Source organism: Maribacter litoralis (genome assembly GCF_003075045.1).
Lineage (GTDB): Bacteria > Bacteroidota > Bacteroidia > Flavobacteriales > Flavobacteriaceae > Maribacter > Maribacter litoralis.
In genome coordinates this window covers 1-922,746 of record NZ_QCZD01000003.1, presented here as the reverse complement: position 1 = coordinate 922,746, position 922,746 = coordinate 1, and the positions used below count along the sequence as shown (strand labels likewise).

General features: G+C 36.0%; 799 protein-coding genes, 6 tRNA genes, 1 rRNA gene and 2 pseudogenes (1 of these 808 only partly in view). 388 read left to right on the top strand and 420 right to left on the bottom strand.

Going from position 1 to position 922,746, the window contains the following annotated elements:
* Positions 1-719, bottom strand: the 5' portion of a protein-coding gene (locus tag DCS95_RS15560) for a choice-of-anchor B family protein (RefSeq protein ID WP_116771684.1). 529 nt of this gene lie to the left of the window's left edge; the window shows 719 of its 1,248 coding nt (coding positions 1-719); the start codon lies at positions 717-719; its stop codon lies off the left edge, out of view.
* Between the two features lie 127 nt (positions 720-846).
* Between DCS95_RS15560 and DCS95_RS15555 the strand changes: the two genes are divergently transcribed.
* Positions 847-2,304 carry a Gfo/Idh/MocA family protein gene (locus DCS95_RS15555; RefSeq protein ID WP_116771683.1) on the top strand — a complete coding sequence of 486 codons (1,458 nt, stop codon included), beginning with the start codon at positions 847-849 and terminating at the stop codon, positions 2,302-2,304.
* A gap of 98 nt (positions 2,305-2,402) precedes the next feature.
* Positions 2,403-3,446, top strand: a complete 1,044-nt coding sequence (gene thiL / locus DCS95_RS15550) for a thiamine-phosphate kinase (RefSeq protein ID WP_116771682.1) — start codon at positions 2,403-2,405, stop codon at positions 3,444-3,446.
* A gap of 13 nt (positions 3,447-3,459) precedes the next feature.
* Here the strand turns inward: thiL and DCS95_RS15545 are convergent, their stop codons facing one another.
* Entirely contained in the window at positions 3,460-3,627 is a 168-nt protein-coding gene (locus DCS95_RS15545; protein WP_317164585.1) for a hypothetical protein, read from the bottom strand.
* Between the two features lie 305 nt (positions 3,628-3,932).
* Here DCS95_RS15545 and DCS95_RS15540 point away from each other — a divergent pair, with 305 nt between their 5' ends.
* Complete coding sequence (locus DCS95_RS15540) at positions 3,933-5,210, top strand: branched-chain amino acid transport system II carrier protein (protein ID WP_116771680.1); 1,278 nt, start codon at positions 3,933-3,935, stop codon at positions 5,208-5,210.
* Positions 5,211-5,219: 9 nt separating this feature from the next.
* On the opposite strand, the gene DCS95_RS15535 is transcribed toward DCS95_RS15540, so the two are convergent.
* The gene (locus tag DCS95_RS15535; protein WP_116771679.1) at positions 5,220-5,990 is read right to left on the bottom strand and encodes an exodeoxyribonuclease III; all 771 of its coding nucleotides are present in this window, start codon (positions 5,988-5,990) and stop codon (positions 5,220-5,222) included.
* An 8-nt stretch (positions 5,991-5,998) separates the two neighbouring features.
* Positions 5,999-7,291: an aminopeptidase P family protein gene (locus tag DCS95_RS15530; RefSeq protein ID WP_116771678.1), complete on the bottom strand. Its 1,293-nt coding sequence runs from the start codon at positions 7,289-7,291 to the stop codon at positions 5,999-6,001.
* Positions 7,292-7,439: 148 nt separating this feature from the next.
* Between DCS95_RS15530 and DCS95_RS15525 the strand changes: the two genes are divergently transcribed.
* From DCS95_RS15525 to DCS95_RS15470, 12 genes are all read left to right on the top strand, one after another.
* Positions 7,440-8,891, top strand: coding sequence for a M20/M25/M40 family metallo-hydrolase (locus DCS95_RS15525; RefSeq protein WP_116771677.1), 1,452 nt, complete (start codon positions 7,440-7,442; stop codon positions 8,889-8,891).
* On the top strand, positions 8,879-10,639 hold the full coding sequence (locus DCS95_RS15520) for a M28 family peptidase (protein WP_116771740.1): 1,761 nt from the start codon (positions 8,879-8,881) through the stop codon (positions 10,637-10,639). Before DCS95_RS15525 ends, DCS95_RS15520 begins: the two co-directional genes overlap by 13 nt.
* 36 nt (positions 10,640-10,675) lie before the next feature.
* Entirely contained in the window at positions 10,676-13,522 is a 2,847-nt protein-coding gene (locus DCS95_RS15515) for a VPS10 domain-containing protein (protein WP_116771676.1), read from the top strand.
* A 4-nt stretch (positions 13,523-13,526) separates the two neighbouring features.
* Complete coding sequence (locus DCS95_RS15510) at positions 13,527-13,865, top strand: cupin domain-containing protein (protein ID WP_116771675.1); 339 nt, start codon at positions 13,527-13,529, stop codon at positions 13,863-13,865.
* 12 nt (positions 13,866-13,877) lie between these two features.
* Positions 13,878-14,270: a DUF2721 domain-containing protein gene (locus DCS95_RS15505; RefSeq protein WP_116771674.1), complete on the top strand. Its 393-nt coding sequence runs from the start codon at positions 13,878-13,880 to the stop codon at positions 14,268-14,270.
* A 107-nt stretch (positions 14,271-14,377) separates the two neighbouring features.
* Complete coding sequence (locus DCS95_RS15500; protein ID WP_116771673.1) at positions 14,378-14,809, top strand: hypothetical protein; 432 nt, start codon at positions 14,378-14,380, stop codon at positions 14,807-14,809.
* Positions 14,810-14,978: 169 nt separating this feature from the next.
* Positions 14,979-15,659, top strand: coding sequence for a succinate dehydrogenase cytochrome b subunit (locus tag DCS95_RS15495; RefSeq protein ID WP_116771672.1), 681 nt, complete (start codon positions 14,979-14,981; stop codon positions 15,657-15,659).
* Between the two features lie 12 nt (positions 15,660-15,671).
* On the top strand, positions 15,672-17,687 hold the full coding sequence (locus tag DCS95_RS15490; protein ID WP_116771671.1) for a fumarate reductase/succinate dehydrogenase flavoprotein subunit: 2,016 nt from the start codon (positions 15,672-15,674) through the stop codon (positions 17,685-17,687).
* Between the two features lie 65 nt (positions 17,688-17,752).
* Positions 17,753-18,499 (top strand): succinate dehydrogenase/fumarate reductase iron-sulfur subunit, encoded by a 747-nt coding sequence (locus DCS95_RS15485; RefSeq protein ID WP_116771739.1) that lies wholly within the window; start codon positions 17,753-17,755, stop codon positions 18,497-18,499.
* Positions 18,500-18,564: 65 nt separating this feature from the next.
* The gene (locus DCS95_RS15480) at positions 18,565-19,047 is read left to right on the top strand and encodes a very short patch repair endonuclease (protein ID WP_116771670.1); all 483 of its coding nucleotides are present in this window, start codon (positions 18,565-18,567) and stop codon (positions 19,045-19,047) included.
* A 131-nt stretch (positions 19,048-19,178) separates the two neighbouring features.
* The gene (locus DCS95_RS15475; RefSeq protein ID WP_116771669.1) at positions 19,179-19,724 is read left to right on the top strand and encodes a type 1 glutamine amidotransferase domain-containing protein; all 546 of its coding nucleotides are present in this window, start codon (positions 19,179-19,181) and stop codon (positions 19,722-19,724) included.
* Positions 19,725-19,806: 82 nt separating this feature from the next.
* Positions 19,807-20,964, top strand: a complete 1,158-nt coding sequence (locus tag DCS95_RS15470) for a methionine aminotransferase (RefSeq protein ID WP_116771668.1) — start codon at positions 19,807-19,809, stop codon at positions 20,962-20,964.
* A gap of 10 nt (positions 20,965-20,974) precedes the next feature.
* Here the strand turns inward: DCS95_RS15470 and DCS95_RS15465 are convergent, their stop codons facing one another.
* The 9 genes from DCS95_RS15465 to trhO form a co-directional block, all read right to left on the bottom strand.
* Positions 20,975-22,123, bottom strand: coding sequence for a serine hydrolase domain-containing protein (locus DCS95_RS15465; protein WP_116771667.1), 1,149 nt, complete (start codon positions 22,121-22,123; stop codon positions 20,975-20,977).
* Between the two features lie 15 nt (positions 22,124-22,138).
* Positions 22,139-22,663, bottom strand: coding sequence for a GNAT family N-acetyltransferase (locus DCS95_RS15460; protein WP_116771666.1), 525 nt, complete (start codon positions 22,661-22,663; stop codon positions 22,139-22,141).
* Between the two features lie 146 nt (positions 22,664-22,809).
* A complete protein-coding gene (locus tag DCS95_RS15455; RefSeq protein ID WP_116771665.1) occupies positions 22,810-23,175 on the bottom strand; it encodes a hypothetical protein in 366 nt (121 codons plus the stop codon).
* A 492-nt stretch (positions 23,176-23,667) separates the two neighbouring features.
* Complete coding sequence (locus DCS95_RS15450; protein ID WP_116771664.1) at positions 23,668-24,321, bottom strand: CoA transferase subunit B; 654 nt, start codon at positions 24,319-24,321, stop codon at positions 23,668-23,670.
* Positions 24,322-24,325: 4 nt separating this feature from the next.
* A complete protein-coding gene (locus DCS95_RS15445; RefSeq protein WP_116771663.1) occupies positions 24,326-25,024 on the bottom strand; it encodes a CoA transferase subunit A in 699 nt (232 codons plus the stop codon).
* A 105-nt stretch (positions 25,025-25,129) separates the two neighbouring features.
* A complete protein-coding gene (locus DCS95_RS15440) occupies positions 25,130-27,475 on the bottom strand; it encodes a penicillin-binding protein 1A (protein ID WP_116771662.1) in 2,346 nt (781 codons plus the stop codon).
* 3 nt (positions 27,476-27,478) lie between these two features.
* The gene (locus DCS95_RS15435; protein ID WP_116771661.1) at positions 27,479-27,964 is read right to left on the bottom strand and encodes a gliding motility lipoprotein GldH; all 486 of its coding nucleotides are present in this window, start codon (positions 27,962-27,964) and stop codon (positions 27,479-27,481) included.
* Entirely contained in the window at positions 27,957-29,144 is a 1,188-nt protein-coding gene (locus tag DCS95_RS15430; RefSeq protein ID WP_116771660.1) for a PSP1 domain-containing protein, read from the bottom strand. The genes DCS95_RS15435 and DCS95_RS15430 overlap by 8 nt, the downstream gene beginning before the upstream one ends.
* Positions 29,145-29,388: 244 nt before the next feature.
* On the bottom strand, positions 29,389-30,420 hold the full coding sequence (gene trhO, locus DCS95_RS15425; protein WP_116771659.1) for an oxygen-dependent tRNA uridine(34) hydroxylase TrhO: 1,032 nt from the start codon (positions 30,418-30,420) through the stop codon (positions 29,389-29,391).
* Positions 30,421-30,791: 371 nt separating this feature from the next.
* On the opposite strand from trhO, the gene recA reads away from it, so the two are divergent.
* The 4 genes from recA to DCS95_RS15405 all read left to right on the top strand — a co-directional run bounded on the left by recA (position 30,792) and on the right by DCS95_RS15405 (position 34,444).
* Positions 30,792-31,799: a recombinase RecA gene (recA, locus tag DCS95_RS15420; protein WP_058105109.1), complete on the top strand. Its 1,008-nt coding sequence runs from the start codon at positions 30,792-30,794 to the stop codon at positions 31,797-31,799.
* A gap of 78 nt (positions 31,800-31,877) precedes the next feature.
* Entirely contained in the window at positions 31,878-32,303 is a 426-nt protein-coding gene (locus DCS95_RS15415) for a hypothetical protein (protein ID WP_244178469.1), read from the top strand.
* A gap of 15 nt (positions 32,304-32,318) precedes the next feature.
* Positions 32,319-32,885: an RNA polymerase sigma factor gene (locus DCS95_RS15410; RefSeq protein WP_116771658.1), complete on the top strand. Its 567-nt coding sequence runs from the start codon at positions 32,319-32,321 to the stop codon at positions 32,883-32,885.
* A gap of 32 nt (positions 32,886-32,917) precedes the next feature.
* Positions 32,918-34,444 carry a porin family protein gene (locus DCS95_RS15405; protein WP_116771657.1) on the top strand — a complete coding sequence of 509 codons (1,527 nt, stop codon included), beginning with the start codon at positions 32,918-32,920 and terminating at the stop codon, positions 34,442-34,444.
* On the opposite strand, the gene DCS95_RS15400 is transcribed toward DCS95_RS15405, so the two are convergent.
* Positions 34,441-35,181, bottom strand: coding sequence for a lysophospholipid acyltransferase family protein (locus DCS95_RS15400; protein ID WP_116771656.1), 741 nt, complete (start codon positions 35,179-35,181; stop codon positions 34,441-34,443). The two genes, DCS95_RS15405 and DCS95_RS15400, sit on opposite strands and share 4 nt — an antisense overlap.
* Before the next feature lie 69 nt (positions 35,182-35,250).
* Here DCS95_RS15400 and trpS point away from each other — a divergent pair, with 69 nt between their 5' ends.
* The gene (gene trpS, locus DCS95_RS15395) at positions 35,251-36,219 is read left to right on the top strand and encodes a tryptophan--tRNA ligase (RefSeq protein ID WP_116771655.1); all 969 of its coding nucleotides are present in this window, start codon (positions 35,251-35,253) and stop codon (positions 36,217-36,219) included.
* Between the two features lie 181 nt (positions 36,220-36,400).
* Here trpS and dprA read toward each other — a convergent pair whose 3' ends face one another.
* Entirely contained in the window at positions 36,401-37,519 is a 1,119-nt protein-coding gene (gene dprA, locus DCS95_RS15390; protein WP_116771654.1) for a DNA-processing protein DprA, read from the bottom strand.
* Positions 37,520-37,611: 92 nt separating this feature from the next.
* Between dprA and DCS95_RS15385 the strand changes: the two genes are divergently transcribed.
* The gene (locus DCS95_RS15385) at positions 37,612-38,571 is read left to right on the top strand and encodes an HU domain-containing protein (protein ID WP_116771653.1); all 960 of its coding nucleotides are present in this window, start codon (positions 37,612-37,614) and stop codon (positions 38,569-38,571) included.
* A 60-nt stretch (positions 38,572-38,631) separates the two neighbouring features.
* Positions 38,632-39,144 carry an acyl-CoA thioesterase gene (locus DCS95_RS15380; protein WP_116771652.1) on the top strand — a complete coding sequence of 171 codons (513 nt, stop codon included), beginning with the start codon at positions 38,632-38,634 and terminating at the stop codon, positions 39,142-39,144.
* Positions 39,145-39,149: 5 nt separating this feature from the next.
* Here the strand turns inward: DCS95_RS15380 and DCS95_RS15375 are convergent, their stop codons facing one another.
* The 26 genes from DCS95_RS15375 to DCS95_RS15250 form a co-directional block, all read right to left on the bottom strand.
* Positions 39,150-39,467: a hypothetical protein gene (locus DCS95_RS15375; protein WP_116771651.1), complete on the bottom strand. Its 318-nt coding sequence runs from the start codon at positions 39,465-39,467 to the stop codon at positions 39,150-39,152.
* 149 nt (positions 39,468-39,616) lie between these two features.
* Positions 39,617-40,462 carry an aldo/keto reductase gene (locus DCS95_RS15370; RefSeq protein ID WP_116771650.1) on the bottom strand — a complete coding sequence of 282 codons (846 nt, stop codon included), beginning with the start codon at positions 40,460-40,462 and terminating at the stop codon, positions 39,617-39,619.
* Positions 40,463-40,474: 12 nt separating this feature from the next.
* The gene (locus DCS95_RS15365; protein WP_116771649.1) at positions 40,475-41,698 is read right to left on the bottom strand and encodes a murein hydrolase activator EnvC family protein; all 1,224 of its coding nucleotides are present in this window, start codon (positions 41,696-41,698) and stop codon (positions 40,475-40,477) included.
* Between the two features lie 4 nt (positions 41,699-41,702).
* The gene (gene lolB1 / locus DCS95_RS15360; RefSeq protein ID WP_244178468.1) at positions 41,703-42,467 is read right to left on the bottom strand and encodes a lipoprotein insertase outer membrane protein LolB1; all 765 of its coding nucleotides are present in this window, start codon (positions 42,465-42,467) and stop codon (positions 41,703-41,705) included.
* A 28-nt stretch (positions 42,468-42,495) separates the two neighbouring features.
* Positions 42,496-43,431: a tetratricopeptide repeat protein gene (locus tag DCS95_RS15355; protein ID WP_116771647.1), complete on the bottom strand. Its 936-nt coding sequence runs from the start codon at positions 43,429-43,431 to the stop codon at positions 42,496-42,498.
* 16 nt (positions 43,432-43,447) lie between these two features.
* On the bottom strand, positions 43,448-43,882 hold the full coding sequence (gene dut / locus DCS95_RS15350; RefSeq protein ID WP_116771646.1) for a dUTP diphosphatase: 435 nt from the start codon (positions 43,880-43,882) through the stop codon (positions 43,448-43,450).
* Positions 43,879-45,339: a lipopolysaccharide biosynthesis protein gene (locus DCS95_RS15345; RefSeq protein ID WP_116771645.1), complete on the bottom strand. Its 1,461-nt coding sequence runs from the start codon at positions 45,337-45,339 to the stop codon at positions 43,879-43,881. The genes dut and DCS95_RS15345 overlap by 4 nt, the downstream gene beginning before the upstream one ends.
* Positions 45,340-45,390: 51 nt before the next feature.
* A complete protein-coding gene (locus DCS95_RS15340) occupies positions 45,391-45,831 on the bottom strand; it encodes a hypothetical protein (RefSeq protein WP_164674212.1) in 441 nt (146 codons plus the stop codon).
* Positions 45,832-45,906: 75 nt separating this feature from the next.
* The gene (locus DCS95_RS15335) at positions 45,907-46,473 is read right to left on the bottom strand and encodes a hypothetical protein (protein WP_116771643.1); all 567 of its coding nucleotides are present in this window, start codon (positions 46,471-46,473) and stop codon (positions 45,907-45,909) included.
* A complete protein-coding gene (locus tag DCS95_RS15330; protein ID WP_116771642.1) occupies positions 46,466-46,960 on the bottom strand; it encodes an RNA polymerase sigma factor in 495 nt (164 codons plus the stop codon). Before DCS95_RS15330 ends, DCS95_RS15335 begins: the two co-directional genes overlap by 8 nt.
* Positions 46,960-47,802, bottom strand: a complete 843-nt coding sequence (locus DCS95_RS15325; protein WP_116771641.1) for an alpha/beta fold hydrolase — start codon at positions 47,800-47,802, stop codon at positions 46,960-46,962. Before DCS95_RS15325 ends, DCS95_RS15330 begins: the two co-directional genes overlap by 1 nt.
* A 74-nt stretch (positions 47,803-47,876) precedes the next feature.
* Positions 47,877-49,097, bottom strand: coding sequence for a TCR/Tet family MFS transporter (locus DCS95_RS15320; protein WP_116771640.1), 1,221 nt, complete (start codon positions 49,095-49,097; stop codon positions 47,877-47,879).
* A gap of 130 nt (positions 49,098-49,227) precedes the next feature.
* Positions 49,228-50,088 carry an ATP synthase F1 subunit gamma gene (atpG, locus tag DCS95_RS15315; RefSeq protein WP_116771639.1) on the bottom strand — a complete coding sequence of 287 codons (861 nt, stop codon included), beginning with the start codon at positions 50,086-50,088 and terminating at the stop codon, positions 49,228-49,230.
* Between the two features lie 81 nt (positions 50,089-50,169).
* On the bottom strand, positions 50,170-51,750 hold the full coding sequence (gene atpA, locus DCS95_RS15310; RefSeq protein WP_116771638.1) for a F0F1 ATP synthase subunit alpha: 1,581 nt from the start codon (positions 51,748-51,750) through the stop codon (positions 50,170-50,172).
* Between the two features lie 60 nt (positions 51,751-51,810).
* Positions 51,811-52,350 (bottom strand): ATP synthase F1 subunit delta, encoded by a 540-nt coding sequence (gene atpH / locus DCS95_RS15305; protein WP_116771637.1) that lies wholly within the window; start codon positions 52,348-52,350, stop codon positions 51,811-51,813.
* A gap of 8 nt (positions 52,351-52,358) precedes the next feature.
* Positions 52,359-52,859, bottom strand: a complete 501-nt coding sequence (locus tag DCS95_RS15300) for a F0F1 ATP synthase subunit B (RefSeq protein ID WP_116771636.1) — start codon at positions 52,857-52,859, stop codon at positions 52,359-52,361.
* Positions 52,860-52,946: 87 nt separating this feature from the next.
* On the bottom strand, positions 52,947-53,141 hold the full coding sequence (gene atpE / locus DCS95_RS15295; protein ID WP_027065438.1) for an ATP synthase F0 subunit C: 195 nt from the start codon (positions 53,139-53,141) through the stop codon (positions 52,947-52,949).
* Between the two features lie 39 nt (positions 53,142-53,180).
* Entirely contained in the window at positions 53,181-54,356 is a 1,176-nt protein-coding gene (gene atpB / locus DCS95_RS15290; RefSeq protein WP_116771635.1) for a F0F1 ATP synthase subunit A, read from the bottom strand.
* 93 nt (positions 54,357-54,449) lie between these two features.
* A complete protein-coding gene (locus DCS95_RS15285; protein ID WP_116771634.1) occupies positions 54,450-54,842 on the bottom strand; it encodes a DUF6168 family protein in 393 nt (130 codons plus the stop codon).
* 3 nt (positions 54,843-54,845) lie between these two features.
* A complete protein-coding gene (locus DCS95_RS15280) occupies positions 54,846-55,079 on the bottom strand; it encodes an AtpZ/AtpI family protein (protein WP_116771633.1) in 234 nt (77 codons plus the stop codon).
* Entirely contained in the window at positions 55,057-55,479 is a 423-nt protein-coding gene (locus tag DCS95_RS15275) for a bactofilin family protein (protein WP_071340843.1), read from the bottom strand. Before DCS95_RS15275 ends, DCS95_RS15280 begins: the two co-directional genes overlap by 23 nt.
* A 3-nt stretch (positions 55,480-55,482) precedes the next feature.
* On the bottom strand, positions 55,483-58,038 hold the full coding sequence (porW, locus tag DCS95_RS15270; protein ID WP_116771632.1) for a type IX secretion system periplasmic lipoprotein PorW/SprE: 2,556 nt from the start codon (positions 58,036-58,038) through the stop codon (positions 55,483-55,485).
* Between the two features lie 334 nt (positions 58,039-58,372).
* The gene (locus DCS95_RS15265) at positions 58,373-59,095 is read right to left on the bottom strand and encodes an ABC transporter ATP-binding protein (RefSeq protein WP_116771631.1); all 723 of its coding nucleotides are present in this window, start codon (positions 59,093-59,095) and stop codon (positions 58,373-58,375) included.
* 54 nt (positions 59,096-59,149) lie between these two features.
* Entirely contained in the window at positions 59,150-60,619 is a 1,470-nt protein-coding gene (locus tag DCS95_RS15260; RefSeq protein WP_116771630.1) for a DUF5687 family protein, read from the bottom strand.
* Between the two features lie 112 nt (positions 60,620-60,731).
* The gene (locus DCS95_RS15255) at positions 60,732-61,970 is read right to left on the bottom strand and encodes an RNA polymerase sigma factor (RefSeq protein WP_116771629.1); all 1,239 of its coding nucleotides are present in this window, start codon (positions 61,968-61,970) and stop codon (positions 60,732-60,734) included.
* A gap of 3 nt (positions 61,971-61,973) precedes the next feature.
* The gene (locus DCS95_RS15250) at positions 61,974-62,324 is read right to left on the bottom strand and encodes a YciI family protein (RefSeq protein WP_036150983.1); all 351 of its coding nucleotides are present in this window, start codon (positions 62,322-62,324) and stop codon (positions 61,974-61,976) included.
* A 242-nt stretch (positions 62,325-62,566) separates the two neighbouring features.
* Here DCS95_RS15250 and DCS95_RS15245 point away from each other — a divergent pair, with 242 nt between their 5' ends.
* The gene (locus tag DCS95_RS15245) at positions 62,567-63,616 is read left to right on the top strand and encodes a ferredoxin--NADP reductase (protein WP_116771628.1); all 1,050 of its coding nucleotides are present in this window, start codon (positions 62,567-62,569) and stop codon (positions 63,614-63,616) included.
* A 67-nt stretch (positions 63,617-63,683) separates the two neighbouring features.
* Here the strand turns inward: DCS95_RS15245 and DCS95_RS15240 are convergent, their stop codons facing one another.
* Both DCS95_RS15240 and DCS95_RS15235 read right to left on the bottom strand, forming a co-directional pair.
* Entirely contained in the window at positions 63,684-64,454 is a 771-nt protein-coding gene (locus DCS95_RS15240) for a patatin-like phospholipase family protein (RefSeq protein ID WP_116771627.1), read from the bottom strand.
* A gap of 78 nt (positions 64,455-64,532) precedes the next feature.
* Complete coding sequence (locus DCS95_RS15235) at positions 64,533-66,047, bottom strand: Do family serine endopeptidase (RefSeq protein ID WP_116771626.1); 1,515 nt, start codon at positions 66,045-66,047, stop codon at positions 64,533-64,535.
* A gap of 372 nt (positions 66,048-66,419) precedes the next feature.
* On the opposite strand from DCS95_RS15235, the gene DCS95_RS15230 reads away from it, so the two are divergent.
* The 8 genes and pseudogenes from DCS95_RS15230 to DCS95_RS15190 all read left to right on the top strand — a co-directional run bounded on the left by DCS95_RS15230 (position 66,420) and on the right by DCS95_RS15190 (position 76,555).
* Positions 66,420-67,109: a TIGR04282 family arsenosugar biosynthesis glycosyltransferase gene (locus tag DCS95_RS15230; RefSeq protein ID WP_164674211.1), complete on the top strand. Its 690-nt coding sequence runs from the start codon at positions 66,420-66,422 to the stop codon at positions 67,107-67,109.
* Positions 67,110-67,161: 52 nt separating this feature from the next.
* The gene (locus DCS95_RS15225) at positions 67,162-70,365 is read left to right on the top strand and encodes a SusC/RagA family TonB-linked outer membrane protein (protein ID WP_116771624.1); all 3,204 of its coding nucleotides are present in this window, start codon (positions 67,162-67,164) and stop codon (positions 70,363-70,365) included.
* Between the two features lie 10 nt (positions 70,366-70,375).
* Positions 70,376-71,800, top strand: coding sequence for a SusD/RagB family nutrient-binding outer membrane lipoprotein (locus DCS95_RS15220; RefSeq protein WP_116771623.1), 1,425 nt, complete (start codon positions 70,376-70,378; stop codon positions 71,798-71,800).
* A gap of 81 nt (positions 71,801-71,881) precedes the next feature.
* Entirely contained in the window at positions 71,882-73,222 is a 1,341-nt protein-coding gene (locus DCS95_RS15215; protein ID WP_116771622.1) for an SLC5/6 family protein, read from the top strand.
* Positions 73,177-73,836 (top strand): annotated as a pseudogene (locus DCS95_RS15210) (metallophosphoesterase family protein); the annotation flags it as partial. The gene DCS95_RS15215 and the pseudogene DCS95_RS15210, both read left to right, overlap by 46 nt.
* Positions 73,837-74,076: 240 nt before the next feature.
* On the top strand, positions 74,077-74,412 hold the full coding sequence (locus tag DCS95_RS15205) for an arsenosugar biosynthesis-associated peroxidase-like protein (RefSeq protein ID WP_082642972.1): 336 nt from the start codon (positions 74,077-74,079) through the stop codon (positions 74,410-74,412).
* 219 nt (positions 74,413-74,631) lie between these two features.
* Complete coding sequence (gene arsS / locus DCS95_RS15200) at positions 74,632-75,687, top strand: arsenosugar biosynthesis radical SAM (seleno)protein ArsS (RefSeq protein WP_116771621.1); 1,056 nt, start codon at positions 74,632-74,634, stop codon at positions 75,685-75,687.
* A 250-nt stretch (positions 75,688-75,937) separates the two neighbouring features.
* Positions 75,938-76,555 carry a TetR/AcrR family transcriptional regulator gene (locus DCS95_RS15190; RefSeq protein WP_116771619.1) on the top strand — a complete coding sequence of 206 codons (618 nt, stop codon included), beginning with the start codon at positions 75,938-75,940 and terminating at the stop codon, positions 76,553-76,555.
* On the opposite strand, the gene DCS95_RS15185 is transcribed toward DCS95_RS15190, so the two are convergent.
* The 3 genes from DCS95_RS15185 to DCS95_RS15175 are packed head-to-tail and all read right to left on the bottom strand — an operon-like array spanning position 76,552 to position 79,162.
* On the bottom strand, positions 76,552-77,604 hold the full coding sequence (locus tag DCS95_RS15185; RefSeq protein ID WP_341865197.1) for a glycosyltransferase family 9 protein: 1,053 nt from the start codon (positions 77,602-77,604) through the stop codon (positions 76,552-76,554). The genes DCS95_RS15190 and DCS95_RS15185 overlap by 4 nt on opposite strands.
* Positions 77,591-78,193 carry a DUF4254 domain-containing protein gene (locus DCS95_RS15180; RefSeq protein ID WP_116771617.1) on the bottom strand — a complete coding sequence of 201 codons (603 nt, stop codon included), beginning with the start codon at positions 78,191-78,193 and terminating at the stop codon, positions 77,591-77,593. Before DCS95_RS15180 ends, DCS95_RS15185 begins: the two co-directional genes overlap by 14 nt.
* Positions 78,194-78,232: 39 nt before the next feature.
* Entirely contained in the window at positions 78,233-79,162 is a 930-nt protein-coding gene (locus DCS95_RS15175) for a DUF6427 family protein (protein WP_116771616.1), read from the bottom strand.
* A gap of 40 nt (positions 79,163-79,202) precedes the next feature.
* Between DCS95_RS15175 and DCS95_RS15170 the strand changes: the two genes are divergently transcribed.
* Positions 79,203-79,424 (top strand): DUF6341 family protein, encoded by a 222-nt coding sequence (locus DCS95_RS15170; protein ID WP_058104550.1) that lies wholly within the window; start codon positions 79,203-79,205, stop codon positions 79,422-79,424.
* A gap of 58 nt (positions 79,425-79,482) precedes the next feature.
* Here the strand turns inward: DCS95_RS15170 and purD are convergent, their stop codons facing one another.
* The 22 genes from purD to DCS95_RS15060 all read right to left on the bottom strand — a co-directional run bounded on the left by purD (position 79,483) and on the right by DCS95_RS15060 (position 102,850).
* Positions 79,483-80,754, bottom strand: a complete 1,272-nt coding sequence (gene purD, locus DCS95_RS15165; protein ID WP_116771615.1) for a phosphoribosylamine--glycine ligase — start codon at positions 80,752-80,754, stop codon at positions 79,483-79,485.
* Positions 80,755-80,796: 42 nt separating this feature from the next.
* Positions 80,797-81,774 carry a UDP-glucuronic acid decarboxylase family protein gene (locus tag DCS95_RS15160; RefSeq protein ID WP_116771614.1) on the bottom strand — a complete coding sequence of 326 codons (978 nt, stop codon included), beginning with the start codon at positions 81,772-81,774 and terminating at the stop codon, positions 80,797-80,799.
* A gap of 8 nt (positions 81,775-81,782) precedes the next feature.
* Positions 81,783-83,135, bottom strand: a complete 1,353-nt coding sequence (locus tag DCS95_RS15155; RefSeq protein WP_116771613.1) for an exopolysaccharide biosynthesis polyprenyl glycosylphosphotransferase — start codon at positions 83,133-83,135, stop codon at positions 81,783-81,785.
* 3 nt (positions 83,136-83,138) lie between these two features.
* On the bottom strand, positions 83,139-83,846 hold the full coding sequence (locus DCS95_RS15150; RefSeq protein ID WP_116771612.1) for a WecB/TagA/CpsF family glycosyltransferase: 708 nt from the start codon (positions 83,844-83,846) through the stop codon (positions 83,139-83,141).
* Positions 83,847-83,861: 15 nt separating this feature from the next.
* Complete coding sequence (locus DCS95_RS15145; RefSeq protein WP_164674210.1) at positions 83,862-84,821, bottom strand: O-antigen ligase family protein; 960 nt, start codon at positions 84,819-84,821, stop codon at positions 83,862-83,864.
* Between the two features lie 219 nt (positions 84,822-85,040).
* Complete coding sequence (locus DCS95_RS15140) at positions 85,041-86,153, bottom strand: hypothetical protein (protein WP_116771610.1); 1,113 nt, start codon at positions 86,151-86,153, stop codon at positions 85,041-85,043.
* Positions 86,154-87,290, bottom strand: coding sequence for a glycosyltransferase family protein (locus DCS95_RS15135; RefSeq protein WP_116771609.1), 1,137 nt, complete (start codon positions 87,288-87,290; stop codon positions 86,154-86,156). It abuts the gene before it with no gap.
* Positions 87,287-88,366 (bottom strand): non-hydrolyzing UDP-N-acetylglucosamine 2-epimerase, encoded by a 1,080-nt coding sequence (gene wecB / locus DCS95_RS15130; protein WP_116771608.1) that lies wholly within the window; start codon positions 88,364-88,366, stop codon positions 87,287-87,289. The genes DCS95_RS15135 and wecB overlap by 4 nt, the downstream gene beginning before the upstream one ends.
* Positions 88,363-88,914 (bottom strand): DapH/DapD/GlmU-related protein, encoded by a 552-nt coding sequence (locus DCS95_RS15125; protein ID WP_244178467.1) that lies wholly within the window; start codon positions 88,912-88,914, stop codon positions 88,363-88,365. The genes wecB and DCS95_RS15125 overlap by 4 nt, the downstream gene beginning before the upstream one ends.
* Before the next feature lie 10 nt (positions 88,915-88,924).
* Positions 88,925-90,454 carry an asparagine synthase C-terminal domain-containing protein gene (locus DCS95_RS15120; RefSeq protein ID WP_116771607.1) on the bottom strand — a complete coding sequence of 510 codons (1,530 nt, stop codon included), beginning with the start codon at positions 90,452-90,454 and terminating at the stop codon, positions 88,925-88,927.
* 124 nt (positions 90,455-90,578) lie between these two features.
* Positions 90,579-91,886, bottom strand: a complete 1,308-nt coding sequence (locus tag DCS95_RS15115) for an oligosaccharide flippase family protein (protein WP_116771606.1) — start codon at positions 91,884-91,886, stop codon at positions 90,579-90,581.
* A 9-nt stretch (positions 91,887-91,895) separates the two neighbouring features.
* A complete protein-coding gene (locus DCS95_RS15110) occupies positions 91,896-92,834 on the bottom strand; it encodes a Gfo/Idh/MocA family protein (RefSeq protein ID WP_116771605.1) in 939 nt (312 codons plus the stop codon).
* Positions 92,835-93,929: a DegT/DnrJ/EryC1/StrS family aminotransferase gene (locus tag DCS95_RS15105; RefSeq protein WP_116771604.1), complete on the bottom strand. Its 1,095-nt coding sequence runs from the start codon at positions 93,927-93,929 to the stop codon at positions 92,835-92,837. It abuts the gene before it with no gap.
* A gap of 20 nt (positions 93,930-93,949) precedes the next feature.
* Positions 93,950-94,531, bottom strand: coding sequence for an acyltransferase (locus DCS95_RS15100; protein ID WP_116771603.1), 582 nt, complete (start codon positions 94,529-94,531; stop codon positions 93,950-93,952).
* 19 nt (positions 94,532-94,550) lie between these two features.
* Positions 94,551-95,327: a dTDP-4-dehydrorhamnose reductase gene (gene rfbD, locus DCS95_RS15095; RefSeq protein ID WP_116771602.1), complete on the bottom strand. Its 777-nt coding sequence runs from the start codon at positions 95,325-95,327 to the stop codon at positions 94,551-94,553.
* A complete protein-coding gene (gene rfbC / locus DCS95_RS15090) occupies positions 95,324-95,869 on the bottom strand; it encodes a dTDP-4-dehydrorhamnose 3,5-epimerase (RefSeq protein ID WP_116771601.1) in 546 nt (181 codons plus the stop codon). Before rfbC ends, rfbD begins: the two co-directional genes overlap by 4 nt.
* Positions 95,866-96,726, bottom strand: a complete 861-nt coding sequence (gene rfbA, locus DCS95_RS15085) for a glucose-1-phosphate thymidylyltransferase RfbA (protein WP_116771600.1) — start codon at positions 96,724-96,726, stop codon at positions 95,866-95,868. The genes rfbC and rfbA overlap by 4 nt, the downstream gene beginning before the upstream one ends.
* A 2-nt stretch (positions 96,727-96,728) precedes the next feature.
* The gene (rfbB, locus tag DCS95_RS15080; protein ID WP_116771599.1) at positions 96,729-97,736 is read right to left on the bottom strand and encodes a dTDP-glucose 4,6-dehydratase; all 1,008 of its coding nucleotides are present in this window, start codon (positions 97,734-97,736) and stop codon (positions 96,729-96,731) included.
* A 3-nt stretch (positions 97,737-97,739) separates the two neighbouring features.
* On the bottom strand, positions 97,740-98,735 hold the full coding sequence (locus tag DCS95_RS15075) for a hypothetical protein (RefSeq protein ID WP_116771598.1): 996 nt from the start codon (positions 98,733-98,735) through the stop codon (positions 97,740-97,742).
* Positions 98,736-100,418, bottom strand: coding sequence for a DUF6909 family protein (locus DCS95_RS15070; RefSeq protein ID WP_116771597.1), 1,683 nt, complete (start codon positions 100,416-100,418; stop codon positions 98,736-98,738).
* 45 nt (positions 100,419-100,463) lie between these two features.
* The gene (locus DCS95_RS15065) at positions 100,464-101,969 is read right to left on the bottom strand and encodes a GH3 family acyl-acid amido synthetase (RefSeq protein ID WP_116771596.1); all 1,506 of its coding nucleotides are present in this window, start codon (positions 101,967-101,969) and stop codon (positions 100,464-100,466) included.
* 8 nt (positions 101,970-101,977) lie between these two features.
* Positions 101,978-102,850 (bottom strand): M23 family metallopeptidase, encoded by an 873-nt coding sequence (locus tag DCS95_RS15060; RefSeq protein ID WP_116771595.1) that lies wholly within the window; start codon positions 102,848-102,850, stop codon positions 101,978-101,980.
* A 197-nt stretch (positions 102,851-103,047) separates the two neighbouring features.
* On the opposite strand from DCS95_RS15060, the gene tatA reads away from it, so the two are divergent.
* The 3 genes from tatA to DCS95_RS20285 all read left to right on the top strand — a co-directional run bounded on the left by tatA (position 103,048) and on the right by DCS95_RS20285 (position 106,441).
* The gene (tatA, locus tag DCS95_RS15055; protein ID WP_116771594.1) at positions 103,048-103,233 is read left to right on the top strand and encodes a twin-arginine translocase TatA/TatE family subunit; all 186 of its coding nucleotides are present in this window, start codon (positions 103,048-103,050) and stop codon (positions 103,231-103,233) included.
* A gap of 316 nt (positions 103,234-103,549) precedes the next feature.
* Positions 103,550-105,985 carry an OmpA family protein gene (locus DCS95_RS15050; RefSeq protein ID WP_116771593.1) on the top strand — a complete coding sequence of 812 codons (2,436 nt, stop codon included), beginning with the start codon at positions 103,550-103,552 and terminating at the stop codon, positions 105,983-105,985.
* A 279-nt stretch (positions 105,986-106,264) separates the two neighbouring features.
* Positions 106,265-106,441, top strand: a complete 177-nt coding sequence (locus tag DCS95_RS20285; RefSeq protein ID WP_164674209.1) for a DUF6747 family protein — start codon at positions 106,265-106,267, stop codon at positions 106,439-106,441.
* Positions 106,442-106,541: 100 nt separating this feature from the next.
* On the opposite strand, the gene DCS95_RS15045 is transcribed toward DCS95_RS20285, so the two are convergent.
* The 3 genes from DCS95_RS15045 to DCS95_RS15035 all read right to left on the bottom strand — a co-directional run bounded on the left by DCS95_RS15045 (position 106,542) and on the right by DCS95_RS15035 (position 110,497).
* Complete coding sequence (locus DCS95_RS15045) at positions 106,542-107,546, bottom strand: DUF4837 family protein (protein ID WP_116771592.1); 1,005 nt, start codon at positions 107,544-107,546, stop codon at positions 106,542-106,544.
* A gap of 12 nt (positions 107,547-107,558) precedes the next feature.
* A complete protein-coding gene (locus DCS95_RS15040; RefSeq protein WP_244178466.1) occupies positions 107,559-109,190 on the bottom strand; it encodes a LysM peptidoglycan-binding domain-containing protein in 1,632 nt (543 codons plus the stop codon).
* A gap of 116 nt (positions 109,191-109,306) precedes the next feature.
* Complete coding sequence (locus DCS95_RS15035) at positions 109,307-110,497, bottom strand: phosphoglycerate kinase (RefSeq protein WP_116771590.1); 1,191 nt, start codon at positions 110,495-110,497, stop codon at positions 109,307-109,309.
* Between the two features lie 124 nt (positions 110,498-110,621).
* Between DCS95_RS15035 and DCS95_RS15030 the strand changes: the two genes are divergently transcribed.
* Together DCS95_RS15030 and DCS95_RS15025 are read left to right on the top strand one after the other, a co-directional pair.
* Complete coding sequence (locus tag DCS95_RS15030) at positions 110,622-111,782, top strand: DNA polymerase III subunit (protein ID WP_116771589.1); 1,161 nt, start codon at positions 110,622-110,624, stop codon at positions 111,780-111,782.
* A 6-nt stretch (positions 111,783-111,788) separates the two neighbouring features.
* Complete coding sequence (locus DCS95_RS15025) at positions 111,789-112,187, top strand: DoxX family membrane protein (RefSeq protein ID WP_116771588.1); 399 nt, start codon at positions 111,789-111,791, stop codon at positions 112,185-112,187.
* A gap of 72 nt (positions 112,188-112,259) precedes the next feature.
* Here the strand turns inward: DCS95_RS15025 and DCS95_RS15020 are convergent.
* The 4 genes from DCS95_RS15020 to DCS95_RS15005 form a co-directional block, all read right to left on the bottom strand.
* Positions 112,260-112,330 (bottom strand) — tRNA-Cys (locus tag DCS95_RS15020).
* Between the two features lie 89 nt (positions 112,331-112,419).
* On the bottom strand, positions 112,420-112,791 hold the full coding sequence (gene folB / locus DCS95_RS15015) for a dihydroneopterin aldolase (protein ID WP_116771587.1): 372 nt from the start codon (positions 112,789-112,791) through the stop codon (positions 112,420-112,422).
* A 45-nt stretch (positions 112,792-112,836) separates the two neighbouring features.
* Positions 112,837-113,787, bottom strand: a complete 951-nt coding sequence (locus DCS95_RS15010; protein WP_456085616.1) for a PorP/SprF family type IX secretion system membrane protein — start codon at positions 113,785-113,787, stop codon at positions 112,837-112,839.
* A 17-nt stretch (positions 113,788-113,804) separates the two neighbouring features.
* Complete coding sequence (locus DCS95_RS15005) at positions 113,805-131,744, bottom strand: T9SS type B sorting domain-containing protein (RefSeq protein ID WP_116771586.1); 17,940 nt, start codon at positions 131,742-131,744, stop codon at positions 113,805-113,807.
* Between the two features lie 926 nt (positions 131,745-132,670).
* Here DCS95_RS15005 and DCS95_RS15000 point away from each other — a divergent pair.
* A complete protein-coding gene (locus tag DCS95_RS15000; protein ID WP_116771585.1) occupies positions 132,671-133,489 on the top strand; it encodes a class I SAM-dependent methyltransferase in 819 nt (272 codons plus the stop codon).
* Positions 133,490-133,494: 5 nt separating this feature from the next.
* Positions 133,495-133,695 (top strand): hypothetical protein, encoded by a 201-nt coding sequence (locus DCS95_RS14995; RefSeq protein WP_116771735.1) that lies wholly within the window; start codon positions 133,495-133,497, stop codon positions 133,693-133,695.
* A 198-nt stretch (positions 133,696-133,893) separates the two neighbouring features.
* On the opposite strand, the gene DCS95_RS14990 is transcribed toward DCS95_RS14995, so the two are convergent.
* Both DCS95_RS14990 and DCS95_RS14985 read right to left on the bottom strand, forming a co-directional pair.
* Positions 133,894-136,065 (bottom strand): PorP/SprF family type IX secretion system membrane protein, encoded by a 2,172-nt coding sequence (locus DCS95_RS14990; protein WP_116771584.1) that lies wholly within the window; start codon positions 136,063-136,065, stop codon positions 133,894-133,896.
* A gap of 7 nt (positions 136,066-136,072) precedes the next feature.
* Positions 136,073-138,319 (bottom strand): T9SS type B sorting domain-containing protein, encoded by a 2,247-nt coding sequence (locus DCS95_RS14985; protein WP_116771583.1) that lies wholly within the window; start codon positions 138,317-138,319, stop codon positions 136,073-136,075.
* A gap of 226 nt (positions 138,320-138,545) precedes the next feature.
* Between DCS95_RS14985 and DCS95_RS14980 the strand changes: the two genes are divergently transcribed.
* A complete protein-coding gene (locus DCS95_RS14980) occupies positions 138,546-140,231 on the top strand; it encodes a glutamine--tRNA ligase/YqeY domain fusion protein (RefSeq protein ID WP_116771582.1) in 1,686 nt (561 codons plus the stop codon).
* 273 nt (positions 140,232-140,504) lie between these two features.
* Here DCS95_RS14980 and DCS95_RS14975 read toward each other — a convergent pair whose 3' ends face one another.
* Complete coding sequence (locus DCS95_RS14975; RefSeq protein ID WP_058104579.1) at positions 140,505-141,434, bottom strand: SPFH domain-containing protein; 930 nt, start codon at positions 141,432-141,434, stop codon at positions 140,505-140,507.
* A gap of 190 nt (positions 141,435-141,624) precedes the next feature.
* Here DCS95_RS14975 and DCS95_RS14970 point away from each other — a divergent pair, with 190 nt between their 5' ends.
* Positions 141,625-141,984 carry a bleomycin resistance protein gene (locus tag DCS95_RS14970; protein ID WP_116771581.1) on the top strand — a complete coding sequence of 120 codons (360 nt, stop codon included), beginning with the start codon at positions 141,625-141,627 and terminating at the stop codon, positions 141,982-141,984.
* 62 nt (positions 141,985-142,046) lie between these two features.
* Here the strand turns inward: DCS95_RS14970 and katG are convergent, their stop codons facing one another.
* Positions 142,047-144,293, bottom strand: a complete 2,247-nt coding sequence (gene katG, locus DCS95_RS14965) for a catalase/peroxidase HPI (RefSeq protein ID WP_116771580.1) — start codon at positions 144,291-144,293, stop codon at positions 142,047-142,049.
* 451 nt (positions 144,294-144,744) lie between these two features.
* Between katG and DCS95_RS14960 the strand changes: the two genes are divergently transcribed.
* The 3 genes from DCS95_RS14960 to DCS95_RS14950 all read left to right on the top strand — a co-directional run bounded on the left by DCS95_RS14960 (position 144,745) and on the right by DCS95_RS14950 (position 146,845).
* Positions 144,745-145,323: a PepSY domain-containing protein gene (locus tag DCS95_RS14960; protein WP_116771579.1), complete on the top strand. Its 579-nt coding sequence runs from the start codon at positions 144,745-144,747 to the stop codon at positions 145,321-145,323.
* 43 nt (positions 145,324-145,366) lie between these two features.
* Positions 145,367-146,338, top strand: coding sequence for a 23S rRNA (adenine(1618)-N(6))-methyltransferase RlmF (gene rlmF / locus DCS95_RS14955; RefSeq protein ID WP_116771578.1), 972 nt, complete (start codon positions 145,367-145,369; stop codon positions 146,336-146,338).
* Positions 146,339-146,449: 111 nt separating this feature from the next.
* Entirely contained in the window at positions 146,450-146,845 is a 396-nt protein-coding gene (locus tag DCS95_RS14950; protein WP_116771577.1) for an ACT domain-containing protein, read from the top strand.
* Between the two features lie 30 nt (positions 146,846-146,875).
* On the opposite strand, the gene gltX is transcribed toward DCS95_RS14950, so the two are convergent.
* Positions 146,876-148,384, bottom strand: a complete 1,509-nt coding sequence (gene gltX, locus DCS95_RS14945) for a glutamate--tRNA ligase (protein WP_116771576.1) — start codon at positions 148,382-148,384, stop codon at positions 146,876-146,878.
* A gap of 346 nt (positions 148,385-148,730) precedes the next feature.
* On the opposite strand from gltX, the gene DCS95_RS14940 reads away from it, so the two are divergent.
* From DCS95_RS14940 to DCS95_RS14920, 5 genes are all read left to right on the top strand, one after another.
* Positions 148,731-152,051 (top strand): DUF4175 family protein, encoded by a 3,321-nt coding sequence (locus DCS95_RS14940; protein ID WP_244178465.1) that lies wholly within the window; start codon positions 148,731-148,733, stop codon positions 152,049-152,051.
* On the top strand, positions 152,044-152,463 hold the full coding sequence (ybeY, locus tag DCS95_RS14935; protein WP_116771574.1) for an rRNA maturation RNase YbeY: 420 nt from the start codon (positions 152,044-152,046) through the stop codon (positions 152,461-152,463). The genes DCS95_RS14940 and ybeY overlap by 8 nt, the downstream gene beginning before the upstream one ends.
* 5 nt (positions 152,464-152,468) lie before the next feature.
* Positions 152,469-154,337 (top strand): tRNA uridine-5-carboxymethylaminomethyl(34) synthesis enzyme MnmG, encoded by a 1,869-nt coding sequence (mnmG, locus tag DCS95_RS14930; RefSeq protein ID WP_116771573.1) that lies wholly within the window; start codon positions 152,469-152,471, stop codon positions 154,335-154,337.
* A 58-nt stretch (positions 154,338-154,395) separates the two neighbouring features.
* Positions 154,396-155,232 carry a class I SAM-dependent methyltransferase gene (locus DCS95_RS14925; RefSeq protein ID WP_116771572.1) on the top strand — a complete coding sequence of 279 codons (837 nt, stop codon included), beginning with the start codon at positions 154,396-154,398 and terminating at the stop codon, positions 155,230-155,232.
* A 237-nt stretch (positions 155,233-155,469) separates the two neighbouring features.
* Complete coding sequence (locus tag DCS95_RS14920; RefSeq protein WP_116771571.1) at positions 155,470-155,976, top strand: OmpH/Skp family outer membrane protein; 507 nt, start codon at positions 155,470-155,472, stop codon at positions 155,974-155,976.
* Positions 155,977-156,022: 46 nt separating this feature from the next.
* Here DCS95_RS14920 and DCS95_RS14915 read toward each other — a convergent pair whose 3' ends face one another.
* The 3 genes from DCS95_RS14915 to rnr all read right to left on the bottom strand — a co-directional run bounded on the left by DCS95_RS14915 (position 156,023) and on the right by rnr (position 159,667).
* Entirely contained in the window at positions 156,023-156,703 is a 681-nt protein-coding gene (locus DCS95_RS14915; protein WP_116771570.1) for a LysE family translocator, read from the bottom strand.
* 6 nt (positions 156,704-156,709) lie between these two features.
* A complete protein-coding gene (locus DCS95_RS14910) occupies positions 156,710-157,387 on the bottom strand; it encodes a head GIN domain-containing protein (protein ID WP_116771569.1) in 678 nt (225 codons plus the stop codon).
* A gap of 87 nt (positions 157,388-157,474) precedes the next feature.
* Positions 157,475-159,667, bottom strand: coding sequence for a ribonuclease R (gene rnr, locus DCS95_RS14905; RefSeq protein WP_116771568.1), 2,193 nt, complete (start codon positions 159,665-159,667; stop codon positions 157,475-157,477).
* Between the two features lie 647 nt (positions 159,668-160,314).
* On the opposite strand from rnr, the gene rpiB reads away from it, so the two are divergent.
* Together rpiB and DCS95_RS14895 are read left to right on the top strand one after the other, a co-directional pair.
* Positions 160,315-160,746, top strand: coding sequence for a ribose 5-phosphate isomerase B (gene rpiB, locus DCS95_RS14900; RefSeq protein ID WP_116771567.1), 432 nt, complete (start codon positions 160,315-160,317; stop codon positions 160,744-160,746).
* Between the two features lie 109 nt (positions 160,747-160,855).
* Positions 160,856-161,299 (top strand): GNAT family N-acetyltransferase, encoded by a 444-nt coding sequence (locus DCS95_RS14895; RefSeq protein ID WP_116771566.1) that lies wholly within the window; start codon positions 160,856-160,858, stop codon positions 161,297-161,299.
* A 44-nt stretch (positions 161,300-161,343) separates the two neighbouring features.
* On the opposite strand, the gene DCS95_RS14890 is transcribed toward DCS95_RS14895, so the two are convergent.
* Both DCS95_RS14890 and dcm read right to left on the bottom strand, forming a co-directional pair.
* Complete coding sequence (locus DCS95_RS14890) at positions 161,344-161,718, bottom strand: hypothetical protein (RefSeq protein ID WP_116771565.1); 375 nt, start codon at positions 161,716-161,718, stop codon at positions 161,344-161,346.
* 154 nt (positions 161,719-161,872) lie between these two features.
* The gene (dcm, locus tag DCS95_RS14885) at positions 161,873-163,105 is read right to left on the bottom strand and encodes a DNA (cytosine-5-)-methyltransferase (RefSeq protein WP_116771564.1); all 1,233 of its coding nucleotides are present in this window, start codon (positions 163,103-163,105) and stop codon (positions 161,873-161,875) included.
* Positions 163,106-163,160: 55 nt separating this feature from the next.
* On the opposite strand from dcm, the gene DCS95_RS14880 reads away from it, so the two are divergent.
* Together DCS95_RS14880 and DCS95_RS14875 are read left to right on the top strand one after the other, a co-directional pair.
* The gene (locus DCS95_RS14880) at positions 163,161-164,354 is read left to right on the top strand and encodes a C40 family peptidase (RefSeq protein WP_116771563.1); all 1,194 of its coding nucleotides are present in this window, start codon (positions 163,161-163,163) and stop codon (positions 164,352-164,354) included.
* A gap of 102 nt (positions 164,355-164,456) precedes the next feature.
* Positions 164,457-165,089, top strand: coding sequence for a hypothetical protein (locus tag DCS95_RS14875; protein ID WP_116771562.1), 633 nt, complete (start codon positions 164,457-164,459; stop codon positions 165,087-165,089).
* A 14-nt stretch (positions 165,090-165,103) separates the two neighbouring features.
* Here the strand turns inward: DCS95_RS14875 and DCS95_RS14870 are convergent, their stop codons facing one another.
* Complete coding sequence (locus tag DCS95_RS14870) at positions 165,104-166,609, bottom strand: S10 family peptidase (RefSeq protein ID WP_116771561.1); 1,506 nt, start codon at positions 166,607-166,609, stop codon at positions 165,104-165,106.
* Positions 166,610-166,801: 192 nt separating this feature from the next.
* On the opposite strand from DCS95_RS14870, the gene DCS95_RS14860 reads away from it, so the two are divergent.
* Positions 166,802-167,674, top strand: a complete 873-nt coding sequence (locus DCS95_RS14860; protein ID WP_116771559.1) for a 3-keto-disaccharide hydrolase — start codon at positions 166,802-166,804, stop codon at positions 167,672-167,674.
* Between the two features lie 6 nt (positions 167,675-167,680).
* Here the strand turns inward: DCS95_RS14860 and DCS95_RS14855 are convergent, their stop codons facing one another.
* The 7 genes from DCS95_RS14855 to DCS95_RS14825 form a co-directional block, all read right to left on the bottom strand.
* Positions 167,681-169,309: a S41 family peptidase gene (locus DCS95_RS14855; RefSeq protein WP_116771558.1), complete on the bottom strand. Its 1,629-nt coding sequence runs from the start codon at positions 169,307-169,309 to the stop codon at positions 167,681-167,683.
* The gene (gene rnpA, locus DCS95_RS14850; RefSeq protein ID WP_236564450.1) at positions 169,290-169,718 is read right to left on the bottom strand and encodes a ribonuclease P protein component; all 429 of its coding nucleotides are present in this window, start codon (positions 169,716-169,718) and stop codon (positions 169,290-169,292) included. Before rnpA ends, DCS95_RS14855 begins: the two co-directional genes overlap by 20 nt.
* Before the next feature lie 27 nt (positions 169,719-169,745).
* The gene (locus DCS95_RS14845; protein ID WP_116771557.1) at positions 169,746-171,599 is read right to left on the bottom strand and encodes a M1 family metallopeptidase; all 1,854 of its coding nucleotides are present in this window, start codon (positions 171,597-171,599) and stop codon (positions 169,746-169,748) included.
* A gap of 15 nt (positions 171,600-171,614) precedes the next feature.
* Positions 171,615-173,264 carry a S8 family peptidase gene (locus tag DCS95_RS14840; RefSeq protein WP_116771556.1) on the bottom strand — a complete coding sequence of 550 codons (1,650 nt, stop codon included), beginning with the start codon at positions 173,262-173,264 and terminating at the stop codon, positions 171,615-171,617.
* A 53-nt stretch (positions 173,265-173,317) separates the two neighbouring features.
* Positions 173,318-174,178 carry an MBL fold metallo-hydrolase gene (locus tag DCS95_RS14835; RefSeq protein ID WP_116771555.1) on the bottom strand — a complete coding sequence of 287 codons (861 nt, stop codon included), beginning with the start codon at positions 174,176-174,178 and terminating at the stop codon, positions 173,318-173,320.
* Positions 174,179-174,300: 122 nt separating this feature from the next.
* Positions 174,301-174,699: a response regulator gene (locus tag DCS95_RS14830; protein ID WP_164674208.1), complete on the bottom strand. Its 399-nt coding sequence runs from the start codon at positions 174,697-174,699 to the stop codon at positions 174,301-174,303.
* A gap of 1 nt (position 174,700) precedes the next feature.
* On the bottom strand, positions 174,701-178,897 hold the full coding sequence (locus DCS95_RS14825) for a PAS domain S-box protein (protein WP_116771553.1): 4,197 nt from the start codon (positions 178,895-178,897) through the stop codon (positions 174,701-174,703).
* A 481-nt stretch (positions 178,898-179,378) separates the two neighbouring features.
* Here DCS95_RS14825 and DCS95_RS14820 point away from each other — a divergent pair, with 481 nt between their 5' ends.
* Positions 179,379-181,238 carry a cation:proton antiporter gene (locus DCS95_RS14820; RefSeq protein ID WP_116771552.1) on the top strand — a complete coding sequence of 620 codons (1,860 nt, stop codon included), beginning with the start codon at positions 179,379-179,381 and terminating at the stop codon, positions 181,236-181,238.
* A gap of 170 nt (positions 181,239-181,408) precedes the next feature.
* Here DCS95_RS14820 and lepA read toward each other — a convergent pair whose 3' ends face one another.
* The gene (gene lepA, locus DCS95_RS14815) at positions 181,409-183,205 is read right to left on the bottom strand and encodes a translation elongation factor 4 (protein ID WP_116771551.1); all 1,797 of its coding nucleotides are present in this window, start codon (positions 183,203-183,205) and stop codon (positions 181,409-181,411) included.
* A gap of 204 nt (positions 183,206-183,409) precedes the next feature.
* On the opposite strand from lepA, the gene DCS95_RS14810 reads away from it, so the two are divergent.
* The 3 genes from DCS95_RS14810 (at position 183,410) to dusB (ending at position 189,538) form a co-directional block, all read left to right on the top strand.
* On the top strand, positions 183,410-185,812 hold the full coding sequence (locus DCS95_RS14810; protein ID WP_116771550.1) for an outer membrane beta-barrel family protein: 2,403 nt from the start codon (positions 183,410-183,412) through the stop codon (positions 185,810-185,812).
* A 111-nt stretch (positions 185,813-185,923) separates the two neighbouring features.
* On the top strand, positions 185,924-188,323 hold the full coding sequence (locus DCS95_RS14805; protein ID WP_116771549.1) for a TonB-dependent receptor: 2,400 nt from the start codon (positions 185,924-185,926) through the stop codon (positions 188,321-188,323).
* A gap of 216 nt (positions 188,324-188,539) precedes the next feature.
* Positions 188,540-189,538, top strand: a complete 999-nt coding sequence (gene dusB / locus DCS95_RS14800; protein ID WP_116771548.1) for a tRNA dihydrouridine synthase DusB — start codon at positions 188,540-188,542, stop codon at positions 189,536-189,538.
* Here the strand turns inward: dusB and DCS95_RS14795 are convergent.
* Together DCS95_RS14795 and rbfA are read right to left on the bottom strand one after the other, a co-directional pair.
* Positions 189,535-190,740 (bottom strand): ABC transporter permease, encoded by a 1,206-nt coding sequence (locus tag DCS95_RS14795; protein ID WP_116771547.1) that lies wholly within the window; start codon positions 190,738-190,740, stop codon positions 189,535-189,537. The two genes, dusB and DCS95_RS14795, sit on opposite strands and share 4 nt — an antisense overlap.
* Positions 190,741-190,744: 4 nt before the next feature.
* Entirely contained in the window at positions 190,745-191,137 is a 393-nt protein-coding gene (gene rbfA / locus DCS95_RS14790) for a 30S ribosome-binding factor RbfA (RefSeq protein WP_036150772.1), read from the bottom strand.
* Between the two features lie 65 nt (positions 191,138-191,202).
* On the opposite strand from rbfA, the gene mce reads away from it, so the two are divergent.
* The 4 genes from mce (at position 191,203) to DCS95_RS14770 (ending at position 195,115) form a co-directional block, all read left to right on the top strand.
* Positions 191,203-191,607, top strand: a complete 405-nt coding sequence (gene mce / locus DCS95_RS14785) for a methylmalonyl-CoA epimerase (RefSeq protein ID WP_116771546.1) — start codon at positions 191,203-191,205, stop codon at positions 191,605-191,607.
* 133 nt (positions 191,608-191,740) lie between these two features.
* Positions 191,741-191,814, top strand: a tRNA-Ile gene (locus tag DCS95_RS14780).
* 102 nt (positions 191,815-191,916) lie between these two features.
* Positions 191,917-192,165 carry a GIY-YIG nuclease family protein gene (locus tag DCS95_RS20690; RefSeq protein WP_116771545.1) on the top strand — a complete coding sequence of 83 codons (249 nt, stop codon included), beginning with the start codon at positions 191,917-191,919 and terminating at the stop codon, positions 192,163-192,165.
* Between the two features lie 334 nt (positions 192,166-192,499).
* Entirely contained in the window at positions 192,500-195,115 is a 2,616-nt protein-coding gene (locus tag DCS95_RS14770) for a M14 family metallopeptidase (protein WP_116771544.1), read from the top strand.
* Positions 195,116-195,262: 147 nt separating this feature from the next.
* On the opposite strand, the gene DCS95_RS14765 is transcribed toward DCS95_RS14770, so the two are convergent.
* Both DCS95_RS14765 and DCS95_RS14760 read right to left on the bottom strand, forming a co-directional pair.
* Positions 195,263-196,528, bottom strand: coding sequence for a PQQ-dependent sugar dehydrogenase (locus DCS95_RS14765; protein ID WP_116771543.1), 1,266 nt, complete (start codon positions 196,526-196,528; stop codon positions 195,263-195,265).
* 79 nt (positions 196,529-196,607) lie between these two features.
* Entirely contained in the window at positions 196,608-197,636 is a 1,029-nt protein-coding gene (locus DCS95_RS14760; RefSeq protein ID WP_116771542.1) for a 3-keto-disaccharide hydrolase, read from the bottom strand.
* Between the two features lie 335 nt (positions 197,637-197,971).
* Here DCS95_RS14760 and DCS95_RS14755 point away from each other — a divergent pair, with 335 nt between their 5' ends.
* From DCS95_RS14755 to DCS95_RS14720, 9 genes are all read left to right on the top strand, one after another.
* Positions 197,972-198,733, top strand: a complete 762-nt coding sequence (locus tag DCS95_RS14755) for a hypothetical protein (RefSeq protein ID WP_116771541.1) — start codon at positions 197,972-197,974, stop codon at positions 198,731-198,733.
* A gap of 316 nt (positions 198,734-199,049) precedes the next feature.
* Positions 199,050-199,778 (top strand): hypothetical protein, encoded by a 729-nt coding sequence (locus tag DCS95_RS14750; protein ID WP_116771540.1) that lies wholly within the window; start codon positions 199,050-199,052, stop codon positions 199,776-199,778.
* A 37-nt stretch (positions 199,779-199,815) separates the two neighbouring features.
* Complete coding sequence (locus DCS95_RS14745) at positions 199,816-201,636, top strand: sensor histidine kinase (RefSeq protein WP_116771539.1); 1,821 nt, start codon at positions 199,816-199,818, stop codon at positions 201,634-201,636.
* The gene (locus tag DCS95_RS14740) at positions 201,633-202,247 is read left to right on the top strand and encodes a response regulator transcription factor (RefSeq protein ID WP_116771538.1); all 615 of its coding nucleotides are present in this window, start codon (positions 201,633-201,635) and stop codon (positions 202,245-202,247) included. The genes DCS95_RS14745 and DCS95_RS14740 overlap by 4 nt, the downstream gene beginning before the upstream one ends.
* A gap of 221 nt (positions 202,248-202,468) precedes the next feature.
* Complete coding sequence (locus DCS95_RS20280) at positions 202,469-202,645, top strand: hypothetical protein (protein WP_159302547.1); 177 nt, start codon at positions 202,469-202,471, stop codon at positions 202,643-202,645.
* Positions 202,645-202,923, top strand: coding sequence for a hypothetical protein (locus DCS95_RS14735; RefSeq protein ID WP_244178464.1), 279 nt, complete (start codon positions 202,645-202,647; stop codon positions 202,921-202,923). The genes DCS95_RS20280 and DCS95_RS14735 overlap by 1 nt, the downstream gene beginning before the upstream one ends.
* 41 nt (positions 202,924-202,964) lie before the next feature.
* On the top strand, positions 202,965-203,207 hold the full coding sequence (locus DCS95_RS14730; RefSeq protein ID WP_116771537.1) for a hypothetical protein: 243 nt from the start codon (positions 202,965-202,967) through the stop codon (positions 203,205-203,207).
* 106 nt (positions 203,208-203,313) lie between these two features.
* Positions 203,314-203,502, top strand: coding sequence for a hypothetical protein (locus DCS95_RS14725; RefSeq protein ID WP_116771536.1), 189 nt, complete (start codon positions 203,314-203,316; stop codon positions 203,500-203,502).
* Between the two features lie 108 nt (positions 203,503-203,610).
* A complete protein-coding gene (locus tag DCS95_RS14720) occupies positions 203,611-204,180 on the top strand; it encodes a TlpA family protein disulfide reductase (RefSeq protein WP_116771535.1) in 570 nt (189 codons plus the stop codon).
* Positions 204,181-204,244: 64 nt separating this feature from the next.
* Here the strand turns inward: DCS95_RS14720 and DCS95_RS14715 are convergent, their stop codons facing one another.
* Positions 204,245-204,691, bottom strand: a complete 447-nt coding sequence (locus DCS95_RS14715) for a PepSY-like domain-containing protein (protein WP_116771534.1) — start codon at positions 204,689-204,691, stop codon at positions 204,245-204,247.
* 160 nt (positions 204,692-204,851) lie between these two features.
* Between DCS95_RS14715 and DCS95_RS14710 the strand changes: the two genes are divergently transcribed.
* The 4 genes from DCS95_RS14710 to DCS95_RS14695 all read left to right on the top strand — a co-directional run bounded on the left by DCS95_RS14710 (position 204,852) and on the right by DCS95_RS14695 (position 208,500).
* Complete coding sequence (locus DCS95_RS14710) at positions 204,852-205,529, top strand: response regulator transcription factor (protein WP_116771533.1); 678 nt, start codon at positions 204,852-204,854, stop codon at positions 205,527-205,529.
* A gap of 12 nt (positions 205,530-205,541) precedes the next feature.
* Positions 205,542-206,816 carry a PorY family sensor histidine kinase gene (porY, locus tag DCS95_RS14705; RefSeq protein ID WP_116771532.1) on the top strand — a complete coding sequence of 425 codons (1,275 nt, stop codon included), beginning with the start codon at positions 205,542-205,544 and terminating at the stop codon, positions 206,814-206,816.
* Between the two features lie 121 nt (positions 206,817-206,937).
* Positions 206,938-207,795 (top strand): SdiA-regulated domain-containing protein, encoded by an 858-nt coding sequence (locus DCS95_RS14700; protein ID WP_164674207.1) that lies wholly within the window; start codon positions 206,938-206,940, stop codon positions 207,793-207,795.
* A 3-nt stretch (positions 207,796-207,798) separates the two neighbouring features.
* The gene (locus tag DCS95_RS14695; protein WP_116771530.1) at positions 207,799-208,500 is read left to right on the top strand and encodes a TVP38/TMEM64 family protein; all 702 of its coding nucleotides are present in this window, start codon (positions 207,799-207,801) and stop codon (positions 208,498-208,500) included.
* 8 nt (positions 208,501-208,508) lie between these two features.
* Here DCS95_RS14695 and DCS95_RS14690 read toward each other — a convergent pair whose 3' ends face one another.
* On the bottom strand, positions 208,509-209,561 hold the full coding sequence (locus DCS95_RS14690; RefSeq protein WP_116771529.1) for a phosphotransferase enzyme family protein: 1,053 nt from the start codon (positions 209,559-209,561) through the stop codon (positions 208,509-208,511).
* Between the two features lie 190 nt (positions 209,562-209,751).
* Between DCS95_RS14690 and DCS95_RS14685 the strand changes: the two genes are divergently transcribed.
* A complete protein-coding gene (locus DCS95_RS14685) occupies positions 209,752-210,306 on the top strand; it encodes a hypothetical protein (RefSeq protein ID WP_116771528.1) in 555 nt (184 codons plus the stop codon).
* Between the two features lie 3 nt (positions 210,307-210,309).
* Here the strand turns inward: DCS95_RS14685 and DCS95_RS14680 are convergent, their stop codons facing one another.
* From DCS95_RS14680 to nirB, 5 genes are all read right to left on the bottom strand, one after another.
* Positions 210,310-210,894 (bottom strand): precorrin-2 dehydrogenase/sirohydrochlorin ferrochelatase family protein, encoded by a 585-nt coding sequence (locus tag DCS95_RS14680; protein ID WP_116771527.1) that lies wholly within the window; start codon positions 210,892-210,894, stop codon positions 210,310-210,312.
* Positions 210,881-212,731, bottom strand: coding sequence for a sensor histidine kinase (locus DCS95_RS14675; RefSeq protein WP_116771526.1), 1,851 nt, complete (start codon positions 212,729-212,731; stop codon positions 210,881-210,883). The genes DCS95_RS14680 and DCS95_RS14675 overlap by 14 nt, the downstream gene beginning before the upstream one ends.
* Positions 212,732-212,753: 22 nt before the next feature.
* Entirely contained in the window at positions 212,754-213,344 is a 591-nt protein-coding gene (locus DCS95_RS14670) for a DUF4202 domain-containing protein (RefSeq protein WP_116771525.1), read from the bottom strand.
* 21 nt (positions 213,345-213,365) lie between these two features.
* Positions 213,366-213,746, bottom strand: a complete 381-nt coding sequence (nirD, locus tag DCS95_RS14665; RefSeq protein ID WP_116771524.1) for a nitrite reductase small subunit NirD — start codon at positions 213,744-213,746, stop codon at positions 213,366-213,368.
* A gap of 81 nt (positions 213,747-213,827) precedes the next feature.
* Positions 213,828-216,344, bottom strand: coding sequence for a nitrite reductase large subunit NirB (nirB, locus tag DCS95_RS14660; RefSeq protein WP_116771732.1), 2,517 nt, complete (start codon positions 216,342-216,344; stop codon positions 213,828-213,830).
* A gap of 123 nt (positions 216,345-216,467) precedes the next feature.
* Between nirB and cobA the strand changes: the two genes are divergently transcribed.
* The 12 genes from cobA to DCS95_RS20620 all read left to right on the top strand — a co-directional run bounded on the left by cobA (position 216,468) and on the right by DCS95_RS20620 (position 231,760).
* Entirely contained in the window at positions 216,468-217,241 is a 774-nt protein-coding gene (gene cobA / locus DCS95_RS14655; RefSeq protein WP_341865196.1) for a uroporphyrinogen-III C-methyltransferase, read from the top strand.
* 247 nt (positions 217,242-217,488) lie between these two features.
* The gene (locus DCS95_RS14650) at positions 217,489-218,916 is read left to right on the top strand and encodes an MFS transporter (RefSeq protein ID WP_116771522.1); all 1,428 of its coding nucleotides are present in this window, start codon (positions 217,489-217,491) and stop codon (positions 218,914-218,916) included.
* Positions 218,917-218,928: 12 nt separating this feature from the next.
* A complete protein-coding gene (locus DCS95_RS14645) occupies positions 218,929-219,687 on the top strand; it encodes a Crp/Fnr family transcriptional regulator (protein ID WP_116771521.1) in 759 nt (252 codons plus the stop codon).
* Positions 219,688-219,936: 249 nt separating this feature from the next.
* Positions 219,937-221,325 carry a CmpA/NrtA family ABC transporter substrate-binding protein gene (locus tag DCS95_RS14640; protein WP_116771520.1) on the top strand — a complete coding sequence of 463 codons (1,389 nt, stop codon included), beginning with the start codon at positions 219,937-219,939 and terminating at the stop codon, positions 221,323-221,325.
* A 33-nt stretch (positions 221,326-221,358) separates the two neighbouring features.
* Complete coding sequence (locus tag DCS95_RS14635) at positions 221,359-222,459, top strand: ABC transporter permease (protein ID WP_116771519.1); 1,101 nt, start codon at positions 221,359-221,361, stop codon at positions 222,457-222,459.
* 17 nt (positions 222,460-222,476) lie between these two features.
* A complete protein-coding gene (locus DCS95_RS14630) occupies positions 222,477-223,316 on the top strand; it encodes an ABC transporter ATP-binding protein (RefSeq protein ID WP_116771518.1) in 840 nt (279 codons plus the stop codon).
* Positions 223,317-223,329: 13 nt separating this feature from the next.
* The gene (locus tag DCS95_RS14625) at positions 223,330-224,154 is read left to right on the top strand and encodes an ABC transporter ATP-binding protein (RefSeq protein WP_116771517.1); all 825 of its coding nucleotides are present in this window, start codon (positions 223,330-223,332) and stop codon (positions 224,152-224,154) included.
* Between the two features lie 35 nt (positions 224,155-224,189).
* Positions 224,190-225,473, top strand: coding sequence for an alginate export family protein (locus tag DCS95_RS14620; RefSeq protein WP_116771516.1), 1,284 nt, complete (start codon positions 224,190-224,192; stop codon positions 225,471-225,473).
* 111 nt (positions 225,474-225,584) lie between these two features.
* Positions 225,585-226,256: a response regulator transcription factor gene (locus tag DCS95_RS14615; RefSeq protein WP_116771515.1), complete on the top strand. Its 672-nt coding sequence runs from the start codon at positions 225,585-225,587 to the stop codon at positions 226,254-226,256.
* Positions 226,257-226,521: 265 nt separating this feature from the next.
* The gene (locus tag DCS95_RS14610) at positions 226,522-230,052 is read left to right on the top strand and encodes a nitrate reductase (protein ID WP_116771514.1); all 3,531 of its coding nucleotides are present in this window, start codon (positions 226,522-226,524) and stop codon (positions 230,050-230,052) included.
* A gap of 11 nt (positions 230,053-230,063) precedes the next feature.
* The gene (locus DCS95_RS14605; RefSeq protein WP_116771513.1) at positions 230,064-231,500 is read left to right on the top strand and encodes a rubredoxin; all 1,437 of its coding nucleotides are present in this window, start codon (positions 230,064-230,066) and stop codon (positions 231,498-231,500) included.
* A 134-nt stretch (positions 231,501-231,634) separates the two neighbouring features.
* Complete coding sequence (locus DCS95_RS20620) at positions 231,635-231,760, top strand: hypothetical protein (RefSeq protein WP_262885555.1); 126 nt, start codon at positions 231,635-231,637, stop codon at positions 231,758-231,760.
* A 43-nt stretch (positions 231,761-231,803) separates the two neighbouring features.
* Here DCS95_RS20620 and DCS95_RS14600 read toward each other — a convergent pair whose 3' ends face one another.
* From DCS95_RS14600 to DCS95_RS14590, 4 genes are read right to left on the bottom strand one after another with little or no spacing between them, the layout of a single operon-like run.
* Complete coding sequence (locus DCS95_RS14600; protein WP_116771512.1) at positions 231,804-233,015, bottom strand: Pycsar system effector family protein; 1,212 nt, start codon at positions 233,013-233,015, stop codon at positions 231,804-231,806.
* 53 nt (positions 233,016-233,068) lie between these two features.
* Positions 233,069-236,803, bottom strand: a complete 3,735-nt coding sequence (locus DCS95_RS14595; protein ID WP_116771511.1) for a BamA/TamA family outer membrane protein — start codon at positions 236,801-236,803, stop codon at positions 233,069-233,071.
* 39 nt (positions 236,804-236,842) lie between these two features.
* Complete coding sequence (locus tag DCS95_RS20275) at positions 236,843-237,013, bottom strand: hypothetical protein (RefSeq protein WP_159302522.1); 171 nt, start codon at positions 237,011-237,013, stop codon at positions 236,843-236,845.
* A 5-nt stretch (positions 237,014-237,018) separates the two neighbouring features.
* Entirely contained in the window at positions 237,019-238,380 is a 1,362-nt protein-coding gene (locus tag DCS95_RS14590) for an NAD-dependent succinate-semialdehyde dehydrogenase (RefSeq protein WP_116771510.1), read from the bottom strand.
* A 199-nt stretch (positions 238,381-238,579) separates the two neighbouring features.
* Between DCS95_RS14590 and DCS95_RS14585 the strand changes: the two genes are divergently transcribed.
* The 3 genes from DCS95_RS14585 to DCS95_RS14575 are packed head-to-tail and all read left to right on the top strand — an operon-like array spanning position 238,580 to position 239,463.
* Positions 238,580-238,912: a YtxH domain-containing protein gene (locus tag DCS95_RS14585; RefSeq protein ID WP_116771509.1), complete on the top strand. Its 333-nt coding sequence runs from the start codon at positions 238,580-238,582 to the stop codon at positions 238,910-238,912.
* Positions 238,913-239,260 (top strand): hypothetical protein, encoded by a 348-nt coding sequence (locus DCS95_RS14580; protein ID WP_116771508.1) that lies wholly within the window; start codon positions 238,913-238,915, stop codon positions 239,258-239,260.
* An 8-nt stretch (positions 239,261-239,268) separates the two neighbouring features.
* Positions 239,269-239,463, top strand: a complete 195-nt coding sequence (locus tag DCS95_RS14575; protein WP_036150676.1) for a hypothetical protein — start codon at positions 239,269-239,271, stop codon at positions 239,461-239,463.
* 85 nt (positions 239,464-239,548) lie between these two features.
* Here the strand turns inward: DCS95_RS14575 and DCS95_RS14570 are convergent, their stop codons facing one another.
* Together DCS95_RS14570 and DCS95_RS14565 are read right to left on the bottom strand one after the other, a co-directional pair.
* Positions 239,549-240,016: a Dps family protein gene (locus DCS95_RS14570; protein WP_116771507.1), complete on the bottom strand. Its 468-nt coding sequence runs from the start codon at positions 240,014-240,016 to the stop codon at positions 239,549-239,551.
* 110 nt (positions 240,017-240,126) lie between these two features.
* Positions 240,127-240,732 carry a DUF2652 domain-containing protein gene (locus tag DCS95_RS14565; RefSeq protein WP_116771506.1) on the bottom strand — a complete coding sequence of 202 codons (606 nt, stop codon included), beginning with the start codon at positions 240,730-240,732 and terminating at the stop codon, positions 240,127-240,129.
* 246 nt (positions 240,733-240,978) lie between these two features.
* Here DCS95_RS14565 and DCS95_RS14560 point away from each other — a divergent pair, with 246 nt between their 5' ends.
* A complete protein-coding gene (locus tag DCS95_RS14560) occupies positions 240,979-242,055 on the top strand; it encodes a DNA topoisomerase IB (protein ID WP_116771505.1) in 1,077 nt (358 codons plus the stop codon).
* 25 nt (positions 242,056-242,080) lie between these two features.
* Here DCS95_RS14560 and DCS95_RS14555 read toward each other — a convergent pair whose 3' ends face one another.
* Positions 242,081-242,293 carry a hypervirulence associated TUDOR domain-containing protein gene (locus DCS95_RS14555; protein WP_116771504.1) on the bottom strand — a complete coding sequence of 71 codons (213 nt, stop codon included), beginning with the start codon at positions 242,291-242,293 and terminating at the stop codon, positions 242,081-242,083.
* Positions 242,294-242,559: 266 nt separating this feature from the next.
* On the opposite strand from DCS95_RS14555, the gene DCS95_RS14550 reads away from it, so the two are divergent.
* The 3 genes from DCS95_RS14550 to DCS95_RS14540 all read left to right on the top strand — a co-directional run bounded on the left by DCS95_RS14550 (position 242,560) and on the right by DCS95_RS14540 (position 244,170).
* Complete coding sequence (locus DCS95_RS14550) at positions 242,560-242,802, top strand: hypothetical protein (protein WP_116771503.1); 243 nt, start codon at positions 242,560-242,562, stop codon at positions 242,800-242,802.
* Between the two features lie 51 nt (positions 242,803-242,853).
* Positions 242,854-243,303, top strand: coding sequence for a ferritin-like domain-containing protein (locus tag DCS95_RS14545; protein WP_116771502.1), 450 nt, complete (start codon positions 242,854-242,856; stop codon positions 243,301-243,303).
* 174 nt (positions 243,304-243,477) lie between these two features.
* Positions 243,478-244,170 carry an SOS response-associated peptidase gene (locus DCS95_RS14540; RefSeq protein WP_116771501.1) on the top strand — a complete coding sequence of 231 codons (693 nt, stop codon included), beginning with the start codon at positions 243,478-243,480 and terminating at the stop codon, positions 244,168-244,170.
* On the opposite strand, the gene DCS95_RS14535 is transcribed toward DCS95_RS14540, so the two are convergent.
* On the bottom strand, positions 244,167-245,204 hold the full coding sequence (locus DCS95_RS14535) for a helix-turn-helix domain-containing protein (protein ID WP_244178463.1): 1,038 nt from the start codon (positions 245,202-245,204) through the stop codon (positions 244,167-244,169). The genes DCS95_RS14540 and DCS95_RS14535 overlap by 4 nt on opposite strands.
* A 169-nt stretch (positions 245,205-245,373) precedes the next feature.
* Positions 245,374-246,423 (bottom strand): helix-turn-helix domain-containing protein, encoded by a 1,050-nt coding sequence (locus DCS95_RS14530; protein WP_116771500.1) that lies wholly within the window; start codon positions 246,421-246,423, stop codon positions 245,374-245,376.
* A gap of 275 nt (positions 246,424-246,698) precedes the next feature.
* On the opposite strand from DCS95_RS14530, the gene DCS95_RS14525 reads away from it, so the two are divergent.
* A complete protein-coding gene (locus DCS95_RS14525; protein ID WP_116771730.1) occupies positions 246,699-246,881 on the top strand; it encodes a hypothetical protein in 183 nt (60 codons plus the stop codon).
* Between the two features lie 63 nt (positions 246,882-246,944).
* On the opposite strand, the gene DCS95_RS14520 is transcribed toward DCS95_RS14525, so the two are convergent.
* Positions 246,945-248,501 (bottom strand): hypothetical protein, encoded by a 1,557-nt coding sequence (locus DCS95_RS14520; RefSeq protein WP_116771499.1) that lies wholly within the window; start codon positions 248,499-248,501, stop codon positions 246,945-246,947.
* 82 nt (positions 248,502-248,583) lie between these two features.
* Complete coding sequence (locus tag DCS95_RS14515) at positions 248,584-248,994, bottom strand: arsenate reductase family protein (protein ID WP_116771498.1); 411 nt, start codon at positions 248,992-248,994, stop codon at positions 248,584-248,586.
* Positions 248,995-249,124: 130 nt separating this feature from the next.
* Between DCS95_RS14515 and cls the strand changes: the two genes are divergently transcribed.
* Both cls and DCS95_RS14505 read left to right on the top strand, forming a co-directional pair.
* Positions 249,125-250,552: a cardiolipin synthase gene (cls, locus tag DCS95_RS14510; protein ID WP_116771497.1), complete on the top strand. Its 1,428-nt coding sequence runs from the start codon at positions 249,125-249,127 to the stop codon at positions 250,550-250,552.
* Positions 250,549-251,178, top strand: coding sequence for a hypothetical protein (locus tag DCS95_RS14505; RefSeq protein WP_425269161.1), 630 nt, complete (start codon positions 250,549-250,551; stop codon positions 251,176-251,178). Before cls ends, DCS95_RS14505 begins: the two co-directional genes overlap by 4 nt.
* A 9-nt stretch (positions 251,179-251,187) precedes the next feature.
* Here DCS95_RS14505 and DCS95_RS14500 read toward each other — a convergent pair whose 3' ends face one another.
* Together DCS95_RS14500 and DCS95_RS14495 are read right to left on the bottom strand one after the other, a co-directional pair.
* On the bottom strand, positions 251,188-252,711 hold the full coding sequence (locus DCS95_RS14500) for a GH3 family acyl-acid amido synthetase (protein WP_116771496.1): 1,524 nt from the start codon (positions 252,709-252,711) through the stop codon (positions 251,188-251,190).
* Between the two features lie 115 nt (positions 252,712-252,826).
* Complete coding sequence (locus DCS95_RS14495; RefSeq protein WP_116771495.1) at positions 252,827-253,582, bottom strand: sulfite exporter TauE/SafE family protein; 756 nt, start codon at positions 253,580-253,582, stop codon at positions 252,827-252,829.
* 75 nt (positions 253,583-253,657) lie between these two features.
* On the opposite strand from DCS95_RS14495, the gene DCS95_RS14490 reads away from it, so the two are divergent.
* Both DCS95_RS14490 and DCS95_RS14485 read left to right on the top strand, forming a co-directional pair.
* Complete coding sequence (locus tag DCS95_RS14490; RefSeq protein WP_116771494.1) at positions 253,658-255,469, top strand: sodium:solute symporter family protein; 1,812 nt, start codon at positions 253,658-253,660, stop codon at positions 255,467-255,469.
* A gap of 7 nt (positions 255,470-255,476) precedes the next feature.
* On the top strand, positions 255,477-256,565 hold the full coding sequence (locus DCS95_RS14485; RefSeq protein WP_116771493.1) for an acyltransferase family protein: 1,089 nt from the start codon (positions 255,477-255,479) through the stop codon (positions 256,563-256,565).
* Between the two features lie 2 nt (positions 256,566-256,567).
* Here DCS95_RS14485 and DCS95_RS14480 read toward each other — a convergent pair whose 3' ends face one another.
* A complete protein-coding gene (locus DCS95_RS14480; protein ID WP_116771492.1) occupies positions 256,568-257,152 on the bottom strand; it encodes a riboflavin synthase in 585 nt (194 codons plus the stop codon).
* Between the two features lie 60 nt (positions 257,153-257,212).
* Between DCS95_RS14480 and pdxA the strand changes: the two genes are divergently transcribed.
* From pdxA to DCS95_RS14430, 10 genes are all read left to right on the top strand, one after another.
* On the top strand, positions 257,213-258,265 hold the full coding sequence (gene pdxA, locus DCS95_RS14475) for a 4-hydroxythreonine-4-phosphate dehydrogenase PdxA (RefSeq protein WP_116771491.1): 1,053 nt from the start codon (positions 257,213-257,215) through the stop codon (positions 258,263-258,265).
* 122 nt (positions 258,266-258,387) lie between these two features.
* Complete coding sequence (locus DCS95_RS14470) at positions 258,388-258,918, top strand: YceD family protein (RefSeq protein ID WP_116771490.1); 531 nt, start codon at positions 258,388-258,390, stop codon at positions 258,916-258,918.
* Between the two features lie 7 nt (positions 258,919-258,925).
* Positions 258,926-259,123, top strand: a complete 198-nt coding sequence (gene rpmF / locus DCS95_RS14465; RefSeq protein ID WP_058104665.1) for a 50S ribosomal protein L32 — start codon at positions 258,926-258,928, stop codon at positions 259,121-259,123.
* Positions 259,124-259,356: 233 nt separating this feature from the next.
* Positions 259,357-260,349 (top strand): beta-ketoacyl-ACP synthase III, encoded by a 993-nt coding sequence (locus DCS95_RS14460; RefSeq protein WP_116771489.1) that lies wholly within the window; start codon positions 259,357-259,359, stop codon positions 260,347-260,349.
* Between the two features lie 34 nt (positions 260,350-260,383).
* Positions 260,384-260,881: an acetyl-CoA carboxylase biotin carboxyl carrier protein gene (accB, locus tag DCS95_RS14455; RefSeq protein ID WP_116771488.1), complete on the top strand. Its 498-nt coding sequence runs from the start codon at positions 260,384-260,386 to the stop codon at positions 260,879-260,881.
* Between the two features lie 84 nt (positions 260,882-260,965).
* Complete coding sequence (accC, locus tag DCS95_RS14450; RefSeq protein ID WP_116771487.1) at positions 260,966-262,318, top strand: acetyl-CoA carboxylase biotin carboxylase subunit; 1,353 nt, start codon at positions 260,966-260,968, stop codon at positions 262,316-262,318.
* Positions 262,319-262,405: 87 nt separating this feature from the next.
* Positions 262,406-263,521, top strand: coding sequence for an NAD(P)/FAD-dependent oxidoreductase (locus DCS95_RS14445; RefSeq protein ID WP_116771486.1), 1,116 nt, complete (start codon positions 262,406-262,408; stop codon positions 263,519-263,521).
* Positions 263,522-263,691: 170 nt separating this feature from the next.
* Positions 263,692-264,303, top strand: a complete 612-nt coding sequence (locus DCS95_RS14440; RefSeq protein WP_116771485.1) for a hypothetical protein — start codon at positions 263,692-263,694, stop codon at positions 264,301-264,303.
* Entirely contained in the window at positions 264,290-264,760 is a 471-nt protein-coding gene (locus tag DCS95_RS14435) for a GreA/GreB family elongation factor (RefSeq protein WP_341865195.1), read from the top strand. Before DCS95_RS14440 ends, DCS95_RS14435 begins: the two co-directional genes overlap by 14 nt.
* Positions 264,761-264,856: 96 nt before the next feature.
* A complete protein-coding gene (locus tag DCS95_RS14430; protein ID WP_116771484.1) occupies positions 264,857-266,185 on the top strand; it encodes a GntP family permease in 1,329 nt (442 codons plus the stop codon).
* A 10-nt stretch (positions 266,186-266,195) separates the two neighbouring features.
* Here DCS95_RS14430 and arfB read toward each other — a convergent pair whose 3' ends face one another.
* The 4 genes from arfB to DCS95_RS14410 all read right to left on the bottom strand — a co-directional run bounded on the left by arfB (position 266,196) and on the right by DCS95_RS14410 (position 270,990).
* Positions 266,196-266,597, bottom strand: a complete 402-nt coding sequence (gene arfB / locus DCS95_RS14425; protein WP_116771483.1) for an alternative ribosome rescue aminoacyl-tRNA hydrolase ArfB — start codon at positions 266,595-266,597, stop codon at positions 266,196-266,198.
* Positions 266,598-266,684: 87 nt separating this feature from the next.
* Positions 266,685-267,674: an ABC transporter ATP-binding protein gene (locus DCS95_RS14420; protein ID WP_116771482.1), complete on the bottom strand. Its 990-nt coding sequence runs from the start codon at positions 267,672-267,674 to the stop codon at positions 266,685-266,687.
* A gap of 85 nt (positions 267,675-267,759) precedes the next feature.
* Entirely contained in the window at positions 267,760-269,916 is a 2,157-nt protein-coding gene (locus DCS95_RS14415) for a prolyl oligopeptidase family serine peptidase (RefSeq protein ID WP_116771481.1), read from the bottom strand.
* A gap of 84 nt (positions 269,917-270,000) precedes the next feature.
* Complete coding sequence (locus DCS95_RS14410; protein ID WP_116771480.1) at positions 270,001-270,990, bottom strand: aspartate-semialdehyde dehydrogenase; 990 nt, start codon at positions 270,988-270,990, stop codon at positions 270,001-270,003.
* Between the two features lie 355 nt (positions 270,991-271,345).
* Between DCS95_RS14410 and DCS95_RS14405 the strand changes: the two genes are divergently transcribed.
* Positions 271,346-271,804 (top strand): hypothetical protein, encoded by a 459-nt coding sequence (locus tag DCS95_RS14405; protein WP_164674205.1) that lies wholly within the window; start codon positions 271,346-271,348, stop codon positions 271,802-271,804.
* Positions 271,805-271,938: 134 nt separating this feature from the next.
* Here the strand turns inward: DCS95_RS14405 and mscL are convergent, their stop codons facing one another.
* The 3 genes from mscL to DCS95_RS14390 all read right to left on the bottom strand — a co-directional run bounded on the left by mscL (position 271,939) and on the right by DCS95_RS14390 (position 274,175).
* The gene (gene mscL / locus DCS95_RS14400; RefSeq protein ID WP_116771478.1) at positions 271,939-272,346 is read right to left on the bottom strand and encodes a large conductance mechanosensitive channel protein MscL; all 408 of its coding nucleotides are present in this window, start codon (positions 272,344-272,346) and stop codon (positions 271,939-271,941) included.
* An 85-nt stretch (positions 272,347-272,431) separates the two neighbouring features.
* Entirely contained in the window at positions 272,432-273,538 is a 1,107-nt protein-coding gene (gene alr, locus DCS95_RS14395) for an alanine racemase (RefSeq protein ID WP_116771477.1), read from the bottom strand.
* Positions 273,531-274,175, bottom strand: a complete 645-nt coding sequence (locus DCS95_RS14390) for a thymidine kinase (protein ID WP_116771476.1) — start codon at positions 274,173-274,175, stop codon at positions 273,531-273,533. The genes alr and DCS95_RS14390 overlap by 8 nt, the downstream gene beginning before the upstream one ends.
* Positions 274,176-274,279: 104 nt before the next feature.
* Here DCS95_RS14390 and DCS95_RS14385 point away from each other — a divergent pair, with 104 nt between their 5' ends.
* The 5 genes from DCS95_RS14385 (at position 274,280) to DCS95_RS14365 (ending at position 277,120) form a co-directional block, all read left to right on the top strand.
* Positions 274,280-274,972: a hypothetical protein gene (locus tag DCS95_RS14385; RefSeq protein ID WP_116771475.1), complete on the top strand. Its 693-nt coding sequence runs from the start codon at positions 274,280-274,282 to the stop codon at positions 274,970-274,972.
* 157 nt (positions 274,973-275,129) lie between these two features.
* Positions 275,130-275,801, top strand: coding sequence for a 16S rRNA (cytidine(1402)-2'-O)-methyltransferase (gene rsmI / locus DCS95_RS14380; RefSeq protein ID WP_116771474.1), 672 nt, complete (start codon positions 275,130-275,132; stop codon positions 275,799-275,801).
* A 92-nt stretch (positions 275,802-275,893) separates the two neighbouring features.
* Complete coding sequence (locus DCS95_RS14375; protein ID WP_116771473.1) at positions 275,894-276,106, top strand: hypothetical protein; 213 nt, start codon at positions 275,894-275,896, stop codon at positions 276,104-276,106.
* A gap of 33 nt (positions 276,107-276,139) precedes the next feature.
* Positions 276,140-276,484, top strand: a complete 345-nt coding sequence (locus tag DCS95_RS14370) for a HopJ type III effector protein (protein WP_116771472.1) — start codon at positions 276,140-276,142, stop codon at positions 276,482-276,484.
* 63 nt (positions 276,485-276,547) lie between these two features.
* The gene (locus DCS95_RS14365; protein WP_116771471.1) at positions 276,548-277,120 is read left to right on the top strand and encodes a uracil-DNA glycosylase family protein; all 573 of its coding nucleotides are present in this window, start codon (positions 276,548-276,550) and stop codon (positions 277,118-277,120) included.
* A gap of 21 nt (positions 277,121-277,141) precedes the next feature.
* On the opposite strand, the gene DCS95_RS14360 is transcribed toward DCS95_RS14365, so the two are convergent.
* Both DCS95_RS14360 and DCS95_RS14350 read right to left on the bottom strand, forming a co-directional pair.
* Complete coding sequence (locus DCS95_RS14360; protein ID WP_116771470.1) at positions 277,142-277,339, bottom strand: helix-turn-helix transcriptional regulator; 198 nt, start codon at positions 277,337-277,339, stop codon at positions 277,142-277,144.
* An 863-nt stretch (positions 277,340-278,202) separates the two neighbouring features.
* Positions 278,203-278,805 (bottom strand): carboxymuconolactone decarboxylase family protein, encoded by a 603-nt coding sequence (locus DCS95_RS14350; RefSeq protein ID WP_058104690.1) that lies wholly within the window; start codon positions 278,803-278,805, stop codon positions 278,203-278,205.
* A gap of 122 nt (positions 278,806-278,927) precedes the next feature.
* On the opposite strand from DCS95_RS14350, the gene DCS95_RS14345 reads away from it, so the two are divergent.
* The 6 genes and pseudogenes from DCS95_RS14345 (at position 278,928) to DCS95_RS14320 (ending at position 283,678) form a co-directional block, all read left to right on the top strand.
* Positions 278,928-279,356, top strand: a complete 429-nt coding sequence (locus DCS95_RS14345) for an OsmC family protein (RefSeq protein ID WP_116771468.1) — start codon at positions 278,928-278,930, stop codon at positions 279,354-279,356.
* A gap of 91 nt (positions 279,357-279,447) precedes the next feature.
* Positions 279,448-279,678: pseudogene (locus DCS95_RS20530) on the top strand (four helix bundle protein); the annotation flags it as partial.
* Between the two features lie 139 nt (positions 279,679-279,817).
* On the top strand, positions 279,818-281,506 hold the full coding sequence (recJ, locus tag DCS95_RS14335; RefSeq protein ID WP_116771467.1) for a single-stranded-DNA-specific exonuclease RecJ: 1,689 nt from the start codon (positions 279,818-279,820) through the stop codon (positions 281,504-281,506).
* The gene (locus DCS95_RS14330; protein ID WP_116771466.1) at positions 281,503-281,886 is read left to right on the top strand and encodes a VOC family protein; all 384 of its coding nucleotides are present in this window, start codon (positions 281,503-281,505) and stop codon (positions 281,884-281,886) included. The genes recJ and DCS95_RS14330 overlap by 4 nt, the downstream gene beginning before the upstream one ends.
* Before the next feature lie 60 nt (positions 281,887-281,946).
* The gene (locus DCS95_RS14325; RefSeq protein WP_116771465.1) at positions 281,947-282,309 is read left to right on the top strand and encodes a hypothetical protein; all 363 of its coding nucleotides are present in this window, start codon (positions 281,947-281,949) and stop codon (positions 282,307-282,309) included.
* A gap of 106 nt (positions 282,310-282,415) precedes the next feature.
* Positions 282,416-283,678, top strand: coding sequence for an MFS transporter (locus DCS95_RS14320; RefSeq protein WP_116771464.1), 1,263 nt, complete (start codon positions 282,416-282,418; stop codon positions 283,676-283,678).
* 499 nt (positions 283,679-284,177) lie between these two features.
* Here the strand turns inward: DCS95_RS14320 and DCS95_RS14315 are convergent, their stop codons facing one another.
* The 7 genes from DCS95_RS14315 to DCS95_RS14285 form a co-directional block, all read right to left on the bottom strand.
* Positions 284,178-284,942, bottom strand: a complete 765-nt coding sequence (locus DCS95_RS14315) for a UDP-2,3-diacylglucosamine diphosphatase (RefSeq protein WP_116771463.1) — start codon at positions 284,940-284,942, stop codon at positions 284,178-284,180.
* A gap of 84 nt (positions 284,943-285,026) precedes the next feature.
* Positions 285,027-286,013: an endonuclease/exonuclease/phosphatase family protein gene (locus DCS95_RS14310; RefSeq protein ID WP_116771462.1), complete on the bottom strand. Its 987-nt coding sequence runs from the start codon at positions 286,011-286,013 to the stop codon at positions 285,027-285,029.
* An 83-nt stretch (positions 286,014-286,096) separates the two neighbouring features.
* Positions 286,097-286,546: a 6-pyruvoyl trahydropterin synthase family protein gene (locus DCS95_RS14305; RefSeq protein ID WP_116771461.1), complete on the bottom strand. Its 450-nt coding sequence runs from the start codon at positions 286,544-286,546 to the stop codon at positions 286,097-286,099.
* A 57-nt stretch (positions 286,547-286,603) separates the two neighbouring features.
* Positions 286,604-287,029, bottom strand: coding sequence for a hypothetical protein (locus tag DCS95_RS14300; RefSeq protein ID WP_116771460.1), 426 nt, complete (start codon positions 287,027-287,029; stop codon positions 286,604-286,606).
* Positions 287,030-287,246: 217 nt separating this feature from the next.
* Positions 287,247-288,014: an enoyl-CoA hydratase/isomerase family protein gene (locus tag DCS95_RS14295; protein WP_116771459.1), complete on the bottom strand. Its 768-nt coding sequence runs from the start codon at positions 288,012-288,014 to the stop codon at positions 287,247-287,249.
* Between the two features lie 21 nt (positions 288,015-288,035).
* On the bottom strand, positions 288,036-289,370 hold the full coding sequence (locus DCS95_RS14290) for an MATE family efflux transporter (protein ID WP_116771458.1): 1,335 nt from the start codon (positions 289,368-289,370) through the stop codon (positions 288,036-288,038).
* Between the two features lie 12 nt (positions 289,371-289,382).
* A complete protein-coding gene (locus tag DCS95_RS14285; protein WP_116771727.1) occupies positions 289,383-289,883 on the bottom strand; it encodes a GNAT family N-acetyltransferase in 501 nt (166 codons plus the stop codon).
* Between the two features lie 53 nt (positions 289,884-289,936).
* On the opposite strand from DCS95_RS14285, the gene DCS95_RS14280 reads away from it, so the two are divergent.
* The 4 genes from DCS95_RS14280 to DCS95_RS14265 all read left to right on the top strand — a co-directional run bounded on the left by DCS95_RS14280 (position 289,937) and on the right by DCS95_RS14265 (position 292,604).
* Positions 289,937-290,734: a universal stress protein gene (locus DCS95_RS14280; protein ID WP_116771457.1), complete on the top strand. Its 798-nt coding sequence runs from the start codon at positions 289,937-289,939 to the stop codon at positions 290,732-290,734.
* Between the two features lie 159 nt (positions 290,735-290,893).
* Positions 290,894-290,967 (top strand) — tRNA-Ala (locus tag DCS95_RS14275).
* Between the two features lie 51 nt (positions 290,968-291,018).
* Positions 291,019-291,279 carry a GIY-YIG nuclease family protein gene (locus DCS95_RS14270; protein WP_116771456.1) on the top strand — a complete coding sequence of 87 codons (261 nt, stop codon included), beginning with the start codon at positions 291,019-291,021 and terminating at the stop codon, positions 291,277-291,279.
* Between the two features lie 470 nt (positions 291,280-291,749).
* Positions 291,750-292,604, top strand: coding sequence for a helix-turn-helix transcriptional regulator (locus DCS95_RS14265; protein ID WP_116771455.1), 855 nt, complete (start codon positions 291,750-291,752; stop codon positions 292,602-292,604).
* A 42-nt stretch (positions 292,605-292,646) separates the two neighbouring features.
* Here the strand turns inward: DCS95_RS14265 and DCS95_RS14260 are convergent, their stop codons facing one another.
* The 11 genes from DCS95_RS14260 to DCS95_RS14210 form a co-directional block, all read right to left on the bottom strand.
* The gene (locus DCS95_RS14260; protein WP_164674204.1) at positions 292,647-292,823 is read right to left on the bottom strand and encodes a hypothetical protein; all 177 of its coding nucleotides are present in this window, start codon (positions 292,821-292,823) and stop codon (positions 292,647-292,649) included.
* 113 nt (positions 292,824-292,936) lie between these two features.
* Positions 292,937-294,370 (bottom strand): alpha/beta hydrolase, encoded by a 1,434-nt coding sequence (locus tag DCS95_RS14255; RefSeq protein WP_164674203.1) that lies wholly within the window; start codon positions 294,368-294,370, stop codon positions 292,937-292,939.
* A gap of 10 nt (positions 294,371-294,380) precedes the next feature.
* On the bottom strand, positions 294,381-295,223 hold the full coding sequence (locus DCS95_RS14250; RefSeq protein WP_116771452.1) for an NAD(P)H-binding protein: 843 nt from the start codon (positions 295,221-295,223) through the stop codon (positions 294,381-294,383).
* A gap of 88 nt (positions 295,224-295,311) precedes the next feature.
* On the bottom strand, positions 295,312-295,713 hold the full coding sequence (locus tag DCS95_RS14245) for a DUF5367 family protein (protein ID WP_116771451.1): 402 nt from the start codon (positions 295,711-295,713) through the stop codon (positions 295,312-295,314).
* Positions 295,714-295,737: 24 nt separating this feature from the next.
* Positions 295,738-296,232: an anthrone oxygenase family protein gene (locus DCS95_RS14240; RefSeq protein WP_116771450.1), complete on the bottom strand. Its 495-nt coding sequence runs from the start codon at positions 296,230-296,232 to the stop codon at positions 295,738-295,740.
* A complete protein-coding gene (locus DCS95_RS14235) occupies positions 296,222-296,476 on the bottom strand; it encodes a hypothetical protein (protein ID WP_159302475.1) in 255 nt (84 codons plus the stop codon). The genes DCS95_RS14240 and DCS95_RS14235 overlap by 11 nt, the downstream gene beginning before the upstream one ends.
* A 278-nt stretch (positions 296,477-296,754) precedes the next feature.
* Positions 296,755-297,285, bottom strand: a complete 531-nt coding sequence (locus DCS95_RS14230; RefSeq protein WP_116771448.1) for an NADPH-dependent FMN reductase — start codon at positions 297,283-297,285, stop codon at positions 296,755-296,757.
* Between the two features lie 2 nt (positions 297,286-297,287).
* Positions 297,288-297,743 carry a DoxX family protein gene (locus DCS95_RS14225; protein ID WP_116771447.1) on the bottom strand — a complete coding sequence of 152 codons (456 nt, stop codon included), beginning with the start codon at positions 297,741-297,743 and terminating at the stop codon, positions 297,288-297,290.
* A 12-nt stretch (positions 297,744-297,755) separates the two neighbouring features.
* On the bottom strand, positions 297,756-298,400 hold the full coding sequence (locus DCS95_RS14220; protein ID WP_116771446.1) for a hypothetical protein: 645 nt from the start codon (positions 298,398-298,400) through the stop codon (positions 297,756-297,758).
* A gap of 147 nt (positions 298,401-298,547) precedes the next feature.
* A complete protein-coding gene (locus tag DCS95_RS14215) occupies positions 298,548-299,144 on the bottom strand; it encodes a Crp/Fnr family transcriptional regulator (protein WP_244178461.1) in 597 nt (198 codons plus the stop codon).
* A gap of 272 nt (positions 299,145-299,416) precedes the next feature.
* Positions 299,417-301,021: a thiol-activated cytolysin family protein gene (locus DCS95_RS14210; protein ID WP_164674202.1), complete on the bottom strand. Its 1,605-nt coding sequence runs from the start codon at positions 301,019-301,021 to the stop codon at positions 299,417-299,419.
* Between the two features lie 311 nt (positions 301,022-301,332).
* On the opposite strand from DCS95_RS14210, the gene DCS95_RS14205 reads away from it, so the two are divergent.
* Entirely contained in the window at positions 301,333-303,216 is a 1,884-nt protein-coding gene (locus tag DCS95_RS14205) for a tetratricopeptide repeat protein (RefSeq protein ID WP_164674201.1), read from the top strand.
* 4 nt (positions 303,217-303,220) lie between these two features.
* On the opposite strand, the gene DCS95_RS14200 is transcribed toward DCS95_RS14205, so the two are convergent.
* Positions 303,221-304,261 (bottom strand): succinylglutamate desuccinylase/aspartoacylase family protein, encoded by a 1,041-nt coding sequence (locus tag DCS95_RS14200; RefSeq protein WP_116771443.1) that lies wholly within the window; start codon positions 304,259-304,261, stop codon positions 303,221-303,223.
* Between the two features lie 178 nt (positions 304,262-304,439).
* Here DCS95_RS14200 and DCS95_RS14195 point away from each other — a divergent pair, with 178 nt between their 5' ends.
* The 15 genes from DCS95_RS14195 (at position 304,440) to DCS95_RS14125 (ending at position 316,807) form a co-directional block, all read left to right on the top strand.
* Positions 304,440-305,645 (top strand): serine hydrolase domain-containing protein, encoded by a 1,206-nt coding sequence (locus DCS95_RS14195; RefSeq protein WP_116771442.1) that lies wholly within the window; start codon positions 304,440-304,442, stop codon positions 305,643-305,645.
* 14 nt (positions 305,646-305,659) lie between these two features.
* Positions 305,660-306,196 carry a sigma-70 family RNA polymerase sigma factor gene (locus tag DCS95_RS14190; RefSeq protein WP_116771441.1) on the top strand — a complete coding sequence of 179 codons (537 nt, stop codon included), beginning with the start codon at positions 305,660-305,662 and terminating at the stop codon, positions 306,194-306,196.
* Positions 306,197-306,251: 55 nt separating this feature from the next.
* A complete protein-coding gene (locus DCS95_RS14185; protein ID WP_116771440.1) occupies positions 306,252-307,154 on the top strand; it encodes a PhzF family phenazine biosynthesis protein in 903 nt (300 codons plus the stop codon).
* Between the two features lie 142 nt (positions 307,155-307,296).
* A complete protein-coding gene (locus DCS95_RS14180; protein ID WP_116771439.1) occupies positions 307,297-308,031 on the top strand; it encodes a flavodoxin family protein in 735 nt (244 codons plus the stop codon).
* A 459-nt stretch (positions 308,032-308,490) separates the two neighbouring features.
* Entirely contained in the window at positions 308,491-309,021 is a 531-nt protein-coding gene (locus tag DCS95_RS14175; RefSeq protein WP_116771438.1) for a nuclear transport factor 2 family protein, read from the top strand.
* Positions 309,022-309,262: 241 nt separating this feature from the next.
* Positions 309,263-309,619: a hypothetical protein gene (locus tag DCS95_RS14170; protein ID WP_116771437.1), complete on the top strand. Its 357-nt coding sequence runs from the start codon at positions 309,263-309,265 to the stop codon at positions 309,617-309,619.
* 100 nt (positions 309,620-309,719) lie between these two features.
* Positions 309,720-310,409: a DUF4386 domain-containing protein gene (locus DCS95_RS14165; RefSeq protein ID WP_116771436.1), complete on the top strand. Its 690-nt coding sequence runs from the start codon at positions 309,720-309,722 to the stop codon at positions 310,407-310,409.
* Positions 310,410-310,631: 222 nt separating this feature from the next.
* Complete coding sequence (locus DCS95_RS14160; protein WP_116771435.1) at positions 310,632-311,381, top strand: hypothetical protein; 750 nt, start codon at positions 310,632-310,634, stop codon at positions 311,379-311,381.
* A 155-nt stretch (positions 311,382-311,536) separates the two neighbouring features.
* Positions 311,537-311,992 carry a DUF6932 family protein gene (locus tag DCS95_RS20270; RefSeq protein ID WP_164674200.1) on the top strand — a complete coding sequence of 152 codons (456 nt, stop codon included), beginning with the start codon at positions 311,537-311,539 and terminating at the stop codon, positions 311,990-311,992.
* On the top strand, positions 311,979-312,908 hold the full coding sequence (locus tag DCS95_RS14150) for a hypothetical protein (RefSeq protein ID WP_116771434.1): 930 nt from the start codon (positions 311,979-311,981) through the stop codon (positions 312,906-312,908). Before DCS95_RS20270 ends, DCS95_RS14150 begins: the two co-directional genes overlap by 14 nt.
* 167 nt (positions 312,909-313,075) lie before the next feature.
* Entirely contained in the window at positions 313,076-313,609 is a 534-nt protein-coding gene (locus tag DCS95_RS14145) for a hypothetical protein (protein ID WP_116771433.1), read from the top strand.
* A gap of 122 nt (positions 313,610-313,731) precedes the next feature.
* Positions 313,732-314,682, top strand: coding sequence for an SDR family oxidoreductase (locus DCS95_RS14140; RefSeq protein ID WP_116771432.1), 951 nt, complete (start codon positions 313,732-313,734; stop codon positions 314,680-314,682).
* 33 nt (positions 314,683-314,715) lie between these two features.
* A complete protein-coding gene (locus DCS95_RS14135) occupies positions 314,716-315,321 on the top strand; it encodes an SRPBCC family protein (protein WP_116771431.1) in 606 nt (201 codons plus the stop codon).
* Positions 315,322-315,380: 59 nt separating this feature from the next.
* Positions 315,381-315,893 carry a hypothetical protein gene (locus DCS95_RS14130; RefSeq protein WP_116771430.1) on the top strand — a complete coding sequence of 171 codons (513 nt, stop codon included), beginning with the start codon at positions 315,381-315,383 and terminating at the stop codon, positions 315,891-315,893.
* A 2-nt stretch (positions 315,894-315,895) separates the two neighbouring features.
* Positions 315,896-316,807 (top strand): helix-turn-helix domain-containing protein, encoded by a 912-nt coding sequence (locus DCS95_RS14125; protein WP_116771429.1) that lies wholly within the window; start codon positions 315,896-315,898, stop codon positions 316,805-316,807.
* A gap of 80 nt (positions 316,808-316,887) precedes the next feature.
* On the opposite strand, the gene DCS95_RS14120 is transcribed toward DCS95_RS14125, so the two are convergent.
* Positions 316,888-318,228, bottom strand: coding sequence for a sugar porter family MFS transporter (locus DCS95_RS14120; RefSeq protein WP_116771428.1), 1,341 nt, complete (start codon positions 318,226-318,228; stop codon positions 316,888-316,890).
* Between the two features lie 115 nt (positions 318,229-318,343).
* Between DCS95_RS14120 and DCS95_RS14115 the strand changes: the two genes are divergently transcribed.
* On the top strand, positions 318,344-319,054 hold the full coding sequence (locus tag DCS95_RS14115) for an SDR family oxidoreductase (protein ID WP_116771427.1): 711 nt from the start codon (positions 318,344-318,346) through the stop codon (positions 319,052-319,054).
* Between the two features lie 2 nt (positions 319,055-319,056).
* Here the strand turns inward: DCS95_RS14115 and DCS95_RS14110 are convergent, their stop codons facing one another.
* The 4 genes from DCS95_RS14110 to DCS95_RS14095 all read right to left on the bottom strand — a co-directional run bounded on the left by DCS95_RS14110 (position 319,057) and on the right by DCS95_RS14095 (position 327,624).
* Entirely contained in the window at positions 319,057-321,798 is a 2,742-nt protein-coding gene (locus DCS95_RS14110; protein ID WP_116771426.1) for a PD-(D/E)XK nuclease family protein, read from the bottom strand.
* Between the two features lie 72 nt (positions 321,799-321,870).
* Positions 321,871-323,214 carry an OmpA family protein gene (locus tag DCS95_RS14105; protein WP_116771425.1) on the bottom strand — a complete coding sequence of 448 codons (1,344 nt, stop codon included), beginning with the start codon at positions 323,212-323,214 and terminating at the stop codon, positions 321,871-321,873.
* Positions 323,215-323,327: 113 nt separating this feature from the next.
* Positions 323,328-324,521, bottom strand: coding sequence for a glycine C-acetyltransferase (kbl, locus tag DCS95_RS14100; RefSeq protein WP_116771424.1), 1,194 nt, complete (start codon positions 324,519-324,521; stop codon positions 323,328-323,330).
* A 7-nt stretch (positions 324,522-324,528) separates the two neighbouring features.
* Positions 324,529-327,624: a UvrD-helicase domain-containing protein gene (locus tag DCS95_RS14095; protein WP_116771423.1), complete on the bottom strand. Its 3,096-nt coding sequence runs from the start codon at positions 327,622-327,624 to the stop codon at positions 324,529-324,531.
* A 119-nt stretch (positions 327,625-327,743) separates the two neighbouring features.
* On the opposite strand from DCS95_RS14095, the gene DCS95_RS14090 reads away from it, so the two are divergent.
* A complete protein-coding gene (locus tag DCS95_RS14090; protein WP_116771422.1) occupies positions 327,744-328,352 on the top strand; it encodes a superoxide dismutase in 609 nt (202 codons plus the stop codon).
* A gap of 862 nt (positions 328,353-329,214) precedes the next feature.
* On the opposite strand, the gene DCS95_RS14085 is transcribed toward DCS95_RS14090, so the two are convergent.
* From DCS95_RS14085 to purN, 4 genes are all read right to left on the bottom strand, one after another.
* Positions 329,215-331,113 (bottom strand): amidophosphoribosyltransferase, encoded by a 1,899-nt coding sequence (locus DCS95_RS14085; protein WP_116771421.1) that lies wholly within the window; start codon positions 331,111-331,113, stop codon positions 329,215-329,217.
* A 46-nt stretch (positions 331,114-331,159) separates the two neighbouring features.
* On the bottom strand, positions 331,160-332,086 hold the full coding sequence (locus DCS95_RS14080; RefSeq protein WP_116771420.1) for a PfkB family carbohydrate kinase: 927 nt from the start codon (positions 332,084-332,086) through the stop codon (positions 331,160-331,162).
* 114 nt (positions 332,087-332,200) lie between these two features.
* On the bottom strand, positions 332,201-332,836 hold the full coding sequence (locus tag DCS95_RS14075; RefSeq protein ID WP_116771419.1) for a ribonuclease H1 domain-containing protein: 636 nt from the start codon (positions 332,834-332,836) through the stop codon (positions 332,201-332,203).
* On the bottom strand, positions 332,836-333,411 hold the full coding sequence (purN, locus tag DCS95_RS14070) for a phosphoribosylglycinamide formyltransferase (protein ID WP_116771418.1): 576 nt from the start codon (positions 333,409-333,411) through the stop codon (positions 332,836-332,838). Before purN ends, DCS95_RS14075 begins: the two co-directional genes overlap by 1 nt.
* A gap of 289 nt (positions 333,412-333,700) precedes the next feature.
* Here purN and DCS95_RS14065 point away from each other — a divergent pair, with 289 nt between their 5' ends.
* The 5 genes from DCS95_RS14065 (at position 333,701) to pyk (ending at position 338,060) form a co-directional block, all read left to right on the top strand.
* Positions 333,701-333,934, top strand: a complete 234-nt coding sequence (locus tag DCS95_RS14065) for an acyl carrier protein (RefSeq protein ID WP_008269813.1) — start codon at positions 333,701-333,703, stop codon at positions 333,932-333,934.
* A 107-nt stretch (positions 333,935-334,041) separates the two neighbouring features.
* Complete coding sequence (gene fabF, locus DCS95_RS14060) at positions 334,042-335,292, top strand: beta-ketoacyl-ACP synthase II (protein ID WP_116771417.1); 1,251 nt, start codon at positions 334,042-334,044, stop codon at positions 335,290-335,292.
* A gap of 8 nt (positions 335,293-335,300) precedes the next feature.
* The gene (gene rnc / locus DCS95_RS14055; RefSeq protein ID WP_116771416.1) at positions 335,301-336,035 is read left to right on the top strand and encodes a ribonuclease III; all 735 of its coding nucleotides are present in this window, start codon (positions 335,301-335,303) and stop codon (positions 336,033-336,035) included.
* 115 nt (positions 336,036-336,150) lie between these two features.
* A complete protein-coding gene (locus DCS95_RS14050) occupies positions 336,151-336,615 on the top strand; it encodes an IPExxxVDY family protein (RefSeq protein WP_116771415.1) in 465 nt (154 codons plus the stop codon).
* 2 nt (positions 336,616-336,617) lie between these two features.
* A complete protein-coding gene (gene pyk / locus DCS95_RS14045) occupies positions 336,618-338,060 on the top strand; it encodes a pyruvate kinase (protein ID WP_116771414.1) in 1,443 nt (480 codons plus the stop codon).
* Between the two features lie 75 nt (positions 338,061-338,135).
* On the opposite strand, the gene DCS95_RS14040 is transcribed toward pyk, so the two are convergent.
* From DCS95_RS14040 to dinB, 6 genes are all read right to left on the bottom strand, one after another.
* A complete protein-coding gene (locus DCS95_RS14040; protein WP_116771413.1) occupies positions 338,136-338,660 on the bottom strand; it encodes a PAS domain-containing protein in 525 nt (174 codons plus the stop codon).
* Positions 338,661-338,923: 263 nt separating this feature from the next.
* A complete protein-coding gene (locus DCS95_RS14035; RefSeq protein ID WP_116771412.1) occupies positions 338,924-340,372 on the bottom strand; it encodes a TolC family protein in 1,449 nt (482 codons plus the stop codon).
* Positions 340,365-343,607, bottom strand: a complete 3,243-nt coding sequence (locus DCS95_RS14030) for an efflux RND transporter permease subunit (RefSeq protein ID WP_116771411.1) — start codon at positions 343,605-343,607, stop codon at positions 340,365-340,367. The genes DCS95_RS14035 and DCS95_RS14030 overlap by 8 nt, the downstream gene beginning before the upstream one ends.
* 16 nt (positions 343,608-343,623) lie before the next feature.
* Positions 343,624-344,709, bottom strand: coding sequence for an efflux RND transporter periplasmic adaptor subunit (locus tag DCS95_RS14025; RefSeq protein ID WP_116771410.1), 1,086 nt, complete (start codon positions 344,707-344,709; stop codon positions 343,624-343,626).
* A gap of 148 nt (positions 344,710-344,857) precedes the next feature.
* Positions 344,858-345,277 (bottom strand): hypothetical protein, encoded by a 420-nt coding sequence (locus DCS95_RS14020; protein WP_116771409.1) that lies wholly within the window; start codon positions 345,275-345,277, stop codon positions 344,858-344,860.
* A 108-nt stretch (positions 345,278-345,385) separates the two neighbouring features.
* Positions 345,386-346,489, bottom strand: coding sequence for a DNA polymerase IV (gene dinB, locus DCS95_RS14015; protein ID WP_116771408.1), 1,104 nt, complete (start codon positions 346,487-346,489; stop codon positions 345,386-345,388).
* Between the two features lie 52 nt (positions 346,490-346,541).
* Between dinB and DCS95_RS14010 the strand changes: the two genes are divergently transcribed.
* Both DCS95_RS14010 and DCS95_RS14005 read left to right on the top strand, forming a co-directional pair.
* The gene (locus DCS95_RS14010) at positions 346,542-347,009 is read left to right on the top strand and encodes a CYTH domain-containing protein (RefSeq protein ID WP_116771407.1); all 468 of its coding nucleotides are present in this window, start codon (positions 346,542-346,544) and stop codon (positions 347,007-347,009) included.
* Entirely contained in the window at positions 347,003-347,500 is a 498-nt protein-coding gene (locus tag DCS95_RS14005; protein WP_116771406.1) for a YciI family protein, read from the top strand. The genes DCS95_RS14010 and DCS95_RS14005 overlap by 7 nt, the downstream gene beginning before the upstream one ends.
* Positions 347,501-347,507: 7 nt before the next feature.
* On the opposite strand, the gene DCS95_RS14000 is transcribed toward DCS95_RS14005, so the two are convergent.
* From DCS95_RS14000 to DCS95_RS13910, 19 genes are all read right to left on the bottom strand, one after another.
* Positions 347,508-348,080, bottom strand: a complete 573-nt coding sequence (locus DCS95_RS14000; RefSeq protein WP_164674199.1) for a TetR/AcrR family transcriptional regulator — start codon at positions 348,078-348,080, stop codon at positions 347,508-347,510.
* A gap of 17 nt (positions 348,081-348,097) precedes the next feature.
* Complete coding sequence (locus DCS95_RS13995) at positions 348,098-349,501, bottom strand: TolC family protein (protein WP_116771404.1); 1,404 nt, start codon at positions 349,499-349,501, stop codon at positions 348,098-348,100.
* A gap of 5 nt (positions 349,502-349,506) precedes the next feature.
* The gene (locus tag DCS95_RS13990; RefSeq protein WP_116771403.1) at positions 349,507-352,653 is read right to left on the bottom strand and encodes an efflux RND transporter permease subunit; all 3,147 of its coding nucleotides are present in this window, start codon (positions 352,651-352,653) and stop codon (positions 349,507-349,509) included.
* Positions 352,654-352,690: 37 nt separating this feature from the next.
* A complete protein-coding gene (locus DCS95_RS13985; RefSeq protein ID WP_116771402.1) occupies positions 352,691-353,776 on the bottom strand; it encodes an efflux RND transporter periplasmic adaptor subunit in 1,086 nt (361 codons plus the stop codon).
* Between the two features lie 95 nt (positions 353,777-353,871).
* Positions 353,872-354,354 carry a GbsR/MarR family transcriptional regulator gene (locus tag DCS95_RS13980; RefSeq protein ID WP_116771401.1) on the bottom strand — a complete coding sequence of 161 codons (483 nt, stop codon included), beginning with the start codon at positions 354,352-354,354 and terminating at the stop codon, positions 353,872-353,874.
* Positions 354,355-354,530: 176 nt separating this feature from the next.
* Positions 354,531-354,992, bottom strand: a complete 462-nt coding sequence (locus tag DCS95_RS13975; protein WP_116771400.1) for a hypothetical protein — start codon at positions 354,990-354,992, stop codon at positions 354,531-354,533.
* A gap of 48 nt (positions 354,993-355,040) precedes the next feature.
* Positions 355,041-355,436, bottom strand: a complete 396-nt coding sequence (locus tag DCS95_RS13970) for a hypothetical protein (protein WP_116771399.1) — start codon at positions 355,434-355,436, stop codon at positions 355,041-355,043.
* Between the two features lie 9 nt (positions 355,437-355,445).
* Entirely contained in the window at positions 355,446-356,465 is a 1,020-nt protein-coding gene (pheS, locus tag DCS95_RS13965) for a phenylalanine--tRNA ligase subunit alpha (protein ID WP_116771398.1), read from the bottom strand.
* A gap of 191 nt (positions 356,466-356,656) precedes the next feature.
* Positions 356,657-357,286 carry a carbonic anhydrase family protein gene (locus DCS95_RS13960; protein ID WP_116771397.1) on the bottom strand — a complete coding sequence of 210 codons (630 nt, stop codon included), beginning with the start codon at positions 357,284-357,286 and terminating at the stop codon, positions 356,657-356,659.
* 117 nt (positions 357,287-357,403) lie between these two features.
* Positions 357,404-358,996, bottom strand: a complete 1,593-nt coding sequence (locus tag DCS95_RS13955; protein ID WP_116771396.1) for a SulP family inorganic anion transporter — start codon at positions 358,994-358,996, stop codon at positions 357,404-357,406.
* A 61-nt stretch (positions 358,997-359,057) separates the two neighbouring features.
* The gene (locus DCS95_RS13950) at positions 359,058-359,351 is read right to left on the bottom strand and encodes a hypothetical protein (RefSeq protein ID WP_116771395.1); all 294 of its coding nucleotides are present in this window, start codon (positions 359,349-359,351) and stop codon (positions 359,058-359,060) included.
* A 59-nt stretch (positions 359,352-359,410) separates the two neighbouring features.
* Entirely contained in the window at positions 359,411-360,172 is a 762-nt protein-coding gene (locus DCS95_RS13945) for a tetratricopeptide repeat protein (protein ID WP_116771394.1), read from the bottom strand.
* 2 nt (positions 360,173-360,174) lie between these two features.
* On the bottom strand, positions 360,175-361,899 hold the full coding sequence (locus tag DCS95_RS13940; protein ID WP_116771393.1) for a BatD family protein: 1,725 nt from the start codon (positions 361,897-361,899) through the stop codon (positions 360,175-360,177).
* A gap of 59 nt (positions 361,900-361,958) precedes the next feature.
* Entirely contained in the window at positions 361,959-362,831 is an 873-nt protein-coding gene (locus DCS95_RS13935) for a tetratricopeptide repeat protein (protein ID WP_244178460.1), read from the bottom strand.
* Complete coding sequence (locus DCS95_RS13930; protein WP_116771392.1) at positions 362,812-363,858, bottom strand: VWA domain-containing protein; 1,047 nt, start codon at positions 363,856-363,858, stop codon at positions 362,812-362,814. The genes DCS95_RS13935 and DCS95_RS13930 overlap by 20 nt, the downstream gene beginning before the upstream one ends.
* Position 363,859: 1 nt before the next feature.
* Positions 363,860-364,858, bottom strand: coding sequence for a vWA domain-containing protein (locus DCS95_RS13925; protein WP_116771391.1), 999 nt, complete (start codon positions 364,856-364,858; stop codon positions 363,860-363,862).
* The gene (locus DCS95_RS13920) at positions 364,859-366,520 is read right to left on the bottom strand and encodes a hypothetical protein (protein ID WP_244178459.1); all 1,662 of its coding nucleotides are present in this window, start codon (positions 366,518-366,520) and stop codon (positions 364,859-364,861) included. It lies immediately after the preceding gene.
* A 5-nt stretch (positions 366,521-366,525) separates the two neighbouring features.
* Positions 366,526-367,392, bottom strand: a complete 867-nt coding sequence (locus DCS95_RS13915; RefSeq protein ID WP_116771390.1) for a DUF58 domain-containing protein — start codon at positions 367,390-367,392, stop codon at positions 366,526-366,528.
* 101 nt (positions 367,393-367,493) lie between these two features.
* Complete coding sequence (locus DCS95_RS13910) at positions 367,494-368,495, bottom strand: AAA family ATPase (RefSeq protein ID WP_116771389.1); 1,002 nt, start codon at positions 368,493-368,495, stop codon at positions 367,494-367,496.
* 171 nt (positions 368,496-368,666) lie between these two features.
* On the opposite strand from DCS95_RS13910, the gene DCS95_RS13905 reads away from it, so the two are divergent.
* From DCS95_RS13905 to DCS95_RS13895, 3 genes are read left to right on the top strand one after another with little or no spacing between them, the layout of a single operon-like run.
* Entirely contained in the window at positions 368,667-369,530 is an 864-nt protein-coding gene (locus tag DCS95_RS13905; RefSeq protein WP_116771388.1) for an aldo/keto reductase, read from the top strand.
* Between the two features lie 12 nt (positions 369,531-369,542).
* Entirely contained in the window at positions 369,543-370,295 is a 753-nt protein-coding gene (locus DCS95_RS13900; RefSeq protein WP_116771387.1) for an SDR family NAD(P)-dependent oxidoreductase, read from the top strand.
* A gap of 27 nt (positions 370,296-370,322) precedes the next feature.
* The gene (locus tag DCS95_RS13895) at positions 370,323-371,459 is read left to right on the top strand and encodes an ATP-binding protein (RefSeq protein WP_116771386.1); all 1,137 of its coding nucleotides are present in this window, start codon (positions 370,323-370,325) and stop codon (positions 371,457-371,459) included.
* On the opposite strand, the gene DCS95_RS13890 is transcribed toward DCS95_RS13895, so the two are convergent.
* Positions 371,446-373,377 carry an alpha-amylase family protein gene (locus DCS95_RS13890; RefSeq protein WP_116771385.1) on the bottom strand — a complete coding sequence of 644 codons (1,932 nt, stop codon included), beginning with the start codon at positions 373,375-373,377 and terminating at the stop codon, positions 371,446-371,448. The two genes, DCS95_RS13895 and DCS95_RS13890, sit on opposite strands and share 14 nt — an antisense overlap.
* Position 373,378: 1 nt before the next feature.
* On the bottom strand, positions 373,379-374,323 hold the full coding sequence (locus DCS95_RS13885) for a carbohydrate kinase family protein (protein ID WP_116771384.1): 945 nt from the start codon (positions 374,321-374,323) through the stop codon (positions 373,379-373,381).
* 184 nt (positions 374,324-374,507) lie between these two features.
* On the opposite strand from DCS95_RS13885, the gene DCS95_RS13880 reads away from it, so the two are divergent.
* The 4 genes from DCS95_RS13880 to DCS95_RS13865 all read left to right on the top strand — a co-directional run bounded on the left by DCS95_RS13880 (position 374,508) and on the right by DCS95_RS13865 (position 378,574).
* Positions 374,508-375,644, top strand: coding sequence for an SPFH domain-containing protein (locus tag DCS95_RS13880; protein ID WP_116771383.1), 1,137 nt, complete (start codon positions 374,508-374,510; stop codon positions 375,642-375,644).
* A gap of 54 nt (positions 375,645-375,698) precedes the next feature.
* Positions 375,699-376,781: a TFIIB-type zinc ribbon-containing protein gene (locus DCS95_RS13875; protein WP_116771382.1), complete on the top strand. Its 1,083-nt coding sequence runs from the start codon at positions 375,699-375,701 to the stop codon at positions 376,779-376,781.
* Complete coding sequence (locus tag DCS95_RS13870; protein ID WP_116771381.1) at positions 376,778-377,512, top strand: metallophosphoesterase family protein; 735 nt, start codon at positions 376,778-376,780, stop codon at positions 377,510-377,512. The genes DCS95_RS13875 and DCS95_RS13870 overlap by 4 nt, the downstream gene beginning before the upstream one ends.
* 63 nt (positions 377,513-377,575) lie before the next feature.
* Entirely contained in the window at positions 377,576-378,574 is a 999-nt protein-coding gene (locus tag DCS95_RS13865; protein ID WP_116771722.1) for an acyl-ACP desaturase, read from the top strand.
* 57 nt (positions 378,575-378,631) lie between these two features.
* Here DCS95_RS13865 and DCS95_RS13860 read toward each other — a convergent pair whose 3' ends face one another.
* The 8 genes from DCS95_RS13860 to DCS95_RS13825 all read right to left on the bottom strand — a co-directional run bounded on the left by DCS95_RS13860 (position 378,632) and on the right by DCS95_RS13825 (position 385,423).
* Positions 378,632-379,273, bottom strand: coding sequence for a hypothetical protein (locus tag DCS95_RS13860; protein WP_116771380.1), 642 nt, complete (start codon positions 379,271-379,273; stop codon positions 378,632-378,634).
* Positions 379,274-379,304: 31 nt separating this feature from the next.
* Entirely contained in the window at positions 379,305-380,213 is a 909-nt protein-coding gene (locus DCS95_RS13855) for an OmpA family protein (RefSeq protein ID WP_116771379.1), read from the bottom strand.
* Positions 380,214-380,791: 578 nt separating this feature from the next.
* A complete protein-coding gene (amaB, locus tag DCS95_RS13850) occupies positions 380,792-382,345 on the bottom strand; it encodes an L-piperidine-6-carboxylate dehydrogenase (RefSeq protein ID WP_116771378.1) in 1,554 nt (517 codons plus the stop codon).
* Between the two features lie 90 nt (positions 382,346-382,435).
* Complete coding sequence (locus DCS95_RS13845; protein ID WP_116771377.1) at positions 382,436-382,798, bottom strand: DUF1304 domain-containing protein; 363 nt, start codon at positions 382,796-382,798, stop codon at positions 382,436-382,438.
* A 2-nt stretch (positions 382,799-382,800) separates the two neighbouring features.
* Entirely contained in the window at positions 382,801-383,337 is a 537-nt protein-coding gene (locus tag DCS95_RS13840) for a 3-hydroxyanthranilate 3,4-dioxygenase (RefSeq protein ID WP_116771376.1), read from the bottom strand.
* Positions 383,338-383,447: 110 nt separating this feature from the next.
* Positions 383,448-383,954: a CAP domain-containing protein gene (locus DCS95_RS13835; protein ID WP_164674198.1), complete on the bottom strand. Its 507-nt coding sequence runs from the start codon at positions 383,952-383,954 to the stop codon at positions 383,448-383,450.
* 271 nt (positions 383,955-384,225) lie between these two features.
* Entirely contained in the window at positions 384,226-384,705 is a 480-nt protein-coding gene (locus tag DCS95_RS13830; RefSeq protein ID WP_116771374.1) for a CAP domain-containing protein, read from the bottom strand.
* A 193-nt stretch (positions 384,706-384,898) separates the two neighbouring features.
* Entirely contained in the window at positions 384,899-385,423 is a 525-nt protein-coding gene (locus DCS95_RS13825) for a CvpA family protein (protein WP_116771373.1), read from the bottom strand.
* Between the two features lie 78 nt (positions 385,424-385,501).
* On the opposite strand from DCS95_RS13825, the gene DCS95_RS13820 reads away from it, so the two are divergent.
* The 3 genes from DCS95_RS13820 to DCS95_RS13810 all read left to right on the top strand — a co-directional run bounded on the left by DCS95_RS13820 (position 385,502) and on the right by DCS95_RS13810 (position 389,289).
* The gene (locus DCS95_RS13820) at positions 385,502-385,858 is read left to right on the top strand and encodes a hypothetical protein (RefSeq protein WP_116771372.1); all 357 of its coding nucleotides are present in this window, start codon (positions 385,502-385,504) and stop codon (positions 385,856-385,858) included.
* A 145-nt stretch (positions 385,859-386,003) separates the two neighbouring features.
* On the top strand, positions 386,004-387,494 hold the full coding sequence (gene glpK / locus DCS95_RS13815; RefSeq protein ID WP_116771371.1) for a glycerol kinase GlpK: 1,491 nt from the start codon (positions 386,004-386,006) through the stop codon (positions 387,492-387,494).
* A gap of 127 nt (positions 387,495-387,621) precedes the next feature.
* On the top strand, positions 387,622-389,289 hold the full coding sequence (locus DCS95_RS13810) for a glycerol-3-phosphate dehydrogenase/oxidase (protein WP_116771370.1): 1,668 nt from the start codon (positions 387,622-387,624) through the stop codon (positions 389,287-389,289).
* Here DCS95_RS13810 and DCS95_RS13805 read toward each other — a convergent pair.
* On the bottom strand, positions 389,286-390,287 hold the full coding sequence (locus DCS95_RS13805) for an NAD(P)H-dependent glycerol-3-phosphate dehydrogenase (RefSeq protein ID WP_116771369.1): 1,002 nt from the start codon (positions 390,285-390,287) through the stop codon (positions 389,286-389,288). The genes DCS95_RS13810 and DCS95_RS13805 overlap by 4 nt on opposite strands.
* Positions 390,288-390,397: 110 nt before the next feature.
* On the opposite strand from DCS95_RS13805, the gene DCS95_RS13800 reads away from it, so the two are divergent.
* Positions 390,398-391,315 (top strand): nicotinic acid mononucleotide adenyltransferase, encoded by a 918-nt coding sequence (locus DCS95_RS13800; protein WP_116771368.1) that lies wholly within the window; start codon positions 390,398-390,400, stop codon positions 391,313-391,315.
* A 52-nt stretch (positions 391,316-391,367) separates the two neighbouring features.
* On the opposite strand, the gene DCS95_RS13795 is transcribed toward DCS95_RS13800, so the two are convergent.
* Both DCS95_RS13795 and DCS95_RS13790 read right to left on the bottom strand, forming a co-directional pair.
* Positions 391,368-391,895, bottom strand: a complete 528-nt coding sequence (locus tag DCS95_RS13795; RefSeq protein WP_116771367.1) for a DUF421 domain-containing protein — start codon at positions 391,893-391,895, stop codon at positions 391,368-391,370.
* 117 nt (positions 391,896-392,012) lie between these two features.
* A complete protein-coding gene (locus tag DCS95_RS13790) occupies positions 392,013-392,861 on the bottom strand; it encodes a helix-turn-helix domain-containing protein (protein ID WP_116771366.1) in 849 nt (282 codons plus the stop codon).
* Between the two features lie 145 nt (positions 392,862-393,006).
* Between DCS95_RS13790 and DCS95_RS13785 the strand changes: the two genes are divergently transcribed.
* Both DCS95_RS13785 and DCS95_RS13780 read left to right on the top strand, forming a co-directional pair.
* Entirely contained in the window at positions 393,007-393,981 is a 975-nt protein-coding gene (locus DCS95_RS13785; protein ID WP_116771365.1) for a phytanoyl-CoA dioxygenase family protein, read from the top strand.
* Between the two features lie 82 nt (positions 393,982-394,063).
* Positions 394,064-395,695 (top strand): SulP family inorganic anion transporter, encoded by a 1,632-nt coding sequence (locus tag DCS95_RS13780; RefSeq protein WP_116771364.1) that lies wholly within the window; start codon positions 394,064-394,066, stop codon positions 395,693-395,695.
* 23 nt (positions 395,696-395,718) lie between these two features.
* Here DCS95_RS13780 and DCS95_RS13775 read toward each other — a convergent pair whose 3' ends face one another.
* Positions 395,719-395,994 (bottom strand): hypothetical protein, encoded by a 276-nt coding sequence (locus tag DCS95_RS13775; protein ID WP_116771363.1) that lies wholly within the window; start codon positions 395,992-395,994, stop codon positions 395,719-395,721.
* Between the two features lie 144 nt (positions 395,995-396,138).
* Between DCS95_RS13775 and DCS95_RS13770 the strand changes: the two genes are divergently transcribed.
* Positions 396,139-397,242, top strand: a complete 1,104-nt coding sequence (locus DCS95_RS13770; RefSeq protein WP_116771362.1) for a lactonase family protein — start codon at positions 396,139-396,141, stop codon at positions 397,240-397,242.
* Here the strand turns inward: DCS95_RS13770 and trxA are convergent.
* The 5 genes from trxA to DCS95_RS13745 form a co-directional block, all read right to left on the bottom strand.
* Positions 397,239-397,535, bottom strand: coding sequence for a thioredoxin (trxA, locus tag DCS95_RS13765; protein WP_116771361.1), 297 nt, complete (start codon positions 397,533-397,535; stop codon positions 397,239-397,241). The genes DCS95_RS13770 and trxA overlap by 4 nt on opposite strands.
* 42 nt (positions 397,536-397,577) lie before the next feature.
* Positions 397,578-398,267, bottom strand: coding sequence for a DsbA family oxidoreductase (locus tag DCS95_RS13760; RefSeq protein WP_116771360.1), 690 nt, complete (start codon positions 398,265-398,267; stop codon positions 397,578-397,580).
* 147 nt (positions 398,268-398,414) lie between these two features.
* Positions 398,415-398,894 carry a c-type cytochrome gene (locus tag DCS95_RS13755; protein WP_116771359.1) on the bottom strand — a complete coding sequence of 160 codons (480 nt, stop codon included), beginning with the start codon at positions 398,892-398,894 and terminating at the stop codon, positions 398,415-398,417.
* A gap of 155 nt (positions 398,895-399,049) precedes the next feature.
* Positions 399,050-400,012, bottom strand: a complete 963-nt coding sequence (locus DCS95_RS13750) for a YheT family hydrolase (RefSeq protein WP_116771358.1) — start codon at positions 400,010-400,012, stop codon at positions 399,050-399,052.
* 14 nt (positions 400,013-400,026) lie between these two features.
* Complete coding sequence (locus tag DCS95_RS13745) at positions 400,027-401,001, bottom strand: NAD(P)H-dependent flavin oxidoreductase (RefSeq protein ID WP_116771357.1); 975 nt, start codon at positions 400,999-401,001, stop codon at positions 400,027-400,029.
* Positions 401,002-401,122: 121 nt separating this feature from the next.
* Between DCS95_RS13745 and DCS95_RS13740 the strand changes: the two genes are divergently transcribed.
* Both DCS95_RS13740 and DCS95_RS13735 read left to right on the top strand, forming a co-directional pair.
* Positions 401,123-401,596, top strand: coding sequence for an acyl-CoA thioesterase (locus DCS95_RS13740; protein WP_116771721.1), 474 nt, complete (start codon positions 401,123-401,125; stop codon positions 401,594-401,596).
* Positions 401,597-401,706: 110 nt separating this feature from the next.
* On the top strand, positions 401,707-402,324 hold the full coding sequence (locus DCS95_RS13735) for a GntR family transcriptional regulator (protein ID WP_116771356.1): 618 nt from the start codon (positions 401,707-401,709) through the stop codon (positions 402,322-402,324).
* On the opposite strand, the gene DCS95_RS13730 is transcribed toward DCS95_RS13735, so the two are convergent.
* Positions 402,321-403,223: a DMT family transporter gene (locus tag DCS95_RS13730; protein WP_116771355.1), complete on the bottom strand. Its 903-nt coding sequence runs from the start codon at positions 403,221-403,223 to the stop codon at positions 402,321-402,323. The genes DCS95_RS13735 and DCS95_RS13730 overlap by 4 nt on opposite strands.
* Positions 403,220-403,573, bottom strand: a complete 354-nt coding sequence (locus DCS95_RS13725; RefSeq protein WP_116771720.1) for an arsenate reductase family protein — start codon at positions 403,571-403,573, stop codon at positions 403,220-403,222. Before DCS95_RS13725 ends, DCS95_RS13730 begins: the two co-directional genes overlap by 4 nt.
* Before the next feature lie 135 nt (positions 403,574-403,708).
* Here DCS95_RS13725 and DCS95_RS13720 point away from each other — a divergent pair, with 135 nt between their 5' ends.
* Entirely contained in the window at positions 403,709-404,170 is a 462-nt protein-coding gene (locus tag DCS95_RS13720) for a DinB family protein (RefSeq protein ID WP_116771354.1), read from the top strand.
* Here DCS95_RS13720 and DCS95_RS13715 read toward each other — a convergent pair.
* Positions 404,167-404,910, bottom strand: a complete 744-nt coding sequence (locus tag DCS95_RS13715) for a DUF3298 and DUF4163 domain-containing protein (RefSeq protein WP_116771353.1) — start codon at positions 404,908-404,910, stop codon at positions 404,167-404,169. The two genes, DCS95_RS13720 and DCS95_RS13715, sit on opposite strands and share 4 nt — an antisense overlap.
* 84 nt (positions 404,911-404,994) lie before the next feature.
* Here DCS95_RS13715 and DCS95_RS13710 point away from each other — a divergent pair, with 84 nt between their 5' ends.
* From DCS95_RS13710 to DCS95_RS13695, 4 genes are all read left to right on the top strand, one after another.
* Positions 404,995-406,149 carry a cystathionine gamma-synthase gene (locus tag DCS95_RS13710; RefSeq protein ID WP_116771352.1) on the top strand — a complete coding sequence of 385 codons (1,155 nt, stop codon included), beginning with the start codon at positions 404,995-404,997 and terminating at the stop codon, positions 406,147-406,149.
* 159 nt (positions 406,150-406,308) lie between these two features.
* A complete protein-coding gene (gene gdhA, locus DCS95_RS13705; RefSeq protein ID WP_116771351.1) occupies positions 406,309-407,652 on the top strand; it encodes an NADP-specific glutamate dehydrogenase in 1,344 nt (447 codons plus the stop codon).
* Between the two features lie 126 nt (positions 407,653-407,778).
* Positions 407,779-408,507: a DNA repair protein RecO gene (recO, locus tag DCS95_RS13700; protein WP_116771350.1), complete on the top strand. Its 729-nt coding sequence runs from the start codon at positions 407,779-407,781 to the stop codon at positions 408,505-408,507.
* Positions 408,500-410,911 (top strand): TonB-dependent receptor, encoded by a 2,412-nt coding sequence (locus DCS95_RS13695; RefSeq protein ID WP_244178458.1) that lies wholly within the window; start codon positions 408,500-408,502, stop codon positions 410,909-410,911. Before recO ends, DCS95_RS13695 begins: the two co-directional genes overlap by 8 nt.
* Before the next feature lie 55 nt (positions 410,912-410,966).
* Here DCS95_RS13695 and DCS95_RS13690 read toward each other — a convergent pair whose 3' ends face one another.
* A complete protein-coding gene (locus DCS95_RS13690) occupies positions 410,967-411,371 on the bottom strand; it encodes a hypothetical protein (protein WP_116771348.1) in 405 nt (134 codons plus the stop codon).
* A gap of 187 nt (positions 411,372-411,558) precedes the next feature.
* Between DCS95_RS13690 and ileS the strand changes: the two genes are divergently transcribed.
* From ileS to DCS95_RS13670, 4 genes are all read left to right on the top strand, one after another.
* Positions 411,559-414,957 (top strand): isoleucine--tRNA ligase, encoded by a 3,399-nt coding sequence (ileS, locus tag DCS95_RS13685; protein ID WP_116771347.1) that lies wholly within the window; start codon positions 411,559-411,561, stop codon positions 414,955-414,957.
* Between the two features lie 3 nt (positions 414,958-414,960).
* Positions 414,961-415,344 (top strand): TraR/DksA family transcriptional regulator, encoded by a 384-nt coding sequence (locus tag DCS95_RS13680; protein ID WP_058104814.1) that lies wholly within the window; start codon positions 414,961-414,963, stop codon positions 415,342-415,344.
* A 102-nt stretch (positions 415,345-415,446) separates the two neighbouring features.
* Positions 415,447-416,004: a DUF4097 family beta strand repeat-containing protein gene (locus DCS95_RS13675; protein WP_116771346.1), complete on the top strand. Its 558-nt coding sequence runs from the start codon at positions 415,447-415,449 to the stop codon at positions 416,002-416,004.
* Positions 416,005-416,037: 33 nt separating this feature from the next.
* Positions 416,038-416,709, top strand: coding sequence for a lipoprotein signal peptidase (locus DCS95_RS13670; protein ID WP_116771345.1), 672 nt, complete (start codon positions 416,038-416,040; stop codon positions 416,707-416,709).
* Here the strand turns inward: DCS95_RS13670 and DCS95_RS13665 are convergent.
* Positions 416,688-417,257 carry a 5-formyltetrahydrofolate cyclo-ligase gene (locus tag DCS95_RS13665; protein ID WP_116771344.1) on the bottom strand — a complete coding sequence of 190 codons (570 nt, stop codon included), beginning with the start codon at positions 417,255-417,257 and terminating at the stop codon, positions 416,688-416,690. The genes DCS95_RS13670 and DCS95_RS13665 overlap by 22 nt on opposite strands.
* Before the next feature lie 490 nt (positions 417,258-417,747).
* Here DCS95_RS13665 and uvrC point away from each other — a divergent pair, with 490 nt between their 5' ends.
* The 8 genes from uvrC (at position 417,748) to DCS95_RS13625 (ending at position 430,234) form a co-directional block, all read left to right on the top strand.
* Positions 417,748-419,541: an excinuclease ABC subunit UvrC gene (uvrC, locus tag DCS95_RS13660; RefSeq protein WP_116771343.1), complete on the top strand. Its 1,794-nt coding sequence runs from the start codon at positions 417,748-417,750 to the stop codon at positions 419,539-419,541.
* A complete protein-coding gene (locus DCS95_RS13655) occupies positions 419,519-421,810 on the top strand; it encodes a patatin-like phospholipase family protein (protein ID WP_164674197.1) in 2,292 nt (763 codons plus the stop codon). Before uvrC ends, DCS95_RS13655 begins: the two co-directional genes overlap by 23 nt.
* A 360-nt stretch (positions 421,811-422,170) precedes the next feature.
* A complete protein-coding gene (locus DCS95_RS13650) occupies positions 422,171-422,950 on the top strand; it encodes a DUF3108 domain-containing protein (RefSeq protein ID WP_116771341.1) in 780 nt (259 codons plus the stop codon).
* Positions 422,951-422,957: 7 nt separating this feature from the next.
* Positions 422,958-423,929, top strand: coding sequence for a tryptophan 2,3-dioxygenase family protein (locus DCS95_RS13645; RefSeq protein WP_116771340.1), 972 nt, complete (start codon positions 422,958-422,960; stop codon positions 423,927-423,929).
* Entirely contained in the window at positions 423,929-425,224 is a 1,296-nt protein-coding gene (locus DCS95_RS13640; protein ID WP_116771339.1) for a M23 family metallopeptidase, read from the top strand. Before DCS95_RS13645 ends, DCS95_RS13640 begins: the two co-directional genes overlap by 1 nt.
* The gene (gene pgi / locus DCS95_RS13635) at positions 425,211-426,848 is read left to right on the top strand and encodes a glucose-6-phosphate isomerase (protein ID WP_116771338.1); all 1,638 of its coding nucleotides are present in this window, start codon (positions 425,211-425,213) and stop codon (positions 426,846-426,848) included. The genes DCS95_RS13640 and pgi overlap by 14 nt, the downstream gene beginning before the upstream one ends.
* Before the next feature lie 171 nt (positions 426,849-427,019).
* On the top strand, positions 427,020-429,701 hold the full coding sequence (locus tag DCS95_RS13630) for a TonB-dependent receptor (protein ID WP_116771337.1): 2,682 nt from the start codon (positions 427,020-427,022) through the stop codon (positions 429,699-429,701).
* 92 nt (positions 429,702-429,793) lie between these two features.
* Positions 429,794-430,234, top strand: coding sequence for a hypothetical protein (locus DCS95_RS13625; protein WP_116771336.1), 441 nt, complete (start codon positions 429,794-429,796; stop codon positions 430,232-430,234).
* 52 nt (positions 430,235-430,286) lie between these two features.
* Here the strand turns inward: DCS95_RS13625 and DCS95_RS13620 are convergent, their stop codons facing one another.
* On the bottom strand, positions 430,287-431,327 hold the full coding sequence (locus tag DCS95_RS13620; protein WP_116771335.1) for an endonuclease/exonuclease/phosphatase family protein: 1,041 nt from the start codon (positions 431,325-431,327) through the stop codon (positions 430,287-430,289).
* Between the two features lie 107 nt (positions 431,328-431,434).
* Between DCS95_RS13620 and DCS95_RS13615 the strand changes: the two genes are divergently transcribed.
* Together DCS95_RS13615 and DCS95_RS13610 are read left to right on the top strand one after the other, a co-directional pair.
* Positions 431,435-434,176, top strand: a complete 2,742-nt coding sequence (locus tag DCS95_RS13615; RefSeq protein WP_116771334.1) for a TonB-dependent receptor — start codon at positions 431,435-431,437, stop codon at positions 434,174-434,176.
* A 14-nt stretch (positions 434,177-434,190) separates the two neighbouring features.
* The gene (locus tag DCS95_RS13610; protein WP_116771333.1) at positions 434,191-435,558 is read left to right on the top strand and encodes a DUF5689 domain-containing protein; all 1,368 of its coding nucleotides are present in this window, start codon (positions 434,191-434,193) and stop codon (positions 435,556-435,558) included.
* An 8-nt stretch (positions 435,559-435,566) separates the two neighbouring features.
* On the opposite strand, the gene DCS95_RS13605 is transcribed toward DCS95_RS13610, so the two are convergent.
* From DCS95_RS13605 to DCS95_RS13595, 3 genes are all read right to left on the bottom strand, one after another.
* Complete coding sequence (locus tag DCS95_RS13605; RefSeq protein WP_116771332.1) at positions 435,567-435,968, bottom strand: response regulator; 402 nt, start codon at positions 435,966-435,968, stop codon at positions 435,567-435,569.
* A gap of 162 nt (positions 435,969-436,130) precedes the next feature.
* Positions 436,131-436,538 (bottom strand): response regulator, encoded by a 408-nt coding sequence (locus tag DCS95_RS13600; RefSeq protein ID WP_116771331.1) that lies wholly within the window; start codon positions 436,536-436,538, stop codon positions 436,131-436,133.
* Between the two features lie 12 nt (positions 436,539-436,550).
* Positions 436,551-438,746 (bottom strand): PAS domain-containing sensor histidine kinase, encoded by a 2,196-nt coding sequence (locus DCS95_RS13595; protein ID WP_116771330.1) that lies wholly within the window; start codon positions 438,744-438,746, stop codon positions 436,551-436,553.
* Positions 438,747-438,881: 135 nt separating this feature from the next.
* Here DCS95_RS13595 and DCS95_RS13590 point away from each other — a divergent pair, with 135 nt between their 5' ends.
* Together DCS95_RS13590 and DCS95_RS13585 are read left to right on the top strand one after the other, a co-directional pair.
* The gene (locus DCS95_RS13590) at positions 438,882-439,346 is read left to right on the top strand and encodes an ankyrin repeat domain-containing protein (protein ID WP_116771329.1); all 465 of its coding nucleotides are present in this window, start codon (positions 438,882-438,884) and stop codon (positions 439,344-439,346) included.
* 3 nt (positions 439,347-439,349) lie between these two features.
* Positions 439,350-440,135 carry a nitrilase family protein gene (locus tag DCS95_RS13585; RefSeq protein WP_116771328.1) on the top strand — a complete coding sequence of 262 codons (786 nt, stop codon included), beginning with the start codon at positions 439,350-439,352 and terminating at the stop codon, positions 440,133-440,135.
* On the opposite strand, the gene DCS95_RS13580 is transcribed toward DCS95_RS13585, so the two are convergent.
* Both DCS95_RS13580 and DCS95_RS13575 read right to left on the bottom strand, forming a co-directional pair.
* Positions 440,119-441,735: an Ig-like domain-containing domain gene (locus DCS95_RS13580; protein ID WP_116771327.1), complete on the bottom strand. Its 1,617-nt coding sequence runs from the start codon at positions 441,733-441,735 to the stop codon at positions 440,119-440,121. The two genes, DCS95_RS13585 and DCS95_RS13580, sit on opposite strands and share 17 nt — an antisense overlap.
* A 45-nt stretch (positions 441,736-441,780) precedes the next feature.
* Positions 441,781-442,488 (bottom strand): ComF family protein, encoded by a 708-nt coding sequence (locus DCS95_RS13575; protein WP_116771326.1) that lies wholly within the window; start codon positions 442,486-442,488, stop codon positions 441,781-441,783.
* 40 nt (positions 442,489-442,528) lie between these two features.
* On the opposite strand from DCS95_RS13575, the gene DCS95_RS13570 reads away from it, so the two are divergent.
* Positions 442,529-443,428, top strand: coding sequence for a coiled-coil domain-containing protein (locus DCS95_RS13570; RefSeq protein ID WP_116771325.1), 900 nt, complete (start codon positions 442,529-442,531; stop codon positions 443,426-443,428).
* A 37-nt stretch (positions 443,429-443,465) separates the two neighbouring features.
* Positions 443,466-445,010: a glycine--tRNA ligase gene (locus tag DCS95_RS13565; protein ID WP_116771324.1), complete on the top strand. Its 1,545-nt coding sequence runs from the start codon at positions 443,466-443,468 to the stop codon at positions 445,008-445,010.
* Here DCS95_RS13565 and DCS95_RS13560 read toward each other — a convergent pair whose 3' ends face one another.
* Together DCS95_RS13560 and DCS95_RS13555 are read right to left on the bottom strand one after the other, a co-directional pair.
* The gene (locus DCS95_RS13560) at positions 445,011-447,101 is read right to left on the bottom strand and encodes a TonB-dependent receptor (protein ID WP_116771323.1); all 2,091 of its coding nucleotides are present in this window, start codon (positions 447,099-447,101) and stop codon (positions 445,011-445,013) included.
* Positions 447,102-447,127: 26 nt separating this feature from the next.
* Positions 447,128-447,649, bottom strand: coding sequence for a DUF3575 domain-containing protein (locus DCS95_RS13555; protein WP_116771322.1), 522 nt, complete (start codon positions 447,647-447,649; stop codon positions 447,128-447,130).
* 128 nt (positions 447,650-447,777) lie between these two features.
* On the opposite strand from DCS95_RS13555, the gene DCS95_RS13550 reads away from it, so the two are divergent.
* Positions 447,778-448,542: an exodeoxyribonuclease III gene (locus tag DCS95_RS13550; protein WP_116771321.1), complete on the top strand. Its 765-nt coding sequence runs from the start codon at positions 447,778-447,780 to the stop codon at positions 448,540-448,542.
* A 70-nt stretch (positions 448,543-448,612) separates the two neighbouring features.
* Positions 448,613-449,653: an aldo/keto reductase gene (locus DCS95_RS13545; protein WP_116771320.1), complete on the top strand. Its 1,041-nt coding sequence runs from the start codon at positions 448,613-448,615 to the stop codon at positions 449,651-449,653.
* Between the two features lie 104 nt (positions 449,654-449,757).
* Here the strand turns inward: DCS95_RS13545 and radA are convergent, their stop codons facing one another.
* From radA to panC, 6 genes are all read right to left on the bottom strand, one after another.
* Positions 449,758-451,119, bottom strand: a complete 1,362-nt coding sequence (gene radA, locus DCS95_RS13540; protein ID WP_116771319.1) for a DNA repair protein RadA — start codon at positions 451,117-451,119, stop codon at positions 449,758-449,760.
* A gap of 72 nt (positions 451,120-451,191) precedes the next feature.
* Positions 451,192-451,362, bottom strand: coding sequence for a hypothetical protein (locus tag DCS95_RS20265; RefSeq protein ID WP_157490896.1), 171 nt, complete (start codon positions 451,360-451,362; stop codon positions 451,192-451,194).
* Positions 451,363-451,410: 48 nt separating this feature from the next.
* A complete protein-coding gene (locus DCS95_RS13535) occupies positions 451,411-452,553 on the bottom strand; it encodes an alpha/beta hydrolase (protein WP_116771318.1) in 1,143 nt (380 codons plus the stop codon).
* A gap of 28 nt (positions 452,554-452,581) precedes the next feature.
* On the bottom strand, positions 452,582-453,547 hold the full coding sequence (locus DCS95_RS13530; protein ID WP_116771317.1) for a lysylphosphatidylglycerol synthase transmembrane domain-containing protein: 966 nt from the start codon (positions 453,545-453,547) through the stop codon (positions 452,582-452,584).
* 2 nt (positions 453,548-453,549) lie between these two features.
* Positions 453,550-453,900: an aspartate 1-decarboxylase gene (gene panD, locus DCS95_RS13525; RefSeq protein ID WP_071340572.1), complete on the bottom strand. Its 351-nt coding sequence runs from the start codon at positions 453,898-453,900 to the stop codon at positions 453,550-453,552.
* 8 nt (positions 453,901-453,908) lie between these two features.
* Positions 453,909-454,754 (bottom strand): pantoate--beta-alanine ligase, encoded by an 846-nt coding sequence (gene panC / locus DCS95_RS13520; RefSeq protein ID WP_116771316.1) that lies wholly within the window; start codon positions 454,752-454,754, stop codon positions 453,909-453,911.
* A 102-nt stretch (positions 454,755-454,856) separates the two neighbouring features.
* Between panC and DCS95_RS13515 the strand changes: the two genes are divergently transcribed.
* The 7 genes from DCS95_RS13515 to DCS95_RS13485 all read left to right on the top strand — a co-directional run bounded on the left by DCS95_RS13515 (position 454,857) and on the right by DCS95_RS13485 (position 466,329).
* Positions 454,857-455,666 (top strand): glycogen/starch synthase, encoded by an 810-nt coding sequence (locus DCS95_RS13515; RefSeq protein ID WP_071340570.1) that lies wholly within the window; start codon positions 454,857-454,859, stop codon positions 455,664-455,666.
* Positions 455,667-455,671: 5 nt separating this feature from the next.
* Positions 455,672-457,591, top strand: a complete 1,920-nt coding sequence (locus tag DCS95_RS13510) for a DUF4270 domain-containing protein (protein ID WP_116771315.1) — start codon at positions 455,672-455,674, stop codon at positions 457,589-457,591.
* Between the two features lie 156 nt (positions 457,592-457,747).
* Complete coding sequence (glmS, locus tag DCS95_RS13505) at positions 457,748-459,592, top strand: glutamine--fructose-6-phosphate transaminase (isomerizing) (protein WP_116771314.1); 1,845 nt, start codon at positions 457,748-457,750, stop codon at positions 459,590-459,592.
* Positions 459,593-459,851: 259 nt separating this feature from the next.
* The gene (locus DCS95_RS13500) at positions 459,852-462,641 is read left to right on the top strand and encodes a TonB-dependent receptor (RefSeq protein ID WP_116771313.1); all 2,790 of its coding nucleotides are present in this window, start codon (positions 459,852-459,854) and stop codon (positions 462,639-462,641) included.
* A gap of 18 nt (positions 462,642-462,659) precedes the next feature.
* Positions 462,660-464,294 (top strand): SGNH/GDSL hydrolase family protein, encoded by a 1,635-nt coding sequence (locus DCS95_RS13495; protein ID WP_116771312.1) that lies wholly within the window; start codon positions 462,660-462,662, stop codon positions 464,292-464,294.
* Positions 464,295-464,463: 169 nt separating this feature from the next.
* A complete protein-coding gene (atpD, locus tag DCS95_RS13490; RefSeq protein ID WP_116771311.1) occupies positions 464,464-465,972 on the top strand; it encodes a F0F1 ATP synthase subunit beta in 1,509 nt (502 codons plus the stop codon).
* 78 nt (positions 465,973-466,050) lie between these two features.
* Complete coding sequence (locus DCS95_RS13485; protein WP_116771310.1) at positions 466,051-466,329, top strand: F0F1 ATP synthase subunit delta/epsilon; 279 nt, start codon at positions 466,051-466,053, stop codon at positions 466,327-466,329.
* Positions 466,330-466,382: 53 nt separating this feature from the next.
* On the opposite strand, the gene DCS95_RS13480 is transcribed toward DCS95_RS13485, so the two are convergent.
* The 8 genes from DCS95_RS13480 to DCS95_RS13445 form a co-directional block, all read right to left on the bottom strand.
* Positions 466,383-466,589, bottom strand: a complete 207-nt coding sequence (locus tag DCS95_RS13480; protein WP_036157206.1) for a helix-turn-helix domain-containing protein — start codon at positions 466,587-466,589, stop codon at positions 466,383-466,385.
* Between the two features lie 2 nt (positions 466,590-466,591).
* Entirely contained in the window at positions 466,592-467,119 is a 528-nt protein-coding gene (locus DCS95_RS13475) for a DUF2975 domain-containing protein (protein ID WP_116771309.1), read from the bottom strand.
* Between the two features lie 195 nt (positions 467,120-467,314).
* Complete coding sequence (locus DCS95_RS13470) at positions 467,315-468,073, bottom strand: hypothetical protein (RefSeq protein WP_116771308.1); 759 nt, start codon at positions 468,071-468,073, stop codon at positions 467,315-467,317.
* 426 nt (positions 468,074-468,499) lie between these two features.
* Positions 468,500-469,216 (bottom strand): hypothetical protein, encoded by a 717-nt coding sequence (locus tag DCS95_RS13465; protein WP_116771307.1) that lies wholly within the window; start codon positions 469,214-469,216, stop codon positions 468,500-468,502.
* 180 nt (positions 469,217-469,396) lie between these two features.
* Positions 469,397-469,930 carry a GNAT family N-acetyltransferase gene (locus DCS95_RS13460; RefSeq protein WP_116771306.1) on the bottom strand — a complete coding sequence of 178 codons (534 nt, stop codon included), beginning with the start codon at positions 469,928-469,930 and terminating at the stop codon, positions 469,397-469,399.
* Complete coding sequence (locus tag DCS95_RS13455; protein ID WP_116771305.1) at positions 469,931-471,730, bottom strand: M61 family metallopeptidase; 1,800 nt, start codon at positions 471,728-471,730, stop codon at positions 469,931-469,933. It abuts the gene before it with no gap.
* Positions 471,731-471,829: 99 nt separating this feature from the next.
* On the bottom strand, positions 471,830-472,231 hold the full coding sequence (locus DCS95_RS13450) for a response regulator (protein WP_116771304.1): 402 nt from the start codon (positions 472,229-472,231) through the stop codon (positions 471,830-471,832).
* A complete protein-coding gene (locus DCS95_RS13445) occupies positions 472,228-474,882 on the bottom strand; it encodes a PAS domain S-box protein (RefSeq protein WP_116771303.1) in 2,655 nt (884 codons plus the stop codon). Before DCS95_RS13445 ends, DCS95_RS13450 begins: the two co-directional genes overlap by 4 nt.
* A 306-nt stretch (positions 474,883-475,188) precedes the next feature.
* On the opposite strand from DCS95_RS13445, the gene DCS95_RS13440 reads away from it, so the two are divergent.
* The 3 genes from DCS95_RS13440 to bioD are packed head-to-tail and all read left to right on the top strand — an operon-like array spanning position 475,189 to position 477,358.
* A complete protein-coding gene (locus DCS95_RS13440) occupies positions 475,189-476,346 on the top strand; it encodes an aminotransferase class I/II-fold pyridoxal phosphate-dependent enzyme (protein ID WP_116771302.1) in 1,158 nt (385 codons plus the stop codon).
* A gap of 4 nt (positions 476,347-476,350) precedes the next feature.
* Positions 476,351-476,734, top strand: coding sequence for a putative signal transducing protein (locus DCS95_RS13435; RefSeq protein ID WP_116771301.1), 384 nt, complete (start codon positions 476,351-476,353; stop codon positions 476,732-476,734).
* A 6-nt stretch (positions 476,735-476,740) separates the two neighbouring features.
* Positions 476,741-477,358, top strand: coding sequence for a dethiobiotin synthase (gene bioD / locus DCS95_RS13430; RefSeq protein WP_116771300.1), 618 nt, complete (start codon positions 476,741-476,743; stop codon positions 477,356-477,358).
* Here the strand turns inward: bioD and DCS95_RS13425 are convergent.
* Positions 477,353-478,834 carry an ArnT family glycosyltransferase gene (locus tag DCS95_RS13425; protein ID WP_116771299.1) on the bottom strand — a complete coding sequence of 494 codons (1,482 nt, stop codon included), beginning with the start codon at positions 478,832-478,834 and terminating at the stop codon, positions 477,353-477,355. The two genes, bioD and DCS95_RS13425, sit on opposite strands and share 6 nt — an antisense overlap.
* 63 nt (positions 478,835-478,897) lie before the next feature.
* Here DCS95_RS13425 and bioA point away from each other — a divergent pair, with 63 nt between their 5' ends.
* The 4 genes from bioA to DCS95_RS13405 all read left to right on the top strand — a co-directional run bounded on the left by bioA (position 478,898) and on the right by DCS95_RS13405 (position 483,509).
* Positions 478,898-480,172: an adenosylmethionine--8-amino-7-oxononanoate transaminase gene (gene bioA / locus DCS95_RS13420; protein ID WP_116771298.1), complete on the top strand. Its 1,275-nt coding sequence runs from the start codon at positions 478,898-478,900 to the stop codon at positions 480,170-480,172.
* Between the two features lie 8 nt (positions 480,173-480,180).
* Positions 480,181-481,374 (top strand): beta-ketoacyl synthase N-terminal-like domain-containing protein, encoded by a 1,194-nt coding sequence (locus DCS95_RS13415; RefSeq protein ID WP_116771297.1) that lies wholly within the window; start codon positions 480,181-480,183, stop codon positions 481,372-481,374.
* An 89-nt stretch (positions 481,375-481,463) separates the two neighbouring features.
* Positions 481,464-482,558 (top strand): biotin synthase BioB, encoded by a 1,095-nt coding sequence (gene bioB, locus DCS95_RS13410; protein WP_116771296.1) that lies wholly within the window; start codon positions 481,464-481,466, stop codon positions 482,556-482,558.
* A gap of 78 nt (positions 482,559-482,636) precedes the next feature.
* Positions 482,637-483,509 carry a cupin-like domain-containing protein gene (locus DCS95_RS13405; protein WP_116771295.1) on the top strand — a complete coding sequence of 291 codons (873 nt, stop codon included), beginning with the start codon at positions 482,637-482,639 and terminating at the stop codon, positions 483,507-483,509.
* Positions 483,510-483,514: 5 nt separating this feature from the next.
* Here DCS95_RS13405 and DCS95_RS13400 read toward each other — a convergent pair whose 3' ends face one another.
* The 4 genes from DCS95_RS13400 to DCS95_RS13385 all read right to left on the bottom strand — a co-directional run bounded on the left by DCS95_RS13400 (position 483,515) and on the right by DCS95_RS13385 (position 487,036).
* Positions 483,515-483,991, bottom strand: a complete 477-nt coding sequence (locus tag DCS95_RS13400; RefSeq protein WP_116771294.1) for a regulatory protein RecX — start codon at positions 483,989-483,991, stop codon at positions 483,515-483,517.
* 26 nt (positions 483,992-484,017) lie between these two features.
* Positions 484,018-484,827, bottom strand: coding sequence for a DUF3667 domain-containing protein (locus DCS95_RS13395; RefSeq protein ID WP_116771293.1), 810 nt, complete (start codon positions 484,825-484,827; stop codon positions 484,018-484,020).
* A 106-nt stretch (positions 484,828-484,933) separates the two neighbouring features.
* On the bottom strand, positions 484,934-486,481 hold the full coding sequence (locus tag DCS95_RS13390) for an Rne/Rng family ribonuclease (RefSeq protein ID WP_116771292.1): 1,548 nt from the start codon (positions 486,479-486,481) through the stop codon (positions 484,934-484,936).
* Between the two features lie 264 nt (positions 486,482-486,745).
* Entirely contained in the window at positions 486,746-487,036 is a 291-nt protein-coding gene (locus DCS95_RS13385) for an HU family DNA-binding protein (protein ID WP_027065813.1), read from the bottom strand.
* A 127-nt stretch (positions 487,037-487,163) separates the two neighbouring features.
* Between DCS95_RS13385 and mutY the strand changes: the two genes are divergently transcribed.
* The 5 genes from mutY to DCS95_RS13360 are packed head-to-tail and all read left to right on the top strand — an operon-like array spanning position 487,164 to position 491,561.
* Positions 487,164-488,213: an A/G-specific adenine glycosylase gene (gene mutY / locus DCS95_RS13380; RefSeq protein WP_116771291.1), complete on the top strand. Its 1,050-nt coding sequence runs from the start codon at positions 487,164-487,166 to the stop codon at positions 488,211-488,213.
* A 27-nt stretch (positions 488,214-488,240) separates the two neighbouring features.
* Complete coding sequence (locus DCS95_RS13375) at positions 488,241-488,705, top strand: single-stranded DNA-binding protein (RefSeq protein WP_116771290.1); 465 nt, start codon at positions 488,241-488,243, stop codon at positions 488,703-488,705.
* A gap of 20 nt (positions 488,706-488,725) precedes the next feature.
* Complete coding sequence (locus DCS95_RS13370; RefSeq protein WP_236564438.1) at positions 488,726-490,054, top strand: gliding motility-associated protein GldE; 1,329 nt, start codon at positions 488,726-488,728, stop codon at positions 490,052-490,054.
* Positions 490,044-490,604, top strand: a complete 561-nt coding sequence (gldD, locus tag DCS95_RS13365) for a gliding motility lipoprotein GldD (RefSeq protein WP_116771288.1) — start codon at positions 490,044-490,046, stop codon at positions 490,602-490,604. The genes DCS95_RS13370 and gldD overlap by 11 nt, the downstream gene beginning before the upstream one ends.
* A 9-nt stretch (positions 490,605-490,613) precedes the next feature.
* Positions 490,614-491,561 (top strand): pyridoxal-phosphate dependent enzyme, encoded by a 948-nt coding sequence (locus DCS95_RS13360; RefSeq protein WP_116771287.1) that lies wholly within the window; start codon positions 490,614-490,616, stop codon positions 491,559-491,561.
* 6 nt (positions 491,562-491,567) lie between these two features.
* On the opposite strand, the gene DCS95_RS13355 is transcribed toward DCS95_RS13360, so the two are convergent.
* Together DCS95_RS13355 and DCS95_RS13350 are read right to left on the bottom strand one after the other, a co-directional pair.
* Complete coding sequence (locus tag DCS95_RS13355; protein ID WP_116771286.1) at positions 491,568-491,990, bottom strand: hypothetical protein; 423 nt, start codon at positions 491,988-491,990, stop codon at positions 491,568-491,570.
* 1 nt (position 491,991) lies between these two features.
* Entirely contained in the window at positions 491,992-492,345 is a 354-nt protein-coding gene (locus DCS95_RS13350; protein WP_116771285.1) for a heavy-metal-associated domain-containing protein, read from the bottom strand.
* A gap of 155 nt (positions 492,346-492,500) precedes the next feature.
* Here DCS95_RS13350 and DCS95_RS13345 point away from each other — a divergent pair, with 155 nt between their 5' ends.
* Together DCS95_RS13345 and DCS95_RS13340 are read left to right on the top strand one after the other, a co-directional pair.
* Complete coding sequence (locus DCS95_RS13345) at positions 492,501-493,391, top strand: DMT family transporter (RefSeq protein ID WP_116771284.1); 891 nt, start codon at positions 492,501-492,503, stop codon at positions 493,389-493,391.
* A gap of 68 nt (positions 493,392-493,459) precedes the next feature.
* On the top strand, positions 493,460-494,203 hold the full coding sequence (locus DCS95_RS13340) for a head GIN domain-containing protein (protein ID WP_164674196.1): 744 nt from the start codon (positions 493,460-493,462) through the stop codon (positions 494,201-494,203).
* A gap of 70 nt (positions 494,204-494,273) precedes the next feature.
* Here the strand turns inward: DCS95_RS13340 and DCS95_RS13335 are convergent, their stop codons facing one another.
* Positions 494,274-496,346 carry a M16 family metallopeptidase gene (locus tag DCS95_RS13335; protein ID WP_116771282.1) on the bottom strand — a complete coding sequence of 691 codons (2,073 nt, stop codon included), beginning with the start codon at positions 496,344-496,346 and terminating at the stop codon, positions 494,274-494,276.
* Between the two features lie 8 nt (positions 496,347-496,354).
* Positions 496,355-497,677, bottom strand: coding sequence for a M16 family metallopeptidase (locus tag DCS95_RS13330; protein WP_116771281.1), 1,323 nt, complete (start codon positions 497,675-497,677; stop codon positions 496,355-496,357).
* Between the two features lie 182 nt (positions 497,678-497,859).
* Here DCS95_RS13330 and DCS95_RS13325 point away from each other — a divergent pair, with 182 nt between their 5' ends.
* The 6 genes from DCS95_RS13325 to DCS95_RS13300 all read left to right on the top strand — a co-directional run bounded on the left by DCS95_RS13325 (position 497,860) and on the right by DCS95_RS13300 (position 505,216).
* Positions 497,860-498,315, top strand: coding sequence for a DUF4199 domain-containing protein (locus DCS95_RS13325; RefSeq protein WP_116771280.1), 456 nt, complete (start codon positions 497,860-497,862; stop codon positions 498,313-498,315).
* A gap of 95 nt (positions 498,316-498,410) precedes the next feature.
* Positions 498,411-499,031: a 50S ribosomal protein L21 gene (gene rplU / locus DCS95_RS13320; protein ID WP_116771279.1), complete on the top strand. Its 621-nt coding sequence runs from the start codon at positions 498,411-498,413 to the stop codon at positions 499,029-499,031.
* 41 nt (positions 499,032-499,072) lie between these two features.
* Positions 499,073-499,333, top strand: coding sequence for a 50S ribosomal protein L27 (rpmA, locus tag DCS95_RS13315; RefSeq protein WP_116771278.1), 261 nt, complete (start codon positions 499,073-499,075; stop codon positions 499,331-499,333).
* A gap of 211 nt (positions 499,334-499,544) precedes the next feature.
* A complete protein-coding gene (locus DCS95_RS13310; RefSeq protein WP_116771277.1) occupies positions 499,545-501,140 on the top strand; it encodes a tetratricopeptide repeat protein in 1,596 nt (531 codons plus the stop codon).
* 172 nt (positions 501,141-501,312) lie between these two features.
* Positions 501,313-504,174 (top strand): TonB-dependent receptor, encoded by a 2,862-nt coding sequence (locus tag DCS95_RS13305; RefSeq protein WP_425269160.1) that lies wholly within the window; start codon positions 501,313-501,315, stop codon positions 504,172-504,174.
* Between the two features lie 28 nt (positions 504,175-504,202).
* Positions 504,203-505,216, top strand: coding sequence for a phytase (locus DCS95_RS13300; RefSeq protein WP_116771275.1), 1,014 nt, complete (start codon positions 504,203-504,205; stop codon positions 505,214-505,216).
* Here DCS95_RS13300 and DCS95_RS13295 read toward each other — a convergent pair.
* Positions 505,208-505,729 carry a 5' nucleotidase, NT5C type gene (locus DCS95_RS13295; protein WP_116771274.1) on the bottom strand — a complete coding sequence of 174 codons (522 nt, stop codon included), beginning with the start codon at positions 505,727-505,729 and terminating at the stop codon, positions 505,208-505,210. The genes DCS95_RS13300 and DCS95_RS13295 overlap by 9 nt on opposite strands.
* 115 nt (positions 505,730-505,844) lie before the next feature.
* On the opposite strand from DCS95_RS13295, the gene DCS95_RS13290 reads away from it, so the two are divergent.
* Together DCS95_RS13290 and DCS95_RS13285 are read left to right on the top strand one after the other, a co-directional pair.
* The gene (locus tag DCS95_RS13290; protein ID WP_116771273.1) at positions 505,845-506,213 is read left to right on the top strand and encodes a CCC motif membrane protein; all 369 of its coding nucleotides are present in this window, start codon (positions 505,845-505,847) and stop codon (positions 506,211-506,213) included.
* A 125-nt stretch (positions 506,214-506,338) separates the two neighbouring features.
* Complete coding sequence (locus DCS95_RS13285) at positions 506,339-506,923, top strand: DUF3332 domain-containing protein (protein WP_116771272.1); 585 nt, start codon at positions 506,339-506,341, stop codon at positions 506,921-506,923.
* Between the two features lie 69 nt (positions 506,924-506,992).
* Here DCS95_RS13285 and ahcY read toward each other — a convergent pair whose 3' ends face one another.
* Positions 506,993-508,309, bottom strand: coding sequence for an adenosylhomocysteinase (gene ahcY, locus DCS95_RS13280; protein WP_116771271.1), 1,317 nt, complete (start codon positions 508,307-508,309; stop codon positions 506,993-506,995).
* A gap of 106 nt (positions 508,310-508,415) precedes the next feature.
* Between ahcY and DCS95_RS13275 the strand changes: the two genes are divergently transcribed.
* The 9 genes from DCS95_RS13275 to DCS95_RS13230 all read left to right on the top strand — a co-directional run bounded on the left by DCS95_RS13275 (position 508,416) and on the right by DCS95_RS13230 (position 515,429).
* A complete protein-coding gene (locus DCS95_RS13275; protein ID WP_116771270.1) occupies positions 508,416-509,054 on the top strand; it encodes a 4'-phosphopantetheinyl transferase family protein in 639 nt (212 codons plus the stop codon).
* 17 nt (positions 509,055-509,071) lie between these two features.
* A complete protein-coding gene (locus tag DCS95_RS13270; RefSeq protein WP_116771269.1) occupies positions 509,072-509,332 on the top strand; it encodes a thiamine-binding protein in 261 nt (86 codons plus the stop codon).
* Positions 509,316-509,948 carry a nicotinamide riboside transporter PnuC gene (gene pnuC, locus DCS95_RS13265; RefSeq protein WP_116771268.1) on the top strand — a complete coding sequence of 211 codons (633 nt, stop codon included), beginning with the start codon at positions 509,316-509,318 and terminating at the stop codon, positions 509,946-509,948. The genes DCS95_RS13270 and pnuC overlap by 17 nt, the downstream gene beginning before the upstream one ends.
* Entirely contained in the window at positions 509,909-510,472 is a 564-nt protein-coding gene (locus DCS95_RS13260) for an AAA family ATPase (RefSeq protein ID WP_116771267.1), read from the top strand. Before pnuC ends, DCS95_RS13260 begins: the two co-directional genes overlap by 40 nt.
* Positions 510,469-512,007 carry a DUF4301 family protein gene (locus tag DCS95_RS13255; RefSeq protein WP_116771266.1) on the top strand — a complete coding sequence of 513 codons (1,539 nt, stop codon included), beginning with the start codon at positions 510,469-510,471 and terminating at the stop codon, positions 512,005-512,007. The genes DCS95_RS13260 and DCS95_RS13255 overlap by 4 nt, the downstream gene beginning before the upstream one ends.
* A gap of 195 nt (positions 512,008-512,202) precedes the next feature.
* The gene (locus DCS95_RS13250; protein ID WP_116771265.1) at positions 512,203-512,505 is read left to right on the top strand and encodes a hypothetical protein; all 303 of its coding nucleotides are present in this window, start codon (positions 512,203-512,205) and stop codon (positions 512,503-512,505) included.
* 152 nt (positions 512,506-512,657) lie between these two features.
* Positions 512,658-512,960, top strand: a complete 303-nt coding sequence (locus DCS95_RS13245) for a hypothetical protein (RefSeq protein ID WP_164674194.1) — start codon at positions 512,658-512,660, stop codon at positions 512,958-512,960.
* Between the two features lie 624 nt (positions 512,961-513,584).
* Positions 513,585-513,902 carry a hypothetical protein gene (locus DCS95_RS13235; protein ID WP_116771262.1) on the top strand — a complete coding sequence of 106 codons (318 nt, stop codon included), beginning with the start codon at positions 513,585-513,587 and terminating at the stop codon, positions 513,900-513,902.
* 174 nt (positions 513,903-514,076) lie between these two features.
* Positions 514,077-515,429: a sigma-54-dependent transcriptional regulator gene (locus DCS95_RS13230; RefSeq protein ID WP_116771261.1), complete on the top strand. Its 1,353-nt coding sequence runs from the start codon at positions 514,077-514,079 to the stop codon at positions 515,427-515,429.
* Here the strand turns inward: DCS95_RS13230 and DCS95_RS13225 are convergent.
* Positions 515,404-517,860, bottom strand: a complete 2,457-nt coding sequence (locus DCS95_RS13225; RefSeq protein WP_116771260.1) for an ATP-binding response regulator — start codon at positions 517,858-517,860, stop codon at positions 515,404-515,406. The two genes, DCS95_RS13230 and DCS95_RS13225, sit on opposite strands and share 26 nt — an antisense overlap.
* A 395-nt stretch (positions 517,861-518,255) precedes the next feature.
* Between DCS95_RS13225 and DCS95_RS13220 the strand changes: the two genes are divergently transcribed.
* A complete protein-coding gene (locus DCS95_RS13220) occupies positions 518,256-520,418 on the top strand; it encodes a TonB-dependent receptor (RefSeq protein WP_116771259.1) in 2,163 nt (720 codons plus the stop codon).
* A gap of 96 nt (positions 520,419-520,514) precedes the next feature.
* Positions 520,515-521,180: a beta/alpha barrel domain-containing protein gene (locus DCS95_RS13215; protein ID WP_116771258.1), complete on the top strand. Its 666-nt coding sequence runs from the start codon at positions 520,515-520,517 to the stop codon at positions 521,178-521,180.
* Between the two features lie 3 nt (positions 521,181-521,183).
* On the opposite strand, the gene DCS95_RS13210 is transcribed toward DCS95_RS13215, so the two are convergent.
* Entirely contained in the window at positions 521,184-521,621 is a 438-nt protein-coding gene (locus tag DCS95_RS13210) for a Rieske (2Fe-2S) protein (RefSeq protein ID WP_116771257.1), read from the bottom strand.
* A 132-nt stretch (positions 521,622-521,753) separates the two neighbouring features.
* On the opposite strand from DCS95_RS13210, the gene greA reads away from it, so the two are divergent.
* Both greA and DCS95_RS13200 read left to right on the top strand, forming a co-directional pair.
* Positions 521,754-522,230, top strand: a complete 477-nt coding sequence (gene greA / locus DCS95_RS13205) for a transcription elongation factor GreA (protein WP_116771256.1) — start codon at positions 521,754-521,756, stop codon at positions 522,228-522,230.
* Positions 522,231-522,309: 79 nt separating this feature from the next.
* Positions 522,310-522,702 (top strand): HIT family protein, encoded by a 393-nt coding sequence (locus DCS95_RS13200; protein WP_116771255.1) that lies wholly within the window; start codon positions 522,310-522,312, stop codon positions 522,700-522,702.
* On the opposite strand, the gene DCS95_RS13195 is transcribed toward DCS95_RS13200, so the two are convergent.
* Both DCS95_RS13195 and DCS95_RS13190 read right to left on the bottom strand, forming a co-directional pair.
* The gene (locus DCS95_RS13195; protein ID WP_116771254.1) at positions 522,689-523,045 is read right to left on the bottom strand and encodes a hypothetical protein; all 357 of its coding nucleotides are present in this window, start codon (positions 523,043-523,045) and stop codon (positions 522,689-522,691) included. The genes DCS95_RS13200 and DCS95_RS13195 overlap by 14 nt on opposite strands.
* A gap of 2 nt (positions 523,046-523,047) precedes the next feature.
* Positions 523,048-524,196, bottom strand: coding sequence for a sensor histidine kinase (locus DCS95_RS13190; RefSeq protein WP_116771253.1), 1,149 nt, complete (start codon positions 524,194-524,196; stop codon positions 523,048-523,050).
* A gap of 126 nt (positions 524,197-524,322) precedes the next feature.
* Here DCS95_RS13190 and DCS95_RS13185 point away from each other — a divergent pair, with 126 nt between their 5' ends.
* Positions 524,323-524,700 (top strand): DUF3127 domain-containing protein, encoded by a 378-nt coding sequence (locus DCS95_RS13185; protein WP_116771252.1) that lies wholly within the window; start codon positions 524,323-524,325, stop codon positions 524,698-524,700.
* Positions 524,701-524,837: 137 nt separating this feature from the next.
* Positions 524,838-525,470 (top strand): leucyl/phenylalanyl-tRNA--protein transferase, encoded by a 633-nt coding sequence (aat, locus tag DCS95_RS13180; protein ID WP_116771251.1) that lies wholly within the window; start codon positions 524,838-524,840, stop codon positions 525,468-525,470.
* On the opposite strand, the gene DCS95_RS13175 is transcribed toward aat, so the two are convergent.
* The 3 genes from DCS95_RS13175 to DCS95_RS13165 are packed head-to-tail and all read right to left on the bottom strand — an operon-like array spanning position 525,462 to position 527,304.
* Entirely contained in the window at positions 525,462-526,157 is a 696-nt protein-coding gene (locus tag DCS95_RS13175; protein ID WP_116771250.1) for a DUF2490 domain-containing protein, read from the bottom strand. The two genes, aat and DCS95_RS13175, sit on opposite strands and share 9 nt — an antisense overlap.
* Positions 526,138-526,725: a hypothetical protein gene (locus DCS95_RS13170; RefSeq protein ID WP_244178457.1), complete on the bottom strand. Its 588-nt coding sequence runs from the start codon at positions 526,723-526,725 to the stop codon at positions 526,138-526,140. Before DCS95_RS13170 ends, DCS95_RS13175 begins: the two co-directional genes overlap by 20 nt.
* Before the next feature lie 15 nt (positions 526,726-526,740).
* Complete coding sequence (locus tag DCS95_RS13165) at positions 526,741-527,304, bottom strand: DNA-3-methyladenine glycosylase I (RefSeq protein WP_116771249.1); 564 nt, start codon at positions 527,302-527,304, stop codon at positions 526,741-526,743.
* Between the two features lie 200 nt (positions 527,305-527,504).
* On the opposite strand from DCS95_RS13165, the gene DCS95_RS13160 reads away from it, so the two are divergent.
* The 5 genes from DCS95_RS13160 to DCS95_RS13140 are packed head-to-tail and all read left to right on the top strand — an operon-like array spanning position 527,505 to position 533,286.
* On the top strand, positions 527,505-528,191 hold the full coding sequence (locus tag DCS95_RS13160) for a TetR/AcrR family transcriptional regulator (RefSeq protein WP_116771248.1): 687 nt from the start codon (positions 527,505-527,507) through the stop codon (positions 528,189-528,191).
* Positions 528,184-529,866, top strand: a complete 1,683-nt coding sequence (locus DCS95_RS13155) for a peptidase domain-containing ABC transporter (protein ID WP_116771247.1) — start codon at positions 528,184-528,186, stop codon at positions 529,864-529,866. Before DCS95_RS13160 ends, DCS95_RS13155 begins: the two co-directional genes overlap by 8 nt.
* Positions 529,859-531,211, top strand: a complete 1,353-nt coding sequence (locus DCS95_RS13150; protein WP_116771246.1) for an HlyD family secretion protein — start codon at positions 529,859-529,861, stop codon at positions 531,209-531,211. Before DCS95_RS13155 ends, DCS95_RS13150 begins: the two co-directional genes overlap by 8 nt.
* The gene (locus tag DCS95_RS13145) at positions 531,211-532,617 is read left to right on the top strand and encodes a TolC family protein (protein ID WP_341865192.1); all 1,407 of its coding nucleotides are present in this window, start codon (positions 531,211-531,213) and stop codon (positions 532,615-532,617) included. The genes DCS95_RS13150 and DCS95_RS13145 overlap by 1 nt, the downstream gene beginning before the upstream one ends.
* Positions 532,618-532,674: 57 nt before the next feature.
* A complete protein-coding gene (locus DCS95_RS13140) occupies positions 532,675-533,286 on the top strand; it encodes a thioredoxin family protein (protein ID WP_116771244.1) in 612 nt (203 codons plus the stop codon).
* On the opposite strand, the gene DCS95_RS13135 is transcribed toward DCS95_RS13140, so the two are convergent.
* The 6 genes from DCS95_RS13135 to DCS95_RS13110 form a co-directional block, all read right to left on the bottom strand.
* A complete protein-coding gene (locus DCS95_RS13135; protein ID WP_116771243.1) occupies positions 533,269-533,997 on the bottom strand; it encodes a hypothetical protein in 729 nt (242 codons plus the stop codon). The genes DCS95_RS13140 and DCS95_RS13135 overlap by 18 nt on opposite strands.
* A 67-nt stretch (positions 533,998-534,064) precedes the next feature.
* Complete coding sequence (gene truB / locus DCS95_RS13130) at positions 534,065-534,775, bottom strand: tRNA pseudouridine(55) synthase TruB (protein WP_116771242.1); 711 nt, start codon at positions 534,773-534,775, stop codon at positions 534,065-534,067.
* 23 nt (positions 534,776-534,798) lie between these two features.
* Entirely contained in the window at positions 534,799-535,596 is a 798-nt protein-coding gene (locus tag DCS95_RS13125) for an undecaprenyl-diphosphate phosphatase (RefSeq protein ID WP_058104916.1), read from the bottom strand.
* The gene (locus tag DCS95_RS13120; RefSeq protein WP_116771241.1) at positions 535,597-535,860 is read right to left on the bottom strand and encodes a DUF3098 domain-containing protein; all 264 of its coding nucleotides are present in this window, start codon (positions 535,858-535,860) and stop codon (positions 535,597-535,599) included.
* A 9-nt stretch (positions 535,861-535,869) separates the two neighbouring features.
* The gene (locus tag DCS95_RS13115) at positions 535,870-536,748 is read right to left on the bottom strand and encodes a cell division protein FtsX (RefSeq protein ID WP_116771240.1); all 879 of its coding nucleotides are present in this window, start codon (positions 536,746-536,748) and stop codon (positions 535,870-535,872) included.
* Positions 536,749-536,810: 62 nt separating this feature from the next.
* On the bottom strand, positions 536,811-538,625 hold the full coding sequence (locus DCS95_RS13110) for a T9SS type B sorting domain-containing protein (RefSeq protein WP_164674193.1): 1,815 nt from the start codon (positions 538,623-538,625) through the stop codon (positions 536,811-536,813).
* A 201-nt stretch (positions 538,626-538,826) separates the two neighbouring features.
* Here DCS95_RS13110 and DCS95_RS13105 point away from each other — a divergent pair, with 201 nt between their 5' ends.
* From DCS95_RS13105 to DCS95_RS13095, 3 genes are all read left to right on the top strand, one after another.
* Positions 538,827-541,943 (top strand): leucine--tRNA ligase, encoded by a 3,117-nt coding sequence (locus DCS95_RS13105; protein ID WP_116771238.1) that lies wholly within the window; start codon positions 538,827-538,829, stop codon positions 541,941-541,943.
* A 257-nt stretch (positions 541,944-542,200) separates the two neighbouring features.
* Positions 542,201-543,301 (top strand): alanine dehydrogenase, encoded by a 1,101-nt coding sequence (ald, locus tag DCS95_RS13100; RefSeq protein WP_116771237.1) that lies wholly within the window; start codon positions 542,201-542,203, stop codon positions 543,299-543,301.
* 135 nt (positions 543,302-543,436) lie between these two features.
* On the top strand, positions 543,437-544,132 hold the full coding sequence (locus DCS95_RS13095; protein ID WP_116771236.1) for a zinc metallopeptidase: 696 nt from the start codon (positions 543,437-543,439) through the stop codon (positions 544,130-544,132).
* A gap of 70 nt (positions 544,133-544,202) precedes the next feature.
* On the opposite strand, the gene DCS95_RS13090 is transcribed toward DCS95_RS13095, so the two are convergent.
* From DCS95_RS13090 to DCS95_RS13075, 4 genes are all read right to left on the bottom strand, one after another.
* Positions 544,203-544,709 (bottom strand): ferritin, encoded by a 507-nt coding sequence (locus tag DCS95_RS13090; protein WP_116771235.1) that lies wholly within the window; start codon positions 544,707-544,709, stop codon positions 544,203-544,205.
* Positions 544,710-544,817: 108 nt separating this feature from the next.
* Positions 544,818-545,132: a hypothetical protein gene (locus DCS95_RS13085; RefSeq protein WP_116771234.1), complete on the bottom strand. Its 315-nt coding sequence runs from the start codon at positions 545,130-545,132 to the stop codon at positions 544,818-544,820.
* 39 nt (positions 545,133-545,171) lie between these two features.
* On the bottom strand, positions 545,172-545,642 hold the full coding sequence (locus DCS95_RS13080) for an Lrp/AsnC ligand binding domain-containing protein (protein ID WP_116771233.1): 471 nt from the start codon (positions 545,640-545,642) through the stop codon (positions 545,172-545,174).
* Positions 545,643-545,780: 138 nt separating this feature from the next.
* Positions 545,781-547,154 carry a saccharopine dehydrogenase family protein gene (locus tag DCS95_RS13075; RefSeq protein ID WP_116771232.1) on the bottom strand — a complete coding sequence of 458 codons (1,374 nt, stop codon included), beginning with the start codon at positions 547,152-547,154 and terminating at the stop codon, positions 545,781-545,783.
* A gap of 81 nt (positions 547,155-547,235) precedes the next feature.
* On the opposite strand from DCS95_RS13075, the gene DCS95_RS13070 reads away from it, so the two are divergent.
* From DCS95_RS13070 to pckA, 4 genes are all read left to right on the top strand, one after another.
* Complete coding sequence (locus tag DCS95_RS13070) at positions 547,236-547,628, top strand: DUF423 domain-containing protein (RefSeq protein WP_116771231.1); 393 nt, start codon at positions 547,236-547,238, stop codon at positions 547,626-547,628.
* A gap of 62 nt (positions 547,629-547,690) precedes the next feature.
* Complete coding sequence (locus DCS95_RS13065; RefSeq protein ID WP_116771718.1) at positions 547,691-549,157, top strand: SLC13 family permease; 1,467 nt, start codon at positions 547,691-547,693, stop codon at positions 549,155-549,157.
* Positions 549,158-550,279 (top strand): glycerate kinase family protein, encoded by a 1,122-nt coding sequence (locus DCS95_RS13060; protein WP_116771230.1) that lies wholly within the window; start codon positions 549,158-549,160, stop codon positions 550,277-550,279.
* Between the two features lie 253 nt (positions 550,280-550,532).
* A complete protein-coding gene (gene pckA, locus DCS95_RS13050) occupies positions 550,533-552,149 on the top strand; it encodes a phosphoenolpyruvate carboxykinase (ATP) (RefSeq protein ID WP_116771228.1) in 1,617 nt (538 codons plus the stop codon).
* A gap of 56 nt (positions 552,150-552,205) precedes the next feature.
* On the opposite strand, the gene DCS95_RS13045 is transcribed toward pckA, so the two are convergent.
* From DCS95_RS13045 to DCS95_RS13035, 3 genes are read right to left on the bottom strand one after another with little or no spacing between them, the layout of a single operon-like run.
* The gene (locus tag DCS95_RS13045; RefSeq protein WP_116771227.1) at positions 552,206-552,949 is read right to left on the bottom strand and encodes a uroporphyrinogen-III synthase; all 744 of its coding nucleotides are present in this window, start codon (positions 552,947-552,949) and stop codon (positions 552,206-552,208) included.
* A gap of 8 nt (positions 552,950-552,957) precedes the next feature.
* A complete protein-coding gene (locus DCS95_RS13040; RefSeq protein ID WP_116771226.1) occupies positions 552,958-553,611 on the bottom strand; it encodes a DUF4271 domain-containing protein in 654 nt (217 codons plus the stop codon).
* Entirely contained in the window at positions 553,611-555,284 is a 1,674-nt protein-coding gene (locus tag DCS95_RS13035; RefSeq protein WP_116771717.1) for an ArnT family glycosyltransferase, read from the bottom strand. The genes DCS95_RS13040 and DCS95_RS13035 overlap by 1 nt, the downstream gene beginning before the upstream one ends.
* A 135-nt stretch (positions 555,285-555,419) precedes the next feature.
* Between DCS95_RS13035 and DCS95_RS13030 the strand changes: the two genes are divergently transcribed.
* Genes DCS95_RS13030 through DCS95_RS13020 form a run of 3 tightly spaced genes read left to right on the top strand, consistent with a single transcriptional unit; the run spans position 555,420 to position 557,920 of the window.
* On the top strand, positions 555,420-556,148 hold the full coding sequence (locus DCS95_RS13030) for a polyprenol monophosphomannose synthase (RefSeq protein ID WP_116771225.1): 729 nt from the start codon (positions 555,420-555,422) through the stop codon (positions 556,146-556,148).
* A 3-nt stretch (positions 556,149-556,151) separates the two neighbouring features.
* Positions 556,152-557,489, top strand: a complete 1,338-nt coding sequence (locus DCS95_RS13025; RefSeq protein WP_116771224.1) for a dihydroorotase — start codon at positions 556,152-556,154, stop codon at positions 557,487-557,489.
* Positions 557,486-557,920: a DUF4296 domain-containing protein gene (locus DCS95_RS13020; RefSeq protein ID WP_116771223.1), complete on the top strand. Its 435-nt coding sequence runs from the start codon at positions 557,486-557,488 to the stop codon at positions 557,918-557,920. Before DCS95_RS13025 ends, DCS95_RS13020 begins: the two co-directional genes overlap by 4 nt.
* On the opposite strand, the gene DCS95_RS13015 is transcribed toward DCS95_RS13020, so the two are convergent.
* Entirely contained in the window at positions 557,901-558,908 is a 1,008-nt protein-coding gene (locus tag DCS95_RS13015) for an NAD-dependent epimerase/dehydratase family protein (protein WP_116771222.1), read from the bottom strand. The two genes, DCS95_RS13020 and DCS95_RS13015, sit on opposite strands and share 20 nt — an antisense overlap.
* A 104-nt stretch (positions 558,909-559,012) precedes the next feature.
* On the opposite strand from DCS95_RS13015, the gene tyrS reads away from it, so the two are divergent.
* From tyrS to DCS95_RS13000, 3 genes are all read left to right on the top strand, one after another.
* Positions 559,013-560,308, top strand: coding sequence for a tyrosine--tRNA ligase (gene tyrS, locus DCS95_RS13010; RefSeq protein WP_116771221.1), 1,296 nt, complete (start codon positions 559,013-559,015; stop codon positions 560,306-560,308).
* 99 nt (positions 560,309-560,407) lie between these two features.
* Positions 560,408-560,941, top strand: coding sequence for a hypothetical protein (locus tag DCS95_RS13005; RefSeq protein WP_116771220.1), 534 nt, complete (start codon positions 560,408-560,410; stop codon positions 560,939-560,941).
* A 70-nt stretch (positions 560,942-561,011) separates the two neighbouring features.
* Positions 561,012-561,461, top strand: a complete 450-nt coding sequence (locus DCS95_RS13000; RefSeq protein ID WP_116771219.1) for a hypothetical protein — start codon at positions 561,012-561,014, stop codon at positions 561,459-561,461.
* On the opposite strand, the gene DCS95_RS12995 is transcribed toward DCS95_RS13000, so the two are convergent.
* The 5 genes from DCS95_RS12995 to DCS95_RS12975 all read right to left on the bottom strand — a co-directional run bounded on the left by DCS95_RS12995 (position 561,458) and on the right by DCS95_RS12975 (position 568,749).
* Complete coding sequence (locus DCS95_RS12995) at positions 561,458-562,435, bottom strand: LuxE/PaaK family acyltransferase (protein WP_116771218.1); 978 nt, start codon at positions 562,433-562,435, stop codon at positions 561,458-561,460. The two genes, DCS95_RS13000 and DCS95_RS12995, sit on opposite strands and share 4 nt — an antisense overlap.
* 74 nt (positions 562,436-562,509) lie before the next feature.
* Positions 562,510-562,833, bottom strand: coding sequence for a T9SS type A sorting domain-containing protein (locus DCS95_RS12990; protein WP_116771217.1), 324 nt, complete (start codon positions 562,831-562,833; stop codon positions 562,510-562,512).
* Between the two features lie 178 nt (positions 562,834-563,011).
* Positions 563,012-563,320 (bottom strand): T9SS type A sorting domain-containing protein, encoded by a 309-nt coding sequence (locus DCS95_RS12985; RefSeq protein WP_116771216.1) that lies wholly within the window; start codon positions 563,318-563,320, stop codon positions 563,012-563,014.
* A gap of 148 nt (positions 563,321-563,468) precedes the next feature.
* Positions 563,469-566,288, bottom strand: coding sequence for a TonB-dependent receptor (locus tag DCS95_RS12980; protein WP_116771215.1), 2,820 nt, complete (start codon positions 566,286-566,288; stop codon positions 563,469-563,471).
* A gap of 97 nt (positions 566,289-566,385) precedes the next feature.
* Positions 566,386-568,749: an autotransporter outer membrane beta-barrel domain-containing protein gene (locus tag DCS95_RS12975; RefSeq protein ID WP_116771716.1), complete on the bottom strand. Its 2,364-nt coding sequence runs from the start codon at positions 568,747-568,749 to the stop codon at positions 566,386-566,388.
* Positions 568,750-568,966: 217 nt separating this feature from the next.
* Here DCS95_RS12975 and DCS95_RS12970 point away from each other — a divergent pair, with 217 nt between their 5' ends.
* Genes DCS95_RS12970 through DCS95_RS12950 form a run of 5 tightly spaced genes read left to right on the top strand, consistent with a single transcriptional unit; the run spans position 568,967 to position 572,431 of the window.
* Positions 568,967-569,653: a response regulator transcription factor gene (locus DCS95_RS12970; RefSeq protein ID WP_071340491.1), complete on the top strand. Its 687-nt coding sequence runs from the start codon at positions 568,967-568,969 to the stop codon at positions 569,651-569,653.
* On the top strand, positions 569,654-570,724 hold the full coding sequence (locus DCS95_RS12965; RefSeq protein ID WP_116771214.1) for a sensor histidine kinase: 1,071 nt from the start codon (positions 569,654-569,656) through the stop codon (positions 570,722-570,724). It begins immediately after the preceding gene.
* Positions 570,725-570,776: 52 nt separating this feature from the next.
* A complete protein-coding gene (gene trmB, locus DCS95_RS12960) occupies positions 570,777-571,445 on the top strand; it encodes a tRNA (guanosine(46)-N7)-methyltransferase TrmB (protein WP_116771213.1) in 669 nt (222 codons plus the stop codon).
* A 4-nt stretch (positions 571,446-571,449) separates the two neighbouring features.
* Positions 571,450-572,079: a LysE family transporter gene (locus DCS95_RS12955; RefSeq protein ID WP_116771212.1), complete on the top strand. Its 630-nt coding sequence runs from the start codon at positions 571,450-571,452 to the stop codon at positions 572,077-572,079.
* Between the two features lie 7 nt (positions 572,080-572,086).
* On the top strand, positions 572,087-572,431 hold the full coding sequence (locus DCS95_RS12950; RefSeq protein WP_116771211.1) for an MGMT family protein: 345 nt from the start codon (positions 572,087-572,089) through the stop codon (positions 572,429-572,431).
* 2 nt (positions 572,432-572,433) lie between these two features.
* On the opposite strand, the gene DCS95_RS12945 is transcribed toward DCS95_RS12950, so the two are convergent.
* On the bottom strand, positions 572,434-573,780 hold the full coding sequence (locus tag DCS95_RS12945) for a sensor histidine kinase (protein ID WP_116771210.1): 1,347 nt from the start codon (positions 573,778-573,780) through the stop codon (positions 572,434-572,436).
* Positions 573,780-575,144, bottom strand: coding sequence for a sigma-54-dependent transcriptional regulator (locus tag DCS95_RS12940; RefSeq protein WP_116771209.1), 1,365 nt, complete (start codon positions 575,142-575,144; stop codon positions 573,780-573,782). The genes DCS95_RS12945 and DCS95_RS12940 overlap by 1 nt, the downstream gene beginning before the upstream one ends.
* 201 nt (positions 575,145-575,345) lie before the next feature.
* Between DCS95_RS12940 and DCS95_RS12935 the strand changes: the two genes are divergently transcribed.
* From DCS95_RS12935 to DCS95_RS12885, 11 genes are all read left to right on the top strand, one after another.
* Positions 575,346-576,686 carry a TolC family protein gene (locus DCS95_RS12935; protein ID WP_116771208.1) on the top strand — a complete coding sequence of 447 codons (1,341 nt, stop codon included), beginning with the start codon at positions 575,346-575,348 and terminating at the stop codon, positions 576,684-576,686.
* Positions 576,687-576,744: 58 nt separating this feature from the next.
* Complete coding sequence (locus DCS95_RS12930; RefSeq protein WP_116771207.1) at positions 576,745-577,995, top strand: efflux RND transporter periplasmic adaptor subunit; 1,251 nt, start codon at positions 576,745-576,747, stop codon at positions 577,993-577,995.
* A 62-nt stretch (positions 577,996-578,057) separates the two neighbouring features.
* Positions 578,058-578,753: an ABC transporter ATP-binding protein gene (locus tag DCS95_RS12925; RefSeq protein ID WP_058104953.1), complete on the top strand. Its 696-nt coding sequence runs from the start codon at positions 578,058-578,060 to the stop codon at positions 578,751-578,753.
* 190 nt (positions 578,754-578,943) lie between these two features.
* Positions 578,944-581,361, top strand: a complete 2,418-nt coding sequence (locus DCS95_RS12920; protein ID WP_116771206.1) for an ABC transporter permease — start codon at positions 578,944-578,946, stop codon at positions 581,359-581,361.
* 23 nt (positions 581,362-581,384) lie between these two features.
* Positions 581,385-583,859 (top strand): ABC transporter permease, encoded by a 2,475-nt coding sequence (locus DCS95_RS12915; protein WP_116771205.1) that lies wholly within the window; start codon positions 581,385-581,387, stop codon positions 583,857-583,859.
* Positions 583,860-583,923: 64 nt separating this feature from the next.
* Positions 583,924-586,323: an ABC transporter permease gene (locus DCS95_RS12910; protein WP_116771204.1), complete on the top strand. Its 2,400-nt coding sequence runs from the start codon at positions 583,924-583,926 to the stop codon at positions 586,321-586,323.
* A gap of 154 nt (positions 586,324-586,477) precedes the next feature.
* Positions 586,478-588,910: an ABC transporter permease gene (locus DCS95_RS12905; RefSeq protein WP_116771203.1), complete on the top strand. Its 2,433-nt coding sequence runs from the start codon at positions 586,478-586,480 to the stop codon at positions 588,908-588,910.
* A 36-nt stretch (positions 588,911-588,946) separates the two neighbouring features.
* Positions 588,947-591,376: an ABC transporter permease gene (locus DCS95_RS12900; RefSeq protein WP_116771202.1), complete on the top strand. Its 2,430-nt coding sequence runs from the start codon at positions 588,947-588,949 to the stop codon at positions 591,374-591,376.
* Between the two features lie 252 nt (positions 591,377-591,628).
* On the top strand, positions 591,629-594,028 hold the full coding sequence (locus tag DCS95_RS12895) for an ABC transporter permease (protein WP_116771201.1): 2,400 nt from the start codon (positions 591,629-591,631) through the stop codon (positions 594,026-594,028).
* 34 nt (positions 594,029-594,062) lie between these two features.
* Entirely contained in the window at positions 594,063-596,471 is a 2,409-nt protein-coding gene (locus tag DCS95_RS12890) for an FtsX-like permease family protein (protein ID WP_116771200.1), read from the top strand.
* Positions 596,472-596,532: 61 nt separating this feature from the next.
* Complete coding sequence (locus DCS95_RS12885; protein ID WP_116771199.1) at positions 596,533-597,198, top strand: ABC transporter ATP-binding protein; 666 nt, start codon at positions 596,533-596,535, stop codon at positions 597,196-597,198.
* A gap of 233 nt (positions 597,199-597,431) precedes the next feature.
* Here DCS95_RS12885 and DCS95_RS12880 read toward each other — a convergent pair whose 3' ends face one another.
* Positions 597,432-599,108, bottom strand: coding sequence for an amidase (locus DCS95_RS12880; RefSeq protein ID WP_116771198.1), 1,677 nt, complete (start codon positions 599,106-599,108; stop codon positions 597,432-597,434).
* 215 nt (positions 599,109-599,323) lie between these two features.
* Between DCS95_RS12880 and DCS95_RS12875 the strand changes: the two genes are divergently transcribed.
* From DCS95_RS12875 to DCS95_RS12860, 4 genes are all read left to right on the top strand, one after another.
* Positions 599,324-600,466, top strand: a complete 1,143-nt coding sequence (locus tag DCS95_RS12875) for an Mrp/NBP35 family ATP-binding protein (RefSeq protein WP_116771197.1) — start codon at positions 599,324-599,326, stop codon at positions 600,464-600,466.
* Between the two features lie 2 nt (positions 600,467-600,468).
* Complete coding sequence (locus DCS95_RS12870; RefSeq protein WP_116771196.1) at positions 600,469-600,708, top strand: NifU family protein; 240 nt, start codon at positions 600,469-600,471, stop codon at positions 600,706-600,708.
* A 72-nt stretch (positions 600,709-600,780) separates the two neighbouring features.
* Positions 600,781-601,839: an NAD(P)/FAD-dependent oxidoreductase gene (locus tag DCS95_RS12865; RefSeq protein WP_116771195.1), complete on the top strand. Its 1,059-nt coding sequence runs from the start codon at positions 600,781-600,783 to the stop codon at positions 601,837-601,839.
* A gap of 269 nt (positions 601,840-602,108) precedes the next feature.
* Positions 602,109-602,441 (top strand): 2Fe-2S iron-sulfur cluster-binding family protein, encoded by a 333-nt coding sequence (locus DCS95_RS12860; protein WP_116771194.1) that lies wholly within the window; start codon positions 602,109-602,111, stop codon positions 602,439-602,441.
* 424 nt (positions 602,442-602,865) lie between these two features.
* Here the strand turns inward: DCS95_RS12860 and DCS95_RS12855 are convergent, their stop codons facing one another.
* A complete protein-coding gene (locus DCS95_RS12855) occupies positions 602,866-604,605 on the bottom strand; it encodes an ABC transporter ATP-binding protein (protein WP_116771193.1) in 1,740 nt (579 codons plus the stop codon).
* Positions 604,606-604,789: 184 nt separating this feature from the next.
* On the opposite strand from DCS95_RS12855, the gene DCS95_RS12850 reads away from it, so the two are divergent.
* Genes DCS95_RS12850 through DCS95_RS12835 form a run of 4 tightly spaced genes read left to right on the top strand, consistent with a single transcriptional unit; the run spans position 604,790 to position 612,679 of the window.
* Positions 604,790-605,833 (top strand): TPM domain-containing protein, encoded by a 1,044-nt coding sequence (locus tag DCS95_RS12850; protein WP_116771192.1) that lies wholly within the window; start codon positions 604,790-604,792, stop codon positions 605,831-605,833.
* A 48-nt stretch (positions 605,834-605,881) separates the two neighbouring features.
* Complete coding sequence (locus DCS95_RS12845; RefSeq protein ID WP_116771191.1) at positions 605,882-608,062, top strand: acylase; 2,181 nt, start codon at positions 605,882-605,884, stop codon at positions 608,060-608,062.
* A gap of 57 nt (positions 608,063-608,119) precedes the next feature.
* Entirely contained in the window at positions 608,120-609,007 is an 888-nt protein-coding gene (locus DCS95_RS12840) for an ABC transporter ATP-binding protein (RefSeq protein WP_116771190.1), read from the top strand.
* A 33-nt stretch (positions 609,008-609,040) separates the two neighbouring features.
* The gene (locus DCS95_RS12835) at positions 609,041-612,679 is read left to right on the top strand and encodes an ABC transporter permease/M1 family aminopeptidase (RefSeq protein WP_116771189.1); all 3,639 of its coding nucleotides are present in this window, start codon (positions 609,041-609,043) and stop codon (positions 612,677-612,679) included.
* Positions 612,680-612,727: 48 nt separating this feature from the next.
* Here the strand turns inward: DCS95_RS12835 and DCS95_RS12830 are convergent, their stop codons facing one another.
* From DCS95_RS12830 to aqpZ, 6 genes are all read right to left on the bottom strand, one after another.
* Positions 612,728-613,381, bottom strand: a complete 654-nt coding sequence (locus tag DCS95_RS12830) for a hypothetical protein (RefSeq protein WP_116771188.1) — start codon at positions 613,379-613,381, stop codon at positions 612,728-612,730.
* A gap of 733 nt (positions 613,382-614,114) precedes the next feature.
* Positions 614,115-615,179, bottom strand: a complete 1,065-nt coding sequence (locus DCS95_RS12825; RefSeq protein WP_116771187.1) for a dipeptidase — start codon at positions 615,177-615,179, stop codon at positions 614,115-614,117.
* A gap of 2 nt (positions 615,180-615,181) precedes the next feature.
* Entirely contained in the window at positions 615,182-616,294 is a 1,113-nt protein-coding gene (locus DCS95_RS12820) for a D-TA family PLP-dependent enzyme (RefSeq protein WP_116771186.1), read from the bottom strand.
* 5 nt (positions 616,295-616,299) lie between these two features.
* Positions 616,300-616,767, bottom strand: a complete 468-nt coding sequence (locus DCS95_RS12815) for a RidA family protein (RefSeq protein WP_116771185.1) — start codon at positions 616,765-616,767, stop codon at positions 616,300-616,302.
* A gap of 10 nt (positions 616,768-616,777) precedes the next feature.
* Positions 616,778-618,094: a gluconate:H+ symporter gene (locus DCS95_RS12810; RefSeq protein WP_116771184.1), complete on the bottom strand. Its 1,317-nt coding sequence runs from the start codon at positions 618,092-618,094 to the stop codon at positions 616,778-616,780.
* 97 nt (positions 618,095-618,191) lie between these two features.
* A complete protein-coding gene (gene aqpZ / locus DCS95_RS12805) occupies positions 618,192-618,887 on the bottom strand; it encodes an aquaporin Z (RefSeq protein ID WP_116771183.1) in 696 nt (231 codons plus the stop codon).
* 365 nt (positions 618,888-619,252) lie between these two features.
* Here aqpZ and DCS95_RS12800 point away from each other — a divergent pair, with 365 nt between their 5' ends.
* Entirely contained in the window at positions 619,253-620,518 is a 1,266-nt protein-coding gene (locus tag DCS95_RS12800; RefSeq protein ID WP_244178456.1) for an aminotransferase class V-fold PLP-dependent enzyme, read from the top strand.
* Between the two features lies 1 nt (position 620,519).
* Here the strand turns inward: DCS95_RS12800 and DCS95_RS12795 are convergent, their stop codons facing one another.
* The gene (locus DCS95_RS12795) at positions 620,520-621,416 is read right to left on the bottom strand and encodes a metallophosphoesterase (RefSeq protein ID WP_116771182.1); all 897 of its coding nucleotides are present in this window, start codon (positions 621,414-621,416) and stop codon (positions 620,520-620,522) included.
* 111 nt (positions 621,417-621,527) lie between these two features.
* On the opposite strand from DCS95_RS12795, the gene DCS95_RS12790 reads away from it, so the two are divergent.
* Positions 621,528-623,900, top strand: a complete 2,373-nt coding sequence (locus tag DCS95_RS12790; RefSeq protein WP_116771181.1) for a GAF domain-containing protein — start codon at positions 621,528-621,530, stop codon at positions 623,898-623,900.
* On the opposite strand, the gene DCS95_RS12785 is transcribed toward DCS95_RS12790, so the two are convergent.
* Positions 623,889-625,106 (bottom strand): Pycsar system effector family protein, encoded by a 1,218-nt coding sequence (locus DCS95_RS12785; RefSeq protein WP_116771180.1) that lies wholly within the window; start codon positions 625,104-625,106, stop codon positions 623,889-623,891. The genes DCS95_RS12790 and DCS95_RS12785 overlap by 12 nt on opposite strands.
* Positions 625,107-625,161: 55 nt before the next feature.
* Between DCS95_RS12785 and DCS95_RS12780 the strand changes: the two genes are divergently transcribed.
* Positions 625,162-628,884: a metallophosphoesterase gene (locus DCS95_RS12780; protein ID WP_116771179.1), complete on the top strand. Its 3,723-nt coding sequence runs from the start codon at positions 625,162-625,164 to the stop codon at positions 628,882-628,884.
* A 5-nt stretch (positions 628,885-628,889) separates the two neighbouring features.
* Here DCS95_RS12780 and DCS95_RS12775 read toward each other — a convergent pair whose 3' ends face one another.
* Genes DCS95_RS12775 through DCS95_RS12755 form a run of 5 tightly spaced genes read right to left on the bottom strand, consistent with a single transcriptional unit; the run spans position 628,890 to position 638,599 of the window.
* Positions 628,890-629,750, bottom strand: a complete 861-nt coding sequence (locus DCS95_RS12775) for a hypothetical protein (RefSeq protein ID WP_116771178.1) — start codon at positions 629,748-629,750, stop codon at positions 628,890-628,892.
* A complete protein-coding gene (locus DCS95_RS12770) occupies positions 629,743-630,642 on the bottom strand; it encodes a GyrI-like domain-containing protein (protein ID WP_116771177.1) in 900 nt (299 codons plus the stop codon). Before DCS95_RS12770 ends, DCS95_RS12775 begins: the two co-directional genes overlap by 8 nt.
* A gap of 5 nt (positions 630,643-630,647) precedes the next feature.
* Entirely contained in the window at positions 630,648-631,997 is a 1,350-nt protein-coding gene (locus DCS95_RS12765; protein WP_116771176.1) for a vanadium-dependent haloperoxidase, read from the bottom strand.
* A gap of 4 nt (positions 631,998-632,001) precedes the next feature.
* Positions 632,002-635,253: a VCBS repeat-containing protein gene (locus tag DCS95_RS12760; protein WP_116771175.1), complete on the bottom strand. Its 3,252-nt coding sequence runs from the start codon at positions 635,251-635,253 to the stop codon at positions 632,002-632,004.
* Positions 635,246-638,599: a VCBS repeat-containing protein gene (locus DCS95_RS12755; protein ID WP_116771714.1), complete on the bottom strand. Its 3,354-nt coding sequence runs from the start codon at positions 638,597-638,599 to the stop codon at positions 635,246-635,248. Before DCS95_RS12755 ends, DCS95_RS12760 begins: the two co-directional genes overlap by 8 nt.
* A 275-nt stretch (positions 638,600-638,874) precedes the next feature.
* Here DCS95_RS12755 and DCS95_RS12750 point away from each other — a divergent pair, with 275 nt between their 5' ends.
* On the top strand, positions 638,875-640,527 hold the full coding sequence (locus tag DCS95_RS12750; RefSeq protein ID WP_116771174.1) for a solute:sodium symporter family transporter: 1,653 nt from the start codon (positions 638,875-638,877) through the stop codon (positions 640,525-640,527).
* Positions 640,528-640,883: 356 nt separating this feature from the next.
* On the opposite strand, the gene DCS95_RS12745 is transcribed toward DCS95_RS12750, so the two are convergent.
* Positions 640,884-642,452, bottom strand: coding sequence for a RagB/SusD family nutrient uptake outer membrane protein (locus DCS95_RS12745; protein ID WP_116771173.1), 1,569 nt, complete (start codon positions 642,450-642,452; stop codon positions 640,884-640,886).
* A 9-nt stretch (positions 642,453-642,461) separates the two neighbouring features.
* Positions 642,462-645,560: a SusC/RagA family TonB-linked outer membrane protein gene (locus tag DCS95_RS12740; RefSeq protein ID WP_116771172.1), complete on the bottom strand. Its 3,099-nt coding sequence runs from the start codon at positions 645,558-645,560 to the stop codon at positions 642,462-642,464.
* Between the two features lie 321 nt (positions 645,561-645,881).
* Here DCS95_RS12740 and DCS95_RS12735 point away from each other — a divergent pair, with 321 nt between their 5' ends.
* The 7 genes from DCS95_RS12735 to DCS95_RS12705 are packed head-to-tail and all read left to right on the top strand — an operon-like array spanning position 645,882 to position 654,318.
* Entirely contained in the window at positions 645,882-646,904 is a 1,023-nt protein-coding gene (locus DCS95_RS12735; RefSeq protein ID WP_116771171.1) for a LacI family DNA-binding transcriptional regulator, read from the top strand.
* Between the two features lie 11 nt (positions 646,905-646,915).
* Positions 646,916-647,578, top strand: coding sequence for a beta-phosphoglucomutase (pgmB, locus tag DCS95_RS12730; RefSeq protein ID WP_116771170.1), 663 nt, complete (start codon positions 646,916-646,918; stop codon positions 647,576-647,578).
* Positions 647,579-647,629: 51 nt separating this feature from the next.
* Positions 647,630-649,933, top strand: coding sequence for a glycoside hydrolase family 65 protein (locus tag DCS95_RS12725; RefSeq protein WP_116771169.1), 2,304 nt, complete (start codon positions 647,630-647,632; stop codon positions 649,931-649,933).
* A 38-nt stretch (positions 649,934-649,971) separates the two neighbouring features.
* A complete protein-coding gene (locus DCS95_RS12720; protein WP_116771168.1) occupies positions 649,972-651,747 on the top strand; it encodes an alpha-amylase family protein in 1,776 nt (591 codons plus the stop codon).
* Positions 651,748-651,750: 3 nt separating this feature from the next.
* Positions 651,751-652,497, top strand: a complete 747-nt coding sequence (locus DCS95_RS12715; protein ID WP_244178455.1) for a glycerophosphodiester phosphodiesterase — start codon at positions 651,751-651,753, stop codon at positions 652,495-652,497.
* The gene (locus DCS95_RS12710; RefSeq protein ID WP_116771166.1) at positions 652,497-653,777 is read left to right on the top strand and encodes a BaiN/RdsA family NAD(P)/FAD-dependent oxidoreductase; all 1,281 of its coding nucleotides are present in this window, start codon (positions 652,497-652,499) and stop codon (positions 653,775-653,777) included. Before DCS95_RS12715 ends, DCS95_RS12710 begins: the two co-directional genes overlap by 1 nt.
* Before the next feature lies 1 nt (position 653,778).
* On the top strand, positions 653,779-654,318 hold the full coding sequence (locus DCS95_RS12705; protein WP_116771165.1) for a DUF1697 domain-containing protein: 540 nt from the start codon (positions 653,779-653,781) through the stop codon (positions 654,316-654,318).
* On the opposite strand, the gene DCS95_RS12700 is transcribed toward DCS95_RS12705, so the two are convergent.
* Positions 654,315-654,788, bottom strand: a complete 474-nt coding sequence (locus DCS95_RS12700) for a TspO/MBR family protein (RefSeq protein ID WP_116771164.1) — start codon at positions 654,786-654,788, stop codon at positions 654,315-654,317. The two genes, DCS95_RS12705 and DCS95_RS12700, sit on opposite strands and share 4 nt — an antisense overlap.
* An 81-nt stretch (positions 654,789-654,869) precedes the next feature.
* On the opposite strand from DCS95_RS12700, the gene DCS95_RS12695 reads away from it, so the two are divergent.
* The 6 genes from DCS95_RS12695 to DCS95_RS12670 all read left to right on the top strand — a co-directional run bounded on the left by DCS95_RS12695 (position 654,870) and on the right by DCS95_RS12670 (position 661,052).
* Entirely contained in the window at positions 654,870-655,952 is a 1,083-nt protein-coding gene (locus DCS95_RS12695) for a diphosphomevalonate decarboxylase (RefSeq protein WP_116771163.1), read from the top strand.
* 145 nt (positions 655,953-656,097) lie between these two features.
* On the top strand, positions 656,098-657,036 hold the full coding sequence (locus DCS95_RS12690) for a mevalonate kinase family protein (RefSeq protein ID WP_116771162.1): 939 nt from the start codon (positions 656,098-656,100) through the stop codon (positions 657,034-657,036).
* Between the two features lie 12 nt (positions 657,037-657,048).
* The gene (locus DCS95_RS12685; protein WP_116771161.1) at positions 657,049-657,954 is read left to right on the top strand and encodes a geranylgeranylglycerol-phosphate geranylgeranyltransferase; all 906 of its coding nucleotides are present in this window, start codon (positions 657,049-657,051) and stop codon (positions 657,952-657,954) included.
* 75 nt (positions 657,955-658,029) lie between these two features.
* Positions 658,030-658,872: a pseudouridine synthase gene (locus DCS95_RS12680; protein ID WP_116771160.1), complete on the top strand. Its 843-nt coding sequence runs from the start codon at positions 658,030-658,032 to the stop codon at positions 658,870-658,872.
* A 34-nt stretch (positions 658,873-658,906) separates the two neighbouring features.
* Positions 658,907-659,968 (top strand): zinc-binding metallopeptidase family protein, encoded by a 1,062-nt coding sequence (locus DCS95_RS12675; RefSeq protein ID WP_116771159.1) that lies wholly within the window; start codon positions 658,907-658,909, stop codon positions 659,966-659,968.
* Positions 659,969-660,170: 202 nt separating this feature from the next.
* Positions 660,171-661,052 carry a YihY/virulence factor BrkB family protein gene (locus tag DCS95_RS12670; protein WP_116771158.1) on the top strand — a complete coding sequence of 294 codons (882 nt, stop codon included), beginning with the start codon at positions 660,171-660,173 and terminating at the stop codon, positions 661,050-661,052.
* Here DCS95_RS12670 and argH read toward each other — a convergent pair.
* The 15 genes from argH to DCS95_RS12595 form a co-directional block, all read right to left on the bottom strand.
* Positions 661,045-662,325: an argininosuccinate lyase gene (argH, locus tag DCS95_RS12665; RefSeq protein ID WP_116771157.1), complete on the bottom strand. Its 1,281-nt coding sequence runs from the start codon at positions 662,323-662,325 to the stop codon at positions 661,045-661,047. The two genes, DCS95_RS12670 and argH, sit on opposite strands and share 8 nt — an antisense overlap.
* A gap of 83 nt (positions 662,326-662,408) precedes the next feature.
* On the bottom strand, positions 662,409-663,473 hold the full coding sequence (locus DCS95_RS12660) for a M20 family metallo-hydrolase (protein ID WP_116771156.1): 1,065 nt from the start codon (positions 663,471-663,473) through the stop codon (positions 662,409-662,411).
* 1 nt (position 663,474) lies between these two features.
* Positions 663,475-664,254, bottom strand: coding sequence for an acetylglutamate kinase (gene argB, locus DCS95_RS12655; RefSeq protein WP_116771155.1), 780 nt, complete (start codon positions 664,252-664,254; stop codon positions 663,475-663,477).
* On the bottom strand, positions 664,244-664,426 hold the full coding sequence (locus DCS95_RS12650) for a hypothetical protein (protein ID WP_116771154.1): 183 nt from the start codon (positions 664,424-664,426) through the stop codon (positions 664,244-664,246). Before DCS95_RS12650 ends, argB begins: the two co-directional genes overlap by 11 nt.
* Complete coding sequence (locus DCS95_RS12645) at positions 664,416-665,357, bottom strand: Rossmann-fold NAD(P)-binding domain-containing protein (protein ID WP_164674192.1); 942 nt, start codon at positions 665,355-665,357, stop codon at positions 664,416-664,418. Before DCS95_RS12645 ends, DCS95_RS12650 begins: the two co-directional genes overlap by 11 nt.
* Positions 665,354-666,121 (bottom strand): glutamate 5-kinase, encoded by a 768-nt coding sequence (gene proB / locus DCS95_RS12640; protein WP_116771152.1) that lies wholly within the window; start codon positions 666,119-666,121, stop codon positions 665,354-665,356. Before proB (DCS95_RS12640) ends, DCS95_RS12645 begins: the two co-directional genes overlap by 4 nt.
* A gap of 84 nt (positions 666,122-666,205) precedes the next feature.
* Positions 666,206-667,402, bottom strand: coding sequence for a glutamate-5-semialdehyde dehydrogenase (locus tag DCS95_RS12635; RefSeq protein WP_116771151.1), 1,197 nt, complete (start codon positions 667,400-667,402; stop codon positions 666,206-666,208).
* Complete coding sequence (locus DCS95_RS12630; RefSeq protein WP_116771150.1) at positions 667,399-668,523, bottom strand: aspartate aminotransferase family protein; 1,125 nt, start codon at positions 668,521-668,523, stop codon at positions 667,399-667,401. The genes DCS95_RS12635 and DCS95_RS12630 overlap by 4 nt, the downstream gene beginning before the upstream one ends.
* Positions 668,524-668,567: 44 nt before the next feature.
* On the bottom strand, positions 668,568-669,362 hold the full coding sequence (proC, locus tag DCS95_RS12625) for a pyrroline-5-carboxylate reductase (RefSeq protein WP_116771149.1): 795 nt from the start codon (positions 669,360-669,362) through the stop codon (positions 668,568-668,570).
* 189 nt (positions 669,363-669,551) lie between these two features.
* Complete coding sequence (gene argC / locus DCS95_RS12620) at positions 669,552-670,526, bottom strand: N-acetyl-gamma-glutamyl-phosphate reductase (protein WP_116771148.1); 975 nt, start codon at positions 670,524-670,526, stop codon at positions 669,552-669,554.
* Between the two features lie 103 nt (positions 670,527-670,629).
* The gene (locus DCS95_RS12615; RefSeq protein WP_116771147.1) at positions 670,630-671,817 is read right to left on the bottom strand and encodes an argininosuccinate synthase; all 1,188 of its coding nucleotides are present in this window, start codon (positions 671,815-671,817) and stop codon (positions 670,630-670,632) included.
* A 144-nt stretch (positions 671,818-671,961) separates the two neighbouring features.
* Positions 671,962-672,594: a GNAT family N-acetyltransferase gene (locus DCS95_RS12610; protein ID WP_116771146.1), complete on the bottom strand. Its 633-nt coding sequence runs from the start codon at positions 672,592-672,594 to the stop codon at positions 671,962-671,964.
* A gap of 236 nt (positions 672,595-672,830) precedes the next feature.
* Complete coding sequence (gene mptB, locus DCS95_RS12605) at positions 672,831-674,150, bottom strand: polyprenol phosphomannose-dependent alpha 1,6 mannosyltransferase MptB (protein WP_341865191.1); 1,320 nt, start codon at positions 674,148-674,150, stop codon at positions 672,831-672,833.
* An 80-nt stretch (positions 674,151-674,230) separates the two neighbouring features.
* Entirely contained in the window at positions 674,231-675,013 is a 783-nt protein-coding gene (gene speB, locus DCS95_RS12600; RefSeq protein ID WP_116771144.1) for an agmatinase, read from the bottom strand.
* Between the two features lie 141 nt (positions 675,014-675,154).
* A complete protein-coding gene (locus DCS95_RS12595) occupies positions 675,155-676,030 on the bottom strand; it encodes a helix-turn-helix domain-containing protein (RefSeq protein ID WP_116771143.1) in 876 nt (291 codons plus the stop codon).
* A 93-nt stretch (positions 676,031-676,123) separates the two neighbouring features.
* On the opposite strand from DCS95_RS12595, the gene DCS95_RS12590 reads away from it, so the two are divergent.
* On the top strand, positions 676,124-676,474 hold the full coding sequence (locus tag DCS95_RS12590; RefSeq protein WP_116771142.1) for a DUF983 domain-containing protein: 351 nt from the start codon (positions 676,124-676,126) through the stop codon (positions 676,472-676,474).
* 4 nt (positions 676,475-676,478) lie between these two features.
* Here DCS95_RS12590 and DCS95_RS12585 read toward each other — a convergent pair whose 3' ends face one another.
* A complete protein-coding gene (locus DCS95_RS12585; RefSeq protein ID WP_116771141.1) occupies positions 676,479-677,360 on the bottom strand; it encodes a LysR family transcriptional regulator in 882 nt (293 codons plus the stop codon).
* A gap of 96 nt (positions 677,361-677,456) precedes the next feature.
* On the opposite strand from DCS95_RS12585, the gene DCS95_RS12580 reads away from it, so the two are divergent.
* Positions 677,457-678,083: a LysE family translocator gene (locus tag DCS95_RS12580; RefSeq protein ID WP_116771140.1), complete on the top strand. Its 627-nt coding sequence runs from the start codon at positions 677,457-677,459 to the stop codon at positions 678,081-678,083.
* Between the two features lie 167 nt (positions 678,084-678,250).
* Entirely contained in the window at positions 678,251-678,925 is a 675-nt protein-coding gene (locus DCS95_RS12575; RefSeq protein WP_116771139.1) for a class I SAM-dependent methyltransferase, read from the top strand.
* 58 nt (positions 678,926-678,983) lie between these two features.
* Here the strand turns inward: DCS95_RS12575 and DCS95_RS12570 are convergent, their stop codons facing one another.
* From DCS95_RS12570 to DCS95_RS12530, 9 genes are all read right to left on the bottom strand, one after another.
* Positions 678,984-679,289, bottom strand: a complete 306-nt coding sequence (locus tag DCS95_RS12570) for an antibiotic biosynthesis monooxygenase family protein (protein WP_116771138.1) — start codon at positions 679,287-679,289, stop codon at positions 678,984-678,986.
* A complete protein-coding gene (locus DCS95_RS12565) occupies positions 679,286-679,633 on the bottom strand; it encodes an avidin-fold protein (RefSeq protein WP_341865190.1) in 348 nt (115 codons plus the stop codon). The genes DCS95_RS12570 and DCS95_RS12565 overlap by 4 nt, the downstream gene beginning before the upstream one ends.
* A 223-nt stretch (positions 679,634-679,856) precedes the next feature.
* Positions 679,857-680,543, bottom strand: coding sequence for a hypothetical protein (locus tag DCS95_RS12560; RefSeq protein WP_116771136.1), 687 nt, complete (start codon positions 680,541-680,543; stop codon positions 679,857-679,859).
* A 198-nt stretch (positions 680,544-680,741) separates the two neighbouring features.
* Complete coding sequence (locus tag DCS95_RS12555) at positions 680,742-681,248, bottom strand: hypothetical protein (protein WP_116771135.1); 507 nt, start codon at positions 681,246-681,248, stop codon at positions 680,742-680,744.
* A 190-nt stretch (positions 681,249-681,438) separates the two neighbouring features.
* Entirely contained in the window at positions 681,439-682,923 is a 1,485-nt protein-coding gene (locus tag DCS95_RS12550; protein ID WP_116771134.1) for a cellulose synthase family protein, read from the bottom strand.
* A gap of 1 nt (position 682,924) precedes the next feature.
* Positions 682,925-683,614: a glycosyltransferase family 2 protein gene (locus DCS95_RS12545; RefSeq protein WP_116771133.1), complete on the bottom strand. Its 690-nt coding sequence runs from the start codon at positions 683,612-683,614 to the stop codon at positions 682,925-682,927.
* Positions 683,614-684,105, bottom strand: a complete 492-nt coding sequence (locus DCS95_RS12540) for a toxin-antitoxin system YwqK family antitoxin (RefSeq protein WP_244178454.1) — start codon at positions 684,103-684,105, stop codon at positions 683,614-683,616. The genes DCS95_RS12545 and DCS95_RS12540 overlap by 1 nt, the downstream gene beginning before the upstream one ends.
* A 229-nt stretch (positions 684,106-684,334) precedes the next feature.
* On the bottom strand, positions 684,335-685,918 hold the full coding sequence (locus DCS95_RS12535; protein WP_116771132.1) for a 4Fe-4S binding protein: 1,584 nt from the start codon (positions 685,916-685,918) through the stop codon (positions 684,335-684,337).
* Positions 685,919-685,947: 29 nt separating this feature from the next.
* A complete protein-coding gene (locus DCS95_RS12530; RefSeq protein ID WP_116771131.1) occupies positions 685,948-687,294 on the bottom strand; it encodes an NAD(P)/FAD-dependent oxidoreductase in 1,347 nt (448 codons plus the stop codon).
* A gap of 277 nt (positions 687,295-687,571) precedes the next feature.
* Here DCS95_RS12530 and DCS95_RS12525 point away from each other — a divergent pair, with 277 nt between their 5' ends.
* The 4 genes from DCS95_RS12525 (at position 687,572) to DCS95_RS12510 (ending at position 691,718) form a co-directional block, all read left to right on the top strand.
* Positions 687,572-688,288 (top strand): DUF547 domain-containing protein, encoded by a 717-nt coding sequence (locus DCS95_RS12525; RefSeq protein ID WP_116771130.1) that lies wholly within the window; start codon positions 687,572-687,574, stop codon positions 688,286-688,288.
* A 25-nt stretch (positions 688,289-688,313) separates the two neighbouring features.
* Positions 688,314-689,189: a hypothetical protein gene (locus tag DCS95_RS12520; protein ID WP_116771129.1), complete on the top strand. Its 876-nt coding sequence runs from the start codon at positions 688,314-688,316 to the stop codon at positions 689,187-689,189.
* Between the two features lie 138 nt (positions 689,190-689,327).
* Positions 689,328-690,617 carry a BamA/TamA family outer membrane protein gene (locus DCS95_RS12515; RefSeq protein ID WP_244178453.1) on the top strand — a complete coding sequence of 430 codons (1,290 nt, stop codon included), beginning with the start codon at positions 689,328-689,330 and terminating at the stop codon, positions 690,615-690,617.
* Positions 690,618-690,683: 66 nt separating this feature from the next.
* Positions 690,684-691,718: an N-acetylmuramoyl-L-alanine amidase family protein gene (locus tag DCS95_RS12510; protein WP_116771128.1), complete on the top strand. Its 1,035-nt coding sequence runs from the start codon at positions 690,684-690,686 to the stop codon at positions 691,716-691,718.
* Between the two features lie 81 nt (positions 691,719-691,799).
* Here DCS95_RS12510 and DCS95_RS12505 read toward each other — a convergent pair whose 3' ends face one another.
* The 5 genes from DCS95_RS12505 to DCS95_RS12485 all read right to left on the bottom strand — a co-directional run bounded on the left by DCS95_RS12505 (position 691,800) and on the right by DCS95_RS12485 (position 696,377).
* The gene (locus tag DCS95_RS12505; RefSeq protein WP_164674191.1) at positions 691,800-693,371 is read right to left on the bottom strand and encodes a Kelch repeat-containing protein; all 1,572 of its coding nucleotides are present in this window, start codon (positions 693,369-693,371) and stop codon (positions 691,800-691,802) included.
* 167 nt (positions 693,372-693,538) lie between these two features.
* Positions 693,539-694,243 (bottom strand): TIGR04283 family arsenosugar biosynthesis glycosyltransferase, encoded by a 705-nt coding sequence (locus DCS95_RS12500; RefSeq protein ID WP_116771126.1) that lies wholly within the window; start codon positions 694,241-694,243, stop codon positions 693,539-693,541.
* A 44-nt stretch (positions 694,244-694,287) separates the two neighbouring features.
* Positions 694,288-695,103 carry a purine-nucleoside phosphorylase gene (locus DCS95_RS12495; protein ID WP_116771125.1) on the bottom strand — a complete coding sequence of 272 codons (816 nt, stop codon included), beginning with the start codon at positions 695,101-695,103 and terminating at the stop codon, positions 694,288-694,290.
* Positions 695,100-695,771 (bottom strand): TIGR04282 family arsenosugar biosynthesis glycosyltransferase, encoded by a 672-nt coding sequence (locus DCS95_RS12490; RefSeq protein ID WP_244178472.1) that lies wholly within the window; start codon positions 695,769-695,771, stop codon positions 695,100-695,102. Before DCS95_RS12490 ends, DCS95_RS12495 begins: the two co-directional genes overlap by 4 nt.
* A gap of 99 nt (positions 695,772-695,870) precedes the next feature.
* Positions 695,871-696,377, bottom strand: a complete 507-nt coding sequence (locus tag DCS95_RS12485; protein ID WP_116771124.1) for a rhodanese-like domain-containing protein — start codon at positions 696,375-696,377, stop codon at positions 695,871-695,873.
* Positions 696,378-696,432: 55 nt separating this feature from the next.
* Here DCS95_RS12485 and DCS95_RS12480 point away from each other — a divergent pair, with 55 nt between their 5' ends.
* Positions 696,433-698,016 (top strand): glycoside hydrolase family 32 protein, encoded by a 1,584-nt coding sequence (locus DCS95_RS12480; protein WP_116771123.1) that lies wholly within the window; start codon positions 696,433-696,435, stop codon positions 698,014-698,016.
* Positions 698,017-698,316: 300 nt separating this feature from the next.
* Here the strand turns inward: DCS95_RS12480 and DCS95_RS12475 are convergent.
* Positions 698,317-698,389, bottom strand: a tRNA-Phe gene (locus DCS95_RS12475).
* A gap of 101 nt (positions 698,390-698,490) precedes the next feature.
* On the opposite strand from DCS95_RS12475, the gene DCS95_RS12470 reads away from it, so the two are divergent.
* The 7 genes from DCS95_RS12470 (at position 698,491) to DCS95_RS12440 (ending at position 706,264) form a co-directional block, all read left to right on the top strand.
* Positions 698,491-699,219, top strand: coding sequence for a type III pantothenate kinase (locus DCS95_RS12470; RefSeq protein ID WP_116771122.1), 729 nt, complete (start codon positions 698,491-698,493; stop codon positions 699,217-699,219).
* Complete coding sequence (gene bamG / locus DCS95_RS12465; protein ID WP_116771121.1) at positions 699,220-700,506, top strand: BamG family beta-barrel-assembly machinery protein; 1,287 nt, start codon at positions 699,220-699,222, stop codon at positions 700,504-700,506.
* A gap of 39 nt (positions 700,507-700,545) precedes the next feature.
* The gene (locus tag DCS95_RS12460) at positions 700,546-701,919 is read left to right on the top strand and encodes a hypothetical protein (protein ID WP_164674190.1); all 1,374 of its coding nucleotides are present in this window, start codon (positions 700,546-700,548) and stop codon (positions 701,917-701,919) included.
* Positions 701,920-701,924: 5 nt separating this feature from the next.
* Positions 701,925-702,551 (top strand): LPS export ABC transporter periplasmic protein LptC, encoded by a 627-nt coding sequence (lptC, locus tag DCS95_RS12455; protein ID WP_116771120.1) that lies wholly within the window; start codon positions 701,925-701,927, stop codon positions 702,549-702,551.
* Positions 702,544-702,750, top strand: a complete 207-nt coding sequence (locus tag DCS95_RS12450; RefSeq protein WP_058105041.1) for a hypothetical protein — start codon at positions 702,544-702,546, stop codon at positions 702,748-702,750. The genes lptC and DCS95_RS12450 overlap by 8 nt, the downstream gene beginning before the upstream one ends.
* A 59-nt stretch (positions 702,751-702,809) precedes the next feature.
* Positions 702,810-704,036, top strand: coding sequence for a hemolysin family protein (locus DCS95_RS12445; protein WP_425269163.1), 1,227 nt, complete (start codon positions 702,810-702,812; stop codon positions 704,034-704,036).
* Between the two features lie 110 nt (positions 704,037-704,146).
* Entirely contained in the window at positions 704,147-706,264 is a 2,118-nt protein-coding gene (locus DCS95_RS12440; RefSeq protein ID WP_116771118.1) for a peptidylprolyl isomerase, read from the top strand.
* 37 nt (positions 706,265-706,301) lie between these two features.
* Here the strand turns inward: DCS95_RS12440 and DCS95_RS12435 are convergent, their stop codons facing one another.
* Together DCS95_RS12435 and DCS95_RS12430 are read right to left on the bottom strand one after the other, a co-directional pair.
* Positions 706,302-707,228 (bottom strand): GYDIA family GHMP kinase, encoded by a 927-nt coding sequence (locus DCS95_RS12435; RefSeq protein ID WP_116771117.1) that lies wholly within the window; start codon positions 707,226-707,228, stop codon positions 706,302-706,304.
* An 11-nt stretch (positions 707,229-707,239) separates the two neighbouring features.
* On the bottom strand, positions 707,240-708,556 hold the full coding sequence (locus DCS95_RS12430) for a hydroxymethylglutaryl-CoA reductase, degradative (RefSeq protein ID WP_116771116.1): 1,317 nt from the start codon (positions 708,554-708,556) through the stop codon (positions 707,240-707,242).
* Between the two features lie 211 nt (positions 708,557-708,767).
* Here DCS95_RS12430 and DCS95_RS12425 point away from each other — a divergent pair, with 211 nt between their 5' ends.
* Complete coding sequence (locus DCS95_RS12425) at positions 708,768-710,933, top strand: S9 family peptidase (RefSeq protein ID WP_116771115.1); 2,166 nt, start codon at positions 708,768-708,770, stop codon at positions 710,931-710,933.
* A gap of 16 nt (positions 710,934-710,949) precedes the next feature.
* Positions 710,950-712,482 carry a peptide MFS transporter gene (locus DCS95_RS12420; protein WP_116771114.1) on the top strand — a complete coding sequence of 511 codons (1,533 nt, stop codon included), beginning with the start codon at positions 710,950-710,952 and terminating at the stop codon, positions 712,480-712,482.
* 6 nt (positions 712,483-712,488) lie between these two features.
* Here the strand turns inward: DCS95_RS12420 and DCS95_RS12415 are convergent, their stop codons facing one another.
* The 5 genes from DCS95_RS12415 to surE form a co-directional block, all read right to left on the bottom strand.
* Positions 712,489-714,501, bottom strand: a complete 2,013-nt coding sequence (locus tag DCS95_RS12415) for a ComEC/Rec2 family competence protein (RefSeq protein ID WP_116771113.1) — start codon at positions 714,499-714,501, stop codon at positions 712,489-712,491.
* A gap of 1 nt (position 714,502) precedes the next feature.
* Positions 714,503-715,069: a C40 family peptidase gene (locus DCS95_RS12410; protein ID WP_116771112.1), complete on the bottom strand. Its 567-nt coding sequence runs from the start codon at positions 715,067-715,069 to the stop codon at positions 714,503-714,505.
* A gap of 68 nt (positions 715,070-715,137) precedes the next feature.
* Positions 715,138-716,259 carry a lipid-A-disaccharide synthase gene (gene lpxB, locus DCS95_RS12405; protein WP_116771111.1) on the bottom strand — a complete coding sequence of 374 codons (1,122 nt, stop codon included), beginning with the start codon at positions 716,257-716,259 and terminating at the stop codon, positions 715,138-715,140.
* A gap of 1 nt (position 716,260) precedes the next feature.
* On the bottom strand, positions 716,261-716,545 hold the full coding sequence (locus DCS95_RS12400; RefSeq protein WP_116771110.1) for a hypothetical protein: 285 nt from the start codon (positions 716,543-716,545) through the stop codon (positions 716,261-716,263).
* A 31-nt stretch (positions 716,546-716,576) separates the two neighbouring features.
* Entirely contained in the window at positions 716,577-717,350 is a 774-nt protein-coding gene (gene surE, locus DCS95_RS12395; protein ID WP_116771109.1) for a 5'/3'-nucleotidase SurE, read from the bottom strand.
* A gap of 190 nt (positions 717,351-717,540) precedes the next feature.
* Between surE and DCS95_RS12390 the strand changes: the two genes are divergently transcribed.
* Positions 717,541-719,682 (top strand): carboxy terminal-processing peptidase, encoded by a 2,142-nt coding sequence (locus tag DCS95_RS12390; protein WP_116771709.1) that lies wholly within the window; start codon positions 717,541-717,543, stop codon positions 719,680-719,682.
* 63 nt (positions 719,683-719,745) lie between these two features.
* On the opposite strand, the gene DCS95_RS12385 is transcribed toward DCS95_RS12390, so the two are convergent.
* The 3 genes from DCS95_RS12385 to msrB all read right to left on the bottom strand — a co-directional run bounded on the left by DCS95_RS12385 (position 719,746) and on the right by msrB (position 721,275).
* Positions 719,746-720,153, bottom strand: a complete 408-nt coding sequence (locus DCS95_RS12385; RefSeq protein ID WP_116771108.1) for a DoxX family protein — start codon at positions 720,151-720,153, stop codon at positions 719,746-719,748.
* A gap of 128 nt (positions 720,154-720,281) precedes the next feature.
* Positions 720,282-720,824 carry a peptide-methionine (S)-S-oxide reductase MsrA gene (msrA, locus tag DCS95_RS12380; protein ID WP_116771107.1) on the bottom strand — a complete coding sequence of 181 codons (543 nt, stop codon included), beginning with the start codon at positions 720,822-720,824 and terminating at the stop codon, positions 720,282-720,284.
* Positions 720,817-721,275, bottom strand: a complete 459-nt coding sequence (gene msrB / locus DCS95_RS12375) for a peptide-methionine (R)-S-oxide reductase MsrB (RefSeq protein WP_116771106.1) — start codon at positions 721,273-721,275, stop codon at positions 720,817-720,819. The genes msrA and msrB overlap by 8 nt, the downstream gene beginning before the upstream one ends.
* Before the next feature lie 91 nt (positions 721,276-721,366).
* Here msrB and DCS95_RS12370 point away from each other — a divergent pair, with 91 nt between their 5' ends.
* Entirely contained in the window at positions 721,367-722,179 is an 813-nt protein-coding gene (locus tag DCS95_RS12370) for a DNA/RNA non-specific endonuclease (RefSeq protein WP_116771105.1), read from the top strand.
* On the opposite strand, the gene rodA is transcribed toward DCS95_RS12370, so the two are convergent.
* The 8 genes from rodA to DCS95_RS12330 all read right to left on the bottom strand — a co-directional run bounded on the left by rodA (position 722,176) and on the right by DCS95_RS12330 (position 731,183).
* On the bottom strand, positions 722,176-723,465 hold the full coding sequence (gene rodA / locus DCS95_RS12365; protein WP_407658172.1) for a rod shape-determining protein RodA: 1,290 nt from the start codon (positions 723,463-723,465) through the stop codon (positions 722,176-722,178). The two genes, DCS95_RS12370 and rodA, sit on opposite strands and share 4 nt — an antisense overlap.
* Positions 723,449-725,317 (bottom strand): penicillin-binding protein 2, encoded by a 1,869-nt coding sequence (gene mrdA, locus DCS95_RS12360; protein WP_116771104.1) that lies wholly within the window; start codon positions 725,315-725,317, stop codon positions 723,449-723,451. Before mrdA ends, rodA begins: the two co-directional genes overlap by 17 nt.
* Positions 725,314-725,823 carry a rod shape-determining protein MreD gene (gene mreD, locus DCS95_RS12355; protein WP_116771103.1) on the bottom strand — a complete coding sequence of 170 codons (510 nt, stop codon included), beginning with the start codon at positions 725,821-725,823 and terminating at the stop codon, positions 725,314-725,316. Before mreD ends, mrdA begins: the two co-directional genes overlap by 4 nt.
* The gene (gene mreC / locus DCS95_RS12350) at positions 725,813-726,637 is read right to left on the bottom strand and encodes a rod shape-determining protein MreC (RefSeq protein ID WP_116771102.1); all 825 of its coding nucleotides are present in this window, start codon (positions 726,635-726,637) and stop codon (positions 725,813-725,815) included. The genes mreD and mreC overlap by 11 nt, the downstream gene beginning before the upstream one ends.
* 172 nt (positions 726,638-726,809) lie before the next feature.
* Positions 726,810-727,838, bottom strand: coding sequence for a rod shape-determining protein (locus DCS95_RS12345; protein ID WP_027066022.1), 1,029 nt, complete (start codon positions 727,836-727,838; stop codon positions 726,810-726,812).
* Between the two features lie 56 nt (positions 727,839-727,894).
* A complete protein-coding gene (gene purH / locus DCS95_RS12340; RefSeq protein WP_116771101.1) occupies positions 727,895-729,427 on the bottom strand; it encodes a bifunctional phosphoribosylaminoimidazolecarboxamide formyltransferase/IMP cyclohydrolase in 1,533 nt (510 codons plus the stop codon).
* 92 nt (positions 729,428-729,519) lie between these two features.
* A complete protein-coding gene (locus DCS95_RS12335) occupies positions 729,520-729,969 on the bottom strand; it encodes a GAF domain-containing protein (RefSeq protein WP_116771100.1) in 450 nt (149 codons plus the stop codon).
* Positions 729,970-730,082: 113 nt separating this feature from the next.
* Positions 730,083-731,183, bottom strand: a complete 1,101-nt coding sequence (locus DCS95_RS12330) for a hypothetical protein (RefSeq protein WP_116771099.1) — start codon at positions 731,181-731,183, stop codon at positions 730,083-730,085.
* Between the two features lie 188 nt (positions 731,184-731,371).
* On the opposite strand from DCS95_RS12330, the gene DCS95_RS12325 reads away from it, so the two are divergent.
* The 3 genes from DCS95_RS12325 (at position 731,372) to DCS95_RS12315 (ending at position 734,643) form a co-directional block, all read left to right on the top strand.
* Positions 731,372-731,788 (top strand): HYC_CC_PP family protein, encoded by a 417-nt coding sequence (locus DCS95_RS12325; protein ID WP_244178452.1) that lies wholly within the window; start codon positions 731,372-731,374, stop codon positions 731,786-731,788.
* 227 nt (positions 731,789-732,015) lie between these two features.
* On the top strand, positions 732,016-734,253 hold the full coding sequence (locus tag DCS95_RS12320) for a TonB-dependent receptor plug domain-containing protein (protein ID WP_116771098.1): 2,238 nt from the start codon (positions 732,016-732,018) through the stop codon (positions 734,251-734,253).
* A 24-nt stretch (positions 734,254-734,277) separates the two neighbouring features.
* Positions 734,278-734,643: a heavy-metal-associated domain-containing protein gene (locus tag DCS95_RS12315; protein WP_116771706.1), complete on the top strand. Its 366-nt coding sequence runs from the start codon at positions 734,278-734,280 to the stop codon at positions 734,641-734,643.
* 419 nt (positions 734,644-735,062) lie between these two features.
* Here the strand turns inward: DCS95_RS12315 and groL are convergent, their stop codons facing one another.
* From groL to miaB, 7 genes are all read right to left on the bottom strand, one after another.
* Positions 735,063-736,697 (bottom strand): chaperonin GroEL, encoded by a 1,635-nt coding sequence (gene groL, locus DCS95_RS12305; protein WP_116771097.1) that lies wholly within the window; start codon positions 736,695-736,697, stop codon positions 735,063-735,065.
* 92 nt (positions 736,698-736,789) lie between these two features.
* Positions 736,790-737,068, bottom strand: coding sequence for a co-chaperone GroES (locus DCS95_RS12300; RefSeq protein WP_036156781.1), 279 nt, complete (start codon positions 737,066-737,068; stop codon positions 736,790-736,792).
* A gap of 143 nt (positions 737,069-737,211) precedes the next feature.
* Entirely contained in the window at positions 737,212-737,571 is a 360-nt protein-coding gene (secG, locus tag DCS95_RS12295; RefSeq protein ID WP_058105065.1) for a preprotein translocase subunit SecG, read from the bottom strand.
* A gap of 6 nt (positions 737,572-737,577) precedes the next feature.
* The gene (locus DCS95_RS12290; protein ID WP_116771096.1) at positions 737,578-738,729 is read right to left on the bottom strand and encodes a hypothetical protein; all 1,152 of its coding nucleotides are present in this window, start codon (positions 738,727-738,729) and stop codon (positions 737,578-737,580) included.
* Positions 738,730-738,733: 4 nt separating this feature from the next.
* A complete protein-coding gene (locus DCS95_RS12285) occupies positions 738,734-739,255 on the bottom strand; it encodes an LptE family protein (RefSeq protein ID WP_116771705.1) in 522 nt (173 codons plus the stop codon).
* A 19-nt stretch (positions 739,256-739,274) separates the two neighbouring features.
* On the bottom strand, positions 739,275-740,561 hold the full coding sequence (locus DCS95_RS12280; protein ID WP_116771095.1) for a sigma-54 interaction domain-containing protein: 1,287 nt from the start codon (positions 740,559-740,561) through the stop codon (positions 739,275-739,277).
* Positions 740,562-740,580: 19 nt separating this feature from the next.
* The gene (gene miaB, locus DCS95_RS12275) at positions 740,581-742,026 is read right to left on the bottom strand and encodes a tRNA (N6-isopentenyl adenosine(37)-C2)-methylthiotransferase MiaB (RefSeq protein WP_116771094.1); all 1,446 of its coding nucleotides are present in this window, start codon (positions 742,024-742,026) and stop codon (positions 740,581-740,583) included.
* A 151-nt stretch (positions 742,027-742,177) separates the two neighbouring features.
* On the opposite strand from miaB, the gene DCS95_RS12270 reads away from it, so the two are divergent.
* From DCS95_RS12270 to DCS95_RS12230, 9 genes are all read left to right on the top strand, one after another.
* The gene (locus DCS95_RS12270; RefSeq protein WP_116771093.1) at positions 742,178-742,906 is read left to right on the top strand and encodes a hypothetical protein; all 729 of its coding nucleotides are present in this window, start codon (positions 742,178-742,180) and stop codon (positions 742,904-742,906) included.
* A gap of 74 nt (positions 742,907-742,980) precedes the next feature.
* The gene (locus DCS95_RS12265; RefSeq protein ID WP_116771092.1) at positions 742,981-744,246 is read left to right on the top strand and encodes an LVIVD repeat-containing protein; all 1,266 of its coding nucleotides are present in this window, start codon (positions 742,981-742,983) and stop codon (positions 744,244-744,246) included.
* Between the two features lie 212 nt (positions 744,247-744,458).
* Complete coding sequence (topA, locus tag DCS95_RS12260) at positions 744,459-746,948, top strand: type I DNA topoisomerase (protein WP_116771091.1); 2,490 nt, start codon at positions 744,459-744,461, stop codon at positions 746,946-746,948.
* A 59-nt stretch (positions 746,949-747,007) separates the two neighbouring features.
* Positions 747,008-748,165, top strand: a complete 1,158-nt coding sequence (locus tag DCS95_RS12255) for a formimidoylglutamase (RefSeq protein WP_116771090.1) — start codon at positions 747,008-747,010, stop codon at positions 748,163-748,165.
* 122 nt (positions 748,166-748,287) lie between these two features.
* Positions 748,288-749,652 (top strand): T9SS ring complex lipoprotein PorK/GldK, encoded by a 1,365-nt coding sequence (porK, locus tag DCS95_RS12250; RefSeq protein WP_116771089.1) that lies wholly within the window; start codon positions 748,288-748,290, stop codon positions 749,650-749,652.
* Positions 749,653-749,737: 85 nt separating this feature from the next.
* Positions 749,738-750,394: a type IX secretion system motor protein PorL/GldL gene (gene porL / locus DCS95_RS12245; RefSeq protein ID WP_116771088.1), complete on the top strand. Its 657-nt coding sequence runs from the start codon at positions 749,738-749,740 to the stop codon at positions 750,392-750,394.
* Positions 750,395-750,450: 56 nt separating this feature from the next.
* A complete protein-coding gene (gene porM, locus DCS95_RS12240) occupies positions 750,451-752,010 on the top strand; it encodes a type IX secretion system motor protein PorM/GldM (protein ID WP_116771087.1) in 1,560 nt (519 codons plus the stop codon).
* 64 nt (positions 752,011-752,074) lie between these two features.
* Positions 752,075-752,962: a type IX secretion system ring subunit PorN/GldN gene (gene porN / locus DCS95_RS12235; protein WP_116771086.1), complete on the top strand. Its 888-nt coding sequence runs from the start codon at positions 752,075-752,077 to the stop codon at positions 752,960-752,962.
* A gap of 95 nt (positions 752,963-753,057) precedes the next feature.
* Complete coding sequence (locus tag DCS95_RS12230) at positions 753,058-754,101, top strand: NAD(P)/FAD-dependent oxidoreductase (RefSeq protein WP_116771085.1); 1,044 nt, start codon at positions 753,058-753,060, stop codon at positions 754,099-754,101.
* Here DCS95_RS12230 and DCS95_RS12225 read toward each other — a convergent pair.
* The gene (locus DCS95_RS12225) at positions 754,079-754,486 is read right to left on the bottom strand and encodes a DUF983 domain-containing protein (protein ID WP_116771084.1); all 408 of its coding nucleotides are present in this window, start codon (positions 754,484-754,486) and stop codon (positions 754,079-754,081) included. The two genes, DCS95_RS12230 and DCS95_RS12225, sit on opposite strands and share 23 nt — an antisense overlap.
* 136 nt (positions 754,487-754,622) lie before the next feature.
* Between DCS95_RS12225 and DCS95_RS12220 the strand changes: the two genes are divergently transcribed.
* The 8 genes from DCS95_RS12220 to DCS95_RS12185 all read left to right on the top strand — a co-directional run bounded on the left by DCS95_RS12220 (position 754,623) and on the right by DCS95_RS12185 (position 765,768).
* A complete protein-coding gene (locus DCS95_RS12220; protein ID WP_116771083.1) occupies positions 754,623-756,533 on the top strand; it encodes an ABC-F family ATP-binding cassette domain-containing protein in 1,911 nt (636 codons plus the stop codon).
* Positions 756,534-756,694: 161 nt separating this feature from the next.
* Positions 756,695-757,570, top strand: a complete 876-nt coding sequence (locus tag DCS95_RS12215; RefSeq protein ID WP_116771082.1) for a leucine-rich repeat domain-containing protein — start codon at positions 756,695-756,697, stop codon at positions 757,568-757,570.
* A gap of 211 nt (positions 757,571-757,781) precedes the next feature.
* Positions 757,782-758,666, top strand: a complete 885-nt coding sequence (locus DCS95_RS12210) for a leucine-rich repeat domain-containing protein (RefSeq protein ID WP_116771081.1) — start codon at positions 757,782-757,784, stop codon at positions 758,664-758,666.
* 429 nt (positions 758,667-759,095) lie between these two features.
* Positions 759,096-760,226, top strand: a complete 1,131-nt coding sequence (locus tag DCS95_RS12205; RefSeq protein ID WP_116771080.1) for an efflux RND transporter periplasmic adaptor subunit — start codon at positions 759,096-759,098, stop codon at positions 760,224-760,226.
* The gene (locus DCS95_RS12200) at positions 760,226-763,486 is read left to right on the top strand and encodes an efflux RND transporter permease subunit (protein WP_116771079.1); all 3,261 of its coding nucleotides are present in this window, start codon (positions 760,226-760,228) and stop codon (positions 763,484-763,486) included. Before DCS95_RS12205 ends, DCS95_RS12200 begins: the two co-directional genes overlap by 1 nt.
* A complete protein-coding gene (locus DCS95_RS12195; protein WP_116771078.1) occupies positions 763,486-764,850 on the top strand; it encodes a TolC family protein in 1,365 nt (454 codons plus the stop codon). Before DCS95_RS12200 ends, DCS95_RS12195 begins: the two co-directional genes overlap by 1 nt.
* Positions 764,851-764,907: 57 nt before the next feature.
* On the top strand, positions 764,908-765,576 hold the full coding sequence (locus DCS95_RS12190) for a hypothetical protein (protein WP_116771077.1): 669 nt from the start codon (positions 764,908-764,910) through the stop codon (positions 765,574-765,576).
* A 9-nt stretch (positions 765,577-765,585) separates the two neighbouring features.
* A complete protein-coding gene (locus DCS95_RS12185; protein WP_116771076.1) occupies positions 765,586-765,768 on the top strand; it encodes a CPXCG motif-containing cysteine-rich protein in 183 nt (60 codons plus the stop codon).
* Here DCS95_RS12185 and DCS95_RS12180 read toward each other — a convergent pair whose 3' ends face one another.
* The gene (locus DCS95_RS12180) at positions 765,769-766,446 is read right to left on the bottom strand and encodes a head GIN domain-containing protein (protein ID WP_164674189.1); all 678 of its coding nucleotides are present in this window, start codon (positions 766,444-766,446) and stop codon (positions 765,769-765,771) included.
* Positions 766,447-766,679: 233 nt separating this feature from the next.
* Between DCS95_RS12180 and DCS95_RS12175 the strand changes: the two genes are divergently transcribed.
* From DCS95_RS12175 to DCS95_RS12160, 4 genes are all read left to right on the top strand, one after another.
* A complete protein-coding gene (locus DCS95_RS12175) occupies positions 766,680-768,995 on the top strand; it encodes a glycoside hydrolase family 113 (RefSeq protein WP_116771074.1) in 2,316 nt (771 codons plus the stop codon).
* Positions 768,996-769,237: 242 nt separating this feature from the next.
* Positions 769,238-769,621: a hypothetical protein gene (locus DCS95_RS12170; protein ID WP_116771073.1), complete on the top strand. Its 384-nt coding sequence runs from the start codon at positions 769,238-769,240 to the stop codon at positions 769,619-769,621.
* A gap of 123 nt (positions 769,622-769,744) precedes the next feature.
* Positions 769,745-770,779: a sensor histidine kinase gene (locus DCS95_RS12165; RefSeq protein ID WP_116771072.1), complete on the top strand. Its 1,035-nt coding sequence runs from the start codon at positions 769,745-769,747 to the stop codon at positions 770,777-770,779.
* The gene (locus DCS95_RS12160; protein WP_116771071.1) at positions 770,776-771,537 is read left to right on the top strand and encodes a LytR/AlgR family response regulator transcription factor; all 762 of its coding nucleotides are present in this window, start codon (positions 770,776-770,778) and stop codon (positions 771,535-771,537) included. The genes DCS95_RS12165 and DCS95_RS12160 overlap by 4 nt, the downstream gene beginning before the upstream one ends.
* A gap of 9 nt (positions 771,538-771,546) precedes the next feature.
* On the opposite strand, the gene DCS95_RS12155 is transcribed toward DCS95_RS12160, so the two are convergent.
* Positions 771,547-772,068: a hypothetical protein gene (locus DCS95_RS12155; RefSeq protein WP_164674188.1), complete on the bottom strand. Its 522-nt coding sequence runs from the start codon at positions 772,066-772,068 to the stop codon at positions 771,547-771,549.
* Positions 772,069-772,161: 93 nt separating this feature from the next.
* Between DCS95_RS12155 and DCS95_RS12150 the strand changes: the two genes are divergently transcribed.
* Positions 772,162-772,383 (top strand): hypothetical protein, encoded by a 222-nt coding sequence (locus DCS95_RS12150; RefSeq protein ID WP_116771069.1) that lies wholly within the window; start codon positions 772,162-772,164, stop codon positions 772,381-772,383.
* Positions 772,384-772,535: 152 nt separating this feature from the next.
* Here DCS95_RS12150 and DCS95_RS12145 read toward each other — a convergent pair whose 3' ends face one another.
* Positions 772,536-773,774 carry a DUF2130 domain-containing protein gene (locus tag DCS95_RS12145; protein WP_116771068.1) on the bottom strand — a complete coding sequence of 413 codons (1,239 nt, stop codon included), beginning with the start codon at positions 773,772-773,774 and terminating at the stop codon, positions 772,536-772,538.
* 166 nt (positions 773,775-773,940) lie between these two features.
* Here DCS95_RS12145 and DCS95_RS20615 point away from each other — a divergent pair, with 166 nt between their 5' ends.
* Positions 773,941-774,075 (top strand): hypothetical protein, encoded by a 135-nt coding sequence (locus DCS95_RS20615; protein WP_279629399.1) that lies wholly within the window; start codon positions 773,941-773,943, stop codon positions 774,073-774,075.
* A 14-nt stretch (positions 774,076-774,089) separates the two neighbouring features.
* On the opposite strand, the gene DCS95_RS12140 is transcribed toward DCS95_RS20615, so the two are convergent.
* The 6 genes from DCS95_RS12140 to DCS95_RS12115 all read right to left on the bottom strand — a co-directional run bounded on the left by DCS95_RS12140 (position 774,090) and on the right by DCS95_RS12115 (position 778,133).
* Entirely contained in the window at positions 774,090-774,626 is a 537-nt protein-coding gene (locus DCS95_RS12140; protein ID WP_116771067.1) for a DinB family protein, read from the bottom strand.
* A 29-nt stretch (positions 774,627-774,655) separates the two neighbouring features.
* Positions 774,656-775,159: a hypothetical protein gene (locus DCS95_RS12135; protein WP_116771066.1), complete on the bottom strand. Its 504-nt coding sequence runs from the start codon at positions 775,157-775,159 to the stop codon at positions 774,656-774,658.
* A 128-nt stretch (positions 775,160-775,287) separates the two neighbouring features.
* Positions 775,288-775,941 carry an SLATT domain-containing protein gene (locus DCS95_RS12130; protein WP_091601718.1) on the bottom strand — a complete coding sequence of 218 codons (654 nt, stop codon included), beginning with the start codon at positions 775,939-775,941 and terminating at the stop codon, positions 775,288-775,290.
* A gap of 95 nt (positions 775,942-776,036) precedes the next feature.
* Positions 776,037-776,636, bottom strand: coding sequence for a 7-cyano-7-deazaguanine synthase (locus DCS95_RS12125; protein ID WP_116771065.1), 600 nt, complete (start codon positions 776,634-776,636; stop codon positions 776,037-776,039).
* A 100-nt stretch (positions 776,637-776,736) separates the two neighbouring features.
* A complete protein-coding gene (locus tag DCS95_RS12120) occupies positions 776,737-777,813 on the bottom strand; it encodes a PfkB family carbohydrate kinase (protein WP_116771064.1) in 1,077 nt (358 codons plus the stop codon).
* Between the two features lie 2 nt (positions 777,814-777,815).
* Positions 777,816-778,133 carry a hypothetical protein gene (locus DCS95_RS12115; protein WP_116771063.1) on the bottom strand — a complete coding sequence of 106 codons (318 nt, stop codon included), beginning with the start codon at positions 778,131-778,133 and terminating at the stop codon, positions 777,816-777,818.
* Between the two features lie 1,365 nt (positions 778,134-779,498).
* On the opposite strand from DCS95_RS12115, the gene DCS95_RS12110 reads away from it, so the two are divergent.
* Both DCS95_RS12110 and DCS95_RS12105 read left to right on the top strand, forming a co-directional pair.
* Positions 779,499-781,028 (top strand): hypothetical protein, encoded by a 1,530-nt coding sequence (locus DCS95_RS12110; protein WP_164674187.1) that lies wholly within the window; start codon positions 779,499-779,501, stop codon positions 781,026-781,028.
* Positions 781,025-781,555, top strand: a complete 531-nt coding sequence (locus tag DCS95_RS12105; protein WP_116771061.1) for a YceI family protein — start codon at positions 781,025-781,027, stop codon at positions 781,553-781,555. The genes DCS95_RS12110 and DCS95_RS12105 overlap by 4 nt, the downstream gene beginning before the upstream one ends.
* A gap of 418 nt (positions 781,556-781,973) precedes the next feature.
* Here DCS95_RS12105 and DCS95_RS12100 read toward each other — a convergent pair whose 3' ends face one another.
* The 9 genes from DCS95_RS12100 to DCS95_RS12060 all read right to left on the bottom strand — a co-directional run bounded on the left by DCS95_RS12100 (position 781,974) and on the right by DCS95_RS12060 (position 789,625).
* Positions 781,974-782,357, bottom strand: a complete 384-nt coding sequence (locus tag DCS95_RS12100; protein ID WP_116771060.1) for an endonuclease domain-containing protein — start codon at positions 782,355-782,357, stop codon at positions 781,974-781,976.
* Between the two features lie 551 nt (positions 782,358-782,908).
* Positions 782,909-783,784, bottom strand: coding sequence for a sugar phosphate isomerase/epimerase family protein (locus DCS95_RS12095; RefSeq protein ID WP_116771059.1), 876 nt, complete (start codon positions 783,782-783,784; stop codon positions 782,909-782,911).
* 29 nt (positions 783,785-783,813) lie between these two features.
* Entirely contained in the window at positions 783,814-784,515 is a 702-nt protein-coding gene (locus tag DCS95_RS12090; protein WP_116771058.1) for an NUDIX hydrolase, read from the bottom strand.
* Positions 784,516-784,710: 195 nt separating this feature from the next.
* Positions 784,711-785,562: a putative beta-lysine N-acetyltransferase gene (ablB, locus tag DCS95_RS12085; protein ID WP_116771057.1), complete on the bottom strand. Its 852-nt coding sequence runs from the start codon at positions 785,560-785,562 to the stop codon at positions 784,711-784,713.
* A 29-nt stretch (positions 785,563-785,591) separates the two neighbouring features.
* Positions 785,592-786,791 (bottom strand): glutamate-5-semialdehyde dehydrogenase, encoded by a 1,200-nt coding sequence (locus DCS95_RS12080; protein ID WP_116771056.1) that lies wholly within the window; start codon positions 786,789-786,791, stop codon positions 785,592-785,594.
* On the bottom strand, positions 786,791-787,579 hold the full coding sequence (proB, locus tag DCS95_RS12075; protein ID WP_116771055.1) for a glutamate 5-kinase: 789 nt from the start codon (positions 787,577-787,579) through the stop codon (positions 786,791-786,793). The genes DCS95_RS12080 and proB (DCS95_RS12075) overlap by 1 nt, the downstream gene beginning before the upstream one ends.
* A complete protein-coding gene (proC, locus tag DCS95_RS12070; RefSeq protein ID WP_116771054.1) occupies positions 787,572-788,387 on the bottom strand; it encodes a pyrroline-5-carboxylate reductase in 816 nt (271 codons plus the stop codon). The genes proB (DCS95_RS12075) and proC (DCS95_RS12070) overlap by 8 nt, the downstream gene beginning before the upstream one ends.
* A 43-nt stretch (positions 788,388-788,430) precedes the next feature.
* A complete protein-coding gene (locus tag DCS95_RS12065) occupies positions 788,431-788,622 on the bottom strand; it encodes a hypothetical protein (protein WP_159302063.1) in 192 nt (63 codons plus the stop codon).
* 142 nt (positions 788,623-788,764) lie between these two features.
* Positions 788,765-789,625, bottom strand: a complete 861-nt coding sequence (locus DCS95_RS12060) for a sigma-70 family RNA polymerase sigma factor (RefSeq protein ID WP_116771052.1) — start codon at positions 789,623-789,625, stop codon at positions 788,765-788,767.
* A 365-nt stretch (positions 789,626-789,990) separates the two neighbouring features.
* Between DCS95_RS12060 and DCS95_RS12055 the strand changes: the two genes are divergently transcribed.
* The 7 genes from DCS95_RS12055 (at position 789,991) to DCS95_RS12030 (ending at position 798,117) form a co-directional block, all read left to right on the top strand.
* Positions 789,991-791,643, top strand: coding sequence for a sensor histidine kinase (locus DCS95_RS12055; protein WP_116771051.1), 1,653 nt, complete (start codon positions 789,991-789,993; stop codon positions 791,641-791,643).
* A gap of 164 nt (positions 791,644-791,807) precedes the next feature.
* Entirely contained in the window at positions 791,808-793,604 is a 1,797-nt protein-coding gene (locus DCS95_RS12050) for an alpha-amylase family glycosyl hydrolase (RefSeq protein WP_116771704.1), read from the top strand.
* Positions 793,605-793,815: 211 nt separating this feature from the next.
* A complete protein-coding gene (locus DCS95_RS12045; RefSeq protein WP_164674186.1) occupies positions 793,816-794,316 on the top strand; it encodes a helix-turn-helix domain-containing protein in 501 nt (166 codons plus the stop codon).
* A gap of 36 nt (positions 794,317-794,352) precedes the next feature.
* Complete coding sequence (locus tag DCS95_RS12040) at positions 794,353-794,793, top strand: response regulator (RefSeq protein ID WP_116771703.1); 441 nt, start codon at positions 794,353-794,355, stop codon at positions 794,791-794,793.
* 131 nt (positions 794,794-794,924) lie between these two features.
* Positions 794,925-796,853, top strand: coding sequence for a PAS domain-containing sensor histidine kinase (locus DCS95_RS12035; protein WP_116771049.1), 1,929 nt, complete (start codon positions 794,925-794,927; stop codon positions 796,851-796,853).
* Between the two features lie 110 nt (positions 796,854-796,963).
* Positions 796,964-797,137 carry a hypothetical protein gene (locus DCS95_RS20260; RefSeq protein ID WP_164674185.1) on the top strand — a complete coding sequence of 58 codons (174 nt, stop codon included), beginning with the start codon at positions 796,964-796,966 and terminating at the stop codon, positions 797,135-797,137.
* The gene (locus DCS95_RS12030; protein WP_116771048.1) at positions 797,128-798,117 is read left to right on the top strand and encodes a helix-turn-helix transcriptional regulator; all 990 of its coding nucleotides are present in this window, start codon (positions 797,128-797,130) and stop codon (positions 798,115-798,117) included. Before DCS95_RS20260 ends, DCS95_RS12030 begins: the two co-directional genes overlap by 10 nt.
* A 248-nt stretch (positions 798,118-798,365) precedes the next feature.
* Here DCS95_RS12030 and DCS95_RS12025 read toward each other — a convergent pair whose 3' ends face one another.
* The 6 genes from DCS95_RS12025 to DCS95_RS12000 all read right to left on the bottom strand — a co-directional run bounded on the left by DCS95_RS12025 (position 798,366) and on the right by DCS95_RS12000 (position 801,594).
* Complete coding sequence (locus tag DCS95_RS12025) at positions 798,366-798,809, bottom strand: response regulator (protein ID WP_116771047.1); 444 nt, start codon at positions 798,807-798,809, stop codon at positions 798,366-798,368.
* A 176-nt stretch (positions 798,810-798,985) separates the two neighbouring features.
* On the bottom strand, positions 798,986-799,426 hold the full coding sequence (locus DCS95_RS12020; protein ID WP_116771046.1) for a response regulator: 441 nt from the start codon (positions 799,424-799,426) through the stop codon (positions 798,986-798,988).
* Positions 799,427-799,440: 14 nt separating this feature from the next.
* Positions 799,441-800,298: an SDR family oxidoreductase gene (locus DCS95_RS12015; protein ID WP_116771045.1), complete on the bottom strand. Its 858-nt coding sequence runs from the start codon at positions 800,296-800,298 to the stop codon at positions 799,441-799,443.
* A 24-nt stretch (positions 800,299-800,322) separates the two neighbouring features.
* On the bottom strand, positions 800,323-800,640 hold the full coding sequence (locus DCS95_RS12010) for a four-helix bundle copper-binding protein (protein WP_116771044.1): 318 nt from the start codon (positions 800,638-800,640) through the stop codon (positions 800,323-800,325).
* 176 nt (positions 800,641-800,816) lie between these two features.
* A complete protein-coding gene (locus tag DCS95_RS12005) occupies positions 800,817-801,338 on the bottom strand; it encodes a DUF421 domain-containing protein (RefSeq protein WP_116771043.1) in 522 nt (173 codons plus the stop codon).
* 1 nt (position 801,339) lies between these two features.
* Positions 801,340-801,594, bottom strand: a complete 255-nt coding sequence (locus DCS95_RS12000; protein ID WP_116771042.1) for a SemiSWEET family sugar transporter — start codon at positions 801,592-801,594, stop codon at positions 801,340-801,342.
* A gap of 205 nt (positions 801,595-801,799) precedes the next feature.
* On the opposite strand from DCS95_RS12000, the gene DCS95_RS11995 reads away from it, so the two are divergent.
* A complete protein-coding gene (locus DCS95_RS11995; protein WP_116771041.1) occupies positions 801,800-802,249 on the top strand; it encodes a hypothetical protein in 450 nt (149 codons plus the stop codon).
* Between the two features lie 32 nt (positions 802,250-802,281).
* On the top strand, positions 802,282-802,848 hold the full coding sequence (locus DCS95_RS11990) for a hypothetical protein (protein ID WP_164674184.1): 567 nt from the start codon (positions 802,282-802,284) through the stop codon (positions 802,846-802,848).
* 5 nt (positions 802,849-802,853) lie between these two features.
* Here DCS95_RS11990 and DCS95_RS11985 read toward each other — a convergent pair whose 3' ends face one another.
* The 3 genes from DCS95_RS11985 to DCS95_RS11975 all read right to left on the bottom strand — a co-directional run bounded on the left by DCS95_RS11985 (position 802,854) and on the right by DCS95_RS11975 (position 804,038).
* A complete protein-coding gene (locus DCS95_RS11985; RefSeq protein ID WP_116771040.1) occupies positions 802,854-803,285 on the bottom strand; it encodes a BLUF domain-containing protein in 432 nt (143 codons plus the stop codon).
* A 127-nt stretch (positions 803,286-803,412) separates the two neighbouring features.
* Positions 803,413-803,486, bottom strand: a tRNA-Arg gene (locus DCS95_RS11980).
* Between the two features lie 105 nt (positions 803,487-803,591).
* The gene (locus DCS95_RS11975; protein WP_116771039.1) at positions 803,592-804,038 is read right to left on the bottom strand and encodes a MarR family winged helix-turn-helix transcriptional regulator; all 447 of its coding nucleotides are present in this window, start codon (positions 804,036-804,038) and stop codon (positions 803,592-803,594) included.
* 120 nt (positions 804,039-804,158) lie between these two features.
* Between DCS95_RS11975 and DCS95_RS11970 the strand changes: the two genes are divergently transcribed.
* The 5 genes from DCS95_RS11970 to DCS95_RS11950 all read left to right on the top strand — a co-directional run bounded on the left by DCS95_RS11970 (position 804,159) and on the right by DCS95_RS11950 (position 809,854).
* Positions 804,159-805,265: a pyridoxal phosphate-dependent aminotransferase gene (locus DCS95_RS11970; protein WP_116771038.1), complete on the top strand. Its 1,107-nt coding sequence runs from the start codon at positions 804,159-804,161 to the stop codon at positions 805,263-805,265.
* A gap of 64 nt (positions 805,266-805,329) precedes the next feature.
* Complete coding sequence (gene hppD, locus DCS95_RS11965) at positions 805,330-806,460, top strand: 4-hydroxyphenylpyruvate dioxygenase (RefSeq protein WP_116771037.1); 1,131 nt, start codon at positions 805,330-805,332, stop codon at positions 806,458-806,460.
* A gap of 75 nt (positions 806,461-806,535) precedes the next feature.
* A complete protein-coding gene (locus DCS95_RS11960) occupies positions 806,536-807,696 on the top strand; it encodes a homogentisate 1,2-dioxygenase (RefSeq protein WP_116771036.1) in 1,161 nt (386 codons plus the stop codon).
* Between the two features lie 21 nt (positions 807,697-807,717).
* A complete protein-coding gene (fahA, locus tag DCS95_RS11955; protein ID WP_116771035.1) occupies positions 807,718-808,944 on the top strand; it encodes a fumarylacetoacetase in 1,227 nt (408 codons plus the stop codon).
* A 19-nt stretch (positions 808,945-808,963) separates the two neighbouring features.
* Complete coding sequence (locus tag DCS95_RS11950; protein WP_116771034.1) at positions 808,964-809,854, top strand: flavin reductase family protein; 891 nt, start codon at positions 808,964-808,966, stop codon at positions 809,852-809,854.
* A 6-nt stretch (positions 809,855-809,860) separates the two neighbouring features.
* On the opposite strand, the gene DCS95_RS11945 is transcribed toward DCS95_RS11950, so the two are convergent.
* A complete protein-coding gene (locus DCS95_RS11945) occupies positions 809,861-810,733 on the bottom strand; it encodes a cation diffusion facilitator family transporter (RefSeq protein ID WP_116771033.1) in 873 nt (290 codons plus the stop codon).
* Positions 810,734-810,799: 66 nt separating this feature from the next.
* Positions 810,800-811,342 carry a DUF4287 domain-containing protein gene (locus DCS95_RS11940; protein ID WP_116771032.1) on the bottom strand — a complete coding sequence of 181 codons (543 nt, stop codon included), beginning with the start codon at positions 811,340-811,342 and terminating at the stop codon, positions 810,800-810,802.
* Positions 811,343-811,593: 251 nt separating this feature from the next.
* Here DCS95_RS11940 and DCS95_RS11935 point away from each other — a divergent pair, with 251 nt between their 5' ends.
* Genes DCS95_RS11935 through DCS95_RS11925 form a run of 3 tightly spaced genes read left to right on the top strand, consistent with a single transcriptional unit; the run spans position 811,594 to position 818,383 of the window.
* Positions 811,594-814,917 (top strand): transglutaminase family protein, encoded by a 3,324-nt coding sequence (locus tag DCS95_RS11935; RefSeq protein ID WP_116771031.1) that lies wholly within the window; start codon positions 811,594-811,596, stop codon positions 814,915-814,917.
* Positions 814,918-814,928: 11 nt separating this feature from the next.
* Positions 814,929-817,490, top strand: coding sequence for a circularly permuted type 2 ATP-grasp protein (locus tag DCS95_RS11930; protein ID WP_116771030.1), 2,562 nt, complete (start codon positions 814,929-814,931; stop codon positions 817,488-817,490).
* Positions 817,491-817,492: 2 nt separating this feature from the next.
* Positions 817,493-818,383, top strand: coding sequence for a transglutaminase family protein (locus DCS95_RS11925; RefSeq protein ID WP_116771029.1), 891 nt, complete (start codon positions 817,493-817,495; stop codon positions 818,381-818,383).
* Between the two features lie 5 nt (positions 818,384-818,388).
* Here DCS95_RS11925 and DCS95_RS11920 read toward each other — a convergent pair whose 3' ends face one another.
* The 6 genes from DCS95_RS11920 to DCS95_RS11895 all read right to left on the bottom strand — a co-directional run bounded on the left by DCS95_RS11920 (position 818,389) and on the right by DCS95_RS11895 (position 824,900).
* Positions 818,389-819,111 (bottom strand): hypothetical protein, encoded by a 723-nt coding sequence (locus DCS95_RS11920; protein ID WP_116771028.1) that lies wholly within the window; start codon positions 819,109-819,111, stop codon positions 818,389-818,391.
* Positions 819,112-819,312: 201 nt separating this feature from the next.
* Positions 819,313-819,978: a response regulator gene (locus DCS95_RS11915; protein ID WP_116771027.1), complete on the bottom strand. Its 666-nt coding sequence runs from the start codon at positions 819,976-819,978 to the stop codon at positions 819,313-819,315.
* Between the two features lie 3 nt (positions 819,979-819,981).
* A complete protein-coding gene (locus tag DCS95_RS11910) occupies positions 819,982-821,646 on the bottom strand; it encodes a tetratricopeptide repeat-containing sensor histidine kinase (RefSeq protein WP_164674183.1) in 1,665 nt (554 codons plus the stop codon).
* A 276-nt stretch (positions 821,647-821,922) separates the two neighbouring features.
* The gene (locus DCS95_RS11905) at positions 821,923-822,591 is read right to left on the bottom strand and encodes a bifunctional 4-hydroxy-2-oxoglutarate aldolase/2-dehydro-3-deoxy-phosphogluconate aldolase (RefSeq protein ID WP_116771025.1); all 669 of its coding nucleotides are present in this window, start codon (positions 822,589-822,591) and stop codon (positions 821,923-821,925) included.
* Positions 822,592-822,598: 7 nt separating this feature from the next.
* The gene (locus DCS95_RS11900; protein ID WP_116771024.1) at positions 822,599-823,819 is read right to left on the bottom strand and encodes a 6-phosphofructokinase; all 1,221 of its coding nucleotides are present in this window, start codon (positions 823,817-823,819) and stop codon (positions 822,599-822,601) included.
* Positions 823,820-823,853: 34 nt separating this feature from the next.
* A complete protein-coding gene (locus DCS95_RS11895) occupies positions 823,854-824,900 on the bottom strand; it encodes a sugar kinase (protein ID WP_116771023.1) in 1,047 nt (348 codons plus the stop codon).
* 150 nt (positions 824,901-825,050) lie between these two features.
* Between DCS95_RS11895 and DCS95_RS11890 the strand changes: the two genes are divergently transcribed.
* Complete coding sequence (locus DCS95_RS11890) at positions 825,051-826,109, top strand: LacI family DNA-binding transcriptional regulator (RefSeq protein WP_116771022.1); 1,059 nt, start codon at positions 825,051-825,053, stop codon at positions 826,107-826,109.
* A 16-nt stretch (positions 826,110-826,125) separates the two neighbouring features.
* Here the strand turns inward: DCS95_RS11890 and DCS95_RS11885 are convergent, their stop codons facing one another.
* From DCS95_RS11885 to DCS95_RS11865, 5 genes are all read right to left on the bottom strand, one after another.
* Entirely contained in the window at positions 826,126-826,890 is a 765-nt protein-coding gene (locus DCS95_RS11885; protein ID WP_116771021.1) for an SDR family NAD(P)-dependent oxidoreductase, read from the bottom strand.
* A gap of 39 nt (positions 826,891-826,929) precedes the next feature.
* Positions 826,930-828,228 (bottom strand): MFS transporter, encoded by a 1,299-nt coding sequence (locus DCS95_RS11880; protein ID WP_116771020.1) that lies wholly within the window; start codon positions 828,226-828,228, stop codon positions 826,930-826,932.
* 115 nt (positions 828,229-828,343) lie between these two features.
* Positions 828,344-829,045 (bottom strand): FadR/GntR family transcriptional regulator, encoded by a 702-nt coding sequence (locus tag DCS95_RS11875; protein ID WP_116771019.1) that lies wholly within the window; start codon positions 829,043-829,045, stop codon positions 828,344-828,346.
* A gap of 196 nt (positions 829,046-829,241) precedes the next feature.
* A complete protein-coding gene (locus tag DCS95_RS11870; protein ID WP_244178451.1) occupies positions 829,242-830,579 on the bottom strand; it encodes a RagB/SusD family nutrient uptake outer membrane protein in 1,338 nt (445 codons plus the stop codon).
* A 7-nt stretch (positions 830,580-830,586) separates the two neighbouring features.
* Positions 830,587-833,790 (bottom strand): SusC/RagA family TonB-linked outer membrane protein, encoded by a 3,204-nt coding sequence (locus DCS95_RS11865; protein WP_116771018.1) that lies wholly within the window; start codon positions 833,788-833,790, stop codon positions 830,587-830,589.
* Between the two features lie 653 nt (positions 833,791-834,443).
* Here DCS95_RS11865 and DCS95_RS11860 point away from each other — a divergent pair.
* Positions 834,444-835,544, top strand: a complete 1,101-nt coding sequence (locus tag DCS95_RS11860; RefSeq protein ID WP_116771017.1) for a type I phosphomannose isomerase catalytic subunit — start codon at positions 834,444-834,446, stop codon at positions 835,542-835,544.
* A 40-nt stretch (positions 835,545-835,584) separates the two neighbouring features.
* Here the strand turns inward: DCS95_RS11860 and DCS95_RS11855 are convergent, their stop codons facing one another.
* The 7 genes from DCS95_RS11855 to DCS95_RS11825 all read right to left on the bottom strand — a co-directional run bounded on the left by DCS95_RS11855 (position 835,585) and on the right by DCS95_RS11825 (position 849,072).
* Positions 835,585-837,903, bottom strand: a complete 2,319-nt coding sequence (locus DCS95_RS11855; RefSeq protein WP_116771016.1) for a chondroitinase-B domain-containing protein — start codon at positions 837,901-837,903, stop codon at positions 835,585-835,587.
* A gap of 35 nt (positions 837,904-837,938) precedes the next feature.
* Positions 837,939-839,192, bottom strand: coding sequence for an Nramp family divalent metal transporter (locus tag DCS95_RS11850; RefSeq protein WP_116771015.1), 1,254 nt, complete (start codon positions 839,190-839,192; stop codon positions 837,939-837,941).
* A gap of 117 nt (positions 839,193-839,309) precedes the next feature.
* Positions 839,310-839,684, bottom strand: coding sequence for a cupin domain-containing protein (locus DCS95_RS11845; RefSeq protein WP_116771014.1), 375 nt, complete (start codon positions 839,682-839,684; stop codon positions 839,310-839,312).
* Positions 839,685-839,696: 12 nt separating this feature from the next.
* Entirely contained in the window at positions 839,697-841,868 is a 2,172-nt protein-coding gene (locus DCS95_RS11840; RefSeq protein WP_244178450.1) for an alginate lyase family protein, read from the bottom strand.
* A gap of 71 nt (positions 841,869-841,939) precedes the next feature.
* The gene (locus tag DCS95_RS11835) at positions 841,940-844,273 is read right to left on the bottom strand and encodes a chondroitinase-B domain-containing protein (RefSeq protein WP_116771012.1); all 2,334 of its coding nucleotides are present in this window, start codon (positions 844,271-844,273) and stop codon (positions 841,940-841,942) included.
* Between the two features lie 249 nt (positions 844,274-844,522).
* The gene (locus DCS95_RS11830) at positions 844,523-846,742 is read right to left on the bottom strand and encodes a heparinase II/III family protein (RefSeq protein WP_116771011.1); all 2,220 of its coding nucleotides are present in this window, start codon (positions 846,740-846,742) and stop codon (positions 844,523-844,525) included.
* Positions 846,743-846,753: 11 nt separating this feature from the next.
* Positions 846,754-849,072: a chondroitinase-B domain-containing protein gene (locus DCS95_RS11825; RefSeq protein ID WP_116771010.1), complete on the bottom strand. Its 2,319-nt coding sequence runs from the start codon at positions 849,070-849,072 to the stop codon at positions 846,754-846,756.
* A 214-nt stretch (positions 849,073-849,286) separates the two neighbouring features.
* Between DCS95_RS11825 and DCS95_RS11820 the strand changes: the two genes are divergently transcribed.
* Positions 849,287-850,252, top strand: a complete 966-nt coding sequence (locus DCS95_RS11820) for a sugar phosphate isomerase/epimerase family protein (protein WP_116771009.1) — start codon at positions 849,287-849,289, stop codon at positions 850,250-850,252.
* Positions 850,253-850,275: 23 nt separating this feature from the next.
* Positions 850,276-850,992 (top strand): ribonuclease activity regulator RraA, encoded by a 717-nt coding sequence (locus DCS95_RS11815; RefSeq protein WP_116771008.1) that lies wholly within the window; start codon positions 850,276-850,278, stop codon positions 850,990-850,992.
* 98 nt (positions 850,993-851,090) lie between these two features.
* On the opposite strand, the gene DCS95_RS11810 is transcribed toward DCS95_RS11815, so the two are convergent.
* Positions 851,091-851,600 carry a peroxiredoxin-like family protein gene (locus tag DCS95_RS11810; protein ID WP_116771007.1) on the bottom strand — a complete coding sequence of 170 codons (510 nt, stop codon included), beginning with the start codon at positions 851,598-851,600 and terminating at the stop codon, positions 851,091-851,093.
* Between the two features lie 112 nt (positions 851,601-851,712).
* On the bottom strand, positions 851,713-852,195 hold the full coding sequence (locus tag DCS95_RS11805) for a hypothetical protein (RefSeq protein ID WP_164674182.1): 483 nt from the start codon (positions 852,193-852,195) through the stop codon (positions 851,713-851,715).
* A 212-nt stretch (positions 852,196-852,407) separates the two neighbouring features.
* Here DCS95_RS11805 and DCS95_RS11800 point away from each other — a divergent pair, with 212 nt between their 5' ends.
* Complete coding sequence (locus DCS95_RS11800) at positions 852,408-852,845, top strand: BLUF domain-containing protein (protein WP_116771005.1); 438 nt, start codon at positions 852,408-852,410, stop codon at positions 852,843-852,845.
* On the opposite strand, the gene DCS95_RS11795 is transcribed toward DCS95_RS11800, so the two are convergent.
* From DCS95_RS11795 to DCS95_RS11755, 9 genes are all read right to left on the bottom strand, one after another.
* Positions 852,842-854,479, bottom strand: a complete 1,638-nt coding sequence (locus DCS95_RS11795; RefSeq protein ID WP_116771004.1) for a sulfatase family protein — start codon at positions 854,477-854,479, stop codon at positions 852,842-852,844. The genes DCS95_RS11800 and DCS95_RS11795 overlap by 4 nt on opposite strands.
* Before the next feature lie 39 nt (positions 854,480-854,518).
* Positions 854,519-856,789, bottom strand: a complete 2,271-nt coding sequence (bglX, locus tag DCS95_RS11790; protein WP_116771003.1) for a beta-glucosidase BglX — start codon at positions 856,787-856,789, stop codon at positions 854,519-854,521.
* 21 nt (positions 856,790-856,810) lie between these two features.
* A complete protein-coding gene (locus DCS95_RS11785; protein ID WP_116771002.1) occupies positions 856,811-857,605 on the bottom strand; it encodes a carboxylesterase family protein in 795 nt (264 codons plus the stop codon).
* The gene (locus DCS95_RS11780) at positions 857,595-859,031 is read right to left on the bottom strand and encodes a glucoamylase family protein (protein WP_164674181.1); all 1,437 of its coding nucleotides are present in this window, start codon (positions 859,029-859,031) and stop codon (positions 857,595-857,597) included. The genes DCS95_RS11785 and DCS95_RS11780 overlap by 11 nt, the downstream gene beginning before the upstream one ends.
* Positions 859,028-860,386 carry a glucoamylase family protein gene (locus DCS95_RS11775; RefSeq protein ID WP_116771001.1) on the bottom strand — a complete coding sequence of 453 codons (1,359 nt, stop codon included), beginning with the start codon at positions 860,384-860,386 and terminating at the stop codon, positions 859,028-859,030. Before DCS95_RS11775 ends, DCS95_RS11780 begins: the two co-directional genes overlap by 4 nt.
* A 45-nt stretch (positions 860,387-860,431) precedes the next feature.
* The gene (locus DCS95_RS11770; protein ID WP_116771000.1) at positions 860,432-862,231 is read right to left on the bottom strand and encodes a LamG-like jellyroll fold domain-containing protein; all 1,800 of its coding nucleotides are present in this window, start codon (positions 862,229-862,231) and stop codon (positions 860,432-860,434) included.
* 12 nt (positions 862,232-862,243) lie between these two features.
* Positions 862,244-863,791 carry a RagB/SusD family nutrient uptake outer membrane protein gene (locus DCS95_RS11765; RefSeq protein ID WP_116770999.1) on the bottom strand — a complete coding sequence of 516 codons (1,548 nt, stop codon included), beginning with the start codon at positions 863,789-863,791 and terminating at the stop codon, positions 862,244-862,246.
* Between the two features lie 10 nt (positions 863,792-863,801).
* Positions 863,802-866,840 (bottom strand): SusC/RagA family TonB-linked outer membrane protein, encoded by a 3,039-nt coding sequence (locus tag DCS95_RS11760; RefSeq protein ID WP_116770998.1) that lies wholly within the window; start codon positions 866,838-866,840, stop codon positions 863,802-863,804.
* 263 nt (positions 866,841-867,103) lie between these two features.
* Positions 867,104-869,863, bottom strand: a complete 2,760-nt coding sequence (locus DCS95_RS11755) for a helix-turn-helix and ligand-binding sensor domain-containing protein (RefSeq protein ID WP_244178449.1) — start codon at positions 869,861-869,863, stop codon at positions 867,104-867,106.
* A 514-nt stretch (positions 869,864-870,377) separates the two neighbouring features.
* On the opposite strand from DCS95_RS11755, the gene DCS95_RS11750 reads away from it, so the two are divergent.
* Positions 870,378-871,418 (top strand): sterol desaturase family protein, encoded by a 1,041-nt coding sequence (locus tag DCS95_RS11750; RefSeq protein WP_116770996.1) that lies wholly within the window; start codon positions 870,378-870,380, stop codon positions 871,416-871,418.
* Between the two features lie 100 nt (positions 871,419-871,518).
* On the opposite strand, the gene DCS95_RS11745 is transcribed toward DCS95_RS11750, so the two are convergent.
* Positions 871,519-871,591: transfer RNA gene (locus DCS95_RS11745), tRNA-Met, on the bottom strand.
* A 195-nt stretch (positions 871,592-871,786) separates the two neighbouring features.
* Here DCS95_RS11745 and DCS95_RS11740 point away from each other — a divergent pair.
* From DCS95_RS11740 to der, 4 genes are all read left to right on the top strand, one after another.
* Complete coding sequence (locus DCS95_RS11740) at positions 871,787-873,151, top strand: alanine/glycine:cation symporter family protein (RefSeq protein WP_116770995.1); 1,365 nt, start codon at positions 871,787-871,789, stop codon at positions 873,149-873,151.
* Positions 873,138-874,022, top strand: a complete 885-nt coding sequence (era, locus tag DCS95_RS11735) for a GTPase Era (RefSeq protein ID WP_116770994.1) — start codon at positions 873,138-873,140, stop codon at positions 874,020-874,022. The genes DCS95_RS11740 and era overlap by 14 nt, the downstream gene beginning before the upstream one ends.
* Positions 874,023-874,233: 211 nt before the next feature.
* On the top strand, positions 874,234-874,965 hold the full coding sequence (locus DCS95_RS11730) for an acetyltransferase (RefSeq protein WP_116770993.1): 732 nt from the start codon (positions 874,234-874,236) through the stop codon (positions 874,963-874,965).
* Positions 874,966-875,016: 51 nt separating this feature from the next.
* Positions 875,017-876,321: a ribosome biogenesis GTPase Der gene (gene der, locus DCS95_RS11725; protein WP_116770992.1), complete on the top strand. Its 1,305-nt coding sequence runs from the start codon at positions 875,017-875,019 to the stop codon at positions 876,319-876,321.
* A gap of 401 nt (positions 876,322-876,722) precedes the next feature.
* Here der and DCS95_RS11720 read toward each other — a convergent pair whose 3' ends face one another.
* From DCS95_RS11720 to DCS95_RS11700, 5 genes are read right to left on the bottom strand one after another with little or no spacing between them, the layout of a single operon-like run.
* Positions 876,723-877,514, bottom strand: a complete 792-nt coding sequence (locus DCS95_RS11720; RefSeq protein WP_116770991.1) for a TPM domain-containing protein — start codon at positions 877,512-877,514, stop codon at positions 876,723-876,725.
* Entirely contained in the window at positions 877,495-877,932 is a 438-nt protein-coding gene (locus DCS95_RS11715; protein ID WP_116770990.1) for a TPM domain-containing protein, read from the bottom strand. The genes DCS95_RS11720 and DCS95_RS11715 overlap by 20 nt, the downstream gene beginning before the upstream one ends.
* Before the next feature lie 6 nt (positions 877,933-877,938).
* Positions 877,939-878,538: a LemA family protein gene (locus tag DCS95_RS11710; protein WP_116770989.1), complete on the bottom strand. Its 600-nt coding sequence runs from the start codon at positions 878,536-878,538 to the stop codon at positions 877,939-877,941.
* Positions 878,539-878,548: 10 nt separating this feature from the next.
* The gene (locus DCS95_RS11705) at positions 878,549-878,878 is read right to left on the bottom strand and encodes a MerR family transcriptional regulator (protein ID WP_116770988.1); all 330 of its coding nucleotides are present in this window, start codon (positions 878,876-878,878) and stop codon (positions 878,549-878,551) included.
* On the bottom strand, positions 878,878-879,855 hold the full coding sequence (locus DCS95_RS11700; protein WP_116770987.1) for a M23 family metallopeptidase: 978 nt from the start codon (positions 879,853-879,855) through the stop codon (positions 878,878-878,880). Before DCS95_RS11700 ends, DCS95_RS11705 begins: the two co-directional genes overlap by 1 nt.
* Positions 879,856-879,959: 104 nt before the next feature.
* On the opposite strand from DCS95_RS11700, the gene alaS reads away from it, so the two are divergent.
* The 4 genes from alaS (at position 879,960) to DCS95_RS11680 (ending at position 885,088) form a co-directional block, all read left to right on the top strand.
* Complete coding sequence (gene alaS / locus DCS95_RS11695; protein ID WP_116770986.1) at positions 879,960-882,575, top strand: alanine--tRNA ligase; 2,616 nt, start codon at positions 879,960-879,962, stop codon at positions 882,573-882,575.
* A gap of 67 nt (positions 882,576-882,642) precedes the next feature.
* The gene (locus DCS95_RS11690; protein WP_116770985.1) at positions 882,643-883,497 is read left to right on the top strand and encodes a tetratricopeptide repeat protein; all 855 of its coding nucleotides are present in this window, start codon (positions 882,643-882,645) and stop codon (positions 883,495-883,497) included.
* Between the two features lie 23 nt (positions 883,498-883,520).
* The gene (locus tag DCS95_RS11685; protein ID WP_341865189.1) at positions 883,521-884,465 is read left to right on the top strand and encodes a GSCFA domain-containing protein; all 945 of its coding nucleotides are present in this window, start codon (positions 883,521-883,523) and stop codon (positions 884,463-884,465) included.
* Positions 884,462-885,088, top strand: coding sequence for a DUF4230 domain-containing protein (locus DCS95_RS11680; RefSeq protein WP_116770983.1), 627 nt, complete (start codon positions 884,462-884,464; stop codon positions 885,086-885,088). Before DCS95_RS11685 ends, DCS95_RS11680 begins: the two co-directional genes overlap by 4 nt.
* Here DCS95_RS11680 and DCS95_RS11675 read toward each other — a convergent pair.
* On the bottom strand, positions 885,066-886,829 hold the full coding sequence (locus DCS95_RS11675) for an aromatic amino acid hydroxylase (RefSeq protein WP_116770982.1): 1,764 nt from the start codon (positions 886,827-886,829) through the stop codon (positions 885,066-885,068). The genes DCS95_RS11680 and DCS95_RS11675 overlap by 23 nt on opposite strands.
* Positions 886,830-886,986: 157 nt before the next feature.
* Between DCS95_RS11675 and DCS95_RS11670 the strand changes: the two genes are divergently transcribed.
* Positions 886,987-887,454, top strand: coding sequence for an Lrp/AsnC family transcriptional regulator (locus tag DCS95_RS11670; RefSeq protein WP_116770981.1), 468 nt, complete (start codon positions 886,987-886,989; stop codon positions 887,452-887,454).
* Positions 887,455-887,517: 63 nt separating this feature from the next.
* Here the strand turns inward: DCS95_RS11670 and DCS95_RS11665 are convergent, their stop codons facing one another.
* Together DCS95_RS11665 and DCS95_RS20255 are read right to left on the bottom strand one after the other, a co-directional pair.
* A complete protein-coding gene (locus DCS95_RS11665) occupies positions 887,518-888,087 on the bottom strand; it encodes a DUF4136 domain-containing protein (RefSeq protein WP_116770980.1) in 570 nt (189 codons plus the stop codon).
* A 76-nt stretch (positions 888,088-888,163) separates the two neighbouring features.
* Positions 888,164-888,322 (bottom strand): C1orf53 family protein, encoded by a 159-nt coding sequence (locus tag DCS95_RS20255; RefSeq protein WP_164674180.1) that lies wholly within the window; start codon positions 888,320-888,322, stop codon positions 888,164-888,166.
* A gap of 197 nt (positions 888,323-888,519) precedes the next feature.
* On the opposite strand from DCS95_RS20255, the gene DCS95_RS11660 reads away from it, so the two are divergent.
* The 4 genes from DCS95_RS11660 to hemL are packed head-to-tail and all read left to right on the top strand — an operon-like array spanning position 888,520 to position 891,887.
* Positions 888,520-888,849, top strand: coding sequence for a hypothetical protein (locus tag DCS95_RS11660; protein WP_116770979.1), 330 nt, complete (start codon positions 888,520-888,522; stop codon positions 888,847-888,849).
* 12 nt (positions 888,850-888,861) lie between these two features.
* Positions 888,862-889,767, top strand: coding sequence for a 1-aminocyclopropane-1-carboxylate deaminase/D-cysteine desulfhydrase (locus DCS95_RS11655; protein ID WP_116770978.1), 906 nt, complete (start codon positions 888,862-888,864; stop codon positions 889,765-889,767).
* Positions 889,764-890,588 carry a glucosaminidase domain-containing protein gene (locus tag DCS95_RS11650; RefSeq protein ID WP_116770977.1) on the top strand — a complete coding sequence of 275 codons (825 nt, stop codon included), beginning with the start codon at positions 889,764-889,766 and terminating at the stop codon, positions 890,586-890,588. The genes DCS95_RS11655 and DCS95_RS11650 overlap by 4 nt, the downstream gene beginning before the upstream one ends.
* Before the next feature lie 18 nt (positions 890,589-890,606).
* Positions 890,607-891,887 carry a glutamate-1-semialdehyde 2,1-aminomutase gene (gene hemL, locus DCS95_RS11645; RefSeq protein ID WP_116770976.1) on the top strand — a complete coding sequence of 427 codons (1,281 nt, stop codon included), beginning with the start codon at positions 890,607-890,609 and terminating at the stop codon, positions 891,885-891,887.
* A gap of 90 nt (positions 891,888-891,977) precedes the next feature.
* On the opposite strand, the gene DCS95_RS11640 is transcribed toward hemL, so the two are convergent.
* From DCS95_RS11640 to DCS95_RS11605, 7 genes are all read right to left on the bottom strand, one after another.
* On the bottom strand, positions 891,978-892,433 hold the full coding sequence (locus tag DCS95_RS11640) for a hypothetical protein (protein ID WP_116770975.1): 456 nt from the start codon (positions 892,431-892,433) through the stop codon (positions 891,978-891,980).
* Between the two features lie 524 nt (positions 892,434-892,957).
* Complete coding sequence (locus DCS95_RS11630; protein ID WP_116770973.1) at positions 892,958-895,447, bottom strand: zinc-dependent metalloprotease; 2,490 nt, start codon at positions 895,445-895,447, stop codon at positions 892,958-892,960.
* A gap of 196 nt (positions 895,448-895,643) precedes the next feature.
* A complete protein-coding gene (locus tag DCS95_RS11625; protein ID WP_116770972.1) occupies positions 895,644-897,074 on the bottom strand; it encodes an SLC13 family permease in 1,431 nt (476 codons plus the stop codon).
* 55 nt (positions 897,075-897,129) lie between these two features.
* On the bottom strand, positions 897,130-898,821 hold the full coding sequence (gene lysS / locus DCS95_RS11620; protein ID WP_116770971.1) for a lysine--tRNA ligase: 1,692 nt from the start codon (positions 898,819-898,821) through the stop codon (positions 897,130-897,132).
* A 267-nt stretch (positions 898,822-899,088) separates the two neighbouring features.
* Positions 899,089-899,586 (bottom strand): GDSL-type esterase/lipase family protein, encoded by a 498-nt coding sequence (locus DCS95_RS11615; protein WP_244178448.1) that lies wholly within the window; start codon positions 899,584-899,586, stop codon positions 899,089-899,091.
* 86 nt (positions 899,587-899,672) lie between these two features.
* Positions 899,673-900,236: a TlpA family protein disulfide reductase gene (locus DCS95_RS11610; RefSeq protein ID WP_116770970.1), complete on the bottom strand. Its 564-nt coding sequence runs from the start codon at positions 900,234-900,236 to the stop codon at positions 899,673-899,675.
* Between the two features lie 104 nt (positions 900,237-900,340).
* Positions 900,341-901,393: a helix-turn-helix domain-containing protein gene (locus tag DCS95_RS11605; protein ID WP_116770969.1), complete on the bottom strand. Its 1,053-nt coding sequence runs from the start codon at positions 901,391-901,393 to the stop codon at positions 900,341-900,343.
* A gap of 96 nt (positions 901,394-901,489) precedes the next feature.
* Here DCS95_RS11605 and DCS95_RS11600 point away from each other — a divergent pair, with 96 nt between their 5' ends.
* Genes DCS95_RS11600 through lipB form a run of 3 tightly spaced genes read left to right on the top strand, consistent with a single transcriptional unit; the run spans position 901,490 to position 903,134 of the window.
* The gene (locus DCS95_RS11600) at positions 901,490-901,645 is read left to right on the top strand and encodes a YqaE/Pmp3 family membrane protein (RefSeq protein ID WP_074669928.1); all 156 of its coding nucleotides are present in this window, start codon (positions 901,490-901,492) and stop codon (positions 901,643-901,645) included.
* Positions 901,646-901,656: 11 nt separating this feature from the next.
* Positions 901,657-902,394: a hypothetical protein gene (locus DCS95_RS11595; RefSeq protein ID WP_164674179.1), complete on the top strand. Its 738-nt coding sequence runs from the start codon at positions 901,657-901,659 to the stop codon at positions 902,392-902,394.
* 26 nt (positions 902,395-902,420) lie between these two features.
* Positions 902,421-903,134, top strand: coding sequence for a lipoyl(octanoyl) transferase LipB (lipB, locus tag DCS95_RS11590; protein WP_116770968.1), 714 nt, complete (start codon positions 902,421-902,423; stop codon positions 903,132-903,134).
* Positions 903,135-903,163: 29 nt separating this feature from the next.
* On the opposite strand, the gene DCS95_RS11585 is transcribed toward lipB, so the two are convergent.
* The 3 genes from DCS95_RS11585 to DCS95_RS11575 form a co-directional block, all read right to left on the bottom strand.
* Positions 903,164-903,853 (bottom strand): TapB family protein, encoded by a 690-nt coding sequence (locus tag DCS95_RS11585; RefSeq protein WP_116770967.1) that lies wholly within the window; start codon positions 903,851-903,853, stop codon positions 903,164-903,166.
* Positions 903,854-903,970: 117 nt separating this feature from the next.
* The gene (locus tag DCS95_RS11580) at positions 903,971-906,424 is read right to left on the bottom strand and encodes a ribonuclease HII (RefSeq protein WP_116770966.1); all 2,454 of its coding nucleotides are present in this window, start codon (positions 906,422-906,424) and stop codon (positions 903,971-903,973) included.
* A 43-nt stretch (positions 906,425-906,467) separates the two neighbouring features.
* Positions 906,468-907,049: a ribonuclease HII gene (locus tag DCS95_RS11575; protein WP_116770965.1), complete on the bottom strand. Its 582-nt coding sequence runs from the start codon at positions 907,047-907,049 to the stop codon at positions 906,468-906,470.
* A gap of 207 nt (positions 907,050-907,256) precedes the next feature.
* On the opposite strand from DCS95_RS11575, the gene DCS95_RS11570 reads away from it, so the two are divergent.
* The 5 genes from DCS95_RS11570 to DCS95_RS11550 all read left to right on the top strand — a co-directional run bounded on the left by DCS95_RS11570 (position 907,257) and on the right by DCS95_RS11550 (position 914,859).
* Positions 907,257-910,322, top strand: a complete 3,066-nt coding sequence (locus DCS95_RS11570; protein ID WP_116770964.1) for a SusC/RagA family TonB-linked outer membrane protein — start codon at positions 907,257-907,259, stop codon at positions 910,320-910,322.
* A gap of 20 nt (positions 910,323-910,342) precedes the next feature.
* Positions 910,343-911,785 carry a RagB/SusD family nutrient uptake outer membrane protein gene (locus DCS95_RS11565; protein WP_116770963.1) on the top strand — a complete coding sequence of 481 codons (1,443 nt, stop codon included), beginning with the start codon at positions 910,343-910,345 and terminating at the stop codon, positions 911,783-911,785.
* A gap of 13 nt (positions 911,786-911,798) precedes the next feature.
* Positions 911,799-912,536, top strand: a complete 738-nt coding sequence (locus DCS95_RS11560) for a DUF1735 domain-containing protein (protein ID WP_164674178.1) — start codon at positions 911,799-911,801, stop codon at positions 912,534-912,536.
* A 129-nt stretch (positions 912,537-912,665) separates the two neighbouring features.
* Positions 912,666-914,030, top strand: a complete 1,365-nt coding sequence (locus tag DCS95_RS11555; RefSeq protein WP_116770961.1) for an aryl-sulfate sulfotransferase — start codon at positions 912,666-912,668, stop codon at positions 914,028-914,030.
* Between the two features lie 127 nt (positions 914,031-914,157).
* Positions 914,158-914,859 carry a hypothetical protein gene (locus DCS95_RS11550; protein WP_164674177.1) on the top strand — a complete coding sequence of 234 codons (702 nt, stop codon included), beginning with the start codon at positions 914,158-914,160 and terminating at the stop codon, positions 914,857-914,859.
* 54 nt (positions 914,860-914,913) lie between these two features.
* Here DCS95_RS11550 and DCS95_RS11545 read toward each other — a convergent pair whose 3' ends face one another.
* Together DCS95_RS11545 and DCS95_RS11540 are read right to left on the bottom strand one after the other, a co-directional pair.
* Positions 914,914-915,639 (bottom strand): hypothetical protein, encoded by a 726-nt coding sequence (locus tag DCS95_RS11545; RefSeq protein ID WP_116770959.1) that lies wholly within the window; start codon positions 915,637-915,639, stop codon positions 914,914-914,916.
* Positions 915,636-919,907, bottom strand: coding sequence for a thrombospondin type 3 repeat-containing protein (locus DCS95_RS11540; protein ID WP_244178447.1), 4,272 nt, complete (start codon positions 919,905-919,907; stop codon positions 915,636-915,638). Before DCS95_RS11540 ends, DCS95_RS11545 begins: the two co-directional genes overlap by 4 nt.
* Positions 919,908-920,075: 168 nt before the next feature.
* On the opposite strand from DCS95_RS11540, the gene DCS95_RS11535 reads away from it, so the two are divergent.
* Positions 920,076-922,067: a putative porin gene (locus DCS95_RS11535; RefSeq protein WP_116770957.1), complete on the top strand. Its 1,992-nt coding sequence runs from the start codon at positions 920,076-920,078 to the stop codon at positions 922,065-922,067.
* Positions 922,068-922,647: 580 nt separating this feature from the next.
* Positions 922,648-922,746, top strand: a 16S ribosomal RNA gene (locus DCS95_RS11525); the annotation flags it as partial.

Genomic DNA, 922,746 nt, shown 5'->3' with positions numbered 1-922,746 from the left:
GCATCAGGACCATTGTATGTAATTACCTGAGCATCGTGTGTATACCCGTTTAAGCCCCAACCACCTGCTAGTGATGGCTCTACAGGATTTTGAAGATCTAAAAAATGTACTCCGCCATTAAACTCATCATCTCTATCGGTACCAACCGGATAAGCAAAAGCAGTGGTTTCATTGATTACAATGTTATGCGCATTTCCAAGTCCGGTATAACGCCCATCTGCCGTAAACTCTTGGGGCACATTTGCAATATTTCGAAACCGCTTTAGGTCAAAAACCTGAACTCCATGATCGTTAGCTTCAGAGACCACATAAGCATAATCTTCAAAAACTTTTACATCCCTCCATGAACTGGCACTTGTTGCCGTTGGCAATTTTCCTAAATAAACAGGGTTTTCTGCGTTAGAAACATCAATAAAAACAGTACCGTTATCCAATCCCATTATAGCATATTCCTTACCGGTTTCGGTATCGGTCCAACCCCAAATATCATTAGCCTCATCCGCAGAAAAAATATCCAAAGACATATGCGCTACCAAATCATAACCGTTGCATGGGTATATACCTGCTAATCCGTTTTCACATGGTACAGTTCCAACCTCATCTGGCAAATTGGTAGGTGTTTCTTCTTCTAATTCATTTTCCAGATCAGCATCAATAGTATCATCTGAAGAACAACCTAAAAGCAAATAAAATGTTAAAACCCAAAGCAGTTTTTTCATGCAATCAATTTACAGTCAATACTTAAAGATACTAAATGCATTCATACAGAAGGTATTAAAACTGCCAAGCATTTAAAATTTAAAAGAATTCAAGTATCTTCATTACCAAATCAAACAACAACAACTTATGTCACAGAAAAAAATCAACGACAAAAAGAACACCCGCCGAAAATTTATGAAGAATACCGGTATGGCGGCAGCCGGTTTTATGATCGTACCAAGACATGTACTTGGAGGTACGGGTTATATTGCTCCAAGTGATAAATTAAACATTGCCGGTATTGGCGCAGGTGGTAAAGGCCAAAGTGATATTGCCTCTTTTGCCGAAAGCCCAAACGTAAATATTGTTTCGCTGTGTGATGTAGACAACAGACAGGCAGTTACCTCAAGAGAAGCTTTCCCAAAAGCAAGTTATTACAATGATTTTAGGGAAATGCTAGAGAAGGAAGGTAAAAATATAGATGCGGTATCTGTATCTACTCCCGACCATAACCATGCCGTTGCAGCTTACCAGGCAATGTCTATGGGCAAGCATGTGTATGTACAAAAACCGTTGACACATGACATTTGGGAAGCAAGAATGCTGACCGAAGCTGCAAAAAAATTCAAGGTAGTTACGCAAATGGGCAACCAAGGTGGTTCTGGCGATGGTGTACGTACCATGCAAGAAATTTATGATACAGGTATCATTGGAGAGGTACATACCGTAAAATGTTGGACAAATAGAGCTATTTGGCCTCAAGCATTACAAACACCAACCAAGAAAGACCGAATACCAAAAGGCCTGAATTGGGATCTTTGGTTAGGAACTGCCGCAATGCGAGATTATAATGACGCATATCTTCCGTTTGATTGGAGAGGTTGGTCAGATTTTGGAACAGGTGCTTTAGGCGACATGGCATGCCATATAATGGATCCGGTATATAGAATCTTACCAATTTTATATCCTGATACGGTTGAATGTAGTGTTTCTGATTCCTTCAGTGGTAATTTCCAATATAAAGATTACCCTAAGAGTTTCCCGAACTCCAGCAAAATACATTTAAGCTACCCAAGAACGGATGGCAAAGGAAAAATAAAGGTCACTTGGATGGATGGTGGATTATTACCAGAAAGACCAGAAGAACTAGGTGATGATGAAGCCTTAGGAAACTGGGATGGTGGCGTACTTTTCATTGGTACAAAAGGAAAATTAATGGCAGATTGCTATGGTGCAAATCCGCGTTTACTTCCATTGTCTTTAAACGAACAATTTGAAGTTGAACAAACCATTGCGCGGGTACCGGAAGGTCACTACCTACAATGGGTAAATGCATGTATGGCCGGTTACGGAAATGCAGAAACGAGTTCATCATTTGATTATGCAGGACCGTTTACAGAAAGTATCCTAATTGGTAACTTGGCATTAAAATCTTACTTTGAAGTAGATCCAACGGTAGAAAATCAAAGCTTCTGGGGTGGCGGAAAACAATACCACGGTAGAAAACGTCTACAATGGGATGCCGCCAATATGAAGATCACAAATTTTGAACCTGCAAACAAGTATGTAAGACGTACATACAGAGACGGGTATTCTTTAGGATAAGTCTTCAATTACCTTATAATATCAAAACTAAGACCGATGCTTTTCAGCTTCGGTCTTTTTTATGCCATACATCTTATTTTACTTCTTATTTTTGCAACATGCTAGAAGATAAAGAACAAGAAAGAACATCATTGGAAAAACTGGGTGAATTCGGACTCATAGAACATCTCACCAAAGGTTTTGAAATAAAACAAAAATCTACACTTAAAGGAATAGGTGACGATGCCACTGTTTTAGACTTCAAGGATAAAAAGACTATAGTAAGCACCGACCTTTTAATTGAAGGGGTTCATTTTGACCTTGCCTATATGCCATTAAAGCACTTGGGTTATAAGGCCATTATGGTCAACTTATCGGACATCTACGCCATGAACGCTACAGCTACACAGGTAACCATTTCCATTGCAGTTTCCAATAGGTTTCCTTTGGAAGCACTTGAAGAATTGTATGCAGGTGTGGCAACAGCCTGTAAAACGTACAATGTTGACTTGGTAGGTGGTGACACCACATCTTCCAAGACCGGATTAATGATCAGTGTTACCGCTTTAGGTATCGCCAATGAAGAAGATATAGCATACCGATCAGGTGCAAAGCCAAATGACCTACTGGTAGTAACAGGTGATTTAGGTGCCGCATATATGGGGCTACAAGTATTGGAGCGCGAAAAAGAGGTTTTTAAAGTAAACCCGAACAGTCAGCCCGATTTAGAACCCTATTCTTATATCGTTGAGCGACAGTTGAAACCAGAAGCGAGAAAAGACATTCCAGAGTTATTAAAACAACTGGAAGTTCACCCAACATCAATGATAGATATTAGTGACGGACTTTCATCTGAAATTCTGCATTTAAGTAAGAGTAGCGGACTGGGTATAGATCTGTACGAAGATAAAATTCCGTTAGACCCAACAGTAATATCTGCTTGTGAAGAATTCAAGATAGACAGTACGCTTGTAGCGTTAAGTGGTGGTGAGGATTATGAATTATTGTTCACTATTGACCAAAAAGAATTCCCAAAAATTAAAGGCAATCCTAACCTTACCGTCATAGGGCATACCACGGGAAAAGACGAAGGGGCTTACTTAATTTCTAGGAATAATACTAAGATTCCGCTAACCGCACAGGGTTGGAATTCATTTGACTAACAAATACCCAAATTTATGCTACCTGTTGCTGTGTAGCTGTATGTCTTCTTTGATAAATATGTTCTAACGTTCTATTGATATCTTGTAACTCGGGAGTTAAAATTGATAAATTGCCACTTACATCGGTAGTAACTTCTTTTTGACAGTGAATACATTTGTATTCTTTAATGTGAGATGTCACTTTTTTGGAGATTGTGTAGTGATGGCCGAAGATGCTGCAGAATATTTTTTTCATGCTGTAGGTTTTATTGCAAGAATTCCGATTTGGGTAATCGAGAAAATGCGGTTAATATATTAGGTTGAAACTCAAGGAAATTAGCATACGCTTATTTTCCTATTGTTAAAGTACTGTATATTAACCGACTGAACCACTAATTGTTGTGAGTTTTACCTAACCTGTTGTCAATGCGCTTTTTTTTGCTGTTTCAGAAAATGAAAAACCTTGGCTTGCCTGTTTTTTAATAATCTTTCACGTAATTTGTATCTATGTTTAAAAAGAAGGAAACCCTAGTAACCGCCTTTGCCTTATTCTCTCTTTTTTTTGGAGCGGGCAACCTTATTCTACCTCCATTATTAGGTTTTAATTCTGGAAATCAATGGCTAATCGTTACAATTGGTTTTGGGTTGTCTGCCGTAGCCATTCCCGTTCTTGGTATTTTGGCACATGCAAAACTACAAGGCACCCTTATCGATTTTGGAAACAAGGTATCACCGACATTTAGTCTCATCTATGCATTTTTTATTTATGCCATTGCCATAGCATTACCTAGCCCTAGAACAGCTTCGGTAACCCACGAAATGGCAATTCAACCCTATTGGGAGATATCATCTTGGTTTACTAGCAGCGTTTATTTTGCATTGGTTTTATTGTTCGCATTAAACCGTTCTAAAATATTAAATATACTAGGGAAGATTTTAACTCCTGCTATCATCGTTATACTGCTATTGATCATTGGCATAACCGTTTTCTCTTTTCCGTTCGATTTTGGAAACACGACAATCGCAAGTCCGTTCACCAACGGAATATTAGAAGGGTACCAAACATTCGATGCCATAGGCGCTGTGGTCGTAGGCGGGGTAATCATCATATCTATCAATCTAAAATATGTTAATGCATCATATGACGACAAGAAAACATTGATCAGAAACGCTGCTTGGTTTGCTGGTTTAGCGTTGTTCTTAATTTATATGGGCTTAATTCTTTCAGGCGCATTGTCTCACACAGCTTTTAATACAGATACCACTAGAACAGAAATATTATCTGGCTTGGCAAAACAGAGTTTGGGCAACATAGGCAATTTGTTTTTAAGTATTCTAGTAGGGTTGGCATGCTTTACCACCGCAGTAGGTATTGTTACCGGTACGGCAGATTTTGTTGCATCGAGATTTCATGAATCTAAAAAAGTATATACCCTAATGGCAGTTATAGGTAGTTTATTGGGTGTATTAATGGGTCAATTTAATGTAGCTTACATCATTGCGGTAGCCATACCCTCTCTAATGTTTATTTACCCCATAACGATTATCCTTATTTTACTGAATGTAGTGCCGGATAAATATGCATCAGTTTTAGTTTTCAGAGCGGTTACGATTACCACCATATTATTTAGTATACCCGACTTTTTAGGAAGTATAAGTGCTTTGGCACCTGCAGCAAACACTTTTTCGTGGATTCCGCTTCAGCAGTATAGTTTGGGGTGGGTATTGCCAGCACTATTGGTATTTGTTCTGACCAATCTCTTAGCCAGAACAAATACTAATTAAAGTGATATTCTAGAATTCAATTTCCAAACTAATGGGGCAATGATCACTGCCCATGATCTGATCATGAATTTCGGAAGATTTCACCTTGTCCCAAATAGATTCACTTACCAAAAAGTAATCTAAACGCCAACCTACATTTCTACCACGTGCACCACCTCTTGCACTCCAAAAAGTATATTTATCAAATGTTGTTGGGTGTAGGGTTCTAAAGCTATCTACTAAATTGACTTCCTTTAACATGTTGTCAAACCCATCAATCTCCACTTGTGTAAATCCTGATGTTTTATTGTAATTGCTTTTTGGGTTCGCCAAATCGTTCTCGGTATGTGCCACGTTAAAATCGCCGGTAATGATCAATGGTTTAGTCTTCGACAATTCTTTTAGGTAATTGGTAAAGTCTTTGTCCCATCCTGCACGGTAATCCAATCTTTTTAATCCGCTACCACTATTAGGAATATACACATTTACTAAATGGAAGTGCTCATATTCCGCATGTGTAATTCTTCCTTCCAAATCATGAAGTGCTACACCCATGTTTTTATTAAAGGCAACCGGTTTTTCTTTTGATAGAATACCTGTACCCGAGTAGCCTTTTCTTTCGGCACTGTTGCTATACAGTTCATAATCTGTAATTTCTTTCAATGCTTCGGCAACCTGATCATCTTGAGCCTTTGTCTCTTGCACACAAAACACATCGGCACCAAAATCTTTTACGATATCTTCAAAACCCTTTTTTACGGATGCCCGTATACCATTCACATTCCACGATACTAATTTCATGCCAGCTCTTATTTGTTCATTAGTTCTTCAATTTCATCTGCCTTGATCGGTATATTTGCCATCAAGTTAAAAGGTTCTCCATTTTCTTGAATAACCACATCGTCTTCTAAACGGATTCCCATATTTTCTGCAGGAATATAAATACCCGGTTCTACAGTAAATACCATATTTGCTTTCATAGGTGTTTTCAACGCTCCGTAATCATGCGTATTTAAACCAATGTGGTGACTGGTTCCGTGCATAAAGTACTTTTTGTATGCTGGCCATTCTGGGTTCTCATTCTGCACATCTGCCTTATCCAATAACCCAAGTCCTAACAATTCAGAGGTCATTAGTTTACCACATTCTATATGATATTCTGCCCAAAGCGTACCAGGTACCAACATTTTGGTAGCCTCGTCCTTTACTCGCAATACGGCATTATAAACTTCTTTTTGTCTTTTAGTGAATGTACCGCTTACAGGAATAGTTCTTGTAAGGTCACTTGAATAGTTTGCATATTCGGCAGCAGTATCCATCAAAATTAAATCGCCCGCATTACACGGCTTATTATTCTCTAAATAATGCAACACATTGGCATTGTTACCAGACGCTATAATCGGCGGATAAGCAAATCCTTTAGATTTGTTACGTACAAATTCATGCAGTAATTCGGCTTCAATTTCATACTCCATTACTCCCGGTTTCACAAAACTGAGTAATCTACGGAAACCTTTTTCGGTAATATTACATGCAGTTTGCATAATATCGATTTCCTCTGGTTCCTTAATTCCTCTAATTTCTTGAAGAATTGGGTTACTCTTGGCAACTTTATGAGCTGGATATTCTCGCTTGCATTTTTTTATAAATCGGTCTTCACGCGTCTGCGTTTCTACTGCTTGTCTATAATGTTCGTTGGTATTAAAGTATATCGTTTCTGCCTCGGTCATTAGGTCAAAGAAAATCTTATCGAAATCTTGTAACCAACAAACGGTTTCAATACCTGATACTTCTGTAGCCTTTTCCTTGGTCAATTTTTCTCCTTCCCAAATAGCAATATGTTCGTTTGTTTCACGAACAAACAGAATTTCGCGATGCTTTTTGTTGATGGCATCGGGAAACAGTACTAATATGGTTTCTTCCTGATCTGCCCCAGAAAGGTAAAAGATATCTCTATGTTGCTCAAAAGGTAAAACGCTATCCGCTCCTATTGGGTAAATATCATTTGAATTAAAAACGGCAATGCTTTTAGGTTGCATGCGGTCCATAAACTTCTTGCGGTTCTTAATAAATAGGGAGTTAGGTATTTGATCGTATTTCATGAATTTTTATTTTGACATAAAATTACGCATTATGTGTTGTTTCCTTAAAAAATAGGGCATGGAATTATAAAATTTACAAGTCAGCAACGGTTCTTTCTTAGCAACAAATTAGCTAACTTGTATACCTAAACCAAACTACGTACAACTCATGAAAAAAATCGCTTACCTCATCATAGGTGCACTTTGTCTACAGGCATGTTCAGAAGCTAAAAAAGAAGAATCACAAGCCGAGCTCTTTGCAAGAATTGACACGGAAATTAAGCAAAACTCCAAAGGCTATAGCACACTAAAAGAAGCTACGGAAACCATTGGTCACAGATTAACGGGATCAACTAATGGTGCCAAAGCAGAAGAGTACACCTACAACAAATTCAAGGAATACGGTTTTGAGGACGTTGAATACCAAACCTTTGAAGTTGAAGCTTGGGCAAGAGGTGATGTTTCTTTAACAATTAACGATGAAGATGTCAAAGTTGTGACTTTGGGTCATGCCCCTGTAGAGGCACATATTACCGGAGAAATAATAGATATGGGCAATGGTCTTGATGCTGACTATGCCGCAAACCCAGACGCCGTAAAAGGAAAAATCTCACTAGTATATATTAATATTTTACCAGGAAGTGAAGAAGGACTTACCAATTTGCATCGTAGTGAAAAAACTGCTTTAGCCATAAAGTATGGTGCAATTGGCATCATCATTATAAACCAGGTGGATAATGGTGTTTTGTTAACGGGTACTGCATCCGTTACCGGAGAATTGATTCCAATTCCTGCGGTATGTATTGGAAAAGAAGACGGTATGGCATTGAAGGAAACTTTAAAAACCAAAAAAGCTACTGCCAAAATTGATATGACCAATACGAGCGATATTATTAAGGCAAGAAACGTTGTAGCAACATTACCTGGTTCAGAAATTCCGCAGGAAGAAATTGTAATTGGCGGACATTTAGATTCATGGGATCTAGCAACTGGCGCTATTGATAATGGTATTGGTTCTTTTGCGGTTATAGATATTGCAAGAGCGTTCAAAGCAAATAACCTTCACCCAAAACGAACCGTAAAGTTTGTCATGTTCATGGGAGAAGAACAAGGACTGCTTGGATCTAAATATTTAGTGGAACAGGCTATTGAAAACAATACGATAGACAACATCAAATACATGATGAATTTAGATATGTCTGGCAACCCTATTGGCATGAACGCTGGCGGACAGTTAGATAACGAACAGTTCTTTAAAGATTTGGGCGCAGCCATTCAGCAACAAGACACTATTTATGAGAATAAATTTTCCAATAGATCAGGCTTGCACAGTGATCACCAACCATTTATGTTAGAAGGTGTTCCAATTTTATCTGTACACAGTAATCTAGACCGTTCAATTTATGGATGCTACCATTCTGATTGTGACGATTTTCATTTGGTAAATGAAGACCACATGAAAAACACGGCTCGTTTTGGCACTATGATGTTATATGCCCTTGCAAATGCCGATACCTTACCTGCCACTAAAATGGATAGCGAAACCACAAAAGAATTTATGATCAAAAATAATTTAAAAGAGAAGTTGATCATTGGTAACGAATGGAAATGGGAAGAATAATTCCGTTAAAAAGAATACTAAAGAGGCAGGGTATTGTACTCTCAATACTCTGCTTTTCATTTATAGTAGGATGCTCTCAGCAACCCAACGAAGAACCAGTAGATTATTTTACTATTGTAAGACCTGAATATACGGGCAAACTGGCATACGAGACCACAGATTTTGTAGAAGACTATTGGCGCGTTGTTGGCAACACCGGATTCAATAAAACCATTTACCTCATTGCCGATAGTTTAGAAGCTTCGGGTTATATTTTAGAGGAAAAAGCGAAAGAAAACGACCGATTTACCTATCGTATTGAAAAAAGGTCTATGACCCACCAAACCTGGGAACCTGTATCTGCCTTTTTACAAATTGTCGGTGCCGACAAACCTTTGTTGCTTTCTGACACCAATCGTAACATGACCTATTTAAATTCGGTTTCTACGCCTAAAAAAGGACTAAAAACCGAAGTGGTTTGGGTAAAATCCTTAAAGGATTTAAAGTCCGTTTCTTTAAAAGGAAAAGTTGTATTTGCAGAAATAAGTGCTCGTAAATTGTATAAAACGGCAATTAGCGAAGGTGCCATTGGCATACTGACCTATGACAATCCTGCATATTTACAGCCAGAAAAAAACACTACTTCTATACAATTTAGAAGTCTTCCTTCTCAAAATGATGGCAATTTTTGGGGCATTGCACTATCCTACGAAGCAAAAGAGAAATTGGCAGCAGCACTTAACAAAGGTACTACCGAAATTCTAGTAAATATTCAAACGAAAAGATACCCATCCGAAGAACTAACTATTGTTGCAGATATTAAGGGTAATGAACTACCTTATGAGCGTTTGGTGTACAGTGCACATGTTCAAGAACCAGGGGCAAATGACAATGCCACCGGGGTTGGTACACAATTGGAAATGGCTAGAACTGCAGCCAGATTATTTGCTGAAGGTAAAATTGACTTTAAACGAACAATGGCCTTTTTATGGGGCGATGAAATTATTTCTACCAGACGGTATATTCAAGAAGATGCCCAACGTGCCAATGGAATCAAATGGGGAATTAGCCTGGATATGGTAGGTGAAAATACTTCAGTAACTGGCGGAACTTTCTTGATTGAAAAAATGCCCGACCCAAGTGCCATTTGGACTCGCGGAAAAGATAAGCACAGTGAATGGGGCGGTGAGGTTTTAAAATTAGCGGATATGAAACCCCACTATCTCAATGATTTTATTATTTCAAACTTTAAAAAACAAGGAGAATATGCCAATTGGGTGGTAGAAACCAATCCTTTTAAAGGTGGCAGTGATCATACTCCGTTTTTACAGGCTGATATACCCGGACTTCTACTTTGGCATTTTACAGACCAGTTTTACCATACCGATAATGACCGTATTGACAAAGTCTCCCAAGAAACCATGAAAAATGTAGGTACAGCAGCATTGGTTAGCGGATTGGAATTGGTGAATTCTGACGCAGCTTTTGCCTTAAGTCAAATTTCAAATCTAAAACGGAAGGCATTTGAACGTTTAGAAAATGAATTTCAATTGAGTTTAACTGCCATAGAAAGCGGTAAAGATCTTGAAGATGAAATCGCAATTCTTAACGCTTGGGAAGATTGGTACACAAAAGCCATCTTAACCGTAAATGATGCTTTGCCAAATCCTAAAACAGCAGTGGAAAAAGACATTAAAAAAGCAAACGTATCAATAAAATCAAAAACAAAGGAATTGGTTAGTCGATTAAAAACCGCCTCTCAAAACTAATCAGTAACTTACCGTCAGTAGTATAAAAACATAAAAATGAAACAATTTTACCTATTATTACTCGCCAGTATCTCAATAGCATCGGCACAAATACAGCCTACCTCATCACAAAAAATTGATGCCTCGTTAAAAGCGAAAAAAGCTATGGATGCCAATTCTTTGGTAAAGAACATTCCATTAAAGAATATTGGTCCGTCTGTAATGAGTGGTCGTGTAGTAGATTTAGCGGTCAATGAAGATAACCCAACGGAATATTACGTAGCATATGCTTCCGGTGGTTTATGGTATACCAATAATAACGGTAATTCTTTTACTCCAATAATGGATGACACCGAAACTCAAAACCTAGGCGACATTGCAGTACATTGGCAAAGCGGTACTATTTGGGTGGGTACCGGAGAAAATAACTCATCACGTTCTTCTTATGCCGGTATAGGCATATTAAAATCTACGGATAAAGGTAAAACATGGCAGCATATGGGCTTGCCAGACTCTCACCATATTGGGCGCATTATTGTAAATCCGGATAATGCAAACGAAGTAACCGTTGGCGTATTAGGTCATTTATATACTACGAATAAAGAACGTGGTATTTACAAAACTACAGACGGTGGTAAAACATGGAAAAATACCTTATACATTGATGAAAATACCGGTATTATAGACGTTGCCGCTTCACCAAATAATTTTGACATTCAATATGCAGCTGCTTGGCAAAAAGATAGAAAAGCTTGGGATTTTATTGGAAACGGACAAGGTTCTGGCATTTATAAAAGTACCGATGCGGGTACAACCTGGACTAAAATCTCCACTCCGACCAGTGGTTTTCCTACTGGAGACGGAATAGGTAGAATTGGTTTAGCCGTTTTTGACGATAATACACTATATGCCGTTCATGACAATCAGTTTAGACGAGAGAAATCCAAAGAAAAGAAAGATAAACCATCGGGCTTAACAAAAGACGACTTTAAATCACTCTCTAAAGAACAGTTTTTAGACTTGAACGATAAAGACCTGAACGAGTTTTTAAAGACCAATAATTTTCATGAAAAATATAGAGCTGCCAATGTTAAACAAATGGTTCGTAGCAATGTAGTACAGCCCACAGATCTAGCCTTGTATTTAGAGGACGCTAACAGCATGCTATTTGACACGCCCGTTATTGGTGCAGAGGTCTACCGTAGTAATGATGGCGGAAAAAGTTGGACAAAGCAAAATGAAGAGTATATAGATGACCTTTTCTATAGCTACGGATATTATTTTGCCCAAATTAATGTAGACCCGAATAATGTTGATGCCATTTATTTGGCAGGTGTACCTATAATTGCTTCTAAAGATGGTGGTAAAACCTACACCTCTATCCATGGGGATAATGTACATGCCGACCACCATGCGTTATGGATCAATCCCAAATTACCAGGTAACCTTATCAATGGAAACGACGGTGGTGTCAATACCAGTTATGATGATGGTAAAAATTGGTTCAAGAACAACTCGCCCACTGTTGGTCAATTCTATGCCATTGCCGTAGATAATGAAAAACCATATAACGTTTATGGCGGATTACAGGATAACGGAGTATGGATGGGACCTCATAATGCCGAAGAAAATAGCGAGTGGCACCAAACAGGTCAATACCCTTGGACATCTATTTTAGGTGGCGATGGTATGCAGGTAGAAATTGATAACCGCAATGCTAACATTGTTTATACCGGTTATCAATTTGGAAATTATTTTAGAATAGATTTAGAAAAGGATAAACGAAAGTATATTCAACCAAAACATGAGTTAGGCGAAGCTCCTTATCGTTTTAATTGGCAAAGCCCCATTCTGCTTTCTCCCCATAATCAAGACATACTTTACATGGGAAGCAACAAACTGCATCGCTCCTTAAATAAAGGAGATACTTGGGAAACTATTTCTAGCGATTTAACCCAAGGCGGTAAGTCCGGTAATGTAGCGTACGGTACACTTACGACTATTTCTGAATCCCCGTTTAAATTCGGATTGATGTATACCGGTAGCGATGATGGTTTAATTCAACGAACGGATAACGGTGGCGGCAATTGGGTAGAATTATCAAAAAATCTGCCCCAAAATTTATGGGTAAGTAGGGTTATCGCTTCACAACATAATAAAAACAGAGTGTATGCCACATTGAACGGTTACCGTTCAGATGATTTTACACCTTATGTATATGTAAGTGAGGACAAAGGAATAACTTGGAAAAGTATTTCCAATAACATACCTACCTCCTCTGTCAATGTAATTACCGAAGACCCCGAAAACGAAAACCTCTTATTCGTTGGTACGGATAATGGATTGTATGTGACATTGGATAGAGGAGCTACTTGGCAATCTTTTCAAAATGGGATGCCCTATGTAGCCGTTCATGATTTGGTAATACAAAAAGACGCCAAGGACCTAATTGTTGGTACGCATGGTAGAAGTCTATACAAAGCTGATATTTCTGCGCTTCAAAAATTGACCGATGCTGTGCTGAATAAAGATCTACATGTATACGCCTTAGAAAACATAAAGCATTCCACACGCTGGGGCAATTCATGGAGTTCATGGTCAAAACCAAGAACACCCGGTTTGGACATTACTTTTTATTCTGACAGTGATGATGTATACCAAGCCAAAATACTATCATCAGATGATATTGTGGTAAGCGAAACTGAAATCATTGCCAATAAAGGCTTAAACATCTTATCATATGATGTATCTTTTTCTAAAATAGGGAAGATAAATTACCTTAAAAAACACAAGACCGTTTTAAAGCAAGCCGATAACGGCAGCACCTATCTACCTAAAGGCACATATACCGCTGAGATTAAAGGAAATGGTACTGATGAAAAGGTAACTTTTGATATAGAATAGCAAAATGAAAATAACCGATTGGAACGAACTGCCAGATTTGGGCGTAAGTCATAATCCTGAAATAAAGAAAAGAACATTGATCGCACGTGGTGAAATTCCTCAATTAATGATGTACGGTACCGCTGTATTTAAACCAGGTCAAAAAGTAGAGCTTCATAAACATGATACCATGTACGAGGTTTTTCACATACAGACCGGTAAAGCCGTGTTTACTATTTCCGGGAAAGAATATCAAGTTGGTCCAGGAAAATGTATCACCATTGCCCCTGGAGAAATACATGGTCAACATAACCCGTTTGACAATGATGTCACTTGGACCTATTTTGGTATTGCTACAGATTAAGCTTTAAAAATTATGGAACTGACCTTAGGTATACCCGCTTTATTATTTCCGGCTATTTCGTTAACCATGCTAGCATACAATGCCCGGTATTTGGCTATTGCCGCCTTAATTAGACAATTACATCAAAAGTACCAAGAAACCTCCTCTGAATCTATTGGCCTACAGGTGCAAAAATTGCGCAAACGACTTACGATAATTAAAAATATGCAGGCCACGGCGATCTTCAGTTTTTTATTGGCTGTAATTACTATGACCCTAATCTATGTAGAACTTTCATTTTGGGCTAATTTGATATTTAGCATTAGCTTGTTTGCTTTAATGGTGTCTTTGGTCTTATCATTGATCGAAGTTCAGTTATCGACAAAAGCATTGGAAATTCAGTTAAAGGATATGGAGAAATCGTAGACCTAAACCGCACAAGAACTCCCAACTAATTACCTTACCGTTCATCGATGTTTTTATTAGCTATTTAAGTAATATCCAGTATCTTTGCCGTCCGATAATCAATAGGCATGAAAAAAATTCGAGATCTCGAATTAATTAATCAGATCCGGGAAATAAGGGAATTTGAATTTGGCGTATTCTATTTCTTTAAAGGGGGTATTGTAATATCTGAAATGCACGAAGGTGTTCTATTTAAATGGGACAACGCAAAAAAAGCTGTCTATGCCGCCCAAGAAATCTATGATGACCATATTCCTTTAATTTATATCGCCAATAGAATCAATAGATATCATGTAGCTCCATTCGATTGGTTCAAGTTTTATAAAAATCGTTTCGATATGCAACATATCGCTGCCGTTGGACCGTTAAAAGGTCATGCTTTAAGCTTATTAATTAAAAAATTAATCTTTCCAAAAAGGATCAAAAACTTTACAGATTTGGACAAGGCTGTCGCTTGGGCCATCGAAATTTCTGAAAAATCTGCAGAATTTGTAAAATAACATTTCAACTTTTGTTGAAAGATTGATTATTTGAAAGCCTGATTTACAAAAAAATCTTAAACATCATCAAAATTGATTTTATAATCAATCTAAATAGACATACTAAAACCTGTTAATTCTTGTTAATAACTGGCGTGTGATGTAAATTCGCATATAAAATTATCAACTAATGAGCGGATTTTTTAAATCTTCGATTGGTAGAAAGTACGCAATGGCACTTTCTGCTTTCTTTTTAATGTTTTTTCTACTTCAGCATTTTGCAATTAACATTTTATCGGTTTTCAGTCCAGATGCCTTCAACGAGGCTTCACATTTTATGGGTACATTTTGGGCCGTGCAATATGTGTTGCAACCTGTCTTAATTTTTGGCGTAGTGTACCACTTTGTTATGGGGTTCATTTTAGAAGCTAGAAACAGAAGTGCCAGAGTAAAAAAATATGCAAAAAACAATGGTGCTGCCAATTCATCATGGATGAGCCGTAATATGATCTACAGCGGTTTGTGTATTTTGGCATTTTTAGTACTTCACTTTATTGATTTCTGGATTCCAGAAATCAATACTAAATATATTCAAGGCGACATGTCTGGATTATTGGGTAATGGTGAAGGCTTTCGTTATTATGAGGAACTTGCCCATAAATTTGAAAGTCCATTACGTGTAGGCGCATATGTAATCGCCTTCATATTCTTATCGTTACACCTTATGCACGGCTTTAGTTCTGCATTTCAGTCTGCCGGTGCAACTAGCATGAGAAAAGAGAAATTACAATTGTTTGGTAAAGCGTATGCCATAATAATTCCGTTAGGATTTATTTTCATTGCACTTTTTCATCATTTTAATCATCATTAATACCTATTACTTATGTCTGTATTAGACTCAAAAGTACCTAAAGGTCCGTTGAAAACGAAGTGGACCGATTATAAGAACCATATTAATTTGGTAAACCCTGCCAACAAACGTAATATTGATGTTATTGTAGTTGGAACAGGATTGGCAGGTGGTTCTGCTGCTGCAACTTTAGCAGAATTAGGCTATAATGTAAAAACATTTTGCTACCAAGATTCTCCAAGAAGAGCACACTCTATTGCTGCACAAGGTGGTATTAACGCAGCAAAAAATTACCAAGGTGATGGTGATTCTACCTACCGTTTATTTTATGATACCGTAAAAGGTGGAGATTACCGTTCTAGAGAAGCAAACGTATATAGATTAGCAGAAGTTTCTGCGAATATTATTGACCAGTGTGTTGCACAAGGTGTTCCTTTTGCACGTGATTATGGTGGTCTTTTAGATAACCGTTCTTTTGGTGGTGTATTGGTTTCAAGAACTTTTTATGCCAAAGGACAAACAGGGCAACAATTATTGTTAGGTGCCTATTCTGCAATGAACAGACAAATTGCTCGTGGTAAAATTACCCCGTTCAACCGTCATGAAATGTTAGATGTTGTCAAAGTAGACGGTAAAGCCCGTGGTATTATTGCCCGTAACTTGGTTACCGGTGAAATTGAGCGCCATTCTGCACATGCTGTAGTTATAGCATCTGGTGGTTATGGTAATGTTTATTTCCTATCGACAAATGCAATGGGATCTAACGCAACCGCTGCTTGGAAAATACATAAAAAGGGAGCTTTCTTTGCTAACCCTTGTTACACACAGATCCACCCAACATGTATTCCACGTTCAGGAGATTATCAGTCAAAACTGACTTTGATGTCCGAGTCTTTACGTAACGATGGACGTATTTGGGTTCCAAAGAATTTAGAAGATGTAAAAGCCATTCGTGAGGGCAAAAAGAAACCTACCGATTTATCTGAAGACGAAAGAGATTATTACTTAGAGAGAAGATATCCTGCTTTTGGTAACCTTGTACCACGTGATGTTGCCTCTAGAGCTGCAAAAGAACGTTGTGATGCCGGTTACGGTGTAAATGCAACAGGTGAAGCCGTATACTTGGATTTTGCATCCGCAATTCAGAGATACGGAATAGAACAGGCAAAAATTCACGGTATAAACAATCCTTCTGCCGACAAAATTTATGAATTAGGTGCTGCTATCGTAAAAGCGAAATACGGTAACTTATTTCAGATGTATGAGAAAATCGTTGATCAAGATCCATACAAAACACCAATGATGATTTACCCAGCGGTACACTATACTATGGGTGGTGTTTGGGTAGATTACAATTTAATGACAACTGTTGAAGGACTTTACTGTATAGGTGAAGCAAACTTTAGTGATCATGGTGCAAACAGACTTGGAGCCTCTGCGTTAATGCAAGGATTGGCAGATGGTTATTTTGTATTACCATATACTATAGGTGATTATTTATCGCATGAAATTAGAACAGGTAAGATCGCTACTGATTCTCCTGAATTTGATGAAGCAGAAAAGTCTGTAAAAGATAGAATTGATTTCTTTATTAATAATAAAGGACAACATTCCGTTGATTATTACCACAAGCGTTTAGGTAAAATTATGTGGGAAAAATGTGGTATGTCCCGTAATGCCGAAGGCTTAAAAGAAGCGGCTAAGGAAATTAAAGAATTAAGAGAAAGTTTCTGGAAAGAAGTTAACGTACCTGGCTCAGCAAACGAAATGAACCCTGAATTGGAAAAAGCCGGTCGTGTAGCAGATTTCTTGGAGTTAGGTGAACTATTTGCCAAAGATGCCTTGGTTAGAGAAGAATCTTGTGGAGGTCACTTTAGAGAAGAATCTGTTGAAATTGGTGGTGAACAAGCTGGTGAAGCAAAGCGTAATGATGAAGAATTCGCATTTGTTTCCGCTTGGGAATATAAAGGAGAACCTGGTGATGCTGTTTTACATAAAGAGCAATTAGAGTTCAACGAAATTGAGTTAAAACAAAGAAGTTATAAGTAGTTGATGGTTGCTAGTTGCTGGTAATGTACCAACAACGAACAACGAACAACCAAAAACGAAATATTATGAATCTTACATTAAAAATCTGGAGACAAAAGGGACCAAAAGATAAAGGTTCTATGGTCGACTATAAAGTAACGGATATTTCTGAGCATATGTCCTTTTTGGAAATGATGGATGTTCTGAACGAGCAATTGATCAACCAAGGAGAAGAGCCAGTTGCCTTTGATCACGATTGTCGCGAAGGTATTTGTGGTATGTGTTCAATGTACATAAACGGTGAGGCCCATGGTCCTGATCGTGGTGTAACTACATGCCAATTGCACATGCGTATGTTCAAAGATGGTGATACTATAACTATTGAACCGTTTAGAGCTAAGGCATTTCCTGTAATAAAGGATTTAGTTGTAGACAGAAGTTCTTTTGACCGTATTCAACATGCAGGTGGATATATTTCTGTAAATACCTCTGGTAATACACAAGATGCAAATGCATTACCAATATCTAAACATGCTGCCGATGAAGCTATGGACGCCGCTACCTGTATAGGTTGTGGAGCATGTGTAGCAAGTTGTAAAAATGCCTCTGCAATGTTATTTGTTGGTGCAAAAGTATCTCAATACGCACTATTGCCACAAGGACAAGTAGAAGCTGTTGACCGTGTTAAAAACATGGTAGCACAAATGGATTTGGAAGGATTTGGTAACTGTACCAATACCGGGGCTTGTGAAATTGAATGTCCTAAAGGAATTTCTTTGGAGAATATCGCAAGAATGAACCGCGAATATTTAAGTGCCAACGTTAAAAGTTAGACTTAAAAATCATAAAGTTTTAAAAATCCCGGCCATTAAGGTTCGGGATTTTTTAATTTTAAGATATGTCAAAAGACTACAAGCAAGAGCGAATTATAGTACCAAGGTTTAATGAAGAATCTGGTTTTTACACAACTCCACAGCGCTCTAAGATCATGAGTAAAATACGTGGTAAGAACACAAAGCCAGAACTAGCCTTTAGAAAAGCCTTATATGCAGCTGGCTATAGATATCGCATTGATTATAAAAAGTTAATAGGTAAACCAGACATTGCCCTACCCAAATATAAAACTGTAATATTTGTTGATGGTGAATATTGGCACGGTAAAAATTGGGAAGAAAGAAAACCAAAAATAAAGACAAATCGAGAATTTTGGATTGCCAAAATAGAACGAAACATGCAACGTGATGAAGAAGTAAACCAAGAACTTAAACGTTTAGGATATACTGTTTTTAGATTTTGGGAAACCGAAGTGAAAAAAAACCTTGATGATTGCATCTCAAAAACCATTGCCCACTTAAACACCGTTGAAAAAAGCGCAAAATAAATTTTATAAAGTTCATTTAATAAATGTTTAACCCTTGCAAACCCTTTATTAATAAGGCTTTAACGGACATTACCTTCTTTGATATGTAACTTAGTATCAAAGAAATTATTAATCGTTAAAAACTATATATTATGAAGAGGATAGCAATATTAGCTACTAATGGATTTGAAGAAAGTGAATTAAAATCTCCAAAGGAAGCGATGGAAAAAGAAGGCTTTAACGTCGATATCGTAAGCTTGGAAAAAGATGAAATAAAAGGTTGGGCAGATGGTAATTGGTCTAACAGTTACACTGTAGATAAAACCTTAAACGAAGTAAGAGCTGAGGATTATAACGCCTTGGTATTACCAGGTGGTGTAATTAATCCAGATTTACTAAGAAGAGAAGAAAAGGCACTGGATTTTGTACGTGACTTTTTTAAATTGAAAAAGCCAGTAGCGGCAATTTGCCACGCACCTTGGACGCTGATTAGTGCCGGAGTGGTAAAAGGAAGAAAAATGACTTCATTTCATTCCATTAAAGATGATGTGATTAATGCAGGAGCTGATTGGGTAGACCAAGAAGTTGTTGTTGACGAAGGATTTGTGACAAGTAGAAATCCGGATGATTTACCTGCTTTTAATTCTAAATTAATTGAAGAGATAAAAGAAGGAAAACATGAAATGCAACATGCATAATTCATTTTAGTGGAATTGAGAAGCCCACCCTAATGGTTGGGCTTTTTTTATGTCTTTCTGTAAAATGCATACATTTACTAGTATGGATTACAAATCACTTATAGATGCATCTAAACTGCCAGATGTAAAAACTACCATATTCACCACCATTGGTAATCTAGCAAGAAAGAACAATGCTATTGACCTATCTCAAGGCTTTCCTAATTTTGAAGCAGATCCAAAATTAACCTCGTTGGTAAGCCAAGCGTTAAATAACGGACATAACCAATACGCACCTATGCAAGGCTATTATGGTTTAAGGGAAATCATTTCACACAAAGTCGCATCGTTACATCAACATACCTATCATCCAGAAAACGAAGTAACCATCACCGTAGGTGCAACTGAAGCTATATTTACGGCCATTACAGCCTTTGTAGGCAAAGGTGACGAGGTAATTGTTATAAAACCGGCTTACGATTGTTATGAGCCCGCTATTGTCTTAAATGGTGGTGTTCCGGTTTATCTTCAACTTGATGCTCCAGATTATAAAATTGACTGGACCACTTTTAAAAAGAAGATAAACGACAAAACCAAAATGGTAATTATCAACACTCCGCATAACCCCAGTGGAACCATTCTCACTAAATGGGATATGGAACAGTTAGAAGCTATTTTAAAACCTACCAACATAATTCTATTAAGTGACGAGGTGTATGAACATATTGTTTTTGATGGACGCGGACATGAAAGTGCATCGCGCTTTTCAGATTTGGTTAATAGAAGTATTGTTTGCGCATCCTTTGGAAAAACATTTCATGTTACCGGTTGGAAAGTAGGATACTGTGTAGCCCCAGCTGAGCTGATGTCAGAATTTAGAAAGGTGCATCAATTCAATGTGTTTTGTGTAGACCATCCTGTACAACGCGCTTTGGCTTGCTATTTAAAAAATGCCTCTCACTATTTAGAATTGAATGATTTTTACCAGAAAAAACGTGATTTCTTTCTAGATGGGATAAAATCATCCAAATTTAAGTGTAAACCTTCCCAAGGTACCTATTTTCAATTATTGGATTATACCAAGCTAACTAAGGAAGTAGATGAAGTTATCGGTAAACGTTTAATCATAGAAAATAAGATAGCATCAATCCCTATTTCATCGTTTAATGTTGACCATAGAAATGACCATATGCTACGTTTCTGTTTTGCCAAAAAACAGGAAACTTTAGAAAAAGCTGTTGAAATTCTATGCAAGCTCTAACACCTACTTACTAAAAAGCCGCGTTTACCTTAGTCATAAATTCACCAATTTTACTAGGCTCTAGCCAACGTGTAACAACCACTACATCATTTACTTTATCAATGACTATAAAATTACCGCCAAAACCTGCAGCATAGTAAATGTTTTCAGAAAGACCTTCCCAATGTCTGTCGCCCTTTTTATTTAACCACCACATATAACCATAGTTCACATTGGGTTTTGATGGTGTGGTAGCCTTTTTTATCCAGGCATCAGAAATCAACCGCTCATTTTTCCATGTTCCATCATTAAGGAACAGTAATCCAAAACGAGCCATATCTTCAGTACTAATAAATATTCCAGCACCGGAATGTCCACCGCCCGTTACCGATTTCATTTTTAGTCCGTCAATTACTGTCCAAGCATCATCATAACCAAACCAGCGCCAGGTAGAAGAAGCGCCAATCTTGTCCATTATCTTTTCTTTCAAGACCATAGGCATTGGTTTACGCCATACATGGGTTAGCGAATACGCCAAAACATTTACACGAACATCATTATATTCCATAACCGTACCCGGTTCTTTAGGTGTGGCTAACTTCCAATCGTCAATACCACCTTTGCTAGGCGGTCTGTCTGCCCAATCTTTTCCACCCCATAATTCTCCAGACCAAGCGGAGTTTTGTTGTAATAAATGTTCCCAAGTAATTTTAGAATTATGGGCTCCGTCAAAAGTACCATCCCAAATATAATCTCCTACTGCATCTTTTGTGTCGATAATTAGACCTTCATCTTCTGCAAGACCAGCCATCGTGCTAAGGAAACTTTTTGTAACGCTAAAGGTCATATCTACTCTTTTTGTATCGCCCCACTGCGCAACGATATATCCGTTCTTAAGGATCATACCAGCCGGACCACCACGTTTTTTGGTTGGTCCAAGAATTTTATGAAATGGTTCTCTTTCAAACCCCTTTAGAATTGCTATTCGTAAATCTCTAGACCCGGAATATTCATTTGCCTCGGCAAAGGCTACAGCCTCCTGTAACGAAGCATCATTTATTTTAAAGGATTTTGCAGCGCGTTGTTCCCAATTAGCGTTTAAATCTGGAAAGTAATAATCCTGTGCATATAAATCGGTAAAAGCGATAAGCGAAATGATAGCGAGAAAGTGTAATTTCATATAGTTTGTTTATAGTTACAAAGTACTTAAATCAAAGCGCATTAGCCAATCGGTCTGCTCATCAGTACCAATGAAATATGGATGAGTATCAAACTTTTGAAATCCGTGGCGTTGATAAAATTGAATTGCACGAGTATTTTCTTCCCACACCCCTAACCAAAGCATTTTCTTGTTTTTTTCTTGAGCTAAACTTTTGATGCGATCTAATATTTGTTTGCCTAAACCTAAACTTTGATACGCTTTTAAAACATAGATGCGTTCTAACTCTATACTATCATCTCTTTTAACGTCTGATTGCGCAGAAAGTACGTTGAGCTTAAAATAGCCCGCCAATTCATCATTTCTGTATACAAAGTAGAAATCACTTTCAGGGTTTAAAAGTTCAGCTTTGATTTTATTAAGGGCAAAAGCTTTTTCTATATAATCCTTAAAATCGGAAGGATCATTATCTTTCTCAAAGGCATTTACGAAGGTCTGCTCAGAAATCAATCTTAATTGTTCTACATTCTGAAGAGAACATTTGGTATATGTGAGTTCCATACTACTAAAATAGAAAAAGGAGCAAATTACTTTGCTCCTAATCGGGGGAAATTCTATAAAAAGGTTGATTTGATAACTTATCTGTTTTAAATACCGCTCTATGAAAGCGGTATTATAATTCGCGGGCATTTTTCATATGCGAACTTTTATTGTTTTTCTGCAAATAATTTTCCTTCTGTTCTCATGAGAATAACACCGTCGTCGGTTTTTTCCATTTTCACAAAATCGTCGGGGAAATCTGTACCTGGGTAACTTACAATGTATACTCCATCATGAACACTCCAGCTAAAATCTGTTAAGTAGACCACTTGATCATTTTTATAACCATGAAACCTACCTAAATAGACATCATTAAAAATCCATTCTTCATTATCTACTACCATTTTATTTTCATTGGTCGCAGTTTTCACCGTATGCTGCCAAATACCGATAATGGGGTCATTGTTCTCCTCTATTTTGGAACATGAGGTAACTAGTACCATCAGAACCAGACAGTTGAATACATACTTCATATTAGGTTAAGTTTCAAAAGCGATTTGGGATTCACTTTTAATTACCATTCAAATATATGTAGTCTTTTTCTTACAAAATAATATTTGTGGTAAAACTTATAAAAAGTGTTGTGAACTTAGAGCACCTAGTTAATGAAGTTAGGAGTTATCGCATACCGTAATCTTAAATATGGATATAGGACAAAAAAAAAGAGCGACCTAAAGTCGCTCTTTTCGTTATTTTTTCAAAGACTATTTACAACATAAATAGCTTTTTAGTAAGTCGTAGAAATCCGCTAAAAAAGTCATTTCTATAGACTTGTACCTTATGTTCTGGTGTAATGTTGTTTGTTTGAGAATTCATGGTGGTTAAGTAATTTATAGATTAAGGATTTAATTACGACCTAAAAATACATTTGTAACCTTGAATTTCACTAATATTTGTTGTGTACGCAATATAATATGTTGTGAAAAAATTAAAAAACATATTTTACCGATGAATACAATACCGTCTTAAACAGACATTTCCTTTACTCCATCAGATACCACCAACTTACCTTCTGTAGCCATTTTAATTTCTTCAACACTAACGCCTGGAGCCCTTTCTAAAAGCAAAAAACCTTCTTCTGTCACTTCCAATACCGCTAAATTGGTAACTATCTTCTTAACGCAGCCCACACCTGTTAAAGGCAAACTACAGCGTTTCAATAATTTGGATTCACCAGCCCTATTGGTATGCATCATAGCTACAATGATATTTTCAGCTGAAGCAACTAAGTCCATTGCCCCTCCCATACCTTTTACCATTTTACCTGGTATTTTCCAATTGGCTATATCGCCATTCTCTGCAACTTCCATGGCACCTAAAATAGTTAGGTCTACATGCTTTCCCCTAATCATGGCAAAACTTGTAGCCGAATCAAAAAAGGAAGCACCGGGTAACGCAGTAATGGTTTGTTTACCTGCATTGATCAAATCGGCATCTTCTTCACCATCGATTGGAAAAGGTCCCATACCCAAAATTCCATTTTCACTCTGAAATTCTACACTAATATCATCACGTACATAATTTGCCACCAAGGTAGGTATACCTATACCAAGGTTAACATAGTAACCGTCTTCCACTTCTTGTGCAATTCGTTTTGCAATTCCGTTTTTATCTAACATGGGCTTATTTTTGACGTACAGTTCTTTGTTCTATTCTTTTCTCATAATCTTTTCCCTGAAAAATGCGTTGCACAAAAATACCGGGAATATGAATTTGGTTTGGATCAAGCTGACCTTCAGGTACCAATTCTTCAACTTCGGCAACGGTTATTTTAGCGGCACCACACATACAAGGGTTAAAATTCCTTGCCGTACCCTTAAAAATTAAATTTCCGGCAGCATCACCCTTCCATGCCTTAACAAAGGCATAATCTGCTTCAAAAGCTTCTTCTAAAATGTATTTCTTACCATTAAACTCCCTAACCTCTTTACCTTCGGCTACTTCTGTGCCATAACCTGCAGGGGTATAAAATGCCGGAAACCCTGCTTGTGCCGCTCTACACTTTTCAGCAAGCGTACCTTGTGGAGTTAGCTCAACTTCCAACTCTCCACTAAGCATTTGCCTTTCAAACTCATCATTTTCTCCAACATAAGAAGAAACCATTTTCTTAATTTGATGTTGATGCAACAATAATCCCAAGCCAAAATCATCAACTCCCGCGTTATTGGATATACAGGTAATATCCTTTACACCTAATCTTACTAATTCGGTAATAGCATTTTCAGGTATGCCACAAAGACCAAATCCACCTAACATAAAGGTCATTCCATCTTTAACACCCGCTAACGCATCGGTTACATTATTTACAGTTTTACGTATCATTTTGTCATTAATTAACTTGTTACTAAAATACCGAATATAAATGGGATAAAATAAAAAAAGGTCTTGGCGAATACCAAGACCTTTATCAATATCATATTTTATAACTTAAAAATCAAGATCATCTAAATCATCATCCGTATCGGTCTCGCTATCCGAAGCCTCTTGAAACTTCTCACAATCTATTTCAATGGACATATTTTCAGGTTTTACAAAGTCCTCTTTTGAAATACCCAATTCTTCGTCAGCATAGTTCTTTGTCATATATAGTCCCCAAATAGGTAAAGCCATAGATGCTCCTTGACCATATGTAATACTTTTAAAGTGAACGGATCTTTCTTCACCACCTACCCAAACTCCGGTAACCAGATTAGGAACCATACCCATAAACCAACCATCACTATTATTCTGAGTAGTACCTGTTTTACCTGCAATTGGGTTGGTTAATTTATATGGATAACCAGTTATAATTTCATCATACTCGGGTCTCCATTTATTTGCACCAGTAGTACGTAAACGTGTACCTGAACCACCTTGGGTAACGCCTTTCATTAAATCTAAAATAGCGTAGGATACATCTTTACTTAATACATCTTTCGTTTCTGGAACATATTCGTACAAAACAGTACCATCTTTATTTTCAATACGTGTAACCATAACAGGTTTTACATAAACACCCTGGTTTGCAAAGGCACCATATGCACCAACCATTTCATATACATTAACATCTAATGTACCCAAAGCTATGGAAGGCACTTCTAAAATATCACCCGTAAGTCCTAGATTACGCACCATGCTCACAACCGATTTAGGGCCCACCTCATCAATTAACTGGGCGGTAACCGTATTCACCGAATTTGCCAAAGCCTTCTTTAAGGAGTAACTGTTACCAGAATATTTAAGGTTGGAGTTTCTTGGGCACCAAGGCTCCATATTACCATGTTTGCCAGCCTCTATACAATACTGGGTATCTGGGCGAGTTTCACATGGGGATAGCCTTAATTGATCGATCGCCGCAGCGTATACAAAAGGTTTAAAAGTTGATCCTGCTTGCCTAGCTCCTTGAATAACATTGTCATATTGAAAATGCTTATAATTGATACCGCCAACCCATGCTTTTACATGACCCGTTTGAGGTTCCATTGACATCATAGCAGTTCTTAAAAATGCCTTATAATAACGAATGGAATCTCTTGGGGTAAGAATAGTATCTTTCTCTTTGGTCGGACTTTCCCAATCGAACACTGTCATCTCGGTCTTTTTGTCAAAAGACTCTCGAATCTCTTTTTCAGATTTGCCCTCGCTTTTCATGATTTTCCAACGATCTGAATTCTTCATTGCACGTTCCATGATCGACTTTGTTTCTTCTGGCGTAATGTCTAAAAACGGAGCAGTCTTATTTCTATCTGGAGTGTTCTGATGAAAAAATTCGGCTTGCAGTTTAGTCATATGCTCATTTACAGCTTCCTCTGCATTAGCCTGCATCTTAGAATCTATTGTTGTGTAGATTTTAAGTCCGTCCAAATAAAGATTATACCGATCGGATTCATCACCAATGGCCGGCTTCGGATTTTTATCGATCCAATCTTTCATAAAACGCTGTAAATACATTCTAAAATAAGTTGCCAGACCTACACTATGCGTTTCAGGATTATAATTGATATCCATTTTCATCGCCTGTAAAGAATCTTTTTCCGCTTCGGTTATGTAATCGTATTTTGCCATTTGCGCAAGCACAACATCTCTACGGGTCTTTACCATTTCTTCCCTACGCAAAGGGTTAAAAAGCGAAGAGTTTTTGAACATACCCACCAGCATTGCAGATTCCTCAATCTTTAAATCTTTAGGCTCCTTACCAAAATATATACGGGCAGCAGATCTAATACCATCGGCATTATTTCCAAAATCGTAAATATTGAAGTACATACTTATAATTTCTTCTTTGGTATAGCTACGCTCTAATCTAATGGCAAGAACCCATTCTTTAATTTTTTGTTTTATCGCATCGAATTTACTTCTAGAACGCACACCAACAAAAAGCTGACGAGCCAACTGCTGCGAAATGGTACTGGCACCACCTTTACTACCTAAATATGCAAAAGCCCTAACTGTACCACGGGCATCGATACCGGAATGATCTTTAAAACGAGCATCTTCTGTAGCGATCAATGCATTTACCAAATTATCGGGAAGCTCTTCAAATTTTACATCTGTACGGTTATCGTCTAAATAGAACTTACCCAGAAGCTTACCGTCTGAAGAGATAATCTGCGATGCTAAATTGGTTTGTGGATTCTCTAAATACTCATAGGGTGGCAACTCACCGAACAACCCCCAAGAGGCAGATAAAAATATTAATGCCACTAAGGCAATACCAGATGCAAATAAAATCCAAAACCACAAGATGAATTTGGAAAAATTGTTGGTTGTTTTCTTCTTTACCGCTTTTGCCATTGTTTAAGGGGTGCTTTTTGTTACTTCTATACCTACATCGGTAATACCTTCGAGATTAATAATACCAGAAACATTACCATTTTTACGCATTGCGTGTGATATCTCAATAGTATATACGCCGGAAGACGGAAAAACGATGTTTTCCTTATACCATAATTTATTTTCTTTAATACTGCCGCTACCTTTACCGAGCCAAGTACCATCTGGTAGAGACATGGCATACTCCAAGGTATCTTTGGTTACTTCACCCTCGGGTGTTGTTAAAGCCGCAATGATAAATAAATTACTGTATGGAAATGTATTGTCGTTCCTCACATTGATAAAGACATCATGCTGGTTAACGGTATCCATCTCTGATAGAGAAAACTCCAAGATATTATCTTTGTTCCAAACACCATCTTCCAATGTTCTGTATTCAGATTTTATAATATTACTATCGCAGGAAGCAAATAGCACCAAGGCTAAAAAGCAACAAGATAAACTACGCATTCTTCTGATTTCTTTTACGATTTCTGTTCTTGTTCTTATTTCTATTTCTATTCTTGTTCTTGTTTCTGTTCTTATTTCTATTACCCTTAGGTTTATCGAAACGGGTAAGGCTATCTTGGCCAACAACATTTTCAAAAACAACTTTTTCCTCTACGACAATTTCCATTGCGTACATTTCTAAGCTCGGTACCTTTTCTTTCTTTTTGTTCTTTAGAAGAATCTCATTTACCTGATCTTTAGAAAGTACATGCCAATTACCCGGATCATCTTTGTAAGAGAACCAGAGCATTTCTTTAAAAATATCGGTTTTTTGACAAAAAGCGAGTCCTTTTTCAGTGAATAACTTAGTGTCTTGTGATGGAAAATCTTTTAGTGCATCTAAATACACATCTAGCTCATAATTTAAGCAACACTTTAGTTTACCACATTGACCCGCAAGTTTTTGCGGATTTAAGGATAACTGTTGATATCGAGCAGCAGAAGTACTAACAGACCTAAAATCGGTCAGCCAGGTAGAACAACACAATTCTCTACCACAAGACCCAATACCGCCAAGGCGTTGTGCTTCTTGACGATACCCAATTTGACGCATTTCGATACGAATACCAAATGCCTTTGCCATATCTTTTATCAGCTGGCGAAAATCTACACGTTCGTCTGCTGTATAGTAAAATGTAGCTTTAGAACCATCTCCTTGAAATTCAACATCAGAAATTTTCATTTGAAGCTTTAAGATAATAGCAATTTCACGCGCTCTTTTCTTAATTTCTTCTTCTCTATCCCTACATTTTTGCCAAATATCTATGTCTTTCTGGCTAGCTTTCCTGTAAATTTTAGAAGCGTCTTCCTCTTTAAAGGATTCTTTTTTTCGCTTCATTTGTACACGTACAAGCTCGCCAGTTAAGGTAACCATACCTATATCATGACCAGATTGTGCCTGTGTAGCAACAATATCACCAATGGAAAGTGAGAGATTTTCAGTATTTCTAAAAAACTCTTTTCTACTATTTTTAAATCTTACTTCAACAAAATCGAATGGTCGTTCCCCATTTGGGAGCGACATATTAGAAAGCCAGTCAAAAACTGTCAGTTTATTGCAACCATCTGTACCGCAAGTACCGTTATTCTTGCATCCCTTTGGTTGTCCATCCTTACCGGTAGAACAACTACTACAACCCATATTATATATATTGATTTGGTCGAATTCTTTAAAATTCACCAAAAAAGGTTCATAAAAAACTTATAGGTAAAGATACAGTTTTTTTAATGTGAAATAAAAGCTAAGTTCATGCTAACCGTTATAATTAGCAACTGTACTTACTCCACAGTAAAAGGCTCCAAACCATATTAAACTTAAGCAAGCACTCATTTCTGGTAACTGAAAAAACAGCCTTGTTACTGTAATTTACCACGTTTACGAATACTTATTTTTTAAACTTGAGCACTTCTGATCGTCCTTTTTTAAATATTTTGTTGCTTACAACCTTACCTTTTCTCAATGCTTTTTGTTCTTCATAAGGTAGCTCATGCACCTCTTTACAAGCATCTGAACAGCAGTTATTCATCTTTTCTGCACAAGATTTACATTGTATAAACAACAAATGGCAAGCTTCATTTGCGCAATTAACATGATCGTCACAAGGTTCACCGCACTGATGACAATTTGCAATGACATCTTCACTTATACGTTCACCCCTTCTATGATCAAAAACAAAATTCTTACCTCTAAACTTATTTTCAAGTTTCTTTTGTTCTACTTGCCTTGTGTACTCAATTATACCCCCTTCTAACTGGTAAACTTGTTCAAAACCTTTATGCTTATAATAAGCACTTGCCTTTTCACAACGAATACCGCCTGTACAGTACATAACAAGTTTTTTATCTTTTTTATGATCAGCTAAATCTTTTTCAATAATGTCCAGTGAATCTCTAAAGGTGTCAACATCTGGAGTTATGGCATTTTTAAAATGACCAATTTCGCTTTCATAATGGTTTCGCATATCTACCAAAACCGTATCTGGATCCTCAATAAGTTCATTGAATTTTTCGGCATCTACATGAATTCCTTTATTGGTTACGTCGAAAGTGTGATCATTTAATCCGTCTGCCACAATTTTATTACGAACCTTTACTTTTAACTTCAGAAATGAAAGATTGTCTTGTTCAATAGCAATGTTCAGCCTTACGTTCTCCAGAAAAGATATACTATCTAAATGGGCTTTAAAGACATTGAAATTTTCGGCTGGAACAGAAAGTTGGGCATTAATACCTTCATGAGCTACATATATTCGCCCAAGAACATCCATTTCGTTCCAATGAATAAAAAGGTGATTTCTAAAAATAGTGGTATTACCAATGTGTGCATAGGTATAGAAAGAGATCGTAAGGCGCTCTTTGCCCGCTTCTTCAATTAAAGCTGCTCTTTCTATTGCACTTAATGTATTGTACAGTTGCATGCTATACTAATAATTTAAGCCTGCCTTGTGGCAGAAGGTTATAGAAAATTTTTGAGGTGCAAAAATAGCTATTATTCTTAAAAAACTCCTATTTAATTAGGGTTTAACACCTTATAGAAATTAAAAAGAGCCCTGTTTTACAACAAGGCTCTTTAAAGGCTATCCCATTTTTTTCTTTTTCATAACATTCTTAGAGAGTACAAAAGGAAATAGCCACCAATAATCGCCAACACTAAACGGCGATCTATAACCAATAAAGCAACTTCTATTTTTAAATAGATGGCAAATACATAAATTGGTTGCGTAAACGGTTTCATTATTATTCAATTCAAAAAAGAATTGGTAATTTAGCTTTCCAAAAAATTATGAAAATGAGTTCTGAAAAAGAAGCAAAATTAAAAGCATTAAAGTTGACCCTTGACAAAATGGATAAGACCTACGGTAAGGGCGCTGTAATGAAAATGGGGGATAGTGTTGTTGCAGATGTTGAAGTGATTCCTTCTGGCTCATTAGGTTTAGATATTGCGTTAGGTGTTGGCGGTTATCCAAGAGGTAGGGTTATTGAAATATACGGACCGGAATCTTCTGGTAAAACTACCTTGACTTTACATGCCATTGCTGAAGCTCAAAAAAATGGAGGTATAGCGGCATTTATTGATGCTGAACACGCTTTTGATCGTTTTTATGCCCAAAAATTAGGTGTAGATATAGATAACTTGATTATTTCTCAACCAGACAATGGTGAGCAAGCATTGGAAATTGCCGACAACCTTATACGTTCGGGAGCAATTGATATTGTAGTAGTCGATTCTGTTGCGGCGTTGACTCCGAAAAGTGAGATCGAAGGTGAAATGGGTGATTCTAAAATGGGTCTACATGCACGTTTAATGTCACAGGCACTTAGAAAACTGACCGGATCAATCAGTAAAACAAACTGTACGGTTATTTTCATTAACCAATTACGTGAAAAAATCGGAGTAATGTTCGGTAACCCAGAAACGACCACAGGTGGTAACGCCCTTAAATTTTACGCTTCCGTTCGTTTAGACATTAGAAGGTCTACACAAATTAAAGATACAGATGGTAACGTTCAAGGAAACAAGACCAGGGTTAAGGTTGTAAAGAACAAAGTAGCACCTCCTTTCCGTACTACAGAGTTTGACATTATGTATGGCGAAGGTATTTCTAAAGTTGGTGAAGTAATTGATCTAGGTGTTGAATACGAAATAGTAAAGAAGAGCGGTTCATGGTTTAGTTATGGTGACACCAAATTAGGTCAAGGCCGAGATGCCGTTAAAAACCTTTTATTGGACAACCCAGAATTATTTGAGGAATTAGATGGCAAAATAAGGGAAGCTATTGCTGCCTTGAATGCTTAAATTCAGTAAAATAAATTAACGTAAGTACCTTAACGCAACCATTGCACTTCATTTTCATCTTATAATCAAAATAGTTATATGATGAGAAATAAGATAATGCTGCTGGCGACAGTCATAGCATTAATATGCAATGGTTGTTCTATTGATGATGATGGCGCAAATTTCCATTTTACAGCATTGGAAATTGTTGATGCCGAAGTACCGGAATCGTTTGATCTTAACGAAACCTACCAAATTTCCGTAAATTATCTAAAACCAGATAGTTGTACGTATTATGAAGGATTCGATGTTGTAAAAGATTCTTTAACTGTCAGAAGCGTAGTTGCCATTGGCTCTGTAAGAACAGATTTCGATGATTGCACCGAAGAGTTAATACAGGAGACCGCATCTTTTAACTTTCAGGTAATCTATAGTGACCCATATACTTTTAAATTTTATACTGGAGATAATAGTGAAGGAGAGGCAGAATATATGGAAATTGTAGTTCCAGTAAACAAACCTTAAAACAACCAACCATTTGTGAGTCCAGAAGAACTCATACATAATTGTAAAAAAGGAGACCGTAAAGCGCAGGAACTGCTGTATAGAGCCTACGCTACTACCCTCTTTGGTATATGCTTAAAATACTCCAAATCTAAATCTCAAGCAGAAGACACCCTACACGACAGTTTTATGACCATTTACGACAAAATTGGTCAGTTCAAGAACAAAGGATCTTTTGAAGGATGGATGAAGCGAATAACCGTAAATACGGCACTACAAAAGTACAGAAAGGAAGAATACCTAAATGTAGTTACGGAAAATACGGAAGAAGAAGTAACAGTAGATAATGCCTTTAGCGACATCAGTTTACAAACACTTTTAGGCTATATACAAGAATTACCCAATAAATATAGAGCTACATTCAATTTATATGTTTTGGACGGATACACCCATAAAGAGATCAGTGAAATGTTAGGAACCTCGGTAGGAACCTCCAAATCTAATCTAGCACGGGCAAGGGCTTTATTGAAAGAAAAAATAGAAACTAAGGTAACACAGTCAATTATTAGTGTCCTTATCATAATATCAACACACTTTTTATAATCTGATATGATTATAGACTGAAATAATATTCGATGCAGAAGAAAAATATAGACGAACTTTTTCGAGATAAGCTCTCGGACTTCAAACAAACACCGGACAATAAGGTCTGGCGTGCGATTGATGCGTCATTGGACAAAAGAAAGAAAAAACGGGTCATACCACTTTGGTGGTCACTAGGTGGCGTTGCCGCTGCGTTATTAATCGGTTTATTGGTTTTTAATCCGTTTACAGAAGAGTACAAAACCAACGAAATATTGGTGGACACTGATAGCGAATCAGAATCAGTAAAGGATTCTCAGGCAACATCAGACAATGAAATATTTATTGACTCTATAAACAATACCACCAACGCTATAGTTGAACAAAATACAGTTAATGAAGACCATGGTAATGAAGACAACAGAATTCTACCCAGACATCAGAAAGAAGCAAACAAGATTACTGTATCTACCAGAAATGACAGTAAGAAAAATCTTGAAACACTTTTAACAGAGGATGCAATTGCCAAAAACAATAAAAACTCTTCAGAAGATAGTATTCAAAACCAAAATGGGTTGATCGCTGAAAATATTTCTACGGATGGTTTAGTTAAAAATGACTCTAAAAACACATCGACAGACAATATCGATTCAAATATAAACACCAATAATAAAAATAATACAGAATCCGCAATTGCTTCAAATCCTACCACTAAGGATGCCGAAAATGCTATAGTTGAAAGTACTTCTACTGAAGAAAACACAGAAGATCCTTTAGCAAACAAAAAATCAATCTTTGAAGAAATAGATAAACAAGAAGAGCTAAAAAAAGAAAAGGTAGCCCAAAACAGATGGTCTGCAGGACCAAATGTCGCACCGGTATATTTTAATGCACTTGGAGAAGGTTCGCCCGTAAATTCAATTTTTACCCCTAACACTAAAAGTGGTAATGTAAATATGAGTTATGGGGTATCGGTTGCCTATGCGGTTAGCAAAAAACTTACCATACGTTCAGGAATCAATAAAGTAGATTATGGCTACGACACAGAAGATGTTGCCTTTTCATCTTCTTCAAGTTTTGCCTCTGGTGATGGCCAACTTGCCACCATTGATTATGCCGAAACATCAAATACACTAACCATTTCAAGTAAAATAGTGCCTTCAGATAAATATAGCACCGTCAACACTGCTCAAGATGTTACAGCAAAAAGTGCATCTAAAGAAGGTTTTATGTCTCAACAACTAGGGTATTTAGAACTACCTGTAGAGTTGAATTATGCATTAATCGATAAAAAATTCGGGGTAAATATTATTGGTGGGGTCAGTTCATTATTTTTAATAGACAACGCGGTATCGTTAACATCAGGTGATTTGACTACCGAAATTGGAGAAGCAAATAATATTAATGATTTAAATTTTAGCGCCAATATGGGACTAGGACTTAACTATAACTTTTCACAAAAAGTCCGGTTTAATGTTGAACCAATTTTTAAATATCAACTAAACACCTTTTCTGATGTAAATGGTACGTTTAGACCGTATTCGGTTGGGGTATATAGTGGACTAACTTTTAAGTTTTAACTATTCTTAATCAGATCATCAAGTATCGTTTCTCTAACACTATTTCTAAGGTCTGCCGTATCTTCCGGACGTATGGAATGTGTATCAACAAATGAGTGCACTCTGGCCCTACATTTACCAGGTCCTCCACTAAAAAAGGTAAAAGAAAAACGCTCTTTGTTATCATAAAAAGTCATGGGTACCACTGGTATTTTATGGGCAATTGCCATTTTAAATGCACCGTCTTTAAACGCATCTAAAACTACGTGTTCTTCGGGGACTCCTCCTTCGGGAAAAATACAGATGCTTAACCCCTGTTGTAGCCTTTTCTGCGCTCTTCTGTATACTCCGGTTCTACTTTGGGTATTGTCTCTATCTACCATAATACAGACACGTTTGTAGAAAAATCCGAACAACGGAATTTTAACCAATTCCTTTTTACCAACGAAAACGAATGGGTTTCTACTAACCACCAACATAAGCATAATGTCTAGCATACTTGTATGGTTAGCGACCAACATATAACTTTTCTTTTTAACCAATTGTTGCTCGTATTTTACTTTCGGAAAACAAAACATACCGTACAGTATAGGTTTGGCCCAAAGATTTCTTGCCATCCAGAAAAATTGGGGATACCATAGTTCTTTAGAGGCAAAAATGACCAATACAGGAAAAAATATAATGATGGGTATGGCTACTAGAATATAAAACCAGATACGGTACAGGGTTTGACTAATTTGTCTAACGACTTTAAGCATAAATCAAAAGTAGTTATTTAGGATAGTTTTTTTGTATTGTTTTACCTTTGCTTGATACAATTAAAGATAATGGCAAGAATTTTAACAGGTATACAAAGTACAGGAACACCACATTTAGGAAATATTCTAGGAGCGATCAAACCGGCTATAGAAATGGCGAATGATCCGTCAAACGAGTCTTTTCTGTTCATTGCAGATATGCATTCGTTAACGCAAATAAAAAATGGCGAAGAATTACGCCATAACACTTATGCCGTTGCCGCTACTTGGCTTGCTTTTGGTCTTGATATTGAGAACACCGTTTTTTATAGACAGAGTGATGTACCACAAACCGCAGAATTATCATGGTACCTTAGCTGCTTTTTTCCGTACCAACGTTTAACCTTGGCCCATTCGTTTAAGGATAAGGCAGATCGATTAGATGATGTAAATGCCGGACTTTTCACTTACCCGATGCTTATGGCCGCCGACATATTGCTCTATGATGCCAATATAGTACCGGTAGGTAAAGACCAAATGCAACATCTTGAAATGACTAGAGATGTTGCTTCTCGTTTTCATGCTCAATTAGGCGAAACCTTTGTTTTACCGGAAGGAAAAGTACAGGAGGAAACAATGTATATACCTGGTACAGATGGAGCAAAAATGAGCAAGAGCAAGGGAAATTTGATCAGTTTGTTCCAGACCGATAAAAAATTGCGTAAGCAAATTATGGGTATTCAAACAGATAGCACCCCTATGGAAGACCCCAAAGACCCAACGAACGACAATGTTTTTGCATTATATAAAATTTTGGCGACCCAACCACAAATAGAAGAAATGAGTGCTAATTATTTAGCCGGAAATTACGGGTATGGGCATGCAAAACAAGCTCTTTATGAAGTAATCATAAACAAGTTTGAAGAGCCACGCGAAAAGTTCGATTATTACATGAATCACCTAAATGAATTAGATGACGCTCTTGCCTTAGGCGCCGAAAAAGCTAGAAAAGTAGCAGATGGAGTACTAGACAGAGTTCGGGAAAAGCTGGGTTACTAAATAGCTATCTCAAAAAACCACAAATATTAAAAACCGACCACTAGGTCGGTTTTTTGTTTTATATAAATTAGTACAACATATTTTTACCCGTTATGATTCCATACAATGACGATAAAACGCAAAATTAATATATAGTTTATTCGAAAAATTTTAAAAACAAACCAAGTAGTTTGCTAAATAGTTATATCGCCTCAAACAATTTCCCCGGTAATGGTCGTATTACACCTTTCATTTCCATGGCTAACAAGGTAGATGATGTTTTAAATATGGGTAGTTTACAATCGAGTGCAATACTATCCAATAATTGCTTCCCGTTATTCTGTAGATAGGTATATATTTCCTGTTCTATTTTATCAAGCTCAATGAACAGTTGTTTTTGAATAGGTGTATTCTTCTTTTCCTCAATATCCCAGTCTAACAAATAAATTAAGTCCGCCGCAGAAGTCATTACATGAGCTTTTTGCTGTTTTATAAGGTTGTTACAACCAAGGCTATATTTATCTGTAGTTCTGCCGGGCACTGCAAATACATCTCTATTATAACTATTGGCAATATCAGCAGTTACCAAGCTTCCACCTTTTTCAGCAGATTCCACTACTACGGTCGCTTCACTCACACCGGCTATAATTCGGTTGCGTTTTAAAAAGTTTTCACGCTCAGGTTTACTGGTACTCCAAAATTCTGTGTAAAATCCGCCATTTTTAAGAACCTCAGCTTGGTATTTGGCATGTACTTTTGGGTATATTTGATTTAATCCGTGCGCCAAACAACCTATGGTTTGCAAACCGTGCTTAATTGCTTCTTTTTGAATACAAATATCCACTCCATATGCAAAGCCACTAATAATTACCGGGTTCAGTGGTGCCAATTCCTCAATAAACTGCTCACAAAAAGAAGTTCCGTAACTTGTAATATTACGTGTACCTACGACACTAATAATTTTTCGTTGCGCTAAATCAATGTTTCCTTTTTGAAATATTAGAATGGGTCCGTCAATACAATGCTTTAGATATTTCGGATAGTTCTCATCTAAAAAATAAGTGCATTTAATATCATTTTTAAAAATATAATTGTATTCAGCTTCTGCAGCTTCCAAATGCTCTGTATCGAATAAATGCTTTATAGTATGTGTTCCAATACCGTCAATTTTCAAAAGATTCTGTTTTTTATCTTCAAAAATTGCGGACGGACTACCACAATGTGAAATTAATTTCTTGGCTAGGACATCTCCTATATTGGGTACATGTTGCAAACGAAGTATTGCAACAAGTTCATCGGCAGTGTGTTGTGTAGTTTTCATTTCTTGTTCACAAATAAGGTGAAAAAATATGTTAATAAAAAGTTACGAAAGAGGTTTTTATACCTCTTTATTTTTTTCATATTTGCGCAAGAATGGTTTTAGAACACTATATAAGCGATTTACTTTATAGGTACAACTGTGTTGTTGTTCCCGGGTTTGGAGCGTTCCTAACTCAAAAAAATTCTGCGAAAATAAACGTAGTAACCAATACCTTTAGCGCGCCAAATAAATCTATTGTTTTCAATAGGCAGCTTACTTCAAATGATGGACTTTTGGTTTCTTATGTGTCCAATGCAGAGAAAGTATCCTATGAAACTGCACTGGTAGAAATAGAAAACCAAGTGAAGGTTTGGCAAGATGTTTTAATACAAGAAACTTCTTTACACCTAAAAAATATAGGCTCATTAACAAGAAACAATGAAGATAAAATATTGTTTCAACCTGCCAATGAGACCAACTATTTAACGTCTTCTTTCGGGCTTTCAAACTTTAATTCGATTCCGGTATTAAGAGAAGAATTAAAAGAAGAAATCGTAGAGATCGAAGAAAAAATACCGTTCGTTATTAGTCCTGAACGCAGAGCGACTAGTCGCTTTAGACCGTACTTAAAATATGCTGCAATATTAATGTTGGCATTCTCAACAGGTATTACAGGTTATCGTGCATACAAACAGCAGCGCACTAATGAGCAAGTTGCTAGACAAGATGCTCAAGAGTATGTAAACAAGCAAATACAGGAAGCAACATTCTTTGATCTTTCTCCGTTAGAATTACCAACAGTTACTATAGATGCTTCTTCTTCGTCAACCGTTAAAGAGGGTGTGGAAACCCATTATATTGTTGCAGGAGCGTTTAGGGTAAAAGGAAATGCAGATAGAAAAATAGAGCAATTAAAGGCTCTTGGTTTCAATGCGGGCTACTACGGCACCAATGCTTACGGGTTGCACATGGTTACATTTGACAGCTATACGAACGCAAACGATGCTTTAAAAGCTTTGCGTGAAATAAAGCTTACGCAGTCTAAAGACGCTTGGTTATTATCCGAAAAATAAACCTACACACATTTTATAAGTATCATTGATGCCCGTATCTTTGCGGAAAATTTCTATTTAATGGAAGCAAAATCGCCTTCAGCATCTCGTACCACAATGACAGATATGGTTCTCCCTAGTGAGACCAATGCACTTCAAAATCTATTTGGAGGGGAATTATTGGCCCGTATGGATCGTGCAGCCAGTATAGCTGCAGGTAGACATAGCCGAAGAATTACGGTTACAGCATCTGTAAACCATGTTGCATTTAATCTAGCAATACCTTTAGGTAGTGTAGTTACCGTTGAAGCAGCCGTTTCTAGAGCTTACAACACTTCTATGGAGGTGTATATAGATGTTTGGATAGAAGACCGCTATAACGGCAAGCGCACTAAGGCAAATGAGGCTATCTATACCTTTGTTGCCGTAGATGAAACCGGTAAACCTACCGAAGTACCAGAGTTAATACCTGAAACACCATTGGAAATTACGCGCTTTGAAGGTGCTCTACGCAGAAAACAATTAAGTTTAGTTCTAGCCGGTAAAATGAAGCCGGACAATGCCACTGAGCTTAAAGCGCTATTTACTAAATAGAGCTATTAAGCAACTTCCTCGTATAATTCTCTTTCTAATTCAGTTTGGTCTACATCAATTTGAAAAGAAACTTCCATGTCGGTATCCTTCATATAGTTCCAGATATAAAGTGCCGTTAAACCCACACTACCAACTATAAAGAATATACCTGCGAAAACCAAAGAGCCATATAAAGCAAGCACTAAACTTACGATAAGAAATACCGCATAAATGACAATTGGAATATAAGTAGCTACACCATTCCATGTTATCGACTTTAGCTTTGTATTACTACTAACTTGCTTTTGACCTGTGGTTGAATTGAATGTGAATGTGCTCTGCATAATACTCTCCTTTTTTCATTTCTACCTCAAATTTCGCAAAAAAACTGAAATCATTTACACTTAACGTAATGAATATCAGTAAAATAACTAATTTTTAAAGAAATGATATTATGCATTTAACATAAAAACCGATATCACAAAATAGCGTATTAAAAATTGAAGTTATCGGGATCAGGACCTGTGCGTTCTCCTATTTCCAACCCATCTAAAAAGGCAATATCTTCATCGCTCAATTCAAAATCAAAAATATCGGCATTAGAAGCTATTCGATTTTCGTGAACCGATTTAGGGATTGCAACCACACCTTTCTGAAGATTCCAACGAAGAATAATTTGAGCAACACTCTTATTGTACTTTTTGGCCAAATCATCACAAATATCAAGTTCGAAGACTTTGCCTTGCATAAAAGGAGACCATGATTCATATTGTATTCCGTTTACATTACAGTAATCGATCAATTCTTGTTGAACCAAATATGGATGAAATTCCATTTGGTTAACCATTGGCACCACTTCACAATCCTTAACTAAATCTTCTAAGTGATGTTGAAGAAAATTGCTTACACCTATGGCTTTAATCTTTTTTTGAGCATACAAATACTCCAACGCTTTCCAAGTTTCTTTGTATTTACCAGAAACGGGCCAGTGAATTAGGTATAAATCCAAATAGTCAACACCTAAACGTGCTAAACTTTCATCAAAAGCTTTTAAGGTTTCATCATAACCTTGATCATCGTTCCATACCTTGGACACTAAAAATAATTCACTTCTATCAATACCACTTTCTCTTATGCCCTTACCAACACCCTCTTCATTCTTATATACTGCTGCCGTATCAATATGCCTATAACCAATTTTAATAGCGCTTTTAATCGCATTTACAACTTCTTGATCATTATCTGATTGATAGGTACCTAAACCTAAATAAGGCATTTGAACTCCGTTTCGTAATTCAAAACTTCCTTTAATATCCGTTATTTTAGTCTGATTTTGCATACGAGTACATTTTTAAAGTCGATACACCCATTCTTCTGGGTTTAAACGAGATGTATCTTGATATAAATAAAATTTCAATCTAGTTTGTCCATTATTCCTATTCGTATAAACGATACCCAGCTCTTCTTTACTACTTACTTTATCCCCTTTTTTTACATAAAGTTCAGATAAATTGTAATAGGTACTTATAAAATTACCGTGTTTAATTTGAACACCTTTGTTGCCGCCAGGTACAGCAAGAATGGCAATAACCTCACCTTCAAAAATTGCACGTGCTTTAGCCCCTTCATCGGTAGCAATGATTACACCGTTACTTTGGTGTTTTATACCTGGGTATACAGGATCTGCATATACTCCAAACCCCTGACTTTTTATTCCTTTTTCGACCGGCCAGATCAGTTTTCCTTTATTGGCGGAAAAACTATTGGCAATTCTAGAAGCTTCCGGTGTAAGCACAAACTTGCTTGAGCTTTTTGTGGTACTTCCAGATTTTTTATTGGAAGCGGCAATGGCGCTTCGTATCAATTTTTCAATTTGTTGATCGATTTTTCTAGCTTCCTTCTTTTTTGCTTCAATAGCGCTGGCATATTTAGTTTCATTCTTTCGAATTGTTCCTAATAGCGCTTTTTGAGATTGAATTTCTGCAAATAATTGGTCCTTTGCTTTTTTATTCTGGGCAAGCAACACCTCTTTCACCTTACGCTCTTCGTTCAAGTCAGCGTTAAGCCTTGATAATTCATCTGTTTTAGCCAATATTTCAGCTCCTTGCTCTTTTCTATAGTCAGTATATTGCTTCATATATTGAAGCCTCTTAAAAGCTTGAAAAAAGCTTTCTGAAGATAAGAGGAACATTAACCTATTCTGTTTGGATTTATTTTGGTAAGACTTTTGGATCATCTTAGCGTATTCATCCTTTACCTCTTGTAATTCGTTTTTTAATTTACCAATGTTTCTTATGTTGGTATTAATTTGCCTGTTCAACAAATTAGACTGTTGATTGGTTACCCTAATTAATTGTTGCCGTACGGTGATCTTTTTGTCCAAAGCTTCCATTTGATCCAAAACATTGCCTTTTTCTTTCTTTTCAGCAAAGAGCAACCTATTAATATCTCGTATTTCAGATTGTAGTTGTTCGCGTTTTTCCTCTAAAGCCTTTTGTTCACTGGTCTGTGCTATAGCAAAACCCGAAGCAAACAATAGAAGTAATAAAAGGCTAAGTTTAAATTTGAACAACATCTGCTTAAAGCTCTATTTCATTAAAACCTTTTGGTATGGAATATGGAAAATTGACCGTTCCGTTCAATTCCAAATTTTTAAACTCAAGGTCTATATTATTTTCATTGTCTTTGCTAATCGCTTTTACCATAATTTCGTTAGGTAAAATTTCATTATCCAAACTTTGATAGTTTTTATAGGAAATCTCTAACACTCTTTTTTCAGCAGGTTGAGAAAGCTGTTGCAGACCCATTTTAAAATTCTTAGGTTCTACTTGAAACAAAGTCTTATATAGTACCCCTTGTTGTTTAGGAATTAACCTGTAACTATCACCAGAAATATCAATGTCATATTTCTCTTGTCTTAAGTCTACTATTGCCTGACCAGTAAGCAAGTTTTGCAGAATGGAAAAGTCAACTTCAGTGCCCAATAAATTACTTAAATAGGTGAAATCTCCATCAAAATATTCATTTTCAAGTTTATTATAGAACGATACTCGATCAGGAGTGATATATGCTTTTACGATACCAAGAGGGGCACTCATCCATATGGCTTTATCCTTCTCCATTCGTAAACTAACCGAAACACTTTGAGATGTTTCCCCATCAGAATAATTTATTTTAACCCTACCTGTCAATGTTTTAAAACCGGCTTCATTTTGGTAGTGCGCCTTAATTACAGATTTAGACGATAGTTTAGTATCAACAGTACCACCCGTAACTACTTTGGTACTTTTACATGACACCATAAACACTATTGTAACTAGCAGTAAAAAGTGGGATGTTCTCATTGTGTTCAAAAACTTTATCATCAACAATCTAAGATTTAATTTTACTAAGGTACATATTTGCTTTAGACGTATTATTTGTAGCGGTATATGCTTTGACCAATTCTTTATAAATGGCATTTTCTAACGGAGCATCATCTATTATATAATCTAATGCCCCCTCCAATACTTCAATCGCATCTTTATGCCTTTGTACTTTGTTCAATGCTGTTCCATTAGCATAATAAAAATATGGTTGAGAAGGAAAATTTTCTATTGCTTCCTCGGTTGTTTCCAAAAACTCATTACTATCAGTATCTGCATTAAGCATTGCCTTTATTCTAGTTTTAAAACCAGCTACATTGTTCAAGTCTTTACTAGGGGTAGTATTTACCGCTCTAACTACGTGTACAAATTTCTTTTTTTGATTAGCGATCGAGTCGGTAATCTTACTAGCCAAATACTCATGTATTTTGGTAGTTTTAACTCCTTTTAAAATAGTTTGGGCAGTTACATAATCTTCATTTAAATAATAGATCTCTGCTAGATTCACCCTTAACTGTACATTATTCCAAGGTAATTCTTCTTTAACTCCATCTATAACAGCTTTTCTAGCATCTATAATATCTACCAGGGTTTCGGCGTACCAATAATTTTCCGGTTCCCCGTTTATAGCCTCCAATGCGTATTCTTGCGCGTTGGTCAGTTGCTTATCGTACAAATGGAATTTGGCCAGCTCAAATGAAACTACAGTATTCTGAGGCTGTAACCGCTTACATTCTAAAAAGTAAGTAATGGCACGATCATAGTTCCTAATGCCTTTTTGTTTTAAACCTTCAAAAAAATTCTCTTGAAAAGTATCGGAGTATTCTTCAAGAAAGACTTCTGAACTCTGTTCAATATCCAAATCGGGGGTTTCTTGCGCATAAATTGATATCGGTGAACAAAAAACACCGAATGCCAAACCCAAAAATACCGCCTTCATCATATCTATTAAATAGAATTTACTTTACACCAGTACTACCAAAGCCACCTTCTCCCCGAGTGGTTTCAGACAAACTCTCCACTACGTTCCACTCAGCCCGTTCATGTTTTGCAATTACCATTTGTGCAATACGTTCACCATTTTCTATGGTAAAAGGTTCATTAGAAAGATTAACAAGAATAACACCTACCTCCCCTCTATAGTCAGCATCAATCGTGCCAGGAGCATTTAAAACGGTTACACCCTTTTTCGCAGCTAAACCACTACGTGGTCGCACTTGTGCCTCAATACCCACCGGCAATTCCATATAAAGACCAGTTGGTATAATAGCCCTGCTCAATGGTTGTAATGTAATTGATTCGGTAAGATTAGCCCTTAAGTCCATTCCCGCAGAAGCACTTGTTTCATAGTGGGGTAACTTATGGGAAGACTTGTTTATGATTTTTATGTTCATCTATTTAAATATAATTTTTTAAGGTTCTCAAACTCGAGCTTGTAAACAAGACCTAAAAACAACAATAATAACGGGATACCTACAATGAGGTTTCTATCAAATATGTAAAATGAAAGTATAGAAAACAAGATGGAAATTCCTAAATAAAAGATAATTTTTCTAAAGTTATACGGAATAGGATAATACATTCTCCCAAAATAAAACGACAACATCATCATAGTGCCATAAGCCATTAAGGTGGCTACGGCCGACGCCATATACCCAAAGTAAGGGATAAAAATTAAATTAATAACAATGGTCAAAACCGCACCAATCATTGAAATATAAGCACCGAATTTTGTGCGGTCTGTAACTTTGTACCAAACGGATAAGTTATGGTAAATACCTAAGAAGAAACTAGCAAGAACAATTAATGGAACTATTGGCATGGCATCCCAATATGATTCGTTTAAAACCAGAAAACGCTTAAGTACGTCTGAAAAAACCACAACCGATAATAAAATTATACTACCCAAAACCACAAAATAGTTGGTAATCTGAGCATAAGCTTTCTGCGGGTTCTTAGTATCTGAATGACTAAAGAAAAATGGTTCTATTCCCATTCTGAAAGCGGTAGCAAATAGTGTCATAAAAAGGGCTAGTTTATAACAAGCTGAATATTTACCCATTTCACTTTTTGCAATATCCACAGGCAACAATTCAGAAAGCAAATACCTGTCAAAAACCTCATTGATCGTAAAGGCAATACCTGCAACCATAACAGGCATTGCATAACTTACCATCCTTTTCCAGAGCTCTTTATCAAATACATATGGTCTACGAATGTAAACCCTAATCATTAATAATAGCGTAACTCCGCTAGCTATTAAATTTGCAATTAAAATATAAGGAATTTCATAGTCTACCTTATACAATGTATTTAAAAACCCAGACGATGATCCCGATGCGATCTTAGGTAAGAGAATCAAGAAAAATAAGGTGAGACCTAGATTTAGTGATACGTTTAATATTTTAACAACTGCATATCGCATTGGTTTTTCATTGGCTCTTAACCATGCGAAAGGTATAATAGCTAACGCATCTAACGCCAAAATCCCCAACACATAATTCATGAATGGCAAGTCAATATTTAAAGCGGTAGATAATGGTGTCTTAAAAAATATTCCAACTAAAACTAACAAGGCAGTTGAGCCCATTATGGACAATAGTGAAGTGCTGACAACCTTTTTCCTATTTTCCGATTCCTTATAAAAACGAAAAAAGGCCGTTTCCATTCCATAAGCCAAAAAAACATTAAAAATGGCAAACCAAGAAAATATTAATGTAACCTCACCATATTTACCCGGTGCCATAACATCTGTATAAATTGGCACAAGTAAAAACGAAATCATCCTTGGCAAGACAGTTGCCAAGCCATAAATTGCAGTTTGTTTAAAGAGTTTTTTGAGTGGATTCAAGCACTGTACATTAAGGCGATAAAAGTACCTATTTATAGCCTAGTTACAAAGTTAGTTTTGGGGAGCGCCTTTATATATTAAAGGTTGTTTCTGTTTTATGCTGCTTATTTTCACATATTTTACTACTCCATTTTCATTATAGCTTACTACTGCCTCGTCTGCATTTAACTTTAAATCTAAAGTTTCAGTTGATTCTGGAATGTTATTAGGTATTCTAACCACAATCATTTTTTGATTTTCTATAGTATTAACTATTGCTTTTACCTTCTTACCACGAAAATAAATCTCATATAATTCTACTTCAGAATTTTCAAGTAGTGAAACCGGAATTCGTAATTCGGTACCAGAGCCACTTTCTTCTCTACCGCCAACATATGGCTGACTTGTAGCTTTACCGATTTCGAACGGAGCTTCTGTTTGTAATTTTTTCTGTGACGTACAATTGGTTAAGCAAAGACAGAAAAGCAAGAAGTAAACATTCAAATATTTCATTAGACCCATATTATTCTTATAAAGATAATAAGTAATATGGGTTTAATAGGTCATTTAACATCGTGATCACAAATATTATACTCCCTCTTGCATTTGTAATTGCTTTAATTTAAAAAGTTCATTCTTTACTTGTTTGTATAAAAACACTGAGAACAGGACTAAAAACACTACTGATGAGCATAGAATATAAATATAAAATCCGTTTGATAAGCTAGCCTTAAACAATGGCAATAATATTATAAACCCAACGGTATAAACTATAAGAGCTAAAGGTGTAATTATGTAATGCGTATATTTTCTAAAGGAATAATAACTAGTTAAATCTTCAGTAAAAGTATTTGCATCTTTACTAAAGCTAATGCTACGCAGCCTTTTCAAACTAAACAATTCAATAGCAATTCTAATCACTAAACTACCGATCATTAAACCGATACCAAGCATAAATGACGCGCTGTTGTATCCTGAAACATATATCAGAAAAGACACTAGAATAATAATAGTAAGGGTCAAAACTATGTTTCCTGTTCTTTGTTTCTGTTCTATGGATTTTACGCTTTTTAAAAGCGATTGAAATCCGTCTTCTGTTGCAGAAACACCTGATTGGTTCTGCCATTTCTTTTGTAAATCTTCAAAATTATTCATTGTTTACGCATTTTGTAAGTTGTTGTTTTATTCGATGAATTCTAGTTCGAACAGCTTCATGTTTTATCCCGATTATTTCTGAAATCTCTAGTTGGGGCAAGCCTTCCAATTCCAATAATATTATTGCTTTATTAGTGCTGCTTAACTTGTTGATACATGCATACAGTTGCACCAACATCTCCTCTTTGTTAACAGAGTTTTCACCGTTATCACTTACCTTCAGACTATCAATCTGAAGGTTTCTGTCCTTTTTACGCTCCCTCCGTATTTCAGCTAAACAGGTATTCACACAAATACGATAAATCCAAGTCCCTATTCCGCTTTCATTTCTAAAACTGTCTAAATTCTGCCAAATTTTAATAAATGTTTCCTGTACCAGATCTTTAGCAAGAGACTCGTTACCTGCAGTATACCCCATGCATAATCGCATTACCTTTGGGTAGTTTTCCTCATAGATTTTCTGGTATGTAATTTCTTTAGAGCTCATTAGTTCTTCAAGGCATTTTTAAGATTCTTTATAAACCACTGTGGTTGATCATACATGATAAAATGTGATGAGCCATATGCAAAGTCAATGGTGTATTCTGCAAGCGTTTTATACTGTAGGTCATAAGTAGATTTTGCCATTTCTAAACCATAAGGTTCTGTAGCCGCCAATATAGTCACCGGTGCATTTATCTTAGCCAAATCTTCACGTAAATCTAACTTTAATAAATCGGTATAGCCATAGACATAGGTCTCTCTATCTGCCAGAATCATCCAATTTTTAATTATTTCTTGATTTGATTTTTCTTTGGTCATGCCACTAACCAATTGAACAACCATAGTTTCAAAATCGGTATCGTTCATAACTAATAACTGTTTATTATATGGCGAATCATACACCATGTACTCACTTTTAAAATCGGGCATCATTAAAGCACCGGTTGATGGTAAAGCATCTACAATGATCAGTTCTTTATATGAATTACCCTCTGCTGCCATCCAAAGTGCCAATGCACCACCTAAACTATGACCCATCAAAACGGGATTTTCTAATTTATTTTCTAACACATATGCTTCAACACCATCTTTTATTTTTGGTAACCATGGTTTTTCAATGGCAGGAACGTCACCGAAGCCGGCAAAAGTAAAAACGTGACATTCATATTCTTTTGATAGTTCTACTACTGTAGCATCCCAAACTTCACCTGTGCACGCAAATCCTGGAAAAAGAAGAATTGGGTCTCCTTCACCAGTAACTTTTACTTCAAAAGGCTTGTCTTGTGCCGTTGTAGAAAGTGCTGAAAAAATAAGCAATCCGAATAGTAAATTTTTAATTGTTTTCATCGTAAGAGTTTTTGTTTGTTTACCCTTTAGATTAAAAAACTAAAAAATGTTACGTCCTAAATTGAAAAAAGATTTTATTCCGGCTCTACATCCATACGTTTTATAGCCGTAGAAGCTAATATGAATGCCGCTAAGAGAAATACTGCCGCCAAAGCATATGGTGCTCCTGGAAAGTAGATTGATGCTTCAGGACGTATAAAATAATAAAATACAGGCGCAAAGATGAATTGTCCAAGTATGGCGGTAATACTAACCAAACCGGTAATCGATCCTTGTAAAATTCCCTGCTCCTTTTCAGATACTTGGTTAGAAATTACGCCTTGTACCGTTGGACCAGCAATACCGCCCAATGCATACGGAATTAAGAACGCATATAGCATCCACGGTTCTTTGGCAAAAGAAAATAAGAACATACCAACCGTCCATAACAAAAAACCGAATGTAATTACTTTACGCTTTCCAAACTTCTTTACAATCTTACCTACTAAAAACCCTTGTACGATTGCAACCAATAAACCTACGACCATTAGCGACAATCCTATTTGTTTCGGAGTCCAATCATATCGCTCTATACCGTAGTATGACCATGTAGATGGAAGTGCCTGCCCAGCAAGATTTGCCAAGAAAAAAGCAGATATCAATAGTAAGATCCCCTTGTAGTTTCTCAATGCGAACAAAGAAACCCCTGGAATCATTTTAGAAAAATTGATTTGTCGTCTATTTTCTTTTGTCAACGATTCAGGAACAAAGAAATAGCCAAAAAGAAAATTGGCAAACGTTAAGCCAGCAGCTATATAAAATGGTAAACGAATATCTATCTCACCAAAAAAACCACCAATACCAGGACCGATGATAAAACCTATTCCGAAAGCAGCCCCAATTAATCCAAAATTCTTTGCTTTGTTTTCTTTCGTACTTACGTCGGCAATATAAGCAGAGGCAACAGTAAAACTAGCACCTGTGATACCTGCTAAAAATCGCCCAAGAAACAACCAGGTAATTGTTGGCGCCCACGCATGAATCAAGTAATCGATACTTAAGCCTAATAGCGCAATAAGCAATATGGGTCTTCTACCAAATCTATCGGAAATTTCACCAAGCACAGGCGAAAACAAAAACTGCATACCGGCAAATGCGGTCGTGAGCCACATTCCATAGATGATTGCCATGTGATTACCTTCGCCCGTTAACTCCATAATCAAATCTGGAATAATTGGAAGAATGATGCCGATACCGATGACATCAACTAAAATGGTAATAAAAATAAAAAGTAAGGCGGTTTTTTTAGATTTCATGGTCAAAGCAAAAGTCGGATAAAAAAAGGAATCTAATAGCTATAAAAGTAAAAACCCCACGTTAAGGTGGGGTTTTCAACTTAGTATATATTCAAGCTCAAAATGACTTCAAATATGTTATCAAGTGGCATTAGTTATTCAATGCTTCTGCACCACCAACGATTTCTAATATCTCGTTAGTAATTGCAGCTTGTCTTGCTTTGTTATAGGTCAATTTTAATTGATCACGTAACTCGGTAGCATTATCTGTTGCTTTATGCATTGCCGTCATACGCGCACCATGCTCACTTGCAAAAGAATCTCTTATTCCTTTATACAATTGTGTTTTCAGTGATTTAGGTATCAATTGCTCAATGATTTCAACTTTTGAAGGTTCAAAAGTATAATCTGCGCTTGCCGTTTCTTCTACTTCTAATGGTACAATTGGTAAAAATTGCTCTGTCATTACAATTTGCGTAGCGGCATTTTTAAACTTGTTATAAACAATATCAATGCGATCATATGCACCCACTGTAAACAATTCCATTAAATCTTCTGCAATGGCAGCAACATTATCAAAAGTTAAGTCATCAAAGACACCGCTATGATTAGCAATAACCTTATAACGTTTACCTAAATAATCGTTAGCCTTTTTACCAACAGCAACAAAATCTACTTCTTTCCCAGCATATATATTCTCTACAAGGTTTACAGACTGCTTTAAAATGTTGGTATTAAAAGCACCACAAAGACCTCTATTAGAAGTAACCGATACGATCAAGACTTTATTTACTACACGATTATCTGCATACACACTACCAGAATCACCTTCTAAACTAGCACTTAGATTTTGTAGTAACTCGGTCAGTTTATCGGCATAAGGTCTCATTGCCGTAATGGCATCTTGCGCCTTTTTCAATTTAGCAGCAGAAACCATTTTCATGGCACTGGTAATCTGCATCGTTGAAGAAACCGATGAAATCCTATTTCGTATTTCCTTTAAATTTGCCATTTTATTCAGTATTTAGTAAAAAGTACATAGTATTAAGTTGCTTCAATACTATGTACTTTTTACTCAGTACTCAGTACTTTTTTAGTTCTTATATTTCGCTGAAAGCTCTTTACAAACAGAAGTCAATGTATCTGTAACCTCATCGGTAAGTTTACCTGACTTCAATGTATCTAGAACATCTCTGTGCTTAGCGTTCAAAAACTCTAAGTAGTCACGTTCAAATTCTTTTACTTTCTCAACAGGAACATCTCTTAACAAGTTTTTAGAACCTGCATAAATAATTGCTACTTGATCCTCTACTGTAAATGGATCGTTTTGTGCCTGCTTTAAAATTTCAACGTTTCTACGTCCTTTTTCAATAACGTTCAATGTTGCTGCATCTAGATCAGAACCGAATTTCGCAAATGCTTCCAATTCACGGAACTGCGCTTGATCCAACTTCAATGTACCCGCAACTTTCTTCATTGATTTAATCTGAGCGTTACCACCAACACGAGATACAGAAATACCCACGTTAATTGCCGGTCTTACACCTTGGTTGAATAAATCTTGCTCCAAGAATATCTGTCCGTCAGTAATAGAAATTACGTTCGTTGGGATATATGCCGAAACGTCACCCGCTTGTGTTTCAATAATAGGTAATGCAGTCAAAGAACCACCACCTTTTACCATTGGCTTTAATACCTCAGGTAAATCGTTCATTTCTTTTGCGATATCATCATCATTGATAACCTTTGCCGCACGCTCCAATAATCTAGAGTGCAGGTAGAAAACGTCACCAGGGTAAGCCTCACGTCCTGGTGGTCTTCTTAACAAAAGAGACACCTCACGGTAAGCAACCGCTTGCTTAGATAAATCATCATATATAATTAATGCAGGACGACCAGTATCACGGAAATACTCACCAATAGATGCTCCTGTAAACGGTGCATATACTTGCATTGGTGCAGGGTCGGATGCATTTGCAGCTACAATAGTCGTATACGCCATTGCGCCTTTATCTTCTAATACTTGAGCAATACCGGCAACGGTAGATGCCTTTTGACCTATGGCAACATAGATACAGTAAACAGGCTCACCAGCATCATAAAATTCTTTTTGATTCAAAATAGTATCGATACAAACTGTAGTCTTACCAGTTTGACGGTCACCAATAACCAACTCTCTTTGTCCTCTACCAACTGGAATCATGGCATCAATTGCCTTAATACCAGATTGCATTGGCTCGGTTACCGGCTCTCTATAGATAACACCAGGAGCTTTACGCTCAAGTGGCATTTCATAAGTATCGCCAGAAATAGGTCCTTTACCGTCAATTGGGTTACCTAAAGTATCCACAACACGACCAACAATACCTTCACCAACTTTTACAGAAGCAATACGTTGCGTACGTTTAACCGTATCTCCTTCACCAACAGATTTAGAAGGTCCTAAAAGAACCACACCAACGTTATCTTCTTCAAGGTTAAGAACGATACCTTCAAGTCCGCCTTCAAATTCAACCAATTCTCCATATTGAGCATTAGCTAGTCCGAAAACCCTTGCGATACCATCACCTACCTGTAATACAGTACCTACTTCGTCTAAAGTAGCGGTAGCATCGAATCCTGATAATTGTTTCTTTAAAATTGCTGATACTTCAGCGGCTTTTACTCCTGCCATTTTTAATTAGATATAAGATATTAGATCATGAATGTAAACACTCGTGGTCTTATATAGTTATTATAGACTATTTGAAAATTCTCTTTTTAAATTACTAAGCTTGTTACTTATGCTAGCATCATACTGTAAATCTCCAACTCTTAAGATAAATCCTCCTATGATACTTTCATCAATTTTACTTTCAATGGTAACTTCATCTCCAGTAATTGTAGCAACTTGCTTTAATATTTTTTTCTCCATTGCAGCATTTAAAGGTACAGCAGTAGTTACATAAGCTACGTTTTTACCTTTTAATTGCTCATTAAGAATAATGTATTTTAAGGCAACTTCATTCAGCATAGCTAAACGTTTGTTGTCTACCAACATAGTAATTGTACCTTCTGTAATTGAATTACACCCTTTGAAAATTTCAAGTAATGCACTCTTTTTAGAAGCACCAGAAACTACCGGACTAGCCAATACATCTTTTAATTCTTTACTATCGGAAATAGTAGCGGCGATTGAACGCATATCTTTCTCAACAGCGTCCAAGGCTTTGTTTTCCTTGGCCATATCCAATATCGCCTTTGCGTAACGTAATGCAGCTCTAGATTCGCTCATTATTTCTTTTAGTTAAGTTTTATATCGCTCAACATTGTATCTACCAACTTCAATTGCTTGTCATTACTAGATAACTCTTCTTTTATTACCTTCTCGGCAATTGCTACAGACAATTCTGCAACTTGACTTTTAATGTCGGCAACCGCTGCTTTTTTCTCACTTTCGATAGCAGCTTGCGCTTGTTTCAACATTTTATCACCTTCTAATTTTGCTTGCTCTTTAGAGTCAGCGATCATTTTTTCTTTGATTTCACGAGCATCTTTTAACATTGCCTCACGCTCAGAACGTGCTTCTTGCAACATTCTGTCATTATCCGCTTGAAGGTTCTGCATATCTGCTTTAGCCTTTTCAGCAGCAGCCAATGCTTCTTGTATTCCTGTCTCTCTCTCGTTCAATGAGTTCAAGATAGGTTTCCAGGCAAATTTTACCATTAAGAAAATTAAACCTAATAATAATATTGTTTGTACAATAAACAATCCTGGTGAAAAATCATTCAATAAAACTTCCATATCTTAATCTTTAAAATCTAAATCAATAATTAAAAACATTTCCTGCAACCAACCGTTACAGGAAAATGCCTTTGGGTTTTCGTGTTCTTATTTTCCTAAGAACAAAGCACCGAATGCTAAACCTTCTAAAAGTGCAGCTACGATAATCATCGCAGTTTGAATTTTTCCTGCCGCTTCTGGTTGACGAGCAATTCCTTCCATTGCTTTACCACCGATTTGACCAAGACCTAAACCTGCTCCGATAACGATTAAACCTGCTCCAATTAAATTGTAAGTTACCATACTAATTGATTTATATAATTAAATTAAAAAAACTCTCTTTTATATGAAGTCTGCCCTTACATCTTCTGTATCGGCTACTTCGTGACCAGCCTCATCATGATGATGATCATGGTCGTGTTCTGCGACTGCCATACCTATAAACAAGGCTGAAAGCGCGGTAAATATATATGCTTGCAAAAAGGCTACTAAAACCTCAATTAACGTAATAAAAAATGACAACACCAAAGAAAGACCAGTAGCGCCCGCTACACCTAAACTCTCCTTAAGTGTAAACATAATTGCAATTAAGCTCATTACTACAATGTGACCTGCAGATATGTTTGCGAACAAACGCACTAACAATGAAAATGGTTTAATGATAAATGCACCTGCTAATTCTATAATAGCCAATATAGGTTTTACGAATACAGGTACGCCCGGCATCCATAAAATGTGCATCCAGTAATCTTTATTACCACTTACCGTATAAATGATCAATGTGAAAATAGCCAAACAAGCAGTTACAGCTATTTGCCCTGTTACATTAAAACCGAAAGGAGTAAGACCCAATAAGTTCAGTACCCATATAAAAAAGAATACGGTTAAAAGGTACCCTGTAAATTTTCTGTAATGCTTTTCGCCAATGTTAGGTCTTGCAATTTCATCCCTAACATATAAAACCAATGGTTCTAACACTCTACCGAATCCTGTAGGAATACTTTTCTTGGCATACTGCTTAGCTAATGAAGAAAAGGCGAGTAGCATTAATAAACCTACCAACAAAACCCCAACTACACTTTTGGTAATAGAAAAATCTAAAACCTTATGCGCATTTGTTGCATGGTGCTCTTCATCAAAATTCACTGAAGATGCGCCCGTTTCCAACTCATAAATTTTACTGTGAAGCTTTACGAATTTAGATCCGTTCTTTTCTACGACTACTTCACCGTTATCATCATGATGAAATTCAGACGACATAAAAGTTACCAATCCGTTGCTTGACCATAAGATCACCGGTAATGGAAAACCAACATGTTTTCTTTCGCCTGCATCATTGGTATATGAAAACAAGTGAAAATCATGAGAGTCTTTTAAGTGGTGTAAAATATACTCATCTACCTCTTCTTTAGTACTCACCGCACCTTCTTGTTCGGTATCGGATAGTGCAAAACTTTGCAATGAGAAACAAAGTATTAGAAGTTGTAATAAGGTTTTAATCGTATTTGAAACTTTCATCATTAGTTCTATGTCAAAAAATTAAGCTCCTAGAAATTTTGCGCAAAAGTAGTCAATAATAACATAACCATCCCAATTTTAAAGCTTTAAAATTTATAGACTTTTATTCCCCATAATTTTGGCTATAAAAAATACCTCTAGAAATAGAAATATTAAGATTGGAATCAATAGCATTCCCCTATATAACTGAGGCATAATTAGTTCTCCAAGCAGGTAAGGATAGAAAATCATTGCGAACAAAGTGATCTTAAATACAAGTGCGGCCATATAAAGAAAGCCTAACTGCTGAAAAAATGAATTGTTCTTCGACGCAATTAAGAAGGTGATGACCAATACCAACGAAAACACATAATGAAATGTATAGGCTTTTTGCAATAAGGGCTCAAAATACGGTTCGGCATTGCCCAATAACTGATCTTGTAAAAAAAAGGAAGTCGCGCCCACAACAGTGAACACGACTATGTATAAAATAATTTTTTTTAGCAACGTTTATTTATTTAATGCCATAACTTTCTTTATGACCAAATAGATAGACAAAAATACTGCAAGTAAAGTAAATGTGTCTTCTAAAAACGTTTTTTCAAATTTTTCATCTAACCATTCTCCTAAAAGATTGCCTAAAAATATGGTGACACCCATTTGTATGGCCACACCACTTAAGCTTGCGGCATTTCTTAGCAACTCGGAATTATCATTGCCTTTACGAGGCTTTTGCGGCTCCATTGTTCGGTGATTTAAAACCAGCTGGGTTACTTCCTCCTTTTTTGCCTCCCATGTTACAAGATGCATTAAAAGTAGCGCCAGGTTCTACTGCCAATTTACTTACTGAAACAGTACCCTCTATAACTGCAGACGATTTTAAGGATAACAGATCAGATACGTTCAATTCTCCGTTAAAACTACCTTCTATATCCGCATTTACACATTCTACTTTGCCATGTATATAGCCATCTTTACCTATGACCACTTTACCTGAGGTTTTAACATTGCCATCTAACTTACCATCGATACGAAAATCTGCTTCTGAGATGATATCTCCTTTAATTTTTGTGTTCTTCTCTATTCTGTTCGGCTGTCCTCCTATTTCATTCATAGCTTTGGGTTTTTGTCTGTCTGAAAACATTGTTCACGGTTTTGGGGTTAAAAGCGTATTTCTATATTCGATTATATTTTTGTGCACCTGTATAATCTTATAGTTCTCTGATAAAACTACAAAATTCTCATCAGCAACTCGGTAATCCTTATTATTTTTTAATAGCTCGGCGTAACCAAGTGCGAAATCTTTCGATTTAAATCCGTGAACGACCACAAATTGGTCTTCTACATTATAAATATCTCTTGAAACTTTGTTTTTATATCTAAGGTCTTCAATTGATTTTTCTAACAGTTCCATCAATTTCAAAGCCTTTTCGTTATTGCTCCTTTTAAAAGGGAAAACCACTTTCCAGTTTGATGTTCCTTTGGAGTCTGTCTCTGGAGAAAAGTCTTTTTGTTCTAATTTAGGAAGCTGCTCGGCAATCATCTGTTCTGCCTTTTTACCTTCTGGATTATTAGGATAAGTCAATGCCACATAGTTCAATGCTTCTTTAAAAAGCTCAAAACCTTGCAACCTTCCAATAGCATTTGCTTTTAACATCTCAAATTTTGGCACAATTGGATCGCCGGTAAATCTATTGATATTTTCCTCTGCACCTGTAATTACCTGTAAATAATGTTGGTCTTGGTATTGTTTGAACAAACTCTCATAGCGCTTTTCTGGACTGTCTGAACTATCTGCCAATACGGCTTGCGGATTCAACAATATTTCAGCGTATCTAGAATCTGCATGGTTGGCAATAATATCTGCCTTCATTGTTTCTTTCAACGGACTACCAACTTCTTCGTAAATTTTATACAAGTTATACTTTGAAGGAAGAATCAATCGTTCTTCGGCATTTGATGCCAATACATTTTCAAGCTTCTCTGCTGCCAACAGATTCTCGTTGAATTTCTCCTTATAGATAAGTCCTAATTGATAGTTCGCAAAATTTCGTTCTGTCTTTAAGCTATCGATTATGGCAACATCTGTTGGTAAACGATCCATATAATAATCTAAAGAGAATTTCTCGTCTTCACTTACCACATTTAAACTATCATTTGCTCCCGGTGCATTTTGTAATGCAATATTCTCACTATTGATAAGTGACTTGTCTGACCAGCGCCAATCATCAGTGAGCTCTCTATTGCCCCAACGGTTTTTAAAATCATTTTGGCCATAGCCTAAACTGGTAATATTGTAGAAATAGAACTTACCCTTATTCTCTTTACCACCTTTACTATTGTTAAAAGCCGCAAAACCATCGGTAATTCTTTGCTTTTCTTTTTTCTGCGCTGCTTCTTTCGCCTTTTGTAATTCTTCAATATGCTTTCCAAAATATGCCAACTGCTCTTCTTTTGGCATTTCAAATACCGTAATAACACTATCGGAATATTGAACTATATCTTCGTATTTAATAACATCTTCAAGGTTATCACGCTTTTTCTTTATTGCCCTAAATTTCTTAGTATTCTCGTTAAGATTGGTCAGTACGCTATCATAATAGGCACCGGCAGGCTTGTAAACACTTTCATCAAAATTATATTCCGCCAAATTCTCATAGTTAAGCGCATTTAATTTTGGTTTGTTCTGCGAAGCCCGAAGCGATTTATTAAAATATACGATTGCCAAACTATCAGCTTCTTGCTCCAAATGAAATTCGGCCAACTGTCTATAAATACCATCTAAAAAGGGTCTGTTTTCTCTATTCAACTCCATTTTAGTCAAATACTCCAAAACCTCTTCTTTATTCTCGCTAGTTACTTTGGTATTCTTAAGTTTTTCAATCTCCGCATTGATCATGTAAACTCTTGGAGATTTTCTGTTCAGCTCAATTACCTTATCAAAAGCATAATTAGCACTGTCCTTAAAACCCATCTGATTGTACAACTGACCAATGATATGGTAATACCTTCCTTTTTCAGGGTTTTTCTTGGTGTAATGCGATGCAACCTTAAGGTTTTGCACTGCAGTATCAGGAGCATTTAGGTTAATATATGCTTGTGCCAACATTGCCCTTGCATCTGCATATTCTTGGTCTTTTAAACGCTCGTACTTCATTAAGCGTTTTAAATTTTTTATGGCAAGGTCGTCGTTTTCTAGTCTGATGTTTACCTTTTCTCTCCAAATACTGGCTTCATTAAGCTTATCACTTTCTGAGTATTTATTAAGAATGTAATTAAAGGATTCTAATGCAGGAATGTAGCGTTCGTCAAAATAACGGGCTTTGCCTAATAGCAGAAAAGCTTCATCTATTTGAGGATTTCGCTCTTCATCCTTAATATCCATACTATGGCGTTGAATAGCCTTGGTCGCTTTTTCTTCTGCAATAAGGAAATTAGGGTTGTTGTCTTCTGAATCTAGTTTTATTTCGCCACTAACTTCTAAACGTTCTATTGGCAACACTTCAAAATAGTCATCTTGATACGTATCGTTTAAAGTTTCTCGCCCCAGGTCAAAAGCAATGTTACCATTATACAAGGTATTGTACTTGGTATTGAGCGCGTGCCAATTACGGTTTACGAACTTGTCTTTCTTGACAGAACATGCATTAAATAGCATACTCGCCAAAACACCGGATAAAATAAGTTTGTTTCTAAGATTCAAAATAGATAATCTACGTATGTATGTTTAACTTAAAAACAACCAGATTATTATACCGTTCATCGGTAAACTGCATATTTATTTTTGAATGATAATAATGGAAACAAGCAGGAAGATACTTTTATAACAGACTGAGTAGTTTGTTTTGACATAAAATGATCAAGATTTCATCATTTTATTGCAGTTAATCTGATCAACGAATTCTTTATCGACTTTTATTAACCTTACAGTAAAGGTGTACTATTGAAAAACCGACCTAACGGTCGGTTTAATAAATTTATGAGGTTTTACACCAAAAGTTAGATTTTCAACTGTAACAAAACCAAAATTACATTGGTTAATCTTCCAAAACCACCTCAGCATTATCTGAACCAAAGAACACTTCTAATTCTTTTAAAGTTTCAGTAGAAGTTTCAATATCTCTTACCACCTCGCCTTTGTTCAACACCACAATACGTTCGCATACTTCGGTTACATGAATTAAATCGTGACTAGAAACCAAAACAGTAACATCTTGCTGTGCTGCAAGCTCTTTTATAATTTGCTTTAGGCGAATTTGCGTTGTGGGATCTAAATTGGCAAAAGGTTCATCTAGAATCACCACTTTAGGATTTCCAATAAACGAAGCCACAATACCTGCTTTCTTTTGATTTCCCTTAGATAAGTCTCTTAAGTACTTTTTCTGACCCAATATTTCACCATGAAAGAAATCTTGATACTGCGCCAATAGTGCATCAACATCGGCTTTGTTTTGACCACGTAGGTCACCAATGAAGTAAAAATACTCTTCGGGAGTCAAATACCCGATCAGAAAAGTTTCATCTATAAAAGATGATGTAAACGGTTTCCAATTTTCACTGGTGTTTACTTGAACTTCGTTATTAATAATATGACCTGTAGTTGGCTGTATTAAATCTAACAGTAAACTAAAGAGCGTTGTTTTACCAGCACCATTATTACCTACCAGTCCAAAACTTTGTCCTGTTGGAATATTTAAAGATTCTATATTCAATACTTTATGTGCGCCGTAAATTTTAGATAAATTTTCTATTGTAATCATAATCTTGTTGTTCTATTTTTTTAGGATGAATGTAATGTGATAAATGGATAAAGCTTAACTCGCTTTCTCTTTAAAGCCCGCAATCATTCCGTATTTCTTTTTCTTGTATTGTTCCGTAATTAAACCTAATAGATAATTCTTCATGGCAAAACCGATAATTCCTAAAACTGAAAGTACACCTACTGCCACTTCTAAATTAAAAATGTAATAAAAGATGGAAAATATAATAATAGGAACAACTAAAACAGGAAGCATTACTAGAAATTGAGTGGCACTTGCACCTTGCATATTACCGAACGGACTCTGATCTAATTCAATCCTTTTCTTGTTGAAAGAACCGAAATATAAAATGACCGGTATATTTACACCTAAATTATATAAGGCACAGCCAAAATTGATTGCCAAGGCATCCCAACCAAAGTAAACATAAGGTATAGTCAATAAAAACATAGCCACTATACTCACCGTAATTAAAGAAACTTTAGACTCCAAATACTTGCGCATGGGTATATTTTGCGACATCATCATACTATAGTAACTACTATCCCAAGCGGGAATAAACTGACCGAAATTACTTAAGAAAATACCGGTCATAAATATGCCGACAAAAGCTTTCATAGGCATCATACTACTATATATATCTTGGGTGTAAAACACTAAGCCGTAAAAAACAAATAGCAGAGAAATATATACTTGAGACTTGGTTCTTTTATTACGCCATATCATTTTAAGATCAAGTTGTAAGAAAGAGCCCATTTCACCAAAACGTTTTGTCCAAGCTAAATCTGAGGTATTTGCCTCTACCGATTTCGCCTTGAGTTTTGCATCTAGGTAAATTTTATCTTTTAAATATGTATAGTTTACATAATACATGAGTAAGGCTAGAGCAACGGGTATCAATACCGTTATTGGATATGCGTAAAGTGCATGAAAAACGGGCGCAAAAAATTCCTTAATAGAAAACACCCCAAAATAATCTAATCCATAGCCCAAAACGAGTAAGCTTACAATAGCAATAAGAACCTTGTCATTTTTATTGACCAAAAGGTTTAAATAGTTAATGCTAAGAACAATTGCCTTTATTGCAACAACCCATAATAATACATTCAATACAGGGTAATCATTGAATAAAAGAACAATAGCGAAGGGAACAATAAAAAATAAGGTCAATAAATTATAAATAGATGCCGCTGATCTACCTAATATATAATGTGCTATGGTACTTTTCTTCACCGGTGTGGTCAAAAAAGGCTTAATGTCCATTACCGGTAGTTTTTGCATAAAATACCTGAGCATTAATTCCATTAGAATCCAGTAAATAAAATATTGACTAACGATCCATAAAGGGTTTTGGTCTGGAAAGAACTTGCGCAGTAAAAAATACATACCCCCACCTGTTACGGCTAGCGATATCAACATATACACCGCAAAAAATCCCATGACTATTTTTATCCCTAAACTTTTACCAAGGTTAGAGGACCTAAAAAAGGATTTCCATTGTAAGGAAGAAAAACGTTTAAACATTCGGTTGGTTTTAGTATTCAAAATATAAGTAAGAAAAATCTTGAGATTGTTACAAACAATTATAAAATTATCTAATCTCTTTGTTTATACCTTAATATATAATTGGTGAAAATTAACCATTCATTACCTCCCGCTTCTTCATCAAAAACTCCCGCTCCAATTTATTCGTAGTTCCCGCCAATGCTTTATCCAAAAAAGAGATTGCTAAATCTTTCTCACCTTTTTTCAGATAATATTCCGCAAAACAACCATAATATAGATAGCCTCTTTGACCAAGTTCGGCTACCTCAATGCAATTCAATAATTGATATGTTTTCGCTAAATCGTTTAGTTGAAGACAAACTGTTGCATAATTTAACAATGTAAACATGTTAGGTTCAAACGTATGCAACTGTTCATACCAATAAGAAATTTTTCTCCAGTTGGTATCTTTAAATGTTTTGGCATTTAAATGTTCAGAGGCTATAGCAGCTTCGTAATGATACACCGAACTATCATCGTAATCCATGGCTTTGTGCATTGCGCTACTTCCCATTTTTATCAGTGGAAAATACCATTTGGCACGGTCTTGATTTTTCAAATTAACCAATTGATTATCAGACGAAATTTTACTTTTCAGTCTTGACATGTGAAAACAGAGTAACGCAAAAAGTGCATACAAACTTCCGCTTCTAAACTGCTCTTTTTTCAAAAGAAGTTGGCAAAGACGAATAGCTTCGCCACACAAATCTTCTTTAATTAATTTTTCTTTATTAGTAGAATGAAACCCTTCATTGAAAGTCAAATAAATAACTTTCATGACCCGCTCCATGCGATTATGAATTGCTTCTGGATCTGGGTATTGAAACTGAATATCCCTTTCTATAATTGTTTTCTTAGCCCGGGTCAGTCGTTTAGAAATAGTTTCTTCTTTGGTCAACAATGCCGCAGCTATTTCTTTAATGCTAAAACCTGAAATTGTTTTAAGCGCAAATGCAATTTGTTCATTAGGATGCAAACTTGGGTGGCAGGCAACGAAAATCATTCGTAACTGACTATCGGCTACTTCGTGGTCTAAAAACAGTTCATCAATCTGTAACGATGATGCACCTGTAGTAATGGCAAGATTTCTATTCTTTTCGGCTTGTATGCTTCGTAGAATATCAATTGTTCTGTTTTTGGCAACCCTGTTCAGCCAAGCTTCTGGATTATCGGGAATTTGGGTTCGCCATTGAGAAGTTGCTTTTATAAAGGTATCCTGTACCGCATCTTCAATGGTTTCTATATATGACAACCCGAAAAAACGGGTTAAAATAGCGACCATCTTCCCGTAATGATGTCTAAAAAGATGGTCTACTACTTTATGTTCCATATATTATTGTTGGTCAAATACCATTACTTCCCTAATTTCTACGGTGCCATCTAAATCGTAATCTGGGTAATCTTCTGCGATTTTTACAACGGCATCGGCATTCTCTGCTTGTACAATATAATACCCTCCAATTAATTCTTTACCTTCAATCAACGGGGCATCGGTTACGGTACGGTTTGGTCCAGATACTCTTTTCACATGTGGCACCAATGCATCACCAGCTTTTACGATACCTTGTTTTTGCATCTTTTCGTTCCAAGCGAACCATTTTCCCATACGTTCTTGCAACTGCTCTGGCGATAAACCTAATTCTTGGTAATCTGCACCAATGAAAATCATCATAAAATCTTTCATAATTTAATCGTTTTAATTTTTACATAGAACTCGCTCTAAGTTCTTTTTGTTTACCTCATGACGTAACCGAAATCAAATTAGGGACAATTTTCATATGTTTTTTTCAAAAAAGATAAATTAAGGATTATTTAATGTGAGAAAAACGCTGTAAAAGCCATTGACCGTTAGACTTTTTTGACAAATGTCATATGATATCGCAAAAGCATGCTTAATTTTGTAAATCGATTTAAAGAAACGAACATATGTCGCATTTTCACCCATTAACGGTAAAACATATCAAGAAATTAACGCCAACATCTGTTGCCGTTACATTTTCAATTCCGAAAGAATTGGCACAGACTTTCACCTTTACGGCGGGTCAGTATATCACCATTAAAAAAGAGATTAAGGGAAAAGAACTTAGAAGAGCATACTCCATTAGTTCATCACCTGAAAAAGATGGCATTACCATCGGCATCAAAAAAGTAGATAATGGCGGATTCTCCAACTACGCCAACTCAGAATTAAAGGTAGGCGATACCTTAGAGGTAATGGAACCAGAAGGTCGTTTCGTATTCAATACGACCAAAGAAGTACAGAACATTGCCGCTTTTGCTGCAGGTAGCGGTATTACCCCTATTATGAGTATTGTAAAATCGGTTTTAGATAGTAACCCTAAGAACAAATTTGTTTTGGTTTACGGTAACAAATCTTACGAAGAGACCATGTTCTATACCGATTTAGTAAAATTAGAACTAGAATATGCCAATCGGTTTTTTGTTTACTTCACCAATAGTCAAACCCGTGAAGACAAGGCGTTATTTGGTAGAATTGATACCTCAACGGTAAATTATGCTTTGTTAAATAAGCATAAAGACGTTGATTTTGATGGATATTATTTATGTGGACCGGAAGAAATGATTCGTTTGGTACAAGATACCTTAATTGAGAATGAAGTGGATAAGGATAAAATTCATTTTGAGCTTTTTACACCAACGGAAATAAAAGAAGAATTACCCATACAGGCAGATGGTCAAACTGCGGTTACCGTACTTGTTGATGATGAAGAATTTCAGTTTACTATGGATAAGAAAACCATAATTCTTGATGCTGTTCTAAAAGAGAATATTGATGCTCCATACTCATGTCAAGGCGGAGTTTGTAGTAGCTGTATTGCCAAAGTTACTGATGGAAAAGCAGAAATGGTCATGAATCAAATTTTGACCGACCAGGAAATTGCGGACGGATTTATCTTAACCTGTCAAGCGCATGCAACGACACCTACTATAAAAGTAGATTTTGATGATGTGTAATATATATTGATGCTTTATAAAAAAAACGTCCTTGAAATCTCAAGGACGTTTTTTTATGAACTATTACTTAATTTAATATTGTTTCAAACTTTCTAACCGCAGCTTCATACCCAATGGCATAGGCTTTTTCAATTCCTCGCCTATCCAGCAATCCTATATGTTCCAATTCTTTTGATTCTAGTACTAAGTCGCAATTATTGATTTTTTGTCGATTAATGGCGTAAATCATCAATCCTGTAACTCTGCCCGTTAATTGAAAAGAGTTGTTCAAATGTTTTTTATCTAAATGAGATACAACCGAAACATTACTACCGATTACAAAATCTACTTTAGGCAATACCGGTTCTGATGGAAAATTGTTCATAATACCACCATCGGCATATAGTTCACCATTATACTCTACCGGGCTAAATACGGGCGGCAAAGCAGCAGAAGCCAACAAAGGTTTTATCAATTCTCCATTATGAATAAACAACTCTTCACCCTTCTGTAAATTGGTAGCGACTACATGAAGCTCTCTATTTAAAGCCTCAAAACTATCTTCTGGAAAGTATTTTTTAAACGATGTTATATAGCTCTCACTATTTAAGAGTCCAGGTTTAGCAACAGCAAAATAATTGTATTTAAATAGCGGTGTTTCCTTAAAAAAACGAAGCATATCCACTACAGGCTTATCTGCAGCGTACAAAGCACCTACCAAGGCGCCAATACTACTACCGGATACCACATTTGCTTCAAGACCAAATTCTTGCATTGCCTTAATAACCCCTATATGTGCCATTCCCCTAATACCGCCACCGGAAAGCACCAAGCCAATGGATTTAGAACCTAATTGCATCTATCTAAAATTAATTTCAAAAAAAATGCCAAGTGAATACTATTATTCACTTGGCATAAAATTAGTCAATATTGCGGACTATGAATCCAATCCGAAGGCATAATAATATTTAGAACCATCTTCATAAACTCCTTCCAACATTACTCCGCCTTTTTTGTTCTCCAAAACAGCGGCAACATCTTCAATGTCATTTATACGCTTACCGTCTATATGAGTAATAATAAACCCTTCTCGCATTTGGGTTTCCTTCTTAATTTTACCTGGGTATAGTTTAGATACCTGAACTCCGCCATCAATATTTAGTTTTTTGGCAGTATCCTTATCTACGTTCTCAAAATCTGCACCTAAAAGATTAAACACCTCTTTCTTTTCTTTCTTGATAAAATCGGTACCTCCTTGAGAATTGTGAAGTTCTACCTCAAATTCTTTCTCCTTACCATTTCTATTAACAGTAATCATTACTTTATCTCCAGGTCTTTTTCCTGCAATAATTTCTTGTAGTCTAGGTGATGTAGCAGTTTCTTTTCCGTCGACACTCACAATAATATCTCCAGATTCCATACCTGCAATATCAGCACCACTATCTTCACCAACTTGTTCTACCCAAACACCTTTGGTAAAGTCAACATCTTTTTCTTTGGCAAGGTTACTATCCATTGTTCTAATGGTTACACCAAGCATACCACGTTGTACGTTACCGAATTTCAATAAATCTTCAACCACTTTGGTAACGATGTTACTAGGCACTGCAAATCCGTAACCGGTATAAGTACCGGTTGTACTGGCAATGGCTGTGTTGATCCCCACCAAATTACCATCAAGATTAACCAAAGCTCCCCCACTATTACCAGGGTTAATAGCCGCATCGGTCTGTATAAAGCTTTCAACCGCAAATTTATCGGTATTAATATGAATGCTTCTTGCCTTAGCACTAACGATACCAGCGGTTACTGTTGAATTCAAACCTAATGGGTTACCAACTGCCAAAACCCATTCGCCAACTTCCACATCATCGGAATTTACCAAAGACATCGTTTTTAAGTTATCTGCCTTTATCTGTAGCAATGCTAAATCTGTAGTTGGGTCAGTACCAATAACCGTCGCCTTGTAGGATTGGTTGTTGTATAAAGTTACTTCAACCTCATCTGCATTATCGATAACATGGTTATTGGTTACAATGTAACCTTTGTCATTAATGATAACACCCGAACCTGTACCTACCCTAGGTCTAGATGAAGATCCTTGCGGAGATTGCCCTTTAAACATATCGCCGAAAAACTCTTTAAAAGGGTCTGGCAATTCTCTTGCACCTTGATTTTGGTATGATGACCCCGTTTGTGTAGATTTAATATGTACCACGGCATCCAATACCTTCTCTGAAGTATCGGTAAAATCCAATAGTTTAATATTACCATCACTGTCTTTAGTGTATAAGGCTTGTGCACCGGGTATGGATTCTACCACGGTTACGCCTGTAGCTTCTTTTGATTCTTGCTTGTTCAATTTTATTACCCCATAACTTACTGCAAGGGCAATAACCGCTGAGAAGAAGTAAACCTTCCAAGCGCCTCTGGAATTTGTATTTGATTTCATATGTAATAGTTTTTAATATTTTTCTGTGTCCCTAGTTTCAATAGCTATGCCATGAATACCTATGTCATTGCTAAAAAAAATTTAAAACTTTTTGAAATTTTAAGGGATTTTTTAGACTAAGTGGTCTGTAACCTTAAAATTACATGAGAATAAGCATATAAATTATGCAGATTATCTGATTTTATAACTTGTTTATAGGCTAATGCCCAAGATATTACCAAAAACGATTTGGTAAAACAAACTGCATAGTCTAAAACTGACAATTTGACTTAAAGTAAAGCTATACTTATCTTTTATTGATACAATTTATGTATTGTTAAAAAACCTTTGCCATATTTTTACGTAAGTTTAACAACGAGAAAGAAAATTAAATTGAATTCACAAGGTACTACTGCTATACTGGTATTTGCCAATTCCGCTAAGGAAGATTTGGTCAATAAGCGTATTGCCAAAGGTGAACGTTTATTCAGTGAGCTTACAAAAAGTACACTCCAAAAAGCTAAGAACTCCGGTTTACCAGTTTTTCATATTTCTGATGATGATCAAATAGGATCGAGTTTTGGGCAACGATTTACCAATGCCATAGCTTCTGTATTTAATAATGGTTTTACAAATATTATTGCCATAGGTAACGATACTCCGCATTTAAAAACCCAACAGCTTAAACTTGCGACCGAGCAATTGGCAAAGGGAAAAACTGTAATTGGCCCGTCAAAAGATGGTGGATTTTACCTTTTAGGTTTACAAAAATCAAATTTTGAAATTAGTGAATTTCAAAATTTGCCCTGGCAACGATTTAGTTTGTACCACAAAATTACCATGTGGTTGCAAAAAGAATCCTCTGAACTAGTAAAATTACCTGCTTTACAAGATTTAGATTGTGAAAAAGATTTAAAGTCCATATTATCGTTTTCAGATGACCTATCACCAACCCTATTCTTGTTGATAGCACAACTAATAAAAAGAAAAAGAGGTTTATACTACACTAACCAGAACTTCTCTTCTTCATACCCAAACAGTTTTCCTTTCAACAAAGGCTCTCCTCCAGTTTCATTTATCTAGATCCCCCTTTATCCAATAGTTGGGTAAGTGAAACCTAAGTCCAAAGCTAAATATGAAACACTTATTACTGGTGTTGACATTGTTCATATTGAACATAGTCAATGCTCAAGAAACAATTACAGGTACCGTTATTGATACCTATGGAAATTCCATACCGTACGTAAACATTGTATTATCCGGTACTTTGACCGGTTCGACCACCAATGAAGACGGTATATATACTATAAATGTTCCCAGTCTTTCAGGTGCTATTGAATTTTCCGTATTGGGATATGAAACACAAGTAATACCAATTAATAATCGAAACACAATCAATGTTACTCTAAACGACTCTTCTGAAATATTGGATGAGGTGGTACTGACTGCATTAGGCTTAAAGAGAGAAACCAAAGAATTAGGCTATGTTGTGCAAAGTTTAGACGCAAAAGGAGTTACCGAAGTAAAATCTGTCAATTTTCTAGATAACCTATCGGGTAAGCTTGCTGGTGTTACTATAAACCAAGGTGCTACCGGAGTAGGGTCTTCCTCTAAAATTACCATTCGTGGTGAAGCTTCTTTCTCCAACAATAACCCGTTGTTTATTGTAGACGGCGTTCCAATCAACAATAACTCAGTCTTCAATTTTACCAATGAGGCCGCTGCCGGATTTCAGGAAATAGATTTTGGAAACGGTGCCATGGAGGTAAACCCCGATGATATTGCTGAAGTTTCTGTTTTAAAAGGACCAAGTGCAGCCGCACTTTATGGAACAAGAGCATCTAACGGTGTTATCATTATTGAAACCAAAAGCGGAAAAAATTCAAAAGGGTTGGGTATTAGTTACAATACCAGCTTTTTTGTGGATTCAGCGTTTCAGTTACCCGATTTTCAGAATGAATACGGACAAGGGAATTCTGGTGAGTTTGCATTCGTAGACGGATTAGGTGGTGGAACAAATGATTTGATTACCTATAGTTGGGGACCACGTTTAGATGTTGGCAACTTAATTCCTCAGTATGATAGTCCGGTTACCTTGCCAGATGGTACGGTAGTACGTGGTGGAGATACTGCTCTTTATAACGGTATAGCCATTACTCCCACGGAATTTAAATCTAACCCAGATAACCTTAAGAATTTCTACGAAACGGGTACCACATTGATTAATAACATTGCAATATCTAACGGATTTGATACAGGTAGTTACCGTCTATCCTTTACAGATTTACGAAGCGAATCTATAATACCGGGTGTTGACCTAGACCGCCAAACGATTAGCGCACGACTAAATTTTCAACCGATTGATAAATTACGCATCAATTCATCCATCAGTTATATCAATTCCGGATCGGACAATAGACCCGCTAACGGTTATGGTTCAGAGAATGCAAATTACTCTTTGGTAGCTTGGGGACCACGTTCTTTAAATATTGAAAACTTAAAAAATTACTGGCAACCAGGCTTAGAGGGTATACAACAATACTCGTACAACTATACCTTTTTTGATAATCCTTATTTCATTCTTAATGAAAACAGAAATTCGTTCAATAGAGATCGTGTTTTCGGAAACATTTCGGCAAGCTATGATATTACAGAACATATAACAGCGTCTATAAGAACTGGTATGGATTATTCTAGTGAGCTACGCCAATTGCGTAGAGCCTATAGTTCTAATAGATTTGCAAATGGTGGCTATGCAGAACATGATGTTTTTTATAGAGAAGTAAATACAGATTTTCTCATAAATTATACCAATAGGTTTAATGATATTAGAGTCGATGTTTCTTTAGGAGGAAACCGATTAGACCTAAAAGCGTTTACCTCACAATCACAGACCACGAGTTTGGCACAACCGGGTATTTTTAGATTATCGAATGCAGCCTCGCCCATAGAAGTTTTTGAATTTGAATCCAACAAAAGAATAAACAGTATATATGGCCTGGCAAAGTTGGGCTATAAAGATTACTTGTTTGTAGATATTACAGGTAGAAATGATTGGTCTAGTGCATTGGCTACACCGTTTTCTGTAGATAATACCTCTTTCTTTTATCCATCCGTCTCTAGTAGTTTTATTTTATCCAACACGGTGAATTTACCTCAGGTTATTTCCTTCGCAAAACTTAGGGCAAGTTGGGCGCAAGTGGGTAATGATACAGATCCTTACCAAACAACTGGTGCATTTGTAGCGCAAACACCTTTTAACGGGCAACCAACATTTAGTAATTCAAATACCATTGCCAATGCAGATCTGCAGCCTGAGCAGACATCTTCTTTTGAAGTTGGTGCTGATATTCGTTTTTTTAACGATCAACTACGGTTAGATGTTTCTTATTACAATGCATTGACTAAAGATCAAATTATTTCATTGCCAATAGGTATTTCATCTGGGTATACGCAACAGGTCGTAAATGGCGGAGAGGTTCGTTCGAAAGGACTGGAAATTATATTAGGAATTTCCCCCGTAATAAATCAGGATTTTAAATGGAACAGCACCTTAAATTTTAGCACCAACAAATCTACAGTAGAAAGTCTACCGCAAGAAGAAGGTCGATTAACATTGGCATACTCTAGAATTTACGATAGTCAAAACCAAACGGTATTTTTGCAAGCTGAAGAAGGCGGTCGTGTGGGTGATTTATATGGAACAGGGTATCTAAAGAATGAAAATGGTGATTTCATTTTAACCGATGAGGGCAGATACATACCCGATAATGAACTGCAAAAATTAGGAAATTACAATCCTGAATTTATGTTGGGTTTCAACAATCAATTCAATTACAAGAAATGGAATATGGGTTTCCTTTTCGATTGGCGACAAGGTGGCATCATCGTTTCTAGAACAAGGGCATTAGGTAATGTTGGTGGTCAGTTAGCAGAAACGGCTTTTAGACCTGAAGGGGGAATTGTACCGGAAGGCGTTGTAAATACGGGCACTACTGATAATCCTGTATATACACCAAATACCATTGCAGTAACGGCAGAAAGTTATTACCGCCAATTTTATGACAGAAACCATGAGGAAAACAATACCTATGACGCTTCCTTTTTAAAGCTACGTCAAGTATCCGTTGGTTATACTTTTGATAATCTTAGTCTGTTCAACCAAGATGCCACGTTGATTTTATCATTGATAGGAAAGAACTTATTTGCTATAACAGAGAATCCACATTTTGACCCCGAGCAATTGGCAGTACAAGGGCAAGGCTTTATTAGCGGTGTTGAAGATATGTCGTATGCCACCACTAGAAGTATAGGTTTTAAAGCCGGATTTAATTTTTAAGAAAAAGAAAATGAAACATATATATAGCATTTTAGTCTTATTGTTGGTCATTGGCTGCACAAAAGATTTTGAAGAAATTAATACAAATACAAATGACCCTGTTACGGTGCAACCAAGTCTATTGTTAAGACAGGTTATCTATGATTTTGGTGAACAAATGTCATATGAAGGTTTTACTGCAGGTAACCTATTAGGACAATATAGTACCGCTCTAGACTTTAACTTATTTGACCGTCATGATTTAAAATCTCCGCAGCTTGGTGGAAACCCATGGCCTATATTCTATCAAAACTTAAGGGATAATGAAATCATATTGAAATTGTCTCAAGAGAATACTGCGTATACCGTTTACGAAGGGCCGGCAAGAATTATGAAAGCGTATATGGCAGCTGGTTTAACAGATTTATTCGGTGATGTCCCGTATTCAGAAGCATTTCAAGGAGATACAGAAACTGTTACTCCGTCCTATGACACACAGGAGTCAATTTATATGAATGAAGAAGGAATATTTGACAATCTTGATAAAGGAATTTTAGCCATTCAGAATTATTCAGGTACCATAGCTTTAGAGGGAGACATTCTCTTTAATGGTGATTTAGACGGATGGATACGATTTGCAAATTCGTTGAAAATTAAATATCTAATGCGAGTTTCCGATAAGGTTGAAGTGGCACCGCAATTACAAACCTTGGTTGCCGAAGGAAATTTTATAGATGAAAACAGTGAAAATGCCATTTTCAACTTTACCGATGGCGAACCAAATAGTTTTAGGTTGGCACAACTTAGGGTCGGCGATTTTAACAACTATGTACTTTCTGAAACTATGAATGAAATTTTGACCGATTTAAATGACCCACGTATTTCTCAATTATACCAACCTTTTGCCAATAGTACAGATGGCGGTTATAACGGACTATTAAATGGAATCGATGCATCAGCGGGAGTATCGTTAGCTGATTACTCTTTATTGGGTACTATTTTCAGAGATAATACAGGGCTTTTAGATGCCAATTTTATGACCAGCATGGAAACTCACTTTCTATTAGCTGAAGCTGCACAACAAGGGCTTATTTCCGCCGACACGGAACCCCTTTACAACACAGGAGTAACCCAAGCATTTGAATATTGGCAAGTAGCACTTCCTGATGATTATCTAACAGCTGATGCTGCGTTGACCAACGGGGATCCTTTAGAAAATATCATCACACAAAAATGGATCGCAAATTCCATAAACGGCTATGAAGGTTGGATAGAGTATAGAAGAACTGGTTTTCCGCAATTGAAAACAATTTCAGCTAGTTTGAACAATGATTTGATTCCCATACGCATGCCTTACCCTTCTGAGGAAGAAGCTTTAAATAATGCCAATTATACCGAAGCTTTAAATAACACGGAAGGCAATAGTATAAATGTTGCAGTTTGGTGGGATGAGTAAAGGAGTTAGGAGTTAGGAGTTAGGAGTTAGGAGTTAGGAGTTAGGAGTTAGGAGTTAGGAGTTAGGAATAAAAATAAATTTATGACTGAAGTACAAATTTGGCAATGGGGATTAGTAATAGCATCTAGTTTGATGCTGTTCTTTCTTTCCCCATGGGCAAAAGATACCAATCAGTTTTTTAAGGCTGTCCAAAAAAAGAAAGCGCCCAATGCATTTATGTTAATGGGCAGTTTGATCATTTCTTGGATATTCGCCAAGAGTATAACCAATGCGGCAAATTTAGGGTTGGACTTTGGTATAGTAGGTGGCGTTGCCTATGCGGGTTATTACCTGTCATTTGCTGTAGCAGGTATCGTCATCTATAAAATGAGACTGCATGGTAAATACACCAGTATACATCATTTCTTATCCTCAAAATTTGGCAAAACTGCGGTAACCGTTTTTTCAATTCTAATTGCATTTCGGTTGTTCAATGAAGTCTGGAGCAATACCATGGTCATTGGATCTTATTTTGGCGATATGGGATCTACTGCATATTACTGGTCCATTTTAATATTTACCGGACTCACATTATCGTATGTTCTAAAAGGTGGTATGAGCAGCTCAATTTTTACCGATGTTGTCCAAATGGGATTATTTTCTGTTCTTTTAGCGGTAATATTGTTCACTATTTTCGGAAATGACAATGCAATAGATACTACAGAAGTACTTAATTCTGGGGTTTGGTCTTTTGAAACCGGACTAAATTTATTGTTTGCTGCCTTGTTACAATCTTTCAGTTATCCCTTTCATGATCCCGTATTAACAGACAGAGGGTTTATCAGTAGTCCCAAGGTTACATTAAAGAGTTTTTTATGGGCAAGTATTCTTGGTGCTATTTGTATCATTCTCTTTAGCATCATTGGTGTTTATGCACAATCACAAGGCATGCAAGGTCAGGCAGCGGTACAGGTAGGCAAGGCTTTTGGCACCGTTATTCTATTGGTCATCAATTTTATAATGATTACCTCCGCAGCATCTACCTTAGATTCTACCTTTTCATCGTTTTCTAAACTATTGGCACTGGACCTAAATCTCGGTCATACGGTAAAATTTGGTCGTTGGTCCATGGTAGCGGTTGCAGTAGTTGGTACAATTCCTGTTTTTTTAGATGCCGAAATTCTATCGGCAACGACCATTAGTGGAACTATGGTCATCGGTTTAACTCCCGTTTTCCTTTTTTGGAAAGACAATGCATCAAAAATGAGCTTTCACTTGAGTGTTTTTATAGGATTACTTTTTGGTTTCCTTTTAATATTTAACTGGTTTCCGTCTAACTTAATATTTACAACAGGCAAATATGCCTCGTTACTTTGGATTAATTTTTGGGGCATATTATGTTGCCTAATCGTTTATATGATACCTACATGGATAAAGAAATAAAACATATGGGCAATAAAGCCGGAAAGTTGTTACTTTTTGGAGGTGTGTACAGCAACCTACAGGCATTGGAAAAATTAATCCAGATTGCTGACGAGGCAGGTATCCCACCTGAAAATTGTATAAGTACAGGAGACTTAACTGGCTATTGTGCCCAACCTGAAGAAACCGTACAGCTATTTAAAAAATGGGGTGCGGTTAGCATTGCCGGTAATGTAGAATTACAGTTGGCAAATGATAGCGAAGACTGTGGGTGCGATTTTAAAAGCGGAAGCCGTTGCGACGATTTTTCAAAAATGTGGTTTCCATATACTAAAGGTCGTTTATCCAAAGAATCTTTAGATTCTATGAAAAACATTCCTGAATACATAAGCTTTGATTATGGCAATAAGAAAGTAACAGTAGTCCATGGAAACTATGGTAACACTTCAGAATTCATATTTAAATCTAACGCCACTGAAAGTAAAGAACGTTGTTTTAAAGAGACTAAAAGTAATATCATTATTGCGGGGCATTGTGGCTTGCCATTTCATCAAATCATAAAAGAAAAGGTGTGGCTTAATCCTGGAGTTATTGGTATGCCGGCAAATGATGGCACACCTAGGGTCTGGTATATGATGTTAGATATTATAAATGGTGAAGTAATTTATACTCATCATTCTTTTGAATACGATGCCGAAACCGCACAAAAATTAATGTACAAAAACCATTTACCCGAAGCATACGGCGATACGCTTACCTCTGGTATTTGGGACAATATGGAAATACTTCCTGAACTGGAAAAAATGGGTCAGGGAATTCCGATTTATTTTAATCATGAACAAAAAAATACAATACAAACTAAAACTCAGAAAAAAATGGCTAATACATACTACGACCCAGCAGATTTAAGAAAATTCGGGAAAATTACAGAGTGGAGCGAAGAGCTAGGCACTAAATTTTTTGACTATTATGGTAAGGTTTTCGAAGAAGGCGCACTAAGTGCTAGGGAAAAGTCGCTTATTGCCTTAGCAGTTTCCCATGTAGTTAAATGCCCTTACTGTATTGATGCCTATACCAAAGATGGCTTACAGAAAGGAATAACAAAAGAAGAAATGATGGAGGCTGTCCATGTAGGTGCTGCAATTGAAGGTGGCGCAACATTGGTGCATGGTGTACAGATGATGAATAAATATAATAAATTGTCCATGTAAATTTCGTTGTTGGTTATTGGTTGATGGTTGTTCGTAGCAGCCTTCTTCAATAATCAATACAATGAAATTAAAGCTGGTTTAAAAAATATTGCAAATGGAATATTCATTATGAATATCCATGTAAAAAAAAGAAATTAAATGTTGTGAAGTTAGAGTTTAATGCATTTGTACAAAATGCGAACAACGAACAACGAACAACGAACAACGAACAACTAAAAAATGGCTACAAAATCATTAAAAGCAAAAGGAAACGATTTAGCAGTTTCCAACAAGCAGTTAGAAATATTGAACGGAGGCATATTTGCTGATGGCGAGCTTCCATACTTTAAAGACAAAATAGCCAAAATAGGCCATTTTCCTTTACGCCCAAAAAAACTTGAAATTCTACAGATCAATGTAGGTTACATGTGTAATCAGGTTTGTGAACATTGCCACGTAGATGCTGGCCCCGATCGTAAAGAGATTATGACCCGTGAAACTATGCAGCAATGTATTGAGGTAATCAAAAATACAGGCGCACATACATTGGATTTAACGGGTGGTGCACCAGAAATGAACCCCGATTTTAGATGGTTTGTAGAAGAGGCAGCAAAAGCCGGAATTAAAGATTTTATTGTTCGTTCAAACCTGACTATCATCCGTGCCAATAAGAAATACTACGATTTACCAGATTTCTTTAAAAAGCATAATGTACATGTTATCTCTTCAATGCCGCACTATACCCGTGGCAAAACTGATAAGCAAAGAGGGGACGGAGTTTTTGACAAATCGATTAAAGCATTACAAGAATTAAACGAAAGAGGCTATGGTATGCCAGGCAGCGATTTACGATTGGATTTAGTATATAATCCATCAGGAGCGTATTTACCGGGAGATCAGGCTGCGATGGAGAAGGATTTCAAAAAAGCCTTGAAAGAAGATTTTGATATTCAATTCCATAACCTTTTCGCCATTACCAATCTGCCAATTGCCCGCTTCTTGGACTACTTGATAGCATCGGAGAATTACGAAGATTACATGTATGCATTAGTGGAAGCTTACAATCCGTCTGCAGTAGCAAATGTAATGTGCACCAATACAATTTCCATTAGTTGGGATGGTTGGTTGTATGATTGTGATTTTAACCAAATGCTAGATTTAAAAGTAGCCAGCAAAGTAAAACATATTAAAGATTATAATGAGGACTTATTGAACGACCGAAACATCATTATATCTCAACATTGTTATGGCTGTACGGCAGGTGCCGGTAGTAGTTGCCAGGGTACCGTTGCATAACTAAATTTATAGATGGTTAATGAACCGTTCAGTGTATGCACTGAGCGGTTTTTTCTGGTAAAACAACTACAATTTCATAAAACGGAACCAACCAAGCGGTCTGCAAAACAATTCTAAAGTGTTGTTTTTCAACAACAAAAGATGTGTTCATCGAAAAACTATGCATCTTATCTATAAATTTTGAAGCAATATACAAATTGGGAGTTCTATAAAAAGACCACATGGTCAGTTTTACCCAAATCTCAATATTATGAACAAGAGTTTAAAACGCATGGCTACCATGCAACGTATGCAGACCACAGGATTAGAGTTGTTTTATGCCCAAGGTTATTATAATACCAGCGTAGACGATATTTTAAAAAGACTTGACCTGTCTAAAGGCGCATTCTATTATCATTTTGAGTCTAAAGAGGACTTCTTTGTTCAAATTATACAGAATTTATTGGCTCGTAAGGTATACAGCATGTTAATTGAACCGATTGAAGGTCACGATAATCCTCTAACCTTAATTACCAAATGTTTTGACGATGCTATGGAAACCGCTGTTCATAACGAAATGGACTATGGATTTATTCTTAGCAACTTCTTATCTGAATTTAACGGTAAGAACGATGTGATCATGAAGCATTTAAATGAAATTGTAACGGTTTGGGAGGTAAACTTGGTAACCACTTTACAGAAAGGAAAATTTAATGGATACCTCGATAGACATGTTGATTGTGAAGCTGCAGCTACATTTTTGATGAGTTCATATTTCGGAGTACGAACATTAATGACCAGTTCTGCACCAGCTGCTAAAAAATATCGATTCATGTCTCAATTAAAACAATATTTTAAAAGTATTGAAGCCAAAGTAATTACTTCTTAAACTTCGTCATTTAAAATTTCACTTATTTTTTGAATGATGGTTTCGGGGTGGATAGTTTCCATGACTTTATCATAACCTTCTGGATATTTGTTACCATAAATGGACGTTGGTATAGCAGGATATTTTTTTCTGTCGGATAAAAGAGCATTACCCACTGGCTGATTAAAAGGTGCAAAACCAGCATACGGATGCGTTACACCCCAAATAGTTACGGTTGGCACTGCATACATGGCCGCCAAATGTGCATTTCCGCTATCCATGGCGAGCATCAAATTCAAGTTTGAAATTAAACTAAGTTCTTGTGAAAACGATAACTTACCCGCAGCATTGACACAATTAGCAAATTGCTTTTCCCAACTTGTTAAAACCTCCACTTCTTTATCGCCACCTCCAAATAGTACAATTTTATACTGTTCGGTACTAACCAGTTGCGAAACCACTTTTTGCATTAAGTGCAAAGGATACATTTTTCCCTGAAAAGCGGCAAAAGGTGCAATACCTATCAATTGCTGATTATGATCACGAACTAAATCTTCAAAACTTTTGGGTGCAGATTTTTTAGCCAAACTCACCATTTCACTTTTAAGAATGGGAAAGCCAAGTAAACCAAATACTTCAGCATATCTATCAAAAGTGGTTTTTAGAGGCTTAAAAACAGTCCTATTGCCATCAATTAACGCTTTCTTTTCTGCCCTACCCTTATCAAGTTGTACAAAGGGAATAAATGACAGTCTAAAAAACTGCTTCAAAATTGTACTTCGTAGTACATTATGAATATCCGCTACAGCATCAATATTTAATGCTCTTAGTTCTTTGTACAGCTTCCAAAGACCCAAAACGCCTTTATGCTTACCTTTTACATCCGCAATAAAAATAGAAACATTAGGTATATCATGGAAAATGGGAGCAGTAAAAGCTTTTGTTAACACAGTGATTTTTACATCGGGGTATTTTTTAACGATACCTGCGATCACTGGAATGGACATGGCAACATCTCCCATTGCAGAGAGTCTTATGACCAATATATGTTTAGAACTATTTATTGCCACGAAGGATGGGGTTTAGTTCCTCATCATTATACATTTTCATTTGCTTATACACCTTCATATACTTGGTACCACTTTCAATATCAAAAAGTAACTGGTCTATCGCCTGTGAAAGATCATTTTTTTGTTCCAATAAAACTTCCAACTTCGTTTGACACTTTTCTCTATGTGCCAAAGTTGCATCTGCCCTCGTAGCTTCTTCTTTCATATGATAGATCTTTAATGCCAAAATCGATAACCTATCAATAGCCCAAGCAGGGCTCTCGGTATTAATAGTGGCGCTTGGCTTAACATCAACCGATTGGTATTTATTTAGAAAATAACTATCGATAAATTCAACCAAGTCGGTTCTATCTTGATTACTAGCATCAATTTTTCGCTTTAAGACCAAAGCATCATCAGGATTAATATCCGGATTTCTAATAATATCTTCATAGTGCCACTGTACAGTATCGATCCAATTTTTTCGATATAATAAATGTTCTATATCCTCTTTAGCATAAGGATTTTCAAAACTTTGGTACACATCATCCTTTACATGATATTTTTCAATACTGTCATTAAAAATTTTAAACGCGAATTCGCTAAACATAAGAGCCTTTTTTACAAAGATAAAGTTTATAGCGGTAACCTATAATTTTACCAAGTAGACAATTATAGGAACTATGATACTAGTTATAACTACCAGTTCTAAAAACTTAGGTTTTTTAATAGATTGAAGATAATTTACGATGAAAACTACTGAAGGAAAAAAGGTGATTATCACTGCATTGTTATTATCTGAAGTAACCAAAATATTGACTACAAGCCCAATAATAAAAGAAAATGCGGTTAACCTCATTACTATAACCTTACCAACCCCAGATTTACTTAAGTGAATAAAAGCAGAAAAAGCCATGGCCATATTTAAAACGGCATAAAGTGTCATTTTTAAGCTTGTCCACCATTGAATGGGAAATATTGCGTCGTAATCAATTGCGAAATCGTAATGTTCTTGAATAAAGTTGGGCTTATCAAGAAGTAATAAAATACCGTATAGAATCGTAAAATAACAGAAGCCAACAGATAAAATTACCAACCAGTTTCTGATATTTTTTGGGTCATAAATAAAAATAGCTGCAAACACCAACAGCAAGTATAGCAACGCCCATTCATAAAAAACACTTGCAATGCAGATCCAAAGTCCGGCATCAAAAATTTTTAGCTTAATGTTTTTTAAAGATTTTATACTCAATAAACGTCTCATGGCCAAAAGGAGAAAAAAACTGGTTAAAATAGCCTTATTATCCACCAAAGTTTCAGGAAACACCACAAAAAGCAACGTAAAAAACAATATTGCATAAGAATTTGTGCCCGTGAGTTTATTACGTTTTACAATAAAGTCAACAACAAAAACGCTAAAAAGAACAACAGATAAAATTCCAATTGAAGGCACAATATTGACTTCACTTATTTCAAAATCAAATAAGTAAAATTGAACCGACCAGTAAAATAGAAACAAAAAAACCAGAAGAATTATGAAATTCACCGGTTTTGTTTTCTCAAAAATGCTTGAAATCATCTAAGCTTTTTATATTTTTGCTGGTAAATATAGTAATAAGATGAAATCATTTTTTGAAGGTATCGCGGATTTGTTCGTAAATGTATTGTTTGCGCCGTTGGATTTTTTGCGTTTTACTGATAGTTGGGCACTAGCAAATATTCTTAACTGGATATTTATGCTAATTGGTTCAGTAGCATTTGTATATTGGATGCTTGAATTGAAAAAGTATAATGAGAAAGGTGAAGAAGACAAGTCAAGTACTTCTCACTCGTATTTATAAGTTTATATTTATTACATCGGATTATCGCATTACCGAAAATCCGATGTAATAGTATTATCTAAAGATCGAATCCAAGATCTTTTCTATAATTCATTCCTTCAAAGGAAATCTTCTCTACATTTTCGTACGATTTAGACAGTGCCGTTTTAAAATCACTACCAAAAGAAGTAATTGCCATTACCCTACCACCATTAGTTACTACCTTACCTTCTTTAAGCGTAGTACCAGCGTGAAACACTAAAGAATCTTTAATAGATTCAATTCCGGTAATTTCTTTTCCTTTTTCATAAGATCCAGGATAACCACCAGAAACCGTCATAACCGTTGTAGCGGTTCTTTCATCTAATTGCAATTCTATTTCAGCCAGTTTCTGATCGGCAACAGCTTGTAGCAAATCGACCAAATCGTTTTGAATACGTGGCAATACCACTTCTGTCTCAGGATCGCCCATTCTAACATTGTATTCAATAACCTTAGGGTCATCTCCAACTTTTATGAGTCCTATGAAGATAAAACCCTTGTACGGCATATTATCCATTTTAAGCCCCTCTACAGTAGGTTTTACAATTCGCTGCTCTATCTTATCCATAAAAGCTTTACTAGCGAAAGGAACAGGGGATATTGCGCCCATACCGCCTGTATTAAGACCGGTATCGCCTTCACCTATTCTTTTGTAATCTTTTGCAGTAGGTAACACTTTATACGAATCGCCATCTGTAAGTACAAAAACACTTAACTCAATTCCGTCTAGAAATTCTTCTATTACCACGGTAGCACTAGCAGAACCAAACTTTTTGTCGACCAACATAGACTTAAGTTCATTTTTGGCATCATCAAGATCATTTAAAATAACTACACCTTTACCAGCGGCAAGTCCGTCGGCTTTTAAAACATAAGGCGGATTAAGTTGTTCTAAAAATTTGAATCCTTCTTCAACTGTTTCTGAAGTAAAACTTTTATACTGAGCGGTAGGTATTTGATGTCTCATCATAAATTCCTTCGCAAACTCTTTACTTCCTTCAAGAGTCGCTGCCAATTTTTCTGGACCGATAACGGCTATATTCTTTATTTCAGCATCCGCTAAAAAGAAGTCATGGATTCCATTTACCAAAGGATCCTCTGGACCGACAACGACCAATTGAATGTTTTCTTTTAAAACCAATTTTTTGATTTCTTGAAAATCATTCACACCAATTGGTACATTCGTTGCAATATTATCAGTACCGGCATTTCCCGGTGCAACAAATAGTTTAGAAAGTTTTTTACTCTGAGCCAATTTCCAAGCAAAAGTATGCTCACGACCACCTGATCCTAGAATTAAAATATTCATTTTATCAATTTTTGCAAAATTACCTTTTGCATTTATTTAATCTTATTTAGTTGAGAAATCTCTATGTTCTTTCTTCTGTAGCTCTTCTGTGGACAAGGATTTGAAATAATCGTATACGATTTTTAATCCTTCCCCCCTACGTACTTTTGGCTCCCATCCTAAAATTTCTTTTGCTTTTGTAATATCTGGCTGACGTTGGGTAGGATCATCTTGCGGTAGCGGTTTATAAATTACCTTTTGCTTTGTTCCTGTCAATGCAATAATCTCCTCAGCGAATTCCTTAATAGTGGTCTCATGTGGATTTCCAATATTAATAGGGTCAGTGTAATCGCTAAATAATAATCGGTATATTCCTTCAACTTGATCATCAATATAACAAAAAGATCTACTCTGAGAACCATTGCCAAAAACAGTTAAATCTTCTCCTCTTAGAGCCTGACCCATAAACGCCGGAACAACCCTACCATCGTTTAAACGCATTCTAGACCCGTAGGTATTAAATATACGAACGATACGAGTATCAAGTCCGTGATGTTTATGATAAGCCATTGTAATAGACTCCATAAAGCGTTTTGCTTCGTCATATACACCACGAGGACCTATAGGGTTAACGTTACCAAAATATTCCTCATTTTGAGGGTGTACCAATGGATCACCATATACTTCAGAGGTAGAAGCTACCAAAATTCTAGCGCCCTTTTCTTTTGCTAAACCCAACAAGTTTAATGTACCTAAAGATCCAACTTTCAAAGTTTTAATAGGAATTTTTAAATAATCTATGGGACTTGCAGGTGAAGCAAAGTGAAGTATATAGTCTAATTTTCCGGATACGTGAACAAACTTAGTAACATCATGATGATGAAATTCAAAATTAGAAAGCGGGAATAAATGCGAGATATTATTTAGGTCACCAGTAATCAAATTATCCATCCCAATGACATGGAAACCTTCAGCAATAAAACGATCACATAAGTGAGAACCTAAAAAGCCAGCAGCACCTGTTATTAATATTTTTTTCATAATTAATTCTAGTAGGCTTTTTCTTCTCCCTTTAAGGCATTTACTATTGTTTCAAGGATAATTTTTAAATCTAAGAAAAAGGACCAGTTTTCAACATAAAAAATATCAAATTTTATTCTGTTTTGAATATCACTATCTCTTTCGATTTCGCCTCTATAACCTCGTACTTGAGCCAACCCAGTTATACCAGGCTTTACAAAATGTCTAAGCATATATTTGTCTACTCTATTGGCGTATTCATCTGTATGCTTCAACATATGGGGCCTAGGACCTACCACTGACATATTTCCGAAGAGAACATTATAGAATTGAGGTAATTCATCAATACTAGTCTTTCGAATAAAACGACCTATTCTAGTTACCCTCATGTCATTTTTACCTGCCTGTTGAAAATCAGAATTTTCGTTTACCGCCATTGACCTAAATTTAAAGCACTGAAACTCATTATTATCAAATCCTGTACGTTTTTGAATAAAAAAAACGGGTCCTCTAGATTCCAAGGATATAAGTAAAGCCAATAAAGGTCCTAGCCAAATAAGTATACCAAATATTACAAAAAGAGAAAAAAGAATATCAAAAATTCTTTTAAATATTGCATTGAGAGAATTATGCAACGGTATATTTCTTAATGATAAAATAGGCAAGTAATCATAATATTCAAATCTCAATTTTTTAGAAAAGATATTCTTGTTATCAGGTAAAAACTTAAGCGTTTTCAAATTATTATCTGCAAAATTAATGAACGCTGATAATTCTTCATTCTTCAATTCAGAAACAGAACAATAAATTTCGTCTATATTGTTATTAGCTATAAATTGAAAACTTTTCAAAAGTTCAAAATCACGGTCCTTAGGACCAAATTGTGCTACAAAATTGAACCCAAATTCTCTCCTTTCCTTAAATACCTCAATAAGTTGATTAGACTTCTTACTTCTACCAATAACAACAACATTTCTAAGATTCCCATTTACTCTTTCTCTATATTTATGTAAAAGGAAAAAATTTAATATCTTTAAAAAACTTATCCCAATAAACACTAGAATGAAGTATTGACCTAATGCCAAACGGCTCATTAAAGGTTGTTTAAAAAACCCTATAAAAGCATAAAGGATTAAAAAAAAGAAAACGAATTGTGTAAATAATTTTCTAAAAAGAACCACCGCTTTTGAATACCTGTGTATAACATAAAAATCATTTTTAAATGAAAGTACTACCCAAGTAAAAGAAATATAAAAATGAAATAAATAAGGATTTTGGAAATTTATAGGTAAAAAGTTCGCACACAAATTTATTACCAATAAATCCAAAATATAGGATAAAGGTGTAATGAAGCCAGAAAATCTACCTTGTTTGAAAATCACGTATTATTTTTGACTGATTTTATATTTTAAAAAATCAAAAATAAATAAACAAATTGACTGAGGATAATTAAAAAAATATCTTTTAAATAATTTAGGTTCGTCAATGATTCGATATACCCATCTTAAATTGAAATTATCAAAAAATTTTGGATAATAATTTATTTCAACCGTGGTTTGATGGATGAATCCACCGCAGGTATAGCCATCACCCATCCACCCCATTTGCTTGAGGTCAACAAGAAACTTTTCTTGATATGGTGTACCCATACCAACCACTACAACATTAGGGTTTATTTTAATAATATTCATTAAAGCTTTTTCTCTTTCGCTTTCGCTATTAAAATAACCATTCCTATGCCCAATTATATTTAATCTTGGAAAGCTATTCGATAAAATCTTCACAAACTTATTAATTGCAACTTCTTTAGAACCAATAATGTAAACTGTTTTGTCTTTTGAAATACATTCATCAAAAACCTTTGGAGCAATAGATGTCATATCAAAACTTTTTCTGTCTGTTTTAATCCCAGCTAACCGTAATAAATACACAAGGACAATACCGTCAATATAAATAGTTTCAAATGAACTAAATAAGGTCAAGTTTTTTCTAAAGAATAAATAACTATAAGGGTTTAAAAAGGTTGTAATGTTAGCTTTTCTTCCTGGCTCAAATCTGATTTTTGAAAATAAAAGATCTATACTAGATTTCATAAGGTTCCCAAATAATTATATCGTATTACAATTAGCACTACTACTCTCTAAATACCAAAGAAGACTTAAAAAAAAGGAAAAGAACATAAATCCATGATGCCTAACCAGCAACGACTCTATAATAAAAACATAAAACAATATAAGATTAAACGAAATGGTAAGCCAATTAAATTTTGAATTTAATCTTATTGAATTAAAAAGTAGGATCCCCAACAAGGACAATAATAGAAAAAGATATACAAATCCACCGCCAATCAATATTTCAAAATATTGATTGTGTGCATTATATGCCTCTTTACGTTCCCAAGAGTTAATATCTCTTGCATCCTGCATTGCTCGCATTTCCACTCCAATTCCATGACCCAGAATAGGCTTCTCAAGTATAATACCTATATTCGTTTTATAATTACGTAATCGCGATCCGTCACCATCAAGTTTTTGAAAAATGCTTTGGGTATTGTTAAATGACATTAAGAATAACAAAACTAATGGAAAAACTAGAGCTAGGATGGAAAATTTAGCAAAATATAGTGGAAACAATACTTTTACACCAAAAAGAATATTAATCAATATAAAAACAAGAAAACCACTTACCGCACCTGTTACAAAAAGCAAGAGACCAACCAGCGGCAAACAAAGCAAATACACCCTTATAGTTAATACCTTTTCTTGTAAAAAGTATAACAATATCACATAAGCCATGTTCAGATATAAAGCATAATAAATTTTTTGGATGTCTATAATGGAATAAGATTCCCAAGAATTAAAAAGTGAGAAATCATCTAACATCAATTGGCCAACAATATTTGTAATATTTACCAACCCTACAACTAAAACTCCTAATAAAAACGAAAATAAAATATAATTAATATTTATTTTTCTAAAACTATTTTTAGAAAAAATCAAATAAAACAAAATACATAGACCTATTATTGAATAGCTTTTGTCATCAAATCCATCTCCAATTATTACCATATTAATTGTTGAATATAAAATCAGAATGAATAAAATTTTAATGTAATTTGATTTTATAGCCAGGCTTATACTTATATCAATATTTAAAAAAGATGTGATAATTAGAAAAATAAAAGCCTTACTACTCCAATGTGGTTCAAAACACAAGGAAAACGAAAATAAACATGTAGCGAAATACAAAAGTTTATCCTTTTGAAATAGTGTTTTATACAAATTCATTTAAATAGCTATATTATTGGTGTGATTTGGCTTTTTAAGGACCAAGAAAAACACTAGTCCTAAAACAAAATAGATACTATTAAATGAAGAAACAGACAAACCATTTATTGTACCAATCGTAATAACTACCAACGCATTTTTATAACTATAGTTAGAAATAATCAACATTTTAAAGACTATATACATCATTGCTAATAACCCTAAAACTCCGTGATCAAAAATCACTCTTAATATATATGAGTGAAAAATTACAGAATAGCAACTACCGTCTTCACTATAACTAAATAAACTTTGATAATACCCCAACTTACCACAAGCGTAATCCGAAAGAGGTGTTATTCGTTCTGCTCCTAAGATAAAATCCATAAAAGACCATTCCTTTACCTCTCTAACAAATACCATTAAAAACTTAAACCTATCAATATTTTCTATATTAAACTCACCTCCCATACGTTGTTTAAAAACACCTAGCGATATTAACACCAAACTTATAATGCCAGGTATTATAATATGTGCCTTTTTATAAAAGAATTGATAATTAACAACCACTAAAAGAAAGACTAATATTAAAAGGGCCGATTTTGAACCGGATAAAACAAAAATTAATGCTAATAAAAATTGTTCCCAATAATTCGCCTTCTTAACTAGAATATAATTTAGATAGAAAAGAAGCGATAAAAACATTAATTCATAGTTGTTCTCATAAAAAAGAACGGGTCTGGCATTTTTAAACACAAAAGCACTGATCAAATATTTAATAAAAAATGTCCATAGCAAAAACTTATAAAGTTTTCTAAATGTATTCTCTTCAAGTATTTTTTTCCCTACTAAAAAAGCAAGAAATAATACGTAAATAAAAAATTTATAAACTAATAGAAAATCTAATACATGGTTTTTTTTAATAATTACAGCATAAACAAAACTACCTAAAACATAGATTAATGAAGCTAAAAAAATTGGAATAATTTTTTTATTAAGCCTAACACTGTTAAAAAAAAACAATGCTAATAAAAAGATTTCAAAAACCTGATTATATACTCTTAATGGTGTAAACACAATTAATGCAGATACCGCAATGATATATAACGCCAGAAATAGTTTTTTACTTAACATTTATATTACCTCTGTTATTGACTTAAAGAAAGCCAATCTGTCTTTTTCAATATTGTCTACATGCACATATTTCTCAACTTCATCTTTGGTAATTTTGAAGCTATTACATTTGTTAAGAAATGTTTTTATAGCATCGGTCGAAGCTAAAATACCTTCACGACTATTTGGTAGTTTTAAAACCCATTCTGGATATCCCTTTTGTTCAAAAGCAGTATCTCTATATGGTAAAATAACCGGCTTACTACATGCTAAATATTCACGTACTTTTAAAGGACATGCTTCATTCATATTATTTCTATAAAAGGCCAAAGAAGCAATGGTTGCTGAAGCTTTCTCAATTAACCCTAAATATTCTCTTTTATTAAGATACCCATGTAATTTAACATTCTTCGGAGCATAAGGAAAATCACTTTCTTCCACACCCACAATATCAAAGTCAACCTCATTTAGCTGTTCCGCCAATTCTATAAGAATATCTACCCCATGCCAAGGCATTCCGGGAGAGCCAATAAAGAATATGCTATGTTTTATTTTATTCTTTAGGATATTTATGTTATAGTTATAAATATTAATCGAGTTAGGAAATACACCTTTAGGAATTTTATCAAATGAATTCGAAATATCATATGTTACTGATGCCAATCCAGATACCTTTTTTAATAAATGTCTATTGGTAGTTAAAAAATAAATATATCTAAAAAAATATTTTAAACTCTGTGTCGCTTGAAGCCTATATTCAGAACCCATGTCTGTATTTACTTCAAGGACTAGTTTAAATTTTTTACCTAAGTTCTTGAGAAATGGTTGATATAATGTGCTTCTTGTATAAACAACGTCAGGTGCAAATTTTTCCACATTATTTAATACAACTGTGTAAATATTCTGCAATCCAAACCAATCACGGCACAATTCTATTGGAAAGAAACCCAATTTTCTAACTTTATAAAATTCGACTACATTTTTAGCGACCAATGGTGCTAATGAAGATTTTTGCAAATCAAAATCAGAATGTTGGGTTATTAAATAAACAATTACTTCATTCCCAAGTTTTTCCCATGCTTCTACTTGCGAAGTAACTTTATTTAAAACACCATCGTATTTGGCTACATCTATCGGTAGTATATATGCTATTTTCACATCTTAGAGCTTAATTTCTCAATAATTTTATCGGCAGCATCTCCATTACCGTAAAGCATCTGATTGTCAAATACGACATCTTTTAGTGAATATTCAACCTCAATCAGTAAAGTGTCAAAATTCTTAATAAGTTTATTATATCCATGTTGTACTAGTTCTATCCACTCTGTTTCATCACGAAGTGTTATACAAGGCACCTTATGAAAGTAAGCTTCTTTTTGTACTCCACCAGAGTCGGTAATTATGAGTTTAGCATGTTTCTCCAACATCACCATATCAATATACCCTAAAGGATCTACAAATACTATATTGGAAGCTAACACATTAAATTTCAGATTCTCTAAAGCAGCCTTGGTTCTTGGATGTAAAGGCAGTATTAACCTATGCTTTGTTGCAACTTTCTCTAGGTTTTTAAAAATGTCACTTAACCTATTAAGGTCGTCAGTATTCTCAGCTCTATGAATTGTGCATAACACAAAATCCTTAGAAATTAGTTCATATTCGTTTAAAATAGAACTTTTTAATTCCGCAAAGTCACCATAATATAATGCCGCGTCATACATGACATCCCCTACTAAATTAATTCTTTTCTCTTCAACACCTTCAGCAGAAAGATTTTTATTGGCCGTTTCGGTAGGTGTGAACAAAACATCGGATACACCATCGGTTAATATCCTATTAATCTCCTCTGGCATTCTTTTGTTAAAAGACCGTAACCCAGCTTCAACGTGTGCAATAGGAATATGGAGTTTACAGGCTGCTAGAGCTCCTGCCAAAGTCGAATTCGTATCCCCATAAACGAGCACCAAATCAGGATTTTCCTTTAATAAAACTTCTTCAATACCAATTAGCATTTTTCCTGTTTGATTACCGTGATTTCCACCACCGATACCTAAATGATAATCTGGCTCAGGTATTCCCATTTCCTTGAAGAAGACATCAGACATATTACTATCGAAGTGTTGCCCCGTATGTACTATTATTTCAGTTATATTATCGTTATTAGCTATTACTCTTGAAACGGTCGCAGCCTTAATAAATTGAGGGCGTGCTCCGATAATTGTTAATATTTTCATTGGTTTTTTTTTATAATTTTTGCAGGGACACCTGCTATTGTAATATTGTTTTCCTCAAAACTTTTTGTAACTACAGAACCAGCTCCAACAATTACATTATCACCTAATTTAACCCCGGGCAGGATGACTGAATTCATACCAATCCAACATTTTTTTCCAATGGTAATGTCATTACCAGAAGAATGTTCTTCTAAATTATTTAAATCATGATTTGCCGTAATTAAACCCACGTTTGGGGCGATATAAGTTCCTTGTCCCAAAATAATCTTCGCAGAAAAATTTTGGAAGTAACAACCGGGAGATTGAAAATTGTTGACATCCTCTAAATTAAATATAATATTCTCCCAATTAGAAATCATTGAAGTATGACAGATTGGCCAAGGGACAGATCTGTTAAAGCCTAAAATTTTCTGTCTCCAAATACCTTTTGCAACCCAAATCCATCCAATATTATCTTTGTCCCTATGAAAATATTTGCCTTTTAAATACCTTTTTTTAAAAAATAAAGGAGCTATTATCCTAACAAAGAAGATGACGACTTTTTTCAATAATATTTATTTATAGGGTTATTTGTTGTAAATACCATTTGGCAATATAAGAGTTGATGTTTGTATCTACTTCATCACCTTGAATCTTTAGTGGTTTTTTCATCAAATCAAATTTATTAAAATCACTAGCAAGTTTTTTTCTTAATTTTTCTTTTATCTTATTTGGAAGCATTTTTTTTAATAAATCTTTAATCTCACTTTTTTCTTTCAGGTATTCAACCGACAATGGATTAAAATAATCTTCAAAAATTAATTTTAAATATAATTTTGTTCTGTGCTTGTATTCAACTGGAAGTGTTTTAAAATATTCTTGTATTTCACGGTCCCAGAAAATCAGATAATGTTCAAAACCAAAGAATTCATATATTCGAACTGAATTAACAATAAACTTCGCTTGGCGTTCTTTAAGGTTCCAGTTTTCATCCACTGCATATTCAAATTTACAGGATATCTGTTTTAAATAATCATTATTTTCTTGCGAAAATTGAACAGGTTTATTTAAGTTATAATGTTTATCAAATATTCTCCTAATAGTATTTTCCCTATTATCATTCTTAATATCTGTGAGAGATAAATGGCTGCCTGCTAAAAAATCTGCCGAATGACCTGGTAATATTATACAATTATTGGGAACTAATTCCTTTTCCTTTAATTGTTTTACTGCGAAATAATCCTGTAACAAAAAAACGGACGAATGGTTCGAGGCATATTTATAATAAGATTGAAAATCAGGATCTGTCAAATAGTCATGAGGAATCGTATTCTCATTATACTCTATAAAGAGCCACTTGTAATTTAGACTTTCAGCAACCTTTTTACTTATAATCACTTCATGACTATTAGTAGCTCCATAAGTATAACATATTACATTTTCAACACCTCGTTTTTTCAACATACATACAATTAAACGAGAATCATACCCTCCACTAAGAGGAACCAAAATAGGTTTGCCATCGACAAAATTTAACATTCTATCCAAAGCGTTCTCCAATACCGTCGCCAATTTTTTTTTATAAACGCCGTAATCTTCTTCTAAATTTATTTCATGAGTCAAGTAATCAGTGTAATATTCCTTTCGTAATAACCCTTTGCTTAACGAATATTGAATAAACTCACCAGCCTGAAGTTGAAACAAGCCAGTTAACAATGTATGGTCTTTGGTTACATATCCCGTAGCCAAAAACTCATGCTCCGCTGTTTTGTCAAATGACAAGCAATGTGTTTTTTGAAGGTAGTCTGACGAATCCGACACAAAAAAAGAGTTGTCTTTTTCTAAATAAAATAAAGGAAATGTTCTTATTGAATCAACCGCCATGAAAACATCATTCTTAGTTTTTATAATTACGGCAAAGTTTCCTCTTTGTTCTAAAATTTTATTTTTAAATGTGTCTAAGTCCTTAATATTTTCACAATATGTCAAAAAATCATCATCTCTTAATATACGGTTCTCGGAATCAAAAAGAAATCCCAAAACATAAATGTTTTGGTTGACACTCCATTTAAAACTATTCTGGTCAGTTAATAAAATATTTACGTCCATTTAAGTACTATACTTTTTTGTTTAAATACAACTGATATGATACCTACCCATTTTTAGGTATTGCCCATAACTAGAGAATCAGCGCTATTTGACCTCCATCTATAATATAAAATTATATACTAAATCACTCTAAATTGACATTGATTGTTGTAACTTTTTTTGAATAAAATAATATCATCCAAGATAGAAAGATATTAAAGATTACACTAACTATAACAAAGTTGACGATACAAGAAAAACCATCGAGTCCGAAAATATAACTTAAAATAATTGCCAGAACTCTAAACAATAGCAGAAAAATTTCTCTAAAAAAGTTTTCCTTTTGTTTCTCTATAATATCAAAAATTACAGAAAGTGGGGAATTACCTATTAACATGAAATACCAAGGACATAATAATTGAACATACTTATAAGTCGCACTCCAATTATCTCCTAAAAACACAGGGATTATATATGGAGAAAGAACAAATAAAAAGAAAAAAATAAAAGCAGACCCTGTATGAGAATATGCCATTATCTTTTTTGTTACATTATAGAATCTATCTCTTGAATTTTGAAAGGTTTTTGCCAGCTTGTTTATATACACAGACCTTAAAGAAGCAACTATAAAAGACACAGGAATTGCTACAATTTTAATTGCCATACTGTATTCCCCAGCAATGTCCTTACCGTAAAACTCCAAGAGTAAAATTATGGGTAGAGCACTTGATATAGCATTCATTAACATATTAGGCATTGAGAAATAAATAAATCTTTGATACCTTTCAAAGACACTTTTTATCTCCCTCAACTTTAACCGTAAAAAGTCAACTTTATAAAATTTAAACAGCAATAACGCTATTATACCATAAGAAATAGTATTTCCTATAATTAAACTTAAATCATTTGTTTTAGATAAATTATATGCGATATAAGTTGATATCCCGTAAGCTAACGAACTTAGTATTTTTGTAAAGGATAATAGTTTGAAGTTTCCTAATAGAGAAATACGTGTTTCATACACAAACATTACAGTTCTAGAAAAAATAGCTATGGGAAATAGAAAACTAATTAAATATCCATCGACTTTAAAAATAAAGAGACTTAGATCTAGATTGAGCATATCTGATAGCAATAAACCTATCAGAATAAATAAACTTATACATAAGGCACACCATAAAACAACTCTAAGTATTTTATCGACTTCTATTTGCTTCTTTGGAACAGCCATTGCCGAGGTTAGTCCCATAGATGCAACTACAAATACAATGTTTAGAATTGACAAAAAATTACCTTGAATTGCATAAGCATCTTGCGCAAAAATTCTGGAAAAAAGAGGTATATATAATAAATTAAGGAGTTGTGACGCCACAACTCCCATTCCCATTTTAAAAGAATTTTTTACAAAATCTGATCCAACTATTTTTTTATACTTTATCTGAAGTTTTTTCAATATTAACTATTATTTTAAAAACCCATGATATTCTCCCTTCAAACCAACCGGTTTTGTATTTCGAATATTATGTACTATCCCTATAGCTGTTCTAGCAGCATCTACACCGTATCCTTTACCTGCTAGTATATCTTTATACACCATAGTATGAAGATCGGTAAAACCACCACTAAACTCCAATTCTTCGCCATTAATAGTTATGGACCTAAAAGTAGTTTGGCCTTTCTCTCTTATGTCTTTGGGCAAATAATCTGAATTTATGGAAAGAAACCATTTTACCCTTGCATTCTCAAACTCTAAATAGCCTGCTGCCCGGTCGTTTTCATGTACATGAACAATATTTTCTTGAACATCACCAAAAATCCATGAAAGCATATCGTAAAAATGCACACCTATATTGGTTGCAATCCCTCCAGACTTAGATTTATCTCCCTTCCATGAGGTGTGATACCAGTGTCCACGTGAAGTAAGATATGTTAGATCAACTTCAAATTTTGTATCTTTTTTTGCATTCTGTACTTTTTCACGTAATGCTATAATGCTTGGATGAACACGTAATTGAAGTATATTAAAAATTTTCTTACCTGTTTTCTCTTCAACATGTTGTAATTTATCTATGTTCCACGGATTTAAAACCAGTGGCTTTTCACAAATTGCATCGGCCCCACTTCGAAGCGCAAAACGGATATGAGCATCATGTAAATAATTTGGGGAACAAATACTTACAAAATCAAGATAAGTATCTTTCTCATATTTTAATTTTTCGATATGGCGATCAAAACGTTCGAATTCGACGAAAAAATCTGCATTAGGAAAATAAGAGTCGATAACCCCTACACTATCTCCTTTGTCAAAAGCGGTAAGTAAATTGTTTCCTGTATCCTTAATGGCTTTCATATGCCTAGGAGCTATATAGCCAGCTGCTCCTATCAGTGCAAAGTTTTTCATTTATAAGTTTTTAATCAAATTTGTAGTTATATATTCTATTTCCTGATCGGATAAATATGGATTCATGGGCAAACTCATTACCTCATTTGCACAGATCTCACTTATTGGAAAATCACCAATTTTATATCCTAAATAAGCAAAACACTCTTGCAGGTGCATAGGAATTGGATAATGAACAGCAGTGGGTATTCCGACTTCTTTTAAGCTACTTTGAAGGGCTGTTCTATCTTTTACCCTTATAGTATATTGTGCCCAGACAGATGTTCTACCTTTTTCTATCTCAGGCGTTATTAGGTGATCCGCTAACAACGCTGTGTATTTCTTAGCTACATTTTGCCTTCTTTTAATATCTTCATCATAATAAGGGAGCTTTACGTTTAAAACAGCAGCTTGCAGATTGTCTAATCTACCCCCCATTCCTATGTACTTGTGAGTGTAACGCTTAACTTGACCATGAACCCGCATAGCCTTCATTTTTTCATACAAATCTTTATCATTGGTGAACAATGCACCTCCGTCACCGAAACAGCCTAATGGCTTAGCGGGGAAAAAGCTTGTACAGGAAACAGTGGACATCGAGCAGCTAAGCTGCCCATTATACTGAGCACCAAAACTTTGAGCGGCATCTTCTATTACAAATAAATTATGTTTACTTGCTATCTCATTAATAGTATTCATATCAGCCATTTGACCATAAAGAGAAACAGGCAAAATAGCTTTTGTTCTATCGGTAATAGCAGCTTCTATTTTGGATGGGTCAATATTGAATGTTTTCTCATCAATGTCAACGAAAACAGGTTTAGCGCCTAAACAAGCAATTGTCTCTGCAGTAGCTATAAAAGTAAATGGGGTTGTAATAACCTCATCTCCACTTCGTATACCAAGAGCCATCATTGCTAATAAAAGAGCATCTGTACCAGAAGAAACCCCTAAAGCAAAATCACTTTTTACATAATTTTTTAAAGAAGCTTCAAAATCTTCAGTATCCTTACCTAATATATAGCGTGCAGACGACATAACATCGAACACTGCATTTTCAAATTCACTACTATGCTCTTGATACGCTTTAGTTAAATTGGCAAAATCAATTTTCATAAATAACCTAATTTTCTAAATTACTTTACTCTAGTAACTTTTTGATTTTCTAATTTATATACCTGTTTACTTTCAGGGCAAATTGCGGTATTTTCATCTGAAAAGTTTAAACGATGTCCATATTCACCAACCCATCCTATTTGCTTACCGGGGTTTCCTACAACCAGTGCATAATCAGGTACATTCTTGGTTACAACTGCACCTGCACCAATTAAACAATATTTACCTAAGGAGTTTCCACAAATTACTGTTGCATTTGCCCCAATTGAAGCTCCTTTTTTAATAAGGGTTTCTTGATAATTATCTCTACGGACTATTGCACTTCTAGGATTAATAACATTAGTAAAAACCATAGACGGACCTAAAAAAACATCGTCTTCACAAATAACGCCAGTATAAATAGACACATTATTCTGAACCTTAACATTCTCACCCAAAGTTACTTTTGGAGAAACTACTACATTTTGACCGATATTACATTTGTCACCAATTTTGCAATTTGGCATAATATGTGAAAAATGCCATATTTTAGTTCCTGTTCCTATTTCACAACCTTCATCAATTACGGCAGTTTCATGAGAATAAAATGTATGGGAAGACATATTTTTGAGGTTTGATTTTCTATTTCTTTAAAACACTATATTTTGGCCTTCTAGCAAAAGTACAATAATTCTTAGCTATTTTTAGTTTAGTACTATTGTGTAAGTTATTTTCTGTTAAAATTTTATTTGCAAATTCATACCATGTCATCGATTTATCATCAGTGAAATGTAATATTCTGATATACTCCTCTTTCTGAATTATCAAATCTAAAATATAAATAGCCAAATTATTCGCATTCGTCGGACAGCCGATTTGTTCGTTAGTAACAGAAAGAACTTCGCCTGCCTTAGCTTTACTCAAAATAATAGTATAAAAATTTTTACCAAACTCAGAATATAACCAAGAAGTTCTAATAATAAAATAATCTTCTATAATCTCTTGAATGTACTTTTCGCCAAGCAATTTAGACTTACCATATTCATTTATTGGATTCGGTATATCATCCACAGTGTAAGGTTCTTTTTTCTCCCCGTCAAATACATAATCCGTAGAAATATGTATTAAAAATGTATCATATTCCCTACATATTAAAGCCAGATTTTTAACTCCTTCCGCATTTACTTTAAATGCTATTTCAGGTGTTTTTTCTGCCTGTTCGACGTTTGTATAGGCGGCACAGTTTAAACAGTAATCAAAATTATCTACTGCAAATAAAGAATTTACTTGCTTCTTATTTGTAATATCAAAATCTTTGGAATTCTTAAAAACAAAAGCTAGGTCCTTATAGTTTGGAGCAATTTTCTGTAAACACTGTCCTAGCTGCCCATTGGCCCCTGTAACTAAAACCTTCTTCATTCCATTAATTTTTTGAAAGTCGGTAATAATAAGTCTTTTTCTGACACTATTAATTCAGATGAAGGATAGCCCCAATCTATTGCTAAGTCAGAATCGTTAAATAATATTCCCGACTCATGTTTAGGGTTATAATAGCCATCACATAAATAATTGAACACCACTTCATTGGTAAGGGCTAAAAAACCATGCGCCATACCTTTCGGTATAAAAATACATTTTTTATTTGCCTCAGATAAATTAACCTTAATGTGTTGACCAAATGATGCACTATCGGGTCTAATATCAACAATTACATCGACTACCTCGCCTCTTTGAACGGAAACTAACTTTGCTTGAGCGCTATCTCCTCTTTGAAAATGTAAACCTCTTAAAACACCTTTCTTAGAAATAGAAGTATTCTCTTGTACAAAATCAATATTATAACCTAAAACACTTTCTAGCTCATTTTTTTTAAAGACCTCAAAAAAGACACCTCTTTTATCTTCATAAATTTGAGGCTCTAGAATTAAGCAACCTTTTAGTTTAGTTTCGGTTATTTTCATTTAATCAAATTCATTAAATATTCGCCGTATCCACTTTTTAACAACGGCTTTGCCAGCTTTTCCAATTGATTTGTATCAATAAAGCCTTGGGTATATGCTACCTCTTCTATGCAGCCTATTTTCAAACCTTGACGTTCTTCTATTACTTGTACAAACTGAGATGCGTTCATCAAAGAACTAAAGGTGCCAGTATCTAGCCATGCAATCCCTTTATCAAGAACACTTACTTGTAACTTTCCCCTTTTTAAATAAGCAATATTTACATCAGTGATTTCCAGTTCTCCTCTATTGCTCGGTTCTATTTGCTGTGCTATCTTTACTACATTATTATCGTAAAAATAAATTCCCGGAATTGCATAGTTGGATTTAGGAATTTGAGGTTTTTCAACAATAGAAATAGCTTTTCCAGATTCATCAAATTCAACTACACCATATCTATTTGGATTATTTACATGATACCCATAAACTATACCGCCTTCTGGATTAGAATTTGCCTTCAATAATTTTTCCAGCCCATTCCCATAGAAAATATTATCTCCTAAAATTAAAGCAACCTTGTTATTACCAATAAACTCCCTACCAATAATAAAAGCCTCGGCCAAACCTTTTGGTTCTGGTTGAATAGCATATTGAAATGTACAACCTAATTGTTTACCATCTGATAGTAGTTTTTTGAATAACGGTAAATCATCTGGTGTCGTTATTATTAAAATTTCCCTTATTCCAGCAATCATTAGCGTAGATAACGGATAATAAATCATTGGCTTATCGTAAATTGGCATTAACTGTTTACTTAATGCTTTTGTCAAAGGCCAAAGTCGAGATCCCGTACCGCCTGCAAGTAAAATTCCTTTCATAATTATTTAGATTGATATTTTTTTAAATACCAGTCAACTGTCTTCTCTAAACCAGACTGAAAGCTTTCTAAAGACTTCCAACCTAGCTCTGCTTTTATTTTAGATGCATCTATAGCATACCTAAAATCATGACCCAATCTATCCTCTACGAATTCTATTTGATTTTTATAACTTCCTTTATTGCTAGGAACCTTTTTATCAAGAATTTCACAAATTTTATTAGCAATCGTTAAATTGTCAAATTCATTATTTCCTCCCAAAAGATATGTTTCTCCAGCTACCCCATGAGAATAGATTACATCAATTCCCTTACAGTGATCCTCTACAAACAACCAATCTCTTACATTTTTACCATTTCCATAAATCGGAATTTTTAATCCTTTTATAGCAGACTTAATGATAGTAGGAATTAATTTTTCATCATGCTGCTTTGGCCCATAATTATTAGAGCAATTACTGGTTACAACGTTCATACCATATGTGTGATGATAACTTCGAACTAAAAAGTCTGAAGACGCCTTAGAAGCGCTGTAAGGACTGTTCGGTTGATAGCTAGATTTTTCTGTAAAAAACCCGTCTATTCCTAATGAGCCATAAACTTCATCTGTACTTATATGGTGAAATCTATAATTTTTGCCGTTCCAAAATTTTCTTGCTACCTCTAAGAGGGTAAAAGTACCTTCAATATTGGTTTTAATAAACTGCTTTGGAGAACTAATGGAATTATCTACGTGTGATTCCGCAGCAAAATTAATTACTCCGCTAATGGTATGCTCATGAAATAAGTTTTTAACTAATTCAGTATCACAAATATCACCTTCTACAAAAGTGTAATTTGGGTTTTTAGCTAACTCTGCAGTATTTTTTATATCACCAGCATAAGTTAGTTTATCTAAATTAATCACATTAGTCTTCGGGTACTTACCTAAAAAGTAACTAATAAAATTACTTCCTATAAAACCAGCACCACCTGTAATTAGAATTGCGTTGTTCAATAGGTGGCTCGCCATAAATTACATTATTGATTTTGACTTTTTATTCAAGTAAATTAAAGCAGATAAAATGAAAAACACAGAAACAAATATTAAGGGAATCAACACAATACTTTTACCAAAAAAGGATGTATGTTCTACCTGGGTTTCACCGAGATTAATTATGCTTACGGGAGCGGTGCTTTCTTCCAGTTCTAGTTTCTTAGTTTCAATGTCCCTAATCAAACTGGTTTTATATTCAAAGATATCAGCTATATTAACTTGTTCTTGGTTGTCAAGAATAATTTTGTCTGAAGAATTGCTGTTTCCGCTTTGAGCTAAACTATTCGTATAATTTACAATGATTTCGTCTACTTGTTTTAGCAATTTTTCATCTTGGGCAATGCGATTTTGAGCGTTAGTTCTATGAATTTCCAATAATCCGTTGAAGTAGGTATTGGAATTAATATAGTCCATCACCCTTTTTGCAAATTCTTTACCAAATTCCGCGTTATTGTAATAAAAGGTTATTCTATGATTGAACGAACTTTTATTCTGTAACTCAGCCCTTACGATATCTGCAATCGCATCGGTGTTTTCAAAGCTTTGCAATAACTCTAAATATTTTAAATCACTTTCTGAATTACTAACTTCGGCAACCCTTGCAATCTGAATTTTCAGACCTGTAAAATCAATACCGTTGATTCCCATAGCTTTAAAGAACATGGTATCTTTTGCTTGAATGTTAGATTGAATCTCGTTTACAACATCGTACAAATAATTCTTACTCTCTAATTGAGGTTTAACAATTACCTCTGACTTGTATTTTTTAGAACTTATCTGATTTAACCCATAACCAATCGCTAGTCCAACAATTACTAAACCAATAAGTATGAGTAGATTTTTTTTGAAATACAGAAAAACTCTTAAAATCCAACGAAAAATAGCATTGAAGCCCCTTCCTATTAATTGAAATAACTGCCCCAAATCAATTTCGTCTGAGTTGTTTTGGGTAGATGGTGATTGATTGCTTGCCATTTATGTAGTAAATATTTGCTTTAAAATTTTATCTGTAATTAAGTATGTAGGTTTTACTCCTGTTGTACCCAATCCCCCTGAAGCTAATGTGCTTCCTGTTTCCAATGGATTGTCTGATGCATAATATGCATAACGTACTTTTACATCTTCGCCTATACTTTTTCTAATTTTTGAAGCTGACTGAATTGCTTTTTGATAATGCACTCCCTCCATTTCCAGTCCGATAACGTTCCATGTGGACTTGTGAAAGAACTTTAATATATCTTTATTCTGTAGTGATGTTCCCAACACGGTTACCATAGTACCTTCAAAAACCTGTAAACCATATCCTTCAAAATCCTTAGCACACAATTCATTGTTAAAAGGATAGTTGTCTGCCGTTCCTTCAAAAATATGTGCAGAAGGAATCATTAAATCTCCTTTTCCCCCTTCTAGAATACCAGCTTTACCCATAATTGAAACCGAGTCCACATTAATTAACGAAGAACCATTCTTTTTAGTTACATATGGCTTCAATAACTCATCGATAGTTTCATATGCCTGTTCGCCAAATGCGTAATCCATTACAAATATAACAGGTTTTTTATCATCCTGTGTTTCCGAAAATTCGTACGAGCAATTATTGATTTTTATTTTCGCCGTATCAAAAATTTGAACATCAATATTTGTCCCAGATGTATCATCAATAGCGATCATTCCGTTTTCTTCAGCTACATCAATAACTTTCTTTCTTAGCGCTGCATTACCAGAACTACTTAGTGCTTCAAAAATTTCTAATGAATCTGTATTTGGAAATTCACTTTTTAATGCTGCTTTAGCAAATAGTGAATTCATTACACTATGCATATTTGCAGATATGATATGAATAGGTCTATGTAAAAGATTATTTTGTGTTAATACCTCTTTTATATTATTTGCCCATCTTTCACCGTGAATATGATGTCCCAATCTCTCCCTTAAAAGTGCACTAAAAGTAATGGCCCTTTTCTCACCCGTTATCTCTTCATCAAGTGCAAGTTTACCTAACCAGTATATTACTTTTAAAAAGCGATCGGGATTATCTTTGGTACTGAACTTTTTATATACCTCTAATATCTCCTCAAACGATCTTCCTAAGATATTTGCCGTATGGATAATTGCAATTTCACGTTCCGATTGCGGTAGTTCTTCTTTTTGAACCGCATTCTCTAGCTTAGTCCAGTCTCTAATTGTTTTATCAGTATCCGTTATCAGTACCTTTTTACAGATTTTCTCAGATTCAATGAACAGAAAGGTTAGGTGGGTTAAAATATCATAGATATCTGAACGACCCCTTGTTATCTCAATATTCATTTGCTCATCGTCGATACGATAACAGTTTCTTCTTCTTTTTGGAGGAATTATTGGATTGATATGTGAAATACCATATCCTTCATCTGAAGTTAAATTGATGAATGAACACTGTTCTATACCTTCTGGCAATCTTTCCAAAACGTAAATAAGTCCGTTGAGTTCTGCCTTTTCCTCGCCTACAGATCCATATATTTCGGGCCTTAGTTGTAAAAGCGCATTTTTTAAAGCTTCCCCAGAAACGCCGTTAGGCTTATAAAACCCTCTATTAAACAAATGGCGCATAGTAATATACATGCGTTCAATAGCATTTGTAGATTCTTGAGCTCTAGTTGTTGTAATTGCTTTTCCCATTGAAAATTTCGATCGAAATTACGATTTATAATTTGTTATTAAAAGTTAGCTATTACTAAGCTTAAATTTTGACAAGCCATCGGCTACTTTCCTATCATTTGACAATCGTTGCACCTTATTTTGTCCGCCAAGTTTACCAATAGACTTCATATACTCTAAAAAGGCCCCGCTTTGTACCGGAGTTATTTTTAAGGTTTGTAACACCTTACCCACTATTAAATCGTAATAATAACTGTTTTGTTGCTGTAAAGCCAAATCAAGTTCTTTGATGAACAATTCCATATCACTTGGTAACTTTTCAAATTCAATGAACCATTCATGATATGGCAATTCATTTTCAGCCGGCACAATTTGGGGAGCTACCGTAAATTCACTTACACTTGCATCTGTAGCTTTTGTAGCAACCAACATTGCTTCTTCAACTTCTTTAGCGATTACATGTTCTCCAAAGGCTGAAATAAAATGTTTAATACGCCCCGATACAACAATTTTAAAAGGATTTTTTGAAATAAACCGAATGGTATCACCTAAATTATATCCCCATAAACCTGCATTGGTAGAGATTATCATTACATAGTCTACATCTAGTTCTACATCTTTTATAGTGATGCGTTTGGGGTGTTCATCGTAAAATTCATCTGAGCGGATAAACTCATAAAATATACCCGCATCCAAAAGCAAAAGCATGCCATTTTCTTTTTGCGAATTTTGATAGGCAAAAAATCCTTCGCTTGCAGGAAAAAGTTCAATGCTTGCCACTTTTCTACCTATTAATGCTTCAAACTTCTTTCTATAAGGCTCATAATTTACTCCGCCATAAATAAAAAGCTCAAAATTTTTAAAAAGGTCTCCTACATACTCATTGGTATTTTCTTTGAGTCTTTCAAAATACATTTGCACCCATGAAGGTATACCGGCAATAACGGTCATATCTTCATTTTTTGTTTCCTCGACAATTGCATTGACTTTGGTTTCCCAATCTTCAATACAATTTGTTTCCCAACTAGGCATTCTGTTTTTTTGCAGATAATTAGGAACATAATGAGCAGATATTCCAGAAAGTCTCCCCAGTTTAACTCCGTTCTTCTCTTGTAATTTAGGACTTCCTTGTAAAAAAATCATTTTACCGGTTACAAAATCTGCATTACCGGTTTCATGTATATAATTTAGTATTGCGTTTCTAGAGGCCTTTACCTGTTCTTTAATGCTACCCTCTGTAATAGGAATATATTTCGCCCCTGAAGTAGTACCTGATGTTTTGGCAAAATAGAGTGGTTTGCCAGGCCAAAGAATATCCTCTTTTCCTTCTACAGCTAAATTTACATATAATTTTAGCTCCTCATAATCCCTAACAGGTACTTGAGCAATAAAATCGCTATGCTTTTTAATGGTTTTAAAACCATGGTCCTTACCAAACTTAGTGTCGCTTGCCTTTGCAATTAGGCTTTTGAAAACCTTGTCTTGCGTTTCAATAGGGTTATTTACCCATTTAGCCGTTCTTTTGGCAATGCGGTGAGCAAATATTTTAGCAGCAATAGTCTTTAAAGACATTTATGAATTTAATTAAAGTCAATATAATTTGTAGGGTCAATTGGAGTACCGTTATCCCAAATTTCAAAGTGCAGGTGTGGACCGGTAGTGAGTTCTCCCGTATTACCAACAGCAGCGATTACTTCTCCCCCTCTTACAATATTACCTTGAAATTTAGATAAGGAACCATTGTGCTTATATACGCTCAAAAGTCCTCCTTCATGCTCTATGATAATTACATAACCCGTATCTGCTGTCCATTCGGAAAATATTACGGTTCCATTTGCAACGGCTTTAACAGGGCTATCGGTAACGGCGGTAACATCAACCGCATAATGTTTTTCATTTGGTTCAAAACCCATTGATATAGGTCCTGATACTGGTGTAAATAAAACTAAATTTTTCTTATCGATCGTACGTTCAAATAAATTGTATTTATCTTCAAGTGCAACCTCGGCCCGTAATAATGAATCCTCCTTAATCGGACTTAAGTCTACAGATGCAGGGTCTAGTTTATATTGCTGAAATAGAGAGTCTCTATTTACCACGGTATTTTCTATGTCACCCTTTAATACCATTCGAATATTGTCTAAATACTTATTGGTATAATTTAAGGTCCTTATTAAAGAATCTGTTTTGTACGTAAGTTCGGTAGCTTCCTTTTTAAGCCTGGTTGATGAATAACCAGGTATATACTCCCGCAAAGGAGTAAAGGCAATTAATAAGGTGGTAAGACCTATTAAACCTATCATAAAAAGAGAACCCGTTACAAATACGTTAAGCCTACTTAATTTAAAAGAAATCTTTTCTTCAAAAGTACTTTCGTTTAGAATAACCAAACGGTACTTATGCAGTAGTTTACGTTTTATCTCTTTTCTTTTTTTGACTTTCTTTTTGGCCATCTTAACAAAGATAAACTTAGAATTTAATTTTAAACCTATTCACCTAAGAAATATAACGGCAATAACGATAGCTTTTTGCCCGTTTATACCCAAATAATAGTTAAAATATACAAACCTGAAAAACGTATTTAGATATACTGAAGAATTCTACAGTAGTTTTTAGTATCTTTGAAATCCATATTTTAAATTATAGTCTTATGACATTCTTATCTACATTTTTGGCCATAGGCGCTCCACAAATAATATTAGTGGTAGTCGTGATTCTACTATTATTCGGTGGAAAAAAGATTCCTGAACTTATGAGAGGTTTAGGTAGTGGAATCAAAGAGTTTAAAGACGCCTCTAAAGAGGATGAACAAATAGAAGAAAAGAACAAGGAGTAATAAATAAGATTGCTTCCTTTCACAATTATAAAGCCTTGTTTTACAGGGCTTTTTGTTTGCTTAAAATTTTAAAAACACATTCAATTTCATAACAACAGTATCTCCAATCTAATGCTTTATTCAGTGCTTACACTTACGTATAGCTACTACATAATATTCGTACACGACAAAAAAAGCCTCTTTCACAACAATTAGTATTTAGAATACCCATATAAATCTAATTTCGTTAGACATACGGCACTAAAAACCTATAGCAAACCGTTCGTACAATACTTAACCCCCTGTTGAATTTATCATTCGGCTAAGATTTATATTTATGAGAAGTGTTTTAAATTTTATTTTTCTAGTCTTTGTTTTATCCGCCCATGCTCAAAATTTTGGTGATGGCATAGAAACAGAATTTCCTCAAGAAAAAGGTTATGACGCTAATACTTTAGCGTTTAATGAAGAGGAAGACAAAAAAGAATTTCAAAAAGCTGCTGAAGCCATACCCGTTCCATATAGAGCATTCAATAAGATTGAAAATATAGAAAATGGTTATTACGTTATTTCAGGCACGTTCTCAAAAGATAAAAACTTAAAATCTCAAGTAAGAAAGCTCAATAAAAAAGGTTTTAATGCTGGCTATTTTCAAAATCCCGAGACACAACTTTATTATGTCTATTTAAACCATTACGATTCTTGGCGTGATGCTTTGAACGATTGCTCATCAAAATTTGATGGTAAATATGACGATCAAGTATGGGTGTTAAAAATTCTAGATGGTGATACGGAATCTATGGACGATATGGAAACTATTGCTGTAGAAGATGTTACATATGATATGCTTGATGCATCTAAAACAGAAAACCCAGAATCAAAAACCAAACTTGTTAAAAGAGCAGATGAGTATTTTGATAAAATGTGGTATGCTGAAGCAGCAAGGTTGTATGAACAAGCATTGTCAAAAGGTGAAAAATCATATTCTTATGATGTATTAAAGAAAGCAGGAGATGCGCATTATTTTAATACAGATATGGAGAACGCATATAAATGGTACAATATACTTTATACAAAGTATGAATCTAATATGGGTTCAGATTACTTATTTAAATATGCACATTCATTAAAAGGAATTGGTAATTATAAGAGATCAAAGCGTTTATTAAAATTATACAATAGAAAATTAGTTGGAGAAGAAGTTGCAAAACAAACCAAGCAAAATGAAATTGTATTGGACGGACTTCTAAGAATGGAAGGAAAATTTGATATTGCCAATCTTAGTATTAACTCAAAGTACTCTGAATTCTCACCTATGTACTATGGTGGTGATCAAATGGTTTTTGCCTCCGCAAAAGATTCTTCAATATTTAATACCAGAAAATATAAATGGAACAATCAACCCTATTTAGATTTATTTGTAGCCAAAGTAAATGAAGAAACACAAGACTTTAAAGACGCTTTAAAATTTTCTAAAAAAATAAATACCAAGTATCACGAAGCCTCAGTTGCATTTTCACCAGATAATGAGACCATGTACTTTACCAGAAACAATTATGGTAAAAAACTCAAGCGTGACAAAAACGGAATCAATCATTTAAAAATATACCGTTCTAGAAAGGTTAATGATGAGTGGTTAGAAGCAGAAGAAGTTTCATTTAACAGCGATGCATATTCAACTGGTCACCCAGCTTTAAGCCCAGATGGTAAACAATTATACTTTGTATCGGATATGCCAGGTAGCATAGGTGAAACAGATATTTTTGTGGTTGATGTCTTAGAAAATGGTTCCTTTTCTTCGCCAAGAAATCTTGGTCCAGAAATCAATACTGAACATAAAGAAATGTTCCCATTTATAAACGACAAGAAATTATACTTCTCATCTGATGGTCATGTAGGTTTAGGAGGTTTAGATGTATTTGAAGTGGCTTTCGACGATGAAGCCGGATTCCTAGAAGTACGAAACGTAGGCAAACCCGTAAACAGTAAAAAAGACGACTTTTCTTTTATTGTAGATGAAGAAACACAAAAAGGGTACTTTGCTTCTAATCGTAGTGGTGGTAAAGGTGACGATGATATCTACTCATTTAAAACACTACATGTAGAAGAAATACCGACCAGTATTAATGCAATTTCCGGTGTTGTAACCGAATTGATAACCGGTGATATTATGCCTAATGCCTTGGTTGAGCTTCTTGATGAAAACAATATAAAGCTTAAAGAAATGGAGACCGATGAAAATGGTAATTTCATTTTTGAGGATTTAGATGCAGATACCAGATATGTTTTAAAAACTACCAAAGGTTCTTATTTTGATGATACCCGAGAGTCCGCTACCAAAGAAAACGAAATTGTCAATGTCGATGTGTCAATGAGAAAACTTAATGATATGATCGCTGTTGAAGATGGTATTAAGAAACTCAAAACAGAGATGATCCACTTTAATTTTGATAAATCATTCATTCGTAAAGATGCCGCTTTAGAACTTGATAAATTAGTAGCTGTTATGAACGATTCACCGAACATGGTCATCAAAATTGAATCTCATACAGATTCTAGAGGTGATGCCGTATATAACAAATACCTATCTGATAAACGTGCAAAATCTACAAGAGACTATATTATAGCTCAAGGTATCGATCCAAAACGTATAGAAAGTGCTATTGGATATGGTGAAGAACGCTTAATCAATGAATGTGATGGTTCTGTTCGCTGTACCGAAGAAGAACACTACTTAAACCGTAGATCAGAATTCATTATCGTGAATATGTAATACAACTTTAACCAAAGTAATTAAACCCGCTCTATAGCGGGTTTTTTGTTTATAACTCTTTTCTAAACGCTTCAGAAAACCACTTCAACCCATTTAATATACATTCTATCGATCCAATAAAATAATGACACCGGTCGTTAATCTGATCTAATAACCGTTCATAGATTTTGGTTTTAAAAGGGTACAGTTGATAGTATTAATTATCCTTTCACCTAAACTATTCCATATAACTTTCTATTATGGTGAACTTTACACCCAGCAACAACTAATATATTGATTATGGAAAAAATTACTCTAGTGAAGGAAATATACATTGAAGCTTTTAGAAATTGGAAAAGCTACATCTTAGAGCATTACTTCAAAGTATTCTCTTGGTTATGTTTTGTGTTGATTGCTTTTGCCATGTACGCATTGATATACAGAGTATCTACCGGTTTTACATTTAGTAATCTATAAGACCGTATAATTTTTGGTTCTGAATATTAGAACTTAATTCACATAAAAGAGGCTCAGGAAACACCTGAGCCTCTTTTATTATATAGTAAGTACGGGAAAATTAATTCTTTTCTTCTCCTACATTAAATTGTACAGATTTTAATATCGCTTCCAGCTCGAACATATAATCTCTTTTCTTTGTAGCTGGAGCAAACACAAAGCCTTCTAAAACCAGTTTACGGTTATTCTCTTTATCGTTGATAATATAGGTCAAAAACGGACCTGCCATTGGATATGCAGACATTTCCCAGATTCCCCTAACCTCAGCTGCTTTTTTGCCAGAAACCTCGGCAGGAAAAACATATGGAGAAAAAGCTTTCTCTGTTATCATATGATTCTTTTTACCGGGTACATCTTCTCCACCAATATAGAGTCCGCCAATAGAATCTCTCATCTTAACAATATCTTGAACAAAAGTAGAATCGTTCTTAAAACTATCCCAAGGCATCGTATAGGCTATTATGTTCATGTTCCCTTTTTGAATCTGGCGATCTATCCAGACAAAATTGTCTTCTTCTCTGCCTACTCTATAAATAGAAGGTATTTTCATTGAAATATTAAACTTGTCCTCAAGGGCCTTTTCCTTATTCAATGATTTTTCAAAACGTTTTTGGGCCTTACCAATTTCCAAAGCCTTGTAAGCAGCTATGAATTCTTCTGCAGTTTTATGGATGTTCTCAATAAGTTCTTCTTTATTATGCCCTTTAATTACGCCCACTTTTTGTGGTTTGGCATACATATTGGATTTCATATGGGCAACGTTAAGAGTATCTTCCATAACATATAAAATAGAACTAGTGTTACGAATGGCTCCACTAAATATTTGCTGCGGAATTTGGGTGACACTAAATAGAGCTTCGTCCCAAGTTAAGCCTTGTGCCGCTGCCGTATAATTTTCACGAATGGCATCGCCCACACTACTATTCCATAAATCATTATCTATAACAACGGTAAGTGTGTTCATGGCTCCTACAGATTCTGGTAGGAAATCTGCTTTTCCTTCTTCCTTACAAGCTATTGATAGTCCTAAAATTGCTAAAAAGCAAAGTAAAATTCTTTTTTTCATTGGTGTTTTAATTTACGATGAACAGTCGCACAATTTCAATTTTGTGCCCGGTTTTAAATTATTACCACTAATACCATTCCATTTTCGCAAATTTTCGATAGTAACTCCCGGATATTTTCTAGAAATGGTCCATAAAGAGTCGCCACTTCTTACTTCATGTATTTTCGAATTATTGGCAACCGCAGTTCTAGAAGGGGTTTCCCTAGGTTTAACCGAAGAGCCAGGGTTCTTTCTTGGGTAAATGGTCAGCCTTTGTCCAATACGCAAATTATTGCTTCGTAAACCGTTCCATTGTTTTAATTGACTAACACGAACACCGTAACGTTCTGCAATTTTTCCAAGAAAGTCACCATCGCGTACCCTATAACGTATGCTATTTCCTTCAGCTGCTTTTTCTATTTTAGCGATAAGCCCTTCTTTCTCCTTTAATTCTTTTTGAACATGGGCATAAATAGCTTCTTCATTAGCTACAAATTTTCCTATTTGATGCACCGGAAGTCTCAACGCATGTGACCGACCTTTTACAAAGGGGATTACATCTAATTTATATTGTGGGTTAAGTATCTTTAGTTCATCTTTATTGATGCCTGTAAGTTCTGTAATCTGATCGAAGGTAATCATGTGCTTGACATGAATAGTATCCGTTTCAAAATACGCTCTTTCCGCTCTTTTAGTTTTTAATCCGTGTTCCTCGGCATATTCAAAAATATACATCGTTGCTTGAAAAGCAGGTACGTAACCAGCTGTTTCCCTGGGTAGATTCCTTCTTATGTTCCAATAATTTCTTTGACCTCCACTTCTGCGAATAGCTTTGTTGACATTTCCAGGACCAGAATTATAGGCTGCCAGTGCCAAATCCCAATCATTATATATTCGATACAATCTATTTAAATAATTACTTGCGGCCGCGGTAGATTTTATTGGGTCACTACGTTCATCTACATAGCTGTTAATGTTCAGCTTCATTTCTTTACCCGTACCGTACATAAATTGCCAAAGCCCGGTTGCTCCTACTCTTGAACGTGCTTTGGGGTTCAAAGCAGATTCAACAATAGACAAATACTTCATTTCTAAAGGTATGTTCTTATTGTCCAACTCTTGTTCAAATAAAGGAAAGTAAAACTGACTAATGGTAAGCATGCGCTCCATTAAATCTCTTTTTCTAGTAAGAAAAGATTTTATAACACTTTCTAAAGATGAGTTGTACTCGATATTGAAAGGCGTTCTTTCATTCATTCGTGCCAAACGCATCTTTAAGGTATCGGTAGGTAAATCAAGTATAAAAGCCGCAGTTGTATCTGGTTCGGTTAATACCTCTTGATACATTTCGTTAAAAAGTGGTGCGGCGTCTACAAGTTCTTTCATCCAAAGACTGTCGAACTTGGCGGCCAACGCATGATCTTGAAGATTATAGGTAGAAGATTCTGTTGGCTTGAACAACGCCAAATTTTCTGTATTTGAGCTTTGAACTATATTCAGTTGTTCTAACGGTACCACATTATCCAAGGAATCTTGAACAACGATTATACTACTGTTTAAAGAATCTGATACTGTTGAATTGGCATCTTTTTGTTGAGCGGCACCTACAATAGGAAACAGTGCCAATCCAAAACAAAAACTTTTATAGGTTACTTTATTCATCATGGGGCGAAATATCTTAACGGAACAAACGAAAATCGTACATTTTTTAGTGAGAATAAAATATATTCTCTTAAAATGCACAAATTTTCGTCATATACCGTTTGTCGATAATGCCCTGACTACGCTAATATTGCAGCGATCCCTGGCAAGGTTTTACCTTCTAAACTTTCTAGCATTGCCCCTCCGCCTGTTGATACATAGCTTACTTTGTCTTCAAAGCCAAATTGTTTAACGGCAGCAACTGAATCTCCGCCACCTACCAATGAAAATGTACCTGCTTTAGTAGCTTCTGCAATATTATTACCTACAGCAATGGTTCCACCTGCAAATTTTTCCATTTCAAAAACACCAATTGGTCCGTTCCAAAGAATGGTTTTAGAGTTTAGAATAACACTTTTGAATATTTCCAAGGTTTTTGGACCAGCATCCAACCCTTGCCAACCATCTGGTATTTTGTCAACATCCACCACCTGAGTATTTGCATTTGCATCAAAGGCATCAGCCGCAAGCACATCGACAGGAATATGTACGTTTACATTTTTTTGTTTTGCCTTTTCTAAAATTTCCATTGCAAGGTCCATTTTATCATCCTCACAAATAGAATCACCTACTTTACCTCCTTGGGCCTTAATAAATGTATAGGTCATTCCTCCACCAATAATTAAATCATCTACCTTATCTAGAATGTTTTCTATGATAGTGATCTTTGATGAAACCTTTGCCCCACCAAGAATAGCTAAAACAGGTTTTTCACCAGTAGCCATTACTTTTTCGATTGCATCAATTTCTTTTGCCAACAAAAAGCCAAAACATTTAGCTTCTGGAAAAAATTTGGCTACGATAGTAGTTGATGCATGTGCACGGTGTGCCGTACCAAAAGCATCGTTTACATAAATATCACCAAGTTTAGAAAGTTTTTCAGCAAAACCTTCATCACCTTTTTCCTCTTCGCTATAGTATCTTAGGTTCTCTAACAAAAGTACTTCTCCATTCTTTAAATCTTCCACAGCTTTTTCAGCTTCTTCGCCAACACAATCACCTACAAATTTAACGGCAACCCCAATGATATCAGAAACAGCGTCTACAATATGACTTAATGATAAATCTGGATTACGTTCTCCTTTTGGTCTGCCTAAATGGCTCATAAGAACAGCACTACCACCATCTTCCAACACTTTTATAATCGTAGGTTTTGCTGCCTCAATTCTATTGGTATCGGTTACTTCAAAGTTTTCGTTAAGAGGTACATTGAAATCTACTCTTATCAATGCTTTTTTATCTTCAAAATTAAAGTCATTTAATACTTTCATGTAATTATCCTTTTGTTAGTTAACAAATGTAAAGATTAAAAGGTTTGTGATAAAGTGCTAAAAGAGATTATTTACACTCAATACCCTTAAATTTGTTGTACTATAAACAACTATATTTGAATCTATGTTATTCAAAGAAATTTTAGGGCTTTCCCATATAAAAAGTCATTTATCTTCAAGTGCAGATGCCGGTAGAATACCCCATGCACAATTATTTGTAGGTCCGGAAGGCTGTGGTTTATTACCAATGGCTTTGGCTTATGCCCAATATATCATTTGTCAAAATACCAATGGAGAGAATAGTGGTGGCAATGAATCTTGTAATCTAAAATTTAAATCTTTTGCTCACCCAGATGTTCATTTTGCATTTCCGGTGTCGAATTCAAATAAAGTAAAATCTCACGCCGTAAGTAACCACTACATGAAAGAGTGGCGAGAGTTTATCATGGAACAGCCTTATGGCAATTTGTTCGATTGGTACAGATACATAGAAATTGAAAAAAAACAAGGGCAAATAGGTGTCGACGAAGCACAGGATATCGTAAAGAAACTTTCTTTAAAATCTTATGAAGGCGGTTACAAGGTCATGATTATCTGGATGGCAGAAAAAATGAATATTGCAGCTTCCAATAAATTATTAAAGCTTATTGAAGAACCCCCTGAAAAAACTATTTTCCTATTACTTTGCGAAGACGAAGAACAGATCATACAGACCATTAAATCTAGATGTCAAGTAGTACACTTTCCTCCTTTAGCAGAAGATTCTATTGCTACTGCGTTAGTTGAAAAGGGAGCCAATAAATCAGAAGCAAAGTTATTGGCACATGAGGCAAACGGTAATTTCAATAAAGCTTTAGATCTACTGAACAAAGATTCTGAAGATTTGGTCTTTGAAAATTGGTTTGTACAGTGGGTAAGAACCGCTTTTAAGGCAAAAGGAAACAAAGCTGCAATTCATGACCTTTTGTTATGGAGCGAAGAAGTCGCAAAAACCGGAAGGGAAACACAGAAGAACTTTTTAAGTTATTGTATTACTGTGATGAGGCAAGCACTGATGATCAATTATGGCGCAGAAGAACTGGCATATTTAAAAATACATGCCGAAGGATTTCAATTAAAGAAATTTGCTCCTTTTGTTCACGAAAATAATATTCTTGATATCACCAAAGAATTGGAAGATGCGATTTATCATGTGGAAAGAAACGGTAATTCAAAGATTATTTTTACAGATTTATCTATTAAACTTACCCGATTGCTTCACAAAAAAAAGACAGAACTTAAATAACTTACAATGAAAATATTATTGAACAATGCTACCGAAGTTTTATTGCTATTATTTTTAATCATAACCTTTTTGCAAAGCGGTTTTGATAAAATTACCGATTGGAACGGTAATATATCTTGGCTTAAAGAGCATTTTTCTAAAACACCTTTTAAAAATATAGTTCCGTTACTAGTGGGTATTATATTGGTAACAGAAGTTGTTGCCGGTATATTATGTGTAATAGGAATTTACCAAATTTTAAATTCTGGTGATACCGTATTTGCAATGTACGGTGCAATACTATCGAGTATAACGCTATTGATGTTATTATTTGGTCAAAGAATAGCCAAAGATTATGAGGGTGCTAAAACTATTGCAGTTTATTTTATTCCCACCATACTGTTGGTCTTTTTACTTCAGTCTTAATATAAAGTGCCTTTTAGAACTACAAACGGATATCTATAAAAAACAAAACCCTCCAAATAGGAGGGTTTTTTGAGGCATCGAGCGGATTCGAACCGCTGTACAAGCTTTTGCAGAGCTCTGCCTAGCCACTCGGCCACGATGCCATTTTTTAGCGAGAGCAAAAATAAACAATTCTACCAATCTAAGCTGCATTCACAACCAAGAAATTATATTATTTTTAAGGTAGAAGAATTTAGTTAACCGTTTGTCCGCGTTGTAAATTCAATGATACAGTTACCTTTTCAACATCGCCATTTATTGGCGGATTTATTTTAGAAACCGAAACCATTGCATTGGCCACGGTAGGTAATTCAGTAAATATTCTGTCTATGATTCTTTTGGCTACGTGTTCCAGCAGTTTGGAAGGTATTGCCATTTCTTGCTTTACAATTCTGTTGATGTGAACATAATCTACAGTGTCCTTTAATTCATCGGAAACAGAAGCTTTTAGCAAATTCGTATCTACGGAAACATTGACCAAATAATCACTGCCGATGTTCGTTTCTTGTGGCAAGCACCCATGATGGGCGTATGCTTTAATATTCTCTAATTGTACCTTACCCATTAGTCTTTTGTCTGGAGCACAAATTTAATGATTCTCCACAAAGCATTAGTATGTACAACGACAATTACTGATACCTTGAAACAAGTCTACACCTAAAGTGATAACATGGGTACCAGAACTATAACCAAGTAGTTCGTTTAAGATTACTTGGTAAGAATATCCAAAATAAAAATTACTTTTCTTTAAACCGGCTATAGGAGCTATATATAGTGGGTTTCCTATTTGATCATTCAAGAAACGATAGTTTACACCAGCGTAGAAATAATCCTCAAAATCATAAAATCTGAATTTTAAGTTTAAATCGGTAACAGAGCGACCATCACTTTCAAATAACTGAAACAGTACAGAAGGCTCTATCTCTACTTTACTAGTTCTCTTCTTCATGTATCTGTAACCCGTATAGACATAGTAGTTTCTTAATCTATTAGGCTCGTACAACTCGTTGAAATTACTTAAATCCTTATCTAATATATTAGATGCATTGGCACTGAAGTAAAACTTATCATACCTATACAACACTCCAATATCAAAGTTATGGTTCGTAGTAGCTTTATCACCTACATAAGCAGGATCGGCTATTAATTCTGGATTAGAGTTGTCTATTCTAAATTGATTGTAATTATAGGATAAACCAAACGATAAGAACTCATCATCATAACGATCTAGAGTCAAGTGGTGTGCAAAAGATAGTCTTGCTCCCTGTTGTTTTGTTTCTCCGTTACTATCGTTGTAAAGCACCATACCAATACCTGATTTTTCTCCAAGTCGCATATCTGCAGCAAGAGATTGGGTATCTGGTGCATCTTTAATACCTACCCACTGAGTAAGGCCATTTAGCCTTATTTTAACATGGTCACCGATACCAGCGTAAGTTGGGGACATTACAAAGGGGTTATCGGCAAGATATTGTGATAGTTGAGGTATTGTAAGTTCTTGCCCTCTTACGGAGAGCACGCTTATAAATAATACCAGTGTCAATAGACTGTTCCGCATCATCATTTTAGGTTAAGTTTTTAACGGTATAGGGTAAAATGTCCAACAAATTCTCTTTCATCTCTTTCGCCATTCAGTTTCACTACATACCAGTAGTCTCCCGTTGGCAATTCATTGTCTAAATAAGTTCCGTCCCAACCTTCAGAATCAACAGATTGTTCAGAAACCACTCTACCATAACGATCAAATATTTTTATTAGTATTTCTGGGTATTGTTCAATGTTTCTAGGGATCCATAAATCGTTCTGTCCATCGCCGTCAGGGGTAAAGAAATTAGGCAATTCAATGTCTATGAACTCCATAAATATATTTGCAACGGTAGAACAACCGTTCTCATCTACCACACGAACTTCATAGGTATCTGTTCTTGTGATATAGAAAGTATTGCTATCGCCATTATCAATACCATCGAAATAGTAGGTATAACCTTCTCTACCACCTTCAACAACAGCCGTTATTTCATTCATGTTGTTTTGTTCCAGTTCTAAGGTCAATGGCTCAAATGCCTCAATAACAAAGTCGATGGTTACAAAACATCCGTTAGCATGGGCAATAGTGATGTAATGGTTACCCGGTGCCGTATTTCTAAAGTCGGGATTCAACTGAAGATCAGCAGGGTCAACAGAATCTATCGCATATAATACATCTCCAATTACGCTATCGTCTTCAAGCGTAATATTTACATAGTTATCTGGAGTATCACCGGTACATTCGTAGACCGGATCAACCGTAGCATTTAGGTTAACTCCCGCTTCAATATCTACCACTACGTTAGTATCACAACCGTTGGCATCTTTAATTACGATTAGATAATTTCCAGCAGCCATATTATAGAATTCTGTTCTGTTCAACACAAAATCTTCATCGCTATTTGAATTTAGTGCTGTGCTATATGGTGCAGTACCACCTGTAATATCTAGGATTATAGTACCGTCTTGACTATCTACACAAATTTCTGGTGTAGTTTCCACTTCAACTGCCAAACTAGATGGCTCAGAAATAGTATATGTCAAGTATTCGAAACAACCATTTTGATCTTGTGCAATTATCGTATACTCACCAGGAGCTAGATCAGTAAATGTATTTTCATCATAGAACTGATTCAAGTTTGGTGAAATAGCATATTGATAACCACCAGCTCCACCAGAAAGCGTAACCGTAATTTCACCGTTATCTTCACCAGCACACGTAATATCCACGACGATGTCTGTGTATGACAATGGAGTTGGCTCTATAATGATCACCTCTTCAGGTGCTGTAGTACAATCTTCACTAACAACAGTTACATAATACGTACCTGCACCCAAATCTCTAAATACACCTTGAGACTGAGGACCTGCAATTCTAGAAGCTACGCTTAAAGAACTATCGGTAAACAATTCATATTGGTAGTTTCCTAATCCGCCATCTGCAGTTGCATAAATGATAGCCGTGCTTTCACCTGTACAGTTCAGTACCGCAGCAGAGGTGTCAACTGTTAATTCTAAAGCAGGAATCTCGCTTTCTGTAATTGCATTTGAAACAGCAGACTCACAACCATTGATTGCATCACGAATATAAAATTGGTATCTACCAGCCGGATACATTCCAGTTTCAGGCAATCCTAAAGGATTACTGGTCATAGGCAAGAAGTTGATATTATCAACACTATACTCATAAGTTCCACTACCACCTGTGGCAGTAAGTTCAAACTCAGCACCAGTAGTACAGGTCAATGCATCAGTTCTAATTAAACTCGCCTGTACTTCAGTTGGCTCTCTTACCTCAACAATATTCGTTGTAGTATCACAGTTCCACCCATCGACTACGGTTACACTATAGAAACCTGCGCCTAAATCTGTAAAACTAGGATTGGTTTGTTCACCAGTGGTCGCTGTAATCGTAGTACCTGTTTCATTATAGAAATTCAACTGATAACTATACGTACCACTACCGCCACCAGTTACATTTGCAGTAACAACAGCTCCCGTATCACCGTAACAAGCTAGGTCTGTTACAAGCGGAGTTGCATTAGCCACTATCGGTGTTGCTGGCGTTAATGTTTCAGTATAATTTACAATACATCCGGCGTCATCAGTAATGCTAATTGAGAAATCACCAGCAGCCAATCCTGTGAAAATACCTTCATTAACATTATCCATGTTATATGCATCGCCTGTTGTAGTATTTGTCAATACAATATCATATGGTTTATACCCGCCTTCAACTTCAACTCTAATAACACCTTGGTCATCGGTACAAGTTGCTTCCGCCAATGGAGTTACTACTCCGCTTAACGCTATATCCGGCGAAATAATAGTAACCAAATTGGTATCTTCAGAACAGAAAGGAACATCGGTTTCTGTGATGGTTACATAATAGCTACCACCTGAAAGACCTGTTATTGTTCTAGGATTGACACTCGTATCCGTTGCCGTAGAAGTTATAATCGATGTACCTGCAGCATTGAATACTTCGTATGTGTAATTACCCGTATACCCATCAATATCAATTTCTAAACTTCCGTTTGCTTCACCAAAACATGTAACTTCAGATACCGCAGTAGCTGTTGCTGTTATAAAATCGAATGGAGCAACGGTATAACTAGTTGTATTAACATAACAACCTGTATCTGTATCAGTAACTCTAAATACATAAGAGCCAACGGTATCTAAATCGTACGTTGCTGAAGTAGCAGTTGAACTTACCAATGTAGCCGATGTATTTCCTATTGGTAACAACTCATATACATAGTTATGAGCCAAACCATTATCAACTACTGAAATTGTTATTCTTTCATCGTTGGTACATGTAATTTCGACATCTTGAGCTGTTGTAGCCGTAAATGTATTTATAGGTTGAATTGTAACGGTATCGAAAGTGGTACAACCATTGGCATCTTTTACATACACATCTATATTTTGTACGCTTCCATCATCCGTAACGTTAAATGTATTTGACGCTTGGAAAATAACATTGTCAATACTGTATAAATATGGTGCGGTTCCTGTACCTATACCAGCTGTTGCTGTTATAGTTGCAGTATTTACACTGTTATCAGCCGCACAATTAAATTCCGTTGCCGTAGCAGATACTGTTAATTGTGTAGGTTCAGTGATTGTCTCATTTTTAACAGCATCACAACCTCTACTAGATATTACTCTTACTTGATACTCACCTGCCGCTAAACCTGTAAACAAAGGATCGTTTTGAGCAGGTACGATTGGTGTTACCAAGTCAGCAATATCGTATAGTTCATATTGATATATAGGATTATCGTCTGTACTTGGGTCAATATTGGCTCTAATACTACCATTCGAATCTCCAAAACAACTTACGTTTACGATAGTTGCATCTAATAATACTGGTGCTACTGGCGCATCTAGAACTTGCGTTACCGTTCTTTCACAAACTGGATTCGTAGTATCTAAATCACTAACTACGAAGGAATATGTTCCTGCCTCAGTTAAGTTTGTAAATACACCTGTTGTTTGAGTTACAACGCTACCTAACGGAGTTGTCATTTCAAACTCAAGGTTTGTAGAGCCACCAGTTACATTAACCGTTATTTCTCCACCCGGAGTCACCGTACAATCAATAGACTTATCTACTGTGGTAGAAACGTCCATTTGTTCATAAAGTATTTCAGCCGGAGTAGTGAATGTACAACCCCATTGATCTGTAATAAACACGTCATAAGTACCCGCTCCAAGTCCTGAGAATACTCTTGTGTTCTGAGGAGCACGGAAATCGGAACCGTTTAATCTTAATTGATAGGTATAGTTACTTCCTTGTCCGCCAGTTGGAAGGCTCACTTCAATCTCACCCTGTAAATTTGTACAATTTTCTTGGTTAACTTGTAAAGTTGCCGCAATAGGGTCTGGAACATCAAGAACAATATTATCTTGAATTAATCGCTCACAACCTTCAGAATCTCGTGCCCACGCCTGGTAAGTACCAGCAACTAAACCTGTAAACGAAGCATCAGCTACAAAATCTGTTGTTGCAGGAACACTCGTGCCTACAAAATATGTATAGCCACCCCAACCACCAACTACATCAGTAATGGTTATAGTACCATCATTTCCAGGCACACAAGTAATATCTGTCACTACCGTAGATCCGCTAATATCAGCTGTAGGACCGTTAATAGTGAACGCTTCTGTATTTGTACAGAAAGGGTTGTTGTCTTGTGTAATAGAAACATAGTAACTACCTGCAAATAAGTCAATATCTGCTGTAGGTCCATTTGTTGTTGCTTCTGAACCAGAAACAACAACCGTATCATCACTAGTATCTGCTAATGTTCCCTCAGTGTCATAAATAGTCCAAGTAAATCCGCCAGGGTAGGTTGCATCGACTAACTCAAAGTTTACTGCACCAGTTGCCGTAGCATAACATATAACATCACTTGTTTTAACTACATCGATGGTAAATGTATTTGGTTCTTCTATAGTTTCTGCAACAGAAACCACACAACCTGTATCTATATGTCTTGCCAATATCGTATACGATCCTGCAGACAAACTACCGAACACGTTAGAAGCTTGGTAGTTGGTACCATTATCAATACTATATTGGAACCTAGTTGGGTCGCTTAAGGTAGATGTTACCACTACCGTAATTTCGCCATCGCTACCTGGAGCACATGTAACCGTATTTGAAACCGAAGCGTCTATATCGGTAATTTCATCAAAAGGAAGAACAGTAGCTGTTGTGCTACCAGAACAACCCTTGTCATCATAAACATTGATAGTATAGGTATCACCTGCTCTATTTGTAACCACCAATACATTTGATGCACCAGATTGTACCACAGCCGAACTGCTATCCACAAATTCATAGATTACATAGTTACCGCTACCACCGGTTATGGCAGTCTCGTCAACTGTTATTGTAGCATTGTTAGGGTTATTACCAGCAGTACAACCAAATTCTACAACTGTAGTATCTATGTTCGATATTACTGCAGGTTCATCTATTACAATGTTACCCGATGCAGTACTACAACCGTTAGTTCCTGTTGCCGTTACAACGTATGTATTTGGAGGTAAGCCTTCAAATGTATTATTACTTGCATTGAACGTTCCTGCTACTGGAGATATCGTAAAAGTTAACGGATTTACTCCATTTTCAACTTGTGTCAAAGTAATTGACCCATCGTTAGCTCCAAAACAAGTAATATCTATATGCGAATCTGTAAATACCGGCTGAATAGCAGGAGCCAATTCCTGCGTTACCGTAATTTCACAAACAGGATTTGTAGTATCTAAATCTCTTATTAAGAAACTATATGTTCCGTCATCGGTTAAGTCAGTAAATGTTGCATTATTGGTTTGCGTAACCGCAGCTCCTGTTGGAGGTGTCATTATAAACTCTAGGTTTGTAGAACCACCGGTTACATTGATAGTGATAGTACCACCTGGTGTACCCGTACAATCAATAGCCTTGTCTACCGTAGTAGTTGCACTTAACTGTTCGTATAATTCTACTGGAGCAGTTGTAAATGAACATCCCCATTGATCCGATACAATTACTTCATATTCACCAGCTCCTAATCCTGAGAAAACTCTAGTGTTCTGCGGAGCTCGGAAATTAGACCTATCCATTACCAATTGGTAGGTATAGTTACTTCCTTGTCCGCCAGTTGGCACACTAACTTCTATTTCTCCCTGTAAGTTTGTACAATTCTCAATGTTCACTTGTAATGTCGCCGCAATTGGATCAGGAACATCAAGAACAATGTTATCTTGTATTAATTGCTCACAACCTTCTGCGTCACGCACCCAAGCTTGGTATGTACCCGCAACCAATCCTGTGAAAGAAGCATCTGCTACGAAATCAGTAGGTAATGTTGGAGCTACAGTGTCAACAAAGTAAGTATAACCGCCCCATCCACCAACAACATCGGTAATGGTTATGGTACCATCATTTCCAGGAACACATGTTATGTCAGTTACCACAGTATTTCCTGATATATCAGCATCAGGACCTGCAATATTGAAAAATTCAACATTGGTACAGAATGGATTGTTGGTTTGTGAAATAGAAACATAGTATTCACCAACACCTAAATTAATTATTGGTGTAGGACCGTTCGCAGCTTCAGAACCACTAAGAACAGAAGTATGATCGGTACGGAAAATTTCCCAATCGAAACCTGTGTTATACGTAGCATCTATCAATTCAAAAGTTACTTCACCGGTATCTGTTCCAAAGCAAATAACATCACTTGTTTTTACAACATCGATCGTAAACGTGTTTGGCTCTTCAATTCTAGCCGAAGCAGTTACGATACAACCCGTATCGGTATGTCTTATCAAGAAGTTATGGTTTCCAGCAGACAATCCGCCAAAAACATTGGTAGAAAGGTAAGTTACACCATTATCAATGCTATACTCGAATTTAGAACTATCACTAGCTGTAGATGTTGCCGTTACGGTAATTTCACCATCACCACCCGGTGCACAAGTAACCGTATTGGTCACTGCTGCCGTTGCTCCTGTTAATTCGTCATACGGAAGCACAGTAGCTGTTGTACTGCCCGAACAACCGTTGTCATCATACACATTAATAGTGTATGTCTCGCCCGTTCTATCTGTAACCATTAAGACATTCGATGAACCAGATTGTACTACGGCAGAGCTGCTATCAATAAATTCATATGTTACATAGGTATTACTACCTCCAGTAATTGCTGCCGTATCAACGGTTATTGTAGCATTATTATCATTATTACCTACGGTACAACCAAACTCAACAACATCTGCATTTACGTTCGTAATTTGTAACGGGGTACCTACTGGACTGTCAACTTCTAATTCACAACCACGAGCAGAAGTAGCCCTAACAACATAATCATCGTTTGCGCCTAAATTGTTAAATATAGTAGATGTTTGTGGTACGCCAACCGGTGTCAATACCGAGGGAGCCGTCTCTATAAATAATTGATACACATATGGAGGATTATCCATTGAAGCATCAAGTTCTACAACTATAGACCCATCAGTATCTCCAAAACAGGTTACATCGGTAATATCCGTTGTAAATAAAACAGGGGTTGCCAATTCCAATTCAACATCTGTTTGAGCGGTACAACCTCCTAGAACTGTATCATATACATGGGCGGTATAAGTACCTGAATCCAATCCTGTAAAAATTGGTGATGGTTGAGGTCCGCCAGCTACGCTAACTCCTCCATTATCGAATAATTCATATTCATAGAAAGTAGAACCACCATAGGCTGTAATTATAATCTCACCATCTCCCTCTGTACATGAAGGTTGGGTTGTAACCTCGGCAATGATAGATGTTGGTGCAAAGATTTCAATGTTTTCTATATTTCCACATCCATTAAAATCACGTACTTGAACAGTGTAATTACCAGAACTTAAGTCGGTAAACTGATGTGTAGTCCCTGCAGTAGTTAAAGTAGAAGACTGGTATGAACCGCTGTTTAAACTAAGTGTATATGGTTGAGACCCTTCTCCGTCTAACGTAATTTCTATAATAAAGTCACCCTCATCTGCAGTACATTGGTTAATAACCAAACCAGAAATAGCTGGAGTTGGATCGTCTGCAATAGTAACATCTAATGGTAGCGCCGTAGAACAACCGTTACCGTCCATCACATAAATATCCCATTCAGTATTAACCGAAGGGTCTAATTCCGCATAGTTACTAGTAACATAGTCACCAGCAACAGGAGGAACACCATTTTCAACGTAGGCATACGTATAAGAACCATTTCCACCGCCTGCAATTACGGTTACATTAGCATCTTCAGAGCAGTAACCGTTATTTTGATCCGCCAAAGTCAACGTAACCGGATTAGGTTCTAATATTCTAAATTCATATGTATTTGTACATTCTGGTGTAGTTGCTTCTTGGAAAAATAATACATAATCTCCCGGAGGAATATTTGATACTGTTTCCAAAGGAGTTGGACCAGGACCTATTGGACCTGTAACACTACCAGAATATGGACCACCCAATGGTATGTTGCTAATGCTTTCTCTTATTTCATAATTTATAATTGTTACATTAGGATCATATTCTTCAAACTGGAAAGAAATAGACCCATCTGTATCTCCATAACAAGAAACATCTGTTACCGTTGGATCTGCAACTACATCAATAGCAGATACATTAGGAATATCAACTTCAACAAAACTAGAACATCCTGTTGTCGTGTCGATCACTTGAAAAACATAACTAGCACCAGGGTTTAGTCCGTTGTACGTGGCAACTTCCTCATCAGCCGTAGCACCCGCCGCCTCAGCATCTGGTGCGGTTCCTGTACCATAAATAGTAAAATCGTAGTTTCCTGAACCTCCACTTGCGGTAAGTTCAGCGGTACCACCAGCTATACAACTAACTGGCATTAAAACCGGATCAACCGATAAATATGGACTAGACAAAACCCTAACCGGATTCTCGTAATACTCACAACCATTGGCATCCAATACACGAACATAGTAGTCTCCGAAAGCTAAACCGTCAAAAGTTACCGTAGTTGCTGTCGTGTTTACAACGGGGTTTGGCCCTGTCGTAGGAACAACATTATTAAGATTATCATATAGGGTATACGTAAAATTAGGCACCCCACCACTTGTAATCGTAATTTCAATACTACCTGGTATATCACCAGTTGCACCACAACTAACATCAGTAGCTACAACATTGGCATCAAACAATACAGGGTCAACAACAGTTGCGCTGCCATTATAAATACATTCTTTAGAATCCCTTACAATATAATTATATGTGCCAGCGACTAAACCGGTATACACTCTTTGACTTGTAAAAGCACTACCATTAAAATTAATTTCATACGGTGATGACCCAAAATTAGGATCAACGTTAATTTCAACGATACCATTAGAATCACCAAAACAAGTAGGGTTCGTAACAGTTTCGCCAGCAACAGGGTTTACTGTTGGTGTAACCGTAACTATGTTAGAAACGGCAGTACAACCTTGGTTATCAGTTACTCTAAACCTGTACGTACCCGCTGTAGAAGTGGCATATGGAAATGTTCCGGTAAAAGCGGTATAACCACCGCTATTTACATCTAACTCATACGTATAAGGAGCATAACCACCATTAGTCACTAAATTCATGACTGCATCTGGTGATACTGTACAGTCTAAATCTTTATCTAATGTAAGCGTTGCCGTTAATTGAGGTTCAACATCAAAAGTTACTGTATCTGTACAACCATTGGCATCTCTAATTTCAAAAGTATAATTACCAGGAGTTAGATTTGTAAAGGTGTTTGATGTTGTAAATGTACCCGTACCCATTCTATACGTATAAGGAGCAACACCGCTAGTAGCGCCGACCTCAATTGTGGCCGATCCTGATACGGAAGAATTAAAACATACATCTGAACTAGGTAAAATACTTGCAACCGGAGTAGCAGGGGCTACTAATGTAAATGTATCTGTTTCGGTACAACCATTAGCATCGGTAACCGTAATTGTATGTAAACCTAATTGATCCAAACCTGTAAATACCCCCGTGCTTTGTGAAGCCGTATTGGAGCCATCTGGAAGTTCTATTACATAAGAATATGCCGAAGTTCCACCTGTTACCGTAATATCAACAGCACCATCATCAATACATGTGGGCTGTGTTGGCGTATTAGAAACCATTAAAACTGCAGGCTCATCAATAATTTGAGTTAGCATTTCAGTACAACCAGCAATTGGGTTGTCAACATCCCTTATGTAAATAGTATAACTACCTGCAGCCAAACCTGTTATTTGATGTGTTGCTAGCGTATCGCTACCTTCAATAGTTGTAAAAGCACTATCATAGCTATACTCATAACCACCTGCTCCAAAATTCTCGACTTCAAAAGTTATGGTGCCAGAATTATCGGCATTACAATCTAAATCTTCATGAGATAAAATTGCGGCTTCAAAAGCATTGCCATCTTGAACATCTACAATAATATCCGTTGTACAATCACTACCATAGTTTACAGTAACAGTATGTTGACCAACTGCTACGTTATTAAATACATTGTTACCAATTTGAGGCGTATTACCATCAATGCTGTATGCATACGATGCATCATTTGGGAGTATTGTAATTATTCCTGTTCCATCACAACTGTAATCAATATTACTGCTTAAAGATGGTTCTGTTGGTAAAGGTGCTATTACGATATTTGGCAGGTCAACAACACAACCTGTATTGTTAGCATCCCTAACCTGAACTGTATACGTACCGTCGGTCAATCCTGTGAAAACCGTTCCTCCAGTAGTAGCCATAGTCCAAGTACCACCGTTTAAACTGTATTGATATGAACCAGAACCGCCAGTTGTAGGTGTTACACCGCCAACAGTGATCTCTGCTAATTGATTACAGGTATAATCTTCTGTTTGTTCGCTTTCTGCCACTATTTCAGGTAATTCATCAACAGAAACAGATAAGATAAGCTCACAATCGTTAACATCTCTTACTCTTACATCATAAGTACCTGCAGTAAGATTATTGAATAAACTTACAGACCCGAAGTTTGCACCACCATCAATACTATACGTATAAGGAGCCTCACCACCACTAGCAGCTAAAGAAATACTACCATTATTACCACCAAAACAAGTAACATCTACAACTGTTGGTATTGCTGCTACAGGAGCATCTTGAGCAATATTTATATCATACATTGCAGGACACGCATCTGCTCCTCCATTGTTATCCAAAACATAAACATCGTAATCTCCAGCACCCGTAACAGTAACCGTATTCGTAGCCGAATAATCGCCCGCATTTGGTGTTGTTCCATCTGTAACCACTGCATAAACGTAATTACCATCACCACCTGCAGCGGTAATATTAATTTCACTATCGGTGCCACATGCTGTAATTGTACTGGCACTTGCGCTAACCGTAACTTGTTGTTCGATGGTTACCGTTTGAGCCGGAGCATCACAACCAAAAGCATCTGTTACTTCTATGGTATAAGTACCATTTGAAAGACCTGTAAAAGTATACGTTGTAGCATCTATTGGAGCTGGGGTTACATAAGATCCTCCATTAATTCTAAACTGATAGTCTCCATTACCAGCTGTAACATTTACGACAATAGTAGCATCATTACTACCACTATAACAAATAGTTTCCTGTAAAGTGAAAGCCGGAGTTTCTGGAGCCGTAACTACAATAGGGGTATCAATTAAATCCGAACATCCATTGGCATCTCTAGTACGAACATTATAAGTTCCTGCCGATAAGCCACTAAAAACTGTATTCGTTTGGTATGCGGTTAAAATACCGCCAGAAGTATCTTCTAATTGATACTCATACCCTGGCGTACCACCTGTTGCACTTGCTGTAATTTCTGCACCACCATTGTTGCACGTATAATCTTGTGTAAGATCTGCATCTGCAACTACTAATGTTGGTTCATTAATAGTATGGTCAAAAAATGTAGTACAACCAGGTAAAGAACTCGCTGCATCCCTAACATATACTCTATAAGTGCCTGCTGAAAGTCCTGAAATTGTTTGAGGTGATACCGTAGTACTACCCAATGTGCTGGCAAAATTATCTAAACTATATTCAAATCCGCTTGCCCCATAGTTATCTACTTCAAAAGTTATCGAACCAGAGTTATCACCGTTACAATCCAAATCTTCGGAAGAAAGTAGGTTCGCTTCAAAAGCATAACCATCTTCAATAGTAACGTCAATAGATACTGTTTGAGAGCATTGCTCAGGGGTTTGGAAGGCAAGTATATTATCAATAACTACATCGTTACCTTGAGTTGCGGTGCCTATTGTTCTTATTACAATATCCAAATTTGTTTCTGCACCAGGATTTAAGGTTAGAATATAATTTTCCCAAATATCCGGGTCTGTACTTTTAGGTACTTCTCCAGTTACCAAATTAGTAATCACATTCCCCGAAGAATCTACCAATTGAATATCCAAATTTGCATCTGCACCAGTTGAGCCAACATATTTTAAATTGAAAATATCTAAGGAAATGGTAATGTCTCTATTAGGTATAACTTCAACACCTCTTTTAGCATAGACAATTCCATTTGCTCCTGCTACACCTCCAATATTAATTGCCAAATATCTTCCGTTTGCAACACCTGACTGTTCATTTGGTACTAACCAGTTATATGGATTTACAATTGTATTTGTTACGGAATATTCACCATCTTGAATATGTGTGTCTGTACCAAAAGAAGGACATGAACTAGGTGTTCCATCTTGTGGTTCATAACAAAATAACGGATCGATCTGCGAAATAGAAACATTTGGTCCAACACCAAAATCTTCTCTTAATAATTCACTTCTTGCCGGTGGAGTGTTACTAATATAATCAACATCAATCGTATGGGTACCCACAGGAACATCTGTAAATACATTTGAATCTCCAGGCGTATTAACCGAACCATTAAGATAGTACGTATATTCTAAGTTAGGATTGTCTGGAGTTATAGTTACAATACCTGTACCGTCGCAAGAATAATCTACTTCTGGAGTAAGTTCAACATTAGGCGGGGTTGGCGCTTGCTCAATTGTAATATCCATTGGAAACGTACAGTTATTTGCATCCTGTATGTACACTGTGTGTGAACCCGCTAATAAATATCCTATTGCACTGGTATCATATGTACTACCTCCATCAAAGCTATAAGTATACGGCATAGTACCACCTTGTGCATTTGTAATTCTAACCTCGGCCCCGTCAGTAGGGTTACATTCGATTAATTGTGTAACCGCAGCAGATGCAGAAAGTGTAAAAGGCTCTGAAATGGTATATGCTTCATCTACCTCACAATTATTTACATCCCTTACTCGAATATTATATGTGCCTGCACCAAGGTTATTAAAAGTATTTGGGGTTTGATAATTTGCCCCATTATTAATACTATACGTATAAGGTCCCTCGCCACCAGAAGCAACTATAGTTAAAGTAGATTGATTTTCTCCACTACAAAGTATATCTGTATTGGAAATAGATAATGCTAATGCATCATCTTGGTCTATTGTAATCTCATATGAAGATTCACAGAAATCAGCATTACCACTGTTATCTCTTACATATACATCATATACTCCTGAACCAGTAACTGTCACAGTGGTACTTGGGTCAAAGTCGCCCGCATTTGGGGTTACCCCATCATTTACTACCGCATACACATAATTACCATCTCCGCCAGCTGCAGAAATATTTATATCGGTATCGGTGCTGCAGGCAGTAATGTTACTTGCGCTTGCCGTTACCGTTAATGCCGGGTCTATAGTAATACTTTCTGTATCTGTACAGTTGTTACCATCTCTTACCTCAACCGTATATGTTCCTGAAGAAAGATCAGAAAATACATTGGTTGTACTAAAAGGACCGCCATTTAAACTATATTCAAAAGTTCCATCTCCACCAGATGATACACTAGCGGTCAAGGTCAATAATACAGCATCATCAAAACAATCTTGATTCGGTGTTATTACTAGAACAGGTGGTTCCGCAGCGTCCAAATCGAACGTGAAAGGAATACTACAATTGTTCGCATCTGTTACCGTACCGTTATATGTACCAGACTGGGTTAAACCTGTAAAAGAGCCTGTGGAATTAGAACCAAATACAGAAGTATCTGGATTGTTCAATGTATAAACATAACTACCCCATCCGCCATCGGCAAGAACACTTACACTACCCTGTGATGTACAACTAGGTTGTATTTCAGTTAAACTAGAAATAGTCAATGCCGAAGCCGGACCTTCTAATTCATGTGTAGCAGAATAAGTACAGTTGGTATCTGTATCTACAATGTCTATGGTATAAATACCGGCAGCTAAGTTGTTGATGTTATCAATAACAGCTTCAGTACCCCCGGTTCTTTCAACTCCTGCAGGACCTGTAATTGTATACGTAAAGTTTTGACCTGCTTGGAAGTTTACATTAAATCGGATAACGCCGTCTGCAGCTCCGAAACAACTGATCGGTTGTGTGGTTTCTCCATTAGCCGATATTGGATTAATCGCATTTATCGTATAATTTTCATCATAAAAACACCCATCGGCATCGGTAACTCTTACGGTATAAGTGTCAGGAGCTAAACCTTCAAAAACAGCTTCGTTACCTGAGGTACTTGTTGGACCAATGGCAGAAGGTGTAGTAATGGAATACACGTAAGGTGAAGTTCCATTAATTGCATTTACTGTTAAGTTAGATGTTCCTGTAGGACATGTAATTTGAGATTCTACAATGGTTAAATCCGTTGGTGGGTTAGGTCTATCTATTACTATTTCATCAGTACTAATAGTACAGCCATTGGCATCCCTAATTACAAGATTATATGTTCCATAGGTTAAATTTTCAAAACGATGAGCGTTAATAGTAGTATCGGGAATAAAATTGATTCCGTCTATACTATACTCATAAGGTGCAGTACCACCGGTTACATTTTGAGCTTCTATAATACCCTCTTGTAAACAGGTGTAATCTTGAATTAATGCAGAAGTTCCACTTAATAAGGAGCTAGGCGCTGATATTGAATAATCCTCTTCGTAATCACAAGATGCGCTACCTTTTCTTTGGTTAATTACAATAGTATAGTCATCATCAGCCAAGTTTGGAAAAACACCAGTGGAATTCTCTGCTAATAAAACATCATTAGAATCATAGAGGTAAAAAGTCAATTGATACCCATTATCATCTATTAAATTAAATTGAATACTCCCTGTTGACTCACCAAAACATGAAACATCATTAACGGTAGTTGCAGCAAATTCAGCGGCAGGTTGAAATTCAATACTAACGGTATTGGACTCCTTATAACAACCGTTTCTATCTAACACCACAAATACATAGTCTCCTGGATCTAAAATGTCAAATATTTGACTAGATTGAAAATTTGTTGCAGGTATATCAGAATAATTGGGATATGAAATAATAGAAGTGCCCGACTCATCAATATAAGACCAAACAGCATATGTATGGGGTGTTCTTCCTCCATTTGAATCCATTAGAATATTACCTTCTCTACAAGTAATATGTTGAGAAACCCTAGCAGTTAGCTCCAAGTCATTTTCGTCAACAATGGTTACCTCTTCACTGTAAGAACAACCATCATCGGTAGAAATATAAGCGATGTAATCTCCTGCACTTACATCATTAAATGTGAAATTATTATCTGCATGGCCATCTTGACTATCAATTAAAGTTCCCAAGCCACTATTGGCTCCATCATTTCTTCTAAGTTCAAATGCATAAGGTGGGTCAGCATCTGTAATCTGTAGCGTAACAGTACCTAAGTTGAAACACGTCTCTGGAGTTACACTTACGTCATATGTTACCGCTCTTTCTCTAATACCTATAACCGGAGTAGAAAAAATACATGCATCTTGAATTGGATCACCGTCTGTATCTAATTGAGTAACCTCAACTCTATAAGAACCGTTCTCACCAGAAGCAAAATCAAAACTTGGACCGTTGTTAGCACTAAATGGAACAATAACATTATTAGTGTCATTATCTACCAATTGATAACCATACCCATTTCCAAGATTTGTAATAGTAATATTGCCATCGGTATCACAAACAATATCTCTGTTGTCAAATTCTAAATCTAAGTTGTTCTGAAAACCTTTGAAATAGAAGCTGCTAGTACATCCATTTTGATAGATTACAGAAAGTCTATATTCACCTGGTGCATTTAGTAAATAATTACTACCGGTACCTACTTCGGTCCAAGAACAAGTGAGAGCTCTATTAGCACAATCTTCACCTACATCAACACCACAACTACCTTCATTTAAAATCTCCCAAGTAACACTTTGCGCATCAACAATATTAACAGCTAGTGGTTGCGTGTCATTAATACCGCACAAGAAAATTTTAGGTAAATAAGCGCTATCGTCTGAACAGAAAACGATTTCACCAGGAATGTCATTACTAGGGTCAGCATCACCATTTACTTCATTGAAATATTCGGTAACTGGGTTTGGTAAATTACCAGAACCAAAAGGCTCTACATTGATAATTTCTTTAAATCCTTTACATGGATCGGCAACAATTTTATCAACTATATATTGACCAACAAGTGTTACTACTTGCGTACTAGGGTCATTATCTGGATCACCATCGTTAATTTCAACATCGGTAGCATCAATTTCACCATTACTATTGGTGTCTCTGTACCATACATACGAATCAAAACCATCACCAGCATTTAGAATGGTACTTGTACCACAAAGTTCTATGGTTCTTTGAAAATTACAATCGGATAAATCATCTAAAAGGAAGTTGGTAGCTCCCGGAACAACAAATCCACATGAATTAAAATCAGTTACACTTGGGTCATCGGTTACTTGTGCAGAATTATTTTCACCTCTGTAAGAACTATATGCCAAATTCTCAATTAAATCAGAACAAGCATCTATAAAATCAAAACAATTTTCTGCGACCTGAACTCTAAAAACAATAGAATATTCACCATCTTCATCTTCTACATAAACATCTGGAATATCAAAAACTATTTCTCTAGTCGCTGGATTATAGGTATACGTAATTTCATAACATGTTCTAGGTGAGCCAGTACATATTGGTGCAGGAAAAGAAAAATCAGTATCATTAAAAAAGCTTCGTCCATCAGGTGGAGAAACGTTAACTGGTAATACATCTCTAATCGTATAATTAATTCCATCGTCATTACCGATATTTTCAAATGTCAGTACATAATCCAATGTTTGGCCTAAGTTCACCCCTTGACCTGTAATATCTACACCACCAGGAGTTTGAACTCTTTTCTCCAATACAATGTTAGGCGCGATAATATCTACATCAAAAGAAGTAAAGAAAATATCATATTTATCTTGTGAGGAACTGGCTCTTAAAATAGCACTTGTAGAACCATTTGGAATTACGGTATTACTAGCACCTCCATTCGGAATTTCAAATAGGTCAACATCCCATCCGTTAGTATTTATACTATTTGGGTTTCTAGCTGTAAAATGAGCATCAAACTGAGTAATACTAGAATTAAAGAAATTATCTGCCGGATTCTGTCCATTCGATAACGTGGTAAACGATCCGTTCGCATTAATTTGCAAAGCATCACCACCAATTCTATTGTCCCCTTCTAAAGCTGCAACACCCATATTAGCATATACAGGAAAAGGTGCTGGAAGTGTTGTAAAACCGTTTACTGGAATATCAATGCTCTCTCCAGATTTAACACCTGCATAACCATCAAAAGTTGTAATAAATTTATCACCCGGTAAGTTTGGGTTTTCATAAACAACAACCATTTTCCAACCACCAGAAATACCACCAGAAATATTACTGCCTGTACTTGCTCTTACGTTGGCAACAAAATACTCTCCGTTCGGATTTGTCATCCCGGAAACGATATCTGTTACATCTTTATAAGCAGCATAGGGACTGTAGTACCCAAAATCAGCATCACCATCGCCATCAAATATTATTTCATCTGCAGTAATATCTTGATATGCCTCACCTGGAATTCTAAATTTAATATCGTCAATATTACTTCTATCGGAATTCACATATACTGCAGACCAATACAAACCAGCATATCGTACTAAGGCACAATCGACATCAGGTATTTCTAAATTTGCACTACTCGAGCTAAATGTAGAATTATCACCGTCGATATCAATATACTGCATATCTAGATTGTCATTGTAATCTGAACCAGAACCTGTCAAATTATATGGGTCATTGGGGGTTTGGCCAGGATAACATATTCTATTTCTTCTTCTGCCCTCGCAATAAGGGTCAATTTGAGGAGCTACAATACTATTTGCTATAAAAGTGAGATCACCTCTGATATCTGCTTCGTAACGAACGTCGAAATCATTTTTAACCTGAGCAACTGCGGTTTGTAAACCCAACGCTAAGAATAAAATGAAAAATAAACATTTTGAGTAATGTTTTCCCATAAGAGAAATGTGTTTGGTGAAATCTAAAAATGTGGTCAGCTCTATCATGTGCTAAAATTGTTGAAGCATTCCTCTCATTCGACATTGATCTTGTATCGTTACACTGGGGAATTCTCCATTAACAAATATTAACCTTAGAAGTTACGTGAAGAATTTAATGTTGTGGTAACGATGTTTTCTGTTGTGAAACATCAAATAAAATGGGTTTGTTTTTATGAAAAAGTGTGCATTTCAACGATAATACACACATCGGCAAGACTTTAAAAATGTATTGAAAGGAGTGATTTTAAATAAATTCTAAACCAATTTTCAATTGTTCACTTGCTTCGTCTAAAGCCAAAACCGGTTGATTCAATAGGTGGTATTTAACTAAATATAAAGCACTTTTTCATTCATTATTAACTCCTTAAAGTCCATTGAAAGGAGAGAATAAATTACACGGTTTTGACTAAATATTTTTAAACATCAAGCATAGAACACTTTAAAATTTGTGTTTAAAAATGGTGCTATCTATTAGTTGAATTACCTAAACTGTTTTCAAGGTGGCCAATGAGATGGTCATTTTTCCACATCAACATTTTGAATAAATTTTTAATTACACAGGTCGGTTTTAATGAAAAAAGTGCTAAAAAGAGCTTGAAGAATAACGTAGTTTAGGGTCTGCACTAATTTATAAATGCACATATATTTTGTTGAATCTAAATATTAAAATGCCAAACCATTGTGCATGAATTAAAATTACTATTTTTAAAATCTGTTATACCAATTACTACATATAGGCTAGGTCTTCTCAAAAGACATTACTCTTTAAGCGAGTAAACATTGCATTAAAACAATTTAATGCTTAGCTAGCTATATCCAATTATTCACAACAATCTTAATCAATTCACAATAGGTTAAAATACTATTGAGCTTTGCGTTGCATTGTTCTCTATATCATTTACAACCCATTGTTTTTAGACAAGTAATAGTATATGTACAAGCAATTAATAAACAGAAATATAGAAGCATTTTACCATAAAGCTTCAGAAGAAACCAGACTCGAAAAGGGAATGGGGGTGTTTGAATTTGAAAGAATCAAACAACTCATTCAATCCTATATAACAGCTCCGTCCTTACAAATTTTAGATGTTGGGGGAGGAACTGGAAAGTATTCAGAATGGCTTGCCAAAAAAGGTCATAAAGTCCATTTAATAGAGCCAGTTGAAAAGCATTTACATCTGGCGGAACAAAGAGCAAAAAAAATAAGGAACAAGTTTAAAATACATTTAGGGGAATCTAGAGACCTCAGTTTTCCAGACAACTCTACAGATCTTATAATTCTGCATGGTCCTCTCTATCATCTTCAAAAAAAAGAGGATAGGGAAGTTAGTATCAGAGAAGCAAAACGTGTCTTAAAGCCGAACGGAATCATCTTAGGTTTTGCTATAAACTATACGGCTTCAACTTTAGTAGGGTTATTAAATGGTCTTATTCATAAAAATTCATTTTTTGAAATGTGCAAAGCAGAACTCACCTCTGGAATACATAACCCACCAGATGATTTTCCTTGGTTATTGGCAGAAGCTTATTATCATAAACCAGATCAATTAAAAAGTGAGTTTTTATCTCAAGGATTAACTTACTTAAATACCTACGCGATAGAAGGAATGGTTTGGTTGGACAAAGACTTTTTTGCCAATATGCTGCATGAAAAAAAGAGAAGAAACCTACATGAACTAATTAGAATTACACAAAATGACAGCAATATACTTTCCCTAAGTCCACATATTATGATAGCAGTTAAAAAATGAAACACATGAAAAATAAAGAGAGATATTATAACGCACTAATACAAAACCAAGGTCATATCAACGAGATTGATCTTGGTGAAAAAATTCAATTGAACGAAATTGAAACAAGAGAAATAATCGCTCAACTACTAGCTGAACATAGAATAGCATACGAAGTAAATAGAAATTGTAATTATAAGGTTGTGAACAAAAATTCGTATAGATGAAAAAACATATTGTATATTTTATAACAATGTGGTTCTATTCTCTAATACTTCACCAGTTCAACTGTTAAAATATAACTATTGGTTTATTTCGAAGTCTTCACAGTAGAATTATTTGAATACTGAGCTGTAATAAACAAAAGAGACCTTGTCAACTTTGACAAGGTCTCTTTTTATACGTTTAACTCTTATATAGCTGTTCTAAGCCATTTGTTCTTGGTTGACCCGCATAATCCACATCTTATCATCATAAGCGTCATTTAGCTTCGAATAATAGGATATAAGCGCATTTGTCCATGAGTCGTGCTTTTTAAGATACACATATCTGTAATTGTTCTTTGGGTTGATAAAGTAACTGGCACTTAACCCAAATGAATTTAATAGGGCTACAAACTTTTTAGCATTGTTAGGGTTTGCAAATACGTTCGCAATAAGATAATAACCAGAACCGGCACCTTCTATTACGTAAGATCTTGAATCAACATCTCTGGATTCAACATTGTCTCTAACCACTTCGTTAGATGTAAGCACATTAGAATCATACTTTGAAGATTTCTCTTTTAGTTTGTTTACATTGCTGGCGTACGCCTCATTAGAATACTTATTATCAACGTTCATTATCCACATGGCACCGTCATATGCTCCATTGAATTTAGAATCATGAGCGGCAACCGCATCTTCAAAGGTTTCAAATCGTTGTAGATACACATATTTTAATCCCGTATTAGGATTATCGATGTAATCGGCTTGGATTCCCTTTTCATTAAGGTCATCAATAAAATTATTCATATACTGCCCACCCTTGTATACATTAGCAACAACATAATATCCATCGGTTACATCTGGCAAATTCTTGAATCTTCTACTTTTAACAGCATCTTGAGCAACTTCGGTAGTAGCTGCGGGTGCAGTATTTGTCGTTCTTCTATTGGCCACAACCGCATCTTTTGGTTGAACTTGAGTCTGATAATTACGATTTGCAGTTGAATTATCGGCAGTATTAGATTCGGCAACGGTTTGTCTTTCAACTACAGGATTGTTTTGTTGATTAGCCGCAACAACGACTCTATCTTGTTGACTTTCATTAACCGCTTGGTTTTGATTATCAGCGGCGCCAGAATTACTTGGATTGTAGTTAGAAGCAACCTGAGTATTGCTTTCTTCATCTAAGAAAAGCGCTTTAGCTCTTTGTTCCAAATCTGGTCTCTCTCCGTTCGTCTCATTACGCACCATACGCATTACCATGGCAAAACGTCTTTCTAAATCAGATTGGCGAATAGCTTCCAAAGAATCTTGACGGAACATTAGTTCTTCAATGATGGCATCGTTCTCTGCCAATTTCATCTTTAGTTCTTCAATTTCTTCATTGGTAGCAATATTCTCTGGTTCTTCATCATTCTGTACCAAATCATCCTCAAAATCATCTTCTAACATTACCCTGTCTTCGGTAAGGTTAGGTGTAAATGAATAAGCAACAGAAATTTCATGAGTAAGGCCAAAATTGTCAAAATTATTGGACAATCCTTTTTCAATGGTATAGCCTAATGATATTCTTTCATTAAGGTTAAAACCAACACCTGCCGCAGCACCATAAAAACTGTCGTACCCACCTTGGATCCATCCTAATTTAGGAAGATCAAGAATTAAACTACCGCCAAGGGTAACATCTTCTTCACCGACTTTTCTAACCCTTGCCAAAGGCATTAACCTGGCTTGTTCAAAAATGCCATTTTGATTTTCAAACTGATGGGTATATTGTAAATGTGCCGAGTATGTTTTGTCTTTAAAATCGGTAACGGATTCACTGTTCTTTAAGTTATAATCAAAAAGGTTTTCTGCGAACATACCCACATCGAACTTGCCATATGAAAGGTTGAAACCAGGTTGAAAAGACAATAGGCTTTGATCTTGTAAACCGGCCAAGAAAGGATCTTCTTCTACCGTTGAAGCTCTACCGTTATCAAATCCGCTTTGATAGTAAGATACATTGGCACCGAAAGTAAAATTGCTCTTATCGTTCAGTTTAATACCATAAGCGTAATTTGCAAGTACGCCAAAGTTACTAAGTGTACCTTCTCTTTGTGAATATAGACTTAGACCAAGCCCCGTTCTATCACTGATACGACCACTATAGCTTAAGAAATAGTTTTGATTGTTATCATCAAATTGTACCGATTGGTTTCGGTGTAACAAGTTAATATAAGATTTATCTTCCCTAACCGTTGAAAACGTTGGGTTAATCAAAAATCGGTTGTACTTCAATAGGTTCTGGGCAGGAACGTCGTATGATACAAACGGACTCTCCTCTTGCCCACTAACTTTCATGATAGCAAACACAAATAACAATAGATATAAAACACTTTTCTTTAGCATGGTGAGCTTAACGTATTACTGTGATAGTACCTTGTTTAAGTACTTCACTGGCATTTCTAATTTTATAATAGAATACCATATTCTGTTTGGTGAAAGCCGTAGTTGACTGCGGCCAATTATTTTTATAATCGAATTCGTTAACAATTTCCTGACCTTGTTCATTATAAATAATGACATTAACATCGGCCTTGTTGGAGTATGAATTTGGTATGACCCATTGATCATTGATACCATCTCCATTAACCGTAATTACGTTTGGTACTTTAAACGTATCTAAATATGATACTTCTACTTGTTTAACTATTTCGCAATTGTCAATTGAAGCAATTAAAGTATAGCTACCGGCCTCGGTAAACGTAATACTATCAGCATTACTGATTTCAACAGCATTGGTATCTAACCATCTATATGCAGTACCTCCGCTAGCCGTAACCAACTTACTAGTACCTTCTGGCATTACAATTTCATCTCCAAGATCAAGGGTAATTAGGTCTTCATCAAGAGGGGTAACAACTATTTCATTTGATATTAAGGAACAACCATCTCGGTCTACCGCCAACGTATACGTACCAGGTGTAGAAACGGTTAATTCGGTATCTGTGGTGCTGACCATTGCTCCGTCCAATTGCCACTCGTAAGATGAGGCACTTAAATCGCTTGTTGTACTTAAGGTTATTGTTTCACCTCCACTACAGAACACGGTTCCAGAACTGGTAATAGCAATGGTTTCACTGGTCAATAACTGCACGGTCAACATATTGGAATCGACAATAAAACTATCTACAGAAGCATTTAGGTCATAGTCTCCATTTTCTGAGTTCGATGCCAAGCTAATTGTATTACCAGTTGCCCCACTAACAGCGGTACCGTCTTTACTCCATTGGTAACTAAACCCATCAATTAAAGCACTGGTAACATCTGTTTTTGTTCCATCGGCAGCAACAGCGTTGATCTGTTCTACCCCCAAAATGGTACTGGTAGATTCACAAGAAGTATACGCATCGGTATAATCGATTGTCATTTCAAAAGAAGCAGGAGATACAACGGTAGTTACATCAGAGTTTTTAGATGATACTGAACAGGTACCTCCAGTTTGTGTAACTTCTGCGTGATACTCTCCGTCTTGTGAAATGCTTAGTGAACTACTAGTCTCGCCACTTATTTCTACGCCGTTTCTAAACCACTTATAACTTGGAGTATTTGCAGTGGTGCTAACCGATATAGTTTGAGTTTGCGTTGGCAATAGCACCATATTGATTTCATTCTCTACTATTACCTCGTACACATCTGCATTAGTAATTGTAATAGCTGTTGACCTTTCATTACAAATACCCGTTCCAGAGATTTCAATGGCATAATCACCTTCAAATCCTGCACTTGATGCATCAACGGTATAGCTTGTAGCCGTTGCACCTAAAATAGCAACATCATCTTTAAACCATTGATAGCTCCATGAAGCATCTGTTTGATCAATACTTAAGGTTTCGGTATCTGTACTACATAGTGCGGTTTTACTTGGGGCTGTTACAGCAATACCTGTACCCGAACCACCAATAGTAACATCTACAATATTTGAATCTGTATTACCAGAACCGGTACATCTTGGTCCGTAATCAATATAAGCATTGTACATTCCAGACTGGGTAACATTTAAAGTATGCCCAGTTTCACCGGTTAATTCGGTACCACTACGAAACCAAATATACTGGTAGGTTTCTGGGTTGGCTATATTATCAACTTGCAAGGTTATAGGACCTGTACTACAGACGGTTCCAGGTGGTACTCCATCACCCAATTCACTAATGTTGAGGTTAGAAGTTACATCCATATAATACATGTTATAGGCAGGAGATTCGCTACCTACTTTTTCAGGGTCTGTACTACGAACTCTCATTTTGTAGCCTTCACCACGTGTATCGGTGGGTATGGCAAAACTCGTATCAAAATCCTTCACATCATTCTTGTCGGTAATCGTCTGCAACGTTTGTGCGTTGGCAAAGCTACCACTGGCATCAGATAGTTCGAGTATAAACTCGTTTCCTGCGTTGGCAGTACCTATCCAGGTAATGTTTACGAAGTATTCATTGAATCCGGAGTTTCCTGCACATACGGCAGTCCACGGCGTACTTCCTGACAGGTTTGGATTGTCTGCAGGTTCTGGGGCATTAATAACTATTGCCTGTGCCGATAGTTGAAAGGCACTGAATAACAGGCATAATGCGGTAAAAACGGTAATTTTGTTCAAGGTTTTCATAAGTATTTGTAGTTATGGGGGCCACTACGGTTGAAAAGTCGGTTAATAAATTATTTCACTAATCCGTCATTTCATAGACAAATATGTTATTTAATACGACGAAGTAAAATTTAATGTTGTCGGAAGGAAGATTTCTGTTGTGAAACTCATTTTATGTAAGGTGTACCTTTTTTAAACCTGCCAATTAAGGCAATTTTGCTACTTTTGTAGCTTGAAATATTATAACATGAGCGAGACAACAAAGTCTTTGAATTTTATTGAACAAATTGTTGAAGAGGACTTGGTAAATGGTTATGCCAAAGACGAATTACGATTTCGTTTCCCACCAGAACCAAATGGTTACCTACATATTGGGCACGCAAGTTCTATTTGCTTAAACTTTGGTTTAGGTCTTAGATATAACGCCCCTGTAAACCTGAGGTTTGACGATACCAACCCGGCGAAAGAAGAACAAGAGTTTGTAGACGCCATTAAAAAAGATGTGGAATGGCTAGGATTCAAGTGGGATACCGAACGGTATGCTTCTGATTATTTTCAGCAGTTGTACGACTGGGCCATTGAATTGATCAAAAAAGGAAAAGCCTATGTTGACGATCAATCTTCTGAAGATATGGCCGCTCAAAAAGGAACACCCACCGAACCTGGTACCGATAGTCCGAACAGAAATAGATCCGTTGAAGAGAATTTAGATCTTTTTGAAAAGATGAAAAACGGAGAATTTGCAGAGGGTTCTCATGTACTAAGAGCTAAAATTGATATGGCATCTTCGAATATGCTGATGCGCGATCCTATAATGTACCGTGTTCTACATAAGGCACACCACAGAACAAGTACCGATTGGTGTATTTACCCGATGTATGATTGGACCCATGGAGAAAGTGATTATATTGAACAAGTTTCACATTCATTCTGTACGCTAGAGTTTGCCATGCACCGGGAGTTATATAACTGGTTTTTAGATCAAGTTTACGATGAATCTAAAGTAAGACCTAAACAGCGGGAGTTTGCTCGTCGTAATTTAAGCCATACCGTTGTAAGCAAAAGAAAACTAGCTCAGTTAGTGGAAAAAGGTGTTGTAAATGGTTGGGACGACCCAAGAATGCCAACCATTTCTGGTTTGAGAAGAAGAGGATATACACCAGAATCTATCCGGAATTTTACAGATACTATAGGTATAGCAAAAAGAGACAACTTAATAGATGTCTCTTTATTGGAATTTCAAATACGAAATCATTTAAACAAAGTTGCTCCAAGGGTAATGGGCGTTTTAGATCCGCTAAAAGTTGTCATAACTAATTATCCAGAAGGCGAAGAGGAGTGGTTAGATGCGGAAAATAACCCTGAAGATGAAAGTGCAGGTTCTAGAAAAGTTCCTTTTTCAAAGGAGTTATATATTGAGAAGGAAGATTTTAGAGAAGAGGCCAATAAGAAGTTCTTTAGATTGAAGCTTGGTAAAGAGGTTCGTTTAAAGAATGCCTATATCATAAAAGCAGAATCTTGCACAAAAGATGCCGAAGGGAACATTATAGAAGTACAATGTACTTACGATCCGAAAAGTAAAAGTGGAAGTGGTACAGAAGAAAGCCTACGTAAAGTTAAAGGAACATTACATTGGGTCTCTATAAAACATGCCGTTGAAGCAGAAGTACGTTTATACGATCGTTTATTTACAGATGAAAGTCCGGATACACACAAAGACAAAGATTTCATGGAATTTATTAATCCTGATTCTTTAGAAGTTATTACCGGGTATGTAGAACCTCATCTTAAAGAAGCACAGGTTGGAGACCGAGTGCAATTTCAGCGATTAGGATATTTCTGTGTAGATCCTGATACTACCTCCGATAAATTAGTATTTAATAGAACTGTTGGTTTACGTGATTCTTGGGCAAAAATCCAAGAGAAAAAGTAACATAAGTATTCCTTATAGCTAATATTTTCAAAAATCAGTAAAATTGATATAAAAACGCTTTTAGACATACAGTCTAACGGCGTTTCTTTTGTTTTAGACCTATTGGTATTGTTTACCTAGTAAAAGTGGTTACAACCTTATTATTTTAAGTTTTCAAAATGTTTGATCTCTTATTCTATCAATTATAGTAACGCAATCAAACAACTAAAATTTGTTTAATGAAAAAACCCGAAAACAAATTGTTTTGGGTTTTTTCATATTATGAGTTACCAATTATTCTTTTGGTTTGGGTTTATTTGTTTTTTTCATACTCTCCCCAATCATATTACTAGCCGTAAAGCTAGCTACCATGTTATTCAACATATCACTGCCTGCCTGTGGAGAATTTGGTAGCAGTATTAAATTGGTGTTAGTTTCTTCCCCGATACTTTGAAGGGTATCATAATGTTGCGTTACTACAATTAAAGCAGAAGCTTCTTGAGAATTGATACCAACTTTATTAAGTACCTCAACAGATTCCTCTAAACCGCGAGCTATTTCCCTTCTTTGATCAGCAATACCTTGACCTTGCAGTCTTTTGCTTTCCGCTTCCGCCTTTGCCTTTTCGACTATTAAAATACGGGCTGCATCACCTTCAAACTGCGCAGCAGTTTTTTGGCGTTCAGAAGCATTAATTCTGTTCATTGCCTCCTTTACCTGTGGGTCTGGATCAATATCTGTTACCAATGTCTTTATAATATCAAAGCCATAGTCAAGCATTGCCTCTTGCAATTCCGATTTTACCGCAATGGCAATATCATCTTTTTTAACAAAGACATCATCCAACTTCATTTTAGGTACCTCAGCACGTACAACATCAAATACGTAAGAAGTTATTTGCTCATGCGGATACTCCAATTTATAATACGCATCATATACCTTTTCTCTAATTACAACATATTGTACCGATACTTTTAACTTAACAAAAACATCATCGAGCGTTTTAGTTTCGATAATTACATCTAATTGCTGAATTTTTAATCCTATTCTAGCCGCAATACGTTGTACAAACGGAATTTTAAATTGAATACCCGATTGTCTTACACTAGTAAATTTTCCAAAAGTTTCTATCAAAACTGCGGTTTGCTGTTTAACAATAAACACACCCGAAAGAATGGTAACAATGACCAGAAACAAAATTGGAATCCAAATGAATGAGCCCATAATAATTTATTTTTAAGTTAATAATTGAAGATACTAAATGCCTTCATCATATCAGTAGCTTTAATTATACATTTGTTACAGAAACACCCTATAATTTATAATCATTTCATTAAAAGAGAGAAAATCAGCAGTATTAGCATAATTTTTAGATTTTTATCAATACCTTTTAATTTCATTCAAAGCCATATAAATGCTGCAAGCCATACACCCTAAACTACCTATGAGAGATAAGGAGGTCACCAAAAGCTATTATATAGACTCCTTAGGTTTTAAAGAGTGGGGCGTAACCGACTATCCTGACTATTTGATGTTAGAAAAGAATGAACTACAACTTCATTTCTTTTTATTTAAAGATTTGAATCCGAGAGAAAACTATGGACAGGTGTATATAAGAGTAAATCAAATCGAAAAATTATACCAATCGTTACTAAAAAATAAAGTAGCAATACATCCAAATGGAAAACTTGAAACAAAACCATGGGGGCAAAAAGAATTTTCTCTTTTAGACCCAGATAGTAATCTACTCACTTTTGGTGCATCTATCATTTAAAAATGGGCATAAAAAAAGGCAGTACTTAACATACTGCCATTTTCAATAAATAATTAATTATCTTATTTTAAATCATAACGATCTAAATTCATAACCTTAGTCCAAGTCTTTGCAAAATCTTTTACAAATTTTTGTTTTGAATCTTCTGTACCATAAACTTCAGCTAAAGCACGTAATTCAGAATTTGAACCAAAAATTAAATCTGCTCTAGTACCTGTCCATTTTACATTTCCCGTCTTGCGATCACTTCCTTCAAATACAGTATCATCGTTAGAAGCAGCTTTCCATGTTGTGCCCATATCTAAAAGATTAATAAAGAAATCATTGGTAAGCACACCTGGGGTATCGGTAAACACACCGTTATTGGATCCATCATAATTTGCACCTAACACACGAAGTCCGCCAATAAGAACCGTCATTTCTGGAGCTGTCAGCGTTAATAGATTAGCTCTATCAACTAAAAGCTCTTCCGCCTGTACAGATAATTTTTGCTTTGTATAATTTCTAAATCCGTCCGCTATTGGCTCTAATGCCTCAAATGATTCAACATCGGTCATTTCTTGAGTTGCATCTGTACGCCCGGCATTGAATTCAACATTTGTATCAAAGCCTGCCAATTTAGCTGCATTCTCAACAGCAGCAGTACCTCCTAATACTACCAAATCTGCAAAAGAAACCTTTTTATTGCCAGATTGAGCTTCATTAAATTCCTTTTGAATTCTTTCTAAGGTTGCTGTTACTTTTGCCAACTGAGTAGGGTTATTTACTGCCCAATCTTTTTGAGGGGTCAAGCGAACACGACCTCCATTGGCACCTCCTCTTTTATCTGAACCTCTAAATGTTGATGCAGAAGCCCAGGCAGTTGAAACCAATTCTGAAGTAGAAAGTCCTGAAGACAAAATAGTTTTCTTTAATTCGGCAATATCAGCATCATTGATCAATTCAAAATCAACAGATGGTACTGGATCTTGCCATAACAATTGCTCCTGTGGTACTTCTGGACCTAAATAGCGATCTTTAGGGCCCATATCGCGGTGAGTTAATTTATACCATGCACGAGCATAAGCATCTTTAAATTCATCTGGATTTTCCAAAAAGTTTCTAGAAATCTTTTCGAACTCAGGGTCTACTCTTAAAGACATATCGGTAACCAACATAAAAGGTTGGTGCGTTTTTCCTTCAATGTGTGCATCTGGCATTTCACCTGCTCCTGCTTCACCAACTGGCTTATATTGCCATGCACCAGCAGGACTCTTAGTTAATTCCCACTCGAAACCAAATAAGTTTTCAAAGAAATAATGGCTCCACTTTGTTGGTGTTTGTGACCATGCACCTTCTAAACCACTAGTAATGGTATCTGCGCCAGAACCAGAACCATAGTTGCTTTTCCAACCTAAACCTTGTTCCGTGATATCTGCAGCTGCTGGTTCTGCACCTACATACTCATCTGGATTAGCGGCACCGTGTGTTTTACCAAATGTATGACCACCGGCGATCAATGCAACGGTTTCGTAGTCGTCCATAGCCATTCTTTTAAAAGTCTGTCTAATATAATGTGCAGCTTCTAAAGGATCAGGATTCGCATTGTGACCTTCTGGGTTTACATAAATAAGACCCATGTGAGCGGCACCTAACGGATTTTCCAATTCATTACCATCCTCATCATATCTTTCTTTGTTGCCTAACCATTCAGTTTCTGACCCCCAATAAACATCATCCTCAGGTTGCCAAATATCTTCGCGTCCACCGGCAAAACCGTACATTGGTAATCCCATACTTTCATGAGCAACGTTACCTGCCAAAATCAATAAATCTGCCCAAGAAATCTTTTTACCGTATTTCTGTTTTATTGGCCATAATAATAAACGGGCCTTATCCAAGTTGGCGTTGTCAGGCCAGCTGTTCAATGGAGCAAAACGTTGGTTACCTGCACTTGCACCACCTCTACCGTCTGATATACGGTACGTACCAGCACTGTGCCATGCCATACGAATGAAAAATGGACCATAATGACCATAATCCGCCGGCCACCAATCTTGACTATCGGTCATTACATCGGTTAAATCTTTTTTAATAGCTGCTAAATCTAACGACTTAAACTCTTCGGCATAATTAAAGTCAGCATCCATTGGATCTGCCATTTCTGAATGTAACCTAAGAATATTAAGGTTTAACATATTTGGCCACCAGTCTTTATTAGTGGTTCCACCACCTGCTGCTTGATGCATTTCACCATTTAAAAATGGACAATTCGCTGCTGAGGATTCATTTACATCCCAAGCTTCACCTTTTCCGTTAGTACTACTCATGATTATGTCTATTTTATGTTGTTTCTAATTCTTACAAGTGTAAAACTATCAATATTTAATTTATCAAAAATCAGATTATAATAGAAAATATCTATTGTGTGATTATAAAACGTTTCGCCTTTATCCAATTCGATTGATAAACTGAACTAAAAAAGTACGCAAAATTTAGAATATCATAAAGATAAACACATAAAAGGATAATGTAATATTAGATAACCCATAATTAATATTTTAGTAAAACAAACTAGCGACGTATCCATTCAACACACAAAATCCATTTATTTTAACCCAGTCAATACCATACCTAACTAAATCAATTTTTACATATTCACTTTTGTAACAGTAATTGATATCATTAAAAAGGGAGCATATCATGAATTTTAATTTAACAAATCATTGATAAATCTGCCTAGTTAATCTAGTTATATTGCGCGTTAACCAAACCAAAAGAATGCCTAAAATCACCAAAAGACAACGACAAGCAAAATGGTTGCGTATTTTTAGAAAAGTGCATAGGGCAACTGGCGCCGCGTTGTTTATCTTTTTCTTTTTTATTTCAATAACCGGACTTCTCTTAGGGTGGAAAAAGCACAGTGGAGGGGTAATTCTATCAAAGACTTACAAAGGAACATCTACAAATTTGAAAGAATGGTTACCGGTAGATAGTTTACACACTATTGCAAATGCCTATTTACTTGAAAATGTATCGCCAGATTTGTCTACAGAAATTGATCGAATTGATATAAGAAAAGAAAAAGGCATTGTAAAATTCGTATATGCAGATCACATATGGGGTTTACAAATCGATGGTGCCACGGGAAAAGTTTTACATACCGAACGGAGATATTCTGACTTAATTGAACATATTCATGACGGCTCTGTTCTAGATGATTATTTAGGAACTAGCGATAATCAAATAAAGGTTTTTTACACTACCATTATGGGGCTTGCCCTGTTACTTTTTACCATTACCGGATTTTGGTTATGGTATGGACCAAAGCGTATGCGAAGAAATAATACGAGCACTTAAAAATTAGGCTTAGCTTTGGACTCTTCAACAAGTTCAAAATCATATGCCCGATAACAAGAAAAAAGCAGCTTTAGAAAAACCAAGTTTACACGTAAGGAACAAACATACCGGTCGTTACGATCTTAAAGCCCTCAAACAGATAAACCCTGAGTTAAACCCGTTCGTTGCCAAGAATAAATATGGCAACCTATCTATTGACTTTTTTAATCCTGTTGCTGTAAAGGCGCTAAACAAAGCCCTACTTATGGCACACTACAATATTAAAAATTGGGATATACCAGATGGTTTTTTGTGTCCGCCCATACCAGGTAGAGCGGATTATATTCACCATATAGCAGACGTTTTAGCAGAAAGCAATAACGGTCTTTTGGTGAAAGGGGAACATATTACATGTTTGGATGTTGGAGTAGGAGCAAATTGTGTTTATCCCATTATTGGCAATAGTTCTTATGGCTGGTCATTTATAGGTTCGGACATTGATCCAAAGGCTATTGAAGCTGCAGAAAAAAATGTATCTAACAATTCAAATCTTTCCGGAAAGGTTGGATTTAGAGTTCAAACCAAACCAGATCATATTTTTTCTGGGATAATAAATTCCAAAGAAAAAATAGATTTTACCATTTGCAATCCGCCCTTTCACGCGAATCAAGCAGAAGCAGAAGCGGGAACTTTGAGAAAACTGAGCAACTTAAAAAAGAAAAGGGTTAAAAAACCCGATTTGAATTTTGCCGGGCAAGGAGGAGAACTTTGGACAGATGGTGGAGAAAAGCGCTTTGTACTGAATATGATCAACGAAAGTGCCCAATATTCTAAAAATTGTGCTTGGTTTTCAACTTTAGTATCAAAGCAATCTAACCTACGTGCATTTTATGATAGATTAGAAAAAGTAGGAGTTGTTGAACATAAAACGACACCAATGGGACAGGGAAATAAACTAAGCAGAATAATTGCTTGGACATTTTTATCGGCCGCAGAAATGAAATCTTGGGCAAATGACAGGTGGCTCAACGAATAAATTTCGCCGCTGCTCTTTTTTAATCATCAAAAGAAGTATTTTAAGGAGTATTCTTTGGTAAATTGACCCGAAGGGTCGAAATTTTTTTGAAAATTCAGCAAACACGCTAAAATGGAAGGAGAAACCGATTTGAATATACTTTTAAAGAGTTTAAAACCTAGTTTGAACAAAGGGAACTATGTTTTTATATCGGTAAATGATATTCGGCACATTTCTAGAGACATCATTTTATTTGAGTTCAAAGAAAAAGAAGGTATAACCATAATTTTAGAACAAGCTAAAGCCGATGAATTAAATTTTAAATATGACTTTGTTGCTTCTTGGATTACACTTACTGTACATTCTGCACTAAATGCTGTTGGTTTAACGGCGGCAGTTTCTACCGCATTGACCAAATATAATATCAGTTGCAATGTTGTTGCGGCCTATTATCACGACCATATTTTTGTAGCAACAAAAGACACCGAACAAGCAATGGAAGTTTTAAGTGAATTTTCGGGAAAGTAAAGTGTACTTCATTCTCCCGAAAATTTTATTTTATCCTAATTTATCTAGGGCTGTTTCAATTCTAGAAATACTTTCTTCTTTACCGATCATCGCCATGATATCAAAAATATGTGGTCCTTTCATATCACCCACCAAGAATAGGCGTAAAGGTGGCATTACTTTACCGAACGATAATTCTTTTTCGCCAATCCAAGCTTTTACTACAGTTTCGCTATTTTCCGATGAAAAATCTTCAATAGGTTCGAGTACAGAAACTAAATCTTTCATGATACCTGCTGTATCATCTTTCCACTGCTTTTTAGCTGCTTTTGCATTATACTCAGTAGGAACTACAAAAAAGTAATCTGATAAATTCCAGAAATCTGAAACAAAAATTGCGCGCTCTTTTATTAGCGTAACTACTTTGGTAACATACTCTAAATCTAGTTTTTCACTATCAGAAATATGCTCCTTTACTGTTGGTAAGAATAACTTAGCCAACTCATTATCAGCGGTTTCTTGAAGATAATGCTGGTTATACCACTTGGTCTTTTCTGGATCAAAACGTGCTCCAGATTTATTAACACGCTCTAAACTAAATGCTTTTACCAATTCTTCTAAAGAAAACAATTCTTGTTCCGTTCCAGGATTCCATCCTAATAAAGCCAAGAAATTGATTACCGCCTCAGGAAAATAACCAGCTTCCTTATAGCCTTCAGATTCATTCCATGAAAGAGGAAAAACCGGAAAGCCCATTTTTTCACCATCACGCTTGCTTAATTTCCCTTTACCAACAGGTTTCATAATCAATGGTAAATGAGCAAATTGAGGAGCGGTCCAACCCAATGCATCATACAACTGCTTATGCAGTGCTAAAGAGGGTAGCCATTCTTCTCCACGTATAACATGTGAAATCTCCATTAAATGGTCATCAACAATATTCGCTAAATGATAGGTTGGCATACCATCGCTTTTAAAAAGCACCTTATCATCTAAAACGTTAGTGTCAATTTTTATGGAACCACGTATTAAATCATCTAAATGTAATATTTCATCTGGCGGTGTTAAAAAACGAATAACATAGTCATCACCATTGGCCAACCTTTCTTTAACTTCTTCTGGCATTAACGAAAGAGAATTATCCAACTTTAACCTGTTATGCCAGTTATATATAAAAGTTTTACCTTTTTCTTCATGTTCTTTTCTATGAGCATCTAGACTTTCTGCTGTATCAAAAGCGTAATACGCCTTACCGCTAGCAATTAAATCATCGGCATATTTCCTATACATAGATTTGCGTTCGCTCTGTCTATATGGACCAAAACCACCATCTTTGCCAATGCCTTCATCAAAAGGAATTCCGCACCAGTTCAATGCATCAATTATATATTGTTCAGCGCCTTCAACGTATCTATTCTGATCGGTATCTTCTATTCTTAGAATAAAATCACCGCCATGTTTTTTGGCAAATAAATAGTTAAATAGGGCAGTACGAACACCACCAATATGTAATGGTCCTGTTGGACTAGGGGCAAAACGAACACGAACTTTCTCTGACATAATTTCTAATTGAGCCACAAAGATACATAACCAAGCGTTTTTGAAATAGGATTTTGAAATAGGATTTTCTTTAAAAACCAACTGTTATTGGTGTATTAAACAGCAGACCAGTGATTTGATTTAACAAATATTTCCCAACAAACAATATTTATATCCGTTATCTTGGTATAAAAAAGGGCAATTGCAAGACTATAATCACATTTTAGATCGTTTAAATCAATTTATTCAAAAACACTATTCACAGGTTCTGATAAAAGGTATTCTTCTCTTTTTCGCCTTAGGATTATTGTTTTTTCTATTTATTCTAGGTATAGAGTATTTTCTTTGGTTATCAACAATAGGCCGAATGGTATTATTCGGCATTTTTGTAGTGGTAGAACTATATCTACTCTTTACATACATAGTAACACCCATCTTTTACCTTTTCAAAATCAAAAAAGGACTAGGCCCTAAGGATGCTGCAGCAATGATTGGCACCCATTTTCCAGAAGTAGGAGATAAGCTTATTAATTTGCTGGATTTAGCAGAAAATCCTCAACAATCTGAACTTCTACTAGCAAGTATTGCCCAACGTTCTAAACAAATGGATACTATTCCATTTTCGAGTGCTATTAATTTTAAAGATTCATTTAAATATTTGAAATATGCTATAATACCCATTCTTATTATTGGCGCACTATACATTTCTGGAAATTGGAATACATTTTTTGGTTCTTATGAACGGGTGATAAATTATAAAATGGCCTATGAAAAACCTGCACCGTTTCAATTTCAACTTTTATCAGATAATCTAAGCACTCTACAAGATGAGGCTTATACAATACAAGTTTCGACTAAAGGTGAAATTAAACCCGAAAATGTTTTTATCAACATTAACGGAAAATCTATTTTATTACAACAGCAAAATGGATTGTATGAATACATATTTGCACCACCGATAACAACTACCACTTTTAATTTTAAAGCAAATGAAGTTAATTCTAAACCTTATACTTTAATTGCATTAGAAACTCCATCTATAGTCGATTTTACGATGGACTTATCTTATCCAACATATTTGAATAAACGTAATGAAACTATTAGAAGCACCGGCAATGCCGTAATACCTGAAGGTACCAAGGTTTCATGGAAAATTAATGGTGAAAATACCGATAAGATTAATCTGTCATTAAAAGATACCGTTCTTTCTTTTAATAATAAAGAAAACATATTTTCTTTGACACAAAGCATATATAATGATTATAGTTACGAACTAACCACAACCAATAAAAATGTAGCTAACTACGAGCGATTATCTTATAATTTCAAAGTTATAAAAGATGCTTACCCAACTATAAAAGTAAATCAAGTCTTAGATTCTTTAAATCCAAATGTATCATATTATACAGGTAACGTAAGCGATGATTACGGTCTAACAAAAATTGATCTCGTTTATTTTGAAGTTGGAAGAGAAGACAATGAAAAGATTATCAACCTAAGTACATCTAAAAGTAACTACGAGCAATTTTATTACACTTTTCCATCAGGTATAGAAATTGAAGCTGGTAAAAATTATGGTTTTTATTTTCAAGTAACAGACAATGATGCCGTACACAATGGTAAAACAATTAAAAGCCAAATATTCCAACAGGTATTACTTGATGATAACCAACTAAAAAACAAAGATCTTGAATCTCAGCAATCGTTAATTCAAGATTTGGACAAATCTCTTCAACGTGCAAAACAACAGAAAGAAACTTTAGAAGAAATCAATCAAAATCAAAAAGAGAAAAGTAGTTTAAATTTTAATGATCAAAATCAGATTAAAGACTACTTAAAAAAGCAGGAGCAACAAGAGCAGTTGATGCAAAAATTCAGTAAAGAATTAAAAGAAAATTTAGACAAGGGAGATAAAGACGATAAATTAAACCAATTGTTACAAGAACGTTTAGAACGACAAGAAGAGCAAGCCAAAAAAAATCAGAAACTCCTTGAAGAACTTAACAAAGTAGCAGATAAGATCAAAAAGGAAGAACTCACTAAAAAACTTGAGGATTTAGGTAAAAAACAACAGAACAGTGAGCGTAGTTTAGAACAACTTTTAGAACTAACCAAAAGGTATTATGTAACTGAAAAAGCATCGCAACTGGCAAGGGATTTGGAAGAATTATCTAAAAAACAAAATGAACTTTCAGAAAAGGGTAAAGAAGAAAATAATGCTAAAAACCAAGAACAGTTAAACAAAGAATTCAATGAATTATCTAAGGAATTAAAAGAACTCAAAAATGACAATGACAAACTAAAAAAACCAATCGATTTAAATTTAGATAATAATAAAGAAGAAGGCATAAAACAAGACCAACAAGAAGCTCTTGAACAACTTGAAAAAGACAAAAATTCAGACCAACAAAATCGAAAAAACGAACAAAATAATGCCTCGAAAAAGCAAAAATCTGCTGCGCAGAAAATGAAAGAAATGAGTGAGCAATTAAGTGATTCTTCTTCCGGTGGAGATGGGGGTTCTTCTGTTGCCGAAGATGCGGAAATGCTACGTCAAATTTTAGATAATCTTATCATATTTTCATTTAAACAAGAAGCCTTATTTAATAAACTATCATCTAAAGAAGACCAGGATGAAACCCAATATTCTGAAACAGTACGAGATCAAAATGAACTACGAGGTTTGTTTGAGCATGTCGATGATAGTCTTTTTGCACTATCATTACGCCAAGCAGAACTATCAGAATTTGTAAATGAACAAATAACCGAAGTCTATTACAATATTGATAAATCATTGGAGACTATGGCAGACGGACAAATTTTTCAAGGAATTTCGCATCAAAAATATGTTCTTACGGCAGCCAATAGTTTAGCGGATTTCTTAGCCAATGTTATGGATAATATGCAAGAAAGCATGCAAATGGGAAAAGGATCTGGTCAAAGCGAAGGTGGATTTCAATTACCAGATATCATAAAAGGACAACAAGAGTTGGGTGAAAAAATGGGGCAACAAGGAAAATCTGGTAGCAAAGGAAAAGAAGTAGAAAGCGGAAAAGGTCAACAAGGTAGTAAAGGTGAACAAGGCGAAAATGGAGAACAGGGTGAAAAAGGAAAACAAGGATCCAATGGTAAATCTGGAGAAAACGGAAGTGAAGGAGAAAACGGCAAGAATGGTAAAAATGGTAATAATGGCAAAGGAGGAGAAAATGGAAGCGGAAAAGGTAATTCCAATGGAAATGGCGGACAGGGTAATGGTCAAATGAGCGAAGCAGAACTCAAAGAGATTTACGAAATTTATCAAAGCCAACAAAAAATTCGTCAAGAGCTAGAGAAACAATTAGAAAACATGATTAACAGCGGCGACCAAAAATTGGGTCAAAAGCTGATTAAGCAGATGGAGGATTTCGAAAACGATTTACTCGAAAATGGAATTACACAGCGTACAATCAACAAAGCCAACACTATACAGTACGAATTATTGAAATTAGAAAACGCTGCATTAAAGCAGGGACAGAAATCTGAGCGAGAAAGTAACAGAAATACAAAAGACTTCACAAATCCTATTACTACTAAACCCTCATTATTAGAGAATTATCATAATGAAGTTGAAATTTTAAATAGGCAAAGCTTACCTTTGCGGCAAAATTTTCAAACAAAGGTTAAAGAGTACTTCAAAGCAAATGATTAATTACAACTACCTAACCGATTTTAAGCTAGTAAAAGAAACACATTTTGATTCATGGATAATAAATTCTTGTAAAACCGAAGGTTTTAAGGTTCAAGAATTAAACTACATTTTCTGCGATGATGAATACCTACTTAAAATCAATCAAGATTATTTACAACACGATTATTTAACAGACATTATTACCTTCGACTATGTGTCAGGTAAAAATGTATCTGGCGACTTATACATTTCTATAGATCGTGTAAAAGAAAATGCAGAAGAATTTAAAGTCTCTTTTGAAAATGAATTAAAGCGTGTAATGGTTCATGGTGTTTTACACTTAATGGGCTATTCGGATAAATCGGAAACAGCTACTGCCGAAATGCGCGCTAAAGAAGAAGAAAAAATAAAGCTGTTCCACGTGGAACAATAGACGGTATGTTTGGAGAAGAATATGATGTAATTGTAGTTGGCGGAGGACACGCCGGTGCAGAAGCAGCAGCAGCAGCTGCAAACTTGGGTTCTAAAACCTTATTGGTAACAATGAATTTGCAAAATATAGGCCAGATGTCCTGTAACCCAGCAATGGGTGGAATCGCAAAAGGACAAATTGTTAGAGAAATAGATGCCCTTGGTGGGTATAGTGGAATTGTATCAGACAAATCTGCTATACAATTTAAGATGCTCAATAAATCTAAAGGACCTGCAATGTGGAGTCCTAGAACACAAAACGACCGAATGCGTTTTGCAGAAGAATGGCGTTTAATGTTAGAGCGTACACCGAATGTAGATTTCTATCAAGAAATGGTATCTGGACTATTAGTTGAGAATAATACAATTACTGGAGTTAAAACTTCCCTAGGTATTGAGATAAAATCAAAAGCAGTTGTTTTAACTAATGGAACCTTCTTAAATGGTTTAATTCATATTGGTGAAAAACAATTTGGTGGAGGTAGGGCAGGAGAAAAAGCGGCTACCGGAATTACAGAACAACTCGTTGATTTAGGTTTTGAAAGTGGTAGAATGAAAACTGGTACTCCACCACGAGTAGATGGTAGATCTTTAGATTATTCTAAAATGATTGTTCAACCAGGAGACCTCACACCAGAAAAATTTTCTTATACTAATACGAAATCCTTAGCTAATCAACGTGATTGTTATATGACACATACTAGTGCTTTGGTTCATGATTTATTACGTGAAGGTTTTGATAGGTCACCCATGTTCAATGGAAGAATTAAAAGTTTAGGACCAAGATACTGCCCATCCATAGAAGATAAAATAAATAGATTTGCAGATAAAGACAGTCATCAAATGTTCATTGAACCAGAAGGATGGGAAACTGTTGAAGTATATGTAAACGGATTTTCCACATCATTACCAGAAGATGTACAATTTAAGGCATTACGTTCAGTGGTAGGATTTGAAAAAGTAAAATTCTTTAGACCTGGCTATGCAATAGAATACGATTACTTTCCACCAACACAACTGAAGCATACATTAGAAACCAAACTTGTAGAAAATTTATATTTTGCCGGTCAAATAAATGGAACTACCGGATATGAAGAGGCAGCATCGCAAGGTTTAATGGCAGGTATAAATGCTCATTTAAAATTAAAAGAAAAGGACGCTTTAATATTAAAAAGAGACGAAGCCTATATAGGTGTTTTAATTGATGACCTAATTACAAAAGGAACAGAAGAACCGTATAGAATGTTTACTTCTAGAGCAGAATATAGAACATTACTTAGACAAGACAATGCAGATTTACGTCTTACACCATTAAGTCATTCAATAGGATTAGCAACAGATTCTCGCATGAAACGCATGGAAGAAAAACAAGAACAATCTGAATCACTAGTACAATTTTTTAAAGAAACCAGTGTCTTACCCAAAGACATTAACCCAATATTAGAGAGTGTTAATTCATCTTTAGTAAAGCAATCTGATAAAATGTATAAAGCCTTTTCAAGACCAAATGTAACAATGGATCACATGCTACAATTAGAAAATGTTAGCGCATTTGTACAAGAAAATAACTTTGACAATGAAATTCTAGAACAAGCAGAAGTACAGATAAAATATTCTGGATACATCGCTAAAGAAAAATTAAACGCAGATAAACTTCATAGATTAGAAGCAGTAAAGATTCCAGCTAATTTTGACTACTCCAAATTAAAATCTCTATCATTCGAAGCACGTGAAAAATTAACTAAAATTCAACCCGTAACCATTTCTCAAGCATCAAGAATTAGTGGAGTTACACCAAGTGATATCAGTGTACTTTTAGTTTTCCTTGGAAGGTAGGACAAATTGTTCCACGTGGAACAACGTTAAATTATTCATCAAATCAGGCAAATCAAAAATGACCAAAACTAAAACATATCTAAAAACTAAAGACTATTTAGTTACAAAAGAACATTTTCATCTTGAATATGATTCAGAAAAAGATATGCTAATAACACAACCAATACCTACAGATATTACTAAATATTATGATTCTAATAATTATATATCACATACAGATGAATCAAAATCTCTTTTGGAAAAAGTATACCAAATCGTAAAACAAATTACATTATCTCAAAAGGTAAAATTGATTAATAAATATAGCCAAGAACAAAAAACTATTTTAGATATAGGATGTGGAACCGGTGAATTTTTATCTACTGCCAAAACAGTTAATTGGAATACCATAGGAGTAGAGTTAAGTACGCAAGCAAGAGAAATAGCTATTAAGAAAAATCTTACAATATATAAATCCTTAAAATCTATTACAAATCAAAAATTTAATATCATCACCCTATGGCATGTACTAGAACATCTACCAAATCTTGATAAACAAATAAACTTAATAGAAAATTTATTGGAAGAAAATGGTACATTAATAATAGCTGTACCCAACTATAAATCATACGATGCCCAATACTATAGACAGTATTGGGCAGCTTACGACACTCCCAGACATTTATGGCATTTTTCAAAAACATCCATAACCATAATCTTTAAGGAACATAATTTAAGTGTAAAGAAAATATTACCAATGTATTTTGATTCCTACTATGTTTCACTATTATCTGAAAAATACAAAAAAGGATACTCAAATTATTTTATGGCCTTCTATCGTGGTCTCGTATCAAATATTAAGGCAAAACAGTCCGGAGAGTATTCATCACACATATATATCCTTCAAAAAGACTAAAAACTTATTTTAAGCCCATTTAAACAACTTTTCATACCATAATAATATAATCATAAGTGTTTCATTAAATACGACGCTTAAAGTACCTTAAAATTAACCTATAAAATCAATATAAATTATATGTATTAAATTTTAAATAAGAAAAATTTATATTAAGGAAATTCAATACATATATCAATTTAAAAATATTTTCCTTTTAAAAGCTTTATTACTTTTGCAACTCATAAAAATGAAAAAATGAAAAACTTTATTGTAATTTTTGCTCTTGCCTTATTAGCTTCTTGCCAACAAGAAAAAATAGGATATGTAGATAACGTAAAATTGATGGATGAATATCAACAAAAAATTGATGTTGAATCTAAATTTAAAGTTAAGGCTGATGCTTTAGCAAAGAAAAGAGATAGTATTTCTCAAGCATTTCAAATAGAAGCACAGGCTTTTCAAGCCAAGGCTCAATCTATGTCTCAGACTAAAGCACAAGAAGAATATGCTGCAATGCAACAAAAAGGTCAAATTATTGGACAACAACTTCAACAACAAGATCAACAATTACAAATAGAAGGTCAAACTGAAATGGACAGCATAGTTTCTAAAGTAAAAGAGGAAATTAAAGCTTATGGAAAATCCAACGGATATACATACATTTTAGGTGGAGGAGATGGTGGAAGCGTTCTATACGGAACAGAAGCCAATGACCTTACCGATGAAATAGTTAAATTACTTAATGAGAAATACAAAAAGTAAACTACTATAAACATTAATAAAAAAAGCCGGTTAATACCGGCTTTTTTTATTCTATTAAATTAGGTTCGAATCTTTCTAATTCCTGTTCAAAATTAAACTGATCTTTTGGTAGAAAGCCTTTAACCACCAAAACAATTCCACAGATTATAAGAATAACCCCAATCACTTTTTTTATCCAAACTATTCTGTCAGCAGTAAGTTTTCTCTTTAATTGTTTCGCTAATAATATTTTAAATACATCAGTAACAAAATAGGAGAGTAGTACCGTTGCAAAAAAAGTAAAAAATCTATTAGGTTGTTTATCTAAACTTGGACCTACTATTATAATTATTCCTAACCAGAAAACCAGTACGCCGATATTGATAAAATTTAATAAAAAACCCTTAACAAATAATCCAAAAAAATCTGACTTTCTTATTTTCTTAGACTCTATCGGTATCTCTTTTTTTTCGGTCTTAAAAAAAGTAAACAAACCATAAACCAACAATATAACCCCACCAAAAACATATAGTCCAGGCTGATTGCTTAAATTCTCAAGTAACTGAAAGCTACTAAAGTAAGCGACCAAAATAAAAATAACATCAGCTAATAAAACACCAATATCAAAAGTAATAGCAGCCCTAAAACCTTTAATCGCACTAGTTTGAAGAAGTACAAAGAATACGGGACCAACCATAAAACTTAAAAAAAAGCCTAAAGGAATTGCTGCCTGAATATCTTCTAACATTGATGTTTACATTCTAGTTATAGTACCACCAAAAACGGTTTTCTCTTCTAATTTATCCGGATTGCCAAAGACTAATACTTCACCCCCAGCTTTAACCGTGGCCTTTACATAATCTTTAGCATAAATTTCTGCCCTAGAACCTGCATTTACATTTATAGTAGAAAAATTGGTAGTAAATGATTTACCTTCATAAACTCCGCCGGTATTTATTTGAACGTCTTGTAGATTAGAAGAACCTGTTGTTTTAATAATACCTCCAGAAACTGATTTAATTAACATTTGTTCTACTTTAGCATTAACCACTAACTCACCACCTTCTTGTGCTTTTAATTCTAAAACATCTTGTACAATCATTTGTTCGGTAACTATTCGGGCATCTTCATTTACATCAATAACTAAAATGTCTTGTGCATAATAAAGATCTACAAAAGTCTTATATCCACTAAAGATTTTACCAATCTGCATTCTAATTTTAAGTACCCCATCATTATTGACCACCGCAACTTTACCGGTATTTTCACCAGTAATGACCACCTTGTTCTCTGAAGATTTTATAAGATTAATCGATAATCCATCAAAACCTTTAACCTCTTTAAAAGAATCAATATTTTGAGTAATCTTATCATCTTGGCCATTAACCAAAAGACTTCCAAAAAGAAACATTATTAAAATAACTTGTTTCATTACTTTTATGTAATTTAAAATAAACGTATTAATTAATAGAAATACATTTTTTTAATTCCGTCAATCTATACCAAATTCTATTCCAATTTATTTATTGTCATCTGGAATTAAAGCAAAATCTAAATGCCTTTTAATTAAATCGGTATTCTTAACCATTACGGTAACCTCATCACCTAAGGTATATGTTTTCTTGGTACGCTCACCAATTATAGCATACTGTCTTTCATCAAAGATAAAATAATCTCCTTTTATGTCTCTGATTCTAATCATACCTTCACATTTATTAGAGATTATCTCAACGTAAATTCCCCATTCGGTAACACCACTGATGACTCCTCTAAACTCTTCATCTTTATGATCTTGCATAAACTTAATCTGCATATACTTTATAGAATCTCTTTCAGCACTTGATGCTAAGTATTCCATATCTGAAGAATGTTTACACTTCTTTTCAAATTCTTCGGCATTTGCAGATTTTCCACCATCTAAATAATGTTGTAACAATCTATGAACCATTACATCTGGATATCTACGGATAGGAGAAGTAAAATGAGTATAATAATCGAAAGCTAAACCATAATGACCAATATTGTCTATGGTATAAATAGCTTTACTCATACTACGAATAGTAAGTGTATCTACCATATTTTGTTCTCTTTTACCTTTTACGTCTTGCAATAACTGGTTTAATGAAGAACTTATAGATTTCTTGTCCTTAAAATCTAATTTATGTCCGAATTTAGAAACTATACCATTCAAAGCCATCAACTTATCTGGATCTGGATCATCATGTATTCTATAAACAAAAGTCTTTTTTGGTTTTTGTTTTCCAATAAACTCGGCAACTTTTCTATTAGCTAAAAGCATAAACTCTTCAATAAGTTTATTAGCATCTTTAGATTCCTTAAAGTAAACACCAATAGGTTCGTTATTTTCATCAAGATTAAAACGTACTTCTACTTTATCAAAAGATAAGGCACCTTTATCCATACGTTTATCTCGCATAATCTTGGCAAGTCTATCCATTTCCAAAGTTGCTTCAACAACATCTTTAGAAACCGTATAGGCCGTTTCTCTGATCGAAATGTCCTCAGGTATATCTCCACTACCCGTTTCTATGATATGTTGCGCCTCTTCATACGCAAAACGCTCATTTGAATCTATTACCGTTCTACCAAACCATTGATCTCTAATAATAGCATTCTCATCTAATTCAAAAATGGCAGAAAAAGTATATTTTTCTTCATTAGGTCTTAAAGAACACGCATTATTTGATAAAACTTCGGGTAACATAGGCACCACACGATCAACTAAATAAACAGAAGTTGCCCGTTCATATGCCTCATCATCAAGAATTGTATCTTTTTGCAGATAATGGGAAACATCGGCAATATGAATACCTATCTCATAGTTTCCATTTTCAAGTTTTTGAAAAGACAAAGCATCATCAAAATCCTTTGCATCTTTAGGATCTATAGTAAAAGTAAGTACGTTACGTAAATCTTTACGTTTTTTAATTTCTTCTTCCTTAATGCTCGTATCTAGACCATCAGCAAACTTTTGTACATCTTCAGGAAAAGAATATGGTAATCCATACTCTGCTAAAATGGAATGAATTTCAGTATCATGTTCACCAGGAACTCCTAAAACTTGAGATATTTTACCAAACGGTGAATCTACATCATCTGGCCAATCGGTAATTTCAACCAATACTTTTTCGCCATCTTTTGCTTCTCCTAATTTATCTTTAGAAACAAAAATATCGGTATACATTCTAAAATCGGTAGGTCTAACAAAAGCAAAGGTTTTCTGCATGTCTACTATACCTACAAAAGTAGTCTTATACCTTTCTAGTACCTTTACAACTTCTCCTTCTAACTTTTTACTCTTTTTTCTTGGGTAAATAAATACCTCTACCTTATCCTTATGAAAAGCTTTATTCAACTTGTTGGATGGTATAAAGACATCATCATCCATACCTTCAACAATAATGTATGCATTTCCTTTACCTGTTAAATCAACGGTACCTTCGTAATAGGTTTTTGTATCTTCTAGTACTTTGTATTGACCCCGATCAACTTCTTGAATTCTTTTTTTCTCTTTTAATTGGGTTAACCTTTTTATAAGAGTATTTCTATCTTGAGCATCGGTAATATTTATCTTAGCGGCAATTTGCTTATAGTTGAAACTTTTATTCGGTTCCTTTTCAAGAACGGTAAAAATTCCTTTCGTTATTTCGTTCTTTCTATGATTCTTCGCCTTCTTATTTCTTTTCGACATTAAACTTTTAATTTGTTGGAAAATTACGAATTATAATCCACTACCTGTTACACAACCATTTAATGAAAAGTTAAGCAAACTAGTTGTTATTAACATATATATCATATTAGTCATTTTTTCTTTTAAATTAAATTAAATATTAATGGTTATTATAGCTTGTTAATATCTAGAATAACTTATTTAAATTTTACTTGACTTTATGAGATACTAATACTTGTTGACAATAACTATTATTAAACTGTATTTGAATATCAGTATTTTGAGAAGTTATTAAACACAGTTTATAAGTGCTATTAACATGAATTTATTAATAACTAAATGTAATTTTAATGTTAACTAGGACTGAAATTTTGATGAAAATGAGCTAAAACTTTCTAATATTTAAATTCGTGTTAAGAAGATTAAAATTGTAAGCAGATGTCAACTTTAAAAAGCAAATATTTTAGCAACTTTTTCTAAACAATTTATGCAATAGGTAAACTCGTTTATAACATACTAATTAACAACTATTATTATTTAGTTGGTAACAATTGTTGTGAACCCCTACTTTTTTGTTGTGAATGCCTGATTATTGTACCTTTAGCTTTGTTTAGTACCAACCCCACAGTATATAAACTATGAACAATTAACCATTAACTATTACGCATATGAAAATTGCTATAGGTAACGACCATGCGGGTACAGATTATAAATTAGCGATTATAGGTTTACTTAAATCTATACAGGTAGAAGTCATTAATTATGGTACCGATGGTACGGATAGTGTTGATTATCCAGATTTTGCACATCCTGTGGCATTAGATGTTGAACAAGGTAATGTAGATTTTGGTATTTTGATCTGTGGTAGCGGCAATGGAGCTTCTATGACAGCTAATAAACATCAGAATGTAAGAGCTGCATTGTGTTGGAACAAAGAAATTACCAAATTAGCCAGAGAACATAACGATGCTAACATATTAAGTTTACCTGCAAGATATATAGCACTACCACAAGCACTTGAAATGGTTTCCACATTTTTAAATACTTCTTTTGATGGCGGTAGACATGAGCGTAGAATTGAAAAAATTCCATTGCAATAAATTGTTATCACAACTATGTTAATAACCTTAAATTGTTATTATAAGTATTTATTTTTCAAATACTTAATAAGTTTTAGATATAAACATTGATAGTTAAATAAGCATATTTATGTTAGAAATTAAAGTAATGAACTTTACAGAATTCAATACTGAAGAACTGTATAATGTACTTCAACTACGAAGCGATATTTTTGTAGTAGAACAAGATTGTGTTTATTTGGATATTGATGGTAAAGATGACAAAGCTGTACATGTAGTAGGATTAAAAGATAACAAGGTAGTTGCCTATACTCGTGTTTTTAAACCTGGTGACTATTTTGATGAGGCAAGTATTGGTAGGGTAGCAGTGCATAAAGAGTATAGAAAATTTGGTTATGGTAAAGTTATCATGCAGGCTTCAATAAAGGTGGTTAAAGAACATTTTAATTGTACCGAAATAAAAATTTCCGCTCAAAAATACCTTACTAAATTCTATTCGGATTTAGGTTTTAATTCCATTGGTGAAGAATATCTTGAAGATGGTATACCTCATATTGGTATGTTAAAAACATAAAAGTCCGCCATTGGCGGACTTTTAAAAATTTTAAATTAAAGTATTTATATTTTTATAGGCGTCTTATTGCTGAGGTTAATATCCTCTAACATATTATCAGTGAATTTATAATGACCTTTGGTGGTTATAATTCTAAATCTATTGGAGTTCATTCTACTCAATGTATCTAAAAACAGCCATTTTGTTTTTAAAAGTCTGGTTTTTGGTGATTTTAGGCTGATATCAAAATAATATTTTCTTCCGTTCTTTACTGCAACAATATCTGGAGTTATGTTACCATCTTTACCCTTTCTAGAGTATGATTTTGGGGTTTCATATCCTTCAATATCCGCCTTTATATTCTCAAAACCAGTGGCTTCTAAATGTTGTATAGACTTCTCTAAAAATTCCGTGTTTTCTGACTTTTCTACTTTTACCATACCTAGTAAAATAATAAAAAAAAGGACAATTCCTAATTTTAAACGTTGATTAACAATATGTTATGTTAATCAACACGTATTTTTGGCTAGATAATTTAGAGAGTGAAAGAGAAGATTATTTAGAAAATGTACTATTCAATAATAGAAATTGATTTTATTTTACTTCCATTATTTTTTCCGATAGCACCTTTCCTATCTTTCTAACCACACCTACCACTAAGGCATTACCCATAAAAAAAGCTCTTTTGGTATTAGAGATTCCTTCAAGTAATGTATGGTTATCGGGGAACATATTTAAGCGTTCCAATTCTATAGGAGTTAATCTACGTAGACCTTTTTTTGTGTTAATAACATGTTTAAACCGAGATGGGCTCTTACCCCCTTCACCAGTAATAATTGTTCTTGATGCATTATCAAGAGCATCGGGAAAAATCATGCTACCTTCATTGTAATGATAGGAAAAACCCGATTTAGAAGTTCTTGTTTCCTTTTTTGCACCTTTTAAATAATGCCATTTATCATGGTCTTCTTCGGGTATATAAAACTCCTCTGGTATGCTTTCTTTTTGTAATACATCTGCCAACACGGTTCTTTTGCCCAAATAATTGGCAGTAGTCTTGGTAGTATATACCTTACCTTTTATGAATATCCCGGTATTTAGAAAAGGAGATAATTTTTGGTCTAAGTTGAAATTTTCCGATAGTGAAACTAAGTCATCGGTAATATCAAATGATATCATTTTTGATGAACTACTGGTAATAGGAAAAGCAGATGCAATAGTACCTTGTTCAAAAATCCATTTATCAGCAGAAGTTTTATTTAATTGTTTATAAAGTGGTGTAGATTTATGATAGCCTAAAAAGAATATTCGTCTGCGTCTTTGTGGCATTCCATAATCTGCAGCGTTAATAACTCGCCACTCTACGGCATATCCTAAATCATTTAGACTCTTTAGCATAATGGCAAAGTCTCTTCCTCTTTGGGTTGAAGGTGACTTTAATAAACGGTCCACATTTTCTAGAAATAAGTATTTTGGCGGATGTTTTTTTTCTGATAATATTCGGTGAATGCTCCACCATAAAACACCTTTTTTTCCAATAAGACCTTTAGAATTATGAAGCGTTGTAGCAACGGAATAGTCTTGGCAAGGAAATCCACCAACCAAAATATCGGCATCGGGTATTTCATTTGTTGGTACTTCAGATATATCTTGATTACGGTGATTATTTGAGCCAAATCTAGCTTCATACACTTTAGATGCATGTTGCATTTTTGTACTAGGTTCAAATTGATTGCTCCAAACTACCTTATAATTGTTAGTATCTTCTAATCCTAAGCGAAATCCACCTACACCAGCAAAAAGTTCTATGACCTTTAGTTTCTTCATTTGCGATAAAATTACATAATTTCACAAGGCTAATACTATTAGAAATTATTTAGGGATGAAGAGATTATTGTTTATAAAGGCTTTTGTATTGATTATGATTGCTTTAAATATGTCTTGTGGGGTTCGTATGGGGCAAAAGAAAATTCTTGCCGATGAGATCGAACAAATTAAGAATGTATTTGCGCCAGATAAACGTACCGCGTTATTTAATATAGATGTTTTAGATGGTCCTTCGGGTTTTACTTTGATTGGTGAATCAAATTTACCACATGCAATAGATTCTTTAGAAGCCGTTTTGAAGGAAAAGGGGATAGAGGCGACCAATGAGGTTAGAATATTGCCTTCAGATAGTTTAGAGGGTATGACAACGGCCGTTATTAACATCTCGGCAGCTAATCTTAGAAGTAACCCTAAACACTCAGCAGAATTGGCAACACAAGCGACTTTAGGTACAGTTGTCAATGTGTTGAAAAAGGAAGGAGATTGGTACTTAATACAAACGCCCGATAAATATTTGGCATGGGTAGATCCAGGTGGTATTCAATTAATGAACGAATCTCAAATTACGGAATGGAAAGCTTCAGACAAGATTATATATACCAATACTTACGGACATGCATTTAATTCTATAGATGCTGATAATAGAATATCTGATGTTGTTGCAGGAAGCATTTTAAAATTAGTGGATAGAGATGATACTCATTTTAAAATAGAATTTCCAGATGGTAGACAAGCTTATATTTTAAAGGATGAAGCGCAAGAATATGAGACATGGTTATCTAGTTTAGATTATACCGCAGAATCACTGATTGAAACATCAAAAACATTAATGGGCGTGCCTTACTTATGGGGTGGTACTTCTACAAAAGGCGTAGATTGTAGTGGGTATACGAAAACCATTTATTTTTTAAACGGTATGGTTATTCCGCGCGATGCATCACAACAGGTGCATGCAGGTAAACCCATAGATTCTATAGCTGACTTTAGTAAGTTGGAAAAGGGCGATTTATTGTTCTTTGGAAGAAAAGCAACGGAAACCACTTCAGAAAAAGTGGTTCATGTAGGTATGTGGATCGGTGATAATCAGTTTATACATTCATCTGAAATGGTACGTATTAGCAGTGTTGACAAAGAATCTCCAAATTATGATGCGTATAACGTAGGACGTTATTTAAGAACCCAAAGATTATTGAACGAAGATGATCCCCTACTTCAAAACTTGAATATTACCAAGCCAATAAAAGATTAATCAGTTGCATATAGCACGTGGTGCTTCATCGAAATTTGGTTAAAGAATATAACATAGTTCTTATGTAGCCGTTTTATAATAGTTATCTATCAATTACGTGCTATGAAAAAAACGTCCCTTCTGGTTTTAGTCTGCTGTTTTGTAGGATCGATTGCCTTTGCCCAAAGAGATGCAGCTACCTTATATTTTAAAACTGGTAAACAACTCACAGGGTTGGCAAAACTTGTTAATGGGGATCAGGTAAAATTTAAGAAATCAAAGGGAGACAAAGCAGAGAAATATCATTTTGAAAACTTGGAGCAAGTAGTTATCAATGATAGGGAAGAGCCATCTACCTATATTTATTTAGAAACCCGAGATGGCTATTTTAATGTGGTACGTGAACTTGAAATAGGCAGTGTTAACTTATATGTTCTAGAACAAACAGGGTATTCTAGTCCAATGTTCGTTGGTGGTACCAATGGACAAATGAATATGATGCCCGGTAATTATTATGATATTAAAAACTTATATGTCACTAAGGGAGTAAATGGAGAAGTATCCCATTTAGGATCCAATCAGCTCTTTAGTAAAAATTTCAAAAATGCAGCATCAGATTATTTTTCAGATTGCCCTGCGCTGGTAGCTAAAATTCAGAACAAAGAATACAAAAAAAAGCATGTAAAAGACATTGTAAATTTTTATAATCTTAAATGCCAACAAGAGAAAATAGTCATTTTGAATAAGGATAAGTAAGCCCAAATTATAAATTACTTGCTTGTCATAAATTCTCGAATATCTTTACTTAGTTTTATAAGATCTGGTTCATGAGTATACATCATATGACCAGCTTCATAATATTTCATTTCAACACGTTCTTTTACTATTCCGTTTCTATCAAAAGTATATTCAGCATCGAAAAAAGGAGTAATTAGATCATAATAACCACTGGCAACCAATACTTTCATTGCTGTATTTCTTCGCATGGTTTCGCCGAGATCAGGTGCGGTATTCACTGGCATAGGCTCCCAATAATTGCCATCTGGTACTGTTCTCCATCTCCAATTAGAACCACCACCCGAAGTAATATAAGGTCTATCCATTTTCACCTTAAGTTCAGAAGCGAAATAATGGTTTAAGCTAGCCGTATAAGCAGCACTAATTTGATAACTGGAGGCATCGCCCAAATGAGGTTTTTCTGAAACCTTATCTTCCTCATCACCCATAAATCGTCCATCTAGTCTACCAATGGCCAAGCCTTTATCTTCGAGTAGTTTTTTCTGAAAACGACCCATTAATATTCTTAAGTTAGATTGCAGAATATAAGATGTATCCAATCCGGTGAAATAAGAAAGTTTTTCAGCTATCGCTTTCTTTTCAGACACTGTTAAAAGGTTTCCTTTATAAAGTGCCGGTATATAGGTGTTATAGGTAAATACTCTACATTCTTTTGTGAAATTTTCCAATGTTTTACCTTGTCCCGCTTTTTTATGATACCACGCTGTAGCTGCCATACTCGGTAAATAAGTAATAAATGAGGTGATATTGTTGGGTATGGAAGTGGATCCTGCGTAGTCTAACGCTTGTGATATAAGTATCATACCGTTCAATGCCATATTTTGACCAGAGCCTTCCAAAGCTTTTCCTAGGGCTGCGGCACGTGTGGTTCCATAACTTTCACCAGCCAAATATTTAGGTGAGAACCAACGCTCATTTTCAGTAACCCATTTTCTAATGAATTGAGCAAAAGAATCAACATCTTCCTTTAAACCGTAAAAATCTTTTCCCTCACCTTTTCCTACCAACCTACTATAACCGGTACCAACGGGATCTATAAAAACCAAATCTGTAATATCTAATAGACCATGATCATTATTCACTAATTGGTAAGGTGCAGCACCATCATCAGATTTTGCATCAGAATCGACCTTTACAACTTTGGGTCCAAAGAAACCCATATGCAACCATAGAGATGCAGAACCAGGTCCGCCATTAAAAACAAAAGTTACCGGTCTTTTGGTAACATCGCCCATGATGGTTTTTGTATATGCCACCGACCAGAATGTGGCAATTGAATCTCCTTTTGCATTGGTCAGGAAAGTTTCTTTCGCAGTGGTAGTATAATCAATATTTTTTCCACCAAATATTCCCTTGTGCTGGGTAATAAAGGATTTTGCTTTTGGTATGGGAGTTAAATTTTTCTCATTTTTTGAATCTTGTGCTTGTGTAGCGTGTATTAGAAGAAAACAAATTGAAAATACTATTAGATTTCTCATGGTAAGTTATTGTGTTGAAGGTGTTGTTTGTTCTTTTAAAAGTAGCTATAAAATTCGTATAGATCATGTTGATTTTATAATCGACCATTTTTTTAAAAATGCTTTACTATTTATAATCAGAACATTGAGTATATTTAGAAGTGTATTTTTTGCATTAATACCGATCAACAATCTTTTCAACGAAGCATTTATATGAAAATTAAACAACTTAAATTCAATCTATTTCAGGGCTTATTTTTAATATTAATAGGATGCACGGTTACCTATGCTCAACAGTCTAACGATGGTTGGGAGACTATGTTCAACGGTACCGATTTAAGCGGATGGACAACCAAAGTGCACCATTATGAAGTTGGTAATAATTATGCAGATACGTTTAGGGTAGAAGACAATATGGTAAAAGTGAGGTATGATAAATACGAGGGCGAATTCAATAACAGGTATTCGCATTTATACTATGATAAACCTTTTTCAGATTTCCATTTAACGATGCAATACCGGTTTGTTGGTGAACTATATAAAGGAGCACCAGATTATACTATTTTAAATAGTGGGGTAATGTTCCATTCTCAAGATCCACGTACCATGTTGAAAGAACAAGACTGGCCCATAAGTGTTGAAATGCAATTTTTAGCGGGAGTTGAAGAAGGTGTAGAACGCCCCACCGGTAATATGTGCTCACCAGGCACAGATGTTGTTTATGGAGGTAAAATAGATCCCAGACATTGTATAAAATCTACGTCTGATACTTACTTTGGTGATCAATGGGTAACGGCAGAATTAATCGTATACCATGATTCATTGGTTAAACATATCATTAACGGAAAAACAGTATTAGAATATATAAAACCTCAAATTGGCGGAGGTGTAGCTACTGGTTATGACCCTAAAATGAAGCAAGATGGTAAACCTTTAAAAGAGGGATTTATAGCATTACAAAGTGAAGGTCAACCTATAGATTTTAAGAATATTAAAATACGCAACTTAAAAGGCTGTACAGACCCAAAAGCATTGAACTATAAAAAGTATTATCAAATTTCAGATAAAGAGTCGTGTAGGTACTAAAAGGTGTTACTTTAGAATAGCGCTGTATTTTGATTTATTGCTTAATAATTCGGTTGCGGCCAATATAGCCTCATCATTGTTCAAGTAATATTGGTACAGACCATCTCTATAGAAATAGCGCTTAACGATTTCATCTTCCAAATTCTTTTGAATCTCGCTTTGGTATTTATCCAAGGCATTGAGTTTGCCCTTTTCAATGTTCGCCAACAAAGTTTTGTAGCTATCCTTAACCTCTGATCCCAAAAAGTCGTTCTCATCACCAGAAAGCGCTTTTTTAATGGCTTGTTCAGCTTTTGTTTCAAAAGAGAAGCTACTTTTCTTTACGTAATTTTTAAAATCATTGAAATCTGCATCTGTAAATTTAAAATCGCTTACATCTGTATAATTATGCGCATAGTGGTAATCTGTAGCATAATCAAAAATGACATTGTTCTGTAAAAGTGCCAAGGTAAGGTCATTGGTTTTAGAAGTAGCTACTTCAATATCTGGTAAGATACCGCCGCCATCTTGTACTTTTCTACCATTTCGTGTGGTAAAGTCATTGAAGGTAGTATTACGAACGGCATTACCACTTTCATCTCTGTTCCAATAATCCAATGATTGTATGCAACGCCCAGAAGAGGTATAATATCTAGAAATGGTAACTTTAAGTTGTGTACCGTAAGTTAATTTAAGCGGACGTTGAACCAAACCTTTTCCAAAGCTTCTTGCACCCATAATTACCGCCCTATCTAAATCTTGTAAACTACCAGAAACAATTTCACTGGCAGAAGCACTACTACCGTTTACAAGTACTACTAACGGTATTTCTTCATCAACAGGTTGGTTGTTGGTATGGTATTCTCGGTTGAATTTTTTAACCTTTGATTTTGTAGTCACCACAAGCTCTCCTTTTGGAACGAATAAATTGGTAACATTAATAGCTTCAGATAACAAGCCGCCAGGATTGTCCCTTAAATCCAAGATGATTTTTTCGGCACCTTTTCCTTTAAGGTCCAATAATGCCGCTTTGGTCTGATCGGTAGCTTTTGCGTTGAATTTTGCAAGCACAATATAACCGGTCTTATTATCTATCATTCTATAAAACGGTACGGCATCGACTTCTATACCTTCACGAGTTATACTTGTAGTTTTTAATTTGCCCTGTCTTTTGTAGGTTACGGTAACTGTAGATCCGTTAGCCCCTTTTAAAAGCTCACTGGCATTGTTTTCAAAATCGGCTACTTTGATATCCCCGATCTGTATTAACTCGTCTCCAGCCTTTAATCCTGCTTTGTCGGCTGGGTATCCTTCATGTGGTTCAATAATTAATAACCTATCATCGAATGAACGTACCATGGCACCAATACCGGAATATTCACCAGCATTGTTTATACGATAGGTTTCAACGTCTTGTTCGTTTAGAAATTTGGTATATGGATCCAATTCATTGAGCATATTCTTAATGGCGGTATCCATTAATTCTGCTGGGTTGGTTTCATCCACATAATTCATGTTCAATTCTTTGAACAGGGTAGTAAAGATTTCAATTTGCTTAGCTATTTCAAAAAAGTCACTTTTATAACTACTTCCTATAAAAAGAAAGGCAATGGCTATTATGGGTACAAGAACTTTTTTACTTACTATTTTTTTCATCAATCTGTAGCTTAAACTTGTTTAAAACGAGCTTCATTTTATGATCTAACTGCTCAAAGGTGGGCATATCCTTACCAAGGTATAAAAATAGAAACGCAAAGTTAGCATCTGTATTGTTAAAAACCTGTGCTTTGTTGCATCTGTAAGACTCTCTAAGTAAGCGCTTGATCCTATTTCTGTCAACAGCGCTTTTAAAATTTCTTTTAGATACGGTAACCGCGCTTTTAATAGGGACTTCTTTTTTTTCGATGGATAGATAAATTAATTTCAATGGATATACAGAAATGCCCTTACCCTCTTCAAACAATTGTGTGATGAGTATTTTGCTTTTAAGTTTTTCCTTTTTTCCGAAGGATTGATCCATTAGTAAAGAAGCATTAAAAAGAATTAGCCCCCGAATTGGGGGCATAAATATCTAAAACTTTACAAGAAGATACTACTCTGCTTGCCAAACATTGTTCTCTAAATTAACATCTGCCATTAGTTGAGAAGGGTCTATAACTATAGCTTGTATTGAGGACATTGGTTTTTGTATCTCAAATTCATAGCTTGGGTAAGCCCATGGCCAATCTTTAATAACGGTTCTCTCTACACCCTCATAAGGGTTTTCTTTTTCTCCACGCATCATTTGTAAAGGTGCATAGAAAGTCTCTCTACTTCCGTCATTGTACACAACCAATATATCTAAAGGCATAGGCATTAAACCAATTCGCTCTAAAGTAACTTTAGTATTGGTTTCAACGGTAGACACTTCTTTAATTCCGTAGTCGATAGTATTGGTAGTTTGTGTCCAATCTGTTAAATACCAATCTAACTCAATACCAGATATTTTCTCGGCAACACGTTTTACATCATTAGGTACTGGATGTTTAAACTTAAACTCATCGTAATAAGTACGTATAGTTTCCATCAATTTATCTTGACCAATAATATAGCCTAATTGAGAAAGGAAAATAGATCCTTTACTATAAGCGGAAATTCCGTAGGCAAAATTAAGAGCGTAGCGATCGGCATGGGTGGTTTGTGGTTGTTCTTTACCTGACAAAGCCAAATTTCTGTAACCTTTATAGGTACCTTCGAACGGATTTTCTTTATCCGAATCCATAATTTCGGTCATGCAAAGTTTAGAGATAAATGAAGTAAACCCTTCATCCATCCATTCATGTTTACTTTCATTTGTTGCCAATATATGTTGAAACCATGAATGTGCCAGTTCATGTGCCATAACACCTACCAAACTACCAAATTTACGATTACCGGTAATTAAAGTTGACATCGCATACTCCATACCACCATCGCCACCTTGAATAACCGAATACTGATCATATGGGTATTTACCGATATTTTTACTAAAAAACTCCATTGCCTCAATAGTTTTAGGCTGAAGCTTTTTCCAATTCTCAAGAATTTTTGGATCATCCTTGTAAAGGAAATGTAAAACCGGACCGTTAGGTACCTGTTGAATATCGTGGATATAATCTGGATCGGCAGCCCACATAAAATCATGTACCATAGGGGCTTTAAAATGCCAGGTTAAGGTTTTACCTTTTTGCTTTTTAATTTTTGTGCCAGGCGTTTCATAACCATGTCCAATTTCATCTGCATTCTGTAAATATCCGGTTCCACCAACGGTGTAATCCTTATCAATAGTCAATTTTACATCAAAATCTCCCCATACACCTTGGAATTCACGGGCAATATATGGATCGGCATGCCAACCTTCAAAATCATATTCCGCTAATTTTGGATACCATTGGCTCATAGATAAGGCAACACCTTCTTCGCTATTTCTACCCGAACGTCTTATCTGTAACGGCACTTGGCCTTTAAATTCCATGTTGAAGGTAGACTTTGCACCTGAAGGAATTGGTTTTGCAAGGTCGACTACCAATACGGTACCCTCTTCAGAAAAAGATACTTGGTTGCCGTCTTGGGTCAATGAAGTCGCATGTAGATAGCCCATTTCACTCTCGGTAAGTGTTGCAATTCTACTTTTCTTATCGGCAGTTGTCATACGCCCATCTGGATCAGCAATATTCTGCAAGCGAATATCCATTTCGCTACCTGGTTGAAAGGCATTGAAATACAAGTGAAAATACACTCTTTTAAGTTCATCTGGTGAGTTATTGGTATACACCAAGGTCTGTGTACCGGTATACTGGAAATTGTCAACATCCATGTCAACGGCCATGGTATAATCTACATGTTGTTGCCAGTAGTTGGTATTACCTTGAGCAAATAGCCCAATGGATAATAAAGCGGTAAAGAATGTAAAAAATGATTTAGTCATTTGAGTCATATATAATTAAAGTTCTATCTGCCCTGCAGCTACTTTACTGGCCATTACCAAAGCGTTATAAGCATTTGCAATTTTGCCTGAAGTAGAAATTTCATCTAATGATGCGCTTTTGCCGGTATTCTTACCTAAAACCACTTTGGTTTTGATCGGAAGACCAGAGTTTAAAATAATTTTTTTCACCTGGGCAGCCGTTAAACTTGGATATTGAGACATTACCAATGCGGCAACACCGGCAACACCGGGTGCGGCCATAGAAGTACCAGGAGAATATTCGTAATCGTTATTTGGGTAGGTAGAATAGATATCTGTACCAGGAGCAAAAACATCAACATTTATTTTACCATAGTTTGAATAGCTTGCAACCAATTCAGAACCATATTTTGGGTTCAATGCACCAACGGTAATTACATTATCTGCAATTTCAGGTCCGTTGTTCACCTGATCATTTGGAAAGTTAGCATTGATAGGGTTATCAAGATCTGAACCATCATTACCAGCTGCATGTACAAAAAGTACATTGTTGTCGGCTGCATATTTTATGGCATCATAAACCCACTGTGCATTTGGAGAAAAAGACTTACCAAAACTTCCGTTGATAATTCGTGCACCGTTATCAACTGCATATCTAATACCTCTGGCAATATCCTTATCATATTCATCACCATTAGGTACGGCTCTAATACTCATAATGGCAACATTGTTGGCAACCCCGTTAACCCCTATCCCATTGTTGCGTTCAGCAGCAATAATACCGGCAACGTGTGTACCATGGCTTTCATCTTCTACCCTATTCATCGGGTTACCGTTACCATAATCTACATCTGTAATATCATATGGATTGTCACCAACCGGTTCACGACCATTAAACTCTTTGTTGAGATTGTAATTTACTTGCTCGGTGTAATATTTTATGCCGTTGTTCAGTTCATCAAGTACTTCTGGAATGGTATCCTTTATACCGAACATTTGATTTAAAATAGCCACATTACGCTGCATAGTTTTATCGGTTGCTGTAATACCGGCTAAGTCTTGTTTTGTGTAAGTATCTTTGTTTAAATACTTTTTTACGTCTGCATCGGCATTTTTTACTGCCAGATAAATAGATTCATATTGTTCTTTACCTTGTAGTGCTTCGTTGTATTCGGCATCTAGCTTTGTTTTAGCTTTTGATAAGGTTGCTGCGTCTCCAATGTTTAAACGTAGCATACGAACATATTCCAATTGTTCGTTATAAGATTCCCCTAAGAAGTTATAGCCGTGTATATCATCAATGTAGCCATTACCGTCATCATCTATACCATTACCGGCTTTTTCTTTTGTATTTGTCCATAGAACATCATCTAAATCTTCATGATTAAGATCAATACCAGAATCTAGTACCGCTACAATGGTTTTAGTTCCCTTTTTATTTTTAATGATATCTGTGTAAGCTTTATCAACGCTCATACCAGGTATGGTATCGGAAACAAGATCTAAATGGCCCCAATTGTTTTTTTCGGCTGTTGTTAAATCTGAAATCTTTAAAGGCGTGGAATCAATGTTTTCTACCGGGGTAAGAACTAATCCGCTACTTGTTGCTGTATTGGTACTACCGCACCCTGATAAAACGGTCGCTAACGAAAGGGCAAAGATTGATTTAAGAGTATTGTTTGTCATATATGGGCAACTTTTAGTTAATGTTTATAGTTTAGAAATTAAATAGTGTAGCGTTAATTGAAGAGTTCGTCGAAAGTATATATTTGATCTAACCTCACTCCTCTTTCTGTATGCTTTAAAGTACAAAGTTGGTTGTGAGCATCGTGCTCAAAGAAAAGATAGTAGTTGTTTTCCACAGCTTCGTTCAAGAATATTTCTTTTTCGGTCATGGTAATAAGTGGTCTAGTGTCATAACCAATAACATAAGGCAAAGGTATATGACCCACTGTTGGTATAAGATCTGCCATGTAAGCAATAGTTTTGTTTTGATAAGTAAATTGTGGCAACATTTGTTTTTCTGTATGGCCATCAACAAAACGTATATCAAATCCGAGCGGACTATCTTTTAAAAAGCTTTTATCTGTATGATCAATAAAGGTTAACTTACCACTTTCTTGCATTGGATACAGATTTTCTTTCAAAAACGAAGCTTTTTCCCTTGGGTTAGGCTCAGTGGCCCATTTCCAATGTTTTTCATTCGTCCAAAACTTAGCATTTTTAAATGCGGGCTCATAACCTGTTCTATTTTTGTTCCATTGTATGGCACCACCAACATGATCAAAATGTAAATGGGTTAAAAAAACATCGGTAATATCATCTCTATGAAAACCATATTTTTTTAAGGATGAATCTATATTGAAGTCACCCCAACGATAGTAATATCCAAAAAATTTATCAGATTGTTTATTACCCATACCGGTATCTACTAAAATCAATCTATCACCGTCTTCAATCAAAAGACTTCTGGCGGCAATATCAATTAAATTGTTGTCGTCTGCCGGATTTGTTCTTTGCCAAATTGTTTTTGGAACCACCCCGAACATAGCACCACCGTCTAACTTAAAATTACCAGTTTCAATGGGATAAATTTTCATAAGGGGCAAAATAATAAAAGTGTACCAAATCTTATGATTATTAAGAAGATATTATAATTTAAGCCCTATATAATGTGTTTTTTACTGAATTTAGAATTGATGAATCGCTTTTTTATAGAAGTTTAGTCTTCAGCCAATAAATTTCCAATTTTATGATGTGCCAATGGTTTGGTCAAATGCTTTTTTACAATGGCATATTCTTTTCCCCTTTCAGAATCTATTGAATCTATTGAAGAACTTAAGATGTAAATCTTACAGTGATTTACAATAGTTTCGGGTAGTTTTAAATATTCATCTAAAAACTCAAAACCGTTCATACCCGGCATTTTGATATCCAGAAAAATAATATCTGGATATGTATCAGGGTTATCAACAATCTCATTTAAATGGTTTAAAGCGTCTTGCCCAGATGTCATAGTAGTTATTTGAGAAATATTATCCTCTTTTGAAATAACAGCTTTATTAATGAAATTATCGACATCCGAATCATCGATCAACAAAATATTAATATCCTTGCTCATATTATAATTTACCTGATTCATTTGGTATTGTTATCGTAAATGTTGAACCTTCTCCAATTTTAGATTTTAATGTGACAGTTCCTTTTAATCTAGATATAACCTCTTTTACAATGAATAGTCCAATACCGGATCCCATTACTTTAGAGGATACTCTGTAAAACATTTCAAAAATTCGTTTTATTTGGTCTTCATCGATACCAACACCATTGTCTTTTACAACTAAGATAGCTTCTTTTTTAGATGTTTTTACGGTTATCCAAATAAAAGGTGACTCTTTATTAACGTCATGATACTTAATAGCATTTGAAATAAAATTATTCAATAATACCGAAACCCTTTTACTGTCAGAAACAAATTGAACCTTATCATCAACGCTTATGTCAATTTTAATTTTTTTGGTGTTTTCTAAGTACCAAAAACTCTCAAGAGACTGTTCTATTAAATTACTAAAATTAATGGGTTCTAGCTCAATATTTTTATGTTTATTTCTTGAGTACTCAATAATATCTTTAATAAAGCTGTCTAACCTCTCTATTGAAATTTCCATCATATCAATATGTTGATATAATTTTGGGTCAACGCCTTCCATTTTTATCAACTGAATTAGACCCAATACAGAAGACAATGGAGCTCTAAGTTCATGAGACGCACTGTATACAAAACTATCTAGCTCTGAGTTTGTTTTTTGAAGTTCAATAAATTGAGTGGCTAATTTTTCGGCGGTTTCTTTTCTTTTGGTATCATCATTAATAGTAACTAAAACCCTTTTTTGATCTTTTATCTCTAAATATTCTTTAGATACTAAAACGGTTTTTTCCTGTCCGTTTGTAAGGGTAATTTTAAATTCTTCATTGGTAACCCTACCTTGTTTTTCTAATTGGTTTATTGTATTATGCCTTTTTTCAGTGTAATGATCATTTAAAAAAACCACACCCGACTCCATAATCTTTTTGTTAATCAATTGTTCTTTGGAAACATTTAGTATGCTACAAACTGTAGCATTTGCTTCAATTACAATCTCACTTTCGTCTAAAATGAGCATACCAACGAATTTGTTCTCAAAGGCCTTGGCAAATTTCTCTTGACTTTCTTTAAGGGCTTCTTCTGCCAGAACGGTTTTTGTAATATCCATTGCGGTACCACGATATACAATTGGTACTTCGTTCTCATCGAAAACCAGTTCAGATGAAGCTAAAAAATATTTAAAAGTACCGTCTTTAAGTTGAGATCTATAAATACTTGGTGTTGGGTGCTTTTCACCAGGTTTTGAAGATAATACCTTGTCCATTATAGACAGGTCTTCTTGATAAATGGTTTTTCTAACCAGGTCTACTGTCATTTTAGTACTTGGGTCGATTTCATGTATAGCATACATTTCTTTTGACCACTCTACAACATCACCAGTCATGTCCCAATGCCAATATCCAATATTACCGATTCTTATTGCGGCATTCATTCTGTTCTGCAATTTTAAAATCTCAAAATCTGCCTCTTTTTGTTTAGTAATATCTATTATGGTACCACGAATGTTTACCGCACGGTTATCATCATTTCTATCTACCTCCGTTTCAACCATTAAATATTTAACAGAACCATCTTTTACTATTATTCTATAAGAAAATGCATGGGTGGTTTTTTCTTTTAAAATTAACATTACGTTTTGCCTATGCATATCTAAGTCGTCTGGGTGTATGAGACTTTCAAGAAAAGGGATGTCTATTACGGTGTCTGGTTCAATATTGTAGATATGATATATTAACGGAGAACAGATATAGGTTTTAGTATTCATGTCAAAATCCCAATATCCTATTTTACCTATTCTTATCGCAGCGTCCATTTTACTCTGTAGGTCAAGAATTTCTTTTTGTGTTTTTTTACGCTCCGTTAAATCGAACCCGATTGCGCCCATGGCAATAGGTTTGTTAGTTTTCTCATCTTTAATTAAGAAACCTGAAAATTCTAAAGGTGTAGGTTTGTTCGTTTTAAAGTTTTTTAGTGGAACTTCACCGGTCCATAGTCCTTTTTCCATAATGGAAGGCATATGTTCATTTGCTATTACCTCCCTGTATTCATCTTCAAAAAAGTCGAGTATAGTGGTGTTTTTTGGGTTAATAGTTTTAGGCAGGTTGACTAATTTCTTACCGGCATCATTTAAGAAAAGAGGTTTTCCATCTAGTGTAGCCATACCTATAAAACCAGGACTATTTTCTATTACTGAAATAAGTCGTTGCTTTTCTTCATCGGCTTTTTTTCGGTGTGTAATATCCCTAAAAAATACAGACAGTCCGTTTGGAGATGGATATAGGTGGTTTTCAATCCATCGATCTACCTCTTCGTGGTATTGTTCAAAATGGGTGTAAACTTGTCTTTTAACTGCTCCGTTATAAATAGCGTAAGCTTCTGAATTTTTAAATGAAGGAAATTCGTCCCAAACATTTTTACCTATCATCTCGTTCGAATCTATACCAACTATTCTGGCTGCTTTGGCATTAATAACTGTAAAGCACCAGTTTTTATCCAAACTTACGTAGGCGTCTGAAATTCTCTCGGTAAACTGCTTATATCTTTTTTCGCTTTTTTCTATAGCTATGCTAGCATTTTTTGATTCAGTTTGATCAATGTATGTACTTAAACAAAGTTGTTCTCCTAAATACTCATAAGGTTCATTAGATGTAATTAAATGAAGCTTTTGACCATTCTTGGTGGTTAATTCTATTTCGATTTTATCAACGCGATCAGAGTTAATAAAAGCATTCAGCTTAGGGTTTTTCTTTACGGCCTCAACCATATCTATTAACCCAAGTTCATGCATGGTTTTTCCTTTTATCTCTTCTAAGGAATAACCTATTAAATCTAGAAAATAGCAATTGGCATCTACAAATCGTTTAGCCTGATCTTTGATGACCATACCAACAAAACCATTGTTATAAGCTTTACTGAACTTCACTAAATTTTCTTTAACAGATAATTCAAGTTCTTTTCTTTGGGTGACGTCTCTAACGATACCTATAATAGTAGAATTGCTTAACTTTTTACCACTTACCTCACCATAAAAGATAGTACCATCTTTTTTTATCATTTTACGCTCAATACGCATGGACTCACCTTGTATAACTTTAGTGAAATTTTTATGCATATTTACAAGGTCCTCAGATAAGATCAACTCAGTAATGTTTTTATTTAAAAGTTCTTGTTTGCTATACTTGAACATCTGTATAGCAAATGGGTTAGCATCTAAAACATTGCCTTTAAAATCGGACAGAAAAATACCATCAGAAGCCTCTTCAATAAGCATTTTATATCGCTCTTGACTTTCTTTTAACATTGCGGTTTTTTCATCAACCAATCTGTTTAGCTTTGAAGGCTGGCGCATTAAAAACCAGGAAAGTAACCCGCAAACGATTGCGAGTAGAAGACCTAAAACGGAGAAAATTGTGGAGGTGGAATTAAATTTATTATTATTCGAATATACATATAACTTCCATTCTCCTTCACTTGTAGTTAACGGTAGTGTAGTGGCGCCTTCTTTAGAAATATTTTCAGAGGCATAAAAGGTTTCTTCGGTTTCGTCTAAATTAATTTTAACCAACTCGTACGAGAATTTCGATTCGCCCAAAGTATCTAATTGAATAGCATTTAGCACTGTTGACAAACGTACCACGGCCGCTACAAATCCATTAAACTCACCATTTTTAAACATGGGTTTACGCCCAATAATTCCGGAGCCACCTTGTCTTAAATAAATAGGTCCGGCGGTGTAATAATCGCCTTTTTTAAGGGTAGTTGTTGCACCCATTTTATTATCGGGATCATCTAGAATATTCAAACCAATAACCTCATTTCCTTTTAATGGATACACATGGGTTATTACACCTTTTTTATCCACTAATTCTAATGCATCAATACTCTTATTACTATTTAAAAGCAATTGAGCTACGCTATCGAAATTTTGTGGTATGCCATAATGGTCAACTATAAAGGCTAAGGTATGAGTCGCATTATAACTTTGACCTAATACATTCTGTAAATCAACTTTTAGTTGCGAGACCCTTTGTTCAATTTCTCGTTGATCAGATTTTTGATCTAACTGATATTTTTGATAGGCTATAAATTGAGTAATGATAAGAACCAGAAAAAACGATAAAAACCCATAAAATAAAGGGCTTTTTAAGATTGAATGCTTTTCTGGAACAAACATTTTTAATGGGTATGAGTTAATTGCACTTCCCTATTATTTTCAAATTAATAATAAGAGTTAATTTTTTGTGTAGTAACGAAGTTATAAAAGTCTTGTCTATTTTGATGTTTTTTCTGATTCTTTTGTAGGATTAAACTTGGTGTAATAAATACATTTATAATTGATTTTGAAAGAATTAAAGATGAATTTTAAGAGTTTAAATTGCTAATCTTACAAGCACATTCATCAGCTACGCCTACATAAATAATCTTAAGATTTTTATAATATGTTGTAGTATTATCTTAGTATAAGTTAACCAATTTTTATATTAAAATTTAAAAGCTCTAAATATTAGAGAACCTTATGATCGCCTAGATTACATTTAACCTTATACAGTTATTTTATGAAGTGATAAAATCTCTAAAATTAAAATAGGGGTTATGGTAAGTTATTTATATCGTTTACTGGTCTAGAATTGTTATTTTTAACCAAAACAAATTAAATGCTAGAGCTTGCAGGGATTATAATTTTGGGAATACTTGCTCAATGGGTGGCATGGCGCTTAAAACTGCCTGCAATTTTACCTTTGATACTTATAGGTTTAATCGTTGGACCTTTGTCTACTTTGTATACAGAAGATGGATCTAAAATAATAGAACCTATTTGGAATGGTGATAAAGGTCTTTTTCCAGGAGAAGGACTCTATTATTTTGTGTCTTTGGCAATAAGTATTATTCTATTTGAAGGCGGACTCACCCTAAAACGTTCTGAAATAAGAAATATAGGTCCCGTAATTACAAAACTTATTACACTTGGTAGTTTAACCACTTTTTTTGGGGCTGCACTTGCTGCATATTTTCTTTTTGGGCTTTCATGGCAGCTATGCTTTCTTTTTTCAGCATTGATCATTGTTACCGGTCCTACGGTAATTACTCCTATATTAAGGAATATACCACTTAAGAAAGATATTTCAGCTATTTTAAAATGGGAAGGCATACTCATTGATCCCATTGGTGCTTTAGCTGCGGTATTGGTTTATGAGTTTATTAGTGTTGGCGAAGGTCAAGCTTATACGGTTACCGCCTTAATCGAGTTTGGTAAAATTCTTTTATTTGGCTTTACATTCGGTTTTACATTTGCGCATGCCCTTACCTTTTTAATTAAAAAGACCTTTATTCCTCATTATTTATTGAATGTAGTGTCACTTTCTGTTGTATTGGGAGTTTTTGTAATGTCCGATGTATTTGCGCATGAATCGGGCTTATTGGCCGTAGTGGTTATGGGTATGGTTATGGGCAACACGAATTTGCCGAATATAAAAGAACTACTTTATTTTAAAGAATCGTTGAGTATTCTTTTAATATCCATACTATTTATTTTATTGGCTGCTAACATAAATATTGCCGACTTAGAGTTGATATTTACCTGGAAAACCATAGCGTTATTCTTGGCCATTGTATTGGTAATTAGACCTCTTGGTGTGTTTTTAAGTTCAATAGGCTCTAACTTAAAATTCAACGAGAAGCTTTTTATAAGTTGGGTAGGTCCTAGAGGTATTGTTGCTGCAGGTATTGCCTCGTTATTTGGCTCTAAACTGCTATCTAAAGGTGAAGCGGGTGCAGAATATATTACGCCTTTGGTGTTTATGATCGTTTTGGGTACAGTGTTGTTAAATGCGACTACAGCTCGAGTGTTTGCCAAACTAATAGGTGTTTTTCTAAATAAATCCGAAGGTATTCTAATATTGGGTGCTTCTAAAGTTTCCCGTTTAATTGGCGATTATTTACATAAAAATGATAGGCATGTAGTGTTGATCGACAATAACCAATCTAATATTGACAAAGCGAACAAACTAGGCCTAGAGGCTATTTCAGCAAACATTTATTCAGATAATTTAATCGATAATATTGAATTGAACGATATTGGGTATTTAATGGCGTTGACCGCGAATTCTGATATTAATAAATATGCTATTGATAAGTTTCAAGATGCCTTTGGAGAAAATGGTTCATTTAGACTTGTTGATGCAGATGAAATGTCAGACCCAGAGAATAATCCGAAAGAAGGATTGTTTTCACATACAGATGATTTTATCAAACTGACCGAAGCGGCAAGGAAGTTTCCGGCTATACATGAAATAGAATTGCACGACACAGAGCATTATGAAGGTTTGATAGAAATTACCAAGGCAGATGCCGATATCGTTCCCTTGTTCCTCATTGATCCAGAAGGAGATATTCATATCATTACTGCCTTTAGTAAAGACTTTACAGACATTCAAAAAGGATATAAACTGGCATATTTAGGTAAAATGTTCCCAACCGAAGATCCGGATAAAGAGGAAGCCAAAAACAAAGAGTAACTTCAGATTTTCTTTACGATTTTTAATTATTTTGAACTACAAGGACAAACTATATCTTATTATATAGAAGTATCTTAAAGCCATTATCCTATTTAAAAATGTTTATTTAAAAAGCACAGGCAAGTTCCCCAACCAATTGAATTTAAAAAATAAGAAAGAAGTAAGATAATTTAGTCGTTCAACTTCAGTACCGCCATAAATGCTTCTTGTGGAATTTCTACATTACCCACTTGTCGCATACGTTTTTTACCTTTTTTCTGCTTTTCTAACAGCTTTCTTTTACGAGAGATATCTCCACCATAACATTTAGCGGTAACATCTTTACGTAAGGCTTTAATTGTTTCTCTAGATATGATCTTTGAACCAATAGCCGCTTGAATAGGAATATCAAACTGTTGTCTTGGTATAAGCTCCTTTAACTTCTCACACATTTTCTTACCAATAGTGGTAGCACTATCAAAATGTATTAAGGCAGAAAGTGCATCGACCGTTTGGGCGTTCAATAAAATATCTACACGAACTAATTTTGACTCTCTCATACCTATTGGGGTATAATCAAAAGACGCGTAACCTTTAGAAACCGTTTTAAGTCGATCGTAGAAATCGAATACAATTTCTGCAAGTGGCATATCAAAATTCAGTTCAACACGCTCTGTGGTCAAATAGGTTTGGTTAGTAATTTGTCCTCTTTTTTCTATACAGAGCGACATTACGTTACCAACAAAGTCCGATTTGGTAATAATGGTAGCTTTAATATATGGTTCTTCTACTCGATCAATTGTAGAAGGATCTGGGAGATCACTAGGGTTGTTGACAATTAACGGCACCTCTGGATCTTTTCTAGTGAATGCATAGTAACTAACGTTTGGTACAGTTGTAATTACGGTCATATCAAACTCACGCTCTAAGCGTTCTTGAATAATTTCCATATGCAACATTCCCAAGAATCCACAACGGAAACCGAATCCAAGTGCAGCACTACTTTCAGCAGCAAATACCAAAGAGGCATCGTTTAGTTGCAACTTTTCCATAGAAGACCTTAACTCTTCAAAATCTTCGGTATCTACAGGATATATACCGGCGAATACCATTGGTTTTACATCTTCAAAACCTGCAATTGCATTTTTTGTTGGGTTTGCAGAATCTGTAATGGTATCACCAACCTTTACTTCACGGGCATCTTTAATACCTGTGATCAAGTATCCCACATCACCTGTATTTATTTCTTTTTTAGGATGCTGGGTCAATTTTAAGGTACCAACCTCATCTGCAAAGTAACTTTTATCGGTGGCAACAAATTTTATTTTTTGTCCTTTTTTAATAGAACCGTTTACAACTCTAAAATAGGTTTCAACGCCCCTGAACGGATTGTAGACAGAATCGAAAACCAAAGCTTGCAATGCTTCATCTGGGTTTCCTTTGGGAGCAGGAATACGTTCAATAATTGCACTTAAAATTTCCTCAATACCAATACCTGTTTTTGCAGATGCCGGTATAACTTCTTCCGCCTTACAACCTAATAGATCAACGATATCATCTGTAACCTCTTCTGGGTTGGCACTAGGTAAATCAACCTTGTTTAAAACCGGGATAATCTCTAAATCATTTTCTAACGCCAAGTATAAGTTAGAAATGGTTTGTGCCTGTATGCTCTGTGCAGCATCAACAACAAGTAGAGCACCTTCGCAGGCAGCAATTGATCTAGAAACCTCGTATGAGAAATCAACGTGACCAGGGGTGTCAATTAAATTCAGAACATATTCTTCTCCTTCATAGATATAATCCATCTGTATGGCGTGACTTTTAATAGTAATGCCACGTTCTCTTTCAAGATCCATACTATCTAGTAACTGTTCTTTTTTCTCACGATCGGTAACCGATCCTGTAAATTCTAACAGTCTATCTGCCAAGGTACTTTTACCGTGGTCAATATGTGCAATAATGCAGAAGTTTCTAATGTTTTTCATAGCGGAAACAGTAATAATGACGCTCTTTATTTACCAAAAATATACTCGGCATTAAAGAGCAATTGCAAATATAATCTAATTTATAGCGCTAAGCTTTAGAGTGGTTATCTATTTATTTATTGTAATTATAACTTTGTATTACATATATTGTAAAGAATTACGACAATAGCATACTAAGATTTGACAAATAGCCCCAAAATTCTGTTGAAACCTTTATTTATAATTTTTTGTTTCACCTTAGGTGTTACACAATTTGCACATGGACAATTTTTTGAGCTTAAAGGTGAAGTAAAAGACCAATACCAAGAACCTATTGCTTTTGCCTCTGTTTTTCTGCTCACCGTTACAGATTCAACTTTGGTAAAAGGTACTTCTGCAGATGAAAACGGTGTTTTTGTATTTGCAGGTATTGCAGAAGGTCTTTATTTTTTGAAAGCATCTTATGTTGGTCAAGTGTCTAAGAATTTACCCTTAGAAATTATAAGTGACACTAAAATAGGTGCTTTGATTATTGAACAGGAAGCTGAACAATTGAACGAAGTTACCGTTACCAGCAATAAACCTGTTGTAAAAAGGGAGGTTGACCGTATTGTTTTCAATGTTGAAAATACAGTTGTTTCTCAGAACAGTTCTTGGGACATTCTTCGTCAAACACCAGGAGTGATTATGATGAATGATGAACTGAAAGTCAGAAATCAAGCCACTACGGTTTATATCAATAATCGTAAAGTGCAATTATCTGCAGAAGAGGTAAGAAGTCTGTTAGAAAATTACCAAGGCGAGAATATAAAATCGGTTGAGGTTATTCATAATCCGCCAGCAAGCTATGACGCCGAAGGTGGTTCTATTTTGAATATTGTTACTAGTAAAAATGTATCTGTAGGCTATAAAGGTAATGTTAATGCTGGGTATACGCAAGGAGTTTTTCCGAAGTATAATTTTGGAACATCGCATTTTTATAAGACTAAAAAGTTAAATGTAAACGCAAGTTACAATTACACCCCAAAGAAGGAGTTTAAGAATACTTTGAGCAATACCAATTTTATGGATAATACCGGTATTACTTCTATTTGGGATACAGATTTTGATCAAATAATACGCACTAATACCCATAGCGCAGGTGTATCGGTAGATTATGAATTTGATGATAAGAACTCTCTAAGCTTAACAAGCAACGCACAGTATCAACCAAAAAAGGATGCTGATTTTTTTCAGGAAACTACCATTAAAAACAGCGCAGGGGTTTTAGATTCAATTTTTACATCAAACAGTTTTTTAAGCGAACAAAAGCATAATATTTCGGGCGATCTTACCTTTAAACATCAGTTTAAAGACCAAGGAAATTTAACTGTAAATGCACACTATACAAATTTTGGTTTAGACCGAAATCAAGTTGTTAACTCAGATTATTTTCAGCCTAGCGGCTCATTTATACGTGATTTTAATTTCTCTACTATTGCTGATCAACAGATAGAAATAAAGACCGCTCAAATAGATTATACTGATTATTTAGGTAGTGTATTTTTTGAAACAGGGGCAAAAGGTTCTTTTATTGATTCTGAAAGTAGATTAGATTATTTTCTACAGAATAATGGTACGCAGTTTATACCCAATCTTTCTGATGACTATACCTATGACGAAAGTGTGTATGCGGGTTATTTTAGCCTTTCTAAAGACTGGGATAAATGGAGTATAAAAACAGGGTTACGTGCAGAACAAACAAAAAGCACGGGAGTGTCTGTAAATGTATCAAACATTAACGAACTTAGTTATTTTGAACTTTTCCCTTCATTGTATATTCTGCACAATATCAATGACCACCATAGTCTATCTTTTGATTATGCCAGAAAGGTACAACGCCCCAGGTATGAGAATTTAAATCCGTTTAGAACATATAGTAATGAGCGTATTTTTGTAGAAGGCAATCCTAATTTGATACCAAGTTTTATTCATAACTTTAATTTAAACTATACGCTAAATCAAGAGTATTTTTTTGATTTTTACTACCGTGATAATGGCAGGTATATTTCGGATCTTACTTTTCAAAACAACACTGATTTTGTATTAACCGATAATTTCCAAAATGTACTAGGAAGTACTTCTTACGGTTTCGATTTTACCTATGGTAAGTCAATTACAAATAATTGGTATTTGTACAGCTATATGTCTTTCTTTCATGAAGAAGAAACTTTTATAGCTTCCCAAAGCGATACATTTTCATACACCAATGAACTTAATGGTGCATATATTGATATTACCAACTATATAACCCTTTCTAATGATGGTAGTTTTAAGGGCGAGTTGGGTGTTGTTTACCTTACCGGTTGGTTAGAAGGATCCTTTATCCAAGATGAGACTATAAATTTAACCATAGGATTAAGAAAATCATTTTTAAATAACAGAGCTGTATTCAGCGTTAGTGCGAATGATCTTCTTGGAAAATATAACGCTTACAGTTCTTCTCAATACTTAAATCAAAACAATCGCTACTTGGCAGTCGAAGAAACCCAATATGTTAAGTTTGGTTTCACCTATAACTTCGGTAATTTCCGCTTAGAAGATAACCAGCGTAACATAGATAAAATAGAGCGCGAACGGTTAGAGTAGTTATAACTACTTATTTAGCAGGTTCTTATAGTTGTAGTAGATATTTTTTATACTTTCTGTAAGATATTTCAATATTACTTTCCTACATTTAATTAGAATTCTGCATATTAAATGACCCGGAATATATATTTATCGTCTATATTTTTTCTTACGTTTTATCTAGCGATTGCTCAAGATTTTTCTATTAATGGTTTGGTTATAGACGAGAACAATGCACCTGTTGTTCTTGCCAATGTAATTTTGATGGGTGAAGACGGTGAATTTATAAAAGGAACCGTCACCAATGATCAGGGACGATATGAAATTAAGTCTGTTTCTTCTGGCAGTTATCGTATAGTTGCTAGTTATATTGCGAATACGGTTGAAAGCGACTTGTTTACAATAACCGATTCTATTGAAATAGCACCTTTGGTTCTTACAAGTTCTCAAGAGTTAGACGAGGTGGTGGTAACGCAGCACAAACCTAAACTAGAGCAACTGGCAGATCGCCATATCTTCAATATTGAAAATACTTCAATTTCCGATAGTGATATATGGGACGTACTAAAACGCACGCCAGGTGTTATGGTCATGAACAATCGTTTGTATGTAAATGGCAGCTCTAAAGTCAATATTATGATCAATGGTAAGTTGGTAAACTTGCCAGAAGAAGATGTAATTAATTTACTTAGCGGTAGTTCGGCAAGTAATGTGCAATCTATAGAGGTAATAACGAGTCCGCCTGCTAAATATAGCGCAGAGGGTGGTTTGCTTATAGATATTAAAATGAAAAAAAACCTTGTAGCCGGGTATAATGGTGCAGTGTTCAACAAATACACACAAGGGGTATTACCAAAACATACGGTTGGAACGGATCATTTTTTTAAAGGTAAAATGATAGATTTTACTACAAATTATAGTTTTAGCCATAATAGAAATTGGACTCGGTATACTGACGTTACTACATTTTTTGAAAATGGACAGGAGAATGAGTTATGGACAGCAGAACAAAAATCTATAACCAAAGAAAAAAGTCACAATCTAAACTTATTTTTAGATATACAATTGAATGATAAAAATACCATAAGCCTATCTTCTACTTCAAGCTTTTCGCCAGATCGTATCACTGAATATACCTCTACTACTGATATAGAAAACAATAATGAAGTACTAACGGCACGTTTAAAAGGTCTAAATGTATTAATTGACGATACCTTCAATTCATCTAATTATTTAGATTGGGTTCATAGGTTGAACGACGATGGAGCAGAAATTTCTACAAATGCCCACTTTACCTACTATGATTCTAAAGACAATCAAGAATTAAATAATGACATTGTAGAAGGTTTTACCGAAAATACATCTGAAAATACGCTGAACTTAAAATCTGACCAGATTATAAACCTTTTTAGTGCTCAAACAGATTTAACCCTTCCATTATCTGAACAATCTACATTTGAGATAGGTCTTAGATTTGCGAACATAAACTCAGAGGCAAGTATATTACAGACTGGTTTTGATGATAACGTAGATGGTATTAACCCAACAGGGTCTGGAATTTTTAATTATGATGAGCAAATTTATGCTGGGTATATCAGTTTCAGCAACAATTGGGATAAATGGAAATTAAATGCCGGTCTTCGAGGAGAATATACAGATACTAAGGGAGATTTAGATGTATTATCCTTATCGAACAGTAATTCTTATTTTGATTTGTTTCCAAACCTGTCAATGTCTTATACGAAAGACAAAAATGCTTTTATGCTAAAATATTACCGGCGTATAACCCGGGCAAGATATAGCAGTATCAACCCGTTCCAATATTATTTATCGGCAAATTCTATTTTCGAAGGAAACCCTAATTTAAAACCAGCTTATCGATCGTACGTAGAAGTTGATTATGTATTTGACAAAGACTATAAGTTTGCACTATTTACCAGTATAAAATCTGACGAACAGGTACAACAATTTATTCAAGATAATACGACCAATACACTTAAGGCACAATATGTAAATTTAGAAACCAATTATAATTTTGGTGCAGATGTAAGTGTTTCTAAATACCTTACTTCATATTGGTATTTTTATTTTTTAGCAAGTCATTATTATAATCAGAATAGTTTTGTTGATTTAGAATCAGATGCTGTCATAGAGAATTCTATTTGGACAACATATATAAGAGCAAATAACTATTTTACATTGTTAAAAGATGAATCGTTGTATGCAGACATGGCGTTCACTTATATTTCTCCATACGTGAAAGGTAATGCTAGTTTTAGATCATATAGTAAATTAGGTATAAATTTTAGAAAGACTTTTTGGAATAAAGATGCTAGTGTTTCAGTAGGAGTAGAAGATATTTTTAATACCGGTAACACCTATTCTACAAGAAATTACCTTGACCAAAATAATTCCACAAGTACAAGACCCGAAAATCGATTATTTGTTTTAGGCTTTAGATATAAATTCGGAAATACTAAAATTCGCGATAATTCTAAAAGCAAGCATACAGATGAAAACAAACGGCTATAGTTCTGTTAAGATATCATAGGACCACAAACGCCTAAACTAATTAATAGGTAGACCCCTGCTAAAATCATAAAAACCTTACCGGCTTTTTTCTTTTGATACTAAAACAAGTATTTCAACCTACCTTAATAGCCTTTAATACTATATTATTTATCCAATAGTCATGGTAATGACCTTCCCGTATTTTTATATAACTTTGCATCCCAAAATTAGAATGCAGTGCCCAAGATAGGAGACATACAACTACCTGATTTTCCGTTGCTTTTAGCGCCAATGGAAGATGTAAGCGACCCACCATTTAGAGCCCTTTGTAAAGAGCAAGGAGCCGATGTGGTATATACAGAATTTATTTCTTCGGAAGGATTGATTCGTGATGCCGCAAAAAGTGTTATGAAGTTGGATATTTACGAGAAAGAACGCCCTGTAGGTATTCAGATATTTGGTGCTAATCTAGATAGTATGTTACAATCTGTAGAGATTGTAGAAAAGTCTAAACCAGATATTATAGATATTAATTTTGGTTGCCCGGTAAAGAAAGTAGTGTCAAGAGGAGCAGGAGCCGGTATTCTAAAGGATATTGACCTTATGGTCTCTTTGACCAAGGCTATGGTAGAGCATAGTAACCTGCCTATTACGGTAAAAACAAGACTGGGTTGGGACGATAGCTCTATTAAAATTGTTGAGGTTGCAGAACGATTACAAGACGTAGGTTGCGCGGCAATTGCCATTCATGGTAGAACACGGGCACAAATGTATAAGGGAAGCGCAGATTGGAACCCTATAAGAGATGTAAAGAACAATCCTAGAATGCACATTCCCGTATTTGGTAATGGTGATGTAGATTCACCGGAAGCAGCAGTAAAAATGCGTGATGAATACGGTTTGGATGGCGCCATGATAGGTCGTGCAAGTATTGGTTATCCTTGGATCTTTAGGGAAATAAAACACTATTTTGAAACAGGAACACACTTAGCGCCACCTACTATGGCAGAACGTGTTGAAGCTGCCCGCCGTCACTTACAAATGTCCATCGATTGGAAAGGTGAAACTTTGGGAGTCTTTGAAACTAGAAGACATTACACCAACTATTTTAAGGGTATTCCTAATTTTAAGGAATATAGAATGAAAATGGTCACTAGTGATGATTCGGCTTCTGTATTTGCAGCCTTTGATGAGGTTTTAGAGAAATTTGGAGACCATCAGTTTACCAACGCTTAAAGATCCACCAACTTTTTATTAATACGGCTACTTGCAATCTTAGAAGCAATTACGCCCAATACTAAAATGGTTGCCAGTACAATGCCAATGTTGATGAATTCAAACTTAACTGGATAAGCCAGCGACGGAGTAATTTTCAACCAACTAAAAGCAAGTTGAGACCACACGATAAGCACGCCAAGCAATACACCTATTAGTCCGCCAAAACCGGTAACTAGAATTCCCTGTACAAAGTAAATTCGTCGTAGTTCTTTAATTGTAGTTCCAAGGCTATAAAGTGTTTTTGAGTTCTGTTGCTTGTCCAAAATCATCATAATAATAGCACCAACAACATTAAAAAGAGCAATAATCAGTACCAAGGTAAAGATGAGGTAGGTAGCCACATTTTCGGTATTCAGCATTTTATAGAGGGTACTGTTTAACTGCTGCCTATTTTTTAATTGAACATCCGAACCTAAAATAGATTGAATTTCCGAGCGAACCGCACTTGGTTCAATGCCTTCGTCCATTTTAAAATTGATACCCGAAATGGAAAGAGAATCTTTTTCCAATAAAGCCTGAGTCAATCGTAGATCGGCAAAGACATATTTATTATCCAAATCTGCCTCAACGGCATACACACCACCAATCACCATGGGTAATTGATTATAGAGCGATGAGATACTTTGCTGTGAAATAGAGCCTTTACCAGGTTTAAAGGCATAAATCTGCATGGGACTACGAAACTGATTGATGGTAACCCCTAAAATATTGGCAATACCCAAACCGGATACCACTTGAGATTCATTGATGGTCCAATTGCCGATATATAGCGTACTATCCACACCCGTTACTTTGGTGTAATTACTATCTACCCCTTTAATGTAGGCAATATGATTTTTTCCTCGATGTTCTAGAGATACCTTTTCTTCGATTTCCTTGGAGTAAAATGCGAGTCCGTCGACCGATTGCAAACGTTCTTCCTGTTCTAGGGATAATGTAAAAGTTTTTCCCGCTACGGGCATTGCTTTTAACTGTGGGTCAAAAGATTCGGTAAACGAAAGGCTAAAAGTTTTTAATCCGGCGAAAGCCGATAACACAATAAACAGTGCCGCAGAGCCAATAACTATAACTAAAAAGGTAATGAAATTAATAATATTGACCGCGTTCTGGGTACTTTTAGAACGCACATACCTTTTAGCGATATAGAGTGGAAAATTCAACCGATCAGCTCTTTTTGCGTTTAGGTAACAAATCTCTGTTCTCTATTGGGTTTTCTTCGCGCTTCAATGACTTTTCTATATTCTCTATATAATCTAAAGAATCATCTAAATAGAACAGCAACTCCGGTACTCTGCGTAATTGATTACGTGTGCGTTGAGAAAGCTCGTGTTTTATTAGCGGTTGGTTAGATTTTATACCTTCCATCAACTCGCCCGATTTCTCATTGGGGAAAATGCTCAAGTATATTTTTGCGATAGATAAATCTGTAGTAACCGAAACCTTAGAAACGGAAATAAGTGTATTACGAAGACCACCATCAATGGCAGCCTTTTGTAGAATATCTACAATGTCTTTTTGAATAACTCCCGCGATCTTACGTTGTCTTTGCGTTTCCATACTGCAAAAATACATATTAAAATGTATCTTAACCCTTATATGATGTACTCTGAAGCAAATAAGGCATGAAAAAGATCGAACATTTAGGTATAGCGGTAAAGAACATTGAAGATTCCAATGCACTTTTTGAGAGATTATTGGGCGTAGCACCCTATAAACAAGAGGAAGTGGCATCGGAAGGTGTACTAACCTCTTTCTTTAAAAACGGACCAAACAAAATTGAATTGTTAGCCGCCACAGAACCAGAGGGACCTATCGCCAAATTCTTAGAAAAAAAAGGGGAAGGCATACACCATGTAGCTTTTGAGGTAGAAGATATCGTAGGGGAAATGGAACGTTTAAAAAAAGAAGGTTTCACGTTATTAAATGAAAAACCTAAAAAAGGAGCAGATAACAAACTCGTAGCATTTGTTCACCCTAAGACTGCGAATGGGGTGTTGGTAGAGTTATGTCAAGAAATTGGTAAGTAGCGGTAGAATTGTTTGTGTCAGTTAAAAATAAGTAGTAATATTGCATCCGCAATTTGCGGGTTTTATAATACAACTGGTTTGAGCACCAGTATTACTGATTTCAAATTAGAATGCGTATTATAAAATTTTAACCGGTCCTATAGCTCAGCTGGTTAGAGCACCTGACTCATAATCAGGTGGTCCCTGGTTCGAGTCCAGGTGGGACCACACATAAAACTCCATTAAATCAAATGATTTAATGGAGTTTTTTTATTTTTAGGTATGTCACACACATACATTCTATACAGTTAAGCACTTAATAAATTCTATATTGGTGCATGTCATGAAGATTTACAAAAACGTATTGAAAATCATAATTTGGGTACTTATGGAACAAAAAGTTATACTTCGATTACAAATGATTGGGTTTTGTTCTTAAAGTTTGACTGCGATAATTATGCGCATGCTATACGTTTGGAACGAAAAATTAAATCAATGAAGAGTAGTGTTTATCTTCAAAATTTAACTAAGTACGCCGAATTACAAGACAAGATATTTAATGAAACAAAGAGCGCCTGACTCTCCCGATAGCTATCGGGACAGGTGGTCAACTTTAGGTAGATGGGACCACATTCAAAACTCCATTGGATCATTTGATTTAATGGAGTTTTTTAATTTTTATATATGTCACGTCATCCAAGTGCATTTTGCGGAGTTCAACCATAATTAGATCAAGATACATCTTCACACATAGTAGTAGATTTGATCTTTGATAAACCATTTCCTCAATAACACCACCTTTAGATTATCAACTAAGAAATTAACATTTCTTTTAACATAATCTTTGTTAGATACATTTACCTAGCTCTTTACTATTTCTTAATTTCCTAGTTCAAACAAACTAATTCAAAAAATGACTACAAAAAATTCTTGGTGCAAGGCGGCATTACTGTCCCTTGTACTTACCATTTTGTGCATATCCGTTTCGGTGGCACAATCCGTTCCTTCTCCCGAAGATGTTTTTGGCTTTAAAGTGGGTGCCGACTATAAGTTGGCAGACTATAGCCAAATTGAAGACTACCTTGGTCAACTAGACGCAGCTTCTAACCGTGTTAAAAAGGTTGAAATCGGTACAAGTGTACTAGGTAGAAAAATGTACATCCTATTTATCTCTAGTGAAGAGAATCTTAAAGATTTAGACAAGTGGAAAGACATTAGTACGAAACTTGCACGTGTTCAGGTATCTGATGACGAAGCCAAAAAATTATCTGAAGAAGGTAAAGCAATTGTTTGGGTTGATGGTGGTATGCACTCTACGGAGTTGGCTCACGGTCAAATGACTTCGGAGTTTGCCTATACTTTAGCTACTTCTGAAACTTCTGAAATAAAAAAAATCAGGGAAAACGTAATCACCATTTTAATGCCGGTTATGAATCCTGATGGATTGGATATTGTTGTAGACTGGTACAAGAAAAATTTAGGCACTCCTTATGAAACATCTCGCCCGCCAATTTTGTATCACTACTACATGGGGCACGATAATAATAGGGATTGGTTCATGAATACCATGCCAGAGACGTATAATGTAACCAAAATTTTGTACAACGAGTGGTATCCACAGATTGTGTATAACCACCACCAATCTTCTCCATCTTGGACAAAAATATCCTTACCGCCATATGCAGATCCTGTGAACCCTAGAATACACCCAGCAATTACTGCCGGAGTAAGTGAAGTAGGTTCTGCAATGACCAAAAGATTTTCATTGGAAAATATGCCAGGTGCCATTGCCGATAATTTCTATACCATGTTCTGGAACGGTGGTGGACGTACCGTGCCTTATTACCACAATATGATCGGTATTTTAACGGAAACCGGACACACCTCGCCAACTCCAAGATATTATGACCCAGAGAAATTACCGAAAACTGTAGCTGGTGGCACACCTACCGATGGTACAGATATTATGTACCCAGATCCATGGAAGGGTGGCGAATCTCACTTTCGCGATGCCGTAGATTATATGTTGACCGCTACTTGGGCAACTTTAGATTTGGCTGCCGATCGTAAGAGCAACTACCTATATAACATTTACAAAATGGGAGCTTCGGCAATTGAAAAGTCGAAAAAAGAAGGTCCGTTCGCATACGTAATAAGTAAAGAACAATGGGATGCTTTTGAGTCCATAAACTTAGTAAATGTGCTTCTTAAGGGCGGAATTGAAATTGAGAAGGCAACCAAAAACTTTGAGATCAACGGCAAGAAGTATGAAAAAGGAGCGTATATCATTTATACGGCTCAAGCCTTTAGACCGTATTTGATGGATCTAATGGAAAAGCAAAACTACCCAACACGTTTCCAATATCCAGGAGGTCCTCCAGACACTCCGTATGATTTAGCCGGGTGGACATTGCCAATGCAAATGGGTATTGCGGTAGATAAAATTGCAGAACCGTTCAAGGTAACCACAGAAAAAGTGATAGACGCTGCACCGTATTATGAAGTAGACGTAAAAGGGAATGCTTCTTTTGGGTATTTGTTGAGTGCCAACAGTAATGCATCGGTCGCTGCAACCAATAAAATATTGAAAGCGGGCGGTACGGCGTACAAGACCAAGGCATCGTTTAAAACTGGTAAAACCACCTATCCGGCGGGTTCATATATTGTATCAGGCGGTAGTGCATCTATAGAAGATTTAGCTTCTGAATATGGTTTAGAGGTTACTGGGTTATCCGCAGAGCCAAAAGTAGAAATGACAAAGGTTCACGCTCCAAAAGTAGGCTTGTACAAATCTTGGGTTTCTAATATGGATGAAGGTTGGACACGTTTTATAATGGATGAATATGCCTTTGAAACAGATACGCTTCATGATACCGACATACAAACAAAAGACCTGTCTCAGTATGATGTATTGATCATACCGTCGCAACGTGCAAAATCAATATTACATGGTAATTCAACTTTAAAAATGCCAGAGAAGTTTACAGGAGGTATTGGTTTAGAGGGATCATTGGCCTTAAGTAACTATGTAAAAAATGGCGGAACGTTAATGGCTTTTGATGCTGCCAGTAACTATGTAATCGAGCAATTTGGTTTGCCTTTAAAAGATGCTACAGAAGGCACCAATAGCAAAGAATTCTTTATACCGGGTTCATTGATAAAAGCGGGTATAGATACCACACATCCGTTGGCATTTGGTATGCAAGATACGGTGGCCGTATCATTTAATAAGAGTCGTGCTTTTGTAATAGACAAACAAAGTAAAAAAGGCGAAGGCGGTACGGAAGATATCAAAGATGCCCCGGTACCAGAGATTGAGGTAATAGCCACTTATGCAGAGAAAGACCTTTTAATGAGTGGATGGGCAATGGGAGAGAAAAAGTACATTGCTAAAAAACCGGCCATGGTCAAAGCGAAATATGGTGAAGGTTCAGTTGTATTGTTCGCATTTAGACCTCAATTTAGAGCACAGCCAAGAGGTACTTATAAACTTATCTTCAACACTATTTTTGAAGGTGCTGCGGAGTAATGTTAAATTATTAAACTAGCCTCGCCATGGCTAGTGCAGTGAAAATGTTTCCAACATTCAGAATGAAAAAATCTGGAAAATAGCATATAAATAACAAAAACGCCCATCATTTTGATGGGCGTTTTTACTTTTTAGAAGTTATGATAATCAATAGGTTACCTTAAAAATGCTTCCACCAAAATCATCACACACGTAAAGTGCTCCGTCCGGACCTTGTGCTAATCCGCAAGGGCGATGTTTTAAAGTTTCTTCCGATGGGTTTGCCAAATCGAAGCCTGCAAAGTTGTCCAAGAAAATTTCCCATTCGCCATTAGGTTTTCCGTCTTTAAAAGGAATAAACGCAATGAAGAATCCTTTCTTTAGTTCTGCGGACTGATTATGAAATGCTATAAAAGCTCCGTTTTTATACTTTTCGGGAAACATATCACCGGTGTAAAAAAGTAGGTCATTAGGTGCCAAGTGAGATGGAAATGCAGCTACTGGGTTTATATAATCTTCTTCAGCGACCTGCTCACCATCACCACCGTATTCAGGAGCAAGCATCCGTTTATTTTTGAAATGATCATAATAGGTTTTGGGCCATCCGGCGTTATCACCTTCTTTTAATTCATATAGCGTTTCTGCAGGTAGTTCGGCATCTTGTTTTTTGGTAAATACATCCGGATAAAAACTATGTAATCCACCACGACCGTGATCGGTAGCAAAAAGAGAGTTGGTCTTAAAGTTCCAATCAATACCCACTGAATTTTTGAGTCCGGTTGCATATCTAGATCCATCGGCAAAGGTCTGGTTCAATTTATCGGCATTAAACTTCCAAATACCACCGGCGGAATCTAAAATGGAGCATGGTACCATACCCGCATTACTATTTCTGCACGCATCGTTCCAAGAGCCTATGGTAACATATAAATTATTGTCATTGTCGATCGTAAATGGCTTTGCATTGTCGATGCCCATATCAATAAGTCCGTCTACCAATTTCTCGGGGGTATCGGTATCTATGATTTCATGGTTTTCATTCAGTCGATATCGAAATACGGCAGTGTTAGAAGAGGTGTATATATAGTCGTCTGTTGCTAGTATACCAGTTCCTGGAAGTTTAGAAAATTGTTGTTGCTCATCAATTGTTCCGTTGTTATCGGTGTCTTTTAGAATTATAACGGCAGCGCTATCTTTTAATACAGATCGGTTGGCATAAATATCTCCGTTTTTGGCAACGGCTAAGTGCCGTACAACACCAAGGTCTTTCCCGATTTCAGCAACCGAAAACCCTTCAGGAGCGGTTAAGATGGTTTCATTGATTACAGTTTTGTCAACAGCTTTTGTTTCAGGTTTACACTGTATAAGAAGAGCAGTACTTAAGAACACGGTACATAGGTGTGCTAATTTTTTGCTTGTAGTTGAGTTGTTCATGATTGTTTGAAAATAAAATGCACAGAAAATGACACCAATACGGTGAATGGTGTCATTTCTCTTGTTGTTTATGTTGGTATTATTTCTTTATAATTGGGGTCAAAACAATATTTCTATAAGCAACATTGCCGTGATCACCTTGAAGATATATTGGTCCGGGAGCAAAAACGTCAGAGCTTATCGCACCACCTGTTGGTCCTTCCGCTGGGGCATTATCAATAATCTTTTTCCCGTTTAAAATAACGGTAACGTGTCTGTCTACTAAAGTAATATCAAGAGATTGCCATTCACCAGCAGGTTTCTCGGCATGTACACTTGGCGTTACTCGGCTGTAAAGAGCACCCATATAATGACTGTCCAATTCTAGTCCGTACGAGTCTACCACTTGAATCTCGTAGATACCTTTTAGGTATACGCCGCTATTATTTCCTTTGGGTACATTCACCTCTAATTTTAAATTAAAATCTTCAAATTCTTGATCTGTACGTAGGTTTCCATAGTAAATATGTTCACCATTTTCTGGTTGTACAGGGTCATTTTGCATGGTACCGTTTACGACCTTAAATCCGTTGGGGCTATTTGGGTCTATGGTTCTCCATCCGTCTAGATTCTTACCGTTAAATAGTTTAATAGGTTTTCCGTATTTCAATGTGCTTAAGTCTGGTGCAGCACCTATTGCAGGCATACGGGTACCTGTAAAGAAACTGATATTTTCACCTACTGCTTCCCAAGTAGGTCCGGTCATGGTACCGGCAATGGCATCGTTTCTTTTGGTAATACGCATGGTCCAAGTTCTGGTGTGCGTACGTTCTTTTCCTGAAGTTGTCTTAAGTTCGACCTCAGAAGTTCGGGTAACGATAAGGGTATTTTCATCAACCAAATACACATCGGAAACCGGAAGAACACTACCACCGATCCATAGTAATTCTGCATCTAGAACCCCTTGTTCTTCGTGTACTTTCAGCCAAGAAACACCACCACCGACGACATCGATGGTCCAACTGCCAATAAAGGTATTTTCGGGTTGATAAGAAGAGTTGGTAGTTGTTGCGGATGCTGAGGAAATGACACATAGAAATGCCATGAGTAAAACTGGTAATTTTTTCATGATATAAGTTTGTTAGAATGTTGGTTTGGACGCACCTGAAACAGGTGCAAGAATTAAAAATAAGGATAATACTAAAAGCTCAAGCCTGTTATTTTAAAGTTTAACAGGGAATTAAGGTATATGGCGTATTCTACTTTTTGGTCAATGTAAATATTAAGAAATGGTAAGCTGAATTAAATTTTAAAAAAAGTTTTGTCGATAAATATTCCTACAAATACCGTCGCTATTGACTTGATGTAAATATTACGGGAATCCGTAATATTTGGGGTGCAATATTTCGAAAATACTCTAGTTAAGTATAGACCTAACAAATAAATTAAAACCAAAAATTAAGCATGAAATCAATTAATCAAATTTTACTATTTTCATCAATTGCAATCTTAAATTTTAGCTGTGATGATTCTACCTCAGACGAGTTTGAAGAAGTAAATGGTAATGTGGAAACAAAGCTGATCAGCTCTATAAATGTGGGGTCTGCAGAAAATTCTGATGACAATACCAGCATTATATTTTCATACAATAGCGAGCAACAGTTAAACTCTATTTTTGATGGCACCGAAACAACTAATTTCATCTATGAAGATGGGGATTTAAGCAAAGTTTCCGGTAACGTTGATAACGGAAATGTTGAAGAGTTATATGATTCACCTTACGATGCCTTTGAAACAGGTCAGGTTGAGGAATATGATGATAATGGAAACCCATCTGTAATCAAGTTTATTGAATATGACTATGATTACATGACGGGTGAAGAAGAAGTTGTGTATTACACTGCAGAAATCTCTTATGATGATAAGCCAAATCCTTTTTATAAAACTGCAGAAGCAGCAGGCTTGATCGATGTTATGGATCAAATTAGATTAAATTTTGCGGCAGCACCACAAGCAGAAGAAATTGTAAGGGCGAAAGCATTGTTCCCGAACAACAATCCGTCACAAGTACTATATAAAAATGAGGAAGGTAAAATAGAGTACACCATCAACATGTCTTATACGTATGATGGTGATTACCCTACAACGGCAACGGTTTCAACAGTATCTGAGTATTCAGATGAGAATGAAACTTACGTGACAACGTTTACGTACTTAGGTGAATAAAAATATAAATTGTAAACACTAAAAAGCAGCCGATTAGGCTGCTTTTTTTATTTTATATCATTTCTGGTAATGAAATACCATTGAATTTATATCTGATTTTTGTATTTCCTAATTAAATGTTAAATTGAGGCTGCCCTTAATATTAGTATACTAAAGTTCCCCCAGAATCTATTAGTGTTGCTCTTTATTAATGGGCATTTTTTGTTGATGCCCAACTAAGAAAAGACTCCCACACAAAGTAATAAAATACCCAATTGTAGGGAATATATCCCTTTGTTATTTATTTCATTTTTAACCAAAACAAAAAGTACATTTTATGCATGAAAATTTGAAATACACAATTCGTCTAACTAAAGATATCAAGACTTGTAGCAATATTAAAAACATAAATTCTCTTGAAATTAAAGATTGGCAACCCATTTTCGCAGATAAGGAATACGACTCTTTTTATTTTATTTATGCCAAGTTTATTGGAGAAAGAGAAGAAAATAACGACAGTTTTTCTATTCAAAGAATTCAATTATATGTTCAAAATTACGAAGGGGATATCACTATAGGGCTAACTGGTAAAGCATATTTTTATCAAGAGGATTTGGACGTAGTTGATTGTGATTCCAGATATAAGGAAAGAAAACAGTATGGACTTTTTATTATATTACAAGGTTTCAACGCTAACTTATCTACAGTAATAGAAAATGATATAATTTTTCCAATTGAAGGAAAATGGACTTCTACACCAAAAATTAACACTGGTGATATTCTTGTAACTAGAATTTATTTTCAACCAATATCCCTACATTTAAGAGATACATCTGATAACAAAACACCGGTGGTTTTGGATAGACTTTTTCAAGCTAGGGATGGAGATTCCATTATAGATATAGAAAGGCAAGATAGGTTAGATATAGAAAACTTAAAAAACAAAGGAGTTATTGACCATCTTGACTATGAGGAAATTTTTAAAGATTTAAAAAAAGAATCATTTGTATTACAAGGAGTTAGACGTAGATGTTCACCAATTATAAGTTTTTTCACTATTGAATAGAATTGTAACTGTTGTATGCTTTTATGCTTTCACTGTCATGGCGAGTGCACAATCTGAATTGAGTATTATTGACTTAATAAGGAGTTATTCAATTGTCGAGGCAGATCAATTACTATCCGATTCTAAATCTGCAAGGAATAAGTCTATGTTGTTTTTGAAATTTCAGACAGATTTATTAAAAAATTTTGATGTAAATGCATTAGAAAATCAATTTCGTCTTCATCTTGAAAATGCAGATAAATCAAATCTATTTGACAATTTTTACTATCATATTTCTAAAGGAGATTTATATTTCTATAATAACACCAATAAAGATTTAGAGGCAATTTCCAGTTATAAAAATGCATTATCCTTGGCTCTGGTTGAAGGCGACAAGATTCTAATCTGTGAAGCATTAAAAAAAATTTTATACACTCATCGAGTGTCTTTTTTGGTTGATAATAATACCTATCAAGAATATTTAAATATGTATAGGGAATATTACTATGATGAATTAGAGCTTGTATACCTTAATTACTATGATTTAAATTTTAAATTTAAGAATTTTTATGTTGACGATTGGGACAAGGATTTAGAGCACTATTTACTAAATAAGACAAACGATACAATTGTACCAGATTATTTTAAAGGCAAGATTAAACAATTGGTGGGTTTTTATTATGAAATGAATGGCAGTTATGGTAAATCAAAAAGTATGTATAAAGAAGCCATCAACCATTTTAATAGATCAAATTTTGCTTATTCGGAGTATGATAAAAAAACCACTTTGATATACCAGGCTATTCTTGAAATCAATCAAAATAACTCTCAGGAGGGAATTCGAATTCTCGGTCTTTCACAGACAGACAGAAAAGATAAGCTCTTTACACTAAATCGCATGTATATTGATTATTGGAAATCTGTTGCTTATTATAAATTAAAAAATTACAAGTCAGCTTTTGAGAGCAATGTATCTTATGAGTATTTAAGGGATAGTTTAAATGAGTTTAAATACTCAACTTTGCTAACTGAGCTGGAAACAAAATATCAAACCGCAGAAAAAGAAAAACAAATACTTGAAGAAAAGCAAAAAGCACAAATAACTAGAAATTGGCTTATCGCTGCCACAATAGCTCTAGTTTTTGGTGCAGGCATTGCCATTCTAGTTCAAAAGAATACGACCAAAAAACGCAAACTGGCGGAGCAAGAAACGTTACTGAAACAAGAACGTGTAGACAATCTATTAAAGCAGCAAGAATTGGTGAGTATAGACGCCATGATTGAGGGGCAAGAGAAAGAACGCCAGCGCGTAGCTAATGAATTACACGATGACTTGGGTAGCCTTATGGCAACTATAAAATTGCATTTCAGTAATGTAAAGGGAAAAGATAAAGATCCAGCTTTAAAACAAGCCCAATCTTTATTGGAAGAAGCCTACCAAAAAGTTAGGGGAATAGCGCATAGCAAAAACTCTGGGGTAATGAGTAGCCAAGGCTTGTTGCCCGCAGTTAAGAAAATGGCACAGGTCATTTCAGAAACCAATGCATTAGAGGTAAATGTAGAAGATTTTGGTATGGGCGAGCGTATGGAAAACTCCTTAGAACTCAGTCTTTTTAGAACCATACAAGAATTGGTGGCAAACGCTATAAAACATGCCGAAGCGACCAAACTGAATATTCAGATTTCGCAATATGATGATAACCTGAATATTATCATAGAAGATAATGGCAAGGGCTTTGATCGTTCTAATCTAGAGAAAAGCAAAACCGGAATGGGACTTACCAATATTGAAAAACGAATAGAACATTTAGAGGGTAACTTTACTATAGATAGCGTACTTGGTAAAGGAACCTCTATTATAATAGATATTCCTGTATGATAAGCATAGCCATAGCCGAAGATCACCAAGCTCTTATTGATGGTATAATCTCCTATTTAAAATATGAAGATGATATTGAAATAATCGGGCATGCAAATAATGGCGAAGAACTATTGAGGTTGGTACGGTTAAAACAGCCCAAAGTGGTATTATGTGATATTCGAATGCCAAAATTGGATGGTATTGAAGCCACCAAATGTATTTTAAAAGAATTTCCAAATACTAAAATAGTTGCTTTTACCATGTTTGATCAAGATGATGCCGTACAGCAAATGCTAGCTGCTGGTGCCCATGGTTATATTTTAAAAAATAGCAGCTTAGATGTGGTTTTAGAAGCTATACGTACCGTCTACGCTAACAAAACATACTACGACAAAAAAATTCATATTCCCGATGGAGAAAAGAATAGCACTAAAAGTGTACTCAGTGCCCGTGAACTAGAAATTTTGCAATTAATAGGCAATGGCCATACCAGTCATCAAATTGCCGATGAACTCTTTATTGGCAAAAGCACCGTAGACACCCACCGCAAAAACATGATCCGTAAACTAGGTTTAAGCGGTGCGGGCGAACTGTTGCGATATGCGGTAGAGAAAAAGTATGAGTTTTAAGGCATTAGTGAATTTAATATAACTGTTTAATTACCTCATTCCGGCAAAAATTCCAAAGTAACGTATGCTGCCGTTGTATTGAATTGATAAAGAAACACTTGGTTTTTTAAATTATCAATTAACTTTAATGGGTATATAACTAGGTAAGTTATTTGTATACCCAAATTCCAAAGAATATTGCTAAATTTAAACAAACACTATAATAAATGCATTTGTAAACAATGGCAAAAATTGAAATTAAAGGTACCCCCGAAGAGCTAGAAAGAGTAGCTACTTTCTTGGCAAACAATAACGTAAAATTTGATATTGTCAATGATTACGGTAACCACTCTTTAGAAGATTTAGACAAGTACGAGAATTTAAAAGCGAGGTTCTCTGCGCCAGTGCCAGAAAATTAATGAAAATTATGAAAGGCTTACAACAAATTAAATCTGAAATAGACCTGTTTGCGATCAATAGCAACAAGACCGAACTAGAAGTGGTAGATGCCTTACACAAATATTACTTCAATAAAGCCGTAACGGTAGAGATTAAACATTATAAAAAGAAAACAAAAAAGGTGGCACAAATAACCAAAGACCTTAAAATAAGTCACCGTAGGTTTTATAAAATATTGGAAGATAAAAAGATAGCGTTCACTAAGTACAACAAGTCTAGTGACAATGTAGAAGAATAGCAGAAGTACTTTACTATAGTCTTGCTCAAAATAAAAATGAAATGACCAAAGAAGCCTTAGCTAAATTAAGCACCCAAGAACTGGTTAATAAGTATACTACCGCAAAAACAATGGTATGGCTTTTGGCAATTGTACTAACAGGCTGTTTGTTGTTCTTTATTTACATGTCCTTGCAAGATGGGTTTACTCCGCTGTTGGCTGTTCCATTGGCATTGTCGGCAATTATTCCGTTGAATGTAAAGAATATGAATGCCTTTAAGAAGGAATTGGATTCCAGATTGTAAAACACCTCAGAGCAAGCCCATGAGGCATTCAAAGGAAACAAACTATTAAATTAGAGGCAAGCCTCGGGGTATTATACCCTTTGGCGGTGCCAATAAATAAAGTAATATGAGAAAAGCAATGTTTATTATTGGTATGGTTATAGCAATAATTGAAATAGCCTATAGCTTTGTTAGCAACAGTGAAACAGGTCAATTTTTTGGTGTTGACATGAATATCTGGATTTTCCGTTTGATTTGGGTTGCCCTATTTGGTGTGGTGTTTAACGGATATCTTAAGGAAAGCAAGAAAGGATAACCTTTTAAGAATTTGCACAAACTTAACGCCAATATGGTTTAAGTTGTTATAAAAAGGCAATTAAGTTCAATTGTTAGAAAGCACTAAGTTTTTCGACTTACACCTCATATGAAGAAACGCAAGATTAAATTCAGTGATATCCTTTTTGGGGTATTTATTTTATTATTGTTGATTCCCCAGACAAGAACACCAATTCAGGTTGCGGTCAATAAACTTAAAGTAGCGGTGTGGTCGCCCAGTGTTGAAGATACCGAAGACCAAGATCAAGTGCCACCGTTTCAGTATGCCGTTGTTGATTTGCAAGGTAAAACTCAAAGCATATCGGTAGGTAAAGGCAAAGTTACTTTCATTAGTTATTGGGCAACTTGGTGCCCGCCATGTATTGCAGAACTTCCAGGTATTCAAGATTTGTATGAAGATTATGGTGATAAGGTCAATTTTATATTATTGACTCAAGAAGCGCCCGAGAAAGTAAAGGGCTTTATAAGTAGAAAGGGGTATAAATTGCCTATCTATTTTCCGCAAATACAAGCACCAGAAATGCTACAGGGAAACAGTATACCCACAAATTATATAATCGATACAAAAGGTAAGATTATTATTAAAGAAACCGGTGCGGCAAATTGGAATAGTGCAAAGGTGCGAAATTTGTTAAATGAGTTGTCGGCAAAGCAGTAAATTGAAATAAAAAAAGCCGAAAACTGAATTCCGGCCTTTCCCACATTTCCCAATCAAAGAAACATCAATCAATCATTTCACTAAGAACTTTTCCGCTTTCGTTGAAAACAACATCTTTTTCATCATTCCAACCTTTTTCGAGTTCTACATCATAGGTAGTAGATCCGTCAACAGTAGTTTTTTCAACAGAATCTACCTTGTATCCGGCATAGTTACTGGCAATTACAGATGTAATAGCTTGTGGTAAATCTGCTGTGGTAATTTCATGTTCCGCTCTAGTTGCTTTTCCATCCGTAGCATACCAAATTTCATGCTCCAGTTTATTATTGTTAAATTCAACCTTGTACGACTGTCCGTCCAATTCCCACTCCACATCACTAGCTTGAGGGTAATGTTGTTCAAAACTCTGTTTTAAATTAGTCGGTACATTATTAGGGTCAATATCCTGTGCAAAAATTGTAAATGCACCAAGCACTGTAAATGCTACTGTTATTAAATTTCTATTTTTCATAATCAGTTAATTTTTAAATTCTCTTCAAAGAAAAGGTTCAAATCTAGAAGAAATTGGGAATTACATTTTCCAAATCAATTTTAACAGGTATTTAGTACTGTGCCATTATTCCCATATCTTTCTAGAATTCTTTTATATTGTTGTAGCAAACAACAATACCATGAAGATTCTAATTATAGAAGATGAACCGCAAATGATGGAGAACATGAGACAGACATTGGAGCGGGAGCAGTATACGGTAGAAACAGCATGTGATTACAGCACGGCCAATAAAAAAATCGGTGTGTATGATTATGATTGTATACTATTAGATATTACACTACCAGACGGTAATGGTTTAGAGTTGTTGAAAAACCTAAAGCAACTTGGTAAAGATGATGGTGTAATAATTGTTTCTGCAAAAGATTCTTTAGATGATCGCATTAAAGGTTTAAACTTGGGTGCAGATGATTATATGCCAAAACCTTTTCATATGGCAGAGCTACGTGCACGGGTCAATGCTGTGGTACGCCGTAGAACTTTTGACGGCAATAAACTTATAGAAATAGGTAATGTTACTATTGATCCAGAAAGTAGAAGTGTTCATATTAATGTAAAAGAGGTTGTACTTAACCGTAAAGAATATGATGTACTTTGGTACATGATAGCGAATAAAACAAGGTTGGTGACCAAAACCGCTTTGGCAGAACATGTTTGGGGCGATCATATTGATCAAACCGATAGTTTTGACTTTATTTATTCACAAATTAAGAATTTACGAAAAAAGCTTTCAGATGCTGCGGCAACTATTGAAATAGAAGCGGTGTATGGCGTTGGTTATAAATTACTCGTAAAATAAGCCACTAGCATAATGAAACTTCTAAACCACACTACAAAATACTTTGCATTACTGCTTATCGTACTTATATCGATATGGGCGGTAATCTTCTATTTTGCTATGATAGATGAGGTGTATGATAGTTTAGATGATGGTTTGGAGAACCAAAAAGAGCTGATCATAGATGCGGTAAAGGTAAATCCGGATTTGTTGCAGGATACTGATTTCGGGGTAAACAACTACACCATTAAAAGAGTAGACTATATAGGTCAAAATAAGTTTAAGGATAGCTATCGCGATACTTTAATGTATATGCAGAACGAAGATGAGTATGAGCCCATTCGCCTGCTTGAAGGTGCTTTCGAGCAAGATGGAAAATCTTATAGAATAAAGCTCATTACCTCTATGGTTGAAGAGGATGATCAAATAGAAAACCTATTTACCTATTTGGTCGGGCTTTATTTGGCACTGGTGTTAAGCATTGTGGTGTTGAATAACTTAGTTTTAAAAAAGGTTTGGAAACCATTCTATTCTCTAATAGACAAATTAAAGGGGTTTAGAATTGAAAAAGATGAGCCTATAAAACAAGAACCAACAGCTATTGATGAGTTTAATTTGCTTAACCAAAGTGTAGAACGGTTAACAGAAAAATCTCGCGATAGTTATATTGCCCAAAAGCAGTTTATTGAAAATGCAGCTCATGAATTGCAGACTCCGCTCGCTATTGCAATTAATAAATTAGAGTTGTTACTGGAGAAAAATGAATTGACAGGGCACCAGACCGAAGAGGTAGGCGGTGTATTAGATAACTTAACACTTTTAACCCGATTGAATAAATCATTATTGCTGCTCTCTAAAATTGACAATCGCCAGTATTTAGAGGAGGAGCAGGTAGATTTCAACGGACTTATTGACAATGTTGCGGCAGATTTTTTAGACTTTGCCACACATAAAAACATGCAAATTAGCGTGGTTTCAAATGCCAAAGCAAGGTATACCATGAATACCGATTTGGCTATAATTATGATCACCAACTTAATTAAAAATGCCATTTTACATGGTGAGGAAGGTAAAGAAATAGCCATTGAAATTGAAGAAAATAAGGTAATCATAAAAAACTACGGTCAAGATAAACCGTTAGAGATTGACCAACTATTTACACGGTTTAAAAAAGTATCTGCAGATAGTCGTTCAACCGGATTAGGACTTGCCATCAGCAAAGCTATAGCTGATAAATACAACTTGCAATTAAAGTACTCTTTTGCCCAGCAGCATATTTTTACCGTAATTTTTAACACTAAGGGTTAAGGTTTTTATAAAATACCGGTTTGGGTATACCCGTTCCTATTTCTTTACAGATTTGACAGTTACCTTTATATAAATAGTTTTAAATAAAGGAATTATGACAACTTCAAATAAAACATTAAACATGGCAAAAGTAAAGTTTTGGACCATTGCAGCCATTGTTTTTGGTATGGCTTTCCTTTTTATGAACTTTAGGGATTGGGTACCGTACGATAGTGCCGAAAAGGTGGCATATGAAATTTCTGGAAGATGGGAGCTACCTGCAGAACTTCGCGAAGTTTCCGGTATTTCTTGGATGGATGAAAATCAAATAGCCGCAATACAAGATGAAGACGGTATTATCTTTATCTATGATTTGGAGAAGAAAAAAGTAATAGAGGAGATAACATTTGGTGGTGCCGGTGATTATGAAGGTCTGGCAACTGAAGAGGATAATGCCTATGTACTAGAAAGCGATGGTACTATTACGATAATTGAAAATTTCGAGGAACAGGATAGAAAGGTAACGTCGTATGAGACCAATTTTAATGAAAAAAACAATATGGAAAGTCTATGGTTAGATTTTCCTGAAAATCAATTATTGGTAATACCTAAAGACCGCGATATCAATTCAGATAACATGAAAGGTGTGTATGCTTTCTCTTTAGATGAATATGAATTGGCGTATAAACCTGTTATGCAATTAAATATGAATGATCAGGTATTAAAGCACTTTAGGGAAAAGAAAGTGTATAAAAATTTTAGGCCATCAGATATTGCCATTCATCCTAAAACAAAGGAAATTTATATGTTAGAAGGTGCTAAACCCAAACTACTGATTCTAGATAAAAACGGAGTAGCCAAAAAGGGATATAGTTTAAATAAAAAGGTTTTTCCACAACCAGAAGGCATCACTTTTAGTCCAGATGGTGAGCTGTATATCTCTAGTGAAGGTAAAAAAGACGGTGTAGGCACCATAACCAAATTAAAGTTGTTACTTTAAAATATGCAGAACAAAGAAACCAAAACTTCTAAAAGCAAGCTGCCCTTATATATTTCCATAAGTATTTTGGCAGCTTTAGTCGTGTCTTACTTTGTAGTGCCCAGCGTACAGAGCTTTTTAGACGAAGCTTGGTCAGTGCTACTGAGTGATGATGAAGAGCGTATTAAAAATTGGGTCTCTGGATTTGGTTGGTTAGGACCTTTTGTGTTGGTATTGGCGATGGTGGCTCAGTTATTCTTATTGGTTGTTCCCAGTGTTTTATTGATGGTGGTTTCTGTGCTGGCTTATGGTCCTATTTGGGGCAGTGTCATTATCATTGCATCGGTATTTGCAGCTTCTTCGGTAGGTTATTTTATAGGTAGTTATTTTGGTGATGCATTCGTGAAAAAAATTATTGGGAAGAAATCTGAAAAGAAAGTAGCATCATTTTTAGATGACTATGGGTTTTGGGCCGTAATTGTTACCAGGCTAAACCCATTTTTGTCGAATGATGCCATAAGTTTTGTGGGCGGAGTGTTGCATATGGGGTACTGGAGGTTTATGGGAGCTACACTAATTGGCATATTACCTTTAACAATTTTCATTGCCGTTTTTGGTAAAAGTATAGACGACTTAAAAATGGGATTGTTATGGGGTTCACTGGCAAGTTTGTTGTTTTTTGTTCTTTATGTTTGGTGGGATAAACGAAGAAAACAAAAAGATTAATGCCAAACTTAAGCAAGTTTACCTTGAATATAAGTTTGCATAAACTCTTTATGGTCTAAAGCTTTTTCTGCAAAATTAAAGAGGCTAAGGCAACGATCTAAATTCTGATTTTTATAAGTCACTTTATAATATCTGTTATTATTCAGGTAGTCTGTTAATGCACGAAGCCCATGAATAAATGGCATAAACACAGCACCAAGCGGAAGACTTTCTTTTTCGGCTATTGATAAAAATGATCCATTCGTTGCTAATCCGTCCACGAAAGAAGTGAACAAGGTTTTGTTGAATGAAATGAGGTTGTGGTTTTGTTCATCTTCGGCAGCTGTATTGACAACCGTTCTAATGGCATCGCCAAAATCATAAAAGAAAAATCCTTTCATAATAGTATCTAGATCAATAAGGCATAATGCTTTTTCAGAATTTTTTGAGAAGAGAATGTTATTAAGCTTTGTATCGTTGTGGCAAACTCTAATGGGTAAGCCACTAGTATTTAATTGATGTAACTCTGTTATAAAATGCTGCGCTTTTGTTATGGCCGCTTTGGCAGTGGTAAGTTTTTCTGTATCTGCAGTTTGCAAAGCTTGTTGAAACTCTTGCTTTCTATGATATAGTTGATGAAACTGTGGTAAGGTGTCCTTAAAAATAGCTGTGTCAATATCCTGTAAGAGTTGATGAAATTTTCCAATTATGCGTCCTGCTTCAAATGCGGTTGCTGGGTTAGTTGTAGTGTTGTATGTGGTGCTATTGGGTATGTAGGTCATCATCCGCCAGAACTCATTGTTTTGAATGAGATGGTTTTTACCGGTTCTGGTGCTTAAAAAAGTTATTTGCTCATAATCAGCTGCACTAAGAATAGGCAGTGCAAATTGAATATTATCCATTAAAATAAGGGCATTCTCAAAAACATTTGTATTTATCTTTTGAAGAATATACTGCCGACCGTCACCCTCTTGAACCAAATAAGTATCATTTATTAGTCCGCTATTTAAAGGAGTCCACTGAGTTGAATTTTCGATGAGGTTGAATTCGTTCAGTATTTCTTTGATGGATGCCGAGGTCATGTGGTATGAAAATGTTTAAGCTTTTAAAGGTATAGAAAACCGTGCTTTTCTTTTTCTATGTTTAGATAAGTTTTATCCTCAGCATTAAAATTTAGTAGGAAATTTCTTTATTTTATGCAGTTGGCCTAATAATAATACGATTTTGAAAATAAAGAAGTTAGTATCATAACCAATTAAAATTCCCCCAAGAATGAACAAGATTACAACCTGCATAAAGGTGGCTGTATTATGTATTACCTCTACCTATGTACAAGCCCAATGTGAAGTATTTAAAAGTGAAATTAGCGATGTACAGAGTTATATGCAACAAGTGAGTCAGCTTTCAGATTCTTTAAGTACCTCTGCAGAAATAGCCGCTTTTGATGCCTCTTTTACCAAAGCAAGAACAAATACAAAAACGGTAATGCTATTAATGGGGCAGGCGGTAAATGCTGCTGACGAAGCCGTTATTTTAGCTTCTGAGGCACAATACGATTCAGAAAGTTGTGGTTTGGCAGAAGCGATTAGTTATACCATCGATGCGGAAAAACATGCCATAGATACACGTGACTTTTCTGCTGAAGCTTTTGAAAATGTCAAAAGTGCTGCAAAAGCACGAAACCTAGGAAATTTGCAGTACTATATGCGAATAGCTCAACGCCTAATGAAAGAGGCACGGGAATCTGCAGATGCATCTGTCTATGCTGCAGATAATGCACATTATAGCTGTAGCCACGATCTGGATCATGTAAGTTTAGAGAGGTAGTTTTTACTTCTCTTTTTTATTTACCAGACCTTTGGTGAATTCATTTAGGGTGTCTACTTTTTCTTCAAAATCACCCTTAATGGTTTTTCTGAATTCGTTGAGGTTTTTAACGAGGTCGTCAATATTTTCAGGAATTACGTCCTCAAAAAACTGGCGTAACCTTTTGGCGGTAGTTGGCGACTTTCCGTTTGTTGAGATTGCCACCTTTACATTTCCTTTGGTAACAATGCCTCCCATATAAAAATCGCAGTATGGTGGGTTGTCGGCTACATTTACCAAAATTTGTCTTTCTCTACAATCATGGTACACCTGCTCGTTTACGGGCACGTTATCCGTTGTTGCAATGGCTATATGTTTCCCTTTCAGAAAAGAGGCATCATATTCGGCAACATTCATTTTTATATTGAATTTATTGGCAAGTTCTATGGTTTCGTCCCTAAACATAGGCGCAACCATCTCCACTTGGGCATTGGGGCTTGACTTCAGTAGAAAAGTCAGTTTCTCAAGAGCTACATTGCCCCCGCCAACAATTAAAATATGAAGGTTAGATACTTTTAAAAATATGGGATAAAGCTCATTCCGTTCCATGTAAAATATTGTTTTCTTCTGTTTTATAATTGATGGTAACCCGTGTACCTCTGCCAATTTCCGAATTTATAAAAAGGCGCCCGTTTATATAATCTATACGTTCTTTCATAAAAAACAGCCCCATACCACCCTCACTGTTATTTTTTGGTAATTGAGCCAATAAAGTATCGTCAAAACCTTTTCCATCATCATCAATGACCACACTTAAAATAGGATAAGAGTAATTTAAGGTAACCAAAATATAATTGGATTCAGCGTATTTAATAGCATTGTTCACTGCTTCTTGGGTTACACGATAAATATTGGTTTCCGCTAAGGAATCAAATCTAATATTTGCATCGGTCTTATTTTTGAACAAGACAGATTTTCCGGTAAGTTTAGATAGCTCGGCGGTCATTTTTTGTAGTGCTGGAAAAATTCCGTGATCACCAAGTTCCGGCGGTGTAAGGTTAAAAGTGGCCGTTCTCACCCCTTTGATCAAGTCTGACGTTAATGACTTTAAGTAGGCGATTTTCTCACTCGTTTTTTCCTTGTCCTCAATATCTATTGATTCAATATTAAATTTAAGGGCGGTCAGCATTTGCCCAATGCCATCGTGAATATCTTTTGCTATACGCTTACGTTCTTCTTCTTGCCCCTCCACAATTTGGCTTGCCTGCAATTTTTTCTGCTGCATGCGTTCCTCAAAATTCTGCTTGGTCAGCTCTTGTACTTTAAGCTGATTTTCTTTGCGTTCGGTAATATCTGAACATAGAATTAAAATATCTTGCTCTAAGGAAGATTGATGCATAGGTACAATAGACATGTCTAACCAAAGGGTTGAACCGTTGGTGGTTACTACCTGTAGTTCTTCATTTCTAATGATATTTTTTCTGTTGATTTTTAGAACCTCTTTTAAATACGATTGTTGACCTTCTTCGGTGGTTAAAATTTCTGAAATTGGCTTGTTTACGGGAGTAGAGGTATGGCCCAAGAGATCAAGAAATTTTTTACTGATAAAAACAATGCTTCCGTCTTTGCGTATGCTTGCAAATAGTGCGGCATTATCAATTACGAAGTTAAGCTCTTGTAATTCCTTAAGTGAGCGTTCTTTTTCATCGTATAGGCTTTGTATTTTCTCCAATTGATTTTTAGACTCTGCGTCTTTACCAATTAGATGACCAATAGTATTTTTGATTTGGATGGACAAGGGTCTGAAAATAACAAAAATTTCTAGTAGAAGAATCAATAATGAAAAAGCAAGTAACCAGTATTCCTTTCGTTTTAATTTCTGAAGCTGTTCGTTACTACGCGCATCGTATTCGTTTACGATTTGATCCATGATATTCAAAAATTGACGCTCATTGTTTAGTAGGGCATTAAGGTCTGCTTGGTCTACGGGTGCATTGATATCTTGTTGATGGGTCAATAGCACATGTTCTATGGCATCGACCATTGCCGAGTGGTGTGGGTCTAGTTCTTTAAATAAAGATTGTACTTTGGGATCATCTTCATACGGTAGGTTAAAAGAAGCATCGCTCAAATGAAGCCCCTTATGAGATTCTTTCCAAATCTCTAGTGTTTTCACAATTTCCGACAGCACCAATTCTTTGTCCTTAGCATTTGTCAATTCTTTGAGCAGCAAAGTCTCTTTGGTTAGTTTTTGACTAAAGGCACGCTGTCTACCGGCAATATTTATAAGTTGTGAATCTCCAGATTGTGCTTTGAGATGTAGTTGTATAAGAACCTGAGCAATTATAACGGTAAGCGCAATAGCGGCCAACGCCAATAAGTACCATTTACGTATACGTATAAACGTAGCGGTGTCCAATGGTATGTTACGCTCGTCATTATCCATAAAAAAGAATAGTAAATTTCTACTAGGCGTGTAGCGCCTTGGTAATTAAATCTAAAGAAAATTTGGAAAGCGGCAGTTTTAATGCAGCTTTTTGACCTTTTGGCGACATTTTTCTCCACGTTTTTTGAAGAATATCAATGGTTTTGTCTTCAGGGTGTTTATGGGCAAAAGGTTCAAAATAGAACTCCAAAAAAACCAAACAAATGACATCTTCCAAGGTTTGGGTTTCTTCGTTTTTCTTTAGTTGTTTTTTTTGTAACAGAAACTTGACATTGTCAATGGTTTCTTTGTCGTAACCAACATCTTCTAAAATAGAAGCCGCTTTAGTGGCATGGAATTTTTTTAATTCTTGTCGCCATCTTAGGTAGCCTTCACGGTTCATCTCGTAAGATTCCCTAGGTATTTCCCATCTACAAATATGTTGACATCTGGCAGTAAGGCGCAATGCTTCAGAGGCGTTGGGGTCAAATGCATTTAACCTTTCCGTCATTCGTATACCATAAAGTACTTCTTTAGGGTATGTGGTACCTTCAAAAACTTCTGTATTGGGATCTTGCTTATTGGCTTCGTCAAAATATTTAAATGCAAGTAGTAATTTATCCGTGGTCGCCATAAGTCTTAAGTTTACTCAAAGCTATTCAGAAAACCCAACATACACAAAGTCCGACTCTATTTTTACGGGATAAGTGGCAATTGCATCCAACGAGCCATTTAAGTTTTCACCTGTTTTTAAAGAAAATGTATTTTTATGAAGCGGGCATGCCACTTTAGCTTCCATATTTTCTTCCCCTATCATACCTCTAGAAAGTACCATTTCCATTTTATGCGGACAAAGATTTTGGCAGGCATACCAGGTACCTTCTCTTGTAAAATTAAATACAGCAATTTGTTTGTCCTTGTATTTTATGCAAGCACCACCGTTTTTAGGAAACTTAGAAATAGGTGCAGCTTTGAACCAAACCTTAACTTCATTTGCAGCTACACTTTCATATGTGTTCAAAACAGGTAAAGACATAATTTCGATTTTTAATGTTTAATAAAATTCTACTTAAGAATATCAGCTAACTACCAAACAACAACTGTCAACCGACAATTGTTACGCCCACTCTTTAGGCATTTTTTGTTCTCTTAAAGACACAAATTCAATATTGTTATCCGTTTCTTCAGAATTAACAAAGTGCGTATAACGCGCTCTAATTTCTGGGGTTTCCACTGCCTCTTTCCATTCGCATACATAAGAATCTACCAAGGCTTGCATTTCGGCATCCAATTCATCAACAATGCCCAAAGAGTCGTTGATAACAACGTTTTGTAAATAGGTAATACCACCTTCTAATTTCTCTAACCATGGGGCAGTTCTTTGCAAAGGTTGTGCGGTTTTTATGTAGAACATGATAAAACGGTCTACATATTTTATTGCTGTTTCCTTATCAACTTTTTCTGCTAGTAATAACGCGTGTTTAGGTGTAGCGCCACCATTGCCGCCTACATAAACATTCCATCCACCTTCAACTGCAATAAACCCGAAATCTTTACCTCTTGCTTCTGCACATTCGCGAATACAACCAGAGACACCACCTTTGAATTTATGAGGAGAACGTATCCCTTTGTAACGGTGCTCTATTTCAATGGCAAAGCTTACACTTTCATCCATACCATAGCGGCACCAGGTAGAGCCTACGCAACTTTTTACGGTACGTAAAGATTTACCATAGGCTTGACCCGTTTCAAAACCTTCCGCAATCAATTCTTCCCAAATCATGGGAAGTTCATGTAGTTTTGCTCCAAACATGTCAATACGTTGTCCACCGGTAATTTTGGTATACAGGTCATATTTTTGCGCTATTCTACCAAGTGCCATTAATTGTTTTGGTGTAATTTCTCCACCGGCTACCCTTGGTACTACCGAGTAAGTTCCATTACGTTGAATATTGGCTAAATAGCGGTCGTTACTATCTTGTATTGTTTCTTGTCTATTGGCTGTTTCATTGTATAAACTGGCAAATATTGCAGCAACAGCCGGCTTGCAAACTTCACAACCGTTACCAGAACCCACTTCATCTAAAAGTGTGTCGTAATCAGTAATACCTTTTAGTTTTGCGAGATCAAAAAGTTCTTGACGAGAATAATCGAAATGCTCGCATAAACGTTCCTTTACAGTTTTACCTAACGTTTTTAAACTTTCCTTTATTAAGTCGGTCACCATAGGTTTACAACCACCACAACCGGTAGTTGCCTTTGTGGCTTTGGCTACATCTTTTATGGTTTCGTTGCCATTATCTAAAACAGAGCAGCAAACATCACCCTTGGTAACAGCTTCACAAGAACAGATTACTGCTGTATCGGGTAGGTCCATGGCGCTTCCAAAAGCAGAACCCCCTTCACCTCTAGAGCCAACGATCAGTTCTTCGGCATTATCTGGCAAAGGCATATTGTTGAGGTACATTTGATGAAGAATGCTATAATCTTCGGCATCACCAACCATAATTCCACCTAATAAGGTTTTCCCGTCATGGCTAACATTTATTCTTTTGTAGATTCCCTTTGTTTTGTTTTCATAGATAATGGAAAGTCCTTTCTCGGCTGGCATATAGGGAATACCAAAACTGGCAACATCAACCCCTATCAATTTCAGTTTGGTAGACATATCAATTTCAGACTTCATGACCACGTCACTTTGTTCAAGAATTTGATTAACCGCAACCTCTGCCATTTCATAACCTGGGGCAACCAAACCGTAGATCATTTGGTTATACAATGCTACTTCGCCAATGGCAAAAATGGTTGGATCGGAAGTTTGCATTTTATCATTTACCACAATACCGCCACGTACGCCCATTTCTAGATTACAGGTTTTTCCTAGTTCATCCCTTGGTCGTATACCTGCTGAAATGACCAACATATCCACATCTAATTTGTCATCTTCGCCAAAATCCATTCCTGTAATTGCGCCATTGCCCATAATACTGTTGGTAGCTTTTCCGGTATGTATCGATATACCTATAGATTCTAGGGTTAGTTGTAATACGTTGCTACTTCTAGCATCTAATTGCCGGGGCATCAATTTTGGGGCAAACTCCACTACATGTGGTTCTAGACCCATGTCCATAACCGCCTTACCTGCTTCAAGACCAAGAAGTCCGCCACCAAGTATTGCCGCTTTGCCGTCTGGCTTTGATTTTTTTATTTCTTCGGCGTATGATAACATCGCCTCTAGATCTTCAATGGTTCTATAGACAAAGACACCCTTTTTTTCTACACCTTGAATAGGAGGAACAAATGGTGCCGATCCTGTAGCCAAAACTAAGTAATCATAAATAAATTCTTTTTCACTAGCGGTAGTAATGGTCTTTTTACTTCTATGGATATCGGTAACCCTTTCATTAACTATCAATTCTATATCATTATCGGCATACCATTCCAAAGGTGCCATTTCTAATGCTTTGGCGTCTCTGTTTTCAAAGAATTCGCTTAAGTGCACCCTGTCATAGGCAGCGCGTGGCTCTTCACCAAAAACAATCAGTTTAAAATGCTTACTTTCTTCACGTGCGGCAAATTTCTCACAGAATTTATAACCTACCATTCCGTTACCGACAACAATTATTGTTTTCATACCCATATTGTTTAGCTACTTAGCAATATTACGTATAAATACGTATATAAATACTGATTTTATGAAAATAATTACGTATTCTTGTTGAAGAATCCATAATTAACAATGCTAAATACTATGAAGATGGAATTGGAAAAAACAGCAAAAGTAAGTTTGGTAGGTGCGGGTCCTGGGGCTAAAGACCTAATAACAATAAGGGCTATGAAGGTTTTGAACCAAGCCGATATTGTTTTATATGATGCATTGATCAGTGATGAGCTATTGTCTGAAATACGTACCGATATACCTAGGGTGTTTACAGGTAAAAGATGTGGAGAACATTCGCACACACAAGATGAAATCAATGAACTTATAGTAAGATATGCCTTTGAGTACGGCCATGTGGTACGCTTAAAAGGAGGCGATCCTTTTGTTTTTGGTAGAGCGAACGAGGAGATAGAATATGTAGAATCATTTGGTATACCGGTAAGTGTAGTGCCTGGCATTACTAGTGCAATAGCAGCACCATCTAGTCAAGGTATACCTATGACCAAACGAGGGGTAAGTAGTAGTTTTTGGGTTATGACGGCAACAAAAAGAGATGGTTCGTTTTCTCAAGATTTACAGTTTGCTGCCAAATCATCTACCACTATGGTTATATTAATGGGGATTAGAAAGTTGAAAGAAATAGTTGAAGAAGTTAGTAAATATAGGGGATTGATGACACCTATTGCTGTAATTCAAAACGGAACTACTACGCATGAAAAATGTTATGTAGCTACTTTAGATTCGCTGAACACTATTTCAGGAGAAGTTGATATTACACAGCCTGGTATTATTATTATTGGTGATGTGGTAGCTGATCATCCATCATTTTTTGAAGAAGAAGTACTGCGTATTCTTCACCATGCCATTTAACCGTTAAATGACATTATATCACTAACTATATTCTGGTCATTGCCAAAAAGAGTATGCGGATCAATGGCAAATATTGATGTATCTTAAATATTTCTTGCATTAAATTCAGAATTAAATAATAGGAGTTAACCTATTTCTTCTATTCTTTAAAAATACGTAGTAAATTAAAATTATATTCAAAACTACGTATTATTACGTATTTATTATAGTAGGTTTGTATTCATTCAATAACGGAATCTGCTATATAATGGAAAGTCAAACTAAAAAATCTACTACCTTAAAATTAACGAATGTAAAAAGTTTACCCATTCGTACTTTTTGGATAACCTCAATTGCATTTTTCATATGTTTCTTTGCTTGGTTTGGTATTGTACCATTTATGCCAGATGTGGTAAAGGATTTAGGGTTGACCCCAGATCAAAAATGGAATTCTATCATATTAGCGGTTACAGGTACTGTTTTCGCTAGACTTCTAATAGGCAAACTTTGCGACAAGTTCGGTCCTAGGTTATGTTATACCTATTTATTGATATTAGGTTCCATTCCTGTAATTCTTATTGGTTTTGTGCAAACGCCGTTACAGTTTTTAATATGTAGGTTGTTTATTGGTTTTATAGGAGCATCGTTTGTTATCACCCAATTTCATACTTCAATAATGTTCGCCCCAAATATTGTAGGTACAGCGAACGCTACCTCTGCTGGATGGGGAAATTTAGGTGGTGGTGCCAATCGTTTAGGTATGCCATTAATTGCTGCAGCAGTGGTAAGCTTTGATGTTGCCGATGAAATTGCTTGGAGATATTCTATGATTATCGCTGGTATTATTGCTATGTTAATGGGTGTTGTATATTACTTTTTTACCCAAGATACTCCGGAGGGAAACTTCAAAGAATTGAAAGAAGCAGGTAAAATGCCGAAGCTTAAAAAAGATGAAGAATCATTTTTAAGTGTATTAAAAGATTATAGGGTTTGGATCCTTTTCATTGTATACGCAGCTTCTTTTGGAATGGAGCTTACCGTGTATGGTACAATGGACGATTATTTACAAAACACGTTTGGATTAACAAGATCCACCGCGGGTAATCTAGTACTTTCATTTGCGCTCATGAACATTTTTGCCCGTACCTTGGGCGGCTTTTTCGGTGATCGATTCGGTAGATTGAAAGGGTTACGAGGCAGGGTGCTTTTCTTGACCGTAATATTGGCGCTAGAAGGCGTTATGCTTTCTACCTTTTCATTGGCCACAAGTTTTGCAATGGGTATCATATTTTTAATAGCCTTTAGCTTAACGGTTCAAATGGCAGAAGGGGCCACCTTCTCGGTTGTGCCATTTATCAACAAAAAAGCAATTGGTTCTATATCGGGCATTGTTGGTGCGGGTGGCAATGTTGGCGCATTTTTAGCGGCACTTTTACTGAAATCAAAATCGGCAATGGCAGAGACCAACGCGTTGGCTGCAAATGCTAATTTAGGAGAAGAAGCAATGAAAGCGGCTCAATCTGCTGCAGCGTCGGGTGCGGTATCAAGCGGGTATTTAATAATTGGAGGCTTTGTTATTGTTACGGCACTAACCACACTTGCCATTAAATTTTCTGCGGAAGATGAAAAACAGGTGAAAGAAGAATTACAAAAGGCAGATACCCCTGTGGTCAAATTATCACCAAGTTCCATATAAGTTCGTAAACCTATGCGAGAAGGCACAAATCAAATATCGACCTATACTGAACAGCAAGATAAGCTGCTTGCTAGTGCCTGTGGTATATGTACGAATCAAAATTGCCTTATTCAAAAGAACATCCACACTCCTAATATTGGCAAGCTAGTAAAAGCGAGAAAAGAAATAAAGTGTAAAAAGGGACAGCAGTTCATTATGGAGGGTGCTTCGGTTACAGGATTATTTTTTCTATTAAGTGGCAAAGTAAAAGTATTAAGAACCGGTCTTCATGGTAAAGAACAAATAGTACGCTTTGCCACCCCGGGTGAAATAATAGGGCACAGAGGTTTTGGTACAGAAGAGACCTACCCTATTAGTGCCATTGCTTTGGTAGATTGCACATTGTGTTACTTCTCAAAAGAACTACTTCAAGAAACATTAAGAGAAACACCCAGTCTTACTTATGACTTTATGTTGTTTTATGCCAATGAACTTAATCGCAGTGAAATTAGAGTAAAGTCTTTATCTCAAATGACGGTTAGAGAACGTGTCATAGATACCTTATTATATATTAACCGCAAGTTTGGGCAAACCAACGGCTATTTCTCCCTCTTATTAAGTAGACGTGAATATGCAGATTATGCGGGAACTACCGAAGAGCAGGTCATACGAATGTTCTCCATCCTTAAAAAAGAGGGTTTGTTGATTACCAAAGGCAAAAGAATTGGCATTTCTGATATCACACTTCTTAAAAAAGAAATTTCAGAGCATAATTTCTACTTGGATAGTTAATAGTACGTACTATCTAATCACACATACTTACGTAGTTGTCACAATTTCTTTTATCAGAAGTAAAAGGTTAATTAACAGCGTTTTAATAATAAAACCTGCTTTTTCGCAGATTTTAATATGGTTTTAGAAGGGTTTTTAATATGGTATAAAAAGAGGTTTAAACATTCCTAATCGCATTAATGAAAATTGTTGTTACGTATATATTTGTAGAAATAAGTATAAATACGTAGAAAAATAAATAATAGGATTATGAAAAACATTTTTACTTCATCTATTTTAACCTTTTCCCTAGCCTTGGTCTTTACGGCTTGTGGAGATACAAAAAGTAAGAAAACCGAATCGGTTACTGAAGAGGCGGTAGCTTCTAAAACTAAAATGCTAGATATTGAAAAGCCACAGTTAACCTTCGGTTTTATTAAACTGACCGATATGGCTCCTTTGGCGATTGCTAAAGAAAAAGGCTTTTTTGAAGAAGAAGGACTTTTTGTTTCTGTAGAGGCACAGAGTAACTGGAAAAACGTATTAGATCGTGTAATCGATGGGCAATTAGATGGTTCGCATATGTTGGCAGGTCAGCCAATTGCTGCAGGTGCAGGTTTTGGCAGACAAGCAGAATTGGTCACTCCTTTTTCAATGGATTTAAATGGTAACGGAATAACCGTATCTAATGATGTTTGGTCTAAAATGAAACCAAATGTACCTGCTGATTCTGATGGTAAGCCAATTCACCCTATTAAGGCAGATGCTTTAAAACCGGTAATTACATCTTATAAAAATGAAGGGAAGCCTTTTAAAATGGGAATGGTTTTCCCAGTATCTACACACAATTATGAATTGCGCTATTGGCTAGCGGCAGCAGGAATTCACCCAGGTATGTATACTGCAGATAACGTGCAAGGGCAAATAGATGCAGAGGTGTTGTTATCGGTAACTCCTCCGCCACAAATGCCGGCAACATTAGAGTCTGGTACTATTTATGGATACTGTGTAGGTGAACCTTGGAACCAACAAGCGGTTTTTAAAGGAATCGGTGTTCCAGTAACTACTAATTATGATATCTGGAAAAACAATCCTGAAAAGGTATTTGTAATGACAAAGCAATTTGTAGAGCAAAATCCTAATACGGCCATTGCGGTTACAAAAGCATTGATCAGAGCCGGTAAATGGTTAGATGAACCTTCTAATAGAGCAGAAGCGGTTGAGATATTGTCCATGTCACAATATGTGGGCGCACCAAAAGAGGTATTGGCAAATTCAATGACAGGAACCTTTGAATTTGAAAAAGGTGATAAGCGCGAAATGCCAGATTTCAATGTATTCTACAAGTACAACGCAACATATCCATTCTACTCTGACGGTATTTGGTTCTTGACACAAATGCGTAGATGGGGACAGATTCCTGAAGCTAAAACTACAGATTGGTATGCTAGTACCATTAAAGATATCTACAGACCGGACATCTGGAAAAAAGCGGCAGATCTTTTGGTAGCTGAAGGACAAATACCTGCAGCAGATATACCTGCAACCGATGGTTATAAAGCACCTACATCAGACTTTATTGATGGTACCAGCTTTGACGCTAAAGACCCTATTGGGTACATCAATAGTTTTTCTATCGGAAACAAGGATAAAAAGTAAGCACACATATTCATTGACTTTAAACAAATTATTATGGAGCAAGAAATGGTCTTAAAAAATGAAAAAAGTTTGTCTGCAAGCATAAAACAGCTGCTTTTAAAACTTACACCAAGTGTAAAAAAGGATGGTATTCTAAAATCTTTGAAGAATGCCGGTATAACACTTCTATCCATTTTATTGTTTATAGGTTTATGGCACATGGGGTCAAAAGCCCTTTACAATAAAGAGGCAAATTATAAAATCGAAAAAGCATTACAAGAACGAGGCGAAGAAGCTGCTGCTGCCGAGCGTGCATGTATAGAATCGGGAGATAGTAGCTGCCAGCCCAATACCTTGCCTTCTCCTTCACAGGTTTGGGCATCTTTAAAATCTTTGGTTGCCGATCACCAAGTAATTAAAGCGGATAAGGCCGCTTTTGCAGAAAAATTGTCCGCAACCAATGAAAAATTGATTGCACAAGGTAAAGACCCAATAGTCTACACCGGTAGAGCTTCGTTTATAGACATTGTGCTAACAAGTATAAAAACGGTTTTTGCCGGTTTTCTTTTAGCATTGTTAATTGCCGTGCCTATTGGAATAGTGATCGGTCTTAGTCCGTCTTTACGTAGTGCGTTTAATTGGTTTATTCAAGTATTTAAACCTGTGTCGCCCGTAGTTTGGTACTTACTGGTATTTATGATCGTAAAAACGTTATATATCGGCGATAGCTCAGACAATGCCTTTGTCATCTCTTTTATCAGTGTTGGGCTTTGTGCCATGTGGGCAACTTTGGTCAACACGGCTATGGGAGTATCATCGGTTGATAAAGATTATATCAATGTTGCCAAAGTTTTGAAATTGGGTACGTTCCAAAAAGTATTCAAGGTAATTCTACCATCATCACTACCGTTAATTTTTACAGGATTACGTATTACCCTTTCGGTAGCATGGATGGTATTGATCGCTATTGAACTACTGGCACAAAGTCAAGGTTTAGGACTTTTTGTTTGGGAAGAATTCCAAAACGGAGCAAACGACTCTAACTCCAAAATCATTGTGGCCATGTTCGTCATAGGTATTATTGGTTTCTTGTTAGATAGATTGATGTTGACGGTACAGAACATGGTTTCTTTCAACAAAAATGAGATGGCATAATTTATAAAAAGAAGCACATGGCATACTTAGAACTAAATAATATATATAAAACCTATGGTGAGGGCGATGGTAGTACAGAAGTACTGTCTAACATTAACCTTACTATGGATGAAGGAGAATTTGTAGCAATCGTAGGCTTTACCGGTAGCGGTAAAACCACCTTGGTAAACTTGATCAACGGCTTGTTGCAAGCCACTAGTGGCGAGGTTCTTTTTAAAGGGAAACCGGTAACGGATACCAGTCATGAACGTGGTGTAATTTTTCAAAATTATTCCCTATTACCTTGGTTAACGGTTGGGCAGAATATTTACATGGCGGTAAAAGAAGCTTTTCCAAAAGAAAGTAAGAAAGTTCTAATGGAAAGGGTTAAAGACTACGTGTCAATGGTAAGTCTGAGTCCGGCAATAAATAAAAGACCAAAAGAGCTTTCTGGCGGAATGCGCCAAAGGGTTGCGGTTGCCCGTGCCTTGGCCATGAATCCTGAGATGATAATTATGGACGAGCCCTTAGGAGCCTTAGATGCTTTGACCAGAGGTAACCTGCAAGACGAGATCTTGAATATTTGGAGCCAAGACAAGCGTACGGCATTATTGATTACCAATGATGTGGACGAAGGTATTTATATGGCAGACCGCATAATTCCATTAAAACCAGGTCCGAATGCCACCTTGGGTCCAGAGTTTAAAATAGACATTGAAAGACCAAGGGATAAAACGGCCATGAACGATAATCCTGTATATAAGAAAACCAGAAATGCCATTATAGAATACCTAATGGATATAGGTGATGAGAGAAAAACGGTATCTGATGTAGAATATAAATTGCCAGAGCTTACCCCAAAAAGTTTTGTGGCCTAAAGAATTGGAAAAAATGAATACAGTACAACAATCTAACGAAGTATATTCAGAGAACGGCATTGTTTATCCTTCAAACATAATGCTAGACCTTTCTAAATTAAAGAAAGTATACCCTACGCCAAAGGGGGATTATGTGGTTCTTGAAGATTTGAATTTACAGATCTTAAAAGAAGAATTCGTAACCATTATTGGTCACTCAGGTTGTGGCAAAACCACAATGCTTTCAATGATCGCTGGTCTTAATCCGATTTCTGGAGGTAATATTTCTGTTTTGGGCAACCCGGTAAAAGGTCCAGGTCCAGATAGGGGCGTTATTTTTCAATCTCCTAGCTTAATGCCATGGATGACTGCTTTACAAAATGTATTGCTAGGGGTCAATCAGGTTTTTCCACAGGCGACCAAAGGGCAGCGACAAGACATAGCAAAATATTATTTGCACAAAGTAGGACTTGAAAATGCATTTCATAAAAAGGCATCAGAATTATCACAGGGTATGCAACAACGTGTGGGTATCGCAAGGGCATTTGCCATTAAACCCAAAGTATTGTTGTTAGATGAACCTTTTGGTATGCTAGATTCTTTGACCAGGGGAGAATTACAGGATATTCTCATTGAAATTTGGAACAAAGAAAAAATTACAGCGGTCATGATCACACATGATGTTGATGAAGCCATCTTTTTAGCCGATCGCGTTATTATGATGACCAGTGGGCCGAAGGCAAAAATAGGAGATATTCTCTCTATTGATTTTGAACGGCCACGAACTCGCAAATCTGTATTGGAGAGCGATGATTATTACACTTACAGAAAACATTTGATAGATTTTCTTGAACACTAACCATTAACTAACTCAGTATTTAAACAGTAACTATTATGAAAAAACAATACCTAATTATCACTCTGTTATTTTTGACCGGTAATGCAATGTGGGCACAATTTACGCTCGACGGTCAATTTAGACCAAGAACCGAATATAGACATGGTTTTGGTAATATTATACCAGATGCGGCAGATGCTGGCTTTGCAATATCTACCCGAGCACGATTAAACGCAAAGTACTCAACGGAAGCCTACCAGTTTTATCTAAGCATACAAGATGTATTGGTTTGGGGTGAAAACAGACAAATATTGCCAGACGATCAAAACGATTCTTTTGCCGTTTTTGAAGCTTGGGCCAATATAAATTTAGGAAAAGGTTGGACCACTAAATTAGGTAGACAATCTATTGCTTATGATGACCAACGTATTTTTGGTGGGTTAGATTGGGCACAGCAAGGTAGAAACCATGATGCCGGACTTTTAAAGTACAAAAAAGACAAGTTTATGTTAGACATAGGTCTTGCTTTTAGTCAAGATTTTGATAATCCTACAGGGTTTCAGTCTGTAGGTACGGCATATAATACATCTGGTTTTTTTACCTATAAGACCATGCAATATGTATATGCAAAACAACAATGGGATAAATTCTCTGGTAGCTTTTTGGCATTGAACAACGGTTTCCAAAATTTTGATACTGATGGCGCTGCCGATGGTATAAGTAGTTTGCAGACCATAGGTACACATTTAGGGTATAAGGCAGGAAGCTTTAGCGCAAATGCCAATATATTTTTACAAACGGGCGAAAGACAGAATGAAGTAAAAGTTGGTGGTGCATATTTATTGGGTCTTGAATTGGGTTATAAAGCCAGCGATAAGGTAGCATTGGGCATTGGTACAGAAGTAATAAGCGGTAACAAGGCCGATACCACAGATAAGACCGAAGCTTTTTTCCCACTGTATGGAACTAATCATAAGTTTAACGGATTCATGGATTATTTCTACGTAGGTAACCATGCCAATTCCGTAGGGCTGTTTGATATTCACGCAAGTGCAAAATTCAGCTTAGGAAAGCAGTCTAGCTTATTGGTAAAGGTATTGAACTTTAGTGGAGAGCAAGAATTACCAAGTGGAGAAAAGTCATTGGGTACCGAAGTTGATTTGGTATTCGCTAAAAAATTCAAAGGCTACGGACTGGCAATTGGCTATTCTCAAATGTTCGCTGCAGACGGTATGTACGAGCTTAAGGGAATTACAGAAGACCTTGCGGCAAGTAGCCAAAATTGGGCATGGGTACAGTTGACCATCAAACCTCAATTTCTGAACACCAAAAAAGAATAGTATTTGTATTTAAATTAGTTTGGTTCTACGGTCTATACAGCACATTATGTATAGGCCGTATTTTTTTAAAATTATATGTAATTTAGCGTCGTACGTATAATTACCTATATTTTGAGTGAAACAACAAGAATAGTATTGGCAGATGATCACGCTTTGGTAAGGGACGGTATACGTTCTTTATTGGAAACCGAGTCTGATCTAGAAGTGATAGGGGAAGCATCAAATGGCAAGGAGGCTATTGATTTGGTTGCAGAAGTTGACCCAGACATTTTGATTATCGATATTAGAATGCCCGTTATGAACGGTATTGATGCCGTGGCAGAACTCACCAAAAGTAAATCGCCGGTAAAGACCATTATACTTTCCATGCATGATTCTGAAGAGTATATCTTAAAATCTATTAGCTCTGGTGCCAATGGATATTTGTTAAAGGATACCGATAAATCAGAATTTATAAAGGCAATACACACCGTTAGGGAAGGTGGTAAATACTTTAGTGGAGATATAAGCAATGTTCTTGTAAATAACCTATTGGGTGCCAAAAAAGAGGTAGTAAAAGAGGACACACCTAAAAAGACAGGTGAAAATGTATTTGATCTTACCAATAAAGAATTAAAGGTTTTAGAATTGGTGCTATCTGGTTTAACCAATCAACAGATTTCAGAAAAGCTTCAAAACAGTAAGCGAACCATAGAAACGCATCGATTTAATCTAATGCGTAAGATGGACGTAAAGAACCTAATAGACCTTTCTAAAAAGTCGCAGAAGTATAACCTTATTTAATCAAACTTGTATTCAGCTTTATGAGCTGATTGGGATAAGCTTAATACTGAGATACATTTATCCATTTTCACTAATTAAAGCAAGCAGCTTGTTTTAACAAGTATGTGCCGTAGTTTGCTATTCTTTGATTTATTCTCAGTATTTGTCCTTATTAATTTAGAATCACTAGTTTTTAGGCAAAACATTTATCATAAAAAAGTACGTATTTATACGTACTTTTTATAATTTGCAGTGTACTTCTAACCCATTCTTTATCATTGATAAAATGAATAGCAACAAAACTCATAAAACCATATGTTCTTATTGCGGTGTAGGCTGTGGTATATTGGTAGATGTAGATGCAAAAGGAACTATTACCGTAGATGGTAATCCAGATTATCCATCCAACAAGGGCATGCTATGTTCAAAAGGACGTAATTTAAATTACGTAGCTCAAGATACTTCAGATAGAATTTTATACCCAGAAATGAAATGGAGCCGTAACCATCCCTTACAACGGGTTTCATGGGATACCGCTTTTGAACGCGCCGCTGCAGTGTTTAAAAGTATCATAGCAAAACATGGTCCCGATAGCGTAGGTTTTTATGTTTCTGGGCAATGCCTAACCGAAGAATACTATTTGATAAACAAGCTAACCAAAGGATTTATTGGTACAAATAATATAGATACCAACTCTAGATTATGCATGAGTTCTGCCGTAGTGGGTTATAAAAAAACATTGGGTGAAGACTCCGTTCCCATTTCATACGATGATATAGAGCTGGCAGATTGTTTTTTAATTGCAGGGGCCAACCCAGCATGGTGCCATCCTATCTTGTATAGAAGATTGGAAAAACATAAAGAAGAGAATCCTAATGTAAAGATAATTGTAGTAGACCCACGTAAAACACAGACTTGTGCCGGGGCAGATTTACATTTGCAGATCCTACCGGGTACAGATGTTATTCTCTTTAATGCCATAGCAAGAAGGTTAATAGAAAAAAGAAAAATAGATACCGCCTTTATAAAAAAGCACACTGCCAATTTTGAAGCTTGTAAAGAAATGGCTTATAGCTTATCTCTTAAAGAAGCGGCTAAAAAATGCGGTATTCCCGTTGCCGATATTCGCAAAGCAGCAGAGTATATTGGTAATGCCAAAAAGTTCATAAGCATGTGGACCATGGGGCTCAATCAAAGTGTTATCGGTGTTGCTAAAAATGTATCGTTATTGAATCTTTCCCTATTAACCGGTCAAATAGGAAAACCTGGTTCAGGTCCTTTTTCATTGACGGGGCAACCAAATGCCATGGGTGGTAGAGAAGTAGGTGGCATGGCAAGTTTATTGGCAGCCCATAAAAACTTAGGCAATCCCAAGCATAGAAAAGAAGTATCAGATTTTTGGGGAGGCGGAGAAATACAGGCAGAACCAGGGTACACGGCAACAGAAATGTTCGATGCCCTTGATGAAGGAAAATTAAAGGCAATTTGGATAATCTGTACCAATCCGGCAGTTAGTATGCCTAATGTAAATAAGGTTGAAAGAGCCTTAAAAAAGGCAAAATTTGTAGTGGTACAAGATATTTCCCATAATTCGGAGACCACAAAATTTGCAGATTTACTATTACCTGCAGCGGGTTGGCTAGAGAAAGAAGGTACAATGACCAATTCTGAAAGAAGAATTAGTTATTTACCAAAAGTTATAGACGCCCCCGGCGAGGCATTGCCAGATGCAGAAATTATTTGGCGCTTTGCACAGGCAATGGATTATACAGGTTTTGATTATGCAAATAGTAGCGAGGTCTATGATGAACATTGCCTTTTGACTAAAGGCACTGAAATAGATATTTCGGGTTTGTCGTATGATCGATTGAAGAATGAAGGTAGTTTTCAATGGCCCGTACCACATAAAACTCATAAAGGTACGCCTAGGCTATTTACAGACCGTAAGTTTTTCACCAATGATAAAAAGGCACATTTTAACGTCCCTGCTACACTTTATAACAAATCGGAGGAAACAGATAACGAATATCCGTTAATATTAAATTCTGGTAGGGTTCGCGATCAGTGGCATACCCGCACCAAGACCGGTAAAGTAAAAAGATTGTTGACCCATATTCCACAGCCTTATTTAGAAATGAATGCTGTAGATGCCTATTTAAGGAAAATAAAAGATGGCGATATCGCGGTGGTCAAAAGTAGACGTGGTCAAGTACAGGTGAAAGTTCAGCTCAATTACGATATTAGGGAGTCGGTCGTATTCTTGCCAATGCATTGGGGCAAAGTATTGAACAATGATTTTGGTAGGGCAAATAACCTCACCAATGATTTGGTTGACCCCGTATCTAAAGAACCTGATTTTAAATACTGTGCCGTTGAGGTCACCAAGTATGTTAAAGAGAAACAGAAAGTTGTTGTCGTTGGGGCAGGTGCCGCGGCGTATCGCTTTATACAATCATATAGGGAAAAGAATACCGTAGATGAACTTCATGTGTTTTCAAAGGAAAAGGATCCGTTTTATAATAGGGTTTTGCTACCTGAATATGTTAGTGATGAACTTTTATGGGAAGCTTTGGAGAAATTGAAAGAAGGAGAGTTGCAAAAGTTAGATGTAACCTTACACTCGGGTATTTGTATCGACAATATTAATGCCGATGATAAAACGGTTGTAGATGCTAAAGGAATTAGGCATAGTTACGATTTGCTAATTATGGCAACGGGTAGTAGGGCATTTATACCTAGCGATGTACAAATAAAATTACCTGGCAGGTTTACCATGCGTGAAAGGGGAGATGCCGATAAACTCAGAAAATATTTAGCGGAAACCGGACTCAAGGCAAAAGACCAGAACGTAGTCATTGTAGGTGGCGGACTTTTAGGGTTGGAGCTTGCCGCGGCATTGAAAAAGATTAACATCAACATCAGTATTATACAGCGGGCACCACGTTTAATGGAGCGTCAGTTAGATAGCGTTGCCAGTAGGTTATTGGCAGAAGATGTTATGGAACGTGGCATAAACTTATATTTTGATAATGAGGTAAGTACCGTTTTTGAAGATAAGGAACAGAAACATAGTCTTTTGGTAAACCTAAAAACGGGCAGAACCATTCAGTGTAATGCCATTGTGTATGCCATAGGTACCAGACCTAATATAGAATTGGCAAAACAGACCGGGGTGCATACCCGTAGAGGTGTCGTTGTTAATTCATACTTACAAAGTAGCGACCCATCAATCTTTGCATTTGGCGAAATAGCCGAGTATAAAAATTCGCTTTTCGGAATTACATCGGCAGCAGAGCAACAAGCTGATATTGCCGCTAACTTTATTCTAGGTGACTTTAGTAGCATCTACAATGGTTCGGTATTAATGAATATTCTAAAGTTCGAGAACTTGGATCTGTGCAGTATAGGTATGGTCAACTCGCCATTAGGAGATTCGTCTTATGAAGAAATCATTTTAATGGATGTTAGTAAACGATTTTATAAAAAATGTATTGTAAAGGACGACACCCTTAAAGGGGCTATTCTGTTGGGCGATAAAAATGAATTTGCAGAGTTTAAAAGGTTGATAGAGGAAGAAATAGAACTCTCTGAAAAACGAAACGAATTACTTAGGGGCGCTACCACTTCTGTACCTATGAAAGGGAAATTGATATGTTCCTGCAGTCAAGTAGGAGAAGGTAATGTGGTTGATACCATTAAAGCAGGATGTTCAGATTTCAACAAACTATGCTCAGAAACGGGTGCAGGTTTAGGCTGTGGTAGTTGTAAGCCAGAAATTAAGGAGTTATTAAAGAACCAGCTGGTATTGGCAAATTAAAAATAATAGATATGAACGATGATCTTCATAGAATATTGATAAAAGGCGGTGTGACCTCGCCTGGGGAATTGAAAGATATAATTGCCATGTTGGAGTCTGCCGGACTTAAAAGTGTAAATTTTGGTTCGAGGCAAGATATTTTGTTTCCGCTGAAAGATGCTAAAGAAGAACAGCTGGAAAGCATATCAAAATTCAATACCGATATTATTGCCAATAGATCTTATCAGAATATAGTAAGCTCATATGTATCAGCCGATATTTTTGACATGACACATTGGTTAAAAGGTTCTACGTATTTATATATTTTAGAAGGCTTTGATTTTTTACCAAAGTTAAAAATCAATGTTACCGATCCAAAACAGCGCTTAGTGCCCATTTTTAGTGGCAATCTTAACTTTATAGCCTCAGATCAAGAAGATTATTGGTATTTAAATATAAAACTACCACACTGGAAATCATCTGCATTTTATCCAGTTCTTATTTATAGTTGGGATATAAATTCCATATCAAAACAGATAGAGGAAATACATGAAGACATTTCAGATATTGATGAACTGTTCTTTATCATGAACAAGAATTTAGAAACGAACAATAAGACCATGGAGAAGGAATTAAAGGTTCCTTTTCAAACTTTCCCCTATTACGAAGGCATGAACCGTTTAGGGTCAGATCTATATTGGTTGGGGCTTTATTGGAGAAACAATAAATATGACCTGTCATTTCTTAAGGAGTTTTGTGGTTTTTGCCTAGATAACAGTATTGGTAAAATCTGTATAACACCTTGGAAATCATTTGTTGTAAAAGGCATAAAAAAATCTAGTAGGCCAGAGCTGGAAAGATTTTTGGGCAAAAGAGGAATTAATGTTAGGCACTCGCAGTTAGAGATGAACTGGCATGTACCCATTGATGATGGAGAAGCTCTGGAGCTAAAAAAATATTTGGTGCGTAGTTTCGATCAAAATGATATAAGCACCTATGGTCTTACTTTTGGTATTAGCAATGAAGTGGGTAAGCGTTCTCACTTTGCCTCGGTGATTATTGAAAAAAATAGTTTGCCCACCATTGTGAAAGAATTTGAAGTTCGCCCTACCTACAACGTACTACACTTTGAACATTTTGACCCCAATAGCCAAAAGTATATTACCTACGCTCAAGATATTGATAAAATAGAGCTGCCAGGACTGTTGATGGAGTTGAGTAAAATGTATTTTGATCAATTAGGTCGCGTAGAGGATATTGAAAAAGCAAATAATATTGAAGTAGTGGAGACGAAACAACGACTATTTCAATGTCAAGATTGTTTTACGGTTTACGATGAGTCTTATGGTGATGAAGATTTACACATTGCTGCCGGAACAAAATTTCAAGATATAGATGAACATTATGAGTGCCCGGTCTGTTCTGCCCCTAAATCTAAATTCAAAGAAACTATGATACAATTGGGATAGTAATGTTAACCTTGTATTTACCCTATTGTCAATAAGTTAGTGTATATTAAAGGAGACAATAAAATGGTTTTTGGAGTTAAAACTTAAAAATGTCTTTCCATAATTTTGTGGCAGTACTAAATAAACCAACACTCATGACCAGGGTAAACGTAAATGAAAACCGAAAAGAACCAGTATTGGCCAAAGCACTAAAGTTCACTATTGTCGTTGCCGTTATAGGTATATTACTTTGTGTACTTTTTATGGCATTCGATATATAGTTTTATATTGAGTAATTACCTTATTCAACCTTGCCAAATTCTGCTATGGTTGCATTACGGGAAGCTCAAGCACCCTTTCCGGTCCGTAGAATTTTAATGCAATACCAAATACGATTACCGAGATAATCATACCTGTCATAAAAATGGTATAGGTCCACCTTAGAATTCTATACTTTCTTTCTAAAACTACTCCTAGAAAATATAAGTCTTTCGTTAAAGAACTATAAATGTAATCCTTGTCTTTTATAAGTTCTTTCATTGCCCAGTTATACTGTTCTAGCTTCATTTTATGAAAATTACCAAAGAACAATAAATTGACTTTTTTAGTGGTAACTTCTTCTTCTGTAAACTGCCCGGTAGTTACATTGGGCTTTGTGGCAATAATTGACATTACCATAGAAACTACACTGAATATGATGAACAAAAATGTCGGGTAAAATAAATAATCGTTGGTTGGGTTGTCCAGTTTAGGAACTAGATTAGCAAGAGCCATAGATATGATTATGGCATTTACAGAAAGTAGAATATTGGCTTTGGTATCGGCAATATCACTTAATTTTAAATGATTTTGAAGGGTTACCCTGTACAATGTTTGTATACCTCTATCTGGTAATTCTCCTTTAAATTTAGCTTTTAAACTTTCTTTTTTAACCAGCTCTTTATGCTTCTTTCTTGCCTTTATGAGCCTCTTAATATTTTTGTCTTTTCCCTTTTGCCAGTTTTGAATGGCGTAATCTGTATAAAAGCGATGTTTGGTGCGTAATAATTGAATATTTTCTTCACGCCAATCTGCAGAGGAGTTACTTTGCTTACCTATAAGCGAGAGCTCTTCTCGCAATAGCTCTGTGGTGGCTATGAAGTTTTTAATATGAAAATGCGATGAATCTGCATCGCGTATAATTTTCTCCAATTCATTCTCTGGCTCATAGTTTCTTTTGGTGGCCATTATGAGTTGGCATACATTCTCTGAAAAAGAACTAGGCAGGTGCTGCTCTTTTAAAAAGTCTTTTGCTAAATGGCAGCTATGCTCTTCATGATCATTGTATGATTTTGTATAGCCCAGGTCATGAAACCAAGCGGCAACTATAAGTAATTCGCTTTCTTTATCTGAAATGTTTTCACCTTCGATCAACTCTTTCGTACTTTCTACAACACGCTGGGTATGCCTAAGATTATGATATAAAAATCTTGGGTCAATATTGCCGGTTAATAGATCAGTGGCAAATACTTCGGCTTTGTTGACTATGGTAGACATGAGTTTATTGAATAGGTAATAGGTTTGAAAAGTACAAAAATTATCCGCTTATGTTAAATAGATAGTCCGAAACCCACTTGAATAAGGTTACTTTCCTTAGAATTGAAATATCCAATATTAAATGATAGCGCTTTTAAACTGCTGATCCAGAAACCACCACCTTGGGAAGTGTGCCAAACGTTAGAATTTTCACTGGGCATCCATACCCTACCATAATCGAACCCACCGTACATACCAATGGTTACGGGAGACACAGCGGTTACGTAACGTTTAAGCTTAAGTTTTAGATCAGAAGATTGGTAGAAATAGGACTTTCCGGTAAAACGTTCATCCCTAAACCCCCTTAAGCCATTACCGCCACCAATTGAAGGTGTATGGTAAAAATAGACATCGTTGTAGTCAAACAGCCCTTTGTATTCTGCCGTTGTACTATACACAAGGCTTCCCGTGTGTTCTAATTTATGGTCAAATCCGACTTTTAAAGAAGCATATCCAAATTTATTGGCATTATTGTTTATGTTCATTTTATAGCCTGCCGAAAATCCGAAGTAAATAGCCTTAGAAGGAAAATCTCCGGCATCATCACGATCATATTCCCCGGTCAACTCTACTCCCCCATAATTTTGGGTCTCAAAAATTTCTTCATCCAAATTACTGCTATTGAATAAACGATCAAGGTTATCGTCAACTTTAAACGACTCGAACAGACCTTTTATACGCAGGCTATAGTACGCTAAACCGGCACTAGCCTTAAACATTCTTATTCTGCCCCTGTAATAATCTCGATCCAGGGCATCTTCATTGTTTATAGTTTCATTACCAAAGCCAAAGAAATTTTTTACGTACCTATCATTGGCGAAGTACGCATCGGTTTCAAAATTCCACCCAGGAAAAACACTACCGTAAATACCGGAGTAAGAAAGCTCGGCTGCCTTGAATTTAAAATAATAGTTGGCACTGATTTTATGTTGCTGTCTAAAGGAATTGCCATCAATGCCTTTTTGAGTATATGTATTAGAAGCTCCTAAGAAAAAACCATCATCTGTTCTAAAGCCTACCGATGGCACGAGAACATTCGTATTGGGCTCAAAATATCTAAAATGAAAGGTATTGGTCTTATAATTATCCGTTAATAGGGTTTTTGGTTTAAGATCATCGATAACGATCTTCTCATGCTCCCAGTCATAAAGCTTTACTTTTTTCTTATTGTTTATAGCATAGGTATCATCACCATATCCGCCAATAATCCTTAATTTGGTTTTGGGGCTTTCTTCACCATCAACGACAAATTTATCATCATCTCCCAATCCGTATATCCATACCTCTTTTGTTAGGCTGTCATTGAATGTTCTTGAATAAATGAGTTCGTTCTTTTTATCTGTAAAAATACGTTTTACCTCCACTTTTGTATCTCCGTTTTTTAAACGGGTCATAGTGAAAATATCATCTTTTTCTGTGCCTATGACCGCAACAATTTTATTGAGGTAGGTTGCATAATCTTTAGCGGTTTCCGGTAATGATACCAAACGTTGTTTTAAACTCTCTTTAATATATTCAGCGGTTTCGTCTTGTACTGCAAGGGGTAATCGTTTGAAGGCATTTTCTATGACTTCTGCGGTCATCCCTTTTTGAATTGCTTTGGCTTCCTCTACCCATACATCTGGCCCGTAGGCAGTGGTCAAAGTTCTATCTAACCCTCTACCCGATAGGTTGAACCATTTAACATTGTCTACATCCTCATCATAAGATTCCCAGTTTCTAGTACCAGGAACAAACCATTGTACAAACGGAATAACTTTGCCGTCAAATCTAGGGAAGGCATTATCCCGATCTCTTGGTACGGGCATAAATTCTTTTTCACCATCGGGACTCTCATACTCAATCCATCTCCACTGATCTTGGTGACGGTCCCAATCGCCGATCAACATATCAAAAATACGGGCTCTTATAAAGCTTCTTTCATCTACCCAATAAGATTCATCGCTCTTTATTTTTTCAAGCATATCGGTAGTACTCTCATAATCTGTAACCTCGCCCGATGTTTGGTTGATAGTTCTTCGGTATCCTTTATAATGCGCTTGTTCTTCAGACGGTCTTCGTTCTATATAATATAATTCATCACCATAATTTTCATTGTATTGCTTTAAACTGTCTTGCTTTGGAACATAAAACAGATCGGTGTCAGAATGGTTTATATCTACCGATCTAGCCAAGGGATTAATGACTAATTGCATGTAAGGATGAGCGGTAGTAAAGAAATCTGAAATTGCTTTTTCTGCCCAAGTATCTTGATAATCTTGCGTGTTGTATGAAATACCCGGCAGTTTAAATTTTAAGAATTTTAGCGCACTTTTCTTTAACGATCGCATGGCATATTGCTTACCATTTTCATCTTCTAGTCGCAAAGAGAAAGATTGATGCCCACCACCTTCTTTTACTACCGAAAGACCACCATATAGGGTATCTAACTGTACTATGGGAGCATCGACGGGTTGACCGTAGTATTTGCGGTAGCGCTCACCCCACAAAAATTTATAAAATCCGCTTTTATTGTAATCTTTTGGGTCTTCTAAAATGTTGGTTTGTTCAATTTCCTTACTGTTCACCGTAAATTGATCAAACTCTTTTTTAGCTTTTTTTTTCTCAAGTACATCAAAGGTTTTACTATTGGAAAGGTCGTTCTCGGAAACAAAAGTCACCTTAGAGCTGCCATCCTTAAAATAGTCTAACCTCGCGAAGCCACGCTCTCCATAAACATACTCCCCATGATAATCAATGGAACCACCAATTGCGGTAATTCTACCGGAAGTTAATTTTGCGGCCGTTTTTTTTCCAAGGGAACCACTTACTATTTGATGAATACCACCACCCTCTAATAATTGAAGACTTTCTTCATGACCGGAAATCAATGTAATTCTGTCATTAGCCTGTGCCAAAGCACTAACCGCAATACGCAGATAGTTATATCTTCTTGAATTTACATGCTCAGGATTAAAAGCACCTAGATCCATCACGGCATTTTTAATGGTGCCTACCAACGGCAGTACAGTGTGGTCTTTAATGGTAGTTTTACCGGCATAAGTACCATTGGTAAAAACCGGATGATGCATGGCAATAACAATGTTCTTTCCTTGACCGTCACCAATGTAGCCTTCAAGCTCTTCCATAAACCGTCTACGAGTAATAATATCAGAGCATTTTCTATTGATATCTTCGACTCTAGACCAGTTGGATACAAACCATTTCGAGTCAATTAGAATAAGATCAAGATCGTCGTTGATTACTCTGTGTTCAATGGGGCAACCATTGTTAGGAAGCACTGCAGTATTTGGTCTTTCAACCTTTTTAAGGGAATTCTCTACTTTTTCAATTTTATCTAACTGATAACTTTTCCACTCATTATTACCGGGCAAAAAAATAGTTTCCCCTTTAAAATTCGAAGAAAGATCTAGGTGTTGCTGTATAAAGAGGCTGTCAACCAACCAATTTTCGGTATCGGGAGATATATTGTCACCTGTAAAAACTAATGTACTGTTATCCGTGGCACGATCAAGTTCTTTTTTAAAGCGCTGTAAAAGTGCATTGTTTGGAACTGATGATGCATTGCCTAGACCACCGGCTATGTAGAAGGTATGGGTTATCTCATCGTTAGCGATGCTATTATCACTATTTACGATACTTTGTTCCTTATGTGTGGCACAAGAGGAAATGAACAACAAAGTAATTAGAACGCTAAGGGACCTTGCTGAAAAGAAGTTTGCCCATTGTTGGCAGAGTGGGTGGGTCATATAATAGTTTAAGTTAATACTTGGCGAGTAACCCGCTTATTAATTGGTAAAGAACACGTTTGATACTATGATACCGATGATCAGAATTACCAAAAATGCAATAAGGATAGTGATACCTAATTTTGTTTTTTTGTTTTTCTGAATAATGAATTCCCTTGTTTCTTCTTCGGGTTCCTTTACAAATTTTGTTTCCTGTGTATTCTGTTTCATGTTATTTATTTTTTAATGTATACTGTTTTTTTGTTTACGAATTCTAATATGCCCTCTCTAGAAAGTTCTCTACCATAGCCTGATGCTTTGGTTCCCCCAAACGGTAATCTTGGGTCAGATTTCACCATGTCGTTGATAAAGAATGCTCCATCTGGTATATCCGATATCATGTTCATGGCATTATCTATATCTTGGGTAAAAAGCATACTACCGAGTCCGAATCTAGAATTGGTGGCTACTTTTATAGCTTCTTCTCTATTTTCGGCTTTTATTATTGCTGCTACAGGACCAAATGTCTCCTCTTTAAAGACAGGCATGTCTTCGGTAACATTCGTTAGAATGGTAGGGGAATAATAGGCGCCATTTCTCTCATTGCCCAGAATAACTTTTGCACCTAGGTCTATGGAATCTTGTACTTGTTTTTGTAGTTCTTCCGCTAAATCTTCTCGTGCCATGACACCTATAAAAGTGTCTTCTTTCATAGGGTCACCTACTTTAAAGGAGGTTACTTGATTGGTAAATTTTTCTAAAAATGCATCATATATATCGGCGCAAACAATAAATCTCTTTGCAGCAATACAGCTTTGACCTGTATTTTGCATACGGGCAGTAGCCATGGTCGAGATAAACTGATCTAAATCGGCATCTTCCCAAACAATACATGCATTGTTGCCGCCAAGTTCCAAAACCGATTTTTTAAGGTTCGACCCCGCGGTAGCTGCAATTGATCTTCCTGCTTTTTCACTTCCGGTTAGGGTTACCGCTTTAATACCGTCATCGGTAATTAGCTTTTCAATTTCTTCGTGACCTGCTTTTATGCTTTGAAAGCATCCTTCAGGATATCCTGCATCTAAAAACAATTGTTCAATAGCCATCGAACAACCGGTTACATTTTTTGCATGTTTTAATATTGCGGTATTACCGGCAGTTAAGGTAGGTGCTGCAAATCTAAGTACTTGCCAAAAAGGGTAGTTCCAAGGCATAACCGCCAAAACACATCCTAAGGGGTCGTGGCTAATAAAACTTTCATCGGCATCTGTATCAATAATTTCATCTGCCAATAAATCTTCAGCGTTCAAAGCGTAAAAATCGCATACCCAGGCACATTTTTCAATTTCGGCAATACCTTGTGATATAGGCTTACCCATTTCTTTTGTCATTAGTGTTGCATATTCTTCCTTACGTTCAATAAGCAACTCTGCTACCTTGGTCAATAGCTGGCACCTCTCTTCAATTTCCATAGTGGACCATGAAGCCTCAATTTTTAATGCCTTTTGTAATTTGGTATGTATAGCGGATGAAGAGTCTAATGTGTAGTTCTCTAGAATTTCACCGTTGTACGGATTCGTTGATTGATAATCTTTCATAATTGCAAATTTAGGTCTAACCCAATGGGCATGTTAATTCGTATCACATTATTCTTAACCCTTTAAGTTAGCTATTGTTAAGGTCAATATTATAAGGTTTTGAGTTAAGTAATTGTTTAGTTATTAGAGAACTTTGTAGAAGATGATGGTAAAACTATTATCATCTAATAATAAAAACGTTTAATCTAAAATTTGAAATATGAACAATAGTGGAAATACATTATTAGCAATTATTGCGGGTTCTGCCATTGGTGCAGCCTTAGGGATTCTTTATGCACCGGATAAAGGTGAGAATACAAGAAAATTAATTGCAGATCAAGCAGCATCGACCAGAGATAATTTTACTGAAAGTGCAGTAGATCTAAAAAACAGAGTAGTATCTAAAATGTCTGACGAAAGAGAAACATTGGATACAAGAGTAGAATCGTTGGTTTCTGATATTAGCTACAAAACCGAGGATGTAATTTCAACCTTGGAGAAGAAATTAGCAGAGTTGAAAACAAAAAATAAGAAACTGCAGAAAACAGTATAAATGGGAGTAATTGATTCACTTAACGAAACGTCTAACAAGGCTATTGATGTAGGAGAGGTTTATTATAAAAAAACCCAAGAGTACTACAGGCTAAAAGTGTTTCAACAGTTAACGATGACCACTGGTATGCTGTTAAAGACAGCGGTATTCGGTGGTCTTGGTTTTATGGCACTTGTATTTATTACGGTTGCCGGTGTTGTTTACATAGCTAAAATAATCGATAGCATGGTGGGCGCTTGTCTAATTGCCGGTGCTTTCTTTGTTGTATTATTGATTTTAGCATATTTATTTAGAAGCAAAATCGATAATCTATTGGTTAAAAAGCTTTCGGTAAAATTCTTTAATTAAATAGGGATATGTATAAAAATTTTGAGGAAGTAGAGTTTCATTTAAAACGCTTAAAATTAGAGCGTGAAATTGCTTTAGAAGAGCTAAAAGGCATAAAGAATGATGTAAAGCAAGATTTGAGTCCGTATAATTGGGTCTCTACAGCAATCTCTGCTGCCAAAAAATTCGGAATGCTCTATTTAGTACGTAAAGTGGTCAAATAGCATTTAACTTTTAAGCAGTTGAATAAAATAAAAAAGCACCTCATGGAAATGAGGTGCTTTTTTATATCTGTGAGTTATATAAATGTTATTCCTTTGTCCAGGCATCTAACATCCAACTTACTTTTTCGATTTCGCCAATATAACCACCGATCATATCAATGGTTCCTTCGTCTCCACCAGCTTCTGCTACCTTAACCACTTTGCTCATTTGTTTAAGTAACGTTTCGTGTTGATCCAGAATGTTTTTCACCATTTTGGTGTCGGAAATTAGAGAAGGAGTTTCTTTAATGGAAGACATTTCAAAATATTTAGAAAACTCGCTAGTTGGGTTGTGTCTTAAAGTTAAGATACGCTCAGCGATTTCATCTATTTTGATTCTAGCATCTGTATATAGCTCTTCAAATTTAATATGAAGGTCAAAAAAGTTCTTACCGGAAACATTCCAGTGATACCCTCTTAAATTTTGATAGTATAAATTATAATCTGCCAATAGCGTGTTCAATTCATCAACAATTGGCTCAATATCTTTTGACTTAATATCTAAGTAGCTCATAAAATTTTGTTTAATTGTTTATACTGCAAATTTAACATTATTCGCTAGGTAAACTTAACTCAGAAAACTTATTGATGAACGCTTTAACGAACTTTAACGTTGGCTGTAACCTATTCTTTTACAAGTGGTTTAAGGTTGATGTACGAGTAATTTATTTTGCCAACATGGTCATATTCAGTGGCGTTTTGTTTTAGCGAACCCCAGTCAAACTGATCGTCTAAATTATTCTCTTTGTAATAGTTGGTTAACCCTTCGGTAAAAAGCAAATACTCGTTCATTCTTACTTTATTTTTCAAAAGCTTATGGGCAATAATAAGGTCTTCACCAAAGAGTTTTATGCTATTGCCAACCTTGGTAAGGGCTATTTCTTTACCGTAATGTAGAATTATTTTGAGTCCCAATATTTCAGGTATAGACGCGGCATCTTTATTCTTTTTATATTTTTCTCTAAGCGCGTCGAGTTCTTTATAGAATTCTGTGTAGAATGTTCTGCATTGCTCAATGAGCTCTTGTAATGATGGCATATTGCCGGTTTTAAAAAAGAGCACTGCATCACCTTCAATTTCAGAAACTTTTAATCCTATTTTATTGGTGTAAATAATCTGATTTAATAGGGCAGGAATAATTTTAGAACTTAACTCAAAATCTGTTTCGCTCATAAATTCTGTAAAGCCACTAATATCTGGTATACAAATTAACATGGGAGATCCTTTCATAAGCGACAGTCTAAAAATATTTTGGAAAGGTAGATCACTTATAGGTTCAAAAAGACCTCGTTTCGCTAAAATGCTATCACAATCGAGCGAAGCACAACATATAGATATTGCCTAGTACAAATGGTTTAGGCTACAAAACAGTTTTATTGGGCTCGTTATTAATTAGTGCTATGTTTATTTTTGTTTCACAATATATTAAAAAGAATGAACATAAAATTGATTGTCATTACTTCACTATTCTAAAAAATGAATTATTCAGACTTATTGGCTAGCGAGCCACACGATGTAGCGGCACACATGCATTTAAAGTATGTAGACAGAGAGGCATTGACCATTCAAAGAATTAAGGAAAAGGATAAATTCTTGTACTTGCTTAAGAATAAACCGCTTCGTAAAAAATCTGAATTAAGTAGAATTAAACAATTGGTGATTCCACCAGCCTGGCAAGAAGTAAAAATTGCATCCATAGCCAATGCACATTTACAGGCTGTGGGTTATGATCTAAAGCACAGACTTCAATATAGGTATCATGATTTATGGTTGAAGGTTAGAAACCGCACCAAGTTCTTAAGAATGCATCATTTTGGGCAGGCATTACCTAATATTCGCAAGCAGGTCGATAAGGATTTAGAGTTAAACGGATGGCAAAAAAATAAAGTTCTGGCTCTTATTGTGCGATTAATGGAAGAAACACATATTCGTATTGGAAATCAACAGTACGCTAAGAGAAACAAAACATATGGTTTGTCTACCCTTAGAAACAAGCATTTAAAAGTAAGTAAGAATAAATTGAAATTTGAGTTTACGGGCAAACGGGGCAAGAAACATAACATTACCCTAAATAATAGACGATTACGCAGGTTGGTACTGCAGTGCGAAGAAATACCTGGCTGGAACCTTTTTCAGTTTTACGATGAAGATGGGGTTAAAACAAATGTCGATAGTGGTATGGTCAATGAATATTTACAAGAGATCAGCGGAGACCTGTATACGGCAAAAGATTTTAGAACTTGGTCTGGCACAATTATATTCTTTGAATCATTAATGGAGAATGAGCCGACAAAAGACGAAAACCAACTAAAAAAGAATATTATAAAAGCCTATGATGCTACTGCCAAAGCACTCGGTAATACTAGAAATGTTTGCAAAAAATATTATGTACACCCATTTGTGGTCAGTTCGTATGAAAAAGGTGAATTAGGTGAGGTTTTTAAAGATTTGGAGAATAAGTCATCATCAGAATACCAAACAGCGGCAGAGAAGGCATTGATCAAATTGATATCCGATTTTAATCCTTTACTAGACCTGTCAAAAAAGAAATAGCGTATAATTTATTATTGGTTTTCAATTAATCTGCACGTTCAACCTCACTTTCACTTTTTAGAACAAAATCACCGTCTTCTTGTTTAATATATAGCGCTTTGTCGTCATCGCTACCATTTCTGGTTACTTCGTTGCCTTTTATGGTTTTAGTGGTTTTTGAGGTATACGTTTCTTCAACAGTACCTTCTGCCGTACCGTTTCCCCAAGACCATTTTACTGTAGTACCTTTTCTTATCATGACCATTAATTATTGTTTGTGCATTTCCATCACTTCAAAAGTATAGGAGAACAAGTGATGGAAATTACCTTTTCAGGGGCACAAACACGAGAACTAAAATTTGATACTGCAATTTCTGTATTATTTGAAATTATTGTGAGAAATAGCATATTTATTTTTAACTCTAAACACCTGATTGTTAACGCAATCGAAAGGAGTCAATGCTACTTTTTTTAAGGACAAAAAGAACCAATGATCACGTATATATTTGATAAGAAAACAACACAATGATAGATTTAGTTTTAGCTATTGCCATTATGGTAGGTCTGGGTTACTTAGGTTTTGTGGCAAACGAATATTTAAATGTAAGAGCTGCTGATGATATGGACAAAAATCAAATAGATGAGTTTTGCGATATAGAGGTAGATCATATGTTGATGTATTCTGATCGAGACCAAGCTAAAGATTTGAACGAGTTGAAAAGAAAGTTGCAAGATTTTAAGAACAGAAATAAATTTTATAAGATGTAATTGTAATCAACATCTCTAAATAATGGATTGCATAATTTAAAACTATAGAAAATGAGTACATATACTGAAGAAGTAGGAAATAAATTAAATGAGTTATTGGAAAAAACGTATGACGCTGAAAAAGGCTTTAAAAAGGCTGCAGACAATACGGATAATCCTCAATTAAAGTCATATTTTGAGTCTAAGTCGAAACAACGTTACGATTTTGGACATGAGTTAAAGACCGAGATCATGTCTTTTGGTCAAGAAGTCGATAAAGGTGATAGTTTCACCGGAAAAGCACATAGAGCCTGGATGGATGTTAAGGCATTATTCTCGTTAGACAATGCAGAATCAATGTTAGAAGAGGCTATAAGAGGAGAAAAAGCTGCTATTGATGATTACGAAGATGTATTATCAGATACTTCTCTACCATCTACTACGGCCACAATTTTAAGAAGCCAAAAAGATGCGATACAAAACGGTCTAGCCAATATTAAAATATTAGAAGACGTTCGATAATAGGCAATATCTGAACTTGTTAAAAGAGGCTTTTAAAGCCTCTTTTTTTATGTCGTGGTCTTAAGTATTTATGTGCTGTACAATCTTGTTTTTTAATGCGTTATCTTTTTTTGTTTCTGCAATAAGAGAAGCCTAATAATTAAGGGAACTTTACAACTAAAGCAAAAGATTGATATGTATTTTAAAATTTCGAATACAGCAAAAATGAAGGAGATAGAGCTGCATGTAAATGCTTTGTTCAAATACCCCAACCTATATACCCCACAAGTCGTTATCAGTGGATTAACCGAGGTTTCAATACCCATTGTTACCATGGATGAACCAAATGCGGTGTCTTTGGCAATTTGGGGCCTATTGCCCAGTAGTTTTAATGATGATTGGGAGCTGTTTCAGAAACTGACGAATACCCTTACCATACCTACTCATAAAATGGATACGGATATTTGGTATCATGATTCTTTCTTAAACAGACGATGTATAGTGCCGGTAACGGGTTTCTTTACATCGGTACTTAGAAATGGTGAAATTTACCCTTACCATGTTAGTAGAACAAACGGCGATTTAATTTACCTGGCAGGTATCTATACTATTTTAGAAGATGGTTTTATAACGTGCTCGTTATTGACAGGACCATTGGAAAATGAAGTGATAAACTATCAAAATTTGGTTGACTATATGCCAAGCATTATAGATTATGAGGACAAAGATGAATGGTTATCTGGCAATACCCCGGTAGAACGTGCAAAAGCACTATTACAGCCACCTCATAAAACAGATTTAACTGTAAGACCAATAGCTAAGAGCCTTTTTAACCAAGACATATCGTACGATAGTATGCTTAATTCATGTGAGTATCCTGAAAATTAACGTATAGAAGAGTTTTTGTTTTTAATATGCTTTCTATACTCGGTTGGCAGTATGTCGTAGGCTTCAAAAAATATTTTGGAGTAATAACTTCTACTTTTTATACCAATGGCATAGACTATTTCTGAAACTGAAAGGTCTGAATTTTTCAAATAATTCTTCGAAATTTCAAGCTTTAAGGATCTTACATATTCATTTACAGTTTTAGAATATAAAATTTTAAAACCTAATTGTAGTTTTTTCGGACTTAGGCCAGATTCTTCGCTTAAGGCTGAAATAGATATATTCTCAGAGATGTTTTCAATGATATATGTGGTCAACTTATGAATTTTAAGAATATCTTCTTTAGAAATAGCTTCAGGTAAGTTCATGTTTTCTTCGAATTTTTTGTGTTCTAATAGTTGTAGAGATAGAATAAGGTACACCCTGCCTTCTAAATACATGGTCCTTAACATCTCATTATCTATATCAACCTTATTAAGCAATTTTATTTCCTCTGCAATTCTTAAACTGTAGCTGCCGCCATGTTGAAAAGCAATTTTACCTTCGTTATCATTGAATAATGAAACCAGTAATTGGTTTAACTGAGAAATATTATTGTTCTTTTTATGTAGGTACTCTTTTCGCTCAATTCGTATAAAATTGATTTTTAAATGCTCGTTCTTTGGAAAAAGAAATGTCTTTTTGGTATTTCTTTTATGCGAGATAATGGTATTTTGAAATTGCACAAACTTGTTATACGTGTTGTTGGCATTTTCACTATATTCAAAATATCCTTTAGATATAAAAATGAATTCGATGGGTGATAGCTCATCGGTATCGAATACCATTTTTACGTCCTCATTTAAATAAATATCACAATCAATTAGAGAAATTCCCCAATTAAAATTTAAGGTTCTTAAAGAACCTTTACCAATATCGTTATTGAAAGTTATGATCTTTTCTTCCCGGCCACCTTTAAATTCACCCTGTAAACAGGTTTGTATCTGATCAAAGATATTTTGTGACTTAGTACTATTTATAATCAATGCTTTCATTGTTCTATAGGTATACAAGGGTTATTGTATACTGCAAAAGAACTGTAAAAAAGAGAATTACATTAACACTTTTAAAATGTTAATTAACACAAATGAGCACCTTTTAATTCACTTAAAATGTTAAATAATCAATTAATTCATATAACCAGAAGAGAAAATTTATGCTTGCTTAAACTGTAGTACTATCATTTACAGTTTTAGCGGCATCTAACTTTTGCATATACTGTTTTGGAGACATGGAATAGCGTTCTTTGAACAATTTAGAAAAGTAACTTCTAGAATTAATGCCTATTCTGTAGGTAATTTCAGTAATGTTCAAATCGGTGTTTTCCATTAAATGCCTGGCTTTTTCCATGCGTTTGTTTTGTGAATATTCATTGACCGAGAGTCCAAATAAACTTTGAAATCCGGTTTGTAGTGTCTTTTGATTTAGGCCTACTTTTTTAGAAAGGGTTGAAACATCTGGCGCTTGGTCTAGAGTCTCCTCTATAATATTTGCCGCATCTTCTATTTTGACTACGGTAGACTGTCTTAATATGGTTCTGCTTTCACTTGGTGATGCATCATCTACATATTGTCTTAGGTGATGTGCCAATATTTCATAGCATTTTCCTTCTATGAACACACTTTTAGTAAAACCTTCGTCTTCGGTTGCGTTAATTTCATCAATACATTTCGCAATATCCAAGCTATAATGTGCTTTATGAAAAAAGAGGTTGATACCGTTAACGTCTCTAAATAGACTTTCTATGTCTTCGTTCATTTCTGGTAAGAACGACTCTATTTTTTCTTCGAACAGTTTTCTATTTATTTCAAGACTGAAAAAACAAATTGGTTGATTGGCTTTTAGTGTAAGAACATTTCCATATTTACTATTACATGAGAAAATAGCACTTTCTAAATGCTTTATTTCTGTTTTTTTTTCTTGTCCTTCAAATTCATGCCAAATACTTTTTTCTCTATTGAATACAATTTCTAAAGGTTGTACCAATGATTGGTTAAGTACGAACCTTACTTCTTTATTAAGGGTTATATCCACATCTAAAATACCTACGCCATGAGAAAAACTAATGGCTTTTATATGACCTGAACCTGCTTCTTTAGGGATATCCACACAAATTTCATTGTTTTCTTCCCTATAATCCACTTCTAGTCTGTGGGCAATATCTTTTACAACATCAACCACGTTCAATTCCTTAAATTCTTTTTTCTCGCCCATAACTATATTGGATTATAAGTACAAGATAAGGCAATATACAGTAGAAATTAAGGCTTGAAAAATTTTTAGATTAACACGAAAATTTGAGTAATGTATTAAATAATAGATAATTACCATGCATTGGTGAGATGAGTTAAGATTAAATTTTTTACAACCAAGCGGTATGAGTTTATAGTGTCATTTTTGTGTCGACGGTAATGAGATGCTACATTGTTAACAAGCTAATTTCAATACCTAACAATAAAAATATTAACCTAATTATTAAAATCTATATTATGAAGAAGTCACTATTAATGTTATTATTTGCTATCATGACAGTTGGTGTAGCAATGAGTTGCAGGGAGGAAAAAACTGCAGGAGAGAAAATGGAAGAAGGAATTGATGAAGTTGGTGATGATATCGAAGAAGGAGCTGACGAAGTTGAAGACGCGGTAGAAGATGCTACTGACGACAACTAGAATAAAATATTGCTATGAAAAGGAAAGCCAGATAGTTTAACTATCTGGCTTTTTTGTTTAAGCCTAGTCTTTTTTACCGTTACCAGTAAGTACACTTAAAAGTCCGTCCTGAAGGTTGATCCACAAATAATTGAAAAAAGATTTATGTTTAACCCTTTCAACGGACATGTCTCCGTACCTAAATCCTTCAATATCTGCTTTAGACCCATCATTTACAAACAAATTACCTATAAATGAAAGTACTTTTTTAACGCCATTTCTTTCTTTATTTAGTACTTGAAATTTAAAATCTTCGTAGCTCATTTTAATGTCACCTGTTGAGGTGTATTCATCTCCAGAAATGGTAAAATAAAGCTGGTCTATGGTACCAGTAGTTTGTGTTCTAAGGTTGGGCACTAAAAACTCATTTAAACTCTCGGTTTCAAAGTTTAATAATTGACCGGAAATTAAAAATGTATTTTTTGGATCATGCGCATCAAATTTCCAATCTAAATGAAATTTACCCGTACCCATTAAATTGGCGTCTATTTTTATATCAACAGGGTCTTTTATGGTGACCATATTTGATAAATTACTGATAGAAGCATCCATATTATTAAAATGTAGGGCACCTGCTCTGCTATTATTGGGCATATCTTCTTCGTAGACAATTATTCCATTTTCGATTAAAACGGAGTCTATTGCAATTTTAAAAGGTAATTTTTGCAGTAATTCGCCATAAAGTGGCTTCTTTCTAAAATCCTCTAATTGAGATTTGTCTCGGTACATTTCTAATTTAGGCTCAGAAAGTTTAAGATTTTTGAAATGAATTTGAAGGGAGTCATTACTGGCTAAATAGGTATGGTTTTCAACCGTAATTGCTGGAACATTTAGATCAACATGATCTCTTTCGTACGTAATTTTTTCACTTAATTCAGATTTGGAAAATATGGTAGCTAGAGAGATGTCGGTAATATCAATGGTTGAATTGTTCATCACCATAGATTTCAATTGAAGTTTTTCATACTTACCCAACGGGGCTATGAAATTGTGAAATTCAATGTTGTATTTTGAAAAGGTAAATGGAACGTATTTGGTAATGATCTCGGGGTCGGTTGCCACATCGTTTAAATGCAGCCCTATAGATTCTACAGAAATTAACTCAACCTCTTCTTCAGCATCCCAAATTTCAACAATACCAGATTCGAATATGAGTTCTTCAACAAATATCTCTTTCAATAATTTTATGGGGTTGCTTTTATTGGCAACTACATTTTCAGAGTCTTTTGGACAGGTTTTAAAATGAAGATGAGGTTTAGAGAGTGTAAGTGTTTTAATGAAAATAGAGGTTTCAAAAAGCACTTGCCAATAACTGAATCCTTTAATAGATAGTTGATCGGCATTTACCTTAATTTCACAAGAAGATGTTTGCCTGCCCAAACTGACTACGGAAACATCATAAAATGCGATATTTCCTTTGATCAGGTTAATGGTAAGTTTATCGTACGAGAAGTCAATATGATTAGGCACTTTACGCTCCAAAAAACTGATGACCTCTTTCTTCATTTTCCATTCGGCAAGCATGTAGCCGCCAACACAGAAAATAAGGACAACAATAAACCATTTAAAGATTTTGGACATAAGGTGTAAATTAATGGGATATAATTATAAGCGTGTAAAAACCCTATGTCTAGAAGTAGACACTATCTGTTAGTATAGCGATTTATTTATAAGGTTTTTCAATACCCGCACTATCTGGATCCATGTATTGCTTATAATCGGAAGCGCTTGTAAGTTCAATATATTTATCCCCTTTTATAACAATGGCATTTTTAAGGAATCTTGGGTTTTTATCCAGAATTTTCAACCAACCGTCATTATCTAAATCAACATAATTTTCACCGTAAGTTTCCTTAAAATCGGGCAAATCGGTATTTACTAAATCCGAAACGTCTTTACCAAGTCCTTCGGCCAATTCTGCCCATTGTGTTCCGGTAACGTTTGTTTTTGAAATATCAATAGTCAAATGATCTTTCCCAGAAGACTCTACATAAGCATTCAATTGTTTACCTATTGAGTTTTCCGAACTGTAATAAAGGGTTATCTGTTTTTTATCCATAGCAATTACTCCCATCACTTTTTTTTAAAAGTACTCACAACCAGGGCTAGTAATTAACTCGTTTAAAACTAAAAGTGTCTTAAAAGAAATTTTGGGGGTATGGTCGGATCAAATTATAGTATATTGTTGATAAACAATTAACAAGGTGGTAAATACTATTTTTTGGCTTGCTTATGTAGCGGTAACGCTGTGGAGTATCGTCAATATTATTTTCAATGGATCAAGGGCGACTAAGATGATTAGTTGGTCTTTGTCGGTCATTATATTTCCATTTTTGGGTCCGTTATTATACTATTTATTTGGTATCAATAGAAGAAAGTTTAAACTTTTTAAATTAAAGCAAAACGAAAAGAGAAAACTGTTCTCTGAAACTTATAAAGAGCTCGAAGGCGGTGAGCAAAGCGTTCATGAATTTGAAGATTACAAACAAGACAAATTAGCATCTCTAATAAGAAAGAACAGCTATTTTGCCCCTTATAAAGGTAATGGTGTCGCCTTACTGAATAGTGGAGAAGAAACTTTTAACGCCATATTCAAGGCCATTGAAGGCGCCAAAAAATTTATACATCTCCAGTATTATATTTTGGAAGATGGTATGCTGTTAGATAGGTTTTATGAGCTATTTCAAAAAAAGGTAAAAGAAGGTGTAGAAATTAGAATGTTGTATGATTCTTTTGGAAGCAATTCTATGCGTGGAAAAAGAGTTCAGCGTTTTAAAGATCTCGGCGTAAAGGCATATTCTACTATGCCCATACGCTTTGGAAATCTTTTGTTTACACTTAATTATAGAAATCACAGAAAAATAGTCGTTGTTGACGGTAATATTGGTTTTACCGGCGGATTCAATGTATCGGATAAATACATGAAGCCCGATTCAGATTTAGGCATTTGGCAAGATTTACACTTACAGATTACAGGACCTGCCGTTAATAGCTTACAGCGTGTATTCGTAAAAGACTATCACTTTGCCGGAAAGGAAGAATTATTACTTCAAGATAAATATTTCCCCAAAATAGAATCTGCCGGGGAAACGGTTGCACAGATAATTTCAAGCGGACCAGATTCAAGATACCCCGCAATTATGCAGCAGTATCTTGCCATGATCAATATAGCAACAAAAAGCATTTGCATTGCCAACCCATATTTTATACCTGGCGAACCGGTTTTGGAAGCTATTAGAATTGCGGCCTTAAGTGGTGTAGAGGTTACCTTGTTAACCCCTAAAATTTCAGATTCGTTACTTGCTCAATACAGTATGTTCTCCACTTTCGAAGCGTTGTTAGAAGTAGGAGCCAAAATTTATTTAAGACCAGATTTCTCGCATAGTAAGGTAATTATCATTGATAGTGAAATTGTATCTGTAGGATCTGGCAATTTTGATTATAGAAGCTTTGAGCACAACTTTGAAACCAATGCCATTCTGTATGATAAAGACAAGGCGTCGCACATAGAAGAACTGTTTACAAAACACTGTACCGAAGATGCAAAAGTAGACTTGGAAGACTTTAAGAAAAGGTCGCCATTTAGTAAGTTTTTAGAAGGACTTGCAAAATTCTTTAGTCCGTTATTATGATAACATTCAATTTCAGTAAAAATTTAAATCTTTTAATCTTATTTATATTCAGTTTCCCTATGGTTGCATCTGCACAGCATACAATACCACCAGAAATTACCAATGAAGCAAAAATTGCCTTGTCGCATTACCCAGAGCTTACCGATGTTGTTATAGAATTCAAGTTCAAGAAGAATATAAAGAAGTCTACCATGCAGGCACAACCTTCTTTTTGGAGTGTCTTTAAGTCGAAGAAAAATAGATCTTATAAAATATTGATCAGTGAAAGAATAAAAATTGCCGATTCGGTTTATTTTACCAAAGATATTCCATCGGAAATTATGATCGGGTGGTTGGGTCATGAGCTAGGTCATGTTATGGATTATCAACAACGAAGTGGATTTAATTTAATAGGCTTTGGTTTTAAATATATAACCTCCAAAAATTATATACGTGAGGCAGAGCGCCGTGCAGATTCTTATGCGGTAAACCACGGTATGGAAACGTATATTCTTGCCACCAAAGAGTTTATTTTAAAGAAAGCGGGCTTGACCCAAAAGTATGTAGATAGAATAAAGAACTATTATCTGTCTCCAGAAGAAATTATGCTTTTAGTAGAAGAGCGAGATGCAGCCCTTAATAAATAGAGGGGAATATTATTGGTGTTTTTCAACGAAAGCTTCCCACTCGGCAAATTTATCTTCTTTCATAACCCGTTCCATTTTCACTTGTCCGCCTTTCTTTTTATTACTGTCGTTCCAGCTATAAAAAACATCGGGGTTTATGGTAAATACCTTTACTCCTTTTAATGCTTTTGATCGTGCTACCTTATAATTTTTGTTGGCAGCTTTCAACGAAGCATCTAATTTTTCAGCGATTTCATTTGGGTCTTGTGTAGCAGAAGTGCCTAAATACCAAGTATGGTAAAAACCGTCTTCATATTTTTTGGCACAAAGGGTATATTCGGGTATTTCGATATCAAAAGTTTCCATGATGTCTTGTAACGCATCATCCAATTTGTTGACAGATAATTGTGAACCTACCGTATTTAAGAAGAATTTGGTACGCCCGGTAATTTTTATTTCGGCACGTTCCACATCGGTAAATTCTATAGTGTCGCCTATTAAGTAGCGCCAAGCACCACTAACGGTACTTATAATTAGCACGTAATTTTGACCGGTTTCAACTTCTGAAAGTGTTAATGAAGGTGCGTCTTGTGAAAGAGAACCATCTTCAAGAATATAATCTGGATCAAAAGGAACGAACTCAAAGTAGATTCCGTTATCCGTAACCAATTTCATGGCATCGGTTTCTGGTCGTGCTTGAAAGGCAATAAATCCTTCGGATGCTAAATAGGTGTCAATTACCGTTACCGGTTTACCCATTAAAGCATTAAAACTCTTTTCGTATGGTCCAAATGCTACTCCGCCAGAAGTATATACCTGCAAGTTGGGCCAAATCTCGTGAATGTTGTTGAGGTTATGTTTTTTGATGACTTCTTTTAGCATTAATTCTATCCAGGAAGGAATTCCGCTTAAAGCTCCTATATCCCAGTCTGGCGCTTTTTCGGCAATTTTTGCGACACGTTCGTCCCAATCATCAATTTGTGCAATTTCTTTTCCAGGTTTATAATATCCGCTAAACCAAGATGGAATATTGCTGGCGCTAATACCACTGATTTCACCCTCTAGGTGATTGTCATTTTCTATTAAATCGGTAGAACTTCCTAACATTAAAATTCCCGTTTCAAAGAAATCTGCCGGAAGGTCAAAGTTTGAAATCGCTAATACTTGCTTTATTCCTGCTTGTCTTATAGCATCGATCATAGCATCGGTTACGGGAATACGTTTACTTGTTTTTCCTGTGGTACCAGAGCTCAGTGCAAAATAATCTGGACTGCCAGGCCATGTTACATCGGTTTGCCCTTCATGTAATTTGTGCCACCAAGCTTCATTGATCTGGTTATAATCAAAATAGGGAACAGTATTACGAAATGCTTGATGTTGATCATCACTTTTTAGAATATTTTCAAATTCATAGGCTTTACCAAAAGAAGTGTCTTTTGCTGTTTCTAACAGATTTTGAAGAACTGTTTTTTGGTCGGTTATTGGGTCGTCATCACCAGTAATTTTATCGGTAACGTTGATGACCCCTTTTATAAAATTCCCTATGATATTCATGTGCCAAAAGTGTTTCAAGATTAATGGCTATAAAGATAGTTCTAGGTCGAAGTAAAGATTAACCCTAATCTGAAATATGTGGACTTTATTAAGCTCACCCTGAAAGAAATGCGAATTAACTGAACATAATAAGCACAGCACCGACAGCGGTAAGTACTAAAATCATTTTTCTGAAAAATGCTTCTTTAATGTATTTGATAAACTTTACCCCCACAAAGAACCCTAAAAGAATACCAGGTAAGAGCATTAAGTTTAATTGTAACGATTCTAACGAAATGGTTTTCCAAACGAAAAAGTGAAAAGGCAGTTTAATAATGTTTATGATCAAGAATAACCAAGCTGCAGTGCCAATAAAATGATTTTTAGGTAGGCGCATGGCAAGGAAATATATATTAGAAAATGCACCCGCCAAATTACCCACCATAGTGGTAATACCTGCAATGGTACCTATAGAGCCCGCAAAAGACCAATGCGAGGGAACGTTCTTGTCTTTCTTACGATCCCAATAGAACATCATACCTACGGTAATGATTATGATGATAGCCATACCTATCTTAAAAAACTTTTCAGGTAGTTCATTGCCTATGAACACACCGATTAAAAGTCCGACCAACATCCATGGTAATACCTTAAACACATATTTCCATTGCGTGTATCGGTTGTAGTATATTACTGCAAAAATGTCGGCGAGAACCAGTAACGGTACTACCATACCCGTAGACTGTCTTGCGCCAAAGGCTAACGCCATAATCGTAACGTTTAAAACGGCAATACCTTTAATACCGGCTTTTGACAATCCTATGATAAAAGTAGCTATAGAAGCAAGAATCCAAGCTGTTGGGGTAATTTCAGAAGTTATTGATAGTAGCACGTAGTACGTTTAGCGTATTAGATTTAAAAATGTCCTAAAATAATATATCTTTAACAATCAACCTAAAACCAACTTATGGAACTCAGTACATTAGACTATACATTTATTATAGTTTTCTTTTCTCTTGTCTTAGGAATAGGAGTATACGTATCAAAAAAATCAGGTAAAAACTCTTCAGAATTTTTTCTTTCAGGTCGTACAATGCCATGGTGGCTTCTTGGTCTTTCTATGGTAGCAACTACTTTTTCAACAGATACACCCAATTTGGTGACCGATATTGTAAGAACTAACGGAGTGTCTGGTAACTGGGTTTGGTGGTGTTTTTTGATTACAGGTATGTTGACCGTTTTCGTCTATGCTAAATTATGGCGTAAGTCTAACGTAAATACAGATTTGGAGTTTTATGAGATGCGCTATGGTGGTAAACCGGCTAGTTTTTTGAGAAAATTCAGAGCGGTGTATTTGGGGGTTATTTTCAATGTAATAACCATGTCTGCAGTAACCTTGGCAGCAATAAAAATAGGCAGTATAATGCTCGGTCTAGAGCCTTGGCAAACGGTTGTAAGTGCTGGTCTTATAACGGTAACGTTTAGCGCCCTTGGCGGATTCAAGGGAGTTGTCTATACAGATTTTCTATTGTTTTTTGTAGCAATGGCAGGTGCCATAGGTGCGGCATATTATTTAGTGAATATTCCTGAGGTTGGTGGAATTGAAGCTTTAATGGCTAATGAAAATGTTACGGAGAAACTAAACATATTACCAGATTTTAGTAACAAGAAAGCATTAATTACCTTATTTATAATTCCCCTTGCAGTACAATGGTGGAGTTCTTGGTACCCGGGTGCAGAGCCAGGTGGTGGTGGTTATATTGCCCAGCGTATGTTAGCGGCAAAAGATGAAAATCATGCAATTGGGGCAACATTTTTCTTTAATATTATGCACTATGCTTTAAGACCATGGCCGTGGATTTTGGTCGCACTGGCTTCTATAGTGGTATACCCGGATTTAGCTAGTATACAAGAAGCTTTCCCAAATGTAACTGCAGATAAATTGGGGCACGATCTAGCGTATTCCGCAATGTTGACCAAACTGCCTAGTGGATTATTAGGTGTGGTATTGGCTTCTTTGGTAGCGGCATATATGAGTACCATTAGTACCCAATTAAACTGGGGGTCTTCATATATAGTGTACGATTTTTACAAACAACAGATCAATCCAGATGCCTCGGAAAAAAGATTGGTTGCGGTAGGTAGAATTTCTACGGTAGTTTTAATGATATTCAGTGCTGCATTGGCATTATTGCTTCAAAATGCACTACAGTTGTTCGATGTACTATTGGCTTTTGGGGCAGGTACAGGATTGATTTTTATTCTAAGATGGTTCTGGTGGAGAATTAATGCATGGAGTGAGATTACGGCGATGTTCGCATCGGGTATAATTTCCATTATTTTAAAACTTACTCCGGTAGGTGCCTATCTGTTTGCTTCGGAAACAGGACTGTTGCCAGATTGGTCAGAATACATATTTATTGTTGTGGTAACTACAATCATATGGTTAGTGGCAACTTTTATGACACAACCGGAATCTAATGAGACATTGAGAAGTTTTTATAAGAAAATTCAGCCTGGTGGTCCGGGTTGGTCAAAAGTGGTTAACGAAGCAAAAACCGATGCAGTTGAAATTGTAAAGGATAAAGAAAAGTGGAGCGTTCCGGCAGGCATTACGGCCATGTTGTTGGGTGTATTGTTGATTTATTCTATCATGTTCGCAACGGGATATTGGATTTATGGTAGAACTACACAAGCTATTGTTTTATCTGTAGTTTCTTTAATCGCGGGCGTATTGCTGATAAAAGCTTGGAATCGACTCAAGGGCAATATCTTATAATATCGGCATGAAAAAGGACAGAATCATTTCAGTTGATATTTTTAGGGGAGCGACTATTTTGCTCATGGTATTGGTAAATACACCAGGTACTTGGTCTAATGTATATGCTCCGTTTCTACATGCTGATTGGCATGGATACACCCCAACGGATCTTGTTTTTCCGTTCTTTTTATTCATAGTAGGTACTTCAATAGCTTTTTCGTACCAGAACAGAGCCATAGATGCCAAAACGTTTAAGAAAATTGCAATTAGGGCATTAAAGTTAATAGCTCTAGGGCTTTTCTTGGGGGCATTTCTAATTCACTATCCATTCTTTAAAAGTTTTAGTGAAATTCGTTTTCCTGGTGTGTTGCAGCGAATAGGTGTCGTATTCTTTTTTACAGCTATATTATTTATTAACCTAAGTTGGAAAAAATTGATCTGGGTTACGGCAGTATTGCTGATTGGATATTGGTTGTTGATGACAATTATTCCCGTGGAAGGTGTGGCGTCTACATTAGAAAGAGCACCTAATAATTTGGCCAATTGGATAGATGTAAAAGTTTTCGGTTCTCATAATTATAAAGCAGATTATGATCCAGAAGGCTTGTTAAGTACTGTTCCTGCTATTGCTAGTGCTCTATTGGGTGTCTTTACGGGTTTGATATTAACTGCTAAGCAAGAAAAGAAAGCCACCATCTTAATGGGTATTGGTGGAAGTTTTTTAATTATTGGTCATTTGTGGGATATCGTATTTCCAATCAACAAAGCACTTTGGACCAGCAGTTTTGTATTGGTAACAGCAGGATGGGCAAATCTTATTTTAGCATTGATTTATTACTTGACAGATGTAAAGAAAATTGAGTTCGGTTCTATTTTTAGATATGCAGGCGCAAATGCCATTGTAATATATTTCTTGTCCAGTTTTATAAGCAAGGTAATGGGTCAAATAAAAATAGGTGATACCTCATTACATGGATGGTTGTTTCAGAAAATATATGTGCACGATTTTTTGGCACTAGAAACATCATCCTTATTATACGGGCTAAGTGTAGTGCTTTTCTATAGTCTTGTTGGCTATATACTATATCAGAAAAACATATTTATAAAGGTATAAGGCTATTTAAGCATCAATTTTGCTACATACTTTCCTATTACATCAAACTCTAGGTTTACAATCGTTCCCGGCTTGTACGTATTAAATCTGGTATGCTCGTAGGTGTAAGGTATAATAGCGACCTCAAAAGTGTTCTTACCAGAATTTACGACGGTTAAACTTGTGCCATCTATAGTTATGGAGCCTTTTTCAATAGTTGGGTTTCCGGTTTTGGCATCATATGAGAAAGAGAAAATCCAACTACCATTATCTTCACGAACACCGGTACACTCCCCTGTTTGGTCAACATGGCCCTGTACAATATGTCCGTCTAATCTAGACCCTAAGATCATAGCGCGCTCAAGGTTAACGGAATCGTTTACTTTTAGGGTGTCAAGATTGGTTTTGCTCAACGTTTCGGCAATTGCGGTCACGGTATAAGTTGTGTCCGTTAGGCTCACAACGGTTAAGCAAACCCCGTTATGTGCAACACTTTGGTCAATTTTAAGTTCAGGTGTTAAGCTAGATTCTATGGTAATGTCCAAGTTGCCACTTTTAGGTTCAAGAGCGGTAACCTTACCTAATGTTTCAATAATTCCCGTAAACATGTGTCGTTTAATTTAAGTAATTTTGAAAATTCAAAATTGAGTACAAAGGTACAGATTATCATGGACGAAAACAGGAAAATAAGGTTAGGTATCTCTATAGGAGACTTAAATGGAATAGGATGTGAGGTAGCGTTGAAAACATTTGAAGATAGTAGAATGTTAGATTTTTGCACCCCGGTTATTTTTGCCTCTAACAAGACTGTTTCCTTTCAAATGAGACAATTAAAACTGAATGTTACCTTTAATGGTATTCCAGATGCCTCAAAAGCAATAGATAACAAAGTTAATATCGTCAACGTTTGGAAAGAGGTGCCTAGGGTTGACTTTGGTCAAGCCACCAAGGCGGGTGGCGAATATGCCATTAAATCATTAAAAGCTGCAGTAGAAGCTTTAAAGAAAGGTGATATAGATGTATTGGTAACAGCACCTATCAATAAGAACAACATACAATCTGAAGATTTTAATTTTCCTGGGCATACAGATTTTTTAGCGCAGGAACTAGAAGGGGAAAGTTTAATGTTTATGGTCACAGAGACATTAAAGGTTGGCTTATTGACCGATCATGTGGCTGTTAAAGATGTGTCTGCCGCCATCATACCTCGGTTAATAAGAGATAAAATCAATACCATTGAGAAATCTTTGAAAATGGATTTCGGTATTCGTAAGCCAAAAATTGCTTTGTTGGGCATTAATCCGCATAGTGGAGATAATGGTGTAATTGGCAAAGAAGATGATGAGGTATTAAAACCGGTAATTAAAGAAATGGCAGACATGGGGCATTTGGTTTTTGGACCCTATTCGGCAGATAGTTTTTTTGGGTCTGATGGCTATAAAAAGTTCGATGCCATATTAGCGGCATATCATGATCAGGGCTTAATACCGTTTAAAACAATATCATTTGGGCAGGGAGTTAATTATACAGCAGGCTTAAGTAAGGTAAGAACATCGCCCGATCACGGCACGGCATATGAGATAGCGGGTAAAGGTGTTGCAGATGAAAGTTCTTTTAAAGAAGCTGTGTTCATGGCACTGAATATTTTTAAGCATAGAACAGAGTATCAAGAGCTGACCCAAGATGTGTTAAAAAAGCAGCGTTTAAAGAGAGAACGTTAAAATTAGGCCCAATTAAAAAGTTATAAAGATAAATAGTTGATAACTATTGTCTTTTATTAAAATAATAGTATCTTTGCACCCGCCTTTTATGGGCGATTAGTGTTAATTTAAGTGTGTACGTGATGAAGCAAAAGGAGTTCAATATTCCTTTCTCAGGTTTGAAGCAAGGAAAACACAACTTTAATTACCAGATTGACAATACGTTCTTTGATTCTTTTGGATACGATGAATTCAACGCTGCCAGCATCAATTTAGATGTTGTACTTCATAAAACAAGTACAATGATGGAGGTTGATATGGAAGCATCGGGAACAGTTAATGTTGCTTGTGATATTACCAGCGAACCATATGATCAGTCTATAAGTGGAGATTTACATTTGGTGGTAAAATTCGGTGAGGAATATAATGATGAAGATGATGAAATATTAATTCTTCCTCATGGCGAACATCAATTGAACATTGCACAGTATGTGTACGAAATGTTGGTATTGGCGGTTCCGCAAAAAAGAATTCACCCTGGTATTGAAGATGGCACTTTACAATCTGAAGTGTTAGACAAGTTAAACGAGCTTCAACCAAAAGAGAAAAGATCAAACAAAGAAGAAAACGATCCCCGTTGGGACGAATTAAAGAAACTATTAACGGATAAATAAGGTTTAAATGGCACATCCTAAAAGAAAAATTTCCAAAACAAGGAGAGACAAGAGAAGAACTCATTATAAAGCAGTAGCACCTACTTTAGCTAAAGATTCTACTACTGGTGAAACACACCTTTACCATAGAGCACACTGGCACGAAGGTAAATTACATTATAGAGGTCAAGTTTTGGTTGATAAAACCGAAGAAGCAGAAGCTTAAGACTTTTTAAAAATATACTAAGCTCCCACTTCGTTTGAAGTAGGGAGTTTTTTTTAGTCCAATTTGTATTTTACCACCTTGTAACTCAGATAATTTAAAAGGTTATAGCCTTTGTACTATCAATTGCAATTTTTCAAAAACCCGATAACTTTAGGCGAAAAGTCGTTGAAAATGACTAATTTTCATGACTTTTGACTCGTTTTTTAAGTTTTTTACAAGAAAGCAAATAAAGTATGACCAAAATTACAGCAGCTATTACCGCAGTAGGAGGCTATGTTCCCCAGTTTGTAATGACGAACAAAATGCTCGAGGAAATGGTTGACACCAATGATGAATGGATTACTACCAGAACAGGTATTAAGGAAAGAAGGGTGTTGAAAAAGGAAGAAGGGGAAGGTACTTCGTATTTGGCCATTAAAGCGGCCCAAGACCTAATGGAAAAGAAAGGACTTGATGCTGCTGAAATAGATTTGGTAATCGTAGCTACTGCTACCCCAGATAGTATGGTAGCTTCAACAGCTGCTTTTGTTGCATCTGAAATAGGTGCGGTAAATGCTTTTGCATATGATTTATTGGCGGCATGTTCTAGTTTTCTATTTGGAATGTCAACGGTTGCGGGCCATATTGAGACCGGCAGATATAAAAAAGTATTATTAATAGGTGCCGATAAAATGTCATCTATAATTGACTATACAGATAGAACTACCTGTATTATTTTTGGTGATGGTGCCGGTGCAGTACTTTTTGAACCAAATACAGAAGGATTTGGTTTGCAAGATGAGTACCTTAGAGCAGACGGTTCTGGACGACAATACCTCGGTATGGAAGGTGGCGGTTCTTTAATGCCGGCCACTATAGAAAGTGTTACCAATAAAAAGCATTTCATTTTTCAAGAAGGAAAAACAGTATTTAAGTTCGCTGTTTCCAATATGGCCAATGTAGCGGCAAAGATTATGGAAAGAAATGAACTTACCGAAGAAGATGTTAATTGGTTAGTGCCGCATCAAGCGAACAAACGAATTATTGATGCCACTGCCAAAAGAATGGGTGTAGATGATTCTAAAGTATTAATGAACATACAACGTTATGGTAATACTACATCTGCTACATTACCACTTTTATTATTCGATTACGAAAAACAGCTTAAAAAAGGAGATAATCTAGTTTTTGCTGCCTTTGGTGGTGGTTTTACTTGGGGTTCTATCTACCTTAAATGGGCATATTAACTAACAACAACTACCAATTATAACTTAGAGAAATATGGATATTAAAGAGATTCAAAGCCTTATCAAGTTTGTAGCTAAGTCTGGTGCTAGCGAGGTAAAACTCGAGACTGATGATATCAAGATCACCATTCGTACAGGAAGCTTATCGGGCAATTCTGAGCCTACGTATGTACATACAATGCCAATGGCACAGCCAGCAATGCCAGCACCTGTAGCACCTGCAGCTGCAGAGCCACAACAAGCGGCAGCCCCTGCAAGTGAAGCAGAGCAGAAAAAAGCTGATGATGATAAGTATATTACCATCAAGTCTCCTATCATAGGTACTTTTTATAGAAAACCATCTCCAGACAAACCTGTGTTTGTAGAAGTAGGAGATACTATCGGAACCGGAGATGTACTTTGTGTTATTGAAGCAATGAAATTGTTCAACGATATAGAGTCTGAAGTTTCTGGTAAGATTGTCAAGATTTTGGTAGATGACTCTTCTCCAGTTGAGTTCGATCAGCCATTATTTTTGGTAGACCCTTCTTAACTAAATTTTGAGTAGAAATTGTTAGATACCGTTAATTAACGGTGTGTAAGAATCATGTAGAACCAAGAACTTAAAATTTAAAAGATGTTTAAAAAAATACTGATTGCCAATAGGGGAGAAATCGCTTTGCGTGTTATCCGTACCTGTAAAGAAATGGGTATTAAAACGGTAGCCGTATATAGTAAGGCAGATGAAGAAAGTTTGCATGTACGCTTTGCAGATGAGGCCGTATGTATTGGTCCTGCCGCTAGTAGCGAATCTTATTTAAAGATCCCTAACATAATTGCAGCTGCAGAGATTACAAATGCAGATGCTATTCACCCAGGGTATGGTTTTCTTTCTGAAAACTCAAAATTCTCACGTATCTGTGCAGAACACGATATAAAATTCATTGGTGCATCTGGAGATCAAATTGACCGTATGGGCGATAAAGCCACGGCCAAGCAAACCATGAAAGAAGCCGGTGTGCCTTGTGTACCTGGTTCAGAGGGTCTTTTAAAAGATGTTGCCGATGCTAAGAAGGTAGCCAAAAAAATGGGCTATCCTGTAATGATCAAAGCTACTGCCGGTGGTGGTGGTAAAGGTATGCGTGCCGTGATGTCTGAGGACAAAATGGAAGAGCTTTTTGATAGCGCCGTAAATGAAGCAACCGCTGCCTTTGGTAATGGTGGTATGTACATGGAAAAGCTGATCGAGGAGCCAAGGCATATTGAAATTCAAATTGTAGGTGATCAATTCGGTAAAGCATGTCACCTGTCTGAAAGAGATTGTTCCGTACAGCGTCGTCACCAGAAGTTGACAGAGGAAACTCCGTCACCATTTATGACAGATAAATTAAGGGAAGCAATGGGTGAAGCTGCGGTTAAAGCTGCAGAATACATAAAATATGAAGGTGCGGGTACCATAGAATTTTTGGTAGATAAACACCGTAAATTCTACTTTATGGAGATGAATACCCGTATTCAAGTAGAGCACCCTATTACCGAGCAGGTTATTGATTATGATTTAATTCGTGAGCAAATATTGGTAGCTGCAGGTGTGCCAATTTCAGGTAAAAACTACCTTCCAAAATTACATTCTATAGAGTGTAGAATTAATGCGGAGGATCCGTATAACAATTTTAGACCATCGCCAGGTAAGATTACTACCTTACACACACCAGGTGGTCACGGGGTACGAATGGATACGCACGTATATAGTGGGTACAGTATTCCTCCAAATTATGATTCTATGATCGCTAAGCTGATTACCACCGCCCAAACTAGGGAAGAGGCAATCAATAAAATGAAACGCGCCTTAGATGAATTCGTAATTGAGGGTATTAAGACTACGATACCTTTTCACAGGCAGTTAATGGACCATCCAGATTATTTGGCGGGTAATTATACCACAGCCTTTATGGATGATTTTAAAATGGATCCTGAGACAGAACATTAAAAGCAAAACTCCAACAGCAATGTTGGAGTTTTTTTATGTCTTTTTTAAGATTGATTTTCTATCTTATAGTACATTCAAAATATTACTATGCAGCTAAGCTACTGGGAACGTAAATCATGGTTTTCAAATATCGATTTTACCATTATCGGTAGTGGTATTGTGGGTTTAAATTGTGCTTTAGAATTAAGAAGAAAACATCCTAAGTCGCGCATATTAATTTTAGAAAAGGGTAAGCTTCCCCAAGGTGCCAGTACTAAAAATGCGGGGTTCGCCTGTTTTGGCAGTATTTCAGAAATCTTATCCGACCTTAAAACACATTCAGAACAAGAAGTAGTGCAATTGGTGCAAGATAGGTTTATCGGTATACAAACACTTCGTAAGCTGTTAGGCGATGGTACCATAGGTTTCGAGAATAATGGAGGGCATGAATTATTTCTGGAAAAAGACAAAGCATTATACGGGCAATGTCTAGAGAAAGTTAAAACCATTAATGTGTTATTGCATTCGGTTTTTAAGAATGATGCGTTCAAAATTGTGCCAAATGGTTTTGGTTTTAAAGGAATCAATAAAAACTACATTTCCCAAGTTTTTGAAGGGCAGATCGACACCGGAAAAATGATGATTTCTTTAATGCAATTGGCACAACGAAAAGGAATTATGATTTTGAATGCTACTGAAGTAAACGCTTATGACGACTTATTGGAGAAAGTGGTTGTTAGAACAGATGAATTGGACTTCGCCACAAAGAAGTTGTTGATCGCCACTAATGGCTTCGCTTCTCAATTAGTATCGGAAAATGTTAAACCTGCTAGAGCTCAGGTTTTGATTACAAAACCAATTAAAAACCTTCACATAAAGGGAACGTTTCACCTAGAAGAAGGCTATTATTATTTCCGTAATATCGATAATCGAATATTATTGGGTGGTGGTAGAAATTTAGATTTTAAAACAGAGGAAACTACCAAATTGGGGACAACCGATCTTGTGGAAAATAAACTTAGAGAATTATTAAAGTCCGTCATTTTACCCAATACCGATTTTGAAATAGATTATAGCTGGAGCGGTATTATGGGTGTTGGGCAACAAAAGAAACCAATACTAAAACAGATCTCTGGTAATGTATTTTGCGGAGTACGTTTAGGCGGTATGGGTATTGCCATTGGCAGTACGATCGGTAAAAAATTAGCAAATTTAATTGATTGAATTTCACCCCGTTTATCCTGTTTTTTTAAATCTTATCCAAAAGAGGGTTGTTCTCTTAATTTTATTTATAAATTGTATGCCCCCTCAGCTTATCTATTACCCTAAATGCACTTTCGGTTTGCCTTAGAACAGTAAACTGTTAAGATGGTTTGTAATAGCATGTAAACTATATGAGAATAATATTTAAAAGAATAGCTACAGCTGTGCTAACAGTTGTACTAAGCATGGTTTGCCTAACCAGTTGCGGATTGACCAAAAATCGTTATCAACGAGAATACGCAAGAGTATGGAAAGAACATATTAAAAGCGAGGCTTGGAAACAATCGCTAATAGCAGATAATTCGTATATCAAAGATGATCTTTACGCTAGTACAGATACTGAAATGACTTTGGCTGAAGAGGAAGCAAACGTTTCTGGATTTTATGCCACATACGAAGCTTTGGTTTCTAAAGCATATTTTAAGATCATTACCGAAGCTGAAAAAGCAGATGCAAAAATTACGGCTGATTATAAAATGCTACGCAATAATGAAACAGATGTTAAAATAGATAAGAAAAGAGCACAAGCAATTACAAAACGCTACGAAGCTCATAAAGCCATGCTAAGTGGATTAAAATCATGGAATATTTTTAGCGAAGACCGCTCTGGTGATTTGGAGTATTTTAAGGCTGAAAATGAAATAGAGATTCAAAAAATGCTAAGTGCTGGTGAAAGTGACAATCAAATTGTAAATTACTTGATCTATAAACTGGCAGATCTGTATCACATTGAAGGAAATTGATTCACTAGACATTCTAAAAAAAGACGCTTACCATTTTTGTGTTCAATTCGTTAACGATAGGTTGGTAAGAATACAGGCTCAAATTAAAGAACTGGAGTCTGCCTTAACCTCAGAGACAAAAAGCAGTGCTGGTGATAAACATGAAACCGGTCGTGCTATGATCCAGTTACAGCGCGAAAAAATGGGTCAGCAACTGGCAGAACTGGAAAAAACGCAACAACTACTTTCAAAAGTACCAAAAGACAGAAACGCCCCAACGGTAGGGTTGGGTAGTTTGGTTGTTACTGATTCATTTATTTATTACATAGCGATATCGGCAGGTGAGTTTAAGAGTAATACCAAGTCGGTATATTGTATTTCTGCGGCTACGCCTATTGGTAAACTTGTCTTTGGCAAAAAAGTAGGGGAAAGCGTAAGTTTTAATGGTAAGAAGTTAACGATAGTTGGTATTCAATAATTAGCTAACTTATACTGCCTTTGTATATACAATATTTGGTGAAGAATAAATTTCGTCACCAATTAATCTTAGGTGAAAATTTATGTAAAACTGATTATGGAAATACTTTACTTACTTATTGCGGTCATTGCCATAATAATATTGACGACTAGGCTTAAGGTACATGCTTTTTTGGCGTTGTTCATCATTTCAATTCTATACGGTATTTTTGCCGGTATGCCCTATGGCGATATCATAGTTTCTATTAATGACGGATTTGGCGGTACGCTTGGTAAAATAGGATTGATCATTGTTCTCGGAGTTATTATCGGAGCATTTTTAGAACATACAGGCGGTGCATTTGCAATTGCTGAAAAAGTTCTAGGGGTCATTGGTAGAAAACGAGTACCTACGGCAATGGGCATTATTGGTTACATTGTTTCTATTCCTGTATTTGCAGATAGTGGTTTCATGCTACTACATCCTTTGAATAAAAGTCTCTCAAAAAAAGCTAAAATCTCCATTGCGGGTCCTGCAATAGCATTAGGTTTGGGCTTAATGGCATCGCACACCATGGTGCCACCAACTCCGGGTCCTATAGCTGCGGCAGGTATTCTTGGGGCAGATTTAGGTTTGGTCATCGCCTTCGGTTTTCCAACAAGTATTGTTGCTTTGGTAGTTGGTATCATTTTCGCAAAAAAGTATGCCTCTAAAACAATGATAGCGCCAGATGTTGAGGTAGCGCTAGAAGCGGAAAAGGAAATTAAAGATTCACCTAGTGCCTTAAAATCATCTATTCCTATTTTGGTTCCTATTTTTCTTATTGTGCTAAAATCGGTATTGAATTCTATGGAAATCGCACAAGAAAACGGATGGTTAGATATAATCAATTTTTTAGGTGAGCCAGTTTTATCATTATTGATAGGAGTCTTTTTATGCCTGCTTTTACCAAAAAAGTTAGACTATGATATGCTTTCTTCGGCTGGCTGGGTAGGTAAGGCAATAAAAGATGCCGCGTCTATTCTATTAATAACAGGGGCAGGAGGAATTTTTGGTAAAATATTACAGAACTCGGGCATTGCAGAAATTTTAGGACAAACTTTAACGGATTATAATATGGGTATTTTTCTGCCTTTTGTTATGGCTGCCGCATTAAAAACCGCACAAGGCTCATCTACCGTGGCTTTGGTAACAACAGCCTCTATCATTATGCCTATGATGTCATCGTTAGGATTTGATACAGAAATACAGAAAGCTCTGGTTGTAGTGGTGATAGGCGCAGGTTCTGCGGTAATTTCCCATGCAAATGACAGCTTCTTTTGGGTAGTAACACAAATGAGTGGCATGAACGTAAAAACGGGGTATAGACTCTTTGGTCTGGGTACGGGAATTTTGGGGCTTACCGGCGCAATTATGGTTTTTGTATTCTATTCTATTTTTGCTTAAAACAAACGGGTTAATAGTCCGGTTTACTTCTATTGATTTTTTTTAGTGAAGCAATTTTCTTGCTCTTCAATCTTTTTTCAATAGACGATCTGGTGGGTTTACTTTTCTTTCGTGCTTTAGGTACGACCAATGATTTTTCTATAAGTTTCAAGAACCTTTTGATAACCAATTCTTTGTTTTTGTGCTGACTACGAGATTCATCGCACTGTAAAATTAATAGACCTTCTTTGCTGAGTTTGTTTCCTAATTTAAGGAGAAGTCGCTTTTTTTCTCTATCTGTTAATCCTGCAGAAGCTTCTATATGAAATGACAATTCAACTTTTGAAGACACCTTATTTGCATGCTGACCACCCGGTCCACTACTTCTAATGGCCTTAAATTGTAACTCGGTAAGTATTTGTTCTTGGTTCACAACAGGTTTTTATCAAATGTAAGCAAAAGCAAGTCTTACTTTTAAAAGCAAAATAGAGATTTAAAAAAGTGAAGTACAAGTAATCTATTAAATAGATGCAGGTTCTTGTATGCGTTGGTTTATGGTTTCTATGGCAACATTTAAAAAGACCTCTTTCCCTTTAGGGTACAATTTGTGTGCATTGAAATATATGGTTTCATTATCATCACTTTTACTCTCTGTTAGATAATGACTGCCCATTGGGTATGCTTTTTCTACCGTAACATGAAATCCTTGTGAAGGTGAAACACGAAACTCATGGGCATACACTATAATCTTTCTTTTGGTATTCGCATATGTTTTAAGAACATCGATAGAAATCATACTTGCCTCACCAAATAATGACGCAACATATAAACTTTTTGGGTTTTTATATAACTCCATAGGTCTTGCCCGTGCTATAATTTCGTTATCTCGCAGTACAACCGCTCTATCGGCAAAAGGTAGCACATCGTTGACGTCATGCGTGGCAACTATGGTCGTTATTCTATGCTCTTTTAAATAGTTGAACATATTGCGTCGTAAACTATTCTTTAGAAAATTGTCAATATGGCTAAATGGTTCATCTAACAGTAATACCTCGGGTTTTTGTGCTAAAACCCTGGCTAAGGCAACTCGTTGTTGTTGGCCACCGCTTAATGTTTTTACCTTTTTATCGGCGTACTCTGTCAGCTCTATCATTTCTAAAAGCTCTTGAGTTCTTTCCTTTAATTCATCAGGATAAAAAACAGAAAGATATTGGCTTATATTTTCTGCCACCGAGATAAACGGCATGAGGTCAAAATCTTGAGAAAGATATTTCATGAATGGCATACCAGGCACTAAGTTGTAAGCCGGACCTAAAATTTGTTCATCTTCCCAAAAGATTTCACCTTGTTCCAAGTCCATCAATCCATATAAAATCTTAAGTAAGGTACTTTTTCCGCACCCACTTTCTCCAATAATGGCCACATGTTCTCCACGTTGAATACGGAGGTTAATAGACTCTAGTACTGGAAGTTTGTCATAAGAAAATGATAGGTTCTCTACTCGTAACATGCTTTTGTGCTTAGAACTGTAAAAATGAAAAATCCGTTCCAATTTGAAACGAATTTTTCGATAATTTATTGATTTAAAAAAATAATTACTCTTTAAATTCTTTTAATACGCTTTGGTTAGGAAGCTCTGTATACCCCATATTAAAAAGGGTAAAACCAAAAATATCGGCATATTGTTCAATGGTTTTACTAACGGGTGTACCCGCTCCATGCCCGGCATTGGTTTCAATACGAATTAATGTTGGGTTGGTACCCTCTTGCTTTTCTTGAAGTTCTGCCGCAAATTTAAAACTGTGGGCAGGTACAACCCTGTCATCATGGTCGCCCGTAGTAACCAAGGTTGCTGGGTATGTAGTGCCCGCTTTAACGTTATGCACGGGCGAATAACCTTTTAGGTACTTAAACATTTCATCACTGTCTTCTGCAGTTCCATAATCATAGGCCCAGCCCGCACCAGCCGTAAAGGTATGGTAGCGTAACATGTCCATAACACCTACTGCAGGTAATGCTACTTGCATTAAGTCGGGTCTTTGCGTCATTGTGGCACCAACTAACAAACCGCCATTAGAACCTCCACGAATCGCTAAGTACTCTTTTGAAGTGTATTTATTTTCAACAAGGTATTCTGCAGCGGCAATAAAGTCATCGAATACATTTTGCTTTTTGGTCTTAATGCCCGCATCATGCCATTTTTTGCCATATTCACCACCACCACGAAGATTTGGTACCGCATAAATTCCGCCTTGTTCCATCCAAACAGCGTTTCCGATACTGAACGACGGAGTTAAGCTTACATTGAATCCGCCATAGGCATAAAGAATGGTAGGGTTTTTACCATTTAATTCAGTTCCCTTTTTATAGGTAATGATCATGGGAACTTTAGTACCGTCCTTAGAATTATAGAATACCTGTTCAGAGGTATAGTTTTCGGGATTGAAATCTATATCTGGTTTCCAGTACAGTTCATATTCACCGTTTTCAACATTGTATTTGTAGGTAGAGCCGGGTGTGTTGTAGTTGGTGAAAGAAAAATATAGTTCTTTATCTTCTTTTTCACCACCAAATCCGCCGACCGAACCAATACCTGGCAATGCAACTTCACGAATTAGTTTACCGTCATAATCATATTGATTTACCTTAGAAATAGCATCTACCATGTACTCGGTAAAGAAGTAGCCCCCTCCTGTGCTAGGGCTGAGTACATTTTCGGTCTCCGGTATAAAATCTACCCAATTTTTAGCTTCAGGGTTACTGGCATCTACGGTTACAATTTTCTTATTAGGAGCATTTCTATTCGTAACTATGTAGAGTTTAGAACCAACATTGTCAATCACATAGTTGTCAGAATCTGTATCTTCTACTATTGGGATAAGTAATCCGTTAGGGTCTTCTAAGTTTCTGATGAATAATTTATTACCAGAGGTAGAAACAGATGCACTGATCAATAGGTATTTATTGTCTTCGGTAACATTTGCACCTATATAACGATGTTTTTCTGTGGGTGTACCACCAAATATAAGTTCATCATCTTTTTGAGAAGTACCTAGTTTATGATAGTATACTTTGTGTTGATCTGTTTTGGCAGAAAGCTCGCTACCTTTTGGTTTATCATAACTGGAATAGTAAAAACCATCGTTCCCTTTCCATGAGAGTCCGCTAAACTTAATATCTATTAATGTGTCTTCTACTATTTCTTTGGTCTCAGCATTTAAAATGATAGCCTTTCGCCAATCGCTACCGCCTTCAGAAATTAGATAAGCCGCTAACGATCCATCTTTGGTAAAACTTAAACCGGCTAGAGAAGTTGTGCCATCTTCAGAAAATGTATTCGGATCTAAAAATATTTCGGGATCCTCATCACCTTTGGCTCTATACACTACATATTGGTTTTGTAATCCGTCATTTTTATAGAAATAGGTATAGTCGCCTTTTTTAAACGGAGAACCTAGTTTTTCGTAGTTCCATAGTTTTTCCAATCTATTTTTCAGGTCGTTTCTAAATGGAATTTTTTCCAAATAACCGAAAGTAGTTTTGTTCTGATCTTTTACCCATGCTTCCGTTTCTGGACTTCTATCATCCTCTAGCCAGCGATATGGGTCTTTAACTTCGGTGCCAAAGTAATTGTCTACGGTATCAACTTTTGCGGTAACAGGATAATTCACGGTTATAGGTTCGGGTTTAGAAGTATTAGTACAAGACGAAATTAGGGCGAGGGTAATGAACGCCGGTAGAATGTTTTTCATGGTAGTTGAGTTTGCACTAAAGTACCATAAAAAAACCTTCAAAACAGAGAAGTTTTGAAGGTTTTAACGTTCTATTGATAGGGTTTAGACCAGTCCTTTTTCTACTAGGTATTCAGAAATTTGCACTGCATTCGTAGCAGCACCTTTTCTAAGGTTATCTGCAACGATCCACATGTTCAACGTATTTCTTTGTGTTTCATCTCTACGTAAACGCCCAACAAAGACTTCATCTTTATCATGAGCATAAATTGGCATTGGGTACGTATTGGTGTCTGGGTTGTCTTGTACGGTTACACCTGGCATTTCGTTTAACAACTTGCGTACCTCGTTCAGTTCAAAGTCATTTTCAAATTCAACGTTAACGGATTCGGAGTGACCACCAGCGGTAGGAATACGTACGGCAGTTGCACTCACCGAAAATGTACGATCATCTAATATTTTCTGTGGCTCACGAGCCAGTTTCATTTCTTCTTTAGTATAACCGTTTTCCATGAAAACGTCACAATGTGGCAATGCATTTCTACCAATTGGGTAAGGGTACGCCATTTCTCCTTGCACGCCGGCAATTTCATTTTCCAATTGTTTTACCGCTTTTACACCAGTACCGGAAACCGACTGATAGGTTGAAACAACCACACGTTTCATTTTGTATTTGTTGTGTAAAGGGTGCAATGCCATTACCAACTGTATGGTAGAACAGTTAGGGTTTGCAATGATTTTATCTTCTGCTGTAAGCTCATGAGCATTGATTTCAGGAACCACCAATTTTTTGGTTGGGTCCATTCTCCAAGCAGAGGAATTATCTACTACCGTAGTTCCCACTTCTGCAAATTTAGGAGCCCATTCTAAAGAGGTATCACCACCCGCAGAGAATATGGCAATATTTGGTCTTGCGGCTACCGCATCAGCTAAGCCTATAACCGTATGTTCTTTTCCTTTAAAGGTCATCTTTTTACCTACAGAACGTTCAGAGGCTACCAATAATAACTCCGTTAAAGGGAAATTACGCTCAGCCAATACTTTCAACATTACATCGCCAACCATGCCTGTGGCACCAATTACAGCTACTTTCATTTGTAAAACAATTATATTAAGCGGCAAAAATACGTATTACTGATACTTGCACAAGCAAAAAAGAAAAGAATAATCAAAATATAACAAAATGTTTAATTTGTAACAATATCTTTTTCTTATTTTAATAATTGCCTAGAAAATAAATATATTTATATAGAGAATTATATTCAATGTAATATTTCTGATTATGACATTATTTGTAGTATTCCTCAAGAATAATATTTCTTTAACTTAATTTTTTATTTGATAGAAGTTATACAATTCATTCGATAACAAGATGATATAATTCCATCATTTTTCAAACTATTAATAAAAATGGAGGTATATCTCCCAACACACTAAAAGGATGTTAAAAATGAAAACTAACGTTTATGTATTTATTGTACTAATGGCTTTATTAGCGGAGAGTAAGCTTCATGCACAAGAAAGGTTAATTGAAGATTTTGTAGAAAACACTATCCTTAAAGAAGATGTTTCAAATCTTAAAGCTTTTTTGTCTTTAAGTAATAACATTACCAATAAAGAAGGATACCAAGAATTCTTTAAGAAAGACTTTAAATCCATTAAGAATTCTATGGGAAAAGATTGCGAAACAAACTATGTTATAAAAGACTATAAAGGAGCAGAAAGTATGAATTTGGTAGATTTCAATCTGTATAAAAAAAACTATGCAGATTTTGAAAATGTATACTTCGTCATATGTGGGAAAAAAATAATGCTTCCTGTAATTACTGAAAATAATAAAATAATATCATTTCAAACTGGCATTATGAAAAAACAGAATCAAGATTTGACACCTTATTTGTTAAATTGATTCTGAATAGTGGTGATGCGAAAATACATAATTTAAAAAAAGAACCGTCAACGTTGTTAGCGAAACAGTGTTGACGGTTTAAGTTAAAATATGTTGCAGTGCAACGGCTCCCTTAAATAAGGGTGTATTTTAAATTACTTTTTTAAAGCATCTCTAATCTCTATCAATAGTTCTTCAGCAGTAGGACCTTTTGGAGCTTCTTCTACTGGAGCTGGTGGAGTTTTTGTTTTGTTGTAAGCTTTAACAATCATAAATAATACAAAACCAACGATAATTAAGTTGATAATAGCATTGATCCACTTACCGTAAAGAATAGCATTTTCTGGTTTTGTTACTGACCCGTCTGCAGCAACAACTGCTTCGTCCAATACAACTTTCATATCAGCAAAATCTACACCTCCGCTAAAGTGACCAACGATTGGCATCATGATATCGCCAACGAATCCGCTAACAACTAATCCCATAGCACCTGCAAGTAATACGGCTACGGCTAAATCTATGACATTACCTGTCATAATAAACTCCTTAAATTCTTTTAACATGTTTCTAATGTTTTTTATTAATGGTTAATATAATAAGTGTAGCAATTTACTAAAAAAAACGATTCCTTAAATAAATGTTAACAAATCAATGAACGATTGTTCTTTTAATTCGCTGAGAAAGACCCGTTAACAGTTCATATGAAATGGTTTGTGCCGTTTCGGCAAATTCGCTTGCTGGTAAAGTTTTACCAAAAATAATTACTTCATCTCCTTCTTCACATGCTATGTTGGTAACATCGATCATAATCATATCCATACACACATTTCCGATGATTGGTGCTAGTTGACCGTGAACGCTAACATAGGTTTTGCCATGACCATACTCTCTACCGATACCATCGGCGTGGCCCAGAGGTAAGGTAGCGGTTACCGTATCTTTCTCGGAGGTGTATTTTCGATTATATCCAACAGATTCTCCTGAACGAATAATATGCTTTTGAGCAATGATGGTTTTTAAGGTCATCACTGGTTGTAATTGCTCATCAATATAAGGTTCATTGCCATAGCCATACAGTCCTATACCACTTCGTACCATATCATATTGCGCACGAGTGTAATTAATGATACCCGATGTGTTGAGAACATGCTTAAGAATGCTATGTTCAAATAGCGAATCTACCTGTTTACAGATATCACTGAAACGGGTCAATTGCAGATTGGTGAATTCTTTTTCTCCGTGGTCTTCTGTTGCTGCTAAATGTGATAAAACGGCAATGACTTTAATTGCTTTTTGTTGATGAATCAAGTTTGAAATATCTGGCAGTTCATCCGCAGAAAAACCTAATCTATTAAGTCCGGTATTAAATTTCAAATGAACCGGATACTCATGTATATTCAAGCTACTTGCCGTTGCTATAAAATCCGATAATATAGATAGCGAATAAATACTTGGTTCAAGCTGATGTTCGATCAACGTTGCAAAATGTATTTTTTGTGGGTGCAAGACCAAAATAGGTGCGGTTATACCACCTTCTCTAAGGGCTATGCCCTCGTTGACATATGCGACGGCAAAATAGTCGGCTCCCAAATCTTGCAAATGGTTCGCAATGGCAACCGATTCGCTACCATAGGCGTATGCTTTTACAACCGCCATAAATTTGGTGTCAGGCTTAATTTTGGATCGTAAAAAGTTGTAATTATGACCAAGTGCATTTAGGTCAATTTCTAAAACGGTCTCTTCTGCCTTAGCCATTTTTACTTTTTTTGGTGGTATTGACCTCTTCAGAATTTACATCTATGGTTTTTACTTTCTCTTTGAGCATCGCCTTATAAAATGCACCTCTGCTTAAAGGTTCATATTCATTTACCTCACCTAGCATTACCAGTTTGTCGTTGCTGGATTTTCTAAAACTATAATTGGCTAAATTTCCGGTACGGGTACAAATGGCGTGTACTTTGGTGACATATTCTGCAGTGGCCATAAGTGCTGGCATGGGACCGAATGGTTTTCCTTTAAAATCCATATCCAGACCAGCAACGATTACTCTAACACCTTTATTGGCCAAGTCGTTACAAACGGTAACTATTTCATCATCAAAGAATTGAGCTTCGTCAATGCCAATAACATCACAAGTATCTGCCAATATGCGAATGTTGGCAGCTGCAGGTACAGGTGTAGACCTAATTTCATTGGCATCGTGCGATACTACCATTTCATCATCATAACGGGTATCTACCATTGGCTTAAAGATTTCAACCTTTAATTTGGCAAATTGGGCACGCTTAAGTCTACGAATCAATTCTTCTGTCTTTCCAGAAAACATAGAGCCGGCAATGACTTCTATCCAGCCGAATTGTTCTTTATGATTAACTGTGTTTTCAAGAAACATTTTGTAATTTTAGACGAAAATAACTGGATTTTCGTTTATTCTTTAAAGATGATAAAGGTATTTAAAAATCCTGCTATTTAGGTCTTGACCCTAAAAATTGTACTATGAAAAACAAGTTGAAACTGGAATTGAGAAAGTTATCTACAGAAATTTTGACTGCAGAGAACTTAGATGATGTTACAAGTTTGTATGAGATTTCTAAAAACTTGTATGAAAAATTAGCGGTATTAAAGTTTATTGAGGTAGAGCTCAATGATATGGAAGTTGATGTTTCTAAAAATGCGATAGCGGCTAAATTTGAAGAGATGGCCAATGCCGTATTGGATTCAAATAAATCGGTACCGGAAAGTAACCCGCATGAAGAAGATATCATCCAGTACCCAGGTATGGATACTATTAAAGGATTTGTTTCTGAAATGCCTAGCAGCGATGAATTAGAGGATGTTTTGACGGAGTTTATGTCAAAGCCTGATTTAATGAAGAATGACAAAGAATTATTTACCCCTACCAAAGCAGATTTAAAACAGGCGGAAGCATTGCCAAAGTCTCTTAATGATCGTTTGGCAAAGAGTAACGTAAAAATTGACTTAAACGATCGCTTGGCATTTGTTAAGCATTTGTTTAATGATAGTATGGAAGATTATAACCGTGTACTATCACAATTAAATACGATAGACACCGAAGAACGATCAATAGCTTTTATAAAGAATATGGTTAAGCCCGATTATAATAATTGGGTAGGTAAAGAAGCTTTTGAAGAACGCTTTGTTGAACTGGTATCGCGTAGATTCTCTTAATAATTACAATATTTGTAACGTAGACCCAGCACTTGTGTTGGGTTTTTTTAATAGATAATGGAAATTTAAATAGTTCTTACGTTACGTAAAATTCTAATTTAAATTTGCAATTCAATGCTTTAAGGTCGTGCCTTAAGGTTGTTCACGATAGAATATTATGGGAAAGCTGTATTTGGTGCCAACACCAATTGGTAATTTAGAGGATATGACCTTTAGGGCCATTCGGGTATTAAAGGAGGTAGATTTAATTTTGGCGGAAGATACCCGTACCAGTGGGAAGCTTTTGCAACATTTTGAAATTGGTACGCAAATGAAAAGTCACCACATGCATAATGAGCATAAAATGGTCGATTTTTTAGTGGGAAAGCTAAAAGGAGGTGAGAACATCGCATTGATTTCAGATGCAGGCACACCTGCAATTTCCGATCCCGGATTTTTGTTAACTCGTGCATGTGTAGAAGCGGGGGTTGAAGTTGAATGTTTACCAGGGGCAACAGCTTTTGTTCCGGCATTGGTCAATAGTGGCTTACCCAATGATAAGTTTGTTTTCGAAGGATTTTTACCCGTAAAAAAAGGAAGACAAACACGTTTAAAGTTATTAGCTGAAGAGCCACGTACTATAATCTTCTATGAATCTCCGCATAAGCTATTAAAGACTTTGGGCAATTTTGTAGAATATTTTGGAGCGGAAAGACCCATTTCTGTTTCTAGAGAGTTGACCAAACTCTACGAAGAAATCGTTCGAGGTACTGCCGAAGAAGTTTTAAAACATTTTACCGAAAAACCGCCAAAAGGGGAAATTGTTATTATTGTTGGGGGGAATAAATAGTATTTGACTAAATCATTTACTTTCAAAAGAGTCAAGAGTTAATTCTTAGAAAGGGTTATAGGGTTAAGAATAATTCAAAATGGGAATTCTCTTTGGGAAGGGAGTTTTTTGCAGAGAACGAAGAGTTTGGTTTTACGGTTACCGATACGGGTGGCGAAGTATATTTTGCCCGTGTTGGGGTAGAGGCAAATTACAATAGGTATGCATTGGGTGTTTCAAGCATGCTCCCAATATCACAAAATTTGAATGAAGGTAAAGTGGAGGTAAAAAACAGGGTTTCATTATATTTGAACATTAATATCTGATTCATAAACCATTAAATACCTAAACAACTAACCATGACTTTAGAAGAGTTTAAGAAAAAACTAGCGGCTGCACCCAAAGATATTTTGTTTTCAGACACGATGGTGGTTATAGATTCCAAGTACAGTTTTACTCCTACGGCATATACTAATGGAGAAGTAAGCAATGAAGTGGGGCAAAATTCCGGTTCGTGTAAGTTGTTTTCATTTGCCATTAAAGAGGGGTTTTCTAAAGAAGAAACCTTAGCTTGTTTTGGTCAATATTATTTTGATGAGGTCTTATTGGATTTAAAGGGAAGCTCTCATCAGAATATTAGAAATTTCATGAAAACCGGATTCGAAGGTCTCAGTTTTGATGGGGAACCACTAAAATTGTTATAGCATAATTTTGCCATTAAATCCTTAGGTAATTATCGAATAATTTAGAATCTATAGTATTGAACCATGCAAGAGTTACTAGCTGAGATAAGAAATTGCAAGGTTTGTGAAGCACATTTGCCATTAGACCCTAGACCCATAGTAGCCGGTAATAAGAATTCTAAAATTATATTGGTGAGTCAGGCACCGGGAAGAAAGGCGCATGTGGAAAACAAAGCGTGGGACGATCCCAGTGGCAGAAAATTACGGGAATGGCTAGGTGTCAATGAAGAAGTATTTTATGATCCCGATAATTTTGCCGTATTGCCCATGGGGTTTTGCTATCCTGGCAAAGGAAAAACAGGAGATTTACCACCCAGAAAAGAATGTGCTCCTTTGTGGCACCCTAAGGTGTGGGAGGAATTTGAGAATGTAAAACTCATTTTATTTATTGGTAAATATGCTCAAGACCAGTACTTGGGCGAACAAGCTAAAAAGAACCTGACTGAAAATGTTTTGCACTACAAAGAATTTTTGCCAAAGTTTTTCTTGCTGCCACACCCCTCACCGGTGAATCATTTTTGGCGAAGAAAGAATCCTTGGTTTGAAGAAGAGGTTGTTGGGGAATTGCAGAAATTGGTGGGGAAGATTTTGGGGTAATATTTATGTGCTTTTTAAGATTTACTCTTCTTCTATAATGAATAACTCTTCAACTGTTAGACTGAATAATTTTGCCATTTTAAGTGCTAAAATTACTGAAGGGTTAAATTTGTTTTTTTCAATAGCATGAATAGTTTGTCTTGAAACCCCTAGTTTTTCTGCTAAATCTGCTTGAGTAAGATCTAATCGAGCTCGTTCTACTTTTACCAGATTTTTCATTAGTGTATTTGTCTTTTTTTAAAATAAAATGTGATAAGATAAATAGTAATGAAGATATATAAGGGATAAGATAGATTAAACATCATTTCAGAATTGATTAAATGTAAAATGAAGGTTATTGCTAAACATAGTATAGTAGCTAGTTGATATGATTCTAATCTTAATTTGGTAATGTAATCATCCTCTACTTTTTCTTTTGATAACATATAAACCAACATTCCTAGAATCGTAAAAATATTTGCATATTTCATTATAGTGGGATTCAATAATTCATGAAGAAATGGTGAATTTTCATTGCTTTCAAAAGGTTGGGTAAATCCCATGAAAAAAGAAATAATTGAAGGTATTCCACAGAAAATAAAGAATGTAAATAGTCCAACTATTTTAAACCTATTGGGTAGTATTTGTAAACTCATAATCTATTATTATATCCTAAAAGTAAACAAAACTTTACATAATGACAACTATAATAGTTATTTCGGTTCATAATGAAGAATTTCAGGATTGTAAGTAAATTGTGTAATATGGTAAAAAGCGCTAAGAAATTCAGATGAACCCCGCATTATTCTTAATGAAGTTTAAAGCAAGACTTATATCAATATTACAAGTGTTTAATTGTCACTTCGAGTGAATTTTTGAGGTACGAGAAAATTAGTATCGAGAAGCTTTCGTGTACCAAAAGGTTCTCGATACATTTTTTAATTCAATGAAAATATTGAATTAAAAACCACTCGAACTGACATTTTTTTTAATTTTAGCCAACAGCCAACAGCCAACAGCCAACAGCCAACAGCCAACAGCCAACAGCCAACAGCCAACAGCCAACAGCCAACAGCCAACAGCCAACAGCCAACAGCTATTTCTTAATACACAGAGCCATCATGTTTGCCTTTTTCCCACCCATGTTTTCCTAGGTATTGATCGGCACTTTCAACGGCACCCGTTTCTATGGAAGTTCCCATAGAGTCGTTCCAACGGTTAAGATATCCAAAGAGCGAAATAACGCCTAGCATTTCAACAATTTCACCCTCGTTCCAATGTTGGTATAAACGTTCTTTAATTTCTGCATCTACCCCGTTAGGTACTTGTGACGCTTGTAGTGAAAAGTCTAAAGCGGCACGCTCGGCATCCGAAAAAGCAGGGTGTGTTCTATATTCCCAAATATTATCCAATTGCTCTTGCTCTGCACCATAACGTTCTGCCGCCCTAATGGCATGGGCTTGGCAATATCTACAACCAGTAGCATTGCTGCTTACCCAAGCAATCATTCTTTTTAAGGCAGAGGTTACGCGACCTTCATTTGCCATTACGGCTTTGTTCAAATTAATAAAGGCTTTAGAGATAGCAGGTCTATGCTGCATGGTTAAAACCGAATTAGGGCAAAACCCAAGTGTTTCATTAAAAAATGCCGCTAATTCTTTGGTCTCAGGATCATGATTAGGGTCAAGTGGTGTAACTAATGCCATACGTTTTGTTTAAGTATTTATTTAAGTTGTGTTAACTGATTTTTGGCTGTTAGGTTCACTATGGATGGTATTAAAGCAGCCTTTATTGTTGTATTTTTGTGTTCTACAAGAAACAAAAAATTATGAGCACAACAAATCATATTAGTACCAAATGGTTGGGTAACATGTCCTTTGAAAGTAACAATCCATCCGGACATTCATTAAAAATTGATATTGCCAAAGAAGATGGCGGTGACAGTAGCGGTTTAAGACCAAAAGCCTTAATGCTTTCTTCACTAGCAGGTTGTTCTGGATTGGATGTCGCTGCAATGTTCAAAAAGATGAAATTAGAGGTAGATGAATTTCATATTGAAACCATTGCCAATCTAACCGATGAGCACCCAAGGTTTTATGATAAAGTGGTAATCGAATACCATTTTCATGGTGCAAACTTGGCGGAGAAAAAATTACAAAGAGCGGTAGATTTATCCATTGAAAAGTATTGCGGCGTAATGGAAATGTTCAGACAATTTGCAGAATTGGAGATTAAGACTGTTTTTCATAAAAAATAAATGAGCAAGTACAAATGCAAGAATCAAGTTCAAGTTCAAATAAAATATTATGCCGGATAAAAAGTTTGACCTTTAAGATAGACTAGTTGATTTTGCAGGTAATGTTGTTCTTTTTTGCAAGGAATTACCGTCTGATATGACTGGTCAATATTATGGAAATCAATTGTTAAGATCTGCAGGTAGCTCTGCTTTAAATTTTGGTGAAGCTCAGGGATCTAATTCGAATAGGGATTATATAAATAAAGCTTCTATATCTTTAAAGGAATTGAAAGAGTCTAGAGTCAATCTTAAAATCTTATCTAAAGTTGATTATGGTAAGTAAGTAATAAGAGCTGAATTGTTAGATGAATTAGAACAATTAATAAGAATTATAGCAACAATAATTAAAAACAAAAAGCAAAATTGAGTTGATATTTTTTGAACTTGAACTTGAACTTGATTTTTGAACTTGAACTTGAAAAATGCGCTGGACAATTAAACCAAAACCGAAACAAGAAGATATTGACACTTTAGCCAATGCGCTTAATGTTGATAGTTTGGTGGCGCAATTATTATTGCAAAGGGGTATCTCGACCTTTGAGGAGGCAAAGCATTTCTTTCGCCCGCAATTGAGTGATTTACATGATCCTTTTTTAATGAAAGACATGGATATTGCCGTCAATAGAATTGAAGAGGCAATTGCCAAGGGAGAGAATATTCTGGTGTATGGTGATTATGATGTTGATGGTACAACTGCTGTAGCTTTAATGTCGTCTTACTTATTAAGTTATTACCCTAATGTGGCAACCTATATTCCAGATCGGTATGATGAAGGATACGGAGTCTCTTTTAAGGGAATCGATTTTGCCGAGGATAATGATTTTACATTGATCGTGGCGTTAGATTGCGGAGTGAAGGCAATTGATAAAGTAGCCTACGCAAAAGAAAAAGGAATTGATTTTATCATCTGTGACCACCACAGACCTGGTACAATATTACCAAGTGCTGTGGCAGTTTTAGACCCAAAAAGAGAAGATTGTTCATATCCTTATGATGAATTATGCGGCTGCGGAGTCGGTTTTAAGCTGATTCAAGCATTAGGCTCCCGTAGAGGTGAAACTATTGATGATGTTATCTATTACCTTGATTTAGTGGCAACTGCAATTGGAGCAGATATAGTACCGATAACTGGGGAGAATCGAATTCTAGCTTTTTATGGCTTACAGGTTATCAATCAACAACCTAGAACCGGTTTTAAAGCCATAATTGACCAAATCAATAAAAAAGAACTGACCATTACCGATGTAGTGTTCATCATTGCACCAAGAATAAATGCAGCGGGTAGAATGAAACATGGTCAGCATGCCGTAAATCTTTTGACCGAAACCAATTTGGACGAAGCCTTAAAATTTGCTTCTGAAATAGAAAAGTTCAATACCGATAGAAGAGGGCTGGATCAAGAAATTACGATAGAGGCACTTGGTCAAATTCAGGAAAATCAAGAACAAGAAGGATTCACTTCTGTTGTATATAAAGATACTTGGCATAAGGGCGTAATAGGAATTGTAGCCTCGAGACTCACGGAAACCTATTATAGACCAACCTTGGTTTTTACCAAAAGCGGAGACAAATTGGCGGCATCGGCACGATCGGTTAAAGGTTTTGATGTGTACAATGCCTTGGAAGGATGCGCAGATTATATAGAACAGTTTGGTGGTCATAAATATGCAGCTGGCTTAACCTTATTGGAAGAGCAATACAATAATTTTAAACATCAATTTGAAAAAGTGGTCAAAGAAACTATTGACCCACAAATGTTGATACCTGAGATTACCATAGATGCCGTAATTGAATTAAAGAATATTAACCCAAAGTTGATGCGGATATTAAAACAGTTCGCCCCTTTTGGTCCGGGTAACATGTCACCCGTGTTCATGGCAGAGAACCTGCAAGATACCGGCTATGCAAAAGGTGTAGGAAAAGATGAGGCGCATTTAAAATTGGCTGTTGTACAACAGGGCAGTCATAAAATTGATGGTATTGGGTTTAATATGGGTAATAAGCTATCAAAGGTTACCGGTAGAAAACCATTTAATGCGGTCTTTTCTATTGATGAAAATGAATGGCAGGGCAATGTTAGCCTTCAATTAAAATTAAAGGATATTCAATGAGAATAGAACACATTGCTATTTGGGTTACGAACTTAGAGGAAATGCGTAAGTTTTATGTAACCTATTTCAATGCCGTTGCCGGAGAAAAGTATCATAATCCTACTAAAAAATTTACCTCTTATTTTTTAAGTTTTACAGATGGAGCCCGATTAGAAATCATGCATACGCCTTCCATTAATAAATCAAACTATACAGAAGAGCATACCGGATTGATTCATTTTGCTATGTCTATCGGCTCAAAAGCACAAGTAGATTTACTAACAGAAAAGTTGAGAGTAGACGGATTCACAATCGCCGGCGAACCAAGAACTACGGGAGACGGTTATTATGAAAGTGTGGTCTTAGACCCTGAAGGAAATCAGATAGAAATCACCATTTAACATTGTTATTTATAATTGTTCTAAATAAGATTCATATATTTATATAAATATTTACATCTTATGAACGATATTCATCCTATTTATCAGAACGATTTTGGCATAGCGTTTCAGTGGAAACGTGATAAACCCAGCGAATCAAATAAAGTTCAGGTGATTTTCAGGGATATTGGTTTGCTGCTTACGAGTAGCGAACTACGATATTTTTCAAAATGCATTGCCAATACAGTAGAAAACGGAAAAGGTCACCTATGTAGTGATTGTAAATCAAAAGAAACGTGCCGTTCATTGCTTTTAAATTCTCCTGCACATCAAATATCGTTTGCAGTTAGTTATCAAGAAGCTATTGAAATTAGAGACCTCATTAACGGAACCATGTTTAGGCTCGAGCTAGATTCGTTTTTTGGTGAATTGGGTATTGAATAACAGTCAATAAGAATTCCGCATTTAAGAAAATAGGATTTTTGTTATCAAATCTTGTTTTGCCCTATCCATTATTAAATATCTTTGAAGTCAATTTACCGATTTGTCTATGAGCGTGAATGATCCCTATGCGGCCCTAAGATTTAAGGAGTTCAATATTTTTCTTTTAGTTCGCTTTGCCATGGTTTTTGCCTGGTCTATGCAGTTCATAGTTATAGAATGGCAGGTATATACCATGACCAAAGATCCGTTGTCCTTAGGTATTATTGGTTTAATGGAAGTAATACCTGCGGTAAGTATGGCACTTTTTGCCGGTCATATCGTAGATCAGAAAGAAAAGCGCAATTTATTGGTGAAGTGCATATTCGGTTTCTCGGTTATTAGCTTCGGACTGTTCATATTAAGCCTTCCCTCAGTATTGGAAAGCTACGAAACCAAAACCATACTTTACGGAATTTATGCACTGGTCTTTTGTGGCGGTTTGGTACGTGCGTTCTTAGGTCCCACCATATTTTCGTTAATAGCGTTGATCGTTCCAAAAAAAATATACCCAAATGCCGCTACTTGGAGTAGTACTACATGGCAAATGGCATCTGTATTGGGTCCGGCATTAGCGGGCTTTTCCATTAGTTTAATTGGCGTGCACTGGTCTATGTGCGTCATCTTCGGCTTTTCATTATTGGCGTTAACCGCCTTATTTAATATTTCAAAAAAGCCTATTCTTAACCCTAAGATTGGTGAACCCGTTTTTCAAAGTTTAAGAGAAGGACTAACATTTGTTTTTAAGACCAGAGCGGTTTTAGGTGCCTTGACCTTAGATATGATTGCTGTTCTATTTGGTGGTGCTGTGGCATTGTTGCCCATTTTTGCACAAGATATTCTACATGTGGGATCAGAAGGTTTTGGAGTCTTAAGAGCAGCTCCGGCTGTAGGTGCGGCAATTACAATGTTAGGTTCTACAAGATTTCCGTTGCATAAGAACGCAGGTAAAAAGCTTTTACTGGCAGTATTTGGCTTTGGTGTATGTATGATCGTATTTGGCTTATCTACCTATTTCTGGTTATCTGTAATTGCCCTATTTTTAAGTGGCGCGGTAGATGGTGTTTCCATGATCATAAGACAGACCATTTTACAATTGAAAACACTGGACAATATGCGAGGGCGTGTGGCGTCTGTGAACTCCATGTTCGTGGGTTCTTCTAATGAGCTCGGTGCCTTTGAAAGTGGTGTTACGGCAAAGTTAATGGGAACGGTAACTGCAGTTGTATTCGGCGGTACCATGACTTTGCTTACCGTTGGTCTTACGGCTATTGTCTCTCCAAAGTTTAGAAGGCTTGATTTACAGAAGGATGTGGAAGATCATGAAAATTAATAAACAGAATATATCTGATAAAAAAAGCCCTAATCAAAGGGCTTTTTATATTGTAAGTGGTACTTAAGACTTTCGTCGTAAAGTGGAAGCACTGTTGTAGGTTAGTTATAGTATTGGGAATAAACACTTTATCTAAACTTGTGCGTAAAGATAAAACCAAATTCTATTTTTTACCAATTTTTATAGGTACTTGATCGATGTTATCTTCTTTTAAAAAGTAAAATTCTGTTATTCCTCAATACAAGGAATCGCAATAAAAAAAGCCCCTCATTGAGGGGCTATTCTTTAAAGTAACACTTAAGAGTTTTAAATCTTCAAGTGGGGAAACTTGTAGGTAATGTGAAGATTTGGGTTACAACACTTAAACTAACTAACTAACACTGTAAAGGTATGGTCAAGAGCTAGTTTTATAAAACTATTGTTGTGAACTGCTTGATTTATGTTGTAAGAAAAGGATTACAAAATAAAATATGTATTTCATCGATGTTTTTTGATGAAATTAGTTGAATTCTTTTAATGAAAGTGCTGCGCCATTAAACTCGGCATAGGTGTAGTAATTGATCCAATCACCTAGGTTTGTGTATGTTGAATTCTCATTTAATGGTATTTCCAAAGGCAAATGTCTGTGTCCAAAAATGAAATGGTCATAGTGCTGTGTCTCCAATTTTCTTTTGCAGTATTGTACAAGCCATTCTTTATCGTTGCCTAAAAATTTGGCATCGTCATCGCCACTGATCAATTTATTGCTAACCGATAGATGTTTGGCCAAGCGAACACCAAGATCGGGGTGTAGCCATTTAAAGAACCATTTGGCAACCGGGTTGGTAAATACCTTTTTCATTCTTTTAAAGCCCTTATCATCTGGACCTAAACCATCCCCATGACCTAAAAAGAAGGATGTACCATTAATATTGTATTGTTGAGGTTTATGATACACAGGTATATTCAGTTCTTCTTCAAAGTAACCGTTCATCCAAAGATCATGGTTGCCCACAAAATAGTGTATTTGTATGCCTGCATCAGACAGTTCTGCAAGCTTTCCTAACGTTCTGGTAAATCCTTTAGGGATAACGGTCTTGTATTCGAACCAAAAATCGAACAGGTCGCCCATCAAAAAAATGACTCCTGCATCCGCTTTTATATTATCCAACCAACGAACAAACTTCAATTCTCTCACCCTACTTTCTTTCATGGTAGGCGCGCCAAGGTGGTTGTCACTGGCAAAATATACTTTTTTCCCTGCTGGAAGTTCAATGTTCGTCATCAGAATGTAAATATAATAACTGTTTTGCGTACCTAGGGAATACGTGGGTCAAAATAAGTACATAGGTGCTTTTATAAACTTTGTTTATGCAGGTGCATCTTTTTCATTCAACACAATTTTTATGGGCAGATGGTCGCTATAACCGTTTAAGTTAAATGTACTGGAGTTAGGTCTACCAAATCTTACTGGTTTTTGATATGAGCCAGATGTAAGCTCTGGATATGCAATAATTTCTACGGTACTTAATTTAAAGGGAAGAGCAGACTTCTCTGATAAAATACTTTTAGAGATCATAAATTGGTCTAACATATTATAGGTGTTCCCAAATACGAATGTGCCGATCTGTGCATCTAAAAAACGGTGCATTACGTTGTAGAAATATTTTAAACGTACTCTATTACTTTTAACCAACGCCTTATTATTGATGGCCATTAAATAATCTGTAATACTCTTGTTATAAGGATTATCATTAAAATCGCCCATTAATAGAATATTGGCATCTTTACCCTGCTCCTCGTAAATTCTTTCGATCCAATACGATAGGTTTTCGGCAACCATAATTCTAAAAGGCTCGCTGGTCAATTCTCCTCCAGATCTCGATGGCCAATGATTGAGAATGCAAATAAGTTTGTTGCCGTTGGCGGTATTTATATGAACTTGAAATAAATCTCTAGTGGTGTTTCTTTTAATAATACGTAGACTAAATGTTTGTTGTTCAGGTCCGTATTTTGTTTTATCATAAATAAGTGCGGTATCTATACCACGTTTATCATCTCCTTCAGAAATAACAAAACCATAATTTTTATTGAGGGCATTACCCATTGCCGCTATCAGCAATTCAATAACATGCTCATTTTCTACCTCACAAACCCCTAAAATATCCGGCCCTTCACCGTTATTGAATTTAGAGATTACCGCGGTAAGGTTCGCTATTTTTTGTTCAAGAATAGAAGCGTTCCACCCGTTGAGTTCATTACCCAAATGGTTGTTGAGAAACTCACTTCTACGTGGTGAATTTTCTATATCGAAAAGGTTTTCAAGATTCCACCAATAGATATGATGCTTGGTCATGTTGTTATATATTAAGGAGTTGCCTTAAAAATAAAACAATTTAAAAGCTTGTAAAGAAAGTATATCGTTAAGTTATGTTGAACTTAATTGTCACTGGCATACCATTCTGCGAAAGAGGTATCGGTTTCCTGTAATTTTAAGGAGAACAATGAAATATTTTCGGGCAATCTCGCTTTAATTTTGGCGGCAAAGTCTATCACCATATTTTCACTGGTAGGTTGGTAGTCCGCTAAAATTACGTTATGTCCCCTGTCAATTAATTCTTTGGCCAATTCTACGTGAGGTGTATTTTTATTAAATACCGTAGCATGATCAAAAACATCGACAATATCTTCTTTTACTATTTTTTTTAGATCTCCAAAATCTATCACCATACCAAGCTTTACATGGCTGGTATCTGTTATGGGTCTACCTATTACGGTAACCGATAATTTATAGCTATGACCATGTACGTTTCTACATTTTCCATCATAACCATACAATGCATGACCGGTTTCAAAGTTGAATTGTTTAGTAATACGAATATTGCTCATAACCTATAATTATTTGGCAAAGGTAGGGAAAGTATACACGTATTAATAGCGAATAAATCAATCTAAAACAATGGTTCTGTTTCCTGCTATTAAGCTTACGTGACAACAATCTGCACCGATCTCAAATTCTTCATTTACAACTTGCTCATCACCTATAAAACCGTTGAACAGAAGGGTTGCTGTTTTATTTTGATATTTTGTGCGGTATGCATCGCTAATAATAGGATAAATGCCTTGATCTTTATGGTATTCTTCCGCAGTTGTACTTTCTGCCAAATTCTCGCCGGTTGCAGTGTCTATTATCTCAAAATTATCTAAAGATACGGCATCACCTGTTGCATCTTCGACGCTAACCGTAATGGTTACAAAATTAAGTGTACATATGGCTGTAGAACAATCTATTGGCTCTGGTTCTGGTTCAGCTTTATCAGAACAGGTCATAAGAAAGAAGGATAGAAATGCCAATGTAATTTTTGCGAACATAAAACTGATTTATTAGAAGATGAATAAATACCGATTAGTTGCGTAATAAGGGTGTAGAATTACCTTTTGTATTTTTTCTTTGCGCGAACTTTATTTACAAAATAAATGACCAACACAAAAAGGGCCAAAATAGGAAATACAAGGTTACCGTTTAAAAATTGAAAAAATTCCATAATAGTTATTTAGAAACAGAACGATGAGCTGTTTCGGTTATTGTTTATTTTTTAAATTTTGACAGTGCATTTCTGGTAAAGTCAGATAGTGCCAGTTTACCGGTGATCGATGCGCGGTCTGTCAATAAGGTATCCCAATGGTCGGTGCCTTCCCATAAAACTTTCTTCCACTCGGTTAAAGCATCTGGGTTATAGCTTGCCAATTTGTGAATGTAGAAATCAAGTTCTTTATCCATTTCTTGGGCAGAGTCGTACACCTTATTGAACAATCCTTTTTCTTGTGCCCAATATGCACTTTTCCATTCGGTAGGCGCCAGAGACATTTCTCCCATAGCGGCATTACCTATTTTTCTTGCTACGGCAGGTGCAATAACCAAAGGAGCAATACCGATGCTAAGTTCAGAAAGTTTAATAGATGCGTTTACGTTAGAGTACACATAATCACAGGCAGCGGCAAGACCTACGCCACCACCAACGGTTTTACCATGTACACGACCTACAATAACCTTTTTACATTTGCGCATGGCATTGATAACGTGTGCAAAACCACTAAAAAAAGCCTTGCCTTCTTCTAAATTAGATACTTCTAACAGCTCATCAAAAGAAGCACCGGCACAAAAAGCCTTTTCCCCTTCAGATTTTAAAAGAATAACAGAAATACCATCGTTTTCTGAAAGTTCATTGATAGTATCGGTTAAACGTTCTAAAAGTTCAGAAACGAAAGAATTACTAGCAGGGTGTCCAAATTCTACATGGGCAACTTTACCATCAATTCTTGTATATAAACTACCATTTTTTCTTGTGGTGACCATAGCATTTTGTTTCCTTCAAAATTACGGATTTTGCAATAAAGGTTTGAATTTGTTTCTAAACTTCCACACTAATGCGGCACCCCTAATAAACATCCAGACCGTAAAGGCCAGCCATATTCCCGTTAAGCCCCAGTTGAGGTATTTACCTAAGAAGAGCATGGGCACAAATCCTAAAAAGGTAGCCACGAGCAATGTATTTCGTAAATATTTCATTTCTCCCAGACCTTTAAATACTCCGTCTAGCACAAAGGCAATGGTATTAATGGGCAGCCCAAGAATTATAATATAGAAAATGGCGTAGAAAGTAGAAAGCACTAAACTTTCATTAGAAAATAGACTGCCCAAGGGCTTGTAAAATATACTGGCAAATGCCATGATCACCAAACTGACTATGAGTCCGTATTTCGTTATTTTTTTTGCCAGTAGCCACAGGTCGTCGTAATTTTTTTCTCCCAGCAATCTACCGCCCATAATATTTCCTGCAGCACCATAACCATCTATAAAGAATGCCGAAAACAGCCAAAGGTTTATGGCAATGGTGTGCGCACCTATAAACTGACCTCCAAGTGCCGTAGCCTCATGTGCTGCAAGAACAATGGCCGTGTTCAAGGCAATTGCACGTACAAATAAATTTAGGCTCATGACCACCAACCTCGCCAGTTCAGGATGTATGGGCAACCTTAATTTTAGACTGATATCCGTCTTTGTCCATAGCAAGTAAAATGCCATAATCGCCATAATGCTTTGTGCCAATAAACTGGCATAAGCAGCACCGTCTAAATACATGGCGGGTATAAATCCGTCAATTCCGTATACGAAGGCAAAATCGAAAATTACGTTTAGTACCGCTCCCGTAATGGCAATGACCATGGGCCAATAGGTATTCTGTAATCCGCGAAAAATACCCATAACTGCAAAAACGAACAAGGTCAACGGAAAGCCCCAAACACGAATGGAGTAATAGCTAATACAATATTGCAATATTTTCCCCGAGGCATTTAACAACTCAAAAATTTCTTGAATAACGAATATAGTAGAGAGCAGTATTAAAATACTAAGGGTAATGTTGAGGTAAATGGCCTGTGCGGGCAGGGTTTTAACCTCTTCTAATCTGCCGGCGCCCAAATATTGTGAAATTATGGCAGAAATTGCACTACGGGTTTGCCCCAAAATCCAAATAAGGGCAGAAAGAAAAGAACCCACAATACCAGCTGCAGCTAGCGATTCTAAACCATCAACCGGTATGTTGCCCACAATGGCCGTATCGGTTATGGATAGTAGAGGTTCTGCTATACCGGCAATTGTTGCAGGTATTGCCAGAGCATTTATAGATTTAAAATTAACAGTAGTTTTCAAAAAATATGGGTTCTAGAGTACAAGTTCATAGCAATGAAAAGGGTGTTCGCTTTGGTTGGGAAAAAAGATATCTCCCAGTTTAGCGTAACCACGTTGCTCATAAAATTTCTGATTTCTTTTGTTTTGGCTAAAGGTATCCAACCTAACCGATAGGGCATTGTTCTCACGGGCAAAATTTTCCCCAAAATCCATTAAGCGCTGTGCACAACCTTTACCTTGGTATTTAGGGTGCACCGCTAGCCTATGTATGTAATAGTTGATGCCGTTTGGCGTTAACCAAGCTACATTTTTATATTCATCATCCATCAATAACGATATTACAATGCAGCCAATAATGGCATTATCCTCTAAGAGAACATACAGCTCATTGCGATCAATATCTTTCTCAAAAGCTTTTTGAGAAGGATATTCCGTTGTCCATTGATAAATGCCGTTTGCTTCCATGGCAATTCTACAGGCATTGGTCATCGTTAAAATTTCGGGTATTTGAGATATCTTTGCAGGTGCTATCATTAAAGCCATTTAATTAAATTGTAAATTTAGAGTTATAATCAATACTTTTTATCATGATGAACATTCTTGTTCCGATAGGGACCTCAATAAATGCGAACGAAACTTTACAATATGCCGTTAATTTTGCACAAGATTTTGGTGCCGATATTTATGTAATGGAGGTATTTAACGTTAGCGGAAAAACAGGTACGCTTACTAACCTTACCCAAAAAGTTGCGGAAAATTCTAAAGAACGATTAAAAGAGATTATCGCAACGGTAGATACCAAAGATGTATCTATAAAAATTGCAAGTTTTAATGGTGAGCTAAAAGACGGTCTACGTGAAATAGATAAAGGAATTGGAATAGACCTTATTATTTTGGCACCTAGAAGTAATGATATACAAGAAGAGTTTTATTTAGGGCATACCTCTGGAGCCATTATCAAGAGAACGAATATACCTACCTTGATCGTACCAAAGGGAACCACGTATAAATCATTTGAAAATATATTGGTAGCGTTTAAATCGGGTATTTTAAAGCGAAAAAGAATACTTGATCCATTAATCGAAATAAAGGTAAAGCACAATGCAAATGTGAACCTTTTAATGGTAAAGACCCCTGGGTATTCAGATGATGATTTAAAGATCAACACGGCGTTAATGGATATTTGTTCGCAACTAACGTTTACAGATAATTCTACCACATATCATGGAGTTTTAGAGCATTTTCAGGCAAAACACCCCGATTTGTTATGTGTTTTTAGAAGAAAAAGAGGTTTCTTTAAAAAATTATGGGAGAAAAGTACCATTTCAAAATCAGAGTTTTACGCACCGGTACCAGTATTGGTGCTTAGTGTAAAGAAAGATTAAATAGTACTTTGATAGGTTATTAAAATAGGTTTTCTTTGACGCTGTCGAAAAATTAGGGGGATTAGCTCGCCCGACTTTTTAGGCGGGATCAGTTGGATAGAGCGTCCCGAAAGCCTTCGGGAAGGTCGCTTCGATATTCAATTGAGATTAAGAAAATAAGGGGGATTAGCTCAGTTGGCTAGAGCGCTTGCCTGGCAGGCAAGAGGTCACCGGTTCGAATCCGGTATTCTCCACGCAAAAAGGCTTCCATTTTGGAAGCCTTTTTAATTTGATTATTTTTATAAATGCCATTCACTACTTATATAATTTATAGTCAGACACTTGATCGCTACTACATTGGTAGTACAGAAAATATTGAAAAACGACTTGAACGACATATTAAAGGAAATGGATCTACTTATACCAAAAAGGCAATTGATTGGGTTTTAAAATGGCAACGTAATTTTGAAACACGATCAGAAGCAGTCTCGTTTGAACTTCTGATTAAAAAGAAGAAAAGTAGAAAATATATTGAGTATTTAATCTCACTAGAAATTAGAGAATAGAGCGTCCCGAAGGCTTTCGGGAAGGTCACCGGTTCGAATCTGGTATTCTCCACTAAGTTTTATAGGGCTTCAAGAGTTTTTGACTTTTGAAGCTTTTTTCATTTGCACGCAATTTGCACGCAGAACTGGTTTTAAATTAAGCTTGGTAATATTTGATTCATATTGGTTTACTTTGATAGTTCTTCACTAATTACAGAATGCTTTTCCGTAAAAACATCACACCCCTTAGACGCTTTAATATTCAACATTTAGGAAATTTAAGTCCTATAAAAGGTTAATTAACGAAAATATTAAAAAAGACACTCTTAAGTATAGTTATTACATTTAGATATAAGCGTTTTAAAAACGGCCGTTTTAGGGAGTGATAACCTTTTTTCTCTTTTTTGTTCATCTAGTATTCGAATTAAGTATTTTTTTCAGCAATAATCAGCCGATATTGTGCATGTTAATGATTAAATTTAAGATTACTAATGACACGAGATTTTATCCATATCAACGATTTTGTAATTCTTGTTGAAGAAGCTGATTCACTCACCAAGGAGGTAGATTCTTGCTATTTTGATGAGCCCATTGTTGCCATTGCCTTCTACGGGTCGGGAAATGTAGATTTATCGGTGAAATACGGTAGTAGTCATAAAGATTTTACCTACACCAAAGGTTTGGCACTTTCTTTTTATGCAGATGAAAAAGTGGAATTTGAGCATACCGTGAGCCCAAGAAAAAGCCTTAAGTGTCTAGTGGTTGCAACTGCTCTTCGAAATTTAGAACATTTACCAAATCAAGAGGGCGAAATATTTTCTGAACTCTTGGGAGCCTTGGTAAAACCTAAAGATCATTATGTAGAAGGTCCTAGTTTTTTTATGACGCCGCAAATGGAACGTATTGTCGATGCTTTCTTTTCGAATAGCTACATTGGGAAGACCAAAATGATGTTCTACAGAAGTCAGATAACGGCTTTATTATCCCACTTTTTCGGTCAGCTCGCACTATTACCGGAAAAGGACTCAAGTGCCAATTATAGGGATCAGTTGAACAAGGTACGGGATATTTTATTGGACAATATTGAGGACCCGCCTTCGCTTTCGGAACTTTCTAAGGAAATAGGACTTAATACAACAAAGCTCAAAAAAGAGTTTAAAGCCATTTTTGGCGTACCAGTTTTTAAATACCTTCAAAATGAAAGACTTACTTCTGCCCATACACTTATAAGTGAAGGTCAAGCTAGTGTTCAAGAAGCGGCTTGGCAAGTAGGCTACGATAGCTTGAGTTCTTTCTCCAATGCATTCGCGAAAAAGTTTGGTTACCGTCCTAGTCAAATCAAGTAAATTAGTCTCTATAGTAACTGGATTAGTTTTGTTGCATCTATATTAATTATATTTTTTATTTATTATCATTGTTTTCACTCCAGTTCCAAGAGCTGCTCCAAGGACTAAACCTACACCAGCTCCTAGAACTAGTCCAATTGCAATAGCATTGGTTAAGATACCGGTGATAAGGCCAATTCCTGCTCCAAATAGCAATCCCAATGTCAATTTCTTTTTCATAATACTTATTTGGTTAAACATCTAATTTATATAAAACCAAGCGTTTTCTTGATTTTAAATTCAATATGAAATAATCTTCATAAAGTAATTCATTTTATACTTACCTTTTCATATCATTCGAATAGAATAGGTTTCAGTTTTATCCGGTTTGTCCCAATTTCATTTTCTTTAAAAAAAGCCAAAACCGTTTCACTTACCAATGGTGATTGCATATACAAATCGTGACCGGCATTTTCAATGATAATGTGTCGTCCATTTTTAAACTTTTTCGCAAGCTCTATGGCACTGGAGACATAGGTGCGCCCGTCCATTGTTCCGCTTAAAAGAAGCGCATCTACCTTATTAGGTTTCATTTTTCTAAACTGTTTCGGCAGTTGACGGAAATTTGTAGTTTGCATCCATTCAAATTGTAAAAAGTTTATAGTGCTGCCCAGAATAGCATCGTCTATTTGCCTTTTCATGATTCGTTTACGGTCTTGCGATATACCACTTTGCATATCCATTGAAAATGGCATTGGCCGTATGCGAGAGTAGATATACTTTTTTAATATCATCACATTCGGTGCGATTTCCGTAAAGTTGCCGTGGTACATTTGGTCATAAAGCCTCGGTACTATTTTAGAGTCTTCGGGGTTCTTTAAATAGAACGTGGCAATGGCCGATTGCAATTCAAAATTTGAAATCCCAACAGTATCAATTCTACCTTGTCTATTCACATAGGTGGAGATTACGGGACTTTTTTCCAATCGACCGTGAACGGCAAGCATCTTTTTTTTCAGGTTTGGGTAGGTAATATCGGCGCCATAATTAGTTGTAGCCTTTTCGGCAATTTGAAATATAAAATTGGCTGTGTTTTCGGGAAGTTTGATAGTTTCATTAGGACCCTCAAGGCTTGCCAATACAACTTTATCTATGTTATCCTCAAAAAGTCTGATATACTCAAAAGCTAGATGAGAGCCGTAACTAATACCCCAAAGCGAAATTTTCTCCACCTTGAGAACGTTTCTTAACGCCTCAATATCTTTTGCGTTTTCTGTAGTATTGTATGCGCCTAGATTAACGTTTTTTTCTTGCCAGAACGCTAAACATTTAGTGATGTTCTCGGTGCTTTTATCCACATACTCTTGTTTATCAATAGCTTTGGAGAGTTCAAAACTTGCGGTATATGGGCATTCTAGCAATCTCGTTGACATACCAGTACCGCGTTGGTCAAAAGCAATTACATCGGCAACCTCTCGAAGGTTCATAAATAATGAAAAGCGCTTGCCTTTTGCCGTACCGATACCTGAACCACCGGGGCCGCCCGATAGATATACTATCGGGCTTCCAGGATTCGGATTCGTGCTTTTAAAGCGTACAAACGAGAGTTGTATGGAGTCTAGACTTTCATTGTTTCGGTCCTCCAAAACTTTGAAAGAACCTAACTCAGCTTGGACAGTATCTTTGGACCTTGAAATAAATTCATAGGGTTCAACCTTTAGACTTTGCCCGGTAAGAAGCATTACCGGTAGTAAAAGGAAAAAATGAACAATTGCCTTTAATTTCATTTTCATAGTTTTAAACCTTCGCTATCTTTTTGTTCCAAATACCTGTTTCAGCAGTTGCTGCAGCATACTCACTAAAATCAATAGGTTTTCTCCCTAATATTTTTTCAATATCGTGGGATACTTCAGCCAGTTCAGGATTGCCCAGAACTTCAGTAAACAGATATTCAATAAGCCAGATAAAGTCTTCGTGAAGACCAGTCTTTCGCATTCCATCACCATATTCCTTTACTGAAATAGGCACAAATGCAATATCACGATTACTCGCTTTAGCAATTTCCGCTACAGCGTCTTTAAACGTTAAGGTTCTTTGTCCTGTGAGTTCATAAATCTGTCCATTGTGAATATCCTCGGTCAAGGCCTTGGTGGCCACTTCGGCAATATCATCAGTATCTACCCAAGGGATTTGAGCTTCTGCCTGAGGTAGTGCAACCAAACCATCTAAAATGGGTTCCAACAAAAAGTTTTCGCTAAAATTCTGGTTGAACCAGCTTGCACGTACTATGGTATAATCCAAACCGGAATGAATCACGACTTGCTCACATAATTGGGCTTCGCGCTCGCCTTTTCCGGAAAGTAAAACCAATTTTTTGACATTGGCGCGTTTTGAGACCTTTACCAATTGTTCAATAGATTCCAATGCTCCGGGTACTGCCAAATCGGGTTGATAGGTGATATAGACTTTGTCCATTCCCGCTAAAGTGGCGTCCCAATTCTCAGGTTTATGCCAGTCGAATATGGGAGTCGCACTACGGGACCCTATGCGTATATTATGGCCCAACGCTTCAAGTCGTGCTACAATTCTTCTCCCTGTTTTACCAGTCCCTCCGATTACTAAGATGTTTTCTTTTTCCATTTTTATTTGTTTTTAGGTCCCACTTTACAGCCGGACAGATTATAGTAGTTCTGCTTCAAATAGTTGAAATTTTTGTTGTTACTTTTTATTAATGGGTTGCATGAATTCTTTTGCGATGTACTTTGAGATACCAATACACCATTGTCGTTATAATAAACTCTAGCCCAATGAACCAAAACCCAAAATCGACGAAGAAATCATAGTAGCTTCCTCCATAGGGTAGAATTGTAAATGGTACGGTAATAAGCGCATCTAAAATTGCCGATATCGTAAAGAAAACTAGTCCTGTTATAAGTCCGTGGGTATAAACCCCATTTTTATAATATAGTTTTGCTCCAAGCCAAACTATGGGCACTACGACTATTGAGAGCCATATATTGGCCTGTTGCTCTGCATTTTCTAACATTGGCACGTAATAGGAGAATGCATATAAGCTCACACCGATGATCCAAATTAATATTCCAAAAGTAATTGCTCTTGTAAATTTCATAACTGTTCGCTTTTTTTTTGATGATTATTTGTAATAAATGATTCCGATGAGCAGTAAAGCAAAAGCCATGAAAGAGGCTATGGTGCGCTGTATGTGCCATCTATTCCATGGCTTCTCAAACTTAGTTCTTAGCTCTTTAAGTTCTAAGGATGAAAGATTTTCCAATACTGTCTTGTCCAATAGTTCGTTGAGGGGTACATTTTTGAATATGGTTACAAACCCTATCCCTACAAAAAAGAGTACTGCTGCTATCAGAAAGGACCAAAACGTCTCAGGATGCGCATTTCTATGTAAAAAAGCATTTACTGATAGCAATACGACAGGTGAAAAGAATACGATTAAAAAGCTTGGGTTGATAATCGCTCTATTCATTGCCTGAAAGGATTGTAAAAAGGATAGGTCGTTCAATCTCCCAATACCCGGAGTAATTGAGTTGGACCACGTGAAACACAATCCTGCGGTAAGCCCTGTAAATAAAATGCCCAGGCACAATACGATAATTTTGATTTTATATTCCATTATTTTGAGTTTTTGTGTAGCTAACCCACGTTAATAAATCTTGATATTCTTGACTGGTGAGTTTGGTTTTCTTGCCTTTAGGCATTCGTTTTTCTATGAATACTTGTTGGTAAATATCATTTGTCCAGCTGTTCATATTATCTTCGGTAAAGACACGTCCGCGATTACGCTGAGCGTGGCAGACATTGCATTTATCCGCAAGAATACCAAAGGCTCTTTGTTGGGTTGAGTCTTTTAGTATCATATACATTGGTTCGGAAGGCACGTAGTTTTGTACTAAGTCTCTTTTTGGGTTCTGTACTGACCAGAAAGAGAGTGTAATTCCGAGTATAATTTTTACTAGTGTTATCATCATAAGGTTTATTGATTATGATGACACAAAATTGCACATATATGCCACCAATTATTTATTCGAGCGGAAGTATGATTTGTTCGAAAAGTCCATTCGCATTAATCGAATTAAGAGTAGGCATCAAAAACTACTTCCCAATGCGTTTCTAAAGGTTCTCCCAATAGTTTTGATTAGAGTTCTTCAGAAAACTTAACCGTCTTATCTTCTAATTCCTTTCTATAATCTTCCTCAATTATTTCGCCTTCTTTAAAGTTGTCATAAAAAGACGGTAGCGAATAGGTTTCTATAATTTTTGCTCCCAAAAATGGAAAATATGTTCTTGCTGATTGTAGTGCGTTTGCACCACCTCTCCCCCCAGGTGAAGTTGCCATTAAAAGCATTGGCTTTTCTCTCCAAATTTTCATATTTACACGTGATAGCCAGTCTATAGTATTTTTAAATACCGCTGCATAAGAACCATTATGTTCTGCTAAAGAGATAATAAACCCATCAGCATCATCTAACAATTCATTAAGTCTTTTTATAGCTGTAGGTATCCCATTTTCAGCTTCAAAATCAACGCCGTAAATGGGCATAACATAATCGTTCAAGTCGATTGAATTTATTTCTACATTTTCTAATAAACTAGATGTATAGGACAGTAATTTTTTGTTGATTGATTTCTGGCTATTACTTCCTGCTATTGTGATTACTTTTTTCATGATTATTGTTTTTGAGAGATTATAGTATCGACTGAATATTTTCCGCTTCCATTCATTAGTATTGACAGTGCTATACCAATAACAAGCAAAGAATATTCATAACCTTCACCTGCTTGGTTGCCGAACCAGTTCATAAAAAACCCGTGCTCTAGTTGTGTAGTGAAAATTATACCTAAAAACATTCCGATAAGTGATAATGCCCAAAATCTGCTGAAGAGACCAAGAACCAATGAAATGGAACCAAAAAACTCAATCATAATCACGGAGAAAGCTACAATACTGGGTAAGTCCATTTGGGTGGTCAACGATTCCATTGTTCCGGAATATCCATATCCTCCAAATAGTCCTAATAGTTTTTGTGCACCGTGCGGAAATATGACCAAGCCAAGTGTCATGCGCGCGATACTGAATCCCAAATTAGGATTTGTTTTTACTAATGTTCTGAATAAATTTTTCATAATAATTAAGATTTATAATGTTTTACGGTAATACAATCCGAAAGAGGATTTATGAATAGGTTTGGGTCCGTATTGGTCAAAATCTGACCCAAAGCCAAATTGATGTCCTTTGTAGGATAGACCCAAACGTAATTGTTGGAAGCTTCTCGAGTGTGTTTCAAATTTGTCCCAAACCGTTAGAAACTGTCCGTTGAACCACAAAGAAATCTTTTCATTAAGTGGTTTGTGTAGTTGAAATTGAGCGAATATTTCGGCAAGGCTAGCATCTTTCTTTTCTGAGTAAGCCACAGTCGGGATGACCATCAATAAAGCTCTCGAATTTTTGACTGTGAATTTGACCGAAAGCCTTTCTGAAAATCCTCCAAAGCTATTATAGTAGAGTGAAGGTCCAATGGCAATTGTCTCGTTGGCTTTCCAGAATATTGTAGGTTGAACACCCACTTCATCAAATATTTGGTTTTCTTTTTCTCTAAAATTTTGAAAGAAAGCAAGAGTAGTAACACTTAATGTATTACTCTGATTTATGGAATAATTAGATAATAAAGTGAAGTCTGTTTTCTCAAATCCTGAAAACAGTTCTAGTTGGGTGAATTGCGATTGTAAATTGCTTACAAGAGCAATTGTTACTATTATTGATATGAGTCCTACTTTTTTCACACTTCAAAATTCCGATTGGGAAGCGTGAAAAAAAATGAACTAGTTTAAGACTTTTACGCGATAATTGAGATTTAGTATGCACCGAAACTCAAGTAGAATTCAATGTAATTTCTTTCTGTAATGCCTCGCTGACTTGCCTTTAGGTTATTATTTTCGATTAACTTTTGTGATGATTTTGCTCATAAATTCAGGTGTAATACCAATGTAGGCGGCTAAATCTTTTTGAGTAATTCTCTTGACTATTTGTGGATATTTCTTTTTAAAATTGATATAGCGTTCTTCGGCAGTAAAAGATATTCCGTGGTTTGAACGTCTTATATAACTTATCAATGACCTTTGATATAAAATGCGATAAAATTTTTCGAATTTTGGAATCTCTTGAAATAAAACATCATAGTTAGCTCTAGAAATTCCTAGTAGTTCAGAGTTTTCAGTTGCCTTAATGTAGTATCTTGACGGTTCTTTCGTCATAAAACTTGAAATATCACCCGTCCAATAATCTTCAATGGCAAACATTGAAATATGTGGTGCACCATCCTCATCTAAGGTATATACTTTTAAACATCCTTTGGAAATAAAATATTCATACTGCGTAACTTCACCCGCCTGCATCAAGAAACCCTTCTTTTTCACCTTTATTTCCGATAATAAAGAAATATATTTTTGCTTTTCTAGTTCGGTCAAATCAATAAACCTAGATACATTATTAAGTATAAGAGTATGTGATTCTTTATAACTCAACATTTAAGGTATTTGCGTGAATTTAATTTAAACAATTAATCCCATATGTAAAAGTCGGATTATGATTTATTTGTTTAACTGAAATGTAAAAACAAATAATATGAATGGCTCTTGAACCGTATTTTGATTCGCATTTTTTAATATAATTTACTATATGTAAATTATTTATAATCAGCTATTTAACAGTTTTCAGGGTTACCTAGCTGGTTAATTATTAACAACAGCCGACACCAAGTTGTTGAATCACAACTTAAGGTGCCGACTGAAAATCAAATTTATTTTTTTCTTATAATAATAAACTGTGCTGTAATTCCCTTTTTAAAATTTAAATACGTAGTATCAGGAACGTTGAGTTTTAAACTATCCAGAACAACAGGGTTTATTCCTCCGGCATTACCCAAACTTTCATTACCAAAAATACCATTATAATCATATAATTCTCCTGAACATTCTACATAATCAGTGGCCATATTTGGTCTGTAGGGCCTAAAGGTGTATGATTCATTAATTGTATGTGTTTTATTGTTTTGTACATCAACAAAATTATCAGTATCAACACTCCAAGTTTTACCATCATCTATGCCGTTCTCATTAATGTCAAGGCGTTCCCCTCCTACCCACATTTTCACCCTTAGCTTACCATTAACCTCTGTATCTGTAGATTGTGTGCCCGTAATGTTAACAATGGTCGCCAGATATTCTGGATAGGCAACATCACAATTTCGTGATTGATATTCCGTTGCAAGAACTACATTTGCTGCAGGAAAACCTTCTTTTACATAACTTAATTTATAGGATAAAGGGGAACCGGGAGATTCTTCTGGGGAATAGTTGCCGCCAGCTGCAATATATTCATAAATTTTTTCAAGACTATTTCCGCCAATAGTTTGGGCAGCACTTGCCCCATCCCCTCCAATAATTAATGCTTTAATGTTAGATTCTTCTAGAATATTTTTAGAGTCAACATCAAGCTCAAAAGTTCCTCCTTTTTTACCCGCTTCTATAGCCGCATTAAAGGCTGTTTCTACTTCCGTTATACTATATTCAGACTCCACGGTATACAATACCATACGACCGTATGTTACAGTTGAAACATAGACAGGGCTTATGGAGCCCAAACTCTCAATACTAGGTAGATCAGTAAAAAGATCGCTTGGAACTTCACCTGGGGAGTCCAAGTCTATAGTAAAATATTTCTGAATGAATTTCAGCACATATTTTTTCTTAACTGTAGTGGTATTAAAATCAAAACTACCGGAAATATCTTTTGTTTTATCCCTATAGTTCGCTCCCAGTGCTATAGATAATTGCTGTTCAGAATAAACTTGAGACTTATCAAACTGCAGTTGCGCAGGAGTTGCTCCGGTAACTTCGAGGCTGAGCAATTTATTAACACCTGCTCTAACTTCACTAATGTTTTTTGGATTATTAACAGTTACACTAGTCTTTCCTTTTACATTGTTTAACGAAATTGACATGGTAATTGGCGCACGATTTTTATCAATTCGCGCATATTCGCCAGTAGTTATGCTTTCCCCTTTTAACATTGCCCCTGGATATATAACATCGGTAGTAGGATCCAATGTGAATAATTCACTAAAGCCGGGTGCCCCTTTGAAAGTTTGGGTAAAACATTCAAATTCCGTTGTTCCTTCCCGTTCTGGGTTGGTGGAGGTGGTCTCTACGATATTCTCAGGTTGGTTAAAAGAACCCAAAGCTGCGACGGCGGCATTAAAGTCATCGGCATCATTGTTGGAAAATTGTTGTGCATTAGAATCATCAGGGCTTACTTCATCTTTACTACAAGCGCAAATAAAAAATAAGAGAACTAGTGGTGCTAACTTTAAAATACTTTTTAATGGTGATTCATTTGTTTTCATAATTGTTTGATTTTTAAGATTCAACATTCCAAACCTAGAGCAGAAATGATCCCATCCCTAATTTTGTCCATGGACAAAGTATGGACAAGCAACTTGGATTTCGATGAACTACACCATGGACAGCACAAAAAACATAAAAGATGAAAACATTCAAAAACCCTTTATATTCAACGCTTTACATATTTTATTTATAGCTATGATCTCCAAGAAAGTATGGACTTTTTATGGATAAAGGGTTTTTCTAGCAAAGATGCACATGCTTTACGAAGAGAATTATGATTTATCTTAGTGGAAACCAAACCATTGTAATTATGAAAATGAAAATCATTTTTTTAATAATGCTTGCAACGCCAATTTCAATTCTAGCCCAACTCCAAGGTCAAGAAAGAATAGACAGTCTTAGTCTGGTTTATGAAAAGCAATTGGGGCACAAAGAAAAAGTTGCAACACTGAGAGAATTATTTAATATGCAATTATACAATAATCAGTCAGTCGCAAAAAAAAATGCTCATATGATTTTGGAGCTGTCAAACAATACAGGTTATTCAAAGGGAATTGCCATTGGAAATTATTGCATGGGCAACTATTTTTATATAACTAATGCCAATGATTCAGCTCGCATCTATTATAGAAAAGCCATAGATTTTGCTGAAAAACTAACAGATAAATTACTCCTAACCAATTCCCTTTCCAACCTAGCACAAATTGAGGATGCCATAGGTAATTATGATTTTTCCATAAAGCTTAAGGATTCAGTTTCAAATATGTACTTACAAAGCAAGAGTTATCTCCAGTATGGGATATCCATAGGGGATGTAGCAAATACCTATATAAATAAAGGGGATTACGAAAAAGCCATAACAGGTACAATAAAGGCATTAAAGATTCTGGATACAATCGATAGAGAACCTTTCCGAAAAGCGGACCTATATCGACAATTAGGAAGGGTTAATTATTTTCAAGGAAATTACGCCAAGTCTATCGAAAACTTTAATCGGGCCTTAGGGGTGTATGAGGATACTGCCGATAATCTCTACAGAGCTTATACAATGGTGGATATTGGCAATTCTTATTTAGAAATGAAAGAACATGAAAAAGCTCTAGAATATTATCAACAAAGTAAAGCGATTAGCGAGAAATTTGGGTTTGATGATAATACTGCCAATGCCCTTGCCAATATAGGTATGGTCCTTGCAAAACAAGGTAAATATGATTTGGCAATTAAAAATTTACTGAAGTGTGTCGAAATGAATAAAACCAGCAACTCATACTTCAACATTATCAGTGCAATGGGGGAAATAGGGAATGCATATGCGATGAAAGGTGATTTTAATAAATCTATTACCTACTTGAACAAAACAATACACCTTGCTGATTCGATTAAATCCATGGATCAGTTAAAGATGGCTTTGCGATATCGCTCAAAAGCTAACGAAATAGGAGGGTTATTTAAAGAGGCGCTGGATGATCAGCGGCAATTTCAAATACTTAGTGACAGCCTTTTCACATCGGAAAAGACGAAACAAATTGAGCAGCTTCAAATATCCTACGAGACCGAAAAAAAAGAAGCAGAAATTGCACTGCAACAAGAGGAGATAAAAACACTTAACGAAAAAGCCAAAGTAGATAAACTTACCAAAGGCCTTTATGCCGGTGGAGCCATATCTGGACTGGCTCTATCAGGATTAATTTTCTTTGGGTTTCGGCAACGCATGAAAAAGAATAAGGCCGAAAGGGAAAAACAAGAAGAAATTTACAAGAAGGAAATTGAGTATAAGCAAAAAGAACTCACTAGCCAGACCTTGCATCTAGTTCAAAAGAACACGTTTATTCAAGAATTGAAAGAGAATTTGGAGAACATAAAAAACTCCCCAGATAAATTTAAAACAGAATTTAGGCGCATTGTCATGCTATTAAAGAAAGAAAATGCGTCGGACAAAGATTGGGAAGTATTCAAGACTTATTTTTCTGAAGTTCATAATGACTTTGACCAGAAATTGAAGACTTTGTCTCCTGAGGTTTCAGAAAAAGAAATTCGATTAGCAGCTTTTCTTAGAATGAACCTAACCACAAAAGAAATTGCAGCCACTTTGAACGTACTACCAGATAGTATTTTAAAATCTAAATACCGCCTAAAAAAGAAACTGGGGTTAGATAAAGAAACTGATCTAAACCAATTTTTGAATGTACTTTGATTACCTACAAACGCTTACTAATACACATTAAAGTATCATCAATATTAACGGGCGGGGTAGAAATTTTGTACAATATAATACCCGATGTAAGTGCTTTGTACTCCTTAAGTTTTTCGCCAAATTCATTGGTGATGTAACCTACAACATCCCCTTCTTTAACGGTATCTCCCGCGTTAAGGTCGCTGTAAAAAAGTCCCGCTTCGGTAGCGCTTAAATAGGTTTGGTTGTTGAGCTGAACAAGGTTGGCATGTGGTCCGGTTCCGTTATCATACATAGCCATATTGTCAAGCATATTATAGACACCATTTTTTATTAAGCTTACCGCATCCTCCTGTACATTGCCCAATTTGCCACTTTCAAAGCTCAAGGCTATTTTACCATCTTGCGAGGCTTGTTTAAAGACATATTTTGCTGGTTCATCGTCCCTTAAAGAGAACGGATATGAAACTATATATTCAAATCCGCTGTTCTCGGTCAGTTCGCGGGCCTTTTTTGTTTGTTCTGGGTAATTAGGGTTATCGTAGAAAAGCGCAAACGGAATCAAATCTTCATTAACGCCCCCACCATGTATATCTATAAAAACATCGCTCACAGGTATTATGGTCGTAGTAATAAAATCTGCTATTTTTTGGGTAACGCTACCCGTAGATTTTCCGGGGAAGGCACCATTTAAATTTACTTGGTCATGCGGATTTACAATAGAGGTTCTCGAAAAAAACGAACTGGTATTTGCAATAGGTATAATGATCACGGTACCGTTCAATTTATCCACATCAATTTCGTTTAATAGCTCTTGTACGCCAACAATAGGCGGATATTCAAACCCGTGCACACCGGCTACAATGGTAAATACAGGTCCTTCGTTCTTTCCTTTTAATACAGAAATAGGCAAAAAGGTTTTATTGTTTCGAGCATCTTGAAATGTAATACGTATGTTTTCTTTTAATGATCTTGTAGTACTAGAAAATACGTCTTGAAAACTGTTTTGGGCAATCGTAGAAGAAAGCGAGAAAAATATAAAAAGGGTAAAAAGAGACCTGCACATGATAAGATTTTTTTGGAAAGACCAAGGTATTAAAAACCTAGTAGCTAGTAAAGCTATTCACAGAGGATAAAATTACGAACAGAAAAACATAATTGCCATAACACGATACTTAATACCTGGTACTTATTACCACTAAATACCTAACTTGCAACTAATTATTCATCAATCAATTACAATCATGATAGTAAAAAAAATCGGTCAATTTATACTGGCTACATTATTTGTGGGCATAACACATGCGCAAACCAACGATTCCATTTCCAAAAAACTCACCAGTGAATTACGGCAAATTTCAGCTAACGGAAACTTAGTTGGTTTTTCGGTGGCCATAGTCAATGAAGATGGCACGCTCTATGAAGACGGATTTGGCTTTGCCGACAAAAAAGCAAATAAAAAGTATACAGAAAACACCCTACAGAATATAGGGTCGATATCTAAAACCTTCATTGGTGTGGCTTTGTTAAAAGCGCAAGAATTGGGTAAGCTAACCTTAGATGATCCTATCAATGACTATCTGCCTTTTAAAGTTGTGCATCCTAAATTTGAGAATACGCCTATAACCATTCGTCAGTTGGCAAGCCATACTTCGGGTATTAAAGATCCAGCAGAATATGAGGGTAAAGGGTATATATTGAAAGATGCTGAAAACGGAGATGCTAAGGTCAACGCTAATTTTCTTGACCCTAGTAAAATGATGCCCCATGGCGAATATTTAAAAGCTATTTTAAGTACCGATGGACAATGGTACAAAAAGAAAACCTTTTCTAAATACCCACCTGGCGGTATGTTCAATTATTCTAATATAGGTGCTGGTTTGGCGGCATATGTGCTAGAGCAAGCAACGGGAGAATCGTTTCCGGAGTTTACCAAGAAACATATTTTTGATCCTTTGGATATGAATGGTTCCGGATGGTCTTTTGATACCATAGACTTTTCAAAACATTCAAAATTATACGCCGATGCCGATACCGAACTTGCCTTTTATACATTGATCAATTATCCCGATGGTGGCTTGATCACCTCTGCGCACGATTTGGCAAAATACCTATCTGAAATTATAAAAGGTTATGCAGGTAACGGAACAATTTTATCCGCAGAAAGTTATAAAGAGCTATTTACACCGCAGTTAACAGATGACAACCATAAAGACCGCAGCGATAGGGAGTATAATGACGAATACAATATGGGGGTATTTATGGGCATGTCATCAAAAGGGCAAATTGGGCATACAGGTGGAGACCCTAGTGTAGTCACCCATATGTTCTTCAATGAAAACACAAAGACCGGTAAGCTGTTATTGGTCAATACAGATTTAGACAAAAAAAGCGTTCAAGACTTTATTGCTATTTGGAGGGCGCTGATGGCACATGAAGATCAATTTTAGATAAATAGTACAGCATGAAAAATGAAATCAATACCATTTGGCTAGACCTTAATGAAGAATTGTATCATTTCATTTTGGGCAAGATCAAAGATGAACAAGTGTCAAAAGACATTCACCAAGAGGTATTCTTGAAAATACAGGCGAAGATCCATCAATTGCAACATACCTCTAAACTGACTTCTTGGGTGTATCAAATTACTAGAAATACGATTATAGATCATTTTAGAAAACAGGGTAAAACCACTTCGAGCATTGAAGGTATAGAGCTAGCAGAAGAACAGTCGGATGATTTTGATTATGCCAAGCTCACCAATTGTATCAATCAGAAAATAGGCGTGTTATCGGCGCAGCATAAAGAAGCCATAATATTGACCACCTTTCAAGAATACTCGCAAAAAGAGCTGGCCAAGCATTTGAACATCTCGTATTCGGGTACAAAATCTAGGGTACAAAAAGCTAGGGAAATATTAAAGGTACAGCTGCTTTCTTGCCCCAATGTAATAGCTGACCGAACAGGAAAATTGCTCGATTTTGAAAATAACGAAGAATAGCTACGTCTTTTTTTAAAGTTTGCCGTCTATCTGATATAATCTTAAAAAAATTACGATGGACGAATTAAAAAAAGTAACCGTACAAATTCTAAATGCCTTTACAGAAAATGATAATGGCGGTAACCCGGCAGGTGTAGTTTTAGATGCAGATTCGCTCTCACATGAAGACAAGTTGCAGATTGCCAAAAAAGTGGGACTCTCTGAAACCGCCTTTATTTCTAGGTCCAACGCGGCAGATTTTAAGTTGGATTTCTATACACCTACCAAGCAGATAGCCCATTGTGGGCACGCTACCATAGCCGCATTCTCGTACTTAAAACAGTTGGGAAAATTAAAGGGCAACACATCATCAAAAGAAACTATTGACGGAAACAGAAAAATAGAAATACAGGGCGCTTTGGCATTTATGGAGCAATTGGCACCCACGTATAAAGATGTTACCGAAAAAGAGACCGATATTCTAACGTCTTTAGGATTGACAAAAGCTGATTTACTACCAAACGCACCGTTGCAAGTGGTCAATACGGGGAATTCTTTTCTGATGATCCCCGTAAAAAGCAGCAAGATTTTAGCAGGTTTATCGCCAAATTTTGATGCCATAGAACAGCTAAGCGATCATTTCAATTTAATAGGCTACTACGTATTTACTACGGATACCATGGCAGATATCGATGCCACGGCTAGAATGTTCGCCCCGCGCTATGGTATTTTAGAAGAAGCCGTTACGGGCATGGCTGCAGGGCCGTTGGCCAGTTATTTGTATGATGTCTTGCAGCTAAAGAAAACCACCTTTCAAATACAGCAAGGCAAATATATGTTACCGACATCACCAAGTGCCATCACGGTGCAATTGCAAGTGAAAAATGAAAAAATTGCCGGACTCATGGCAGGCGGAAAAGGAGTAGTGGAAAAGCATTTAGAAATAATATTAGATGATGAAGTGAAAGGAGCTAAGTAAGTATCAAATTTTAAACTATATTGATTTTCAATAATATACATGTAAACAAGCCAATATATATATGAAACGAACTAATAACTCACTGTTCAAATACCGAAATTGCCAATGGTCATAGCACCTGAATAAATCCAAAAAAAAAGGTATGAAAAAGAAAGATTTCAGTGATTTAAAAGTGATGTATATTAATTGTACGCTAAAGAAATCTCCACAAGAAAGTCACACCCAAAAGTTAATGGATGTGTCAAAAGCCATTATGGCCAAAGAGCAGGTAAAAATTGATGAGGTTCGTTTTATAGACCATGAAGTGGCCAGTGGAGTGTATCCAGATATGACAGAACATGGTTGGGATGTTGATAAGTGGCCAAAAATTGCCGAACGTATTTTAGATTCCGACATCACTATTATCGGTACACCTATTTGGTTGGGAGAAAAGTCATCTGAAGCCCAAAAACTTATAGAACGCTTGTATGCCATGAGCAGCCAGACCAATGATAAGGGGCAGTATATTTTTTATGGAAAAGTAGGTGGTTGTATAATAACAGGTAATGAAGATGGTGTAAAGCACTGCGCTATGGGTATTTTATACTCCATGCAACATGTGGGCTATTCTATACCGCCGCAAGCTGATAGCGGGTGGATCGGTAAAGTAGGACCAGGACCAAGCTATGGCGATACCAAATGGAAAGGCGAAGACCTTAAAGAACCCGTAGGTTTTGATAGTGATTTCACCAATAGAAACACCACTTTTATGACTTACAACCTGTTGCATTTAGCTAGAATGATGAAAGACAATAACGGTTACCCCAACTACGGAAATAGCCGTACCGAATGGGATGATGGCAAGCGATGGGAGTTCGAAAACCCAGAATATAGATAGTGGTTTAGTTTATAGTATAAAGTATAAAGTATAAAGTATAAAGTATAAAGTATGAAGTATGAAGTACTTAGAAGTTACTTTTAAAAATAATTTACTTAATACTTTGTACTCAGTACTTAATACTATTTTTTCTCCTAACTCCTAACTCCTAACTCCTAACTCCTAACTCCTAACTCCTAACTCCTAACTCCTAACTCCTAACTCCTTTGTACTGCAATAGAATTTCTCAAGCATTTTCATCTTAAAAAAAGAAATACCGTATTAATTTACCTTGAGAGATATAAATATTAAAATAATCACTAACTTTCTCAATATTAAGATATTGTGTGTCAAAAGAATGTTTATTGTTTAAGCATTTAACGAAGCAAGTAAGTTCCCCTAGTATGTATTGCCGGTAATAGTATTCCCCCTAGTGGTAAAATACCAATTGAGTAGAATATTAACCAATAATTATATATTATGAGAACTATTAAGATGACTATGTTTTTTATGCTTGCTGTGTTTTTAACACCACTTATTAATACCGCACAAGAATTTTCGGCTACCATGGATTTTGAGAATGCAGAAGCTAATGTAGCTGTTGTATCGAATTACGTAAAAGCAGTGCAAAGCGGAGATCTGGAAACGATGGTAGCGCAATTGGCAGATGACGCCAAAATTTATGGTCTTAGCGGAGGTCCTACCAACGTAATGAACCCATCCCAATTGTCTGAATATTATAAAGAAAGTTTTGCAACTACCAAACATTCAATTGACCCAAACACGTCTTATGCGCCCATAAAGGTAACTGGTGGCATAAACGAGGGCGAATGGGTTATGGTTTGGACTACAGACACTATATCAAATAAGAAAACCGGTCAAGAAATTGCGATTCCTGCACAGGTTACGTGTCTTGTTGAAAACGATAAAATTACAATGATGGCGCATTATTACGATCAATTAAACGTAATGACGTCTATGGGTTACACGCTACAACCACCTACTGAATAATAAATAAACCTGCCGTATTCATGTAAAACCCAGAAACTTTTTCTGGGTTTTACTTTTTATCTTTTACCGCCATCACCAAATGCTATTACGGAGCAATTGCAATTGGAAAATGAAAAAATTGCTGGACTCATTGCGGTCGGAAAAGGAGTAGTGGTCCGTGACCTGGAAGTTAAGGTATAAGCAGAAAAAGCAACCAATTATGTTAAGCGCATCTTTACTATACAACTATATATGTAAAGGAATGAAAAATGGGGTTCGAAACTGGGTCGTTTGTTGTATAATCTTTTTAGCAGTTTTTAGTTCTTGTAGTAATAATGATGATACTTCCACATGTAATGTAGAGAACCCTTTAGAAGAACTTTCTTGGCTTAATGATTGGGTAAATTCATTGACTGATGATCACGAGTATATAAGAACAGCCAAGTATCTGGGCAATGATGTTTTTTATTATGTGAATTGCGACCCCACTGTTGCATATGCTTCGTTCACCAGAAATTGTGAGGGTGAAACCATAGGTAATACTGCCGAATTAAAATCAGAATTCACGCAAGACAGAATTTTATGGTTACCAGAAAATTCAGAATGTAGTTTTGAGTAGCTTAAATGGAGAATTCTCGAAGTAACACTATTTCTTGTCGATTTTTGTAACGATCATAGGTAGTAAACGTCTTATAGTCAATCAATCAAAAATCACCATCATGAAATCATCGACCAAACTGGGTAGGGTTATAGGGCTATTATTTTTATTCATTTTTGTAATGGGTATTCTGGTATATCAATTTTTACAAGGACCAATTTTATTTTCAGACGATTTTTTGACCACTGCAGCACCCAATGCCAATAAACTGATTACCTCGATTTTGCTAGGTAGCTTAAGTGGTCTTTTCTCTATTATAATTTCAGCACTATTATTTCCTGTTTTTAAAAAATACAGTAACACTTTGGCGGTGTTGTATTTGGGGTTTAGTATTCTAGATTTTGTCGCCATAAGTATCGATAATACGAGTGTTTTGGCTATGCTAGAACTGAGCAAAGAATATGTGACTAATGTTGAGGTAAATACTGGTATTCTAGAGACTATGGCGCCTATATATTCTCAAAAACATTGGTGGTCACATTACCTAAGTTTATTGACTTCATGCTTCTCGGTATTTGTGTTATATTTCGCGTTTTATAGAACAAAACTGATACCTAAAATACTTTCGGGCTTTGGTATGCTAGCTGTAATACTGATGTTTATTGAACTACTTACTTCCATTTTAGGCGAAGGTATTAGTATGAATATGTTGTTGCCTATGGGTTTAATTCAACTGATTTTACCGCTGTGGTTATTGGTAAAAGGTTTGAATACAAAATGGCTAGAAACTGACTTTAGTGTAGCTGGCTGAATAGACTAAAGCTTAATTAATCTTTTCTCTTTTACGGTAACCCGTAATGCTACATTGAAGAAAAATACTACCTTGTTGGTTGGTTCTAAAACACTACTTCCCCTTCCGTTTTGGAGAGTTAATATAGTATTTAATATTTGGGTGTAAAGTAATTTGTGCTTTATACTATTGTTGGGCATAATTAAAGCAGAACGCACAATTCATCGTTGAAAATTATAACATATGCAATATCAATTAATTTCACCTGAAGATCATTTAGATTTTGGTTTTGGAATCACTGCTGAAACTTATTACAATTCAGCCGAATTTATGAATAAAGGAAGAGCAGAAATTCAAGCTGTTCAGCTTGTTGAAATGCCAATTAACTTTTTATACAGACATTCTATTGAATTAGCATTGAAATCGTTAATTGTTATTTTCCATAAGAAATTGGCTATCCCATACGAAAAAGATTCTTGTGACAGTAAAAAACCAAAAATACTTAGTCAAGGGAAATGGCGACCACTTTATAGTTGTCATTGGATTGATGAGTTATATCGATATTGGAAAGATGAATTATTGTTAAAGAACATAGACAAACTTGAATCTCTTGTGGAAAAAGGAGATTGGAAAGAATATGAAGACATAACTAAAGCTATTCCTATAATTGCAAAATATGACAAGCAAAGTTCATTCTTTAGATATCCTGTAACAGAAAATACCAGTTTAGACTTAGAGAAGTTTACAATGAAAAAAGTAGATGTTGAAACTTTATTCAAAACACTTGAAGACAGAGATTCAACGGAAGAAAAGAAAAAAGGGAAAGGTGCAAAAGTCATTTTGGCCCTTAAAAATGAAGATAATGAAATAGTGAAAGCATATGAACAACAAAAGGAATTGCTGACTGAGTTATCAGATTCTTTGAAGAAAGTAGCTCATTATTTTTATTGCATTCATATAATGACAAGAATGACTTTGTGCAATGGAAATTAAATAACTATGCCCAACACGCGGTATAAAACATTGGTTTTTAGTTTGTTATTCAAACTTATTACCACGCATCAAGTTCGGTGTAACTGGACAGGAAAGTAGCCCGTAACCCCAACGATTTCATACCGCCATCCGTTGGCAGTAAGTAAAACAAACAAATGAATAAACCAGAATACGAACCACTTTTACCTGCAGGATTTCACGATATTGATTTAAAAGATCTTGAAAGCATCTTTGTTGATAATTTTTCAAACCAAACAAGAAGAATTCATTTAGTTAATCAACTAAGAACATTTTTAGGTCAATTATCACAGGTAAATGCGAAATTTGAAATTTGGCTAGATGGCTCATTTTTGACACTTAAAGATGAACCTGACGATATCGATTTACTCATAGTGTATGATAAAAACCAAATGAATACATTAAGTTTAGATGAACAAAAAATAATAAATAGTCTTTTTAATAGACCAAATAGTAAAATAAGATACGATTTAGATATATTGTTATGTCCTATCGATGATGTAAATAATAGAAGTTATTGGAGAGGTTGGTTTGGTTTTACTAGAAATGAGGTACCTAAAGGAATAGCTAGATTTGAATATGGAATCAATTAGCAAACTAAATAAAAGTATAAAATACCTTCAATCACAGATTGAGGAGCTTCTTCCTTTGCTAAAAAGTAATCCAAATGATTTTGCTCTAAAATTGCAAATCGACAATTACAAATCAGAAATTAGCAACCTTCAAAAATCTTTACACGATGCAAACCTTAAACGTAATAAAGAAATAATAGCATTAAGACTTAAAGGTAATATTGCGAGGGCAGGAACCTTTCCACTAGAATCAGTCGGAGGCATAACAAACTCATTTTCTAATGCACTTTACAAAACTTCTCAATTTCTTCAATTTGGAAAAAAAGGAGGAAAAAAAATTGAAAGTATTTTAAAAAATAGTCTTGATATTAGACTTGAGGGAATGGCAAGCGGTTCTACTATTTTTTATGTTTCTGCAAAAACCAGTCCTGACATTTTTGGAAAAAGTATAATTCAAAATTCATTGGAAAATACATTTGAATTATTTGCTTCAAACAATGAAATGGAGTTAATGGAAAACATCGAGAAAGTTGGAGTAAAAAACTCAAAATACTTTTCGAACTTTCTAGATGAACTTGTTAAAGATGATTTAGAAATTGAACTTACTTGGGAAAGTCCGGACTATGTAACTCGCGAATGGATTGGAGATAGAGATAAAATAATAATGTTCACAAATACTTTTAAAAGTATTGAGATATCTGAACCTGAAACTATCAGCTTTCAAGCTGAATTAATTACTTTAAGTTTAAAAAACAAAATTGAAATTAGAGATATTGATTCAGGTCAAATTTTTTCAGTAAAATGTGCTAGCTTATTTACTGAAGTATTAAAAGAATTACATATTGGCGAACTTAGAGATGTTACAATAACAAAAACAACAATTATTAATACTGTTTCTCAAAAAGAAAAAATAGAATATAATTTGGTGGAAATTTAGGAAAATACCTACTGCCAACACCGTATAAAATCGATTGCCAGTGCAAGCCTACTTTCGAAAATCTATGCGGATTTTCTATTTGGTTTGTATTTGCTAATTAGTTGCTTAAACCACGCAACTAATCTTATACAGACACGTTCTACCCAATTATACAATATAACCAAGCAATGAAGATTCTAACCCTAATAGCATTACTGATCTTCATCTTCTCGTGCCAGCCTAATCACCTTTTTAAAGATTTAGAAAATCGAGAGGAGGTATTCATTGAGCTTTCAAAATATGGGTTAAAAGATATACCCAAAGAAGTTGGGCAATTAAAAAATGCAAAGAAATTAGAAATCTACGTTGATAGTTTAAAAGGCTGGGCTATTTATCCTCCACTGAGCGCAATGGATCAATATATAGACGAACCACCGTTTAGAACTATACCACCAGAATTATTAGAACTTGAAGGTCTAGAACAACTTACTTTATATGACCTAGATATAAAAACTTTACCTGAAGATTTGTACAGACTCCAAAATCTAGAATATCTAGATTTATCAATGAATAAACTGACCGTCTCGAAAGAAATAGCCAAACTGAATAAGCTAAAGAAACTGAAATGTGTAGAGCTGTTTGGGAACAGAATAAATAAACTTGAATTAGAAAAGTGGAGAAAAGAAAACCCAAATCTTCAAATACGGTATGGTGATGAATAACTTTCAGTAGTTAAACTATCCCACCAAAAAGTACACAACATTCGAAAATGTGTGTAAGCCAAAACGCCATGTCTCATTTTACCTTTGTCCTATTCTTTTAGACATTTAAAAAATAAGATATAATGAGTACAACACAATTTGGCAAACAAGGGTGGACACCCGCTAGAATAAAAAGCCTTAAAGGCAAAACATTCTTAATTACGGGCACTACCAGTGGTACCGGTTTTGAGGCGGCAAGAATACTGCTGTCTAAAGGCGCAAAAGTGGTGATGTTGAACCGTAACCCAAAAAAGGCTGCAGATACCATAGCAACCTTGCAAGAAAAATTGGGTAGTGCCATACCGGTAAGCAATATAGAAATGGACTTGGCATCTTTGGCATCCGTAAAAAAAGCCGCAGCTGAGGTGCTAAGAACCGTACCACAAATAGATGCATTGTTATGTAATGCCGCCATTGCCCAAGTTCCCAAGCAAACCTTTACCGAAGATGGTTTTGAAAGTCAGTTAGGGGTAAACCACTACGGTAATTTCTTATTGCAGGCATTGTTATATCCGCGCATAGAGGAATCTCAAGGGCGTATTGTAACCGTTGGCAGTATGGGGTATAATTTAGGAATCAAGACCATACAGTTCGATGATATGAACTGGGACAAGAACTATAGTTCAAACGGAGTTTATAGCCAAAGTAAATTGGCGCAAATGATGACGGTTTACGAATTACAGGATAGATTGAAAAAGGCGGGTAAAACAAGTGTAAAAGCATATGCCTGCCACCCAGGTGCTTCATCTACATCGCTCATTAAAACCAGTGGAAGTTTGTTGACCAGGTTCATTTGGCAGATCATGAAATTGACACCCATGGTACAATCGGCAGAGAAAGGGGCGTACCCAGAAATTATGTGTGCTACAGAACCAGATTTGGATCAAGAGGCTTTTTACGGTCCAACTGGCAAAAATTATTGGACAGGTCCGGTAGGTGAGTGCAAGCTTGAGCCACATGCCAAAGACAAACCGGTAATGGAAAAACTTTGGGAAGTTTCAGAAGATGCCGTAGGTGTAGAATGGAACGTGTAGCGCGGTAGATATTAATCAGGTAATTCGAGTAAAATGAAGAGGATAAAAATTATAGGTATAGTTGCACTGTGGTTAACATCGATCAATGTTTTTGCACAAAGCCGAAACTGGAAAACAGAAACCGCTAAAGACGGAAAAACGACGGTAAAATATGAATTGGTAAAAGAGGATGAAGGCACCCACTTTTATTACATTGCCCAAACCACGGCCAACGTTACCCTAGATGAACTGGATAGCTATTTTTCTAATACGAACAATCACAAAAATTTCTTGGAGAGAACACCGGTTACCCAAGAAATTGAGAAAATATCAGAACAAGCGTGGTTGGCATATTATTATTTTGATGCCCCATGGCCAATGGCCGACAGCGATATTGTGATAAAGATCGATCGAGTAAAAAAAGAGAACAAACTTGTATTTACGGCAACGGCAGCATCAAGTGACTATAAACAAGATGATGTAAAAAGAATGTCTAATTACAAGGTAGTTTATGAATTTGAGAAGGTGGATCAAAACACCACAAAGATTACCTATAATGCAGATTACATTCCGGTAGGGTCCGTACCCAATTTTTTGGCAAAAACATGGTTTCCAGAAGGACCTGCAACTATTGTAAAGAATATAGGATCAACGAAATAAGTGTATTGATCAGGTATTAATTTTAATTTAGTAGAATAGATTAGTTAAAACATAAAGCTATGGATATATTAAAGGCAGCAACAGATTGGGCAAAGGCCGAACTTTTTTCCACTCCGTTTTTCATGCTATTCGGCATGGCATTTTTAGTAGCGAGTATTGGGTTCTGGCAACTAGGAAAGACAGAAATGGCTAGAGCCTACATTATACCAACATTGGTTGCAGGCAGTTTACTTTTAATCATTGGTCTGGGTTTGTTTTTTACAAACAAAGCAAGGATTACGCAATTTGAAAATGCATATCATGAAGATGCCGTTGCATTTGTGGACAGTGAATTAGAGCGTGCCGAGGCTACATTAAAGGAATATGATACTATTGTTATTAAAGTAATTCCTTTACTTATCATAGCATGTGCATTGGTGATTCTATTTGTGAGCGCTCCAATTTGGAGGGCAAGTACCATAACCGCAATAGCCATGTTGATCGTTATTTTATTGGTAGACGGTACGGCATATGCAAGAATAGACGGGTATAATAAACAGTTATTGGCAGCGGAAAAAGAATTGAAGAGGTAGTTATGCAGCATTTTAAAACCTTATCGGAATACTTGGCATATTTAGAACTCCCAAGACCCGAGCACCCTATGTTGAGTGTATTTTCAGCCACGGGCGACGGATTCTTACCTTGCCCAAAAGAAAGTTCGCCACCAATTACCAACGATTGCTATACCATTAGCTTCAAAAAGATAGTAGATGGCAATTTAAACTATGGCCGTACCAATTACGATTTTAATAACGGAGCGTTATTTTTTATAGCACCTAGGCAGGTATTGCAATGGACTAAAGCGGTGGTATTTGAACAAAAAGGTTTTTCGATCAATTTTCACGAAGATTTTATAAAGGGAACGGATTTGGCGCATCAGATCAAGAAGTATGGATTCTTTTCGTATTCGGTCAATGAAGCGTTGCACCTATCGCCCAAAGAGGAAAAACAGATAGAATCCATTGTAGAGAATATTGAAATAGAATATCAAAACAATCAAGATGAATTCAGCAAAGACATCATCATCTCGCAGTTAAGTACCTTATTGAAATATGCGAATCGTTTTTATGAAAGGCAGTTCATTAACAGAAAGGAGCTTTCTACGAGTTTATTGGAGCAGTTTAATGAGCAACTGTCACAGTATGTAGCATCTGGTGAATTACAGGAAAATGGTATTCCCAGTATAGAGGAAATAGCAAATAATATGTCCGTTTCTCAGCGCTACCTTAGTGACACCTTAAAAAAGGAAACCGGTAAGACCACAACCGAGCATTTGCAGTTGTTGTTGATAGACGAAGCCAAGAATATGTTGCTGCAACCTCATAAAAGTATTGCTGAGGTAGCTTATGAATTGGGTTTTGAATATCCGCACTATTTCTCAAGGTTGTTCAAGAAGAAAGAAGGTGTTAGCCCAACGGAGTACAGAGAAAAGTATAAAATGAACTAAACAGGTTTTAATATTTTTTAGGTTGTAAACAGCCCTTATTACGCAGGTAATAAGGGCTGTTATATTTTAGCCTGATGAGCTTACTCCTTCACCAGTTCCTTACTCAATTCCTCTAAAGAAACCCCTTTGGTTTCCGGCATTTTGGTAAGTGCCCAAATAAGCTGCAATACCATCATAGCGCAGAAGAAGTAGTAGATATACCACACTTGGTCTTTTAAAACTCCCTCGGTTGCATCCAAGAAAAACGGAGTGATCAATGTAATGATCGCTGCAAATACCCAGTGCACGCTTACTCCCCATGATTGTCCATATGCGCGAACACTGTTCGGGAATATTTCTGAGATAAACACCCAGATTACGGCACCTTGCCCAATGGCATGAGAGGCAACAAAAGTACAGATAAAGGTTAGTGTTAGGGTAGACCCTAAATCCATCTGAAAACAGAGTCCCACCATAATCAAACTTATAATATAGCCAATAGATCCGATAATAATCAGTTGTCGTCTTCCTAACTTATCCAATAAACGAATACCAATAAATGTAAAGACAAGATTGACAATACCTATGGCGATGGAATTGAATAGTGATTCTTTGCCACCCAGTCCTGCTTGTTCTAAAATTTCGGGTGCGTAGTACAGAACAAAATTAATACCCGATAGCTGATTGAAAAAAGCGATAAAGAAAGCCAGCCATAACACTTTAGAATATTTCTTTTGAAAAAGGCTTTCACTTTGTGTATTGTGCTTTAAATCGGTTTTTATTTCTAGCAGTTGTTGTTCCGCTTTTTCTTTGGAGTGTATGATCTCCAATATTTTCAATGCACCTGCATCGTCCTTTTTGTGCAAAGCCAACCATCTGGGGCTTTTAGGAACGGTAAATACCATGGCGGTATAAATAAAAGCGGGTATAGCTTCTATACCAAGCATCCAACGCCAGTCGTTCGCTCCGTCGAATCCTTTTAGCAACCAGTTAGAAACAAAAGCGATCAGAATACCGAATACCAACCAGAATTGGTAGAGTCCGCCAAGCTTTCCACGGTTTTCTTTTGAGGTAATTTCGGAGATATAAATAGGTGCGGCAACAGAAGAGATACCCACACCAACACCACCAATAAATCGAAATAATGAGAACGAGTAGGGGTCTTGTGCTAAGGCAGAGCCAAGGGCAGAAACCAAAAACAAGATACCTACCCATAACAACGTTGTTTTACGCCCTAGATTTTTAGTGGGAATGCCACCAAAGAGAGAGCCGATTACGGTTCCCCAGAGTGCCATACTCATGATAAAGGTACCATGAAATAAAGGTGATGTGTTCCAAATTTGTTTAATAGGTTCATTGGCTCCGCTGATGACCACGGTGTCAAAACCAAATAAAAATCCTGCTAGGGCCACGGTTATAGACCAAACGATAATTCTGTTCATTGTTGAGTATTAAGTTGTAGTTAAATATAATAAATGAAAACCGTTAAATCTTAATCTTTACGAACAAGAAAAAAATGAAAGAATTGGTAACTTGTGGTAATTTAAAAATTGAACGATGAAAGATTTGAAAAATAAAGTAGCCTACATTACGGGAGGCACCAAGGGTATTGGGTTTGCCGTAGCACAAACACTATTGGATCAAGGTATGAAAGTTGCCGTTAGCGGTAGGTCTCAAGAAAGTGTAGATAAGGCTTTAAAGGATTTTGACAACGATGCAGTTTTAGGAGTTGTTTCTAACGTAGCTAAAATTGCTGATGAAAAGGATGCGGTAGCCAAGATTATTGATAAGTGGGGACAGCTAGATGTTGTTTTGGCAAATGCCGGTGTAGGTAATTTTGCGCCCGTAGACGAGATGACAGATGAGCAATGGCATCAAATGATAGATACCAACTTAAGCGGAGCGTTTCACTCTCTTAAAGCATCTGTAGAAGCCTTGAAAAAGTCAAAAGGGTATTATATCACCTTGGCGAGTTTGGCGGGTACTAATTTCTTTGCAAAAGGAGCTGGGTACAATGCCTCAAAATTTGGTGTAGTTGGATTTACACAAGCGGCAATGTTAGATTTAAGACAGTATGATATTAAAGTGTCGACTATAATGCCAGGATCGGTATCTACCCAATTTAATAACAACGAACCAGGGGATAAAGATGCATGGAAAATTCAACCGGAAGATATTGGCGAATTGGTATTAGATCTATTAAAAATGAACGAAAGAACCTTACCTAGTAAAATAGAGGTAAGGCCAACAAGACCGGATAAGAAGTAGTATTACACTTCTTTCTCTATAAATGGAAGGTCGGCATTACAGATTTCTGTAATCAACTGACCAAGTATCTGCTCGAAATCTAAAATCACCTCGTTGTTTATGATGTGGTTTTTAGGTCCTCGGGCAGATTCTTTTTGTGCGAAAAGCAAGGTGCCATCGGCAAAATTCTTCAATGAGATAATACCTGCTTGTATAGATAGGTTTTCTGCGGGATGGGTTTTGAAATACATCAATGCATAACACAGTAATTGAAAAGCCTTACTAAACTGATATTCTTCGGTGAGCACGTCCCAATCCATTAGTTCAACATTACGGCGCTCTACTTTTCCTGTTTTATAATCTATGATACGGGTAATACCATCAAATTCATCAACACGATCTAGTTTACCTTTTAAGATTATAGGAAAATCTAAGCCAGGAACTTCCAAGGGCACGGATAGCGATTGTTCAAGCGCAATAATTTTAATGCTATGGTCTTTTAATGCCGTTACTTCAGCATCAATAAAGGTTTGTATGTATTTTAAGATTACATGAAAAGAAATATAGTTTTTGCCTGAACTTATGTTTCCTTCTTTGTATGTTTTTTCAAAATTTCGGGCAACCGAAGAAGTTACATTTTTACGAATATCATTTAACATATCTTCGGTAAGGGTTTTGCCGACCAGTGGAGTGTATAGTTCTTCTAAACTGTCATGAACAATGGTACCAAAGGTATTGGGCGCCAAGGTTTCTTCCACCTGCATAACCTCGTTGATGTTCAATAGGTTGTGCTTGTAAAAATCAATAGGGTTTCTAATGTAATTACTTAGAGAACTGGGGGAGAATCCTTTTTTGGCTTTCTGCTGAATTAGGTGTATGAGCGATTTGGTTTTTTCTACCTGTTCAATTTCTTTGGTAATAGGTTGTATTGTCGGTGTGGCTATCACCGATTTTATGTCGGTTCTATTATCATCGGTAAGTAGTTGGGTTATTAACCTACTACGTTCACCACCTTCTAGAGCATCGGGTTCTGTATTGTAAAGTATATATACGTTTTTTGCACGTTGTAAAAGACGATAGAAGTGGTAGGTATACACGGCGTCTTTCTCTTTGTAGGTTGGTAATCCGTTTTTTGTTTTTAAGTCGAACGGAATAAAGGAGTTATTGGATTTCCCCGATGGTAATACACCTTCGTTTACAGAGGTGATAATAATCGTTTCAAAATCTAACAACCTGCTTTCCAACATACCCATAATCTGTATTCCTTCAATTGGGTTTCCTTGAAAATCTAAGGTTTCTGAGCTCAGTAATTGTTTAAAAAGGTGCTTGAGACTTTTTAGATTATTGATATAGGTAAAGTTGTTACAAAGGTCTTTTAACTGATTGAACAATGTAAAGAATTTATATAGCTGTTCTAGTAATAATGGATTTTGTTTAACCGCTTCAATGCTTCTCATGGAAGATATTAGGGCTAGAAAATTCTCGATCAATCTATTCGGATCGTTCTTAATGTCTTCAAACAATAAAGAGACCGTGGCGTTTTTAGGTAATAGCGTACTGATTTGATCATTCTTGATATAGCTCCAATTATTCAGCTTTATTTTTGATATCAATTGGTTGGTAGAGACTTCATTGGCATCGAACAATAATACTGCATAAGAATGGGTCAACAGATTCAACAGGTGTTTGTAGAACCAACCCTTATCGGTTTTTTGTTCATGAAATTCAATGAGGTTGATAAAAAAACTGGCTAATGTGGTCGATTCCAGTTTTTGCCCCATGGTTATATTCGTCGCCGGAATACTTTCAGGAATTGAGTTAAGCAATGGATTCAATAATTCTTCATTACCCAAAACTATAGCGGCATTACGTAATGTTTCTGGTGCGTTGTTCTGTATGTTATTTAGAATATCGCCAACGTAATTTACTTGAGAAACGTTTTTTGGAACCCCAATAATTTCAATGTGCTTTTCTGTATTGTAGTAATTGGTGAGTCCGGCAAGGGGTTTGTCTTTTAAAACTTTCCATGTTTTTTGATACTGACGTATAAAGTAACCCGCATCATGAATATTGTCTTTTAGAAAGTAAGGATCAATATCCCAATATATAGCTGCATTGGTCTGTTCAAGTATGGTTTGTATAAGAATACTTTCCGCAGTATTCAGGGCGTTAAAACCAAGAAATATATGTTGTTTGTTAGCGGAAGCAATATAGTTGTTAAGCTCGGAAACCGAAGTTTTGTAAATAAGACCTTGATGCCCTAGTCCCTGCTTTAGTAAGTTATCGTTGAATTTGTTATAGATACCTTCAAGGTGTCGCCAAAAATGAAGATAGTTTTCTATCATTTCAGAGTTATCACTATTTACAGACCAGTGATTTACCTCTTGTATGGCAGCTACGTTTTGGTAAAGACTATTGGCATCTACCAAATAACGGTCTACTTCATTAAAATCCTGCAAAAGAATCTGTCCCCATTTTAAAAAAGAATCGAACGATTCTTTATCATAATCACCAACATTGAGGTAGGCATTATAAAGCTCAAACAGTTGCGTTGTGGTATTGGCGGTAACAAGATTGGATACTTTCTCGATAAAATCTTCAATACTGTAGATTTCAGGGGCAAGTATTGTTTTGGTCAAAGAACTGGAGAGTGCTTTCTTAAGAAAGACACCAGCTCTTTTACTGGGTAAGATAAAAATTGTTTTTCCTAGGTCGGAGTTGTTTTTTAAAACATCCTGTACTACATCTTGTATAAAGCTCTGCATTGTGTAAAAATAAAAAAGCTCCGCAATATTGCGGAGCTTTTATTTTATTAAAACACTTAGGTTTATTTATACTTATTTTACTAAGTTAATTTCTACCCTTCTGTTTTGAGTTCTACCAGCTCTTGTGTTGTTAGTAGCGATAGGCTTAGACTCACCGTATCCAACAGCAGATAATCTAAACTCTTCGATTCCTTTGTCAACTAAGAATTCTTTTACAGAAAGAGCTCTTGACTCAGAAAGACTTTGGTTTAATTTTTCGCTACCTACGCTATCAGTGTGACCTTCAACAGTAAACTTAGCGTTAGGGTATTCTTTAAGGATAGTGATAATGTCAACCATTACTGAAGTAGACTCAGCTTTGATAGAAGATTTACCAGTATCGAATAAGATAGTTCTAGCGTAATCGTTTAATTGCTTCTGAACTTCTTCAGTTACTTCAGGACAACCAGCGTTAGCTACTGTACCAGCAACCTCAGGACATTGATCATCTTTGTCTAATACACCGTCACCGTCAGTATCAGGCCATGGGCAACCTTTGTTTTCAGCAGGACCTGCTTCAGAAGGACAAGCGTCATCTTTATCAGCAACACCGTCACCGTCAGCATCTGGACAACCAGCTAAAGCAGCAACACCAGCTTCGTTAGGACAAGCGTCATCTTTGTCAGCAACACCGTCACCATCAGCATCTGGGCAACCGTTCATTTCTTTAGAACCAGCTTCGTTAGGACAAGCATCTTTGCTATCTTCGATACCATCACCGTCAGAATCAGGACAACCGTTGAATGCTTCAAGACCAGCAACTTCTGGACAAGCATCATCTTTATCGTAGATGCCGTCACCGTCAGTGTCAGTACCACCAAACTTAACTGAAATACCAGCTAAATGTTGGAAATGAGGAGCTAAGTAATCTTCGAAAGCATGCTTGTAAGAAGATTGTAAAGTAAGACCTAAGTTCTCAGAGAACCAGATGTTAAGACCAATACCACCGTTTGCAGTACCAGCACCGATTTCATCGATCCAAGTATAACCACCACCTATTTCGATGAATGGATCAAGAACAGTTTGTCTTTTTATGATATCATATTTAATTGTACCATCTATAGCGTAGTGAGAAAGATCGTCAACACTAACGTCACCTAATTTGCTAATTTTGTTAAGAGAACCTCTAGCTCCAACAGAGAAACCGTCTCCTATTGACTTAGATACTCCTACATAAGAAATAGAAGGTAAGATATTCCAGTGATCGTTTGCATTGAAGAATTCATTACCGAAAGAACTTACATCCGAAGTTGGATATACGTCAATGGCATTAACCCCAAATTGCACTTGCCAAGGGTTATTCTCGTCTTGCGCTTGTATGTTGTTGATACCTACTACAAGTAGTACAACAACCAATAATTTGCTAAGATGTTTCATGTTCAAATTTTTAAGTTTAAGTGTTTATTAGCTGCAAATGTAACTTGTTAAATATTATTAACAAAATCAATTTCCTATTTTTTTTAATGCGTTTAATAGATTAAATAGTGCATTTAAACGATTTTTAGTTCATTCCCTACCTCTGTAAAAGCGGCGATGGCAGCGTCTAAATGTTCTTGAGAATGCGCGGCAGAAAGTTGTACTCTAATTCTCGCCTTACCTTTTGGAACTACAGGGTAGAAAAACCCGATAACGTAAATGCCTTTTTCAAGTAACTTATTTGCCATGTCTTGTGATAATTTTGCATCGTACAACATTACAGGTACAATTGCCGAATCGCCATCAACTATGTCGAAACCTGCCGCTATCATGCCTTTTTTAAAGTATGCAGTATTTTCTTGCAACTTATCTCGTAGCGACGTGTCGTTTTCAAGCATATCAAAAACCTTTATAGATGCCCCAACGATGGCCGGTGCCAATGAATTGGAGAACAAATACGGTCTTGAGCGTTGTCTTAATAAGGTTATGATTTCTTTTTTACCAGTAGTATAACCACCCATGGCACCGCCCAAGGCTTTACCTAGGGTACCGGTAATTATATCAATACGCCCCATTACCCCTTTTTCTTCAAGGGTTCCTCTTCCTTTTTCGCCTATGAAACCTGTTGCGTGGCATTCGTCTATCATAACTAAGGCATCATATTTATCCGCTAGGTCACAGATTTTATCCAACGGTGCAACGATACCGTCCATAGAGAATACGCCATCGGTAACTATGATCTTGAAACGTGCACCATCTTCGTTCGCTTTAATCAATTGCGCTTCTAGATCGGCCATGTCGCTATTTGCATATCTATAGCGTTTAGCTTTGCACAGACGTACTCCGTCAATAATAGAAGCATGGTTTAACGAATCTGATATAATGGCATCTTCTGCAGTAAGCAAAGGCTCAAACACTCCGCCATTGGCATCAAATGCAGCAGCATAGAGAATAGTGTCTTCAGTACCGTAGAAGTGAGCTATTTTTTGCTCAAGTTCTTTATGGATGTCTTGTGTACCGCAAATGAACCGTACTGACGACATACCAAACCCGTGGGTGTCCATGGCATCTTTTGCCGCTTGAATAACATCTGGGTGAGATGATAGTCCTAAATAGTTATTGGCACAGAAGTTGATCACCTCTTGCCCGGTGTTTATTTTGATGACCGCATCTTGTGGAGAAACAATTATTCTTTCCTCTTTAAAGAGTCCGTCATTCTTAATATTCTCAATTTCTTGCTGTAAATGTTCTTTGATTTTTCCGTACATATTACTTCTATATATAATCTAGTTCTATTTCGGTATTAATATAAACAATGATCTTGTGATCGATCGTGTAGCCCATATTTGAAAAACATTGGGCATAAGTATTCACCTGGTGGTGATATTTTTTATTGCGTTCACCGGTCTTGTAATCTATAATGGTGGCATGGTTTTCTTTGAGTACAACCCTATCCGGTCTTTGGGTAGATCCATCTGGCATCAATAGATCACGTTCGTTCAAAACTTCTATTCCCTGGGTGTAAAATTGAGACAAATCTTTATGGTAGATGACCTTTTTTACAACTTCCTTTATCTCATTAACCTCTTGTTCTTTGATCAAACCCTTTTGTAAAGCAATTTGCATTGCCCTTTCAAGATCGCTAGCCATATAAATGGCACTAAGTATAAAGTGAATTACATTACCTTGGTTAATGGCAACATCAAGACCTTCGTCCCAAAGTGTTCCTGCCAAGGCGAGTATTTTAAAATCTGCTCTATCTTTATTGGTATATATATAAGGAATGGTCAATTGATCCTGCTCTATTTCCTTTTTGGCACTGTTTAGGCTGAACGTACCGAAATCATAAAACAACTTATTTTGTTCGTAAGCACCAATACTTTTGAGGAAATGAATAAAGAGACCGGAGTAATAGTTGGTATTATGTTGGCCTTTTTTGTCTAGCTTGTTTTCGCTGATAATGAATAGTGCTTTTACCGCTCTGGTTAAAACAACATACAATAGGTTGTAAGCATCTAGCTGTAATTTTTGGTGATCAAGGGAATATAATAAAGCTTCTGTTTCTCCATATTCTTGTACTTCTTGTTTTTTATTGATGAGTACTTCGGAAAAACCAAGGAATTCTTCTTTATCTACCGGAAGCCACAGTTTGGGATCGATTTCTTCAAATATGTTTGAATTTGCATAAGGGAAGATTACCACCGGAAACTCCAATCCTTTAGATTTATGGATGGTCATTATCTGTACCGATTCAATGTTTTCGGGTGTACTGATGCTTGCCGAATTACCCTTTTTGTCCCAATAGTCCAAAAACGACTGCATGTCTGAACCATACTTTTGCTCTACATCAAAAACCAAATCCATAAAGGCGGTTAAATGGGCATCGGAGACAGGTATAAGATCAAAACTTTTAATGGCATACGACAGTCCGTCGTACACAGAGGTTTGCCTTAACCTTATGGGCTCAAAACCGTATTCGTTAAAAAAATGCTCTTGGAGGTTACCTAAATTTTCATAGATATAGGCATGCTTGTCGGCTTTGTCTTGCGATAGAAAATTCAGTAGTTCGTATTGAATTTCCAATTCTGTGGGCTGCACCAAATGCCTAATAAGCTGTACTAAAAAATTGACCTTTTTGCTTTCACTTAACAATAAGGAATCTGAAGATACAACGGGTATTTGATGCTTCATGAGGTGATCGGCAAGCAATAGTCCGTGTTTCTTTTTTCGTATTATAATACAGATATCACTATAGGTGTAACCTTGTGCTATACATTTTTGAATGGTTGCCAAAGTGTTTTCGGCATAAAGCTCATCGTCGCCCTCTTCTAATAGTGATATATGAACATAACCACCTTCTTTATGGTTGATTTCCTGTTGATTACCGATTCTAAAAAAATCTTGATAAACCTCATTCTCTAAAAACGGACTTATACTTTGAAAGAAGTTGTTGTTGAAATTAATGACTTCGGCGTAACTTCTATAGTTTTTTGGCAAGGTAACCAAGTCTGAGGGTACGGTAAATGGGTGTGTTTTATGTGTTGCCAATTCTAAAAATTGCTCGGCCTTACCACCACGCCATCTGTAAATAGCTTGTTTAGGGTCACCAACCAGAAAAAGGGAACCGGTATTGCCCAACTCATCTTCACCCTCCATCGCATTCCCAATAAGCGGTATTAAATTTTCCCACTGCATTTGGGAGGTGTCTTGAAATTCATCAATAAAATAATGACGGTATTTTTCTCCAAGGCGCTCATAAATAAAGGGAGCGGGTTGGTCTTTTACCTCTTTAGCGATAAGGGTATTAAATTCTGATATGGATAATTGGTCTTTCTCCTCTTGAATGATTTTCAATTCTTTTTGAATAGCGTTCAAAAGGGCAAAAGGCACAATGTTTCTGTTGATGTTGGCGAACAAGCCCCTTTTGTAAATATGCCTTTTAATGTTCTGGTAATATGTTAACAAATGTGGCGCTAAATCTATTGGAGCATCTTTTACAGATGCTTTTAAGATTTTGCCTTCGAGTAGATTGTCCTCAAGTTTATTGTTGTATAACTGGGTCGGTATAAAATTACCGGCGGCAATTTTTTTAAAATGATTGGGTAAGGTCTCCCTTGGAAAATCTTTAAAATCTAAACCAGAATTCGTAATAACCTCTAGGGATGTCGTTGCAAGTTCTACGATTCTTTTTTCTATGCTTTTGGTTTGTTTTTTAAGGTGATTTTGCAATTTTAGAAAATCGCTTAGTTCAATATGCTGTAGACTCTTTAAATGCTCGGCATTGTTTTCATCAAAAATAAGTTTACCAATTTTTAGTAGATCAAAACCAATATCCCAACTTCTGTCATCTTCAATTTTTTCAAGAGCAAAATCTAAAAGTACTTTAGTAAATTCAGGGTCTTCACCCGCTTTACCGATTACGCGTTCTACAGCTTCTTGTAAAAGCAAATCCACATCTAAGACCACTTCAAAATTTTGAGGAATTTTTAGATCTTTCGCAAACGTTCTAATAAGTCGGTGGGTAAACTTATCTATGGTAGAAATATCAAAAAAGGCGTAATTATGTAAAATTTGCTTTAATCGTAATTTGCTTAAAGCGGGCAATTCTTCAAAAGTATAATCGGTTTCATTGAGTATATCTATGAACAATGGTGCTGCATTGTCAATAGATGTAGTTTTAGAAAATTCAAAAAGGCTGTTGAGAATACGATGTTTCATTTCATTTACCGCTTTGTTGGTAAATGTGATAGCCAATATTTTTCTAAAATTTTGTGGAGAAGCCAGTATGATTTTTAAGTATACTTTGGCAAGAGCATACGTTTTGCCAGATCCGGCAGAAGCATTATATATGGTAAAAGGATTATTGGACACTGATTTTTACTGCAAATTAAGGAATACTGTGTAGTTCTTAACAAATTATTACGTGAATATAAATGTTAAAATCCGTAACTTTGAAATACAATTAATATAAATCTAAAAACACATAAATTATGGCTTTTGAATTACCAAAATTGCCTTACGCGTATGATGCTCTTGAGCCTCATATAGATGCAAGGACGATGGAAATACATCATACAAAACATCATAACGGATATACAACGAAGTTAAATGCTGCTATTGAAGGTACCGATCTTGAAGGAAAATCAATAGAGGATATTTTAGGAGGTTTGGATATGAGTAATGGTGCGGTTAGAAATAACGGTGGTGGTTTTTACAATCACTCATTATTCTGGACAATCTTATCACCTAACGGTGGCGGAAAACCAACTGGAGAATTAGCGGAAGCTATTGATGCTGCTTTTGGTTCATTTGAAGAGTTTAAAAGTAAATTTACTTCAGCTGCAGGAACTAGGTTTGGTTCTGGTTGGGCATGGTTATGTGTTCATAAAGGTGGTAAAGTAGAAGTATGTTCTACACCAAATCAAGACAATCCTTTAATGCCAGGAGTTGAATGTGGTGGGCAACCAATCTTAGGATTAGATGTTTGGGAACATGCTTATTACCTAAATTATCAAAACAAGAGACCAGATTATATAGAGGCATTTTTCAATATAATTAACTGGGATGAAGTTTCTAAGCTTTACGCTGATAACAAATAAGAAAGAGTAGAAATATTCTTAACTAACTTGTAGGAAACCACTTATGAAATATTCATGGGTGGTTTTTTTGGTTTTAAATAGAAAAGGGCGGAGAAGTCTCCACCCTTTTCGTCCCAAATCTTACCATAAACTTAACCTACTTATGCTATGGCGATACTAAATTACTGGTATTGAGTAAATAAAAAAAGGAATTTTAAGAAAAAAATTCACTTTTATTTAAGGTATGTAAGAATTCTACTAGTGAATTATATGGTATAACAGTCTGAAAGTAAACCTAGTTGACCTAAAATAAAAAGACGGAGCATAGCCCCGTCTTTTCCCCAAATCTTACCATGAACTTAACCTACTTATGCTATGGTTCTGTAAATATATAGGTGAGTGGTATTCTATAAAAAGCTATTCGTTGTACGTCACAAACTTAGGTTGTACTACTGGAATTAAAAAATTAGAAAGCTTTTGTGGTATCGAGAGTTTAGAAATAGCCGTAAAATAAAAAGACGGAGCAATGCTCCGCCTTTTTCCCCAAATCTTACCATGAACTTAACCTACTTATGCTATGGTTCTGTAAATGTAATGGTGTAATGTATAATTGAAAATTGTAATGGTTAAACGTACCGTTAAAACGTTAAAGGGGGCTTTGTGCAGAATTGTATTACAAAATATACTATCGTGAAATCTATAAAATAAAAAAGGCGGAGAAGTCTCCACCTTTTTTGCCCCAAATCTTACCATGAACTTAACCTACTTATGCTATGGTAGCTTTAAAAGTAAACAGGGTTAAGTCAAAACGACCATCCAGTCGTTAAAATGCTATATTCGTCGATGAACTACATAAAAAGTGTGCATTTCATCGAATTATTATTTAATAAGCACGTTCATTATTTCCTTCGTAGAAGTTAATGAATGCTCTGTTTACCACTCTGTTTCCGCCTGGTGTTGGGTAGTTACCGGTAAAATACCAATCGCCCAAATTCTTTGGACAGGCCTCATGAAGGCTTGAAATAGTTTGGTATATAATCGAAACTTCAGCATTGATTCCTTCTGGACTTAAAAGTTCGCCTGTTTTTTTAGAAATTTCTTTAGCGGTAAACGGAGCATAGAATTCTTTTACATAGTTAATGACATCTTTATCTCGGCTCTCCACTTGTGTTAAACACTTTTTATAGATTTCTTCTACCACATGCATTGTATTATTATCCTGGTGTAAGGCCAATGCAGCTCTAAAGGCTATAAAATCTTCTAGCTTCGCCATGTCAATACCATAACAATCGGGATACCTAATTTGCGGTGCAGATGATACCACTATTATTTTCTTGGGAGACAAACGGTCTAATATTCTAAGAATACTCTTTTTTAAGGTAGTACCTCTTACAATACTATCATCTATAATTACAAGGTTGTCACCTTTTTTTACAGATCCATACGATATATCATAAACGTGTGCCACTAGATCATCTCTACTACTATCTTGAGTAATAAAAGTTCTAAGCTTAGCATCTTTAATGGCAACTTTTTCAATTCTTGGACGTACCTCTAGTATTTCATGAAGTTGTTCTCCGGTTATTCCTGTGCCTAAAGCCAATATTTGCTCCTCCTTTTTCTTGTTTAGGTAATTTTGTGCCTCTTTTACCATACCGTAAAAAGAAGTTTCTGCCGTATTTGGAATATAAGAGAAAACGGTGTTTTTGATATCCTCGTTTATAGATTCCAATATCTGCGGGAATACTAATTTACCCAAGGCTTTACGTTCTTGGTAAATTTCTTTATCGCTGCCTCTAGAGAAATAGATACGTTCAAAAGAACAGGCTTTACGTTCTTTTGGTTCTTGAATTTGGTGTATGGCGCTAGAACCGTTCTTTTTAATGATGATCGCTGCACCAGGGTCCAATTCTTTTACCTCATCGTATGGTACATTGAATACCGTTTGTATGGCAGGCCTTTCAGAGGCTACCACAACAACTTCATCATCCCTGTAATAATATGCAGGTCTTATACCGCTTGGATCTCTTAGAACAAAGGCATCACCATGACCTAATAAACCGGCCATGGCATAACCGCCGTCAAAATTTTTTGCTGCTCTTTTTAATATTTTGTACACCTTTAAGCGTTCTGCAATAAGAGGCGAAGCTTGCTGTTTGGTGTATCCTTCTTTTTTGATCTGCTTATAAAGCTTGGCAACGGCATCATCAAGAAAATGACCAATTTTCTCCATAACGGTTACGGTGTCGGCCATTTCTTTTGGATGTTGACCTAACTGTACCAAATTGTCAAAAAGCTCATGAACATTGGTCATGTTAAAATTACCGGCAACAATTAAGTTACGGTGCATCCAGTTATTCTGTCTTAAAAACGGGTGAACGCTCTCAATACTATTTTTACCGAAGGTACCATAGCGAACATGCCCTAAAAGCAGTTCTCCTATATATGGTATATGTTTCTTTTGTAATGCAACATCATGCTCATATTCCGGATGTTCTTTCATCTCGGTATTGATACGATCATTGATCTGTGCAAAAATGTCTTGTATTGGCTGTTGCTGGCAAGAACGAACACGGCTCATGTAGCGTTCCCCTGCCTTTACATCTAATTTAATACTGGCAAAACCTGCACCGTCTTGACCACGGTTGTGCTGCTTTTCCATCATTAGGTACATTTTATTTACACCATAAAATGCTGTTCCATACTTTTCCTTGTAATACTCTAAAGGTTTTAACAACCGTATTACAGAAATACCACACTCATGCTTAATTGCGTCACTCATTGTTTTTGGTATTAAAAAAACCCCAAAATATTTTGGGGCTAGGGGATTATTGTAATTCTATGTCAAACTGCGTCAATTTTTTAAACTGATGCAGTCTTTCTCTAATTTCTTTTCGATCTAATTGCAGCATTCTTTCGGCTCCAAATTTCTCTACACTAAAGGATGCCAAGTTAGAACCGTGTATGATCGCTTTTTTCATATTCTCAAAAGAGCTATCTGCGCTTGCTGCCAAATAACCTGCAAAACCACCGGCAAAAGTGTCTCCTGCACCCGTTGGGTCAAATACTTCTTCTAGCGGTAGGGCCGGTGCAAAAAAGATTTGATCTTCATTGAACAATAGGGCGCCGTGCTCTCCTTTTTTGATCACTACATACTTCGGGCCCATGGTGAAAATCTTTTGTGCCGCTTTTACCAAAGAATACTCGCCGGTCAATTGTCTGGCTTCCTCATCATTAATTGTTATGACATCTATATGTCGAATAACATTCGTTAAATCTTCTAAAGCATTGTCCATCCAAAAATTCATGGTATCCAAAATGATAAGTTTTGGTCGCTTTTTCATCTGGTTAATTACACCCATTTGTACAATAGGGTGAAGATTACCAAGCATAACCACATCTGCATCATTATAGTTTTCTGGAACAACAGGGTTAAAATCCTCTAACGTATTCAACTCGGTAACTAAAGTGTCTCTTGTATTTAAATCGTTATGGTATTTACCTTTCCAAAAGAAGGTTTTACCTCCTTTAACTATTTCCAAGGCAGAAATATCAATGCCACGATCGGTCAATAAGTCTAAATATTCTTTAGGCATGTCGTCGCCTACGATAGAAATGATAGCAGAATCAACATCAAATTGAGATGCTGCTAAGCCAATATAGGTAGCTGCGCCGCCCAATATTTTATCCGTTTTACCAAAAGGAGTTTCTATTGCATCAAAAGCGACCGTTCCTACTATTAAAAGCTTGCCCATAAAAGTGAAAAAATTTAAGCTGCAAATATACGATTTTGAAAAGCTAATTAAAATGGTTTATCGAATACAAATTGCAATAGTTATTAAAGGCGAATTGTTGATATAAAAAGCCGTTTATTTTCTACCGAAATCTGCAGGAATTTCTCCCCATGCTTTAGTTTCCCATTTAACGATAATGGTGTTGTATTCATTTTTGTTCAACCAATCTACAGCTCTATCAATAAATTCGAAAAGTGTTTTGTTCTTTGCATTAGGGGCAAGTTTGGTATTGCACTTTTTTTTACGCACCCAACTCATGGCAGTTCTAGAATCTGTATATATTATACGATCGCTATTATGTTTTTTGAGAAAAGCTAAACCATGAACAATGGCTAAAAATTCACCAATATTATTAGTTCCATTTGGAAAAGGACCTTGTTTAAATAATTTCTTGCCTGTTTTTGTATCTACTCCTTGGTATTCCATAATACCAGGGTTGCCACTAGATGCGGCATCAACAGAAATGGAATGATAATTAGGTTGTCCTATTTTTAATAGCTCTTGTTTAGATAAGGTAGGAGCCGATTTTTTCTTTCCTTTAAAATCTGCGTAAGAGCCGTCGTAAGCTTTTTTGGCAACATCAAAAGATTCAAAAGACTTGTACTCAGCGCCGGCATAACCGTCAATAGATTTTTTACAATCTTTCCATGACTCGTAAATGCCTGGTTTTTTTCCTTTCCAAACAACATAAAACTTTTTCTTTTTAGCCATTACTGTTTTGATAATAGTTCGTCTATGACCTTTGGAAAAAATTCATATTCCAACACGTGTACTTTTGAGGCGATGTCCTCAGCGGAATCTTTTGGGTTGACAACGGTTTTTACCTGTTGTATTATAGCGCCCTCATCATAATGTGCATTTACATAGTGTATAGTAATACCGGTTTCGGTCTCTTTAGCCTCTTTGATCGCTTTATGAACGTTCATGCCGTACATGCCTTTGCCTCCATATTTTGGTAGCAGGGCCGGGTGTATGTTTATAATTTGATTTGGAAATGCATCGGTAATGGCTTCAGGAATTTTCCATAGAAATCCTGCCAACACTATAAGGTCTGGTTCTAAAGAACGTAACAGGTTTAAGATAAAATCGCTCTTTGCAAATGCTTGTCGGTTAAAAAATAAGGCGTTGATTTCAAGTCTATTGCACCGCTCAATGACTTTGGCATCGCTTTTGTTAGTTAATAAACAGCATATAGTAACATCTTTGCGAAGCTTAAAATAGTTGGCGATGTTTTCTACATTAGATCCTGAACCTGAGGCAAAAAGAATAATTTTCTTGGTTTTCAATAGAAATGGTCTTTATAAGAGAGCGAACAATGAAATTAAGTTTGGCAAATAAAGCAAATTTAAAGCTTGTCAGTACTTAGAAAAAAACGATTACACATTATAGTTCTAAAATCTCACTACTTTTCAATACCTTTTATCAACGTTACCGAAACAAAATATTAATACGGTAAAATTACAGCACGTGTCTTTAATTTTATTAAATTACAATACATTTTAACGACAATTAGTGTATTTAAACCAAAGTTTTTTATTTTTGCCTTCAATTTAAATTTTTAAAACAAATATTATTATGTCAGACATTGCATCAAGAGTTAAAGCTATCATCGTTGATAAATTAGGAGTTGATGAGAACGAAGTGGTAACCGAGGCTAGCTTTACTAACGATTTAGGCGCAGATTCATTAGACACAGTAGAGTTGATAATGGAGTTCGAAAAAGAATTTGATATCCAAATTCCAGACGATCAAGCTGAGAATATCGCAACTGTTGGTCAAGCCATCAGCTATATAGAAGAAGCTAAGTAAAACATGTTTTCTTAAATAGAATTCAAATTATCCATGTGGTAAATGCTCCGCATGGATAATTTTTTTTAATTTACGCTTGGTTTAGATTTAAACAAATACAAAGTTAAATGCAGTTAAAGCGAGTTGTAGTTACAGGTTTGGGGGCACTTACCCCAATTGGTAATAATATTGAAGAGTATTGGGATGCATTGGTCAACGGTAAAAGTGGATCAGCGCCCATCACCTATTATGATACGGAAAAATTCAAGGTTAAATTCGCTTGTGAGCTTAAGAATTACAAGACCGAAGACCACTTTGATAGAAAGGAAGGCCGTAAGCTAGATAGATTTGCACAGTACGCACTTGTATCTTCAGATGAGGCTATTCGTGATTCTAAATTAGATTTAGAGAAAATAGATAAATTTCGTGTAGGCGTTATTTGGGGTGCAGGAATTGGAGGTTTGGAAACTTTTCAAAACGAGGTAATGAATTTTGCCAATGGTGATGGTACACCAAGGTTCAATCCGTTCTTTATTCCAAAAATGATTGCCGATATAGCACCGGGTAACATATCTATAAAACATGGTTTTATGGGGCCTAACTATACCACGGTTTCAGCTTGTGCATCATCTGCGAATGCAATGATAGATGCCTTGAACTATATACGATTAGGTCATTGCGATGTAATTGTAACAGGTGGTAGTGAAGCAGCGGTAACCATTGCAGGTATGGGTGGTTTTGGAGCAATGCACGCATTATCCACAAGAAATGATAGTCCTGAAACGGCTTCAAGGCCTTTTGATGCTACCAGAGATGGTTTCGTTTTAGGAGAGGGAGCAGGGGCATTGGTTCTTGAAGAATATGAACATGCAGTTGCACGTGGAGCAAAAATATATGCAGAAGTTGCCGGTGGCGGTATGTCTAGTGATGCTTACCATATGACCGCACCACACCCAGAAGGTATAGGGGTGGTACGAGTTATGGAAAACTGTCTAAGAGATGCAGGTTTGTCTATTGAAGATGTAGATGCTATAAATACGCACGGTACTTCGACACCATTAGGAGATGTTGCCGAGCTAAAGGCGATTACCCAAGTATTTGGGGAGCATGCCAAAGACATCAACATTAATTCAACAAAATCTATGACCGGGCACTTATTGGGTGCAGCAGGTGCCATTGAAGCAATTGCATCTATTCTGGCGATGGAAAATGGTATGGTTCCACCAACAATAAACCATACTACGGTAGATGAAAATATTGATCCTAGTTTAAACCTTACATTGAACAAAGCGCAAAAACGAGATGTAAAAGTTGCTATGAGCAACACATTTGGTTTTGGCGGGCACAATGCATGTGTGGTTTTTAAGAAAATCGATTAATTAATTTTATGTCATTTCCCACAAACTTATTTAATTCCCATCCTAAAGAGGATGGGGATTTTTTTTGGGGAATCACTAAAATTTTAGGTTTCAAGCCTAAGACCTTATCGATATACAAGAAAGCCTTTCTTCATAGATCAATGAACAAAAAGGACGATAAGGGAAATGCAATGAATTATGAGCGCCTAGAATTTTTGGGAGACTCCATGCTTGGTACCATTATATCTAAACATTTGTATAGTGAGGTGCCTGCAGGTGATGAAGGTTACCTTACCAAAATGCGATCTAAAATAGTAAGTAGAGAGCATTTAAATGAACTGGGTAAAGATTTAGGTCTAATTAATTTTGTTGAAAGTAGAATACCTAAATCCCATTTCGGCCAGAACATTCACGGCAATGTCTTTGAGGCATTGGTTGGGGCTATTTATTTAGATCGTGGCTATAAATATTGTGAAAAATTCATTCAGAAAAGGGTTGTAGAGCCTTATGTGGATATTGAACAATTAGAGGGTAGGGTCATTAGCTATAAGAGTTTGGTGATAGAGTGGTGTCAAAAACAAAAAAAATCGTTTGATTTTGATGTTTATGAAGATACCGGTAATGATCCTCTAAAGCATTTTGCCGTAAAGCTTTCAATTGGGGGCGATGTTATTGCAAAAGCTAGGGCTACATCAAAAAAGAAAGCAGAAGAAAGGGCTGCAAAAAGAGCTTTTTTTGCCCTTCAGGATAAAATGGATAACTGATCATTTCGCCAAATGGTAAAATGCTAACATTTTAATAACTTTTAAAGTGTTTTTATCAATTTATGTAACTAGGCATTATAGCTTAGAAGTTCTATATTTACCCTTTTGTTGAGGTATGGCTGCAACTTATAAAATAAATGATGATTTTTACGATGAATCCTTTTGCCTTATAGCTTTACACACTACCTTAGAAGATTTTGCTTTGGCCTATGGTTTAAACCAAAGTATGAAGGCAAAATTTGTAAGGGCAAAAAAGAATTTCAATCTTGCTGAAAATAAATCGTTTCCAATCTTTGAATGGGAAGACGAGTACAATGATATGTACTGGGTGTTGATCGCCAATCATAGCAGTGAAAAAGAACTCATTGTACATGACGATTTATTTAAGAACGAAACAACATTTAAAACTCCAAGGTTACTTCCTGAGTATAAAGATGTTGACTATCTTTTAAAGATTGAAACAGAAAAGGATTTTGATATAAATTCTATAATTAAGAAAATACAAACGTTGCCCAGAATTATGGCGGCGTACGAAATAAGTACAGAAAAACTAAAATCAAAGAACAATCTAATTTTTTAAATATGCCAACTGTAAAAAAGACGAAAATTGTAGCGACCCTTGGGCCTGCAACTAGCAAGAAAGAGGTACTCAGGAGCATGATAGATGCAGGAGTAGACGTATTCAGAATAAACTTCTCACATGCTGATTATGAAGATGTAAAAGAACGTGTGAACATGATCCGCGAGTTAAATGCCGAAATGGAAACCAACACTTCTATTTTAGCGGATTTACAAGGTCCTAAATTACGTGTAGGCGTAATGGCGGGTGATGTTGTTGTTAGTCCTGGTGATGAGATAACCTTTGTAACCGGAGAACCTTTTGAAGGCAGTGCAGAACGTGTTTATATGAATTATAAAGAGTTTCCTAGAGATGTAAAAGCTGGGGAACGTATTCTATTGGACGATGGTAAACTAATGTTCGAAGTAGTAAAAACTAATGGCGAAGATGAAGTTTTGGCCAAGGTTATACAAGGCGGACCGTTAAAATCGAAGAAAGGGGTAAATTTACCGAATACCAATATCTCTTTACCTGCACTTACAACAAAGGATATTAAAGATGCTGAATTTGCAATCTCGTTAGAGGTAGATTGGATCGCACTTTCTTTTGTAAGATTTAGCCAAGACCTTATTGACTTACAGAATATAATCAATAAACATTCTGACCATAAAATTCCGATCATTGCAAAAATTGAGAAGCCAGAAGCTGTTGAAAATATTGACAAGATTGTCGCCTATTGTGACGGTTTAATGGTGGCTCGTGGAGATTTAGGTGTAGAGGTTCCTGCACAGGAAGTTCCATTAATTCAAAAGCAATTGGTATTACGTGCTAAAAAAGCAAGAATACCGGTAATTATTGCTACACAAATGATGGAGACTATGATAACTAGTCTTACACCAACTAGGGCAGAGGTAAATGATGTTGCCAACTCTGTTATGGATGGTGCTGATGCAGTAATGCTATCTGGCGAAACTTCTGTAGGTAACTACCCTGTTCAGGTAATTGAAAAAATGTCAAGTATTTTAGAGAGCGTTGAAGGATCAGATTTGATTCAGGTACCACAAAACCCTCCACACATACGTACAAAAAGATTTATCACAAAGTCTATATGTTACCATGCTGCCCTAATGGCAAATGATATCAAGGCCAAAGCAATTTCAACCTTAACAAATAGTGGGTATACTGCATTTCAGATTTCTGCATGGAGACCTAGTGCGTACATTTTAGTCTTTACCTCTAACAAGCGTATATTGACACAGTTGAACTTATTGTGGGGAGTTAAAGCATTCTATTACGATAAATTTGTATCTACAGATGACACTATAGAAGATGTTAACCACATTGCTTTTAATAAAGGACATTTACAAGTAGGCGATATGGTGATCAGTCTTGCGGCAATGCCTATAAAAGAAAAAGGAATGGTAAATACCTTAAGGGTAACTGAAATAGAATCTAAGGATATTTAGTAGATCTAGTATTTTAATTTAAAAAGGACCGCTTTTAAGCGGTCCTTTTTTATTTATGTATTGTAATCGGAGAATTTATGCTACTTCTTTTTCATAGGCTATAAAATTGACAACATTGCCATCACGGTCAAAAATAGGTTCGCCTTGTATACAGCAATTATATGTAGAACCATCTTTTCTGTAATTGACGACAGTAACTTCAAATGGATTCTTTTCCTTAATTGCATTTGAAACTATTTTTAATGTAGATTTTGAGGTTAATTCACCTTGAAACATTTTTGGACTTTTACCTAAAATTTCCTCTGGTCTGTATTGACTCATATTCCACATATTCTTTGTGGCAAAAACAATATTTAATTGAGTATCGGTTACTACAATAATATTTTTGTCGGTCCTTAATTTCTTATCTATAATACTTGGGTCAATATTCCATGAATTTGAAGAAACCAATGATAAGAGGGAATTATAATCCTCTTCTAAATGCTTAATATCCTCATAGTTTGGAGCATAAAAATCCCAAGAAAGTACAGGTAGCATTGTAAATTTTAAACTTTTTCTAAACTTGATATTTGCATTATCATAATCTCTTAGCTCATTCATTTTGTGAAGTTTAGATTGAAAAATATTTTTGTTTTCATTACGCTTGGCGTTAAAGCTAAGAAAATTACCTACTATGATAATAACTTTAATAATGGATTAATAAAAATGTTTAAGTAATCATATAAGTTTATGTATTACAGGCATTAAAACGTTGAACAATTAAAAGAGCAATAATCCCTAGATATGGGCAATTCATTAAAAATCCCCAATAATGTTTTACCACTATTGAGGATTTTCTTTAATTGAAATTAACTACGGTGTAGTTAGTTCCATCCACCACCTAAGGCTTGATAAACATTTATATTTGCCAATAGTTGATCTTTTTTGGTTTCAACCAACTCCATTTTAGACTCCAGTGCTTCACGCTGTGTTAAAAGTACCTCAATGTATTCTATTCTTGCCGATTGAAATAGCCTTGTAGACAAATCAATAGATGCCGTTAAAGCTTCCACTTGTTCCTCTTTTAGAACGTAGCTTTTTTTAAGGTTTTCTATATTAGATAGCATGTTCACTACTTCTATATATCCACTTAAAATTGCTTTTTCATACTCATAAACTGCCTGAATCTGCTTAGAATTTGCAGTGTTATAATCAGCTTTAATAGCATTTCTATTGATTAATGGACCTACAATATCCCCAACGGCACTATAGAGTAAAGATTCTGGAGTTTGTGTTAGGTACTTAGGTTTAAACGCTTGTAAACCTACACCTGCCTTAAGCCCAATAGAAGGGTAAAAGTTAGCTCTTGCAACCTTAATATTCAGTTTTGCGGCTTCCAGTTCAAATTCCGCTTGTCTAATATCGGGTCTATTTAAAAGTATCTGCGAAGGAATACCGGCATTTATTGCATTGATTTTGGTTTCAATGAAATCTTCAGCATTTCTATTAATGGGTTGTGGCTGTCTACCGACCAAAAAATTCAACTTGTTTTCCATTTCAACAATTTCTTGTTGAACTTCAAATTTGTGACTTTTGTTCTTGGCTACCTCCGCCTCAAACCTTTTAACTGCCAATTCTGTGGCTCTGGCAGCTTCTTTTTGTAATCGTACCATTTTTAAGGCGTTGCCCTGTAGTTCTAGATTTTGTTCAATAATTGCCAATTGATTATCTAATGCGATCAATTCATAATATGACTGGGCAATTTCTGCTATTAACCTAGTAACCATAAAGTTTTTTCCTTCAATGGTAGACAAGTACTCTAATGCCGCCGCCTTTTTAGAATTGCGAAGTTTTTTCCAAACATCAAGTTCCCATGTAGCAAATAATCCAGCGGAATAATCGGTTAACGGTTCTGGAAATTCTTCTCCCTCTTTTACATCCAGTTTTTTTTCAACAGCACCGTTACGCGTGTATTCGCCAACCTTTTCTACCTCTGCGCTAACGCCGTAATCAATAAAAGGAAGGTATTCTCCTTTTCTGGCTTTTACTTCATTTTGTGCTACATCAATCTGCTGCATCATAATGCGTAACTCTTGGTTGTTGGTCAATGCCGTATCTATTAAGGCCACCAGGTACTCGTCTTCAAAGAAATCTTTCCATTTTAATTGTGCACTATTAACGCTATCCGTTAATTGTTGTGCATAATTCTCTGGAAGATCTTTATTGGCTACTTTCAATTCTTTAGTGGGTACACAAGAATAGAAAAAGCCTATTTGAATTAGAAGCACGAAAAGCAATTTTCCATGCTTCAAGGGTTTAATAACTTTAATCATTATCTTCTCTTTTGGTTAGTTTTTTAATCATTTGTTTTAACTCACGAAGCTTTTGACGGGTTTTGCTTTCGCCCTCACTGATTCGTACAAATTCTTCTGAAATTGGCTCGTCAGATTCTCCTTTTATGAGTCCGCGACCATCTGCCATTCTTGCAAAAATGTAGTACAGACCAGGAATTATAAGTACTCCTATTAGGGTACCCATAAGCATACCTCCCATGGCAGATCCACCTATGGTTCTATTTCCGATTGCACCTGCGCCATGTGCAATTACCAACGGAATCAATCCTGCTATAAAAGCAAAAGAAGTCATTAAAATTGGTCTAAAACGTACTTTTGCACCCTCAATGGCGGCTTCTAGAATGGTGCTGCCCTGTCTTCTTTTCTGTACCGCAAATTCTACGATAAGCACAGCATTTTTACCTAAGAGACCAACAAGCATTATGAGTCCGATTTGTGCATAAACATCGTTTGCCAGCCCCATAGCCTTTAGCATAAAGAAAGACCCTAAAACACCTACCGGTAATGACAAGATGATGGTCAACGGAAGTAAGAAACTTTCATACTGTGCGGCAAGAACAAAGTAAACGAAGATTAAAACTACCATGAAAATATAAATGGATTCATTTCCTCTTTGTGCCTCATCATACGATAATCCTTCCCAAGCTACATCAAAACCCCTGGGCAGTGTTTGTTCTGCAACTTCGTTAATGGCCTCAATAGCATCTCCACTAGTAAATCCACTTGCCGGAAGCCCTCTTATGGAAGCTGAATTGTACAGATTGTAACGGGTAATTTCATTCGGACCCAGCTTCTTTTCCATGGACATAAATGCAGAATATGGCACCATTTCACCTTCTTCGTTCTTTACGAACAATTTTTCGAGGTCAGAAGGCAAGGCCCTATATTCCGGAGCTGCCTGGGTATACACTTTAAAGAATCTACCAAAACGAATAAAACCTTGCTCGTAAGTACTACCAATAAGAATATTTAGGTTTTCCATCGCTTTATCTATGGAAACCCCTTTCTGCATGGCTATTTTATTATTGATTTTCAATTCGTACTGCGGATAGTTGGTCGAGTAAAAAGTAAATAGCCCAGTTAGTTCTTCACGCTCGGACAATGCAGCCATAAAATCATTGTTGATTTTTTCAAATTCGTGATAATCGGTTCCGTCTGTTTTATCAAGAAGACGCATGGAAAATCCCCCGGAAGAACCAAAACCAGGTACCGCAGGTGGCTCAAAATATTCAATTACGGCTCCAAGATCTTTGGTTTCCTCTTCCAGTTCTTCCATAATTTCATGAACAGAATGGTGGCGGTCTCCCCAAGGTTTAAGGTTAATTAAAACCGTACCGGCATTAGATCCACGACCTTCTGTCATAATTTCGTAACCAGCTAATGAAGAAGCAGATTCAACACCCTCGGTCTCCTCACAGATCAATTGTAGTTTTCTTGCTACATCATTGGTACGTTCTAGCGTAGAACCTGGTGGAGTCTGAATAATGGCATAGATCATACCTTGATCTTCATTTGGTATAAACCCTGCAGGTAAAGATTCATTTGTAAAGAAAATACCAACGCAAAATGCCGCTAGAATACCAAAGGTAAGTACTCGTCTAGCAACAATTTTATTCAGTACCTTAACATAGCTACCGGTTAGTTTCTCAAAACCTCTATTGAACCAATCAATGAATTTATCAATAGGTGATTTTTTACGTTTTTTGCCGTGATCATTTTTAAGGATCATAGCACAAAGCACCGGTGTCAATGTCAATGCAACAATGGCAGATAAAATAATCGATCCTGCCATAGTTATGGAAAACTGTCTATAGAAAACACCAACGGGCCCCGTCATAAATGCAATGGGAATAAATACGGAAACCATTACCAATGTAATGGCGATAATTGCACCACCAATTTCATTTACCACTAGTTTTACCGCTTCATAGGGGCTCAAGTGTTTTTCTTCCATTTTGGCATGCACGGCTTCTACCACCACAATGGCATCATCGACCACTATACCAATAGCGAGTACCAAGGCAAATAGCGTAATTAAGTTTATGGAGAGACCGAATAATTGCATGATAAAAAATGCCCCGATCAAAGAAACAGGTACGGCTATAATGGGTATTAAGGTAGAACGCCAATCGCCCAAAAAGAGGAAAACTACAATGGCAACCAATATAAATGCATCTCTTAATGTATGTATAACTTGATCTATGGATGCGTTTAAAAAGTTAGATACATCATAACTAATTTTATAGTCTAAACCTGTGGGCAATTCTGTTTTTAACTCTGCCAGTTTCTCTTTGACTTCGGCAATTACATCACTGGCATTACTGCCAAAAGTTTGTTTTAATACAATAGAGGCAGAAGGCTTACCATCTAGATTAGAGTAGATATCAAAGAACTCACTGCCTAATTCAACATCGGCAACATCGCCCAAGGTTAGTATTTCTCCTTCTGGGTTCGCCTTAAGAATTATGTCTTTGTACTGTTGTGGCTCATCATACCTATCTTGGTACAAGAGCACATATTCTAGTGACTGCGATGTTTTACCTGAACTTTGCCCAATTCTACCTGGTCGAGCCAAAATACTCTGCTCCTCCATAGCTTGAAGAATCTCTTCTGCAGAAATATTATAGGCACGCATACGGTCTGGTTTCAACCATACGCGCATAGCAAACTTTCGGCTACCTAAAATTTGAGCACTTGCAATACCGTCTAATCGCTGAATTTCAGGAATCATTTTAGTATAGGCATAGTTATAAAGAAACAACTCATGGTCGTCACTATTGTCGCTATACAGATTTACGTACATTAACATACTTGGCTGTACGGGAGTTATGATAACCCCTTCTCGTTGCACCAGTTCTGGTAATAAGGGCATAACTTGATCTACTCTTGTTTTTACCCTAACCACGGCTTGATTTGGATCTGTGCCAGGTTCAAAAATAATACGAAGTGTACCTTCGCCCGCACTGGTAGCATCAGAGGCAATATAGCGCATACCTTGAACACCGTTTATAGCGGTTTCTAAAGGGATAAGCGTGGATTTTACCAAAACATCTGCGCTAGAACCAGGGTAGGCAATAAAGATATTGACCGTTGTTGGGGCAATATCCGGAAATTGTGAAATAGGCAATTGCTTAATGGAAAGCAACCCTACGAATACTATGATTACCGATATGACGATGGCCAATACCGGTCTTTTTATAAACTTACTGAACATGTTCTTTGTTTTTTGGTTACTCGGCGTAAACTGCCAATTTTGACATTACTTCGGCAGGTTCAGCAAATACGGTTTCTATCTTTTCGTTGTTTTTAACCATTCTAATACCGTCTACTAAAATTCTGTCCGTTGGCTGTAATCCCTTGCCTATCACAAAAAGGTGAGGAAGTTCTGCGGAAACGGAAATTTCGGTTTGGTGAACAACATCGTCTTGATCCAAAACAAAAACGTAGCGTTTGTCCAAAATTTCAAAAGTTGCTTTTTGAGGTATGATCAATGCAGATTTAAAAGGAATGGTCATAAGAACACTACCGGTTTCACCATGCCTTAGAATTTGATCTGGATTTGGGAAGGTGGCCCTAAAGGCAATATTACCGGTTTCATTGTTGAATTCACCTTCAATGGTTTCAACAATACCCTTTTGATTGAACTTTTTGTTGTTCGCCATTAAGAGTTGTACCTCTTTTTTAGCATCTTTATCAGTACTCATAATGTAGTCTAGATACTCTGCTTCGGGCACATTGAAATACACCCACATTTTAGAATTATCCGATAATGTGGTCAATAGTTCACCCTCATCTAAAAGGCTTCCTTCCCTAACGTGTAAATGGTCCATAATACCATCAAAAGGTGCACGAATATTGGTGAAACCTAAATGGGTCTGTGCTAACGATACTTCGGCATTGGCTTTGTCATAATTGGCTTTTGCCATGGCAAGTTCGTTTTTAGAAACGACATTACCATCGGTTAAAAGTTGGGTGTTTTGTAATTCTATTTCGGCAACTTTTGCCTCTGCTTTTGCTTTTTGTAGATCGGCTTCATAGATGTTCGGCATAATGTTGAACATTTTTTGCCCTTTTTTCACAAGCTGACCTTCGTCAACGTGAATTTCCTTCAAATACCCTTTCTCTAAGGCTCTTAGTTCAATATGTTTAAAGGAGTTAATTTGACACACATAGTCTTTTGTAATTGAAGTATCTTTTTTAATGGGACTAGTGACTAAAAATTTGGTGTGCTCTTCTTTTTTTTCTTTTTTAGAATTACAGCTTGCCGCAATAAACAATGTGCATGCGGTAGCCATCAGGAGTACGCTCTTGGTCATAAAAATGAATATTTAATTGATTGGAAAATGTAATTTGAAAATGTGGAGACATACAACATTAAAGCACAAGATGATACATCTTAAATTGGCTGTTGCTTAATAATGTTGTGATGTTCGGGTCAAGTTGAGTACTTGACCTAGGGAAATTTTAAATGCGAAATACCTGGTATAGGACAAAGCGCCTATCTGTTATGGGTAGAAAAGTAAATAGCTTGTGTAGTGTGCTGCTATTTGTAAAATAGCTGAATAAGAATAAAACAGCTAATAAATAAAAAGAAGCAGAGGATTGTTGGAACTCCACCACTTTTTTAACATGAGATTGCTCATTCTCTTCTTCCTCAATTTCAATAGCTTCAATCTCAAGAAGCTTGTTGAGGTTGCCAAATGAGTTTTTAAGAACTGCTTTATGAAAAGAAGCCGCCTCTGGGGTATTTGAAATTGAATTTGAGAGTTTTTGAACCGAATGAAAAGAAGTACCCTCTATATTGTAGTTAGCAAATAGAGGACTGTAAATACCGGTAAGTAATATACAGAGGGAAAGAAGAAATTTTAATAAACTCTTTTTCATTTAAGCAACCAAAATTATCTTAGCAATTATTGCTGTACAACTATAAGCCGTTAATTTTTGTTAACTTTTTTAATTATTGGACAAAAGGTTAAAAAAAGGGTGCAATATTTAAAAATCAAACTTTAATTGTACTAAAATTGATTTATCGTCAGTTTTTTTGGCTTTTTTATCCTCTGTATTTAGGTTAGATAAAGAAATACCTAATAGCCTAACGGAATTTTGCAGCTCTTCTTGGTATAAAAGATCTTTTGCAGTCTCTAAAATGAGGTCTTTATCAGCTATAAAATAAGGCATTGTTTTACTTCTGGTATTTAAAGTAAAATCGCTGTATTTTATCTTCAGGGTGATTGTTTTACCGGCAACTTTTGATTTCGTTAGTCTTCTTTCTAATTCTTGGGCAATGTGCTCTAATCGCTCTAGCATAAAAACCTCACTGCTAAGATTTTCATTGAAAGTACGCTCTGCACCAACTGATTTTGGAATGCGGTGTGGTTTAACTTCACTATTATGGATACCACGAACTACGTGATAATAGTAGGGACCGCTCTTGCCAAAATTATCAGCTAGAAATTCGATAGATTTTTCTTTTAAATCTTTACCGGTAAAAATACCCAGCTTATACATTTTTTCAGCGGTGACTTTACCCACTCCATAAAACTTACGTATGTCTAAATTTTCCAAAAAAGGAATCACTTCTTCTGGATTAACCGTTTTTTGTCCGTTAGGTTTATTTATATCACTAGCGACTTTGGCTATAAATTTATTGATGGAAATACCTGCGGATGCATTTAAACCTGTTTTCTCTAATATACGTTGTCGTATTTCAGTGGCCAACATAGTAGCGGAAGGATTTCCTTTTTTGTTGACGGTAACATCAAGATAAGCTTCATCTAAAGATAGCGGTTCAACTAAATCTGTATACTCAAAAAAGATAGCTCGTATATGTTTTGAAATTTCCTTGTACCGTTCAAATCTGGGTTTTACGAAGGTTAAGTGCGGGCAGTTTTTTTTGGCTTGAAATCCGCTCATTGCACTACGTACCCCAAACTTGCGAGCTTCATAGTTCGCGGCAGAAACTACACCTCTTTTTTCACTTCCGCCTACTGCCAGAGGTTTCCCTTTTAAATCAGGGTTATCCAATTCTTCTACAGAGGCATAAAATGCATCCATATCAACATGAATAATTTTTCGCAAAGGCATTTCATTGGGCATAAGCAAATTTAAGACTTATCTTAGTTTTTGGATAGTAGTTTTAACCATTCATATGATAGAAATAGAGCGTAAATTTTTAGTCAAATCAGACGATTATAAATCGGGAGCAAGTTCTAAAACCAGAATTGTTCAAGGTTTTTTAAACACCGATCCCAATAGAACGGTAAGGGTAAGGATTAAGGGAGAGCTAGGCTTTATTACCGTAAAGGGAAAATCTAATACTTCAGGCACATCTAGATTTGAATGGGAAAAAGAAATTTCTGTAGAGGATGCAGAAAATCTTTTGAAGTTATGTGAAAAAGGAATTCTAGATAAATACAGGTATGAAGTACCGGTAGGACACCATGTTTATGAGGTGGATGAATTTTATGATGAAAATGAAGGACTAACAGTGGCTGAAATCGAATTGAACCATGAAAATGAATCTTTTGATAAACCCGATTGGCTTGGAATTGAAGTAACAGGAGAAGTAAAATACTATAACTCTCAATTAAGTAAAACACCCTTTAATTTATGGTAAGTAATAGAAACATTTGTTGGGTATTAATAGCGTTAATCTTTATACAGGCTTGTAAAGAAAATACAACGGAAGTTGCCAACGTTGAACCTAAAGCGCAAAAGAAATCGGCGGCAAAGTTGAAGACAGAGCTTACCGAGAAAGGTTTTCAAATTTTTGATTATGTAGATGAAAAAACCAAGGACACCATACTTATGCAAGAGTACTATATTGCTTTTTTAAAAAGTGGACCAAACCGTAAGCAAACCAAATCTGAAGCAGATAGCTTACAACGTCTGCATATGGCACATTTGGGTAAGATGTATGAATTAGGGTATGCCGATATTTCAGGTCCTTTTGGAGATGATGGAGATATTAGAGGAATCACAATTTACAATACACCCAATATTGAAATGGCCGATAGTTTGGCAAATGCAGATCCTATGGTAGAGGCAGGAAGGTTACAAATAGAAATTCACCCATGGTGGGCTGCAAAAGGTTTTGGACTACGTTAACACGTTTTTATTTTTTAATGCCATGTAACGGCACTATAATTAAATGTTCCAAAAGTTCATCTGTAGTATAGCTATCAAAAAAATCTCTATTTGGTACTATTACCTCATTTATTCTAAGAAGAAATAGCTCGCATATGAGCTTAATGTTTATGTTATCTCTTAAGAGTCCTTCAGTCTTTGCTTCTTCCAATAAATCCAAAACGTAGGTCCAGACTACCGCTTTGGTAAAATTGTCATAAAGTCTATAGGATTGAGGATAATATTTCTTTAGGCTATATAAAAAAGTAGGACTTAGGTTTCTTAGCTCCTTAAGTCCTACTCTATAAATATGAATAATATTATTAAATGGATTTGGCGTTTGATCAGAAGTTTGAAAAAACCTGCTCATTTTATCATGCGTTCTATTCAGTAAAAGTGAAACACTTTCGTGTACAAGATCACTCTTGTTTTCAAAAACTTCATATAATGTTTTTTTAGAGATGCCAAGGGTCTCAGCCACATCATCCATTCCGACCCTTTTGCATCCATATTTAGAGAAAACCACTAATGCCTGCTCAATATATTCAGTTTTTTTCTGCATTTTTTTAAAGCATAGATCTATTGCCATCCACCACCAAGTGAGCGATATAACTCTACGGTAGCCGATAATTGAGAAAATTTGTTGTCCACTAAATTGAGTTCGGCGTTCAATGAATTTTCTCTTGCCGTTAATAGATCTAAATACGTTAGGTAACCACTGTTCAATAATTCTTCAGAATTGGTTTCAGCTCTTTTTAGGGCAACCACTTGTTTACTCACGAACACTTCTTTTTCAACAGCAATATTGTAATCGTATAAAGCTTCTGACACTTCTTTGCCAGCTGTTAAAAGTGCTTGTTTAAAGCTTAGCAACGACTGCTCTTGCTCTATTTTTGCAACTTCATAAGCAGTTCTAATTTTTCGCCCATTAAAAATAGGTTGTGTAAGTCCGCCAACTAGGTTTGCAAAGATGGAGCTAGAATCTATCCAGTTATCAATTTCTAAACTTTGCAGTCCGCCTTGGGCAGATAGCGTAATAGAAGGGTAAAAGTTACTTCTAGCAACATTTGTTAGCTCAAAGCTGTTCACCAATCCATATTCCGCCTGCATAATATCTGGTCTGTTGCGTAATAAAAGGGCAGGTACACCAAGTTTTAAATCACTAGGTAGTGTTTGCTCATCTAGTGTACTACGCGCATAATCTTGCGGTGGTTCACTTAGCAAAATACTCAAGGTGTTTTCAGCTTGGTATTGTAGGTTCTTAAGGTCTAACAATTGACTTTGAGCACTATATAGTTGTGCCGCGGTCTGATCTACACCTACTTGGTTTTCTTGACCAGCTTCTTTTAATGCTTCAATGGTCTCTAAACTTTTACTGCGTGTTTCAATGGTTTTCTCAGTAACCGCAATCTGTTTGTCCAAAGCCAATAATTGGTAATACGTAGTCGCAATTTGTGCAACTAAACTTGTTTTTACCGCTTTGTGGGCAGCTACGGTTTGTAGGTAGCTGGCATCACTGGCACGTTTAGTACTTCTAATTTTGCCCCATATATCGGCTTCCCAAGAAACGGTACCAGACATTTCAAATTGATTGTATGGTTCTGTAAAAAGTGTACCAAACTGTCCGTTTTCACTGTTCTTTGCCGTTCTTGTAGCGCTTGCGGCACCGTTCAAGGTAGGCAAATAACCTGCCTTACCTTGTTTAACATATGACTCTGCAGCAGCAATGTTCTGCAATGCAATTCTAATATCAAGATTGTTTTGCAATCCCCTTTCTATATATGTCTTTAAATAAGAATCTGTAAAAAGGTCTTTATATGAAACTGTTGCAAAAGAGATACTGTCTTGTGGCAGATTATCTGTTCTATAAAGGTTTTCTGTTTCTACACTGGGGCGTTCATACGTTTTTGCTGTAAAACAAGACTGCAACAAAAGCGGTAATAATGCAACCAGTATTAGCTTATTAGTGACTAATTTATTCATGATTTCTATAGTTCTTTATTTTCAATAACTTCTTGTGGTGCGCCCGAAATACGCTCTTGCATGGTTTGGAAAATGACATATAATGCCGGTATAACAAACAAACCGAATATGGTACCTATTAACATACCACCAACAGCACTCATACCAATAGATCTATTACCTACTGCACCAATACCGCTAGACAGAGCCAATGGCATTAATCCAAGAATAAAGGCGAACGAAGTCATTAAAATAGGTCTAAGTCTCGCTTTTGCACCATCTATGGCAGAATCGATTATTGACATGCCATGTTTTCTACGTTGCAAAGCAAACTCTACAATAAGAATGGCATTCTTAGAAAGAAGACCAATAAGCATGATCAAGGCAATTTGAAAATAGATGTTGTTTTCAAGTCCGGCCATACTTACGAATCCAATAGCACCGGCAATACCTATTGGTAATGATAGTATTATCGATAATGGTAAGATGTACGACTCGTACTGTGCACTTAATAAGAAGTATACGAATACCAAACTCAGCATAAATATGATGATGGTTTGGCTGCCCGCACTATTTTCTTCTTTGGTAAGACCAGAATACTCATAGGTGTAGTTATTAGGTAAAACATGTGCTGTTACCTCTTCAATAGCCGCAATAGCATCACCCGTTGAGTACCCAGGGTTCATTGCACCGTTAATTTTCACAGAACTTAAGAGGTTAAATCTACTAACCACTTCCGGACCGTAAATTTTCTTCAATGAAACAAATTGTGATACCGCAACAGATTCTCCGTTGGCATTCGTTACAAAAATGTGGTTCAATGAATTTTCATCTGCTCTATCCTCAGGTTTAGCCTGTATCATTACACGGTATTGCTTACCGAATTTGTTGAAATCTGTTGTGTAAAGACCACCATAGTAACCTTGCATTGCACTAAAAACATCTGTTACTGCCAAGCCGGCCATTTTGGTTTTTTCCACATCGACCTGTAACTCGTATTGAGGGAAGTTAGAGTTAAAGTTCGTAATGGCATATTGTACCTCTGGCCTAGCGTTCAGTGCCGCTAAGAATTCATTGGTAACATCATTTACAGAAGACCAATCATCGGCATCTTTACTCTGTAAGTTCATTTCAAAACCGGTAGAGTTACCAAAACCTCTAACACTTGGCGGAGTAAAGAAGAATATTTTAGCATCTTTTAAACCAGCTGTTTTAGCGAATAAACTACCTAGAACCGCTTTAACAGATTCGCCTTCACCTTCTCTTTCTGCCCAGTTTTTAAGTCGTAATACAGAGAATCCGTAAGAACCACCATTAACACTGTTCAAAATACTGAAACCGGTAATGTTCATTCTCGCTTCAATGATATCCATAGATTGATAAATGGAATCAAGTTTTTTCACTGTCTTTTGTGTTTGTTCCAAAGTAGTGCCCGGTGGCATGGTAACGTCGGCAAAAATTAATCCTTGATCCTCATTAGGTATAAATCCTGTTGGGGTAGATCTAAATAGCATAACCGCAATTAGGGAGAATATTACAAGCGATCCCCATGTCAACCATTTTCTTTTGGCAAAGAGTTTAACAGAACCAACATATTTATCTGTCATGGCATCAAACCCTGTGTTGAAAGCAGAGAAGAAACGTTTGGTAAATCCTTTTTTATGTTCTTCGGATGGGTTATGAGGCTTCAATAAAAGTGCAGCCAACGCCGGACTCAAGGTTAATGCATTCACCGCAGAAATAAGAATGGCGATGGCCAAGGTAATACCAAATTGTTGGTAGAACACACCCGATGATCCACTAATGAAAGACACCGGAATAAATACTGCCGACATCACCAAGGTAATCGAGATAATTGCTCCTGAAATTTCGGACATGGCAGATTTTGTAGCCACTTTAGCATTCGTTGCCCCTTCTTCCATTTTCGCATGCACCGCTTCGACTACCACAATGGCATCATCCACCACAATACCAATGGCAAGAATCATCGCGAACAAAGTCAGCATGTTAATGGAATATCCAAATAGGGATAAGAAGAAGAATGTACCTATAATGGCCACTGGAACGGCAATAGCTGGTATTAACGTAGATCTAAAATCTTGTAAGAAGATGAATACTACCAAGAAAACCAATAAGAAGGCTTCAATTAATGTTTGTATTACATGGTCAATAGAAGCACTTAAGAAATCTTTTGAGTTAAATGGAATAACATAATCCAATCCTTTTGGAAAATCTTTTTGGCTCTCTTGTAAAATGCTTTCAATTTCATCAATAATGGCATTTGCATTAGACCCAGAGGTTTGAAAGACCCCAACGGCAGTACCGGGTTTACCCATACCTTCGTTCTTTGTACCGTAGTTGAAAGCTCCTAATTCAATCTCGGCAACATCCTTTAATCTTAAAAACTGTCCGTTTTCCTGTGCTCTAATAATAATGTCTTCATATTCCGCTTCTTCAGAAAGACGGCCTTTATATTTTAATACATACTCATAAACACCATCAGCATTTTCACCGATCTTACCGGTTGCCGCTTCAAGGTTTTGCTCGTTTAATGCTGCTTGAATATCAGATGGCATTAGGTTATATGCTGCCATTTTTTCTGGATTTAACCAGATACGCATTGAGTAATCTTTAGAACCAAACACCGTTACATTACCTACACCTTCAATACGTTGTAATTTGGGTACTATATTAATTCTTGCATAGTTTTCAACGAACGTTGCATCATACTCATCATTATCCGAGAATAATGAGAAGAAAAGCAATGCACTGGTTTGTGATTTCTGTGTAATTACACCGGTTTGAACCACGGTCTGTGGTAATACACTATTTGCTCTCGCAACCCTGTTCTGTACGTTAACCGCTGCAATATCTGGGTCAGTACCAAGTTTAAAAAATACGTTAATAGTAGATGCACCGTCGTTACTCGCGTTAGAGGTCATGTACAGCATGTCTTCAACACCGTTAATCTGTTCCTCTAACGGAATAACAACACTGTTCAATACGGTTTCAGCATTTGCTCCGGTATAGGTACTTGTTACCTGAACTGTTGGTGGGGCAATTTCTGGATATTGTTCTACTGGCAAGGTTGATAAACCCAAAATACCAAGTATGACGATGATGATCGATATCACCGTAGAAAGTACGGGACGATCTATAAATCTTTGAAACATTGTTCTTTATTTATATGTTATAATGAATTTCGGATTGTTATTTGACCGGGTTTATGGTCATTCCGTCTTTTAATTTTGACACACCTTCAAGCACAATGGTTGTACCTTTTTCCAAACCATTCTGTACTATGAATCCTTTTTGGGTAGTTGTAATAATATTTAAAGGCTTTGTAGTTACCGTATTGTCATCTTTTACAACATAAACCAGTTTTTTACCTTGTAAATCGATTGTAGCAGATTGTGGAACTTCAAAGGCATCTTCGTATATAGCAGGAAGTTTAATTTTACCTGTACTACCACTGCTTAACAAATTGTTTTCGTTTTCAAAATCTGCTCTAGCCGTAACGCTACCTGTAGTACTGTTGATAATGTTGTTTATCATGGCTATTTTACCGGGTTGTGGGTATTCTTCACCATTGACCATTATAAGGGTTACCTTTGGAGCTTTCTCAAGATCCATTTGGTTATTGTCGTTTTTAGGCATAGACTCTTTTAGCTCTAAAAGTTCTTTTTCGTTTAAAGAAAAATAGGCACGTACCTCACTAATATCTGAAACAGTAGTTAAAGGTCGTGTCATACTAGAGCTAACCAATGTTCCAACTTTAAATGGAATTTCTCCAATATAGCCGTCAACCGGGCTAGTAATTCTAGAATAGTTAATGTTAGAGGTAACACTCTCGTAATTAGCTTTTGCTTGTTCTAATTGAGCTTTTGCAGTCTCTAATTGTACTTCACTGATAATATTCTTTTCTACTAGGGGCTTTAGCTTATTGACTTCTACCTGAGCAACATTGACGGAAGCTTTGGCAGCATTCGCATCTTGGTTCAAGGTTTGGGTCTCTAGTTTAAAAAGTAATTGTCCCTTTTTTATCTTCTGACCTTCTTCAACATAAATCTCTTGAACAAAGCCCGAAACTTTTGGCCATATTTCAACATTTTGCTTTCCTTGCAAGGTGGTTGAAAATTCGTTGTAAATGGTAATAGTTTCTGGATTAAGAGTACCTACTTCCAAACTTGGTGGAGGTGGTGCTGCAGCACCTTGTGCCGGTTTTTCAGATGAACCAAAGCATGAGCTTAAAAGTAAAGCTGAACTTAATATTCCTATAATTGATAACTTTTTCATTTTAGATGGGTCTTGTTTTTATGATTGTTGTTTCCTTGTTAAGGTTTTGTTAATTCTGATAGTTCGGTAAAAAACGAACTAAATGTGTAAAAAAATTATTCTTGAAAGTTTTTTAGATCATTGATTGTTTGCTTAAAAATTCTCTTGGTTTCTTCTAAACAATTAAGATAGATTTCTTTCTTTTCCTTGTTTTCCTCATATTTTGATGCATTGTATTTTTGGTTGTATGTAGCAACTTTATCAATCATTTTACATTCTGTTTCTAACTTTTTTAATGATTGCTTAAGTTTATTGCTAAAAATTGCATCTTTTCGAGTTACTTTAAAATAACGCTTACGATCTCCAGATTTAGTGAAATAGTTGATAAAACCAATTTGTTGTAATAGGTTTAAAGATGTGGAAATAGAACTTTTACTAGCACCTCTTTTTTCAAGGCAATCTTCAAAAGTTAATCCGTCCTCATCGGTAACAACTAAATTTGCAAAGATTCTGGCAGCAAGCGGAGGTAGGTCATACTCTGTCTCAAAGTATACTCCTAACTCTTCTATTAATACTTGTTTGCTCTCTTCTTTACTCATTTTTTTAATTTGAAAGCACAAAGGTATGATTAGTTCGGTAGTAAACAAACCAAAAGAACTTAAAAAATGTTAAAGTATTGAAATTTAGAAGAATCGAAGATGCTGTTGAATCTAGTTACAGCTATTTAGCCCAATATAACTACTATTTATAGGAGTTTAGAAATGGAATAATTTAATTACTTGACTACAGTAATTTTAAAAAAATCATCATTCTCGTTAGCCAGTATCTCATGATCGGTACCATTATAAGTAGCACTTTGAACTGCATAATAGGGACCGCAGCAAACTGAAGTTTGGTTCAATTCAACCAAATTGAGATTTAACGTATCAATTTCAGATTCTGAAAATCGTATGGTATAAATGCTTTCACCACTTTTATTTTCAACTATAAAATTTAGAAAATCGTTAGAGTTAAAGGGTATTAAATCTATTTCAGATTCATTAATGGTTATTGATATTTCTGAAATGGCATAGGTGCCGTTGGTAATCAAATTATTACCGTCATTATCGATCAACTCAACAGAAAATAATTGTCCAACTGCACAATCAACTAAAGCACAATCTGTTCCTTCCTGAGAAACGTCACAGGCATTGTTTAAAATAATGATGAATAATAAGATTGCAATTTTAAGCTTCATGTTTTATTTATTAGATAGCCGCAAGATGCATTGGTTGCTTTTAAAATCTTACTTAGCCAAAATGCCCTCTTTATCGATCAATTGAATATTAACCAAGTTATTTTCTGTCACGGTATTCTTTTCGAACACAAAGCGTTTTTCGTACAACTTATTATCCGCATAGAATGTGACAAAAAACTCATTGTTCAACCCCAAAACATCTTCTTGTACTACCTCTATTTTTCTAAAAGACTTAGGTTCCATGTCGCCGATACCGTGCCTCATCGTAGAAGATTTACGATCTTGATCATACCCTTTAGAGACTACCATGGTCATTTCAATAGGTGTTTTACGATCGTTAATGATATAGGCATTCCAATCTTTGTCCAAAAATTCTTCGTTCCATTCACGAATCATGGCTACATAAACATCTTTGGCAACTGGTATTTCAATATCTTTTTTCACTGTACTACTTTAAAGTGCGCTCTTAAACTGCTCTAAAAACCGTAAATCATTTTCGCTTAATAAACGAATATCAGAAATTTGGTGTAGTAATAATGCAATACGATCTATACCCATACCGAAGGCAAAGCCAGAATAGACTTCTGGGTCTATACCACAATTTTTTAAAACGTTGGGATCTACCATACCACAACCCATTATTTCTAACCAACCGGTACCTTTGGTCATCTTATAATCTGTTTCGGTTTCCAATCCCCAATACACGTCTACCTCTGCACTTGGCTCAGTAAATGGAAAATAAGAAGGTCTAAGCCTAATTTTAGATTTTCCAAAAAGCTCGGTAGTAAAATACTGCAGGGTTTGTTTTAGATCTGCAAAGGAAACATCTTTGTCAATGTATAAACCTTCTACTTGATGAAAGAAGCAGTGTGATCTAGCGGAAATTGCTTCGTTTCTATAAACTCTACCAGGAGAAATAGTTCTAATTGGCGGTTTGTTGTTTTCCATATAGCGTACTTGTACCGATGAGGTATGTGTACGTAAAAGAATATCCGGATCTGTTTGAACAAAGAAAGTGTCTTGCATATCTCTTGCCGGATGGTATTCTGGTAAGTTCAATGCGGTAAAGTTGTGCCAATCATCTTCAATCTCTGGACCTTCGGAAACATTGAAACCTATTCTTGAGAAAATATCGATGATCCTATTTTTTACGATGGAGATTGGATGACGGGTTCCTAGCTCAATAGGATTTCCAGGTCTGGTTAAATCGCCATAGACCTGTTCTTCGGTTTGTGTATTCTCTAAAGCTTCTTTTAGAGACTCAACCTTTGCGGTAGCAGCTTGCTTAAGCTCATTAATAGTTTGCCCAAATTCCTTTTTTTGTTCATTGGGTACATTTTTAAATTCAGCAAAAAAGTCATTAAGAATTCCTTTCTTACCTAGGTACTTAATTCTAAACGTTTCAACAGCCTCTATGTTATCGGCTGTAAACGAAGCTACTGTTGCAATTTCTTTCTTTATATTATCAATCATGAATGTTGATTAAAGCCGCAAATTTAAAACTTTTAAAAGAGGTTTAATATGTTTTTGGCGGTTTATATAGACGCTAGAATACTTAAAAAGCGAAAATGCTCTTTTAATATCGGTGTAATAGTGAGATGAGAAATAAAAAAACCGATGTAAGCACATCGGTTTTTTTTAAGTATTTCTATATAAATCTATGTTTACTCATAAAATGATACTGCTCCAGAAGCAATATCGTACATAGCGCCAACAATTTTAATTTCTCCATTTTCTTCCATTTCTGCAAGAACAGGACTTTGCTTTCTAATGTTAGCTATGGTCAACTCTACGTTTTTAGAAGCCACTTCATCTACGAATTTTAAATTCTTGGAATTTCTAAGACTTTCATCCGTAGGTTCTTTTACAGCGTCTACTGCTGGTTCAATTTTATTTATCAATGCAGTTAAGTTCCCTAACCTTGCGTGATCACATGCACCTTTAATGGCACCACAACTAGTATGGCCCAAAACAACAATTAGTTTTGTTCCGGCTAATTTGCAACCGAACTCCATACTGCCAAGTATATCTTCGTTAACAAAATTTCCTGCTATTCTAACACTGAAGATATCACCAAGACCTTGATCAAAAACTAGCTCTGCAGATACTCTAGAATCAATACAACTTAAAATTGTAGCAAATGGAAATTGCCCTTCGCTAGTATCATTTACTTGCTCTAAGAGATTACGGTTTGCTTTTAGGTTATTTTGAAATCTTTCATTGCCCTCCTTTAAAAAAGTCAACGACTTTTCTGGAGTCATTGTGGCTTGTGTTTCTTTAGTATGTGCTTTCATAATGTTTTATAATATTTTTTAATATGTTCTTTATCTGCTTTCCCTATAAACTTACACGTTTATATAGATTAGGTAAGCACAAATGAACATTATTTTAATTGCGTATTAAATAATCTGTTAGCTAAGGCTTAATTTAGATTTTGGTCTTTTTTCAAAGAACTCAATATAACTTGGAGGGTTTTCTACCACTCCCCGTTTTGATATCAGCTTAATATCAATATTTCTTTCTTTAGCCTTTAAACTGAAGTCTTCTAAAATCTCTACAATATCATGATCCAAATATCGAGTCTTTAATATGTCAATTTCTAGATAGGTGTTTTTAGGTAGATTGTCCAATTCTTTCAAAATTGCTCCTTTGTTGAAAAAAGTTACTTCTTCTGCCAAGGTCATTTTTATTTTGTGCTTTCCATCACTATTATCCTCAATATGTAGAAAATGTGAGTTCTGGTAGCTTTTAAGCAGTATTACAACAATACCAACGGCTAGCCCTAAGCTGATACCGATAAGTAAATCTGTAAATACAATACCTAAAACGGTAACAAAAAACGGAATCGATTGTTTCCAACCTAACTTATACATTTTCATGAATAGCGAAGGTTTGGCTAGTTTAAACCCAACAATGAATAAAATTGCCGCTAAAACCGATAGTGGAATCATATTCAACAACGTTGGAATTAGAATCACCGAAATCAACAGTAAAAAACCGTGAATGATAGCCGATAATTTTGTTCTACCACCAGATTGAATGTTTGCAGAACTACGAACAATTACCTGTGTAATAGGAAGACCACCGATCATACCAGAGATGATGTTACCAGTACCTTGAGCAAGTAACTCTCTGTTTGTAGGAGTTACATTTTTATGCGGATCCAACTTATCTGTTGCTTCAACACAAAGTAAGGTTTCTAAACTAGCGACTAGAGCAATGGTAAAACCTGTTATCCATACCTGTGGATTAGAGATAGCACTAAAGTTCGGAAAACTGAACTGTCCTAAAAATGATGCAGCATCTTCCGGTACGGGTACGCTCACTAAATGCTCATTTGAAATGGCAAGTGTTTCACTGTTCTGCGTTAGAATATAAAAAATAATACCCACGGCTACAGCTACCAACGGTCCTTGTACTATCTGAAATATTTTTCCTTTTTTAGATAAAACTTTGTCCCACAGTAACAATATAGATAATCCAATAATAGCTACTAAGGTAGCACCGGGACTGATATTGTTAACGGTGTTGAGTATCTCTGAGAATGTATTCTCTCCATCAACTTGAAAAAAGGCCCAGTCACCTTCAGGATCTGGGTCATAACCAAAAAAGTGAGGAATCTGTTTCAGAATAATAATAATACCAATACCGGTAAGCATTCCTTTAATTACTGAAGAGGGAAAATAATAGCCGATAACACCAGCCTTTAAAACACCAAATACTATTTGGATAATACCACCTAAAACAACGGCGACCAAAAAGTTTTGATACCCGCCTAAGGTTCCAATTGCAGTAAGAACAATTGCTGCCAAACCTGCAGCAGGTCCACTAACTCCGATTTTGGAGCCACTAAGTCCGCCAACAACGACACCACCAATAATACCGGCAATTAAACCTGAAAATAGTGGGGCTCCACTAGCTAATGCAATACCTAAACATAAAGGTAACGCAACAAAAAATACAACGATACTCGCTGGAATATCACTTTTAATATGTTTGAACATGAAGTAAAATAATTAAGTCCTAAACTAAGGACTGATTAGTTAATATAAAAAATACGGAATATTAACTAATGTAATCTGGCGGAGGAGAAAAGACTTCTAAATATAGGTCTAGATAACCTATGGTATTCATGTTTCCGATTATAGAGTTTTCATGAATGGATATAAATGAAAAATGAATAGAATTATCTTTTACAAATTTTTCTTCACCCATTGATTTCTTACCGCTTTCTTGCTCTTCCTCGTTTAAATTGGTAATAACAATTGGGTTATCAACATCGCACAGGGTAATAATGCTAGGTGCAGTTATTGCAAATAGCCAAAAAAATAAGAGTGTAAAACGTGCGATAAATTGCATATACAAAAATAAGAAGCGTAAAGATAGTACGCAAACTGTCAAAAATTGTTAACAATTTTCTAAAAATCCTTTAACATTTTTATATCATCATTTGGTAACCATCCTGTTTTGCCGTCTGCAAGTTTTATTTTCTTCCAATCGTCTAATTGATCAAGAACGTTCACTTTAGTGCCAGCGTGTAAAATAAATACTTCGGCACTGCTGTTATTAGGTTCAGCTTTTACCAGACTTTCTTCAGAAAAAACAATAGCAGGTTGGTCTTTGTCAAAATCACTTCGTTGAACATAAGCGAATATTACAGAGATAATGCAGAAAAACATTGCAAGTAGACTACCAATAAAGGTTAATCTTTTTCTTGTGGAATAATTAGAGTAATAGAAAAGAATGTATAACACTACAAAAAGCATCATAAACCCTATAGCCAAATATGCCCACTGATCAAAAGTTAACTTACCCGTTATATTCTTGTAAAGTCTAGATAAACCGGTTTCGGGCATTGTATCAATAGCATCTATGGTCATGTTTTGAGCATAGCTGAGATTGGTTTTTATTTCTTCGTCATTTGGGGATAATAACAGGGCTTTTTCGTAGAAATATATGCTTTCTGCAATTTTATTCTGTTTGTAATAGGCATTGCCCAAATTATAATATACAGCAGCTGAATGTTTGCCATTTTCAAGGATGCTATTATAAAAATCGGCTGCTTTTTCGTAATCTCCTGCATTATATGCTTCTGTTGCCTGCTTAAACAATTGATTGTTCTGAGCGGTACACAGTAAAACCATAAATAGGCCAATAAGAGTAACTAGCTTTTTGAACATGTTTATAATTGTTTATCCATTATAGAAATAACTTCGCTCGCCTTATCATAATCTGCCTGCATCTGAACATTAGAAAATGGGCTGTATCTCGCAGCCTCGCAGTTTTCAAGAAGGGAAATAAAGCTATTTACAGAAGCGTCGTCTATATTTTTTTCGGTCAGTAAGTGGGTGATTTTATCTTTACTGAACTCTGAGGTTTCTATCTTCAACTTGGCCTTCAAATAATTGTGTAATGCGCGCTCTAAAGCCACGTAAAAAGAATCTTTATTACCCAATTCTTTTCTAGCGGCAGATAAATATTTACGAGCCAATTTATTTGCTTTTCTAATTTTATTACCCACAATATCTCCCGCCATTTCATCTCTTTTCTTTCTAAGTATAATTGCTATGGGTATCAATAATAATGGGCATAACAACCATAGATAGAATGATGTAGATCCAAAGAAATAAGAGAAGCCTTTTCCTGTTAAATTTGGATTTAGCTTAATAAAATTAAATTGGTTTCCGCTAGCAATAACCGATTGTTTTTGGTTATTAGGGCTAACAGTAGAATTAGATGATGCGCTCAACGGACCTTCTAATACATTGATCACTATTTCATCTGAAGTTAAAGTTGCATATTTTCCTGTGGATGGATTAAAGTAACTAAAGCTTAATGGTGATATAGGATATTTTCCCCTAAAAGATGGTACAATGGTGTACTGGTTACTTACCTTACCTTGCATGCCTGCCAAAGTGGTTCTAACCCCTTCGGTAAATTCGGGCTCATAAACTTCTAAAGCACTCGGTAATTCAAGTTCTGGAAGTTTGAATAATTTTAGATTTCCTTTTCCGCTGACCTCTACCGTTGCTTGTAAAGATTCTGATGCATTTAAGCTGGTTTTACTTGTAGTCACTGAAAAATCAAAATCACCAACTGCACCATTAAAATCGGCTGGCTGATTTTCTAATGGTAAAGGTTTTACATTGATGGTTCTATTTCCGGCAGATACGGTTTTGTTGGTTTGGGCATACATTCGTTGACCAAAGAAATCTCTTCTGCCTGTTGGTACATCTACGGTAACATCTAGTGATAACGGTTCTATGTCAAGCTTACCCGATTTTTGAGGATACAGAACTACCCGCTTCAATATTACGTAGCGATAAGGTTTTCCTTTGTACGTGCCATTTTGAGCGCTTAGTGCATTTACTTTAATATCTTGACTCCAAAAATTATTATATGTTGGGTTGTCTAATGGTTGATAGTTAGAAACACTGATATTTCTACTAACGTATAGTTTATAGATTACGGTAATTGCCTCGTTTAAATACGGGTTTGATTTTGAGACTTCAGCAACCAAATGCAAATTTTCATCGGCAATATCATCGGCCGTCATTTGATCGCTAGGTTTGTCTACTGCAGCGGTAACTTCTACATCTTGCGCCAATGATTTATAGGTTTCGCCTCCAATGACGATTGATGCTTGTTTTATGGTAAACTTACCTCTGGCAGTTGGGGCCAAGGTGTATGAGTATGATTTTGAATAACTTCTAACACCGTTGATCCAAGAAGAACTAATAGATTGTGACGGACCCATAATGACTTTAAAACCGGTAAAATCTGGCGGATTGAAATTATCACCATCCCGATTCATTACAAAGTCTACCCTTAGTCGTTCATTGATACCAAGCTTAGGTTTACTTAACTTCATTTCAAAAGTAACCTCATCATTGCCCTGGGCCATCATCAACACAGATGATAGAAATACGGTTATTACCAACCCTAGCTTAGTTATGGACTTAAAGTCTACCAATCTTTTTCGTTTTTAATTTTAGCACCTTTTACCTTCTTAGCATCAATTTTATCTTGAACCTTTTTCTCGGCATTTTGCATTGCTCTTAATAGATTTTCAACTTGCTGTTTTGAAAGCTGATTAGGTCTGGGTTGTTGTTGCTCTTGTTCGTTATTTCCGTCACCTTGTTCAGGTTTCTTCTTTTGATCAGATTCATTTTCCCCTTCACCCTCTTTGTTATCGTCTTTTTTCTCTTCGTCTTTATCTCCTTCATCACCCTTATCGCCGTCTTCACCTTGATCTTTTTTGTCCTCGTTTTCTCCTTCGTCTTTTTTATCTTGATCTTTGTTTTCGTCTTGATCTTTTTTGTCCTCGTCCTTATCGTCTTGGTTCTGCTTATTTTCGTCTTGCTCTTTTTTAAGAAGCTCCTTCGCTAAGGCAAGATTATAACGGGTTTCTTCATCTTTTGGGTTGTTTCGCAAAGCCTCTTTGTAAGCTTCAACAGCCTTGGCGTAGTCTTTATTTTTCATAAATACATTACCCATGTTGTGGTATGCTTTATGCTTATCTTCTTTTGTTGTTGATGCCTCACCAGCTTCTTTGAATCGGCTAAAGGCCTCATTATAAGTTTCGTTATTGTAATACGCGTTTCCTAAGTTGTAGGGAGCGGCGCTATTCTCTGAACTTTTGGCAATTGCTTTTCTATAATCTACCTCTGCGGCTATAAAATTATCTTCCGATAGCGCCTTGTTTCCGTCCCAAGTAAGATTAGTAGATGATCTTAACGCCTTTTCTTTTTCCTTCTCGTCTACTTCTTGAGCAAAAGATGAAAAGCAAACAAAAAGTAATACTAAAATTGTGCTTATATTATTCATTTCTTTTCTCATTGAACAAATTGAGTTTCATTAACCAGCTTGTCTTGCGGTCCAAGATAAAAATATCTAAAAAGAGAAGCAATAGTGCCCCGCCAATAAACCATTGAAACTGATCTTTATATTCTGCGAATTGCTTGGCTTCAAATTCTTTTTTATCCATTTTCAGCAATTCTTCCTTAATGAATTCTACGGCCGTTTCGGTATTAGACCCATCAATATATTGTCCGTCGCCTTCATTTGCAATATCCACGAGAACACTCTCATTTAATTTTGTAATTACGGTTTCACCTTGACTATCTTTCTTCAGGCTTTCTAATATTCCGTTTCTTTTTATAGGTATTGGAGCTCCTTTTTCCTTACCGACCCCTATGGTGTAGATAATAATGCCTTCATCTGCAGCATCTTCAACAGCATCTATAGTTGAGCCTTCTGAGTGATCTTCACCATCGGAAATAATAAATAGAACCCTATTGGTTTGCTCTGCATCGTCATAATAGGTAGTAGCTAATTCAATAGCTTGGTCAATGGCCGTACCTTGCGATGTTAGCATATCGGTATTCATACTTTGCAAAAACATTTTTGCTGCACCATAGTCGGTTGTAATCGGTAATTGTGGATATGCTTGGCCGGCGTAGGCGATAATACCTATTCTATCGCTTGCCAATTGGTTTATGATTTCAGAAACCAATCGTTTTGCCTTTTCTAATCTGTTAGGTGCTATGTCTTCTGCGAGCATACTTTTACTGACATCGACCGCAAATACTATGTCTACACCTTCTCGTTTAACGGTTTCAAGTTTTGTGCCAATTTTTGGGTTGACCAACCCGATGACCAATAGGGTCATAGCTAAAATGAATACAACCAATTTAATCCCTCCTTTATTATAGGAGCGGTTAGGGGTAAGCCTTTTTAAAAGTTCAGTGTCAGCAAATTTTTTCTGAGTTCTTTTTTTCCACACCAATAATAAAAGGAACAGCACCACTACCACCGGAATGATAAATAGCAAATAGAAATATATTTTTTCGTCGTACTGTATCATATTATACAAAGCTTCTAAATAGTGTATTTCTTAATATCCATTCTAACAAAAGCAATCCTAGTGCCAACAGCGCCCAAAATCTAAATTTTTCCTCGTAGCGATAGTATTTGAATTCTTCTACTTCGGTTTTTTCCAGTTTGTTAATCTCATCGTAGATTTCCTCTAAAGATTCGTTGTCCGTTGCCCTAAAGTATCTACCGCCTGTAGCACCGGCAATATCTTTTAGTAGATTTTCATCGATTTCTACTTGTCGCATGCCATACCTAAAAGAGCCATCTGGATTGTATTGTATTGGAGTTAAAGCATTACCGTTAGTTCCTATAGCTATGGTATAAGTTTTTATGTCGAATTCAATAGCCAAGTCCGCCGCGGTTTGCGGTTCAATAAAGCCGGAATTGTTTACACCATCTGTCAATAATATGATAATTTTACTTTTTGCCGTACTCTCTTTTAGGCGGTTTACCGATGTTGCCAGCCCCATACCAATGGCAGTACCATCATCTAGTTGTCCGTATGTAATTTCAGATAATGCGTTTAGCACAATAGACTTATCTGTGGTTATAGGCGTTTTTGTATATCCTTCACCGGCATATACGACAAGGCCTATACGGTCATTTGGTCTTTCTTTGATAAAATCTGCAGCGACTTTCTTCAAAGCCGATAATCTATTTGGTTTTAGATCACGTGCCAACATACTTGAAGATACATCTATTGCCATAACAATATCAATACCCTTGGTCGTTTTGGTTCGGGTAGATATATCTTCGGTTTGTGGTCTTGCTATTGCCACAATAATGGCACTTAATGCTAAAAGACGTAATACGAACAGTATTGGTTTTAATTTTGGTAAAATACTATTGTAGCTAAATCCTTTGGCGGTAGAAATTCGCAAAGATGCAGTTTGTTCTTTTTGTTTAAAGATATACCACACAATTGCCAATGGCAGTAATAGGAACAGCCAAAAGAGATCAGGATTTGCAAATGATATATTTTCGAACATTTATGCTTCTGTTTTTACTTCTACCGATGCTAAAATACGGTCTACTATTTCTTGTGCGTATGTATCATCTTCTAACCAAGTTAGAATAACATATTGTTGAAAGCCTTTGCCTCCAAAAAGTAACACGGCATATTCGCCATCAATTAATTCTTCCGATCCTGGTAATGGAAACTGGCCACTGCCAAAAACCTTTACTCCTTTAACACCACTAATGGTACTAAACTCCTCTTGTTTAGTAATGATGTTCTTTGCGCCTTGACCTTCAAAATTTGAAAGAATTTGTTCAATTGTCTTGTCAAATTCCGGTTCCACATCTTGTTGTGCTAGAGTAATACTAGTAGTGCCTATATTAAATAATGAAATAGGGCTCCTGTACTCAAAAGCTTGTATATCTGCAATGGCGGCCTTGGCTTCGGCCGGTAATTTTATCTTTTGACGCACCAGAACTTGAGGGGTCTCTAATTGTATAGGAGGAAAACCATAGCTGCTGCGCACCCATTCACCTTCTAATAGTTCTTTGGTAGGATGACCTAAAACGGTATCTTTTAAGTAACCGAAACCTAATTTTATTCCAGCAATGGTAATACCAACCAAAACTACGGCGACAGCGGATATTACTGCAATTCTTATCTTTTTCTTTTTTGCCCTACGCTCCAATTCTTCTTGATACTCGGCTTGTTCCAGTAACTCTTCTTCTGTAGGTTCTGGTATGGCTTCATGTGTTTTTTCAACTATTTGCTCAACCAGTTTTCTGTCTTGCTCGGCAACTGAAGTAGAGGGCTTGTTCTTGGCGAATTTTACTAAATCTGCCGTTTGTAATATTTGTTGAAACTGCTTAATAGTATCGTCGTCTAACTTTAACTCACCCGCATCTTTTAGCAGTTCTAATTTCTCAATGAGTTGACCCGTGGTGCTTTCCAAAGCTGTTATATGGGCATCTTCTTCTAGATAGGAGCGAACAATAGTGGTCAACTCAGAATAATATTGTTTGTACTCGTCTTGTATCAAGTACTTAGAGTTTTCTAACTGTTTAAGTTCTAGTAAAGCTCTATCATATGGAGGAAGTAAGGCTACTTTTTCTTCTTCAGTAAGTGGTTTTTTACGAAACACGAACCAGTATAATAATCCGCCTAAAATCAATAGAATAAGCAAACCGATAATCAAGTATTTCCAGAATGTGTAATTGCTTTTTTCAACATTGATAAGTGGCTTTATATCGTACATTTTCTGATTCAAAGTATCTACAGGAACAGTAGCTACATTGATCATAGAAGAATCGGTCATATAACCGGTGCCATTGATATCAATACGTTGAGAAGGTAATTTGTACGCACCCGAATCAAACTGGGTAAGTGCATATATTTTTTGTAGCGTTAGCCTATCTTTATTTCTCGTGGTGTCCGTTGCAAACGCTTCAACGGTTTCTAAAGGAGAGAACGTTTGCCCCTCAGGAAAAATAACAAAATCGGTAGAGTCGATATCTACGGTAACCTTCCATTGAACCTGCTCTCCAATTTTTATAAAAGTAGTATCTACCTCTGTAGTTATCTTCGGATTTTCTTGAGCGCTCAATGTAATGGAGCATAGTAAAAATACGAATACAGGCAAAACTCGTACTACGTACGGTAAACCTGTTGTAATTGCTTTTTTAATATAACTCATTCGTATCAACCTCTTCTTTTAAAATAGCCTAATAATTTTTTCACATAGCTTTCATCGACCCTACAGTCTAATACACCGCATCCCGATTTTGTAAAAGACTCTTTAAAGTAGGTAACACGCTCTTGGTGAAATTGTGCATATGCGTTACGTACTTTTTTAGATTTGGTATTTACCAACTGCAGTTTGCCTGTTTCTGCATCTTCTACTTGCACCATTCCCAAGTTTGGTATAGACTCTTCGCGCTCGTCATAAATACGAATGCCTGTTACGTCGTGCTTGCTACCGGTAATCTTAAGGGTTTTTTCATATCCTTCATCAATAAAATCAGAAAGCAAAAAAACAATGGCTTTCTTTTTCATGACACTGCTCAAGAATTTTAAAGCTTGGGCTATGTCAGTTTTATTGCTTTTTGGTTTAAACTCCAATAGTTCCCTTATAATTCGAAGAACATGTGTTTTTCCTTTTTTTGGTGGGATAAAAAGTTCTATTTGATCAGAGAACAATATAATACCTACTTTATCATTATTTTGTAATGCGCTAAAAGCTAAAGTGGCAGATATTTCTGTAACTATTTCATTTTTAAATTGATTAGTGGTTCCAAATAATTCAGAGCCACTAATATCTACCATTAACATCATGGTCAATTCTCGCTCTTCTTCAAAGACCTTTATATAAGGTTCGTTGTAACGGGCGGTAACGTTCCAGTCAATATTTCTAACATCATCTCCAAATTGATACTGTCGTACTTCACTAAATGTCATACCACGACCCTTAAAGGTAGAGTGGTATTCCCCACCAAATATATGGTCGGAAAGACGTCTCGTCTTTATTTCAATTTTACGTACTTTTTTGAGTAGCTCTTTGGTGTCCATTCTTTAGTAAACAGTTTACAGTATCCGTTTTAGTAAAATTACTTCAGCATAAAATTAAAATCGGTATAAAGAATTTAAATGCTGAATATGGTGTACTGTATTTAAGGAACCTCTATCTCGTTTACAATTTTGTTGATGATATCAACAGAAGTTATGTTTTCGGCTTCCGCCTCATACGTTATACCAATTCTATGTCTTAGTACATCGTGTACAACGGCACGTACATCTTCTGGTACAACATATCCTCTTCTTTTAATGAAGGCATAACATTTTGCCGCTGTCCCTAAATTAATACTACCCCTTGGAGATGCTCCAAAACTGATCAAAGGTTTTAAGCTTTCTAGGTTGTATTTTTCTGGATATCTGGTTGCGAAAACAAGATCAAGAATATATTTCTCTATTTTTTCGTCCATATATACTTCACGAACAGCTTTCTGCGCGCTGAGTATTTGCTCTATGGATACAACTGGGTTTACCGTTTCATAACTACCCTTTAAATTTTGGCGCATGATCAACTGTTCCTCATTGATTTTTGGATAGTCGATAACCGTTTTCAACATAAATCTATCCACTTGTGCCTCTGGTAGTGGATAAGTACCTTCTTGCTCTACAGGGTTTTGCGTTGCCATTACCAAAAATGGTTTGTCAAGAACAAAGGTTTCATCACCAATGGTTACCTGTTTCTCTTGCATAGCCTCTAAAAGAGCTGATTGTACTTTCGCCGGTGCACGGTTAATTTCATCGGCAAGCACAAAATTTGCAAAAATAGGACCCTTCTTAATAGAAAAATCGTTCAGTTTCATGTTGTAGATCAATGTACCTACAACATCTGCAGGTAAAAGATCTGGTGTAAATTGAATTCTGCTAAAACTACCTTTAACAGCTTTTGAAAGCGTATTGATCGCCAAGGTTTTTGCCAACCCCGGTACACCTTCCAATAATATATGGCCTTGTCCTAAAAGTCCGATTAGCAATCGTTCTACCATGTATTTCTGGCCAACGATCACTTTATTCATTTCAAGCATCAATAAATCGATAAAAGCGCTTTCTTGAGCAATTTTCTCATTTACCGCACTAATGTCAATTGAGGTATTTTCTTCCATTTAAAGTATTATATTATTGATTGTTAAGGCTTCTAATTTTAACAGTTATGCAAATTGAAAATTTATTCAGTCAGTCGCTGTTAATGATAGGTTAAAAAATTGGAAAAGCCCTTATTTTTATGAACGTTTTAAGGTATTTCTTTTTAATTTCATTAAACAAAATACAATATATTGAAATATTCAAGAATAATTGCAGGAACTATGACCTGGGGCAAATGGGGAAAACAACTTTCCACTGCTGAAATGATAGAGTTAATGAGCCATTGCGTAGAAAATAACATAACTACTTTTGACCATGCAGATATATACGGCGATTATACGAACGAAGAGGATTTTGGTAAAGCATTTGCTAAAAGTGGTATAGATCGAGATAATATTCAATTGATCAGCAAATGCGGAATTCAGTTCAACGTAAAAGAACGTAGCAATAGGGTTAAGCATTATGATTACAATAGAGATTATATTATTAAATCGGTAGAACGGTCTCTAAAAATGCTGCAAACCGATTATTTAGATTTGCTGCTGTTACATAGACCTAGCCCATTAATGGATCCTTCAGAAATAGCTGAAGCTATCGACCAACTTAAAAATGAAGGAAAGATCAAGCAATTTGGGGTGTCTAATTTCTCACCATCACAAATACAATTAATTGAAAGAAATAATAAGGTAGAAGCTAATCAAGTAGAATTTTCACTTACTTCTAACGGTGTAATGAACGATGGTTCTTTAGACGATTGCATTGCAAATGATAGGCTTGCTATGAGTTGGAGTCCATTAGGCAGCTATTTTAGGGAAGAATCCAAGGCAAATTTTAGAGTTAAGGAAGTATTGGCCAAGCTAACTAAGAAATACGATGCAACAGAGGATCAATTACTGTTGGCGTGGATTTTAAAGCACCCGTCTAAAATTCATCCTGTCGTAGGTACTGCTACTCCCCAACGTTTAAAATTGGCTATGGATGCCGTTGCTATAGCTATGGATTTACAAGATTGGTTTATTTTACTTGAGGCCAATGAGGGTCATGAGGTTGCATAATTAGAATTGAACATGAAAAAAACAGCATTTATTACAGGCGCTACAAGTGGAATAGGTAAATCTACCGCCATACATTTTGCTCTAAAAGGAATTAGGTTGGTATTGTGCGGTAGAAGACAAGATAGGTTAGATGCCTTGAAGGAAGAATTAGGAAAGGAAGTAGACGTGCATACCTTAAATTTTGATATAAGGAATAAAGAAGCCGTTACAGTGGCAATAGATACATTGCCAAAAGATTTCTCTCAAATAGATATTTTGGTGAATAATGCGGGTAATGCCCATGGTTTAGATACCATACAAGATGGTAGCGTAGACGATTGGGACGCCATGCTAGATATCAATGTAAAGGGATTGCTTTATGTTTCAAAAGCATTGATTCCGCAGATGGTGGCTCGTAAATCTGGTCACATCATCAATATTGGTTCAACTGCAGGTAAAGAAGTATACCCCAAGGGAAATGTGTACTGCGCCAGTAAGCATGCGGTAGATGCTATCAACCAAGGTATGCGTATTGATCTGAACGGTACAGGTGTTCGTGTTGGTGCGGTAAATCCTGGTTTGGTGGAAACCGAATTCAGTAATGTACGTTTTAAGGGAGATGAAGAAAGGGCAGATAATGTTTATAAAGGTTTTCAGCCCTTGAAACCAGAGGATATAGCAGATATTATTCACTTTGTAGTGACAAGGCCATACCACGTAAATATTGCCGATTTAGTAGTTATGCCCACAGCACAGGCCTCTTCAACAATCGTAGATAAATCATAAGCCTCTCATATAGAAAAATAGCTCAACATGATCAATAAACGGCTTTTGGTAAAAAACCTGCTCGCACATAATGATGAGAACAGTTTTTACGATAAAAAGCGATTTATTGCAATTGGAGAAAAAGAAGGAAAAGGGAAGTTTCTAAAGCATGTATGTGCTTTGGCCAACAGTAACCCGTCTAACAATTCATTTATTGTTGTTGGTGTAGAAGATGAGGATAATCGAATAGTTGGTGTGGACTTTTTTGATGACAGTAAGATTCAAAATTTAGTGAATGCCTATTTAGATAACCCACCGTTGATTTCTTATGAAAATATTCCTTTCCCACATCTGCCAGAAGGAAAAGTGGTAGGATTGGTTACCATAAAATCAATTGGAAAAATATGCTCTCTCAGAAAAAACATCTGGAAATATTATGGTGGGTCGGTATTTTTTAGGGAAGGCAGTATTAGCTTGCCAAAAGTGTTCGATATAGAATTAAAGGACACTAACTCTGAGGCAGTGGCAACCATTGAACAACATGCCACTAATAATATTGAACTTACTTTAGATGGTGTAATCGATTTTTTAAATCACCGTCATAAGGATCTGGATAGTGATTATAAAGTTTTTAAAGAGCAATTTGTAGTTTGTTGGGCAGGGAACAAAAAGGTGGTCAATGGTGTTACGTATTATTATCGGGTAGATATTGAGTTGATCAATGAGCAAGTAAAATTGTTTTATTCAAATTTAGATGAGGTCACCATAACCTATGATAACGATTCCTTTTCGACCATAGAATTTGTTCAACTAGGTTTAGGTGCTAAACAAAGATATTATCCATTGGAAAAAGTGGTAATTAATTTTAGTGAAAATGGCACCTATCAAATTAAGAGCGATTTACTGTTCGAACCCCCGGTTCATGATAAAAATGAATTGAAGAAGATATATGAAAACAACAATGCTTTGGTAGCCAAGGCAAAGAAGAATATAGAGTTGACGATTGCCGAAGTGAAGCAATTAAGGTACTTGGCAGATTCTTATTTAATATGCTTTTTAAACGGATTTGAAGAGGCAAAGGAGCGTATGGAAAAAGCCAGACAAATATTGAAACCGAAATACCCAAAGGTGAATGCCTCGCTGAAAGAAGCGCTTCGTGTATTAAGGAAGGTTAAATATTCTTAATCCAAAGTTGCTCGTAAGGCTTCAATGCCAATTCGTTTTGTATAAATTCAATAGATTTCCCTGTAAGTAAATCAATAGAGTTTTTACCAGTTAAAATACCTATAGAAAGTAACCATCCTATATTGATAGTCTCGGTAACTTCATTGAAATTAGAAAGCACCCAAACACTTTCGTCTTCATGTGATCTTTGAAAAACGAATATATGTTCGTTGGGGCAACCGTGTATTTTAATGTTGTTGGTATCTGCGAACACGCTATGCTCTTTTCGTAAGCGAATCATTTTTTTTAATCCGTTGTATACAATTGTAGAAGGGCTGTTTTTTTCTGTTTTTATTTTTGAAACAAGATTCCAATTCTGCATTGGTCTGTTAACCCAGCGGTTATCATTTATATGATCTTCGTTCTGTTCGTAAGAATAATCGTTTAAGGTGGCAATTTCATCACCGGCATAGATCATGGGTATGCCGCCATACGTTAAAATAATACCGTGCATCATTAAAATTTTAGTGATGGCATAGTCAACAATTTTATCATTCTTTTGTTCAAGAGCAGTTTCTAAACCTAATAGTGACGCTGCACTTCCGGTAATTCTGCCATCACCATTTTTTGGGTTGTACATGAACATTAGCCCTTTCGCTGGTGACCATTCTAATTTTCCGCAGTAATAGTTTAAAATGAACTGTTTATGTGCTGTGGGATCATAACCCATTGCTTTAACAAAATCGTCATCGTAGCCAAGGCCAATGTCGTCATGACATCGTATGTAGTTGACCCATGTGGCATCTTGAGGTTTTGTTGGTATTTCTGAAACACTTTTTACCAGTAAAGATGCTTTTTTAGTGGCTATTGAATTCCACAAAAGTGCCATTAAAGAAGCGTTGTAGGCAACTTCGCATTCATTGCCCGTTAAAGTGCCTTCCCCAAAATATTTAATAATGTTTCTTGGGGCTACAATTGCTTCCGCTAAAAGAATAACACCAGGAGCTACTACTTGAAGGCACAATCTAAAAAGTGAGATTAAGGTATGCGCTTCCGGTAGGTTTTGTGAAAGTGTTCCAAGTTTTTTCCAAAGAAAAGCCAGCGCGTCAAAACGGATAACGTCTACCCCTAAATTTGCAAGACCAACTAAATTACTTAGCATTTCAATGAATACTTCCGGGTTTCTATAATTTAAATCCCACTGATATGTATTAAAACAGGTCATTACCCATTTCTCCATTTCGTTATTGTAAGTAAAGTTGCCGGGTGCCGATTGCGGAAATATTTCCGGCAATGTCTTTTCGAACTCATCGGGGATGTGGCGGTCAGAATAGGTGTAGTAATAATTTTGATAATGTAGATTGCCTTCTTTTGCTTTTTGTGCCCACTCAAATTCATCTGAAGTGTGGTTTACAACAAAATCAAGCATTATAAACATATCGTTTTTACGTGCTTTTTTGGTAAAATCTAAAAAATCTGTCTTAGTACCGTATTTACTATCGATTTCATGATAGCTGTTTACCGCATACCCGCCATCATTTTCACCTGCTGGTCTTGTGGTAATGGGCATTAGGTGAAGAAAGTTAATACCAAGGTCTTCAAAATAAGGCAGTTTTTCTTTAAGTCCGTTAATGTCTTTATTAAATCTATCAACGTACATCTGCATGCCTACCATTTGCTCGCTTTGGTACCAGTTTCCTGCATTAAAACGGTCTATATCTTGGTTTTGAAGTTCTTTTGGTCGGGTTTTAAAAAGCGTTTCCAAGGTTTCTAAAAGAGTAAGAAAGTAGGTCTTATGTTCTTTTTCTTGGTATAACGAAAAAAACTGGGTATTAATAAGGGATAGGTTGGTAGCCAACCTTTGTTCAAATAAAGATTGCGTACTTTTTTTCTTTTGGTCCCTAGAAGCCAATATTCTTAATAATTCCGCTTGGTTCATACTAAGAATCTAATTGTTGTACTGTAGGTAATGATTCTATGGCTCCAAAATTCTCTGTAGTAATGGCGCCGGCTTTGTTAGCTCTGGCCACCATGTTAGAAAGTAGATATTCATTCTCTAGAACATCTTCGATTTTAGAATTTTCGGCAAGCTGTTGCAAAAGGCAACCAATAAAAGCATCGCCAGCACCAGTAGTGTCCTTAGGCGTCACCTTAATACTTGGTATTGTTTTATAGAAATTAGATGTGCTAAGTAATGTACCTTCACTACCTAGGGTGACTACAATAATTTGCGTTCCCATTTCATGGAAAAATTTGCAGGCATCTTCAAGATTTTCCTTGCCAGAAAGAAGTTGAGCTTCCTCTAGACTAAATTTGCATAAATGAGATTTTTCAATGAAAGAATGGCATTTGCGTATAAAAACGTCCTCTTTGTTTTTCCAAAGATCCACTCGGTAATTAGGGTCGAAACTAATAAAGGCATTCTTTGTAAGTCCGTCGAACAAATACCTACTGTAGGTTTCTTCTAAAGTACCACCTAATAGTGCAGTTGCTGCACCAAAGTGCAAAATGCTATTTTCGAATTTAGACTTTAGCGATGAGTCGTATGTAAGTTCTTTGTCTGCACCACGGCTAAATACAAAATCGCGCTCACCATCTTCATCAATAGAAACAAATGCCAAAGTGGTAAACGTATCACATTTTTGTGCTAAAGAAATATCTACTTTTTCGTTTTCAAGAATACGAAGAAGAAAAGTACCAAAAGGATCATCACCAACAGCACCAACAAAAAAACTGTCTCCACCAAGCTTACTTATTGCACATGCAACATTTGCCGGTGCTCCACCTGCCTTTTTAGAAAACTCTTTTGCTTTTGATAGATCTTTACCTTGGTTTTCAGCAACAAAATCAATCAGCAATTCTCCGATACAAAATACCTTTTTCATAATTCAAATAGAAAATTAGGAGGTCTAAGTTAATTAGAAAAGACCGCTACATCCTAAATAATCTTAAATAAATATTAAATTACGGTAGTGTGAAGATTATTTTTATGATTTAATACCCAACGTATTTTGGGTCTGTTACTGAATTGCATATCTTGAATTACACTTTATAAAACACATACTGACCATGAGCATATTTGATGAAATTAAGAAAAAACTAAGTCACGAATTTATTGACATTGTAGAGTGGATAGACTCTAGCAACGATACCATTGTACATAGGTTTGAGCGCTACCAGAACGAAATTAAGAACAACGCCAAGTTAATTGTAAGGGAAGGGCAAACAGCGGTTTTTATCAACGAAGGGCAATTGGCAGATGTCTTTACCCCTGGCACATACACTTTAAATACTCAAAATTTACCCATTCTTACCACATTAAAAGGGTGGAAATATGGATTCGATAGTCCGTTCAAAGCTGAGGTGTATTTTGTTAATACCCGCTTGTTTACAGATGAAAAATGGGGAACTAAAAATCCGTTCATGCTTAGCGATGACAGGTTTGGTTTGGTAGAAATACGAGCTTTTGGAACTTATAGTTTTAGGATCAACGACCCAGGTAGGTTTGTAGTGGATGTGGTAGGTACCGATGGTAATTTTACCAATTATGAAGTAAACGAACATTTAAAAAGTTTAATAGTAACACGTTTTACCGATACCGTTGGTGAAGCCAATTTACCAATTGAGCTGTATGCGGCCAATACAAGCGAACTTTCGGAAACGTGCCAAGAGGTTATGCAACCAGAATTCAATAGAGTAGGTATTGAATTAGAGAGGTTCTATATTGAAAACGTATCTATGCCCGAAGAGCTTAAAAAAGAAATTTTTGAGTATAGCCGTTTAGATAAATTGGACATGGGCAAATTGGCACAGTTCAAAGCTGCCAAGGCAATGGAGTTGGCGGCTAAGAATGAAGGCGGCACAGCAGGTGCAGGTATGGGCATGGGCATGGGCTTTGTACTGGCACAACAAATGGGCGGTCTAATGGGGCAACCTGCTGCACAACCACTTGGCGGCCAGGTGGCACAACAACCACAGGCACCACCGCCAATACCTGTACAGGTAAGTTATTTTTATGTAGTAAACGGTCAACAATTGGGTCCTGTAAGCTTTGAAAAGTTAAAAGAACTTTTTGCAAGTAGAACCATTAATAGAGATTCCCTTATATGGAAACAGGGAATGGAAAGTTGGTCGGCACTTAAAGAAATTGAGGAGTTAAAGTCATTCTTGGGCGGTAATACGCCACCACCTTTACCAACAGCATAATAGAACTTATCAACTACATTACAATTCAACCTTTTTAGATAAGGGATACTTTCTATGAACGATATTCAACAATCGGAATATAAAAAAGCATGCGCCAATTGTGGGGCAGAACTTAAATTTAAGCCAGGTTCTCACCAACTTACATGTGAATATTGTGGTTATGAAGAATTTATAGAGCAATCTAAAAGTAGTTTTGAAGAGCTTGAGCTAGAACACTATTTAAAGATTGTAGGCGAAAATGCTTATACCGATACCATTGAATTGCTGCATTGTAAAAATTGTGGCGCTAACCAGCACGTAGAAGAAAACTATAAATCTCTGAACTGTGTTTATTGTAGCGAACCTTTAATTCGAGAAGATATTGAAAAAGAAGGTTGGATCCTGCCTGGAGCGTTAGTGCCATTTCAGTTAGATGCTAAAAAGGCTCGGTCTATATTCAAATCTTGGGTTGGTAAAATATGGTTTGCACCTAATAATTTAAAAAAAGCTGCGCTAGATCCAGAAGGTTTGCATGGTCTCTATATACCATATTGGACTTTTGACGCTAATCTTTTTGCCTCCTATCAAGGGCAAAGAGGAGATTATTATTATGAAAATCAAACCTATAATAGCGATAAAGGCAAAAGAACTAGAAGGGTTCGTAAAACCAGATGGACTTATGCTTCTGGTAAGGTAGATGGCTTCGTAGACGATATCTTAATTAGTGCATCAGAGAAAAAGAGAAAAGAAATACCATCAAAGGTTGCCTTTTGGAACCTTAAAGATTTGGTGGTGTTTAACTCTAAATACCTATCGGGTTTTGTAACTGAAAAATATACCATTTCGTTAAAAGAAGGGCATCACAAATCTTTTCAAGAAGCGAAGAATATAGCCTATAATTGGATCAGAAGAGATATTGGCGGCGATACGCAACGTATTGCAAATGCCGATATTAAATTATCAGATGAGAAATTCAAACATATTTTGCTTCCTATTTATATAAGTTCTTATAGATATGAGGGTAAAGAATATAATTTTTACATTAATGGACAAACTGGAGAGCTGAGCGGAAATAGACCATATTCCTTTTGGAAAATCTTTTTTTTAGTACTTTTTATACTTGTCATAATAACCATAATTGCGATTTTTGCTAAATGAATAAAAATAGAACACTGGTTGTAGGTGACATTCATTCGGGCTTACAGGCATTAAAACAAGTGCTTGACAAAGCGGCTATAACAGAGCATGATACTTTAATTTTTTTGGGGGATTATATTGATGGATGGAGCGAAGCGGTAGAAACTATTGATTACCTCTTAGAATTAAAGAAAAAATACAATTGTATATACCTTAGGGGAAACCATGATGAACTTTGTTATGAATGGTTAACGGGAAACGCCGATAACCCAACTTGGTTTATGCATGGTGGCGAGGCTACTTCAAATTCTTATGCGAAAGTATCTGAAAAAACGAAGGAAATTCATATTGGGTTTTATGAAAGCCTAGTGAATTACCATTTAGATTCGGAAAACCGGTTGTATTTGCATGCAGGATTTACTAACTTAAAGGGAATTGAACATGAATATTTTCAAAAAACCTTTTATTGGGACCGTACCCTTTGGGAATTAGCTCTTTCATTGAACAAAGATTTAGAAGAAGAGCACATACATTACCCAAAACGTTTAAAGAATTATTCTGAAATCTATATTGGTCATACACCGGTAACAAGAATAGGTAAAACCACACCACAGAAGGCAGCCAATGTTTGGAATATAGATACCGGTGCGGCATTTAAAGGTCCTTTGACCATTTTTAATGTAGAATCTAAAGAATATTGGCAGAGCGAACCTGTTTATACGTTTTATCCTAATGAAAAGGGCAGAAACTAAGAAAACCGTTAACTTTACTAAAAATGGATTGTTTAAATGACGATCTTTGATAAAAAATATACTATGTCTACTAAAAATATAAGATTAGAAGTGATGCAGGCTTTAGAGCCTCAGGTAGAAGGATTTATGGATTCTTTCCTTATTAAACCAGAGGATATATGGCAACCTACCGATTTTTTACCAAATTCTGAAAAGGATACGTTTTTGCAGGAGGTAAAAGATATTCGTGAAGAATCTAAAGAGCTTGGATATGATTTTTGGGTAACCATGGTTGCAGATACTATTACAGAAGAGGCATTGCCTACTTATGAGTCTTGGTTGATGGATGTTGTAGGTATAGACCAGCACGGTGACCATAAAACAAATGGTTGGGCAAAATGGGTAAGAGCTTGGACAGCAGAAGAGAATAGACACGGAGATGTGTTGAACAAGTATCTTTATTTATCTGGAAGGGTAAATATGAGAGAAATAGAGTTAACCACCCAACATTTAATATCTGATGGATTTGATATCGGTACAGACCGTGATCCATATAAGAACTTTGTATATACTTCATTTCAAGAATTAGCTACCAATATTTCGCATAAACGTGTTGGACAAATGGCAAAGAAAAAAGGTAATGCTTTATTAGGTAAAATGTGTACCATAATCGCAGGAGATGAAATGAGACACCATTTGGCGTATAGAGAATTCGTTAAAACTATTTTTGGCGAAGACCCATCTGGTATGATGATCGCCTTTGCAGATATGATGAAGAAAAAGATTGTGATGCCTGCTCATTTCTTACGTGAATCTGGCGGAACAATTGGATCGGCATTTGAAAACTTTTCTAATTGTGCACAACGTTTAGGAGTGTATACAGCACAAGATTATGTTGATATTCTTAGAAAGTTAAATGCTTATTGGCAGTTAGATACCGTGCGCTCTTTAAACGAGGAGGCAGAAAAAGCACGTGATTATTTGATTAAATTACCGGCAAGATTAGAGCGTATATCTGAAAGAATGAAATTTCCCGAAGATCAGTATCACTTTAAGTGGGTTGAAGCAAACGGAGCATTATAAAATAAAAAAATCCCGATCGGTAACGATCGGGATTTTTTTATTCAACGGTTTGTAACGTTATAGTTTCCCGTGTTTGTGTTCATCTTGCCATTTCATGAGTTCTGTCCATTTACCTTCATAACACATTTTGGCTTGCATTGGCCAAGATGCAGGGTCATGAATTTTATATCGGGTACCACCGGTATCCAATATTTTCTGACAATCTTCAAGGCTAGCTTCAGAAAGGGCTTTCCATGTTTTTATACCGTGGTCTTTAAACATACCTTCAATTTTTGGTCCAATACCTTCAACAAGTTTTAAGTCGTCTTGCTTAACGGTTTTTCCAAAAGCGGCTTTTGCGGCAGCACCATCAAAAGCTAAGGCACTACTTGTAGCGGCACCTGCGGCAAATGATGCGGCAGTAGCAGAAGTGCCAACATTGGTACTTGATGCAGGAGGAACAGCTTTGCTGGCAGCAATTACTTTTTGGTTACAGGCATCTAAATCGGCTTTTAATTTTGTATTGCTCGCTTTAAGATTGTTTAATTCTGCCAAGTCGGTCTTTAGCTTAGTATTACTAGCTTTAAGACTATTGATTTCAGCAGAATTGTCAATTACTTTGGCAGAACTTTTGCCAAGCAAGTAACCAAGTATTCCACATATGATACCAACTAAAGCTGGAATTAGCCAGCACCAAATACTCATATTTTCAAAATTCATGATTTTACTTATTTATAGGATTAGTGTATGTTTATTTTAAGGTAATTACTGTTCTTCTGTTTTTTTCTCTACCTTCTTCTGTGGCGTTTGAAGCAATTGGTTGGGTTTGTCCTTTAGAGGTAGCAATGATTTTGCTTTCGGTAATACCGTTTTGCATTAGGTAGTTTTTGGCAAATTCTGCTCTGTCTTGCCCAAGTGCCATATTGGTACTTGCTTGTCCGGTAGCATCGGTATGACCAACAACGCTGACTGTAGCATCTGCAACCTTATCGATATATTTAGAGATATCGGCAACTTTTTGTCTTTGAGTCGCATCTAAATATATAGAGGCTTCAGCTGTATTGAAGTATAAAATTAAAGGGTCGGCTTTAATTTTCTCGTATAAAGCGTTTAAATCATCTTTTTCGCTTGCTGATCGTTCTTCGATACCAAATGATGCAGCGCCCCAATAGGTGCTATCCTTAGGTACCATTTCGTCCATTAATTTGCCCATGGTATTGATCTGGGCGGTAGAAATTCCTTTAGAAGCTAAATCATTTTTAATTGAGTTTGCTCTAGCAAGACCTAAATTAGGGAAGGCTGTAGTGTTCTCTTCTTCACTGGTGTAATAACCCGTTACATTAACAACATTGTTTTCATTTGTTTCTAAATGACTTTGTAGCCCATTAATACCTTTAGTGAGATCAGCACTTAAAGGCATTAGAATAGCATTGGATGAAATGTTGAAATTATAATTGTCATTGGTATTATAGGCAAATCCGTTTGCATCAATAGCAAAAGGATAAGATGTTGCCGAGGGTTCTTCTACGATTACTTTTTCTGTAGTCGGTTCTTCATGAATTGCCGATGCACCGCATTCGCTGCAACAGGTTATAAAGAAATAAGTACCTACTACAATGGTAATCAACATACCTAATAAATACGTTGTGGTTTTTGTCATTGTAAATAATGTTTAGTGTTTAGCCCACAATTTATTAAAAAAATCTTAAAAATGTTAAATCATTGAGGTCTAATTGCCTTACAATCAATCATTATCCTAATAACAGCTATGTATTATATTATACCAAGTATACGATCAATTGTGGAGATTGTAAAAAAAGTTGAGGATCGAACAACTATTAGTTGCAATTTTACGTAAGTATTTTAAATGGTATTTATCTCCCCACAAAGTTTGGGCATTGATCATACAATTTAAAGTTTTGAGTTAGTTGGTTAAAAAATCCTGTCTTCATAAGTCGACAGGATTTTTTTATGTATTTAATTTAAAATGAAAGTTTCCATCCATACAATTTTCACATGTATTTGTACAGATTTTATGCAATTTAAACACACAAATTGCTAGCTTGATACAGCTGAATTTGTATTGAAAATGAAGAAAAAAATAAAAAAGTGCTTTAATTTTCTTTGCATGTTTATTGTTCTTGGTGCTCAGACATTGCTACATGGAAGCTGGTCTCATGAGTCATCTAACGGAAAAGCCGCTTAACCAATAAACATGCAAAAGAAATTATAAATTGATTAGAGGTCAAATTTAATACCCTGTGCCAATGGTAGTTCAGTGGTAAAATTAATTGTATTGGTCTGTCTTCTCATATATACTTTCCAAGCATCAGACCCACTCTCTCTACCGCCACCGGTTTCTTTTTCTCCACCAAAAGCACCACCAATTTCTGCACCCGAAGTACCAATGTTAACGTTGGCGATACCACAATCACTACCCCAAGCAGATAGAAAACGTTCTGCCTCTCTTAAGTTATTGGTCATAATTGCCGATGACAGCCCTTGTACTACCCCGTTTTGAATAGCAATGGCATTTTCAACATCTCCGGAATATTTTAATAAATAAAGAACAGGAGCAAAAGTTTCATGCTGAACAATTTCAAAATCATTTTCTGCTTCTGCAATAGCGGGTTTTACATAACAGCCACTTTCATAGCCTTCACCCTCTAGAACACCACCTTCAACAATTAGTTTGCCACCTTCTTTTACTACTTTTTCCAAGGCATTTTTATAATGAGCAACAGCATCGGTATCAATTAACGGACCAACGTGATTGTTCTCATCTAATGGGTTGCCAATTCGTAATTGTTGGTATGCGTCTACAACGGCATCTTTGACCTTGTCATACATAGATTCATGTATGATCAGTCTTCGAGTTGAAGTGCAACGTTGCCCAGCCGTACCAACAGCACCGAAAACAGCACCGATCACGGTCATTTTTAAATCAGCATCCGGGGTAACTATAATTGCATTGTTACCACCCAATTCCAATAAAGATTTTCCTAATCTAGCAGCAACTGCCTGTGCAACTATTTTTCCCATTCTTATAGATCCCGTAGCAGATACCAATGGTATTCTATTATCGTGGGTCATTAGTTCCCCTATTTTGTAGTCACCATTTATTAAGCAAGAAATTCCTTCAGGAAGATTATTCGCCTTAAAAACTTCAGCAGCGATGTTTTGACAAGCTACCCCGCATAAAGGAGTTTTTTCTGATGGTTTCCAAACGCAAACATCACCACATATCCATGCTAGGGCGGTATTCCATGCCCATACCGCAACTGGAAAGTTAAAAGCTGAAATAATACCTACAACACCGAGTGAGTGGTATTGCTCGTACATTCTATGTCCCGGTCTTTCTGAATGCATGGTTAAACCGTGCAATTGGCGCGAAAGTCCAACTGCAAAATCGCAGATGTCTATCATTTCTTGAACTTCACCTAAACCTTCTTGGTAGCTTTTTCCCATTTCATAAGAAACCAGTTTGCCTAGTGGTTCTTTAAGTTCTCTAAGCTTATCGCCAAACTGTCTAACGATTTCTCCACGTTGAGGTGCGGGTTTTGTTCTCCAATCCTTGAATGCCGTGGTAGCAGTTGACATCACTTTTTCATAATCTTCTTTTGAAGTGGTTTTAACCTTTGCAATTAAAGAACCGTCTACTGGAGAAAATGATGAAATAATTTCTCCTGATGAAAAATGATTTGATCCGGTGGAAGTACCTTCATTTATCTCTTTGATCCCAAGAGCTTTTAGGGCATCCTGTATTCCGAAATCTGCTGCTATTTTTGACATTTTATAACTTTTTATGCAATTAATGTTAGATATATTACAAAAATACAAAGAATTTTATCTCTAGAAAGAACTAATTACAACTAAGAAAATTTAAAGAATCGACCATAAAAGTATTCCTATAAGTGCAGGTATACTTTGAACTATAAATATCTTTTTACTGACCGAAATAGCGCCATAAATACCCGCAACGGTAACACAGCCTAAAAAGAAAAGGGCAACATTACGTGACCAGTCAACATCAGGAATTAGTAATGACCAAATTAAACCTGCAGCAAGAAAACCATTGTATAGACCTTGGTTTGCTGCCATTTGTTTAGTGGGGATAAATAAATCTTTTGGAAAATTTCTAAAGACTTTTCTTCCAGTAGTAGTCCATGCAAACATTTCTATCCATAGAATATATACATGTATTAGAGCTACAAGTGCGGTTATTGTTTTTGCTGCTATTATCATTCTTATTTAGCTATAAAACGTTCATCAACAGGCATTACCGTACCGCAATTGTCACAAGTTCTTAACTCTTTTGAACTATAAAAATGTTTGAAGTGTGATAGAAAATCCTTTTCGATATCATGAAGGGTAAAATAAGCTTCATAGAGTTTATGGTTACAATTATCGCAGAACCATAGCAAACCATCATCAACGTTCATACTGGCTCTTTTTCTTTCAATGACTAAACCAATAGATCCTTCTTTCCGCACCGGTGAGTGTGGTACTTTGGCAGGGTGTAGGTACATGTCTCCAGGTCCTAACTGCATAGTTCTTTTTTTACCGTCTTCTTGAATATGAACCTCAATTTGGCCTTCTAGTTGATAAAACAACTCTTCGGTCTCATTATAATGATAATCTTTTCGTGCGTTTGGTCCGGCAACGATCATAACAATATAATCGCCAGCGTCTTTATATAAGTTTTTATTACCGACAGGTGGCTTTAGTGAAGCTCTGTTTTCCTCTATCCATTTGTTGAGATTAAATGGTGCTTGTATACTCATTTCAGTGAAATTAATTGAAAGTTAAATAAACGATTATTTTTCACCCAAAAGTTAAGCATAAAAAAAGCCTTTGTATTACAAAGGCATCTTAAAAATAGATTCTGCGTTTTTTATCTAAAAAATAGTTGTGTAAAATAGAGGTCGCCATTATTGTTTTCATTGATACTTATGGCAGAGTAATTATAGTCTCCTTCAATATTTACCCTATGCCCTGGGCTATCTAACCAAGCTTCAAAAGCTTCATTAATAGTATCGTAGTTACGTGCTACATTTTCTGCAACAAATACTGCCCCGGTTCTTTTTGCGATATTCTCAGCTCTTTGGGTAAAGTTGTCATGGCTTGTTTTTCCTAGAGATATCATATAATCGGTATGAAGCGTTGCGTAATAGTACGTAGCACTTTCAAATTCCATTGCATTTAAACCAATACTGGCTCTATAGGAATTTATCATCTGAAAAAGCTCGGCTTCTAAGGTACTGTGACTATTTGAAGTGGCTAAAGTATATTGCTCTAGGGAATCTTCAGAAGTGCTTTCGTAACCTGCGAAATTCTCATAATTTGAACAAGATGATAATGTGATGACTAATACTATTAAGAAAGGAAATTTAATTTTCATAGGGGGAATAGTTGTTGTCTTATTGAGTGCCAAAAGTAGTTTAGTGAGTAAGCTTAAAAAGAAGAACATCTATAGATAGGGTAAAATATTCGATGAGCTGCATCTAATTGAAATAGAAGTGCTCATCGGTAAAATACATATATAATTATATCGTAAAAAAGTGCGTTTAATATGATTTTTCCCACTTTATCTACAAAACCGAACATGTCATCCCGAAGCAGTCATGATCGAGCGTTGGATATTCCTGAATAAGGAGTTGAAAAAAATATTATTACTGTTTATAGAAGAGTTGAGTAAAGTAATAATTACCCAATTCATCTTTTTTTACACTAATTGCTGTATGGCTAAAATCGCCCTCCATAGTTTTTTTATGACTGCTGCTATTATACCAACCTTCAAAAGCTTCTAGGGCGGTATCATAATCTTTGGCAACATTCTCCGCTACCATTTCTACAGATATTTCAGAATCTATCTGTGCAGCACGTGAACTAAAGTTATCGTGGCTAATGCTACCTTTTGAAATCATGTAATCGGTATGTAGGTTCGCATATTTATAAGCCACATCGCTAAATTGTAGTGTATTGGCATTTAGGCTTAAACGATGGTCGTTAACAATATCAAGAAGGTCCTGTTCTATAATTAAAACATTTTCAGCTTCCAATACAGGCGTTTCGTCAATAGATTCGCTGGTACAAGAACCAAGAAATAGTAATAAAAAGACAGGGACCGCATAAAGCAATCTCATTTTCATATAGGTGTCTTTTAATTAAATAGCCTCTCGGCGTAGCGAAGTAGGTAAGATAATACGAGAATGTTCTAAGTTCTCTTTTTTCTCGATTTGGGTTATCGATATAGTAATATTAAATAAAAATAAATTGCAGGGCATCAACCAAGTCGCTTATTCGATAAAGTGTATAATATGTAAGATTATTGAACGATGAAAATTATATAGTCATCGATTCGTCTGATGACTCTTCTGGTAGTACTTCGGTCTTTAGAACCGTATCGAAAATTAAAGCCCCAATATCTTTTATTGGTTGGTAAAGAATAGATTCTTTTTTAGTTTCTACGGATAGAATGCTAAAGGTAGCATCCATTCGATCAAAAAATATAAATGCTGCCCCTAAAAGAATAGCCACTTTCAAGGTGCCAAAAATTCCACCTGCAATTTTGTTCAACCATCCTAGCATGGCAAAATTGGCAACTTTGGTCAATAATTTACCTGCTAAGTTCACCACTATAATTATAAGGACCAAAGTGATAATAAAAGCAATGATACTCATATTTCGCTCATTCCAATTTAAGTGTTCAGACAAATAATTACCAGTGATATATGAAAAATGAATAGCTCCGAAAATACCCGCTATTAAAGCAACAATAGAGGCGATTTCCATAAAAAGACCATTTTTATACCCTTTCCACAGACCCCATATTAAAGGTAATCCCAGTAAAATATCTAAAAGTCCCATTCACAAAGTGTTTTAACAAATATAGAACTTTGATTTGTACCTTTGCAAAGTCTAAATTATAGTAGATTGTAGGATGTTATGGCAAGGGATACACAATTAAAAGAACGTTGGGATTATTTGGTTGAAAAACTATCTGAAAAATTTTCTGATGGCGACCCTTTAGAGCTAGATGCTATTATTTATTTAGTAGGCGTTCAAGAGTTAGGGCAGTATCATAGAAAGTATAAGAAAGACGATAAGTTAGACCTTATGCATATTGCCATTTGCCGTTTGTTAGAACCTTACGGTTTTTATGAATTTAGCTTTTTTGATGAAGATGGCTGGCCGCATTACAATGTGTTAGAGGAACTACCTTCTCTAAAAGCTGGTGAGCAAACTGTGCTCATGAAAGAAGCCATTGTCTCTTACTTCTTGGAAAAAGAATTTATAAAGTAATTACTACGCAATTCTATTAGGTAAAAGAGCTTCCTAAGGTGTACAGGTAGAGAAATTATCTTGAATAGAAATATACTTGGTCCATTAGATTTTTGATGTTTGAATTGGGTTTTAAATCTGCTATATTTAAAGAAAACTCAAGCACATGTCAAGGCAATTTATAATATCGTTAGATCAAGGTACTACAAGCTCTAGGGCTTTATTGGTAGACCATGATGGAACCATTAATGGAATGGTTCAGAAAGAATTTAAACAAATTTTTCCAAAATCGGGGTGGGTAGAACATGATCCAAAAGAGATTTTGTCGACTCAAATGGCAGTTTTGGAAGAGCTCCTTAAAAAAGAGAAGGTAAAACCTTCGGAAATTGTTGGTATTGGAATCACCAACCAAAGGGAAACTACTGTGGTTTGGGACAATAATACTGGCGAACCCGTTTATAATGCCATTGTCTGGCAAGATAAACGTACAGCGGATATTTGCCAACATCTTAAAAAGAGCGGACTTACAGAGCATGTAAAGAAAACTACAGGGTTGGTTATAGATTCCTATTTTTCTGGGACTAAGGTAAAGTGGATATTGGACAATGTAGAAGGTGCAAAACATAAGGCAGAGGCAGGCGATCTCTTAATGGGAACCATAGATACCTGGTTGGTTTGGAATATGACCAATGGCCATAAGCATGTAACGGATTATACCAATGTATCGCGTACCATGATCTATGACATCGTAAACCTTGTATGGGACGATAAAATGTTAAAGGTGTTGGGCATACCTAAAACTATGCTACCAGAAGTAAAGCCGTCATCGGCACATTTTGGGGATTTTGAAATAGAGGGAGTAAAAATACCCATAGCTGGTATTGCAGGTGATCAACAAGCGGCGTTGTTCGGTCAGGCATGCTTCAAAAAAGGGTCGGCAAAAAACACATATGGTACCGGTTGTTTCATGCTGATGAATACGGGCGAGAACCCTCAATTTTCAAAAAATGGTCTTTTAACCACAATAGCCTATGGATTGGACGGTAAAGTGTATTATGCACTTGAAGGCAGTATATTTATTGCCGGTGCCGCTATACAATGGCTACGCGATGGTTTAGAACTTATTGAAGAAGCAAAGGAGACCGAAGAATTGGCAAACTCTATCGAAGGTGAAAATCCGGTGTATGTCGTACCCGCATTTGCAGGACTTGGAGCACCATATTGGGATATGTATGCCAGGGGAGCGGTATTTGGCTTAACAAGGGATACCGGTAAAGCACATTTGGCAAAGGCAACTTTAGAGGCACTCGCATACCAAACAAAAGATATCTTAAAGGCAATGGAAGATGATTCTGGTATTCAACTCAAAAATTTAAGAGTAGATGGTGGTGCTTGTGCAAATGATCATTTAATGCAATTTCAAGCCGATATTCTAGATTCTGAAGTACACCGTCCAGAAATAATCGAATCTACCGCAATGGGTGCGGCATTCTTAGCCGGAATACATGTTGGGTTCTGGAAACAATCTGATATTGATGAAACCCGACCCATGAATAAAATTTTTAAGCCAACGTTTGATCGCGTAAAAAGAAAGCGCTTGTACAAAAAGTGGCAAAAAGCTGTAGAACGTACAAAGGGCTGGGAAGACGAAGAGTAAATACACATTGATTTTACAATTAATTAATTCTTTAGAGCATAAAATAGGATTCCCGTCATACTATCTTTGATTTTTTGTCATGACTTTTAGAGTAAGTCCGGTCTACTAATTCAAATACATACTACCTATGGAAAATATAAAATTTACAAATTTAGAACGTCAAAAGACAATAGGTAATCTAGCATCTGAAGAATTTGACCTAGTAGTGATCGGTGGTGGTATTACAGGCGGGGGTATTGCATTAGATGCTGCATCGCGTGGTTTAAAGGTGGTGCTTTTAGAAAAAGGAGATTTTGCTTCGGGTACCAGTAGTAAATCTACTAAATTGATACATGGCGGACTCCGATATTTGAAACAGTTCGATTTTTGGTTGGTAAAAGAAGTGGGCTCTGAGCGTGCCATAGTACATAAATTGGCTCCTCATTTGGTCTTGCCCGAGAAAATGTTATTGCCTTTAATTGAAAATGGTTCTTACGGTAAATGGTTAACATCCATAGGGCTTAAGGTTTATGATATTCTAGCACAAGTATCTGGCGATGATAAGCGAAAAATGTTGGAGAAAAAGGAAGCCATGAAATTGGAGCCTTTACTGCCAAAAAAAATATTGAACGGAGCAGGTTATTATGCTGAATATAGAACAGATGATGCCCGTTTAACCATTGAAAATATCAAAACGAGTTTATTGTTCGGCGCACAGGCACTCAATTATGCAAAGGTTAAAGACTTTGTGTACGATAATGAAAAAGTTGCCGGGGTAAAAGCTATTGACGCACTTACCGGAAATGAATTTACAATTAAATCTAAATACGTAATTAGTGCTGCCGGACCTTGGGTAGATGAGCTTAGAAGTTTAAATAATTCTAAAAAGGGAAAACAACTTCATTTAACAAAAGGAGTGCATTTAGTATTTCCATTTGAAAAACTACCAGTAAAACAATCAGTCTATTTTGATATACCGGATGGTAGAATGATGTTCGCTATTCCCAGAGGAAAAATTACGTACGTAGGTACTACCGATACCAATTATAATGATAATAAAGACCATGTAAGAACAGATCTTGCAGATGCAATTTATTTGATTTCTGCGGTAAATAATATGTTTCCTGATATTCATTTAGAATTAGATGATATTGTTTCATCATGGGCCGGTTTACGACCACTGATTCATGAGGAAGGTAAGTCGGCATCAGAACTATCTAGAAAAGACGAAATCTTTGTTTCGGATACGGGATTAATAAGTATAGCAGGCGGTAAGTTAACAGGTTACCGAAAAATGGCGGAAAGAGTCGTAGATCGTATTTCCAAAAGAATGGAAGAAGACTATAATACGCAATTAAAAGAATGTTTTACCGAGAAAATTTTTCTATGCGGAAATGTTGATTTTAAAAAATTCAAGCACGTAAAAAAATACATCAACGAGATTTATGATCGAATAAAAATAGACGGTTTCACCAAACATGATGCCTGGTTTTTGGTTACCAATTATGGGAAACAGACAGAAAAGATTTTGGAAACATACGCTACTATCGTTGAAGCGGATAAATACATTCGTTTGGCAAAGGCAGAATTGTCATTTGCTATTGATTATGAAATGGTGCAGACCCCAATGGATTTCTTTATAAGAAGAACCGGCAGGTTATATTTTGATATCGATAGTGTAAAAATACTAATGGAACCTTTGCTAAAAGAGTTCAAAAACAAGTTTGGCACCTCAGACCTAATAGTAGAAGAATGGCGAGCTACATTACTAGCGGAAATCAAAGAACACTCAGATTTCTCTTTAGAAAGAGGTTAATCGAGCTTTTCGGTTAGGTCTAGAAATACCTTTTTTGGATTCTTGTTTTCGTAAAGCACCTTATAAACAGCATCAATTATAGGGGTTTTTACCTTTTTGGTAAAGTTCTCCTTTATGTTATAGGCACTTTTGGCGGCGTAATATCCTTCGGCTATCATACTCATTTCCATTTGTGCACTTTTTACTGTGTACCCTTTTCCTATCATATTACCGAACATTCTATTACGGCTAAAAATTGAATATCCCGTTACTAGTAAATCGCCTAAATAGGCAGATTTGTTAATGTTTCGGTCTAGGTTATGAATACGCTTGGTGTAGCGCTTCATTTCACGAATGGCATTACTCATTAGAACACTCTGAAAGTTGTCGCCATATCCCAACCCATGGGCAATACCAGCTGCAATGGCATAAATATTTTTAAGCATGGCAGCATATTCAGTTCCTATTATGTCTTTACTGATGCTCGTTTTGATGTATGCGCATGCCAAATTTTGGGCAACCAATTCTGCTTTTTCGGTATCTGCACAGGCAATGGTCAAATAAGAAAGTCGTTCCATAGCAACTTCTTCAGCATGGCAAGGACCGGTAATTACTCCAATATTTTCAAAAGGTATTGCATGTAATTCATTAAAATGTTCACCAACAATTAGTCCAGATTCCGGTACAATACCTTTAATCGCAGAGAAAATGGTTTTCTCCTGTAAAGACGCTGTAAGGTGCTTCAATTCAGTTACTAAAAAAGCGGAAGGGATCGCAAAAATTAAAACATCGGCATAGTTAACAGCTTCATTTATATCATTGGTCAAAACCAATTGTTCTGGTTTAAATTCTACCGAGGTAAGATAATTAGGGTTGTGTTTTTGAGATTTTATATGTTCGATTGCATCGGCATTTCTCATATACCAGCCTACCTGTTCTTGGTTGTTGGTCAGCATTTTAACAATCGCCGTAGCCCAACTTCCACCACCTAAAACCGCAAATTTAGCATCCTTGTTCATACTGCAAATTTACCAATAATTTATATGAGGGTTAAACACTTGGTATGAGTCTTAAGTAAATTTTGGCATAGAGATTGTTTCTAGGTTAATAATCAATTAAACGAAATCATATGAAAACGATAAAACTACTTACAGGATATTTTCTTTTGGCCACATTGTTGGTTTCTTGTTACGCAGAGGTAATTATTGAAGATGATTTTATAGAGCAATCTGCTTTCAATACAGATCAAGTATTACAAAGCTATGATCTATGGTATGTAGATATTAATGCAACCCGTGGTAATGGTGAAGTACCTTTTTTACAAAGGGCGTTTACTGTTTCTTTTGATAGAGGAGTTTTGTATGCGAACAATAATATAGTTGGCATTGGTAAAACTGGAGGTGGTTATGGTATAGATGTAGGAACATATGGTACCCTAAGGGGTACGGTAGATATTGATCATGATATTGATGGGTCTTGGTTTTTAGAGGTGTATGCCGTAAATAATAATACCATTGAGTTGTACGATGCCAGTACCGATACTTCTTATTATTTAAAAGGATACAGGATCAATAACTTTGATTATGATATGGTGTTCTATGACAATATCAATTACTTCTTACAGGAATATGACGCTTGGGAGAAAATATATACAAGTAATGCCGGAGCTATAAACGATTTTGATAATGAGAATTATTTACAGTTTTTGCCCAATTACTTTAGGTCATCATTAGATGCACCTAATACCAATGTCTCCAATTTACGTTGGGATTTTGAAGGAGATTACCAAGTGTATAATGTGCAGGGAGATAACTCTTTAAAAACCCTGACTTTAGATTATGACTTTTTTGGTAATGATTACTTTGAGTTATATGTAATTAATGATAGCACAATAGAATTATATCACCCAGATAGTGGTACTACCTATGAGTTTAAAGGAAGAGGTTATATTGAATATTTAAAATCCGATAGCGGATATGATGAAAGTAAAAAAAGAAGTAAAACTTCTAACCCTACCATGAACGTAGAACGAAAGAAAGCAAAATAGTTTTTAGGTTGATTGTCTTAAGAATGCCCAATTCAAATGAAGAGGGCATTTTTTATGCTTCGGTTTTAACATCTTCCATAATTACAGAATCAATAGCAATTGCTTTGTTGGTGTGTAATACAGAAATATCTCCTGTTGTTTCAAATATTACAGCCTTTACTTGAGATAACTGCAGAACGTTTGCTTCTCGTAATTTTCCCATTAAATCCGCTTGGCTTATTAGTGCTTTCTTTAGATTTTCTTTTAAGATATTTCCGTTTTCCATAAGAAGAATAGGAGTGTTGGTAACCACTTTTTGTGTAGCATCAGAGCTTGATAATAATTTGGCGAACAAGGCTTGTAGCCCAGCCAATATAGCTAAAGAAACTAATGCGGGCATCAAACTATCTACGGGTTTATTAACGGCATCTGCCAATATAGAACCCATGGCAATGGTTACTGCAAAATCAAAACTAGTCATTTTTGCAAATGTTCTCTTGCCGGTAACTCGGGTAATGAACATCATGTATAAATAAACAAAAACTGCAGCAACACAAATTTGTAATACGGTTTTAACTGAAAGTGGATCGAATATTTCCATTGAATTGGTTTTAGAGGTTAACACTATACACTTTAATTTGCGTATGTATTATGTACCACTAAAGGTAATGGGTCAATGATCCATATGTTTACTCTTTACGGTAGAATACTACTTCATTTAATTGCGCTGCAGTCTCTTTTTGAACGCCGATGGATTCTCGCCTGTAACCTTCTTAAAAGTTCTGTTGAAATAAGACAAACTTTCAAATCCGCATTCAAAACATGTTTCGCTAACATTTTTACCTGTTAATAATAAACGTTTAGATTGGCTTATTCTATATTGATTTAAAAATTCTATAAACGTGCTTCCAGTCGCTTTTTTAAAGTAACGGCAAAAAGCGGGCTTTGTTAAATTGCAAAATTTAGCGACTTCGTCAACAGATATTTTACCTTGGTAGCGGTCATCTATTAAAGCGTAAATATCACGAATTCTACTTTGTTCCTTTTTACTATATCTATTTTTGTATGGCTTTTTATGAAGTAATTCAAATTCATTACTTTGAGATAACCTTTTAAGAATACTCATGATCGCCATAAAATATTCAAAAGGTTTTAGTGTGTGCAGTTCTTTTAATAAAGTACCCACCACTTTTTTTGTTTCACCGTGAAAAGCAATACCGTATCTAGATAAATCCAATAATCTGTTCAGACTCTGTAGCTCAGGTAAAGGGTCTACAAAAGTGTTCTTAAAACTGGGTTTTATATGTAGAACTTCTTCACGGTAATCTGTTTTTACACCATAATCAAAATTAAGATGGGGAATGTTGGAGCCTATCAATACAAGATCGGTTTCTTCGTACTCCGAAATATGATCGCCAACATGCCTAGTGCCATTTGCTCCTTCAATATAAACCAACTCATACTCTGGGTGAAAATGCCAATAAAATAAATGGCTCAACTTGGGGTCATGTAATAATCTGAACGGACTTTTAGATGCGGGGTCAATGGTTTCTAATTCAATCTTCATGGTTTAAATGTAACAAAATTGCGTAATAATTGAATGCTAAGTAGCTGTGAAATCAATATTGTTCAAATTTAGGTCAATATTACGGTAGCTCAAATTGCTTATCCTCAGTAGTTTTATCACATTCAACAACTTAAATTTAGATATCATGCAACAAGTAAATGAAAAAGTAGAACAAGGTAATACGGCTCATAAAGAAATACCTGGCAACCCATCAACGGCAACAAGTAGTAAACAAAAATTGAATGACCGATCTAATGGGGAACCACTTCGTGTACTCAGCGAAGAAGATTGGAATTTTTGGGTAGAAAATGGTTATATCGTCATTAAAAATGCAGTGCCTTTAGAGCAGGCAAAAGCTACGGCCGATTTTCTTTGGGAGTTTGATGAAAAGGACCCTAAAGATAAGTCAACATGGTATGCACCCGCCCGGGCAGAAATGCAAATGAAAGAACTTACCGGCACCGGTATGGTTGAGGTGTATAACAACCAACATTTATGGAACAACAGACAAACTCAAAAAGTGTACGATGCTTTTGTTGATGTTTGGGGTACAGAAAAATTATGGGTAACCATTGATCGAGCCAACCTGAATTTTCCATTACCAGAAGGGTCTAATAAAAAAGGTTTTATCCATTGGGATTATGACCCTGAGACCAAGCCGCAAAATGTACAGGGCGTATTGGCGTTGGCAGATCAAGATGATGAGGATATGGGCGGATTTCAATGTATACCATGGTTATATAGAAATTATGATTCTTGGAAATTGACGCAACCGGATGACCGTGATCGTTTTCAGCCATCATTAGATGGATTAGAAGATAAAATTGTAAAAGTGAAAATGAAGGCTGGCGATTTATTGATTTTCAATAGTACCGAACCTCATGGCATAAGACCCAATAAATCAAAGGATAAAGTTAGGATTGCGCAGTACATTTCAATGATGCCTGCCGAACCAGAAAATGAATCGCTCAAAAATTGGAGAGTAAACTCATGGAAGAATAGAATTGCACCAGAAGGTTATGCATTTCCCGGAGATCCAAGAAAATGGGAGCAAACAAAATATGATACTGCTAAATTAACACCGTTAGGAGAGAAGTTATTGGGATTAAAGGGTTGGTAAACAGATAATTTGGTAATATTTAGCCGGATTTTGGTGAGGGCGGTAAATATGACTTATTTTTGCGCCCTTTAAATCACAGAGCATGCAGAAGTACCTCAATATTTTCGATTTTAAACAGAAAGTAGATTACAAGAATGAAATTTTAGCAGGGTTAACGGTTGCAATGACAATGATACCAGAATCATTGATGTTCGCAATTTTAGCAGGCTTTTCACCATTAGTTGGTTTATATGGTGCTTTTATCATGGGCTTGGTTACCTCTATTTTTGGTGGTAGACCAGGTTTAATTTCTGGTGGGGCTGGGGCAACTGTGGTTGTATTAATGGCGTTAATGAGCTCTCACGGTCTAGAATATGTTTTTGCGGCAGTTGCTTTGGCTGGTGTTATTCAAATGATAATAGGGTTTTTAAAGCTCGGTAAATTTATACGTTTGGTTCCGCAGCCCGTAATGTTCGGCTTTGTAAATGGTTTGGCCATTATTATTTTTATGGCTCAAATGGACCAGTTTAAGGTTGGAGTGGGAGATGCTGCCGTTTGGCTTACAGGCCCTGCAATGTATACGATGCTAGGCTTGGTGTTGTTTACGGTGGCAATAATCGTTTTTGTACCTAAAGTAACCAAAGCGGTACCAGCTTCTTTAATAGGCATAATCGTAGTTTTTTTAATAGTATATATTTTTAATATCGACACCAAACAAGTTGTAGATATTATTAATCAAGATACCTTACCAGGTGAAGAACTTAAATCACTTAGTGGTACTTTACCTTCTTTTCATATTCCACAAATACCATTCACTTTTGAAGACTTTAAAGTTATTTTGCCTTACGGGTTGATTATGGCAGCTGTTGGTTTAACAGAAGGGCTGCTTACGTTGAACTTGGTAGATGAAATTACCGGTACAAAAGGAAATAGTAACAGAGAGTGTGTAGCACAAGGGGGAGCCAATATATTAAATGGTTTGTTTGGCGGTATGGGTGGTTGCCCAATGATCGCACAAACATTAGTAAACCTATCTGCCGGTTCAAGGGCTAGGTTGTCTGGTATAATCGCTTCACTGACCATATTGATGATCATACTGTTCGGTGCACCTGTAATTGAACTTGTTCCCATAGCTGCATTGGTTGGGGTTATGGTAATGGTTTCCGTAGGTACTTTTGAGTGGGCTAGTTTTAAGGCATTAAGAAGAATGCCCAAACCAGATATTTTCGTAATGATATTGGTTACGCTTATAACTGTGTTTTTACACAATTTGGCTTTAGCTGTATTAATAGGGGTTATAATTTCAGCTTTGGTATTTGCTTGGGAAAGTGCCAAAAGAATTAGAGCAAGAAAACATATAGATGAGAACGGAGTTAAGCATTATGAGATTTACGGACCTTTGTTTTTTGGTTCTACCACACTATTTAATGAGAAATTTGATATTCAAGGCGATCCAGAAGAAGTTATTATTGATTTCAAGGAAAGCCGAGTTGCCGATATGAGTGGTATTGAAGCTTTAAACAAAATTACGGAGCGTTATGCAAAAGTGGGTAAAAAAGTACATTTACGTCATTTAAGTAAAGATAGTATTAGCTTACTTGAAAATGCAGATGATATTATTGAAGTAAATGTAATGGAAGATCCAACTTACAAGGTTATGGTGGATAAATCTCGTACTAAATCAAAAGATAAGGATCCTGAAACTAAAAACCCTTTTAAATTGTGGGGCTTATAACTGGCTTCATTTTGTATTAGGTTTTACCCATAATAGTAAATGGCATAAAATGTACCCAAAACTATTGCAAAAGAAATGATGTAGATTATTATTTCTTGTAGGCTATCTTTTTTTGCTTGTGCTCTAATTTTATCACGTACAATTTTACGCTCAACATCGGTGAGTTCCTTAAAATGTAATTTGGTAGCTTTTGTATAGTCCAAATAATCTTTACGTAATTCTTTAAAGCTTCTACTTTTCTTAAGTAATGCCCTGTTCGCTTTAATTACCTTCATTGGTTGTCCTCCGTATCCCATCATCTTTTCTTTCTTATATGTAGTGAATATTCCGTTTTTGTTACATATAATTGAATTTATTTTAATGTTTTGTCTATTCTTTTATATTTTTGATAATTTTAAATAAGGTTTTACTCTTTGCATTTTTAGAGGTAAGAATAGTAGTGTATGAAATATAGATTTGGGTTTTTATTTGTGATTATAGGGTTGATTTTTATGAATAGCTGTAAGATGGAAGACGTTAAAAAGAAAGAAGTTCTCTTTGTGGGTACCTATACGGATAACGGAAGTGAAGGAATATATAAGTTCGATTTTAATACCGATACCGGTGAATTGGAGGGAAGAACTGTAGCCGCTAAAATTAAAAATCCGTCATATTTAGCGTTTTCGCCAGATGGGAGTTCATTGTATGCGGTAAGTGAAATTGATAATTATAAAAATGACGATGGTTCCATTACCACTTATAGTATAAAAGACACCTCTTTAATCAAGCTAGGAGAACAATCTACATATGGTGCCAACCCATGTTATGTTGGTGTTAGTGATAACGGTAATTTAGTGGCTGTAGCAAATTATACAGGAGGTAATGTTGCTGTTTATAATACAGAAGAAAATGGAAATCTAAATGCAAAGCCTCAAGTCATAGACCATAAAAATCTTGATTCTATCAAACAAGCACATGCCCATATGGCATCCTTTTTAAATGGGGAATTGTTAGTTTCTGATTTAGGGTTGGATAGAATTAAAAAATACAGTGAATTAGAGGAGAGTTTTAAACCTAGCAAGCAAAAGGAGTTGGTACTAGCTGAAGGGGCTGGGCCAAGGCACTTTGTAACTGCACAGAATCGTAATTTTCTTTATGTAATCAATGAGTTGAATTCAACCATAACTGTGTTTAATAAAGATGAAGGGCATTATGTTGAATTAGAAAACTATAAAACGGTAGATACCGATTTTGAAGGAGAAAGTTATTGTGCAGATATTCATTTGTCACCCGATGGTAAATTTCTTTACGGCACAAATAGAGGTGAAAATACTGTGGTAATTTTTAAAGTGGACGATTCTAACGGAAAATTAGAATTGGTGGGTAGAGAATCGGTTAAAGGCGATTGGCCAAGAAATTTCACTATAGACCCTACGGGAAATTATGTACTGGTAGCAAATCAACGTAGCAACAACATTGTTGTTTTTAAAAGAGATGAGCGTAATGGTACGCTACATTTTGTAAGCCAGGTTGATTTGCCCAGTCCTGTGTGTTTAAAATTCTATTAGTGAGATTTTATAACCTGTAGTATGTCATTCTTTGGTACTACTCCAGATTGCCTCCAAACTTGTTTTCCGTCTTTGAATAGAATCATGGTGGGCACACCCCTTACTTGAAATTGAGATGCTAAAGTTTGATTTTTATCCACATCGATTTTTACAACTTTGATTGCATCGCCCAAATCGCCCTTTACATCTTTTAAAATAGGGGCTAGTGTTTTACATGGACCACACCAATCGGCAAAAAAATCTACTAATACGGGAGTTTCCCCTTTTATAATATCAGAAAATGATGCTTTCATAGCTTTAAATTTAATTTTAAAATAACGTTTGTGTTCATTTAATTAGCAAATTCCGGTAGTAGGGTCGCAACTATCGCCATTGGCTATAATTTTTAAAGGTGCTACTTGTTTAAACGCTTCTAAAAATGCCTCTGGAGGTTGCGCACCACTTATGCCATATTTATCATTGATGATAAAGAAAGGTACGCTATTTACACCGCGCTGTTGGTAATGTGCAATTTCTTGTTTAACTGCATAAGCGATACGGTCATCATTAATTATTTTTTGTGTTTTCTCAGCAGACCAATCGTACTCTGTCATAATGGTTTGTAATACAGTGACATCGTTTAGGTGTAGATTTTCATCAAAATAAGCCTTCATTAAACGTTCTTTTAAGGCATCTTTGAAACCCTCCTCTCCTGCAACATGTAAAAGTTGGTGTAGAGGCAAGGTGTTAACTGCCAACCACTCTTTTCCAAAGTTGAAATTAATACCTTCATCTTTACCACTTTCTTCTAATCGCTTTGTCATTTCTAGTGGTCCGTCTACGCTTCCAAATTTATTGGTGAGATATGTATCTCTATCCAACCCTTCCTTTGGTATATTTGGGTCTAATTGAAATGGATGCCATTCAATTTCTATTTCGGTTCCGTCCCATGCACCTATGGCTTTTTCCAATCTTTTCTTACCGACATAACACCATGGACAAGCAACATCAGAAACTATATCTATTTTTATTTTATCGTTTTTCATTTATCAATCTTTAAAATTCTATAGTTATTTGGTCGTAAAAAGAACAAAAAATTTACAAATGAACCTCTATTGAAAGTATGTTCAAAAATGAAGACCCTTTCATAATTATGAAAGGGTCTTCGATATAAATAAGGTTGGCGTTTTAAGTTACAGCGTACGTAAGTATTCTGCTAAGTTACGAGCCTCTTCTTCTTTTAAATTTTGATTAAGCATAATTGCATTGTTGTATTCTTTCAATAATGCTTTGGCAATTGGGTCTTCCTTTAACATCTTATCAGGATTTAAAATCATGTTCATAACCCATTCTGGACTTCTACGTTCGTAAACCCCTTTAAGTGCAGGACCGATCATACGTTGCTCTGCCATATGGCAAGCCGTACAAATAGCCTCAAATTTTTCTTTACCTGCAGCAGCCATTTCTTCGTTTACAGTATCGTCAAAAGTAACACTGGTTATAGGGCCAACTCCTTTATTGTCTAAATCAACAGGCACGCCTTCACTTGCTGTTTCTTTTTTCGTTTCTTTTTTGGTTCTGTTCATTTCAAAACCTTCTTTTTTCTCTTCCTTCTTTTCACCACAACTCATTATCATGGAGCCAAGAACTAATAAAGTGAATAATTTGCGCATACGTTTACTAAGTTTTAAGTGTTGTCTGTAATTTGAGCGACTAATATATGAATTTTTACGTGTCTCAGTACCTTTTAGGGCAGATGTATGCTTGTTTTTAATCAATAAATTTAACGGGATAACAATTTAATATAGTCTTATGATATTTTGAGGTATTAGACAATGTTATCTAAGAATTCTAAAGTGCGCTTTTCTGTGAAGGTAAAATTATTCTCACCATAAAAACCAACATGTCCGCCATATTTTGGTAACTCTAGATATAGGTTTTTATGCTTCTGTGCTATATCAACAGGGTAACATTCTTTACCTAGAAAAGAATCGTTAAGGGCATTGATTATAAGCGTAGGTACTTCAATGTATTCTAAAAATTGCAAGCTGCTGCTTTGTGAATAATAGTCCATAGCATCTTTGAAACCATGTGCTTTACTAGTATAGATATCATCAAAATCTTTAAGTGTTTTAATATTTTCGATATCGTTGTCTAAAATCAACTCGGGGTAGAGCTGTTGTTTCAATCTTAATTTTTCAATCAGGTTACCTTTAAACCTTTTCGCGTATAATGCATTCTTGAACTGTAGTAATTGTTCAAGAGAATCTGCCAATTGGCATGGTACCGATATTGCTACGGCACCTTTAATTTCGCTAGGAATCTCTCTTTGTTCTCCTAGGTACTTTAGTAAAAGATTGCCACCAAGGCTAAAGCCATGAAGATAGATGTTTTCATATTTAGCCAATTGTAAAATATATGTTATGACCGATGCTAAATCATCTGTAGCACCAGAATGGTAAGAGCGATACAATTTGTTTGCTTCGCCACTACAACCTCTTAAATTAATAGCGCATACATCATAACCGGCTTCAGATAATATTTTGGCACTACCTCTTATGTACGCTCTTTTAGAGCTTCCTTCCAAACCATGTATTATAATTACCAGTTTTTTTGAATCGGTGGAAGCATAACTCCAATCGAGATCTAAGAAATCTGAATCTGCTAATGTAATGCGTGTTCGTATTTGCTCTACGCCATGTACTTTTCTAATTAACCCTGCATATATTGTCGATAGGTGTCCGTTCTTAAAAAATAATGGTGGATTATATGAAGAATCTACTAAGGGCATTTTAAGCTAAGGTTTTACTTAGGGTAGGTTTCCAAAACTTTTATCTGCTCTTCAATAGCATCTCTAAATTCTGTTTTAAGATCGCTAACCAATTCAGAAACAGAAGTTGTACTATCTATAAGCGCAGAGCCTTGACCTGCGGACCATATGGTTTTCCATGCCTTTGCCTCTGTATCCAATTCTTTGCCAAAATCGATTTTCACATCTTTTTTAAGGTCCTCTTCGGTAATACCTGCAGCTTTTAAACTTGCCGCTAAAAAATTGGCATGTACACCAGAGATAGAAGCAGTATACACGACATCGCTTGCACCGGCTTCAATAATCATTTTACGATATTCCGGTGTTGCTTTACTTTCGTCTGTATTAATAAAACGAGTACCCATATAGGCAAGATCTGCACCCATTTGTAAGGCAGATGCGATATCTCTACCGGTACTAATACAACCGGAAAGAAGAATGGTATTATGGAAAAATTTCTTTATTTCGGCAACGAAAGGCATTGGGTTTAAAGTACCGGCATGGCCACCTGCACCAGCAGCTACCAGTATTAAGCCATCTACACCGGCTTCGGCTGCTTTTTGTGCGTGTCGTTTTTTAATAACATCATGAAATACCAAACCACCATAACTATGAATAGCATCTACAACTTGCGAAACAGCACCTAAGGAAGTTATGATCAATGGAACCTGATGTTTTACACATAGTTTAATATCGGCTTCTAATCTAGGGTTTGTAGGATGTACAATTAAGTTGACGCCAAAAGGAGCAGCTTTTTTTCCTGTTTCCTCTTCAAAAGATTTTAAAGCAGATTTAATTTCTATTAGCCACTCTTCAAAACCTTCACTTGTTCTTTGATTTAATGCGGGGAAAGTACCAACTATTCCGTTTTTACAACATTCAATGACCAATTGAGGTCCAGAAATTAAAAACATTGGTGCTGCAATCGCAGGTAATGACAATTCTTTTATGAAACCGGGCTTATTAGACATATCTATATGATTTAGAACGTGATTTAAAAATAACGATAAAAAACGGTGTTCTTTATTTCTTAGGAATCAAAACTATGTTATTTTTATGAAGTATTATGCATGCATAGCAAAAAATATAGATATGTACTTTAAAGATTTTGAAATTAGGTGGAGTGATGTAGATGCAAACAGGCATTTAGCAAATTCGGCATATATTAATTTTATGAGTCATACTCGTATGGCTTTTTTAATTGAGCAAGGCTTTGATCACAAGACCATGGCAACCCACGAAATAGGACCGGTAGTATTTTATGAGCACGTGTATTATTTTAAGGAAGCTTTTCCGGGGAAGCCTATAAAAGTATCTTTAGAAATAATGGGTTTAAGCGAAGATGGCAAGTTCTTTGAATTTCATCATAATTTTTATAATCACAAAGGTGAGAATATAGCAAGGTGTGAAATGATGGGTGCATGGATAGACTTGAAAACAAGAAAACTTACTGGATTAACCGAAGAGTTGTTAAATCGATTCAGTGAGATAGAAAAAGGAGAACATTTTAAAGTACTAACAAAAGAAGATTCAAGGAGGTTCTTGAAAATTCCTAAAAATTTATAGGATTTTCAAGGTTAAATACCTTATTTTTAATTGACCAAAACAATTACAGTGAAGTCCCCCCTTATGAGCTGTAGTTTTATAAATGAACCAATAATTACCTATTTTACTTTATGGTTAGCCTACCAGAAGAAATATTTCAAGAAACATACGGGAGGGTAAAAAAGTTGATCGTTACCAAAAAGCTAATACCTGGTCAATTAATAACCGAGCATAGGCTATCTCATACTTTAAATATTAAAGACGATACTATACCGGTAGTGTTGTTACAATTACAGCAAGAGAGTTTGTTGGTGGGGAATTTAGACAACGGTCTTTCTGTTAGAGAGTTGTGTGAACAAGAAATTGCAGAAATGTTCGATTGCCGTATAGCAATAGAATCTATGACCGTAAAACTATTTACACAAAATGCCCCGCAATCTAAAATTGATGATTTAAGAAATTTGTTGGTTCCCTTTGAAAAAGGACCGCAAAATGCGTACGTTTTTTATAAAATTGATAGGTATTTTCATGAGTTTATTGCTAAAAATTGTGGTAATAGAACCTTGTATCAGTTGTTTAAATCTGCCAAAATTCTACCTTTTATGGATTTAGTAGGGTTAAATAGACCCTTAAATTCAATCATGCAAGAGCATTTAGATATTGTATCTGCCATGCATCAAAGAGATGAGGAAAGAGCGGTAAAGAAAATAACCATTCACTTAGAAAATGCTAAGAGGTCACACCTTTAATTCTCCTGAAGTTGTTTTTTAGGTTTTTTACTAGAAAGGTAAACCCCAAGTAAAACAAAACAAGCAGCTACTATTTTTACAGTGGTAATGGTGTCTTGCCCAGTAAGAACTGCATAGGCAATACCTACCAATGGTTGTACGTAAACAAAAGCACTTAGGGTCGATGCTTTTAGCTGTGTTAATGCAAAAATATTGAAAAGGTAAGTGCAAAAAGTTGTACCTAAAATCACAAATCCTATACCAAAATAAGCTTCAAAAGGTAATGTGCTCCATGAAATTTCCATGAACTCTTCATATCCAAAAGGTAGGCAAATTAGTACGCCTAACGAGAACAACCATTTCATAAAAGTGAACGGATGATATTTGCTAATAAGTACTTTTACCAAAACAAGGTAAGACCCGTAAAACATCGAGTTCATAAAAATTAAAAAATTGCCTAAAGGTATATTAGGGGCATCTTGTCTAACTTCAGTAGCAAAGAGAATAAGGCCTAGGGCACCCAGTAATCCTATTACGATACCAATAACTTTTCTAGCGGATATTTTTTCCTTTAAAATTACAGCCGATAAAATAAGAACTATGATTGGTGTGGTGGTAATCAATACCGAGCTGTTGATCGGTGTAGAAAGTGATAGTCCCTTAAAAAAAACTAACATATTCATTGCCATGCCAAGCAGGGCACAGATCAGCATACGTACATAATCTTTAGGGTCTATTCGTTCTTTTGGACCTAAAGGGGAAATCAGCCAAAATAGAATGGCGGCACCAAGAACTCTTATGATAATAAAACCAAAAGGTTGCACATAATGGGGCATGACCCCTTTTGCAATAGTATGGTTCAATGCATAAATGATCGTCGCGCCTATGGCTGCAAATATAGCTAGTAATCGACTGCTCACGAATGTATTGCCTTTTTAGCGGCTTCAACCACTTTTTTACTGTTGCCAATAAAAATTTGGTCATTTACAATAATCACTGGTCTTTTTAAAAAGGTGTATTGCTCAAGAATTAAATCTTTAAAATCATCTTCTGTAAGATTTTGTTCTTTGAGATTACGCTCACGGTACAAAACAGCCCTTTTGCTAAATAACGCTTCATAACTATTAGATAGGCTGTGCATTTCTTCTAATTGAGAAGTTGTAATAGGCTCGCTTTTAATATCCTGCAATTCAAAATCGGTAAGTGGTTGTAAATCTTTAATAATTCGTTGACAGGTAGAGCAAGAACTTAGGTGGTAAATTTTTTTCATCGGCATAGATACTTCAATAGGTACTGTTTCTCCATAATAGAGATAAAACACTTTTTTTAATGACGGCTTTAGTACTACAAAGAAACCTAAATAACATTAATTGTGCTATTTTTACAAGGCTTTAAATGTGAAAAGATGACAGAGAATATTTTTCAGGTAATGTTGCAGAATCGTCGAAACCTACATGCAATATTGACAAAAACATCAAAAGATAAATTATTAAAAATACCTCAGGGCTTTAATAACAATGTGTATTGGAATATTGCCCATACAATAATTACCCAACAGCTTTTAGTGTATAAATTCAGTGGGCTACAAATGCGTGTGCCAGATAATTTAGTGGATAAGTTTAAAAAAGGTACGGTGCCCGACGGTACAGCTTCTGATGAAGAAATGATGGTAATAGCCGATTTTTTGATATCTACAGCAGAATGGCTCATAGAAGATTATGAAACGAATCTTTTTCAAACATTTAACGAGTATACCACTAGCGCTAAGGTTACGCTTAAAAATGTTGATGATGCCATTGCTTTTAACCTATTTCACGAAGGTTTGCACATTGGGCAAATTGCATTGTTATTAAAACAATTAGCTTAAGGCTTCTTAGGATATTTTAGAAAAGGGTTTGCTTCTTTATATGGAATGGTCAAGGTAATAGGTCCATCTGCAAAAGAAGCAATTTCGTAGGGTTCATAAAACAATAGCAATCCGTTTTCGGTATAACCAATATTACTAGGCAAATAAAATAGTTCGTTCTCGAACATAAAACCGGTACTGTTTATTGAATTGTTTGCAGGTATATTTTCTTGTTGACGAAATTGAGACTCCGCAAAAAGCGTAAAATCATTTAAATTATTGAATAGGTTTTCTTGGTAGAGCTCAATCCCTTTAAGTTTATCGAAATTTAGAAATCTGTTAGTGCCATAACCATGTGCGCCACCCGTGAAAATGTAAGAAGCAAGTTTAATGGTTATTAGCTCATCGTTTTCAAAAGAAATAGAGCCTTCAACAGATGCCTCCCATGGTATTGATTCTTCTATAAATTTATTGCTGAGTACTTCATGATCATTTAAAAAAGCATCCTTTGCCTCCTCTAGATTTTTGGCGTTGCTTTCTTCATCAAAATTAAGAAGAGCTATAATTTCACCTTCCAAGGCAGAATTTATAGTTGCACTCAGTTTGGTTTTCCCCGTTGCCTTTGGAATATCTATTTGAACCGAAGTACAATTTTCGCAGGCTTCAGTTTGAACGGAGAGCGGTTCAAATGATAATGAATTTTTATTGTTGCAGCTAATTAATAGAACGGTAAGGAATAAAAAGGTAAGCTTTGATTTCATGTATGGGATAGATTTAATGTAAAAATACATCATCATTGTATTCCCCAAAAGATAACAATACATTTGTATGGCAAATACTGTATTATGGCTGCCAAAGACTTAAAGTTTAACACCAAGACCATACACGGTGGTCAAAAATCAGATGAAGCTTACGGTGCTGTAATGCCTCCTATTTATCAAACCTCCACATATGCACAGACTACACCTGGTGGTCATAATGGGTATGAATATTCTAGAAGTGCAAACCCCACAAGAACAGCCTTAGAAGATTCATTGGCAAGTATTGAGTGTGGCACATACGGTTTGGCATTTGGTAGTGGTATGGCGGCAATAGACGCTGTTCTTAAATTATTGGAACCAGGTGATGAAGTCATTTCTACAAATGACCTTTATGGTGGTTCATATAGAATTTTTAAACGGGTATTTGAAAAGTTTGGAATAGTTTTTCATTTTGTTGGAATGCAAGGAGCAGATGCCGTTAAGGAAAAAATCAATTCGAAAACCAAATTGATTTGGGTAGAGACACCTACAAATCCAATGATGAACATTATAGATATAAAGGCTATTTCGGCATTAACTATAGGAAATGATATTTTATTGGCGGTAGATAACACCTTTGCGACACCTTATTTGCAACAGCCATTAAATTTGGGTGCTGATATTGTAATGCATTCGGCAACAAAATATCTCGGAGGGCACAGTGATTCGGTTGTAGGAGGATTGGTTGTAAAGGATAAAGAATTGGCGAACAGATTGTACTTTATTCAAAATGCGAGCGGTGCCGTTTGTGGGCCAATGGACAGTTTTCTAGTTTTAAGAGGAATAAAAACATTACACGTTCGTATGCAGCGACATTGTGAAAATGGTAGGGCTATTGCCGAATATTTGAACAATAACCCAAAAATTGAAAAGGTGTATTGGCCAGGTTTTGAGGATCATCCTAACCACATGGTGGCAAAAGAGCAGATGAAAGATTTTGGAGGTATGATTTCTTTTGTTCCTAAAGGAGGTAATTACGAAGAAGCTATCAGAATTGTGGAGAAGCTACGGGTATTTACTTTAGCTGAGTCATTAGGAGGTGTAGAAAGTCTAGTTGGGCACCCCGCAAGTATGTCGCATGCAAGTATTCCAAAAAAAGATCGACTTAAGAGTGGTATTGTAGACGAATTAATACGATTAAGCGTTGGTATAGAAGATATTGATGATTTGATTGCAGATCTAGATCAAGCGATAGCATAATGGCCCAAATGTTAAATTAAATGTAGTAAGTAAGGGTGATTTGTTGTCAAAACAACAATTTTTGTCAATTTTTAAAAAATTAAGCCATCAAATTACACAAATAGCATAATTTTGGCGTTATATTTTGAAATCAATAATTTAATAAGTTCAAATAGCTTTATGGAAAATAAAATTAAAGCATTTATGGATGAGGTAATTGCCAGAAATGGACATGAGCCAGAATTCATACAAGCGGTTCAAGAAGTTGCTGAAACTGTAATACCATATATTGCGAAGCACGAAATATATAATGGTAAGAACATTCTTTTAAGAATGGTAGAACCAGAGCGTTTAGTATCGTTTAGGGTGGCATGGGTAGATGATGACGGAGAGATACATGTTAACCGTGGATATAGAATTCAGATGAATTCAGCAATTGGACCATATAAAGGTGGTTTACGTTTTCATCCAACGGTAAATGCTAGTATTCTTAAGTTCTTGGCATTTGAACAAGTATTTAAAAATAGCCTTACAACATTGCCGATGGGTGGTGGTAAAGGTGGTTCTGATTTTGACCCTAAAGGAAAATCTGATGACGAGGTAATGCGTTTTTGTCATGCCTTTATGTTAGAATTAAATAGACACATTGGTCCAAATACCGATGTACCTGCCGGAGATATAGGTGTTGGTGCTCGTGAAATTGGTTTCCTTTTTGGCATGTACAAAAAGATACGTAACGAGTTTACCGGTGTATTAACTGGTAAAGGACTTTCTTGGGGTGGTTCTAAAATAAGACCGGAAGCTACAGGTTATGGTACCGTATATTTTGCACAAAGCATGTTAAAGACCAAAAATGAAAGTTTTGATGGTAAAACTGTAGTAATTTCTGGATCGGGTAACGTAGCTCAATATGCGGCTGAAAAAGCAATATTATTAGGCGCTAAAGTGGTAACACTTTCAGATTCTAGTGGGTACGTTTATGATAAAGATGGTTTAAACGACGAAAAACTAGCTTTTGTAATGGACCTTAAGAACAACAGAAGAGGGCGTATTTCTGAATATGTTAAGCAATACCCTTCGGCTGAATTTCACCAAGGCAAAACACCATGGGAAGTAAAATGTGATATCGCATTGCCTTGTGCTACCCAAAATGAATTGGATCAAAACGATGCAAAACTATTATTGAGAAATGGTTGTATGTGTGTTGCCGAAGGTGCAAACATGCCTTGTAACGCAGATGCCGTACATGAATTCAATAATGCAAAAATATTGTTTGCACCTGGTAAAGCTTCAAATGCTGGTGGTGTTGCAACATCTGGTTTAGAAATGTCACAGAATTCATTAAGAATAAGCTGGACACGTGAAGAGGTAGATGAGCGTTTAAAGGATATTATGGAAGACATTCATGATTCTTGTATAGAATTTGGTAAAGAAGAAGACGGTTTCTGTAACTACGTAAAGGGAGCAAATATTGCTGGTTTCGTAAAAGTAGCAGACGCCATGTTGGCTCAAGGGGTCATCTAATACTTTAGATTTTACCTAAAGCATATAGTTATATAATGCGAGGACCTATTTTTGGTTCTCGCATTTTTTTTATCCCTTAATCGCCAAAATACAATCAACTATCTTTGTTTAAATAGATTGATCAATATGCAGGTAACCACCAAGGCAATAGTATTTTCTGCAATAAAATATGGCGATACCAGTCTTATCGTTAAGGCTTTTACTGCTTCAGACGGAATTAAATCATATTTATTAAGAGGTGTTCTTTCCTCTAAGAAGGGGAAATTAAAGACTGCCTATTTTCAACCTTTGACACAGCTCGAAATTGTTGCCAATCATAAAAATAAAGGTAGTTTAGAGACACTTAAAGAAGCTAAGGTTTTTTATCATTATCAAACGTTGTATGCAGACATGGCCAAAAATGCTATGACTTTATTTTTAGCTGAATTGTTGGGGAATAGCATACGAGAAGAAGAAAAGAACGAAGATTTGTTCGAATATTTAGAAGCCTCTTTGCAATGGTTGGATATGCACAAAAATGTGGCGAACTTTCATTTGTATTTTATGCTATCGCTTACCAGGTTTTTGGGTTTCTATCCAGATGTCTATCAAATAGATAAACCGTATTTTGATTTGTTGGAGGGTGAATTTGCCGAAAAAGAATCGCTAAATCCCAATCTTAAGGGTGAAAATATTTATTACTTAAAATGCTTCTTAGGCACAAATTTTGATGCAATTCATACCATAAAAATGAACAAAACCAATCGACAAGAACTACTAAAATCCTTAATACTTTACTTTGAATTACATTTACAGGGATTTAGAAAACCGAAGTCGCTTGCCGTTTTAAATGAAGTATTTAATACGTATGTCTAAGTATCTAGTTATTGCACTTTTATTGTTTAGTTGTTTTGGTAATGCACAAAATATAACCGTTTTAGATGGAGACAGTGCTGAAGAAGTTTCCAATGTTGCCGTATTTAATAAAGATAAGTCAAAGATTGCCTTGACCGATTTTGATGGGGTATTCAATGCTTCGGTATTTGGTTATAAAGAACGTATAACGTTAAAGCATGTTGGTTATCAAGAGTTCAACACCACAAAACAGCAGCTACAACGACAAGGGAATAAAGTGTACTTGGTTATGAAGGCCCAAGAATTAGATGAAGTGGTAATGTCCGTTTCTAAATGGGAGCAGCAAAAGAGGGATATTCCCAATAAAATTATCTCATTAGATGCACGTTCCATTGCATTTACTACGCCGCAAACTTCTGCAGATTTACTTCAAAACAGCGGTAAGGTATTTGTACAAAAAAGTCAGTTAGGTGGTGGTAGCCCAATGATTAGGGGTTTTGCTACTAATCGATTGTTATTGTCTGTTGATGGTGTTAGAATGAACAATGCTATTTTTAGAGGAGGTAATGTGCAAAATGTAATTTCAATAGATCCCTACACCATTAAGAATACCGAAGTTATTTTTGGGCCGGGTTCCGTTATTTATGGTAGTGACGCTATTGGAGGCGTAATGAATTTTTATACGAATAAGCCTATGTTGTCGCAAAACGATAGCCTTAGGATCAACGGTAGTGCCAACTATAGATTCTCATCTGCAAATAGTGAGAATACGGTTCATGCTGATGTTAATTTGGGAAAGAAAAAATGGGCATCGCTTACAAGTATGACATATAATAACTTTCAAGATCTAAGAATGGGTTCTCACGGACCGGATTCTTATTTGAGAAATAATTATGTGCAAACCGTTAACGGAGTAGATGAGGTGGTTGATAATGGCAATCCAAAAAAACAGGTGACCACAGGTTATGACCAAATAAACCTTATGCAAAAAATATTGTTCAAGCCTAATTCTAAATGGGATTTGAACTTAGGAGCGTATTATAGTGAAACATCAAATTATTCTAGATATGACCGTTTAATTAGACCGTCGAGTGACGGTATAGGGTTACGTTCTGCAGAATGGTACTATGGTCCTCAAAAGTGGTTTATGGGAAATGTACAATTGCTCAATAAGGGTAGTGGTAAGGTCTATGATGGTTTAAAATTAGGTATGGCATACCAATTTTTTGAAGAGAGTAGAATCAACAGGGATTTTCAAGATGAGATCCGAAATACCACAAAAGAAAAAGTAGACGCTTTCAATGTTAATTTGGATTTTGAGAACAAAAAAATTGGTGATTTTAAACTGTACTATGGTAGTGAATATATTTACAATAAGGTAAGGTCCAATGGTTATGATCTTAATATTAATACCAATGAAAAAACCGATGCAGCATCGAGATACCCAAATGGGTCGTCATGGCAAAGTTTGGCGGGCTATGTAAATGGTGAATATAAGGCAAAACCCAATTTCACTTTAATGTCCGGTTTACGATACAGTCATGTTTGGGTAGATGCTGTTTTTGACGATACATTTTACGATTTTCCTTTCGACAAGGCAGATATAAGCACAGGTGCATTGACCGGTAGTATTGGTTTCAGTTGGTTTCCAAGAGCGAATCTTCAGGTAACCTTAAATGGCTCCACAGGTTTTAGGGCTCCTAATATTGATGATGTTGGTAAAATATTTGATTCTGAACCAGGTTCTGTGGTGGTGCCTAATCCAGATTTAGAACCAGAATATGCGTATAATGGGGAAATAGGTGTTCAGCGAAATATTAATGACAGGGTTATTCTGAAAGGAGCCGCCTATTATACGTATTTGGTTGATGCTTTGGTGAGAAGAGATTTTAGTTATAACGGTGTTTCAGAAATTGAATACGGCGGGGAGTTGAGTAACGTACAGGCAATTCAAAATGCGGCTAAAGCTTATGTATATGGTTTTGAGTTTGGTTTGGAGGCATACTTGACCGATCATTGGTCATTATCTTCTAATCTGACCTTAACGGAAGGTATAGAAGAGGAAGATGATGGTACTGAAACTGCTGCAAGACACGCTGCACCAACTTTTGGAGATTTTCATTTGGTATGGAAAAACCAGAAAATCAAAACCGACCTATTCGTCAATTATAACGGAGAGGTGGGCTATGATGATTTGGCAATGTCTGAACAGGAAAAGGATTATATATATGCAGTTGACGAAAATGGGAATCCGTTTTCACCATCATGGTACACGTTAAATTTTCGTTCGCAGTATGATGTTTCTAGAAGTATTAAACTAACGGGTAACGTAGAGAATCTTACAGACCAACGGTATAGAACATATTCGTCGGGTATTGTGGCACCTGGTATAAACGTTATTCTTGGTCTAGGCTATTATTTTTAAATAAAAAAAGACCCGTAGAAAACGGATCTTTTAAAATTATATAAAAAGGATATGGTTAGTGTTTAACCGCCTTTTCTACTTCTGCAGCTTTTTGAGCAGCTTTATCTGCCGCGTCGTTTGCAGCATCTTTTACATCATTACCAACTTTTTTAGCAGCATCTATACCGTCTTGTCCTGCTTTCTTAGCGGCATCCATACCTTCTTGACCAGCTTCTTTTACTGATTCAGCAGCATCTTCGGCAGCTTCCATTGCATTTTCGCTTGCTTCTTTAGCAGCGTCCATGGCACCTTCACCAGCTTCTTCTAAATCTTCACCTGCCTCTTTAAGTTCTTCTCCTGCAGTTTCTAAAGCTTCACCGGCTTCTTCGGTTGCAGATTTTGCTTTGTCGGCAGCATCTCTACAAGAAACAGACATACTAAGTGCTAAAATTGCTAATGATCCTAAAATTACTTTTTTCATTGTGTAAACGTTTAATGGTTAATTGTTCGCAGTAATATACGTAGAAATTTAACTTTTGGATGTTCAAGTTGTTAATAAATCTTCTAAACCACGGTTTATAAGCATTTCATTAGGTTCAATACACTCCTTTTTGCTTAAAATTTTATAATTTTGCAGCCTTTAAAACCCAGTACTAGAAGCATTTTCTATGAAGTTCGCAGAATATAAAGGATTGAATTTACCAAAGGTCGCAGAAGAAATACTTGACTACTGGTCAGAACATGCCATTTTTGAAAAAAGTATATCAACTCGAGAGGGTAAGGATAGTTACGTTTTTTATGAAGGTCCGCCTTCTGCTAACGGAATGCCCGGTATACATCACGTAATGGCACGAACTATTAAAGATATCTTTCCGAGGTACAAGACCATGAAAGGTTATCAGGTAAAACGTAAAGCAGGTTGGGACACCCATGGATTGCCTATTGAGCTAGGTGTTGAGAAAGAGCTTGGTATTACCAAAGAAGATATTGGGGTTAAAATTTCAGTTGAAGAATATAACGCTGCTTGTAAAAAAGCAGTGATGAGATATACCGATGTTTGGAACTCTATGACCGAACAAGTTGGGTATTGGGTAGATATGGAAGATCCGTACATCACCTACAAATCCAAATACATGGAGACGGTATGGTGGTTATTAAAGCAGATTTATTCTAAAGGTTTAATATATAAGGGTTATACGATACAGCCCTACTCTCCAAAAGCGGGAACAGGGTTAAGCTCGCATGAATTAAATCAGCCGGGCACCTATCAAGATGTGACAGATACTACGGTAACCGCACAATTTAAAGCGGTGGAAGAGACGCTGCCTGATTTCTTACAGAATGAAGGTACGGTATACTTTTTAGCATGGACCACAACACCGTGGACATTGCCATCGAATACGGCATTAACGGTCGGCTCAAAAATTGATTATGTTTTGGTAGAAACGTATAACCAGTATACGTTTAAACCTATGAATGTTGTCCTTGCCAAGAATTTAGTAGGAAAACAATTCTCGGGAAAATATAGCGAGGTATCAGAAAAATCAGAATTGTTATCCTATGCATCCGGGGATAAAAAAATTCCTTTTTATGTTGTAAAAGAGTTTAAGGGAAAAGATTTACTTGGGATTAGGTATGAGCAATTGTTAGATTATGTACTTCCTTATGAAAATGCAGAAAATGCGTTTAGAATAATAGCGGGTGATTTCGTTACAACAGAAGATGGTACGGGTATAGTACATACTGCGCCAACCTTTGGTGCAGATGATGCTTTTGTGGCTAAGCAGGCAGTTCCGGAAATTCCGCCAATGCTTGTGCTAGACGAGAACAGCAATCTAGTGCCTTTGGTAGATTTACAAGGGAAATTTAGACCAGAGCTAAAAGAGTTGGGTGGTAAATACGTTAAAAACGAGTATTACGAAGATGGCAAAGCACCTGAGCGATCGGTAGATGTTGAGATTGCTATTAAATTAAAGGAGGAAAATAAAGCGTTTAAAGTAGAGAAGTATGTGCACAGTTACCCAAACTGCTGGCGTACGGATAAACCAATTTTATATTACCCATTAGATTCTTGGTTTATAAAAGTAACCGATGTAAAAGATCAAATGTTCCAATTGAACCAAACGGTCAACTGGAAACCAAAAGCAACTGGCGAAGGAAGATTTGGAAATTGGTTGGCGAACGCCAATGATTGGAATCTTTCAAGATCAAGATATTGGGGAATACCATTACCAATTTGGAGAACAGAAGATGGTAAGGAAGAAATAATTATAGGTTCGGTTGCCGAGTTAAAATCGGAAATGGCAAAAGCTGTTGAAGCCGGAGTGTTAGAGAAGGATATTTATGCGGATTTTGTTGTAGATGACATGTCTGAGGAGAACTATGATAAAATAGACCTGCATAAAAATATTGTAGATCAAATTACATTGGTTTCTGCTTCTGGAAAGCCTATGAAGCGTGAAAGTGATTTAATTGATGTTTGGTTCGATAGTGGTTCAATGCCTTATGCACAGTGGCACTACCCGTTTGAAAACAAAGAACTGATTGATGAAGGAAAAACATTTCCGGCAGATTTTATAGCTGAAGGTGTAGATCAAACTCGTGGTTGGTTCTATACCTTGCATGCAATAGCTACTATGGTTTTTGATTCGGTAGCGTACAAAAATGTTGTTTCTAACGGATTGGTGTTAGATAAGGAAGGTAAAAAGATGTCCAAGCGATTGGGTAATGCCGTAGATCCTTTTGAGACTATGAACGAACATGGTGCCGATGCAACGCGTTGGTATATGATCAGCAATGCCAACCCTTGGGATAACCTAAAATTCGATACTGAAGGCATTGTAGAGGTTAAGCGTAAATTTTTTGGTACGCTTTATAATACATATTCCTTTTTCGGCTTGTATGCAAACTTAGATGAGTTTACGTATTCAGAAGAAGATGTGCCAATGGAACAGCGTACAGAAATTGATCGTTGGATCCTTTCTGAATTAAATTCACTGATAAAGGTTGTGGACAGCGCTTATGCCGAGTATGAGCCAACACGTGCCGCAAGGGCAATATCTGAATTTGTTCAAGAAAACTTGAGTAACTGGTACGTTCGTTTGTGTAGAAGACGTTTTTGGAAAGGCGAATATGCAACAGATAAAATTGCAGCTTATCAAACCTTATATACTTGTTTGGATGTTGTCGCTAAGCTTTCTGCACCTATTGCTCCATTTTTTATGGATCGCTTGTATTTAGATTTAAATAAGGCGACGGTGAAAGACGGATTTGAAAGTGTGCATTTGGCGGATTTTCCTAAGGCAGACGAATCGCTTATAGACGAAAGTTTAGAAGTGAAGATGCACAAGGCACAGATAATATCTTCTTTGGTGTTGTCCATCCGCCAGAAAGAGAAGATTAAAGTACGTCAACCACTACAAAAAATCATGATTCCGGTTTTAGATGCCAAGGATCGAGAAGAAATTGAAGCAGTTTCAGAATTAATTAAATCTGAAGTTAATGTTAAGGAAATTCAGCTCTTAGATGATGCATCTGGTATATTGGTAAAACGTATTAAGCCTAATTTCAAGACTTTAGGACCTAAATTTGGCAAGGAAATGAAACAAATTGCCCAAGTGGTCAATGCTTTTGAGCAAAATGATATCCAAAAAATTGAGCAAGATGGCGAATTAACAATCCAATTAGAAAATAAAAGTATTACTTTACAGTTACAAGATGTAGAAATTACCTCTCAAGATATTGAAGGGTGGATGGTGGCAACATCTGGTAAATTAACCGTGGCTCTAGATGTTACAATTGATGACAAGTTGAAAAATGAAGGTGTAGCTAGAGAACTTGTAAATAGAATCCAGAATATTAGAAAAGATTCAGGATTTGAGGTAACGGATAAAATTGCGGTTAAAATTTTAAAAGATGGTTTTGTTGAAGTAGCTGTAGAAGATAATATTGAGTATATTAAAACGGAAACTTTAACGGCCGAATTAATTTTTGAAGAAAAATTGGACAAAGGCGTTGAAATTGCTTTTGACGAGGTGAACACTAAATTGTTTATTGAAAAACATTAAAAGATGGCAGAAGATTTAAAAGTAAGGTATTCTGACAAAGATTTGGCAGAATTCAAAGAATTGATCGAAGAGAAAATTGAAAAGGCTAAAAGTCATTTAGAGCTACTAAAGAGTGCTTATATGAATGATGGTAATAATGGTACAGATGATACATCGCCAACCTTTAAAGCTTTTGAAGAAGGTTCTGAAACTATGAGTAAAGAGGCGAATACCCAATTGGCCATACGTCAAGAAAAGTTTATTCGTGACCTTAAGAACGCTATTTTACGCATTGAAAATAAAACCTATGGCATTTGTCGTGTCACCGGAAAATTGATCAATAAAGAGCGATTGAAACTGGTGCCGCATGCTACGTTGAGCATAGAAGCTAAAAATATGCAGTCATAATGAAAACGCCTTTAGGGGCGTTTTTTAATAACTATAGTTTTGAAAGGTTCTTTAATATGTTGCTTATTGCTATTCTCTTTAGGGCTTAACGCTCAAAAGAAGATGTATAAAAATGTATTGGGCGATCACATTGAACTAATTCAGGTAGACGCCACCAATTCCTATATTGTTGAAGTAGAAACCAGTAATAATAATGAAATAAGTATTCTGGCAGAAATGGAAGGTGAATACAGTCAAGATTTAGGTTTAGAAGTGTTGACCAATGGCAATACCCTTTTGGTAGAAACGGGTTTTACACCCAATTTTGAAAATCCGAACGATAAATTAAGCGCACATAAGGTGATTTCTATAGCTATTAGAATAAAAATGCCACGTCAAAAAAAATTGGAAGTATTTGGTACCAATGCAAGAGTAGTTGTTGAGGGTACATATAAAAATGTTGATGTTTCTTTATCCGATGGGGCGTGTTTGTTAAAAAACCTAAAAGCAGATGCGAAAATTAAAACGCAAAGTGGTAACATTACTATTCTTGCAAAATCTGCAGAGATAAAAACCCATAACAAGTATGGTAGCGTATCTACTAACCCTATTCCACTTGGTATATCTTCTTTTATGTTAGAAACCATTACCGGAAATATAGTTCTCAGTAAAACCGAATAATATTTATATTTTTGCGCTCATTGATGATAGCCCATGAACATTAAAAAATCCGTATTGTTTATTCTCTTGATCCTAGTAATCGATCAATGGAGTAAAATTTATATTAAGACCCATTTTGTGTTGGGCGAATCTGTAGAAGTCTTCAGTTGGTTCAAAATTTTATTTATTGAAAATGAAGGTGCTGCCTGGGGAGCAAAACTTAGCGATGTACTACCTATTTCAGATAATATAGGGAAATTGGTGTTGACTATATTTAGGTTGTTCGCCATTTTTGGTATAGGCTATTGGCTGTTTGATGTTATTAAGAAAAAAGCCTCCAATACTTTGATTTGGGCGGTTTCTTTAATTTTTGCGGGAGCATTGGGTAATATACTTGACTCAGTATTTTATGGTGCCATATTCAATGAAAGTTATAATGAGGTAGCTACTTTATTTTCAGATGAGCCTTACGGTAAATTATTTTATGGTAAAGTGGTAGATATGCTGTACTTTCCAATGATAGATTCAACTTGGCCATCTTGGATGCCAATGGTTGGAGGGCAGAATTTTAGGTTCTTTGAACCGGTATTCAATATTGCCGATACGGCAATAAGTACAGGAGTTGGTATACTTTTGGTTTTTAATAAGAGAGCCTTTAGTAAAGAAGAACCCGTTTCAAAAGATGTTGAAAGCACTACAGAAAATCAAGATTCTGTAAACGAGTAAGTTTTTTTTGGGGTAATGCAATAATCTAATGGTATATCGGTAATATCTATATCATCTATTAAGGATTCCGCTTCAAAAAAAGATAGTCCTATTTTAATGACGTCCTCTCTGCAATCGTTTAAGAATCGGTCATAGTATCCTTTTCCATACCCTATTCTATTTCCTTTTTCGTCAAAAGCTAAAAGAGGAATAAATATAACATCAAGTTTTTTAGGTTCGATGGTAATACCATCTACTGGCTCGGGAATATTGAGTTTGTTGATGATGAATTTGGTATTGTCGGTAAGTAAGTAGTGTTCTAGCTGAGTTGAAGAAATAATTTTAGGTACAATAACATTTTTATCCAATCCTAAGAGTATGGATATAATGCCTTCTGTATCTATTTCAGCTTTTTGTTGAATGGGCAAAAAAATATGGAAATATTCTTTTTTCCATATGGGCAATTGCAAAATTGAGTTCGCAATGGCTATACTTTGAAGCGATAATTGTGAGGGTGTTAGGGAACTACGTAATTTTGAATATTTTAAGCGTAAATCTCTCTTCAGCATAGTGAAGTGATTGTAACCTTGTTAAGTTCAATTTATTCCTTTCCTGCAACCGCAAAAAATACCTTAAAAAATAACATTAAAATAAGGTATGTTCCTAATGTGATGATATAACTATCCATAATCCTAGATTTGTAAATGAGCTAATAATTGTTGTTGTTGAGTTAAAAATAGGTAAAATAATTTATATGATCTCTGTGAAGTGCACATTTTTATCGTTGAAATGCACATTTTTATATTAAAATTAACATTCTGGCGCATATTTCTAAACATTTTAATATATAATTAACTGAAAATCAAATATTTGACTTTTTGATAATTTTTTTGTGTTGTTGTTTTATTTAATTAAAGATTTAAAAAATAGTGTATTCGCAATTATAATGTATGAATTTTATTAAAGTCGCAATAGGTATTTTCAATTGTATAATCTGGATTATTGCCTAATTGTATATTATAAAGTGCGTATTAAAGATTAATTTAGTGGTGTTGAATTATGACGGAAATTCCTTTAAACATACAGTTAAGTGCATTACCTACCGGACCGGGAGTATATCAATTTTATGATAGTAATGACAGTATATTATATGTAGGCAAAGCAAAGAATTTGAAAAAACGTGTTTCTTCCTACTTTAATAAGAATCATGAATACGGTAAAACACGGGTTTTAGTTAAAAAGATCAGGGCTATAAAGCATATTGTAGTGCCCACAGAATCAGATGCCCTTTTGTTGGAGAATAACTTAATTAAAGAGCTAAGGCCAAGGTATAATGTATTGTTGAAAGATGATAAGTCGTATCCGTGGTTATGTCTAAAAAATGAACGATTTCCGAGGTTTTTTCCTACTAGAAGGGTTATTAAGGATGGTTCTGAATATTTTGGTCCGTATACGAGCATGAAGACAGTAAGGGTGCTTTTAGATTTAATTAAAAGTGTTTACCCTTTAAGAACATGTAATTATGATTTATCGGCAGAAAAAATTAATGCTGGTAAGTATAAGGTTTGTTTAGAATATCATTTGGGAAATTGTAAGGGTCCTTGCGAAGGGTATCAATCAATTTCTGAATATGACAGGCAAATAGAAGATATACGAGAAATAGTAAAAGGAAATTTTAAATCTTCATTAGCTTATTTCAAAGGTCAAATGAAAGCTTTGGCAGAAGAAATGAAGTTTGAGGAGGCTCAAAAGATCAAGGACAAAATTGATGTTTTAGAAAATTACCAATCCAAATCAACAATAGTAAATCCTAAGATCAGCAATGTTGATGTTTTTAGTATAGTATCTGATAATGCATATGCCTATGTTAATTTTCTACAATTGTCACATGGTTCAATAATACGATCTCATACAATGGAGATTAAGAAAAAATTAGAGGAGCAAGATGAAGATTTGTTAGAATTGGCAATTGTTGAAATAAGAGATCGATTCAAATCAGAATCTAAAGAGCTTTATGTGCCATTTAAGATTGCAGTTTCGCCAGGACTTAAAGTTACCGTGCCTAAGTTAGGGGATAAAAAGCGTATTCTTGATCTTTCTGAACGAAATGCCAAGTTCTTTAGACAAGAAAAATTCAATCAGATTAAGATTATTGATCCAGATCGCCATACGAATAGAATTATGGCGCAAATGAAGAAAGATTTAAGGTTATCTGCCGAGCCAAGGCATATAGAATGTTTTGACAATAGTAATATACAAGGTAGCAATCCTGTAGCTGCATGTGTTGTTTTTAAAGATGGTAAGCCTTCTAAAAAAGAATATAGACATTACAATATAAAGACAGTAACCGGGCCTGATGATTTTGCGTCAATGGAAGAGGTGGTTTTTCGTAGATATAAAAGACTTCAAGAAGAGATGCAACCTTTGCCGCAATTAATTGTCATTGATGGTGGTAAAGGTCAGTTGTCTTCAGCGCTAAAAAGTCTTGACCTTTTAGGTTTAAGGGGTAAGATCGCCATTGTAGGTATTGCAAAAAGACTAGAGGAAATTTATTTTCCAGAAGACCCTATACCTTTATACTTGGACAAGAAGTCTGAGAGTTTAAAAATTATTCAGTATTTAAGGAATGAAGCGCACAGGTTTGGTATCACTTTTCACAGAAATAAAAGAAGTAAGGGGGCGATCAATTCTGAGCTTGAAGGTATAAATGGTGTAGGAGAAAAAACTGCTCAACAATTATTGAAAAAATTTAAATCGGTGAAGCGAATAAAAGAAGCATCGGTAGAAAGTTTAAGTCAAGAAGTTGGTGCATCAAAAGCAAAGAAAATATATGAGTCTTTCCGTCAAAAATAAATTGTTTTCAAGATATGTCTTGGTTGTAGCCTCATTAATGATTGCTACAACACTATTTGCACAAAGTACAGATGTAAAGAAAGCTCCAAAAATTGGTTTGGTGTTAAGTGGCGGTGGTGCAAAAGGTATGGCGCATATTGGTGCGTTAAAGGTCATTGAAGAAGCAGGTATAGAAATAGATTATATTGGCGGATCTAGTATGGGTGCCATTGTTGGTGCCTTATACGCTTCGGGGTATACGGCTAATGAGCTTGATTCCCTTTTTACGGTTACCAATGTTGGGGCATTAATACAAGATAATCTGCCTAGAAGCGCAAAGACCTTTTATGAAAAAGAAGACTCGGAAAGGTATGCTTTAACATTGCCCTTTAAAAATTTTAAGGTTACAGTGCCCCCTGCTTTTTCTGGTGGGCAGAATATTTATAATGAATTTGTTCGGCTTTTATATCACGTTAAGGATGTAGATGATTTTAATAAACTGCCTATTCCGTTTGTGTGTATTGCAACCGATATAGAAACTGGTAAACAAGTGGTTTTAGATTCGGGTTACTTACCAGAGGCAATATTGGCAAGTGGTACTCTGCCTTCGCTTTTTGAACCTACGACTATTAATGATAAGGTGTTGATCGATGGTGGCGTGGTAAATAATTATCCAATAGACGAAGTTAGGGCTATGGGGGCTGATTTGATTATAGGGGTTGATGTACAACATGGGTTATCTGATCGGGATGCGCTATTGTCCGCTACAGAAATTTTACTTCAAATCAACAACTATAGAACAGTTGCCGATATGCAAATTAAATCAGCTAAAACCGATATTTACATTAAGCCACAAATAGAGGAATTCTCGGTAATCGACTTTAATAGATTGGCTGAAATTGTTAAAAAAGGGGAAGATGCGGCTAATTTAAAGTTAGAGGAGTTGAAAAAAATCGGCTCTAAAGACGTTCCTGAAAATAGAGCTATTCCCGTGGTAGGTGCAAAAGAAGAGCTAACGGTCAATAGGTTGCTTATTGAGGGAAATACAGATCATACAAGAGGGTATGTAAAAGGAAAATTAAGGTTTAGCCTAGATGAGCCTATAGATTTTAAAAAACTACAGCAAGGCATCAGTAATCTATCGGCAACGGGAAATTTTAGAACTATAAAGTATAAATTATTAAATAATTTAAATGGAGGCGAAGATCTAATTTTGCCTTTAGATGAAACCAGAAACACTTCCTTTTTAAGACTGGGTGCTCATTATGATGATCTATATAAGAGCGGGGCAATTATAAATCTTACCAAAAAAAGAATACTTTCAAAAGATGATGTAGCATCTTTTGATTTTATCCTGGGCGATAATATTAGGTATAATTTCGAATATTACGTAGATAAAGGTAGTTACTGGAGCTTTGGAATAAATTCTAGATTCAATGATTTCGAACAAGAAATCGATTTTGATTTAATACAGGGTAATTTTGATGTCGGTAATGGTACCCAATTAAATTCTATAAACTTGAACGTATCAGACTTTACCAATCAACTATATGTTCAAACCGTAGTTAAAGAAGAGTTTTCCTTTACACTTGGCGGGGAGTTTAAGCATTTACAGTTTAGTACTAGAACCTTTGGTGATATTGATGATGATAGTCTGCCCGGTAATACAGATAGTAACGGACGAACCTATTTTGAAAGAAGTAACTACATCAGTGCTTTTGGGGCGCTTAAATTAGATACTTATGATGATAAATATTTTCCATCAAGAGGACTTTATTTTAATGGGGATATGCATTATTATATATTGTCTTCTGATTATAACAACAATTTTAAGGATTTCTCCATATCCAAAGCTAGAATGGGAATGGCGTTGCCATTGGTGAAGAATCTTTCCTTGAATATAGAGGCAGAAGGAGGTTTTAAATTAGGTACTTCTAATGTTACCTCTTTTGATTTTATTTTAGGTGGCTATGGTACTGACCTCATAAATAGTTTGGTGCCGTTTGTAGGTTATGATTTTATAAGTTTGGTAGGTAATAGTTTTGTAAAAGCCTATGCTAGGCTCGATTACGAATTTGCAAAAAAAAATCATGCTTTGTTTACTGCCAATTTTGCAAATGTAGATGATGACCTCTTTAGAACGGGAGAATGGTTTGATGCGCCAGCCTATTCTGGCTATGGTGTAGGGTATGGCTGGGAGTCTTTTTTAGGTCCTGTAAACCTCATGTATTCTTGGACCCCAGAAGAAGGTCGTTCTCAATTTTTTGTGAGTATCGGTTATTGGTTTTAAGTTAAGATTGTTGCTGTTAATGCCGAGCGAAGATCGATTAATTCGACCTTAAATTCTTAAGAGATTCCCAATTATTTATTAGAAGTGTGAATAACTGTTAAGTTTATCGTTAAAGTAAGTTAAACCGTACTTTGGGTAGCGTAAAGTGCCTTAAATTTACACCAGCTAAGGGGTGGTTCCCTTACAACTTTAAGTAGTGGTTTTTCATAATTTAAAGTTTGGTTGGTTATTTAGGAAAAGCCCAGTTTTAAAACTGGGCTTTTTTTATACAACAATACTTTGGAATAAATTTTGTTTAAGATATTGTAACTATAGATATAGAAAATTATCTATTGCTATTTTTACAATAAACTGCGAACTATGAAAAAATTGATTTTACTTGCTCTTATAGGAACCTGTTTTGGCGTGCAAGCTCAAAGTTCTCAATCAGCCTTTAAAACTGGAGAATGGTTAAAGTTTAGAATGCACTATGGGTTTTTAAATGCCAGCTTTGCAACATTGCAAGTAAATTCTGCAACTATAGACGACAAGCCAGTTTACCATGTGGTTGGTCATGGAGAAACAACAGGTGTCGCCAGTTGGTTTTTTAAAGTAGATGACACGTATGAAAGCTATTTTGATAAGGAAGATGGTAAACCATATAGATTTATTCGTAAAATTGATGAAGGCGGTTATACCAAAGATGTAGAAATAAACTTTGATCATAATGCGTCTAAAGCAGAACTTAATGATAAGAAAAACCAGAAAAAGCTTAATTTTACACTAGAGGACAATATACAGGATTTAATATCCGCTTTTTATTTTTTAAGGAACAACTATAAAACGGAAGACCTTGAAATAGGAAAAGCTATTACTCTTAAAATGCTTTATGATGATGATGGTATTTTTAACTTTAAGCTTAAATATTTAGGTAAAGAAGTGTTGAATACTAAATACGGTAAAGTAGAATGCTTAAAATTTAGACCACTGGTTCAATCTGGTCGAGTTTTTAAAGAGCAGGAAAGTTTGTCGTTATGGGTTTCTAATGATGATAATAGAATACCTATTAGAATAAAGGCAGATTTAGCAGTAGGCGCTATCAAAGCAGATTTAGATGGGTATAATGGTCTAAAACATCAGTTTAAAATTATAATGGATTAACCCATAGATGAAAGATAAAGAGAAGATTAAATCCCAAATCTCTAAACTAGAAGAAAAATATAAAGATTCAGGGCAAGATCTTAGCTCTTATTTAGATGGCTTATTGCATCAGCGTTATTTAACGTATTGGGATTATATACATTTAGACACTTTGTTAAGTTTGCAAGTGCCAAGAACTCATTTCCCTGATGAGGAGATTTTTATCATGTATCATCAAATTACCGAGTTGTATTTTAAGTTGATTTTGCATGAGCAAAAACAATTGGTAGATGATAAAAGCGGTAACCTTGATTTCTTTGTAGAAAAAATTAGAAGAATAAATAGTTATTATAAGGTATTGATTTCATCATTTAGTGTGATGATAAAGGGAATGGAACGCGAACAGTTTTTACAGTATCGTATGGCTCTGCTTCCAGCGAGTGGTTTTCAATCGGCTCAGTTTAGAATGATAGAGTTGTATGCAACCCCGTTAGAAAATTTGGTTCATGTTTCTGAACGAGAACAGTTTACTTCAGATAATAGGATAGAGGAATTATACGAATATATCTATTGGAAAAAAGGGGCTACCGATCTTTCTACCGGAGAAAAAACCTTAACCTTAAAACAATTTGAGTATAGGTATACACCAAGGCTGATCAGAATTGCAAAACAGGTGAAGAATGCAACAATATATCATAAATACTTAAGTTTACCCAAAGAGCAAAGAGAAGACCCTTCATTGATTGAAGCATTGAAAACTTTAGATATGAACGCCAATATTAATTGGCAATTGATGCACATGGGGTCTGCTCATAGATATTTAAGAAAAGATACTGGAGATATAGATGCTACCGGTGGTACTAATTGGAAAGAATATTTACCGCCAAGTTTTCAGAAAATCGTCTTTTTTCCAGAGTTATATACAGAATTAGAATTAAACAATTGGGGTAAGCAATGGGTAGACCATATGTTGAATCCAGATAAATCAAGAGGAGAGTAATGCAGAAATTTTGGGGCGTAATTTTGGCTTTGACCACAATGGTATCGTGTAAGGAAGGCGAAGTACAAAAGAAAGATATCGCACAAGATATCGGTAAAATAGAAAAGCCGGTATTAAATGAAAGGTTTGGTTTTAATTTAGATGAATTTCATGTCAAGTTAGACACCATTAAATATGGCGACAGTTTTGGCGAATTAATGCAGCAGCATAAAGTCGACTATCCTAAGGTAGCCGCTATTTCAGAAAATTTCAGGGATACTTTTGATGTTCGTAAAATTCGTGTAGGGAAACCTTATGTTATTTTACAGTCTAAAGACACCATGGCACAGGCCCAAGTATTCATTTATGAAAATGATCCTATTAATTATACGGTGGTAGATTTGCGAGATACCGTTAAAGTATACAAGGAAAAGAATAAGGTAAAATATGTACAAAGAGAAGTTTCCGGTATAATTGAATCAAGTTTGTCTGAAGCTATCTTACAGCAGGGTGTAGATTATAATGTTACCCATAATTTGGCAAATGTATATGCGTGGACAATTGATTTTTCCAGATTACAAAAAAATGACAAGTTCAAGATCATTTATAATGAGAAATATATTAATGATACGGTATATGCTGGTGCAGAACCCATAGAAGCTGCATACTTTCAGCATAACGGCAAACCCATTTATGCTTTCGCATATGAAAATGACTCGCTAAGAAGTTTGGTAGATTATTTTGATGAAAATGCGAACAACTTAAGAAGAACATTTTTAAGAATGCCCGTTGAGTATGGTAGATTATCTTCTAGATATAACCTTAAACGTAGAATTAAATATTACGGCTACAAAATACGCCCTCATAAAGGAACCGATTACGCCGCGCCAATTGGAACCCCTATTATGGCAACTGCAGATGGTACCGTGGTAGAATCTACTAGAAGAGGCGGTAATGGTAAATATGTAAAAATTAGGCATAACGGTACTTATTCTACACAGTATTTACATATGAAAGCCCAAAAAGTTAAAAAGGGGGAGTTTGTACGCCAAGGAGATGTAATTGGTTGGATCGGTATGACGGGTAATACCGGTGGGCCACATGTGTGTTATCGTTTTTGGAAAAATGGCAGGCAAGTAGATCCGTTAAAAGAAGAGCTTCCACAAGCAGAACCGTTGCACGATTCATTAAAAGAAGATTATTTCGCATACATCTCAACATATAAAGAACAATTAGATTGTATTATTTATCCTAAAGTTTTATTGGAGGACGAAGAGGACTTACTAACACTAAATCAAGAAAATGGCACTAGATAAAATAAATCCACAGCAAACAGATATTTGGAAAAAACTAAACGCACATTATGAAGAGACCAAAGGCACGCATTTAAGGTCTATGTTTTCTTCTGATGCAGATAGAGCAGAGAAATTTACATTGCAGTGGAACGATTTTTTGTTCGATTATTCAAAGAACAGAATTTCTGAAGAAACAATGCAGTTGCTACTGAAGTTGGCAGAAGAAGTTAATTTAAAAGGAGCTATTAAGGATTATTTTGATGGCGAATTAATTAACGAGACCGAAGGCAGGGCAGTATTACATACAGCCTTAAGGGCAAAGAAAGATGATGAGGTATTGGTTGGCGGTGTAAATGTTATGCCCGAAGTATTTCAAGTTAAGGAGCATATAAAAGAATTTGCCAATGCTGTAATAAGTGGGGAGCTAAAAGGATACACGGGCAAACCATTTACCGATGTGGTAAATATAGGTATTGGAGGTTCAGACCTAGGTCCGGCAATGGTAACCGAAGCTTTAAAGTTTTATAAGAATCATTTATCCGTTCATTTTGTAAGTAATGTAGATGGTGATCATGTTCATGAAGTTTTAAAGACATTAGATCCTGAGACAACTCTGTTCGTGGTAGTTTCTAAAACCTTTACGACTCAAGAAACATTGAGTAATGCTACAACTATTAAAAAGTGGTTTTTAAAGCATGGCACACAAGAAGATATTGCAAAACATTTTGCGGCAGTTTCTACTAACAGTGAAAAAATAGCCGAGTTCGGTATAGATGCTGCAAACGTATTCCCAATGTGGGACTGGGTAGGTGGTAGGTTTTCATTGTGGAGTGCTGTTGGTCTAACAATTGCATTGGCCGTTGGGTATGATAATTTTGATGCGCTGTTAGAAGGTGCTCATGAAACCGATGAGCATTTTAGGGAAAGTGATTTTTCTGAAAATGTACCGGTGGTGATGGCATTACTAAGTGTATGGTATAATAATTTTTATGGTGCTGAGACAGAAGCTATAATACCATATGCACAGTATTTAAGTAGATTTTCTGCGTATTTACAACAAGGTATCATGGAAAGTAATGGTAAAAGTGTAGATAGAGCAGGAAATACAGTTGGTTATGAAACTGGTACCATTATTTGGGGAGAACCCGGTACAAATTCTCAACACGCCTTTTTTCAGTTAATTCACCAAGGCACTAAAATAATACCGACCGATTTCATAGGTTTTAAATATTCTTTACATGGAGATAAGGATCATCACGATAAATTGATGGCAAATTATTTTGCACAGACCGAGGCTTTAATGAATGGTAAAACAAAAGCAGAAGTTGTTAAAGAGTTAAAGGAAAAAGATATGTCGGAAACGGATATTGACAAGCTTGCTCCGTTTAAAGTCTTTGCTGGCAATAAGCCAACTAATACTATATTGATTGATAAGTTAACGCCGAAAAGCCTAGGTTCATTGATAGCGCTGTATGAACATAAAATTTTTGTGCAAGGTATTATTTGGAACATCTTTAGTTATGACCAATGGGGTGTAGAGCTAGGAAAACAGTTGGCGGGCACCATTCTTAGTGATATTAAAAATTCAGATATTTCTAATCATGACAGCTCCACATTGCGACTTTTGCAATATTTTAAGAAATAATTTTCAATACGATAAAGATTCTTTTAAAAGGGTAACTATTTCATTTTCAAGTGAATCATGTTAAGTTTTTGGGTACTTTTGAAGTGCTGATTTAACGTTGTCTTAACGTTGAAGGTTTAAAAATAATTGACTTTTGCAGCAAGTTAAAAAACTAACAAATACTTGAAAAAAATGAAAAAAATGTATTTTGCATTAGCGGCATTTTTAATGACCGTAACTGCTTTTTCACAAGGACCAATTACAGGTACTGTATTAGATGGCGATACAAATACTCCATTGCCAGGTGCTACAGTAATGGTAAAAGGTACAACCAATGGAACATCAACGGATTTTGATGGAAATTTTACAATTAACGCAAGCGCCGAGTCTGGAACTTTAGTAGTTTCTTACATCGGTTTTAATTCTAAACAAGTTGCCTTTACTTCTACGGGTAGTATTGGTTCTATCGTATTGGAGCCAAATGCTGAGGAGTTAGAGGGTGTCGTAGTAGTTGGTAGGGGTCTTATTGACCTTGCTAGCGACAGACAAACGCCAATTGCAGTATCATCAATTCCTGTAAAGACGATTCAGGAAAAAATAGGTACTCAAGATATTACAATGACAATGGTTAATACGCCATCTGTTTATGTATCTGGTCAAGCTGGTGGTTACGGTGATTCTAACATTAGAGTTCGTGGTTTTGAGCAAGATAATACAGCCTTCCTTTTAAATGGGCAACCAATTAATGGTATGGAAGACGGTAAAATGTACTGGTCTAACTGGTCTGGATTAAATGATATCTCTAGTGGTGTTCAAATTCAACGTGGTTTGGGTTCCTCTAAGTTAGCTATCTCTTCTGTGGGTGGTACAGTTAACTTTGTAACCAAAGCTACAGAAATGAATCAAGGTGGATTTGCATATTCTACCATAGCAAATGACAACTACATTAAGACTACAGCAGGTTATAATACTGGTATTTCTGAAAAAGGTTGGGGATTAAGTGTAATGCTTTCTCACTGGCAAGGTGATGGTTACAACGAAGGTAACTTTGGTGAAGGTCAAACATACTTTATCTCTGCAGGATATAGACCAAATGACCAACACGGTTTTAACTTTTTAATTACTGGTGCTCCACAATTTCATGATCAAAACTTTACAAAACCTATATCTGATTATTTGGAATATGGACTACGTTACAACAATAACTGGGGTACATATAATGGTGAATACAAAACTGAAAGAAGAAACTTCTATCATAAGCCAGTTGCTAACTTAAACTGGGACTGGACAATTAGCGACAAATCTAGCCTTTCTACAGTTGCGTATGCATCATGGGGTAACGGTGGTGGAACCGGTGATCGTGGTAATAGAATAAGAACTGCGGAAGGTCGTATTGATTATGATGCAATTTATGCACAGAATGCACAAGTTACAGATGGTGCTGGTGAGTATTTTGGTCCAGAGGACAACTACATTACTAGAGCATCGATGAACTTACATAGCTGGTATGGTTTAATTTCAAATTTTGAAACTAAACTTACCGATAACTTATCTTGGAATGTTGGTTTTGATTTAAGAACATATTACGGTAAGCACTTTAGAGTAGTTTCTGATTTCCACGGTTTAAATTCTTGGACAGAGCAAATTCGTCTTAGAGATCAAAATAACAACCATGAAACATATGGTGGTTTTGGAACATATAAATTTGTAACAGCAACTGAAAGTTACAGACCTTCTGGTTGGGAAGCAGCATTTGATTCTTATGACGAAGATCAAAAAATAGCATATAGTAATGATGAGCGCATCTCTTACGGAGGTTTGTTTACGCAGTTAGAATATGCAAACGATAATTTATCAGCATTCTTTCAAGGTTCTGTTTCTAATCAGTACCACCAAAGATTTGATCATTTCCAGTACGCAGATCAATCTTTAATCGATGGTACTTCTTCTCAGGCTACAGGTGAGCCTCTACCAGCTGGAATTACAGATGGTGTTGATTCTGAAAAAGTTGATAATTTTGGTTACAATGCAAAAGCTGGTTTAAGTTACAAAGCATCTGATGCTCATAGCTTTTATGTAAACGCTGGTTACTATAACCGTCAACCATACCATGATAATATTTACTTGAACTTTACAAACCAAGTTAACCCTTTAACTGAGAACGAAAAGATATTAGGATTAGAGGCAGGTTATGGTTTTAAAACTTCAATATTCTCAGCAAATGTTAACTTATACAGAACGTCTTGGAAAGATAGAGTTGTTTCTAGTTCAGATGTTGTTGATGATGTACTTACGTTCACAACTAATTTCGGTACAGAGCAATTGCACTCAGGTGTAGAATTTGATTTCAAAGTAAGACCTGCAACTGGTCTTGCAATAAACGGTTTCCTTTCTGTAGGTGACTGGGTATATCAAGGTGAAGCTACTACACAGGTTACAGATGAAGATCGTAACTTAATTAGTCAAGAAACAGTTGACTATGACGGTGGTAAAGTTGGTGGTGCTGCACAGTTTACAGGTGGTTTAGGTTTTGCTTATAAGATTAACCAAAACTTCGCTATTGACTCTGATTGGAGATACTACGATAATCTTTATTCTGATGTTGGTGCGGTTAAGGAAAATTTAGAATTACCTTCTTATAACTTATTAGATGCAGGTCTTACATTTACAGTTCCTTTAGGAGCTGATAAATTGAAGCAGTTGAAAATAAGAGGTAACATTAATAACCTTTTCGATACTGAGTATTTGTCTACTTTAACTACTGCTAACTTTGCAGAAGCAGGAGAAGAGTTGTATGACGGTATAGCGGTTTCTAACCAAGGTTACTTTGGTTGGGGTAGAACTTGGAACGTTACATTACGTTACGATTTCTAAGAATCCAATTACATAATTTATTAAACCCTGACTACTAGGTCAGGGTTTTTTTTGCTCAAAATTCAGTACATTTAAAACCTAAATAACATACTATGTACGAAACTATACACATACTTCATTCTTACCTGGCCTATATAGCATTGGCCGTACTAATATTAGCGGTAGTTAATGCAATCTCGGGGCTCGTTTCAAAAAGAATCTTTGATATGGGTAAAGACTTAAGAGTAAGTCTTTTTGCATTAATTCTTTGTCATATTCAATTATTGGTAGGCTTAATATTATACTTTGTTTCTCCAAGTGGGTTAAGCGCAATACAAGAATTTGGTATGGGTGGTTTAACTTCTGCGGCACGTTTGCTTGCGGTTGAGCATCCGTTTATAAATATTTTGGCGATTGCTGCAATAACCATTGGTTGGTCTAGGCACAAGAAGTTTGTAGAAGGAGACAAGAAGTTTAAAAGCATTGCTATTTTCTACGGACTAGGATTATTGCTGATATTAAGTAGAATTCCTTGGGGTCAATGGTTTAATTAAGGTTATTCAAATAAAATTTTAGGACCAAATTGAATTTCAATTTGGTCTTTTTTTATAGGTTCATTTTTCTAATAAGGTGTAAGTACACGGGAAAATGATCACTATATCCGCCAATATAACTTCCGCCTGCATAAGTTCTTAATGGGTAACCTTTGTATTTACCTTTTGGATCCATTAAATAACTAGGGGTGAAAATTCCAGCTTTCCAATATCTGTAACCCTCATTTGGATTATTGATTAAACTAGAGGTCATATAAAGTTGATCAAATAAATTCCATTTATCTCTATAAGCCAAAGAGCCTCTACCTTTTCTAAATAGTTTTTCCATGGGTCCGTAAAGACTGGTTGAATCTAACTTTTTGGTATTCTTTTTAACCTTTAGTATTTTTTTAAAGCTTGGGTCAATGGGGTCGTCATTAAAATCTCCCATACTTATGATTTTTGAATCAACATCTTGTTTTCTCACCGAGTCGATAATGCGTTTGTTCAGCTTGGCAGCTTCTAGTCGAAAAGGTCTACTTCTTGCTTCCCCACCACTTCTAGAAGGCCAATGATTGACCATAAAATAGATTTTTTCATTGTCCAATAATCCTTCAACAATGAGCTGGTCTCTTGTATAATCGCGTTTATCTTCCATATTGAACAACAGTAATCTATGGCTATTAAAGTTAACTGGAACAAAAGCACTTTTTTTGTAGAGCAAGGCAACATCAATACCACGCTCGTCTGGGGAGTCGTAATGGACAATGCCGTAATTGAATTCAGATAAATTTTTATGATGCACCAAATCTTCAAGTACACCTAAATTTTCTGCCTCACAAACGCCAATAATATCTGGGGCAGTTCGGTTGTCCTTAGAACCAATTTCAGAAATAACTTTAGACATTTGATCTACTTTATGCAAATAGCGTTCCTTTGTCCATTGGTCTTTTCCCTCAGGCGTTCTATCGTCATCGTAAATTAATGTGTCATTTTTTGTATCGAAAAGATTCTCTAAGTTGTAAAATGCAATGGTTCTAATTTGATAAGAATTATTGTTCTGAGCAAAAGATAAGAAGGTCAGAAAAAAGAAAACAGATTGTACAAAGCGCATTTTTACAGGTATTTTGTCTTAAATATCCGTGAGTATACGGATTTTTCATGTTAATTATTTCTTAAATAGTATCTTAATGGCTTATTAGTAAGGCGTTAAGCTATAGAATGATTAAGCATACCCTGTTTTTAATATTAGTATTTAAAATATTTTCCGTTCAAGCCCAAGGTAATTTATCAATTAAGGGATTCATAAAAGATAGGTTGAAAGGTGAAAGTATTGAAAATGCGGAAGTAACTCTTGAAGGTGAAAACGCTGTTGTTAATACCGATGAATTTGGTGGCTTTATATTGAACTTTTCAAGTAGAGGAGAATACATACTTCGTATTTCTGCGTCAGATTTTAGTATTAAACGTGTTCCTGTTTTGCTTGAAGATAAAAATATTGATTTGGGTGATGTTCTTTTGCAACGTGATATTACCATAGAAAAATCTATAAATCTGGTCACCATTACAGACGACGAGCTGTTAGATGATGAAGTAAACTCAAACGCGTTGGCTTTGTTACAATCCACGAAGGATATATTCTTAAATAGGGCGGCATTTGATTTTGGGCAAGCATTTTTTAGAGTAAGAGGTTATGATTCTCAGTATGGCGAAGTTCACCTAAACGGATTGCCAATGAACAAAATGTATGATGGCAGGCCTCAGTGGAACAATTGGGGAGGTTTAAATGATGTTATAAGAAATCAGCAATATACAAACGGACTATCTGCATCAGATTTTACTTTCGGCGGAATTCTTGGTAATACAAATATTGATCTACGCCCATCTGGATTGCGACCCGGTACCAGATTGTCTTCCTCTATATCAAACAGAACATATAGTGGCAGACTTATGGCGACCTATAACTCTGGGCTTAGCAATGAAAAATTCGCCTTTATACTTTCTGCCTCAAGAAGATGGGCGAAGCAAGGTTATATTGAAGGTACTTTATATGATTCTTACGCTATCTATGGTTCTGCAGAGTATTTGTTGAATGATAAAAGCACATTGTCTGCCACTGCAATTGTAGCATCTAATAGAAGGGGCCGTTCTTCTGCGATTACTGAGGAAGTTTTCGAAATTCAAGGAAATAGGTATAATCCGTATTGGGGGGTTCAAGATGATAAAATAAGAAACTCGAGAGAACGCCATATTCGTGAACCATTGTTTTTGCTCAACTACCAATACGAATCTAAAAATCTACAGATTAAAGCTGGGTTGGCGTATCAAACAGGAATCTATAAAAGAAGCCGCTTAGGTTATTTTAATGCTCCAAACCCAGACCCTACATATTATCGTTATTTACCCAGTTTCTATCTGAATTCGCCGATTGGAGCCAATTTTGAAAGTGCCATACAAGCAGAAGAAGGTTTTTTAGACCATCCGCAATTAGATTGGGAAAATATTTACAAAGCGAATACCAGTATAGGTCAAAATGGTGAAGCTGCTTATGTCTTTTACGACGATACCACCAAAGACGATCAACTTACCGCCAGGTTAACTTCAAACATAGAAATTAATAGTCATTTGCAGTTAGATTTAGGCGCAACCTATAGAAAGCTGAATTCTAAAAATTATGCCCAAATAAAAGATTTACTTGGGGCGGAATATCATAAGGATATTGATGTGTTCTCAGAAACTTTAAATGACGTATCATCAGATGTAAATAAAATTGAAGGTGACATATTTAATTACAATTATAATTTGAGTGGTAATGAAACCGATATGTTTACGCAGCTAAGTGCAAATTATAATAAGGTGAAGTCATTTATATCTGGCAGGTATACTATGGTCGACTACCAAAGAGAAGGTATGTTTAAGAATGAACGTTTTACAGATGATTCGTTAGGTAAAAGTCAACAAGTTAGTTTCTCTAATTGGGCGGTAAAAACCGGTGCATCATATACAATTACAGGAAGGCATTGGGTTTCCGTTAATGCGGCATATATTAATAAAGCACCTACACTTCAAAATGTATTTATTAATCCTAGAGAGAACAATAGTGTAGTACCGAATATTCAAAGTGAAAGAATAACGAGTGTAGATGCAAACTATTATTTGAGGATGCCAAAACTAACGGGAAGATTGACTGGGTTTTTTACTCGTTTTCAAAATTTAACAGATGTCAATTTTTTCTTTGTTGATTCTGGTGTGGGTTCAGATTTTGTGCAAGAAGTGTTGACAGATTTAGACAAGTTACATTTAGGCACTGAACTTGGTTTGGAGTATCAGTTATCTAGTGCCGTAAAATTATCGTTAGTGGCTTCTGTGGCCAAGCATGTGTATGCTAGTAATCCGTTTGTGACCATAAATTTTGATACAGCTGGCGCTAATGAAGATTTAATAGATATATCTGGTGCTAAATTTTTGGGCCAGTCTGCAGTTAAAGATTATAAATTGGCGCAAGGTCCGCAGAAAGCAATTGCGGTAGGTATAGAATACAGGGATCCTAAATATTGGTGGGTAAGTGCTTCGGCAAATTATTTAGCAAACAATTATGCTAACATTTCTACGATAACTAGAACTCAGAGTTTTTTAATTGATCCAGAAACGCAATTACCATTTCTTGATGCTACAGATGAAAATGTGGAGAAACTATTGAAGCAAAAACCACTTGATAATTTTTATTTGCTGAATATCGTTGGCGGTAAATCATGGCTTAAAAAGGGAAAATATATAAGTGTGTTTGCAAGTGTCAACAATGTTTTCGATACGTCTTTTAGAACTGGGGGTTACGAGCAAAGTAGAAATGGAAATTATGGTCAATTAAAGCAAGATAATTTAAGTGGTAGTCTCTCTTTTGCTCCAAAATATTGGTACGGATTTGGAAGGTCCTATTTTCTGAATTTTGCATTTAGTTTTTAATACCGCATAGTAAAATGATTATTAAGAATACTATTTATAGGATATTGGGTATGGGCATTTTGCTCGTATTTATGTCATGTGTTAAAAACAGGAATTTTGATGCTCCAGAAATCATATGTTCAGAAGGGGAATTCGAAATTATAGACATTTCGGAACTTAAGAATTTCTACAAAGGGGAGACCGTTCAAATACAAGATGATTTGGTGATAAAAGGTTATGTGATTTCATCGGATAAGGAAGGTAATTTTTTTAATACTATATATTTTCAAGATGAGTCGAGTAATCCGTCAGATGGAATGCAGATCGAGTTAGAATTAAGAGATTCTCATTTGTTCTTTAATGTTGGTCAGCAAATAATTATAAAATTAAAGGGAATGTATTTGGGCGAATCTAATGGTGTTTACAAAGTTGGCGGTGTATTTACTTCTTTTGGAAATCGTAGCGTTGGTAGATTGCCTAAAAATGTTGTATTTGATCATGTTTTACTGTCGTGCAAAGCGAATGATGGCATTGTTCCCCTTAGTACTTCAATATCAGAAATAAATCAAACCATGATTGGCACTTTGGTTGAAATAGGTAATATTGAATTTAAAGAAGAAGAGCTGGGTAAAACATTTGCTATAGAAGAAGAGGAAACAATACGTACTTTGATAGATTGCAATGATAATGAATTGTCTATAGTGAATAGCGGTTATGCCGATTTTCAAGCAGAATTGCTTCCCGAAAAAATGGGAATGGCTACCGGAATTCTAACGTATAATGATAACGAGTATCAGCTAATTATTAGAGATCTAAACGACTTAGATTTTAACGAAGAACGATGCGAAGATTTTATAGACGAATTTACTTCTACCTCTATTTTAATATCTGAAATTGCAGACCCTAATAACAATGCAGGCGCCCGTTTTATTGAACTGTATAATGCATCAAGCGATAGCTTGTCTTTAAAAGGTTGGACTTTGCAACGTTATACAAATGATAATGTAGAAGTTAGTTCATCAATAGATTTGTCTGAATTAACGATAGAGGCAAACGGATTATTGGTCATTTCACCGAATACAGAGGAGTTTGAAATTGTCTATGGCATTGTTCCAGACCTTGGGGTAGGTACCAATTCACCTGCAGATTCAAATGGGGACGACAATATTGTTCTTGTTGATCCTTTTGGTAAAATCATAGATATATTTGGGGTTGTTGGGGTAGATGGTAGTAATACCAACCATGAATTTGAAGATGGTAGAGCATTACGAAGACCGGAAATAATAAACGGTAACGCCATCTTTAATGCAAATGAATGGCAAATATTTAATGATACCGGTGAGATGGGTACTGTAAACGAGCCAAAAAATGCCCCAATGGATTTTACACCCGGTGAGAGATAAGTTTAAGATTATTCCTTAGAAGCAATTATTTTTTTAATAGCATCTTCTGTTAATGGCTTAACAAGGTAATCTTTTACCAATTTATATTTTTTAGCTTTTTCCATAAAGCTTGGGCTTATGAAAGAACTGGTAATATAAATTTGAATATGACCAATTTTGTCTATGGGTAGCGCTTCAAATTCTTCTAAAAATGACCAGCCATCTCTGTTGGGCATATTTAAATCTAGAAATATTACATCTGGTAAGGTAATATTTTCCACAAGTAAACCTACTAGACCATCAATTGCTTCTTGACCTTCTGAGTAATACAAAATATTATCACAGAAATCATAGTGTTTAAGAGTGGTCTTTGTACTTACCGAGAAAAATTCATCGTCATCAATGATACAACAACTAGAGAATATGCTCATTTAAAATTGTTCAATAATAAATCTAAATTAGATTTAGGTTTTTAAATATAAAATATTGCTAATGACTAAGTTATATAAATATTTAGATTGATTTTCCTTATGGTAAATCAAAGTTCATCTAACTTATCAACAATTATGGGTGGTTAAAATAACCAATATTATCTAACTCTCAACCGTAGCTCCTAGAATTTTAGAAAGATCATCTGGGGTAATAGGTTTTAATATGTATGTATCTACTTGCTCGTAGTCTTTAACACGTTCAAGATCTCTCGGATCTACCGATGAGCTAATAATGTAAATAACTATTTTTCTTGATTTTTTACTTTTACAGTTTTTAAACTCATCTAAAAATTCCCAGCCATTTAAAACGGGCATATTCAAGTCTAAGAATATAACATCTGGCAGAGGTTCATCTGTTAATGATATCTTCATTAAACCGTCAAGGGCATCTTGGCCATTAGAGTATACCATAACGGTATTTGCAAAATCAACTTCTTTTATAATTCTTTTGGTGCCGTAAACGAATATTGGATCATCATCTATAATACAGCAAATATCAACTTTCTTCATAGTTTGTAATAATTAACCTTGGTTTAGTTCAATGAACATGGTTGTACCTTTGTCTACAACACTTTCAGTATTTATTGTTCCGTTCATAGATTCAATTTGATTTTTGGTAATGAATAAACCTATTCCTTTTGCATCTTTATGCTTGTGAAAGGTTTTGTACATACCAAAAATTTTATCTCCATGTCTATTTAAATCTATTCCTTGACCGTTATCGGTAAAGGTAATAAGTACTTTGTCTTTTTTAGTTCTTGATTTAATTTCAATAACCGGTGTGCGTTCTACAGACCTATATTTAAGAGCATTTGTAAGAATGTTTAAAAATATACTTTCTAGGTAGGCAGGCACGGCATTTACAAAATGGGTCTTTGAAACATCTATTTTTAATATAGCACTATGTTCTTCAAGTATGCCGTTTATGCTTTTTGTAATTTGGTTAATGGTATTGAGAACGCTAATGCTTTGTAATTTTTCAAGTGCCCCGGTCTTCACCTGTACCACGTCGTTTAAATGTGCAATGGTTTCAGATAGGCTTTCTGTGGCACTGGTAATCATTCTATTCAAGTTTTTACGCTCTTCTTCATCTTCTTCCTCGTTTAAGAACTTGGTCAGCATCGTCATATTTGTTGAATGTGACCTTAAATTGTGTGAAACGATATGGGCAAAATTGGTAAGACTTTCGTTTTGGCTTTTGGTAACTTCAACAAGGGCTTCAAGTTTTTTTTGCGATTCAATTCTGCTTGTAATATCTAAAAATTGAACTATGGCATGACTTGGCTTATCATCATAATCAAAAACAGGTGTAACACCTATAATGGCGTGTACTATATTTCCGTTTTTGTGAAAATATCTTTTTTGTATGTGCAGATTCTTATTGGATCCATTAAAAACTTTGGTTTTGAACAATTGGCTGTCGGTCAAATCTTCTGGATGTGTAATATCGGTGGCTTTCATATTTAGAAGCTCACTTTCAGAGTATCCCAAGCTATACGATAAACTTTTATTTACTTTTAACCATCTAAGATCTGGGCCAACCAAAGCCATACCAATTGCAGCATGCTCAAAAGTTTCTGAAAATGACTTAGTACTTCTGGCAAGTTTTAATTCAGCACTCCTAAGCTCTGATATGTCCCAATTTGCACCGGTCATTTTAATCGGCTTTCCTTTAATATCTTTTATGGTTTTAGATAAGCCTTTTATGTATCTTACCGTGCCATCTTTAAGTTTGATTCTAAATTCTTCATCAAAGTCTTTTTTACCTTCAAGCGCTTTTTTTGTAGATAGTAAAATTCTAGTTTTATCATCTGGGTGAATAGTGTTTGACCAAGCCTCAAATGCCCCCGAAAATTCTTTCTCACCAACATCAAAAATGCGGTACATTTCATTATCCCAGTGTAAACTATTGTCAATTACATCATAATCCCAGGTTCCTATTTGAGCAGTTTCTGTCGTAATTTTAAGTCGTTCAGATATTTCTTCATGCGCTATTTCTATTTGTTTACGCTGATCAATATCTTGAAATGTACCAACTAGTTTAGCGGCTTTTCCATTGAGCATTTCTACTTCCCCTTTTGCGCATACCCAAACTTCTTTTCCAGTGGCCGTAATAATGATGAGTTCTGTGTCAAAAGGTTTGCCTTCAGCTATGGCCGTGCTTACTAAATTGGTGATATTCTCTCTATGGGCTCCTTTTTTGTAAAAGTTGATACCTTCTTCCAAGTTAGGTTCAAAATCTTCACTTACTTCATGTATATCTTTGGTAGTTTTGGTCCAATACACTTGTCCACTTTTAAGGTCAAGTTCCCAACAACCGATTCTGGCAACCTCTTCTGCTTTATGTAATAATTCTATTTCCTTTTTATAAACCGTAATGTCATCTAGAAAAATAATGATACGGTCAGTTTCGTTTAATTCATTCTTAATAGGTGTAATTTTCCATTTAAACCATTTAACATCGCCGTTAGGTAAAACAAATTTTTCATCATCATTGATGTGCTCATCTCCATTTAAAGCATTTTTTATTGCATCTTTAAAAGGTTCTGGAGTGTCTATAGTGACATCAAAAATATTTTTGTTGGATATATCTGTTTCATGGAAACTAAAATTACTTAGCCATTGGTTAGAGTAGCTAATATAGTTTAACTTAGTATCCACGATAGCAATTGCATTGGGGGACTCTTTTACAAGAAAGTCAACGGCTAATGTTTTCAAAGTATATAAATTTAGTTTTAAAGGTACATATTTCCATTTTAAGTAGGAAAAAATAGTTGCTCAGTAAGAAAATACTTCAAAAATTAGTATACTAACAATGTGATTAATTAATAAGATATTTAAAAATTCAATTTTATGAACGAGTTTTTTTTTAAATCCATAAGAGAAGGTAGTCTTGTCGAAGTAAAGTCAATGTTAGACAAGAACCCTGTACTTGTAAATAGTAAGGATACAAGAGGTTCTACGCCATTAATATTGGCAACTTATTACGATGAAATGGAAATTGCTGAATTACTGCTAGATAGAGGTGCAAAAATAGATGCAGTAGATGCTTCTGGCAATACAGCTTTAATGGGAGTCTGTTTTAAGGGATTTACAGACATAGCAAGATTGTTAATTGAGAAGAAAGCAGAAGTGAACGGACGCAATGCAATGGGGGCAACATGCCTTATTTATGCCGCACAGTTCAACAGGTTAGAAATTGCTAAGCTTTTAATTGCCAATGGTGCAGATAAAACCATTAAGGACAATAGAGGTAATACTGCTCTGGATCATGCTAAAACACAGGGGTTGACCGCTTTTGTGAACTTGCTGGAATAAGGTATGGAAAGTACAGGTGATAGTTTAAAAATAGCAATGGTACAATCATTGCTGCATTGGGAAAACCCAGGTGCCAATAGGCAGGTGTTCAGTAATAAATTTGAGCAGATTGCCGAAGATGTCGATATCATAGTACTGCCTGAAATGTTTTCAACGGGCTTTACCATGTCTCCAGATAATATTGAAAAGGAAGAAGGTGAAATTACTTTACGTTGGATGCAGGAAATGGCAACTTTAAAAAATAGTGCCATTGTCGGTAGCATTGTATTTAAAGAAAATGGCAGCCATTATAACCGGCTTTTCTTTGTTAAACCAGAGGGTGATTATTTAACGTATGATAAGAGACACACTTTTACATTGGCAGGTGAAAATGAAAAGTATTCGGCAGGTACAGATAGGTTGGTGGTTGAGTATAAAGGTTTTTTAATTTGCCCTTTAATATGTTATGATCTTCGTTTTCCTGTTTGGAGCAGAAATACCGAAAATTTTGATATTTTGTTATACACGGCTAATTGGCCAGCAAAAAGAATTGCTGCTTGGGATGGTCTGTTAAAGGCAAGAGCTATTGAAAATATGGTATACTGTATTGGTGTAAACCGTATCGGTACTGATGCTGTTGGACATCACTATCCTGGTCATTCCAGTGTTTACAACCCTTTAGGTGAGCTTAAATCATTTTCTGAAAAAGAGGAAATCATAATTGTAAAAGTTGATAAGTCTGAGGTGGATAAAATAAGAAATAACCTAAGATTTTTAGACGATAGGGATCAGTTTACTCTATTAAATTAAAGGTTTCAATTTTTTCCCAATTTGCCCTTAGTTCTATTAAATTAGGATAATAGCTTATTTTTTCCGGTTGTCTTTTTTTCAATAAGCTACCAGTATCCCACTTTCCATTTCCGTTCATATCATAAATAACACGCGCTTGATATTTACCGGGATTAAGGTTGTCAAAATGATATTCTTGTAGTTCTGTAGAATAAATTTCACGTTGTAACTCTCCTTTTTCATTGGTGAGCTGAACAATTATAGGGTAAACTATAGAATTGCCGTTTAGATTAAGGGTTAAGTTTCCATAATCTGCAAGCCCCTTTGTTTTAAAGGAAAATGCAACCGAGTCATTTGTGGTTTCAAAAAAATCGGTTACTGCCCCTGGTATCAATTCCATTCTATAACTTTGATCAGGGTCTATTTTAAAGTCAAAATTCAATAAGCTTTCTAAGGTGTCTAGTTTTACTTTATAGGCTATTTCTATAGAATCTTTATCCATTAATTTTATTTTGGTACTATCAAAACTTACTAATGGTGTATTGCTTAAGAGGTTAATAGGTTGGTCAAATTCAATATTGCCGTTTTGACTCATTGAAATTTTCAAAGAATCGAATGCTACCTTTCTACTTTTTACTTTAAAAGTATCTTGTACTTTTAATTTTTCATTGGTAAGTGTAAACATTAACGAATCCATCTCATAAGGCGTAAACCAAAAATTTAAGGTGTCTTTCTCCCTATCCTTGGTTATTTTTGTTCTAACTGTATCCGGTATTTCTGTTAGCGTGTTGATAACGATGTCAGAACCTTCACCGTAATAACCAAAACTAATTTTATTACTGGCTTCCATACTTGGTACGGCAACACTATAGTCGGGAATTTCCTTAAAGAGAGTCAATAAATAAATTGAATCTGTGGGTAAATTAATCGTGTCTCTTACAAAGGCTATTTTATCTGTTTTTTGGTCAAATACATTGTTGTTTGCCACATCCTTTACCCCGAATAAGGCATATTTTCCTTCCTTTAAATTTTTAAGATTAAAAATTACGGCACTATCAAGCGTATTGGTAATATAGTTTGGGGGGCTTTTGTAAATAGTAGAATCGGTATAACTAGTGTCAATTTTATATAGCATTACACTGATAAAATCGTCTGCTTTTTTGTTGAAAGCATCTTTTACTACCCCTTTAAGCTCTAACGAATCTATATAGTCTCCGGTGGAGAAAACATATGTAAAGAAAGATTTCGGGTTTTCTTCGTTATTATCCACAATACCTTGTCCAAAATTCAGGGTATAGGTGGTGTTTGGTTCTAAAGTATCCTTAATGGTGATTTCTACATATTTATTGGCATTACCAATAGGGGAAAGCACTGGCGAATTTTTTAACGGAGGAGATATAATAAGTTGTTTTTGTATATCATTTAGTTTCACCAGTTCATTGAAATAAAGTCGAATTTTTTGACCTTTAAAATTGGTAGTCATATTAGGCGGTTCTGCCCTTGTTAGTTCAGGTGGGGTAACATCTTTTGGTCCGCCGGTTGGGTTTCCGCGCTGTGCACATTGGTATGATACCAATATGATAATGAAAACAAATATAAAACCTAAAATTTTTCTGCTCATTAGTGTACTTATTGACCGCAAAGAAACAACATAATTTATAGAAAACTATTTCTTAGGAACAACTGCCATACTTGAAATATAAATGTTTACTCCTTCGATGTCACTAAAGGTATTGGCGCAAATTTCCATAGTTGCACCGGTAGTAATTACATCATCAACTAATAATATATTTTTATTGATCAAAAGTTCATGATTTTTAATCTCGTATAACGACCTATTGTCGTACCATCTATTTAATCTGTTTTTCTTTGTCTGTGTTTTAGTATTTGCTGTTTTTACGAGTATATCGTCTGCATAATCAGCGTTAATATGCGTAGCGATCTGTTTGGCAAAAAGAGCTACTTGATTATAACCTCGTTTCTTTAATTTTTTACGGTGCAAAGGAACCGGAATTACGTAATCAATATGCAATAAGTCTCCTTGTTCTTTTAAGATTTGACCGTGCCAATCTCCTAAAAAATTACCAATACCCTCTTGATTTTTATATTTCAAATGATGTATTAGGTTTTTGACAATTCCAATTTCGGTAAAGAATAAGAATGAATTTGCTTTTATTATGTTAATTCGACCATAAAAAATACGGTCAACGGCATTTTCTTCGTTAAAAGTATACTCGGTAAGAGGTAATTGATGTCGGCAAGATGTGCAGAGAAGAACCTCTCCTCTATATAATCGTGCATTACATCCAAAACATGATATGGGTAACAGTATGTTGGTAACATCCTTTAGTATATTTGAAATTCTGTTTTGCATCAAACTTTACAGATTACTTAACCTACAGCCCGCTTATTAAATGGACAGTCAAGATAATAAATTCAATTTTAAAATAATGCTTGCTGCATTCACTGCAGTAATTATAGCATTGTTAATTGCATTCTACTATAGCTACGCCCAGTCAAATGCTCAAATAGACTTTTTAGAGCAAGAAAAAGAGATTTTGGTAAGGGATCTTACTATTATGAAAGCAGATGTAGATCGTTTGTCTGCAAAAAGTGAAATGAACGAAATAGAATTACAAGATTCTAAATTTAAAGTTCAGGAGCTTTTGGATTCTGTGGGAAGATTAAATTTTACCGTACAAAAATTACGAGAGTTCAAAACAGAATTGCGTAGGTTAGAATCCAAGAATGATAGCTTAATCTTAAAGAATAATTTTCTTCGCTATAATAACATGCTACTTACAGATAAATACGATGAGTCTCGTAAGCAAATTGAAAAGCTTAGGGCGAACAGTAATTCGTTGGCAGAGGCAGAGGCTTTACAAAGAAGAAAAATTTTGGAACTCAATCAAAAATTGAAAACCAAAAGCTATTTAAAACTGTCTAATGCAGAAGGTAGTGGTTTTAGATTAATAAGGGGTACAAGGCCGACCAAAACGAACAAAGCTTCTATCATTGAGAAGTTAAGGGGTTGTGTTACCGTTATGGCAGATGAGAGCGAAGCAAATAGTGAAAAGATTATTTACTTTCAGTTTCTTGATCCTAATAAACAGATAATTGAAGATAATGCCAATACCATAACGGTCAACGGTAACATATATAGTAAAAGAGTAGAGTTTGTTTTTACAGGATTGGAGACGCCTATATGTGAATCCATTACCATTCCCGAAGGCTCTTTAATTGAAGGTAACTACACTATAAATGTCTTTGAAGACGAACGATTGATCACTTCTTCAGAATTTCAATTGAAATAATTATTATTTTTTTAGGCTATTATCCTATTTTTGCCGCATGGCAAAGCAAGAAGATGATTTTAAGCGTGTAATTTCTCACGCAAAGGAATACGGTTATGTATTCCAATCTAGTGAAATTTATGATGGGTTAAGTGCTGTATATGATTACGGTCAGAACGGTGTTGAACTTAAGAAAAACATACGTGACTATTGGTGGAAAGCCATGGTTCAGCTTAACGATAATATTGTTGGGCTAGATGCTGCAATTTTTATGCATCCGTTAACTTGGAAGGCATCTGGGCATATAGATGCTTTTAACGACCCATTAATAGATAATAAAGATTCTAAAAAGAGATATAGAGCAGACGTTTTGGTTGAAGATTATGTAGCCAAAATTGATGCTAAAATTGAAAAAGAGGTCAAAAAAGCTCAAAAACGATTTGGAGAGGCTTTCAATAAAGAAAAATTCTTGCAAACCAATCAACGTGTTGTTGATTATCAAGAACAGGGCAAATCAATTTTAAGTAGATTGGGTAAATCTTTACAGAATGAAGATTTAGCCGATGTAAAAGCACTAATTGAAGAGTTGGATATAGCTTGCCCAATGTCTGGATCTAAAAACTGGACAGATGTAAAGCAATTCAATTTAATGTTCGGTACTAAGTTAGGGGCCAATGCAGAAAGTGCGATGGACTTATTTCTTAGACCTGAAACCGCCCAAGGTATTTTTGTCAATTTCTTGAACGTACAAAAATCCGGCCGTATGAAATTACCATTTGGTATAGCTCAAACCGGTAAAGCGTTTAGAAACGAAATTGTAGCAAGACAGTTTATTTTTAGAATGCGTGAATTTGAGCAGATGGAAATGCAATTCTTTATTCAGCCAGGAACTCAAAAAGAGTGGTATGAAACCTGGAAAGAAAAAAGAATGAAATGGCACTTATCTCTTGGATTAGGGCAAGATAATTATCGTTTTCATGACCATGAAAAACTAGCTCACTATGCAGATGCTGCTTCAGATATTGAATTCCGTTTTCCTTTCGGTTTTAAGGAGTTAGAGGGTATTCACTCACGAACAGATTTTGATTTGGGAAGTCATGAGAAATTCTCAGGTAAAAAATTACAGTATTTTGATCATGAGGTAAATAGAAATTATGTTCCTTATGTACTTGAGACATCAATTGGTCTAGACAGAATGTTCTTGGCGGTTTTCTCCAATTCATTACAAGAAGAAGAATTGGAAAATAATACCACTAGAACAGTTTTAAAGTTACCTGCAGTATTAGCGCCTGTAAAAGCTGCTATTTTACCATTGGTCAAAAAAGATGGTTTGCCAGAAGTGGCGCATAAAATAGTAGATGACCTTAAATGGGATTTTAATGTAACCTATGATGAAAAAGACGCGGTAGGTAGACGTTACAGAAGACAAGATGCTAATGGAACTCCTTTCTGCATCACTGTAGATCACCAAACATTAGAAGATCAAACGGTAACCATTAGACATAGAGATTCTATGGAGCAAGAACGTGTTGCAATTTCTTCGTTAAACGGTATTATTCACGATGCTGTAGATATGAAGACCTGGTTGAAAAAAATGGAATAGTTAAAGGGTGTAGTTTATTTTTACACCGCCATAATAATTGATATTGTTCCCGGGGTAGAAATACCTTGGGGCATTTCCTCCAAATCCACTTGCGTTTATCAGTACCGATTGTGCATATCTAGTATCGGTAATATTATTGATTCCAAAATCCAATCCTACTCGTAGTTGTTCTGATATTTGGTTCTTGTAACCTAGCTTAAAGTTCAGTAGGTTAAAAGAATCGCTGTACAATGAATTTGCATCCGTAAGTGGAATTTCATCCACAAATTGATGGGTAATACGTAAAAAGAGTCCATTTCCAAAATTAGTTCGTATTCCTGAATTTATCTTGTTTTTTGGTACTCCCGTTAAGTCATTATCAGAATAGTCTTCGTTAGCTTCATCATCTATAAAATCAATGAATTTATGATTGCTGTAGGTGTAGCTGATGAAAGGTGAAAGTTTTATCTTATCGGTAACATTGAACTTGTAACTCCAGTCAAAATCGATACCTTGGTGCTTGGTCTTTCCTGCATTTCGACCTATATACTGATTATCGCCGACACGTTTGGCCACCAATAAATTTTTAATTGGCATAACATATAGGGCAATATTGAATTTATGCCTATTATCCTTACCCTTGTGCTCAATACCTAGTTCGTAATTTGTGCCGGTTTCCTGTACAATATCCGGATTGATAATACCATCAGGCGTTAGGGTTTCCTCTAAGCTAGGATTGGAAAATCCGCGACTGATATTGGCATATAATTGGTTAGTAGGAGATAGTGTATAGTTGATATCTAAACTAGGTAAAAACAAAGCTTTGAAATCCCTATTTGCACTGGTGTTAGACTCGCCCAAGTTGAACAGGTCTCTAAAATCATATTGCGTTTTATTTATATTGAGGCCTAATTGAGCGGTTAGCTGAGGTGTAAATGAGTAAGATGCGGTGGCAAACCCATTGAACTGATGTCTAAATTCTTTGTTTTGAGATAATTTATCTCCTTCCAAACTACCGTTGCCATCATTTTCTTCATAAAGGTTTTCAAATGTTTGCCAATTGTATTCGTCCTTATAAAGTTCACCACCAAAAGTATAAAATATAGAATTTTTCAAAATATCTAAATTTCCTGAAAATAATGTTCTTAAGCCATAACCATTGGTATATTCATCTAGAATATTAAAAGGGGCTGGTTCATAATGATCTAAATAGGTGTAGAATAAACTAGTGGTGTTTTTGAGGTTTGAACTGGCATGGTAGGTATGAGATAACCCAATAAGACTATAGTTGTTGTCCTCATAGCCTTGTGAAGCTTTCCATGTAAATGCGGCTTGGGTGGGATCTTCATTAAAATCTTCTTCATTTATTGAACTTGCTATCTGGGCAGAATAATCTATATGATTTACCAATAGCCCTAGTTCGCTTTTTTTAGAAAGTTTAAAGATGGTATTTAAAAGATATCCGTCACGTTCAAACCTGTTGTTTTCACGATAGCCGTCAATTTCCATATGTCCATATTGAAATGTCATATAGAAATTATCTTGTGCATGGGTGAAGCCTAAACTATTTTTAAACAATCCGTAAGAACCAATGGTAGTGTTATTGGTTAATTTGGTGGGTTGGTCACTTAACTGTTTTGTGTTCAATATTATGGCGCCGCCTAGATTGGTGCCAAACCCTGTTCCTTTAGGTCCTTTAATGACTTCAACAGAAGTAAGGTTTTCTAGATCAAAAGCTTCAATGGTAGATGATCCTGTTCCGTTTGTGATAGGAATGTTATTGTAGTATAACCTTAATTTATCGGTACCGTATAAAGTTCGTGATCCAACCCCTCTTATGGTAATTCTATTGGTGTTTAAAGCTCCTGATAACGCATAAAGTCCCGAAACTTGATTTAATGAACTTATAAAATCAACAGAACTATAGTTAGAGAAAGTCGTTGTACCTATAATTTGTGAAGGAACAATGCCAATAGCATTTTTAGCAGTTAAGGTGTCTATGACAATGACTTCGTTTAAACGGGTAATGCTGTCATTTTCTGTAGTTACCTGTGTCAGGGCTATTAAGGGTGATATGAGAACGGATAGAAAGCAAAAAAGCGTCTTTTTCATAAGAGATTAAATCTCAAAAGTACCCATTAAAACCGGAAACCTAAAGATAATCCCGCTCTGAACATAAAGTCATCTTGGAAATCTTCTGGATTAATATTTCTACCCAAACCTCCGTTTATTTCAATCGTGAATTTTTGACTTCTAGTAGCCCATTTATAGCCACCTCCAAGTCCAAGGGCAACTGTAGAATAGTCATAGTTTCTGTTGCCTAAATTGTCAGAATCATCATCATCTTCCCCAGTGTAGTATAGTCCGAATACTTCTGCAAAAAGTCCGCTTTTGGGTTCAAAACCAAAGTAAGCCCTTAAATTGGGACCAATACCGAAGTTGCCATTGTAATCTGTAGATTTTCCATCAAAATAAATAGTACCTCCAATACTGGTATCTTCATTTAGATAATATTCATAACCCATTTCAACCGTAGTGGTCACTAAAAACTGACCAATGTTCAATTTAACCTCATGACTGTTGTCGTCATTATAATAAGCTTGTGCAAAAGAAGAAGTTGTTGTAATTATCAAAAGAGTCGTAAAGAAGAACTTGTACATGAATAAATTTTTATTAAATAGAATTGGCTTAAGTAATTTCTTTTAAAGTTGTGAAATTATGATTTTATAAGAAAGTATGCACCTTTAATCCTTAACTCTTTTTTATTTTTAGGCTAAAATTTAGATAGATGAAAATCATATCCTATAACGTAAATGGTATTAGGGCGGCAATAAGAAAAGGGTTTTTGGATTGGTTGGTGACTGTGTCACCAGATGTTGTGTGTCTTCAGGAAATAAAGGCAAATGAAGAACAGCTGGATCTTACTTTGTTTGAAGAAGCTGGCTATAAATACAATTATTGGTATAGTGCGCAAAAGAAAGGGTATAGTGGGGTTGCAATTCTTTCAAAAACAAAGCCCGATGCTGTTGTATTAGGTACCGGTATAGAATATATGGATTTTGAGGGTAGAAATATAAGAGCTGATTTTGGCGATATTTCCATTATGAGCATGTATTTGCCTTCAGGAACAAACATTCAAAGATTAGAGCATAAGTTGATGTATATGGCAGATTTTAAGACATATGTTGATGACCTTCGGAAAACAAATCCAAATTTAATAGTGCTCGGGGATTATAATATATGTCATGAAGCTAGAGATATACATAACCCTGTAGGACTTAAAAATGTTTCTGGCTTTTTACCAGTTGAGAGAGAATGGATAGGGGATTTTATAGACAGTGGTTTTATAGATAGTTTTAGGGAGTTTAATTCTGAGCCAGATAATTATACATGGTGGAGTTATAGGGCAAATGCCAGAAATAATAATAAAGGTTGGCGATTAGATTATGCAATGGTAGCTTCTTCATTAAAAGACAGGTTGTTGCGGTCAGTAATATTATCAGAGGCAAAACATAGTGATCATTGCCCAATTTTAATTGAGTTAGATAGTTGAGCATATAGGTGCCTTAACCCTGATTATATTTAGTAGTTTTGTAGTTGTTGAAAGCCATTAAAAGAGTTGAATGATCTATACCAAATTACCGCACACTGAAATTGAAGTAAGTAAAATTTGTTTAGGAACCATGACCTGGGGAAACCAGAATACCGAAGAAGAAGGTCATGAGCAAATAAATTTTGCGTTAGATAAAGGAATTAATTTTTTAGATACTGCCGAGTTGTATCCGGTACCTGCACATAAAGATAGGTATGCCGATACCGAAAAGGTTATTGGAAATTGGTTTAAAAAGAATGGAAATAGGGAGAATATTGTTTTAGCCTCTAAAATTGCTGGAAAGGCAGAAATGACAAAGTTCATACGTTCTACAGGCTTTACAAGGGAATCAATTATAGATGCGGTTGAAGGAAGTTTGGCTAGATTGCAAACAGATTATATTGACTTGTACCAATTACATTGGCCAGACCGTAGTACCAATTATTTTGGACAAAGAGGGTATAAGCATGACATCTCAGATCATTGGGAAGATAATATTCATCAAGTTCTGGAAACCATGCGCGACTTAATTAGAGAAGGCAAAATTAAACACGTAGGGATTTCAAATGAAACTCCTTGGGGCACTATGCGTTTTTTGGAAGAAAGTAAAGTTCACGGAACTTTGCCCAGAACAATTACAGTTCAAAATCCATATAGTTTGTTGAATAGACTATTTGAAGTTGGTATGTCTGAAATAGCCATGAGAGAACAAGTAGGATTGCTAGCATATTCACCTATGGGCTTTGGTGCGTTAAGCGGCAAATATTTAGGCGATAGAATGCCAGAAGGTTCAAGGCTAAGTTTATTTCCTCAGTATAATAGATATATTGGCGATACGGCTGTTGAGGCTACCAAAAGGTATTATGAACTAGCCCAGGTAAACGACCTGACTTTGGCACAAATGGCATTGGCTTTTGTAAATACTAGACCTTTTGTAACGAGTACTATTATTGGTGCAACGAATTTGAGACAATTGGAAGAAAATATTGGAAGTATAGACGTTGAGCTGTCCAATGATGTACTTAAAGGCATAGAAGCTATACATAATTCCATACCAAACCCTGCACCATAAATGGAAAATTTAGTTCTTCTTAAAATCGGGTTCGGACAAATTGTTCTTGTTGTTGTGGTAATCGTTATAATTATGGTTTTGGCCAGAATAATGAGAGATAAGCGCTAACCAAATAAGTTACCGGCAACTTCTTCAATTTTAGAAGCCAACAGTATTCTTATTTTGGTGGATTTAAGACCTATTTTATTATTTTTTGAAATGATAATAGTATCGTAGCCTAATTTTTCAGCTTCAAGAATACGTTGTTCAACCCTTTGTACAGGTCTGATTTCGCCGGCAAGACCAACTTCTGCAGCAAAACAAATGCCTTTATCGATTGGTATGTCTTCATTGCTTGATAAAATTGCAGCGATTACAGCCAAATCAATTGCTGGATCGTCAACTGAAATTCCACCAGTAATATTCAAGAATACATCTTTAGCTCCTAATTTAAAACCCGCTCGTTTTTCTAAAACGGCCAATAGCATGTTCAAACGTTTTGCATTGTAGCCAGTAGTAGAACGTTGAGGTGTGCCATAGACCGCGGTACTTACCAAGGCTTGAATTTCTATGAGTAAGGGTCGCATTCCTTCAACGGTAGAGGCTATAGCGGTACCACTTAATCCGTTATCACTTTTGGAAATCAATACTTCAGATGGGTTATTGACTTCTCGTAAACCACTACCTTGCATTTCGTAAATGCCAAGTTCTGAGGTAGATCCAAATCTATTTTTTAATGATCGTAGAAGGCGATATACATAATTACGGTCGCCTTCAAACTGAAGTACGGTGTCTACCATATGCTCCAATATTTTTGGTCCTGCAATAGACCCATCTTTGGTGATGTGCCCAATAAGAATTACTGGGGTATTGGTCTCTTTCGCAAATTTTATAAGTTCTGCGGTACATTCCCTTATTTGAGAAATACTTCCCGCAGCAGACTCGATATAATCGGAATGAAGCGTTTGTATAGAATCGATAACAACGATATCCGGTTCGGTGGCTTCAATCTGTTTAAATATATTTTGCGTCTTTGTTTCGGTTAGAATAAAGCATGTTTCACTATTTGGTTGAATTCTATCGGCCCGCATTTTAATTTGCTTTTGACTTTCTTCACCTGAAACATATAATGTTTTATAGGGTAGTTTTAATGCAATTTGAAGTAATAGGGTACTCTTGCCTACACCTGGTTCACCACCTAGTAAAACCAAAGCTCCAGGTACCAAACCGCCACCAAGAACCCTGTTGAATTCAAGGTCAAAAGTATTTAGGCGAACTTCTTTTTCAATGCTGATCTCGTTGACCAAAAGTGGTTTTGATACGCGTTTTGCGGTCTGAGACGGAGTTTTCCAACTTGATTTTTCCTCTTTTTGAACAACCTCTTCAACTACGGTATTCCATTGTTTGCAAGCAGAACACTGCCCGACCCATTTGGCATATTGGGTACCACAATTTTGACAAAAAAAGGCAGTTTTTGTTTTGGCCATCTTTAGCGTTTAAAAAGAGGCTAAAGGTAGCAAGAAGTTTGCGAGGAGTAAATTCTAGAATGAAATTTAGAATTAATTTTTACTCGACCTTTCTTTTTTAAAAGCGCTAAAGGCGAGAAAAAATGATGCCCATGCCATAAAAAGGGCAATGCCGTTATAGGCTAGATTAAATTCTCCTTTTAATCCAAAATAGGTAAAGAGTACTCCGGAGAACACGAAGTACATTGCGTCAATTTTAATCATAATTAAGTAGGTTAGGCTAATTTGGGAGTAGCCGTTTATTAATTCTGTTTAAAAGCCGAAATCGGCTTTTAGTGCGTCCATTTTTTCAAGGGCCATTTCTTTAGTTAAAAAATCTATTTCTTTCATTTGAAAAGACTTTTCAAATGTTCTTAATGCTTTTTTAGGTTCGCCAAGTTGTTCATAGTACTCTGCTTCAAAATAAAAACCAAGCATAGTCTCGGGGTATTCTTTTTTACAGAGGTCGGATAAAGGTTTTAACGATTCAAAATCTTCTTTTTTTCTAGAGGCAGCATAAATTGCCATAATGTCATTCAATTCAACCGGTTTGCTAAAGCCAAACATATCAACAATACCTTGGTATTTATTCTCTAAATAATTGTAAACAGGTTCTTCACTGGTAAGAATCTGTGTTTTATATTCCTTAGGGCTTATGGGCTTAAACATGCCAAAGATATTGTCAAAGGCTTTGCCTATACCGTAAGTCGCTACAGAGATATGGTCAGCATTTGTATACTCATCAAAGAAATAATGTAAAGACTCTTTTTCTATAGATTTAATATCATTGTGCATAGTCAATATTCTCTGCTTGTCATTACTTGCTTCCCCTTCAACAATAAGTTGGTAAAAAATTTGATTGTCAAAAGCACCCAGTCGCATGGGTACCCTACTTTCCATTTCTGGGGCAAGTGTAGGTGAAATACTTACATAGCCATCAAAAATAGAATTGTCTTTAAACAGCCAGTAGTTTATGAAGTTCGCAGTAAGGTCATACCCTACGATCATCTTAAAAGGCGCTGTACTGTAATTAAGGTCTAGGTAAGGTATAAGTTCCATACCAATAAACTCATAAAAACTTTTGCCTTTCTCAGTAGGTAAACCACTTTCTGGATCAAAAGCACAATCTTCATATCTAAGATCGTTTTTGCTTTGGTCAATACCTACAACTATACTTTGGGGCATACCATGAAATCTACTATAAAATTTAGAGGTAACTACAACTTGCTCGAATAGATACTCGCCATCAAGTACTATGATTATTGGGTATTTTTTGGTTTCGTCTAAATTCTCTGGAAAATAATAATGAACATCTCTACGTTCTTGAAGTTTAAACGATTCGAAAATTTCTTGTGTTACTTGCGCATAGGAGGTTAAGCCAAATAAGAGTGCGAAAATAAAAGATAGATTACGCATAAGGGGTTATTGATTAGATGTAAGTAAACTACTTGCTTCTGTTCAATAACGGTAATAGCAGAAAAGATATTGCACCAAAAACAACTATCATTAAAGTCTGTGCGATCCAAATTATCCATCCAAAGGCATCACCCGATACAGAGCTAATACCAAAGATTGCCAAAGCACTGCTTACGGCAATAGGGTAAAGCCCTATACCACCGTTAGTTGTGGCCATCGCAAAAGCCCCTGCAACAAAGGCTACCAAAAGTTGGCTTATGGAAAGTGAAATGGTTTCTGGAACGGTAAATTTTATTATCCAAAGCATACCGATATAGCATCCCCAAATGAAAAAAGTGTGTAAAATGAACAGCCATTTATTTTTCATTTTAAAAATGCTGAATACTCCGTCAAGAAGTCCTTTTACAAAGGTTTTTATTTTATTGGCAAATTCACTTTTAGATCTCTTGATGATAAAAATACAAACGAATAATAAAGCGATACCACCCAATGCCAAAAAAAGAAGTCCGGTAACATTAAAACCACGTTCTTGTAGTATGCCCATAATTATATCTGTCTGAAGTAAAAAAGCCAGGGTTACTACCAATAGAAGCATAATTACATCAATAACCCTTTCGGTTACAATGGTGCCAAAACCTTTTTCAAACGGAACGTTTTCATACGTGGATAATGCCGTTGCCCTTAGTATTTCTCCAGTTCTTGGAATACCTAGATTAGCAAAATATGAAGTTAGAATGATTAAAATGTTGTTTATGAGCTTGGGTCTGTAGCCAAGTGGTTCTAAAAGGTAGTTCCACCTTATGGCTCTAGACACGTGACCGAGTATACCTAGTAATACAGATAAAAATACATATAACGGATTTGCTTCCTTAATGTAAAAGATAATTTCCTTTCTATCTTCGGGTGTAGTGGAGTTGTAAGAATACCAAACTAAAAAAACTCCCAAGGCTATTGGGAGTATAATTTTAAGATTCTTTTTCAGTGTATTGGTCAACTTTAGGTCAATAGGTTGTTTGCTTCGTTAGGGAAAACTAAAGAAGGGTTAAATTTCTTTGCCTCTTCAATATCCATCCAAGTATAAGAAATTAAAATTAAAACATCTCCTACGGCAACTTTTCTGGCCGCAGCACCGTTTAAGGTTATTTCACCACTTTTTCTAGGACCCGGTATAATATATGTTTCTAGTCTTTCACCGTTATTATTGTTGACAATTTGAACCTTTTCACCACGAATAAAATTAGCGGCATCCATTAAATCTTCGTCAATAGTAATACTACCAACGTAATTAAGATCGGCACCGGTAACCTTTACACGATGTATTTTAGATTTAACTACTTCTACTTGCATAACTTGTACTAATTTAAGGCTATGTTATCTATTAAACGTACGTTCTCTACGTAAACGGCAATAAACGCCCTGTATTTTATATTATTTATTTTATCAGTTACTGGTGTTAAGGTTTCAACATCGGTAATGTCGAAATATTCAAGCTCAAAATCGTTTGTTTTTTTAAACTCGTTAACTACCCAGTCTTTAATATTCAGTACATTATCCGTGCCAAATTTATTTTTGGCAGTCTTTAATGTCTCATAAATGAACGCAGCTTTTTGTCGTATTTCTTTACTTAACCTTTCGTTTCTAGAACTCATGGCTAAACCGTGGTCTTCTCTTACAATTTCACAACCAATTATTTCAACAGGTATTTGTCTTATTTCAGTAAGTTTCTGGATAATACGAAATTGTTGAAAGTCTTTTTCGCCAAAATATGCTTTTGTTGGGTGTACCACTATTAGTAATTCTTCAACAATTGTACCTACACCATTAAAATGGTCGTCTCTAAATTCACCTTCCATCACCTTGTCCAGTCCTTCAAAATCATAAATTTTTGGAATAACGGTTTCAGGATATATTTCAGAAACTTCGGGAGTAAATACTATAATGTCTTCTGAAATTTCAGAAATCAAAAGTAAATCTGCATCTAATGTTTTTGGGTATTTGTTCAAGTCCTCTAAGTTGTTGAACTGCGTAGGGTTTACAAAAATACTGACAACCACCTTGTCATTTTCAGAAACCGCTTTTTTTATCAACGATGCATGTCCTTGATGAAGGGCTCCCATAGTTGGCACAAGACCTAGGTTTAGGCTGCTACCAAGTTCGTTCAGTTTTTCTGTAAGTACTTTTTTGGTCTTAATTACCTGCATTGAAAATTGCATTAGCGAGCAAACTTACTATAATTACTGCTAATCTCTATATTTTTTGTAATTTTGCGGTTACGTTCCAGTGAAAAATAAAATATAACCTTTATGAATGGTAAAAAGATATTGTTTGTATCTTCTGAATTAGTTCCTTACTTACCCGAAAACGAAGTTTCCTTAATGTCTTATGAAGCACCTAGAATGGTCAACAGTAATGGTGGCCAGATTAGAATTTTCATGCCTAGATATGGAAACATTAATGAAAGAAGACATCAATTACATGAAGTAATTAGACTTTCTGGAATGAATTTGGTCATTAATGATATGGATATGCCATTGATTATTAAAGTGGCTTCTATTCCAAAAGAAAGAATACAAGTTTACTTTATTGACAACGAAGAGTACTTTAAGCGTAAAGCCACTTTTACAGACAAGCAGGGAAACCTTTTTCCAGATAACGACCAACGTGCAATATTTTTTGCAAAAGGTGTTATGGAAACTGTAAAAAAATTGAATTGGTCACCAGACATTATTCATGTTCATGGTTGGATGGCTAGCTTGCTTCCATTGTATTTGAAGAAATACTATGCTGATGAGCCGCTTTTTGGTGACAGTAAAATTGTTTTGTCGGTTTACGGTAAAACTTTTGAAGGGGCTTTGGATAAGGACATGATCAAAAGAATTTCTTTTGATGGTATACCAGAAGAAGAAATTGCTTCTTTAGGCGAGCCAACTTATAATAATTTGTTAAAGGTAGCTGTTGATTATTCCGATGCTGTAATTTTAGCTTCTGAGGATATTCCAGAAGAATTAGAGAGCCATATTACCAACCAAGAAAAACCCGTGTTGCCATATGTACCTGTTCAAGAGTTTGAAGAGGCGTATGCAAATTTTTATAACACCGAAGTTTTAAAATAATCTGCATGAATTTTATTGCTAAGTCCGCTATCCCCAAATTTTTGGGATTGTTTTTGATGTTGGTTTTTTTAGTTTCTTGTGAGCAAGATTTAACAACTGTAGGTACTGGTGTAGTTGGGAATGAGCCTTTTGCTACTGGTAAAGAGGTCTATGATGTCTTTGCTTATAATAAAAACATAGAAGCGGTACAGACCAATAAGTTGGCTGTTTATCAATTGGGTACGTATAATGACCCAATTTATGGCAAAACCGAGGCGTCTGTAACTTCGCAATTTTTTCTTAGTACAGCAAATCCTACTTTTGGGAGTTTTTCTCAAGATAAGGAAGATAGGGCGGGTACTACAGATGAGGCTATAACCACAGTTCAGGAAAATGAGACGGTAAAAGAGGTATATCTTTATATTCCATTTTTAACGAATTCGTTGGATACTGATGGAGATGGTGTTGCCGATGAGTACGATGCCGAGCCAGAGAATAGTGATAATGATAACGATGGCGATGGGGTTTCGAACATTATAGAAACCGCATCGAATACAGATCCTTTAGATGATACAAGTGTGGATGCTGATCGTGATGGTCTAAATGATACAGACGGCGCCACTATATTTGCTAACAATTTTGCTGAAAAGGTGGAGTTGGATAGTATTTATATTAACGGAGTTAATTATGATGATGTAGCTAAATCTCCATTACCAAAATTTAATTTAAAGGTTGAGCGATCAACCTTCTTCTTAAGAGATTTAGATCCAAATGCCAGTTTTCAAGAAGCACAACAATATTATTCTAATCAAGTGTTTTCACCAGATTTTGTTACAGGTGATCCTTTGTTTCAGGGTGATGTAGAAATCATCGATGAGGAAATTTTAATTCAGAATGAAGATGATGAATCTACAGAAGATGTAGATGAAGCGCAAACAAATACCAAGTTGCCACCAGGAATTAGAGTAGCATTGGACAATGATTTTTTTCAGGAAAATATTTTGGATAAGGAAGGTAGTTCAGAATTGATCAGTCAATCTAATTTTACTGAATTTATTCGTGGTCTTCATTTCTCTATAGTAGATGGTGATGGTAACGATGTACTTTTCATGTTCGATTTAAGAAGTTCAAATATTACCATGACGTATAGTTACACAAACTATGATACCAATGGTACCATAGATGATACTAGTGACGATAACCCAAATAATATTTTAGAAAGAGATTTTACTTTTTCATTTTTAACTCAAAATACATCGACTGGTGTAATTTCTGGAAACGCTGTAAATACTTTAATTACTGAAAATTACGGACCGCAGATATTGCAGGCTTTGGATAACGATGAAAATGCAGCAAGAATATATGTTAAAGGGGGTCCTGGTACATATGCGGAAATTAATTTGTTTGAAGAAGATGGTGGTGAAAATATTCTTGAACAAATAAGAAGTGAAGATTGGGTAATTAACGAAGCAAATTTGGTGTTCTATATTGACAGAGATCAATTGGATGCTGCAGGTAGTACATTAGAGCCGCCAAGACTTTATTTGTACAACGCTAAAAACAAATTCCCTTTAATCGATACATCGACAGATGTTGCTTTGGCTGAAGCGGGTACTCCTAATCTGTTTGCTTTTTACCCAAATTATGGTGGCGTTATAGAAAAGACCAATGGTAAAGGTGTACGTTATTCGGTAAAAATCACCGATCATATCAACGATATGGTCGTTAGGGATTCTACAAACGCTACATTAGGTTTAACTTTAGCTACAAATATCCAAAATTGGAATATATCAGATGCAAAAGTTGCAAATGGTGAAGAAGAATTGCCAATAACTTCAACGGTAACACCATTAGGGACTATTCTTTACGGTAGTAATTTAGAAGCCACTGATCCAAATTTTGATAAAAGATTAAAACTGGAAATTTTTTATACACAAGCAAATTAGTAAGTGTTTCTACATTTATTGAAATTAATTTAGCTGTCTACATACCACTTATACATAATTATCGTTGTTTAAACTAAATAATTAAATTCTAATGGTGTAATTAATTAGTTTTGCGACAATTAGAATTCAATATAAAATACTCAAATAGAAAGTAATATGTGCGGAATTGTTGGTTACATAGGACATAGGGAAGCTTTTCCTATAATAATAAAAGGACTTCAAAGATTAGAATACCGAGGTTATGATAGTGCAGGAATTGCATTGTATGATGGTAATCAGATAAATCTTTCCAAAACAAAAGGTAAGGTAGAAGACTTAAAGAATAAGGCAAAGAGTATTTCTCAGGCTGGTACTATCGGTATTGGTCATACACGTTGGGCAACACATGGTGTTCCAAATGATGTTAACTCACACCCGCATTATTCCAATTCAGGTGATCTAGTAATAATTCATAATGGTATCATTGAAAATTATGAATCCATAAAACAAGAGTTGACCAAACGTGGTTATACCTTTCAGTCTGATACCGATACAGAAGTATTAATTAATCTAATTGAGGAGGTTAAGAAAACCGAAGATGTTAAACTTGGTAAAGCGGTTCAAATAGCACTTAACCAAGTTGTTGGCGCATATGCAATTGCAGTATTTGATAAAAATAAGCCAGATGAGATTGTAGTGGCTAAGTTGGGTAGTCCTTTAGCTATTGGTGTTGGTGAAAAAGAATTTTTTATAGCATCGGATGCTTCTCCGTTTATTGAGTTTACTAATAACGCCGTTTACCTTGAAGATGAGGAAATGGCCATTATTAGACTAGGAAAAGAAATAAAGCTTAGAAAAATTAAGGATGATGCAGTTGCGTATCCAAGAATTCTAGAGCTTCAAATGAATCTTGAAGAAATTGAGAAAGGTGGTTATGATCACTTTATGTTAAAAGAGATTTATGAGCAACCTAGAGCTATAAAAGATACGTATAGGGGGCGTTTGTTGGCAGACCAAGGTTTAATTAGAATGGCGGGAATTGACCTTAATATGGAAAAGTTCTTAAATGCCAATAGAATTATTATTGTTGCTTGTGGTACATCTTGGCATGCAGGTTTGGTGGCAGAGTATATATTTGAAGATTTAGCAAGAATTCCTGTAGAAGTAGAGTATGCTTCAGAGTTCAGGTATCGAAATCCTGTTATTACAGATAAAGATGTATTAATTGCAATTTCACAATCTGGTGAAACTGCAGATACTTTAGCGGCAATCAAATTGGCTAAAGAAAAAGGTGCATTTGTATTTGGTGTTTGTAATGTGGTAGGTTCATCTATTGCAAGGGAAACAAATGCCGGAGCCTATACACATGCCGGACCAGAGATTGGGGTTGCCTCAACAAAGGCGTTTACTACTCAAATTACTGTATTGACTTTAATGGCTCTAAAATTGGCTAAGGCAAAAGGCATTTTTTCAGAATCTAAGTACCATGAGTATTTAACTGAATTGGAAACTATACCAAGTAAGGTTGAAAAATCTTTGGAATCCAATACATTAATTGAAATTATATCGGATGTCTATAAAGATTCAACTAATTGTCTTTACTTAGGAAGAGGGTATAATTTTCCTGTGGCACTAGAAGGAGCGCTTAAATTAAAAGAAATCAGTTACATTCATGCTGAAGGATATCCGGCAGCGGAAATGAAGCATGGTCCAATTGCACTTATCGATGAACATATGCCAGTTTTTGTAATTGCTACAAAAAAAGGACATTATGAAAAAGTGGTAAGCAATATCCAAGAAATTAAATCTAGAAAAGGTAAAATTATAGCAATTGTTACTGAAGGGGACGAACAGGTAAAAGAGTTGGCAGATCACGTAATAGAGGTGCCGGAGACTTTAGAAAGTTTGACGCCATTATTGACTACAATACCTTTGCAATTGCTCTCGTACCATATTGCGGTAATGAGAGGTTGTAATGTAGACCAACCTAGAAACCTTGCGAAATCTGTAACGGTGGAATAATTAAAAATATTAATATAATTATCAAAAGGGGTATGATCTTAATCATGCCCTTTTTTTTATTCGTACTGTAACTTATTTTTTATTGACTAGATTGAGTTTTAGTCAATTGTAAACAAAAAGTTAATTATGGTTTTACCAACAAAAGAGGGGTAAAATTATTAAAATAATACTATGCATGCATAATTTTTTTCAAATTACTATTATTGGTATGAAATAATCTGTATCTTAACCCACAACTAATTTTAAACTTTAATTAAGAATGAGAGCAATACTACTTTTAGCATTGATGATTATGGGTACTGTAGGGTATTCCCAGACCAATATCAGTGGTAATGTTGTTGATCAAGACAACGTGCCTATCCCCGGGGCCAATATTGTAATTGTTGGCAAAACGATTGGAACAGTAACAGATTTTGATGGTAATTTTAATTTGGCAACGTCAGAAGTGCCTCCATTTAAAATAGAAGTGTCTAGTATTGGATATACCAGTAGCACAGAAGATATTACGAGTGCCAACCAAACTATTACTGTAATTTTAAATGAATCACAAACCTTTTTAGATGAGGTGGTAATTTCTGCATCAAGAACTCCAGAACGTATTTTTGAATCGCCGGTTACGGTAGAGCGTATTGGTATATCTGAAATTAAGAATTCTACTGCCGCAGATTTTTACGGTGGACTTGAAAACTTAAAAGGGGTTGATGTAAATACAAACAGTTTAACTTTTAAATCTGTAAATACAAGAGGTTTTGCGTCTTTCGCCAATACGCGTTTTATGCAACTTGTAGATGGTATGGATAACTCAACACCGGCATTGAATTTCCCTATTGGTAATTTGGTAGGTTTAATTGAGCCAGATGTTTTAAGTGTTGAATTGTTGCCAGGTGCATCATCTGCACTTTATGGAGCCAATGCCTTTAATGGTATTTTGTTCATGCGTAGTAAAAGTCCTTTTGATTATGAGGGTATAAGTGTTTCTATTAAACAGGGTATAACATCTCAAAAAGCTGCAGGTGATAATTCATATACCGATTTTGGTATTAGAGCGGCTCATAAATTCAGTGATAAATTTGCTGCAAAGGTTAATTTCGGTTACTTAAAAGGAACGGATTGGGCAGCTAATAATACCGATGATAAGATTGTCACTGGTGGTACAAGGGATAACTTGAACTATGATGGTGTCAATGTATATGGAGATGAGGTTTCTACGAATATAAAGGAGGTTGCTTTAACTCTTGAAGGTCTTGGTGTTTTGCCTTCTGGTGCAAATGCATTGGTGCCTTCAGAAATTGTTAGTAGAACAGGATATAACGAAAGTGATCTTACCAATTATAATGCAGAAAGTATTAAAGCCGATTGGGGTTTGTATTATAGACCGATCGAAGATAATAGTTTAGAGATTTCTTATGTAGGTAAAGTTGGAACGGGAAATACAATATATCAAGGTACTAATAGGTATAATATTGCTGGTTTCTTTCAAGAACAACATAAATTAGAAATCAAAAATGACAACTTTTTTGTAAGAGGTTACGTGGTTGGCGATAAGGCCGGTGACTCATATGATATGGTGTTTACGGGTATTAACATCAACAGATCTTGGAAAGATGATAATACTTGGTTTGGTGAATATACTGGGGCATATGTACAGGCTACTTTGGCAGGTGCTACTGACCAACAGGCACATGCTGCAGCAAGGGCACAAGCAGAGTCTGGAAGATTATTGCCGGGTACTCCAGAATTCGAAGCAGCTTTTAATAGGGTGATAAAAGATCCAGATTTAAGTGTTGGATCACAGTTTTACGATCAGTCTAAATATTATCATGCAGATGGTAATTATAACTTCAGTCATTTAATTGATTGGGCAGAAATTCAAGTTGGGGGGTCGTTTAGAGAATATAGTTTAAATTCCTTAGGTACTATTTATACAGACTCTGAAGAAGACGGTCCTATTGATTATTCCGAATTTGGAATTTACTCTCAGGTTCAAAAGACATTGCCTATGGCCGGAGAAAAAAGTTTAAAATTAACAGGGTCTATTAGATATGATAAATCAGAATTTTTTGATGGTTTTTACTCTCCAAGATTATCTGCAGGTTATACGTTGAACAGAAATCATAACATTAGAGCGTCTGCTCAAACAGGTTTTAGAAACCCAACTACTCAAGATCTTTTTATTGGATTGGATGCTGGTAGGGCAATTTTGGTAGGGTCTGCACCCGATAATTTAGAGCAGTATTCAAGAGATTTCGATGTAAGTGCATCAGGTCAGTTGTTAGGTCAGCCTTCGTCAGTTACTCAGACAGGTGCTGCGCCTTATAATAATTCGTATTCTGCTGCTTCTGCAACGGCATTGGCTGAAACAGGGGACCCATCTGTACTTGAGGTTGCTAATCCAGATTTGGTAAAGCCAGAAAAAGTAACATCTTTTGAAATTGGGTACAGAGGTAAGGTCGATAAGTTAGTTATAGATTTTAGTACATATTATAACAGCTATGAAGATTTCATCTCACAAGAAGTGGTAGTTGCTCCTTACTATGGAGAAGTTGGTGACGGCGGTCTTTCTGTGGCGGCAATAGCGAATGGAGATTTCCAGGCATATAGTACTTATACAAATACCGATGCCAATGTTAATTCTTACGGAGCATCTTTAGGTCTTGATGTAAAGATTTTGGGCAATTTTGATTTAGGGGGTAGTTATACGTTTACGAAATTGGATTTCGATCGTGATGCCAACCCAGATGTCATGTTGAACTTCAACACTCCAGAACACAAATTCAAGGCTTCTTTTGGTAATAAAGAGCTTTTCGAAAATTTCGGATTTAATGTATCGTACAGATTTAGTGATGATTATTTCTGGGAAGCTACTTTTGGAAATGGTGTTATACCAGAGTTTCATGTAGTTGATGCGCAAATCAGCTATGAGGTTCCAAGTATTAAATCTGCATTCAAATTAGGGGGTACAAACCTTACGGGTAAAGAATATAATACTGCGTTCGGAACAGGACTTATTGGATCTATGTACTACTTATCTTGGACTATTAACAACTAATTAAAATCAAAAGTTGAAATGAAAAACTTAAAATATTTATATATTTCTTTGGGTGTCTTGGCTTTTACGGCTTGTAATGATCCTGAAGATGTAGACCTTGAGCCAGAAGTAATGGCTGAAGAACTTCCGGCGTTAACCGCTGGATCGGCAGATTTTTCTAACTATGTTTCTTTAGGGAACTCGTTAACAGCAGGTTTTACCGATGGAGCATTGTTTCAGGCAAGTCAAACATATTCTATGCCTAATTTATTATCGCAGAAATTTAGTCTTGCGGGTGGAGGTAGTTTTACGCAACCTTTGACCAACGACAATATTGGTGGCCTTGCTTTGGCTGGAACAAGAATTCAAGATCCAAGATTGGTCTTTGGGGGAGCAGGTCCGGTTTCTTTAGAGTCCTTGATTGGTGATGTAACTGTTACAACGGATATCGCCTTGAATAATCCAACAGGTCCTTTTAATAATTTAGGTGTTCCTGGTGCAAAAAGTTTTCATTTATTGGCGCCAGGCTATGGTAATATAGCTAATGTTCAATTAGGTTTGGCAAATCCATATTTTGTAAGAATGACCGGTACAACGCCAGATATTAGCGTGTTGGAAATGGCAGTAAGTCAGTCACCTAGTTTTTTCTCATTGTGGATAGGAAATAATGATGTTTTAGGATATGCCACCACTGGTGGAGATGGTACAGATCCAATAACACCGGTGTCAGGTGCTCCAGGTCAAGGTTTTGATGGGAGTTATGGAGCTTTAATAGCTACTTTGACTGCAGGTGGAGCGCAAGGAGTTGTGGCCAACATACCTAATGTTACCGATGTACCTCATTTTACAACCGTGCCTCATAATCCTTTGGATCCTACAAATCCGGATTTTGGAGATCAGATTGCGACCTTAAATGGTATTTTTGGACAGTTGAATCAGGTGTACGCTTTTTTAGGTGTGCCAGAAAGATCAATAGAGTTTTCTGAAACTGCAGCTAGTGAAGTGGTGATCAGAGATGAAACGTTGGTTGATTTGTCTGCTGAGATTGCGGGTGTGTTAGCAGCGAGTCCTACATTTCCAGCATTTGTTCAATCGTTTGGCTTGCCGGTTGAAGCGGCACCTTTGGTTGCAGGTTTGTTGGGTAGCACATATGGTCAAACCAGAGAAGCTACTGCAGATGATTTATTTGTATTGCCAAGTTCATCTATTATAGGTACGGTAAATACAGAATCGGTTGCTGCTCTTATGGCTGCAGGCTTACCTCAGGCATTGGCAGGTCAGTTTTCTGTTGAAGGAATTTCATTGCCGTTAGAAGACAAATGGGTATTGATACCAAGTGAGCAAGAAGAAATAGCGGTAGCTACGGCGGCATTTAATCAAATAATCGAGACAACGGCGAATCAAGCTGGTTTGGCATTGGTCGATGCCAACGGGTTATTAAATCAATTAGCTAATGGCGGAATTACAAGTGGTGATTTTACCTTAACTTCTAGTTTGGTTACAGGTAGTGCGTTTTCTTTAGATGGTATACATCCAACAGCTAGGGGTTACGCTTTGTTGGCAAATGAGTTTATGAAAGCAATAGATGCAACTTACGGTTCTAATTTTGAAGCATCGGGCAATTTATTGAACGTCGGCGATTACCCTACGAATTACCCTGCAACGCTACAATAGTTGTATGTAAAATACTAAAATATAAAAGGTGCTCTAAGGGCACCTTTTTACTTTTGTAAAAAAGAAAAAAAACAATTTTTCTTTAAATCTGAAAACTATATCTTTGCAGCCTGAAAATGAGAGCATATTTTTCAGGTTTTATTAAACGTAATATATAAACATATAAGTAATGTCAAAAGTTACAGGTAAAGTTTCGCAAATCATTGGCCCCGTAGTTGATGTAGAATTTCAATCAGGTGCAGATCTTCCTAAAATCTATGATTCCTTGGAAATTGAAAATAAGGATAAATCAAAATTGGTTTTGGAAGTACAATCTCATGTTGGCGAGAATACGGTAAGAACTATTTCTATGGATTCTACCGATGGTCTTAGTAGAGGGGTTGAAGTTGTGGCTACAGGTAGTGCGATTCAAATGCCGGTAGGTGATGACGTATATGGTCGTTTGTTCAATGTAATTGGTGATGCTATCGATGGTTTAGGTGATTTGCCTAAAGCTGGTGAAGATGGTCTTCCAATACATAGAGAGGCGCCAAAATTCGAAGACCTTTCTACGTCTACCGAGGTTTTATTCACAGGTATTAAGGTTATCGATTTGATTGAGCCTTATGCAAAAGGTGGTAAAATTGGATTATTTGGTGGTGCAGGAGTTGGTAAAACCGTATTGATTCAAGAATTGATCAACAACATTGCGAAAGGTCATGGTGGTCTTTCTGTATTTGCTGGTGTAGGTGAAAGAACTCGTGAAGGAAATGATTTACTTCGTGAGATGTTAGAATCTGGTATTATAAAGTACGGTGATGATTTCATGCATTCTATGGAAGAAGGCGGATGGGATTTGACCAAAGTAGATAAAGAGGCAATGAAAGGTTCAAAAGCAACTTTCGTTTTCGGACAAATGAACGAACCACCAGGAGCACGTGCTAGAGTTGCACTTTCAGGTTTGACAATTGCTGAATATTTCCGTGATGGAGCAGGTGAAGGTCAAGGTAAAGATGTACTTTTCTTCGTAGATAACATTTTCCGTTTTACACAAGCAGGTTCTGAGGTATCGGCACTATTGGGTCGTATGCCATCTGCGGTAGGTTACCAACCAACATTGGCAACTGAAATGGGTGCTATGCAAGAGCGTATTACATCAACAAAAAGAGGTTCTATTACATCTGTACAGGCGGTTTACGTACCAGCGGATGATTTAACGGATCCAGCACCGGCAACAACGTTTGCTCACTTAGATGCAACAACGGTATTGTCTCGTAAAATTGCAGAGCTTGGTATTTACCCTGCGGTAGATCCTTTAGATTCTACTTCTAGAATTCTTACAGCTGAAATTTTAGGAAAAGAGCACTATGCATGTGCACAGAGAGTAAAAGAGCTTTTACAACGATATAAAGAGCTTCAAGATATTATTGCTATTTTGGGTATGGAAGAATTATCTGAAGAAGATAAATCTGCCGTAGGTAGAGCAAGACGTGTACAACGTTTCCTATCTCAACCATTCCACGTAGCGGAGCAATTTACAGGTATACCAGGTGTCTTGGTAGATATCAAAGAGACTATCAAAGGATTTAACATGATTATGGATGGTGAATTAGATCACTTACCAGAATCTGCTTTTAACCTTAAAGGTACAATCGAAGAGGCTATTGAAGCTGGTGAAAAAATGTTGACTGAAGCGTAATTAAGTTCAGAGTTCAAGGTTCAGAGTTCAGAATTGAAACTCATAACTCATAGCTCATAACTCATAACTAAAAGAGATATGTATTTAGAAATTGTATCACCAGAAGCAACATTATTTGCAGGCGAAGTAACTTCGGTTACGGTACCAGGTATAAACGGTGAGTTTCAAATGTTGAAAGACCACGCACCTATTGTTTCTTTGTTACAAGAAGGAAAAGTAAAGGTAGCTGGTAATATAACATTAGATAAAGATTATGCTTCTAAGTTTACTAAAGATGCTGCCGGAAATACGGTTTTAGAAATTTCTAGCGGTACTATTGAGCTTAAGAATAATAAAGTAATTGTACTTGCAGATTAGTAAGTAGAATACGTAATAAGTTTTAAAGGCTACACTGAAAAGTGTAGCCTTTTTTATTCCTTTTCATATGCTAAAATATCAGCGGGTTGACAATCTAAAGCTTTACAAATAGCCTCTAGAGTAGAGAAACGAATTGCTTTAGCTTTGCCTGATTTTAGAATAGAAAGGTTAGCTTCGGTTATACCTATCATTTCAGCGAGTTCTTTACTTTTCAAATTTCGCTCTGCTAATACGGTGTTTAAGTTTACGACGATACTCATAGTTATATGGTTAGGTCGTTTTCATTCTTTAGCTGATAACCTTCTTTTATTAATCTAGCTATAATAAGTAGAAAAATAGCTATTACTAAAAGTGATATTCTTCCGCCTAGTACCGTTCCGAAATTTTTACCTAAGGTATATGAAGCAGAAACACCATATTCTGAAGATATTTCAAAGGATTTTTCTATTAACCTTATAAAAAAAATTAATACAGAATAGATTATAAGTCCGTTACCGACCTTTCTAAAAATAGCACTATTATTCTCTGTAAATATTGTATCCGTTTTAAAATCGGGTATTACTTTTCTAAATTTCAAAAGAAGCCAGAATATATAACCTTGTAATAAAATAGTTAGTAAAGGAATTAAAAGCATTAGTATCCAGCTATTTTCTTCACCAGAATATTGAAGCAAATCAAATTTTGTAAGAACGTATTTTGATAATTCACCTAAGTTTATAATAATGGATATTAGTACGGAAAAAATTAAAAAATTAATAAGCCATTTGAGTGCAGTAAGAAGATTTCTCATATAATTTAATTGTTGTTTATCGATAACAAATATATAAAAATTATCGATAAACAATAATAAAATTTAAAAAAATGATTTCTGTTATCTTTCCTTATCAGTAAAACTACAGAGAGGTATAGATTAAATTTGAATCTTTGTTACGTGTTAAAATTCTTACTGTTATAGATGTAAGCGTGACGCTTGCGCTAGCGGGGTCTATATTAAAGGAAGTTGACCTTTAAATGGTTTAACTTTTAAATATGAATTATCCCATTTGTAAATTGGTTTTGTTTTTTCTAGGCGGGTAATTAATTCATTCAAACCAGTTAATATTTTTTTTGTTTTTTCAGGGTTTTCATTTGAATTATCTGTTATACGTTTTTGAAGACGGTCTAAATTGAAATTTTTGAAATCTTCATATTCAGGATGATTGGTTTGATACCAAATAATCAATTTTTTTTCTAGAAATTTTGGACCTAAAACTTTATACAAGGCAGTCCAATCATCATATTTTTCTGTTTGTAACCAGGGTAAAAAAACGGTAATTGAACTCCAGTAATCAAAAAAAGGTTTAATATCTTGTTCAACAGCTATTTTAGCCAACTCAACAGCTCTTTTTAAAGTTTCTTTACTATTAACTTTAATTGGTAATTCTTCATCAAAGCCTTTAAAAAATTCATAACCTGTACAGGCAGAATGTTCATACATTCTAACAGAAATATCATATCTGTCGTCTAACCAATTTTCTATTTTCGGTTTCGTCATTAATGATTCAATACTCTTGAAAGTAATTGATAAACCAAAACCAATTGAGTCTGTATCATCACCTGTTAAAATTACACTACTAAATGAGTTATCATTCTCATCAAAATATTGTAAATAGCCTTCCTTACTAGTTGCAAATTTAAAATCAGAAAATATTTCGCTTTGGTTTACTATGTCAATAAATTCATCTAAAAAACTATTATTTATCATTTCTTGAAAATTTGTACAGTATCAATAATATTTTCGCCATCACCACTACTAAAAGATTTGTGTATCTCTTCTCTGTATATTCTTATTTTAGTATTAAATTATAAAACTTTATTGGAGTTTTCTAACTTAGAAAAAAATTCAGCTCCATTTCTTATTTCAAATTCAATAAATTCTTTAGTTTTATCCTACTTCTTTTTGTCATTGCTCCATTAAAGGGTCTTTAGCAACTAGTTTGGTTATAGTGGTATCTTTTTTAATAGGGTCTGGCTATGTCTTCGGGTAGATAGCAAGCTGTCTTTTGAAATTACCTTATGCGTTTCTGAAGAATATAAAACAAAAGCCGTAGTAGTAAAGTTAGTATTGCTACTAAGTACGCTGAACAAAAAAATATTATGATATATGTAGTTTTTATTCATTCTACTTGTGTTAAATATTTCCTTCAGGAACTATTACCTCATATTCCAAATCATAAAAGGTAACATCTGTCATACCAGCTTCTTCTATGGCGTTTCTTAATCGTTCGGATACAATAAACGTGTAACCGTCATATAAGAAATCATAGCCTTTGTTTAAGCTTAAAACAGAAGGGTTAAATTCATAATTCTTGTGGTTGGCTTTTTTTATCTCAAGTAATTCATCATATGGTAATGCTTTTATGATTGTTATGTCATCTATATTATTTTTATTCACTTTTTTAAATACTGAATTCTCAATACTTAGATGTGGGTAGTTCCATTGTTTAATAGGGTAAAATAACCAATATTTATTTTCGGTCTTTTTTTGATAATTGCCCACTTTCAATTCTAAGAATTGATCTTCCGTTAAAGTAAAATCATTTAAAACTTTAAACAATTCGTCACTTAAACATATACCTCTTGTAAAAGGTGTAAAAGCAGCTTTATGCCATTTTCGACTTCCACCACCGCTAGACCATAACATGGTATTACGTAATATGGGATTATTAAAGTCTAATTGTTCATGATCTGGAACATTAGTGTCTACGTATAATAGAATAGGTTCTGGGTTTTCCCACCTTTCTCTATTTCTTTGTAAATGTGTATCTAACTGCAAACGAGCAGTTTCTTCTTGGCTACAGTACAGTTGCCAACCTAATGAACCTTCGCCCATTCCAAAATACTTCATAATTCATCTTAGTTTAAGAATCTGTTAATAGCGTCAATTGCATTTTTCTTTTCCAAGTCATTTGCATTTGCATTAATTTTCACGCCAAACAAATCATTTACATTCGTAATTCCTTTTACAGATTAATCTAACAATACTTTAAGTTATAAATTTTAAGTCATAGACTTAAACTTGTTTTCATTAACCAGTCCTCAAAGAAATCAATTCCCAATCTTGCCCTAAAGAAGTGTAAGTACAAATTTTCTCAAATCCTACAGCGAAATGTGCCCCTAAAGAACGGGCGTTAGTTGCGTCAACTTCAGTGATAATGGCATCGTATTTTGGGTAAGAGGCAATTTTCATAGCGTTGTAAAGTCCGCGAAAAATCCCCATTTTTCTATGGGTCTTAGCAACACAGATTTGCCCCATGGTAATAAAATTTTGAATGTTTACGTTTTCTAATTCGGTAAACATCGGTCTTAAAACAGAGATTTCATCTTTAAAGTCATCGGTCATTGAAAGGGCATAACCAACTACCTTATCTCCATCTTTCGCAATAATATGCGGACAAGCATTATTCATTCTAGTAAGTACATCTAAAGTGTGGTGTACAGTAACGAAACCTTCTTTTTCCATTTCATCGCTAGAAACAGAAGATTTTAAATTCATCTGCTGTAAAGAAAGAATCTGTATTAATTCTTCATTTGTTGTGGCGGTGGTATATATTAAATTCATTTACTCAACTTTTAACCAAGCTTTGCGGGCTTTTAATATTTTTTTTGAAGGAGTTTCCTCATTTTTCTCAATCAAGCTAATAGTATAGTGAGGGTTAGCGGTCAAGGTGACTTCGGTTTTCCTTTCCATACCATCCCGTAAAAAGGTTATTGAAAGATTGTCGTTTGGCTTAAATTCATTTTCTATGAATTTGTTGAACTGAATGCCGTTAGGGAATTTTTCGCCATTAATAGCGGTAATGATATCGCCTTTATCTAGCCCGGCAATATAAGCAGGACTCCCAATTTTGGTATTGCTTCGAATTTTACTATTTAAATCATCTGTTATAGATACAGCGGCGCCAAAATAAGCTGCTTCTTTGTTTTGAGATACACTTACCCCAACAGTTTTAAATAGTTCGGTATAGCTTGGCATTTCGCTTTTGTAGATAAAACTATTAAAGAAGTTATTACCAAAATCTTCGCCAACGTAGGTGTTTAAAGTTTTATTCAAGTTTTCAATGGTATATGAATTTTCAGATTTCCCGTAGGTAGTCCACACAAGTTTCATGAAATCATCTAAATTTAAACCGCGCTCTCTTAAAGAAAGGTCTAGGGCTAAACCTAATACACTTCCATAAGAATAATAAGAAATAAATGTGTTCTCTCTATTCACAGGATCTACAGAAGTTGCCGCATCTACAAATGGAGCTTGGTAGCTCATTTCTATAGGATTGAAAAATTGACGCGCAGGAGAGTTCCAAACATAATTGAATGTGCCGGTTAATCCTTCAACATACTTTTCGGGAGTTATCAATCCTGCTCTGCAAAGTATCAAATTGGTGTAGTAGCTGGTAAAACCTTCTGCAAACCAAAGCTCACCGCTCATGTTGGCTTCTTCAAAATTAAAAGGTTCTAAAGATTTTGGTCGTATACGTTCAACGTTCCAACTGTGAAAAAACTCATGAGAAACGGTCCCGATATTACCATCCATGCCGCCATTTGCTAAAGTCCTAGTGCTAGTTAAAATGGTAGAATTTCTATGCTCCATGCCATCACCAGAGGCATTTGGTATATAGCAGGCTAAAAAGGTATACGATCCATAATCAAATGTAGGTAGTTCACCAAAAACCTCCTTTTCGGCAAGCACAACTTTTTTTACTTTCTCAAAATATTGATCAGCTTCTTCTTCGGTACCAGGGTCGTGCAAAGCTAATTTAATGGTTTGACCGTCTACAGTGAATTCGCGAACCTTATGGTTGCTCAACTCCGTTGGGCTATCCATAAAATAATATAGATTAGGCGCGCTATACGTATTGTTGTTTACATGCGGTAGTTGCGTGGCCACCTTCCACTTAAGGTCATCTCTGGTTTTAAAATCTACTTCTATTTTTCTGTCTTTTAGAGAAGAGGCGTACATAAATGTAGCCGGTATATTTAAATGTGCATGGGTTTCGTCTATTTGCGAATAGGTGCCATCACCTCTATTTGCATATAGTGTATATGTAATTTTAACAGTACCGTCATGTCCAGAAACGTTCCATTCATATGGGGTAGTTCTGGTAATATTCAAACTAGTTCCTTTACCGTCAGTTGCCTTGAAATTATATACATTTTTGGCAAATTCATGAAGTGCGTATCTACCTGGTGAGGTTCTACTCATTCTGAGCGATAAGGTGTCTTCAGCTACACCAACGAACGATGCCGTAATGTTCGCTTCATGATGAATAGCATTCTCAAATGATATGGTGTAAGCGTTGGTTTGAGCAAAAGTGCCAAAAGTGTGTAGAACAAAAAAAAGAAAAATAATTAGATAGCGCATACTTAGTTTTTTAGCTAAGATAATGAAGCTAATACACGAATTATGGCAAAGTGAATTTTAAAATGAATTTATGGTAGGTAAATGTAGGTTTTAAAGAACCTAGTGCTCCTCAAATTTTTCTACAATTATATTTTTAATGCCTTTTAAATGAAATTCAGTAATTGGTTTGGTAACAAAATCGGCAACCAGGTCCTTTTTCTTTAAGAGTTCAATATCATGTCTATAGGAAGATGAAGTTAGAACAAAAACCATGCAGTTATTTGTATTTGCTATGGTTTCTAGATTGTCCATAAATTCCCAACCGTTCATTACGGGCATATTGAGATCTAGAAAAATAATGTAGTTATAGGAGTCGGAATAATCGTTATTCAGATATTCCATAGCGGGTTTACCATTTGAAAAAATGAGCTGTTCACCTTTTATTTCAGCATGGTTAATTCCCTTTTCAAGCAAAAATGTAAAAATGGGGTCGTCCTCAACTATTATAAGTTTGTTTTTCATGTATTTTCGTCTAAATCGATCGCATTTATCGTATTGTCAACAATATCTTTAATGACATGATCAATTTCATCTGCAGATGTTATTATATAATTGAGAATCTGTTCTCTTTCTTCTTGTTTTAATTTTTCTTTATCGTCTCGTAAAAGTTCAACTAAGCCCATTAGGCGTGCCACGGGAGCTCTAACGATATGAGATTGAGTCCAGGCAATTTTTTTCAATTGGGCGTTTTGTTCTTCAATTGCTTTTAAATGTTGAACCTTGGTTGTAACATCTTTAGAATTGGCAACAATACCTTTTAACGTAGGTTCGTCAATTTTATTCGTAATAACGGTCTCTAGCCATACCCAATGACCGTCGCCATGCTTAAACCTAAAAGGTTTTATATTTACTTGAGGTATTTTTAAAACCTTAATGAATTCGTTGTAAACGGTTTCATAATCATCGGGGTGAATATAATCGAAAGCATTAGTACCTATAAATTGTTCAGGTGTAATATTCAATACTTTTATTGAGGTAGGACTAGCATAGGTGAAGTCGGCTTTTTCATCTATTAAGCAAATCATATCGCTACCTTCTTGTACCAAGGTTTTGAAACGTCGTTCACTTTGTATTAATTGCTCTTTGGCTTCTCGCGTTTCATGTATATCCCTAGATGTAACAATGACGCCTTCTATTGTAGGTGAATTTAGTTGGTTAGATACATTAGCAATAAACCATCGCCATTCACCTTTTTTGTTTTTAAATCTATATGGTGCTATTTGAACCGATTTTTGTTCAGCAATTAAACTAAAAGATTGTGCTACTTGTTCAATATCATCGGGGTGAACATAGTCAAAAGCATTGGTGCCAATCAATTCCTCTGGACTTATTTGAATGACATTTATAGAACTTGGACTTACATATGTAAAATTGCCTTCAAGGTCTGTAATGGAAATAATATCACTACTTTCTTGTACTAATGTTTTGAATAGCCGTTCACTATGCTCTAACTGTAGTTCGGCTTTTTTCTTTTCGGTATTATCTCTAGCTATACAATAATATACGCGATCTTTTTCGTCCCAGTTAGAAGACCAAAGCATAGGTACAACATGACCATTTTTATGTACATATCTGTTTTCAAAATTGACTACTTTTTCTCCAGACAATACCGATGCGGCAGATTGTTCGGTTACTTTATGGTCTTCTTGGTATACTAATTCTATATAATTTGTTCCAATAATCTCTTTGGGTGCATACCCCCATACTTGTTTGACTGCTTTGTTGATGCTTAAGAAATACCCTTCTTCGTCAATAGTACATATTATATCTAAAGAAGTATCCATTATTTTTTGCATCTCCGCTTTTGCGCTGATCAATACTTGCTGTGATAATATTTCTGAAGTAATGTCTTTTGAAAAACAAGCGATACCAATTGTTTCTCCCTCTTTATTATACATGAGGTCAAAAGAAGTAAGTCCGTATGTTGTCCAAAATTTATCTGGATCTTGTATTTTTTGTTTTACCGAAAAACTGCCCGATTCAAGGGCTTTTTTATAGTAAGTCCTCCATTTTTCGGTTACACTTTGTGGTACACTTTCAGAAAATACTGAGTTGCCTTCTTCAAAAGGCTTGCCTTGTATTTTCTTTACAAGTTCGTGAAATGCAGTGTTTGCGGTAATCAGGTTAAAATCCAAGTCAATTGACCACATGAGATCTCTTGTACTGTTGATCATAGCTTCTTGGTTGTTCTTAACTCGTTGAAGCTCTGTGGTAAATGTTTTTTTCTGGGTAATGTCTTGTATGGTGCCGTACATGGATAACGGCTCTTTAGCGTCGTTCCATTTAAGCACTTTTCCTTTTTCATGCACCCATTTAAATTCCCCATTTTTTTGCAACAATCTATATTGCACGCTGCAATCTTTAGATGGGTATTTTAGGCACTCCAGCATTTTTTTCTGTACTAGGGGTAAATCGGCTGGATAAATTAACTTAAACCAATCATCGGTCTTAAAGTTGTCTAAGGTATTTTGGTCAATGCCAAAAATAGCAATGCCTTCTTCATTTAAAGTGAAAGTATCTTTTACTAAGTTACGTTCCCAAATTCCTATTCCGGTAGCAGAAACGACATTATCTAGTAACCGCCCTTTTTTTTCAAGTTCAATTTTTTGTTTTTGCTCAAGTACTTTGGCCTTTCGTAACTCTAACAGATGAACAACTTGTTTGGCTAGGGTTTGTAGTCCGTCTATTTGGGTTTCATTTAGTTGCCTTGATTCATAATCGATAACACATAATGTACCAAGTCGGTGTCCATCGGCTGTGGTTAATGAGGCACCGGCATAAAAACCTACATTGGGATCTTCTGTAACAAGTTTATTGTCTTGAAATCGTTTGTCTGCATGAGTGTCCTCTACTACCAGTACATTTAAATCGTCGGTAATAACATGCTTGCAAAAAGATTCTTTTAAAGGAGTTCCATTACCGTTAAATCCGAAGTGCGATTTAAAAAACTGCCTTTTATCATCAACTAATGAAATTAAGCTTACAGGGGTATTACAAATAGAAGCGGCTAAAGATGTAATTTCATCATAGATAGCTTCAGGATGAGTATCCATAACATCGAAAGAAATCAATGCTTCTAATCTGTTCGTATCTAAAATATTACTCCCTTTCATTATTATCTTTGTAAGAAGATAGTTACTTATTCTAATACCTTAAAATTAAAGTAAGAAATTTCTTTAAAAAAAGACGCAAAAATAGTATTTGATTTTGTAAATCAATCATTTTCTATGACTTTTTATCTAATTTTTTTGAATTTTTTGAAAGGATAAGTAATTATTAATCAGATTGATAAAATGAAATTCGTAATCATTTTAATCAATGTTTAAAGTATATTCAATAGGTTTTGAATGTTGATATAAAATTTACGGGAAATCTTCGATTTAGTTATAATCAATTCAGAGAAAAGCTATTTTTGTGAAATGATCAAACTGCCAGGTAAATTAAAGAGTTTTTTAGAAACACGTAAGAAAGAAGATGCTTTTAGAACACTACAGGCTACAGATGGGTCAATAGACTTTTTGTCGAACGATTATTTAGGTTTTGCAACTAATGAAACCTTATTTTCAAAAACATTTCAATTGTTGCTTACAGAAAGTGTTGCTGCCAATGGTTCGGGTGGATCTAGGCTTTTATCTGGAAACCATAAGTTGTATTCTAAGCTTGAATCACAATTGGCTACTTTTTATAAATCGAATGCAGCTCTAGTCTTTAATTCTGGTTATGATGCCAATATGGGGCTTTTTAGCTCTGTTCCCCAAAAAGGAGACTTGGTTTTTTACGATGAGTATATACACGCAAGTATACGTGAAGGTTTACGTTTAAGTAATGCGAAGTCATATAGTTTTTCACACAATAGCCTATCAAGTTTAAAAGAAAAAATAGAACTAAATACGGCTCGAAATGAATATGAGGAATATACCGTTTATGTTGTTACGGAAAGCGTTTTTTCTATGGATGGGGATTCGCCCGATTTAAAAGCGTTTGCCAAATATTCTAAGTCAAACGGGTATTGTTTAATTGTAGATGAAGCCCATGCCGTTGGAATTTTCGGTGATTATGGAGAAGGGCTCGTACCTTCTTTAAAATTGGAAAAAGATGTTTTTGCCAGAACGGTAACTTTTGGCAAAGGATTTGGTTGTCATGGTGCGGCAATACTTGGTGCTGACGATTTAAAAGATTTTCTAGTGAATTTTGCGAAACCTTTTATATATACCACGGCACTAACACCACATACGCTAGCCACGATCATAACCGCACATGAATTTTTAGAAGAACTGGGAAAAGAGCCAAAAAGAATATTGATGGAAAACATTGAATTCTTTAAAAAACAGATTGTCACTCATAAATTAGAAGAATCATTTATACCAAGTAATTCGGCTATACAAGGTTGTATTATACCGGGGTCAAAAAGTGCAAAACAAGTAGCGAAAAAGTTATTGGATAAAGGCTTTAATATTAAAGCCGTTCTCGCCCCAACAGTGCCAAAAGGTCAAGAAAGATTAAGAATATGCTTGCATAGTTATAATTCAAAGGAAGAAATTGGACTTTTGATAAAATTATTGGCTAGTTATATTTAAGAATATGGAGAGTAAATTTTATCAATTGGCATCTTTTGAATATGTTGCAGATGTTCAGATTGTAAAAGGCAAATTAGAGTCAGAAGGTATACCTGTATTTCTTAGAGATGAAAATACCTTGAATTCAGACCCATTGATCAGTAATGCCATTGGTGGTGTAAAGTTACAGGTATATTCAAAAGATAAGGATAGGGCAATAGCCATATATGACAATATAAGAACTTATGCTTTGGGTAATGATGGTAAACCTATTGTATGCCCAAACTGCAAAGATCAAAGGTCTGAACCATATTATAACAGGAAGGGTATATTTTATAAACTTTTTCCATTTTTCGAGAAAAGAAAATATAAGTGCCTAAATTGTAACATGATCACTAATTCAAAGTAAAAGTATATGCAAAAGATTTTTGTAACAGGAATTTCAACAGAAGTAGGTAAGACCATTGCATCTGCAATTTTTGTTGAAGCTTTACAAGCAGATTATTGGAAACCGGTTCAAGCAGGAGACTTAGATAATACTGATACGGATAAGGTAAAGCGTTTAATTTCTAATGATAAATCTAAGTTTCACCCAAGTAGTTATAATCTTAAATTGCCCATGAGTCCGCATGCGGCTGCTGAGATTGAAGGGATAACTATTGATAGGTTCCATATTACCGAACCCGAAACAGATAATAATTTGATCATAGAGGGGTCTGGAGGTATATTAGTGCCGCTTAATGATGAGGACACCATGTTTGATATCATAATGCCAGATTATAAGGTCGTTGTTGTATCTAGAAATTATTTGGGGAGTATCAATCATTCTTTATTGACCATAAAATGGTTATTGCATAAAGGTTATGAGGTTTCTGTGTTGTTTAGTGGAGAACCTAACCCACACACCGAAAATATTATTTTGCATAAAACAGGTGTTTCCTTAATAGGTAGAATAGAAGAGGAAAAAGAATTTACAAAAGAGGTGATTAAAAAATACGCAGATAAATTTCAGGGTATTTTAAGTACTTTATAATCGCTGTAAGATTTCTGCATTATCAACTGTGGCGATTACCTTATAATGTTTAGCTAAATAGGTGTCTATATATTCATTTTCCTCAATTTCTTTTTTGTCAAAAATTCGTTTTCCCTTTCGTATGACAACTGTTTGGGGTCGTAGTTCATGCATAATGTACTTAATTTCTTCAACGGAATTTTTTCTGGGATTACCGTAAAAAGTAAATAATTCATTTCTGCAAATATTACTTGGGTGAGTAGATGCTGTTGTAGGTGGTAACGTGTTTAAATTCCAATACCCGATGTGGTACTCGAAAAACAGAACATTTTTGGTTTCTAAATTATGTTCTAAAATATACTGGGGTACGGCAAAGCCTTCCCCGTTAAAAATTGTGCCTTTTTCAATTTTATTCTTTAACACGTTTACATACTCCAAATAACTTTCTGCAGGTATCAGTAAGGCGATGAAGGCTAAATAAGCAGGCAATTTTGGTTTATACTGTCTTATTAAATTGTAAACGACTTTGCCCACCAAAATTAATAGCATGGGGTGTAATTGGATCAGGTAGTGCCCATTTATCCTTCCTCCTTTTACAAAGGAAAATAAAACACCTATAACGGCAATCAACAGAAGTTGTACGTTTCTGCTTTTAAAATTTAGTTTTTTGCTTTTGTAGGCGTAGAGCAAGAATATGCCCGTTATTACGAAAATGGGGGCTAGTTTAAAAACCGAATAACGTCTGGCTCCCGTATATTCTAAAGGGGCAAGAATTACAGATTCCCACCAAATATAGGTTTGGTTACTTAGGTAGTAAGGTATTATGGTAGTTAAAATAACGGTCAAGGCTCCAATTCCGAATAAAACCACATATAAAAAAGGAATATTCCTGTTGGTGAAAAAAGCTTCATAACATAAAAAAAGACCTATAAATAGAATAGGAAAAGCCATGTTTAGCTTTACCATAACCGTTGCACCCATCAACAATCCAGATAAGAATATAAAAAGGGCAGTTTTTTTAGTCTGCAAAATATATAGTGCAGGTACAAAGAGCGCAATACAAATATGTTCGGACATTACTCCTTGTAGGCTGCCAAAGAGACTAAGTAAAAAAATACAGCATGCGCCAATTATAATAGATGCTTTTTTTGATACAAATGTCAATGCTATTTTATAAGTAAAGAATGCGGTAATAGCTACTAGAATAACACCTGCAAATCGAATGGCTACAAAGCTTTTTCCAAATATGGATATGATAGTTGCAAAAAAGGCGAAGGTCAATGGTGGTTTTAGATCCCATAGTTGGGTATATGGTAAAAAACCATCTGCCCATGATTGTCCTAGAAGTATAAAGGTGCTTTCATCACGGTCTACGTAGTCTCTAAAGAAAAAAGGAAATCGAATGAAAAAAGTAATTAAAGAAAGTAGTAAGAATACGGTAGTATTCTTCAATTGGGAAAAATCTAAAAATGCATTTCTGTTTCTTTTTGAGGGCATCTAATTATTGCGGTTTATTTCCCGATCTTTGCAAGATAGATAAAATGGCGAATTATAAATTCTATGACTGGAGAAAATCTATCAACAAGAGATAAAAAACACTTATGGCACCCGCTAACACAACACAAGCTTGGTAAACCCCAGCTTCCCATTGTAAAGGCAAAAGGTGCTTTGTTGTTTGATGAAGAGGGAAAAGAATATATTGATGCAATTGCATCATGGTATACCGTAATGTACGGTCATGCTAACGAACAGATAGTTGCAGCGATTACCAAGCAGATGCAAACGTTAGACTTTGTAATGTTTAGTGGTCTTACCCATGAGCCCGCAATTGAACTGTCTGAAAAGTTAATGGAAATTCTACCAGATAACCAGGCTAAAATATTCTTTAATGACAATGGCTCTACGGCTGTAGAAGCAGCTATTAAAATGGCCTTGCAGTTTTTCCATAATAAAGGCGAAAAGCGTGATACGCTTATTGCTTTTGAAGACGGTTTTCATGGTGATACTTTTGGTGCTATGAGTGCATCGGGACTTTCGTCTTACAACGGACCGTTTGAGGATTTTTTGTTAAATGTTGAACGTATTCCTGTTCCGACCGGCGATAACCTAAGCGAGGTAACAGATAAGCTCTCACAAATACTACATCAAAATAAGTGTGCTGCATTTGTTTTTGAGCCTTTAGTGCAAGGGGCTGCAGGGATGAAATTCCACTCCGCTAAAGGGCTAGACACTCTAATTGGACTATGTAGAGAATATGAAGTTTTATGCATTGCCGACGAAATAATGACCGGGTTCGGTAAAACGGGGAAAAACTTTGCCTCTGAAAATTTACGCAATGCGCCAGATATTATATGCTTGAGCAAGGCTTTAACGGCCGGTATGTTTCCATTAAGTATTACCAGTTGCTCCCAAGAGGTGTACAACGGGTTTTTAAGCGATGACGTACATAAGGGTTTTTTTCATGCTCATACATTTAGTGCCCACCCACTAGGTTGTGCAGCAGCTTTGACAGGAATAAAGTTGCTTAATTCACCTCAAATATTAGAAAGACGGGAAGCTATTAACTTGGCGCATAATGAGTTTTTGTCACAGATAAAATCGCATAATAATGTGAAAGATGTAAGGGTTATGGGTGTAATCTTGGCCATTGATTTAGATATTAAAACCAAGCGTTATGGTAATTTACGTGATGAGTTGTATAATTTCTTTTTGGAAAGAGGTGTTTTGTTAAGACCTTTGGGCAATACTGTTTATGTATTGCCTCCATTTGTAATTACAAAAGAAGAGTTGCAAAAGGTGTATAAAGCAATAACTGAGGCGTTAAATACATTTTAGATTTTACATTGAAAGAAAAAATATCTATAACATCGATAGCTTCACTTTCCCCATTGGGGTCATTTCAAGAAGAAATTTGGAAAGCTTATCAGAATAACGACCATTACTTTTCTTTGGCGGATATAAATAACGCTAAAACTTGGGTAGCTCCATTGGCAGAATCTGCAAATGCGCTGGTGAAAAAATTAAGGGAATCTGATAGTAAGTACAAAAAGTTAGATAACAGTGTGTTGTTTGCCATGGCAGCTTCTAGAATGGCCATTCAGCAATCTGGTTGGACTAATACTTCTGAATTCGGAATAAATATGGGGTCTTCAAGAGGGGCAACCAAATTGTTCGAAGAATATCATACTGAATACTTAGAAACAGGTATTTCATCAACTTTAAGTTCTCCAACAACTACCTTGGGTAATATATCTTCATGGGTATCTCATGATTTAGGAGCTACGGGACCAGAAATATCACACTCCATTACCTGTTCAACAGGTTTACATTCTGTTTTAAATGGCGTGGCGTGGCTAACAAGTGGTATGTCAACTAAATTTTTGGTGGGTGCCAGTGAAGCGCCGTTGACCGATTTTACCATTGCCCAAATGAAGGCATTGAAGATTTATGCAAAAGCTTCCGAGTTGAATGATGATTTGGATGTTGAGCGTAGCCGAAGTTATCCTTGCCAAGCGTTAAACTTTGAAAAGGAATACAATACTATGATTTTAGGAGAAGCAGCCTCGGTAGCTTGTTTGGAAAATGGAGTTGTAGACCATGCTTTGGCAATTATTGAAGGAGTAGGATTTGCAACCGAAATTTTAAAACACAATACATCTATTTCTGCAAATGCTGTATGCTTTCAAAAATCTATGAAAATGGCTTTGGGTGGAATAAATCCTGCTGAAGTAGATGCGGTTATCATGCATGCACCCGGAACGATAAAAGGAGATTCTTCCGAATACAATGCTATCAAAGAAGTATTTGGGGTAAACATGCCGCAAATGACAACCAATAAATGGAAAATTGGTCATACGTTCGCCACTTCTGGTATGCTGAATTTAGAATTGGGGGTATTAATGATGCGAAACAATAAGATGATTTCAGTGCCATTTATAGACCATAAAAATAAAGGTCGGGATCTTAAAAAAGTTCTAGTAAATGCCGTAGGCTTTGGTGGTAATGCGGTTAGTATTTTAGTCTCTAAGAAAGAATAGAAAGTTTAAATCATTAATTTAAAACTCTCCGATTATTTTTTCAATTTAAATTCAGTTATTTTTGAACCCTGGTAACAACCTAAGATTATATGAGCGAAGCAAGACATAATTGGTCAAAAGAAGAAATATTAGAAATTTACAATAAGCCTTTAATGGAGCTACTTTATGAAGCTGCAACTGTGCATAGAAAAAATCACGACCCTAATACGGTACAGGTTTCTACATTACTTTCCATAAAAACCGGTGGTTGTCCAGAAGATTGTGGTTATTGTCCGCAAGCGGCACGTTATCATACCGATATTGAGGGTAATGACCTAATGGCTGTTTCTCAAGTAAAAGCTCAAGCGCTAAGGGCAAAGGCATCTGGTAGTTCTCGTGTATGTATGGGTGCTGCTTGGAGAAACGTAAAAGACGGTCCTGAATTTGAGCAAGTTTTGGAAATGGTACGTACCATCAATAAGCTTGACATGGAGGTTTGCTGTACCTTGGGTATGATTACCGAGAACCAGGCAAAACGATTGGCAGAGGCAGGTTTATACGCTTACAACCACAATTTAGATACTTCAGAAGATTATTATAAAGATGTTATTTCTACACGTGCCTTTGAGGATCGTTTAGATACTATTGAAAATGTTCGTAAAAGTAATGTGACCGTTTGTAGCGGTGGTATTATTGGTATGGGTGAGGCATTGGAAGATAGAGCAGGCATGTTGGTTGCCTTGACATCATTGAACCCGCAACCGGAATCTGTGCCTATTAATGCTCTGGTAGCCGTAGAAGGTACCCCAATGGAAGATATAGAACCTGTTTCTATTTGGGATATGATACGTATGGTAGCTACTACTAGAATAGTTATGCCAGAGACCCAAGTTCGTTTATCGGCTGGGCGTACTGAAATGAGTAGAGAAGGACAGGCAATGTGTTTCTTTGCAGGAGCAAACTCAATTTTTGCAGGCGATAAGTTGTTGACCACTCCCAACCCAGATGTAAATGAGGATATGGAGATGTTTAAAATGCTAGGTCTTAATCCGCAAAAACCGTTTACCAAAGTGTCACAACCAAAAACTGTAGAAGCAGAGGATTCACAATTAAAACCATTGGGCGAAAAACCTAAATGGACAAGACCGGGCCATTCAATTGAGCGTAACGAAAAAGCCAAGCAGAAGGTCAAAATTGTTGAATAACACTACATTAATACATTTTTAAGAAAATATTTTCTTAACGTTAATTACCTTTGGCTTCCCTAAAAAAACCATGAGTAATTGAAGTTAGCAAACATTCCTAGGGTAAGTAATATTACTAAGGACAACTTTATTGAAAACTACTTTAAGCCTCAAAAGCCTGTTGTTTTGGAACAGGCTATTGCAGACTGGCCTGCATTTACCAAATGGAATTTGGATTATATGAAAGAGGTCGCAGGCGATATAAACGTGCCGCTATATGATAATAGACCGGTTCAGCATAAAGATGGTTTTAATGAGCCACACGCCAAAATGAAAATGGCAGAATATGTTGACCTTTTAAAAAAGGAACCTACCAAATACAGAATTTTTCTTTGGAATATTTTAAAGGAAGTACCGGCCTTGCAACAAGATTATCGTTTTCCAGATTTTGGATTAAAGCTGTTGAAAGGGCTGCCAATGTTGTTTTTTGGAGGAAGAGATTCTTATACCTTTATGCATTATGATATTGATTTAGCCAATATTTTTCATTTTCATTTTGATGGAGAGAAAGAAGTAGTGTTGTTTCCGCAATCGGAAACAAAGAATCTTTACAAAGTGCCACATTCCCTCATAACTCATGAAAGTATAGATTTCTCAAATCCTGATTATGAGAAATGGCCGGCATTAAGAAACGCTAACGGTTTTAAAACAACATTAAAACATGGGGAAGTCTTGTATATGCCAGAAGGTTTTTGGCATTATATGAAGTATAAAACACCTGGTTTTTCTATGAGCCTACGCGCTTTGGCACGTAATCCTAAAAATTTAGGAAAGGCATTTTATAATATTTTGATCATGCGTCATTACGATGTGTTAATGCGAAAACTTAAAGGTCAAGATTGGATAGATGCTAAAAATGAGAAGGCTATTACAAACACAAATAAGAATACTAAGGTACTAGTAGAAAATTAACACTTTTAGGGTATAAGTTCTTTCAGTTTTTCATACACCAAATGACTTTCCCAGCCCCTGTATAAGAGGTAATCGGCTAATTTTTTTCTTCTTTTTTGAGTATTGGTTTCAGTAATTTGATCAAGTCTTTTTTTAGCTAAGTTATCTAAAGTAGTTAAGTATACTTCGGGTTCAATCTCCTTTAATGCTGTTGTTATATTGTATTTAGAAATATCTCTAAACTTAAGTTCCCTAACAATTCTATTTTTGCCCCATTTTTTAATCTTGAATTTGCCACGAGCAAAGCTTTTTGCAAAACGCTCTTCGTTTAAGAACCGGTCTTCAATAAGTTGGGCTATAATGGTATCGATAGCTAATGGGATCATACCCATATCCTTTAGTTTGGAAACCACTTCTTTATGGCAACGATCTTGATAGGCACAATAACTTTCTATCTTTTTAGTAGCTTCTTGAATGGTGTAGCCTTTTGTTTTTTCGTTCAAATTAGAAATTTAGATAGTATTTAAAATTAAGACGATAATGCTGCAAGAATATATCCAAAACCAATGGACAAAATAAAAAATATAATTAAAGTCCCTGCAAGAATAGCCATAAATACTAAAACTTTAAGAATAGATTCTGCAACGCTTAAATTGTAAAGTTTTCCATAAGCGTATATATAATAAAAAACTAAAAAGAATACTGTTATAAGATAAACAGATGGCGATGTAAAAACTGAAATTGTAAAGATTATTGATGTAACTATAAAAGAAATGCTTTGTATGTAAGAGTTAATTATCAAATGTTCCGCATAATTATAGGGTTTTCGGTAAACAAGAAAAGCCATATAGGTGTAAAGTGGCATTAATAAAATTACTAATAGATTAAAGTATTTTAACATGAATTGGCTTGCGTCGGTAACCATTTTCAATGTTTCTTGCTCATATGCTATTTTATCAAAATCATTTCCTAGCTTTTTTTCCATCATGTTTGACATCATGGTAATTGATTGCATGTTAGATTCAATATTAAGAGCTAGATATTGTTCAGCAAAAAAATTAAATAAGAAAATAGCTATTGCAGTTGTTAATCCTAGAATTGTAAAAGGATTCATATAGCGCTTTCTTGTGCCGCCAAGATATTCTCTGAAGACAACATGGGGTCTTAATAATAAGTTTTTTATGGTAAAGAAAAATTTATTGTCCCAGCCAAGAAGATTATTCGAAAGGTCGGTGGCTAGCCCTTTTATAGTTAATCTATCATTAACAATTTTAGCACCACATTGATTACAAAATAAAGAATAGTTTACTAGAGTTGAAGAACAGTTTTTGCAGGACATTTGTAATGGTTGGTTAGGAATTTAATTGTTAAAATACGTAAAAACCTAAAACAAAAAAAGCGACTCTTTTTGGGAGTCGCTTTTTAACGTATAAAGCCATATTGACTTAATATATTGTTTTGCCGTCTTTATTTTTAAAACGGTATTCTAGATACGTATACGCATCGCGCGGTTGAATTTTAATCCATTTTTTATACTCTAAGAACCATTTTGTTCTCATTGATGGAAAACCTTTTGTAATATAGGCTGCTATAAAAGGGTGTATATTTAAAGTTATACTACTATCCTTTTTAGGGCCTTTAAGAAGTTTTTCAAGGTCCGCTGTAATTTTATCTATTAAAACAATAGGTGCTTCCACCTGCTTCCCAGAATTATTGGGATCCTCTTCAGTTGTTTTAATATTCATTTCAGGTCGTACCCTTTGTCGGGTAATCTGAATTAAACCAAATTTACTAGGAGGTAGTATTTTATGCTTGGCACGATCATCTTTCATCTCATCTCTAAGATGCTCAAAAAGCTTTTTTCTATGTTGTGGTTTTACCATATCGATAAAATCCACTACAATAATACCGCCCATATCACGAAGACGTAATTGTCTTGCAATTTCTGATGCGGACAAGAGATTTACCTCTAGGGCAGTATCTTCTTGGTTTTTAGCTTTGTTTGATCTGTTGCCACTGTTTACGTCTATTACATGAAGTGCTTCGGTATGCTCTATAATTAAATAGGCGCCTTTGCTCATAGCGGCAGTACGGCCAAAAGACGTTTTGATCTGTCTTTCGATTCCAAATTTTTCAAAAATAGGTACATTGGTGTTATAGTGCTTAACAATGCTTTCCTTTTCAGGAGCAATTTCGGCCACGTATTCTTTTATTTCATTGAATAAGGTGGCGTCATCAACATGTATTCCTGTGAAACTATCATTAAATACATCTCTTAAAATAGAAGATGCTCTATTGAGTTCAACAAATACTTTTGCTGGTGTTTGTGCACGTTGTAATTTTTTACACATTGCTGACCATTTGTTCAGCAAGTTTTCTAGATCTTTGTCAAGTTCTGCGACTTTTTGTCCTTCTGCGACCGTTCTTATGATAACACCGAACCCCTTGGGTTTAATGCTTCTTACAAGTCTTTTTAACCTATCTTTCTCTTCTTTGCTACCTATCTTTTGAGATACTGATACGCGATCGGAGAAAGGAACCATAACCAAATAACGTCCGGCAATTGATAGCTCAGAACTAATTCTTGGTCCTTTTGTGGAAATAGGCTCTTTTACAATTTGCACCAATAAAGATTGGTTTGCTTTTATGACATCGGTTATGACACCATTTTTGTCAATATCGGTCTCGAACGGAAAATTACCTAAGGAGTAATCTTTTAGTTTTCCTGTGCTCACTTGTTTAATGAACTTCAGCATTGAAGACAATTGAGGACCAAGGTCGTGGTAATGCAAGAATGCATCTTTTTCATAACCAACGTTTACAAACGCTGCGTTAAGACCGGTCACCGGTTTTCTTATTTTAGCAAGAAAAATATCGCCAACAGAGAAATCATTACTGTTTTCCTCTTTATGCAGTTCAGTGAGTTTTCCGTCCTTCAACAAGGCAAAGTCAACAGATTGCGAACTAGATCTTACGATTAATTCTCTATTCACCTGAATATATTTTTAGTTGTTCCAACTATAGTATAGGGAACAAACTGATTAAACAATACCATAGACAAATAACTAGTGTATTTGCCGAAATCCAATTACTGAATCTCTATGTCAATGAACGTTCTTTTAAAAAGAAAAAGTAGTTTTTAAAACTACTTTTTCTTGTGTCGGTTAGCTCTTCTACGCTTCTTGCGCTTGTGTGTAGCTACCTTATGTCTCTTTCTTTTTTTACCACTTGGCATAAAGTTCTTTTTTTAAGATTAATTATTTTACGTGTACGTTGCTCTTAACTCCTTCTACAAAAACCTTGGCAGGCTTAAATGCTGGAATGTTGTGAGCGGGTATTTTAATAGTTGTGTTCTTGGAAATATTTCTACCTGTTTTTTCAGCTCTTGTCTTAATGATAAAACTTCCAAAACCTCTTAGGTATACATTGTCACCACTTTCTAATGATGTTTTAACCTCTTCCATAAAGGATTCAACAGTTGCCTGTACATCTCCTTTTTCAATTCCCAGCTTATCTGAGATCTTCGATACAATTTCCGCTTTCGTCATCTTTCAATATTAGATTTTCTGTATGTTTTTTCGGGTTGCAAATATATAAATTAAATTCAATCTTTCTTTCTAATGGGTTAATTTTAAGTGTATAAACTGCTACTTTTATCACTTAGTATTGAAGAGCATGTCATTTTCGGGTAAAATTTTAGATTGGTATCATAAAAATAAGCGCACTTTACCATGGCGCAAGTCCACCGATCCGTACAAAATATGGCTGTCGGAAATTATTCTTCAACAAACGCGAGTAGCCCAAGGAACCCCGTATTACTTAAGGTTTGTAGAAACTTTCCCTACCGTTGACGATCTTGCAAATGCAGAAGAAGAACAGGTTCTTAAGCTTTGGCAAGGTTTGGGTTATTACTCTAGGGCAAGAAATTTACATGCCGCTGCAAAAATGGTTGTTGATGAATATAACGGTAAGTTTCCAGATAATTATAAGAAACTTTTAACATTGAAAGGGGTAGGTGATTACACGGCCAGTGCCATTTCTTCCATTTGTTTTAATGAACCACATGCCGTTGTAGATGGTAATGTGTATAGAGTATTGTCTCGTTATTATGGTATAGATATACCTATAAATAGTACAGAGGGCATTAAGTATTTTAAAGCTTTGGCACAAAAGGTCATGGATTCTGATCATATAAGAGATTACAATCAGGGTATAATGGAATTTGGTGCCATACAATGTTCACCTAAAAAACCTTTGTGTTTACATTGCCCCTTGAACGATAGTTGCGTGGCATTTGAAAAAGGGTTGGTGCATCAATTGCCTGTAAAGTTGAAGAAAACAAAAGTGAGTAATAGATACTTCAATTATCTTATACCTATATATAAGGATACAAATGGAAAAAAATATACACGTCTTCAACAAAGAAAAGGGAAAGGTATTTGGCAAAACCTATGGGAGTTTCCTTTAATAGAATCTAAGTCATCGTTGGAAATTAAAGATATCCTATTAAAGAGTAATGAGATTTATGGCGATTTAGACATAAATGATATACATATATATAATGATACAGATATCGTACACAAATTATCTCATCAACATTTATATACCAAATTCTGGATCGTTGATGTAAATACAGATTTTGAACATAAGATTTCCGTTGAAAAACTATCTGAATTTCCTGTTCCGGTTTTGATCGCAGATTTTATAAAAGCATTTAAATTTTAGTACTTTTGATTTTTATATCTTTAAGTTATGAGCGGTACATTAAATAAGGTAATGTTGATTGGGCATTTAGGCGACGAAGTTAAAATGCATTATTTTGAAGGTGGTGGTAGTATTGGTAGATTTCCAATAGCTACAAATGAAACGTATACCAATAAATCTACCGGCGAAAGGGTTACAAATACAGATTGGCACAATATTGTTGTTAGAAATAAAGCTGCTGAAATCTGTGAAAAATATCTTAGTAAAGGAGATAAGGTATATGTTGAGGGAAGATTAAAAAACCGTCAATGGCAAGGTGAAGATGGTAATACCAGATATTCAACTGAGGTGCACGTACAAGAATTTACGTTTTTGACGACCAAAAAAGAAGGTATGCAAAATAATGGTGGTTCAGCGCCAAGTGCACAGAAACCCGCTAGTACTGAAAACAGAACGCCATCACAAAGTCCTGCACCCTTAAGTCAAGACGATGATGATGATTTGCCATTCTAACAATATTTAAATAGCAACTATTGGATCCAGACCCCATACCGTTTTTAATGACAACGTTGGTTGTAAACGGTGTCTTTGCAATGAATATAATAGTACTGTTTGTACTTCTTCTTTGCTCTGCGCTAATTTCGGGAGCAGAGGTGGCCATGTTTGGTTTGTCTACAACTGAAATTAAAGAGTTGCAAGATGAAAAAACGGCAAAAAGCTCTATTCTTATCAAACTATTGGAACGCCCAAAAAAATTATTGGCTACCATTTTAATTGCCAATAATGCCATAAATATTGGGGTTGTACTTTTGTTTAGCGTAATTGGAGATACTTTGTTTGAAAATGTAAACCAGACCTTGTTAGGTGTAGTATCGGTTCGGTTTTTGTTAGAAGTTGTTGTAGCTACTTTTTTAATATTGATGTTCGGTGAAATTCTACCTAAGGTTTATGCCAATAGAAATAGAATGAGTTTTTCGCACTTAATGGCTTTTCCGTTAAGAATATTGGACTTTGTTTTTTCTCCCTTAAGTTTACCCATGCGTTCAGGTACCTTGTTTTTGTATAATAAATTGGGCAAACAAAAATCTCATCTTAGTATAGATCACTTATCGCAGGCGCTAGATTTAACTTCGCAAGGCGATACCACTAAAGAAGAGAAGAAAATATTAGAAGGTATTGTAACTTTTGGTAATACCGATACCAAACAAGTGATGAGACCCCGAATTGATATTTTTGCCCTGAACGAACAAATGAAATTTCCTGAAGTTCTTGGGGAGATAAAAAAACACGGTTATTCTAGAATTCCTGTATTTGGCGAAAACATAGATTCGGTGAAAGGGGTTTTGTATGTAAAGGACTTGCTGCCATACTTAGATCGAAAAACATTTAATTGGATGACCTTGATCAGGGAGCCATATTTTGTGCCGGAAAATAAAAAGTTAGATGATTTACTTTCAGAATTTCAAGAGAAGAAAAATCACTTGGCAATTGTGGTCGATGAATATGGGGGCACCTCTGGTTTAGTATCCTTAGAAGATATTATTGAAGAAATAGTTGGTGATATTAGTGATGAATTTGATGATGAAGACCTAATTTATTCTAAATTGGATGACTACAATTATGTATTTGAAGGTAAAACACCTTTAAAAGATTTTTATAGGGTCATTCGCTTGGAAGATACAGACGATTTTGAGGAAAATAAAGGTGAATCAGAAACGTTGGCCGGCTTCGTTTTAGAAAAGGCAGGAAGTTTTCCAAGACGTGGTGAAAAAATTATGTTTGGCTCTTATACTTTTGTTGTAGAGGCAATGGATAAAAAAAGATTGAAACAAATAAAAGTAACCTTACCGCATGAAGAGTAAGTCATTAGTAGGATTTTTAATACTATTTCTTTTAATACTTAGCTGTAAAGACGAACAGGTGATACCAAAGCCGAAAGCTAAAATGCGCTTAGAGTATCCGCAGGGGAAATTGGCAGATTTAGAAACAGAGAATTTTAGCTTTAAGTACAATCAGTTGGCAGATGCTGAATTAAATGGTGATAATGCTTTTACTATTGCTTATCCAGAAATGAAAGGCGCTATTTTTCTTAGTTATAAAAAAATAAATGGCAATCTATCTCAGTTGATCAATGATTCTAAAAGGCTAAGTTATGAGCACGCCGCAAAAGCCGATAATATTGTTGAGCAGCCATATGTAAACCCAAATGAGAAAGTGTACGGTGCTTTGTTCGAAGTACAGGGCAATGCAGCTTCTCAATCCCAATTTTTTGTCACCGATAGTACAGAGCATTTTTTAACAGGATCTGTATATTTTTATTCAAGACCTAATTATGATTCCATTCTTCCGGCGGCTTCTTATCTTCAAAATGATATTAGAAGCATTATTGAAACCTTAAGGTGGAAAAAGTAAACACCAGTTATGACCAAGCAAAATCTTTTAGATTGTCATCAAAGAATAACACCATTTGTACATAACACTGCTGTACTAACATCTAGATTAATTGATAAGGAGATCGGTGCGCAAATATTTTTCAAATGCGAGAATTTTCAAAGAGCGGGAGCTTATAAAATACGTGGTGCTACAAATGCCATATTGCAATTATCGGAAGAACAGAAGAAAAACGGAGTGGTAACCCATTCGTCTGGTAACTTTGCGCAGGCTTTATCTTTAGCGGCACAAAGTGTAGGCGTTACTGCGCATATTGTAATGCCCAATACTGCGCCAGAAGTAAAGAAAGTTGGTGTTAGGGAATATGGTGGTAACATATATGAATGCGAACCAACGGTAGAAGCTAGGCAGGCAATGGCAGATAAAATCGCTACTAAAACTGGAGCTACGTTCGTGCACCCTTCTAATGATAATGATGTTATTTTAGGTCAAGGTACCGCTGCATTGGAACTTTTGCAAAAACAACCAGATTTAGATTTTATATTCTGTCCTGTAGGTGGTGGCGGACTAATTGCCGGCTCATCTTTGGCGGTAAAATACTTTGGAGAAAACTGTAAAGTGTATGGTGCCGAACCATTTGAGGCAGATGATGCCTATCGTTCGCTTTTAAGTGGAAAAATCGAAAGTAACGAGACTACAAATACAATAGCGGACGGATTAAAAACAATGTTAGGAGATAAGAATTTTCCAATTATTAAAGAATTGGTCACTGGCATTGTGCGCATTACGGAAGATGAGATTGTTGAAGCTATGAAGCTGGTATGGGAGCGTATGAAAATTATTATTGAACCTTCTAGTGCCGTAACGGTAGCTGCCGTTATAAAACAAGCTAAAGAAAGCCCAGAAGTTTTTCAGAACAAGAAAATCGGAATCGTAATTTCTGGGGGCAATGTAGACCTTTCTAAATTGCCCTTTTAAGTTTTATTACTTGCTTAGAATTTTTTCTGCATTTGCTATGCTAGAATTGATGTTCTCTTTCACTTGCTTTACTTTTTCTTCCTCTTCTTCAAGCCATTGCTTTTTTTCGTCGGTAAGTTCTTTACCGTTCAAAATTTCATCGGCATCAAAACGATCGCCAAATTCCTGCATCCAATCCATCATAGATCTATTGGCTTCCTGTAAATCTTTCATTGCTTTTGCCTCTACTGACTCTGATCCCAAAGAATCTGCCATAGGTTTTAATTGACCTACAAGTTTTCCTATGGTTCCCATTTTGGGCATCACTTCATCATGTATGGTCATTACTTCGGTCATTTTAGAAGTTTCTTCTTCGGCTTTTTTAGTTTCCTTGCAAGAAGAAAAGGATATAAAGATTGCTATCGTAACTATATAAAGTATATTTTTCATTCTATTTTTCTTGAAGGTTGACAGAGGTAATAGTGTAATTGTAGTCTTTAACTTTTGTATCAGTGATAATCGATTTTACTTCTTCGATAGATATTAGAGAAGGGTCAAAAACGATATTGCCATTTTTATTGTCAAAACTGATATCGGCAGAAATAACACCGTCTTTCTCTTTTAGATTGGATGCAATTTTATCTGCGCAACCTTCTTGGCATGCCATACCATCAATACCGATTTCTACAGACTTTGTTATTCTATTTTCAAGTTTAATAACTCCATTAGTATTATCCTGTGCAAATGAAACCACAGTAGATAAAGTGAATACAGTTATAAAAAGGGCTAATAATTTTATTTTCATTACAAAGTTTTTGCGAATACTTCGTTGAAGTAAACTAGTTTGTATTGTAAAGATACCAAATATGTAAAATGCATTGAATAATCATTTGTAAAAATAAGGACTTAACTAGATGATTTTTTTAGAAAAAACCGCACTTTTGTTGTAAAGCAAAGCAATTGAAGAATATTGACCAAAAATGGATTTACCTGGTAATTCTATCATTTATTTGGGGTTCATCCTTTATTTTGATTAAACGGTCCTTAACAGGTTATACTCCTTTGCAGGTAGGTGGTTTACGCATTGTTTTTGCATCTTTGCTCTTGTTTGTGCTAGGTTATAAATCTTTGAGCACCTTATCTAAAACAGATTGGAAATGGGTCGCTATAGCAGGACTCTGCAGTTCTTTCTTTCCGCCGTTCTTTTTTGCATTGGCACAAACGGAGATCAATAGTGGTATTACTTCAATATTAAATTCGGTAGCACCTTTGTTTACAACACTGGTAGGTATAGCATTATTTGGTTTGGCATTAAAGGGAAGGCAAGTTTTAGGTGTGCTCATAGGTCTTTTTGGCACAGTAGTGTTGATAGCTGCGGGTATGGAGAATAATACGGAACAAAATTATTGGTATGCCCTTTTTATTATATTTTCTGCCTTAGGGTATGCATTCAATATCAATATTATAAAAAGATATTTGTCGCACTTAAGTCCGTTGGCAGTTACCACGGCTAGTTTTGGCGTAGCATTTTTTCCGGCTTTGATTATTCTCGTTTATACTGGAGTGTTTCAGCAGTTTGTTGGTAATGGTGCTATGCATGAAGCTGTATGGTATGTTATGGCATTGGCATTTTTAGGCACCGCTTTGGCCAATATACTATTCAATAAATTAATAAAATTATCGAGTCCTGTTTTTGCAGCCTCGGTAACATACTTAATTCCTTTAGTGGCTGTTCTTTGGGGATTTTTAGATGGTGAGAATATAAGCCTACTTCAGTTGTTGGGTGGTCTTATAATCTTATTCGGGGTATGGTTGGTCAATCGAAAAAAAGTAGTGGTTCAACAGAAATAACCATGTGTACTGTAACAATATCTTCTTTAGGTTGTCTTTGTATAGAACTAATCAAAAAAACGGAAATCATGAAAAGAATAGTATTTGTAGCTCTGGCAATCACTTTTTTGGTAAATAATACTCAGGCACAAGAAAAACAAATCGATGTAAAAGCATTCGATAAATTAATAGTTAGTCCGCATATAGAAATAAACCTTGTTGAGGGTGAAGAGGAAAACGTGGTTATTGAAAACGCAAAAGTTCCTTTAGAAAAAATAAATGTAGAAGTAGAAGGTAGAACTTTACGATTGTTTTTAGATGGGGCAAAGGTGGTTACAAAGTCCGAGCGTATTTCAAGCGATAATTGGCGGGGTAGTAAACCTTTGTACAACGGTACTATGGCAACGATTACGGTAACCTATCGAAAATTGGAAAACTTATCGGTAAGGGGAGAAGAAATCGTTAGATGTAAAAATCTATTTAATGCCGATGATTTTAAAATGTCATTGTACGGTGAGGCAAAAGTATACTTTAACGAAGTTTCAATAGATGAACTTACCGTTGCCATTTATGGTAGCAGTTATTTGGAAATGGGAGGTGGTAAAGTATCTCGTCAGGTATTTAGGGCATATGGTGAAAGTGAGGTAAATACTGAAAGTATGGTTGCCGATGAAACTAAAATTACGGCTTACGGAGAAAGTAATTTTAGGGTGAACGTAGTAGATAGGTTGAAGGTAACTTGTTATGGGGAAACGAATATTAATTATACCGGTAACCCAGATGTGGATAAGGGTTTAATTTTTGGTGAAGCTAGAATAAGAAAAATAGGCTAGTTAAAGCATTTATATATAAAGCAAAAAACCCGCTAATAGCGGGTTTTTTTAGTTGTAAGTTTCTTGATTATTATTCAAAATCGGATGGAGAAACGCCATCGTTTATCTTAATTTCAGAAACTATGAATTCAAATGATTGCGGACCAACGGTCTGTATGATTTTAAAAGGGAACAAAATACCCGATACCTCTTTGTAATCTTCAAAATTGGTGATACTTGCAATCTGTTGTCCTTGCATTTCATTTGTGGTGATCTCTTGTAGTTTTAATCCGGTTTCTACATCGTAAAAAGCAGATTTTTTCTCGTTGATCATTACCTTATAGGCATTTTTATCGCCAACCATTTCCATTCCTTCAAGAGAAAGAGATTTCGCCGTTAGGTACTGAAGTTCCGAAATAGGGGTAGATTCTCCTTTGAACGTGGTAACCTCCTCTTCGGTAAGGTCTTTTCTTTGTCCTTGAACGATCATATAGCCACTATCACCATTTAGAACTTGTTTACTTACGGAATTCCCCATCATTTGAACGTCTTGCATCAATTGATTGCTAGATGTTTTTTTGATATTTAAACTAAGCTTCATGCCTTGCATTTCGGCTTCGGCCATCATTGCATATGTATTCACGCTTTCAAGTTTATCTTTTCCGCCAACGGCCTCAATATTCTTTTCAATAATTGATTGTGCAGATACGCCCTCAGGAACTGAAGTTTCGTAATTAGGGGTTTCTACTCTGTCCGCCGTTTTAGAGTATGTAAGTACAGGCAATTTCTTATCCATAAACTGTACATTCTGAAGGTTGCTTAGAATTTCACTTCCTTTACCAACAACGATTACACGGGCATTATTGACATTGAAATATTTTTTTGCCGCGGCTTCAACTTCCTCTTTGCTGATGTTTTCTAACTTTTCTAAAAAGGTTTTATAAAAATCTTTAGGTAGATTTTCCTTTTCAATGTTCAAAGCATAACGGGCAATGGTTTCCGGATCTTCAAGAGCCATAATAAAACTACCTGCATAGACGGCTTTAGTATTCTTTAATTCTTCGTCGGTAACCGGTTTGGTAATGATCAGCTCCAGCTCTTTTAGCATTTCTACTACGGCACTATCGGTAACCATGTTTCTTACTTCTGCTGTGGCTCTAAATCTAGATGGTCCGTACTTGTCGTTACCAATAGAAGAGTAGGCACCGTAAGTATAACCTTTGTCCTCTCTTAAGTTAGAGTATAATCTGCTATCAGACCCTCCTCCTAAAATTTCATTTGCCAATAGAGCGGCAATGAAATCATCATCGTTCATTTTTAGGTTTACAATATTCTGAACCGTAATCTCAGATTGTACCGCATTTGGCATGTCGACAAAGTTGATTTGTGTATTGGGTACATTTTTTGGCTGAGAATAAGAGAAACTTGGTGGTACGGCCTTGGTCCATGATGTAAAATGAGTTTCTGTCAATGTTTTTACTTCATCAAAATTGACATCTCCAATAATGATTAAATATGCATTTGCCGGAACAAAGTATTCTCTGTAATATTCCTCAACATCGCTTAGTGTGACATTATTTACGGTTTCTTCGGTAACAAATTCACCATAAGGATGATTTTTACCATAAGCTAAGGCTCTTTGAACTCTACTAGAAACGGAAGACACTACTTTCTCTTCAGATTTAAGTCCCGTAATAAGTTTATCTTTTTCCTTATCAAATTCCTCTTGAACAAATTTTGGATGTATAGCTGCATCTGCCATAAGTTCCATCATTCTTGAAAAGTATTTTGAAAGCGATTGTGCATATGCGCCTTGAGCGCTAAAATAAAGTCTTGCGCCTAAAAAATCGATTTCTTCGTTAAACGCTTCTTTGGCAATGTTTTTAGAACCTTGTCCTAAAAGGCTGCCGGTTAAACTGGCAACACCTGCTTTATTGCTCTCTAAAATTGGCGGATTGTCTATAGATAATTGCATAGATACCCTTGGTAATTTATGGTTTTCCACTACCAATACTTTTAAGCCATTATTAAGGTTAAAGGATTGTGGGGTGCCTAAATTTATTTCAGGGGCGGGACCTGGCACCGGCATTACCGTGCGGTCTATTTGTGCCTGTACAGCAATACAGGAGAATAATGCTAAGAGTAATATATATGTATTTTTCATGGTCGTGTTTAATTTGCGGTATTTTGTTCAGGTAAATATTCTAGTACCAATCTTTGATTGGGTTTTAGATACTTATTGGCTACCTCTTTGATTTCTTCTCTGGTAATTGATCTGTATATTTCTATTTCTTTATTGATCAATGAAGTATCGTCATACTGCATATAATATTCCGCTAGCGAATTTGCGATACCCTCAATACTAGAATTGCTATTTACAAACTGATTCTCAAACTTGTTCTGTAATTTTTGATAATCGTTTTCAGAAATGAGCTCATTTCTCAACTTTGTTACTTCTTCTTCAATAGAAATATTAAGAGTGCTTAAACCTGTTTCACCAACGGGAAGGGCAAAAATTATATACATACCATAATCTTCTAAAGTAACGGGTATGGCACCAATTTGTAAAGCCTGTTTCTTGTCGTCTACCATTTTCTTATAAAGTTTAGATGATGGACCGTCACTTAGGTAGGTAGAAATCATTTTTAAAACCTGGCTATCTCTATTTTTAAGTCCGGGAGTTCTATATGCGATCATAGAAGCCGGTATCTGAATATTAGAATCGTAGGCTTTCGCATTGATCTCAGTGGTTATTGGCTCTTCTTTAGGGAAATTTCTTGTAATTTCTTTTCCTTTAGGAATATCTTCAAAGTAATCTGAAATCAATTTTTTAGCATTTTCCTTCTCAAAATCGCCTGCAATAACCAAAACGGCATTATTTGGGCTATAGAATTTTTTCTGAAATGCTATGAATTCATCTAATGTTGCCGCATCCAAATCTTCCATTTTACCGATTACGGTTTCTTTATATGGGTGATTCTGGAAAAGGTTTCTCTTAATGTTTTCAATAAACTTACCGTACGGCGAATTGTCAACACGAAGTCTTTTTTCTTCTTTGACAACTTCATTTTGGGTATCCACCCCTTTTTGATTGATTACGGGATGAAGCATTCTTTCAGATTCTAACCACAGTCCTAATTTTAGGTTGTTAGAAGGAAAAACTTCATAGTAATAAGTTCTGTCCTCGTCTGTGGTTGCGTTTCCTGACCCTCCGTTAGAAGATACTATTTTGTCCCATTCGCCTTTTTCAATATTTTCGGTTCCCTCAAATAATAAATGTTCAAAAAAATGGGCGAACCCTGTTCTTTTTGGGTCTTCATCTTTAGAGCCCACATGGTACAAAACCGAAATGGAGATAATTGGGGCGGTGTTGTCTTGATGAAGAATAACATGTAGATCATTGTCGAGATCATACTCTTCAAAAGCGACTTCTTGTGAGTTTCCGGCAAATCCTTGTAGAAGCATTGCCGAAACCATTAGTAATTTCATTTTCATTGAAACTGTATTAGGTTAGTGTTTAATTATTCTGTTCCATATGTATATGTTCATGTCATTTTGTTACAACATTTTATTTTTTTTGTAGGAACAATCCTCAATATAAGTATTCTTTAACATATAATATTAAATTAATTGTTGTTTATTCATTATCTTAAAAGTCTAAACAAAATTATTTTAAAATGAACCATTACGCCCTACCTATAAGATTTGGAGTTGCCGCCAGCGGTTGTTTAATTGCGTATTTTTTGGTGCTGTCATTACTTGGTCTTCATGTCAATGTTTTTTACAGCCTGTTCAATGCAGTAATAACAGGTTTTGCCATTTATGAAGCAATTAAATTCTATAAGTTAAAGAAAGGTAATGCGTTTAATTATGCAGGTGGTTTTATGGCAGGTTTAATAACCGGTGGGGTAGCGACGTTAATATTTACCTTATTCTTTGCGTTGTATTCTACAGAATTGCAACCAGGTTTTTTAGAAGAACTATCTACAAAATGGGCAAACAATTACAAGAGTTTTGAAGCTATCGTTTTTTTGGTAGTTGCCACCATGGGGTTTACTACAAGTCTTGTACTGACACTTGCTTTTATGCAACTGTTTAAGACTTCGAATACTACAAAAATAAAGAGTGTGTAAAATTCTAAAAAAACACTTGTAAATTCACGATTAAGAACTATATTTGCACCCGCCTATGGAAAAAATCCATCAGGTTTAATAATACATTTAACAATATGTACGCAATTGTAGAGATGGCAGGGCAGCAGTTTAAAGTTGCAAAAGACCAGAAAGTGTACGTTCACCGTTTACAAGCAGAAGAAGGTAAGAAAGTTACTTTTGACAACGTTCTTCTTTTGGATGATGGATCGAACGTTACTATCGGCGCCCCGGCTATAGACGGAGCCGCAGTAGAGGCTAAAGTCGTTAAACACCTAAGAGGTGACAAAGTAATCGTTTTTCATAAGAAAAGACGTAAAGGTTACAAAAAGAAAAATGGACATCGTCAATCTCTTACTGAGATAGTGATCGAATCTATTATTTCTAAAGGAGCTAAGAAAACTGAAACTAAAAAAGCGGCAGCGCCAAAAGCAAAAAAAGCTTCGGGTAAAGGTGATGATTTAAAAAAGATTGAAGGTATCGGTCCAAAAATTGCCGAAACCTTAAATAATGCAGGTATTTCTACTTTTGCTGATTTAGCAAAAACAGACGCAGCGAAAATTTCTGAAATTATTGCTGATGTTCGTGGAAATCACGTAACCGACACTTGGCCAAAGCAAGCTGAATTAGCTGCTGATGGTAAATGGGATGAGTTACAGAAATGGCAAGACGAATTAGACGGTGGTGTAGCAAAATAAGCTAAATCACTAAAGTATAACAATATTTAAAACCTCAGACAATGGCACATAAGAAAGGTGTAGGTAGTTCTAAAAACGGTAGAGAATCAGAATCGAAACGATTAGGAGTTAAGATTTATGGTGGTCAAGCTGCTATCGCTGGTAACATTATCGTTAGACAGCGTGGAACAAGACATAATCCTGGTGAAAATGTTTATGCAGGAAAAGATCATACATTACACGCACGTGTAGATGGTCTAGTTAAGTTTGAAAAGAAAGCAGGTGGAAAATCTTACGTTTCCATTGAGCCTTTTGAAGCTTAAATAAAGTTAAGTTTACAATATTAAAGCCTTTGCATTCAGTTGCAAAGGCTTTTTGTGTTTGTTGTTTTCGACGTTAAATTATCTTTAACGATAACTTAATATCCTTTGTTATTGTTCTAAGTATATCTATAGGCATATTTACTGGTTTAAATTTTGCTGAACAAGCAATGTTCTTTACTGGTAAAGTTTAAATGCTCGGTCAATAGATAATATGTATACAAAATATTTGCATGTAGTACTAATAGTAGCCTTTTCATTCTCAGGTTTGTTATCTGCGCAAAACAAACGAGAGCTTCTACATTTTGATAGCAAAGAGCTCGATTCAACCTTTCTATCTTATAAAAATCAACTGAAAATAGCCCAAGGGCAAAATGATGATTTTAAAATAGCAATGAGCTATTGGAGATTAGGAGAGTTTTATTTTAGGATAGGCGTATATTCTGAGGCTACAGATCAGTTCAATAAGGCTTTGCTCATATTGCAGAAAAAGCCGAACGATACTTTGCAAGTACATATTAACAATGCACAAGGTAGTATGCATCTTGCATTAAAAAATTACGATAAAGCTGAGGCGAGTTTCTCTAAAAGTTTGAAACTATCAAAGGTTATTGATTTTAAAAAAGGACTAGCAAGATCTACTGGTCTACTAGGTAGTTGCTATGAAAAGAGAAAAGAGTATAAAAAGGCATTGGCTTTTGAAAAGCAAAGTTTGACGGAATTTAAACTGCTGCAGGATTCTATTGGTTTGGCAACGGCCAATGAAAATATAGGTAGTATTTATGAAGATTTAGAAAATTTTGATCTGGCCTCGCAATTCTTCAGCAAGGCTTATGGTTATACCAAGGGAAGTAAAAATTCTTTAGAGGCTAACATACTTAACAACATTGGCGATGTGTTCAGAAAACGTGGCTCATATGATCAAGCTATTGTATATACGACCAAAGCTATGCATTTAGCGAAAGAAATTAACGACAAGAATAGATTGTCAAGTGCATACAGAGATCTATCAAAAACTTACGCACTGTTAGGTAAGTATAAAGATGCTCTTGAATACTTAGAGATGGCCGAGCAAATAACTTCCAATATTTTTAACGGGCAGAATAGCAATCAAATAAATGTATTACAAACGGTATATGAAACCAATCAAAAAGAAACGAGGATAATGCTTCTCGAAGAGGAGAATAAAGTCGCAAAGGCAAATAGAAATTTTTGGATCGTTGCCGTGATTTTAATTTCTATAATAATTTTTGTTTTGCTTCTGTTCAGGGCAAAAAAACGCAAGGAAGAATTTAAGATACAACAATTTCAAAAACAGTTATTGCAAGCTCAATTAGAAAAAAAAGCAATACTGCAAGAAAACTTGCGTAATGAGGTGCAATTAAAAGCTTCTGCTTTATCAAAGTATAGTCTACATCTTTCGCATAAGAATAAATTATTATCTGATCTGGCTTCCACACTTTTAAAGCTTGCAGATAGAAAGAATATGGACAAGTCGGCTAAAATAAAGCAACTGGCCAATGATATTAATGAAAATGTAAAGCAAGACAATGAAGCAAGGCAATTTCAAAACTACTTTAGTGAAATACATCCTGAATTTGGAAAAAAGTTGATTGATGTGTGTAAAGAAAAGTTGTCTCAAACAGAAATGCGTTTGGCTATGCTGTTGCGCTTAAATTTATCATCTAAGGAAATTGCTTCAATTCTACGGGTTACACCAGATAGTGTGCGTGTAGCAAGATATAGGTTACGTAAAAAACTACATATAGATCCAAAGACAAATCTGATACATTTTTTACTTCAATTGTAATCGATTTTAGGTGTTCTTATGTGTATGGTTAAGGTCATGTTAATTTAGTGTGATTGTTGCCTTCATGTTTCCTTTAAAAATGAAAATGTTTACGCTTTGTTAGAATGGGCTTAACCTTGTAAACAGCTGGTATACATATTTTTGTCTTAGTTCTAATAAACCTAAAATGAAAATGAAAAACCAACTGAATTTATTTTTTGTAACGCTATTATGTACAGTTTTTAGCTCAATGGCGGTTGCGCAATCTGGAAATATTCAAGGTACAATTTCAGATGAAAATGGACTTTACTTACCTGGGGCAAGTGTAATGATTTCTTCATTGTCTAAAGGTGCAATTTCAAATTTCGATGGCAAATTTACACTGGTAGATATACCAGAAGGCACCTATATGCTAAAGGTTTCTTATTTGGGATATGATGATACCGAAAAAGAGGTTATTGTAAACAATGGTGAAACAACCGATGTCGCCATATTTGTAGCTCCTAAAACCACGGAGCTTGAAGGTGTGGAAGTAACGGCATATGGTTTGGGAGGAACATCTAAAGCTTTAAATACCCAGAAAAACAACATTAATATTACCAATGTGGTTTCAACAGATCAGATTGGTAAATTTCCCGATGCCAATATTGGTGATGCCGTAAAACGTATACCAGGTATTACAATGCAAGTGGATCAAGGTGAAGCTAGAAATATTATTATACGTGGACTTTCTCCTCAATTAAATTCGGTTACCCTTAACGGTAGTAGGGTTCCTTCAGCGGAAGGAGACAATAGAAATGTACAGATGGACCTAATTCCTTCCGATATGATACAAACCATAGAAGTTAGTAAAGCGGTTACTCCAGATATGGACGCCGATGCATTAGGTGGGTCGGTAAATTTAATTACCCGTACGTCACCACAAGGTTTTAGATTGTCCACTACCCTTGGTTCTGGTATTAACCTTATTACAGAAAAGGCTATACTCAATGGTTCTTTTATTATTGGAGACCGAAGTGAGAATGGAAAATTTGGATGGATGGCTTCAGCTTCATTTAATGATAATGATTTTGGGTCGGATAATATAGAAGCGGAATGGACAGATGAATTTGAATATTATACAGGTGTAGATGATGCTGAAGGGGAGCCTATTTTAGAGGAAGTGGACGTTGATCCTTATGCCAATGTGTTTGAACAGAGAAAATACTTGGTGCAAAGGGTGAGAAGAAGTTTTTCGGTAAATATGGATTATAAGTTCAATGCCAATAATACTATGTTTCTTAAAACGATGTACAATTGGCGAGATGATAGGGAAAATAGATTTGCACTCGGACAAGAAATTTTAGACGCTGAAGATATTGAACTTGGCGATTTTACCATAACAGATGGTGTGCCAACAAGGTTTCCGGCAGAAATTGTAAGACAATCTAAGGGAGGTATAGATAATGATCGAAATAAGAATCGAAGGTTGGAAGATCAGCGTATGCAAAATTATAGTTTGGGCGGTAATCACCTTTGGGGATTATTGAAAGTAGATTGGATGGCTTCTTATGCCAAGGCTTCTGAAGAAAGACTAAATGAGCGTTATGCAGAGTTTGAAAGTGAATATATCGTTAATAGCGATGTAACCAATTCAAGATATCCGCGTTTTTACGCTGCAGATCCAACGGATGCTACAGAATTTTCAAATTTCGAATACGGAGAAATTACAGAAGAAAATCAGTATACGGAAGAAGAGGATTTTAACATGTTTGTCAATTTTGAAATTCCTGTTGACTTTTTTGGGTACGAAGACGGAATAATCAAGTTTGGTGCAAGGGGTAGGTTTAAAATAAAATTAAGGGATAATGACTTTTTTGAGTTTGACCTAGAAGACACTTATGAAACCTTGGCAAGTGTGCCTTTAAAAGACTATACTGATCCAGATTTTTATGCAGGCAGCCAATATGCGATAGGTTCTTTTGCCAGCGAAGAATGGTTAGGTGGTTTAGATCTGGAGGATGGCGAATCTGTGCCTGATGAATTTTTGAGAGCTAATTTTAACGTAGAAGAGAATGTTTACGCTGGTTATGCAATGACCAACCAAAAATTATCTGATAAATTGGGACTTTTGGTAGGTTTAAGATTAGAGAATACCAATGTTACCGCTACCGGAAACCAAATAGAAGACGAAGAGAATGTAATAGGTGAAATTACCCAAGAAAGTAATTATACCAATATAATGCCTGGTGTTCATTTAAAATATGATATAAACGATAGAACTATTTTGCGTTTTGCTTGGACCAATACCTTGGCAAGACCAAATTATGAAGATATTGTGCCGTCATTGGACATAGTTTCTGGGGATGAAGAAATATTTGTTGGAAATCCGGAGTTGCAAGCTACCACATCTATGAACTTCGATGTTATGGGTGAGCATTATTTTGAAAGTGTAGGTTTATTGTCTGCAGGTGTATTTTATAAGGATATAGATAAGTTTATATATACTTTTCAGCAAGAGGCTGCTGATGATAGTTTTGGTGCAGGCACAGAAGGTTTTGAGGTATATCAACCATTAAATGGAGACGGAGCCTCTGTAACTGGTTTTGAAATGGCTTTTCAGCGTCAGCTGGACTTTTTACCTGGCTTTGCCAAAAACTTTAGTCTTTACATCAATTACACTTACTTGTCTTCTAGTGCAGATGGTATAAGAAATGAAGACGGTGATGAACGTGAAGATATAGACTTGCCGAATACAGCTCCTAATATGTTCAATGCTTCTTTAGCTTATGCTGATAAGCGATTCTCATCAAGGCTATCGGCTAATTTTTCAGATAGTTATATAGATGAAATTGGAGGCAATGATTTTGAGGATAGATATTATGACACACAATTGTTTGTAGATTTTAATGCATCATATCAAATAAACACAAACCTAAGTCTGTATACTTCAATCAATAATATAACCAATCAGCCATTAAGATATTTTCAAGGTGTTAAGGATAGAACAATGCAAGCGGAGTTTTATGGTCAAAGAATAACTTTTGGCTTAAAATATGATCTATTCAATAAATAGTAGCGCTTTACAATAAAAGAATATCAAGATGAAAAAAGTACCCTTTTTACTAGTGTTACTTGTACTATTTGTATCATGTAATAAAAGTAAATTACCAAAAATAGCACCAGATGTTATTACGGAATTTACCTTAAACGATACAGATGACCCTGCTATTTGGGTAAATCCAAATAATCCAAAAGAGAGTATAGTTTTTGGTACTGATAAGGAAACCAACGGCGCAATTTATGCCTTCGATTTAAATGGTAAAATTATAAAGGAGAAAACGATAAAAGGTATACAGCGTCCTAACAATGTCGATATAGAGTACGGGTTTCGTTTAAATGATTCTACCACCACCGATATTTTGGTGTTTACCGAGCGTGAAAAGCAACAGGTCAGAATGTTTTCGGTACCAGAAATGCAACCTTTGGATCAAGGTGGTTTTTCGGTTTTTGAAGATGAGGATAACCAAAACAATAGACTTCCCATGGGCGTAAGTTTATATAAATCTTCTAAAAATGGGGCCGTTTATGCCATTGTAGGCAGAAAAAGCGGGCCGGCAGACGGTTATTTATATCAATATGAATTAAAGTCAGACAGTACGGGTGTTTCATCAAATTTTATAAGGAAATTTGGTGGCTTTAGTGGTGTTAAGGAAATAGAAGCCATTGCTGTAGATGATGAAATGGGCTACGTTTATTACTCTGATGAAGGCGTTTGTATAAAAAAATATTATGCAGAACCTAGCATGGGAAATAAAGAGATTTCTTGTTTTGGTGGCGACTATTTTGATGAAGATATAGAAGGCATTGCAATCGCCGCTTATGACGATGGGCACGGTTATTTAATTGTTTCAAATCAACAAAAAGGGGAGTTCAATATTTTTGATAGAGAAACCAACCAATTTATTAAAGCCATAAATTTATCTACCACAGAGACCGATGGCTGTGAGGCAGTAACCGTACCCTTGAACGAAACCTTTAAGAGCGGACTTTTCGTAGCCATGAACGACGAAAAGAATTTTTATTTTTTCGATTTGGGTAAATTGGGGTTACAATAATTTCTCCCCAATTTCAAACCAAGTATTTACACGTTCAAAACCGGTGGTGTTTACATTATGTGGAGATGTGAATTGTAGGCTTCTACCATCAAAAGTTTCTAGGTTGAAACTTCTGTCGTCTATGAGAACATCTCCTTTAAGAATGTGCTTATGACCACATAAAATGCGATTTTGCCAAGGTATAAAAGGAAAGTGTTCGTCTAACCATTCACTTTTTTCTTCTAATGAATTTGGAAACTGCATAGCTGCAGATGCTATATATACCTCGTGTTTATCGGCTAATCTTGCAAGAATTTCTTGACTGCCTGCTATTGGTTTCAAATTTCTAAAAAATCCTCTTCTAGTGGCATGTTTTCGAACACTGTCTTGGTGTGCTTCTGGCACCATATGCCATACTTCTGATCCTTTACATGTGTCTGAAGTAAGCTCATCTTTAAATTCTGTATTGTAGATTTCTATATGGGCGCCATAAGTATCGGCTATGACCTCGTCCATATCAACAAATATTATCATTATGCTATATTTTAAGCGAAGTAAGTGAAAATGCCGATAACAGAAAAGAGTTAGCTAAAAAGTATCGGTCATTGGGTATAATCTTTACCAAAATATAAGATTGATTTAAAACTTAATGAATAACTTTAAGAAAACATTTCAATTAAATATCGCTATGGAAAGTAAAAAACTACCGAATTCTGCATTCATTTATGTGTTGTCCGTTCTTAGTTGTATTATCTGTTGTCTTGGCGGGTTTGGTATTATACCCGCAGTTATTTCTTTTTATTTGGCTTCAAAATCTGAAGGGATATATAAAATGAATCCTGAGGCCTACGACAATTATGCAACCGTAAAAAAAGGTAAAATAATTGCAATTGTAGGTATTGTTTTAAATGTTATAGTAATTGGTATTACCATTTGGACGTTAAGCACAATTGGCTGGGATGCATGGTCTGAAGAGTTCGTAAGAAAATGGAACGAAGGTTTGGAGAGGGGCATGTAGGTAGCATAAGTACAATGGGAAATTATTTTCGATTAAAGCGATAGCGTTAAAAATCTGATTTAATCAGAGAACTGTCTTAATTAAAAGTGATTAAATTGTATCTCTAATTCTAAACAATAAATATCATGAAAAAGTCAGTTATCTGTATTGCTATGGCCGGTACGTTGTTATTCTCTAGTTGCTTGGGTTCTTTCAGTGCCTTTAATAATCTTAAAGATTGGAACCAAGGTGTTTCTGATAGTAAGTTTGTAAATAACCTGGTCTTTTGGGGGTTGAACATAATTCCTGTTTACGGTTTGTTCTTTTTAGGAGATGCCGTTATATTCAATGTAATCGAATTTTGGAGCGGTTCTAATCCTATTGCAATGGAAGAAGGAGAGTCGGAGACTCAAATGGTAGAAAGAGACGGTAATACCTTTGAAATGACTGCAACTAAAAATAGAATGCAGGTAACCGTGGTCGATGGTCCCAAAAAAGGAAAGAAAATTGATTTGGTATATAAACCAAGTGAAAAATCTTGGAATGCCATTAGACCTAATGGTGAAATAATAAAACTATCTTCTTTTGAAGAAGGATTTTACATCGTTTACATGCCAAATGGAAAAGAGGTAAAAATAAATCCTTTAGATTCTAAAGAACAAGGTTTGGCTCAGATTAAAGAACAAACAGATTGCTATTATCTAGAAGGTATGTTAGCTGAAAATAACTAAACATATTTAAGCATAAACAAAAAAGGTCTCGATAAAATCGGGACCTTTTTTAATTTATAAAACTTATATTTAGTATCTGTAATAGTCTGGCTTGAAAGGTCCTTCTACGGTAACACCAATATAGTCGGCTTGATCTTTCTTTAGCTCGGTCAATTCTGCACCTAAACGAGACAAGTGAAGTTTTGCAACTTTTTCATCTAAATGCTTAGGTAGCATATACACTTCGTTTTTGTAGTTCTCACTATTTTTCCAAAGTTCAATTTGCGCCAGAGTTTGGTTGGTAAATGAATTACTCATTACAAAACTAGGGTGACCTGTAGCACAACCTAAATTCACCAATCTACCCTCTGCTAAAATAATTATGTCTTTGCCATCAATAGTATATTTATCAACTTGTGGCTTAATTTCATCTTTAGTGCTTCCGTGGTTTTTGTTCAACCAAGCCATATCGATTTCATTGTCAAAGTGACCAATATTACAAACAATGGCTTTGTCTTTAAGCGCTTCAAAATGTTCAGCTCTGATGATATCTTTATTTCCGGTCGTTGTAATTACGATATCGGCGTTTCCTATTACTGTTTCGAGTTTTTTAACTTCAAATCCGTCCATACATGCTTGTAATGCACAAATAGGATCAATTTCGGTAACGGTAACAATAGAACCGGCACCTTTAAAAGAAGCTGCGGTACCTTTACCTACATCTCCGTAACCTGCAACTACAACTCGCTTACCTGCAAGCATAGTATCGGTAGCTCTACGAATAGCATCTACTGCACTCTCTCTACATCCGTATTTGTTATCAAATTTAGATTTGGTTACAGAATCGTTTACGTTAATAGCGGGCATTGGTAAAGTTCCATTTTTTACACGCTCATATAATCGGTGAACACCCGTGGTGGTTTCTTCAGAAAGTCCTTTAACACCAGTGCCCAATTCTGGATACTTGTCCAAAACCATGTTGGTAAGGTCACCACCATCATCTAAAATCATATTCAATGGCTTTCTATCTTCGCCAAAGAATAAAGTTTGTTCTATACACCAGTCAAACTCCTCTTCGTTCATACCTTTCCAAGCATACACAGGTACACCCGCAGCGGCAATAGCTGCAGCAGCTTGATCTTGTGTAGAGAATATATTACATGAACTCCAGGTAACATCGGCACCTAATGCGGTTAAAGTTTCAATTAAAACTGCAGTTTGTATGGTCATGTGAAGGCAACCGGCAATACGAGCACCTTTTAAAGGCTGCTCGTCTTTGTATTCTTCACGTAGCGCCATTAGACCTGGCATTTCTGCTTCTGCCAATTCAATTTCTTTTCTTCCCCAATCTGCAAGGGAAATATCCTTTACCTTATAAGGCACATACGGAATAGTTTTCGTGCTCATATCTTTATTATTTTATACTTTCGTTATTCGATATAACAAAGCTAAGTTTAATTCGTTGAAACCTAAATAGGTTTCGTGCAAAGGTACGAATAACACGAAGAATCCCATGCCGCTTTACAAAACAATAACAGTAAACAAAGAAACCTCTGTAGCAATATGGAAGGTTGAAGAGTCTGAAGAAGATTTGTGGAAAGGAATTGAACTTACCGATCATTGTCAAAATAGATTCAATGGTATGAAATCTGATCTTCACCGAAAGGCTTTTTTGAGTATTAGACATTTGCTGTCTTTGTATAACTATGTAGATGCAGATCTGATTTATGACGAGAATGGCAAACCACATTTAAAGGATGGCAATTTTATATCAATTACACATTCACATAATTTTACGGCGGTAATCATTAGCGCATCGGAAGAAGTAGGTATAGATATTGAAATGCAGCGCGATAAAATACTGCGAATAGCCCATAAGTTTACTCCGTTCGAAGAATATCGTACGCTGGCGAATACGGCAGCAATCATTAGAAAATTGACCATAGTTTGGGGCGCCAAAGAATCTCTATATAAAATTTACGGGCATAGGGGCGTAAGTTTTTTACATCACATCAACGTACAAGATTTTATATTTAACGCAGGACGAACAACGGCGCAAATAATTTTTAACGGGGAATCTTCGGACTACGGAATTAAATTTCTGGAATTCGAAAATTTCACCTGTGTATATGCCACTAAAAATAAGAATTAATATTTAGGCTACATTATATGGATATATCGGTAGAGTTGACGTTTTCGCCACTACAGGACGATTTTGAGCAACACATTATAGATTTTATAAAAAAATTAAGGGCAAGTGGATTAACCATACTTGAAAACCCGTTAAGTACACAGGTTTTTGGTACTTATGATGAAGTAATGGTTGTTCTTAATACTGAAATAAAAGCTGCTTTCGAGCTCATGGATCGCGGGTTGCTGTTCATGAAAATTGTAAAATCTGATCGTAGCGAATATGAGCCCCATTTTTGATTATCTATTTGGGCAATATGCCGATTATAGTACGTTGGATATTACCCTCGAGATTATAGCCGTAATATTTGGCTTGCTATCCGTAATATGTTCTAAGCAAAACAATATTTTGGTTTATCCTACTGGCATGATAAGTACCTCCATTTTTGTATACCTGCTTTTAAAATGGGGGTTGTTGGGAGACATGATGATAAACGCATACTATTTTATAATGAGTTTATATGGCTGGTATATTTGGACAAGAAAGGTTGATGAAGACCATTATACCCCTATCACCAGAACAACGAAAAAAGAGAATGGTATATCGGTGATTATATTTATAAGTACCCTGGTATTTGTATTTACCGTCTACCAGATTTTCGATAAATGGACTAGTTGGACCGCCTATGTTGATACTATAACAACAGCTATATTTTTTGTGGGTATGTGGTTGATGGCCAAGAGAAAAGTAGAAAATTGGATATATTGGATCATTGGAGATCTTATATCTGTACCATTATATTTTTACAAGGGATTTACGTTTACAAGTTTTCAATATCTCATCTTTACAATATTGGCCGTTTACGGTTATAACGCATGGAAGAAAAATACAGACAAGAACCTTCAAATGTCTTAAAAGTTGTTCTTTTTGGACCAGAATCTACGGGCAAGACTACATTGTCAGAACAATTGGCAAGACACTACCATACCGTATGGGTGCCAGAATACGCCAGGGAATATTTACAGGATAAATGGAACAACGAACGTAAAACCTGTGAGCCTCATGATTTATTGCCCATTGCCGAAGGGCAAATGCGCTTAGAGAACGATTTGGCCAAAAAAGCAACTGAAATTCTTATTTGCGATACAGATTTGTTGGAAACCAAAGTATATTCGGAAGCATATTATGTTGGTGATTGTGACCCTGTTTTAGAAAAGTATGCATTGCAGAATACATATGACCTTTATTTATTGACCTATATAGATATTCCGTGGGAAGAAGATGACCTAAGGGATAAGCCCAATGAAAGGGAAGAAATGTTCAATTATTTTAAAGATACTTTAGAAAAATACGGTAAAAATTTTATTACCTTGAAGGGAAACAAAAAGCAACGTTTAAATAAAGCCATTAACCATATAGATAAGTTATTAGATCAATGATAGAACTTACAGAAAAAGACCAAAAACAGCTAGAGAAAAAAGGAATTTCAAAAGAAACGATGCTTGGTCACATCAATACATTTAAAGAAGGCATACCCTTTGTTAATTTAGAGAATGCCGCTGTTATAGGTAACGGTATTCTCAAATTTTCTAAAGAAGAAGAAAAAGAACTCATTACTTTTTACGACTCAAAATTAAAAGATCTTGATATTTTAAAGTTTGTGCCGGCTTCAGGTGCCGCATCTAGAATGTTTAAGGCACTGTTCAATTTTTTAAATGCGTATGATCCAAATAAAGAATCTCTAGAAACTTACTTGGAAAGAACCAATGATAAGGATATAAAGAAGTTTTCTGATGGTTTAGAACGTTTTCCCTTTTATGAAAAGGTAATGGATAGTATAGGTACTTCTTTTGATTCTCAAGGAGAAAAGGTATATAAGTTTATTTCTGAGCTATTAGGGGAGAATGCATTGAATTATGGTTTTTACCCAAAAGGGTTACTACCATTTCATAAATATGGAAATGCTACTGCAACTCCATTTGAAGAGCATTTAAAAGAAGGTGCACTGTATGCTGGATCTAATGGAAAGGCAAAACTCCATTTTACCATATCTGAACAACATGAGGAAATGTTCGGGGAAGAGTTTAAAGCATCTGGACCAAAAGTTTCTGCAGATACAGGAATTACGTATGATGTAGATTACTCTTTTCAAAAGGCATCTACAGATACCTTGGCGGTAGATATGGACAATAAGCCTTTTAGAAATGAAGATGGTTCTGTATTGTTTAGACCGGGCGGTCATGGAGCATTGATTCAGAATTTGAACGAACAGGACGCTGATATTATTTTTATTAAGAATATTGATAATGTTGCCGTAATGAAAGATGCCCAAGCGGTGGCAGATAGCAAAAAAGTATTGGCGGGAGTCTTACTTAAAGAACAGGAAAAAGCATTCGAATATGCGGCTTTATTGGATAAAGGTGGGGTAAATGATGAAACCATTGAAGAAATTAGAAATTTCTTGTCAACGAATTTAAATGTTCGTTTTTCAGATGAATTCGATACAGCATCAAATCCGGATAAGGTAAATATATTAAAGGATAAGATAAATAGACCAATTCGTATTTGTGGAATGGTAAAAAATGAAGGTGAACCTGGTGGTGGTCCGTTTTGGGTAACCAATAGTACCGGTGAAATTTCCTTGCAGATTATAGAATCTGCCCAAATAGATATGGATAACCCCGCACAAGCCGATATTTTAAAGAACGCTACCCATTTTAACCCGGTGGATTTGGTTTGTGCCGTTCGTAATTATAAAGGTGAAAAATATGACCTTCTTAAGTTCGTTGATGAAAAGCAAGGATTTATCACCGGTAAAACAAAAGACGGTAAAGAATTAAAGGCACTTGAGCTTCCCGGATTGTGGAATGGTGCAATGGCATTTTGGAATACCATATTTGTTGAGGTTCCTTTAGTAACCTTTAATCCCGTTAAAAGTGTGGTAGATCTTTTAAAAGAGTCTCACCAGGCATAGTACTAATAAGCCTTAAACGATAAAAAAGTGTGTAGATTCTACACACTTTTTTTGTTTACGCACATTTTTACTCACCTATACAAATAAAAGAACAGGTGTAAAACACTTAAAATCAATTATTTATAATTTAAATTAGAGTTGGCATCATTTTTCTAATAGACATATCAAGAATGTTTAATTAAAAAACGTAGAAAGATGAAAAAATTAGTATTTGCCACAGCTTTAGCCTTAGGTAGTTTAACAATAGGTACTGCCGCTACACCAATTATATTTCACGATGGTATTATGGAAGATGTCTTTATTCAAGATTATACCGAGATAAGTACATCAGATTTACCAACGCCGATCGTAAATGCCCTAGCATCAGATTATCAAGGGGCGATGTTGAATAAGGCTTATGTAGATGATGAAAATAACTATAAATTAGAAATTACTTCTCAAGATGGTTCTTCTGTAGTGCTTTATGCAGATGCAGAGGGTAACTGGTTAGAAATGTAGTATTTATAAGTTTGAGTTAGTTGTTTGTGAAAAGCTGCCTAGGCAGCTTTTTTCAATTTAGTGCTTGTTAATTATGGGAATGGAAAATCCATATGTCAGATTCTTCCGTAAATAATTATAGAAGCAAAGTTATTAACGATTAAAAAATTAGCATGAGGAAATACGCATTATTAGTATTCTTGACTTTAGGAATAACATTGAACAGTACAGCAATGACTGGTTCTAATTTTATAGAAAAAGAAGTTGCTATCATTACAGATGAATACGTAAAAATAAAATCGAGTGAGTTGACTCCACCGGTTATTGAAGAAATATTAAAGCAATACCCAACTTCTAAATTAGGAGGGGCTTATAAAAATGATAGAGGTGAATTTAAATTGATCATGGTGCTAAAAAGTGGTACTAGAAGAACCGTTTATATAGATCAGTACGGTAATTGGATCAATAAAAAATAACTTGAAATAAGTTGTAGAAATAAAAAAAAACTGCAAAAAGCGGTTTTTTTTTATTTAAAATGTGACCTATCAAAAAATGTTGTGTCTAAATAAGTGAAGCAAATTATGAAACAATGGTCACATTAGTATTTATTTTGATTTTAAGCACCGTTTTTATTTTCTCATTAGGGATGATATCTAAACTATGTTTTGAAAGATAAATAAGAATAATATCACTTTCGCGTAAACACTAACCGTTAACTATGAAAGTGCCACCAAATAATTGTATTTGAAATAATCCCCCGGATTAGCATTGCCAATATTAGTTGTTGTTGTTGAATTGATTGAGGTGTTGATTAAAAATTTTAAAACAAGAGTTTGATAGGTGGTTTGAGGGGGGCTGCGATTTTGCAGCTCCTTTTTTTTTGTCTTCAATAAGTTCATAGGTCATATGATTATGTGACATTTTATTGTGTAAAAATTATACAGCAGATAGCATTGGGCACAGTTTTACCCAATCATTATTGTTATATAAAAAATATAAGCACTTCATTATCAGTTACTTGATGCATTGTAGATATAGTGGCATTCTTTTTTCATAGTTAATAGTATTGAAATGTATTATTAACTAAAAATATTAGAAAGATGAAGACTTTATTTTTATTAGGAGCAATGACAATAGGTGGTTTTGCAATGAATGCACAAGATGCATTATTAGCTGAAAACGGAATTCAACATAATCAAGTAAATGAAATGTTGGTAGTAGCAGATGACTTTAAAGAGATATCTGTATCAGAAGTTCCACAAGCAGTATCAGATGCGGTAGCGAAGAATTTTCCAACCGCAAGTTTAGATAAGGCATACACGAACGAAGAAAAACAATATAAGTTGGTCTTATCTCTAGAAGATGGTACACAAGGTACTGTTTATGCAGATGAAGATGGTAACTGGATAGATATGTAATTATAGAGAAACTTGTTTGTTCAAGTTGGTTTGGTCAGGAAAGGGTAGCTAAGTGCTATTCTTTCCTTTTTTTTTGCTCAATCGAAACGATCAAAGAAGCTTTATGATAATTTTAAAAAACAAATAGTCGGCTTATGGTATTTTTACGTAGATACATAGAATACCAAACTAACTATGCCCAGAATTTTAATTTTAGAAGACGATACATCTTTTGCCCAAATGCTTAAAAAGTTTTTGGAAAGAAAGAATTTTGAAGTCGTACTGTGTCAGACTGGGGTAGATGGCGAAAAGCAACTTAAAGAACAAGAATTTCAATTGGTTATAACCGATTTGCGCTTACCGGACTATGACGGAATAAAGTTGGTTTCTCATTTAAAAGGTAGTATTCCGGTAATAGTAATGACGGGCTATGCCGAAGTGTCTACAGCGGTCAAAGCAATGAAAATGGGTGCTTATGATTACTTATCAAAACCATTTACGCCTGATCAAATGTTAGCGGTTATAGACGGGGCATTACAGGCTAAGCCAATTATCCCAAAAGAAACAGAGGTTACTAGTAAATCAAAAACTACAGTTGATAAATCTAATAGTAACTCTGGGTCAAATGAATTGATTCTGGTAAGTGAAGCTACCAAAAAATTAGATGAGCATATTTGTTTGGTGGCACCAACAGATATGTCCGTTTTAATTATTGGAGAAAGTGGTACCGGTAAAGAGGTTACCGCAAAAACCATTCATAAAAAAAGTAATAGACGAGACAAGCCTTTTATAGCTTTAGACTGTGGGGCAATACCGAAAGAATTGGCTGCAAGTGAATTTTTTGGCCATTTAAAAGGAAGTTTTACCGGGGCCATAGCAGATAAGGTTGGAAGTTTTGAAGCGGCAAACGGCGGAACCTTATTTTTAGATGAGGTAGGTAATCTATCTTATGAAAATCAAATTCAATTACTAAGAGCTTTACAAGAACGTAAGATTAAAAGAATAGGCAGCAATACCGAAATACAAGTAGATGTCAGAATTTTGTCTGCCACCAACGAAGATTTAAAAGCTGCTGTGGAAAAAGGTGCATTTCGAGAGGATCTTTATCATAGGTTAAATGAGTTTTCGCTTCAGATACCTGCATTAAAAGACAGGCATGGAGACCTTACTGTTTTGGCATCTCATTTTTTAGAAAAGTTCAACCAAAAACTGAATAAACATATTGATGACTTTTCAGATGAAGTTTGGGATGTTTTTAATGTATATCACTGGCCGGGTAATATTAGGGAATTACAAAATGTCATTCAACGTGCCGTGTTATTGACCACAACTAATGAAATAGGGGTTAATACATTGCCAGTAGAATTAATGAGCCCCAAAACAGAAACTGCTGATTTAGGGAATATATCAAAAGCGGATTTTGAAAAAGAGCAAATAGTAAATGCTCTAAAACGTACCAATTACAATAAATCAAAAGCGGCTAAATTACTACAGGTAACAAGAAAAACGCTGTACAATAGAATTAACTATTATGATTTAGACTTGTAGGTAAGTCTTTTGAGAGGGAATTGACTAAGTCTTTTGCGATAGCATCAAATTCCTGATATTTTCTTTTTAATTGAATACTAGTAAGTTCATCTTTCTTCAATACTTCAAAAGTTTCTAAAATAGGAATAGCATTCTGAGCTTCTAGTTGTCGAAACATGGGCAACATTCTATGCGCTGTTTTATTTAAAAGTTCAATGTCGTATTTATCTATAGCGGTTTGAAGTTGACTAAGATTTTCTGCAGTGTCTTTTTTGAAAATTAAGAGCACTTCATCAATAGCATTTTGATCATCGCCCAAATATTGTTTCAAGGTAGATAAGCTATATGGTTTATCGGTGTCACTGTTCTTTTCTTCTGTAGTTTGTTTAACCGTAGAATCAAAATTGATATTTATAATTTCATTCAATTTTTGAAGTAATTCGGTTTTTGAAAACGGTTTTAAAATGAGTCCGGAGAATCCTTTTTCAGTAAAATGTTCCAATGAAAAATCTCGTCTTCCGGTCATTGCCAAAATTGGTTGGTTGCTGTAGTATTTGTTTGATCCAGAATTTAAGAACTCTACTATTTCATAACCTGTAATTGTAGGCATTTCAATATCGGTCAACACTACATCGAAATCAGAATCAGCTTTAAAATCATTAAAATCTGTAAATAGCTGCACTTCAATTCCGGCAGATTTCAGCATTTTTCCAATAAGTTTCAGAAAAGAAGAATCGTCGTCAAAAACAATAATTTTTAAAGTATTGGTCTGCAAAGAAATTTTTGGTGTATCAGTAATTTCTTCACCAATTTCTACTGGTATTTCAAGGGTAAACGTACTTCCTTCATTGATATCGCTTTCGAGAATAATTGTACCTCCTAATAATTCGGTTAATTTTTTTGTGATGGTAAGCCCTAATCCGTATCCTCCATATTTTTTATCGGTATCATTTTCTGCCTGGGTAAATTCCTTAAAAATCAGTTTTTGTTTCTCTTTAGATATGCCTATTCCGGTATCAGTTATTCGTAAAATGAGATTTTTCGACTTTTTATGATCTACAATTGCTCCGGTAACGGTAATAGACCCTTTATCTGTAAATTTATAGGCGTTTCCTAATAGATTGAATATAATTTGACGTAAGCGAAAGCCATCGGAAATTATAGGTTGTTCTAAAGAATCATCTAGGTTGAGAACCAAATCAATAGGCTTGTTCTGGTGTTGTGCAGCTATGCTTTGGGCACTTTCCGTAATCAATTTATCAACTTTAAAAGTAGTGTTCTTGGTAACCATTTTTCCAGCTTCCAATTGAGAAAAATCTAATAAATCGTTCACTAGATTGTTTACATAAGTAGTAGCGGATTTTATTTGGTTGATGTACTCTTTGTTTTCTTTTTTGTCGTTGCTTTCCTCAATGATATTAGTGTAGCCGCTAATGGTGTTTAGGGGGGTTCGCAGATCGTGACTAACCGTTGCGATCAATTGTTCTCTGCTTTTTAACAATGATTCTGAGTATGCCTTTTCTTTTTCCAGTTTCTCTCTGTACAAGTTTGCTTTCCAAAAATCTTTATTTAAGATAAATGTAAAAATACCAACTACCAGAAAGCCGAGTATGGCGGCAATAACGGCTAAACGAATACTTCTTTTAAGCAGGTTTTCTTTTTTTATAGAGTTGGCAATGCTATTGGTAATGATTTCTTGCTCAAATGAAGAGAGTATGGTGCGTAATTGCTGAGAAAGTTCAAGGTCGGTTTTGTTGATATTGGTTTCACGGGCAGCCAATGTATTTTCGTTTATGGCATTTTCTTGTTTAACATCTTTTAAAATATTTTTAGAGACTTGAAGTACACTATCCATAGTCTGAGCATTGTTTTGTGAATTTGCATCAGATGGTACATTGGCATTAAGATAATCGGCCACCTTTTTAATAGTACTTTGTGCTTTTGGCGAAAGCTCTTCTAAATTGGGAGCTAAGCCTTCAGGTTTTATAATTCCTAAAGATTCTTCTAGCTTGTCAAATTCTTCAAGAGCAGAATTTATAGCTGTTCCTGTTTGATCTTTAAGCCTAATGGACCGCAGGGCGTTAATATTGGTTACTTTTCTATTTAAAAGGGCACCAAGACTATCTAATAGACCGTGTTGGTAATCACTGTCGGTAAGGTTCTTTATTTCTTCAATATTGGTACGTATAGAATCTATTTTATTTTCATAGGCGGTAAAATTGATTTTGCTTTTGGTTTGTAAAGCAAGTTTAGACAAGCTTTCGGCTTCGTAGAGTTGAGCAAGAAAAGAATTGGTTTTAAGTAATTTATTGTCTTTTTCGGTCGTGTTCTCGGTAGCTATATATTCCTGGACCTCGGTATAAATGTAGTAAGATGCAATAATGCCCAATATGACCAAAAGTAAATAGCTAATGGTAATTTTAAGAGTGAATTTATTTTTTCTGGAGTCCATGTATTGTTTCTAATTATAAAGAAAAGGTAGAGAAAGTTCTTTATCTAAATACGATAAAACCATGGAAATAAGTTCTAAAATGATGTTAATTAAACAAGTTGTTATTTTTTTAAATTAATTTATGAGAGTTTAAATTACTGCATTACATTTGCGGCATCTCAAAGGGGTGCCGAATTCTAGAACTATTTTAGAATAAAGCTGAGATTATACCCAAAGAACCTGGGCGGGTAATGCTGCCAAGGGACCGAGCGTTAAAAAAATGTCCGGTGGACATTTTTAGCGAGGGGCCAGCCTGTGTTATGGCTGACTTCATTTTGGAAAACAAAGTCTTTAAATAGGCAAAAATCAATTTTAACTTAGAATAATAGCCCCTTTTATTCGTAATTATTTTACGAATGAAACTTACTATTTTCACAATTGCGGCGCTTTTCGCGTTTAATTTGGGTGTCAGTGCCCAAGAACAAGTAACCGATTCTTTAGAGGGTCAAAAAGTAGTCTTAGACGAGGTGTTCGTCTCTGCGATTAGGGTAACCAACCAATCACCCGTAACTTTTACAAACCTTACGAAAGAGGAAATTAAACCAAGAAATCTTGGTCAGGATATTCCTGTGCTCATGAATTTTTTACCATCTGTAGTTACTACTTCAGATGCAGGTGCCGGTGTAGGTTATACCGGTATAAGGGTAAGGGGTAGTGATGCTACCCGTGTAAACGTAACCATTAATGGTATACCGTATAATGATGCCGAATCTCAAGGTACGTTTTGGGTGAACATGCCAGATTTTGCTTCATCTACAGAGAGTTTACAGCTGCAGCGTGGTGTAGGTACATCTACCAATGGCGCAGGTGCATTTGGTGCTAGCTTAAATTTGTTGACAGATGGTTTTTCACAAGATGCATATGGTCAAATATCCACTTCTATTGGTAGCTACAATACGTTGAGAAATAATTTAAAGTTCAGTACGGGACTTTTAAATGATCATGTTGAAATCTCTGGTAGATTATCACAGATAAATTCAGATGGATATATAGATAGGGCCAGAACAGATTTGGAATCCTATTTTTTACAAGCCGCTTATAAGGATGATAATACATTGGTTAAAGCATTGATTTTTGGAGGTCATGAAATTACTTACCAAGCTTGGTATGGTATAGATGGTGAAACGTTGGAATCTGATAGAACTTTTAATCCTTCAGGAATTTATACAGATATAAATGGTAATACGCAATTCTATGATAATGAAGTGGATAATTACAAGCAAGATCATGCACAATTGCTGTGGAACGAACAGATTTCTGAGTTCTGGAGTACTAATATCGCTTTACACTATACCAGAGGAAGGGGTTACTTCGAGCAGTACAAAGAAGACGATGATTTTTCTACTTATGGTTTTGAGCCGATTACTGTTGATGGTGAAGAGGTAAATACTACCGATGTCATTAGAAGACGTTGGTTAGACAATGATTTCTACGGAACGGTCTTTTCGGCAAATTATAAAAAAAACAAGCTTGACCTAATTATGGGCGGAGGTTTCAATACATATGAAGGCGATCATTTTGGTGAAGTTATTTGGGCTAGATATGCAAGTAACAGTAATTATAGAGATCGTTACTATGACGATAGTTCTTCTAAAACAGATTTTAATCTGTATACAAAGGCAAATTATCAATTAACAGATCAGTGGTCATTATATGGAGATGTACAGTATAGAACTGTTGGTTACAAAGCGAACGGAGAAGATACAGGTCTTGTTGATGATACATTCAATTTTTTCAATCCAAAGGCAGGGGTAACTTTTGATTTAAACGCCAACAATAATTTCTATTTGTCATATGCGGTTGCCCATAGAGAACCTAATAGAAATGATTATGAAGGTGGAAATCCAAAACCTGAAAAGTTGAATGATTTTGAGTTGGGATGGAGGTACGTGTCTCCTTCCGTTCAGGTAAACACCAATGTATATTACATGAACTATAAAGATCAGTTAGTATTAACGGGTGGTTTAAATGATGTTGGCGCACCATTAAGAGAAAATGTTGGTGATAGTTATAGGTTTGGATTAGAGGTCGATGCAAATATTAGATTAGGAGATAAATTCAATCTGCGACCAAACATAGCCATAAGCGATAATAAGAATAAAGACTTTTTTATTGATAGAGATGACGAGCTACAAGGTTTAGGAGATACAAATATTGCATTTTCACCTGGGTTCGTGGCAGGGAATATTCTTAGTTATATGCCATGTGAAGCATTGAACCTTTCTTTGTATTCAAAATTTGTTGGAGAGCAGTATTTAAGTAATACCGATACTGAAGCCTCTAAGTTGGATTCTTATTTTACCAATGACTTTAACGTCACCTATGAAATAAAGATGAACGCTTTTGTAAAGTCTATCGTTGTGTCTGGGTTGGTTAATAACGTCTTTAATGAGAAATATGTTTCTAACGGGTATACGTATGTTGACAGTTGGTCTACACCAGGTAACTCTTTTGAGGTACAAGGGTATTACCCGCAAGCGGGCACTAACTTTTTGATAGGTGCAACAGTTAATTTTTAATTGTCGAAATAAGAATACAAAGTTGTCTTAAAAATTTATTGATAATGTAGGGCGTATAGCTTAATAATCTAAATTAGGATACTGATTTTTAAGATTATGGAGCGCAACATTCCGGTATTCGGCAGTAGGCTTAGAAACAATATAGTAACGGTACCAGAGGTCATATCCCAATGCTCTGGAATTCGTGTATTCGGGCAATCTATAAAGTCATTTCTGTTTAGCACAGATGTGGCGATTATTAGAAATACCAACGCCAATGCTATTATAGCAGTGTATCCTTTTACACCGCAACCGGTAATCTCAAATGCGTTGATTTTAGCTGCCGATAAACCAATTTTTTGTGGGGTTGGCGGCGGACTTACAACCGGTGTGCGATCGCTAGAATTAGCAATACATGCAGAATTTCAAGGTGCTTTAGGGGTGGTTCTAAATAAGCCTACCCCTAATAGCCTTATAACAATGCTCAAAGAAAAAATTGATATACCAGTAACCATAACCGTGGTTTCTGAAAACGATGATTTTAAGGGAAGGTTAGCTGCAGGGGTTGACATTTTTAATGTTTCTGGCGCAGGTAAAACAGCGGAAATCATTAAGCGGATAAGAGATTTAGATGCCGATGTGGGTATCATTGCAACTGGAGGAAAAACGGAAGAAACCATAGTTCGGGCAATTGATGCAGGGGCAAATGCAATATCGTATACTCCACCAAGTACAGGCGAGTTATTTAAGGAAATAATGGACAAATACCGCGCTGAAGAATAGCGTTTAGTTAGAGATAATTACACTGCCTCCGCTATAGTTGGCATTGTATTCTAACATGTCATAATATCGATTTTCATCATCTGGTCTATTCAATAGTTGACCGGTAAAAAGACTGTACTGATAATCTTCACAAGAACAAGTGGCGATCTGCCCGTCTAGTTCCATTGTAGAACAATCATTGGGGGCATGATTTGGGCAACTAGCTTCAAACGCCCTAAACTGATCAAAACCTGCATTGATAACAAAAACACCTCGTGTACCTGCAAGATCGCTTTGAATATAAACGGCACTCCCTGTATTTGTAAGAGGGCTGTAAGAAGGTAGGTTTAAATTTGCCTCAAATCGAAAACCGATTTCTTGTAAATACGGATTCCTGTTGGTGCCATCATTACTGCAAGCAGTGAAAATCAATAGAATTAGGATGCTTAATCTGCTAATCATGCTATAATTTTGTTTTAGGAAACTTCAGCAAATGTGCGTAAAAATTATGTATATTTGTGTTAAATCCTCTCTTAAAAAGCCGATTTAACAGGCATTTGCAGAGGATTTGTCTATTTATAAAACGAGGAAGTTATGAGTAATATATCATACTATACTGTCGAAGGCTTACAAAAGCTTAAGGCAGAACTAGATCATTTAAGAGATGTTGAACGCCCAAAGGCGTCGCAAGCAATTGCAGAAGCAAGAGATAAAGGCGATTTGTCAGAAAATGCCGAATATGATGCCGCAAAAGAGGCGCAAGGTTTATTGGAAATGAAAATTTCCAAAATGGAAAATACGGTAGCCAATGCACGTATTATTGATGAATCGCAATTAGATACCTCAAAGGTATTGGTACTTTCTACCGTGAAGTTGAAAAACCAGAATAACGGTATGGAAATGACCTATAAACTGGTGGCTGAAAGTGAAGCCGATCTTAAGACGGGCAAAATTTCTGTAAGTTCACCAATAGGTAAAGGTCTTCTTGGTAAAAAAGTAGGAGACACTGCAGAAATAACTGTTCCTAGCGGAGCAATTAAATTTGAAATTCTTGAAATAACAAGAGCTTAAAATTTATAAATAACTATATTTAATCCTATCCTTTTTAAAAGGGGTAGGATTTTTTATTTCCATTAAATTGAATAGAATTATGCCAACGATTTTTACTAAGATCATTAATGGTGAAATACCATGCTTTAAAGTAGCGGAAGATGAAAACTTCTTAGCTTTTTTGGATATTAACCCTAACGCTAAAGGTCATACTTTGTGTATACCAAAAAAAGAGGTAGACAAAATATTGGACTTAGATGAAGAAACGTACATAGGGCTAATGTCATTTTCAAGAAAAGTGGGTAAGGCTCTCGAGAAAACAGTGGATTGTAAACGTATTGGAATGTCCGTTATTGGGTTAGAGGTTCCCCATGTTCATGTACATTTAATTCCGTTGACCGAAATGAAAGATGCTACATTTCAGCACAAGGTGAAATTAAGTGATGAAGAGCTGAGCGAACTTGCCGAAGCAATTGCCGCTAAAGTTGAATAGCTCCAGAAATATAAAGGTAAACAGCCCCAGCAACCAAAGCGATCATAACCAACATAAGACTGTAAAACAGTAAAGTTGGCTTTGATGATTTTTTAGCGGGTATCGCTGTTTTTTCATAATAAGCGAACATACGTTCTATATCATCTGTCCAGCTTACCGGGTAAATGGTAGAATGGCAGGTATTACAAACTAATTTGTTGCTAAGATCACCGGTAATTTTATGAAAAAAGCTTCCGTAGGTATGTTTTTGATAAAAAGTAAGATTTAAATCCTGATTAAAACACTCAGGACAGTTATTGGTGAGTTGAGCTTCTTTAATAACTTCAAATTTTTCCTTCGCCATAATTAGTGAGCCACTTTTAAAGAAATTTGCATTATAGTCCCTTCTTTGCCAGATGATAACACCTTTATTTTGCCATCGTGGTACTCTTCCACAATTCGTTTTACCAAAGAAAGTCCGAGACCCCAGCCTCTTTTCTTAGAGGTGAATCCGGGTGTAAAGATACTATTATAGTTGCTTTTTGAAATACCGTGCCCGGTATCAGCTATCAAAATATTCACGAATTTGTTATCTGGCACTATTTCAATGGCAATACTACCCTTGCCTCGCATAGCATCTATACCGTTTTTTACCAAATTTTCAATAGTCCAATTGTATAATGAACTATTAAGCATAACAGGCAAATAATCTACTTTAGAATTAAAAGAAAAATGAATGAGCTTAGAGCTTCTTCGCTTTAAATAATCAAAAGCGTCTTGGGTTTCTTTAACAATGTCGCTTTCAACAAGTTTTGGTAAGGATCCTATTTTAGAAAAACGTTCGGTAATGGTCTGTAATCGATCAATATCTTTTTCAATTTCTTTGGTAATACTCGGGTTGATGTCTTCAGTTTTTAAAAGCTCGTTCCAACCTAAGAGAGAAGATAAAGGTGTGCCGATTTGGTGTGCGGTTTCTTTTGCCATACCTGCCCATAGTTTGTTCTGTTCAGAAGCCTTGTTAGTCTTGAACAGAAAATAGATCACTGCGGCAAATAGAAAAATGATTAGAAGTAACGCAATGGGGTAATATTTTAATTTGGTCAAAACATCAGAATTGCCATAATATAGCGTAGCTAAATGTTCACCTTGTTGGTCAATTGAAATAGGGGTATTCTCGCTTTTGAATTTTTTTAACTGACTTTGAATGAAAACAGAATCTTGTGCCTTATTGGGCGGAAAATTATTGACCCTAATAGATTCGTCTTTGTTGATTAAGATCATTGGGGTAGAGGTATTGTTTTGAAATACCTTTAAGTGAAGACTGCCTAGATCTACGGTTTCAGACGATTGTAAAAATTCTGACTGCGCTGTTGCCCAAATCTCCATTTTTAAACGCTCTTCTTCCTTAAATTGTTTAAAAAAGCTATTGGTGTTCCATAAGATAAGACTAACCACAGCAAAGGAGCCTACCAATAGAAAAATGTTGGAAATTTTGTTTTTAGGAATAAAGTTCATCCAATAGTTATCTAATACTAAAGATAACCCTAATTGTGAATAATTGTTGTGTTGATATCATTGTACCATGTTTTATTACCGCATCATTTTATGTATTTTTGAGCTCTATTGTAAAAAGAGTTCAAGATGGAAATAGAAGGTAAAGTTAAATTGATAGGAGAAACCCAAACCTTTGGGTCCAACGGGTTTAGAAAAAGAGAGTTGGTAGTTACTACAGACGAGCAATATCCACAACATATCATGATAGAATTTGTTCAAGATAAATGTGATTTGTTGAACAGTTATGCTGTAGGGCAAGATGTAAAAGTTAGTATAAATCTTAGAGGAAGAGAATGGACAAACCCTCAAGGTCAGGTAAAATATTTTAACTCCATTCAAGGATGGCGTATAGAAAATGTTTCTCAGCAGGCACCAGCACCAGGTATGCCACCTGTACCGCCAATGGAAGCATTTGAACCAGCCGATAATTTGAACGAAGAGGATCATGATGATCTACCTTTCTAACGATTATAGCGTAAAACAGTAAAGGGTTTTACCTTTTAAATATTAAACTTGTTCAACTTTAATGGTTGAACAAGTTTTTTTGTTTTCACACCTTTGGTTATTTTGAACAAGAACTAAAAAAGCAGTAAAAAAAAGCCATGTATTTTTTAACGGATGACTTAGTATTTCCCCCGGTGGAAAGTGCCAATGTTGAAGGTTTATTGGCGGTAGGCGGAGATCTTTCTCCAGAACGGTTGCTATTGGCTTATCAAAACGGAATTTTTCCGTGGTTTGACAACGATTCCATTATTTTGTGGTGGTGTCCAGATCCTAGAATGGTGCTATATCCCAATGAGATTAAAATTTCAAAAAGCATGAAAAAGGTTATTAGGAATAAGCAGTTTAGCCTTACCAAGAATACATGTTTCGAGCAAGTTCTAGAATATTGTTCTACTGTACCTAGAGAAGGGCAAGATGGTACTTGGATAACGGATGAAATGAAAATTGCCTACCTTAAATTACATGAAAAAGGTATAGCCAAATCGTATGAAGTTTGGGAGAATGATAAGCTTGTTGGTGGTTTGTACGGTATAGATCTTGGTCATGTTTTTTGTGGCGAGAGTATGTTCAGTTTAACATCTAACGCTTCAAAATTTGCCTTTATAAAACTTGCCGAAGAGTTAGGGCAAAAAGGGTATAAAGTAATAGACTGCCAATTACACACAAATCACTTGGCAAGTATGGGCGCCAAAGAAATACCTAGAAAGGAGTTTATGGCAATATTAAAGTGAAAAAACAATACTGTTCAAGAAAAGAAAAACGTGTTCAGTGTTTTCTGTATAGTTTTCCATTCTAAATTGAACACCTAGTTGAGCCTTTAAATGATTATTGATAGACCAACCAATTTGAGACGTAATCCTTTGGTCGTACATAGGCTTTTCGCTTTTGCCTAAACTTAGCAACGATTCTGTGGTAGCTACCAAATAAGGCTCTCCAATATCCATTTTTAAACCTTTTAAAGGCAAATCGATTGCAAAACGATATCGTATTCTGTGCACTAGGTTGCTTGGTTGTATACGTTGTTCTAATCTAAAACGGTTACCAAAGCGTATACTACCATCGCTCTTGGTGAGGTTAAACTGTTCGGTAATTCTAAGTTCGTTTTCCTTGTCATCTTCAAATGCCTCCCTAAACCGGTATTGTACGCCTAGACCAACACTGGTATTAGGGTGTATAGTCAATGCAGAGAAATGGGCTATTTCTATTTGCCTTACAGTTAATTGTGTCTTGTTGTCATTATACAGATAATTTCTGTTTGCCAAAGAAAAATTCTGCTTGAGCAAGGGGGCAACTTTATAGTTAAAAGAAACTTCTGGTTCCCAATAGGCTATCGTTTTATCTTGAGAATGTAAATTTAAAAATCCTATAACTGTCAATAGGATAAAAAATAGAAGCTTCCTAATAAAGTACGTGGTCATAATTTGGAGGAAGTGATGTTCTTATTTTTTTAAAATTTCCATCGGCATCGAACAAAATCTCATAATCTAAATATCCATCTTCTTTTCTACCTACAACCATAAGTTCATAATTATTGTCGGGTAATAATAGATTTTGAAATGCATTTTTAAAAGTTTTCTCTAAAGGATTATTTTTTGAAGTATATTGTTGTTGTAGTCTTTTGATTCTATATTTTATGAAATTATTGTTCAAATAAGTTTCTATGTTTGAATAGGTGTCATTGGGAATATCTGCAGGTTTTATCAATATTTCTATATCCTCTAGAATACCGTTCTTGTCAAATTCAATACTATACCAAAGTTTATCTTTTTTAAGCTTTGCTTCATAACTTACTTTTATGCTGTCGGTTTCTTTATAGAATTTAATACGTTTATAATCTTCAACATATTTTTCAATAGTTGATATAGCTTCTGATGGAAATTGAGATTTAAGTATACGATATTCACGTTCGTATTTGTACTGAGCATTGGTAAACTGCCAGCAAAATAATACTAAGGCAGTTATTGGTATTAGCTTTATGTGTTTCATTTTAATTATGTTGTATTACACTTCGGTATATCTAAAACAATCTATTTGATGGTCATTTACCATACCTGTAGCCTGCATAAATGCATAGATAATAGTACTACCTACAAATTTAAAGCCACGCTTTTTTAAATCTGTACTAATCTTATCGGATATTGGTGTATTGGCAGGAGCGTCTTTATAGTTGATGACCTTATTTTTAATAGGTTCGTTATTTACAAATTGCCAAATATAATTGCTGAAGCTTCCAAATTCTTTCTGGATTGCCATATATGCAATGGCATTGGTTACGGTAGCACGAACTTTTAGTTTATTTCTGATAATACCCTCATCCTGTAGTAAGTTTTGAATTTTTGATTCTGGGTATGTTGCAATTTTTTGATAATCAAAGTGGTCAAAAGCAATCCTAAAATTTTCTCGTCTTTTAAGAATGGTGATCCAGCTTAAACCTGCTTGAAAAGTTTCCAGTACTAGAAATTCGAAAAGTAAGGCATCATCTTTTACGGGTACGCCCCATTCTTGATCATGATATGCTTCGTATAGCGTATCGCCCTTGCACCAACCACATCTTACAGGGTCCATATAAATATCTTTGATAGCAAATGTATTTAAAAAGAATAGAACTTGATGTTAATGCTATAATGCAAACAAGTAATTCAAATACTAGAAAATGAATGTGATATTGTGTAATGTAAACAATTGAATTTAAGTTAATAAGTGTTAAACTATTATAAACCAATAGTAATACTATTATATTTGCGTTTTATATAATTAAAAGTAATATGGAACGGCTGTTGCAAGGGGTGCAAATAAAGATTAACGAAAAACTTTTTCTAAAGGATCCCGAATCTTCGGGACTCGGTAAAAAGATTATTCAGTTTAGTATTCAAATGATCAATGAGATTGGCTTTGAGAGTTTTACGTTTAAAAAGCTAGGTCATCAAATTGGTTCGAACGAGAGTTCTATTTACAGGTATTTTGAAAACAAACATAAGCTGCTTGTCTACCTAACTTCTTGGTATTGGGGTTGGATGGAATATCAATTGGTATTCGCAACCCACAGTATTAAAAATCCGAAAGAGAAATTATTAAAGTCCATCATAATCATTACAAGGGAAATCAAAGAAGATTCGGCATTTTCCCATGTTAATGAAGTGCTTCTGAATCAAATTGTAATTAACGAATATTCCAAAGCGTACTTGACCAAAGAAGTAGATGCTGAGAATAAAGAAGGATATTATGCTATCTATAAGAGATTGGTGGGGCGTTTATCTGAAATGATTGCAGAAGTAGATGCAGATTATGAATACCCAACAAGTTTAGCTAGCACCATTTTGGAAAACGGATTGCACCAGCATTATTTAAGAGAGCATTTTCCATCGCTTACAGATTGTAATGAGAGAGTGACACCAACACAATACTTGACCCACCTTGTATTCAATACATTAAAACAAAACTTAAATGAGTAATAAAACACTAACTGCTTGGCAGCGATTTTTAGGTCTATTAAAATTAGATAAAAAAGATATTTTTCAGGTGTTTTATTACGCCATATTTGCAGGGGTTGTCAACTTATCATTACCATTGGGTATACAGGCAATTATAAATTTAATGCAAGGTGCCCAAATAAGTTCTTCTTGGATAGTACTTGTAATTTTAGTGACTTTAGGTGTTGCTTTTGTGGGCGTGCTACAACTTATGCAAATAAGAATCATTGAAAATGTACAGCAAAAGATTTTCACCAGGGCATCTTTTGAGTTTGCGTATCGTTTTCCGAAAATTAAAATGAGCGAGTTGCATAACTACTATCCGCCAGAATTGGCAAACAGGTTTTTTGATACATTGACCATTCAGAAATCCTTATCAAAGGTATTGATAGATTTTCCCGCTGCCTTATTGCAGATTGTATTTGGGTTGTTGTTACTTTCTTTTTATCACCCATTTTTTATAGTGTACGGCATGCTGCTGCTGCTGCTGATTTATGTAGTGTTCAAATTTACCGCACAAAGAGGCTTAGATACCAGTTTAGATGAATCTAAAAGTAAATACAAAGTTGCGCATTGGCTTCAAGAAATAGCAAGGTCTATTGTAAGTTTTAAACTATCGGGCAAAACGTCTCATGCCCTCGATAAGAACGATACTTTGGTGGTCAACTATTTAAACGCAAGAGAAGGTCACTTTAGGGTTTTGGTGTTGCAGTTTATTCAAATGATCGGTTTCAAGGTATTGGTAACGGCAGGTCTATTGTTGATCGGAGGATTGTTGGTGCTAAACCAAGAGATGAACATTGGTCAGTTTGTTGCGGCTGAAATTATTATCCTTTTAGTGATCAGTTCGGTCGAAAAACTGATTTTAGGTTTGGAAACATTTTATGATCTCTTGACATCTCTAGAAAAAATGGGGCAAGTGGTAGATAAAAAATTAGAGGCACAAGAAGGTGAAAAACCATTTATGGAAAATCAAGCTTTTACGGTTGAGTTAAGTGAAATTACATATAGTGTACCACAACCAAAAAGGCAGATCATCAATAATTTAAGTTTAACCATTTCTCCTACCTGTACCATTCTATTACGAGGTAATAGCGGTTCTGGAAAAAATACATTGTTGCGTTTAATAGCGGGTATTATTGAGCCAGATAGTGGCGGTGTGTATGTTAACGGAGTATCTCTAAAAGGAATGAACTTAAATTATTACCGTTCTCATCTAGGTCAGTCTTTACCAGAAGAAACTCCTTTTGAGGGTACTATTTTGAACAACATCACCTTTGGTGATAAAGACACTACCAATGAGCAAGTTTATTGGGCATTGGATAAAGTAGGACTTACCGATTTTGTCAAGAAGCAACCAGAGGGTTTAAATACGGTGCTGTACCCAGAAGGTAAACAGATACCTTATACGGTTTCCAAGAAAATAGTATTGGCCAGAAGCATTGTTCGTAAACCAAAATTATTGATTCTCAAAGATCCTTTAGATCAATTTAATATAGAGGAGGCAGACCGTATTTTAAACTTTTTAAGCGATCCATCTAACGGTTGGGCATTGCTTGTAGTTAGTGAAAATGATAAGTGGATTAAAAAATGTTCACGAATCATAACCATGGAAAAAGGACAGATTATTAACGAAATCCAAGGAACAGATGCTTAATATATCTCATAATAAACTTAACGAAAAAGTCTCTATAGCGAGATTTAAATCGGTTACTAAAGTAAACCACAAGAGGCATTACAAGCATTTTAATAGATTTCTCTTTGCATTTGCCGCTGTAGGTATTATCGTATTGTTTTTGCCTTGGACCCAAACCATTACCGCTAGAGGCAATTTAACTACGCTGACCCCGGGGCAAAGACCACAGACCATTCAATCTCAGATACCCGGTAGAATAGAAGAATGGTATGTTCAAGAAGGGGATTATGTTGAAAAGGGAGATACCATATTGTTCATTTCTGAAATAAAATCGGAATACTTTGATCCAGATTTGGTCGAGCGCACGGGGCAACAGTTAAAATCTAAAAGTTCATCGGTAAGCTCATATGGCGAAAAAGTGAAATCGTTAGATAATCAAGTTGCCGCCTTAATCAATGAAAGAAGATTGAAATTAGAGCAGGCAAAGAATAAGTTGATGCAGGCAAAGCTAAAAGCACAGAGTGATAGCATCGATTTTGAAGCCGCAAAGACCAACATTCAAATTGCGGAACGGCAGTTTGAAAGAACCGCTCAACTACAGAGCGAAGGTTTAAAAGCGGTAACCGATGTGGAAGAAAAGCGTTTAAAGCTGCAAGAAACACAGGTCAAATTACTTTCACAGGAAAACAAGTTATTGGCCGCCAAAAATGAGATTATCAATGCCGAGGTAGAAATTAACAGGGTAGAGGCTTCGTACACCGATAAAATCTCTAAGGCACAGAGCGATAAATTTACTGCAATGTCCAATCAATTCGATTCTGAGGCACAAGTAAGTAAATTGGAGAACGATTATACCAACTACCAAATGCGAAGCGCATTGCGTTATATTAGAGCTCCACAAAATGGGTACATCAACAAAGTACTAACGGCAGGTATAGGTGAGACATTTAAAGAAGGTACCCCATTAGTAGGTATTATGCCGGCAGAGTACGATATGGCGGTAGAAACATTTATAGAACCCATTGATTTACCTTTAATTCATTTAGGGGAAAAAGTTAGGATACAGTTCGATGGATGGCCGGCCATTGTATTCAGCGGGTGGCCTAATGCTTCATATGGTACCTATGCGGGCAAGGTAGTAGCAATAGAAACCTTTATTAATCCAAATGGAAAATATAGGGTGCTATTATCTCCTGATGAAGAAGACCAGGCATGGCCAGAAGCGTTACGAGTGGGTTCTGGGGCAAATACTATTGCATTATTGGAAGATGTGCCAATTTGGTATGAACTATGGCGACAGTTAAATGGTTTCCCACCTAATTATTATCAGCCAGAAGGCGCACAAGATAAACCCGTAAAAAAATAATGATGAGAAGCATTTTTTTCTTTTTCTGTTTATGTACCGGTTTTTTTGCATCGGCCCAAAATGCAGATACTATTCCGTTGGGGTTTAAGGAATATTTGGGTTATGTAAAAAAGTATCACCCAATTACCAAACAGGCCGAAATGGTTATGAGTGTTGGTCAAGCCAATCTTATGAAGGCCCGTGGTGGGTTCGATCCCAAAATATCGGTAGATTATTCAACAAAGGAATTTAAGGGAACCGAATACTATGATCTTTTAAATTCTACATTTAAGATTCCTACATGGTACGGCATAGAATTAAAGGGGGAATTTGAGCATTACTCGGGTGAATATTTAAATGCGGAGAGAAATGTGCCGGATGATGGACTCTACAGTGCTGGGGTAGCCCTTTCCTTAGGTCGCGGTTCTTGGATCAACGAGCGTATGGCCACTGTGAAAAAAGCCAAATTTTTTAGGGAGCAGTCTAAAGCGGATAGGGATCTGTTGGTCAATCAAATATTATTCGATGCTTCTTTGGCATATTTCAATTGGCTGCAAGCCTATAGGAATAGTTTACTGTTCAATGATTTTTTAGAAAATGCCAAAGTAAGGCTAGAAGGTGTCAATAAAAATGCCTATGCAGGTGAAATTGCCGCCATTGATACTGTAGAAGCTAAGATTGCCGTGCAAAATAGAGCTTTGGAAAGAGAACAGGCGAATGTAGTTTTGCAAAACGCACAATTAGAGCTCTCCAACTTCTTATGGATGGGAGATAATATTCCGATGGAATTACAACCAGGTGTGGTGCCGGATCTGTCGTTGGATGTAGAGATAGATCAAGCGTTGGAAATTTTAGGAAAACCGTTGGATAGTTTTCAGCTAGAGAATCATCCCAAATTAAAATCGCTAGGATATAAAATAGATGGTTTGCGGGTAGATAAGCGATTAAAGACTAATAAGCTCTTGCCTAAAATAGACGTGGAATACAAGTTTATTACAGATGAGCCAGAGTATTTGAACTCTTTTGAAACGCAAAACTATAAAGGCGGATTAAATTTTGAGTTGCCTTTATTTCTTAGAAAAGAACGAGGGGATCTTAAATTGGCAAAACTGAAATTACGGGATGCACAGTTTGAAATGGATAATGCCGAGGTGCAAATACAGAATAAAATTTTGGCTATCTATAATGAGTTGGCCTCTTTTGAAAATCAGAACATATTGATTGATGATATTGTTGCCAGTTATGAAGCGCTGTTAGCTGCCGAAGAACGAAAATTCAGTTTCGGGGAAAGTTCGCTGTTCTTAATAAATTCTAGGGAGTCTAAATTGATAGATGCAGTTTTAAAGCAGAATCAGGTAGAGAACAAATATTTTAAAGCTAAAGCAAAGTTGTTCAATAGTCTAGCTGTCAATCCTGAAAATTTGTAAGTAATCTGTTTTTACTGCTACTAATGTGGTCGATCAAAATGTGAAAACATAAATATTATGGAGTTGTTACAGGAAGATAGTATTGCAGAAGGATTAAAAAATAGTTTTAGTTACATTGAATATAGGACACTGGTTTCAGAATTAGCTGAAAAAGGAGCATCTACAGGTCCTGAACAAACGGAAGCATTATCTCAATACACGCAATTGAACAATAGTCGCATGCGTAGATGGGACAAGACCTTAAAGTTTACCGATGAGGTCATTCAAAAGATTAAGGCTGTTGACCAAAAAGTTTCATGGGTAGTATTATCTGAAAGTTGGTGTGGAGATGCCTCGCCTGCACTACCTGTAATGCATAAATTCACCGAGATAAATCCTAATATTTCCTTATCAATAATTCTTAGGGATGAAAATTTGAATATTATGGATCAATTCTTGACCAATGGAGGTAGGTCTATTCCGAAATTGATAGCCATAAATGAGAAAGAAAATAAAGTTGTGGCCACTTGGGGGCCTAGGTCTAAGAAAGCTACAAAACTGGTGGAAGATTACAAGACAGCGTATGGCAAGTTAACGCCGGAATTTAAACAAGATCTTCAAATTTTTTATAATAAGGATAAAGGGCAAAGTATTATTAAAGATTTACTAGAATTACTTCCCTTGAAATAAATAGGTAATTGTGCCTTTTTGCGTGTCTTTTTCAGAACTGTTGAAACGTGCTTTTAAGGCGTATTTTATAGCGTTTTCAACCAAACATCCGTTAGATGTACCTGAGCTTTTAGCATTAAAATCAGCTTCCGTAACATAACCTAGGGCATTTACTTCAATATTAATGACAACTTTACCTCCTTCGATACACGTATATATTGGGGGTGGTAATTTATAGTTATTTCTGTCAACCAATGAATAGGATACAGATGTTCGTCTGGCTGCAAGATTATTGGTGAATTCTTTTTTCTGCGCTTCTTTTTCTCCTAAAAGCTGTTTTTTTTCCTCTCGCTTTTTGGCTAAGGCCTTAACTCTTTCAGAATATCCGGTGTCGTTATATATGCTTTCGGTAGGATCGCCGTCGCTCATTTCACTACGTTCTTCCATTAACTCTTCTAAAGTCTGTAATGGTTCTGGGTTACCGTAACTAGGTTTTGCAGTTTCGTTAAATGCTAAATGACTTTTAATAGGGTCAGATGCTACTTGTTCTTCCAAAGGTTCTTCTTCTTTCAGAATTTCTTCCAAAACTTCTGGGTCCATCACCATTTCAACAACATAGTCTTCGTGAGTCTCTTCTTGGCCGCCAAACTGAATACCATACAATACCAACACTACAATAGACAAGCTAAAGATAGTGGCAAGTAGAGATAATTGTTTTCTGTTCAGTTCCATGAATATATAACCTTAATAATACTAAAATATTTTAGAAGATCGATAAATGACAAGCAATAGTTTGTGGCTAGTTTTCTTCTGAACCTAATAATATATCGGCAAAGACCAAAGGGTCTTGAGCATTATCTACGTTAAAATCACCTATTTTGGTTCTTCTTAATGCAGTTAAATGTGCACCAGAATGTAATGCTTTTCCAAAATCATGTGCCATAGACCGTATATAAGTACCCTTGCTACATGCAATTCTGAAATGGACATTCAATTTGTCAATACTGGTAATTTCAAAAGCGCTTACATGTACTTTACGCTTAGGTATATCAACGGTTTTACCCTCTCGTGCCAACTCATATAAACGTTTGCCATCTTTCTTTAAGGCAGAAAAAACAGGCGGTGCTTGTTCAATGTCACCTATAAATTGGGCGGTTGTTTCGTAAATTAGTTCTGGGGTAATATGTTCAGTGCCGAAGGTTTCGTTGATTTCTGTCTCAAGATCATAAGAGGGTGTAGTACCGCCTAAGGTGATGATACCGGTATATTCTTTTTCTTGACCTTGGTATTCGGTAATCTTCTTCGTGAACTTACCGGTACAAATGACCAAAAGTCCTGTCGCCAGCGGGTCTAGAGTACCTGCGTGCCCAATTTTAAATTTCTTTAAACTGAATTTTTTTCTAATCGCCCATTTCAATTTGTTGACCGCTTGAAAAGAGGACCATTCTAGAGGCTTGTCGATCAATAGTACCTGACCGTTTAAATAGTCTTCTTTGGTCAAATCTTGCATGTATATGGGGTGTTTTTTAAGTACTACGGATTAGTAAATCCGTATATAACGGCAATCAATCCTACAATAAGGCAATAGATGGCGAAATAGGATAGCTTGCTTTTTCTTACCAATTGGATCATCCAAGTACAAGCGGCAAGACCGGCAACAAAGGCTGCAATGAAACCAGCGCCCATGGCTACATTATTTTCTCCATCAAAAGTTAAATCGCCACTCATAAGGTCTTTTGCAATTTTTCCAAAGATCAATGGTACAACCATTAAAAAAGAAAACCTAGCCGCCTTAGATTTATCCACCCCCAAAAGAACGGAAGTAGAAATAGTGGCACCGCTACGTGAAATACCGGGTAACATGGCTATCGCTTGTGAGATGCCAACAATAAAGGCATTGCCAAAACTTACTTTTTTATCTGTATCCTTGGCTTTGTCGGCGAAATATAAAAGCACAGCGGTAATGATCAGCATAAAACCTACAAACCTAATGTTGCCGCCAAAAAAGGCTTCTAGTTGTTCTTCAAAAAAAAGACCTACAAAAACAGCAGGTAACATGGAAACTATGATTTTAGCAGAGAACTGACTTTCTTCATTCCATTTAAACTGAAACAATCCACTTATAATTTCCCAAATATCTTTTCTAAAGACAACAATGGTACTTAATGCAGTAGCAAAGTGGAGAACCACGGTAAACAATAAGCTTTCCTCTTGCACGGAGTTGTCTCCTAAAATGGCTTTCCCCAATTCTAAATGACCACTTGATGAAACAGGTAAAAACTCGGTCAATCCTTGTATGATACCGAGTATAATAGCATCTAAAGTATCCAATTAATCTTTCTTTTTATGCGGGTTCAACAAAATGGCATATATCTCTATACCCAAGCCGATAAGTACTAGAGTTGGGGCAAGTCTAATTCTTCTAAAATTAAATATTTCAGGATTGAATACATTAGGGTCGTCACTTCCACCACCGCTCATTAAAATAAAACCTAATGCAATACAGGCAAGTCCAATGAACATGAACATGTAATTTTTCTTTTGAAAAATAAATTCCTGTTTAGGTTGCTGTTCAATTTTGTTCTTTTTACTCATGCCGCAAATTTAATAATATAATTCGTCCGTTCTAAGATTTAAGAAACGTTGGGTAGCGAAATAGGTGCTAATGAACGAAATAAGTATGCCTAATAGAAAAACACCAACAAATAAGGTGATTAAAATATAAGGTTCTTCTAAAAGTCCTAAATCCTCAAAATTGGTATTTACATAGTATACAACACCACCTATAGCTAACAATGCAATGGTTGCGCCTATCATACCTAATTTAATATTTTGCCAAATAAAAGGTTTACGAATAAATGTTTTGGTTGCGCCGACCATTTGCATGGTTTTAATGATAAATCTTTTTGAGTAGATAGATAACCGAATAGAGCTGTTGATCAACAATACCGCAATAAAAGTAAAAATTGCACTGGCTACTAAAATCCAAAATCCGATTTGTTCTACGCTTTTTGCGACCATGCTGACCAATACCCGGTCATAGCTAACTTCATCGACAAAACTTTTTTCAGAAAGTGTTGCGGCAATCTCTTCTACTTTTTCTGCGGTAACAAAATCAGCGTTTAGCTTTACGTCTATCGAGTTTTTAAGAGGGTTGTAGCCTAAGTAGTCTACAAAATCTTCCCCAATTTCCTCACTATGTTGTTTTGCGGCTTCTTCTTTAGAAACATAGGTAGAAGACTTGGTGTACTCTGACATTGCCAAAGTTTTTTGAAGTTGTTCCACTTCAATTTCCTTGGTATTTTCTTTTAAAAATACAGAAATAGTAATCTGCTCTTTAGAACGATCTGCCATTTTTTTGGTATTCAAAACCAATAATCCTAAAATACCTAATAGGAACAAAACCAAAGCAATACTCAGCACCACAGAAAAGTAAGAGGAGATAAGTTTGCGTCTTTGGTATTTTTCGAAAGAGTTTGCCATAGTGCTTAAAAGTGCAGTAAAAATAGCAAAGTAAAGTGAAATGGAACTTAAAAAAAAAAGCCTTAACGTTTTAAACTAAAGTGACCCTTAAATTGGGAGGAATCTGCCTTAATAAGATACCAATAATCATCTTCTGGCATTTGTTCACCTTGAAAAGTACCATCCCATGAAGTCGAATCTGAATTCCCGAATTTTAAGAGCTTGCCGTAACGGTCAAAAATAGATATGGCTATGTTGCTAAAGATTTCTAATCCGTCAGGTGCAAAAGTATCATTAAATGTATCGCCATTGGGTGTAAAGAATTTAGGAATGACCAAGTGATAAAAATCTTGGGTTACTACGCCACAATCTGTGTTGTCTTGTACATAAATGGTATAGAACCCACCTTCAACGGCATCGAATATGGGGCTGGGTTGAAAAGAAATTCCGTCTAATGAATATTCAAAATTACCGGTATTCATTGTAGCGACCAATATTGATGCGCCATCAGATTCAATTGTATCTATTATTGGTAGGTCTATCTGCTTTACATTAAAATTACGCATGGCAGAACACCCGTTGGTATTCGTAATCAGAACATTGTATTCGCCGGCTGCGGTTACATTGATTAGTTGAGTAGTTTCGCCGGTGTTCCATAGATAAGTGGCATCTTCCACTTCTGCATCTAAAGTTGTAAAAGAATCTTCACATAAAAATGTGCTCATGTCATCTGGTACTATGGGTAGCGGGTTGACAGTTAAGGAAACAGCTGTTCTAGTTGTTGATGCACATTCAATTGTTGTGGAATTTGCTTCTGCGTAATAAGTGCCACCAACACCGATTTCTAAGGTATTGCTTTCTGCCAATACTAAATTACCGCCAATCTCGGCATCATACCAATTAACAATATAGTTGCTTTGTGTGCTTACGGATAATGTGCCTAATTCTCCTTCGCAAATTGTGATATCGCCATTGCTTGTAGGTGCATCTGGTATAGGTAAGACGGTAATATCAAAAACATCTGAGACGACATTACAAAGGTCGTTGTTGATATTGACCGCATCTTCTGCAATTTTTGTTCTAAAATAGGTAGTGGTCGTTACGGCAGGGGTATTCAAAACCGCACTATTTTCACCTGTGATATCTGTCCACGTTTGCTGATCTGTACTTTGTTGCCATTGGTAAGCGTGGGTACTGAAAACAGACGAATCTGGTGTAGCGGTAAGGGTTCTTGAAACACCGCCTTGAGTTTCGCAGACCACTAAGTTGGCTTCATTATTTGAGGTTGAAACGGTAACATTATCTCCACAAGTTCTAAATAAAATATCATCTATGGCAAGGTCATTGCCACAACCGCCATTACTATTGTTTCTCATTTTTAAAATGACCGATGTTTGTCCTGGTTCGGTTTTGAATACCAAAGCATATTGGTCCCACTCGGTGCTGCCGGTATTGAAAATATTTCCTGTATCACCTTGGGCTAAAAGATTAGTGTCCGTTTCGTCCCAAATTTGAAAACGAACGTTAACGGGTATACTGTTGCCTTCGCAGCTATTTGCAGGTTGTAGGTTGATTAGCCAAGAAGAAAATTCATAGGTAGTATTCTCACATAATCCCGTAACCTGACGTTGATAGAACTCCCCGGCAGTAAAACTGGCATTGACGATAAATGCTTTTCCATTGGTGTCTCCAGGGGTATGATCCTGTAATGATAGCCAATCAAAGTAATTTGTGGTGCTAGAAATAGTATAATCCCCATCATTAGGGGTAAAGGCGGTAAAGTTATATGTGGTTGTGCCAGCGGGCAAAGCTGGGCCGTTATTTGTCCCGGCACCAAAATCTTCTGTAAAAATAGGGTCGCCAGAATTGCCACCGCAAAATCCTAATTGGGCTTTCATTTCTATGGAAACCAAACAGAATATGAAAAGTAAAAAGACTAATTTTTTGGGACACATTAATTTCACGATTGTAAGATACCAAATTTAGTCAATTGGCAATAGTTCTATAGTTTGTAGAAGTAAAGCTGTTAATTAGCAATATCTTTTTAACTCTCAACGATTCAACCTATTTTTGCGGCTTACAGAAAAGAAGTAAAGATCATGCAATACAATTTCAACGAAATTGAAGCCAAATGGCAAAAATACTGGGCAGAAAATCAAACATTTAAAGCGGAGAACGATTCTGATAAAGAAAAGTTCTATGTGTTGGATATGTTTCCTTATCCTTCTGGTGCAGGGCTCCATGTTGGGCATCCGTTAGGGTATATTGCAAGTGATATTTATGCACGATATAAGAGGCATAAAGGTTTTAATGTATTGCATCCGCAAGGCTACGATTCTTTTGGTTTGCCGGCGGAGCAGTATGCTATTCAAACAGGTCAGCATCCTGCAATTACTACGGCAGCCAATATCAAAACTTATAGAAGGCAGTTAGATCAATTGGGTTTTTCTTTCGATTGGAGCAGAGAAGTAAGAACTTCTAGTCCTGATTATTACAAATGGACACAGTGGATATTCATACAGATATTCAATTCGTGGTATAATAAGGATACCGATAAGGCAGAAGATATAGAAACCTTGATTTCTAAATTTTCTTCGGATGGAAACGCCAATGTGAATGCCGTATGTGATGAGGATATTGAGGCATTTACAGCTGATGAATGGAAAGCGTATTCTGATGTTAGAAAACAAGAAATACTATTACAATATAGATTAACATATTTGGCGGATACTGAGGTAAACTGGTGTCCTGCACTAGGTACGGTATTGGCAAATGACGAAATCGTAAACGGAGTATCAGAGCGTGGTGGTCACCCGGTTATTCGTAAAAAAATGACCCAATGGAGTATGCGTATATCTGCCTATGCACAACGTTTGTTAGATGGGTTGGATAAAATAGATTGGCCACAACCTTTAAAAGATTCACAAACCAATTGGATTGGAAGAAGTCAGGGAGCAAGTGCTATTTTTAATGTTAAAGACCATGATGAAAAAATAGAGGTATTTACAACAAGACCCGATACCATTTTCGGAGTGTCTTTTATGACCTTGGCACCAGAGCATGAATTAGTAGGTAAAATAACTACACCAGATCAGAAAGCTGAGGTAGAGGCATATATTGAGGCAACGGCAAAGCGTTCTGAACGTGATCGTATGGCAGATGTAAAAACCATATCAGGTGCATTTACAGGAGCCTATGCAGAACATCCATTTACCAAAGAGCCAATTCCGATTTGGATAGGTGATTACGTGTTAGCGGGTTATGGAACAGGAGCTGTGATGTCCGTTCCATGTGGTGATCAGCGCGATTATGATTTTGCAAAACATTTTAATATACCAATCCCTAATATTTTTGAGGGAGTGGATATTTCTGAAGAGGCATTTGCCGATAAGGAGAAGACTGTTATTGCCAACTCTGATTTCTTAAACGGATTACCATACAAGAAAGCAATGAAGCTGGCTATCTATGAGTTGGAAAAAATTGGACATGGCGAAGGAAAAATAAACTATCGTTTGCGCGATGCCGTATTCAGTCGCCAAAGATATTGGGGAGAACCTTTCCCGGTGTATTATGTAGACGGAATGCCGCAGATGATTTCTCCAGAACATTTACCAATTGAGTTACCTGAAGTGGAAAAGTACTTACCTACTGAATCCGGTGAACCACCATTAGGTAACGCTGAGGTATGGGCGTGGGATACTGTTGCCAATAAAGTTGTCAATAATAGCGAGATAAATAATACCACAGTATTTCCGCTAGAGTTGAATACCATGCCAGGTTGGGCAGGTAGTTCTCAATACTTTAATAGGTACATGGACCCGCATAATAGCGAAGAGATATTCTCCGAGAAAGCTATTAATTACTGGCAAGATGTAGATTTATACATAGGTGGTAGTGAGCATGCAACTGGTCACTTATTGTACTCTCGTTTCTGGCAAAAGTTCATGTTCGATAAAGGTTTGGTACCAAAAGATGAGTTTGCCAAAAAGCTGATCAACCAAGGAATGATTACGGGGACTAGTGCGTTTGTTTATAAGTTAGCTCCTTATATTTCAGACTTTTATACAACGGAATCAAATGCTAAAAAAGCAGAAGTAAGAATCGAATTTGGTGATTATTTTTTGTCAAGAGGTTTGATTGATGGTAACTTGTGGGTGCAAAATGACAAGTCAATAAAAGATATTTATATAAGTCATTTAACTAAAGAATACCTGTCTAAAGGTGAGAGCTTTTTATATCAAATTTTTGAGAAAGATTCTATTCATATTTCGGCTATTAAAGGTTTAAATGAAGAAGAAATAGTAAAATACTTGAGTATTAGAATAGGGATAGGGTATGATAAGATAAATGCAGATATTGGGTTATTAAAAACTATCGAGAACGGTGGTGTAGTAAAGTATACTGATGAATTAAATATTGATGATTTTAGAAATTGGCGAGCTGAGTATAAGAATTCTAGCTTTATAGGAGAGAAACGTACGATTATTGATGCAGATAACGATATTTATTTGGTAGGTCGCGAAGTCGAGAAAATGTCTAAATCTAAATACAACGTCGTAAACCCCGATGCTATTTGTGAGGAGTACGGCGCAGACAGTTTGCGTTTGTACGAAATGTTCTTAGGGCCATTAGAGCAATCAAAACCTTGGAACACGGCAGGTATTACGGGAGCACACGGATTCTTGAAAAAAATGTGGCGTCAATACCATACTGGTACAGATGGTGCATTTGTTGTTTCTGAGGAGGAGCCTTCTAAAGAATCATGGAAAACATTGCATAAGACCATTAAAAAGGTAGAAGAAGATATTGAGAATTTTAGTTTCAACACATCCGTATCTACATTTATGATCTGTGTAAATGAACTTTCATCACAAAAATGTGTAAGCAGAAAAGTATTGGAGCCATTGGCAATTTTAGTGTCTCCTTATGCACCTCATATTGCAGAAGAATTATGGAGCAAGTTGGGTCATACAACATCTATAGCTACGGCGCCTTTTCCGAAATTCGAAGAAAAGTATATTAAGGAAAGCGATAAGGAATATCCAATTTCTTTTAATGGTAAAATGAAATTCACCATGCAATTATCTTTAGATTTAAGTAAAGATGAAATAGAAGCAGCGGTTATGGCACATGAAAAAACACAACAGCAACTTGCGGGTAGAACACCTAAAAAGGTAATTGTTGTACCTGGCAAGATTGTGAATATCGTCGGTTAATTCTTCGGTTTTGAACAAAAAAAAGAGGCAATTTTCATTGCCTCTTTTTTTTGTTTAATTATTCGTCAAAGATGTTTCTGGTTTTTAGTGTTATATTGAATGATTAGGTATGAGATTAAATATACCCCTTAAAAAATAGGGGTGTGTTAGCTGTAAAATGATAATTATATCAAGTAACCCCTATGTTTTATCGATTTATTGTTTGATATATGTATAATTAGTTTCAATTTTGCACCTTAATTTAAAATGATAACATCATGATCGTTGGTATTCCAAAAGAAATCAAAAACAATGAAAGCAGGGTAGGTATGACACCGGCCGGAGTTTTCGAATTGGTAAAGAACAACCACAAAGTATATGTACAATCAGATGCTGGTGAAGGCAGTGGATTCTTTAATCAAGATTATCAACAAGCAGGTGCTATCATTTTAGATACCATAGGTCAGGTTTACGCCATGAGTGAAATGATCGTAAAGGTTAAAGAGCCTATTGAAGAAGAATATGATCTAATCCAAAAGGGTCAAATTCTATTTACATATTTCCATTTTGCATCTAGTGAGGCATTGACCAAGGCAATGATCAAGCAAAAAGCAATTTGTATAGCCTATGAAACTGTTGAAGATGAAGAGGGTACATTGCCACTTTTAACGCCAATGTCTGAGGTTGCCGGTAGAATGGCCATACAACAGGGAGCGAAGTATTTAGAGAAACCTGTTAAAGGTCGTGGAGTTCTCTTGGGTGGTGTTCCCGGTGTTGCTCCCGGTAAGGTTTTGGTGTTAGGTGCTGGTGTAGTGGGTATACAAGCTGCTAAAATGGCAGCAGGTTTAGGAGCTCACGTTACTATACTTGATATTAATATGAAACGCTTACGATATGTAAACGATGTAATGCCACCACATGTGGTTACAGAGTTTTCAAACGAGTTTAATATTAGAAGGTTAATTAAAACGCACGACTTAATTATTGGTGGAGTGTTGTTAAAAGGAGCGAAGGCTCCCAATTTAATAACTAGGGATATGTTAAAGGAAATGCGACCAGGCACCGTCATCGTAGACGTTGCTGTTGATCAAGGTGGATGTGTTGAAACTACCAAGCCTACAACGCATGAAGACCCAATTTATATAATAGATGATGTGGTACACTACTCCGTAGCTAATATGCCAGGTGCGGTACCGTACACTTCAACTATGGCATTGACCAATGTAACCTTACCATATGCATTGAAATTGGCTAATTTAGGTTGGGAGGCAGCCTGTGCCAAAGATGCATCTTTAAATAAAGGATTGAATATTGTAGAAGGAAAAGTTGTATATCAAGAAATAATTGAAGCTTTTGGTTGGGAAGAGGTCGTAGCCTAATCTGTACAATTTGTCAGTAAAATATACCCCGTCATATCCGAAAGGAATTTGGCGGGGTTTTTGCTTTTAAATATCTAGATTCTAATTAAAGAATGAATCTTTAGTATATTTAATCGATTTAAAATTTGAAAAATTATGATGGGATATTATATATTGATCGGAGCAATAGCTTTGGTCAGCTGGTTAGTTAGTAATAAATTAAAGAGGAAGTTTAAGCATTATTCAAAAGTCCATTTGCAAAATGGGATGAGTGGTGCTGAAATTGCAGAAAAGATGTTGGTGGATCATGGTATACGCGATGTAAAAGTAGTTTCCACTGCGGGTATGCTTACGGATCACTATAACCCTGCCAATAAAACCGTAAACTTAAGCGAAGGTGTTTATAATCAAAGAAACGCTGCTGCTGCTGCGGTTGCAGCCCATGAGGTTGGTCATGCGGTACAGCATGCTCAAGCATACGAATGGTTAGGTATGCGATCTAAATTAGTACCGATTGTTAGTGTAACATCTAGCATGTCTATGTGGGTCGTATTCGGTGGATTGGCGTTAGGAGCCGCTGCCGGCGTAGGGTTTGGCTATTGGGTAGCTGTTGCCGGTCTTATAATGATGGGTTTGGCAACATTGTTCAGTTTTGTGACCTTGCCTGTTGAATATGATGCAAGTAATAGAGCATTGGCATGGTTAAAGAACAAGAACGTAGTTACTCCGCAAGAGTACAAAGGTTCTGAAGATGCATTGAAATGGGCTGCACGTACCTATTTAGTGGCTGCAATTGGTTCTTTGGCAACATTAGTGTACTGGGGACTTCAAGTATTCGGTGGCAGAGACTAAGATTAAAGTATAACAATAAAAAAGGGAGTCTACATTGTAGACTCCCTTTTTTTATTGTCGATAAAGCTATCTATTTAATACGCTCATCAATTAATTTGAGTGCAATACCTTCTCTGCCTATAACGTCAAAAAGGTCTAGAATGTCTCTCATGGTTTTTTCTTCTTCAAGTTGTTCTTTAACAAACCACTGTAAGAAGTTCTCGACAGCAAAATCTTCTGTTTTCTTAGCCTGGGAAATTATTTTATTGATCGATTTTGTTACTGCAATTTCTTGCTCTAAAGCAGTTTCAAAAATTTCCTCTAAAGAAGAAAAGTCATGGTTGATATTTGATATTTCTGGGGAAATAGCATTACCACCACAATCGTTGATGAATTTAAAAATTTTCATCATGTGCTCACGTTCCTCATTTGCTTGACGGTAAAAAAATTCTGCACTACCCGTATATGAATGCTGATCACACCATGATGCCATTGCTAAATAAGATGAAGAGGCTTTGCCTTCCATTTGTATTTGGTCATTAAGGGCATCTAAAGAAGTGACCTTAATACTCATGTTTAATCTCGCGATATCTTTCATTTCTCTTAAAATTTAGTATAAAAGTAACGACTATATAATGAAATATAGTATCTGCGCCTCAATTTGAATTTAATTTAAGACCAATTATAAATAAGATACACGGTGGGTTTATGAAGTAGTTGCAATATGGTCTACATCTAACGATATAAAACTATATTCGACCAAAGATTTTAAGTCTAACAGCTCAACGGTATTTAATACGAATAAATGTTCTTTGTTGCAAAGCATCAGTACTTCAAATCCGTGTTTGTTGAGGTCGGAATCAAAGTGTTCTTCAATTGAAATGTTTCGCACTTTGCTTCTCAGGGCCAAGAACTGGCAAAAAGATAATTTAATGGTCTTTTGGTTCATGTCAAGATAATGACACTTCTCCTTATCCGATTGATAAAGGGTATAAAATTTAGATTGAAAAACCACTTTCATGGGATCAAAGCTAAAGCTTATTTAGATTAAATCAAAATATTAAATTGTGATTTGCCTATCAATTTGTTGTGCCAAAGAAATAAAGGTTTCTGTTCTTGAGACGCCTTCTATTGCTTGAATTTCCTTGTTCAAAACCTGCATAAGATGTTCGTTGTCACGACAAAGAACTTTAATCAGTATTGACCAGTTGCCAGTAGTATAGTGGCATTCCAATACTTCGGGTATTTTTTCTAATTGCTTAACCGCCATTGGGTTGCTCATTGCTTTATCTAAATAAATGCCTATATAGGCCATTGTGGTGTAACCTAATGATTTTGGATTGACAATGAATTTAGAGCCCGATAATAATCCTGATGCTTCTAGCTTTCGTAAACGTTGGTGTATGGCAGCACCTGAAATACCGATACTTCTAGCAATTTCAAGCACAGGTTTACGGGCATCTTCCATTAAAAACCGTAAGATTTTTTTATCGATTCCGTCAATTTTAGCCAAAGAAGAAGATGTTTTCATGTTTTGTTAAATTAATTACCTCAACCTAGCGGTTAGAGGTATGTATTATTTTAAGGCAAGCCTTAAGTAATAGAATCCTCAATGAGGGATTAAAACATAAAAGTACTTATTTGCTTTCAATATGTTAGTTAAAATAACCTAGGTAACTACAGAATTGGGGTTGTAACCTAAATAGGGCACTTCATATTCCTTAAAATTAACGCCGTAAGATTCCAATTCTTTCAGAATAGGTTCGTAAACCTCCTTTGAGATAGGTATTTGAACCCCTGGTGTAGTTATTTCGCCGTTTAAAATTTTTAATGCTGCCATGGCAACCGGTAAACCTACGGTTTTTGCCATTGCGGTAAAGGTTTGGTTCTCTCCGGTTACCACCAGTTTAGAATCTATTTGTTTCTTTTCCCCGTTCAGTTCATAACCGAACTTATGGTACATAACGATCATATCTTTTTCTTCTGCCTTAAGTGTCCAGCTGTCTTCAAGAATTTTCTGTAGTGCTTGTGCAGGTGTAGCATTTGGTATGCCTATAACTCGGGTTTGGTCAAATATGTTGAGCTCTATTAATTTGTCCCATCGAATATCATCTTGATCTAATTTTAAATAATGTCTAAGCTTAAGTTCTACAGAATCGGTTGGGGAATACGGTAGAAAGAGGTTGATGAAATCTCTATAGCTCATGTTTTCTGAGTTTTCTATAGTATAGGTATCATCTGTAACTCCCAGTTGTATAAACATATTCCATGCCTTTGAAAATCCTACACGACGCATGGTTCCCCTGTAAATTGTTAAGGCATCTTGTAATTGATAGGCTTCTCGGTAGTTGAGAGAATCTCTATTGGCATAGCCTTCAAACCTTCCATAGCCTTCAATTTCAAAAAACTCGGTTCTTCTAAATAAGCGGTGGTAAGGTATATATTTATAGGTGCCTTCTTGTATAAATTTTGCGGTTCCTCCTTGCCCTGCTAGTACCACATTTCGTGGGTTCCAGGTAAATTTATAGTTCCAAAGGTTATTGTCGTGTTCAGGCGCAACCAATCCGCCACAGAAAGATTCGAAAAGAATAATTTTGCCGCCCTTGTCACGAATACGGTCAATTACTTGCATGGCGCTCATATGGTCAACGCCCGGATCTAAACCAATTTCGTTCATAAATACCAGTCCTGCATCCTTTACTTTTGAATCTAACGCCAGTAAATCAGCACTTACATATGATGCTGTAACCAAATGTTTTTTTAATGCTATGCAGTCTTCTGCTACCATGATATGAAAACGGGCAGGTAGCATAGAAATAACTATGTCCGCTTCAGCTATAGAATTCTTTCTATCTGTTTCCTTAAAGATATCCAAACCAATAACCGTACAATGTGTATGGTTCGAGATCGATGATGGTATAGTGGTCGGGTTGATGTCGCCAATAGTAATTTGCAGGTTTTCTGATGCAGCTTTGCCCAGTAGATAATCTAATAAGTAAGAAGTAGATTTACCAGCGCCTATAACAAGAATTTTTCGCATCATACGATTTCAGTATTTTTGATTGGTTAAGATTTACTAAGGTATCAAATTGTTACATTTATAAAAAAAGTTACAGATAAAGTTATGAAAAAAACAATTTTAGTCACTGCATGCTTGTTTGGGATGCTTGCGGTAGTGTTTGGAGCATTTGGGGCTCACGGGTTGAAAAAGTTGGTCGATGCACAGGCGGTAGCAACATTTGAGACTGGGGTGAGGTACCAAATGTACCACGCCTTTTTTCTGGTTGTACTAGGGTTGTTGCCTGAAGGATTCATGAAATCTAAAAAAACCGCCTTTGTATGCACGGTAATAGGGGTCATACTGTTTTCATTTTCCATTTACCTACTATCATTAAATACTTTAGTCGAGTTCGATTTTGCCGTTATAGGAATAGTAACTCCTATCGGTGGGTTGTTTTTGATTACGGCATGGGCGCTTACAGGTTACGGAATATTGAAATCTAAAATGATAAAATAGAAAGACAAATACGTCATTATAGTACTTAAATAATGTATTTTCAACCCATTAATGGCGTTGAAATGAGTAAAACTAAATTATTGGGACTAGTCTTAGGTCCCGTTTCCTTTGTTCTTATACTTTTCTTTTTTCATCCTGACGGACTTTCAGAACAGGCAAATGCTGTTTTGGCTTCTACCATTTGGATAGCTATTTGGTGGATAACCGAAGCTATTCCTATTGCTGTAACCGCATTGTTGCCACTAGTATTGTTTCCGCTGTCTGGAGGGTTAGATTTGTCGTCTACCTCTGGTTCTTTCGGGCACAAATATGTGTTTCTTTATATGGGCGGTTTTATTATCGCCATTGCTATAGAAAAATGGAACTTACATAGAAGAATAGCCTTGAACATTATTCAATTAATTGGTTCAGATGTTAGAAAGATCATACTGGGTTTTATGGTAGCCACCGCTTTTTTGTCTATGTGGATATCCAATACCGCAACTTCGGTAATGATGTTACCTATTGGCTTGGCGATCATTAAACAATTACAGGATAACCCAGAAACTGTTGAAGACGAAAACCAGACCTTTGGTAAGGCGCTTATGCTGGCAATAGCCTATAGTGCATCAATTGGTGGTGTGGCAACCTTAATTGGAACTCCGCCAAATTTAGTGCTGGCCGGAGTGGTGTTAGATACGTATGGCTATGAGATTACATTTATGCAATGGTTTGCATTTGGGTTGCCCATATCGATTATACTCATTTTTATTTGTTGGAAATACTTGACAAAGTACGCGTTTACCTTTAAACAGAAATCCTTTCCCGGAGGTAAGCAAGAAATACAGCGTTTGTTAACCAATCTTGGTAAAATTACCTACGAAGAGAAAGTTGTCGCATTTGTTTTCGCTCTTACTGCATTCTGTTGGATCACCCGTTCATTTTTATTGCAAAAGATATTACCTGGCTTAGATGATACTATCATTGCTATATTTTTTGCGATAATATTGTTCTTGATTCCTTCAAAGAAAAAAGGTGAGCAGTTGATCAATTGGGAAGAAGCGGTAAAAATGCCTTGGGGAATTATATTACTTTTTGGTGGGGGAATGGCTCTTGCCAAAGGTTTTGAATCTAGCGGACTTGCAGTGTGGATCGGTGAGCAAATGACATCATTGTCTGGTTTGCCTATACTCATATTGATTTTAGTATTGATTGCCGCGGTTAACTTTTTAACCGAAATAACTTCTAATCTAGCTACCACGGCCATGCTTTTACCGGTTTTGGCACCTATGGCCTTAACGATAGATGTACACCCGTTCGTTTTAATGGTAGGTGCGGCTGTAGCTGCTTCTTGTGCTTTTATGCTGCCGGTGGCCACACCACCAAACGCAGTGGTTTTCGGATCAGGTTATTTAAGAATACCGGATATGGTAGGAAAAGGTTTTTTTATGAATATAATTTCTATTTTTATACTGACCTTTTTTGTATATTTTATTCTCCCAGAATTATGGGATATTTCAATAAATAGTTTCCCCCAGAAATTCGAATAAATGAAACTATTATTAATTCCAGATAAGTTTGAGGGCTCGTTAACAAGTGAGGCTTTTTCTGATGCTTTTGTTTCCGGTATGAAAAAATCGGGAGTGCCCTTTAGTACGCATTATATTAAGGCTACGGATGGTGGCGAAGGCTTTTTAAATACCATCTCGAAATACAAGCCCTGTATTTCTGTGGATGTAATCAGTGAGAATCCTAAAGGAAAACCCATACGATCATATTATTTGTACAATAAGCAAAGTAATTCTGCATACATAGAATTGGCAAATGCATCTGGTTTGCAATTGCTATCATATGATGAGCGCGACCCTATGGTTACCAGTACCTATGGAACCGGACTTCAGATAAAAGATGCGGTTGAAAAAGGGGTGAAGCATATTTATGTTGGTCTTGGGGCTAGTGCTGCCAACGATGGCGGTATTGGTATTGCCAGTGCCTTAGGATATGACTTTTTAGATGAAAGGGGAGAGGTGTTGATGCCTACAGGGTCTAGTTTGCAATTGATTCAGTCAATAACGGAAACCAGGGTCTCTGATAAATTAAAAGAAGTGAATGTGTATACGGTGCATGATGTTGTAAATCCGTTATTTGGTAAAAATGGTGCTGCTTTCGTATACGCAAAATATAAAGGAGCAAGTGAAAACACCATAACCGAGCTTAATAAAGGTTTAATACGTTTGAACAGGGTGGTTTCTGAAAAATATAAGGTACAGTATAATGATTTACCTGGAACCGGAGCTGCCGGTGGTGCTGCTTATGGATTAAAAGCATTTTTAGAAGCCGAGTTTTTAGGGGCTATGGACTTTAGTACTGAGCTTTCTGGACTAAAAGAATTATTGAACCAAGAAAAATTCGATTACATCATTACTGGCGAAGGTAAAATAGACGAGCAGAATTTAAACAGTAAGTTGTTACAAGGGGTAATCATGCTAGGTGAAAATTATAATATTCCGGTTATTACTATGTGTGGTGCACTGCAAATACCAAAAGATGCTTTGAAGGAAAAAGGCGTTTTTGATGTGGTTGAGATCCAAGATAAAGACAAAGATCTTGAATATAATATGAAGAATGCTGCTATGCTTTTAGCTGCTAAAACTGCAGAATATTTCATCTAAAAATAAACAAAAAAAAACGTTTTTTTTATTTATTTCTTAAAATTTTAAGGTGGAAATAACAATAATGCAAATATTGAGCGTTATTGCTTTATAATGTGTATTAAAAAGAATAAAGTACCTGCGAATAATTTTCCTTTTTCGTCTATCTTTAATTGAATTCGTATTTCTATAGGGGCATTTGCTAATTGAGCGCTGAAAATCAGTAGTTCAGCTTTTATTTTTTTTAGTTTTACACGAACAAATTTTCTAAAGCATGAAAAGCTCAATGACAAATGCGAATACCATATCCCTAGAAAGCTACGGGATTACACACGCCAGTTTTCATTATCAAGAAACCCCTGAACAGCTTCAAAAAGCTACTCTAGAAATGGATATGGGAGTTGAAACAAGCAATGGAACACTTGCGGTCAAAACAGGTGAATTTACAGGTAGGTCTCCTATGGATAGATTTATCGTAAAAGATGACATTACTAAAGATAAGGTCTGGTGGGGTGATATCAATATTGCATTTGAAAAGGAAAAATTCGATGCACTGTACACTAAAGTGATAGACTATTTAAATAGTAAAGAACTTTTTGTTCGGGATAGTTACGCATGTGCAGATGAAGACTATAAGTTGAATATTAGGGTCATTAATGAGTACCCTTGGTCAAATATGTTTGCCTATAATATGTTCTTGCGTCCTACGGAAGCCGAATTGCAAGATTTTACTCCTGAGTGGACGGTGATCAATGCTCCTGGTTTTATGGCTGATCCTGCTGTTGACGGCACAAGACAGCATAATTTTGCAATTTTAAACTTTACCGATAAAATAGCATTGATCGGTGGTACAGGTTATACCGGTGAAATCAAGAAGGGTATTTTTTCTGCGTTGAATTTTATATTGCCGGTCTATAAAGAGACTTTACCGATGCATTGTTCTTCCAACGTTGGGGAAGATGGTGATACCGCTATCTTTTTTGGATTGTCAGGTACAGGAAAAACAACGCTATCAACCGATCCAAATAGAAAGTTGATAGGTGATGATGAACATGGCTGGACCAGTAGAAATACGGTCTTCAATTTTGAAGGAGGTTGTTATGCCAAGGTTATTAATTTATCTAAAGAGCAAGAACCGGAAATTTACGGAGCCATCAAGCCTGGTGCAATTTTGGAAAACGTTGTTTTGGACGATAACGGAAATGTAGATTTTGCCGATACTTCAATTACTCAAAATACAAGGGTGAGTTATCCAATTCACCATATTGATAATATTCAGCAGCCATCCATAGGTAAGAACGTTAAAAATATTTTCTTTTTGACTGCCGATGCTTTTGGTGTACTGCCTCCAATATCTAAATTAACCCCTAGTCAGGCTGCATACCATTTCATTTCTGGCTATACGGCAAAAGTTGCGGGTACAGAAGCTGGTGTTGTAGAACCGGTACCATCATTTTCAGCATGTTTTGGAGCACCGTTTATGCCCTTGCACCCAACCAAATATGCAGAAATGTTGAGTAAGAAAATGAAAGAATCGGGTGTAGATGTTTGGTTGGTCAATACGGGGTGGACAGGTGGTCCTTACGGTGTAGGTACACGAATGAAGCTGAAATATACAAGAGCCATGATCTCTGCTGCCTTAAGCGGAAAGTTGGGCTTATATTCCTATGATAAATACCATATACATTCCGTATTCGGTGTTGCGCAGCCAAGAGAATGTCCTGGTGTACCAACTTCGGTTCTGAGTCCTAGAGCTACTTGGAACGATGATGAAAAATATTATACCACTGCGTTTAAGTTGACAAATGCTTTTAGGGAAAACTTTAAAAAGTTCGAAAGCTACGCCAGTGAAGAAATAAGAAGAGGCGGACCACAACGGTACGCATTTTAAGACACAAAAAAAGCCTTGCAATGCAAGGCTTTTTTAATATGTAATTCTTTGCGTTATTATTTATTAACGCTCATAATATACTTTTGTAACGCCATGGTCATAGATGGTGTTTCTGGCGTTGGAGCTTTAATATCTATTCGGAGTCCTGCATCTGTGGCAGCATCAACGGTAGAATTTCCAAATACAGCTATTCGCGTATTTTTTTGGTCAAAATCTGGAAAGTTCTGTAATAAAGATTCAATACCGGAAGGACTAAAGAACACAAGAATGTCATAATAAACATTTCTTAAGTCAGATAAGTCGCTTATAACCGTTTTGTAAAAGATAGCTCTTTTCCAGTTGATACCTAAAGATTCTAAAGTCTCAGGTACAATAGGCTTAAGTACATCTGAAGAAGGAAGTAAGAATTTTTCATCTTTATACTTCTTGATCAACGGTACTAAATCAGAAAACAATCTCTTACCAACATAAATCTTACGTTTTCTATAGACCACGTATTTTTGAAGGTAATAGGCAACCGCTTCAGATTGGCAGAAGTATTTCATTGAATCTGGCACTTTAAAGCGCATTTCATCTGCAATTCTAAAGAAATGGTCTACTGCATTTCTACTTGTTAAGATAATCGCTGTAAAATCGTTCAGATCGATCTTTTGCTGGCGCACTGTTTTTGCGTCAACTCCTTCTACATGAATGAACGGTCTAAAATCAACCTTTACTTTCTCTTTGTCAATAAGCTTGGAATAGGGGGAGTTTTCCATTTTTGGCTCAGGTTGAGAGACCAAAATCGTTTTTACTTTCATATGCTGCACTATTTTAGAAAGCTTCCCATAATAACTAAGGGTGCAATTTCGAGTGCGCAAAGGTACAAAATAAAATAGAAAAAATACGTACTTATAAATTTTTGATAGTTGTTTAGAACTGCTATCCAGCCAATTGTGTTGATTGCAAAAAATAATATCAACGCGATAATAATGGTAATTTTTGAGTCTATAAAAATATAGGCTAAAAATACATTGGCAATAAATAGAATAATACCAGAATAATTAAAGTAGGTTAATTTCTTAAATATCAGCTCGTTAAAAGTTTTGTACGAATTAAAAATGAATCCGTTGAACAGTTGTGCCATGGTTTTTGCACCGATAAATAAGAAAACACCTGCAAGTAGTAAAGGAAAAATATACGGGTTTTTTGCTTCGGTAGGATTGAAGTATGAGCGCCAAATAAAAAAAATAAAAAGTGTAGTATTGATCACTTGAAAGACACTCATTAGAAAATGAAACCAATTAAATAGCTTTTCTTTCTTAGTATATGTGCTAATGTACTTGTTGTTGAACGGGAGTATAATGAAATTTAAAAATCGAGGATAATAGATACTTTTCGCAATTATTGGGAATAAAAGACTCACCACAAGTGTTATGGTGATCCAATCGGTTTGTCCAAATGTTCTTGCAATAGGTTCCATTATTTTACAGAAATTGGTTTACCGTTTAATCCGTATAACAGATCATTTTCAGATATCACGACCCTAAAGTACCCAATGTTTTCCTTTTTTGTTTTTGGTAACTGAAATTTAAATACCGTCGTATCCAGTTTTTTTAATCTTGTAATAGTATTTTGGGTCGTTTTAGGATGTATTCTTAGTGTTTCTAATGGGTGTTTGTAGTCATCCATATAGGTAATGGCGAATTTCAGTTTTTTTAGGTCAATGTCTTCTTTGTACGGGTTATACACTTCAAGGTTTAAAGGCTCATCAGTATTTAAAGTTACCTCATCGTTCTCGATAATACAGTCTAATTTTCGGTAAGATTGAAAGTTAGAAATGTATTTTCCCTTATAGAGTCCGCCACTCTCCCTTGTATAAGTAAATGTTGGGTTGTTTAAATATTTAGAAACATAGGCAACATCTTTACCCCGTACTTGTTCTTCTGCATCGTTAATTGAATATTGGTTCTTACGATACATAAAGTTGTTTAACGAAAATGTTGGTGTGCCGTTGGTGTAAAAGGCATACATGGGGGCGTTTCTGTATGAGTTTTCGAAAACTACAGGTATGTTTCCAACTTCATCTTCAATGGCTTTTGCCCATTCTTTATTGCCATGGCTTTCGTAATAGAAATTAAATAGAAGCGGTTGATAAGCAAGCCCTATTCTCAAATAGATGATCAACACGGTATTAACGAGTCCTAATCTAAAAATCCAGGTTAGCGCCTGTTTATTGTTTAGCATGTAGTTATAGGCGATAACTACCATAGGAATACAAACAATAATAATCCATTGCGTTTGCACTCTTCTATTGAAACTAGATACAAAGAAGAAAATTAACACGCCATACGTTAGGTATATCAATGCTTTATTGAACAGATCGTTCCCTTTGGTTTTAAATAATGCTTTATAGACAAACGGAAATGTTAAACCGAAAATGGCAACCAAGTTTACAAAGAAGCCTAAGGTATATTTCTCGAAACTATATGCTCCGTTCGGTCTTTCGTATAAATGATATTTTATGGATACAAAGTCATTTTCGTATAACCAGTAAAAATGCGGCGCATAGCAACATAACGCAACAATTACGGCAAGCCAAGCATATTTGCTGGTGGTTAATTTTAAATTAGATAGTAGTACAAAGAAAATAACTAAAACCGCATGGTACTTACTATACATTAGTGCAGCCATAAAAACACCCATTATTATGGCCAAGCCCCAAGTTGGGTTTTTTATAAAATGCTTGTATGTCAGTAAAAAGCAACTTGTAAAAAATAAAAGAGGGGTGTCTGGTAATGTAAAAAATCCGTAGGCATTTAGCAGCGTCATTGAAAACACCAGTACAAAAAAATGCTTGATGTAATCATTCTTTTTTGGGTTGTCGATCATTAGCCAAAGAAGAATTATGTTCACTGCAGAGAGTATACAGCTCATAAAACGTACGCCTAGCTCGCCGTTGAAAAAGAAACTACTGATCTTTACAAGTAGCGCTACCATGGGTGGGTGATCAAAATAGCCCCATGCCATATTTTGGCTATAATACCAGTAATAGGCCTCATCAAAAATGAGTTGCGTAAAACTAGATTGTAAAAGGTTTAGAATGAAAATAACAGCTAAAAAATAATAAAACTGCTTAGGTATTTTAGTCAACATTTGCATAAAGTACTAAGTGGTAAAATTACAAATTTAAGACTACCTACCTAGTTTAAATATTTCATAAAGATATTGTAGGCCATTTTAAGACGACTTTTAAAACCTTACTTTTGTCGAAACACCTAGAAATAACTTATGTCCAGTAGTATAGTAATCATACCTACTTATAATGAAATTGAAAATGTAGAGGCTATAATTAGGGCTGTATTTGTCTTGCAAAAAGAGTTTCATGTACTTATTGTAGATGATAATTCCCCAGATAAAACAGGAGATTGTGTTCGCGGGCTTCAAGAAGAGTTCAAGGGGAAACTGTTTTTGGAGACCAGATTGGAGAAGTCTGGTTTAGGTACCGCCTATATACATGGTTTTAAATGGGCAATAGCAAAAGGCTACGAATATATTTTTGAGATGGATGCCGATTTTTCGCATACTCCTTCAGATTTGTTGAGACTTTTAAAGGCATGTGAAAATGGTGCGGACCTAGCAGTAGGTTCTCGTTACAAAAAAGGGGTGAATGTAGTTAATTGGCCATTGTATAGGGTATTGTTATCTTATGGAGCCTCAGTCTATGTAAAGTTGGTAACCGGTATGCGCGTAGATGATCCCACTGCTGGTTTTGTTTGCTATAAAAGAGAGGTGTTGGAAGCTATAAATTTAGACTCCGTTCGTTTTGTGGGTTATGCATTTCAAATAGAGATGAAATTTAGGGCGTACTTAAAACATTTTAAGATAGAAGAAGTTTCCATTATTTTTAGAGATCGAGTATTGGGAAAGTCAAAAATGAGCTCTTCAATTATCAGTGAAGCTATTTGGGGAGTATTTATAATGAAAATGAGAAGTTTGTTTTTGAAAAATAAGTTTTAAAATATGGGTAAAATATTATTGAAGAACGGTACAATTGTTAATGAGGGAATAGTACAGGAAAGTGATATTCTTATTGTTGATGATGTAATTTCAAAAATAGCAAAAGATATTTCAGATGCCGATGCAGAAGTCATTGATGTATCTGGCATGCATATTATACCTGGGGTAATAGATGACCAAGTTCATTTTAGAGAGCCTGGTCTTACCCATAAAGGAACAATAGCCACAGAAAGTAGGGCTGCACTTGCGGGTGGTATTACCACGTTTATGGAGCAACCCAATACCACGCCACAAACAACGACCATAGAAAAATTGGAAGAGAAATTCGCTACTGCCTCAAATTCGGCATTCGCAAATTATTCCTTTCTTTTTGGTGGCACCAATGACAACCTTGAGGAGTTAAAAAGGTTGGATAAAAACGCCTGTTCGGGCATAAAATTATTCTTGGGATCCTCCACTGGTAATATGTTGGTTGATGACGAAAAAGTCATTGAAAATATTTTCAGTAATACAGAGATGGTCATTTCTGCCCATTGTGAAGATGAAACCACCATACGTGAGAATTTAGCGAAGTATAAGTCGCAGTATGGAGACGATATTCCTGTTGAATTGCATCCTATTATAAGAAGTGAAGAAGCCTGTTATCTTTCCTCTTCAAGAGCAATTGCTTTGGCTAAGAAAACGGGAGCCAGATTGCATGTGTTTCATTTATCCACAGGAAAAGAGACCGATTTGTTCCGTAATGATATTCCGTTGGAACAAAAGAAAATTACCGCTGAGGTCTGTATACATCATCTATGGTTTACAGATGCCGATTATGCAAATAAAGGTACATTGATCAAATGGAACCCGGCAGTGAAAACAGCAACCGATAGAGAAATGTTGTGGAATGCCTTGTTAGATGACAGAATAGATGTTATCGCAACAGATCACGCTCCTCATTTATTGGAAGAAAAAAACAATGTATATACCAAAGCACCTTCTGGTGGACCATTAGTACAACATGCATTGAATGCCATGTTGGAAAAGGTGAAAGACGGAACAATAACCGTAGAGAAAATGGTGCAGAAAATGTGTCATAATCCTGCGATATTGTTTCAGATAGAAAAACGTGGGTATATCCGTGAAGGGTATTATGCAGATTTAGTTGTGGCAGATTTAAATAACCCATGGACGGTTACGAAGGAGAATATTGCATACAAATGTAAATGGTCTCCTTTTGAGGATACTACATTTTCATCTAAAGTAATACATACGTTCATAAACGGTCATTTAGGGTATAGCAAGGGTCAGTTTTCTGAAAAAAGAAATGCAAAAAGACTTACATTCAATAGACCATGAGAAAAATTTTATATCTAATCGTAGCGGTATTGATGTTTTTTGCGTGTGCAGAAGAACTCATAGAAAAACCGGATAATTTAATACCAGAAGATAAAATGGTGACCATCATTAAAGATATGGCCATTGTCAATGCCGGTAAAGCTACAAACTTGGGTAAATTAAGAGAGAACGGTATAGATCCAACCTCGTATATATTTAAAAAGTATGAGATCGATAGCGCTCAGTTCGTAAACAGTGATCGTTACTATGCGTCAAAACCACTGGTGTACGAGAACATGTATAAACAAGTGGAAACAGAACTGGAAGATCAACGGTTAAAATTGGAGGCAGAAAAAAAGATTCGTGATAGTATTAGCCAAGCAGCGAAAGTTAAAAAAGCGGTAGACCTTAAGGAGAAAGATTCAACTTCGGTTAAGAATGTTCAGCAATAAATAACTTTGAGGAAAAGACGACTTGTTTGTCAATAGGCTCAAAATTGGTTTGTATAACCTGTTTAATTTTAGAATTGTCAAAAGTGCTACGGTGTTTTAATCCATAGATCGTATTTTTTGTAATGGTTCTGGTGCCAGAGGTAAAAATAGTTTTTAGCTTATCAAATATTCTTCCAATATACAATTGCCAAAACTTAAGGGCTTTTGTAGGAGGTCTTTTTTCCATGGCCAAAGAAATTTTATGTAGTATTTCTTTGTAAGTTAGATTTTCGGCCACTAGAATATAACGCTCACTATGTATACCAGAATTCATAAGGGTGATCATTATAGAAACAACATCCAACACGCTAATAAAACCAGACCCACCAGGTGGATAATAACTATAGCCTTTTGATGCGGTTTTAAAAAAAGAACCACTACCGGAATTCCAAAATCCCGGACCAAGAATTACACCGGGATTTACAATTACCACGTTCAAATTTTCTTGTGCACCACGCCACACTTCCATTTCGGCAAGGTGCTTTGTAATGGCATACGGGTTTGCGTTCTGCCTAGTCCATTCGGTCTCTTCGTTAGCCGCTTCGCCGTTGAGTGTTCTACCAATGGTGCCAATGGTACTTACATGACATAATTTTTCTACACCCGCGTCTATGCAAATGTTAACAATGTTAGCAGTGCCTTCTCTATTAATTCGTTCCAGTTTTTTAAAATCAGACGGGTCAAAAGAGATAAAGGCAGCACAGTGGTATACATGTGTAATGCTCGTCATCGCATTTTCTAAAAAAGGAATATCTAAAATATCGCCCTTGATCCATTCAATTTTATTGAAAAGGGAAGTTGCTTCATTAGAATAATAACCAAACACTTTTTTTACCTGAGAAAGTTTGTCGGCAGATCTATATAATGCCCTAACCGGTATATTGTCCGTTGTTAATTTCAGTAGCAAATGCGACCCCACCAAACCTGTGCCTCCTGTAACTAATACCATAATTCAAATTTAGGGAATACAAGTGGATAAATTCATGCTTTAATCTACTGTGTACTGGCAAGAATTCCATTTATATTTGCAATTCAATTAAAATTAAGCAAGAGATGACAAATTTTGTCAAAGAATTACAATGGCGCGGTATGTTACATGATGCTATGCCGGGCACAGAAGAACATTTATTGGAAGGTATGCAATCTGCATATGTAGGTATTGATCCTACAGCAGATTCTTTACATATAGGTCATTTGGTTGGGGTAATGATGTTACGCCATTTTCAATTGGCAGGGCATAAACCCTACGCATTGATCGGTGGTGCTACCGGTATGATCGGTGATCCTTCTGGTAAATCTGCAGAACGTAATTTACTTGATGAAAAAACATTACGCCATAATCAAGAGGCATTAAAAGAGCAATTATCGCGTTTTTTGGATTTTTCTGGAGAAGAGGATAATGCTGCAGTGTTGGTGAATAATTATGATTGGATGAAGAACTTCTCGTTCTTGGAATTCATTAGAGACGTAGGTAAGCATATTACCGTAAATTACATGATGTCTAAAGACTCTGTAAAAAAACGTCTTTCTGCAGAATCAAAAGAAGGTATGTCATTTACAGAATTCACATATCAATTGGTACAAGGTTATGATTTTCTTCACCTATACAAAGAGCATAACTGTAGTTTGCAAATGGGTGGTAGCGACCAATGGGGCAACATTACTACAGGTACGGAATTAATTAGAAGAATTGCAGGAGGAAAAGGGTATGCCCTAACCTGTCCGTTAATTACAAAAGCAGATGGTACCAAGTTTGGAAAAACTGAAGGCGGTAACGTATGGTTGGATGCGGAAAGAACATCACCTTACAAATTTTACCAATATTGGTTGAATACATCAGATGAAGATGCCGATAAATATATAAAGATCTTTACGTTTTTAGGTCAGCAAGAAATTGAGGAACTAATTGCACAACACAAAGAAGCTCCGCATTTAAGACTGCTTCAAAAGAGATTGGCAGATGAAATAACCGTTATGGTACATTCGCAAGAAGACCTTGACAATGCTGTTAAAGCCAGTCAAATTCTATTCGGTAAATCTACGGCATCAGATTTAAAAGGGTTGAATGAAAAAACGTTTTTAGAGATATTCGATGGCGTTCCACAAGCCGAGCTTACTAAATCTGAATTAGCCGATGGTCTTGATATGATCGGGGCTTTGGCCGCTAAAACTAATTTCTTGGGATCAAACGGTGAGGCAAGAAGAGAATTAAAGCAAAATTCTATTTCAGTAAACAAAGAAAAGGTAAAAGAAGACTTTTTAATAACTGCAGATGATTTGATTAATGATAAGTTTGTATTGCTACAGAGAGGTAAGAAAAACTATTTTGTGCTTGTATTCAATGACTAATATATAGTTGTTTTTATCCTTAAGATACTATTTAAGTATCCCCTTAGTTTTTAAAATAATTAAGGGGATACTTCGTTATTAACCATAAACCCCTGAATTATGATTAAGAAGTATATCTCAATTGTTTGTCTGTTCGCCATTTTTTCTTCGTGTGATAAACTAGATGAATTAACAAAATTTGATATGGAATATAGCCAGCGTGCTACCATACCTTCTTCTGCAGGTATTGATTTACCTTTTGATGTTTTTACCCCCGAAATGGAGACAAATTCAGAATCTACTTTTGCGGTCAACGATACTAGAAAAGATCTTATTGAAGAAATTAAATTAACCGAGTTGGAAATGGTGATGATTTCACCTGATGGTGCCGATTTTAGTTTTCTAAATGCTATTGAGGTTTATATTTCTGCAGAAGATCTCGAGGAAATACGAATTGCATATCTAGAAGAAGTTCCAGAAGATGCCGGCAACGTAATAACTTTAGATACGTCTGATGCAGATTTAAAGGAATATATTAAAAAAGATGAATTTAGTTTGCGTTTAAATACGGTAACGGACGAATTGATCAGTACGGATCATGAATTAGAGGTAAATTCTACATTCTTTGTAGATGCCAAAATTTTAGGGCTTTAATTAAAAGCCTCTCTTAACGCAACTAAATAGGCATTAAGGTATCTTGTAACTACTTACAAGACTTGGTGCTATGAAAAAAATTACCGCTTTACTAGTATGTATTGTTTTACTGCTTTCTTGTTCCAGTGATGATGACTATGGTTTAGAGTCAACCCAGTTTGTGTATGCTGAACAGCAATGGACATTGGTTAAAATGACCGGTAGTTTTCAAAATTCAGAAACTACTGGCAGTGAAATGGAATGGCAAGAATATTATACTTTTTCACCAGAAGGCACTTTTATAAAATCTAGAACTGTTGATGAGGTGGTGTACGAAGCAACAGGTAATTTTGAGGTGATTGAATTTGATAATGATCCTAATCATTATTTAGAACTTACTTACCAAACCGGAAACACATTAGTAGGTAATTGTACAGGAGATGATAAAGAACTTTTAATGTACAGAAATTCTACTATAATTTCTAGCCTATGGATGGCTTGCGATGGACCAGGTTTGGATTATCAGCTTACCAAGAACTAAAGCACCATTAAATTACAACCTCTAATATCAGAATTATCAAATCTACCGATTATTTCAAAAGTACCGTTATGATTTATTTTGCCAAGATCCTGTGTGGCAATAAAAGAGCAGGAATTAATATTCGCCAGGTCAATGACATTGATTCCGCCAGATTTACCATTTTTTAGATAGGTAAGTGGGTCTTCGGTATCGCGTACTAAAATCTTCATCCAGGCTGGGCAATCAAAAACACCATTGCCTTTGGAGTACGCTTGAGAAAGTAACTCGGTCATTCCGTATTCAGAATGTATATGTTCTACACCAAATCCTTTTGAAAGTAACTCATGTAATTCTTGACGCACAATTTCTTTTCGGCGCCCTTTCATACCTCCGGTTTCCATGATTACGGCATTCTTTAAGTCTAGTTGATATTTCTCGGTAAACTCAAGCAATGCAAAAGAAACTCCTATAATCAATATTTTGGTATCTGTTTTTTGTAACTCTAACAGTAATCGGTACAGCTCTTCATATTCATTTAGAAAGAAACCACTTTTGGGGTGATTAGATTTTTTGATCAAATCATCTGCCATGTAGATCAAAGAAGACCCTGTACGTTCTAAATAAGATGGTAAAAGCGCAAGCACGCAATAATCTTCGATGTCACCATAGAAATGGCTAAAAGCCTTTAGATAACTTTTCTCGTATAAACTTAAATCGGTTACATGGTGTTTGCTCGTTTCGCTACCCGTAGTTCCGCTACTGGTAAAGGTGATTTCAGTAGCATCGGTACTGCTGAGAACATTTTTAGATTTAAAAAATTCAATGGGTAAAAAAGGTATCTGTTCTAAGGTATGTACAGTGTTTGGGTCTATATTTAAAAAAGAGCAGAAAGCTTTGTATACTGTATTGTTCTTATATTGAAACTTAAAAATACGCAGTGCTTGGATTAAAAAATCATCCGCTGTGCGTATATCAAAAATAGCATTATTGTTCATGGTTCTGACCGATTATGACAAAGGTACTGAACCAAATTATTTATATGGATTTGAGTTGAAATTATGTCGGCAAATTATTTTACTACAAGTTTACGCGTAATCGATTTATCATTTTCCGTTACCTGCACTACATAAACCCCTGGCGACAGGCGAGAGATATTCATGGCTTTGGCAGATAATTTTTCTCTCAAAACTAATTCGCCGAATACATCGTATATCCTTACATCTTTTAAAGAATTCTGTTGTGTAGTTACGTAAACAACATCTGCAATTGCTGGGTTTGGGTATAATTTAAAACCAGTAATTTCATCATTATGTAGGTTGTTGATATCTATGGTGTCTTGGGCATACAAACCAACGGAGACTGCCATAAATAGCATAAAGTAGATTTTCTTCATTTTTTATTGATTTGGGATCAACACTGTAAAGGTAGATAGAAGTGTAACTAGAACACTGAAAATGTTGTGAAAGCTAAATTTATGTAGGTCAATGAAATAGCCTTTGCATTTCGTCGTAAATATGTGTATTTAACCGATGGGAGTTTCTTTGAAAACTTGTGGGAAGTAGGGGCTAAGTTTACTTAACGATTAACTTACGTGTACACATTTTGTCTTTTTCAAGAACGCGTAACACATAAACACCGGCATCTAAATCAGATAAATTTAATTCTTTACCTAAAATGGTTGTCTTTAGTAATAATGTGCCAAAAACATCGTAAATGAATATTTCTTTAGGTGCATTTATGTTTGTGGAAATATAAACTTTACCTGTTGTAGCCGGATTTGGGTACATGCTAAAACCACCAATATCACCATTGCTTTGGGTGCTTTGCCCATAGCAGAAGGAAGTGAAAATAAAAAAGATGATTAGGTAAAGGTGCTTCATACGCTACTACAATACAAATGGTATGCCACAAATATATAAATATTGATGACTGAATGTCAATGTGGTAGACCCTTTCTTCTAAATTTTTCGATGAAATGCAAAAAAGCCCGCAATTTGCGGGCTTTTTCTAAATGAATGCATTTTCTTTTTAGAAGGAAAGGCTATATCCTAAAGAGAATGATAATCCTGGATCTCTAAAAGAAGAACGGTTTGTGATTCCACCGAAAGACTCATATAAACTTTCTCGTTCATCGCCAAGTAAGTTATTCGCCTTAAAGCTAACTTTAGAACGTTGCTCTTCTCCAAATTCTTTAGAGATATTAAAGTTTAAGCTATTAAATGGCTGAATGAAAACATCGGCATTTTGACCGAAACCGATAATTTCCAAGGTTTTACCTTGAACATTATAAAAGAGACCGGTTTCAAATCCGTTTTCTCTATTATTATAGTTTAGACCAACGTTTATCAAATAAGGAGACTGACCTTGTAATTGTCTGGTGTCATCAATAGTTTCACCATCTCTAGCAAAAATCTGTCTAGTTTCAAATTCTTGGTCTTCTCCTTTTGCCATTTCAATTTTAGAGTCGATAACAGAGATATTTAAGTTAAGACTTAAATCGTTAAGGCTTTCAGAAATAAAACCGAAGTTTTTACGTGCTTCAAGTTCAACACCAAATACATCTGCCGATGGTGCATTACGTGGAGTAATTTGGTTTGGAGCAACGTTACTAAAAGCAACTATCTCGATTGGATCTTCGAATTTTTTATAGAAACTACTGAATGCAACCATTTGTGCTCTATCTCCGAAAACTTCAAATCTAAAGTCGAAGTTATCTATATAGGTAGGTGTTAATTCTGTATTACCAATAAACAATCTACCCGTTAATAAATCTGTAATTTGAACTACGGATAATTCTTTAAAACTTGGTCTCGCTGTAGTTTTAGAGTATGAAAATCTAAAATTGATGTTCTCTTTCAGACCATAAATTAAATTCGCGGAAGGAAAGAAATCTAGTTCGTCTATAGTTTTCTCATCATCGAAAATTTCAGTACCTGTATTGTTCTGACCGGTAAAATGTGTTATGAATTGTTCGGCTCTTATACCTAAAATAGCACGGAATTTTTCTGAGAATTTAAATTCGTTAGAAAGGTAGGCAGCTGTAGTTTGTTGATCTGATTCATAACTGTTTGCAGGCTGAAAGTTACCTCTAATATAAGATCCAGAACCACCTTCTACTGTCCAAATATTCTCATCGGCTAAAATTGCATCAGGATCTCCATTTAAATCTGCAGTAGCAAAATTACGGAAAGCTATATTGTAGTTTTGAATATCGTACTCTCTTTGTTTGTAGCTGTATAGACCACCAAATTTTAACATAGATTTATTACCGAACATTTCATAGCTTTTAGAAAAGTCAACTTTTCCAACGGCATTAACTTCTTTAAGTTCTCTCCAAATTCGTTGAGGAAAACCTGCGTCTGAGCTAATAGAAAAACCATCTGGATCAATAATGAATGTTGTTAATCTTACATCCTTGTCATTTACATTTACTAAGGTTGGCGATAAACTCCACTCGGTTATAAATGAAGCATCATCAGATGTATGTTTTCCAGAAAGTAAAAGGTTAGATACTGCACGTTCGTAATATTCTAAGTTATCTTTAATTACATCAATATCATTAGAAAGCTGTGTTTCTTGATTGAAAAATGCTGCTTTGGTTTCTCCATTTTGTATGTGCAGTAAATTCAATTTGTATTTTGACCTTCCGGTTTTATAAGACAAGCCTGTTAAAAAGGAAGTCAAAACATTATTAGAGCCTAAATCTCCTTGTTGTATTCTGTCGAATCGTAATTCATTAACATCAGAATCTGGACTTTTTTGGTAGATACCATTTTCAAATCCTTCATAAAAGGTAGTGGTATTCTTGTGATCTATAGAAGCTATAAAGCCAAGTTTATTATCACCAACATCAAACTGATTTCCATAGCTGAATCCTAAGCTGAAATCTGGTTTTGAATTTTCTCTTTGGGTAGCAAGTGTTTTATCAAAAGAACGTGTAATACCTTCTAAACTTCCGTTTTCTGCTGAATTGGAAGGACTAGGAATATCAGTTTCTTTAGATATCGGTAAGTCTCGAGTTCCATCGTCAAATCCTAAAAAATCAGTTCCACCACCTTCATAGGTAACATAGTTGTCCTTAAAATGCATGTCAGGATTAAAACCAACAGAAGCTGAAATAGACATTTGTTTTTGAGTTGGGAAATCTTTTGTAACGATATTTACAACACCACCGGTAAAATCGGCAGGTAATTCTGCAGCTGCAGATTTAAGAACTATTACATTTTCTAGAATATTAGTAGGGAAAATGTCCATTTGCACCGTATTCTTATCCGGATTTAAACCAGGTATGTCCATACCGTTTAAGATAGATTTGGTATAACGATCTCCTAAACCTCTAACAAATACATATTTTCCTTCTTGTACAGATACCCCTGGTACACTTTTAATAGCGGAAGCAATATTACTTGCACCTGTAGTTTTTATCGCTTCAAGTGATAATCCGTCCATTAACGTTACCGAATTTTTCTGAAGATTTAAAACGGATGCTTCTGTGTTCTTGCTTACCGTAGTAGTAACGACTACTTCGTCTAATTGTGAAGATGCCGGCTCTAATGTTACATTGACTTCGACCGTTTTATCGGCTTCAACTACAATATCTGAAATTTGTTTTGTAGTATAACCAAGATAAGAGAATGTTAATGTATAGGTGCCTGGTTCGGCCTCAAGGGTATAAATACCGTCAAAGTCAGATGAGGAACCTATCGTTGTACCTTGTATTAATACATTGGCAAATGGGAGTACATCATTAAACTCGCCATCCATCATTTTCCCTGAAATGGTACCGGTTTGAGCAAAGGACCACTGTGCTAGTACAAGGGATGTTACAAAAAGAAATTTTTTCAACATTTTATTTAAATTTATAAGGCTCAGTTATTTAATAAAATAGTCCAAAGGCTTATTTAAAGCCTTTGGACATATTGTTTTTATTTTATGTTTTTTAGAATTATAAGCCTAATTCTGTTGCAGCCGAAGCCCATGCAAAGGCTGATAAATCGGCACCTACAGTTCCTGTTGTAACTGCAGTAGCGTTGTCTGTAAACTTAGTTTCGTCTCCTGCATTGAAGTCACCGGCAAAAACCTCACCGATTGTTGTCAATCCTTCAGGAAGAACTATTTCCCAGTTCGTGAAAGCGATACGATCTGCAGAAAGTTCAGTTGCAGAATCTTCTCCACTGATGCTTACTGTAGCTTCAGCATTGAATCCAGAAGCAAAAACATTGTTAAGGTTGGCGATAAGACCATCTCTTAAGTCAGCATATTTGCTAGAAGTACCTGCACCTATAAGAGTAATGTTCTCCATTGTGAAACCACCTTCAGTAGCTGCACTACCTTCAGGACCGTCAAGCTCAAGACCAGAACCAGACTCAGTTCCCATAACAACAACACCATTGGTAAGTGTACCGCTCCAAGCTTGATCAGTATCAAAACCGTCATCACCTTGAGACCAAACGATAGCGTTGGTTACGTTAACAGAACCACCGAACCACTCGATACCATCATCTTGGTTGGCAACAACTTCAATATTTTCTATAACTGTACCAGAACCAACACCACCAAGTGTTAACCCGTTGATTTCATTATCCTGTCCAATAGTGATACCACCGTGACGGATAGAGATGTACTTAAGACTACCTGAGTTATCTTCAGAATCTGTACCACCGTACTGTCCATAAGACTCATCAGCAGGTAAACCTTCAATCTGAGCAGTTTCAAGATCACCGTTTACAGAGATAGGAGCGTAACCTAATACGATAATACCACCCCAAAGACCAGTATCTGCAACGTCTAAAGTACCTGTAGTTTCACCTTGAGAGATACCATCTAATACAGAAGTAAAGATAATTGGCTCGGTAGCTGTACCTTCAGCTATTAATGTAGCGCCTTGATCAATAACAAGAGCAGAAGCAAGAGTTTCTAAACCTTCTTCACCTTTAATGATAGTACCTGCCTCGATAGTAAGGGTTACACCTTCGTTTACGATAACTCTACCATCTAATATGTATATGTTTTCAGCTGTCCAAGTTTCGTCTGAGTTGATTATACCTGTTTTAGTGATCGTCACACCTTCTGGTGAAACAGCAATAGCACCTTCGCTAGCAGCAAATGTCCAAGAAAAAGCATCAACATCAGCACCAACAGTTCCTGATCCTACTGCAGTAGCGTTGTCTGTAAATTTAGTTTCGTCTCCTTCATTGAAATCACCTGCGAAGATATCACCGATAACCAATCCTTCAGGAAGTACAAACTCCCAGTTAGAGAAAGCGATACGATCTGCAGAAAGTTCAGTTGCAGAATCTTCACCACTGATATTTACTGTAGCTTCTTCATTGAATCCGTAAGCGAAAACATTGTTAAGGTTGGCGATAAGACCATCTCTTAAGTCAGCATATTTACTAGAAGTGTTTGCACCTATAAGAGTAATGTTCTCCATTGTGAAACCACCTTCAGTAGCTGCACTACCTTCAGGACCGTCAAGCTCAAGACCAGAACCAGACTCGCTACCCATAACAACTAAACCGTTAGTAAGTGTACCGCTCCAAGCTTGATCAGTATCAAAACCGTCATCACCTTGAGACCATACGATAGCGTTTGAAACGTTAACAGTACCACCGAACCACTCGATACCATCATCTTGGTTGGCAACAACTTCAATATTTTCTATAACCGTACCAGAACCAACACCACCAAGTGTTAACCCGTTGATTTCATTATCCTGTCCAATAGTGATACCACCATGACGAATAGAGATGTACTTAAGGCTACCTGAATTATCTGCTGGATCTGTACCACCGTACTGTCCGTAAGACTCATCAGCAGGTAAACCTTCAATCTGAGCAGTTTCTAGATCACCGTTTACAGAGATAGGAGCTTTACCTAATACGATAATACCACCCCAAAGACCTGTATCTGAAACATCTAAAGTACCTGTTGTCTCACCTTGAGCGATACCATCCAATACAGAAGTAAAGATAATTGGCTCGCTAGCTGTACCTTCAGCTATTAATGTAGCCCCTTGATCTACAACAAGTGCAGAAGCAAGAGTTTCCAATCCTTCTTCACCTTTAATGATAGTACCAGCCTCGATAGTAAGGGTTACGCCTTCATCAACAATAACTCTACCATCTAATATATATATGTTTTCTGATTCCCATGTTTGATCTTCAGTTAAAACACCGGTTAAAGTAATTACTTCACCTTCTTCAACTACTGGATCGTCATCGGTATTAGTCGGAGTGTCATCGTCGCTGCTACAAGAGGTAAGAGCAAATGACGTAATTGTCAATAGAGAGAAAATTAATTTTTTCATTTTGTCTTTTTGTTTTATTAGTGTTGTAAGCATATTGAATATGCTGTTTATTAAACACGGCAAAGAAAGAGATGGGGTGTAATGTTCGGGTTAGATCCATGTTAAACATTTATTTTGTTAATGTTATCTAAACGTTACTACATTAAATCAATGTTAACTGAGGTATCAGTAATAGTATTATCTTTACTTTTGAGCGAATCAATCCATTTTAAAAACCATGAAAAAGAAGGATATTAGGATACTTTTAGTTGACGATGAACCAGACATCCTAGAGATTATAGGTTATAATCTATCCGCAGAAGGATACGACGTTTATACTGCTAAGAACGGTACAGACGGTGTTGCGAAGGCTAAGAAAAAACTTCCACATCTTATTATGTTAGATGTAATGATGCCAGAGATGGACGGTATAGAGGCCTGTGAAATTTTAAGAAGAACACCGGGTATGGAAAGTACCATAATCACCTTTTTGACCGCTAGGGGGGAAGATTATTCACAAGTAGCCGGTTTTGATGCCGGGGCAGATGATTACATTACCAAGCCTATTAAGCCCAAAGTTTTGGTTAGTAAGGTAAACGCACTTCTTCGAAGAATTAAAAATGAGGAAAACGCTCAAGAAGATATTACCAAGGTGGGTGATATTGTCATTAATAGGGAAGAATACAAGATCATTAAAAAAGGTAAAGAGATAATATTACCTAGAAAAGAATTTGAATTGTTGGCCTTGTTAACTTCTAAACCAAGTAAAGTATTTAAAAGAGAAGTTATTTTAGACAAAGTTTGGGGTAACGAAGTGGTTGTTGGTGGTAGAACTATCGACGTACATATTAGAAAACTTCGTGAGAAAATAGGTGAAGACCATTTTAAAACCGTAAAGGGAGTAGGATATAAGTTTGTACTCTAAATGGCTGCGCCTCTACGTTCTAAAAAATCATACCGCTTTGCATTTCGCTCTTCGCTATATATTGTAATAATTGGCATAGCCGCGCTTGCCGCATTACAATGGAAATTTAGTACCATAAATTGGGTTATTTTACTTTCTGCGGCATTGTTTTTCTTTATAATTTCATTTATTACCCTGCAGTTAAGAATAGAGAAATTCATTTATAGACGAATTAAAAAAATCTATGACGATGTAGAGTTGTTAGAGTCCAGCACTATACCCTCGTATCCTGTAACTACGGATATGAGAACCTTAACAGCGGAAATAGAAAAGTTTGCGAAAGATAAGAGAATAGAGATTGATACCTTAAAGATTAGGGAAGAATACCGCAAAGACTTCTTAGGCAATGTATCTCATGAACTTAAAACACCATTGTTTACTGTACAAGGCTATATTGAAACTTTGTTGGATGGTGCGATCGATGATAAGAACGTACGTAAGAAGTATTTGATAAGGGCGAATAAAGCAGTAGATCGATTGATTTATATCGTAAAAGATTTGGACCTGATTACAAAGTTGGAAGTCGGGGATCTTAATTTGGATAAGCGCTCTTTTGACATTATAGATTTAATACAAAGCGTATTTGACCTTTTAGAAATGAAGGCGGCCAAGAAAAACATTACGCTGACATTTGACATGGAGTATGTTGATCCAATTTTTGTTTTTGCAGACAAGGAAAAAATTCAACAGGTACTTACAAACCTTTTGGTCAATTCCATTAAATACGGTAACAATAATGGTACAACCGAAGTAAGTGTGGAGAATTTGGTTAAAAACAAGGTCATTGTAAGGGTTACCGATAATGGAGAGGGTATACCGGCAGTTCATATTCCTAGACTTTTTGAGCGATTTTATCGCGTAGATCAAAGTGGTAGCCGTCGCGAAGGTGGCTCTGGTTTGGGGCTTGCCATAGTAAAACATGTTATAGAGGCACATGGCGAAAAAATTTATGTGGAAAGTGCCGTTGAGGTAGGATCTGAGTTTTCTTTTACCTTAGAGAAAAGTATCGTTCAAATAGAGGAAGTACTATAATCGCTAACCCTTGCTTTTTTCTTAGATTTGCCGCAGTTTATATGTAAAGATTGTGGGAAGTAAGAATAAGTTAAAACGATTTCAAGAAAACGAGACCTTTTCAAATGTAATTCAACCAACCAGAGATGAGGTGGTAAATGGTTTTCCGTTAAAAGGAAAATGGAATACCCATTTCAAAAATGACAATCCTATTGTATTGGAATTGGGTTGTGGTAAAGGGGAATACACTGTTGGTTTAGCAAAGAAATTTCCAAATAAGAATTTTATTGGTATCGATATCAAAGGTGCCCGTTTTTGGAAAGGAGCCAAAGAAGCCGTTGAAGAAGAATTGCCCAATGTTGCTTTTATTCGTACTCAGATAGAATTAATAGACCATATTTTTGGGAAAGAAGAGGTATCGGAGATATGGATTACCTTCCCAGATCCACAAATTAAATATAAACGCACAAAGCACCGCATGACCAATTCGGTATTTTTAGAACGTTACAGACAGGTGTTAAAAGCAGATGGAACCGTTAATTTAAAAACCGATAGTGAGTTTATGCACGGTTATACACTAGGTCTGCTGCATGGTCTTGGTCTAGAGGTACTTTACGCCAACCATGATGTGTATAAAAATGAGGGTAGCCCTAAAGAAGTCTTGGAAATACAGACTTTCTATGAAAATCAGTATCTTGAAAAGGGAAAGCCAATAACCTTTGTTAGGTTCAGGGTAAACTAAACCAATGCAACAACTACCAACCTTATTTGTTTTTACTTTTGGTGCTGCTTTTTTTGCATCGCTACCACCGGGTCTACTTAATTTGAACGCTGCTAAAACCAGTGTCGAAAAAGGGAAGGCGAATGGTATTATTTTTGGGCTAGGGGTAGCATTGGCCGTAATGGTACAAACCTATATTGCCGTTCGTATAGCTAAACTAATATCAAGAAACCAGCATGTTATAGAAGTTCTGCTTCAGTTGGCATTGGTGATCTTTTTAATTTTGGCAATTGTATTTTTTATAAAAGGCAAGAAGCAAAAAAGTAAACCTTTAATGCTCGTGGAGACCAAAAAACGCAATAGCTTTTCTAAAGGGGTATTCTTGGCTATGATCAATTTGTTGGCCATACCGTATTATAGCGGTCTTAATACCGTATTTCATTCCCAGGGTATAATCACCTATGAAATTATAGATGAAGTATTGTTTATACTTGCTACGGGTAGTGGTACTTTTTTAGCCATGTATCTGTATGTCATTTATTTTAATAGATGGGAGCATAGAACAGAATCGTTCTCTAAAAACAGTAATTATATATTAAGCGGTCTAATGGTCCTGTTGTTTATAATTACTGCATTTAGATTATTCAAAAATTAGCATAGATATGAAACCTGAAAATGAGAATTTCTTTGAAAGGGTCTATCAGGTGGCTAGGTTAATTCCTGAAGGAAGGGTAACTTCATATGGTGCCATCGCTAAATATTTAGGTGCCGCGCGTAGTGCCAGAATGGTAGGTTGGGCAATGAACGCATCACATACTATGGACGATATTCCCGCGCATAGAGTGGTAAACAAAGCAGGCATATTAACCGGTAAGCATCATTTCGACGGTACCAACCTTATGCAACAGTTGTTAGAGGCAGAAGGTGTTCAAATAAAAGATTTACAGATCGTTAATTTAGACAAACATTTCTGGGACCCGTTTACAGAGCTTAAAGCAGAATTATAGTATTATTGAAAGGTTAGTGTAAACGTTGTTGTTTCATTAGAAGTTACACGAATAGATCCCCCGTGCAACCGCATAATCTGTTTACTTAAACTAAGTCCGATTCCGGTACCCGTACTTTTGGTCGTAAAAAAGGGAACAAATACTTCATCTAACATTTCTGGAGAAATACCGGGGCCATTATCCGTAACCGTAATGTATTTTTTACCTTGAGGCGATATGCCGGCTATGATTACTATTTTGCCGTCATCTTGTCCTTCCAGCGCTTGTTGTGCATTTTTCCCTAAATTAAGGAGTATTTGGGTCAGCTGTTTTTCATCAATATACAGCTCTAGATTGTCAGGTTCTATGGTTATTTCAAGAATTATATCATGTGCATTGGTATACTCTTGTAGCAAAAGACGAACCTTCTCTAAAATTTTAGAGGCAGGTATTAATTCCCTATCAGGTTCGGGTACACTTAAAAATGTACGGTAGGACTGTACAAAACTCATTAGGTCATTACCCTGTTCTTTAATGACCTCAAGACCTTTGGCAGAATTTTTTATTTGTAGTTCACCAAATTCTTCGGGCGTAGAAAGTTCGTTTCCTTTTTTGAAATATTTTAAAATAGATTCTGATATGGAGGTAATTGGGGTTATGGTATTCATGATTTCATGGGTAAGTACCCTGATCAATTTTACCCACGAATCCGTTTCCTTATCATCTAGTTCTTTTTGAATGTCATGTACAATGACCAATAACAGTTGTTTTCCTTCAATGGAAATGGGCGTACATTTTAGGGTCAATTCTTTTTTTCCTCGTTCATTGCCTAAAGAGTGTATGGTACTCTCAAAAGGTTGCAATGCTTCAAACAGTTCATAGAGTTCTGGGTCTATTTGCTTTAGCTGTTTTACATGGTTCAGAGGTCTATAATTAAGAAGGTCTTGTACTGTAGGGTTGGCGTATAGAATATGTCCTTTATCGTTTACTGTGAAAATACCTATATCTGCCTGACGTAAAATTTCTTGATAATATTGTTCTTGTGCTTGCTTTTTTAGGTGAATATCTTGAATCATATTGTTCAGCATATTCAGGCTATGGTTTAATTCTTCTATAGATTTTACACTTAATTTTTCAGGAAAACGCAGGGTAAAATCTTCATTTTTTATGGCATCAAAAAAATAGGCTATTTTTCTGTTGGTCTGGTTTACGTAATGTATAAGTGCGTATGTCTGTCCTATAAAAACTAAACTTAAAATACCGCCAAGGAGATAATGTTCTTTGGCAAATAAAAATGCGGTCAACAACGCGCAAACGGCAATTAGAATAATCCTGAAAACCAGTTGGTAGTATATACTTTTGCTGACCATTATTTACCCGATTTTTTAAGTTTGTTATATAGGGTTTGTCTTGAAATACCTAATTGGTCTGCTGCTGCACTGTAATTACCATCATTATCGTTCAGTGCTTTGGTAATCATTAATAATTCCATTTCTTCAAGGGTTTTTGGTCCGGTTTCCATGGTAACGGTTGGTTTTGCGTCCAGTAGAAAATCGGTTGGTTTCAGCACATTTCCTTCCGATAAAATTACGGCACGCTCCATAGTATGTAAAAGCTCCCGTACGTTTCCTGGCCAGGGGTAGCCCATTAGTTTTTCTTGTGCCGTTTGGTTTATTTTTAAACTTGGCTTACCATATTTATGGGCATATTTTTTAAGGAAATAGTCTGCCAATACCAATACATCACCATCTCTGTCCCTAAGTGCTGGTACTTGTACTTGTATGGTATTTATTCTGTATAATAGATCCTCACGAAACAAGCCATCTGCCACCATTTGCTCTAGATTACAGTTGGTAGCACATACCAATCTAATATTTACGGGAATAGGTTTGTTAGATCCTACGCGAACAACTACCCTGTTCTGAATTACAGATAATAGTTTTGCTTGCATCTGTAGCGAGAGGTTTCCTATTTCATCTAAAAAAAGCGTTCCACCATTAGCGGCTTCAAACTTACCGGCACGATCGTCCTTGGCATCCGTAAAAGAACCTTTTACATGCCCAAAGAGTTCACTTTCAAATAAATTCTCTGAAATGGACCCCATATCCACAGAAATAAAAACTTCGTTGTTTCTAGCAGACGATTTATGGAGTTCTCTGGCAATAAGTTCTTTACCCGTGCCATTCTCACCGGTAACCAAAATATTGACATCGGTTTTGGCAACTTTCTGTACAAGGCTCAATACACTATTAAGTGCTTTTGAATTGCCAATGATGTAATTGGTATTTTGGTTAATAACCTGCTTTAGGTTACTTTCTTTCTGCTTTAAGTGTTGCACTTCTTTTTGCGACTTTCTAAGTTCGTAGGCAGATTTTACGGTAGTTAATAGTCGCTCATTGTTCCAAGGTTTCAATACAAAATCGGTAGCGCCTTCTTTTATGGCTTCAACCGCAAGTTCAACGGCACCATAGGCGGTCATCATAATTACCGATATATGAGGCGCCTTCTTTTTTATTTCCCGAAGCCAATACAATCCTTCATTTCCTGTATTTACTCCCGCAGAAAAATTCATATCCAATAATATGATGTCTATTTCCTTAAGGTTGGGAAATGATGAAAGTAGATTAGGGTTAGATATGGTTTGCACACTTTTATACTCAAACTGTAGTAATATCTCAAGAGCACTAAGTACACTTTTGGTATCATCTATTACAAGGATATTCGCGTCGATCATGGGTATATGCTATTAACTCATTTAAATCTACATATAGAAGTTTGTATTTTCATACCAGTGTAAAAATATTTGACAATATCTGTACAACATTTTTACACTGATAAATTATAGTTGATTTTTATTTAATTATAATAGACTGTAAATCAGGTATTTAAAATTATGGCACGCATATAGTATAGAGAATGGCATACCAATTAAGAAATGAACAAAAAAATTAAAATAACGACACTTTTACTTTGCTCCATTTGGGCATCTGTTTTTGCACAAGAGCGTTGGACGTTAGATGAATGCGTTGCCTATGCGTTGGAACACAATTTACAGCTGAACGATTTTAAATACACCAACCAATCTAATAAGGAAACCTACAGACAATCGGTTCGTAATTTGTTGCCTTCGGTAAATGCATCATCTAGCTATCTTGTGAATTATGGTAGAGCGGAAGATCCAAATACGGGTACATTTGTGAATCAAGATTTCTATTCCAATAATTATTCTTTAGAATCTTCTATCGATTTGTTTCAGGGATTTCAGAAAATCAACGCTATTAAGGCTTCAAAATTATTGTTCAAAGCAACGGAAGAAGAAGTGCTTCAGCAAAAATATTTATTGGCATTTAGGATCATGCAAGCCTTTTACGATATTCAGTTTTTTGAAGGCTTGGTAGCAATATCAAATGAACAGTTGACCGTTTCTCAATCTAATTACAATCTAGTAGAAAAGCAAGTGGAACTAGGGTTGAAAGCTGGTACGGATTTATATGAGGCGGAATCTTTGTTACTGACCGATAAATTAAACGTAACACAAAGTGCCAATCAATTGGCATCGGCAAAGCTGACCTTGATTCAAGAAATGAATTTAGAAAACACTTCTGAAATTGAAATAGCGAAAGAATTGCCGGAAGTTGGCGTTGCGGAAATAGAAATGAAATCTGATTCAGTATACACCGAAGCCCGAGAATTTTTACCATTGATAAAAGCACAAGAGTTTAGAGCTAAAGCGGCAAAAAAGCAGGTAGCGGTTTCTAGAGGTAGACTATACCCGTCGCTTTCATTTTTTGCAGGTATTGGCACCGGTTATTTTGAGACCACAAGAGACACCTTGGGCAATACTTTACCTTTTAGACAACAGTTTAGAGATAACACTTCTCAGTACTGGGGAATAAATTTAAGTGTACCTATTAGTAACGGTTGGTCGGCAAGATCGCAGGTGAAACAGTCTAAAATAGAAAAGTTACGTGCCGAGAATAATTTAAAAACACAAGAACAAGAATTGTTTCAAACCATTCAGCAATTAGTGCAAGATTATAATTCTTTAGTGGTTGAGTTGGTACAGAGCAATCAAAAAATGGAGGCGCAAAATTTAGCATTCACCATAGCACAAAAGAGATATGAAAAAGGCTTGATAAATGCCTTGGAACTGTTTACCGCCAAAAATTTATACGCCAGTGCACAAAACGAAAATTTACAAGTAAAACTACGTTCAGAAATCAATAAAAGTACATTGGATTTTTACAGGGGATTACCAGTTTTCAATATAGATTAGTATTAAGTAAATAGTATTAAGAGGGAGATTTAATACGAACAACGAACAAACGATTACCATGGATATAAAACTAGAAAAGAAAAAAGGATTAAAACCAAAACACTACGGCTATATTGCCTTAGGCGTATTGCTATTATTTGTTGGCTACCAACTGTTATTTGCCAGTTCGGTTTCGACCTTTAGAACAGAAAAAGACAAGCTGTCAATTGCCGCGGTTTCTGATGGTAAGTTTGATGATTACATTACTATTAATGGTAACGTAGCACCAATAGCCACTATTTATATGGATGCCTATGAAGGTGGGCGTGTAAGTGAGAAATTAATAGAAGAAGGTGCCATGGTGAAGAAAGGCGATATCATCTTGAAGTTGGAGAACATGAATCTGTACGAGCAGATTTTGGCAAGCGAAAGTAACTTGGCATTAAAGCAAAATGATTTGCGTTCCACAAAATTGAATTTTGATTCTAGACAGGTAGAAGGAAGAAAATCTTTGGCAACGGCAAGTACAGATTTGCAACGCTTAAAAAGAAATTATGAACAGAACAAAGCATTATTCGATGAGGAATTGATTTCAAGAGAAGCATTTCAGTTGTCCAAAGAAAATTATGAGCTGTCCCAAAAACAGTATGAGATCGTAAAATTGCAGACGGAGCAAGATGATGAATTACGTGAAACATCATTAAGAGGCTTGGATACCGATTTGGCGCGTATGCAGAAAACTTTAGGTATGGTGTACCAAAGGTTAGATCACTTAAATGTAAGAGCTCCTGCAGACGGTCAATTGGGATTTTTAGATGCAGAAATCGGTCAGAGCATTTCACAAGGGCAACGAATAGGTCAAATCAACGTGCTGACAGATTATAAAATTGAAGCGGATATTGATGAACATTATATTGATCGTGTAAAGAGAGATTTAGTGGCAGTTTTAGAGCGTAATGGAACAGAATTTCCATTGCGATTGCGAAAAGTATATCCAGAGGTAAGAAACGGAAGATTTAAGGTTGATTTGGTTTTCACCGATAACAAACCAGAGACCATTCGTTCGGGTCAGAGCTACAATATTAAATTACAATTAGGCGAATCTAACGATGCATTATTATTGCCAAAAGGAAGCTTTTTTCAAAGTACGGGCGGACAATGGATTTTTGTTGTAAATCCTGATGGTGGAGAAGCCATTAAAAGAAATATTAGAATAGGGAAACAGAATTCTAGATACTATGAAGTATTGGAAGGCTTGGAACCCGGAGAAAAAGTAATCACCAGTAACTATGATAATTTCGGGGAAGCTGAGAGAATAGTTTTGAAATAGAGAACCAACTGTCACATCAGAGTAATCTGAGCGTCATTATAACAAACAAAAAACGCAGGAATATGATAACCATTACAAACCTAAAAAAGAGTTTTAGAACAGAAGAAGTAGAAACCTTGGCATTGAACAGTGTCAACCTAAAAGTAGAAGATGGCGAATTTGTTGCCATTATGGGGCCGTCCGGTTGCGGTAAGTCTACCTTGTTGAACATTATTGGAATGCTGGACAACCCTACGGAAGGCAGTTACAATTTTGCGGGCAATGAAGTAGGCGGACTAAAAGAGAGCGAACGTACGCAACTGCGTAAGGGAAATTTAGGTTTTGTATTCCAAAGCTTTAACCTTATAGATGAGTTAACCGTTTTTGAGAATGTGGAACTACCCTTGATCTATTTGAAAATGGGTAAAGCAGAACGTAAGGAGAAAGTAATGAAAGTATTGGAGCGTATGAAAATAGCACATAGAGAAAAGCATTTTCCGCAGCAATTATCTGGTGGTCAACAGCAGCGTGTGGCAATATCAAGAGCGGTAGTAACCAACCCAAAATTGATTCTTGCAGATGAGCCAACAGGTAATCTAGATTCCAAGAACGGTATAGAAGTAATGAATTTGTTAACGGAACTAAACCAAGAGGGAACCACTATTGTTATGGTAACGCACTCAGATAGAGATTCGCACTACGCGCACAGAGTAGTCAATCTATTCGACGGTCAAATAGTAACCGAAAGTCAGAACAGGGCAATCGGTGCTATGATGTAGAGAGTTTATTCATCAATCAATCATTTTGTTGGTACTGTTCACTGAGCGGAGCCCAAGTGAAGACAACTAATCAACCAAAAACCGAACCAACCCAACCTATCCCTTAATCACGGATAATAGAATATCATCAATCAATCACCAAGCCAATTCCCCTCCTTTAGAGGGGTTAGGGGAGGAAAAAACAAAAATCATGTTCAAAAACCATCTTAAAATTGCTTGGAGAAGTATTAAAAAGGATACGCTATTTGCCACCATTAAAATTGGTGGCTTTGCTGTTGGTATAGCGGCTTGTCTTTTAATTGCATTGTTCATTAACAATGAAGTAGGTTATGATCGGCACTATGCAAAAAAGGACCAGTTATATAGGGTAGTGTTAGAGGGCATGTATAAAGGTGAGGTGATGAAAAGCACGCACTTTCAATTGCCTTTTGCCGAAACCTTACAGAACGATTTTCCAGAAATAGTAAAGGCTGGAAAAATTAATACCATTGGTATTTTTGGCGCAGGCAATCGTGGTTTTCGTTTAGCAGGGGCATCTCAAAATAATCTGGAAACAGGTTTTGTGCTTGCAGACCAAGAAGCGTTTGAGCTTTTGGAAGTGGAATTGCAACAAGGCAATCCAAAAATGGCATTGGCAAACCCTAAAAGTATTGTCATATCAGAATCCAAAGCGGCTAAGTATTTTAATGGTGGTAAAGTAGTGGGCGAGACCATTATTTTAGATAATGACCAGACCAAACCTTATACGGTAACCGGGGTGATGAAAGATGCTCCAAAAAACTCACATCTAGCCTATGATTTTCTGTTGCCCATAGAGGATACCAATGCAAACTGGACCAACCAGAATTACTTTACCTACGTATTGGTAGACGACCATACAAACGTGCAGGAGTTAGAGCAAAAAATGGTTTCTATTGTTGAAGATTATATAATTCCCGCACAAAGAGAACGTGGGCGTGCACCAGATTTTATAGAAGTATTGAGAACCATGAAGTATAAACTTCAGCCCATAACCGATATTCATTTGTATTCGGATATTAAAATGGCAGATGGTCTTAAGCATGGCGATATTCGTTTTGTATGGCTTTTTGCTGCCGTTGCCGGTTTTGTACTATTGTTAGCGGTCATCAATTTTATAAATCTATCTACTGCAAAATCAGCCAATAGGGCAAAAGAAGTAGGGTTAAGAAAAACCATAGGTGCCTATAAAAGCAATTTGGTAACACAATTCATGACCGAATCCGTGGTGTACAGTTTTGTATCTTTTTTACTGGGTGTAGTATTGGCTTGGGCGTTATTGCCAACGTTCAATAACATGGCATCAAAAACAATAGAAATGCCATGGTCGGCATGGTGGTTTGCTCCGGTAATAGTACTATCTGCTCTTTTGGTAGGGGCTTTGGCAGGATTATATCCCGCATTTTATTTATCGGCTTTTAAACCGGTAAATGTTTTAAAGGGAAGTCTTAGTATTGGCAGTAAGAGTGGCAAATTAAGAAGCGGACTCGTTATTTTTCAGTTTACAACTTCGGTGATTTTGATTATAGCTACGTTGATTATTTACCAACAAATGGATTTTATACTTCAAAAAGAATTGGGCTATGATAAAGAACACGTGGTAATACTTGAGGGCACAGGTATTTTGGGTGATAGCGCTGAAAATTTTAAAGAACAGTTACTACAATTACCACAGGTAAAGTCGGCAACCATATCTAACTATTTACCTATTGATGGCGGTAATAGAAACGGAAATACCTTTAGAAGGGAAGATGAAGGAAATGAAGGCAGGGGCATACCCGCCCAAATTTGGAGGGTAGATTATGATTACATTAAAACATTGGGAATTACCGTAAAAACCGGAAGAGATTTTTCCAAACAATTTGCGTCAGATGCTTTGAACTCCATCATTATAAATGCCAACATGCAAAGAGAGTTGGGCTTGGAAAATGCCATTGGTAAAGAGATCAATAACAACGGACAGATGTTCAAAGTAATAGGTGTTATAGATGATTTTCATTTTAAATCTTTAAAAGAGGATATCTCTTCCTTGTCTTTGGTAATCGGTAAAGATTTAGGAGCTATTTCGCTAAAGTTGGAAAAAGGAAATGTGAATGAGGCATTGGCATCTATAGCAACGGTCTGGGATAAAAATGTCCCCAGTCAAGCAATAAACTATAGCTTTCTAGATCAAGAATTCAGTCGTATGCATGATGATGTAGAGCGTATGGGCAAAATATTCAACAGCTTTGCACTATTTGCCATTTTAGTAGCCTGTTTAGGTTTGTTTGCACTATCTGCCTTTATGGTAGAACAACGAAAAAAAGAGATCAGCATACGTTTGGTTCTAGGGGCGCCATTCAAGAGTATTTATAAGCTGCTTACCCTAGATTTTATGAAACTGATCGTTATTTCTATTGCCATTGCCATACCTGTTGGGTGGTATTTAATGAGCCGGTGGTTAGAAGATTTCGCCTACCACATTACAATTGGTTGGGGAATATTCTTTACCGCAGGATTCATAGCACTGACCATAGCTATTTTAACTATAAGCTATCAATCTATTGAAGCCGCATTGATTCAGCCGTTAAAAAGCTTAAGGAAAGAATAATTCATCATCAAAAAACGAGAATCATGCTCAAAAACTATATAAAAATCGCTTTTAGAAATGCATTTAGATATAAGGGTAATAGTATAATTAATATTTCTGGACTTGCGATTGGTTTAACCAGTGTTATTTTGATAGCCCTTTTTATAAGCGATGAATTAAGCTATGATCGTTTTTTTAATGATGCCGACCAAGTGTATAGGGTCAATTTAAATGGTAAAATGGGCGATGATGAGTTTTATGCCGGTTATACACCTCCGCCAGCGGGTGAGACTTTGGTTGACAATTTTCCTGAAATTGAAAGTTTTACACGTATATACAGACCAGGAGTTGATGTTCTTGAATTTTCTGATGGTTCTGAAAAACAAGTTTTTAACGAAGAAAATGTATTTGCTGTAGATGCCAATTTTTTAGAGGTTTTAAGCTATCCTATGTTAAAGGGTGATCCAGAAAAAAGTTTACAAGAAGGGAATAGCATAGTTGTAACTAACAGTATCGCGAAGAAATATTTTGGAGATGTGGACCCGCTTGGTAAAATCCTTTTTTATGGAAAGGAAAGAAAACCGTTGAAAGTTACGGGTGTTTTAGAAGACATGAGCAATTTACATGCCTCTGTAAACTTCGATATATTAGTTCCTGTTTCAAATTTTTCAAATGTAAAACGATTTAACTGGAGTTGGGTATGGTTACAAATGGCTACTTATGTAAAATTGACCGAAAAAGCAGCGGCAAATCCAGAAGTAATTGATCATTTAGAATCACAGTTTCCTGAATTGATTAGGTTACATGCGGCAAATGCTTTTGATAGAATAGGTCAGCCTTACGAAGAGTTTTTAGAAAATGGTAATAAATGGGATTTGCACTTGCAGCCACTAACCGATATTCATTTACATTCTGGTGAGATAGAATCGGTAATTTCAGAACAGAACAGTATTAAAAACTTATACATTTTTGCCATAATTGCTTTTTTTATAATAGTACTGGCTTCGGTTAATTTTGTCAATTTGGCAACAGCACAGGCATCTAAAAGAAGTAAGGAAATTGGTATTAGAAAAGTATTGGGTTCTCCTAGAATTCAACTTATAAAACAGTTTTTGGCAGAAGCCATTTTTTACACCGTAGTATCCACGTTTTTAGCACTATTGTTGGTTTGGGTATTTTTGCCTTTTTTTAATCAGCTAGCTGGTAAAACCATCACTTTCAATACTATATTTAAAAATGGTATTTGGTTATTTATTATCTGTCTTAGTTTACTAACCGCTCTTTTGGCGGGTATTTATCCTGCATTTTATTTAACTTCTTTTAAAGCAGCGAATGTTTTAAAAGGAGTTTCCAAAGTATCGAACAATAAAGACGGTTTCATTAGAAACGGATTAGTGGTTTTTCAATTTACTGTTGCTATAATCATGATTATAGCAACTAGTATTGTCTATCTGCAATTGAATTATACCCAAAATCGTGATTTAGGATATGATAAAGAAAACTTGCTTGTAATTCGTAATGCAGAAAAACTTGAGGGTAGCGAAGAAACCTTTAGATCAGAACTTGAAGAGTTTTCAGAGGTAAAAAATGCCGCCATTTCTTCAGGTATGCTTACCAGAGGCAGTTTTGGTGATTTTTACTTTCCAGAAGCAACTAATTCAGACGATGGAATTGCTAAAGATATCATACTACAATCTTACTTGGTTGATCAACATTTTATGTCGACCCTAGATTTAAAGTTAATAGAAGGTAGAGCGTTTAATAGTAACTTCAATGATTCGTTGTCAGTTGTAATCAATGAAGCAGCAGCAAAGCAAATAGGATGGCAAAACCCTATTGGTAGAATGATTCAGTATCCTGGAGGTAAAATGGAATCATACAAAGTGATAGGGGTTTTAAAAGATTTTAATTTAGAATCGTTGCATAGTCATATTACACCATTTGCCTTGTTTTCCAATACTTCAAAGAGTTATGAAACAGGCGTATCATACATCACTTTAAAGGTAAATTCAGAAAATATCGGAAAATTGATGTCTTCTATTGAAAATCGATGGAATGCTTATCAGCCTACTGTGCCTTTTGAATATTCTTTTCTTGATGATGATATAAACACTGCTTATATATCAGACCAAAGACAGGCAAATTTATTTGGTGTATTCTCTTTCTTAACCATATTCATAGCCTGTATGGGTTTATTGGGATTAATAGCATTTATAGCCCAACAGAAAACAAAAGAAATAGGAATAAGGAAAGTCTTGGGTGCAAGTATTGGTGAAATTGTACAGATGCTTGCCCGCGATTTTGTAAGGTTAATTGTAATTGCCATGTTGATTGCGACCCCAGTTGCATGGTACTTTATGAATAAATGGCTACAAGACTTTGCATACAAAATAGAAATACCTTGGTGGGTATTTCTATTATCCGGTGGTATGGCTTTAGTTATTGCATTGATAACAATGGGGTTTCAAGCGATAAAAGCTGCTATAGTAAACCCGGTAAAAAGCTTGCGTACAGAGTAAATAATAATCACCAATCCGCTTACACTCCTTTGTAGAGAGATAGGGAGAGGAAAATACGAGAATCATGTTTAAAAACTATATGAAAATCGCTTGGCGTAACCTAACTAAGAATAAAGGGTATTCAATTATTAATATTGGCGGACTTGCAATTGGCATGGCTTGTTTTTTAATGATCTTAATGTTCATTAACAAGGAGCTTTCCTATGATAAGTATCATACTAAAGGCGATCAAATTTATAGAGTGGTACACCATATGGGATCGAGCGATGTAAAAGACAAGTGGATTTGGGGAAATGCACCTATAGGACCTGCTCTAAAAGAAGATTTTTCTGAGGTGATTGAAAAAGTACAGTTTACGGGTAGGTCGGATGTTTTGTTGGAATACAACTCTAATTCTTTTCAAGAGAGTGATTGCTTCTATGTGGATGCTTCGGTCTTTAATGTTTTTACTTGGCCATTACTTTCGGGGAATCCTAAAACAGCTCTAGAAGCACCATATTCTGTGGTGTTGACAGAAAGTACGGCCAAGAAGTATTTTGGTGATGAAGATCCAATGGGTAAGGTTATGGAAGGTGTTGGCGGTAGAGCCAATGATGGGCAATATACCGTAACCGGTGTCATGAAAGATGTGCCCAAAAACTCGCATTTTAATTTTGATGTTTTACTCTCTATGAGTTCGTTTTACCAAACAAGACCAAATATTTTTGAGTCTTGGGGATATGTGGATTTTTATACGTATTTCTTGGTAAACAATAATTTTAATGTTGAAAATTTTCAATCAAAAATGCCTGTGTTTTTAGATAAACACAGGTCAGAGGAAGAAAAGGAATATTACTATGATGTAGCATTTGAACCGTTAAAGGATGCCTATTTGAATTCAGATGCTGTTCGCCAACCTGGTATAGTTGGCAGCCTGCCCAACATCTATATTTTTGGTGTTATAGGCTTATTTATACTTGTCATTGCCAGCATCAATTTTATGAATTTGGCGACTGCAAGGTCTATGGAACGCGCCAAAGAAGTAGGAGTTAGAAAAGTTATTGGTGCCGATAAGAAAGGATTGGTCTATCAATTTTTGGGTGAATCCTTAGTAATGGTTTTAATATCTGCTTCCATAGGGTTATTACTTGTTTTTGTGTGCATGCCTTGGTTATCGAATATTACAGGTAAGCAGTTTATAATAGATGATATCTTTAGCTCTTATATGTTGCCATTATATTTTGGTACGGCTATAATTACCGGTTTATTTGCGGGAAGCTACCCTGCTTTAGTTTTGTCGGGATTCAAACCCGCCAGTGTTTTAAAAGGACTGATAAGTTCCTCTCCGCAAGGGGTGAACTTACGTAAAGGTCTAGTAATTTTTCAATTCAGTTTATCTATTGCATTGATAGCAAGTACGGTTATCGTTTATTTTCAACTAAGTTTTATGTTGAACAAAAATCTTGGGTTTGACAATGAGCAACAATTGGTCATCGATTATAATTGGGACGGTGAAGTTTTGGATAAGATAGAAACCGTAAAAAATGAACTTAAAAGTTTGCCAGAAGTAACATCTGTAGCTAGTTCGCGCACAGTGCCAGGAGGTCATTTTCCGGCTGCCGGAACAGAGATAGAAACATTTGAAGGCAGTATGGAACATTTTGAGCCATTTTTGTATGAAATAGATTTTGATTTTATCCCGCATTACAATATTGAGGTAGTGGCAGGCAGAGCGTACTCAAGGGAATTTGTTTCAGATTCGCTAAGTGCTATGGTCGTAAATGAAGCTGCAGTAAAATCATTTGGTTATGCAGACCCTTCTGAAATTATTGGTAAAAAATTTCAGCAATGGGGTCGTGAAGGAACCATTGTAGGGGTCGTTAAAGATTTTAATTACATATCCCTACATCAAGAAGTAGCTCCGCTATCCATGCGTTACTCTCAATATGGAAGGTATATTTCCTTAAAGGTAAAGACAGATGATATGCAGCGGTCAATAGCCAATATTGAGGAAAATTGGGCAACTTTAGCACCACACAGACCATTCTTGTACAGCTTTTTAGATGATAGTTTTAATGAACAGTACCAAGCAGATTTTAGATTTAAAAAGCTGTTTACCCTATTTTCTTTTTTAGCCATATTCATAGCATGTTTGGGCTTATTTGGCTTGGCAACGTATAGTGCCATGTTGCGAACCAAAGAAATAGGGATACGAAAAGTGTTGGGAGCAGAAGTTTCTAGTATTGTCACATTATTGTCAAAAGACTTTATAAAGTTGGTGATCATTGCAATTGTAATTGCAACGCCATTTGCATGGTACGCTATGGATAATTGGTTGAATGTTTATGCTTACAAGGTAGAAATCAACTGGTGGGTGTTTGCCTTGGCAGGTATTATGGCGGTTGCCGTTGCTATTATAACAGTAAGCTATCATGCCATTAAATCTGCACGGGCGAATCCTATCAAAAGTTTACGTACGGAATAAAACTTTATTGTAAATAATTTAGACACATTTTGTCCAAATATTTGACACTCAGTATTTTATCTTTACATATAAATACCTGATAATCAATGATTTGTATTAATGGCATGAAATTAGAATTTGATGAGTCGTAATCAAGCACCAAAAAACGAGAACCATGTTTAAGAACTATCTAAAAATCGCCTGGAGGAGTTTAAAGAAGCAAGCCTTTTTCACTTTTCTAAATACATTCGGATTAGCCATTGGTATGGCTGGAGCATTAATTATATCGCTGTATATCTACGACGAACTTAGTTATGATAAAATGTTTGCCGATGCAGATAGAATTTATCGCATAGATTCTGATATAAAATTTGGTGGAGCGGAAATCAAAGCTGGTGAAGCCGCCGCACCAATGGCAGAAACCTTAAAAAGAGATTATCCGCAAGTAGAATCTACTGTTCGATTCAGAACCGTAGGTAGTGCGTATGTAAAAAAAGAAGGTGGAAACAGAAGTGCCAAAGAAAACCATATCACTTATGCCGATTCTACCATGTTTGAATTCTTTGGGATAGACTTACTTGCAGGTAATGCAAAAACAGCATTAACGGGTACCAACTCCTTAGTGTTGACCAAAACTGCAGCCGAAAAGCATTTTGGTGCTACAGATGTCATTGGTCAGAATCTACTGTTGGATAATACAGATACGTATACGGTAACCGGAGTAATAGAAGATATGCCGAAAAACTCCTATTTCAATGATTATAGTGTGTTTTTGGCAATGGCGGGCAACGTAGCATCTAGAGAAGATAATTGGGGTGGAAATAATTATTTTACGTTTATAAAACTAATACCTGGAGCATCGGTAGAAGATTTTCAAGGACCCTTGCAAGACATGTTAGAGCGTTACATGTTACCATGGGCACAGAAATATTTTCCGGGTATGACGGCAGAGTCGTTTGCAGCATCGGGCAATTATATTCGGTACCATACCATGCCCTTGACCGATATTCATTTACATTCGGATAAAAGCTCAGAAATGAGTGCTACAAGCAGTATTCAGAATATTTATATTCTTTCATTTATTGGGTTGTTCTTGATCATTTTGGCAAGTGTAAACTTTATGAACTTGTCTACGGCACACTCGTTAAAGAGAGCCAAAGAAGTTGGAGTTAGGAAGACTTTGGGTTCCAATAAAATGAATCTGGTTTTTCAATTTTTAACCGAATCAGGTTTAATAGCCTTTGTGTCTTTGTTAGCGGCGTTATTAATATCAATGATAGCATTGCCTTTTTTCAATAGCTTCACAGGTAAATCAATTGCAATACCGTTTACTCAGCCCTTGTTCTGGTTGGCGTTATTAGGGGCAACATTTTTACTAGGATTATTTTCGGGCAGTTACCCTGCATTTTTCATGTCAAGATTTACTCCCGTTAAAACCTTAAAAGGTAGTAGTGCAGAAAGTGTAGGTAATGGTAGGGTACGTAATGCCTTGGTAATCTTTCAATTTTCAATTTCGGTATTTCTCATCATCAGTACCTTGGTTGTATTTCAGCAATTGAATTACATTCAGAATAAAGATTTGGGCTTTACCAAAGACCAAGTATTGCTAATAAATGAAATGAGAGCATTGGGGTCTAAGACGAAGGCGTTTAAAGAACAGATTGCGAACATGGGGTATGTAGAGAGCGCTACATTAAGCAATTACTACCCAACACCTTCTTGGCGCTCAGATAGTTCGTTCTTTGAAGAAGGAGCCAGAGATCAAGAAAGTGCCATTCAAATGCAAGAATGGGAGGTAGATTCCGATTACCTAAAAACTATGGAAATGGAAATAGTTGCCGGGCGCGATTTTAATCCAGCCTATGCATCGGATTCCACAGCCATTATAATCAATGAAGCTACATTACCCATTCTAAATGTTACGGCAGAAGAAGCTTTAGGTATCCGGATTTCTGAGGAAATAGATCAGGAAAACCCTACTTACTATACCATAATTGGAGTGGTTAAAGACTTTCATTATAAAACACTTCGTACCAATATTAGTGCACTGGGAATGCATCTTAACTCAGATGCAGAAAATATGGCGGTAAGAATGAGCGGTGGTAATTATGCAAACAATATTGCAGCTATTGAGAGTACATGGAATGCTATGGCACCAGGGCAACCATTCGATTATCGTTTTATGGATGAAGCCTTCAACACCACCTATGAAGCGGAACAAAAACTGAGTCAGATATTTTTCATTTTTACTATGCTGTCCATTTTTATTGCTTGTTTGGGATTATTTGGATTAGCTGCCTTTAATGCCGAAAAACGAACAAAAGAAATCGGTGTTAGAAAAGTGTTGGGAGCTACTGTAAGTCAAATTTCTTACCGGCTTACGGTAGACTTCCTAAAATTGGTTGGGGTGGCTATTTTAATCTCCCTACCCATAGGCTGGTTTGCCATGAATAAATGGCTTGAAGATTTCTCGTACCGTATAGATATGGGTATTGGCGTATTCTTGCTGGCAGCTATTCTTGCCATTATCGTAGCAATTGTAACGGTAAGCTACCAAAGTATAAAGGCGGCAATTGTAAATCCTGTTAAGAGTTTACGGTCAGAATAAGTAAAGCATCAAACTTCATCAATCAAAAAGAACATCATGTTAAAGAATTATATCAAAATAGCTTGGCGTAATTTAATAAAGAACAAGCAGCAAACTATCATAAACTTATTGGGTCTTACGCTGGGTACCGTAAGCTGTTTAGTAATATTGTTATATGTATTTGCGCAGTTGGGTTATGATCAGCACCATAACGAGGCGTCATCAATTTATAGGGTGGAGACAATTATAGATCGTGATGGTCAAGAATCTTTTGATTCCGCCACCTCGTCGCCACCTATAGCATTTGCATTAAAAGAAGATTTTGCCGAGGTAGAAGAAGCAACCAGAGTTGTGTTGACCGATGCATTTTACAGTCCACTAATAAGAGCGACAAATAGCAAAGATGCTTATTATGAACCAAGGGTCTATTTGGCAGACTCAACTTTTTTCAAAGTATTCAATTTTAAAATACTTGAAGGTGATGTGAAAACAGCTTTAGATGAACCCAATACCGTAATGCTGTCATCATACTTGTCCGATAAGTTATTCGGCAAAACCAGTCCTTTGGACAAAACTGTGGTTTGGGGTAGTGGAGAAAGTGCGTTAACCCTTACCGTAAAAGGAGTTTATGATGAAAAGGCTTATAAAACGCATTTTAATCCTAGTTACATTGTAAGCATGAGTACCCCGGGAATGGGAACTTTTGTACAGAATTTTCAGAGCTTTGCAACCAATAATTTTGTGTACAGTTATGTGAAATTGACCTCAAATGGTAGTGGTTTAGGTCTACAACGAAAATTGCCTCAATTTATGGAAGATAGAGGAGCGCAAGATTTAAAAGATGCCGGTATGAGCAGTAAGACGCTAGAGCTTACAAAGGTTAATGATATTCACTTATACTCCAATGGCAGAAAAAATCAGCTAGACAGTGTATCTAATAGTACCTACCTTTATTTTTTATTGAGTTTGGCATTTTTTATACAATTGGTGGCATGTATTAATTTTATAAATCTAAGTACGGCTAGGGCTAGTAAAAGGGCGCGTGAAATTGGGGTTAGAAAAGTAGTTGGCGCAGGTAAAAATGCATTAATGCGGCAGTTTTTGGGAGAGTCTTTGTTACTGTCCATATTCGCCATGTTGATCAGTATACCTATAGTTATATTGCTTTTGCCATTTGTAAATGAAGTAACACAAGAATCATTGACCTATACAAGCTTATATCAATGGCAGATTTTGGTATTATTATTGGCAATAGGGGTAGTTACAGGGTTGGCTTCCGGTGTTTATCCGGCTATTGTTCTATCTTCTATAAAGCCGGTAAGAGCACTAAAAAGTTCTGCTATTTTACAATCCGGTAGTGGTACGTTTAGAAAAGCTTTGGTAGTATTTCAATTTGTAATTTCTATATGTTTAATAAGCACGGTAATTATTATAGGGCAACAGTTTAAATATGCCCAAACCAAAGACCTAGGTTATAAAAAAGATAACCTTTTAGCATTGCGGGTAGGGACCGAAGAATCATCTAATAAAATAGAATCTTTAAAAGCATCATTTTTAAAAGTACCGGGCGTATTACAAGTGTCAAGTGGAAATTATTCGCCATCGGAAATTATATTAGCAGATAACGGATTTTACTTGCCTGGCGGAAATAAGGAAAATAAAACAGTGGTAAAACGTAATGGTGTTAGCGATGGCTATTTTAACACCATGGGTATAGAATTGTTGAAAGGTAGGGATTTTAATGCTGCCGATACCGTAGACCAGATCATAGTGAACGAGGCTACGTTAAAAGCTTTTAATATTGATATTGAAAACGCGTTAAGTGCCACTTTGATGCAAAGTTATGGCGATGAAATTGACGAATTACGAATTATAGGTGTGGTAAAAAATTATCATTTTGCTTCGTTAAAAGAAGAGATTCAACCTTTGTTCTTGCATAAGGAAACCGAACCTAATTGGCTGTTTATTAAGGCAAACACCGAAAACTATGGTCAGTTGGTACAAGGTTTGGAACAACAATGGAAATCTACATTAAGTAACATTCCATTTGATTATAGATTTGTAGATAAAGAAGTAGAAAAGTTATACGAAGAAGAAAAGCGTTTAGGGTTTATCTCTGTAGGATTTACCATTTTGGCAATATTCATAAGCTGTTTGGGCTTATTTGGACTTATCTCATATGTAGCAGAGCAAAAGAAAAAAGAAATAGGTGTACGCAAAGTATTGGGCGCAAGTGTACAGTCTGTAGTTAAATTACTAACGAAGGACTTTATTAAACTGGTACTCATTGCTTTTGTTCTTGCATCACCAATAGCCTATTATTTTATCTCTAGATGGTTAGAGGGTTTTACGTATCGTATTGAAATTAAGTGGTGGGTGTTTTTAGCAAGTGGTGTACTTGTTATGGTGATTACATTTTTGACCGTGGGACTGCAATCATTAAAATCAGCAGCTGCAAATCCCGTAAAAAGCTTGCGCTCAGAGTAATTTTGAAATGAATGTTCAAAACTTGTTTTTGCCTTGATAATAATGGTGTAACATTCTCATTTTTAAGCAGTCTTTGTAAATATATTGTACAACTGTTGTCAAATTATTTTACATATTAATTTATGTGTTTTATTGTAAGCAACTGATAAACAATATATTAGTAGTGTGGCATGAATTTAGGTTTAAATTTATGGTCATCAATCAACAATCACTGTTTAGTACCAACTAAACATCAATCAAAAACCAACGATCATGTTTAAAAACTATCTGAAAATAGCCTGGCGAAATCTTCTAAAAAACAAAGGGTATACCATTATCAATGTTGGAGGTCTAGCCCTAGGAATGGCAGTAACATTAATCATAGGGCTGTGGATCCAAGACGAACTTACGTATAACAGCTATTTTAAGAATAAGGATAGTATAGCACAAGTATTTCAATCGCAAACTTTTAATGGCGAAACAGGTACGGGTCCTGCCATACCTAGACCTTTGGAAAAAGCGCTAAGAGATGGTTATAGCGATAATTTTAAGCACCTGATCATGTGCTCTTGGACCAATGACCATTACTTAAAATATGGTGATAAAAGCATATCCAGGCCTGGTAATTATATGCAACAAGCGGGACCTGAGTTATTTGGCTTAAACATCATAAAAGGAGAAAAAAACGGACTAAGGGAAATCAATTCTATAATGTTGTCCCAGTCTACTGCTGATGCTTTATTTGGTAGTGAAGACCCAATAGGTAAAACAGTAACCGTTAGCAACGAGCATAAGCTAAATGTAAGCGCGGTTTATAGTGATATACCGGTAAATAATTCCTTTAACGATACAGAATTTATTATTCCTTGGAAAAAGTATTTGGCAGTTAATGAGTGGATTAAGAACGCAGAGGATTCGTGGGGAAACAACTCCTTTCAAATGTTCGTGGAGTTGGCAGACAACACTACTATTGAACAAGTAACGGATAGAATTAAAAACGTAAAAAAAGATTTAAACGAAGATACGGCTCAGTTTAATCCGCAGATATTTCTATTTCCTATGAAAGACTGGTATTTGCGTAGCAGTTTTGAAAACGGAAAGCAAGAAGGTGGGCGTATAAAGTATGTTTGGCTCTTTGGTATTATTGGTGCATTTGTGTTGTTATTGGCATGTATCAATTTCATGAACTTAAGTACGGCTCGGTCAGAAAAACGTGGTAAAGAAGTAGGTATTCGCAAATCTATTGGTTCTCAAAGAGGGCAATTGATCTATCAGTTTTTAAGTGAATCCTTCATCGTGGTGTTATTTGCATTTATTGTGGCAATTTTATTGGTACTCTTATCGTTGAACGGCTTTAACGACCTTTCTAGAAAAGAAATTGTATTTCCTTGGGGCAACGGATTGTTCTGGGGCGCTTCACTTGTTTTCATTCTGTTTACGGCATTGCTGGCAGGTAGTTATCCTGCATTATACCTTTCTTCTTTTAAACCTGTTGATGTGCTTAAAGGCACTTTTAAAACCGGAAAACATGCCGGCTTGCCCAGAAAAATATTGGTGGTATTGCAGTTTACGGTATCCGTAGCCTTTATCATTGGTACTGTCATCGTCATGCAGCAGATAAATTATGCCAAAAATAGACCGGTGGGGTATGATAAAGAAGGTTTGATTCAAGTACCTACTTTTAGTCAGGATTTTGTGGGTAAGTATGATTTAATGCGAGCTGAATTTATAGGTTCTGGAGCGGTGGTAGAAATGTCGACCTCGAGTAGCCCTACTACCCGAATATGGTCTAACCGTGGCGGATTTGTTTGGGACGGGAAACCGGAAGGATTTCAAGAGGATTTAGCGTGGACAGAGGTATCTCCGGAATATGCAAAATCATTGAATCTTAAAATAGTTGAAGGGCGTGATTTTTCAAGAGATTTTGCTTCGGATTCCTTAGGAATACTCATCAATGAAACTGCAAAGAAGTATTTAGGAATGGAAAACCCTATAGGGCAGTTTTTACGAGATGATGATGAGGAAGACCCCAATCCGCCATTGAAAATTATAGGTGTAGTACAAGATATGATTACCCAGTCTCCTTATGAACCGGTAAAGCAAGGAGTGTATGTGTATGATAGGCAGGATAATGCCAGTTATTACAACCTACGATTAAACCCGAACCAAAGCGCAACTCAGAATATTACAACCATAGAAAATGTGTTTAAGGAACACTTTCCGGATATACCATTTGAATATGATTTTATAGATGGTGAGTATGGAGAAAAATTTGCTTCTGAAGAACGTATTGGTACATTATCGGGCGTGTTTACAGCACTTGCCATATTAATTAGTTGTTTAGGATTATTCGGGTTGACCTCATTCGTAGCAGAACAAAGAAAGAAAGAAATAGGAGTGCGCAAAGTGCTTGGGGCATCTATTTTCAATGTATGGAACATGCTTTCCAAAGATTTTTTAAAACTGGTGGTCATCTCTTGTTTTATTGCCGTGCCTATCGCCTATTTTATAATGAACGGTTGGTTACAGGAATATCCTTATAGGGTAATTCTTAAATGGTGGATTTTTGCCATAGCCATGCTTGGCGCCATGTTGGTGACCATTTTAACCGTAAGCTTCCAAGCCATAAAAGCAGCTAGGGCAAACCCCGTTAAAAGTTTACGAACGGAGTAATATTAAAGTCATCAATCAATCAAAAACAAGAATCATGATAAAGAATTACTTTAAAATCGCTTGGCGAAACTTGCTTAAGGATAAGGTGAATACCAGTTTAAATATCACTGGGTTATCGGTAGCCTGCGCCGTCGCTATTTTATTGGGAATGGCAGCCATGTTTCAACTGTCGTATGATGGTTTTCATGAGCGGGGAGAGTCAATTTATAAAATGGTAAGAACTGAGCAAACACCTAAAGGACCAAAAGCAGGTACCGTTCATGCTGCCCCCTTAGCACCAACTTTAGAAGCAGAGATGGCGGGTGTAAAGCACATTTCCAGAGTTGTTCAAGATGGTACACTTGCCTTGTATAACGAGAAAGAAATAAATATGGATATTGTTTGGGTGGACCAAGACTTTTTTTCCATGTTTAGTTTTCCTGTACTTCATGGAAATGAAAAAGAACCGCTGGCAGATTTAAACGATGTAGTGCTTACAGAAGAAGGAGCACAGAAACTTTTTGGATCAACCGATGTCGTTGGAAAAACATTCAATCTTATGGTAAATGGAGAAGAAAAACCGTTTACCGTTAGTGCCATAGCTAAAGATATAGTGCCGCAAAGTAATTTAGACTTTCAAATTGCTGCCCGCTTTGAAAGTCATAGGGAGTACAATGAAGCCAAAGAACAGTGGGATAGGCAATATCACGAAGTGTTCGTAGAGCTGAAACAAGGGGTTTTGGCGTCATCATTTGAACAAAGCAGTAAATCGTTTGTAGATCTTTATTATGGCGAAGGTATTGAACGATTGAAAAGGGATGGCGCTACTGCAGACGAAAATGGTCGTTTTATAAATCTCGAGCTAGTTCCTTTAAAAGATGTACATTTTGCAAGTTTTAAAAACGGAACTGTTGAGGTAAGTAGAAGTAGACCCTATTTAATTTTTGGTGTAGCCTTGTTGATTTTGTTCATTGCATGTATTAACTATATAAATATGAGTATAGCCAAGACCGCAAAACGTCTAAAGGAGATAGGTATGCGTAAAACTTTGGGTGCGCAAAAAAAGCAACTATTTTTTCAGTTTTGGAGCGAGAGCCTGTTCGTGTTCATTATATCTATTAGCATAGGTGTAGTATTAAGTCTTGTGTTTTTGAATGATTTTAAATCTATGTTCAACACGCAGATTTCATCAAGTATGTTTTGGTCGCCCATGTTTTTAGTAGGGCTATTATTATCCATACTTACAATTACTGTAGTAGTTGGTGGATATCCTGCACTCTTAATGAGTCGTTTAGGTACAATTCAGTCGTTAAAAGGAAAGCTCGAATCTTCGGGGAATAATCAAGTAAGAAATGTGCTGATGGTATTTCAGTTTAGTATTGCTATCATCATGATTGTGGGTACTTTGGTGTTATGGAGCCAAATTGATTACATGCGTAATAAAGATTTAGGCTTTGATAAAGAGCAGGTTGTGTCTTTTCCTTTAAACGGAAAACGCAACAGTCATGATATGGTAGATTTGTTACGCGATGAATTGAGTGGTAATGCAGAGATTGTTTCCGTAAGTGGATCGGATAGTAACTTAGGACTTGGAAAAGATGGCAGCAGATCTTCTAGCGGTATCGGTTTTGAGTATAAAGGTCGTATCGTTATGACCAATTTTCTTATTGTTGATCATGAATATGTGCAAACCCTTGGTTTGGATATGGTTGCGGGAAGAAATTTCGAAAGTGCCGCAGATAGTTTAGGTGTGGTTATCAATGAGTCTATGGCAAAAGAATTAGGCGAGCAAGACCCGTTAACTTCACAATTGGAAATTGAGGATGGAATTTTTTATCCTGTGTTGGGGGTGGTAAAGGATTATAATTTTAAAGACTTGGATAGGGCAATAGCGCCAATGACCTTTTTTATGAGTAGGCAACAAGATCTTACCTATGGATTTGTAAAAGTAGCCCCAACCAATATGGCAAATTCATTTGTTGCCTTAGAAAATGCTTGGAAAAAATTAGAGCCCAATGCAGATTTTTTAGGTTCTTTTTTAGATGAGAATATTGATAGAACTTTTAGGCAAGAAAAAACCACGGCAAAAATGATTTCAAGCGGTTCTTTACTTGCTATTGTTTTAAGCTGTATGGGCTTGTTTGCGATGTCTTTATTAATTGTGCAACAACGTACCAAAGAAATAGGTGTAAGGAAAGTTATAGGTGCCAGTGTGGGTTCCATCACCTATATTTTAACCAAGGATTTTTTGAAATTGGTGCTAATAGCTTTTATCATAGCATCACCATTATCATGGTATATTTTAAAGGAATGGTTGCAAAATTATACTTATAGAATTGACCTAAGTGTTTGGTTTTTTATTGGGGCAGGTGCTATTGCCGTAGTAATAGCCATGCTCACCATTGGTACAAGAACCATCAGGGCAGCAAGAGCAAATCCAGTAAAAAGTCTAAGAACTGAATAGTTTTTAATATTGCTAACCAACAAATCACTATTTCACTAATCAACTAATTCACTACATAAAGATGTTATTACAATTAAGAAATATTTTCAAATGGGTACAACAAGGCGGTCAACGCGTGTTTTTGCTAAAGGATATTAATTTAGAAGTACAGGAAGGCGAATTCATTTCAATTATGGGTCCGTCCGGTTCAGGGAAGTCTACTTTACTTAATGTTATTGGAATGCTAGATACGTTTGATGAAGGAGAGTATGATTTTTTGAACGAATCGGTACATACCTTAAAAGAGAAATATCGTTCTAACTTGTATAAAGAGTACATCGGATTTGTTTTTCAATCATACCATTTATTAGATGATTTAACGGTAGAAGAAAATTTAGAGATGCCATTGTTGTACAAAAAAATAAAAGGTTCTGAACGAAAAGCATTGGTAGCCGATATGTTGGATAGATTCAATATTGTAGGTAAAAAAGATTTGTTTCCAGCGCAATTAAGTGGAGGGCAGCAACAATTGGTTGGTGTGGCGCGTGCACTCATTGCAAATCCAAAACTGATTTTGGCAGATGAACCAACGGGGAATCTAAACTCGCAACAAAGTGAAGAAATCATGCAGCTTTTTAAGAAATTGAACGAAGAAGAAGGGGTGACCATCATACAAGTAACACACTCCGAAAAGAACGCAGCGTACGGTTCAAGAATCATTAATCTATTGGATGGCAGAAAGATTTAGTCTTGAAATGATGATTTATCTTAACTTTTGAAATATTAGGATAAATCATCAAATAATAACCTTATCTAAAATGTCACTTCGAGCGCAGTCGAGAACTTATATGTTTTAAGGAGATTTTCAAGAAACTTTTATTAATAAAGGTTTTCTGACTTAACTTAAAATTACATATTTCAACAACCAACAACCAACAACCAACAACCAACAACCAACAACCAACAACCAACAACCAACAACTAATCCGTATACCCGTCAGGATGCATTTCGTCAAATTCCGTTTGGTCTTGAAATGCTTTTGCTAATAAAAGAACACTAGCCTCATCGTATAAGTTGCTAACTAAGGTGATGCTGGTAGGGTGCTTTTTTTTATCTAATCCAGTAGGTATAGAAATTGCCGGGTGACCGGTAAGGTTCGTAATTATTGAAAGTCGATTACCAGAGCTTGGTGAAATAAGAACATCATAATCTTTCATGAGGTCCTGCATTTTTTCAATGAGCACTTGTCGTTGCCTATTGGCCTGTATGTATTCCACTGCAGGAATAAAACGTGCTTGACGTAAAGAATTTGCTCTAGAACGTTGAGTTTGCTCTACCATTTTATCCACTTCTTCGGCACGAACCATATCATCGAAAAATGCTCCCGCTTCTGCTCTTAGTATGACATCAAAACTGTTGTAGGGAACGTCTTTTGGTAATTCAACTTCATTAAGTGTAAGTCCCATTTCTTTAAAAGTTGCAATTGCCTTATCTAGATTCACTTTACTATCCGAAGAATCTTTTTCTATATCGTTTTTTAAATAGGCTATTTTAAGCGATTTATAATCTTTAGTAGGGTCAAATCCGTCAGGGTAATCCGTAGTCATTCCGTCTTTAGGGTCTTTTCCTGCAATAACACTATATACAATTGCGCAGTCTTCTGCACTTCTTGCCATTGGTCCTACTTTATCCATAGACCAGCTTAAACTCATCACTCCGTGTCTACTAACCCTACCATATGTAGGTCGTAAACCTGTAATTCCGTTTCTGGTACTGGGTGATAAAATGGAACCTAATGTTTCGGTGCCTAATGCATAAGGAACCAAACCTGCAGAAGTTGCCGATCCAGAACCTGCTGAAGATCCTGAAGCACCTTGAGTAGTATCCCACGGGTTTTTAGTTTTTCCATCAAACCAAACATCACCACGAGCCAATGAACCAGAAACCAATTTGGCTACTAGAATTCCACCTGCATCTTGTAATTTTTGAACCACGCTAGCCGTCATATCAATTTGTTGGTCACGGTAAGGTTCAGCTCCCCACGTAGTTTTATAACCTTCAACTGCCATTAGGTCTTTTACGCCGTAAGGAATGCCATGAAGAATTCCGCGGTAGTTTCCTGCAGCAAGTTCGGCATCCATCTTTTTCGCTTGTTCCAAAGCCATTTCTTCCGTTACGGTTATGGTACACTGTAAAATGTCATTATACTTTTTTAATCGTGCTATAAAAAACTCGGTCAATTCTAGAGCACTTATTTTTTTGTTTTTGATGAGTGATGCCAGTTGAGGTATGGAATAAAAAGCAAGGTCCGCTTTTTTTGAAGGAAGCGCTATGTTCTCTGGTATTTTCCATTCCGGGAATCCATTTTGTGGTTTTGGTGTAAAATTCATAGGTAATGGATCGAACCGAACCGCTGGTACTACATCGTAATCTAAAGTATATTTTCGTAGCGAATCATATCCTTTTTTATTTCGCTGTAAATAGGGATATAAGGTGTCGATATATTTCTTGTCAAAATCTAAACCTATTAGTTTTTGAGAACGCTTAACGTCTTTTTTGGAGAAATCGTTCTTTGAGCTCGAACAAGATGTAATTAATAAAGAGGTAAGTAGACTAAAAAATAAGAGTTGGGATAATCTTTTGATTGGTTGGTACATGTATGTTGGTTTTTTAAAAAGATTCTAATGTACGTTTTTTGAAAAGTAATAGTGAAATGCCAAATCATAAAAAAATGTGAATTGAAGATCTATTAATAAGAGGATCTGTTTATAATGGCATCTTCATTTTCAATACGCTAGCTTCATAATCTGATAACTAAGGTTTATCTTTGTAACCTACTTGCCAATAGGCAGGTTTTGAATGAATTTATACAATGAAGATAGATAAGAAGGATGTTTTAAAGGCCTTGGAGCATATTACGGTTCCTGGAGAAGGCAAAAACATGGTAGAAAGTGGTGCGGTAACCAATATTCAAATTTTCGGTGATGAGGTAGAGGTTGATATTACCATAGCCAACCCTAGTTTACAAGCACGTAAAAAGACCGAAGTGGAGATTTTAAAAGTCATCCATAGAGAGGTTTATGAAAAGGCTAAAATTAAGATCAATATTAAGGTAGATGCACCTACGGCAAAACCAAAGGTGAACGAAATAAAAGGCAAGCCTATACCAGGTATTAATAATATTATCGCTGTAGCCTCAGGTAAAGGTGGGGTAGGTAAGTCTACGGTAACGGCAAACCTTGCGGTTACTATGGCTAAAATGGGCTTTAAGGTTGGTTTGTTAGATGCCGATATATACGGGCCTTCAATGCCAATTATGTTCGATGTTGCCAATGAGAAACCATTGGCGGTAAACGTAGAGGGCAAGTCTAAAATGAAACCTGTAGAGAGTTATGGGGTAAAATTATTGTCCATTGGGTTTTTTACCCAACGTGATCAGGCGGTTATATGGAGAGGACCTATGGCGTCAAAAGCATTGAACCAAATGATTTTTGATGCACATTGGGGCGAGTTAGATTTTATGCTGATCGATCTACCACCGGGTACAGGTGATATTCATTTGAGTATTATGCAATCGCTACCGGTAACCGGTGCTGTTGTAGTAAGTACGCCACAAGAGGTTGCACTTGCCGATGCAAGAAAAGGTGTGGCTATGTTTCAACAAGACTCCATAAACGTACCTGTATTGGGTATCGTGGAGAATATGGCATACTTTACACCCGCTGAACTACCAGAGAACAAATACTATATTTTTGGTAAGGAAGGGGCGAAAAACCTATCGGAAGATTTAAACGTACCTTTTCTTGGAGAAATGCCTTTGGTGCAAAGTATACGTGAAGCCGGCGATGTTGGTAGACCTGCGGCTTTACAGACGGCAACGCCTGTAGAAAAAGCGTTCGAAGAATTAACAAAACAGGTTGTTAGCGAGGTTGTTGCTAGAAACAAAACTATGCCACCGACCGAAGCAATAAAAATTACGACAATGGCGGGTTGCTCGCCAGTTAACAAAAAATAGATATGACTGCAACAGAGCTAAAAGTGAATGTGGAAAAAGCATTGGAAGAAATTAGACCTTTCTTACAGAGCGATGGTGGAGATATTAGTCTTATTTCTATTGAAGAAGAAACGGTTACAGTGCGTTTAGAAGGTGCTTGCGTTGGTTGTAGTGTCAATCAAATGACCTTAAAGAGCGGTGTAGAAATGACCATTAAGAAATACGCTCCGCAAATTCAGAATGTAATTAATATAGAAGGTTAAATCTTGATAATTGTCATGATATTTAAAACAATAGATTGATAATTTTGAGATGTATTACAAACAATTCCAGTAATGATTAAAACCGATATATTGATAATAGGCGCAGGACCTACGGGTCTTTTTGCCGTTTTTGAAGCCGGACTCCTAAAACTTAAGTGCCATTTGATCGATGCCTTGCCACAAGCTGGTGGGCAGTGTGCAGAAATTTACCCTAAAAAACCCATTTATGATATTCCTGGTTTTCCAGAAGTATTGGCGGGCGATTTGGTAGATAATTTAATGGAGCAAATTAAGTCCTTTCAACCAGGGTTTACGCTAGGCGAGCGTGCAGAAACCATTGAAAAATTAGAGGACGGTAGCTTTGTGGTAACTACAAATAAAGGAACAAAACACAATGCTCCTGTTATTGCTATTGCTGGCGGATTGGGAAGTTTTGAACCAAGAAAACCTTTGTTGGATAATTTGTCAAAATTTGAGGATAGAGGGATTGCTTACATGATTAAAGACCCTGAAGTATACCGTGATAAGAAAGTGGTTATTGCAGGTGGCGGAGATTCCGCTTTAGACTGGAGTATTTTCTTGGCAGATGTTGCTTCTCAAGTAACCTTGGTGCATAGAAGAAACGAATTTAGAGGAGCTTTGGATTCTGTGGAAAAGGTACAGGAGTTAAAGAATCAAGGAAAGCTTAATCTGATTACTCCCGCTGAAATTATTGCTTTAAATGGTGATGATAAACTAGAATCAGTATTGATCAGAAAAATATCTGATGCCAAGGAAGAGATGGTTTTGGAGGTTGATGATTTTATCCCATTATTCGGACTCTCACCAAAACTGGGTCCTATAGGTGATTGGGGATTGGAAATCGAGAAAAACGCCATTAAAGTAGATACGTTCGATTATCAAACTAACATACCGGGCATATATGCCATTGGTGATGTAAATACGTATCCTGGTAAATTGAAACTGATACTTTGTGGTTTTCACGAAGCAACACTAATGTGTCAAAGTGCCTTTCAAAAAATTCATCCCGATAAAAAATACGTCATGAAATATACCACAGTAGGTGGTGTAAACGGTTTCGACGGAACAAAAAAAGAAGCGCCCAAAGCGGTGGTGAAGAAGATTGAATAAAGTAAATGAATTAGTTTGTTAGTGAAATAGTGCAAAAGTGATTTTGTGAAACGACGATACAGCGTTTTGAAGACTTAAAGCTGTGGTAAAAATCACAAGATTTAGCAGTTTTAGTTGCCAAAAAATCTTTAAACTTGAAGCGTCAAATATTTATAAGAAAAAGAGTTGAGTTAATTGAAGAGTCAAATGAAATTTCGAGAATATTTTACGTACTAATTTGATGGTTAAACTAAACTAGTTCACTAAAGCCTAACTACTAAATTCTATTAATGACCGATATAAAAATTACAATTATAGACCGTGACGGAGTATCTCACGAAATAGATGCCCCTACAGATATGAACATGAACCTTATGGAAGTTGTTCGTTCATATGAACTTGCTCCAGAAGGAACTATTGGTATTTGCGGAGGTATGGCAATGTGTGCATCTTGTCAGTGTTATGTGGAATCTGACCACGACTTACCAGAAATGAGCGATGATGAAGAAGCTATGCTATCAGAAGCTTTTAATGTTAGGGATAACTCACGTTTAGGTTGTCAATTACATATTTCTGAAGACATGGACGGACTCAAAGTAGAGCTGGCTCCAGAAGATCTATAAATGTCATTGCGAGGAAACGAGATGTAATCGAGATTGAAGAAGCAATCAGCTAAATGCTTGTTTTGAAAGTTATAGACAGCGTTCAAACCTCACAAATGTGTTTAATTAGTAGCTGAGTGACATTATAGAATTGAATCAAAAATAGCTTAGGTACTAGTGAAGGTTCTCGATACAAATTTTCTCATACTTCAAAAATTCACTCGAACTGACATCTTTTTTAATTTCCAATAGCCCTTATCGGAAACGTAATTCAAAGAAACGGATAGCCACGTTACACTCGCTATGACGAAGGAATTATTGTAGATGTCATTGCGAGAAGCATTTCTCGCTGAAGCAATCTGTTAAATTCGTGTTCCTAAGTTTTCGATTACCCTAATAACAACAGTTATTTTAATTTTCCAACAACTAAAAACCGTCAACCAACTTATATTCTAGCTTGGTACGTAAACAAATTATGGTATCTACCTTCTTTGGCAATCAGCTCTTCATGGGTTCCTTGCTCGGCAATACGCCCGTTTTCAATAACTAAAATCTGATTCGCTTTTCTAATAGTACTTAAACGGTGGGCAATGACAAAAGTGGTTCTCCCTTTTGTTAGTTCAGCCAAACTCTTTTGAATCAAAGCTTCGCTTTCGGTATCAAGGTTAGAGGTAGCCTCATCTAAAATTAATATTCTTGGGTTTGCCAAAACAGCTCTTGCAATGGCAATACGTTGGCGTTGACCGCCAGATAATTTTACGCCACGCTCACCAATAACGGTATGTAATCCGTCTTCAAATCTATCGGTAAACTCATCAACATACGCTGCTTTGATTGCCGCTTGTAACTCTTCTTCAGTAGCATCTGGTCTTGGGAAAAGGATGTTCTCTCTAATGGTTCCTTCAAATAGAAAATCATCTTGTAATACCACGCCTAAAAATTGCCTAAAACTGGTAAGGTCCACTTTTGATAGGTCGGTGCCATCTATGGTAATTTCTCCTGAATCCGGATTTAAAAAGCTTGCCGCCAAACCTGCAATAGTAGATTTCCCGGATCCGGAACTACCAACAAGAGCAATAACATCACCAGATTTTGCTTCAAAGCTAATGTTGTGCAATACATCTTTATCTTCCTCATATGCGAAGCTAACATCTTTAAACGCCATATCTCCTTTTATTTGAGATAGTACAATGGTTCGGTCTTTTTCGTCAGATTCGGCTACTTTGTTCATTAATTCTTCGGTACGGTCCAAGCCTGCCAATGCTTCGGTAAGTTGGCTTCCAATATTGCTCATTTGTACAATGGGCGCTACCATTAGGGCAAGAAGAAAAGTAAACTCAAAATACTCGCCCGTAGTCAATTCGCCTTGCATCATTTTGTAACCGCCAAAGCCCATCATAATTCCCGTCGTAGCCAAACCTAATAAAAAGGTGGATGAGCTGGTCATAAAAGCGGTGGCCGTTAAACTCTTTTTTACATTTTGGTACAATCGGTCTACACCTTCTTCAAAAACTTTACTTTCCTGTTCCTCGGCATTAAATCCTTTTATAACTCGAATACCGCCTAAAGTTTCTGTCAGCCTTCCTTTTACTTCAGCGTTAATTTTTCCGCGCTCCCTAAATACAGGTCTTATAATTTTAAAAGCTTTTAAAGCTATAAGGGCAAATAGAATCAAGGGAACAAATGTTAGCAAGGTCATCGTGGGGCTAATACGCAATAATAAAATTAATGATACCACTGCGGTAATTGTACCGCCAACTAGCTGTACCAGCCCGGTACCGATTAAGTTTCTTACCCCTTCAACATCGCTCATTATTCTAGAGACCAATGAACCCGATTTTGTATTGTCAAAAAAGCGAATAGGTAGCGAAAGCACTTGTTTTTGTACCTGTGCTCGTAGTTCAGAGATCATAAATTGTGCTTGTATACTTAGTACTTTTGTCAAAAGAAATGACATGACTGCCTGTACTAAGAAGGCAAAAATTACAACGGCAACCAATAATTTTAACTGATCATAATTTTTATTGGGCACAATGTCATCTAAAAAATAGCGTAAAGATACGGGTGCTACAAAACTTGCGGCCTTACTGATAACAATTAGTAATAAGCCTAATAGAACCAATTTTCTACGGGGCCATATAATGGTTTTAAAAGCTGTTAATATGCTTACTTTTTTTTCTGCCATTGGGGTTTACTCTTTCTAATTCTTGTTTAATTGTTCTGTATTTCGGTCGAGCACAGTCAAGACCGACAGACAACGATCTGCAAGTTACTTCAATTCTAAAGTTTAACCGAATCTAGAATAGGTTTTGATAGTATGGTTAGGTCTCAATAAAGGTTTTTATATTTGATTACACAGACCACCAAAGATGTTTAAAAAAACTATTCTTCTATTTCTTTTAGTAACTTTTTATGGTAATGCGCAAGAGCAATATGATGAGTTGCATGATTTTGTAACCGATAGTGCCAACATTTTTACTTCAGCTCAGGAGGCTGCTTTAAATCAGCGTTTGGTAGCTTTTGAAGACACCACTACTAATCAGTTGGTAGTGGTAACCATAGAAGAGTTGGGTTTTGATACTATAGAATCTTACGCCAACGGTCTCTTTGTGCAGAACGGTATTGGTCAAGAAGGAAAGGACAACGGACTATTGATTCTATTTTCAGAGTTGGACAGGGAAGTTAGAATTGAGGTGGGTTACGGATTGGAACCATATATTACCGATGCCGTAGCTTCAAGAATTATTAGAAATACGATGATACCTAATTTTAAGGAAGAGGAGTATTTTACTGGTATTAATGAATCTGTAGATCAGCTTATTGAATTTTTAAATAACCCTGAGGCGTTAGATGAATTTAAACAAGAAATTGACGATGAAAATGACAGGGAAAAGCTTTACTTGAATATATTCCTTGGAGTTTTTCTATCAATATTTATTGGGGTAGGTGGTTTTTTCTTTCTTAGAAGTTATAGAAATCTTATAGAGGTTTTTAGAGGGATATTTATGGGTAAATTAGGCGTGTTACCCGGTGTTTTTATGCTATTAGGCGGTTCTATTTCTACCATTTTTGGTATGGTATTTATGGTGGTGCCTCTATTTGTGGGGTATAGTATTTATACGTCCGACCAAGATCTTGCCATGCGAATTTTTGATCATCCTAAAATTTTACTATGGCTGCTATTGCCGTTTTTTGGTATAGCTGCAATCATTGCTTTTATTAAACTAAAACTATCGGGCGAAGAAGATTTGAATATATCCTGGGTCAAAAATGATAAAACGTATTACAGAAAAACTTTCTCATCATCAGGCACACACTCTTTTGGTTCGGGCAGTAGCTCATCAAGTGGTGGTAGTTCTTTTTCTGGAGGAGGCGGTAGTTCTGGCGGCGGTGGCGCAAGCGGAAGTTGGTAAAATTCAAGTACTTTTATGTATCTCAAATATTCAAAATAACTAGCATCCATGAACAGAATAATTTACTTGTTAGCATTTGTCTTGGTTTTATCATGTAAGACAGAAAAACCAAAAAACCCTGAAGTTGAAAAATGGGAAGCACAAGCTGCGAATGTTGAAATAATAAGAGATGACTTTGGAGTGCCTCATATTTATGGAAAAACCGATGCCGATGCGGTATTCGGATTATTATACGCAAAGTGCGAAGATGATTTTAACCGTGTTGAGCAAAACTATATTTGGGCAACTGGTAGATTGGCAGAAGTAGATGGCGAAGAAGCATTGTATAGCGATTTACGTGCTAAGCTATTCATGACCGAGGAGGAGGCAAAAGCCAATTATGAAAAGAGTCCTGCTTGGTTAAAAGAATTATGTGATGCTTTTGCAGATGGTATAAACTATTACCTATACACCCACCCAGAGGTAAAACCAAGATTGTTGACACATTTTGAACCTTGGATGCCCATGTATTTTAGTGAAGGTTCAATAGGCGGGGATATAGAGCGAATTTCAACAAAGAAAATCGCTGCTTTTTATGAAAGTGATATGGAACTGCCAGAAATGGAATTGATGCAATTAGAAAAAGAAAGAGAAGCCGAAGAACCCCAGGGTTCTAACGGGATAGCTATTTCAGGTACATTGACCCAATCTGGTAATCCGTTATTATTAATCAATCCGCATACCTCGTTTTATTTTAGGGGAGAGGTTCATGTAGTTTCGGAGGAAGGATTAAATGCCTATGGTGCGGTGACATGGGGTCAGTTTTTCGTTTATCAAGGATTCAATGAAAAAACCGGATGGATGCATACTTCAACCTACACCGATGTTATGGATGAATTTAAGGAAATTATTATTAAGAATAATGACCAGTTGGTCTATCAATACGGAGAAGAATTACGACCCGTAGCATCATCGGAAATTGTGTTGAAATATATAGACGGACAAGAATTGAAAGAGAAGAGATTTCCAGCCTACAGAACCCATCATGGTCCAATAACCCATGTTGCCGATGGGCAATGGACGGCTTCTGCCATGATGTGGGAACCGGTAAAAGCATTAGAGCAGTCATTCATCCGAACAAAACAAAACGGGTACAAAGGTTTTCGTGAAATGATGGATATTCGTACCAATTCTAGTAATAATACCGTGTATGCAGATGCAGAAGGTAATATCGCTTATTTTCATGGCAATTACGTTCCAAAACGCGATGTGCAATTTAATTATTCTGAGCCAGTTGATGGTAGTAATCCTAAAACAGATTGGCAAGGGCTGCATACGGTCGACGAAAATATTCTAGTGCTAAATCCAGATAATGGGTGGATTCAAAATTGTAACTCTACTCCTTATACAGCTGCATTGGAATTTAGTCCAAAGAAAGAAGGCTATCCCTATTACATGTCTAGAGATCAAGAAAATTTTAGAGGAGTGCATGCCATAGCGTTATTGAAAGATCGAAAAGGGTATACCATAGATAGCTTAATTCAATTAGCCCATGATCCATATTTACCGGCGTTTAAGGCCTTGATTCCTGGATTGGTAAGGGCTTATAATTCACATAGCGATAAGAATCCGAAATTAAGCGAACCAATAAAAATTCTTGAAGATTGGGATTTTACTACTGGAGAAGATCAAGTAGCCATGACTTTGGCGCATTTTTATGGAACCGCAATGGGAAGTAGGGCAAAGCATCCAAATAGAATGAGCGATATGGAACGCATGATTTATTTTGGGACGCATACGGATGAATCTTTAAGAATATTCGAAGAAGTTATAGATGAACTTTCATCTGACTTTGGCACATGGAAAATGCCATGGGGAGAAGTAAATAGATATCAAAGAGTTACGGGCGATATTGTTCAACAATTTGATGATAGTAAACAAAGTATGCCAATAGGGTTCGCATCCGGTAGATGGGGGGCTTTAGCGGCTTATGGAGCTCGTTATACAACAGAAGGTGCAAAAAAAATATATGGAACAAGAGGCAATAGCTTTGCAGCAGTAGTGGAATTTGGCGAAACCGTTAAAGCGAAAAGTATATTGGCAGGTGGGCAAAGCGGTGATCCAACTTCACCACATTTTAGTGATCAAATAGAAAGGTATAGGAACATCGATTGGAAAGAAGTACCGTACTATAAGAAAGATGTTTTAAAAAGAGCAGAAGAAACTTACAGCCCAGGTGAAAGAAATTAGTATATTTAGGTAATAATCAGTGTGTTAATCCAATTTGCACTAAATACCTAACTGTACATGGAGCTAAAAATTGAAAACCTAAGTAAAACGTATTCCAACGGAGTACACGCTTTAAAGAATATTACATTAACTATTCCACAAGGTATGTTTGGTCTGTTGGGACCGAATGGTGCCGGTAAATCCTCTCTAATGCGAACCATGGCTACACTACAACAGCCAGATTCAGGAAGTATTACTATGGGGGATATAGATATATTAAAAGATACTGATAGGGTAAGGGAGGTTTTGGGATATTTACCGCAAGAATTTGGTGTTTATCCAAAGGTAACATCTTATAAAATGTTGGATCACATTGCTTCTTTAAAAGGTGTTTCGAATAGAGGTGAACGAAAAGATTTGGTTGAGGCGCTATTGAATAAAACTAATCTTTGGCACGTTCGCAATAAAAGTTTAGGTACTTATTCTGGTGGAATGAAACAAAGGTTTGGAATTGCACAGGCACTGATCAGTTCTCCCAAATTAATAATTGTGGATGAGCCTACAGCTGGTCTTGATCCTGCAGAGCGAGTTCGCTTTCATAATTTGTTAAGTGAAATAGGGGAAAACACCATCATTATTCTTTCTACACATATTGTTGAAGATGTGGCTAATCTGTGCAAGAACATGGCTATTATTTGCCTTGGAGAGGTTGTAGCACAAGGTAATCCTACCGAAATAATATCTGGAATACAGGGTAAGATCTGGAAAAAAATGATCGACAAAAAGGATCTTGATGCGTATAAGGCAGAACATCAAGTTATTTCAACTCATTTAAAAGCGGGTAGAACAATTATTCATGTATATAGTGAAATGAGACCAGATGAAACTTTTGAAACAAGTCCTGCCAATTTAGAAGATGTTTACTTCACAGAAATTACAGCTAGATCAAACGCTGTTACCGCATAGATTTTTCTTTCCATCCACCTAAAACCGACCATCATGTTTACTGAAATATTCTTATTTGAAATAAAATATCGTATAAAACGTCCTGCAACTTGGGCTTATTTTGGAATCCTTTTTTTATATGGAATGATTATTTCCATTGGAGGATTTGAAGGAGGTTCTGAAAAAGTGTTCTTAAATGCACCTTCCAATATAGCATCAACGTTAAATGTGGTCAGTATTTTTGGAATTATGTTGGCAAGTGCCATAATGGGAGTTCCTATATATAGGGATATTGAACATGGTACCCAAAATTATTTATTCAGTTATCCAATTAGTGAAAAGGGATATGTACTGGGTAGGTTTACAGGGTCAATGTTTACATTGTTTTTAGTGAGTTTAGGTTTGATTCTTGGTTTTATGATCGGTTATGCTGTAGGTCCTTATGCAGGTTTCGAACCGGCAGAGCGCTATGCAGATTTTAATTTATGGCACTATTTACAGCCCTCATTGGTTTTTTATTGGTCTAATTTTTTCTTTACGGGGTGTATTTTCTTTGCCTTGGTTGCATTGACCAAGCGTATTATGTTGGCTTATGCCGGCGGGGCAATTTTATTTATTATTTACTTGGTGACTTTAACGCTTACTCAAGATATTGAAAATAAAGAACTGGTTAGTTTACTTGATCCTTTTGGTTTTGGAGCATTAAATAATACAATTCAATATTGGACTCCAGAGGAGCAAAATACCTTAACAGTACCTTTTAAAGATACTGTAATGTGGAATAGAATATTATGGGTTGGTGTTGGTTTTTTAATATGTTTATTTACAGTTTTTAGATTTGACTTTCAGCGCTTCTTGAATAAGAAGCTAGGTTCTAAAAAGAAAGCTGCTAAAGAGTTAGATGGTTCATCTGCCGCAGTATTAACAAAAATACCGGTAGTGTCTCAGGTTTTTAGTAGTTCACATAATGTAAAGATGCTAGGGAATTTGGCATGGATGGAATTTAGAAATATAACCAAGGATCTTTTTTTTAAAGCTATTTTAATTGCAGCTGTTGGATTTTTGTTTTTTGATGGTTGGTTTGGTAACCCAACCTATGGTACACCAATGATGCCCATGACCTATTACATGTTAGAGATTAAGGATTATAATTATGTAGTGCTCATATTTATACTCATTGTTTTTATGACGGGTGAGGTTTTACATAGAGAGCGTAGTGTAAAATACGACCAAATTTATGGTGCGTTGCCTCTGCCGAATTGGGTAGTTTACGGTTCTAAGTTTCTTGCTCTGGTTTTTGTATGTTTCATATTGGTAAACATGATTTTAGTAAGTGGATTGTTAAATCAAATACTACAGGGCTATTATAACTTTCAATTAGGTATGTATTTTACCGATCTCTATTTAATAGAATTTCCAAAATATATTTCTTACGTAATGTTGGCATTTTTTGTACATGCTTTAATCTCAAAAAAGTTTTTAGGACATGTAGTAACCATAGCGATTTGGGCAGCGTTGTTTGCCATCAGCAGCCTTGCGGATATTGACTATAATATGTATCTATATAGTTATGCACCAAGGTACACGATTTCAGATATGAACGGGTTTGGACATTTTCTTTCTGGTCAAAATTGGTTCCGCTTATATTGGTTAGGTTTTGGTTGCGTACTGGCTATAATTGGGTTGTTATTTTGGAAAAGAGGAACTGATTCAGGAGTAAAGGCTAGATGGAAAGAGGCAAGACATCGTTTCGGCTTAAAGGAGAAAGTGGCAATGGTGGTAGCTATTTTGGTCTGTATTGGTGCCGGGTGGTATGTTCATTATAATGTAAGTGAATTAAATTCTTATAGAACAATAAAACAAGGCAGGGAATTAGCAGCTAATTATGAAAAAGAAATTAGTAAGTACAACTATATAAATCAACCAAAATTTACAGATGTAAAGGTAGATGTGGATTTAGTTCCAGAAGAAAGATATGCAACAATGTCCGGTACGTTTACGATGGTAAATAAAGGAGAGACCCCCATTGATTCTTTACACTTAAATTGGGGAGATAATCAATTACTGCACACAGAGTTGTTAAGGTTGGCAGTAAGTGATGTTGATTTAAAAGAAGGTAAAGTATATAGCAAGTCTAATTATAAACTTTATAAACTACCAAATAGAATGATGCCTGGTGATACTTTGGTCATGAATTTTGCGATAAAAAGGGGCTATAAGGGTTTCCCCAATGAGGGTTCTGGGTCTGATATTGTGTATAACGGTACTTTTTTGAACAATGATTTTTTTCCAACTTTTGGGTATAATTTACAATATGAACTAACAAGTGATAAATACAGAAAAGAATATGGTTTGCCGGAAAAGGAATATTCGGCACCTCCTCAAAATGATAAATGGGGATTAAGTAATTTATTGTTTAATGATGATGCAGATTATATAACTTTTGAAGGTACAGTTAGTACAGCTCCTGACCAGATTGCTATAATGCCTGGTTATTTACAAAAAGAGTGGAAAGAAAATGGCAGAAAATATTACCATTATAAAATGGAAGGTGAAATGGATTACTTTTTTAATGTTTCCTCTGCACGCTATGATGTTTACAAAGAAGATTGGACGGGAAATAATGGGGAAAAGGTTGCTATTGAGATTTTTCATCACCCAGATCATCCCTATAATGTAAAACGATTTGCTAGAGCTGTTCGACATTCCTTAGACTATTTTTCTGATAATTTTGGGCCATATCAATATCGTCAAATGCGAATAATTGAATTTCCAAGATACCAGTCTTTTGCCCAATCTTTCCCAAATACAGTACCCTATGCAGAAAGTTTTGGATGGACCGGCGATTTTAGCGACCCTGAAGATCTGGATTATGCTTACATGGTTACATCCCATGAAGTAGCACATCAATGGTGGGGACATCAAATTACACCTTCTGCAACACGTGGAGCTAATCAAATTTCAGAATCTATGGCAGAATATTCGTCGCTTATGGTCATGAAAAAAGAATACGGTGTAGATGCCATGCAAGACTTTTTGAAAAGAGAATTGGATAGTTATTTACGAGGCAGAGCTGGTGAGAATAAATTTGAAAAAACTTTATTGGATAATGATACCCAAGCCTATGTTTGGTATAGAAAAGGAGGATTGATTCTGTATGCTTTACAAGATTATATTGGTGAAGATAGACTGAATGTTGGGTTTAAAAAATTTATTGATAGTGCTGCATTTAGACCACATGCACCTTTCGCTACTTCAAATGAATGGTATGGGTATATAAAAGAAACCACTCCAGATTCTTTGCAATATTATTTAAAGGATAGTTTTGAGAAAATAACTTTGTATACGAATAAGGCAAAAGAGGCAACTTATAAAAAATTAGATGATAATACCTATGAAGTAAAAGTTACGGTTGAAAGTGAAAAAAATTATTTTGATGGAAATGGTAAAGAGTTAGAAGCACCTGATCAACCAAATTTATTAGATATTGCCATATTTCAAAATGATACTATTATAAATGGAAAAACAAAAAAGGTGCCACTTATATTAGAGAAAAAATGGATTAAGCCGGGCACAAGTACCTTTACGTTTACTACTAATAAAAAACCGTTGAAAGCAGGAATAGATCCCTACAATAAAATGATAGATAGAATACCGGATGATAACTTGATTAGTCTAGAAGAATTGGAATAGTAAAAAATATCAAGTATATCGGTGATATGAATTAAGTTTAATAGCTTTCTACATGGACTCTTTAGTAACGATCAAAGTTGCTTTAGAGCCAGAAGAAAGCAGCCATTTGTTAGAGTAGATTAATTCTCCTTTATCGTTATAGACATCAACTTGTGCGGTATTTGGTGCTGAAGAACCATGGTTAAGCGCCTCAAAATCCAAACGGTTGAAACCATCTTGGAGATCAACATTTATACCTTTGAAAGCGCCGGTCAATAGTAGGTTGTGTTCTACGACCATATCGTTCATGTATATTTTTACACGATCACCATCAACGTATTCGTGATCTCTACAAACAATACCAATAAATTTTCCGCTACTTTTTACGTCACCCAGATATTGGTCGGGAAAATACTGTCCCGATCCATTTAAGCGTTCTCCTGGACCAACTTTGGGATCTATTTTCATGCCAGTGCCTGCCTGTACCAATTCTTCATCGGGTAACATTTTTACAGGATTTTTGGAATTCATATCTAAACTAGGCTGCTCCTTTATTAAATTGGGCATGTTAAGAAATGATCCCGAACTAGGTGTGCCACTTGAATTTACCGGATTAACTTTGTCAATTTTAAGCGGTTTTGAGGTAGGTAAATCTGTTTGGGCAGAGACCTGAGCCGCAAAAAAGGAAAACAAAACAATAAAAAGAAAATTAACTTTTCTCATTGTATCTTAAATATTGATGAAATAAAGATAACAAATACCCTGCCATGCGTACTTAAGGCTTCGTTAAAAATTAACGTATTGCCCCATAATTCGTTGAAATGTAGGTGTTAATAGTATTAGACGGAGTCTTGTTCTGCTTTTTGTTCGGTATTTATGAAATCTCCATGAATCATTTTCTCCTCTTCATAAATTACATTTGATATTCCTATCATAATCGCTGCAATATAGAGTACAACCTTTCTTTTGAGCCAAAGAATGGCTTTGCTGATATTTTTGAAAAACATAATTGTGATGATAAATTAGCAAATACTGGTTTTATCATATGTACATTGAGTACACAGAAAGTAATCTTAACGACTATTTTTATTATGCAGTTCTTGTATATTTTGAAGAGAAGATTTTAGTAAGAAATTTAGTTTGACGTAAGGATTCTACGTACGATAGAAAAAGAAAGTGTTGACCTTTTAATTTGTGATGTAATTGTTGCTTGCAAATTTTTGATAAATAACAGTAAACACCAAAAGATGTGTCGATTACAGATGTTGCAGTGTCGTTATTATACTTAAAATCAACAGTATGAAGATCAAAGGAAGTATTTTTTAGCGTTGAGGAAAATAAAGAAACTTCAAAACGTACAACCGAAATAGTATCGGTGTTTAAACTAACAAAACTTGTTGAAAGTCCTAATAACAGAAAAAATGATGCTATGTACGTATAAAAATTTCTCAATAGCTTATTTTAAATTTTTCTTCAGGAATGCAATGAAATTCCCGTGCATTACTTTCTTTATATCCTGTTCATTATAACCTCTTTGCTTTAATAAATGTACGGCTTTTTGCAAATCTGCGATGGTGTCAACATCTGCAGGTCCTTGTTCTTTTCCAAATCCGCCATCAAGGTCAGAGCCTATACCCACATGTTCTGCATTACCGGCTAGTTGGCAAATATGATCAATGTTGTCAACCATTTGCTGAAGACTTACTCCTGCAGATTGCGGGTTAGAAACACCTCTTTCCCAATTGGGTACCATCATCCAAGCATCAAGAACAACACCAATTATGCCTTTGCGAGCTATGATTTCTTTGATCTGTTCATCGGTAAATTGTCTGTGATGGTTTACTAATGCCCTACAATTATTATGGCTGGCCCAAAGAGGACCATCATAATTCACCATTGTCTCCCAAAAGCTTATGTCGCATAAATGGGTAACATCAAGTATAATTCCCAATCTTTCAATTTCTTTAAGAAGAGCTCTTCCCTTAGTTCCAATGCCACCTACGGAATTGGTGCCGTGAGCATATGTTCCAGGTCCGTAATGAGCAGGGCCAATAGCTCTTAAACCTTGATGATATGATTTTTCCAGATAAGAGATGTCAATTATGGAGTCAGCACCTTCAAGACTTAGTAAATAGCCAATGGGTTTGTTTTCCTCGTTGGTTTTCCATAGTTCTAAATGGGTATCAAGCTCTTTTTTATTGGTGATCTGAACCATTTCTCCGGCAGCTTCCATGCTTTTGTACCACGCCAGTTGTCCCTGTGTTTGCGCCCATGCTTGTTGAGGTGATTTCCATCCAGGAAGGGTATTGTCCCTATGAACATATCTTGCAATTTGTGTTGCCATGCAAAGACCAATATTTCCTTTTCGCATGGCATCAAGAGATACTGTATTATTGCCACGGTCAGGTTTATCTGTCATGCCCTGTTCAGCTTTTCTAATAGCTTCAACAGACCAAGTAAGGTCGCGGTTCCATTCCATCGCATTCATGGACAAGTCTAAATGGGCGTCAAATATAAACATGCTTAAATAGTAGATTTTTGGGTTCTTGCGCTTACCGGCCAAAAATCAATAACCTGATTGTCTTTTACAACGGTTAGGGTATCATATTTTGCTACTGTTGGGCAAATGTGTTTAGGTATGGCATAATGAACATCACCCACTTCTGGTATGGTAAGGTCATCATATTCCACCACCAAATGTTCTTCTGACTGACTTATTTGTTTGCTGTGCTTTAAGTCTAAAAATTCAATTCTAGGAAAAGGCATTTCTGGTGCAACTGACTTATGACCGAGGTCAAAACATAGAATACCTGTAGTCGGTTTGCTGAGTATGCGAGTCATTAATATTGCGGCAGGCAGAAATTTCATTTCTGGGAATGCATTACCGTATCCAGAATCCCAAAGCAATGTAGTACCAGGACTAGCATCTACATCTTTTCTTATGCTGTGATAAGGAAAAGTGGGCGAACCACCGGCTACTATTTTAGGACTAGGTATTTGAAGTTTTTCAATGTTATTCTTTAAAGATAGTACAGGTTCAAAAGCGGCATTACAATCCGCTTCTCTGGTAGCTGGATCCGTATTTCTTAAATGCCCGTCATAAACATGTAAGCCTTCGGCAATTAAATGTTCGTTTTCATACAATTCGCGATATAAAGTAAGTGCCTTGTCATCAGGACTAATTCCTGTTCGGTTCATACCATTATTAATATCTATCCAAAGTGAAATTTTAATAGCGTTTAGGTGGGCTAATTTACTTAGAACATGAAGGCTTTTGGTATTGTCAATAATCGTTGAAAATAGGGTGTTCGGATATTTTTTTATGAGCTCAACAAAGCGCTCTGCATTTGGACCTATGGGTTGCATGGCCAGCAATACGTCTTTAGCTTTACAATCTCCAAGTAATTCCGCCTCGGCAATCGTAGCACATTTAAATTTTTGAATGCCAGCATCCATTTGCATTTTTATGATATTGGCATTTTTGTATGTTTTTACATGCGGACGCAAACGATTAACATCACCCGTCATGGCAATCATCAGATCGATATTATGTTGAATTCTATCAGCATAGACCAATAATGAAGGAGAAATTATATGCTCGGGATGTTGAATGGAATACCAGTTTTCTTTTGCCATAATTGTTAGTGATGTAATTCAAAATGAGCTTCTATTTCAACAGGAATTCCTCTAGGTAAAATCATACCAACGGCACTACGTACACCAACGCCGTTATCCGGACCAAAAATATCTGCCATAAGTTCACTGAAACCATTTATGACCAAAGGCTGTTGACCAAAATCGGGAGTAGAATTCACCATTCCCAAAGTTTTTACGATTCTTTTAATTTTATCGATATCGCCAAAATGGGTCTGTATGGTAGACAGCATGGTTAACGCTACTTGTCTTGCAGCTACTTTTGCTTCTTCGGTGGTCATATCAAAACCTGTTCTACCTACAATTAAAGAGCCGTCATTTTGCATGGGTCCTTGTCCAGAAATATATAAAAAATGGTCAACGACCAATACTGGTTTATATAACCCTGCTGGGGGTGGTGCCGGCGGTAAAACCAGACCTAGTTCCTTAATTCTTTCAGAAGGTTTCTTTTGCATAATTTTTATTTTAAATGAACATGTTAATCACTAGAACACCTACTAGCCCCATTACACCTACGGTAGTTTCCATAACTGTCCAGCTTCTTAACGTATCGTTTACAGAAAGATTAAAATATTCTTTGAACAACCAAAAACCGCTATCGTTAACGTGAGATAACATTAAACTACCTGATCCAATGGCCAGAACCATTAATTCTGGACTAACACCAGTACCTTGTACTAGTGGCAATACTATGCCTGCAGCAGTTAAACCGGCAACTGTTGCCGAGCCAACACAAACACGAATAACCGTTGCGATAAGCCATGCTAAAATTAATGGGGAAATAGAAGATTGTTCTAAAATACCACCAATATATTCACTAACACCACTATCGATCAATACTTGTTTTAACGCACCGGATCCCGCAATGATCAAAAGTACCATGGTAATACCGGTAATGGCACTACCAACGGAATCCATCACATCTTTCATGCTTTTACCACGTCCTAATCCTAAGGTGTAAATAGCAACCAAAACTGCAATTAACATAGCAATTGCTGGATTACCCATAAATACCAAGATCTTTGTAAGAAAGAAATCTGCAGGTAATAGAAGTTGTGCTAGGGCGGCAACGGCAATTAGAATAACCGGTAATAATGCACTAATGATACTATTTGCCATACTTGGCATTTCTTCTTCTTTAAGCACCACGGGGTTTAAAAATTCTTTTAAGGGAGTAGCGTTAATGTTATTTAAGGTTCGTGAAAAGATAGGACCGGCAACAATGATAGCGGGAATGGCTACAATGATTCCGTATAGCAGTGTTTTGCCGATATCGGCATTGAACATTGATGCCAAAGCTGTGGGTGCAGGGTGTGGAGGTAAATATCCATGGGTTACCGAGAGTGATGCAAGCATGGGCAACCCTACATAAAGAAGTGGTAAACCTGTAGCTGCGGCAATGGTGAATACCAAGGGTACTAAAATTACAAACCCGACGGAGTAAAACATAGGGATACCAACAATGAAACCGGTTAAAACAACCGCCCACTGAATGTTCTTTTTACCGAATTTTTCTACCAAATGGGTAGTGATTCGTTGTGCGGCACCACTATCGGCAACCAACTTGCCCAACATGGCTCCTAAACCTAAAATAATAACGAGGAAACCTAAAATGTTACCGATTCCTTTTTGAATGGAATCGACGACGCTAACAGGTTCCATACCTTCTGCAATACCCACGAACAATGATACTATGATGAAGGTTATAAAGGCATTTAGCTTGAATTTGGCAATGAGAAGAAATAGGAGTAGAATTCCTAAAATAACAATGAATAATGGCATATTAAAATTGAGTTAGATAAGTTGATCATCTAAATATACCATAAAAAAAAAGCTCATCATATTTTATCTTTTTATGATGAGCTTAAACATTGTAATTCTATAATTTATCTGTTATCTCAGGCGAGATAGCTTTATAGACTAAACCTGCTATAGCAGCTCCAACGATTGGGGCTAGCCAAAATAACCAAAGTTGGTCTAAAGCCCAGTCTCCAACAAAAAGAGCTTGACTGGTACTACGAGCAGGGTTTACCGACGTGTTGGTTACAGGAATACTGATAAGGTGAATAAGGGTAAGGCAAAGTCCGATTGCCAAACCTGCAAAACCTCTAGGAGCTTTGGTGTAGGTAGATCCTAAAATAACAAAAAGGAAAATAAAGGTTAATACCAGTTCGGTAATCAGTGCCGAAGTCATATCGAATCCTCCAGGGGAGTGTTCTGCATATCCGTTTGCGGCAAAACCTCCAAGTACAAAATCAGATTTTCCAGAAGCAATAAGGTAGAGTATGGCAGCACCTGCAATACCGCCCATTACTTGGGCGACTATGTATGGGAATACGTCTTTACCTTCAAAACGGCCACCTATCCACACACCTATGGTTACTGCCGGGTTTAAATGGCAGCCAGATATATGACCTATGGCATAGGCCATGGTAACTACGGTTAATCCGAAGGCTAATGAAACACCGACAAAGCCAATGCCCATTTCAGGAAATCCTGCGGCAAGCACGGCACTACCGCAACCGCCTAATACCAGCCATAAAGTACCAATAAATTCTGCAATAAATTTTTTCATTTCAATAAGGTTTAATTGATTGTATTAGTTTAGAAACCAAAATTTTAATGAAGTCACAATTTTTTGTGAATATTATTATGTGTTTATAGGATTTTGACGTAATAAGATCTGAATAAATTAAATAATGACTAATTATAATGTATGTAAAATCAATAATCTTAAAGTGTTTAGTGATATCGTAGATTAAAGAGTTATCATGAATTACCTAAATTTTTCTTCACATTTATAATTCTTGTTGCCATAAAACAATAATAGGATAAATTCATTGAATTGAAGTGTACTGCATTGGTATTCATTGGTTTAGTTTTAATATTTTTAGAAGAGAGATTAAAAAATTAAAAACCTAGTTATTAAATAATAATGTTATGATGAATAAAAGACAGTTTTTGACCAACATGGGTAAAGCGGCTTTTACTCTACCATTTTTACCTTATAGTTCTGTGGTAAAAGGAGGGGTGCCTATAAAATCATATGAATCGAAAACTGAAGATGGTTTTTGGTCAAGAATACGAGAGGATTATCTTTTAAAGCCAGATTATATTAACCTCGAAAATGGGTATTATAATTTTATTCCGACCCCGATTATGATGAAGTATATAGAACATTTAAAAATGGTTAACTATGAGGCTTCATACTACATGCGTACCGTACAATGGGAAAATAAAGCAAGTGTGCGTGATCGGTTGGCAAAATTTGTTGGCAGCACTCCAGAAGAATTGGTGATAACTAGGAATGCAACCGAATCATTAGACTTAATTATTGGTGGTTATCCATGGAAAAAAGGCGACGAGGCCATATATGCTTTACAAGATTATGGTTCAATGAAAGACCATTTTGAATTGATGGTTAAAAAATACAGTATTAAAACTACGGTGGTCGATGTTCCAAACAACCCAGAATCTGATGAAGAATTAGTGGCTATATATGAAAAAGCGATTACACCTAAAACCAAGTTAATGATGGTGAGCCATATGATTAATATTACAGGGCAAATATTACCAATTCGTAAAATTTGTGATATGGCGCATAAATATGGAGTGGAAGTTTTGGTAGATGGGGCGCATTGTATTGGTCATTTTAAAGTAGATATTGAAACATTAAATTGCGATTATTATGGATCTAGTTTGCACAAATGGTTGAGTGTTCCTCTTGGGTCGGGAATGTTGCACGTCGCAAAAAATAAAATCACGAAAATATGGCCACTTTTTACAGATTGGGAAAATGATTCAGATCTTATTCAACGATTAAATCATACCGGAACATTGCCAGTGCATACAGATTTAGCTGTTAATGATGCTTTAGATTATATTGAGATGATCGGTATAGAACGCAAACAAAAAAGGCTTCAATTTCTACAGAAATATTGGAGCGATAAATTAAGGGACGTACCCAATATTACGGTAAACACACCAGTAGAGAAACAGCGTAGTTGTGGTATTGCAAATGTGGGAATACCATTTATGGATGCAAAGGAACTAGCAGCTCAGTTATTAAGTGAGTTTAGAATATTTACGGTAGGTGTCGATTATGCAAATGTAAAAGGATGTAGAATTACACCCAATGTATATACTACCACAGATGAGTTGGATAGTTTTGTTATCGCCATGAAAACAATAGCGAAAAGAAGCTGATTTAACTATCCATATAATCCGATAATTTCTGTGGTCCTTCCAATAAAATGCGAACCACACGAAGAGTCCCGTCATCTGTGGTATTTATCTGCCATTTGATTAAAGAGATATTGCCCTTTTCAATTTCAATACCGGTTATGCTTCTTGGGTGGACACAACTGCCATCGTTAAAAAGAGGAATGTCGCCAGGTTCGGGAAAACGGGGTCTGTGCGTGTGCCCTACTACAGTTACTTTTAAATTGTTCTTAAGTATCCACTTTTTTATACGTCGCTCGACCTTTATGAGTTCGGTATAGTTTCTAGCCGGTGATGTTGGATCTGCAATGCCCCAAACTTGAAGAGGTTTCCAGAGGATTCTCACTAAGAATCTACCAACTCGCCAAAACCGGTAGTTCCACCAATCTGCCTGGTGACCGTGGGTAAGAAAAACTTCTTGTTGGGTTTCTGTATGTTTTAGTATGATAGCTTCGTGGTACTTAATACCTTCAAAAAGAGATTTGTCCTTGTCATCAATGGGCTCAAAATAGCTCGACAGGTGTTTTTTTACATAAGCTTCATCTTTATAGACCATATCATGATTTCCCCAGATCATGTGAAGTCTTTGCTCTAAATGAAATTGTTTTAAAAGCTTAAAAACGTTCTTATGCGCTTCAAAAATAGATTCAAAATAAATGTTTTCCCAAAGCTCGTCGCCATCACCTAGTTCACAATAGCTAAACCCTTCGGAATAATAGAATTTTAAGGCGTGGTAATAAATATTTCTATTGTTGGCAAATTCATCGGCAAAGCTATTATCGCCCCTATGGCAGTCGCTAAAAAGAATGAATTTTGAGGCATCGTCAAACGGAATAGTTTTAGCGTTTTTATAAGCTCTATTAAGTCTGTTTTCCGATGACATGCAGTAGTTTTCGCTAAATATCCGAAAATCCCGTTAACCACAAGACTATAGTTGACTAAAAAATAGGGTAGGTTTTGTAACTTTACAGCAAAATTGTAGACTAACCAAAGCATGGGAAAGCACGATAGAAAGAAAATGCCGTTTAAGCACCTCATAAGTTTTGAAAAACTTCTGTCGAAGTATGATGAACATTTGAGGGGCGATGATCCATTTTTGGCTGCTACGGCAGAACGAATACTTGCTGTTGAAAAAGGATTTCCTGAATTGCGAAATGGTTTTTCAGATTTTACTTTGTTGGAGAAACATAAAGAATTGATAGAGCGTATTTTGCAAGATACGTTTACCGAGGCTTTAAGTGGTAACGAAATTAAGGTGGCAACACTGCCATATCAAGATATAATTATAAAATCATCTAAACGGTTTCAAAATATAATCAATGAAGCTGGTGAAGGTTATGAGCCTGAAATACGAAATGTAGGCGATGATCTAGATTATATAATGAGCTGTGTGGTAGTATTAAATTACTATTACGGCTATCAGTTAGATTTTAGTAGGCCTTATTTCTATGACATACCAGATGCCAATGGTGTAATGCGCCATTATCGTATTTTGTACAATGCAGATTTTATCGACATTATACCTACCGATAAGGCTAAGGAAATTACGCAAGAAGATGTCGATGAACTTTTGGCTAACCCTAATGATGCGGCACTTTGGATGGAAAAGATTCCGCCAGAAAGTTTTATCTCAAAAGGTTTTGTAATTGCAAACTTGTTCGATGTAACGATGGAACAAGCAATTTCAAACATTAAATCGAAGTTGATCTCTAAAGATACTTTACAACCTGTAAAGTTCATGAACGACTTACAGGAGACGTTCAAGTCTTTCTTTCGTCTACCTAATATTAAGGTGGGTTTTGCTTCTTTTGATGCCAAAAAAGAGCAATTTGAAGAAGTAGCCGGCATTGGTTTTGAGAGCTTTCTTTTAAGAGGCAAACATGCTGTTGATTGTAAACAGGCATTGTGTGTAGATTCTTATACCAAGCTAATTGATTATAATTCTTATTTTACCATTGCCGATATGGACCGTATGGTACAACAATCTGGCGATGTGCAACCATATAAAGGACTACAAGATCAGGGTGTGCAAAGTGCCATATTTGCACCGATAGCATATGAAGGAAATCTATTGGGGGTTTTAGAAATAGTTTCCCAAAAGAAAGGTGTGCTTAATGGTGTTAATGCACAGAAATTAGATGATGTATTGCCTTTTATTGTTTCGGCTGTTGTTCGTGCCAAAAATGAAGATAACAATAGAATAGACGCCATTATTCAAAATGAGTGTACATCGGTGCATTCTTCTGTGTATTGGAGATTTCAAGAAGAGGCCAAAAGATTCATGCTCGATGAAACAGAGGGTAGGTCACCTTCATTTAAAGAAATCGTTTTTAAGGATGTTTATCCATTGTTTGGTCAGATAGATATAAAAGATTCTTCTCATGCAAGAAATTTAGCCATTCAAAGAGATTTAATGATTCAGCTTTCCGAAATAGATGCTGTATTGAATATTGCCTTGAAAAAATGGAATTTACCAATTTACGAAGAGCTGATTTTTAGAGTGAACAATCACTTGGATAGTATAAAAGAAATGCTATATACCAATAGTGAACAGGCTATTTTTGATTTTGTTCAAGATGAAATTTCACCAGTTTTTGAACATCTTAAAAAATCCGATAAGGAAATTGAAAGCCATATACTAGCCTATGAGGCTAAGATAGATATGGGCACTGGTTCTTATTACGATCATAGAAAAAACTATGATGAAAGTGTAACACAGATCAATAAAACATTATCTGCGGTTATTGATAAGAGACAAGAAAGTGCACAGGCAATGTTTCCTCACTATTACGAGCGTTATAAAACCGATGGTGTAGAGCACAACATGTATATTGGCTCTTCAATATCAGAAAGTAAAGAGTACAATCCTTTATATCTTAATAATCTTAGGCTTTGGCAGTTACAGGTAATGTGTGAAATGGAAAATGCTCATTACTCACTAAAACCTAAATTACCGGTACCGTTAGATGCGGCTTCTTTGATTTTGGTCTATAATACATCATTATCCATTCGTTTTAGAATGGATGAAAAACAGTTTGATGTTGATGGAACTTATAATGCACGTTACGAGGTAATAAAGAAAAGAATAGACAAATCTTATATAAAGGGTACAGAGCAAAGGCTAACTCAAAAAGGAGTGTTGTCCATTGTTTATTCGCAGAAAAAAGATGAGCTTGAGTATTTAAGGTATATCAAATTCTTGAAATCTAAAGGCTATTTTACAGACAAGATAGAAATTGTTGAGCTTGAAGGACTTCAAGGGGTATCTGGTTTAAAAGCGATACGTGCTCAAATTTTATACAAAAGAGAGCAAGAGCCGGAAAAGACCTATACCTACCAAGATTTGATGGATGCCCTAAAAGACTAGTACTTGGCTCAATAGTTCTAGTTTACGATCCGGACCAAAGAATTTAAAGGATACGGCAAATGCTATGACAGATAGGATCATACCTATCATAAAAATAGTGTAGGTCCATCGTAAAAGCGAGTATTTTCTATTTAAGACTATACCAAGAAAATAAAGGTCTTTGGTTAACGAGGTATATATATAATCTTTATCCTTTAGCATTTCCTGAATGGCCCATTCGTACTCGCTCAATGCCATTTTATGAAAATTGCCAAAGAACAATAGGTTCACATTTTTGTTTTTTACATCGTCTTTGGTGAACTCGCCACTAGTTACATTTGGTCTTGTGGCCAATACGGCTAAAATCATGGATACAACACTAAAGAATACAAATATAACTGTAGGGTAAATTAGGTAATCGTTAGATGGGTTATCTAATTTCGGTATCAAATTGGACAATGCCAATGATATAATAATGGCATTTACAGATAGTAAGATATTCGCCTTGGTGTCTGCGATATCACTAAGGGTAATATGATTTTTTAATGTTACCCTGTACAAGGTTTGTATACCTCGATCCGGACTTTCACTTTTAAACTGAGCTTTTAGCTTTTCTTTTTTGGCAAGTTTCTTTTCGGACTTTTTGTCTTTAATGAGTTTTCTTAAATTTTTGTCCTTTTTCTCTAACCAATTTTCTTTGGCGTAATCTGTATAATATTGGTGGTCAGTTCTAAATACTTGTATGTTAAGCTCTAGCCATTCTTTTTGACTGTAATTTTTTAAGCCGAGTAATTTAAGTTCTTCACGTAGAAGATCAGAAGTTTCTAGGTAGCTACTTTGTGCAAAATGAGAAGAATCTGCATCACGAATAATCATTTCCATTTCATTGCTTGGCGTAGCATTCCATTTTGTAGATAGAATACACGATTTCACCTTCTCTAATTCTTCAGCATTATAACCTTCTTTGGTCAAGAAATCTTCGGCAATTTCGCAACTGCTTTCTTCATGGTTTTTAGTGCCTTTAGTGTAACCAGTATCATGTAGCCATGCCACAAGAAGCAAAACTTCCTTATCCTTATCAGATAGAGAGCTAGATTCAAGTAATTCTTTAGTACTTTTAACGACTCTTTGTGTATGTCTTAGATTATGGTATAAAAACTTATTGTCCAATTGATTGGTAAGTAAGTCCGTTACAAATTGTTGGGTACTATCTAAGATATTTGACATAGAAAATTGATAATAAATACCCAAATTACGAAATTTTAAAGAGGGCAAGGCTACTATGAAAAAGATTTATGCATATCTATCGGTTTTTATATTTATTACAAGTTGTGCAACCTATAGTACTAAATATGTAGATGAAAAATATGCCGTTGATGTTGACGATACCAAAGAAGTTTCACATACTTTTTACTTAATTGGCGATGCAGGTTTGTCTCCAATTGGTGGTATGAACCCTGCACTCAAAATTTTTAAAAATAGATTGAACAAGGCCGATAAGCATAGTACTGCCATTTTTTTGGGAGATAACATTTACCCGGCAGGGCTACCTGATCCAAAAGATTCTACACAAGCTTATAGAGAGGCAAAAAACCATTTAGATGCCCAAATTAAAACATTGGAAGATTTTAAGGGAAGGTCATTGTTTATACCGGGTAATCATGATTGGTATACAGAAGGATTGATCGGTCTAGAAAGAGAAGAAGATTATATTAAGCAAGCATTAAAGGAAAAGGAGAAAGATCCTTTTTTACCGGAAAATGGTTGCCCTATTGATGTTGTTGAAATTGGTGATGATGTCGCTATAATTACAATTGATACAGAATGGTATCTGACCAATTGGGATAAACGCCCGGATATTAATGATAAATGCGAGATAAAGAGCAGAGACAAGTTTTTTCTAGAATTGGAAGATGCCATTAAAGACTATCGTGATAGAACTACCTTAATCGCCATGCACCACCCATCAAACAGTTATGGGGAACATGGAGGGCAATATTCGCTAAGAAAGCAATTTTATCCAAAAAAGATGGCTGTACCCCTGCCAGTTTTGGGAACTTTTATTAATGTGTTGCGTAGTACTTCTGGAGCATCAATTGAAGATGTAAACAATAAACGCTATAGGGAATTGATGAAAAGAGTAACGACTTTGGCACAATATTCCGATCGAGTAATATTTGCATCGGGTCACGAGCATACGTTACAGTATATACTTGAAAATAACACGCCACAGATTGTAAGTGGCTCAGGGGCAAAAGAAGGCTTTACAAAGTTGTTGAACGGTTCTCAGTTTAGTACCGGTAAAATGGGGTATGCAACATTAGAGGTATATAAAGATGGATCATCTAGGGTTCGTTTTTATGGTGTGGATGAAAACGAAAATGAAGAGTTTTTATTTACAAATGAAGTGCTACCGCCAACAGAGGTAGCCTATGAAGCTGAACTTACCGCTAATTTTCCAGATACGGTAGAAGCATCTGTGTATACGAAAGAGGAAATCGAAAAAAGTGGATTTTATAAGGGAATATGGGGAGAACGATATCGTAAATATTACGGAACAAAAGTAAAGGTGCCCACGGTAAATTTAGATTCGTTAATGGGTGGTCTAGTACCAGTTAAAAAGGGAGGAGGGCATCAATCTAAATCGCTTCGTCTTCGTGCAAAAGATGGTAGGGAGTATGTTATGAGGGCGTTGAAAAAAAGTGCTGAACTTTATTTACAATCCATGGCATTTCAAGATCAATATGTGTTAGATGACCTTAAGGAAACCTATACGCAAGAATTATTACAGGATTTTTACACCGGTTCACACCCTTACGGTCCTTTTACAACTGCAAGATTATCTGATGCAATAGGTATCTATCATACAAATCCCGTTTTATATTATGTGCCAAAACAACCTGCATTAAATGAGTACAATGATACTTTTGGCGATGAATTGTATATGATAGAGGAACACACGGGAGATGGGCATGGTGATTTGGCAAGTTTCGGATTTTCCAACGATTTAAAAAGTACGGATAGCATGCTTGAAGATCTTCGTGATGATGAGAAATATGAGGTAGATAAGGATCTGTACCTAAGGGCGCGTCTTTTTGATATGGTTTTAGGTGATTGGGACAGGCATGTAGATCAGTGGCGTTGGGCAGAGTTTAAAGATGTGAAAAAGAACAAAGTGGTCTATAGACCTGTACCGAGAGATCGAGATCAGGTATACTCAAAAATGGGTGATGGTGCTTTAATGAATATTGCCACTCGTATAATACCGGGCTTAAGGTTAATGGAAGGTTTTAATGAGGAAATAAGAAGTGTAAAGGGCTTTAACTCTTCTCCTATGACCTATGTTTTAGATCTTACCCTATTAGGGGAAACAGAAAAAAGCCAATGGTTGGCACAAGCTAAATATTTACAGGAAAACTTAAAGGAAAGCGATATCGATGAAGCGTTCAAATCTTTTCCAGAAGAAGTAAGGGACGAAACGGTAGAAGAAATTAAGAGAATACTTTTGGCGCGCCTAAAAAATATAGATGAAACTGCCAACGAGTACTACAAAGTTTTAAATAAGTATGCCGTGGTTGCGGGTACCGATAAAGATGATTGGTTCGAGATCAATAGGCTCAACGATAAAGAAACAGAGGTAAAAGTTTTTAGAAATATAAAAGACGAGAAGAAACGACTGTTTTACTACAAGGTATTTATGAAAGAAGATACCAAAGAGCTATGGGTTTTTGGTTTAGATGATGACGATATTTTTGAGGTAAAGAATCCGGCTAATTACTCGGGAGTAAAGGTGAGGATAATCGGTGGTCACAATAATGATATCTATAGGGTAGACGATGGTAAAAAGGTTGCTTTATATGATTTTAAAAGTAAGAAGAACACCTTTGAAGAAACAGGCGGGGCAAAGGTTAAATTGTCGGATGAATATAATTTGAATACCTACCAACCATTAAAACTAAGAAATAGCTTTAATCAGATTATACCAACAATTGGTTATAATCCAGATGACGGGGTGCGTATTGGTTTTGTAAATACCTATACTTATAATGGTTTTAGGCAAAACCCATTTACCCAGCAGCACACTTTTGCAGCATCGTATTATTTCGCAACAAGCGGATTTGATTTTAAGTATCGAGGTGAATTTGCCCATGTGTTCGAGAATTGGAATGCTGAGTTGAAAGCACGATTTACGAGTCCGAATTTTGCTATCAATTTCTTTGGTTTTGGAAACAATACTGAAAATTTAGACGATGATTTAAGTTTGGATTACAACAGGGTAAAACTTAGGCAAATAGATTTTTCGCCATCATTGGTGTGGAGAGGGCAATTGGGAGCAAAAGTAAAATTAGGTCTGTCATACGAGAATATCAGTGTTGAGGAAACCAATGATAGATTTATAAATACCTTTTACCAGCAAAATGGAGAAGAGACCAATAGCGATTTTGTTGGAGCTCATGCCTCTTACGCATATGAAAACAAGGATAATGAAGCTTTTCCAACCCTTGGGATGTCAACTTCGTTAGAGGCAGGTTTTAAAGAAAACCTTTCTAAAGACGGAGGTAATTTTGGTTATATAGTACCAAGTTTAAGTTTTGATTATAAATTGATACCAAGTGGCAGGTTGGTACTGGCTACAAAATGGAAGGCGCATTTTAACATAGGTGATGAATATGAGTTTTATCAAGCTGCGAGTATTGGCGGTATAGATGGTCTACGTGGGTTTAGAAATCAGCGTTTTACCGGTAAAACATCATACTACCAGAATACGGATATTAGATTTAGCCTTAGAAAAAAACGAACAAGGTTGTTACCCACTGCGATGGGACTCTTTGGAGGGTTTGATTATGGTAGGGTATGGTTTCCAGGTATTGATTCAGGAAGATGGCATACCTCTTACGGTGGAGGATTTTTCTTAAATGCCTCAGATATTATATCCGTAAATACAGCAATATTTGCTAGCGAAGACGGAGCTAGGTTTACTTTTGGTTTAGGGTTCGGATTTTAAAAAGGTTATTTATTTATGGTGTAGGTGTAAAGGTTACCACCTTCCCCGTGAGCTCGCTCATCTGATATCAATAAGGTAGTGTCGTTTAAAAAGCATACCGATTCTAATTGAGATCGGGCTCCTAAATCAATTTCTTGAATATTGCCCTTGGTGAAATCATCCCAGGTAAAATCCGTAAAAACAAAAAGCTTCCCATAACTAAGGGCTATGATTTTATCTCCTTTTGGCGATATATCAATTGAGGTTATTCGGCACGTATTCCAATCTGTACAAGGTATAAAAGTACCTACAAGAGTAGCTTCATAAGAACCTTTGGTATCTGGTACGGAGTAGATACGGGCTTCGCCCGTAAAGGAATGAGACCTGTTTTTGGTAACTATAAATATTTTGCCATTATGATGAAAAATAGCTTCTGAATCATAAAAAAGAGCGTCTTTTTTTGGAGGAAAACCTTTTTGGTCAGGGTAGTGCAACTTTATTTTTTCGGCATCTATTTTATCACCGGGCTCAATAGTAGGATTTGGCAATTTGTAAATGACCAAATCTTTTCGTTTGTTGGTGTTATTGCCAATATCACCTATATAAATATTACCGGCACTATCTGTAGTAAGGTCTTCCCAGTCTTGATTGTCTCCATTTTTTACCTTAAGGCTTTTTATTATATCACCTTTAAAGTCCACTTGGTACAGTTCATCTTTATTGCCTCCGTCCTCAATTACCCAAACAGTAGAATCACCATAAGTGGCCAAACCAGAGTTTTCATTTAAACTACCAGGTAAATCGGCAGTGACTCTCAATTGCCCATAATTTGAGCAAGAAGTAAGTATAGAGAATAAAAGTAAAAAGCTTAGTACTATTTTATTCATCTTGATCTGCTAAGGGCATAAATATTTCGGCTTTCCAGCGTAAAGCATCACCACCCATGTTAGGGTTGTTGAAAAAGAATTCAATAGGTTTTTTCTCTATGTCAATATTCTTTTCTTCGGCATAATCCAGTAAGGTATACCATGCTCTGTCAGAGGTCATATAGTTTCCGTTATAAACCGCTTTGAGAGATTTCTTGCCAATAAATTCTTTGTATACCAAGTCCTTAATTATTGGTAAGGTATCGCTTTTAATGATAGGGTAACAAAAATTAAAACTAATGCTGTCATTTTGCATATCCCAATCTGTAGTTTCAATAAAAGGAACTCCATTAACCTTAATACCGTTACTGGCAATGACAGAGTTAATGAACGGATAACTTTCCATCATACCAAAAGCCTTTATGCTTTGAGTAGTTTTGTGTTCGACGCAGGCGCAGTAAGTGGAAGGTAAATACTCTACGCCCATAAAGGTAACTTTAAATTCCTTTCTGTGGGCATTAAGATTTTCTATGAAATCCGTCACCGTTTTTCTTGATTGTTTCTCAAAATCGGTATCATAAAACGGAACTTTAAGTTTGTTAGAGAAACTATGTTCAGCATCTTTTATATCAACGACCAATCGAGATGTAGAATCCGTAATAGGGATAATGTTCCAGTTGTAGATGTGGGTAGAATCTCCAGATACAATCTGTTGTTCTATATGATCCAAGTTATTAAGTTGGCGCACAGAAGCCTCTGGTAATGTATTGTTCCATGCTTTTAAAGCTTGGTTGATCGTACCTGTATTTGATTTTGCTACAACTCTAATCTGATAATCTTGTGGTTTAACTAGAAAATACCAAAGTAATGCAATGGAAACCACCGCTATAATTATGGTTATGCCTTTTTTCATGCGATCTAATTATGTGCTAAACTTGAGTTTTTCTTCATTTCAATTTTGGAGTTCAATAGTGCTCCAATTTTTCTTCCTTGACCTACACCAACTTCAACGGCAGCTCGGTAGTGAATTCCGCCATACATTCTACTTATAGCAGCTTCATCTGCAGCTTCGTTAAAAGAATTGAATTTTCTTATAGGTAAACCATACGGCGTTTCCGTATCGTCTTCAAAGCTAAAGTCCTCTCCGAAAATACTGGTCAACGCTGTTGCTGCTGCACCTGAAACTACACTATGCCCGCTGGTATATTCTGGGAAAGGTGGTGTTTGTAGAATAGGTTTCCAGTTTTCATCAATATGCTGATTGATAAGGGTTTCTGGCCTAATTAGATTACTTCGGTATTTTTCGTCCCAACAGCTAATGAATCCATCGGCTATTGCCATTGATGTTTTGGTATAGGCGAAAACGGTATCATCAAAATTACTGTTTGTCTTTTTAGCGGCTATTTTAGTAATACCGATCCAGTGTGCTCCAGGCGTAATTTTTTTGGTGGCGAACATGAGGTGACCTCTTGTAACGGAAACATAAGGGTTGCAATCCCAAAACTTGGCAATAGCAACTTCTTCAGACTCATCTCCGTTCTTGGTAATTTCGTTACTGATGTTATATACCTCAATAAGTTCTTTGTAGAAGTCAGAATCTTTTTCAAGAGAGAATGCTGGCGGTGGAATAGGTTTAAATTGAGAAGCCGAATCTATGATGAACGGGCGTATTTTGTTCCAATGGGGTTCTATACCATCCATGTAAGCCGGTGGTGTAGGTTGCCATCTTGCTTGGTCGTCAGTATCTACGGTAAACTTGGGCATAGTACGGGTTTGACTGTAATTGTCCTTGCTCATCCATTCTTTTATGTGCTCTGCAACTTTTAATCCGTATGCTTTAGAAGCTTCAAATTCAGGCTCGTTCATTGTCTTCCATTTTGTGAACAAACTGTCTTGTAGTACATCAAACTTGTCTTCAGAGAAGATGAGCTGCCTGCTAATGTTCATATGGGCAATTAGTGCAGATAATTGCGGATTTATACCAGAAACAGTATCAATGGCCGGTATTGGTCTTAGATCTTTTAATTGCCCGGCTAAAGATTTATAATCCGGGTTGGTTTGTGCAACGATTTCATATGCAGCTATGTTTGGGTATGCAAATATTCTACTGGCCACAGGTGGTGAGAAAATATCATGAATCATGATATCAATAACGTGGTCAATAGAATTATGTAAATCGTCTGGAGATATTTTAATGGGTTCTTGTTTTTTCTCTGTACAGTTTACAAATAAGAAAACTGCTAATAGTATACATGCATACTTTTTCATTGTACTAAGGTTTGAGTATTTGGTACACCTCTGCTGCTTCGTCATTAAAGGTGAGCAAAATATAATTGTTGTTGTTGAATTTAATGATGTTCATATTTCGAATCGATTTTCCAATTAAATCGAGTCCAATTTTATTCGCTAAGGTAATATTGTTGTTGTTACTTATCAATGCTCCGGGGAAAGAATCAAAACGACCATGATACGGTTTAACACCAAAATAATTTCCCGCTGCCAAAACTTCGGTTTTATTATCGCCGTTAAAGTCAAATTCCAAGAACGACATTATCGGTGCCAATTGCAATTTATAACTAAATGGAACAAAGGTGAATTTGCCATTTTCATTTTTGAGGAAGCCAGAATTTAATGTATGTACTTTTAGAATTTCTGCGTTTGGCAGCATATTTTCACCTAATATATCTTCCATGGATTTTCCCGCGAAGGAACTATATGAGTTGAATTTTTTACGAAGTGATACCAATTGGCTAGATAATTCTTTCAAACCGTCTACCGGGTAATCTTTACCGTCTTTATAGGTGCTGACAATGGTTTCGGTAGCTCCATTTTTATCAAGGTCTCCGTAGTACATTTTCATAGGATGTTCTTCTGACGTGGAGAATTTGGTATTTAATCCCCAATTGCCTAAAAGATAATCTTGATCACCATCACCATCAATATCAAAACTGATTACAGATTGCCATAAACCATTTAATTTTTCATTTTCTAACGGATGAATTTCTGTAAACTTACCTTCATTATTTTGAAAGAATTTGGGTGACATCCATTCGCCAACAAACAAAAGATCTTCCCAACCGTCATTGTTGAAATCGGTAACAATGGCATCGGTTATCATGCCTAATTGGTTAAAAGGATTCTCCGTGATGTTAAAATTACCGTCGGTGTTTTTTAGAAGATAACTATTTGGTCGGTTACCGTAGTCTGCACTAATAGATTGGTTGCAAACTATTATGTCAAAATCGTTGTCATGGTCATAATCTAATTTAATTAGCACCGAGGTGTTTTCAAACATTTCCGGGAATGCTTTTTTTGTAAAAACACTATCACTAGATATATAATAAGAATCTGTAAGTGGTTTCATTTCATTAAAGAAATCTGCACCACCAGTGCCTATGATTAAATCATTTTTGCCATCATTATTAAAATCGGCAATAATTGAAGTGATATCTTCTTTTATGCTATCCATTTTTATTTCTGGATATGTGATTTGCTGAAAAGTAGAGTCTTCTTGTACATAAACTTGAGAAGCAATATACTTTGAGCCACCAAAGAAAATATCATCTTTGCCATCAGCATTTAGGTCGCCTACACTTACTGCCGGGCCTCTATCAGACATTTGGTAGGGAATCAACTTTTGACGTAAATAATCGCTGTAAGAGTCCTCAACATGTATAAAGTCTATACCCAGGTTATTTAACGCCTTTTTGAACAACAATTGTTTTTGAGTATGCAGATTACTGTAATCAAAAGCTTTGTTCTGATTTGGACTAATGTATAACGTTTGGTTTGTGGCAATATTTGTTATGGTCTGGTAACTCTTGTCTGGCCATACGATCTTTACAGAATCTATATTGTAAATTTCACCGTAACCAAAATGAATTAAAGGTTCGGAAGAAGCCTGAAATCCACGTACGGTATACATTTCCTTAAACTGTTGAATACCGTTGGCGTACGAGAATACTTTGGTACCAATTCCGAATTTATTTTTTTCTCTGTAGTTCAGTTTAATTTTTAGCCAATTTGCTTTGTTATTGGTAGTGTTCTCTTGTATTTCTGCAGGGCTGTAGAGATTATTGGTCACCAAATCTAAATCTCCATCATTATCTAGATCGCTATATGCCGTTGCTCCAGATATTATCGTGTCCTGTGAAATCCAAGTTTTGGATTCATCGATAAACTGAAGGTTGTTGGAGCCTTTAAAAATCATATTGCCAATAAAACCGGAAGGCATCATTTTAAGTGCTTTTTGATCTACAAGGTTGGTATTGTTGATTTTTGACCGAATATTTTCATTTGAAATGTAATTGATATAATCAAGGTCATTTGGTCGTTTTGGTATACCATTACTTATGTAAAGATCTTGCTCACCATCTTGATTGTAGTCGCCAAATAGAGCGCTCCAGCTCCAATCGGTAGCGGCAACTCCACTTTGCAGGGCAGTTTCTAAGAATTTGCCGTTTGGTTGATTCACAGAAAGCATGTTTCTGGTATATTGATTATGATAACCAAAGGTTTCGGTCTTCAATTTTTGAATTTGGATATCATCATCACCTTCCGAGGACTTTAAGACAATTTCATCTTTACCCAACATGTCTAGAGAAATTAAATCTGGTAGTCCATCATGATTAATATCTGCGACATCGCTTCCCATGGAAAAACGGGTGGTGTGTCCAAAAGCCTCTTTAATACTTTCCTTAAACGTTCCATCACCATTATTAAGGTAATAATAATCATCTTCGTGAAAATCATTACCTATGTAAAGATCAGGGTATCCATCTTGGTTAAAATCAGAAACGGCGATACCTAGGCCGTAACCATTGACACCACCATAAATTCCAGCTTCTTCACTAACGTCAGTGAATGTACCATTGTCGTTTCGTAGAAGTTTATCGCCCGTTTCATAAATTCTCTTGTGCCTAATTTGTGCATTGCCATAAGAATCTTGGGTATGTATGGCGTGGTTAAGAAGATAAATATCTAAATCTCCGTCTAGGTCATAATCTAAAAAGGCAGCAGAAGAACTGTAAGATTCAAAATCAAGTCCGTAATCAGCAGCACTTTCCTTGAAGGTAGCATCCCCTTGGTTTATAAAAAGCTCATTGTAGCCATTAAATCCGTTTAGGCCAACAACGGCACAAACGTAAATATCTAGTAATCCATCACCATTTACATCGCCCATTATGGCACCGGTATTCCAAGAACTGTTGCCTGCTACCCCTGCGTTTTCGGTAATATCCTCAAATTGTAAATTGCCTTTGTTGAGGTATAGCTTGTTCTTTACCTGGTTTCCGGAAAAATAAATATCGGGCAAGCTATCGTTGTTGATATCGCCAATGGCAACGCCACCTCCATTATAAAAATAGAGATAGTCTAAAATGCTTAGGTCTTTGGTTTCGGTAAGGGTATTTTCAAAAGTTATACCTGTATCGTTCGCAGAGCGTTTTACAAATAATTCACCTTTATTTTGCTTGCAACCTAAGGCACATACCAAAACCAATATGTATAATAATTTATTATTCATTTAATTTATACAGTTTTGGAGTGTCATCATTAATTGCGGCAATAATAAACTCATTGCCTTTTTTATCTTTGATTGTTTTCAATTGCTTTACTTCATTTCGAATAAAGAAGCCACTTTCAGAATAGTTTTGCCATTCAAAATTTAGATTACCATCTCCTAAAAGTACATTTCCATAATTGGCATCTAGCCTAGAATATTGCGGTTTAAACTCAAAGTTGTTACCGGCCATAACCAAATCTAGGTTTCCATCTTTGTTTACATCTAAACACTGAATTCCACAAATACAAGAGAATTGAACCTGTGGAGGTAATAATTTAATGGTGAAATTGCCATTGCCTTCATTAATAGCGATTACTGATTCAGAAATATTTACTTGTTTTTGAATCGTGTTGTCTAAAATGTTCTTTGGAAAAAGTTCTTGAATAGTTTTTGATGCATATTCAGAAGCTTTAATATTCTTTTTCTTTAAAGCCAATATTTGTGTGGTCAATTCTTTTTTCTGATGTAACGGATAATCGCCATTGTCATAGTTTTGTGTTGTAATTTGCTCAATGGTACCATCGTTATCAAAATCGTTCACCCACATTTTCATAGGCTTGCCAGGTGCAGGTTTATAATGAATATTACTGCCCATATTACCAAGAATTAAATCTTGGTCGCCGTCATTATCCAAATCGTATGCTTCAACAGCTCCCCACCAACCATTTAAGCTGTCTAACGAAGTTTTGGAGTCACTAAGTCTTCTACCTGAATTTTTATAAATTTTGGGGCTTCCCCAATCAGAAACGGTTACCAGATCATCTTTACCATCTCCATCAATATCTACCCATATGGCATCGGTGATCATACCGGCATCTTTTAGGTCATAGGCAGAACGTTCTGTTACATCGGTAAAAGTTCCATCACCATTATTGGATAAGAACAAATGATCAGGATTTACGCCATATGTGCCTACTATACTTCTAGAACCTACAAAAACATCAACATTTCCATCACCGTCAAAATCTGAAGGAGCAATAACCGCAATATTTTTATTGATACTAGGAAGTTTGTTGGCACTCAAAGTGAAATTACCCTTGCCATCGTTTATATAAAGTCTAATGCCGTATGTGCCCTGCATACCTATTTCGTTGCCACCTGTGCCAACCATAAGATCAAGGTCGCCATCTTGGTCGGCATCTAAAAAGGATGCTGTAATATCCTCTAGGGGTGCTTCTTCTTCAAAAAATCGTGTTATAGGTTTAGAAAGCGACCCGTTGCCTTTATGAAAGTACAGAGCGGCAGATTGGTTTTTTGCACCACCTATAAAAACATCATCATTTCCGTCGCCATTAACATCTCCCACGGCCATCGCTGGGCCTTCTTCTGCTAAAGATTTTGATATTAATCCTTCGTTGTCAAAATCCATATAGTTATTTTCTTTATGGGTCAAGAATGTATCGTTATCTATAGATTTTAGAAGCGTAGAGTTTTCGGTTTTATTTACTTTATACCTTTCAGTCGCCTCCTCTTGATCGAAGGTTATCGTTTGGTTGGCTTTTACATCGCTAAGTTTTACAGTTGCATCGTTAGGCCAGATAATTCGAATTGAATCGATGGCTTCTGTAGAGCCTAAACCAATGGTCATAGGGTAGTCTACTGAAGACTGAAAACCTCTTGATGGCATTAAGGTCTGTTCAATAATATTGTCTGGGTAGTATAAACGCGCCACTGTGCCTATTCCGAATTTATTACCATCTATACCTTTAAACTTTAAGGTAATATAGTTGTTGTTAGATTGTGTTTCTGAATTATTCCGGTAAACAAAGGCTTCCATATTTACATTGTTGACCACCAAATCTAAATCGCCATCATTGTCTAGGTCGCCGTAAGCAGAACCATTTGATCTGCTGGGTATTTCAAAACCCCATTGTTTGTTGTAATTGCTGAAAGTAATATCACCATTGTTTCTATAAGCATAATTTGGTAATGGTGTAACCGGCATTTTGTTTATGATGGAATCTATAGATTCTTTTCTTCCGGTCAATGCCATCTTTTGAATGATTTCGTTTGCAAAGAAATCAACGAAATCCAGGTCTGTAAGATCATGGTTAATACCATTGGTGACATAGATATCTTTTAATCCGTCATTATCCATGTCAAACATAAGTCCAGACCAGCTCCAATCTGTGGCTTCAACACCGCTATAATATGCAATTTCAGAAAAAGAACCGTTTCCATTATTTAACTGTAGCGTATTCTGTATGTATTGCTGATGAAAGTCTTTGCTCTGTTTAAGTTTGAAAATATTGTAACCTTCAAATTCCATGACCGACTTTACACGTTGATCCGGTTCGGGTAGCATGTCTGTTATGAAGATATCTGTTAGTCCGTCATTATTGATGTCGGCCATATCAACCCCCATAGCGGATAAGCTTAAGTGATTGGTCCATTTTTGAACTTCTTCTCTAAAAGTTCCATCTTGGTTGTTGATGTATAAGTAATCCCTCTCATAAAAATCATTGGAAACATAAATATCAGGATATAGGTCGTTATTGATATCTACGACCATTACTCCTAATCCAAAACCAATAAGACTTCCATAAATACCGGCATCTTCACTAACATCCACAAATTTGCCATTGTCATTTCTTAATAGCATATCACCTACACCTCTGAAAATTTTAGGGACACCTTCCCAATCTTGGGCTCTTACTTCTCTTTGTTCCGCATAACCTAAGCTGCTGACAGGTATGTTACTGTTATTTAAAATATAGGCATCTAAATCTCCATCCTTATCGTAATCAAAGAAAGAAGCATGGGTAGAAAATCCTGTTTCCGCTAAATTATATTCATGGGCTTTTTCAGTGAAAGTTCCATCGCCATTATTAATATAGAGGTCATTGTCGTGATTGTTGCCTTCCATATTTCCGGCGTTACTGACATAAATATCTAAAAATCCATCATTATTGATGTCTGCCATTACGACCCCGGTAGACCAAGGTTTATTACCTTTTATTCCGGCAGATTCAGATATATCTTCAAATTTAAGGTCCCCTATGTTTAAAAAGAGTCTATTGGGTTCCATATTCCCGGTAAGGAAAACATCAGATAATCCGTCATTATTAATATCACCTATAGCAACCCCGCCACCATTGTAAAAATTACGGTATTTAAAGATGTTGAATTCTTTAGAGTTGGCAACTTTATTTATAAAAGATATACCGGTTTCTTCCGGCCCTAACAGAGTAAATAGTGTGGGATCGGTATTTTCTTTAGTAGTACCAGCATCTTCTTTAGAACCACATGATTGTAAGAGTGAAATAAATAAGCCAAGGCAATATAGCTTAAGAAAATTGGAGTTCATTCTTTTTGAGTTTGAAATAGAATTTTGAGTTAAAATGTAAGCTGTAAAAATTGAGTTAGAAACCTGTGTAATAGGTTGTTCAAAATTAATTTGCAATATAGCCAAATACCTATTATTTGTTAGGTTTATTTGCCAAAAGTAGACGTTAAAATTTAAAGAAATCGTTATAGTGTCCTTTGTAAAATACGAATAATGAGATTTTGCCGCATCTTTTTAGAAGTAATGGAAATAATCCAATATATTTAACCTTGACTTAGAAACAAACAACTCAACAAATGATAGGCATATTTTCTTTCTTAGGGTTCACCATATTGGTGGCCATTATTTCATATTTAGCAACGAGAACCACTAATGAACAGACCTCTGATGGTTATTTTCTTGGAGGACGAAGTTTAACGGCGGGCGTAATAGCGGGTTCATTGTTATTGACCAATCTTTCTACCGAACAAATTGTTGGGCTGAACGGAAGCGCATATACAGATGGCTTATCTGTAATGGCTTGGGAAACTTTAGCGGCAATAGCAATTGTGGTAACGGCAATTTTTTTATTGCCAAGGTATTTAAAAGGGGGGTTGACAACTATACCTCAATTTTTGGCAAAAAGGTTTGATGTGACAACGAAAACTATAACCTCTGGTTTGTTCTTGACAGGTTATGTAGTGGTATTGTTACCTGTTATTTTGTATTCTGGATCGGTTGCCATAAGCGGTATGTTCGATGTGCCCACATTATTAGGGGTTTCAGATAGTACGGCTTTAGTTATATGTATTTGGGGAATAGGTTTGATAGGATCTGTTTATGCTGTTTTTGGAGGGTTGAAAGCAGTAGCGGTTTCTGATTCGATTAATGCAGTTGGGTTGTTGATCGGTGGGTTGTTGATACCTATTTTTGGGTTAATGGCAATCGGAGATGGAAGTGTTTTTGGAGGTCTGGATATTCTGATAGATGCAAATCCAGAACGTTTTGATTCTACCGGTAATCCAGGGCAAGAAGTTCCTTTCGCAACAATTTTTACGGGAATGATGCTGGTTCAACTGTTTTATTGGGGTACCAATCAACAAATTATTCAAAGAGCCTTGGGGGCTAAGACCCTTGCAGAGGGGCAGAAGGGTTTGTTGTTGGCTTCATTTTTAAAGATATTGGGTCCGTTAATATTAGTATTGCCAGGCATGATAGCCTACCATTATTTTGATGGAGGATTAGCTTCAAGTGACTTGGCTTATCCAGAATTAGTACGCGCTGTATTGCCTAAACCGTTGGTCGGCTTTTTTGCAGCTGTACTTTTCGGTGCTATTTTAAGTTCTTTCAACAGTGTACTAAACAGTTCTGTTACCTTGTTCGGTATTGATATTTATAAACAACATATTAATCCAGATGCACCGGAAACTACCGTAGTGAAATATGGTAAGATTTTTGGGATTTGTTTGGCCTTGGCTGCAATGTTTATTGCCCCACTTATTGCCAATGCAGGTAGTTTGTTTAATTACCTACAGGAGATCAATGGAATTTATAGTATTCCAATATTCACTATAATCGTTGTGGGGTACTTAACGAAGAGGGTGCCGGCAATTGCTGCCAAAGTGGGTATACTTTCAGGTTCGGCATTATATATAATAAGTCAGTTCTGGTTAAAGAATAAGTTTGTGGATGCTGCTTTAGCAGATGCAAATGCTAAAGGTATAACTGATCCAATGCAATTAAAGTTGATTGAGGCAGAAGCCTATCCTCACTTTTTACATATCATGGCAATATTATTTGTCACCAATATTGTAATAATGCTGATAATAGGAGCTATTAAACCTAGAAAAGAACCTTTTGTTTTGGAATATACCGATCAAGTATCCATTACGCCTTACAAATATGTAAATCAAATGGGTATTATTATATGTTGTATTGTAATAGGTATTTACGTGTTTTTTGCGAAATAGTAAATTTTAATTTATTTATTAAAGCCACATCTAAATTTAGATGTGGCTTTTTAATTTTAAGTAAGATGGTTGTGTAATGGAGTCCTTTATAAGTGTAGTGCAAAATACGATTGTGTAAGCACCATATTCTAGTTAATACGATGAAATGATTTAGGAATTTGCGGTATATAGTGTGTGTCACTAAATAGCTTCATGGTTAGGTGAAGATTAAAAAGGTTTGTTGATGTATCGGTGTTGCTTTTGCGATATATTCTTTGGTCTAGGATTAGTTGTATAGTGAAATTTGCGGGGTTAACATAAAAAAGCCTCCAATACAATTGGAGGCCTTTTCAACTTAAACTTAAATTTATCTATACTTAGTATCCTGGGTTTTGAACCAAATTAGGGTTAGAAAGCAAAGCGTTAGACGGGATAGAAAATAAGTTTCTAGTTTCATCGCCAATTCTTTCTTCATCCATAAACTCATAACCAGCAGAGAATGTTCCAAAACGAATCATGTCAGTTCTTCTTATCATTTCTCCGTATAGTTCTCTACCTCTTTCGGCGAGAATATCTTCTAAGGTTACAGAACCAATTAAATTATTGGTTTGTCTTATCGTTCTTAGTTCGTTAACCAAAGCAGTAGCATCACCACCAGTTGCCCCACGAAGTATAGCTTCAGCTTTCATTAAATGAGCATCCGCATATCTAAATAAGATTTTGTGATTGGTAAAGCTTCCGTTTGCTGGGTGATATTTAATAACTCTTACACCTGTACGCTCGTTGTTACCAACTAATCCTGGAAAATCTTTAGTAAATACTAATGGGTTTCCTGGTCTATCGGTAAGAGGTTTTCCATCTTTATCGTATGCTTGACCAATAAAGAAACCATATGCAATACCCGTATTTTCTTCATTTGCATTAGTAGCATCAGGTACCCAACCTCTACGCTCCTCTTGTCCGTCACCAACGTAGTTTGTATTTGGTGCCCCTTCAAAAGAATCATAAAATTCAGCCAATGTGCTAAATCCGTTCCAACCACCTGTACCATCTAAGGCTTGAGTGTTGTAATGTAGACCATTAAAAATATTGTTACCAACAGACGATGGAGTCCAAAGGATTGTTTCCGTATCAGCATCTTCTTTAAAGATATCAAAATAACCAGATTGTAAAGCAAAACCATCATCGGCGATAGCATCAACAAGAGTTACTACTTCGTTGAGAGCGGCAGCATCGGCAGTACCTGTACCTAAATATGTGCCAGAATTTAAAAGAACTCTAGCTTTTAAAAATCTTGCAGCCGCTTTTGAAGCTCTGTTAAGGTTCGCTTGATCCATAGCAGCGGTAGAGGGCAAATCTGCAATAGCGTCATCTAAATCTTGTAGTATTAATGCATAAGCTTCGGGAGCGGTACTAACAGCAGGGTTAACTTCTGGACCTTCATCAACACCTCTTAATGGTACTTGACCAAAAGCATCCATAATGACCCACATTCCTAATGCACGAATAAACTTAGCTTGTGCGACCTCTTCTGCAGAACCGTTACTTCTAGGGTCTATTACCTCTGAAGCTAAGAATATAGATTGGTTCCAATCATTCCAAGCTCTAAGTATGAATAAATGTCCTGGATCCCAGTTGTGGGTATGTAACGTTCTCCATATACCATTATCGCCCCAATCGGTACCTCTTGTAGGTACAAGAAATTCATCAGAGGCAACTTCCTGCATGGCATAAAAGTTCTCTTGGTTTTCATATCTGCTTCTTAATCCGTCAAATAAATTATTTACAGATGAAGCGGGATCTTCAACTCCATCAAAAATAGAACCAGAAGCTGTACTCTGATCAATAATTGAATCAGTTTCTTCTATCTCCAAATCTGTACAGGAGATAATCGACATTGCTGAAAGTATCAGCAACATGTTTAACTTATATTGTCTTCTTTTCATGATATTTTTTTAAAATGTTGCGTTTAATCCTAAAGTAATAGTCCTAGGTCTTGGAAAGCCAGTGTAATCAATTCCTGCTGTAGGAAGGTTGTTTAATACAGAGCCGGCAGCAGCTTGTGAACTAATTTCAGGGTCTAATCCGCTATAGCCAGTAATTAAGAATAAATTTTGACCTGTAACGGATAATTTTAAGCTCTTAATAGATCCTTCGCCGCTTAATGGTACTTGGTATCCTAGACTAGCGTTTTGTAATCTAACAAAATCTCCTTTTTCTAAGAATCTTGTAGAAACATCAGCAGCCGCATTACCAGCTTCTCCACTAGTTAATACGTCTGGAGTTACGTTACGAGCATTTGCAAGAGATCCAGCGGTAAAAAATGCATTCTGCGTATTGTTATATACGTAGAAATCAAACTGTCCAGCAAAATAGGTAGAAAAGTCCCAGTTCTTATATGATGCGTTTAAAGAAAAGCCACCAGTATAATCTGGTAGGGCGTCTTTGCCTACATAGGTCTGAACATCACCAATTGGTTGTCCATTACTATCAAACCCTTCAAACTCTCTTAAGAAATAGGAGAACAAAGGTCTGTCACCAGATAGTATTTGCGAATAAGCTAACGAAAGTCCTTGACCTCTAATAGTACCTGCAGGTATTGCTCCTGCAAAGTCTTGTAATTCGTTTTGGTTATATGCAATGTTAAAAGATGCATCCATATTAAAGTTTTCTGACTGAACTAGGTCATATGCTAAGGCAAATTCAACACCTTGGTTTAATACGGTAGCGTCTAAGTTTTGAAAGAAAAATGGTTGTGGTGACGGTTGTGCAGCCTCTATATTTAATAAAAGATCAGTGGTTTCTTTTCTGTAAAAGTCAAGAGAACCTGAAAGCCTGTCATTATTAAAACCGAAATCAATACCAACACCATAAGAAAGTGTTTCTTCCCACTTTAAAGAGTTGTTCGCAAATGTTACAGTAGACGTACCAGGAACGTTCACTTCACCGCCATTCCCTATGCCAGGACTACCGAATCGTGTACGTCTTACAAAGTTACCATAACCTAACCCTTCTTGGTTACCGGTAATACCTACACCTAAACGAAGTTTTAAAGTTGATACTTTATCTCCGATGAAATCTTCTTCATTCATTTTCCAAGCAAATGCTCCAGAAGGGAAATAACCATATTGGTTGTCTGGTCCAAATCGAGAAGATCCGTCAGCACGAACAGTAGCAGTAAATAGGTATTTGTTAGCTAGTGAGTAATTAACCCTAGCAAAGAAAGACTGTAATTCATCGGTAAAATCGAATGTGTCTCCTGTAATAGCACGTACGTTTGTTCCAGATACTGATGCAATACGATCAGTAGTTACCTCTGGGAATAATCTGTTTACGAAAATATCAGAGTCTCCTGCTCCAAAACCATATTGTTGATAGCTGCCATCTATCGCACCTTCAATCGCATTCGCTGAATTTTCTAAATCAACTCCCATTTGATCTAAGTTAGTGGTAGTAAAGCCCCAACCGGAAACGTTTCTACCAGATCTATTAAAATCTTGGAAAGAATAACCTACAAGAGCATCTAAGTTTGAGTTTTCAAATTCTTTCTTGTAAGTAATAGTTGCTTCCATTAATGTATTCTCAACATCAATATCGTTTACAGAACCTCTACCATTTCCTGGTGTACCGTTGTCAAATCCAATTATATCAGCTGAAGCGGCAGAATATCTTGTCGATTCTGAGGTGTCGTAACCAAAAGTTAATTTACCGGTTAACTCAGAAGTAAAATTATAAGTTGCAGAGAAATTTCCTAAAAATCTATTGGTGTGAGATTCACTCTGTGTATATGCTAAAAAGTTAGCAGGACTCAATAATCCTCCACCCGGATCAAAACCTACAGTTGTTGGCCATGTTGGGTTTGCAGAATAAGCAGAACCTAAAATGTCGCCAGCGAAACCTGCACTAGCAGAAATTGGAGGTGAAGCATCATTAACTCTAGAAATGGTACCTGTTAAGTTTAAAGATAATTTATCATCAAAAAATCTGTGTGTCCAGTTAAGACGGCCTGTAATTCTTTCTAATTCAGATTTTTCAACAACACCGAACTGTTTTCCGTATCCAAAAGTAGCTCTTACATTTCCTTTGCCATAGTTCTGAGAGTATGATAAATTTTGATTCTGTGATGCACTTGTTCTAGTCACATATTCTTGCCAATCTGTATTTGAACCAAAATCTTGGTCAGCGGCATTGCCTCCAAATTGTTCAACACCTGCAAGAAACTCTTCTCTATTTAATAAATCATAAGAGTTGGCTGGAGTAGCGATACTTAATGATGAAGAGAATTCAAATCCGCCTCCTGATGCACCACCTTTACCACTCTTGGTAGTAATGATAACAACACCATTAGCACCTCTGGACCCATAAATTGCAGTTGCAGAAGCATCTTTTAAAACACTAATGCTTTCGATGTCAGATGGGTTTAAGAAGTTTAAAGGGTTCTTGGCAGCGCTTGTACCAAAACCTATATCTTGTCCTTCCGCAGATGTATCATCACCAGCAAGAGGAACACCGTCAACAACAAATAATGGATTGTTGTTGGATCTTACAGAGTTTGTACCTCTTATACGGAACTCTACACCTGCACCTGGTTCACCACTAGTTTGTGTAATTTGAACACCAGCGGTTTTCCCTTGAATCAATTGTTCTGGCGAAGCAATAACACCGCCATTAAAATCTTCAGATGTCACAGCTGCTACAGCACCGGTCGCATCTTTTACGGTAGTTGTACCATAACCGATAATTACTACTTCTTCCAACGCCTCAGCATCTTCTTCTAAAGTAAAATTAATAGATGTTCTACCGTTAACGGCTACCTCTTGGGTTTTGTAGCCAATATAACTTACAATAAGTACGGCACCTTCCTCTGCGGTCAATGTATAATTACCGTCAAAATCGGTCTGCGTACCATTTGTAGTTCCTTTTACAAGAACACTAGCTCCTGGTAAAGGTCCACTTGCATCTGAAACAGTTCCAGATACTTCTTGTGCCTGTATGAATCCAAAGCACAAAAATGCGCCTAGAACCAACAGACTTTTTAGGAATGTAATCTTCATAAATTGTTAATTTAAGTTGAGTTAATTTAATTTCAATTGTTAAAAATATGCAAAATGACGTGTTGATGGCAGAAAGCATTACTTAAAAAAGTTACGAAAACGGTTTCGTGTTGATAACTTTTATTTTTTGCGAGTATAATGAATGTTAAAGGGCGTTTTTATTATATTCTTAAATATATATTGGTATAAATAAGAATATACGATTAAAGTACAAATATATAAAAAATACATTTTTGAATATATTTACCATTTTTAGTCCATTGTTAAACTTTAACTTTTAGAAGAGATTAAGTTCTTATCTTAAATTTTTAAACATTCGTTTTGAAACCAAAAATCACATTAAAAGATATTGCAAAAGAGCTTGATGTATCTATTTCTACCGTTTCCAAAGCTTTAAAAAACAGCAAGGAAATTAGTAAGGAAACAAAGGATAAAATAAAGGCATTTGCAAAATTCTATAACTATCGTCCAAATAACATCGCTCTAAGCTTAAAAAATAAGAGAACAAAAAATATAGGCGTTGTTATTCCTGATATCGTTCATCATTTTTTTACGACCGTATTTAGGGGTATTGAAAAATATGCCAATGAAATGGGGTATAATGTAATTGTCTGTATTTCTGACGAATCTTTTGATAAAGAGGTCATAAACATGGAAATGTTAGCCAATGGAAGCATTGATGGGTTTATACTTTCATTAAGTGCGGAAACGCAAAAAAAGAATGATTTTACCCATTTAAAAGAATTGCTCGATCAAGGTATACCAATAGTTCTCTTTGACCGTATATCTGCTGAAATTGATTGTGATAAAGTTGTATTAAACGATTTTGAAATAGCGAGAGAGGCGGTAAGTCATTTTATAGCGACAGGGTCTAAAAAAATAGCATTGATTACTACCGAAAGATACTTTAATGTAAGTGAGAGTAGAAAAGAGGGGTATGTAGCTGCTTTAAAAGCAAATGAAATTGAAGTGGATAACCGGTTAATTTTAACCTTACCGCATGATAGGGATAATACAAATTTGATTACTGAGTTTTTTCAGCATAATGAAATTGAAGCTATTTTATGTGTTAATGAGATGTTTGCCGTTCAATGCATGAGTATTATACAGCAATTGGGTTATGCCGTTCCAGAAGATATTTCTATAATTGGTTTTACCGATGGAATTCTTTCGAGGTATTCTTCTCCTAAATTAAGTACAATAGCACAACATGGTGAGAAAATGGGTGAATTGGCTGCCAAACTTTTAATAAATAGAATGGAGTCTGTTCAAATGGTTGAAGAGCCCTTTAAAACAGAAGTGATAAACGCTACCTTGATCAAAAGGGGTTCCACAATCAATTAATAATATTAATAATGGAAAAAGTAGGTTTTATATTCGATTTGGACGGTGTTATCGTAGATACCGCAAAATATCATTATTTGGCATGGCGTAAGCTGGCCAATGAGTTAGGCTTTGAATTTACCCATGAGCAAAATGAACTTTTTAAAGGGGTGAGTAGAAAAAGATGCTTGGAAATACTTTTGGATATTGGCGGTATAGAGGCAACACAAGCACAGTTCGATACTTGGATGGTAGAGAAAAATGTAGATTATCTTGCCTATATAGAAAAGATGGATGCCAGCGAAATTCTACCGGATGTGCCTAGAGTATTGGAGTATTTAAAGAATAAAAATGTACCCATTGCACTTGGGTCCGCCAGTAAAAATGCCAAGCCAATATTGGAAAAAGTAGGTCTTTTACACTATTTCGATAGTATTGTAGATGGCAACAATGTAACGAAGGCAAAACCAGACCCGGAAGTTTTTTTGATTGCTGCAGATAACCTAGGTGTAGGGTCACAATCTTGCGTCGTATTTGAAGATGCTGTAGCTGGTATTCAAGCAGCAAATGCTGCAAGTATGGTAAGTATTGGAATTGGAGATTCAGATATCCTTAATGAAGCAAAGCATAATTTTAAGGATTTCACAGAAATGGATAATCAGTTTTTAGAATTATTATTAAATAAAAATAAATAAAGATAGCTTTATATAGTTGCTTTATTTTTGATTGTATACAACAAGAAACTCATGAATCAAGATTATATAAAACCAGATAATTGGTGCATTATCGAAGAAGGGTTCGACAAGGAAAATGTCAAATCTTCTGAAAGTATTTTTAGCATCGGTAACGGCGCAATGGGGCAACGGGCCAATTTTGAGGAAACCTATACGGGAGATACTTTTCAAGGAAGTTATATTGCCGGTGTCTATTATCCAGATAAGACCAGAGTAGGTTGGTGGAAAAACGGCTATCCAGAATATTTTGCCAAAGTGTTGAATGCACCAAATTGGATCGGAATCAAAATATTGATAAGTGGTGAGGAGTTGGATTTAGCTACCTGTAAGAAAGTTTCAAACTTTAGACGGGAGTTGAACATGAAAGAAGGCGTTTATACCCGAAGCTTTCAAGCGGTAACGGTAAATAATGTAGAAATTGATGTGGTGGTTAAGCGATTTTTGAGCCTAGATATTGATGAGGTAGGTGCCATTTCATATCAGCTAAAAGTGTTGAATACTGCTGTTTTAGTAGTATTTGAACCTTATCTAGACAGTGGTATTACCAATGAGGATAGTAATTGGGACGATAAATTCTGGAATACCACAAATATAAGCTCAAGCGATAATAGTGCTTTTATAGAGGCACATACCATGAAAACAGAGTTTAAGACCTGTACATTTATGGGGGCTTCTTTAACATTTGAAGGTGCTGAAGTAGCAGGGGTTGCATCAGAGAAGACAGATAATTTTGTTTCATTGAAATTTGAACAGAATATGGATCCCAATACTACAGTGACCTTAACGAAATTTGGCGGATATACGGTGGCGAGAAATCACCAGAATGACGAGTTGGTTCAAGTTGCCAAAAACAAGCTTAGTGAAGTTAGTGCTATCGGAATTGAGGGGCTTTTGCAGAAACAGAAGGAGGCTTGGGCGGCAATCTGGGAAATGAGCGATATTGTTATTGAAGGCGATATAAAAGCACAGCAAGGTATCCGATTTAATATTTTTCAGCTCAATCAAACTTACTTAGGTACAGATTCTACATTGAATATTGGGCCTAAAGGTTTCACAGGTGAAAAATATGGTGGTAGTACTTATTGGGACACAGAGGCGTACTGCATTCCATTCTATATGGCAACAAAAGATGATAAAGTTGCTAGAAAATTGTTGAAGTATAGATACAATCATTTAGATAAGGCTATTGAAAATGCTAAAAAATTAGGGTTTTCAAATGGTGCGGCATTATATCCAATGGTAACTATGAACGGTGAAGAATGCCATAATGAATGGGAAATCACGTTTGAAGAGATACATAGAAATGGAGCTATTGCCTTTGCAATTCATAACTATTTTAGATATACCGGCGATTATAGCTACATACCAGAAATGGGTCTTGAAGTCTTAATAGGTATTTCTCGATTTTGGCATCAACGTGTTAATTTATCTAAGGATAAGAATAAGTACGTTATGCTTGGCGTTACGGGACCTAATGAATATGAGAATAATGTCAATAATAACTGGTATACCAACTATTTGGCAAAATGGTGTATAAACTATACGTTAACCCAGCTTGACAAAGTGAAGAATGGCTACCCAGATGATTATGGTAGGGTTGTGGGCAAAACAAAACTTACCGATAGGGAATGCGAAAAATGGAAGAAGGTAGCCAATAAAATGTATTTTCCTTTCTCTAAGGAATATGGTGTGTTCTTACAGCAAGATGGTTTCTTGGACAAAGAATTGGTTAAAGTTGATGATTTGCCAAAATCCGAAAGGCCAATTAACCAAAAATGGAGCTGGGATCGTATTTTGAGGTCGCCCTACATAAAACAAGCCGATGTATTACAAGGATTTTACTTTTTTGAAGAAGACTTCTCTATTGAAGACCTCGAAAGACATTTTGATTTCTATGAGCCTTTTACCGTTCACGAGTCTTCTTTATCTCCATGCGTACACAGTATACAGGCTGCTAAATTAGGTAGAATGGAGCAAGCGTATAATTTTTATTTAAGAACATCTAGGTTAGATCTAGATGATTATAATAAAGAAGTTGAAGAAGGTTTGCATATAACTTCAATGGCAGGTACTTGGATGAGTATTGTAGAAGGTTTTGGTGGTATGCGGGTAGTTAATGATAAATTATCGTTTAAACCACAGATTCCTGATCAATGGCAAGCATATTCCTTTAAGGTTAATTTTAGGGACAGAATCATTAAAGTCAATGTAACTTCGGAAAATACAACGTTTCAATTAACCGGCGCTGAGGAAGTTTCAATACGCGTCAATGGTAAAAAAGTAGTTCTTTTACCAAATGAATTGATTACCGTTTAACGTATAGTTGTCTAAGAAATAAAAATCTATAGTGCCCCATGAACAATAAAATTGTTATTTACCATGTGTTTACCAGACTGTTTGGTAATACAAATACCAATAATAAGCCTTGGGGCACAATTGAAGAAAATGGAGTAGGTAAGTTTGTCGATTTTACTGAAAAGGCACTGTCTGAAATTAGAAATTTGGGTATTACGCATATTTGGTACACAGGTGTTCCACATCATGCGGTGATAAATGATTATACTGAAATTGGTATCTCAAATGATGATCCCAATGTGGTTAAAGGCAGGGCAGGTTCACCATATGCCGTTAAAGATTATTACAATGTTAACCCCGATTTAGCTATAAACCCTTCAGAAAGGTTAAAAGAATTCAAATTACTTATTAAACGTACTCATAAAGCGGGTATGAAGGTTATAATTGATATTGTACCTAATCATGTAGCTAGAAAGTACGAAGGAAAGACTAATCCAAAGGGTATTTCCGATTTTGGTTTTGGTGATGATACTTCTGTGGAGTATCAAAAAGATAATAACTTTTACTATATACCGGGCACAGAGTTTCAACATCCAGATTGGCGAGATGGTTATATACCGTTAGGAGGTGATACACCTAAATTTTCATACCCTAAATTGGTGGAGAAGCCGGCCAAGTGGACCGGTAATGGCTCTAGGAGTGCAAAGCCAGATATGAACGATTGGTATGAGACCGTTCGTATAAATTATGGGGTGAGACCCGATGGCGGACTCGATTTTGACATGCTTCCTAATGATTTTGGAGAAAAAGATTATCAAGAACATTTTAATTACTGGAAGAAAAAGGTTGTGCCTAGTTCTTGGAGGAAATTTAGGGATATCGCCCTTTATTGGTTAGATATGGGTGTCGATGGATTTAGATATGACATGGCAGAAATGGTTCCTGTTGAATTTTGGAGTTTTATGAATTCATCCATCAAAATGAAAAACCCAGATGCCTTTTTAATGGCAGAAGTCTATAATCCAGATTTATACAGAACTTATATCCATAAAGGAAAAATGGATTATCTGTATGATAAAGTAGATTTTTACGATGGTCTAAAACATATAATGAAAGGCTATGGTTGGTCTGATCACTTGCCTGTGGTACAAAATGGTTTACGGGATATAGAACATCATATGCTTCATTTTTTAGAGAATCATGATGAACAGCGTATTGCTAGTCCAGAGTTTGCGGGTAATGCAGAAATTGGTAGACCGGCAATGGTCGTTTCTGCTACGATAAGTACGTCGCCCACAATGATCTATTTCGGACAGGAAGTAGGTGAGCCAGCAGCAGAAAATGCCGGTTTTGGGAGTCCGTCAAGAACTTCGATATTTGATTATATAGGCGTGCCACATCACCAAAGATGGGTGAACGATAAGAAGTTTGATGGTGGTCAATCTACCCCCCAAGAAGCTTCTTTACGTGATTTTTATAAGCGTTTGTTGAATTTCACCATAAGTAGTGAAGCTTTAATGGGAGCCTATAGAGAAATACATTTTTATAATAAAGAAATTACTGAAAACTACAATCATCGCGTACTGTCGTATGTACGTTGGTCTGAAAATCAAAAATTGATTATTGTTTCAAACTTCGATGTTAATGATCATTTTTCTTTCGATTTAAAAATACCGGTAGACTTGGTGGATTTGTGGAAACTTAAAGAAGGAATTTATCCTTTACATGATGCTTTATATGGTCATAAAAATTCATTACGAATAGAAAATGGAGAAGGTCATGTTTTCATTGAGCTTAATCCTCTAGAATCCTTTATTTTTGAAGTAAAACTATAACCCATGCTCAAAAAAATTACCCTAGCTTTTATTTGTTTCACGTTAGCATCTTGTCATATGAAAGAAGAACCCTTAGTAATTGGTCATAGAGGAGCTATGGGGCACGAAACCGAAAACACGATACCTTCAATACAAAAGGCAATGGATCTTGGTGTTGATATGATAGAGATAGACGTTTTTAAAATTAAGAGCGGCGAAATTGTTGTATTTCACGATGATAAGCTAGATCGGTTAACCAATGCTCCTGGAGATATAGAAGACTATTATATTGTAGATTTAATGCAGGTAATTGTTGATGGAGGTCATAAAATACCGATGCTTCAAGATGTGTTAAAGACTATTGATAATAAGGTGGCGCTGAATATAGAGTTAAAAGGAGCCGGTACTGCAGATAGGGTCAATCATATTATGAACTATTACATTGAGAACAAAAATTGGTCTCCTGATAATTTTATAATATCTAGCTTTAATTGGGATGAGTTAAAGGAAATGCGCAAACATAATCCTAATGTTGCAATTGCTGTTTTAACCGAAGAAGACCCAGTAGAAGCCATACCGGTGGCAAAAGAATTAAATGCCGTAGCCATTAATCCATACTTCAAAAAATTGGATGAGCAGAAGGCTGATGAAATACATGATGCCGGATTTAAAATTTATACGTGGACGGTTAATGAGCCTGCAGATATAGAGGCTATGAAAAACATTGGGGTAGATGGCATAATTACCAACTTTCCTGAACGAGTAAATTAATGTACAATGTTCTTGTAATTGGTGGCGGCGCGGCAGGTTTTTATGCGGCAATTCATATTGCCGAAAGTAGACCGCAAACCAAAATTGCAATACTGGAACGTGGTAAAGAAGTACTAACTAAAGTAAAAGTGTCTGGTGGTGGGCGTTGTAATGTTACCCATGCAGAATTTAACCCGAGTGATTTAAGTAAAAATTATCCTAGAGGAGAAAAGGAACTTCTGGGTCCTTTTCATACCTATGCCAGTGGTGATACTGTAGGTTTTTTTGAGGAGCGTGGTGTTGCTTTAAAAATAGAAGACGATGGTAGAATGTTTCCTGTTAGTAATTCTTCCCAAACAATTATTGATTGTTTTCTCTCTGAGGCGGATAGATTAGGAATTCAAGTGAAAACACATTGCTCCGTCACTGGTATAGAGCACATTGAAGAGGAAGGAACAAAAAAATGGAAGGTTGCTGTTGGTGATAGTTTCATGTTCTGTAATAAGCTCGTTCTAGCTACCGGAAGCAATCCTAAAATGTGGAATTATATTGAATCATTGGGGCATACCATTGTACCGCCGGTACCTTCATTATTTACTTTCAATATTAAAGATGAGCGTATAGTTGATATTCCCGGTGTTGCAACACACGCAGAAGTTAAGGTTATTCCGAAAAAGAATATTGGGAAAAAATCATCGCGATTAAAATTAGATGCTTCAAGTTTAACTTCAGAAGGACCATTGTTGGTTACCCACTGGGGTATGAGCGGTCCAGCTATTTTAAAATTATCGGCTTGGGGAGCACGAATTTTAGAGCAGTATAATTATCAGTTTAGAATTCAGGTAAATTGGGTTCCTGAGTATCATCAAGACGGATTATTGGCATTGCTTCTTAAGGTAAAACAAGTAGAAAAGAAAACAGTTTTAAGAACCAAAGTACTTGATATACCGAAGCGATTATGGGCAAATTTGGTCAACGCCTCAGGAATTGAAGATACAGTGACATGGCCAGCAGTATCAAAACAGCAATTGACAATTTTAGCGGAACAATTAACGGCAGGCATATTTCAGGTAAACGGAAAAAGTACTTTTAAAGAAGAATTTGTAACCGCAGGTGGGGTAAATCTGAAAGAAATAAACTTCAAGACCTATGAAAGCAAAATACTGACAGGCCTATATTTCGCGGGCGAAATTATTAATGTCGATGCCATTACCGGCGGATTCAACTTTCAAAATGCATGGACAGGTGGCTTCATTGCTGCAAAAGGTGTTGTTAACGATCTAAACACAAATAGTGAATAGCATGAAAACCTATATCGCATTTCTTCGGGGAATCAATGTTAGTGGAAAGAATAAAGTTCCAATGGCTGAGCTAAAAGAGTTGCTCGTTGACCAAGAATTAAAAGAGGTGGAAACTTATATTCAAAGCGGGAATGTGGTTTTTAAAAGTGAATTGAACAATAATAAAGAATTGGAAAAGCAGATAAAAGCTGCGATTTTGAGGCATTTTGAATTTAATGTTCCTGTAATAGTGAAGACGGTAGATCAGGTGAAAGTAATTTTAAATCAAAATCCCTTTAAAACAGATGATGAAAACTTGCGAAAGCAAAATTACTATGTTCTTCTAAATGAACAACCAAAACAGGAAGCGGTAGAAAAGTTCAAATTAGAGAACTTTGTAAATGAAGAGTTTTATATTACAGGTAATTGTGTTTATCTAAAATGTAATGCAGGATATGGTAAAGCAAAATTGAATAATAATCTTGTAGAGCGTAAGTTGAAAGTTGAGGCAACTACTAGAAATTACAGGACAATGAGTAAGCTTATAGAGCTCTCCAGTTAGTTCAATTCCCATATTTTAAAATTTAAGGCCGTGGCAAAACAGACCCATAGGAAATAAGGAGTTAAAAGATACGCTGCAAATTTACTCACTACTTTAAACCATTTTATGGTTAGGGCTAGTACAATTAGAAGTGCTATTATGATCAATAAAGCCAATAAGGGTTGTTTTAACCCAAAGAACATAATACTCCATAGACCATTTAAAAGAAGTTGAAATCCGAAATGATAGAGTCCGGTCTTAACCCATTTGTGATGAAATCCTTTGGCCCAAACCCATCCTGCCGAAATACCCATCATGATATATAACACGCTCCAAACGGGGGCGAAAACCCAATTGGGAGGGTTAAAACTTGGTTTGTTCAATGTCATGTACCAACCGTTTACCGAGCTTTGTGTTACAACACTGCTCAAAAACCCTATGGTTGAACAAATTACAATGCCAATTAATATATACGTAAGCTTTCTTTTCAATTGGTTGGTGTTTAGCTCTAAAATAAGGATTTATTTTTATTGATAGACCTAAAAACTATATTTGCACAAATTCAAAATTCAATGTCAGAAAAAGATTTTATTCCAGTATCATATATAACATTGAAAGAAAAGGGTGTGGTTGGTTATTCATCACCCAGTAATATTGCATTGATCAAGTATTGGGGTAAAAGGGAAAATCAAATTCCTGCCAATCCGTCTATAAGTTTTACCCTTGCCGCTTGTATGACAAAAACCAGTGTTGAGTACCAAAAGAAAGCCCAAAAAAATGATGAGTTTTCTTTTGAACTTTTTTTTGAGGGAGAGGCAAAAGAAGAATTTAAACCAAAAATTAAAACCTTTTTAAAAAGGATAGAGGTATATCTACCTTTTTTAAAAGACTATCATTTGGTGATACGAACATCAAATACTTTTCCTCATAGTAGTGGTATTGCTTCATCTGCCAGTGGTATGTCTGCTTTGGCACTATGTTTTATGGAAATGGAAAGGTCATTTTCTGCACCTATTACAGATGAGTTTTTTAATAGAAAAGTATCATTTCTGGCCCGACTAGGTTCGGGTAGCGCATGTCGTAGCATTGAAGGTCCTTTGGTTCAGTGGGGAGAAACAGCTTCGGTTAAGGGTAGTTCAAACCTATTTGGCATTAAATATCCTTATAAAGTACATAAAGTATTCAATAATTTTCATGATACCATTTTATTGGTAGATAAAGGCGAGAAGCAAGTAAGCAGTACCGTAGGTCATGAGCTTATGCATGGGCATCCATTTGCATCACAAAGATTTGATCAAGCTCATGATAATTTAGAAAAGCTCGGCCTTGTTTTGGCAGATGGTAATTTAAAAGATTTTATAAGAATCGTTGAAAGTGAGGCCCTTACTTTACATGCAATGATGATGACCAGTAATCCTTATTTTATATTGATGAAGCCTAATACCCTTTCTATCATTAATGAGATTTGGAAATTTAGGGAAGAAAGTAAAACCCATGTTTGTTTTACATTAGATGCAGGGGCAAATGTACATGTGTTATATCCTGAAAATGAAAAAGATATCGTTTTTCCGTTTATAAAAGAGAAGTTAATTTCTTTTTGTCAAAATGGGCAGTATATTTGTGATCGAATTGGTCTGGGGGCTAAGAAGTTGTAGTTGGGTTGCACACTATATATTTGTAAAATGCGTTGATTAATGAACGGTTTTGTAATTTTGTTTAACCTTTTTGGGTAAAACGTTCAACTTTATATGTTTCTTTGACTATATTTATATAAGTATAATGTTCGCTTAGTTTTTAAAAATGAAAGGACCTTTATTTTATTCAAAAATTCTTCTCTTTGGGGAATACGGCATCATTAAAGATTCCAAAGGATTATCCATTCCTTATAACTTTTACAAAGGAGCCTTAAAATCCGATGCGGGTGTATCTAAAGAAGCATCGGCATCTAATAAAAGTTTAGAAGCGTTCGCTATTTATTTGGAAAAATTAACCACAGATGATCCTCAATTGGTTTCGTTTGATCTTGAAGTATTAAAGGCAGATGTGGCTGCAGGTATGTATTTTGATAGTTCAATACCACAAGGCTACGGTGTAGGTAGTAGTGGTGCATTAGTAGCTGCTATTTACGATAAGTATGCGCAGAACAAAATAACGGTACTTGAAAATTTAACAAGAGAAAAATTACTGAAGCTTAAAACGATATTCGGTAAAATGGAATCGTTTTTTCATGGTAAGTCTTCAGGACTTGATCCTTTGAACAGTTACCTAAGTTTGCCTATCCTTATCAATTCAAAAGACAATATAGAGTCAACAAGTATTCCATCACAGAACGCAGAAGGTAAGGGAGCCGTGTTTTTATTGGATAGCGGTATTATTGGCGAAACCGCACCAATGGTTCAAATTTTCATGGAACAAATGAAAAATGATGGTTTTAGAAGTATGCTAAAGAATCAGTTTATTAAGCATACCGATGCTTGTGTAGAAGATTTTGTTAGTGGTAATATAAAATCATTGTTCGGTAATTTAAAGCAGTTATCGCATGTTGTTTTAGATAACTTTAAGCCAATGATACCGGCAAAGTTCCATGATTTATGGAAAAAAGGTATAGATACCAATGAGTATTACCTAAAGCTTTGTGGTTCAGGTGGTGGAGGCTACATTCTTGGTTTTACCGAAGATTTTGAAAAAGCTAAAACTGCGTTAAAAGATTATAAACTTGAAGTAGTTTATAATTTTTAGGTAATTTCCAAAATGCTTAATAGAAAAAATAAACTCTTACTTTTAAAGGTATTGAGTCTGTTTTCAGTGGTTAGAGGGTATAATATTCTTGTTATAGCCCTCGCTCAGTACTTGGCATCCATTTATATTCTTGCCCCAGAGCTACCTGTTCGTAGTGTAGTTCTAGATCTTAATCTATTTGTTATTGTTTTGGCATCTGCATTGGTAATTGCGGGTGGATATATTATCAATAACTTTTATGATGCTGAAAAAGACCTTATAAATAAGCCAAGAAAAAGTATGCTAGACCGTTTGGTAAGCCAACGATTTAAGCTGACCACATATTTTGTACTGAATTTTATTGCGGTATTTGCCGCTAGCTATGTGTCTTTTAAAGCTGTTTTCTTTTTCTCATCCTATATTTTCGGTATTTGGATCTATTCCCATAAACTTAAGAGAATTCCTTTTTTAGGAAATTTTATTTCGGCCACTTTAGCAATTACACCTTTTTTTGTGGTATTCGTATATTATAAGAATTTACAAGCGGTAATATTTGTACATGCAGTATTCCTATTTCTACTGATTCTTGCCCGCGAAATAGTTAAGGATTTGGAAAATATTTCTGGAGATTTGGCACAGAATTATAGAACTATTCCTATCATTTATGGGGCTCGTACAGCAAAACTTTTGATATCGTTTTTAATTTTTTTGACATTGGTGCCCTCATTACTGTTGATTTTTAGGTTCGATGTGGGTCATATGAATTTCTATTTCGTTTTTTGTGTACTACTGCTACTGTTGTTTATAATGATGTTATTCAAGGCAAAGGCACGTAAAGACTATGTTTGGCTTCATAATATTATCAAATTGATCATTGTAATGGGCGTATTCAGCATTCTTCTAATAGACATAGACCTTGTTTTAAATAGAATAGTGTAGTTGTTGGTAATATGTTTCATATAACTATTTGAACCGCAATGCAATTTGCTACCTTTGTGCAAAATTGGTACAATTATGAGTAGGGATGATTCTAGTAGAGGTAAGAAACCGTCAGGCAGGCAAGGAGGTAATTTTAAAAAGAAGAGCTACGCCCGAGGTAATTCGCCCATTAAGAAAAATACAACGGCAAGTAAGCCGCAAGATCCAAATTCAATTCGACTAAATAAATACGTGGCCAACTCTGGGGTTTGCTCTAGAAGAGATGCCGATATTTATATAGCGGCAGGTAGCGTTACGGTGAACGGAAAACCTATTACAGAAATGGGTTATAAAGTCAAATTGAGCGATGAGGTAAAATTTGATGGTCAACTTTTGAATCCTGTTAAAAGGGAGTACGTTCTTTTAAATAAGCCGAAAGACTTTGTAACCACTATTCGTGATGATAGAGGTAAAAGACACGTTTCTGGGTTAATATCAAGTGCTTCTAAGTCAAAATTACTACCTGTAGATAAATTGGAAAAGGAACATACCGGTTTACTTTTGTTTACCAATGATGGTAATATGACCAAGACTCTAAAGAGCCCTATAAATGGTCTACGAAAGATATATCATTTAGTTCTTGAGCAAGAATTGCGTAGTGCCGATTTGAAGAAAATACAAGAAGGTGTTGTCGTAGATGAGAAAGTTGTACGTGTACAAGATATTAGTTTCATTGCCGATGCTCCAAAAAGAGAAGTTGGTATTGAAATTTACAGCTCTAGAAATAAAATTGTAGAGCGTTTGTTCGAAACCTTAGGATATAAAATCCAAAAATTGGATAGAGTAGTATATGGTGGTCTTACCAAAAAAGATTTACCAAGGGGACACTGGAGGTATTTGACCGATCAAGAAGTTATTAATTTTAAGATGATCAAATAATACATGCTCCTTGTCTATGTAAAGGCTAGAGGATATGAAATTATTTCAGTGTACCAATTGTAAGAATACGGTTTTTTTTGAAAACAATAAATGTTTAAACTGTAGTTTTAAACTAGGGTATTCATGGTATTATAATAAAATTGTTTCATTAGATCCTAGTGTCGGCTCATGGCAGGTAGAGGAGTTAGATGGCAAGACTTACGAATATTGCGAGAATTACAATCACAAGGTCTGTAATTGGTTGGTTGATGTTTCGAGAGGACGTAAATTTTGCCTGGCTTGTACTTTAAACCGAACCATACCACATCTTTTAGATGATGACAACTTAGAAAAGTGGAAACATATCGAAATTGCCAAACATCGATTGGTATATCAGCTACTACGTTTTCGGCTTCCTGTAGTTAGAAAAACAAAAGATGCCATAGATGGTTTTTGCTTTGATTTTTTAGCAAAAGATGATTTACCAGAAGAATCTAAAGATTTAAAAACCGGACATGCGAATGGCGTAATTACGCTCTTAATATCTGAAGCAGATCCTGTTGTTCGAGAACAGATCAAGCAGCAAATGGCTGAACGTTATAGAACTTTATTAGGGCATTTTAGGCATGAAGTGGGGCATTATTTTTGGGATTTGCTCATTAGGGACAACCCCGATGTTTTGGTGGAATTCAGGAATATATTTGGCGATGAATCTCAATCTTATGCAGATGCATTGGCCAATCATTATAATAATGGTCCAAAAGTGCATTGGCAGCAAAGTTATATTAGTAAATACGCATCATCTCACCCATGGGAAGATTGGGCAGAAACATGGTCTCATTACTTACACCTTACCGATGTTTTGGAGACGGCCTATAATTTCGGACTCAGCTCTGATCCCAAGATAACTGCGAAGAAAAACCTAAAAATGAACGCAGGTTTTGACCCATATAAAGTAAAGGATTTTAAAAAAATAATGGATACCGGTATTCCGCTGTTATTTGCCTTGAACAGTATGAATCGTTCAATGGGGGAAGATGATCCTTATCCGTTTGTGATTTCAAAACCTGTTGAGAAAAAATTAGAGTTCATTCATAAATTGTTAAAAGGTGTTTAATCTCTACTAAACCCTTGGCCAAAAAAATAAGATGCAGTACTAACATGGTTGTTTCCCTATTGGTGGTTAAACTGTAACCGTGGGTTGCGTTATAACTTTTAAAATTATAGTAGTAGTCTTAAGAGATAGTATTTTTTTGGATTGAATCACTGCAAAAAAAGTTTCCAAAGTATTTTTAGGAATAGTGTAAACCGATTGATGCATGTCTGCTGAACCTAAGAATAACATATCTAAATTTAAATTATCTCATCTACCTAAACTATTGGTAAAAACCTTTAAAGGGTGGATGGAAAAAGAGCCCTTTCAAATTAGTGCTGTTATCGCCTATTATGCCATTTTATCGTTACCTGGTTTACTTATTTTAATTTTAGAATTGGTAGGAGGTATATGGGGTAAGGAAATAGTACAGGGTGAGTTATTCGCAGAGATTTCATCGGCAATGGGTCCGGATACAGCGCAATCTATTCAAGATATAATAAAGAATCAAGGCAACCAGCAGACCTCTCTGGTAGCAACGCTATTAGGTGTCGGAGTACTTATTTATGGTGCAACCGGGGTGTTTTATCAATTGCAAAATGCACTAAATGATATTTGGGAAACAAAACCTAAATACTCCAATGAGTTTTTATCTACGCTGTTTATGCGCTTAAAAGGCTTTGGGTTCATTTTGATTATCGGGTTTTTATTATTGGTCAGTTTTGTATTGACCTCATTGTTGTCGGCATTTTCTACTCAACTTTCTAGATTATTACCAGAAGGTATGCTAGAACTTGGTTTTGTAATAGATTTAATTTTATCCTTAGGGTTTATTTACTTGTTGTTTGGGGCTATGTTCAAATATTTGCCGAGTACCCGTGTGCGATGGAAAGCGGTAAAAGTTGGAGCGGCGTTAACGGCAATCTTATTTTTAATAGGTAAATATGCGTTGGCATTTTATTTTGGTAAAGCAGAACCCGGCTCTACCTATGGCGCGGCCGGGAGTATTATTTTGGTAATGCTCTGGGTTTCTTATTCCAGTCTCATTGTTACATTTGGAGCACAATTCACCAAAATTTATTCAGATAAGTATGTAAAGGTTAACTAAGCTTTTTCATTTTATCATGAATTTCTTTCAAGCATAAATTACCTAAGCTACCCTCGTGGGTGTGGTGAATATCTCTCTTAGGAGTAAATGTACCTTCATTGATTTCCATTCCCATTTTTTTGTAGGCATCCCTAAATGGCATTCCACTTTGTACCAACTCGTTTAAGGTATCTACACTGAATAAATAATCATATTTAGGATCGTCTAGAATACTGTCGTTCACCTTAATTTCTTTTAAACTAAAGGTTAAAATTTCTAAACATGCTTTCATATCCTGTATTGCAGGAACAATGATTTCTTTCACCAATTGTAAATCTCTATGGTATCCACTTGGTAAATTGTTGATGACCAAGGTCAATTGATTAGGAATGGATTGTAGTTTGTTGCACTTGCCCCTTACCAATTCAAAAACGTCGGGGTTTTTCTTATGTGGCATAATGCTAGAACCTGTGGTCAACTCATCTGGAAATGAGATAAAATCAAAATTCTGACTCATATACAAACAGATATCCATAGCCATTTTAGATAAAGTCGCGGCAATATTGGCAATACCAAAGGCTGCTGCTTTTTCTGCTTTTCCTCTACTCATTTGTGCGGCAACTACATTGTACTTCATAGTTTCAAAACCCATTTCTTCGGTAGTGAAGCTACGGTCTATGGCAAAAGAACTACCATAACCAGCGGCACTACCTAACGGATTTTGGTCGGCAACCTTATAGGCGGCTTCAATAAAATAAAGGTCATCTATTAAACTCTCTGCATAGGCGGAAAACCATAGTCCGAATGAGGAAGGCATTGCAATCTGTAAATGCGTGTACCCAGGTAACATTACATCTTTATGCTCTTGTGCCTTAACCAGTAAAAGGTTGAAAAGCGATTTGGTCATCGACTTAATTTCGGTCAATTCATCCTTTAGGTATAAATGCATTGCCACAAGAACCTGGTCGTTTCTTGAACGTGCCGTATGTATTTTTTTACCGGTATCACCTAAGCTTAGGGTAAGCATGTATTCAATTTTAGAATGCATGTCTTCAAAAGAATTTTCTATAGAAAAGGTCCCTTTTTCTATACGTGCCGCAATATTGTCCAACTCATTTACAAGCTCAACAGTTTCTTTAGGAGAAATCAATCCTATTTTACCAAGCATTTTGGCGTGTGCCTTAGATGCAATAACATCATACTTTACCAGAAGCAAGTCTAGTTCCCTATCATTGCCAACAGTAAAATGATCAATCTTTTTATCAGTGCTAAATCCTTTATCCCAGAGTTTCATAATTCAAGTGTCAAATTCAAGTGTCAAGCTCAAGTATCAAGCTCAAAACATAATTGATTTTTAATTTATAATTAGCCGCACGCTTAGTGCAGAAATCCTTTTAATATTTTAATATACAAATCTATGCCTTCTTCTATTTCATTCACATAGATAAATTCATTGGCAGAGTGGGAGCGTGTACTGTCACCAGGTCCCAATTTTAACGATTGGCAACTTAACGCCGCTTGATCGGATAATGTAGGCGAGCCATATGTAGTTCTACCCAATGCAATGCCAGATTGTACCAACGGGTGATCTTTATCTATTTTAGATGAATTTAAACGTAAAGATCGTTCCTTTAATTCGCATGGCGCATCCTTCTTTAGTAAATCTGCTATTTCTTTATTACTATAAGAATCGTTTACACGAACATCTACCACTAAATCTACTTGTGCTGGTACTACATTGTGTTGTTTACCTGCGTTAATTTGTGTAACTGTCATTTTTACATCGCCCAATGCTTCAGAGGTCTTTTCAAATGTATAGTTCTTGAACCATTCCAGTACTTTAATGGTATTGTAAATGGAATTATCGTTGTTAGGATGCGCAGCATGGGAAGGAGTCCCCTTAACTACAGCATCAAAAACCACCAATCCTTTTTCTGCGATTGCAAGTTGCATCAATGTAGGCTCACCAACTATAGCCACATCAATGTGTGGAAGTTTAGGCAATAAGCCACGTAAGCTATTTTCACCGGCATTCTCCTCTTCGGCAGAGGCTACCATTAAAATGTTATGGTTGAGGTCTTCAGATTCGTAATAGGTAACAAAAGTTGCCAAAAGCGAAACCAACGGTCCGCCGGCATCATTGCTTCCCAATCCAAATAATTTGCCATCTTCTATATGCGGGTGAAATGGATCTTTGGTATAAGCAGAATTTGGTTTAACCGTGTCGTGGTGCGAGTTCAATAGCAAGGTCGGTTTTGAGTCGTCCCAGTATTTATTTTTCGCAATAATATTGTTGAGATCACGCTCGGTAGGTATGTTAAATGTTGCCAACCAAGCTTGTATGGCATCGGCTGTTTTATCTTCCTCTTTTGAAAATGATTCTATTGAAATAAGTTCTTTCAATAATGTGATAGCACTTTCCGTAAGTTCTTTTTGGTTCATCTTATAATTTTATGGTCGTGAACAGTTCTGTTTCTTTATCGAGCATGGTAACATCGCCTAAACATACTTTTGACACGCTATTGTTCAGCGCATGAAAGCAATTGTGCAGTTTTGGCAGCATTCCGTCCGCAATGATACCGTCAGATAAAAGCTCTTGGTAGGTGTCGGAATCAATGTGTTTAACTACACTGTTCTCATCTGCGATATCCATTAAAACCCCTTTTTTCTCAAAGCAATAATACAATGTTGTTTCATAGCTAGATGCCATACCAATTGCAATTTCAGAAGCAATGGTATCTGCATTCGTATTTAATAATTGTCCGGCTCCATCATGAGATAAGGCGCAGAAAATAGGCGTTAAATCGGCGGATAAAAGCTTGGTCAGTAAACCTGAATTTACACCATCAATATCACCAACAAATCCGTAATCAATTTCCTTAACGGGACGTTTATGCGCTTGTATACTATTGCCATCCGCACCACTTAAGCCAATAGCATTTGTGTTTTTAGCCTGTAGTTGAGCAACAATTTTCTTGTTTGCCAAACCGCCATAGACCATGGTAATGATATCTGCGGTTTCGCCATCGGTAATACGCCTACCATCTATCATTTTAGATTCAATACCAAGTTTAGTAGCCAATTGTGTAGCCAATTTACCACCACCGTGTACTAATATTTTTAATCCTTCAAGTTTAGAAAAAGTAGTAAGAAAAACGTCTAAAGCTTTTTCATCTTCTATGACATTGCCACCAATTTTTACAACACTTAATTTATTTTTCATAATCGGAAAATTTAAACATGAGTACCATGGCAATTATGAGAATAAGATTACTGACCGGACCCATATAGGTTTTCCAGTGCGCAGTACTATGGTCTATATTAACCATATTGGCTACAAATAGAATGAATGCAAATAAAGCGATGCCAATGTAAATCCACTTATTAATTTTCATTGCTTTCCAATATTTTCTTTAATACTAATTGGGCAGCGTACGTTCTGTTATTCGCTTGTTCTATAACCAAAGACTGGTCGCTGTCTAAAACCTCATCAGCCACAACTACGTTTCTACGAACAGGAAGGCAATGCATAAATTTAGCTTTCCCTAGTTTTTTAAGAGTCATTTTCCAATTAGTATCTTGAGATTTTATTTGACCATAATTAGTATAACTGCTCCAGTTTTTTACGTACACAAAATCTGCATTTTCCAAAGCCTTTTCTTGATCGTGCTCAATAGTGCAATCTTTTGTGATGTTGGGGTCTAACTCATAACCCTCTGGGTGTGTAATTATAAATTCAGCATTTTGCTTTTGCATCATCTGTACGAATGAATTGGCAACGGCATGTGGTAATGCCTTAGGGTGTGGTGCCCAAGATAAGACCACTTTTGGGTTGTTCTTGAAATTATGTTCTTCTAGCGTAATGGCATCTGTAAGTGCCTGTAACGGATGCCCAACGGAGCTTTCCATATTCACGATAGGGACGGAAGCATATTCTTTAAATCCGCTCAAAACTTGTTCGGCTTCATCCAGCTCCTTATCTACCAATCCTGCAAACGCACGAATGGCAATAATATCACAATATTGAGAAATTACTTGTGCAGCTTCTTTAATATGCTCAGAAGTACCTTGGTCCATAACAGTACCATTAGCATATTCAAGCGCCCAACCTTCACTGCCAAAATTCATAACAATAACTTCCATGCCCAAGTTCATAGCAGCTTTTTGGGTGCTTAAGCGGGTTCGTAGCGAGTTGTTAAAAAATAAAAGGCCAATAGTTTTGTCTTTACCTAATTCTTTGAATTTTTTAGGCTGTTTTTTAAGTGATATGGCTTCTTTTACCCAGTTGGATAGAACGTCTATGTCGTTTATTGAAAGGTAATTCATGATGCTTTAATTTTTGTAAATGTGCTTTTGTTTTTAATGGCCTCAGTAATAAAATTATCGTTTAAGCCATTGGTGATCCAGGTTTCTATACCGGCTTTTTGTGCAATGGTGGCTGCGTCTATTTTTGATTGCATTCCGCCAGTACCGTGGGTAGATTTAGATTCCCCTATTTCTTTGACTAATTCGGTTAGGTCTGAAACTGCTTCTATTGTTTTTGGCGAAGAAGTCGTTAAGGACGATTTTGTATAAATTCCGTCAGTATTCGTTGCGATGATAAGAATATCTGCGGATAAAAGAGATGCGGTCAATCCGGCTAACTTATCATTATCTCCAAATTTGATTTCATCGGTTGCCACCGTATCGTTTTCATTGATGATAGGAATGAAATTGTTGGCCACAAGAACATTGATGGTATTTTTAATATTTATTCTTGTTCGCTCTTTTTCAAAGTCGGAATACGATAATAAACATTGGGAGGTGAACAAACCCAATTCCCTAAAATTTTCTTGAAATATACGCATGAGGTGAGGCTGACCTATTGATGCCAATGCTTGTTTTACATTGATATCCTCTCCATTATGTTCAATTTTAACGAATTGCTTTGCGGCAGCAATAGCCCCTGAACTTACGATAATGAATTCGTATTGATCTTTTAATGCTGCTATTTGCCTGCCAATATCCTCAATTTTACCGCGAGAGATATGATCGGTATCTTTCGTTAAGGTATTGGAACCTAATTTCAATAAAATTCTTTTTTTCAACATGCTAATTCTAATTTTGTTAGGCTAAATTTTATTCTTTCCTAACTCCTAACTCCTAACTCCTAACTCCTAACTCCTAACTCCTAACTACCTTACCTGTCCATTCCCTTTTACATACCATTTATTGGTTACTAAATGCTGTAATCCAATTGGTCCGCGTTGGTGTAATTTATCTGTACTTATCGCAAGTTCACCGCCTAGTCCAAACTGCCCACCATCGGTAAAACGTGTAGATGCATTATGGTATATTGCAGCCGTGTCAACTGATTGCATAAAAATATCAGCCTCCTCTTCATTTTTGGTAATAATGGAAGCGGAGTGACCACCGCCGTACGTATTGATTAGCTGTATGGCCTCGTCCACATTTGGCACTTGCCCCAGTACTATTTTATAATCTAAAAATTCTTCGTACCAAACGGATTCATCTTCCATTTGTGAAGTGCCTTCCAAACCTGCAAGTTTGGCATCGGTCAAAATTTCGACCTTATGCTTTTTTAAAGTTTGTATCAAGTGATTTAAAAATTCCACCTTGCGAGGTAAATCTCTAGATATAATTACTTTGTCCACAGCGTTGCAAGCAGATATTTTGGTGGTCTTGGCATTGATGATAACATCTAGAGCCATTTGCAAGTCCGCATCTTGAGAAACATATACAAAGTTGTTTCCTCTTCCGCTAACAATTACGGAGCATTTAGCATGTTGCTTTACAAAAGCGATTAGTTTTTCACCACCACGAGGAACGATTAAATCGAGTTTTTGCGTTGGGTTTTCTAAAAATTGTTGTGTTTCTGTTCTAGAATAATTGAGGTAGCTAACCCAATCTGTAGCACAGTTACAAGATTCTAATGCCTTGTGCCAAAGATTGACCAAAACCAAGTTAGAATTTAAAGACTCTTTACCGCCTTTTAATAATATTTTATTCCCCGATTTAAAAGCAATTCCTGCAGCCTCAATAGTAACATCCGGTCTAGATTCGTAGATGATCATGATAGTGCCAAACGGAGCTGTTTTGTTGCTGATTTCCATACCGTTATCATGGGTAAATTGAAATCGTTCTACATGCAAGGGGTCTGGTAAAGCTGCTAGTTTTTTCAAGGATGATACCATTTCAGCCACCTTTGATTTATTTACTTTTAAGCGATCTATCATGGCAATGTCTCCAGATTCAAAAGAGTTCAAATCTTTTTCATTGGCAGAGATTAAAATGGATTCCTCTTGTTGAACCAATTCTGCCATACGCTTTAATACGGCATTTCTTTTTGTGATACTAAGTGTTGTTTTCATGATAAGGCAGTCTTAAGAGCTGTGAAAAACACATCTAAATCTTGTTTGGTAATGTTCAATGCCGGTAATATTCTAAGTACCGTTTTATCTTTAGCACCACCGGTAAATAAGAAGTGCTCATGAATCAATTTTTTTCGTAGATCGGCAACCTGAAAATCAAATTCAAGTCCTAACATTAAGCCTTTACCCTTTACCCGTTTTACTTGCGGAATTTCTTTTGCTTTTTCGTTGAAATATTCGCCTAGTTCTTTAGCATTGCTAATTAGGTTTTCTTTTTCAATTACTTCTAAAACCGCCATAGTGGCTGCACAAGCCAAATGATTGCCACCGAAAGTGGTACCCAACATGCCGTATTTTGCCTTGATACTTTCGTGAATTAGAATGCCACCAACAGGAAAACCGTTGCCCATACCTTTTGCAATACTTATGATGTCCGGTTGAATATTATGGTGTTGAAATGCAAAGAATTTACCACTTCTACCAAATCCCGATTGAACTTCATCAGCAATTAATAACGCATCATTTTCTTTACATAACGATGCTACTTCCTGTAAAAATTCAGTTGTAGGTTCATCTAAACCACCAACACCTTGGATAGATTCAATAATTACGGCGCAAACATTTTTAGATATTTCCCTTTCAAAACCCTTACTGTCGTTCAGGTCAAGAAAAACAACTTCATGCTGTAAATTTATTTCTGCGTTTATAGAAGGGTTATCCGTTGTTGCTACTGCAGCAGATGTTCTACCGTGAAAACCATTGTTAAAGGCGATGATTTTAGATTTTCCCGTTACAAAAGAAGCCATTTTCAGGGCATTTTCATTAGCCTCGGCACCAGAGTTGCACATAAACAGATTGTAATCTTCACAGTTTGATGCTTCCCCCAGTTTTGCAGCCAATTCTACTTGTAACGGATTCTGTACCGCATTGCTATAAAACCCAATATTGTCCAATTGATCTTTTAAACGTTTCACATAATGTGGGTGTGTATGGCCAATGGAAATAACGGCATGTCCGCCATAGAAATCTAAATAATCCTGTCCTTGATCATCTGTAACTACAATACCTTTCGCGGAAACGGGAGTTACATTATATAATGGATAAACGTCAAATAATTTCATAGTTGAAAAGTTTCAAGTTCAAATTGAACGGGTTTGGTGCGTGTTTACTTGTTTTTGAATTCGGTAATCTTGTCGTATGATGATATAATACCACGTATTAATGATGAACTAAGTCCTTGGTGTTCCATTTCGTTTAAGCCTGTAATGGTACAGCCCATAGGTGTGGTAACACGGTCAATTTCTTCTTCAGGGTGATTGCCCGATTCAATCAATAAGCTTGCGGCACCGTTACAGGTATGCATGGCCAGCTCCTGTGCTTCTTTAGCATCAAAACCTAGTTGAATGGCACCTTGGGTAGTGGCACGTATTAAACGCATCCAAAAAGCAACACCACTTGCACATATTACGGTAGCGGCCTGCATTTGTCCTTCAGGGATTTCCATTGAATGTCCCATCCTGTTGAAAATAGCTTTTGCCAGCTCTACTCTTTTTTTGCCTTTTTCATTACTACAGATACAGGTCATTGATTTGCCTACCGAAATGGCGGTATTTGGCATGCTTCTAATAATAAAGTTGTCCTTACCGATTACAGCCTCAATTTTCTCGATACTAAATCCGGTTATGGTAGAAATGATAACATGTTTCTCGGTCAATAGGTCTTTTATACTCTCTAGAATTTCAGCAAAATGAATAGGTTGTACCGCAAAAATCAAGATATCCGAATTTTCAACGGCTAGTCTATTGTCAGTAGTAACAGTTACCTTATCATACTTTTCATAGTCCGCAATAGATTTGGTGTCCCTTTTGGTAAGGTACATGCTGGTTGCACCATTACTGTTTAGGATACCTTTTGCTATGGAAAGTCCTAAATTACCTGCACCTATAATAGCTGTTTTCATGTTTTTTGTATTAAGTAATGAGTACAAAGTATATTATAATTAATTGGTAATTAGTATACTATGCTTATAATTAAACTATATTATTTTATGCTTTATCCCTTTAAATAGATTTTTTAAATTTCCATCAACCATCAACCAAAATTTTAGCTTTGCTCAATGTCATTTATGGGTAATTGAGCGTAGCCGAAGTTAAAAAACCCCCGCTTTCAAATTCAAGCCTAAATTTTCTTCTAGACCAAAAATTAAATTCATATTCTGTACCGCTTGTCCCGATGCACCTTTTAATAAATTGTCAATCGCAGCCGTAATCAATAATACATCTTCATATTTATGTAGGTGTATGTGGCACTGATTGGTATTTACTACCTGTTTTAGATTGATGGGTTCTTCGGATATTTGTGTGAATACAGCATCCTTGTAAAAATCTTGGTATATTTTTTTTGCATCTTCTAAACTACCTTCAAATTTGGTATATGAAGTAGCTAGAATTCCACGAGTGAAATTCCCTCTATTGGGCATAAAAAATAAGTTGCCCGTGTTATCTTGTAGGGAGTGCAAACTCTCATTGATTTCACCCAAATGTTGATGCGTAAAAGGCTTGTACCAGCTTACGTTATTATTTCTCCATGAAAAATGAGAAGTCGCTGACGGACTAACACCTGCCCCGGTACTACCTGTTACTGCATTAATGTGCACTTCGTTTTCCAATAACTCAGCTTTTGCCAATGGAAGTAATGCCAATTGAATAGCGGTAGCAAAACAACCTGGGTTGGCAATATATTTTGCGTTTTCAATAGCTGTTTTGAACAATTCGGGCAAACCGTAAACAAATTGTTTGTCATTAAAATTGGCATCGGCATGCAACCTAAAATCATTACTTAAATCGATGATTACTGTATCTGAAGAAAAATCATGTGCCTTTAAAAATGCGGTGGAGTTGCCATGACCCAAACATAGAAAAACAACGTTGACATTTAAGTTGACATCACCGGTAAACTCAAGGTCGGTAATTCCCAATAAATCCGGATGCGCGGTGGTTACTTTTTTTCCAGCCCTAGTGGTACTGAATACAAAATCTATTTCCGTTGCCGGATGATTCAATAGAATACGAATAAGTTCACCACCCGTATAACCAGAACCGCCAATAATACCTGCTTTAATCATAATTTTGTTTTTTAGTAAGTAGTATTACGTATAAAGTATTAAGTACGAAGTACCTGATTTCTAAAAGTTCTTTAACTTAATACTATGTACTCTTTACTTTATACTATTCACTTCCATTTACATGGTTATATATCTTTCCTGAATTCGATAAAATCTTAATAAATCCTTTGGCGTCATCTGCAGTCCATCCTTTATTGACTTCACCATATTTACCAAAAGCATCGGTCATTAAATCGTGTTCAGACGAAATACCGTGCAACCTGAACTGAAATGGATATAGACCAACGAATACATCGCCGGATACCGTTTTTTGTGTATCGGTCAAGAAAGTTTCTATGTTACGCATTACAGCATCTAGGTAATTACCCTCGTGCAATAACATACCATAAAAATTACCTTGTTGCTCTTTTTGATATTGTTGCCATTTGGTAAGCGTGTGCTTCTCTAATAAGTGATGTGCCTTAATGATGATCAATGATGCAGGAGCTTCAAAACCAACTCTACCCTTGGTGCCAATAATAGTATCGCCAACGTGAATATCTCTACCAATGGCGTATTTAGATGCCAAAGCCTCAAGTTTTTCAATATTGGCAACGGGAGTGTCTTTTTCTCCATCAATAGCAACTAGCTCTCCTTTTTCGAATGTAAGTTTTACCTCGGTTGGATTCTTTTCTTGTAGTTGACTAGGGTAGGCGCTGTCTGGCAACGGTTTTTCAGAAGTTAGTGTTTCTTCACCACCCACAGATGTTCCCCAAAGTCCTCTGTTGATAGAATATTTAGCTTTCTCCCAAGGATAGTCTACTCCGTTTTCCTTTAGGTATGCAATTTCTTCTTCTCTCGCTAATTTGTTATCTCTAATAGGGGTGATGATTTCAATTTCGGGAGCAATGATTTGGAAAATCATATCGAAACGTACTTGGTCGTTACCGGCACCTGTACTACCGTGGGCAATATAACCTGCACCAATTTTTTTCGCATAGTTTACAATTTCTATGGCTTGCACAATACGTTCTGCACTTACAGATAGTGGGTAGGTATTGTTTTTTAGTACGTTACCAAAAATAAGGTACTTAACTACTTTGTCATAAAAGGTTTGTACGGCATCAATTGACGTGTAAGAAGTTGCGCCTAATTCAATAGATTTCTTCTCTATTTCCTTTATTTCATCCGAAGAAAATCCGCCAGTATTTACACTAACTGCATGTACTTCAAATCCTTTGTCTTTTGATAAATGTTTGGCGCAATAAGAAGTGTCCAATCCGCCGCTGTATGCTAGTACTAATTTTTTCATGATATGATGTTCGTTTCCGGCAAGCCGGGTAATTATTATTTTGGTTTGATATGGATTAGAATAGAGAGGTAAGAAAAGAGATTTTATTAAAATCAGCTATTTCATTAGTCTCAATATTTATTTTTAACCTCTATACTCTATAGGTTATTGTTTACTTTTTTCTTCTTTCTTTCTTAAAAACAAACTTTGTTTTATACTTTTTAATCTTGTAAATGCCTTACCGTTCATTTCTTTTGTTTCTTCTGCCTTTTTCTTGGAAACCGGGTCGTATAACATACCGGTACAAAGACACATTTTTTGCTCTGTTCTAGTAAGAATATCGAAGTTTTTGCAGGTTTGACATCCTTTCCAGAATTCTGGATCATCTGTCAGTTCAGAAAAGGTAACTGGTTTGTAGCCAAGTTCGTAGTTAATTTTCATAACCGCTAAACCAGTAGTAATGCCAAATATTTTAGCATCTGGAAATTTTTCCCTGCTCAGTTCGAAAATTTTTGCCTTGATTTTTTTTGCAAGTCCTTGACCCCTGTAATCTGGGTGTACGATGAGTCCGGAGTTTGCCACAAATTTCTCATGCCCCCATACCTCTATGTAGCAAAAACCAGCAAACTTGTCTCCGTCTAAAGCAAGAATAGCATTGCCGTTAGATAGTTTTCTCTGAATATATTCTGGTGTACGTTTTGCTATACCGGTACCGCGAACTTTAGCAGATTCTGCAATGGTATCACAGATGTCCTGAGCGTATTTAAAATGTGATTCGTTAGCAACAATTAAGTTCATTGCCAGTTAGATTTAAAAGTGTAAAAAAATGTTTGATTTGCTGTGCGGAAATGGACTCACCTAATTCCATAAATATATCTTACCCTTACGGGCGACGACGGCGAGACGTGAACGGGCGCGCTAGAGCCAATGGGCTCACGGTGCTATATAAAAAGTAGTTTATTTCGTTCATTACGGCGTAAATGTACAAATTATATTTATTGAACATTGCGCATAACATATTTTTTACAAAAAGTTCACTTTTTGTTACGATGTGCAACAATTTCATAAACCAAATAGCCTAATACTGAAATATATTCAAGACCTAAAAGCCATAAACTCTCTTTAAAATCTGTCTGTGAATACGCGTAATAACTAAGAACAATAGCTGCCGACCATATAATAGAGTATCTGTAAGAAGTGAAAATGGACAGTAATACTAAAAATATAATATACCATGGGTGCACCGTGGTAGATATAAAATAATAAATGGTCAATACCCACATCATGGACCAAAGGACCCTGTTTAAGTCGTATTTTTTAGGGATAAACGTAAATAGCCCTACAATGAAAATGGTGAACAAGGGAGTGATTTTACCGTATTCCTTTATGAATTCCCACGGTTTGGCATCAAAATGTACAGCAGTTTTTTTGGCAATATTATAGAGACTTGAATTGAATTCGAAATTAGAAAACCATAGTTTAATGGTTCTGCCATAATTGTCAATAAACTCGGGAGTGTTAAAAGGTAAAAATAGTATCAAAGAGGTTATGCCTATAATAGTATAGAAAACGATGCTTTTTTTCCATCCTAAGTATTTAAAGAAAAGTGGTAAAAATAGAAGTGGTACCAGTTTTATTGATATGGAACATGCTAAAACTATACCGGCAATTTTCCACTTATCTATTGATAATAAAAACATGGCCAGAATAAAGAAAAATAACATGAGTCCTTCGAAATGAAGGTTACCTGTTAGTTCCACAATTATTAACGGGTTTAAAAAATACCAGAATATTAAATGTGGAGATTTATTAAGGTTTTTTAATAGTCTTCTACCAAAATAAAACACACCGATATCTGCAAGAATTATAATTGCCCGCATCGCAAATAGAGAGCTAAAAATACTTTTACCGCCTAATAGTGCGGCCAATGCAAAAATAAGTTGGTTTAATGGTGGGTAATTACTATAATGCCTTGCGCTTAAGCTACCCATACCTTCGTACAATTCATTGGCGTTTGGTATGATCGCAGCCATGTTTTGTATGAATTCATCTGGGGTGTGCAAGTAGGGGTTGATTCCGTTGGAAACCAAATGTCCGTCCCAAATAAATCTATAGAAATCTTGAGAAAGATTGGGTTCCGCAAATAAAAAAGCCAGTCTAAAAAGGATTCCTATGCCCAATAAAAAACGAAAGTTGTGCTTTTCAAACTGTATCAGTTTAAAACAGACGAAGAAAAGAGCAACAAACAGGGTGAGCAGTTTAACAAAATCTGTTCTTGGTAAATGATATGCGAACGTATAGTAGAATACAAAACTTAGTACCGCTAAGGACAAGGAAACTCGGTGGAGTTTCAAAAAGTTTTTAAAGCTAATTGGCATTAGGGGTTTTGATTTAGTAACAGGTCAATTTAATGGTTTTTTATTGAATAATGATTTCAACTGCCCATCAATTTGCCTAAAAGTTCCTTCATCATTTTTGCGGCCAGGTAAGCCGTCATATCTTGAAAATCACGGTTTGGGTTATATTCCACGATATCGGCACCTACAACTTCGGTATCTATACCATGAATAAGGTCTAACACTTGGCGAGAAGTGAGTCCGCCCGGTTCATGGTGAGAAACGCCAGGGGCATAGGCAGGGTCAAAACCGTCCATATCTAATGAAATGTAAAGCGGATTTGTAAATTTAGGAATCTTGTTAAGGTTCAAGTTGCGCATTTCATGTATTTCAACATTGAATTTTTCCGCTTGTGATGCTTGGTGCGGATTTAAAGTTCTTACACCTACCTGAACCAATTTTACAGCAAAACCGTTCTCCATAATACGAGCAAAAGGGCATGCATGAGAATATGGGTCACCTTCATAATCATGGTAAAGATCGGCATGCGCATCAATATGAAAAATATCTAACTTAGGGTAGTGTTCGTTAAAAGCTTTTATAATGGGAAAAGTAACAGAATGATCTCCTCCCAGCGTTAGCAGTTTAGAGCCAGATTCAATATTCTTTCTGGTAATGGTTTCAATATCAAAATACTCATTAATGATAAAATCACCTTTGTCGGTTATGTTGTCATGTTCTATGGATGTTCCAAACTCGGTACATAGGTTCATAGAATCGCTATAAAGTGCTTTTCGTATTAAATTTGGAGCTTTCGAGGGACCTTTTTGAAAAGAAGACTTCGCATCCCAATTAATTCCTTGAATATTTATTTTGCTCATAATGGTCTGTATCTTATCCTATACATAAAATTTGGGTTCTTGGCTATTTGCTGAACGGTACCCCAGTTTTTACATATAATTTAATCGTCATTGAACCTTTAGACTAATGACGTTTTATGCTTAATTTTTTTGACTTCGGATTTAATGAAAATACAATTTTCTAAATTCATTTGGGGTAGTACCTGTTTTTGCTTTAAAGTATTTTGAGAAATAGGCGTAATCTGAGAATTCAAGAGTATGGGCAATTTCGGCTAAATTGTCATTGGTGTGCACAATTAATCTCTTCGCCTCTAAAATAATGCGTTCAGAGATTAGTTCGCTCGTAGTCTTATTGATGGTGTCTCTTACCACCCTATTTAAATGTTTGGTAGTAATATTAAGTTTGTTCGCGTAAAATTTTGGCAGTTTCTCTGTATAAAAATGAGAGTTTATTAGCTTTTCTAAATCTTCAAGTATTTTTGAATAATTGCTAGAGCTCACGTGTTCAATGGTGTTATCTGCAGTATAGGCGCGTGTAAACTCAATATAGATGTAATGGATTAGACCAGAGATTTTTGCCTCCCGCAATAAATTTTCTTCGCGGTACTCTGTGTAAAGTTCTTCGAAAATAACAGATAGGCTTTTCATTTTCTCCGCTGGCAATTGCAACAATGGCGGATTCTGATTTGAGTAATAAAAAGGAAATGAACTTAAGCCGTGATCTAAAAATTTTAGCTCGTAAAATTCGTGGGAGTGAAAAAAAATATAACCTTCTGGTTTAGAAGTAAATTTCCAAAAATGGGTTTGCCCGGGTTTTAAAAAGAACACTTTTCCGGGTGCTATAGTGTAGCTGTCGAAATCAATTTCATGAATACCGCTTCCTTTTAAAAACATCACACATAAATAGAAATTATGGCTATGTGGCTTACTAATAAGTGTCTTGTTAATTTGTATGTGATCGGCAAACGAATTTACGTATAAGCTATTAAGCGTCTTTGATTTTAAAAATTGATCAATATGTAGAATGGGTATTTTCATAGTAAATGTCCTAAAAGTACAATTACTTGAGCTAAAATTACCATAATTTAAATACTAGTGTGTCTTAATTTTGCAGTATTAAGAATTAAGGTTATGAGTAAAGTTTTAGATGTTGTTCAATGTAAATGCCCAAACTGTGGAAAAGGAAAGGTATTTAGTGGTCAAGGAAATATTGTTTTGTTCAAAATGCCCAAAATGAATGAAAGATGCTCTGAGTGCAACTTTAAATTTGAAAAAGAAACAGGATTCTTTTTTGGTGCGATGTTCGTAAGTTATGCACTTGCAGTAGCACAGATGATAGCATGTTTTGTGTTGTTTTGGTACTTTGTTGATCTTTCGCCTATGCGCGTATTTTCAATTATAGCCATAATAACCATTCTGTTGAGTACTTTTAATTTTAGGGTGTCAAGATCTATTTGGATACACCTATTCTATAAAGTTTAACGTCTTACGTATAAGGGTTGTTCATTTCTTTTGCAATCTTTATAACCCTTTGGGTGATTTTATTTGGGTCGTTTTTTCTCCAGTTCATGTATAGACTAATCGTTTCGTTCAGTTCGATAAACCTAACACCTTTTGCATTGGAATATTTATATGATAACGGTAGTATTGATATGCCTAGACCTTGTGCTACCAGATTGATGATCATACCACCAAAATCAGATTCGATTATTGTTTTCGGTTCAAATCCGTTTTTTTGAAATAGGCTTCTTAAAAGGGAAGGAAAATAAGAGGTTCTGTGCAGACCGGAAATAATAAATTTCTCATCATGTAAACTTTTAAAATCTTGCATGCTTTTAGCGGTTAGCCAATGCTTATCAGAAACTACTAGGCAAATAGGTTCTGTGTATAGTTTGTAATTGGCTAAGTGAATATTTTCTATAGCATCTCTGTTAAAAGCAATGTCCGTGTCGTAATTGAGAAGTAATTTTTCGTGGTTTTCATCAATGGGTTCAGTTAATTCAAGCTTTAAATCTGGTAAACTAGCATTTATTTTATTCAAGAATAACGGTAAGAAACTGAAGGCGATTGAGCCAGGGTATGAAAGCGATATAAGACCGGTGGTACCTTGATCTATCTTTTTGGCCTGTTTATGAATATGATCAAGCTCATTGATGGTGACTGTCCATTTTTCTTTTAAAAATTTACCGGCGTCGGTAAGTTTTACGTTTCTCTTGTCTCGCTTAAAAAGCTGTATGCCCATTTCATCTTCTAGAGATTTAATTTGCCTACTGAGCGTAGATTGAGAGATGAATACCTTTTCTGCTGCTCTCCAGAAATGTAGTTCGGTGGCAAGAGTCAAAAAATATTTTATCTGTTGGGTAGTCATTTTAATGCAATTTATGCATTAAAATGACAGGAATTTGTATTTTTTTTAATGCTTTAGATTAATTTCTTTGCCTTGTAGGTTTGAAAAAAGATATGCATGGGCGTAGAAAATTTTATCACTTTTATGATATCGGCGTTGTTATTTATAATGACACCTGGTTTAGATACTTTTTTTGTTTTAAATAAGTCTATTGCGCAGGGTAAAAGATCTGGCATACAAGCGGCTTTAGGTGTAAATGTGGGTGTTTTAACGCATACATTGTTTGCTGCGTTAGGCATATCGGTATTGTTGGCGAAATCGGCTTTTGCCTTTGCTGCTGTAAAGTATTTAGGAGCGGCTTATATCATATATTTAGGGGGTGCCACCTTCAGAAAGAAAAGTGACCTAGCTGATTTAGAAGCGAGAACAGAAGACGAAAAGAATGTAAAAAGTGACTTTTGGTCTGGGTTCTTGACTAATTCATTAAATCCTAAAGTTGCATTATTCTTTATTGCTTTCTTTCCACAGTTCATTGCTGTCAATGAAATGCAGAACCCAGTACCATATGTGTTATTAGGAATTACTTATGCAATTATAGGTGTAGTTTGGTATATTATTTTAACCTTGTGCGCCAGTATTTTTTCTAGTAAGATTAAAGACAACCCCAACGCTGGTAAATTACTGAACAAAATTGGTGGTTTGGCTTTTATAGCAATGGGCATTAAAATTGTATTATCTAAATAGAAAATAAAATATACATATCATCACCACTGGTATCTTGGTGTAATAATCAAGAGAAAACCATGAATAGGGAAATTTGTACGCTAACATAATTTTATGTTCTCAGGTTACAGTGGTGATCTTTTATTTAGAAAATCTTATTTTGACGACAAGATTATGTGTTGTTGCCAATGAAGTCCGATAATAAAAGCGCAAAACGAAATAAGAAACCATGGCCAACTAAAAAGGCTATGCAACAAGTATATCAAGAAAGATTATGGGGTAGTGGTGCTTCTTCGGAGTTTTATTCTGGTGAAGGTTCTCATTTGCCGGAAATTGTTGAACCTTATGTTAAAACGGTAATAGATTTTTTATCGCAGTTTAATAAAAACATAAGCGTTTGCGATCTTGGATGTGGTGACTTTAATATAGGAAAGGAGTTGGTGAGTTATACCGAAAAATATATTGCAGTGGATATTGTTCCAGAACTTATTTTGCGAAATCAGAACCTATTTCAAATACCCAATTTAGAGTTTCAATGTTTGGATATTGCCAAAGATGATTTACCAATTGCAGATTGCGCTATAATTAGGCAAGTGCTTCAGCATTTGTCTAACGCAGAAGTGCTTCAAATTACCCGTAAATTAAAGCTGTACAAGTATATTATAGTTACAGAACACCTGCCTAGCGATGAGTTTATTGCCAACGTAGATATTATTTCCGGACAAGGAACACGACTTAAAAAGAAAAGTGGTATACAGTTGCTACAACCACCGTTTAATTTAAAAATAGTGGAAGAAAAAGAGCTTTTAAAAGTTACGGATCAGCATGGTGTCATAGTCACCAACCTTTACAAGCTTAGTTGATCAAATACATTACTTTATTTGTTTATGGTACATAACGTTTGAAAGGTATTTTGGCTGTTTATTTTTTAACGCCTTCAAAAATGGTTTTGTAATGTTCAACAGTGGGGAAAGGTTCATAGTAATGATGTAGCAGTTCTTTCCATTTAAAATAGGCGGGAGATTGACGAAAACCAATTTCGTGACTTTCAACATCTTTCCAATCTACCAGTAAAAGATATTGATTTTCATTTTCAAGAGATTTGCGCAAAGTATGACCCATATAGCCTTTTAATGAACTAATATGATCACTAGCCAACCTGAAACTCTTTTCAAATTCCTTTTGCAAGCCTGGTTTTACATTTAATACGGCGACTTCTAATATCATATTTCTTCTAAAATTGAGTTTCCTTTAGATCTGTCGCCAGAAGTCCACTCCCATGCTTCACGAAGACGAATTTTTCCATTGTCCATAACTTCGGGTATTGAAAAGCATATGCCAGTCATTAATTCTCCTTTGGTGTTTACTTGATGGTAACGCATTTCAATTGTTCCGTCTTTATTGACCAGCCCAATTAAATGACCTTCTTTAATTTTGCCACCCTTGTATGTTGAGGTTAGGATAGTGCCTTTTTGCCTATATTCAAAGATTGTTTCTTCTGAGGTTTCTCCATTTTCAGTATTGGAAACAGGTTTAAATCTTTTATTGTTATAGTTCATGGCTTTGTTCAATGATAATCAGTTTTGGCTAAGGGTCGTTAATAGGATAAGTTAGGTTTTATTTTTTGAAATTATTTACGCTACCAGTTCCAATTGGATTCGGACGTAGTTGAATCTGCCGTAATTGCTGTTATACCTTGGTGTGAAACTTTTTTATCGAATCCATATTTTCAACTTTTCATTAGATAATTCCTTATCGAAAATGCGTAAACCATAGATTTGGCAGTAACTGGTGCTATTTTTTGTATACGTTGTTAGCAATACTACCTATTAAAGACTTATTTAGTTTCTCAATATATTCTTTTCGTTTAAGTAATTGACTCACATCAGCATCAAACGTTTTGGTTTTGTTTAATTTCGGAAATGATAATTTATTTTTAGCGATTGAATTTGAAATCAAAATATTGAAGTAATTAAAAATTAGGATTATTTTTTGTAAAACATCAGTATCCACAATCTCAAACCCTATTTTTTCTGCCGTTCTTTTATTTACGATATAACTTGTCCCTCGAATTTTCATTTTCTTATTATTCTCATGCTTTTCAATAAGGTGCAAAAGTCCATCTAAATACTGCTGGATTATAAAATCGGTTCTTTGTTTTCCATTCATTTTTTTGTCAATTACGAAATGGTAATCAAATAAAGTTCCACCGTGAATTTTAATTAGTCCGTTTTTAGGTTTTTCGGCTATAAATAAAGGGGAATAATAAATCATTCTTCCACTTTTTTTTAAGGAAGGCATATCGAAGAATGGTGCAATTATAGATAGGGTTATTGCAAATGTCAAAATTCCAATGAGATATATTCCTGAATAGATTGATATAATGACTGAAAAAAATATAATAATAAGAGAACAAATCGCTAATACAATTAAGATATTATTTTGCTCTTTTTTGTTCTTATTATAAAATCTGTGGTTCAATTTTTATGAATGTGTTTTTTGTGTAATTGCTAACGGTCTCGTATAACCGTCAGTTACGGGTTAATATGCGTTAATTTTCGGTTTTGCACAGACTTTAGCAATTCCGAGTGGATTCGGACGAAGTCGAATCCGCCGTAATTGCGGTTATACATTGTTGTACAACGTTTTTTATTAAATCATTTTGGACTCTAAATATCATTATTCTAATAGTCCAAATAATTTTAGAATTGTATCAATATTACCGACAAGAACACCTCCAATGAAATATAAAAATTTTCTTTTCAAATCTTTAGTTTTTTCTTTCGTTAAATCAGTTTCAGCTTTCGTTTTTTCGATTTGCGCTTGAGTGAGTTCAAACTGCAATTCACTTATCTCAAGACTTTTATCCTCCTTAATTTCCTTTTTCGGCTCCTCTTCTTTTAAATTGTCTTCTTTTAGTTCTTGCTGTTGGACTTTATATTGTTCGTTATCAATACGTTTCCATTTATTTCTTGAACCTAAATCTAACATTTTATGCCAGTGGTCTAATTCAAATTCTCGTTTTTGAGATTCGACTACATTTCCATTACTATCAATAGGTCCAGCCCAAACAGTATTTCTTTCTATTATTTCGTATTCGGATGTTTGTCCGTTTTTTTCAATAACAGACCATTCGTTTGGTGTTACATTTCTGACTTTATCTGTTCCTTTGATTTTTATTTTCATATGGCTTGGTCAAATGTTGTACAACAATAGTATATAGTTACAAGTAACTATACACCCTATTTAAGATGAATATGATTACTATTAATCATATTCCATATTTTAAATGTAAGTTAAGCAAAATAGAAGGATAGAAATAAAAAAAGGGATAGTCCATGACCATCCCTTTTCTAAAATATCGTTTAGCTTAATTTTAAGATCTAGAAGTCAATGATTTAAAGAATACAAAACCAAACCCTAGAAATAACATAAAATGAAATGGGAACAGTCCAAAATCATTTAAAGGTATAGCGCTGTACATGCCAAACATGAAATAGACCATTAAAGCAAATTCTAAAATCATGTTAGGCGATAATTTTTTGGCTAAGTATTTATTGCCTTTCCAACTTTGTTTCAATGAGCTTATATTAAACTTAGGGGTACGTACAAATTCACTTCTTTTTCCCATGTGCCCTTCTAGTACTGCAATGGTATTATGTAAAGAGAACCCAAGTGCAACAGAGAAAAAGGTAAAGAAAATACGAATATAATCTACAAAATTGTCAAAGCCACTACCTTGTATACTCTTGTAGGTAAACCAGTAACAAACAAATAATATGATGGTACTTATGGTAAATAGACTTAATAATGAGAATACCCAGTCTAAATGCCCGTATGTATTTTTAATGTAGAGTGATGGTATGCTCAACAGGGCAACTAAAAAGACACATAAGAACATAGAGCTGTTCAATAAGTGCATTACGCCATGAAATTTGGTCTTAAAAGGAATGTTCTTTGCTGTAATAACGCTCCAAACCGTTTTTCTAAAGTTCTCTGCTCCACCTTTGTTCCAACGAAATTGTTGAGAACGTGCTGCGCTGATTACCACCGGAAGTTCTGCAGGTGTTTCTACATCTTCCAAATATTTGAATTTCCAGTTCTTTAACTGAGCGCGGTAGCTTAGATCTAAATCTTCGGTAAGTGTATCTCCTTCCCAGTTACCGGCATCAAGAATACATTCTTTACGCCATATACCTGCTGTGCCGTTAAAGTTTATAAAGTGGCCTTTGCTATTGCGCCCTACTTGCTCTAGGGTAAAGTGTGCATCTAATGCAAATGCCTGTATTTTAGTCAATGTAGAATAGTCGCGGTTTAAATGTCCCCAACGGGTCTGTACTACACCAATTTCTTCGTCCTTAAAATAGATGACGGTTTTCTTCAACCAATCTGCCGCAGGTAAAAAATCAGCGTCGAAAATGGCGATGAATTCTCCTTTGGCAATTTTAAGTCCTTCCTTTAAGGCACCTGCCTTAAAACCTGATCTATCTGTTCTGGTAATATGTTGTATGTCTAGACCGGTCTCCTGTAATTTTGCAATACTGGCAGCGGTTGCTATAACGGTATCATCTGTAGAATCGTCTAAGACCTGAATCTCAAGTTTACTTTTAGGGTATTCTATTTTGGCAATGTTCTCTAAAAGCCTGTCCATTACATACTCTTCGTTGAATACGGGAAGTTGTATGGTAACGAAAGGAATTTCCTTTGGGTCTAATAAATTAAACTTAGGGGCTGTTTGGTTCTGTCTTTTTTGAGATAGATAGTTGATCAACAGGTTTAGTTGCGCCAAGCTGTAAAAGAAAATCAACAGTAACGAAATACTGTAGATGACAAGAATAAAATATGCAAGAGCTAGTGCCATATTATTTAATACTGTATTTGAAGATCCACCCCAATATTTTTATGCCAGCAAATATACTACCTTTTACGGTTCCTGACACTTTTGATATCCCAATTCTTCTTTTGTAACGCACTGGTACTTCGGTATATGTCATTTTTTTCTTCAGAACTTTTAGTTGCATTTCAACCGTCCACCCATAAGTTTTGTCCTCCATGTTCAATTCTTTGAGTTTTTCGTATTTTATTGCTCTAAAAGGACCCAGATCCGTAAATTTTGCGCCAAAAACCAAGCGCATTAAAAATGTGGCCAACCAGTTGCCAAAAACCTGTTGCGGGGTCATAGAACCTTCTTCTCGTAATTTTTTTTCTCTGGCTCCGACAACAAAATCTATATCATTATCCAAAATTGGGGCAACTACCTTGTCCAATTCTTCTGGATAATCGGAATAATCTCCGTCAATAAATACGATAATATCCGGTTGTTTGGATTTTTTGGACACATAATCCAATCCTTTTAAACATGCATACCCATATCCTTTTCTGGTTTCTGTTAGCACTGTTGCTCCGGCAGCTTTTGCGTTTGCTTCAGTTTTGTCTGTAGAGTCATTATTAACAACGATTATCTCAGATACCGTTTTGGGTATTTCGTTGATGACATGTGCAATGGAATCTGCTTCGTTAAAAGCTGGTATAATTACCTTAATGTCTGTCATTATTTTAAATCTGATAAGCTATTTTCATGTGTGAATGCACTAAATGAGGTCCATTCCTTAATTTTTTCACCTTTACTATATTTTTCGGCAGATATGAGTTTGGCATTCTTGTACTTCAAGCAATATCCATCTTTTATACCGTTGGTCAATTGACATTTGTGGTTAATGCGACCTTGCTTGTCGTAAAAAAGCCACCAGCCTATTTCACTATTTTTCTTAAATCGCCCTTCTTTTGTTCTAATTCTGTTTTCATCAAAGAAAAACCAATACTTTTCTTTCTTTCCATAAGAATAGAAACCTTGTTGAGATTTCTTTCCGTTCGGGTGATAAAATGTCCAATAATCAGTTCTTGTATTATAACGCAACCAACCTTCGCTTTCTAATGTGCCGTCGTCGTAATACGTACGCTCATATCGTTTGTCTTCCGGATTTATAAAAGCTAAAAATCCAAAGCAAATAAGAGCGGAGTAAAAGAGTTTTAATAGCTTCATTTTTTTAATTTCAAGTTAACATTAGGTTCGTGCCTATTCTCAAAATTGTGCGATTATATAATGTTGGTAGCACTTCTGTTATTTCATTTAATGCGGAATGTAAGGGCTAATAGTGTTATGTCGTTTTTTGTGTAAAGGTCATGAAAGATTAGCTAAAACCAATCTTTCATGAGTTTTTTCCTTGCACTAGGTGTAATAGGCATGTTTTAAAATGCCTTTCTGATAAGCACTATTTTTTATTTACAAGATCCATTAAATCAACATCATTACCCAGTAATACGTCTTTAGAGTTTATGCGTCCTTTTTCTGGTCCGTTCTCTAATTTTAATACACCCCTTGGGCAAACAGCAGAACAAATACCGCAACCAACACAGCTAGATCTTACAATATTTGCTCCTTTTTGAGCATAGGCACGCACATCTATACCCATTTCACAGTACGTAGAACAATTACCGCAAGAAATACATTGACCTCCGTTAGTGGTAATTCTAAATTTAGAGAATAGCCTTTGCTGGAATCCTAAAACTGCCGCCATTGGGCATCCAAATCTACACCATACACGGTTTCCTAAAATAGGATAAAACCCCGTACCGATAACTCCAGAAAATATACTACCAATCAAAAAGCTATAGGTAGATCGTAATGTTTCAGCCTTAAAAATGAAAATATTGCCAGAATCACTAAAAAAGTGCATTCCAATAAGTACGGCTATTATGGTGAAATAACCAATTGCGCCGTACTTGGCATCTTTTTCCAGCTCTTCTCTCTTGTAGATCATTACCCATGCGAATACAGCTGTTAATATAACGGCTACGCCAGAAAGAAAGGTTGTTTTTGTAAGCCAGTATTTGCTGGTATCATTACCTAAATAAGAATAAATTACCGCTGTTGTCATTAAGGTTACAAATACCACTACACTATGTACTACCCAACGTTCAACCTTCCAGGCGAATTTAGATTTATCGCTCAACTGTCGAAAAGAATCCCCTGCGGTTTCAGCAAGACCTCCACAACCACATACCCAAGAGCAGTACCAACGTTTTCCGTACTTATAAGTTAAAAAAGGAGAAATAACGAAAATGGAAATGATACCAAATAACAACATGGTCATACCCACGCTACCAGAATCTATAAACCCGTTTACACGGTAACGCTCAAAATTGTAATAATTTAGAGGCCACATATTCTTAAGGTCATAATAGGGGAGGTCTCCATTTAACCTCGCCATAATTTCTGGAATAAAGAATGCAAATGCCGTTTGAAAGAACATAACACTAACCGTTCTTAATTGTTCATATTTATTATGACGGTATTTCCAAATAAATTTAGCGCCAAAGGCCAATATGGCAACGGTATATAAGGTGCCATATACAAACCATTGGCTAGCAGGGTTGCCACTTAAAGCTTTACTAAGTGGGTCGAATAGGGCTATAAGTCCTGTATTGTCCCCGTCTTTGACAAGACCAAGATATTCTGGATAAAAATAGAGTACAATGTAGAACCCGGTTAAGGCAACTCCTGCCATCCAGGCGAGAACACCTCTACTAGACATAGATTTGAACCAAACCCCGTCGTTTTTTATTCCTTTGTGTTTATGGGCATATGCAGCTTGCGAAAACCAGATAATACCGGCAAAAATGGCTAGTATGGCCACGGAGAGCCACAAAGCACTATTGCCCAAATTTAAGTTGAACAACTGTAGTATAAGAATGCCCATACCGGTCATTCCTGTTAATACGGCCAGTTTTTGACCCATATTTAAAGCTTTAGGTGGTTCACCCGCAAGTGACATACTTCTATCAAAATTACCCATAGTAGGTGTTTTTTATTTTAATTAATGAGTTAGGCGATGCTGAAAATTCGTTTCCAGCTTTTTTTCTTCGGATTAATATTTTTGTTGAAGTCTGCATTGTACTTGGCGACAATTTCATCTTCATGAAGTTTGTAGAACTCTGGATCGAAATTGGCATCTTTTAGATAGGTCATTACATGGTCAACATCTCTGTTTTCAGTAAGCCATTGGTCAAAGATTTCGTGTCTCATGCGAATACCGAAAGTATTTATGCCCAAAAATTGATGGCTATCTTTGTTTAACGCTACGGTTATACAGATTTTTTCTACAGGGTGTCTCCAATGAAAGTGTTGCTCGGTATCTTTTTTGCTTCGTTCACTGAACACCCACCCATAGGTTTGGTATTCCACATCTAAAAACTTGGCAGAATTAAACCAGTGACCCGGGTTGTATTTCATAGGGTTTCCACAAAGGGTCTGTGCTAATGCCTCGCCCATCATTCTACCAGTATACCAAACGGCTTCTATTGGTCTTCTACTGCCTATGCCTTCATGTTGTTCTGCACAGTCGCCTATGGCGTACACATCTTTAATATTGGTTTCCAAAAACCTGTTTACCTTAACGCCCCTGCCCAATTCAATGCCAGAATCCTTGAGGAAATCTATGTTGGGTGTTACGCCGGCAGTTAAGCCAACTACATTACATTCAATGGTTTCACCTTTGTCGGTCACTACCGCTTTGGCATAGCCATTATCGTCTGCAATTATTTTTTCAAGATTGGTATCTAACCTTAAATCTATATGATGTTCTAAAATATGTTCGTTGATCATGGCAGATTCACCTGTAGGTAAAACACCGTTCCAAAAACTTTTTTCCCTAACCAAAAAAGTGACAGGTATTTCACGAGAACGCAACATTTCGGCCATTTCTATACCAATGAGTCCGCCACCAACAATAACGGCCCTATTACAGACCTTATTATTTGGTGCGTTTTTTTCCAGCATTTCTAAATCTTGTTTGGAATATAGCCCTTGTACTCCTTTTAAATCTTGCCCTGGCCAACCAAACTTGTTGGGTTTAGAGCCTGTAGCAACGATCAGTTTGTCATATGATAATGAGGTACCATCTTTTAGAAGTAATTTTTTGGTCTCGGTTTCTACTTTTTCAACAAAACCGTTTACAAGTTCTATTCTGTTTTTTTTCCAGAACCAGTTCTCATAGGGCTGTATGTGTTCAAATTTCATATGCCCCATGTAGACATACATTAAAGCTGTACGTGAAAAAAAATACTCACTTTCAGCAGAAATAATGGTAATTCGCTTTTCTGATAACTTGCGAATATGTCTTGCTAAAGTAACGCCAGAAATACCATTACCAATAATTACAATATGTTCCATAAAATGCTTTTGTTGGTGGTTGTGTCGGTATTAAAGGTAAGAACTTAACAGCTCCCTTTTTATTTAGAAAGATTATAAACTTGTTATAACTCTGTGATACTTTTAAACGTAGTTTGCGTTTTAATTCAATTAAAACGCTTTTGTAACATTCAGATAATCAATGGGTAATTAAGGTGTAAGGGTTAAAAAAATCGATAAAAATAATATTCTTGTTTGTATGGTTTTTGAAAAATGATCGACCTAAACAAACTGAAAAGAACTTTAAATTAAGATTGCCATGAAAAAAACGATAATACCTTTTTTATTCATATTTTTTGCTTTGAACAATATATCGGCACAAGAATTAGCCACTTTTTTTAAACAGAGCGATAATTTTTTTAAAGCTAATGTTGTTAACGGCAAGGTAAAGTATGCAGCTATTAAAGATGACACAAAAAGTTTAGATGATATTTTAGCGATGGCGAAAGGGGTATCTGTTTCTAAATCTGATGCTGCACAGTACCAAGCCTTCTGGATCAATGCTTATAATTTATTGGTCATTGACGGCATTGTAAAGAACTACCCCTTAAAATCACCGCTAGATGTACCTGGTTTCTTTGACAAAGCAAAGCATAATATAGGTGGTAAGTCTATAACTTTAAATGGTATTGAGAACGATTTACTTAGAGCGGAGTTTCCTGCCGAGGCTAGATTTCATTTTGTTTTGGTATGTGCAGGTTTGGGTTGCCCACCAATTATAAACATGGCATATCAACCAGCTACTTTGAACGATCAATTGCAAAAACAAACGGTTTTGGCTTTGAACAACCCCAATTTTATAAAAGTGAATAAGAATAAGGTGCAAATTTCGCAGTTGTTCGAGTGGTATAAAGGAGATTTTGAACAAAAGGGAAATACTGTAGATTTTATAAATACCTATAGAAAAGAGCAATTACCGGAGAAAGCAAAGGTGTCTTACTATCCTTATGACTGGTCTTTAAATGAAACCAAATAATCAACTAGAATTTAAATAGCCAAAGATGAAAATTTTAACTATAAATGTATTTCTTGCAGTAGCTTTATGTGCCTTTTTTAAGGGGTATTCGCAAGATAGTTTACAGCAAAAAAGTAATATTCAACAGTATACACCTTCAAAATTAGTTGGCAAAGGTCAGTACGATGTAAAATGGTTCAATAATTTATATACCCAGACCAAAAGTACTTTTACCGATGGTAAAGAGCCTCGGCAAACATTTTTTACTTCAACATTAGAAGGGTACACGGGTGTAGGAACCAATAAAAGATGGAACGTAGGTGCCATTTTAGAATTTAGGTCAAACGTTATCGGCGATAGAAGTGCTATCGATGTTTTTAAGTTTGATGGAGAAAACAACACTGCCAGATCCGGACTCACATCAATTGCGCCATCGGTGAAATTTGTGCCAATAGCATCGGTCAGTAATTTTTCCATTCAAAGTTCATTTTTTATTCCATTGGTAGATAACGAGACAGAAAATGGAGTTTTCTTAGATCAGAAAGGATACATCTGGCAAAATAGATTCTTTTACGACTATACTTTTCCAGGTGATAAATGGCAACTTTTTAGTGAAGTAAACTCAGAGTTGAGTTTTGGGGATAAAGAGGAAAGTTTTGCCAATAATAGTCTAAACCTAACGCCAGGTTTGTTCTTGAGCTACTTTCCATCAAGCAAGTTTACCATATTGGCATTGGCTCAACATTCACAACGATTGGATTTAGGTAACAATTTTACACAAGACTTCACCGCAGTAGGTGGTGGGGCAAAATATCAGTTGACCAGTGCCTTGAACCTCGAACTGCTTTATACCAATTTTGTACGTGGTAACAATACCGGTTTGGGGCAAACATTTAACTTGGGCTTGAGAGGTATTTTTTAACTTTTTTTGAGTGTTTTTTAAAAGAGTCTGTTGTGTGAACAATTAGACTCTTTTTTTGGTTTAAAAAGTGTTGTTTTTAACTTAAATTGATTCCGCACCTAATTTGTTCTATCTTGAAAGTCAATATTTAAGATTCATATGAATTATGATTTAATTGCCTCAAATAAGAGCAATAAGATACTATTTATAGTTATGTTGTTTGTTGGTCTTTCTGTACAAGGGCAAAATATTGAGGTGGCAGAATTGCAGATAACAGGTACAAAACGTACCAAAACATCTTTTGTTGAAAAACTGGTAACTATACGCCAAGGTATGTTGTTAGATTCTGTGGTGATGAACAAAGATATACTTCGTTTAAAAAAACTACCGTCAATATCCCATGCTTCTTATAATGTTAAAGCTATGACCAATGAGCAGTGTGTAGTTCAATATGTTATAGAAGAGAATTTTACTTTAATTCCTTTTGCAAATCTCTTTAGTTCATCCAACGATAATTTTGCCTTTCGAGTAGGGTTACAAGAATTTAATTCCTTCGGACGAAATATAACCTTAGGTGCATTTTACCAATATGATAATTACAGTTCGTTTGGGGTTGGGGTAAGGGCTCCTTATTTGTTTACCGATAAATTGGGGCTTGCACTGAACTATAATGATTTTACCACACTAGAGCCCGTGTTTTTTGAAGATGATACCGCAGACTATAAATATAGCAATACCGGTTTTGAACTGCTGGCTCTTTACGAGTTCAATTTATTTAATAGAATGGAATTTGGATTCAGTTTTTTTACCGAAGATTATACCTATGTTGAAGGCGCTACAAGTACAGGCGTTCCATTAAACTTAAACGTTGATAAGCATTTATTCAAATTCATATACGACTACAATGGTTTGGATTATTACTATCATTATCTTGACGGATTTAGAAGTCAGCTGAACTTGCAGTATGTGGGCAGTACAGATGATAATTTGCCGGAATTTTTAATAGGTTTCAACGATTTTACGTTTTTTAAAAGAATTGGCGGCCGAGGCAACTGGGCAAATAGGTTGCGTTTAGGTTTGGCAAGTAATGTTGATAGTCCTTTTGCTCCTTTTACCGTTGACAACAATTTAAATATTAGGGGTGTGGGTAATACGATAGATAGGGGTACCGGTATGATAGTTTTGAATACGGAATACAGGCATACCATGGTCGAGAAAAACAATTTTGTATTACAAGGAAATTTTTTTGTCGATGGAGGTACGTGGCGAAACCCAGCGGGTGGTTTTGATGATTTATGGGAAAGTGAAAATCTAAGAATATACCCAGGTGTCGGACTCCGATTTATGCACAAGCGTATCTTCAATGCCATTTTTAGAATTGACTACGGCTTCGGAATCACAAAAGACGGAGACAACGGGATAGTCTTTGGTATTGGTCAATATTTTTAGCAATCTTTGTGTTGAATTTGAGCGTCATAACCTTTTTATGGCATAGACCTTGTATTTGCAGATAGAATGAGATACAGCAATTTTACCTTTAGCTTATGTTTATTTTTCAGTGTTTTTTGCGTAGGGCAAGATTCTTTGAAGACCGTTGTTGCCGAACCTGGTGATGGAATATTATCACTATTAAGAAAGCAAGGGGTAGACCCTTATGATGTGTTCGATGAATTTGTGAAATTGAACAATGATAACTTAAGGGATAGCGTGCACTTGATTGCGGGTAAAACTTATGTTATGCCTCATGTGAAACTAGATACTGTGGCAATTGTAGATTCGTTACAGCAACAATCTACAGAGATTAAGGAACTGGAAAGTGTCTCCTACGATATCTTTGGGGAAAAGCATAAGAACGTAATTAAAAAAAGCGACCGGTTAGAAGGTAATGTTTATTATTTGGTGAGCGGTCACGGTGGTCCTGATCCTGGGGCAATGGGCGTGTATGCGGGTAAAACCATTGCAGAAGATGAATATGCTTATGACATAACCCTGCGCTTGGCTAAAGAATTAATGGCACATGGTGCAAAAGTGTATATTATTATTCAAGATCCAGATGATGGTATTAGGGATGATTTTATACTGGAGATCGATCATGATGAAGAGGCTTATTTAGATAAGAGAATTCCCTTAAATCAAGTAGCAAGGTTAAAGCAGCGGGTAGAAATAGTAAATGATCTATATAAATCGAACAAAGGAAAATATCAAAGGTTGATAGTAACGCATGTGGACAGTAGAAGTGAAGGGCAGAATATAGATGTTTTCTTTTACCACCATGAGCATAGTAAAAATGGTAAAAAATTAGCTGAAAGTATTCACAAGACCTTTCAGGCCAAGTATAAAAAATATCAACCTAACAGAACCTATTCCGGTACGTTTGAAGATAGAACTTCTCTTTTTTTAGTGAAAAAGACACACCCGGCAATGACCTTTATAGAAATTGGTAATATTAGAAATGCGAAAGATCAAGTTAGAATTGTTGATCCAGATAACCGCCAAGCATTGGCTAAGTGGATCGGTGAAGGGGTGTTGCTAGATTTTGAAGGGGAGTAGCTTCGGGATTAAATTTCTAAAAAAAACCTTTACCGTTTTGAATATCGGTAAAGGTTAGAACAAAAATTGTGTAGGTATTGCCTAATTTAAATCTGCTACCATAATATCCCAATTTTGAAATTCTCCTTCAGCCACTTCTTCTTGTTGGCCATAAAGAATGTATATTTTTCCATTGATTACCGCCATAGAATGAATAGTCTCATTTTCAGGGCTGGTTAAATTGGTAGTCAATTCAGTAAACTCATTATTTAAAGTGTTATATACGCCTATATAGGGGTCATTGCCATTTTGCGTTAAAAAACCATCAGGGTTACCGTCGCCATCGGCATCATCTGTAAATGATTTTATTTGACCGCTTACTATAATTAGGTTTTCATATTTTCCGGTATAAGTAAAGTGTAATGCTGAAGGCATGGTTTCAGTGCTCATTACACGAGATTCAAAATCATAGATATAAATTGTGTTTTTTGCATCTTGCCCATAAAATTCTTCTGTACCACCAAAAACATATAATTTGTTTTGTACGGTTTCTGCACGGGCTCCACTTCTAGCTTCTGGCATTATGGTTTCAATTGTAAGTGATGAATTTAAATCATCCCATTTATAAATTTCATTACCAATATTTTGTGTGTCGCCAAGCGATCCACCAACAATAAAAATTTCATCGTCAATTACGGCAGAGCCATGTCTGGATAATGCAATTTGTCCATCATACGAAGCACTGGTTGGGTCTGTCTGTAGATCTAGGTCATAGGTGTTTATATATTGGCCACCGACTACCTTTAGTTTATTGTCTATGATATGAAGTTGTTTTGATACGAAATCAAACTGAAAAAATAATTTATCCGTTAGTTCTCCAGTTTCGTTATCAAATCGGGTAATTCGCTCTGGATTAGCAAATTCCGTACCTATCATTTGACCTTCTCTAGTCACTATAAAAATACTGTTACTACTGTTAGAGCCTATCATCCCCGGGGAGAAGCCACTAACGGCATTAGAAGGGTATGAAAAAGCAGTGGAAAATGAAAGTGCTTCTGTAGGTACTTGCGCATAATCATTAGCTGTTTTAGGGGTAAGTGTAATTGCGATGGTTGATGATCCTTCGCTTAAAACAGTCCCCGTTATGGTACTTTCATCTATATAGGTAAATGTAAAACCTGGGCTTTCTAGATCTGAACTGCTTTCTCCAACAAAATCAAAAGCAGATTTAAAAGGAGATTCATAATGATCGACCATGGTTTCTTCTAGTGTTGTAGCCTCGGTTTCAATGAAATTTCCCGGTCTCCATTCTAATGTGCCGTTAAAGTCTGTTTTCGAGCTTACAAACACTTCGTTAGTGAAAATTAGTTCATCATCGGTAACGTTAAAATTATTTGAAATGTCAAAAGTGCCGGAGTCATTGGTTAGAACAGCTTCGCTGATTTTCCATACTTTTTGGTCATTATTTGTCAAGGAACTCAAAACAGCCTGTCGCTCTTGTGCAAGAATTTCAGAAGGGTCTTCTGTTGTTTCTTCTTCTTCAGGTTCTACTATTTCTTCTTGTTCTTGCTCTTGTTGTTCTGTTTCAATTACTTCGGTTTCATCATTATCACAGCCAATGATAAATAATGTAAATGTCATTAATGCTAAGAGATGTAATACTTTGGTTTTCATTTTAGATTGGATTTAAAATTAACATGGCTAAATGTATGTTGGTAAGTGCCTAGTGGCAATACCCGTTGATGGGTAATTTTAAATCCGTTTTAATTAAGCTTGCTTAAATTGAAAACATGTAAAATTATCTATTATGGAAAGAGTAAAGAGTTGTCTTTGGCAATTAGTTATACGGCTATATACCTTAAATAATATTTATACAACTGATCTGGTTTGGCACCTAAATGATATTTTAAATGTATCATACCAAAATGCCATTGTAACCTAACCATACCGCGTTCTTCATATCTTCTTGCTGAGGTGGTTACCGCTGCAGAAATAACCTTAAAAGGTTTTAGTTTGTATACCCGTTGTATAAATTCATTGTCTTCGTAAATCACAAAATTTTCATTGAAACCATTAAGCTGGTGAAATAGTTTATGGGTTATAAAAAGTGACTGATCTCCGCCGCGACAAATATGGTGGTTGATACGGGTACACCAAGAAAAGAACTTTAAAAATGGACTATTGCTATTAAAGCGCATTTGAAAACACCCCACTTCAACCCCTTTTTTAAATTCTGTAATAATGGCCTTGTCAAAACCTTTAGGAGGTAAAGTGTCTACGTGTAAAAAATAAAGAATATCACCTGTTGCTTTTGTTGCACCGAAGTTCATTTGGGCTGCGCGCCCTTTTTTACTTTTTAAGACAATGGCGCCGTATTCTTTAGCATTGACTACCGTATGATCAGTGCTGCCGCCATCAACAACTAAAATTTCTTTTATGCAAGTGGTACATGCATTGTTTGAAATGGAGAAAAGCACATCTTTAATGTACTTTTCTTCATTTAATACCGGAATAATAATACTTATGGTTGGCTGTGGGGTACGCATAATACAATACTTGCTAACTTATGGTAGTCAAATACTGTTATACCTTACAGTTGCTTGATCAATTCTTTAAACAACTTTACCATTTTAGGCTCGGTTTTCTCTGCAATCGATATTATTTCATTAATATCTACAGGCTTAAGGTTGTCTGGGTCGCACTCATCGGTTAAAACTGAAACGGCAACAATGGGTAGTGATAAATGATTGGCAACTATAACTTCGGGTACGGTACTCATACCAACTGCATCGGCACCAATTAGTTTAATCATTCTGTATTCTGCCCTGGTTTCTAATTGAGGACCTACTACAGAAGCATAAACCCCTTGTTTTAAAGAAATGTCATTTTCTTTGGCGATATCGATTAATTTTTTGCGCATGTCAACATCATAGGGCTCAGACATGTCTGCAAAACGTTCTCCAAATTCGCTTACGCCCTTAAAAGCCAATGGAGATCCTCCTTGAAGGTTTATATGGTCTTCGATCAACATCATATCCCCTTTTTTAAAGTCAAGGTTTACCGCGCCGGCGGCATTTGATATAAATAATTTGGTAATACCTAGCATATGCATTACACGTATAGGGTAGGTAATATCTAAAAAATCATATCCTTCATACAGATGAAAACGACCCTGCATAACCACTACTTTTTTCCCTGAAATGGTTCCATAGACCAATTTACCGGTATGGAATTCTACCGTTGCTAAAGGAAAAAACGGAATATGATTGTAATGCGCATCAATAGGATCTTCAATACTATCTACTAGTTTTCCTAATCCCGTACCAAGTACAATACCAATTTCTGGATTATCAAAACCTTTGTTTTTAAGGTAAGCTACAGATTCTAAAAGTTCTTCTTTCATCATAATGTCATATGTTTTAAAAAAGGAGCAAAGGCATCAATATCCTTTATGTCCTCGTAATAATCAACGTCGTTTTTTGTTTCTAATAGGGCGGTAGTTTTATTTTCAAGGTCAGCTAATGTGTCTTTTAAAACGGTTTCTGTGCCCCAAGATTTATTTTTAAAAAGTTCGGGCATAAATTTCTTCATTCCCAATAGGTAATAGCCACCATCTTCTGCTGGTCCAATTACAAAATCATTTTTTTCCAGGGCTTTAAATGCAGCTTCTAAATCTTCTTGAGATAAGTCTAGCATATCACTGCCGATGATAATAATTTTTTGATATTCGTTTTGAAACCCTTCTTGAAAGGCATTGGCCATACGTGCGCCAAGATCATCGCCTGATTGTAGTTTTTTTGCAAATTTCTTGTTGTCCCAAATATCATCTTCCCAAATTTCTTCCGAATAATACACTTGCTTTTCAGCATATAGATTTTTGGTAATAGTTACGGTATGGTCTAGTAAAAATTTATAAATATTAAAAGTGGCTTGATCGCCAATAGTGGCTGCTAAGCGCCTTTTACCTTTCCCTAATTCCGGATTTCTTGTAAAAATTAGTAAAAGGTTTTTTGAATTTGCGAGGGTAAAATCTATAATCTTCTCGTCTCGCTCCGCTTTATTGTTCAGTAGTATTCCCAATGTAATTTTTTAATTTTTCCTAACTCCTAACTCCTAACTCCTAACTCCTAACTCCTAACTCCTAACTCCTAACTCCTAACTCCTAACTCCTAACTAGTATACCTTTATCCCTTCATGTAAAAGCTTGCCCCAGTGCTTACTAAAAGCATGAACGCTATCGGTTTGTATTTCTTTGTCGTTAAAAACTTGCCCTCCTTTATTTTTCCAATCAAAAATTCCTCCGTAAAGGTTTAGAATTTTGGTGTATCCCAGGTCTTTTAATTTTTCGCCGATATCCTCAGAACGCACCCCTATCGAGCAGTACACAATAATCGGTTGGGTTTTATCGGGTAATGTTTCAAGAACCAATTGCTCATTAAATTTCTTATATCCTACCCAAATGGCATTTTTTAAGTGGCTTACCTCAAATTCTTCTTTTTCTCTGGTGTCTAAAAAAGCTATAGAATCGTTGGTAGGTAGGTTGTCAAAATACACATAAGGTATGGTTCCCTGGTTCCAAGAGCTAAGCGCTTTTGATATTTTGTCTTGTCCCGTACCTTTTTGAGAAAAAGAAAGCAAGCCAAACACACAGAGTAATAACTTATAATTTAGTATTTTCATTACTACAAAGGTACTATAATTACAATTTAAGAAGTGCCGGTATAAAAGTGAATTTATGGTTAAAACTTTACAAAATAAAGGCTTAGAGGTGTTTATTTTAATATGTATTCTGTTTAATTTCAGTTGTAAAGAAAATGTAAAACAAGAAGTGTTCGTAGAAGATGAAGAGCCAACCGGGTATTATATTGAGCCGTACAGGCCACAGTATCATTTTACGCCGGAAGAAAAATGGATGAACGATCCCAATGGTCTTGTTTATAAAGATAGTTTATATCATTTGTTCTATCAATACTATCCGGATAGTACCGTTTGGGGACCTATGCATTGGGGGCATGCCGTAAGTAAAGATATGATGAAATGGGAACATAAGCCCATTGCACTTTTTCCTGATGAACACGGCTATATATTCTCGGGTAGTGCCGTAGTGGATCATAACAATACCTCTGGTTTTGGAACTGAAGATAAAACGGCTATGGTAGCAATTTTTACATATCATGATATGGAAGGGGAGCGATCTGGAGCGACAAATTATCAGACCCAAGGCATTGCCTATAGCTTGGATAATGGGGATAGTTGGACAAAATATGAGGGTAACCCGATTATTGGCAACCCTGGTTTTAAAGATTTTAGGGATCCAAAGGTATTTTGGAACAATGAGGCAGAAAGTTGGACAATGTTATTGGTAGCAGGTGATCATTTACAAATATGGAATTCAACTAACTTAAAAGAATGGGAGAAAGTAAGCAAATTTGGTAAGGATCAAGGAGCTCATGGCGGAGTTTGGGAATGTCCAGATTTATTTCCATTAAAGGTCGAAGGTACAGATGAGGTTAAATGGGTGTTGTTAATTAGTATAAACCCCGGTGCTCCAAATGGCGGTAGTGGTACACAGTATTTTATTGGTGATTTTGACGGCACCACATTTACGACCGATCAGGTAGAACATAAATGGATAGATCTAGGTCGAGATAATTATGCCGGTGTAACTTATAACGATGCCCCTAATAATGAACGGGTTTTTATTGGGTGGATGAGCAATTGGAACTATGCGCTTGATACGCCCACGGAAAAATGGCGTAGTGCCATGACCGTACCAAGAGAGTTGACCTTGCGTAAAATTGATGATGAGGTAATGTTGTTCAATTATCCTCTGCAAAGTTTTGAGAGACACGTTGCTATGGCGTACCCAGAAAGTGTTTTAGAGATTTTACCTTCTAGAAAAAGAATAATGTCACTTAAATACGGTAATCAAAGTAAAATACAGTTTACATTGTCTGTGCCAAATGCTCAAATGTATTTTAAAAATACAAACGGTGATAGCGTAAGTATTGATATCGATAGGGAAAAGAAACTGGTAACTTTTGATCGAAGAAAATCGGGCAAGGTATCGTTTAGTGATAAATTTTCTCCAGGAATTCAGCAGATGAAAATTAAGAATATACCGCAGGGACCCATAGAAATAGCCTTGCTTCTAGATCATTCTTCGTTGGAGCTTTTCATAAATGAAGGTCAGTATGCAATGACCAATCAGATATTTCCGAATGATTTTTTTAGGGCATTGACCATTGTGAACAACTCAGAAAGTGAATTAATAATAGAGGACTTCACTGAACACAAAGTTGAACGTATGTGGGATTAGTTTTATGTAGATCGGTCTCTTAAACAAGATAAATTTAAGTTGTTCCACTTATTCTAGTTAGAGGAGATTCCTTTTCTAAGATGCGTGCGGTTAAGATTTACTTAAGCTATACTGAATTTTAGCGTACTGCTTTGATTTGTTGAAATCATAAGCGGAAAGATTCCTATCCATTTAATTTTTGCCCTAAAGACAAAATATACTGCGGTATTCATTTATAGATAAACTAAGCTTTATATTTTCGTGGTATGAAAGGTAGGTATAAAAACAAAAAAATCCTTACCGTTAAGTAAGGATTTATTGTGGTGCCTCCAGGAATCGAACCAGGGACACATGGATTTTCAGTCCATTGCTCTACCAACTGAGCTAAGGCACCATGCTTGCTGTAAGCGGGTGCAAATATAATTTCAATTTTATGATTTACAAACTAAATCGTAAAAAAAGAGAAATGTTTTTTTAATTTATAATCTTTGCAACATGAATTTAATTGTTGATGCAGGTAATACAAATGTTAAGTTAGCGATATTTAAAAAGTCGGAAATAATTCATTTAGAGACTGTTGTTGTAGATTTGTTCGTTGAGGCTGTCAAAAAAATATTCAAGGAATTTCCGAAAATAGAATTTTCAATAATTTCTAGTGTAGGGTCGCTTTCTAAGGAGCAAATTAAGGTTTTAGCTCTTTTTAGTAATCTCCACGAGCTCTCTTATAGGTCAAAAGTGCCTTTTAAGAATTCATATGCCTCTCCACAGACTTTGGGTGTAGATCGTTTGGCTTTGGCCACAGCTGCATATTATCATAATCCTCATCAAAATAATTTAATAATAGATACGGGCACCTGCATTACCTATGATATGCTCAATGATTTTGATGAGTATTTGGGCGGTGCCATTTCTCCAGGCCTGCAAATGCGATATAATGCTATGCATTATCAAACATCTAAATTACCGTTACTCGAAAAAAAAGAGCTTTTAGACTACATTGGCAATACAACAGAAAACTGTATGCATAGTGGAGCGGTAAATGGAATTACGCTTGAAATAGACGGTGTCATTGATCTCTACAAAGCAAGATTTAAAAATTTAACAGTTATTTTAACCGGTGGAGACACACAATTTTTGTCTAAACGATTAAAAAATACCATATTTGCGGATTCCAAATTTCTCCTGAAAGGGCTTAATTATTTGCTGGAATACAACAAGCACTAAATGATCAGAAAAATTGTAATTGCAATTGTATACATAACCACCATTGGTTTGTACGCTCAAGATGGTACTGTTTCTCCTTATTCTTTCTACGGAATAGGAGATTTAAAAAATAACAGTACGGTAGAAAATCAAATGATGGGGGGTATTGGTGTGTATGCCGATAGTATTCATATCAACTTAAAAAATCCCGCTGCTTTTGGCAAGTTAGGTCTGGAGGTTATGGATAGGGAAGGACTGGTAACCTATACTGCAGGGGTCTCCAATAAACAATATACGCTTAAAAGTTTTACGGCGGAAGAGCAAAGTTCGGTTACTAGCTTAGATTACTTGGCACTTGGTTTTAGTGTAGGTAAAGGTTTGGGTATGGGGTTTGGTATTATGCCTTATTCTTCTGTAGGATATAATTTAGTCGATGATCGTACCGAAACTGGTGGGTCTTTGGTAAATATTTACACAGGAGAAGGTGGGTTAACACGTGCGTTTTATTCCATTGGCTATGAAATTGTAGATAATTTAAGTATTGGGGCTACGGTTAACTTTAACTTTGGTACACTCGATAGTGAAAGGCTACAACAAATAGAAGATATTCAGTTTGGTACTTTTGACAGACGTTCATCAAGGGTCAATGGTTTTGATTTTAATTACGCGCTTAATTATACTCCTTTGATTAAGGGTAGGCAAAGGCTACATACTTCTATTCGGGTAAATACGCAAGGGAATCTAGTTTCTAAGAATGATAGGCAATTGGGTTCTTTTTCTGTATCCAGCGGTGTTACTATAGAAGAGTTAGAGGTTGATTTGGCTTCCCAAAATTTAGAGAATACAGAATTAAAAATACCTACCACTACTACATTGGGTATTGGTTACGGTGAAGATTATAAATGGTTTGTGGGAGCAGAATATAGTTTTCAAGAGATGAGTTCTTTTGAAAATGTATTTTTAGGCTCTGATAATATAGTATATGAAGATGCAAGTTCATTTGCTTTTGGTGCCTTTTTAACCCCAGATCACGATTCATTTACAAGTTATTTTAAAAGGGTTACCTACCGTGCAGGTCTACGTTTAGATAAGACCGGCATGTTGGTGAACGATGTGGATATAAATAACTTTGGCATAACTTTTGGATTAGGCTTACCTCTGGGCAGAAGTTTCTCTAATCTTAACTTAGGTTTTGAGTTTGGTAGAAGGGGAACAACTAGGGCGGATCTTATTGAAGAAAGCTACTTTAAATTTAATGTAGGTCTCTCATTGAACGATCGTTGGTTCCAGAAAAGAAAAATCAATTAATAAAAATTTAGTACATTAACCATTTTAAAAAGAGAAAAAATGAAATCGAAACTTTACTTCACGGCAATTATGTTCCTTGGGATGATGGGGGTGAGCAATGCGCAGGCGCAAAACCCTGAATGTATGACGAACCTGTCAATATTTTCCGAGCATGCAAAAGTTAAAAATTATGACGCGGCCTATGAGCCATGGAAAATGGTTTATGAAACTTGTCCACAGTTAAATAATGCTATATATGTATATGGTGAGCGTATCTTAAAGGATAAGATGAAAAAAGCTACTGGTGCTGACAAAGAAAAATTCGCGAATGACCTAATGGGTCTTTATGACAATAAGCTAACACATTTCTCGTCTAAAACTAGCCCAGGTGAGACTATGGTAGATAAGGCATTGGTGATGTACGATAATAAAATGGCAGATGATGCTAAAATGTACAGCATGTTAAGTGAAGCTTTTACTCAAGATAAAGAAAACTTTACAAGCCCTAAAGCTTTATACATCTATTTCTCTAGTTTGGTTGATGAGCATAAAGCAGGTAGAAAAGATTTGCAAGAAGTTTTTGATGTATATGATGCGGTAACCGAGAAAATTGAAACTGAAAACGAAAAGCTTACAGGTAAAATTGCTAAACTTTTACCTAAAGAAGAGGCTGGTACGTTAACTTCAAAGGAAAAATCTCGTTTAAAAGCTTATAACTCTTATTCTGAAGCTTACGGTAAAATTGCAGGAAGTATCGATTCTAAATTAGGTCCTTTAGCAGATTGTAGTAACCTTATTCCTTTATACGAAAAGAGTTTTGAGGAGAAAAAAGGTGATATCGTTTGGGTAAAAAGAGCGGTAGGTCTTATGTTCAACAAAGAATGTACCGATGATCCAATGTTCCAAAAGTTATTTGAAGCTCAATTATCTTTGGATCCATCTGCTGATGCTTATGTATATGGTGGTACGTTGAAAATGAAAAACGGAGACAGTTCTGGTGCACTTGCTGATTTTGATAAGGCATTGTCTTTAGAGACTGATAACGATAAAAAATCTAAGATCGCTTATAAAGTAGCTGTGATCAATAAAAGAAAAGGTAGCAAGTCTACTGCACGTAAATACGCTCAAAAGGCTATTGACGCAAACCCTTCAAACGGTCGTGCTTATCTTTTAATTGCTAACTTATATGCAACTAGTGCCAATAACTGTGGTACCTCTGCATTTGAGAAAAGAGCAATTTACTGGAAAGCTGCTGATATGGCTAGAAAAGCTGGCAGAGTAGATCCATCTTTAAGTGGTTCTGCTAGTCAAGCTGCAAACAGCTATAGTGCAAAGGCACCAACTAAAGAGATGATCTTTAGTTCAGGAATGGCCGGTAAGACTGTTACATTCAACTGTTGGGTTGGTGGTAGCGTGAAAGTACCTTCTTTATAGAAAAAATGAAACAGATTTATAATTTTAGAGGCATTGCCGTGGTATGTACCATGGCAATGCTTTTTTTATCTTGTCAAGATAATTATAAGAGGGTTGGTGAAGAGGCAGTGAAAAAGATCTACCCAAGAGGTGTAGTTGAAGATTTTGTGCTTACATATACAGAAACCCCAGAAAAATTAGGATCTGAAGATACTGGTTCGTCAAAGATATTGTCCGTATTGTCCGGACCCCTTAGAAATGATTTTGAACAACTTTCATTTCCCTATCAGACTTTTCCAGAAGGTCTATTGATAGAAATTTTCAACGAAAAAAATGAAAAAACAACCATAGAGGCAGATTTTGGAGTGTTGTACTCTAAAACTTCTATTGTAGATTTGCGTGGTAATGTGTTGATCAAAGGTGATGACGGTAAAAAATTGGCGACCTCACAGATGTATTATGATCGGGGTAACGAATGGGCTTTTACCCAAGAAAAATTTACATTTACAAATCCTGAGGACGGCACGGTAATGGACGGTGAAGGTATGGACGTGCAAAAAGACCTTAAGTTTTTGAATGCACAAAAAACCTATGGTCTAATGTTGATCAAAGAAGAAGATAAAGAAGAAGATAAAGAGGAAAAAAATGATTAATATTTTAAGATATACAGAGTATTTATATGTTATAGTCGCGGGCTTTTCGATCTACAGAATTATAACAGATTGGAATACCGATAGAAGTATGGCGTATTTCTTTATATTTTTCGCCGTAATTTCTATAGGAATGTTCTTGTTTAGAAGAAACTATAGGAAGAAATTCGAACAGCGTAAGCGAGATAATCAAAACAAATAGTGGGTACAGCCGGTATTATCATTATACTATCCTTGATTTTTTCAGCGTTTTTCTCAGGAATGGAAATTGCCTTTATTTCTGCGAACAAAATTCATATAGAAATAGAGAAAAAACAAGAGGGATTTTTAGCTACTGTACTAACGCGATTAACTAAAAAGCCGTCAAAATTTATAGCCACTATGCTAATTGGAAACAATATAGCATTGGTGATTTACGGACTCTTCATGGGTGAATTGCTCATGAACTGGTTTACCGAGATAGTGCCCGATAACGCTATTTTACAGTTATTGATTACAGATTTTAGTTTGTTGACCCAAACGGTGATTTCTACGTTTGTTATTTTAATAACTGCAGAATTTTTGCCGAAGGTACTTTTTCAAATTTATGCCAATACTCTTTTAAAGTTACTGGCCATACCTGCATTTTTATTCTATATACTTTTCTCGTTTATATCGGACTTTATTATTTGGATATCAGATTTTATATTAAAATACGTGTTCGGCACTTCTGGTGATGAGGTTCAATTGGCGTTCAGTAAGCTTGAATTAGGCGATTATATTACAGAACAAATGGAAACGGTAGAAGAAGAGGATGAGGTCGATACCGAAATTCAGATTTTTCAGAATGCCTTAGAGTTCGCGGCTGTTAAAGCTCGTGAGGTTATGGTGCCAAGAACCGAAATAGTGGCTGTAGAAATGCATGAAACGCCTAAGAATTTGGCGAAATTATTTACCGAAACAGGCTATTCTAAAATATTGGTTTTTAATGATACTGTTGATAATGTTATTGGTTATGTGCACTCTTATGAGCTGTTTAAAAAACCAAAGACCATAAAAAGTATTTTATTGCCGGTTGAATTTGTGCCAGAAACAATGCTTATTCAAGATATATTGAATGTGTTGATCAAAAAGCGAAAAAGTATTGCCGTGGTTTTAGATGAATATGGCGGTACAAGCGGTATTGTAACCGTTGAAGATATTGTTGAGGAGCTTTTTGGGGAAATAGAAGATGAGCATGATACCACAGATTTAAGGGAAGAAAGGGTAGATGAACGCCATTATCTTTTTTCTGCAAGATTAGAAGTTGATGATATTAATATAAATCATAAGTTGAGCCTGCCGGTATCAGATGAATATGAGACACTTGGAGGACTTTTAGTACATACCCTAGGGGAAATTCCAGAGAAAGAAGTAGAGCTTACCATAGACCAATATAAGTTTACTGTGCTGGAAGTTTCCAACACAAAAATAGATTTGATTTCCATAGAAGTTTTGGAAGAGGAATAACAGTGCATCAATCAATAAATTAGGTGGCTTTTTAGTTTTTATTATTTCAATTAAAAATGGTAGTTTTGCCACCCAATAACCACAAACGATTATTTTAAACGTTAATAAGAATGGCAGTATTAGAAAATATTAGGAAACGTACAACAGTGTTGATCTTGATCATAGGTTTGGCACTTTTTGCATTTGTTATTTCTGGGGTATTTACCAGTAGCAATTTTGGAGGGGAAAAAGTAGGTTCGTCCGTGGCCGAAATTAATGGAGAAGATATTTCTATTGATGAATTCAGACAAGAGGTTGAAGTAGCTACAAACAGAGTTGGTCCTACGGCATCTTCAATGCAAGTGGTAAACCAAGTTTGGGAGAATAAGGTAAGAAAGACCATATTAGGTGAGCAGTTTGAAGATTTGGGTATTGGTATTGAGCAAGATCAGATCGTAGATTTCTTAAGAACTACAGGATATGCTCAAAATCCTCAGTTTCAAGATGAAAATGGGCAGTTCGATGCTAATATGTTCAAGCAAACAGTTGCAGATTGGAAAGTGAACAATCCTGCACAATATGAAGCTTGGTTGCAAACGGAAGCTGAGATCGTTCAATTGGCAAAAGAACAGACCTATTTTAATTTGGTTAAAGCAGGTGTTGGTGCTACGTTAAAAGAAGGTGAGCTAGATTATAAATTGGCTAACGAAAAAATGGATATTAAGTATGTAAGAGTACCTTACACTTCTATTCCAGATAGTACAATTACAGTAACTAAAAGTGAAATTGCAGATTACGTTAGCAAACATAAAGAAGAATACAAACAAGATCCAGCTAGAGATTTACAGTATGTGTTTTTTCAAGAGAAACCTTCTGAAGCTGATGAAGCGGCTATTAAAGAAGAAATTACAAAACTGTTAGACGATACGATCGAGTATAATTCGCAAACAGATCGTAACGATACAATTAGAGGATTTAGAAATACTAAAGATGTAGCGGCATTTTTAGACAGATATTCAGATACCAAGTTTGATACTATTTACAAAGCCAAGAAAAATTTACCTTCTAGTGTTGCAGATACATTGATGAACTTGAACATTGGTCAAATCTATGGACCATATAAAGACGGTGATTCTTACAAGATTTCAAAAATGATTGCTAGAAAGCCAAACGGTTCGGTAAAGGCAAGTCATATTCTTTTGGCATATGAAGGTGCTACTAGAGCCAATCCTGAAGTTACGAGAACTAAAGAAGAAGCCGAAGCTAAAGCGAAAGAATTATTGAGAGAAGCAAAAAAATCTGGTGTTGTTTTTTCTACGTTGGCTAGAGATAACTCAGACGGTCCATCTGCTCCAAACGGGGGAGATTTAGGTTACTTCCAAAAAGGGGTTATGGTGCCTGCGTTTAACGATTTCGCTTTTGGAAATTCAGAAGGGTCGATTGGCATGGTTGAAACCGATTTTGGATTTCACGTAATTAAAATTGATGATAAGGAAGATGTTGTACAAATAGCAACTGTTTCAAGAGAGATTGTAGCATCGGATGAAACAATAAATACATTGTTTACCAATGCAACTAAATTTGAAATGGAAACTACCGATGACGAAAGTGCTTTTTCAACATTGGCAAAAGAAAACAACTATGTGGTACGTCCAGTAAACAAAATAAAAGCTTTGGATGAAAACCTTCCTGGTTTACCGAATCAAAGAAATATAGTTCAATGGGCTTTTAATAGTGATACTGAAGTTGGTGATATTAAAAGATTCAACATCAATAATGGTTATGCCGTTGTTCAATTAACTGGTTCTTATGCTGAGGGTGTAATGAGTGCTGAAGATGCTTCTGTACTTGTATTGCCTAAAATCAGAAAAGAGCGCAAGGCAGCTAAAATAATTGCCGCTAATAAAGGTAAGGATATGAGTGCTATTGCTTCTGATAACGGAGTAAGCATTTCTAATGCATCTGCACTTACTGTGAAGTCTCCAACAATTCCAGGAGCTGGCAGCGAGCCGGTAGTAGTTGGTACGGCATACGGTATGGCCGAAGGGGCAACTTCTGGTTTAATTGAAGGTAATACAGGGGTTTTCAAAATTGAGATAGTGAAGAAGACTGAAGCTCCAAAGCTAGATAACTATAGCGTATATGCAAACGCATTAAAAACAGGAGCTGCAGCTCGTGTAAATTCAGCAGTATATAACGCATTGAAAGAAGGTGCGGAAATTGAAGATAAGAGAGCTACGTTCTACTAAACGTAACTTGTTTAAACATAAAAAAAGAGCATCTTATTTAGATGCTCTTTTTTTGTAGAATCATTTTTTTATAGGGTAGTATAGTGGAATAGCCTTTATTTTTAAAATATTCCATATCCTCCATTGTTCCGGTAACAAGTACAAAATCTCCGCCCCATGCTCCTAAACTTTTAATAGTATTAGGGTAGTCTGCGAAACGAATGTTTTTAATAGTTTTAATTTGAAGTGTCTGGGACAAGATGGTTTCGTGAAGGTTTAATAAGTTCTCAAATTCAGCCAATGTTGAGCATTTTAGAACCTTCTCCGTAATATTGTTAATTTGATTGATCAATTTTTCTTTATCAAAATCTAAATTTCTGTAACTGGTTATGGCGTCCCTACTGTTTTTCTTTTCATTCAGATAAATAAAGAATAGTCTATCTGAATAATTCGGATTAAAGATGACTTCCTCTACATTAGGGCTAAAACCGTTTCTTTTATAAATAATAGGTGTATTATGTTTGGCACATGCTATATCGTAGCCACTACCACCAAAAGTGGCTTCTAACAATTTATAAGGATTTACGCCAGCCCATTCAGCAATATTATTGATTAAGGTAGAAGAAGTGCCAAGCCCCCAATCTCTAGGGAAAGTAACTTTGGCATCTACGGTATTTGCTTCTATGATGCTAGGTTCAAATAATGGGTTAAGTTTTTTAGCTTCAGATAGTATATGAGATAGCCTGTAGGCTACCTCTTGGTCGGAAGTATATATAGCTTTTAGATCTTTTTTTGAAAGCTCGGCGCTAAACCATACCGCATCATTTTCATCTAAACTGTTCCACACAAAATTCTCAGAATCTGTGTAAGATAAACTCAATGATTGTCCAAACTTGGTAGGTAGGGCTAAACCCTTTGCCCCATCAAGAATGGCATATTCCCCTGTGAGCAATAATTTACCGTTACTATAAATAGTTTTGGGCATACGGTTAAGGCTTATTTTCTTATTTGGTTAAGTTGTAGTTCTACACCATGGTGGGTTACCGGGTTGGTTTTAAAGTAGTCTACTAATGTTGCCTTTTCATTTTCATTGGCACCAAGTTGGTTAAGAATATTCAAAAGATGCATTTTCATATGCCCTTTTTGAATACCCGTAGTTACCAATGAACTTACAGCTGCAAAATTTTGTGCCAGGCCTGCAACAGCTATAATTTGCATAAGCTCTTCTGCAGACGGTCGCTGAAGCATTTCAAGATTTAGTTTCACTAACGGGTGCAAGTTTGTAAGTCCGCCAACGGTACCTAGTGCCAAAGGTAATTCTATCCAGAAGGTGAAAATTCCGTTTTCAATGGCAGCGTGGGTCAAGCTACTATATTGACCATTTCTACAGGCATACGCATGAACCCCAGCTTCGATCGCTCTAAAGTCATTACCTGTTGCTAATACAACGGCATCAATTCCGTTCATGATACCTTTGTTGTGCGTTACCGCTCTGTAAGGTTCTGCATGTGCAATCTTTATGGCTTGTACTATTTTTTCGGCAGTAAGTTGTGGGGTCAATTCGGTAGTAAGTTTTAATTCTTCTACTGGGCAACTAACTTCTGCGCGAACGGTACAATTGGGTACATAATTAGATAGAATGCTCATTACGATCTCAATATCTTTTTCCTGAGCAGAAAAACCTTCAAAACTAGCGGCTTCTTTTTTTAATGTTGCGGCAAATTGCTCCAAACAGCTATTAATGAAATTGGCGCCCATGGCATCTTTGGTTTCAAAGGTGGCATGTAATTGAAAATAATGAGCCAGCTCATTCGTTTTGTTCTTTAAGATAATATCGGTAATGCCGCCGCCTCTTTTTTCCATACTAGATGTCAAAGAAGCACTATCGGCAAGTAGTATAGGTTTTAAGTAGGTGAAAAAAGAGTTTAGTTTATTGGGGTCTCCTTTATATATAAAATGAACTTGACCAACTTTTTCAGTACCTAATATTTTAGTTTTAAATCCGCCTTTGTTCAGCCAAAATTTTGCGGCCTTGCTTGCTGCTGCAATTACCGAACTCTCTTCTATTGCCATAGGAATAGCGTAAAGAGAATCGTTTATTAAAAAGTTGGGAGCAATGCCCTGGGGTACATAAAGGTTGGTAATGGTGTTTTCTATAAACTCATCGTGCAACTGTTGTATACTGTCATTTTGATTCCAATACGTTTGCAGAATTTTTTTTGACTGTGCTGCGTTCTGGGTGTAATTTGTGGTGATCCAATCTATTTTCTCTTCTTTCGAGAGTTTAGAGAAACCACTTATTGGCTGGGTCATTTAGGTATAACTTTCTTCTAATGGTTCATGTTTTGTAAAGATTGGAATACATGTAAATAAATTCCATTTTTACGCTGGTAAAGATAAGCATATTGACCTGAATCTATTTTATATGGACAAAGCGTTAAAAGCAGCTTCTTTTTTCGGCTAAAGCGTGTTTTTTTAAGGAAATAGTGGTAAACTTGAGAGATTTAACAAAATTCAATTATTTATGCGAAAAATACACTTATTTACGTTGATTTTACTTTCCTTCAACGTAATTATTTGGGCACAAGACAAACCTATTTCGGTTTCTGAAATTTATCAAGGTGCATTTAGAACGGAAGGGTTAGAAGCTCTGCGTTCCATGAACAACGGTACTCAATACACGGTATTGCATACCAACAGAATCAGCCAAGAGACGACGGTAGATAAATATGATTACAAGACTTTAGAAAAAGTAGGAACGGTGGTGTCATCATCAGATATCGCTGAAATACCTTCCTTTTCTGCGTATACTTTTAGTGATGATGAGAAAAAATTGTTGCTTTCAACAGAAATAGAACCCATTTTTAGAAGGTCTAGATTGGGTATTTATTATGTGTATGATATTGCAACAAAAAATGTCGTTAAGGTTAGTGAGTCAAAAATTCAAGAACCTTTATTCTCTCCAGATGGTAATCGGGTAGCATATGTAAAAGATAACAATCTATATATTTTTACGATAGACACAAAGAAGACCGAACAGGTTACTACCGATGGGGTAAATAATCAAATTATTAACGGTGTTACCGACTGGGTTTATGAAGAGGAATTTGCCTTTGTTCGTGCCTATGAGTGGAATGCAGACGGAAGTAAAATAGCCTTTTTGCGTTTTGACGAGACAAATGTACCGGAGTTTTCAATGGATGTTTACGGTACCGGATTATATCAACAACCTTATGTCTTCAAATATCCAAAAGCAGGCGAGAACAATTCGCTTGTTACCTTACAACTTTTAGATGTTGCTAGCGGAGATATAGCTGCGGTAGATGTAAACAATGCATACTACATACCACGTATTAAGTGGATGAACCATAAAGACATGTTGAGTGTTCAAACTTTGAATAGGCACCAGGACCATTTAACAATGTATGCGGTAAACGCGAAAAAGAATGAAGTTTCTGTTTTGTTGGAAGAGAAAGATGATGCATATGTGGATGTTACCGATAATTTGACCTTTTTAGAAGACGATAGCTTTATATGGACTAGTGAAAAAGATGGTTGGAACCATATCTACTTATACGGCGAAGACGGCAGCTTAATGAACCAGATTACAAAAGGAGATTGGGAAGTAACCAAATACTATGGGTATGACCAAAATGAGGATAAGATCTATTACCAATCTACAGAGAACGGTTCAATTAACCGTGGTGTTTATAATATTAGTAGCGCTGGTGATGATAAGAAAGCATTAGCTGTTGTGGAAGGAACAAACAATGCTTCTTTTAGTACAGATTTTACCTATTTCATCAATACATTCTCAAGTGCCGAAATGCCGCCGGTATATACATTGCACAAAGCTGTTAATGGCAAGAAGGTAAAAGATATAAAAGATAATGATCAATTGTTGCAAAGGTTAAAAAGCTATGCTGTTAGCCCCAAAGAATTTTCTACGATTTCTATTAATGGCAATGATTTGAATATGTACATGATCAAGCCAAAAGATTTTGATGCATCAAAGAAATATCCATTATTTATGTATCAATATAGTGGTCCTGGTTCACAAAATGTGAGCAACAGCTGGATGGGCGCTAATGATTACTGGCATCAAGGTTTAGTAGCCGAAGGTTACATAGTTGCTTGTGTAGATGGTCGTGGAACCGGATTTAAAGGAAGAGATTTCAAGAAAGTTACCCAAAAAGAGTTGGGTAAGTACGAGGTGGAAGATCAAATAGCTGCTGCAAAAAAGCTGAGTGAATTACCATATATAGATGAAGAAAGAACTGGTATATGGGGCTGGAGCTATGGAGGCTTTATGTCTACCAACTGTATTTTAAAGGGTAATGATACTTTTGAAATGGCTATAGCGGTTGCACCTGTTACTTCTTGGGCTTTTTATGATACTATTTATACGGAGCGTTACATGCAAACACCGCAAGAAAACCAAAGTGGTTATGATGACAACTCCCCGTTCAACTATCCTCATTTGTTGGAAGGTGATTATTTGTTGATTCATGGTACAGGAGACGATAATGTGCATGTGCAGAATTCAATGCGTATGATCGAAGCTTTGATACAGGCGAACAAACAATTTGATTGGGGAATCTATCCTGATAAAAATCACGGCATTTATGGAGGAAATACAAGAATTCACCTCTATAACAAAATGACCAATTTTATAAAAGAAAAACTATAACCAAACTAACATCAATATGACTGAAAGTACTGAGTTCTCAGACCAAAAACAGGTTTTTGGGCACCCACAGGGTTTATTTTATTTATTTTTTGCAGAATTATGGGAGCGTTTTAGCTTTTACGGAATGCGTGCACTGCTCACGCTCTACATGATCGACGTAATTTTTCAAGCATTGGCAGAAAGAGATTATGCAACTGCCGCAGTTTACTCATCATATGGCTCTTTAGTATATGCCTCTACCGTAATTGGAGGTAAATTATCCGACAAGATTTTAGGAATGCGTAACTCTATTTTTTTAGGAGGTATTCTTATGTCCATAGGTCACTTTGTTTTGGCAATAGAAGATAATATGGCCTTCTTCTTGGCCTTATCTCTTATAATTGTGGGTAATGGATTTTTTAAGCCTAACATTTCTACCTTCGTTGGTACTTTGTACGAGAAAGGCGATCCTAAAAAAGATTCAGGGTTCACCATATTTTACATGGGAATTAATATTGGTGGATGGGTTGCTCCGTTACTATGTGGATGGCTAGCTGCAACATATGGCTGGCACTATGGTTTTGGCTTGGCAGGTATTGGTATGTTAACAGGTTTGATCGTATTTTGGAGAGGTATTCAAAACAATGTGTTCGGGAATAGAGGTCTGCCTCCAAATGAGCATGTTTTGGAAAGAAAAGTACTTGGTGTAAAGCAAGGAATTCTTGTACCGGTTTTAGCAGTATTGTCAGCGCCGTTAATTGCTTTGTTATTGTCTTCCTATAAGGCTATAGCAACAGAAGGTATGTTTGCCGATCAGAATATTGTCAATGTTATTTTTACCGGAATAGGTATTGCAGTTCTAGCATACTTGGCGTACGAAATGTTCAAGGCAAATATTAAAGAAAGAAAAGAGTTGTTCGTAGCTGTTTTGCTAACATTTTTCATGACTATCTTTTGGGGTTTCCATGAACTATCGGGTAGTGTAATTACATTGTTTGCTGCTAGAAATATTGATTTAGACGGTATTATGTCCGCTGCACAGACCAATTCACTGAATTCGATGTTCATTATAATATTGGCTATTCCTATTTCAATGATGTGGACATGGTTGAGCAAGAAAAACTGGAACCCTAGAACACCGTATAAATTCGGATTAGGATTGCTTTTTGCAGGTATAAGTTTCTACGTTTTGGCTATAAGTGGAGGAAGTGCCAATGACAATGGTTTTGTACCGTTCACATACTTATTGTTAATGTATTTCTTACTGTCGGTGGGGGAGTTGTTTATGTCTCCTGTTGGGTTGTCCAAAATGACCGATTTAGCTCCTGCTAGATTAATTGCCTTTATTATGGGGGTATGGTTCTTATCCTCTGCCTTTGCGTTCCAAATTGTTGGTTTCATAGGAAAACAATTGGCAATAGAAAGTACCGATAAAAATGTAGGTGGATTTGAAACCTTAACAGTATATACAGATGGTTTTTTACTAATTGCCAAGTACGCTATTGGTGCTGGGTTAATTGTACTTGTGGCATCACCGCTCATTAAAAAATTAATGGGCAAGGTGCATTAAGATATTTTATTCTAAATAATAAGCTCCCTTTTCACCTGTATAGTGGAAAGGGATTTTATTTTTTATACAGGTTGCTTTCCATCGGTCAACATAACTATTGTAGTTGCTACCATCTACGATGATTTCGCTGGGTTTAATACTATCTATTAACCGGTCTAAGTTAATTTTGGGAGATTGTGTAAGAAGTATTTTATGGGAAGGAGATGGCGGGTAAATACCAGTGCTATCAATTATTATCAGAGGTTCATCTTTAAAAAGATAGCTGTTCTTTAAAGTGTCAAAACGAATTGTACGTACACGTTCTGCCGTAGTATATCCTGTAATGAGATAATTCGTTTGATTGTTACCATCATTCAAGATAGATAGGTTTTTTCCGTTTCTATTTAAAATATTTCGTTCTTTGGTTTTATGTAGTACAATAGCTTCTATTTTTTCATTGGCTTCATATTCTTGATATATGGTATATCCTTGAAAACAAATAATACAGGTAAAGAACAGTAGCAAACGTTTATAATTAAATTTAGCCCAAAGTTCAAGTCCCAATACTATTACGGTAAATGAGAGAATCAATTGAATAAAATCGAAAGGGATAGCTTTAAAAATAAAACTTTCTTGTTGTGCCACCCATGCAATAAGAGAATTCATTAACCAGATAATATCATTATATATCAATGCTATTTGTGATGGTAGCCAGTTTATGAGGGAGAGAAAAATTACCAAAATACCCATTCCAAGAATCAGGCCTAAAGCGGGTACGATAACCAAATTAGAGATAAAGAAAAGACCGGGAAATTGATGAAAATAGAATAAACTTATTGGCAGAACCCCAAGTTGGGCGGCAATGCTTACACACAGTAATTGCCAAAAATATCGAACTATTTTATTCTTCGGATACCATATGTTTTTCAATAAAGGGAAAATCCAAAGTATGGCGAAAACCGCAGCATAGCTCATTTGAAAACCAACCTGAAATAATAAATTGGGGTCAATAAATAATAGGATGAAAAGAATCGATAATGCCAGAATGTTAAAGGTGTTGCTAGGTCTATTTAAGTATAGTGCATAGGCTACAAATGTGAACATGGTAGTAGCGCGTATAATACTGGCAGAGAGCCCTGCCAAAAATGCAAACCCCCATAATAGTATCACTGATAGCAACAAAATAATTGTTCTGCCTTTGGGTAATTGTTTTATAGGGCTTAACAAAAATTGTATTAATAATAGTAGTATACCAATGTGCAACCCAGAAACGGCTAAAATATGTATAGCTCCGGCTTTTTGGTAATTAGTATAGTTCTCTTGCGATATTTCTGATCGTTGCCCTAATAATAGGGCTTGAATTACACCTAGTTCATCCTGCCCAAAATTTTCATTTTTTAGTTTGGCGATGATATGGTTTCGCGCCTTGGCGGCAATGCCTTTTAAAGAGGTTTTAGCGGTTGGAGTAATTGTAAATTGCCTAGGTTTTATTCTCATTTGATGATAAATGCCTAAACTTTTCAAGTAATTTTTATAATCGAATTGATGTGGATTTAAAGGTGACTCAATAATTTCTATTTTGGAATAAGTCATTATTTCGTCATCTATTTCTAAACTGGCAATAGATGAGTCATTCGGTATACTAATTAAGATTGTACCGTTTGTTGGGTGCGTACCAATACTTTTAACCGTGGCGTAGTACCGCGAAGAATACTGGGTTGGTTTTAAAACTTCTTTGATTTTTAAGTTCCGAATGTCATAATCTGAGAAAGTACGTTTGGTATAATGATCTTCATGATTGATAGGTTGGGCATTAGTATAGCTGTAAGTGCCTATGGATACAAACAATATGGCGGAAACTATTCCGAATAAAATCGATTTCGTATTCTTTTCAAACAAAAAGATTGCCGCGAGGACAAGAAAAAGAACGATGATGAATATCTGTAGATACTGTAAGTTGAACGTAAAAAAATAACCTAATAAAATTCCAAGAATGAGTAAAAGCGTTAATCTAATAGGAATAAACGCTAAGAGCTTCATGTTATAAAATTCTTGTAGCCTTTACAAATGCTTGGTTCCAGAAACCGTCTCTTAACGAAGAAACGGTAACACCACGTGATGTTGATGCGTGAATAAAAGTAATTTCATCATTATCTGTATCCACCACCATACCAACATGATTAATACGTTTAGATCCTCTGGTAGTCTTAAAAAATAACAGATCTCCCTTCTCAATATGCTTAACCGCTACTCTATGGCCTTCTTCCGCCATATGAAAAGAGGTACGTGGTAATTGAACATCATGCTCCCCAAAAGAAACATATAAAAGTCCAGAACAGTCCATCCCTTTTCTAGTGGTACCTCCAAATTTATATCGAGTTCCCGCAAATGAAAGTGCGGTATTGATAATTTCGTCAGCTTTGGTATTGGCAGTCTTAGTTGTTGTAACTCTGCGTGTATCTGTATTAGAAGGTTGCGTTGTGTTACCTGTTCGTTCATTATTTGCGGCAGCAACAGATATTGTTCTTTCTTTATCAGAACTAGTACTCTTTTTAGCCCCACAGCTGGCTAAAAAGCAAATAATAAGAAAGAATGGCAGTTTACGCATATAAAAAGGTGTACACTATAGTACGAGTAACTTCAAAATTATAGAATTATTTTCTAAAATATATAAACCTAAGCACTTTTGGCATTTTCAATGATCAACGTGGCAGCATTCGAACTAGCTCCAGAACCCCCTAATTTTGCAATAAGCTCATTATAAGATGATAGTTGTTCAGTTCTTTCTTTGCCATTCAAGATAGAGGCAAGTTCCTTTTTTAAATTTTGTTTGGTAAAATCGTCTTGTATCAGTTCTTTAACGACTTCTTTTTGCATAATCAGGTTGACCAAAGAAATATATTCTAGTGTAATAATACGTTTTGCAATTTGATAAGAGATCCAATTAGCTTTATAACAAACTACCTGTGGCACTTTGAACAGGGCTGTTTCTAGTGTGGCCGTACCACTAGTAACAAGGGCGGCTTTAGATACCGAAAGCAAATCATAAGTTTTGTTTTGAATGAATTTTACATTGGCATCATTTAAAAACGTATCGTAAAAATCCTTTTCAAGACTAGGCGCACCTGCAATAACAAATTCATGGTCCGCAAAATCATTAGTAAGTGAAAGCATTAAGCTAAGCATTTTTTGAACCTCTTGCTTTCTGCTTCCGGGTAGTAAGGCAATAATAGGTTTTTTCGGGTCGAGATTATTTTGAGACCTAAAATCACTTTCGTTTAATACCGGCCTATTGGCAATAGCATCCAGTAAAGGATGGCCCACAAAGTGTACTGGGTAATTATGTTTCTTTTGGTAAAATTCTTTCTCAAAAGGCAGAATAACGTACATGTGGTCAATTGTAGCTTTGATTTTTTCTATTCTACCTTCCCTTGATGCCCATATTTGCGGAGATATATAATAATTGGTTAAGAAATTATGCTCTTTTGCCCATTTGGCGATGCGTAAATTAAATCCCGAATAGTCAATAAAAATAATGGCATCAGGTTTAAATGCTGCAATATCGTGCTTACAGAACTTTATGTTTTTAAAAATGGCGTTCAGGTTCATGATCACCTCTAGGAACCCCATAAAAGCTAACTCTTTATAGTGTTTTACCAATGTTCCGCCAGCTTGCTGCATTAAGTCTCCGCCCCAACATCTTATCTCGGCATCATTGTCTTGTTCAATGATCGCTTTAATTAGGTTGGATCCATGTAGGTCACCCGAGGCTTCACCGGCAATAATGTAGTATTTCATTCTAGAAGATTTTATAATATAAGATTATAAAAGCGGTTAAAATGGTGGCAATCAATACACCTTTTGCCCTATGGTCTCTTTTAATTTTTAAAAACCCGAAAAAGGCAATTAAGTTGAGAATGGCACCTAAAGCTAAAAGACTACCAATATGTTCTTGTGCAACGGCTGCTTCAAAAGTTTCGGTTATACTTAAATCGGAAAATAAAAGAATGTATAATAATGTGCCAATGGTGTTAGCAATTAGACCTACTATAAAACCGATTATAATTTCTTTTTTGGTATTCATTTAAAGTGTTTCTTCTAAATAATTTTATACGTTAAAGACTCCAAGTATTTAATTCTTGAATAACATGGTGCGCTGTTAAATCAAATTGAGTGGGTACTACAGAGATATAGCCGTTTGCCAATGCCCATTCATCTGTATCTTCTCCTTTGTCCAAAAGCTCAAACTCTCCCGTAAGCCAATAATAATCTTTGCCCATTGGGTTGGTGCGCTTATCAAATTTTTCTTTCCAATTAGCTTTTGCCTGTCTACAGATTTTAATTCCCTTGATATCCTTCTTTTCAAGTTTCGGAATATTGACATTTAAAACCGTTCTTTTAGGAATTCCATTTTCCAAGGCTTGTGTAACTATGGTAGCAATATAATCTTGTGCATGGGTAAAATCGGCATCCCAATTATAATCGCAAAGAGAGAACCCGATTGCAGGAATACCTTCAATACCGGCTTCTATAGCTGCACTCATAGTACCAGAATAAATAACGTTTATAGAAGAGTTGGCCCCGTGGTTGATACCGCTAACACAGATATCGGGTTTTTTTGGCAGTAGTTCTTGTAATGCCAACTTCACACAATCAGCGGGTGTGCCACTACAGCTATATTCATCAATATCGTCATTGTCAAGGTCTATTCTCATTTTTTTTGAAAATAGGGCGGTATCTAAGGTGATGGCATGGCCCATACCAGATTGCGGACTATCTGGTGCAACCACCACAACATCTCCAATTTTTTTCATGATGGTAATCAACATGCGTAACCCTGGTGCGGTTATACCATCATCGTTGGTAACTAAAATCAATGGTTTTTCCATAGCGTATACTTTCTGTAGTAAAAATACGTTTTTAAATATGATATGTTCCGTTGGCCGTTTAACAAAAAATTAATTCCAACCCCATTAAATGGCATGGTTTTTTCTTTACCTTAGAGGTTTAAGTGGCTTTTACTGCTACTGTAAACCCTCAAATTCGGAGATATTGAAAAGGAAAGTAAAAGATAATTTTATGAAAAGAAATTTAGCCTACGTACTGTTATTGATGTTAGCGGCAGTGGCATCGTGCAGTTTTACCAATAAGAATTTTGAAAATGATGACAAGGATAAATTGTTGTTAGATTTAATAACCTATGTACTTGAAAAAGGGCATTATGAGCCTAAATCTCTAAATGATGATTTTTCGGTACATGTATTTGAAGACTTCATAGATGTTATTGATCCCACCAAAAGATATTTTTTAGCTTCGGATATTGCGGAGTTTGAAAAGTATAAATATCAAATTGATGATGAGATTAAGAATACCGATATCACTTTCTTTAATGTAGTGCATGAAAGATTGATACAGCGTATGAACGATGCGAAGGAAATTTATAAAGAGGTTTTAGAAACACCTTTTGATTATTCTGAAAATGAAAGCATCAGTATAAAATATGATGAAGAACCTTTTGCCGCTAATAGAGAAGAGCTTAAAGAACGTTGGAGAAAGCAATTGAAGTATGCAACCTTGGGTACTTACGACTCTAAGATTTCTAAAATAGAGAATGGTGAAGTAGATGGTGTAGAAGGGGATGATAGTAAAGTGGCAAAGACTCCAAAAGAAGCCGAAGAGGCGTCAAGAAAGTCAACAGAAGCAACGTTAGATGAGTTTTTTGATTTTGTTGGTGATTTAGAACGTAAAGATTGGTTTGTACAATATATTAATACAATTGTAGACGAGTTTGATCCACATACATTTTACTTTGCTCCAGAAGAAAAAGAAAAATTCGATACCAGCATGTCTGGTAAGTTTGAAGGTATTGGGGCAAGACTTCAGAAAAAACCTGAAGGTGCAAAAATCGTTGAAATCATTTCTGGCGGACCAGTTTGGAGAGATCAACGATTAGAAGTAGGTGACGAAATTATAAAAGTTGGTCAAAATGGAGAAGAGCCTATCAATATTGTTGGTATGCGTTTAGACGATGCAATTAAATTGATAAAAGGAGCTCAAGGTACTGTAGTAGACCTTACGGTAAGAAAAGTAGATGGTTCTCTAGATGTGGTTTCATTGACAAGAGATGTAGTTGAATTGGAAGAGTCTTATGCAAAATCTGCAAATATTATTAAAGGTCAAGAAAAATTCGGAATCATTAATTTGCCGAAATTCTATGTTGATTTTAATGATTATAGTGAAAGAAATGCAGCTACCGATGTTGCAAAAGAAGTTGAACGTTTAAAGGATGAAGGCATGGAAGGCCTAATTCTTGATTTACGTGATAATGGAGGTGGATCATTAAAAACGGTTGTTGAAATGGCAGGTCTTTTCATAAAAGATGGTCCTATTGTTCAAGTTCGTTCTAAGGATAAGGGTAAAGACGTATATGATGATAAAGATGAAAGAATACAGTGGGATGGTCCATTGGTAATTCTTGTAAACGAATTATCGGCTTCTGCTAGTGAGATTTTGGCAGCTGCTATGCAAGATTACAAAAGAGCTGTTGTAATTGGTAGCAAACAAACTTTTGGTAAAGGTACCGTACAGAACGTTATACCATTGAACAATATGTTGCGTAGTAATGAGCATGGCGATTTGGGTGCAATTAAAATCACTACTCAGAAGTTCTATAGAATAAACGGTGGATCTACCCAGTTAGAAGGTGTAAAGAGTGACATTATTGTTCCAGATAGATATAGTTATATTGATTTAGGAGAAAGAGATCAATCCAATCCGTTAGGTTGGGACAAAATTACCCCAGCGGATTATAAGCCTTGGGATGGTTATATCGATTATGAGAAAACGATTGCCGATAGTAAAAAACGTATGGCAAACAGTCCTCAAATTAAGTTGATCGAAGAAAACGCCAAATGGTTAAAGGCCGAGCAGGACGAAACAGAAATTTCTTTGAATTATGATACGTATAAAGAAGAGAAAATCAAGGATAAAGAACAATCTGATTATTTCAAAAAGTTAACCGATTATGATTCTAAACTTACCTTTCAATCTTTAGGTTATGAGGAAGAATTGTTTACCAAAGATTCTGTCTTACGTGAAAAACGTAATAGATGGCATAAGAATTTGGCAAAGGATGTTTATGTAGAAGAAGCGGTAAATGTTTTAGAAGATTTAAAGATGAACAACATTAAGCAAGGTAAACTAGCTAGTGTAAAAAATTAATAAAGTATTGTAAATACAAAAAGCCGCTACATGAAATTGTAGCGGCTTTTTTGTTGATTTGAGTTAGATATATTTAACGAATTCTGGCTTGCCAAATGCTTCTAGTTCATTATTCGTGTTTCGTATTTTTCTACTTTGAATATAGGTTACGAACAATAGTACAATACATACTACGGCAGAAGCACCATTACCATCTTTTATAGCTAAATGAGCCAAAGCGCCAAGTGTATAGTTCATGAAAAAGCCTGCATATACCCATTCTAATACCCAGTGAGATTTGTTTATTAAAATCATTGCTAAGCCTATAAACTGGCAAACGCCTAAAACGTATATAAGATATGTTGGGTAACCAAGTTTTGAGAATGTATCAGCAACTGTCTCAAAATTTATGATGGAGTTGATTATGGATCCGATTACGGCTATGCTAAAAAGACCTAAAGCAATATAATAGAATGTTTTTTGAGATTTCATAATAAGTAGGTTTTAAGATTATTATGACCCAAAAATAAATTCACCTATGAATCTTTAAAGATTTCATAGGTGAATGGAAAATTGATATAGATGAATTGAATTTCGTTAAAGGTAGACCGAAATGCAATTTATGATAATAGTTTATCGGCGTGTAACTGTCTAAGTTTGGTCAATTTCGGATTTATGACCACTTGGCAATACCCTTGTTCAGAATTGTTCTTGTAATAATCTTGGTGATAATCTTCTGCGTCATAGAATATACCTAATGGACTTAATTCTGTTACAATAGGCTTGTCGTAAACCACTTGCATTTCATCAAGTACTATTTTTGCTTTCTTCTGTTGTTCGTCATCGTGGTAGAAAATAACGGATCTATACTGAGTGCCGGCATCAGCACCCTGTCTATTGAGTGAAGTTGGGTCGTGTGTGGTCATAAAGATGATAAGAATATCTTCATAAGTAATGATGGATGGGTCAAAAGTAACCTGAACCACCTCTGCATGACCGGTTAGGCCTGAACAGATTTCTCTATAGGTGGGTCTTCCAGGAGCTTTTCCACCAGTATATCCAGATACCACGTTGTGAATACCTTTTACCTCTTGAAATACCGCTTCTGTACACCAAAAGCAGCCACCACCAACAGTTGCAATTTCTAGATTTGTGTTATCCATGAGTTTCCTCTTTTTCTAATTGCATAGATTCAGAATTTATACAGTAGCGTAATCCGCTTGGTTCCGGTCCGTCGGGGAAAACATGACCCAAATGGGCATCGCAAGTATTACACATTACCTCTACTCGTATCATACCATAAGACGTATCCTTATGATACTTTATGGCGTTTTCTTTTATGGGTTGCGTAAAACTTGGCCACCCCGTACCAGATTCAAACTTTATGGTAGAATCGAATAAAGAGGTGCCACAACAAATACATTCATATTTGCCGGCATCGTGTACTGTGCATAATGCTCCGGAATGCGGTGCTTCCGTACCTTTTTTACGGGTAACTCTAAATTGCTCAGGTGTTAGAATTTCTTTCCATTCCTGTTCTGTTTTTTCAACCCGTCTGTCGGGCTTTGGGTTACCATTCACTGAAAAATGAATAACATCTTTCCAAGTTAACATCATAATTATCCTTTCGTTTAGACTTTATAATACTGGTTTTATTGGTCGGTAAAATGCCTTAGTTCTTACAAAATTACGGTAATTTTGGCGCATGGCATACCGTAAAAAAAATAGCACTATTTATAGTATTCTAATTCTTGTGTGTATTGTAGGCTTTTGGTTGTTTGAAAATTTTTATACTCCGGCTACCTATTCAAATAACGATAATGAAGTTGGTTCTAATAATTTTCCAAAAGAACTACTGCCCGAGTCTACGACCGGTGAAATTGTAAATCATTCTTTTTTTACCTTATCGTATAATGAACCTTTTGAACAAGCGGAGTGGGTAGCCTACGTTCTCGATAAAAGCCATTTAACCTATGACGACAGAAAGCGACCCTATTTTATAGAAGATCCATACGTATCTTCCAAGTCTGCGGATTGGCGTAATTATAAAGGGTCTGGGTATGATCGTGGTCATTTAGTGCCGGCGGGTGATCGCAGGTTTTCATTGCAGGCATACAATGAAACCTTTTATACAAGTAATATAAGTCCGCAAGATAGAGAGTTCAATTCCGGTATTTGGAACGACTTAGAGCAACAAACAAGGCGTTGGGCAAAGCAATACGGTACTTTGTATATATTTACTGGCGGAGTGCTCGAAAGTAGCTTAGAAGAAATAGGAGATGAAGATGTTGATGTTCCCAATACATTCTATAAAATAATAGTTAGAAAGAAGGGTGATAAGATTTATAGCCTTTCCTTTTTGATACCGAATAAGCCTCAATTTACATCGCTTAGAAATTTTGTCGTTTCGGTAGACGATATTGAACAGGCTACAGGAATCGATTTTTTTAATCAATTGCCAAAAGAGAAGCAAAAGGTTTTTGAAGGAAGTAAAAATACTGTGGGTTGGAAGTTTTAATAACCTTCTTTTAGTCTGTTGGTATCTAGTCTCAAGAAAATAAACAATAGAATTGTAAAGAATAGTAGCCCAGAGCCACCATAACTAAAGAAAGGTAGCGGAATACCAATGGTTGGTAGAATACCTATTACCATGCCAATATTTATAAAATAGTGAATAAGTAAGATTGATATTACGCCATAACCGTACATTCTGGCAAAGGCATTCTTCTGCCGTTCGGCCAATGAAATCAATCTTAAAAATAAAACCGAGAATAAAATGATCACGGTTGAGGTACCTAAAAATCCCCATTCTTCACCAACGGTACTAAATATATAATCGGTGTCTTGTTCAGGTACAAAATCTCCCTTGGTACGGGTACCTTCAAGAAATCCTTTTCCCCATCGCCCACCAGATTCAATAGCTTTTTCAGATTGATAGGTGTTGTATCCAATAGACTTTCTAATTTGCTCTAGCTTTTTAGGGTCTTTTTCAAGTCTTAGCCAAAGACTAAAACGATCTCTATGGCGTTGTTCGAACACATTGTTGAATACAAAATTTACCGACAGGGAAAATAGTATTACAGCGGCAAAGGTAAGCCCAAGAGGTATAACCGGAATTTTAAAGGTTTTTCTTTTAAGGGCGAACAATATAATGGTAAGTAATACAAGCCCAATAATAAGCCAAACTGTACCGAACATTAGTGTTGTAACAAATACGAGTATTAAACTTAATACTACAACTAAATAATATAGCGGTAAACCTTCCCTGAAAATTACAAATATCAAGGCAAAGAATACCAGGGCACTACCGGGATCTGGTTGAGGTATGATTAATAGAGCGGGTACAATGATGATCATTAGGGCGTAGAATTGATCTTTTCTCCTTTTAATATCGGTTTGTATATCGCTTAAATATTTTGCAAGTGCTAGCGCTGTAGTTACTTTGGCCAACTCTGAAGGTTGTAGGTTAAAAAAACCAAGGTCGTACCAAGAAGTTGCGCCTGCAATGGTCTTACCGAATACGAATAAGCCAAGTAATGAAACCATTGAAATGAGGTAGAACAAGCTAGAAAACCTTTCGTAAAAGTTAACCTCCAAGGCGAGGATTACGACAATAGTAACTAAGCTGACGCCAATAAAAAACAGTTGCTTGCCATATCTGGTACTAATATCAAAAATGGAGCTGCTATCATCGGTAAATGTGCTGGAGTAGATATTTACCCAACCTATGAGTACCAGTGCTAAATAGATAAAAACACTTAGCCAATCTATTCTTTTAAGTATACTTCTACCAGACACGCTCATTTATTTTGAACTCTTCCCCACTGTAGGGTTTCGCGTATTCAGCTTCTAATGTTTTCTCAAGCATTCTCTTTTCAAGGGTCTTCAATGTGATTTCACCTTTAAGGTATTTTTCAATCATTAAAGTAGCGATATGACCAGCATATCTAGATCCAAAATATCCGTTTTCAATATAAACGGCGATGGCGATTTTAGGGTCATCTACAGGTGCAAATGCTACAAAAACCGAGTGATCTGTTAATTGTGTACGTACCCCGTTAATTTTAGTAAAATTTTCTGCGGTACCGGTTTTGCCAGCAACTTCAATTCCGGGTATTTGTAACCATCTTGCAGTTCCACTTTTATATACATCGGCCATACCCTGTACCACTGGTTCAAAATGTTTTTTATCAATTGTAGTATGTTTGGCCTCTGTAAATTTAGGCTCTGTAATATCTTTCCCTTCAATTTTCTTTAAGATGTGAGGGGTAAAGTAATGCCCTCTGTTAGCAATAGCTGCGGTCATATTCGCCAATTGAACAGGTGTTGCCAATATTTCGCCTTGTCCGATAGAGTTGGAAATAATATAAGAAGAGCTCCATCTATTATCGCCATACCACTTATCATAGTATTCTTTACTGGGAATACGGCCTTTTTGACCAAAAGGTAAATCGTATCCTAAATAATCGCCCAGACCAAAGCTACGCATGTGCTTTTCCCAAACGTCCATGCCTTCATCGGTAGTTTCGAATTTTTCGAATATTTTTCTGAATGCACCCGCGAAATAAGCATTACATGATTGTGAAATTCCACTGTTCAGGTTTCGTAAGCCACCACCACAGTGACAGCCTCTTTTTTTTCTGCCCACATAAAATCCGTGATAACACTGTATAGTAGTATTTTCATCTAAAACACCTTCTTGTAATGCAATAAGGGCATTTAGTGTTTTAAAAGGAGAGCCCGGTGGTTGTTGTGCGTGAATAGATCTGTCCCAAGTTGGGTTTGCTATTGTATCATTATAAAGTTTGGTATAATTTTTTGAACGTTCTCTTCCGACCAATAATGCTGGATCATAGGTTGGTCCGGAAATCATGGAGAGAATTTCACCGGTAGCGGGTTCAATAGCTACAATACCACCTCTTTTACCGTGCATTAAGGTTTCGCCATACTCCTGAAGTGTTTTATCAATAGTAATGCTGATTTGCTTTCCTTGTTCAGGTAAAGTATCTAAAGCACCGTTTTTGTACGGACCAATATCTCTATTAAACCTATCTTTCTGAATATACTGTACACCTTTTCTGCCTCTCAACAAATCTTCATAATAACGCTCTACACCAGTTCTGCCCTTGAGCTCACCTTGAACGTAGTATTTGTTAACGGCAAGGTCACCTTCGTTAACCTCACTAATATAGCCAAGTACATTTGCTGCGCTTGGAGTGTCATAATAGCGTAAAGATCTTTTTTGAATATAGAAGCCTTTATACTTTCGCATTTTCTCCTGTAGCTTGGCATAGTCTTCTTTGGAGAGTTGTGGTACTAAAACTGAAGGAAGACGAGGGGAATAAACCCTAGCTTTTCTTAGTTTTTGAATGAATTTCTCTTTGTCGATACCCAATAATCCACAGAATTCTAAAGTGTCTAAAGGTTTTACTTCCCTTGGGATAACCATAACGTCATAGGCAGGATCATTACCTACCAATAACTCACCATTACGGTCATAGATATAACCACGTTCAGGATAATCATAAATTGCCTTAATAGCAGGGTCATCTAAAACCTGATCTGCAGAAAAACTGAATATTTGCAAATAGGATAGCCTTCCCAAAAAGGTAATTGCTATGACAATGATTATAGTTGATAAAAGAATTTTTCTCATTCTTTTTTAGAGCTGAATAACGTACTGAACAAAATGGCTAATATCAATGTGGAAATACCCACTACTACTGTTTTCTGCAAAATTAACAAGCTGTTCGAAAAGCTGAAAATTTCTAAAGTGAAGTATACCAAGTGATGTATTATAATCAATAACGCTAAAAACGTAAATTGTTGTGCCTTTGTGCTATTGTTTAACTTAAAACTTTGAAATTCATAATTGACACCAAAAACAAAACGCATAATGGTTGGTCTAAGATAAGCTATGGTTACTGTAGCTGCGGCGTTTATGGCAAGTGTATCAGAAAATGTGTCTACGCAAAGTCCTAAGAAAAAGCATAGTATTATAAAAGTAGTTCTATTTTGTTTAATAGGATACCAGTAAAGGAAAAGAATATAAACAAGAGGGTTTATATAGCCAAAGAAATTCAGTTTATTAAAAACCAGTACTTGTACCAGCACCAATAAAATAAATCGGAGCACAATTAAAAAAGACGTACTATTGATCATTGGCTTCTGTTTCTGCTTCTAATTCTAAAACTTCCTTACGGTGTAAATTTCTAATAATATATACATTGCCAATATTGGTCATATCATTGAACAGTTCTACGTTAATAAAATAGAAACTTTTAGAATTGTCCAAGTCAAAACTCTTAATGGTTCCAATAGGTATGTTCTCTGGGAAAATACTGCTCATTGCGCCCGTAACTATGGTGTCGCCTATGGTTAATGGAACTAATCTCGGTATATCTATAAGCTGAACTACATTGTAGTCGGTGGTGTTTTCCCAGACCAAAGACCCAAAGTGATTGGAATTTTTGATTTTGGCATTTATGGTAGACTTATCACTTAAAATACTTTGAACGGTCGCAAAATTGTTCGATGTATTTTCTACAATGCCAAGAATACCTTTATCGGTAATAACCCCCATATCTTGGGCAATACTGTCATTTTTGCCCTTGTTGATAGTTATATAATTACGCTGATCGGCATAGCTGTTATTGATGACACGCCCCCTTGTTACTTCATAATCTACCGAAGTGGAATCTATTGTAGACGAGGGTAGTAATACGTTATTGAATAGCCTATCTCTAAGTCGCTTATTTTCTTCAACGAGTCTTTTGTTTTCTTCCCTTAGACCAAAATAGGAAGTTATATTATCTGAAAATGTATAAATGCTTCCGGTGATGTAGTTAGAAGAGTTTAAAAATTTAGATTGGTGGTATGAGTGCGACTGAAAGGTAAAAATGAAAGAAATAAAGAGCAAAAAAAGGTATAGCAAGAAAATCTTATACCTAATTAAAAAATTTATGATCTGCTGCATTCACCTCTAAATTTTTACTCTATAATCGAGATTTAAAATTAACTGTTATAAGCTAAGTTCTTTCAAGATTTAACTTGAAAATTCATCATTTAATGACTTATAAATGGATCTTGAACTTTGCTAAAGGATGTTTACCATGAAGTTAAAAAGTTATTCTTTAAAAAAGAACTTCTTACTTGATCAATATACTTTTATAACGTTCTAGATTTTTTAAGGCAATACCTGTACCGCGAACAACTGCACGTAACGGATCTTCTGCGATATACACAGGTAAATCGGTTTTCTGAGACAATCTTCTATCAAGTCCGCGTAGCATAGAACCACCACCTGCAAGATATATACCTGTATTGTAAATATCGGCAGCCAATTCTGGTGGCGTCTGAGATAAGGTTTCCATTACCGCATCTTCTACACGTAATATAGATTTATCCAAGGCTTTAGCTATCTCTCTATAAGAAATCTGAACCTGTTTTGGTTTTCCGGTTAAAAGATCACGACCCTGTACAGATTTTTCATCTGGTGGAGATTGAAGATCTTCTGTTGCAGAACCAATTTCTATCTTAATTGCTTCAGCCGTACTTTCACCAACGTAAAGGTTGTGCTGTGTACGCATGTAATAAATAATATCATTTGTGAAAACATCACCTGCAATCTTTACAGATTTGTCACAAACAATACCTCCAAGGGCAATTACGGCAATTTCAGTGGTACCACCACCTATATCAACGATCATGTTACCTTTTGGTTGCATAATGTCTAGGCCGATACCAATAGCTGCCGCCATTGGTTCGTGGATCAAATACACCTCTTTACCATTAACACGTTCTGCAGATTCTTTTACCGCACGCATTTCCACTTCTGTAATTCCACTTGGTATACAAATTACCAAGCGCAATGCTGGAGGAAACCATTTCTTCTTTAATGCAGGAATGTTCTTAATGAACATCATCAACATTTTTTCGGAAGCATCAAAATCTGCAATTACACCATCTTTCAATGGTCTAATGGTCTTTATATTTTCATGGGTCTTTCCTTGCATCATGTTGGCTTCTTTACCAACTGCAATAATTTTGCCGCTAATTCTATCTCTGGCAACAATTGACGGACTGTCAACAACTACCTTGTCGTTGTGAATTATAAGGGTGTTCGCTGTACCTAAATCTATAGCTATTTCCTCGGTCAAGAAATCAAAAAATCCCATATGTGATGTTTAAATTTTAGATAAAAGGGTGTATTTCATCGACAAAAGTAATGAAATTAATGCTTGAAATGACGTGTACCTGTCATCACCATTGAAATTTTGTGTTCGTTGCAATAATCTATACTTAATTGGTCTTTGATTGATCCGCCAGGTTGTATTACACTGGTGATCCCGGCTTTGTCCGCAATTTCCACACAGTCAGGGAAAGGGAAGAAAGCATCACTTGCCATAACCGCACCTTTAAGGTCGAAATTAAATGATTGCGCTTTGTGTATTGCCTGGTTTAATGCATCGACTCTACTGGTCTGTCCGGTACCGCTTGCACAAAGTTGTTTGTTTTTGGCTAAAACAATGGTGTTGGATTTTGTATGCTTGCAAAGTTTAGAAGCAAAAATTAAATCTTCTAACTCTTGATCTGTTGGCTTTGTATCTGTTGCATTGGTCAAATCTGCAACCGTATCTGTTTTATGGTCTTTTTCTTGAAGCAACATACCGTTTAAGCAAGTTCTTACTTGCATTTCTGGCATTTCAACTTCATTTTGAATTAGGATGATTCTGTTTTTCTTACCTTTTAAGATTTCCAATGCTTCTGCATTGTAGCTTGGTGCTATAACAACCTCACAGAACAATTTGTGAATTTCCTCTGCGGTAGCCTTATCAATTTCTTTGTTGCTGATAAGAACACCGCCAAATGCAGATACGGGATCACCGGCCAAAGCGTCAACATAAGCTTGGTGTAATGTGTCTCTTTGTGCCAATCCACAAGCATTGTTGTGCTTTAGAATTGCAAAAGTGGGTGCGTCGTTCTTAAATTCTAGCATTAGGTTTACTGCTGCATCAACATCTAATAGATTGTTGTATGATAGTTCTTTACCGTGCAGTTTAGAGAACATAGCATCAAAATCGCCAAAGAAGAATCCTTTTTGATGAGGATTTTCTCCATAGCGTAATACCTTACCAGAAGTTTCGCTGATTTTTAAAGAAGCTAAATCGTGATTCTGGTTGAAGTAGTTGAATATAGCAGTATCGTAGTGAGAGGAAACATTGAATGATTTAGCGGCAAAACGCTTTCTGTCCTCTAAGCTGATATTTCCGTTATCTGCAGATATAACCTCAAGAAAATCTGCATAATCTTCCATTGAAGAAACACAGGTTACATCTTTAAAGTTTTTGGCTGCTGCACGTATTAGGGAAATACCTCCTATGTCGATTTTTTCAATGATATCTTGTTCTGGTGCACCACTAGCTACTGTTTTTTCAAACGGATATAGGTCAACAATAACGATGTCTATCTGTGGAATTTCAAACTCGGCCAATTGGGCAACATCACTTTCGTTGTCTTGTCTGTTTAAAATACCACCAAATACTTTTGGGTGTAAAGTTTTTACTCTTCCTCCTAAAATAGAAGGGTAGCTTGTTACGTCTTCTACGGGAACAACGTCAATTCCTAAGTCAGTTATGAATTTTTCGGTTCCTCCGGTGGAGTAAATAGTGATTCCTAATTCTTGAAATTTTCTTACTATTGGCTCTAATCCGTCTTTATGAAAAACTGAAATTAAGGCTGAAGACGCTTTTTTTACACTGCTCATTGTATGATGCTTAAATGTTTTTAATAAGCAAGCAAAAGTAATTTTTTTGCAGTTATAAAATGAGCTAGTTTATCAACAAAAAGGCTAAAGTTTTAAAGAATTTTGGCTACTTCAAAATTTACGAATTCTAAAAAGGTCTCATCTGCCTTGGTAAAAGGGTCGGGAGTATTAGAATCAATGTCTATTTGACCAATATTTTCGCCGTTTAAAAATAGAGGTACAACTATTTCTGATTTTACGGTAATACTACAGGCAATGTAGTTGTCTTGCGCCTGTACATCTGGCACCACAAAATTTTCATTACTTTCGGCTACTTGTCCGCAAATGCCTTTTCCGAAAGGAATTATGGTATGGTCAGTTGGGGCACCTGCATACTGCCCAAGTTTTAGTTCTCTTTTGTCTCCATTTTTAAAATAAAAGCCTACCCAGTCATAGTGAGGTATTTCAGCTTTTAGAAGTTCACAAATGGCTAGCATTTTGGCATCTGGAGTTTTGTTTGAATCTATTATGGAACTTACTTGAGGGCGAAGTGCTTCGAACATTACTTTTTTTTACAAAAATACATATTGTTGTAATGTGACGGTGTGTGCTAAAACAAAAAAAAGAGAATGTTTTTAAACATCCTCTTTTTAAATCTAAAAATTATGATTTGCCATTATGGTTGGATCTTAACATCGAATTCAATGAAATCGTTATTGTTAAAACCTGGTTCAATGGCGGTAATTTTAATTAGGCCTTTTTTGCCGTAGTTATCAACGAACTCTACAATATCACCTACACTTAGGTTGGTTATGTTTTGCGAGCTTGAGCTTGCAATGAAGTCTAATTCACTATTTAGGGTGATAGCATCAAAAGCGGCAACATCTATAGTTGTTGAACTTGCAAAGAACATTTGGTTCAATGTTTCTGTTTCTGCATTTTCTTCGTCTGCGCCAGGTTGAAGTCCTTCTACTGCAAATCCAAAAGAATTATCATATTGTTCCGTAGAAGCAAAAGAAGCGTAATCACCAGCAGAATTACCAGAAGCTCCGTAGTAGTATCCAAAATCCCAAAATGCTCTAAACTCAGGGCCTACATTAATTCTATAAACGGTTTCGTTCAATAGCGAAAAGAAAGATTCTGTTGTTCCATCTTGTGCCGGGGCAAATAGTTTTATATCTGCAAATTCCCTAACGGCAGCAACAGGATTGGTGCCCGTACCTACTGTAACCGTAATTTGACCCACACCTAAAGCCAATCTTTTTGAGCTATCTCTAAAGTCACCTTTTCCGGTAGTTGTCCAGAAGGAATATACAATCTCTCCATTTTCAATATCTGGCACTGGAAGAGGAAAAGAAAAATCGATTTCTTTCTTAGTGGCGCCATCTAAGTCAATAGAACCATCGGCTTTTAAAGCTTTGGTTAAATCATCACTTACCAAATCAAAAGAACTAAAAGGCATTTCTCCTTGTCCTAAATAATTTTGGGTAATGTACATTCTACGTTGTGTGGTAGCGTCTGAAGTAAAAATAACTCTACCGGTAACATTCGTGCCGGCTTCTCCGCTAGCAGAGGCTGTTGTAATATTTGAAGAAGGAACAGCTTCGTTAAAAACTATTGTTGCCACTTCTGGCTCATCAGCGTCATCGGTGCCGTCATCTCCTGTAGTGTCATCTGGTAATGGAGTATCAAAAATTGATCCGTCGTCAGAACTACAGCTCCCTATAAAAAGAGCGATAGAGCATATTAAAAATGCGTGTCTTACATGTTTTTTCATGATTTTAAATTTAGTTAATGGTTATAATGTTAATGTGTTTAACATTTTTAACTTAAAAAGCGATGTAATCGTATAATTGGTGTTCGGTTTTTTCGATTTTAGCACGGTTTGCATAGAGAACACTACGTGATATCGTTAAAAAAGTGGATTTTAAACATTGGAAATTTATAATTGTTAACTTTGCAACAATGAAAAATTTGCTACATAGGGTTTTTTCAATTACGATGGCTTTGCTATTGTTGCTGTCTACGGTTTCGTGGACTGTTGAAAAACATTTGTGCATGGGGCGGGTAATGGATGTCGCCTTATTTACCCATGCAGAAGATTGTGGTATGAAAGCCGGTTTGTCTTTATTGGGTGATGATGCAGCAGAAGTAAAGAAAACATGCTGTGACGATGAAGCTTTTACTTTGCAAGGGCAAGACGATTTATCTAATCATAAATCGGATTTAGATTATTCTCAACAACTATTTTTATACTCCTTTACAACTGCTTACTTAGGCTTGTTTGTTGATATTGCAGAAAAGGAAATTCTTCATAATTTTTATCCTCCACCAATACTGATAAAGGATTTAAATATTCTTAATCAAGTATTTCTAATTTGATTTAAAGCGATTGTGTCATTGGGTTGTACAATACGATAAATCAAGGCTGTCCTTTTTAAACTTATATAGGAATTTATTTTACAAGCACTTATATGTGCTGTAATATCTGATTAGTTCATTTTCAGGGTTTGGATTTTTTTTCGATTGTAAATCATTGGCAAAGAGTTAAAAACACTTACGTGCTTTCTTGATTTTTAAAATTATTTACTTAGATCGAATAAAAAATAATGAATAAATATATAATTATACTTGTAATGGCAATGCTGCCCCTTTTTGGCTTTTCGCAAGAAAAAGTAGAGGGTGTGGTGTTAGATTCTGAAGGTGCAAATGCTTTAGGATTATCTGGTGCCAGCGTTTACTGGCAAGACTCCCAAACGGGTGTGGTCACTAATTTTGACGGTGAATTTTCTATTCCGTATACAAAGGAATTCAATACATTAATAATTAGTTATATAGGGTTTCAATCGGATACCTTAACGATTAATGAGCCTAAAACTATCCGAATTGCTTTGAAATCATCGAATGAATTAGATGAGGTGGTTGTACAGCAAAAGCGTGATGCTATACAGAAGACCTATTTTAGTCCACAGAATGTGATAACCGTAAATAGCGATGAACTGTTAAAGGCGGCTTGCTGTAATTTGGCGGAAAGCTTTGAAACGAATCCGGCGATTGATGTAAATCTTTCAGACGGATTAACAGGTACAAAACAAATCGAAATGCTGGGTTTAACCAGTCCATATTTATTGATAACCCAAGAGAATATCCCTATGGTTCGCGGGGCATCACAGGCATACGGACTAACGTTTACACCGGGTACGTGGATAGAAAGTATTCAAATTACAAAAGGAGCGGGTAGTGTGGTTAATGGCTATGAAAGTATCTCTGGTCAAATCAATACCGAACTAGTAAAACCTTTAACCGATAAAGCTGTTTTTGTAAATGGTTATGCCAATCAAAATGGCCGTTATGAATTAAATACACATTTCAATAGAAAGTTAACCGACAAGTGGAGTACAGGTTTGTATATTCATGGAAATAAGCGGACGCAAAAAGAAGATAATAACAACGACGGATTTTTAGATGCCCCTTTGGCAAATCAATTAAATGTGATGAACCGCTGGCAATATCAAGACGTTGAAAAAGGATGGGTAAGTTTCTTTAATGTTCGTTTTCTAAACGATGAAAAACAAGTGGGTCAAGTAGATTTTAATCCCGATACGGATAAGTTTACCACTAACGCCTGGGGTAGTGAAATTGATACCCGTCGTTTTGATACCTCTTTAAAACTGGGCTATGTTTTTCCAGAATTACCCTTTCAAAGCTTAGGGTTTCAGACATCGTATAGTTTGCATAAACAAGACTCTTATTTTGGGTTTAGAACCTATGATATCAACCACGAGAGTCTTTATAGTAACCTGATATTTAATTCCATTATTGGAGACACCAGAAATAAATTTAAAACCGGAATTACTTTTGCCTATGACGGTTATGATGAAATGGTATCTTCGACGGATTATTCTAGGGTAGATAGGTCTGTGGGTGCTTTTATGGAGTATAGTTACGAGAATTTAGAGAAAGTGAGCCTTACTGCAGGTTTGCGAGTAGATAATCATAATAGATTGGGAACTTTTGTTACGCCTAGATTTCATATTAGGTATACCCCCTGGGAGAATGGGAGTTTGCGAGGCTCTTTCGGTAGAGGTAAAAGAGCTGCTAATATTTTTGCCGAGAATCAGCAATTATTTGGCTCTGCCAGAACAATCAATATTGCAAGTACAGATGGTGAGGTTTATGGTTTAGAGCCAGAAGATGCCTGGAACTATGGAGTTAGCTTTTTACAAGGATTTAATTTTTTGAATAAAAAAGGGGATATTACCTTAGATTACTACATCACCGATTTTAAAAATCAAGTAGTCGTAGATTGGGAAAACCCTCAAGAAGTTTCTTTTTATAACTTAGATGGTGACAGTAGTGCCAAAAGTTTTCAAGTTGAGATGAATTATGAGTTGTTAAGTAGGTTGAATTTAAGAACGTCATATAAATTCTATGATGTTTCAACAGATTATAATAGCGGAAACCTTCAAAAACCCTTACTGGCACAACATAGATTTTTTGTTAATTTAGGATATGAAACAGAGGCTAAGGAGAATGGGTCGCAATGGAAGTTCGATTATACTTTACATAGAGTAGGAGAGAAACGATTGCCAGATACAACTAGTAGTCCCGAGCAATATCGGTTAGGGGAATATTCGTCACCTTACAGCCTTATGAATGCTCAAATAACCAAAGTATTTTCAAAAAATGTAGAGGTATATTTAGGTGGTGAAAACCTATCTGAAGTACAACAAGACAACCCTGTTTTAGGAGCTAATGATCCTTTTGGTCCAAATTTTGATACAACAATAGTGTTCGCTCCCATTATGGGGAGAATGTTTTATGCGGGCTTCAGATTTAAAATTTAATACATGATAATAAATACAGATATAATGAAAACAACGATTTTATCAATTGCAATGATGTTGATTGCCGTAGTTACCTATGCGCAAGACAAGAACAAGAAAATGACTTTTGATGTAAATGGTAGATGCGCAATGTGCAAAGAGCGAATTGAGGAAGCTGCCTTAAACGTAAAAGGAGTGAAGTACGCAAATTGGAGTATACCTACACATCAATTGGATATTATAATGGATGAGCGTAAGACCGATGCCATGAAGATCAAAACGGCTATAGTTGCGGTCGGTCATGATACCAAAGAACTAAAGGCAACAGAGGAAGCTTATAATAGTGTTCATCCATGTTGCAGGTATAGAGAAGACAATTCCGATGATGGTATGCATCATGGTAATGAGTAGTAAAACTCTGTGCTTCAGTGCGATTATGGATTAATATGGGTTGGAGAAATATTATAGTTAATATTTTGCCAATGAAATAATCACGGATCAAAATCTGAAATACATTAGCTATAGATTTATCTTAAATTCTATAGCAATGGCACAAGCAAAATCAGCGGGGAAACCAGCTGCGAAGCCTGCACCGGCAAAAGCTGGTAAAAAGGCTGCTCCAAAAGCTGCTCCTAGAAAGAAGTAGTTAAGTTATTGCCTTTAGATGGCGATACCATTTGGACAATAAAACCACCTTCTGTAAATAAAGAAGGTGGTTTTTTTGTTGCTCATATTTGAAATAAAAAAAACCGCTCTTTATATTTCAAGAGCGGTTTTAAATAATATAAACTGTAAGAACAAGCTAATAATTGCTTGTCGACGCTGTCGACCTACATCATGCCTGGCATTCCGCCACCGCCACCCATAGGAGGCATTGCCGGAGCATCTTCTTTAATGTCGGTTAAAGCACATTCGGTAGTTAAGATCATACCAGAAACAGAAGCTGCATTTTCCAATGCTACTCTAGTTACTTTCTTAGGATCAATAATACCTGCTTTCATCATTTCAACATACTTTTCAGATTTGGCATCGTATCCATAATCGCCTTTTCCTTCTAAAATTTTAGCGATTACAACAGAACCTTCGCCACCTGCGTTAGAAACGATAGTTCTTAAAGGAGCTTCAATGGCACGAGCTACGATTTGTAGACCTGTAGCCTCATCTTCATTATCTGTAGATACTTTTGAAAGAACAGATTTAGCTCTTACCAAAGCAACACCACCACCAGCAACAATACCTTCTTCAACGGCAGCTCTTGTAGCGTGTAATGCATCATCAACTCTATCTTTCTTCTCCTTCATTTCTACTTCAGAAGCAGCACCTACGTAAAGTACGGCAACACCACCGGCTAATTTAGCCAAACGCTCTTGAAGTTTTTCCTTATCGTAATCAGATGTAGTTGTCTCTATTTGAGATTTGATCTGGTTAACTCTTGTTTTGATATCTTTTGCAACACCACCACCGTTCACGATAGTCGTATTGTCCTTATCTATCTGTACTTTTTCGCAAGTACCTAACATGTCTAAAGTAGTGTTGTCTAAAGAGAAACCTCTTTCTTCAGAAATAACGGTACCACCAGTTAAAATTGCGATATCTTCTAACATTGCTTTTCTACGGTCACCAAAACCTGGAGCTTTAACAGCGGCAATTTTTAAAGAACCTCTTAATTTGTTCACAACCAAAGTAGCTAAGGCTTCACCATCTACATCTTCGGCAATGATCAATAAAGGCTTACCAGATTGAGCAACAGGCTCCAATACCGGTAATAAATCTTTCATTGAAGATATTTTCTTATCGAATAATAAGATGTATGGATTTTCTAGGTCAGAAACCATTTTTTCTGAATCTGTAACGAAGTATGGAGAAAGGTAACCTCTGTCAAATTGCATACCTTCAACAACGTCAACATAAGTATCGGTACCTTTGGCTTCTTCAACAGTAATAACACCTTCTTTACCAACTTTTCCGAATGCTTGAGCGATCAAATCGCCAATAGTTTCGTCGTTGTTTGCAGAGATAGAAGCAACTTGTTTAATTTTTTCAGAAGAATCACCCACTTTTTTAGCTTGTTTTGCTAAATCGGCAACGATAGCTTCAACAGCTTTGTCTATTCCTCTTTTAAGATCCATTGGGTTTGCACCTGCAGCAACGTTCTTTAAGCCTTCTTTTACGATTGCCTGTGCAAGAACGGTAGCGGTAGTAGTACCGTCACCTGCTAAATCATTGGTTTTAGAAGCAACTTCTTTTACCATTTGCGCACCCATATTTTCTAATGGGTTCTCCAATTCAATTTCTTTTGCTACGGTAACACCATCTTTAGTTACTTGTGGTGCACCAAACGATTTGCTGATAATAACATTTCTACCTTTTGGGCCTAATGTTACTTTTACCGCGTTTGCCAATGCATCAACACCTCTTTTAAGACCGTCTCTAGCATCTATATCAAACTTAATATCTTTTGCCATTTTTATTTGTTGTTTAAATTTTGACCTGGTGATGTTCTCCTTGGGTCATTAAAATTATTAATTATCTATTCCGTGAAAATTAAAAAGCTATTTTAGATAATAGCTAGAATATCACTCTCTCTCATCATCAAGTAATCAGTACCTTCTAATTTTAGCTCGGTACCTGCATACTTTCCGTAAAGAACCGTATCTCCAACTTTAACGGTAACACTGTCATCTTTTGTACCAGGACCCACGGCAACTACTTTACCTTTCTGTGGTTTTTCTTTTGCGGTATCAGGAATGTAAAGTCCAGACGCAGTCTTAGTTTCAGCTGCCATTGGCTCAATAAGAACTCGGTCTGCCAATGGTTTGATATTAACTTTAGCCATAATTATTAATTTTTAAATTGATTTTTAGTTTCGTGCGTTCATAAAGGCAGAAATTATGCCATAGCCTTTTTACTGACAAATTGTAAACAAAAAATGCCAGCTTGTCATAAGCTGGCATTTTAAAATATATTGTAGTGTATCTTCTATAAACTATCTGAAGGTGTAGCTTCATTTGTTACTGGTGGTGTTACCTCTTCTGGCAACGTTTCAGGAACAACTGTTTCAATATCGTCACCTTGTAATAATTTAGAATCTGCATCGCCAAAATTACCTTTAAGGGCAATGTTAGATGCTAATATTAAAACTATTAATAAACCAGCTAGTGTCCATGTGCTCTTATCTAAGAAGTCACCTGTTTTTTTAACTCCACCAACTACTTGGTTTCCACCTCCGCCAAAGGAAGAAGAAAGTCCGCCACCTTTTGGGTTCTGTACCATGATCACCAATACTAACAATAAGCAAACGACAATGATAAGTATCAGGAATATTGAAAATGTACTCATTCTAAATTATTTATTATCTTTTCGTAATTTTTCTACCGCCTTAATTCGGTCTGCAAAGAAACTACTTTTTTCTGGATATTTCAAACTTAAAATTTTGAATGCCTGAATAGCCTTTTTATACTTTTTTTGCTCAAGATAAACCCTTGCCAAAGTCTCTGTCATAAGCTCGTTTTGGTCAATAGTCGAAGACTTTGAAATATCTATTATAGCACTTTGTTCTGTAGGTACAATTTTAGGATTAGTGGCTATGAACTTGTCAATACGGTCATATTTCTTTTTAATAGCCTCGTTTTTAGGTCTTGCTTTTTTTATAGGTTTGCTCTTAGCTTCCTTTGTATTGGCAATTTCTGTTTCTTGCCTTTTTGTGTCGGCCCTTTTTTCGATAGAAGCGGTTGGCGCCTGGTTGATTTCTTCCTCCAGTTCTTCTTTTGCAGCTGCGGGAGATTCATCGCCAGATTTTTCCAATGGTTTTTTAGACGCAAGGCTTAACCATTCTGAGAAAGAATATTTTTCCTTGGCATCAAAAGTTAATGGTTTACCTATATCAAGGGCATCTTCTTCTTCGGTCGTTTCCGGATTTTTAGACTGAAATAACTCAGGATCTAAAATCTGTTCCGCATCTTTTTCATCTTGTGGTAAAGGACTGTCTTCTGAAGGAGTGATTAAAGTTGCGGTTGAAGTTTTATCAATTTCATTGGATTTTTCTTCAAGTTTTATGACCTTAGGTTCGGAGATGGGCTCCTTAAGACTGTTGGTGTCTTCAGGTGTATTGGTGTCTTCGGTTATATTGGATGTATCTTCTTTTTCTACAGATACAATTTTGTCTATTTCGGAAACTTCTTTAGTATCTTCGGAAACTTCAATAGCATTATTGACCTCTATTTTGGCAATTTTTTCAATAGGGGCATCGTACTGCAAGAAGTCTTTTGATGTAATGAATTCAAAAAGTACATCTCTATCTGTGGTAAAAGCAGCTGTTGTTTTTAGCGCTTTGTTGTATTTGTAGCTATTTAAATTTTTAAGTCCTTTTAAGTGAAGGGCACGTGCAGCTTGAAAATATGGATATTCGGCAATAATATCTTCTAAATGTTTTGTGTGAATAGGTTCTACCACTTTGGTAGGGTTTTCTAGAAAATATGTAAAGTCCTTAACGTTCATAGTTTTACCAATCTGCGAGAGAAGCGTTAAAAATATCTTGTGTTAACCTTTCAAAAATGGTTTCGTGTGCTTCACTTTTAATTGTTGCCAATTGTGTATCTGCAGGGTAGTCATAAAAGAATGAAAAACTTTGGTCGAAACCGGCGTCTTCCTTCAATTGATTGTAAAACCTAACTTTAACCCGCATGGTTAATCTGTTTTGGGCAGCGGTTTGATCTGCAGTTGCAGACATAGGTGAAATTTTATATTCTGTTATTTCACCTTCATAAAGTAAATCTGGGTTGCCGGTATTGATCAATTCTAAACTGGTTTGGTTTTGAATTCGATCCTGTAACGCTAATGTAAAGTCTCTATCTACACCAGGTTCAAAAGTAGATCCAGGACTTTGGGTAGCATAATTTTGGAAATAGGTTACTTTAAATGTTTTGGCCTCACCAACGTTACCTCCTGTGAAATTATATACACCACAACCTAAAAACAAGGTGATCGGTAAAATGTACAGTAGTACTTTTCTAAAATATTTCATTAAAATGTTGTTCATGTATTTAAAGGTCGTATTGCTTTATTTTGCGATAAAGGGTGCGCTCAGAAATACCAAGTTCTGTTGCCGCGGCCTTTCTTTTACCTCGGTTTCTTTCTAATGATTTTTTGATCAATTCTATCTCTTTCTCTTGTAAAGATAGGGTTTCTTCCTCTTGAATTTCTTCGGCAAAATGATATTTGTCTTCGTATGAATCTTGTATTATGGCAGCCTCTTCTTTCTTTGGTTCAGGTAAGTGTAGAACGTTTAAAGGGCTGTCATCTTGAGTGTCATGGTCGATATCTACATCTTCATCATCTTCATTGCCGTAGATTTTTCGAATAAGGTTTTCGTTCTCCTCTTGCACCTTTTGAGAGTCATTGTTCTTAAGCAGTTCCATGGTCAACTTTTTAAGATCGTTGAGGTCTCCTTTCATATCGAATAAAACCTTGTATAGAATTTCTCTTTCGTTACTGAAATCACTTTCAGATTTTGAATTTGAAACTACCGCAGGTAAATTACTTGTGGTATTGTTAGGTAAATAACCGTGTAGGGTAGATGCGGTTATAGATCTATTTTCTTCAAGCACAGACACTTGTTCTGCTATATTTCTTAACTGGCGTATGTTTCCCGGCCATCTGTATTTGGTAAGTAATGAAACGGCATGGTCATCTAGTCTAATAGTAGGCATTTTGTATTTCTGACTAAAATCTGATGCAAATTTTCTGAAGAGTAAATGAATGTCATCTTGGCGATCCCGCAAAGGCGGAATGTTAATTTCAACGGTACTTAATCTATAATATAGATCTTCTCTAAAACGTTCTTTTTTGATTGCCTCGAACATATTCACGTTGGTCGCCGCAACAATTCGTACATCGGTTTTTTGTACTTGCGAAGAACCAACCTTTAAAAACTCGCCATTTTCCAGCACACGTAATAAACGAACCTGTGTGGTTAAAGGCAGCTCACCAACTTCGTCTAAAAATATGGTTCCACCATCGGCAACTTCAAAATATCCGCTTCTTGTTTGCGTAGCCCCTGTAAATGCTCCCTTTTCATGACCAAAAAGTTCACTGTCAATAGTGCCCTCGGGTATGGCACCGCAGTTTACGGCAATGTATTTTGCATGTTTTCTGTGAGACAACGAATGAATAATTTTAGGAATAGATTCCTTACCTACACCGCTTTCTCCCGTAACCAATACAGAAATATCGGTTGCGGCAACTTGCATCGCTTTTTCTAATGCACGGTTAAGCTTGGGGTCTTGCCCTATAATTTCAAAACGTTGTTTTATACTTTGTATGCTTTCCATATAAAATGGCTACTAAAAGTTAATTATTGTCAGAATACCCAACTGCAATACCTTTTAAGGTAGCAGAAGTGCAATCATTTATTTGAACATTTACAAAGTCACCAACTTTGTAGTCCTCCTTTGGGAAAACGACAACGGTACTTTGAGAGTTTCTGCCCATCCACTCATCTTTGGATTTTTTGGAAGTACCTTCGATCAATACTTCTTGTATTTTGCCTACGTGCTTCTCTGTTCTAAACTGACAGTGGCTTCTTTGTAAAGCGATAATTTCAGACAGACGCCTCTTTTTTGTTGGCTCAGGTACGTCGTCTTCCATTTTTCTGCCAGCTAAAGTGCCCGGTCTTTCTGAATATGCATACATGTAACCAAAATCATATTTTACATATTCCAATGCTTTTAAGGTGTCGGCATGGTCCTCTTCTGTTTCGGTAGGAAAGCCACTGATAATATCTTGTGAAATGGCACAGTCGGGTATAATTTTTCTGATATTATCAATAAGTTCAAAATACTCTTCAATAGTGTGCAGGCGGTTCATTTCCTTTAAAATACGATTGCTACCACTTTGCACCGGTAAGTGAATGTGGTTGCATATGTTTTTATGCGCCGCCATGGTTCTAATTACATCTAAGGTCATATCTTGAGGGTTAGATGTAGAAAAACGAATTCTCATTTTTGGATAGGCAGTGGCAACCGTATTTAAAAGTTTAGAGAAATTAGTTGCGGTCGCTTTCTGCATTTCAGAAGCATTGTCAAAATTTTTCTTGAGTCCGCCACCATACCATAAATAACTATCTACGTTCTGTCCTAAAAGAGTAATTTCTTTAAAACCTTTTTCAGAAAGTTCTTTAATTTCAGCTAAAATCGATTGAGGGTCTCTACTACGTTCACGCCCTCTTGTAAATGGTACAACACAAAATGTGCACATATTATCGCATCCTCTGGTGATGGAAACAAATGCCGTAACTCCGTTTGTATTTAATCTTACAGGTGCAATATCGCCGTAGGTTTCATCCTTTGAGAGAATTACATTTACGGCATCTCTTCCAGAATCCACTTCTTTCATCAGGTTTGGCAAATCCTTATAGGCATCTGGGCCAACCACCATGTCAACTATTTTTTCCTCATCTAAAAGTTTGTCTTTAAGGCGTTCAGCCATGCAGCCGAGTACACCTACTTTTAAATGCGGTCTAGATTTTTTTACCTTGTTATATTCGGTTAATCTTTTACGAATGGTCTGTTCTGCTTTGTCTCTAATAGAACATGTATTTACAAGTACTAAATCGGCTTCCTCTAATGTTTGGGTTGTGTTAAAACCTTCGGTCGCTAAAATAGATGCTACAATTTCACTGTCTGAAAAATTCATGGCGCAACCGTAACTCTCAATGTAAAGATTACGTTTGTTCGTTTCTTTTCCTTCAACTACCAAAGTTGTGCCCTGCACATTTTCGTCTATGGTTTTCTCCATTTTTGTAATACGTTGCGTATAAAATAATTTGGATGGCAAAGATACTATTATAATCAAAAATATGACAAGATGACATGATTATTTAGCGATAGTTTAAGCTTTCCTATTATAAATTATTTAGTTTTATCCTTAATTATAACCACCTATACCAATGAATTCAGAAAACCTAACTCAACACATTAAAAATAAGCCAGATTTAGATTTTGGTACCATCTTTAGTAGATCTATAGAACTTTTTAAAAAGGTATGGCTTCAGGGCGTTATCATTTTGCTTTTGACATTTGTTGTCATTTTGCCATTCTATATCATAATGTATATCCCCATGATCGCAATGGGAATAACCGACCCCGAAGCACTTCGGCAAAACGAGTTACCGCCTATGGTGGCAATTGCCATGGCTATTCTTATTCCGGTTTTTGCAGTAGGTATAACCACATTTGCGTTAGCGTTGAATGCTGCGTTTTTAAAAATATGTAAGCAAAAAGACCTAGAGGAAGTTGCTAGCGACGATTATTTTTACTTTTTCAAGGAAGGTCGATTAGGTAAGGTTTTTATTTTGTCACTCTACTTGCTAGGTCTCTCTTTACTTGGTGCACTTGCTTGCGGGGTTGGGGCTTTTTATGTTATGGTGCCTTTGTCGCTACTGCCGGCTTTTTTGGCTTTTTCAAACCATTTGTCCCCGTTAGAAATGGTTAAGGCAAGCTTTACGTTAGGAAACAAGAACTGGCTGGTTATTTTCGGGTTGGTGTTTATAATGTCTTTCGTTGCACAATTAGGAATTATTTTATGTTGTGTGGGTGTGTTTTTTACTGCAATGCTAAGTAAAGTGCCAACTTATTATATGTATAAGGACGGAGTAGGGTTTGATGAGTTAATTTAAATTTAACCTCTTGATAACGCAACTATTAGCAGTTGCATTAATCTATAGGGTACAACCGTTTAAATTTGAAAACCATGAGAATTTTCTATTTTGTTTTATGTGTAATAGCGTCATTTGCTTTAGTCTCTTGTGATGACGACGGTCCATATGAAGATTATCTTGTAGCAAGGCCTATTTTGCAAGATGCCGTTTCTTTTAAGGCTGAAGCAGTTGCGGTTACTGAACCTGTGCCTATAGTTTCTTCGGGTAAAATTTATGCTTATGGAGATTATATTTTTGTAAATGATGTAAATCAGGGTTTTCATGTTATAGATAACCAAGACCCTGTAAATCCAGAAAGTATTGCTTTTATCAAATTAGAAGGAAACAATGATATTTCTATAAAAGATGATAAAATTTACGCAGATAGCTACGGTGATCTGGTCATTATAGATATATCGGACATTAATAATATTACTATTTCTAGTCGAATTGTAAATGCTATTTATAATAATGATGTTTGGTTGTATGATACCGATTATCCCGAAGCAGATTTTTATGAATATGGAGATATTGACTATGATAAGGATATCGTAGTTGGTTGGGAGGTGAATACAGAAAGAAGATCGGTAAAAGAGTATGAAGCCAGATTTGATTGTAGCGATTGTGTTTTTGAAAATGTCGCCGAAGATTTTGATAATCAGTCACCAACAACTGGACAGGGTGGTTCTTTGGCGCGATTTAAAATAATAGACGATTATTTATATGTGGTAGACTACAGTGATATTAACATTTTTGATATTGCCGATGTAGAAAATGTAAAGGTGTTGGATGATGTGCAAGTAGCTTGGGATATTGAAACAATTTACAGTCAAGGAGATATTCTTTTTATTGGAGGTGCCCAAGGCATGTATATTTACGGAATAGAAAATCCTGAAAAGCCAGAGTTTATTTCAGAATTTAGACATGGCACCGCTTGCGACCCCGTAGTCGTTGATGGTGATTATGCTTATGTAACGCTAAAAGGCGGTAATTTTTGTGGCACTGCGGAAAGTGGTCTTTATATTGTTGATATATCCAACCTGGAAAATCCAGAATTAAAAGTGATTTATCCAATGGTCGGTCCAAACGGTTTGGGAATAAAAGGAGATACCTTATTTGTTTGTGACGGTACTGCCGGTTTAAAAGTGTATGACAAGAGCAATGCTCCTAATATATCTTTAATCAACACTTTTGAAGATATTGTTGCTTATGATGTTATACCATTGTCATCATCTCTTTTAATGATTGGTGAAGGTACCTTGTATCAATACGAATATGTAAATAACGATATTACGTTATTGAGCACTTTACAGTTGTAAAATTACCAAATGGTTAAAAAATAGGGGAGGCAGATTCAGTCTCCCTTTTTTTATAGTAGCCACTCAAGGTTTATAGATGGAGAAATGATTCGTTTATATCTATGAATTTCACGAAATTATGAATGAAACACTGTTGAAATATGGGAAAAAATAAATTCCTGAAATTTCAAAGTATAATTTTTAGTATACATTTGTAAGTATAAACAAGGTTGATGGCGAAAAATTTAGTAATTGTTGAGTCTCCTGCAAAGGCCAAAACTATAGAGAAGTTTTTGGGTAAGGATTTTAAGGTAGAATCGAGCTTTGGTCACATTGCAGATTTACCTTCTAAGGAGTTGGGAGTAGATGTTGAGAATGATTTCACCCCTAAATATATAGTAGATAAAGAAAAGAAAGCTTTGGTAAAGAAGCTCAAAGGTCTTGCCGATAAAGCAGAAACTATATGGCTTGCGAGTGATGAGGATCGCGAGGGAGAGGCTATTTCTTGGCACTTGGCAGAAGAGCTAGGTTTAGACAAGAAGAAGACAAAACGTATTGTTTTTAACTCAGTTACAAAAGCAGCTATTCAAAAAGCGATTGAGAACCCAAGGGAAATCAATTTCAATCTTGTAAATGCACAACAAGCTAGACGAGTATTAGACCGTTTGGTAGGTTATCAACTATCACCTGTACTTTGGAAAAAAATTAAACCAGGTCTTTCAGCTGGTCGTGTTCAGTCGGTAGCCGTAAGGTTGATTGTAGAAAGAGAAAGAGATATTGAGGCTTTTGAGCCACAAGCATCTTTTAAGATAGCAGCAGAATTTAAAACAGAGGCAGGAAGTGTTTTTTCCGCAAAACTTAATAAAACCTTTTCTACCGAAGAAGATGCAAAGGCATTTTTAGAGAAAAACAAAGCAGCTGATTTTTCAGTAAGTAAATTAGATAAAAAACCGGCTAAGAAATCGCCATCTGCGCCGTTTACCACTTCTACATTACAACAAGAAGCATCAAGAAAATTATATTTTTCTGTAGGTAGAACCATGCAGGTAGCCCAACGTTTGTATGAAGCGGGTTTAATAACCTACATGAGAACGGATAGTGTTAATCTTTCTAACGAAGCATTAGCATCTGCCAAGGAAGCTATAGAAAAAAACTATGGTAAAGAGTATAGCGAGACAAGAAACTTTAAAGGGAAGTCTAAAGGAGCTCAAGAAGCACACGAAGCTATTAGACCTACGGATATGGGGAATCAATCTCCTTCGTTGGAGCGCGATCAATCTAAATTATATGATTTAATATGGAAACGTACCGTTGCATCTCAAATGAGCGATGCGCAATTGGAACGTACCAATGTTAGAATAAAGGCCAACAAACATACAGAAGAGTTCACAGCTAATGGTGAAGTAATAAAGTTTGATGGTTTCTTGAAAGTTTACATGGAAGGTGTAGATGATGAAGATGTTGTAGAAGAACAAGAAGGTATGCTGCCGGCAATGAAGCAAGGTGAGCGTTTGTTGAACAACTTTATTTCAGCGACAGAACGTTTTACAAGAGCACCATATAGATTTACGGAAGCATCTTTGGTTAAGAAGTTAGAAGAGTTGGGTATTGGTAGACCGTCTACATATGCGCCAACAATATCTACTATTCTTAATAGAGGTTATGTTGAAAAAGGTACTATTGAAGGTAGTGAGCGTAAGTATCAACAATTGATATTAGCTTCAGATAAAATAGAAACAAAGAACCTAACCGAAAATGTTGGTTCTGATAAAGGTAAAATGGTGCCTACGGATATTGGTATGATCGTAACTGATTTCTTGGTAAGTAATTTTGCCAATATATTAGATTACAATTTTACCGCTCAAGTAGAAGAAGATTTTGATGAAATAGCTTCCGGTGATGAGGATTGGAAGAAAATGATGAAAGATTTCTACAAAGATTTTCATCCTAATGTAGTAGATGTAGAAGAAAATGCAGACCGTGCCAGCGGAGAAAGAATATTGGGTAAAGACCCAAAAAGTGGAAAACAAGTATCTGTACGTTTAGGTAGATTTGGACCAATGGTGCAAATAGGTACCGTTGATGATGAAGAAAAGCCAACATTTGCAAGTTTATTACCAGAGCAATCTTTAAACACCATTTCTTATGAAGAGGCAATGGATCTTTTTAAACTTCCTAGGAAATTAGGAGTTTATGAAGGAGAAGAAGTATTGGCCAACGTAGGTAGATTTGGACCTTATGTGAAATTTGGTGAGAAATTTATTTCTATGGATAAAGGCGAGAGTGCTTTTGAAATAGAGATGGATAGAGCTATAGAACTTATTGTTGCTAAGCAGAAGGCCGATGCGCCAATTGCTATGTACGAAGATTTAGAAGTTACAAAAGGTACAGGTAGATTTGGGCCGTTCATTAAATGGAACGGTATGTTTATTAACGTAAACAAAAAGTACGATTTTGATAATTTATCTAATGATGACATTATAGAGCTAATCGAAATCAAAAAACAAAAAGAGATCGATAAGGTTATTCATAACTGGGAAGAAGAAGGCATTCGTATAGAGAAGGCTAGATGGGGACGGCATAATGTAATAAAAGGTAAAATCAAGGTAGAATTGGCCAAAACGGTCGATGTAACTAAAATGACCTTGGCAGAAGCTCAAAAATTAATTGAACAAAAAACACCAAAGAAAAAGACAAAAGCTAAGGCTAAGAAAAAAAAGTAATCTATTTTTAGGTCTCAATACGAGTGTAGTATTTTTATGATTTCTAAACATATTCTATAATGGCCTTTGATTTTCTAGTTCCTGTATCGGACAAAGTTTTAGCCCATAATGAGTTATTGCCAAGTCAGTCTATTGGTAAAAACACCTATATACATACTGAGAAAGATGGTTTGCCTGTATTGGCAAACGCTACAATAGCGCTATTAGGGGTAAGGGAATCTAGAAATGCCTATGAGAAGAAACACGAAAAGCTCGATGTTTCCGCAATAAGAATACAGTTCTATAAACTCTTAATAGGTAATTGGAACGCTACAATTGTCGATTTAGGTGATATTGAAGAAGGAGCTACCGTTGAGGATACCTATTTTGTGGTAAAGGAAGTAGTTGCCGGTTTACTTGAAGAAGATATAATTCCTATTATTTTAGGGGCTACACAAGATATTACCTACCCTGCGTATAGGGCTTTTGATGGTATCAGGGAAATGATCAACCTGGTAGCTATAGACAGTAGGTTTGATTTCGGAATAGAAGACGAGCTTATCTCTTCTCATTCTTATATGAGTAAGATCATCACCGATAAGCCAAACAATCTGTTTAATTTTTCAAACATTGGTTATCAAAGCTATTTTAATGCCCAAGAAGAAATTGATCTTATGGAGCGTTTATTTTTTGATGCTTATAGACTTGGTGAGGTCGCAAACGATATTTCTTTGGCAGAACCTGTGCTTAGAAATGCCCATATGGTAAGTTTAGACTTACGATCGGTAAAAGCAAGTGAAATTTCTATGTCGGCAAATTTCTCTCCTAACGGATTTAATGGAAGAGAGATCTGTGCAATATCTAGATATGCCGGTATAAGCGATAAAGTATCTGTATTTGGATTGTATGAAATGGAGAATACCGTACAATCACAACAGCTTATAGCGCAGATAATATGGTACTTCATAGAAGGAATCAATTTTAGAATAAAAGAATCTCCGTACACCAAAACAGATGACTTTGTTAAGTATAATGTACCTAGCGAAGACGAAGAATTGGTATTCTACAAAAGTTTATTAACAGAAAGATGGTGGACAGAAGTGCCATCAATTTTTACTTCACATACTAAAGCCAATACACCTGCGTTATTACCTTGCACCGAGAAGGATTATGTAGACGCATGTAATCAACAGATTCCTGAAAGGTGGTTCAAGGCCTACAAGAAAGGCTTTAATTAACATAATTTTTTTTAAAGCATTAAAAGACTTTAATACAATATTTTATATAAAACCTAGTTTTAGTTGTTAGAATAAATTATTGTATTCTGAGTTTAAACCATAATCGAAATTTAACCTAAAGTATGAAGAAGCTATTGTTATCCTCTATAGCGTTTGTTTTTTTACTCACAAGTTGTGGGTCTAAACAGAAAGGTGAGCTAACCGGAGTCCAGGGAAAAAAGTGGTATCCAGAAAAACCATATGGTATGGAACTTATCCCTAGGGGTTCTTTTATCATGGGTAAGAGTGAAGAAGACCAAGGAAAATTATTGAATGCACCTACTAAGACAGTTACGGTACGTTCTTTTTACATGGATGATACCGAAATCACTAATAGTGAGTATCGTCAATTTGTTGAATGGGTAAAAGATTCTATTGTTAGAACCAAGTTGGCCATTTTAGCAGATGAGTTGGGTATTGGCCCAGAAGAAGGTGGTATCGGTGATTATGCATTTAAAGATGCGGATACTACAAGAGCATCTGTTTATGACAAGTATATGTTAGATAATTATTCCGGGATGGGCGAAACAGGATACGAAGGTAGAGCGTTGAGCAAAGACGAAGAACTGATTTGGGATACGTCAGATTATCCAGATGAGTATTATACCGAAATCATGGATTCTATCTATTTATCTGAAGAAGAGTCTTATAACGGTCAACGTACAATCGATGTTAAGCAATTAAAATATAAATATAGCTGGATGGATATTGAAGCTGCGGCAAGAGCTTCTGTAAAAGGAAACACAAGCCGTAAAGACTTTATCAAGACAGAAGAGGTAGAAATTTATCCAGATACAACGGTATGGATCAGAGATTTCTCTTACTCTTACAACGAACCTATGCATAATGATTACTTCTGGCATGATGCTTATAGTGAATACCCTGTAGTCGGTATTACTTGGCAGCAAGCTAAAGCATTCTGTAACTGGAGAACAAAGTATAAAAACGATGATAACAAGAGTCGTGGTAAGCAATTTGTAAACCAATTTAGACTTCCAACAGAAGCAGAATGGGAATATGCAGCAAGAGGAGGTATCGAAGGTGGTACGTACCCTTGGGGTGGACCATACGTAATTAGCGATACAGGTTGTTTTATGGCAAACTTTAAGCCACAACGTGGAGATTACGCGGCAGATGCAGCATTATATACTGTAGAAGCTAAATCTTACGAACCAAACGATTTCAATATGTACAATATGGCCGGTAATGTTTCTGAGTGGACAAACTCAAGTTACGATCCAAGTGCTTACGATTATGTTTCGACCATGAACCCTAACGGAGGTGACCAATCTAATACGAGAAAAGTTATTAGAGGAGGATCTTGGAAAGATGTAGCATACTTTTTGCAGGTAAGTACAAGAGACTTTGAGTACGCAGATTCAGCTCGTAGTTACATAGGTTTCAGAACAGTACAAGATTATATGGGTGAGGAAGACTCAACACAATAAATAATAATATTAACAGTTTTATAATAAATTCAAATTCATTTTTTAACCAAATCTTTTTTATTAAACCTTAAATTAAATTAAAATCATGGCACAGTCAAAATCCACAAAAAAATTATTTAACATGGCCTACGGCCTAGGGGCATCAGTTGTAATTATTGGTGCATTATTTAAAATTCTTCACTGGGAGTTAGGTCCATTAAACGGTGGTATTCTTCTAGCGATAGGTCTTATTACAGAGGCACTTATTTTTGCGATCAGTGCATTTGAACCAGTAGATGACGATTTAGATTGGTCATTAGTATACCCAGAATTAGCTGGTGGTGAGGGCAAAGCTCCTAAAAAAGCACAAGCTGCTACAGAAATAAAAGAAGCAGAAGCGTCTTTATCTAAGAAATTAGATGATTTATTGAAAGAAGCAGGTGTTGATGCAAATCTTATGGAGAGCTTAGGTTCTAGCATTAAGAATTTTGAAGGTGCCGCTAAAGGTATCGCTCCAACAGTAGATGCTATGGAATCTACTAAGAAATATTCTAGTGAAATGGTTCAGGCTGCCGCTCAAATGGAGTCTTTGAACAGTCTTTATAAAGTACAATTAGAAAGTGCTAGCAAGCAAGCTTCAGTTAATGAAGAAGTTGTTCAAAATGCAAGTGCACTTAAAGAGCAAATGGCTTCTTTATCTACAAACCTTTCTTCATTGAATGGTGTTTATGGTGGTATGTTATCTGCAATGAGCAAAAACTAATTTGGATTTTTACCGACCCGAATCAATTATTAATTAAAAATCTAAATTAAAAATCCATGGCAGGAGGAAAACAATCACCACGTCAGAAGATGGTCAACTTAATGTATTTGATCTTCATCGCAATGTTGGCATTAAACATGAGTAAAGAGGTGCTAGCAGCATTCGGTATTATGAATGAAAAGCTAGAGACTTCTAACGAAAAGACTACAGCAAGTAACAATGCGTTCTTGGAAAGTCTTGGAACTAAAGCATCTGAAGATGCTGCGAAGTACGAAAAGTTATATCAAGATGCTCAGAAGATCAAAGCAATGTCTCAAGAGTATTATGATTACCTAGAAGGACTTAAAACAGGTATGACTGAAGGTATAGAAGATCCTAAGGATTATGCTCGTATGGATATGTCTGATTATTTAGATCAGAAATTATTTCAAGGTGAAACTTTATCAGAAGATGGTAAAAAGTTCATGAGCAACCTAACTGGTTATAGAGACCAAGTAGCTGCAATTGTACCAGAAGCTTTAAAGCAATCTGTTATCGATCGTTTCCAAACTGGTGACGAAAATGGTAAAGTTGAAAAAAGAGACGGTACTAAGCAAGATTGGATCAACTACCACTACGAAGGATATCCTTTGGTAGCATCTTTGGCAAAATTAACTCAGTTACAAGCTGACGTTAAAATAACTGAAGAAGCAGCATTAAAATCAATGTTGGCAGGTGAGTTGTCTAACCAGGTTTCTTTAAAGAACTTTGCAACTTCACTTTCAGCTACAAAATCTGCATACTACGCAGGTGAAAAGTATGATGGTAAAATCATTATTAGTAAAACTGATAATTCTTCTACTCCGGTAAGAGCAGAATTGACTTTAGACGGAAGAAAATTATCTGAAGGTACTGATTACAAATTAGAAGCAGGTGGTGTTAAAATGTTGATTGGTTCTGGTTCAGCCGGTGACCATGAAGTAAAAGGTACAATCTACTTTAAGCAAGACGGTGAAGAAATTCCTGTTGAGGTTAATAACTCGTTCGCAACTATATCTAAGCCAAACGCTGCTTTGATCGCTGCTGATAAAATGAATGTTGTTTATAGAGGTGTTGCTAACCCAATGTCTATCTCAATACCAGGTATACCTAACAATAAGGTAAGAGCTTCTGCTCCAGGTCTTAAGAGTGTAAGTGGTAGTAAATATGTAATGACACCAGGTACTGGTAGAAATGTTACTATTACGGCGTCAGGTACTTTGCCAGATGGTCAAACAGTATCTTCTAAGTCTGAATTCAGAATTAAGGATATTCCAAGACCTTCAGGTAGCATAAGCAAGCAAACAGGTAGTCTTAAACTTCCAAAGAGAAATGTTGAGATCGCTACTATAGGTGCTGGTTTAGAAGACTTCGATTTTGATTTGAACTTAGCGGTAAGCGGTTTCAAATTCAAAGTACCAGGTCAACCAACAGTTTCTGTAAGAGGAAACAAAATGAATGCTAAGGCTAAACAAGCTTTAGGTCGTGCTAAAAGAGGAGATGTTGTTCAAATATTTGACATCGAAGCTTATATCACAAATAATAAAACGTACAAGTTGAAGAAAGTATCTCCAGTAGTTGTGGAGATTACAAACTAAATAAATAGAATGATACCGGGTAAGCCTATTGGTCTTGCCCGGTTAATTTTAAAGTGTAGCAAACATGAATTGGAAAAATGTTTTAGTAATGGGAGTGGTAACAATGTTACCTTTATCAATGATGGCCCAAGCAAATGTATTGAATGCTAAAAAACCAGAAGAGGTTGGTATTCGTACAGAAGCACAGAAAGCTGTAGATAATGATGCTCCGTTAGAATATGGTTATGTAGATGATAGGGATATACTTTGGTCTAAGACTTTATGGGAGACCATAGATTTAGATGAGAGAGTAAACTTCCCATTATACTACCCAACAGATACAATGGATATAGGTCCTGATAGAAGATCGTTATACCATGTACTGGTTAAAAATTTAAAAAGTGGAAAATTAGATACCTATACAGATTCTTATTTTACACAAAAAAGAACTTATGCAGATTTAAAAGATGCATTGCAAATGGTCGATACTCTAGATTATGGGTATGAGCAAATGAATGCAGGTGAAGCTGTTTCTGAAGAGTATATTACCCGTAGAACTATATCTGCAGCAGATATTGAAGAGTATCATATTAAAGGAATATGGTATTTTGATAAGAGACAAGGAGAATTAAAATACCGTCTTTTAGGTATTGCTCCAGTTGCTCCAGATGTTAACTTTATGGATGATGAGAATCCTGATATGGTTGAGCTTTTTTGGGTATGGTACCCAGATGCTCGAGAAATGTTACACGAGGCAAAGCTGTTTAACTCTCAGAATTCTGCACAGCCAATCTCATTTGATATGTTGTTGAATGCACGTAGATTCAATGCCGTTATTTATAAAGAGGATAACGTACAAGGAGATAGAAACATCGATGATTATATTTCTGATAATGCTTTGTTCCAGTTATTGGAAGCGAAGAGAATTAAAGAAACTATTAGAGATAAAGAACAAGACATGTGGGCTTATTAAGCTTGCTGAAAATCCAATTCACATAAAAAAGACCCGATCGACAGATCGGGTCTTTTGTTTTATATGGTTTCATACATTGTAAGTACATTTGTGCTATGGTAGATTATATAGTAGTAGGGCTTGGTTTGGCAGGTACTGCTTTTTGCGAGAATTTGCGTAGAAATAATAAAACGTTCGTAGTGTTTAACGATCGTTCGCAAACATCGTCTCGTGTTGCTGGCGGCTTGTATAACCCTGTAATTTTAAAAAGGTTTACCCTTTCTTGGCGTGCAGATGAGCAACTTCCTATAGCTACTCGGTTTTATACTGATTTAGAGGAATTACTAGATGTAAGGTTTGATAAAAAATTAAGTGTTTTTCGAAAATTCGCCAGTATAGAAGAGCAAAATTTATGGTTTGAGGCAGCCGATAAAGTAAAATTAAAACCTTATTTGGATACTACGTTGATTGCTAATGAGAATGCCGCATTAAAAGCTCCGTTTAAATTCGGTAAAGTATTGCAAACAGGTAAATTGAATACAAATCTATTATTTGATAGTTATGAGAATTGGCTGCGTGACAATGATAAGCTGATGCTGGATACTTTTGATTATGATCAAATACAGTTTGAAAAAGATTGTATTACTTATCAAAACATAAAAGCAAAACATATAGTATTCACCGAAGGTTTCGGGTTAATGCGTAATCCGTATTTTAATTACTTGCCCATGCAGGGCTCTAAAGGAGAGTATATAGTAATTGAGGCAAAAGAACTAGATGAATCGAATATTATTAAGTCATCAATATTTTTAATTCCACTAGGCAATGATCTGTACAAGGTTGGTGCAACATATAATAGGAATCAAAAAGACAATATAACTACAGAAGAGGCTAAAAATGAGCTTGTAGATAAATTAAAAAATCTTTTAGATTGTTCCTTTACCGTTGTGGACCACGTAGCAGGTATGCGTCCTACGGTTAAAGATAGAAGACCTTTGGTGGGGCAACATCCAAAGCATAAGAATTTATGGGTGTTAAACGGTTTTGGTTCCCATGGTATTACCATTGCCCCTTGGGCGGCACGATCACTTTATGACTATATAGAATCTAAAATACCGCTATTGCCAGAAATGGATATTACTCGTTTTGCTGAATATTAGTTTTTTTTTGACTAACCTTTGGCTCATATTTTACGAACATATTGATCCAAATGTTTCGTGAAATCCTCATAATTACAGGCATAAATACAATGAGGGTTCCAATAATGGCAATGAAAGTTGTAATGAGATCGGCACCAAGAAAAAGATTCGCGATTACAAATGCGGCAACGGCGAAAGCAATTCCCACGGCATAGCTTACATACATAGCTCCGTAAAAGAAAGAAGGTTCAATCTTATATTTTAGGCCACAATGGCTACAACGTTCGTGCATTTCAAAGATTTTACCCATATGATATGGGTTTTTATCTAAATACATGCTTTCTTTATGGCATCTGGGGCAACTTCCTGTTAAAATACTGTAGAGTTTGTTTCCTTTTTTTAACATTTGCAAAACTTTATACTAAGGTACGATTTTAAGGCATTTTTCTTGTCTTATATCTATATCAAGAAAAGATAATTAAGTACAAAAGGTATGGGTATATGTTATACACACCTTAGGTCAACAAGAAGAATAAGAATTTATGTTAAACGTTCACAACCTATCTGTCTCTTTTGGAGGAGAATATCTATTTGAAGAAATTTCATTTCGTTTAAATGCGGGTAATCGAGTAGGACTAGTAGGTAAAAACGGAGCTGGTAAGTCAACCTTATTAAAACTGCTCAATAAAGATATGGCTTTGGATACCGGTGTCATTGCGGTTGAAAAAGACATTAAAATTGGCTTTTTAAGGCAGGATATAGATTTTGTTCAAGGTAGGTCGGTTTTAGAAGAGGCTTATCAGGCTTTTGAAGAGATCAAGGCTTTAGAATTAAAGTTAGATGAAATCAATCATCAACTTGCAGAACGAACGGACTACGAATCTGAATCATACAATCAATTAATAGTAGATTTAAGTGATATCACCCAACATTATGAAATTTTGGGCGGTTATAATTACCAAGGTGAAACAGAGAAAATACTTCAAGGTTTAGGTTTTAAAAGAGAAGATTTCGATAAAAAGACCGAAACATTCTCCGGTGGCTGGCGAATGCGAATAGAACTGGCAAAACTTTTACTACAAAGTAATGATGTACTGCTTCTCGATGAGCCTACTAACCACTTGGATATTGAATCCATTATTTGGTTTGAACAGTTTTTGAACAATTATACCGGTGCAGTGGTAATTGTTTCTCACGATAGAATGTTCTTGGATAACGTTACCAATAGAACCATAGAAATTTCTTTAGGTCGTATATACGATTATAATAAGCCATATACCGAGTACTTGGTTTTAAGAAACGAAATCAAGCAACAACAAATTAACGCTCAAAAAAATCAAGAGAAAGAAATTCAACAGGCAGAACGATTAATAGAAAAGTTTAGAGCTAAATCTACCAAAGCTTCAATGGCGCAATCATTGATAAAAAAGCTCGATAAAATTGAGCGCATTGAGGTAGATGAAGATGACAATAGTGTTATGAGCTTGCGTTTTCCTATTTCCGTTACGCCAGGTAAAGTTGTTGTAGAAATAGAGGAGCTTTCCAAATCTTACGGTAGTAAATTGGTGTTGAACGATATTAATCTACTTATAGAGCGTAATAGCAAAACCGCCTTTGTAGGTCAGAACGGACAAGGTAAATCTACTTTGGCAAAGATTATAGTTGGCGAACTAGAACATGAAGGTCACCTAAAGCTGGGGCACAATGTTCAAATAGGATATTTTGCTCAGAACCAAGCAGAATATTTAGATGGTAACAAAACCATACTAGATACTATGATTGATGCGGCAAATGAAAAGAACAGAAGCAAGGTAAGAGATATTTTAGGATCGTTTTTATTTAGGGGCGATGAAGTGGATAAATACGTAAAAGTACTATCTGGTGGTGAACGTAACCGTTTGGCTTTAGCTAAAATGCTTTTACAGCCCTTCAATGTGCTTGTAATGGATGAGCCTACCAACCACTTGGATATTAAATCTAAGAACGTATTAAAGCAGGCTTGTTTAAATTTTGAAGGAACCCTAATATTGGTTTCTCATGATAGAGATTTTTTACAAGGACTTACCAATAAGGTCTATGAATTTAAAGATCAAAAAATTAGAGAATATTTGGGCGATGTTGATTTCTATTTAGAGCAAAGAAAAGTAGAAGATTTTAGGTCTATTGAAAAAAAACAAACAGTAATTGCAGAGAAGGAAAAACCAAAAGCATCCACATCTTTTCAGGATCAGAAAAAAATTAAGAGTCTTAAAAATCAATTGAGTTCGGTAGAAAGTAAGATCGGTACTTTAGAAAAAGAAATTAAGGAAATTGATCATAACCTGCTTGTAGATTATGATGCCACTATTGCGGAACCTAATTTCTTTGATGGTTACCAAGCCAAAAAGAAGAAATTGGAGACGTTAATGCAAAAGTGGGAAACCTTAACCATTGATATTGAGGAGTTAACGTAAATCGTAATTTTCTTACCACAGATTTCAGGGGTTTCACAACATATTTTGGTAGTTTCACAACAAAGCAGGGTAAATCAACGATAAACTTTCAGTTTTCAACGTTATTAGTTCAAATTTGTAGGATAATTCTTAGTTGAATACGAATACCAAACCACCATCATATGAAAAAACTATACTATTTAAGTTTCAGCTTGTTGTTTCTAACAACCGTTTGTTTTGCAGAAGTTTCTAAAAAAGAGAAAAAAGCATTAATTGACCTTTATGAAACTACCAATGGTATGCATTGGGTAAAGAAGTGGGATTTAAAAGCTCCGGTTTCTTCATGGCATGGCGTTAAGGTTGAAGATGATAAGGTAGTTGAAATCAACTTGTTCCATAATAATTTAATGGGGTCGCTATCCTCAGAGATTGGTGATTTGGAGAATTTAAGAGTTTTAAACCTTGCTTTTAATTCATTGACAGGTAAGTTACCGGTAGAAATAGAAAATCTCTCCAATTTAAAAGTATTGAAATTAGAAATGAACAGGCTAAATGGTGAGCTGCCAGAAGGTATTGGTAGTTTGTTACAATTAGAGGAGCTTTCTGCATTCAATAATTTTTTTACAGGTGAAATTCCTGCTTCGGTAGGTAATTTAAAAGGTTTAAAGGTGTTGAACCTTTCTAGTAATGAGTTGCACGGCGATATTCCTAGTTCATTAGGTGCGTTGTCTCAATTAGAGACCCTTGGTCTTTTTGAAAATAGACTAGAAGGTACTATTCCAAGAGATATGGGTAACCTTAGTAAGTTGAAAGAATTGGTATTGGCAAATAATAGGCTTATTGGTGATATTCCGAATGAATTTTCACAATTGGCGAGTTTAGAGGTTTTTCAAATACAGAATAACAATTTCAGTTCATTTAAAGCTTTAGAACTTTTGGAAACTAAAGAGTACTTGGTTTTTGATTATGATAAGGAAGATGAGAAAATTGAATTTAAGGATATTAACTTCAGTAGAACCAGAATGGCAGATACGAAGTTTGAAGATATAGAAGAGTAAGAGTAGTTTACACTTTTAGTTAGTTTGGTGAAAAAAAGAGATGTTGAACAGCATCTCTTTTTTATTTTTCTACAATTTAAAATACCAAACTATCATAAATGTAATTTTCGCACGTTATAATAAAAGTACTTTTTACACCAAAGTATTCTAAATGATGTTTTTAGGTGTTAATTGTACGAATTGAAATCCCCCAAAATCTAATTTTTTCAGTATGAAAAATAATATCAAACAAACCTGCTTATTTATTCTTCTGGCTTGTAGTGTTTTGGTGCAAGCCCAAATACCGGCAAGTGAGAAACAGTATTTAATAGAATTCAACCAAAGTACCGTTGGTGAGCAATGGCAACAAAAATGGGATCTTAAAGCCGATCCATCTAGTTGGCATGGTGTTGAGGTAGTAGATGGTCATGTGGTTGGTTTAAAATTGTATCGTAATAATCTAACGGGAGCAATCCCAGACGGTATATCTGCCCTTACTCATTTAAAATCGTTGAACCTTGCTTTCAATGTTCTAGAAGGTAATTTGCCTAAGGACCTTTTCAGCTTAGAAAATTTGATATCATTACGTTTAGAAATGAATAAGATCTCGGGTACATTACCGCAAGAGTATTCAAAAATGAAACAATTGGAAGAGCTTTCTATGTTCAACAACTTGTTTCAAGGTGAAATTCCAGAAGGCATTGGTGAAATTCCTAATCTTAAAACGTTGAACCTATCCAGTAATTACCTAGAGGGTAATCTACCTAGGTCGTTAGAAAAACTTCAAAAATTAGAGCGTTTAGAGTTGTTTGGCAATAAGCTTGCAGGAGAAATAGAGGTTGATTTAGGTCGCTTGGTGAACTTGAGAGAATTAATTCTTTCTTATAATCAGTTTGAGGGAGATATGCCTAGTGGTATGGCAACCTTAAGTAATCTAGAATTTGTTCAATTACAGGGAAATGATTTTAGGTCGCTTAATTCGTTGTTACGAATGCAAAGCACTAAACTAGCCGTTTTTGATAGTGATGACGAATTTTTAAATATGAAATTTGGTACAGGAGAAGCAAATAGAACACGTATTGTGGATACCAAATACGAAGATGTAAAACGAAATTAAATCAGTGTAGAATATATGGTAAAAGGGATGCGAAAGCATCCCTTTTTTATTTTATAGCGAACGTAAAAGTCATATTTTTTTATGATTACTTTAACCATAAAGGCTTTCAATGCCAGATGTGTTTTTTTGTAGTTTCGCCAAAGATTAATTGATTTCCAAAAGTTTCTAGTTAAAGTCTGTTTAAAAATGCAGCTTGTTTTAACAATATTTTGATTGTTGTCTTAGACGGTAATAGTTTTTTAAACGTTGATGTTAAATGCTCTTTAGGGAAATGGTGATGAAAAGATTACGGTGCTCAAAGCTGAGAATGTTTCAAAGTCGTTTCAGGTTTGAATTTGGTCGTTTCATTTAATCGTCAGAATGATAAAGGATATTTAAAAGTACTTTTGATCCTGTGTTTTTTGAAATACGCTTATAAATTATAATAAAATGCGAAAAATTATTTTTACCGTACTAGGTATTTTACTAATTGTAGTATCCATTTTTCTTGCGGGTTATATTATTGATAGTAAAAAAACATTCAAGCCTAAATCTGAGAAGGTAGTAAAAACTGTTTTTACCGAGGTGGTTGAAAATGGTACGGTGCCCATTGTAGTATCTGCAAATGGTAATTTAACTGCCAAACAGCGTGTAGAGTTGTTTGCAGAGGTTCAAGGTGTTTTCAAAAAAGGTAGTAAATTATTTAAGGAAGGTCAAACTTTTAGAAGGGGGGAGACCATCATTAATATAGACGCAGATGAATATGCAGCAAGCGTACAGTCTGCCAAAAGTAATCTCTTTAATCAATTAACGGCGGTAATGCCAGATTTGCGTTTAGACTACCCGGATATTTATCCAAAATGGCAAGAGTACCTAGCAAATTTTGATATGTCAAAAAGTACTCCGGCTTTGCCGCAAATGGGTTCGGAGAAAGAAAAGTTCTTTATCTCGGGCAGAGGTATTTTAACGAGCTATTACAATGTTAAGAATTTAGAGCAGAGGCTTGCCAAATACAGAATTACGGCACCATTTTCTGGGGTACTTACCGAGACTTTGGTAACAGAAGGTACTTTGGTAAGATCAGGTCAAAAATTAGGGGAGTTTATTAACCCAGAGGTTTATGAACTTGAAGTGGCCATAAGTAAACGGTATACAGATTTATTGAAAGTGGGGGAATCTGTAGAGTTGACCAATCTAGATGATAATAGTACGTATAAAGGAAAGGTTACCAGAATTAACGGTAGTATTGACCAATTGACCCAAACCGTTAATGCCTACATAGAGGTAGAGGACGGGAATTTAAGGGAAGGCATGTATTTAGAGGCAGATTTAGATGCTAAGAAAGAAGAAAACGCTATTGAGGTAGACAGAGGACTTTTATTGGAAGGCAATAAGATTTTTGTTGTAAGAGATTCTGTACTTGATGTTATAGATGTAGAACCTGTTTATTTTTCAGATAAACGTGTAGTGCTTAAAAAAGTACCTGATGGCGTAACGATCGTGTCCAAACCTATAAGCGGTGCATATACCGGTATGTCAGTGAAAATTTATGGTGAACAACCAGAAAATACAAAAGGATAATGCGTAAACTTATTGAATATTTTATTCGGTATCACGTTGCCGTTAATGTCGTAGTAATTTCCTTTGCCCTTTTTGGTATTGTTGGCGCAAAGGCTTTGAAATCTTCTTTTTTCCCACTTACCGATTCTAAGAATATTTCCATCACTATTACCTATCCAGGAGCTTCACCACAAGAGGTAGAAGAGGGTATCGTCTTAAAGATAGAAGACAACCTAAAAGGCTTGGAGGGCGTGGATCGTGTAACTTCCACTTCAAGGGAGAATAGTGGTACGATCAATGTAGAAATCGAGAAGGGAGAGAACATTGATTTCATGCTTTTAGAGGTCAAGAATGCGGTAGATAGGGTGCCAACTTTCCCAACGGGCATGGAACCTTTAATTGTTGCAAAGTTAGAGACCGTTCGTCAAACCATAGCATTTGCCATTAGCGGTGAAAATATTCCGTTGGCAACATTAAAAAGCGTGGGTAGGGAGATCGAAAATGATCTACGTGCCATGGATGGTATTTCTCAAATAGAACTTTCTGGCTTCCCAGATGAAGAAATTGAAATTGCTGTAAACGAGAATGACCTGTTGGCCTATGGTTTATCATTTACAGAAGTAGCGAATGCAGTTGGTAATGCCAATATACTAGTTACCGGTGGTAATATTAAGACTGATGCCGAAGAGTATTTAATTCGTGCAAATAACCGGTCTTATTATGGTAGTGAACTAAATAACCTTGTGGTTAGGGCAGATCAATCTGGTAACGTAATACGTTTAAAAGACGTTGCTGAGGTAAGAGATCGTTTTGCCGAAACACCAAATGCAAGTTATTTTAACGGTAACCTTTCTGTTAGTACTACAATTACAAGTACAAATAATGAAGATCTTATTTTAGCTGCGGATCAGGTGAATGAATATGTTGATGATTTTAATGAAAAGTACAACAATATAAAGTTAGATGTTGTTTCCGACCAATCTATCACGCTAAATCAAAGAACACAGTTGCTAACCGAAAATGCCATAATGGGTATGGTATTGGTATTAATATTCCTATCTCTTTTCTTGAATACAAGATTGGCGTTCTGGGTGGCCTTTGGGTTGCCAGTAGCATTTTTAGGAATGTTTGTTTTTGCGGGATTCTTTGATGTTACCATTAATGTACTGTCGTTATTTGGTATGATTATCGTAATTGGTATTCTGGTAGATGATGGTATTGTAATTGCAGAGAACATCTATCAGCATTATGAAAAGGGTAAATCTCCTGTTCAAGCAGCTGTAGACGGTACTATGGAGGTATTGCCTCCAATTATTTCCGCTATTATAACCACTATTTTGGCATTCTCTATTTTCTTGTTTTTAGATAGTAGAATTGGGGAATTCTTTGGTGAAGTATCCGTAATCGTTATTTTAACATTGGTGGTGTCATTGGTAGAGGCATTGGTCATATTACCAGCTCACTTGGCACATTCAAAAGCATTACAGCCTATTGATACCAAGCCAAAAAGCGGATTCGCAAATGCATTTGCCAAACTTAGGGTAATCAATGAGTTTGGAGATAGATTAATGGTATGGATGCGTGATAATCTTTATACTCCCGTATTGAGATTTTCAATGAATCATAAAATATTTATGTTCGCCGTTTTCGCTTCGGCATTCATATTAACGTTAGGTTCTGTTGGTGGTGGTATTATTAGAACGGCTTTCTTTCCAAGAATTGCCAGTGACCGTGTGGGTATAGAGCTAGAAATGCCAAACGGAACCAATGAGAAAATAACAGATTCTATTATTTCATTTATAGAGGAGAAAGCAATCATAGTAAATCAAGAACTGTCCGATAAATATTTTCCTGAAGGCGATAAAATGGTTTTTGAAAATATGATCAGAAGATTGGGACCAGGTTCTTCATCTGCGGTATTGACCATTAACCTATTACCAGGCGAAGAAAGACCTAATGAGATTTCTGCGGATATGGTTACCCGTAGATTGGAAGAATTGGTGGGACCGGTTTTAGGCGTAGAAAGTTTGATCTATGGTTCTGGTGGTAATTTTGGAGGATCGCCTGTATCGGTATCCTTATTAGGGAATAATATAGAGCAATTAAAGGCTGCAAAGGTTGAGCTTAAAGAAATTCTTACTAAAAACCCAAGATTAAAGGATATTGCCGATAATGATCCTGCCGGTATTAAAGAAATCAGATTGACCTTAAAGGAAAATGCCTATTTACTTGGCTTGGATCTTCAAGCTTTAATGACCCAGGTTCGTGCCGGTTTCTTTGGTGTACAGGCACAACGTTTTCAAAGGTCACAAGATGAGATTAGGGTTTGGGTGCGCTATGATAGAGAAGAGCGTTCTTCAATTTCCAATTTAGATGATATGAGAATTGTAACTCCATCTGGTGAGCGTGTGCCATTAAGCGAGGTTGCAGATTATACTATTGTTCGTGGAGATGTAGCCATCAACCGTTTAGAAGGAAGGCGAGAAATTCAGGTATCCGCAGATATGAAAGATGTAAAGGATAGTCCTACGGAAATCATGACAGAGATTCAGAACGTACACATGCCGGAAATACAATCTAAATATCCAACGGTAAGTGCTTCTTATGAAGGGCAAAATAGAGAATTGGAGAAGTTGACAGGGTCTTTAAAACTGGTTGGATTTACGGTAATCCTTTTAATATACATCACAATTGCATTTACGTTTAGAAGTTTCAGTCAGCCGTTAATGTTATTGTTATTGGTGCCATTTAGCTTTACCGCAGTTGCTTGGGGTCACTGGATTCATGATTTTCCTATAAACGTACTTTCTATATTGGGTATCATTGCATTGATCGGTATTATGGTAAATGATGGTTTGGTACTCATAGGTAAGTTCAATTCTAATTTAAGGGAAGGTATGTCTTTTGACAACGCCATTTTTGAAGCCGGTAAATCAAGATTTAGGGCAATTTTCTTAACATCGGTAACCACGATCGCCGGTTTAGCTCCATTAATGTTAGAGACCAGTAGACAGGCGCAATTCTTAAAGCCAATGGCAATTTCCATTGCTTATGGTATTGGTATAGCTACGGTACTTACTTTATTGATGCTGCCGTTGTTCTTATCCTTCAGTAATAATTTAAAAGCTCAGAATTTATCATTCGCTTCCGGACATAAGATTACAAAAGAAGAAGTAGAAAGAGCCATTAAGGAAAAGAAAGAAGCCTCACATTTAGAAGGCCATTCACACGATATCATTGAAAATGGTTCAGAAACACATAAGAATCTAGATAAGTTATAATGAGTAAAGTAAGATTCATCACAATATTGGTATTTCTACCGCTATATACTATTCTGGCACAAGAGACCACGCTTTCTAAAGAAGAAGCGGTAGCCAAGGCATTGGAAAATAATTTTGGAATAGAGATCGCAAAAGGTCAGGTAGAGATTGCAGAAAATAATGCTAGTGTCCTAAACTCAGGTTATCTTCCAACATTAACGGGTACTGCCGCTGCCACATATAACAATAACAATACTACGACCGAGTTTCCTGGGCAGGTTAATGATGACGGTAGTCCAAGGGATGATATTTCTATTGATGGCGCAGAGAGTCAACGTTATAGTTCAGGTTTAAGTCTTAATTATACCTTGTTCGATGGTTTGGGAAGGTATTATAATTACAAAAGACTAAAAGAGCAATATCAGCTAAGCAGCTTACAGGCGCGTGAGACAATTGAGAATACCATGATCCAGATGTTTACGGTATATTTTGAAATTGCCCGTTTAACGGAAAATAGAAATGTACAGAAGCAAGCCTTGGAAATTTCAAGGGATAGGATTACCAGATCAGAATATTCATTTGAGTATGGGCAGAATACCAAGTTGGATATTTTGAACGCACAGGTAGATATGACCAATGATAGTATTGCTTTATTGAATACCGAGCAGCAACTTGCCAATGCAAAGCGAGATTTAAATGTGGTACTGAATCAGGATTTAAGTGCGGAGTATATGGTAGATACCACGGTAATATTTATACCTAAGTTTCAAATTGTGGAATATATGGATCAGGCCATAGCCAATAACGTGGCGGTTCTGCAGACAGAGACCAATCTAAATATTAATGCTTACGATATTAAAGTGAACAAATCTGGTTACCTGCCTACTATTGGGTTAACAGGTTCTTATGGATGGAACAGGAACCAGAATGCACCCTCTGCTTTCTTGACGGGTGCCGTTTTTCCCGGTACCAATTCCAATTCTGGCAACTACGCGCTAGGAGCTAGTTTAACGTGGAATTTGTTTGATGGCGGTAGTACAACGGTAAGTGTAAAAAATGCCAAAATTGCGTATGCCAATCAAGAATTGTTAAGAAAACAGGTAGAACTGGAAGTAAATAGAGATATGCAGAATGCCTTGGCATTGTATGAGAATTTGCTGAAAATATATCGTATTCAGGAACAGAACGTATTTACCAACCAGAATAATTTTGAACGCTCAAGAGAGCAGTTTCAATTGGGTAGTATTACATCAATAGAATTTAGACAGGCGCAGATCAATTTACTGAACGCGCAGACCAATAAGAATTTGGCAAAGTATGATGCTAAGTTGGCAGAGCTACAATTATTGCAGCTTACCGGTCAATTATTGAATGTGGAATTATAAGCAGTAGACCTTTAAGTTTTTAATCTCGGTTATCGAGTAAATTAATTACAAAAGAACATGTATAGCAATAGAACAAATAGCGAGCTCATAGCAATAATGAACCAACATTCATTGCTCACGTTTGAAGCACAATTAAGTTTACAAGATGAGTTGCAAAAACGTGCTGTTGTTGTAGATATGAGCGATTTAAATGCGACCATTGCCAACAAAAGGGCGCAGATTCAGAATTTGGAATACTTAAAGGATTTTGGGTTTCAAGCCAATAGAACGGAAGACGGACTAACCGTCACCAGAACTAACAAGGCTTTGTTTACTGATATTTTAGCGGTAATAGTAGGTCTATTGGTATTCTTGTTGGGTATTTACGGTTGCATTAATTTGGTTTATACGTTTATAAACGGTGATGAGCTAGATGTGTTTACCTTGGCATATAAATTTGCCATGGCCGGTTTACTTTTTATAGGCTTTAGCTTTTTTAGTGGATTACAACGCCTATTCGACTTTTACGGCTTTGAGTTGAGAAAATCGAATAGCTCCGTTACTTTAAAAAAACGATTTGATGTAAAATTGGAAGAGATCAACATTGATCCGGCAGATGTACATTTAGAGGAAGACGAAGATGTCTTGGCTTTAAAGCTGGGGCGTGAGACCATTTTCACTTCCAATAGCGGAAACTTGATACAAACATTTACATTACAAGATTTGGCAAAAGAACTGAAAGCTTAATGTATAGCTATGTTCGAGCATTACTTTCAATGTCCGTATTGTTGGGAAGAAGTATCCATGCTTCTTGATCCATCTATTTCACAACAAACTTATGTAGAAGACTGCGAGGTGTGTTGCAACCCTATTGAAGTTACACCACAATTTCAAGATAATGAGCTTATAGCCTTTGATGTTCAGAGTATAGAACAGTAGTTATTCCACAATGGCAATTTTACCACCAAAAGTATCGTCTTTATCAACAGATGTGGGGTTTCCGTAAATGGTAATGGCTCCACCGGCTTTTACCTTGGCAATGACCGCTTCACTGGCATAAACTTCGGCGCTGCCTCCCGAAAGTACAATCACAGTGCTGCTTTTTGTTTTTAATCCTTGGTTCAAAAGTTTTCCACCGGTATTGATCATTACCTCTTGGTGACTACTGGTACCGGACAGTTTTATTTCACTTCCACTAGTGCTTTTGGCGGACACGTTATTATAGGCAATGTTTAAGGTAATGGTACTGGCATCTTGTGCTTCAATGGCTAAATCGGTACCTATTACCAGTCCCGTAGAAATAATCCTAGAATTTTTGTTGGCATCAATAATGGATAACGCCTCGGTATAGTACAACTTTAAACTTAGAATGGTATTCAATACAGATTCCCCTGAACACATTTTTAAGCGTAATCGCCCGTCGTTTTCGGTAATGCTAAGGTCCTTTTTATCGCTAGCAGGTATTTCGATCTTATTCTCATCACCTTTTACAAGGGTAACACTAATTCTATCATATACCTGTAATTCGGTAAAGTCTTCTAAAGGTATGGTTGCATTGTTTTGGGCGGCCAATAGGTAAGTGCAAAAAACAAAGGTTGAGAATAGTACTGATTTCATGAAGCGTTGGCTATTTAGTACAAAGTTAAGGTAGAAATAGCTTATTACCACAACAGCTATGGTTTGCAACTCTATTTGCGTAAGTATCAGGTTGGGCTTCATAGTATTGATAGTACGGTCAATTACAGGTTTGGGTATACCAATGTCCTTTTTTTAAGTTAAATAATGCCTTGTTCGGCATTAGGTTTTGCAGTTTTGCTATCTTATACTGTCGTTTAATTCTCATTAGGTCCATGAACAGGAAATATCTATTGGTAGTCTTATTTGTTATTGTCGGTATCGTCGGCTTTGCCGGAGTGCAGTATTTACCAACAGCTGAAAATGAGGGTATTTCGATAGGTCTGGATTCTGTTTCCTCCAGAAGGGATTTACGCAGAACTTTTTTTGATAAAAGAGAGATTTTGGTGGTTTATGGAGCAAAAGACCCAACATTACAGCAGCAGTATAAAGATTTACTTCACGAACTTTCTAAAAAAGAGATCACACGTTCACGGCGCAGTGTTAAAGTAAGCTATAAGGCTGTTGATGAGGTTGATGATAGTAGTTTTAAAAATTCAATTGTCTTTTTGGTAGGTACGGTAAATGAGAATCCGTTCATTAAAAAATATATGGGCAGTACACCGTTTCAGGTGTCGGAAACGAATATTACCATTGGTGCTAAAGAAGTACCTAATAACAATTCCATTCTTGGCGTGTGTTTTTATCCGAGTCCCGTAGATCCAAAAATTCCCTTTGCCTTTTTAACGGGTACCAATGCCAATGAAGTTTTTGAGTTATTTGCAGAAAAGGTGGCAGAAAAAGGACAGTCGTTCTACCGTCAGAATTTGGAATATGAGGTTTATGAGCAAAAGGAAAGATTGGTCATGGGCGATTTTAATGCTCAATGGGGGATCGAGGGTTCCACGTTCTTCAATTTCGCCACAGGTACGGAAATAGTATTGGATACCGATGAGTATAAGTTTATTAACCACCAACAAGCTCTAGATGCTGCAATGGTGGACAAAAAGGTAGCGGAGGTAAAGGCGGCCAAGGCTAAGGTTGTCGGTTTTGTTGGTAGAAACAATGTGCCGAAAATCACCTATAATTTCTACACCTGTACAGAAGAAAAAGGTCTAATGACGGGCAATACCGACCACTCTACTTTTGATGTGGCAACCAACTCGGTTCACACCATTATTAATAATATATATGCGAATAATTATATTGGTAGAGACAATGCTTTAATGCTGTACAACCTTATAGGGGAAAGTAATAAAACCATTTTTAATGTGGGGCTACCTATTTATTTTACCGATACTTGGCAGATGAAGGGCTATAAATATTGGGCGGCAAGATTGGTGGAGTCTGAAAACACGTATACGGTGGCAGAGTTGCTGAACAACACATTTTTGGAGATGGAATCGTCATTGATCAGGGATTGTATGGCGGGTGCGTTCGCAGATTTTCTAATTAATACGTGGGGCAAAAACAGGTACTTGCAACAGTATAAGAATGTATCGCTTTCTAGCGGAGAGATAAAAAGCCTTGATCTTAAATGGCAGCAGTATTTAAAATCCTTACCAAAAGCACATCCGAAGGAAAAAATGGAGACCAAGAAACTACCTTACCTAAAAGGCTTCAATTTTGCCCATGAAGGTTATAGTATTTACAATGGTTATGGTTCGCAAAAAGCTACCGAAGCATTATTGAAGCAAAAGAATATGGGCAGTAATGCTATGGCCATAGTACCGTATACGGGCATCAATGACATCAACACCCCTACGCCTTTACATTTTAGTGATAATGCTGGTAGTGAAAATGATGACGCCGTGGTACATGCTGTTTCAATGGCAAGTGATATGGGCATGTATACCTTATTGAAACCTCAAATTTATGTTGGTGGTAGTTGGCCTGGCGGTATAGATATGCCAACGGATGCACAATGGGATAAATTCCACGATTATTATTATCGGTGGATTCGACACTACGCATTTTTGGCAGAAATTCATGAGATGGATGCGCTCTGTATTGGTGTGGAGTTCACCAAGGCAACATTGGCCCAGCCAGAAGCTTGGCGTGAGATGATTAAAAAAACAAGGGCGCTGTATTCGGGGCAACTAACGTATGCAGCCAATTGGGGTGCCGAATTTGAAAATATTACGTTTTGGGACGATTTGGATTTTATAGGACTTAACTCTTATTATCCTTTGAGTAAAAAGGATAACCCTACCAATGAGGAGATGAGTTTACAATTCGATACGGTAAAAACCAAAATTAAAAAAGTATACGACCATTTTAAGAAGCCTATAGTTTTTACTGAAATAGGGTTTAGAAGTATTGATACCCCTTGGAAGAACCCGCACGCTGAGGCAGATGATACCATAAACGAAGAGGCACAGCAAAGGGCATACGAAGTTATTTTTAAAGGTATTGAGAACGAACCATGGTGCCAAGGCATTCTATGGTGGAAATTTCCCAGCTACATAGAATACCGTGGTGAACATAATAATGCCTTCACCCCAAATAACAAATTAGCCGAAGAAACGGTACGAGATTGGTTCACTAAGTAAATATGCATCCGTAAAAACGAATGTTAGTTAATTGTTTGACAGCATCAAAGTAGTAGTGCTCAAATACTATTTTCTTCAAAATTATTCCCGCTACATATCCACCGATAATAATTCATAACTGTCTAAAGCTGTTTTAGATGGCAAATTCGACAGTTGGGTCACTAATATTATCCGAGAGCAGTATTGCTCAATATCTTTGGGGTATAGAAAAACAATTCTAAAAACTTAAAAATTATAAAATCATGAAAAACATTAAAATTTTATCAGCCGTGGTCGTAGTGGCCGTCACCTTTATATCATTTAAAGGAGTACAGAAACAAAAAGAAGCAGAGAAGGCAGAAATCACTGCTATTTTCGAAGATTGTAGTATTGATTTTGAAGCCCAATTAAAAGCTTCTTTAGAAATGGGCAATTTAGACGCCAGTGAAATAGAAGTGGTAGAGATTGAAGAAGAAGTAAACCTAGGTTTTGACACCTTTGAATATTTACCCCTTGATTTTGATCCCTACGCAGGTGCCAATTTATCCGATATAGATTTTGAAATTTTTGAAGAGGAAGAAATAGTGGAATTAGGTTTTGATACAGCGGCATATTTACCTGCCGATTTTGATGCCTATGCACTTTAAGAAGTTAGTGTAGTTTAATTGTAAGTTGGTCTTTACTTAGTAAAGGCCGGCTTTTTTGCGTATTGCAAATTCAAAGTTATTATTACGGTATATTTGAGAAGTACCATTTAGAAAAGAGGTTATATGGCATTGACAAAGGTTAAACAGGGCGAAGTAGTTAAAACGGCCCTACTTATAGGTATTTTGGTATCACTGCCAAAAACAATCTATCTATATAATGGTATTATGGAGGGGAATTTAAACTTCTCTATGTCTTGGGTTACCGATTTTTTATATAGGTACCTATTCTTCTTTTGTTTTTCATGGTCGGTAATTCAGTTGAATGCCAATATAGATTATGATGCATTAAAATGGCCGCCAATAGTAAAGTGGCTATTGATATTGCTCATCAATGCTTTGTCACTTTTTGCCGTGGTGAAAATCATAATAGCGGTTTATCCTTTGGTAAATGGTAGAACGTTGGATTCCCATGAAGAAGGCTGGGTCAATTTTACTTTTATAAATTTGTCCATAGTGCTATTTTTTATTGCCCGTTTACTGCGGGTAAGTACAGATAAGCAAGAAAGTAGAATAGAGAACGAGCAGCTAAAACAACAAAATTTAGAGAATGAGCTTGCGGCCCTTAAAAATCAGATAGACCCACATTTCTTGTTCAATTCCTTAAACTCGTTATCCTCTTTAATACGAGAAAACGAAAAGGCGACACAATTTGTAAATAAGCTTTCGTACATGTACCGCTATATTCTGCAGAGTAGCGAAATCAATTTGGTACCCGTAAAAGACGAAGTAAAATTTTTACGCAGTTATATCTATTTGATGGAAACCCGGTATCGTGATCGCCTACGCATAGAGGTGCATATAGCTGAAGAACTGTTAGACCGTAAAGTGCCACCATTGGCATTGCAGTCATTGGTAGAAAATTCGGTAAAACATAACGAAATATCATCTACCAACCCGTTGACCGTAAAAGTATATTCAGTAGAAAATTCGTTATTCGTAGAAAACCCTATTCGTACACGTACAACCATGGCAGAAGGTATGGGCACGGGGTTGTATAATTTAAAGAAGCGGTATTTACTTTTGCTAAAGAATGAAGTTAAGGTAAGTACCCAAAATGATATATTTAAAGTAGAATTGCCCTTAAACCGCCCGGCATGAAAGTAATTATTGTTGAAGATGAACTTGCTGCAAGTGATAACTTGGCATATTTGCTCACTAAGATCGATCCGAATATTGAGATCGTTAAGTTGTTAGATACCGTTAAGGCCGCCGTAGATTTTTTCAGTAATCCGTACGAAGGTATTTTGGTGTTTATGGATATTCATTTGGCAGACGGTATATCTTTCGAAATTTTTGATCAGGTGACCATCAATATTCCTATTATATTCACTACCGCTTATGATCAATATGCGTTAAAGGCTTTTAAAGTGAATAGTATTGATTATCTGTTGAAGCCTATTGATCAAGAAGAACTGTCTGATGCGTTGCAGCGTTTTAAGACCCAAAACCAAAAGCAAGGTATAGATGAGATGCAAATGCAAAGTCTTTTGCATTTAATACAGACCAAGCCCAACAATTATAAACAGACATTTTTGGTTGGTATGGGTGAACAGTTGATTCCTGTAAAAACTGCCGATATTGCCTATTTCTTTATAGATACGGGCGTGGTAAAAGCAGTTACGGTGCAAGAGCGTTCATATGTATTAGATGCCAAATTAGAGGAAGTGGAAGAGGCTTTGGACCCATCACTTTTCTATAGGGCCAACCGTCAATTTATTTTGCGTAGGGAAGCCATTGTTACCATAAAACTTCATTTCAATAGCAAATTATTGGTAGAGGTGCATCCGCCGTGTAGTGAGCGTATTATAGTGAGCAAGGCAAAGGCGTCGGACTTTAAAAGTTGGGTAGGTAGGTAATAAGGTTTATTAGGGGATGGTGCCGATCTCGTTTAATTTCCATACATCATCTTCATTTTTCACAAAAGAAAAAATATGTTGGGCGCCTTCAAAAAATGCAGTAGGTAGGGTAGTGGTTACCAGTATATGGGCGTATGTAACCCCATTGGTTTCTTCACTGGAAATTATCGTTTCATTTTCCTGAAGGATTTTTACAAATTTAGGATTGAATAGGGTGTCATAATCATTGGCGATAAAACTATCTATAGGAATATAAATAAGGTCTTCATAAATTTTAGAGTACCAGAGCGAATCATTTTCTCGTAACAAGTTCATGTGTTGCACTTCGGATGGCGTATTCTCCAAACAATCATAACAACGAATGGTCTCAGCAGATGCCTCCTTAAAAGCTTCTTTATCCTCAGCCGCTAAATCAGATAAAAGGGATGCCCACATAACAGTAACATCGTCATCTGCTGCTCTCTTTTCTTGCTGGCATGATACGGAAGTGATAGTGAGTAGTAAGGCTACCAGAATGTGAATCAGTTTCATGAGAAGTTTTTTCTGCTTTTTCATCAAAACATGTAACAATTTGCACAAAAATGCTACATATAGGTGTAATTAGTTATCAAAACTGTCCAAAAGATGCAAAAACACATTCAGCCCGGTACAATGAAAATTTTAAAATATTTTATTCTTACCGTTGGTGTTTTAGGTTTAGTAGCAACACTTTTAAATGTGTTTTATTTTAAAGATACATCAAGTAGCAATTTCGGTAGTTTTATTAGCTGTGCATATTTAATATTTATCTCCTTTAGATTTGAAAAGATGATAACATGGCTAAATTCCAAACTAAAAAGAGCTTAGCGCCCAACGCTAAACGCAATGCGTGGCACGCTTAGTGCATAATTTATTAAGGGCTTTGTGCATAGCGCAAAGTGAAATTCATTATTTTACCAACAACCAACAACCAACAACCAACAACCAACAACCAACAACCAACAACCAACAACCAAAAACTAATCGTCTATCTCCGCATCCGGTAAATCAAGGATAGTAGAGGTAGATAGGGAGTTGCCGGCAATACCTTTAATAGAGCCGAAAAGAACGTTTATATTCTCCTGTACGCCCCATATTTGCTTTTCGCGAACCGCAAAATTCTTGTAAGCGGCTTTCTTTTCGTAGTTCAATTGCTTGATCATAGAATCATAGTTTTCAATAATTCTATTAATGTTCTGCACAAACTCGTTACTGGTTAAATAAGAGTACAGCAGTTCCATTTTTTCGCCCTTATTTTCATCCGAAGATTTAATGGATTGTGTTTTTAAGAGTAGCTCACGCAATACGAGCGATACACTTTTTACTTCATTGAATCCGCAGATCCAAACACCGTTTTTCTCACCAAAACGATCCATATCTGGCGGAAAAGTTTCCGTAACGATCACCGCAATATCTGCCTTGCAATTGATCTGGTCTTGTTTAAGTTTATTGATCCAGTCGTTACTGAAATTTTTGGTACGCTTACTCTCGTATACTATAGAACCGCAGGTCTGCTGAAGCGAGTTCACCACAGTCTGTATACAGTCCGCCCCACGAATACCCTTGCCCACTTCCTCAATAGTATCGAAGGGGTAGGTGCTGCGCAACAATTCTTCTAATGCCAGTTCTTGTATTTCGCCCTGCATTTGCATAGAACCTTGCTCAGCTTTACGCTTCATTTCATCAATAAGCTTCTTTTGGTCGTCTAGCTGTTTTTGGTATTCCTTTTCTTTAAGTGCCATGGCTTCGCGCTCTTTCGCCTTGGCTTTTTCTTCAATGACAGATTGTTTCTCCAACAATTCTTTCTGCACGTTCATTTTAAGCTCTTCGGCTTTTTCCTTTAATTCGTTCTCACGCTTTAAAAGGTCGATCTCTTGTGCACGCAGCGCCCTGTTCTCCTCTTTCTTTTTTTCGTTCTCTTGTTGCAGTGCACGTAGCTGTTGCTCAAAAGATTCGTTCGTCTGCTTCTGTATTTTCTCCGACTCTTTAGCAAGGCGTTGTGCCAGTTTCTCTTTAAAAAGTTCGTTCTCTTTTTCTTTCTTCTTTTCGAACTCTTCTACCTCAAGCTCAAGCTTTCTACGTTCTTTATTGAATTTCTCTGCCTGCTCTGCTACTTTACGTTCGTATTCAGCCTTAAAATGAGCCTGCATTTTGCCAGAAAGCGCCTCTTCAACATCAAACTCATGCGCACAATTCGGACATTTAATTTTATCTACCATTTTCAAATATCATTTGTAACTATAAAAATACAGAACCCAAATAAGGCATACAATCTTTAGGCGATAATCCAGGTACAAATACATTGTCTATTTCGGTGAGCTGACAATTGTCATAGAATAAACAGCCGCTAGAAATTACATTTACGGCAATTAAAATGACCAAACTATGATAACAATGAATCTTCCCTTGGTAAACTGGAGCAATGGTGTTGTAATGATCGCTGTATTTGCCGGTGTTTGTATTGCCCTGGTAGGTATTGTAATTTCTATTATGAATACCGATAAAAAGAAGCAAGAATAGTTGCTGGCTTCGCTCTATTGATAAAGCACATATCTTGGTGGCGTTAACCCGTTAAGGCGCATGGCAACCAGCATTTGCCCTCTGTGGTGCGTAATATGGTCTGCCAACAGCATGCAAATTTGCCTTTTGGAACGGTCTAGACCAAAATAATCTAAATGATCATCTAAGGCTTTAGGGTCAAAATCTTGTAAAAGGGTAATGGCCTCGGTAAAGGTTTGGTCTATACGCGCCATCATTTCCGCTTTGGTTTTATGGGCGGGTTTAAAAACGGTATCGGTTTGGTACACGCGAGCATCACGACCCCCTAAGAGCGACTGGCTATGCCAATCTAGCGCGAAGCCAATATGCATTAAATTCTCGGAAAAACTTAAAGATTCGGGCGTTACTTTATAATCGTATTTTTCTTTGGGCATCATATCTGCCACGAGCAGAATATACTGGCGGGAGTTCTCTAAGCGTTCAATGGAATCTTCCAAAAATGCATTTTGCTGGGCAAGTAGTGGAGTTGTAGTAAATAGAATAAACGAGATAAGAATAATTGTTGTTTTCATGATGATTGATGATGAGGTGAACAACTAATTTACTCCATTTGGGATAAAGCACAGCCATTTTCACGTTCTTCTTGAGTTAATGTCCAAACATTGATGACCGTTTGTGCTAAGTTATTTTCTTTATTTGGGGCTACCAGTTCCACTTCTGCAATGCTTTCTGTAGCAATGGTATACGTGTTATGCTCCAATAAATAACCGTTTACATACACTGGATTGTTTTCGTCCAAATCTAAAAAGATGTTCAGTTCAGCTTGTGTTTTATTGGGTATTTCCTTTTTTAGTTTAGCAAACAGAATACCGTTTGCCGTAAGATTATAAAAATGCGTTTCGCGGCTAGGTTTATCTTTTATTACTCCTATTTCTTCAATATCTTCCTTTGAAGTGATGATATTTTTATTGGCGATGATATGTTCGTCAACTAATAGCATTGGGCAGTTGATTTTTGCTGCTATTGGGAGTTTGTTGAAACTGTCTTGGGCGAAAGCACCTAAGAAGAATAAGGTAAATATTAAGAGAAAGAGGTTTCTGCTCATATTTAAAGTTCTTTATCATATGTACTTATTGAATAAAAATTGTTATGTAGAATGATAATCACCAAAATCTTCCTCGTTTCTTAGATGACAAATTACCAATTTGTCAGAAAATTAGAAAAATCCTTCGACTAATGGGTATTAGTTATTAGAAAAAATAAAATTATACCGGGAACTAGCATCATCGCTAAATATATTAATCTCGTATTAACAAAATACATAAAAGGTGTTTTAATCCATTCATGCCATTTAATAGAATAGTAATCAGGATGTTTTATCCTAAAATATTTATTGTCAATTGGGTCATGATTTTCGTATCGCCGTAAAATGTTTTGATATTCCTTTTGAAGGTTTTTGCAAAATTCTAATTTATCATTTTCAGATGCATCTATCTCATAAGACTTATAATTTTGCAGTTCGTTATATAAATCAGCTAAATCTAAAGCGCAATCGTGAAAATTTTTAGCTTTTACTGGGTAATTTTGAGCGTTTTCTAATAAGGAGAAAACCAAAACTAAAATTGATAAAGCGGTAATTGTGAAAGCTATTATATTTGGATTAATTACGTTAGGATTAAACAAGTTATAAACAGAAACTAATCCAAAAATCACAAGATAAGCAGAAAGAAAACTAATACTTAAAGTTGAGTATTTTGCAATAGTTTTTAGTCGACTATCAGCAGTAAATCTAGTTCCTTTTGTAGACCAGATCTTATGTTTTAATTCTTCAAGGAAGTCTTTGTCTAAATGTTCTTTACCTTTTCCTTTTTCAAAACTTTTTGCCATTATTCAATTGTTAATTTATATAATACATAAAACATAGTTTATTTTAATTTGAAATTGATTTTATCTAGTTTAAGATAGAAAAATCCAAATTTAAATTATTCTATATTCAGTTCGTGTCTGACCCTTAATTGCTTTGTGCACCCAGAACATTTTCCACATGCTAAGTTAGAAATATGACAAGAATGGGCTAATGTTATTAATTCAATTGGCACTTTGTATTTAATAACAAGTTGATGACTATAGAAATCTAATGTTGGACAAATTATTTTAATGTTTCCTTCTTGATATGATACAAGATTATTTATTGATTTATAAAAATCTATTGTACCATCTTTGTGAAAATTATCAGACTTTACTGAAGCTAGGTAAATCTCATTCACCGAGTCTTTTATTGATTGCATAGCTGCAAGTGTTACAAGAAGTTGATTTCTAAAAGGCCACCACTCTTCAGAGGGAGAAATACTCGAAGTTTTTGAGTTAGCTAACGTGCCAGAACCTAAATTTTTACAATCAACTTTAATTGTTTTATGTTTTATGTTCAATTTATTACAAATAAATTTTGAAACATAAATTTCTCTTTTAGAAACTGTTTGACCATAATCAACTGTATATGCGATATCAGGTTTGATTCCATATGTTAAACAAATTGAATCTATACCGCCAGACAATAATACAGCTTTTTTTACATACTCCATATTGTCTTATATATAGCTGTTGTTAAATTTTTATAACATTCAAAATCACCAGGTTTTAACATTAATAAATTAGCTTCGTCACAGGTTCTATGATAGCCGATTATTTTTTTTCTTTGGATAAAGAATATCCTGATTCTATTAAGGTACCCGAGTCTAAATTATCAAAAACACAAAAGATAATATCAGAATCCTCAATACCTTTTATATCTTTTTTAGCAGTTGATATATCATTACCGAAACCTATATCATGAAATGGCGAGAAAACCTTAACGCCAAAAGCTAAAAATGCAGAACGTATTTTGTCAATTAGAATTAATTCTGCTATTGAAAAAAAAGGAGAGGCTAAATAAACCTGTTTTTTAGTTAAATCTATGTAGTTGAATTCCTTATATTTAAATTTTGTTTGTCTTGAGCAATCTACATAAGCTTTTTTATCACAGTAAAGTGAGGTAGATTTAGAAGCATTTATCGCTGATTCTTCAAGTGAGAGATTTTTTTCCATCCAATAATAGCCAAAGCTTGAAGTAAAAATATCACCAGAACCAATTTTACTTACATTTTCAGTTACATAAGCCGGTATATTATATTCGTTTTCACCGTAATATAAAGTAGCTCCAAAAGGACCATTTTTTATTATAAATGCCTTCGCACCCTCTGATTCAAAAAAATAAGTTTTAATATTTGTAATATTCTTACTAGAAGCTAGAGAATATGCCTCATTTAAATTTATTATATAAACAAGTTCATTTGCTTTTCCAAAATCACTGTATTTAGTCGGTTTTAAGGAAGTTTGAGGGTCATAAACTACTTTTTCTGCAATAATATTAAACTCGGTTTCTAGCATTCCATATGCTATAACGTTTATACTGTTAACATTAATGTTATTGGTTTTGGTAATCCTTAGAGGGTTGGGATAAATATCGGGCTGGTCTAAAGCAAAACTGTATTTAAATGTAATTAGTTCATTGTATTTATTAAATTTAATTTTAAATTTTTTATATACTTTTTGATTTTCTTTTAGAAAAGTTAGTGTTTCGCTATTTCCACTAGTAAAGAATTGCACATTGCAATCGTTTTCTAATAAAAATTTTGAACACCTGAATCCAGAACCAAATAATTCTAACGAAATATCATCATAATCAATTTCTCTATACGTACCCCCAATAACATTTATCATATTTAATTTCTGCTAATTTTCACTTTACAAGTTGGAGAATTTATTGTTGTAATTTCGGCCTGGTAGGTAGCACCTTGTTTCATGCAATTTATTATGTCGGAGGTGTTGGAATGAAGTATAGCACCTAGAATTTCACCGTCACCATCTTCAATTAATAACTCTTCATTCTCTCCAATCATTAAAAAAAGAATTTGACCTACATTGTGTTTTTCAAGGATAGTTAAATTAATTGAAGAAACTGTTGAAACAATAATACTTGTCTCACAATCAAATTTTGTTCTTTGTGGGGGTACATAACCGCCTCCTCCTGATCCACTCATTATTTGCTATTTTTTAATTTATTTATATTAAAGTAGTAGGGGGAGTGTACTTTGTTTGCTAATGCAATATAAAGAAGTTACGGTATATTTTCTTACGGGTTTCCGTAAAACTGTCAGAAAAATATATGGGGTGTAAAGAGACTATAACGAGCTGCGTTTGTAGTTAAAACGAGTACACCGTAGCACCCACCCCTTTGGTCCCCTCCCAAGAGGGGAGAGTTGCGTTTTTGATTGCGGGTTTGTTGGTTGTTGGGGAGATTCGCTTTTATAAGAGTTACTTCGTCTGTTTTATCTACAAGGTTTATTTTAAGTCAGAAACTATTCCCCTCCTCGGAGGGGCTAGGGGTGGGTCCTTTTGAGTTAGCGTGTGTAATGAAACCTTCATCACCTGTAGCACCCACCCCTTTGGTCCCCTCCCAAGAGAGGAGGTTTTCGTTTTTGGTTGCAGGTTTGTTGGTAGTTGGGGAGATTCGCTTTTATAAGAGTTACTTCGTCTGTTTTATCTAAAAGGTCTAATAATAGTCAGAAACTATTCCCCTCCTCGGAGGGGCTAGGGGTGGGTCCTTTTGAGTTAGCGTGTGTAATTAAACCTTCATCACCCATAACACCCACCCCTTTGGTCCCCTCCCAAGAGGGGAGGTTTTCGTTTTGTTTGCGGGTTTGTTGGTTGTTGGGGAGTTGCGTTTTTAAAAGAGTTATTTCGTCTGTTTTGTCTAAAAGGTCTAATAATAGTCACAAACTATTCCCCTCCTCGTAGGGGCTAGGGGTGGGTCCTTTTGATTTAGAATGTTCAAAGTTATCTGCATCACTCGTAGCACCCACCCCTTTGGTCCCCTCCCAAGAGGGGAGGTTTTCGTTTTGGTTGCGGGTTTGCTGGTTACTTTGGGGTGGCGTTGTTATAAGAGTTATTTCGTCTGTTTTATCTAAAAGGTCTAATAATAGTCAGAAACTATTCCCCTCCTCGTAGGGGCTAGGGGTGGGTCCTTTTGAGTTAGATTTTTGAATGCAATCTTCATCACCCATAGCACCCACCCCTTTGGTCCCCTCCCAAGAGGGGAGGTTTTCGTTTTTGTTAGTGGGTTTGTTGGTTGCTTTGGGAGTTGTGTTTTTATAAGAGCTACTTCGTCTGTTTTTATCTAAAAGGTCTAATAATAGTCACAAACTGTTCCCCTCCTCGGAGGGGCTAGGGGTGGGTCCTTTTGAGTTAGAATTTTGAATAAAACCTTCATCACCCGATTCTTGAACAAATTACTTTACCGAAAAATTGGCTTTTTCTACCATCTGCAATGTTTTCTGAACGATACATGAAATTTTGATTTAAAAATTTTACTATGAATCGTAAATTAATAGTTCAACCATCACATTATGAGAACATTATATCGAGTGCTACTGACTTGTATAGCACTAACAACCTTGTTTGGTTTTATGACCGTTACTATCGATATTCCTAAACCGTACATTAAAAAATATCTTGAAGGGGTGTATGTGCCATTGGCAGATAGTACAATCAGAATAAACTACGTGCCAGAAGATCAGTATGAAAAACTGGCAACCCAAGAAATATATAAATCTTACCCTGTTTATCTACCAGGAAGAGAACCTGAGGGATATTATGAGAGCTTATCACAATTAGAGCCAGAAGTAGTATTTAATGAAGATGAATTGACCTCTAATGAAGATTGGGTAAAAGCGGGAGAATTGGTTTTTGATTATAGCTTATCGCTACGCCCTTTAGACTCCACTTTTCTAACAAGGTTGACTTTATTGCACGATAAAGAAAAGTTACCGGTTGGTAAAGACGGTATTATTCCATTTTATAAATTGGTAGTTCCGGAAAAAGGGGTGTTACTAATAACAGGGCGTTCTTGCGTTATGTGCCATACTAAAGTAATGCCCGATAGTTCTATAATTAAAGGCGCACAAGGCAATTTTCCTTTCGATCCCGATTATGCGGAAGATTTAAGAGGTTTATTGGATAATGCTCGAAGTCATAATGTTCCTCAAGAACAAATTATGCAGGGACTCTTAGGAGATAAAATGTTTCTATTTGGAGCACCGTGGATCAAATCTGTGGCACAGCAACGATTAATGGATATGTCTCCCGAAGATTTTATAGAGAATATTGATAGAGCCTCTAGCGGTGTAGTACATAGGCATGGTACAAATATTGGAACACCGGCCAGTATACCAGATCTATATAATTTACAGGATAGGAAGTACTTGGATCATACGGGGCTCATGCGCCATAGATCGATCGAAGATCTAATGTTGTATGCCACATTTAACGAAGAAACCGATTTTATGAGCAAGTACAATAAATACAACATGCTGCGCCCTTGGCCCAATGAGCAAGAAAATCCGATGCAGGCGGGTAGGCGATATTCCGACGGACAGTTGTATGCCCTTGCCAAGTATATTTATAGTTTGAACGCACCTAAAAGTCCTATTTCACAACCCGAAGAACAGGTGAACAAAGGGCAGCGTATTTTTGCTGAAGAAGGTTGTGTTACTTGCCACGCTCCGCCATATTTTTCCAATAATATGTTATTGCCGGTAGATGGTTTTACGTTTCCTAAATCATATAAAAGCGAGCTTGATATTTTTGATATATCTGTAGGTACCGATCCGCAATTGGCAATGAGTACCAGGCGTGGAACAGGGTTTTACAAGGTGCCATCTTTAATTGGTGTTTGGAATAGGCAGGCCTTGCTACATGATGGTAGTATTACCAGTTTAGAAGAACTGCTGAGCAAAGAGCGTTTACAGGATGATTTTGAACGCACAGGGTATAACGCAACTTTTAATACAAGTCAAAAAGTAGAAGGCCATCCATTTGGGTTAGAACTTTCTACCGAAAATAAACAAGCATTAATTGCCTACGTCAACAGTCTATGAAAAGCTGCTATTTTACATTGATATTTATTGTTCTATGTAGTGGTACCGCTATTGCACAAAAACTGGTGCTGGAAGAAGCCACTGTAAATTTTAAGGTTAAGAATGCAGGATTTTGGGTAAACGGATATTTTGATGAGGTAAAGGCAGAAATGGAATTACAACAATCGAAATGTAGTATCAAAAAACTGAACGGAAAGTTAAAAGTAGCTTCTATACACACAGGTATTTCCCTTAGGGATGAACACCTTAAAAATGATGATTATTTCGATATAGAACAGTATCCAGAAATCTCGTTGGAATTGCTTTACTGTGAAGCCCAAAACGGAAAGTCTTTAGATACGGTGTTTAAATTGATTATAAAAAATGTAGAACGGGAAATACATATTCCATTAACTATGGAGCGTGACTTAAATAGAATACTTATATCAGCAGATTTTGAAATTAATAGACAAGATTTTGGTATTGGCGGAGACAGTTTAACACTAGCGAACGAAGTTTTGGTAAATATTGCTGCATCTTTTAAGTGAGCTATTTGATTTTGAGAAGTATTTTTAGAATATGTGAGAACAGCGTTAGTATTCACCCACCCCTTTGGTCCCCTCCCAAGAGGGGAGGTTTTCGTTTTGTTTGCGGGTTTGTTGGTTGCTTTTGGGTTGCGTTTTTATAAGAGTTACTTCGTCTGTTTTATCTAAAAATTAATTTCAGGTCAGAAACTATTCCCCTCCTCGGAGGGGCTAGGGGTGGGTCCTTTTGAGTTAGATTGTTCAATGCAATCTGCATCACCCGTAGTACCCACCCCTCTATCCCCTCCTGAGAGGGGAGGTTTTCGTTTTTGTTTGCGGGTTTGTTGGTTGCTTTTGGGTTGCGTTTTTATAAGAGTTACTTCGTCTGTTTTATCTTAAAAAGTTTGTTTCAAGTCACAAACTATTCCCCTCCTCGGAGGGGCTAGGGGTGGGTTCTTCCTTGTTCTAATTCTTCAATATATCCTTTAATTTCTTCTAATACACTAGATAGATTATTCTTAACATCAGTATCTGAAAACCTGAGCATATGTACACCTAAAGATTCTAAACGTTCTTGCCTTATTCTATCTTTTTCTTGATGCCCTTCTTTAAAGTGAATACTTCCATCTACTTCAATGGCGAGTTGAAGATTTTTGCAATAAAAGTCTACGATATATTGGTCAATAGGAATTTGTCTGCTAAATTTCCGTCCTAATTTTTTGCCTTTAATCTCCCGCCACAGAGCAATTTCACCTAAGGTCATATTATTCCTTAGCTTTTTAGCCAGTTCTACTAAATATGGGTGGTATGGTATTATTTTTCTCATCGTAGCACCCACCCCTCAATCCCCTCCCGAGAGGGGAGATTTACGTTATTGATTGCGAATATATTAAGTACTGAGTGTTCTGTTTTCAAAATAATGATTTCGTCTAATATAATTAAAATGTTCTTACGTGTATTATAAGTTGTTTGTCCAGGGGAAGCATTTTAAATGTGATTTTCATCACCGTAACACCCACCCCTCAATCCCCTCCCAAGAGGGGAGGTTTTCGTTTTGTTTGCGGGTTTGTTGGTTGTTTTGGGGAGGCATTTTTATAAGAGCTACTTCGTCTGTTTTATCTAAAAGGTCTAATAATAGTCAGAAACTATTCCCCTCCTCGGAGGGGCTGGGGGTGGGTCCATTTGAGTTAGTATTTTGAATACAATCTTCATCACCCGTAGCACCCACCCCTTTGGTCCCCTCCCAATAGGGGAGGTTTTTGTTGGGTGGTCTTTCTTTTTGCGCTATTCATGATTGGTATAATGTTCCATAAAAAAGAAAGCCCCAAAGAAAATTATTTCTTTGGGGCAATCTCCGTTGTTTGGTATTTAAACTTATTATTTGAACCCTATTTCTTTGAGTCCGTCGTGACTTATTTTGATAGCTTCCAACGGTTTTAGTCCGTCGAAAGTCATGTCTTGTTCTACCATATAGTATTTCATGCCAGAAAGTTCTTTGTTATCGAGGATGTTTTCGAAACCGATAGAACCTTGCCCTACAGGTGCAAATCTTCCTTGTTCATCCATATCCTTAACATGCCATATTTTAAAACGACCTGGGTATTTGTTGAAGTAGGCAATTGGGTTGGCACCTGCTTTCGTTACCCAGTAAAGATCCATTTGAAAGTTTAACAATTTTGGATCAACATGTTCTAATAAGTAGTCGATCGGTACTATACCTTCTGCATTTTTTTTGAATTCAAAATCGTGATTGTGATACAATAATTTCAATCCTGCTTTATTAGCTTTCTCACCTAGGGTAGTTAAAATAGCTGCTAAGTCTTCTACGGTACCTGTCATGCCCATGGTCATATTCTCTTGGTTAAAAGTGAACATGCCCATTGGTGGAATAGGAACTACAAAATATTTAAAGCCTGCCGCCTTGGCATCTGCCATCATTTTATCAGCATTATCTAGGGTAACGGCACTTTGATGCGTGCTAATTGGCTTTAGTTTTAAGGATTTTAATAAACCCTTGAAATCAGCCGGAGTCATACCATAATACTTACCATCTTCATAACCCGCCGCTTCAATATTTTTGTATCCGGCATCAGATACAGCTTGTAAGGTTGCTTTGGCATTGGTACCCATATCGTCTCTAACGGTGTATAGTGCCAATCCGCCAAATTTCTTTTGGGCGTAGGTAGTAACCGTCCCCAGCATAAAAAGGGCAATTACGGAGCATTTAAAAAAGTTGTTAGTTGAAATTTTCATTGTTGTTGTATTAATTGAAATGTTAGTTGTTATTGTTTAAAACTATAGAGAAAGGGAGCTTTGTGTGCCTTACCTTCAAAAAGTTTTTCATGTCGCTCTAAAATATCCATGGACAGCATTTTTCGTTGAAAGCTTGTGCGTCTTAACTTTTGGTCTAATATGGCTTCAAAGACCTGTTGTAATTGTTTCATTGTAAATTTTGGAGGCAACAAATTCATTCCTATTAGTTTCTCGCTAATGTTGTTACGAAGTACTTCTAGTGCTTTTTCCACAATTTCATTATGATCCATCATTAATTGAGGTACATTATCAATGTCGTACCAGCCAATGCTGTCTGAAAGATGGTCTGGTTTTGGATCTACCTCTTCATAATTGATCAGTGCGTAATGGCCAACGGTCAAAAAGCGCTCCATCATCCATTCATTTTTCTCTAGATCTTCATTATTTCCATCTAAAATACGACGCGTAGCAGCAGGGTCGGACCTATCTAGTTTTCCGAAGATTTGAAATTGATCCATGAAAACATTCGTTAATCCTGTGCGGTCTTCAACACCTTTGTTGACTGCGTCTTTTAAACTTTGATTTTTTTTTATAAATCCGCCTGGGAGGGCAAACAAACCAGTGTTGTGGTATTCAAGAATTAGAATTTTAAGTGTCTTGCCATTGAAACCAAAAATGACACAATCATATGAAAGGTTAGGAATGTAATTCGTATTTTTTGAGCCTTTCATAAGTGAAATTGATAAAAATCTATATGGTTTTTCAAATAAAGCACAAAATTGAATACAAACAAAGGATTATTGTCATAAAGTGAGACAATACATAAAAAGTGTTGATTTTGTACAATGATGAGTACAAAACCAACACTTTTAAATATGAAGTATGTTATAGTAATCTAAAGTGCCGATACACTAAGAAAATAGTTGTTATCGGTCATTTTTAAAGTACCAAACATTCATGCTTTCCATGGCATCTCTAACTATACAGTTATTGATTAGGGTTCCTGCCAATATAAAACCATGTTTACTGAATGTAATATTGAGCCCGTATGAAGTAGACCTCACCATTGTATAAATGGTTTTACAGCCCAATTTATCCATTTTGTTTTTAATGTCCTGCACCAAAAAATAAGACAGGTTCTGTCCTCTATAATCCGGATGTGTAACAAAATCAACAATTTCAACATTGGATTCGCTGGAATTTACCGCTAGAATTGCCGATACCAACAATTCTCCATTCTGAAAAAGCCCATAAAACTGATGGTTCAAATTTTTCAATTTAGAAAAATATGCAGCATCTTTAATTTGATGTGGGTGATATTTATAAGCCTTTTGGTGCAACTCTTCAAGCAAAGGAAAATCTGCAGAAGAAAGCTCTTTAATATCCAAATTTTCGGGCATCAGAAAATGTGAATCGGTATTGGGTTTATTGGCAGCTTCTGCAATCGTCTTTACCGTTGCAATGGTTTTCATGATTTTTTCATCATTAGCATGACGTTTTTCATTCGTATAATCTGCGAGAAAATACCCATCTACGCTACCATTGTAAAGACCAGGAATTTTGGCTTCCACTATAAAACCTTGTGACTTTAAAACGTTCAGGCCTTTTTCAGATGCCTTGCCAAGAATTTTCTCATAACGCTTTTTTTTGGCTAGGTCTTTCATTTTTTGAAGCAGATTATCTAAGTTAACATTTTCTGCTTCAGAGAAATAGATGCGGTTGTGCATATTGCCATGGTAGACCAATGCACCGTCTATATTTTCAATTGTTTCGAACATTATTTCACTTTTTGGGGGAGCCTAATTTGTTATTCACGAATTTGTCCGTTACCAAATATATAATATTTATTGGTTACCAATTGTTTAAGACCTAATGGTCCGCGGTGGTGAAGCTTATCTGTGCTAATTGCAAGTTCTGCACCAACCCCCATTTGACCACCATCGGTAAATCGCGTAGATGCATTTTGATATACTGCGGCACAGTCCACCTCTTCCATAAATTGTATGGCGGTATCTTTATTAGACGTCATTATGGTAGCTGAATGCCCTCCAGAATTATCGTTTATTTTTTCGACCGCTTCATCGAGAGATTCAACCGAGCCTAAGCAACATTTCATGGCAAGGAACTCTTCTTTCCAAATAGCGTCATCTTTTATTTGCTGGGCGTCTTTTAGAATATTATTTACATCGGCATCTACCAAAGTTTCTACCCCTTTCGCATTTAAAAGCTGATAAATATCTGTCAATTTCTGTTCGTAGTTTTCAATATTGGAATTGATCAATATTTTATCCAATGCATTACATGCCGATATTTTTTCGGTTTTTGCATTCATGATGACCTTTACGCTTTTCTCCCAATCTGCTTCTTTGTCTACGAACAAGAAGTTGTTACCTCTACCACTAACGAGAACGGCACATTTAGCATGTTCCTTTACAAAATTGATCAGTCGTTCACCACCTCTAGGTACAATTAAATCGAGTTTTTCGGTAGGATTTCTTAAGAATTCCTGCGTTTCTTCTCTATTCATGTTCAATTGTTGAATGTACTCTTTTGATAGTCCATTTTCTTCAAGAGCTTTGTGCCAAAGATCAACAAGAACGGTATTGCTATGCAATGCCTCTTTACCACCTTTTAAAAGAATTTTATTGTTCGCTTTAAAAGCAAGAACCGCAGCCTCAATTGTTACATCGGGTCTTGATTCATAAATGATCATAATTGTACCAAAAGGAGCTGTTTTATTGGTGATATCCAATCCGTTTTCCAAATTTTGGGTAGAAATGGTCTTACCTACAGGGTCTTCTTGAGACATTACTTCTTTTATGGAACCGATCATACCATCAATTTTGGCATTGGTGACGATGAGTCTATCGTACATGGCTTGATCATCCTTTTTAAAGAGGTCTAGATCTTTTTTGTTCGCATCGAGAATGCTACTTCGGTTTTCATCCAAAAGTCGCATCATGCTATTTAAAACCTTATTTTTTATTTCCGTTGAAATTATCTTCATTATGCTTCTGCTTTATCTTCTAGGGTTACTTTTGTACCCACATTTTTTCCTTCTATAATATCAATTATCGTACGGTCTTTTTTACCGTTGGCGATGAATGTTGGTATGTTTTTGGCTGCTGCCTGTTGGGCGTAATCTAATTTAGATCCCATACCACCACGACCTTCACCGGCTTTTTTATTATTATCTTGAATAAACTTATCTAAATTCTCTTCAGGATTTACATGTGCTATAAGATCACTACTCTCTGCGTTAGGGTTGCCCGTATATAGTCCGTCAATATCCGTTAGAATAATAAGTTTATCAGCATCAATAAGTTGCGCTATTAAACTAGCGAGCTCATCGTTGTCTGAGAACATACTCATGGTAACCGATACGGCATCATCTTCATTTGCAATGGGTATAACCCCTTCAGACAATAAACCTTCTACGCAATTGATCATATTCTGTCTGTGTACACCGGGTGTAAAATCTCTTTTTGTAGGTAATACCTGGGCACATTTCATACCATAATCATGAAAAATGTTATAGTATAAGCGCATCATTCTGGGTTGCCCAATGGCGGAATAGACCTGCCTACGCTGTGTGTCATTTTCAATAGTTGATGCACCTAAGACTTCGCGCCCCGCAATAACGGAACCCGATGAAACAAGCACGGTCAAAATATCCTGTTCGTATAATTCTGCTATTTGCTGTACCAAATTTCGTAATACCGGCCTCACGATACGATTGTCCTTATTGGTCATTACGTTGGTGCCTACCTTTATTACTATTTTCTGTTTATACATTTACTTTTTCTTTTCCAAGTTCAACTGCACGTTCAAATGCTGCGAACGCGGCTTCTTTAATTAATTCTCCTACATTATTATTTTCCATAGAATCTAATGCTGCACGTGTGGTGCCACCTTTGCTAGCTACTTTGTCCATCCAAGAATTTGGCGAAAGCTCGTTCTGGTTAAAAAGCTCTATTGCCCCTGTAAATGTCTGTGCTACCAAAACTTTCGATACACTTGGGGTAAAGCCCATTTTTAACGCAGCTTCCATCATACTTTGCATAAAGTAAAATACATAAGCCGGTCCACTACCTGAAATACCTGTAGAGGCATCGATAAAATTCTCATCACTTACCAGAATGGATTTTCCTGTAGTATCCAATAAACTTTCAATTGTCAATAGTTCAATTCTTGTTACATCATTAGAAGCAACAAAAGATGTTAGCCCTTTACCGATTTGTGCCGGTAAATTTGGCATGGCACGTACTATTTTCGTTAGGCCAGTTAGGTTTTGAATCGTTTCCATAGTAACCCCTGCCATTATTGAAATAACGATCTGGCCAGGTTTAACCAACGGATTCAGTTTTAAGAACACACTTTCTGCATGATATGGTTTAACGGCTATAAAAATGATATCGGCCTGTGGAGCACAATTTTTAAGGTCATCAAAAGCATCGAACTGAGGGTTCTCACGTAACTCTTCCAATTTATCTTCGGAAGTGTCGAGCACCATTATGTTTCTTTTCTTAAGTAATTTTGATTTGGACATGCCTTCAGCATAAGTCAATCCCATGTTGCCGGCTCCTATTACTAATATCTTCATGAATTCAGTTTAAAAAATGGATAATATGTATTTGTTATTGAAATTATATAAATAGCATTTTCTCAATAGCGTTATTCTTACGCCCTTGATAAATTTGTTTGTACGTATGTATTGTTTTTACTGGTATTCCCATAAAGTACTTGGTGATCGATGTTACTTTCGATTTCATTAGTCCCGTACGGGTTCGGTATAATTCTTTGATATTGCTTTCTCTTTTAATGTAGATTAATTTCATGTAGTAATTTTTTTTATATAGTAACATAGCATATGCATCGCCAATTACAAATTAGCGATGTTAAGCTTGTGTTATACTATTTTTAACGGGTGTTAATAATAGGTTGTATATGAGTTTATTAGCTGTTTTTTTTAGCTGTAGATTATAGATAGGCTCGTAATACCTCGGTATTGGATGCCCGGCGTAAAGATTTAATGCCTTTATCTTTAATTTGGCGTACTCGCTCTCTAGTGACATCAAAAACTTCGCCTATTTCAACCAAACTCATTGGAGGTTGATTGCCAAGACCAAAAAATAAGCGCAAAACATCGCCCTGTCTTTCAGGAATTTTATTCAATACTTGGTTGATATCGGTTTCTAAAGATTCGGCCATAACTTCCTTATCCGGTTTGTCTAAAGTGTTAGACGCTATAACATTATATAGGTTAGAAGATTCGCCTTCTTTAAAAGGGGCGTCTAATGAAATGGATTTGCCCGAGTTTTTCATGGAATTTTTCACCTTTGAAACACTCATGTCCAATTCTTTTGCAATTTCTGCGGCACTTGGTGATCTTTCGTTTTCTTGCTCTAAAGTTGAATATACCTGATAGATTTTTGAATTGACCGCAATTTTGTTCTGAGGTATGCGAATCATACGCGATTTTTTAGAAAGCGCTTGTAAAATAGATTGGCGGATCCACCATACGGCGTAAGAGATGAACTTAAAACCTCTGGTTTCGTCAAAACGTTTTGCTGCTTTAACCAGTCCTAAATTTCCTTCGTTAATAAGGTCGGTAAGGCGTAGTCCTCTATTTTGGTATTGTTTGGCTGCAGATACTACGAATCTAAGATTCGCACTTACCAATTTATCCAATGCCTTTTGATCACCCTCACGAATTTTACGTGCCAATTCTACTTCCTCGTCAGCAGTGATCAAATCGATCTTGCTGATTTCCTGAAAATATTTTTCTAATGATTTGGCATCTCGGTTCGTAATTTGTTTTGTGATCTTTAATTGTCGCATAGAATACTTTTGGGTTAAAGGGTAACATAGTAAAATTCAGTTAAAATGCAAGAATTTGACACGTTTTATGATTTATTTGACTATTTTGAAGGGTTTTTTACTTGTTTTTGAGTAAAAATCGGCATTTTTTAAATCGTTCAATTTTGTGTTTGTGAACAAGAATTGAATGATTCCTTTCCTTTTCTAAATACTACTGCGATTTTTTTTAAAGAGCAATTCTATTTTATTGAGTTAAAACTATTCTCTAATTATTATTTAATTTGTAGATACGGGTTTTAATAAACTATTCTAATTAGTTTTTTTAAAATAAAGTTTAGAAATAGCTTGTGAACCCTTAATTTAGAATCTTCAACTTTACAATCCTTATGAACAAAAAATTCCATTTTCTTGATGATGGTGGCGAGATGGGCAGGTTAATGCGAGAAAAAGATTGGTCTTTGACACCATTAGGTGAGCCAGATGGTTGGCCTCAAAGTTTAAGGACTACCGTTAATATTATATTGAATTCTCCATTCCCAATGTTTCTATTTTGGGGAAAGACATTAAAAAGTTTTTATAATGATGCTTATCGACCAATTCTAGGTAATGATGGCAAGCACCCAAAAATACTTGGACTAAACGGTAAACAGGCTTGGGCTGAAATTTGGGAAGAAATAGAGCCAATGCTCAAGGTGGTGACCGAAAAAGGCGAGTCTATTTGGCGAGAGAACTTATTGATTCCCATATATAGGAATGGTAGGATTGAAGATGTCTATTGGACGTTTAGTTACAGTCCTGTTAAAAATGAAGATGGTGGTGTTTCTGGGGTTTTGGTTGTCGTAACCGATACTACAGAGGCAGTATTGTCTGAAAGGAGATTAAAGGAAAGTGAGAGAAGATTCAGGGAACTTGCAAATTTATCACCGGTATGGATCTGGATAACCGATAAGGATATCAATGTTGAATATGCCAATCGTGCACTATTAGATTATATAGGTTTTCAAAAAGAGGAAGATTTTACAGGTCATGTTTGGAAACAGGTTGTACATGCAGATGATATTGATGTCGTTAGTGCGGGATTTGCAAATGCAGCAGAAAAGCAATCTGAATTTGCATTGGAGTATCGTGTTAAAAATGCCGCTACTGGAAAATTTGAATGGTTTAAGGTACTTGGTGTACCTAAATTTGAAGAGGGCGAAATGGTTGGTTTTATAGGAACCGGAACAAATATTGATAAGCAGAAATCGTTTGCCGATCATATGAAAAAGGAGGTAAATCTTCGAACCAAAGAGTTAGCGAACAGTAATACGAAGCTAGAGGCTATGAATAAAGAGTTGCAATCTTTTGCCTATATCTCTAGTCATGATCTTCAAGAACCGCTACGTAAAATTCAAATGTTTTCCGAAATTCTGTTAGATAAGGAATATGATAAGCTATCAGATTCTGGTAAGGTAAAGTTTGAGAAAATACAATCGGCGGCCAATAGAATGCAGTCGCTTATTAATGATTTGTTGTCATATTCCAGAACAGATACCGAAGAGAGGGTTTTTGAGGTCATCGATTTACAAAATTTGGTTGACGACGTTAAAGGTGATTTAAGTGAAGAGCTTAAGAAGAAAGACGGTAAAATTACATTGCAACAATCACGTGAACTAGAAGTGGTGCCTTTTCAATTCCGTCAACTGATGTATAATCTCTTATCTAATGCCGTAAAGTATTCCAGAAGCGATGTTCCGCCAGTAGTGACTATTGAAACGGAAATAATTACCAATGCAAAAACTTTTGATAGTAGCTTGATCAATAAAAAAGAATATGTGAAAATTACCATTACCGATAACGGTATCGGATTTGAGGAGCATTTTTCAAAAAAAATATTTGAGGTTTTCCAGCGATTACACACAAAGCAGGAATATGTTGGTACCGGTATAGGTTTGGCAATCGTAAAAAAGATCGTAAAAAATCACTCTGGGTTTATAAGTGCTACTGGAGAGCTGAACAAAGGCTCGGTATTTACCGTAATTATTCCTAAGGAAAAATAAAATAGGCTTACTTTTTAAAAGTTTAATATCGATTGGTTTTTCGGTAAACTTTAGAATACCAGTACGTTAGAGGTGTTCGTGTAAAATTCTAAATAAATTTTATTGGGTTAAAGCATATCCTTTTCAGGTTAGCACTAGTGGGTATTGCCATCTATTTTTGGCATATGAATACTACTATAACAAAATCGGCAGGTATGGGTGCTATTGTAAGTGATGGCACCGTAACCTTTAGAGTATGGGCGCCTAATGCAGAAAAGGTCTTTGTGGCAGGGAGCTTTAACAACTGGTCAGAAAGTGAAATTCCTCTTGAGTTAGAAGAAAATGGTTATTGGTCTGTAGAAACCGATATGGCATCACCAGGTGATGAATACAAATATTTTATTGAACATGAAGGCAGTCTTTTGCCTAGAAATGATCCTTACGCTTTTGAGGTAACCAATAGTAATGGGAATTCCGTTATACGAACATTAGATTTTGATTGGGATGATGATGATTTTAAAATGCCCAGTTGGAATCAATTGGTAATATATGAGTTGCATGTAGGTACTTTTAATAGGTCTTCGCCAGAGGCCGTTGGTACTTTCGATGATGTAATTGAAAAGCTGGATTACTTAAAAAATTTAGGTATTAACTGTATTGAATTATTGCCGGTTGCTGAATTCGCTGGTGGTATATCGTGGGGGTACAATCCAGCTCATCCCTTTGCAATTGAACAAGATTATGGTGGTCCCGAAGCATTTGCCAAACTGGTGAACCTGGCTCATAAGAAAGGTATAGCGGTAATAATGGATGTGGTGTATAATCACTTCGGTCCGTCAGATGTTGATCTGTGGCAGTTTGATGGCTGGAGCGAAAATGATAAAGGCGGAATTTATTTTTACAATGACCATAGAAGTGATACCCCTTGGGGCGATACCAGACCCGATTATGGTAGGGAAGAAGTACGACAGTATTTGCGTGATAATGCGCTGATGTGGATAGAAAAATATCATTGTGACGGATTGCGGATGGATGCCACTTCTTACATTCGCTTTGAAGGTGGCGGTATGGGGTATGATACCGAAATAGAAGAAGGGAATATTCTAATGAGAGACATCAATATGGAGCTTAGGGAGAAGTACCCACATGTGTTAACCATTGCGGAAGATCTTAAGGGAGATAGCCGGGTTACCGATGCTGTTGAACATAATGGTTTATTGTACGGTTCTCAATGGGATATGAATTTTGTGCATCCAGTAAGGGAGGTTATTGAAGATACGCATGATGACGGTAGGGATTTAGAAAAAATTGTAGGTGCTCTAAGTTATATGTACAGTAACGATGCCTTTAGCCGCGTAGTGTACACAGAATCTCATGATGAAGTGGCAAATGGAAAAGCAAGAGTGCCGGAAGAAATACAACCTGGAGATGCAGAGAGCGATTTTGCTAAAAAAAGAGCCATTTTAGGGATGGTTTTAACATTAACTGCGCCAGGCATACCAATGCTTTTTCAAGGGCAAGAGTTTATTGAAGATGAATATTTTAAAGATACCGAAGGCTTAGACTGGAATAAGGAAAAAAAGCATAGTGGTATTGAAACGCTAATAAGTGATATCATTAAATTAAGAACAGGTGAAATTTCGGGCGGTAAAGGTTTAAGAAGCCAGCAAATAGAATTTCTGCATGTTAATAATAATACCAAGATATTAGCATACAAACGTTTTGATGTCAACGATAATACAGAGCCGGTATTGGTCATTCTTAATTTTAGTAATCAGGCATATGAAGATTATGGAATTGGTTTAAACGAGAACGAACCTTTTACCTTAAAAATTAATGCAGCCAGCGATATCTATGATGATGCATTTTCAAATATGGAGGTGACCGATATGGAAATTAAAGATAAAACGACAGATGCAAAGCAGTTAACAGGCAAAATGAGCATACCTGCATATACCGCATTAATTTATACAAAAGCTTAACGGCAGGGCTGTTATTCATTACTAATGCACCGAAAAAATGAAATCTTTACCTTACAATTATAATTAATTGGTAAAATGGCTCAATAGTGGTCAATATTTATTGTATTTTGTTATGTTAAATTTTATTTAAGTAATATTTTTACATCTTAAAATGTTGCAAATTAATTGTAGTCTTTAAATGGAATATAGTTTCATAGTCGACCCTGAAAAAATGGTTAGTGAAGTATTTCGAAGAACAATGGTTGCAGCGGGAGTTGATTTTGAAATTTTGAAAGATGGTACTATTAAGCTTCCTGAAGATTTAAGCAAAGTAAAGCTTGAGTCTATATCAAAAGAGCTTAAAGACTTTGGAGTAAAAATCCAAACAAACGACAATAAGGATCTCGTTGAGGAAATAAAGATATATATAAAGAAAATGGTGTATGATGGTAATATTAGAAATGTAAAAATATCAGAATTACTTTCTAATAAATTGGGTTTTAGTTATCCATATCTATCAAATCTGTTTTCTAGTAAAACATTTACCTCAATTGAGAATTTTTATATCTTAGTGCGCATTGAAAAAGTGAAGGAGTTAGTACTTTTAGAAAATGCAAGTTTAAGCGAAATTGCTCATGACTTGAATTTTAGCAGTGTACCTCATTTATCGAATCAGTTTAAAAAAGTAACGGGCTTGACGATAACCCAATACTTGAAGTTTAGAAAAAAGTAAGAAGAACGGTTCTTCTCTAGAAACATGAAAAGTGAAATGGATAAATTAAAGATACTCCTAGTAGACGACGACGAAGACGACAGACAGTTTTTTGCAGATGCGTTAGAAGGGATAGAGCTTAATACAGATTTACATCAATTGGAAAATGGTAAAAGCTGTATGGAGTTTTTGCTAAGTGATGAAAAAAACACTCCAGACTTGGTGTTTTTAGATTTGAACATGCCTATTATGAATGGGTTTGAGTGTTTAGAGGCCATTAGAAACACACCACATCTAAAAGATTTGTTGGTTGCTATTTACTCCACTTCTTCCGCAGAAAGAGATATTGAAGAAACTTTTGAAAAAGGGGCAAATATTTATATTAAAAAACCTTCAAGTTTTAGTGAACTTAAAAAGTCATTGAAACAGGTAGTTAAAATGAATTGGGCATATCACCTAAACGATTTTAAAAAGGAAAATTTCTTATTGAAAATATAGGTTTTCAATGTACTTTATATAAAAAAGTTGCTTCGTTAGGAGCAACTTTTTTTGTTTTAGCACTATTCAAATCGTAATATAAACCCTTACTTCGCAATGCCTTAACCCTAGGGTGGTAAAAGTATAAAATAATGATAGACAGCGCAGCAGGTAGTTTTTTTGAGAAAATTGTTGATAATTGCAACGTTGCTATGCTGTTTGTGGTTCAAGAAATTGATCCTTCTTCAAAAAATAAAGAATACCTAGTTAAATATGCCAATAAGAAAGCGCATGCCTTTTTTTCTGGTTCTATAAAAAATATTAAGAATATAACCTTAAGTCAACTAGCTAATTGTGATCAATTGCTGGTTGTGGCGAACAAGGTTTTTGCTACGCATGAAAAGGAGAGTTTTATAATTCCTGGAAAGGAGAATGAAAACCTAGACCATCAAGTTGAGGTAAGTTCGTTAAATGCAGGTTTATTGGTCACTGTAACAGAAATAAAGCAGGAGTATATAAAGGATAAAGAATCTAAGTTACCAATTGGTGATGCAAAATCTAGATTGCGCGAACTGGAGATTTCGAGTCTTTTTGGTATTAGGGTGTTAGATAGCAATGACAGTATTATTTGCTATTTAAAACCAATATTTAATGACCAAGAGGAAATTATTGATTTTCATATAGACTATATGAATAATCGAATGGATGAAATTACCAATGAAGAAGCTAGCAAAATAGTTGGAATGACCGTTTTGGAATACTACCCAAAGAACGCAGACAACGGAGTATTGGAAATATTGGTAGAATGCTATAATACTGGCGAAAATAAAGAGTATACCAAAGAATTCGTTTTTAATGATGAGCCGTATTGGTTAAGTACACGTGCCGTAAAAATGAATGAGGGCGTAATCTTGTTCTCGAAAGATGTTACCCAAGAGAAAAGATATGAGAACGAATTGTTCATTCAAAATAGATTACTTTCTGAAGCAGAACATGTAGCTCATATCGGAAGTTTTAGATGGAATTTAGCAAAAGAACAAATAAAGTATTCTGATAATGTTTATAGACTGTTCGGTTATGAGCCGAATGAGTTCGATGACAAGTATGATCGTTTGTTATCCTTTCTTCATCCAAATGATATAGAAAAGGTAAAATTTAGCTTTAAAGAAGCCAAGAGGCTGAAGACAAAATCTGATCTTGTGTTTAGGGTGTATACCAAGTCTAACGAGCTTAGGTATATGAATACCATTGGCGAGTGTTATCAAAAAGAAGGTAATTGGTACATGGTTGGCGTTATTAGGGATGTTACCAATCAAATAGAATCAGAATCGATACTTCAAATTAAAAATGCCGAATTAAAGCGAACCAATGCCGATTTAGAAGCTTTTAACAGAGTTGCAAGTCACGATTTACAAGAACCCTTACGTAAGATTCAAATGTTCGTTAGTCGCTTAGATGAGGAAGAAGCGGGTCGATTAAATAAACGTTCGCAAGGATATTTGGATAAGATTAAATACTCATCCGATAGAATGCGCAATTTAATAAGTAATCTGTTGTCGTACTCTAAAATTGATGAGGTCAATGAGCAACCCAAACGTGTAGATCTTAATGATGTTTTAAATAATATTTTAGATGACCTTGGTGAACGCATAAGTGAATTGGACGCTAAAATAGATGCAGAAAACTTACCAGTGGTTAACGGTATCCAATTTCAATTGGAACAACTATTCTCTAACCTTATCGGCAATTCCTTAAAGTACGTGCATGAAGGTGTGCAACCACATATAAAAATCATCAGCAGTATAATTAGTGGTAAAAATGCCAATGTAAAAAGTCTGCTACCAAGCATAAACTATGTGAAATTACAGTTTATAGATAATGGTATCGGATTTGATAAAAAGTATCAAGAGAAAATTTTCGAGATTTTTCAACGCCTACATGGTAAAACCGAATTTACCGGTACGGGTTTAGGACTGTCCATTTGTAAAAAAATAGTGCAATCTCATAATGGAGTCATACACGCTGAGGGTGAAATCAATAAAGGGGCAGAGTTTACCGTTTATCTTCCTACATTGCTCTAAATGTCTTCCATTAGTTACATAAACCCCTCTTTCTTAAAATTGTGTAACAGCTTCTAAAAATCATGTAACAGATTTACCCTTCATTGGCTGCATCTTTGTAACAACAAGAAATGCAAGTCCCTATGAATAATTTTCAATATGCTAGAGTAGGTAACGTAAGACGAAAAAGTTCTTATGACCAAACGTCAAATGTAAAAGGTAGCACTCCTGGTTCATCAGATGCTTTTGAGGCACAAGAGGCTGCATTAAATAATAACCTTCAAAATAATATATCATGCAAATAGTTCATAATCAATTAAGTTATTTCAATAATGTTTTAGGCGGAAGTATTTCTAGCTTTCAAGGCGATCGTATACTTCAGTATGATAATGATAAAGGAACCGGTAGAATACAAACTGTTTCTTTAGGATCTGGAATATCTTACAGCGAATATGATATGGACTTGAACCAAGATTTCAATTTCGATTTAAAACTAGATCAAAATCGTAGTTTATATTTTATTTACTGTTTAGAAGGTAACTTTAGATTTACAAAAGGTAAGGAGTCTCAGAAAGTAGAGGCATTACAAACTGTTGTAGTAGGTGGGTCTAATGAAACGATCAATATAAAATTAAGAGAGGCTACCAAGTCTAACTTATCTATAATTAAGGTAACCCAAGATGGTGATGCACCAAACAATAACAATCAAAAGTTATACGAGCAATTGTTCGCTACGTTCCTTAGTGAAGATGGAAATGCACACATAGGTACATTTAACTTAAAGATTAAAGAACAACTTTTGCAGATAAGAGCTATTACCCAAGTAGGTTTGGTGAGAAAGCTTCTTATTGAGGGTATCGTAAACTTTACCCTGGCTTTAGAGATTTTACATTGCAAGGAAGATATGGAGAACGAAGGTCAAGTTTCGACCATGTTGACCAAAAAAGAACTTCTGAGAATAGAAGAGGCGGTAAATGCAATAAAGAGAAAACCTGAATACCCCTATACGGTAACCGATTTAAGTAAGGAATATGGTCTATCTCCAACGAAGCTTCAAGAAGGTTTTAAAGTAATGGAGGGTACTACGGTAACAAACTTTATTAGAAATGAACGTTTAATTCTAGCTGAAGAACTAATTAAGACTTCTGATATGAATATTTCTGAAATAGTATATTCTATAGGCTTTACCAGTAGAAGCTATTTTTCTAAAATATTTAGAAATAAGTACAACTGTACACCAAAAACATACCTAATGAACATTAGAAATATGTCTATTTCAGCATAAGAAAAAATATATGAAAAAGATGAAGCCAGCTCAATTGAGCTGGCTTTTTTAGTTTTATTGATGGCGATTTAGTAATTTTTAATGTTGCTCACAAAGAGATAAGTATACCCATATTATAAAGGGAATAAAGACCTAATTAGGGTCAGTATTAAGATGTATCGATTTTCTGTAGCTACTAAATTAGTCTAAATGGATATTGAGGATGCGTAGTAGAAGGGAAGGTTAAAAGGCTGTAGTAGGGTACTTTTTTAAATGGAGATAACAAATTCTTTGTCTATAATATTTCCGTCAGCATTATTTACATAACGAAGACATTTGTGTAAAAGCGTTTTTAATTGATTGTACGAAGACGGTTTTTGTAAATATAACGATGCACCCATTTCATTAAGTCTGTCTATTTCTTTTGGGTGATAAGAAGTAGAATATATAATTACAGGTGTATTTATATACTGTTCCAGGTCTCTTATGTCTGCTAAACACTCAAAACCATCCATCATTGGCATTTTTAAATCCAAGAATATAACATCTGGTTGCTCTGCCGTATTAGAAAGTAACTCGGCCATTAAATCTACACCATTGTTAAACTCCGATATTTTGGTCTGTATCGGTATCTCGCGCAAAGCGTCGGAGAAGAAAGTTCTATCGTCGCTGTCATCATCTGCGAGAAAGACATTTAAAATTGGTTTGCTCATGTTCAAATATTAATTTGTACGCTAATATTATCTGGTTTGTAGTCTAATAATAGGTGAAACTTCAACAGCAAGGTAGTTATTGCCATACCCATGCAATAATGCGATTGATTTTAAAAATAGCTCAATACCTAAATATTGAATTAACCTTTAGAGCACAAAACGCAACTAAATAACTGTTATTCTACGTAGTTTATTATTGCAGTACCGCCCAAAGTGTTGTTTTTAATAGATTCAATTGTTCTTTTTAATGCATAAGTCAATGTTTTAAAAGAATTGGGCTTATGAAGATATCTATTGGCGCCATTTTCAAATAAATTTGAAATACGGTCAATATTATATTCATTGGAGAATATAACTACGGGAATATCATCAAAAGCTTCAATGCTTCTAATTTTAGCCAATGTCTGCTCTCCATTTAATTTAGGCATAAAGAGATCTAGAATAATAACATTGGGGCTATCGCTACTTGTATGCAATGCTTCCATTAAATCGATACCATTTAAGAACATGGTAACCTTTAAATTACCACCGATATTTGCTATTGCCTCTCTAAATATTTGTTGATCTTCTAGATCATCTTCAGCCATAAATAAATGAAACTCATCGTCTTCCTTCATCGTCAAAAAATTAATTAACCACCAATGACTTCACCACCGTTTACATGAAGTACTTGACCGGTCATGTAACTACTGTCTTCACTTGCCAAATAAACGTAAGCGGGTGCAACCTCTGCAGGTTGGCCTGCTCTTCCTAACGGTACGTCCTTTCCAAAATTCTCCAACTTTTCACCATCGAAAGTAGCGGGAATTAAAGGGGTCCATATTGGTCCGGGTGCTACGGCATTTACACGAATACCCTTCTCTGCAAGTGATTTTGATAAGCTTCTGGTAAATGAAACAATGGCTCCTTTGGTACTGGCATAGTCAATAAGGTGTTCTGAACCTCTATATGCAGTAACAGACGTAGTATTGATGATAGTGTCTCCAGCTTTTAAATGCTTCATTGCAGCCTTTACAATGTAGAAATAAGGGTATATGTTGGTTTCAAAAGTAGTATGAAGATTTTCTATTTTAATATCTTCAATATGTTCCGTTGGAAACTGCATAGCTGCGTTATTGATAACACAGTTTAAAGAACCAAAATTAGAGATGGTTTTATCTATGGCCTCTTTACAAAACTGTTCATTTTTTACATCTCCTTGTAGTAAAAGACACTGGCCACCTTCATTTTCAATTTCAATTTTTGTCTGTAGTGCATCTTTCTCTTCGTTCAAATAGATGATAGCTACTAGCGCGCCCTCTCTGGCAAAATGCACGGCAATACTTTTGCCGATGCCACTATCGCCACCGGTTAGCAAAACAACTTTGTTTTTAAGTTTATCACTGCCTTTATAGCTGTCACGTATGGTAACCGGTTCCGGATTCATGTTAAACTCCTTTCCTGGTTGTGTTTTTTGCTCTTGATTTTTATCTATAGTTATATTTTCCATGTTCTTCGTTTTAATAATTACTGATTACGCTGCAAGCTTTCTGCATTCTTCGGCACATGCCAAACAAGATTCTGCACATTTTTTGCAATGTTCATGTTCGTGTTGTTGGCATTGTTCTGCACACCATTCGCAAATTTCAGCGCAAAGTGCTGCCTGTTTTGAGATAAAGGGACTATCTGCTATCAATAATTTTATAGTATTTAAACAAGCGTCAACACATTGAATGCAACAATTTGGGCAATCGTTCATACTTTCTAACTGAGCCATATTGACAACGCAGTTTTGACAATCGACAAAACATTTTTGACAGGCATCTAAACAACTTTGATATTTTGAATTCATAATTTTAAATTTTTAGGGTGAAAAATTTCCTTATCCTGAAATTAAAGTTTGAACTCAGAATTGTTTTGCTCTTTTCATTAGAAGTTGTGCGTTATAACTATGAGAGAAATAATGGTATTAAAATAGCACATAAAAAAGCTGTAAGATGAATTGATGGCTGATAAATAGTAAGTTAATTATGATCTTTTTACATCTTTCATTATCCATAAATCTAAAGGAGAATCATCTTTTTTATGTAGAACAGATATATTACCGGTTGTTTCAAAAACTACTGCTTTTATCTGACTAAGTTCTGTAACATTTGCTTCTCTCAATTTTGATCTTAGGTCGCCCTCGGTTACTCTTGCCTTTCTTAAGTTAGATGAGATAATTTCCTCCCCATCCATTAACAGTAATGGTGAGTTGTCTACAATTTTTTGCACCGATTTATTTCTTCGCGCTAATGCAACGCTTATCTGTAAAAGATATACTATGCCTAAACCAACGATGCCTTCGATCATTTTTACCGTAGATGATAGTATGGTACTAGCAACGATAGACCCTACGGCTACGGTCATGGCAAAATCAAAACTCGACATTTTTGAAAAACTTCGTTTGCCCACAATGCGGGTAAATAGGATTACTGCTATGTAAATTCCAAACGCGCTGACCGAGATCAGCATTACGGTTTCCCATGAAGTTTTGAATAGTTCTTTCATATCACTTTTTTCTAAATTTAATAATGAGTATGAGCATGGTTATGTTTAAGATGGTAGAAATACCGTTGGTAATAATAATGGGAATATCTTGTTTCATTGCACCGTAAACAGTCCATAGCGAAACGCCTATGGTAAGTACCAAAAACATTTTTGGGGAAACGTCATCTACTTTTTTTGTTTTCCATGCTCTAAAAATTTGTGGCACAGCGGCAATGGTCGTAAAAATTCCTGCTAAAATTCCAATAATTTCTTCCATCAGTCTGATCGGTTTTTTTAGACGTTAGATTTTTATATCATTGGTATTTCTACATGTCGTCTTTCACACCAATGAATTTAAGGGGGTTCGGTTTTAAAAAGTAATCCATTAAAAACTATTCTTTGTTCAATACATTTTAGATAGATTTCGAAGCCAAAAATTTATTTAATTTTCTATATCCTAACGATTTAAATAATATTCAGATATGGAGATTTTGGCGATATTTTTCTCTGGCATTTTGGGTACCGCCATAATGACCGCGTTCAGCCATGTTGTAGAATCAGTTACCGGTCATAAGTTTAATGAAGCTCATTTGTTAAACGGACTCATATCAAATTTGAAGTCCGTTAATTCAAGTATCGGGGATAACCATTACCTCGGGTGGATTATTCATTTTGCCATAGGCATTTGTATGGCAGCTATACTGTATTGCTATTATGTTTATATAGCTGGCGATATTTGGGTTTGGACAGGTTTGTTCTTAGGTTTCATTTTGGGAATAATAGGTGTTGCAGGATGGTCAATAATGATCAGTCTTCATAAGGATCCGCCAAAAATAAATTGGACATATTTCTTTTTGCAATTGATCATTGCACATATGATTTTTGGTATTACCGTTACCTGGGTGTTTGTACGGTTTGTAATGCCATTTTAGAATTTTACAAGTAATTAATTTGTATTAGATAGATGAACATTAAAGTATCGGGGTATACAAAACGAGCAATTATTGGGGGGTTAATTTCATTGGCTTTTATTGGTTTAGGTACCTTAATGCTCGGTAATTTAAGTGGCTATGAAGCTAAGGTCTTGATAAAATCTAGCTTAACAGGGTTGAACACACTGTGTAATACCATTGTGTTGGCATCAGCAACAATTTTGGCATTGATGTTGACTTTGCTGGGTGTTAGTTCGGGTACAAATTCAAAGTTGAAGAACGATCATTATATGCACATAATGCAAATAGCAAAGCTAGATACTGCAATTTTTATAGCTTCCTTACTGTTCTTTTTGGTTTTTAATTTACCGGTTACTGAAAGTGAAAATATACCTTCAAGCTATTTTGATGCCATTTATTACATTACGATCGCAGTAAGTGCCATATTAAGCTCGGCATTAATAGTGGTGGTATTAATGTTATATAACACCATTATCAATATTATTAAGATAATCGGTTTAGGTAGAACAGATCATCCGTTAATTAAGGACAGTGATGATGATAAGAGTGATGAAGAAAATGAAAATTCAGAGGGCTAAATAAATTACTTAGGTGGCTCGGCTATCATTGTTTTTGTCTTTATCCAAAAATGTTTGGCCGTTAAATTGGTGGGCTCAATAAGATCGGAAAGTAGTATTAGGTTTCTTTTAAACTGTTCAAGTTCATATTTATTTGGGTGTTCATCATCCATCGGGTAGTATGCCATACCCCAATTAGGGAAAGTTCTGTTTGCAATCTCATCCTCAGAAAATAAAGTAACTTTTTTATGGCGTGGATCTTCGACTATTCTATCGTAAAGCTCTTGTACTTTCTTTTTATCACCTTCCAATAGTTGTACAAATTTTCCTTTATAATAAATAAGGCAGCCGGTAATGTTTTCACTTTTGTTATGGGTTCGTGCTTTTTCAAGCAAAGACTCCATTTCTGCACTGGTTAAGGTTTTAACGGCTGTAGATTCGTAAGTGAGTGTATACATAGTGGTTTGATGATGGTCTTGGTATCTCAAAAGTAGTAAAAAGCTTAAGATTAATAGACTAACATAATATTAGAATTATTCGAATAAATAAAAGGTACAAAAAAGCCCCTAAAAAGGGGCTTCAGAGTGATCGCAGGAGGATTCGAACCTCCGACCGTCTGCTTAGAAGGCAGATGCTCTATCCAGCTGAGCTATGCGACCGACACCATTTTTTTCAAATGTGGGTGCAAACTTAGTGATTTTTATAGACTGGTAAAACCAAAATCAATAAAAAATTAATTATTTCTTCAATTGGTTTAAATATGGCTATGAACGACCTTCGTATTGGTCAAAATTTTCCCATAATTGATCAAGAACTTTATAAAAGATTTCAAACTCTTCTTCGGTGATTCCTAGGGTACTAACTTTCCTTAAGTCAAGAATAAATGGCATTACCTGCTTAATAAGAGCAGAACCTTCTTCTGTGATCACCAGTTTATATCTTTTCTGATCATCCCTAAATCTAGACTTTCTTAGTAACCCTTTTTTGCATAATCCGCTAATGACCCTAGATGTTGTAGCCCTATTTCTAAAATTAGATTTGGCAATATCTGCCTGTGAGGCATCTTTACCTTGTAGATGTACACGTTGTAAAATTACCCACTGCTCAATGGTTAGGTCAATGTTATTTTCTGCAAAAACCTGTAAAAATGTACTCTGTACTTTTTTTAAAGTACGATCAATATATACACCAAAGCCCTCCGTCCTGTCCATAATCTCAAAGTTATTCTTCCAAAAATACAGGAGTTTATCGTTAAAATTGTTGTTAATGCAACAATATACAAAATATTTTGTATTTTTACTTTGTCCAAACAAGGTATAAAGCAGAAGAATATGCAACTAGGTTTCAAGAAATATATATTAGAAGACAGCACCTATAAAGGTGGTGGTAAGAAAATTGTAATGCCAGATGGTATTACGGTGCACAAGCTTTCATCTAATGAGAATCCGTTAGGGTATTCACCAAAGGTAAAAGAGGCATTGTCTAATGCACTTGAAGATTTAAGCCTATATCCAGATAATACGGATATTAGGTTGCGAGAAGCTTTGGTAAAAGATTTTGCCGGAGCTTTAGTTGCAGATAACTTTATAACTGCAAACAGTGGTTCTGAGATTATTGATATGATTTCAAAGGCATTTTTAAGCGAAAATGATGAGGTAATCGTTAGTCAGCCATGTTTTCTTCCCTATACCGCTTTTACCCGTTGGATGGGCGCCAAGGCAATCAATGTGCCAATGACTGAGAATTATGACTATAATTTAGATGGAATTCTAGCAGCTATAACAAATAGAACAAAGTTGGTATTTCTTGCGTCACCTAATAATCCGTCAGGGAATTATATTCCAATGGCAGATTTAAGAAGCTTTATTGAAAAATTACCGGCACATGTAGTATTGGTATTAGATGAGGTGTACAGACATTTTGCAGAAGCAGAAGATTACACATCAGGATTACCCTTTGTGGTAGAAGGTAAAAATGTTATAGCTATCAATAGTTTTTCAAAAACTTATGGTTTGGCAGGTTTACGAGTAGGGTATTGCTATGCACCGTTAGAAATAAGTAATTATATGCGTAAAATCTGTAAGCCCTTTTTACTGTCCACTCCCGCTTTGGAAGGTGCCATTGCCGCATTGGAAGATGTAGGTTTTGTAAACAAGACCGTAGCATTGGTAAAGGAGGAAAGAAGGTTTGTTTTGAACGGACTTGATGCTTTACAAATCAAATACTGGCCTACCCAGGGTAATTTTGTACTAATAGATCCGCCTATTAATGATATGGAGTTTACTACATTCTTAGAGCAGCGTGGTATTATGGTTCGCCCGGTAGGCAATTTTGGAGCTCCGGGAAAAGTTAGAATTTCATTTGGAGTAAGAGAAGCGAACAAAGCACTTTTAGCAGCGTTGGAAGTAATGATGAAATCGCAAACGACCACAGCTTAAAAAATTTTAATACATATGTTGCAGAAGCAACAATAAACGAAATAAAAATATAAAACCCAGAACTATGTCAACAGCAACAGTAAAACAAAACGATCACAAAGAGGCACAAGATTTTATGCCTATTAACGGTACCGATTATTTAGAACTTTATGTAAGTAATTCTAAACAAGCGGCACATTATTATAAAACGGCATTTGGTTTTAAATCTTTGGCATATAAAGGTCTTGAAACCGGTAGTAGAGATTTTGAATCTTATGTGGTAGAACAAGATAAGATCAGGTTGGTATTGACCTCTCCGCTTAAAAGTGGAACCGATGTAGGTAGACATATAGATAAGCATGGCGATGGTGTTAAGGTAACTGCCCTTTGGGTAGATGACGCTACATATGCCTATGAAGAGGCTATGAAAAGAGGTGCTAAAAGTTATATGGAGCCTAAGACGGAAGAAGACGAACACGGTAAAGTAGTAAGTTCGGGTATTTATTCTTACGGTGAGGTAGTTCACATTTTTGTGGAGCGTAAAGATTACAGTGGTACATTTTTACCAGGATACCAAAAATGGGAAAGCGATTATAAACCAACTTCTACAGGATTAAAATTCGTAGATCACATGGTAGGTAATGTCAACGAAGGTAAAATGAACTATTGGGTAGATTTCTACGCAAATGTTATGGGCTTCAAGCAAATAATGTCTTTTGATGATAAGGATATTTCTACGGATTATACCGCGCTAATGAGTAAGGTGATGAGTAACGGTAATGGTCGAATCAAGTTTCCGATTAACGAGCCGGCACCTGGTATGAAAAAATCTCAAGTAGATGAATATTTGGAGTTTTACGAAGGAGAAGGAGTTCAACATATTGCGGTGGCTACGGATGATATCGTAAAAACGGTTTCTGATCTAAAAAGTAGAGGGGTTGAGTTCTTGACCATACCTACAACATATTATGATGTATTGACCGAAAGAGTGGGAGAGATAGACGAAGATATTGAGTCTTTGAGAAAACTGGGTATTTTAGTAGATCGTGATGATGAAGGATATTTATTGCAGATTTTCACCAAAACGGTACAGGCAAGACCAACGATGTTCTTTGAAATCATTCAACGAAAAGGAGCAACTTCTTTTGGAAAAGGAAATTTCAAAGCATTGTTTGAAGCTATTGAGCGTGAGCAAGAATTAAGAGGGACGTTATAAGTTCAACAGATTTCTTGACAAGCACAGAATAGCTTAATTTTAATAAAATAGTAGTAACTAGCAAAACGAACGTATATGCCTATTTATCATAAGCAGGGAGCGTTGCCACCTAAACGGCATACGCAGTTTAGAAAGCCAAACGGAGAATTGTATTCAGAGCAATTGTTCGGTACCATTGGCTTTGATGGTATGTCCTCTTTACTATATCATCATAACAGACCAACTATGGTCAAAGAGATAGTTAAGAGTACAGACGTTTCTCCTAAAATTGCTTTGGAGAAGAATATACGTTCGTTGAAACTAGTGAGTTTTAACGCTTCGCCGCAAGATGATTTTTTGGAATCAAGAGAGCCACTTTTGGTCAATAGCGATATCATTATTGGGGTAGCCGCACCAAGAAAATCGTTGCGTGAGTATTTCTATAAGAATACCGATGCCGATGAAATGTTGTTCATTCATAAAGGCTCTGGTACCTTAAGAACTATTTTTGGACAGATTCCTTTTGAATATGGCGATTATCTGATAATTCCCAGGGGTACAATTTATCAAATAGATTTTGATAGTGAAGACAATCGCATTTTGTATGCGGAATCGTACTCGCCTATCTATACTCCAAAGAGATATCGTAATTGGTTTGGTCAGCTATTGGAGCATTCCCCATTCTGTGAACGCGATTATAAATTGCCGCAGAATTTGGAAACCTTTACAGATACTGATGAGCACTTGATAAAAGTAAAAAAGCAAGGGGTCATGCATGAAATGGTGTATGTTGGGCATCCTTTTGATGTTGTTGGTTGGGATGGTTATAATTTCCCATACGGATTCTCTATTCACAATTTTGAACCCATAACCGGTAGAATTCACCAACCGCCACCAGTGCATCAGACTTTTGAGACGAATGCCTTTGTCATTTGTTCTTTTGTACCAAGATTGTACGATTATCATCCGCAGTCCATACCGGCACCATACAATCATTCTAACATAGATTCTGATGAAATGCTGTATTATGTTGACGGCGATTTTATGAGTAGAAACGGAGTGCAGCCAGGTAATATTTCTTTGCATCCCGCAGGCATACCCCACGGTCCGCACCCAGGAGCGGCAGAACGTAGCATAGGTCAAAAAGGTTCGGAAGAACGTGCTGTTATGATTGATACTTTCAAGCCTTTAATGGTTACTGAAAATGCCCTAAAATTAGACGATGGAGACTATTATAAATCGTGGTTGGATAAATAAAGAAAAAAACATTTGACAACATTGACTACATGGGTCTCAGTACCTCAAAATTCGGATTTTTCTATCTATAACCTTCCTTTTGGAATCTTCTCTTTAAATACAGATGAACCAAGAGCAGGTATTGCTATTGGAGAACAGATTGTTGATTTGGCAGCAGTGTCAGAATTGGGTTTGTTAGACGTAGATGCTACTTTTTTTACGCGGAAAACGTTAAATGAGTTCATTGCCCTAGGAAAGAAAACCACCAACAAAGTTCGGTTAGATATTCAGAAGCTATTGGTAATAGAGAATTCTCCGTTAAAGAATCACCCAGAAGTTTTTGTGTTGCAGAAAGATGCCCAAATGCATTTACCAGTACATGTAGGCGATTATACAGATTTCTATTCTAGTATAGAACACGCTACCAATGTGGGTAAAATGTTTCGTGATCCAGAAAATGCTTTGTTGCCCAATTGGCGACATATTCCTGTTGGTTATCATGGGCGTGCATCCTCAATTGTGGTGAGTGGCACGGATATTTACAGACCTATGGGGCAGGTTAAGACCAATGAAATGGAAGCACCTGTTTTTCAGGCATCCAATCGTTTGGATTTTGAATTGGAAATGGGGTTCGTAGTAGGCAAATCTACACAGCTTGGTGAGCGAATATCAGTTGAGAATGCAGCGGAACATATTTTTGGTCTGGTATTGTTCAATGACTGGTCTGCCCGCGATATACAGAAATGGGAGTATGTGCCTTTAGGTCCGTTTTTAGGAAAAAGCTTTGCATCTTCCATGTCACCCTGGATTGTAACCTTAGAAGCCTTAGAGCCATTTAAGGTTCCAGGTCCGGAGCAAGAACCGGCAGTACTTTCTTATTTAGAAGTTGAAGGAAAGCATAATTATGATATTCAGTTAGAAGTAAGCATGGCATCGCAAGCATCGGAAGAAACCATAATTAGTCGCTCAAACTTTAAATACATGTATTGGAATATGATGCAGCAATTAGCACACCATACCGTAAATGGGTGTAATGTAAATGTTGGCGATGTCATGGCATCGGGCACCATATCGGGGAAAGATGAAAGCTCTTATGGATCATTGCTAGAGATTTCTTGGGGCGGTAAAAAGCCATTTCACTTAAAAGACGGAAGTAAGCGTACTTTTATAGAAGATCATGATACCATAACCTTAAAGGGCTTTGCAGAAAAAGAAGGCCTAAGGGTTGGTTTTGGTGAAGTAACCGGCACTATATTGCCCAGTAAATAATTAAGAATAATAGAGCACAATGTCACAACACGAAGAAATAAACACCATAGATCCCGCAAATATTTCACAACAAGAATTACACGGTTATTTACTGTCTGCCGTTGCGCCAAGACCTATTTGCTTTGCCAGCACAATTGATAAAGACGGCAATGTAAATTTGAGTCCGTTTAGTTATTTTAATTTGTTCAGCGTTAATCCACCGATCATGATTTTTTCACCATCTAGAAGAGGTCGTGATAATACCACCAAGCATACCTTGGAGAATGTATTGGAGGTTAAAGAAACGGTAATCAATATCGTGAATTATGACATGGTAGAGCAAATGTCGTTATCCAGTACCGAATATGGTGACGGGGTAAATGAGTTTGTAAAAGCAGGTTTAACGCAAGTGCCAAGTGATAAGGTAGCCCCACCAAGAGTAGGAGAAGCACCCGTGGCTTTTGAGTGTGTTGTAGATCAAGTAATAGCATTGGGTGACGGACCGGGAGCAGGTAATTTAGTCCTTGCCAAAGTGGTACAGATTCATGTAAAAAAAGCGTTTCTAGATGCGGAAGGGAAACTGGATACCCCCAAGTTAGATTTAGTTGCCCGTATGGGGGGTAATTGGTATTGCAGGGCTAATGGCGATGCTTTGTTTGAAATTCCTAAACCTATACGAACCAAAGGTATTGGTGTAGATATGTTACCGGAAGCCGTGCGTAATAGTACCGTTTTAACAGGTAATAATTTAGGGCGATTAGGAAATTTAGAACAATTACCTACCAAAGAAGCAATCGTTATCATTGCTGAAAATGCAGAGGTAAAATCCATATTGAACAGAGGTGAAGATAGTACGGCATTGCATAAACTAGCGCAACAGTGGTTGGCAGAAGGTAAAACGGAGGATGCTTTGGCGTTGTTGCATTTGTAGTTTTTGCTACAAATCATCGGGTTCAATATGAATTAATATATGACCTAAGTTCGGAATTTCATGATGTAGATGGTCTTTTAGTAAATGTGCAATATCATGACCTGTTGTAACCGATATAGTACCATCTACCATAGCATGTAAGTCAATATGGAATTTCATTCCCGCTTTTCTTATAAAACATTTTTCGGTACCGGTAATCCCTGAGACCTCTAGTGATTTTTGACGTATTTCTTCTAGTAGTTCGTCATAGCGTTGCTCGTCCATTATTTCACCTAAGGCAGGGCGTAAAATTAAATAGCTATTGTAAAGAATAAAACCAGAGGCAATTAGGGCAGCCCAATCATCTGCCGTTTCGTAGCCCTTGCCAAAGATTAGGGCAATTGATATACCTATAAAAGCCATGATTGAAGTAACAGCATCACTTCTATGGTGCCAAGCGTCTGCTTTTAAAGAGGAGCTTTGTGTCTCATTACTTTTCTTAATAACAATACGATATGAGATTTCTTTCCATACAATTATCAAACCTAACACAATTAATGTCCATGCTTTTGGAACTTTATGGGGAGTCTGAATATTTTCGATGCTTTCATAGGCAATAACCGTTGCCGATATCACTAGAAAAGCAACAATTAGGAAAGTGATGATGGGTTCTATTTTGCCATGACCGTACGGGTGATTTTCATCTGCTGGTTTCTCTGCATACTTAAATCCTAATAATACTAAAATAGAGGAGAAAATATCGGTTGTTGATTCTATGGCATCGGCTATAAGAGCGTAAGAGTTACCGAAGAATCCAGCTAAACCTTTAATAAGAGCTAAAAGGATATTTCCAATAATACTAAAATATGTGGTTTTTATAGCAGTCTGTTCAATACTCATGGGGCAAAGGTACATTGCCATGAAAAAGTATGATAGCTTTAAGTAATATAATTAATATGTGTTTGGTTAACTAGCCTTTTCATAAGCTTCCTTTAACCAATCAATTAATTCAGAGTCCACTTGAGAAACCTCGGTGAGCTGAACCCTATGTGTACACATAGTGCCAAACGGACCAGAATTTTGTAAGCGATCTGTTGTTGGCTTATCCTTTATTTTTATGCCCAGGTCAATTCTAGTTTTGGTTGCCGGTTTGATCAAGGCAAATTGTTTTTTACGAATAAGACTTACTGTAGTTTTCTTGGGCGTTATAACAACATCATTGCCAAAGGTTTTTACGGCATTGAGAATAGCTTCATAAATAGGAAAAAGGTTTTCTTTTCCTTTATACTGCTGATCTACCAAGTTGGTAGGGGAGTTGTTTTCTTCTTTTGATAAGGTGACGATAGTGTTGGCAAACCCATGTGTTACTCCGTGTTCCTTCTTTAAAAAGTTTACTCCTTCAGAATGTTTGGCAAATGATTTTTCTTTGAGAATGGTTTTCCATTCATTTAAAGATTTTCCCGTTTTTTCGGGCATATTATCAATCATGGTCTGTAGTGCCTTTTCCATATGTTAAGAGCTTTGTGCAAGTTTCAATTTACGAAAAAATAGATGAGTCTATAATGGATAAGGTCAATATCATTATGGTTCTTCTTTTGTTCTATCCAAAAAAAGTCAACAATTATACCCTCGCATTAAGAATCTATCAATAAAAAACGTCCCAACTCTAATTTGTATAAAAATTTTGTGATTAAGGTGTAGTTGTATTCATTTGGTGATTTTAGTGCTTATATTAGGTATTACCGAAATCCCACAACCGTATGGCACTAAAAGTAGCAATCAAACACAAGACCAAATACATCTATGACAGAAGTATAAATTTGTCACCACATATTTTTAGGTTACGCCCGGCACCACATAGCAGAACTCCTATAGAGGCATATTCAATAAAAATAAAGCCAGAGAATCATTTCTTTAATTGGCAGCAGGATCCTTTTGGTAATTATTTGGCTCGAATTGTTTTCCCTGAAAAGACGACAGAGCTTTCTGTTGATGTAGAAATCATAGCGGACTTAAAAACAATAAATCCGTTTGATTTTTTTGTTGAGGAATCAGTGGAAGAATTTCCTTTTGAATATTCTGAAGAGGCTAAAAAAGAATTATTGCCTTATTTGGAAAAGGTGGAGAGTGGTCCACTTTTAAAGGAATGGTTATCAACGATAGACCTAACCCCAAAACGAAGTATTGATTTTCTAATCGAGTTGAACGGCAAGCTTTATGACCATTTGAATTATACCTTGCGAATGGAGCCCGGTGTGCAAACCTGTGAGGAAACTTTAGAAGCGAAATTAGGTTCTTGTAGAGACTTTGCTTGGCTGTTAGTTCAAACACTTCGCCATTTGGGCTTGGCGGCACGTTTTGTTTCTGGGTATTTGGTACAATTAAAATCCGATGAAAAATCATTGGACGGTCCGTCTGGTCCTGAAGAAGATTTTACGGATCTTCATGCATGGGCAGAAGTATATTTGCCCGGAGCCGGATGGATCGGTTTAGATGCCACATCTGGACTTTTTACCGGTGAAGGTCATATTCCACTAGCGTGCACGCCATCGTATGAAAGTGCGGCACCGGTAAGCGGATTCAGTGATTTTGCGGAAACCACTTTTGAGTTTGAAAATTCGGTAACTAGAATATTCGAATCGCCACGAGTAACAAAACCATACACGGAAGAACAATGGAATGCCATTTATAATCTTGGTTTTAAAGTTGAAGAAGAGCTACAGGCAAATGATGTTCGTTTAACAATGGGCGGCGAGCCTACTTTTGTTTCCATAGACGATATGGAATCTGAAGAGTGGAATACCGCAGCAGATGGGGAACATAAAAGAGAACTGGCGAGCAAACTATCCACAAGATTATTAGAGGTGTTCGGTAAGGGAGGTGTTCTGCACCATGCGCAAGGAAAATGGTACCCTGGTGAAGCATTACCTCGTTGGTTGATCGGTATTCATTGGCGAAAAGATGGAAAACCAATTTGGAACGACCCTAGCTTACTCGCATCTTTTTCTGAGGAATACAAAATGCCCAGAAATATCACCAAGCGATTTTTAAAGACTTTAGGCGGATTTTTGGGATGTAAGACCAATAGCGTAATGCCTGCTTATGAAGATGCATTTTACTTTTTATGGGAAGAAGGCAAACTACCGGCAGATGTAAACCCTAAAAAATATAATAAAGATGATAGCCACCTTCGCAGAAAGCTAGGTGAGATATTGGAAAATGGTATTGGAGAAGTTGTGGGTCACGTGTATCCTCTAACTAAAAAGAACAACAAGTGGCTCACGAATAAATGGAAATTTAGAAACAAGCATTTGTTTTTAACACCCGGTAACTCGGCTATCGGACTCCGTTTGCCCTTGGGCGCATTGCCTCAAGACCCGCCTATACCTTCTGAACCAACGGCAGAGGTTGAGTTATTTGAACCTTCACCAGACTTGCCCATACCGGGCGAAGCATTGCAGAACCGCTTGAAAATGAAGTCAAATGGTCACCCAAGAAAGCACCCTTATGTACGTACGGCTATTTGTGCTGAGGCAAGGGAAAATAAATTGTTCCTTTATCTGCCACCATTAGATAGTGCCGAAGACTTTTTGGATCTGGTAGCGAGTATAGAAGCAACCGCAAAAGAGCTGAACGTTCCTGTAATTTTAGAAGGTTATGAGCCACCTAGGGATAATAGGCTAGAAGTACTGAAAGTAACTCCTGATCCTGGGGTTATTGAAGTAAATGTGCATCCGGCAAAAAATTGGCAAGAACTAACGGATAATACGTTGACACTTTACGAAGAGGCAAAACAAGCCCGTTTAGGTACCGAAAAATTTATGTTAGATGGTAAGCACACCGGTACGGGTGGTGGCAACCATGTAACTTTGGGTGGAGTAACTCCGGCTGATAGTCCGCTGTTACGGAATCCACAGTTATTACGAAGCTTATTGACCTTTTGGCAACATCACCCAGGCTTATCCTATTTATTTTCCGGGGCATTTATAGGACCAACGAGTCAGGCGCCACGTGTAGATGAAGCTCGGTTGGAAAATCTGTATGAGCTAGAAATCGCTTTTTCTCAAATACCCGATGATGAAGAAGTACCATTCTGGATCACGGATCGTTTGTTCAGGCATTTGTTGACAGATATTACGGGTAATACCCATAGGGCAGAGTTTTGTATAGATAAATTATACTCGCCCGATTCCTCATCTGGGCGTTTGGGTATCTTAGAGCTACGTGCCTTTGATATGCCACCACATGCACAAATGAGTTTAATGCAAATGTTATTGGTGCGTACGTTGGTATCATGGTTCTGGAAAAAACCTTACAAGCATAAATTGGTGCGTTGGGGAACAGAATTGCATGATAAGTTTTTATTGGAACATTACGTAAAAGAAGATATTAAAGACATTGTAGAGCAGTTGAACGAAGCGGGTTATCCGTTCAAGTTAGACTGGTTTGACCCTTTCTTTGAATTCCGTTTTCCATTATATGGTATGGTCGACGTCAATACCATACAAATGGAACTACGTATGGCCATAGAACCTTGGAATGTGCTTGGGGAGGAAATGACCGGTGGAGGTACATCGCGTTATGTAGATTCTTCGCTGGAAAGGGTACAGGTAAAAGTCAATAATTTTAATGAGAAACGTTATTCATTGACATGTAATGGCGTAAAAATTGAATTGAGCTCAACGGGAACAAAGGGAGAATATGTAGCGGGCGTTCGCTTTAAGGCCTGGGAGCCGTGGTCTGCATTGCATCCCACCATTGGTGTAGATACGCCGTTGGTATTCGATATAGTCGATGATTGGAACGGTAAGTCAATTGGTGGCTGTACCTATTTTGTGGCACACCCAGGTGGTCGTTCGTATGATACATACCCGGTTAATAGTCTTGAAGCAGAATCGCGCAGAATTAATAGATTTTGGGATATTGGTATGACGCAAGATGAAGTGACACCTACAGAATTGGTCGCTTCAACAAATTTTACGGGCAGAATGGTAGAACCTAAGAAAGGTTCAAATACATTTGTATACAAAGAGATGCCGGTCAATCCGGAATATCCACATGTAACAGATTTACGTAAGAAGTAATTGAAGAGGTAATGCCAACAACAAAAACTACCTGGTTTAATAATTATGATACCCAACGTGGCAATGATGAAATGTATTCATTGAACAATGGTATGAAACCCTATTGGAGTAAGTTATTTTCCAGTTTTGATACATTAGGAATTACAGGTTTATCAGCACGTCAAAAAGATATTGACTGGTTGTTATCTGAAAATGGGGTCACATATAACGTCTATAACGATCCTAAGGGAATGCATAGACCTTGGAACCTAAATGTAGTTCCATTTATGTTACACCAAAATGAGTGGGCAGAGGTTGAAGCAGGATTAAAGCAAAGGGCAGAACTGCTCAATTTGGTATTGAAAGATGTTTATGGTGAGCGAAAACTAATAAAGAACGGCATAGTACCGTTTGAGGTCATTTATGGTCACAGAGGTTTTCTTAGGCAATGTTCTGGTATGGAACTTCAGTTAGAGCAGTATTTATCTATTTATGCTGCAGACCTATGTAGAGGTACAGATGGGCGTTTATGGGTGGTAAATGATAGAACGGAAGCACCTTCGGGCATGGGCTACGCTTTAGAGAATAGATCCACGACCAGTAGAATTCTATCAGATTTATATGCCGAAATGAAAGTAAAGCGTTTGTCGGGTTTCTTTCAAGAATTCAATCAAATGCTTATTGATGCAGCACCGGGTAAAAAAGAAAATCCCAATATAGTAATTCTTACCCCCGGATCACATAATGAAACCTATTTTGAACATGCCTATATGGCTTCTTTCTTGGGTTATCCATTGGTGCAAGGTAATGATTTGGTGGTACGTGATGGGTTTCTTTGGATGAAATCCTTGCAAGGATTAAAACAGATCGATGTAGTATTGCGCAGGGTCGATGATGCCTTTACCGATCCTTTGGAACTTCGTGAAGATTCACATTTGGGCGTTGCCGGATTGTTAGATGTGGTACGTAGAAAAAATGTAGCTGTCATTAACCCTATAGGGAGCGGAGTAATCGAAAATCCTGGTTTAATTCCTTTTATGCCCGCTATTGCCAAGTTCTTTAAAAACGAAGAATTAAAATTACCCCAAATAGCGTCTTGGTGGTGCGGTCAAGAAAAAGAAAGAAACTACGTTCTTGAGAACATATCAAAATTGGTAATAAAAAGGATTGATCGCACCAATAGGGAAAGTATTTATTTTGGTGAGCAAATGAGCACTGAAGAGCTAGAAGAATTAAAAAAAGTAATTAAAGAACGGCCGTATCGTTTTGTTGCACAAGAACGTATCAATTTTTCTACCGCACCAAATTTCACCAACGACCAATTGGAGCCAAGAAATGTGGTTGCAAGAGCTTTTTGTATCGCTTCAAAACAAGAGTATTCGGTTATGCCGGGTGGTTTGGTAAGGGTAGCGCCAGATGGGGAAACGGTACGTGTTTCAAACCAGAGAGGAGGTACCAGCAAAGATTTTTGGATACTGGACGATGAACCTATTAAAGAAGATAAAAGCAGACATTGGCAACGCAAATCATCTGTTGCCATATCAGGATTAAATGACCTACCGAGTTTAACGGCTGAAAACTTATACTGGGCAGGGCGCTATGTGGGTCGTACATTGGTAAATGCACGTTTTTTACGCACCGTAATGCGGCAAATGGCGATTGTTCAACATAGAGATGAACAGCCAGATTCAGAGAAATTGAAGGTGTTGTTTAAAGCAGTGACCCAGTTGACAGGTACTTATCCTGGGTTTGTAGATAAGGATAAAGATGGCAAGTTGGCCATGGACAATCCATATGAAGAAATGCTTTCGGTTATCTTAGATAAGAATAGAGTAGGCAGCTTGGCACATACCATAAGTATGTTCGGTAATTCATACTATTCCATTCGTAATTTGTGGTCCTCAGATATGTGGCGGGTTTTCGAGAATATCCAGAAAATTTGGAATTCGTTGGTTGAAGGTGAGGATCACTCCATTAATAAAATTCTGAAAGTATTAAACCAGTTGATTACTCGCTTAATTGCTTTTATGGGGCTGATTGAAGAAAGTATAATGGTACAACAAGGTTTGTTGTTATATTTTATAGGCTTGCAATTAGAGCAAAGTACCTTGAATATTACTAAGTGTAGAGCCCTCTTAACCATAAAATATGATGAGCAGGTAGAGTATGATCTGTTAGAATATTTGTTGACCAGTCATGAAAGCCTTAATATCTACAGATACAGTTACCGTTCTCATATAGAATTAGCGCATGTGTTGGATTTAGTAGTGTTGGACTTGGACTATGCCCGTTCTTTGACTTTTATGATCAATAGATTGCAAAAAGATATCGCAAGACTGCCGCACTCCAAACATGATCATCAATTAAGCAACTATCAGAAATTTGTTTTTGAAGCATTCTCAAAATTAAGGTTGGCGGAATCTATTGATTTAGCAAAAACCAAATCAGAAACAGATTTTAAGCGAGACCAGTTAGATACCCTTTTAAAGGAGCTGTCAGATTTGTTGTATAAAACATCGCAATCAATATCTAATACTTATTTTAATCATACAGACAAGCAAACTCAATTGTTTATTCAGTCTTTTCCTATTTAACAATGATATTCAACGTTACACATATCACCCAATATGATTATAACGCTCCGGTAAGTTATTGTCATAATATTGCTACGTTACGCCCAAGAGCATCTAAAGGGCAAGAGCTGTTAGATTATGTTATAGAAATTTCTCCCGAGCCTGCAGAAATTACCGAGCGTAGAGATTTCTTTGGTAATTACATTACCCGTTTTTCTATACAAACAGAACATAGAAACTTAAAGGTTACTACAAGAAGTAAAATTAAAAGGGAATATGCAAAGTATCATGAATCTTTCAACAGCGAAGCATGCAAAAATTTTACGATGAACGATGCCCTTGCTGCTTTACAGGGTGTTGATGCGGAAATTCTTGATGCCAAACAGTATGTTCTAGAATCGATTTTCATTAGACGAACAGATAAGGCGATACGTGATTATGCAGAATTATCATTTAAAGGAGATAGGTCTGTTTTTGAAGCGGCATACGAATTGATGCAGCGCATATATACCGATTTTGATTTCGACTCAGAATTTTCTACCATTTCTACACCAATTGAAGAAGTGATGAAGGAGAAAAAAGGTGTTTGTCAAGATTTTGCCCAAATAGCTATTGCCTGTATACGATCTGTTGGTTTACCGGCAAGGTATATAAGTGGTTATATAGAAACCTTGCCAGCTCCGGGTAAAGAAAAGTTAATAGGTGCCGATGCGTCTCATGCCTGGTTTGCCATTTACATACCAGGTTTTGGTTGGGTAGATTTTGATCCAACAAACAATCAGATTCCAAAGGATCAACATATAGTAGTGGGTTGGGGTAGAGATTACTACGATGTGCCGCCTTTAAAAGGGGTTGTTTATGGAAGCGGGCAAAGTAAACTAAAGGTTGCAGTTGATATTGCCGCGGCTGTTTAACTTATTTATTCTTCAAAAAAGAATTCATGCAATTCAATTAGACTACTTCTTTTAATTTGTACGAGGTCTCTTGTATCTTTCAAGAAAATACCTAAGGATCGTTCGTTATAAATAAATTTCATCTCATCAGAATAGTCGGTAACAACATACATGTCACCGGAAAGTTGATAAAATGGTATGGTCATTTTATTTTTGATTTTGACACCTTTGTTGACAATACGTCCCTCTTGTAAAGTTGATGCTACATTGAAATCACTAGAGACACCAGATGCAACCTTAACATAAGATACCATCATGTTGGTCCATTCCGCTTCATCAATTAGAAACCATTTTATTTTATTGAAATCAATACCATATTCATTTATCCAACCGTGACTTGTAAAACCCAGCAATACTTGTTTCTTACCATTTAACTCCGGTTTATCGGCAGGTATAAATTCTTGTATTTTAAAGGTGATGACAGAAGCAGAAGACATGTCTTTTAATTTTTTACCTTCAAAATCAATTGTCTTCAATGAAAAGCTGGTGATGTTCGGGTTGTTCGCCAATAACCATTCCGTAGCGGTCAATTCGGCACGTTCTTTCATTTGTTCTACTGCAGCTACACCTGCTCCGATCGCGGCTAGTGCACCAACTGCACCGGCAACTACGGCACCATTATCTTGAGCATTGTTTGTATTGGGAATTAGAATTGAAAAAAGAAATAATAGGGTAATTAGTTTACGCATAATTTTTTGTTGAATGGTTTAATTTATTAAATAGGCCATACCCGCCAAATCGGTCAGTTCCCCCGAAATACCTTTTCAGCAGGATGGCCATGGTAATACTTGTTTAAATTTATGGTCAGTGTGCCTATTGCTAAGCAACAACAAACCTAATATCATTATGGGTAAGAGTATTACGGTTTTCCGTAAGGTTTCAATATATTATTAAATTAGACCTAAATCTTTTACAATAGCCACAAGGTGAATGGCATTTTTGGCATTGAATTGAATTCGTAATTTATTCAGTCTTTTTTCGATAGAACTTAAACTTGCAGGTGAAATATTCTCCTTTCTGTATAATGCACTGATTTCATCTTGAGATAAGCCCTTACTTAGATGATCTAAAAGTGAAATGTCATAGTCATCAATTTCAAGCTCGTTTTCGGTACTAAATGCATTTGAAACCTCTGGAGATAAAAATTTGTTGCCTTGGGCAATTTCACTAATAGCCTGTGTTAAATTTTTTAGTCCTGATCTGCTCTTGCAAACATAGGCATCGATATGATGTTGGTTAAACAGTGTACGAACGGCCTGTAGGCGGTCTTCTACCGAGTATACGATTACTTTTAGGTTTGGGAAATCAGTTTTGAGTTTAGCGACCAAATCTTGCCCAGATGGGTAGGTTTGCGATCTGTGGTCTACTATAAAAGAAAGATCAGATATGACTAGATCAAAAGGAACTGAATCCAAATCAGCTCTTTTTATCTTTAAATAGGCATCATCACAATATTGTACCTGATCTATTTGTGTTACACCCAATTCGGTCAGTAATGAAAACACACCTTTGTTGATGTCTTCCATATCCTCCGCAATTAAAACTTTTTTGAACATGCATTAAATTATTACTGATGCCTTAAAGCCATCACCTTGCTTAGTTTCAAAATTAATAGTTCCATTTAAAGAAGCGATACGGGATTCCGTATGTTGAAGACCATTTTTTTTAAAAAGATCACATCCTACTCCGTTATCTCGATAATTTATGTGAATTTTTGAACCTTCTTTTTGAAAAACCAAAGTGACGAATGTGGCTTGACTATGTTTGCGCATGTTCGTCATCAGTTCTTGTAAAACCCTATATATAGCGGTCTTTTTAAGTTCAGGAATATTCTCCCAAGGCATTTTAGAAAGATTTCTGGTAATTACTTTTACTTTATCATTCTTATAACCAAGTAACAAATCGTTTAATTGAAGTCCGAAATCTTGTCTTAGGTCAATTGCACTATTTTCTCTGGAAATATCTCGCGTTTTGGTATAAATTTTTTCCATTTCGTCCAAAACCTTACTATCTATGCCCGAATTATTCTCTAGAGAGGTCATTACTTTATACATATCATTTGCAACTTCATCATGTACCTTTTTGGCAATTCTAGTCTCTGTTTTATAGACTTCTTCAATTTTTGCTTTTCGGTATCTATTTCTATAAATGAAATAAGACCCAATGAAGATTAAAAAAATAATTAAAGCAAGTGCTTGGTAGGCTAAACGTTTACGTGATTCTATTTCTTGCAGTAGTATGCTGGCTTGGGTTTTCTTTTGCTCTTCTGCGACATTGTATTTAAGGTAAGCATTTTTATTTTCTGCCATTTGTTTGGCATTCGAAATACTATCGGTCAATTTCTTATACTCATGAATTAATGGGTTTTTGTTCAAGTTCATCAATTGTGAAATAGATTCTAACTTAAAAGAACTACTATTGAGTTTATCTGATAGGGCAAGGGCTTTTTTAGCATATAACAGAGCTTTTGTAGTATCCTTTCTGTCCAAATAATACTCAGACAAGTGAGTGTTGCTAGCATGTTGGCCAATTATATCGTTATTTTTTTGCCTTAGTTTTAAAGCATTCCTTAGGTTTTGTAAACCCTCTGGTATATTAAGTTTTGATTGTACAAGTCCTAAATTATCGGTTACCAATGTGGTTTGATAGTCATTTGAAAAATGAGAACGTTTTTTAAATAAGAACGAATAAATACGTAATGCATTCTTATAGTCTAAAAGGTCTTTGTAGATGTTGGCCTTGTTATTTAAGATAATGACACTGTCATTTAATTTATTGGCAATGAGCAATGCTTTGTCAAAGGTTTTAATGGCTTCGGCTGAATTGTGAGAAGCTCTATAAATACGCCCTAATTGGTTATAAAGACCAACTCTTGAATTGATCAATGTGTCTTTTGTCTGCATAGATTCAATAAGATTCAATGCTTCAACAATGTGATTTTCACTACTAAAATTATTACCTATTTTAAATTCGGCGATAGAAAGAAGCCTTAGATCATAAATTGCGTTTAAGGTGTCTCTTAAGGCTAAATCTTGATTTTTTTTCTTGGAGAAATAATGTACTCCCGAAGCAAGGTCTTGAGGTTGAGAAGGGTTTATGATAGCTTTTCTGTACTGCAGGGAGCTGTCAATTGAAGTTTGCGATTTTGAGCTAATAGGCAAAAAAAACACAAAAATAGCCAGTATTAATTGTAGCCTGTACATGGTGCTTAAATTGCATTTCATGCTTCTAAAATATAAACTAATTGGGTAATAACTTTGTTAGAGGTCGTATTAATTAAGTTATCATTATGTATTGTAATAGTAATATTAACCTATTAGGTTGATAGCCAATAATCTATTCATTGAGCGTAGACTTTCTTTCGGTTTAAAATAAAAAGGGCACAAAATCTGGCGTATTGCCATGATTTTAATGCCCTTTTCCAACTAACAACTTAAATATGCACTTTTAAAAGACAGTTCTAAATATAGTTGTGATACTTAGTGTGCTGCCTCTATACTTTATGATCTTAATTTTTTAATCGTTGCTAAGGTCTCTTTAACCAAAGCTTCTAACCCTGCGTAATCTCTATTAGCTAAAATATCTTTGCTAATTAATTTTGATCCCATACCAACACAGGTTACACCGGCATCGAACCAACCTTTTAAGTTATCCTCATCTGTACTTACACCACCTGTTGGCATAATACTTGTCCAAGGTTGAGGTCCTTTAATTCCTTTTACAAATCCAGGTCCGTAAAGAGAACCAGGAAATAATTTTACAATCTCACAGCCCATTTCTTCGGCTTTGTTGATTTCGGTCAATGAACCACAACCAGGAGACCATAATACTTTTCTACGGTTACAAACAATTGCAATATCTTCTCTTAAAGATGGTGTCACAATAAAATTTGCACCTATTGACATGTAGTAAGAAGCTGCCGCAGCATCGGTGATAGATCCTACACCCATAATCATACCAGGTAAGTTCTTAATAGCGTACTTGTTCAATTCAGAAAACACTTCGAAAGCGAAATCGCCACGAGCGGTAAATTCCATTAAACGTGCACCACCATCATAACAAGCTTGTAAAATCTTTTTACCTAACTCAATGTCTGGGTGGTAGAACAAAGGTACCATACCCGATTCCTTCATTACATTTGCTACTTCAATTCTTGAATATTGTGCCATTTGTTTTTTATTTCTCGGTTAAAATTTTGTTGAAATCGTAGTCTGAAGGGTTGTCAACATATTTTTTTGCATCATCATAATCACCTTCGCCTACATAAAATAAATTTTGAAAGCATAATTCTGCCAATTCTGAATTAATTTTCACCAATCTAGGGGCAATTTTACCATTTTCATCTTGTATTTCAGACAAGAACAAAGGGGTTATTTCACCTCTAGAATTTGCAGTGACCATACAGCCACTTTTGCCTTCATCGAATAATTTTTTTACGCCTAGACCTAAAACCGTACAAAGTGTAAGGTCAAAACCAATAGGTCTGCAACAGCGTAATTCGTAACCCAGTTCAACGGGTCTACTTTTAATATGAATACCTAATTCTTTTAATTTTTTTTGAACGAGCATATTAAAAATATGCGCTTTGCTTACATTGCCTAATTCTGGGTGCCCGTGGTCATCATATGTGAAATTAATATCGCACTTTTTTAATTCTGAATCGGGCATATTGTGAAATACACCTTCACTTATTAGGGCAACGCCGTAATGGATATTTTCAATTTTACGTTTGATCATTGAAGAAATTACCATTCGTACCACTTTATCAAAGGTGATAGAAGTACGATCGAACATTTCTGGTATGATCATCATTGGAAAGTGGCAACTTGCCGCTATTCCAAAAGCCAAGTGCCCTGCAGACCTACCCATGGTAGACATAACAAACCAGTTTTGGCTTGTACGTGCATCTTCATAAGTAGTGTTCCCTATACGTACACCTTCATCTTTTGCAGAATGAAAACCAAATGTTGGGTTTCTATCCGGTAACGGTAAATCGTTGTCAATGGTTTTAGGTACGTGAATATTAGCAATAGAAATACCTTCTTTCTCTAAATAACCAGTAATTCTGTTGGCGGTAGAGGCGGTGTCATCACCACCTATACTTACCAACAGCTTTACATTGTTATCAATAAACAGGTTAGTGTTTAGTTTTTCATTTTTAGGTTTAAAACGACTCATTATTAATGTTGAGCCGCCTCTACTGAAAATCCTATCTGCATGGAAAAAGTCAAATTCCTTTATTTGCGGATTTTCATTAAAAATTCCCTTAAAACCTTCATGCAAACCTAAAACGCGATAATCATCTTTTAAAAATGCCTTCGCAACAGTACTAATAACGGTATTGATACCGGGAGCAGGACCACCGCCACAAAGGATTAAAACAGATTTTTTCGACATTTTTTTGGTTTTAGAAGTATAGGTTATGTTCTATTTATCTTGCAACTCTACCAGAGGCATCACCACCCATAAGTTTTTCAACTTCAGAAACGGTAACTAGGTTGGCATCACCTTTAATAGTATGCTTTAAACAAGATGCTGCAACTGCAAAGTCAAGTGCGTTTTGATCATCTTCTGGGTATTTTAATAATCCGTAAATCAAACCTCCCATGAACGAATCTCCACCACCTACACGATCAACGATATCGGTAATTTGGTATTGGCGGGTTTCGTACATTTTATTTCCGTCCCAAAGAACACCTGCCCATGTATTATGAGAAGCAGATATAGAACCTCTTAATGTTGTAATTACCTTTTTCGCTTTAGGGAATTTCTTCATCATCTGCTTACATACAGATAAAAAAGCTTCCGCTTTAACATCGGCACCATCTTTATGTACGTCAAGTCCTTCTGGGTGAATTCCAAAATGCTTTTCAGCATCTTCTTCGTTCCCTAAAATGATATCACAATACTCGGTTAAACCAGCCATTATTTTTTCTCTATGTGCATCATCACAGTATGTCCAAAGTTTAGCTCTATAGTTTAAATCCGTTGAAATCGTAATACCTTTTGCACTTGCAGCTTTAACAGCTTCTAAACAAACATCTGCGGCACCTTGTGAAATGGCCGGTGTAATACCCGTCCAATGAAACCACTCTACATTTTCAAAAACAGCATCCCAATCGATCATTCCAGATTCTATCTCTGCAATGGCAGAATGAGCTCTGTCGTAAACAACTTTACTACCTCTAGATACCGCTCCCGTTTCTAGGAAATAAATACCTAAACGATCACCACCGTATACAATTTTATCTACACCAACGCCTCTTTTGCGCATTTCCATCATGGCACATTCACCAATGTCATTCTTAGGTAAACGTGTTACGAAATCTACAGGAACACCATAATTAGCTAATGAAACAGCAACGTTAGATTCTCCTCCACCATATACTACATCAAAATTATTGGCTTGTGAAAACCTTAAAAATCCTTGTGGTGCTAAACGAAGCATTATTTCACCGAATGTTACTACTTTTTTCATGTTGTTTATTAAGTTTTATATGTACTAAATTATCGTTTGTTTAATCGATTAACCACTTTAGGTAAAAAATAACCAAAATAGACCTTTTTTGTTTACTTCAATTAAAGTCTTACTTTTGGTTAATCGATTAAACAAATATATATAAAGTAATTGAATAAAAAAAGAACAACTTTAAAAGACATTGCTAATGTTTTGAATATTTCTACCGCAGCGGTTTCCAAAGCTTTAAATGACGATGCGCGAATAAGTATAAAGACGAAAAAAGCCGTTAAGCAAGTCGCTGAAGAATTAAATTACCAACCTAATCATTTGGCAAGTGCCTTACGAAAAGGAAAAAGTAATTTGGTAGGGGTTATCGTGCCAAGAACGAATAGTAATTTCTTTTCGTCGGTAGTCGAAAATATGGAGGAAGTTCTTAATAAGGCCGGGTATAATATTATTATCACCCAGTCTAACGAGTCATTTGAAAAAGAGTGTAAGAATATTGATGCACTTTTATATACTCAAGTTGATGGCATCATTGCTTCTATGGCCAATGAAACCGTTGATCTTTCTTATTATGAGAAAATTAAATCTAAGGGTATTCCGTTGATCTTGTTCGATAGGGGTGAGAATGACCTAAATGTGGATTATGTTGGTATTGATGATTATCAAAGTAGTCATATGATCGTGGATCATTTAGTCGGCCAAGGGTGTAAACGCATTGCACATATAGGCGGATTTAGAAGAACAAGAATTTTCAATAACAGAATACGCGGCTATGTCGATGCAATTAAGAAACATAAGTTACCTACAGAAGACGAATTACTTATTGAAAGCGGTTTAACTTTGGATGATGGAAGATTGCAAATTGAAAAGTTATTAGCTCTAAAAAACAGACCGGATGCTGTGTATGTTGCCAGTGATTATGCTGCTTTGGGAGCTTTGCAGGTTTTAAAGGAAAAAAATATAAAGGTTCCCCAAGATATAAAACTTGTAGGTTTTGGAAATGAACCGTTCACATCTTTGGTGACCCCTTCCATAACCAGTGTTAGTCAACATAGTGCACAAATTGGAAGGTTGGCTGCCGAAACATTTTTAAGCTATATTGAAAAAGAAGTTGTAAAGCAGACGTTGAATAAAATTATTTTAGAATCTCAATTGATCGTTAGGGATTCATCTAAATTAAAAAGCGTCATCGTAAATAACGATAACGCTTTTGATATATAAAAAAATAGTTTTCCTATTAAATTCCTAATGCTTGACCACCACCAATTTGAATAGTTTCTGCGGTGATAAAAGAAGCATCTTTGCTGGCCAAGAAAGAAACAACACCAGCAACATCTTCTGGTTGTCCTAATCTACCTAACATGATATTGTTTGCCCATGAAGCAAATACTTCTGGTTTAGTAGCTTTGATCTGTGCATGGAAAGGAGTGTCTATAGTACCAGGAGATACTGCATTTGCTCTAATACCATATTCTGCCAAATCTTTTGCCAAGGCTCTAGTTATTGCGTGAACTCCTGCTTTAGACGTACCGTAGATACCAGCTCCAGGTCCACCAGCAGTCCACCCTGCATTAGATGTATAGTTGATAATTGATGGGTGCTCACCTTTTTTAAGATAAGGAATTGCAGCTCTTGAAGCAAAGAAAGTAGAATCAAGATTCAACGCCATAACTGATCTGTAAAATTCTGTAGTCATTTCTTCAAAACGAGATCTACCACCTAATCCACCAGCATTGTTAACCAATGTGTCTATTTTACCATACTTTTCACCAATTGCTTTAATGTTTTTGGTTACAGCTTCTTCGTTGGTAACATCGAAACCTAAGTATTCTGCGGAAATTCCTTCTGCAGTAAGTTCTTTAATTCTTTGAGCACCGGCTTCGTCATCTATTCCGTTTAAGATAACCGTATACCCATCTTGTCCTAATCTTTTAGCAACTTCAAATCCGATACCTCCAGTTGCTCCTGTTACTACTGCTATTTTTCCGTTTGACTCACTCATTACTTTTGTTATTTACTTTAATTAAAATTATATGCTTAGTTATTTTTGTTTTAAGGGTTCTATTTTACCACATAAAATCCAGATACTTGCTAGGGCAATTATTGCCATTGTTGCTCCAATGACGAAAGCTGGTGTGTAATTTCCACCTGACGTTAACCATGGTACAAGGTAAATTAGCGCTGCAGCTGTTAATTTTGCTGCCATACCGGCAATACCAGATAATGTTCCTATTGTTTTACCTCCAAAGAAATCACTTGGTAAAGTTTGAACATTTCCGATAGCAGTTTGAAAACCAAATAATATTAGCGCCATTATGATAACAGCTGTGGTAGGTCCGCCTGGATTTGCCATTGCCAATAAGCTTGGTAACATAATAAGACAACCAATCGTAATAATAATTTTTCTTGTTTTATCTACGCTCCAACCCGCTTTTAATCGATTCTGTGCAAACAAGCCGCCGAACCATGCGCCTAGCATTGCTCCAACATAAGGTACCCATCCGTAGATACCAATTGTCTTAACATCCATACCGTATACTTCGTTAAGGTATATTGGAATCCATACTACGAACAACCACCAAATTGGGTCAATTGCTGCAGAGGCTATAATTACACCCCAACTTTGTTTGTGAGATAGTAATTTTCCGGTATCTGGGTTATATCCTTCATCATGAGTACCATCATTATCGATATCTTGGTTTTGTTGACCTGTTAAAATATAATTACGTTCTTCCTCTGAAATCCAAGGATGTTTTTTTGGAGGAGCTTTTACTAAAATCAACCAAGGTATTAACCATAACAATCCTAGGAGTCCAACGATTACAAATATCATTTGCCAGCTAAAGTAAACCGTCATAAAAGCTATGGCAGGTATTGCAATTATACCACCTACAGCAGCACCAGAATTAAATAAACCTTGTGCAAATGCTCTTTCTTCGGTAGGAAACCATTCTGCGTTGGCTTTTGCAGCTCCTGGCCAGTTACCGGCTTCAGCGATTCCTAGAATGGTTCTAAAGAAACCAAAACTTAAAACTCCTCTTGCTAAAGCATGTAGGGCAGTTGCAATAGACCAAACTCCAATGGATAATGCAAAGCCAATACGAGTACCTACCCAATCTAAAATTTTACCGAAAATAGCTTGACCGAATGCGTATGCGAACATAAACACCACCGATATGGTTGCGAAAATTTCTTTGCGTTCGTCGTTGGTGCTTTCAGGAAAAAGGTCTTCGGCTATATCCGGCCAAAGTACACCTATAGATTGTCTGTCTATATAATTTATTATAGTCGCTAATGCAATTAAAGCGATAACCCACCATCGTAAACCCCTAATTTTCATAATTCTTTATTTTAATTGGTTATTGCTTGTCGATGATAATATTTAGCCTTTTGAGGGTGTTGCTCAAATGCCCTTGTATTTTCATTCAGTTGGTTAAATGGATAAATTGTATCCTTTAAATATTGTAACAATACTTATATAGCTCGTTGAAATGATCTTTCATCATTTGTTTTGCTAGTTGAGTATCTTGTTCTTTTATAGCATTAAAAATATTTTGATGCTCTTTTATTCTTTTTGGACCTTGATCCTTATCACATACATGATATTTTTCAAAGTTGTTGATGATTTCTGGTGTAATAATCAACATCATTCTATTGATGGTACTATTTCTACATGCTTGTGCAATAGCTAAATGAAAAAGCAAATCTTCTTGTACGGCATCTTCGTTATTCAGTACTTTTTCTTTGTATGATTCTAAAGCTTCTTCCATTTTTGCCAAATCATCATCAGTTCTTCTTTTAGCGGCTAATCTTACTGTTTTAAGTTCTAAGAGTATTCTTGTTTCTACCAGCGATTTAAAATCTGGGTCTTCTAAAGCAAGAATATCGTTCATCATACCTTTCATGGCCACGGGGCCAATGTCTGCCACAAACGTTCCGCTTTGTGGTTTTGATTTCAGTATGCCATAGAATTCTAGTTTTTGTATAGCCTCACGAACATTGTTTCTACTTACTTCAAATTTTTCCGAAAGCATTCTTTCAGAAGGCAACTTGTCGCCCGGTTCAAGATTTTTAACAATTATTAAATCTCTTATTTTGGCAATAATTGTATTGTGAAGTTCCTTATGCTCATTTCTTGTTAAGATTTCTATCTTCATAGTTCACATTATTAATTACGAAAAAATTGGTTAACCAGATTGGTTTATCAAATTTATAAAAATAACTGTATAAACAAATTTTTCGTCGGTCTAATGTTCAGAACTTCTTTAGTTTTAAAGGAAAAGATGGGCTGGCTATCTCAAAAGCCAGCCATCTTTAAAAAACCAACTCAAACAACTTCGTTAATTATATCATTTAGTACCCTGGGTTTTGTGTAATTACACCATCACTAGCAAGTATTTCAGACGGTGGAATTGGAAATACATAATAATTACTATCAATAGTTTGTCCCATCGTGGCATCAACAGTGCCAGTTCTAACTAAATCAAACCATCTATGGCCTTCAAAAGCCAATTCTAATCTTCTTTCTTGAGCAATAACCGCTTCAACCTCGGCTTGAGTGGTTGCTGTACCTGTTAAACTAGTTAGACCTGCTCTTGTTCTTATAGGGTCTAACAAAGGAAGAACTGTAGATGCTGGTGCTCCAGTTTTATTTAGTGCTTCTGCATACATTAGTATAACATCAGATAATCTCAATTCAATATAATCTTGGTCAAGACCACCTGCATATTTTACACCTTTTCTAGATGCAACATCGATTGTTAATTCCTCTCTTAGGTCTGTGCCGCCACCAGTGTTACTACTTGCTTCAAATGCATCTATTAAACTTAAGGTTACATTCTGTTCATCTGCTTTTGTGTCACCACCTTGAAACCATCCGGAAAAAATAGTTCCACTTGCAGAATTGGTAATAGAGCTTGATATCTGAGTTGCAAATAGAATTTCAGAACTTTCATCTACAACAACATTGGCAAAATCAGGTTCTAATGTAACCCCTGCACCGGCAGCTGCATTTATTGTATTTTCAAGTGCAGTTTTTGCATTTGGGTAATCATTGAGATACAAGTATACTTTTCCTAATAAGCCTTGAGCGGCAATTTTTGATGCACGTCCATTAGCCAACCCAGAATTGTCTAAACCAGCTGCTGCACTAGTTAAATCGGGAATAATTACTTCAGAATAAATTTCTTCAGCCGGTTGTCTAGTTAAAAGCGATAAATCAGCAGAATCAGGTGAAGGAGATAAATTTAAAGGAACATCGCCAAAGGCAACAACTAATTTAAAGTATGACAATCCTCTCAAGAACTGAGCTTCTGCTACTTGAGTAGCATCGTCAGAATTGTCAATTACATTATTGGCACTTAAAATTGACTTATACAAATTGCTGTAAAAAGGGCGAAAAAATATTTCTGATACTGCCAACCCTCCCAAATCAGAATTGTACGTATGAAAATCTGGATATGGCGGTTCGTCATCAAAAGTAATATTATCAGCTCTAAATTCTCCCATTACCGCTTGTGGTGTAACTACACCTGTATGATAATAATAAGCAGCATTTAAAACCCCTTCAAAATTTGTTAAAGCACTAGATTCAAGTTCTACAGGAGGTGTTTGATCTAGGTCATTGTCGCATGATATCATCAACATCATGGAAATGGCTATTATAGATATAGATTTTATATTTGTCATCATTTCTTTTTTAAAAATTAACATTAAGACCAAGAGTGAAACTTCTTACGATAGGGCTTGCACCTTCTTGATAACCATAAGTAGTTGGACCTGCATAGCCAGAATTTTCAACTTCTACACCTTCTGGGTTAAAGGAAGTGTAATTATCTGCCATAATATAAAGTAAGTTCGTTGCTGCAGCATAAACCCTCAACGAGCTAAGACCAACTCTTTCTGTTAAATCTGAGCTTAGAGTATAACCTAAGGTGAGGTTTCTTAATGCGATGTATGAAGCATCTTGAACAAGTGCACCATGTGCATTTCTCGTTTCAACATAATGCTTTCCTGCGTTAGGACCAATATCGGCAATTCGGTCACCATCAGGATCAAAAGCATCTGTTAATCTACCACCAAACTGCGATTTCCAGTATATTGGGTCAAGGTTATAAACCTCTGCTCCTTGCGAACCTTGAAACTGGAAAGCAAAATCAAAATTCTTATAGGTCATGTCACTGGAAAGTCCCCAGTAAAAATCTGGAGTAGCAGATCCTAGTTTAACATAATCTCCCTCGTAAGTAATTTCGCCATCACCGTTTTGATCAACAACATACCATTCAGAACTACCAAAACCTATATTTCTTGAAGGGTCATTAATAAATTGGGTTTCAACTTCGCTGGTTACAGCATAGCCCCACATTTCACCAATTTCGCCACCAACGTAGTTTCTGAACTCTGCACCTCTACCACTTGGACCGCCATAAACTTGTCTTGGTAATTCATCTAAAGCACCTAAGCTTGTAATTTCTGAATTGACCGTAGAATAGTTGGCGCTAACATTCCATGAGAAATCATCAGAAGTAATTAGTCTAGTAGTTAATTCTAATTCTAAACCTGAACTTGTAACATCACCACGATTTAAGGCGATAGAGGGAGTTCCGTTAACTTCAGATATACTTTGATTGATCAGCATGTCATTAACATCAGAAGTATAATAATCTGCACTTAACCTAAAACGGTTATTAATAAACCCAAGATCAACACCATAGTTTGTCTCTGTGTTAGTTTGCCACGTTAAGTTAGGGTTGGCCACATCCTCTGGAATTAGAAACCCTGTACCGAAGGCGGTTGGGGAAGTACCTAAGATACTTAATGATTGGTAAGAACCTAAGAAAGCTGCAGTGCCTAAAGAACCTGTGCTAAATCGTAATTTTAAGAGACTTAATTTGTCGTTATCTTCTAAGAAAGATTCGTTGCTTACATTCCAACCCAATGAAAGAGCTGGGAAAACCGCATACTTCTCATTTTCACCAAAACGTGAGTCACCATCTCTTCTTAAAGAAGCAGAAATTAGATAACGATTATCATAGGCATAAGCAACCCTACCAAAGAAGCCTCTTCTTGACTGCTCTTCGTCAATTGTAGTTGTGTTAACGTCTTCTGGGCTTACAAAAGAATAATTAAGAGGTAAACCAAATGGTAAATTCGTAGCATTTGATGAAGTACCTTTATAATAAGTGTTGACAAACTCCATACCTATCACAGCAGTAATGTCGTGCTTTTCTGCAAATGTTTTTGCGTAACTTAAGGTTGTTGTGCTTAAAACAGTAGATTTTTTAATACTAGAATTAGATAACTGAGAGCGGTCTGATCTTTGTTGACCATCTGTTACTTGACCATGATATTCATAAGTTTGAGTATCTTGAATATCAGCTCCAAAAATAGTCTTTAAATTCAATCCTTCTAATAGTTCATATTGTAGATATGAACTTGCATTAGCAAAATAGGTCTTTTTAAATCTTCTAGATTCGTTAAATTTTGACCCTACACCAGCATCACCAGTTCCACCAATTCCGTTTTGGTTTCTTCCATATTGCCAATCGTGAACTACATCGCCTGGTTGTAGATCATAAATACTTGTTGGGTCTAAACCAATTCCTCTATAGCCACTGTCAAATGAGTCGCTAAGTTGTTCTATTGGTTCTCCTCTTAAAACACTTGCGTCGTAAACAGATTGTCTGGTTTGATCTAATTGCTGAATGAAGTCAATAGATTCTTGAGTATGGTATACTGGGCTAATACTGTAAGCTCTTAACAAATCTCTCATTTCCCAAGGCACAATTTCTTGGTCTCCTACAAACCCGTTCATGCTTAATCCTGCTTTCAACTTTTCGCTTAAGTTAGCATCAACGTTCATACGGCCATTATATCTTTCATAACCTTGACCTCTAACAATACCATCGGTATTTAAATATCCTAAAGAAGCAAATGCTTTTATATTTTCAGAACCACCGCTTATGCTAACATCATGGCTGGTAGAACTACCATTTCTAAAAAGCCAATCTTCCATGCTAATAACATCAGGGGCATTAGTGTAGGCATCTAATCTATATTGTAATAAAGCAGGGTCTGTATTAGATAGGTCATAGTCACCAGATTGTAAATCCTCAGCCCATTCACCTGCGGTCTTTAGCATTTCAATATCCTTAACATATTTACTAGAAGTACTAGTGTAGGTGTTATAGCTAAAATTTACTTTCCCTTTTTTTCCTTTCTTGGTGGTAACCAAAATTACACCATTAGCACCTAAAGAGCCATAAATTGCAGCTGATGCTGCATCTTTTAATACTTCTAAACTTTCTATATCGTTAGGGTTTACTGTTGCCAAATTACCTGAAATAGGGAAGCCATCGACTACAATAAGCGGGTCAGAATCACCAGAAACCGATGAAGCTGCTCTAATTTGAATTTTAGGAGCAGAACCTGGCTCTCCACTTTGATTTTGAATTCTTACCCCAGGTAATTTACCTGCTAATGCGTCATCTACACGAGCAACTTGAACACCGGCAACTTCTGCGCCATCAATTTTTGCTACGGAACCTGTAAGATGAGATTTTTTAACTGTACCATAACCTACAACAACAACCTCTTCAAGTTGGCTGGCATCTTCTGCAAGAACAACGTCTAAGGTTTGCTGTCCGTTAATAGTAACTTCTTTTTTGGCATAACCAATTGATGAAAATTCCAATACATCTCCATTAGAAACTGTAATGGAGTAATTACCGTCAAAATCTGTAGAAGTACCTGTCGTCGTATTTTGGATAACAACGTTAGCACCAGGTACTGGCATACTTGTTTCATCAGTAACCGTACCGGTCAAAGTATACCCTTCTTGTGCGAATAAGGAGATGTTTAGGAGCAACATCATCACTAATGCTAATTTCGTTTTTAAATTCATTTGTAGTCTTGTTATGTTAATTTAAGTTCGACTTATTGAAGTCAGGTTAAAGCATTTAAAAATTGAAAATCGAGTTAATTTCCATTTCTACTTATTTTACGAGCCCACGTTGCTTCCAGTTATGTATAACTCTTGCTGTGGAAGAAAGTTAAGCGGTAAAATAATTCGTTGTAAAAAACTTTTTTTGCTAGATTGTTGAAAGTGATATTGGTGATTTGTTTTTAAATTTTGATCATAGGGTTTAGATTAATTTTAAAGTTCGATACTAATTTAAGTCTAAGTAAATTTTGGTTTTCCAAACTGGTTACCCAATTTGGTTTACCAAATATATGTTATTTAATCGTTAAAAAAAGAGATTTTTATATTTTAACAACTTTTACTGTGTTGAAATCTTGTAATTCCGCTTTTAAGCCCTATAAATATTGAGGATATGGGTATTTTGTTAACAAATACATCAATTTCTTGAAAAGGATTCTTTTAAGCTCAATAAGATGTGTTTTTCGCTTAAAATTCATTGATAATTCGTTAAATTTGAGTGGTTTTCCTCTCTGAAATTTCAATTAATTTTCGATTTTTATAAATTCTCGATGAATTCAATACGTTGATTTTCATTGTTTTTTTGATATTTCTAAACATTCAATAATTGCATACCTATGAATACTAATTTTCAGCAATACGCATATATACCCCTAAAACAATTTTCAAACCGGGTTTGGAGAACTTATGAAGGTGGTGCCTTAATAGATAAATGGAAAAAAGCCGCACTCGAAGTTGATGGTTGTATGCCCGAAGAATGGATTATGTCTACTGTAACGGCCAGAGGAAATGGAAGACCGGAGAATGAAGGTTTGTCTATGGTAGAAACTCCTTCAGGTATTTATTCCTTAAAAGAATTAGTGTCATCTAACAAAGAACTTTATTTGGGCAAGGCATTGGCAGATAAGTTCGGTACTACAGGTGTATTGATCAAAATGCTTGATTCAAAAGAACGATTAACGATACAGGTACACCCCGATAAAGCGTATGCTAAAACTATGTTGAACTCCACTTTTGGAAAAACGGAATCATGGTATGTGCTGAACAAGAGGGAGGTTAATGGTGAGAAGAGCGTTATCTACATGGGTTTTAAGGAAGGGGTGACCCGTAAGCAGTGGGAATCCTTATTCGTAAATCAAGACATAGAGGGTATGCTGAATTGCTTACATAAAATAGAGGTGCATCCTGGTGATGCCTATATGATTTATGGAGGAGTGCCGCACGCCATAGGTAGCGGGTGCTTTTTGATGGAAGTACAAGAGCCTACCGATTATACTATGCGCGTGGAAAAAGTGACTCCTGTGGGATTAAAAATTTCAGATGAACTTATACATCAAGGTGTTGGTGAGCAAAATATGCTTGACTGTTTTCATTATGATGGCTGTTCTTACGAAGAGGCGTTGCGCAGGTGGAAAGTTACCCCTCAAGCTGTTGATTCGTCTGAAACACACACTTTGAATAGCATATTTAATGAAACGCACACAGACTGTTTTGGGTTAAGTGAATTAGACCTAAGCACAAATGCAGAGCATACGTTGAAAGCTAATGGTAGTTTTTTTGTAGCCGTTATTTATTATGGGGAAGGAACTATAATTTGTGGAGGTAAGGAGTATAGCTTTTCTCAAGGAGATGAAATATTCTTTTCCGCTGCTATAGAAGAGGTGAGTTTCAAATCAAATATAGAAACGAAAATACTTTTGTGTTACCCTCCAAAATAGATAATTGTATGTAAAAATAGCAGCTTAGGCCATAAGTACTTTAATAAAGGATTTTTAGTTTTTGCTGCTCTTCAACCTTTATTTCACCTGTATTGATAAAAGTATTATTAGTGTGGTGATTATTCTTTTCTCCCCATAATAAAGCTGCAAATCGCACAGGATTGTCCTTAAATGTATTGTTGGCGAGTAACACGTTGATAATGCCCTTTGTTTTTAAAAGTATTTCACTTTCTTCAAGCTTTCCACAAGTTATGAAATTACTGTTGGTGATGGTCAAATGTCCGCCAATGGTAGACTCGTCATAACCATCTCTAAAAAAATGAATTATATTTTTATTGATATTTTCAAAAGTACATTGATCTATATTGACCATTTCAGCATTGTAATCTCCTTTTTCATCTGCAGACAAAACAATACCGTTAAGGCAATTTTTAAAGAAACTGTTTTTAATATTAATGGTATTGGCAAATGAACCTTTATAGGCTTTAAGTATATATGCAAAATTTTCTACGTCACAATTTTCTAAATCTAAGGTGTAGGCAGCCGACATATTGGCTTGTAAAGGAGAAAAGGCTTTAGTTTGTAATGAACCTTTTATGCTGATGTTTTTCAATGTTAGATTTCCTTTAGGATGCATTTTAAAAGCTATACTGTCCGTAATACCGTTAAAAATCACTTGCGCTTTATTAATAGTGTCTTTTGAAAGTAATGTGATGTTTTTGTCGATGTCAATAGAATTTTTAATTTGATAAGTAGCATCTGTCAGTTCAATAATATCGCCAGAATGAGCTTGCTGAATTTTTTGAATTAAATCACCTTTTGCTGCAGTTGCCTTAATTGTTTTAGGCTCGTACACTTCATCTTCAGGTGAGAACCAATCTGGTCCATATTCAGATTTATTGATCTCAAATTTTTCTGCTGCTGATATTTGGTTGATGGCACCTATGTTATTTGTTTCTTTTCGGATAGCACCAAAAAGGTCGGTGTCGATATTTTCAACATCTTTCCCTCGATATGTATTACTTAATACTGAATCATTTAAAACGGTGGGGACATATAACCATTCATTGATTTTATTCATTTTTATATTACCATTCCGAATTACTTCATATTTAGTATAGGTAACATTACTGTTGTCAATCAGATTATTCTTGAATTTAATACCATCCATTTCACTATGATTGATAATAGGGTTTTCATCAATACTGGTGTTGTAAATAAGATTATTGGCAATTATAGATCTAATAGGTGGGGCTGATCGTATTTCGCTTGGGGGTAATACACTTGCGCTTTCTACATTTTGTCCAATACCAATTTGCCATGGAGATGTACAGTCTATCCATGTATTATGTGCTATAACCACATCAGAAACTTGGAGGTACCTGTTTAATGGTGTTATGGGAATGCCGTTCATAATCGCAAGAGGAGACCTAAATTCCTCCCCTTTAATTTTGTAGAAATAATTGTTGGTGATCAAATGTCCAGAATTTACAACTCTTACTCCGCCATAAAAATCAGAGTCATCTCCACCAATAAAAATGTTACCGTTTACTTTGGCATAATTGCTATGTCTTAAAACAAGCGACCCTTCAGATTTGTAAAAGATATTATGATTGAAAAGATTAAAATTGGTCTTGTCTGAAATAATTTCGACCTCACCGTTACAAGCTTCAAAATAATTATCGGAAACATTTACATAACCGGGTGCAAAACGGGTCTTGCTATCACCAATACGAATAGTTTCAGCTCTTGGTCCACCTTTCCTTGGGCGTGGTCCAAAATAGTTATGTACAATCTGATGATGGTTATTTATATGTTGGTTTCCGGTAAAGAAAACACGTAAGGTCTCTCCATCATTTGATTTACCTGAAATATAATTGTGGTCAAAACTATTATGCTTGCCATAAAGCTCTATCCAACGATCATTGGTATATCTGTTGGGTTTATTAAAGTCTTTAATCACCGTATTTGTAACTTGGCAATAGTTGGCAACACTGTCTTCATTGATCATATATCTAATCACAGATGATTTTGGTGAGTGCCCATTGGTGAAATATAATCCGGTAACGGTTAAATATTCTCCTCCTAATTGAAGATATGAGTTACCCTCTAAAAAGACTTTTCCTGGTGTTTCGGCTTTTAGAATTATAGGTTGTTCTTTTGTTCCCTTACCATAGAATTTTATAGTAGCGTTTTCCCAAATTCCATTTGAAAGTATAATATGATCACCTGCAACGGCTTGTTCTATAGCATTATTAAGTTGTGCCATATTTTCGACACGAATACCATTGACACGGTTTTTTTCTGTGCAGGATATTATTAGAAATACCAAAACGAATACCAGCAATACGTTTTTCATATAATTAAATCTTGATGGTTGTAGAAGAATTACAGCTACGATATAAAATCGATAAAACCGTTTAGGGCAACATATAGCATATAGCAATTGAAAATGAATGTTGCGCCTAATGCCAAATTCATCCAAAGTCCTATTTTATGTGATTTCATGACGCTTTCTTTGTTCAATAGTATAAGCAGAAAAAGAGTGATCAGTGGCATTACAAACGGACTCAAGGCCTGGGAAGCAATTAAAATCCAAACCGGTTTTCCTCCTAAAATGGGAACTATTAAACCCGATAGGGCAACTAGTACCACTATAAGTTTGTAAAGAGGCTTTTTCATATCGCGTTCTGTACCGGTATAGTCGGAAACCAACCAAGGAAAAAGTAGTAAGTTGGGAAAGATCGATGAGAGTCCCGCTCCTATAATTCCCAGAGTAAATAAGGTAAGTGCGAAATCTCCTGCCCATGGTCCTAAAGCGTGCATCATATCGGTGGCGTCATCAACTTTTCCTCCTTTAAAGTATAAAGTTCCAGTTGCACTGATCATAATGGCGAGGCTAATAAAGAAAGTCATGATCATAGATGACATGGCATCTTTATTTTCTGTTTTTAAATCTTTTAATCCCCATTTTTGTTCTTGCACCAAAATACTTCTTGAAGCTAAGCAGACACCTGCCATTGTGGTGCCCACAATACCGGCAATAACCAATCCATTATTATCGCCTGAAGGTAATTCAGGAAAAAATGAGGCGATAGAAGTACCTGCTTCTTTGACCACCATAAAACTGGTTACAATAAAAGCCAAGGCCATAAACCCGACCATTATACTCATGGCTTTTATAAAATTTTCGTGCTTTCCAGTCCAAAAAAGTGCAATTAGTAATGCTATGAAAAAGACGGCTACAATAGGACCATTAAGAAAAGAAATATTTGTCTTCACCGAAATCCATTCCATGGTTACCTCTGCGACAACGCCCATAACCCCTATGCAAGATGAGACTATGGAGACCAATAGGGCGGTAATTATAAATATTGTTAATGGCTTACCAAATGTCTTTTTGAAATTGAACATTAGGGTTTCACCAGAAACTATGGTCAATTTGCTAATGGCGACCAAAAGAAAATAGGTAAAAAAACAAGACAACAGTAGTGCCCATGAAAGGCTAAGTCCATACTTTGCCCCAGAAACTACCATTGAGGTAACGCTGCCAGTACCTACAACATAGCCTATGATAAAAAATGCTGGGCCAAAATTTTTAAGGCTTCTTTTAAATTTTCCTATAGCGGATGTATTTTTTGTTGCCATATGTATTGGTCCAGCATTTAAAGTGTTATTGAAATATGTTTACATCAAGTAATTTTATGTGTTGATATAATACATTTGTTAATCCCTACAGTCTAAAACAAGACTCGGTTTACTTTGTTAAGATTTGTCGCCAAAGTATGATACTTCGCTACCGCTTAAGAAATCTTCTCTAACAGGGCTAAAAGTGTCTATAAGCATACCTTCTTCTAAACAAACGGCACTATGTAACAAGTTAGGTTCAATGTAAACACCATCACCAGCTTCTACTATTTGTTTTACACCATCAATTTCAAATTCGAATTTACCCGATACACAATATGTGGCTTGCGTATGAAAATGCTGGTGAGGTGCACCTAGAGCCCCTTTTTCAAACTTTACCTTAACCATCATAATTTGATTGTCATATCCTAAGAATTTTCTTGATACTCCGCCACCAAGTTCTTCCCATTCCATGTCTTTTGCTATGACATATTTTTCACTGAATCTTTTCATAATCTATTTCTGTTATTGTTTATTAAAGTAATAAGAACCAGACCATTCATAGTCCTTATCGTTTATTTTTAATTTATGATTAGCGTCTTTAGATGCGTTTGTATTTGCTAAAATAAAAATGCTTGTTCCACCTTTTACATCTTTAATTTCAATTGCCGTATATGCAGCACTATCAAAAATAACCTTTAGCTCTTTTATGCCGCTATTGGAATTTAAGGCTAACTCTGAAACCGGACTATAACTACCATGAGATTCTACTGTGGATACAAAAAGTGTATTTTGGGTATCTTTTCTGCGTAAAATTAAACCGGCTTCCCTTCTTAAATTAAACTCGGGATCATTTGCACCTATTCTTACGAATTTAAATTCGTCATTGTTATTGGTTGCCGATGTTAAGGTGTAGAACCTGCCATTTTCTAACCAACTAAATTTGGTGTTTTCATCTTCAGTTGTACCTGAACCCTCTAGCCATAAATGCTGGTATCCATAGCCGTCTCCTAGTGCCTCTAATGTTTTAGGAGCTTTATAATCAATATTGGTACTTACAACTTGCCCCATGAAATAGAAGGGGAGGTCGTATTGATTCGTGCTATCTGATGATATTTTTAAAATATCTAGCATAAAGGGCTTTTCAAAACCGTCTTGCTTAATTATAGCCATGGTCCTGTGCATTTCGGTGCCTGGGTAAGCATTTGTTTCTTTAGCGCTTACAATTTGAATATTTTCTTTAGCGCTATCAAAGACATATAAACTAGGGTGGTACTTGCTGCCAATATCATATTTGCCTTGGTAATGAGATTGTTCATTTAGTACTACGGTATTATGAGCTATGGTCTGCTTTGCCCAAGTTTTATTTTCTTTCAAATAATTTCCACCGCCTTTTTGTTCAATGTTTACAAAACGGGCCAATCCGTAATCTTGTAGCACTTCATCGCCGTTTTCGTAGAAAGAATAAGATAACTTATCGTAATGGCCGTGGCTAGATCCTTGCGAGGCATATTTAAAAACAAGTTCTAAACCTTCGCTTCTTAAAATACCTACACCACCTTGTTTGCCATTTGGACCGTCAGATAGGTTGATCGATTTTTTTTCAAATGGTTGTGCTTTCCCATTTTTAACCCCTAATGCGACTGCCAGACCAGAGTCATCTAACAAGACTTTATTTTGCTTAGCGGCTATGCTAAGTAGACCAGGGTCTTGGTTGCCAAAATAATAGGAAATATCTACGGCTGTAACCAATGCCTTATTATAAAATGACATTCCTTTTTGCCCATCGTTAAGAGGAAAAAAGTCGCCATCGGCATCAGATAAGTTTAAAAGGGCATCTATGGATTTTAATAGCACGCCATCTTTGTATTCAAAAATTTTAAGTTCAGGTTTTACATTGTGCAATCCTTCAGCGAAAATTAGAAATGGATACATGGCATAACGTTGGTAGTAAGGACCTTCGTTGTAATAACCATCTGGTGAAAAAGGCTCTTCGATATTAGCTAAAAACCCTGCCTTACCATCTTTATTTAAAAATCCACCATCATCATCTTTGGCGGTTTTGTCTAAATTAACTCCTTTTATACCGTATAATGCCCGTTCAATCAATTCTTGATCGTTCATGACCAAACCAATCATACCTACAGCGGCATTTCCCCAAGTACTGTGATTGTGAACCCTTTGGTAAAATTGCGGACTGTCTACCGATATGTGGTCTGCAAAAGGTCTAAATAGATTTTTTTCAAGCTTTTTTCTTTCCGCTTTATCCAAATAATCATAAATACAATCATAAGCTTGGCTAACGTAAACCAGCCAATTAGAGTCATTTAAACATTGCCAAAATAATTTACCCCTGGCATACGATCTTGTTTTTGGATGCAGCGGTAATGTCTTATACATAGCTTCATATTGCATAAGCATATCCTTTACATATTCGGCATACTTTTCATCTTCCAGTATTTGGTAGAGAACACCTGCTTGTTGCATAACTACCATATTACGTTTATGGCGTTCATGTGTATAGCCGCCAGAATAATCTTTGGGTACGGGTGTATCTATACCTAAGTTTATTTCTGCATCTATTTCTTCTCTTAGCTGTTGTAGGGTAGCATCGAATAAAGGCACATTACCTAATTCTGCCCGAATTTTTTGTACACCTTTCTTTGTAAGGATCAAACTAGGGTGTTCTTGTGCCATAGTATTTAGGCAAAGAAAAATACAGCAAATAAGTATTTGCAATGTTGTTATGTTTTTGGTCATTCTTGTAGTTAATTTTTAATTAGACCTAAGTCTTTGCCATCGGTACCTTTACCCTTTAGAGGAGAGTCTGTACTCAATAAATAATTACTGCTTTCGTCAAATTCGGGGGCAACTTCCCATTGATTGTCCACTTCATATTTTTGGTCGCCGGTAACAATTAGTTTTTCAGAATTGCTTAAAGCATTGTTAAGAACCTTTACAATAGGTTCACCAACTACCAAATGCATATTTATAGCTTTGCTGTCTTTAAAAATATTGTTCTTGATGTCAATTTCCTGCACACCATATAAAGAAAGGGCGGCGTCATATTTATTTTTTTTGCCATAACCTACATGGTCGAATACATTATGCTCTACTTCTAAAAACGGACCAAATGTGCTCTCATCTTTACCACCTCTGTATAGCCTTAATGCAGCACCTTGCAAATCATTGATGGCATTGTTCTTCATTATAAAATATTCTACATTATAAGCGCCTATATCGTCTGTTTCTTTATCCAATGCAGCAATACTTCCAGAAATATTTTTAAAACTGGAGTTCTTAATGCTTATGGTATCGGCAAATGTTCCTTTAGAAACCCTAAGAACATCAAAGGAGTGGTTTACTACCATGTCCTTAAATTCGCAATTTTCAATAAACAGTTTATAATTGTCTATCATACTGGTTTTACTGGTGCTTATAACAGAATTGCCGGCGTAATCAGGAGATTTGGTACCGTTAAAACTAATGTTCTCTAAAGACAAACTACCTCCGTTCTGTATTTCGAAAGCCATCATTCTTTCAAAAAGGATGGTCGCTTTTTCTTCGCCGTTAGTTTTAAAAGTTAGTGGATGGTCAATCTTTACCGCTTTGGTCAATAAATAGGTGCCTCCCTCTTCTAAAATAATAATATCTCCAGGTTTAGACACTTTTACGACCTCATATAAGGTATTGATGCCAGCATTCGCCTTTATAGTGTTGCCAGAGTTTAAAGCTATATAGTTGTCGGCTTTTGAATACCAGCTTGTACCTGTATTTTCTTTGGTCGCAATTTTAGGGCTGATAGATACTTTTGATTTAATTTTACTAGAAGTAGGAATCAATAATCCGTTCTCGTCTTTTACCAGTTTTATTTTTGCATTTTTAAACCCTTCTTCTATTGTGGTTTCAGAATTTTCACCCAGAATGTTATTCTTAAATGTAATACCGCTAATATCATCATCAATGGTGAATACATCTTTTTTGGTTTCGTTATAAATAATGTTTCCTGAAAATTCTGAAGTTTTGGGAGCCTGACTTCTTTCCGCATCGCTGCCTGCCCCAAAAAGAATGTTGTCGCAGTTTACAAATGTGTTGTTGTTCACCTTAGAGTCTATAACAGGTACATATCTATTAGGAGGTGAGTTGGGTACACCGTTCATCATAACAAAAGCACCTCTAAAACGGTAACCGGTTAAACCAATATGGTAGTTGTTTATTACTGTTTGACTTTCATTGATTACACGAATACCACCGGTACTTGGTTTGTTGTTTCCAATGAATACATTACCATCCACTAACGTTTCATTGCCGTGTCTCATGGTCAATGTGCCTGTACATTCAAAAAAAGTGTTGTATTTAAAAGTATTGTTACAGGCTTTGTTCGATATAATCTCATGCTCGCCATTGGTTCTGTCAAAATAATTGGACTCGACCAAAGTGTTCGATTTTTCCAAGGCATGATGGCTAGTGCCAATTCTTAAGGTTTCTCCACCATTATTTCCGTAGGTAGGTCTTGGTCCAAAATAATTATGGTCTATTTTGTGGTTGTTATCTCTACTTTCTTCAGTGTCCAAACCAACGATCATGGTAACGCCCAAATTCTTTTTGCCAGCTATATGGTTGTGGTCAATTCGATTGTTTTTTCCGTAAATAGTAATCCAGTAATCTTGTACTTGGCGTTCTGGATTATTATAATTGTCAATGACACATTCGGTTAAACGAGAATTATTGGCTATTTTTTCCCTACTTTTTCTAAAGGATATTACCGCGTTGGTAGGCGTATAGCCATTTTTAAAAACAAGCCCCTTAACTATTAAATGGTCTCCTGCAATCCTTAAATTCGACTCTCCAGATAAAATTACTTTTCCCATTTCTTCAACCGTAAGGGTTATCGGTTTTTCTGAAGTACCATTGGCTTCAAAAAGTAATTCAGCGTCCGTCCAAACTCCATTCGCTAGAACAATGCTATCACCGGGCTGAACTTGTTTTAGTTTGGCCTCAAACTCTTCTACTGTATGAACTAGGTTAGGTGTTGTTGTGTTTGGAGCAAAAGAAAATATTAAAAGACACAACAATGAAAATAATAGGTGATGAGGTTTCATAAATCAAAACTGGTTAACCAAATTGGTTTACCAAAAATAAGGATATTTGTAAGACTTACAAATATTTAACATAATATCGGTCGTTTTAATTATATAATCATAATTAAAGCCCTGAGTGGTTACTAATTTCGTAAAATGTATAATGTCGTTATTCCTATATAAAATCCCTTAGATTATACTGAATTTTGTGTTTTCTAAGTACTTTATATTAAATTGATTAGCGGTTATGAGCCTAGTGATTTAATGAGTTTAGAATTCCCAAGTTTCACCAGGTGAGAGGGTTTTGCTAATTTTCTTAGATTTCGGTTTTGAAATGGTAAAAGTGATTTGATCGGTACCAATTGCCGTTATTCTAAAATTGTTTTCTTCATATTGTATTAGAAAATCTGCTTTTTTAGAAGAGGTTATCTCAACTTCTTTAAATGTTATGTTAGATGCATCAAAAAAGTAAGCCGTGTTTTCTTTTTTAATACTGGTGAAATTTTCACCTTGGGAAGAAGATGTACTTATGTTCCAACCGTTCAAGATTGATGCTTCGCTTGTTTCATCTATTCTATTATCATATCCTTTATAGGGATATATAATCGTTAAAAAACTAAAGTCTTTCTCGTTAAGTTTAGAAACTTGGCTCCAATTCTTACCTCGGCTACCTGAAGTGGTTACGCTATCTGTAGCGTTTAGTTGTAAAATATCATGTCCACTAGCATCGGGAGCATTAGCTCTTATTAGATTGGAGCCATTTTCAGTGGTATAATGGCCTTGCCATATTTGGGTATACTCATGTTGCTGATCAGATGAAAAATTATCTTTCACAATCCAAAAGTCATTTTTAATATAAATAACCTGTCTTGAGTAACTAACACCTACGTTATTAAAACCATCGTGTTTTCCAATAAATAGGTCATAATCTTTGTTCTTGGTCCAATTAATAACTGTTGGGGTAGGTAGTTTGCCAAATTTACCAAAACCACTTCCACCTTTATTAGAGGTCCATTGTTTACCTTGCAGTTCATTATCAACCAAAGCCACGTTTTTAACCAGTGAGTTTTTAAACAATTCAAAATCTTCAAGAGAATATCTAACCTGGTAATTTGGCAGAATTGCATGACCGTTTGCCATGGCCTGAATACCTAACATATCTCCATGTTGGTGATCTGGTTTGTCCTTGTCAAGTCCGGCACTAATGATCATCATTTTGTCATTTGCATTCCATCCTTCACGCATAACGTAATAGTTAGTGCTGGGCAGGGAGAGGGACTCGTAAGAAGGTTTTTTACGTTCAATATTTTGAAGTAGATCGAGTTGTTTTTGATTTAAAAACCAATACATTCTTTCTTTAACATTATCTGAAGCAAAGTATCCGAACTCGGGATCTTCAAATAACAAATACCCTAGGGTCATTATTTTCGAAATATCATTTGTTTCTGCCCAAGGTATTTCAGTATCGTCTTGCAGTACGGGAGCGCTTTTATCTGGATAAGCTATTTTTGCCAAGGTGGTAAATAATCCCTCCAGTTTATCTTTCCAGGCCTTATCAATGCTAATATCATTGATCTTTGCCAATTGGTAGACGTAATAGTAGTTATTGATATCGCTCATATGATAATGAACAGAGCGTTCAAATTGAAATCCGTCATCATTGATTTCCTTGTCTAAATGCTCCCCTAGGCGTTGCATGGCTCTATCGTACCAAAGGTCGGTTCCTTCAAAATCGCGGAATAAAATCGACAACATTGCCAAAGCCGACATACCTCTTGTTTGATGGTTGCCGGGTTGAAATTCTTGATTTCGTTCGTAAAGATGTTGCCCATGTTGAAGTAGGGTGGCTATGGTAGTAAGCTGATCTTTATCTGAATATTCCTCTTCGTTTAAAATTAAATTATGGATCCATAACCAATTGAGTATTCTATACCCAGATCTAAATACTTCGTAAACCCCATTTCCGTCTTCAATTTTCTCATAAGCTCCGCTTTCAAGTGCAGTATTCAAAGAACGCATTTGAGTTTCAAAGTACTTGATGTATTCAGGATTTCTGTCTTCATTAAAATAGGTTAGAATAACATCCGCCATTTTATGTTGTCTTGCCAAGTGACGTAAAGCGTAGGCATTGACCGGATCGCCGCTTAAGTAGTTAAAGGGCAGAATCCATTGGGTAGAATCTTTAAATTTTGAAATATGGTCTTGAGCTCTATTTTTATGCTCCTCAGAATTCTTATATTTTTCGTTGTAGAACTTTAGTCGTTGCCCTACAGTTCGGTAATCAAAGAAAAAGCGTTTTGTGAAGCTCTCTCTGAAATAGGCGGCCAATTGCTTTTCGGTGATGTTATTTCCCTCATTTATTTTTGCTTTTGTTTCAGGTTTAAGAACAGATACAAGCTCGTTAAATTCTAAAACGGTATTGGAGGGTATGTGCTGTGCGCAAAGAACTGTTGAAAAACCTATCAAAAATAAGATTAGCGTATTTTTCATGTCTATTTGAGTTAGTACATTAATTTCATAGGTAAGTTTTCTTGCACAATCAATTCCCCAGAATTTTTTATGACATTATCTTTTGCGCTATTGTTTTTGGCACCCCATAGGCGAGCTACAAATTTTACGGGGTTATCAATGAATTCATTGTTTGTTAGATTAACATTGATAATGCCATACGTGTTAAAAAGCAAACCGCTATCAGCTTTTGCGCCACAATGGGTAAAGGTGCTATTGGTAACAACAAGGTTACCCCCAACGGTAGATTCGTCATAACCACCCCTATAATAATCGATCACATTACGTGCCACACTATCAAAAGTACAGTTGTTGATAACGATGTTTTCTGCATTGTATTCACCTTTGTCCTCCATTTCTTCAGAAAGTTCCAAGCCATTTGCACAATTTAAAACCGAGGTAGATTCAAAAGTGATGTATTCAGAGAAAGAATATTTGTAGGCTTTTAAGACGTAATCGAAGTCGGATATAATACAATCCACTACGTTTAAATTATATAAGCTAGACATGTTTTCTTTTAAACTGGCAAAGGCATATAGCTCTTTTTGCCCATTTAGATGTACATTTTGCAGGCTGAGTTCACCTTTAGGGTGCATTTCAAAAGCAGGCGTTTCCTTTGGGCCATTATACACTATAGTGGTTTTTGAGTTCGTTGAGGTACCCAATATCGAAAGCTTTTTATTGATTTTTAAAGGGTTGTTTATTTCATAGCGTTCGGCTGATAAAATAATGGTATCTCCATTTATGGCTGATTCTAGTGCAGTAGTAAGTTCTTTAGTCGTAGCAGCGGTATGGGATTTAAATGTGGTATTTTTTAAGGAATTTTTATTGAACCAGTCTGGTCCGTACAACGAAGTATTCATCATATCGGTTTTACCGGTTGGTGTACCCACCACGGCACCTACCATATTTTTATCGCCTCTTGAGTTACCAAATAGATCCGTTTTGATCTGGTCAAACTCAAAACCATGATACAGTTCAAAGTCCGATAAAGGTTGTTCTGGCATTAAAATATTGCCTTTAGCTACGGTCATGGAGACATCTTCTTGTATAAGTCCGTCAACGGCATTGAAAATACCGCCTTGGTTGTTGATGATATTACTTTTAAATAGAATACCATCTATAGAATCGTGTCTAACTATTGGCTGTTTGTCAGCTGTTTCGTTATAGATAAGGTTATTGGCAACAATTGTTCTTATTGGAGTAGCCGACCTAATTTCAGATTTTGGTAGAATATCTTTTTGGTCAATATTAGAGCCCACTCCAAACTGCCACGGAGATACACAATTGACCCACGAATTGTTTGCAACAACCACATCGGTAACCTGTAAATACCTGTTCAAAGGAGATTTTGGAATTCCGTTCATAACGGCTAGGGGGCTCCTAAATGTTTGTCCGTTTAAATTATAGAAGTAATTGTTGGTGACCCAATGCCCTGTCCCTATCAACCTAATTCCACCAATTTGATCAGAGTTGTCATCACCTATAAACACGTTGCCGTCTACAATACAGTAATTGCCATGTCTTGTAACTAGAGATCCCTCACTTTTATAAAACACATTGTTTCTAAATTCATTAAAGTTGGTTTTACTTGAAATTATTTCTACTTCACCGTTACAATGATCAAAAAAGTTATTGGCTACCAGAGTGTGGCTAGGCGCCATTGAGGTAAAACTGTTGCCCAATTGAATGGTCTCTGCACTTGGCCCACCCTTTGGAGGTCTTGGACCAAAATAATTGTTGGTAATTTTATGGTAGTTTTTAATACTATTGTTTCCGGCAAGGTCTATTCTTACGGTAGGGCCTCTATTTGATTTTCCGGCGATGTAACAATGATCAAGTTCATTATGGCGACCTCTAAAGCGTACCCATAAATCGGTCATATTTCTTTGGGCTTTATTAAAATCGGTTATAACACTGTTAATTACTTTAGTATGATTGGCTACAGTATCTTGAGAAATGCCGAAATCTATAACTGCCTGCGATGGCGATGCACCGTTTGTAAAATGTAGCCCGTTAACTATAAGGTGTTCTCCACCTAATTTTAAATTAGATGAGCCTGTTATTTTTACTTCACCGGCCGTTTCGGCACGTAAGGTAATTGGGCTTTCTTCATTTCCATAGCCTACAAACTTAATGTTGACATCCTTCCATTCGCCATTGGTCATGACTATTTCATCACCGGGACCGGCATTTGATATGGCCGAATTCAATTCGTTTATATCTTTTACCGTAATGGTATTGGTATTTGAAGTTTCTCCGCAGGAAACGAATAAAAAAACAGAAGCTAATAGAAAAATATACTTATTCATTGTAATCGAGTTAAACTGATTTGAACTTTTTTTTGATGGATTAGTTAACATCATCAACTACATTTCGCCTATACATAGGGAAGCATAAGGATTTTAGTGAATTTCAAACACTAAACTGGTTAACCAATTTGGTTGACCAAAATTACATATATTTGTAAGACCTCCAAATTTTTAACATTTAAACTGGTATAAAAATAATTTTAAGCAAGGGAAAATGAGAAATGATGATAAAATGCTGTCAAGGCGACAATTCACAAAACAAACGACTACCGTGCTGGCTGGTATACCGTTACTACATATTAATGGTGCTTTTGCGTCATCATTTTCTACTGCTAATGATGAATTGGAGATCAACCTATTCTCCAAGCATTTACAGTTTTTAGATTATAATGAAATGTCTGCACAAGCTACGGAAATAGGTTTTGATGGATTGGATGTAACCGTAAGACCAAAAGGTCATGTATTGCCAGAAAGAGTTGTTGATGATTTGCCCCTTGCGGTAGAAGCCATGAAGAAATACGGATTGAAACCTCAAATGATGACGACCAACGTATGGGACATAACCAAACCAGAGGAAAAACAAGTGCTAGAAGCTGCCAGCAATGCCGGATTCAGTCATTATCGTACCGGTTGGTTATCGTATCCAGAAGATGTCTCAATAGATGCGAGTCAGGCACAATTTGCAGCACAAGCTGTTAAGTTGTCAGAAGTTAATAAAGATTTAGGGTTGGTTGGCTGTTATCAAAACCATGCAGGAAATCATGTTGGAGCACCAATATGGGACCTGCCTCCAATTTTTGCCAATGCCAATAGTAATTACTTAGGATGTCAGTATGATATAAGACATGCAGTTGTGGAAGGTGGAAAAAGTTGGGAGCTAGATTTAAGGCGTATTCAACCGTTCATAAAATCGTTGGTCATCAAAGATTTTAAATGGGGATTAAAAGATGGGGTGTGGCAACCGATAAATACACCGTTAGGTGAGGGCATGGTAGATTTTACACATTATTTTTCCTTGCTTAAAAAGTATAAAATAAACGTGCCAATATCATTGCATTTAGAATATGACCTTGGTGGGGCTGAGCATGGTGCAACTAAAATTACCATGGATAAAAAAGAAGTATTCGCTAAAATGAAAAAGGATTTAACCTTTATCAAAGAAACCTGGAAAAAAGCTTAACAATACAATTTTTAAAAGAAATTATGACCAAAGTATCTATTTCTACTAAAGAGAAACTTAAAAAAGTAAGTACGGCAACAGTTGCTACTTGCCTGTTTAAAAAAGGACTCAAAAATCAATTTATACAAAGTGTAAAGCCATTAAAGTCAGGTAGACCAACCATGGTGGGTGAGGCATATACGCTTCGCTACATTCCTGCTAGGGAAGATTTAAATCCTATTTCTGTTTTTAGAGACCCAAAACATTTGCAAAGGGTTGCGGTAGAGGAGTGCCCAGAAGGTGCTGTTTTGGTGATCGATAGCCGACAGAATGGTAGGGCAGCTTCGGCAGGGTCAATTTTAGTAACCAGACTTATGGTACGCGGTGCAGCTGGAATTGTAACCGATGGAGGGTTTAGGGATTCTGCCGAAATAGCAGCGTTGAATTTTTCATCTTATCATAACAGACCATCGGCTCCTACCAATCTTACTTTACATCAAGCTATTGCCATAAACGATCCAATTGGTTGTGGTGATGTTGCTGTATTTCCTGGAGATATTATTCTTGGAGATGATGATGGTGTAATAATCATTCCGGCACATCTAGCAGATGAGGTAGCCGATGAATGTATTAATATGACATTGTACGAAGAATTTGTCATGGAAAAGGTACAAGGCGGTACACCAATTATTGGTTTATACCCAATGGTAAGCGAAGAAGCAAAAGCATTGTTTCAACAATGGAAAGAAGGCAAAGTTTAAAAGAGGAGTACAATAGTATAGCGCATAAAAAAAAAGTGATTTGTTTCGTTCGGAAACAAATCACTTTTTAATATTTCAGACTACCTGAAAAGTTGGTCTTATTCACCACCTCTAGCGGGGTAATCATTTTTTGTGACATAATCTATTGCATTTAAAATATCGTCCCAATTAGGTCTTGCAAACGGCATAGTTTGTATTGCACTTGCATACAAAGTATTATCGGGGCGAATTAAAAATAAACCAGGTTCTGAAAATTCATCAGGTTCTTTATCAGATGTTTTTTTAGAAACATATAAACCCCATTCTCGAGCTGTTTCTATAGGTAAATCATATCCTACGGGTAGCTCTGGTATATTCCATTCTTCACCAGCTTTTTTTGCTCTCTCTTCACTGTCACTGCTTATCGCAATTAAATGAACCCCTTTGTCGCTAAAATCCTTTAACTTTTTAGTTAAAGCTTCAAGATAATTTTTACAAACCGGGCAATGTAACCCTCTATAAAAAACAAGCATTGTAAAAGTTTTACTGTCTTGGTCATATAGACTCCACTGCGTATCGTTTATCAATGGCAGTTTTAATTCAGGTACTTTTGATGTAGGTTTTATCATTGTAATATTATTTTATAATTAGTAAAGTATAAAGGTACAAGGGGCTGCTGCCATAGGTTTGTTGAATACCTTTTAGAATTGATGCAATACATTATTAAACAAAAAGAGTTAATTATTGGTTATTAGCTAGCCACTCTTCATACTTGGCATATTGTCCACTAGAAAGAATTTCTTCTAATTGGCGGGTACGTTCATTTTCAATACTACCCAACATTTCACCGCTTGGCATATTCGCTTGTTTAGTTTTGAACCTGTTCATAGCAGAAGTAAATGTGCTAATTTGTTCATCGCTCATTTCTAACTTTGAGAACATTTCAGCATACTCGCTAGCTATAGTTTTTGAAGAACCTTGTGCCATTAAGTTATTCATGGTCCCTGTGGATCCATTTGCCTGTGCTGCCATATTTTGTTGCGAAATAGCAGACGAATCTTCAGCGTCTATCTCAGAAGAAGAAGAAGAAGAAGTGGATGTGTTTTGAACAGTACTTACTTGTTCTGTTGTAGTTTCAGTATTATTTGTTGATGTTTTTTTTGTGCTTGAACATGATGCTAATATCAAGGTCAAAGCTGCCGTTAGAACTATTTTATTTTTCATAATATTCATGTTTTAAGTGTGTTAATGAAATTTATGAGTTATATGTAAATTCTGTAGTCGTTATCAAATATAAAATTGACCCTACAGGTTCGTAGCTGGTATTTGGATTGGATTGGGAATTGTATTATTTGTAAGAAAAATATGTCTTTTTGTTCGATTGATTTGTTAAAAGATGCTATATTGAATTCTAAATAATTTCCAAGTAGTTTTCAATGTATAATTTGGTCTACAAATCTATAGCCAAGACACTTAGTACTTCGCAGATAAATGAAATACTGGTAAAATCAAGGGATTTTAATTCTAAACATGATATTACGGGTTGTCTCATATATCATGAAGGAGTATTTATTCAATATCTCGAAGGAGTGGCAAAAGATGTATTGGATCTGTTTGAAAGAATTAAGGTTGATGATAGACATTACGAAGTAAAATTACTGTCTAACGGAAATATATATTCTAGAGAGTTTGACACTTGGAGTATGGCATTTTTATCTGAGGAAATACCAAATGAGGCCTTTGAGTATATTAAACTAATGGTAAGTTCTGATGATGGAGAGAATGAGGATATGTCGGTAATTCCGAACCCTACTACCAAAAAATTTTGGTTAGCTGCAAAGAATTTGGTGAACAGGTTAAAGCACAAAACCTAGTTAAAAGTAGCCGGTGTTCCTCTAAGTCTTTCAAATTGTTCGTACGCTCGATCTACTTTTTCTTTCGGTGCTGTTTTAAACTCAGACTGCGTAACACCGTAATGTCTTTGAACACTATCTAACTTAATATGCATTTCATTTAAAATATTGGCATATTTAGAATCCATGATCAAATTTGTTTTTTCTTTTTGATCCCTTTCCAGATCATATAATTCCCAAGTATCTATATCATCATAAAAATGAATTAGTTTATAACGTTTGGTACGTATTCCATAATGTTTTTTCACCATATGAAAAGCTGGGTAATCATAATAATGGTAATACACCACATCTCTAAAATCTTCTTCTTTTATAGTGCCGTTCAGTAACCCTACGAAAGATTCTCCTTGCATATCGGTACTTAAATTAGAAAACCCGGTGAGGTCTAAAAACGTTGGTGCAAAATCTAGGTTTTGAACCATGGCGTCAATTTTGGTTCCCGATTTTATTGTACCTGGTAATTGCATTAATAGGGGAGTTTTAAAAGATTCCTCGTACATAAATCGCTTGTCGAACCAACCGTTTTCACCCATCCAGAAACCTTGGTCGGAAGTATAGACCACCAACGTATTTTCATCGAGACCGCTTTCTTCCAAATAATCCAGAATTTTGCCTACACCTTCGTCTACAGCTGCAATGGTCGCCATATAATCTTGTATGTAGCGTTGCCCTTTCCATATAGCAAGTTCTTTATCGGATAATTTAGCTTCATGAAAGGCATTGTTTTTTTTCAAGTATGCCGCATCCCAAATTTCACGTTGATCTGGAGTCATTCTGTCAAAATCTGTTGACCATGGGTTATTCAATAATTCTGTACTGCCATATGCTGTTGTCATTTTAAGATCATGACCTTCGTACATGTCTTTGTAAATGGTCTGTAGTTGTTCTTTAGCGGCCCATTGCTTGTTGAATTCAGGAAAATAACTATCCGGAAGCGGAAACTGCACCGAATCGTAAAGGTTTGTATGTCGTAGTGCGGGCATCCAATTTCTATGAGGTGCCTTATGCTGTACCATTAAAAAGAACGGTAAGGAGTCTGTTCGGTCTTGTTTTAACCAGTGTAAAGCATCTTCGGTAATAATATCGGTAGCGTAACCTTCAATACGGGTAGTGTCGCCATTGTCGATAAAATCTGGGTTATAATAGTTCCCCTGGTCAACAATAATTTTCCAGTGATCAAACCCTTCAGGGTAGCCGTGTAAATGCCATTTGCCGAATACGGCGGTTTCGTAACCAGATTGCTGCAGCATTTTCGGTAATGTTGGCTGACTGCCATTAAAATGATCGCCATTTTGCCTAAATCCATTTATATGACTATGCTTTCCTGTTAAGATAACAGCTCTACTGGGTCCGCAAATAGAATTGGTAACGAAACTATTTTGAAAAATGGCTCCGTTTTCGGCAATTCTATCAATATTTGGTGTTTTTGCTAATTTACTAATAGGATGTCCATAGGCACTGATCGCTTGAATAGCATGGTCATCTGCCATGATAAATACAATATTTGGCTTCTGGTCAGTATTCTTGCCCGATTGTGAATTAGTATTACAAGAAATAGAGATCAACCCAATTAGTATAAGAATACCTATGCGCATAGTCAATTTGAATTTTGTTCTAATTGTTGGTTTAAAAGATTATTCGAGCTCAAATTCGGCTGAAAGCTCAGCATTGGAGTTTCCACCAACGAACACCATAAATTTTCCTGGTTCTGAGACAAATTCTAATTCGCTATTGTAGAATTTTAAATCATCTGCAGAAAGGGTTATGGTCACTGTTTTCGTCTCGCCTTTTTTAAGGAATACTTTTTTAAATCCCTTTAGTTGTCTTTTGGGTGGTGTTATACTACGCACCTCATCTTTTAAATATAGTTGTACCACTTCTTCACCATCGTAGTTGCCAGTATTTTTAACGGTAACAGACACATTTACACCTTCGTTTTGTGTTATTTTTTTCTTGTTGACAGCTATTGAACTATACTTAAAAGTGGTGTAGCTCAGTCCATATCCAAAAGGAAAAAGGGGAGATGTTTCACTATCGAGATAGTTAGATTTAAATTTTTCGAATTGATGGGTTGGTGCTGGTCTACCTGTATTTTTCATGCTGTGGTAAATAGGAATCTGACCTACATTTTTAGGCCAACTTGCGGTAAGTTTCCCTGACGGATTATAATCTCCGAAAAGTACATCGGCAATGGCATTACCGGCTTCAACGCCGGGGTTCCAGACTTGTAGAATGCTTACTGGCAGGTTAAACTCATCGGAAATGGTCAATGGTCTACCGCTAAATAAAACCAATACTACCGGTTTTCCTGTTTCTACTAAAGCATTAATTAATTTCTTCTGACTTTGTGGTATCGATATTTCAGTTCTGCTTGCGGCTTCCCCGGCAAATTCTGAAGCTTCACCCACAACGGCTACGATTACATCTGCATTTTTACTGTTTTTCAAAGTTTCCGCTAACATAGTCTCAGGCGTTCGTTTATCAATATCTACCCGTAGTCCAAATACATTGGCACGCTTGGCAAGCTCAGTGTCATTAGTAATATTGGCGCCTTTTGCATATGTGATTTTAGCTTTAGGGGCTACATTTTTTAACCCTTCCAATACTGGTATTGATAGTTGCGGGTCTCCAGTAGGAGCCCATGTACCCAACATATTATTTTTGTCATTCGCCAACGGACCGACCAATGCAATATTAGCATCCTTTTTTAGTGGAAGCACATTGTTTTCGTTCTTTAGCAGTACAAAAGATTGTGTGGCAATTTTTCTTGCAGCCGTTCTGTTTTCTACAGTTAAGATATCTTTTTTTGGTCTTGAAGTATCGGAATATTTATAGGGATCATCAAACAGTCCTAATTGATGTTTTGCGGTCAAAATTCTTCTACATGCAATAGTAATTGCCTCTTCGGTTACTTTACCTTCTTCAACAGATTTTTTTAACGTGGTCAAAAATCCTTCGCCTACCATATCCATATCCAATCCTGCATTGAGCGCTTGAGCAGATACGGCTTGTAGATCTCCCAAGCCATGAGCGGTCATTTCATTTACGGAGGTATAGTCGGAAACTACAAACCCTTTAAATCCCCATTGCTTTCTCAATAAATCTGTAATCAGCCATTTGTTTCCTGTAGCCGGTATACCGTCAATATCATTAAAAGAAGTCATGGCACTACCAACACCGGCATCAACTGCTGCTTGGTAAGGTGGTAAATACTGGTTGTACATTTTTACCTTGCTCATGTCAACCGAATTATAATCGCGCCCAGCTTCCACGGCACCATAAAGCGCCAAATGTTTTACCGTAGCCATCATGGTATAGGCATCACTTAAATCTTTTCCTTGATACCCTCGCACCATCGCTTTGGCAATAGCCGAACCTAAGAAAGCATCTTCCCCAGAACCTTCTGAAATTCTACCCCATCTTGCATCACGAGAGATATCGACCATAGGTGAAAAATTCCAATTGATACCATCTGCGGTAGCTTCTTTAGCCGCCATTTTTGCCGCATTTTCAATGAGCTCCATATTCCAACTAGAAGCCACACCAAGCGGAATGGGGTAGGTGGTCTTGTAACCGTGAATAATATCGGAACCTATTAATAACGGAATTTTTAACCTAGAATTCTTAATGGCGATTTCTTGGGCCTGTCTTACTTTTTCAGGACCTGATACACCAAATAGTCCGCCTACTTGACCAGCTTTAATTTTTGCTTCTACATTTTCGCTAACAACGGAGCCAGTAGCAATACCACCACCGGGAGTCAATAAGTTTAACTGCCCTATTTTCTCCTCTAAGGTCATTTTGCTCAATAGTGCTTCAACCTCAGGAATTTTTTCTTGGGCAACACTATTAAGGCCTGTTAAAGTCAATAAAAGTAAGGGGAGTATTTTATATGTTTTAATCATAGATGTCAGTTTTAGCGGCTTTTACTCTTTGTTCAAAGTATTCGAGAAAAGCCATGGTAATAATTCTGGTTCTGCAAATGCAGGGTCCCAACTATTATGGTTGGCAAAATCGTATAAGGTAAGCCGGGGGAAAGCTCCCTCGTTCAATAGTGCGGTAACCATTTCCATAGAATGTTTTGGTGCAACAACATTGTCATGAGCACCATGAAATGCCCATAAAGGAATTTTTTTTGCGTAATTGGATACGTAAGCTGGGTCGCCCGCACCGCATATTGCTATGGCAGCAGCAAAACGATCTGGTTGTCTTGCCAAAAGTTCATACGTTCCCATACCGCCCATGGAGAGACCCATGGCATAAGTTTGATTTTTATTTACAAAGCTTTCTTTTTGATAGTTTTTCAGTAATTGCAAGACCATTTCCATTGCTTTGGTAGGTCCTTTTTTAAACTGAAAATCTAACTGTACGGGGTAATTTTTGCGATCTACGTCTACCTGTGCCCAATAATCATTAGCAGGACATTGGGGCATAATTACAATTGCAGGAAAGTTGGTTCTATTGTTTTTATTTAAAAACAAAGAACTACCATGGGTTAGTTGCTTTTCGTTATCATTTCCTCTTTCACCTGCACCATGTAAAAATAGTACTAACGGATATGTTTTTACGGTATCAAAATTTTCTGGATAGAGAATTCTGTACCGCAACGTATCTTTTGCAATGATCAATTCTTTTTTTTCAAATAGATTGACATCTTGCGCTGTACTTATAAAGTTGCCAATGACAAGTAAGGCAAGAAAAAGGAAGTGTTTATTTTTCATAGGTAAATCCAAGTTTATCAAGTCCGTTTTGAACGTCTTCATTTTGCATAAAAAGATTCCAAAGTAGACCACTTCTGTAATTTTCTATCATAACGATTTCAGGGCCTTGGTCTATAGCCAAATATGCTTCTGCTACCCAAAAATTGTTTTGCGGACTAAACGCATCATAAAAACCTGCAGGCCCTAATAATTCATCTTTGTTCTGATAAAAATAGCGTAACGCTTTTAGTGATTCTTCGGGAGTATACGGTATAGAACTTATGGCTGCCGTTGGCGAAACCACACCTATGTCATTACTTGGGCTATGTGCATTGTAACCTAAAGTACCATCGGTATTTCTAGAATAGCTTGCCGTTAATCCCCAGCAATTTTCACCATAATCGATGTAGTTTTTAGGATTCTCAACGCAGTACAGGTAGTTAATTTTTGAATGGTTTACCGCTGCGTCCCAATAATTGACGAAGCCGTCACTTAAATTGTTCGGGTTAAGACCTAAAAAAGAATAGTGCGAAAAAAATAAAGGTCCGCCCTTTGGGGAATTTCCTGCATGATCCACCACCAACGGAATATTATATGCACTGGTTGCATCTGTAATAGACCCGTTTGATGCCCAACCATTGGTATAAACCTCTTTATCAATTGAAAAATCTGGTGAAGCGGCAGCCATTACATAAGTGATCATAACCTCATTATACCCCTTTAGCTCTAAGTTGATGTCAAAACCGTAATTAGGGCTCCAGTGCCAGTAAAGGCTATTTTGTTCTTGGGTATACCAGTTCCATTCAACACCTTTCCATAGGGCATCTGCCTTATCTGCCAGTGATTTTTCTGCATCGTTGCCATTCTTAAAATATTCTTTTATACAGATTAAGCCTTGTGCCAAAAATGCGGTTTCAACTAGGTCTCCTCCATTATCCATTTCGCTAAAAGGTCTAACCGTACCGTTTGCTCCATCTAACCAATGAGGCCACGCACCGTGAAAACGGTCTGCAGATTCCAAGAAATTTAAAACCTGTTCAATACGTTCTACGGATTCGCTACGCGTGATAAAGCCTCTTTCTACACCAACCAACAGCGCCATTAAACCAAAACCTGTGCCTCCTATACTTACCGTATTTGGATCGTTAGAAGGTTCGTTAGGATGAAAACGTTCGCGGGCTGCACCAGAATTTGCCTCAGCATAATCCCAAAAATATTTGAAGGTTTCTTGCTGGGTTAAATCCAAAAGTTCTTCGTCTGAAATTTCTGGTACTTGAGGATCTGTTTCTGGTTCGGTAGGAGTTTCCGGAAGTTCAGATTCACCCGTTGGGGCATCAGGTTCCGATGATGAACATGCCATCACCGTTACCGTTAAAATTCCCAAGAGTACTACGTACGTCTTTTGGAGTATTTTCTTTTGATGCCTTTGTTGGTTTCTGCCATTCATTGTGGTGATGCTACTGAAAATCCTAATTTATCCAAGCCCTTTACTACATCTTTATTGGTCATAAACAGCATCCAGAATAGTCCGCTTCTATGATTTTCGATCATTACAGGAATAGGACCTTGGTCTATAGCCAAATATCTGGGCAATACCCAATTTTCCTCTAAGCTGAAAGCATCATATGGACCATATTTACCAACAAGCGTATCGTGATTGGTATACAGGTTTCTTAAAAATGCCATACTCTCTTTAGGTGCATACGGCATGGACGAAAGAGCTGCAGTTGGCGAAATAACACTGATATCCCTATCTGGTCGATGCCCTGCATATCCTTTCATGGAGTAACTAGAAGTAAGTCCCCATAAATCTTCGCCATAGCCTTTAAAATTCTTCGGATTATCAACGGCATACTTGTATTGGATCATTGTATGGTTTTTGTTCAATTCCCAATAATCTGCATACTGGTCTTTTAATCCTTTAGGATTTAATCCCGTAAAGGAATAGTGTGCCCAGAACATTGGACCAACGGGTGAAGCATCACTTTCATAATGGTCTAAAACAGTTGGTAGCCCGTAAAAAGTAGTGTCATTTGTGATTGCTCCGTCTCTAGCCCAACCTTGGTCATAGACCTCTTTGGAAATAGGATGTGTTGGAGAAGCTGCTGCCAAAATATACATGATCAATGCTTCGTTGTAACCACCAACAGGGAAATTCATGTCCCACTCATATTCAGGTGACCAGTGCCAATACAGTACATTTTCACCTTTGGTGTACCAATCCCATTCTACTTCTTCCCATAATTGTTGTATGTGTTGGGCAAGTTCTTGTTCACGTTGGTTACCATCTTTAAAATATTCTTTAACGGTCAATAAACCTTCAATAAGAAATGCGGTTTCTACTAAATCACCGCCATTATCTTTTTTGCTGAATGGCGTCATCTTTCCGTCAGGAGTTAGCCAATGTGGCCAAGCACCATGAAAACGATCGGCATTGTCTAGAAAATCTACTGCTTTTTCAAGTCGCTCAAGACCCATTTCGCGAGTAATAAAACCCCTTTCAATACCTACTAAAATTGCCATAACACCAAAACCAGAACCACCAATTGTAATGATATCCTTATGATGAGTTGGGTAAATATCGTCTAAATGAATTCTCTCCCTTGCGAGTCCCGAAGTGGGTTCTGCACCTTCCCAGAAATAATTGAACGTCTGCTTTTGAACGGAGTCCAATAGCTGTTCATCTGTAATTTTAATCTGTTCTACATTCTGGCTCTGTTCTCTAAGTTTGGACTTAGAGGATTGACCATTGCACCCCACTAACAAAGCTGCAATGGTCATTGAAATTAAAAATAACCTCATAAAAATCTACTGCATTAACTAATTTAAACTAAACTATTATCGTATTTAAAGACCTGCTTGTCTTATATCTTGAATTTCTTGTTGTGTCAAAGCCTTGTTATATAATCTAAGTTCATCAATAAAACTAAGATCAAAGCCATGACCCCATTCGGTAAATCGTGGAGCTCCCGAACCGATGGATAAAATATCGCATCCTGTCCAATCTACTCCTGTGAAATCCCCTTGTGATACAATTTCACCATCAAAATACACAACACACTCGGTGCCGGAGATGGTAAATGCCAAGTGTACCCAATCTGTAGCGGTAGGGTCTAACGCAGCTGCATCGCCACCGTCAAACCAAGATTCACCTTCACCATTACCAACATTCAATTTGAAAACCTGTCGTGTGGCATCGCCCTCTCTAAAGAATCGGAACCCGTTGGTACGTTTGTTCTGTACATCGGGGTATCCTGCATTATCCACATCTTCAGGACCCATTACCAGAATGGAACCTCTTGTCGGATCGGCGTTTAATTTGTACCATAAAGTGGCACTGAATTCTTCGGTAGTTAAAGCTCCGGATTCATTTGTTGGAAATGTCAAATAAGAATCTGTTGCACCTGCGTAGGCATTATCACCATCTACACTTTCACCGGCAAAACCTGGTGTACCTACAACGGTAGCGTCAATGTTTCTAAAACGTTCATTGTAACTACCATCAAATGGCATATAGAACATTTCACCGTCAAAAGTAGGAGGGTAGGTAGAAACAAATTCACCTGAATCGTCAGCCATTATTTGTTGAATTTCTTCTTGAGAAATGGCTCTATTGAAAATACGAAGCTCATCTAATAAGCTTTCGTCCGATAAGTGGTTCCACGCTGTAAAGTTAGGTGCGCCCGACATAATGGAAAGTACGTTAACGTCTGTCCAGTCAATTCCGTTAAAAGCACCTTCACTTGCAATTTGACCATCTATATACACAGCTGCTTCAGAACCGGAAATAGTAAAGGCTAGGTTTATCCATTCTCCGGTCGTTGGGTCTACATCTGCAGCTTCGCCACCGTCAAACCAAGTTCCAGCATCACCAGAACCGGCATTCAGTTTAAAGCGCTGCTTACCATTGGCATTTTCACGGAAAAATCTAAATCCTTTCGTAAGGTCATTATCGGTACCATCGATCAATGGGGCACTTAAGGTTAAAATACCTGCGCGATCAGGAGTACTGTTTACCTTCATCCAAAAAATAGCACTGAATTCGGCATTTTTAAAACGTTCTGAATCTAATGTCAAATAAGTATCGGTTGCACCTTGGTATGAACCATCGCCCGCAATATTATCTTCGCTTATGGACGGACTTCCAAATTCTTCAGCTTCTTCAAAACTGATCAAATCAACATACGCACCATCAAAAGGCATGTATAAAATTTCACCTGGGTATTTAGAAACATAGGCAGGTTCTTTTGTAAAGTTGACCATACCGTTCGTTGTTTTACCATCTAGATCAGTTGCGGTAACGGTAAGTACATGCTCACCATCTGCAAGTTGGTCGTAAACCAAATCATCTACTACCAATCTTCTATAATCTAGAAAATCTGAATAGCTTTTAATTGTGGTGCCATCTAAGGCTACACTTACAGAAGCCAATTCGATATCGTCTTCGGCTTCAAATTTTATGGTAATCGTTGCTAGTTCTTCGTTTACTTTTACCGCCAAACCTTCGGTAGGTGAAGTAATGGTGATATTCGGTGCAGTTTCATCGGCACCTGGATCAACCTCGGTAAGAGAATCTATACCATCTTCGCAGGCAACCATAAAAAAGGCGGCCAACAAGAAAGTAAATATGTGTTTTAAATGTTTCATGGTAGTTCGTTTTTAGTTTGCTATTTCACCTAATATTGGAAACTCGTCTATTTGATCTTGGTGATAGGTTACAAAAGCCTTGTCTTCGGTAAATGTTCTTCCGTCAAAACTTAGTTCATCGTATCTGCCCAATCGCACCATATCAAAAAAGCGTTTACCCCATTCCATTGAAAGCTCGGCAAATTTTTCATCAACGATTTGATCAAGCGTAACACCACTTAAAGGAGCCATGTTAGCCCTTGCGCGTACTTGGTTTACTGCCTCATCTGCTGTCATAACAGAATTATTGGCACCTTGAACCAAGGCTTCTGCATACATTAATAAAGTTTCAGAGTAACGAAAAACAATATTGTTTTTGTTACTGCCATATTCGGTTCGCCCAGGTATTAATTGATTGGTTGGTAAATAGTGCTTACCACTTGAGAATATGGAACGAACGGTAGACGTATTTTCATCACCATCTCTAGTTACTGGCGATACGAATGAAGGCAAAGTTTCTGCCGTGTAAGGTGTAGTGGCAATTAAGCTGTCAATTCCTTTTTGGCTAAAGAAAACAGAAGTTTCCAAACGGTCTGTCTCACCTCTGTCCAACATAAATTCTATAAACTTTAAACTAGGCTCAAAGAATCCCCATCCGTTACTGGAACCATCTACTGCCGGATTCCATGAGTTAGGACCATAGGGAGCGTATAAGTGACTGACCCTATCGCCTTCGCCATTACCAAAATCGGAATATTGGAATTCAAATAAGTTTTCATCGCTTAATTTTCCCGGAGTTTTGAATAACTCATAATAATCTGGGAAAAGACTGAATTTTCCAGAAGCTATGATTTCACCTGTAGCATCTGCAACAGCTTGGTAATTTTCAAGTTCTTGATTTGCTTCCGCCTTGATCATCAAAGCGGTGTATTTGGTAACTCCGCCAGGTAAATCTGTACGTTCATTAGGTCTTAGGTCAAGTAAGAATGGAATAGCTTCATCCATTTGATCAGAGATATGCTGCATTACTTCATCTTTACTTGGTACCGAAGTAACATCTGCAAAATCATTAAGATTCGATGAGGTTGGTATAAATACCGAACCGTACACCTGTGATAATTGAAATAAAAGGATAGCTCTCAAAACTTTAGCCTCGGCTATATATTGGTTACCTAAAGCGATACCTTCATCATCTGCAAATTCCATATATCTTTCAATCTGCTCCATACCTGTATGGGCGCCGATGATATCGCCATAGTAGGTTTCCCATAAGGTTCTTGATCCAAAGAAAGAATTATCATACACGTAACGATCTTGGTTTTTTAACCCTTGTTGGTCACCTGCGGCATTAACATCATCACCTCTTGTGGCAACCACCAAAGGTTGTTCCCAACCTCTATCGGCTACAGATTGATATACACCGATCAAGGATAAAATCATATCATCTGTCTGTGAAAAATCTGTTCCTCCGGCAAAATTATTGTTCAGTTCAGGTTGGTCCAGGTCATCGGAACATCCTATTAGTACAGTACCTAGAAAGGCTAAAAGCACTGTTAGTTTATTTACTTTTATATATTTCATAGCTGTATTTTTAAATTTTAATATTTACGCCAAATGTGTATACACCAGGTATAGGATAGGTTTGTGTATCTCTACCATCTGAAACTTCTGGGGTAAAACCATTATAGCTGAAGAATGACAATGGACGTTCTGCAGTAATGTAGAATCTAATATCAGGATTAAATTTTCCATTTAGCTTTGGAAGTGTATAGCCCAAGGTTACGTTCTGTAGTCTAACATAATCTCCTTTTTCAACAAAGAAGCTACTTAAGAACTGGTTGCTCCAAGGGTTTCTAATACCTCTGGCAGATGGGTAGCTATTTGTACTACCGGCACCGTTCCATCTATTTACTGCAAAATCCCTATCAATATTGGCATCTGGAGTCTGACGGATAGCAAAACGCTTTTGGTTTGCGATTACATTTCCACCTTGCCCAATAACATTCAGGTTAAAATCCCATGCCTTGTAATTCATTCCTAAGTTGAATCCGAACGAATAGGTTGGAAGGTATGAGCCAAGATCGACTCTATCTTGAGCATCGATCACCATATCTCCGTTCTGATCTACAAATTTTAAATCTCCAGGAGCAACGGTCAGTCCGTCTGCAATGGCAGCCTGTGCAGCGGGGTCGGATTGAATTTCCTCATCGGTCTGGTATACACCGTCTACTTTTAATCCGAAGAACGGACTAATAGTACCACCAACAACAGTACGCTGGGCAGTGTCACCACCTGTAGTAAGGTTTTCTTGACCTGCTAGATCCAATACTTCATTTTTAAGAGTAGAGAAGTTACCGCCAACACTAAAACTAAAATTGTCGGACACTCTTTGGTTCCAATTTGCAACGATTTCAAAACCGGAGTTTCTAATTACGCCCACATTTTGTCTGGTTTCCCCTGGTACCAATAATCTTGATACCGGTATAACCGCATCTCGAGTTTCCCTAACGTAGTAATCAGAATCAATGGTTAATTTATTATCGAATAATCTGGTGGTTAAACCAACGTTGGTTTCTGCAGTAACCTCCCACTTTAGGGCTTCAAAATCACTACTGGTTACTAAGCCCGGATAGCGAACATCACCAAAGGCAGCATCTACGGCATCAGATGTAATTCCGCCGGTACTTGAGTCTACATTGGCATTACCCAATTCTCCCCAACTGGCTCTTAATTTTAGAAAGTCTATTACGTTGCTGTTCTCTAAGAAAGATTCTTCAGATAGTACCCAACCCACACCAACAGTAGGGAAATAGCCCCATTTTTCTTGGTATTTACTAGTACCGTCGGCTCTAAATGTTCCGTAGATAAGGTATTTGCTGTCATAGTTATATGCAACACGACCAAAGTAAGAGAAGAAATATTGTCTAACTCCGTCATCACCAACACCGGCGACATCAATAGAATTGGCAAGATCTAGATAATAAGACTCATCACCAATACCTGTACCGTTAGGGAAGTTAAGACCTTTTGCCTCCAATTGCTCATAAGAACGATCCCTGTAAGAAGTACCTACCAATGCTGTTAGATTATGTTTACCATAGCTGTCATCATAGGTTAATGTATTGTCCCAAGTTTGCTCGGAGAATGTGGCATTCTTTTTTACCAGCTCAGCATTTTCCCTAAAAGCATTACCATTTCCGAAAAAATAAGGTAAGTCAACCTCTCTAGTTTCGGTGGTTTCGAAATTGTGGTAAAAAGCAGTTTTTAGTGTTAATTTGTCCGGAACTAATTGGTAGTTTAAATCTACCGTAGTCAAGGTGTTTCTGATTTTATCCCTGTTTTCGGTATTTTCCATTATTGGAAATGGATTCTGCGTACCTCTATACCCTAAATCTTGAGCATTTGCATAAGGTCTTGGGTATGCCTCAGTTTTTGAAGGGTCAAGAACAGGCATTGTAGGGGTGGCATAGTATGCCAATGCAAAGGCTGTCTCTTCTGGTCTGTATGTTGTTCCGTTACTGAATAGTGTTGAAATACCAATATCTAAACGATCGGTAATATCTACATTGATCTTAGAACGTATGTTGAATCGCTCGTAATCATTTTTCATATTCAAGATACCTTCTTGCTCAAAGTAGTTTAAACCTAAAGAATATGTTACGGATTCCGTTCCACCGGCAACGCCTATACTGTGATTCTGTTGTAACGCATGGCGAAGAATTAAATCGTACCAATCTGTATTGACATCTGGTACATTAGGGTTGATTCTACTTCTACCATAACGTTGTATGGCATTATCTATAGACTGTGCTTCTGCAGCAGATCCAGATTCCCTTGCTAAAGTTGCAAACTGTTCTGAATTTGAAAGTGTTACCACATTTTGGGCAATCTGTACACCTTGGTAACCATTATAGGTTATTTCTGGCTTTTGGTTGATCTTACCCGATTTGGTTTCGATCAATACCACACCGTTTGCGGCTCTTACCCCGTAAATTGCAGATGCAGATGCATCTTTAAGAATAGAGATGGTTTCAATATCCTCTGTATTTAAAAAATCGATATCATCGAAGAAAGTACCGTCCACTACGTATAGTGGGTTAGAGGCACCGCCCACATAAGAGCCGATACCACGAACACGAATTGTTGGTCCAGTACCCGGAGCCCCGCTACTCACTACTTGGAGTCCCGCTACTTTTCCTTGTAATGATTGCATGGCGGCACTGGTAGGGGTTCTAGTGATATCCTCAGTTTTAATTGTTGTAATTGATCCCGTAAGATCAGCTTTCTTCTGTGTTCCGTAACCGACTACCACAACTTCATCTAAAGCTTGTGAATCTTCAGATAATGAAATGTCTATGGTTGTTAGACCGTTAACAGCGATTTCTTGAGTAGAGTAACCGATGTAGCTAATTACAAGTGTACCATTGTTGGGTACATCGTTTAATGCATATAATCCGTCAAAATCAGTTTGGGTTCCTGTTGTAGTACCTTTTACTATGATACTAGCGCCTGGTAAAGGTTGTCCACTATCATCGGTTACAGTTCCCGAAACCGAAATTCCATTTTGCGCAAAAACCGTCAAATGGGTCAGTAAAATGCAGAATGTTAAAATTTTGATTCCTATTTTCATAATTGTTTAAAAATTGAGTTGTAAAATTATCAAGTTGTTAATTTCAGTAGCAAGTTATCAAAACAACTAGCCCTTACTTTTTATTAAACTACATAAAAAGTACATCAATAGAGCGTGTAGCGTGAAAACCCTTAAATATGGGCACTTGCAGTAGTAGATGTGTTAATTTAAAAGTAAAAATTAACGTAATGATGTAGTAATGATGTAGATAATTAACGCATTCTTAATACGGGTAGTAGTTCTGAATACGGTGAATTATTGTTTTATTTAAATTTTATGAGATAGTTTGATAGGTTTTGAGAGCTGTCTATGTTCAATTTTTTACGCAAACGATACCTATGTATTTCAACACCTCTTACCGAAATACCCATTAAAGGAGCTATCTCTTTTGTAGTATGATTCATTTTTAGATAAGCGCATAATCTGAGATCTTTCGGAGTTAGTTTTGGGTACTTCTTTAAAAGGTTTTCAAAAAAGTCTTCATGCAATTCTTTAAAACTAACCTCAAAATGTTTCCAATCTTGATCTTCGTTCATTGAGCTGTCCAGTTTTTTAGATAGAGATCTAAAACGTTGTTTGTTGGTAAATGCATCTTGATTTAGCGCAATAAGGTCTTTAAGTTCGATAATCAATTCATTCTTTTTTGCGACGCTCATTGTCGTTCTTGCCAGTTCGGTCTGTTTTCTTTTAATTTCTTTTTCTAGCTTCTCCTTCTCTATTTGTGCCAAGCGTTCATCTTGCTCTCGTTGCATCTGAATTTTTAACAGGTTATGTTTTTTGGCTAATTTCTGTTTGTTGTACCAACGTACGAGAATTATACTGGCAATAAATAACAGCAAATACCCTAGTAAACTCCAATTGGAAAAATACCATGGTCTCAATATTTTGAATTCAATGGTTTTAGGTACTGAAAGTTCGTTGCCGATACTTACCGTATGTATTTTTAAAGTATAATCTCCAAATGGTAGGTTTTGAAGATTGATTGTGCCATTGTTTAAGTAATTAGATTGATCAATAGGTCCCTTAAGCTCATAGAAATAAGTATACTGTTTAAAACTACCGGCAGATACGTTAACAAGTAAAGATTTAGACTTGTTAAAGGGTATTTCAAATGAGTCGGTGTTTAATAAATAGTTTTCATTGTCTTCAACCTTAAAAGAGCTTAATCTTGGTGTAGGTAGTTCTACGTTCTTTAGTTCATTCTCAAATTTATTGAGGTTAAGTTTTCCAAAGCCATCTGTAAGTGTAAAGTAATAAATAGAATCATTGTAATTAACTATGGTTTCGGTTTCTATAGCCAGTCTTTTTTTAAGTAGTGCGTCATCTAAAGTGAATTGATTATTCGCCAAATCTGTATGGATCAGCTTCTTCTGGTTGTCATTATCAAAAAACCAATAGCTAGTGTCATTGTAGTTAACAAGATTCATGTTTACATAATCCTTGAATTCTTCAAATTCTGAAATAACATCTGATATAGGGTCATATTTAAACCATTTACCTTCACTTGATAGAATTATCTGATTCTTAATGTTGTATAATTTAATGTTATATGTATTGGGTATTGTACCCGATTCTATTTCTGTTATCGCAAGAACCTTCGTGTGAGAATCGTTCATTTTTATTTTGAAAAGCCCTTTGTATGGGTGAGCAGCCCATAAGGTTGTTGCGTTTTCAAAACATAATTGCTTCACCGGAAAATCAATACCCGTAACCCGGTTAGATGTCCAATTCCCATTTTTATCTTTCTTGTAATTCGCTAAACCGGTATATGTTCCTTGAATATATGAGGATTGGGTTTCAGGTACTTTGGCTATCTGGTAGCCTCCAGAAATATCCGAGACTTTATTCAGTATTCCGTTTTTTAATATGAAAGTACCAGTATTGTGTCCGCAAAAAAGGTCACCGTCTATAATTTCTAAATCCCAAACATGACCTTGTGAACCTGGCACAAATTGTAATTGGTCATCTTTAAAATAATAGATACCCGTGTTACTGCCCAAATACAGTTCATTGTTGTAATCAACAAGGTCATACACCGTACCCAAAACACCCGAATGGTCAGTGTAATAAGTAATAGGGTTTTTTAATTGAATCTTATCTATACCGTTATCAAGACCTAACCATAATTGATCTTTAAACTGTAACATTGCCAAAACAGTATTGTTTTGCAGCCCTAAAGATTTGTTGAGGTTTTGAAAGGTGTTGTGTTTAAAATTATAAGTATAAATTCCGTTTTTGATAGTGCCAAAAGCAACTGTATTTTGGTCTACTGATAACACCTTGTTTAATTGATGTTCCTTCAATTCATTATTTATGGAATCGTCGAGTAATTCAACCCGACCGTCTATAAGTAAAAAACAGCCGTTGAGTTTGGTGCCAATTAATAGATGATCTCTAAAAGAGACCATATCAACTATGGTTTTACCTTCTAAGATATCTTGTGATTCTAGAGGGATAAGCTTATTGTCATCTATCCAGTATAATCTTTTTTGCTCTCCGGCAACTATAATTTTATTTTCATGCTTTGCTATGTTGGTGACAACAAAAGGAGCATCTAAAACCGTAATTTTTTCATTCTTGTAGATATAAACGGTGGAAAATGATCTAAAAATGATTTGGTCATCAAGCGGTATTATTTGCCAGAATTCTTCGTTCGTAAATTCATGGTCGGTTATTAAGTGTGTTAAAGATGTGTACTCTAAAGAACCATACGGGTTCATTTTCCAAAACCCGAATTCTTCATAAGACCCGGTGAAAATTTTGCCCTTATCATGGGTGACCGAACGAATAATAGTTTTGTTGGGTAATTTGTTGAGTGTCCAGGTTTCTCCATTAAAATGTAGCAGTCCGTTGTTATTAGCTACATATAACTCTCCGTTCTCATCAATGGACAGTCCCCAATTTTTACTGGCAGCGTTATACTCATAGCTGCTATAATTTCGTATTGGGGGAGATAAGTTTTGACCAATACTCCAAAATGGCAGCATACATAAGGTAATGATAAGAAGTAAAGCGGTTTTCATCTTTTGGAAAAACATTTTTTAAAAAGAGACGATAAAGGTAAGTTAAACCATCATTCCTTAAAACAATGGTTGGAAAAACATAATTATCACTAGTTACACAAGATGGAAAGATTATATCATAAAGATAATTAACTCTAAAAATAAAGACAGGCTTGGGAGTAAATTAACTCAAATAGGTTTTTGAAATGAATTGGGCTAAAATAAAACATTTGCTGCTTTAGCTTATTTACCTGAGGAATTTTGGCTTAATAATAAAGGATTTGGCTGATAATTTTAAGAATACGAATCATGTTGTTTAGGGCTTATTTTTAGATGTTCGGCTAAATTAACACATATGCAATTAGGTTAAATGGGTAAATTGAAAAGGATAAATAGCCATGAGACTGGGAGTTTTAATTTAGAACTCGATCGCAAAATTAAATTAATGCTGTGCAATCAATACTAATAAGGAGGTCTAAAAAAAAAGCAGCGTTTATGGCATTTAAGATGATGGTATAACTTAAAATATGGATGAATGGAAGTTTTAGATACGTTGTATAATGAAGTAATAGGTTTTTTGGGAATATCGCAGGCGTGGGAAATTTTACAATCTGGTAATTACAGTACATTTACAACATATGATGGCGTGGTATCGTTGATCTACCCAATAATTCCTTTGTTATTGATTTTGGAGTTTATACTGGGGTTAGTTTATAAAAAGCCGGATACTAAGGTGTATAAAATCAATTTTCTGATTTATATATTCAATAGGTTTATAGGAAGGTTTATAGCGATAGCCATGATTACGATATGTATTGGGTTATTTCAAAAATATGCGCCATTTCAGACAGAGATGACATGGTATTGGTTCGTTTATGCCTACATCATTTGGGAGTTTGCACATTTTCTATATCATTATTGGGGGCATAAAGTCCGTTTGTTTTGGTGTCTACATTCTACACATCACGCACCGGAAAATATGAATTTGTCGGTAACACATGCGCACTTTTTTTTAGAAGCACCATACGCAGATACAATAAGGACCACAGTATGTATTCTTTTGGGAGTACAACCAGAATTATTGTTTTTGATAATGTTTATCGATGGTACCTACGGTGCGTTTATTCATATTGGGGAAAACGTAATTAAAGATGCGCGTTTTGGTCCATTGAATAAGATTATGTTGACCCCGTCTCACCATCGAGTACATCATGCAAGAAATCCTTTATACATGGATACCAATTTTTGTAACCTCCTAAATATCTGGGATCATGTATTTGGCACCTATCAAGAAGAGGAAAATGAGGTGAAAATAGAATATGGTATTACAAGAGAGATGGATTCTGGTAATTTTATGGATGTTTATTTCGGGGAGTTTGTGGCATTATTTAAAGATGTAATTAAAGCACCGGGTATTAAGAATAAAATTCTCTACATTTTTATGCCACCAGGTTGGAGTCATTTAGGAGACCATAAAACCTCTAAAGTAACTAGAGCGGCATATTTTAAGGAAAACCCAACTTTTGGTTCTAAGAATAAATGGAAACTTACCAAGAACTTAAAAGGTGGGGTTTAAGGTGTTTCTTTTACGATTTTGTCTTTCTAAACATGAAAATATATTTCAAAATGAAGTTTATAAAAAAAGCCACTGAATTTTCAGTGGCTTTTTTTCTTAGTAGCGGGGACTGGACTCGAACCAGCGACCTTCGGGTTATGAGCCCGACGAGCTACCTACTGCTCTACCCCGCGATATGGGTTTTTTATCTCACTTGTTTTGCAACTTCAGGTCATTAAGCTGACGAGATAAAGGTGCGCTACTATTCGTAGCGGGGTGCAAATATACAACACATTTTCTCTATATTCAAAACTTATTTAAAGAATATTTTTTAGGAGCATTATCTTTTAAAAAACATTAAATCCATAACTTCGGTTTTTTACAATTCTATGGATACAATTAATGACTTTATAGCAAGCGCACTACCTTATACGGAGTGGCCAATGTTTCTTTTATTAATAGGTGGCGGGCTATTTCTGGTTTTCTATTCTAAACTTATGCCTTACCGGTTTTTTGGTCATGCCATTGCTATTACTGCGGGCAAATATGACAATTCAAAATCAAAGGGAGAGGTTAGTTCTTTTCAGGCACTGTCTGCAGCCGTAGCTGCCACTGTCGGACTTGGTAATATCTCAGGGGTTGCCATTGCCATACATGATGGAGGTCCGGGTGTAGTTTTTTGGATATGGATGACTGCATTGATTGGTATGTGTATAAAGTTTTATTCCTGTAGTTTGGCGATTATGTATCGCGGTACTGATTCTGACGGAAAAATGCAGGGAGGTCCTATGTACTATATCACAAAAGGTCTGGGTGAAAAGGCTAAACCTTTGGCTGTTTTTTTTGCAGTATGTGGTCTATTTGGCTTTTTAGGTGTGTTTACTGCAAATCAATTTACGGAAACCTTTATGAGTGTTGTTGAGCCGGGAGATACTATTTTGGATATGAGTGATGAGAATTGGAAATGGACCATAGGTCTTATATTGGCCGTAGTAACTTCGTTTGTAATTTTCGGCGGATTGACAAAGATTGCGAAAGTGGCTTCTGCAATTGTACCATTTATGGTGGCTGTATATTTAATTGCCGTAATAGCTGTCATGGCAATGAATTCAGATCAAATATTACCAGCTTTAAAAATGATATTTACAGAAGCTTGGAACTTTAAATCTCTAGCAACTGGCGGATTTTGGGGCTTGGTTATTATTGGTGTTCGTAGGGCGATGTTCTCTAACGAAGCTGGTTTGGGTAGCGCACCAATGTATCATGGGCAATCTAAAAATGATGAACCTATCCGTGAAGGTTTGGTCGCAATGTTGGGTCCGTTTATTGATACTATTCTGGTTTGTACTTTTACTGCCATTGTAATTATTTTAAGTGGGGCGTATACAGAAGATTCCAGTGGAATAGTTATGACACTATCGGCATTTGAAACCACATTGTTTGGATGGGGGGATATATTGTTGATGGTAATAGTTACCGCATTTGCGTTATCGACCTTATTTACTTACTCTTATTACGGAGTAAAATCGTTGTCTTTTTTAACCAATGCTAAAGTGGGTAAGTTATATAACTGGTATTTTGTGATCATGATCGTCTTTGCCGCGGTTGCATCCTTGGAATTAGTGAAAAATTTAATCGATTTGTCTTATGCCTTAATGGTGATACCTAATATGATTGCCGTACTTTTGTTGGCTCCAAAGGTTAATGTAGAATTGAAGAAATATATAATAAAGTTGAAGGATGGCAGATCATAAAGCAGGCTTCGTAAATATTATTGGTAATCCTAATGTTGGCAAATCAACATTAATGAATGCTTTTGTGGGTGAGAAATTATCTATAATTACATCAAAAGCACAAACTACCAGACACCGTATTTTAGGTATAGTAAACGGAGATGATTTTCAAATGATTCTTTCCGATACCCCTGGAATAATTAAACCGGCATACGAGCTGCAAAGTAGTATGATGGATTTTGTAAAGTCTGCCTTCGAAGATGCCGATGTATTGCTTTACATGGTTGAAATAGGGGAAAAGGCATTAAAAGATGAAGCTTTCTTTGAGAAAATTAAAAATAGTAAAATTCCTGTTTTGTTACTTTTAAACAAAGTGGATACTGCTACGCAGGACTTGCTTGAAGAACAAGTTCAATATTGGCAAGACCTGTTGCCAACGGTAGAGCTACATCCTATATCAGCTTTATCCAATTTTAATATAAAAGGTGTTTTTGAGCGTATTGTAGAGTTACTTCCAAAGTCGCCTGCCTATTATCCTAAAGATCAATTAACAGACAAACCAGAGCGGTTTTTTGTTAATGAAACTATCCGCGAAAAAATCTTATTAAACTACAAAAAAGAAATTCCCTACGCTGTAGAGATAGAAACTGAAGAGTTTTTTGAAGATGAGGATATCATTCGTATGCGTGCGGTAATAATGGTTGAACGCGATTCACAAAAAGGAATCATTATCGGGCATAAAGGTGCAGCTTTAAAACGAGTAGGGGTAGAAGCCAGAAAAGATTTGGAGAAATTTTTTGGCAAACAAGTTCACATAGAACTTTATGTAAAAGTGAATAAAAACTGGCGAAGTGATGCGCGTCAATTAAAGCGATTTGGCTACAATAAATAAAAGGATTGAATCTTCTCAGCTTAAACTATCGAATACTTTCTTTTAAAATAAAATTACTGAACCACTAAGTATCAAGTATTTGGTTTTATAACCAGCCTATTTATTGACTTTTTCGAATTAATTTTTACCTCAATTTCATTTTTGATTCTTTAGTTTAAAAAGAATAGTTTATTTTTGATTCATCGACAAAGTGTCATAAAACCCCGATGAAATGCAAAATGTGATTATTTTTGGAGCCTCAGGTCATGGTAGTGTTGTTTTAGACTGTCTGGAAAAAGAGGCTAAATATAATGTAATTGGTTTTGTAGATTCGTTTAAAGAAAAAGGCACAAAAATTAACGGGTATCAAGTACTAGGTAGTGAATTTGATTTGCCATTTTTAATCAATAGGTTTAATATAGTTGGGGGGATTATTGCTATTGGAGATAACTGGATTCGTAAAAAAATTGCTGATAGAATCATTAAGGTTGTTCCTAATTTTAGCTTTGTAAATGCTGTTCATCCAGAGGCGGTAATTGGTAAAGATGTATTGTTAGGTTGCGGTAATGTATTTATGCCTGGTGCAATTGTCAATGCAAATTCAATTATTCATGATTTTTGTATAGTTAATACGAATTCGTCTTTAGGTCATGATGGTATAATGGATTCTTATTCGAGTTTAGCCCCGTCCGTTTGTGCTGGTGGTAATCTTAAATTGGGTAGGTTTTCGGCTATAAGTCTTGGGGTAAATATTGTTAACGGCATTGAAATTGGTCAGCATACGGTAATTGGAGCTGGTTCTTTGGTTGTTGACCATTTTGGAGACAACGTAATAGCATATGGGTCTCCGGCTAGAATTGTTAGACAAAGAACTATAGGGGAACCTTACCTATCTACTCCTAAAAAGAAACAACTTTCTAAATTAGAGTCTTTTAAAGAGATTGAATCTAATCTCTCTATTTAACTTATGGTGTAATTGACGGTATAAATATTACCTTTGCCCCAAATTTAAGCTATGGGTGCAATTGTTGCCATTGTAGGGAGACCTAATGTAGGAAAATCAACATTTTTTAATAGATTAATTCAAAGGCGTGAGGCTATTGTTGATGCCGTTAGCGGTGTTACTCGTGATCGCCATTATGGTAAGAGTGATTGGAACGGTAAAGAGTTTTCAATTATTGATACCGGTGGTTATGTAGTTGGCAGTGATGATGTCTTTGAAAAAGAGATTGATAGACAGGTAGAATTAGCGATAGAAGAAGCAGATGCCATTATTTTTATGGTAGATGTGGAGACTGGTGTTACCGGTATGGACGAAGATGTAGCGAAATTACTTAGAAGAGTTAAAAAGCCGGTTTTTTTAGCGGTCAATAAAGTGGATAATGCCAAAAGAGCGGAAGATGCCGTAGAGTTCTATTCATTGGGTCTAGGTGAATATTTTACATTATCAAGTATAAACGGTGGTGGCTCAGGTGAGTTGCTAGATGCTTTAGTAGAGAAATTGCCGGATGTTGTAGAGGAAGAAAGTGAATTGCCTAGGTTTGCGGTTGTTGGTAGACCAAATGCTGGGAAATCATCTTTTATTAATGCCTTGATTGGCGAAGACAGATATATCGTCACTGATATTGCTGGAACTACTAGAGACAGTATCGATACAAAATACAATAGATTCGGATTTGAATTTAATCTAGTCGATACAGCGGGAATTCGCCGTAAAGCTAAGGTTAAGGAAGATTTGGAGTTTTATTCTGTAATGCGTTCTGTAAGAGCGATTGAGCATTGCGATGTTTGTATTTTAATGTTGGATGCAACAAGAGGATTTGATGGTCAGGTCGAAAATATTTTTTGGCTTGCTCAGCGTAACCATAAGGGAATCGTTATTCTTGTGAATAAGTGGGATTTGGTTGAGGATAAAGAGACAAATACTATTAAGCACTATACTCAAAAAATTAAAAAAGCAATAGAGCCATTTACAGATGTGCCTATTCTTTTTGTGTCTGTGCTGACCAAACAGCGTATTTTTAAAGCTATTGAAACCGCTGTAGAAGTGTATAATAATCGTAATAAGAAAATCATTACCCGAAAGTTCAATGAAACTATGTTGCCTATCATTGAAAATTATCCGCCACCGGCGTATAAAGGTAAATTTGTTAAGATAAAATTTTGCACTCAATTACCCACTCCATATCCGCAGTTTGCATTTTTCTGTAACCTGCCACAATATGTACGAGAGCCATATAAGCGTTATTTAGAGAATAAAATTCGAGAAGAATACGATTTCTCTGGTGTGCCAATCACTGTATTTATGAGAAAGAAGTAAGAATAAGGACTAAGGTTCTTGGTGTCAAATATAAAATGATCAAATATTTTGCGAAGCAGAATTATTTGATCATTTTTTTTTAGTGTTAAATCGACAAACAAGAACCCACCCCTGACCCCCTTCCTGGAGGAGAATAGTTTGAGACTTGAATTAAACATTTTTGATAAGACAGCCTAAGTAACTCATATAGCAAAAAAACTCTCAGTTGATATTAAATCCACAGATATAAACGTAATCCTCCTCTCTTGGGAGGGGATAAAGGGGTGGGTGCTACTATGATGAAGATTGTAATAAATTCACAAACTAGAACACGCCTGTAAATACTTCCGAAAGAGTAACAGTTTTTCTGACTTGAATTAAAAAAAATGATAAAACAGATTTATAATTATTTGGAAACAAAGCTACCATCCACCAGAAGCGCCGCCGCCGCCAAATCCGCCGCCGCCGAAACCTCCTCCGAATCCGCCACCACCGAAGCTTCCGCCTCCGCTGCCAAATCCGCCGCTAGAACCACTAGAACGACCCATATTGCTAAGAATAATCATGTCCCAAGGACTTAGTCCTCCACGTCTTCTTCCGCCACTACCATTATTGTCATTGTTTTTACGACTCCAAAGAATAAAGAGGATTACCAGAAATATGATAAAAGGTAAAAAAGATGAGAAGGGAGATCCACTGTTATCTCCAAAGGTTCTGTCTTCTTCAAACTCCCCGTTAAGTACTTGAAAAATAACATCAGAACCTTTGTTTAGTCCCGCATAGTAATTACCGGTTCTAAATTCAGGTAGAATTACGTTTTCGATTATTCGTTTTGAAAGGGCGTCTGTTAGTGAACCTTCAACGCCGTAGCCGGTACTTATAGCTACTTTTCTGTCATTTTCGGCAAGTATTATAAGTATGCCATTATCTTTGCCTTCCTGTCCTATACCCCATTTTTGCCCCCAATTGGCACCTAGATAATTAATGTTTTCGCCATTTGTGCTTGCAATTATGGTGACAACGATTTGCGTTGAAGTACTATCTGAATAACGAACCAATTTATTGCTTAGTGCTACTTTTTGTTGATCAGTCAATAAATTGACGTAATCGTAAACACTGGTCTGTAATGCGGGTTTCTCAGGAATTTCAAACTGACTCCATAGCGGTGCGCACCAAAGAAAAAGAATTATAAGGCTAGCCTTTAGATATTTCATTGCTTAATTCATTGGTGTCATCAGATTGCCACGGGAAATGACTTCTTAATTCTTCACCGGCTTTTAATACTCCGGCAACAAGTCCATCCTTGAACGCTCCTTTTTCAAAATGTGTTTGAATACTATTTCTGGTAGTTTGCCAAAAGTCTTTTGGTACGACCTTGTCGATACCTTTGTCGCCACAAATAACAAATTTTTTATCATTAACGGCAACATAGATCAGCACACCGTTTTCTTGTTTGGTGTTATCCATTTTTAATAAATGAAAAACTTCTTTTGCTCTCTCGTAATGATCCTTGTCGGTATGAGCTTCAATGTGCACCCTAATTTCGCCAGAAGTATTTTTTTCTGCTTCAAGAATAGCGTTAACTATATCTTGCTCCTCTGATGCTGTTAAAAATTCTTCTACCTTGGACATAAAATATCAATCAAATTCAAAATTTACATCTGGGGCATTTTCAGAACCTGCATCTGCTTTGTAGTATGCCAATTCATCAAAATTAAAAACACCTGCCAAAATTGAATTTGGGAACTTTTTAATATGGAGGTTATAGGGTTCTACTGTGGCGTTAAATCTATCTCTAGCCACATTAATTCTATTCTCGGTACCTTCTAATTGCGTTTGAAGTTCTAAAAAGTTCTGATTTGCCTTTAAATCAGGATAACGCTCAACAGTAACCAATAATCTACTTAGTGCACTGCTTAACCCGCTTTGCGCTTGGTTGAACTGAGCTAATTGCTCTGGGGTAATGTTTGTTGGGTCAATGCTTACGGATGTTGCTTTAGATCTTGCCTCGATTACATCGGTTAAAGTACCTCTTTCGAAATCAGCAGCACCTTGTACCGTTTTTACTAAGTTGCCAATAAGGTCATTTCTACGTTGATAGGCACTTTCAACATTTGCCCAGGTTTTTGTTGAGGTTTCCTTCAATGCTATGGCAGTGTTGTTAAAACCTACTCCCCATTGGTACAAGCCAAATGCAATGACTACGATGACGATTAATGCAATAATTCCTTTTTTCATAATGGTTGTGTTATAATTGGTCTTTAATTTTATTCAGTTCCGCTTTTACACGTTCCAGTTTTTGGATAATGTCAAAGTTAGAAAGTGTTTTTTGTTTCTCTTCTTTAAGGTGAATTTTAGCACCGTCTAGCGTAAAACCCCTTTCTTTTACCAAATGGTAAATAAGCTGCAGATTTTTAATGTCTTGGGGTGTGAATTTTCTATTGCCCTTGGCATTTTTCTTTGGCTGAAGTACATCGAACTCTTTTTCCCAAAAACGAATTAATGAGGCATTTACACCGAAAGCACGGGCTACTTCACCAATACCATAATATCTTTTTTCTGGGAGGTTTACCTGCATTAATCTAATGATTGATTTTCTTGATTAGCAAATTTAAGCATGTTTTCAAACTCTTCAGGTGATAAACTTCCATAATAGAAGTTAATAGGGTTTATACGGTCTTTGTCCTTCCAAACCTCATAGTGTAAATGTGGTGCTTCTGATCTACCGGTACTGCCTACGAAGCCAATTAAATCGCCACGTTTTACTTTTTGTCCTTTTTTGACATTGTATTGGCTTAAATGCGCATAAAGGCTCAAATACCCATAGCCATGTTCAATACGAATATGCTTGCCGTATCCAGATGAATTATTATCTGCACGAACTATTTTGCCATCGCCAGCTGCGTAAACAGGGGTTCCTTTAGGTGCTGTAAAATCCATTCCATAATGCATTTTTCTTGCCTTTGTAAATGGATCTGAACGCCAACCAAAACCAGAGGCCATACGGGTAAGGTCTTCATTGTTGATGGGCTGAATTGCCGGAATGGACATTAATAATTTTTCTTTTTCTTCGGCAAGTTTTGTGATTTCATCTAAAGATTTAGATTGAATGGCCATTTGTTTTTTTATAATATCCAGTCTTTTTGTGGTAGATATTATCATCTCGGAATTGTTGAAGCCTTCTAGCGATTTGTATCGGTTTATACCACCAAAACCAGCTTTTCTTTGCTCGTCTGGTATTGGGTTAGCTTCAAAATATAATCTGTAGATGTTATTATCGCGTTCTTCAATATTGCCTAGAACCTCTTCAATTTGTTCCATTTTTTTATTCAACAGCTCATATTGAAGTTCGTAGTTTTTTACTTCACGAGATAAAGATAGTTCTCTAGGGGTATTAACAAGGTTGGTGTTGAGCAATAAAATTAAACCTAGCAGTCCAAAAAGGCATGATCCCAAAATAAAGAAGGTTATATTTCTATAACGTTTAGATTTTTGGGGTTCTATTTTACGGTACGACAGCGTATCTGGGTCGTAATAGTATTTTACCTTAGACATGAATGTTATTTATCCTATTTTTGTTTTTTAATTATTAGGGAACAAACAAATATAAAAATAGTTTTATATAAACCGTTAAAATTTGTAAAAGCTTAGCATTTTAGATGAATTCCAAAGAAACAAGAACTCAATTTCTGAATTTTTTCAAAGGTAAAGAACATAAAATAGTGCCTTCTGCACCTATGGTCATTAAAGATGATCCAACCCTGCTTTTTACAAATGCGGGAATGAATCAGTTTAAAGAATACTTTTTAGGCATAAGTCAGCCAAAAAGCTCTAGGGTAGTAGATACTCAAAAATGTTTACGTGTAAGTGGTAAGCATAATGATTTGGAGGAAGTAGGAAAAGATACCTATCACCACACCATGTTTGAAATGTTGGGTAACTGGAGTTTTGGTGATTATTTTAAAGAAGAAGCTATTTCTTGGGCCTGGGAGCTATTGACCGAAGTTTTTAAAATAGATAAAGACAATCTTTATGTGTCTGTTTTCGAAGGAAGTAACGATGCGGATAAGTTGGCGTTGGATGAGGAGGCTTTTGATCTATGGAAAAAAATTGTACCCGAAGATAGAATCATCTTGGGGAACAAGAAAGATAACTTTTGGGAAATGGGAGATCAAGGACCATGCGGACCATGTTCTGAAATTCATGTTGATATTCGATCTAAAGAAGAGAAAGCAAAAGTATCTGGGGCAAGTTTGGTAAATCAAGACCACCCACAAGTAGTGGAAATATGGAACCTTGTATTTATGCAATATAATCGTAAGGCAGATGGTACATTAGAAAATTTGCCTGCAAAGCATGTAGATACCGGTATGGGTTTTGAACGTCTTTGTATGGTTTTACAAGGAGTGCAATCTAATTATGACACAGATATTTTTACACCGCTAATTCGTGAAATAGAGACCATAACCAATTCCGATTATGGTAAGAATGAAGAGATCGATATAGCTATACGTGTTATTAGCGACCATATTCGTGCGGTAGCATTTTCTATTGCAGATGGGCAGTTGCCAAGTAACACTGGTGCGGGTTATGTAATACGTAGAATTTTAAGAAGAGCGGTACGTTATGGCTTTACATTTTTGAATACCAAAGAACCTTTTATGTTCCGTTTGGTAAATGTACTTACCGATTCGCTTGGGGCGGCATACCCAGAATTAAAAGAGCAAAAGCAATTAATTGAAAATGTTATTAAAGAAGAAGAATATTCTTTTTTAAAGACTTTAGATCAAGGGTTATTGCTGTTGGAGACGATTATTAATAATACAACGGGTAAGACTGTTGATGGCGGTAAAGCATTTGAGTTATATGATACATTTGGTTTTCCTATAGATTTAACTGCCCTTATTTTAAGTGAAAAGGGATATAAGTTAGATGAAGCCGGTTTTAATGCCGCAATGCAGCAGCAAAAGAACAGGTCTAAATCTGCATCGGTAGTATCTAAGCAAGACTGGGAAGTTTTATTGGAAGACAACGAGCAAGAGTTCGTTGGTTATGATATGCTCGATGTTGAGGTAAAGATTACCAAATACAGAAAGATAGTTTCTAAAAAGGAGGGAACTCAGTATCAATTGGTGTTTAATCTTACACCGTTTTATGCAGAAGGTGGTGGTCAAGTAGGAGATAAAGGCTATTTGGAAGATTCACGTGGAGGTGTTATCTACATAACTGATACCAAAAAAGAAAATAATGAAATTATTCATTTTACAGAAAATCTTCCAGAGCATTTAAATGAAAGTTTTAAAGCGGTTGTGGACAAAAAGCAACGAAGTAGAACAGAAGCCAACCATACAGCAACGCACTTATTGCATCAGGCATTACGAGAAATTCTTGGACCACATGTAGAACAAAAAGGTTCTTCTGTTCACTCTAAATATTTGCGATTCGATTTTTCTCATTTTTCTAAATTGACACCAGAACAATTACAAGATGTTGAGAATTTTGTGAACGCAAGAATTGATGGTCACCTTCAACTTCAAGAAGAGCGAAACGTGCCAATGAAAACCGCTTTGGAAAATGGAGCCATGGCACTGTTCGGTGAAAAATATGGCGATGCGGTACGTACCATACGTTTTGGGCAATCTATAGAGCTTTGTGGAGGTACCCATGTTAAGAATACGGGAGATATATGGCAGTTTAAAATTAAATCTGAAGGTGCTGTAGCGGCGGGTATAAGAAGAATTGAAGCAATTACGGGCGATGCCGTTAAAGATCTACATACCGATAATGATAAGTTACTGTCAAAAATTAAACACGTTCTTGGTAATAGTCAAGATCCAGTTAAATCCGTTTCAAGTTTACAAGAAGAAAACAGTAGTCTAAAAAAACAAGTAGCGGAGTTGTTGAAAGACAAGGCAAAGAATCTTAAAGGTGATCTGTTATCTGAACTTAAGGAAATAAATGGTGTTCAGTTTCTTGCTAAGAAAGTAGATTTAGATGCTGCAGGAATAAAAGATCTTAGTTTTGAAATGGGCGGTAATAAGGATAATTTGTTTTTACTCTTTGGAACTAAGCAAAATGGCAAAGCATTGTTGTCTTGCTATATATCTAAAGAACTTGTAGCTTCAAAAGAATTAAATGCGGGTACTATTGTTCGTGAACTTGGAAAATATATTCAAGGCGGTGGTGGCGGACAACCATTTTTTGCAACTGCGGGAGGTAAAAACCCTGATGGTATAGCAGAGGCATTGGCTAAGGCAGAGGATTATTTAAAATAAAACTGTCTTTTAATAATGGCTGAAATTCGATTGTAATTCGATTGAGGCTATGTAATATGATAGTTTTATGAGAAAGTATATTTTTTTATTATTCATTATTTTTTCCTGCAATATTGCAACTAAAGATCAGAATGATTTAAATAATAGTGCTGAGGATACAAAAGAAAAGCTCTTAACGGAAATTGATTCAACGCATCTAAGAGAGTATATAGAGAAATCTTTTCAGAACCCTATACATTCTTTGGAGTATCAACAATATTTGGATTCTGCACTTAGAATTGTGCCAGAGAGTGCTTGGCTATGGCAACAAAAGGCAATGCCTTTGTACAAAGCTAGAAAGTACCAATTAGGTAGACCTTTTTTAGAAAAGGCTGTTGAGCACGCTCCGGAAAAATATTTAGATTACAGCGCATTTATGAAATGTATTTTTTCTAAAGATTATCTAAAATCCATATCTGAATTTATGAGAGCTAAAAAAGAGTTTGGTGATGGTTATGTTATGGACCATACCTATAACTTTTATATTGGTTTAAATTACTTACAAATGAATAAATTCTCTAAAGCTAAAGAATTTTTGTTGTTGAGTAAAGAACAGCAGTTTAAAGATTTTCCTAAGGATTCTCCTCAAGAAGCTTGTCACTACTTAGATTGGTATTATCTAGGAATAGCAGATTTTGAATTAGGTAATTATAATGAAGCAATAGCATCATTTGACTTGTCTTTAAAGGTGTATGAAAATTTTGCAGATGCACTTTATTTTAAAGGTAGAAGCATGACAAAGTTGGGAAATGAAAAAGGTGCGGAATGGGAGAAAAAAGCTTTTGAAAATGGTGATAATACCATTAACGAAGATAATGTCATTTATGAGATTTACCCATATCAAGTTTTTCATAAGTTAAACAAGAGTGTACGACCAAAATGAATCTCTTAACCAAAATACCATTATTGAAATCTAAAAATCCAATTGACTATTCAAGTCAGTTATTGATTTTGGGTTCCTGTTTTTCTGAGAATATTGGGGCAAAATTAGAATACTATAAATTTCAAGGGTTACAGAATCCGTTTGGGATACTGTTTCATCCCTTGGCAATTGAAAAACTGATTAAAAAGTCTGTTCATCAAGAGGTGTTTACTGAAAAAGATGTGTTTAATGAGAATGAGCAATGGCATTGTTTTGATGCGCATTCTGGTTTAAGTAACCCATCCAAAGAACAACTGGTCGTAGATTTAAATACGGCATTAGATCAAACTGCTGAGCAATTAAAAGTGGCAAGTCATGTATTAATTACTTTAGGCACGGCTTGGGTGTATCGTAATAAAGATAGCGGTGAAATTGTAGCAAATTGCCATAAGGTACCTCAAACCAATTTTACAAAAGAGTTATTGAGTGTTGATGATGTGAGAGAGAGTTTAAAGCGAATTATTGCCATAATACAATCTGTAAATTCAACAGCCCATGTCATTTTTACGGTTTCTCCTGTTAGGCATTTAAAAGACGGCTTTGTAGAAAATCAAAGAAGTAAATCGCATCTTATTTCGGCAATTCATCAGATTATAGAAACTTCAAATTTTTCACCTCTTGCTTCGTATTTTGAAAGCTATGAAATTATGATGGATGAGCTTAGGGATTACCGCTTTTATGCCAAGGATATGATCCACCCAAACGAAACGGCAATCGCTTATATTTGGGAAAAGTTTGTTGAGGTGTGGATCAACGATAGTATTACCGATGACATGAAAAAAGTTGATGAGGTTCAACGCGGTTTGCAACATAGACCATTTAATCCAGAAAGTGAAGCACATCAAAAATTTTTAACATCGTTAAGTAAAAAGATTGCGTATATACGGAAAGCATATCCTTTTATAGACTTCGAAATTTCAAAAGCATGAAAAAATTTATAGCTGGCGTTCTAATTACTTTAGCGGTTGTCTTGATTATACGTTCCTGTAATGATGGAAAAGAGGATCAATCTATTCTTGAGGAAAATTCCATGCTTATTCAGCAAGAAATTACCAATGTATCCAAGCTAATAGTTACAGAGGGTCATTTTGCCGAGGTATATAATTATAAAGACTCGAAAGAACTTTTTGGTCCGTTATTACGAGCAGAGAAAAAAGCGTTAGTAGTAGTAAATGCAGATGTAACGGTAGCTTATGATTTAAGTAAGATTGAATTTGAAGTGGATCAAGCGACCAAAACAGTGAAAATTAATAGCATACCGGAAGCGGAAATTAACCTAAATCCGGATTTTGAATACTACGACGTTACTGCAGATTACCTGAACCAGTTTGATGCTGCCGATTATAACAAGATCAAGAAAACCGTAAAAGCTTCTTTAATGAAAAAAGTAGAAGCGTCTGCACTGCGTACGAATGCAGAAAACAGGCTGATCAGCGAATTGCAGAAATTCTATATTCTTACCAATTCTATGGGTTGGCGACTAACGTACCAAGAACAGACTATTGAATCTTTAGAGGGTTTGCAAGCGATCAAACCAGCGATTTTACCGTAGCTAATTCTAGTCCGTCATCAATTAATTGTCCTAAATTAGGTTGGTCAAGTTTAATGTTTTCCAGGTGTTCTTCAATACTTTTGATTAATTTATTTTCATTGCTTTTTACGGCAAGCTCGTAAATTTCAATGGGCAATAACCAGTCCGTAGGGTACTTTTCCTGTATTTCTTGAAATACTTTTGTTCTTGAAATAATGGTGTTTTTTTCCTCTCTAAAATCCCTTATCATTTTGTAATAGGATTCTAATTCGCTCAGGTCTTCTGTACCTTCATTTGTGGTATTGGTACTTAATGAATGGTCTAAGAGGTCAAAACTCTTTAAATCTGCCGGGCCGTGATAGGCAGAAACAATTTCTTCCCCAATCGCCATATTGTACAACTCGTTATTAGATTCAAAAAGAATGGTTCCCTTGTGGGTTACTTTGCAATTTTCGAAAGTGATCAGAATGATACGACCTTGAAGGTTACGTGTGCCGGTAACTATTTTTCCGGTAACATTGATTCCGCCGGTAAAATCTAAAGAAACAATTTCTCCCTCATATATTTTATAGGCTTTAAGATCGCGCGGACTCATATCTTCTATGGGAATATTGATGCCTTTAAGTCTACCGATAGGGGATCCAAAACCAGCTCCATGTTGATTTGCATCTTGGCCAACCAATTCTTTTTCTCTGTAGGCAAGCGCAGATTTTCCTTTGGTCTGAAAGTAAATGGGTTTTCCGTTGTGTTCTATAAGCGACTCAAAATTACCGGAAATCTGTAACCCCGTACTAAGCTCAATAGTTCCCAATTCCTTTGAGTTGATGAGTTTTTGCAATCCAGAGAGTCCCCCAGTACGTAATGCCATGGTATTGGCAAAATCCTCCAACACCTGACTCAAAAAAGCGAAATCTGGCGTTACAAATAGTTGAGGTTGTGGTTTGGTAATATCAAAAGATGTTCTTGCCGCTTCAATAGAGTAAGGTAGTTTTTTAACATTATCAGTCATGCACCATTGGCTTTCTCCGATAGAAGAAAGTAGTCCCGCTCCATAAATCTTAGGGTCTTCTAAAGTACCTATAAGTCCGTATTCAACCGTCCACCAATGTAGGTTTCTTATGAGTGCCATTTCGCTGGGTTTACCCATGTTTTCTTGTAAGTGCTCAATATGCTTTTCAGCCTTTTCAATTTCTATAAGCGATGTGCCTTTGGCTTCTTTTATGATGGATAAATGACGAACAGCTTCGTACAGCTCAAAATCTTTTGCACTGGAAATGGCTTTACATCCAATTTCTCCAAAACGTCTTAAGTATGCAGCATATTCTGGGTTGGCAATAATAGGAGCGTGACCGGCACCTTCATGAATAATATCTGGTGCGGGGGTATAGGCAATGTTTTCTAACTGTCGAATATCTGAAGCGATGACCAGTACATTGTAGGCTTGAAATTCCATAAACGCAGCGGGTGGGATAAAGCCATCTACGGCAACCGCAGCCCAACCCAAATTCTTAAGAATACGGTTCATACCATACATGTTGGGTATGTTGTCTATGGAGATTCCGGTTTTGCGTAATCCTTCTGTATATGATTTGTGCGCAACCCTGCTAAGGTAATCTACATTTTTTCGCATAACATAACGCCATACGGCTTGGTTAATGGGCGTGTAGTCCTTATAATTTTGGGGCTTAATATACTGCCTTAAATGCTTAGGAAGTTTATCTAAAATAGGATTGCTTTCATACGTAGTATTGCCCTGCTTCATAATCGTTAAAGCTTAAATTAATTCTATTAAATATATAATTTATAGATCAATTATTTGTTAATAATATTTAATTTGGTGAAAATCACTTTTTAAATGTATTAATAAAGGAAATAATACTTTTTAAGGATGAATTGAATTGTGTATTAAGGAAAAAGTTATGATGGAAAAATTAGATTATATAGATAGGGAGATTTTAAAGATTTTGCAGAAGGATGCTAAAACAGGTGCTAAATCAATAGCGGAACAGTTAGGACTAACAAAAACACCGGTTTATGAACGGGTAAGACGGCTTGAGCAAGATGGGTTTATACAAAACTATGTAGCTATCTTGAATAAGGATAAAATTGAGGATAGCATTACCGTTTTTAGTTTTGTGTCTTTGGAAGCACAAAAAGGCGCCATGATGGATGATTTCTTTGAGCAGGTAAAAACATATCCAGAGGTTGTAGAGTGCTTTGTGGTAGGTGGGGAGTTCGATTTTCTGCTTAAAGTAGTCGTTAAGAATTTAGATGCCTATTATGATTTTGCTAAATTTAAGATAGCTTCATTACCTAGTATTGGTGGCGTAAAAAGTGCATTTGTGCTAAATGAAGTGAAAAACAGTACATATTTTCCATTGTTATAAGGGTTATGATACAAAAACGGACTTATAGAAACTATAAGTCCGTTTTTTAATATCAATAATGTTTTATTTCATTGCCACAGCGTTAGGTGGATATTGTTCTAGTATCTGAGAAACAAATTCTTTGATGCGTTCTTCTTTTTTAGCAATATTACTGGTATTTGATAAGGTTCCTACGCCTTTACCTTGCCAAACCAGCTCATTGGTTTTGTTGTCAATCAAATCAATATATAAAGAGCCTTGTGTGCTAGCGCTTACACTAGTGCCTCCCCAGCCAAAACCAGGTCCCCAGGCCCAAGGGTTATATCCCCAGCCCCAAGCTCCGCCCCAGCCGTAATTGTTATTGTAAACATCAACGCGTTCTTGTTCTTTGGTGAAAATACTTACCAATAGATCGGGGTTTTCAGATTTTACAAATCCTCTAGTGCTCATTTCGGTTTCTATGGCACGTAGAATACGCTTTTTATCTAAATCGGAAATCTGCGCTTTATCTATACCTGTTTTATAAAATGCATATGATTTGTAGCCGTTAAAATCAGCTTTTTGGTCGTAATCGGACAGAACGCTTACCGATGAGCAAGATGTAATAAAAACTAAAAGTAGCAAGGGTAAGCCAAGTAATTTGATGTTTTTCATAACGTTATATCTTTATAAGTACTTATTTTTTCTATTGAAAATATTAACAAATATCATGCCGAGCTATGTTAAAAACTTATTGTGTGTTGGTTTTCGCGTCATAACCATATGGGCAATGCCTACAGCCACTTTCACAACAATAACCTCTCTTTAGGTGGTATTGCTGGGTGAAAACTCTATATCCCTTCTCAGACCAGTAAAAATCTCCCTCCTCGATCGGAATTATTTTTTTCATGCTCTTTGTTCCTGTTTTGGAATATAAAGTTACTTCTTTCTGTTGATAACGTTGCTCTTGATATTGCTGAAGTTAGTGTTAAAAGTGCTTAAGCCAAGGTTGAACCTTTAATCGGTTTTGTTGGCAATAAAAACTAGTATTCTTTAGTTGAACTATTTTTGGCTTTATCTTTGTATTTCTATTGTCAAAGTATTTCTATGATTCTGGTATTTAGACATTTCTTCTATAAAAATTATGTGGGTCTTTCACTATGGCCGTTCATATTTCTAAAAAATGGAAGTTTAAAAAATGACGATGTACTTATAAATCACGAGAAAATTCATTTGCGTCAGCAGCAAGAATTATTGATTCTTCCTTTTTACGTTCTTTATCTAACAGAATGGGCAATTAGAACCATTTGTTATTTGGATACTTATAAAGCATATCAAAACCTAAGCTTTGAGAGAGAGGCATATATGCATGAAAATGATATGGATTATTTGTCTAATAGAAGAACGTTTAGCTTTATTAAATATCTTTGGCGCTAAAATTCGCCCTTTTTGCAAAGCATAAATCAATTTGTTGAACTACGGTTATTCGCAGAAAAAAATATTACAGTAGTAATAAAGCGCGAAGATTTACTTCATCCGTTTATATCAGGTAATAAATTTAGAAAACTCAAGTACAATATTTTTGCAGCCCAAGCACAGGGTAAAAGCACTATTTTGACCTTTGGTGGAGCATATTCCAATCATATTGCGGCAACCGCTTATGCTGCTAAAGAAAATGGATTGAAAGCTATAGGGGTAATACGTGGTGAAGAACTGCAGAATTCATGGCAGAAGAATACTACATTACAAAAAGCCCATGAAGATGGTATGCGGTTTAAATTCATTAGCAGGGAAGCGTACCGGCAAAAAGAAGAAGAGATTTTCATTGAACGGTTAAAAAATGAGTTTGGAGAATTCTATTTGGTTCCAGAGGGGGGGACAAACAGTTTGGCGATTAAAGGCTGTGAAGAGATTATTACCCAAAATGACGAACAATTTAATATTATCTGTTGCAGTGTAGGTACTGGTGGTACCGTTTCTGGGGTAATTAATGCTTCGGCTCTTCAACAACGCATCATCGGGTTTTCGGCTTTAAAAGGTGATTTCTTAAAAGCTGAGATACAAAAGATGGTAAAGAAAGAGAATTGGGAAGTAAACAATGATTTCCATTTTGGGGGATATGCCAAAGTAACGGAGGAATTGGTACGGTTTATTAATGATTTCAAGCAAAAAACACAAATACCCCTAGATCCTATTTACACCGGAAAAATGATGTTTGGTTTGTATCAAATGATCAAGCTTGATACTTTTGCCCCGGGAACCAAAATTTTGGCAATACATACTGGAGGACTACAAGGTATTACTGGTATGAATAGTATACTGAAAAAGAAAAATTTACCTTTGTTACATATATGAAAAAGATAATTTTATTGGTTTTGTTGGCGGGTGTTGCACTAACCTCTTGTAAATCTAAAAAAAGATATTCGGATCAATTACGAACCAAGAATGTTCAAAATGAACGAAGAAATTCTAATAAAGATATTTCAAAAAACTCCGACAATGCAGAATTACCAGCGGAGCCTTCTAAGTTCATAAGGTTTAAGATAGATTCACCTGCAGAATATATAGAAACATTTGCCGAAACTGCTCAGCTAGAAATGATGGGTTATGGTATTCCTGCCAGCATAACTTTAGCTCAAGGACTCTTGGAAAGTGGTAATGGAAAGGGCGAATTGGCTATGAAGACCAACAACCATTTTGGTATAAAATGCCATAAAGGTTGGGAAGGCGATTATGATTTTCATGATGATGATGAAAAGGGAGAATGCTTTAGAAAATACAATCACCCCATGTATTCATTTAGGGATCACAGCATATTTTTGACCACTAGGTCTAGGTATGCTTTTCTTTTCGAATTAAAACATACAGATTACAAAGGTTGGGCTAGAGGTTTGCGTAAAGCGGGTTATGCCACAGACCCAAGATACCCGCAAAAGTTAATTTATTTAATTGAAAAGTATGACCTGCATAAGTATGACAAACAAATAAAAAAGGCGGGCTATACAGATAATACGGTTGTAGTTACCGGTGCGGATAATATACATACGGTACAAAAAGGAGACACGTTGTACTCTTTATCAAAAAAATATTATTTAAGTGTTGATGAACTCATGCAAATGAATAATTTGCGTAGTTCTGATCTATCTATAGGTCAACCGCTTAAAGTAAAAAAGTAGTAAAAATCAATAGAGCATATGATTTATCAAAGAAGTAGTGCCTTATTTGCTGAGGCAAAGAAATATATACCCGGTGGTGTTAATTCTCCGGTGCGTGCATTTAAAGCTGTTGGCGGTGATCCAATTTTCGTTAAAAAAGCAAAAGGAGCGTATCTATACGATGAAGATGGTAACAAGCTTATAGATTATATAGCATCTTGGGGACCGTTAATTTTAGGACATGCCCATGAGCCGGTAATTAATGCAGTGGTAGAAAAGGCTCAAAATGGAACCTCGTTCGGTATGCCTACAGAGATTGAGACAGAGCTAGCCAAGTTGGCTATTTCTATGGTTCCCAATATGGATAAGATCAGATTTGTTAATAGTGGTACCGAGGCTTGTATGAGTGCTGTTCGTTTGGCTAGAGGGTTTACAGGCAAGGATAAGATTATAAAATTTGCTGGTTGTTACCATGGTCATTCAGATTCGTTCTTGATACAAGCGGGTAGTGGTGCCGTTACCTTTGGTAGTCCAAATAGTCCGGGTGTAACTCAAGGCACAGCAAAAGATACATTATTGGCTGTTTATAATAATCTTGACAGTGTAAAGGCATTGGTAAATGCCAACAAAGGAGAACTGGCAGCCATTATAATAGAACCTATAGCAGGTAATATGGGTTGTATTATACCTTCGGATGAATTTATAAAAGGACTTCGCGATATATGTACCCAAGAAGGAATTTTGTTGATTTTCGATGAGGTGATGACAGGCTTCCGTTTGGCAAAAGGCGGAGCACAAGAAGTATTGAATATTAAGGCGGATATCGTTACCTATGGTAAAGTTATTGGAGGTGGATTACCAGTAGGAGCTTTTGCCGCAAGAACTGAAATAATGGATTTTCTAGCGCCTGATGGTCCCGTGTATCAAGCGGGTACCTTAAGTGGAAATCCGCTGGCAATGAGCGCAGGTTTAGCGATGTTGACAGAGCTGAACAATAATCCCGAAGTGTTTGATAGTTTAGCAAAGAAAACTGAATATCTTCATAAAGGTATTGCTGAGGTTTTGACAGAGAAAAAGGTAACACATCAAATTAATAGATACGGTAGTATGATCTCTGTTCATTTTACTGATGAGCCAGTTGTCGATTTTGCATCATCTGCAAAAGGAAACAACGAAACTTTTAAAAAGTATTTTCACGGCATGCTAGAGAAGGGAATTTACCTGCCTCCAAGTGCATTTGAAAGTTACTTCTTAAACGATGCTTTAAGTTATGAAGACTTAGATGCAACCATCAATGCCCTTAGAGAAATAGAGCTTTAAGGTTAATAAAATGATAAAAAAAAGAGTCCTCTATTGAGGACTCTTTTTGTTTAAACGAAGATATCTTTTATTTAAAATTATATTGAATATTTATTCTTTGGCAGAGCGTTTTTCTTTTCTATTCTCTCTGTTTTTGCCCTTGCCGCGCTTTTTTCTTCTATGGTCCATTTTTTCCCAATTTTCAAATTGCTCATCATTAAGAATAGATTTCATTTGCTCTTTACGTGCAATTTGATGATTTAAACGCTCAATCTCCATCTGGTACTTTTCTTCGGAAGTCAAAAGTTTTTTACTTTCTTCTTTATTTGCCTTTCTTTCTTCCATTTTTGCTTTACGTGCCGTGGCATCTTCCGTTAAGATCGTTTTAATCTTTTTCTGTTGAGACTCGTTCAGATCTAAGGCCAATGTCATTTTTTTTGTCTGAATAGTAGCTACTTGTTCTGGGGTCAAATCTTTCATGTCACGTCTTTTTCCTTTTCTTTGGTGATCTTGTGCCGTTGCAGTTATGCCTGCCATTATTAATATGGCCATTACTAATTTTTTCATGTTTTATTTTTTTATGTATTTGTTACTTTGACATGAATTTTACAGATTGGTTTAAGCGGTAATGAGTATTTAATAGTTTTTTAACGGAAAAGCAAAAGTATTGATAATTAAAAAGCGCGGCTTTTGGGCCGCGCTTTTAAGTAGGTTTTGTTCTGAAATTTTTTTAATTCGTCTGAGTCCTTCCCTCCATTGTTTTGTAAGGGTTAATGACTATATCAGCTTCTTGTTCGTAAGTATTGGTTACGATTTCTTCTTGTGCTGTTTCGTTTGTGCTTTGATAGTATACTACAGAAGCACAGATGAAACAAGCTAGGTAAATAAGACTTTTTATTTTGTTGGTCATGATTTGGGGGTTTTAAATTCTTTACTAATCTAAAAAAGATTAACGCATGAAAAAGCCCATTGTTGTGTAATGGGCTTTTTTTGATGTCTAGAATATTTAATGTGTGGTATATACATTTCATTCATCGATGATATTGGTTTTTCATCGATATGATTGAAATATTAGCGCTACCAGCAGCTAATTATTTAGGGTCTAAAATATCGTTAATACGCTCAGAAACATCGTCGTAATGATATTTTGTCATCATATCTGAAGTTCTATTACGGGCATTTCTAATATCTCGTTTTAAAATGTTCAATTCTGCCCTTGCAATGGTGCGTATATCAGATTGACTAGTGTTGACAACTGTTGATTTTCTGTAGCCACCAAAATCTGAAGCTTTACCTTGATTTTCTGCTGTCAGTAAATATGCTAAGCGGTCAATATGGGCTTTTTGAAGGTTTCTTCTGTAAGTATCAATGGCTTTACCAGATCTGGCTTCAGACCAAATTCCTTTTCTTAATTCGCTCATCATTTGTACCAAAGAATAAGAATTATCTTCGTTTACGGTCTCGTTTTCAATTAAACGTGCCATTTTGCCTAAACTAAGTACATTATTAAGCGTACGAACTTGCATAGAGCGCATTTGCTCTAAGAAGCCCGAATACTCCGTACGTTCCAAAATTTCTTTGTCTAGCATCCACGTAGGAGTTTCAAATAACTGTTCTTGAAGAAAAGTCATGGCTCTTTGTTGACGTTCTTTAGGTACTGCAGTATACACTGCCCCTTCTTGGTCGTAAGTCTTATGGTTTTCATAGACGCCACCAATATTATTGGAAACATGCCCCATATATCTATTGAACTGGGCAAAAACTTGTCCATACAGTTTATCAAGGTCTTCGTAGTTTTTACCGTCTTCAGCGGTCCATTCTATTAATTTGGGTACAATTCTTTTTAAGTTGGCAATACCATATTCACTAGCTTTCATGGCATCGTCTCCCAAATCTTCGGTCTGTGAACTTGGGTCTACTATATCGCCCACTTGTTGGTGTCCAAAACGATAAAGAGGGTCACCGGCATGTTCTAGGATCCATTTATCCAAAATTGCTTTTTCCTCTTCAGCCGTAGTATTTAAAATGGGTTTATAGCCCCATTGAATGGCGTATTTATCATAAACTCCAATATCTGGCATAAGGGCTACACCTTCATCACCAGGTTGAGCTATGTAATTAAAACGCGCATAATCCATGATCGATGGAGCCGTTCCATATTTTTTGGTAAATGTTTTAGAACGTAGGGAGTCTACAGGATATGCAACACTACTACCCATATTATGCGGTAGGCCTAAGGTGTGTCCTACTTCATGAGAAGATACAAAACGAATTAAGCGGCCCATTACTTCATCATCAAAAGAAACGCCTCTAGCCGCAGGATTAATAGCAGCAGTTTGTACAAAGTACCAGTTTCTTAGTAAGGTCATTACATTATGGTACCAGTTAATATCGGACTCTAATATTTCACCACTTCTTGGGTCACTAACATGAGGGCCGTTCGCATTAGGTATTGGTGAGGCTAAATAACGTACTACGGAATAACGTACATCTTCTGGAGACCATTCTGGATCTTCTTCCTCAGTAGGAGGTTCTTTTGCAATAATGGCATTTTTAAAACCGGCAGCTTCAAAAGCGGTTTGCCAATCTTCGATTCCCTGTTTTATGTAAGGCACCCATTTTTTAGGTGTAGCTCGGTCTACATAGTAAACAATTTGCTTTTTAGGTTCGACCAGTTCGCCATTTTTAAATTTCTCAACATCTTCATCTTTCACTTCTAAACGCCATCTATCTAAGAATTTAACGGTTTTACTTTCTTGAGCGTCCAGACCATAATCAACTTGACCCCTTGCAAACCAACCAACTCTTTCGTCAAAATATCTGCGCTTCATAGGTTCTTCGGGAAGAAGTACCATAGAATTATTAATTTCTACAGAAATTGATCCTAGGGTAGAATTGCTTGGCGGATTACTGGCTAAGTATGTTTTTACGTGGCGTACCTCTACATTTAATGGGTAACTTTTAATAGACTCTATGTATCCTCTACCTTCGTCTAACCTAGATACCTTGTATCTTTTTCTGTACCTGTTAGGCATACCAAAGGCTTTGGTATCCTTTGTGAACATATCATTGACTTCAATTACAGTTGCAGGGTTAACTGAATCTTTCTTTATTGCTTTTATATCGAAAGAGAACAGTACCGGCTCAAAATTAGAGTTGACCACAGCCTCATGGACGGGTAATGAGTCTGCCGCTACCACATCATGAGAAACCACGCGAAGCAATACTTTTTTGTCTTTCTTATCCCAGCGTAGTACTTGGGTATTTATTTTTCCGCCACCAAAACCAATGCCCGAAGCAGTTTTAGATATACGGCTTACCATCAACATTTCTTTATTGAAGAGAGAATCTGGAATTTCAAAAAAGTGATTTTCATCGACTACGTGGGTAGTAAAAAGTCCCGTATCACTTAAGGCATCTTTAGTAATGACCTTATTGTAAGGTTGAATTTTGTCTTTTGATGATTTACTGGCTTCTTGCTCAGTATTTTTTTTCTTCTTTTTAAAAATTTGTGCTTCGGCATTTTGATAGCCAAAAACACAAATTAACAGTACTAATTTTACGAGTAAATTTCTTTTCATTTGTGAGTTAGTTAGGTAATCTTCCAAAGATTGAAATAATATCTGGAACAAATAGTTAATAATTTCTTAACCCTATATGTAACAATTGAGAACTATTGGCGTCTTTTAAATAGGAATAAACATTTTTTCATTCTGAATTAGTCGATTATAAAGCCTTTGCTATTCGCAAGGGCTTTATTTTTTGGTAAAATTTACATTAGAATAACAGCGGAAGCACGAATTGAAATAATAATATCAATAAGAGTACGGCTATAAGATTAAGAATAACACCGGCACGTGCCATTTCATGAACTTTTATAAAACCACTGGCAAACACAATGGCATTTGGGGGTGTAGCCATAGGAAGCATAAAGGCACAACTACTGGCAATGGTGATAGGAATTAGTAAATAAGTGATGGGTAGACCCAAACCTATGGCAATACCGGCGACAACTGGGGCTAGTACGGCTACCAGTGCAACATTGCTCATTATTTCTGTCATGAATAGCATTAAAATAATCAATAACGATGCGGTGAACAAAATACTAAGGTTGCTTTGCCCAATAAGTTCTGCTACCAAATCAACAATACCCGATACTGACATGCCATTGGCAAGGGAAAGTCCGCCGCCAAACAATATAAGAATTCCCCAAGCTAGCTTTTGGGTGTCTTTCCATTCTAAAATAAAATCACCCTTTTTTAGATTATAAGGTAATGTGAATAGTGCAATAGCCGCAAACATACTTATGAGCATATCAGAAAGCCCTAAGCTGGGAAATATGGAGTTAATCAAAGTTCTAAATACCCATAGAAAAATAGTAACCTCGAATATTACCAAGACCATTTTTTCTTTGCCAGAAGTAGGACCCAGTTTATGCAATTCATCTTGGATAATGGTTTTAGAAGCTCTGAACTTTAAATTCTGAGTTGGAAAAAACACCTTTACCAATACAACATAGCAAATGGAAATCATAATAAGGGAAAATGGCAATCCTATGACCATCCATTTTAAGAATGAGATTTCAATGTTATATTCGTTTTCCAACAAGCCGATTAAAACGGAGTTTGGTGGGGTTCCAATAACTGTTGCTATACCTCCTGCATTAGCGGAGAAAGCAATGCCCAGCATTACGCTTAGGGCAAAATTACGGTCACGTTTGGTAAAGCCGTCTTCATCTTCGATCAATAAGTTGATGACAGACATGGCTATGGGTAGCATAACTACCGTACTTGCGGTGTTGCTGATCCACATGCTCAGTACCGCGGTTGCAATCATAAAGCCTAGCACCACCTTATTGGCAGTGGTTCCGGTAAGTTTAATAATGTTAAGGGCAATACGTTTGTGTAGGTTTACCTTTTCTAAAGCTAGGGCCATTACAAAACCTCCAAAGAATAAAAATACAATTGGGCTACCGTAGTTAGCGCCAACATCGCCAACGGGCATAATTTTTAAAATTGGAAATAGTAGCAGGGGTAAAAGTGCGGTTACGGAAATGGAAACCGCTTCAGTAACCCACCAAATAACCATCCAAAGTGCAACGGCGATTACTGCATCTGCATTTTCTGAAATGAATACATTAGGTAAAAGAATGATAATAAAAAATACGATAGGACCTATTATTAGACCTATTTTATTACTTAAATTCATGCTGGTTGGTTTTGCCAGCTTCTAAGCTACTATTTTTTATTCTTCCTGTAAATGGCTATTTTAAGATTTCAACAAAAAGAACATCTTCTTCCCTGTAGATTTTGGCTAATTGCTGTTTTATAATGCCTTTAATACCTTTGTCCCAAGCCTTATTACTTAAATCGGATTTCGTTTTAAGTACGGCAAGTTCCATTTTCTTTTCGCCCTTTAAAATATCGAAAATCACCTTTTCGTTATCAGACAATTGTAGCTGTTTTTTCTCTGGTCTCATTTGAGGGAAGAACAATACTTCTTGTATTGAAGCATTGTTGGTCATTAACATAACCAAACGATCAATACCAATGCCAATACCGGAAGTTGGGGGCATACCATATTCTAAAGCTCTAAGAAAATCTTGGTCTATGAACATCGCCTCGTCATCACCTTTTTCAGAAAGTTTCAATTGCTCTTCAAAACGTTCTCTTTGATCAATTGGGTCATTAAGCTCAGAATAGGCATTTGCCAACTCCTTACCATTTACCATAAGTTCAAAACGCTCGGTCAATGCTGGGTTGTCTCTATGTTCTTTGGTCAACGGACTCATTTCTTTCGGGTAGTCCGTTATAAATGTTGGTTGCACGTAATGGTGCTCACATTTTTCACCAAAAATTTCATCGATGAGTTTACCGATACCCATGGTTTCGTCCACTTCCAATCCTAACTTTTTAGCGGTTTCACGAAGCTCATCTTCGGGCATTCCGGCAACATCAACACCTGTATGTATTTTTATGGCTTCAAGAATCGGTACACGTGCATACGGAGCTTTAAATTCAATTTCATGGTCACCAACGGTTATTTTAGTAGTTCCGTTAGCATCCATAGCTATTTTTTCCAGTAATTTTTCGGTAGTATCCATCATCCAGTTGTAGTCTTTATAGGCTACATACAGTTCCATTACCGTAAATTCTGGATTATGGGTACGATCCATACCTTCGTTTCTAAAATCTTTAGAGAATTCATAGACACCATCAAATCCGCCAACAATCAATCTTTTTAAATATAGTTCGTTGGCAATTCTTAAGTATAAAGGAATATTTAGGGCATTATGGTGCGTTAAAAACGGACGAGCAGTTGCACCGCCAGGTATAGGTTGTAAAATAGGAGTCTCAACTTCTAGGTAACCTTTATCGTTATAGAACTCACGAATACTATTGGTGATTTTAGTTCTTTTAATGAAGGTTTCTTTCACCTTTGGGTTAACTACCAAATCAACATAGCGTTGACGGTAACGTAATTCAGGATCATTGAATTCATCGTATACCTTACCTTCCGCATCTTTTTTAGGTAATGGTAAAGGTCTAAGCGATTTGCTCAACATGGTAAATTTCTTTACCATAATGGTTTTTTCACCAACCTGAGTAGTAAAGAGATCCCCTTCAATACCTATGATATCACCAATGTCCAATAATTTTTTATAGACATCGTTGTACAAGGTTTTATCATCTCCTGTACAGATTTCATCTCTGTTAAAATAAACTTGAATACGACCGGTACTATCTTGAAGCTCGGCAAAAGAAGCCTTACCTTGAATACGACGAGACATAAGTCTACCGGCAACAATTACCTGTTTGCCTTCTTCATAGTCAGATTTAATACTTTCTGATGTAGAATTTACAGGATATAAAGCAGCAGGATAAGGATTAATACCCAGCGCTCTTAATTTTTCCAATTTTTCTCTTCTGATAAGCTCTTGCTCCGATAATTGCATGCCGTCGTTTATTTAGCTGGCAAATATAATCGATATGTATTAATCTTTCAATCTTGTAGACACTAAAGGATAGAGTCTTTCAACAAATTTTTCATAAGCTAGGGCAGAAGGGTGTAAACCGTCGCTAGCGACCAGTTCAGGTTCCTCTATTCCTTTTCTGGTGATATCAGTAATATTTAGAAAAGTAATGCCTTTCTCTTTCGCCGTAGATTTGGCAAAATCATTATATCTATCAAGTTCAACAGAAATTCGTTCACTGCCATTGCTTTACCCATAAGGTGTGTAGTAATAATCAGGTATAGACAGCACTACTACTTTGTTGGGGTCATTGCCAGCCAAGCTGATAGCTTTGTTTAAAAGTTCGGTAAATTCAGATTCATATTGTGAAAATGGTCTAGATTGAAATTGGTTGTTAACCCCTATGAGTAGCGTAACTAAATTATAATCGCCAGATTCACGACCACCAATTGATGACACTAGTTGATCGGTTCTCCATCCTGTTTGTGCAATCACCGTTGTATTGACTTTATAGTTTTTGTTTTCTTCAATTTTAGCACTTAGTTGAGCCGGAAAACTACTGCCATTAGTAACACTTTCGCCAACGGTATAACTATCTCCAAGAGCTAAATAAGTTATCGTTTTCAGATTGATAGTGTCTTCTGCTATTTGTTCAGATCTAATTTCTTCGTTCTGGCTACAAGACGGAATTATGGTAAAAAGAAAAACTAGTAATGGAATTATAAAAAACTTGTTGGAATATGTCATAGTTATCTAACGTAATAGAGATATAAATGGTTTTATTTAAACTATAAAATACTCAATTATCCTCAAGTTGTTTGTTATGGAGCTCCTTAATCAAAATGTAATGATGAGGCATAATTAGGAATGTATTCTTGTTGGGAAACAATTTTCAAGATATCATCCTCTAAGGTTCTAATGGGTGTTTCAATTATTCTATTTATTTCTCGTCCGTTTTTGTAAAATATAAAGGAGGGAACTCTTCGAATGTTCAATCCCCATTCTTCGCCCTGTGGGCTTTTTTTATAATTTTCTTTCCGTTTGTCAAGAGCAACTATTTTTAAATGTTCTTTTGGGTAATCTATAGATTCTAGAATTTTTATAAATCTGGGTACTTCACGTTTACTATCGCCACACCATGTTCCCATAAAAATTATAATTCTGAAATCGTTTATCTTGTTTTTAATGCTATTAACTTTCTCCTCATCGGTTTTATAATCATTAAAATTAGCTTGAAACCATGTTTTATAGGTGTTTGATGAAAGTGCATCTACAGTAATTTCTCCAAGTAAAAATGGTTGTTGATTATCGATTTTTACTTCTTGAATGGTTTTTTGAGCGCGGATGTTACTGGTGTAGCTAAAACATAAAGTAATAATTAGAAATGATAATTTCATGATTTTCGGTTTAAGATTAGACCGGAAAATTCTTAAAATTATTAACGAAAGCTTGTTATATGTGGGTGGAAATAGGTACTAGACCCCAGGTGGAATTTTAAAATTTATTGATAGCGCTGCTTTATTTCTTCTCTTGAAGCCACTTCTAATTTCTTGTAAATGTTGTTGATATGGGTTTTTACGGTACTAACACTTATGAACATGGCGGCAGCTACTTCTTTGTTGGTTTTGTTGTCTAGAATTTGTTTTACAATGTTGTTTTCTTGTTCTGTTAATTTAGAAAAAAAATCATTTTGTGCTTTTTTTGCATTGCTTCTATGTCTTATTATGTAATAAACATTTAAGCCTACAGAAAACGCCAATAATAAAGGAAGCAACCACTTCCATAAATTGAATTGAGCTGTGTTTTGTTGGGCAATTTGTTGGTCGATGTTTAGTTCATTGAGGTATAGTTCAGTAAATGGCGCATCTGCATATGTAGCAGATAACCGTTCAGCTAGGTCATTATAATAGTTTGAATTTAAAATATCTTTAAGGTAATAGGAATATGTTTCATTTCTCTTATCTGACAAAAAGCTGAAAATGTATAATTCTGCCAGCGGTTCGTTTGTTTTTTTGGAGTAATCCTGTAACGTGGAAAACCATTTTTTAGAATTTAATCTATTGTTGGCACTACTTCTAAATTCATTAAAGTCGTAAGCCATTTGCTCTTTTAATACATCTATATCTAAAAAGACAGAAGATATAGTATTGGTAGACGTAATTTCGCAAAGTGCTTCGTTATCAAATGAAGTAGGGAAAGTAATGGTATCGGTATTTTTGGCAATAAATAAAATTCTTTTACTGAACTCGCAACTGCCAAAAAAATGAGCAGTATTAGCGTTAGACTCAGAGCAATCATCAATATGTATTCTATAGACCCTATTTTGATTCAATAAGTTGTCTCCACTGAAATTAAAATAGCCCAATGAGTCTGTAGTGGTTTTTTTTAATATCTGTTCCATCGATATTTTATCAAACTTTCTGTAGTCTTCTATGATAGAAAGGTAAATGGTTTTGCCAGGTTGTGGTTCTGCAATTTGACCTTTAAAATTGTATTGTGCTGTACCTATGGTTAAAGAAAATAGCAGACCAATAAATATTAAGTTTCTAGGCATTGGTTGAATAATGAATGTTTTTAAGATCGATTTTTGTAACAAAGTAGTTATACTTGCGACGTATAAGGTACATCAATCAATCAAAATTATAATCAAATGAGTTTAATTCGCGTATTGCTCGCCATATTTTTTCCTCCTTTAGCCGTTTTAGGTAAAGGTTGTGGGTCATTTCTAATTGTTTTACTTTTAACTTTTTGTGGCTGGGTGCCGGGTGTAATAGCTGCACTGGTCATTTTAAACAATCCTAATTAGAAAAATCTTTCATGAAATTTTCAAAAATTTTCACAGCTGTTATAATAACGGTACTTTTTGTTGCCTGTAATTTTACAGAAGAAATTTACTTCAACGAGAACGGTTCAGGTAAAATGAGTATAGCTTTTGATGGCGGTGAAATGCTACAAATGTTGCCAGAAACCGACTCTACTAAATTAGAGGAGGTAATAGATTCTACGCTGGTATTTAAAGATTTATTGATAGAAAAGAAAGATAGTATAGCTAAACTGTCACCAGAACAACAAGCAAAATTAAAAAGGTTAGAGCCTTTTAAGCTGCATATGAAAGTTGATGCAGAAAACGGAATTATGAACTTTGATATGTATACCGATTTTAAGAACGTAAAGGAAGTTAACGATGCTTTTAATTCTTTTCAAAGTGCAAGTGCTATTGGTCCTATTGCCGGAGGTAAGTCTATGCCAGGTGGAGCTACCGAAGAAGCAACACAAGTGAAATATAGTTTTAAGAGGAATAAATTTAAGCGTGAGACTATAATTTTGGATCAAACTTTGTTCGCTAATAGTATAGATAGTTTAGCGGGAGCAGAAATGTTCTTGTCAGGTTCGACCTATACCTTTAAATATCATTTTCCAAGGCGTGTAAAATCGACCAATATAGAAGAAGCTACATTTTCTATGGATGGTAAAACTATGGTACATGAGGTAAATTTCTTGGAAATGATGAAGGATCCAGAATCTATGGTCATTGAGGTAGAGTTAGAAAAATAGCCTATTGCTTTTCGTATCTTTGCAAGATGAACAAGAAGGTGCAAGTACAAGATTTAGGTCTTAGAGATTATAAGGCAACTTGGGATTATCAAGAACAATTGTTTCAAGAGACGCTAGACCTTAAAATACGGAATAGGAGAGAGGGGTTGAATTTAGATACTCCCAATCATTTTCTTTTTGTAGAACATCCACATGTGTATACTTTAGGTAAAAGCGGAGATATTTCCAATCTTTTGGTAGATGAAAAAGTTTTGGCAGCTAAAGGAGCTACTTTTTATAAGATAAATAGGGGAGGGGATATTACCTACCATGGTCCCGGACAAATAGTGGGTTATCCTATTCTTGACTTGGATAATTTCTTTACCGATATTCATAAATACCTTCGTTTTCTGGAGGAAATGGTCATTTTAACTTTAGCAGAGTACGGAATAAAATCTGAACGTTCACCAGGTGAAACCGGTGTTTGGTTAGATGTCGGTACTCCGTTTGCGCGTAAAATATGTGCTATGGGCGTGAGAGCGTCGCGCTGGGTGACAATGCATGGTTTTGCATTGAATGTAAATGCCGATTTAGGATATTTTGATATGATGATCCCTTGTGGAATAAAAGGTAAGGCAGTTACTTCCTTGAATGTGGAATTGGGCAAGAAGGAAGTGGATATGGATGAAGTGAAGCAGAAATTGCTTAAACATTTTGTAATACTGTTTAAAGCTGAAATGAATGAAAAAACCGAGGTGTAAGCCTCGGTTTTTTATGTTTTGACATTAATCTATTTGCTGTGTGCGGTAAGCATGGTACTGCTCATTAGATCACCGTTCTTCTTATATGTTTCTTGTTTTACCATGCCTATACCTTTGGCAAGCCATACTCTAGATGGGTACACTTGGTTTGCCATCATCATTTTGGATCGGTTTTCACTGTAGAGTACAAAGCAATCGTACGTACCGGCAGGGGTAGTAACACTTTCTTTTTTTTCTACATTTCTGTTGGTCATATCTACGGTCATATTCATATTAATGCCGCTCATACTAATTTTCATTGCAACATTGGCGTCATTAAGTTGTTGGCCAACGCTAAGCTCATTGGGTATTTCAATATCATTGCCCGATATTTCAATATCCATATCACCGTATTGCTGCATCATTTCAGACGGTAGTAGAGATTCGTAATCCAAGGTTACCATATTTCCAGAACATGATAAATTATAAGTAGTGCTATAGACGTCTTTTCCTTTCTGGTCTTTCATGTCTATAGCCATTGTTGCATTGGTTGTTCCGGCAGAATTAGTTGCCTCTACAACTTTGTACGTGCTTACGCCTTGAACCTTTCCTTTTTTGTTATAATTGGTGTATTCCATTGAAACACCTTCGTTCATAGGGTAGAAAGTGCTACAATTGTCTTGGGCTATAATAGCGGTAGAACAGATTAAAAAAGTAAATACAAATAATTTAGTTTTCATTTTATTATAGTTAAGGTTCTGATTAATAACTATTTGAAAATATGAAAATCTATTGATCTATTTGAATCAAATGTATAATCGGTCAGTATTCACTTGCGGAGATATCATTTGTATGTACTATCGTATTTTGTATACATTAATGCTGTTCTCTTGGTCTTTAAAAACAAATTCGGGCTTTTTGTTTCTGTTCATATCTGCCATGTCAATAACTGAACTTCCAAAAACTGGAAAATTAGGTATGGGTTTTGCCTGGCTATCATACACATATATTTTCTGATTCTGAATGTCGGTGACAGCTACGTATATTTTATCATTGAGATAGAAAATAGTAGGTTTGGAGTATACACCTAACTCTAGTTCGATTTTTTTATCGCGTATTTGTAGGATATTATCGTTCATTATCGCTAAAGTTCTAGATGTAGCATCCATTCCATGTTCTTTAGCCAGGTTTAAATTACTTGACGAGATTTTACCTTGCGAATCTATTTGGTATAAAATTCCATCTATAGTAGTAAACGTAAACTTGTTTTGATAAAGTCTTATGGCATTGTCCGAAAATGAAAATGTGTCTTTTACATTTATTCTTGTTTTGCCTATCCTGTTTAAAATTTTAAGTTTCCCGTTTTCCAGCTTAAAAACAAGGTAGTCTTTTCTTCCAATTCTAAAGTGCTGCGGAGAATCTATAATGTTAGCTTCTGCTGTATCATAAGTAAACCCTTTTACAATATCGCCTTTACTGTTATACATGTCAACTTTTTTACCTTGAGTTACAACAAATCGATAGTTTTTATTGCCTTCGTAGTCAAATACAGATAGCGGGTTAAGGTTGCCGCCTGTGTAATTATAGGTAAATGGTTTGACCTCTTTTCCATTTCTGTCTAAAATTATGAATTCGTTGTTTGTGGTAAATGCCAACTGTAACTTGCCATTTTTAAAAAGATCAACTTGGTGTATTTTGCCTTGTATGGTACCGTTCAATTGCTTTTTCCACAGTATTTTACCTGTATTGGAAATCAGATATAGTGTATTTTCTTGGTCTTGTACCACTATTTCTTTTCTGCCGTTGTTGTGGTTGGTTACAAATTGGGGCAAAGTTGCAAGATCGGTGTTGAATTGGGTTTCAAAAGCTTGCGAAACCGTATTTTGTACCTCTTCTTTTGTAACTTTTTTAATTAAATAATTAGTGTGGTAAAATCCGTCATCGGCAATAATTTGTGAAGCGAAAACATAATCTTTTAAATTACTTTTACTCACTGAATTTGCGAGGGTATTGGATACAGATTCGTTTAAAAGTGATGAAACACCATTAAAGTTTGACACGGATAATACACTTGATGTTTGAGTGAGATTGGTTTCGATGGTTTTAAACAAGGAGGTTTTGTCAAAGGTGTCACCATTTTTAATTTTAGAAATAACCGTAGTCAAACTATTTTTAGATGTTGTGAAAATAAAGGTGTTTTCAGTTATGGTAGCATAAGGGAATTCAGTCTCCCCTACTAATGGTTGAAGAGGAACTGATATTGTATTATCTGCCTTTAATTGCCATATGTCGTTACCGTTAAACTCTTCCGAATCTACTTTTTCATTGTTAAGGTAATCTAGTAGTGTAGCAGTACCATAAGTTCTTAAAAAGAGAACTTTTTCATTTTCTATTTCGGTAAAACCTATTTCTTCAACCGTGTTTAAGAGGGAGTCTATTGTTTGGGTGGGAGTGTTGTTTAAATCCTTATTATAAATGTATTTTTTAAATTCATCAAACCCAAAAGAAGTTATATGGTTGCTGTTACTAGGAGCCAGCCTCCAAATTTTGTTCTCTATGGGTTTTGTGTTTTCAAACAACGATAAATATTGTTGATTTTTTGTATTCGGCTGTGCTATGCCGCTTAATATAAGCTCAGTGCCATGTAAAGTGGCATCGAGTGTTATCCAACTTGCAAAATCGGAAATCTTATGGTCTTTGTCTAGAAGGTGGTTAAGTAACGAATTGCCCTTGTCGATATCTAACCATATGTTTATCATTTTCTCATTATTCGCTACATCATAAAACTGTTTAAAAGAACTGTTTTTATTGGGTGTATCTATTGAGCTAATATTTTCTTGAAGTAATTGTTGAGAAGAACAGAGTACCCAATATTCTTTAAGGTTCGTGGTGTAAAAAGTACTTTCGTCAATGGTATATGCTGTAATCGTATAATTATGGTATGTAAGGCTCTCTTTACTTTTGTTAGGTAATTGGTTCCATTTATCAATGGAAAGACTATCGTTGGTAATAAATGTATAGTCTAGGTTTACGCTATCTACAGTTAGTGCAAGTAGCCCTTGTTTTATATTGGAAAAATAATTTAAACTTTTGAGAGAGGTCTTAATTTCGGAGAAAGGTTTTTCTGAACCTAGGTTGTTCAGAATTTCATTAGTTGAAAGCTCGTTTTTGACCGATTCAAAATCATTTATCTGTAGAATTAAACTGGCGTTTTCGGGTATCACTTCTAGCGGCGAGTTTTCGTTCTTTTTTTTAGATGTACAGCTAAAACATAGCAGAGCAATAACTACATAAACAAGTAATGGCCTCATGAAAATTAAATTTCTGTAAAGTTATACTATTTGAAAAATTTTTTCACTTGTCTGGTAATAGTTTAAAAGATGTTCTGTGATACTTTGTAATGCCGTATTTTTTAATTGCTGCTCTATGCTCTTTAGTGGGGTAGCCCTTGTTCTTTTTCCAATTGTACATGGGGTATTCATCATGTAGTTTAAGCATATAGGCGTCTCGTGCGGTTTTAGCTAAAACGGAAGCAGCGGCAATACTCATGTACTTAGAATCACCTTTGATTATGCACGTATGTGGTATTTTTTGGTAAGGTTTAAATCTGTTGCCATCTACAATGATATGACTAGGCAATTGTGATAAGGATTTAATGGCAGTTTGCATAGCTAAGATAGAGGCGTTTAAGATATTGATATCATCAATAGTTTTTGGTTGAATATGAGCTATGCCATAGCATATGCAATCATTTTTCAACAATGGCTCAAGTAGCTCCCTTTTGCTTTCGGTTAAGAGTTTCGAATCTGTTAAAATTGAATTCTCAAAAGTTTCTGGCAGAATTATTGCTGCGGCGGTCACAGGTCCCGCCAAACAACCTCTTCCGGCTTCATCTGTACCGGTTTCGTTAATATTTTTATAAAATTTAAGAAGCATTATGTTTTTTTTAACTTAAAATTTTGAATTTTAAATATTGATTTATTGTTAAATAATTGTTTTATTTTCAACAAATTTGTCGATTTACAGAAGAAAAAATAATAATAAGTGTTTTTTTAACATATAACTTTTTTGGGTTAAGATAGCTTTTGGAATACTAAGCAAATTTTTGGACTTTTGGCGCAAGCTAATTCAAAAACAAATTTTATGAAACAGAAGTTGACGTGGATGTTGACACCTTTATTGGTGTTCTTCATGACATTTTCCTTTGCACAGGAAAAAACAGTGACCGGTGTTGTAACCGATCAAAGCGGTTTGCCTTTACCGGGAGTGTCTGTTGTAGTTGTAGGTACAACGAACGGATCTCAAACAGATTTTGATGGTAACTATGCCATTAATGTAAATCAAGGTGACAAACTAAGATTTTCTTATTTAGGTCAAAAAACAGTGACAATGAATGTTGGTGCATCCAACACCATTAATGTACAATTGGAAGAAGATGCTGAGGCATTGGAAGAAGTTGTTGTTGTAGGTTATGGTTCTAGGTCAAAAGAACTTTCTACATCTGCAATATCTACCGTATCTACCGAAAAGATAGAGGCATTTGTTCCTTCTACCAGTATTGATAACATTTTACAGGGTCAAGCAGCCGGTGTACAAGTTACGGCAGCGAACGGTAGACCTGGTAACACTGCATTCGTTCAAATTAGAGGTGTAGGGTCTATTAATGCGCAGACTACCCCATTATATGTAATTGATGGTGTTCCAATTCCTATCGATACGGAAAGAGACTTTAATCCTATTAGTAACTTGAACCCGAGCGATATTGAGACTTTCTCAATTTTGAAAGATGCGGCTACCGTTTCTAAGTATGGTTCTCGTGGTGCGAATGGTGTTGTATTGATTACCACTAAAAAGGGTAAAGCAGGTGATGCAAGAGTTAAATTCTCTTCTTCTTATGGTTTCGGTGAAATGATTCCAAACAACTTCGATTTAATGAATACTACTCAGAAACTTGAGTTAGAGCGTCAGTATGCTGCTTTGGGTGTTGGTGCTGCTACTAGCTTGCCAGGTGCTACTGCAACTCCTGAGGAAATTTCAAGATTAAATGCGTTAGATACAGATTGGCAAGAGGCTTTGCTTAAGAATTCTATAATTCAGTCGAACAATCTTTCTGTTTCTGGTGGAGATGAAAAGTTGACATACTATTTATCGTTAGGTTATGATAAGAATACAGGTATCATTGAAAATATCGATGGTTTTGAAAGAGTTTCAGCTCGTTTGAATACCAATTACCAAGCTAAAGATTGGTTGAATATTGGAGCAAATGTTTCAGTATCACGTAGTACAACAGATTTGCCAAGGGATAGAAATAATGTTCAAAACCCATTTAGGGCTATGTATGATTATAATCCTTATGAGCCTTTGTTTTTAACGAATGATGATGGGTCATTGGTGACTGATGATCAAGGTAATAATATATATAACCCAACTAGATCAGGTTTTTCAGTTGCGAATGCTTTAATTACTGAGCCAGAGGATACTAGAAACTTGTTATTAATTGGTAATATTAGTGCTGGTATGACGTTCGGAGAGAAATTTTCTAACAATTTCAGTGTAGGTTTAATCAGTAATAGATATAATAGAACATCTCGTTCAATAGCGGGTGGTGTTTTAAATTCAATTGTCGGTTCTGCTGCTTTTCCAGGTACTCAAACAGATAATTTGAATGTTGATTTCGAATACAACGTAAATAACGTATTTACGTATTCAGATACATTTAATGGTCTTCATAACCTTTCTGCGAGTTTCTTGTTGGAGTATAATGAGAATATTGCTACGAGTATGTTTGCATCAGGTAGAGGTTTTCCTTCTCCAGATATTCCATATTTAAATGTAGCTGCAGAAGCAACTTCTGTAGGTTCAAATGAATCTAGAAGAATTTTATTCTCTCAAGGTTTATTCGTTGATTATGACTACGATGGAAGATATATTGTTTCTGGTTCTGTAAGACGTGACGGTTCTTCTAGATTTGGTCCAGATAATAAGTACGGTTATTTCTATAGTGGTAGTGCTGCTTGGAACATTGCTAATGAGAGCTTCATGGAGAATTCTATTTTCAATACGTTGAAATTAAGAGCTTCTTACGGTACTTCGGGTAACCAAAACATTGGTGATTTCCAATATTTAAACTTGTTAGATTTTGCAAATACGTATAATGGTCAAACAACTGCTTTGCCTGTTGGTGTGGGTAACCCTCAAATTCAATGGGAGTCTCAGGCTATTTTTGATGTAGGTGTTGAATTTGGTTTGTTCAACAACAGATTAAATGGTGTTGTGGATTACTTTAAGAAAAACTCTCAAGATTTATTGTTAGATCGCCCAATTTCTTATACTGTTGGTGATGAAAACAACTCTATTTTCTCAAATATTGGTGAGCTAGAGAATTCAGGTATTGAAGTTTCTTTAAGCGGAGATGTTATTAGAACTCAGAATTTTAAATGGACTCTAGGTGGTAACATTACATTTATAGACAACGAAGTTGTTGAATTGGTAGATGGTGAAGATATCATAACAGGTACATTTGGAGATAACATTTTACGTGTTGGTGAAGAGATTAATTCTTACTACGCAGTAGAATATGCAGGTGTTAACCCTGCGAATGGTGAACCTTTATATTATGATCTTGATGGAAATGTAACTAATGAATTTAGTGATAGCTTTCAACAAATTCAAGAGGGTAAATCGCCAATAGCCGATTTTGAAGGTGGTTTCTATACTGCGTTTTCTTATAAAGGTTTCGGATTAAGAGGTGATTTTGTTTACAAGGGAGGTAATTATATCTATAACTTCCAACGTTCATCAGGTATTTCAATAGGGAATATTGCTTCTAACCAAAGAGTTGAAGCGTTTAACTATTGGAAGCAGCCAGGTGATACTGATGTATTGCCAAATCCAATATATCAGAGTAATGCAGACCAAACTTCTACTAGATTCTTGGAAAAAGGGGATTATTTAAGATTACGTACTGTAACGCTTGATTACAATATGCCTAGAGATATGATAGATGGTATTGGATTGAATTCTTTGAGGTTCTTTGTATCTGGTCAGAATTTATTTACTATCACAGAATTCAATGGTGACCCAGAAGTTGGTTTAGGTTCTGCAGAATCTGGTGAGCCTGGAGATACTGGTTTTGTGCCAGGGTCATTTAACCTATTTAGCTATCCAAACACAAGGTCTTATACTTTTGGTGTTGAAGTAGGATTTTAAAAACAAAAAAAAAGTTAGAAATGAAAAATAACATAAAATTATTAGTTCTTTTATTTTCGTTCGGGTTCTTTTTGTCCTGTGACGATGAGTTAAATGATCTACAACCTTTCGTAGAAGGGAATCCTGAAACATTTTTCAATAGTGTTTCAGCCTTTCAAAACGGTGTTGATGGTGCTTATAAGCAGTTGTGGAATTATTATTCAGATCCTGGTTCAGGATTACAGGGTATACCTGACATCCTTGCGGATAATGTTATCCTTGTGAGAACAGGTAGAACTTCAAATAGTAATTATTTTGACTATAGATATGTAGCAAGTACAGGAGGAGCAATAGATTATTATTGGAGTGAAGCTTATGAGGCTGTGAATGTTGCTAATTTGGTAATAGCTCAAATCGATAATTTAGGTGATGGTGAGGATAAAGACAACATTCTAGGTCAAGCATTAGCAATTAGAGCTTGGGCTCATTTTGATTTAGTTAGAATATATGGTAAAATACCTACACAGTCTGCAGATGCAAACTCTTCTTTAGGGATTACTTATATTAAAGTCGAAGATGGTGACACCGAAGACCCGTTTGCTGAGCCTACAAGAGAAACAGTTGCTAGCAACTATGCTGAGATTATTGGCGATTTAGAAAGAGCTAGTCAGTTAATTGGTGAGGACAATGGTCAAGGTAAATTAAATACTGAAGGTGTTTATGCATTATTATCAAGAGTTTATCTTTATAACGGTGAATACCAAAAAGTAATTGATGCTGCGAATGAAGTAAGTGTGCCACTTGCTACTGCTGAAGAGTTAGAAGGTATGTATACTGATGCTAATGAAGCCGGTATCGTGGTTAAGTTAGCTATAAATACTTCATCTGAAAGTAGTGGTAATAATGTTGGGGTACTATACAGCCAAACTACATCTACTGCAGATGTTTTAGAATATGCTTTTGATTTTGATTTTTACAACAGTATTGATGAAGATGACCAAAGATTAGGTGTAATTTCTTATATCGGTGAAAATAGTGGTAATCAATACAATGCTATTAATAAATTCTTAGGTGAAACTGGGGAGGTAAATGGTCGTGTTGATGTTAAGGTAATGAGAGCTGCAGAAGTTTTGTTGAACAAAGCAGAAGCTCAGTATGAGTTAGGTCAAGATGCATTAACTACATTAAATGAACTTAGAGATTTAAGATATGTATCCTATGATGGTGGCGAATCAGGTCAAGATTTGGAAGATGCTATTCAATTTGAAAGAAGAGTTGAATTGTCTTTTGAAGGGCATAGATTCTTTGATTTAAAGCGTCGTGGCGAATCTGTACAGCGTTCAACTATGGGAGATATTATCGATGGTTCAGGAACACCTCCAGATTTCCCAACTTTAGATGCTGACAATTTCAGATTCCAATTGCCGATTCCTATTGCGGAAATCAATGCTAATCAAAACATGGTTCAGAATCCTGGATATTAAAAACAATATAATTATGAAAAAATATATATTAATAATTGCGGTATTATTTGCTTTTGTTTCTTGTGAGGAAGAAAACATAGTATTCGACAAAGAAAACGGACAAACCGGTGTCTCTTTTGCTACCACAGCATATAATGTTTCTGTCCCAGCCGAAGGCTTAACGTTAGAAGTGCCTGTAAATGTTACTACGATTTCCACTTCAGACAGGTCATTTAATGTTACGGTTGATGATGCTACTGTAGGTGATGCAACTAATTATGCACTTGGTACTGTAACAATTCCTGCAGGGGAATACAGTGGTGTATTGAATGTTTCTTTAAATTTTGACCCATTAGTCGATGGAACAGTTTATAGTTTAATTGTGAATTTAGAAGCACCTGCAGACGGAGTTGCTTTTTCTGAAACACTTGAAGTCGAATATTTTAAAGAAATCATTTGTAATGATATTGTTGTTACTGTCGTTACGGATACATATGGAGGTGAGACTACATGGGAGATTACCGATGTCGATGGAACCGTTGTAGCATCTGATGGTCCTTTTGTGAATGTTTCAGGAGGTGATACATATGTTCAAGAAGTTTACCTAGAAGACGGATGTTATACTTTTACAATATTCGATGAATATGGTGACGGTCAATCAGATGGTACAATTACTGGTAATTATACAATTACATGTTCAATTTTGAATGTATTAGAAGGAGGAGGAGCTTTTGGTTCTTCTGAAGCTAAAGAATTTTGTATAAACCAATAATAGACTAAGAAACTTCATTATAAATTATATTATAAATCAGGCTGAAGCAATTTAGCCTGATTTTTTTTTACCTTTTGATAAAGATTAGGCTTATCGTACGACAAAATATTAAACCAACTATAACTTGTTATGAAATGTAAATTATTTATCGGTGTTTTAAGTTGCCTTTTGTTAAATATTGCATGTTCTTCGGATAATGAAACTGTTGATAATTTTGAAGAAAGGGAAGAAGAAGTTGTGGAAGAGGAGTCGGTACCACAAAATCCTGTTCAAACCGAGTATCCAATTTTAGGGAAAACAGGTAGTATTTTACTATATGATAATTCTTCTTCAAAAGAAGGATATGTTTTAATCAATGAAGCTACTGAGGATCGGGTGTATTTAATGAAAAAAGATTCTGCCCAGATTATTCATGAATGGCAATTGGAATTTGGGTTGGGCAATGATGTGGAATTAATGTCAGATGGTAAGTTATTAGCTTCTTTAGGAGTAGAAAGTCCAGATTTTAGCTTTGGAGGTTTTGGTGGTATTATTCAATTAATTAATCCCGATAGCTCAATTGATTGGGAATATAGTTTGGCAAACGAAGAGCATTTAATTCACCATGATGTAGAAATGTTGCCTAATGGAAATGTATTGGCTATTGTATGGGATTTAAGATTGCCAGATGAATTAAAAGCTATTGGTTATTTAGGTAATGAGGAAAGGGTGTATACCGAGGCTATAATTGAAATCAATCCTGCATCGAATGAGACCGTTTGGAAGTGGGATTCTTGGGATCATATTGTTCAAGACGTGGATAATTCTAAACCATATTTTGGCGTTGTTGCTGAAAACCCTCAAAAAATTGATATCAACTTTATAGATGTTTTAAGGGAAGAGACAGGGCCAGATGGTGATATTATGCATGCCAATGGATTAGATTATGATCCAAATACCGATTTAATTTATTTGAGTGTCAATCAGTTTAGTGAGGTTTGGGTAATTGATCATAGTGCAACTGCAGAAGAAATCTTAACGGATACAGGTGGTAACTTTGGTAAAGGTGGCGATTTAATTTATCGTTTTGGTAATCCCACTGCTTATGACAATATGAATGGTGAGCGTTTATTCTACAACAATCATTTTCCAAATATTTTAAAAGATGGACTACCCGGTGCAGGTAATATTTTAGTGTATGGAAATGGAAATGGTGATAGCAAACAATCTGTAGTTTATGAGTTTAGTTTACCGGCGGAATTGAATTTAAGTCCAAATGAAAATAATGAACCTGAAGTTGTATGGCAATATACAAGAGATAATCTCTACTCTGCTAAAGTATCTGGAGCTCTTCGTTTGGAAAATGGTAATACATTAATTACCTCTGGTTCAATTGGGGTGATTGAAGTAACCAATGAAAAGGAAGTAGTTTGGGAATTTGAAGGAACCGGTTTTTACTGGCGATCATATCATTATGACCTGGATAGTGATGCTCTTTCTTTCTTAAACAATTAAATGGCATAATTGAATAAAGCAAATAAGAGGTGTGTTATATTTCTTCGGTTTTTAAGTTTTTAATAACAGTTTTTAAACACTCCAATTCATAATAAACAATTAAATTGATCTAAAATCAATGAATCAAATGAATAAATATTTAATGGTAATTTTCGTTGCCAATTTTGCAATTAGTAATATAAATGGACAAAATGCGTATTCGCCTGTTCCAGAAGAAGGAATAGTTAATTTCGTAACTAGTAGTTCTGAAATAGAACCAAGTAAGGCAAAAGGAAGTCCATACTTGAATGAGGAATTTGTTCATGGTGAAGTAATCGTAAACGAAAAAGTTGAAGAGGTGGGTAAAATGAGATATAATGCCTATCGCAATGAAGTTGAAATTTTAGATAATCTTTCAAAGGATTCTTATTATTCGCTTTTAAAACGGGCTTATATTAAGGTAGAAATAGAAGGCAAGTTGTATCGTATTTACACATATGTTGACAATGATAAATCTATCAAAACTAGTTATTTTACAGACTTGAATGAAGGAGGTTTAAAATTGTTGTTTAAGCCAGAAGCCTTGCTTAAGCAGGCACGTAGTCCTAGTACTTCATATGAAAAGTATTCTCCTCCAACATATGTTTGGAACAGTTCTTATTATATTTTAGACAATAGAAATAAGGATAAAGAAAATCATGCAGTTAAAATACGATTAACTAAAAATAATATTTTAGATTTTACTGGTTCCAGAAAAAATGAAATGAAATTATATATAAAGGAAAATAAGTTGAATCTTAGAAAAGAGCAAGACGTTATTACTTTCCTTAATTATTATAATTCTTTATAAACTTAGTAAATGGTAAAAAAAAGCCATAGACATGTACATGTCTATGGCTTTTTTTTACTCTACCCTAAACTCGAACAATTCGGAACTGGAGGTGTTACCAAAAGAATCTGTTGTAATTACTTTCCAGTAATAAGTATTACCCGTCATAATTGTAGCTTCGATATTTGGTTCTATGGTTGTACCTAAAGATGTTGTTGGGGCATCAATATTGTCAAATAAAACTTCATAAGATATTATGTCATCATCTACATCTGAGGTAGACCATTCTAAAGTTACTGTTGTATTCGTGTTTGAAATTGTTGCTCCTCTTTGCGGATTAATTGCTACCGCGGGAAATGGAGCGTAATTTTCAATTCCTGGTCCTTGATTATAAAATGTCCAGGTATCACTTGTTGCGGTAGACGAAGCTCCGTTGGCAAGTGAAATTACATACCATTCATATGGAGTTCCTCTATTTATTAAAACATCTGTTTGATTAGTTGATGAAATGGCCGTTGTAACACTTCCAGTATCCAGGTTTTTAATTTTTATTTCGTAAGAGTCTGTATTTTCAGAGGTAGACCATTGAAAATTTACGGTGCTTTTAGACTCGTCATTTGCATTTATTATACCTTCATTGCATTCCGTGTTGTCATCAGGGAATATAAGGGTAGCAGCACTAGGGTCTAGTACAACTGGCACAACAGGATCAATAGGGGGTTCGCTGTCGGAGCCGCCCCCACAAGAAATTAAAAGTATACTTGTTAAAAGTGTACAGCTTATGTATTTTGATATTCTCATTTTCTTATTATTTTGTAATTAGATAGCGTATTGCCAGATGATATATTTAAGATATAGACACCTGTTGCTAAATTATTTACACTTAATTTAATTTCATTATTATTAGGTATCATGGTTTTAGAAAATACGCTAATCCCATTAAGTTTATATAGGGAAATAGTAGCTTCTTGTTCTGAGTTTGAACCCAGTTGTATAGTTAAATCTCCCTCTTCGATTGGGTTGGGGTAGATAAATAATTTGTCACTTAATACAATCTCTTCAGAGTAAACACCTTGGCATTCTAAATTCGTTTTAACCGAGATTAATGTTCTAACGCTATCCAATGGTAAGGTTATCTCTTTTGCTGTAGTGGAATACATTTTTTCATTTAAAAATATGGTGTACAATTCTCCACCTTCTAAACTAAGTGTAACCTCGTTGTTCAATGAATTTATTTTAGCGGATACTAATAATGAACTGGGTTCAGAAATAATTAAATCATAACACACTTCATAATCTGCTTGATTTTCTACAGTTATACATAATTGATAATTACCGGCAGATAAATTGCCAAATATACTTTCATCTGTAAAACTATTGGTAACAGAAGTCGCTGTACTAGTTAATACCGCGTTGTATGTAAATGATGTATTTGCGGTCGTAATTATTATACTTCCATTATTACTGGCATTGCATGATCCACCTATAGTTTGAATTTGAAAGTTAGTATTAGGTAATGAAAAAACTTCGCACCCAGTTGTGTTGACTATAGTTCCATTTGGTGTGTCATTACATTGGTCAATATCATTTGGTACCCCGTCGTTATCACTATCGTTGTCGCAGAGATTTCCAATTCCATCTAGGTCATCATCTTCTTGATCTGCGTTTGCAATTAGAGGGCAGTTGTCATCGGCGTCTAAAATTCCATCGTTATCATCATCTGTATCACAAACATCACCAATTCCGTCATTATCGGTGTCCAACTGGTCAGCATTTGCAATTAATGGGCAGTTGTCGTCAATATCCAAAATTCCGTCGTCATCATCGTCTTCATCATCGGGTAAGCCATCAACAACTAAGTCATCAATTATTACCCCTTCTTGAGTAACTGAAGGGTCAGACTGAAAAACTATTCTAAATACAACATTACTTTCACCTGTTAGGTTGCGCTCACCATTGGCTGCGTTAAGATTAAAGTCATAAGCATATTCGGTCATTTCGGTATTCTCCCCGGTCCATTGTGCGCCCGGACAATTTTGACAATCATCGTCTTCTTCAGATAAGGCATTGGTTCTATTGCTATTATACCAGTTGGGTTTACTTTCTATATTGCCTAAAATATCCCATTCCAAACCACCGTCAATAGAATATTCTACATAGACGATATCAAAATTAAGTTCTAGGTCATAAGCCATGTTGAATTTAAGAACGGGGGCAATTATTGTTGACATGTCATAGCAGTTGCTGAGTAAAATAGCCTTTGTGCTATTAGGGTGTTCGCCACTTAAATTTGTTCCATATACGTTTGTACCAGAAGTGGTAGTGTTAAGTTTTGTTCCCGTGGGGGTTCCTCTTTGCCAAACAATTTCAGAACTACCGTCATTATAGTTAATTAATGATTGTTCTTCTGTCTCAAACGTATTGATTTCGCCACCAGAACCTGGTGTATTTATAAAAAATCTATTTTCAAGAGTATTGTTATCGTCATAACTGTCATTCGCAATAGTAGCTGATATTGATATATTCGAAGTGCCAAAAGGAATTGAGTTTTCAATTGGTAATTCAATTGTCTCTGTTTCATTACTCAGTAGATTACCTGTCCAAGTGTAAGTTTTAGAGTTGTCGTTAATAATGTAAGTGATGTCAATTTGTGTTATTGGGTTCAAACCTTGATTTTCAACTGTTGCAGTAGGTGCAAATGCCTCGCACAGAACTTCGTTTGAATTCGGGGTTATAGAAACGAGTCTAACTTCATTATTTGGTATTTGTATAGGTATGGAAGATTCCCAAACACCCCTTCCATAAGTAGAAGCGATTATTTTTTCTCCATCTAAATTAATTTCAAGATCACTAATTGCAACATTTGGTAAATTGGCATAATATTCTTCCCATTCTGTAATGGTGTCGTCTAGTCTATAAACACCTAAACTGGTACCAACATATATTGGGTTTTCGGTGTGTCTGCCTTGGTGAGCTATTGAGAAAAATGCTTGATCGGTTGGAATATCGAAGGTGATGTTTTCTGAAATTGTTTCTGATTCACCAATAGTAACCTTAAAAACTCCTCTTTCTGAAGGTTGTTCATTCTGTGCAATGCCCACTCTGTCAGATGTGGTAAGATAAATAATATTACTATCATTTGAGTTAATAGCCATATCTGAAATTTCAGAATCCATTACCTTAATAAGGCTAAAGGTGGCACCACCATTTCTACTTCTGTAAAGTATATTACTTTCAGCCGCAAATATAGTTTCAGGATTATTGGGGTCAACTTCAAGGTCGTCAATATTTCCTGTTCCAATTGAAGAGGAAATTTTATTCCATTGGTTATTTTCTAATTTGTACAAAGCATCAAAGCCGGCATAAACAGAACCGTCTGAGCTTATGGCTAGAGGGGTAATCCAATTTCCTTGTATGGTGTTGCCATTGGCATCTGTTGGTGCTGCAACAACTCCAACAGATTGTCCAGAATCTGAAGAGATAAATAAACTTCCTCCAAACTGAACAAAACCATAGACTAAACTACTATTGTTAGGGTCAATTTCATAATCCATACCATCTCCGCCGGTAAAAACATGCCATTGTTCTTGGTTTCTAATAAATCCGGCGTTGTCCTGTAGTCCACCTGTTATTTTACCAACATCGTTCTTTGCAACGGAAATTCTGTAGAATTGACTTATACTAATACCTGCCGTGTAATCGGTAAAAGAACTACCTCTATTTTCAGACATATAAATACCACCATCACTACCAACATAAAGTTTATTGTTGAATATTTTAATGGTATGTATATCGGCATGGGTATATCCTTGGTCTGTAACGTTCCACCTATTAATTCGAATAAAAGTATCTCCGCCGTTGGTACTTTTCCAAACATTTAGGCATCCTGTGTAAACCTCGTTAAAGTTTGTGGGAGAAACTTCTATGGCAAGATCAAACCAAGCTTGGTTCGATTCGAAAATATCTTGCTCGCTAGCCGTTCTAGTAAAAGACTCTCCACTGTCCAGTGATTTGTACAATCCACCAAAAGCAAAGCTATTACCTCCTGTTAGTGCTCGTAAAACATATACTCCAGATGGGTTTGCTTCACTAACCCCTATAGTAAGTCTACCTGAACTTGAAGGAATACCATTTGTGATTTCAACAAAATTTTCTCCGCCATCTGTGGATTTGAAAAAAGTATTTGAGGATACTGCATATATAGTGTTGGGGTCATTGGGTTTTAATTTGAAATCTTGAATATTACCACCTCTTTTAACTGTCCAAGTAGCTCCTGCATCTGTAGATTTTTGAAGACCAGCACTGGTGCTTACCCAAATGATATTCGAGTTGGTTGGATCTATGGTAATTTCGCTCATTAATAAGTTAACGTTGGAGTTGCTTGGGTTTAACCCAGTTTCATTCCAGCTATTTCCTCCATCAGTAGATTTAAAAACACCAACACTATATGAATCTGCTGCATCATCATCACCGGTTGCTATATAAACAATTTGTGAATTGTTTGGATCTACTGCTATACCTGAAACTCCTATCTGTGGAAAATCATCAAATAAATTTACCCAAGAAGAACCACTATCTGTTGATTTCCATATACCACCTGCAGGTGCACCCACATACCATATGTTTTCATTGTTTGGGTCTACGGTAATAGCATTAACCCTACCTTGCCCATTTAATGCTCCTGAATAAGTGTCGTGGGTAAAGGGACCTATTGAGTTCCAGTTGGCGATAGGGTTCGTTGCCTTACCTGTGCTTTCGTGTTTACGTTGCCAAGATTCCCATAATTGACTTGAAGTGGGGAGGTTACCATTCTTGTCGATATAATGCTTCCAATAGTTCTCCCATCTTTTGTAAGGTTTAAATCCACTGCCTTTTTTAGAATAATCCTTATCGCTCCAATACTCGTTAAATGCTTTGGAGATTTCATATAAAGAATTAGTAGAGGTAACGGTTTTGGATGTTTGTTGATTTGATTTTAATTCTTTCATCCACGGCGCATTTTCATTGAATTGCGCACTAACAGTTATAACTGCAAAAAGAGCAGCTATATTAAGAAATACTATTTTCATTAACATTTTTTTATAAAAATCAGAAAAATATTTCTTTTAATTATAGACAACGTAGTTAAATTTTGATATTAAATTGTTCGTCGATTATAGATAGGCTCATAAAGTCCTTTAAACTTTCACATTTACTTAGCAACAAAAAAATTAACTTTGCAAGGGTAATTATACTTCATGAAATATATAATTCTAGTTTTATTGTATTTGACTACTTCGATTGTTTTAGGACAAAACCCAATCGAAAGACCAGAGAAAAAGAATGACTCGCTTTCACTTGGTAAAAAGACAAAGCCAATAAACCCAAAAGAAAAAATGGAAAACGACTCTATAACTTTGACTATAGAGGATTATAAGATTATTTCTTTTGAAAGGGATACAACTTATTTAGATACCACCCTAACTATTCAAAAAGAATATAAGTACAACTATTTACGTGAAGATGATTTTGAGCTAATGCCATTTGGTAACATTGGGCAGGCATATAATGAACTTGGTGTGAATTTCGAAAGAGTAGGTAGTTATCCAAGTTTAGGCGCATTGGCGAAAGACCGTAAATACTTGGAAAGAGAACAGGTCAAATATTATAATGTTGCCACACCAATGACAGAGTTGTTTTTTAAGACAACATTGGAAGAAGGGCAATTGTTAGATGCGAATTTAGCGTTTAACACATCAAGAAGGTTAAATTTTTCAATTGGGTATATTGGGTTTCGATCTCTAGGCAAATATAATGATACACAAATAGAGTCTGGTAACTTTACTACAACAACTAATTATATATCAAAGAATGGGAGGTATACATTAAGAGCTCATATAGCTGCCCAAAATATCGAGTCGGAAGAAAATGGGGGTCTGTCAGATAGAGAGGAGCAGTTTGAGTCTGGTGACGAAGATTTTATCAATAGACCAAGAGTCGATGTATTGTTGGATGATGCCAACAATAAAATTTTAGGTAAAAGATATTACTTAGACCATCAATATAAATTGGTAAGAACACAACTCGATTCTACACGATTTGAAAAAACCGCTCTTTCCATAGGGCATAGTTTTGAATATGAGACCAAGTATTATCAATTTTTAGAAAGCAGTAACGATACTTTGTTTGGTGACGCCATATTGAGCGAAATAGATGATAAGGCTATTTTAAAAACATTTTACAACGAGGCAAATATTCAATTTTATAATAAAACCTTGGGTAAGTTGGTTGGTGGTGTTAATATGTATAATTACGACTATTACTTTAATAGTGTATTTATTGAAGAGGATGGTACAGTTATTCCTAATAGGCTTAATGGAACTGAGATTGGTTTAGTAGGTGATTATGAAAAACGAATAGGTGGTTTTGATTTCAAAGCAGATCTACGGTATAATCTATCAGGTGAATTGGCTGGCAATGTATTCAACGCATCTGCTTCATATAGCTTGAATAAGAACAACAAAATAAAATTCTCGCTGCATACATCAACAAGGTTGCCAAATTTTAATTACTTGTTATATCAAAGCGAATATTTAAACTATAACTGGAATAATAGTGAAGTTTTTGAAAAGGAGAGGGCAAGTAGCTTAAAAGGAGAGCTGTTTTCTAAAACATGGGGTAACTTAATGGTCAAATACAGTAATTTGGATAACTACACATATTTTGCTCCGGTCTCAGATGAAGAAATTGCTGATGGTATGGATAATGCTTTTATAAAACCATTGCAAGAAGGTAATACGGTATCTCATTTAAAAGTGAAGTATCAAAAGGAATTTAAAGTCGGTATGTTTGCTTTGAACAATACGGTAATGTATCAAAACGTCACTCAAGATTCTCAAGTGCTTAATGTACCTCAATTGGTGACTAGAAATACATTGTATTTTTCTTCCGATGTTTTTAAAAAAGCAATGTATTTGCAAACAGGAGTCACTTTTAAATATTTCACTGCGTATAATATGAATGGTTATAATCCTGTTCTAGGTGAATTTTATGTGCAGAACAAAGAAGAGTTGGGTGGCTATCCTTTGTTAGACTTCTTTATTAATGCAAGAATTCAGCAAACCAGAATTTATTTAAAGGCAGAACATTTCAATTCCTCTTTTTCTGGGTATGACTACTATGCCGCGCCTAATTATCCTTATCGTGACTTTGTTATACGTTTTGGGTTAGTGTGGAATTTCTTTTCTTAATAGTTAGATATTTCCATTGAAAACTATAAGTAGTAAGAGAGGTTTTAGTCTGGTTATTGTATCCCCATCAATAATCTTGTTATTTTCTTTGTATGTAAACAACGTTGAATCAGCCCGGTAGGTATCGGTTTGGAAAGTCTTCCGATTTTTTATGTAAAAAGTCTTGTGTAATGGAAAATAGGTTGTAGATTTGCACCCCGCAAACGAGGAAGATGCGAGTCGGAGTCGTTAGGGAAATAGGTTCATATATATGTTGTTTTGGTTTGGCGAAAAAAAGAAAGATATTTTTTTTCGATAAAAGTTGCCAGGTTAAAAAACAGTTGTATATTTGCAGCCGCTTAGGGAAACACCTAAGGGAAACGAAGCGAAAATGTCGTAAGATCTTTGGAGCGGAGTGGATAGAAGTTCATTGAAATATTGTGGAGATTTAAGAATCGAGTTCAGGTGAGGACCTGGGCGAGAGGAACACGAATTAAGAAACATACGAATATAATATATCGCGAGGTATATATAAGGAATTGAATCGAGAGTCGGGGCCGGGAAAGATTTTGGTTTCGTTGGGACGAATATTTACAAAACAACGATGAAGAGTTTGATCCTGGCTCAGGATGAACGCTAGCGGCAGGCCTAACACATGCAAGTCGAGGGGTAACATTTGTGCTTGCACAAGATGACGACC

Coding starts and splice junctions, on each gene's coding strand:
- DCS95_RS13835 (WP_164674198.1), bottom strand. CDS start 383,954: ATGAAAATTAAATTTCCTTTCTTAATAGTATTAGTCATCACATTATCA.
- DCS95_RS15145 (WP_164674210.1), bottom strand. CDS start 84,821: ATGGTAATAATTGGAGATGGATTTGATGACAAAAGCTATTCAATAATA.
- DCS95_RS13510 (WP_116771315.1), top strand. CDS start 455,672: ATGAATTTTATTGCTAAGTCCGCTATCCCCAAATTTTTGGGATTGTTT.
- DCS95_RS12875 (WP_116771197.1), top strand. CDS start 599,324: ATGAAGATAGATAAGAAGGATGTTTTAAAGGCCTTGGAGCATATTACG.
- DCS95_RS13630 (WP_116771337.1), top strand. CDS start 427,020: ATGAAAAAAATGTATTTTGCATTAGCGGCATTTTTAATGACCGTAACT.
- DCS95_RS12125 (WP_116771065.1), bottom strand. CDS start 776,636: ATGGAGTATGTAAAAAAAGCTGTATTATTGTCTGGCGGTATAGATTCA.
- DCS95_RS13695 (WP_244178458.1), top strand. CDS start 408,500: ATGTCTAAGTATCTAGTTATTGCACTTTTATTGTTTAGTTGTTTTGGT.
- DCS95_RS12815 (WP_116771185.1), bottom strand. CDS start 616,767: ATGCAAAAGAAACCTTCTGAAAGAATTAAGGAACTAGGTCTGGTTTTA.
- DCS95_RS14365 (WP_116771471.1), top strand. CDS start 276,548: ATGCAAGAGTTACTAGCTGAGATAAGAAATTGCAAGGTTTGTGAAGCA.
- DCS95_RS14640 (WP_116771520.1), top strand. CDS start 219,937: ATGAAAAACATTTTTACTTCATCTATTTTAACCTTTTCCCTAGCCTTG.
- DCS95_RS15555 (WP_116771683.1), top strand. CDS start 847: ATGTCACAGAAAAAAATCAACGACAAAAAGAACACCCGCCGAAAATTT.
- DCS95_RS13155 (WP_116771247.1), top strand. CDS start 528,184: ATGAGTAATAAAACACTAACTGCTTGGCAGCGATTTTTAGGTCTATTA.
- DCS95_RS15405 (WP_116771657.1), top strand. CDS start 32,918: ATGCAGAAGAAAAATATAGACGAACTTTTTCGAGATAAGCTCTCGGAC.
- rlmF (WP_116771578.1), top strand. CDS start 145,367: ATGCCCGATAACAAGAAAAAAGCAGCTTTAGAAAAACCAAGTTTACAC.
- DCS95_RS14575 (WP_036150676.1), top strand. CDS start 239,269: ATGTATAAAAATTTTGAGGAAGTAGAGTTTCATTTAAAACGCTTAAAA.
- DCS95_RS14895 (WP_116771566.1), top strand. CDS start 160,856: ATGTTAGAAATTAAAGTAATGAACTTTACAGAATTCAATACTGAAGAA.
- DCS95_RS13925 (WP_116771391.1), bottom strand. CDS start 364,858: ATGTTCGAAAATATATCATTTGCAAATCCTGATCTCTTTTGGCTGTTC.
- DCS95_RS13625 (WP_116771336.1), top strand. CDS start 429,794: ATGTACGAAACTATACACATACTTCATTCTTACCTGGCCTATATAGCA.
- DCS95_RS12650 (WP_116771154.1), bottom strand. CDS start 664,426: ATGAAAATTAATAAGTGGATTTACATTGGCATCGCTTTATTTGCATTC.
- DCS95_RS14410 (WP_116771480.1), bottom strand. CDS start 270,990: ATGAAAGTAGCTGTAATTGGTGCCACAGGCATGGTTGGCGATGTAATG.
- DCS95_RS20255 (WP_164674180.1), bottom strand. CDS start 888,322: ATGAAAAAAATAATTCCGATCGAGGAGGGAGATTTTTACTGGTCTGAG.
- DCS95_RS15440 (WP_116771662.1), bottom strand. CDS start 27,475: ATGGCAAAAGCGGTAAAGAAGAAAACAACCAACAATTTTTCCAAATTC.
- DCS95_RS13665 (WP_116771344.1), bottom strand. CDS start 417,257: ATGCTGAAGAGAGATTTACGCTTAAAATATTCAAAATTACGTAGTTCC.
- DCS95_RS11860 (WP_116771017.1), top strand. CDS start 834,444: ATGAATACTAATTTTCAGCAATACGCATATATACCCCTAAAACAATTT.
- DCS95_RS14005 (WP_116771406.1), top strand. CDS start 347,003: ATGGTAAGTAATAGAAACATTTGTTGGGTATTAATAGCGTTAATCTTT.
- DCS95_RS15490 (WP_116771671.1), top strand. CDS start 15,672: ATGTCTGTATTAGACTCAAAAGTACCTAAAGGTCCGTTGAAAACGAAG.
- DCS95_RS15370 (WP_116771650.1), bottom strand. CDS start 40,462: ATGCAAAATCAGACTAAAATAACGGATATTAAAGGAAGTTTTGAATTA.
- ald (WP_116771237.1), top strand. CDS start 542,201: ATGATCGTTGGTATTCCAAAAGAAATCAAAAACAATGAAAGCAGGGTA.
- DCS95_RS12110 (WP_164674187.1), top strand. CDS start 779,499: ATGAGAACATTATATCGAGTGCTACTGACTTGTATAGCACTAACAACC.
- DCS95_RS13185 (WP_116771252.1), top strand. CDS start 524,323: ATGGAAATAGAAGGTAAAGTTAAATTGATAGGAGAAACCCAAACCTTT.
- DCS95_RS13135 (WP_116771243.1), bottom strand. CDS start 533,997: ATGGAACTGAACAGAAAACAATTATCTCTACTTGCCACTATCTTTAGC.
- alaS (WP_116770986.1), top strand. CDS start 879,960: ATGAATTCCAAAGAAACAAGAACTCAATTTCTGAATTTTTTCAAAGGT.
- DCS95_RS13915 (WP_116771390.1), bottom strand. CDS start 367,392: ATGGACACCAAAGAGCTACTCAAAAAAGTACGTAAAATTGAAATAAAG.
- DCS95_RS15120 (WP_116771607.1), bottom strand. CDS start 90,454: ATGGACGTAAATATTTTATTAACTGACCAGAATAGTTTTAAATGGAGT.
- DCS95_RS13945 (WP_116771394.1), bottom strand. CDS start 360,172: ATGTTCAAAAAGCTAGTTACTCTTATTGGCCTATTTATGGTTTTACTG.
- DCS95_RS11780 (WP_164674181.1), bottom strand. CDS start 859,031: ATGAATGGCAGAAACCAACAAAGGCATCAAAAGAAAATACTCCAAAAG.
- tyrS (WP_116771221.1), top strand. CDS start 559,013: ATGACAAATTTTGTCAAAGAATTACAATGGCGCGGTATGTTACATGAT.
- DCS95_RS12015 (WP_116771045.1), bottom strand. CDS start 800,298: ATGGAAAATATAACTATAGATAAAAATCAAGAGCAAAAAACACAACCA.
- DCS95_RS13040 (WP_116771226.1), bottom strand. CDS start 553,611: ATGGAACCTATTGCAAGAACATTTGGACAAACCGATTGGATCACCATA.
- atpG (WP_116771639.1), bottom strand. CDS start 50,088: ATGGCAAATTTAAAGGAAATACGAAATAGGATTTCATCGGTTTCTTCA.
- DCS95_RS14035 (WP_116771412.1), bottom strand. CDS start 340,372: ATGATTAAAGTTATTAAACCCTTGAAGCATGGAAAATTGCTTTTCGTG.
- miaB (WP_116771094.1), bottom strand. CDS start 742,026: ATGGAGAAAACCATAGACGAAAATGTGCAGGGCACAACTTTGGTAGTT.
- DCS95_RS12895 (WP_116771201.1), top strand. CDS start 591,629: ATGTTTAAAAACTATCTGAAAATAGCCTGGCGAAATCTTCTAAAAAAC.
- dinB (WP_116771408.1), bottom strand. CDS start 346,489: ATGCCCAATGAAATGCCTTTGCGAAAAATTATTCATGTTGATATGGAT.
- alr (WP_116771477.1), bottom strand. CDS start 273,538: ATGGCTAAGGCAGAAGAGACCGTTTTAGAAATTGACCTAAATGCACTT.
- DCS95_RS12695 (WP_116771163.1), top strand. CDS start 654,870: ATGTCAGAAAAAGATTTTATTCCAGTATCATATATAACATTGAAAGAA.
- DCS95_RS12910 (WP_116771204.1), top strand. CDS start 583,924: ATGTTTAAAAACTATATGAAAATCGCTTGGCGTAACCTAACTAAGAAT.
- DCS95_RS14115 (WP_116771427.1), top strand. CDS start 318,344: ATGAAAGATTTGAAAAATAAAGTAGCCTACATTACGGGAGGCACCAAG.
- DCS95_RS12995 (WP_116771218.1), bottom strand. CDS start 562,435: ATGAACAATAATGCTATTTTTGATATACGCACAGCGGATGATTTTTTA.
- DCS95_RS13045 (WP_116771227.1), bottom strand. CDS start 552,949: ATGAAAGTAAAAACGATTTTGGTCTCTCAACCTGAGCCAAAAATGGAA.
- DCS95_RS13060 (WP_116771230.1), top strand. CDS start 549,158: ATGAAACTATTATTAATTCCAGATAAGTTTGAGGGCTCGTTAACAAGT.
- aat (WP_116771251.1), top strand. CDS start 524,838: ATGTATTTTTTAACGGATGACTTAGTATTTCCCCCGGTGGAAAGTGCC.
- DCS95_RS13255 (WP_116771266.1), top strand. CDS start 510,469: ATGATAGAACTTACAGAAAAAGACCAAAAACAGCTAGAGAAAAAAGGA.
- DCS95_RS12080 (WP_116771056.1), bottom strand. CDS start 786,791: ATGAAGATAATTTCAACGGAAATAAAAAATAAGGTTTTAAATAGCATG.
- DCS95_RS12775 (WP_116771178.1), bottom strand. CDS start 629,750: ATGAATAAAATAGTACTAAGCTTTTTACTTTTATTCTCTATACTTACT.
- DCS95_RS14600 (WP_116771512.1), bottom strand. CDS start 233,015: ATGTCTACCATAGTCAACAAAGCCGAAGTATTTGCCACTGATCTATTA.
- lptC (WP_116771120.1), top strand. CDS start 701,925: ATGAAACAGATTTATAATTTTAGAGGCATTGCCGTGGTATGTACCATG.
- DCS95_RS11960 (WP_116771036.1), top strand. CDS start 806,536: ATGCCTATTTATCATAAGCAGGGAGCGTTGCCACCTAAACGGCATACG.
- DCS95_RS14225 (WP_116771447.1), bottom strand. CDS start 297,743: ATGAAAAATTTATTCAGAACATTAGTAAAAACAAATCCTAATTTGGGA.
- DCS95_RS11950 (WP_116771034.1), top strand. CDS start 808,964: ATGTCACAACACGAAGAAATAAACACCATAGATCCCGCAAATATTTCA.
- DCS95_RS13225 (WP_116771260.1), bottom strand. CDS start 517,860: ATGGACTCCAGAAAAAATAAATTCACTCTTAAAATTACCATTAGCTAT.
- DCS95_RS13115 (WP_116771240.1), bottom strand. CDS start 536,748: ATGGCAAACTCTTTCGAAAAATACCAAAGACGCAAACTTATCTCCTCT.
- DCS95_RS12690 (WP_116771162.1), top strand. CDS start 656,098: ATGAAAGGACCTTTATTTTATTCAAAAATTCTTCTCTTTGGGGAATAC.
- DCS95_RS14830 (WP_164674208.1), bottom strand. CDS start 174,699: ATGAGCAAGGATATTAATATTTTGTTGATCGATGATTCGGATGTCGAT.
- DCS95_RS15175 (WP_116771616.1), bottom strand. CDS start 79,162: ATGATTTCAAGCATTTTTGAGAAAACAAAACCGGTGAATTTCATAATT.
- DCS95_RS13640 (WP_116771339.1), top strand. CDS start 423,929: ATGCAGAAATTTTGGGGCGTAATTTTGGCTTTGACCACAATGGTATCG.
- DCS95_RS15140 (WP_116771610.1), bottom strand. CDS start 86,153: ATGTTAAGTAAAAAACTATTTCTGGCGTTATATATCATTGCGGTATCT.
- DCS95_RS11710 (WP_116770989.1), bottom strand. CDS start 878,538: ATGAAAAAAGGAATTATTGCATTAATCGTCATCGTAGTCATTGCATTT.
- DCS95_RS11855 (WP_116771016.1), bottom strand. CDS start 837,903: ATGAAAAACGTATTGCTGGTATTCGTTTTGGTATTTCTAATAATATCC.
- DCS95_RS14415 (WP_116771481.1), bottom strand. CDS start 269,916: ATGAAAAACATTCTACCGGCGTTCATTACCCTCGCCCTAATTTCGTCT.
- DCS95_RS14560 (WP_116771505.1), top strand. CDS start 240,979: ATGAATTATTCAGACTTATTGGCTAGCGAGCCACACGATGTAGCGGCA.
- DCS95_RS15205 (WP_082642972.1), top strand. CDS start 74,077: ATGGCTAATACATACTACGACCCAGCAGATTTAAGAAAATTCGGGAAA.
- DCS95_RS20275 (WP_159302522.1), bottom strand. CDS start 237,013: ATGAAACAGAATACACAGGAAACAAAATTTGTAAAGGAACCCGAAGAA.
- DCS95_RS11675 (WP_116770982.1), bottom strand. CDS start 886,829: ATGAAGCAGGGCAATACTACGTATGAAAGCAATCCTATTTTAGATAAA.
- DCS95_RS13990 (WP_116771403.1), bottom strand. CDS start 352,653: ATGTTTCAAAGATTTATAGATCGTCCCGTACTTTCTACGGTGATATCG.
- DCS95_RS12005 (WP_116771043.1), bottom strand. CDS start 801,338: ATGAAAGAACTATTCAAAACTTCATGGGAAACCGTAATGCTGATCTCG.
- DCS95_RS14960 (WP_116771579.1), top strand. CDS start 144,745: ATGCCTAAAATCACCAAAAGACAACGACAAGCAAAATGGTTGCGTATT.
- DCS95_RS13690 (WP_116771348.1), bottom strand. CDS start 411,371: ATGAAAAAAGTAATTTTAGGATCATTAGCAATTTTAGCACTTAGTATG.
- DCS95_RS12750 (WP_116771174.1), top strand. CDS start 638,875: ATGATAGGCATATTTTCTTTCTTAGGGTTCACCATATTGGTGGCCATT.
- DCS95_RS12285 (WP_116771705.1), bottom strand. CDS start 739,255: ATGAAATATTTTAGAAAAGTACTACTGTACATTTTACCGATCACCTTG.
- DCS95_RS13800 (WP_116771368.1), top strand. CDS start 390,398: ATGAAAACGATAAAACTACTTACAGGATATTTTCTTTTGGCCACATTG.
- DCS95_RS12140 (WP_116771067.1), bottom strand. CDS start 774,626: ATGAAAACAACAATTATTCTTATCTCGTTTATTCTATTTACTACAACT.
- rsmI (WP_116771474.1), top strand. CDS start 275,130: ATGGGAAAGCTGTATTTGGTGCCAACACCAATTGGTAATTTAGAGGAT.
- DCS95_RS12635 (WP_116771151.1), bottom strand. CDS start 667,402: ATGAAAACAACACTTAGTATCACAAAAAGAAATGCCGTATTAAAGCGT.
- DCS95_RS12825 (WP_116771187.1), bottom strand. CDS start 615,179: ATGTTTATATTTGACGCCCATTTAGACTTGTCCATGAATGCGATGGAA.
- DCS95_RS12155 (WP_164674188.1), bottom strand. CDS start 772,068: ATGAAACTGATTCACATTCTGGTAGCCTTACTACTCACTATCACTTCC.
- DCS95_RS11650 (WP_116770977.1), top strand. CDS start 889,764: ATGAAAAAGATAATTTTATTGGTTTTGTTGGCGGGTGTTGCACTAACC.
- DCS95_RS12610 (WP_116771146.1), bottom strand. CDS start 672,594: ATGAACTTAATTGTTGCTAACGAATCACATTTTAAATACGCTCAGGAC.
- lysS (WP_116770971.1), bottom strand. CDS start 898,821: ATGCAATTATCGGAGCAAGAGCTTATCAGAAGAGAAAAATTGGAAAAA.
- DCS95_RS11840 (WP_244178450.1), bottom strand. CDS start 841,868: ATGGCACAAGAACACCCTAGTTTGATCCTTACAAAGAAAGGTGTACAA.
- DCS95_RS12505 (WP_164674191.1), bottom strand. CDS start 693,371: ATGAAAACCAAAGTATTACATCTCTTAGCATTAATGACATTTACATTA.
- DCS95_RS11760 (WP_116770998.1), bottom strand. CDS start 866,840: ATGAAAATAGGAATCAAAATTTTAACATTCTGCATTTTACTGACCCAT.
- DCS95_RS11920 (WP_116771028.1), bottom strand. CDS start 819,111: ATGCGTAAACTAATTACCCTATTATTTCTTTTTTCAATTCTAATTCCC.
- DCS95_RS13330 (WP_116771281.1), bottom strand. CDS start 497,677: ATGAAAATGAAATTACTAATGGTTTCGGCAATGCTTCTACAAGGATTT.
- DCS95_RS12830 (WP_116771188.1), bottom strand. CDS start 613,381: ATGAGAAAAGTTAATTTTCTTTTTATTGTTTTGTTTTCCTTTTTTGCG.
- DCS95_RS14280 (WP_116771457.1), top strand. CDS start 289,937: ATGATGAACATTCTTGTTCCGATAGGGACCTCAATAAATGCGAACGAA.
- pheS (WP_116771398.1), bottom strand. CDS start 356,465: ATGATTGATAATATAAAGAAAGAAATTGCAACAGTAGCTTCGTTTACA.
- DCS95_RS14715 (WP_116771534.1), bottom strand. CDS start 204,691: ATGAAAAATAGAAATTTAATAACAGTAGCATTTACAGTGCTTGGTGCA.
- DCS95_RS15300 (WP_116771636.1), bottom strand. CDS start 52,859: ATGGAAGTTTTATTGAATGATTTTTCACCAGGATTGTTTATTGTACAA.
- DCS95_RS15330 (WP_116771642.1), bottom strand. CDS start 46,960: ATGAGCTCTAAAGAAATTACATACCAGAAAATCTATGAGGAAAACTAC.
- DCS95_RS14420 (WP_116771482.1), bottom strand. CDS start 267,674: ATGTTACGAGTAGAGAACCTATCATTTTCTTATGACAAACTTCCAGTA.
- DCS95_RS13300 (WP_116771275.1), top strand. CDS start 504,203: ATGAAAAAAGTACCCTTTTTACTAGTGTTACTTGTACTATTTGTATCA.
- DCS95_RS12710 (WP_116771166.1), top strand. CDS start 652,497: ATGTACAATGTTCTTGTAATTGGTGGCGGCGCGGCAGGTTTTTATGCG.
- DCS95_RS11705 (WP_116770988.1), bottom strand. CDS start 878,878: ATGCAGGTAAACCTCCCAGAAAAAAGATATTATGGTATTGGTGAAGTA.
- DCS95_RS12300 (WP_036156781.1), bottom strand. CDS start 737,068: ATGGCTAAAGTTAATATCAAACCATTGGCAGACCGAGTTCTTATTGAG.
- DCS95_RS12055 (WP_116771051.1), top strand. CDS start 789,991: ATGAACAAAAAATTCCATTTTCTTGATGATGGTGGCGAGATGGGCAGG.
- DCS95_RS12215 (WP_116771082.1), top strand. CDS start 756,695: ATGAAAAAACTATACTATTTAAGTTTCAGCTTGTTGTTTCTAACAACC.
- DCS95_RS14840 (WP_116771556.1), bottom strand. CDS start 173,264: ATGACAAACAATACTCTTAAATCAATCTTTGCCCTTTCGTTAGCGACC.
- DCS95_RS14550 (WP_116771503.1), top strand. CDS start 242,560: ATGATAGATTTAGTTTTAGCTATTGCCATTATGGTAGGTCTGGGTTAC.
- DCS95_RS12160 (WP_116771071.1), top strand. CDS start 770,776: ATGAAAGTAATTATTGTTGAAGATGAACTTGCTGCAAGTGATAACTTG.
- DCS95_RS12510 (WP_116771128.1), top strand. CDS start 690,684: ATGAGATACAGCAATTTTACCTTTAGCTTATGTTTATTTTTCAGTGTT.
- DCS95_RS15010 (WP_456085616.1), bottom strand. CDS start 113,787: ATGATGCGGAACAGTCTATTGACACTGGTATTATTTATAAGCGTGCTC.
- ahcY (WP_116771271.1), bottom strand. CDS start 508,309: ATGAGCACGAAAACTATTCCGTATGTGCCTTATAAGGTAAAGGATATT.
- DCS95_RS15050 (WP_116771593.1), top strand. CDS start 103,550: ATGAGAAGTGTTTTAAATTTTATTTTTCTAGTCTTTGTTTTATCCGCC.
- DCS95_RS13825 (WP_116771373.1), bottom strand. CDS start 385,423: ATGGGACTTTTAGATATTTTACTGGGATTACCTTTAATATGGGGTCTG.
- DCS95_RS14350 (WP_058104690.1), bottom strand. CDS start 278,805: ATGGCATTAGTTACACCACTTGACCCTAATCATGATCCTGAGACCAAA.
- DCS95_RS13445 (WP_116771303.1), bottom strand. CDS start 474,882: ATGAAAGGGAGTAATATTTTAGATACGAACAGATTAGAAGCATTGATT.
- DCS95_RS14770 (WP_116771544.1), top strand. CDS start 192,500: ATGACTACAAAAAATTCTTGGTGCAAGGCGGCATTACTGTCCCTTGTA.
- DCS95_RS13165 (WP_116771249.1), bottom strand. CDS start 527,304: ATGGACCCTGTAAGATGTGGTTGGTGCAAGGGCGATACGCTATACGAA.
- gldD (WP_116771288.1), top strand. CDS start 490,044: ATGAAGAGTAAGTCATTAGTAGGATTTTTAATACTATTTCTTTTAATA.
- DCS95_RS20265 (WP_157490896.1), bottom strand. CDS start 451,362: ATGATTAAAATTGACGCAATGTACTTCGTGTTCTCCGGAGTACTCTTT.
- DCS95_RS11580 (WP_116770966.1), bottom strand. CDS start 906,424: ATGAGGCCATTACTTGTTTATGTAGTTATTGCTCTGCTATGTTTTAGC.
- DCS95_RS13475 (WP_116771309.1), bottom strand. CDS start 467,119: ATGAGAAATCTTCTTACTGCACTCAAATGGCTTATTAATTTTTTAATT.
- DCS95_RS12440 (WP_116771118.1), top strand. CDS start 704,147: ATGGCAGTATTAGAAAATATTAGGAAACGTACAACAGTGTTGATCTTG.
- pgmB (WP_116771170.1), top strand. CDS start 646,916: ATGGAAAAAGTAGGTTTTATATTCGATTTGGACGGTGTTATCGTAGAT.
- DCS95_RS14675 (WP_116771526.1), bottom strand. CDS start 212,731: ATGGATAATGACGAGCGTAACATACCATTGGACACCGCTACGTTTATA.
- dprA (WP_116771654.1), bottom strand. CDS start 37,519: ATGAAAACTACACAACACACTGCCGATGAACTTGTTGCAATACTTCGT.
- argB (WP_116771155.1), bottom strand. CDS start 664,254: ATGAAAAATAAATTAAGTGTTGTAAAAATTGGTGGCAATGTCATAGAA.
- DCS95_RS13245 (WP_164674194.1), top strand. CDS start 512,658: ATGAGGAAATACGCATTATTAGTATTCTTGACTTTAGGAATAACATTG.
- DCS95_RS13470 (WP_116771308.1), bottom strand. CDS start 468,073: ATGATAAATAATAGTTTTTTAGATGAATTTATTGACATAGTAAACCAA.
- DCS95_RS12555 (WP_116771135.1), bottom strand. CDS start 681,248: ATGAAAATAAAAATCAAAGGAACAGATAAAGTCAGAAATGTAACACCA.
- atpB (WP_116771635.1), bottom strand. CDS start 54,356: ATGAAAGTTTCAAATACGATTAAAACCTTATTACAACTTCTAATACTT.
- katG (WP_116771580.1), bottom strand. CDS start 144,293: ATGAGTAGTACTAACGGAAAAGGTGAAGCTTGGGATGTAAATGAATCC.
- DCS95_RS15320 (WP_116771640.1), bottom strand. CDS start 49,097: ATGAAATCTAAAAAAACCGCCTTACTTTTTATTTTTATTACCATTTTA.
- DCS95_RS13145 (WP_341865192.1), top strand. CDS start 531,211: ATGATGAGAAGCATTTTTTTCTTTTTCTGTTTATGTACCGGTTTTTTT.
- DCS95_RS12530 (WP_116771131.1), bottom strand. CDS start 687,294: ATGGAACATATTGTAATTATTGGTAATGGTATTTCTGGCGTTACTTTA.
- DCS95_RS12500 (WP_116771126.1), bottom strand. CDS start 694,243: ATGCGTACCCCACAGCCAACCATAAGTATTATTATTCCGGTATTAAAT.
- DCS95_RS13020 (WP_116771223.1), top strand. CDS start 557,486: ATGAGAAAAATTTTATATCTAATCGTAGCGGTATTGATGTTTTTTGCG.
- DCS95_RS12545 (WP_116771133.1), bottom strand. CDS start 683,614: ATGACAGACATTAAGGTAATTATACCAGCTTTTAACGAAGCAGATTCC.
- DCS95_RS12860 (WP_116771194.1), top strand. CDS start 602,109: ATGACCGATATAAAAATTACAATTATAGACCGTGACGGAGTATCTCAC.
- DCS95_RS12135 (WP_116771066.1), bottom strand. CDS start 775,159: ATGAGCAGAAACCTCTTTCTCTTAATATTTACCTTATTCTTCTTAGGT.
- DCS95_RS14190 (WP_116771441.1), top strand. CDS start 305,660: ATGAAAAATGAAATCAATACCATTTGGCTAGACCTTAATGAAGAATTG.
- bioD (WP_116771300.1), top strand. CDS start 476,741: ATGCAAAAGATTTTTGTAACAGGAATTTCAACAGAAGTAGGTAAGACC.
- DCS95_RS12175 (WP_116771074.1), top strand. CDS start 766,680: ATGAACAGGAAATATCTATTGGTAGTCTTATTTGTTATTGTCGGTATC.
- DCS95_RS11615 (WP_244178448.1), bottom strand. CDS start 899,586: ATGACATATTCCAACAAGTTTTTTATAATTCCATTACTAGTTTTTCTT.
- DCS95_RS11900 (WP_116771024.1), bottom strand. CDS start 823,819: ATGTCGAAAAAATCTGTTTTAATCCTTTGTGGCGGTGGTCCTGCTCCC.
- DCS95_RS14835 (WP_116771555.1), bottom strand. CDS start 174,178: ATGAAAATTTATCCCATTGAAACTGGTAATTTTAAGTTAGACGGTGGT.
- DCS95_RS14530 (WP_116771500.1), bottom strand. CDS start 246,423: ATGGGCGAGAAAAAAGAATTTAAGGAATTGAACGTGGTTGATGTTGTA.
- DCS95_RS14460 (WP_116771489.1), top strand. CDS start 259,357: ATGACCAAAATTACAGCAGCTATTACCGCAGTAGGAGGCTATGTTCCC.
- DCS95_RS12460 (WP_164674190.1), top strand. CDS start 700,546: ATGAAATCGAAACTTTACTTCACGGCAATTATGTTCCTTGGGATGATG.
- DCS95_RS15105 (WP_116771604.1), bottom strand. CDS start 93,929: ATGAAAATTGATTTTGCCAATTTAACTAAAGCGTATCAAGAGCATAGT.
- DCS95_RS11570 (WP_116770964.1), top strand. CDS start 907,257: ATGAAACAGAAGTTGACGTGGATGTTGACACCTTTATTGGTGTTCTTC.
- DCS95_RS14135 (WP_116771431.1), top strand. CDS start 314,716: ATGAAGAGGATAAAAATTATAGGTATAGTTGCACTGTGGTTAACATCG.
- DCS95_RS12515 (WP_244178453.1), top strand. CDS start 689,328: ATGAATTATGATTTAATTGCCTCAAATAAGAGCAATAAGATACTATTT.
- DCS95_RS13250 (WP_116771265.1), top strand. CDS start 512,203: ATGAAAAAATTAGTATTTGCCACAGCTTTAGCCTTAGGTAGTTTAACA.
- DCS95_RS12920 (WP_116771206.1), top strand. CDS start 578,944: ATGTTCAAAAACCATCTTAAAATTGCTTGGAGAAGTATTAAAAAGGAT.
- DCS95_RS12415 (WP_116771113.1), bottom strand. CDS start 714,501: ATGAAGCTCTTAGCGTTTATTCCTATTAGATTAACGCTTTTACTCATT.
- DCS95_RS13795 (WP_116771367.1), bottom strand. CDS start 391,895: ATGGAAATATTCGATCCACTTTCAGTTAAAACCGTATTACAAATTTGT.
- DCS95_RS12150 (WP_116771069.1), top strand. CDS start 772,162: ATGCAAAAACACATTCAGCCCGGTACAATGAAAATTTTAAAATATTTT.
- DCS95_RS13820 (WP_116771372.1), top strand. CDS start 385,502: ATGGCAAGGGATACACAATTAAAAGAACGTTGGGATTATTTGGTTGAA.
- DCS95_RS12940 (WP_116771209.1), bottom strand. CDS start 575,144: ATGATCGACGCGAATATCCTTGTAATAGATGATACCAAAAGTGTACTT.
- DCS95_RS13355 (WP_116771286.1), bottom strand. CDS start 491,990: ATGAAAAATATACTTTATATAGTTACGATAGCAATCTTTATATCCTTT.
- DCS95_RS14760 (WP_116771542.1), bottom strand. CDS start 197,636: ATGAAAAAATTACCAGTTTTACTCATGGCATTTCTATGTGTCATTTCC.
- DCS95_RS12800 (WP_244178456.1), top strand. CDS start 619,253: ATGATGAATAAAAGACAGTTTTTGACCAACATGGGTAAAGCGGCTTTT.
- DCS95_RS12720 (WP_116771168.1), top strand. CDS start 649,972: ATGAACAATAAAATTGTTATTTACCATGTGTTTACCAGACTGTTTGGT.
- DCS95_RS12785 (WP_116771180.1), bottom strand. CDS start 625,106: ATGTCAAATATCTTAGATAGTACCCAACAATTTGTAACGGACTTACTT.
- DCS95_RS14105 (WP_116771425.1), bottom strand. CDS start 323,214: ATGAAACATCTTAGCAAATTATTGGTTGTTGTACTACTTGTAGTAGGT.
- glpK (WP_116771371.1), top strand. CDS start 386,004: ATGTCAAGGCAATTTATAATATCGTTAGATCAAGGTACTACAAGCTCT.
- DCS95_RS14500 (WP_116771496.1), bottom strand. CDS start 252,711: ATGAATATCATAGGGAATTTTATAAAAGGGGTCATCAACGTTACCGAT.
- DCS95_RS12320 (WP_116771098.1), top strand. CDS start 732,016: ATGAATAAATATATAATTATACTTGTAATGGCAATGCTGCCCCTTTTT.
- dcm (WP_116771564.1), bottom strand. CDS start 163,105: ATGAAGAAACTAAAGGTCATAGAACTTTTTGCTGGTGTAGGTGGATTT.
- DCS95_RS11910 (WP_164674183.1), bottom strand. CDS start 821,646: ATGAAATGCAATTTAAGCACCATGTACAGGCTACAATTAATACTGGCT.
- DCS95_RS12145 (WP_116771068.1), bottom strand. CDS start 773,774: ATGGTAGATAAAATTAAATGTCCGAATTGTGCGCATGAGTTTGATGTT.
- DCS95_RS15530 (WP_116771678.1), bottom strand. CDS start 7,291: ATGAAATACGATCAAATACCTAACTCCCTATTTATTAAGAACCGCAAG.
- DCS95_RS15235 (WP_116771626.1), bottom strand. CDS start 66,047: ATGAAATCAAATACAAATTCCAGAGGCGCTTGGAAGGTTTACTTCTTC.
- DCS95_RS12210 (WP_116771081.1), top strand. CDS start 757,782: ATGAAAAATAATATCAAACAAACCTGCTTATTTATTCTTCTGGCTTGT.
- DCS95_RS11805 (WP_164674182.1), bottom strand. CDS start 852,195: ATGAAAAATAAAATAGTTCTAACGGCAGCTTTGACCTTGATATTAGCA.
- DCS95_RS14285 (WP_116771727.1), bottom strand. CDS start 289,883: ATGATAGCACCTGCAAAGATATCTCAAATACCCGAAATTTTAACGATG.
- DCS95_RS12595 (WP_116771143.1), bottom strand. CDS start 676,030: ATGAAAATACCCATTCTACATATTGATCAATTTTTAAAATCAAAGACG.
- DCS95_RS14270 (WP_116771456.1), top strand. CDS start 291,019: ATGCCATTCACTACTTATATAATTTATAGTCAGACACTTGATCGCTAC.
- pckA (WP_116771228.1), top strand. CDS start 550,533: ATGAAAAGCTCAATGACAAATGCGAATACCATATCCCTAGAAAGCTAC.
- DCS95_RS11915 (WP_116771027.1), bottom strand. CDS start 819,978: ATGTTCAAAAAAGTTTTAATTGCGGAGGATATGGAAGACATCAACAAA.
- DCS95_RS14085 (WP_116771421.1), bottom strand. CDS start 331,113: ATGAGTGACGCAATTAAGCATGAGTGTGGTATTTCTGTAATACGGTTG.
- pdxA (WP_116771491.1), top strand. CDS start 257,213: ATGGACGAAAACAGGAAAATAAGGTTAGGTATCTCTATAGGAGACTTA.
- DCS95_RS15510 (WP_116771675.1), top strand. CDS start 13,527: ATGAAAATAACCGATTGGAACGAACTGCCAGATTTGGGCGTAAGTCAT.
- rpiB (WP_116771567.1), top strand. CDS start 160,315: ATGAAAATTGCTATAGGTAACGACCATGCGGGTACAGATTATAAATTA.
- DCS95_RS11750 (WP_116770996.1), top strand. CDS start 870,378: ATGGAAGTTTTAGATACGTTGTATAATGAAGTAATAGGTTTTTTGGGA.
- DCS95_RS13710 (WP_116771352.1), top strand. CDS start 404,995: ATGGCTGCCAAAGACTTAAAGTTTAACACCAAGACCATACACGGTGGT.
- folB (WP_116771587.1), bottom strand. CDS start 112,791: ATGGGTAAGGTACAATTAGAGAATATTAAAGCATACGCCCATCATGGG.
- DCS95_RS13895 (WP_116771386.1), top strand. CDS start 370,323: ATGATCAATAAACGGCTTTTGGTAAAAAACCTGCTCGCACATAATGAT.
- DCS95_RS13955 (WP_116771396.1), bottom strand. CDS start 358,996: ATGTTCAAACATATTAAAAGTGATATTCCAGCGAGTATCGTTGTATTT.
- DCS95_RS14300 (WP_116771460.1), bottom strand. CDS start 287,029: ATGTTCGCAAAAATTACATTGGCATTTCTATCCTTCTTTCTTATGACC.
- DCS95_RS12470 (WP_116771122.1), top strand. CDS start 698,491: ATGAATTTAATTGTTGATGCAGGTAATACAAATGTTAAGTTAGCGATA.
- DCS95_RS14020 (WP_116771409.1), bottom strand. CDS start 345,277: ATGAAAAAGAGTTTATTAAAATTTCTTCTTTCCCTCTGTATATTACTT.
- DCS95_RS14545 (WP_116771502.1), top strand. CDS start 242,854: ATGAGTACATATACTGAAGAAGTAGGAAATAAATTAAATGAGTTATTG.
- DCS95_RS11945 (WP_116771033.1), bottom strand. CDS start 810,733: ATGAGTATTGAACAGACTGCTATAAAAACCACATATTTTAGTATTATT.
- DCS95_RS13615 (WP_116771334.1), top strand. CDS start 431,435: ATGATTAAGCATACCCTGTTTTTAATATTAGTATTTAAAATATTTTCC.
- DCS95_RS14125 (WP_116771429.1), top strand. CDS start 315,896: ATGCAGCATTTTAAAACCTTATCGGAATACTTGGCATATTTAGAACTC.
- DCS95_RS13885 (WP_116771384.1), bottom strand. CDS start 374,323: ATGAAAAAGGTATTTTGTATCGGAGAATTGCTGATTGATTTTGTTGCT.
- DCS95_RS12370 (WP_116771105.1), top strand. CDS start 721,367: ATGGCATACCGTAAAAAAAATAGCACTATTTATAGTATTCTAATTCTT.
- DCS95_RS15460 (WP_116771666.1), bottom strand. CDS start 22,663: ATGGAACTCACATATACCAAATGTTCTCTTCAGAATGTAGAACAATTA.
- DCS95_RS13585 (WP_116771328.1), top strand. CDS start 439,350: ATGGAAAGTACAGGTGATAGTTTAAAAATAGCAATGGTACAATCATTG.
- DCS95_RS11630 (WP_116770973.1), bottom strand. CDS start 895,447: ATGAAAAGAAATTTACTCGTAAAATTAGTACTGTTAATTTGTGTTTTT.
- DCS95_RS12400 (WP_116771110.1), bottom strand. CDS start 716,545: ATGAATACCAAAAAAGAAATTATAATCGGTTTTATAGTAGGTCTAATT.
- DCS95_RS15450 (WP_116771664.1), bottom strand. CDS start 24,321: ATGTTAGATAAAAACGGAATTGCAAAACGAATTGCACAAGAAGTGGAA.
- DCS95_RS13790 (WP_116771366.1), bottom strand. CDS start 392,861: ATGAAGATTGAATTAGAAACCATTGACCCCGCATCTAAAAGTCCGTTC.
- DCS95_RS11765 (WP_116770999.1), bottom strand. CDS start 863,791: ATGAAATATATAAAAGTAAATAAACTAACAGTGCTTTTAGCCTTTCTA.
- DCS95_RS12770 (WP_116771177.1), bottom strand. CDS start 630,642: ATGAAAAAAGGCATAACCATAATTATAGCGGTGGTTTCCATTGCATTA.
- DCS95_RS14745 (WP_116771539.1), top strand. CDS start 199,816: ATGGCGAGTGCACAATCTGAATTGAGTATTATTGACTTAATAAGGAGT.
- DCS95_RS13600 (WP_116771331.1), bottom strand. CDS start 436,538: ATGAAGAAAGTTGATATTTGCTGTATTATAGATGATGATCCAATATTC.
- DCS95_RS14145 (WP_116771433.1), top strand. CDS start 313,076: ATGAAGATTCTAACCCTAATAGCATTACTGATCTTCATCTTCTCGTGC.
- DCS95_RS14695 (WP_116771530.1), top strand. CDS start 207,799: ATGCAGAACAAAGAAACCAAAACTTCTAAAAGCAAGCTGCCCTTATAT.
- DCS95_RS12685 (WP_116771161.1), top strand. CDS start 657,049: ATGCTTAATAGAAAAAATAAACTCTTACTTTTAAAGGTATTGAGTCTG.
- DCS95_RS13555 (WP_116771322.1), bottom strand. CDS start 447,649: ATGTACAAGTTCTTCTTTACGACTCTTTTGATAATTACAACAACTTCT.
- DCS95_RS14995 (WP_116771735.1), top strand. CDS start 133,495: ATGAAAAATAAAGAGAGATATTATAACGCACTAATACAAAACCAAGGT.
- DCS95_RS14690 (WP_116771529.1), bottom strand. CDS start 209,561: ATGACCTCGGCATCCATCAAAGAAATACTGAACGAATTCAACCTCATC.
- DCS95_RS13875 (WP_116771382.1), top strand. CDS start 375,699: ATGAACGATATTCAACAATCGGAATATAAAAAAGCATGCGCCAATTGT.
- DCS95_RS12945 (WP_116771210.1), bottom strand. CDS start 573,780: ATGGTCAGCAAAAGTATATACTACCAACTGGTTTTCAGGATTATTCTA.
- topA (WP_116771091.1), top strand. CDS start 744,459: ATGGCGAAAAATTTAGTAATTGTTGAGTCTCCTGCAAAGGCCAAAACT.
- porY (WP_116771532.1), top strand. CDS start 205,542: ATGAAACTTCTAAACCACACTACAAAATACTTTGCATTACTGCTTATC.
- DCS95_RS11565 (WP_116770963.1), top strand. CDS start 910,343: ATGAAAAATAACATAAAATTATTAGTTCTTTTATTTTCGTTCGGGTTC.
- DCS95_RS13580 (WP_116771327.1), bottom strand. CDS start 441,735: ATGAGCAGAAAAATTTTAGGTTTTATATTTGTTTTCATTATCATATTG.
- DCS95_RS15495 (WP_116771672.1), top strand. CDS start 14,979: ATGAGCGGATTTTTTAAATCTTCGATTGGTAGAAAGTACGCAATGGCA.
- DCS95_RS13985 (WP_116771402.1), bottom strand. CDS start 353,776: ATGAAAAAGTTATCAATTATAGGAATATTAAGTTCAGCTTTACTTTTA.
- DCS95_RS11755 (WP_244178449.1), bottom strand. CDS start 869,863: ATGAAAACCGCTTTACTTCTTATCATTACCTTATGTATGCTGCCATTT.
- DCS95_RS13870 (WP_116771381.1), top strand. CDS start 376,778: ATGAATAAAAATAGAACACTGGTTGTAGGTGACATTCATTCGGGCTTA.
- msrB (WP_116771106.1), bottom strand. CDS start 721,275: ATGTTAACTTGGAAAGATGTTATTCATTTTTCAGTGAATGGTAACCCA.
- DCS95_RS15415 (WP_244178469.1), top strand. CDS start 31,878: ATGATGAGAAATAAGATAATGCTGCTGGCGACAGTCATAGCATTAATA.
- DCS95_RS13065 (WP_116771718.1), top strand. CDS start 547,691: ATGAGTAAAACTAAATTATTGGGACTAGTCTTAGGTCCCGTTTCCTTT.
- DCS95_RS14235 (WP_159302475.1), bottom strand. CDS start 296,476: ATGATACTAAAAGACTCAACCCAACAAAGAGCCTTTGGTATTCTTGCG.
- pyk (WP_116771414.1), top strand. CDS start 336,618: ATGCCAACTGTAAAAAAGACGAAAATTGTAGCGACCCTTGGGCCTGCA.
- DCS95_RS14820 (WP_116771552.1), top strand. CDS start 179,379: ATGCTAGAGCTTGCAGGGATTATAATTTTGGGAATACTTGCTCAATGG.
- DCS95_RS13150 (WP_116771246.1), top strand. CDS start 529,859: ATGCTTAATATATCTCATAATAAACTTAACGAAAAAGTCTCTATAGCG.
- rnc (WP_116771416.1), top strand. CDS start 335,301: ATGTCATTTCCCACAAACTTATTTAATTCCCATCCTAAAGAGGATGGG.
- DCS95_RS11555 (WP_116770961.1), top strand. CDS start 912,666: ATGAAATGTAAATTATTTATCGGTGTTTTAAGTTGCCTTTTGTTAAAT.
- DCS95_RS12195 (WP_116771078.1), top strand. CDS start 763,486: ATGAGTAAAGTAAGATTCATCACAATATTGGTATTTCTACCGCTATAT.
- argC (WP_116771148.1), bottom strand. CDS start 670,526: ATGATTAAAGCAGGTATTATTGGCGGTTCTGGTTATACGGGTGGTGAA.
- DCS95_RS12230 (WP_116771085.1), top strand. CDS start 753,058: ATGGTAGATTATATAGTAGTAGGGCTTGGTTTGGCAGGTACTGCTTTT.
- DCS95_RS12840 (WP_116771190.1), top strand. CDS start 608,120: ATGGAGCTAAAAATTGAAAACCTAAGTAAAACGTATTCCAACGGAGTA.
- DCS95_RS13610 (WP_116771333.1), top strand. CDS start 434,191: ATGATTATTAAGAATACTATTTATAGGATATTGGGTATGGGCATTTTG.
- DCS95_RS14080 (WP_116771420.1), bottom strand. CDS start 332,086: ATGGGCAAGCTTTTAATAGTAGGAACGGTCGCTTTTGATGCAATAGAA.
- DCS95_RS12865 (WP_116771195.1), top strand. CDS start 600,781: ATGATTAAAACCGATATATTGATAATAGGCGCAGGACCTACGGGTCTT.
- DCS95_RS12670 (WP_116771158.1), top strand. CDS start 660,171: ATGTCTGCTGAACCTAAGAATAACATATCTAAATTTAAATTATCTCAT.
- atpD (WP_116771311.1), top strand. CDS start 464,464: ATGTCAAAAGTTACAGGTAAAGTTTCGCAAATCATTGGCCCCGTAGTT.
- DCS95_RS14390 (WP_116771476.1), bottom strand. CDS start 274,175: ATGTTTCTTGAAAACACAGTTAATCATAAAGAACAATTCGGCTGGATA.
- DCS95_RS15475 (WP_116771669.1), top strand. CDS start 19,179: ATGAAGAGGATAGCAATATTAGCTACTAATGGATTTGAAGAAAGTGAA.
- DCS95_RS14480 (WP_116771492.1), bottom strand. CDS start 257,152: ATGTTTACGGGAATTATTGAAACATTAGGTAAGGTTACCGCTCTTGAA.
- lolB1 (WP_244178468.1), bottom strand. CDS start 42,467: ATGAGAACATCCCACTTTTTACTGCTAGTTACAATAGTGTTTATGGTG.
- DCS95_RS13095 (WP_116771236.1), top strand. CDS start 543,437: ATGATGGGATATTATATATTGATCGGAGCAATAGCTTTGGTCAGCTGG.
- DCS95_RS13740 (WP_116771721.1), top strand. CDS start 401,123: ATGTACTTTAAAGATTTTGAAATTAGGTGGAGTGATGTAGATGCAAAC.
- DCS95_RS11930 (WP_116771030.1), top strand. CDS start 814,929: ATGCCAACAACAAAAACTACCTGGTTTAATAATTATGATACCCAACGT.
- DCS95_RS13140 (WP_116771244.1), top strand. CDS start 532,675: ATGGAGTTGTTACAGGAAGATAGTATTGCAGAAGGATTAAAAAATAGT.
- DCS95_RS13090 (WP_116771235.1), bottom strand. CDS start 544,709: ATGAAAGATATCGCGAGATTAAACATGAGTATTAAGGTCACTTCTTTA.
- rfbA (WP_116771600.1), bottom strand. CDS start 96,726: ATGAAAGGAATTTTACTTGCAGGCGGTACGGGATCTCGACTTTGGCCT.
- DCS95_RS13745 (WP_116771357.1), bottom strand. CDS start 401,001: ATGTCTAATAAGCCCGGTTTCATAAAAGAATTGTCATTACCTGCGATT.
- DCS95_RS13485 (WP_116771310.1), top strand. CDS start 466,051: ATGTATTTAGAAATTGTATCACCAGAAGCAACATTATTTGCAGGCGAA.
- DCS95_RS12485 (WP_116771124.1), bottom strand. CDS start 696,377: ATGAAAATACTAAATTATAAGTTATTACTCTGTGTGTTTGGCTTGCTT.
- DCS95_RS12970 (WP_071340491.1), top strand. CDS start 568,967: ATGAAAAAGAAGGATATTAGGATACTTTTAGTTGACGATGAACCAGAC.
- DCS95_RS14630 (WP_116771518.1), top strand. CDS start 222,477: ATGGCATACTTAGAACTAAATAATATATATAAAACCTATGGTGAGGGC.
- DCS95_RS14880 (WP_116771563.1), top strand. CDS start 163,161: ATGAAGAGATTATTGTTTATAAAGGCTTTTGTATTGATTATGATTGCT.
- DCS95_RS13235 (WP_116771262.1), top strand. CDS start 513,585: ATGAAGACTTTATTTTTATTAGGAGCAATGACAATAGGTGGTTTTGCA.
- DCS95_RS20285 (WP_164674209.1), top strand. CDS start 106,265: ATGGAAAAAATTACTCTAGTGAAGGAAATATACATTGAAGCTTTTAGA.
- DCS95_RS15065 (WP_116771596.1), bottom strand. CDS start 101,969: ATGTCTTTAAAGACTATTGCTGCTAAAATATTTGCTCACCGCATTGCC.
- DCS95_RS11995 (WP_116771041.1), top strand. CDS start 801,800: ATGGAGATTTTGGCGATATTTTTCTCTGGCATTTTGGGTACCGCCATA.
- DCS95_RS15075 (WP_116771598.1), bottom strand. CDS start 98,735: ATGGCAAGCAATCAATCACCATCTACCCAAAACAACTCAGACGAAATT.
- DCS95_RS13975 (WP_116771400.1), bottom strand. CDS start 354,992: ATGAAGCTTAAAATTGCAATCTTATTATTCATCATTATTTTAAACAAT.
- DCS95_RS12420 (WP_116771114.1), top strand. CDS start 710,950: ATGACTGAAAGTACTGAGTTCTCAGACCAAAAACAGGTTTTTGGGCAC.
- DCS95_RS14625 (WP_116771517.1), top strand. CDS start 223,330: ATGAATACAGTACAACAATCTAACGAAGTATATTCAGAGAACGGCATT.
- DCS95_RS11535 (WP_116770957.1), top strand. CDS start 920,076: ATGAAATATATAATTCTAGTTTTATTGTATTTGACTACTTCGATTGTT.
- DCS95_RS15275 (WP_071340843.1), bottom strand. CDS start 55,479: ATGTTTTCAGACAGACAAAAACCCAAAGCTATGAATGAAATAGGAGGA.
- pgi (WP_116771338.1), top strand. CDS start 425,211: ATGGCACTAGATAAAATAAATCCACAGCAAACAGATATTTGGAAAAAA.
- DCS95_RS13920 (WP_244178459.1), bottom strand. CDS start 366,520: ATGAGTTATATTAAAAAAGCAATTACAACAGGTTTACCGTACGTAGTA.
- DCS95_RS14805 (WP_116771549.1), top strand. CDS start 185,924: ATGACCCGGAATATATATTTATCGTCTATATTTTTTCTTACGTTTTAT.
- DCS95_RS13760 (WP_116771360.1), bottom strand. CDS start 398,267: ATGAAAAACGATAAAATAAAAATAGATATAGTTTCTGATGTTGCTTGT.
- DCS95_RS13360 (WP_116771287.1), top strand. CDS start 490,614: ATGACCAAGCAAAATCTTTTAGATTGTCATCAAAGAATAACACCATTT.
- pnuC (WP_116771268.1), top strand. CDS start 509,316: ATGAGCCCCATTTTTGATTATCTATTTGGGCAATATGCCGATTATAGT.
- DCS95_RS15225 (WP_116771624.1), top strand. CDS start 67,162: ATGAAACACTTATTACTGGTGTTGACATTGTTCATATTGAACATAGTC.
- DCS95_RS12315 (WP_116771706.1), top strand. CDS start 734,278: ATGAAAACAACGATTTTATCAATTGCAATGATGTTGATTGCCGTAGTT.
- DCS95_RS13560 (WP_116771323.1), bottom strand. CDS start 447,101: ATGAAAAAGACGCTTTTTTGCTTTCTATCCGTTCTCATATCACCCTTA.
- lepA (WP_116771551.1), bottom strand. CDS start 183,205: ATGAAAAACATTAGAAACTTCTGCATTATTGCACATATTGACCACGGT.
- rodA (WP_407658172.1), bottom strand. CDS start 723,465: ATGAGCGTGTCTGGTAGAAGTATACTTAAAAGAATAGATTGGCTAAGT.
- DCS95_RS13175 (WP_116771250.1), bottom strand. CDS start 526,157: ATGACCACGTACTTTATTAGGAAGCTTCTATTTTTTATCCTATTGACA.
- groL (WP_116771097.1), bottom strand. CDS start 736,697: ATGGCAAAAGATATTAAGTTTGATATAGATGCTAGAGACGGTCTTAAA.
- DCS95_RS12100 (WP_116771060.1), bottom strand. CDS start 782,357: ATGAGAAAAATAATACCATACCACCCATATTTAGTAGAACTGGCTAAA.
- DCS95_RS15260 (WP_116771630.1), bottom strand. CDS start 60,619: ATGTTTAAACGTTTTTCTTCCTTACAATGGAAATCCTTTTTTAGGTCC.
- DCS95_RS14735 (WP_244178464.1), top strand. CDS start 202,645: ATGAAAATTATGAAAGGCTTACAACAAATTAAATCTGAAATAGACCTG.
- DCS95_RS12585 (WP_116771141.1), bottom strand. CDS start 677,360: ATGACTACCCAACAGATAAAATATTTTTTGACTCTTGCCACCGAACTA.
- DCS95_RS15180 (WP_116771617.1), bottom strand. CDS start 78,193: ATGTTTAGCGAATTCGCGTTTAAAATTTTTAATGACAGTATTGAAAAA.
- DCS95_RS11820 (WP_116771009.1), top strand. CDS start 849,287: ATGAGAAATGATGATAAAATGCTGTCAAGGCGACAATTCACAAAACAA.
- DCS95_RS13750 (WP_116771358.1), bottom strand. CDS start 400,012: ATGCCCTTAGTAGATTCTTCATATAATCCACCATTATTTTTTAAGAAC.
- DCS95_RS15505 (WP_116771674.1), top strand. CDS start 13,878: ATGGAACTGACCTTAGGTATACCCGCTTTATTATTTCCGGCTATTTCG.
- DCS95_RS11865 (WP_116771018.1), bottom strand. CDS start 833,790: ATGAATTTAAAAACGAAATTAGCATTAGTGATGATGTTGCTCCTAAAC.
- DCS95_RS13900 (WP_116771387.1), top strand. CDS start 369,543: ATGAAAAAAACAGCATTTATTACAGGCGCTACAAGTGGAATAGGTAAA.
- DCS95_RS14030 (WP_116771411.1), bottom strand. CDS start 343,607: ATGTTCAGTAAGTTTATAAAAAGACCGGTATTGGCCATCGTCATATCG.
- DCS95_RS12030 (WP_116771048.1), top strand. CDS start 797,128: ATGCAAATAGTTCATAATCAATTAAGTTATTTCAATAATGTTTTAGGC.
- ileS (WP_116771347.1), top strand. CDS start 411,559: ATGAAGTTCGCAGAATATAAAGGATTGAATTTACCAAAGGTCGCAGAA.
- DCS95_RS14680 (WP_116771527.1), bottom strand. CDS start 210,894: ATGGAACGGAATGAGCTTTATCCCATATTTTTAAAAGTATCTAACCTT.
- atpA (WP_116771638.1), bottom strand. CDS start 51,750: ATGGCAGGAGTAAAAGCCGCTGAAGTATCAGCAATTTTAAAGAAACAA.
- DCS95_RS15355 (WP_116771647.1), bottom strand. CDS start 43,431: ATGATGAAGGCGGTATTTTTGGGTTTGGCATTCGGTGTTTTTTGTTCA.
- DCS95_RS14000 (WP_164674199.1), bottom strand. CDS start 348,080: ATGCAGAAAAAAACTGAATATATTGAGCAGGCATTAGTGGTTTTCTCT.
- DCS95_RS13670 (WP_116771345.1), top strand. CDS start 416,038: ATGAACATTAAAAAATCCGTATTGTTTATTCTCTTGATCCTAGTAATC.
- DCS95_RS13290 (WP_116771273.1), top strand. CDS start 505,845: ATGAATAACTTTAAGAAAACATTTCAATTAAATATCGCTATGGAAAGT.
- DCS95_RS14025 (WP_116771410.1), bottom strand. CDS start 344,709: ATGACCAAGAGCGTACTCCTGATGGCTACCGCATGCACATTGTTTATT.
- DCS95_RS14985 (WP_116771583.1), bottom strand. CDS start 138,319: ATGAAAACCTTGAACAAAATTACCGTTTTTACCGCATTATGCCTGTTA.
- DCS95_RS11595 (WP_164674179.1), top strand. CDS start 901,657: ATGAAATTTTCAAAAATTTTCACAGCTGTTATAATAACGGTACTTTTT.
- rfbD (WP_116771602.1), bottom strand. CDS start 95,327: ATGAAGAAGGTTTTAGTTACAGGGGCCAATGGGCAGCTAGGACAGTGT.
- DCS95_RS12820 (WP_116771186.1), bottom strand. CDS start 616,294: ATGGCAAAAGAAAACTGGTATTCCATTCAACATCCCGAGCATATAATT.
- DCS95_RS13285 (WP_116771272.1), top strand. CDS start 506,339: ATGAAAAAGTCAGTTATCTGTATTGCTATGGCCGGTACGTTGTTATTC.
- bglX (WP_116771003.1), bottom strand. CDS start 856,789: ATGATTAAAACATATAAAATACTCCCCTTACTTTTATTGACTTTAACA.
- DCS95_RS20280 (WP_159302547.1), top strand. CDS start 202,469: ATGGCAAAAATTGAAATTAAAGGTACCCCCGAAGAGCTAGAAAGAGTA.
- DCS95_RS12950 (WP_116771211.1), top strand. CDS start 572,087: ATGAAACCTGAAAATGAGAATTTCTTTGAAAGGGTCTATCAGGTGGCT.
- DCS95_RS12935 (WP_116771208.1), top strand. CDS start 575,346: ATGAACAAAAAAATTAAAATAACGACACTTTTACTTTGCTCCATTTGG.
- DCS95_RS14370 (WP_116771472.1), top strand. CDS start 276,140: ATGACTTTAGAAGAGTTTAAGAAAAAACTAGCGGCTGCACCCAAAGAT.
- DCS95_RS12050 (WP_116771704.1), top strand. CDS start 791,808: ATGAATACTACTATAACAAAATCGGCAGGTATGGGTGCTATTGTAAGT.
- DCS95_RS13085 (WP_116771234.1), bottom strand. CDS start 545,132: ATGAAAGTGGTTTTTCAATCTAAATTTTATACCCTTTATCAATCGGAT.
- DCS95_RS13350 (WP_116771285.1), bottom strand. CDS start 492,345: ATGAAAATAAAATTATTAGCCCTTTTTATAACTGTATTCACTTTATCT.
- DCS95_RS13935 (WP_244178460.1), bottom strand. CDS start 362,831: ATGAGAAAAGAAATGAATAATATAAGCACAATTTTAGTATTACTTTTT.
- DCS95_RS13675 (WP_116771346.1), top strand. CDS start 415,447: ATGTATAAAAATGTATTGGGCGATCACATTGAACTAATTCAGGTAGAC.
- DCS95_RS11560 (WP_164674178.1), top strand. CDS start 911,799: ATGAAAAAATATATATTAATAATTGCGGTATTATTTGCTTTTGTTTCT.
- fabF (WP_116771417.1), top strand. CDS start 334,042: ATGCAGTTAAAGCGAGTTGTAGTTACAGGTTTGGGGGCACTTACCCCA.
- DCS95_RS14755 (WP_116771541.1), top strand. CDS start 197,972: ATGAAATCAATTAATCAAATTTTACTATTTTCATCAATTGCAATCTTA.
- DCS95_RS11575 (WP_116770965.1), bottom strand. CDS start 907,049: ATGCTTCTTAAATTTTATAAAAATATTAACGAAACCGGTACAGATGAA.
- DCS95_RS11880 (WP_116771020.1), bottom strand. CDS start 828,228: ATGAAAATTAGGGGTTTACGATGGTGGGTTATCGCTTTAATTGCATTA.
- DCS95_RS14345 (WP_116771468.1), top strand. CDS start 278,928: ATGAGCACAACAAATCATATTAGTACCAAATGGTTGGGTAACATGTCC.
- DCS95_RS12330 (WP_116771099.1), bottom strand. CDS start 731,183: ATGAAAAAACATGTAAGACACGCATTTTTAATATGCTCTATCGCTCTT.
- DCS95_RS13120 (WP_116771241.1), bottom strand. CDS start 535,860: ATGAGTAAAAAGAACAAAATTGAACAGCAACCTAAACAGGAATTTATT.
- rfbB (WP_116771599.1), bottom strand. CDS start 97,736: ATGGCGAGCCACCTATTGAACAACGCAATTCTAATTACAGGTGGTGCT.
- DCS95_RS12165 (WP_116771072.1), top strand. CDS start 769,745: ATGGCATTGACAAAGGTTAAACAGGGCGAAGTAGTTAAAACGGCCCTA.
- DCS95_RS11665 (WP_116770980.1), bottom strand. CDS start 888,087: ATGAAAAACATCAAATTACTTGGCTTACCCTTGCTACTTTTAGTTTTT.
- DCS95_RS15025 (WP_116771588.1), top strand. CDS start 111,789: ATGAAAATATTATTGAACAATGCTACCGAAGTTTTATTGCTATTATTT.
- porK (WP_116771089.1), top strand. CDS start 748,288: ATGAAGAAGCTATTGTTATCCTCTATAGCGTTTGTTTTTTTACTCACA.
- DCS95_RS15035 (WP_116771590.1), bottom strand. CDS start 110,497: ATGAAAGTATTAAATGACTTTAATTTTGAAGATAAAAAAGCATTGATA.
- proC (WP_116771149.1), bottom strand. CDS start 669,362: ATGAAAACAGCTATTATAGGTGCAGGTAATTTAGGACTTTCCATAGCA.
- secG (WP_058105065.1), bottom strand. CDS start 737,571: ATGAGTACATTTTCAATATTCCTGATACTTATCATTGTCGTTTGCTTA.
- DCS95_RS14150 (WP_116771434.1), top strand. CDS start 311,979: ATGGAATCAATTAGCAAACTAAATAAAAGTATAAAATACCTTCAATCA.
- DCS95_RS14525 (WP_116771730.1), top strand. CDS start 246,699: ATGAAGAAGTCACTATTAATGTTATTATTTGCTATCATGACAGTTGGT.
- hppD (WP_116771037.1), top strand. CDS start 805,330: ATGTCAACAGCAACAGTAAAACAAAACGATCACAAAGAGGCACAAGAT.
- cobA (WP_341865196.1), top strand. CDS start 216,468: ATGGAATTGGAAAAAACAGCAAAAGTAAGTTTGGTAGGTGCGGGTCCT.
- DCS95_RS12225 (WP_116771084.1), bottom strand. CDS start 754,486: ATGTTAAAAAAAGGAAACAAACTCTACAGTATTTTAACAGGAAGTTGC.
- DCS95_RS15005 (WP_116771586.1), bottom strand. CDS start 131,744: ATGATAGAGCTGACCACATTTTTAGATTTCACCAAACACATTTCTCTT.
- DCS95_RS13725 (WP_116771720.1), bottom strand. CDS start 403,573: ATGAAAAAAATTTACCACCTAAGTTCTTGCTCTACCTGTCAACGAATT.
- DCS95_RS11775 (WP_116771001.1), bottom strand. CDS start 860,386: ATGAGGTTATTTTTAATTTCAATGACCATTGCAGCTTTGTTAGTGGGG.
- DCS95_RS13910 (WP_116771389.1), bottom strand. CDS start 368,495: ATGGAAGAAAATACCTCAATTGACATTAGTGCGGTAAATGAGAAAATT.
- DCS95_RS15265 (WP_116771631.1), bottom strand. CDS start 59,095: ATGATTACAATAGAAAATTTATCTAAAATTTACGGCGCACATAAAGTA.
- DCS95_RS14360 (WP_116771470.1), bottom strand. CDS start 277,339: ATGAAAAATCTGGTAAAAGTAGAACGAGCTCGATTAGATCTTACTCAA.
- DCS95_RS14180 (WP_116771439.1), top strand. CDS start 307,297: ATGAAAAAGAAAGATTTCAGTGATTTAAAAGTGATGTATATTAATTGT.
- panC (WP_116771316.1), bottom strand. CDS start 454,754: ATGCAGGTAATTAAGACCAAAAAAGTACTTACAGAAAAACTGAACGAA.
- DCS95_RS12025 (WP_116771047.1), bottom strand. CDS start 798,809: ATGAGCAAACCAATTTTAAATGTCTTTCTCGCAGATGATGACAGCGAC.
- DCS95_RS13500 (WP_116771313.1), top strand. CDS start 459,852: ATGAGAGCAATACTACTTTTAGCATTGATGATTATGGGTACTGTAGGG.
- DCS95_RS14990 (WP_116771584.1), bottom strand. CDS start 136,065: ATGCTAAAGAAAAGTGTTTTATATCTATTGTTATTTGTGTTTGCTATC.
- DCS95_RS12345 (WP_027066022.1), bottom strand. CDS start 727,838: ATGGGATTTTTTGATTTCTTGACCGAGGAAATAGCTATAGATTTAGGT.
- DCS95_RS15060 (WP_116771595.1), bottom strand. CDS start 102,850: ATGGCCAAAAAGAAAGTCAAAAAAAGAAAAGAGATAAAACGTAAACTA.
- DCS95_RS14635 (WP_116771519.1), top strand. CDS start 221,359: ATGGAGCAAGAAATGGTCTTAAAAAATGAAAAAAGTTTGTCTGCAAGC.
- DCS95_RS14265 (WP_116771455.1), top strand. CDS start 291,750: ATGACACGAGATTTTATCCATATCAACGATTTTGTAATTCTTGTTGAA.
- DCS95_RS14570 (WP_116771507.1), bottom strand. CDS start 240,016: ATGAGCTACTTAGATATTAAGTCAAAAGATATTGAGCCAATTGTTGAT.
- DCS95_RS12580 (WP_116771140.1), top strand. CDS start 677,457: ATGGGCGTAGAAAATTTTATCACTTTTATGATATCGGCGTTGTTATTT.
- DCS95_RS12760 (WP_116771175.1), bottom strand. CDS start 635,253: ATGAATAATAAATTATTATACATATTGGTTTTGGTATGTGCCTTAGGT.
- DCS95_RS14950 (WP_116771577.1), top strand. CDS start 146,450: ATGGAAGGAGAAACCGATTTGAATATACTTTTAAAGAGTTTAAAACCT.
- DCS95_RS12890 (WP_116771200.1), top strand. CDS start 594,063: ATGATAAAGAATTACTTTAAAATCGCTTGGCGAAACTTGCTTAAGGAT.
- mutY (WP_116771291.1), top strand. CDS start 487,164: ATGTCATTTTCGGGTAAAATTTTAGATTGGTATCATAAAAATAAGCGC.
- DCS95_RS15385 (WP_116771653.1), top strand. CDS start 37,612: ATGGTTTTAGAACACTATATAAGCGATTTACTTTATAGGTACAACTGT.
- lpxB (WP_116771111.1), bottom strand. CDS start 716,259: ATGAAATACTACATTATTGCCGGTGAAGCCTCGGGTGACCTACATGGA.
- DCS95_RS11540 (WP_244178447.1), bottom strand. CDS start 919,907: ATGAAAATAGTATTTCTTAATATAGCTGCTCTTTTTGCAGTTATAACT.
- DCS95_RS14295 (WP_116771459.1), bottom strand. CDS start 288,014: ATGGTCACCACAAGAAAAAATGGTAGTTTATATACAAGAATTGATGGT.
- DCS95_RS12975 (WP_116771716.1), bottom strand. CDS start 568,749: ATGAAAAAATTAATTTTCTCTCTATTGACAATTACGTCATTTGCTCTT.
- DCS95_RS13605 (WP_116771332.1), bottom strand. CDS start 435,968: ATGAGCATATTCTCTAGTTGTTGTATCATTGATGACGATGAATTTTTC.
- DCS95_RS12520 (WP_116771129.1), top strand. CDS start 688,314: ATGAAAATTTTAACTATAAATGTATTTCTTGCAGTAGCTTTATGTGCC.
- DCS95_RS14130 (WP_116771430.1), top strand. CDS start 315,381: ATGGATATATTAAAGGCAGCAACAGATTGGGCAAAGGCCGAACTTTTT.
- DCS95_RS12255 (WP_116771090.1), top strand. CDS start 747,008: ATGGCCTTTGATTTTCTAGTTCCTGTATCGGACAAAGTTTTAGCCCAT.
- proB (WP_116771152.1), bottom strand. CDS start 666,121: ATGTTGAAAAAAAGAATTTTATTGAAATTAGGTTCCAATACCTTAACG.
- DCS95_RS15280 (WP_116771633.1), bottom strand. CDS start 55,079: ATGGAGCCGCAAAAGCCTCGTAAAGGCAATGATAATTCCGAGTTGCTA.
- mreD (WP_116771103.1), bottom strand. CDS start 725,823: ATGATCAATAGTACGTCTTTTTTAATTGTGCTCCGATTTATTTTATTG.
- DCS95_RS11715 (WP_116770990.1), bottom strand. CDS start 877,932: ATGTCCAAGGTAGAAGAATTTTTAACAGCATCAGAGGAGCAAGATATA.
- amaB (WP_116771378.1), bottom strand. CDS start 382,345: ATGTCAAAAATAGCAGCAGATTTCGGAATACAGGATGCCCTAAAAGCT.
- hemL (WP_116770976.1), top strand. CDS start 890,607: ATGATTTATCAAAGAAGTAGTGCCTTATTTGCTGAGGCAAAGAAATAT.
- accC (WP_116771487.1), top strand. CDS start 260,966: ATGTTTAAAAAAATACTGATTGCCAATAGGGGAGAAATCGCTTTGCGT.
- DCS95_RS12115 (WP_116771063.1), bottom strand. CDS start 778,133: ATGAGTGGATCAGGAGGAGGCGGTTATGTACCCCCACAAAGAACAAAA.
- DCS95_RS13025 (WP_116771224.1), top strand. CDS start 556,152: ATGGGTAAAATATTATTGAAGAACGGTACAATTGTTAATGAGGGAATA.
- DCS95_RS13860 (WP_116771380.1), bottom strand. CDS start 379,273: ATGAATTTTGAAAATATGAGTATTTGGTGCTGGCTAATTCCAGCTTTA.
- recO (WP_116771350.1), top strand. CDS start 407,779: ATGCAGGTAACCACCAAGGCAATAGTATTTTCTGCAATAAAATATGGC.
- DCS95_RS14315 (WP_116771463.1), bottom strand. CDS start 284,942: ATGACGAACATTGAACTTCCAGCAGGGAAAAAAGTATATTTTGCCAGT.
- mnmG (WP_116771573.1), top strand. CDS start 152,469: ATGTTTGGAGAAGAATATGATGTAATTGTAGTTGGCGGAGGACACGCC.
- DCS95_RS12270 (WP_116771093.1), top strand. CDS start 742,178: ATGAATTCAGAAAACCTAACTCAACACATTAAAAATAAGCCAGATTTA.
- DCS95_RS12090 (WP_116771058.1), bottom strand. CDS start 784,515: ATGAAAGGCTCAAAAAATACGAATTACATTCCTAACCTTTCATATGAT.
- DCS95_RS13515 (WP_071340570.1), top strand. CDS start 454,857: ATGAATGGTAAAAAGATATTGTTTGTATCTTCTGAATTAGTTCCTTAC.
- DCS95_RS12965 (WP_116771214.1), top strand. CDS start 569,654: ATGGCTGCGCCTCTACGTTCTAAAAAATCATACCGCTTTGCATTTCGC.
- DCS95_RS14215 (WP_244178461.1), bottom strand. CDS start 299,144: ATGTTGAGTTATAAAGAATCACATACTCTTATACTTAATAATGTATCT.
- DCS95_RS15540 (WP_116771680.1), top strand. CDS start 3,933: ATGTTTAAAAAGAAGGAAACCCTAGTAACCGCCTTTGCCTTATTCTCT.
- DCS95_RS12900 (WP_116771202.1), top strand. CDS start 588,947: ATGTTAAAGAATTATATCAAAATAGCTTGGCGTAATTTAATAAAGAAC.
- DCS95_RS13810 (WP_116771370.1), top strand. CDS start 387,622: ATGGAAAATATAAAATTTACAAATTTAGAACGTCAAAAGACAATAGGT.
- DCS95_RS13840 (WP_116771376.1), bottom strand. CDS start 383,337: ATGAGTATACAAGCACCATTTAATCTCAACAAATGGATAGAGGAAAAC.
- rpmA (WP_116771278.1), top strand. CDS start 499,073: ATGGCACATAAGAAAGGTGTAGGTAGTTCTAAAAACGGTAGAGAATCA.
- DCS95_RS13720 (WP_116771354.1), top strand. CDS start 403,709: ATGACAGAGAATATTTTTCAGGTAATGTTGCAGAATCGTCGAAACCTA.
- DCS95_RS11785 (WP_116771002.1), bottom strand. CDS start 857,605: ATGAAAAATAAACACTTCCTTTTTCTTGCCTTACTTGTCATTGGCAAC.
- DCS95_RS14240 (WP_116771450.1), bottom strand. CDS start 296,232: ATGGAATATAAAATCAAAATTATCGTATTGTGCCTGGGCATTTTATTT.
- DCS95_RS15220 (WP_116771623.1), top strand. CDS start 70,376: ATGAAACATATATATAGCATTTTAGTCTTATTGTTGGTCATTGGCTGC.
- DCS95_RS12765 (WP_116771176.1), bottom strand. CDS start 631,997: ATGAAAAAGTATGCATGTATACTATTAGCAGTTTTCTTATTTGTAAAC.
- DCS95_RS11680 (WP_116770983.1), top strand. CDS start 884,462: ATGAAAAAATTTATAGCTGGCGTTCTAATTACTTTAGCGGTTGTCTTG.
- accB (WP_116771488.1), top strand. CDS start 260,384: ATGGATATTAAAGAGATTCAAAGCCTTATCAAGTTTGTAGCTAAGTCT.
- DCS95_RS14920 (WP_116771571.1), top strand. CDS start 155,470: ATGAAAAACTTTATTGTAATTTTTGCTCTTGCCTTATTAGCTTCTTGC.
- DCS95_RS15110 (WP_116771605.1), bottom strand. CDS start 92,834: ATGAAAAACTTTGCACTGATAGGAGCAGCTGGCTATATAGCTCCTAGG.
- DCS95_RS14325 (WP_116771465.1), top strand. CDS start 281,947: ATGAACGATATTCATCCTATTTATCAGAACGATTTTGGCATAGCGTTT.
- DCS95_RS12495 (WP_116771125.1), bottom strand. CDS start 695,103: ATGATGAAAGAAGAACTTTTAGAATCTGTAGCTTACCTTAAAAACAAA.
- DCS95_RS12985 (WP_116771216.1), bottom strand. CDS start 563,320: ATGAAGCACCTTTACCTAATCATCTTTTTTATTTTCACTTCCTTCTGC.
- DCS95_RS20260 (WP_164674185.1), top strand. CDS start 796,964: ATGCAAGTCCCTATGAATAATTTTCAATATGCTAGAGTAGGTAACGTA.
- DCS95_RS12880 (WP_116771198.1), bottom strand. CDS start 599,108: ATGTACCAACCAATCAAAAGATTATCCCAACTCTTATTTTTTAGTCTA.
- DCS95_RS20270 (WP_164674200.1), top strand. CDS start 311,537: ATGAATAAACCAGAATACGAACCACTTTTACCTGCAGGATTTCACGAT.
- DCS95_RS11660 (WP_116770979.1), top strand. CDS start 888,520: ATGATTCTGGTATTTAGACATTTCTTCTATAAAAATTATGTGGGTCTT.
- DCS95_RS13620 (WP_116771335.1), bottom strand. CDS start 431,327: ATGCGCTTTGTACAATCTGTTTTCTTTTTTCTGACCTTCTTATCTTTT.
- DCS95_RS13960 (WP_116771397.1), bottom strand. CDS start 357,286: ATGAAAGCACATACTAAAGAAACACAAGCCACAATGACTCCAGAAAAG.
- DCS95_RS14910 (WP_116771569.1), bottom strand. CDS start 157,387: ATGAAACAAGTTATTTTAATAATGTTTCTTTTTGGAAGTCTTTTGGTT.
- DCS95_RS14040 (WP_116771413.1), bottom strand. CDS start 338,660: ATGAATGAGCTAAGAGATTATGATAATGCAAATATCAAGTTTAGAAAA.
- DCS95_RS12645 (WP_164674192.1), bottom strand. CDS start 665,357: ATGAATTACCTTTCAATAAACGACATAGACGTTCTATCCAACTGGGTA.
- DCS95_RS13480 (WP_036157206.1), bottom strand. CDS start 466,589: ATGAGTATCGTCGTAAACTTAAACACCGTATTAGCAGAGCGAAATTTG.
- DCS95_RS13310 (WP_116771277.1), top strand. CDS start 499,545: ATGTATACAAAATATTTGCATGTAGTACTAATAGTAGCCTTTTCATTC.
- DCS95_RS12190 (WP_116771077.1), top strand. CDS start 764,908: ATGTATAGCAATAGAACAAATAGCGAGCTCATAGCAATAATGAACCAA.
- DCS95_RS12925 (WP_058104953.1), top strand. CDS start 578,058: ATGATAACCATTACAAACCTAAAAAAGAGTTTTAGAACAGAAGAAGTA.
- DCS95_RS12955 (WP_116771212.1), top strand. CDS start 571,450: ATGCAACAACTACCAACCTTATTTGTTTTTACTTTTGGTGCTGCTTTT.
- DCS95_RS15445 (WP_116771663.1), bottom strand. CDS start 25,024: ATGATACGTAAAACTGTAAATAATGTAACCGATGCGTTAGCGGGTGTT.
- DCS95_RS12570 (WP_116771138.1), bottom strand. CDS start 679,289: ATGATATTAGAAGTCGCCGTATTAAATGTAAAACCAGGCTTGCAAAAG.
- DCS95_RS13375 (WP_116771290.1), top strand. CDS start 488,241: ATGAGCGGTACATTAAATAAGGTAATGTTGATTGGGCATTTAGGCGAC.
- DCS95_RS15365 (WP_116771649.1), bottom strand. CDS start 41,698: ATGTTGTTCAAATTTAAACTTAGCCTTTTATTACTTCTATTGTTTGCT.
- DCS95_RS12845 (WP_116771191.1), top strand. CDS start 605,882: ATGAACAGAATAATTTACTTGTTAGCATTTGTCTTGGTTTTATCATGT.
- DCS95_RS11740 (WP_116770995.1), top strand. CDS start 871,787: ATGGATACAATTAATGACTTTATAGCAAGCGCACTACCTTATACGGAG.
- DCS95_RS14165 (WP_116771436.1), top strand. CDS start 309,720: ATGAAATCATCGACCAAACTGGGTAGGGTTATAGGGCTATTATTTTTA.
- DCS95_RS13495 (WP_116771312.1), top strand. CDS start 462,660: ATGAAAAACTTAAAATATTTATATATTTCTTTGGGTGTCTTGGCTTTT.
- DCS95_RS14915 (WP_116771570.1), bottom strand. CDS start 156,703: ATGTTAGAAGATATTCAGGCAGCAATTCCTTTAGGCTTTTTTTTAAGT.
- DCS95_RS12105 (WP_116771061.1), top strand. CDS start 781,025: ATGAAAAGCTGCTATTTTACATTGATATTTATTGTTCTATGTAGTGGT.
- DCS95_RS11730 (WP_116770993.1), top strand. CDS start 874,234: ATGCAAAATGTGATTATTTTTGGAGCCTCAGGTCATGGTAGTGTTGTT.
- DCS95_RS12200 (WP_116771079.1), top strand. CDS start 760,226: ATGCGTAAACTTATTGAATATTTTATTCGGTATCACGTTGCCGTTAAT.
- DCS95_RS14485 (WP_116771493.1), top strand. CDS start 255,477: ATGAAAAAGGACAGAATCATTTCAGTTGATATTTTTAGGGGAGCGACT.
- DCS95_RS15325 (WP_116771641.1), bottom strand. CDS start 47,802: ATGAAAACAATTAAAAATTTACTATTCGGATTGCTTATTTTTTCAGCA.
- DCS95_RS13070 (WP_116771231.1), top strand. CDS start 547,236: ATGAAAAAAACAATTTTAGTCACTGCATGCTTGTTTGGGATGCTTGCG.
- DCS95_RS12885 (WP_116771199.1), top strand. CDS start 596,533: ATGTTATTACAATTAAGAAATATTTTCAAATGGGTACAACAAGGCGGT.
- DCS95_RS15100 (WP_116771603.1), bottom strand. CDS start 94,531: ATGTCTTCCCATACATTTTATTCTCATGAAACTGCCGTAATTGATGAA.
- DCS95_RS14650 (WP_116771522.1), top strand. CDS start 217,489: ATGGAAAGTCAAACTAAAAAATCTACTACCTTAAAATTAACGAATGTA.
- DCS95_RS14245 (WP_116771451.1), bottom strand. CDS start 295,713: ATGAAATTTACAAGAGCAATTACTTTTGGAATATTAATTTGGATCATC.
- DCS95_RS12630 (WP_116771150.1), bottom strand. CDS start 668,523: ATGAAATTATTTGACGTTTATCCATTATATAATGTAACTCCCGTTTCC.
- atpE (WP_027065438.1), bottom strand. CDS start 53,141: ATGGTAACTTACAATTTAATTGGAGCAGGTTTAATCGTTATCGGAGCA.
- DCS95_RS13545 (WP_116771320.1), top strand. CDS start 448,613: ATGATCTATACCAAATTACCGCACACTGAAATTGAAGTAAGTAAAATT.
- DCS95_RS12705 (WP_116771165.1), top strand. CDS start 653,779: ATGAAAACCTATATCGCATTTCTTCGGGGAATCAATGTTAGTGGAAAG.
- DCS95_RS14855 (WP_116771558.1), bottom strand. CDS start 169,309: ATGAAAAAAATAGTAAGTAAAAAAGTTCTTGTACCCATAATAGCCATT.
- DCS95_RS13425 (WP_116771299.1), bottom strand. CDS start 478,834: ATGCCCTCAAAAAGAAACAGAAATGCATTTTTAGATTTTTCCCAATTG.
- DCS95_RS13260 (WP_116771267.1), top strand. CDS start 509,909: ATGGAAGAAAAATACAGACAAGAACCTTCAAATGTCTTAAAAGTTGTT.
- DCS95_RS12535 (WP_116771132.1), bottom strand. CDS start 685,918: ATGGGTAATTTTGATAGAAGTATGTCACTTGCGGGTGAACCACCTAAA.
- gltX (WP_116771576.1), bottom strand. CDS start 148,384: ATGTCAGAGAAAGTTCGTGTTCGTTTTGCCCCTAGTCCAACAGGACCA.
- DCS95_RS11970 (WP_116771038.1), top strand. CDS start 804,159: ATGCAACTAGGTTTCAAGAAATATATATTAGAAGACAGCACCTATAAA.
- DCS95_RS14260 (WP_164674204.1), bottom strand. CDS start 292,823: ATGAAAAAGAAATTGACATTGGGATTGCTATTTGGAGCAGGAATTGGC.
- DCS95_RS14620 (WP_116771516.1), top strand. CDS start 224,190: ATGAAAAAACAATACCTAATTATCACTCTGTTATTTTTGACCGGTAAT.
- DCS95_RS14590 (WP_116771510.1), bottom strand. CDS start 238,380: ATGAAAGATTATCAATCAACGAATCCGTACAACGGTGAAATTCTAGAG.
- DCS95_RS11670 (WP_116770981.1), top strand. CDS start 886,987: ATGATGGAAAAATTAGATTATATAGATAGGGAGATTTTAAAGATTTTG.
- DCS95_RS13650 (WP_116771341.1), top strand. CDS start 422,171: ATGAAAAAATTGATTTTACTTGCTCTTATAGGAACCTGTTTTGGCGTG.
- DCS95_RS13535 (WP_116771318.1), bottom strand. CDS start 452,553: ATGCGTAATCTATCTTTTATTTTCGCACTCTTATTTGGCTTAACCTCC.
- DCS95_RS15045 (WP_116771592.1), bottom strand. CDS start 107,546: ATGAAAAAAAGAATTTTACTTTGCTTTTTAGCAATTTTAGGACTATCA.
- DCS95_RS11550 (WP_164674177.1), top strand. CDS start 914,158: ATGAATAAATATTTAATGGTAATTTTCGTTGCCAATTTTGCAATTAGT.
- DCS95_RS14700 (WP_164674207.1), top strand. CDS start 206,938: ATGGCAAAAGTAAAGTTTTGGACCATTGCAGCCATTGTTTTTGGTATG.
- DCS95_RS15215 (WP_116771622.1), top strand. CDS start 71,882: ATGACTGAAGTACAAATTTGGCAATGGGGATTAGTAATAGCATCTAGT.
- DCS95_RS15240 (WP_116771627.1), bottom strand. CDS start 64,454: ATGCAATTAGGTTCTAAATCCATTGGCTTGGTGCTTTCCGGTGGCGGT.
- DCS95_RS13210 (WP_116771257.1), bottom strand. CDS start 521,621: ATGATTAGCAGATTAAGCATCCTAATTCTATTGATTTTCACTGCTTGC.
- tatA (WP_116771594.1), top strand. CDS start 103,048: ATGACATTCTTATCTACATTTTTGGCCATAGGCGCTCCACAAATAATA.
- DCS95_RS11770 (WP_116771000.1), bottom strand. CDS start 862,231: ATGAAACATTTAAAACACATATTTACTTTCTTGTTGGCCGCCTTTTTT.
- radA (WP_116771319.1), bottom strand. CDS start 451,119: ATGGCCAAAACAAAAACTGCCTTTTTTTGTCAAAATTGTGGTACCCAA.
- DCS95_RS11700 (WP_116770987.1), bottom strand. CDS start 879,855: ATGTCTAAGGTAAAATACTATTACGACCCAGATACGCTGTCGTACCGT.
- DCS95_RS12430 (WP_116771116.1), bottom strand. CDS start 708,556: ATGACCCAGCCAATAAGTGGTTTCTCTAAACTCTCGAAAGAAGAGAAA.
- DCS95_RS13385 (WP_027065813.1), bottom strand. CDS start 487,036: ATGACGAAAGCGGAAATTGTATCGAAGATCTCAGATAAGCTGGGAATT.
- DCS95_RS14050 (WP_116771415.1), top strand. CDS start 336,151: ATGGCTGCAACTTATAAAATAAATGATGATTTTTACGATGAATCCTTT.
- DCS95_RS14725 (WP_116771536.1), top strand. CDS start 203,314: ATGAGAAAAGCAATGTTTATTATTGGTATGGTTATAGCAATAATTGAA.
- DCS95_RS14160 (WP_116771435.1), top strand. CDS start 310,632: ATGCAATATCAATTAATTTCACCTGAAGATCATTTAGATTTTGGTTTT.
- DCS95_RS15170 (WP_058104550.1), top strand. CDS start 79,203: ATGAAATCATTTTTTGAAGGTATCGCGGATTTGTTCGTAAATGTATTG.
- DCS95_RS12915 (WP_116771205.1), top strand. CDS start 581,385: ATGCTCAAAAACTATATAAAAATCGCTTTTAGAAATGCATTTAGATAT.
- DCS95_RS12410 (WP_116771112.1), bottom strand. CDS start 715,069: ATGCGTAAACTGCCATTCTTTCTTATTATTTGCTTTTTAGCCAGCTGT.
- era (WP_116770994.1), top strand. CDS start 873,138: ATGGCAGATCATAAAGCAGGCTTCGTAAATATTATTGGTAATCCTAAT.
- DCS95_RS14565 (WP_116771506.1), bottom strand. CDS start 240,732: ATGAAAGGATCTCCCATGTTAATTTGTATACCAGATATTAGTGGCTTT.
- DCS95_RS13550 (WP_116771321.1), top strand. CDS start 447,778: ATGAAAATCATATCCTATAACGTAAATGGTATTAGGGCGGCAATAAGA.
- DCS95_RS15465 (WP_116771667.1), bottom strand. CDS start 22,123: ATGAAATTACACTTTCTCGCTATCATTTCGCTTATCGCTTTTACCGAT.
- DCS95_RS12095 (WP_116771059.1), bottom strand. CDS start 783,784: ATGAAAATTTCAACTAACAACTTTTTTAAATGCTCCGTAATTGCCCTT.
- DCS95_RS15480 (WP_116771670.1), top strand. CDS start 18,565: ATGTCAAAAGACTACAAGCAAGAGCGAATTATAGTACCAAGGTTTAAT.
- DCS95_RS14330 (WP_116771466.1), top strand. CDS start 281,503: ATGAGAATAGAACACATTGCTATTTGGGTTACGAACTTAGAGGAAATG.
- DCS95_RS13160 (WP_116771248.1), top strand. CDS start 527,505: ATGGAACGGCTGTTGCAAGGGGTGCAAATAAAGATTAACGAAAAACTT.
- DCS95_RS12220 (WP_116771083.1), top strand. CDS start 754,623: ATGTTAAACGTTCACAACCTATCTGTCTCTTTTGGAGGAGAATATCTA.
- DCS95_RS14255 (WP_164674203.1), bottom strand. CDS start 294,370: ATGAAATTAAAGGCAATTGTTCATTTTTTCCTTTTACTACCGGTAATG.
- DCS95_RS14870 (WP_116771561.1), bottom strand. CDS start 166,609: ATGAGAAATCTAATAGTATTTTCAATTTGTTTTCTTCTAATACACGCT.
- DCS95_RS13805 (WP_116771369.1), bottom strand. CDS start 390,287: ATGAACAAGGATGCTAAATTTGCGGTTTTAGGTGGTGGAAGTTGGGCT.
- DCS95_RS12780 (WP_116771179.1), top strand. CDS start 625,162: ATGAAAAAGATTTATGCATATCTATCGGTTTTTATATTTATTACAAGT.
- DCS95_RS14445 (WP_116771486.1), top strand. CDS start 262,406: ATGCAGCTAAGCTACTGGGAACGTAAATCATGGTTTTCAAATATCGAT.
- DCS95_RS14405 (WP_164674205.1), top strand. CDS start 271,346: ATGAAAACTAACGTTTATGTATTTATTGTACTAATGGCTTTATTAGCG.
- DCS95_RS14505 (WP_425269161.1), top strand. CDS start 250,549: ATGATAACATTCAATTTCAGTAAAAATTTAAATCTTTTAATCTTATTT.
- mscL (WP_116771478.1), bottom strand. CDS start 272,346: ATGTTAAAAGAATTTAAGGAGTTTATTATGACAGGTAATGTCATAGAT.
- dut (WP_116771646.1), bottom strand. CDS start 43,882: ATGAACATAAAAATCATAAACAAGTCTTCCCATAAGTTACCCCACTAT.
- nirD (WP_116771524.1), bottom strand. CDS start 213,746: ATGTCTTTACCTGTTTTGAACACATATGAAAGTGTAGCTGCAAATGAA.
- DCS95_RS13325 (WP_116771280.1), top strand. CDS start 497,860: ATGAACCATTACGCCCTACCTATAAGATTTGGAGTTGCCGCCAGCGGT.
- DCS95_RS15520 (WP_116771740.1), top strand. CDS start 8,879: ATGGGAAGAATAATTCCGTTAAAAAGAATACTAAAGAGGCAGGGTATT.
- DCS95_RS14430 (WP_116771484.1), top strand. CDS start 264,857: ATGGAAATACTTTACTTACTTATTGCGGTCATTGCCATAATAATATTG.
- DCS95_RS12445 (WP_425269163.1), top strand. CDS start 702,810: ATGGAAATTGCCTTTATTTCTGCGAACAAAATTCATATAGAAATAGAG.
- surE (WP_116771109.1), bottom strand. CDS start 717,350: ATGGAAAAACCATTGATTTTAGTTACCAACGATGATGGTATAACCGCA.
- DCS95_RS14970 (WP_116771581.1), top strand. CDS start 141,625: ATGCTGCAAGCCATACACCCTAAACTACCTATGAGAGATAAGGAGGTC.
- DCS95_RS12205 (WP_116771080.1), top strand. CDS start 759,096: ATGCGAAAAATTATTTTTACCGTACTAGGTATTTTACTAATTGTAGTA.
- DCS95_RS14195 (WP_116771442.1), top strand. CDS start 304,440: ATGATAGTAAAAAAAATCGGTCAATTTATACTGGCTACATTATTTGTG.
- DCS95_RS14305 (WP_116771461.1), bottom strand. CDS start 286,546: ATGAGCAATATTCGTATTACTAAACAATTCAACTTTGAAACCGGTCAT.
- DCS95_RS15070 (WP_116771597.1), bottom strand. CDS start 100,418: ATGGGAAAAGCAATTACAACAACTAGAGCTCAAGAATCTACAAATGCT.
- DCS95_RS14540 (WP_116771501.1), top strand. CDS start 243,478: ATGTATTTTAAAATTTCGAATACAGCAAAAATGAAGGAGATAGAGCTG.
- DCS95_RS14535 (WP_244178463.1), bottom strand. CDS start 245,204: ATGAAAGCATTGATTATAAATAGTACTAAGTCACAAAATATCTTTGAT.
- DCS95_RS13335 (WP_116771282.1), bottom strand. CDS start 496,346: ATGAAAAATACATATATATTACTCTTAGCATTATTCTCCTGTATTGCT.
- DCS95_RS11640 (WP_116770975.1), bottom strand. CDS start 892,433: ATGAAAAAATTAGTAATGGCCATATTAATAATGGCAGGCATAACTGCA.
- nirB (WP_116771732.1), bottom strand. CDS start 216,344: ATGAAAACAATAATTGTTGTCGGTAACGGAATGGTAGGTTATAAATTC.
- DCS95_RS11585 (WP_116770967.1), bottom strand. CDS start 903,853: ATGAAAACTAAATTATTTGTATTTACTTTTTTAATCTGTTCTACCGCT.
- DCS95_RS13880 (WP_116771383.1), top strand. CDS start 374,508: ATGAGCATATTTGATGAAATTAAGAAAAAACTAAGTCACGAATTTATT.
- DCS95_RS12040 (WP_116771703.1), top strand. CDS start 794,353: ATGGATAAATTAAAGATACTCCTAGTAGACGACGACGAAGACGACAGA.
- DCS95_RS13950 (WP_116771395.1), bottom strand. CDS start 359,351: ATGCAATTTATCGCACGTTTTACACTCTTATTTTTTTGGCTATTTGCA.
- DCS95_RS12795 (WP_116771182.1), bottom strand. CDS start 621,416: ATGTCATCGGAAAACAGACTTAATAGAGCTTATAAAAACGCTAAAACT.
- DCS95_RS14210 (WP_164674202.1), bottom strand. CDS start 301,021: ATGAAAACAAATGAATCACCATTAAAAAGTATTTTAAAGTTAGCACCA.
- DCS95_RS11690 (WP_116770985.1), top strand. CDS start 882,643: ATGAGAAAGTATATTTTTTTATTATTCATTATTTTTTCCTGCAATATT.
- DCS95_RS14185 (WP_116771440.1), top strand. CDS start 306,252: ATGGACGAATTAAAAAAAGTAACCGTACAAATTCTAAATGCCTTTACA.
- DCS95_RS15500 (WP_116771673.1), top strand. CDS start 14,378: ATGAAAAAAATTCGAGATCTCGAATTAATTAATCAGATCCGGGAAATA.
- DCS95_RS13845 (WP_116771377.1), bottom strand. CDS start 382,798: ATGATAATAGCAGCAAAAACAATAACCGCACTTGTAGCTCTAATACAT.
- DCS95_RS15160 (WP_116771614.1), bottom strand. CDS start 81,774: ATGAAAAAAATATTAATAACAGGTGCTGCTGGCTTTTTAGGTTCTCAC.
- DCS95_RS13575 (WP_116771326.1), bottom strand. CDS start 442,488: ATGCAAAACAGAATTTCAAATATACTAAAGGATGTTACCAACATACTG.
- DCS95_RS14175 (WP_116771438.1), top strand. CDS start 308,491: ATGAGAACTATTAAGATGACTATGTTTTTTATGCTTGCTGTGTTTTTA.
- DCS95_RS14170 (WP_116771437.1), top strand. CDS start 309,263: ATGAAAAATGGGGTTCGAAACTGGGTCGTTTGTTGTATAATCTTTTTA.
- gdhA (WP_116771351.1), top strand. CDS start 406,309: ATGGAAAATAAAATTAAAGCATTTATGGATGAGGTAATTGCCAGAAAT.
- mce (WP_116771546.1), top strand. CDS start 191,203: ATGAAAAAGATCGAACATTTAGGTATAGCGGTAAAGAACATTGAAGAT.
- DCS95_RS12170 (WP_116771073.1), top strand. CDS start 769,238: ATGAAAAACATTAAAATTTTATCAGCCGTGGTCGTAGTGGCCGTCACC.
- DCS95_RS13030 (WP_116771225.1), top strand. CDS start 555,420: ATGTCCAGTAGTATAGTAATCATACCTACTTATAATGAAATTGAAAAT.
- DCS95_RS12010 (WP_116771044.1), bottom strand. CDS start 800,640: ATGAATTCAAAATATCAAAGTTGTTTAGATGCCTGTCAAAAATGTTTT.
- rpmF (WP_058104665.1), top strand. CDS start 258,926: ATGGCACATCCTAAAAGAAAAATTTCCAAAACAAGGAGAGACAAGAGA.
- DCS95_RS12755 (WP_116771714.1), bottom strand. CDS start 638,599: ATGAACTCCAATTTTCTTAAGCTATATTGCCTTGGCTTATTTATTTCA.
- DCS95_RS13735 (WP_116771356.1), top strand. CDS start 401,707: ATGGTTAGCCTACCAGAAGAAATATTTCAAGAAACATACGGGAGGGTA.
- DCS95_RS13215 (WP_116771258.1), top strand. CDS start 520,515: ATGGAGCGCAACATTCCGGTATTCGGCAGTAGGCTTAGAAACAATATA.
- DCS95_RS11935 (WP_116771031.1), top strand. CDS start 811,594: ATGGCACTAAAAGTAGCAATCAAACACAAGACCAAATACATCTATGAC.
- thiL (WP_116771682.1), top strand. CDS start 2,403: ATGCTAGAAGATAAAGAACAAGAAAGAACATCATTGGAAAAACTGGGT.
- DCS95_RS13855 (WP_116771379.1), bottom strand. CDS start 380,213: ATGACAAAAACCACAACGTATTTATTAGGTATGTTGATTACCATTGTA.
- DCS95_RS14845 (WP_116771557.1), bottom strand. CDS start 171,599: ATGACTAAATCATTTTTTACATTCTTTACCGCTTTATTATCCATTGGG.
- porM (WP_116771087.1), top strand. CDS start 750,451: ATGGCAGGAGGAAAACAATCACCACGTCAGAAGATGGTCAACTTAATG.
- DCS95_RS12810 (WP_116771184.1), bottom strand. CDS start 618,094: ATGCCATTATTCATTGTTATTTTAGGAATTCTACTCCTATTTCTTCTC.
- DCS95_RS12290 (WP_116771096.1), bottom strand. CDS start 738,729: ATGAACGTTAAGGACTTTACATATTTTCTAGAAAACCCTACCAAAGTG.
- DCS95_RS15525 (WP_116771677.1), top strand. CDS start 7,440: ATGAAAAAAATCGCTTACCTCATCATAGGTGCACTTTGTCTACAGGCA.
- DCS95_RS13465 (WP_116771307.1), bottom strand. CDS start 469,216: ATGAAGTATTTTGGAATGGGCGAAGGTTCATTAGGTTGGCAACTGTAC.
- DCS95_RS13015 (WP_116771222.1), bottom strand. CDS start 558,908: ATGGTATTAGTTACAGGAGGCACAGGTTTGGTGGGGTCGCATTTGCTA.
- DCS95_RS14520 (WP_116771499.1), bottom strand. CDS start 248,501: ATGTCCAAAATCTTTAAATGGTTTATTGTTGTCCTTATTTTCTGTGTT.
- DCS95_RS11870 (WP_244178451.1), bottom strand. CDS start 830,579: ATGATGACAAATATAAAATCTATATCTATAATAGCCATTTCCATGATG.
- DCS95_RS12000 (WP_116771042.1), bottom strand. CDS start 801,594: ATGGAAGAAATTATTGGAATTTTAGCAGGAATTTTTACGACCATTGCC.
- DCS95_RS13005 (WP_116771220.1), top strand. CDS start 560,408: ATGATTAAGAAGTATATCTCAATTGTTTGTCTGTTCGCCATTTTTTCT.
- DCS95_RS13645 (WP_116771340.1), top strand. CDS start 422,958: ATGAAAGATAAAGAGAAGATTAAATCCCAAATCTCTAAACTAGAAGAA.
- DCS95_RS12385 (WP_116771108.1), bottom strand. CDS start 720,153: ATGAAATCTCAAAAAACATTCTATTATATTGCTTTAGGTCTTTTTAGC.
- DCS95_RS12740 (WP_116771172.1), bottom strand. CDS start 645,560: ATGAAGATTACATTCCTAAAAAGTCTGTTGGTTCTAGGCGCATTTTTG.
- DCS95_RS14645 (WP_116771521.1), top strand. CDS start 218,929: ATGCGAGAAGGCACAAATCAAATATCGACCTATACTGAACAGCAAGAT.
- trxA (WP_116771361.1), bottom strand. CDS start 397,535: ATGAAAGCATCATTTTCTGATATTATAAAAGGGGAAACTCCCGTATTA.
- DCS95_RS13105 (WP_116771238.1), top strand. CDS start 538,827: ATGCAATACAATTTCAACGAAATTGAAGCCAAATGGCAAAAATACTGG.
- DCS95_RS13110 (WP_164674193.1), bottom strand. CDS start 538,625: ATGAAAGCCCAATTAGGATTTTGCGGTGGCAATTCTGGCGACCCTATT.
- DCS95_RS13995 (WP_116771404.1), bottom strand. CDS start 349,501: ATGAATAAATTAGTCACTAATAAGCTAATACTGGTTGCATTATTACCG.
- DCS95_RS12715 (WP_244178455.1), top strand. CDS start 651,751: ATGCTCAAAAAAATTACCCTAGCTTTTATTTGTTTCACGTTAGCATCT.
- truB (WP_116771242.1), bottom strand. CDS start 534,775: ATGCAAGATTTGACCAAAGAAGACTATTTAAACGGTCAGGTACTATTG.
- DCS95_RS13565 (WP_116771324.1), top strand. CDS start 443,466: ATGGCAAAGCAAGAAGATGATTTTAAGCGTGTAATTTCTCACGCAAAG.
- rbfA (WP_036150772.1), bottom strand. CDS start 191,137: ATGGAAACGCAAAGACAACGTAAGATCGCGGGAGTTATTCAAAAAGAC.
- recA (WP_058105109.1), top strand. CDS start 30,792: ATGAGTTCTGAAAAAGAAGCAAAATTAAAAGCATTAAAGTTGACCCTT.
- trpS (WP_116771655.1), top strand. CDS start 35,251: ATGGCAAGAATTTTAACAGGTATACAAAGTACAGGAACACCACATTTA.
- DCS95_RS11625 (WP_116770972.1), bottom strand. CDS start 897,074: ATGAATTTAAGTAATAAAATAGGTCTAATAATAGGTCCTATCGTATTT.
- der (WP_116770992.1), top strand. CDS start 875,017: ATGGGTGCAATTGTTGCCATTGTAGGGAGACCTAATGTAGGAAAATCA.
- DCS95_RS11835 (WP_116771012.1), bottom strand. CDS start 844,273: ATGAAACCTCATCACCTATTATTTTCATTGTTGTGTCTTTTAATATTT.
- DCS95_RS12325 (WP_244178452.1), top strand. CDS start 731,372: ATGAAAAATTTGCTACATAGGGTTTTTTCAATTACGATGGCTTTGCTA.
- DCS95_RS15190 (WP_116771619.1), top strand. CDS start 75,938: ATGAACAAGAGTTTAAAACGCATGGCTACCATGCAACGTATGCAGACC.
- DCS95_RS14605 (WP_116771513.1), top strand. CDS start 230,064: ATGAACGATGATCTTCATAGAATATTGATAAAAGGCGGTGTGACCTCG.
- DCS95_RS14065 (WP_008269813.1), top strand. CDS start 333,701: ATGTCAGACATTGCATCAAGAGTTAAAGCTATCATCGTTGATAAATTA.
- rfbC (WP_116771601.1), bottom strand. CDS start 95,869: ATGAAAATAACCGAAACTAAACTAAAAGGTTGCTTAATTCTAGAGCCT.
- DCS95_RS13755 (WP_116771359.1), bottom strand. CDS start 398,894: ATGCGCAAATTATTCACTTTATTAGTTCTTGGCTCCATGATAATGAGT.
- DCS95_RS11830 (WP_116771011.1), bottom strand. CDS start 846,742: ATGAAAAATACGCTAATCTTATTTTTGATAGGTTTTTCAACAGTTCTT.
- DCS95_RS13230 (WP_116771261.1), top strand. CDS start 514,077: ATGCCCAGAATTTTAATTTTAGAAGACGATACATCTTTTGCCCAAATG.
- DCS95_RS14110 (WP_116771426.1), bottom strand. CDS start 321,798: ATGCAGAGCTTTATACAAGATGTAGTACAGGATGTTTTAAAAAACAAC.
- DCS95_RS11990 (WP_164674184.1), top strand. CDS start 802,282: ATGAACATTAAAGTATCGGGGTATACAAAACGAGCAATTATTGGGGGG.
- DCS95_RS14580 (WP_116771508.1), top strand. CDS start 238,913: ATGGGAGTAATTGATTCACTTAACGAAACGTCTAACAAGGCTATTGAT.
- DCS95_RS15430 (WP_116771660.1), bottom strand. CDS start 29,144: ATGGGTTGTAGTAGTTGTTCTACCGGTAAGGATGGACAACCAAAGGGA.
- DCS95_RS12725 (WP_116771169.1), top strand. CDS start 647,630: ATGAATCAAGATTATATAAAACCAGATAATTGGTGCATTATCGAAGAA.
- DCS95_RS14740 (WP_116771538.1), top strand. CDS start 201,633: ATGATAAGCATAGCCATAGCCGAAGATCACCAAGCTCTTATTGATGGT.
- DCS95_RS12390 (WP_116771709.1), top strand. CDS start 717,541: ATGAAAAGAAATTTAGCCTACGTACTGTTATTGATGTTAGCGGCAGTG.
- DCS95_RS14385 (WP_116771475.1), top strand. CDS start 274,280: ATGAAAAACAAGTTGAAACTGGAATTGAGAAAGTTATCTACAGAAATT.
- DCS95_RS13865 (WP_116771722.1), top strand. CDS start 377,576: ATGTCTACTAAAAATATAAGATTAGAAGTGATGCAGGCTTTAGAGCCT.
- DCS95_RS14940 (WP_244178465.1), top strand. CDS start 148,731: ATGGTATTATTCGGCATTTTTGTAGTGGTAGAACTATATCTACTCTTT.
- DCS95_RS13340 (WP_164674196.1), top strand. CDS start 493,460: ATGAAAAGAATAGTATTTGTAGCTCTGGCAATCACTTTTTTGGTAAAT.
- DCS95_RS14205 (WP_164674201.1), top strand. CDS start 301,333: ATGAAAATGAAAATCATTTTTTTAATAATGCTTGCAACGCCAATTTCA.
- DCS95_RS13200 (WP_116771255.1), top strand. CDS start 522,310: ATGCCAACGATTTTTACTAAGATCATTAATGGTGAAATACCATGCTTT.
- DCS95_RS15470 (WP_116771668.1), top strand. CDS start 19,807: ATGGATTACAAATCACTTATAGATGCATCTAAACTGCCAGATGTAAAA.
- DCS95_RS12280 (WP_116771095.1), bottom strand. CDS start 740,561: ATGGAAAGCATACAAAGTATAAAACAACGTTTTGAAATTATAGGGCAA.
- DCS95_RS14440 (WP_116771485.1), top strand. CDS start 263,692: ATGAGAATAATATTTAAAAGAATAGCTACAGCTGTGCTAACAGTTGTA.
- DCS95_RS13655 (WP_164674197.1), top strand. CDS start 419,519: ATGAGTCTTTCCGTCAAAAATAAATTGTTTTCAAGATATGTCTTGGTT.
- DCS95_RS14320 (WP_116771464.1), top strand. CDS start 282,416: ATGAGCGTGAATGATCCCTATGCGGCCCTAAGATTTAAGGAGTTCAAT.
- DCS95_RS11975 (WP_116771039.1), bottom strand. CDS start 804,038: ATGGACAGGACGGAGGGCTTTGGTGTATATATTGATCGTACTTTAAAA.
- DCS95_RS14075 (WP_116771419.1), bottom strand. CDS start 332,836: ATGGCTAAAAAGAAAAAGTTTTATGTTGTTTGGAAAGGAAAAAAACCA.
- recJ (WP_116771467.1), top strand. CDS start 279,818: ATGCGCTGGACAATTAAACCAAAACCGAAACAAGAAGATATTGACACT.
- DCS95_RS15340 (WP_164674212.1), bottom strand. CDS start 45,831: ATGAAATATTTGAATGTTTACTTCTTGCTTTTCTGTCTTTGCTTAACC.
- DCS95_RS12745 (WP_116771173.1), bottom strand. CDS start 642,452: ATGAAAAGAAGACAATATAAGTTAAACATGTTGCTGATACTTTCAGCA.
- DCS95_RS14860 (WP_116771559.1), top strand. CDS start 166,802: ATGAAAATTAAACAACTTAAATTCAATCTATTTCAGGGCTTATTTTTA.
- DCS95_RS14140 (WP_116771432.1), top strand. CDS start 313,732: ATGAGTACAACACAATTTGGCAAACAAGGGTGGACACCCGCTAGAATA.
- DCS95_RS13450 (WP_116771304.1), bottom strand. CDS start 472,231: ATGAAAAACAAACTTATAATAGTTGAGGACGACCCCATTTTTACATTT.
- DCS95_RS13715 (WP_116771353.1), bottom strand. CDS start 404,910: ATGAAATCAAAGCTTACCTTTTTATTCCTTACCGTTCTATTAATTAGC.
- DCS95_RS13440 (WP_116771302.1), top strand. CDS start 475,189: ATGATCAAACTGCCAGGTAAATTAAAGAGTTTTTTAGAAACACGTAAG.
- DCS95_RS14610 (WP_116771514.1), top strand. CDS start 226,522: ATGAATAGCAACAAAACTCATAAAACCATATGTTCTTATTGCGGTGTA.
- DCS95_RS11895 (WP_116771023.1), bottom strand. CDS start 824,900: ATGAAAAAAGTAGTAACATTCGGTGAAATAATGCTTCGTTTAGCACCA.
- purH (WP_116771101.1), bottom strand. CDS start 729,427: ATGAGCAGTGTAAAAAAAGCGTCTTCAGCCTTAATTTCAGTTTTTCAT.
- DCS95_RS11720 (WP_116770991.1), bottom strand. CDS start 877,514: ATGAAATATCTAAAGGCTAGCCTTATAATTCTTTTTCTTTGGTGCGCA.
- DCS95_RS12130 (WP_091601718.1), bottom strand. CDS start 775,941: ATGGCAAAAAGTTTTGAAAAAGGAAAAGGTAAAGAACATTTAGACAAA.
- DCS95_RS12180 (WP_164674189.1), bottom strand. CDS start 766,446: ATGAAATCAGTACTATTCTCAACCTTTGTTTTTTGCACTTACCTATTG.
- DCS95_RS13195 (WP_116771254.1), bottom strand. CDS start 523,045: ATGGCGAAGGAAAAATTTGAAGTTATTAAAGAAGCTCAACTCACCAAT.
- lipB (WP_116770968.1), top strand. CDS start 902,421: ATGAACAAGAAGGTGCAAGTACAAGATTTAGGTCTTAGAGATTATAAG.
- DCS95_RS14555 (WP_116771504.1), bottom strand. CDS start 242,293: ATGATAAGAAAAGGTACTACAGTAAAATGGTCTTGGGGAAACGGTACG.
- DCS95_RS12450 (WP_058105041.1), top strand. CDS start 702,544: ATGATTAATATTTTAAGATATACAGAGTATTTATATGTTATAGTCGCG.
- DCS95_RS12660 (WP_116771156.1), bottom strand. CDS start 663,473: ATGAACCAAAAAGAACTTACGGAAAGTGCTATCACATTATTGAAAGAA.
- DCS95_RS12675 (WP_116771159.1), top strand. CDS start 658,907: ATGAAATTATTTCAGTGTACCAATTGTAAGAATACGGTTTTTTTTGAA.
- DCS95_RS13570 (WP_116771325.1), top strand. CDS start 442,529: ATGGACAGTCAAGATAATAAATTCAATTTTAAAATAATGCTTGCTGCA.
- msrA (WP_116771107.1), bottom strand. CDS start 720,824: ATGGATAACACAAATCTAGAAATTGCAACTGTTGGTGGTGGCTGCTTT.
- DCS95_RS13075 (WP_116771232.1), bottom strand. CDS start 547,154: ATGATGCGAAAAATTCTTGTTATAGGCGCTGGTAAATCTACTTCTTAC.
- DCS95_RS12065 (WP_159302063.1), bottom strand. CDS start 788,622: ATGAAATTAATCTACATTAAAAGAGAAAGCAATATCAAAGAATTATAC.
- DCS95_RS13830 (WP_116771374.1), bottom strand. CDS start 384,705: ATGAAAATGAGATTGCTTTATGCGGTCCCTGTCTTTTTATTACTATTT.
- DCS95_RS20620 (WP_262885555.1), top strand. CDS start 231,635: ATGACCAGGGTAAACGTAAATGAAAACCGAAAAGAACCAGTATTGGCC.
- DCS95_RS12835 (WP_116771189.1), top strand. CDS start 609,041: ATGTTTACTGAAATATTCTTATTTGAAATAAAATATCGTATAAAACGT.
- DCS95_RS11610 (WP_116770970.1), bottom strand. CDS start 900,236: ATGAAATTATCATTTCTAATTATTACTTTATGTTTTAGCTACACCAGT.
- DCS95_RS15030 (WP_116771589.1), top strand. CDS start 110,622: ATGTTATTCAAAGAAATTTTAGGGCTTTCCCATATAAAAAGTCATTTA.
- DCS95_RS11545 (WP_116770959.1), bottom strand. CDS start 915,639: ATGAGAATATCAAAATACATAAGCTGTACACTTTTAACAAGTATACTT.
- bioB (WP_116771296.1), top strand. CDS start 481,464: ATGAGCGAAGCAAGACATAATTGGTCAAAAGAAGAAATATTAGAAATT.
- DCS95_RS13275 (WP_116771270.1), top strand. CDS start 508,416: ATGCCGCTTTACAAAACAATAACAGTAAACAAAGAAACCTCTGTAGCA.
- rnpA (WP_236564450.1), bottom strand. CDS start 169,718: ATGCCCCCAATTCGGGGGCTAATTCTTTTTAATGCTTCTTTACTAATG.
- DCS95_RS15250 (WP_036150983.1), bottom strand. CDS start 62,324: ATGAAAGATTTTATGATGATTTTCATTGGTGCAGATTACCAAGAATTA.
- DCS95_RS12930 (WP_116771207.1), top strand. CDS start 576,745: ATGGATATAAAACTAGAAAAGAAAAAAGGATTAAAACCAAAACACTAC.
- DCS95_RS20615 (WP_279629399.1), top strand. CDS start 773,941: ATGATAACAATGAATCTTCCCTTGGTAAACTGGAGCAATGGTGTTGTA.
- DCS95_RS13190 (WP_116771253.1), bottom strand. CDS start 524,196: ATGAACTTTATTCCTAAAAACAAAATTTCCAACATTTTTCTATTGGTA.
- greA (WP_116771256.1), top strand. CDS start 521,754: ATGAGTAATATATCATACTATACTGTCGAAGGCTTACAAAAGCTTAAG.
- DCS95_RS12265 (WP_116771092.1), top strand. CDS start 742,981: ATGAGAATTTTCTATTTTGTTTTATGTGTAATAGCGTCATTTGCTTTA.
- DCS95_RS12855 (WP_116771193.1), bottom strand. CDS start 604,605: ATGGCAGAAAAAAAAGTAAGCATATTAACAGCTTTTAAAACCATTATA.
- rnr (WP_116771568.1), bottom strand. CDS start 159,667: ATGTCGAAAAGAAATAAGAAGGCGAAGAATCATAGAAAGAACGAAATA.
- DCS95_RS12045 (WP_164674186.1), top strand. CDS start 793,816: ATGGTTAGTGAAGTATTTCGAAGAACAATGGTTGCAGCGGGAGTTGAT.
- DCS95_RS12020 (WP_116771046.1), bottom strand. CDS start 799,426: ATGAAGGAAGACGATGAGTTTCATTTATTTATGGCTGAAGATGATCTA.
- DCS95_RS11800 (WP_116771005.1), top strand. CDS start 852,408: ATGTATAATTTGGTCTACAAATCTATAGCCAAGACACTTAGTACTTCG.
- mreC (WP_116771102.1), bottom strand. CDS start 726,637: ATGCAGCAGATCATAAATTTTTTAATTAGGTATAAGATTTTCTTGCTA.
- DCS95_RS14720 (WP_116771535.1), top strand. CDS start 203,611: ATGAAGAAACGCAAGATTAAATTCAGTGATATCCTTTTTGGGGTATTT.
- DCS95_RS12540 (WP_244178454.1), bottom strand. CDS start 684,105: ATGAAGCTATTAAAACTCTTTTACTCCGCTCTTATTTGCTTTGGATTT.
- DCS95_RS12980 (WP_116771215.1), bottom strand. CDS start 566,288: ATGTTGAAAAAATTTCTTTTTGTAACATCCCTTGTACTAGCACAGTGG.
- DCS95_RS15455 (WP_116771665.1), bottom strand. CDS start 23,175: ATGAAGTATGTATTCAACTGTCTGGTTCTGATGGTACTAGTTACCTCA.
- purD (WP_116771615.1), bottom strand. CDS start 80,754: ATGAATATTTTAATTCTAGGATCAGGTGGTCGTGAGCATACTTTTGCT.
- bioA (WP_116771298.1), top strand. CDS start 478,898: ATGACTGGAGAAAATCTATCAACAAGAGATAAAAAACACTTATGGCAC.
- DCS95_RS12060 (WP_116771052.1), bottom strand. CDS start 789,625: ATGCGACAATTAAAGATCACAAAACAAATTACGAACCGAGATGCCAAA.
- DCS95_RS14925 (WP_116771572.1), top strand. CDS start 154,396: ATGACCAAAACTAAAACATATCTAAAAACTAAAGACTATTTAGTTACA.
- DCS95_RS13455 (WP_116771305.1), bottom strand. CDS start 471,730: ATGCGCTATCTAATTATTTTTCTTTTTTTTGTTCTACACACTTTTGGC.
- DCS95_RS15380 (WP_116771652.1), top strand. CDS start 38,632: ATGGAAGCAAAATCGCCTTCAGCATCTCGTACCACAATGACAGATATG.
- atpH (WP_116771637.1), bottom strand. CDS start 52,350: ATGAGCGAATCTAGAGCTGCATTACGTTACGCAAAGGCGATATTGGAT.
- DCS95_RS13770 (WP_116771362.1), top strand. CDS start 396,139: ATGAAATATAGATTTGGGTTTTTATTTGTGATTATAGGGTTGATTTTT.
- DCS95_RS12990 (WP_116771217.1), bottom strand. CDS start 562,833: ATGAAGAAAATCTACTTTATGCTATTTATGGCAGTCTCCGTTGGTTTG.
- DCS95_RS14200 (WP_116771443.1), bottom strand. CDS start 304,261: ATGTGCAGGTCTCTTTTTACCCTTTTTATATTTTTCTCGCTTTCTTCT.
- DCS95_RS13785 (WP_116771365.1), top strand. CDS start 393,007: ATGCAACAAGTAAATGAAAAAGTAGAACAAGGTAATACGGCTCATAAA.
- DCS95_RS11795 (WP_116771004.1), bottom strand. CDS start 854,479: ATGCGCATAGGTATTCTTATACTAATTGGGTTGATCTCTATTTCTTGT.
- aqpZ (WP_116771183.1), bottom strand. CDS start 618,887: ATGAAAAAATTTATTGCAGAATTTATTGGTACTTTATGGCTGGTATTA.
- mrdA (WP_116771104.1), bottom strand. CDS start 725,317: ATGAGAAAAATTCTTTTATCAACTATAATCATTGTCATAGCAATTACC.
- DCS95_RS12480 (WP_116771123.1), top strand. CDS start 696,433: ATGGTTAAAACTTTACAAAATAAAGGCTTAGAGGTGTTTATTTTAATA.
- DCS95_RS12550 (WP_116771134.1), bottom strand. CDS start 682,923: ATGGCACTAGCTCTTGCATATTTTATTCTTGTCATCTACAGTATTTCG.
- DCS95_RS14595 (WP_116771511.1), bottom strand. CDS start 236,803: ATGACCCACCCACTCTGCCAACAATGGGCAAACTTCTTTTCAGCAAGG.
- DCS95_RS13270 (WP_116771269.1), top strand. CDS start 509,072: ATGGATATATCGGTAGAGTTGACGTTTTCGCCACTACAGGACGATTTT.
- DCS95_RS11825 (WP_116771010.1), bottom strand. CDS start 849,072: ATGAATAAGTATATTTTTCTATTAGCTTCTGTTTTTTTATTCGTTTCC.
- DCS95_RS14685 (WP_116771528.1), top strand. CDS start 209,752: ATGAACAAGATTACAACCTGCATAAAGGTGGCTGTATTATGTATTACC.
- DCS95_RS13170 (WP_244178457.1), bottom strand. CDS start 526,725: ATGAAACACATAAAGCTAATACCAATAACTGCCTTAGTATTATTTTGC.
- DCS95_RS14670 (WP_116771525.1), bottom strand. CDS start 213,344: ATGGCGACCACGGATAAATTACTACTTGCATTTAAATATTTTGACGAA.
- DCS95_RS14825 (WP_116771553.1), bottom strand. CDS start 178,897: ATGTTTGTTCCAGAAAAGCATTCAATCTTAAAAAGCCCTTTATTTTAT.
- DCS95_RS15000 (WP_116771585.1), top strand. CDS start 132,671: ATGTACAAGCAATTAATAAACAGAAATATAGAAGCATTTTACCATAAA.
- DCS95_RS12035 (WP_116771049.1), top strand. CDS start 794,925: ATGATAGACAGCGCAGCAGGTAGTTTTTTTGAGAAAATTGTTGATAAT.
- glmS (WP_116771314.1), top strand. CDS start 457,748: ATGTGCGGAATTGTTGGTTACATAGGACATAGGGAAGCTTTTCCTATA.
- DCS95_RS13000 (WP_116771219.1), top strand. CDS start 561,012: ATGAAAAAAATTACCGCTTTACTAGTATGTATTGTTTTACTGCTTTCT.
- DCS95_RS14730 (WP_116771537.1), top strand. CDS start 202,965: ATGACCAAAGAAGCCTTAGCTAAATTAAGCACCCAAGAACTGGTTAAT.
- DCS95_RS12335 (WP_116771100.1), bottom strand. CDS start 729,969: ATGTTCGAAGCACTTCGCCCTCAAGTAAGTTCCATAATAGATTCAAAC.
- DCS95_RS15375 (WP_116771651.1), bottom strand. CDS start 39,467: ATGCAGAGCACATTCACATTCAATTCAACCACAGGTCAAAAGCAAGTT.
- DCS95_RS13680 (WP_058104814.1), top strand. CDS start 414,961: ATGGCAGAAGATTTAAAAGTAAGGTATTCTGACAAAGATTTGGCAGAA.
- DCS95_RS13460 (WP_116771306.1), bottom strand. CDS start 469,930: ATGAATTTAATATATACCACCGCCACAACAAATGAAGAATTAATACAG.
- kbl (WP_116771424.1), bottom strand. CDS start 324,521: ATGTACGGAAAAATCAAAGAACATTTACAGCAAGAAATTGAGAATATT.
- DCS95_RS14010 (WP_116771407.1), top strand. CDS start 346,542: ATGATAGAAATAGAGCGTAAATTTTTAGTCAAATCAGACGATTATAAA.
- DCS95_RS13220 (WP_116771259.1), top strand. CDS start 518,256: ATGAAACTTACTATTTTCACAATTGCGGCGCTTTTCGCGTTTAATTTG.
- porN (WP_116771086.1), top strand. CDS start 752,075: ATGAATTGGAAAAATGTTTTAGTAATGGGAGTGGTAACAATGTTACCT.
- DCS95_RS14765 (WP_116771543.1), bottom strand. CDS start 196,528: ATGAACAACTCAACTACAAGCAAAAAATTAGCACACCTATGTACCGTG.
- DCS95_RS14490 (WP_116771494.1), top strand. CDS start 253,658: ATGGAACTCAGTACATTAGACTATACATTTATTATAGTTTTCTTTTCT.
- DCS95_RS14875 (WP_116771562.1), top strand. CDS start 164,457: ATGAAAAAAACGTCCCTTCTGGTTTTAGTCTGCTGTTTTGTAGGATCG.
- DCS95_RS11850 (WP_116771015.1), bottom strand. CDS start 839,192: ATGGCAACAAAAAATACATCCGCTATAGGAAAATTTAAAAGAAGCCTT.
- DCS95_RS14980 (WP_116771582.1), top strand. CDS start 138,546: ATGAGCGAGACAACAAAGTCTTTGAATTTTATTGAACAAATTGTTGAA.
- DCS95_RS15515 (WP_116771676.1), top strand. CDS start 10,676: ATGAAACAATTTTACCTATTATTACTCGCCAGTATCTCAATAGCATCG.
- DCS95_RS11940 (WP_116771032.1), bottom strand. CDS start 811,342: ATGGAAAAGGCACTACAGACCATGATTGATAATATGCCCGAAAAAACG.
- DCS95_RS11905 (WP_116771025.1), bottom strand. CDS start 822,591: ATGGCACAATATTCAAGAATTGAAGTAGCAAATGTAATGAAGGAATCG.
- trhO (WP_116771659.1), bottom strand. CDS start 30,420: ATGCAACTGTACAATACATTAAGTGCAATAGAAAGAGCAGCTTTAATT.
- DCS95_RS12120 (WP_116771064.1), bottom strand. CDS start 777,813: ATGATAAATGTTATTGGGGGTACGTATAGAGAAATTGATTATGATGAT.
- DCS95_RS15150 (WP_116771612.1), bottom strand. CDS start 83,846: ATGAAATCTAGTATAGATCTTTTATTTTCAAAAATCAGATTTGAGCCA.
- DCS95_RS14470 (WP_116771490.1), top strand. CDS start 258,388: ATGAAGCAAAAGGAGTTCAATATTCCTTTCTCAGGTTTGAAGCAAGGA.
- DCS95_RS13035 (WP_116771717.1), bottom strand. CDS start 555,284: ATGTTGACTAAAATACCTAAGCAGTTTTATTATTTTTTAGCTGTTATT.
- ablB (WP_116771057.1), bottom strand. CDS start 785,562: ATGTTCGAAACAATTGAAAATATAGACGGTGCATTGGTCTACCATGGC.
- arsS (WP_116771621.1), top strand. CDS start 74,632: ATGGCTACAAAATCATTAAAAGCAAAAGGAAACGATTTAGCAGTTTCC.
- DCS95_RS14585 (WP_116771509.1), top strand. CDS start 238,580: ATGAACAATAGTGGAAATACATTATTAGCAATTATTGCGGGTTCTGCC.
- proC (WP_116771054.1), bottom strand. CDS start 788,387: ATGAAGATATTAGTAATAGGAGCCGGCAACATGGGATTGACTTATGCT.
- DCS95_RS15400 (WP_116771656.1), bottom strand. CDS start 35,181: ATGCTTAAAGTCGTTAGACAAATTAGTCAAACCCTGTACCGTATCTGG.
- panD (WP_071340572.1), bottom strand. CDS start 453,900: ATGCAAGTAGAAGTAGTTAAATCTAAAATACATCGTGTAAAGGTTACC.
- DCS95_RS15245 (WP_116771628.1), top strand. CDS start 62,567: ATGTCGCATTTTCACCCATTAACGGTAAAACATATCAAGAAATTAACG.
- proB (WP_116771055.1), bottom strand. CDS start 787,579: ATGTATAAACAGAAAATAGTAATAAAGGTAGGCACCAACGTAATGACC.
- DCS95_RS11925 (WP_116771029.1), top strand. CDS start 817,493: ATGATATTCAACGTTACACATATCACCCAATATGATTATAACGCTCCG.
- DCS95_RS11600 (WP_074669928.1), top strand. CDS start 901,490: ATGAGTTTAATTCGCGTATTGCTCGCCATATTTTTTCCTCCTTTAGCC.
- DCS95_RS11605 (WP_116770969.1), bottom strand. CDS start 901,393: ATGCCTAGAAACTTAATATTTATTGGTCTGCTATTTTCTTTAACCATA.
- speB (WP_116771144.1), bottom strand. CDS start 675,013: ATGAGCAAAATAAATATTCAAGGAATTAATTGGGATGCGAAGTCTTCT.
- DCS95_RS14250 (WP_116771452.1), bottom strand. CDS start 295,223: ATGGAAAAAGAAAACATCTTAGTAATCGGAGGGACTGGTAAAACAGGG.
- DCS95_RS15535 (WP_116771679.1), bottom strand. CDS start 5,990: ATGAAATTAGTATCGTGGAATGTGAATGGTATACGGGCATCCGTAAAA.
- DCS95_RS11985 (WP_116771040.1), bottom strand. CDS start 803,285: ATGTATACACTCACTTACGAATCTACAGCCGTTAAAACCTTAACCAGT.
- argH (WP_116771157.1), bottom strand. CDS start 662,325: ATGAAACTCTGGGATAAAGGATTTAGCACTGATAAAAAGATTGATCAT.
- bamG (WP_116771121.1), top strand. CDS start 699,220: ATGATCAGAAAAATTGTAATTGCAATTGTATACATAACCACCATTGGT.
- DCS95_RS11875 (WP_116771019.1), bottom strand. CDS start 829,045: ATGAAGATAGAAATCTTAACAAGAAATGAGCATAAGGAACTTCACAAT.
- DCS95_RS13930 (WP_116771392.1), bottom strand. CDS start 363,858: ATGATACAGTACGACGAAAAAATATATTTCTATTTGCTATTTATCATT.
- wecB (WP_116771608.1), bottom strand. CDS start 88,366: ATGAAAATATTAACAATTATCGGAGCACGCCCTCAATTTATTAAGGCT.
- DCS95_RS12435 (WP_116771117.1), bottom strand. CDS start 707,228: ATGCCCAAAACTATTTATAGTAACGGTAAATTATTGCTCACAGGGGAA.
- uvrC (WP_116771343.1), top strand. CDS start 417,748: ATGACGGAAATTCCTTTAAACATACAGTTAAGTGCATTACCTACCGGA.
- DCS95_RS13435 (WP_116771301.1), top strand. CDS start 476,351: ATGGAGAGTAAATTTTATCAATTGGCATCTTTTGAATATGTTGCAGAT.
- DCS95_RS13980 (WP_116771401.1), bottom strand. CDS start 354,354: ATGAGTAAAGAAGAGAGCAAACAAGTATTAATAGAAGAGTTAGGAGTA.
- DCS95_RS11810 (WP_116771007.1), bottom strand. CDS start 851,600: ATGATAAAACCTACATCAAAAGTACCTGAATTAAAACTGCCATTGATA.
- DCS95_RS12905 (WP_116771203.1), top strand. CDS start 586,478: ATGTTTAAGAACTATCTAAAAATCGCCTGGAGGAGTTTAAAGAAGCAA.
- DCS95_RS14090 (WP_116771422.1), top strand. CDS start 327,744: ATGGCTTTTGAATTACCAAAATTGCCTTACGCGTATGATGCTCTTGAG.
- DCS95_RS13590 (WP_116771329.1), top strand. CDS start 438,882: ATGAACGAGTTTTTTTTTAAATCCATAAGAGAAGGTAGTCTTGTCGAA.
- DCS95_RS15040 (WP_244178466.1), bottom strand. CDS start 109,190: ATGATGAATAAAGTAACCTATAAAAGTTTTTGTTTTGGATTGGCACTG.
- DCS95_RS14515 (WP_116771498.1), bottom strand. CDS start 248,994: ATGGGAGTAATTGCTATGGATAAAAAACAGATAACCCTTTATTACAGT.
- DCS95_RS14120 (WP_116771428.1), bottom strand. CDS start 318,228: ATGAACAGAATTATCGTTTGGTCTATAACCGTGGCCCTAGCAGGATTT.
- DCS95_RS11885 (WP_116771021.1), bottom strand. CDS start 826,890: ATGAGTGAGTCAAACGGAAAAATAGCAGTAGTAACAGGAGCAACTGGA.
- DCS95_RS12790 (WP_116771181.1), top strand. CDS start 621,528: ATGGGAAAGCACGATAGAAAGAAAATGCCGTTTAAGCACCTCATAAGT.
- DCS95_RS12575 (WP_116771139.1), top strand. CDS start 678,251: ATGAAGTCCGATAATAAAAGCGCAAAACGAAATAAGAAACCATGGCCA.
- porL (WP_116771088.1), top strand. CDS start 749,738: ATGGCACAGTCAAAATCCACAAAAAAATTATTTAACATGGCCTACGGC.
- DCS95_RS12525 (WP_116771130.1), top strand. CDS start 687,572: ATGAAAAAAACGATAATACCTTTTTTATTCATATTTTTTGCTTTGAAC.
- DCS95_RS12615 (WP_116771147.1), bottom strand. CDS start 671,817: ATGAAAAAATTAGTACTAGCATACAGCGGCGGATTGGACACTTCTTAT.
- DCS95_RS14310 (WP_116771462.1), bottom strand. CDS start 286,013: ATGACCAAGCATCATATCTATTGGTGGAATCTTGAAAACCTTTTCGAT.
- DCS95_RS11845 (WP_116771014.1), bottom strand. CDS start 839,684: ATGAAAAGATTCAGTGAAAAATATGTCATAGCAAAAGACATGGAATGG.
- DCS95_RS14750 (WP_116771540.1), top strand. CDS start 199,050: ATGCATGAAAATTTGAAATACACAATTCGTCTAACTAAAGATATCAAG.
- ybeY (WP_116771574.1), top strand. CDS start 152,044: ATGATTAATTACAACTACCTAACCGATTTTAAGCTAGTAAAAGAAACA.
- DCS95_RS14710 (WP_116771533.1), top strand. CDS start 204,852: ATGAAGATTCTAATTATAGAAGATGAACCGCAAATGATGGAGAACATG.
- DCS95_RS13940 (WP_116771393.1), bottom strand. CDS start 361,899: ATGATGGCCCAGGGCAATGATGAGGTTACTTTTGAAATGAAGTTAAGT.
- DCS95_RS12185 (WP_116771076.1), top strand. CDS start 765,586: ATGTTCGAGCATTACTTTCAATGTCCGTATTGTTGGGAAGAAGTATCC.
- DCS95_RS15255 (WP_116771629.1), bottom strand. CDS start 61,970: ATGGAACATAAAGTAGTAGACCATCTTTTTAGACATCATTACGGGAAG.
- DCS95_RS13305 (WP_425269160.1), top strand. CDS start 501,313: ATGAAAAACCAACTGAATTTATTTTTTGTAACGCTATTATGTACAGTT.
- DCS95_RS13295 (WP_116771274.1), bottom strand. CDS start 505,729: ATGATAATATTTGTTGATATGGACGAGGTCATAGCCGATACTTATGGC.
- DCS95_RS13080 (WP_116771233.1), bottom strand. CDS start 545,642: ATGAAAACATCTTCTTCTTTGGCTAAAATTGACGGAATCGATAAAAAA.
- DCS95_RS15485 (WP_116771739.1), top strand. CDS start 17,753: ATGAATCTTACATTAAAAATCTGGAGACAAAAGGGACCAAAAGATAAA.
- DCS95_RS12680 (WP_116771160.1), top strand. CDS start 658,030: ATGAGTAGGGATGATTCTAGTAGAGGTAAGAAACCGTCAGGCAGGCAA.
- DCS95_RS15435 (WP_116771661.1), bottom strand. CDS start 27,964: ATGCGTAGTTTATCTTGTTGCTTTTTAGCCTTGGTGCTATTTGCTTCC.
- DCS95_RS11815 (WP_116771008.1), top strand. CDS start 850,276: ATGACCAAAGTATCTATTTCTACTAAAGAGAAACTTAAAAAAGTAAGT.
- DCS95_RS13890 (WP_116771385.1), bottom strand. CDS start 373,377: ATGAACCAAGCGGAATTATTAAGAATATTGGCTTCTAGGGACCAAAAG.
- DCS95_RS12870 (WP_116771196.1), top strand. CDS start 600,469: ATGACTGCAACAGAGCTAAAAGTGAATGTGGAAAAAGCATTGGAAGAA.
- DCS95_RS12425 (WP_116771115.1), top strand. CDS start 708,768: ATGCGAAAAATACACTTATTTACGTTGATTTTACTTTCCTTCAACGTA.
- rplU (WP_116771279.1), top strand. CDS start 498,411: ATGTACGCAATTGTAGAGATGGCAGGGCAGCAGTTTAAAGTTGCAAAA.
- DCS95_RS14230 (WP_116771448.1), bottom strand. CDS start 297,285: ATGAAAAAAGTAATCACAATAGCAGGAAGTAATAGCCAGAAATCAATC.
- DCS95_RS14890 (WP_116771565.1), bottom strand. CDS start 161,718: ATGGTAAAAGTAGAAAAGTCAGAAAACACGGAATTTTTAGAGAAGTCT.
- DCS95_RS13775 (WP_116771363.1), bottom strand. CDS start 395,994: ATGATGGGATACGGAGGACAACCAATGAAGGTAATTAAAGCGAACAGG.
- DCS95_RS13780 (WP_116771364.1), top strand. CDS start 394,064: ATGCAGAAGTACCTCAATATTTTCGATTTTAAACAGAAAGTAGATTAC.
- DCS95_RS12850 (WP_116771192.1), top strand. CDS start 604,790: ATGTTTAAAAAAACTATTCTTCTATTTCTTTTAGTAACTTTTTATGGT.
- DCS95_RS12590 (WP_116771142.1), top strand. CDS start 676,124: ATGAGTAAAGTTTTAGATGTTGTTCAATGTAAATGCCCAAACTGTGGA.
- DCS95_RS13395 (WP_116771293.1), bottom strand. CDS start 484,827: ATGTCCTGCAAAAACTGTTCTTCAACTCTAGTAAACTATTCTTTATTT.
- DCS95_RS14975 (WP_058104579.1), bottom strand. CDS start 141,434: ATGGGCTCATTCATTTGGATTCCAATTTTGTTTCTGGTCATTGTTACC.
- DCS95_RS15335 (WP_116771643.1), bottom strand. CDS start 46,473: ATGAATAATTTTGAAGATTTACAAAAGAAATGGCAGAACCAATCAGGT.